A 734,154-nucleotide genomic window follows, 5' to 3' on the forward strand; every position below is an offset into this window, starting at 1 on the left:
CTGCAACTGCTCGGCGACCTCGCGGGCGATCTTGTCGGCGATGCCGCCGGCCGGATAGGGAACGACCACGCGGATCGTCTTCGTCGGGTAGTCGTCCAGCGCCGCTGCGCGGGCCTGGGAGACACCCGCCAGCGCGGACGCCGACAGCGCCCACCACAGCACGGCACGACGAGGGAAAGAGGCGTTCATGGGAGCAGCAAAAGGAACCGGCGCAGCAATGCCGCCAAGCGTAGGCCGCCGCGGGCCGGCGCGGGAACGAAATTTCGCGACCTTGCTTATGCGAAAAGCGCGCATGCAGACGGCTTCTTCATACCTAGGATCGCAGTCCTTTGAGTCGCCCGCCCATGACATCGACCGCCGACCCGTCCACCGCACCGACGCGCACCCCGTCCGGCACGCGCCGGGCGCATTGGTGGTGGCACTACGAAGTGCCGACGCTGCTGCTCGCCGCCGCGCTCTACGTTGCGTGGGCGGCGCTGCTGTGGTGGCACGCGGCGCTGCCGGGCTGGGCGCTGTTCCTCTTGGGCGGTTTTCTCGCGCAGCTGCATTTCTCGCTGCAGCACGAGAGCATCCACGCGATGCGGCACCTGCCCCGGTGGCTGCGCCATGCGGTGGTGTGGCCGCCGCTGAACCTGTGGCTGCCGTATCCGTTCTACAACCGCGGGCACAGCGCGCACCACGTCAATTTCCACCTGACGCATCCGGAGCGCGACAACGAGAGCGCCTACCACTCGGCGCCCGCGTGGGCGGGTTACGGGCCGGTCTGGCGCTGGATCTACATGGCGAACCAGACGATCGCGTTCCGCGTGGTGCTCGGGCCGTTCCTGAGGCTCTGGAAGCTGGTGCGCTTCGAATCCCAGCAGGTGCTCGCGGGCGACTTCTCGCGGCTGCCGACCTGGGGCTGGCATGCGCTGAGCGTGGCGCCGGTGCTGTACTTCGTCACCGCGGTCTGCGGCATGGGCGTCGGCGAGTACCTGCTGTACTTCGTCTACCCGGGAATGATGCTGGGCTCGCTGCGCACCTTCACCGAGCACCGCTGGGCCGACACGCCGCACGAGCGCGTGGCCATCGTCGAGTCGAACGTCGTGTTCGGGCTGCTGTACCTCTTCAACAACCTGCACCACGTGCACCACCGCGCGCCGACGATGCCGTGGTACGAGATCCCGGTGTACTTCCGGCGCCATCGCGCGGCGGTGCTGGCGGCGAACGGCAATTTCTACTACCGCGGCTACGGCGAGATCGTGCGGCGGCACCTGTTCAGGCCGGTGTTCACGCCGGTGCATCCGACGTGGTGAGGGCCTTTTTTCAGGGCTGCTGTTGCATGAGAAATCGCGTCACCTCGCCCAGCACGTCCGCCTCCTTGAGGATGCGGCGGTGGCCCCAGCCCTGCGTGGCGACGAGTTGCGCGCGAGGGATGGCATCGCGGTAGGCCTCGGCATCGGCAAAACGGTTCACCCGGTCGTCGCGGTCATGCACGATCAGCGTCGGCTGCGCGATGCGCGGGCCGGCCAGCGCAGGTTCGAACTGCGGCATCAGCACGCCTTCGCGCGCCTCGAACATCCGCTGCATCGCGGCGCGCGTCTGCTCGCTCAGGCCGAAGGCGTGCGCGAAGTAGCGCGTGTATTCGCGCGGCGACGCGGGCGGCGCGAGCAGCACGATGCGCTCGGCCGGCAGCCCGCGCCCCGCGGCGTAGGCCAGCGCATTGGCGCCCAGCGAATGCGCGACCACGGCGCGCAGCGCACGGCCATCGGCGGCGAGCCGGGCGGTGACGTAGTCGATGGCGCGCGCGAACTGCGCGCCATTGGTCGCCGTGCCATCGCTGCGGCCATGGGCGGGCAGCTCGAGCAGCACCGGCCGAAGGCCCGCCGCGGCCACCGCCTGCGCGAGCGGCAGCATCTGGCCCGCATGCCCGCCCCAACCGTGCACCAGCAGCACGACCGGCGCGGATTCCGCTGCCGAGTCCTGCGCCGCCAGGTGGTAGATGCCGACGCTCGCGTCCTCGAAGGACCAGGCCTCGTGGCGCCAGTCGGCACCGGGGTGCTGTCCGCGGTAGAGCCACTTGGGCGGCAGCGGCGTGCCGAACACGCGGTAGGCCGCGCGCACGCCCAGCGCGGGCCAGAGGCGCTGCGACGCGCCCAGGCCGAAGCGCATCGCGCGCATCAGGCGGCTGGCGCCGTAGTAGTTCGTGGGGGCGGGGGTACTCGTCATGTGCGGGGGTCCTCGGTGGTTCGGTCGACTCAGTACCAGACCCAGTCCTGGTTGCTGCGGGGCAGGCTGCGCAGCGTGTCGCGGGCGGCTTCGACGCCGAGGGCGACGGCGTAGATGGCAAGGCAAAGGGCGATGATCAGCATGGCTGCTTCTCCTGTTTATCGCACGACTGTGCGAAATTCTGACAAACAAAGACGGAAGAAATCCACCTGCCCGATGGCTCAGGCGAGGTAGCTGGAAAGGAGCCGCTGCCAGGTCTGCGCGGCCCGGTCGGCGGTATGGGGATCGCGCAGGAAACGCGCGTCGTGCAGCTGGTTCATCATGATTCCGTTGATCTCGCTGACCAGCTGCGCGGGTTCGGTGTCGGCCTTGAGTTCGCCGGCCTCGATGGCGAGCGTCACGGTGCGGCGCAAGGCGGCGCGCCAGCGCGTGATCTCTTCCAGGAGCACGTCGCGCAGCTCCCCTTCGCGGTCGTCGAACTCGAAGGCGCCGGCCACGTAGAGGCAACCGGTCTGGGCCTCGACGTCGCGGGTGCGGGCGATCCAGCGGGCCACGATGTCGTTCAGGCGGGCCAGCCCCTTGGGCTTCTGCATGGCCGGCACGAACACGTCGGCCAGGAAGCCGCGGCCGTACTCCTCGATGACCGCCTTCTGCAGCGCCTCGCGCGATCCCACGCGGGAAAACACGCCGCTCTTGGAGAGCCCCAGTCGGCTCGCGATGACCTGCAGCGAGATCGCTTCCAGGCCTTCGGCCAGCGCGAGGTCCATTGCCGCGCCGACGATGGCGGCGCGGGTAAGTTCGCTTTTCTGGGTCTTGGCGTCCATGCGGCAAACTTTAGCACAGTCGTGCGAAATTACAAGCACGGGGCAAACGTCACACCGTAAAGATGTTTTGCTCATGTGGAACCAACAAACGCATCGTTCCCTGCATAAGCACTTGTGCAGAGAATCGCCGGTCGGTCCCCACTCCGGGGTCCTGATGACACCTCGGCGCCAGATGAACTTTCAACAACTGCGCTCGGTACGCGAGGCCGTTCGTTGCGGCTTCAACCTGACCGAAGTCGCTCACACCCTTCACACCTCGCAGCCCGGCGTGAGCCGGCAGATCCGCGAACTCGAGGAGGAGCTTGGCATCGAGCTCTTCGTGCGCGCCGGCAAGCGCCTCACGGGCCTCACCGAGCCGGGCGGGCATGTGCTGCCGATCATCGAGCGCATGCTGCTGGAGAGCAGCAACCTGCGCCACGCGGGGCAGGAGTTCGTCGCGCAGCAAAGCGGGCTGCTGTCGATCGCGGCCACGCACTCGCAGGCGCGCTATGCGATGCCGGTGGCCGTGCAGGAATTCCGCGCGCAATTTCCGAACGTGAAACTGCACCTGCACCAGGGCTCGCCCAAGCAGATCGCGCAGATGCTGATCGACGGCGAGGCCGACGTGGGCATCGCCACCGAGGCGCTGGGCGACTACCCGCAGCTGGTCGCCTTGCCCTGCTACCGCTGGACGCATTCGGTGATCGTGCCGCCGGGGCATCCGCTGCTCGATGCGCCGCTGTCGCTGGAGGCGCTCACGCGCTATCCGCTGATCACCTACGACACGGGTTTCACCGGCCGCTCGCGCATCGACGAGGCTTTCGAGCAGCGCGGGCTCGCGCCCAACATCGTGCTGGCCGCGATGGACGCCGACGTGATCAAGACCTACGTGCACCTGGGACTGGGCGTGGGCATCGTGGCCGGCGTGGCCTATGAAGCGGAGCGCGACACGCAGCTGCGTGCGATCGATGCGGGGCGCCTGTTCGGCATCAACCTCACCAAGCTCGCGGTGCGCCGCGGCAACTACCTGCGCAAGTACGTCTACGCCTTCATCGAGTCGTTCGCGCCGACCCTCACGCGGGCCATCGTCGAGAAGGCGCTGGGCGACGAAGCCAAGGCGTCGCACTACGAAATCTAGCCCCGCCGCGAAGGTTCCGGGCGCTGTTGCGCAGCGGGTACTGCCAGAACGGCGGGGTTCAAAAGAAAGCGTGCGGCTTCACACAAGGGGCGTACATTCGGGTTAATTCCTTGGCTTCCGGAACGGATCAGCAATGGCATCGACCCCGCAGCAGCAGCAACAGCAAACCAGGGCCGCCCAAAAGGCGGCCGATGCAGCGGAGCGACGAGAGCGGTTGAAACGGGCACTGCCCGCCACGGTGGAGCTCCTGCAGAGCCGCCAGGCCGACCGCATCGACGACAACGACATCGAAGCGTATGTGAGCCTCAACTGGCTCGAATGGCACGGTGGGGGCTTGCGCCTGACCATCACCGGGCGCAACGTGTGCGCCCAATCGGCCTCCACCGCGCTGGCCTGACAAGCATCCCCCCAAAGAAAAAACCGCCACAGTGACCTGTGGCGGTTTCGCATGTGGCCGGGGGTGACGGGTTACTGGCCCGCGATGATCTGCGCGATCAGGCCGGTGGCAATGGCGGCGAGCACGTAGTCACCACCCACGCCGACCCACTGGTAACCGCGCGGCGGTGCCTGGAGGCGATAGGCGCGGTAGTCGTTCACCACGTAGTTGCGGCCACGGTACTCGGCCGGCACGCGGCCACCGCGGCGCCATTCGGCATGCGGCTGCGGGAAGCCGCGGCGATCGAACTGGCGGCCGTCGCGGAAGTCCTGGTTGCCGCGGTAGTCGCGGTTCGGACCGCGGCGATCGAAGTTGCGATCGTCGTGCCGTTGCTCCATGCCGGGACGCCCGTCGCCGGGCCGTCCGTCGAAGCGGCGGTCTTGCGCGAAGGCGCTTCCTGCGGCCATGCACATCGCGAGCGCCGTAGCGGCGACGGCCATGCGCTTTGAATTGATGATCATCTGGAACTCCTTCATGTTGATGACGAGTCCATTGTGGGCCGCGGTTGTGTCTGCCCGGCGCACGTGAGGTCGCGGTCAGGTGAAATCAGGTAAGCGCTGGTATCGGCGCGGCGCGTTGTCCTTCACCGCGGGGCGTAGCGGTTGACCACCACGCCGCATTCGTAGCCGACCGACCCGAGCAAGCGCAGCGCGTGCCCCTCGCGCTGGTCGTGAAACACCGAGCGGCCGCCGCCCACGGCCATGGGGTTCACGAAGAACTGGAACTCGTCGACCAGCCCCTCGGTCACGAGCGACGACGCAAAGCCGACACCGCCGATGACGAGGATGTCCTTGCCCTCCTCCTGCTTGAGCGCATTCACCTCCTCGGCCATGCCGCCGCGCGCGATGACGGTGCGCTCCCAGCGCGATGCCTTCAGCTTGTCGGTGAGCACCACCTTCTGCGCATCGACGATCTTCTGCGCGAAGGCGAACTGCGGGTTGGCCGGATATTTTTTCGCCGCGCGGCCCCAGTGGTCGAGGTAACCCTCTTCCACGATCTTGCGGCTCAGCAGGATGGTGTCCACGCCCTCGAAGACGCTGTTGAAGTCAGCCTTCAGCTTGTCGTCCCAGGCCCAGCGGTCGCCCCATCCCCAGACCTGCCAGTCGAGGTTGCCATTGGCTGGCGAGACGTAGCCATCGACGGACATCTGCATCTGCAGTATGAGCTTTCGCATGGGGACACTCCTTGGGATCGGTTCGAGAAACTGCTATTGAAATGCAATCGGTTTGAAGTATTCAAAAACCGGTGCGAAAATGCAAGCGGTTTTTCAAGCACGCCGGAAATCCCGATGGCCACTCCACAGAAATCGCTCTGCCCGATCAACCTCGCGCTCGAAGTCTTCGGCGACCGCTGGAGCCTGCTGATCGTTCGCGACATGATGTTTGCCGGCAAGCGGCACTTCAGGGAGTTCCTGCAGTCCGAGGAAGGCATCTCCTCGAACATCCTGACCGAGCGCCTGGGCAAGCTCGTCGACTACGGCGTGCTCAGCAAGACCGACGACCCGACCCACAAGCAGAAGGCCATCTACAGCCTCACGCCGATGGGCATCGACCTGCTGCCGGTGGTGACGCAGATCGGCGCCTGGGGGCGCAAACACGCGCCGGTCACCAAGGAGAGCGCGGCGCCCGCGGCGGCGCTCGAGAAAGGCGGGCCCGCCCTGCAGAAGAAGATGCGGGCGGCGTTGCGCAAGGCGCACCTGAACTAGCCGCGCGCTGCCTGCTCTCCGGGAGGACAAAGGGGCAAAAAGGGGAAATAGCCCGCGGGCGCGCGCCCCGCGTTTAAGCTGCGCGCTCCATGAAGCGACGACACCTCCTCCACCTGATGTGCGGCGTGCCGGCCACGGCCGCTCTGACCGCCTTGGCAGCCTGCGGCAAGCGCAAGCCCTCCGCTGCGGCGCTCAAGCCCGATGCGCATGTGCTGGCCATCGGCGACAGCCTCACCTTCGGCTACGGCGCGCCACCCGATGCGTCGTGGCCCGTGAAACTGGGCGAGCTGACCGGCTGGCAGATCGAGAACGCAGGCGTCAACGGCGACACCTCGGCCGGCGCATTGGAGCGCCTGCCCTCGCTGCTGGCCGCGGGCAGCTACGACGCGGTGCTGATCGGCATCGGCGGCAACGACATGCTGCGCGGCGTGTCGGCCTCGGCCACGCGCGACAACATCGCCGCCCTCGTGAGCCAGGCGCGCGAACATACGCCGCATGTCGCGCTGCTGGCCACGCCCGCGCCCGATGCGATGCGCGCGGCCGTCGGTTCGCTCAGCGATGCGCCGTTCTACGAAGAGGTCGCGAAGTCGGGGCAGGCGCTGCTCGTGGCCAACGTGTATTCGAGCGTGCTGTCGGATGCGTCGCTGCGCTCGGACCGCATCCACGCCAACGCACAGGGCTACGCGAAGGTCGCGCAGCTGCTCGCGGACCAGCTCAAGGCCGCGGGCTGGCGCTGAGGCTCAGGCAGCGGCCTGCAGCAGGTCGACGTAGGCGCCCTGCACGAGTTGGTCGGTGCCGATGCCAAGCTGCGCCATGAGCGCATGCGCCTCGGCCACGCCGGCCTCCGCGGATTCGCTCTCTTTCAGCACCACTTCGAGCTCGAGGAATTCGCCGAGCCCTTCGACGCGGTCCAGGTGCACGCGCGTGCGGCCCACGAGGAACAACCTTCGCTGCTTGCGCACGCGACCAGCCTGACCCCAGGCGAGCGTGAGCGATTCGCGCAGTGCATCGGGCGTGGTGGTCGGCGTGATCAGGTAGAACGATTCCTTCGGGCCGCTGCTGTTGGCGCGGCGATAGAAGATCAGCTCGGCGCGGTCGGGCGCGAAGGTGCGCAGCTTGAGGCGATCGGCGCCGTTCTCGCAGCGGAAGAAAGTGTCGTCCTGCGCGATGTCGACGGGGCCTGAGTCGGCGAGCGTTGCGGCGATGAGTGCCACGCGTTCCACGCTGTCGATGCGGGCCTTGATCTCTATGTTTCTTGCCATGGTTGTCGTGTTGCGTTCGTGTTCAGGGCGCGTGCGCAGGCCACCGGGTACTCCCTCCGCGAATGTCCCCCGGGCTTCGCCCTCCTCCTTGATTTCGCTGCGGGGAGCACCCGATGCCCTGCGCACACAGAGCGCTCTGCTTGTGCGGGCCAATCAACAAGTGCCCTGAAAGATCGCGCCGGCGGTGGGCCCTGTTTCGCGAAATCAAGGAGGAGGCGAAGCCGGGGGACATTCGCGAAACAGGGCCCACCGTCGGCGTGATCGCCGCCCTGAACAGAGCCTCAGTCGATCAGGGCGAGTTGCCCTGCGGCCCCACAGGCGGCGGCGCCGCACGCCCGCTGGAGCCCGGCGCGAGCTTGCGGCCGAAGGCCTCGCCCACGTTGCGCACCGGCCGGCTCGCGCGAGCCGACACGTTGTTGACGCCGCGCCGCGTGGCGCTGTCGGCGCGGTCGATGCCGCGGCCTGCTGCATTGGTGCCGCGCTGCACGCCGCTCACCACCGTGCTGTCGCGTGGCGGTGCCTTGAGCGTGTGAGCGCGCTGCGCCTTGGGTGGGTTGTCGGCGCTCTGCGCGTGGACGGCCGCAGTGGGCAGCAGGAGGAACGCTGCTGCAAGCGCAAAGGTATGCGTGGGCATTTTCATGACGGGCTTCCTTCATCGTCGGCGGCATCGGCGGCTGCCGCGCGGGCCATGCGCTCGCTCTTCCAGTACACGTCATCGCCACCGTCCATGCGGTTGAGCACGCGCGCGAGCACGAAGAGCAGATCGCTGAGCCGGTTGAGGTACTGGCGCAATGCGTCGTTGAGTTCCGCGGTGGCACCGAGCGCCACCACCGCGCGCTCGGCCCGCCGCGCCACCGTGCGGCACACGTGCGCGAGCGAGGCGGCGCGCGTGCCGGCCGGCAGGATGAATTCGGCCAGGCGCGGCAAGGCGGCGTTGTGGTCTGCCAGCGCGTTGTCCAGCTGCAGCAGCGCCTCGGGCTTGAGCAGCGTGAAACCGGGCATCGAGAGCTCGCCGCCGAGGTTGAAGAGCTGGTGCTGCACATCGACCAGCAAATCGCGCACGGCCTCGGGCATGGGCTCGCAGAGCAGCACGCCGATCTGCGAGTTGAGCTCGTCCACGTCCCCCATCGCGTGCACGCGCAGATGGTCCTTGGGCACGCGGGTGTTGTCGCCCAGGCCGGTGGTGCCGTCGTCGCCGGTGCGGGTGGCGATCTGGGAAAGTCGGTTGCCCATGGGCGCGCTCCTGTTTATGCGGGGACGGTCGATGCGTCGATCTTGCCGGCCAGCCATTGCAGGCCCGCCAGATGCTGCTGGTCGTGGCTGCAGAGGTAGTGGACGAGGCTGCGCATGGTGAGCGGGCCGTAGCCCTCGAAGACGGCCGTGCGCGCCAGTTGCGCGTCGGTCAGGCTCGACACGATCTCCATCGTCTGGACGCGTGAGAGGCGGAAATCGGCCAGCACCTGCTTCGCGTCTGCGGCGCCGTAGTTGCGCGCGATGGCGAGCGGCTCGCTGTCGATCGAGGCCAGCGTGGGGCGGTTCTCGGTGAGCGTGCGCCGAAAGCGCACGTGGTACCCCTCGACCTCGATGTCACGCACATGGCACAGCTGCTCGATGGCGGTGAAGGCCTCGCTGGGCACGCCCTCCCATGAGGGCGGCGCCCAATGCTTGAAAGCATCGGGAATGGCCGCGTAGTGGGCCTCCAGTTGCGAGGGGAAGGCCGCGAGGGCGCTGAGGGTCGTGGGGTTCATCATTTTTTCCGAAGCGCATTATGGTGCTCGCTCCGTAAAATGACCGCGACGCCCCGCTCCCTGCCCCATCGTCCCCTCTGGAGAAGTCCGATGAACGCCCCCACCCAAACCTCGCACCTGATGCCGGCGCTTCATCTGCGCGACGTGCCCGCCAGCCTGATCGACGGCCTGAAGGCGCGCTTCGGCGCCAACTGTTCCACGGCGATGGCGGTGCGCACCCAGCACGGGCGCGACGAATCGTCGTTCGACGCGCCGCCGCCCTCGGCCGTGGTGTTCGCCGAGAGCACGCAGGACGTGGCCGATGCCGTCAAGCTCGCCAGCGAGCACAGCGTGCCGGTCATTCCCTTCGGCGTCGGCTCCTCGCTCGAAGGCCACCTGCTGGCGGTGCAGGGCGGCATCAGCATCGATGTCTCGCGCATGAACAAGGTGCTGTCGATCAACGCCGACGACCTCACGGTGACGGTGCAGCCGGGCGTGACGAGGAAGCAGCTCAACGAGGAGATCAAGAGCACGGGCCTGTTCTTCCCCATCGACCCGGGCGCGGACGCCTCCATCGGCGGCATGACGGCCACGCGCGCGAGCGGCACTAACGCGGTGCGCTACGGCACGATGCGCGAGAACGTGCTGGCCCTCGAAGTGGTGACGGCTGCGGGTGAGGTCATCCGCACCGGCACGCGCGCGAAGAAGTCGTCGGCGGGCTACGACCTCACGCGCCTCATGGTCGGCAGCGAAGGCACGCTGGGCGTGGTCACCGAGGTCACGCTGCGCATCTACCCGCTGCCCGAAGCCGTGTCGGCCGCGATCTGCTCGTTCCCGAGCATCGAGGCCGCGGTGCGCACCACCATCGAGACGATCCAGCTGGGCGTGCCGATCGCGCGCGTGGAACTGATCGACGTGAACACGGTGCGCATGGTGAACGCCTACGCCAAGCTCAACCTGCGCGAAGAGCCGATGCTGCTGATGGAATTCCACGGCTCGCCCGCAGGCGTGAAGGAACAGGCCGAGACGGTGCAGGAACTCGCGAGCGGCCATGGCGGCAACGCCTTCGAATGGGCCAGCACGCCGGAAGAACGCACGCGCCTGTGGACCGCGCGGCACAACAGCTATTTCGCGGCCGTGCAGTCGCGCCCGGGCTGCCGCGTGATTTCGACCGACACCTGCGTGCCGATCTCGCGCCTGGCCGATTGCCTGCTCGACTCGGTGGCCGAAGCCGACGCGAGCGGCATCCCCTACTTCCTCGTCGGCCACGTGGGCGACGGCAATTTCCACTTCGGCTATCTGCTGGACCCGAACGTGCCCGAAGAGCGCGTGAAGGCCGAAGCGCTCAACCACGCCCTCGTGACCCGCGCGCTGGCGCTCGAAGGCACCTGCACAGGCGAGCACGGCGTGGGCTTGCACAAGATGGACTTCCTGGTGACCGAGGCGGGTGTCGGCGCGATCGACATGATGCGCACGATCAAGCGCGCGCTCGATCCGAAAAACATCATGAATCCGGGCAAGATCTTCAGCCTCTGAGTCATCTCCGCCACACATGAAAAAGCCCGGCGGCTCGTGAGAGCGCCGGGCTTTTTCGTGGCCCGGAGGCCAGCGTTATTTACTTGCGGCGGCGTGCCGGTGCCGGCTCCGGCGGCACGTAGGTTTGCGACGGCGCAGCGCCGCCGTCCACGCCGAGCCTGCCCCCACCGCCGAGGCCCTGGCCGCGCACGGTCTGTGCCTTGTAGTTGCGCAGCGAACGGACCATCTGGTTGAAGGCGTCCATGAACGCGGCGGCAATCACCTTGCCCTGTGCCGTGTTGGTGTAGCCGCCGAGGCCACCGGCGCCGCTGCGGCCGGCCAGGCCGCCGAAGGCGCCGAAGTCGGTCTTGGAGGCGCTGCCTTCGGAGGCCGCGACCTGCACGCCCGAGCGGTTGTCGATGAGGGTCAGCAGCGCGCTGGCTTCCTTGGTCTGCATGCTGCCGCCGATGGCTGCGAGCGCGCGGCCACGGCCACCACCCACGAGGCCGCCGAGCGCGCCGCCGATGCCGCCGGCATCGCTGTTGCTGAACACGATTTCGGGCGACAGGCCGTAGTCGGAGGCGACCATCTGGCCGCGGCCGAAGTTGCTGCCGCCGCGCATTTCACCCGACTGCTGCAGCGCGCGCTCGCGCGTCATCGCGTTCATGCCGGCCGCGCCGCGCTCGACCACGATGAAGCAGTTCGACTGCTGCACCAGCAAACGCAACAGATTTGCAGTAGGCGGCAGGCGGTATTCGCCGGTGAGGATGGTGTACCAGCCCGCGCTCTGGTTCTCGATCAGCGACACCGTGCCGAGCGGCGATTCGCAGCGCTCGAGCTGGCTGCTTTCGCCGGCGGTGGACGAACCGGCGGCGCTGCCGGTGGCCATGGTCTTGGCCGACTGGCTGCCCATCTGCATGTCGGTGGCCGCGCAGCCGGTGAGGAGAAGAGCGCCCACGGCAATGGCCGCGAGCGGGAACTTGGTGAACGTCATGACAGGGACTCCCTCTGTTATCAGATCTGGGGTTGGAAAAAACCAGCGGTCGAGGATACGCGCAAAGGATTACAGGAATCAATCAAACGAATGCCGCATCCCGATTTCAAAACTAGGCCGTTCGGCGGATGCGATCGATCAATCCATTGAGCGCTTCGATGGAGCCGAAATGGATCGCGAGCTCGCCGCTTTCGCCGCGTTTCGTGCGCTTCTTGATGCGCACCTCGACCTCGGCGGTGAGCAGGTCGGCCAGCTCTTCTTCCACACGCTGCAGGTCGCGCGATTTCTCGCCGGCGTTGCCGCGGCGGGACGGCGTCAGGGTGAACTCGGCCGCGAGTTTCTTGACCAGCGCCTCGGCCTCGCGCACCGACATCTTCCTGGCGGCGATCTGATTGGCCGCCGTGATCTGCGTGCCGCGGTCCAGCGAGAGCAGCGCGCGCGCGTGGCCCATGTCGATGTCGCCGGCCATCAGCATCAGTTGCGCGGGTTCGGCCAGGTTCAGCAGGCGCAGCAGGTTGCTGGCCGCGCTGCGCGAGCGGCCCACCGCCTGGGCCGCCATTTCGTGAGTGAGCCCAAACTCGGCGACCAGGCGTTGCAGGCCTTGGGCCTCTTCGAGCGGATTGAGGTCTTCGCGCTGGATATTCTCGATCAGCGACATGGCCGCCGCGGCCTCGTTGGGCACGTCGCGCACCAGCACCGGCACGCTGTCCAGGCCCGCGAGCTTCGCGGCGCGAAAGCGCCGTTCGCCCGCGATGATCTCGTATTCGGCGTTCTTGGCAGCCGCCGATTCGGCATCGAGCCGGCGCACCAGGATCGGCTGCATGATGCCCTGCACCTTGATGCTCTCGGCCAGCTCGTAGAGCGCGCCCTCGTCCATGCGCGTGCGCGGCTGGTAGACGCCGGCCACCATCTGGTCGAGCATCAGCGTCGTCGGGTTGGGCGGCGCACCGCCCTCTTCCGTACCGGCGCCATTGTGATCGGCGGCGGGCGCGGCCGTCGGGCCGAGCAGCGCTTCGAGTCCGCGGCCGAGGCCCTTGGGTTTCTTGGTCGCCATCAGTTCTTGTCTTTCGAAATGTCGTTCAGGAGTTGCCGGCCTTCGGGCCAGTCGCCCAGGCCGGATTCGGCGTTCAGGTGGCCGCCCTTGCCGGCGTCGACGAAGCGCGCGCCCCAGTCGCGGGCCAGTTGTCGGGAGCGCGAAGCCTCGCAATACGGATCGTCGTTTGCGGCGATCAGTACCGAGGGAAACGGCAGCGGCTGGCGCACGATCGGTGCCCAACCCGGAATCAGCTGCCGAAGATCGTCGCGCTCCAGATCGCCCGGCGCTACCAGCAATGCACCGCACACCTTGTGCGTGTTGCGCGAATGCGCGGCCCAGGCGGCGACGAGGATGCAGCCGAGGCTGTGCGCGGCAAAGGCCACCGGACCGGGGGCGGCCAGCACTTCTTCCTCGAGCCGCGCGGACCAATCGCCGCGCAACGGACGCATCCATTCATGCTGGTCGACGCGGCGGTCGCCGTGGAGCCACTCCCAGAGGGTCTGCCAATGGCCGGGGCCGCTGTTCTGCCAACCCGGCAGCAGCAGGATGCGGGAAACTGTCATTTGCTACGAACTTGATAGCGCCGTGCCGATTCGGAGCAGGCGTTTAGAGGCTTTTTTCGGGGGTGGAGTCAGAAGTGGGCGCGGGCGCCAGCACGTCCTCGGGAATGGCCAGGTCCGGTGCGATGCGCTCGACGGGTGCGATCGGCGGTGCGACGGCGCCGGAGGCGAAAGCGCTCGCAGGCGGCAGCTTCTCGACCAGTTCCTGCGCGAAGGCAATGAACGCCTGGCTGCCCCGGGCAGCCGGATCGAACACCACGCCTGGCAGTCCGTAGCTCGGCGCTTCGGCCAGCCGCACATTGCGCGGGATCACGGTGTCGAACACCTTGTCGCCGAAGTGGGACTTGAGTTGCTCGCTCACCTGCTGCTGCAGCGTGATGCGCGGATCGAACATCACGCGCAAGAGGCCGATGATCTGCAGGTTCTTGTTGAGGTTGGCGTGCACCTGCTTGATGGTGTTGACCAGGTCGGTCAGCCCCTCGAGTGCGAAGTACTCGCACTGCATCGGCACGATCACGCCATGAGCGGCGCACAGGCCGTTGAGCGTGAGCAGGCTCAGGCTCGGCGGGCAGTCGATCAACACGAAGTCGTATTCGGCGCCGACGGCGGCCAGCGCAGTGCGGAGGCGCTTTTCGCGGCGGTCGAGCGCCACCATTTCCACTTCGGCGCCGGCCAGTTCGCGATTGGCGCCGAGCACGTCGTAGCTGCAACCGCCCTCGATCAACTTGTCCGACTGGACGCGCGCTTCGGCAACGGAGGCCGATTCGAGCAGCACGTCGTACACGGTCAGCTCCAGCTCGCGCTTGTCGATGCCCGAACCCATGGTCGCATTGCCCTGGGGATCGAGGTCGATCATCAGCACCCGCTGCCCCACCTTGGCCAAGCCGGCGGCGAGATTGACGGTGGTGGTGGTCTTGCCGACGCCGCCCTTTTGGTTGGCAATGCAGAAAATCTTGGCCATGTCAGTTCTGGGGATCGATCAGCGCGAGATCGCGAGCTTGACGCCGAAGGCGATCAGGAAAACGCCAGCCAGCTTCTCGAGCGTGCCGGAAATGCGGCGATTGGCACGGATGCGCTCGGCAAGAAAATGCGTGAGCAGCGTCGAGGTCAGGCCGTAGAGGAAGGTCAGCGCCGCGATCGTCACGGCCATCGCGCCGAAAGTGACCAGTCCCTGGTGACGGGTCGGGTCCACGAACAGCGGGAAGAAGGCCATGTAGAACACGATGGCCTTCGGGTTCAGCAAGGTGATCGTGAAGGCTTGGCGCAGAAAGTGGCTGGGCTTGATGTTGAGGATCGGTGCCGAGCCGGGCTTGGCGAGCAGCATCTTTATGCCGAGCCACGCCAGGTAGGCAGCGCCCAGCCATTGAACCGCCTTGAATGCCGTCGGATACGCCGCCAGAACAGCCGAAACGCCCGCCACTGCGGCCCACATCAGGCATTGGTCGCCGAGGATCACGCCCGAAGTCGCTGCCAATCCACCGCGAATTCCGCCTTTGCTGGTCGAGGTGATCAGCGCCAGATTGCCCGGACCGGGAATCAGGAGGAACAGGATGATGGCGGCGACAAACGCGCCGTAGTCAGCGATGCCAAACATGTAATTTGCCTCGAAGAAGAGAGCCAAGGGGAGGCGTCGAGTCTAAGCGAGGCCGGCGCGCGGAGGGCCGTTCGGGCGCCGGCTTTTGCCGGCGGCGCCGCATCTTTTACGGAATCAGACCGCCTCTTTGCGCGCCCAGACGATGCAGCGCTCGGCATCGAGGCCCGGAACCGTCAGTTGTTCCACGTGAAACACAGCCACTTCCGGAGGCAGAACGGCGAGTTCGTCGCTGGGCGTCTTGCCCTTCATGGCGAGCCAGACACCATCCGCCGCCAACAGATGCTTCGATCCGTTGAAGAAATCCGGCAGCGAAGCGAAGGCCCGTGAGCTGATGACGTTGTAGCTGCCTTCCAGCAATTCGACCCGCGCGTGCAATCCGCGGAGATTGGGCAATTCCAGTTCGGCCGCCACCTGTTGGACAAAGGCAGCCTTCTTGGCCACGGCATCCAGGCAGCTCACCTCGATCTCCGGACGCATGATCGCGATGATCACCCCCGGCAGTCCGGCGCCCGAACCCACGTCGAGCAGCCTGCCCTTCTTCGGATATTGCCGCTGCAGCGGTGCGATGACGGCCAGGCTGTCGAGTAGGTGATGCGTCATCACACCGGCCGGATCGCGCACCGCCGTCAGGTTGTAGACCTTGTTCCACTTGAGCATCAGCGTGCCGTAGGCCAGCAGTTGCTCCGCTTGCCGATCAGACAGGTGAACGCCGAGCGCTACCGCGCCTTCGCGCAGCGTATCGATGGGCGCGCTCATTCTGCAGACTGCGGCTCGGTGGCTGCTTCCGTCGCGGCGTCGCGGGCGAAGGCTTTGTGCCCGCCCTTGCGCAAATGGATCATCAAGAGCGAGATGGCGGCAGGTGTCACACCGGAGATGCGCGATGCCAGTCCCAGCGTTTCGGGCCGGTGCTTGTCCAGCTTCTGGCGAACTTCGAAGCTCAGGGCCTTGACCTGTCCGTAGTCGAAGTCGGCGGGCAGACGCAGGTTTTCGAAGTGAGCGGCACGCTCCACTTCGTCATGTTGGCGCTCGATATAGCCGGAATACTTGGCTGAAATCTCGATCTGCTCGATCTCGGTTTCGCTCAATGCCGAGCTGGTGCTGTATTTTCCGCCGTCCAGCGACATCAGCGTTTGGTAGTTCACATCGGGCCTGCGCAGCAAGTCGGCCAGGTTGTATTCGTGCTCGATGGCCTTGCCCAACACCCGCTCCGACTCCGCGGCCGGCAGGTTGCGCGGGTTCACCCAGATCGACTTGAGGCGCTCTGTTTCACGTGAAACAGCATCGCGCTTTCGGCTGAAAGCATCCCAGCGCGCGTCGTCCACCAAGCCCAACTTGCGCCCTGCTTCGGTCAGGCGCATGTCGGCGTTGTCCTCGCGCAGCTGCAGGCGAAACTCCGCGCGGCTGGTGAACATGCGGTATGGCTCGGTCACGCCCTTGGTGATCAGGTCGTCGACCAATACGCCCAGGTAGGCTTCGTCGCGGCGCGGCAGCCAGGCGTCTTCGCCACGGCATTGCAATGCGGCGTTGATGCCGGCGAACAGCCCTTGTGCGGCCGCTTCTTCGTACCCGGTTGTGCCATTGATTTGCCCGGCAAAGAACAGCCCCTTGACCGAGCGGGTCTCGAAGCTGCTCTTGAGTTCGCGCGGGTCGAAGTAGTCGTACTCGATCGCGTAGCCCGGCCGCAGGATGTGCGCGTTCTCCAGCCCCGGCATCGAGCGCACCAGCTGGTATTGGATGTCGAATGGCAGGCTCGTCGAGATCCCGTTCGGGTAGTACTCATTGGTCGTCAGGCCTTCGGGCTCGAGAAAGATCTGGTGGCTTTCCTTGTCGGCAAAGCGATTGATCTTGTCCTCGACGCTCGGGCAATAGCGCGGGCCGACGCCGTCGATCTTCCCGGTGAACATCGGGCTGCGGTCGAAGCCGGAGCGGATGATGTCGTGCGTGCGCGCGTTGGTGTGCGTGATCCAGCAGGCCATCTGCCGCGGATGCATTTCGGCGCGGCCCATGAAGCTGAACACCGGCATCGGTCCTGCCCCACCGGGCATGCCGTCGCCGGGCTGTTCGGTGCACTTCGAAAAGTCGATGCTGCGGCCATCCAGGCGCGGCGGCGTGCCCGTCTTCAGGCGCCCTTGCGGCAGCTTCAGTTCCTTCAGGCGCGCCGACAGGCTGATCGCCGGCGGATCGCCCGCGCGTCCGGCCTGGTAGTTGTCCAGGCCGACATGGATGCGGCCATCGAGGAATGTGCCCGCGGTCAGCACCACGGTGCGCGCGCGGAAAGCGATGCCCACCTGCGTGACGGCGCCGACCACGCGATCGCCCTCCACCATCAGGTCGTCGACCGCTTGCTGGAACAGGCTCAGGTTCGGCTGGTTTTCCAGGCGATGGCGGATCGCGGCCTTGTACAGCACGCGGTCGGCCTGGGCACGGGTGGCGCGCACGGCCGGCCCCTTGCTCGAATTGAGAATGCGAAATTGGATGCCCGCTTCGTCGGTGGCAATCGCCATCGCGCCGCCGAGCGCATCCACCTCTTTCACGAGATGCCCCTTGCCGATGCCGCCGATCGACGGGTTGCAGCTCATCTGCCCCAGCGTCTCGATGTTGTGGGAGAGCAGCAGCGTCTTGGCGCCCATGCGCGCGGCGGCGAGCGCGGCTTCGGTGCCGGCATGGCCACCGCCGACGACGATCACATCGAATTCTTCGGGGTACAGCATTTGAAAGAGGGGCGCACTACTTAAGACGCGTGCGCTGCGCAAAGGGGGCACCGATTTTAATCGGCGATGCCGTCTTGCGCCTGTTGTGTGGGCAAGCTAGAGGGCAATGCCAAACCGCCCGCATCGGCCCGTGGTTGCTGGATAGTCTGCTATATAATTAATAGCAAACTATCGTTGTCAGCCGGCGGTTTCCACCAGTTGCGTCACCGGAACCGGCTTTTCGATGCCGACCAGCGCGCCGCTGGGCGCGGGGGCGGCCGGCGGTGCGACGCTCTCATCCTGCACCTCGCGCACCACGAGCTTCTTGTCCGTCATGCGCACCGAGCCGAAGATGGTGCAGAAGGCCACGTCCTTCGCGTCGCGCCCGGTGCCCACGCGCACCAGCCGGTCGACGGGCGCCATGCGCGTTGCGTCGAACAGCACCCACTGCCCGCCGAGCCAGGCTTCGAACACGGCGTGGAAATCCTGCGGCGGTTCGTCGAACCACACATAGCCCACTACCAGCCGCGCCGGAATGTTCAGCGCGCGGCAGAAGGTGATGCCCAGGTGCGCGAAGTCGCGGCACACGCCCGCGCGCTCCACGAACACTTCGCGCGCGGTGGTGGTCGAGTCGCTGCTGCCCGGCTCGTAGGCGATGCTTTCATGGATCCAGTCGACGATCGCCTGCACGCGGCCGATGCCCGGCGGCAGTTCGCCGAAGAGCTGCTGCGCGCAGCGCGACATCAGGTCCGACTCGCAGTAGCGCGTGGGCATCATGTAGTGCAGCACCTCGTCGGGCACTTCGCTGACCGGCACTTCGCAGAGGTCCGGCGGCACGTGGACGTGCGAGCGCTGCACCGTCGCCCTGTAGCCGATCTTCAGCGGCCCCGGCTTCGCGTCGAAGCGGATGAAGCGATTGCCGCTGCCCTCGTCGCAGAACACCTGCATCTCGGTGGGCGGCTCGATGGTCAGCGTCTCCTCCACCACCGCCTGTGCGCCGGCGCGTGCGGCCTCGATGTTGAGCAGCATGTGCGCGGGCGCCGTCACCTCGTAGTCGAGTTGCGCGTCGATGTGGGAAATGTGCATGGGGAGTTTCTTCAGGCCCGTCGTCGCCGCGAGCGGTGTTCAGGTAATTGCCAATGCGTCTGCGTCACGAGCAGCACCCGCAGCACACGGTGCGCGGGGCTCTGCAACAGCATGTCGAGCGACCGCGCCTGCGGCCACTTCGTTTTCAAACGCTGCATCAGTCCAGCGCCTTCTTCACCGCGCCTACACCGAGGGCGGCGAGCACCACGAACAGCACGGCCAAGACGAGGAACAGGCCGAACAACAGCTTGGCGATACCGGCCGCGCCCGCCGCCACGCCGCCGAAGCCGAGCAGGCCGGCCACGAGGGAAATGACCGCAAAAATGATCGCGTACTTCAACATCCGAAACTCCTTGCAGCGGGCCTCGCCCACCGTGCCAGGAGCTTAGAAAGCGCACCGCATCGAACCGATAGTCACCAGCCCCAAGCAGCCGTAGGACAAAAACGCGACGCCACCAAACCCGCTAGCATCCGCGTCGGTTTCCCATAAAGATCAACCTCGTCATCCCATCCATTTCCCCTGGAGCCATTTCGCATGAAGCTGTATTACTCGCCCGGTGCCTGTTCCCTTTCGCCCCACATCGCGCTGCACGAGGCCGGCCTCGCCTTCGAACCCGTGATGGCCAGCACCAAGAGCCACAAGCTGCAGGACGGCACCGACTACTACGGCATCAACCCGCTGGGCTACGTGCCGATGCTCGAACTGGACGACGGCACGCGCCTGCGCGAAGGCCCGGCCATCCTGCAATACATCGCCGACCTCGCACCCACCAAGAACCTCGCGCCGGCCGCCGGCACGCTGCAGCGCTACCGCCTGCAGGAGTGGCTCACTTTCATCGGCACCGAGATCCACAAGGGCTACAGCCCGCTGTTCAACCCGAACATGCCGGAGGAAGCCAAGACCATCTTCAAGGACAAGCTCAAGTCGCGCTACGAATGGCTGGACAGCCAGCTCGCCGACAAGCAGTACCTGATGGGCGAGCAGTTCAGCGTGGCCGACGGATACCTCTTCACCGTGACCAACTGGACCAAGCCTACTGGCGTGGACATCTCGGCCTTCCCCAACGTGCAGGCCTGGCATGCGCGCGTGGCGGCCCGTCCGGCCGTGCAGGAAGCGATGAAGGCCGAAGGCCTGCTGAAGTAAACCGAAGCTCACAGAAGCAGCGAAGCGGCCGGATCCTTTCAGGGAAAACCCGGTCCGCTTCAGCCACAAGCCGCACGATGCGGCTTTTTTTTCGCGTCACGCTACGGGCAGCACGCCAGACACCGAAGGAACCCAGCGCCATGGCCGAAACCCCTCCCCCCGCCGAACTGCGCGAAGCGATGCGCGGGCCCGTGATGTGGCTCACCATCGACCGCGAGGAGCGGCGCAACGCGATCGACGCCGCCGTGCTCGCGCGCCTGTCCGAGGCCCTCGCGCGCGCCAACGCCGACCCCGCGGTGCGCGCCGTCGTCATCACCGGTGCCGGCACGCGCGCCTTCTGCGCGGGCGCCGACCTGCAGAGCGGCACCGCCTTCAAGTTCGATTACGCGCAGCCCTACCAGGGCTTTGCCAACCTCTTTCGCCAGGCGCGCCAGTCGACCGTGCCGCTCATCGCGCGCGTCAACGGCGCGTGCATGGCGGGCGGCATGGGGATCATGGCGATGTGCGACATGGCGGTGGCCAGCAGCGGCGCCGTGTTCGGCCTGCCCGAGGTGAAGGTCGGCCTCTTTCCCGCGCAAGTGCTCAGCGTGCTCGATGGCCTGCTGCCGCGCCGCGTGCTCGCCGAGATGTGCATCACCGGCGAACCCATCACCGCCGCGGAGGCGCTCGCGCATGGATTGATCAACCGCGTGAGCGACGACGTGGACGAGGGCGTCGAGTGGCTGCTCGGCCGGATGCTCGACAAGTCGCCCGCCGCCATCCGCCGCGGCCTCTACACGATGAAGAAGATCCAGGCGATGGCCTTCGAGGAATCGATGGCCTTCACCGAAAGCCAGATCGGCCTCTTCGCGCTCACCGAGGACGCGGCCGAAGGCCAGCTCGCCTTTCGCGAGAAGCGCAAGCCGCAATGGAGCGGCCGATGAGCAACAGCAAAGCCAGCAGCAGAGGCAGCAGCGAACGCATCGTCCGCATCGGCGGCGCCTCGGGCTTCTGGGGCGACAGCAGCGTGGGTGCGCCGCAACTGGTGGCCAGCGGGCAGATCGACTACCTCGTGTTCGACTACCTCGCCGAACTCACCATGTCGATCCTCGCGGGTGCGCGGCTCAAGAAGCCGGAGCTCGGCTACGCGACCGACTTTGTTTCGATCGCGATGAAGTCGGTGCTCAAGGATGTCGTGAAACAAGGCATCCGCGTCGTGAGCAATGCGGGCGGCGTGAATCCGCAAGGCTGCGCCGACGCATTGGCCGCGCTCGCCAAGGAGCAAGGCATCGAGCTGAAGATCGCTGTGGTGGGCGGCGACGACGTGTCCGCGCTGCTGCCGCAACTGCGCCAGGCCCAGCCGCCCGTGCGCGAATTGCAGAGCGGTGCGGCGCTGCCCGAACGCGTGCTCACCGCCAACGCCTACCTCGGCGCGCGGCCCATCCAGGCCGCGCTCGATGCGGGCGCGCAGGTGGTCATCACCGGCCGCTGCGTCGACTCGGCCGTCACGCTCGGCGTGCTGATGCATGAGTTCAAGTGGCAGCCCGGCGACCACGACCTGCTCGCCGCGGGCAGCCTCGCGGGCCACATCATCGAGTGCGGCTGCCAGGCCACCGGCGGCCTGCACACCGACTGGGAGACCGTGCCCGACTGGCCGCACATCGGCTACCCCATCGTCGAGTGCAGCGCGGATGGCAGCTTCGTCGTCACCAAGCCCGCGGGCACCGGCGGCAAGCTCGTGCCCGCGGTGGTGGGCGAGCAGATGCTCTACGAGATCGGCGACCCTGCCGCTTACCTGCTGCCCGATGTGACGGCCGACTTCACGCAGGTGCGCATCGAACAGGCCGGCGAGCACCGCGTGCGCGTGCAGGGCGCGCGCGGCCGTGCGCCGACCGCGAGCTACAAGGTCAGCGCCACCTATGTCGATGGCTTCAAGACCGCGGCGCAGCTCACCATCGTGGGCTTCGATGCGGCCGCGAAGGCGCGGCGCACGGGCGAGGCGATCCTCGTGCGCACCGGCGAACTCTTCGCGCAATCCGGCTTCGGCGCCTACAGCGCCACGCACATCGAAACACTGGGCGCGGAGTCCTGCTACGGCCCGCATGCGAACGCACAGGCGCTCCGGACGCGCGAGGTGGTGCTGCGGCTCGCGGTGACGCATCCGCGCAAGGAGGCGCTCGAGCTCTTCGCGCGCGAGGTGGCGCCGGCCGGCACCTCGTGGTCTCCAGGCACCACGGGCGCAGGCGGCGGGCGCGCTTCCGTGTCGCCGTCGATCCGGCAGTACGCCTTCCTGCTCGACAAGTCGCGGGTGGAGGCCAGTGTGAGCGTCGATGGGCAGCGCATCGATGTGCCGCGCACGTTCGCACCCGCTGTCGTCGATGCGCCCCCGCGACGCCCCGCCAGCGCCACGCCACACGAAGCGGCACCCGAGGCCCCCGACACCATCGAAGTGCCCCTCCTTCGCCTCGCCTGGGCCCGCAGCGGCGACAAGGGCGACACCTCGAACATCGGCGTCATCGCGCGCCACCCCGCCCTGCTGCCGCTCCTGCGCGCGCAGCTCACCGAAGCGCGCGTGGCCGAATGGCTCGCGCACCTCGTAAAGGGCCGCGTCACGCGCTACGAGGTGCCGGGCATCGACGCCTTCAACTTCGTCTGCGAGGAGGCGCTGGGCGGCGGCGGCATGGCGTCTCTGCGCAACGACCCGCTCGGCAAGGGCATGGGGCAGATCCTGCTCACGCTGCCGGTGCGCGTGAGCGCCGCGCTGCTGGCCTTGCTGCCCTGACGATCCATTAACACCAATCGGGACAACCGTGCGACAGCAGGGTTGAGGCCGGGCGCTTAGCCTTGCGCCTGTTTCAACTCTGCCCCTTCTTTCACGATGTCCACCCTCTTCGACCCCGTACAGGCCGGCGACCTGAAGCTCGCCAACCGCATCGTGATGGCGCCGTTGACGCGCAACCGATCGCCCAACGCCGTGCCGCCCGAGCTCGCCGCCACGTACTACGCGCAGCGCGCCAGCGCGGGCCTGCTGATCACCGAGGCCACCGCGATCAGCCACCAGGGCCAGGGCTATTCCGACGTGCCGGGCCTCTACGGCACCGAGCAGCTGGACGCCTGGAAGCGCGTGACCGACGCGGTGCACGCCAAGGACGGCAAGATCGTCGTGCAGCTGTGGCACGTAGGCCGCGTCTCGCACACCGAACTGCAACCCGATGGCGGTAAGCCCGTCGCGCCCTCGGCCATCACCGCCAAGACCAAGACCGTGCTCATCAAGGACGGCGTGCCCACCTTCGTGGAAACCTCCGAGCCGCGCGCGCTCGACGTCACCGAGCTGCCGGGCATCGTCCACGCCTACGCGGTCGCGGCCCGCAGCGCGGTCGAGACCGCCGGCTTCGACGGCGTCGAAGTGCACGGCGCCAACGGCTACCTGCTCGACCAGTTCCTGAAAGACGGCAGCAACAAGCGCACCGACGACTACGGTGGCCGCATCGAGAACCGCGCGCGCCTGCTGCTCGAAGCCACGCGCGCCGTGGTCGATGCGGTCGGCGGCGGCAAGACCGGCATCCGCCTGTCGCCCGTCACGCCCGCCAACGACGTGCACGACAGCAACCCGCAGCCGCTCTTCACCTACGTGGTCAAGCAGCTCGCGCAGCTGAACCTGGCCTACATCCACATCATCGAAGGCGCCACCGGCGGCCCGCGCGAAATCGAGGACCGGCCCTTCGACTACGAAGCCTTGAAGGCCGCCTACCGCGAAGCCGGCGGCAAGGGCGCATGGATGGTCAACAACGGCTACGACAAGCCGCTGGCCGATGAAGCTGTGAAGGAAGGCGATGACCTCATCGCCTTCGGCAAGCCCTTCATTTCCAACCCCGACCTGGTGCGGCGCCTGCGCGAGAACGCACCGCTCAACGAGCTCGACAAGGCCACGATGTACGGCGGCGGCGCCAAGGGCTACACGGACTATCCGGCCCTCGGCTGACCCGCAGGGCCATGGCAAGATGCGGCGGACATTTCCAAGTCCGCCACAGGAGAGAAACGCCATGGCCCGCATCGAGCAACGACTGGCCGCGCTCGGCCTCGTTCTTCCCCCGCCCGTGACGCCGCCGCCCGGCGTCGTGCTGCCCTTCCAGTTCGTGCGGCGCATCGGCCGCCGCGCCATCGTCTCGGGCCACGGCCCGCTCAATTCAGACGGCACCATCGCCGCGCCGCTAGGCAAGCTGGGGCGCGAAGTGAGCGTCGAGCAAGGCTATGCGGCGGCACGTCTGACCGCATTGGCGATGCTCGGCAGCCTGCAGCGCGCGCTCGGCGATCTGAACCGCATCACCGCCTGGACGCGCGTGTTCGGCATGGTCGCTTCGGCGCCCGGCTTCGACAAGCAGCCGGCGGTGATCAACGGCTTCTCGGACCTCATCCTCGAACTCTTCGGGCCCGACATCGGCGCGCACGCGCGCAGTGCCGTGGGCATGGCGGAGCTGCCGTTCAACATCCCGGTCGAGATCGAGGGCGAGGTGGAGTTCGACGCGTGAGCGCCGCTGCGCCGTGGCTGCTGCGGCGTGCCGACGCAAGCGACGCGGCATCCATCACCGCCTGCGCCGCCGAAGCCTTCCGCCACTACATTCCGCGCCTGGGCCTCACGCCGATTCCGATGACCAAGGACTACGGCGCGGCCATCGCGCACGCGCAGGTCTGGATCGCCACGCAGCACGGCGAAACCATCGCCGCGCTGGTACTAGACGTCACCGACGAAGGCTTCCTGATCGACGTGATCGCGGTGCGGCCGCAGCACCAGGGCACCGGCGCGGGACGCGCCTTGCTCGAACTCGCCGAGCGCGAAGCACTGCGGCAAGGCCACGAGTCGATCTACCTCTTCACCAACGAGAAGATGACCGAGAACCGCGCGCTCTACGAACGCATCGGCTATGTCGAATACAAGCGCCTCGCCTTCGCGGAGCGCACCCGCGTCTTCCTGCGCAAGCCCTTGAAGAAGTGACCGCCATGCAGCTGGCCCGCATTCACCACGTCGCGATCATCTGCGCCGACTACGCGCGCTCCAAGCGCTTCTACACCGAGGTGCTCGGCCTGCGCGTCGTCGCCGAAAACTACCGCGCAGCGCGCGATTCGCACAAGCTCGATCTTGCGTTGCCCGACGGTTCGCAGGTCGAGCTGTTCTCGTTTCCCGAGGCGCCCGCGCGCCCCACGCGGCCCGAGGCGCAGGGGCTGCGGCACCTGTCCTTCGAAGTGCATGACGTGCAGGCCGCGGCCGATGAACTCGCGGCGCAAGACATCACTGTGGAGCCGCTGCGCATCGACGAATACACGGGCCGGCGCTTCACTTTCTTCGCCGATCCCGACGGCCTTCCGCTCGAACTCTACGAAGCCGAACCGGCCGAAGACCTCGATGCGCTGCTGTTGAAGCTCGAAGGCGCGCTGCATCTGCGCGAGGTGCGGTCCAGCGCCGCGCAGCTGGAAGAATTGCTCGACGACGACTTCCGCGAGCTCGGCGTGTCGGGCACCGAATGGACACGGCCCGCAATCATCGAAGCGCTGCGCGACGAAGCCTTTTCGAAGCGAACGATTTCGGATTTCCGCGTGCAGCGCATGGCGCCCGATGTGGCGCTGGTCACCTATCGCGCGCACCGCGCCGCGATACCCGAGCGGCCCGCCGCCGACTCGCTGCGCAGTTCGCTGTGGCGCCTTCGTCGCGGCAGATGGCGCATGGCGTTCCACCAGGGCACGCCGCTTTCGACACAGACCTAGGCGACTTCCCCGAACGCCACGCTCACGCGCAGGCCCGTGGGCTCGGCCGCTTCGAGCCGCAGCTCCGCGCCCAGCAGCTCGGCATAGCGCGACACGATCGACAGCCCCAGCCCCGAGCCCTGCCCCAGCTTCTGTCCCGCGGGGCCTTGCGCCCAGCGCTGCATCAGGTCGCGCTGCGCTTCGATCGGAATGCCGGGCCCGTCGTCGATCACGCTCAGCGTGCGCCCCGCAAGCTCGACCGTGATCGTGCGGCCGCCGTAGCGCAGCGCGTTGTCGATGAGGTTGTCCAGGATGCCTTCGACCAGCGCTTCGTTGGCCATCACGACCACGCCGTCGTCCAGGCCGCGCGCACCGAGGTCCACGCCCCGCGCATCCGCGCGCGCCAGGTGGCGCAGCACCGTCTGCTCGGCCAGCGCATCGAGGTGCACCGGCGCGCGCGCCAGGCTCGTGCGCGCTTCCTCGGCCAGCGCGAGTGCGAGCAGCTGGTCGATCAGGTGGCTCGCACGCGCCTGGCGCTCCGACACGCGCTCGAGCTGCTCGCGCCAGACAGTCGTGTCGTGCTGCGCGAGGCCGTACTCGGCCAGCGCGCGGATGCCCGCGAGCGGCGTGCGCAGTTCGTGCGCCACGTTGCCCACGAATTCGCGCTGCGCCTGCACGCTGTGGCCCAGCCGCTCGAACAGCGAATTGACCGCATTGCCCAAACGCTGCAGCTCGCGCGAGGTCTGCGCCACCGCCACCGGAGAAAGATCGCGCACGTCGCGCCGGTCGAGCGCGCGCTGCAGATCGCCCAGGGGCCGCAGGTCGCTGCGGATGCCGTACCAGAGCCACACGGCCAGCAGCACCAGGAGCAGGATCTGCGGCGCCAATGCAAAGCCGAGCAGCTGCCGCACCAGCGCCGTGCGGCTGAGCGTGGTCTGCGCGATCACCACGCGGTAGGGCATGGCGATGCCGGGCTCCGCGTCGTGCTCGAGCGTCACCGCGCGCATGGGCTTGCCCTGGTAGGTCACGTCGGAGAAACGGTAGCGCGCGCCACCCGCGGGCAACGGCGCCTGCAGTTCCGGCTCGCCCGAGATCAGCGTGCCGTCGAGCCGCTGCACCGAGAAGTGGACCTTGTCGATCTGGTCGAAGAGCACCGTGGCCACTTCGCGCGGCGTGAGCAGGAGCTCGATGCCTCGCTCGCCCGCCTGCACGTTGGCCGACAGCGCATACGCATCGTCGAGCATGCCGCGGTCGAAGGCCTGTTCGGAAAAGTAGTTGGCGATGACCAGCGCGATCACCGCGCCGAGCATCCACGTGAGTGCCAGCGGCACCAGCACGTTGCGCAGGACGCGCCGCGTGAGCGACGGCGCGATCGGCCGCGCGATCAGCGAAGCGGTGCTGTCCGTCACACCTCGGCTTCGAGCAGGTAGCCGATGCCGCGCAGCGTGCGGATGCTCGCGCCGGTGCCCAAGAGCTTTTTGCGAAGGCGCGAGATGAACGCCTCGAGCGCGTTGTCGCCCAGCGACTCGTCGAAGCTGGAGAGCTTGTCGGACAGCGCACGCTTGCTCACGGTGCGGCCCGGCGGGCTCATCAGCTCCCACAGCACCTCGAACTCACGCGCGGGCAGGTCGAGCGGGCCGCCCGCGGTGGAGAAGCGGCGCGCCTTGCGGTCGAGCTTCAACTGGCCGAGCAGCACGATGTCTTCGGTGCCCTTCGCGCGGCGCACGAGGGCACGCAGGCGCGCCTCGACTTCGGCGAGATCGAAGGGCTTGCCCAGGTAGTCGTCGGCGCCCGCATCCAGGCCCGCGATGCGCTCCTCGGTGCGGCCGCGCGCGGTGAGCACGAGCACCGGCGTGCGGTCGCCGCGTGCGCGTGCCTGCCTGAGCGCCGTGAGGCCGCTCGCCAGGCCGCTCGTGGGGCTCGCGGTGGCCGGCAGGTTGAGGTCGAGCAGCACCGCGTCGAAGGGCTGCACGCGCCAGAGGTGGTCGGCGTCTTCGACGTTGGTCGACACGTCGACCCGATGGCCCGCGTCCGCCAGGCTGCGCAGCATCACATCGCGCAGGACGGCGTCATCTTCGACAAGCAGGATTCGCATGGTGGTGGGGGTGGTGGAAGTGTGAAGAGTTGCTGAATGGATGGGTCAGGGGCCGGTCAGTAGCTCCACACGATAGTCGTTGCATGAGCATACGACAGCAGCATGAAACAGGGGCCATTTTCGTGGCCGGCGCCACACGATGAGCGCACGCGATTCCTCCGATCAGCTGAGCATGGTGCCGCGCGAGGTGCAACGCACCGCGGTGGTCCTGCTGCATGGTTTATGCAGCACGCCTGACGAGTTGCTGACCGTGCAATCGGCATTGCGCGCCCGGGGGTATGCGGTGCAACCGCTGTCGATCGACGGCTACTCGTTCGATGCCGATGCGCCGCTGCAGCATGCCGCGCCGTACGAGCGCTGGCTCGATGCCGTCCAGGCGCAGGTCAAGGCGCTGCGCGCGCAGCACGACCGCGTGATGCTGGTCGGCATCTCCGCCGGCTCCTCGCTTGCGCTGGGCGCGGCCATCCGCTGCGGGCGCGACGTCGATGCGCTGGTGCTCATGTCCACCACGCTGCGCTTTGACGGCTGGGCGATTCCGCGCACGCAGTTCCTCTTGCCGCTGGCCTTCTACACGCCGCTCGGGCGCCTCTGGCAATACCGCGAACGCCCGCCTTACGGCGTGAAGAACGAACGCGTGCGCGCCTGGATCGAGCGCGAGCTGCGGCATCGCAAGATCTCGCGCGCCGGCAGCTCGGTGATCGGCGTGGGGCACCTGCGCGAACACGACCGGCTGATCCGCCATGTGCGGCGCAACCTGAACGCCGTGCAATGCGACAACGTGCTCGCGCTGCATGCCCAGCAGGACGAGGTGGCCAGCGTGGCCAACCTCGACATCCTCGCGCGCGGCCTTCGCTGCCGCGCCTTCCGCACCGTGGTCGTGGCCAACAGCTACCACATGATCACGATCGACAACGACCGCCAGCAGGTCGTGCGCGAAACCGTGTCGTTCGCCGACGCGGTCGCGCATGGGACGATGCCCGCGCATCCCCTGTACGCATGAGTTCGCAAGAACGCACACACCCGAAAGGAACACCGCCCATGTCCTCGCCCACCTTCAACAGCATCGCGACGATCCTGGAGACCGACTTCAAGCTCGATCGCAGCGCCATCTCGCCGGCCACCGTGCTGACCGACCTCGGCCTCGATTCGCTCGCGCTGATGGAGTTCGTCTTCGCGGTGGAAGACGCCTTTCACCTGCGCATTCCAGAGGACCGGCTCGACCCGCGCGAGGCCGGCATCACGCTGCAGCGCCTGTGCGAGGTGATCGACACCGAGAGCAGAGGCGTGACCGCGCCGTCGACAGAAGCAGCCCACGCATGAGCAGCGGTGCCGCGCACGCCGTTCTCGCTGCCTCCGCGGCACGTGCCGCATCGGCCCCCGTGCGCGTGAGCGGCATGGGCTTCGTCACGCCGATCGGCCGCACCGTGGAGGCCTTCGACGACGCGCTCTTCGCCGGCCGCTCGGCCGTGCGCGCGCAGACGCTGGAGATCAAGGGCATGGACCCGATGTCGCTCGCCGTGGCTGCCTGCGATTTCGATTCGAACGGCGTGCGCAGCACCTCGCGCCTGCCGCTGGACCGCGGCACGGCGATGGCGCTGGCCGCCGCGCAGGACGCGGCTACGCAGGCCGGGCTCGGCGCCGACAGCGTCGACCCCGAGCGCCTGGGCATCTTCTGGGGCAGCGGCCTTGCGGGCGCGGGCGCCTTCGACACCACGACCAGCGCGCTCTACGGCGAGCACAAGCGCATGCGCCCGACGACCGTGCTCACCGTGATGCCCAACGCCGCGGTCGCGGAGCTCGCACTGCACTTCGGCGCGCGCGGCTCGGCCATTGCCTACGCGTGCGCCTGCGCCTCCTCGGCCGTGGCCATCGGCGAGGCGATGCGCGCCATCCGCGGCGGCTGGATCGACGTCGCCATCGTCGGCGGCCACGACGCCATGCTCACGCCCGGCGTGATGGCCAGCTGGCACGCGATGCGCGTGATGGCGCCGCCGCCGGCCGATGCGCCCTCCGCCGCCTGCCGGCCTTTCTCCGGCGACCGCGCGGGCTTTGCCATCGGCGAAGGCGCGGCCGCGCTGGTGATCGAATCCGAAGCGCATGCACAGGCACGCGGTGCAGAAGCGTCTCCCTTCGTGCTCGCGGGCTACGCCACCAACTGCGACGGCACGCACATCACCAACCCCGACAGCGCCGGCCAGGTGCGTGCCATGCGCGCCGCCTTGCGCGATGCCGGCATCGAGGCCTCGGACATCGGCCACATCAACGCGCACGGCACCGCCACCTCGGCCGGCGATGCGGCCGAAGCCGCATCGATCCGCGAGGTGTTCGGCAATGCCACGCCCGTGAGCGCCACCAAGGCGATCCACGGCCACGTGCTCGGCGGCGGCGGCGCCATCGAGCTCATCGCGGCGCTGCGCGCACTGGCGCGCGAGTCGCTTCCGCCCATCGCCAACCTGCAGACGCCCGATGCCGCTTTCGATCTCGACTTCGTGCGCGGTGAAGCGCGCGAAGCCAAGGGCATCCGCTACGCGCTCTCCAACTCCTTCGCTTTCGGCGGCACCAACGCGGTGATCGTGGCCGGCCTCTCTTCGGATGCGACGGGCGGGTCGGGTCGCTGAAGATTCGCTGAAGGCTTGCTGAAAAAAAGAGCGCGGTGCATCGGCTGGTCGTTCTCGTCGTGCCCGTGTTCGCGCTGCTCATGGCGTGCGAATTCGCATGGGGCTGGTCGAAGCGCCGCAACACCTACCGCTTCAGCGACACGCTCGGCAGCCTGAGCCAGGGCCTCTTGAGCCAGGCGCTCGCGGTGTGCACGCAGCTCTTCCAGATCGGCCTCTACGCGATGGTCTATCCGCTGGTCGCGATCTGGACGCGGCCCACCTTCTGGGAGAGCGCCATCGGCTGGATCGCCGCGGTGCTGCTGTTCGACTTCTGCGACTACTGGCTGCATCGCGCGGGCCATGAGTCGGCGGTGTTCTGGGCCGCGCACTCGGTGCATCACCAGAGCCAGCAGTTCAACTTCTCGACCGCGCTGCGGCAAGAGAGCATGGTGGCTTTTCTCGGCTGGGGCTTCTACCTGCCGATGGCCATCATCGGCGTGCCGCCCGAGCAGTTCGGCATCGCGGGGCTCATCGTGCTGGTCTACCAGTTCTGGATCCACACCGAGCACATCGGCAAGCTCGGCTGGTTCGACCGCGTGTTTTCCTCGCCCTCGAACCACCGCGTGCACCACGCGGTGAACGACGGCTATGTGGACCGCAACTACGGCGGCATGCTCGTGGTGTGGGACCGCCTGTTCGGCACCTTCGCCGAAGAGAACGAGCGCTGCGTCTACGGGACGCGCAAGGCGCTCGCGAGCTTCGATCCGCTGCGGGCGATCCTCGAGCCGTATGCACCGCTGCTGCGCGACAGCTGGCACACCCGCAGGTGGCGCGACAAGCTCGCGGTGTGGTTCAAGCCGCCGGGCTGGCGGCCGGCGGATGTGACAGCGCAATTTCCGGAAGCGCCGTTCTCGCTCGACGAGGCGATGCACATCCACGATCCAGCGCTGACCCGCGCGCAGGTGGTCTCGGCATCGATCCACTTCATCGGATGGATCGGCGTGACGCTCGCCTTTCTGTGGGGCGCGGACGATATCGCGTTCCGGACCGGGCTCGAAATTCTCGCGCTGGCCGTCGCAGGTTTCTGGGCCATCGGCGCGGTGCTGGATTCGCGCATTCGCCTGCGATGGGCATGGTGCATTCAATGCGCGTTGCTGGCGTTCTCGATGGTGCTGATGGCCTGAAGCGCAGTCGCTAAGCTCGGCGCTTCCATCGCTCCGGGACTTTCATCATGCGCAGGCTCGCCACGCCCGAAGACCTCCACGCCGTCTTCACGCTCTACATGCACGCGAAGGTCGTGCCCTATCTCGGCTACGACCCGATGCCGCTCGAGGACTTCCGGCCCATCTACCAGGAGATGGTCGAGAGCGGCCGCTTCTTCGTCTACGTACTGGACGGGCGGATCGCCGGCTTCTATCGCGCGACGCGCTATCCGGGCCGGGTGCAGCATGTGGCCAGCCTGGGCACGCTGGCTGTCGATCCCGCGCTGCATGGCCAGGGCGTGGCGCTCGCGATGGTGAGCCAGGCGATCGACGAACTGAAGGCGGCAGGCGTCAAGCGCATCGAGCTCTGCGTGGAAAGCGACAACGCGCCGGGCCTGCGCTTCTACGAGAAGCTGGGTTTTCAGCGCGAAGGCACGCTGCGCAAGTTCTACAAAAGATCCGATGACGCAGAGGCCATCGACGATCACATGATGGCGCTGCTGTTCGACTGAAACGGTTTAGGGCTTCCAGCGGCGCAGCAGCAGCGCGTTCGCCATCACGCTCACGCTCGACAGCGCCATCGCCGCGCCGGCCACCACCGGGCTCAGCAGGCCGAAGGCCGCGAGCGGGATGCCGGCCACGTTGTAGGCAAAGGCCCAGAACAGGTTCTGCCGGATCTTCGCCACGGTGCGCGCGGAAAGTTCGAACGCCTGGGCCACCAGCGCGAGGTCGCCGCGCATCAGCGTGATGCCGGCCGCTTCCATCGCCACGTCGGTGCCACCGCCCGAGGGCGCCATCGCGATGCCCACGTCGGCCGCGGCGAGCGCGGGCGCGTCGTTGGCACCGTCGCCGACCATCGCCACCACGTGGCCGTCGCGACGCAAGGCGCTGACCTGCGCGGCCTTGTCGGCCGGCAGCACGTCGGCGCGCACGTCCTCGATCGCGATGCCGAGCTGCGCCGCCATGGCTTGCGCCGCGCGCAGGTTGTCGCCCGAGATCATCACCACGCGCAGGCCCCTCGCACGCAGCGTGCGAATGGCTTCGGCGGCCTGTGGCTTGGGCTCGTCGGCGAAGGCCAGCAGGGCCTGCACATGTGCGGCACCTGCTTCATCGAAACGCAACAGCGCCGACACCGTGGCGCCTTGCGCCTGCAGGCTTTCGATCTCGGCTTCCGCGGGCATCGCATCGAGCTCCCTGCACCAGCGCAGGCTCGCGATGGCCCAGGTGGCGCCGTTCACTTCGCCGCGAACGCCACGGCCCGGCATGGCCTGCATCGCGCCCAGGGGCAGCGCCTGCACGCCGCGCTGCGCAGCGGCCGCGAGCACCGCGCGTGCGAGCGGATGCTCGCTGCCGCCTTGCAGGCTGGCGGCCGTTGCCAGCAGTTGGTCTTCCGTGGCCTCGATGCCTGCAACCGGCAGCAATGCAGTGAGCACCGGCCGCCCCAATGTCAGCGTGCCGGTCTTGTCGAAGGCGACGGTATCGACGCGGTGCGCGATCTCCAGCGAGCGTGCGTCCTTGATCAGGATGCCGTGCCGCGCAGCCACGCCGGTGCCGGCCATCACAGCCACTGGCGTTGCGAGGCCCAACGCGCAAGGGCAGGCAATCACCAGCACGGCGACCGCATGGATCAACGCGGTTTCGATGCCCGCGCCTGCGAGCAACCAGCCCATCAGCGTGACCAGCGCAATCACCAGCACCACGGGCACGAACACGGCCGCGACCTTGTCCACCAACCGCTGGATCGGCGCCTTGGCGGCTTGCGCATCCTCGACCAGGCGGATGATGCGTGCCAGCACGCTCTCGGCGCCGATCGCACGCACCTCGATCACCATCCGGCCATCGCCGTTGACCGCACCGCCGGTGAGCGCATCGCCCGGTCCCTTGGCCACCGGCAGGGGTTCGCCGGTGAGCATCGATTCATCGACTTCGGACTGCCCTTTGATCACGCGCGAATCGGCCGGCACGCGCTCGCCGGGCCGCACGGCGAGGCGGTCGCCCACCATCACCTCGGCGAGCGGCACATCGCTCTCGCCGCGCGCGCCCACCAGGTGCGCCACTTCGGGCCGCAGTTGCTGCAGCGCACGGATCGCGGAAGTCGCCTGGCGCTTGGCACGCGCCTCTAGCCACTTGCCCAGCAGCACCAGCGTGATCACTACGGCGGCTGCTTCGAAATAGAGATGCGGCATCCCGCCGTGGCCCGCGTGTTCGCCCGTTGTCGCGCGCCACCACAGCCACAGCGACAGCCCGAAGGCCGCGCTGGTGCCGAGCGCCACCAGCAGGTCCATGTTGCCGGTGCGGGCCTGGGCCGCATGCCAGCCCGCGCGATAGAAACGCGCGCCCAGCCAGAACTGCACCGGCGCGGCGAGCAACAGTTGCAGCCAGGGCGGCAGCATCCAGTCCTGTCCGAACGGATCGCCGAGCATCGGCGCCAAAAGCGGAATCGACAGTGCCAGGCCGACGGCCACCGGGCCGAAGCCGTGCCACGGCGACAGGGCCGCCGCTTCGTCGGCCGCGCTGCTCGCCGCGCGCGGCTCGTAGCCGGCGGCCCGCACGGCGCGGCGCAGGCGCGCGTCCATGTCTTCGGCATCGGTGGTCACCACGCGGGCCGATTCGGTCGCGAGGTTCACGCTCACGTCCTGCACGCCGGACACGTTCTTCAAGGCGCGCTCCACGCGCATCACGCACGAAGCGCAGGTCATGCCGCCCACCGAGAGGTCCAGCGTGGCGGTGGTTGACGAGGGGGGTTGCTGCAAAGTTTCCATGTCCCGAAGACTAAAGCCTCACACCATGGCAAGGTCAAGGCCGGATCTGAAGTGCCCCTTCGCTGGACGTTGACATCGTGAGAGGGTTCAAACTGGCGGCTCATTGCATTCATTCATTCATCCATCCATCCAAGAAGGAGTCAGAACGATGAGCCAGAAATTCCAGGTCTCGGGCATGAGCTGCGGCCACTGCGTGAGCGCGGTGCAGAACGCGGTGCAGACGGTCGATCCCGAAGCGCAGGTCACGGTGGACCTCGAGACGGGCCATGTCGACGTGCTGAGCGAACAGCCGCGCAAGGACATCGTGGCCGCGATCGAGAACGCGGGCTACGGCGTTCAATGACGGGCCAGGTCGCCATCGGCGAAGCGGCGCGCCTGTCGGGCGTGTCGGCGCGCATGGTCCGGCACTACGAGGGGCTGGGCCTGTTGCCGGTGGTGGCGCGCACCGACAGCGGCTACCGGCAGTACGGCGAGGCCGACGTGCACACGCTGCGCTTCATCAAGCGCTCGCGCGACCTGGGTTTCTCGATGGAAGAAATCGCCGAGCTGGTCGGCCTCTGGCACAACCGCCGGCGCGCGAGTTCGAGTGTCAAGCGGATCGCGCAGAAGCATCTGGGCGAACTGGAGCAGCGCATCGCGGACATGCAGTCGATGCGCAGCACGCTCGCGCACCTTGTGCATTGCTGTCACGGCGATGCGCGCCCCGATTGCCCGATCCTCGACGATCTAGGCAAAGCCTAGGTCAGGCGCCCCGTACCAGGGACAGCACCTTGCCCGCATCCAGCGTGCGGGCCTTCTCCTGGATGGCCGGCAGGTATTGCGTCTGCAGGCTCTGCCCTTCCTTCACCACGCCGGAGAACGCGTCCTTGAGCATCTGCGTCGAGAGCGTGCGGCCGCCGGCGTAGTAGCGCTTGGCCACATGGCCCAGCGCGTAGGTCGAGGCGAAGCTCATGCCAGAGCTCACCGCCTGGTTGCCCAGGCCCCGCAGCAGGCCGCCGCCCACCTTGCCGAGCAAGCCACCCAGCAGCTTGCGCCCGGCCTGCTCCAGATACTGCGAAGTCAGGCCCACGCCGACCGTGGCCAGGAAATCCTTGATGTGGCCGCTGTCGAGCTGGTAGCCGTGCGCCTGGCCGATGCGATAGACCAGCTTCATCTGCAGCGGAATGATCGCCATGGTCGAGAGCGTCTCGGGCAGCAGTTCGAGCGCGCCGTTGAGGATCGCGGCATTGAGGATCGACTTGTCGAGCTCGGCGCTGTCGGGCGTGTTGGGGGCGGCCACCGCCGTGACGGCGGTGCCTGCCGCAGCACCCACGGGCACCGCGGCAATTTCTTCGGCCTGCTGCGAGAACCGCGCCGCCGAGGCATCGAGGCCGAGCGATGTGCGAACGTCCGCAAGGAACATGCGCTCCGCTTCCGATTGCGCGCCGTCGGCATCGCAGACGCACACCGCCATCTCATAGGCGAGCTGCTTCGATTCGTTGCTGGTCAGCTCTCCGGCCACCGAAGCGAGGGAAACGCGCTTCATGAGCACGTCCTGGTAGAGCGTCGGCAGGTTCAACCCGTCGGCCTGCGACAGGCCCTCCGCAATGCGCTTGATCTCGGCGCGTTCGCGCTCGTGTTTCTCGCCGTCGACAAAGGCAGCCAGCAGGCTCAGGGTCACGATGGCCTTGGTTTCTGAGGGTGTCATGTTCGAAATTTTTCGCAATGTGAAGGACGGCATTGGGTCGCCACGAGCCTCGAAGGTTCCTTTCTGCGTTGTCCCCGCAAAACTTGGGCAACTCTGTGGATAACGTCGGCACTTCTGTGTAGGGGTGTGGCAAGTGGTTGATTTCAAAAGGAAATCTACATATTGCCCAAATAAGAGGCAATGAATTTCTTGCGCCCAAAACCGTCTTTCGCAGATTTGTCGGGGACTGTCAAAGGACAACTCTGGGGAGAGTTTTGGCACAAGCCATCGGTTATCCACAGGGCCGGCGGGTTGCCCGATGTTGTCCCTTTTGCGGGTACATCCCGGAAGCACGGCTGCGCACAGTGACGCAGCTGTGACAAGTCGTTGTCACATAACGAAAAAAGTGCCCTGTCCACAGAAGAGGGCTTCCCTTATCTACTACTACTAATTTGAATAAGAAGAATAAGAAATAGAAGACAGAAAGAGCGCCGCGCCAAAAAAAAGGCCGCGAACGGCCGCGCCGGTCCCCAGCGCCTCGGACGAAAACCGGCATCGCCGCCTTCCTTCCCCTCGCTAACATTCGCGGATGAGCTTCAAACCCCGGATCCTGATCGCCGAAGACGAATCGGGCATCGCCGACACGCTGCAGTACGTCCTCAAGAGCGATGGCTTCACGCCGGTCTGGTGCGCGACCGCCGAAGAAGCGATCGCGCAGTTCGCGCAGGAACCGCCCGCCCTCGCCATCCTGGACATCGGCCTGCCCGATCTCAACGGCTTCGAGCTCTTCAAGCGCCTGAGGGCGCTGAACCAGTCGCAGGGCGGGCCCGAGGTGCCGATGCTGTTTCTCACGGCGCGCAGCGACGAAATCGACCGCGTGGTGGGGCTGGAACTGGGCGCCGACGACTACATCGCCAAGCCGTTTTCGCCGCGCGAACTGGTCGCGCGGGTCCGCACGATCCTGCGGCGCAGCACGCGCAACAGCCCTGGAGGCCCCGGAACGGCCGCAGCGCAGGGAACCGGGGTACTCCCTCAAAATTCGCCCGCAGCGCCTCCAGCGACGCCACAGGCCCCGCCAATGCCCTTCGCGGTCGACAACGAGCGGATGCAGATCCGGTACTACGGCCGGCTCCTGGAGCTCTCGCGCTACGAATACGGGCTCCTGCGGCTGCTCGTGCAGCGGCCGGGCCGCGTCTTCACGCGCGACGAATTGCTGGAACACGTCTGGGACGACGCGAGCGACAGCTTCGACCGCACGGTCGATGCGCACGTCAAGACGCTGCGCGCCAAGCTCAAGGCAGTGGCGCCCGACGTCGAGCCGATCCGCACGCTGCGCGGCACCGGCTATGCGCTGAACGAAGAATTGCCGGCCAGGGTTTCGTGACCCGGCGCACGCGGATCTTCATCGGCATCCTGCTGATCTACACGGCGGGCATCGCCTTTTTGCTTTACCGCGTGGTGTCGGACATCGATCCGCGCTACCGTGAGTCGGCCGAAGAGTCATTGGTCGAGACTTCGCAATTGATGGCCAGCCTGGTCGAGCAGGACGTGATCGCGGGCGCGATCAACACCGGTCGGCTGGAGCCGCTGTTCCGCACGGTCTATGCGCGCGAGTTCTCGGCGCAGATCTACAACCTGCACAAAAGCCAGGTGGAACTGCGCGTGTACGTCACCGACCGCAGCGGCCGCGTGATGTTCGATTCGCTCGGCAGGCACCTGGGCGCCGACTACTCGCAATGGAGCGACGTGAGCCGCACGCTCGCGGGTCTTTACGGCGCGCGCACCTCGCGCGATGTCGATGGCGATCCGCGCACCTCGGTGATGTACGTGGGCGCGCCGATCCGCTGGAACAACGAGATCGTCGGCATGGTCAGCGTCGGCAAGCCGGTGCAGAGCTTCGGCCAGTTCGTGGAAGACGCACGGGCCCGCACGCTGTGGGTCGGCGTGGGTTCGGGCCTGGCGCTGTTGCTGCTGGCGCTGATCGTCTCGGTCTGGCTGGTGCGGCCGTTCGGGTTGATCTCGGATTACTGGACCTGGGTGCGCGCGCAGCGAAGCCTGAGCTTCTCGCGCATGGCGCGGCGCGCGGTCGACGCAGTGCGCACCGGCTTCAGCGAAATGCGCGATGCATTGACGGGCCGCAACTACGTGGCCGACTACGTGCAGACCTTCACGCACGAAGTGAAGAGCCCGCTCTCGGCGATTCGCGGCGCGGCCGAGTTGCTGCAGGAGCCGTCGATGCCGCACGCGGAGCGCGAGCGGTTCTTGAAGAACATCGAGCGCGAGACGCAGCGCATCCAGGAAATCGTCGACCGCATGATGGAGCTCACCGCGCTCGAAACGCGGCGCGCATTGGAGCGGACCGAGCCCGTGCCGCTGGCTTCGCTGATCGACGACATTGCCATCAGCGCGCAGCCCGCGGCGGCCAAGCGGAACATCCGCCTCCTGGTGAACATCCGCGCCGAAGCCAGCACGGAAGGCGATCCGTTTTTGCTGCGCCGCGCGATCAGCAACCTGCTGGACAACGCGATCGATTTCTCACCGCCCGACAGCGAAGTGCTGCTCACGCTGGAGACCACCGCCAAGCTCGCGCGCGTGAGCGTGCGCGACCACGGACCGGGCATTCCCGAGTACGCGCAGGAGAAGGTCTTCCAGAAGTTCTATTCGCTCGCGCGGCCGCACAACCAGAAGAAAAGCACGGGGCTGGGGCTGGCGTTCGTCAAGGAAATCGCGGCGCTGCACCGCGGGCGCATCGAGCTGGGCAATGCGGCGCGCGGCGGCGCGGTCGCGACGCTCACGCTGCCGCTGGCGTCACACCACTGAAGGAATCACTGACCCGTGAGCGCGCCGTAGGCGCTGCGCGTCTCGGGGCTCACCGCGTCGAGCAACTGCTCGTACGAGGTCTGGTGCCGCGCCAGCATGCGTGCCGATGCCACCGTCTTCGACTTGCAGAACCAATGGCAGGTGTGCTGCATCAGGAACAGCTCGGCCGACATGGTGAAGGCCTTGGACTTGGCCGGACGGCTCGATGCGTTCTTCATCACGCCGGCGATGCCGCGCGCGTGGATCTTCAACGCTTCGCGCAGGTCGAAGGTCGCGGACGGAAAGAGCTTGTGCGCGTAGGGAACGGCCAGGGGCAGCTTGCTCACGCGCGTTTCCGCTTCGGGTACGCGTGCGAACTCGGCCGCGAAATTGTCGAACTGCGCCGAGAGCTTTTCCTCGGTGGTATCGAGCAGGCTCCAGATCTGCTGGCGACGTTCGGGGTCGTCTTCGCCCAGGCACCGCAGGTAGCCTTGGGTCAGGCTCTCCATCAGCTTCTCGATCTGGTACTGGCCCAGGTGGCTTCCCAGCAGCGCGATGCGCTGGCGCTGGTCTCTGGACTTGAGGATGTAGGCGCCGACAAGAAGCAGCGCCACCAGCGTGAGGATTTCCATGAATGCGTTCGGCCAAAGCAAAAAAAGGGGACGGCACCGAGTGTAGAGACCCGGTGGCGTCCCCCTTCCGGCGCGGTTACCTGAAGAAATCGAGGATGCGGCTGCGTTCTTCGGGCGGCGGCGGCGCGCCGATCGGCGCACCCGTGAGTTCTTCCACCGGCGGTGGTGCCTGCTCGGCGTTCTCCAGGCCCAGGCTCGCCACGTTGTGGCCCGGCGTGAAGTCGTCGAAGTACCACTCGCCGTCGATGTTCACCACGCCGGGCGGTTCGGCCGGCTGCGTCACGGGCACGCCCTGCAGTGCCGATTGCATGTAGCCGATCCAGATCGGCAGGCTCAGGCTGCCGCCGGTTTCGCCGCGCACGCCGAGCTGGCGCGGCGTGTCGTAGCCGATCCATGCGATGCCCACGCGCGTGGGCTGGAAGCCCGCGAACCAGGTGTCGAAGGAATCGTTGGTGGTGCCGGTCTTGCCGTAGAGGTCGTTGCGCTTCAGGGCCTGGTGCGCCTTGAACGCGGTGCCGCCCTTCACCACGCTTTGCAGCAGCGAATCCATGATGAAGGCATTGCGCTGGGGAATGGCGCGACGCGCTTCGTCGAGCACCGGCGGCTCGGTTTCCATGATGACCTTGTCCTTCATGTCGGTGACGCGCGTGACCAGGTACGGATTGACGCGGTAGCCGCCGTTGGCGAACACCGAGTAGCCCACCGCCATCTGCATCGGCGTGACCGAGCCTGCGCCAAGGCCCATCGGCAGGTTGGCGGGCTGCTTGTCCTTGTCGAAGCCGAACTTGGTGACCCAGTCCTGCGCATAGGGCGCGCCGATCGACTGCAGCACGCGCAGCGTCACCAGGTTCTTGGATTTCATCAACGCGGTGCGCAGCGGCATCGGGCCTTCGTAGGTGCCTTCGAAATTCTTCGGCTCCCATGGCTGGCCGCCGTTGGCGTTGGCGTCGAAATACAGCGGCGCATCGTTCACCACCGTGGCGGGGGTGAAGCCCTTTTCGAGCGCGGCCGAATAGATGAACGGCTTGAAGCTCGAACCCGGCTGGCGCCACGCCTGCGTCACGTGGTTGAACTTGTTCTTGCCGAAATCGAAACCACCGACCAGTGCCCGGATCGCGCCGCTGCGCGGGTCCATGGCGATGAAGGCGCCCTCGACTTCGGGCAGTTGTGTGATCTCCCACGTGCCCTTCGGTGTCTTCGCCACGCGAATCACCGCGCCGCGGCGGATCTTGATGTTGGGCGGGGCCTTGGCCGCGAGGCCCGACTGCGCGGGCTTGAGGCCTTCGCCGGTGATCTGGATCGCTTCGCCGTTGGCGCGCACGGCGTTGATTTCCTTGGCGTTGGCATCGAGCACGACGGCGGCGATCACATCGCCGTTGTCGGGATGTTCGGCGAGCGCGTCGTCCACGGCCTCGTCGACTTCCTTCTGCTCGGTCGGCAGGTCCACGAACTTCTCGGGCCCGCGATAGACCTGGCGCCGCTCGTAATCCATGATGCCCTTGCGCAGCGACTTGTAGGCGGCGGCCTGGTCGGCCGCGACCAGCGAGGTGTAGACCTTCATGCCGCTGGTGTAGATGCTGTCGCCGTACTGCGTGTACATCATCTGCCGCACGGTCTCGGCCACGTACTCGGCGTGCAGCCGGTTCGGATCGGCCGCATCGCGCAGGTGCAGCTCTTCCTTCTTCGCTTCGGCCGCCTGGTCGGCGGTGATGAAGCCGGTCTCCTGCATGCGGTCGATCACGTAGAGCTGGCGCGCCCGTGCACGGCGCGGGTTGGCCACCGGGTTGTTCGCGCCAGGGGCCTTCGGCAAACCGGCGAGCATGGCGGCTTCGGCGACGGTCACGTTCTGCAAAGGCTTGCCGAAATACGCCTCGGAGGCGGCGGCGAAACCGTAGGCGCGATTGCCCAGGTAGATCTGGTTCAGGTAGATCTCCAGGATCTGGTCCTTCGTGAGCTGCTGCTCGAGCCGGAAGGCCAGCATGATCTCGTAGGTCTTGCGGCTGAGCGTGCGCTCCGAGCTCAGGTAGACGTTGCGCGCCACCTGCATCGTGATGGTCGAGGCGCCTTGCTTCCGGCCGCCCTTGAGGCTGGCCACCGCGGCGCGCATGAAGCCCTTGTAGTCGACGCCGCCGTGGTCGTAGAAGCGCGCATCTTCCACGGCCAGCACGGCGTCTTTCATGATCTTCGGAATGCTCGCGAAGGGCGTGAGGTTGCGGCGCTCTTCGCCGAATTCGCCGATCAGCGTGCCTTCGGTCGAGTACACGCGCAGCGGCAGCTTGGGCCGGTAGTCGGCGAGCTCGGAAATATCGGGCAGCTTCGGATAGATGGCGACCACCGTGACGATGGATGCGACCAGCACCACCAGTGCGCCGGAGCCCACCACGATGGCGCTCCATTTGCCGATGCGTTGCCAGCGCGCGTTGCGGTCGTCCGGCGTGGCGCCGTCTTCGGGTGGGGAGGAGCTTGAACGTTTGAACATAAAAAGGGGCTGCTAGCGAAAGGGTTGGAGCCGGCGGGGGCCGCTGCGTTCCAGCATCGGCAGGTCGAGTGCGCCGCGCTGCGCGGCCTGCTGCGCGCAATGCATGGCGTCGAAATACTTGTCGTGGTCGAAGGCGATCAACAACAGGTCCACACCGGCATCGAGGGCGCGGACCGTGGCGTCGCACAGCCCGCGGTTGTAGGCCGCGCCCATCGTCAGATCGTCGGTGACGAGGAGGCCTTCAAAGCCCCACTCGCCGCGAATCAGCTGCTGCACGATTTTGCGCGAGAAAGAGACCGGATAGACCGCATCGAGTTCCGGAACGACCACATGGCCGAGCATGATCGCGGCGTTCGAGTTTTTCGACACGTCTTGAAACGGCTTCCAGTCATGTGTTGCAAGTCGGGCGACGGGCGTGCGCAGGGTCGCGGCGAAGTGGTGCGTGTCTTCGGTCACGCCCGCAAGTCCGGGAAAGTGCTTGAGGGTGCCGCGCACGCCAGCCGATTCGAGGCCTTGTTCGTAAGCGAGCGCCACCTGCGCGGTGAGTGCGGGATCGGCCGCGATGGCGCGTTCGTCGATGCGGGTGTGCAAGTCCCACTTGCCGGGCGCGCGGCCGGTGCGCAGATCGACCACGGGGCTGAAGTTGAGCGTGATGCCGAGCGCGGCGAGCGAGCGGCCTTGTTGCGCGCCGTAGGCATGGGCGCGTTGCGCGAGTTCGGCTTCGGGCACGTCGGCATCGAGCAGCGTGGAGAGACCGGGCTGGCGTTCGATCAAGGGCGAGAGGCGGGATACCGCGCCGCCCTCCTGGTCCGTCGCAACGATCAGCGCGGGCAGGCCGGCTTCGCGGCGCAGCGCCTGCAAGTCGTCGATCTCCTTGCGCAGATCGGCGGCAGTGCGCCCCTTCACGTTGCGGCCCGTGATGAACACGCCGCCGATCAAGCCCTTGCGTGCGAGCTCGTGCAGGGCCTTCGCGTCGTCGTAGCCGACCATGAAGTGCGCGCCGAGCGCTTGTGCCACCGGCCCGGATGAAGTCGTCACTTCGGCCCGGTGACGCACGCTAGCTGCTTCGTTGCCGAGGGCCGTGAGCAGCGCCGCGAACACCAGGCCCAGCGACACCGGGCGCGACACGCGACGCCCGAAACGCCATGCGGTCACCGCGCTCAGGCACAGCGCACTCAGCAACATCGGAAACTCCCAAGTGCCCATGAAGCGCAGATGCGGGTCCTTCAGGTGCCAGGCCCAGAACCACAGCGCTGCCAGGGCCAGCCAGCCCAGGGCGCCGAGCGCGAACCGCAGGAGTTTCATGCGCCTTGTGCGATGGGCGCGGCGGGCACGGTGGACACGGTCGGCTCCACGCGCCGCGACAGCGCGTACCAGTCGACCTTGCGCGTCACCAGCATCAGCGTGGCCAGCATGCCGAAGATCAGCAGTGCGCCGAGCAGCAGCGCATTGCTTTCGGAGGCGAGCAACCCGTAGAGCGCGCCGTACAACAGCGCAATGAAAGCTCCGAACGACAGGCCGCGTCGCCAGCCGCCGAGCACCGCGCTGAAGTACACGGCGAGCAGTGCAACGCTCGCACTGGCCGCGCTCGCATAAGCGATCCAGAACGCGAACTTCTCCGACAGCGCGAGCAGCAGCAGGAAGAACAGCGCGATCGAAAGGCCCACCAGGCCGTACTGGATCGGGTGCAGCCGCAGCTTGCGAAAGAGTTCGAACATGAAGGCCGCCATCAGCACCAGGCCGATGAACAGCATGCCGTACTTGCCGGCGCGCGTGCTCATCGAATAGACGTTGATCGGCTGCGCGAGCGACACGTCGAAGGTCTGCAGCGTGCCGAGGTTGCGTTGCGGGCGTGCGCTGCTTGCCGTTGCGACTGCAGCGGCGGCGTCGCTCGCATCGCCGCGGCCGGAGAGCCCGGCGCGCACCTGCTCGCGCGCCGAGGTCACGAGCGACGAGATGCGCCATTGCGCATCGAAGCCCTGCGGCGTCACGTTGCGTTGCGCAGCGAGAAATCGGCCACCGAAACTCGGGTGCGCCCAGGGGGAGGTGAGGCGCGCGGTGGTTTCTTCGGCGATGGGGGCGATCGCCAGGGTGTCCTGGCCGACCAGGCCGAGTTTCATCTCGAAGGTCAAGGGCGCGTTGGCTTGCCACGCCGTGAGCGCGGCGCCGGTGACCGGCGCGTGGATGCCGTCGGCGAACCAGGCGTCGTCGGCGATTCCCGGCACGCGCTGCTTGAAACGCAGCGCCTCGCCGCCCATCACCAGCGCCGGCGAACCGTCGAGACCGCGCAGGTCGCTCACGTTGAAGGCGACGAAGGGCGCCTTGAATTCGATCTTCGAATCGGTTTCGCTGTGCGGCAGGACCCTGGGGTCGAAGGCCGCGAAACCGCCGGTCAGCGTCGCGTTGAGCGTGTAGAACGGGATCTTGAAGATGCCGCGATAGCGCTCTTGCGGCGTCATCGAGCCGTCGATGTGCAACTTGTCGGGAAACACCACGTGGACCATTTCCTTGCTGCGCTGCTCCTGGCCGATCACCTTGCCTTGGGCATCGCGCAGCGGCTCCATCCAGCGCTCGACATACGGAACCAGCAACAGCGGCCCGACCATGGTCTGGCGGCTGGCATAGGTGGCGGCGAGCTCCTGGGCCGCTTCGCGCTGGCTCTCGCCGCGCTCGCGGTTGATCGAATCGATTTCTGCCAGCGGAATGCACAGCAGCAGCACCAGGAAGAACAGGCCGGCCACCTTGGCCAGCACGGACGCCTGAAGGGCTTTCAGGAACTGAAGCATGATTTTTTCTCCTCGTCTGTAGCGAAGCGGCGATGCTCTTCGCACGAGCCGAAGGCTGTGTGAAGCACCCGGGCGGTGTCACTTCACACAGGCTTCACAGAGCGCGACGTTCGCGGTCGGCGACTTCAAGAAGCCTTCCAACTGCCTTCTCGCGGGGTGCCGAAAGTTGCGGCCGTGCAAGTTCGCACGGACAAGGACCCCCGCCATGGATGCCACCATCACCCCACGCCCCGGCCGCTGGCTCTGGCTCGCCACCGTGAGCCTGGCGGCCGCAGGCTTCATCGCCATGGGCCTGCGCCCGGTGCATGCGCAGGAAGCACCCGCCGGCCCGCGCCTGAAGACGGAGAGCCCCTACTTCTTCGTCAAGAGCGACGACCCCTCGGTCGATCGCCTGCCGCTCAAGGGCACCGAAGTCGCCGTGAAGATTTCGGGCGTGATCGCCGATGTCACGGTCACGCAGACCTACCGCAACGAAGGCCAGCGCGCCATCGAAGCCAAGTACGTGTTCCCCGGTTCGACCAAGGCAGCGGTGAGCGGCCTCAACATTCGATTGGCCGACCGCCTGATCACCGCGCAGATCCGCGAGAAGCAGCAAGCGCAGATCGAATACGACACCGCCAAGAAAGAAGGCAAGACCGCCGCGCTGCTCGAGCAGCACCTGCCCAACGTGTTCCAGATGAACGTCGCCAACATCCTGCCCGGCGACGACGTGAAGGTGGAGCTGCGCTACACCGAACTCCTGGTGCCGCAATCGGGCAACTACGAGTTCGTGTTCCCGACCGTGGTCGGCCCGCGCTACAACAGCCCGCAATCGACGAACGCACAAGCCAAGTGGGTCGCCCAACCCACGCTGCAGGCAGGCGCCGCGCCGAGCGCGAGCTTCAAGCTCAAGGCCACCATCGACACGCCGATGGGCCTGAAGGAAGTGCGCTCGACCACCCACGCGATCGACGTGAAGAAGAGCGATGAAGACCAGCACGCCGACATCACGCTCACAGCCGATGGCCGCCCCGCCGACAACCGCGACTTCGTGCTCGACTACCGCCTCGCGGGCGAAAAGATCGAATCGGGCCTGATGCTCTACAAGGGCCAAGGGGAGAACGCCGAGAACTTCTTCCTCGCGATGGTCGAGCCGCCCAAGGCCGTGGCCGCGAGCGCCATCTCGCCGCGCGACTACATCTTCGTGGTCGACATCTCGGGTTCGATGCACGGCTTTCCGCTGGACACCGCCAAGACGGTGCTCGAACGCCTGATCGGGGGTCTCCGCCCGAGCGACACCTTCAACGTGCTGCTGTTCTCGGGCAGCAACAAGATGCTCTCACCCAAATCCGTGCCGGCCACGCGCGCCAACATCGAGCAGGCGCTTGCGACGATCAAGAACTACGACGGCAGCGGCAGCACCGAACTGATTCCCGCGTTGAAGCGTGTCTATGCCGAGCCGAAGGAAGAAAACGTGTCGCGCACCGTGGTGGTGGTGACCGACGGCTACGTGACGGTCGAGCGCGAAGCCTTCGACCTGGTGCGCAACAACCTCTCGAAGGCCAATGTGTTCGCCTTCGGCATCGGCTCTTCGGTGAACCGCAGCCTGATGGAAGGCATTGCACGCGCCGGCATGGGCGAGCCGTTCATCATCACCGACCCGGTGCAGGCGCCCGAGCAGGCCGCGCGCTTTCGCCGCATGGTGGAGTCGCCAGTGCTCACCAGCGTGAAGGCCACCTTCGGCGGTCTCGATGTGTACGACGTGGAACCGCAGGCCCTGCCCGACGTGCTCGGCGAGCGCCCGGTGATCGTGTTCGGCAAATGGCGTGGCGAACCGCGGGGCCGCGTGATCATCGAAGGCCAGAGCGCCAGCGGCCCCTACCGCCAGGAAGTGCGCATCGACGACCGCACCCGCCTGGACACCGCGGCGCTGCGCACGCTGTGGGCGCGCCATCGCATCCAGAGCCTGAGTGACCAGGAAGCGCTCGAAGGCAGCGCGGCCTTCAAGGAACGCATCACCGAGCTGGGCCTGAAATACAGCCTGCTCACGCAGTACACGAGCTTCATCGCGGTCGACAAGGTGGTGCGCAACGCGGCACCGCAGAACAGCGTGGATGTGAACCAGCCGCTGCCGATGCCGCAAGGCGTGAGCAACCAGGCGCTGGGCGCCGAAGTGCCCAGCACGCCCGAACCTGAATCGCTGGGCGCCATCGCCGTCGTGCTGTCGATGCTGGCCATGCTGCGCCGCCGAGCGCGCCGCAACGACGCACGCCGCTTCACCTCCTGAACGATCGAGAAGAACATGTCCTTGGCAACGCTCGCCCACCATCATCCGCGCATCGTGGATTGGGGCATTCACATCGACCGCACGCCGGCCGCCGGCTGGCTCGCACTGCAGTTCGCTGCGTTGACGCCCACGTGGGCATGGATGGTCCAGCGCATGCGCGACGGCTCGGACGATCCGCTGGGCCTGGTGGCGCTGGTCGCGCTCGCAGCATTGGCGTGGCAGTGCCGGCGCGAGTTGCGCGCTTCGCCGCGGCTGGGCTGGCTGGCGCTCGCAGGCGCCGGCACCGTGCTCGCCACGCTGCTGCGTTCGGGGCTTGGCATCGTGCCCGCGCTGCCGCCGTTGGCGGCGGGATTGGTGGCCGTGCTGGCACTGGCCTGCGGCCTGTTGGCATTCCTGCCGAGGCGCGTGGCTGCATTGCCGGTGGCTGGATTGGCGGTGCTTGCGCTGCCGCTGCTGTCGTCGCTGCAGTTCTACGCGGGCTATCCGCTGCGCGTGGTGACCGCCGAGGCCAGCCGCTGGCTGCTCGCGCCGGGCTTCGATGTGGCGCGCGAAGGCACGAGCCTGATGGTGGACGGCCGCCTGGTGATCGTCGATGCGCCCTGCTCCGGCGTGCAGATGGTGTGGCTGGGCTACTTCACGGCCTGCGCCGTCGCGCTGTGGGCGCGTCGCAGCGACAAGGCCTTCGTGCGGCGCCTGCCGATGGTCGGCCTGCTGGTGCTGGCCGGCAACATCGTGCGCAACAGCGTGCTCATCGCTTTCGAGGGCGCGGGCCATGCATTGGCGCCGTGGGCGCACAACGCGCTGGGCCTGGTCGTGCTGGCGGCCGTGTGCGGCGCCATCGCACGCCTGATGGTGCCCGCGCGCGCTGTGCCGGAACCTGGCGACCACCCGATCCCGGGCCTGATCACCACGCAAGGAGGCCGCCATGTCGACACCGTTCTTTGAACGCTGGTTCGCCAACCATTTCATCAACCGCATCGGCCACAAGAGCGCCTTCGCGCTGGCGATGCTGCTGTGCATGCTCTGGTCGACCGCGGCGGCGCTGCGCGCGCCGGATGCAATCGGCGAGACGGCGATGTCCCATGAATGGCCCAGCCAGTGGGACGGCGTTCCGTTGCGGCCGCTCGCGTTGAGCGAAGTCGAGCAGCGCTTCGCCGACCGCTTCCCCGGCGCCATCGGACGCATGACGGACGGCACCCAGACCCTCGTCATGCGCGAGGTGAAACAGCCCACGCGCATGCTCCACCCGGCCGCGGACTGCTACCGCGCGCTCGGCTACCGCATCGAACAGGCGCGGCTGGAGCGCGATGCGCAGGCGCGTTTGTGGCGCTGTTTTGTTGCGCAACGGCACGGCGCGCAAAAGTTCCGCGTTTGCGAGCGCATCGTCGATGCCCAAGGCACTGCTTTCACCGACACTTCAGCCTGGTACTGGTCGGCGGCCAGCGGGCGGTCGACCGGCCCGTGGCAAGCCGTCACCGTGGCGAGACCGATGTGAGAGCGTGTTTGTGAAGAAGACCTTGCGATTTGTGCTTTTCGGGCTGCTGGCCCTCGTGTTGACAGCGCTTGTAGCTATCTTTCTGATAGTGAAATTCGCGCTGGCACCGGCGGCGGGCGAATGGAGCACCTCGGTGAAAGCCGGCCCGCTCGATTTCGAGATCGGCGTGCCGACGGCCGTGCGCCTGGCCACATCGCCCTGGTTCGCGCCGCGCCTGGACGGCCACTCGCTCGACACCCGTTTCGGCACCGTGCGTTTCAGCTGGAAAGATGCGACGGGCCTGCAGGAGCTGCGTTGCGAGCCCTGCAGCGTCGAGGTGCCGGCGCTCGGCACGCAGCCGATCAAGGTCGAACGCCTGGTCGCCACCGTGCGCCGCGACGGCAACACGCTGACCGGCACCTTCGAAGCCACGCCCAGGACCACCGAGACGGACATGCTCCAGGGCCAATGGGAAGGCCGCCTGGCGCCCAAGAACCTGCATCTGAGCGCCAAGGTCCAGGACGCGCCCATCGCCCGCTGGTATGCGGTGCTGCTGCCCACGCTGCCCGAGCTGCAGCGCGCGCGCATCGGCGGCACGCTCGCGCTGAGCGGCCAGCTGGTGCTTCCCGAAGCCACCTTCGCCGTGCAGCCCGTCATCAGCCAGTTCACGGTCGAGGGGCTCGGCACCGAGGCCATGCTCGGCGCACGCACCAGCTGCGGCCCGTCCGCCAAGCTGGCCAACGACAGCTGGCTGGCGCGCGCCGTCATCGCGGCCGAAGACCAGCGCTTCTTCACGCACGCCGGCTACGACATCACCGAGATCCTCGCCTCCATCGACAACAACCAGAAGGAAGGCCAGACCAAGCGCGGCGGCAGCACGCTCACCCAGCAACTGGCCAAGCTGCTGGTGACCGGCAGCGACCGCACGGCCGAGCGCAAGCTGCGCGAAATGCTCTACGCGGTCGAGATGGAGCAGACGCTGGGCAAGGCCCGCATCCTGCAGCTCTATCTGGACAACGCGCCCTGGGGCGGCAACATCTGCGGCGCCGAGGCGGCGGCGCGGCGCTACTTCAAGCGCAGCGCCCGCACGCTGGAGCCCGCGCAGGCCGTGTGGCTCGCCGCGATGCTGCACAAGCCGCAGGCCGTGCTTGAGCAATGGCGCCGCGACGGGCGCATCGACGCGGACCGCACCAAGTGGGTTGCGGAAAGCGTGCGCGGCATCAGCCGCAACCAGCGCGAAACACTGCTCAAGAGCGTGGCCGCAGCCAAGTACACCGCACCGGAAGCCAGTACCCCATGACCACAGCGCCAAGCATCGCCGACATCGAAGCCATCGAGCGCGCCACCATCGCGGCGGTGTCGCCCGAGGCGTCCGAGGAGCTCGACGGCTGGCTGCTGCCTTTCGATGGCGGCACCGTCAAGCGCGCCAAGTCGGCGGTGCCCCTGCACCGCGGCGCGGTGGACGCGGCCACGCTGGACCGCATCGAGGACCGCTACGACAGCCGCCAGGTCGTGCCCGCGCTGCGGCTGGCCGATGCCGACTGCTTCGATGGCCTGCGCGCCGAGCTGGAGCGCCGTCACTATGTGCAGGACAACCCCACCTGCGTGCAGATCGGAACGGCGCGGCAGATGCGACAGGTGGCGCCCGGCGCCGGTTCGATGGCCGATGTGGACCGCGCACCCGACGATGCCTGGGCCGCGCTGTTTCTCGGCGAGGGGTTCGATCCGGTGGACGGCGCCCACCGCGTGCGCTCGCTGGCCCGCGCCAAGGGCTCGCTCTATGCGAGCGTGCGCGAGAACGGGCGCACCGTGGCCGCGGGCGCCATGGCCTTCGGGCACGGCTGGGCCAGCGTGCACGGCATGCGAACCGACAAGGCGCACCGCGGCCGTGGACTCGCAGGGCGCGTGCTGGCGGGGCTCGCGCAAGCGGCGTTGACGGCAGGCTTCGAGCGCGTGTTCCTGCAGGTCGATGCGCAGAATCATCCAGCGCTGTCGCTCTATCGCCGCGCCGGGTTCTCAACCCACTGGCAATACCGCTACTGGCAACGCCAGCAGTGGCCTGGATAAAGCCTCAGGCCTTTTTTTCCGGCGCCTCGCCGGCTTCGAAGCCGAAGCGCGCGTCCCGCAGCGTCGCATCGACCAAATCGATCGGGCTGGCGAATCCGGGTGTCACCTGGAGGATGCCGCCCAGGCGCTGGTCGATCAGCAAAATCGCCAGGCCGTGCACATAGCCCCAGGCGGCGGTCATCCGCACGGCTTCGGTGTCGCCCAGTGACACCGGCGTTTCCCCCGAGGTTTCCGGCCTGCCGCCGATGATGGCGGCCATCACGCGCATCGCCTCGCGGGCGGATTCGTGCAGCGCGGGGCGGCGCATGTCGATCATCTCGTTGCGGAACATCAAACCGAACATCGCCGCGTTGTCGTGGGCGAAGTGCACATAGGCGCGGGCGATCGCATTGCGGCGCTCGCGCACGTCTACTGTCTCGGGCGCGGCGGTGCGCATGGCCTCGGTCAGGCGCCGGAAGCCGACCGCGGCCAGCTCGCTCACCAGCCCCGTCGTGTCGCCGAAATGGTGCTTGGGCGCCGTGTGCGACACCCCCGCCTCCCGAGCGATGGCCCGCAGGCCCAGGCCGGGAATGCCGTCGCGCAGCAGCACCGTCTCGGCCGCGGCGAGCAGGGCCTCGGGCAGGGAGCCGTGGTGGTAGCGCTTGGGCGGGGTGTCGGTGGTCATGGGGAAGAAGAGGGAAGAACAGCAAGGACGTCAAAAATCTTACCACTGGAAAAATCCCTTGACTTCGCGGGCTGTCTCGTTGATATTTCCACTGGAAAGATATCCAAACGACGACCATCGAATTCCCAGGAGCCCAGATGAACGATGCCACCCTCCCCCGCACCCCGCCGCCCAACATGGGGCCGATCGACTTCGAGACGGAGCTCGGAACGTTGCCCCTGCAGGGCGCCCTGCCCGAAGGTCTGCGCGGCACGCTCGTGCGCAACGGCCCGAACCCGGTGGTGCCCGATCCCAAGGCGCACTGGTTCGCGGGCGACGGCATGCTGCATTCGTTCACCCTGGCGGACGGCCAGGTGGGCTACCGCAACCGCTGGGTGCGCACCGAGCTTTGGCGGGCCGCCACCGAAGGGCGCGACCTCGCGAGCGGTTTCCAGAAGGCCCCCGCCAGCCAGGCGCCCCAGCCGACCGACGGCACGGCCAACACCAACGTGATCGGCCATGCCGGCCACATGCTCGCGCTGGAGGAGGCGCACCTGCCGATCGAAGTCGACCTGCGCACGCTCGACACCCTGGGCGCCACCGATTTCGACGGCGCCCTGCAGGGCAGCTTCACCGCCCATCCGAAGACCGATCCGCGCACGGGCGAGCTGCTGTTCTTCGGCTACGGCACGCCGGCGCGCCTGTCGAACGGCATGAGCTTCGGCGTGATCTCGCCCGAGGGCCGCGTCACGCGCTTCGAGCATTTCGAGGCGCCCTACGCCAGCATGGTCCACGACTTCATGGTGACCGACCGCCACGTGATGTTCCCCATCATGCCGCTCACCGCCAGCATGGAGCGCGCCCAGAGCGGCCGCCCGCCGTACGCCTGGGAGCCGGAATACGGCACCCGCGTGGGCGTGATGCCGCGGGGCGGCAGCACCGCCGACATCGTCTGGTGGCGCGGCGCGAGCTGCTACATGTTCCACGTCATGAACGCCTGGGAGGCCGGCGGCAGCCTGTTCGCCGACGTGATCCAGTTCGCCACGCCGCCGCTCTTTCCGAAGCCCGACGGCTCGCCCGCGAGCGAGACGACGCCGCCGAGCTGGCTGGCGCGCTGGCAGTTCGACCTGTCGATGCCGTCGCGCGAATTCACGCAGACGCGGCTGGAGGACATGTCGGGCGAATTCCCCCGCATCGACGATCGCTTCGCGGGCCTGCCGTACCGCCACGGCTGGTACGTGTGCCGGGCCGAGGCGCAGCCCGGCGAACCGCAGCGCCTCTATGCGGGCCTGCGCCACGTCGACCACGCCACGGGCGTGCACGACATGTATGTGTTCCCCGCGCCCGACCTGGTGTCCGAGGGCGTCTTCGTCCCGCGCGCGCCCGATGCGGAGGAAGGCGACGGCTGGCTGCTGGCCACCGTGTGGCGCGGCGCGACGAACACCAGCGATCTCGTCATCTTCGATGCCCGCGCGCTGGCCAAGGGGCCGGTTTGCACGGCGTCGCTGCCGCACCGCGTGCCGGTGGGCTTTCATGGCAACTGGTTTGGAGAACGCGCATGAGCATGCTGCTGGCCTTCGTGCCTTTCATCGTCTTCGCGGTGTTCGACCGCGTCCTGGGCGTCGTGCCCGCGCTGTGCGCCGCGGCGCTGCTCTCGGCCGCCTTCCTCGCGCGCGACTGGTTGAGCCCCAAGCGCACGGTCAAGGTGCTGGAGATCGGCACCGTGCTGCTGTTCGGTGGCCTCGCCGTCTATGCCCTCGCGGCGCACACGGAGTGGTCGCTGCTGGGCGTGCGCCTGCGCGTGGACGCCGGCCTCTTCATCGTGGTGCTGGGCTCGATGCTCATCGGCCAGCCCTTCACGCTGCAGTACGCCAAGGAGCAGACGCCGCCCGAGGTGTGGACGCAGCCGGGCTTCAGGTGGGTCAACAACGTCATCACCGCCGCATGGGCCGTCGCCTTCGCGCTCATGGTGCTGGCGGACGTGGCCATGATCTACATGCCCGCGCTGCCCCTGTGGGTGGGCATTGCGGTGACGGTCGCGGCCATCGTCGGCGCGATCCGCTTCACGCAGTGGTATCCGGAGCACATGCGGGCGAAATTCCGGGCTGCCGGCTGACAGGGATGCGCTCATCCCCACCGGTGGCGCGGTCGGGGGGTTAGTGACACCATGGGCCGATGAAGAAGAATGCCAACCACCCCACCGAACCCGTCACCACGCCGCGCAGCCTCGACCACATCGTGGCGGGCGTTTCCACCAGCGACGGCGACGGCGTCAAACTCACCCGCGTGCTGCAGCAGCCGCTGCAAAAACGGCTCGACCCGTACTTGATGCTCGACGCTTTCGGCAGCGACAACCCGGGCGACTACATCGGCGGCTTTCCGAACCATCCGCACCGGGGCTTCGAAACCGTCACGTACATGATCGCGGGCCGCATGCGCCACCGCGACAGCGCGGGCCACGAAGGGCTGCTGGAGAACGGCGGCGTGCAGTGGATGACCGCCGGCCGCGGCCTCGTGCACAGCGAGCTGCCCGAGCAGGAAGAGGGCCTCATGGAAGGCTTTCAGCTCTGGCTCAACCTGCCCGCCAAGGACAAGATGCGCGAGCCCTGGTACCGCGACATCCAGAGCGAAGAGATCCCCGAATACACCACCGCCGACGGCGTGCACGTGCGCGTGATCGCCGGCACCAGCCACGGCATCGAAGGCGCGGTGCTGCGGGCGCACACCGAGCCGCTCTACCTGGACATCACGCTGCCGCCGGGCGCCGAGTTCGCGCAGCCGCTGCCCGCGGACCACAACGTGCTGGTCTATGTGTTCCGCGAATCGCTCTGGATCGCCGGGAGCGAAGTGCCGACGCGCCGCATGGCGATTCTTGCCAACGACGCGGGCAGCGACGGCGTGGTGCTGCGTGCCGGCGCCACCAACCACAGCCCGGCGCGCGCGCTGCTGATTGCGGGCCGGCCGCTGCACGAGCCCATCGCGCAGTACGGTCCGTTCGTGATGAACACGCAGGAAGAGGTGAAGCAGGCGGTGCACGACTTCCAGAATGGCCAGCTCGGCTGAGAGACTCAGAGCGGAGGCCAGCTTGTAGTCGCGGGCCTACCGAAAGTCGGCATCGCGATGCAGGCCGCGTCGTGGCATCCGGCGCATAGATTGCGCCCATGCCCCCCACGATCCGCAAAGGACAGGCGCCCGACACGCTGCAGCGCGCCCAGTTCCACGACCGCTTCATGCAGCCCTTCCAGGACCCGGCTTTCAAGGCCGAATCCGATTCGCTGCAGCGCATCGAGCTGATCGCGTGGGAGGCCTACCAGGAAGGCCGCAAGTCGCCCGTCACGCGCAAGGCGGGGCCCGGCTATGCGGACCCCGACTACGACCTCTCGGTCGACTGGCTCGAAGCCAAGGCGCGCATCGATGCCGCGCAGGCGGCGTGGGGCCAGCCGCAGACGCGCTCACGCGTGCTGCTGGTCAATGGCTCCCCGCGCAACGACGGCACCTGCCCCGGCGAGATCTCCAAGACCTGGCGCCTTACCGAACTGGCGCGCGAAGTGCTCGAAGGCAGCGGCATTGAAGCCGACCTGCTCGACCTGAGCCTCGTCACCGCGGAGTACGGCCGGCAGATCCATCCCTGCAAGGGCTGCGTTTCCACCGCCATGCCGCTGTGCCACTGGCCCTGCAGCTGCTACCCCAACCATTCGCTGCGCCAGACCGGCGACTGGATGAACGAGATCTACGAACGCTGGGTCGCCGCGCACGGCGTGATCCTGCTCACGCCCACGCACTGGTACCAGGCCACCAGCCCGTTGAAGCTGATGATCGACCGGCTCGTGTGCGCCGACGGCGGCAACCCCGACCCCACCAGCACGCACGGCAAGAAGCCCGAGGAGGCCAAGGCGCTCGAGCTCGAGGGCTGGGGCTATCCCAAGCACCTCGATGGACGCGCCTACGGCGTGGTGGTGCACGGCGACGTGGCCGGTGTGGAGAGCGTGCGCCGCAATCTCACCGATTGGCTCGACTGGATGGGTTTGATCGATGCCGGCATGCAGGCGCGCCTGGACCGCTACATCGGCTACTACGAGCCCTACGCCACCAGCCACGATGCGCTGGACGAAGACGCCTACGTGCAGGAAGAAGTGCGCAACGTGGCGCGCGCCGTCGCTAGCGCCGTGGGCGAATTGCGCGCCGGCAAATTGCAGGCGCCCGATCGGGGCCTGAAGCACCCGCGACCCAAATAAGTCACACGCAAAAGGCGTGGCCCATCGCGCGATTCACCATTCTTTACGCAAGCTCACTCCAGGCTAACGGAGGCGATACAGAGGTCTTCCACACTTGCTCTCACCTGCTGCCCCTCGGTGGCGGGCTTCTTCGAAAGGAAGCACTTCTCATGATTTCTCTTCGCCAACGCATCGTCTGGGCGAGCCTCCTGGGCTCCGCCGCCCTCGCCTCTTCGGGTGCCTTCGCTCAAGCGCCGGCCGCCACCACCGCGCCGGCACCTGCCGCTACCGTGGCGCAGGCCGACACCACCGCCGCGCCCAAGGCGCAGCACAAGCGCATGGACCCGGCCCAGCGCATGGAGCGCATGAAGGAGCACCGTGCCAAGCGCCTCGCGGCGCTGAAGGACAAGCTCAAGCTGACCGCCGCCCAGGAAGGCGCATGGAGCACCTACACCACGGCCAACCAGCCGCCGGCCGGTGCCCGCCCGCAGCGCATGGACCGCGCTGAGTTCGCCAAGCTGACCACGCCCGAGCGCCTGGAACGCATGAAGGCCCGCCAGGCCGAGCGCAGCGCAATGTTCGCCAAGCGCGCCGACGCCACCAAGACCTTCTACGCCGCGCTGACGCCCGAGCAGCAGAAGACCTTCGATGCCGAAACGGTGCATGCCGGCGGCCACGGCCATCGCTTCCATCGCGGCCATGACGGCCATGACGGCCAGCGCAACGCAGCGCCCGTCAAGAGCTGAGCAACGGACCACCGGTGACGGTGGCCCCTGAAACAAAATAGCCCGCAGCGCACAAGGCGCTGCGGGCTCTTTTTTCGTTCAGGTGCGGTGCCCGCTTACTTCGGCGTACCGGTCTTGTCGGTCGGATTGGTCGGCACTTCCGGGCGCTCGCCCTTCTCGCCGAAGCGCGGCTTCACCTTGCGCGCCTGCTGGCTGACCTCCGCGCGCGACATCTCGCCAGTCGGCTGCGGCATGGCGTTGGGCTGGTGGTTGATGGTGGTCGTGGCCTCGCCCTTGGGCACCATGCTGTTGGCGTTGTTGCGGTTCTGCACGCGCGCCTCGGCCTTCACGGCTTCGCGCGAGGCGGGCATCGAGTTGTCGGGGCGCTGCGGCGGATTGGCCACGCCGGCCGGCGTCATCGTGCTGGCCTCGCCGCCCACGGACGGGTCGGGCTGCGCGGGGATCGACGTGGCCTGGGCCATCGCGCCGCCGGCCGCGGCCATCAGCACGGCGAGCACCGTACTTCGAACAATGGTTTGCTGCTTCATGGTGTGTTCCTTTGCTTGTCTCGAATGAGTGATAGATGGAGTGAGTGGAGAAACTTGGGCTGCCTTGTTCGCCAGCCCTGAAATCACCGTAGGAGGCCCTCGAAACGGCCCGTGTCGGGGCGCGGCAGGCGTGCCTGTAGGAGCCCGCCTCTCGCGCGCGAAGGTGTAGCGAAAGCCGCGCGAAACGGTGCGCGGAACGGCACGCAAGAAGGTGGCGCGTTCCTACAGGCGCAGACGGTGCGCCCACGTACAACCGGGTTGATGTCTTCCTCCCCGATCCCCGAGGCCGTGCCGGCGCCCGCGCCGACCTCGCTCAAGGTCATGACGGTGAACACCCACAAGGGCTTCACCGCGCTCAACCGCAAGTTCATCCTTCCCGAGCTACGCGACGCCGTGCGCACGGTGGGCGCCGACGTGGTGTTCCTGCAGGAGGTGCTGGGCACGCACTCGCGGCATTCGCGCAAGGTGAGCAACTGGCCGGAGGCGCCGCACTACGAATTCCTGGCCGACACCATGTGGCCGCAGTTCGCCTACGGCCGCAACGCCGTGTACCCGAAGGGCCACCACGGCAACGCGGTGCTGTCGAAATTTCCGATCGTGCATTTCCGCAACCACGACGTGTCGGTGAGCGGCCCCGAGAAGCGCGGCCTCCTGCACTGTGTGCTGCGCCTGCCGGGCCGCACGGTCGATGTGCATGTGATCTGCGCGCACCTGGGCCTGGCCGAGGCGCACCGCCAGCAGCAGCTGGAGCTGCTCTGCCACATCGTGCGCGACGAGGTGCCGGCCGACGCGCCGCTGATCGTGGCGGGCGACTTCAACGACTGGCGCGGCCGCGCGCACGAGGTGCTGGAAAAAGGCGCCGCGCTGCGCGAGGTGTTCGTGCATGCCAACGGGCGCGCCGCGAAGACTTTTCCCTCGCGATTCCCGGTGCTTTCGCTGGACCGCATCTACGTGCGCAACGCTGGCGTGCACGCGCCGGTGGTGCTGCCGCGCAGGCCCTGGTCGCACCTGTCGGACCACGCGCCGCTGGTGGCGGACATCGATCTTTGAGCGGGGCGCAGCCATGAGCCAGAACCATTGGATTGGCGGGAACCGCATCGAGCTGCTCGAGAACGGCGAGGAATTCTTTCCGCGCGTGTTCGACGCGATCCGCGCGGCAGAGCGCGAAGTGATCGTGGAGACCTTCATCCTCTTCGAGGACAAGGTGGGCCTCGCGCTGCACGCGGCGCTGCGCGAAGCCGCGCAACGCGGCGCCAAGGTCGACCTGATGGTGGACGGCTTCGGCTCGCCCGATCTCTCGCGCGAATTCATCGAAGGGCTCACCTCGGTCGGCGTGAAGGTGCGGGTGTTCGACCCGGGCCACCGCTTCCTCGGGCAGCGGCTGAACGTGTTCCGCCGCATGCACCGCAAGATCGTGGTGGTCGATGGCAAACGCGCGTTCGTCGGCGGCATCAACTATTCGGCCGACCATCTGATGGACTTCGGCCCCAAGGCCAAGCAGGACTACGCGGTGGAGCTCGCCGGCCCGATCGTGGCGGAGATCCACCAGTTCGTGCTGCGTGCCATCGCCGTCGGCGGCAAGGGCGCGGGGTGGTTTCGCCGCCGGCTCAAGCAGGCGCCGCCGGTGCGCCACACCGTGGCCGGCGAGGCCGACGCGATCCTCGTCACGCGCGACAACCGCCGCCACACCAATGACATCGAGCGCCACTACCGCGCCGCGATCCGCTCGGCGCGCGAGCGCATCGTGATCGCCAATGCGTATTTCTTTCCGGGCTACCGGCTCATCAAGGAACTGCGGCGCGCGGCGCGCCGGGGCGTCGATGTGCGGCTCATCCTGCAGGGCGAGCCCGACATGCCGATCGTGAAGACCGCGGCCAGCATGCTCTACCACCACCTGCTGCACGCGGGCGTGCGCATCTACGAGTACTGCGACCGGCCGCTGCACGGCAAGGTCGCGCTGATGGACGATCGATGGAGCACGGTGGGCTCGAGCAATCTCGATCCGCTGAGCCTGTCGCTCAATCTCGAAGCCAACGTGGTCGTGCGCGACAAGGCCTTCAACGAGGTGCTTTGGAACCGCATGGACCAGCTCATGCAAAACAGCTGCAAGCGCATCGAAACGACAGACCTCGCGAGCGAATGGAGCGGCTGGCGGCTGGTGCGCAGCTTCTTCATCTTTCACTTCTTGCGCTGGTATCCCGCGTGGCTGGACCGCCTGCCGCGCCATGCGCCGCGGCTGACGCTCGCCGAGGCGACCGATCTGGCCGAACGGCAGAAGAACGAGAAGAACAACAACGCCCACAACAACAACACCGGCGGCGCCACGCCGACGGAAGCGGCATGAAGCCCATGTGGGCCGTGAGCCCCATCGATCCATGACCGCGATGGCCCTCGCTCGCCAGTCCTGGTGGCCCTGGGCCCGCCGCGTGGTCGTGTGGGGCTTCTTCGGGCTCGTCGCCTGGCTGCTGGTGACCCAGGCGCGCGCCATCGACTGGAGCGAGGTGCTCGATGCGATCCGCGCGCTGCCCGCGACCACGCTGCTCGCGGCCGGCGCATTGGCCGCCTGCAGCTTCGCGCTCTACAGCACCTACGACCTGCTGGGCCGGCACTTGACCAGGCACAAGCTGGGCGCCGGCTCCGTGATGGGCGTGACCTTCATCAGCTACGCCTTCAACCTGAACTTCGGCTCGCTGGTCGGCGGCGTGGCCTTTCGCTACCGGCTCTATTCGCGCCTGGGCCTGGGCAACGCGACCATCACGCGCGTGCTGGGCTTCAGCATGCTCACGAACTGGCTCGGCTACCTGGTGGTGGCAGGCGCGGCCTTCTTTTTCTGGCCGATGACGCTGCCGCCCGAATGGAAGCTCGGCAGCGGCGGCCTGCGCGTGCTCGGCGCGGCGCTGCTGGCGCTGTCGGCGGGCTATCTCGCGCTGTGCGCCTTTTCGGCCGGGCGCGTGTGGCGCGTGCGCGGCCACACGTTCAAGACGCCGGGGCTCGCGATGGCGCTGCTGCAGCTGGCGATGTCGTGCCTGAACTGGTCGCTGATGGGCGGCGTGATCTGGCTGCTGCTGCAGGGCCAGGTCGGCTATCCGCACGTGCTCGCGGTGCTGCTGGTGGCCGCGGTGGCCGGCGTCGTCACGCACGTGCCAGCGGGGCTCGGCGTGCTCGAGGCGGTGTTCGTCGCGCTGCTCTCGTACCAAGTGCCCGAAGCCACGCTGCTGGGGGCGCTGCTGGCCTATCGCGGCCTCTATTACTTGCTGCCGCTGGCGGTGGCGCTGGGCGCCTACCTGGTCATGGAGATGCGCGCGCGCCGCCGTCGCCGGCTGGCCTAGCGCCCTGCCTCAGAAGCTGCCTCAAAAATGGTACGTGTAGCGCAAGCGCAGGAACGTCTCGCCCGGGTTGGGCTTCTTGATGCCGCCATTCGACACGTGCTGCACCCGCAGCGAGACTTCGTGCGCGCCGTTGTCGCCGAAGCTGCGCCCGATGCCCAGCACCTCGGTGAACTGGAAGGCCGTGCTGAAGCTGCGGTCGGGCGTGCGGTAGACATGGTCCATCAAGGTCGCGCCGACGCCGCCTTCGGCGAACCAGGGCGAGGCGCCGTCGCCGAAGCGGTAGCGCAAGGTGTAGATCGCGCCGATCTGGACGAAATTGCGCGGGCCGTCGTCCAGCGGGCGCGCATGCCAGTTGCTCACGAAAAAGTCGAGGTACGAGCTGAGCGCGCCTCCCGGCGGCCTGTCGGTGATCGACCACGGCACCGTCATGCCGAGGGTGGTCGAGTTGGTGTCGCCCTTCTCTCCATGCCGTGCATGGCCGCCGTCGATGTAGAAGCCGCGGGTGTCGTCTCCAAAAGCGTGAGCCGCCGTGCCCAGCAAGCCGAAAAGACCTGCGAACACGGCGGCCCGGAGGGGCGCGCAAGGATTTGATTTCATGTTGTGAGCGTCCGATGCGGATGGTGAGAGAAAGTCTGCATATTTACTTTCCATGACGTCCCGCGCGGCGACAGCACGTAATTTCCACATCCGAAGGTAGGACTTGTTCACCAAGAATGCGGATTGATATTGCTGCGCTGCAGCAATCGAAACGGTCGAGGCCTATAGTGGGTTCTCCTCCTCCCACGCATCGGCCCCCCACATGTCATCTCTCAGTTCCACCGCCCGTCTGGCCAATCCGCTCATGCAGTGGCTCGACCTGGCCCAGAAGACCAACGAGATGCTGCTGTCCTCCGGCTCGGTGATCCGCATGCGGACCGAGCGCATCGCCAAGGCCGGGCTCACGCCCACCGCGGCCGACCTGGCGGAGTTCCAGCTCATGGGACACGAGAAGCTCGCCGCCGCGAGCGAATCGGGCATCGCGATGGTCAAGCAGTGGCACAGCAGCCATTTCGCGCTGGCCAACAAGGCGCTGCAGCAGTGGCTCCAGGGCACGACGGCCTTCTTCTCGATGGCCGGCAGCGTCACCCCCGCGCAGGCGGCCGCGCGCAGCGATGCCTTCGTGCAGACCGCGACCCGCTCGGCGAACGCAGCCAGCCAGCTCTCCGGCGTTGCCGTCCGCATCGCGCGCGAAGGCCTCAAGCCGATTCATGCCGCTGCCACATCGAACGCGCGGCGACTGGCCGAACTGCAATCCTGAAGAGAAAAGAAGCGCGGCGCCGTCAGGGCCGCGCGGGCACCAGCGTCAGCAGCGTGATTTCCGAAGGCGCACCGAAGCGCTTCGGCGGTCCCCAGTAGCCGGTGCCCCGGCTCACGTAGATCCACATGTCGTGCAGCCGGTGCAGCCCCGCCGTGAAGGGCTGCTGCATCGGCACGAACAGGTTCCACGGAAAGAACTGGCCGCCATGCGTGTGGCCCGACAGCTGCAGCTGGTAGCCCGCTGCGGCCGCCACCGTCGCGCTGCGCGGCTGGTGCGCCAGCAGCACGCGCGTGTGCACCAGCGGCGGCGCATCGAACAGCGCCAGGTGCGGATCGCTCGCATGCGCCGCGTCGAAGTGCCCGGCGGTGAAGTCGGTCACGCCGGCCAGCACCAGCGCGCTTTCGAAGAGTTCCTCATCGGTCTGCGCGCCGCGCACGTTGCGCGTCTGCAGCACCACGTGCTCGTTGAGCAGCACCTTCAGCCCGAGCCGGCGCAGCTCGTCGATCCAGGCATGCGCGCCCGCGTAGTACTCGTGGTTGCCCGTGACCACGAAGGTGCCGTGGCGCGCGCGCAGGCCGGCGAGCGGCGCGATGTGTTCGCGCAGTTCGGGCACCGTGCCGTCCACGAGGTCGCCGGTGATCGCGATGGCGTCGGCGCCCAGGCGGTTCACCGCGTCGACGATGCGCTGGATGTAGGCGCTGCGGATCGTCGGCCCGACGTGGATGTCGCTCAGCTGCGCGATCGTGAAGCCCTCCAGCGCCGTCGGCAGCCCGCGGATCGGCACCTCCACGCGCTTGACGCCGGCCGTGCGGCGCGCGTTGATGAAGCCCACCAGCGACGTGCCCGTGGCCATCACCAGCACCGCCAGCGCGCTCCACGGCAAGAGCGCATTCCAGTGCACCCGCGCCACGCCCAGCGCGCTCGCCAGCCAGGTGAGCAGCAGGCCGGCATCGCGCAGCAGTGTCAGCACGAACATCGAGGAGAACCAGCCCATGCTGATGAGCCCGACCCACTTGAGCACTTCGCCCACCGACGCGTTGGGCGCGATGCGGCGCGAGACGAAAGGCAGCGGGATCGTGAGCGCCGACACCACCAGCAGCGCCAGCAGCACCAGCGCGAGCGGCCACGCCGGCGTGAGCATGGCCAGCGCGGGCACGAGGCGCAGCGCGATGTAGACGTGCAGCAGCGCGGTCAGGGCGCTCAGGGGGCGGATCGGCATCGGGGCAATGGGTTCGGGCATTGCCCGGGATACACCACCTGCAAGGCGCATGCCGCGCATTCAAGACGCCCGAAGGCGTCGCTGTCGCTATTTTTTCTATAGCGCACAGCGCCCGGATAGCGGGCGCTGCGGCTTGACGAGCGTCAAAATTTCGCGGCTGCAAGGTGCCGCAAGCGCCGCGCCGTCCGTCGGCGCCGCCGCGTCACTGCACCGTGCGCGTGCCGGCCGAGGCCATGTCGGTGCCCGCCGGCCATTCGAAGACGGCCTTCGCGGCCGCGCCCTGCAGCACATGCAGCGGCTGCTTGAGCACCTGGCTGCCGATGCGCGCCTCGACTTCGTAGTTGCCCGGCTCCAGCCGCGCCACCATGAACGGGCCGCCCGAGACCACGTTCTCCAGCAGCGCGGTGCCGCTGCTGTCGCGCACCGTGACGTGCACGCCGGCGGCGAAGTCGGCGCTGCCCTTGTGGTCCTTGACCGCGAATTCGAACGTGGCGGGCCAGCGCGGCGACACCGTCTCCATCAGCTGCGCTTCATCGTTGCCGATGCCGCCGCTCATGTATTCGACGCCGTGCGTCATGTAGATCGGCGGATTCACCGTCGCCTGGGCTGTCGAAAACGCCCCCAGCAGGACGGCGCCGCACAACAGGGCGGCCGCCAGCGGCCGCGTGCCCGGTGAAGAAGAAAAACGGGAGGTCATGGTCTTGAATCCTTTCCTGGTCGTGGTGGCGAGAAGCCACATCGCGAATGTGCGGCGCACGACTTAGAAAAGGCTGACCACCGGCCACGCATGCGGCCGTGGTGCGCTTGCCGATGAATGCTCAGCGGGCGGCGGAGGTCTGCGCCAGCGCCTGCGTCTGCGGCATCGGCGGCGTGACCGAGGCCATGTCGAAGTTCGACGGCCAGAGGAACGACGCGCGGGCCGGCGCGCCGGCAATCACGATCAGCGACTGGGTGAGCGTGAGCCCGCCCAGCGTCACGTTCACGTCGTAGGCGCCGGGGTTCAGGCGCGCCAGCATGTAGGGCGCGCGCGTTTCCACGTCCATCACCGCCTGGCCGGTGTACTTCTGGCGGATCTGCACCGAGGCCTTGGCCGGAAAGCCGGCCAGCTGCGCACCCTTGCCATCGCTCACGCCCAGCTCGATCGTCGCGGCCCAGCGCGGCGCCACCATTTCCATGAACTCGGCCTCGCCCTTGACTGCGCCGCCGCACATGTACTCGATGCCCTGCGCCACCTGGATGGGCGGGTTCGAGAAAGCGTGGGCCGGCAAAACGGCGCCGAGGAATGCTGCTGTACCGCCCAGTACCAAAGCGGCCAGTGGCCGCCGGAGACGCGTAGGGTTCATTGCTTGTTGTCCTCGATCTTGCATGACGTGAAATCCGTCGAGGATTTTGCTTAGCAAGAGTCGGGCTAGATATAGCGTTTACGAGGAACGATCCTCGAATTCGAGTTGAACGCTATTGTTTTAATAGCTGGTGACGGCTGTGTGACGGGCATCGCGGCCTGTTTCGGCTACCTACCTCACGGAAACCCTGATGTGCGACGGTCTGGAGGGCGGTCCGCGGGGGTGCATGGGCCGGGCCTACGGCGGTGCATGGCCGCGCGCCGGCTCGCGTCCGCGTGCCTTTATTCATGCCTCGATGAACACGAAAAGCCATGTCTCACGAGTTGTCATCGTCGAGCAGCAACACCAACAGCGCAATAGCCGGATGCAGCCAGCTAGATGAATACGTCAGAAGGCTCGATGTCGCCGCGCGGCGGCCGCAGGATTTGAATTCGCAGGATCGCTTGCGGAGCGAAAGAAAGGCAGCGCGGGACCGGCGGTTTTGGCTAGGCCGCCAATAGCGCGGTGCAAGAGCGAAGCAATTGAATAGGCAATTTAATTAGAACTCCCCCGGATTTTTTTGCTTTAGAAGTCAGGGGGAAGAAGAATATACGGCTGATAAATAAGCCAGCCAGTGATCGCCCGGAAGCCCCTGTTTATGCGGCTTCAGCCCAGGAAGGCCGGAGAAATTTCTGGCTCTCCCGCCGGTTGAAAGCCGAGAGATCATCCCGTCAAGACGCCACGGCGCAGGCATTTGAACGCCTCGGGCTATGGAATTTTCCAACGCACGTCATTCAATTCCTGCGCCAGGAATTGATAATTCGGTGAAGGTATTTGCGGTAAATTCCGGCCTATTGCGTCGGCGCAATAAAAATTGCCGCAATCCCCTCAGGAATTGCGGCAATCATTTCGGAAATTACCCGCTCAAACGTCGATATTCGCCGCCCGCAATGCGTTCTGCTCGATGAACTCGCGCCGCGGTTCCACCTCGTCGCCCATCAGCATCGTGAACACGCGGTCCGCTTCGATCGCGTCGTCGATCTGCACGCGCAGGAGGCGCCGCACGGCCGGGTCCATGGTGGTTTCCCACAGCTGCTCGGGGTTCATTTCGCCCAGGCCCTTGTAGCGCTGGCGCGAGGTGGCGCGTTCGGCTTCGCTGATGAGCCACTTCATGGCCTGGCGGAAGTCGTCGACCTTTTCTTCCTTGGCGCGTTCGCCCTCGCCGCGCTTGACCACGGCACCTTCGGTGCTCAGCAAGCCGCGGAAGGTGTTGGCCGCTTCGGCCAGCGCGGCGTAGTCGGCGCCGTGCACGAAGTCCTGCGTGAGCACGCTGCTCTTGATGTTGCCGTGGTGGCGGCGGCTGATGCGCAAGAGCGGCTTGTCGGTGCGGGCGTCGAATTCGCTGCTCACCTCGGCCGGGATGCCGGTGGTATTGAGCTCGCGCAGCTTGGCCTGCAGCGCCACGGCCGAGGCTTCGGCGGCGGGCGTGGTGTCCAGGTCGAGCGCCACGCCGTCGGCGATGGCGCGCAGGGCCTCGGCGTCCATGAAGTTGCGCAGGCGCGCGATCACCGCCTCGGCCACCTGGTGCTTGCGCGCCAGCTCGCCCAGCGTGTCGCCCGAGAGCGTTGTGGAGCCGGCGCCGCCGGTCTCGATGCGCGCATCCTTCAGCGCCACCTTCAAGAGGAACGCGTCCAGCGCGGGGCCGTCCTTCAGGTACTGCTCTTCCTTGCCGACCTTCACCTTGTACAGCGGCGGCTGTGCGATGTAGATGTGGCCGCGCTCGACCAGCTCGGGCATCTGCCGGTAGAAGAACGTGAGCAGCAGCGTGCGGATGTGGGCGCCGTCCACGTCGGCGTCGGTCATGATGATGATGCGGTGGTAGCGCAGCTTGGCGACGTTGAAGTCGTCCGCGCCGCCGCCCGAGGTCGTGGCACCGGCGCGGCCGATGCCGGTGCCCAGCGCGGTGATCATCGTCAGGATTTCGTTGCTGGTGAGCAGCTTCTCGTAGCGCGCTTTCTCCACGTTCAGGATCTTGCCGCGCAGCGGCAGGATGGCCTGGAACTTCCGGTCGCGGCCCTGCTTGGCGGACCCGCCAGCGGAGTCGCCCTCCACCAGATAGACCTCGCAGAGGGCAGGATCTTTCTCCTGGCAGTCGGCCAGCTTGCCGGGCAGGCCCATGCCGTCGAGCACGCCCTTGCGGCGCGTCATTTCGCGGGCCTTGCGGGCCGCTTCGCGGGCGCGGGCGGCTTCGACGATCTTGCCGCAGATGATCTTGGCGTCGTTCGGGCGCTCCTGCAGGTAGTCGGTGAGCAGGCGGCCGACGATGTCTTCCACCGGCGCGCGCACCTCGCTGGACACCAGCTTGTCCTTGGTCTGGCTGGAGAACTTGGGCTCGGGCACCTTCACGCTCAGCACGCAGCACAGGCCTTCGCGCATGTCGTCGCCTGTGACTTCGACCTTCGCCTTCTTGGCGAATTCGTTCTCTTCGATGTACTTGTTGATGACGCGGGTCATCGCGGCGCGCAGGCCCGTCAGGTGGGTGCCACCGTCACGCTGGGGGATGTTGTTGGTGAAGCAGAGGACCTGCTCGTTGTAGCCGCTGTTCCACTGCATCGCCACTTCCACGCCGATGTGCGTGCCGGGGATGCCGCCGTAGGTGTCGGCCGGCTTCTCGCCCGCTGCATAGAACGAGTTCGGATGCAGGACGGTCTTGCCCTTGTTGATGAACTCCACGAAGCCGCGCACGCCGCCGGTGCCCGAGAAGTCGTCTTCCTTGCCGGTGCGCTCGTCCAAGAGGCGGATGCGCACGCCGTTGTTCAGGAAGCTCAGCTCGCGCAGGCGCTTGCTGAGAATTTCATAGTGGAAGTCGGCGTTCTCTTTGAAGATCTCGGTGTCGGGCAGGAAGTGCACCTCGGTGCCGCGCTTGTCGGTGTCGCCGATGATCTTCATGGGCGAGACCTCGAAGCCGTTCACGGTTTCCAAGAGGCGGTTCTGCACGAAGCCGCGGCTGAATTCGAGCTCGTGGATCTTGCCTTCGCGGCGCACGATCAGGCGCAGCTTCACGCTCAGCGCGTTCACGCAGGAAACGCCCACGCCGTGCAGGCCGCCCGAGACCTTGTAGCTGTTCTGGTTGAACTTGCCGCCGGCGTGCAGTTCGGTGAGGGCGATTTCGGCGGCCGAGCGCTTGGGCTCGTGCTTGTCGTCCATCTTCACGCCGGTCGGGATGCCGCGGCCGTTGTCGGTGACGGAGATGGAGTTGTCGCTGTGGATCGTGACGACGATGTCGTCGCAATGGCCCGCGAGCGCCTCGTCGATGGAGTTGTCCACCACTTCGAACACCAGGTGGTGCAGGCCCGTGCCGTCGGAGGTGTCACCGATGTACATGCCGGGGCGCTTGCGCACGGCTTCAAGCCCTTCCAGGATCGTGATCGAGCCTTCGCCGTAGCTGGTGTCGGCCAGGATGACCTCGGGCGCGACGATCTGGACTTCAGGCGTGTAGACCGGCTCGGTGTGCGGGACTTCGGGCTTGTTTTCTTCTGCACTCATTCGATATTCCTCTATCTCTCTCACGGCATTGACGTGATTTTTCGGGCTCTCAAGAACTCAATTCGGCGCTTCTTGAAAGCGCAAACCCGCGGAGGGCCGCGGGTTGTGTGCGCAAGGCGCTTTGTGGTCTGTCTGCTAGATACGCATCGGCATCACGACGTACTTGAAAGATGCGTTCTCGGGGATGGTTAACAAGGCCGAGCTGTTGGAGTCGGCCAGGTCCAGCTTGACCATGTCCTGGTCCATGTTGGACAGCGCGTCGATCAGGTAGGTGACGTTGAAGCCGATTTCGATGGCGTCGCCGCCGTAGTCGATATCGAGCTCGTCCTGGGCTTCTTCCTGCTCGGCGTTGTTCGATGCGATGCGCAGCGTGCCGGGCTCGATGTTCAGGCGCACGCCCTTGAACTTCTCGCTGGTCAGGATGGCGGTGCGCTGCAGGCTGGCCAGGAGCGGCGCGCGGCCGAGCGTGACGGTGTTCTTGTGGTTCTTGGGGATCACGCGGTTGTAGTCGGGGAACTTGCCCTCGACCAGCTTGGTGACGAACTCCATGCCGCCGAAGCTGAACTTGGCCTGGTTGTTCGCGAACTGCATCTCGATGGCGCCTTCGGCGTCGGACAGGAGGCGCTGCATCTCCAGCACCGTCTTGCGCGGAAGGATCACCTCTTGCCGCGGCACTTCGACGTCCAGCATGGCCGAGGAGAACGCCAGGCGGTGGCCGTCGGTGGCCACCAGGCTCAGCTGCTTGCCTTCGGCCACGAAGAGGATGCCGTTCAGGTAATAGCGGATGTCATGCACCGCCATCGCGAACGAGACCTGCGAGAGCAGGTCCTTCAGCGTCTTTTGCGGCACGCTGAACACGGGGCCGAAATTGGCGGCTTCCTGCACCAGCGGAAAGTCTTCGGCGGGCAGGGACTGCAGCGTGAACCGGCTCTTGCCGCCCTTGAGCACCAGCTTGCTCGCGCTCGACTCCAGGCTCACGGTCTGGTCGGCGGGCATGGTGCGCAGGATGTCGATGAGCTTGCGCGCGCCGATGGTGGTGGTGAAGTTGCCTTCGTCACCGCCAAGCTCGGCCGTGGTGCGGATCTGGATCTCGAGGTCGCTGGTGGTCAGCTGCAGCTGGCCGCCGGTCTTGCGGATCAGCACGTTCGCCAGGATCGGCAGCGTGTGGCGCCGCTCGACGATGCCCGACACCGACTGCAGCGCTGCAAGAACCTTGTCTTGGGTTGCCTTCAAAACGATCATGTCTTCTTCCTCTTCTCTTATCTCTTTGAATCAGCTTGTAAGACGCCATTCTCCGCTGTCGCGAGGGGCATTCCGGATGGCATTCGGCTTCAGCCCTTGAGCGTCTGTTCGAGGACGTGCAGCTGCTGGTTGAGCTCGGTGAGCTGCTGGCGCTCGCCCGAGATCTTGCGCACTGCGTGCAGCACCGTCGTGTGGTCGCGCCCGCCGAACAGTTCGCCGATTTCCGGCAGGCTCTTCTGGGTGAGCTCCTTGGCCAGGTACATCGCGATCTGCCGCGGCCGCGCAATGCTGGCCGGGCGTTTCTTGCTGTACATGTCGGCGACCTTGATCTTGTAGTAGTCGGCCACCGTCTTCTGGATATTCTCGACCGAGATCTGGCGATTCTGGATCGACAGCAGGTCGCGCAGCGCCTCGCGCGCCAGGGCGATCGAGATCTCCTTCTGGTTGAAGCGCGAGTAAGCCAGGATCTTGCGCAGCGCCCCTTCGAGCTCGCGCACGTTGGAACGCACGTTCTTGGCGACGAAGAAGGCCACTTCCTCGGGCATTTCGGCCGATTCGGCGCGCGCCTTGTTGATCAGGATGGCCACGCGCATCTCGAGCTCGGGCGGCTCGATCGCCACCGTGAGGCCCGAATCGAAGCGCGAAACCAGGCGCTCGTGGATGTCGGCCAGGCCCTTGGGATAGGTGTCGCTGGTCATCACGATGTGCGACTTCTTGGCCAGCAGGGCCTCGAACGCGTTGAAGAATTCTTCCTGCGTGCGGTCCTTGTTGGCGAAGAACTGCACATCGTCGATCAGCAGCAGGTCGAGCGAGTGGTACCGCTCCTTGAACTCATCGAAAGTCTTGCGCTGATAGGCTTTGACCACATCCGAGACGAATTGCTCGGCGTGGATGTAGAGAACTTTGGAATCGGGGCGATCGGCCAGGAGCCGGTTACCCACAGCGTGCATCAGGTGGGTCTTGCCCAGGCCGACGCCGCCGTAGATGAAAAGCGGGTTGTACAGATGGCCCGGCATGCCGGCCACGTGCATGGCCGCGGCGCGCGCCATGCGGTTGGCCGTGCCTTCGACCAGGGTGTCGAAAGTGAGGCCTGAATTGAGGCGGTTCTTGAAGCCGGCGGCAGCCGGTTCCTCGCCCGGACCGGCCACGTCGCGCGGCACATCGGTCTCGGTCATCACGGCCACGGGGGCAGAGCGCACGGGCGCTTCGCGAGGAGCAAGCGCTAACTCGACGGCCACCGGCTGGCCGTACATCTTCTCGGCCATGGCGGCGATCTTGCCGGCGTACTGGGCGCGGATCCAGTCGAGCTTGAAGCGGTTCGCCACGAACACCGTCATGCGCGACAGATCGTCCGCAACCTGTGCGGTCAGGGGCTTGATCCAGGTGTTGAACTGCTGCTCGGACAGCTCCTGCGCGAGCTGGTCGACGCAGGCCTGCCAGAGGCTTTCGCCGATGCCGTCAGTCGACATGGGCGCTTTGAAAAGTGGTGAATCCCTCGGGCATTTCTTGGTATAGGTATTGTGGATATTCTCTGCTGGAAGGCGCCGGGCATTCTAACTTGTCAAAACCTTATCCACACGCTGTGGACGGCCGCGAAAGGCCCGCAAAACCAGTCGAAGATTGTTCCCCGGCCGAATGTTTGCGATAATTGCGGGTTTCCCTGAAAACCTCATTGCGTCTTTCGGGGGCCATCCGAAACACGCTCCCCAGCGCCCGCGCGCTTTTCGCATGCGGAAATCAGGGAATCTGGAACCATCATGAAACGCACATACCAAGCATCCAAAGTCCGCCGCGCCCGTACCCACGGCTTTCTGGTCCGCATGAAGACCCGCGGCGGCCGTGCCGTCATCAACGCACGCCGCGCCAAGGGCCGCAAGCGCCTGGCCGTCTGACGGCGGCTCACCTGCCGTTGCCAGCAGCCGAACCGCCCGCGCCAGCACCTTCAGCTGGCGCACGCGGCCCGATCGGTAACGACGGACGCGGCTCGGGTTCCATGCAGCGGCTCAAGACCCGCGCGCAATTCCAGGCCGTCCTCGCAGGTGCCACTGTGGCGCGCACTGCCCATTTCGCATTGCATCGCTGTGCGCTCGATCTCGCATCGAGCGCAGCGCCGCTGTTCGCGTCTGACGATGTCTGGCTGGGCGCCATGGTGCCCAAGCGCTGGGCGCGTCGTGCCGTCACGCGCAACGCCATCAAGCGCCAGATCTATACCGTGAGCGCCGCGCCCGACGTCGGCTTGCCCCGTGCTGCGCACGTGGTGCGGCTGCGGGCGGGGTTTGATCGCAAGGAATTCGTGAGCGCGTCCTCGGACAAGCTCAAGGGCGCCGTGCGCGCCGAACTCCAGCAGTTGCTGGCGCGCGCCGCGCGTTCGCCCGCACCGGCGCCGGCACCTTCTTCCCCCTCCTCCCCATGAAACGCCTGCTGATCGGCCTCGTGAAGGGCTACCGCCTGCTGCTGAGCCCCTGGCTCGGCCAGTCGTGCCGCTTCACGCCGACCTGCTCGGTGTATTCGATCGAGGCGCTGGAGGTGCACGGCGCGCTCAAGGGCAGCTACCTCACTCTGCACCGCATCGCGCGCTGCCAGCCCTGGTGCCAGGGCGGCCACGATCCGGTTCCACCGAAATCACCGTGTCGCACTGACAAGTCAGGCTCGCTGTTTTCGTCTCTTCTCTCCTCCGACAAGAAGTCTTCGTCATGAACGATATCCGCCGCACGATCCTGTGGGTGATTTTTGGGTTCTCGCTGGTATTGCTGTGGGACCAATGGCAGGTCTTCAACGGCAACAAGCCGACCTTCCTGCCGTCGAGCAAGCCGGCGGCCGTGGCCGCCGCCCCGGCCGGCACCGCGCCCGCAACCAGCAGCAACGGCGTGCCGACGGCATCCGGCACCACCAGCGGCAACGCCGGCGCCGTGCCCACGCAGGCCGCGGCGGCCGCGCCCCGCGAGCAGGTCGTCGTGACCACCGACCTGTTCAAGGCCACGATCGACAGCGATGGCGGCACGGTCAATAACCTGGAGCTGCAGAAGTACGACGAGGCCGACCGCACCAAGCGCGTCGTGCTGTTCGAGAACGGCTCGCCGGCCACGCGCTACGTGGCGCAGACGGGCCTCCTGAACCCCGTCGACTCGGGTGAGCGCTTTCCCAACCACCTGACGCCGATGACGGCCAAGGCTGGCCCGCGCGAGATGGCCGACGGCCAGAACACGCTGGAAGTGAGCTTCGAGAGCGCCCCCGTCGGCGGCCTGAAGTACACCAAGACCTACGTGTTCCACCGCGGCGACTACGCCATCGGCGTGCGCCACGAAGTGGCCAACGTGAGCGACCAGCCGCGCGACGCGCAGCTCTACATGCAGCTCCTGCGCCACGGCACGGTGGCCAGCAGCACGATGTTCGGCACCAACACCTTCACCGGTCCGGCCGCCTACACCAACGAGAAGAAGTTCCACAAGCTCGACTTCAAGGACATCGCCAAGGGCAAGATCGAGCCGCCGCCGCCGGCCAACGACGGCTGGATCGCGATGGTGCAGCACTACTTCGCGTCGGCTTGGCTCCTCAAGGGCGACCCGGCCAGCGAGCAACTGCGCCGCGAATTCCGCGTGAAGGACCTGGGCGACAACCTCTTCACCGTCGCCATGGTGGCCACGCTGCCCAAGATTGCCCCGGGCGCCACGCAACTCGTGAACAGCGTGCTGTTCGCCGGCCCCGAAGAAGAAAAGAAGCTCGAAACCATCGCCCCCGGCCTGGACCTGGTGAAGGACTACGGCATCTTCGCGATCATCTCCAAGCCGCTGTACTGGCTGCTCACCCAGCTGCACGGCATCCTGGGCAACTGGGGCTGGTCGATCGTGGCGCTGGTGGTGCTGCTGAAGGCGGCCTTCTACTGGCTCAACGCCAAGGCCTACGCCAGCATGGCCAAGATGAAGGCCATCAACCCCAAGATCATGGAAATGCGCGAGCGGCTCAAAGACAAGCCGCAAGAGATGCAGCAGGAGATGATGCGGATCTACAAGACCGAGAAGGTCAATCCGATGGGCGGCTGTTTCCCCATCGTGATCCAGATCCCGGTGTTCATCGCGCTCTACTGGGTGCTGCTGTCGTCGGTCGAAATGCGCCACGCACCGTGGATCGGCTGGATCACCGACCTCTCGGCACCGGACCCCTGGTACATCCTGCCGGTCGTGATGACGGCCACGTCGCTGTTCCAGACCTGGCTTAACCCGACGCCGCCCGATCCGATGCAGGCCAAGCTGATGTGGATCATGCCGCTCGCGTTCAGCGTGATGTTCATCTTCTTCCCGGCGGGTCTCGTGCTGTACTGGATCACGAACAACGTGCTGTCGATCGCGCAGCAGTGGTTCATCAACAAGCGGTTGGGCGTGCTGGGCAAGTAAGCTGACCACCCAACGGCGCTTCGTCGCCACCGCAAAGGGCCGCATCCGCGGCCCTTTTCCTTTTTGCTGAAAGAATCGCGCTGCCATGACCTTCGCCTGCACCACCGATCCCATCGTCGCCGTCGCCACCGCCTCGGGGCGCGGGGCGGTGGGCATCGTGCGGGTGTCCGGCGCGCGGCTGGCGCCGTTGATCGAGGCGGTCTGCGGGCGCGCGCTCAAGCCGCGCGAGGCGACGTACCTGCCGTTCCGGGACGCCGGCGGCGAGCCGGTCGATCACGGACTGGCGATCCACTTTCCTTCGCCGAACTCCTTCACCGGCGAAGACGTGCTCGAGCTGCAGGCGCACGGCGGAACGGTCGTGCTGCAGCTGCTGCTGGCGCGCTGCCTCGAAGCCGCGGCCGAAGCCGACCCGGTCACCGGACGCCCGCGCCTTGCCGGCCTGCGCGTGGCGGAGCCGGGCGAATTCAGCCAGCGCGCGTTCCTCAACGGCAAGATCGATCTGGCGCAGGCCGAGGCCATCGCCGACCTGATCGACGCCAGCACCGAGGCCGCCGCGCGCAGCGCCGGGCGCTCGCTCTCGGGCGCGTTCTCGCGCGAGATCCACACGCTGCGCGATGCGCTGATCCACCTGCGCATGCTGGTCGAGGCGACGCTCGACTTTCCGGAAGAGGAAATCGATTTCCTGCAGAAGGCCGACGCGGCTGGGCAGCTCACGAGACTGCAGTCGCAACTCGCCGCCGTGCAGCAGCGCGCCAAGCAAGGCGCCCTGCTGCGCGAAGGCATCAAGGTCGTCATCGCGGGCCAGCCGAACGCGGGCAAGAGCTCGCTGCTCAACGCCCTGGCCGGCGCCGAGCTGGCGATCGTGAGCGCGGTGGCGGGCACCACGCGCGACGTGGTTTCGCAAACCATCCAGATCCACGGCGTGCCGCTGCACGTGGCCGACACGGCGGGCCTGCGCGACAGCAGCGACGAGGTCGAGCAGATCGGCGTGGCGCGCGCCTGGGGGCAGATCGAAAGCGCCGACGCCGTGCTGTTCCTGCACGACCTGACGCGCGCCGACCAGCCGGACTACGCCGCCGCCGATGCGCAGATCCTGCGCGGCCTGCAGGGCAAGCTGCCCGCGAGCGTGCCGGTGCTCGATGTCTGGAACAAGCAGGACGCCGCGCCGGGCGCCGCTCCGGCCCAAGGCATCGCGCTCTCGGCGAAGACCGGCCTCGGCATCGAGGCCCTGCGCGATCAGTTGCTGGCCATGGCCGGCTGGCAGTCCGTGCCCGAAGGCGTCTACCTCGCGCGTGCGCGCCACGTGCAGGCGCTCGGCCGGGTCGAGACGCACCTGGCGCTGGCCGCGAGCCACCTCGCGGCCCAGGCGCAGCTGCTTGATCTCTTGGCCGAGGAGCTGCGCCTCGCGCAGAACGCGCTCAACGAGATCACCGGAGAGTTCGGCGCCGACGATCTGCTGGGGGTCATCTTTTCGCGCTTCTGTATCGGGAAATAGCGACACATGGCGACGCGCCGCCCGGCGAAACGTAAACACTTGTAGCCGAAACGCTTGGCCTTCGCGGATACTTCGACTCACATGCGGGGGCCGAAAAAAACATGTCCATCCTGAACCTGAGCCGCGCCATCGCGGAAAACACGAGCACCGACGCTTTTGCGTTGACCTTCACCGTCCAGCAATGGGAAACGGTGGCCGGTTACCTGCAGCCCATCGACACCGGCGTGGGCGACGTGCTGATCGAGCAGAACACACCCGACCGGTCGGTGTTCTTCGTCGAGAGCGGCGCCATCAGCGTGCACCGCGTCAGCAGCAAGGAACAGATGCGCCTGGCGGTCCTCACGCCCGGCGCGGTGGTGGGCGAAGGCGCTTTCTTCTCGCGCCAGCCGCACTCGGCCAACGTGGTCGTCACCGGGGCGGGACGCGTCTGGCGGCTCACCGCGATCCGCTTTGCGGAAATGTCGAACCGCCAGCCCAACATGGCGCTGGAGATCGCGATGGCGCTGGGCGCCGTGATCGCCAAGCGCATGGCGCACCGCTCCAAGCGCGTGGCCGTGACCTGAGGCGCCTTCGGCGCACAGCCAGACAGATTCGCAGGCCGCACGCGCAGCAGAGTGTTTGTTCTTTTGGATTCCGAGAGTAGTCAGTAAGTAAGCCATGGCCTCGATCTGCCCGGTCTGCAGCACGGAAAACCGTGACGGCGCGAATTTCTGCAAGAGCTGCGGCACGACGCTGTCCGCGACGGCGAGCCGGATTCCTCCTGCCCCCAGCCCCCTCAATTTGGGCAGCCAGGCCGATCGCGAATGGGCCACCACCGCGCCCGCCCAGTTGCGCGCGCCGACGATCCCGGCGCCGCTCTTCGATCTGCCCGAGCCCGCGCCGTCCGCGCGCAGCTTTTTCGGCCGGGCGCCGGCCGCTGTGCCGGGCGACGAGCGCACCGTGATCCTCGCGCCCGGCCAACCGCGCGTGCCGACGCCGTCTTCCATCAGCGAGCGGTCCGAGCGCAAGCGCGCGCGGGTCAAGGTGCCCCGCACACCCGAGCCGCCCGAACCGGCGTTGCGCCGGCGTGGCCTCGTTCTCTGGCTGAGCCTGCTGGCGGTCGCGGTGGTGATGGTTATCGCCGGCTGGTATGGCTATGGCACGCGCAAGGCGGCGGAGCAGGCCGAGGCGCCGCCGCCGCCCGTCGCAGTGCCTGATCCGGCACCTGCTGCCGCACCGCCGGTTGCCATGCCACCGCCCGCCGAATCCGTTGCACCCGCGGAGACGCCAGCCGTCGAGGCGCCCGCGGCAGAGGCCGCTTCCACCGCGCCGGTCGCAACACCCAAGCCTGCCGCCAAGCCACCGCGCAAGCAGGCGACGGCCGCGCCGCCGGCCGCCGCGCCCGAAGCCCCGGCACCTGCCGCCGCGCCGGTGCCGCCGCCCGCGGCCCCGGCCGCTCCCGCTGAACCGCAGGCCCTGTGCGGCGACCGCAACTTCATCGCCAAGGCCCAGTGCATGGCGGCGCAGTGCGTGAAGCCCGAGTTCAAGGCGCATGCGCAGTGCGAAGCGGTGCGGCGCCAGCAGCGGCTCGAAGAAGAAAAGCGCAACCCCACCCTGATCAATTAGCTCGCCCCCAGGCTGCGCGGCACTTCGTGTCCGCTTCGCCCACCCCCTCTACCGGGGGCAATACCTGAGGCCCGGCGAAGCCGGTTCCTCGGTATTCCCGAATGGGAAGGGGAGGAGCACAGGGACGGGACGTCAGCCTTTTTGAAGGCGTTCGATGGCGATGGCCAGGGCGGTGGGTTTGCCCGAGAGCACCAGCGTGTCGCCATCCGTCAGCACGGTCTCGCCGGTGGGCACGCGGGCCTGGCCGTCCTGGCGGCGCAGGGTGGCGACGCGCACGCCCAGGGTGTCCAGCGCCAGCTGCTCCAGGGTGTGGCCGATGGCGCGGGCGCCGGGGTTCAGGGTGAAGCTGTTGAGCCGCTCGTGGTCGATCTCGTCGGCGTTGTCGTCGTCGGCGCCGTGGAAGTAGCCGCGCAGCAGGTTGTAGCGCGCGTCACGCTGGTCCTGCACCACGCGGATCACGCGGCGCATCGGCACGCCGACCAGCGCCAGCGCATGGCTCGCGAGCATCAGCGAACCCTCGATGGCCTCGGGCACCACCTCGGTCGCGCCGGCGGCCTGCAGCTTCTCCAGGTCGTGGTCGTCCTGCGTGCGCACGATCACCGGCACATGGGCAGCGTGGGCGCGCGTGTTGGCCAGCACCTTCATCGCGCCGGGCACGTCCAGGTACGTGACGACGACGGCGCTGGCGCGCGCGAGGCCCGCGGCCATCAGCGCCTGCAGCCGGGCCGCGTCGCCGAACACCACCGAGTCGCCGGCGGCGGCGGCCTGGCGCACGCGGTCGGGGTCCAGGTCGAGCGCCATGTACGGAATGCCTTCGCGCTCCAGGATGCGCGCCAGGTTCTGCCCGCAGCGCCCGTAGCCGCAGATGATCACGTGCCTGGCGGTGTTGATGGTCTTGCGCGCGATGCTCGTCATTTGCAGCGACTGCTGCAGCCAGTCGCTGGCCACCAGCTTTCGCACGATGGCGTTGCTGTACATGATGATGAACGGCGTCGCGAGCATCGACAGCACCATCGAGGCCAGCACCGGGTTCGCGAGCCAGGGCGGCAGCAGGCTCCTGTCCTGCGCGAGCGTCAGCAGCACGAAGCCGAACTCGCCGGCCTGCGCAAGATAGAGGCCGGTGCGCAGCGACACGCCCGAGGTCGCGCCCAGCACCCGCGCGAGCACCGTCACCAGCGCCAGCTTGAAGAGCAGCGGCACCAGCAGCAGCACGGCCACCAGGAGCCACCGGTCGACCACGATGTGCCAGTCGAGCGACATGCCGACCGTGATGAAGAACAGGCCCAGCAGCACGTCGTGGAACGGGCGGATGTCGGTTTCGACCTGGTGCTTGTATTCGGTCTCCGACACCAGCATGCCGGCGATGAAGGCGCCCAGCGCGAGGCTCAGGCCCGCCAGCTCGGTGAGCCACGCGAGCCCCAGCGTGATCAGCAACACGTTCAGGATGAAGAGCTCCTCACTGCGCCGCCGCGCAACGATGGTGAGCCACCAGCGCATCACGCGCGGGCCGCCGTAGAGCAGCAGGCCGATGAGAACGGTCGCCTTCACCAGCGCGAGGCCCAGCGCCTTGGCCAGCGCCTCGGGCGGCGCGCCGAGCGCGGGAATCAGCACCAGCAGCGGCACCACCGCCAAGTCCTGGAACAGCAGCACGCCCATCACGCGCTTGCCGTGCTCGCTCTCCAACTCGAGCCGCTCGGACATCAGCTTGACCACGATGGCGGTGCTGCTCATGGTGAGCGCGCCCGAGAGCGCGAGCGCCGTCTGCCAGCCCAGGCGCCAGGCCGGCGGCAGCTGCGTGGCGATGACCAGGGCGCCGGCCGTGGCGATGGCCATCGTGAGCAGCACCTGCAGGAGGCCGAGGCCGAACACGTGCTTGCGCATCGCCCGCAGCTTGGGCAGGCTGAACTCGAGCCCGATCACGAACATGAGGAACACCACGCCGAATTCGCCCAGGTGCCGGATGCCCTCGGAGTTCTGCGCAAGCGCGAACGCATGCGGCCCGATCAGGACCCCCGCCGAGAGATACCCCAGCATCGGCGGCAGCTTGAGCGACCGGCAGACCACCACGCCGATCACTGCGGCCAGCAAATACAACAGCGTGAGATCGAACGAAGACATGGTGCGGATGCTAGAGCAATGTCCGTGCCCCGGGCTTCCCCGGGGCAAGCCGCCAATCGACTCTGAGCGGCCCGTAAAATCGGCCGATGAGTTCCCGCCCCGCCCCGGCCCCCGTGGTCGACCCCGACGCCATCCTCGCTCGGGCACGCCTCACGTTCGACATCGAAGCCGAGGCCGTTCTCGGCCTGAAGGACCGTGTCGGTCCCAGCTTCGTGGACGCCGTGCGCAAGATCCTGGAGGTGCGCGGCCGCGTGGTCGTGATGGGCATGGGCAAGAGCGGCCACGTCGGCCGCAAGATCGCCGCCACCCTCGCCTCCACCGGCACGCCCGCGATGTTCGTGCACCCGGCCGAGGCCAGCCACGGCGACCTGGGGATGATCAAGGCGGTCGACCTGGTGCTGGCCATCTCCAACAGCGGCGAGGTCCAGGAACTCACGGTGATCCTGCCCGTGGTCAAGCGCCAGGGCGTGCCGCTGATTGCCATGACCGGCCGCGCCGACTCGACGCTTGGGCGCCATGCCGACATCGTGCTCGATGCCGGTGTGTCCAAGGAAGCCTGCCCCCTCAACCTCGCCCCCACCGCGAGCACCACCGCCCAGATGGCGATGGGCGATGCGCTGGCCGTGGCGCTGCTGGATGCGCGCGGCTTCGGCTCCGAGGATTTCGCGCGCTCGCACCCCGGCGGCGCGCTGGGTCGCAAGCTGCTGACCCATGTGAGCGACGTGATGCGCTCGGACGCCGAGGTGCCGCGCGTCGCGCCCACCGCATCGCTGAGCGAGCTGATGCGCGAGATGAGCTCCAAGGGGCTCGGCGCCACCGCCGTGGTCGACGCCGAGGGTCGCGCGATCGGAATCTTCACCGACGGCGACCTGCGCCGGAAGGTCGAGACCGGCGCCGACCTGCGCGCCTTGACGGCCGCCGACGTCATGCATCCGGGCCCCCGCACGCTGCGCGCCGACGCGCTGGCCGTCGAGGCGGCCGAGCTGATGGAAAACCACCGCATCACCAGCGTGCTGGTGGTCGACGCGGCGGGCCTCCTGATCGGCGCGCTGAGCATCAACGACCTGATGCGCGCGAAAGTCATCTGATGCCGCTCGCGTTCCAGGCCGAAACATTGCTCGCCGCGCAGGATGTCCGCATCGTCTTCTTCGACATCGACGGCGTGCTGACCGACGGCGGCGTCTACTTCACCGAACACGGCGAAACGCTCAAGCGCTTCAGCATCCTCGATGGCTATGGCCTGAAGCTGCTGCGGCTGGCGGGCATCGTGCCGGCCGTGATCACGGGGCGCGATTCCAAGCCGCTGCGCGTGCGGCTCGAGGCGCTGGGCATCGAGCACGTGCGCTATGGCACCGAAGACAAATTGCCCGCGGCCGAGACCATGCTCGAGCAACTGGGCTTCACCTGGGCGCAGGCCGCGGCCATCGGCGACGACTGGCCCGACCTGCCGGTGCTCACGCGCGTGGGCTTTGCGGCGGCGCCGGCCAATGCGCATGTCGAAGTGCGCGGCGTTGCGCGCTACGTCACCCAGGCGCGCGGCGGCGAAGGCGCGGCGCGCGAATTCTGCGACCTGCTGCTCACGGCTTGCGGCCAGTACCGGCACCTGCTCGACGCCGCGCGAGGCCCGAACCCATGACCAACCTGAAAAGCGCATGGGGCCTGGTGCGCGACGTGCTCGACCGCGCGACGATCTACCTGCCGATCATCCTGACGGCGGCCGTGGCGCTGGGCACCTACTGGCTCGTGCGCAACGCGCCCAAGCTGCTGGAGCCCACCGCCAAGGTGGCGCCCACGCACGAGCCCGACTACTTCATGCGCGACTTCGTGATCAAGAACTTCCTGCCCAACGGCGACCTGCGCAGCGAACTGCACGGCAAGGAAGGCCGGCACTATCCGGACACCGACACGGTCGAGGTCGACGACGTGCGCATGCGCTCGGTCTCGCCGCAGGGCTACACCACGCACGCGACGGCCAACCGGGGACTCTCGAATTCGGACGGCAGCGAGATCCAGCTGTTCGGCAATGCGATCGTCATCCGCGACCCGTCGGTGGGCGCCAACGGCAAGCCCACGCCGCGGCTCGAATTCCGCGGCGATTTCCTGCACGCCTTTCTCGACACCGAGCGGGTGACGTCGAACAAGCCGGTCACGCTGATCCGCGGCGTCGACCAGTTCACCGCCGACAACCTCGACTACGACAACCTGAGCGGCGTGGCCAACCTGACCGGCCGGGTGCGCGGGCTGCTGGTGCCCTCGGCCGCCACGGCCGCGGGCGCTGGCAAGAAGCCGCGCTGAAGAAGACACCCATCCACGCATGACCACCACCTCCCCGCTCGTCTTCATCACCGGCGCATCGAGCGGCATCGGCCAGGCGCTGGCCTCGCGTTTTTATGACGCGGGCTATCGGCTGGCGCTGGTGGCACGGCGCACGGGCGAGATCGAATCGTGGGCGAGCGCCCGCCAACTGGACGCAAGCCGCTACCAGATCTACAGCGCGGACGTGTCGCAGACCGACAGCATCGTGGCGGCCGGCGCCGCCTGCATCGACCACCAGGGGCTGCCCGACGTGGTGATCGCCAACGCCGGCATCAGCGTCGGCGTCGATACCGTGGAGCGCGGGGATATCGACGTGATGACACGCACCTTCGCGACCAACAACGTGGGGCTGATGGCCACCTTTCATCCGTTCGTGGCGGCGATGCGGCAGCGCGGCAGCGGGCGGCTGGTCGGCATCGCGAGCGTCGCGGCCATTCGCGGGCTGCCGGGGCACGGCGCCTATTGCGCGAGCAAGGCGGGCGTGGTCGCGTACTGCGAAAGCCTGCGCGGCGAGCTGCACAAGAGCGGCGTCAAGGTCGTCACGCTGTGCCCGGGCTACATCGACACGCCGCTCACGCATGGCAACCGCTACGGCATGCCCTTTCTCATGAAGGCCGAGGACTTCGCCGACCAGGCGCTGCGCGCCATCGAGGCCGGCACCAGCTACCGCGTGATTCCATGGCAGATGGGCGTGATCGCCAAGATCATGCGCATGCTGCCGAATGCCGCGCTCGACCGCGTCGTACAGGGCCGAGGACGCAAGAAGCGCAGCGGCGAAAGCTGAGCAAGTCCGGCGATTCACCCAATGAAAAAGGCTCCCGAGGGAGCCTTTTGTCTTTGTGTGTGCAGGGATCAGTAGCCGCTGTTGCCACCGCCGCCGTAGCCGCCGCCACCACCGCCGGAGCGGCCACCGCCGCCACCGCCACGGGGGCCTGCGCCGTAGGGGCTGCGGAAACCGCCATCGCCACCACCGCCGCCGCCGCCACTGCGGCCACCGCCGCCGCCGTAGCCGCCACCACCGCCGGAGCGGCCACCGCCACCACCGCTGCGATCGCCGCCGCCACCACCGTAGCCGCCACCACCACCGCCGCCGTAGCCACCGCCACCACCGCCGCCATAACCACCACCACCGCCGCCGTAGCCGCCACCACCGCTGCGCGGGGGACGAGCTTCCATGGGACGTGCTTCGTTGACGACGACGCTGCGGCCGCCCAGGGGCTGGCCGTTCATGCCGCTGATGGCAGCTTGCGCTTCGGCGTCACTGCCCATCTCGACGAAGCCGAAGCCCTTCGAGCGACCGGTGTCGCGTTCCATCATGACCTTGGCGCTGGTCACTGCGCCGAATTGTCCGAATGCCTGTTCGAGATCACCGTCGCGCACCGAGTAAGGCAGGTTGCCGACGTACAGTTTGTTGCCCATCAAGGGACTCCTATAAACACATCAAGAAAAGCGATGGAGTCCCGAAAGCATCACTCAAACGAGAGCCGTCGAGTCGCGCGAAACTGACCGATCACCGAACTACCCCCCGACCAAAAATGAAGAGGGAGGCTCGTGCATTATGGGTGAAATATGCAAAAAGCAAGCGGGAAATTGCTTCTTGGAGTAGCACTTGTCAAAACCCAGGAAAGCTAGCGCACGCTTACCGGGACGGAATGAGGCGGTTGGCGTTACAGGTAGAATCCGCCCCGTCATTGGGGAGTAGCCGCCTTCCGTTTTTCGAGAAGGGCCCGCGTCAACAGACTTGTCCTGCCCCACACAGGACATGGCGCGTGCAGTGAACACACCTGGCGAGACCTTTGACCGTGCAACTTCGGGAATATGGCCGAAGGTGTTGCACGGTCAATTGCGTCCTTCGGCCCAAGGAACCCACGTTCATCATGGAAGCTTTTCTCGTAGCAACGGGCGTCGTCGCGCTCGCGGAAATGGGCGACAAGACCCAGCTCCTGGCCCTTCTCCTGGCCGCGCGTTTCAGGAAACCCTGGCCCATCGTCCTGGGCATCTTCGCCGCCACCATCGTCAACCACGCGCTGGCGGGCGCCGTCGGCAACTACATCACGCGCTGGCTCGGCCCCGAGGTGCTGCGCTGGATCCTTGGCGGCTCCTTCATCGCGATGGCCGTCTGGATGCTGATACCGGACAAGCTCGACGACGACGACGCCCCCGGCGCCTCGCACTTCGGCGTCTTCGGCACCACGCTTGTCGCATTCTTCCTGGCCGAGATGGGCGACAAGACCCAGATCGCCACCGTCATGCTCGCCGCCCGCTTCACGCAGGACTACTTCTGGGTCGTCGCCGGCACCACGCTCGGGATGATGCTGGCCAATGCGCCGGTGGTGTGGCTGGGCGAGAAGATCGTGCGGCGCGTGCCGATCAAGCTCGTGCACGGCATCTCGGCGGCGATCTTCCTGGTGCTGGGCATCGTGATGATCGTCGGTTGGTAATTCGACGGGGCGATATACTGCCCGTTGCGCCGATTTGCTACAGCTTGCGGGCGCTTTATAAATTCAGCTAAAGACGGCACCGGAACCCGGCTCGTTTTTGGCGAGGCCGGGTTTTTTCATTCATGTCGTCACCTCCTTTGGTCGTCAGTCCGCAGTCGATGCAGTTCGCAGGCCCGCTGGCCCTGCGCAGCGGCGCATCGATCAGCGACTACACGCTCGCCTACGAAACCTACGGCACCCTCAACGCCGACCGCAGCAACGCGGTGCTGGTCTGCCATGCGCTGAACGCCTCGCACCACGTGGCGGGCGTCTACGAAGGCCAGGCGCGCTCCGAGGGCTGGTGGGACAACATGGTCGGCCCGGGCAAGCCGGTCGACACCGACCGCTTCTTCGTGATCGGCGTCAACAACCTCGGCTCCTGCTTCGGCTCGACCGGTCCGATGCACGTCAATGCCGCCACCGGCCGCGTCTACGGCGCCGACTTCCCGGTGGTCACCGTCGAAGACTGGGTCGATGCGCAGGCCGTGCTGCTCGATGCCCTGGGCATCCGGACGCTCGCCGCCGTGATGGGCGGCAGCCTCGGCGGCATGCAGGCGCTCTCGTGGACGCTGCAGTACCCCGACCGCGTGCGCCACGCCGTGGTCGTGGCCAGCGCGCCCAACCTCACGGCCGAGAACATCGCCTTCAACGAAGTGGCGCGCCGCGCCATCGTGACCGACCCCGATTTCCATGGCGGCCATTTCTACGAACACGGCGTGATCCCCAAGCGGGGCCTGCGCATCGCGCGGATGATCGGCCACATCACGTACCTGAGCGACGACGTGATGAACGAGAAGTTCGGGCGCATCCTGCGCAGCGCCGTCGAGGGCGAGGCCGCAGGCCTGGACTACCGCTACTCCACGCAGGACGTCGAGTTCCAGATCGAAAGCTACCTGCGCTACCAAGGCGACAAGTTCAGCGAGTACTTCGACGCCAACACCTACCTCCTGATCACCCGCGCGCTCGACTACTTCGACCCCGCGCGCAGCCACGGCGGCCAGCTCAGCACCGCGCTCGCGAAAGCGACCGCCAAGTTCCTGCTCGTGAGCTTCAAGACCGACTGGCGCTTCTCGCCCGCGCGCAGTCGCGAGCTGGTGAAGGCGCTCCTGGACAACCGCCGCAACGTGAGCTACGCCGAGATCGACGCGCCGCACGGCCACGACGCTTTCCTGCTGGACGACGTGCGCTACATCGGCGTGGTGCGCTCCTACTTCGAACGCGTCGCCAAGGAAATCCAATGAGCGACCTCGACAACCAGAAACTGATCGCCGCGCTGGTGCCCGAAGGCGCGCGCGTGCTCGACCTGGGCTGCGGCGACGGCGCCCTGCTCGACCTCTTGCAGCGCGAGCGCGGCTGCACCGGCTACGGCGTGGAAATCGCCGACGGCAACGTGCTGCAGTGCATCCGCCGCGGCGTCGACGTGATCCAGCTGAACCTGGACGAAGGCCTCGCGATGTTCGACGACGCCTCGTTCGACGTGGTGCTGCAGATCGACACGCTGCAGCACCTGCGCAATGCCGAGGTGATGCTGCGCGAGACCGCGCGCGTGGGCCGCATCGGCATCGTCGCGTTCCCCAATTTCGCACACTGGCCCAACCGCCTGAGCATCGCGCGCGGCCGCATGCCGGTGACGCGCCGGCTGCCCTACCAGTGGTACGACACGCCCAACATCCGCGTGGGCACCTTCAAGGACTTCGAGGTGCTGGCCGGCAAGAACAACCTGCGCGTGCTCGATGCCTTCGGCCTGCAAAACGGGCGCGACGTGCGCTGGCTGCCCAACGCGCGCGCCAGCACCGCGGTCTTCAAATTCGAGCGCGGCGGCTGAACACCGCGCCGCAGCGCACCGGATGAGCTTCACGCTGGCCCAGCCGGTTCACAGCGAACTGGTCATCAAGAAGAGCCGGTTCATCGGCCGGGTGCAGCCGGTGGCAGACCGTGCCGCGGCGCTGGCCGTTGTCGCATCGCTGCGCGCGGAGCATCCCGCGGCCGCGCACGTGTGCTGGGCGCTGATGGCCGGCGGGCAGTCGGCCGCCAACGACGACGGCGAGCCCGGCGGCACGGCCGGGCGGCCCATGCTGGAAGTGCTGCGCCATCAACAGATCGAAGGCTCGCTCGCCACCGTGGTGCGCTATTTCGGCGGCGTGAAGCTCGGTGCCGGCGGCCTCGTGCGCGCCTACACCGACGCCATCGCGCAGGCCCTGCTCGGCGCCGCGCTCGTGCCGCTGGTGCGCCAGCGGAGCCTGCGCTGCGCCGTGCCCTATGCGCTCGAAGGATTGGTGCGGCGAGAGCTGGCCGCCGTCGGCGCGGTGCTCGACAGCGTGCAGCACGCCGACGACGTGCTCTTCGCCTTCACGCTTGCCGAGCCCGAGGCGAATGCCTTCATCGCGCGCCTCGACGATGCTGCGCAAGGGCGCGTCGTCTGGCAGCCGGCGTGAGTCGCCGCGGCGGTGCGGCAGGCGGCGTCATCGCGAGGATGCCGCGCCCGGCCAGCGGCATGGCTTCGTCGTCGGGTCCGCGCCGCGCCATCTCGGCGGTCACGATGCCGGTGGGCACCGCCAGCACGCCCCAGCCGAGCAGCATCATCACCGAGGCGATCGCGCGGCCCAGGTCGGTCTTGGGCACGAGGTCGCCGAAGCCCACCGTGGCCATCGTCGAGATGGCCCAGTAGATCGCCACCGGAATGCTCGTGAAGCCGTGCACCGGCCCCTCGACCACGTACATCAGCGTGCCCATCACCAGCACCACCAGCATCACGAAGCCCACGAACACGGTGATCTTGCGCCGGCTCGCTGCTACGGCCGAGACCAGCGCGCGGTACTCCACCGAGTAGCGCGAAAGCTTGAAGATGCGGAACACGCGCAGGAGCCGCAGGATGCGCACGTCGATCAGGTAGGCCAGCTCGGGCGCGAAGGCCACGAGAAAAGTCGGCAGCAGCGCGAGCAGGTCGATCACGCCATAGAAGCTCAGCGCGTAGCGCAGCGGCTTGTTCACGCAGCTCAGCCGCGCGATGTATTCCAGCGTGAAGAGAATGGTGAACACCCATTCGAGCGCGCTGAACAGCGGCCGCCAGTGCTCCCGAATCGACTGCACGCTGTCCAGGATCACCACCAGCACGCTGGTCACGATCACTGCGATCAGCGCCAGGTCGAACATCAGGCCCGCGCGCGTGTCGGCCTCGAAGATCACCGTGAACAGTGTGCGCCGCCAGCCGTGCGCCGGCTTGTCGAATCGCGCGTCGGTGGCGGAGGACATGGCGCGCGAGGCGTGTGCAGGATGTGCGGAGGACAGGGGCTCGGCGTTCGGACGGGTCATGGTGCACATTGTCATGTCCGCGGTCGATTTATTCAGTTACGCTTCTTGCGCAATGAAGTGCCGCGGTCCGTGAGTGCGTTCTTACGATAGTCCCTTTCTTGAGGAGCTCCCCATTGGCTACACAGTCCCCCTTCTTCGGCAAGCGCGATCGTGACACCGACTCGTTGACATCCCGCCCCGCACCGCTGGTCGGTTCGGGCACCAATCTGTCGGGCACGCCCGTCAATCCCTCTTCGTTGACCGCGCAGCAAGGCGGCCTCAATGCCGCCGCAGCGGCAGCACCCGTCGCCAAGGAAGGCGGCAGCAAACTCACCGTCGGCCCCAACATCAAGCTGAAGGGCGTCGAGATCACCGATTGCGACACGCTCGTGGTCGAAGGCCTGGTCGAAGCGACCATGGACTCGCGCCTGATGCAGATCGCCGAACAGGGCGAGTTCAAGGGCTCGGCCGAAATAGACATCGCCGAAATCCGCGGCATCTTCGACGGCAACCTCACGGTGCGCGAGAAGCTCGTGATCCATTCGACCGGCAAGGTCACCGGCAAGATCCGCTACGGCAAGATCGTGATCGAAGAAGGCGGCCAGCTGTCCGGCGAAATCAGCTTCGGCGCCAAGCCGTCGCTCCAGGCTGCGGCCTAAGCCCCCTCGGGGGGCTCCCACCCCAGGCGCTCCAACAAGGCACCGGCCGCGGCCGGTGCTCTTTCTTTGGCGCCATTGATGAAGTAGACGAACACGTCACGCTTCTTTGGTGACTCGGTCCAACCCTGCGCGCGCTCGGCCCAGGTATCGAGCGCCTTCGGTCCATACCCCGTCTTGAGCTTCGCGTCGGCCATCATGAGCCGCGCATAGGCCACGTCGCCCTCGGGCTCCTCGAACGACGGAAACTTGTCCGCGTCGGTGAACACGGTCGAGACCTTGTGCTTCTTCGCGAGTGCCTTGTATGCGGGCGTGATGAAGCTCTCGTGCCGCACGTCCATCACGTGCCGCAGCACGCGGCTGCCCTCCTTCTTCGGCAGCAATTCCAGGAACGCCTCGAAGTCCTCCGCATCGAACTGCTTGGTCGGCATGAACTGCCACACGATCGGCCCGAGCTTGTCGCCCAGCTCGCTCACGCCGCTGTCGATGAAGCGCTGGATCGATTCGCCCGCGGTCGCCAGCACCTTGCGGTTGGTGGTGAAGCGCGAGGCCTTCATCGAGAACATGAAGTCTTCCGGCGTGTCGTCGTGCCACTTGCGGAAGGTCTCGGGCTTGAAGGTGCTGTAGTAGGTGCCGTTGATCTCAATGGCGCTCACGTGGCGGCTCGCGTAGTTCAGCTCCTTGGCCTGCACGAGCCCCTTGGGGTAGAAGTTGTCGCGCCAGGGCTCGTAGGTCCAGCCTCCAATACCAACCTTGATGCCTGCCTTGATCCGAGTCGATGTTGCCTTGCTCACATTGCGCTCCGGGTTGAGATCGCCCGCACTCTACGCGCGCTCGCCGCGAGGCGCAAAATGCGATTTTTTCGTCCCACGCGGAGAACCCACCGATGAACGCCCCCCTGCACCGCGAAATGCCTGCCGGCACGCTCGACGCGACGCGCGCCCTCTCCGATGTCACCGCCCAGTGGGACGGCGACATCGTCAGGCAACTGACCGACTACATCGCCATCCCGGCCAAGTCGCCCGGCTTCGACAAGGACTGGTCGGCCCACGGCTACCTGGAGACCGTGCTGCGCAACGCCGCCGCCTGGGTCGAGGCCCAGAAGGTCGAAGGCCTGAAGCTGGAGATCGTGCGCCTCGATGGCCGCACGCCGGTGCTGTTCTTCGAAGTGCCGGCCACCGGCACCGACATGGGCGAGACCGTGCTGATGTACGGCCACCTGGACAAGCAACCCGAATTCACCGGCTGGCGCAACGACCTCGGCCCCTGGACGCCCAAGTACGAGAACGGCCTGCTCTACGGCCGCGGCGGCGCCGACGACGGCTACGCGGTGTACGCGAGCGTCGCCGCGCTGCAGGCGCTCAAGGCGCAGGGCGTGGCGCATCCGCGCATCGTCGGCCTGATCGAGACCTGCGAGGAAAGCGGCTCCTACGACCTCTTGCCCTACGTCGACGCGCTGCGCCCGCGCCTGGGCAATGTCGAACTCGTGATCTGCCTGGATTCCGGCGCCGGCAATTACGACCAGCTGTGGCTCACCACGTCGCTGCGCGGCATGGCCAGCGGCACGCTCAAGGTCGAGGTGCTGACCGAAGGCATTCACTCCGGTGACGCCTCCGGCCTCGTGCCCTCGAGCTTTCGCATCATGCGGCAGGTGCTCGACCGCCTGGAAGACAGCGCCACCGGGCGCCTGCTGCCTGCGAGCTTCCACTGCGAAGTGCCGGCCGACCGCCTCGCGCAAGCCAAGGCGACCGCCGCGATCCTCGGCGAAGAGGTCTACAAGCGCTTTCCGTGGGCGCACTATGACTGCGGCGGCTCGACGATGTTCGCGCTGCCCACCACCACCGACCCGGTGGAGGCGCTGCTCAACCGCACCTGGAAGCCCACGCTGTCGGTCACCGGCGCCGAAGGCTTTCCGGCGCTGAAGGACGCGGGCAACGTGCTGCGCCCCTACACCGCCTTCAAGCTCTCGCTGCGCCTGCCGCCGCTGGTCGATGCGGCCGAGTCGGTGCAGCACCTCAAGAAGCTGCTGGAAGACAACGCGCCCTACCAGGCGCGCGTCACCTTCGAGAGCAACGGCGGCGCGACCGGCTGGAACGCACCGACGATCACGCCGTGGTTCGAGGACGCGCTCAACAAGGCCTCGCAGGCGCACTTCGGCGCGTCCTGCGGCTACATCGGCCAGGGCGGCACGATCCCGCTGATGAACATGTTGAGCGCCGGCTTCCCCAAGGCGCAGATGATGGTCTGCGGCGTGCTCGGCCCGAAGAGCAATGCGCACGGACCCAACGAGTTCCTGCACGTGCCGTATGCCAAGAAGCTGACGGCTGCCGTGGCCGAGGTGATCGCTGCCCTGCCGGTCGCGCACCGCGCTGCCGCCGCGGAGCCGGCGGCTGCTTGAGCGAGGCGCCGGGCCGCCCCAGGCAAGCTCGCTCCCGCTTGGCGGGAAGGCGCGCAGCGCCAAGGGTGCACCAATGAGCGACGCGCTGCCGCTGCCGCAGCGCGTGCCGCTGTCCACCCCGGATGGCCAGACGCTCGCCCTGCGCCGGCTGCCCGTTGCCGCGACGCCCCGTGCCGTGGTGGTCGTGGTGCACGGGTTGGGTGAGCATTCGGGGCGCTATCACGGCCTGGCGAAGCGGCTGCACGAATGGGACTTCGCTGTCTGGGCGCACGACCACTACGGGCACGGCGAATCGACCGGTGCGCGGGGCGGCCTGCCGAGCGAACTGCGATTGGTCGACGACCTCGCGCTGGTGATCGACGACGCGCGCCGCGAAAACCCCGGCGTGCCGCTCGTGCTGCTGGGGCACAGCCTCGGCGGGCTGGTCGCGGCCAGCCTGGTGGCGCGCGGCGTGCGGCCGGTCGATGGCCTGGTGCTCTCGTCGCCGGGGCTCGACCCGGGCCTGAGCGGGTTCCAGAAGGCGCTGCTCGCGGTGCTCCCGCGCATCGCGCCGAACCTGCGCGTGGGCAACGGGCTGGACGACAACTTTCTCTCGCACGACCGCGCCGTCGTGCAAGCCTACCGCGACGATCCCCTCACGCACGACCGCATCGGCAGCCGGCTCGCGCGCTTCCTCGCCTACGAAGGCGCCACGGTGCAGCAGGCGGCAGCGCGTTGGCCGGTGCCCACGCTGCTGATCTACGCGGGCGACGACCGGCTCGTGAAGCCCGCCGCGAGCCGCGCATTCGCAGCGGCGGCCGCGCCCAGCGGCATGGTCCAGGCGCAGTGCTTCGAGACCCTGTACCACGAGATCTTCAACGAGCTGGACGCCGAGCCCGTGTTCGCCGCGCTGCAGCGCTGGCTCGACCAGCGGTTCCCGTCGAACTGATCGCGCCGCGTCAGACCGCGGCCGAGCGCCGCCGCGTCCGCGCGAGCCACAGCAGTGCCGCGCCGGTCAGCACCACCGGCACCAGCGAACCGTAGTTCAGCAGCTGCCAGCCTTGCGTCATGACCAGCACGCCCGAGGCGAACGAGGTCAGCGCCAGCGTTGCGAACACGCAGAAATTGAGCGCGCCCTGGGCCCTGTCGCGCTCCTCGGCCGTGTAGGCCGTGAGCGAGAGCGTCGTGCTGCCGGTGAAGAGGAAATTCCAGCCCACGCCCAGCAGGCACAACGCTACGAGGAAGTGCTGCAGTTCCACCCCCGACAGCGCGACGGCGATGCAGCCCAGGTTGAGCGCGAGCCCCACACCCATCACGGGGAGCGCGCCGAAGCGGCGGATCAGGTGGCCGGTGAAGAAGCCCGGCGCGAACATGCCGATCACATGCCATTCGAGCACCAGCGCGGCGTCGGAAAACGGCAGGCTGCAGATCTGCATGGCGATCGGCGTCGCGGCCATCAGCAGGTTCATCACGCCGAAGCCCAGCGCACCCGCGGCGGCGGCGACGATGAACACGGGCTGCCGCACGATTTCGGAGAGCGGCCGTCCGCCCAGGGCCTGCTGCCGGGTCAGGGGCGCGGGGAAGTCGATGAAGCGCATCACCGCCATCGAGAGCAGCGCCACCGCGGCCAGCGCGATGTAGGCGCCCGCGAACGGCACGGCGAAGAGTTCGCGCGTCGCGGACGCGAGGTTGGGACCGGCCACCGCGCCGATCAGGCCGCCGGCCATCACCAGCGACACCGCCTTCTCGCGCCATTCCGGCGCAGCGAGCTCGGCAGCGGCAAAGCGGTAGAGATTGGCGTTGGCGTTGTAGTAGCCGGCCACGACCGTCGCGAAGCACAGCAGCCAGAAGTTCCTGGAGATCGCCGCATAGGCGCACAGCAGTGCCGAGCCCAGCGCCACCGCCAGTCCGATCTGGAACGACCCGCGGCGCCCGAACCGTTGCTGCGTGCGCGCCACCAGCCCGGTGGTCAGCGCGCCGCCCACCACATAGCCCATCACCGGCAGCGTCGCCATCCAGCCGCGCGGCGCGATGGCCAGGCCCACCAGCCCGTTGATGGCGATGAAGGTGACGTTGTTGGTCAGGAAGAGGCCCTGACAGATGGCCAGGAGCCAGAGGTTGCGGTTCATGGCAAGGGTTCTACGGGATTCGTTGTCCAGGCGCCAGCCGAGAATCGGCCATGAGCCGGCCAAAAAAAGCGCCCTCGCGGGCGCCGGAATTCTGGTGAGGCAGGCCTCGTTCAGGACTGCTTGCCTTGCAGCAAGCCGCTGAGCGAACCCAGCAGGTCGTCATGGTTGCCAAGGCCCTGGTCGGGCACCTTGCCATGCGGCGTGAGCTGGTCGATGAGGGCCGGCAGCATGGTGGCGAGCATGGGCAGCAGCGTTTGCGCATTGATGCCGAGCTTGGCTGCAATGTTCGCGATGGTGTCGCCACCGAGCGCGTTTTGCAGCTGGTCGCCCGACACCGGCTGGTTGTCCCCCTTGCCGATCCACGAGCCGATGACATCGCCCATGCCGGCCTGTTCGAACTTGGAGACCAGGCCACCCAGGCCGCCTTGACCGCCGTTGTTGGCGAGCAGGCCACCCAGCGCGCCGGCCAGGCCGCCGAGATCTCCCAATCCCCCGATGCCTCCGCCTTGCGGTTGCTGCTGCTGGCCAGCGCCTCCGAGCACTTGACCGAGCACCGAATCGAGCAATCCCATGGTCATTTCCTTGGTGTGTGACAGAACCGTCGCATTTTCCGTGTGACGGACCGCAAGCTGTAAGTGGAGCGCCCACTTTCGAACTTGCAACGTGACAAATTACTTGGTACGTGCCGGGCGTTTGGGCAGCAATGCGGGGGTGACCCCCTGCACGCCGACGAGCCCGAGCACGGTCACGAGCGAATTCTGCGCGCCTTTCCATGCATCTGTCACGTCGATCGACTCACTCAACGCATGGGAACCGGAGGACTTGCCGCCGCCCCCGATGATGATGGCCGGGATGCCCAGCGAGATCGGCACGTTGGCATCGGTGCTGCCGCCGCGCAGCAGCGTCTTGTGCCCGAAGGCGGTGTTCGAACGCGTGGCCGCTTCGACGATCACCGAGTCCGTCGGGGTGCGTCCGCCCGGACGGTCGCCGATGAGCTTGTGGCTCGCGCTCAGCGTGGTCACGTTCCAGCGCTTGTTCTCTTCCACCACCGCTTCGTCGATGGCCGCGAGGATCTTCTTCTCGGTCTCCAGCAGCGAGGCCATGTCGTCCGAGCGGATGTCGATGGCCATGCGCGCATCCGGCGCGATGGTGTTGACCGACGTGCCGCCGCCCACGGTGCCGACGGTGAAGGTGGTCTTGGGAAAGCTCGGCGTGCGCACCTCGGCGATCTTGGCGATCGCGCGGCCCATGCCGTGGATCGCGCTGGGCACCTGGCCGAACGCGCCGAAGCTGTGGCCGCCCGGGCCCTTGAAGTTGACCTCGTAGCGATGGCTCGCGGTGCCCAGCACCAGCACGTGGCCGTCGGGCGATGGCTCCAGCCCGACCATGCCGTCGATGTCCAGGTGGTCGCGAAAGATCGCCTTGATGCCGCGCAGGTTGCCCAGCTCTTCTTCCCCGACGTTGGCGACGATCAAGAGGTCGCCCGCCGTCTGTACCTTGTTGTCGTTGAGCACCTTGAGCCACGACAGCAGCACCGTGAGGCCGCGCGTGTCGTCCGCGATGCCGGGCGCATGGAGCCGGCCGTCGCGCTCTTTCACCTTCACGTCGGTGCCGGCGGGGAACACCGTATCGAGGTGCGCGGAGATCAGCAGCTTCGGGCCGTTGCCCACGCCTTTGCGCAGGCCCACGACGTTGCCTTCGGCGTCGATCTTCGCGTCGGTGAGGCCCAGCGCCTTCATGCGCGCGAGGAAGGCCTCGGCGCGCTTCTGTTCCTTGAAGGGCGGCGCCTCGATTTCCGTCAGCGTCTTCAGTTCCTCGACCGCGCGCTCGTGGTCGGCCTTGACCGCCTCCAGCAGCTTCTGGATCGCGGGCGAGGCCATCAGCTGGGTGTAGGTCCTGTCGACTTCAGGGCTGACCTGCGCCGGCGTGGGCGCGACGGCGTTGCTCTGGGCGTGGACGCTGTTCGCGGCACACAGCGCGGCGAGAAAGAGAGGGGCAAAAGGCGCGAGACGGAGCGAACGGGACATGGGCGGAGGGTCCTTCTTGGTCGTGATGAACGGTGAGGTACCCATTCTTCCGCAGCCCGTCCGCGCGCGCGTCGCGGAAAACACCCCCTAGGCGCCGCCGAGCAACACCAGGGCCGCGAGCGCGGCGGTTTCGGCGCGCAGCACGCGCGCGCCGAGCGTGACCGGCGCAAAGCCGCGTGCGATCGCTTCCTGCTCCTCGGCGGCGCTGAGGCCGCCTTCGGGGCCGCTCAGCACGCGCACGTCGCGGTGGTCGGGGGCGTGCGCCGCAACGGCCGCGGCGATGTCCTGCGTGCCCTCGGCCAGGCTCAGCACGAAATGCGCTGCGGCGCCTGCTTCGCCCTGCGCATCGATCCATCCCGAATTTCCCGAGAACGACCGCACCGGGTGAATCACAGGCACGCGATTGCGGCCGCACTGCTCGCACGCCGCGATGGCGATGGCCTCCCAGTGCGCCCGCTTCTTCTCGGCGCGCTCGCCCGAAAGACGCAGCACGCCGTGCGCCGTGGCCAGCGGCTGGATGCTCGCGACGCCCAGCTCCGTGGCCTTCTCGACCAGCCAGTCCATGCGCTCGTTGGCCGGCATGCCGACGGCCAGGTGCACCGCGCGCGCCGCCTCGCGCTCGATGGGGTGGTGGGCGCCGACCGTCACCGAAACGTCGCTGCGGCCCATGCGCTCGATCGTGGCCTCGTACTCGCCGCCCGCGCCATCGAACAGGGTCAGCGCATCGCCGGGCTGCATCCGCAGCACCTGCACGTGGCGCGCGGCACCGGGCGGCAGCGCGAAAGCGGCGCCGGCGCTCAGCGGCACGGAGCAATGGAAACGGGGCATGCTATGAAATGTGGAGCAAGGAATGCAGCCGTGGCGTGGGCATCCCGGGCGGTTTTCTATAAATTCGCTTCAGACCCGGCCGTAGGCAAAGCCGGTGAGCGCCGAGGTGCCCTCGACCTCGTCGATCACCCGCACGAGCGGCGTGAGCTCCATGTAGCGGCCGGCGGTGGCGCGGATGTAGGCGATGAAGCGCGGCGTGTCGGCCAGGTACCGGGGCTTGCCGTCGCGCAGCGTGAGGCGCGCGAAGATGCCGGCGACCTTCAGGTGGCGCTGCAGGCCCATCCATTCGACGGCGCGATAGAAAGCGCCGAAATCCTCGTCCACCGGCAGCCCCGCCTTGCGCGCCGCCTGCCAATAGCGCACGGTGACGTCGAGCACGAACTCCTCGTCCCAGCTGAGGAAGGCGTCGCGCATCAGGCTGGCGATGTCGTAGGTGATGGGGCCGTAGACGGCGTCCTGGAAGTCGAGCACGCCGAGGGCGGTGCCGTTGCCGATCATCAAATTGCGCGGCATGAAGTCGCGGTGCACGTAGACGCTGGGCGACGCCAGGTTGCTCTCCACGATCAGCTTGAAGCTGCGCTCCAGGCGCTCCTTCAGCTTTCCTTCGATGGCCACGCCGCGGTGGCGGCCGATGTACCACTCGGGAAAGAGCGCCAGTTCACGCTCCAGCAGCGCCCGGTCGTAGGGCGGCAGCACACCGGGCTTGGAGGCCAGCTGCCAGCGGATGAGCGCATCGATGGCCTGGTCGTAGAGCGGGCGGCTGGCGTCCGGCTGGGCCGGGTCGATCACCTCGAGCATGGTCTGGCGGCCCAGGTCGTCCAGCAGCAGGAAGCCGTTCGGGCGGTCCCATTCGAGCACCTGCGGCGCCGTGACGCCGGCCTCGGCCATGAGCCCGGCCACCTGCACGAAGGGATCGCTGTTCTCCTTGTCGGGCGGGGCGTCCATCACGATGCGCGTCGGCGTGCCGGGGATGCGCGTGTCGACGCGGAAATAGCGGCGAAAGCTCGCATCGGCCGAGGCCAGGCGCACGGTGTCGGGCAGAAGATGCTGTGCGACGGCAATGCCCGACAGCCAGCCCCGGAACACTTCGGCGCGCTGCGGATCTGTCCAGAGAAGGGCCTCGGCGGGGCGTGGGGCCAATGAGGCCGGGGGCGGGGGTGCTGTCATGGATAATCGATTCTACAAATCCGCCTGGCGCGGCAACCCCCTCCGGTCGGCCACCGATCGAACAGAGGTTGCTGCCGGCCCCTGCAACCCGCCGGCCTGCCGCGCCGTCTCCCCGACGATCTTTCGTTCCGAACCGATGCCTACGACCCAAAGCCCCCACGCTTGGCACCTTGTGCGCTCGCTGCTCTCCTCGGGGGGGCCGCGGGCCTTCCTCGGAACGGCCTGGCGGGAGGCTTGATGAGCCGACGTGTTGCCCTGCGACGCGCCAGCCCGCCGCTGAAGCTGGCCATGCTGTCGCTGGCGCTCCTGCAGGCGCATGGCGCCTTCGCGCAGCCCGCCGGCGGCCTGGACGGCCCGCTGACGCTCAAGCGCACCCCGCTGCTCACCGAAGTCATTCCGCCCACCGAGCGCGGCCAGCTGCCCAGCCTGGTCACCGGCGACCGGATGTCCGGCCGCCCCGACCTGGAGACCGTGGTCGAAGGCAATGCGACGCTGCGTCGCGGCCCGGTCGCCATCACCGCCGACCGGCTGGAGTACTACCAGCCCGACGACCGCGCCAAGGCCAAGGGCAACGTGCGCGTCAACCAGGGCGGCAACGTGTACGAAGGCCCCGAGCTCGAACTCAAGCTGGAGACCTTCGAGGGCTTCTTCAACAACGTGCGCTACCGGTTCCTGGCGAACGGCGGCCACGGCGATGCGGAGCGCATCGATTTCGTCGACGCCAACGTGTCGATCGCCCGGCGCGCCACCTACACCACCTGCCGCCGCGAAGACTTTCCGGGCTGGATGCCGGCGTGGCTCCTGACCGCGGCCACCATCACCACCGACACCGAAGAGAACGAGGGCGTGGCCACCAACGCGCGCCTGAGCTTCATGGGCATCAGCACGCCGCCGATCCCGAGCGTGAGCTTTCCGCTGTCGAACGCGCGCAAGAGCGGCCTCTTGCCGCCCACCATCGGCGTGGACAACACCAACGGCATCGAGATCTCGCAGCCGTACTACTGGAACATCGCGCCCAACCGCGACGCCACGATCACGCCGACGATCATGAGCAAGCGCGGCCTGAACCTGGGCACCGAGTTCCGGTACCTGGAGAAGGACTACAGCGGCAGCATCCGGCTGGACCTGATGGGGGCCGATCGCCTGGTGGGCCAGCGCTACAACGAGCTGCGCGCCTCGCAGCTGCAGCAGCTGGCCAATGGAGAAATCCAGGCCAAGGACCTGACCGCGCCGCCCGGCAGCACCAAGCGCTGGGGCATCTGGGCGAACCACCACCAGGACTTCGACGCCAAGGCGCTCGGCCTGGATTCGCTGTCGGCCAACATCAACATCAACCGGGTCAGCGACAACGACTACTGGCGCGACTTCACGCGCACGCCGACGCTGGCGCAGCGCCAGCTGCCCAACGAGGCCTCGCTCAACTGGAGCAAGGACGACTGGAGCGGCGCGGTCCGCGCGCTGCGCTACCAGACGCTGCAGTACAACCTGTCGCCCATCGTGCCGTCGTACGACCGCATGCCGCAGATCACGGCCAACTACAACAAGTACGACTGGCACGGCTTCGACGTCTCGCTGAACCTGGACTACACGCGTTTCCGGGTCAACACGATCCTGAGCGGCCAGCCCGGTTTCGATCTCACGCAGCAGTCGCAGCCCGACGGGGACCGCGCGTTCGCGCTGGCCACGATCAGCCGGCCGTTCATCACGCCCAGCTCCTTCGTCATTCCGAAGCTGCAGCTCAATGCGACGTCGTACAGCTTCTACCGGCCGCAATCGGACATTCCGAAGCTCACGATCAACGGGGTGCAGTACGTCAACGGCGTGCCGTACAACCCGAATTCGCTGTACTTCTTCCCGACCTCGGCCAACCGCACGGTGCCGACCTTCAGCCTGGACAGCGGCCTGATCTTCGAGCGCGACGCCAGCTATTTCGGCCGTGCCTTCCGCCAGACGCTGGAGCCGCGCGCGTACTACGTCTACACGCCGTACCGCAACCAGAGCATGCTGCCGAACTACGACTCGGCGGCCAACGACTTCAGCTTTGCGACCATCTACACCGAGAACGCGTTCTCGGGCAACGACCGCATCTCGGACACCAACGCGCTCACGCTGGGCGTGAGTTCGCGCCTGATCGACCCGGACACCGGCGTCGAGGCGGCGCGCATCGGCATCGCGCAGCGGTTGCGCTTTGCCGACCAGAAGGTCGTGCTCCCCGGCGGCCTGCCGGTGACCGACCGCGCGAGCGATTTCCTCGTGGGCGGCCAGATCAACTGGACGCCCAAGTGGAGCACCGACGCGCTCGTGCAGTACAACCCCGACACGCGCCGCTCGACCCGTGCGGCGCTCAGCGCGCGCTACAACCCCGAGCCGTACCACAACCTGAGCGTGGCGTTCCGCTACCAGGCGCCGAGCGCGGCGTACCAGGCGGCGCTGCTGGCCAACCCGAACACCACCGCGGTGAACGATGGCAACAAGTCGATCGACGTGGGCTGGCAGTGGCCGCTGAACGACCTGTGGGGCGACAAGGGCAAGAACCTGGGCCCGGGCAAGGGCCAGGGCGGCGGCCGCTGGTATGCGGTGGGTCGTCTCAACTACGACCTGCAGGACAAGAAACTCACGGACGGCGTGCTCGGCTTCGAGTACGACGGCTGCTGCTGGATCGGGCGCGTGGTGCTGCAGCGCATCACCACCGGCCAGGTGACGGCCAACACCCGCATCATGTTCCAGCTCGAATTTGTCGGCTTCTCCAGCATCGGCTCCAGCCCGATGCAGGCGCTGCGGCAGAACATCCAGCGCTACGAACCCCTGCGCCAACCTGGCGAGGCGCCGAGCCGCTTCACCAACTACGACTGAGACGACTGACTGAGCAACGCCATGAAACACATCCGTTCCATCATCACCCTGGGCTGCCTTGCGGCAATGGCCGCAACGTCGGGTGCGCAGGGCTTTCGCTCTGGCAGCGGCATCACGGACATCATGCGCGCCGGTCCGCGCCTGGGGCCCCCGCCGGCGCAGCGCGCCCCGGCCGCGCCGACGGCGGCGCCCGTGCAGCGGGCGGCTGAATTCATCGTGGCGCTGGTCAACTCCGAGCCGATCACCAACACCGACGTGCAGTCGCGGGTGACGCGCCTGCTCAAGGAGAACCCCGATGCGGAACGCGTGCCGCGCGGCGAGCTCACGCGCCTGGTGCTGGAGCGCCTGATCTCCGAGCGCGCGCAGCTGCAGCTGGCCAAGGAAGGCGGCATCAAGGTCGACGACGTGGCGATCGACCAGGCCGAGCAGACCGTGGCACGCCAGAACGAGATCAGCCTGGTCGAGCTGCGCCGCCGCGTGGCGGCCGAGGGCATCGCGCTCGCGGACTTCCGCAACGACCTGCGCGACCAGCTGCTGCTCACGCGCCTTCGCGACCGCGAAGTCGAGTCGAAGGTCAAGATCAGCGACACCGAGGCCGACGAGTACCTGCGCGACCAGCGCAACTCGACCACCAAGAATGCGGCGTTGCAGAACCTCAACCTCGCGCAGGTGCTCGTCGCCCTCCCCGAGAACGCCACGGACGCCCAGGTGGCCGCCGCGCAGAAGAAGGCGCAGGGCATCGCCGATCGCGCCCGTTCGGGCGAGGACTTCGCCAAGCTGGTGCGGGAGAACTCCGATTCGCCCGACCGCGCCAACGGCGGCGCCATCGGCATGCGCACCGCCGATCGCTACCCGCCGCTGTTCGTCGACGCCGTGCAATCGACGGGGCTGAACGGCATTGCCGGCCCGGTTCGTTCCAGCGCCGGTTTCCATGTGCTCAAGGTGCTGGCCAAGGCGCAGATCGGCTCGCTGGACGCAACCGTCACGCAGACCCAGGTGCGCCACATCCTGCTGCTCAACGACCCCAAGCGCACCACGGCGCAGGCGGTGGCGCAGCTGGCGGAATTCAAGCGCCGTGTGCAGGCCGGCACGGCCGACTTCGCGGGCCTGGCGCGCGACAACTCGCAGGACGCGAGCGCCAAGGAAGGCGGCGATCTCGGCTGGTCGCGCCCCGGCCAGTTCGTGCCCGAGTTCGAGGAAGCCATGGACCGGCTGTCGCCGGGCCAGATCAGCGACCCCGTCGTCTCGCGCTTCGGCGTGCACCTGATCCAGGTGGTCGGCCGCCGCGATTCCAAGCTGACGCAGACCGAGCAGCGCGAAGCCGCGCGCAATGTGCTGCGCGAACAGCGCGTCGAGGAAGCCTTCACCACCTGGGTGCAGGAAGTGCGCGCGCGCGCCTACGTGGAATACCGCGACCCGCCGCAGTCCTGATCCGATGGCACACATCGCCAGGAAGCGGTTCGGGCAGCATTTCCTGTCCGACGGCGGAATCATCGATGCGATCGTTCACGAGATCGCGCCGCAGCCCGGCGATGCGATGGTCGAGATCGGGCCGGGGCTCGCGGCGCTCACGCAGCCGCTGGTCGAGCGGCTCGGGCGCCTGACGGTCATCGAGCTCGACCGCGACTTGGCCAAGCGGCTGCGGGAGCACCCGCAGCTGGAGGTCATCGAGTCCGATGTGCTGAAGGTGGACTTCGCCGAACTCGCGGCCAAGGCCGAGCCGAAGCCGCTGCGCGTGGTGGGCAACCTGCCCTACAACATCTCCACGCCGATCCTGTTCCACCTGCTGGGCTATGCCCACCTGATCGCGGACCAGCACTTCATGCTGCAAAAGGAAGTGATCGACCGCATGGTGGCCAGGCCCGCCACGTCGGACTACAGCCGCCTGAGCGTGATGCTGCAGTGGCGCTACGACATGCAGAACGTGCTGTTCGTGCCGCCCGAGAGCTTCGATCCGCCGCCGCGCGTGGACAGCGCCGTGGTGCGGATGGTGCCGCTGGCGCAGCCGCCGGTGGTCGATGCGGCGCGGCTGGGCGAGATCGTGCAGGTGGCCTTCAGCCAGCGCCGCAAGATCCTGCGGCACACGCTGGGCAAATGGCTGGAGACGCATGGCTTCGAGGGGGCGTTCGACCCTCAGCGGCGCGCCGAGGAAGTGCCGGTGGCCGAATACGTCGCACTGGCCCAGGCCGTTCCCCCATGAAAAAAGCCCGTCGTCGACGGGCTTTTTTCATTCAGGCGGTTGCTGCAATCAAGCGGCGGCCAGCCAGTACCCCGCGTTGAAGGGGCTGCTCATGCGCAGCGCCAGCGGCGACACGTCGACCAGTTTGTCGGTCGGCATTTTTTCGCCGGCCGGCTCGGTGCTGGCGGCGGCCGTTGCGGCGGCGTTGGGATTCACTTCGATGCCATCGAGGGTTTCAGCGTTCGGCTGAGCCTCGTTCGCCCGTTCTGCTTGGCTGGTAGATGCAGAACGGGCTACAGAAAAGAATAGAAGCACCGGAAGGGGACCTTGCGGTCGCCCCAGTAATCCGAAGCGTCCCGGAAGATGTCGAGCAGCTGCTCGCGCGCTTCCTTGTCGAACTTGGCGTTGGCCGGGATCTGTTCGAGCACGATGACAAAACCTGGCTGCGGGCCCGATTTATGCAACGGGTCGGTCATGCAGTCGTACAGCGCGTCGAAGTTCTTGCCGAAGTGCGCCGGGAAGGTGAACTGCTGGGCGATCAGGTCAAGCACGTCCTGCTTGGTCTGGGCGTTGCCCAGGTTGGCGTACAGGAAGTGCTGGCCGGCCGCGTTGGCGGCGTCCTGCAGGTCGTTCACGCGGAACGCGCGGATCGATTGCACGATGTTCGGGCGTACGGCACGAAGGGATAAGGTCATCTCCGCTGGTCTTTCCATAGTCATCATCATTTCTTCGGGGCGCTTGGGGGCGCCGCTCAGGTCGTTTTCATCGCTCATGGCGCAATCCGTCTGAAACTTGCATAGTGGTCTGCCGTGTACCAGCAGGCCTCGGGTGTCGTGCGCTGCTCGCCGCCGCAGATGATTCGCTGGGCACCCCGGTTGCGAGCGCCCGGTGTCGTCACCGTGTACTCCCGGTAGTGGCCGCGCCGTGCCGGCGGCAGGAGACGCTCACGATTGCCAAATACGGTGCCGTCCTTTTCGTACCGGAAGGGGCCACCGTTCAAGATGGCCTGATAGGTTCGCTGGCCCTGTACCGGAAGGTCGGTCAGTGCAATCGATTCCTCAGCGGACGTTTTTCCTGCGCCGAACCATCCGCGAGCCTCGGCCCCGGTCGTCAACGCCAACAGCATCAGACTGGTGAGCGCAAACTTTGAGACAGAGGACGTGATCGAGGCGTAAGCCGCCATGGGACACCACAAGAGAAAAGAGCGGGGGGTTCGAATTGCGCTCAACCTCGGGGTTAACCCGCAAATTCAAGCCCGCGAGTGTGCACCACGCTGGCCAAAATAGCAAGCGACTGCCCAAAGTTTGAGCAGTCGCAAGAAGCGAAAGTGGGCCGCTAAGTCAGCGTCCACTTTCGCCGAGTGGCCTATCTCTCGGCGTTTGCGTCAGCCACTGTCAAGGCTGTCATGTTCACGATGCGGCGAACAGTCGCGCTGGCCGTGAGAATGTGCACAGGTTTGGCCGCGCCGAGCAGAACCGGGCCGATCGCGATGTTGCCGCCTGCTGCAGTTTTGAGCAGGTTGTACGAAATATTGGCCGCGTCGATGTTCGGAAAAACCAACAGATTGGCGTCGCCCGCCAGCGCGCTGTGCGGCATGACGACCGCGCGCTGCTTGCTGTCCAGGGCCACGTCGCCGTGCATTTCGCCGTCCACTTCGAGCCAGGGGGCCTGCACGCGCAAGAGGTCCAGGGTCTTGCGCATCTTGATGGCGCTGGGCTCGTTGCTCGTGCCGAAGTTCGAATGCGACAGCAGCGCCGCCTTGGGCTTCAAGCCAAAGCGCATCATTTCCTCGGCCGCCATCGTCGTGATCTCGGCCAGCTCCTCGGGCGAGGGGTCGTAGTTGACGTGCGTGTCGACCAGGAACACCTGGCGGTCGGGCAAGAGCAGGCCGTTCATGCAGGCGTAAACCGGCACGTCCTGCGGGGTGCTCTCGCAGCCGCCGGGGCGCTTGCCGATCACCTGGTCGATGTAGTGCAGGTGGATCAGCGTGGTGCCCCAGGTGCCGCAGATCATGCCGTCGACCTCGTCCTTGTGCAGCAGCATCGCGCCGATCAGCGTGAGGCGGCGGCGCATCTCGATCTTGGCGGTCTGCACCGTCTGGCCCTTGCGCTCGGTCATGCGGTGGTAGGTCTGCCAGAAGTCGCGGTAGCGGTGGTCCTGCTCGACGTTGACGATGTCGTAGTCCAGCTCTTCCTTCAGGCGCAGGCCAAATTTCTCGATGCGCTGCGCGATGACGGCCGGGCGGCCAATCAGTGTCGGGCGCGCGATGCCTTCGTCGACCACGATCTGCGCGGCGCGCAGCACGCGTTCTTCCTCGCCCTCGCAGTACGCCACGCGCTTTTTCTGCGCCCGGCGGGCCGCTTCGAAGATCGGCTTCATCGTCGTGCCCGAGGCATAGACGAAGTTCTGCAGCTTGTCGCGGTAGGCGTCCATGTCCTTGATCGGACGCGTTGCCACACCGCTTTCCTCGGCCGCCTTGGCAACCGCCGGCGCGATCTTCATCATGAGACGCGGATCGAAGGGCTTCGGAATCAGGTATTCGGGGCCGAAGGACAGCTTTTCACCGACGTACGCGGCAGCGACACGTTCGCTTTGCTCGGCCTGCGCCAGATCGGCAATCGCGTGCACCGCGGCGATTTCCATCTCGTCGGTGATCGTGGTTGCACCGGAATCGAGCGCGCCGCGGAAGATGTACGGGAAGCACAGGACGTTGTTGACCTGGTTCGGATAGTCGGTGCGGCCCGTGGCCATGATCACGTCGGGGCGCACTGCGTGCGCGTCTTCGGGGGCGATCTCGGGGTTCGGGTTGGCCAGCGCGAAGATGACCGGCTTGGCCGCCATGCTGGCGACCATCTCGGGCTTGAGCACGCCACCGGCCGAGAGGCCCAGGAACACGTCGGCACCGACGATCACCTGCGCGAGCTTACGCAGCTCGGTTTTCTGCATGTACTGGCGCTTGTCGTCGTCCATCAGCTCTTCGCGGCCTTCGTAGACCACGCCGGCCAGGTCGGTGACGAACACGTTCTCGCGCTTCAGACCCACCTTGAGCAGCAGGTTCAGGCAGGCCAGCGCCGCGGCGCCCGCGCCCGAGGTGACCAGCTTGACGTCGGCGATGTTCTTTCCGGCCACCTTCAGGCCATTGACCATGGCTGCCGCCACGGTGATGGCCGTGCCGTGCTGGTCGTCGTGGAACACCGGGATCTTCATGCGCTTGCGCAGCTCGCGCTCCACGTAGAAGCAGTCCGGGGCCTTGATGTCTTCCAGGTTGATGGCGCCGAAGGTGGGCTCCAGCGAAGCGATGATCTCCACCAGCTTGACCGGGTCCTTCTCGTCGATCTCGATGTCGAACACGTCGACGCCGGCAAACTTCTTGAAGAGAACGCCCTTGCCTTCCATCACAGGCTTGGACGCCAGCGCGCCGATGTCGCCCAGGCCGAGCACCGCGGTGCCGTTGCTGATGACGCCCACGAGGTTGCCGCGCGAGGTGTACTTGAAGGCGTTCAGCGGGTCCTTGACGATTTCCTCGCAGGGCGCGGCCACGCCGGGCGAGTAGGCCAGCGACAGGTCGCGCTGGTTGACCATCTGCTTGGTCGCCGCGATGGCGATCTTGCCGGGGACGGGAAACTCGTGGTACTCGAGGGCGGCACGGCGCAGCTCGGCGCGCTTGTCTTCGGGCGTGGGAGTCGATGAGGTCGAGGGGGTCGAATCGGACATGTGCCTGTAGCTCCTGGTGGCGCTTCTTCTGGGGGCGCCGATTGTAGACCTCGGTTCGTAAAGCCATACGCCGCATGGCCGGTGCGAGGCATGACCAAAAGCACGGGGCGTTGTCAAGACGATGTGGCAATATCCACCGCTCGGACAAAACCTGAAAAAACTCGTAGAGGAGCAACCATGGCCCTGATGGATTTCATCAAGAAACAGTTCATCGACATCATCCAGTGGACCGAGACCGGCGATGGCACGCTGGCCTGGCGGTTCCCGATGGCCGAGATGGAAATCCAGAACGGCGCCTCGCTCACCGTTCGCGAATCGCAGGTGGCCGTGTTCGTCAACGAAGGCAAGGTGGCCGACGTGTTCGGCCCCGGCATGTACAAGCTCACGACGCAGACGCTGCCCGTGCTCACGTACCTGAAGAACTGGGACAAGCTCTTCGAGTCTCCCTTCAAGAGCGACGTCTACTTCTTCAGCACCCGCCAGCAGGTCGACCAGAAGTGGGGCACGCCCCAGCCGATCACCATCCGCGACAAGGACTTCGGCGCCGTGCGCCTGCGGGCCTTCGGCAACTACAGCTTCCGCATCGGGGATGCCAAGCTGTTCCACACCGAGATCTCCGGCACGCGCGACATCTACAGCGTGGCCGACCTGGACGGCCAGCTGCGCGGCCTCGTGCTGCAGAACATCAGCAACGCCATCGCGTCCAGCGGCGTGCCCTTCCTGGATCTCGCGGCCAACCAGATCCAGTTTGCGCAGGCGCTCGCCGCGCAGCTCGTGCCCGAGTTCGAGAAGATCGGCATCAAGCTCGAGAACATCACGGTGCAGAACGTCTCGCTGCCCGAAGAGCTGCAGAAGATCCTCGACCAGAAGATCGGCATGGGCATGGTCGGCAACGACATGGGCAAGTTCATGCAGTACCAGACGGCGCAGGCGATTCCCAAGTTCGCCGAAGGCGCGGCCAATGGCGGCGGCATCGCGGGCGACGCGATGGGCCTGGGCGCCGGCGTGGCGCTCGGCCAGGTGCTGGCGCAGAACCTCGCGCAGGGCCTGAGCCCGAACGCGGCCGCCCAGGCCGCGGCAACGCAGCAGCAACCCGCCGTGGCCGTGGTGAGCCCCGTCGACGTGATGACCACGCTCGAGAAGCTCGGCGAGCTCAAGACCAAGGGCATCCTCACGCAGGAAGAGTTCGACGCCAAGAAGGCCGAACTGCTCAAGAAGCTGGTCTAAACCCAGGCTTCGCGCACTTCGTGTCGCTTCTCCCTCCCCCTTGCAGGGGGCAATGCCTGTGGCCCGGCGCAGCCGGTTCCACGGCATTCCCCTTAACTGCATCTGCTGCCGGCGGCCGTGATGGCTGAGGAAACCGGCAACCAACGCTACTACCGCGCGCCCTGCCCCGGCTGCGGCGCGCCGGTCGAATTCCGCTCGGCGCAATCGACGCACGCGGTCTGTCCCTACTGCCAGAGCACCGTCGTGCGCCAGGGCGAGACGCTCGCGCGCACCGGCAAGATGGCGGAGCTGTTCGACGACTTCAGCCCGCTGCAGCTCTTTGCCACCGGCCGCATCCAGGACAAGCCCTTCACGCTGATCGGCCGGCTGCAATACACCTACCCCGGCGGCCGCTGGACCGAATGGATCGCCGCGCTCGACGACGAGCGCACCGCCATCCTGAGCGAGGACAACGGCGCCTACGTCTTCGCGCTGCCCTTCGACCTGCAGCGCACCGCGCCGCCGCCGGTCGACCTGCGCGTGGGCGCGACCAGCGCGTTCGCCGGCCAGAGCTACACCGTCACCTCGAACGAGCAGGTCGCGCTCACCTCCGCGCAGGGCGAGCTGCCGCACCTGCCCGATCTGGGCCGGCCGTTCGCGATGGTCGAGCTGCGCAACGACAAGGGGCTGGTGCTCAGCATCGACTACGGCACCGCCAAGCCCAGCGCCTACCTCGGCCGCTCGGTGCAACTCGAAGACCTGCAACTTGCAGGCCTGCGCGAGGAGTCCGCGAAAGACGAAAAGGGCCGCAGCTTCAACTGCCCCAACTGCGGCTCGCCGGTCACCGTCAACCTGGCCGACAGCAAGAGCATCACCTGCCGCTCGTGCAACAGCATCATCGACCTGTCGCAGGGCATCGGCGGCGAGCTCAAGCACGCGACGCAGGACGAGCCCGTGCGCCCGCTCATCGCCCTGGGCACCATGGGCCAGCTGCAGGGCGCGCAGTGGCAGGTGGTGGGCTTCCAGCACCGCATGGGCGTGGAGCCCGGCGACGACGAGCACTTCGGCTGGGACGAGTACCTGCTCTTCAACAAGAAGCGCGGCTTCAGCTTCCTGGTCGATGCCGAGGACGGCTGGAGCATGGTCAAGCCGACCACCGGCGCGCCGGTGATGGCCGAGAACGGCAGCACCGCCACGTACCTCAGCAAGCGCTACCAGCAGCAGTACGCCTACAACGCCGAGACCACCTACGTGGCCGGCGAGTTCTACTGGCAGGTCGAGCGCGGGCAGAAGACCTTCAACCGCGATTTCGCCAGCGGCCCGGCGCTGCTGTCGATGGAGCGCTCGGCCAACGAGCTGACCTGGTCGTCGGGCATCAAGCTGGACAGCGGCGTGGTCGCGACCGCCTTCAAGCTCGATGCCAAGAAGGACATGTTCAAGCGCGGCGACGCGCTGCCGGTGAGCGCCGCCTCGGGCATGGGCTGCGGCACGATCATCCTGATCATCGTCGTCATCATCATCCTCTTGATCATCCTGAGCACCTGCAGCGGCCGCGGAGGCTCCTCGAGCGGCTACCGCAGCTCGGGCGGCTCGTACGGGGGCTATTCGAGCGGTGGCGGCCACAAATGACGAAGATGCGCTCGCCCATTGCAATTTCACTTATGACTGCTACGACTGGAGGTCCCCATGGGATTTGAATGGCTGAAACCGGGCGTGGTCCTCGGATCGCTCGTGTACGCGCTGATCGGCGTGATCATCTTCTGGCTGTGCTTTCTCATCATCGACAAGATCACGCCCTATGACCTGTGGGGCGAGATCGTCGAGAAGCAGAACGTGGCGCTCGGCCTCGTGGTCGCCGCGATGAGCCTGGGCATCTGCATCATCGTCGCCGCAGCAATCCATTGAACGAGGAGGCGGCACTGTCCGCGCGCCCAGCCGATGCGCGCGGGCCGCAGCCCATCGAGATCGCCCTGCTCGCCAGCGTGTTCGTGGTCGCGGCCTGCGGGCTGGTCTACGAACTGAGCGCGGCGGCGCTGAGTTCCTACCTGCTCGGCGATTCGGTGCTGCAGTTCAGCACCATCATCGGCACCTACCTGTTCGCGATGGGCGTGGGCTCCTGGCTCTCGCGCTATTTCGACCGCCAGCTGCCGGCGCACTTCCTTCGCATCGAACTGCTGGTGGCGCTGATCGGCGGCGCGCTGCCGGCGATCCTGTTCCTGGCGAATGCCTACGTGCCGAGCGCGTTCCGGCTGCTGCTCTATGGCCTCGTGATGGTCGTCGGCACGCTGGTGGGGCTGGAGATTCCGCTGGTCATGCGCATCCTGAAGCGCAACATCGTGCTCAAGAACCTGGTCTCGCAGGTGCTGACCTTCGACTACCTGGGCGCGCTCGCGGTGTCGGTGGCGTTTCCGCTCATCCTCGTGCCGCAGCTCGGAATGATCCGCACCGGATTGCTCTTCGGCGTCATGAACGCGGCGGTGGCGGTGTGGGCGCTGTGGCTCTTTCGCCATGAACTGCGCCGCGTCGGCGCGCACGCGCTGGCTTGTTTTCTCGCGCTGGCCGCGCTGATCGGCGCTTTCGCCGGGGCCGACCACATCACCACGCTGGCCGAAGACAAGTTCTATCAGGACCGCATCGTCTTCAGCGCCACCTCGCCCTACCAGCGCATCGTGGTCACGCGCGGGCAACTGGGTCATCGCCTCTTCCTGAACGGCAACCTGCAGTTCGCCGAGCGCGACGAGTACCGCTATCACGAGGCGCTCGTGCATCCGGTGATGGCCGCGCAGGGCGCGCCCAAGAAGGTCGCCGTGCTCGGCGGCGGCGACGGCATGGCGGTGCGCGAGATCCTCAAGTACCCCTCGGTCGAATCGGTCACGCTCGTGGAGCTCGACCCGAATATGACCAAGCTCTTCACCGAGCACGAGACGCTGGCCGCGCTCAACGCGCATTCGCTGTCGTCGCCCAAGGTGAAGATCGTCAATACCGACGCCTTCCAGTGGCTGCAGCAGCCGGGCGACATGTTCGATGTGATCGTGGTCGACTTTCCCGATCCGACCAACTTCGCGATCGGCAAGCTCTACACCAACAGCTTCTATTCGCTGCTCGAAAAGCGCCTGTCGGCCAGCGGCTACGCGGTGATCCAGACCACCTCGCCGCTGGTGGCGCGCAAGAGCTACTGGACCGTGGCGACGACCATCGAGTCGGTGGGCCTGCGCGCGACGCCCTATCACGCGCATGTGCCCAGCTTCGGCGAATGGGGCTACATCATCGCGAGCCGCCGGCCCTACCGGATGCCCGATGCGCTGCCCTCGGGGCTGCGCTTCCTCTCGCCTTCGACGCTGCCGCTGATGTTCGACTTTCCGCTCGACATGGCGCGCGTTCCAGCTGAAGTAAACCGGCTGTCGAACCAGACCCTCGTCACCACTTACGAACAGGAGTGGGGCAAGGTCATGGCGCATTAGCCTCGTCATGCAACGGCGCGACTTCCTCGGCGTGGCGGGTGCGGCGGGCGCCCTGGCGCTGGCCGGCTGCGAGGTGCCGCCGCCCATCGAAGGCGGCTTCACCGGCATCGACGTCGCACGAGGCCATGCGATGCGCGACGGCGCGCTCAGGAGCCAGGCGCCGGCGATCGTGAAGCGCACGCGCGTGGTGATCGCCGGGGGCGGCGTCGCCGGTCTTGCGGCCGCGCGCGCCTTGCGGCTTGCCGGCATTGAAGACTTCACCCTGCTCGAACTCGAAGACACCGCCGGCGGCAATGCGCGCGGCGGCATGGTCAACGGCATCGCCTGCCCGCTCGGCGCGCACTACCTGCCCGTGCCCGGCGACGACGCGCGCGAGGTGCAGGACCTGCTGGAGGAGCTGGGTCTGCGCCAGCGCGTGGCGGGCCGCTGGGAATACGACGAGCGCAACCTCTGCCACAGCCCGCAGGAGCGCCTCTTCTTCCACGGCGAGTGGCAGGACGGCCTGCTGCCCATGCACGGCGTGGGCGTCGACACGATCGCGCAATACCGCAAGTTCGCGCAGCGCATCGACGCGCTGCAACACGCGGCGCATTTCGCCATTCCGACGCTCAAGGTCGCGGTCACGCCCGAGCTGCTGGCGCTCGACGCCATTGCCTTCTCGCGCTGGCTGGACAGCGAAGGCTTCAGCGACGCGCAGCTGCGCTGGTACCTGGACTACTGCTGCCGCGACGACTACGGCGCGGGCATCGAACAGGTGTCGGCCTGGGCCGGCATCCATTACTTCGCGAGCCGGCACGGCTTCCATGCGCCCGGCGACCCGAGCGGCAGCGCCAACGACGCCAACCCCGAACGCGATGGCGTGCTCACCTGGCCGGAAGGCAACGGCTGGCTCACGAAGCAACTGGCCGCGCCGCTCGGCGAGCGCCTCTGCACAGGCCAGGTCGTCACGCGCATCGCCGAGTTGCGCGGCGGCGTCGAGGTCGATGCGTGGGATGCCGCATCGAAATCGCTGGTGCGCTGGCAGGCCGAGCGCTGCATCGTCGCGCTGCCGGTGTTCATCGCGGCGCGCGTGGTCGAGAACGCGCCCGAGGTGCTGAAGCACGCCGCCGCGCACGTGCGCTACGCGCCCTGGCTGGTGGCCAACGTGCATTTGCGCGGTCCGCTGGCCGACCGCGTGGGCGCCGCGCCGAGCTGGGACAACGTCATCTACGGCACGCGCGGCTTGGGCTACGTCGATGCGCGCCACCAGACGCTCGACCCCACGCCGCGGGGCACCGTGCTGAGCTGGTACCGGCCACTGGGCCCGAGCAGCTACGACAGCGCCGATGGCCGCAAGCTGCTGCTGGAGCGCCCCTGGACCGGCTGGCGCGACGACCTGCTCGCCGAGCTGTCGGCGCCGCACCCGGACCTGCCCTCGCTTGCCACGCGCATCGAGATCACGCGCTACGGCCATGCCATGTCGATCCCCCGGCCCGGGCTGCTGGCGGAGATCGGCTCGCAACGCACCGCGCCGGACGATGCGCACCGCGGCAGCGTCATCGCGGGGCGCCTGTCGTTCGCGCACGCGGACTGGTCGGGCTACTCGATCTTCGAGGAAGCGTTCACGCGTGGCCACGTCGCGGGCGCGAGCCTGGCATGAAGACGCTGGTGCTCGGCGGCTACGGAAATTTCGGCGCGCGCATCTGTCGTGCGCTGGCGGCGGATGCAAGCATCGAACTGCTGATCGGCGGGCGCGACCTGGAGCGCGCGACGGCGTTTGCGCAATCGCTGGGTGGCCATGCGCGCGGCGTTCGCGTCGATGCGCAGTCGCCCGATCTCGCGCAAGGGCTGGGGTACCTGGGCGTCGATCTCGTCATCCACACCGCGGGCCCGTTTCAGAACCAGGACTACCGCGTGCCGCAGGCCGTCGCGGCCGCCGGCGCGCACTACATTGACCTGGCCGATGGCCGCCGCTTCGTCTGCGACTTTCCCGCCGCGATGGATGCCACCTTTCGCGATGCGGGGCGAACGGCCGTTGCAGGCGCCAGCACCGTGCCGGCGCTCTCGTCGGCGGTGATCGACCATCTCACGGCGGGCTGGCAAGGCGTGCGCAGCATCGATATCTGCATCGCGCCCGCGCAAGGCGCGCCGCGCGGCGAGGCCACGTTGGCGGGCGTGCTCGCGTACTGCGGCGCGCCGATCCGCGTCTGGCAGGACGGCCGATGGACCGAGCAGCCCGGCTGGGCGAATCCGGTGAAGGTGCAGTTCGCGCGCATGCGGCCGCGCCGGGGTGCGTTGTGCGACATCCCCGATCTCGAACTCTTTCCGTCGCGCTATGCGGGCGTGCAGTCGGTCATGTTCCGCGCGGCGCTCGAAGTCGGCATCGCGCAGCAGGCCTTCGCCTTCATGGCGTTCATGCACCGCATCGGCCTACTGCGCGCGCCGCAGAAGCTGGCGCCGCTGCTGCATTCGGCGGGCGGTGTGTTCGATGCGCTCGGCACCGCGCTGGGCGGCATGGTGGTGCGCGTCGAGGGCACCGATGCGCAAGGTGCCGAAGCGCGCCGCGCCTGGCACATCGCCGCCGACGACAACCATGGCCCCGAGATTCCCTGCATGGCCGCGATCCTGCTGGCACGACGGCTCGCGCGCGGCGATGCACTCGCTGTCGGGGCGCATGCCTGCACCGGGCTGCTCACGCTGCCGGAATTCGAGCCCGAGTTCGCGCGCTGGGGCATGGTGACCGACGTGATCGACGAGACGTTGTCCGCCTCATGACGCGGCCGGCCGACGACGATCGCCCGCTGCGCCTGAGCCTCGTCGCGGTCTGGCTGTTCACGGCCTTCGCCAGCATCGTCGAATTGAATGGGCAGAGTCGTCAGGTGCTGGCCGAGGCCGGCATCGCATCGCCGCCGTGGCTGGTGCAGGGGCTGATCTTCGGCGGTGCGGCGGCCGATCTCGCCATCGGCCTCGCGCTCTGGTTGCGGCCCGGTCGCGCCAGCTATCTCGCGGCGCTCGGCCTGATGCTGCTCATGACGGCAGTCGCCACCTTCCTTCAGCCCGCCCTGTGGCTGCATCCGCTGGGCCCGTTGCTCAAGAACCTGCCCATCGCCGCGCTGCTCTGGCACCTGTACCGGCGCGCCATGCCATGAACACCTACCTCGTCCTCAAGTGGCTGCACATCGTCTCCAGCGTGCTGATGGTCGGCACGGGGCTGGGCTCGGCCTTCTACATGTTCTTTGCCAACCGCAGCGGCAGCGTGCCGGCGCAGGCGGTGGTGAGCCGGCTGGTGGTGCGTGCGGACTGGTGGTTCACCACGCCCACGGTCATCCTGCAGCCGGCCACCGGCTTCGCGCTGGCGCACATGGCGGGCTGGCCGCTGTCGACGCCTTGGCTCGCTGTGTCGCTGGGCCTCTTCGTGTTCGCGGGAATCTGCTGGCTGCCGGTGGTGTGGCTGCAGATCCGCATGGCCGCGATGGCCGGGCGGGCGCATCACGACGCCATGCCGCTGCCGCCGCTGTACGCGCGCTACCAACGCTATTGGGAACTGCTCGGCTACCCGGCTTTCGTGGCCATGGCTGCCGTCTTCTGGCTCATGGTGAACAAACCCGCGCTTTCGTTCTGATTCGAGACGGGCCGGTGCGCGGGCCTGTGCGGTTTTCACGCAGACTTCACACACAGCGCCATTGCTTCACAGGCAGTCGGGAGACTGCCAGGCGCCAACAAAAACACCGGGGGAGCTTTCATGCTTCAAATCGCCAATCGAAAACTCGCGTCGCTCAGCGACGTGCTCTTCACCGGACTGGGCCGTGCGCTCGGTTTTCTGCGGCCGCTGGCACGCGGACTCGTCGGTTCCTGGCGACCTCCGGGGTGGCTGCGCATCGTGGGCGCCTTTCTTCTCCTCGGGCTGCAGTGGTTGCAGCAACGGCTGGCCTGGCTGGTGGTGCTGGCGCTGCTGGTGCTCGCTGGCTGGTTCGCCAGCCCGCATGTCTTGAAGTGGTGGCACGGCCTCACGCCAGATCGCGTCGAGCCGGTCGTTTCCACCGCGCAGATCGTGCCGCCGCCGCGCACGCAGATCGAAAACGACAAGGGGCCCAACCCGGTCGTCATCAACTTCACCGCCTCGGTCGCGCCGATCGCGCGCATCGGCCAAGAGGCGACCGGTGTCAGCATCGAGCCCGCCATCGCCGGGCGCTGGACGTGGAGCAGCCAGAAGAAGCTCGAATTCCTGCCCGCGCAGGATTGGCCGGTCGGCCAGCCCTACAAGGTGCAGCTCGCGAAGGACGCGCTCGCGCCGCACATCGAGATCGAGCAGCGCAGGTACGAATTCACCTCGCCCGAATTCAACGCGCGCATCGCGGGCGCGGAGTTCTATCAAGACCCGGTGCAGGCCAACGTGCGGCGCGCGCTCTTCCAGGTGCGCTTCTCGCACCCCGTCAACACGGCAGAGTTCGAAAAGCGCCTGGTGCTCACTTATGACCAGGCCTGCGGCACCTCGATCTTCACCGTGGGCAAGTGCGCGAGCGAGAAGTTCACCGTCAGCTACGACAAGCTGCGCCTCACCGCCACGCTGCAGTCCGAGCCGCTGCCCATCCCAGAGAAGACGCGCCCTGTCGTGCTGAGCCTCACGTCCGGCGCCGTCGCGCAGAAGGGCGGCCCCGCCCAGCGCAGCGACATCTCGCGCGCGGTCGACATCCCCGGCCTCTTCAGCCTCGACATCGCCAGCATCGACCCGACCATCGTCACGGGCGAGAACGGCGAACCCGAGCATGTGATGCACGTCACCGCCTCGATGCCGGTGCACGAGCGCGAAATGGCGCGCGTGGTGCAGGCCTGGCTCCTGCCCGCCACCGAAGAAGCCAAGGGCGACCCGGAAGAAAAATTCGACTGGTCCGCCGATCCGTCGAAGGTGACCGACGCCGTGCTGCGCCGCGCGAAGAAGATCACCCTGCAGCCCATCGCCAGCGAGCGCGAAGTGACCGAGATGGTCAGCTTCCGCCTCCCGCAAGCCGAGGGCGGCCGCTACCTGCTGGTGCGGGTGGCCAAGGGCCTGAAGACGCCGGGCGGCTACCAGCTTGGCGCCGCGCGGCAGGACGTGCGCCTGCTCAAGACCTTCGCGCCCGAACTCACCATCATGAGCCAGGGCTCGCTGCTCGCGCTCTCGGGCGAACGCAAGCTGCCGATCCTGGTGCGCGACCTGCCCGGCATCCGCCTGGAAATCGGCCGCCTGCTGCCGCAGCAGCTGCAGCATCTGGTCACGCAGACCAACGGCGACTTCGCGCACCCGCAGTTCTACGGCGGCCTGCAGTCGGACAACCTCGTGGACCGCTTCCAGAAGGAGATCCCGCTCAGCATCCCCGCCGGCAAGGCGCACTACGAAACCGTCGACTTCGCCGAGTACCTGCGCAGCGACGTGGCCGACCGCCGCGGCGTGTTCTTGCTGAAGGTGCAGGGCTTCGATCCCAAGGCCAAGAAGAAGCCCGAAGGCGATGCGACGCAAGCGCAGCCCGATGAAGAACAGCAGGAAGAGCAGCAACAGTACGAGGGCGACGGTAATCCCGAAAGCGGCAACCCCGAAGACCAGAAGGACCAGCGCCTGGTGCTGGTCACAGACCTGGGCATCGTCGCCAAGAAATCGCTCGACGGCACGCGCGACGTGTTCGTGCAGAGCATCGCCAACGGCCAGCCGGTCGCCGGCGCATTGGTCGAGGTGTGGGGCCGCAACGGCATGATCGTCGCGTCGCAATCCACCGATGCGACGGGCGCCGCCAAGCTGCCCAACCTCGCCGGCTACCAGCGCGAGAAGGCGCCCGTGGTGCTGGTCGTGCGCAAGGACGGCGACCTGAGCTTCCTGCCCTTCAACCGCAGCGACCGCACGCTGGACATCTCGCGCTTCGACGTCGGCGGCCTGCGCGCGGCCGGCGTGCCGAACCAGATGACCGCCTATGTGTTCAGCGACCGCGGCATCTACCGCCCGGGCGACACCATGCACATCGCGATGATGGTCAAGGCCGGCAACTGGGCCACGTCGCTGCGCGACCTGCCGCTGGAGGCCGAGATCATCGATGCGCGAGGCCTCAGCGTGCGCCGCGAGAAGCTCAAGCTCGGCCCCGGCGGTGCCGCGGAAATCGCCCACACCACGCAGGACACCTCGCCCACCGGCAACTACACCGTCAACCTCTACCTCCCGCGCGAGTCGTCGCCCGGCAACCCCGAGGTGGAGGGCCTGCTGATCGGCAGCACCACGGTGAAGGTGCAGGAGTTCCTGCCCGATCGCACCAAGGTCGTGGCCAAGCTCAGCAGCGAAGTCGCCGAGGGATGGGTCAAACCCAAGGACCTGAAGGCGCTCATCGACGTGCAGAACCTCTTCGGCACGCCCGCGCCCGACCGCAAGGTCGAAGGCACGCTCACGCTGAGCCCGGCCTTCCCGGTGTTCCGCGCGTTCGCCGACTACGCCTTCTTCGATCCGCAGCGCGCCACCGAGAAGCAGGTCGACGACCTTGGCAGCGTGCAGACCAGCGCCGAGGGCAAGGCCGAGTTCGACCTGCGCCTCTCGCGCTTCGATGCAGCGACGTACCAGGTGCATGTGCTCGCCAAGGCCTTCGAGCCCGAGGGCGGGCGCAGCGTGTCGGCCGAAGCGCAGACGCTGGTGAGCGACATGCCCTACCTCGTCGGCGTGAAGGTCGACGGCGACACCAGCTACGTGAGCAAGGGCGCCGCGCGCAACGCCACCGTGATCGCGATCGACTCGCAGGCCAGGAAGACGGCCGTGGACGACTTGAAGATCGAGCGCGTGGAGCGCAAGGTGCTGTCGGTGCTCGTGAAGCAGGACAGCGGCCTGTACCGCTACGAGTCGCGCAAGAAGGAAATCGTGATCGACGAGAAGCCGCTGGCCATCGCCGCCGCGGGCAACACCATCGCGCTGAACACCGCCACGCCCGGCAACTTCGCCTACGTGGTGCGCAATGCGGGCGGGCTGGAGCTGAACCGCGTCGAATACAGCGTCGCGGGCAACGCGAACGTCTCGCGCTCGCTGGACCGCAACGCCGAGCTGCAGCTCACGCTCGACCGCAAGGACTACGAGCCGGGCCAGGAGATCGAGGTGAGCATCCGCGCGCCATACGTGGGCGCGGGCCTCATCACCATCGAGCGCGACAAGGTCTACGCCCACGCGTGGTTCAAGACCGACAAGACCGCCTCGGTGCAGAAGATCACGCTGCCCAAGGACTTCGAGGGCACCGGCTACATCAACGTGCACTTCGTGCGCGACCCGGCGTCCGACGAGGTCTATATGAGCCCGCTGTCGTACGGCGTCATTCCCTTCGCCACGAGCCTGGCCAAGCGCACCGCGAACCTTCAGCTCACGAGCAGCGAACTGGTCAAGCCCGGCCAGACGGTGAAGATGAAGCTCACCAGCGACAAGCCCACGCGCGCCGTGCTGTTCGCGGTGGACGAGGGCATCCTGCAGGTGGCGCGCTACAAGACGCCCGACCCGCTCAAGCACTTCTTCCAGAAGCGCGCGCTCGAAGTGGGCACGCTGCAGACGCTCGACCTGATCCTGCCGGAGTTCAAGAAGCTCATGCAGGGCGCAGCCCCCGGCGGCGACGGCGAAGGCGAAGGCGAGCTGGGCAAGCACCTGAACCCGTTCAAGCGCAAGCGCGACAAGCCGGTGGCCTACTGGTCGGGCCTGGTCGATGTGAACGGCAGCCGCGAATTCAGCTACACCGTGCCCGAGAGCTTCAACGGCAGCCTGCGCGTGATGGCCGTCGCGGTGAACGACGAAACCACCGCCGCCAAGAGCACCCGCACCGTGGTGCGCGGCGACATGGTGATCCTGCCGAACGCGCCGCTCGCGATGGCGCCCGGCGACACCGTCGAAGTGGGCGTGGGCCTCGCGAACAACATCGTGGGCTCGGGCAAGGAGGTGCCCATCGCGCTCACGCTCACCGCCTCGGGCGGCCTCGAAGTGGTGGGCGACGCGACGCAAACGCTCAAGGTCAACGAGCGCGGCGAAGCGAGCACCAAGTTCAATGTGCGCGCCAAGCCGGGCGAGCAGGCGGTGCTGGGTTCGTCGGCGCTGGTGTTCACCTCCACGCACAAGACCTTCAGCGCGCGCCTGTCGACCGAAGTGAGCGTGCGGCCCGCGTCGCCGTTCGTCACGATGGTGCAGGCGGGGAGCTTCCAGCGCGCGGGCGAGCTCGCGAGCAAGGCCGACCTGTACCCGAACTTCCGCAAGAGCGACGTGGCGGTATCGGCGGCGCCTTGGGCCTTCGCGACCGGCCTCATGCAGTACCTGGAGGTCTACCCGCACGGCTGCACCGAACAGATCACGAGCCAGACTTTCCCGGCTGTGCTGCTATCGAGCCGCCCCGAGCTGGTCAAGGAAATGGCGCGCGGCCGCACCCCCGAGCAGGGCCCGATGCCCGAGGCGCGCAAGACCTTCGAGCGCTACCTCGTGCAGCTGCGCGCACGGCAGACGGCCGACGGCGGCTTCTCGCTGTGGCCCGGCGCGGGCACCGATGCCTTCGCCACGCTCTACGCGGTGCACCTGCTCATCGAAGCCAAGGACCACAAGCTGCCCGTGCCACAGGACCTGCTGCAAAAGGCCAACACGTATCTGCAGGGCTGGCTCGGCAGCGCCGACACGTCGCTCGATGGCTGGCGCCAGCGCACGCAGGCGGCGTACCTCCTCACGCGCCAGGGCATCATCGCGCCGGCCGCACTGGCCAACCTGCGTGAGGCCTGGCGCAACAAACAAACGCAAGGGTGGAGCGACGACCTCGGCGCCGTGTACCTCGCCGCGAGCTACCAGCTCGTGAAGCAGGAGCAGGTGGCCAACGAGCTCCTGAACCCCGTGTGGTCCGACCTGCTCGCGCGCACCGAGAAGAAGCAGCGCCGCAACGTCTGGGGCGCCTACTACGACCCGCTGGTGCACGACAGCATGACGCTGCACCTGGTGGGCCGCCACTTCCCCTCGCGCCTGAAGACGCTCAAGCCGGAAGTGTGGGAAGGCATGGGCGCGATGGTGCGCGACGGCTGGTACAACAGCCTGTCGTCGGCCTCGATGCTGCTCGCGGTCGATGCGTATTTCGAGGCGGTGGGCCAGAACGTCGAGGGCAAGCTGACGGCGCAGAGCGTCAACGCGCAAGGCCAGGCGGCGGCGATCGCGCTGGGCTCGGTGAACCCGATCACGCGCGCCGCGGTGCCGGCCGGCACGGCGAAGCTCAAGCTCTCGAACGACAGCGACTTCAACCTCTACTACAGCTGGGCCGAACAGGGCTTCGAGCGCAACGTGCCCGCCACGCCGGTGAACCAGGGCCTGGAGATCTTCCATGAAGTGCTCGATGCCAAGGGCAATCCGATCACCAAGGCCCGGCTCGGCGAAGAGGTCACTGTGCGGGTGCGCGTGCGCAGCCTGGAGCGCGCGCAGCTCAACGACGTGGCACTGGTCGACCTGCTGCCCGGCGGGCTGGAGCCGGTGCTGCAGGCCGTGGGCGACGACGAGGACGCCAATGCCGACGCGCCGATCTGGAAGAAACGCCTGGGCGGCGGCGGTTCGTGGAAGGTGCAGTACGCCGACATCCGCGAAGACCGCGTGGTGTTCTACGGCGCCGTCGACAAGAACCTGCTCGAAGTGACCTACAAGGCGCGCGCCACCAACGTCGGCGACTTCGTGGTGCCGGCCGCGTATGGCGAAGCGATGTACGACCGGCGCGTGTATTCGCGCTCGGCGGGTGCGCGCTTCCAGGTGGTGGCCAATTGACTTCGGCATTCCCCGCCTTGTCCCCTCTCCCGCTTGCGGGAGAGGGCCAGGGTGAGGGTGCAGCGCCGCCATGACCACGTTGCCTGATCAGCCGCCGTTGCCCTCACCCCAACCCTCTCCCGCAAGCGGGAGAGGGAGCAAGAGGGGAAGAGGCAGGAAGGCTGTGGTCGGCTTCGCAGCTGTGGCGTTGCTGCTCATGCTGCTGCGCTTCTGGCCGCACGCGCCCCTGAGCGAAACCGTCGGCAGCTCGCGCGCCGTGTACGCGCAAGGCGGCGAGCTCTTGCGCCTCACGCTCGCGGGCGATGAGCAATACCGCCTCTGGGTGCCGCTCGATCGCATCTCCCCGACGCTGGTCGATGCGGTGCTGCTCTATGAAGACCGCCGCTTCTACGCGCACCCCGGCGTCAACCCGGCCGCGCTCGCGCGCAGCGCCTGGCGGATCGCGAGCGGCGAGCGCAGGCAGGGCGGATCGACGCTCACGATGCAGCTCGCGCGGCGCGTCTACGGCATCGACAGCCGCACGGCGCTGGGCAAGATCGCGCAGATCGGCGCGGCGCTCTGGCTGGAGGCGCGCTTCGGCAAGCGCGAGATCCTCGAGGCCTACCTCAACACCGCGCCCTACGGCGGCAACATCGAAGGCGTGCAGGCCGCGAGCCTCATCTACTTCCGCAAGGACGCCGCCAAACTCAGCCTGCCCGAAGCGCTGACGCTCGCGGTGATTCCGCAGAACCCGGTCAAGCGCATCGCCGAGCGCGGCCGCAATGCCGAGCTGCAATCGGCGCGCGAGCGCCTCTGGGCGCTGTGGGCCGAGCGCGACCCGACTGCGAAGCAACATGCGCCTGACGCGCAACTCGCGCTCTCGGCCCAATCGCGCGGCAGCCTTCCCTTTCTCGCGCCGCACGCCACCGACATGCTGCTCGCGCAGGAGCGCGGCGAGTCCGCCGCCGGGCCGCCCCAAGGCGGACGGCGCCCCCTCGGGGGGCAGCGAGGACACGAAGTGCCGAGCGTGGGGGCTCCACAGAACGAGGTGCGCACCACCATCGACCTGCGCATGCAGGCCACGCTCGAACGCGTGATGGGACAGTACCTGCGCACGCACGCCGACGTGGGCATGACCAATGCGAGCGCGCTGCTGCTCGATGCCTCGACCATGCAGGTGCGCGCGCTGATCGGCTCGGCCGACTGGCACAACGACGCCATCGCGGGGCAGGTCAACGGCACGCAGGCCAAGCGCTCGCCGGGCTCCACGCTCAAGCCCTTCATCTATGCGCTCGCGCTCGACCAGGGGCTGCTGCATCCGAAGACCATGCTCAAGGACGCGCCGACATCGTTCGGCCCCTACACGCCCGAGAACTTCGACCATCGCTTCGCCGGCCCGCTGCCCGCGCAGGAGGCGTTGATCCGCAGCCGCAACATTCCCGCGGTGGCCGTCGCCGCAAAGCTCTCGAAACCCGGGCTCTACGACTTCATGCGGCTCGCGGGCGTGCAGAAGCTGCAGAGCGAATCGCACTACGGCCTCGCGCTCGTGCTGGGCGGCGGCGAGGTCACGCCCGAGGAGCTTGCGGGCCTGTACGCGACGCTGGCCAATGGCGGCATCTCGCAGCCGATTCGCTACACGCAGCCCGCGCCCGACGAGCGGCCCGCGCAACCGCTGCGCCTCCTGAGCGAAGAGGCGTCGTTCATCACGCTCGACATGCTGCGCCACACGCCGCGCCCCGACACCACGCTGCCCGCGCGCCCCGCCATCGCATGGAAGACGGGCACCTCGTGGGGCTTTCGCGATGCGTGGACCGCGGGCGTGTTCGGCCGCCATGTGCTGGTGGTGTGGGTCGGCAACTTCGACGGCGCGAGCAACCCCGCGCTGGTGGGCGTCGATGCGGCCGCGCCGCTCTTCCTGCGCATGGTCGATGCGCTGCGCGCCGAGCGGCTGGACCCGGGCGAAATCGCGGCGCGGCAGCCGCCCGATCTGCGACAGGTCGAGGTGTGCGCCGCGACGGGCGGCCTGCCCGATGCGCTGTGCCCGGTGCGCACCACGACGTGGTTCATCGCGGGCAAGTCGCCGATCCAGGTCAGCAACCTGCACCGCGCGGTGTGGGTGGACGAGACGACCGGCAAGGTGGTGTGCGGGCCGCAGCCCAATGCGCGCCAGCAGGTGGTCGAGCAATGGGGCAGCGACATGCGCCGGCTGTTCCGCCAGGCCGGCCTGCCGCGCGCGAGCCTGCCGGCCGATGGCTGCGAGAAGGGCAATGCCTCGGAGACGGCGCCGCTCATCACCTCGCCCCTGCGCGGCGTGCGGCACACGCTGCGCGTGAAGAAGCCCGAGCCGCTCGTGCTGCGCGCCGAGGCGGCCGCCGGCACGCAGGCGATCTACTGGTTCGCCGACGATGCATTGATCGGCAAGGCAGCGCCCGGCGAAGGCATCACGTGGATGCCCGACATGGCCGACTCGGGCCGGCGCTACGTGCTGCGCGCAGTCGACGACCAGGGCCGCGCCGAGTCACGTGAAGTAATCGTCGACATCGCGCCTTAGCGCATCGATGTCACGCCGCCGTCACGTGGGCTCGGCATGGTCTCGCGTTTCGACTGAACCTTTCTCCTGCCCATGACGCGTCTTGCCCCTCTTTCCTTCGTCGCCCTTGCCACCGCACTCGCCTGCGGCGGCGCGGCCGCGCAGACCGCCTTCCCCGCCACGCTCGCCGGCCACGCCGTGCTGCCCGCGCAGAGCTTCGTCGCCGCGCCCAAGGACGCGCCGGCCGACCTGCAGGCGAGCGGCAAGTTCACCTCGGGCAAGCGCGTCGAGGCGCTGGGCACCATCGAAGGGCTCTCGGGCGGCCGTGGCACGGGCGTGGCGGTGCCCTTCAAGGGCCAGCCGCTGCAGGGCCACTCGGGCATCAAGAAGATGGACGACGGCTCGTTCTGGATCCTCACCGACAACGGCGCCGGCGCAAAGGCCAACTCGCCCGACTTCATGCTCTACCTGAACCACTACAAGGTGGACTTCAAGAGCGGCAAGTTCAATCGCCTGAGCACGATCTTCCTGCACGACCCGGACAAGAAGGTGCCGTTTCGTATCGTCCACGAAGGCACGAAGCAGCGCTATCTGACGGGGTCGGACTTCGATCCCGAGAGCTTCCAGTTCGCGGGTGGCGCGCTGTGGATCGGCGAGGAGTTCGGCCCCTTCCTGATCAAGGCCGACCTCAAGGGCAAGGTGCTCGCGGTGTTCGACACGCAGGTCGATGGCAAGGTCGTGCGCTCGCCCGATCATCCGGCAGTGACGACGCCTGGCGTGCCCGGTGGCGCGGTCGATTTCCAGATCAAGCGCTCCAAGGGCTTCGAAGGCATGGCCTCGTCCAAGGACGGCAGCAAGCTCTACGCGCTGCTCGAAGGCCCAGTGTGGAACGCCGAGACCAAGGACTACGAGAAGCTCGACGGCAAGGAGGCGCTGCGCGTGCTGGAGTTCGACGTGGCGTCCGAGAAATGGACGGGCCGTCATTGGAAGTACGCGCTTGAAGCCAACGGCAACGCCATCGGCGACTTCAACATGATCGACGCCACCACGGGCCTCATCATCGAGCGCGACAACGGCGAAGGCACGAGCGACAAGGCCTGCCCCGAAGGCCAGAAGCGCGCCGACTGCTTCCACGACATCGCGAAGTTCAAGCGCGTCTACAAGGTCGAGCTGAGCGATGCGAACGTGGGCGGCGCGGTGCGCAAGATCGGCTATATCGACCTCCTGAACATCGCCGACCCGGACAAGCTCGCGCGCAAGCCGCTGAACGACGGCGTGCTGAAGTTCCCGTTCTTCACGATCGAGAACGTCGAGGTGATCGACGCCACGCACATCGTGGTCGGCAACGACAACAACCTGCCGTTCTCGAGCAGCCGCGAGCCGAACAAGGCGGACGACAACGAGCTGGTGTTGCTTGAAGTGGGCGCGTTGCTGCAGGCGAAGTAAACGCCGGGGGCGTCGGCACGGGGTCGGAAGAGATCGCGATGCGCCGGTGACGCGCCGCAGCTCAGCCGATGGCGCCGCCGGCGCCGATCATCAGCCGCTTCACGCCGGCCGCCGCACCGAAGCGCCGCCCGACAGCACGCCCTGCGTCATCGGCAGCGCCATGAAGTCGTGCGGAAAACCCAGCTTGATGGCGCTGACCGCGTCGAGGCGGTGCAGCGCCGAACTGTCGAGCGTCACGTCGAGCGCGCCCAGGTTGTCCTCGAACTGCGCGAAGGTGCGCGCGCCGATGATCGGCATCACCGTCGGCGCACTGCGGTGCAGCAGCCAGGCCAGCGCGATCTGCGCCGGCGAGCGGTCCTGCTCCTTCGCGATCTGCGCGACCACGTCCGCGATGTCGAGCGAGCGCGCATGCAGCGCGCCGTTGCCGGCCGCCACGTCCTTGCGCGAACCGGTCACGCCGGCCGTGGGGCTTTGCGTGTGGTCGAGGTCGGCGCGCGTGTACTTGCCGGTCAGCACGCCGCTGCCCAGCGGCGACCACGCCATCACGCCCAGGCCGAGCTCGTGCGCCATCGGCAGCAGCTCGCGCTCCACGGTGCGTTCGATGAGGCTGTGCTCGATCTGCAGCGCCACCAGCGGCGCCCAACCGCGCAGCTCGGCCAGCGTCTGCATGCGCGCGATCTGCCAGGCCGGCGTGTCCGAGATGCCCGCATAGAGCACCTTGCCCGAGCGCACGAGGTCGTCGAAGGCGCGCATCACTTCTTCGAAGGGCGTGAGGTCGTCCCAGATGTGCAGGTACAGCAGGTCGATGTAGTCGGTGCCCAGGCGCTGCAGGCTCGCCTCCACCGAGCGGACCATGTTGCGGCGGTGGTTGCCGCCCGCGTTGGGGTTGCCCGGCTGCATGTTGAGCGAGTACTTGGTGGCGACCACCACCGACTCGCGCCTGTCCGCGATGAACTGGCCGACCAGGCGCTCCGAGCTGCCGTTGGTATAGAAGTTGGCGGTGTCGATGAAGTTGCCGCCGCGCGCCACGTAGGCGTCGAACATGCGGCGCGATTCGCCGGCATCGGCGCCCCAGCCCCACTCCTGGCCGAAGGTCATGGTGCCCAGCGACATGGGGCTGACGCGCAGGCCCGAGCGGCCGAGGGTGAGGTAGTTGTCCAGCTTCATGGTGAATGTCCTTTCGAGGTGGGCGGCGACGCGGCTGCATCGCCATGGCCTCGAAGGTAGTGCCGGCATTGATTCGGAAAAAGCCCGCCTGGGCGGATGCTTTGTGAAGCCGGTCTTCATAATTGCAGGCATGTCGCCCGAACTGCTCCCCGCCATCGCCGCCTTCGCACGGGTGGCCCACCACGCCAGCTTCACGCGCGCCGCGCAGGAACTGGGCGTGTCGCCCTCCGCCCTGTCGCAGACCGTGCGCACGCTCGAGCAGCGCCTGGGCGTGCGCCTTCTGGACCGCACCACGCGGCGCGTCGGCGTCACCGAGCTGGGCCAGCAATTCCTCGCGGGCGCGCGGCCGGGGCTGGACGCGCTGGCGCAGGCGGTGGAGGGCATCGACGAGGCGCGCGACAAGCCGGCCGGCCTGCTGCGCCTGAATGCCGCGCGCGTGTCGGCCGAGCTGCTGCTCTATCCGCACTTCGGCGACTTCGCGCAGGCCTATCCCGACATCACGATCGAGCTGGTCTGCGACAACCGCATGGTCGACCTGGTGGAAGGCGGCTTCGACGCAGGCATCCGGCTCGGCGAGAGCCTGGCGCAGCACGTGGTGGCCGTGCCCGTGGGCGGGCCGCAGCGCATGGTGACCTTCGCCTCGCCGCGCTACCTCGCGGGCCGCACGCTGCCCAGGTCACCCGAGGACCTGCGCGCGCACCAGTGCCTGAACTACCGCCTGACCACGGGCGGGCTCTACCGGTGGGAATACGCGCAGGACGGCCGCGCGCTCGACGTCGAGGTGGCCGGGCCGCTGGTCAGCAACGACAGCGACGTGCTGCTGGCGGCCGCGCGTTCGGGCGCGGGCATCATGGTGGCGTTCGAGGACGCGGTGCGCGCCGACTTCGAGAGCGGCCGCCTCGTGCCGCTGCTGGAGCCCTGGTGGCCGACCTTTCCGGGCTTCTATCTCTACCACCCGAGCCGCGCGCAGATGCCGCGCAAGCTGCGGGTGTTCATCGACTTCCTGCAGGCACGGCATGCGCCGCCGCCGGTGTCGCAGCGCGCCGTCAAGCCCGCATCAGCGCCTCGATCTCGTCCGCCTTCACCGGCACGCCGCGCGAAATGAGTTCGCAGCCGGTGGCCGTGACGATCGCGTCGTCCTCGATGCGGATGCCGATGTTGTGGAACTGCTCGGGCACGCCCTCGGCGGGCCGCACGTAGATGCCCGGCTCCAGCGTGAGCACCATGCCCGGCTGCAGGATGCGGCTCGGGCGGTTCTTGATGACTTCGTTGGAGAGAGGATCTTTCCGCTCGCTCACCTCGCCCACCTGCGTGGGCTCCACGTAGCTGCCGCAGTCGTGCACGTCCATGCCCAGCCAGTGGCCGGTGCGGTGCATGTAGAACTGGAAGTAGGCGCGCGAGTCGATCACATCCTGAACGCTGCCGACCTTGTTCGCATCGAGCAGGCCGAAGTCGAGCATGCCCTGCGCCAGCACCCGCACCGCGGCGTCGTGCGGGTCGGTGAAGCGGTTGCCGGCCTTGGTGGCGGCGGCCGCGGCATCCTGGCTCGCGAGCACGAGGTCGTACAGCGCGCGCTGCGGACCAGTGAACTTGCCGTCGGCCGGGAAGGTGCGGGTGATGTCGCTCGCGTAGCCGTCCAGCTCGCAGCCCGCATCGATCAGCACCAGCTCGCCCGGGCGCAGCGGCGCGGCGTCGGCGCGGTAGTGCAGCACGCAGGCGTTGGCGCCGGCCGCGACGATGGAGTAATACGCCGGGTACTGCGAGCCGCCGAAGCGGAATTCATGCAGCAGCTCGGCGTCCAGGTGGTACTCGCGCACGTCCTTGCCCTCGCGCAACATGCGCGACGACAGCTGCATCGCGCGCACGTGGGCGCGGGCGCTGATCTGCGCGGCGCGCCGCATGATGTCCTGCTCGTGCACGTCTTTCACGAGGCGCATCTCGTCGAGCGGGCCGCACAGGTCGCGCTGCTCCTCGGGGCACAGCGCGCCGTAGCGCACGCGCGCGCGCACCGACTGCAGCCAGCCGTCGATGCGCGTTTCCAGCCCCTTGTGGATGGCGAACGGAAACCAGACGGTCGAGCGGTTCTCCAGCAGCTTGGGCAACTTCGCGTCGAGGTCGGTGGCCGAAAAGGCCTCGTCCACGCCGAGCGCCGCTGGCGCCGCCTCGGGGCCCAGGCGGTAGCCGTCCCAGATCTCGCGCTCCAGGTCCTTCGGCGCGCAGAACAGCGTGGCGCGGCCGTCGCCGGCCAGCACCAGCCAGGCGTTCGGCTCGGTGAAGCCGGTCAGGTAATAGAAGTAGCTGTCGTGGCGGTACAGGAAATCGGTATCGCGGTTGCGCGGACGCTCGGGCGCGGTCGGGATGATGGCGATGCCGTCCTTGCCCAGGTGCGAGGCGAGGCGCGCGCGGCGCTCAGCGTAGATCGTGGTGGTGTCTGCGGAGGTCATCTTGGCGTGGTGTTCAGTTGGGCAAGCCGTTCGGGGGTTCCCACATCGGTCCAGGGGCCGGTGTAGAGCTCGGCGCTCACGCGTTCATTGTCCATCGCGGCCCGCAGGATCGGCGCGAGCGGGGCTTTGACGCCGGCCGGGTTGCCGGCGGGAATGTCGCAGTACGGCGGGGCGAACAGCGTGGCGCGGTAGAGGCCGATGGTCGAGAAGGTGTGCTTCTCGGCGGCCTGGTTCAGCGCGAGCCCTTCGGCGGACAGGCCGAAATCGCCCTTGAGGTTGTGCGCCGGGTTCGGCACCAGCCACAGGTGCGCCAGCTTGCCGCTGGCCAGGAAGCGGTCGACCGCAGCCTGCGTGAAGCGGAATTCGGGCGCGAAGACGTCGCCGGCTGCGACCCAGAACACCTCGCCCAAAAGCGGCAGCGCGCGCACGATGCCGCCTGCCGTCTCGAGCGCGCCGCCGAAGTCGCGGCCCTCGTCGGAATATGAAATCGATAGCGCGCCATGCCCGTCCAGCAAGGGGTTCGCGCCAAACCTGGCCGAAATCTGCGCGCCGAGCCAGTCCGTATTGACGACCAGCTGCGTGAATCCGCCGTTGGCCAGCGCCTCCATCGGCCACTGCATCAGCGGCTTGCCGCGCACTTGGAGCAGGGGCTTTGGGGTGGCGTCGGTCAGCGGCCGCATGCGTTCGCCGCGGCCTGCGGCCAGGATCATCGCCCGCACGGAACCGAGTGTCGATGTGCTCATGCGCCGCTCTTCGCGGGGAACACCGAGGAACCGGCTTTGCCGGGCCTCAGGTGTTGCCCCCGGTAGGGGGTGGGCGAAGCGACACGCAGTGCGCGAAGCCTGGGGGCGAGCTTCATATTGCTGCGATGCGGCCGCGCTGCAGCTCGTTGCGCTCGCTGTGAGTCGGCTGGAACAGCGAGACCAGGCACTCCATCAGCGCATGCGCTTTTGCCGAATGATCGCCGCCGAAGTTGCACACGTACACGTCCAGCGTCACGCCGCGCTGCTCGGGCCAGGTGTGGATGCACAGGTGCGATTCGGCCAGCAGCACCGTGGCCGTCACCCCGCCCGGCCCTTGCGGCGTCGCGGGAAAGGCGTGGACGATCTTGCCCACCGCTTGCAGCCCCGCGGCCGACACCGCCTTGATGCAGACCGCCCCGAGGGCGGCCCCGTCGGTGAGCCATTGGAGACCGCATCGGCAGTCGTGGAGATCGGCGGTGAGGTGCAACCCATGCATGGGTGGCAACTCTAGCAGCCGGCCCGGTGCACAAGAGAACATCGGAAGGGTGTTCTGGGCGTATCGAGGCCGGCCGGGGCTCGCCCGGTAAAATCGCGGGTTCTCCCGCCCCCAACCTTTCCTTTTCCCTCCGAAAGTCCACCGCACATGGCAAACCACGCCCTGATGGCCAACGCAATCCGCGCTCTGGCTATGGATGCCGTCCAACAAGCAAATTCCGGACATCCCGGTGCACCGATGGGCATGGCCGACATGGCCGTCGCACTCTGGGGCGAGCACCTGCGCTACAACCCGGCCAACCCGCACTGGTTCGACCGCGACCGCTTCGTGCTGTCCAACGGCCACGCCTCGATGCTGCTGTATTCGGTGCTGCATCTCACGGGCTACAACCTGCCGATGGAAGAGCTCAAGCACTTCCGCCAGCTGCACAGCAAGACCGCCGGCCACCCCGAGATCGACGTGACCCCCGGCGTGGAAACCACCACCGGCCCGCTGGGCCAGGGCATCACCAACGCGGTCGGCTTCGCGCTCGCCGAAAAGCTGCTCGCGGCCGAATTCAACCGCAAGAGCCACGACATCGTCGACCACCACACCTACGCGTTCCTGGGCGACGGTTGCATGATGGAAGGCATCAGCCACGAAGCCTGCGCCCTGGCCGGCGCCTGGCACCTGAACAAGCTGATCGCGCTGTACGACGACAACGGCATCAGCATCGACGGGCAGGTCAAGCCCTGGTACATCGACAACGTCGCCGAGCGCTTCCACGCCTATGGCTGGCACGTGATCGGCCCGATCGACGGCAACGACGCCAAGGCCGTGTCCAAGGCCATCGCCAAGGCCAAGCAGTCGACGGACAAGCCCACGCTCATCAACTGCAAGACCGTCATCGGCAAGGGCAGCCCGAACCGCGCCGGCACCTCCAAGGCGCACGGCGAGGCGCTGGGCGCCGAAGAAATCAAGCTCACCCGCGACGCGATCGACTGGCACTACGCGCCCTTCGAGATCCCGGCCGAGGTGTACGCCGACTGGGACCACAAGGACGAAGGCGCCAGGACCGAAGCCGCCTGGAACGAGAAGTTCGCCGCCTACGCCGTGGCCTTCCCCGACCTGGCCGGCGAGTTCACCCGCCGCATGAAGGGCGAGCTGCCCAAGGAATTCCACCAGGTCGCGTTCGACACCGTGGTCGCCGCCCACACCAAGGGCGAGACCGTGGCCAGCCGCAAGGCCAGCCAGCTCGCGCTGGAAGCCTTCACGGCGGCGCTGCCCGAAATGCTCGGCGGCAGCGCCGACCTGACCGGCTCGAACCTCACCAACACCAAGAGCACCGCGGCTCTCCGCTTCGATGCGAAGACCGGCGCCGTGGTCATGAACGTGCCGGCCGTCGAAGCCAAGCAAGGCGCCGAAGACGAAGCCAAGCCCGAAGCGCCCGCCGAAGCACCGCACGGCACCATCGGCCGCCACATCAACTACGGCGTGCGCGAGTTCGGCATGGCCGCCATCATGAACGGCGTGGCGCTGCATGGCGGCTACATCCCCTACGGCGGCACCTTCCTCACCTTCAGCGACTACAGCCGCAACGCCATCCGCATGGCCGCGCTGATGAAGCGCCGCGTGATCCACGTGTTCACGCACGACTCCATCGGTCTGGGCGAAGACGGCCCGACGCACCAGTCGATCGAGCACGCCGCATCGCTGCGCCTGATTCCGAACCTGGACGTCTGGCGTCCGGGCGACACGGCCGAAACCGCCGTGGCCTGGGCCGTGGCGCTGCAGAACCAGTCGCGCCCGACCGCGCTGCTCTTGAGCCGCCAGAACATCGCCTACGCGCCGAAGAAGGAACTGGGCGACATCAGCCGCGGCGCCTATGTGCTGTCCGAGCCCGAGACCGTGGGCCTCAAGAGCAAGAAGACGGCCGCCGTCATCATCGCCACCGGCTCCGAAGTGCCGCTCGCGCTGGCCGCCCAGAAGCTGCTGGCCGACAAGAAGATCGCCGTGCGCGTGGTGTCGATGCCCTCGACCACCACCTTCGACCGCCAGGACGTTGCTTACAAGAAGGCCGTGCTGCCCAAGAAGATCCCGCGCATCGCCGTCGAGATGGGCTGCACCGGCGGCTGGTGGAAGTACGGCTGCGCGGCCGTCGTGGGCATCGACACGTACGGCGAATCGGCACCGGCGCCGGAGCTGTTCAAGTATTTCGGGTTCACCGCGGAAAACGTCGCCGCCACCGTGGAAGCGGCGCTGCGGGACTGATCGTCCCCGGCGTTCTTCTTCCCGTCCGATCACGAATTTTTCAACCTTAGGAGCAAGTCAGATGGCTATCAAACTCGGTATCAACGGCTTCGGCCGCATCGGTCGCAACGTGCTGCGCGCAGCGGTGCAGAACTTCAAGAACGACATCGAGATCGTTGCCATCAACGACTTGCTCGAGCCCGATTACCTCGCCTACATGCTCCAGTACGACTCGGTGCATGGCCGCTTCAAGGGCGAAGTGACGGTCGAAGGCAACACGCTGATCGTCAACGGCAAGAAGATCCGCCTCACGCAAGAGCGCGACCCGTCGCAGCTCAAGTGGAACGAAGTCGGCGCCGACGTCGTGCTCGAGTCGACCGGCCTCTTCCTCACGAAGGAAACGGCGCAAAAGCACATCGACGCGGGCGCCAGGAAGGTGATTCTCTCGGCACCGTCCAAGGACGACACCCCCATGTTCGTCTACGGCGTGAACGACAAGAAGTACGCCGGCGAAGCCATCATCAGCAACGCCAGCTGCACCACCAACTGCCTGGCACCGCTGGCCAAGGTGCTGCACGACAAGTGGGGCATCAAGCGCGGCCTGATGACCACCGTGCACGCCGCCACCGCCACGCAAAAGACCGTCGACGGCCCGAGCAACAAGGACTGGCGCGGTGGCCGCGGCATCCTGGAAAACATCATTCCCTCGAGCACCGGCGCTGCCAAGGCCGTGGGCGTGGTGATCCCCGAGCTCAACAAGAAGCTCACGGGCATGAGCTTTCGCGTGCCGACCTCCGACGTGTCGGTGGTCGACCTCGTGGTCGAGCTCGAGAAGGAAGCCACGTACAAGGAAATCTGCGCCGAAATGAAGGCACAGAGCGAAGGCGCGCTCAAGGGCGTGCTGGGCTACACCGAAGACAAGGTGGTGGCCACCGACTTCCGCGGCGACCCGCGCACCTCGATCTTCGACGCCGAAGCCGGCATCGCGCTGGACAGCACCTTCGTGAAGCTCGTGAGCTGGTACGACAACGAATGGGGCTACTCGAACAAGTGCCTGGAGATGGTGAAGGTCGTGTCGAAGTAAGGCTTCGCGGCTTCAATGAAAAACGCGCCCTCGGGCGCGTTTTTTCATGGGTCGGATGACAGGGCCGCTCAGCGCAGCTTCTCGTTCCTGGCGATCTCGCTGCTGAGCTCGGTGGCCACCTTGGTCGCAGCGCGCTTTGCGGAGAGACCGAACTCGCCCTTGAACTCGCTGAACTCCGCTTCGCCCCGGCCCGATGCCTTGACGCGGGTGATCTCGGCGCCCGACGGGTCGGTCACGACGCACGACACCTCGGTCGTGAAGTACGTGGGCGGCCAGGTAAAGGGCGACGGCGAGCCCGAATCGGTCTTGATCTCGGGCGTGAACACAAGCGAGGCGCCCGATGCCTGGACGGCACTGGCGTCCGCGGTGGACTTGAGGACAACCACGTCCTGGTAGACCGCGCGCAGCGCATCGCGGATCGACTTCTCCAGGTCACGGTACGGGTAGTAGCTGATCCGGTCGCCGCCGCCGCCTGGCGTCACGGCCTGCAGGGCACGCTGGGCGTCGGTCATGGTGTAGGCCACCTTCTTTTGGATCAGGTTGGCTTCCACGCGCGGCGGCGAGGTGTCGGTGCCGACATTGATGGGATGCGCGCAGCCTGCGAGCACGGCCACCACAGCGAACGCCGTGGCGACGCGAAGGATTCTGGAAACGATGGACATGAAATTTCTTCTCCGGGTTCTGTTTTTTTAGGAAGCGAGGGCGGTGGCGAACTGGGGGTCGGCATACACCTGCCGCAGCAGCGTGCGCACGAGATCCGAGTAGGCGGCCTGCCCTGCAGGGATGGCCACGATGCCCGCGAAGCTCGACTCGAAGCTGGTGTTCGCCTTGTAGGTTTTCTTCAGGCGCTGCACACCTTCGCGCGTGACCTCGATCTGGACCTCCATCACACCTGTGCCGGTGACGATGTTCCCCACGCTGATCTCGTTGTTGAGGATGCGTGCGTCGATTCGCGTGCGCGATTTCGCGTCGTACGCCGACACTTCCTTGAGGTCATTCACCAGCGCGTCCTCGAGATACTTGGCGAATGTGCCGCTGGGCGAAATCAGGCGCGCGCCGCGCAGCGAGAGGTTGTTGACCGGATCGTTCGGATCGGTCGGCTGCACCTTGACCACTGCCACGGGGGCCGGCTTGCTTGCCTTGAGCCGGTCAAGGGCTTCGTAGTCCGCCGCGTAGGGCGGTGCCTTCAACTGTGCGCACCCTGTGGCCAGGACGGCCAAGGCGCAGAAGGCAAATCCATGCATGCGAGTTACTGTCACGCTCTCCTCCTCTATGGGTTGTTTTGGAGACGGAACGGTAACACGGTGCTACGACCGAAGCGCGGTATTTCGTCACACAGACTGCCGCTGGGCCCGACGCGGCAACGCACTCAGCGCAGCTTCTCGTTCCTCCGAATCTCGCTGCTCAGCTGCGAAGTCATCTGCCTGGCCGCGCGTCGCGCGGCCAGCCCGTAGTCGCCATTGAACTCGCCGAATTCCGCCGTGCCGTTGCCGGTCGCGCGCACGCGCGTGACCTCGGCGCCCGCGGTGTCCGTCACCACGCACGACACCTCGGCCGTGAACGCAGTGGGCGGCCAGGTGACCCATGAGGACGAGCTCGAATCCGTCTTGATCTGCGGCGTGAATACCAGCGACACGCCCGCTGCTTCATTGGCCTTCGCATCGCTCGCGGTGCGCACGACGATCACGTTGCGGTAGACCCCGCGCAGGGCATCGCGAATGGATTTTTCCAGGTCGCGGTATGGGTAGTAGCTCACGCGGTCGCCGCTGCCGCCGGCGGTCGTGACCTGCAGGTCGCGCTGCGCATCGGTCATCACATACGCGACCTTCTTCGGGATGAGGTGGGCGACGGAGCGCGGCGGCGCCGTCTCCGTGATCATCGTGATCGGGTGGGAGCAGCCGGCCAGGAGGGCAGCGGTTGCCAGCGCGGCAGCCAGGCGGGGCATCGGAGAAGAAAGAAGAAACGACATGGTGCTTCTCCGGCTTTATGGCGCTGACGTCGCGATGGCCGCCACGAATTGCGGATCGGCATACATCTGCCGCAGCAGCGCACGCACCAGCCTCGGATACGCGGCCTGCCCGGCGGGCACGGCCACGATGTTCGCGTAGCTCGAATCGAAGGCGATCTCGCCGCGGTAGGTCTTGCGCAGCTTCTGCGCCGCATCGCGCGTGACCGTGACCTCCACGTCCATGCGGCCGGTGCCGTTGATCACGCCCAGGTCGAGTTCGTTGACGACGATGCGCGCCGCGATGCGCGTCGGCGCCTTCGGGTCGTAGACCGCGATCTCGCTCAGGTCGCGCATCAGCGCGTCTTCGAGGTACTGCGCGAAGGTGCCGCTGGGCGACACGAGTTTTGCGCGGCGCAGGCTCAGCGTGTTGATCTTGTCGTTGGGGTCGGTCGGCTGCACCTTGGCGACCGCCACCTTGCCGGGGTTGTTGGCCTCGAGGCGATCGAGCGCCTCGTAGTCGGCGGCGTAAGGCGGTGCGCCGAGCTGCGCGCAACCGGCCGCGAGCAGCACCGCGGCGCATGCGCCGAGCCTCGCGGCGAAAGCGTGCAGGCGGAAACCATGCGGTCTGAAAACGATCGCCATGTCTCGAGTCCCCCTCGTCCGAGATGTCTTCTGCTCCCGGCGCGAAGGTAGCACGCCTCGCGCCGCGCGCGAAGGCCGCTAAGGGAAGAACCTCAGACCGGTTCGAGGACGTGGATCAGCTTGCTCTCGACCAGCTCCTTGGTCTTCTCGCCATGGGCTTTCATGTGCGGCGCGACGGCGTGCGCCTGCAGGTGGGCGAGCGTTTCCCACTTCTCGACGACGACGAAAGTGTCGGCCCCGAAGCTGGCCTTCGAGGGCGGAACGCCCTGCGCATCGATCGTCGCGCCGTACTCGATGCAACCCTCTTCGGCCAGCACGGCCGCGCGGTTTGCGGCGAAGGCTTCGAGCAGTTGGGCGCGCTGGCCGGGCTTGGCGTTGATGACAGCGACTACGTGAATCATTGGAATGGCTCCGGATGGTTGTGATGGTTGTTGGACGGCGAGCGTCGAATCTAAAAGATCCGACGCTTTGGTGTCGGTCCCGCGCGTGACCCGATGCGCCCCCTATCATCGCGCGCATGTTCTTCCCGCTCCCCCGCACGGCCACTGCACCCTTCTGCCCCTCCGAAGTCAAGGGCAGCGTGGCGGTTCCGCAGGACCTGCCTTTCGGCAAGAAGCTCTTGCGCTACGCGGGTCCGGGCCTCCTGGTTTCTGTGGGCTACATGGACCCGGGCAACTGGGCGACCGACATCGAGGCGGGCTCGCGTTTCGGCTACGGCCTGCTCTTCGTGGTGCTGCTCGCGAGCCTGGCGGCGATGCTCTTGCAGACGCTGTGCGTGCGGCTCGGGCTGGTCGCGCAGAAGGACCTGGCGCGCGCCTGCCGCGAGCACTATTCGCCGCGCGTGAACCGCTTCCTCTGGCTCGGCGCAGAGCTGGCCATCGTGGCCTGCGACCTCGCCGAGGTGCTGGGCAGTGCGCTCGCATTGCACCTGCTGTTCGGCGTGTCGATTCCGGTGGGCATCGCCATCACGGCCTTCGACACGCTGCTCGTGCTGGGCCTGCAGGGTGCAGGCTTCCGGCGCGTGGAGGCCATCGTGCTCGGGCTGGTGGGCACCATCGCGGGCTGCTTCATCGTGGAGCTCGCGATGTCGCAGCCCAACTGGTTCGGCGTTGCGATGGGCTTTGTGCCGAGCTTCGAGCGGCTGCAGCAGCCCGGCGCGCTGTACCTTGCGATCGGCGTGGTCGGCGCGACGGTGATGCCGCATAACCTGTACCTGCATTCGTCCATCGTGCAGACGCGGCTCATCGCCGACACCGATGCGGCGCGCCGCGAGGCGGTGCGCTTCTGCACGCTCGATGCGGTGGTGTCGCTGTCCCTCGCGCTCCTGGTCAACGCGGCCATCATGGTGCTCGCGGCCAGCGCCTTCCACGCGACCGGCCACCAGGACGTGACCGAGATCGACGATGCCTACCGGCTCATCGAACCTATCGTGGGCAGCGCATTCGCGGCCACGCTGTTCGGCATCGCGCTGCTGGCCTCGGGCCAGAGCTCGACCTTCACCGGCACCATCGCGGGCCAGATCATCATGGAAGGTTTTCTCGACCTGAAGATCCCGTGCTGGCAGCGGCGCCTGCTCACGCGCGCGCTCGCGCTCGGGCCGGCGTTCTTCGGCGTCTGGTGGTTCGGCGACGGCGGCGTGGGCAAGATGCTGGTGCTCAGCCAGGTGGTGCTGAGCTTCCAGCTGCCCTTTGCGATGTGGCCGCTGATCCGCTTCACGAGCAGCCGCAGCATGATGGGCGGCTTTGCCAACGGCCCGGTGGTGAAGCTGCTGGCCTGGGGCCTTTTCGGTGTGATCAGCGCGGCCAACGTGTGGCTGATCGGCTCCGTCGTCCTCGGCAAGGGCTGAGGAAAAAGCGCAAGGTCAGCGGCGCTTGCCGGCGTCCTTCCACAGGTGCACCAGCGCTGCGGGCGCTTCGGTCTCGGGCACGTCGAAGCTGACCGAACTGGCGGTGGCCGTGTTTTCCATCACCACCTCCACGCGGTAGACGCGCTGGTCGCCGCCCGGCGACGTGGCGCCGCTTTCCTCGGCATGCGGCATCGCGCTTTGCAGCGCGTCGTCGATCTGCTGGCGCAACTCCTCGGTGCAATCGCCCAGCTGGAAGCTGCGCGGCCGTGCGAGGCCGGGCATGTAGGCAATGCCGCCCTCGCGCGTCACGCGCACGACGGTGGCTTCGGTCAGGGGCGGCAAGTGGATCATGATGCGGTGACTCCCACGGTGTTCCATGCGGCGATGACCGCCTTGTGCGCCGCGCTGCCGGCGCCGAAGCGCTTGGCGGCGGCACTCACGGTCAGTTCGGCGAAGGCGGCGAAATCGGCGTCCTGCTTCAACCGGCGGTCGCACACGGTGTCGTACCAGATGCGCCCGGCCGTCTCCCACGCCGGGCCTTCGATGGCGGTCGCGGCGAGATGGAAGGCGCGGTTCGGAATGCCGGAATTGATGTGCACGCCGCCATTGTCCTGCCGCGTGACGACGATGTCTTTCATGTGCGCGGGCTGCGGGTCCTTGCCGAGCACCGGGTCGTCGTAAGCGGTGCCGGGCTCGGCCATCGAGCGCAGCGCGCGCGCCTTCACCGTTTCCTTGAAAAGCCCCGCGCCCACCAGCCAGTCGGCCTGCTGCGCGGTCTGCTGGAGCACGTGCTGCTTGACCAGCGCGCCGAACACGTCGCAGATCGATTCGTTGAGCGCGCCCGACTGGCCCTGGTAGACCAGCCCGGACTCGTGATCGATCACGCCGTGCGTGAGCTCGTGGCCGATGATGTCCACGGCAATGGTGAAGCGGTTGAACACCTCGCCGTCGCCATCGCCGAACACCATCTGCGTGCCGTTCCAGAAGGCGTTGTCGTAGTCGTTGCCGTAGTGCACGCTGCCCGTGAGCGGCATGCCACCAGCGTCGATGGAGTCGCGCGCGTAGATGTCGTGGTACAGCCGCCAGGTGGCGCCCAGGGCGTCGTAGGCCTCGTCGACCGCGAGGTCCTTGCTGGCCGCCTGGCCCTCGCTGCGGATCAGCTTGCCGGGCAGTTGCGTGGTGTTGCCCGCGTCATGGATCTTGCGCTCGGGCGAGCCGCGCTTGGCGTACTGCGGCGCGGGGCCCGACGCCACCTTGGGCGCGATGAATTCGCGCAGACCGCGGTGCTCGCGGTCGATCATCAGCGTGTTGGCCGCGCGGGCGCTGACCGGTGCATCGGCGTGCGCCGCGAGCCGGTCCAGCAGGTACGGCGGTACGAAGCTGGGCGGCAGGATCGATGGCGGGCGAAGCGGCATGGGCAGGTCTCCGGTGAGCGGTCAGCGATGAAAAATACGGTAGCAGAAAGCCACGGGCGCGGGCCGTGGCGGTTTCTCTTTCCAGTGGTCAGCGAACCGCCCGCCGCAGGACATGGCTCGCCAGATCCGCGAGGAAACCGCCAGATTCGCGAAGTTGGCGAAAGAAGGCGGCGTGGTGATCGAATAGCGTGCAGGCGTTCGGTTACGCACGCGCACACTCTCGCGCGGTAGGTACCCCGCCAAGGCATAGGATTGGGGCTTTCCGTATTCACGCCATCCTGCCCATGTTCATCGTCACCCTCACCTACACCCGCCCCCTGGCAGAAGTCGATGCGCTGATGGACCCGCACATGGTCTGGCTCAAGAAGCACTACGAGAGCGGCCTCTTCGTGGCGTCGGGCCGGCAGGTGCCGCGCACGGGCGGCGTCATCCTCGCGCGGTCGGGCGACCGCGAAGCGCTCGAAGCGGTGCTGGCGCGCGACCCGTTCGTACAGGGCGGCGTGGCGCGGATGGACGTGACGGAATTCGTCCCCAGCATGACCGCCCCGAGCATCGAGGTCATCAAGACGTTCTGATCGAACTCGCCCCAGAACATTGGGCTCGCCCCCAGGCTCCGCGCACTTCGTGTCGCTTCGCCAACCCCCTACCGGGGGCGACACCTGCGGCCCGGCGAAGCCGGTTCCGCGGTGTTTCGCGACAAGACCCCCGGGTCTTACGTCGCTGCCGGCACTTCCTCTCGGCCGCCCGGGTGCCGCGCAAAGCGCGCGGCCTTGGCGTCGTGCACCGGCGCCGAGTCGTCCCAGGGCCAGCCGCCGAACTGCGTGCGGCGGTAGTCGGCCATGGTCTGGCTGATCTCGGCCTGGGTGTTCATCACGAAGGGGCCGTACTGCGCCACCGGCTCGGCGATCGGGCGGCCCTGCAGCACGAGGAACTCGCTGTCGTCGTCGCCGTTGACCAGCTCGACGGCCGCATCCGCGCGCAGCTCGACCGCCACCGGTCCTTCGATGCGCTCGCCGCCGATCTGCGCGGCCGCGCCCTTGAAGAAATAGAGCATCCGCCGCGTGCCCTCGCCCGTGGCGGGCGGCAGCGTCCATTGCGCGCCGGGCGTCATCTTGATCGTCCAGATCGCCACGTCGGCATCGGCCTCAGCGGCCCATGAGGCGGGCGGCGGCGCGAGCGGCTGGATGGGCTCCGGCCCGTTGCCGGCTTCGCCAAGCCGGCCCGCGATGACCGCCACCTCGGTGCGCCCGCCCTTCGCGTCGTCCGAGGCGAAGCGCGGAATCGCGTCCGACCAGAACATCGTGAAGTGCGGCTCGGCCATCTTGTTCTTGGCAGGCAGGTTGAGCCAGATCTGGAAGAGCTCCAGCGGATTGGGCGCGCCTGCATCGAGCAGCGGGAACATCTCCGAATGCACGATGCCCTTGCCGGCCGTGAGCCACTGCACGTCGCCGCCGCCGAAGCGCGCGGTGGCGCCCAGCGAATCGGAGTGATCGACCAGGCCCTTGCGCACGATGGTCACCGTCTCGAAGCCGCGGTGCGGGTGCGAGGGAAAGCCCGGCACCGTGTCGCCGTGGTACATGCTCCAGCCGTCCTTGCGGCTGAAGTCCTGGCCGATCTGGCGGCCCGCGAGCGACGCCTCGGGGCCCATGCGGCCGTTGGCCTTGGGGTAGGCGTCGTCGTGATAGACGCAGAACAGGAACGGGTCGATCGTCTGCCAGGGAAAGCCGAGCGGCTTGACCTGGACGATGGGACCCTTGTTGTTGTTGTTGTCGGACATGTGGCTATTCCTTTCCATGGGGGGCTCGGCCGATGATGCCGTGCCAATGGATGGAATATCGGGGCGCCTGCGCCTTCCGGTAGGGGCCTTCCCTGCAACAGTGAAGAGCGCGTATGGAACGATGGGCATCGCTTTTGTTCCTCAGCGCCGGGGCGTCAGGAGTTCTGGTGCTGGACGACCGCGTTCGGGTCCATGTACATCAGCTCCCAGAGGTGGCCGTCGATGTCCTGGAAGCCGTGGCCGTACATGAAGCCGTAGTCCTGGGGTTCCCGCGGCGTGGTGCCGCCGGCGGCCACCGCCTTGGCGACCAGTGCGTCGACCTCGGCGCGGCTCTCGCACGACAGGCACACCAGCACCTCGGTGCTCGTGCTCGTGTCGGTGATGCGCTTGGTGGTGAAGGTCTTGAAGAAGTCCTCCACCAGCAGCATTGCGAAGATGCTGTCCTTCTCGATCACCATGCAGGCGGCATTCGCATCGGTGAACTGTGCGTTGAAGGTGTAGCCCAGCGCGGCGAAGAACGTCTTGGTCTTCTCGAGGTTCTTGACGGGGAGGTTCACGAAGATCTGCTTGTTGGCCATGGTGTTTCCTGTGTCGATGAAGGGCTGGATCTGGAGGTTTGCCGGTGTGTTGTGTACACCGTCCACAAACGATAGCAAAGAAAATGGACGGCGTCCACATGATTTTTCAGATCTTTGTTTTTTGCCCGGTCGGGCCCTCGGGAGATTGCGTGCGGGCCGAAGAAGGCGGGGCATCATGGCCGCCATGGAAATCGAGTTCAAGTTTCAGATTCCGGCCAACCGGCTGAAGGCCGTCGAGGCGGCGCTGCGGCGCGGCACCGTCGTGCGCACCCGCCTGCAGGCGCGCTATTTCGACACCGCCGATCAGGCGCTCGCCGCCGAGGGCATCGTGTTGCGCCTTCGCAAGGAGGGGCGGCGCTGGGTGCAGACCGTCAAGGCGACGGGCGACAACGCGCTGCACCGGCTGGAGCACAACGTCGAACTCGGCACCGCTGCCGCAGCACCGAGCATCGACCCGCAGCGCCACCAGGGCACGCCCGTGGGCGACCGGCTCGCCAAGGCGCTGGCCGCGAGCGGCGCGCCGCTGGTCGAGCGGCAGTCCACCGACATCGTGCGGCTCACGCGCGACGTGCGCGTTGCGGAGCCCGGAGGCGCGGTCGTCGAGATGGCGCTGGATGTCGGCAAGGTCGTGGCGCACGCCGGCACGGCCGAGCAGTCCGAATCGCCCGTGTGCGAGCTGGAGCTCGAACTCAAGCGCGGCGACGTGCAGGGGCTCGTGGCACTCGCGCGCCGCTGGTCGCAGCAGCACGCGCTGTGGTTCAGCACCGTGTCCAAGGCCGAGCGCGGCGCGCGGCTGCTGGCGAAGGTCGAGGTCGTGGCGGCCGTGAAGGCCGAGACACCGCGCTTTCCCGAAGGCAAGGACAGGCTCGACGGCCGCGCGATCCAGCAGGCCATCGTCGCGTCGTGCCTCGCGCAGATGCTGCCCAACGCCAGCGAGATCGCGGCGGGCAGCACCGATGAAGAGCAGATCCACCAATTGCGCATCGGCATCCGGCGCCTGCGCACCGCGCTGCGCGAACTGGCGGGGCTCGATGCGGGCAGCGGCCTTTTCGACGCGGCCCGATGGGAGCCGCCGCTGGTCGATGCCTTCCGCGCGCTCGGCGACCTGCGCGATCGCGAACAGGTGGTGAAGCTCGCGCAGCCGCAACTGCGCGAAGCGGGGGCGCCGGAGTTCGATCCGCTGGCGGGCGGCGACGCGGCGGCGGCCGATGCGCCGTCCCCTGGCGACATCGTCCGTGCGCCGGCGTTCCAGTCGGTGCTGGTTTCGCTGATCGGCTTCACCGCCGCTGCGCCGGAACCGGAAGCCGCGCCGGAGGCCTCCGACGCCGAAAAGACCGACGAAACCCCTCCGGCGCCGGCCCCGATGAGCCTGAACGACGCCCGCCGCCTCCTGCGCAAGCGCCTCCAGCACCTGCACAAGCAAGCGGTGCGCGACGGCAAGCGCTTCGAGTCGCTCGGCACCGAAAGCCAGCACCGCGTGCGCAAGCGGCTCAAGCGCCTGCGCTACCTCGCGGAGTTTGTCGCCCCGCTGTTCGATGCCGATGAAAAGTCGTCCTCAGCCGCCGAGCGCTACCTGAAGCACCTGCGCCCCGCGCAGGACGCGCTGGGCGAATTCAACGACGAAGCCGTCGCGCTCGCGCTCTACCGCGAAGCCACCGAGCGCGATGGGCGCGCGTGGTTTGCGGTCGGCTGGTTCAGCGCGAGGCATGCGGTCCATGCAAAGACGTGCCGCAAGGCGCTGGGCGGGATCGACGAGGCGCCGCGGTTCTGGAAGTAGCCGGCGCGCGCCCGCCGAGCTTCGATCTCAGTGATGGTGCCCGTGCGCACCATGCACATGCCGGTGCTCGATTTCCACCGGCAGCGCCGCGCGCACGTCCGTCACCTGCAGGCTGAACTTCAGCGCCTTGCCGGCCCACGGATGGTTGCCGTCGAGCAGCACGACCGGGCCCTTGATCTTGGTCACGGTGAAGACGTGCTCGGTGCCGTCGTCGAGGCGGCCCTGCAACTGCCCACCCACCTTCACGCCCGGCGGAAATTCGGTCTTGGGGATGGTGCGCACCAGCGCCTCGTCGCGCTGGCCGAAGGCGTCTTCGGGGGCGAGGTTCAGCACGGTCTGGAAGCCCTTTTCCTTGCCGTCGAGCGCTTCCTCGATCTTGGGCAGCGTGTTTTCGTAACCGCCATGCAGGTAGGCCATCGGCTCGGGGCTGGCTTCGATGAGCTTGCCCTGGGCGTCGGAGACTTTGTACTTGATGGTGACGACGGTGTCTTTTTCGATTTTCATGGAGAGCATTTTCCTTGGAACTGTTGTCCACTGTTCGGGCCGCGCTTAGCAACTGAATTTAAGGCCTCACCTGTGAACGGGCCACCGAAACGGTGCCTGAAGAAAGCATGCAAATAGCTGTACAAATACACAGCGCATGGTCAATGCTACCAACTACACTTCGCCGAAATGCCCACGCCGAACTTGCTCAACACCGGGATCTACTCGCTAGGCCAAGCCGCGCGTTTGATCGGCGCGGAAACTCGTGCGGTACGGCGTTGGATGCGAGGCCACCGTTGGAAATACGGTGAGGGCCATCGACATACGGCACCGCTCTGGAAAACTCAGTTGGCTGATGCAGATTTCGAAGAGCTTGCGATAGGCTTTCGAGATCTGATGGAGCTTCGGCTGGTGCGCGCTTTCACTGACGCAGGCGTGAGTCTCCACGTGATCAAGGCAACGATCGAGGCCGCGCGCGAAAGTTGGCACACCGACTATCCGTTGACCACCCGTCGATTCCTGACTGACGGCAAAAAAATCTTTGAGTCAGCTGTCGATGACGCGGGCGATGAAACGCTGGTCGATGTTCGCGCTCATCAGATCGTGTTTACCCACGTGATCAAACCATCGCTCTACGCAGGTATCGAGTACGACGGCAATGTGGCTCGCTTGTGGAGTCCACCGGGCAGCAAGGGGGTTGCATTGGATCCTTCGCGGCAGTTCGGGGCACCGATCGTCGTCGGCCCGAGCATTCCGACGGACACTCTCTTCGATGCCTTCATCGCAGAGGGCCGTGACCGCAAGGCCGTTGCGCGGCAGTTCGAGATTGATCCGAAGCACGTCGACGCCGCCGTGCGGTTCGAGGAGCGGCTACGGGCCTGAAGTTCTTCTTTGATGCGAATCTGTCGCCACATTTCGCTCGTGGCATCGCTGGCCTATGCGCCTCGGTAAAAGATGAAGTCGAAACGGTCGTGCATCTCACGGACCTGTTCAAACCAGACGCTCAGGATGTGGATTGGATCGGCGAATTGACCAAGACAGGTCCATGGTGCATTGTTTCTATCGACCGTTTCAAGAAGCATCACAACGCCGAGCGTGAAGCCTTGCGTAAAGGCGGGCACATGATCTTTGTGCTGGAAAAGCAATGGAGCGGCCAGCCTTTTTGGATGAAGGCAGAACGCTTGGTTGGATGGTGGCCGCAAATCCTAATTCAGGCGCAGATTCAAGCGGGAGGCATGTTGTCGGTGCCGTTTCCCCATCGCACGGGCGCGAAGTTCAAACCAATCAAGTTGTAGGACGAGAGGTCATCACATCCGTTTGGATCGAAAAACCTCCGGCAGCGTCTCCTGCGTATTCAACTTCTCCATCACCATCCCGATGAACGCCGACACCGCCAGCGGCAGGTGCTTGCGGCTCGGATACAGCACGCTCAGCCCATGCCCCGTGCGCTGGTACTGCGGCAGTACCGGCACCAGCCGCCCCGCTTCCACATCCAGCCGCCCCATCGATGGCGGCAGCAGCGCGATCCCCAAACCAGCCACCGCGGCCTTGCGCAACGCCTGCGCCGTATTCCCGCTGAAGCGCCCGGTGACCTGCACTTCTTCGTCCACCCCATCGGGCCCGGTCACCCGCCACGTCGCCCGCCCGCTCGGGTGCGCCGCCGTCACGCAGTCGTGATCCGCCAGGTCCTGCAGCGTCAGAGGCGCGCCGCGCGCGGCGATGTACGCGGGGCTCGCGACCATGCCGTCCGTGCGCGGCCCGAGCAGCTTGCGGCCGACGAAGCCTGAATCGGGCAGCGCTCCGCCGCGGAACGCCACGTCGATCTGGTCGGCGATCAGGTCGGCTTTCGCGTCGCTCAGCACGAAATCGACGCGCACCAGCGGATTCGCCGCCAGGAAATCCGCCACCCACTCCATCGGAAAGAAATCGAAGAAATCCGCCGTCGCCGCCACGCGCACGAGCCCGCTGGGCTCCTGGCTGCCGGTGATCAGCTCCTGCCCGGCGTCGATCAGCCCGTCGACGGCCCCCGCGCAGCGTTCGTGAAACGCCTCGCCCGCGCTCGTGAGCGTCAGCTTGCGGGTCGAGCGCTGCATCAGCCGGGTGCCCAACTGCGCCTCGAGCTGCTGGATGCGCCGGCTCACGGTGTTGGGCGGCAGGCCCAGGCGCCGGGCGGCTTCGGCAAAGCTACCGTGGCGCACCACCTGCACGAACATGGCGATGTCGTTGAGGTCGAGCATGGGTGGATTCCTTCCAAGAATGGACGAGTGCAATCCGACTCTACCGTCTAGTCGATCAATGGGTGTGACCCTAATCTTCAGGTCATGGCTTTTCCAGCCTCCAGCCCACCCCCATTCAGGAGCACTCCATGACCCAGCAAAAACCTCTCATCGGTATCGTCCTCGGCTCGACCCGCGAGGGCCGTTTCGGCGAGAAGCCTGCGCAGTGGATCCACGACATCGCAAAGCAGCGCACCGATCTCGCCTTCGAGCTGGTCGACCTGCGCGACCATCCATTGCCCTTCTTCAACGAGGCCGGCGCGCCCGCCTGGGGGCCGGTGAAGAACGAGGCCGCGCAGCGCTGGCAGGCCAAGCTGGCCACCTTCGACGGCCTCGTCATCGTCACGCCCGAATACAACCACGGCCCGAGCGCGGTGCTCAAGAACGCGATCGACTGGGCCTACAAGGAGTTCGTGCGCAAGCCGATCGGCTTCGTGGGCTACGGCGGCGTGGGCGCGGCGCGCGCGGTCGAGCAGCTGCGGCTGGTCGCGGTCGAGATGCAGATGGCGCCCGTGCGCAACGCGGTGCACATCGGCATGGTCGAGTTCATGGGCATCTGGCAGCAGGGCAAGAGCTTCGACGACTTTCCGCACCTCGCGCAGGCCGCCACCGGCATGCTGGACGACCTCGCGTGGTGGACCCGCGCGCTCAAGACAGCCAGGGAGGCCGCATGACCACCGCAACTGAAGTCGCCACGCAAACCCGCGCCATCGTCTACCGCACGCGCGGCGCGCAGCACGGGCCGATCACCCGGCTCATGAGCCCGGGCGACCTGGGCGAATTTTTGAAGCCCTTCGTGTTCCTGGACCTGTTCGGCTTCGATGTCGGCGGCGGCCACAAAGGCTTCGGCATGCACCCGCACTCGGGCATCGCGACGCTGACCTGGCTCATCGAAGGCGACACGCTCTACGAAGACACGACCGGCAAGGAGGGCGAGCGGGGCGTGCTGCGCGGCGGCGGCGTCGAGTGGATGCGCGCGGGCAACGGCGTGTGGCACACCGGCGCGCCCGCGCCGGACGTGAAGCGCGTGCGCGGCTTCCAGCTCTGGGTGGCGCTGCCGGCCTCGGAAGAAAACGCGCCGGCGCAAAGCATCTACCTCGCGCCCTCGCAGGTGCCGCAGGAGGGCCCGGCGCGCGTGCTGCTCGGGCGCTACGGCGCGGCGCAGAGCGCCATTCCGGCGCCCGCGCCGATGAACTACCTGGCCGTGCAACTGAAGGACGGCGAGCACTGGCGCTACACGCCGCCGGCCGGCCACACGGTCGGCTGGGTCGCGGTCAATGGCGGCGGGCTCGATGCGGGCGACAGCACCGGCGGGCCGATCGGCACCGGCGAGCTGGTGGTGTTCGAGGAGTCGGGCCGGGCCATCGATTTCACGGCGCGCGGCGACACGTCGTTCGTGCTGGGCTCGGCGGTGAAGCACCCGCACGACCTCGTGATGGGCCACTACTCGGTGCACACGAGCCGCGCAACGCTGGACCGGGGCGAGGCCGAGATCCGCCGCATCGGCGCGAAGCTGCGGCAGGAAGGCCGGCTGGGCTGATTCGGCCACAGCAGGCCAAGAGCAGACCCAGCGCAAACCAGCGTGCGCCCGGCGGGCGGCTGCGCCAGAATCGTTCGCTTCGAACGACTCCCGCAGCCCCCACCCGCCATGAACCTCGTTGACGCCTTTGCCAGCAACGCCGCCCGCTTCGTAGACATCCGACGCGACATCCACGCCCACCCCGAGCTCGGCTTCGAAGAACACCGCACCTCCGAGAAGATCGCCAACCTGCTGGCCGAATGGGGCATCGAGGTGCACCGCGGCATCGCGGGCACGGGCCTCGTGGGCGTGCTGCGCAAGGGCACGGGCAGCCGCACGATTGGCCTGCGCGCCGACATGGACGCGCTGCCGCTCAACGAAGCCAACGACTTCGCCCACAAGTCCACCCACCCCGGCCGCATGCACGCCTGCGGCCACGACGGCCACACGACGATGCTGCTGGCCGCCGCCTGGCACCTGTCGCAGCAAGGGCCGGACGACTTCGACGGCACCGTGCATTTCATCTTCCAGCCCGCCGAGGAGATGGGCAAGGCGGGCGCCAGGAAGATGATCGACGAGGGCCTCTTCGAGCGCTTTCCGTGCGACGCGGTCTTCGGGCTGCACAACTTTCCGGTCGGCGACGTGGGCCGCTTCGCGCTCAACGAAGGCGCGCTGATGGCCTCGAGCAACACCTACAGGATCACCGTGCACGGGCGCGGCACGCACGCCTCGATGCCGCACACGGGCATCGATCCGGTGGCCGCGGTGGTCACGCTCGCCCAGCAGCTGCAGACCATCGTCGCGCGCACCATTCCCAGCACGGAGCGCGCACTGCTCGCGGTCACGCAGCTGCAAGGCTCCGATGCGCCCAACGTGATTCCCGATGTGGCGACGGTCGGCGGCACGATCCGCACCTTTTCCATCGAAGCCATCGACAAGATCGAGGCACGCCTGCGCGAAGTGGCGGCCGGCGTGGCGGCGGCGCATGGCTGCACGGCCGAGGTGTACTTCAACCGCTCCTCCCCGCCGACGGTGAACCATCCGGCCGAGGCGCGCTTTGCCGCCGGCGTGATGCGCGAGGTCGTGGGCGACGACATGGTCACCGACGATTTCCCCGCCGTGATGGGCGCAGAAGACTTCGCGCACATGCTGCTCGCGCGGCCCGGCTGCTATGCGTTCCTGGGCAACGGCGACGGCGACCACCGCCTGGACGGCCACGGGCCCGGCCCTTGCATCATTCACAACACCTCGTTCGATTTCAACGACGAGATCATCCCGATCGGTGCCAGCTACTTCGTCAAGCTGGTGCAGCGCTGGCTGCCGTCGGGCACCTGAGTTCCTTTCCTGTTGACGATGATGAAAGTGGCCACAACGATGACTTCCACCCTGTTCACCCGGCGCTCGCTGGCTGCGGCTGCAGCCGCCGTGGTCCTCTGCAGCTTCGGCGCTGCCCACGCGCAGCAGCGCGTGATCCACGTCATCGTGCCCTTCGGCACCGGCGCCGTGCAGGACACGGTGGCGCGCGCCTTCAACAACGAGTTGGGCGCGGCGCTCAATGCGAGCGCCATCGTGGAGAACCGCGCGGGCGCGGGCGGCACCGTGGGCGCGGCCATCGTGGCGCGCGCGCCGGCCGACGGCAACACGCTGGTGCTGGCGGCCGCGAGCCACAACATCGCGGCGTTCCTCTACAGCAAGCTGCCCTACGACCCGCTGAAGGACTTCGTGGGCGTGGCCAACGTGGGCAACGCGGGCTATGTGCTGGCGGTGGCCAGCGGCATGAATGTCTCGAACACGGCCGACTTCATCAAGGAGGTCAAGGCCAACCCGGGCAAGTACAACTACGCCTCGGCCGGCAACGGCAGCGCCACGCACCTGGCGATGGCGTCGTTCCTCGCGAAGGCGGGCCTGCAGATGACGCACATCCCGACCAAGTCCACGGGCGAGGCCGTCAACGAAGTGCTCGCGGGGCGGGTGCAGGCGGTGATCTCCTCGAGCATCGGCGTGATGGGCTTCCAGGACGACGCGCGCATGAAGCTGCTCGCCTCCACCGGCCAGTCGCGCAGCCCCTTCCTGCCGAAGCTGCCGACCGTGGCCGAGAGCGGCTTGCCGGGCTACGCCTTCGATTCGTGGATCGGCCTGCTCGCGCCCGCCGGCACGCCCAAGGCCGAAGTCGAGCGCCTGAACGCCGCGGCCAACAAGGTGCTGGCCGATCCGGCGATCCAGGAGCGCTTCAAGCGCCTGGGCGTGGAGCCGCGCAGCCAGAGCGCGGAGGAGTTCCAGAAACTGCTGCGCGCGGACTGGGATGCGATGGGGGTGGTGGTGAAGGCGTCGGGCGCGAAGATCGACTGAGCGCGACCGGTGCGGCGTGTAGGACGCCGGTCAATTGACAACGCGCCCGCCGCGCTCATGCTCCTTGGTGAGTTCCGGTGCATCCGCCCCGGACCGCAAGGGGACTTTCATGGACTCGACTTCGCCACCCAACCTGCCTTCGGGCGCACCCGCGAGCAGGTCGCCGAAGGTCCTGTGGGCCGTGATCGGCGTGCTGGCAGTGGCCGTCGCCGCGCTCGGCGGCGTGTTGCTGCACCGGCAGGATGCGGGGGCGCCGCCATCTACCGTTGCGGCCTTGCCCGTCGCGCCATCTGGGTCGCCCATCGCGCCGGACGACTTCAAGCCTGAAGCGATGCCAGTGGCGCCAGCGCCGGCCACACCACCGATGGCTTCGGGCGCGGCGCCGCAGGCCATGACTGCCGCACCTGCGCCGTCCCCAGGCCCCGGCGCCGCCTCGGTCGCTGCTGCCGCACCCGTCGCTCCGGCCCCACCACCCTGCGCCGTCTGCGGCCATGTCGAATCGGTGCGCCCGGTGCAAAAGCGCGCGCAGAACACCACCGGCGTGGGCGCCGTGGCCGGCGGCGTGGTGGGCGGGCTGGTCGGCAACCAGTTCGGCCATGGCAACGGCCGCGTCGCGACCACCGTGCTGGGCGCGGTCGGCGGCGGCTTCGCGGGCAACGAGGTCGAGAAGCACGTGCGCACCGTCACGGTCTACGAGGTCGCGGTGCGCATGGACAACGGCTCGCTGCGCACGGTCGAGACGAAGACCGCGCCGCCCATCGGCAAGCCGGTCACGCTGCGCAAAGGCCTGCTGCGCCCGGCGGACGGCCGCAAATAGGCGCCACGCCGGGGGCGCGATCCGCCCGGCGATATCACAAAACCCACCCGCTACGGAAGAGCGCTTGCCCCACGCGCAACTTGACGATATATCCCTAATATATTTAAAGTGCGGACCTTTCCCACCGTCATTCCCCAGGAGCAACCCGTGAGCAATCCCCGCTGGCAAGGCATCTTTCCCGCCATCACCACCAAGTTCCACGCCGACGAAAGCATCGATGCCGAGGGCACCGCGCGCCACATCGATTTCCAGATCCGCAACGGCATCCATGGCCTGGTGACCTGCGGCTCGCTCGGCGAAGCCAGCACGCTGACGCTCGAGGAAAAGCTGCAGGTCGCCAGGATCGCGCTGGAGGCCGCCGACGGCCGCATCCCGGTGCTGGCCAACGTGTCGGAGACCAGCACGCGTGAAGCGCTGCGCTACGTGGACGGCGCCAACAAGCTGGGCGTGGCCGGCTTCATGGTGATGCCCTCGGTGATCTACGTGGCCGATGCGCGCGAGGCGATGCTCAATGTGCGCACCATCGCCAACGCCGCGCAGCAACCCATCATGGTCTACAACAACCCGGTGGCCTACCGCGTGGACCTGAAGCCCGAGCACATGGTGGAGCTGGCCGACTGCGAATGGATCGCCGCCATCAAGGAGAGCACCGACAACATCCGCCGCATCACGGACCTGCGCAACACGGTGGGCGACCGCTACCAGCTGTTCCTGGGCGTGGACGACCTGGCCTACGAGGGCCTGGCGCTCGGCTGCGATGGCCTCCTGGCCGGCGTGGGCTGCGCGTTCCCGCGCGAGACCGTGGCGCTCTACGACCTCATGAAGGCCGGCAAGTTCGCCGAGGCGCTCAAGCTCTACCAGTGGATGACGCCGATGCTGCACCTGGACGTATCGACCAAGCTGGTGCAGAACCTCAAGCTCATCGACCTCCTGGTCGGCGTGGGTACGGAGCACATGCGCCGCCCTCGCCTGCCGCTCATCGGCGAGGAGCGCGCCTTCATCGAGAACATCGTGAAGAAGGCGCTCGCGACGCGGCCGGCGCAGTACCAATCGGTTGTGTAATAACCGCCCTTTCATTGTCCCAACCTAGGAAGAAACATGAAGACAAAAGCAGGCATGGTTCCCTTTTTCGGTCTCGTCGGCCTCGCGGCATTCGCCCTCGCGGGTCACGCCAGTGCGCAGGAGCAGGTCGTCAAGATCGGCCACAGCGGTCCCCTCTCGGGCCCCAACGCGTTCGCGGGCAAGGACAATGAAAACGGCGTGCGCCTGGCCATCGAGGAGCTCAATGCCAAGAAGCTCAGCGTCGGCGGCAAGACGCTGAAGTTCGAGCTGGTCTCCGAAGACGACCAGTGCGACGCCAAGACCGGCGTGAGCGTGGCGCAGAAGTTCGTGGACGACGGCGTGAAGTTCGTCATGGGCCCGTACTGCTCGGGCGTGGCGATCCCGGCCTCGCGCATCTACAGCGACGGCGGCACCCTGGTCTCCACCGTGGGCACCAACCCGAAGGTCACGCAGGGCGGCTACAAGAACCTCTACCGCATCATCGCGAGCGACAACCAGATCGGCTCCAGCATGGCCGTGTACGCGGCCAAGGAACTGAAGGTCAAGAAGGTCGGCGTGATCGACGACCGCACCGCCTTCGGCCAGGGCCTGGCGGAAGAATTCACCAAGGAAGCGCAGAAGCAGGGCCTCACGATCGTGGGCAAGGAATTCACGACCGACAAGGCCGTGGACTTCACCGCCATCCTCACCAACATGAAGGCCAAGGCGCCCGAGGCGATCTTCTTCGGCGGCTACGCGCCGCAGGCCGCGCCGATGGCACGGCAGATGAAGCAGCTGGCAGTGCCCGGCAAGCTCCTGGGCGGCGACACCGTCTGCAGCCCCGCCACCGGCAAGCTCGGCGGCGATGCGGTCAACGACCTGGTGTATTGCGCGCAGGGCGGCTCCATCCTGGAGAAGGCGCAGAGCGGCCCGGCCTTCAAGGAGAAGTTCAAGAAGCGCTTCAGCGCCGATGCGGATGCGTACGCCGCCTCGTACTACGACCAGGTCCTGTTCATCGGCGAATCGATGAAGAAGGCCAACTCGATCGACCCCGACAAGGTGGGCGCGCAGCTCTACAAGGACACCTACAAGGGCGTGGCCGCGACGTATGCGTACGACGACAAGGGCAACATGAAGCAGGCGCCGATCACGGTGTTCACCTTCAAGAACGCCGCTCCCGTTCCCATCGCCAGCTACTGATCGGACGACGCCCATGCAACGCATCCAGATCGTCGACTCGCACACGGGCGGCGAGCCCACGCGCCTTGTGATCGGCGGGTTTCCCGACCTGGGTGGCGGCAGCATGGCCGAGCGCCGCGCGCTGCTCGCGGACCAGCACGACAAATGGCGCGCGGCCACCGTGCTCGAGCCGCGCGGCAGCGACGTGGTGGTCGGCGCGCTGCTGTGCGCGCCGGTGTCGCCCGACGCGGCCGCGGGCGTGATCTTCTTCAACAACGCCGGTTACCTGGGCATGTGCGGCCACGGCACGATCGGGCTGGTCGCGAGCCTGGCGCACATGGGGCGCATCGGCGTGGGCGAGCACCGCATCGAGACGCCGGTCGGCACGGTCACGACCACGCTGCACGCCGACGGCTCGGTGAGCGTGCGCAACGTGCCGGCGTACCGGCACCTGCACCAGGTGGCGGTCGAGCTGCCGGGCCATGGCGTCGTGCGCGGCGACGTGGCGTATGGCGGCAACTGGTTCTTCCTCGTGAGCGAGCACGGCCAGCGCGTGGCGAGCGACAACCTCGCGGCGCTGACCGACTACACCGCCGCATTGCGCCGCGCGCTCGCGGCGCAGGGCATCACGGGTGCCGAAGGTGCGGAGATCGATCACATCGAGCTCTTCGCGAGCGACGACGAAGGCGCGGACAGCCGCAACTTCGTGCTCTGCCCCGGCAACGCCTACGACCGCTCGCCCTGCGGCACCGGCACCAGCGCCAAGATCGCGTGCCTGGCCGCCGACGGCAAGCTCGCGCCGGGCGAGACGTGGACGCAGGCCAGCGTGATCGGCAGCCGCTTCGAGGCCAGCTACGCGATGGACGACGACAAGGTCATCCCGACGCTGCGCGGCCGCGCGCACATCAGTGCAGAAGCCACGCTGCTGGTCGACGACAACGATCCCTTCGGATGGGGCATCCGGCTCTGAGAAGGTGTGAACGAACCCGCCATGCCCGCTCATCCCGCCCAAGCACACCCGCTCGGCGTTGCAAATGCTCGCCATAGCCCGAGCTATGGCTGTGCTTTGCGCCTTGATCGGGCGCGCCTGGGCGGGCTGCTCGGGCACGCCGGATTCATTCACACCTTCTGACGCCGCTGGCATGAACGCGGATGTGATTGTCATCGGCGCCGGCATCGTCGGCGCCGCCTGCGCGCATGCGCTGGCGCAGGCCGGCCGCCGGGTGCTGGTGATCGATGCGCGCATCGGCGGCGCCACGGGCGCGGGCATGGGCCACCTCGTGGTGATGGACGACAACCCGGCCGAGCTCGCACTGAGCCGCGACTCGACCGCGCGATGGCGCGCCCTCGCGCCGCACATGCCCGAGGACTGCGCGTACAGCGCCTGCGGCACGCTCTGGATCGCCGCGAACGCAGAAGAAATGGCCGAGGCCGAACGCAAGCAACAGCGCCTGCGTGAACACGGCATCGATGCCCGCATGCTCGACGCAGCCGCACTGGCGCGCGCCGAACCCGCATTGCGCAAAGGCCTCGCGGGCGCGCTCGAAGTGCCGGGCGACGGCATCCTCTACGCGCCGAACGCGGCGCGCTGGCTGCTCGGCCAGGGCGGCGATGCGGTCCGCGTCGAGCACGCGAAGGTCGAGGCGATCGAAGACGACGGCACGCTGCGCCTCGCGGACGGCACCCGCCGCACTGCGTCACAGATCGTGCTGGCCAATGGCATCGAGGCGACGACGCTCTGTCCCGAACTCCCCATCCGCCCGAAGAAGGGCCACCTGCTGATCACCGACCGCTACCCGGGCACGGTGCATCACCAGCTCGTGGAGCTCGGCTACGTGACCAGCGCGCACCACAGCGACGGCGACTCGGTCGCGTTCAACGTGCAGCCGCGGCCGACGGGGCAGTTGCTGGTCGGCTCCTCGCGGCAGTTCGACACGACCGATCCGGCCGTGGAAGCGCCGATGCTCGCGCGCATGCTGCAGCGCACGCTCGACTACCTGCCGGGGCTCGGCAATCTCAATGCGGTGCGCGCGTGGACCGGCATGCGCGCCGCGTCGCCCGATGGGCTGCCGCTATTGGGCAAGCACCCGTGGCGCGAGAAGCTCTGGCTCGCCGTCGGCCACGAAGGGCTGGGCGTGACCACCGCGCCGGGCAGCGCGCATGTGCTCGCGGCGCTGATGACCGGCGCTGCACCTGAATTCGATGCGGCGCCCTATGCGCCGCGCGGCCTGCTGGAAATGGCATGAGCAGCCACACCTTGCTGCACATCGACGGCAACCTCGTGCGCGTGAAGGCGGGCAGCTCGGTCGCCGCCGCGTTGCGCATCGCGGGCGGCATGGGCGTGGCGCGCACTTCCGTCACGGGCCAGCCGCGCGCGCCGTTCTGCGGCATGGGCGTGTGCCAGGAGTGCCGCGTGCTCATCGATGGCCGGCGCCGGCTCGCGTGCCAGACGGTCTGCGCCGAAGGCATGCGCGTGGAGACTTCGGAATGACCGCGCTCGAACACTGCGATGTGCTGATCGTCGGCGCGGGCCCGGCCGGCATGGCGGCGGCGGTCGCTGCCGCACCGAGCGGCGCATCGATCGTCGTGATCGACGACAACCCCGCGCCCGGCGGGCAGATCTGGCGCGACGGTCCCGGCGCGGCATTGCCCGCGGTTGCGCGCAAGTGGCGCGATGCGCTCGCGCGCCACGCCAACATCCGCGTGTGCAGCGGCACGCGCGTGATCGCTGCGCCCGCGCGCAACGAACTGCTGCTGGAAGACGCCGAGCGCGGCTGGCGCATGCAGTGGAAGAAACTGATCCTCTGCACGGGCGCGCGCGAATTGCTGTTGCCGTTTCCGGGCTGGACGCTGCCTGGCGTGACGGGCGCGGGCGGCCTGCAGGCGCTCATCAAGGCCGGCATGCCGGTCGAAGGCGAGCGCATCGTGATCGCGGGCAGCGGGCCACTGTTGCTCGCTGCCGCATCCACTGCGCGCGCCGCGGGCGCGAAGGTCGTGCGCATCGCCGAGCAGGCCGCGTTCGCGTCGGTCGCGGGCTTCGCCGCGAACCTGTGGCGCTGGCCCGGCAAGGCCGCGCAGTCGGTGACGCTGGCCGATCCGCAGTACCGCACTGCGTCGCGCATCGTCTCGGCGCAAGGTGGCGCGCAGGTCGAATCGGCCCGGCTTCATCAAGGCGGCCGCGAAGTGGAAATCGCCTGCGACCGCGTGGCCTGCGGCTTCGGACTCACGCCCAACACGCAGCTGGGCCGTCTGCTCGGCTGCGCCCTCACGGCCGAAGGCGCGCAGGCGCTGGCCGTCGATGCGCGGCAGCTCACCAGCCTGCCCGACGTCTACGCCGCCGGCGAATGCACCGGCTTCGGCGGCAGCGAACGCGCGCTCGCGCAAGGCGCCATCGCCGGCTACGCGGCGGTCGGCAACGAGCGCGCCGCAAAGCAGCACGAAGCCGAACGCGCCCGCTGGGACGCCTTCGCCGCGCAGCTGCACCGCAGCTTCGCGCTCGCCCCCGAAATCAAACAGATGCCGCAGCCCGACACCCTTGTGTGCCGCTGCGAAGACGTGCCCTACTCCGCGCTCGCCGACTGCACCGGCTGGACCGATGCCAAGCTCCATCGCCGCTGCGGCATGGGCGCCTGCCAGGGCCGCGTGTGCGGCGATGCGGCGCAGTTCCTCTTCGGCTGGACGCCGCCCGCGCCGCGCCCGCCGCTGTCGCCGGTGCGCATCGCGACGCTGGCCGGCCTGGCGAACCTCGCGAAAGGGAGCGACGCCCGACAATGAGGCCGCATCCGAAGACAACCATGGCCGCCCCGAAGACTCCCCTCCGCCCCCCGCCCAAGCGCCGCGCCGCCGACGTGGCCTACGACGCCATCGAGACGCTGCTGTCCACCATGCAGCTGGAGCCCGGCAGCCAGATCGTGGAGGCCGACTTGGCCGAGCGCACGGGCCTGGGCCGCACGCCGGTGCGCGAGGCGCTGATGCGCATGGTGTCGATCGGACTCATCGTGCAGCAGCCGCGCCGCGGCCTCCTGGTGTCGGCCATCGACCTGGCCGACCACCTGGATGTGATCCAGACCCGGCGCGTGCTCGAGCGGCTGATCGCGGCGTGCTCGGCGCGCCGCGCGACCGCGCTGCAGCGCAAGGACATCGTGCGCTGCGCCGAGGCGATGGTCGAGGCCGCGGGCCGCGGCGACCTGGCCGACTACATGCGCGCCGACCACGCGCTCGACCTGGTCAACCACCAGGCGAGCCACAACGATTCGGCGGTGAAGGCGGTGATCCCGCCCATCGTGCAGTGCCGCCGTTTCTGGTACGCCTACCAGCACGAAGGCGAGATCGTCGAAGGCGCGAACGCGCACCTCGAACTCGCGCAAGGCATCGCGACCGGCGACGAGGCGGCGGCCATTGCAGGTGCCGAACGTCTCATGGATTACCTGGAGCTTTTCGCCCGCAAGATCATCGACAAATAGGTCGAAGGACTACCGGGGAATTCCGAGTGGTTTGCCGCGGCCCGCGGCGCATACTGGCCCGATGGCCGTCGCACCCCGCGCCCAACCCGAGGACTTCTTCACGCCCGAGGAGTGGCAATCGCTCACCCGCCGTTCGTCATGGAAGGGCCTGTGGCTGGTGGCGCATTGCTGGGGCGTCGTCGGCGCCGCGATGCTCGCGGGCAGCGTGTGGCCGTGGACCGTGCCGCTCATGGTGCCCATCGTCGGCGCGCGGCAGCTGGGGCTCTTCATCCTGATGCACGACGCGGCGCACGCGGGCCTGCACCGCAGCCGCAAGGTCAACGACTGGGTGGGGCACTGGCTGTGCTCGTCCACGCTGCGCGATTACCGGCCTTATCACCTGCAGCACCACCGCTTCGTGCAGCAGACCGAAGACCCGGACCTCGTGCTCTCGGCGCCCTTCCCGATCACGCGCGAATCCATGTGGCGCAAGGTCGTGCGCGACCTGAGCGGACAGACCTTCTACAAGCAGCGCTTCGGGCACATCGCCGAGGGCATCCGCCAACGCGCGCCGGGCGAATCGGCGCTGAAGGTGTTCGGCCGCGAGGTCGCGAAGGACAGGCGATTCCTCATCGGCAACGGCCTCGGCTTGCTGGCCTTTGCGTTGGCCGGCTACGGGTGGGCCTGGGTGCTGATGTGGCTGTTGCCGATGGCGACGTGGCTGCCGCTCGTGAGCCGCGTGCGCAACATCGCCGAGCACGCGCTGGTGGCGCAGAACGAGGCCGATCCGCTGCGCCAGGCGCGCACCACGCATGCCAACCTCATCGAGCGCATCTTCATCGCGCCCTACGGGGTCAACTACCACTGCGAGCACCACATGTTCACCAGCCTGCCCTGCTGGGCGCTGCCGGAGGCGCACCGCCTGCTGCTGCGCCGGGGCATCACCGAGCGGATGGAAGTTCAGCCGGGTTATCTGAGCCTGCTGAAGCAGGCGACGGCCGCGGCGTCGGCGTGACTCGCCGACCGTTCAGCAGCGTGCCGACGGGCGTGTGGCGCACCAGCAGCTGATAACTCGCAAGCGCCACGAGCGAAGTGGCCGCGATGTTGAGGCCCATCTTCGCGACCGCACCCAGCGGCGCGTTGAACAGCAGGATGCCGAAGCCGATGGTGCCGAGCATGTGCACCAGATACACCCAGTACGAGCTTTGCGAGAGGTACGCCAGCACCGCGTTCTGGCGCGGCAGCCAGCGCACGAAGGCGCCGATCAGCGCCAGGCTCCAGAGCCACGAGGCTGCGTTGTAGGCGAAGGCGATCCAGAACTCGGGGTGCGGCAGGCGGTGCGCGCCGGGGCTGTGCAGCGCGCCCAGCAGCGCGATCGTCGCGATGAAGAAAGCCAGCCCGGCCAGCGCATGGCCCTTGCAGCGCGCAGCGAAGCGCGCGAGCAGGCGCTCCTGGTCGCGGTGCAGGTACCAGCCGAACAGGAAGAACAGGCCGCTCTGCAACCACTCGGAGAATGTCGGCAGGAACGCGCTGCTTTCCATCACCATGCCGGACGGATGGAAGGCGCCTGTTACCGCCAGCGGCAGCGCGAGCACCACGAAGCCCCAGCGGCGTTCCGCGAGCACCGCGAAGCCGCGGGCGACCGCATCGCGTAGTTGCGTCGGCACGAAGCGCTGCAGCCGCATGCCGGCCCAGGCCACGACGCTGAACCAGAACAGCTGGTAGAGGAACCACAGGTGCATCGTGTTGAACGGTGAGCCGCCGGGCTGCCGCGCAGGCGTGAGCGCGGTGTCGATGCCTTGCACCCCGCGCACGGTCAGGTGGATGTAGACCATCGCCAGCAACGTGGTCAGCACGAACAGCGGCGGCCAGAAGATCGCAAACGGCAGCGCGAGCCGCAGGCTGCGGTTCTTCAGCATGCCGTCCGCCCCGCGCCGTGCGACCAGCAGCGCGACGAAGAAGCCGGCCAGCACGAAGAACACCGGCATGCGGAAGCTGTGGATGAAGAGCAGCAGCAGGTCGGCCATGGGCGATGTCTTCGGGTCGCGCCAGGGCAGCGGCGAATCGACGGTGAGGTGGTTGATGGCCACATGCAGCACGATGCCGAGCCACATCATCAGGGCGCGGAGGTTGTCGAGCGCGTGGAGCCGTGGTTGGGGGTGTGGGGTGTGTGCGTTGTTCATGAGGCCGACTGTTGGGCCTCACGCAACGTCAGGGTCAAGGGGGTTTCGGACCGGGCGCCGGACTTTTTGGCGGAAGCGCGGCGATGGCCTGCAGCAGGTAACCGCGCACCGCGGGGCCGACCACGGCGGCCGCCTGCAGCACCGGCTCCGCGGCGATCGCCGCCGACAGGCGGGCCGCGAGCGCGGGGTCGTGGTCCGTGAACGCCTCGAAGAGCCGCAGCCACGATTGCGCGATGGCCTGCGCGGCCGGGTCGTCGGGACGCACGCCACCGGCTTGCAGCGCGGCCAGTTCCGCGCCGAGGCGGCGCCATTCGTCTTCGGGCGGCTTGCCCAGGCGCGCGAGGTCCTCGGTGTCCAGGTGACGCAGCAGCGCCGCCATCCGCAGGCCGATGGCCTCGCCGATGTAGTCGATCAGTTCGGCCGGCGGCCCGTCGTCGCGCCGCGCCACGGGCTCGCGCCGGTACATCTCGCCCCAGCGCGTGATGAGGTCGTAGTTGCCGTCCATCCACTGGCCCATCAAGGTCATCCAGCGGGCGGCGATCGGCTGCACCTCGAGCGCATCGGCAGGCACGCCGCGCGTCATCAGCGCGGCCGCGTCGGCGATGAGCGGGGGCCACTGGCCGGCCACGGCGCGCCAGTTGGCCATGAGCGACTGGATCTCGGCGGGGCTGAAGTAGCGGCCGTAGGTGGTCATCTGCTCCAGCGTGACGAGCCAGTCCTTCATGTCGGGCTGGGCGCCTTCGGCAAGCCGCTGCGCAAGGAGGCCGAGCCGTTCGCGCAGGGCCGTGGCCTGCGCGATCTGCTGGTCGAGCGAGGCGATCTGGCGCTGGATGATCGTGGGCAGCGCGCCGCTTTCGGCGCCCAGCAGCCCGCCGATTTCCGCCAGCGGCAGCCCCAGCAGCCGCAGCGCCTGGATGGCGTGCAGCCGGCCGATGTCGGCGGCGTTGTAGAGGCGGTAGCCGGCGTCAGAGCGCGCCGAGGGGGCGAGCAGCCCGATGGCGTCGTAGTGGTGCAGCGTGCGCACCGTGAGGCCGGTGTGTTTCGCGAGTTCGCCGACCTTGAGCAGCATCGCGCGCCTCTTTGTTTTTTATTCGCCGGCCGGTGCCGGGGCCGGTGTGGGCTCGGGGCCGGGCCAGCCCAGCAGCTCGGCCAGCCGCTGCACGATCCATTCGGCCTCGGCGGGCGCCACGCCGGATTCCGGCGTCGCGAGTCCGGCGTGGATGCGCCGCAGGATTTCGCTTTCGACGGGCACCTCGGTGTGGTGCTGGATCTGCGCGTGGCCCACGAGGTGGCTGGCCAGGTCCTCGCAGATCTCGTAGCGCTCGCGCACCACGCCGATCGGTTCGCTCAGGCGCCGGCGCGCGTCGCTGTAGACCGCGAAGAACGAGGGCGGAATGAAGATCTGGTTGTCGTCGGACATTGCGGCCTTGTTTATAGCTGGCCCAATGACAAAACGCGCCCGGGGGCGCGTTCGTCGTGGCTCCAGAGGAGCCGCAGGGGCTGGATCAGCCGCCCTTCTTGGCGCGCTTGCCAGGGTTCTTCTTGCTGCGCGTTGCGGTGCCGCGTTCCAGGCTGACCTTCTGGCCACCGCCGGTCTTGGGCAGGGCGTAGCCGGGCAGCGGCGTCGGCTTCGGGGTGGCAACGCGTTCGGCTTCGGTACGGAATGTCTTGGGCATGAAAAGCTCGGGTAAAAGTAATGTTCGAACCTGCAATTAGGCCACATCGAGGATTTCATATGCCAATAACCGAAACGGCGGGTGCCGTCGAGCGTCCGCGCTTCGTTTCGGGCTCGCTCCTGCGCCATGTTTGCGTGATGGCGGGCACCGGTGCCATCGGGCTGATCGCGGTGTTCGCGGTCGACCTGATCAACCTCTTCTACATCTCGCTGCTGGGGGAGAAAGAGACGGCGGCGGCGGTCGGTTTCGCGGGCGTGGTGGGGTTCTTTCATGCATCGCTGTGCATCGGGTTGACCATCGGCATCGCGGCCGTGGTGTCGCGCACCGTGGGCGCCGGCCGCGCGATGGATGCGCGGCGCATCGCCACCTCCAGCCTCGTGCTGATGACGGCCGCGTCGGTGGTGGTGGGCAGCGGCACGGCTTTCTTCCTGCACCCTGCCCTGCACGCGCTGGGCGCCGAGGGCGAGACGGCGCGGCTCGCGCAGCGCTATCTCTCGGTGACGGTGCACACGCTGCCGCTGCTGGGCCTGGGCATGGCGTGCTCGGCGCTGCTGCGCTCCATCGGCGACGCGCGCCGCTCGATGACGGTCACGCTCGCGGCGGCGTTCGTGACGGCGGTGCTCGATCCGATATTGATCTTCGGTTTCGGGCTGGGGCTCGACGGCGCGGCGATCAGCGCGGTGGTCTCGCGCATGGTGCTCGCGGCCATCGGGTTGCACGGCGTGATGGTGAAGCACCGCATGCTCGGGCGCTTCGAGCCGCTGCAACTGGCCGGTGACGCGCGCGCCCTTGCGAGCGTGGCGGGGCCGGCGGTGCTGACGAACCTCGCGACGCCCGTGGGTGCTGCGTTCGTCACGCATGCGATCGCGCAGTTCGGGCCGTCGGCGGTGGCGGGTGCGGCGACCATCGACCGCCTGAGTCCCGTGGCGTTTGGCCTCGTCTACGCGCTGAGCGGCGCGGTCGGGCCGATCCTGGCGCAGAACCTCGGCGCGGGCCAGTACCGCCGCGTGCAGGAGGGGCTGCGCGACAGCCTGCTGTTCATGGTGGCCTCGGTGGCCGTCGCCTGGCTCGTGCTGGCGCTGGGACAGGGCGTGCTGATCCGCGCGTTCTCGGCCGAGGGGCAAGCGGCCGAGCTGATCGCGCTCTTCTGCACGTGGCTCGCGGCGAGCTTCTTCTTTGCGGGCGGGTTGTTCGTGGCGAACGCGTCGTTCAACAACCTCGGGCATCCGCTGCTGTCGACGTTCTTCAACTGGGGGCGCGCCACGCTGGGCACGATTCCGTTCGCCTGGTGGGGCTCGCACTACGGCGCGGCCGGCGTGCTCGTCGGACAGGCCGTGGGCTCGTCGATCTTCGGATTGCTGGCGGTGGTGGTGGCGTTCCGGCTGGCGTCGAAACTGGCGCGGCAGGAGCCGTCGATGAAGAAGGCTCCTGCACCGGTGCTCGATGCGCCGGTGGCGCCGACTTCGGCGCATGGCGATGCTGCGGCGCTCGCCACGCCGCAGCCTGTGGCCGCTACTGGTCCTGCAGCGTCAGCAGCCGCACCTTGACCGACTTGCCCTTGACGCGGCCGCTGCCCAGCTTGTGCGCGGCCTCGGCGGCGATGGCGCGGTCCACCGCCACATACGTCGAGAACTCGTTGACGTTGATCTTGCCGACCTGGTCTTTCGTGTAGCCGCAGTCGCCCGTGAGGGCGCCCAGCACGTCGCCGGCGCGGATCTTTTCCTTGCGCCCGCCCACGATCTGCAGCGTGGCCATCGGCGGCTGCAGCGGCGCGCCCTTGGCGGGCGTGAGCTCGGCCAGTTCGTGCCATTCGGATTCGCGGCCCTGCAACTGCTCGATCTTTCCGACGCTGCCCATCTCGTTCATGCTCGCCAGGTTCAGCGCGAGGCCTTCGGCATCGCCCGATTGGCCCACGCGGCCGGTGCGGCCGACGCGGTGGATGTGGATCTCCGAATCGGGCGTCACGTCGACATTGATCACCGCTTCGAGGTGCGAGATATCGAGGCCCCGCGCCGCCACGTCGGTGGCCACCAGCACCGAGCAGCTGCGGTTGGCGAACTGCACCAGCACCTGGTCGCGCTCGCGCTGTTCGAGCTCGCCGAAGAGCGCCAGCGCGCTGAAGCCCTGCGCCTGAAGCACCTCGACCAGGTCGCGGCACTGCTGCTTGGTGTTGCAGAAGGCCAGCGTGCTGACAGGGCGGAAATGGTCCAGCAGCAGGCTCACGGTGTGCAGCCGCTCGCTGTCCTTCACCTGGTACCAGCGTTGGCGGATCTTGCTGCCTTCGTGCTGCGCCTGCACCGTGATCTGCTGCGGGCTCTTCATGAACTGCTGCGCGAGCTTGGCGATGCCCTCGGGGTAGGTGGCCGAGAAGAGCAGCGTCTGGCGCTCCTTCGGGCACTGGCGCGCGACCTTCACGATGTCGTCGAAGAAGCCCATGTCCAGCATGCGGTCGGCTTCGTCGAGCACCAGCGTGTTGAGCGCCGAGAGGTCCAGATTGCCGCGCTCCAGGTGGTCCATGATGCGGCCCGGCGTGCCCACGACGATGTGCGCGCCGTGCTCCAGGCTCGCGATCTGCCCGCGCAGCGCGACGCCGCCGCAGAGCGTGACCACCTTGATGTTTTCTTCGGCGCGCGCGAGACGCCGGATCTCGGTCGTGACCTGGTCGGCCAGCTCGCGCGTCGGGCACAGCACCATCGCCTGGATGGCGAAGCGGCGTGCGTTGAGGTTGGCGAGCAGCGCCAGGGCGAAGGCGGCGGTCTTGCCGCTGCCGGTCTTGGCCTGGGCGATCAGGTCCTTGCCCAACAGCGCCGGCGGCAGCGCGGCGGCCTGGATGGCCGTCATCTGCGTGTAGCCCAGCTGGGTGAGGTTGGCCAGCATCTGGGGCGAGAGCGCCAGCGTGGCAAAGCCGTTGTCGGTCGAAACCTGGGCTTGGGAGCCGTCGGCTGTGGGATTGGTCGTGGTCATCGTTTCAGCAGCCGGGACCCGGGAAAAACAAAGGCCTTGCCGGCACCCTTCGCGGGGTGCCGCAAGGCCTCTTGTCCGTCGCGGATCAGCGGCGGGGGGAGTTGTTGCCGCCGGTCGGCGGCGGGCCGCGACGTTCCAGGTGGCGGAAGGTGATGCGACCCTTGGTCAGGTCGTAGGGCGAGAGTTCGAGCGACACCTTGTCACCCGCCAGGATGCGGATGTGGTGCTTGCGCATCTTGCCGCCGCTGTAGGCGATCAGCTGATGGCCGTTGTCCAGCGTGACGCGGTAGCGCGAGTCGGGCAGGACTTCGGTCACTGCGCCGTTCATTTCGATCAGTTCTTCCTTGGGCATGTGTGATTACCTCTGAATCTCGTTCGATGTGTGTTGGATATGAAGATGGGCGTGATTGTTTCAGCCTGCGCACGTCAAGGCGAGCGGGGCGTTGCGCGTGTTGCGCTCGCGCACCCAGCAAAGGCCCTGGTCGATGGCATAGCGCAGGGCGGCGGCGTGGCTCGCAAAACGCGGCGTGAAGCGCATCACGCGGTCGTGCATGCCGCTGCCGTGGCCGGAGCGGATCGAGACGGAGGCGGCGAAATGGCCGTCGTCCTGGTGTCGAATGAGCGGGGAAACAAGGTACTTGCCCACCGCGATACTGTGTTGAATGATGTCCATGGAGCCTTGGCACAGCGCGCGAATGTTGGACGCGAAGTGCCTGAAAAATAATTGAAAACGGGCGTGGGCCGGCCGCAATGGCGCGGCGAACGCGCTATTCGCTTCAACAAGAACGAAGGCAGTGGTGGCAATCATGGGCGCCCGGTCTGGCGCTCCAACACACTGTGAAGCCGGCTGAAAGTGTGGGGGCCTGAAGAATCCAAGGGACAGTGCAGGTCAGCCGGCAATATGACGAAGTGCTTCGTCGTGGTATCGAAACGAACCCGCCATTATAGCTTGACGGGCATGACAGTTGCTCATCTTCAAAGCAAGCCGGGGCCCGATGGCCCGCGAAGGACGGTCGCTCCTGCGAAGTTTGCTATTGAAAATATAGCAAAACACGCCGCAATCAGGCAGCCAGCGGCGATGTCGGCAAAGAAAGCGCAGTCCGCGACCTGTGGGCGGCGTGCAACATCAGGCCCAGTCCCACGAGCTGGCTGGCAGCGCCCGCCCAGCCCACCGCGCTCACGCCGAACAGGTCGATCACCACGCCGCCCAGCGCCGAGCCCGCCGCGATGCCCAGGTAGATCGCCGAGGCGTTGAGCGACAGCGTCATCGGCGCGCGATCGGGTGCCAGGCGGATCAGCCGCACCGCCTGCGCCGGGCCGAACCCCCAGCCAGCGAAGCCCCAGAGCGCCGAAAGGCCCACGATCAGCGGCAGCGCCAGCTCGCGCGGCAGCATCTGCGCCGAGAACGACAGCCCGCCGAAGATCGCCACCAGCACGAGTGCGAAGGCCTGCGCCACGCGGTCGGCGCCGAAGCGGTCGGTCGCCCAGCCGCCGGTGGCGGTGCCGAGGGCGGCCGCGACGCCGATCGCGCAGAACACGGCGCTCACGCCGTGGGCGCCGAAGCCCACCGTGCCCGACAGGAACGACGCGATGTAGGTATAGAAACTGAAGCCGCCCATGGTCCACAGCACGGTGGTCAGCAGCGCGGGCAGCACACCGGGCGCGCGGGCCACCGAGAACGACGGCGCGCGCGCGGCAGTCGCCGGCGCCGAAGACGCCAGGCTGCGCGGCAAACCGACGGCCACGCCCCAAGCGGCCAGCGCCGCCACCGCGGCCACCAGCAAATAAGCCGTGCGCCAGCCGCCCCAGCCCGCGATCCACGCGCCCAGCGGCACGCCGACGGCGACCGCCACCGTGCCGCCGCCCGTCACGATGGCCAGCGCCCGCCCGCGCAGCGCGGGCGACACCATCGACGCCGCCACCGCGCTCGCGGTCGGCAGGAACACGCCGGCCACCAGGCCGAGCGCGATGCGCGCCAGCGCCAGCTGCGCGAAGCCCTGCGCCATCGAGGCGGCCAGCGTGATGCCCGCGAATGCCGCAAGACTCGCGACCAGCAGCGGCCGCCGGCCGAAGCGCGCGAACAGTGCGGCCATCAGCGGCGAGCCGATCGCATAGCTCAGCGCGAACAGCAGCACCAGCTGCCCGGCGCGCGTGGCGCTCACCTGCAGGTCGGCCGCCAGCATCGGCAGCAGGCCGACGACCATGAAACTCTCGGTGCCCAGGGCGAAGGCGCCCAGTGCCAGCCACGCCAGGCCGAGGGGCAGGCGTTCGGCGGGTTGCGCGGGCGCGGCGGCGAGAGGTTCGGTGTGCATGGCGAGACTCCGGTGAGCGTTCTGAGGCCTTCAGAATAGGCTTGCGATTGGCTCTTAAAAAGAACCACAATCGGCGAACTTCATGGAGCCACTCTTCGAACTCGCCATCCGCCTGCCGGGTACCGGCTCGCGCGACCTGCTGCGCGAGGTGCACCGGCAGCTGCGCGACGCCATCCTCGACGGCCGGCTGCAGCCCGGCGCGCGGCTGCCCGCCACGCGCGCGCTCGCCGGGCGGCTGGGCGTCTCGCGCAACACGATGCTCGCGGCCTACGACCTGCTGCTGAGCGAGGGCTACCTGCTCGCGCGGCCCGGTGCCGGCACCTACGTGGCCGACACGCTGCCGCAGTCGCGCCGCGGCCGCACGTCCAAAAAAGGCGCACCGGCCCGGCGCGACCCGCGGCTGGTGCCGCTGAACGTGCCCGGCGCCGACCTCGCGCCCACGCTGCAGCCGCCACGCGCACGCGACGATTTCCGCGTCGGCCTGCCCGACACCGGCGCCTTTCCGTTCGATATCTGGCGGCGCCTGTCCGACCGCGCGCTGCGCCGCATCGCACGCGAGCCCGCCGACTACGCCCAGCCGCAGGGCCAGGCCGCGATGCGCGAGGCGATCGCCCGGCACGTGTCGTTCACCCGCGCGGTCGGCTGCACGGCCGACGACATCGTGGTCACCGCCGGCGCGCAGCAGGCCTTCGGGCTGCTCGCGCGCATCCTCGTCGTGCCCGGGCGCACGGTGGTCGCGGTGGAGCAGCTTTTCTATCCGTCGCTGCGCGAGGCCATGACCGCCGCGGGCGCGAAGGTGGTCACCGTGCCGACCGATGTCGAGGGCCTGTGCGTCGAGCGCCTGCCGCCCGAGGCGCGCGTGATCTGCGTGACGCCCTCGCACCAGTTCCCCACAGGCGTCGCGATGTCGCCGCAGCGCCGCGCGGCGCTGCTGGCCTTCGCGCGGGCGCGCAACGCGGTGGTCATCGAGGACGACTACGACAGCGAATTCCGCTTCGCCGGCCGCCCGCTCGATGCGCTGCAAACGCTCGACCGCGCCGAATCGGTCTGCTACGTCGGCACCTTCTCCAAGAGCCTGTTCCCCGCGCTGCGTCTCGGTTTCGTGGTCGCGCCGCCCTGGGCGCGCGCGGCGCTCGTGCGGGCGCGCGAGCTGGCCGACTGGCACGGCCCGGTGCTCGGGCAGGAGGCGCTCGCCGCCTTCATCGCCGAGGGCCACCTCGCGCGCCACATCCGCAAGATGCGCAAGGTCTACGGCGCGCGCCGCGCCGCGTTGCTCGAGGCGCTGGGCAGGCACTGCGCGGGGCGGCTCGAGGTGATTCCGTCCGATGCGGGGCTGCACCTGTCGGCGTGGCTGCGCACGCATTCGCGCGACCACGCCGTGGTCGAACGCGCTGCCGCGGCGGGCATCACGCTGCCGCCGCTCTCGCGCTTTGCGCTCGATCCGCTGGCCCACGATGCGCCCAACGGCCTCGCCTTCGGCTACGGCCTGATCGACGAATCGCAGATCGACGGCGCCATCCGCCGCCTCGCCGCGCTGCTCTGAGCGCCGCCCTTCGCGCACGCATTGGCGCTGCGCTCCTACACGGCGCCTCGCGGGCGGGCCGGATCGTGGACTCAAGCCCTACGCAGAAGAAAGATCGCCGATGAACACCGCCACGCTTTCCACCGCCCCCGTGCGCTTCGACCCGTCCGTGGAGACGGTGGCCGACGACGAGCTCCAGACCCAGGCCGAACTCGTCGCCACGCTGCTGGGCATGTCCCGCACCATGGCCGACCACACCGGCCATGCGGCGCGCAGCGTGCATGCCAAGAGCCACGGCCTGCTGCGCGGCGAACTGCGTGTGCTCGACGGCCTGCCCGAGCCGCTGGCGCAGGGCCTCTTCGCCACGGCGGGCCGCCACGCGGTCGTGATGCGCATCTCCACGCCGCCCGCCGAGATGCTGGACGACCGCGTCTCGCTGCCGCGCGGCATGGCGCTCAAGGTGATGGACGTCGAAGGCGAGCGCGTGGAAGGCTCGGAGGCCCACACCACGCAGGACTTCCTGTTCGTCGACGGACCCGTGTTCCTCGCGCCCGACGCGAAGGGATTTCTCAAGAGCCTGAAGCTGCTGGCCGGCACCACCGACAAGGCGCCCAACGCCAAGCGCGTGCTCTCCAGCGTGCTGCAGGGCGTGGAAAAGGCCGTCGAGGCGGTCGGCGGACAGAGCGGCAAGCTGATCGCGATGGGCGGCCACCCCGAGGTCCATCCGCTGGGCGCCACCTTCTTCACGCAGGTGCCGCTGCGCTACGGCGACCACATCGCGAAGCTGCAGCTGGCGCCGGTTTCGCCCAACCTCGTGGCGCTCGAGGGGCAGCCGATCGACCTGGACGACAAGCCCGACGGCACGCGCGAAGCGGTCATGGACGTCGTGCGTCAGCAGCCCGCCGAATGGGAACTGCGCGTGCAGCTGTGCGTGGACCTGGAGCGCATGCCCATCGAAGACGCCTCGGTCGAATGGCCGCAGGACCTGAGCCCCTTCGTGCCCGTGGCGCGCATCACCGTCGGCCCGCAGGCCGGCTGGAGCGTCGAGCTCGCGCGCGAGATCGACGATGGCATGGCCTTCAACCCCTGGCACGCGCTGGCCGCGCACCGGCCGCTGGGCCAGGTGATGCGCGCGCGCAAGGCCGCGTATGCCGCCTCGTCGAACTACCGCAGCGAGCGCAACGGGTGCCCGTTGCACCGCTGAGAAGGTTCAGCCGAGGCCGAGCATCTTCCGGTTCGACGCCACGTCCACGCCGCCCGCCGCGAAGTCGTCGAAGGCCCGGTCGGCCACGCGGATGATGTGATCGGCGATGAAGGCCGCGCCCTCGCGCGCGCCGTCCTCGGGGTGCTTGATGCAGCACTCCCATTCGAGCACCGCCCAGCCGGGGAAATCGTACTGCGCCATCTTCGAGAAGATCGCCTTGAAGTCCACCTGCCCGTCGCCCAGCGACCGGAAGCGCCCGGCCCGGTTGATCCAGCTCTGGAAGCCGCCGTACACGCCTTGCTTGCCGGTCGGGTTGAACTCGGCGTCCTTCACGTGAAAGATCTTGATGCGCTCGTGGTAGTGGTCGATGTACGCGAGGTAGTCCAGCTGCTGCAGCATGAAGTGGCTCGGGTCGTACAGCAGGCAGGCGCGCGGATGGTTGTTCACGCGCTCCAAAAACATCTCGTAGCTCACGCCGTCGTGCAGGTCTTCGCCGGGGTGGATCTCGTAGCCCACGTCCACGCCCGCGGCGTCGAACGCATCGAGGATCGGGCGCCAGCGGCGCGCGAGCTCGTCGAAGGCCTCTTCGATGAGTCCCGGCGGGCGCGGCGGCCACGAGTAGAGATACGGCCACGCCAGCGCACCCGAGAAGGTTGCGTGCGCCGTGAGCCCGAGATGGGCCGAGGCTTTCGCCGCGAAGTGCAGTTGCTGCACGGCCCACTGCTGGCGCCGCACCGGATCGCCGCGCACCTCGGGCGCCGCGAAGCCGTCGAAGCCCGCGTCGTAGGCCGGGTGCACCGCGACCAGCTGGCCCTGCAGGTGCGTGGAAAGCTCGGTGATTTCCAGCCCGTGCTGGGCGAGCGTGCCCTTCACTTCCTCGCAGTAGGTCTTGCTCTCGGCGGCCTTCTGGAGATCGAACAGGCGCGCGTCCCAGCTGGGGATCTGCACGCCCTTGTAGCCCAGGCCCGCGGCCCAGCCGGCGATGGCGTCGAGCGTATTGAAGGGGGCGGTGTCTCCGGCGAACTGGGCCAGGAATATGGCGGGGCCCTTGATGGTCTTCATGGCTTGTCTTCCTTATGCGTCGTGGCGGCGTTGAAAGCATACTTGGCGTGTCGTCCGACCCCGTGCGAGAGGCCAACGAGCCACAATGGACTTTCCTTTCCGCACCCTCCGATCAGTTCGCGCTGACAGTCCCGCGATGACGCAACCCGTTTCCGCCCGGCTCAAGATCGGCCTGTCGGCCTGCTTCTCGCACGCCGACCCGGCCCGCTCGCTCTTCACCAACAAGACGCTGCAGTACGTCGAGCAATCGATCGCGCACTGGCTCATGTCGGCCGGCGCGATGGTGGTGATGGTGCCCTGCCCCACCGGCGAAACCGCGCGCGGCGACACCAAGCTCTCGCATTACGCAGAGTGGCTCGACGGCGTGGTGATGCACGGCGGCGCCGACGTCTGGCCCGGCAGCTACGGCGAGGTGCCGCTGAAGGACGCGTGGATCGGCGACCAGATCCGCGACCTCTACGACCTCGCACTGGTCGAGGCCTTCGAGCAAGCCGGCAAGCCCGTCTTCGGCGTGTGCCGCGGCCTTCAGCTCATCAACGTGGCCTTCGGCGGCACGCTCTACCAGGACATCGAGGAACAGCACGAAGGGGGCCTGCGCCACCGCGACCCGGTGACCTACGACCAGAACTTTCACGAGATCGAGATCGTGCAGGGCACGCGCCTCTCAAAGCTCTATCCGCAGGTGGAGACGGCGCGCGTCAACAGCATCCACCACCAGGGCATCAAGGGGCTCGCCCCGGGTTTCGAGATCGAGGCCTGGAGCCTGCCCGACCGGGTGCCCGAGGCGATCCGCCGTCGGCCCGAGCGCGGCCGCAGCTACATCGCCGCGACCCAGTGGCACCCCGAATTCCACAAGTACGGCAGCACCGAGACGGTCGACGACACGCCGATCCTGCATGACTTCCTGTGGGCCTGCGCGACCGCCAAGGTCGCGCCGAAGACGCCGCCGCGTTCGGGCTCCGGCAAGATCCGCGACCGTGCGGCGCGGGTGCTGCGCCAGGCGCTGCTGCGGCGCTGAAGGATCAGCGGCGGTCCGAGCGGCTCGTGCCGCCGCTGACGCTCGCGTCGATCGTGCCGAACACGGTAACGCCGCTGCCGGACGAGGCACCGGACGCACCGCTGGCCGAGCCCGTCGAACCGGTGCCGGCGCAGCCCGCCACGAGGGCGCCCATCGCGAGGGCGAACACAGCTGCAATGAATGACTTCACGGAAAACTCCAGGAATGGGTGGGACTGCGGACCACTATAGGCGCGCGCCCCGCCCGCTTCTGTAACAACCCACGCGCCGCCGGGGCCCTTGCGGCCCGGCCTGCTACTGGGCCTGCTATTCGGGCTTCGCGCCCGAGGCCTTGACGGCCGCGCCCCAGACCCCGATCTCGCTGGCCACGAAGCGGTCGAACTCGGCACCGCTCGTGGGCGCGGGTTCGGCGCCGCGCTCGCGGATGAAGCGCGCCATCTGCTCGGTCTTCAGGATGTCGGTCACCTCGTGGTTCAGCCGTTCCACGACGTCGGGTGGCGTGCCGCGCGGCGCCATCAGGCCGAGCCAGCCGACGGCCTCGAAATTCTTCGTGCCCGCCACGCCGCTCTCGCGCACGGTGGGCACCTCGGGCAGTTGCGACGAGCGCGTGGCGGAAGTCACCGCCAGCGCAACGGCCTTGCCCGACTTGATGTGCGGCAGCCCGGCCGTCACCGAATCGACCATCAGCGGCACCTGGTTGCCCAGGAAATCCGACTGCGCCGGCCCGCTGCCGCGGTACGGGATGTGCGTGATGAACACATGCGCCGCCGACTTGTACATCTCGCCCGACAGGTGCTGCGTGCCGCCGATGCCGGCGCTTGCGTAACTCAGTTTTCCGGGCTCGGCCTTGGCGCGCGCCGTGAGGTCGGCCAGCGTGCGGATGCCGCTCTCGGGCGTGGCGAGAAACACCAGCGGCACCTTCGCAATCAGCGAGATGCCCACCAGGTCGCGGCGCGGATCGAAGCCGGGCTTGGCATAGAGCGTCTGGTTCACCGCCATCGCGCTGCCGGCCACCACCAGCGTGTAGCCGTCGGGCGGCGCGCGCACCACGAACTCGGTGCCGATGTTGCTGCCGGCGCCGGCCTTGTTGTCGATGATGACGGGCTGGCCCAGCCGCTTGCCCAGTTGCTCGGCGAGCGCGCGGGCGAAGATGTCGGTGGCCTGCCCCGGCGGGAAAGGCACGACCAGCTTGACGGGCCGGTCGGGCCACGCGGCGGCGTTGGCGAGGCCCGCGCCGGCCAGCAGCATCGCTGCAGCCAGTGCAACGGCCAGTGGTCGGCGCTGCATCTTCATCAGGCCGCGTCGGGCGCCGAGAGGTGCTTGCCCACGATGCCCGCGAGTTCGAACATCGTCACCTGGTCCTTGCCGAACACGGGCTTCAACTTCGCGTCGGCATTGATCGCGCGCTTGTTTGTCGCGTCCTGCAGGCCGTTGGCCTTGATGTAGTCCCACAGCTTCTTGATGACCTCGGTGCGCGCCACCGGTTCGGCGCCGATCACCGCGGCCAGCGAGTCGCTGGGCTTCAGGCCCGCGCCGGGCTTGCGCGGCGCGGCGGCCTTCTTCGCGGCCGGTGCTTTCTTGGCGGCAGGCGTCTTCTTCGCCGCGACCTTCTTCGCGGCCGCGGTCTTGGCCGCGGGCTTGCCGAAGGTCTTGCGCGGCGGGAACTTGCTGCCGCCTTCGCGCGGCGCGAATTCGAAGGTCACCTTGCCTTCTTCGGCGTTCCACGTGAGGAAGGCCTTGAAGGCGCGGCGCGTGCGCATGCTCACGAACTTGTCCAGCAGGTCGGTCTTGCCGGTGGCCAGCAGCTTCTCCATCTGCGCGCGCTCCACGGGCTGCTGCAGGATGATCTTGCCGGTCTTGAAGGTGCAGCTGGGTGTGGGCTGCGCGTTGGTCGGCACCGACTTCTCGCAGACGTAGTTGCTGCCGTGCTCGAACACCGGCGCGCCGCACACCGGGCACGGGCCCACGGTGTCCTGCTCGCTGAAGTCGACGATCTCGCCGGTGTCGCCGTTCTTGTCGTCGCCGAAGTCGAACTCCAGCTTCCAGTTCTTGGATTCTTCCTCGTCGTACTTGAGGATGATCTCGGCGGTGAACGGCCAGCCCGCCTTGGAGCGAAAGCCCTCCAGCGGGCCGATGTGCTTGTCGCGCAGGAGCGCCTCGGCCTCGGCCACCTCGAAGGTGCGCCCGGCCGGCGACTTGCCGAACGAGAAGCCGCAGGCGTCCTCGCCCGTGCCGCTCTTGCCCACGCAGCCGTAGCGGCGGTAGTTTTCCTTTACGACGCCGCCGCAGTTGGGGCACGGCGTCGCGAGCGTGGCGTAGTCGCCCGGCACGGTGTCGCGGTCGTACTCCTTGGCCTTCTTGACGATGTGCTCGGTCATCTGGGCGATCTCGCGCATGAAGGCATCGCGGCTCAAGGCGCCCTTCTCCATCTGCGCGAGCTTGTATTCCCACTCGCCGGTGAGCTCGGCCTTGGAGAGTTCTTCCACGCCCAGCCCGCGCAGGAGCGTCATGAGCTGGAAGGCCTTGGCCGTGGGGATCAACTCGCGGCCTTCGCGCAGCATGTACTTCTCGGTGATCAGCCCTTCGATGGTGGCCGCGCGCGTGGCTGGCGTGCCCAGGCCCTTCTCCTGCATGGCTTCGCGCAGCTCGTCGTCGTCGATGGTCTTGCCGGCGCCTTCCATGGCGCCGAGCAGCGTCGCTTCCGAATAGCGCGCGGGCGGGCGCGTCTTCAGGCCCTTGGTATCGGCCGACTCGGTGTTGACGATCTCGCCCGGCTTCACCGGCACGAGGCGCTTGCCGTCCTTGTCGTCTTCCTTCTCGTCGTCCTGGGCTTCCTTGCCGTAGATGGCGAGCCAGCCCGGCTTGACCAGCACCTTGCCGTCGGTGCGGAACGGGTACTTCTTGCCGCCCTCTTCCACCGTGCTGATGCGCGTGGTCACCTGGTGCTCGGCGCTCGGGAAGAACACCGAGAGAAAGCGCCGCACCACGAAGTCATAGAGCTTCTGCTCGGCGTCGCTCAGGCCGCTGGGGGCCTGCAGCGTCGGGATGATGGCGAAGTGATCCGACACCTTGGCGTTGTCGAAGATGCGCTTGTTGGGCTTGACGTAGTTGCCGTCGACCGCCTGCTTGGCGAACGGCGCCAGGTGCTTCATGCCGCTGTTGGCCAGCATGACCATCGTGTCCTTGACCACCGGCAGATAGTCTTCGGGCAGCGCACGCGAATCGGTACGCGGATAGGTCAGCGCCTTGTGGCGTTCGTACAGGCTCTGGGCCAGCGCGAGCGTGGTCTTGGCGCTGAAGCCGAAGCGGCCGTTGGCCTCGCGCTGCAGCGAGGTCAGGTCGAACAGCATCGGCGAGGCCTGCGTGGTGGGCTTGCTCTCCTCGGTCACCGTGGCGGGCTTGCCGCGCGCGGCGTTGGCGATGGCAATGGCCTCTTGCTCGTTCCAGACGCGGTCGGCGCGCTGCTCGGCATCGGGCTCGCCGTTGGCCAGCAGGGGCGCGTTGGCCTTCTTCCAGTCGGGGTTGAACCACTTGCCCGGGTACTGGCCGGCCTCGGCCGCGAAGCTGCCGTGGATTTCCCAGTAGTCGCGCGAGACGAACTTGCGGATCTGCTCCTCGCGCTCCACGACGACGGAGAGCGTCGGCGTCTGCACGCGGCCCACGGTCGTCAGGAAGAAGCCGCCGTCGCGCGAATTGAATGCCGTCATGGCGCGCGTGCCATTGATGCCCACCAGCCAGTCGGCTTCGGAGCGCGAACGCGCCGCGTCGGCCAGGCCCTGCATCTGCTTTTCGGTGCGCAGCGCATCGAAGCCGTCGCGGATCGCCTGCGGCGTCATCGACTGCAGCCACAGGCGCTTGACCGGCTTGCCCAGCGGGCTCTTGCCGCCGGCGTACTGCTCGATCAGGCGGAAGATCAGTTCGCCCTCGCGGCCCGCGTCGCAGGCGTTGATCAGTTGCGTCACGTCCTTGCGCTTGGCCTGCTTGACCACGGCGTTCAGGCGCGTCTTGGTCTTGTCGACGGGCTTCAGGTCGAAGTGCGGCGGGATCACGGGGAGGTTGGCAAAGCTCCACTTGCCCCGCTTGACGTCGAACTCCTCGGGCGCCTGGATTTCGACCAGGTGACCGACAGCGCTGGTCACGACATAGCTGTCGTTCTCGAAATGCTCGTCGTGTTTGTCGAATTTGCCGGCCACGGGCGTGAGTGCGCGGACGATGTCCTGCGCCACCGACGGCTTTTCTGCGATTACCAACGTCTTTGTCATCTAAGGGCTCTCTATACTCTGCGGCTTCCCGCGTGCACACGCGCACACGCGCATGTGTGCATATTCAAACTAACAGACTTCGGCGATGCCTTCCAAATCCCCACTTTCCGCCGGCCGCCGCATCCAGATGCGACGCTCGGATGTCCACGGCAACGGCGTCTTTGCCCTGCAGGACCTGGCCGAAGGCGAAACGCTGATCGAATACAAGGGCGAGGTCATCAACTGGAAAGAGGCGCTGCGCCGCCATCCGCACGACCCGGCCCAGCCGAACCACACCTTCTATTTCCACATCGACGACGGCCGCGTGATCGACGGCAACGTCAAGGGCAACGACGCCCGGTGGATCAATCACTCGTGCGAGCCGAATTGCGAGGCCGACGAAGTCGATGGGCGCGTTTATATCAAGGCACTGCGCAACATCGCTGCAGGAGAAGAGCTCAATTACGACTACGGCCTGATCATCGACGAGCCCTACACGGAAAAGCTCCTGTCCGAATTTCCTTGCTGGTGCGGCTCCGAGCAGTGCCGCGGCACGCTGCTGACTCCCAAGGATGAGGACGAAGAAAAGAAAAAAAAGAAGAAGGCCAAAAAGAAGGCCGAAAAGAAAAAGGCCGAGAAAAAAGAGGCCAAGAAAGCCGATAAGAAATCGGACGCCAAATCCGAAAAGAAGGCCGATAAAAAAACCGACAAGAAGAAGTCCAAGAAGGACTGAGCATGGGCAACACCACGGTCGCCTGGCACGAAGACCGGATCGCCGCGTCCGTGGCGCCGCTGCTGCCCGGGTTCGCGGTCGAGGCGGTGGCCGAAATCGATTCCACCAACACCGAGTTGATGCGCCGCGCGCGTGCCGGCCGCACCGAGCCCGTGCTGCTGGTGGCCGAGCGGCAGACCGCGGGCCGCGGGCGCCTGGGCCGCGCATGGCAGAGCGCGCAGCCGGGCGACGCGCAGGCATCGCTCCTGTTCTCGCTGGGCCTGCCGCTCGCGCCGGCCGACTGGTCGGGCCTGTCGCTCGCCGTAGGTGTCAGCGTGGCCGAGGGGCTCGACCCGTCGGGCGCGCACAAGGTCGGCCTCAAGTGGCCCAACGACATCTGGGTGAACGACCGCAAGCTGGTCGGCATCCTCATCGAAACCGCATTGCCGCACGCCGGCGGGCCCGCTGCGCAGCGCTACGTGGTGATCGGCATCGGCATCAACATCGGCGCGCGCGAGTCCGACGGCATGCGCACGCCGCCCGCCTGGCTGCACCAGTGGCGCCCCGACGCGACCGCGCCCGAGGTGCTGCGCGAACTGGCCGAGCCGCTGGTGCGCGATGTGTTGGCCTTCCAGGCGCAGGGCTTCGCGCAGTTCGCCGAGCGCTTTGCGGCGCGCGACGTGCTGCGCGGCCGCGAGGTGGTGCTCAGCGACGGCACGGCCGGTGTCTGCGAAGGCGTGGCCTGGAGCGGCGAGTTGCAGGTGCGCACGGACGCGGGATTGCAGACCATCACGAGCGACGAAGTGAGCGTGCGCCCTCGCGGCATGGCTTTCTGAACAACACCCATGAAACTGCGCCTGGCATTGATCGTCCTGCTGCTGGCCAACGCCGGCTACTTCCTGTGGGCACGCGGCGACCTGGTGGGCTTCGGCCTCGCGCCGGCGAGCCTCAACGAGCGCGAGCCGCAGCGCATGGCGCGGCAGATCAAGCCCGAGTGGGTGCAGGTGCGCAAGGACGCGAAGGCGGGCGCGCCCGCGCCCTGACCGGACCGTCCCCTCTTACGGAAGCGCCCCGCTCTCGAAGCGCACCGTGAAGCGCGCACCCGGTGGATGCTTGCCGGGGTGCGCATCCTCCAGCTTCACCTGCGCGTGGTGCTGGTTCGCGATCTCCCGCACGATCGGCAGGCCCAGCCCCGAGCCGTCGGCTTCGTTGCCCAGCACGCGGTAGAAGGGCTCGAACACCAGCTCGCGGTCGGACTCGGCGATGCCCGGGCCGTTGTCCTCCACCTGCAGCAGCAGCACATGGCCGAAGGGGTCGGCCAGCACGCGCGCGGTGATAACGCCGGGGTGATCGGGCGTGGAGGGCGTGTAGTTGATCGCGTTGTCCACGAGGTTGCGCACCAGCTCCTTCAGCAGCGTCGGGTTGCCTTCGAACATCACGCCGGGCGCGCCGGCCTCGGCGCCGTCGTAGCCCAGGTCGATGCGCTTTTCGATCGCGCGCGGCACCGCTTCGCGCACCACCTCGATCGTGAGCCGCGCGAGGTCGCAGGGCTGGCGGTGCGTGTTGGCGCTGTTGCCCTCGGCGCGCGCGAGCGAGAGCAGCTGGTTCACCGTGTGCGTGGCGCGCACGCTGGCGCGGCCGATCTGCTTGAGCGATTGCTTGAGCTCATCGGCGTTGGCCCCTTCGCGCTGCGCCAGGTCGGCCTGCATGCGCAGGCCCGCGAGCGGCGTCTTGAGCTGGTGGGCCGCGTCGGCGAGAAAGCGCTTCTGCGTGTCGATGGAATCGTTGAGCTTGTTCAAGAGCTCGTTGACCGACGACACCAGCGGCACCACTTCGAGCGGCACCGACGATTCATCGAGCGGGCTCAGGTCGCCGGGCCGCCGCTCGCGGATGCGCGCTTCCACCACCGACAGCGGCTTGATGCCGCGCACCAGCGCGAGCCAGATCAACAGCACCGCGAGCGGCAGGATCGCGAACTGCGGCAGCAGCACCCCCTTGATGATCTCGATGGCGAGCACCGACTGCTTCTCGCGCGTCTCGGCCAGTTGCAGCAGCGTGGGCGGCACGTCTTCGACGCCGCTGGCGATCCACAGCGAGGCCACGCGCACTTCCTTGCCATGCAGGGCGCTGTTGTGCAGGAAGACCTGGCCGGGGGGCAGCGGCTCGTCCAGGCCGGGCATCGGGAGCTCGCGATCGCCGCTGAGCAGCGTGTCGTGGCCGTCGAGCAGCTGGTAGTACACGTGGCCGGCGTTGTCGGCGCGCAGGATCTCGCGCGCGGGCTGCGAGAGCACGAACTGCGTCTGCCCGTCCTTCACCGTCACCAGTTCGGCCAGCGCCTTCACGTTGTGTTCGAGCGCGCGGTCAAACGGCGCGTTGGCGATGCCCTGCGCCACCAGCCAGGTGACGCCGATGCTCACGGGCACCAGCAGCAGGAGCGGCGTGAGCATCCAGTCGAGGATCTCGCCGAACAACGAGCGCTGCGCGCGCTGGAACAACTTCATCGGACCGAGCCCTTCGGCATGCCGCGCACGTGGCGCAAATCGCGCACGTGGTGCATTCGGCGCATGCGGGGCGGCTGCGCCACCGTCACTGGATCTTTTCGAGGCAGTAGCCCAGGCCCCGAACCGTCGCGATGCGCACGGGGCCCTTCTCGATCTTCTTGCGCAGGCGGTGGATGTAGACCTCGATCGCGTTCAGGCTCACCTCTTCGCCCCATTCGCAGAGGCGATCGACCAATTGGTCCTTGCTCACGAGGCGGCCGGCGCGCTGCAGCAGCACTTCGAGCAGGCCGAGCTCGCGCGCCGAGAGTTCGATCATCTTGCCGTCGATGGTGGCCACGCGGCCGGCCTGGTCGTAGACCAATGGCCCGTGGCGGATCGCGTTGCTGGTGGCGCCCATGCCGCGACGAGTGAGGGCGCGCACACGCGCCTCGAGTTCCTGCAGGCTGAAGGGCTTGGCCATGTAGTCGTCGGCGCCGTGGTCCAGGCCCTTGACGCGTTCTTCCACGCTGTCGGCCGCGGTGAGCACCAGCACGGGCAGTTGCGAGCCGCGGGCGCGCAGGCGCTTGAGGATCTCGATGCCGTGCAGGCTGGGCAGGCCCAGGTCCAGGATCAGCAGGTCGAACTCGCTGTGCGTCATGAGCGCGGTGTCGGCCTGCGAGCCGTTGGCCACATGATCGACCGCCGCGCCCGAGGTGCGCAGGCTCCGCAGCAGGGCATCGGCGAGCACCTGGTCGTCTTCGGCAATCAGTATTCGCATGAGCCACCTCCGGCCGGTTCGGGCGCCGTGCGGGCGCCATTCACATTTGTCTCTCCGGGCGAGTCTAGCCCGCTGTGTAGGCTTCCAGACCGATGGTTACCACGGTGGCGATCTCGTCGCCGACGCTGCTGCGGAACTCGCGCTCGGCCTGCGTCACGGCGCTGCGAAAGGCGTCGAGCCAGGCCAGGCCGTCGGCGGTGAAGAGCACGCGCCGCGCGCGCGCATCGAGCGGGTCGGGCCCGCGCGTGACCAGCCCCCAGGCCTCGCACTGGTCCACCAGCGCGCCCATCGCCTGCTTGGTCATGCCGGCGCGCTCGGCCATTTCGGTGAGGCGCGAACCCTCGCGCGCCAGATGCCGGGTGATGTGGATGTGCGCGGCGCTCACCTGGGCGCGCGCGGCGAGGTTCGAGAGGGCGAGCGGCACATCGACGTCGTGCGCCATCAGCTCCAGCACGCGCTCGTCGAAACGGCGCATCGCATGGCCCAGCAGGCGGCCCAGGTGGGTCTGGCGCCAGGCGTCGGGATCGGTCGGGAAAGCGGCTTCGGCCATGGCACCAGATGGTAAATCAAACTGACTAAAAAATGGGTTTACGGAAACCCATCAACCCCTACACTACTGTTCAAGCATCCAGCCTGTGATTAAAAGCAGATGGATTGAAACCAGACACAAACCGTTGATTTTCAAGGAGATTTCCACATGGACGCAGTCGTCAAGGGCGCAAGCATCTCGGTCGCCAACAGTGAAAAGGCCAAGGCTCTTCAAGCCGCGCTGGCCCAGATCGAAAAGCAATTCGGCAAGGGCACGATCATGCGGCTGGGCGAAGGCGAGGCGCTGGAAGACATCCAGGTCGTCTCCACCGGCTCGCTCGGCCTGGACATCGCCCTGGGCGTCGGCGGCCTGCCGCGCGGCCGGGTGATCGAGATCTACGGCCCGGAATCCTCGGGCAAGACCACGCTCACGCTGCAGGTCATCGCCGCCATGCAAAAGCAGGCCGGCACCTGCGCTTTCGTCGACGCCGAGCACGCGCTCGACGTGCAGTACGCCCAGAAGCTCGGCGTGAACCTGTCGGACCTGCTGATCAGCCAGCCCGACACCGGCGAGCAGGCGCTCGAGATCGTCGATTCGCTGGTGCGCTCGGGCGCCGTGGACCTGATCGTCATCGACTCGGTTGCCGCGCTCACGCCCAAGGCCGAAATCGAAGGCGAAATGGGCGACTCGCTGCCCGGCCTGCAGGCTCGCCTGATGAGCCAGGCGCTGCGCAAGCTCACGGCCACGATCAAGAAGACCAACTGCATGGTCATCTTCATCAACCAGATCCGCATGAAGATCGGCGTGATGTTCGGTTCGCCCGAAACCACCACCGGCGGCAACGCGCTGAAGTTCTACGCCTCGGTGCGCCTGGACATCCGCCGCATCGGCACCATCAAGAAGGGCGACGAGGCCATCGGCAACGAAACCAAGGTGAAGGTGGTGAAGAACAAGGTGAGCCCCCCGTTCAAGACGGCGGAGTTCGACATCCTGTTCGGCGAGGGCATCAGCCGCGAAGGCGAAATCATCGACATGGGCGTCACGGCCAAGATCGTCGACAAGTCGGGCGCCTGGTACGCCTACAACGGCGAGAAGATCGGCCAGGGCCGCGACAACGCCCGCGAGTTCCTGCGCGAGAACCCCGAGCTGTCGCGCGAGATCGAGAACAAGGTGCGCGAGTCGCTGGGCATTCCGCTGCTGGCCGCCGATGCAGGCTCGGAGCCCGAGAAGGCCGAGAAGCCCGCCAAGGCGCCCAAGGCCGACAAGGCGGCTGAGTAAGTTCGATCGGGCGGCCTTTCAGGGGCCGCGCGAGCGGTCCTGGTCCTTCGAATGGCTTTCGGTGCTCCTTCCCTCAAAGGCCGCGCGCTGCGGCTCCTGAGTCAGCGGGAGCACTCGCGCGCGGAGCTGGAGCGCAAGCTCGCGAAGCACGAAGAAGAACCCGGCACGCTGGCCAAGGCGCTCGACGAACTGGTCGCCAAGGACTTCATCAGCGAGCCGCGCGTGGTGGCCTCGGTGCTGAACCAGCGCGCGGCCCGGTCGGGCGCGCTGCGGGTGCGGCAGGAACTGCAGGCCAAGGGCATTGCGCCCGAGGCCATCGCCGAGGCGGTGGCCAGCCTGCGGGACACCGAGGTCGAACGCGCCACGGCCCTCTGGCGCCGCCGCTTCGACGCGCCGCCGGCCGATGCGAAGGAGCGGGGCAAGCAGATGCGATTCCTGATGGCGCGCGGTTTCTCGGGCGCCGTCGTGTCCAAGGTGCTCAGGAGCGATTTCGATGAACCAACAGCAGACGAATGAAGACCGCGGCGCGCAGTCGCGCGTCATCGTGCAGCGCGTGGCCTGCGAGTGGCGCCGTGCCTACCGGGTCGCCGCCGATCCGGCGCGCCTGCCCGACTGGGCCAGTGGCCTCGCCAAGAGCGCGCTGCTGCCGCAGGGCGACCACTGGATCGTGCGCACGCCCGAGAGCGGCGATGCCCGCATGCGCTTCGCGCCCGCCAATGACCTGGGCGTGCTCGACCACTGGGTCGCACCCGAGGGCGTGCCCGAGGTCTATTTGCCGTTCCGCGTGATCGGCGTGGCGCCCGATGCCTGCGAGCTGCAGTTCACGCTGCTGCGCCAGCCGCACATGGACGATGCGGCCTTCGAGCGCGATGCCGCGTGGATCGCGCGCGACCTGCAGTCGCTCAAGCGGCTGCTCGAAGCGGGCTGAGCCGATCACGCCTGCGGTGCGGCGCGGCAGGGCGGCGATGGCATGATCTGCGGCGACCGGCGTCGCATGCGCCGGTTTTCCAAAAAAATCCCGGAGGAGCCCTCATGCCATCTGAACCTGTCAGCCAACCGTCTCTCGTCCGCACCGGCGCCAAGGCCGGCCTCAGCTTCGCCGGCTCGGTCATCAAGGGCGTGCTGCTGGGCATCGTGCTCGGTGGCGGTGTCTTCTTTTTCTACCTGAGCCAGCTGAACGGGCCCGGCAATCCGGCGGCGCGGGCCGGTGGTGCGGGCGCCATCGTGGCGCTCGTCACCTCGCCGCCGGTGCTGGTCGCGGTGCTGCTGCTGCTGTTCGTGGTCGTCTACGCGATGCTGGGCGTGCAGCAGGGGCGCGCCAAGGCGATGCAGCACCTGGTCGCGGCGCGTGGCGAGGCGGTGTCGCAGCGTTTGGCGGGCGCTGTCGCGGGCCGCATCGAGGCGATGCCGCGCACGCACGGCGCGCTGCAGCGCACGGCCGACTGGCTGTCGGTCGATGCGTTGACCAAGCAGCTCGCACCGGTGCTGGGCGAGGGCAGGGCGGTGCGGTCGGTGGTGGCGTTCGTGGTGAACCGCCTGCCATTGAGCGACATGCTGGCCGAGTGGCAGCAAGGCCGCGTCGAACATGGCGAGCCGGTGGCGGGGGAGGGCGCGGCGCAAGACCCGGCCCTGCGCGCACTGCTCACGCGCCGCATCAACGAGACGCTGCAGGAGATGTCGACGCCGTCGCGCAAGCCGCTCTACATCGCGCTGGGCGCGCACGCCGTGTTGCTGGGCGTGGGCCTCTGGCTCGTCAGGTAAGACGGAAAAGGTGCGTGGCGCTCAGAGCGCCAGCATCAGCTTCAGGTTCTGCACCGCGGCGCCGCTGGCGCCCTTGCCGAGGTTGTCCAGGCGCGCGATCACCACGGCATGGCGGTGGTCTTCGTTCGGGAACACGCGGATCTCGAGCTCGTTGGTGTCGTTTAGCGCCAGCGCATCGAGCTTGCCGTTCTCGGTGGGCGGCAGCACCTTCACGAACTGCTCGGGCGTGTTGCTGCGCGCGTAGTGCGCGGCGAGCGCGTCCTGCAGGTCGCCGGACTTCGGCTTGCCGGGCAGAAGGTCCAGATGCAGCGGCAACTGCACCAGCATGCCCTGCTTGAAATTGCCCACCGAGGGAATGAAGACGGGGCGGCGCGTGAGGCCGGTGTACTTCATGATTTCGGGAATGTGCTTGTGCTTCAGGCCCAGCGCGTAGGTCTCGAACAGCGGCGCCTTGCCGCCCTCGTACTCCTCGATCATGGCTCGCCCGCCGCCCGAATAGCCGCTCACCGAAGGGAGCGACACCGGGAAGTCGACGGGCAGGATGCCCGCGTCGACCAGCGGACGCACGATGGCGATGGCGCCGGTCGCATAGCAGCCGGGGTTGCCCACGCGGTCGGCCTTTGCCACGGCCTGCCAGTGACCTTGGACCAGTTCGGGAAAGCCGAACACCCAGCCGGGCGCCACGCGGTGCGCGGTGGAGGCGTCGATGATCTTGGGTTTCTTGCCAGAGAGCTGGTCGATCAGGGCGACCGACTCGCGGGCCGCGTCGTCGTGGAGGCACAGCACCACGAGGTCGACGCCGGCCATCAGCTCGCGCTTGGCGTTCACGTCTTTTCGAAGCTCGGGCGCGATGCTCACGAGCTCGATGTTCGGCATCGTCTGCAACCGCTCGCGAATCTGAAGGCCGGTGGTGCCGGCTTCGCCGTCGATGAAAACCTTGGCCATATCGGAGTGTGCGTAGAGTGACTAGAAGAAAGTACGTATTGACCGCAACCGCACGTCGAGTATTGGTGCGGCGCACCATGATACAGTCCGCGGTTGTTCGCCGCCCCCAGCCGTCAGGCTGCCGTCGCCCGCGAGCAACAGAGCCAAAGAAGCCTCAGACCCCAGATCTCCCGTTCTCAACCTCCTCCTTCCGAGAGACATCCCTCATGAAGATTCACGAGTACCAAGGCAAGGAAATCCTTGCCAAGTTCGGCGTGCCGGTGCCGCGCGGCATCCCGGCCTATACGGTTCAGGAGGCTGTCGAAGCCGCCCAGAAGCTTGGAGGCCCGGTCTGGGTCGTCAAGGCCCAGATCCACGCGGGTGGCCGCGGCAAGGGCGGCGGCGTCAAGGTCGCCAAGTCGATCGAAGACGTCAAGAAGCTCGCCGGTGAAATCCTCGGCATGCAGCTCAAGACCCACCAGACCGGCCCCGAAGGCCAGAAGGTGCGCCGCCTCTACATCGAAGATGGCGCCGACATCAACAAGGAATACTACGTCTCGGCCGTGACCGACCGCGCCACCCAGAAGGTGGCCTTCATCGCTTCGAGCGAAGGCGGCATGGACATCGAGGAAGTGGCCCACTCCTCGCCCGAGAAGATCATCACGGTGTTCGCGGACCCCGAAAAGGGCCTGACCGACGAACAGGCCAAGCAGATCGCCGACGGCATCGGCATGCCGGCTGACTCGACCGCCCAGACGGTCGACATCCTGAAGAAGCTCTACACCTGCTACATGGAGACGGACGCCTCGCTGGTCGAGATCAACCCGCTCAACCGTGACAGCAAGGGCAACGTCATGGCGCTGGACGCCAAGTTCAACTTCGACAGCAACGCGCTGTTCCGCCACCCCGACATCGTCGCGCTGCGCGACCTGGACGAGGAAGACGCAGCCGAAGTGGAAGCCTCCAAGTTCGACCTGGCCTACATCTCGCTGGACGGCAACATCGGTTGCCTGGTGAACGGCGCGGGCCTGGCCATGGCCACCATGGACACCATCAAGCTGTTCGGCGGCGAGCCGGCCAACTTCCTGGACGTGGGCGGCGGCGCCACCCCCGAGAAGGTCACCGAAGCCTTCAAGATCATGCTGAAGAACAAGAACGTGGAAGCCATCCTCGTGAACATCTTCGGCGGCATCATGAAGTGCGACACCATCGCCACCGGCGTGATCGCGGCCTGCAAGGCCGTGAACCTGCAAGTGCCGCTGGTCGTGCGCATGAAGGGCACCAACGAAGTCGAAGGCAAGAAGCTGCTGGCCGATTCGGGCCTGCCGATCATCAGCGCCGACACCATGGCGGACGCGGCCCAGAAGGTCGTCGCAGCAGTCAAGAAGGCCTAAGGAACAAGTCATGTCGATCTATATCAACAAAGACACCAAAGTCATCACGCAAGGCATCACCGGCAAGACCGGCCAGTTCCACACCGAGAAGTGCCAGGAATACGCGAACGGCAAGAACGCCTTCGTGGCGGGCGTGAACCCGAAGAAGGCCGGCGAGTCGATCTTCAACATCCCGATCTTCGGCTCGGTGAAAGAAGCCGCTTCGCAGACCGGCGCCACCGTCTCGGTAATCTACGTGCCGCCGGCAGGCGCCGCGGCCGCCATCTGGGAAGCCGTCGAGGCCGACCTGGACCTGGCAATCTGCATCACCGAAGGCATCCCGGTTCGCGACATGCTCGAAGTGCGCAACAAGATGAAGGCCAAGGAAGCGGCCGGCGGCAAGAAGACGCTGCTGCTGGGCCCGAACTGCCCCGGCCTCATCACGCCCGACGAAATCAAGATCGGCATCATGCCCGGCCACATCCACCGCAAGGGCCGCATCGGTGTGGTCTCGCGCTCGGGCACGCTGACGTACGAAGCCGTGGCTCAGCTGACCGAAATCGGCCTCGGCCAATCGTCGGCAGTGGGCATCGGCGGCGACCCGATCAACGGTCTGAAGCACATCGACGTGATGAAGGCCTTCAACGACGATCCGGACACCGACGCCGTCATCATGATCGGCGAAATCGGCGGCCCCGACGAAGCCGACGCAGCCCGCTGGTGCAAGGAACACATGAAGAAGCCGGTCGTCGGCTTCATCGCCGGTGTCACCGCCCCTCCCGGCAAGCGCATGGGCCACGCCGGCGCGCTGATCTCGGGCGGCGCCGACACGGCCGATGCCAAGCTCGCCATCATGGAAGAGTGCGGCTTCACCGTGACGCGCAACTTCTCCGAACTGGCCAAGCTGCTCAAGGCCAAGCTGTAAGAGACGGCTGCAGGACACCGGCCACAGAGCCGGGTCATGCGAGGACCACAGAAATAAAAAAGCGCCCGCACTCGATTGCGGGCGCTTTTTTCAAATAAAACACAGTGGGATCAGAGACATGGAACTCCTTCAAAGCACAGATTTCTGGATCGGTCTGGTCAAGATCATCTGGATCAACATCATTCTTTCGGGCGACAACGCCGTGGTGATCGCCATGGCGGCGCGCTCGCTGCCGCCCGCGCAGCAGAAAAAGGCCGTGCTGTTCGGCTCGGGCGCGGCCGTGGTGCTGCGGATCGTGCTGACGGTGGTGGCCGCCAAGCTGCTGGCGCTGCCGTACCTTCAGGTCATCGGCGGCATCCTGCTGCTGTGGATCGGCCTGCAGCTCCTGGGCGAAGAAGACGACGGCGAGGGCGAATCCAAGGAATACGGCAGCATGATGGCCGCGGTGCGCACCATCCTCCTGGCCGACCTGGTGATGAGCCTGGACAACGTGATCGCCGTGGCTGCCGCCGCACAGGGCAGCATGGTTCTGCTGATCCTGGGCCTGGCGATCAGCATTCCCTTGGTCATCTTCGGCAGCACCCTCATGATCAAGCTCATGGAACGCTTTCCGATCATCGTCATGCTGGGTGCCGCACTGATCGGCTGGGTCGGCGGCGAAACCATCGTGAGCGACGTCGCGTTGCGCGACGTGCTGGTGGCCAACCCCTGGTTGCACTATGCAGCGGCTGCGGCCGGTGCGGTGTTCGTCGTGGCCGTGGGCCGCCTGCTGCAACGGCGTTCCCACGCCGCTGCCCACTGAGCGTTCGCTCGGCCGACGCCTTCAGACCATGGCGAGCGTCGGCGCTTCCCTTTTTTCGAGCCGCCCGGCGCTGTGCTGGGAGTTCGCGGCGCTGACCGACACCGGGCGCGTGCGTGCCCACAACGAAGACGCCGTGCACGTCGACCCCGAACTCGGGCTGGCCGTGCTGGCCGACGGCATGGGCGGGTACAAGGGCGGCGAGGTGGCCAGCGCCATGGCCGTCTCGCTGCTGCACGCCAGCTTCGCCCGCTGGTTCGCCCAGGCCGGGCTCCAGGCGCCGGCGCGCGTGGTTCGCCGTGCGCTGCAGGCCGCCACGGACGAGGCCAACGCATCGATCCTGCATGCCGGCACGACCAACGCGGAACTGCAGGGCATGGGAACGACGCTGGTGCTGGCGGCTTTCCGGCCGCAGCGCGTCTTGGTCGGTCACATCGGCGACTCGCGCTGCTATCGCCTGCGCAACAACAAGCTGGAATTGCTCACGCGCGACCATTCGCTGCGCCAGCAGCAGCTCGATGCCGGCGCGATCACCCCCGAGGAAGCGCTGAATTCGCCCACCCGAAACCTCGTGACCCGGGCGGTCGGCGTGGAGGCCCAAGTCTTGCTGGAGATGCATGAACACACTGCAAGACCCGGCGATCTCTATATGCTTTGCTCCGATGGGCTGAGCGAGATGATCACGGATGCGCAGCTTTTCACGCTTTTAGGACACGATGTCGGCCTTCAGAAAAAAGCACAACTTTTGGTTGCAATTGCAAACGACAATGGCGGCCGGGACAACATTTCGGTTGTTCTGGCAAGGGCGGACGTTGGCGACACGTCCCGGATGGCCAGGTAGCAGGCCTCGGCGGCAACCAGCCGTCCCGCTTGCGCTCGATACAGTTTTGCACTTGGGGAGCCGGCAATGCCGAAGATGATCATTTCGGTCGATGGCGTGGTCATCGGACAAGTGGCGCTCGCCAAGGACCGCACGACGCTGGGCCGGCGCGCCTACAACGACATCGTGATCGACAATCTGGCGGTCAGCGGCGAGCATGCCGTGCTGCACATGAGCGGTGGCGAAGTCCAAATTGAAGATCTCAACAGCACCAACGGCACCTACGTCAACGCGCTGGCCGTCCAGAAGCAGACGCTCAAGGACAACGACGTCGTCGAGGTCGGTGGTTGCCGCATCCACTTTCGCGCCCGCAGCAACCTGGCCATCGGCCCCGGCTCCGCGCGCAGTGCCCCGGGCGAGTTCTCCACCGCCATTCCGCTCTCGTCGGCGCCCACGGAATCGGGCGCGCTCATCGAGCTGGGCATCCCAATGCTTCGCGTACTCTCCGGTAGCGGGAACAACCCGGATGGCCAGGACGCGCAGGACGTGCCCCTGCAGAAGGTGGTCACCACCATCGGCAAGCCCGGCGTGGCCGTCGCGGTCGTCACGCGCCGCCGGCAGGGCTACGTGGCCGCCAGCGTCATGGGCAACGTCACGCTCAACGGCGCGGTGCTCGGCACCGACGCCGTCGCCTTGCAGGAGCGCGACGTGCTCGAACTCGGCGGCGCCACGCGCATGCAGTTCGTCCGGGTCTGAGCCTTTTCCCTTTTCCCGGCGCAGCGCAGGCCGCCTGAGCGAGACCGCATGAACGCGCTGCGGCGGCACTGGCCGCGCATTGCCATCACGCTGCTGCCGGTTCTGCTGGCGCTGGCGCACGCCACCGGCATCTGGCCGCTGACGGCGCTGGAGCGCCTGGATCACCTGATCTACGACATCCGCCTGCGCGCCACCATGCCTCGGACGCTGGACACGCGCGTGGTGATCGTCGACGTCGACGATGCGAGCCTCGCGCGCCAGGGGCAATGGCCCTGGGCGCGCGACACCATGGCGCGCCTCACGACCGAGCTCCTGGTCCGCCAGCAGGTGGCCGTGCTCGGATTCGACGTCATGTTCCTGGAGCCCGACCGCAGTTCCAGCACCGACAGGCTGCGCCAGATCGCGAGCGGGCCGCTGCGCAACATGCCGGGGCTGGCCGCCGAAATCGAACGGCTCGCGCCCACGCTGGACCACGACATCACCTTCGCCGGGGCGCTGCGCAACCGGCGCGTCGCGCTCGGCTACTACTTCACCCGGACGCCGGTGCCGAGCGCGAAAGGGCAGTTGCCGGCGACGCCGCTGCTGCCGCCTGACACCTTCCCGGCAGGCGCCGTCTATGCCACGGGCTGGAACGGTTTCGGCGCCAGCCTGCCGATGCTGGCGCAGGCCGCGCCCGCCGCGGGATTCCTCAACACGCTGGTCGGCGAGACCGGCGACGGCGCCATTCGCAGCGCGCCGCTCATCGCGCGCTACGAGGGCGAGCACGCGCAGCCGGGCTACTACGAATCGCTGGGCCTGGCCGTCTACAGGCTCGCGAACGGGTCGCCGCCGGTGCGCCCGCTCCTGGCGCCGGGCGCCGCGCCGCAGCTCGAATCGCTCGCGATCGGGCGCCTGCGCATCCCCGTCGACCAGACCGCCAGCATGCAGGTGCCGTTTCGCGGACCCGGCGGCGCGAACGGCGGCTCGTTCCGCTACGTGGCCGCCGCCGATGTGGTCGAAGGCCGGCTCGCGCCCGGCGAGCTGAAGGACAAGATCGTGCTCATGGGCGCGACCGCGCCGGGCCTGCAGGACCTGCGCGCGACGCCCGTCGGCGCGGCGTTTCCGGGTGTCGAGGTGCACGCCAACATCGTCTCGGGCCTGCTCGATCACCGCCTGCTCGCCGTGCCGGACTACGCGCCCGGCTACGAGGTGCTGACGGTGCTCGTCGCGGGGCTTGTGCTGGTGCTCGGGCTGTCGCTGCTGTCGGCACCGCGGGCCGTGCTGCTGGGCGCGGGAACGGCCGCGGTGCTGGTTGCGCTCAACACCTGGCTCTATGCGAGCCACAGCCTCGTGCTGCCGCTCGCGTCGGCGCTCGTCATGGTGGCGCTGGCCTTCGCGCTCAACATGAGCTGGGGCTACTTCATCGAGTCGCGCACGCGGCGCGGGCTGGTGCGGCTCTTCGGCACCTACGTGCCGCCGCAACTGGTCAACGAAATGCTCCAGCGCCCCGGCCGCTACAGCATGCGCGCCGAGAGCAAGGAAATGACCGTGCTGTTCTGCGACATGCGCGACTTCACGCGCCTCTCGGAGCAGATGACGCCGGCTGAACTGCAGGCTTTCCTGAACACCGTTTTCAGCCGCCTCACCAACGTGATCAGCGCGCACCGCGGCACCGTCGACAAGTACATGGGCGATTGCGTCATGGCCTTCTGGGGCGCGCCGATAGACACCCCCGACCACGCCGCGCTGGCCGTGCGCGCGGCGCTCGACATGGCCGATGCCGTGCGCGACATGAACCACCTTCACCGCGCGGGTGGACGCCCCGAAATCAGCGTGGGCATCGGCATCAACAGCGGCGTGATGAGCGTCGGCGACATGGGCTCGGCCGCGCGCCGCAGCTACACGGTGGTGGGCGACGCGGTCAATCTCGCGTCGCGCCTGGAGGGCCTCAGCGGGCACTACGGGGTGGAGATCGTGGCCAGCGGAACGACGCGCGACCTGACCCCCGACTACACCTGGCAGGAGCTGGACAGCGTGCTCGTCAAAGGCAAGGCACAAGCCGTTGCCGTTTTTACGCCGCTCACCACGGAAGCAGCCATTGCGGCGCAGCGCACGGGGCAGCTCCAGCGGTGGGCGCAGGTGCTCGCGGCTTACCGCCGGCAGGATTGGGCCATGGGCCGGAACTTGCTCGCCCCCCTGCTCGCCGCGGATGCGAAAAAAGTCCTTTACCAGCTCTACGCGCAGCGATTAGCCTCGATGGCGTTGCGTCCGCAAGACCCGAGCTGGGACGGCGCAACCCGGTTCGAAACCAAATGACGACAGACGCAGACGAGGGGTCTCTCACAATGCAGGTTCGTGTGCTGGGTTGCTCAGGCGCCATCGCCAAAGACTGCCGCACGACCTCGTTCCTGGTCGACACGGACCTGCTCGTCGATGCGGGCACCGGCGTCGGCGATCTCACCCTCGACGAGATGGCGCGCATCGACGACGTCGTCCTCACGCACAGCCACCTGGACCACATCGCCGCCCTGCCCCTGATGCTCGACGCCGTGGGCAGCCGCCGCACCCAGCCGCTGCGCGTGCATGCGCTGCGCGCGACCATCGAGGCGCTGCGCGCGCACGTGTTCAACAACGTCATCTGGCCCGATTTCGAGAGCATCCCGAGCCCCGAGGCGCCGTTCGTGAGCTTCCACGACATCTCGGTCGGGCAGATGCTGCAACTGGGCACCGTCGCCCCCAAGCTGATCGAGGTCCTGCCGGCCGTGCACACCGTGCCGGCCTGCGGCTTCGCCGTGCGCCGCGCCACCGGCGGCGCCCATTGGGTCTTCAGCGGAGACACCGAGCGCAACGCGCCCTTCTGGGATCGCGTCAACGCGCTCGACGTGGCGATGCTGGTCATAGAGACGGCCTTCAGCAGCCGCGAGCAGGCGCTGGCCGAGCGCAGCCTGCACCTGTCGCCCGCAGTACTGGCCGATGAGCTGGCGCACATCGATCCGGGCAAGGAATACCCGATCTACATCACCCACACCAAGCCGGCGGAAACCGAAGAAATCATGAGCCAGATCGAGACGCTGGCCGGGCGGCAGGTGGCAGGGTTGGCGCAGCGGGATATTCGCTGGCTGAAGGCGGATGGGATCCTGACTTTCTGATGCCTAGCCGGGTGCGCGGCATGACAAATTTGTCACTGCTTGTAGCATCTTGAAGCAAGTTGTGTCACTTCCTGTAACGCGAATGTGATCAAAGGTGACGTATTCGGTCACTGCAAGGGTAGGAAACCGGGTGGCACAGATGCTGCGGAAGGTACTGCGCTCCGGGCTGGTTCCCGGGCTTTAACAAACCAACCTGGAGTTTTTCTCATGAACGTTCGCAAGATTGCCCGCCGCGCACAGGCCGGCTTCACCCTTATCGAATTGATGATCGTTGTGGCGATCATCGGCATCTTGGCCGCTATCGCGATTCCCCAGTACCAAACGTATGTGGCCAAGTCGCAAGTTCAGCGCGTAGTGTCTGAAACTGCGTCGATCAAGACGTCCGTCGAAGCTTGCCTGTTGGATGGAAAGACTGACATTGGCGACCCCAAGACCGACAGCAAGAACTGCGACCCGCAAGCAACTGGTTCCAACATCCAAGGCGGCACTGGCGGCAATGCAGCTCCCACTATCACCGCTCTGCCCGCTGGCACCGCTGTGCCCAAGGTGACGCTGGCAGCGGCTGGTGACTCGACGATCGTTGCCACGTTTGGCAACAGCGCAGCGACGACGCTCAAGGCAACCCCCGGCACGATTACGCAAACGCGTGACAAGGACGGCTCGTGGAAGTGCACGGCTGCTGGTGTGGAAGCTAAGTTCACGACTTCGGCTTGCCCGCTCGCTGTGGCACCGTAATTTCCTGCGATTCCTGCAAGGCCGCCTTCGGGCGGCTTTTTTATTCCTCTCGGGGGTTCCATGTCTCATTCCAGGTTGAACGCCGGCGGTTTCACGCTGATCGAGCTCATGGTGGTCGTCGCGATCATCGGAATACTTGCAGCGATCGCGATTCCGCAATATCAGAATTATGTTTTTCGTTCGCAAGTTCAGCGCGTGGTCAGTGAATCGGGGTCTATCAAGACCGCCGTTGAAAATTGCCTTCTGAATGGAAAGACCAACGTTGGAGATCCCGCGGTCGCAGACAACTGCGATCCTCAAGCGACCGGTTCAAATCTTCAAGCGACCGCAGGTAACGCTGCGCCCACGATTGCAGAAACATGGACAACGGCGGGCACAGGGGTTCCGCAGGTTTCTTTGTCCACCATTGTTCCCTCGAAAATCGTAGCGACATTTGGAAATCTCGCAGGAGCACCATTACAGGGTGCAATTGCCGGAACGATCACATGGGCCCGAGACTTGAACGGCTCATGGAGTTGCAAGGCTGCCAACATCGATGCTAGGTACGTTTCGGTAGCCTGCCCGCTGTGATGAGTGACCTGCCTTGGCCCGAAGCGGGCTGGCAGAATCATCTGGATGAGTTTCTTCGCAACGCACGCCAGCGCTGACGACACCGCCAAGCCAAACTTTTCTCCTCCGATCTGTTGCGCGTTGATCGCGTTGCCGTTTCTCTTTCCGATTACAGCCGGCCCTTCGGTCAACGTGTGCCAGCAGTTGGCGTCTTGGCTGTGCATCGCGGCTTTGTTTCTCGTCGCAGAGGCGAAGCATTGCAGGCCCCATTCGTCTGTCGTTGTGTGGCTCGCGGCAAGCGCGGTGCTTATCGCGGCTTTGCAAAGCCATCATCTCGGAGCCGCACCTTGGCTATCCGCTGTTGTAGTGATCTTGGTTACTGGTATGGCGGCCTTTGTCGGCGCCGGTCTTGTACAGCAGGAGCGCGTCCGGATTCAGACTGCTCTGGCGCATGGCCTGCTGTGGGCAGGCGCCATCAGTGCGGTATTGGGACTGCTCCAGTACTACGACCTCGCCGGCCTTCTCCACCCGTGGACCACTGAACCCGGCCCCGGCCAGGCGTTCGGTAACCTGCGGCAACGCAACCAATTCGCAAGCCTGGTCAGCATGGCGCTGATCGCGGCGTTGTGGCTCTACGCGCAATATCGCACCGGGCCGCTGCAGCGACGCCTGCTCTGGGTAAGCATCGTCGCGCTTCTGCTGGTCGCCGCCGCAGCCTCGACATCGCGCACCGGCTTGCTCGAGGTTCTCGCCATCGTCGGAGTTGCGGCGTTCATCGCGCGACGCGAACGGCTGGCACGCCGCGTCGATCCAGAGTCTGCACTCCGCTTGCCGGCGCCCCAGGTTCTCCTGTCGTGGATCCCGCTGTACTTCGCCATCGCCTGGCTCCTGCCTCAACTCGCCGGCAGCGGCGTCGACAGCATGATGCAGCGCTTGAGCGATGGCGCGCCTGCGGGGCACAGCCGGATGATTCTTTGGGGCAACGTTCTCACCCTGATCGCCGAACATCCATGGGCCGGCTGGGGATGGGGCGAATTGAGTTTCGCGCACTACATGCACAGCACGCTCTACCCCGGCCAACGCTTCGTCGAAATCCTCGACAACGCGCACAACCTGCCCCTGCACCTCGCGGTAGAACTCGGTATCCCTGCAGCCACATTGATTTGCGGTGGCTTTCTCTTGTTGGTGGTCACCGCCAAACCTTGGCGCGAGCGTGAGCCGTTTCGACTCATGACTTGGGGGCTGCTCGGCGTGATCGTGTTGCACAGCCTGCTCGAATATCCGCTGTGGTACGGCCCCTTCCAGATGGTCTTCGGTTTGTGCCTCGGCATCTTGTGGCCCGCCGCGAATGGACATGAGAGCGACGCAAGACATTGGGCTCGGAAACTCTCCACAGCATCGGCCGTCGCGCTGATCGCAATCGTCGGCTATGCGGGCTGGGACTACATCCGGATCAGCCAGCTCTACATGCCGCACGACGAACGCCTGCAAGCCTATGAAGAGAACACCTTGGACAAAGCCCGGGGTTCATGGCTGTTCGCCAACCAAGTGGGTTTCGCCGAACTCACGTTGACGTCCGTCACCAGGAGCAACGCAGCCGAAGTACATGCGCTTGCTCAGCGCATCCTTCATTTTTCCCCTGAGCCACGGGTCATCGTCAAACGGATCGAAAGCGCCGAATTGCTGGGCCTGAATGAAGAGGCCCTGACAGAAGCGGAGCGCTTCAGCAGGGCCTTTCCGAAGGAGTACGCACTTTGGCTCGACGGTAAATCGGTCGATCCTTCAGCCCCTTAGCAGGGCCGGTGCCGATCGATCACTGCGAGATAAGCTCCCGCCACGACACGCGGCGCGTGCCCAGGCCGCCGGCACCAGGCGGCAGCGGCACATCGATGCGCTGGCCAGAGGTCAACTTCACGCTGGCGATCAGCTTGCCGCCCTTCGAGGCGAACACCGCGGGTGCACTGCCGAGACCGGCACCGCCGGCAAGCAATATGCCGGCATCCGTCGCCGTTCGCACTGTCAATCCGGTCTTGTAATCGAGGTAGTTGAGATACGCCGATCCGCCCGTGCCGCACGCGTTCTTGTTGTTGGGAATATTGGAGACGAAGACCAGCAAGCCGAGCTGCAGCGTGGAGTCGGTATTGATGCGCTCGCCTTCTTCGGGCAGATCGATGAACCAGCCGTTCATGGCGCTCAGGTTCGTCGCATATGTCATCGAACTGGCCACTGTCCGCACGCCACTCGTATCGGTGAAGGACTGTTTCATGAAGCAGTTGGTCTTCAGCGTCGCGCTGCAGGCCGTCGCGCGAGGGCTGCCGTAGAGGCTGACGGTCGGGCTGCTGCCTGTGAGCGGGTCCTTGATGGCATAGATCGTTTGCACGTCCTTGTTGTTGATGTCCGGCACGCCCAGGTAGCGTCCCGTTCCTACGTACACGACGTGGCTGCTGTTGGCGTAGCCCAGCTCGATCCAGCTGCTGATGGGTTGCGGCTTGTTGGTCGGGCCTTGCAGCGTGGCCAGCAATTGCACCGTGGCATCGCCGCTGGTCGCCTTGAGCTTGCTCAGATCAAAGCGCCAGACATTGCCGAACAGGTCGCCGCCATAGACCTGGGTCACCGTGTTGTTGATGTTCACGTTGTCCATCCAGGCACTGATGCGCGACAGCCCGCTCGGGCAAGGTGCTTCCGTGCAGCCAGAGCCAGCAACCACTGCGGAATCACTGCCTGCGCCGGTGCTGATCTTCTTGATGATGGCGCCCGTCTTGGCGTTCAGGACCCAGAGGTGGCCGCCGCCATTGCCTGGCGAGACGTTGTTATAGCCAGAGGAGACCAGCACTGCCCACGTGCCGTCCGACAGCTTGGTGATGATCGGAATGCCGTAGGAATAGCCCAGGTCCGCATCGCGGATATAGGGCGCGCCCTTGCTGGTGTCGGAGGTGAACTCCCACAGCACCTTCGGCGAGGCGGGGTCGGTCACGTCCAGCGCATAGTAGCCACGGCCGCCGGCGGCGAGGCCGCCCACGAGCAGGGTGTGCCACTTGTCGTCGAAATACGCTTCGCCCTGCTGCGGCGATCCGTTCACGAAGTAGGTGTGGTTGCTGCCGTAGTTCTTGTCGGCCAGCTTGTACATCTTGGGCAGCAGCATGGAGGGAATGTAGGCCCAGCTCTCCGCGCCGTTGTCGGCGTTGAAGGCGTGCAGCATGCCGTCGTTCGCGCCAACGTACACCATGCCCTGACGCGTTTCGTTGTCCGCCTTGAACTTGGCGTAGTTGAGGTCGGGGTACTTGAAGGTCGACTTCTTCACGTAGGCCGCCTGCGAGCCCACGATGTCGCCCATCACGTGCGTGCGCTTGAAGTAGAACTTGCCGCCGGTTCCATCTTCGTTGCGGCGATCGCCGCGAAGGAAGTTGACCAGGTTCACGCCGCCGAAGCCCGTGTCGGTGCCTTCCGTGGTGCTGTCCTTCTTCTGGGCTTCGGGAATGCAGTTGTCGGCGTCGGTGCACATCTGCGAGAGCGACGTGCCGATGGTCGCGACCTTGAAGTAGCTCTTCTGGTCCGTGGTGAGCGCATCCCACGTGAAATCGATCAGCCCGCCGCTGCCGTTGTGCGTGTAGATCTTGCGGCTCGCGTACGCGGCCTTGTCCAACAGCGGTGTCGGGGGTGTCGTCGAGGAGGTCGTCGCCGTTCCCGACTGCGCCCAGTCAGGAACGGTCGAGGCCACGCCCGTATCGGGATTGATGGTGTAGCGGGCCAGTTCGCCGAACCATTGCACCGACCAGAAGCTCGAGTCGAACAGGAAGTTGTCGGTCGGCGTGACATTGGCCGTGCTGGGCGTCACTGCCGCGCTGGCGCTGTTCTGGGCGTCGACATTGATGAGGAACTTGTTGATGCCGCTCTTCAACGCGTTCGGGTCACCTGCGCTGTAGTAGGCGCCGCCGCCATTGACTGCCGCGTGCCACAGGTCGTCCACCGCCGTCTGGGTATTGTTCTTCGGCACAGGCCAGTTGCATGCGCCATCCTTTTGCCAGCGGCAGTGCGTGCTGTCGGCCGTGTTCCCCTTCAACACGTCGAAGTAATCGCCGCTCGTTGCTTCCTTGTAGTCCGGCTGGTACTGCATGTACCCGGAAACGCCGAGGCCGATGGTGAAGGTCGTCATGCGCTGCGGACCGGTCGCGGTCTTGTCGTTAGCGACGTCTGTGCCCAGGATGCCGTTCGTGTTGTTGAACGCTGTGGACCGAATGTCCGTCGTGTAGAAGTACTGGGCAATGTCAGCCAATGTGCTGGCGGTTGCATTGCCGTCGAAATTGGGGCGGTCGACGCCTGTCTTGCCATCCACGTCACTGATCGTGTTGCCGTTGATGTCCGTCGGCACGGTGTCTTCGTTCCAGTAACCGTCCGTCGACAACAGGGTGTAGTTCCGCTGACAGGCGTACTGCATCGGATCCGTGGACTTCACGTTGTTGACCTTGGTGACCTTGTTGGCGTAGTAGCGGCCGGCCGTGGACAAGGCTTTTTTCAGCGGAGTCGTGCCGCCCGGATTGGCCGCCACGAGCTTGTCGTACCACTTGTTCTTCTGGCCTTTGGCTTCGAGCGTGTTGTCGGCCATGTCCAGGAAGTCGGAGCCCGTGCCGTTGTTGATGCTCATGTAGCTCAAGCGGTAGCTCGTGCTCAGGTCTTTGAACGCGAGGCTCACGGCCGTCTTGGTCATCTGCATGCGCGTGCGGTAGTACGCCCACCAGTTGGCGTAGTTGGTCATTTCCTCCGCGCCCGTGCACGTCGTGCCGGCGCAGTCGGTGCGCGCCGTATATTTGGTGTAACCGGCCGCGCTGGAGGGGTCGACGATCGTGCGGGTATTCTTGCCGGGCGCGCCGACGTACTTGCCGTCGAACGCCGCGGCTGAACCGCTCGCGCTCCCGGTGATGTCCACCACGGGCGTATAGGTGATCGCCGATCCGATATTCGGAGCCGAGATGACTACGCTGCTGTTGGAGCTCACGGCACTGTAGCCAGCCACGGTGCAGCTGCCCTGGATGGCCGCCGTGCACGCATTGATGTTCGCGGCGATCGCGCTGGCGAGCGTGGCCAAGCTGCCGGTGCGCGTGATCGACGCGGCGCCCGACATGATCTGTTGGTTGTTGACCTTGATGCCGTTGGCCGATGCTGCGCCTCTTCCATTGAGCGTCACTGTCGACTTAGACGGCGTGGTCAGCAGGCCCGGATAGCGCGGGTTGGTGTAGATCTTGCCGCCCGTGGGCGCCGTCTCGATACGCACGGCCTGGCAGTCGGTCAGCGCCGTGTCGCTGCACCAGCGCACGTAGGCGGGAAACTTGTACGTATCGGAAGGCGTCGACTGCACGGCGCAGTTGCGCTGGTCGATACCCGTGCAGTATTCGCCGGGGGTGAACGTGTAGTACTCAGCGGTGGCCGACAGATCGCTGGTACCGGTGGTCTGGATGCGGTACTTGTCGTCGGGGACCTTGGTCCAGGCGGACGTTTCGCCCGAAGTCATCTGCGGGAACGGCGTTCCGTCGAAGTTGGACGCGGGCTTGTAGAGCGTCTCCGGGGTGTAGTAAATGCTGTTGTACCGACTGTTGCGGCGCAGCGCGTTGTTGCTGCTGTTGGCCCAGTCCGGAAGGTAGTCGGAATCCATACTGCCGGAGTCGTCGAGCACAAAAAGAATGTTGGGCTTGACCACATCCGGACTCGAAGTCTCCAGGGGCGATTGCGCGAGGTCGGTCGTAGCCGCCTGCGCGCTGTAGATGGCAACCAGCAGCGCCGCGGCACAGGCGACGCTTTGCGAGATGGCCTTGATAGTGCGTTTCATAGTGTGTGTCCCATGTGAGTCCGCGTGCTCGCGGCGCCCGAGAAAGACTGGATCGTTGTGACCGGAGGGGGTATGTGCTCAGAGCGCGACCATGGCCTGCACCAGGCTCTGCGTATTGCGCGGACCGCTCACCATCACAGTGATGCGGTAGTAGGTTTGCTTGGAGGCATTGACGTTGCTGCCGGTACCGCCGCGACCACCGCCGCCGGTGCAAGTGGTTCCGCCGGGACAACTGCCCGCAGCAGCCGTCGGCGATGTCGCGCACGAGTTGAGGTCGGTGTTGGCCTCGCCTTCCTTTTCGCACATGCGCTGGACCAGGTAGGTCACGGTGTTGCCGGTGGTCGGGTCGACTTCAAGCTTCTTGACCTTGCTGTCCTTGACGTTCTGCAGAAAGAAGGCTCCCCAGTCCTGGGAACTCGTCGGGTCGACTCTGACGGCCTGGTAGCCGTCGGCCGTCGACGTGCAGCCGAGCGGTGTCGTCGCCGCGCAAGCACCGGTTCCCGTTGCAATGCTGTTCTTCTCGATCCATGCAACGGCAGTCTCGACACCACGGTCGGCCGAATGCGTGGCGGCTTGCTGGAAGGCGAGATTGCCGGCGATGACATTGGAGGTCCCGACCGAGCGGGTCAGTGCCACCGCGGCCAGCGTGAGTGCAACCAGCACGATGAGCGCAAGAATCAACACCACACCGCGTTCGGAGGAACGACGCCGCTGCGCCGAGAGCGGCTTGGGTGCCTGGGAAAAAAAGTTGCTCAACATCCGCCAGCCCCCCCTTGAATCGTGCCCTGAGATCCTTGCCAGACCATGTTGCGGATAGGCACCGTGGTTTCCAGCTTCTTGTATCGGTAGTTCTTCCAGTCGCCGTTTGCGCTCAGGTCGATCGCGACGGCCGTTGGATTGCTCGGAACGCCTGTGGCATCGGCCACCGAGCCGGCCCAGGTCGGCGCCTTGTTGGTAGAAGGCGCTTCTCCGTTGGCGGCGTCGTACTTGGTGTACTGCCCACTGCGGGCCACGATGGCCAGTCGAACGGCCAGCGTGCGCGCCCAGCTGCACTGGACAGCAAAGCCCAGGCCGTCATCCTTGCCAGGCGTGGTCTGGTCGTACCGGCCCACGTTGCCGGAGAGATTGGTGGCCGTCGTGTCGCGGCCATACTGAGCCCGCAGGCTCATGATGTTGCTGGCGATCGGCACCCAGACCGTGGGGTCCGATTTGCTCGCGTCATCTCCGCAGTTGACTTCGACGTAGTTGCACACCGTGAGGTTGCCGGACAGCACGCGATAAGCCCTGACGGTAAACGGCTGTGTAGGGACGGTCGTTTGCCCAAGGTTGAAGACGACGCTGCCCAGCGCGAGGCCGCTGGTCGTGCCCGGATCCACAGTCAGAACGGTGTCAGAGACGGCTTTCACCTTGTCGACCGTCAATGCGCAATCTGCGGGCCGCACGGCGGGCTGTGCAATCACGGTGTCGTTGACCGCAAAGGATTTTGGCGTCGTGACCGGATAGCTCCCCGAGGAAGGAGCCGTGCTGATCAGGTCGCCCTCGGCCGGGCTGCTGCTGCTGCCGAAGAAGACCAGCAGCGTGTCGGTGTTGGCGTCGCCCGCCGGAACATTGGGCGAGTTGATGACCACCGGAGCCAGCGCGCCGAGCTTGACTGTCGACTTCGCAGCGCCCGTGGTCGTGTAGCTCAGGCTGCAGCCCAGCAGATTGAAGGTGTTGATGCCGTAACCGGCCTCGCGCACATCGCGCTCGAGTCCGTAGAGGGCGATGGTGCCGTTGATCTGGGCGTCGTCGCCACCGGTGGTGGAGCGCTTGGTGCCTTCGAAGGCGCCGAAGACTTGCATGATCACGACGACGGACAGCATGCCGATCAGCAGTCCGACCAGGATCTCGATCAAGCTGAAGCCCGAGGCGGCGCGGCGTCCGCTGGAGAGGGAAGTGGAATTTTTCACTGCGCGCTTACTTCTGGGGCTGGTCCAACTGCGCAACGACGGTGTAGTTTCTTTGCTCGTCGTCGCTGGGCGTCTTCCACCGGATGACGATGGTGGCAAGGATGGTGCCGCGCGTACCGGCGATGCCGCCCGGTACTGTCACAAAGCTGACCTGCGGCTCGTTGCCCGAAATATCCGAGCCGGGCAGCGCATTGGCCCACGCGCTTTTCCAGGCGGTGTAGCCGGCGCCCGAGGACGCGCTATCGAACTGGTTGCTCCAGTCGGTGGCGAAGCGATCGCTGATCCACATGCGGCTGATCAAATCGTTGGCTTGCAGCACCGCGGTGGAGCGGTATTCGGCGGCAGCCGCCTGCTTGACTGATGTGGCTTGCAATCCGACGAGACCGAGGACACCGACTGCGAAGATCAGCAGCGCAACAAGCGCTTCCAGCAACACGATGCCGCGCTGCTTGGCTCGGGCTCTGAGAGGGCGAGTGAGGCGACGAGAAGTTGAGTGCATGATGGATGAGTCAGGATTACGGGCAGGCCATGGCATCCCCGCTGGGACGGTTGGGATCGCACATCCGGATCTGGCCGCCGGCTGCGACCAGAAGCCGCAAGCAGTGCAGCGTTCCGCCGGTCTCCCCCAAGCAGGTGCCGCGACTTGACTTGATGTCGATGGTCGAAGCACCAACCGTCGTCGCGGGAGTGGTCGTGGCGGCGAGCCGTCCGAAACCGTTGAAACCGAAGGCTGGTTGCGATGCATTGATCGTGGCGCTTGCCTGGGCTGCGACCGGGGTGCCCTTTTGAAGCAACATCGAGGACGAGGTGTCGCTGATGTCGTCGCCGCAATGGCTCGCGGGGGGCGTGGTTGCAGACGAGATGCTGACGATCCAGTTCGTGCCGGTCTTGTCGACGGTGCAGGCGTTGTCGAGTGTCGTTGTCAGTTGAAACTGGACAGAAGTGTTTCGCCGCACGGCCTCGGCACGCGCGAGCTGCAGGCCGTTCTGAATCGACTCAGCGGTGCTGCGAATCTGCGAGTTGCTGATCCATTCCGTGAATGCGGGCGCGCCGATCGCTATGGCGATTCCCAGGATGGCGATGCCTACCATCAGCTCGATCAGCGATACGCCACGGATGGCGGATGCCCTCGGCGGGCGAGGGAGTCGACGCGTGCGCATTCAGCACCCGCCCTTGTTGGTGGTCCAACAGTTGGTACCGGCAGTCCATCCCGTTTTTGCCGACACGGTTTTCTTGAGGCCCGCCTGATCGAGGCTGTATTCGAAGGCTGCCATCGTGCTCTTGCCCTTGGCACTGAGCGTGAAGGTCGTCGGTGTATCCGTCGTGCAAGTGAAGTCGAAGCTATTGCTCTTGATCGCAGCGGCCTGCGCATCCACCGCGCATTTGGTTGCCGAGCCCGTGAGGCGGTAGGTGCGGTTGTCCTGGAATGCCTGCTCCATGCGCACCGCCAGCGCAGACAGATTCGACGTCGCATCCGGAATGCGCCCGCGAAGCACATAGTCCCCGTACAACGGCAATGCAATGGCCGATAGCACGCCAATGATCACCACCACGATCATGATTTCGATCAGGGTGAAGCCCCGCACGCGATGGCGGGAAGACGGGTTGCGACTGCAAGAAGGCGAGTGATTCACGGCGGGCTTTCCTGAGGTGCTTCCAGCTCGATCCGAGCGGGAGCAATCTGTTGACATTAGTCACAGATTGTCACCAACTGTTTGCGCGCCGCAAAAACCGCTTGTCAGGGGCGATGTGCCGCTCATCCCCTCTATTTCTGGCTGCTCAGAGGCCTTTGGGTCTCCTTTTTGTCACCCCGCCACCCAACTCCCCGACTTCCCCCCATGCTTCTCCAACACATGCACATCCGTGATCCGCATCCCCCGATCCACCGCCTTGCACATGTCGTAGATCGTCAATAGCGCCACCTGCACAGCCGTCAACGCCTCCATCTCCACCCCGGTAGGCCCGACCGTCTCGACCGTCGCCGTACAAGCCACCTGCGGCGCCCCCCCACCTTCCGCCAGCGCAAACCCGATCGCCACCCGCGTCAACGCCAGCGGATGGCACAGCGGAATCAGGTCGCTCGTCTTCTTCGCCGCCTGAATACCGGCGATCCGCGCCACCCCCAGCACATCCCCCTTCTTCGCCGTCCCCGATTCGATCAGCGCCAGCGTCGCCGCCTGCATCTCGATGCGTCCGGTGGCGACGGCCACGCGGTGGGTCGCCGGCTTGGCGGCCACGTCGACCATGTGGGCCTGGCCCTGGGCGTCGAAATGGGTGAGTGTGCTCATGGAGATACCTTCGTGCTTCGCACCGCGATGCCCGGCTTGCTAGGGGCAGCGGCCCGGCGCGGCGCTCATGGGTGAACGTTCGTTTTGAAGATGCATCATACGAGCCCGAGCCATGGACGAGGAATGCTGCGCTTGACTCCCTCCGCAAAGCCAAAGACCACCGCAACGCCCGCCCTGCGCGCGATCTGCGCTTCCGTTTTGATAGCGGCACAGGCCCTGATGCCGATACCCGCCAGCGCGCAGATGCAGCAGATCCTGCCCGGCCTGGGCGACGGCGGCGAAATGACCGCCAGCGCCGAGCGCAGCCTGGGCGACCAGATCGCCCGCGAGCTCTACCGCGATACCGACTACATCGACGATCCGGTGATCGCCGCCTATGTGCAGGAAATCTGGCAACGCCTCCTGACCGCCGCCCGCGCGCGCGGCGAGCTCACGCCCGAGCTGGACGAGCGCTTCGCCTGGACCGTCCTCCTGGGCCGCGACCGCAACATCAATGCCTTCGCGCTGCCGGGAGGCTACCTGGGGCTGAACCTGGGGCTGGTGGCCGCGGTCGGCAGCCGCGACGAGCTGGCGACGGTGCTCGGGCACGAGCTCTCGCACGTCACGCAGCGCCACATCTCGCGGATCATGAGCAAGCAGGGCAAGCAGATGCCGCTCATGATCGCGGGCCTCATTCTCGGGATGATCGCGGCCAGCAAGAGCCGCAACGGCGACGCCGGGCAGGCGGTGATCATGGGCAGCCAGGCGCTCTTCATGCAGAACCAGCTGAGCTTCTCGCGCGACATGGAGCGCGAGGCCGACCGCATCGGCTTCGGCGTGATGACGCAGGCGGGTTTCTCGCCGCAGGGGGCGGCGGCCATGTTCGAGAAGCTGCAGTACGCCTCTCGCCTGAACGACAACGGCTCCTACCCGTATCTGCGGAGCCATCCACTCACGACCGAGCGCATCTCCGACATGCAGGGCCGCTTCCAGTTCCGCATGGACACCGCCCCCGCGCTGCCGCTCGCGATGGACCACGCGATGATCGCCTCGCGCGCCCGCGTGCTGACGCGGCCGGGCGTCGATGTGCTGCGCCTGTGGATCGACTCGGCCGGCAGCGGCGAATTCGCCCGGAGCACGCCGGCCCAGCAGGCCGGAACGCTCTACGCGGCGGCGCTCGCGGCCAAGGAGCTGCGCGACTACAAGGCCGCCCGCACGCTGGCCGAGCGGCTCGTGGCACGCACCGCGGAAGACCCGGCCGCGGCGAAGCAGGCGCGCTGGCTCAGCGCCGAGATCGAACTGGCCGCCGGCGCGCCGGCCAAGGCCGCCGCGCTGCTCGACGCCAAGTCGAAAGAGCGCCCCGAGATGATCCTCGCGGCCGAGGCCGCAACCGCCACGCGCCAGCCCGCGCCGATGATTCCCGTGCTGCGCGATTGGGTGGCCGCCAATCCGCGCGATGCCACGGTGTGGCGCGCGCTGGGGAACCTCTATGGCGCGCAGAACGACACGCTGCGCGCGGTGCGCGCCGATGCCGAAGCCAACGTGGCGATCCTCGATTACCCCGCGGCGCGCGACCGCTTCAAGGCGGCGCAGGAGCTGGTGCGCAAGTCGGGTGGCCCCATCGATCACTACGAGGCGTCGATCATCGACACCCGCGCACGGGCGGTCGATGTGCTGGTCAAGCAGCAGGCCGAAGAGCCGCCGCTGAAGTAGCGGCAGCGGCGCGGGTGATGCTCAGCGCTTGGAGAGCAGCCCGCCCAGCGCGGTCTCGATGAGAAGGCCCAGCAGCGAGTAGATCAGCGAGCCGATCAGCGCGGCCACGAAGCCGTTGACGTGAAAGCCGCTCAAGAGCCCCGACGCGGCCCAGAACAGCAGCGCGTTGATCACGAAGAGGAACAGCCCCAGCGTGACGATGGTGACCGGCAGCGTCAGCACCACCAGCACCGGCCGCACGATCATGTTGAGCAGCCCGATCACCGCGGCCGCGATGAGCGCGGAGCCGAAGCTCGCAACCTGGACACCGGGGTAGAGATAAGCCACCGCGAGCAGCGCGACAGCGCTGAGCAGCCATTTGATGATGATGCGCATGCGGCGCAGGATACCCCAGAGCCCTCAAAACAACGAGCCCCGGAGCGTTGCCGCGCCGGGGCTCGATGGGGAGTGTCTGCCTTGATTATTCAGCCAGTTCGTTCGCCAGCACCAGCAATGCGCCCATGCCCATCACCGCGCCGGGAAAGGCCCAGCCCGATTGGTGGGCCGGCGTCTGCTCGGGCGTGACCGGTTCCAGGTCGACGCCGATCTTCGGGCGGCGGGCATCGACCACGTGGGTGGCCGCGTGCTCGCGCTTCAGTTGCTGCGTCAGCTCGGCCAGCGGGCCCTTGGCCAGCACCGCCGTCACCTGCCCGCCGTTGCGCTCGAGCAGGGGCAGCATCTGTGCCTGCACCTTGCTGAACCACTTGGCGCGCCAGTTCTCGCGCGCGCTGTGGCTCACCCACTTGCTGATGCGATGCGTCATGCGCGGCGCGCAGGCCACGAGCACCCAATGGCGCGCCACGACGCTGTTGGCGTCCGGTGCGAGTTCGGCGAACTGCTCGCTGGCATACACGGCGTCGTCGACATAAAGAATGATCTTTTCCATGAGTGCTCCTTCGGATAGTTAGAGTGGCAGAGACTGGCTTGGACAGGAAAGTTTCTCAGCGAAGCTTCGGGCGATCAATGGGGTAAGCCAGTGCTCATCAGCCGGTCGTCACGGCCGCAGCCGGCTTGTTGCGGGCCTGGCGCATGGCCACCCACTTGCCGACCGCGAGCACCAGCAGTGCGCCGCCGATGCCGGCTGCGTACTTGATCGTGTCGGTCTGCGGCACCTTGGGCACCCAGGTCCAGTTGGCGGGGTTCGCGAGCGCCGGGTCCGAGACGGCCATCGTGCCGGCGATCCAGCCCAGCAGCATGCCGCCCAGCGTGATGATCAGCGGGAAGCGGTCCATCAGCTTGATGACCAGCTGGCTGCCCCAGACGATGATCGGAATGCTCACCAGGAGACCGAAGATCACGAGCGGCATCTGGTGGCCTTCGCCCGCACCCTGTGCGGCGCCGGCAATGGCGATCACGTTGTCCACGCTCATCACCAGGTCGGCAATGATCACGGTCTTCACGGCACCCCACAGTTTGTCGCTGCCGGTGATGTTGCCGTGCGCGTCGTCATGCTCGGGCGCCAGGAGCTTGATGCCGATCCACACCAGCAGGATCGCGCCCACGAGCTTGAGGAACGGAATGGCCAGGAGCGTGAGCGCGAAGAAGATCAGGATCACGCGCAGGATGATCGCGCCGGCGGTGCCCCACAGGATGCCCTTGGTGCGTTGGGCCGGCGGGAGCTTGCGGCAAGCCAGCGCGATGACGACGGCGTTGTCGCCACCCAGCAGGATGTCGATCATGATGATCTGACCGACAGCGACCCAGAACTCCGGGGTCATGAACAGTTCCATAGTTTCCTCTTTGTCTTCGCGCCGTTCCTGCCGCTCCTTGTGTGGATCACGACGGACAGGCGCATACCGATGCGTTTCGATTCATCCCGCGCGGGGCTGGTCGAAAGCGAAGAAACGAAGACGCCGGAGACTCCGGGGACTTGGTGAACGCTTCGACCAAACCTGCACAGGTTCAAATCGAAGGTCTTGCTCGACAGCGCCTGCGCCAGTGCGCATGCGTTGTCCGAAAGGCCGGAAGTGTTGTGCTTCGTATTGACGACCTGTCGATGTCCGCCGTTGTCCACAGCGGTCGGGAGCTACTCCCCTTCGTGGGCGGAATTAGAGCATCGAAGGCCGCGGCGTGGCAACCGAAAGTTTTCAGCGATTTAAAAGGAACCGCCCGGCATGGCCCGTAAACAGGGGCTCTCTCGCTATGTTGTTTGTAGCACTCATGTCCCTTCGCGGCCGCGGGACATTGGCGGACTATGATCGCCGCTCGCTGCTTTTTCACTCTCCCATGGCCGCCATCCACATCACCGACATCGAGGCCGCCATCAACCACTGGCGCGCCAAGAGTCCTTCGCCCGACGGCGTCACGCTGGCACCCGAATTGCGGGCGCTCGCCGAGGTCTACGCGCTCATGGTGTACCACCACGAGGACGAGGTCGACGAGGTCGGCTTTCCGCCCAAGGCCTGGGCCGCCTGGCTCGACTGGTACCACAGCACCCCCGACACGCCCTGCATCGCGATCTGCTCCACCAGCCAGGGCGACGACGAATGCAAGGGCTGCGGGCGCAGCTTCGATGAAGTGCAGCACTGGCCTGCCATGACCCCTGTCGAGAAGCGCGTGACGTGGCGCCGCATCACGATGGAAGACTCGGCCTGGCGCTTCAACAAGTACGCCGAGCGGGCGCGCGAAGCTGAGCCGCCGCAGTGGCCCGATGACCCCGCCGAGCCTCTCGGCCCCGACGACGCGCCCTGAGAGGCAGCCCATGCGTCGCCTCGCCCAAGCGCCCAATCTCGCGATCGCGACGCTGTGGGTTCACGCCTTGCGGGAGGACGGTGTCGAAGCCTCGGTGCAGCGCGAATTCCTCGGTGCCGTGATGGGCCAGCTGCCGCCCGACCAGTGCCTGCCCGAAATCTGGATCGAAGACGACGCCCAGTTCGAGCGCGCCAAGGAGCTGCTGCACGCGGCGCAGCACCGGCCGCAGCGCAACTGGCAGTGCGTGTGCGGCGAGCGGATCGAGGGTGGTTTCGAGCAGTGCTGGCAGTGCGGCGAGATGATGCCGGCCGCCTAGCGCTGCGGGGGCGAAGCGCTACTTCCAGCGCAGCAGCTCGACGTCGATGCTGTTCGTGCCGTCGCCCAGCGTGAGCGTGTTTTCCTGGATGGTCGCCTGCAGCTGCATGCTGCGCTGCGCGAGCGCGGCCAGCGCTTGCGAGGCCTCGGTCGGCACGCGGTAGACCTTCAGGTTCTGCGGGCGCGTGAGCTTGTTCTCGATGCCGCGCCACCAGATCTCGGCCGCGTGGTTGAAGCAGTAGACGATCACCTCGTCCGCCTTGCCGCAGGCCTTGATGATGGGCTTGTCCTCGGGCTGGCCGACCTCGATCCAGATCTTGGTCTCGCCCGTGAAGTCGCGCAGCCACACGTCGGGCTCGTCCACGTTCGAGAGGCCTGCGCCGAACGCCAGCGTGCCGTCGCCCTGGCAGATGTCCTGCAGCTGGTGGGCGTTCAGCGCGAGCGCGACCAGGCGGATCATCATCCGCTCGTCGGTCTCGCTCGGGTGGCGCGCCAGGGTCAGCGCATGGTCGGCGTAGTAGCCGTGGTCGATGTCGGCCACCGCGAGGGCGACCTTGAAGATGGTGGATTTGAGGGCCATGGGTGCGCGAGTATGCCTGCCGCGCACGTCCACGACCGCCCGCGCACGACGGCCGTCAGAACGCCACCGACGCCTGCAGGTACACCGTGCGCGGCTGGCCCACGTACTTGCCGCCGTTGTTGTCCACCGAGCGGTTGTAGTAGCGGCGGTCGAACAGGTTCTTCACGCCGACGGCCAGCTTCAGGTGGCTCATCGACGGGCCGAAGTCGTACGCGGCGCGCAGGTTCATCGTGGTGTAGCCCGGGATGTTGCCGAGCCGGCCGGTCGAATCTTCCAGCGTCACGTACTGCGCGCCGTCGTCCGGCGAGCCGGGCGAGCGCTGCTTGGACTGCGCGTACACGTCGGCATTGAGCGTCCACGGGCCGCGCTCGTAACGCGCGCCGAGCGTCAAGATCTGGCGCGAATAGAACGGCAGGTCGCGCCCGGCGAAATTGCCGGCCTTGGAGGTGGCCTGCGTGTACGTGTACGTGCCCGACACCGACAGCCCCTTGAGCGATGCGCTCAGGTCGCCCAGCTCATAGCGCAGCGCTGATTCCACGCCGCGGTGGCGCGTGGCGCCCAGGTCGGTCCACTGGCCGACGTCGCCGGTGATCGAGCGCGCGAGCAGCAGCTCCTTGTCGAAGTTGATGTTGAACAGCGTGAGCTCGCCGCTCCAGGCCTCGCCCTTGTAGTGCGTGCCGATTTCGTAGGTCTTGGCCTTCTCGGGGTGCAGGCTGGTGGTGGACTGCGCAAGCTGCGCGTACTGCTGCGGTCCGAACGACACGCCGGCGTTCGCGAACAGCGACCAGCGCTCGTTCATGCGGTAGAGCACCGACAGCGTCGGCAGCACTTCGTTGGAATCGATCGTCGGATAGATCGCGTTCGTGATGCGGTTGTTCGCCACGGTGAACACGTCGTTGTGCGAGCGGAACGATTCATAGCGCACGCCGGGTGTGATCGTCCAGTTGCCGATGTCGATGCGGTCGTCGATGTAGAACGCGTGCGCCACCGTGCCGCCCTTGCTGGTCTGGTAGGCCGGGTTGGCCAGGCCGTAGGCGTCGAAGCCCGGGCGCGGCGTGTAGTAGGCGCTGCGCGTCGCCACCTCGGAGGCCTCTTCGCGCAGGTAGCGGAAACCGACGCTCACTTCCTGCACCACGTCGCCCGAATCGATCAGGCGCGAGTAGCGCGGCTCGATGGCGAAGGTCTTGTAGTTGCGCGGCGCGCTCGTGAGGCGCCGCTTGCCGGCATTGGCGCCGGTGCCTTCCTGCTCCAGGTGGCTGCCGCGGAACGAGTCGGTGTAGTAGCCCAGCATCTCGAACTTGTTCACGCCGTCGTTGTGCGTGTACTTGATCGAGCCGTCGGTGCGCCGGCCGGTGAATTCGTCGAAGGGGCGGTCCGACTGGAACGGATTCGCCGCGAACTGCGCCGTCGTCAAGCCGCCCGGCATGCGGCCGCTGCCCTCGAAGTGATGCAGCGACACCGCGATGTCGTCGGTGCTGGAGATGCGGTAGGCGCCCTTGAGCATCAGGTCGTCGATGCTGGTGTGGTCGTTGCTCTGGCGAAAGCCGTCGCCGTGCGTGCCCGAATACAGCAGCGCGAGACCCAGGCCCTTGTCGTTGGTGCCGCCAACGAACAGCGTGGGCGTCGTCTTGGTGCCGCCGCCGTGGCCGGCGCTCTCGATGCCCACGCCCACCTCGCCCGAAAACTGCTTGGGGATCGCGCGCGTCACGAAGTTGATGATGCCGCCCACGTTCTGGGGGCCGTAGCGCACCGAGCCCGCGCCGCGCACCACGTCGACCGTCTCGATGCTGCCGAGCGACAGTGGCGCCAGCGACAGCTGCGGCTGGCCGTAGGGCGCGTAGGCGAGCGGCACGCCGTCCAGCAGGATGGTCGAGCGCGGCGACAGCCGCGAGGTGAGGCCCCGCACGCCCACGTTCAGCGAGATGTCGCTGCCGCCGGTGCCGTTGCTCTCCTGCACCTGCACGCCCGGGATCTGGCGCAGCACGTCGCGCACGCTGGAGGCGCCGCTTTCCTCGATCTGCTTGCGCTCCACGATGCTGCGCGCACCGGCGTGCTCCAGCACCTTCTTCTCGTTGGGGTTGGCGAGCCAGTCGCCGGTGACGGTGATGGCGTCCAGCGACGGTTTGGACGGATCGGTCGCGGGGTCTGCGTCGGCGGCGAAGCTCTGCAGGCTCAGGGGTAACAGCGCCATCGCAATGGCTGTGCGTTTGTGCGGGAACAAGGGGACTCCTCCGGGAATGAAAAAAAGCAGGAAAACCGTGTGCGCGGGACGTGGGGCGTCTTCTTCAGGACGTCGTCCGGCTGGAAAGCGCGTTGTTGTTGCGCGCCGCGGCGGCCATCGCGCGGCGGCGCCACCAGAGCCAGATGCCGCTGAAGCCCAGGCCGCCGAGCGCCAGGCCCAGCAGCGCGGTCGCGACCTGGTGGGCCACGCCGCCCAGCTCGCCCGTGTGCAGCGGAAAGATCACCGCCACCGCGCCGTTGCCGGCGTCCAGCTCCTGCCACTTGCGTGCGGCGAGCACTTCGCCGCTCACCGGGTTCAGCCACACGGAGCTGATGCCGTTCGGGTGCGGGTCGTCGGGCAGCCGGAAGCGCACGCGCACCGGCCGGTCCGCCTTGCCGGGCACCAGCAGGTAGCCGATCGGCTGGCCCGGGTACACCTGCTGCGCGCGCGCCACGAGTTCGTCCAGCGGCATGCGCGGGCCGCTCGCGCTGCCCTTGGGGATCGTCGGCGCCTTGACCGGCTTCTGGCCCACGGCGGCGGAGATGAAGCCGCCCAGCGGCCGCCACGCCATGTAGGCGCCCGTGGCCACCGACACCGCGATCAGGAGGCCCAGCACCGCGCCGCCCGTGCGGTGCAGGTCGAAGAGGCCGCGCAGCCATCCGCGGTCCAGCACGATGCGCAGCGACGGCGGCCAGCGCGTGGGCCACCACAGCACCAGGCCCGTCACCAGGAGGAACAGGTACGAGAGCGCCACGAACGCCAGGATGCCCTTGCCGGTGCTGCCCAGCAGCAGGCTGTTGTGGACCTTGTAGGCCAGGTTGTAGAAGCCCTCTTCGGTGCCGCGCCGGCCCTGCTCGGCGCCGGTGGCGGGGTCCAGGTAGAGCGTGCCGTCCCACTTGCCGCGCACCAGCACCCAGAGCGTTTCGTCGGGGTGGTGGGGCGGGCGCAGCGTGAAGCTGGTGTCGGGGCCGAACTCGGCCACGATGCGCTGGCGCAGGGGCTCCAGCGGCAACGCGGCCGTGGCCGCGATGGCATCACCCGCGGTGCGCGCGACGAAGAAGTCGGAATGGACCTGGCGATCGATCGGCCGGGACACCACCAGCACCGCGCCGAGCAGCGCCGTGAGGGCCAGGATCGGGCCGAGCGTGAGCCCGGTCCAGCGGTGGATCTTCAGCCAGAGACGTCGCAGCGGAGCGCGCAGCATGAATCACGGGGACCTCGAGGAGTCCCGTCATGGTTGTTGGCTGGCGCGCCCGCGGCGGGGTGCGTTGGCTGGGAAGTCGGGGTCTGTGTGCGGACCGCGCCAACCGCTCGCCGCGGTTGGTAGATCGATGCACAAGCGCGTCAGATTCTACGGGCGAGCTCCGCGGCCTTGCCGACGTAGCTGGCGGGAGTCATGGCCAGGAGGCGGGCCTTTTCCTCTTCCGGAATGGCCAGCGAGCGGATCAGCCCGTGCAGCGCCTCGGCCGTGACGGTCTTGCCGCGCGTCACTTCCTTCAGCTGCTCGTAGGCGCCCTGCACGCCGTAGCGGCGCATCACGGTCTGGATCGGCTCGGCCAGCACTTCCCACGAGGCGTCGAGGTCGTCGGCCAACGCCTCTTCGTTGAGCTCCAGCTTGCCCAGGCCCGTGGCCAGGCTCGCATAGGCGAGCGTCGCGTAGCCGAAGGCCACGCCGATGTTGCGCAGCACCGTGCTGTCGGTCAGGTCGCGCTGCCAGCGGCTGATGGGGAGCTTCTCGCTCAGGTGGCGCAGCACCGCGTTGGCCAGGCCCAGGTTGCCTTCGGCGTTCTCGAAGTCGATCGGGTTGACCTTGTGCGGCATCGTCGAGGAGCCGATCTCGCCCTTCTTCAGCCGCTGCTTGAAGTAGCCCAGGCTCACGTAGCCCCAGACGTCGCGCGAGAAGTCCACCAGGATCGTGTTGGCGCGCGCCACCGCGTCGAAGAGCTCGGCCATGTAGTCGTGCGGCTCGATCTGGATGCTGTACGGCTGGAAGCTCAGGCCCAGGCCGAGCGGCGCGGGCGTCTCGATGACCTTGCGGCTGAAGGCTTCCCAGTCGAAGTCGGGCCAGGCGGCCAGGTGGGCGTTGTAGTTGCCGACGGCGCCGTTCATCTTGCCGAGCAATTGCACCGAGGCGATCTGCGCGCGGGCCTTCGACAGGCGCACCGCCACGTTGGCGATTTCCTTGCCCACGGTGGTCGGGCTGGCGGTCTGGCCGTGGGTGCGCGAGAGCATCGAGACGCCCGCGAACTGGTGCGCCATTTCGCGCAGCTTGGCGATCAGGCCGTCGATGGCCGGCAGCACCACCTTTTCGCGCGCGGCCTGGATCTGCAGGGCGTGGCTGGTGTTGTTGATGTCTTCGCTGGTGCAGGCGAAGTGCACGAACTCGGCGGCGGCCAGGAGCTCGGGCCGGGCTTCGAACTTGGACTTGATCCAGTATTCGACCGCCTTCACGTCGTGGTTGGTGGTTTTCTCGATCTCCTTGATGGCCAGTGCATCGGCCTCGGAGAAGTGGGCGACCAGGCCCAGCAGGTATTTGCGGGCGCCGCCGGTCAGGGGCTTGAATTCGGCGAAGCCGCAGTCGGACAGCGCAATGAACCACGCCACCTCGACTTGCACGCGCCGGTGCATATAGCCCTGTTCGCTCATCAGCGGACGCAGCGCCGCGAGTTTGGCCGCATAGCGGCCGTCAAGGGGGGAGAGGGCGGAGACGGTGGAAAAGCTCATGCCCGAATTTTAGGCGGCCGGCGGTTCGTGGGGCCGTACCGACACATTGGGGTGGATCCGGACCTGCGGTTTTCCCGTTCACCTAAAATGATTATGAACAAGTGTCATACAGCCAAGAGCAAAGGGAGAGAGCCTTCATGAAACTGATCGGATCCGCCGCCAGCCCCTATGTGCGCAAGGTGCGCGTGGTGCTGGCCGAGAAGCGGCTCGACTACCAGTTCGTGATCGAGGACGTCTGGTCCGCCGACACCACCATCTCCAACTCCAATCCGCTGGGCAAGGTGCCCTGCCTGATCATGGAAGGCGGGGACGCGATGTTCGATTCGCGCGTGATCGTCGAGTACCTGGACACCCTGTCCCCCGTCGGCAAGCTCATTCCGCAGCAGGGCCGCGAGCGCGCCGAGGTCAAGACCTGGGAAGCGCTGGCCGATGGCGTCATGGACGCCGGCGTGCTCTGGCGTCTGGAGGCCACCTGGACCGGCCGCAACGACCACGAGCGCAGTGCGAGCTGGATCGAGCGCCAGCGCACCAAGGTCCTGGACGGCGTGGCCGCCATGTCCAAGGGCCTGGGCGACAAGCCCTTTTGCAGCGGCATTCACCTGAGCCTGTCGGACATCGCGGTGGGCTGCACGCTCGGCTGGCTGAGCCTGCGCTTTCCCGACATCGACTGGCGCGACGAGCACGGCAACCTGGCCAAGCTCTACGACAAGCTCATGCTGCGCCCCAGCTTCATCGACACGAAGCCCTGAGACGGCACAGCCCCGAACAAAGGCGCCACGCGGCGCCTTTTTCTTTTTCAGAGTCCGGTGAACCTGGCGACCGCCGGAAAGTAGAGCCGGTACGGCAGCAGCCGCATCAGCTTCATCCAGAACGTGAAGCGCCGCGGAAAGTGGATCTCGAACGCGCCGCGGCGCCAGCCCTCGAGCATGGCCTCCGCCGCCTGTGCGGGCGTGATCAGCGCCGGCATCGCGAAGTCGTTCTTCGCGGTGAGCGCCGTGGTCACGAAGCCCGGCTGGATCACGCTCACGCCGATGCCGCGCGCATGCAGGTCGATGTAGAGCACCTCGGCCAGGTGGGTCAGCGCGGCCTTGGTAGGGCCGTAGGCCAGGCTTTTCGGCAGGCCGCGAAAGCCCGCGACGCTGGCCGTGAGCGACACGTGGCCCGCGCCGCGCGCCACGAAGCCGGGCAGCACGGCGGCCAGCACGTTCAACGCGCCGACGTAGTTGACCTCTTGGTGCGCGAGCATTTCGTCGAGCGCGAACGCGTCGGCGCGCAGCACGCCGTAGGTGGCGGCGTTGAAGAGCACGAGATCGACGCTGCCGGCCATCGCCTGCAGCTGCGCATACGCCGCGGCGACCGCGGCGGCATCGCGCACGTCCAGCGGCAGAACGATCACGCGCGGCGGCCGCGCGGCGTCGTTGTGCAGCGCCGCGAGTTCCTCGAGCGCCTCGCCGTTGCGCGCCGACACCGCGACCCGCGCGCCGCCTTCGAGCAGCGCCAGCGCAGTCGCGCGGCCGATGCCCGAGGAGGCGCCGACGATCCACGCCGTCTTGCCGCGCCAGTCGGCGAGCGGCGGATTGAAGGGCTTCACGGTGCAGCCTTCGCCGGAAGCGACACGGGCGGCGCGGAAGCGGGCGATCGAATCACCAGCGCCCACAGCGCCACGCCCGCGATCACCTTGAGCACGCAGGGCAGCAGGCAGTAGGCGAGCGACAGCGCCTGCAGTGCCGACGCATCGCGCGCGCCGGGCACGTAGCCCGCCAGCCCGAGCAGCGGCAGTGCGAGGCCGGCGGCCAGCGCGAGGTTGAGCTTGGTCGCGAAATTCCACCAGCCGAAGTACGCGCCGGCGTGCGGCTGGTCGCCGGCCTCGGCAATGATTCCGGCGAGCAGCGCGCTCGGCAGCACGAGGTCCGAGCCGATCGCGAAACCCGACAGCGCGCAGACGACGAGAAAGGGCACCGCATCGCCCGCGCCCATCGCGCCGGCCCATGCGAACACCGCCACCGACATGCACATGCCGCCCAGCCAGCTGCGCGCGAGCCCCCAGCGGCGCACGATGCGCAGCCACGCCGGGATCGACGCGGCGGCCACCACGAAGTAGAGGCCGAGGAACGCGGGCTCCATCGCGGCCGGCGCGCGCAGCCGGTCCTGCACGAAGAACAGCACCAGCGTGGCCGGCACCGCGCTCGCGATGCCGTTGAGCACGAACACCGCGAGCAGCCGGCGAAACGGCGCACGGCGCAGCGGCAGGCGCAGGTCCATCGACGCATGCGGCGCGGCGGCGCGCACCGGCCGTGGCGCCTGCGTCCAGAAGATCCATCCCACCACCAGCAGCACGCCGAACAGCGCGACCATCGCGGGCAGTCCCGCCAGCGTCGGCACGACCGATGCGAACACCACGCCGACGAGGCCCATGCCTTCGCGCCAGCCCACGATGCGGCTGCGCTGCGAGGCGTCGCCGCCCAGCATCGCGCCCCACGACTGGTGCGCGATGCTCAGCATGCTGTAGCCCGCGTAGGTCAGCGCGAGCAGCACGGCGGCAGCCACAAGCAGCGCGCCATGGCGCGCGGGGTCGACCAGCAGTTGCGGAAAGAAAAGCAGCCCGAAGCCCAGCAGCAGGACGCCCGCGGCGACGGCGCCGAAGCCGAGCACCGCCTGCGCCGAACGCGCATGCAGCCGGTCGCTCAGCCGCCCGAGCAGCGGATCGATCACCGCATCGAGCAGCCGCGCGCCCAGCAGCACCGCGCCCAGCGTGGCGAGCGGCACGCCGAAGGCGCGCGCGTAGTGGTTCGGCAGCAGCACGTAAAGAGGCAGCGCGACGAACGCGAGCGGCAGCCCGAGCAGCCCGTAGCGCACGCCAGCCAGAGGGCCGAAGGTGGACACGAAGGGCTAGCGCTTTTGCAGCGTGTACTGCACCACGTCGATGTTGGCCTGCGAGAACGCCGCCTCGCAGTACGCGAGATAGAACTCCCAGATGCGCATGAAGCGCTCGTCGAAACCGTGCTGCAGGATCTGACCTCGCTCGGCCAGGAAGCGCTCGCGCCAGCGGCGCAGCGTCTCGGCGTAGTCGGCGCCGAAGGCGAATTCGTCCACCACCGCGAGGCCCGCCGCCTCGGCCTCGCGCCGGAACTCGCGCGGGCAGGGCAGGCAGCCGCCCGGGAAGATGTACTGCTGGATGAAGTCGGTGGAGTCGATGTAGCGGTCGAAGAGCTGGTCGTCGATCACGATGCTCTGCACGCAGGCGCGGCCGCCGGGTTTGAGGAGGCGGCTCACGCTCTGGAAGTACGTCGGCCAGTATTCGCGGCCCACGGCCTCGACCATCTCGATGGAGCAGACGGCGTCGAACGGCGCGTCGTCGATGTCGCGGTAGTCCTGCAGGCGCAGGTCGGCCGAAAGGCCCGCGGTGCGCTGCCGCGCAAAGGCGAGCTGTTCGGTGGAGAGCGTCACGCCCGTCACCGAGGCGCCGAAATCGAAGGCGGCCATCTCGGCCAGCGCGCCCCAGCCGCAGCCGATCTCCAGCACGCGGTCGCCGGGCTTCACGCCCGCCATGTCGAGCGCGCGGCGCACCTTGGCGCGTTGCGCGTCGGGCATGGGCTTGTCGAAGTTGCCCTCGAACCAGGCCGACGAATAGTTCATCGTCTCGTCGAGCCAGAGCTTGTAGAACGCGTTGCCCAGGTCGTAGTGCGCGTGGATGTTGCGCGAACTCCCGGCCTTGCTGTTGCGGTGCATCAGGTGCCGCACGCGGTACACGAGCCGGCCGAACCAGCTGCCGTAGACCACGTCCTCGATCGCGCGGCGGTTGGCGATGAACACCTTGATGAGCTCCACCAGGTTCGGCGTGGTCCAGTCGCCTGCGATGTAGCTCTCGGCAAAGCCGATGTCGCCCGACTTGAGCGCGGCCTTGCAGACCTCCCAGTTGCGCAGCGTGAGCGAGGCCGTGAGGTTGCTGCTGCCGGGCGCGGCGCCGAAGTGCCGCACCGAGTCGTCGGGCAGGCGCACGGTGAGCGAGCCGTGGGCGAGGCGCTGCAACAGGCCCAGCACCGTGCGCGCGGCGCCGGGGGCGTCCTGCGGCAACGAAAAGCGCGAAACCTGGGGGGCGGTGGTGGTCGGGGTCATGGGTTCGCCTGCTGCTGGTGCGGATGGTCGCTGGACACGAAATGGCGGGGCGGCGCGGGCTTGGCGACGAACGGAACGCGCTTGAGCCAGAGCCTGGCGGCCTGCCAGTGGATGCGCGCGATGAGCCCGAAGGTCATGGCGGGATAGCGCCAGAGCGCGCGCCGTGCGCTGGCCGCCGTGAGCGGGCCAAGTTCGCCGCTCACGCTGGTCTGCAGCAGGGGGCCGTCGGCATCGTCGTGGTCGATGCGCACCACGGTGTGGGCGAATTCGGCATCGACGAAGAAGCGGAAGCGGTAGCCGCCGCTGACCTGGCAGAACGGGGAGACGTGGAAGGCCTTGGTGGCCTTGAGCTCCTGGCCGTAGACCGGGTGGTCCAGCAGGTAGCAGTGGCGCTCGCCGAAGGTGTTGTTCACCTCGACCACGATGGCACGCAGCGCGCCTTCGGCCGTGTGGCAATACCAGAAGCTCACCGGCTTGAAGGTGTAGCCGAACACGCGCGGATAGCAATGCAGCCAGGCCTCGCCGATCGCATCGTGGATCTGGTGGGCCGCCAGCAGGTCGTCGAGCCAGGCCAGCGCGCCGCCTTGCGCGGGCGTGCGCCCGTCGCCGTGGTCGACGTCGTGGAACGAGAGGGCCGCCCGCCGATTGAGCGCGAGCGCGTTGCTGCCGTTCGCGCGCAGGGTGCGCATCGGCAGCATCAGGAAATAGGTCGGGTAGACGAAGGCGTTGCGCGCGGGGCGCAGGCGCGTGTGGCGCACGTCGCCGAAGCCCATCAGCGGAAGCGGATGCGCTTGGCTCATGCCGCGGGCCTCGCAGCGCGCAGGCCCGCGGCGGCGGCCAGGCCGGCCTTGAGGCCGTCTTCGTGGAAGCCATAGCCCATCCACGCGCCGGCGAACCAGGTATTGCGCTGGCCCTGCAGGGCGGGAACCTCGGCTTGCGCGCGGATCGCGGCAAGGTCGAGCACCGGGTGGTCGTAGTCGTATTCGGCCATGACCTGACTACGCTGGATCTCGCGCACCGGATTCAACGAAACGACGACCGGCTGCGCCCAGGGCAGCGGCTGCAGCTTGTTCAGCAGGTAGTGCAGGCAGACGCGGCCCGATTCGCGCTCGCCGGCGGCCGCGCGCTCGTAGTTCCAGGCAGCCCAGGCCGATCGGCGCTGAGGCAGCACCGAGGCGTCGGTGTGGAGCACGGCGTGGTTCGGCTGGTAGCGGATCGCGCCGAGCACGGTGGCTTCGGCGGGGCTCGCGTCGCCGAGCATGGCGAGCGACTGGTCGGAATGGGTGGCCAGGATCGCGTGGTCGAAGCGCTCGGTGCCGGCGTCGGTGGCGACGAGCACGCCTTCGCTTGTGCGGGTGATGCGGCGTACCGGCGTGCGCAAGCGCTTGTCCTCGATGCCCGCGACGATCTTCTCGACGTAGTGGCGGGAGCCCCCGCGCACCGTGCGCCACTGCGGCCGGTTGGCGATCTGGATCAGCCCGTGGTTGTGGCAGAAGCGGATCATGGTCGCGACCGGGAACGCCAGCATCTGCGTGGTCGAGCAGCTCCAGATGCAGCCCATCATCGGCAGGAAGTACCAGTCGCGGAAGGCGGCGCCGAAGCGGTGGGTGGCCAGGAACTCGCCGAGCGGCTGGGCCAGTTCGCCCTCGGTGCCGGCCTGGGCGATGCGCGTGGTCAGGCGGTTGAAGCGCAGGAGGTCGGCCAACATGCCGAGGAAGCGCGGGTCGGCGAGGTTGCGCCGCTGGGCGAACACGGTGGAGAGGTTGTTGCCGCTCCATTCGAGCCGGCCGCCGCTGTCGCGGGTGGCCTGGACGGAGAACGACATTTCCGACAGCGCGGTCTCGACGCCGAGGTCGGCGAACAGGCGGATCAGGTTCGGGTAGGTGCGGTCGTTGTAGACCAGGAAGCCGGTGTCGACGCCGTGGGCGACGCGGGTCGGATCGCTCGGGGAGCGCGGCAGCTCGATCGTGGCCGTGTGCGCGTGGCCGCCGAAGTAGTCACTGGCTTCGAAGAGGGTGATGCGGGCCGCGTCGCGCAGGGCGTGCGCTGCGGCCAGTCCCGAGATGCCGGCGCCGACGATGGCGACGCGAGGGGGCTGCGTCATCGCGAGCCCCCGTTCCGGCGGGAATACAAAAATGCTGCGAGGCGCCCCGACGCGAAGGAGGGAGGGAGGGAGGAGGAGAAGAATCGCCTCGGGATTTCGACCAGACGACAAGCGCCTGGAAGACCTCGCAACATGAAAACCGGTGGGCTTTTACCGCCCACGCAAATTATGAGCACGCCCTCGCCGGACCGGTTCCCTGTGCAGTGGTAAGCGTTTGTGACGTTCAGTTCACGATGATATGGACGCATCGGTAAATAATATTACCGATTCGTTTTTTTGTGAACTGATCAGTCTTAATTTGTCCCGAGCTGCTTCTCGATGACGTTCACGAAGCCGTTCTCGTCCGGCGCGGTCATGCTCGACCAGGCCTGCACGACCTTGCCGTCGCGCCCGATCAGGTACTTGTAGAAATTCCATTTCGGCGTGGTGCCGGAGGCCTGCGCCAGCTGCTTGAACAGCGGGTTGGCGTCCGTTCCGCGCACCGACGACTTGGCGAACATCGGAAACTTCACGCCGAACGTGCTTTCGCAGAAATCGGCGATTTCCTTGTTGGAGCCCGATTCCTGGGAGAAATCGTTCGACGGAAAGCCCAGCACCACGAGCCCGCGGTTGCGGTATTTCAGGTCCAGCGCCTCCAGGCCCTTGTACTGCGGCGTGAACCCGCAAAAACTCGCCGTATTGACCACCAGGACCACCTTGCCCGAGTACTGGCACAAAGTCTGGGGCTTTTCATCCTGCAGGCGCGGGAAGGTGTGTTGAAGAATGACTGGGCACCCGGCAGCCTCGGCCGGAGCGGGCACGGCGGGCGTCGTCTGGGCGCTCGCCGGAAGCGCTGTAACCAGCCCCGCCACGAGGGAAACAGCCGGTGCGCAGCGCCAGAGCGTCGACAATAAGAAAAGGGTTCGCATGGCGGGCTCCTGGTTCAAAAAGGGGGGTGTGCATCCGTGCCGCCACGGCGCACGTATCCGCATCATCGCGCGTCTGTCATGGGCGCGCCAAACGGGCCGACTAAAATCGGCGGCCATAGAAAGACTTTGATGCTCTATCCGGAACTCTTCAGACAACTCGAATCCGTCCGCTGGGACATGGACAAGGACATTCCCTGGCAGTCGTTCGATGCTTCCTTGCTGACGGAAGAGCAGGCCCAGACCATCAAGATGAATGCCATCACCGAGTGGGCGGCGCTGCCGGCCACCGAGATGTTCCTGCGCGACAACCGCCACGATAGCGATTTTTCCGCTTTCATGTCGATCTGGTTCTTCGAGGAGCAGAAGCACTCCCTGGTGCTGATGGAGTACCTCAAGCGCTTCAGCCCCAAGCACGCTCCCACCGAAGCCGAATTGCACGAAGTGCGCTTCGATTTCGACCCGGCGCCCCCGCTGGAGACCCTCATGCTGCATTTCTGCGGCGAGATTCGCCTGAACCACTGGTACCGCCGCGCCGCCCAATGGCACACCGAGCCGGTCATCAAGCATATCTACACCACGCTGAGCCAGGACGAAGCCCGCCACGGCGGCGCGTACTTGCGCTACATGAAGCGCGCGCTCGAGAAGTTCGGCGACGAGGCCCGTGCCGCGTTCACCAAGGTCGGCGTCCTGATGGCGAGCGCCCGCCGCACCGCCCAGGCCCTGCACCCGACCAACCTGCACGTGAACAAGGCGCTGTTCCCGAACGACACCATCCAGAGCCGCATGCCCGATCCGGACTGGCTGGAACACTGGCTCGACAAGCAGATCAAGTTCGACGCCGTCTGGGAAACCAAGGTCGGCGAGCGCATCCTGCACAACCTGAGCCTCCTCATGAACCGCAGCTTCAAGACCGTGCAGGAACTGAACCGCTACCGCAAGGAAGTCGCCGCGACGCTCGGCCCCAGGCCTGAGTACCAAGGCGCTTGAACTGAAACTTCGCCCCGCCATCCGGGGCGATTTTTTTTGGGCGTCCGGTGTCACAACCTGCGGGCGCCGAACGTCTAATCGGGCATGGACGACCCGACCCTCACCTTCGACAGCCACCGTCGCCGCCTGCAGGGCATCGCCTACCGCATGCTCGGCTCCGTCGCGGAGGCCGAAGAGGTGGTGCAGGACGCCTGGCTGCGCTGGCATGAGGCCGACAAGGCCGGCTTCGACAGCGCCGAAGCCTGGCTCGTGACCGTCGTCACGCGCCTGTCGATCGACCGGCTGCGCACCGCCAAGGTCCAGCGCGAGCACTACATCGGCGCCTGGATGCCCGAGCCGACGCTGACCGAGTCGCCCGACACGCCCGAGGAATCGCTGGAGCGCGCCGACAACATCTCCGTCGCGTTCCTCGCCGTGCTCGAGCGCCTGGCGCCCGAGGCGCGCGCGGCCTTCCTGATGCGCGAGGTGTTCGACGCCGACTACGACGAAGTGGCGCTCACGCTCGGCAAGAGCGAAGCCGCCTGCCGCCAGCTGGTGCACCGCGCCAAGGCGCAGGTGCAGGACGCCCGCCCGCGCTACCAGGTCTCGCGCGAAACCCACCAGCGCCTGTTGCGCGCCTTTGCCGACGCCGCCGCGCGCGGCAGCATGCAGGACCTGAAGGCGCTGATGACCGAAGAGGTCGAGCTCATCGGCGACGGCGGCGGCAAGGTGCAGACCTTCAGCAAGGTCCTCACCGGCAACCAGCGCCTCGCGCAGCTCTACTTCTCGCTCTGGCGCCGCATGGGCCCGGTGGTGCGCATGGAGCTGGTGGAGATCAACGGCGAGCCGGGCCTCTTGCGCTTCATCGACGGCGAACTCGAATCGGCGCAGACCTTCGAGATCGAGGACGAACGTATCGCGCGCATCCGCGTGCAGCGCAACCCGGACAAGCTCGCACGCATCGCGCAGATCGTTGCCTCCAAATAGTTCGCGCGCCGTGTCACAGGGCCGATGGCTGGCCCGTCTTCAGTGGGTAGGAAGCAGATTTTTCAACCCACTCACTGGAGTCCTCTCATGAACACGACCCCCCGCCTGAACTGGTTCAAGACCATCCCCAAGACCTTCGAAGCCATCCTGGCCGTCAGCGCCAGCATCGACGCGAGCACCGTCGGAAAGACGACGCTCGACTTCGTCTTCGCCCGCGTCTCGCAGATCAACGGCTGCGCCTATTGCCTCGATATGCACGTGCGCGACCTGCGCAAACAGGGCGAAGGCTGGCAGCGCATCAACAGCCTGGCCACATGGCGCGAAGTGAGCTTCTTCAACGAGCGCGAACGCGCGGCGCTGGCCTGGGCCGAATCGCTCACGCGGCTGGCCGACGACCACGACGAGCGCGAAGTCGAATTCGCGGCCCTGAAGGCGCAGTTCAGCGACGTCGAGATCGCCGAGCTCACCGTGGCGGTCGCGCAGATCAACACCTGGAACCGCATCAACGTCGGCATGCGCGTGCCCGTCGCCGTCAAGGCGCTGGACTGAGCGTCCTCAGCGGCGCTCGACCACCATCGGCGCGATCCGCAGGCTCTCGCGCAACTGCGTGACGGCTTCGCCGGCGGCATTGCGCGAGGCGAATGGCCCGGCCTGCAGCCGGTGCGTGCCGGCCTCGCTGAACACGCGCAGCTGCGGCGCCAGCGAAGGCAATCCGCGCGCGGCCTGGCCCCGCATGGTCTCGGCGCCGTCGCGTTCGCGGAAGGCGCCCAGCTGCACCCAGAAGCCCGCCACCGCGGCGGAAGACGGCGCAGCGCCCGGCTCGACGGCCGGCGGCGCTGCCTGTGCAGCAGGCAACTCCGCAGGCCCGATCGGCGCCACGGGTGTCGTCGGTGACTGGGGCGCCACTGGCATCGTCGACGCCACCGGCGCACTCATCGCCACGGGCGCCACCCATGCCGAAGGCACAGGCACCGACACCGCCACGGCGCCCTGCGGCTCCGACGGGGCAGCGGCGGCATACGCCGTCCCCGAATCCCGCCGCCATGCGCCGGTGCGGATGTCCTCGTTCGTGATCCGCTCGATCTCCACCGGCGCCACGCCGCGCAGCAGGTCCAGCTTGAGCGCGGCCGTGTAGCTGAGGTCGATGATGCGGCCGTCGACGAACGGCCCGCGGTCGTTCACCCGCACGATCACCTCGCGCCCGTTGGCCGGGTTGCGCACCCGCACGTAGCTGGGCAGCGGCAGCGTCTTGTGCGCGGCCGTCATCGCGTACATGTCGTAGGGCTCGCCGCTCGCGGTCGATGCCGCATGGAACTTGCGGCCGTACCACGAGGCGATGCCGGACTCCTGGAACGGCCGATCGTCGGTGATCGGCTGGTAGGCGCGGCCCAGCACCGTGTAGGGCTTGCTGGTGCCGCCGCTGCCGCGGATGGGCTCGATGCGTGGCTCGGCGTCGGGCACGCGGTCCAGGTCCGAGGGGATGTTCGTGCCGGGGCCGTCGCGGCCGCTGGCCACGCCGCCGCCGCTGCGCGGGCCGCTTGCACAGCCGGCCAGAAGGACGGCGACTGCCACTGCGCACACCCCCGCTGCTTCTAGATACGGCCCACGCCAGAAACACCGAGGAACCGGCTTTGCCGGGCCTCCGGTGTTACCCCCGGTGAGGGGGTTGGCGAAGCGACACGAAGTGCGCGAAGCCTGGGGGAGAGCCAGTTCAACCAAATACGGCCTTCCATAGCGCCAGCATGGCGTCGCGCTCGGCGGCCAGGGCCGGCGGAGTGACTTGCGTCGGCTCCTCATTCAGCCGCGCGCGATGCTGCACGCGGCGCAGCTCGCGATACGCCCGCGCCGCGCTGCGGCCGATGCCTTCGGGGAGCAGTCCGGCCAGTTCGGCGCGCAACAGCAGCGCGATGTTGCCCACGTTGGGGATCAGCTCCGGGTGCTCGCCCGCGGACGACAGCACCAGGAACTGCACCGCGAACTCGGCATCGACCATGCCGCCGGGGCTGTGCTTCACGTCGAAGCGGTCGGCCTTCACCGGCCGCGCGCCGCGCAGCTTGTCGCGCATCGCGATGATCTCGGCCTTGAGCGCCTCGCGGTCGCGCGGCGACACCAGCACCGCCTCGCGCACCTGGTCGAAAAGCGCGCCCAGTTCGGCGCCGTGGTCCGCGCTCCCGAGCACGAAGCGCGCGCGCGTCATGGCCTGGTGCTCCCAGGTCCATGCGGTGTTGCTGCCGCGTCCGAGCTGGTACTTCTCGTAGGCCTGGAAGCTCGTGGTGAGCAGGCCCGAATTGCCGTTGGGCCTGAGCGCCGTATCGATCTCGAACAGGTCGCCCTCGCGCGTCTTCACCGTGAGCCAGTTGATCAGCTTGCGCACATAGGCCGCATAGACCTCGCCGGCGCGCTCGTCGTCATCGTCGTAGACGAACACGATGTCCAGGTCGCTGCCGTAGCCCAGCTCTTTGCCGCCCAGCTTGCCGTAGCCGATGATCGCGAACTGCGCCACCTCGCGGTGCCGGTTGCGCACATGCGGCCAGCACCAGCGCGCGGTCACGCGCAGCGTGGTGTCGGCCAGCGCGCTCAGGTCGTCGGCCACCTGCTCGACGGTGATGCGGCCATCGACGTCGCGCGCCAAGGTGCGGAACACCTCGGCGTGATGGGCATGGCGCAGCAGGTTCAGGAGGCGCTCTTCGTCGGCCTCGCCGGTGCGGGTGAGCGATGCGTGGCGCGCCTCGAGCTCGCGCTCGAATTCCTCGGCCACGAAGCGGCCGGAGAGCATCTCGTCGCTCGCCAGTTCGTCGATCACGCCCGGGTGCTGCATCAGGTAGCGCGCGGGCCATTTCGCCGCGCCCAGGAGGCGCAGCAGGCGCTCCTGCACGGCGGGCCGCTCGACCAACAGCGCCAGGTAGCTCTCGCGGCGCATCAGCGGCTCGATCCAATCGGCCCAGCGCATCGCGGCATCGACGTGGCGCGGCGTCTGCCCTGCGCCATCGCCGTCGGGTTCCTTCAGCCATTGGCCGGTGCGCTGCACCAGCTGGCGCAGCCGTCCGCGTGTCTCCTCGCGCAGGGCGAGCACGCGCGGCGTCTCGCACCAGTCGCGGATGCGATCGGCGAAAACCGGCGGCAGGTCGTCGAGCAGGTCCGCCAGGTCGGTGGGCGCCGCGGCCTTCTTGCCGTTGCACTTGCCGTTGCAGGGCTTCTCGCCGCCCAGCAGCTTGTCGAACTCCTGCGCGACGAACTCGCGGTGGGTGTCCAGCTGCGCGAGGAAGGGGCAGCAGTCGGCATAGCCCATCGACTGCGCGATCCAGCGCAGGTCGTCGTCGGCCACCGGCAGCACGTGCGTCTGCTGGTCGTCCAGGTACTGGATGCGGTGCTCCACGCGGCGCAGGAACTCGTAGGCCAGCGCCAGCGCGTCGGCGGTTTCCTGCGGCATGAGGTTGGCGCGCGCCAGGCGCTGCAGCGCATCGAGCGTGGGCCGCGTGCGCAGTTCGGGGAACTGCCCGCCGCGCACCACCTGCAGGAGTTGCACGGTGAATTCGATTTCGCGGATGCCGCCGCGCGAGAGCTTCACGTCGTTCGCTCGTTCGGGCCGACCGGCGCTGCGGCGCGCCGACTGCTCGCGGATCTGCCGGTGCAGCGTGCGCAGCGAGTCGAACACGCTGTAGTCCAGGTAGCGGCGGAACACGAAGGGCAGCACCGCGCCGCGCAGGCCCTGGGCGTGGCCGCCGAGCACGATGTCGCGCGGCGCCACCACCCGGCTCTTCATCCACGCGAAGCGCTCCCACTCGCGGCCCTGCACCTGGAAATACTCTTCGAGCGCATCGAGCGAGACCACGCTCGGCCCCGAGTTCCCGTTGGGCCGCAGGGCCAGGTCGACGCGGAACACGAAGCCGTGCTCGGTGGTGTCGCCCACCAGCGCATAGATGCGTTTGACGGCGCGCGAGAAGTACTCCTGGTTGGCGAGGCGCCCGCGCCCGTCGGCGTCGCCCTGGGTCTCGCCGTCCAGGTCGTACAGGTAGATGAGGTCGATGTCGCTGGACACGTTGAGCTCGCGCGCACCGAGCTTGCCCATGCCGATCACCCAGAGCTGCGCGCGCTGGCCCTCGGGGCCGAGCGGCGCGCCGTGCACGGCATCGAGTTCGTGGCAGGCGTCGGCGCAGGCGATGTCGAGCGCGAATTCGGCCAGCTCGGTGACCGCGGTGGTCACCACGGCGAGGGGGGCCTGCTGGTCGCAATCGAGCGTGACCAGCCGCTCCATCACCAGCTGCCTGACAATGCGCAAGGCATCGCCCACCGCGTCACCGCGCTGGCGCAATGCCTCGAAGGCCACGGCCATCGATTCGCGCCGCGGCTCGCCCGGGGCAAGCAATGCAAGCTCGGCCGCATACCTGCGGCGAAGGCGCTGGACGAAACGGGAGTAGGAAGAGAACGCGATCTGCGCGGTCTGCGTCGAAGTGGCTGGCAACTGGTTCACACTGCTATCGGTTTCCGTGGAACCCCTCTGAATGCTGGCGGTCATAATTCCCGACACAGCGCGATCCTCAATGAACGACACGGCGTCTACCCCTTCACGTCTGCTCAAAATCACCGCTGTGACGGCGCGCTGGCTGTTGGGTTTGCTGATCGCTGCATGGCTTCTGCTGGCGCTGTCAGTCGTTGTCCTACACGCGTGGATTGTGCCGCGAATCGGTGATTTTCGCGGCGCACTGGAGGCACAGGCTAGCAAGGCCATCGGCGTGCCGGTGCGCATCGGCTCTATCACCGCCCGCCCCGAGGGGCTTTTCCCCGCCTTCGAACTGCGCGACGTGGTGCTGCAGGATGCCGACCAGCGCGAGGCTCTTCGCCTCGTGCGCGTGGTGGCCAGCGTGTCGCCGCGATCCCTCTGGCGCCTGAACTTCGAGCAGCTCTACATCGAGGGCCCGCAGCTGGATGTGCGCCGCGATGCTCAGGGAAAACTCCATGTGGCTGGATTGCACATGGACACCGACACGACCGGAGAGACCCGCGCCGCCGACTGGTTTTTCGCGCAGCGCGAACTGGTCATCGAAGGCGGCACCGTGCGCTGGACCGACGGGCAGCGCCAGGCCGAGCCGCTCCTTCTGACCGACGTGCGCTTCGTGGCGCGCAACGGCGGCCGCCGCCACGGCCTCCGGCTCGACGCCACGCCGCCGGCCGGCTGGGGCCAGCGCTTCACGCTGCGCGGGCAGTTCCGCCAGCCGCTCCTGTCGGTGCGCACCGGCCGCTGGCAGACCTGGGACGGCCAGATCTACGCCGACCTGCCCTACATCGATGTCACGCGACTGGGCCAATACGTCTCGCTCGACGCGCGCATCCGCGAAGGCAACGGCGCGGTGCGCCTCTGGGCCGACGTGGAAGACGGCCAGCTCGTGGGCGGCGCGGCCGACCTGGGGCTCGACCGCGTCGATGCCTCGCTGGGCAAGGGGCTGCAGCCGCTGGTGCTGCGCTCGGTCACCGGCCGTCTCGCAGGCCAGCTGAACGACGACACCTTCGAGTTCTCGACCACCGCGCTGCAGTTCGACACCTCCGACGGTCTGCGCTGGCCTGGCGGCAATCTCTGGCTGCAGCACACGCCGGCCAAGGGCCGCACGCCCGAGAAGGGCGCCCTGCGCGCCGACCGGCTCGACCTGGCCGCGCTCGCGCTCATCGCCGACCGGCTGCCGCTGGGCGAAGCCACGCACCGCGTGCTCGACAGCTACGCGCCGCGCGGGCTGGTCGAGCACATCGACCTGAACTGGCAGGGCTCGCTGGGCGCACCCGACAAGTACCAGGCGCGCGGCCGCGTGAGCGGCCTGCGCGTCGCCTCGCAGCCGGCGCCGCCCACGCCGGCACCGGCACCGGCACCGGCACCCGCAACGCCCGCCTCCGCGACGGCCGCCGCAACGCCGCCGCACGCCCACCCCGGCACGCCCGGCCTGAGCGGCGCCACCGTCGACTTCGACGCCACCCACACCGGCGGCACGGCCACGCTGGCCATCGCGCAGGGCACGCTCGAATTCCCCGGGGTGTTCGAGGAGCCCGTCATCCCGATCGACCGGCTCTCCACCCAGGTCCAGTGGAAGCTCGACAACGGCAACGCCCAGGTGCAGGTCTCCAAGCTGCGCTTCGCCAACACCGATGCCGAGGGCGATGCCGAAGCGACATGGCGCACCAGCGATCCGGCCGTCTCCAGAGGCAAGGGGCGCTTTCCGGGCGTGCTCGACCTGCAGGGCAAGCTCACCCGCGCCGACGGCACGCGCGTGTTCCGCTACCTGCCGCTGGACATTCCCCAGCACACGCGCGACTACGTGCGCGATGCCGTCACCAAGGGCACCGCCAGCACCGTCGATTTCCGCGTGCGCGGCGACCTGCACGACATGCCGTTCATGGACCCGAAGCAGGGCGATTTCCGCATCGCGGCCAAGGTGGCCGACGTCAACTACGCCTACGTGCCGCAGACCGCCACCGCCATCCCCGCGCGCACCGGCACGCCGGCGCCGGCGTGGCCTGCGCTCACGGGCCTGTCGGGCGAACTGGTGTTCGAGCGCGCCGGCATGCTGGTGCGCAATGCGCGCGGAAAGCTGGCCGGCGCCAACGGCGTGGAGGTGACCAAGGCCGAGGCGCAGATCGCCGACATGTCGCACCACGCCTCGCTGCTGCGCGTCGATGCACAGGCCAGGGGGCCGCTGGGCGAAGTGCTGCGCGTCGGCGCGCCGCTGGCCGGCGAAACCGGCGAACTCATGCTGAAGGCGCGCGCCACCGGTTCGGCCGACTACAAGCTGCACCTGGAGCTGCCGCTCGCGGCGATGGACAACGCCAAGGTGCAGGCCAGCGTCGCGCTGGCCGACAACGAACTTCAACTCGTGCCCGAGGCGCCCTCGCTCACGCACAGCAAGGGCACGCTGAACTTCACCGAGACCGGTTTTTCGCTGGCCGGCGTGCAGGCCAGGCTCCTCGGCGGCGACATCCGCATCGAAGGCAAGGGCCGCTTCACCGGCCCCAACCGCGAGGTCGCGCTCAAGGCGCAGGGCACGGCCACGGCCGAGGGCCTGCGCGGCGCGCGCGAGGCCGACTGGCTCGCGCGCCTCGCAGGCAAGGCCACCGGCAGCACGCCGTATGCGGCCACGTTCTCGGTGCGCGACGGCGCCTCCGAACTCCTGCTGACGAGCAGCCTGCAAGGCCTCGCCCTGCAGTTGCCGACGCCGCTCGTGAAGACGGCCGAGGAGCAGATGCCGCTGCGCATCGAGAAGAAAGTGCTGGCGCGCGAGACCCGTCAGGGCGGCGTCGCGGTGGCAACGCAAGACCAGCTCTCGCTGGAGCTGGGCCGTGTCGGTTCCGTGCAATTCGTGCGCGACATCTCGGGCGCCGAGGCGCGGGTGCTGCGCGGCAGCATCGGCGTCGGCCTCTCGGCCGGCGAGACCGCGAGCCTGCCCGACAAGGGCGTGTTCGCGAACGTCAACGTGGCCAAGCTCGACATCGCCGCGTGGGACGCCCTCCTGGGCGCCGCCGCGAGCAGCACCCCGAGCGAAACCCCCGGCGCCGGCGAAGACGCCGCGCAGGCCTACGTGCCCACGCGCATCGCGGTGCGCGCGCAGGAGTTGGGCATTGCCGGGCGCACGCTGCACAACGTGGTGCTGGGCGGCACGCGCGAGGGCGCGCTCTGGCGCGCCAACATCGACGCCACCGAACTGAGCGGCTACGCCGAGTACCGCCACACGCAGGCCGGCCGGCTCTATGCGCGGCTCGCGCGCCTGAAGATCGCGCCGTCCGAGGCGACGCAGGTGGAGGCCCTGCTCGACGAGCAGCCGGGCACGCTGCCCGCGCTGGACATCGTGATCGACGACTTCGAGCTGCTCGGCAAGCGCCTGGGCCGCGCCGAGATCGATGCCGTCAACCGCGGCGGCGCGGGCCGCGAGTGGCTTCTCAACAAGCTGACCTTCACCATGCCCGAGGCGAGCTTTGCGGCCAAGGGCACCTGGGCCGCCGTGCCCGGCGCCGCGGCCGGCCAGCGCCGCACGGCCATGACCTTCAAGCTGGACATCGCCGATGCCGGCGACCTGCTCGCGCGATTCGGCATGCCCGGCGTGCTGCGGCGCGGCAAGGGGCGGCTGGAAGGCGACGTCAACTGGCGCGGCTCGCCGTTCTCGCTCGACTACCCGAGCCTGGGCGGCAATCTGCAGGTCGATGTGGAATCGGGCCAGTTCCTCAAGGCCGACCCGGGGCTGGCCAAGCTCCTGGGCGTGCTGAGCCTGCAGGCGCTGCCGCGCCGGCTCACGCTGGATTTCCGCGACGTGTTCAGCCAGGGCTTCGCCTTCGACTTCATCCGCGGCGATGCGAAGATCAACAAAGGCATTGCGAGCACCAACAACCTGCAGATGAAGGGCGTCAACGCCGCGGCGCTGATGGACGGCTCGGCCGACATCGTGCGCGAGACGCAGAACCTGCGCGTGGTGGTGGTGCCCGAGATCAACGCCGGCACCGCCGCGCTGGTGGCCACCGCCATCAACCCGGCCATCGGCCTGGGCACTTTCCTCGCGCAGTGGGTGCTGAGCAAGCCGCTCGCCGCCGCCGCGACGCAGGAGTTCCACATCGAAGGCACCTGGGCCGACCCCAAGATCGCCAAGGTGCCGCGCACGCTGCAGCTGCCGGGTCTCCCCGGCCAAGGCGGCCAGACGGGTTCCTCGACCGCGGACGAAGGCAGAAAAACGGAGACCACGCAATGAAAGTCGCAGCCATCCAGATGGTGTCGGCCATCGCCCGCGAAGCCAACCTCGCGCGCGCCCACGACCTGCTCGCCGAGGCGGCCGCGGCGGGCGCCGAACTCGCGGTGCTGCCCGAGTATTTCTGCATGATGGGCGCGCGCGACACCGACAAGCTGGGCCTGCGCGAGACGGCCGGCGCGGGCACGGTGCAGGGCTTCCTGGCCGATGCGGCGCGCGAGTTCGGCCTGTGGATCGTGGGCGGCACGCTGCCCATCGAGAGCACCGATGCCGAGCACGTCTTCAACAGCTCGCTGGCCTTCTCGCCCGAGGGCCAGTGCGTGGCGCGCTACGACAAGATCCATCTCTTCTTCTTCGACAACGGCACCGAGCGCTACGACGAGCGCCGCGTCATCGCACCGGGCGCGCAGCCGGTCGTGTTCGATCTGCCTTCGCGCGACGGCCACAGCTGGCGCATCGGCATGAGCGTCTGCTACGACCTGCGTTTTCCGGAGCTCTACCGCGCGCTCGCCAGGCAAGGCGCCGACCTGCTGCTGGTGCCCAGCGCCTTCACCCGCACGACGGGCGCCGCCCATTGGGAGGTGCTGCTGCGCGCCCGCGCCATCGAGAACCTCGCGTGGGTGGTGGCGCCCGCGCAGGGCGGCACGCATGAAAACGGCCGCCAGACCTGGGGCCAGTCGCTCGTCATCGACCCGTGGGGCACGGTGGTGGCGCAGCAGGCGACGGACGAAGGTGTGGTGCTGTTCGACATCGACGCCAGGCAGATCGAGCGCACGCGCACGCAGTTGCCGGTGCTGTCGCACTGCGTTCTCTAGCGATGCCTGATGCGTTGACCGTCGCACCGCCGCGGTGGGCGCGCTCCGCGTTCGTGCGGCTGCGCTCGCTGTGGCAGCGCTGGTTCCTGTGGCTGCTGCTGGCGGTGCTGGTGTCGGTGCTGCTGGTCACGGTGGTGTGGCTCGCGGGACGGCACGAGGTCGAGCAGATGCAGGTCCAGATGGACCGCGACACCGCCGATGCCGTCTCCGACCTGCGCAGCGGCTTCCAGCGCAATGCGCAGAGCCTGCGCGCCACGCAGCTGCCGGGCACCGACCGCGCGCAATGGAACGATGCCGCGGCCGCCCTGCTGCGCGAGCACCGCGAGTGGCTGCGCCTGGAATGGCGCGACGCTGCGTTGCGGCCGCTCGAGGCGGTCAACACGCCCTACCGCATGCGCATCCTGGACGAGACCAGCCGCGGCCCCGAGCAGTCGGACGTGATGCTGGCCTGCGCGGCCGCGCGCAAGCTCGGCGCGGGCGCGTACTCGCCGAGCCACTACGTGCCGATCGCCGGCGGCGGCGGTGTGGAGGTGCTGGAGTTCTGCGTGCCGATCGACGCAGGGGGCTTTCTCGTGGCGAGCTATTCGCTGCGGGACGCCCTCATCGAGCTGGTCGGCCCTACGCTCACGCGCGGCCAGGAGGTCTCGTTCACCGAGGCCGACGGCACGCGGCTGGTGGCGCTGGGCAGCTCGCGCCGCGTGGGCACGCGCGTCTTCACCTCGCAGCAGCTGATCGACCTGCCGGGCACCGCGCTGATGCTGCGCGTGGATGGCTGGCGCGCCGCGCCCGACCTGTTCCCGAACATGCTCACGGCGCTGGTCACCGCCATTTCGATCGCGCTGGTGTCGGTGCTGGTGCTGCTCGCGCGCGACACGCGGCGGCGCCTGCGCGCCGAGCGCGACCTGGCCGATGCGCTCGCCTTCCGCAAGGCGATGGAAGACTCGGTCATCACGGGCCTGCGCGCACGCGATCTGCAGGGGCGCATCACCTATGTGAACCCGGCCTTCTGCGAGATGGTCGGCTTCACCCCCGAGGAGCTCATGGCCGACATCGCCGATGCGCCCGAAGCCCCCTATTGGCCTACCGAACTCGCGCACGAATACCAGCAGCGCCAGGCGCGGCGCCTGGCCGGCGGCATGCCGCCGCGGGAAGGGTTCGAATCGGTCTTCATGCGCAAGGACGGCACGCGCTTTCCGGTGCTGATCTTCGAGGCGCCGCTGATCAACGCGCACCGCGTGCAGACCGGCTGGATGAGCGCGTTCATCGACGTGAGCGAGCAGCGCCGCATCGAGGAGCTCTCGCGCGCGAGCCAGGAGCGCCTGCAGGCCAGCGCCCGGCTGGCCACGGTCGGCGAGATGGCATCGCTCCTGAGCCACGAACTCACGCAGCCGCTGGCCGCGATCGCCAGCTACGCGAGCGGCTCGCTCAACCTGCTCGGGCCGAACGCCAAGGGCGACCAGGGCGAAGTCGCGATGGCGGTCAGGCGCATCGCCGAGCAGGCCGACCGCGCGGGCCAGGTGATCCGCAGCGTGCACGACTTCGTGCGCCGGCGCGACCGCACGCGCGAGGCCGTCGCGCCGCAAGCGCTGATCGATGCGGTACTGCCGCTGGTGCGGCTGCAGGCGCGCAAGCTCGGCGTGATCATCGAGGTGGTGCTGGAAGACCGGCTGCCCGCGGCCATGTGCGACCGCACGCTGGTCGAGCAGGTGCTGCTGAACCTCGCGCGCAACGCGATGCAGGCGATGGACAGCCCCGACAACGTCGGCAGCCGCGTGCTGCGGCTGCGCGTGGCGCGCGCCGTGGCGGTGGGCGGCCCGGGCACCGAGGACGCGCGGCGCTGGCTCGAGTTCTCCGTGGCCGACCTGGGCTGCGGCATCGGCCAGGACGTGGCCGAGCGGCTCTTCACGCCCTTCTTCACCACCCGCGCCGACGGCATGGGCCTGGGCCTGAGCCTGTGCCGCACGGTGGTGGAGCAGCATGGCGGCGCCTTGATGCACGAACCCAACCGGCCGCGCGGCACGATCTTCCGCTTCACCCTGCCGAGCACATGACTCACCCCCAGGCTTCGCGCACTTCGTGTCGCTTCTCCTCCCCCCTCGCCGGGGGCGACACCTGCGGCCCGGCGAAGCCGGTTCCGCGGTGTCCCTGGAAGGGAACACGCTTGTTTTGGAAATTGATATGCAACCGCTGATCGATGGACTCATCTATATCGTCGACGACGACGCCAGCGTGCGCGAGGCGCTGGCCTGGCTGCTGCGCTCGCGCCGCCTGGCCAGCGAGCATTTCGGCAGCGCCGAGGCGTTCGAGCAGCTGCTGGCGCAAGGCCCGCTGCCCGATCAGCCGCGCTGCCTGCTGCTGGACGTGCGCATGCCCGGCACCAGCGGGCTGGTGCTGTTCGACCGCCTGGCCGAGCGCGGCTTGCTGGACGCGATGCCGGTGATCTTCCTCACCGGCCATGCGGACGTGCCGACGGCGGTCGATGCCGTCAAGCGCGGCGCCTTCGATTTCTGCGAGAAGCCGTTCTCGGACAACGCGCTGGTCGACCGCATCGAGCAGGCGCTCGGTGCGTCGCTGCGGGCGCTGGAGGTGCAGAGCGTGCGCCGCGGTCTTGCCGGGCGCATCGCCGAACTCACGGACCGCGAGCGCGACGTGATGCGGCTCGTGGTCGAGGGACTGCCGAACAAGCTGATCGCCGACCAGCTGGCCATCAGCGTGCGCACGGTGGAGGTCCACCGGGCGCGCGTGTTCGAGAAGATGGAAGTGAAGTCGGCCGTCGAATTGGCGAACCGACTCCGGGATCTCTAGGAGATCAGGCCTTTTCCGCGACGAAGATCTCGACGCGGCGGTTTTGAGCACGGCCAGCGGGCGTGCCGTTGTCGGCCAGCGGTTCGCGCGAGCCGCGGCCGTCGGTCGTGATGGCGGTGGTCGACACGCCGCGGCCCACCAGGTGGTTGCGCACGCTGTCGGCACGGCTCACCGAGAGGCGCTCGTTGCCTTCTTCGCTGCCGGTGTTGTCGGTGTGGCCGACCACGCGCACGCTGGCGGCGGTGGCGGTCTTCAGGCCTTCGGCGACCTTGTCGAGCACCTGCGCGAGGTTGCGCTTGACGTTGGCACGGCCGGTGTCGAACGAGAGCTCATTCGGAATGACCACGTGCAGCTGGTTGTCGGCGGTCTGCTCGATCACCACGCCCGTGCCCTTGGTGGAGGCTTCCAGGTCGGTCTTCAGGGCTGCCAGGCGCGCGGTCCAGCTGTTGGCGGGCGGTGCCGGCTGTGCGGCCGGCGCGGGTGCCGGCGGCGGTGCGGACTGCGAAGCGCAACCTGCAATGAACATCAACGCAGCCGCTGCTGCTGCACCCGAGACAAGAAGCTTCCTCATGAGATTTCCCTCTAATGGACCATTGAAAAAACGGTGAGGGGAACCGGCCGTTCGACGCGGCCGGTTTCCCCGGTGGATGGGCCTCAGCCGCGCGGGCCGCGCTCACCCACGTAGATTTCGACGCGGCGGTTCTGCGCGCGGCCGGCGTCGGAGTTGTTGTCGGCCACCGGCTCGTGCGAGCCGCGGCCCTCGATGCGGAAGGCCGCCGCGTTCACGCCGCGCGCAACCAGGTAGTCGCGCGTGCTGGTGGCACGGTCGACCGACAGCGGGTTGTTGATGGCGTCCGAGCCGGTGCTGTCGGTGTGGCCGATGATGCGCACCTCGGCGTTCGGGTTGTTGCGCAGGCCGCTCGCGAACTGGTCGAGCACCGGCGCGAAGTTCGGCTTGATGTTGGCGCGGCCCACGTCGAACGACACGTCGCTCGGAATGGCCAGCTTCAGCTCGTTGTTCTGCGTTTGCGTGACGGCCACGCCGGTGCCCTGCGTGGCGGCTTCCATCTGGCGCTTCTGGTTTTCCATGCGCTGCGACCACAGGTAGCCGCCGAGCGCGCCGGCTGCCGCGCCGACCACCGCGCCCGTGCCGATGGCACCGCGGTTGCCGCCGGTGGCCGAGCCGATGGCGGCGCCGCCCAATGCGCCGATGCCGGCACCGATGCCGGTGTTGCGCTGCGTGTCGGTCATGCCGCCGGCACAGCCGGACAGGACGATGGCGGTGGCGCAGGTGGCGAGTACGAACTTTTTCATGGCGATCCCTTTCGATGTTGAATCAAGCGGGCCAGAGCTTAGCCCCGGGAGAGTACGCGATGGTACGGGCTCAAGGCCCTACGGAAAATAAGAAAACCTTCGCCGTTCCGCATGTTTGCTGCGATGATTGCTACTAAAGTAATAGCGACAAGGTGCTTCTCCGACATGCGCGCGCGGCCTGCGGCTACACAAGCAATTCACGCTTTCGGCGGCGGGTCCCGATCATCGGCGGCGCGGTCGGCTTCGGGCTCGGCGTCGTCGTGCAATTCGCCCTTGCTGCGGCCGGAAAACATGGTCCACCAGATGATCAAGATGAACACGAGTCCCGCGGCGAGGGCTTCAAGCAGAATCAAACCCATGAGAAATGGACTCCAGTGGCTGGTCGGGCTTGCGATCGTAGCAACGCTTGCCGGCTGTTCCGTCGGCCCCCGCGTGCCCGACGCCCCCACCCGCCCCGCCGCCACCCCGCCGCGCGACCTCGGACCGCTCACCGGATCGCTCGCGCACCCCAAGAGCCGCTGGGTGCCCGTCGGCTGGGCGGAGCTTCCGGGCTTCGGCGAAGACCCGCTGCACGAAGCCTGGATCGCGCTCCTGGCCAACTGCGCGCGCCCCAACGCTGCCTTCGCGCCGCTGTGCCGCGAGGTGCGCCAGCTGGCCATCGCCACGCCCGAAGAGCAGCGCCAGTGGATGACCGACCGGCTGCAGCCCTACCGCGTCGAATCGCTCGCAGGCCAGAGCGAAGGCAAGCTCACCAGCTACTACGAGCCGGTGTACGAAGCCTCGCGCGTTCCGAATGCCACCTTCAGCGTGCCGCTCTACCAGGCGCCCGATGGCCTCGTGCCCAAGCGCCCCTGGTACACGCGCCAGGAAATCGAGACGCTGCCCGAAGCCCAGGCGGCCCTGCGCGGCCGCGAGATCGCGTGGATGGCCGACCCCATCGACGCGCTGATGCTGCACATCCAGGGCTCCGGGCGCCTGCGCATCACCGAGGCCAACGGCTACCAGCACACCGTGCGCGTGGCCTTCTCGGCCACCAACGAGCAGCCTTACCGCAGCGTGCAGCAGTGGCTCATGAGCCAGGGCGTGAGCAAGGTGGGCAAGTGGCCCGACGACACCAAGGCCTGGGCCGTGCAGAACCCGCAGCGCGTGTCGCAGCTTTTGTGGAGCAATCCGCGCTACGTGTTCTTCCGCGAGGAAACGATGAGCGAGGTGGACGCCGCCTTCGGCCCGCGCGGCGCGCAGGGCGTGCCGCTCACGGCGGGGCGCTCCATCGCGGTCGATCGCGACAGCATTCCGTACGGCACGCCGGTGTGGCTCGCCTCGAGCGGGCCGGCGGCGCAGCTGCAGAAGCTGGTGGTGGCGCAGGACACCGGCAGCGCGATCCTGGGCGCGGTGCGCGCCGATTACTTCGCAGGCACCGGCCCCGATGCGGGCCGGCTGGCCGCGAGCATGAACCAGCCGCTGCGCCTGTGGGCGCTCTGGCCGAAGTAAGCCGCGCCGTTTTCCTTTTTCCGCCGGCGAGCGCTTTCAGGGCGCGCGGCGTCATCGTTCTGTCATGGGCGATGCACAGATTCGTCACGGGCGCCTCTTAAGGTCCACGGTCTGACGGGAGGCTGACTTTTGGCCTCACCGCAACCACCCCACGATCTGCGGAAAACAAAATGACTGATTCCACCAAGGCCCCCACGGCCTCCCGCCGCCACGCCCTCAAACTGCTGGGCGCGGCCCCGATGTTGCCGCTGGGCGGCGTCGCCTTCCTCACCGCCTGCGGCGGCGGTGGCGGCGGCGGCCAGGCCTTCCCGCCCATCGTGCTGCCGCCCGCGCCCCCGCCGGCACCGCCCGCGCCGGCGCCCGCCGTCAACTTCGTCTCGGCCGAATTCAGCAGCATGGCCGCACCGTCGCTCACCGACGCCGCCGCCATGGCCACCACCACCGTGGGCTCCACGCTCAAGGTGTCGTTCGACAACGGCAGCTCCACCGAATACAAGCTGGCCTACCAGCCCTTCTTCCTGACGGGCGACATGGTGTCCGACGGCAACGGCGGCAAGGTGCTCGCCGGCGGCTACGTCGACATCAACAACAAGCCGATCGTCGACGCCTCCGTGGTCGGCAAGGAGCGCCAGTTCTTCTCTGACGCACCCGACGGCAGCTCGCTCCTGAGCCTGCCCAACGCCAGCGTGCCCGGCGTCAAGGGCAAGCCGGTGTTCGCCGTGGTCCAGTTCGAATACACCACCAAGAACCAGAAGGGCGACAGCACCTACGGCCAGCTGCCCTCGCCGATCGCCGTGCTCACGCTCGACCAGGACCAGGCCACCGGCAAGCTGAGCCTGGTGAAGTACCACAACGTGGACATGTCCAGCGCCCACGGCCTGTGGATCACCTGCGGCGCGAGCCTCTCGCCCTGGGGCACGCACCTCTCCAGCGAAGAGTACGAGCCCGATGCCTTCACCGCCTCGACCAACGCGCAGTTCAAGGCCTACAGCAAGAACGTGTTCGGCAGCGAGACCGCGGCCCGCGCCTACCACTACGGCCACCTGCCTGAAGTCACCGTGAACCCGGACGGCACCGGCAGCGTCAAGAAGCACTATTGCCTCGGCCGCATCTCGCACGAGCTGATACAGGTGATGCCCGACAACCGCACGGCGCTCATGGGCGACGACTACACCAACGGCGGCCTCTTCATGTTCGTGGCCGACAAGGAGAAGGACCTCTCGGCCGGCACGCTGTACGTCGCCAAGGTGGGCACCGGCTTCTCGATCGACCCGGCCGCCGCCGGCGCGGAGCTCACCTGGATCAAGCTGGGCCACGCCACCAGCGCCGAGATCGAGACGCTGGCCAACACCATCGCCCCGACCGACATCATGGACGTGAAGTTCGCCGACCCGCTCGATGCGAGCTACACGAAGATCTTCGCCGACGGCACCGCGCAGTGGGTCAAGCTCGTGCCCGGCATGGAGAAGGCGGCCGCCTTCCTGGAGACGCACCGCTACGCCAACCTCGTGGGCGCCAGCATGGCCTTCACCAAGATGGAAGGCACCACCGTCAACGCCAAGGACAAGGTCGCCTACTCGGCGCTGGCCAACATCCAGGACTCGATGGTCAAGAACGGCAAGGCCTGGCGCGCGGAGATGAACGTCTCGCTCGACAAGCTCCTGAAGGCCGGCGGCGTGCTGGCCCATTCGATGGCCGGCGGCAAGAAGGACATCGGCGGCACCGCGATCAACAGCGACTGGGTGCCCTTCTCGACCAAGGCGCTGATCGTCGGTGAAGACATCGCCGCTGACGCCCTGGGCAACACCGCCAACCCCGACAAGATCGCCAGCCCCGACAACATCAAGTTCTCGGAAAAGATGCGCACCCTCTTCATCGGCGAGGACAGCGGCAACCACGTGAACAACTTCCTGTGGGCCTACAACGTCGACACGAAGAAGCTCAGCCGCATTCTCTCGACCCCGGCCGGCGCCGAGTGCACGGGCCTGCATGCCGTGGACGAGATCAACGGCTGGACGTACATCATGAGCAACTTCCAGCACGCGGGCGAATTCATCGGCACCACGGCGCAGGGCGTGAAGGACGCGGTCGGCCCGCTCATCAAGACCAACTACAAGGACGGCTTCAGCGCCGTCGTCGGCTACCTCACGGCCGACCCGATCCAGCCGAAGCTCAAGAAGTAAGCCGGCCTTCGGGCTGACCCCGATTTCAGGACGGCGCTGCTGGCAACGGCAGCGCCGTTTTGTATCTGACCTGCTTGAGCGCAAAGCTCGAGCGGATCTTCTCGATGCCCGGAATCGGCGTGAGCTGTTCCATGATGAACCGCTCCAGTGCCGCCATGTCGGCCACGGCGATGCGGATGAGGTAGTCGCTGTCGCCCGTCATAAGGTAGCACTCCATCACCTCGTCGTGCTCGGCGATGCGCTGCTCGAAGTCGGCCAGCGACTGCTTGCTCTGCGTCGTGAGGCTGATCGAGATGAACACGTTGAGCCCGAGGCCCAGCGCCTTCGCGCTCGCGAGCGCCACGTAGCGGTCGATCACGCCGTTGGCTTCGAGCACCTTCACGCGCGCCAGGCACGGCGAGGGCGACAGGTGCACGCGGCGCGCGAGCTCCACGTTCGACAGCGCGCCGTCGCGTTGCAGCTCGTCGAGAATGCGCAGGTCGATGGCATCGAGTTGCATGAAATGCTTCGAAATCAAAAGATGGCGGAATTTTATGCTGCGATGCCCGCGTGGGCTTGCGTGCGCCGGTAGCTAATTTTCCGCATGTCGGCTTAAAGTGCCGTCATGAACGCCCCGATTTCCGCCGACCAGATGCGCGCCCTGTTGCTCGACAGCTCCATGTCGCACGACCCCGATCCCGCAGAGACCGCCGAATGGCGCGACGCGTTCCTCGCGCTCGCGCAAACGCACGGCCCGCAGCGCGCGCGACAGATGCTGGTCGAGTTGGCCCGCGTGGCGCGGCAGCAGCGCATCGGCTGGCAGCCCGAGCTGGCCACGCCGTACGTCAACACCATCGCCGCCGAAGACCAGCCGCCGTTCCCCGGCGACCTCGCGGTGGAAGAGCGCCTGGCGTCGCTGATGCGCTGGAACGCGCTCGCGATGGTGGCCAAGGCCAACCAGGCCTATGGCGAACTCGGCGGCCACATCGCCAGCTACGCGAGCGCGGCCGACCTGTTCGAGACCGGCTTCAACCACTTCTTCCACGCGCGCAGCGAGCAGCACCGCGGCGACCTCGTGTTCTTCCAGCCGCACAGCGCGCCGGGCGTCTATGCGCGTGCGTTCCTCGAAGGGCGCCTGAGCGAAGAAGACCTCGCGCACTACCGTCAGGAACTCACCGCGCCGGCATTCACGCAAGGCAGCGGCGCGCGGGGCCTGAGCAGCTACCCGCATCCGTACCTGATGCCGGACTTCTGGCAGTTCCCCACGGGCTCGATGGGCATCGGCCCCATCAGCTCGATCTACCACGCGCGCTTCATGCGCTACCTCACGCACCGCAACCTCCTGAACTGCGAGGGACGCAAGGTGTGGGGCGTGTTCGGCGACGGCGAGATGGACGAGCCCGAATCGATGAGCGCCTTGACGCTCGCCGCGCGCGAAAAACTCGACAACCTCGTGTGGGTCGTCAACTGCAACCTGCAGCGCCTGGACGGCCCGGTGCGCGGCAACGGCCGCATCATCGACGAACTCGAAAAGCTCTTCGCGGGGGCAGGCTGGAACGTCGTCAAGCTCGTATGGGGCAGCGACTGGGATGGCCTCTTCGCGCAGGACGTGAGCGGTGCGCTCGCCCGCGTGTTCGCCAACACCGTCGACGGCCAGATGCAGACCTTCGCCGCGAAGGACGGCCGCTTCAACCGCGACAATTTCTTCGGCCAGAACCCCGAACTCGCGCGCCTGGCCGAAGGCATGACCGACGAGCAGATCGATCGCTTGAAGCGCGGCGGCCACGACCTCGTGAAGATCCACGCCGCCTATGCGGCGGCCGCCAAGCACAAGGGCCAGCCCACCGTGATCCTCGCCCACACCAAGAAGGGCTACGGCATGGGCAGCGCCGCGCAGGGCAAGATGACCACGCACTCGCACAAGAAGATGGGCGACGTGGACCTCATCGAATTCCGCGACCGCTTCAACCTGCCGCTCACCGACGCGCAGGCCACCGCGATGGACTTCTACCGTCCGGCCGAAGACAGCGCCGAGATGCGGTACCTGCGCCAGCACCGCGAAGCGCTCGGCGGCGCCATGCCGCGCCGCGAGACCGCGTGCGACGTGGTGCCCAAGCCCGACATCGCGAGCTACGCGCAGTTTGCCACGGCGGCCGCCGGCAAGGAGATGAGCACCACCATGGCGTTCGTGCGCATGCTGGGCAACCTCATGAAGGACAAGGCCCTGGGCCCGCGCATCGTGCCCATCGTGGCCGACGAGGCGCGCACCTTCGGCATGGCGAATCTCTTCAAGCAGGTGGGCATCTATTCGAGCGTGGGCCAGCGCTATGCGCCGGAAGACATCGGCTCGGTGCTGAGCTACCGCGAAGCCACCGACGGGCAGATCCTCGAAGAGGGCATCAGCGAAGCCGGCGCCATTGCGAGCTGGACGGCCGCGGCCACCAGCTACAGCGTGCACGGCCTGGCGATGCTGCCCTTCTACATCTACTACTCGATGTTCGGTTTCCAGCGCGTGGGCGATGCGATCTGGGCCGCGGCCGACCAGCGCGCGCGCGGCTTTCTGCTGGGCGCCACGTCGGGCCGCACCACGCTCGGCGGCGAAGGCCTGCAGCACCAGGACGGCAGCAGCCACCTCGTGGCCGCGACCATTCCAAACTGCAAGGCCTACGACCCCGCCTACGCGGGCGAGATGGCGGTGATCGTCGACGCGGGCATCCGCGAAATGATGGTCGAGCAGAAGGACGTTTTCTATTACGTCACGCTCATGAACGAGAACTACGCGCAGCCCGATGTGCCCGCGGGCGCGGAGGCCGACATCCTGCGCGGCTGCTATCGCTTCGGCACTTATGCGTCCGCCAAGGGCAAGGCCAAGCAGAAGGTCACGCTGATGGGCTCGGGCGCGATCCTCACCGAGGTCGTGAAGGCCGCGCAGCTGCTGGCTGAAGAGGGCATCGAGGCCGAGGTGTTCAGCGTCACGAGCTGGAGCGAACTCGCGCGCGATGGCCTCGCATGCGAGCAGCGAGCGATCGCAGGCGAGGTCGCCGGCGAAGCGTTCATCGCTCAGCAACTGGGCAAGGGCAAGGCGCCGATCGTCGCGGCCACCGACTACGTTCGCGCCGTGCCCGAGAGCGTGCGCGCCTTCCTCCCCGAAGGCCGCCGCTACCTCACGCTCGGCACCGACGGGTTCGGGCGCAGCGACACGCGCGCCGCGCTGCGCGCGTTCTTCAACGTGGACGCGGCGAGCATCGCGCGGGCCGCACGGTACGCACTCGGCACCGCCTCCTGAGCGCCGACGCGCCTCCGGCGCGTCGGTTGCGGCCTTCTTTTCCGGGCGAAATGCGAGTTGTGAAAAGACGAGCGCCGCTTTCCGCCTGAGGAAGAACGGGCCGCGGGTGCGTTCCGAACGCGAGTATCTAAAGCGAGTCTCCGCTCATATTATTTTCCTGACGACACAACGAACAGGAGTCATCATGAGCGTCGAGAAAATCGCATCCACACACCGCATGCACGCGACCGCCGGCGCTGCGCACCCTTACGCGCAGCTGGTCGCCATGAAGCGCTGGGCCGATCGTGGCCTCTATGAAGCCGCGGACCGCAATCTCGGGAAGCTGAGTCCGCAGGACGCTGTCCTCATGCGGCGCGTCCTCGACCACATGCATGCGGTCGACCGGATCTTCCAGCATCACCTGCAAGGGCTGTCCCACACGTTCCGGGCGGCACGCTCCGAAGAACTGCCCGAGATCGGCGCGCTCGCGAGCGGCACCCGCGAAGTCGACGACTGGTATGTCGCTTACGCGGGCGGCCTCGCGGCCGGCGATGCCGACGAGCCGGTCGACTTCGTCTTCACCAGCGGAAAGCCCGCGCGCATGACACGCGGCGAAATCATCCTGCATGTGTGCCTGCACGGCAGCTACCACCGGGGCAATGCCGGGGCCCTTCTGCAACTGAGGGACATCACGCCGAGCCGCGATGGCATCACGGACTTTCTCGAAGCCGAGCCCTCCCGGGCGAACGCCTATTGAAGGTAGCCGACCACGAAGCGCGTGGTCTCGTCGGTGAGCTTCTTCAATGCCTTGTCCGACAGCATCTCCGCGCGGTGCAGCACCGCGGTGTGCGCCAGTGCTTCGATGGCCGTCACGCACATGAAGGCGGCCAGCTCGAGGTCGGTCACGCGAAGCTCATCGCGATGGGCTTCGAGATAGCCGACGAAGAAGGAGTGGCTCTCGCGAACGAGGCCCACCGCGTTCTCGAAGCGGCCCGTGTGCGGAATCTGCTCGGCGAGGGCGCGGTGCAGCTTGGGATCGATGCGGTGCGCCTCGATGGCCACCGCAACGAGCCTGCGCACCGCCTTGGCCACCGGCTGCGTGGCGACCTCCACCATGGCCCCGCGCACGAGCTGCGCGATCTCCTCGTTGTGGCGTTCGATGACGGCCGCCACGAGCGCCTCCTTGCTGGGAAAGTACTGGTAGAGCGAGCCGACGCTGACGCCCGCCGCCTCGGCGATCCGGTTGGTGCTGGCCCTGTCGAAACCTTCCTTCACCAGGATGCGGGCCGTTGCTTCGACCAGCGCATCGACGGTCACTCTGGAGCGCTCCTGCGTGGCGTGCTTTCGGGGTCGGGTGATGGCCTTGCGTGGCATGTCGGCGTTCCTGAAGACGAATGAAAAAATGCGAGCCGTCGCTCATGCTAGCGGCTGCGGCCCGCACGGGTCCATCGATCCGTGCGGGCCTCGCGCGTGGGCGCCGGGATCAACCGCCGAACAGGAGCGGCAAGCTCGGCTTCATCGTCATCAAGGCCGCGACGACGCCGAAGAGGGCGATCACGCTCACGCGCGCAGCGAGGGCAAACTTTTCGCTCGCGAACGCCCCGATCTGCGCAACCGAAGCCTCGCCGCCGAGCGCCGATTCGACCCGCAACTCCCAGGGGGCGACGAATCCGTGCCGCACCGCCATGGCAACGGCAATGACGGCGAATGCCGCAAGCAGCCACGGTGTCCACAGCGGCCAGCCACCGAGAAACACCAGGACGATGCCGGCGAGCACCCCCAGGTTGAGCAGCAGGTGCGCGGAGCGGCCGGCGCGCAGCGCCATCCTCGCGGGCCGCCATCGGCCGTTCCGGGCCATGGCAAAAAGCAGTTCGCCGGCCATGAACGAAAGAATTGCCGCGAGCGTCGCGCCGGTGTGGATCATCAGGGCAGTCGTGTACAGCATCGGCGTGTTCAGGCAGTGCCCGCCTCGCGGGAATGAGGGCGGTCTTTGAATCGGGTTTCCATGCGTTCGATCTCCAGTCACATCGTTGAATGATTCGGGTGTCGAAAGAATACGAGCGCAGGCTCGCATTGGTCTACTCGCATTCCTGAAACGTGCTGCACGCCACGTGGACCGGCCTTCACGCGGCGTGAGATGCGGCGCGGGCTCGCATTCACGGCGCGCAATTCGGTGCTGCGCGAAGGCCGGCCGGTGAGCCAGCAGGGGGAGCGAAGTGTTCCCTGCGGGTTTGCCCCGGCTGAACGGATGGGGTCTCAACTTGTATGATGACCTGACAAATCGAGAGAACCGAACGGGATGCTGGCACGCGACCTCGCTTCCCTGTATCTGCCTCCTTTCTGCGCCCTGCGCACCGGAGTCGCTCCGCGAATTTCCTCCCCGGAGCAGCGCCTGCAAAGCCGGTCCTCGCGGAAATTCCTGAACTTCAAATTGCGTGTTGTCCAACCTTTCAAAAACCCGATGGAGCCCGAGCCAATGAACCAAGACAACACCCCCGTCGTCGGCCTCGTGGGCCTGGGCGCCATGGGCAGCGGCATGGCGCAATCGCTGCGCCGCGCGGGCCATGCGCCGCGTGTGTTCGACGTGCGCCCGGGCGTGGCCGAGGCCTTCGCGCGCGACGGCGGCACGGCATGCAACACGCTGGCCGCGCTCGGCGCGCAGTGCGACATCGTGGTCAGCGTCGTCGTCAACGCGGCGCAGACCGAGTCGGTGCTGTTCGGCGACGGCACTACGCCCGGTTGCGCGGCGTCGATGAAGCCCGGCAGCCTCTTCGTGATGTGCTCCACCGTCGATCCGAACTGGTCGGTCGCGCTCGAGGCGCGGCTGGCGGCAGAGGGCATCCTGTACCTGGACGCGCCGATCTCCGGCGGTGCCGCGAAGGCCGCAAGCGGCCAGATGACGATGATGACCGCCGGCACGCCCGCCGCTTATGCGAAGGCCGGCGGCCTGCTCGATGCGATGGCCGCCAAGGTCTATCGCCTCGGTGATTCGGCCGGCGCGGGCAGCAAGGTGAAGGTCATCAACCAGCTGCTGGCCGGCGTGCACATCGCCGCGGCCGCCGAGGCGATGGCGCTGGGCCTGCGCGAAGGGGTGGACCCGGACGCGCTCTACGAAGTCATCACGCACAGCGCGGGCAACAGCTGGATGTTCGAGAACCGCATGGCGCATGTGCTCGCGGGCGACTACACGCCGCTGTCGGCTGTCGACATCTTCGTGAAGGACCTGGGGCTCGTGCTCGACGTGGCGCGTGCGAGCAAGTTTCCGCTGCCGCTCTCGTCCACCGCGCACCAGATGTTCATGCAGGCATCGACCGCGGGCTTCGCGCGCGAGGACGACAGCGCGGTCATCAAGATCTTCCCGGGCATCGAACTGCCCACCCCGAACAAGAAAGCCTGAAGAAGGAATCACCCGACCATGCACATCCTCATCACCGGCGGCTGCGGCTTCCTCGGCGCACGGCTCGCGCGCACGCTGCTCGCGGGCGGCCCGCTCGCGCTGGCCGGCGGCGCTGCCAAAGACATCGCACGCATCACGCTGGCCGACCGCGTGCCGCCGCCCGCCGACCTCGCAGCCGACGCCCGCATCCAGTTCGTGCAGGGCGACCTGTACGAGCAGGCCGGCAACGGCGCGCTGCCATTGGCCGACACCGATGCCGTGTTCCACCTCGCAGCCGCCGTGAGCGGCGAATGCGAGACCGACTTCGACCTGGGCATGCGCAGCAACCTCGACACCACCCGCGCGCTGCTCGATGCCTGCCGCCGCGCGGGCCATGCGCCGGTGTTCGTGTTCTCCAGCTCGGTCGCGGTGTTCGGCGATTCGCCCGGGCAGCGCCTGCCCGCAGTGATCGAGGACACGACGCTGCCGACGCCGCAGAACAGCTACGGCATCCAGAAATTCATCGGCGAGCAGCTGGTGGCCGACTTCACGCGAAAGGGCTTCGTGCAGGGCCGCAACGTGCGGCTCATGACGGTGTCCGTGCGCCCCGGCCGCCCCAACGGCGCGGCCTCCAGCTTCCTGAGCGGCATGCTGCGGGAACCACTGGCCGGCGAGCGCGCACGCTGCCCCGTCGCGCCCGAAACGCCGGTCGCGCTGGCCTCGCCCGGCAACACCGTCGCGGGCCTCGTGCGCGCCGCCACCGCGAGCGCGGCCGAATGGGGCGCCCGCACCGCCATCAACCTGCCCGCGCTGACCACCACCGTGCGCGAGATGGCCGATGCGCTGGAACGCCTCGCGGGCAAGGACGCCACGGGTTTGATCGACTGGACGCCCGACGCGCAGGTCGCCAGGATCGTCACCAGCTGGCCGAGCCGCATCCACGCCGCGCGCGCCGGGGCGCTGGGCCTCGCGGCCGATGCGAGCTTCGACGCCATCCTGCGCGATTACGTGCGCGAGAACCCGCAGGCTGTGAAACTGCCTGTCCTCTCTGTTGCCACCAAGGACTGACCCATGGGCAAGCTAGTGCTCGGCTGCATCGCCGACGATTTCACCGGCGCGACCGACCTCGCCAACAACCTCGTGCGCGCCGGCATGCGCGTGGTGCAGGCCATCGGCGTGCCGGCCACGCCGCTCGATGCGGATGTCGATGCCGTGGTGGTCGCGCTCAAGTCGCGCACCATCGCGCCGGCCGAGGCCATCGCGCAATCGCTCGACGCGCTGCGCTGGCTGCAGGCGCAGGGCGCGCGGCAGATCTACTTCAAGTACTGCTCCACCTTCGACAGCACGCCGCAAGGCAACATCGGTCCGGTGACGGAGGCGTTGATGGATGCGCTCAAGTGCGACTTCACCATCGCCACGCCCGCCTTCCCCGACAACAAGCGCACCGTCTTCAAGGGCTATCTGTTCGCCGGCGACGTGCTGCTCAACGAGAGCGGCATGCAGAACCATCCACTCACGCCGATGACCGATGCGAACCTCGTGCGCGTGCTGCAGGCGCAGTGCACGCGCAAGGTGGGGCTCATCGATCACACGGTGGTGGCGCGCGGCGACGCGGCCATCACCGAGCGCATCGCTCAACTGAAAGGCGAGGGCGTGTCGATCGCCATCGTCGATGCGGTGTCGAACGACGATCTGCTGCGCCTCGGCCCGGCGCTCGCGACGATGCCGCTGGTCACCGCCGGCTCGGGCGTGGCCATCGGCCTGCCTGCCAATTTCGGGCTCGCGCCTTCTTCGCAGGCCAGCGCGTTGCCGGCGGCGGGCGGGCTGCGCGCCATCGTGTCGGGCAGCTGCTCGCTCGCCACCAACCGGCAGGTGCTCGACTTCATCCAGCGCGGCGGCGCGGCATTGGCAATCGATCCGCTGCGCATCGCGGCGGGCGTCGATGTCGCGGCCGAAGCGCTGGCGTGGGCTGCGCCGCTGGTCGAGAAGCAACCGGTGCTGGTCTATTCCACCGCCGAGGCCGGCGCCGTGAAGTCGGTGCAGGGCCAACTCGGTGTGGAAGAGGCCGGCGCGATGGTCGAGCGCACCATCGCCGCCATCGCGCGCGGCTTGGTCGACCAGGGCGTGCGCCAGCTGGTCGTCGCGGGCGGCGAAACCTCGGGCGCCTGCGTGCAGGCGCTGGGCATCGCGCAGATGCAGATCGGCCCGCAGATCGACCCCGGCGTGCCGTGGTGCCACGCGCGCGCAGAAGCTGCCAAAGCCGCTGGTGGCGCGGGCCTGCACATCGCGCTCAAGTCCGGCAACTTCGGCGGCGACGATTTCTTCACCAAGGCCTTTACAGTGCTGGCATGACCGAGAACCAAGCACGCGAAGAAATCTGCCGCGTCGGCCGCAGCCTGTTCGACCGCGGCTACGTGCATGCGACGGCGGGCAACATCAGCGTGCGGCTGGACAACGGCTTTCTCATCACGCCGACCGATGCGTGCCTCGGGTTTCTCGATCCGGCGCGGCTCGCGCGGCTCGATGCGGATGGCAAGCAGACGGGCGGCGACCGCGCCAGCAAGACCATCGCGCTGCACACGCGCATCTACGCGGCCGCGCGCAGGTTCGATGCACAGACGGCCTGCGTGATCCACACGCACAGCACGCATTGCGTCGCGCTCACGCTGAACGCACCGGGCGACGAACTGCTGCCCGCGCTCACGCCGTACTTCGTGATGAAGGTCGGCCACGTGCCGCTCATTCCGTACCACCGCCCTGGTGCGCCGGAAGCGGCAGAGAAGGTGGCACAGGCCATCGAACACTTCGGTGCGGCGGGCACGCCGCTGCGCGCCGTGATGCTGGAGCGCCTCGGTCCCAACGTGTGGCACGAGAGCCCGGCCGCCGCCATGGCCGTGCTCGAGGAACTCGAGGAAACCGCCAGGCTCCAGATGCTCACCGGCGCCGCAAGGCCCGCGCCGCTGGATGCCCAACAGATCGATGAACTGCGCACCACCTTCGGTGCGCGCTGGTGACAGAAGCAAGAGAAACAAGCCATGCCCCAATTCGCCGCCAACCTCTCGATGCTCTATCCCGAGCTCGATTTCCTCGACCGTTTCGATGCCGCCGCCAAAGACGGCTTCAAGGCCGTCGAGTACCTCTTCCCCTACGCCTTCGCGAAGGAAGACATCGTCGCGCGCCTGAAGCACAACGGCCTGCAGCAGGTGCTCTTCAACGGCCCGCCCGGCAACTGGGAGGGCGGCGAGCGCGGCCTCGCGTGCCTGCCCGGGCGCGACGCCGAGTTCCGCGACGGCATCGCGAAAGCCATCGATTACGCCGTGGCGCTGGACTGCCCGCGCATCCACGTCATGGCCGGCCTCGTTCCCGCGGACCTGCAGCGCGATGCGGTGCAGCCCGTGTACCTGGACAACCTGCGCTGGGCCGCCGAAGAGGCCGCGAAGGCGGGCCGCGACGTGCTGATCGAGCCGATCAACACGCGCGACATCCCCGGCTTCTTTCTCAACCGGCAGGACCACGCGCACGAGATCGTCGAGACCGTCGGCGCGCCCAATCTCAAGGTGCAGATGGACCTGTACCACTGCCAGATCGTCGAGGGCGACGTGGCGATGAAGATCCGCAAGTACCTGCCGACCGGCCGCGTCGGCCACCTGCAGATCGCCGGCGTGCCCGAGCGCCACGAGCCGGACATCGGCGAGCAGAACTACGGCTATCTCTTCGACGTGATCGACGAGGTGTCGAAGCAAAGTGGCTGGCAAGGATGGGTGGGTTGCGAGTACCGGCCCAAGCGCGGCTCGGAGCCCGGCGGCACTTCCGCGGGCCTCGGCTGGCTGCGCGCACTGCAACAGCGCGCATGAAGCTCCAGGCGCTGCGCATTCCGGCGCCGCTGCGCGGCTTCGCGGCGGGCGATGCGCAGGTCTTCGACATCACGCTCGAGGGCGACAAGGTCGCGGCCATCGTGCCCAGCGCGTCGCAGACGCAGGCGCGCGGCACGCTGCTGAGCGCGCTGGTCGAGGCCCACGCGCACATCGACAAGAACTACACCGTGCAGGAGGTGGGCGCGGCGCAGGGCAACCTGTTCGCGGCCATCGAACGCATGGAGAAACACCGCGCCGGCTGGACCGCCGAAACGCTGCGCCTGCGCATGGAGCGCGCGCTGCACGACGCCTGGCAATCGGGCACGCGCGCGCTGCGCACGCACATCGACTGGGTGCAGCCCGAGCCGCCGGCCGCGCTGGCCGTGTTCGAGGCGCTGCGCGAGGAATGGCGCGGCCGCATCGAGCTGCAATTCGTCTCGCTCACGCCGCTCGACGTGTTCGCGGACCTCGCGGCCGGCGAGCGCATCGCCAGCGAAGTCAAACGCGCGGGCGGTGTGCTCGGCGCGTTCGTCTACCGCAACGAAGGCATCGTCCACAAGCTGGGCCGCGTGTTCGACCTCGCGCAGCAGCACGGCCTCGGCCTCGACTTCCATGTGGACGAAGGACTCGATGCCGACGCCACGGGCCTGCGCAGCATCGCCCAGCTGGTGCGTGCGCGCGACTTCAAGCGGGGCGTCGTCTGCGGCCACTGCTGCTCGCTCTCGGTGCAGGACGACGCCGTCGCCCACGAGACGCTCGCGCTCTGCGCCGGTGCCGGAATCCACATCGTCGCGCTGCCGACCACCAACCTCTACCTGCAGGGCGCCTGGGACCGCACGCCCGTGCCGCGCGGCATCACGCGCATCCACGAGGCGGCGGCACGGGGCTTGCGTGCGAGCCTGGCCACGGACAACGTGCAGGACGCCTTCTATCCCTACGGCAGCTACGATCTTCTGGAGACCTTCGGCCTGGGCGTGCAGATGGCGCACCTCGCGCCCGCGGGCGACTGGCTCGATGCGATCACCGTCAGCCCCGCGAAGGCGCTCGGCCTCGCGTGGGACGGCCGCATCGCGCCGGGCTGCCCCGCGGACCTGGTGCTGCTGGCGGCGACCGATGAGCATGAGCTGGTCGGTGCGCGCGGGCGCGAATGCACGGTCATCCGTGCTGGTCGAATTCTGGAGAAAACTAAATGAGCATGGGCAAGCCAATGGCCAACTACGCCGCCGCGAAACGCGTCGGCGATTTCGTCTTCATGAGCGGCGTGGTCGCGGTCGATCCGGCCAAGCGCCGCGCGGTCGCGGGCTACGACGACATCCCCGAAGAAGCGCGCACCGCCTTGCAGGGCGTGGGCTACGCCACCGGCCAGATGTCGGTCGATGTGTTCGAAGCCGCCATCGTCGCGCAGAGCTGGTTCGTGCTGGAGCGCATCCGCCAGATCGCTGGAGAGCATGGCGGCACGATGGACGATGTGGTCAAGCTGGTGCAGTACTTCCGCCACCTGCCGCACTACGCGTTCTACAACCGCGTGCGCGGGCTCTTCTATCCGGGCGAGCCGCCGGTGAGCACGGTGGTGGAGGTGTCGCGCTTCCTGCCGGGGGACGAGGTGCTGGTGGAAGTCGAAGCGACGATGTATCTGCCGCAGAAGCGGTGAGCGGGCCATCTGCGAAGAACCGTTCGGGCTGAGCCTGTCGAAGCCTTGCGCGGCGCTTCGACAGGCTCAGCGTGAACGGATGATGGACACGATTCCCTCCCGTTCGGGCTGAGCTTGTCGAAGCCTTGCGCAGCGCTTCGACAAGCTCAGCGTGAACGGATGGGGCTCGGTGTGAATGGATGGGGAGAGGACAGGCCCCGGCCGGCTACTTGACCCCCGCCCCCTTCAGCAGGAACTCCGTCACCTGCGCGATCAGGTAGCCCCTGTCCTTGTCATCACCGTCCTGCGCGACGTTGCGGAAGTACGCGGCCTGCGTGGCGTGGTCCGCGTAGAACTGCGTCACGGCCCAGATGTGGAACAGCACCAGCATCGGATCGGCCTCGTCCATCAGGCCCTGGTTCATCCAGTTCTGGATCACCGCGGCGGCCTGGTCGGTGCGCGCCTTGCTCGTGTCCATCATGGTGTTGAGTACCGGCGCGCCGCGCATCATCTCGGCGGTGAAGATGCGCGAGCGCAGCGGGTGCTGGAACGAGAAGACCATCTTGCGGTGGATCAGGTCGCTCAGCACCTTGCGCGGACCGAAGGCCTCGTCGCTGAAGCCGAACACCACGATCCAGTCGTTGAGGATGTCCTGCAGCACCAGCCGGTAGAGCGCCTCCTTGCTGTCGATGTAGTAGTGCAGCTGCGCCTTGGAGAGCCCGGCCTTGTCGGCGATGGCCTGTGTCGTGGCGCCGGCCAGGCCCTCGCTCGCGAACACCTCGATCGCGGCCTGGTAGATGACGCCCAGCACCTGCGTGTACTTGCGCGAACGGCCGCGCGTGGCCGGTGCTTCGCTGTCGGCTTCCTCGACGCTCACAGCTGCAGCACCAGTTCCAGGCCCTTGGCGCGCGAGCAGCACAGTGCCACCTTGCTGCGCCGCTCGGTGCCCGTGAGGCAGAAGTCGCGGTGCTCCGCGGCTTCGCCGTCGCCCTCGACCACGCAGGTGCCGCACAGGCCCTGCTGGCACGAGACGGGAATGTCGATGCCCACTTCGTGCAGCGCATCGACGGCGGTCTGGTCGGCCGCGACCGGCACCGAGATGCCGCGCCGCGCGAGCTTCAGCGTGAAAGGCAGGCCGGTGGTGGTGTTGGCATCGGTGGGCGCGGCGAAGTACTCGGTGTGCAGCGCGTCTTCGGGCCAGTCGGTCTTTGCGGCCGCGTCGCGCACCGCCTGCATGAAGCCGCCGGGACCGCAGACGTAGAGGTGCGTATCCGGCGCGCGCTCGGCCAGCAGCGCCTGCAGGTCGATGCGTTGCGATGCATCGCCCTGGTCCAGATGAAGGCGCAGGTGCGGTGCGAGCGCGGGATCGCGCAGCGCGTCGGCGAACGCCAGGTGCTCCTCGCTGCGCGCGAACACGCACAGCGTGAACGACGCGCCGCGCGCCGCGAGCGCCTGCGCCATCGCGAGCAGCGGCGTCATGCCGATGCCGCCCGCCATCAGCAGGTGGTGCGCGGCCTCTTCGCGCAGTGGAAAGGTGTTGCGCGGCGTGCTGATCGCGATGAGGTCGCCCTCGCGCACGCGCTCGTGCATCGAGGCCGACCCACCGCGGCTCGCGAGTTCGCGCTTCACGCCGATCACATACGACGGCGCATTCGACGGTCCCCGCGCCAACGAGTACTGCCGCGAAAACCCCCCCGGCATGTGCACATCGATGTGCGCGCCCGCCTCGTACCCCGGCAGCGCGCGCCCCCACGGATGCGCCAGCTCGAAGGCCAGGATCTCCGGCGTCTCGCGCGAGATGCGTTCGACGCGGACGGTCAGCGTGCGTTCGAGGCTCATGGTGTTTTCCTTTCTGTGCTCATCGGGCAACTCCCGTTGCCCAACCGTTTCGGCCGTTCACCCTGAGCCTGTCGAAGGGTTGTGCCCAATGGACGCAGGCTTCGACAAGCTCAGCCCGAACGGTGGTTGGCATCTGTTGTTCTCGCGTGGATCGAATTTGTCTAGAGCGCCTGCAGCTTGCGCGAAACGCGCTCGATGAAATGCGTGCGGTCGCGCGCGGTGACGGCATTCATGTCGTGCAGTTGCAGCCACGTCACCTTGCAGCGCCAGGCGAACAGCGCGCGCAGCCCGCGCGTGAACAGCCGCCGCCCCGGGTCGCCGATCACCTGCACGAACCAGCGCGGCGACCCGCCGGTGGTCACCACCGTCAGCCGCCGGATGTGCCGCATGCCCGACTTCGCGAGCTGGCCCTTGCGCTCCGCGGGCAGGAAGGCCACGCCCGGCAGCCACACCCGCTCCAGCCAGCCCTTGAGCATCGAGGGCGGTCCGTGGAACCAGGTGGGGTAGACGAACACCAGGTGCTCGGCCCACAGCAGCGCTTCGACATGCGGTTTCACGCGTTCGCGGATGAGCTCGGGGTTCTCGAGGTAGGCGATGCGCTCTTCGCAGGTGAGCGTCGGATCGAACCCCTCGGCGTAGAGGTCGATGGCCTTGACGGGATGCCGCGGCTCGAGTGCTTCGAGCGCGGTGCGATACAGGGCGTGGTTGAAGCTGTCAGGGTTCGGATGGCAATGGACGACGAGCGTTTTCATGGGAGGGCCGGTTCGCCTGTCGGCGAGACGGGGTCAGAGCCCAAGGAACAAAAGGCCGCGCGGTGCCTTATGGCAACCCAGGCGCCGGCATCTGACCCCGGCGCAAGCCCCGCGCGACCCACGGGAAAAAACAGCGATGCGAATTACTTGCCGGTGAGCTTCTTGCGGACGTCGACGCCGACGCCCTTGTTCACGAACTGCGTGGTCACGACCTTCGCGAGATCGACCTCGCCCGTCTTGTAGAGACCGGCCTTGACCATCTTGTCGTAGAAGTCCTTCACGCGGGCTTCGTCCATCGCGCCGATGCCCTTGGTGAGCGACTCGCCGCTGTCCACGATGCCCATCTTCTTCATGAGTTCGATGGAGCCCTGCGAGGCGGCCACGGGCGAGTCGGGGTTGATCTTGGCGATCATCTCGTTGGCGGCCTTGTTGTCGCCGTAGAGGTAGTTGTTCCACCCGATGATCGAGGCCTCGACGAACTTGCGCACCGTCTCGGGCTTGGTCTTGATGAGGTCCGCGCGCGTCTCCACGGTGGTCGAGTAGGTCGAGAAGCCGTTGTCCGCCAGCAGCTGCACCACCGGATCGAAGCCGGCCTGCGCCTTGATCGACAGCGGCTCCGAGATCGCATAGCCCTGCTGGATCGATTTCTTGTCCGCCAGGAACGGGCCGACGTTGAAGGTGTAGGGCTTGAGCTGCGAGTCCTTGAAGCCGTGCTCGGACTTCATCCACTGCCAGAAGCTGAACTGGCCGTCCTTGCCGATGAAGGCCACGGGCGCCTTGGTCATGTCCTTGAAGGTATCGAAGCCCTGGCCCGGGTGCGCGAACATGGCCTGCGGGTCCTTCTGGAAGAAGGCCGCGACCACCACGGTGGGCACGCCGTTCTTCACGTTGTCGAAGGACTGCAGCAGGTTGCCGGTCATGAGGAAATCGACCTTGCCCGCCGGCAGCATCGGCCGGTTGTTGACCATCGGGCCGCCCTGCTGGATGTCCACGTCCAGGCCGTACTTCTTGTACGTGCCGTCCACCAGCGCCTGGTAGAAGCCGCCGTGGCCGGCCTGCGCCTTCCAGTTGGTGGCGAACACCACTTTTTCCTGCGCCTGCGCGGCGAAGGCGGCGCCGACGAGCGCCAGGCCGAAGGCAAGCGGCCGGAGATTGAAAGCGGGGATGCGCATGGGGACGTGCTCCTGTGGAGGTTTTGAAAGTACGGGATGCGGAGACTAAATCTTTTTCTCAGCGCTCGACGGCCATGTCCGGGTGCCATCCGCGCGTTTTTCCGGGGTTCATCAAACCCATCGGGTCGCTGCGCTTCTTGAATTCGATCTGCTGCGTGTCGATGGTCTTCATGCCGCCGTCCTCGATGGTCACCACATGCGGGTTGAAGATCTGGCAGCCGCCCTGCGACTCGATTTCGCGGATCAACTCGTACTGGTGCGCCTCGCCCTTCCAGCGCACGAGCAGGATGCCGAAGGTGCCGCACTCGCCGCCCGCGCGCGCGAAGTCCTGGTGCTGCAGCACGTCGTCGCCGAAGATTTGCAGGTGGCGCTCGACCACCGACGGATCGAACGGTTGCGCATACGCGACCTGCAGATAGGTCCACCCGCGGTCGGCCTTCAGCGCCTGCAGCGTCGTGTGGTTGAACGCGCACTCGTAGGCGGGCGGGAGGCCCTCGGCGAGCAGCTCGGCCTCGGTGCCTGCGACGGAGATCGTGCCGCCGTGCGCATCGGCGAGCGCGCGGAACTCGGCCATCGATTCGGGCGAGACCATGGTGAACACCGCATGCCGGTCGATCGGAAAGCGGTCGCGCATCGCCGTGTAGTACGGCGAGAAGCGCGCCTCCACCGTCGAGAGCAAAAAGATGTCGAGCGTCGGCGCCTGCGCCGCGATGCCGAAGTCCAGCGCGCCGCGGTAGGTCTCGAAGAGCACCGTGCAGTGCACCCATTCGACGGCCGGGCTCAGCGCCACTTCGACGTCGAGGATCACGCCGTTGGTGCCGTACGCATGGTGCACCTGCTGGATCTCGTCGCCCTGCAATTCGATGATGCGCGGCGCGCGCTCCACCGTCATCACGCGCGCGCGCAGCAGGTTGCCGGGGTCGCGCAGGATGCCGTGGCGAAACGACCCGATGCCGCCGAAGCCGCCCGCGATGAAGCCGCCGATGCTGGCCACATGCCAGGTCGAGGGCCACATGCGCAGCGCCTGCCCGGTCTCGCGCGCGGCCAGGTCGATGTCGTGCATGCGCGCGCCGGCCTCCACGCGCAGGCGGCCGTCCTGGATGTCGAGCACGCGGCACATCTGCGTCACGTCCAGCACGATGCCGCCCTCGAGCGGCACGCACTGGCCGTAGTTGCCGGTGCCGCCCGCGCGCACGGTGAGCGGCAGCTTCCACTTCGCAGCCACGGCCGCGGCCTGGCGCACGTCGTCTTCGGTGCTGACTTTCACCACGAGGTCGGCCACGCAGCCCGCGAGCTGCGCGGTGAGGATGGGGCTGTACCAGTAGAAGTCTTTCGACAGTTGCTTTCGCTGGCTCGGCGCGGTGACGAGGTTCAGGCCGCGCAGGTCTTCGCGCACCGCATCCCAGTCCGTGGCCGTGTGCATCGCCCTAGCGTTCACGGCGCATCTCGCTCTCGTGCCAGTGGCCGAGCACCATGCGCGATAACGCGGCGAACACGATGAAGATCACGATGCCGAGCAACGACACCAGGAGCAGCGCCGCGAACATCATCGGGATCTCGGTGCGAAAGCTCGACTCGAGAATGCGCGAGGCCAGGCCCGTCTCCTTGCCCGCCGTGCCGGCGGTGAACTCCGCCACCACGGCGCCGATCAGGCTGAGGCCGCCCGCGATCTTCAGCCCCGCCATGAAGTACGGCAGCGCGCTCGGCGCGAGCAGGTAGCGGAAGGTCTGCCACGGCGAGGCCTTGTAGAGCTGGAACAGGTCGCGCAGGTTGCTGTCCGCGCTTTTCAGGCCAATGACGGTGTTCGACAAAATCGGAAAGAACGCCACGATCCACGCGCACAGCAACAGCGCCGCAGTGGTGCTCGACACGTAGATCAGGATCAGCGGCGCGATCGCGATGATCGGCGTCACCTGCAGGATCACCGCGATCGGAAAGAGGCCGATCTCCACCCACTTGAAGAGCGCGAACGCGATCGCCAGCAGCACGCCGCCGACGATGGCGGCCAGCAATGCGAGGAGCGTGAGCTTCACCGTGAACCACAGCGCGCTGGAGAGCGTGTCCCAGTTGTCGAACAGCGTCTTCAGGATGAGCGAGGGCGCGGGCAGGATGTAGTGCGGGATGTTGTTGGCGCGCACCGTCCATTCCCACACGAGCAGCAGCAGCGCGACGATGGCCGCGGGCACGACGATGCGCAGCAGCGATTCGCGCCGGCGCAGCTTGTCTTCGTGCGCGCGCAGCGACGCCTCGGAGGGCGCCGTGTCCACGTCGGCGAGGGCGACGGGTTCAGTGATCGATGTCGACGCCATGCAGGGCTCCGTGCAAGGATTGAGACACCGCCGTGCAGTGCGCGTTGTAGCGGCTCGAGGTGCGGAATTCCTCGCCGCGCGGATAGGGCTCGTCGATGCGGATCTCGTCGATCACGCGGCCCGGTCGCGCCGCCATCACCACGATGCGGTTCGACAGGTACACCGACTCGTACACGCTGTGCGTGACGAACACCACCGAGAAGCGGTGCTCGCGCCAGATGGCCAGGAGGTCGTTGTTGAGCTTGATGCGCGTCATTTCGTCGAGCGCGGCGAAGGGCTCGTCCATCAGCAAGAGGCGCGGGTGCGTGACCAGTGCGCGCGCAATGGACACGCGCATCTTCATGCCGCCCGAGAGCTCCCGCGGGTACACGTCGGCGAAGCGCGAGAGGCCGACCATCTCCAGCACCTGCTGCACCACGGGCGCGGCCGCATCGCGGCTCTGGCCGGCGAGCTTGAGCGGCAGCCACACGTTGTCGAACACCTTGGCCCAGGGCATGAGCGTGGGCTCCTGGAACACGAAGCCCAGGTCGCGGTCGCTCTGCGTCTTTCCGGTGTTGGCGCCGGACCAGTGCATGTCGCCCGAGCTCAGGCGCGTGAGCCCCGCGATGAGCCTGAGCGCCGTGCTCTTGCCGCAGCCCGAGGGGCCCAGGAAGCTGATGAAGTCGTGCTCGCCGATGTCGAGCGTCATGCCCTGCAGCGCGAGCGTGCCGTTGCCAAAACGCTTGCTGACGTGGCGCAGGCTGACCAGCGGCGGGGTGGATGGCGTGGTGCTTTCCATGGTGGAGCGAGCCTAGCGCCAGGCGGGTTCGTTGGCGAGGCGCGACAGCGGAAAGCGGTCCACCTCGTGCAGCAATTCGACGAAGCGCCGACCCACGTGGTCGAGCACCGCGGCGCCCTTCTCCGCGGTGGCGCGCGTGGCATCGCCGGCCGCGCCGGAGGGGTTGATGTCGTGCATCTGCCAGCCGAGCTTGCCGCTGGGGGTGATCGAGAGGAACTTGTTTTCTTCGGCCAGCTGCTCGGTCATCGAGCTGAAGTTCTGGAACTGGTCGCGGCGCACGTAGTCGGGTGTCAGGTGCAGCATCACCGAGCTTTCCAGGTCGCCCGCATGGATGCCGTGCTTGCCCTCGTGCGCGGTGAAGAGGCCTTCGGGCAGCCCGAGCGTGTACCAGTTGGCGGCCACGACCATCATGTCGTGTTCTTCGCGCAGGTCGCGCGCCACGATGTCCATCACGCTCATCTGGCCGCCGTGGCTGTTGTAGAGCACGAGCTTGCGCACGCCGGCTTTGGCGACGCAGGCGCCGATGTCCTTCCACAGCGAGATCAGCGTGCTCGCCGACACGGTGAGCGTGCCCGGGTAGCGCGAATGCTCGTTGCTCTTGCCGTAGGGCACGGTGGGGAGAAACAGCACCGGCAAATCGTCGGGCAGGTGCGGGAGCGTGGCGCGCACCATGCCGTCGATGGTGGCCGTGTCGGTGGACATCGGCAGGTGCGGTCCGTGCTGCTCGGTGGCGCCCACCGGCAGCACGGCGATGAGCCGTTCGCGGTCCAGGCGGGAGAACTCTTCGCTGGTCAGGTCGGACCAGAAGCGGCTGCGCAGGGTGGGCGGATTCATCGGGGTGGTCCTCGTGATGCGACGGCCGGATGATGACTTAAATCATCCAATCGGTCAAAAAAAGTGGCTCAGCAATTACCCGTACGCCTGCGCACCCACCCGAAAACGCCATCCAAACCAGATCAACTGGTCAATGGCGCGCGGCTACCAGCGCACGCGCATCCCCACCTGCCCCTGCATGCCCGACTGCTCGCCGTCGTTGCCGATGGCGCGTGTGTACGCGAGCCCGCCGTACACCGCCACCGTCCTGCTCACCTGCCCCACCACGCCCGCGCCCACTTCGAGCGCGCTCGCGGTGCGGCGGTTGCCGACCTGGTCGGTCGGGCCGAAGAAGAGCGCGTTGGTGCCGCTGAAGGTGTGCCAGAGATTGGCCTTGAGGTAGGGCTTCCAGGTGCCGCCCGCGGCGCTGAAGCTGCCCTCCAGCCGCGCGCCGACGCGCCCGGTGACGGCGTTGTCGCGCTGGAAGCGAACGGTGGAAAGACCGTCGTCGAAATCGTCGACCGAGCTGCGCTGCCAGATCAGCTGCACCTGCGGCTGCAGCGAGACGCTGTCACTCAGCGCGAAGGGATAGCCGGCCTCGAGCGAAGCGGTGATCGTCTTGCCGTGCGGCCGGCCGCCGCGCCCGAGCGTGGACTGCGCCTCGGTCTTGAAGCGCGTGGCCATGAGCACGGCGTCGCTGTACCAGCCGCTGGTTGCCACGCGCGTCCAGTACGCGCCGAGGCTGTAGCCCTCGACGCTCAGGCGCCCCGTGGCGGCGTTGGTGGCGCCGCCGGCGATGCCGCTCGTGTCGCCGCTCGCGCGGGTGTAGCCGCCGAGCACGCCGACGCGGTGGCGTCCGCCCGAGGCATCGGTGCCGACGAGAAAGTCATGGCCCAGCTGCAGCCCGTGGATGTTGCCGTCGAACTGCGGGTTCGCATCGCCGCGCAGGCGCTGGCGCGTGCTCTCGCCGAAGACGCGGCCCCACGAGGCCTGCCGGCCTTCGCCTTGTTCACCTTCCGCGAGCAGTTGCTGGTCGCCCTGCCGGTCGTGAAAGCTGCCCAGCTGCGCGAGCCCGAGCTGGCGCACCACCAGCGGCACGCTGCTGTAGAGCGCGACCTCGGGCCGGTACAGCTTGACCTGCTCGACGGCAGGTGCCGGCGCGCCCGGCACGCCCGGCGTTTCCGCGATGACTTCGTAGGCTTCGGCGAGCGACCCCACCACCACGCCGCCGACCAGGAAACCGTTGTTGCGCAGGTACCAGTTGTCCGGGTTGTTGCCCGCCGCGCCGCCGCGGAACAGGCGGTAGGTGTACGCGCCGGCCTCGACCGGCTGCGTGAGCGAGAACGCGTGGGTTGCCGTGGTGCCGCCGTTGACCGTCTGCACCACCAGGATGCCGTCCGCCAGCGTCGGCGCGCCCATGCCGCCGCGGTTGACCGCGCGGATCGCAGTGCCGCCCGAGGCCGTGCCGCCGTCGATCACCAGCCGGTCGGAGGGCGCGTTGTCGCCGGCCAGCACGGTGTTGATCTGCATCAGCGCGCCGTTGCCCAGGTAATTGCCCCGCACCGTGAAGGCGCCGAAGTTCACGCCGTCGTTCGGGCCGGGCAGAAGCGTGCCCTGGTTCGTCACGTTGCCCGCGAAGGTGCCGGTGCCGGCGACCGTGGTGCCGGGGAGCACGGCGATGACCGGGCTTGTCAGCGTCGCGGGCAGGTTGAAGCGGCCCGATTCGATGCGGATGCCATCCGAGAAAGTCGCATCGGTGAGCCATGACCATTCGGCGCCGCGCATCGTCAGATTCTGGAAATTGCGGAAGGCGTTGTCCACCGTGCCGCTGCCTTCGAGAAAGGCGTTCGCGATCGCATTGCCGCCGTCGGCGCCGCCGCGGATGACCGAGCCGGTCTGCAATATCAACGTGCCGTTGCCCAGCGCGCCCATGTAGAGCGCGTCGGTGTTGGCGGTGCCGCCATGGCCTTCGATGGTGCCCGCGTTCACCAGCGTGTCGTTGCCGTTCTGCCCGCGGTAGCCGTAGCCGTTGGCGCTCGAGAGCAGCGCGCCGGCCCGGTTCTCCACACGCGAGAAGAAGCTCAGGCCCAGCGTGTTGGCATGCACCGCGTCAGCGCCGCCCGAGGGCGAATTGGCGCCCGTGGTCGCGATGGTGCCGGTGTTGACCAGGAGGTTGGCCGCGAGGTTGCCGCCCTGCAGGTACACGCCCTTGGCCGAGTTGCCGCTGGTGGTGATCGTGCCGTTGTTGACGACCGTGTTGCCCGGCCCCAGCGTGGAAATGCCGTGCGAGCTGCCGCCCGTGGTCGCGATGGAACCGTTGTTGGTGATGAGGGTGCGCGTGCTGCTGTTCGACGTCACCAGCATGCCCGAGGTGCCGCCGCTGGTCGTGCGGATGGCGCCGTTGTTGGTCATCGTGTTGTCGTTGCCCGTGGCCACCATTGCCGCGCGCGCCGAGCCCGAACCGCCCGAGACGGCGAGGGTGCCGTTGTTGGTGATGCTGCTCGCATCGCGTACCAGCAGGGCCTGGGTGGCGTTGGTGGTGAGCGTGGCGCCGTTGTCCACGGTGATGGCGACGCCGGTGCTGCCGGGCGCTGCGATCACGCTGGCCGAGCCGGTGGTCGCGTCGCTGCAGACCACGCTCTGGCCCGTACCCGGCGTTGCGGTCGGGCCGCAGGCCGACTGGGCGGTGCTGGCCGCGAGCCCTGCGAGGGCCGCCACGAACCATGAAAGAGGAGATGCCGGAATCCGGCAGGAAGATCGGGCGCGCTGCTCCAGACGCATGTCCTTGTTCCTTCTTGTTTTTTGCACGGCGCGGGGCCTTGCATCGGCCCATTATTCAGTGCAATTCACAATTCGGAAACCCGAAAACTTCCGTACTCACCGGGGCGAAGCCCGGTGTTCGCGCCTTCAGCGCCGCACGATGTAGCGCGTGACCACGGGCGAGCTCTCGCCGATGTGAAAGGCCAGCCGGCGCTCGCGCAGCGCCATGTCGCTGGCCGTCGCGCGGTTGAAGCGGCGCAGGTGATCGGTCCACGATTCGTCCACGATCTGCTCTACGTAGCGGCTGGGCTGTGCGATGTCGTGCAGCAGCTCCCAGCCGATCGCGCCCTGGCTCAGGCGCGCGCGGCGCGTCTGCTGCATGACGATGTGGAAGGCCGCGGCGCGCGCCGGCTCGATGAGGTATTCGACCGTGATCACCACGCGCCCTTCTTCCTGCGGCGCCTCGGCCGGGGGCCCCGCGGCCCAGCCGGCTTCGGCGGGGCTGGTGTCGTCCTCGCCGGTCACGTCGGTCACCCAGCGCAGGGCGATGAGCATCAGCAGCGTGCCGCTCACCGCGGCCACCGCCAGGCTCAGGTTCAGCGCCGTCATGGTCGCCACCTGGCCCCAGATGGCCGCGCCGATCGCGCTCGCGCCCATGATGGCCATCTGGTACATCGACATGCCGCGCGCGCGCACCCAGTCGGGCAATGCGAGCTGCGCCGACACCGAGAGCGAATTGGCCACCGTGATCCACGCCATGCCGCCGAAGAACATCGCCGGCACCGCGACCCACGCGTTGGGCGCGAAGGCCATCACCGCCGTGGCACCCGACTGCAGCAGCGTGCCGCGCAGCACCAGCTGGTCGCGCCCCATCGCCTGGCGCAGCCGCGGCAGGAACAGCACCGCGACGATCGCGCCCGAGCCCATCGCGGCCAGGAGCAGCGTGAAGGTGCCCGCATCGCCGCCCTTCAAGTTGCGCGCCAGCAGCGGCAAGAGCGCGAGCAGCGCCGTCGAGTGAAAGAAGAAGATCGAGATGCGCGTGAGCACCGCGCGCATGCGCTGCGACTGCCGCACGAACTGCACGCCCACGCGCATCGCGCTCACGAGCTTTTCGCGGCCCAGCGGATTGGGCGTGTGCTCGCGCCGCCAGCGCAGCACCACGAAGCCCGAGGCCACCGACAGCACCGCGTTGAGCGCGAACACCCAGATGGTCCCCGCGCTCGCGATCAGCATGCCGGCCGTGAGCGGGCCGATGATGCGCGAGGCGTTCATCGCGATGCCGTTCAGGCCCAGCGCCGCCGGCAGCTGCGGACGCGGCACGAGCTCGGGCACGATGGCCGAGAACACCGGCCAGCGCAGCGCGAGGCCGATGCCGTTGGCGAAGGTGAGCGCGAGCAAAAGCGGCGCGGTCATGAGGTCGAGCGCCAATGCCGCGCACAGCACGATGGCCGTGCCCGCGAGCCAGAACTGCGTGGCCACGAGCCAGCGCCGGCGGTCCAGGATGTCGGCCAGCGCGCCGCTCGGAAGGCCCAGCAAGAAGACGGGCAGCGTGGAGGCCGACTGCACCAGCGCGACCCAGATCGGCGAGGTGGTCAGCGAGGTCATCATCCACGCCGCCGCCACATCGTTCATCCACATGCAGATGTTGGCGATGAGCCAGGTGCTCCACAGCATGCGGAACACGGGGAGCTTCAGGGGCTCCAGGGCCGCGAACTTCGAGGGTTGCGGCCGCGTGGGCGGAAGGGGCGTCTCTTCGGTCGTTATGGGTGGCATGTGGCGCTATTGTCGCGCGCGGGTTTTTCTCAACCGCGGTCGCTGCGTGCGAGGCGGTGTTCGAGCCTGCGCAGCATGGTCGTGAGGACCAGCGTCATCACCCAGTAGATCAACGAGATCGCGAGGTACGGCTCCCAGTAGCGCGCATACGCGCCAGCGACGGTGCGCGCCGCGTAGGCCAGCTCCGCGAGGCCGATGGCGGAGACGAGCGACGTGTCTTTCAGCAGCGCGATCGCGTTGTTGCCAAGCGGCGGCAGCATGCGGCGAAAGGCCTGCGGCAGCACCACGTAGCGCATCACCTGCGCGGGCGAAAAGCCGATCGAGCGGCCCGCATCGAACTGCCCGCGCGAGATCGACTGGATGCCCGCGCGGAACACCTCCGAGATGTACGCCGCCGAGTTGAGCGTGAGCGCCACCACGCCCGAGATGAGCGCGCCGTGCTCCTGCTTCAGCGTACGCGCGAGCTCGCCGTCGATGAGGATGCCGCTCGCCGGATGGATGAACACCGGCATCACCGCGAAGTGGATGAGCAGGATCTGCACGAAGAGCGGCGTGCCCCGGAAGAAGCTCACGTACACCGTGGCCGGCCAGCGCAGGAAGAAGCGCGCGATCCAGGTCCACGGCGCATGGCGCGGCTGCGCCAGGCGCGCGAGCGCGAGGCACAGGCCCCAGCTCGAGCCCAGCAGCACGCACACCACCGTCATGCGCAGCGTCATCCACGCGCCTTGCCAGAACAGGTCCTTGTATTCCACCAGGATGTCCCAGCGAAACCATCCAAACAAGAGGATCGGTTGTTCCATATTCATCGCCTTCGCGTCATCACTCTCGAAAAAACAAACGGCCGCTTCGAGGGCGGCCGTGATCGGGTCACAGGTGCCGTGCGGCTCAGCGCACGTTCGGGTCCTTGTTGAACCACTTCTTGTAGATCGTGACGTAGCTGCCGTCGGCGCGCACCGCGGCCAGGCCCGCGGTGAGCTTGTCCAGCAGCGCCTTGTCGCCCTTCTTCACGACGATGCCGAAGCCTTCTTCGGCAAAGGACTTGTCGTCCAGGGTCTTCAGGTCCGCATGCTGCGCCACGCGGTAGGCGATGACGCCGTTGTCGCCCATGGCCGCATCCACGCCGCCGCCGGCCAGCTCCGAAATGATGAGCGGCGTGCTCTCGAAGCGGCGGATGTTGGGGCTGGTCTTGCCGAATTCGCGGGAAGCGATGTCGTCGGCGGTGGAGGCGCTCACCACGGCGATCTTCTTGCCCGCGAGGTCTTTCAGCGAGGCGACCGTGCTGTTCTTCGGAAGCGCGATCAGCTGGCGCGCCGCGAAGTAGGGCGGCGTGAAGTCGTAGCTTTGCTTGCGCTTGTCGTTGATGGTGACGCCCGAGATCACCAGGTCCACGTCGCCGTTGTTCAGCGCGCCGAAGATGCCGGTGAACGGCGTGTTGACGATCTTGATCTTCAGGCCCTGCTGCTTGGCGATGGCGTTGATGATGTCGATGTCGAAGCCGACGATCTGCTTGTCCTTGTTCTCGAACGCGAAGGGGGCGTAGGTGGCGCTGGAGGCGACGGTGAGTTCGCGGTTCTGTGCCTGGGCACCGAAGGCGAGGGTGGCGGCAGCAAGGCCTGCAAGGCCAAGAGCCAGGGCGCGGCGGATGGGGTTCATTCGGGGGTCCTCTTCGATCCGCGGAAGGCGGCAGGTGGTGGGCGAGGATTTTAGGCTGGCGCTATCGGGCACCCTTTTGTGCGCTTCGTGAGACGGGATGTGAGTGCTTCGACTCAGTCCTTGTCGCGCTTCCGATCGCGGGCTAACTAAGGTTCTCCGGGCGGGGCCGGGGGCATCGATCGGCGGCAATGGTGGGCTGTCTAGTATCCGGAGCTTCCCTTCTCAGGAGCTCTGCATGACCCGGCGACTCGGACCTGCCTTTTTTCTTTGTGGCATCGGCCTCGCATGGAGCGCCACCGGTGCGCTGGCCGCCGACCCGGCGCCGCGCTTCGACCCGCAGCGCCTGTCGCAGATCGTGAAGACCATCTCCGGCGACGACTTCGAGGGCCGCGCACCGGCCACGCCGGCGGAGTCGAAGACCGTGGACTACCTCGTCGCCCAGTTCAAGGCCGCGGGCCTCGCGCCCGGCGGCGACATGCAGGGCGGCAAGCGCGCATGGACGCAATCGGTGCCGCTCGTGAAGACCGAGTTCCGCGGCGCGCCGCAGCTCACGCTGCAGGTGGGCGCGCAGCGCGATGCGCTGGTGCAAGGCGAGCAGATCGCGGTGCGCGCCGCGATGGACGGCTCCACCTCGGTGTCGATCCAGCAGGCGCCGCTGGTCTTCGTGGGCTACGGCGTGAGCGCGCCCGAGCGGCGCTGGGACGACTACAAGGGCGTCGACCTCAAGGGCAAGATCGCGGTCGTGCTGGTCAACGACCCCGATTTCGAGACCGGTGCAAACGGCAGCGGAGATTTCGGCGGCAAGGCCATGACCTATTACGGCCGCTGGACCTACAAGTTCGAGGAGGCAGCGCGCCGCGGCGCCCTGGGCGTGCTGATCGTGCACGAGACCGCGCCGGCCGCCTATGGCTGGGCCACGGTCAAGAACTCCAACACCGCGACCATGCTCGACATCGAGCGCGACCAGCCGGCGGCCGTGCACCCCAAGCTGGAGGCCTGGATCCAGCGCGACGTGGCCGTCGAACTGCTGCGCCGCGCGGGCCTGGACTTCGAGGCGCAGAAGAAGCTCGCGCAGACGCGCGAATTCCAGCCGCAATTGCTCAAGGACGCGAGCCTCACGGCCGAGTACGCGATCGCGCGCGAGGTGATCGTCTCGAAGAACGTGGTCGGCCGCGTCGAGGGCCGCCGGCGCCCCGGCGAAACCGTGATCTACAGCGCCCACTGGGACCACCTGGGCGTGGGCGCGCCCGATGCGAAGGGCGACAAGATCTACAACGGCGCCGTCGACAACGGCACCGGCCTCGCGGCATTGATCGAGATGGGTCGTGCCTTCGCGAGCGCGCCGAAAAAGCCCGAGCGCTCCGTCGTCTTTTTGGCCGTGACCGCCGAGGAGCGCGGCCTGCTGGGCTCCGAGTTCTACGGCGCCAAGCCGCTGTATCCGCTCGCCAAGACCGTGGCGGTGATCAACATGGACGCGCTCGGCCCCGAAGGCCCGTCGCGCAACTTCAGCACCTCGGGCAGCGCTGCCTCGCAGCTGCAGGACCTGCTGGTCGACGAGGCCAAGGGCTTTGGCCTCGCCTACGCGCCGGACCCGCACCCCGAGGCCGGCTACTTCTTCCGCTCCGACCATTTCTCGTTCGCCAAGCGCGGCGTGCCGGCGCTCTCGTTCGACTCGGGCGACGACTGGGTGCAAGGCGGCCTCGCGGCCGGCGAAGCGGCCAGCAAGGCCTACACCGCCGACCGCTACCACCAGCCGGCCGACGAATGGCGCGCCGACTGGTCCTTCACCGGCATGGCGCACGACCTGCCGCTGCTCTACCGCGTGGGCGAGACGCTGGCCAACAGCAAGCGCTGGCCCGAATGGGGGCAGGGCTCGGAATTCCGCGCTACGCGCGAGGCGAGCCGCGGCCAGCGGCGCTGACCAGGCGCGCCTGCCTTCGGGTACCTTCTCTTCAGCGGCCGAAGAGGAGGTAGAGCGCGACCAGCGCGATCACCACGACGACGATCGTCTTCTTCCAGCGGCTCGCCGGGGCTGCCTCTGAGGTCGAGGACGACGTCCAGGTGAACGTCCGCGTCTGCGAGGCGGGGGACGACGAAGACGATGAAGACGGGGGCAGGACGAACGACCCGGACGGCAAGGACGTCGAGGATGAGGACGAGGAGGACGACGAGGTGCTGAAGTCCAGCGAATCGAGAGAGAACGTCGTCGTGGTCGAGGTCTTGCGCGTCACCGTCGTCGCGCCGTCGATGCGCGCGATGGCGTCCGCGACGATGTCGGGGTGCGACGTCCGCCCGGCCAGCGCCCTGAGTTCGCCCTCGCTCAGCGCGCCCGACCGGAGCACCGTCCAGGCGAGCGTGGCGGGCAGCGAATCGGGCGCGGCCCAGGCCTCCTGGTGGGTGGGCAGCATCGAGAGGCTGTGCGCGTGCTGCGTTTCGTCGATCAATTGCAGGTTCAGCAACTGGTCCAGCGCGTTGGCGCTGACGCCGTCCTGCATGCGGCGGTCCAGCAGGCGGATGTGCAACTGCGCCCAGGGCGGCAGCGGGAATTCGCCGCTGAGGAGGTCGGTGGCTTCGGAGACGATGGTCTGGGCTTCGTTCTCCTGGCCCGCGGCGGCGCGGGCGGGGAGGCCGGCGAGTTGCGCTTGCGGAACGATCTCGCGCGCCACGGTCCAGGCGAGGGCTTCGGCGGGGGTGCGAAATGTGGCGTTGCCCAACTCCGGATCGTTGGTGGCTGTTGTGTGTTCGGCGTCGGTCAGCAGGCGGATTTGCTGCAGATGGTCCATTGCGCGGCGGCTGGGGTCGAGATGCATGCGGCTCCCTCTTCTTGTCTCGGTGATGGTGCGGATGCTCGCATATCGCAGAAGCGCATCAGCCGAACATGTCCTTGCAGCTAATGCCTTTTCGGATCAGACCGCCGATTTCCTTTGCGGAAATCTCCTTTTTTGTTTGGACGTTCCAGATGCCGGCGTAGAACTTTTCAATGTCGCATGAGGTTCCGAGCGGCGCGATGTACTTTCCGTCTCTGGAGATGAGGCGAAGCTTTTCCGGAATGTCTTCTGTATCAATTAGCTGTGGCCCGCCGATAAGATCTATTTTCTTCATGATCAGTCGTTCGGAATCGTGCTTTTTGATGCTGAACGGGAAAATTACTTCTTTTGACGTGCTCAGGTGTTTGACCGCGACCGATGTCCGTGAATGCAGTGCACTGCCGCCGATGCTGTACATATCCTCTTGATAGGTCAGATAAATCTGCCCTGCATCGCTGATGTCCAGAATAGTGTCACCCGCAGGCTCGCGCCTGATCTTCATCTTCGTGTTTTTGCTGCACTCCTCGTACGCATCCGAGAGCCTGACGAAACCCAAAAAGAGAGGAAGCTGCAGTTTTTTGTCGAAGTACTTAAAAAGCAAAAAGCGACGGTCACCTGAATATCGAAAACTTTCGAAAGAAAGTTCGCTCGTGCAGTTCAGGGATTTATCGCCTTGTCTGAGAATTACGGTCCGGCCACTGGCTTTTGATGCGGCGATTTCTTGCGAAAAGCAAGTGGAAAAAGCCAGGCAAAGCAGAATGGCAAGAATGATTTTTTTAGTCATTGTGTTTTCAGTCGTCGAGAAGAATTTTCTTGGCGGCTCTTGTAATTTTTAAACGCTGATCCCAGCCAATGTCACCGCCATTGATGGCACGAGTGACCGCCTTGGATATGTCGGTTTCTTGCATTTGATCGCTCCTGCCGACGGCCACGTAATCCAGATCGCTGTCCATCGCATGCAGCACGGCGGCGCGCTGAAAGGTCATATACCAGCCTCCTGCGTCCATGCAGTTGTAAGGCAGCGTGCCGACGATTTCAGGGTTATCGACGGTGCCAGGGGTTTTATGCATTCCTCGAACATTTTTCGCTATGTATTGTGGGTCGCTCCACCAGTATTGGTCGAAACTCGCGGCGGCCAACCATCCTCGATAGACCCAGAATTGCACATAATTGTCTCTGCCAGTGAGTTGTTTGAATCCTCGCCCGCGGAATTTTTGCGCATCGGGATCTCCAAGGTTTCCCATTCGCCAGTTGTAGGAGCTGGAAATCAAGCCGCCCGCGCTGTTGTATTTCTTCGACCCGTACCAATCGACTCGTTCGCTTGGATTAAGTCCCCACCAATGTCCAATTTGGTTTTCATTGATTTTGGATTGAGGGTGAATTCCGGAATTTCCATGTACTTCCCCGTTGACGGCGGCGCCGCTCATGGCGGTTTCCTGCATGGTTCTCAGGAAATTCGACTCGATTGCGCCTTGGCCGAGAATGTGGGGCAATCTCTTTCTCGTGTTTAAAAAATATTTCTGCGTCATTCGATTGAAAGTTGGTTGGTATTTGTCAATTTCGGAAAATATCGAAGGATTTTCGGAGTCATCGTGGTTTTTATATATTTGCTCCATTTCGTTGCGGCTCAACCACCCGCACTTGCGCATATGCCCCACGAATTCCCTGGGGTGAAATCGCCAGTCGGCTTTCAAAAACGCCGCCGGTAGATCGGAAAAAGTGACCGCGTTCGCATGCTTCACGAACCGCTCCCACTTCTCCGCACCCGTCGCGTCGTCGTCCGTCGGCTTGAAGTCCTCCGTCTCCAGCCAGCCATAGCGCTTTTCCACATCCTTCCGGTCCCACTCGCTCGGAAATTTGCAAATCGTCCGGCGCAGCTTGTTGCGCACCTCGGGTTCTCCCAGGCGCCGCGCGAGTTGCGCGCGCTCCATGCGCTGGTCGTTGGTGCGGTCCGGGTCGCGGATCAGGGTTTTCAGATGCAGCGAATCGCAGCGCTGATCGTTGGTGGTCGGGTCGTCGTCGAAGCAGTTCCAACCTATGACGGGCAGGAAATCGGCATCGCTGAACTGGAAGGTGCCCGGCGCGTGCAGGTCGACCCAGAGTCCGCCGTCCGGCGTGACGACCTTTCGCCAATGGGCGGCGTTGGCCGGCAGGGCGTCGGGCCCCAGGTTGCGGCCGAAGCGCAGAAGCTCGTACCAGCCGCTCGGGCTGCTTGTGGCTTGCGCGGCCGCATCGAGGGAGCCGTGCCGGTCGTTGGCGACGGCGGACAGGTCGTACTCGAAGCTCTGCGAGGCGCCGGGGCGGGCGGCGGTGGAGATGTAGTCGTAGCGGCTGTCGCTGCGGGGCTGGCCAATCGGCGCGCCCAGCCTGTCGCAGCTGGTCAGGGTCGCGCTGCCGAACTCGTAGGTGATCTGCACCCACTGTGCGGCGCGCAAGGTGTCGGGCGGGAAATGGTCGGTGGCGGCACTCGCCGCGCCGCCCGTGTGGATGGCCGAGCGCAGGTGGCTCGTCGGCTGCCGCGCGCTGGTCGGGGTGCCCGCGGGGAGATAGATGTAGAGGCTTCCGAAGACGCTGTCGGTGCGGCCGTTCGCGGTCGGTGGCGGGGGCGCCAGCGGATCGACCCAGTTCCGTTGTCGGGTGGTGAGCGTCTCGAGGTTCGCCGCGTCGCAGCAGATCTCGAAATGGATCTGTCCCTCATGACCGTAGATCTGCCCCGGCGTGCCCAGCGTCTCCTTGCGACAGACCCGATCGCCGGCCTTGAGCGGCGCATGCGTCCCGGCGTGCCGGGCGATGCTGCCCAGGTGCATGCACGCGCTGTAGTAGGTGAACTCGGTGGCCACCGTTCCCGCCGCGCCGATCTCGCCCTTGTGTTCGATGACGACGCAACCATCGCTGGTCCACGCAGCGCTGGGCGTGTCGCTGTGGAAGGGGTTGTAGTTGAGCGGGTGGGTGACGTCGCTGTTCGGCGCGGTCGGCGGATGCACGAAGACGACGGTCCCGTCGGCGATGGCGCGCACCGGCAGGTACGCACCGGCCGCCTGCGGCGCCTGGATGTGGAGGCCGTTGTGCCACGCGAGCTGGAGGCTCAGGGGAAAGGAGCCCTCGGGGGCGTTGGTGCTCGAGAGGCGGGACGTCGGCTGCGCCATCGCGGCGTCGAGCCAGGCGGCTTCGGATTGCGAGGTCCGTGCAGGCAGGAAGGGTGGGCTGAGGATCATGCGAACCGTGAAGAAAGTGGAAGGCCGGGCGCGTCCCAGCCGGGTCTCCACAGTCTTGTCGGCTCACCGATTTCGCACTGCAAACAATGGTCACCCCCGCAGGCGAGGGGCGCACAAAACCCGCGGGAAGCGGGCAAAAGTCATGGGTCGGGCCGAGCGCGCGGCTACTTCGCCAGGTGCCCCAGCGGCAACGCGCTGCTCGCCTTCACCTCGCCGAGCGAGAAGCTCGTGTGCAGGTCCTTCACGTTCGGCAGGTTCATCAGGTGCTGCCGCGCGAAGGCCGAGAAGCCGTTCAGGTCCTGCGCCACCACCTGCAGCTCGAAGGTGCCGGTGCCGCTGATGTAGTGGCAGGCCACCACCTCGGGCATCTTGCGGATCGCGTCCTCCAGCTTGCGGGTGGCCTCGTTGGTGACGCGCTCGGTGTCCACGCGCACGAAAGCGAGCACGCCCAGCCCGATCTTGTGGCGGTCGATCTCGGCGCGGTAGCCCTTGATGAAGCCCGATTCCTCCAGCGCCCGCACGCGGCGCCAGCAGGGCGCGGCCGAGAGGCCCACGCGCTGCGCAAGCTCGGCGTTGGTGAGGCGCCCGTCGGCCTGCAGTTCTTGCAGGATTGCGAGGTCGAACTTGTCAATGCTTTCCATGGGGATGGATATTAAGCAAGATTCTTTCTGGAACCGCGTTTTTCAGGGCAAAGAACGCAAACACCTGTCGCGGACCCCGGCATACACTTTGCGTGATCATGGGCTCGCGCCCTACCGGGCACAGACCCACAGCCAATCCAGCCAGGCCCACAAGGCCCTGCCAATACGGAGACAGACAACATGAACGCCCCGCTGCCCGAGCACATTCGCCGCGCGCTAGAGACCGTCACGCTCGACGACAAATACTCCCTCGATTACGGCCGCGCCTTCATGAGCGGCGTCCAGGCCCTCGTCAAGCTGCCCATGCTGCAGCAACTGCGCGACAAGCAGGCCGGCAAGAACACCGCCGGCTTCATCAGCGGCTACCGTGGCTCCCCGCTCGGCGGCTACGACCAGGCGCTGTGGAAGGCCAGCAAGTTCCTGAAGGAACAGAACATCGTCTTCCAGCCGGGCGTGAACGAAGAGCTCGCGGCCACCGCGCTCTGGGGCACCCAGCAGCTGGGCTTCTCGCCGCAGGGCACCAACAAGTTCGACGGCGTCTTCGGCATCTGGTACGGCAAGGGCCCGGGCGTGGACCGGTGCTCGGACGTCTTCAAGCACGCCAACATGGCGGGCACCACCGAATTCGGCGGCGTGATCGCGGTGGCCGGCGACGACCACATCTCCAAGAGCTCCACCGCCGCGCACCAGAGCGACCACATCTTCAAGGCCTGCGGCACGCCGGTGTTCTTTCCGACCAGCGTGCAGGAAATCCTGGACCTGGGCATCCACGCCTTTGCGCTGAGCCGCTTCTCGGGCGTGTGGTCGGGCATGAAGACGATCCAGGAGATCGTCGAGTCGAGCGCCACGGCCATGATCGATCCCGAGCGCGTGGAGATCGTCATTCCCACCGACTTCGAAATGCCGCCCGGCGGCCTGCACATCCGTTGGCCCGACCATGCGCTGGAGCAGGAAGCGCGGCTCATGCACTACAAGTGGTACGCCGCGCTCGCGTACATCCGCGCCAACCGGCTGAACCACAACGTGATCCAAGGGCCGAACGATCGCTTCGGCATCATGGCCAGCGGCAAGGCCTTCAACGACACGCGCCAGGCGCTGCTGGACCTGGGGCTGGATGACGCGGCCTGCCGCCAGCTGGGCATCCGCCTGCACAAGGTGGGCGTGGTGTGGCCGCTCGAAGCGCAGCTCACGCGCGAATTCGCCACCGGCCTGCAGGAAATCCTGGTGGTCGAGGAGAAGCGCCAGGTCATCGAATACCAGTTGAAGGAAGAGCTCTACAACTGGCGCCCCGACGTGCGCCCCAACGTGGTCGGCAAGTTCGACGAAGGCGAAGTGCACGCGGCCGAGGGTTACTCGGGCGGCGAATGGTCGATGCCCAACCCGACCGCGCACACGCTGCTGCGCGCCAACGCCGACCTGAACCCCGCGCTGATCGCCAAGGCCATTGCCGCGCGCCTGAAGAAGACGGGTCTCCTGGCCGCGGCCGGCGCCGAAATGACCGCGCGCATCGACGCGCAACTGGCCATCCTGGAAGCCAAGGAGCGCTCGATGGTGGTGCAGCAGGCCTCCACCAGCGTGGCCGACGCCACGCGCCAGCCGTGGTTCTGCTCGGGCTGCCCGCACAACACCAGCACCGTGGTGCCCGAAGGCTCGCGCGCGATGGGCGGCATCGGCTGCCACTTCATGGCCACCTGGATGGACCGCTCCACCATCGGCTTCACGCAGATGGGCGGCGAGGGCGTGCCGTGGGTGGGCCAGCAGCCCTTCACGACCGACCAGCACATCTTCGCGAACCTGGGCGACGGCACGTACTTCCACAGCGGCCTGCTGGCCATTCGCCAGAGCATCGCGGCCGGCGTGAACATCACCTACAAGATCCTCTACAACGACGCGGTTGCCATGACCGGCGGCCAGCAGGTCGGCGAGCGCCCTGAAGGCCACTCGGTGCTGCAGATTGCCGAGAGCCTGCATGCCGAGGGTGCCAAGAAGGTCGTGATCGTGACCGACGAGCCCGAGAAGTACGAGGGCGTCTCGATTCCCGGCGACCACGTGCAGGTGAAGCACCGCGACCTGCTGGACGACATCCAGCGCGAGTTCCGCGCGATGGCCGGCACCACGGCCATCATCTACGACCAGACCTGCGCGACCGAGAAGCGCCGCCGCAGGAAGCGCGGCACGGCCGTCGATCCGGCCAAGCGCGTGGTCATCAACGAGCTGGTGTGCGAAGGCTGCGGCGACTGCAGCGTGCAGAGCAACTGCCTCTCGGTGGAGCCGCTGGAGACCGAGTTCGGCCGCAAGCGCACCATCAACCAGAGCAGCTGCAACAAGGACATGAGCTGCCTGAAGGGCTTCTGCCCGAGCTTCGTGACCGTCGAGGGCGGCCAGCTCAAGAAGAAGAGCAAGAGCAAGGGCGCGACGCCCGCCGAATTCGGCCTCTTGCCCGAGCCCACGATCCCGTCGCTCGCGGGCGGCAAGGTCTGGGGCGTGGTGGTGGCGGGTGTCGGCGGCACCGGCGTCATCACCATCGGGCAACTGCTGGGCATGGCCGCGCACATCGAGGCCAAGGGCATCGTCACGCAGGATGCGGCGGGTCTCGCGCAAAAGGGCGGCGCCACCTGGAGCCACGTGCTCATCGGCGACACGCAGGACGACATTCGCACCACGCGCGTGGGCACGGCGGCGGCAGACCTGATCCTGGCCTGCGATCCGCTGGTCACGGTCAACGGCGAGACCATGGCGCGCATGCGCGAAGGGCGCACGCACGTGGCGCTCAACAGCCACAGCGCGCCGACAGCGGCCTTCGTGCGCAACGCCAACTGGCAGAACCCCGAAGACGCCTGCGCCGCCGAAATTGCGCGCGCCGTGGGCATCGACGGCATCGGCACTTTCGACGCCGATGCGGCCGCCACCACGTTGATGGGCGACAGCATCTACGTCAACCCGATGATCCTGGGCTACGCCTGGCAGAAGGGCTGGGTGCCGCTGGCGCACGAGTCGCTGATGCGCGCCATCGAGCTCAATGCCGTGGCCATCGAGAACAACAAGACCGCGTTCGAATGGGGCCGCCAGGCCGCCGTTCGCCCCGAGGAACTGCAAAAGCGCGTGCGCCCTGGGCAGGTCATCGAGTTCAAGAAGCGCGAGACCGTCGAGAGCCTGGTGGCACGCCGCGCCGAGTTCCTCGCCGGCTACCAGAACGCCGCCTACGCCGAGCAATACAAGCAGTTCGTCGCCAAGGTGCAGCAGGCCGAATCGTCACTGCCGGGCAAGACGGCGCTGACCGAAACGGTGGCGCGCTACCTCTTCAAGCTGATGGCATACAAGGACGAATACGAAGTGGCGCGCCTGCACACCGACCGTTCGTTCCTGGACCGCGTCGAAGGCATGTTCGAAGGCGACTACAAGCTCAACTACCACCTGGCCCCGCCGATCATTGCCAAGAAGAACGCCAAGGGCCAGCTGCAAAAGCAGAAGTTCGGCCCCTGGATGCTCACGGGCTTCCGCTTCCTCGCGAAGCTCAAGGGCCTGCGCGGCACGGCGCTGGACATCTTCGGCCGCACCGAAGAGCGCAAGACCGAGCGCGCGCTGATCGCTGAATACCGCGCGAGCATCGACGAGGTGATCGGCGCCCTGCGCGCCGACAACCACGCGCTGGCGCTGGAAATCGCGAGCCTGCCCGAGCAGATCCGCGGCTACGGGCACGTGAAGGAGCGCAACCTGGTGGCGGCCCGCACGCGCTGGAGCGAGCTGATGGCCAAGTGGCGCAATCCGCAGGGGCAGCGCGCGGCGGCCTGATTTTTCAGCCGCTTCAGCCTTCGAAGAGCGCCCATTGGGCGCTCTTTGCTATTCAAAACGTAGCAAATAACGGCCGCGCCGGATACCCGGAAAGCCCTCCCCACCGCGCCGGATAAGCCGGTGGGCGGGCGCCGTGCCCCGAATACAATGCCCGGTGCTGTGCGCGGCGCCAAGCCCCGCCGAGCTTTGACTTGCGGCCCGCGTCCCGTGGCCGCACAGAGATGGAACGGCAGGCCCGGCCCGCGCTCCTCTCGCTTTCTATTCCCTATCTCTCTCTCCTGGAGACGCTCTTGTTCATTTCCTCTGCTTTCGCCCAGACCGCGCCCGCAGCCGCCGGCGGCGGCGACATGTTGTCGTCGCTCGGCAGCATGCTGCCCCTGGTGCTGATGTTCGTGGTGCTGTATTTCGTCATGATCCGCCCGCAAATGAAGCGCCAGAAAGAGGCCCGCGCCATGATCGAGGCCCTGGCCAAGGGCGACGAAGTCGCCACGGCCGGCGGCGTGCTCGGCAAGATCACCTCCATCGGCGACCAGTACCTGGGCCTGGAGATCGCCAACGGCATCGAGATCAAGATCCAGCGCAGCGCCGTGGTGCAGGTCCTGCCCAAGGGCGCCGTCAAATAAAAGCGTGAGCTGATCCTTGCGCTTTGCGGCGCAGGGCCCCAATTCACGCCGTGTCCCGTTTCTTGAAAAGCGCTTTCTCATGAACCGTTACCCGGTCTGGAAGTACACGATCATCGTGATCGTGCTGCTCGTGGGGCTCGTCTACGCCCTGCCCAATTTCTTCGGCGAGTCGCCTGCGGTGCAGGTGTCGGCGGCCAAGTCCACCATCAAGATCGATGCGTCGACGCAGGCCCGGGTCGAGGGCGTGCTCAAGGCGGCGGGCCTCGCGCCCGACCTGCTCACGCTCGAGCCGACCGCCGTGCGGGCGCGCTTCGTCTCCACCGACGACCAGATCAAGGCGCGCGACGCGCTGCAGCAGGCCCTGGTGCCCAACGCAGACGAAGCCTCCTATGTGGTGGCGCTGAACCTCGTGTCGCGCTCGCCGCACTGGCTGACGGCGCTGCATGCGTTCCCGATGTACCTGGGCCTCGATCTGCGCGGCGGGGTCGACTTCCTGCTGCAGGTGGACATGCGCGGCGTGCTGGACAAGAAGGCCGAGTCCTTCGCCGGCGACATCCGCACGGGCCTGCGCGACAAGAAGGTGCGCGGCAGCGCGGTGAACCGCAACGGCCAGACCGTGGAGGTGACGCTGCGCGACGCCGACAGCCTGGAGATCGCCCGGCGCCTGATCCAGGACCAGATGCCCGACCTGAGCATCGTGGAGAGCCAGCAGGGCAGCGAGTCGCGCATCGTGGCGAGCATCAAGCCCGAGGCGGCGCGGCGCTTCCAGGACGCGGCGCTCAAGCAGAACGTGACCACGCTGCACAACCGGATCAACGAACTGGGCGTGGCCGAGCCGGTGATCCAGCAGCAGGGCATCGACCGCATCGTCGTGCAGCTGCCCGGCATGCAGGACCCGGCCCAGGCCAAGACCATCATCGGCCGCACCGCCACGCTGGAGATGCGCCTGGTGGACGAAAGCACCGAAGGCCGCGCCGCCGAACAGGGCACGGGGCCGGTGCCATTCGGCTCCGAGAAATTCCTGGACCGCTCGGGCCGCGCGGTGATCGTGAAGAAGCAGGTGCTGGTCACCGGCGAAAACCTGACCGACGCGCAGCCCGGCTTCGAGCAGCAGACCAACCAGCCCAAGGTCGACCTGACCATGGACTCCAAGGGCGGCAACATCATGCGTGACGTGAGCCGCGAGAACTACAAGAAGCGCATGGCCATGCTGATCTTCGAGAAGGGCAAGGGCGAAGTGCTCACCGCTCCCTCGATCAACGGCGAGCTGGGCAACCGCTTCCAGGTGTCCGGCGCGATGACCGTCTCCGAAGCCAACGACCTCGCGCTGCTGCTGCGCGCCGGCTCGCTGGCCGCGCCGATGGAGATCATCCAGGAACGCACCATCGGCCCGACGCAGGGCGCCGAGAACATCAAGAAGGGCTTTGACAGCGTGATGTACGGCTTCGCCGCGATCATGGTGTTCATGTGCATCTACTACGCGCTGTTCGGCGTGTTCTCGTCGATCGCGCTGGCGGTCAACCTGATGCTGCTGGTGGCCATTCTCTCGATCCTGCAGGCCACGCTCACGCTGCCCGGCATCGCGGCCATGGCGCTGGCGATCGGCGTGGCCATCGACTCCAACGTGCTGATCAACGAGCGCGTGCGGGAAGAGCTTCGCAACGGCGCCTCGCCGCAGGCGGCGATCCACGCGGGCTACGAGCGCGCCTGGGGCACGATTCTGGACTCCAACGTGACCACGCTGATCGCGGGCATCGCGCTCCTGGCCTTCGGCTCGGGCCCGGTGCGCGGTTTTGCGGTGGTGCACTGCATCGGCATCGTCACCTCGATGTTCTCGGCCGTGTTCTTCTCGCGCGGTCTCGTGAACTTCTGGTACGGCCAGAAGAAGAAGCTCAAGAGCGTGTCGATCGGCACGGTCTGGCGCCCCAAGACCGACGGCGCCGACGCCGTGGCCGTGGCCGAAACCAAGTAAGAGGCAGCACAGAGCCATGGAATTCTTCCGGATCCACAAGACCATCCCGTTCATGCGCCACGCGCTGGTGCTGAACATCGTCTCCTTCGTCACCTTCGCGCTGGCCGTGTTCTTCCTGTTCCACCGCGGGCTGCACCTGTCGGTGGAGTTCACCGGCGGCACGGTGATGGAAGTGGCCTACAAGCAGTCGGCCGACGTCGGCAAGGTGCGCGACGTCGTCGCCAAGCTGGGCTACCAGGAGGTGCAGGTGCAGAGCTTCGGCACCTCGGTGCAGATCCGCCTGCCGGTGCAAAAGGGCATGACCTCGACCCAGCAGAGCGACCAGGTGATGGGCGCGCTGAAGGCGGTCGAGCCGACGGTGGAGCTGCGCAGCAACGAGTTTGTCGGCCCGCAGGTGGGCGACGAGCTCACCAGCAACGGCTTGAAGGCGCTGGCCATGGTGGTGGTGGGCATCATGATCTACCTGGCGTTTCGCTTCGAATGGAAGTTTGCGCTGGCTACCGTTCTGGCCAACCTGCACGACGTGGTGATCATCCTGGGCTTCTTCGCCTTCTTCCAGTGGGAGTTCTCGCTGGCGGTGCTGGCGGCGGTGCTGGCGGTGCTGGGCTACTCGGTGAACGAATCGGTCGTGATCTTCGACCGGGTGCGGGAGAACTTCCGCCGCTACCGCAAGCTCACGACGGCCGAAGTGATCGATAGCGCGATCACCTCGACCATCAGCCGCACGATCATCACCCACGGCTCCACGCAGCTGGTGGTGCTGTCGATGTTCTTCTTCGGCGGCCCGACGCTGCACTACTTCGCACTGGCGCTGACGATCGGCATCTGCTTCGGTATCTACTCCTCGTGCTTCGTGGCCGCGGCCATCGCGATGTGGCTGGGCGTGAAGCGCGAAGACCTGATCAAGGGCGGCCCGACCAAGCGCGACGGCGAATCGGAAGACGACCCGAACGCCGGCGCCGTGGTCTGACGGATACTTCAGGGTTCAACAAAGCGGGCGGCACGGCTGCACCGCTGTTCGTATGCAACGCCGGGCATTCTCCGCACTTGTGCGGTGGCGTTTCCCGATGCAAGCTCGCGGTTGTTGCTGACGAACAGTTCCCCTTGAGTTCCCCTTGGCCTTCCCGATCTTTCAATGAGCATTGCGCGGTCCGCCTCTTCCCTGCAGCTCGCACGCGAGACGCGTGAGCGTTTCGTATTGGCCACGGAAGGGGCCATCGTCCCGTTGGCCCGCGCGATCCGCGACCGGCTGACGCAGCTGGCTTCCGAGGTGAGCAACGCCCGCGCGATGCAGGAGCACCGCGACGATTTCGTGGCGTTCCAGGGGCAGGCCACGCAATGGGTCACGCTCGCGCAAGCGGGCTGGCGCAAGGCCCTGGGCGCCGGCACCCAGACCGGCGGCCTCACCACCTTTCCCACGGCGCTGCGGCTGGAGCTCATCGGCGACGAGGTCGTCGAATCCAACATCCTCGCCTCGCGCCTGGCGCAGGTGATCCACGACAAGGCCAGCTTCGAGCTGAGCGACCTGCGCCTGCGCATCCAGCACCTGGAAGGCACGAGCGAACTCGATTCGAAGGACGTGCTCAAGCCCGAGACGCTGGCCAAGCTGCTGGTGGAGCAGTGGCTCGCGGCGGGCCTGAGCCGCGAGCTCTGGAGCCGCGTGCAGGACACGGTGCAGCAGCAGTTGCTCGACGTGGTCGTGAAGGCCTACGAGGGCGCCAATGCCTTCCTGATCGCCAACGGCGTGATGCAGGAGATCGACCTCAAGAGCTTCGTGCGGCGCACCGGCAATGCCGGCGGCGGCGGCAGCAGTGGCGGCTTCAACAGTTCGTTCGCGAGCGGAGGCGCTTCGGCGACCGCGCCTATGGCGGACAACGGTGGGCAGCAGCAACGCCCCGGCTTCGGTGCCCAGGCGCCGCAACAGCAGCAGGCCTCCGTGCCGATGCCCGCGTCATCGACGATCGGCGGCTCGCCGCTCACGATCGCACGGCAGCGCGCGCAGACCGCGCTCCTGAGCCTCAAGCGCTTCGTCACCGCGCGCATCGGCGGCGACACCACCATCGTCACCGCCCAGAACTCGATCGCGGCCACGGCCCAGGCGGGACGCGCGACCGGCCCCGGCTCGGGCGGCGGCAATGCGGCTGGTGGGGTTGTTGGTGGGGTCGGCGGCACCACCGCGCCCCGTGCGTTCTCCAGGACCTTCGCCGGCGCCATCGCCGATGCCGAGGCGGCCTACCGCATGGCGGCCACGCAGTACATGGAAGCGTCGGGCGAACAGGCCACGATGATCCAGCAGACCGCGGTCGACCTGCGCCGGCGCAGCGCCGAGCTCAAGAAGCGCGCGCCCACCACGGCCGACAAGGCCACGGTCGAGATCGTCGCGCTCATGTTCCAGGCCATCCTCGCCGAGGAGCGGATTCCGTTCTCGGCGCGCGTGTGGTTCGCGCGGCTGCAGATGCCGGTGCTGCGCGTGGCCATTGCCGAGCCTGAATTCTTCGGCACGCTGCAGCACCCCGCGCGCATGCTGATCGACCGCATGGGCTCCTGCGTGATGGGGTTCGACGCGGCCGCCATCACCGGCAGCGCGCTGGAAGGCGAGATCCGCCGCGTGGTGCAGGTGATCGAGCAGTACCCCGAGACCGGCCAGCGCGTGTTCAAGCTGGTGTTCGACGAGTTCGTCGCTTTCCTCAGCCGCTACCTCACGCAGAGCGACAGCACGCAGCGCGTGATGAGCGTGGCGCAGCAGGTCGAGCAGAAGGAAACGATGGCGATCCAGTACACCATCGAGTTGCGCAAGATGCTCAACGACATGCCGGTGCGCGACGAGATCCGCGAGTTCCTCTTCAAGGTCTGGGCCGAGGTGCTGGCGATCGCCGCGCTGCGCTACGGCGCGCAGGGCGAGCAGACGGTGATGCTGAAGCGCGTGGCCTCCGAACTGGTCTGGGCCGCGAGCGCCAAGCCCAACCGCACCGACCGCGCGCGCGTGATTCAAGATCTGCCGCAGCTCTTGCAGCGCCTGCGCCAGGGCATGGCGCTCTTGGGCATCGTCGACGAGCCGCAGGAAGCGCACATCAAGACCATCGGCGCCACGCTGTCCGATGCGTTCCTCTCCAAGACCGAGGCCATTCCGCAGGCCAAGATCGAAGCCATGGCCGAGCGCCTGGCGCACCTGGAGGATTTCGTGAGCGACATCGGCGGCACCGCCGACCTGCCGCTCGATGCCCACAGCATCGAAATGCTGCTGGGCGTGGATGCCGCCTCGATCGAGGTGGTGCCCGACGCCGCCGGCGTGCAGGTGCCCGAGGACATGCTGGCCTGGGCGCACGAGCTGCAGGTGGGCAACTGGTTCATGCTGGACCACAACGACCGCGTGAGCCAGGTGCAGTTCGTCTGGCGCAGCGATCGGAAACAATTGCATTTGTTCGCCACGGCGGACGGCCGCAGCTTCCTGATCCAGGCAGGCCGACTCGCGACGTACCTGCAGGCGGGCCTCCTGGTGCCGGCCGAGGAAGAGACGCTCACGGTGCGCGCCACGCGCGAAGCGCTGGCGAAGCTCGATGCGAACCCCGAGCGTTTGCTGAACTAGCAGCCGGCCGCTGCGGCCGGCTCAGTGTGCGGTGCGCCCTTCGCGGCTTTCGCACAGCTCGTCGAGCACCAACGCATCGGGCTCGATGCCTGTGCTCCAGTGCACCATCAGCACGATGATCTTGAGCTCGTCGAGCGCGACCGGATCGCCCGGCGCGGCCATCGCGCGTTCGATCACGATCTCGCGCAATCCGCACGACAGCACGTCCGACGATTCGAGAAAGCGGATGAAGCCCAGGCACTCGGCGCCCAGGTGTTCCTGCTCGGCCTGGGAATAGACGCGCATCGCGTCGTCCGACTGGGGCAACGAGGCTTCGGGCGCGCCGCGGAAGCTCACCGTGGCGGTGGCATCGTCGTCGGGATCGAGCTCCAGCTGTATGCCTTGCGTTGCGAGGCTCAGGCCGTCGAGCCAGTGAAGGGCATCGCGGATCTCGTCTGCCTCGAAGCCGTGGGCGCTGAGCTTGCGGCCCAGTTGTTCGGGTTCGGGGCAGGCATCGCCGCGCCAATAGTTTTCGTAGACAAAAACAAGCACTTCGAACATGAGCCCAATATAGCCCACGAACATGCAAGCGGGGCTAGGTGGATGCCATTCGTTGAAAGAGCCCGCCCGGCAGGCGTGAGATGTGCCCGTCCAGTTCGAGCTCGAGCATCTTCGCCTGCAGTGCCGCGGCGCTCCATCCGGTGCGTGCGCTGAGCGCGTCGAGGCTCACGGGCTCGAAGCCGAGCGCGTCGAGCAGCGGGTCTTCAGGCGCGGAGGTGTCGTTGGCTGCGTGGCCGTTCGAGGGTGTCACGTTTGCCGCAACGCTCGTGCGCAACGGCGGCAGCTCCTCGAGGATGTCGGCCACCGACTCGACCAGCTTGGCGCCCTGGCGGATCAGCGCATGGCAGCCGCGCGATTGCGGCGAATGGATCGAGCCCGGAATGGCGAACACTTCCTTGCCCTGCTCCGAGGTGAGCCGCGCGGTGATGAGCGAGCCCGACGCCAGCGCCGCCTCGACCACCAGCGTGCCGCGCGCCAGCCCCGCGATGAGCCGGTTGCGCTTGGGAAAATTCTGCGTGAGGGGCGGCGTGCCGAGCGGCAGCTCGCTCACGATCAGCCCCTGCAAGGTGATGCGGTGCGCGAGGTCCCGGTGCCGCGCGGGGTACACGCGGTCAAGGCCTGTGCCGACCACGGCGACCGTGGCGAGCCGCGGCGCATCGCCGGCGGCGTCGAGCGCGCCCTGGTGCGCTGCGCCGTCCACGCCCAGCGCCAGTCCCGAGATCACGGGCAAGCCCGCATCGCCCAGCGCGCGCGCAAAGCTGCGCGCGTTGGTGGCGCCCTGCGGTGTCGGATTACGGCTGCCGACGACGGCGATGCTGTTCTGCAGTTGCGTGAGGTCGAAGTCCGCGGCGCCGAGCACGTAGAGCATCAGCGGCGGGTCGGCCATTTCGAGCAGCGATGCGGGGTAGCCGGCATCGCCGAGCGTGACGAGGCGGCGGGTGACCCCGCCGGCATCGGTCGTCTGCAGCCACTGCCAGGCCAGGTCGATCGATGCCTGCAGGCCGTGAGGCGGCTGCTGCAGCGCCTCGGCCTGCGCGGTGCTCACGACCTGCCGCAGCGCGGCATTGCCCTGCGCAAAAATCCCTTCGGGCAGGCCGAAGGCCGCGAGCAGCTTGCGCGCGGCGCCGTCGCCGATGCCCGGCGTCAGTGAAAGCCGCAGCCAGCCTGCGAGTTCTGCGCGTTCCAAACGGGTACGGGCGAGGACGTGTGCGCCGAAAAGCCGGTCAGGGGTTGACGAGGAAGTCGCCCGCCTTCGGGGTGTCGTTGATCTCGAGCACCAGGGCGTACGACACCTTCTCGAAGGTGCGGAACACCATCAAAAGACCGATGCGTTCGTTCGGCAGCTTGATGGTTTCCTTGCGCGCGCCGGTGCGGTCCAGGATGGTTTCGCCGTTCTTCAGAATCGCCAGCACGTGGCCGCTGTCGATGCCGTCGCGCGTGCCCTTGTTGATGGCCACCACCTGGTTCTGCGCCGCGAACTGCACCGCATTGCCGTAGACCGAGATGATCCGGCCGTCGACCTGCGTTGAAGGCGCGCGCGGCGCATAGCTCAAGAGCTGGCGCGGCGGCTCGGGCAGCAGGCGGTCGCCGGCGCGCATTTCTTCCCGCGAGGCCACGATGTCGATGCTGGCCGGCACGACCGTGATGATGTCCTTGTCGTCGACCGTCTCGATGGTGGTCGATTCGCCGCGCTGCAGCTGGGCCTTGCCCAGGTACTGCGCCTCGTAGCCGAGGATTTCGCCCGTGCCCGGGTCCTTCAGCGGCGTGGCGTTGCGGAAGATGCGGAAATGCTGGACCGGGCCCGGCACCTCGACCAGCGGCGATTCGGGGTTGCCGCGGGCGTAGGCCCGGTCGCCGCGCGACAGCAGCACGCGGCTGTCGTTGCCGGCAACGATGCGCGGCGCGCTCTCGAGCGTGTTGGCGTCCACGACGATCGGCTCGCTCAGGAAGGGCTCGATCAGGCTCGGGTTGAGCGTGGGCAATGCCATGCCGGCCAGCGAGTCGAAACGGGTGCGGGGTGACAGCTTGATGGTGCCGCCGTCGCCGCTCACACCGCCGCGGCGGGTGGTCAGGCGCGCCCGGCCGCCGCTCTTGTCCAGGTACAGGACCTGGCCAGGATAGATGCGGTGGGGGTTGGCGATCTCGTTGATGTTCATGCCCCACAGCTCCGGCCAGCGCCAGGGGCGCAGCAGGTAGAGGCGGGAGATGGCCCAGAGGGTGTCGCCGGGCTTGATCGTGTATTCGTCCGGCGCCTTGGGCGACAGCTCGCTCAGCGGCACGCCCGCCTGGGCGGTCTGCTGGGCCGTGGCGCGCTGCTGGGGCGTGACGGGGTAGTTTTGTGCCCAGGCCGTGGTGGCGCCGCAACTGCCGATTACCGCCAGGGCGGTCAGCGTGGCGAAGAGATTGGGGCGCTGGCGTTCGGTGGATCTGAGCTTTTTCATGTCTGGATGGGTGAGCGCACGACGTATCGTTGCGCATACGAATCTCACAATTTGCTACGAATTCTGCGCCCGAAGCCCTTGAGAGGGCAACGTTTTCGGGCCCGCGGGGCGCCCGGCGTCGCGGAATTGGCGAAAATAGCCACAACTTCCCCCCGATTTCATGGCCAAACGAATCATTCTGAGTTACCCGGACAAGCGCCTGCACACGGTGGCCAAGCCGGTGCAGGGCGTCGATGCGCGCATCAAGGCCCTGGTTGCCGACATGCTGGAGACCATGTACGACGCCGAAGGCATCGGCCTGGCAGCAACCCAGGTCGACGTGCACGAGCGGCTCGTCGTCATCGATGTGTCCGAGGAGCGCAACAAGCCGATCGTGCTGATCAACCCCGAAATCACCTGGGCCAGCGACGAAAAGGTGCTCAATGAAGAGGGCTGCCTCTCGGTGCCGGGCATCTACGACGGCGTGATGCGTTCCACCTCGGTCAAGGTCCAGGCGCTCGACGAGAACGGCGACATGCGCACCATCGAGGCCGAGGGCCTCCTGGCCGTGTGCGTCCAGCACGAACTCGATCACCTGCTGGGCAAGGTGTTCGTGGAATACCTCTCGCCGCTGAAGCGCAACCGCATCAAGAGCAAGCTGCTCAAGCAACAGCGCGAAGAAACGCGCGAACGGGCCTGAATCTCATGACCTCGCGCAGCCTCGGCTCCCTCGCGGCATTGGCGGCTCTCGCGGTTCTGGCGGCCATTGCCGGCTGCGCCAACGAGCCCACCCGCGTCCAGCCCGGCGCCTCCGCCGCCGACACCCTGCAGCGCCTGGGCGCCCCCACGGGCCGCTATCCGCTCAACAACGGCGGCGAGCGCCTGCAGTATTCGCGCATGCCGGCCGGCTTCGAGGTCACCGACATCGACGTGGACGCATCCGGCAAGGTCGTCTCGGTGACCCAGGTGCTCAGCGAGGCGCGCTTCGGCTACGACATCAAGGTCAACGAGTGGCGCCAGAACGACGTCATGGCGTTCTACGGCCGGCCGTACCAGATCGACCGCGTGAGCTCCTTCGACGGCCAGGTCTGGACCTGGCGCTACAAGGCGGTGAACGAGCGCCGCATGCTCTATATCTACATCGACCCCACCGGCGTGGTCCGCCGCTATCACACGGGGGATGACCTCGAATTCGAACGGGTCCGGGATTGAGCCGGCTGAAGGTCGCTTTTGCGGGCACGCCCGAGTTCGCGCGCGTCGCGCTGGAGGCCATCGCCGCCGCCGGCCATGACGTCGTGCTGGTACTAAGCCAGCCCGACCGGCCCGCGGGCCGCGGCATGAAGCTGCAGGCCTCCCCCGTCAAGCAGTGCGCGGTCGCCAACGGCTGGCCGGTGGCGCAGCCGCGCAGCCTTCGCCTCGACGGCAAGTACCCGGACGAAGCCGCCATCGGCCGCGATGCCCTGCAGAAGGCCCAGCCCGACGTGATGGTGGTCGCCGCCTACGGGCTGATCCTGCCGCAGTGGGTGCTCGACCTGCCGGCGCACGGGTGCCTGAACATCCACGCGAGCCTCTTGCCGCGCTGGCGCGGCGCCGCGCCGATCCACCGCGCCATCGAGGCCGGCGACGCCGAAACCGGCATCACCATCATGCAGATGGACGCGGGCCTGGACACTGGCGACATGCTGCTGCGCGAAGCCCTCGATATCGGCGACGACAGCACCGCCCGCCTGCACGACCGCCTGGCCGCGCTCGGCGGCCGGATGATCGTCGAAGCCCTGGCGAACCTCGGCAACCTCGCCCGCACGCCGCAGCCGACCGAAGGCGTCACCTATGCCAACAAGGTCGAGAAGCACGAAGCGCAGATCGACTGGGCCCAGCCCGCCGACGCCATCGTGCGGCGCATCCGGGCGTTCGATCCGTTCCCGGGCGCCAACAGCCCACTCGACGGCGAGACCATCAAGCTCTGGACCGCGCACACGGTGCCCGCCGATGAAGCGGCGGCGCCAGGCACGATCCTGGCCGTCGACGACACCGGCGTCGCGGTGGCCACCGGCAATGCCGGCGTGGTGCTCACCGAGCTCCAGCGCCCGGGCGGCAAGCGCCTGCCCGTGGCCGATTTCCTGCGCGGCTTCGACCTGAAGCCCGGGCAGGTGTTCGGCTGATGTTTCTTTCATCGGCAATCCGCCAGCGCCCCGAATTCCACAAGGGCATCCGCGACATGTCCTCGGCCGCACTGGGCATCGGCGCCTGGGGCCTGATGACCGGCGTGGCCATGGTCAAGTCGAACATGAGCGTGGTCGAGGCGGTGGCCATGACGCTGTTCGTGTACGCCGGCAGCTCCCAGCTGGCGGCCATTCCGCTCTTGTTCGCGGGTGCGCCGGCCTGGGTGATCCTGGCGACGGGCTTCTGCGTCAACCTGCGCTTCGTGGTCTTCAGCCTGCACCTGCGGCCCTACCTCATGCACATGCCGCGCTGGCGGCGTATGACCCACGGCTACCTGACGGCGGACCTGAGCTACGCGCTCTTCACCCGGCAGTACCCGGCGCCGCCCCTGACCATTGCCGAGCAGCAGTCGCAGGAGGCCTATCTCACCGGCAACTACTTCGTGACCTGGTGCTCCTGGATGGGCATGAGCCTCCTGGGCATCGCCCTGGCCAACTTCATTCCGCAGACCTGGGGCCTGGGCTTCGCCGGCGTGCTGAGCCTGGTGGCGATCGTCTGCTCGATGGCGACGACGCCGCTGCGCATCCTGGCCGCGCTGATCGCCGGCGCCACCGCGGTCGCGGCCTATGCGCTGCCGCTCAAGCTGAACATCGTCGTGGCCATCGGCGCCGCGGTGCTGCTGTGCTTCTGGCTGGAAAAACAGTTCGGGCTCGACCCCGACGCGGAGGACGACAAGTGACCGGCACCACCGACCTCTGGACGCTGGGCGTCATCGCCGGCCTGGCCCTGGTCACGGTGCTCACGCGCTGCTTCTTCTTCATCCTCGACCGCCCGTGGGGCCTGCCGGACTGGGCGCACCGCGCGCTGCACTACGCGCCAGCGGCCGCGCTGGCCGGCGTGATCGCGCCCGAGATCGTCATGACGCAGGGCCACCTGATCACCACGCTGCACGACGCGCGCCTGTACGCGGCCGTCGTCGGCGGCGCTTACTACTACTGGCGGCGCGGCGTGCTCGGCACGATGCTGGCGGGCATGGCGGTGTATTTGCCGCTGCACCTCTGGGCGGGCTGGTAAGGCCCGCCGGCTCCGCTGTTATTTGGGCGAAGGCGAGCGGATCTCCGTGTGCGTGAGGTCTTCCACCCACCGCACCAGCTCGCTGACGCTCACGCCTTCGCCGCGCGCCAGGTGGGCCGCCTGCCAGAGCTGCTGGCTCACGCCGCTGACGGGCGCGGGCATGCCCATCTCGCGCGCCAGGTCCAGGGCGATGCCCATGTCCTTGAGCATCAGCTCGAGCTTGAACGGATCGTCGAAGCTGCGGCTGAGCACGCGCTGGTGGATGTGGGTGCGAGTGATCCACGAACCGCCGGTGGCCTCGTTGAGCACGTCGGTCATCACCGCGGGATCGAGCCCGGCGCGGGTGCCGATCGCCAGGCCCTCGGCCGTGGCCGTGAGCGTCACCGCGGTGATGAGGTTGTTCAGGCACTTCATCGTGTGGCCGGCGCCCAGACCGCCCAGGTGAAACACCGCGCGCCCCATCACGTCGAGCAGCGGCCGCACGCGCGCCACCTCGTCCTGGCTGCCGCCGACCATGAAGACCAGCTCGGCCGCCTGCGCGCCCCAGGCCGCGCCGGACACCGGCGCATCGACCATGCCGATGCCGCGCTCGCGCAGGCGCTCGGCCGTCTCGCGCGTGATCCAGGGTTCCGCCGAGGAGGTGTCCAGCAGCAGCGCGCCTTCGGTCCAGCCGGCGGCCAGCCCGTCGTCCCCGAACACCACGTCCCGCACCACGCGGCCGTTGGGCAGCATGGTGATGACGATGTCGCTGTGCTGCGCGACTTCGCGCGGCGAGCCGCACGCGCGCGCCTGCGCCAGCGGCTGCGCGCATTGGGCGGCCAGGCCCGGCGTGGCGTCGCACAGCGACACGGCGTAGCCCGCTTTGGAGAGATGGGCGGCCATCGGCCCGCCCATGACGCCCAGGCCGATGAAGCCGATGCGGGGTTTGAAGGAACTGGAGGAGTCGGTCATGCGTGTCTCGTCGGAAATCAATAAGCGATGCACACCGACTTGAGCTCGGTGTAGGCCTCGATGGCGCTGCGTCCGTGTTCTCTGCCCACGCCGGACGACTTGAAGCCGCCGAACGGCATGTTGGGGTCGACCATGTTATGCGTGTTCACCCACACGGTGCCCGCGTCCAGGGCGTCGATGGCCCGCTGCGCGCTGTCCAGCCGGTTCGTCCAGACGCTGGCGCCCAGCCCGTAGATCGAGTCGTTGGCCTCGCGCAGCACGCTGTCCAGGTCGGTGAAGGGCATCGCCACCAGCACCGGCCCGAACACTTCCTCGCGCACCAGCGTCAGCGGCTTGCCCGCGGTGTTGGCCACGACCGTCGGGCGCACGAAGTAGCCCGCGCCCTCGCCGGCCTTGCCGCCCGCCACGATCTCGCCGCCTTCGGCCGTGGCCGTGGCGATGAGCCCCATCACGCGGTCTCGATGCCGGGCGGAGACCATGGGACCCATCTGCGCCAGCGGGTCGAGCCCGGCCCCCAGCACCGTGGCATCGGCCACCGCGGCGATGCCCTCGACCACCTTCTCGTAGAGCGGCTTGGCGATGTAGAGGCGCGAGCCCGCGGTGCAGACCTGGCCGTGGTTGAAGAAGATCGCGCCGGCCGCGCCCTGCACCGCCGCGCCGACGTCCATGTCGTCGAGCACCAGCACCGGGCTCTTGCCGCCGAGCTCCAGCGCCACGCGGCGGATGTCGCGTCCGCACTGCGCGCCGATGATCCGGCCGACCTCGGTCGAGCCGGTGAAGGTGATCTTGTCGACACCCGGATGGCGCACCAGCGCCGCGCCGGCGTTTTCGCCGTCGCCGGTCACCACGTTCAGCACGCCCGGCGGAAAGCCCGCCTGCAGCGCCAACTCGGCCAGCCGCAGCGCCGTGAGCGGCGTCTCTTCCGCCGGCTTGAGCACCACCGTGCAGCCGCAGGCCAGGGCCGGCGCGATCTTCCACATTGCCATGGCGAGCGGAAAGTTCCACGGCACGATGGCGCCCACCACGCCCACCGGCTGGCGATGGGTGGAGGTGCGGTAGCGCGTGCCGGGCGGGAACGGAATCGACACGTCGAAGGTGGCGCCTTCGATCTTGGTGGCCCAGCCGGCCATGTAGCGCAACCACTGCGCGCTGCCGCCCACCTCGATGGCATGCGACCAGGGCAGCAGCTTGCCCTGGTTGAGCGTCTCCAGCCGCGCGAGCTCGTCCGCGTTGGCTTCGATCAGGTCGGCCAGCCAGTTCATCAGCCGTTCGCGGTCGTACGGCGTGAGGCCGCGCCAGCCAGGGGCTTCAAGCGCGCGCCGCGCCGCCATCACGGCGTCGTGCACGTCCTCGGCGGCGCCGGCGGGAACCTGCGCGATCCGTTCCCCGGTCGCCGGGTTGAAGACCGGCAGCGTGCGGCCCGATGCGGCATCGCGCCATTGCCCGTCGATGAGCATCCGCGAGCGCAGGGCCTGCGCGCCGGCGGGTGGGGTATCGGTGTCGTGTGTCATGGTGAGTCCTTCCAGATTCGAAGATTCAGATGCCCAGGTAGGCGTTGCGAACGGCGGGATCGGCCAGCAGCGAGCGGCCGGTGCCGGTGTGGACCACGCGGCCGCTCTCCAGCACGTAGCCGCGGTCGGCGATCGACAGCGCCGCGGCGGCGTTCTGCTCCACCACGAGCATGGTCACGCCCTCGCCGCGCAGCCGGGCCAGCACCTCGAAGATCTGGTCGATCAGCAGCGGCGCCAGGCCCAGCGACGGTTCGTCCAGCAGCAGCAGCCGGGGCTTGCCCATCAGCGCGCGGCCGATGGCGAGCATCTGCTGCTGGCCGCCCGAAAGGTCGGATGCGATGCGCCGGCGCATCTGGCCGAGCACCGGAAACATCGCGTAGATGCGGTCCATGTCGCGCCCGACGTCCGCGTCCCGCCGGCGGTAGGCGCCCAGCCGCAGGTTGTCTTCTACCGACAGCGGCTTGAACACCTGCCGTCCCTCCGGCGAATGCGCGATGCCCCGCGTCACGCGCAGGTGCGCCTTGACCTTGTCCAGCGGCTCGCCCATGAAGCGGATGCGCCCGTGCGTGGCCGGATGCAGGCCCGAGAGCGTGTGCAGCAGCGTGGTCTTGCCCGCGCCGTTGGCGCCCAGCAGCGCGACGATCTCGCCCTTGCGCACCTCCAGGTCCACGTCCTTGAGCACCGAGACCCGGCCGTAGGAAGTGCACAGTCCTTCAACCTGCAGCATGTGCGGCCTCCTGCGTGGCGTGGCTTCCGAGGTAGGCGGCGATGACCTCGGGGTCGCCGCGCACCTCGTCGGGCGTTCCCTCCGCCAGGATGCGGCCCTGGTTGAGCACCAGCACCCGGTGCGACAGGCGCATCACCATCTTCATGTCGTGCTCGATCAGCACGATGGCCACGTCGCTGCCGGCGATGCCGCGCACGATGGCCTCGATCTCGCCGGTCTCCACCGCGTTGCAGCCCGCGGCCGGCTCGTCCAGCAGCAGCACCTGCGGCTCGCTGGCCAGGGCGCGCGCGATCTCCAGCCGCTTGAGCGATCCGTAGGAGAGGTTGGCCGCCGGCGTGTCGGCATGCTGCGCGAGGCCGATGCGCGCCAGCGCCGCGTGGGCGCGCTCGCGCGTCTCCTTGTTCTGCCGCAAGACCGACGGCCAGCCCAGCATGTCGGCCAGCAGGCTCGTGCGCTCCCAGCGGCAGCGGCCGATCATCACGTTCTCCAGCGCGGTCTGCTGCATGAAGATCTGCAGGTTCTGGAAGGTGCGCGACAAGCCCAGGCGCGCCAGCCTGAACGGCGGCTGCCCGCTCACGTCCGCGCCCTGCAGGCGCAGGCTGCCGCTGCGCGGCCGGTAGAGGCCCGAGACCATGTTGAACAAGGTGGTCTTGCCCGCGCCGTTCGGTCCGATGATCGAGAGGATCTCGCCGCGCCGCGCCTCGAACGACACGCCGTCCACGGCCACCACGCCGCCGAAGGCGATCGACAGGTCTTTGACTTCGAGTGCCGCGCTCATCGCGTCCTCCTGGCGATCAAAGCGCCCAGCGCGGGCACGATGCCCCGGCGCAGGAACATCATCGACAGCATGATGATCAGCCCGACCGCCATCTCCTGGTAGTCGTGGAACGCCGCCAGCAGTTGCGGCAGGAGCGTGAGCAGGGCCGCGCCGACCAGGGCGCCGTACGGCGTCGCGACGCCGCCGATCACCACCATCGCGACGAACTCCACCGAGGTCATGAAGTTGGCGACATCGGGCGTGACGAATCCGTTCATCAGCGCCAGCGCCGCGCCGGCCACCGCCGCGTAGACGGCGGCGATCACGAAGGCCTGCAGCTTGCGCCGCGCCACGTCCACGCCCATGCTCGCCGCGGCCACCTCGCTGTCCAGGATCGCGCGCAGCGCGCGGCCGGTCGGGCTGTCGCGCAGCACCACCGAGAGCGCCGTGCCGGCCAGCAGCAGCGCCCCGCTGATCCAGTACCAGGCCGCGGGCGACGCGACCGGCGCACCGCCGACCACCAGGCGCCGCACGTCGATGCCGTCCGGCCCGCCGGTCAGCGCGACCTCGCTGGTGATCACCAGCCCGATCAGCAGCGAGAAGCCCAGCGTGGCGATCGCCAGGTAGTGGCCCTTCAGGCGCAGGATCGGCTTGCCCACCAGGTAGGCGATCAGCGCGCTGGCGAGCACGCCGGCCAGCGCGGCCAGCGGCGTGGGGACCTCGTAGCGCAGCGGCAGCACCGCCGCCGCGTAGGCGCCGATGCCGAAGAAGCCCGCATGGCCCAGGCTGATCTGCCCGGCCAGGCCCATCAGGATGTGCAGGCCGATCGCACCCAGCCCCATGATCCACACGAGCGCGACGATGCGCAGCACGTAGTTCGAATCCACCACCACGGGCAGCAGCGCGATCACCAGCGCCAGCAGTCCGAGGGCGCCGCGGCCCGAGCGCAGCCAGGCGAAGGGGCCGGCGCGGCGAGGCACCGGCGCGGCGCTTGCTTGCGGAATCGGGTTCATACCCGGTCCACCAGCTTGCTGCCCATGAGGCCGTTGGGCATGGCCAGCAGCACCAGGATCAGCGCCACGAACGCGACGCCGTCCTTGTAGACGGAGGTCACGTAGCCCGCCGCCAGTGCTTCCAGCAGGCCCAGCGCCAGTCCGCCGAGCACCGCGCCCACCGGGTGGCCCAGGCCGCCGAAGATCGCGGCCGAGAAGCCCTTGAGCGCCAGCAGCGCGCCGATGTCGTAACGCGTGAGCGTGATCGGCGCCACCAGGATGCCGGCAATGGCGCCCAGCGCCGCCGACATCCCGAAGGCCAGCAGCAGGATGAAGGAGATGTCGATGCCCACGATCTGCGCGGAGAGGCGGTTGGCCGCGGTCGCGCGCAGCGCCTTGCCGGTCAGCGTCTTGTCCAGGAACACCCACAGCGCGGTGAACATGGCCACCGCGCTGCCCAGCACCCAGAGGCTCTGCGGCAGCACGGTGGCGCCCAGCAGCGCGATCGGCGCGCCGTCCGAAAAGCTCGGCAGGCCGTGGAACTGCTTGTCGAACACCAGGCCGGCCAGCCCGCGGATGAAGATGGAGGCGCCCAGCGTGATGATGATCAGCGTCACCGCCGAGGCGCCGTGCGCGCGTTCGATCGCCAGCTTCTGCAGCAGCACGCCGACCACCACCGACAACACGATCGCCATCCCGGCGGCGGCGGCCAGCGGAACGCCCAGCGCGGCCAGGAACGCGGTCGTCATGCCGCCCAGCATCACGAATTCGCCTTGCGCGAAATTGACCACGTCCGAGGCGGCGTAGATCAGCGTGAAGCCGATCGCCACCACCGCGTACACCGCGCCGACCGTGAGGCCCGAGAAAAGGAATTGGAGAAGTTCGGACATCGGGTTCAGTCGACCAGGCTCCAGTCGCCGTTCTTCACCTCCACCAGCCGGAACGCGTCCGCGCTCAGGCCCAGGTGGTCCTGCGCCGACATGTTGACCAGGCCCGCCGTGCCGATGAAGCCCCGGGTCTGCTCCAGTGCGTCGCGGATCTTCTGCGGCTCGGCGCTGTTGGCCTTGCGGATCGCATCGACCACCATGGTCAACCCGTCGTAGGCGCCGCCGCCGAAGGTGGACACCGGCTGCCCCGAGGCCTTCTCGTAGGCGGCGGTGTAGGCCATGACCACGGGCTTCTGCGGATCGCCGGCCGGCAGCTTCGAGGCCACCAGCAGCGCGGCGGCCGGCAGGCGCACCCCCTCGGCCGCGGGACCGGACAGCTCGATGTAGCTCTTGGAGGCCACGCCGGGGTTCTGGTACAGCGGGATGCCCTTCATGCCCAGCTGGCCGTAGTTGCGCGTCAGCACCGCGGGCCCCTGGCCCGATGCGCCGGTGTTGAAGATCGCCTGCACGCCGGGCGTGCCCTTGATGCGCGTGAGCTGCGGCGTCATGTCGGTGTCCTGCGCGCCGTAGGTCTGGTCGATCAGGATCTGGATGCCGTAGCCGGCCACCACCTTCAGGCACTGCTCGCGCATCGAGGTGCCGAAGCCATCGGTGCCGGCGATCAGCGCGATCCTGGTGAACTGCCGCTTCTTCATGTCCGCGAACACCTTCTCGCAGCCCATGCGGTCGGTGTGGGGGCTCTTGAACACGTACTTGCGCACGGGCTCCACGATGTTCACGCTGCCGGCCAGCGACATGAACGGCAGCTGCGCGGCCTCGAGCACCGGGATCATCGCCATCGTCGTGCCGGTGGTCGATCCGCCCACTACCACGGCCACGTTGTCGCGCTCGGCCAGCCGCGTGGTGAAGGTGCGCGCCTTGTTCGCGTCGCTGGCGTCGTCGTAGGTCACCAGTTCCAGCGGCCGCCCGAGCACGCCGCCGGCGGCGTTGATCCGGTCGACGTACAGCTTGAGCGTGCGGGCCTCGGGGTCGCCGATGTAGGAGGCCGCACCGGTGATCGAGAGCACCGATCCGATGCGGATCGGATCGGCGGCCTCCGCGGCAAGCGATGCCAGCAGGGACATCGAGAGCGCGGCGGCGGTGCGGCGCGCGAGGGTTCGCAACGGGTTCATTGTTCTTGTCTCCTGCGTGATGAAGGGTCGGGGATGCTCAGTGCGCGGTCTGCTGCTTCCAGGCCAGGAACGCTTCGGTGTTGTCGCGGCCCGCGCCCAGGGCGTCGCGCGCATAGGCCCAGCGGTCGCGCACCAGGTCCAGCAGCGGCGCGGGCTGCGCCACCGCGACGCCCAGCTCGGCGGCGATGTTCACGTCCTTGGCCAGAAGGCCCACGGCGAAGCCCGAGGCGAACCGGCCTTGCACCACGTGCGGCTTCATCACCAGGTCGGTGTGGAAGTTGCGCCCGGTCGAGACGTTGAGGATGTCGACCATCGTCGAGGGGTCCAGGCCGAAGCGTTCGCCGATCAGCAGGGCCTCGGAAGTGGCGGCGAAGGCCGTGGCGGCCACGTAGTTGTTCAGCGCCTTCATCGCGTGGCCGCAGCCCAGCGCGCCGGTGGCGAACAGGCGATCGCCCATGGCGTGCAGCATCGGCAGCGCCTGCTCCAGCGCGATCGCGTCGTCGCAGCCGTACATGATGGCCAGCGTGCCGTCGTCGGCGCGCGCCACGCCGCCCGACACCGGCGCATCGATCAGCGCGATGCCGCGCTGCGCGAGCGCACGGCCCAGCTCGCGCGTTGCGACCGGCTCCGACGAACTCATGTCGATCACGATCGCGCCGGGCGAGAGCCGCGCGGCCAGGCCGCCCTTGCCGTCGGGTGCGTCGCCGGTGAGCACCGAGCGCACGATCGCGCCCGTGGGCAGCATGGTGACGACCAGCGTGCAGCCGGCCAGGTCCTCCAGCCGGGTCGTGCCGCTGCCGCCGTGTTCGCGCGCGAAGCGCTCGGTGCGCTGCGCATCGGTGTCGAAGGCCGTCACGGCGAAGCCGGCCTTCACGAGATTGGCGGCCATGCCCCAGCCCATGTTGCCGATGCCGATGAAGCCGATCCTGGGTTCTTCCTTGTTGCTCATGACGGTTTTCCTTATTCGAGGCCCAGGTCCTTGAGCACCTCGGCGGCCGCGCCGAAGCTGTCGACCGCGGCGGGAACGCCGGCGTAGACCATCGTGTGCAGCAGCACCTCGCGGATCTCGTCCTTGCCCACGCCGTTGGCGATCGCGCCGCGCACGTGGCCCTTGAACTGGTTCGGCCGCCCGAGGGTCGCGACGATCGCCAGGGTCAGCATGCTGCGGGTCTTGCGGTCCAGCGGCGCACGCGTCCATACCTCCCCGAAGCACCAGCGCGTGACCATGTCCTGCATCGCCGAGGTGAAGTCGGTGGCCGATTCGATCTGCGCGTCGGACCCGGCGGGGCCGAACATCTCGCGGCGCACGGCCAGTCCGGCCTGGAAGAAATCCTGTTCCTTGGACACGGGGTCTCCTTGGGTTGGGTGAATGGGGGCCATCACTGGCCGAGCGCGAAGTGCAGGACCGTCACGCCGCCGGTGGCGTAGTTCGCGGCATCGGCGCCGACCTGCTGTCCGATCGGCGAGGCCATGGCCCGGCCCAGCGCCTCCGCGCTGTCGAACTCGCCCTCCCAGATGCAGAAGTAGGGCGACGGCACGCCCACGCCCTCGATGTCGAAGGCGTGGCGGCTCGCTCGCAGGCCCGGCAGTTGCGCGGCGAGCGGCAGATGCTTCTGGACGTAATACTGGCGAAATTGCGCCGGGGAATGCGGCGTGGGATAGAGCACCAGAAGCTTGTGCATGGGTTGCTTTCCTCGTGTTCGGTGGCGTTCGGAATCGATGCCACGATCGTAGGAAGCGATGCGTCCGCAGGCTTGCAGTTGCGTGCACAGACTTGTCTGTGCGTGCGGTTGCGATGCAGCATCCGCGGCGGCCGATGTGCGCCCGCGTCTGCGCGACGCGGCGCGGGGCGAATCAGCCGGTCGTCAATCGCACATGAGCTGGCGCGCGCGCCACTGGCTCGGGCTCACGCCATGGCGTTCGCTGAACACGCGCGAGAAATGCGCGGCGTCGGCAAAGCCCAGCTCGTAGGCGACCTGCGTGATGGTGCGGCGGCTCTGCGGTGCGGCGAGCAGGTCGCAGGCGAGCGCCAGGCGGCGCCGCACGATGTAGGCATGCGGCGTGAGCGCCAGCGTGTCGAAGGCCGTGTAGAGGCTGCGGCGCGACATGCCGCAGGCCAGCGCGACGGCCTCCACGCTCAGCATCGGCGCGGTCAGGTTGCGCTCGATGTAGCTCTGCGCCATGCGCAGCTTGCGGTGCGTCGAGCGCTGTTCGCCCTCGCCCGATGCGCCCACCTGCCGCACCGCCGTGCCCATCAGCGCCGTGATCGAGTCCTGCAGCACGCGCTGGCCGTCGTGCTCGAGCGCCACGCCCTCGTCCAGCAGGCTGCGCAGCGCTGCGCAGGCGACGCTGGCCGTGCCTTGCGCGGGCAACGCCTTGCCGGTGATGCGCTCGATGCCCGAACCCCACGGGCTCATCTCGTCCAGCGGCAGCAGCAGCATCAGGAAGTGCGAGTCCTCCGAGGTCTCGATGGTGTAGGGGCGCGAGGTGTCGTAGATCGCCCATTGGCCGGCGCGGATGTGGGTGCTGCTGCCCTTCTGGTCGAGCTGGTTGCTGCCGCCGAGCTGCCACAGCACCTTGAAGTAGCGCCCGCGGTCGCGCGCCACCAGGCCGCGCGTGCGCATCACGCGGTGCGCGCTGGCCCGCACGTCGGCCACCACGCTGTCGTGAAAGCGCGCGACCAGCGCCTGGCCCTGGAAGGGGCTGGACGACTGCGCGTTCTGGGCTTCCAGCGAGAGGATCTGCTCGGACACCTGCTGGCCCCAATGGCGCAGGACATTGGTGCTGAAAGGCACCGGGCTAAAGGAGGCTGGCCCGGCGGGAGCCAGCGGCGCTTGTTCCATGACGTGTCTCCAGTCTTTCTTGTCCTGGCAAGGCCGCCGTATGACGGCCTGCTGCCGGCGCGCGGCGCCCGAATCAGTCCAGCTGCACGCGCGAGGCCTTGATGACCTGCCCCCAGCGCGCACTCTCGGCGCGGGCCAGCTCGCGGAATTCCTGCGGCGTGCCCGGCTGCGCCTCGAACCCGAATTCGGCGAAGAGCTGGACGATGCGCGGCGCCTGCATGGCCTTGTGCAGGTCGGCGTTCAGGCGCTTGACCACATCGTCGGGCATGCCCGCGGGACCGATGAGCCCATGGAAGGCGAAGGCATTGACCTCGGGATAGCCGAGCTCGGCGAAGGTCGGGATGTCGGGCATCGACTTGGCGCGCTGCGGCAGCGCGATCGCCAGCGCGCGCACCTTGCCGGACTTCAGATACGGCAGGCCGGCCGCGAGGTCCAGCATCATCATCGGCACCTGACCGCCCATGATGTCCTGCAGCGCCGGCGCGCCGCCCTTGTAGGCCACGTGCGTCATCGTGAGGCCGGCCTTCTGCTTGAACAGCTCCATCGCCATGTGGTGCGGCGTGCCGACGCCGGGCGAGGCGTAGTTCAGCTTGTCGGGGTTCGCCTTGGCATAGGCCACGAACTCCGCCAGCGTCCTGGCGGGAAAGTCGGGCCGCACGACCAGCGCCACCGGAAAGCGGCCGATGGCGCCGATGTACGTGAAATCGGTGGCGGGCTTGTAGGGCAGCTTGGCGAACATGTGCTCGTTGAACAGGAGCGCGGCGTTCTCGGCCTGCATGATCGTGTAGCCGTCGGGGCGGGACTGCATCAGCGCCGCCACCGCGATGTTGGTGGACGCGCCGGGCCGGTTCTCGATGATCACGGGCTGGCCCAGCGAGGGGTGCATCGCATCGGCCAGCTGGCGCGCCAGGTTGTCCGTGCCGCCGCCCGCGGCATAGGGAACGATCCAGCGGATCGGCTGGGACGGATAGGCGCCCTGCGCCGAAGCCGGGCCCGCCGCGGTCATCGACATCGCCAGCGAGAACGCGGCCGCGAGCAGGCAAAGGATTCTTTTCATCGTCTTGTCTCCAGGTCTTTTTTTGAAAGGAAATCGAGGGTCAGCCGCGCAGCGTCTGCCACAGCTCGCGGTCGCGCTCCGCGGTCCACACCACGGGATGCTCGATGCCGCGCAGCTCGTCGTAGGCGCGCGAAACGTCAAAGGGCAGCACGTGCTGGAACACCGGCCAGCTGCCAAAGCGCGGCGTCATCGCCGCGTCGGCGCGCGCGAAACATCCGCGCAGCGTGTCGCCGGCCGCGATGCCCTCGCGCACGCTGGCCAGCAGCGTCGAGAGAAAGGCTTTCGTGAGGCCGATGGCTTCGGCGCAGGCGCCTTCGTCCCGCAGCACCGCGCCGCGGCCCGGCACCAGCACGCGGGGTTTGAGCGCCAGCACCGCATCGAGCGTACCGGCCCAGTCGCCGATGTAGGCGTCGCCCGCGTACACGCCGCAGTGGTTCTCCACCACGTCGCCCGAGAACAGCACGCCGCAGTCGGGCAGCCAGGCGACGGTGTCGCCGCTCGAATGGCCGCGGCCCAATGCCATCAGGCGCAGCTCGCGGCCCAGGCCCGGGCGCGGACCGAGCCACAGGCTCATTTCGCGCTCGAAGCTCAGGGTCGGAAACGTGAGGCCCGGGATTTCTTCCACGCCCTCGAAGAGGCGCGGAAAGCGGCCGACCTCCGAGTCGAAGTCGGCCTGCCCGCGGGTGAGGATCCAGTCGAGCGTGCCCTTGCTCGCGATGACGGCTTCGACCTCGTCGAAGGCGCTCGTGCCCATCACGCGCACCGCGTGGTAGTGCGTGAGCACGATGGTCTTGATCGGCTTGTCGGTCACCGTGCGGATGGCCGCGAGAAAGTCGCGCGCCATGCGGGGCGTCGGGCGCGTGTCGATCAGCACGACCTGCTCGTCGCCGACGACGAAGCCGCAGTTCGGATCGAAGTCGCTGATGTAGCCGTAGACGTCGGGCGCGAGTTCGCGCAGTTGCGGCTTCTGTTCCCGGGTGTCGGAGGCGGAGGCGAAGGAGGCAGTGGCGTTCATGGTGTGGGGTTTGTCGTGAGGTCTTCGGCGGCGGCGCCGATGCAGGCGAGCAGCACGGCCTGGTCGCCGCACTGGTTGGCCAGCAGCAGCACGAGGCGGGCGTTGAGGTCGGCGCTCTGCACGGCGCCAAGGCCTTCGTGCGCGGCCAGCAGGGCGGCGTAGAAGCCGTCGGGGTCGGGGATGCGGGGCGCTGTGTTCATGGGGCGTCGTCCAGGGCGAGGGCGGTGCGCAACGCGGCGGCGATGCGTTCGGGCGTGGCGTGCGCGAGCACGGCGGCGCGGTAGGCGTCCGGGCGCACGAGCGCAAAGCTGCCGGCCTCGCCGAGGGCCAGATGGCTTGCGAGCTTTTCGTCGGGCTGCAGCGTGGGGAGGTCGCTGTCGCCGCGGTCGCCGCTGATGGCCAGGAGGCGCAAGGGCAGCGAGGCCGTCGCCGCCATCGCCGCCGCGGCTTCGTCGCGCGTCGGCGCAACCCACAGGCCGATGCAGTGCGTGCCGTCGGCCAGCAGCTGCATCAGCGTCGTCTCGCTGCCATCGGCCCAGCGCAGCGGCAGGTTCTGCACCGTGCGCGCGCCTTCGGGCAATTGCGGGGCCGGCGGATAGTCGTTCGCGACCGACATGCGGCCGGTGTTCACCAGCGCACGGGCGAACGAATAGCGCGCGGCCAGTGCCACCACCGCGCGGCGCAGCGTGTGCTCGGCCGGCGAACGCGGCGCGAGGAAGCGCGCCGATCGGCTTGTCACCTCGAGGTTCTGCGCCGCGGCGGGTTGCCGCTCCGCGTCGTAGCTGTCGAGCAGCGCATCGCCCGCCTTCCCTTGCGCGACCAGCGCCAGCTTCCAGCCGAGGTTCGCCGCATCCTGGATGCCGCTGTTGCCGCCGCGCGCGCCGAAGGGGCTCACCACGTGCGCGGCATCGCCGATGAAGAACACATGGCCATGGCGAAAGCGGTCCAGCAGGTGGTCGCGGTACCCGTAGGGGCCGATCCAGACGAACTCGAACTCCACGTCCGGCCCGAGCTGTTCGCGCAGCCGCGCACCCGCCACTTCGGGCTGGCTGATGTAGGCCGTGTCGCAGTCCTCGGGCATCTGGTAGTCGATGCGCCACACGCCATCGGCCATCAGGTGCTGCCAGACGCCGCGGCCTTCGTTGAAGGGCGCATCGACCCAGGTCCAGCGCTCGGTGGGCAGCGGCTTCTTGAAACGCACGTCGCTGATGCACCAGCGGTCGGTGCTGCGCGAGGCGTGCGCCTCGATGCCCAGCTGCGTGCGGATCGGGCTGTTGGCGCCGGTCGCGTCGATCAGCCGGTCGGCCTCGATCGTGTAGCTGCCGGCCGGGGTCTCGATGTCGAGGCGCACGCCGTCGCCCAGCGGCTCGACGTGCGTCACGCGGCTCTTCCAGCGCACGTCGGTCAGCCCGAGTTCGAGGATGCGCTCGACCAGGAACCACTCGACATAGAACTGCTGCAGGTTGATGAACGGCGGTTGCCTGGAGACGCTCGCCGCCTGCAGGTTGAAGTTGTAGACCTCCTGGTCGCCCGAGAAGGTGCGCCCGAACGACCAGGTGATGCCCTTGGCCGCGATGCGCTCGCAGATGCCCAGGCGCTCGAAGATCTCCAGGCTCTTTTGCGCATAACAGATGCCGCGCGACGAGGCGCCGCGCACGCCGACGGTGTCGTCCTCGTCCAGCAGCACCGCGCGCACGCCGCGCTGCGCAAGATCGCAGGCCAGCGTGAGGCCCGAGGGGCCGGCGCCGACGATGACGATGGGGTGGCGAACGATCTTCGCGCTGCCCAGTTCGGGCGGCGGCGTGAAGGGCCAGGCCGGCAGCTCGTAGGCCGGTGCGAAAGCGAAGGTTTCCATGTCTCTTCTATAGCGCGTGGGCGAACTCGGCGATGGCGTCCGCCGCTTTCGGGATCAGTTCTGGCTGCCCGGCCAGGTAGTGGTTGCCGCCGACGATGTCGACGTTGCGGATGCGTGCGCCGCCCGCGGCCATCCACGCATCGCGCGTGCTCGGGAAGGTCGATTGGTCGCCCGTGTAGGTCAGCAGCAGCTTGGGCACCGTGGTGCGCGCGAGGTTGGTGGGCCCGTCGGCCTGCGAGCGCGACGACCATTGCGAGAGGAATGCGGTGAGCGAGGTGGTGCGACCCATTGCATTGGCCGAGTAGTTCACCTGCCGCGCATCGCCCCACACGCTGCCGGGCAGGCGGTCGTTGGCGTCGAGCGAGAGGTCCACGCAGCGCGGATCGGCATGCGTGCGGTAGACGATGAAGGTCTGGTCGCGCGGCGCGCCCGGCGTGCCGCGCAGCAGCGCGAGGCGGTCGATGCACCACTGCTCGATGCGGTCGAGCCGCGCTTTCTGCGCCGCGCTGAAGCGCGCGAGAAAGTCGCGGTCGTAGGGCATGCGATGGCGCGGGTCGTACATGTCGAGCGCGGGGTCCACCGAGAGCGGATCGTGCTCGTCGGTGACCGACGGGTCGATCCAGTCGCGCATCAGCCGCGTGCGGCCCAGGTGCGCCGCGCACAGCGCGATGCCGTCCACCGGTGGCAAATCGCTGGCGTGCAGGTGCGTGGGATCGCCATCGGGCAGGTGCGTGGCGGTGAGGTGCTCGGCCTGCGCCTGGTAGAAGGCCGCGAGCGCCGCGCCGCCCGAATTGCCGACGAGAAACACCTTCTCGTAGCCGGCTTCGCGCAGGTACTGCACGCCGGCGCCCAGGTCCTGGATGGCGCGCTCCATCAGGAGCACCGTGTCGTTGCCCACGAAGCGCGAGTTCAGACCCATGCAGCAGATGCCGCGCTCGGCCAGCGGACCGATGAGGTAATGGCCCATGAAGTTGCTGGTCGGATGCATCACGATGGCCGCGATCTTCTTCGGACCCTGCGGCGCGCGGAAGGCGCCATAGATGCGCGGGCGCAATAGCTGCAGGCCCGACTGGCTTTCCATCGCCGCGCCGGGCTTCACGTCGATGACGGCGAGTTGCAGTTCAGACATTCGGCGTGCCCTTCGCTGCGCGCAGTTGGGCCTTGCGCGCGGTCCATGCGTCGAGGTCCGCATGTGCATGCCGTGCATGCGCATCCATTTCTGCTTGCGTCACCGTCGGCGTCGTCAGTTCCAGGCGAATGCCGTTGGGGTCGAAGAAGTAGATCGATTCGATGATGTGGTGGTCGGTCACGCCCAGCACTTCGACGCCCGCGCCTTCGAGCCGCGCCTTGGCGGCCAGCAGGTCGTCCACCGAATCGACGCGCAGCGCGATGTGGTTCACCCACGCGGGCGTGTTGGGCGAAGGCAGCGCGGCGGTGTCGTCGCCCAGGTCGAAAAAGGCGATGTACGAGCCGTCGCGCATCTGGAAAAAGATGTGCACGTAGGGGCAGTACTCGCCGGTACTCGGCACATGGTCGCTCTGGATGAGGTGCGCGAGCGGCAGGCCCAGGAGGTCTTCGTAGAAGTGGCGGGTCTCTTCGCTGTCGCGGCAGCGCCAGGCGAAGTGGTGCAGCCCCCGGACAGGTGGCGCGGTGTGGGCGGTCGTCGGCATGCGTGTCTCCAGTGAACCGCGATTGGGCGACGCCGCGTCTTATGATGCAATCGAAATTAATTCATCGATTGATGAAATAACCATATGAATCTGACCTTGCGCCAATTGCGCGCCTTCGCCGCTGTCGCCGAGGCCGGCAGCTTCACCGCGGCGGCGCAGCAGCTGCACCTCACGCAGTCCGCGCTCAGCGTGCTGGTGCGCGAACTCGAGCGCGAGATGGGCGTGCAGCTGCTCGACCGCCACACCCGGCGCGTGCAGCTTTCGGAGGCGGGGCGCGAGTTTTTGCCCTCGGTGCATCGGCTGCTCGGCGACCTCTCGAGCGCCGTGGCCGGCGTGACCGATCTGCGTGACAAGAAGAAAGGCTTGCTACGGCTTGCGGCGCCGCAGCTCATGGCCTGCACGCTGATGCCGCGCGTGATCGCACTCTATCGCGCGGCGTATCCCGACGTCGATGTGCGCCTGGCCGACACGCTGCCCGAGCACCTGCTGACCGGCGTGATCGCTGGTGACGTGGAGCTGGCGGTGGGGCAGGACGTGGCGGTGGACGCCACCATCGAGCGCCGCACGCTGCTGCGCGACCGGCACTGGCTGATCTGCTCGCCCGACCATGCCTTTGCGAAACGTCGCAAGGTGCGCTGGCACGAGCTCGCCCCGTACACCTTCATCGCGCCAACGCGCGACTTCCGCCAGCGCGTGCTGCCCGAGCTGGCCCCGGCGGACCGCGAGCTCATGCTGCGCGCCGGCACGCAGGAGGTGTCGTACATGACCACCGCGCTCGGCATGGTGGCCGCGGGCCTGGGGCTCACGGTGTGTCCGACTTATTCCGCGCCGCTCGTGCGCGCCCACGGGCTGCAGATGGTGCGGCTCGAGTCGCCCGATTTCCACCGCGAGGTGTGCGTCTACAGCGCGGCGCGGCGCGCGCTCTCGCCGGCCGCGGCGAGCTTCGTCCAGATCCTGGAGCGCTTCGCCAAGGCGCAGCCGAAGGGTTGAAAAGCATCGGAACGCTGCAAGAGGCGCATAGAGCGGCCGCGGGGCGATACCTACAATGCAAGACGACCTGTTTTCCACTATCTCCAGAGACCCATGAACGTCATTCGATTCACCGACCTCTGCGCTGAGGGCAAGGCCGCCGGCCAGCGCGTGTTCATCCGCGCCGATCTCAACGTGCCGCAGGACGACCAAGGCAACATCACCGAAGACACGCGCATCCGCGCCTCGGTGCCGTGCATCCAGCTGGCCCTGGACGCAGGCGCGGCCGTGATGGTCACTTCGCACCTGGGCCGCCCGACCGAGGGCGAATTCAAGCCCGAAGACTCGCTCGCCCCCGTGGCCAGGCGCCTGGGCGAGCTGCTCGGCCGCGATGTGCCGCTGGTGGCCAACTGGGTCGATGGCGTCGACGTGAAGCCCGGCCAGGTCGTGCTGCTGGAGAACTGCCGCGTCAACAAGGGCGAGAAGAAGAACGACGAGGCGCTGGCCCGCAAGCTCGCCGCGCTCACCGACATCTACGTGAACGACGCCTTCGGCACCGCGCACCGCGCCGAGGCCACCACCTACGGCATCGCGCAGTTCGCCAAGATCGCCGCGGCCGGCCCGCTGCTCGCGGCCGAGATCGACGCCATCACCAAGGCGCTGGCCCAGCCCAAGCGGCCGCTGGTGGCCATCGTGGCGGGTTCGAAGGTCAGCACCAAGCTCACCATCCTGAAGAGCCTGTCGGCCAACGTGGACCAGCTGATCGTGGGCGGCGGCATCGCCAACACCTTCATGCTGGCCGCGGGCCTTTCGATCGGCAAGTCGCTGGCCGAGCCCGACCTCATCGACCAGGCCAAGGCGGTGATCGAGGCCATGCGCGCGCGCGGCGCCGACGTGCCGATTCCCGTGGACGTGGTCACGGCCAAGACCTTCGCGGCCGATGCGCCCGCCACCGTCAAGGACGCGAGCGACGTGGCCGACGACGACCTGATCCTGGACATCGGCCCGAAGACCGCCGCCATTCTTTCGGCGCAGCTGCACGAAGCCGGCACCATCGTCTGGAACGGCCCGGTCGGCGTGTTCGAGTTCGATGCCTTCGAAGGCGGCACCAAGGCCATCGCGCAGGCGATCGCCCAGAGCAGCGCGTTCTCGATCGCCGGCGGCGGCGACACGCTCGCGGCCATCGCCAAGTACGGCATCGAAAAACAGGTTGGCTATATCTCGACCGGCGGCGGCGCGTTCCTGGAAGTGCTGGAGGGCAAGACCCTGCCGGCCTTCGAGATCCTGGCCAGGCGCGCGGCCGGTTGAACCCGGCGGCGGGGAATCTCGTGAGGGTGACTTCCGTCAGACACACAAAGTGTATACAGTAGCGAATACAAAACGGAGACCCATTTCATGAGCACGGATCGCATCCCCCGCCACGCCACCAAGATCGTCGCCACGCTCGGCCCGGCGTCCAGCACCCCCGAACTGCTGGAGAAGATGATTCAGGCCAAGGTCAGCGTGGTGCGCCTGAACTTCAGCCACGGCACGGCGCAGGACCACATCGACCGCGCCACCATGGTGCGCGAAGCCGCACGCAAGGCGGGCCGCGAAGTGGCCATCATGGCCGACCTGCAGGGCCCAAAAATCCGCGTCGGCCGCTTCGCGCAGGGCAAGGTGCTGCTCGAGGCGGGCGCGAAGTTCGTGCTCGATGCTTCCCGCACCGAGCTGGGCGACATCGATGCCGTGGGCCTCGACTACAAGGACCTGCCGCGCGACGTGAAGCCCGGCGACAGGCTGCTGCTGAACGACGGCCTCATCGTGCTGACGGTCGATGGCGTCAAGGGCGAGGCGGTCTACACCACCGTCAAGCTGGGCGGCGAGCTCTCGAACAACAAGGGCATCAACAAGCAGGGCGGCGGCCTCACCGCCCCCGCGTTGACCGCCAAAGACATGGAAGACATCAAGACCGCGATGAGCTTCCAGGCCGACTACGTGGCCGTGAGCTTCCCGAAGAACGCCACCGACATGGAAATGGCCCGGCAGCTGTGCAACGTGGCCGCGGCCGAATTCGGCCACAAGCCCGGCATGATCGCCAAGATCGAGCGCGCCGAAGCGATTCCGAAGCTCGAAGAGATCCTGCGCGCGAGCGACGGCATCATGGTCGCCCGCGGCGACCTGGCGGTGGAAGTCGGCAATGCCGCCGTGCCCGCGCTGCAGAAAAAGATGATCCGCATGGCGCGCGACATGGACAAGGTGGTCATCACCGCGACCCAGATGATGGAGTCGATGATCACCAACCCCGTGCCCACCCGCGCCGAGGTGAGCGACGTGGCCAACGCCGTGCTCGACGGCACCGATGCCGTGATGCTCTCGGCCGAAACCGCCTCGGGCCGCTACCCGCTGGAGACCGTGCAGGAGATGAGCCGCATCTGCGAGGCTGCCGAAGCCGCGGAAGACAAGATGCTCGATGCCGATTTCAGCGGCAAGACCTACAGCCGCATCGACCAGTCGATCGCGATGGGCGCGCTCTTCACCGCGCACCACCTGGGCGCCAAGGCCATCGTGGCGCTGACCGAGTCGGGCTCCACGATGCTGTGGATGAGCCGCCACCGCGCGCACATCCCGATGTACGCCCTGACCTCGCGCCTGGCCACGCAGCGCAAGCTCGCGCTGTACCGCAACGTGCGCCCGCTCCTGATGGACTCGCAAACCGACCGCGACACCGCGCTCGAACAGGCCGAAGCCCATCTGAAGAAGCGCGGCATCGTGCAGAGCGGCGATGTCTACGCGATCACCTGCGGCGAGCCGATGGGCGCGCCGGGCGGCACCAACATGCTGAAGATCTGCCGCGCAAGCTGAGCACGCTCTCGGCAAGGCAAAGGCCGGCGCATGCCGGCCTTTTTCGTTGCGCGGTTCCGTCCGTTCAGCCGTTGCGGAAGAGGAAGCTGTAGGCGTTCAGCGCCGGCACGCCGCCCAGGTGGGCGTAGAGCACCTTCGAGCCGGCCGGGAATTCACCGAGCCGCACCTTCTCGATCATCCCGTGCATCGACTTGCCCTCGTACACGGGGTCGGTCAGCATGCCTTCGAAGCGCGCGCAGAGGCGGATCGCCTCCAGCGTGCCTTCGTTCGGCAGCCCGTATTCGGGACCGCCGAAGCGGCGGTCGAGCACCACGTCTTTTTCGGTGATGTCGCGGCCCAGTTCGACGAGTTCGGCCGTGTTCTTTGCGATGCGCACGATCTGCTCGAAGGTCTGCTGCGGCTTGGCCGAGGCGTCGATGCCGATCACGCGGTCGGCGCGGCCATCGGCTGCGAAGCCCACCACCATGCCGGCCTGCGTGCTGCCGGTCACGGCGCAGACCACGACGTAGTCGAACTTGAAGCCGAGTTCGGCCTCTTGCTGGCGCACTTCTTCGGCGAAGGCCACGAAGCCCAGGCCGCCCTTCGGATGCTCGGAGCAACCCGCCGGAATCGGAAAAGGCTTGCCGCCCGCCTGGCGCACGCTTTCCATCGCGTCTTCCCAGCTCTTGCGGATGCCGATGTCGAAGCCCGCCGCATCCAGCCGCACGTCGGCGCCCAGGATGCGCGACATCTCGATGTTGCCGACCCGGTCGTACACCGCGTCGGAGTAGTTGACCCAGTTCTCCTGCACCAGCACGCACTTCATGCCCAGGTGCGCGGCCACCGCGGCCACCTGCCGCGTCTGGTTCGACTGGATGCCGCCGATGGACACCAGCGTGTCGTAGCCGCCCTCGAGCGCCTCGGGGATCAGGTATTCGAGCTTGCGCGTCTTGTTGCCGCCGAAGGCCAGGCCGCTGTTGCAGTCCTCGCGCTTGGCGTAGAGATCGACCTTGCCGCCCAGGTGCGCGCTCAGGCGCTTGAGCGGGTGGATCGGCGTGGGGCCGAAGGTCAGGGCGTGGCGGGGAAATTTCTTCAGGTTCATCGACGCGGCTCCGAGGGGGATTGAAGCTGTCGATCGTAGAAAGAAGGGCTCGCAACGTGCTTGCGAAGTTCGTGGCAGTTTCGGGAAAAAAGAAGGCAAGATGCGCCGATAAAAGACTTTCAGTTCAAGGATGCCTTCATGAGCACAACAAAGTTGCGTCCGTCGGTGGAGCTCGATCGCACCGACCGCGCGATCCTGCGCGCGCTGCAGCGCGACGCCTCGGTGTCGAACGTCGCGCTGGCTGCCAAGGTGAACCTCAGCGCCCCGGCGTGCCTGCGCCGCGTCGAGCGCCTGAAGGAAGCCGGGTTCATCAAGGGCATCGTCGCGCTGCTCGATCCGGACGCGCTGGAGGTCGGCATGCTGGTGATGATCGGCGTGGTGCTCGACCGCTCCACGCCCGACTCGTTTTCCGACTTCGAGAAAGCTGCGCAGAAGGTCTCGGGCTGCCTCGAATGCCATGTGGTCTCGGGCGAGTTCGACTACTTCATGCTCGTGCGAACCCGCGACAACGACAGCTTCAACCGCCTGCATGCCGAGCAGCTGCTGTACCTGCCGGGCGTGCGGCAGATCCGCACCTTCGTGGTCTTGAAGCAGGTGCTGTCGACCACGCAGCTTCCGATCTGACGAAACCGCGGCGCGCCCGCGTGCGTACTGGTGCGATGAGCTTTCCCACCTTCGCGTCCCTTCGCCGGCGCCGCAGCGCCATCGCTACCGCTTTCACCGTTACCGCAGCCGCCGTGCTGTCGGCCTGCTCCCCGATCAAGGTGCTCAACGGGCTGGTGCCGGAAGACACCTACCAGTTCCAGGGCGGCATCGCCTATGGCGCCGCGCCCCGGCAGCAGCTCGATGTCTACCAGCCGCTCCCCGCCACGCCGCCGGCACGGGGGGGCCGGCCGCTGGTGGTGTTCTTCTTCGGCGGCACCTGGAGCAGCGGCGACCGCGCGAGCTACAAGTTCGTCGGCGAGGCGCTGGCGGCCCGGGGCGCGGTGGTCGTCATCCCCGACTACGGCCTCTCGCCCGCCTTCACCTACCCGGTCTTCGTGCGCGACAGCGCCCTGGCCGTCAAATGGGCGCTCGACAACGCGGCCCAGCTCGGCGCCGACCCCAGGCAGGTCTACGTGATGGGCCACAGCTCGGGCGGCTACAACGCCGCGATGGTGGCGCTGGACGATCGCTGGCTTGGCGAAATCGGCGCGAGCCCCACGCAACTCGCCGGCTGGATCGGCCTGGCCGGCCCCTACGACTTCCTGCCCATCGGCGACCCGCAGGCGCAGGCCGCCTTCAACTGGCCGAACACGCCGCGCGACTCGCAGCCGCTCGCGCATGCGAGCGCCGCCTCGCCCCGCGCGCTGCTGATGGCGGCGTCGAAAGACAACCTCGTCTACCCCGACCGCAACACCGGCCAGATGGCCACGGCGTTGCGCGCCGCCGGGGTGCCGGTGCAGGTGCGGCTGTTCGACAACCTGAGCCACGTCACGCTGATCGGCGCGTTCGGCAAGCCGATCCAGTGGCTCGGAGGGCCGGTGCTGCCGCCGGTCATGGACTTCCTCGGGTTGGCGTCAGTCCTGTCCCACAAGGGGGCTCGGTAGAATTGCGGTAGTTTTCTCTCGTCTTTCCGCCTTCTTCTTTCCTTATTTCCCGCGAGGTATTTCCATGGCACTCGTCTCGATGCGCGAACTGCTGGACCACGCCGCAGCCAACGGCTACGGCATTCCGGCCTTCAACGTCAACAATCTCGAACAGGTCCAGGCCGTGATGGAGGCCGCCAAGGAAACCGGCGCCCCCGTCATCCTGCAAGCCAGCGCAGGGGCCCGCAAATACGCCGGCGAAGCCTTCATCAAGCACCTGATCCAGGCCGCGATCGAGCAGTACCCCAACATCCCGCTGGTCATGCACCAGGACCACGGCCAGAACCCCGACGTCTGCAAGGGCGCCATCGACCTGGGCTTCAGCTCGGTCATGATGGACGGCTCGCTCGAAGCCGACGGCAAGACCATCGCCAGCTACGACTACAACGTGGACGTCACCAAGAAGGTGTCGGACATGGCCCACCGCCTGGGCGTGACCGTCGAAGGCGAGCTCGGCTGCCTCGGCTCGCTGGAGACCATGAAGGGCGACAAGGAAGACGGCCACGGCACCGACGACACCATGACGCGCGAGCAACTGCTCACCGACCCCGAGCAAGCGGCCGACTTCGTCAAGCGCACCCAGATCGACGCGCTGGCCATCGCCATCGGCACCAGCCACGGCGCCTACAAGTTCACCCGCGAGCCCACCGGCGACATCCTGGCGATCGACCGCATCAAGGAAATCCACCGTCGCATTCCCAACACCCACCTGGTGATGCATGGCTCCTCGAGCGTGCCGCAGGAACTGCTGGCGATCATTCGCCAGTACGGCGGCAACATGAAGGAAACCTACGGCGTGCCCGTCAAGGAAATCCAGGAAGCCATCAAGCACGGCGTGCGCAAGATCAACATCGACACCGACATTCGCCTGGCAATGACTGGCGCGGTGCGCAAGTTCCTGGCCGAGAACCCCGAGAAGTTCGACGCCCGCGAATGGCTCAAGCCCGCGCGCGAAGCCGCCAGGCTGATCTGCAAGCAGCGCTACATCGAGTTCGGCTGCGAAGGCCAGGGCGCCAAGATCAAGGGCGACACGCTGCAAGTGGTCGCTGCCAAGTACGCCAAGGGCGAATTGGCCCAGGAAGTCGTCTAACCAGGCTCGCCCCCAGGCTGCGCGCACTTCGTGTCGCTTCGCCAACCCCCTACCGGGGGCAGGCCGGCCGCTTCGGGCGGCCGTGCGCGGCGGCCTCCCGAATGAGGCGGGTCTCCCGAAAATCCGCTGGCCACCGCGTACGGTGGCTTTTTTCTGCGCGCACAATCCGCTTTCCCGTCACCCGTTTTCCCCACAGCATCTCTGCCCTTGTTCCCATGACCACCGTCCACACCTCCTCCATCCAGAGCCTGCCCCTGCTTGCGCGCGGCAAGGTGCGCGACAACTACGCCGTCGGCGAGGACCGCATCCTGATGGTCGCGAGCGACCGGCTCAGCGCCTTCGACGTGATCATGGGCGAGCCGATTCCCGGCAAGGGCGAGATCCTCACGCAGATGGCGCTGTGGTGGTTCGAGCGGCTCGGCCAGCTCTGCCCCAACCACCTGACCGGCGACGCCCCCGAGAGCGTGGTCACCGCCGAAGAGGTGCCCCAGGTCACCCGGCGCTCGATGCTGGTCAAGCGACTGAAGCCGATTCCGGTGGAGGCCGTGGTGCGCGGCTACCTGGCCGGCAGCGGCTGGAAGGAGTACCAGGAAAGCCGATCGGTCTGCGGCGTGCCGCTGCCCGAGGGACTGACCAACGCGAGCAAGCTGCCGCGCCCGATCTTCACGCCCGCCGCCAAGGCCGCGGCCGGCGAGCACGACGAGAACATCAGCTACGACCGCGTGGTCGAGATCGTCGGCCCCAAGCTCGCGCAACAGATCCGCGAGACCAGCATCGCGATCTACGAAACCGCCGCGCAGATCGCCCTCACCAAGGGAATGATCATTGCCGACACCAAGTTCGAATTCGGCCTGGACGAAGCCGGCACGCTGGTGCTGATGGACGAGGTGCTCACGCCCGACAGCTCGCGCTACTGGCCCGTGGAAGGCTACGAGGCGGCGCTCGCCGCCGGCACCAACCCGCCGAGCTACGACAAGCAGTTCGTGCGCGACTGGCTCGAGGCCACCAAGATCAACGGCAAGCCCTGGGACAAGACGCCGCCGGCGCCGCGCCTGCCGGCGGAAGTCATCGAAAAGACCGCCGCCAAATACCGGGAAGCACTCGAGCGCCTCACCGGCTGAGCGATAGAGCCCCCCGGCTTTTCACTTCGCTTCGCTGCGTGTAATTCGCCACCCCCCGAGGGGGAGGCGCGGCTCGCCTTGGGGCGGGCCCGGCGGCGGCCGCCTTCAGCGGTTCCCCGAACTCAACGTCGCCACGGTCCGCCCGCCGGCGTCCAGCAGCGCGAGCCGCCCCGGCGCAAGGCTGTAGCTCGAGGTGCTCTGCAGGGCCGAGAGGAACTGCGCTTCGTTGGCGCCGCGCACCGGGTCCGCGCAGGCCATGCGCGTGGCCGCCAGCTGCCCGATCTTCAAGGTGATGCCGCTGCGGGTGTAGGTGCCCGAGACGCGGTTGCAGCCGCCCGAGCCGCTCACGCGGCCGCTGCTGCGGTCGAACTGGATCTGCGCATCGCCACCCGGCGTGATGGACTCGTCGCCCAGCTGCGTGAGACGCCAGAGCGGGCCTTCGATGGGTTCGTCCAGGCTGATGCCGCTCCCGCAGCCGGTCAAGGTGATCAACAGCGCAGCCGTGGCAAGCACGGGGAGCGCAATGTGGCGGGCGAAGGAACGCATGGCCAGTCTTTCCTTTTGAATCTGCAACAAGATGAAATCGGGCGCCATCGTATGCGACGACGCCTAGCTCGCCAATGACGCCAGCGCCACGCCGCCCGCCAACCGGGCCTGGACGCAACGCCGCACGCTGGCCGGCGTGCCGTCCCGGGCGAGCAGCGCGGGCCATTCGGCCTGCGCCTGGCGCACCGTGTCGCGGGCAATCGCCATGAGCCGCGCCGGGCGCAGCAGGCCCGCCGAGCGCAGCAGGGCGTCGAGCGCCGGCCAATCAAAGGCGCGCAGCTTGGCGTCGATCGCGCGGTTCACGCCATAGTCGCCGGCCGGCACGTCCTCGAAGAAGGCGGCCACGCACACCGGGTCGTAGAGCGGCGCGAGCACCGGCGCCACGCCGTCCGGGTAGCGCAGCGCCCAGTTCTTCAGGTGCGCGTCGCTGTTGCCCAGGAGGATGAAGGCGACGATGCGCCGCACGCACTCGCGCACGTCGGCCACCGGATTGGGCGAGAGCCGGTCGAGCACGCGCAGCATCGCGGGCCAGTCGACCGCCAGGCCCCGGCCGTACTTCTGCCGGGGCTCGTACTGCAGCACCTGCGCGAACTCCTCCATGTGGATGCGCCCGCCCTCGGGGGTGCGGTCGAAGCGGCGCACCGCAAGGATCTGCTCGAAGCGCACCTGCTCGGGCAGGTCGGCGTCGGCGCGGCCGATCACGGTGGCTTCGGCGCAATCCAGGCCCAGCGCGCCGCAGAGGCGATAGCCGGTGAATTCGTTGTCGACCAGGTCCGGATGCCGCGTGCTCGGCAGCTTGAGGATGAAGGAGCCGGCGGCCCCATGGCGCCGCACCACGTAGCGCCGCCCGTCCTGCACCGCGGAAAACTTGGTCACCACGCCGGGAATGGCGGCGGCGTCTTCGACCGGCATCTCGACGAAGCCGGGCTCCAGCACATCGAGCCCGAGCGCCGTGTGCCAGTGGCGCACGGTGTCGGGAATGCCTTCGGCCGTGGGCACCGGCTCGACTTCGAGCGCGCCCATCAGGTCGTGGCCGGCGGCGGCGAGCAGCTCGAACTCGTCGTCGGCCGCGCAGCCGCGCTGCTGCGCGAGGCGCTCGCGGTTGTGGCCCTCGGGCAGCAGGTTCTGGAAATAGCTCGGCCAGTGGCCGTCGCTGCGCGAGACGCGGGTGTCGCGCGCCGAGGCCAGGATGGCGCGCGTCGCAGCCTCGTCGGCGCCGCGGTAGGCGAGCGACAGCGTCGGGCGCCCCGCATCGGCGATGTACGCCTCGTCGAACGACACGCGCAGGATGTCGCCGTACTGCGAGAGATAGCCGATGGCGCGCCGCCCGCCGCTGGGCCGCCCCGAGGCGGGCGAGCCCCCTTGGGGGGCAGCGCCGACACGAAGTGCGGAAGCGTGGGGGTCTTGTGCATCGCCATCCGGCGCATGCAGGTACATCCGCAGGTAGCGGATGCCGGTGTTGAAGGCGGCGCTCGTGCTCACCGGCTTTCGTCAGCCAGGCTCTGCGCGATGGAGGGCGGCGCGCCCACGCCCGCCGGCTGGCCCAGCAAGCGGCCGCCCGAGCGCACGAAATCTTCGAGCTGCGGGCGCAGCGTGGCGGGCACGGGCATCAGTTCGAGCCCCAGCACGCGCGCCATCTCCAGCAGCGTCGACAGGCGCGGATCGATCTGGCCGCTCTCGATGCGCTGCACCGTCATGCGCGAGAGCCCCGCCTGCGTGGCCAGCGCCTCCTGGCTCAGGCCGCCGGCCTTGCGGGCTTTTTCGAGTTCTTCGGTGAGTTGGAGCATTGGCGTACGCTTTTTCTGCAAATTGAGTAGCAATGCTATCTATCTAAGACCGAACAGGCAATAAAAAAGCGACCCTTGAGTCGCTTTTTCAATTCAATGCGCATCAAACTGCGCATTTTGCGGTGTCAGCTCAGCACGACGCTGCTCAGGCGCCGGCGGTACGTGGCCACGACCGGGTCGTCCGGCGGAATCTGCCCGTCGGCCACCTTCACCTTCGGCGGCTCGATCACATCGAGGATCGCGATGTAGGTCTTGCGGGCGAGCTCTTCGCTCCAGCTCTTGTCGCGCATCAGGATGTCCAGCAACTCGTCCATCGCGTCGGTCCAGCGCTGCCCGGCCATCAGGAGGCGGGCGCGGCCGAAGCGGGCGTCGAAGTCGCGCTTGTTGGCGGCGATCTTCGCGTCGAACTCGGCGATTGCGGGCGCGGGGCCCGCGACGGGCGCCGCGAAATCGATGGCGTCCATCCAGCGCTGCAGCGCATCGAAGCGGCGCACCAGGGAGGTCTTGGCGATCACGGGGGCGAAGGCCACCTTGGCGTCGTCGACGCGGCCTTCCTGCAGCAGGAGCTTGATGTAGTCGAAGCGGGCGTCGTCGTTGGCCGGGTCGGTGGCCACCGCGTGCTGCAGCTTCTCGAGCGCGCCCTCCGTGTCGCCCTCGGCCAGCGCTTCCTGCGCGGCAGCTTCTTCCGAGGCGGCCTCGGCCTCGTCGGCGCCGGGCACGTGCTTGTCGAGGAATTCGCGGATCTTCTCGGCCGGAATGGCGCCCACGAAGCCGTCCACCGGCTGGCCGTCCTTGAACATCACGCAGAACGGGATGCTGCGCACGCCGAACATCTCGGACAGTTGCGACGAAATCTGCGGCACCTTGTCGGCATCGAGCTTGGCCAGCGTGAAGCGGCCGGCGTATTCGACCTCGAGCTTTTCGAGCACCGGGCCGAGCTGCTTGCAGGGGCCGCACCATTCGGCCCAGATGTCCAGCAGCACCGGTGTGGCGACGGAGCCTTCGATCAGTTCGGCCTGGAAATTTTCGAGAGTGATGTCGATCATCGGAACCAGCTGGGGGTGAAACGTAAAATTGAAACCATGAACGAAACCATTCAGGTCGGTGTAGTGATGGGCTCGAACTCCGATTGGGAGACGATGCGCAACGCGGTCGAGATTCTCCAGCAATTCGGAATCGGGCACGAAGCCAGGGTGGTCTCGGCCCACCGGATGCCCGATGCGCTGTTCGCGTACGCCGAAAGCGCCGCCGGGCGCGGGCTCACCGCGATCATCGCCGGAGCGGGCGGCGCGGCCCACCTGCCGGGCATGCTGGCCTCCAAAACCACGGTGCCGGTGCTCGGCGTGCCGGTGGCCAGCCGCCACCTGCAGGGCGTCGATTCCCTCTACAGCATCGTGCAGATGCCCAAGGGCGTGCCGGTGGCCACCTTCGCGATCGGCAATGCCGGCGCGGCCAACGCCGCGCTGTTCGCGGTGGCGATGCTGGCGGTGAACAACCCCGCGCTGCGCGCCAGGCTCGACGCCTTCCGCACAGCCCAGACCGCCGCCGCCGAAGCCATGACGCTGCCGCCGGCCCCCGCCGGCGAGGCCCCCGCGGCCCCGCCCGCCGTTTCTCCTTTCTCGCCGCAAGGCGGAGGTGCCCTGTGACCAAGAACGGCGACCTGCCCATCCTCCCGGGCGCCACGCTCGGCGTGCTCGGGGGCGGCCAGCTGGGCCGCATGTTCGCGCACGCGGCCCAGCGCATGGGCTACTTCACCGCGGTGCTCGACCCCGACGCCGACAGCCCCGCCGGCCGGGTGAGCCATCACCACATCCACACCGACTACGCCGATGTCGACGGCCTCGCCCGCCTGGCCGGCCTGGCCGACGCGGTGACCACCGAGTTCGAGAACGTGCCCGCGCCCTCGCTGGAGCACCTGGCCGTGGCGCGCCCCGTGGCGCCCGGCGCCTCGGCCATCGCCATCGCGCAGGACCGCATCGCCGAGAAGGCCCATTTCACCCGCTGCGGCGTGCCCTGCGCGCCCTACGCGGCCATCGAGACGGCCGCCCAGCTGGCCGCCGTTGAAGACCACCTCCTGCCCGGCATCCTGAAGACCGCGCGCCTGGGCTACGACGGCAAGGGCCAGCAGCGCGTGAAGACGCGCGCCGAGCTGGTCCAGGCCTGGCAGGCCACAGGCTGCGTGCCCTGCGTGCTCGAGAAGATGCTGCCGCTCGAATTCGAGTGCTCGGTGATTCTTGCGCGCGGCCGCGACGGGCAGATCGTGCACTTTCCGCCCCAGCGCAACCTGCACCGCGACGGCATCCTGGCCGTCACCGAGGTGCACGCGCTGAACATGCCCAAGACGGTGGCGCAGGGCGCGGTCAATTCCGCGAAAAGCATCGCCAACGGCCTGGGCTACGTGGGCGTGCTGTGCGTCGAATTCTTCGCGCTGGCCGACGGCTCGCTGGTGGTCAACGAAATGGCGCCGCGCCCGCACAACAGCGGCCACTACACGATGGAAGCCTGCGACGTGTCGCAGTTCGAGCTGCAGGTGCGCACCCTCGCGGGCCTGCCGCTCGCGCCGCCGCGCCAGCACAGCCCCGCGATCATGCTGAACCTGCTGGGCGACCTGTGGTTCACGTCCGGTGAAGAAAAACCGGTCTCGCCGCGCTGGAGCGACGTGCTCGCGCTGCCTGGCGTGCACCTGCACCTCTACGGAAAGATCGAGCCGCGGCCCGGCCGCAAGATGGGCCACCTGACGCTCACCGGCGCCACGCTGGAGAGCGTGCGCGCCAATGCCTCGCAGGCCGCCCTGCTGCTGGGCCTGCCGGCGGTGGATGTGACCGGTCTCGCATGATCCTCGACGGCCAATCCCCCGAGGCCATCGCCGAGGCCGTGCGCGTGCTGCGCGCGGGCGGCCTCGTCGCCTTTCCGACCGAGACCGTCTACGGCCTGGGCGCCGACGCGAGCAGCGACATGGCCGTGGCCGGGATCTTCAAGGCCAAGGGGCGGCCCGCCGACCATCCGCTGATCGTGCACGTTGCCGCCGGCATGAAAGGCACCGAGGCGCTCTCGCGCTTCGCCCAGCCGCTGCCGCTCTTCGCGCAGAAGCTGGTGCAGGCCTTCTGGCCCGGCCCGCTCACGCTGATCGTCACGCGCCAGCCCGGCGTGGGCGCCGCGGCGGCGGGCGGGCAGGACACCATCGGCCTGCGCTGCCCCTCGCACCCCGTGGCCCAGGCGCTGCTCGAGGCCTGCGCCGAGCAGGGCGTGCCGGGCGTCGCGGGGCCGAGTGCCAACCGCTTCGGCCGCGTGAGCCCGACGACGGCCCAGCACGTCTACGACGAGTTCGGCGAGGCCGTGCCGGTCATCGACGGTGGCGCCTGCGAAGTCGGCATCGAATCCACCATCGTCGACTGCAGCCGCGGTGCGCCCGTGCTGCTGCGCCCCGGCCTCATCACGCGCGCGCAGATCGAAGCGGCCTGCGGCGAGAAGCTCAGCGATCGCGACGTGCTCGAAACCCCCGATCCGCGCGCCTCGGGCACGCTCGAGGCGCACTACGCGCCGAACGCCAAGCTGCGGCTGATGGATGCCAAGGCGCTGCAGACGGGCCTGGACGTGCTCGGCGCCAATGCCGCGCACATCGCCGTCTGGGCGCGCAGCAGCCTGCGCTGCCGCTCGCAACGCGTGCTGCAGCGGCGCATGCCCGACGACGCGGCGACCAGCGCGCACCAGCTGTTCGCGGTGCTGCGCGAGTTCGACGCGCAAGGCGTCAAGCTGATCTGGGTCGAGACGCCGCCCGACACGCCCGAGTGGGAAGGCGTGCGCGACCGGCTCCAGCGCGCCTCGGCCGCCTGATCCAGAAACACCGAGGAACCGGCTTTGCCGGGCCTCAGGTGTTGCCCCCGGTCGGGGGTTGGCGAAGCGACACGAAGTGCGCGCAGCCTGGGGGCGAGCCCTATCCCCCGGCGACAAGCACGCCCTGGAAGAACCCGCGCGCTGCCGCCAGGCAGAACGGCGGCGCCAGCGTGCCGTGGTACGCGGCGGTGACCGCGCGCGCCTTGTCGGCGTCGCTACCCGCCGTGCTTTGCGCGAGCGAGCTCTTGGCCTGCGCGAAGCCCGCGCGGGCGGCCGAGTAGGCGTCGATCGCGGCGGAATCCTCCAGGTCCACCACCGACAGCGCCGCGGCAGGCATGCCCTTCGCGCGGAAGTAGCCCGCGGTGGCGCGGGTGCTCACGAAGTTCACCGTCGGGTCGTTGGCGCCGCCGCACATCAGCACCGGCCGGGTCGGCACCCAGTTGCGCAGGTCGTTGGCGAGCGCCGCCTTGCGAAAGCCCGTCGAGGGGCTGCAATTGAGCGGCGCCGTCGCGCCGAGCGAAGCCGCCGTCGCGGGCAGCGCGTTGCCGGGGCAGGGGTTGGACTGGATGTCGCCCGCCGCCTGCGTGAGGTAGCTCTGGCGCACCAGGTTGTTGGCGCCGTAGAAGATCGAGAGGTCCGGGCTCACCGGTCCCGGCGTGGCGCCTGCCGGGAACAGCGCCAGCTGCGGCAGCTTGCCGCTGGTGAACAGCGTGTCCGGCGTCGCGCTCGGCAGCAGGGTGTCGATGCCGGTGGCGTACTGCGCTTCGTACACGTCGCTGGTGGCGTTGTAGACGTTGCCGAACTGCTGCTGCCAGCTGGTCGACAGCAGCGGCACGAAGAGCGTCGCGCCCAGCGCCGGCCAGCCCTGGAAGGTGTAGTCGGTCAGAAGGCTGATGGCCGAAGGGGCCGAGAGCGGCGCCGAGGCCGTCACGGCCTTGCCCGTGGCCTGCATCTCGCGGTGCGCGGCCATCGCGACGTAGCCGCCCTGCGAGTAGCCGGTGATGAAGAGCGAGCCCGCGTCGTTCGCGTCGATGCCCGAGAAGGTCTTGCGCGCCGCGGTGAGCGCATCGACCATGTCCTTGCCCTGCTGGTCGCCGTTCAGGTACGGGTGGTAGGCGAGCGTCGACTTGTCGTAGCCCGCGTAGTTGGGCGCCACCACGATGAAACCCTGCGCCGCGAGCATGGCCGCGACCACCACGCCTTCGCCGGCGGCCGCCTGTTTCGTGTCGGTCCACTTGGCCAGGTTGTAGTCGCGCGCGGCGTTCGTGCCGTGCGCATAGAGCACCACCGGCCGCGCCCCGTTGCAGGCGATGTCGGTGCCCGAGGGCACCATGATCGCGGCGGTCGCGGTGGTGGCTTCGCCCTTGCCGCCGACGGTGCGGTATTCGAGGTAGCGCGTGTCGATGCCGCACTTGGGCGTGCCCGCCACCTGCAGCAGCGCGCGGCCCTTGTCGTCGGCGCCCAGCAGTGTCTTGAACTGGTCCACCGACAGCCGCGTGACCTGCGCGGGCGGGTTGGTCACGACCGAGCCGCGTCCGGTGTCGGTGACGGGCGGCGGAAAGCCCACGCCGATGCCGCCGCCACCTCCTCCGCCCCCGCAGGCTGCAAGGAGCAGCGTGGCGCCCGCGAGTGCCGCCATCTTGTGCAGCGGCATGGATGGTTGTCGTTGTGGCTTGTTCAAGGCGTGTCTCCTGCTGTCGCTGTGTGGAATCGAACGGTCGTCAGATTCTGGGCAGCGCCATGGCCGCGCGCAAGCGGCGTTCGCCTACAGAAGATTTCAGTACACCGTGGGCCGGCGCAGCCGTTGGTGGTCGTCAGTTGTCCTGTGCGGCCCAATCGACCAGCGCGTCGAACGCGGCGCGCGTGGCGCCCGCGTTCTCGCCGTTGGCGATGGCCACCAGCACATAGCGCCGGCCGCTCGCGCCGTGCACGTAGCCGGCCACGCCCGAGGCGTCGCGCAGCGTGCCGGTCTTCAGGTGCGCGGCGCCGCCCGAGCGCAGCGCGCGCTTCTTCAGCGTGCCATCCACGCCCGAGGCGGGCAGCGACGACATCAACTCCGGCATCACCGGCGAGCGCCACGCCACCTGCAGCATCTTGCCCAGCGCCGCGGCGCTGATGCGCTCGTCGCGCGAGAGGCCCGAGCCGTTCTCGAACACCGGCTGCGCCTCGCCCGTGCCGATGCGGTCGCGCCACCACTGGCCCAGCGCGCTGCGCGAGGCCTCGAAGGTGCCGCGGTTCTTCTGCGTGAGGCCGATGGTGAGGAACACCTGCTGGGCCATCACGTTGTTGCTGTACTTGTTGATGTCGCGGATCACCTCGGCCAGCGGCGGCGAGCTGAACTCGAAGGCGGGCTTCAGGCCCGCGGGCACGCGGCCCTCGCGCATCTGGCCGCCGACACGCCCGCCCATCTCGGCCCACATGCCGCCGAGCGCGCGCAGGCTGTAGGTGCGCGGATCGCCGTAGGCCACGGCCCAGCTCTTCTCGCCGCAGGCAGCCGGAAAAGCGCCGTTGAAGCGGATGCGGTTCACGTCGCTGAAATCGGTCTTGAGCGCGGTGCGCCAGTCGCCGCATTCGCCGGGCGAGAGCGGCACGGTGGCCGGCATCGCCACGCTCGCGAGCGGCGGCTCGTAGCTCACGCGCGCGATCTGCGCGGCGCGGTCGGGCGCGAAGGTCATGTTGACCGACTTGAAGTTGACCAGGAGCGCATCGGGCGATGCGTTGTAGGGCCGCAGCGGCTCGCCGTCGAACGCGCTCGGGTCGTTCTCCACCGTGTTCTCGAAGGCGCTGCGGTCGATCACGATGTCGCCGCTCACCGTGGTGATGCCCAGGCCCTGCACGTGGCGCAGCATCAGCCACACGCGCTCGAGCACCAGCTTCGGATCGCCCTGGCCCTTGATGTAGAGGTTGCCGTTGAGCACGCCGTTGCTCACCGACCCCTCGACGTACACCGGCGTGGTCCAGCTGTAGGCGGGGCCGAGCAGGTCGAGCGCCGCGTAGGTGGTGACCAGCTTCATGATCGAGGCCGGATTCACCGGCACCTGCGAGCGCCAGGCCAGGCGCGGCGGGCGCACGCCGTCGGCATCGGCCACCAGCAGCGTCACCGTGTCGCGCGACACCTTGGCGCGCGCCAGGGCGGTTTCGACTTCGGTGGGGAGCGCTTGCTGGGCGAAGGCGCTGGCCGAGGCCAGCGCGGAGAGACAGATGAAGAGTGACGGGATCAGGCGGGTGGCGAAAGGCATCCGGCGATTATCCCGGCGCAAGCGGGCCGCGCCCGAAACCGCCCCGCGGTCATCGTGCGCCCGGATGCAGCCCCAGCACGTTCGCGCCGATGGACGGATCGACGAAGCGCTCCAGCCGCTGCGGATGCAGGATCACCGTGATCTCGCACGAGCCCGTGCCCACCGTGAGGCCCAGCAGGTGCCCGCCCGCGCCGATGAAGGTGCCGTCCGTCACGATGCCGTGCGCGTGGATCGAGGGCTTGCCCTCCTTCCAGGCGATGGAGCCGGTGAGGTTGGCGAGCTCCACGTCCTTGAAGGTCTTCGGGTTGAAGACCTTCTTCGCGAAGTCGTAGAAGCCGAACGTCGCCTCGCGCATGAAGCCGATGCCCACGATGCTCGCGCTCGGAATCTGCTCGACCACCGCGAGCCTCTCGATGTGCGCGATGACGTCGTCGCCGTTGCGCAGCACCATGAGGTAGCCGGTGGGCGTGCGCGTGACCTTGCCGGTCAGGTCCTGCGCCATGGCCGAGTTGCTTGCAAAGAGCGCTGCGCAAGCCGCGGCCAGGACGAACAGGGTGGATGCGAGGGTCTTCTTGATGAACATGGTTTGTCTCGTTTCGTTGTGATGGGATTCAGCAGATGCACGGTTGCGGCTCGCGCCGCGGAAGGCGAACGCCCGCGCGCCGGAATGCGATCCCGGCGCGCCGGTGTTCGACACGGGGTGGCCCGCGGCAGTCGCGGGCGGTTGGAGACGGAAACGGCGGCGGATGCCTAGTGCGCGGGCGCCGTCGGCACGCGGCTCGCTTGCACCTTCGCATGCACCTTGGCGCGCAGCCGCGCCACGTTCACGACGAAGCGGCTGTGCGTGCCGCTGGCGACTTCCTCGTCGCCTTCGTGCACGCTGAAGTCGAAGTCCACGCTGCGCCCGTCGACCGCGCGCACGCGCGCCTCGATGCGCACCGTCTGCCCGAGCAGGGTCGCGCCGACGTGCTTGAGCGCGATGGCCGTGCCGACGGAAGACTCGCCCTCGTCCGCGTGATCGAGCAGGAAGTCCAGGCACGCCTCTTCCACATCGCGCACCAGTTCGGGCGTCGCGTAGATGCGCAAATCCTCGCCCAGGAAGTCGACCGTGCGCGCGCGGTCCACCGCGAGTCCGCGTTGCAGCGTGGCGCCGGGGTGCAGTTCTTTTTTCATGCGATGTTCCGATGGAGCGGGTGCGTCAATTGACGTTGTCCCGACTGGTTGCGTGTCGTTCCGCGAGGCAGTCTAGGAACGTCGGCGCACCGCGGCAAACGAGTTTTTCTCGAACGATTGCCGAGAAAATATTGAAGCGCCGCCGCCCCTTCCAATTCGCGCTTTATCCGCGCCTCATCCGCTCCCGAAAGAACCGCCCCACCATGTCGCGCCCCATCCCTCCGCTCAATCCGCTGCGGGCCTTCGAGGTCGCGGCGCGGCACCTGAGCTTCACGCGCGCGGCCGATGAACTCTTCGTGACGCCCTCGGCCGTGAGCCACCAGATCAAGACGCTGGAAGAAAACCTGGGGATCGCGCTGTTCGTGCGCGACACCAAGTCGCTCACGCTCACCGCCGCGGGCAAGGCGTACCTGCCCGGCATCCAGGAGGCCTTCAAGCAGGTCATCTACGCCACGCAGCTCTTGCGCCAGTCGCAGGGCTCGCCCTCGCTCAAGATCAACCTGCCGCCGACCTTCGCGGTGAAGTGGCTGATCCCGCGCATGCGCCGCTTCATGCAGGCGCACCCGGACATCGACCTGGAGATCTCGACCTCCAAGCACATGGTCGACTTCACCCGCGAAGACTTCGACATGACCGTGCGCTACGGCCGCGGCATCTACCCGGGCCTGCATTCGGAGCTGTGCCTGCCGGTGGAGGTGTTCCCGGTGTGCAGCCCCGCGCTGATGGAAGGCGCGCATCCGCTGAAGACGCCGGCCGACCTGAAGCACCACGTGCTGCTGCACGACCACAGCACCTACAGCGACGTGAGCAATCCCGACTGGGGCGTGTGGCTCGAGCATGCGGGCGTGACCGACGTGGACGCGACGCGCGGCCCTTCGTTCTGGCCCAGCCACCTCGTGATCAACGCCGCCGTCGACGGGCTGGGCGTCGCGCTGGTGAAGAAGAACTGGGTGATCAAGGACCTGGCCGACGGCCTGCTCGTGCGGCCCTTCGAGCTCGCGCTGCCGGTGGAGTTTTCCTACTTCATGGTCTACCCGCAGGACCGCCGCACCGACCCGCGCATCATGGCCTTCGTGGCCTGGGTGCACGAGGAAATCGCGCGCGACGCGGGCGTGGCGCCGGCCTGATGCGCCGCGCGCTTCAGGCCAGGCGGTAGAGGCGCACGGCGTTGTCGTGCAGCAGCTGCCGGCGCTGCGCCGCGGGGCGCTCGGCGATGGCGGCGAGAAAGCCGCGCAGGATCGTCGCGTAGTCCGCCACCAGGCTGTCGACCGGGAAGTTGCTCGCGAACATGCAGCGATCGGCGCCGAAGATCGCGATCGCATCGCGAATCAGCGGCACGTTCGCTTCCTCGGTCCACGGCAGGCCGGGCCGGCCCAGCCCCGAGATCTTGATCGCGGTGTTCGGCTGCGCGGCCAGGCCTTCGAGCGCGCCGCGCCAGCCGGCGAGCCCTTCGTCGCTGCGGTCCGACGGAAGGCCGGTGTGGTTGAGCACGAGCAGCGTGTGCGGAAAGTCGCGGGCGAGCTGCGCGGCCTGGTCGAGGTTCCACCACGGCGCCTGCAGGTCGAACGACAGCCCGTGCGCATGCAGCAGCGCGTAGCCGCGGCGCCAGCGCGCGTCGTCCATCGAGCCCGCGAGGCCTCGACGGGCCGCCGATGCGGACGTTGCCGTCACCGGCTTGTGGCGGATGCCGCGCACCAGCGCGAAGCCGGCCTGCGCGGCGAGGATTTCGGGCGCGTCGTCGCGGTCCAGCGCCGCGTGCGCGACGATCGCCGAGGGCCGGCCTTCGGCCGCGGCGAGTGCCGTGAGCCAGCGCGTTTCGGCCACCGGGTCGCTGCGCGCCCACTCGGCCTCGATGTGCACCGTGAGCGCGGGCGCGTGGCCGCGCGTGTCGCGCGCGAGGTCGGCGGGCAGGTAGTTGCGCCGCAGCGCCGAATAGTCGCCGTAGCGGAAGTTCGGCACCGTCTCGCCCTGCAGCCAGGGGTAGGGGTGCAGGTCGAGGTTCCAGAAGTGCTGGTGCGCATCGACGAAGGGCTCGTCGAACGTGAACACGTTGCCCATCGAATTCATCGCCGGATTCTCGGCGCTCAACTGGACAGGTTGATCTTGCCCGCGAGCGCCTTGAAGAAATCGCTCTCGCGCGCCATCACCGCTTCGAGCGCCACGTCGTCGGCGTAGGTGTCGGTGCTGAAGTGCAGCTTGGCGAGGGCGTCGAGCCACACCGGCTCCTTCACCGCCTTGGCCGTCGCCGCCTTCAGCACCGCGACCACGTCGTCGGGCGTGCCGCGTGGGGCCGAGAGCCCGCGCCAGATGCCGATCGACAGGTCGATGCCGCGCTCCTTGAGCGTGGGAATTTTCTCGAAGCCATCGGCCACGCGCCGGTCGGCCATCACGGCCAGCGCCTTGAGCTTGCCGGCGGCCACGTAGCTGGACACCTCGGCCGTGCTCACCGTCACCGCATCGATGTGGCCGCCCAGCAGCGCGAGCACCGCGGGCGCGCCGCCCGCATAGGGAATGTGGTTGAACTTCGCGCCCGTCTTCTCGGCGAGCGCCGCGGCCGCCATATGCCATGTCGAGCCGTGGCCGGCGTTGCCCACGCGGATGTTCGCGTCGGCCTTGCGCGCGGCCTCGACGAATTGCTCCAGCGTCGCGTAGGGCGCGTCGGCACGCACCACGACCGCGGCCGGGTCGGCGTTCAGCCGCGCGATGGGGCGCAGGTCCTTGTACGAGAACTTGGCCAGGCCCAGGTGGTTCAGGAAGGTGAGCTCGGTGGACGACAGCACGATGCGGTAGCCGTCGGGCTTCGCATTCACCACGTCGCCCAGCCCCAGCACGCCGCTCGCGCCGGGCTTGTTGATGACCACGATGGGCTGCGGCAGGTACTTCGCGACGGCCGCGCCGAACGCGCGGCCCACCACGTCGGCGCCCCCGCCGGCCTGCCAGGGCACGACCAGCTCGATCGGCTTGTTCGGATAGGTGCCGCCCTGGGCGCGCGCGGCGCCGGTGATCGCCGCGAGCGGCAGCCCGAGCGCGAAGGGCAGGGCCGAGGGAATGGCGCGCAGCAGCCGGCGGCGCGCGAGGTCTGTCGATGCGATATTCATTTGTCTTTGTCTCCGTCGCGTGTTTTCTTGTGCGCTGTCCGGCTTGCGTGTCTTCAGTCTGCTGCCGCGTCGGCTTCGGCAGTGACTGCGGTCACGGCTCCGAAGGCGCCACTCTGGCGCAAGGCTTCGATCGCCGCTGGCGTCATGCCGATTTCCCCCAGCACCTGGTCGGTGTGCTGGCCCAGCAGCGGCGCGGGATGCCGCACCTGCTGCGGCGTGCCCCCGAGCTTGACCGGAAATCCGAGCGCGCGGGTCTCGCCCTCCACCGGGTGCTGGATCTTGAGCACCATCTCGCGCGCCACCGCCTGGTCGCTCGCCAGCGCTTCGGCGTAGTTGAGGATCGGCGCGGCCGGCACGCCAGCGGCCAGCAGCGCATCGACCCATTCGTTCGCCGTGCGGCGCGCGAACTCGCGCTCCAGCTCCTCGATCAGCACCGCCCGGTTGCGGATGCGCAGCACGTTGTCGGTGAAGCGCGCGTCTTGGGTGAGGTCGTCGCGGCCGATCACCGTGCACAGTGCGGTCCACAGCTTCGGGTTGGCCGCGCCGATCACGAAGTGGCGGTCCGACGCGCGCACCGCCTGGTAGGGCGCGCTCATGCGGTTGGCGCTGCCGATGGGCACCGGCACCTCGCCCGTGCCCCAGTACTCGGCCGACTCCCACACCGACAGGCTCATCGCCGTCTCGAAGAGCGAGGCGTCGACGAACTGGCCTTCTCCTGTAAGGCCGCGGCCGATCACCGCGCTCAGGATGCCGTAGGCCGCAAACAGGCCCGCGCCCAGGTCGGCCAGCGGAATCGCCGACTTCACCGGCGCCTCGCCCGCATGGCCCATCACGCTCATGACGCCGGTCATCGCCTGCGCGATCAGGTCCAGGCCCGGGCGCTTGGCCCAGGGGCCGGTCTGGCCGAAGCCCGAGATGCTCGCGTACACCAGACGCGGGTTGAGCGCGCGCAGCGTGGGGTAGTCGATCTTCAGCCGCGCGGCCACGCCGGGGCGGTTGTTCTCCACCAGCACGTCGGCGTCTTTCACGAGCGCGTAGAAGGCTTCGAGGCCGGCCGGGTTCTTCAGGTCGATTTCCACGCTGCGCTTGTTGCGGTTGAGTGCGAGGAAGCCGCCGCTGTCGGCGCCCTTCAGGCGAAAGCCCATCGAGCGGCGCGTCTGGTCGCCGATGCCGGGCGTCTCGATCTTGATCACGTCCGCGCCCATGTCGCCGAGCAGCATGCAGCAGAAGGGGCCGGCCATGATCTGGCTGACGTCGAGGACCTTGATCCGGGAGAGAGGAAGAGGAAGGGACACGCGGGTGCTCCGTGGGTTGTGTGGGGGCGCGATCGAACGGCTCAGCGGCCGGTGAACACGGGCCTGGCCTTGGCCAGGAAGGCCTGGAAGCCGATCTGGAAGTCCTCGGTGTCGAAGCAGGCGTAAGCCTCGGCGTTCTCGGCGTCGGTCAGCGGCGCGGGCTCGGCCAGGCGGCGCACGAATTCCTTGTGCCAGCGCGCCACCAGCGGCGCGCCCGCGGCGATCCGCTTGGCGGCGGCATAGCCCTGTTCGAGCACCTCGGTGTCGTCCACCACGCGGTTGACCAGCCGTTTCTCGAACGCCTCCCTGGCATCGAAGACGCGGCCTTCGAGCACGATCTCCAGCGCGATCGCGCTGCCGACCAGGTTCACCAGGCCGCCCAGTTCGCCGAAGGACATCACCAGCCCCAGCTTGTTGACCGGCACGCCGAAGCGGCTGGAGTTGCCGCAGATGCGCATGTCGCACACCGAGGCGATCTCCAGCCCGCCGCCCACGCAGGCGCCCTCGATCACTGCGATCGTCGGGTGCTTGCTGTGCGCAATCGCGTGCATCGCGCGGTGGGTGATCTCGCCGTAGGCCGCGGCCTGCGCCGCGTTGGCGCGGCTGGTGCGGAACTCCTCGATGTCGGCGCCCGCCGAGAAGGCCTTGCCGCCGGCGCCGCGCAGCACCACGCAGCGCAGGTCGTCGTCGGCCGAGAGCTCGGCGAACGCGTCCGCCAGGCCCTGCCACATGGACTTGTCCATGGCGTTCATCTTGTCGGGCTTGTTGAGGACGACGGTGGCGATGCGGTCGTCGCGCTCGACCTGGATCAGGGAAGTCATGCGGCTGTGTCTCTTTCGTTGGAGGCCTGCGGCAAGGAGGCCGGGTTGCGAATGCGGCGAAGTCTAGGGAGCGCGCGGAGCGCAGCCAAACGAAAAAAACTGGGGCAGCGTTCAAGAAAAACTCGCGCCATGACGGGCCTCTGGCCTTGTGAATTTTTCTCGGCCGCACTTCAAGTAATTCCACGTTGCCGCGCCACCGGGCCGTTCCTAGACTCGCGCCCCACAACGAACCCTCGAGCACATCGAGCACATCGAACACCTGGAACACAGCGAACCGGAGACCGCATGGCCCTCATCAACTACATCACCCAGATCCAGATCGACTTCGGCGCGGTGCAGCTGCTCGCGCAGGAGTGCGACCGCATCGGCATCCGCCGCCCGCTGGTCGTGACCGACGCCGGCGTGCGCGCGGCGGGCGTGCTCGACCGCGTCACCGCGCAGCTCGGCGCGGGCCGCGCGTTCGTGGTGTTCGACGGCACGCCGTCCAACCCCACCGAGGCCGCGATGCGCGCCGCCGTGGCGATGTACGCGGCGCACGATTGCGACGGCATCGTCGCGGTCGGCGGCGGCTCGGCCATCGACCTGGCCAAGGGCGTGGCGGTGTGCGCCACGCACGAGGGGCCGCTCAAGTCCTTCGCCGCGATCGAGGGCGGCGCCGCGCGCATCACCGCCGCCACCGCGCCGGTCATCGCGGTGCCCACCACCGCCGGCACGGGCAGCGAGGTCGGCCGCGGCGCGGTGCTGATCCTGGACGACGGCCGCAAGGTCGGCGTGCTGTCGCCCTACCTCGTGCCGCGCGTGGCGCTGTGCGACCCGGAGCTCACGCTCGGCCTGCCGCCGATGCTCACCGCGGCCACCGGCATGGACGCGATCGCGCACTGCATGGAAACCTTCATGGCGCCCGCCTTCAACCCGCCGGCCGACGGCATCGCGCTGGATGGCCTGCGCCGCGCATGGCGCCACATCGAGCGCGCGACCGCCACGCCCGGCGACCGCGAGGCGCGGCTGAACATGATGAGCGCCTCGATGCAGGGCGCGCTCGCGTTCCAGAAGGGCCTGGGCTGCGTGCACAGCCTGAGCCATGCAATGGGCGGGCTGGTGCCGCGCCTGCACCACGGCACGCTCAACGCGATCCTGCTGCCCGCGGTGATCCGCTTCAACGCGAAGGCGCCTTCGATGCAGAAGGACGAGCGGCTCGCGCGCATGGCGCAGGCCATGGACCTGGCCGGCGCCGACGAGGTGGCGCCCGCGGTCCATGCCATGAGCCAGCGGCTCGGCCTGCCGACCGGGCTCGCGGCGCTGGACGTTTCGCCCGGGATCTTTCCGCGCGTGATCGAAGGCGCGCTCAAGGACCACTGTCACAAGACCAACCCGCGCGAGGCGAGCCCCGCCGACTACGAGGCGATGCTGGCCGCGTCGATGTAGGCGCGGGCCGGCACGCGGCCAACGGATTCATTCCCCAAAAAAGACGGAGACAAACGCACCATGCAAAGACGCCACTTCATCGCTTCGGGCCTCGCGGCAACCGCCGCGGCGGCCGTTCCCTCTTTCGCGGCAGCATCGCCGCTGCCCACCGCGCCGGTGCGCATCGTCGTGGGCTTTCCGCCCGGCGGCGGCACCGACGTGATGGCGCGCGTGATGGCGCAGAAGCTCGCCACCGCCTGGGGCGTGCCGGTCACGGTCGAGAACAAGGCCGGCGCGGGCGGGGTGATCGCGGCGGAGTACGTCGCCAAGCAACCGGCCAACGGCACCGTGCTGCTGATGACCAACATCAGCAACCACGCGATCGCGCCCGCGCTCTACCCCACGCTGGGCTACGTGGTGGAGCGCGACTTCACGCCGCTGGTGCTGGTGGGCGTCACGCCCAACCTGCTGATCTGCAACCCGAGCCAGCCCGCGCGCACGGTGAAGGACCTGGTGGCGCTGTGCCGCGCCAAGCCCGGCACGGTGACCTTCGGCTCCTCGGGCACGGGCGCCTCGCAGCACATGGCCATCGAGCTCTTCAAGCTGCGCGCGGGGGTCGATGCGCTGCATGTGCCGTACCGCGGCTCGGGGCCGATGCTCACCGATCTCATCGGCGGGCAGATCGATTACAGCTTCGAGACCATGACCTCGGCCACGCCGCATGTGGCCAGCGGCAAGCTCGTGGCGCTCGCGCAGACGCGCCTGCAGCGCTCGCCCGCGCACCCGCAGGTGCCCACGGTGGCCGAGCTGGGCTACCCCGGCTTCGATGCGAGCACCTGGTACGGCCTCGTCGGCCCGGCGCAGATGCCGCCCGAGATGGTGCAGCGGATGAACGAGGACTTCAACCGCGTGCTCGCGATGCCCGACGTGGCCGCCAAGCTCGCGAGCTACGGCGCCGAAGACGGCGGCGGCACGGCCGCGAAATTCACGGCCTTCATCGCGACCGAGAAAGACAAGTGGGCGCAGGTGGTGAAGGAAGCCAAGGTCACGGTCTGACGTGCTCCGACGCGCGCCGAAGCGCACCCGCAGATTTCAACGACAGGAGACAAGAGACATGAACAGGAAATTCAAGGCGCTTTCATCGGTGCTGATGGCGGCGACGATGGCCTTTGCGGCAAGCACTGCAACCGCGCAATCGCCCGTGAAGCTGCGCTTCAGCCACACGGTCCCCGAGACCGATTCGCAGCACAAGGCCGCGCTCGAATTCGCGAAGCGCGTGAAGGAGCGCACGCAGGGCGGCGTGGAGATCCAGGTCTTCGCCAACAGCCAGCTGGGCAACGACGTGACGCTGGTGACCGGCGTGCGCAGCGGCACCATCGACATCGGCGCGACCGGCAATCCGTTCGTCACGGGCCTGGCGCCGCGGCTCAACGCGCTCGACCTGCCCTATCAGTTCGCCGATGCGCAGCAGGCCTACCGCACGCTCGACGGCCCGGTGGGCCGGTCGCTGCTCGACGAACTCGCGGCGCACCAGATCAAGGGGCTGGCGTTCTGGGAGATCGGCTTTCGCAGCCTCGGCAACAACAAGCGGCCGATCAACAACGCGGCCGACATCAAGGGCCTGAAGATCCGCACCACGCCCAACCCGTCGCACCTCAAGGCCTTCCAGCTGCTGGGCGCCAACCCGCAGCCGATGCCGTTCGCCGAAGTGTTCGGCGCGCTCGAGTCGGGCGCGGTCGACGGGCAGGAGAACCCGCCCACGCTGATGCTCTCCTCCAAGATGTACGAGGTGCAGAAGTACCTCTCGCTCACGCGCCATGCCTACACGCCGCTGGTGGTGATCATGAACAAGGCGCGCTTCGACGGGCTCAAGCCCGAGTTCCAGAAGATCGTGCTGGAGGAGGCCGCGAGCGCCGCGAACTTCCAGCGCAAGCTCAACAACGACGGCGAGAAGGAAGCCATCGCTCAGTTGCGCGCCAAAGGCATGCAGATCAACGAGACCCCCGACGTCGCGAGCATCCGCCAGGTGGTGCGCGACGAGACGCGCAAGCTCTACATCGAGAAGAACGGCGATGCGGTGCTCAAGGCGATGGATGCGCAACCCTGACGCGAGGCGCAACACGTCATGAGCACGCTGCTGCCCCGCGCCGTCGTCGACGCGCACCACCATCTCTGGCACCTGTCCGAAGGCCACTTCCCGTGGCTGCAGGAGGGCTACGACGCCGATGCGTTCTTCCTCGGCGACTACGCCGTGCTGCGGCGCGACTTCGGCGTGGACGACTACCGCGCGGCCGTCGAAGACCTGCCGGTCGTGGCGACCGTGCACGTCGAGGCCGAGCGCTCGCGCGCCGAGTCGCTGGCCGAGACGCGATGGCTGCACGCCGTGCATGCGTCGCACGGCTTTCCGAACGCGGTGATCGCGAACGTCGAGTTCCTCGCGCCCGATGCCGATGCGCAGATGCGCCAGCACAAGGACTGGCCGCTGGTGCGCGGCGTGCGCTGCAAGCCGCGCATCTCGCGCGGGCCCGATCACAGCGTGCGCGGAGAGCCGGGCACGCTGCAGGACGAACGCTGGCTCGGTGGCTTGGGCCTCCTGCGCGATCACGACCTGCTGTGGGATGTGCGCGTGCCGTACTGGCACCTCGAAGAGGCGGCCGAGGCCATCGCGCGCTTTCCCGGCTTGCGGGTGGCGGTCGAGCACGCCGGCCTGCCGTGGGACCGCAGCGATGCGGGCCTGGCGATCTGGCGGCGCGGCATGACCGCGCTGGCGGCGCTGCCCGAGGTCTACGTGAAGCTCTCGGAGTTCGGCCTGCCCGATGCGCCGTGGGACGCCGCCAGCACGGTGCGCGTGGTGCGCGAGACGGTCGAAATCTTCGGCGCGCAGCGTTGCATGTTCGCGAGCAACCTGCCGGTGTCGGGGCTGCGCGCGCCGATGGCCGAGGTGGTGCGCACCGTGGCCGAAGGCCTCGAAGCCCTCGATGAGGACGCGTGCGATGCGGTCTGGCGCGGCAATGCGATGCGCTTCTACCGCATCGATCCGGCCGAGGCCATCGGCCTTCGCGGCCGCTGACAGAACAACGACAACAACCGGAGACATCCCACCATGCTTTCCCGCCTCTTCGAGCGCGGCGCCAACTTCCTGATGATCGCGATGATGGCCGTCATGGTCGCCCTCGTGTTCGGCAACGTCGTGCTGCGCTACGCCTTCAACTCGGGCATCGTCTTTTCCGAGGAAGCCTCGCGCTTCGTCTTCATGTGGCTCACGCTCATCGGCGCGCTGCTGGTGATGAAGGACAACGCGCACCTGGGCATGTCCACCATCGTCGCGCGGCTGGGCGAGCGCGGCCAGCGCGTGTGCCGCGGCGTGGCCGACCTGGGCGCGCTCGGCTGCTGCCTGCTGCTGGTGCACGGCAGCTGGAAGCTGGTGGTCATCGGCATGGACGACCGCGCGCCGGTCACCGGCGTGCCGATCGGCCTCGTATATGCGTGCCTCCTGGTGAGCAGCGCAGGCATGGCGCTGATCCTGGCGGGATCGCTCTGGCGGCTCTTCACCGGGCGCATGACGCGCGCAGAGCTGGTGAACGACACCGCCAGCGCGGGCGAATGAACGAGGCCGCGAGACACCCGCCATGACCATCTTCGTCTTCATCACCTCGCTGCTCGGGGCCATGGCCTTCGGCATGCCCATCGCGTTCGCGCTGCTCGTGTGCGGCGTGGCGCTCATGGTGCACCTGGGCAGCTTCGACACGCAGATCCTCGCGCAGAACATGCTCGAGGGCGTCAACAACTACCCGCTGATGGCGGTGCCTTTCTTCATGCTCGCGGGCGAACTCATGAATGCGGGCGGCCTGTCGTCGCGCATCGTGAAGGTGGCCGACGCGATGGTGGGCCACGTGCGCGGGGGCCTGGGGTACGTGGCCATCATCGCGGCCACGGTGGTCGCGAGCATCTCGGGCTCGGCGGTGGCCGATACCGCGGCGGTCGCGGCGCTCCTGATCCCGATGATGCGCAACGCGGGCTACAACGTGCCGCGCGCGGCCGGGCTCATCGCCGCGGGCGGCATCATCGCGCCGGTGATTCCGCCGTCGATCGCCATCGTGGTGTTCGGCGTGGTCGCGCAGGTGTCGATCACCAAGCTGTTCCTGGCCGGGCTGTTCCCCGGCGTCATGATGGCGCTGACGCTCACGGCCACCTGGTGGCTGTGCGCGAAGAAGGAAAAGAACGTGGCGGTGCGCCGCTTCGATGCGCGCGAACTCGGGCGCCGCCTGCTCGACGGCATCTGGGCGCTGGTGCTGCCCATCGTGATCATCGGCGGCATGAAGTTCGGCGTGTTCACGCCGACCGAGGCCGCGGTGGTGGCCGTGGTCTACGCCTTCATCGTGGGCCGCTTTGTCTACGGCGAGCTGGAATTCAGGCGCATGCCCGAGCTGGTGTTGAGCGCCGCCAAGACATCGAGCACGGTGCTGTTCCTGGTGGCCTGCGCGTTGGTGTCGGCCTGGCTCATCACCATCGCCAACATTCCGGCGCAGGTGACCGAGCTGCTGGAGCCCTTCGTGGACAACAAGATCCTCCTGATGTTCGTGATCATGGTCTTGGTGATCATCGTGGGCACCGCGCTGGACCTGATGCCCACGGTGCTGATCATGACGCCCATCCTGATGCCGGTGATCACCAAGGCGGGCATCGATCCGGTGTACTTCGGCGTGATGTTCATCATGAACAACGCGATCGGCCTTTTGACGCCGCCGGTGGGCACGGTGCTCAATGTCGTGGCGGGCACGGCGCGCGTGAGCCTCGACAGCGTGATCCAGGGCGTGTGGCCGTTCCTGCTGTCGCTCACGGCGCTGATGTTTCTCTTCGTGCTTTTTCCGCAGCTGATCCTGGTGCCCGCGGGCTGGCTGCGCTGAGGCGTTACGCCGCGGGAAAGACGTGCAGCTTCGCGTGGTACAGCAGCATCACCGTCTTGGCATCGGCGATGCGGCCGTCGGCCACCATCGCGAGCGCCTCGTCGATGCCCACTTCGAGCACCTCGATGTCCTCGCCCTCCTCGGCCAGTCCGCCGCCGCTGCCGATGCGCATCGAGGGCTGGTAGGGCGCGACGAAGAAGTGCAGTTTCTCGGTCACCGAGCCGGGGCTCATGAACGTCTCGAAGATCTTCTGCACCGTGCCGAGCCGGTAGCCGAGTTCTTCTTCGACCTCGGCGCGGATGCGCTCTTCGGGCGCTGCGTTATCCAGCAGGCCCGCCGCCGCTTCGATCAGCAGATCGTCGTGGCCGTTGACGAAGGCCGGGTAGCGGAACTGGCGCGTGAGCAGCACCGTGCGCTGCGCGAGGTTGTAGGGCAGGAGCGTCGCGCCGTTGCCGCGGTCGTAGGTTTCGCGGTCCATGCGCTGCCACTGGCCGTCGTTGCGCAGCCACTCGAAGCGGGTGGTCCTGAGCACGTACCAGTTGTCGGAAAGGAGGGTGGTTTCGTGCACCCGGACGCGGTCTTGGAGGGTCATGGGCGGCGAGCATAGGCACGAATTCGTGTAATAACAAGAAAATTCGTGCAGAAACCGTGCAGCCCCGCTACCATCGGCCGATGCTCACCCGCCAGCGCAAGCAACACATCCTCTCGGTCCTGCAGCGCGACGGCAACGTCGTGGCCAAGGCGCTCAGCGAGGAGCTCGCGCTCTCCGAAGACACCATCCGCCGCGACCTGCGCGAGTTGGCGGCCGAAGGCCTGTTGCAGCGCGTGCACGGCGGCGCGCTGCCCATGGCGCCGGCCGACACCGATTTCGCGAGCCGCCAGCAACTCGCGCCCGAAGAAAAGGTGGCCATCGGCCGCGCCGCCGCGCGCCTCGTGAAGCCGGGGCAGGTGGTGTTCATCGACGGCGGCACCACGGCCGTGCAGCTCGCGCGCCACCTGCCGAAGAACCTGAAGGCGACGGTGGTGACGCACAGCCCCTCGGTGGCGATCGAGCTGGTGGCGCACGCGCACCTGGAGGTGGTGCTGATCGGCGGGCGTCTCTTCAAGCATTCGCTGGTGGCGGTGGGCGCCGCGGCCATGGGCGCCATCGCGCGGGTCCACGCCGACACCTTTTTCATGGGTGTCGCGGGCGTGCACGCCGAGGCGGGGCTGACCACCGGCGACATCGAGGAGGCCGAGATCAAGCGCGCGCTGATGACCGCGTCGGCCGAGACGGTGGTGCTGGCCTCGTCCGAGAAGCTGGGCGTGGCGTCGGCCTGGGTGATCAACCCGGTCGGCGCCGCGACGAGCGTGCTGGTATCGCCCAACGCGCCCGCGAAGGTGCTGGCGCCGCTGCGCCAGGCGGGGCTCGCCATCCTGCGCAGCGACGACCCCGGCGCCGGCTGATTTACCCCAACCTGGGCGCGCCTCCGGGGTGCCCTCGATAATCGGGGGATGCCCATCGCGCCCCGCTTCCTTGCCTTCGACACCAGCACCGAGCACCTGTCGGTGGCGGTGCAGAACGGCGAGCAGCTGCTCGCGCACAGCGGCGCGGGCGGCGCGCAGGCCTCGACCACGCTGCTGCCGCTGATCCAGCAGCTGCTGGCCGACGCCGGATTGAAGCTGGCCGAGCTCGACGCGATCGTCTTCGGCCGCGGGCCTGGATCTTTCACGGGCCTGCGCACGGCGTGCTCGGTGGCCCAGGGCCTGGCCTTCGGCGCCAATGTGCCGCTGCTGCCGGTCGACACCCTGCTGGCCGTGGCCGAGGAGGCGCGCCATGCCTTCGGCGCCCGGCAGGTTGTTGCCGTGCTCGACGCGCGCATGGACCAGCTCTACGCCGCCCGCTACGACTTCGATGCCGCCGGCCCGCTCGGCGGCGACGATGAACCGCTGCTGCTCTCGCCCGAGGCGCTCGAGGTGCCCGCCGGCTGGTCGTTCGCCGGCAATGCCTTCGCCGCCTACGGCGCCCGTCTCGCGCCCGCCGCCGCCCGCCACGAGGTGCTGCCCACCGCCACGGCGATGCTGCGGCTGGCGCCCTCGCTGCTCGCGGCAGGGCGGAGCGTTCCAGCAGACCATGCCTGGCCGCTCTATGTTCGCGATAAAGTGGCGCAAACCACCGAGGAGCGCGCCGCCATCAAGGCGGCCGCTGCCGCAGCAGTCACGCCACCCACCACCGCATGAGCGCCGTCCTCCAGCCCGTCGAAGCCCGCCTCGAGCCGCTCACCGTCGAGCGGATCGACGCCGTCTGCGCGGTCGAGCTGACGGCCTACACGCACCCCTGGACGCGCGCGAACTTCACCGATTCGATGGCTGTCGGCTACCACTGCCAGTGCCTGCTGGCGCCCGGGCTGGCGAAGGGCGTGACCTCGCCGGTCACCGGCCTGGGCGAAACGCTCATCGGCTACTTCGTCGCCATGAAGGGCGTGGACGAGGTGCACCTCCTCAACATCACCGTGGCGCCGGCTTTCCAGCGCCAGGGCTGGGCGCCGCTGATGCTGGAGGCGCTCTCCGGCTGGTCGCGCGCCGAGGGCGCGCAGTGGCTCTGGCTGGAGGTGCGCGAGAGCAACCGGCGCGCACTGGAGATCTATGCGCGCCAGGGCTTTCGCAGCGTCGGCGTGCGCAAGGGGTACTACCCCGCGTTCGAAGGCAAGCGCGAAGACGCGGTCGTGATGAGTTTGCGTTTGAACGAAACAGGCTCCGCCTGGGGAGCCTTGAAGTAATGAGTGCGGTGCAGACACTGAAGCTCGATGCGCGCCAGCGCGCGATGCTCGACGAGATGGGCGTGAAGGTCTGGTGGCCGGTGCCCGAGGCGGCCGAAGTGGTCGAGGCCGCGCCCGGGGTGGATGACGCGGTCGAGGTGGCGCCGGAACCGGTCGCCGAGCGTCATGTGCCGCAAGCGCCGGTCGCCGCGCCGGCGCCTGTGGCGAGGCCCGCGGCGGCACCGGCACCGGTCGCGCGCCCGGCCGCGACGCCGACGCCCGCCACGCACGGCGCCGAAGTGCTCGTCGAAGCGCCCTGCCGCCTTTATGCCGACGCCGCCGATGCCGCCGATGCCGCCGACGCCCCCGCTTCCCCGCAAGGCGGCTGGCTCGTCGTCGCCGACATGCCCCCCGAGGCCGACGGCCGCCATGGCGAGCCTTTCTCGGGCGATGCCGGCCGCCTGCTCGACAACATGCTGCGCGCCCTCAAGCTGCACGACGGCAAGACGCCGGTTCACCTCATGCGCACGCACCGCGGCGTGGCCGCCGGCCAGCCCGGCAGCCCGCGCCAGATCGCCGAAGCCTTCGGGGAACACGCCGCCGCGCTCGCCCCCGGCGTCGTGCTGGCGATGGGCCCGCTGGCCGCGCAAAGCCTGATGCAGAGCGGCGATCCGCTGGGCAAGCTGCGCGGCCGCGCGGTGCCGCTGGCGTCGGCCGACGGCGTGCCGGTGGTGGCGACCTACCACCCGGCGTACCTGCTGCGGAATCCCGCCGACAAGGCGCGCGCCTGGGCCGATCTGTGCCTCGCGGCGGAACAACAAACGCCGTCGGCGTAGGACTGCCGAATGGGGTCCTTAAAATCGGCCCCCATGACTTTTCTCGACAAGCTGGCTGCCGCACAGCAAAAAAACGGTTCGTTGCTCTGCGTGGGGCTCGATCCCGAGCCGGCCAGGTTTCCCGGGGGATACAAGGGCGACGCCGCCAGCATCTACGACTTCTGCGCGCGCATCGTCGATGCGACGGCCGACCTGGTCATCGCCTTCAAGCCGCAGATCGCCTACTTCGCCGCGCACCGCGCCGAAGCCCAGCTCGAGAAGCTGATGGAGCACATGCGCCGCACCGCCCCCCACGTGCCCGTGATCCTGGACGCCAAGCGCGGCGACATCGGCTCCACGGCCGAGCAGTACGCCATCGAAGCCTTCGAGCGCTACGGCGCCGACGCGGTGACGCTCTCGCCCTTCATGGGCTTCGACTCGGTGGCCCCGTATCTCAAGCACGAAGGCAAGGGCGCCTTCCTGCTGTGCCGCACCAGCAACCCTGGCGGCGCCGACCTGCAGGGCCAGCGGCTGGCCGATATCGAAGGCCAGCCTTTCCTCTACGAGCACGTCGCCAAGCTGGCGCAGGGCCCGTGGAACCTCAACGGCCAGCTCGGCCTCGTGGTGGGCGCGACCTATCCGGCGGAAATCGAGCGGGTGCGCGCACTCGCGCCGACGGTGCCGCTGCTGATTCCGGGCGTCGGCGCCCAGGGCGGCGATGCGGTCGCCACCGTGCGCGCCGGCTGGCGGGCCGATGCGCCGATCATCGTGAACTCGTCGCGGGCGATCATCTACGCCTCGTCGGGCGAAGACTTCGCCGATGCGGCCAAGAACGCCGCGCGCGCCACGCGCGACGCCCTCGAAGCGGCCAAGCCCTGAGCCGTCAGGCTCTGCGGAGCCGGGTGAAGAGCTCGAACTCCCAGTTGCGCATCCCCAGCAGCAGCGTGTAGCCCTCGCGGTCCTTGGCCGACAGCTTCTGGTCGGTCTGGTGCTGCTGCGCGAAGTCTTGCGCCACGCGCTGCAGGCGTTCCAGGAAGGCGGGCGCCAGCGAGCGGCTGATCGAGCCGTGCACCAGCAGCAGGCCCTCGGCCGGGCCGTCGAAGCCGCCGCGGTAGTAGTCCAGCACCACGTTCTCGCGGAAGAACTCCATCACCGGGCCGTGCGGCCGCCAGCGGAAGGTCTTGGCGAGCTTCAGGCGATACCGGTTGAGCGGGCGCAGCTCGATGATGCCGATGCGGTCCAGCTGCGCGAGGCAGCCGATGCACTCGGCTTCGCTGATGCGGTAGGCGGTCACGATCTGCTCCAGCGTCCACTGGCTCAGCACGCTGATGGCCACCAGGAGCAGCTTCTTGTCCTTGACCACCGCCTTTTCCTGCTCGTGCGTGAGCTCCTTGAGCAGCGGCTGGGCGTCGGCCACGCGGCGGGCGAGCTCGGCGAAATCGATCTTCAGGGCCCGGCAGATGGCGTCCACGCGCGACAGCGGCATGTCGCTCTTGGCCAGCATCCGCTTGACGCTGGATTCGGCCATGTCGAGCGACCGGGCCAGGTCGGCGTAGGTCATGCGGGCGCTTTTGAGTTCGTTCTTGAGGGCGAGTACGAGGTCGACGGTGGTGCTCATGAAGGGTGTGTGGCGCTGGGCGGGTATTAGAAAAAGATACCGTTGGGTGTGAAATAGTGCCTCGTATCGATTCTCGATGCCTGCAGAGCGACTGGCAACTAAATTCCGCGGCTCGTTACCCACCCAACCGAGGTCCGCCATGCTCCTGCCCACTTTCAGCCGCCGTGAACGCGCACTGTTCTTCACCTTCGCGCTGCTCACGCTCGTCGCCTTCTTCGGCCCGGCGCTGCCGGCCGCCGACGTGGCGTTCGCCGCGGTCTTTGCCGACGACCGGGGCTGGCATGGCCTGCCGAACGCGATGGACGTGCTGAGCAACCTGCCGTTCGTGGTGATCGGCTTCCTCGGGCTGTACCGCCTGAACCGCATCGACCGCTCGCACCAGGAAGCGCTGTCCGAATTTCCGCTCGCCCCGCCCGCCAGCGACCCGCCGGACAACACGCTGGACTGCGCCTGGCTCTTCTTCGCCGGCCTCATCGCCACCGCCGCCGGCTCGGCGTTCTATCACCTGATGCCCGACGCCCCCCGGCTCGCCGCGGACCGCGCCGGCATGGCGGTGGCCTTCGCGGGGCTGATCGGCATCGCGGTGTGCGAGCGGGTGAGCCAGCGCGCCGGCTGGCCGGCGGCGTGGTTCATCCTGACGGCGGGGCTGCTGGCGGCCGAGGTGGCGCAGGAAAGCGGCAACGTCATGCCCTGGGCGCTGGTGCAGTTCGGCGGCATGGCGCTGGTGCTCACCCTGGCGCTGGCCGTGCCGATGCGCGGCGCGGTCGGGCTCAAGCTGGGCTGGGTGATCTTTTTCTACGCGCTGGCCAAGGCCTTCGAGCTGGGCGACCGCCAGATCTACGAGGCGACGCATCACCTGGTCTCCGGCCACACCCTCAAGCACCTGACGGCGGCGCTGGCGGGCCTGCCGGTGCTGCTGGCGCTGCGCACGCTGGAGAAGGGCTGGGAAGCCAGGCTGCTGCGGCACAATCCCGACGCAGCCGCACTGACGGCCTGAGGAGAATTCTTCGAATGACAACCCCCGCCGCTGCCGCCACCCCCGTGGCGTCTCACGAAGCGAACGCCCACGCCAACCAGTTCGCCTTGCTCAAGCAGCGGCGCTTCGCGCCTTTCTTCTGGACGCAGTTCGCGGGCGCGGCGAACGACAACCTCTTCAAGTTCGCCTTCACCGTCATGGTGACCTACCAACTGCAACTGAGCTGGATGCCCCCGGCCATGGCGGGCCTGGCGATCGGCGCCCTCTTCATCCTGCCCTTTTTGCTGTTCTCGGCCACAGCCGGGCAGCTCACCGACAAGTTCGACAAGACGAAGATGATCCGCTTCGTCAAGAACCTGGAAATCGCGATCATGCTGATCGCGGCCTGGGGCTTCATCACCGCCAATGCGGTGGTGTTGCTGGGCTGCGTGTTCCTCATGGGGCTGCACTCCACGCTCTTCGGGCCGGTCAAGTTCGCCTACCTGCCGCAGGTGCTGGATTCGCGCGAACTCACCGGCGGCAACGGCATGGTCGAGATGGGCACCTTCGTCGCGATTCTTCTCGGACAAGTGGCGGGCGGTCTCCTGGTGGCGGTGCCGCAGATCGGCCACACGAGCGTGGCCATAGCCTGCGTGCTGCTCGCGCTGGTCGGGCGCGGCGTGGCGCAGGCCATTCCGCAGGCGCCGGCCACCGACCCGGGGCTGGTCATCAACTGGAACCCCTTCAGCGAAACCTGGCGCAACCTGAAGCTCGCGCACGGCAACGTGGTGGTGTTCCGGTCGCTGCTGGGCATTTCGTGGATGTGGTTCTTCGGCGCGGTGTTCCTCAGCCAGTTCCCCAGCTTCGCCAAGGAAGTGCTGCACGGCGACGAGCAGGTGGCGTCGCTGCTGCTGGTGGTGTTCTCCATCGGCATCGGCGTCGGCTCGCTCCTGTGCGAGACGCTCAGCCGCCGGCAGGTGGAAATCGGCCTCGTGCCGCTGGGCGCGATCGGCATGAGCGTGTTCGCGATCGACCTGTACTTCGCCTCGCGCGCGCTGCCGCCGGTGGCCGAGATGGGCCTGGGCGCCTTCGTGCACCAGGCGGCGCATTGGCGCGTGATGGCCGACCTGGGGCTGCTCTCGCTCTTTGCGGGGCTCTACAGCGTGCCGATGTACGCGCTCATCCAGCTGCGCAGCCAGCCCACGCACCGGGCGCGGATCATCGCGGCGAACAACATCCTCAATGCGCTCTTCATGATCGGCAGCTCGGTTATCGCGGGCGCGCTGCTGGGCGCAGGCTTCACGATCCCGCAGATCTTTCTCTTCACCGGCATCGCCAACGCGGTGGTGGCGTTCTACATCTTCATGCTCGTGCCCGAGTACCTGCTGCGCTTCGTGGCCTGGGTGCTGTCGCGCTTCGTCTACCGCTTCGAGATCAAGGGCGACGAGCACATCCCCACCGAGGGCGCGGCCGTGCTGGTGTGCAACCACGTGAGCTTCATCGACGCGGTGCTGCTGATGGCGGCGAGCCCGCGGCCTATCCGTTTCATCATGGACCACCGCATCTTCAAGGTGCCGGTGCTCGGCTGGCTGTTCAAGCTGGCCAAGGCGATTCCGATCGCGCCGCAGAAGGAAGACCCTGCTGCCTACGAAGCGGCCTTCGCCAAGGCGCTGGCCGTGCTGCGCGAGGGCGACCTGCTCGCGATCTTCCCCGAGGGCGCGATCACCCGCGACGGCACGCTGCAGCCCTTCAAGGGCGGCGTGATGAAGATCGTCGAAAGCGCGCGCGCCGAGGGCATCGAGCCCCCGGTGATCCCGATGGCGCTGACCAACCTCTGGGGCTCGTACTTCAGCCGCATCGAGCTGCGCGGCGGCCAGCAGGTCGCGATGGCCAAGCCCTTCCGCCGCGGCTTCTACAGCCGCGTGGGCCTGAACGTCGGCCAGGTCGTGCCGCCGTCCGAAGTGCAGCCCGAGGCGCTGCAGCGGCGCGTGAACGGGTTGCTGGCGGCCTGAAAAGTATCCCTCGGAGATACCAGTAGCGGCTCAAACCGGAACTGGTCGAAGCATTCGAGTCCCGCGGTGCGGTGGCGAACCATCATTCGCCCACCTTCACAACGCCGCGAGGCACTCATGCAACCCTTCTCATCCACCACCGTTTCGCTCCAGCGCGACACGCGGGCCTGGCAGTTCCAGGTCTGGGCTTCTTTCGCTGTCGCCGTCTTCCTCTGCGCGACCGGCTTGAGCTGGCTGCCGGGCGAGGCGCTGGACCGGGCGTTCATGGTGATGGGCTACGTGTTCTGCCTGAGCACCGCCTTCATGCTGGCCAAGTTCATCCGCGACAGCCAGCAGGCCGAAGCCAGCAGCAGCGCCGGCCGCGACGTGCCGATGTGGCGCCTCGTGGTCTGGGGCAGCTTCTTCACCGCCATGGGCCTCACGGGCTGGGGCCTCGTGCGCATGGAGATCAACGACGCCTACAAGGCCTTCTTGGGCGTGAGCTGGCTCTTTCTCATCAGCTCGGCCTTCACGCTGGCCAAGACGCTGCGCGACCGCCACGAAGCCGACCTCGTCGACGCCCGCCTGCAAGGCCGCCGCGCCGCTCGCCAGGAAGCTGCGGCTTCCGCCTCGGCCGAATGAGCGCCGCTGTTTTTCAACCCATCGTCAACCAACGAAAGAACGTCATGAAAAAGTCGATTGCCACGCTTGCTCTCGCTGTCTGCACCGCGTTCGCGGGTGTCGCGGCGCCGCTTCATGCACAGGCCCAGAGCGAGGCGTCGGCAGCGCTCTCGCTGATGCCCGTCGCCTCGGTGATCGGCGCGGCGTCCGTCGTCGGCGCATCGGCCACGGCGGTGGTCGCGGTGCCCGCGGCCCTGTCGGTGGGCGGCTCGACGCTCGCGGTGGTCGCCGTCGAGGCGTCGGCCGATGGCACGGTCTACGTGCTGGAGCGCGCGTCGGATGGCGCACGCGCCAGCGTCAAGGTGATGGGGCGCGCAGCCAACGGCGCGGCGGCCTCGGTGGGCACGGCTGTCGTGGTCAGCGTGATCGGCAGCGGCATCGTGCTCTCTGCCGCGGGCGAGGTGCTGGCCTTCGTGCCCAACGCCATCGGGCGCGCGCTGTTGCACAACGAGAGGCTGTCGTGAAGCGCGCGCTCGCGGTGTGCCTGCTCGCGCTCGTGGCGCAGCAGGCGCAGGCCGGGCGCTCTTGCGAGCAGGTCAAGCCGAGCCCGGCGCTCATCGTCCGCGGCATGCAGCTGGCCGAGCGCACCTCGCAGCAGCTCGATGCGAGCGGCGCGCGCGTCGTGCTGCTGGCGCGCGCCGGGCAGGACCTGAGCAAGTACGGCCTGCGTTACTCGCACCTGGGCATCGCCTATAAGACCGACGAAGGCCCGTGGCGCGTGGTGCACAAGCTCAACCAGTGCGGCACCGCGGTGGCCGCGGTATACCGGCAGGGGCTGGGCGAATTTTTCCTCGACGACCTGTGGCGCTACGAGGCCGCCTGGGTCGTGCCCACGCCGCAGGTGCAGGCGCAACTGCTGGCGGCGCTCGCCGAGTCGCCCTCGCGCATCGTGCGGCTGAACGTGGCGCCCTACAGCATCGTGAGCTACGCGTGGGGGCAGAAGTACCAGCAGTCGAACCAGTGGGCCATCGAGACGCTGGCCGCCGCCATGGAGCCCGCCACCATCCACAGCCGCGCGCAGGCGCAGGCGTGGATGCAGTTCAAGGGCTACGAGCCGACCACGCTGAAGCTCGGCCCGCTCACGCGGCTGGGCGGCCGCGTGGGCTCGGCCAACATCGCCTTCGACGACCATCCGAACGAGAAGCGGTTTTCGGACCGCATCGAGACGGTGACGGTCGATTCGGTCTTCGCGTGGATGCCGCGCGCGGGGCTGGGCGGGGCGCCGGTGGCGTTCAAGCTGCAATAAGAAAAGAAACTCCTGGAGAAGAAACGAAATGAGCAAGTCATTGCGCCTGTCCGAAAAATGGTTCCGCCGCGGCCTCTGGCTCGTGGCGCTGGTGTTCGCGAGCTTCCTGATCGGCCTGGGCAGCACGGTCGTCGGCGATCTGCCGCAGGTCGAACGCGTGCGCGGCATCGACGACTTCATCGACCTGCGCGCGGCCGAGCCGCTGCGGGGCACCATCAAGGCCTCCGAAGCCACGGAGCTGCAGGCCGCGCGCGACCTCGACCAGATCCGCCTGCAGCTGGCCGCCGCGCAGCAGGCCAGCGCCAACGCGCGCGAAACCTTCGGCAACTGGATCGCCACCCGCCGCGCCACCGCGCAGCCCGACCAGGACACCGAACTCATCGCGCGCACCAAGGCGCTCGATGCGTTCAAGCAGAAGGAAGACGCCGTCCAGCGCCAGGTCAACGCGCAGCAGAAGATCACGCTCGATGCGCGCCAGGCCGAGCAGCGCGCCCGCACGGCGCTCGCCGAGCTGGAGCGCGATGCGCAGGTGAAGCTCGATGCCGAATACCGCCGCATCGAGCTGCGCGTGTTCGCGTACCGCCTGGCGCTCACGCTGCCGCTCCTGGTCGTGGCCGGCTGGCTGTTCGCCAGGAAGCGCAAGAGCACCTACTGGCCGTTCGTCTGGGGCTTCATCTTCTTCGCGCTGTTCGCGTTCTTCGTGGAGCTGGTGCCGTACCTGCCGAGCTACGGCGGCTATGTGCGCTACGTGGTGGGCATCGTGCTCACGGTGCTGGTGGGGCGCTACGCGATCGTCGCGCTCAACGCGTACCTTGCGCGCCAGAAGCTCGCCGAGCAGCAGCCCGACCAGGTGCGCCGCGAAGAGCTGAGCTACGACGTCGCGCTCGCACGGCTAGGCAAGGGCGTGTGCCCCGGCTGCGAACGGCAGGTGGACCTGAAGAACGGCGAGATCGATTTCTGCCCGCACTGCGGCATCGGCCTGTTCGACCACTGCGGTGTGTGCGAGGCGCGCAAGAGCGCGTTCTCCAAGTTCTGCCATGCCTGCGGCACCTCGGCCCATGCGGGGCCCGGTGGCGGCACAGCGCCGGCCTGAGGGCCGCGCGGAGGCGCTGCATCTTTCCATTGCAAGCGGGTATTCCGCACGCTGCGTGGCCGATTTTGGCGAAGCTGTCGCCGCAAGGTGTTAGAACCTTGGCCTGCGCTGCATTTCGCACGCAGCCGGCGTTCACTTTCATGCGTCGCCCGGCCTCTACCACGCACGACGAGGACCTCCTACCATGAGCTTTTTCGGCAAGATTTTTTCCAAGATTTTTCCGTCGGCCAACGCCGCTGAAGTCGTCGCCGCACCGCCGGCGGCTGCATCGGGCGCACCGGCCGCTGCGGCACCACCGCCCTCGATCCCGCTGGGCGACGTGCCCGCCATCCTGGACGCGATGCCTGGTGCCGCCGGCCTGAACTGGCGCACTTCGATCGTCGACCTGCTCAAGTTGCTGGGCCTGGACAGCAGCCTTGCCGCGCGCAAGGAACTGGCCAGCGAAATTCTCTACAGCGACGGCGAGCCGGGTTCGGCCGAATGGAACATCGGCCTGCACAAGCAGGTGATGAGCCGCATCGCAGCCAATGGCGGCACACTGCCGGCCGAACTGCGCGACTGATCTTCGCGATCGGTCAACAAAAGCCCGGCAATGCCGGGCTTTTTCTATGGGGGGAGCGCTGGATTGGCATGGCTGGCGCGAACGTCGTCGCTCGGAGGCGACTCAAGAGCCAGGTGCGCGCCGTGTGACCCACCAAGCCGACAGCACGATCAACCCTCCACCCACCCAGCCTTGAACCGTCACCGTCTCCTGCATCCAGAGGACCGCGGCCAAGGCGCCCCACAGGGGTTCGCTTCCCATCAACAATGCCACGCGGCTGGGGCTGGTTCGCGATGCCGCATAGTTCTGGACGAAGAACGCGAGCACAGTGCACATCAGAACCAGGAATGCCATCGCGCTCCAGAAGGAAGCGCTGACCGGCAACGAATGGAAGGCGTGGCCTCGCACCAGCAACAACGCGAGAAGAATTCCCAAGGTCATCACCCCCATCTGGATGGCCGTCAGGGTCAGTGCAGGCAGTCGATGCGATTGCCCATATTTCCGGGTCATGCACACCATCACGCCGCGAAGAAAGGCGGCAAACACCATGAGGCCATCGCCCCAAGCCAGCATGGGGCCGCCACCATGCTGAAAGGCCAGCAGTCCAGCACCGATCATGGACAGGGCGGCGGCGCCAAACACGGCCGCTGTGGGTTTCTGCTTGAGCAGCCACCACTCGCAAAAAGGCGTCATGGCGACGCACAGGCTGATCAGGAAAGCCGCATTGGACGCCGTGGTGAGGGAGACCCCGAAGGTTTCGCAGACAAAGATGGCCAGGAGGTTCACGCCCAGCATCAAGGCGCCACCCAAGGCGCCGCGCCAGGGCATGCGTACCAGTGGCCACAAGGCGGGCGACAGGATCACGAACGTCAGCCCGAAGCGCAGAAGCAGGAACTCGAGCACGGGCAGTTGCTGCGTCGCCAGCTTGGCCGCGGCGTAGCTTCCGCCCCAGACGGCCGCCACCAGCAACAGCAGCAGTTCGATGTGTCCGAACTTGAGGACACGCCAAAGCCGCTTGCCGACAGATGCTGGGGCACCGAGCCCGACGGCAGAGTTGCTCATGTCGGCATCTGGGTGAACGCGACGACAAGCACATCGCGGTATGCCACGTTGCTCCCGGGAACGGCCGTGAGTGCAGACACCGCATGCATGGTTTCGTGATCGTTTCCGACGATGACATCGAATGGGTACATCAGGGTCTTCTGCCAGAGCACCTGTCCAAGATGATTGGTCACGGTGGTTTCGGCTCCCCGCACGTTTCGGCGGGACATCAACAAGCTCGCGACGTAGTCCACGCCGTCGCGATGCAGGCCCTCCGGCGTCGGCTGTCCATGCTGGCTTTCGCTGGCGAAGATGCGGTAGGGATGCAGCCGGATGTTCCAGCGGCATGCCCTCCCTTCGCAGTGATTGAACATTGCCGTCAGCGCATCGAGCAAAGCGGCGAGCACCACATGGCCGACGAAGCAGGGTTCAAGCGGATCGAACAACCGCGCGATGCCGCCATTGAGTGCGTTGATGTACTTCGGCTGTTCGTACGGCCCGTGGGGCAACTGAGTTCGAAGGCCCTCTGCGGACGATTCGAATTCGCCATATCGGCGATACCGGTAGTTGCCGCCATCGCCCATGTGTCGGTCCAGCGTCAAGCTGTCCCAATGCGCGCCGAAGCTTTCCGTCTGACCGGCCGAGAGGTCCAACAGGTACGACACCGCGTTTCCCGGAATGAAGACGAAGTTGTCGCTTTCAAGCTTTCGAGCGAAGGGCTCGACATGGATGCTCCCTTGCGCAGGGATCTGCGCCTTGGACGGGCCCGTCATGTGCATGCCCCTTCCCGGGTGGTCCGCTCGCCCGACGTGATCGGGCTGAACGTGCGCTGCGCGGAATTCCTCTCCCACGCGTCACGATCGGTGAGGTACAGGGGGTTCTCCGCACGTATCGCGCGCACATCCATCGCGCCTTGGCGCAGCGCGTAGCCCACGGAGCCCGAGACCTTGCTCGCCGATGTGCGAATGAAGGCATCCGCGCTCTCGCGCAGCATCCCGTACCAGCGCCCTTCCACGGCTTCGCGTGTCCAGATCTGCTCGACGGACCGCTTCTCGCGCAGCAGTTCCGCATCGAGAACGGCCGTTTCCAGATGGCGGTAGGCATCCATCAAGATGGTGGCGGCCGGCGCTTCGCGCAGTTCCAGCACCTTCTGGCCACCCTCCAGATGCTCCAGCCCGCTGTATCTGCCGATGGCGAAAGCGCCCACACGCCGATTGAGCTGTGCGATCAGGTCCACCAACGATAACGATTGCCCGTCGACTGCGACCGGCACGCCGCTCTCGAAGCGAAGGAAAATGTCCTCGGGAACAGGGGCTCGTTCAGGTTCGCGCGTCCATTCAAACAGGCTGGGCGGGACCCAGAAGCTTTCGGGATTGTCGATCGAGCCGGACTCGAATTCCCTGCACCACAAATTGGCATCGCCACTGATGCCTCTGGCCTGAAAGCGAGTGAGCCCCACTTGCTGCAATGCGGCGATCTTTTCCTCGCGGCTCAGAATCGAGCGCTCGTAAGGTGTGCCATAACAGCCGGTGTAGCCCAACTGGTCGATCGCGCCATTCAACCGTCTCAGGCTGTTCTGCGAGGTGTTGGCGGTGTGCACGATGGCGCCGCAGCCAAGGCGTGCGGCTGCCTGAACGGCCGAGCGCGCCAGGATGGGGCGAGACAACGATGAGCTGACGGGATACATGCCCAGGTACAACGCCTGCGCGCGAATGGCCGGAGCCACGGCCTCGTTGGCAAATTCCTCCCTGGCATCCACGATCACCAGGTCGACGCCAAAGAACTGTGTGATTTCTTTCAGGTCGTGAAGGTCGCACCCCTCGCCAACGTCGATCGAGAGAGCCGTTGTTCGCAACCCTCGATCTGCCAGTTCCTTGAGTATGTAGCTGCTGTCCAGCCCCCCGCTGAAAAGCGTGAGCACATGATCGACCTGTCCCACCATCGCATCGAGGTCATCGAAGCTCCCAATCCTTCTCTTTTTCACGCCGCTTCCTCCTGAATTTTTTTGACGTGGCGCATTGTTCAGGGGGCACTTGCGCAAAACTAGACCCACCACAGAACAGGACATGTACCCAGTGAGAATGAATGACTTCATCGGTTTCATGCACGAGATGGTGGCCTTCGTGCTGGTTGCGGAATCCGGCAGTTTTTCGAAGGCGGCACAACAGCTCGCGATGACGCCATCGGCCGTGAGCCGGCAGATATCCCGTCTGGAAAAGGCCATGGGCGTGAAGCTCATGCACCGAACTACGCGACAACTGCGTCTGACGGAGGCGGGACTGGATGTGCTGGAGCGTGGGCGCGAAATGGTAGACGCTGCCAAAGCCACCATGCAGGCGGCGGAGGAGCACATGCGTGCACCCAAGGGGCTGGTGCGGGTGAGCGCACCCAAGGCGTTCGCGCGCCATGTGCTTCAGCCCTGTCTGCTGTCTTTTCTCGCGCGCTATCCGGACGTCGATGTCCACGCGATGGTGGTCGATCGCCGCGTCGACGGCCTGCGGGAGAACGTGGATCTCGTGATCCGGCTGACAGACGATCCGCCGCAGGGCATGGTGGCGCGCAGCCTGATGCCGGTGCAGCAATGGGTGGTTGCCAGTCCGGGCTACCTGTCGGCGCACGATGCCATCGGGCGGCCGGAGGACCTCGTCAATCACAGTTGCCTGTCGTTGGGCGAGCAGGACCGGGACAACCGATGGTGTTTCTCTCGCAATGACGAAACCCGCGAGGTGCTGGTTCGAGGGCGCTTCACCATCAACTACAGCGAGATGCGGCTGGATGCAGTCTCGGCAGGTTTCGGCGTTGGCTGCGTGCCCGACTTCGTGGCCCGGGAGGCAGTGGAGCAGGGCCGTGTTGTCCGTGTGCTGCCGGATTGGACCTTCCAGGCCAGCTACCAGGGCACCGCGTATCTACTCTATGCAGCGGCGCGCTACACCACCCCGAAGGTGCGCGTTCTCATCGAACATCTGATGGACGCGCTGTCGACGTCTCGTTGAGCCGGATCCCGGAGGGTTCCTTCGGGGAATCAATAGCGCACGCAGATCGAGAACGAAGGCTTCAGGTCCAACCCGCATCCACCACATAGTCCTGCGCGGTGCACATCTTCGAATCATCCGCAGCCAGGAACAGCGCCATCGCCGCAATGTCCTCGGCCATCACACGCCCCGGCAGGCACTGTGCGGCATCGATCTCGGCAGCGGACTCGGGCTTGACCCACAGCTTGATCTGCCGCTCGGTCATCACCCACCCCGGAACGATCGAGTTGACGCGGATGTTCTGCTTGCCCAGGTCGCGCGCCAGCGAGCGCGTGAGGCCGCGCGCCGCCGCCTTGCAGGCCTGGTAGACCGGGTAGCCCTTGCCCTTGATCATCCAGCTGATCGAGCCGAAGTTGATGATCGAGCCGCCGCCCAGCGCGCGCATGTCGTCGGCCACCGCCTGCGCGGCGAAGAACTGGTGCTTGAAGTTGACGGCCACGAGGCGATCGAAGTCGTCGCTGGTGACATCGGCCATCTCGTGGCGCCGGTCGTTGGCGGCGTTGTTCAGCAGCACGCCGATCGGGCCGAAGCGCTCTCGCACGGCAGCGATGATGGCAGTGAGCGCGGCGGTATCGGTCACGTCGCAGGCGCTGAACAGCGCGGGCGACTCGCCCTGCAGTTGGGCGGCGAGCGCCGTGCCGGCGGCCGTGTCGAGGTCGCAGAAGCCGACCTTCGCGCCCTGCGCATGGAAGGCCCGCACCAGCGCCTCGCCGATGCCGCTGGCACCGCCCGAGATGAAGACGGTGCGCCCGGCGAGCGACGGATAGCGGGCGGTGTAGGGGGAAGTTGAGGAGGCTGTGGTCATGGGGGAATGAAGACGACGGCGGTGGAAACAGGCCACGAGCGTACCGGATGCGGCCGCCATGGTGGAAACGCGGGCTTCCGCCCGGCGTATGGCTTCCGGCCTGTGGGCAGGATGGTCTCGCGTGGATAGGCTTGCGGACATGAACTCGTTCCATCGCCGCGCCCTCGTGAGCTTCGCGCTTCTCCCGGCCCTCATCGTGGCGCGGCAGGTGCGCGCCCAGGGGGCGGCGCCCATCCTGCTCTTCAAGGTGGTCTCGCCGCGCGACGACGTCGTCGTGGGCATCGAGGCCGCGCAACTCGGCGCCGGCGCGACGCCGCCCGTGCAGCGTCTGGCCGCGATGCTGGCCGACAAGGGGCAGCTCACGCTCTGGCAATACGCCTCGCAGCATGGCGAGGGCGGCGCGCTGGTGCAGGCGCCGCTGCGGCAGATCGTCGTCTTCAAGAACGACCTGCTGCGCATCGAGCCGTACAGCACACCGCTCGCGATCAAGGCGCCGGGCGCCTCGAAGTAAATAAAGCGCGAAGTTGGACGTGCAGGGCCGCCGGCTAGACGCCGCGCGCCCGTTCGGCCTTGAACCGTGCGCGGAATTCCGTGAACGTGCCCGCGTCGAGCGCCGCGCGAATCTCGGTCATCAGGTTCAGGTAGTAGTGCAGGTTGTGGATGGTGCACAGCATCGGCCCGAGCATTTCGCCGCAGCGGTCCAGGTGGTGCAGGTAGGCGCGGCTGAAGCCTTCGCGTCCGCCGTCGTTCCACGACACGCCCGAGGTGCCCGCGCAGGCGTGGCAGGTGCAGCTGGGGTCCACCGGCTGCGGGTCGCTCTTGTGGCGGGCGTTGCGCATCTTCAGGTCGCCGAAGCGCGTGAACATGGTGCCGTTGCGCGCATTGCGCGTCGGCATCACGCAGTCGAACATGTCCACGCCGTCGGCCACGCCCTGCACCAGATCCTCGGGCGTGCCCACGCCCATCAGGTAGCGCGGCTTGTCGGCCGGCAGCCGGTGCGGCGTGTGGCCCATGATGTGCAGCATCTCCTCCTTGGGCTCGCCCACGCTCACGCCGCCGATGGCGTAGCCGGGAAAGTCCATGTCCACCAGCGCCGCGAGCGATTCCTCCCGCAGGTTCTCGAACATGCCGCCCTGCACGATGCCGAAGAGCGCATTGGGGTTCTCCAGCCGCGTGAATTCGCCCTGGCAACGCTTGGCCCAGCGCAGGCTCAGTTCCATCGAGATGCGCGCCTCGGCCTCGGTCGTGATGTGGCCCTTGGTGTCGTAGGGCGTGCACTCGTCGAACTGCATCACGATGTCGCTGTTCAGGATGGTCTGGATCTGCATCGAGACCTCGGGCGTGAGGAACAGCTTGTCGCCGTTGACGGGCGAGGCGAACTTCACGCCCTCCTCGCTGATCTTGCGCATCGCGCCCAGCGACCACACCTGAAAGCCCCCCGAGTCGGTGAGGATGGGCTTGTTCCACTTCTCGAACTGGTGCAACCCGCCGAAGCTGGCCATCACGTCCAGGCCCGGACGCATCCACAAGTGGAAGGTGTTGCCCAGGATGATCTGCGCGCCCATCTCTTCCAGGCTGCGCGGCATCACGCCCTTGACGGTGCCGTAGGTGCCCACGGGCATGAAGATCGGCGTCTGCACCTTGCCGTGGTTGAGCGTGAGCGTGGCGCGGCGCGCGTGGCTCGCGGGGTCGGTCTTGAGGAGTTCGAAGTTCAGCATGGTCGTCTTCAATCTTTTTGTCGTGCCAGCAGCATGGCGTCGCCATAGCTGAAGAAGCGGTAGCGGTTCGCAATGGCGTGGGCGTACAGCGCCATCACCCGCTCGTACCCCGCAAAGGCCGAGACCAGCATCATCAGCGTGCTCTTGGGCAGATGGAAGTTGGTGACGAGCACGTCGACGTGCGCGAACGCGAAGCCCGGCGTGATGAAGATGCGCGTGTCGCCCGTCGCCTCGCCGCTCTGGGCCCACGACTCGAGCGTGCGCACGGTGGTCGTGCCCACGGCGACGACGCGGCCGCCGCGCGCCTTGCATTCGGCGATCGCGCGCTGCGTGGCCACGGGCACTTCGTAGCGCTCGGCATGCATCGTGTGCTCGGCGATGTTCTCGGTCTTCACCGGCTGGAAGGTGCCGGCGCCCACGTGCAGCGTGACGTTGGCGCGCTGCACGCCGCGGGCTTCGAGCGCGGCCAGCAGGCCTTCGTCGAAGTGCAGCGCGGCCGTGGGCGCGGCCACCGCGCCGGGCACGCGCGCGAACACGGTCTGGTAGCGGCTCTCGTCGTCGGCCGAATCGGTGTGCGTGATGTAGGGCGGCAGCGGCACGTGGCCGCAGCGGGCCATCAGCGCATACGGGTCCTCGCCCGCATCGCTCTCCAAGCCGAAGCGGAACAGCGCGCCGTCTTCCTCGGGCCAACGACCCAGGAGCGTCGCGCGAAAGCCGCCGACCATCTCCAGCGTGGTGCCCACGGGCGGCTTCTTGCTGACCTTCATGTGCGCGACCACCTCGTGGCCCTGCAGCACGCGCTCGACCAGCAACTCGAGCTTGCCGCCGGTCGGCTTCTCGCCGAAGAGGCGCGCCTTGACCACGCGCGTGTCGTTGAAGACCAAGAGGTCGCCCGCGCGCAGCAGCGAGGGCAGGTCCTTGAAGATGCGGTCGGCCGGCGCGTCCCCCGTGCCGTCGAGGAGACGGGAGGAGGTGCGTTCGGAAGCCGGGTGTTGCGCCACCAGTTCGGGCGGCAGGTCGAAATCGAAATCGGAGAGCGTGAAGGCGCGCATGGTGCTTGAGGGCCGGACGGGCCCGTGCCAAGGAGGCATGGAAGAAAGAAAACCGGGGGAAGGGGCGATTGTCCCATGCCCGCAATCCGGGGCCCGGTGCGGGGTTGCCGAGGCAGAATCGACGGATGGTCGATTCATCCGTCGCGCGCGTCCCGCTGGCGCCTCCTCCCTCCGAAGGCGAGCTCTTCAAGAAGATCCTCGCAAGCGCCTGGCAGGGCCTGCACCCGGACATCCGCCGGCGCTTCGACAAGAACCCCTCGCCGGGCAAGGCGCTGCATTACCTGGGCGCGTTGAGCGAGCTGCGCTGCTCGCGCTTCGGCAAGCTGCTGGGGCACCTGACGCAGCCGCTGATCCAGGGCGCGCTGATCCCTTATAGCGACACGAATTTCCCGGTCGAGATCCAGGTCTACGCCAAGCCCGACGACCCGGCCATCTACAAGCAGCGCATCTACCGCCTGCACGGCCGCAAGCCGATCCAGTTCACCAGCTTCATGCGCGAGAGCGCGCGCGGCGAGGTGCTGGAGTACGTGGGCATGGGCCTCGGAATGAAGCTGGTGCTGAGCGTGGAGAACGGCAGCCTGCATTTCCAGAGCGACGGCTATTTCTGGGACGTGTTCGGCTGGCGCATTCCGCTGCCCGGCGTCTTCACGCCCGGCAAGACCTTTCTCTGGCACCACAACGAAACGCCCGAGCGCTTCAACATCCGCATCGAGATCCGGCACTGGCTCATGGGCACGACCTTCACGCAGGTCGGCGTGTTCGAGGAAGTGGCCGACCCGGGGGCAGCCGCCGCATGATAGACACGCACCTGCTGGCGCTGCAGCTCATGGCCGCGCAGGGGCTGATGGGCGCGTTCGACACGCTCTATCACCACGAAGGCACCGAGGCGCTCGCCCAGCGCAACACGGCGCGGCGCGAGCTGGCGATCCATGCGGTGCGCTCGTCGATCTACTGCGCGATGTTCATCGGGCTGTCCGCGTGGGCCTGGCATGGCGCGTGGGCGTGGGTGCTGCTGGCGGTGTTCGGCGTGGAGATCGTGCTCACGCTGTGGGACTTCGTGGTCGAAGACGGCAGCCGCCTCTTGCCGCCGACCGAGCGCGTCACGCACACGGTGCTGGCCATCAACGCGGGCGCATTCATCGCACTGCTGGCGATGAATGCGGTGGACTGGGCCGCGCGGCCGACGGCGTTGGCGTGGCAACCGCAAGGCTGGCTGGGCGCCTTCCTGGCGCTGTGCGGCGTGGGCGTCGGCCTCTCGGGGCTGCGCGACGGGCTCGCGGCGCGTGCGCTGTTTCGCCGCACGGCGCAGGAAGCGGCGCGGGCCGTTCAGGCGCCGGTGCACTTCGGCACGAAGCCCCAGCGCGTGCTGGTGACCGGCGGCACCGGCTTCATCGGCCAGACCCTCGTGCGCCACCTGTTGGCCGACGGCCATGCCGTGACCGTGTGGACGCGCGACGCGCGCTCGGCCGCATGGAACTTCGGCGGCGCGGTGCGCTGCGTGCAGCGGCTCGACCAGATTCCCGAGACCGATTCGTGCGACGTGGTGATCAACCTGGCGGGCGCGCGCATCCTCGGCCAACGCTGGAGCGAGCGGCGCCAGCGGCAGTTGCTGCAAAGCCGCGAGGGGCTCACCACCGCGCTGGTGGCATGGATTGCCACGCGCCCGCGCAAGCCCTGGCTGCTGCTGTCGGGCTCGGCCATCGGCTACTACGGCGTGCAGCCGCAAGGCGATGCCACCGAACTGGCAGAAGACGCGTCGCCGCAGGACATCTTCATGTCGACGCTGTGCCAGCGGTGGGAGAAAGCGGCAGAGGCCGCGGCGGCGCATGGCGTGCATGTGGCCTGCATGCGTTTCGGTTTCGTGCTCGGCCACCAGGGCTCGCTGCCGCAACTGCTGCTGCCCGTCGCGCTGGGCATGGGTGGCCGGTTGGGGAGCGGGCGGCAGTGGCTGTCGTGGGTGCATGTGCACGACGTCGTCCGTGCCATGGCCCATGTGTGGAGCGCCGCCGAGCAGGCGGGAAGCGAGAGCGCTGCGACCGCGCAGGCCTTCAACTTCACTGCACCCGGCGCGCTCAGCCAGGAAGAATTCACCCGCGTGGCCGCAAGCGTGATGCATCGGCCGTTCTGGATGCCGACGCCCGGCGCGCCCGTCAAGCTCTTGCTGGGCGAACAGGCCGACCTCCTGCTCGAAGGCCAGCGCGTGGTGCCCGCCCGGTTGCTGCAGACGGGATTCCGTTTCGCGTTTCCAGAGGCCCGCAATGCCTTGACGGACCTTTGCCGGCCGCGATAGAAGCCTTGCCCGTGCCCGCCAAGAAAGCCCCCTCCACGCCCACAGACGCCGCCACCGCGCCGTCGCCGCCGCAGCCGCAGCCGCCCGGCACGGGCCTGAGCCTCGTGCAGCGCGCCCTGCGCAAGCTCGGCCTCGTGCGCGACATCGACTTCGCGCTCTACCTGCCGATGCGCTACGAGGACGAAACGCGCATCGTCAAGCTTGCCGACACGCGCGACGGCGACATGGCGCAGGTCGAGGGCGTGGTCACCGAATGCGAGGTGGTGTTCCGCCCGCGCCGCCAGCTGATCGCCACCATCGACGACGGCAGCGACACCTGCCAGCTGCGCTTCTTCAACTTCTATCCCTCGCAGCAAAAGCAGCTCGCGGTCGGTGCGCGGGTGCGCGTGCGGGGCGAGATGCGCGGCGGCTTCGTGGGGCGGCAGATCATGCATCCCACGGTCAAGGCCGCGGGCACCTCGCTGCCGGAGGCGCTCACGCCGGTCTACTCGACCGTCGCGGGTCTCGCGCAACCGGTGCTGCGGCGCGAAGTGCGCTCGGGCCTGGCGCGCGCCGTGCTCGACGAGACGATTCCCGTGCAGATCGGCCTGCGCGGCGCGTGGGACCTGCGCAGCGCGCTCACCTTCCTGCACTACCCCACGCCCGACGTGGCGATGGCGACGCTCGAAGACCACAGCCACCCGGCGTGGCAGCGCATCAAGGCCGAGGAACTGCTCGCGCAGCAGCTCTCGCAACTGCAGGCGCGGCTGGAGCGCGCGGCGCAGCGCGCGCCGGTGCTGCCTTCGTCGCTGGAACCCGTGGCGGCTTCGCTGCATGCGCAACTGCTCGCGGTGCTGCCCTTCGGCCTGACGGGCGCGCAGCAGCGCGTGGGCGAGGAGATCACGCGCGACCTCGGCCGCGAGATTCCGATGCACCGGCTGCTGCAGGGCGACGTGGGTTCGGGCAAGACGGTGGTGGCGGCGCTCGCGGCGGCGCGCGCCATCGACGCGGGCTTCCAGTGCGCGCTGATGGCGCCGACCGAAATCCTCGCGGCCCAGCACTTCGGCAAGCTCGTGGGCTGGCTCGATCCGCTCCTGGCCGCGCGGGGCCTGCGCGTGGCCTGGCTCACCGGCAGCCAGAAGAAAAAGGAGCGCGACGCGATGTCGGCCGCGGTCGAGAGCGGCGAGGCCGCGCTGGTCATCGGCACGCACGCGGTCATCTCGGAGAAGGTGCGCTTCAAGAACCTCGCGCTCGCGATCATCGACGAGCAGCACCGCTTCGGCGTGGCACAGCGGCTCGCGCTGCGCGGCAAGGCCGTGGGCCATCTCGAGCCGCACCTCTTGATGATGAGCGCCACGCCGATCCCGCGCACGCTCGCGATGAGCTACTACGCCGACCTGGACGTCTCCACGCTCGACGAGTTGCCGCCAGGCCGCACGCCCATCGTCACCAAGCTGGTGGCCGACCACCGGCGCGACGAGGTGATCGACCGCATCCAGTCGCAGATCGCGCAGGGCCGGCAGGTCTACTGGGTGTGTCCGCTGATCGAGGAGAGCGAGGCGGTCGACCTGCGCAACGCCACCGAGACGCGCGACGAACTGGCCGAGACGCTCGGCGAGGCCATCCACGTCGGCCTGCTGCATTCGCGCATGCCCACCGCAGAGAAGCAGGCGGTGATGGCGGCCTTCACCGCCAACGAGATCCAGGTGCTGGTGAGCACGACGGTGATCGAAGTGGGCGTCGATGTGCCGAACGCCTCGCTGATGGTGATCGAGCATGCGGAGCGCTTCGGCCTGTCGCAGCTGCACCAGCTGCGTGGCCGCGTGGGCCGCGGCGCCGCGGCCTCGGCCTGCGTGCTGCTCTACGCGCCGGGCGACAGCGGGCGCGTGGGCGAGGCGGCGCGCGCGCGCCTGAAGGCGATGGCCGAGACGGGCGACGGCTTCGAGATCGCGCGGCGCGACCTGGAGATCCGCGGCCCCGGCGAATTCCTGGGCGCGCGGCAGTCGGGCGCGCCGCTGCTGCGCTTCGCCGACCTCACCACCGACACGCTGCTGCTCGACTGGGCCCGCGAACTTGCGCCCGTGATGCTCGAGAAGCACGCCGAGCTGGCCCAGCGCCACATCGACCGCTGGCTCGGCACCAAGGCCGAATACCTGAAAGCCTGAGCGGCCTCGCGCTGTTTACGCCGAGGGCCGGCGCGTGAAGGCGAGGATGAGACCGAAGCCGACCATCATGCTGCCGCTCACCTTGTTGAACCAGCGCATCGCGCGGCTGCCGTTCGCGAGCCGGCGCATGCGCGCGCCCAGCAGCGCGTAGAGCGCGATCGCGACCAGCTCGAACACCAGGAAGGTCGCCCCCAGCAGCAGGTAGCTGGAGGCGTACGCGCCGGGCACCACGAACTGCGGAAAGAACGCGGTGAACACCAGGATGGCCTTCGGATTGCCGGCTGCCACGGTGAACTCCTGCCGCGCCAGCGCGCGCAGCGAAGGCGGTGCGACGGTGCCCTGCGATTGCACATCGGCAGTGGGCGCCGCTGCGCGCAGGAGGCGGATGCCGATCCACACGAGATACGCCGCGCCGATGTACTTGATGACATCGAAGGCCAGCTCCGAGGCCACCAGCACCGCGCCCATGCCCAGGCCCGCGACGGCAATCATGAGCGCGAAGGCCACGAGGCGGCCGCTCGCCGCGATCACCGCGGGCGACACGCCGTGCCGCGCACCGTTGGTGACCGACAGCAGGTTGTTGGGGCCGAAGGCCATGTTGATGGCAAAGCAGGCCGGAAGAAACAACAGATAGGTAGAGAGGCTCATGGTTGCATCCTGCTACGCAGATAACTGCGATGACGAAGGTTCGCCATTATCCGCAGCCTCCGCGATGTGTACGACGAAAGCCTGCAGATGCAACAACGCTGCATTAGCGCCACGGTGTTTACGCGGGGTTCTTGCGGCGTGACTTGTTTTCTAGACTGCGCCGCGATGCGTTTTTGCACGGTGTTCGAGGGCTGTGCGATGCCGCGTTTTTCTTCGGACTTTTTCGCTACTGGTCCGCGTCTTGCACGCGTTTCGAAAGGCGGATCGCGCGCCGAATATTCGAACAACACACTGCACGGAGGAAAGTCGCAATGACTTCGAAGAGGATGAACAGACTTGCGATCGCCATGGCCCTCGCCGGCCTCGCATCGCACCAGGCATGGGCCCTCCAGACCTATGCCGGAGACCCGGGAATGATCGGTGCGCCGGCCAGCTGGCGCACGGCCGAGTTCATGCGCGACTGGGGCCTGATCGCGATGGGCACCGAATACGCCTACGCGGCGGGCGTGAGCGGCGCGGGCATCAAGATCGGCGAGGTCGATTCGGGCTACGACGCCTCGCACCCCGAGTTCCCGGTCTCGCGCTATCACGGCGTGCCGGTGGGCGCGATTCCCGGCGCCTACAACGGCGCGTACAACGACCGCCATGGCACGCACGTGGGCGGCACCATCGCCGCGAACCGCGACGGCGGCGCGGCCACGGCGAACATGCACGGCGTGGCCTTCAACGCGGACCTCTTCGTGGCCAACACGGCCAAGACCGACGGCGCCAATTTCGGGCGGCCGCTACCCGGCGATTCGCCGGTCATCACGGTGGACAACCAGCACATTGCCGATGCCTACCGCGCGGCCAACGCGCAGGGCGTGCGCATCATCAGCACGAGCTGGGGCAGTCCGCCGACCGGCGAGCAGTACAACACCCTCGCGCAGCTGCACACGGCCAACGGCTACTACGTGGCCAACAACACCTGGATCCAGGGCGCGTTCGACGCGGCGAAGACGGGCACGCTGATGGTGTTCAGCGCGGGCAACGGCGGCTGGCTCAACCCCAGCCCGCGCGCGGCCGCGCCGTACTTCAACCCCGCGCTCGAAACGAACTGGCTCGCCGTCTCCGCGCTGAGCACGATCGGGCAGACCTTCAATGCCGACGGCTCCGTCAACGTGCCGGGCACGCAGCGCTACAACAAGTGCGGCGTGGCGAAGTGGACCTGCGTCACGGCGCCGGGCTTCCAGATCAATGGCACCGTGCTGGCCGGCGGCTACGCGTCGCTGTCGGGCACGTCGATGGCCGCGCCGCACGCCTCGGGCGCGCTCGCGTTGATCATGGAGCGCTTCGGCTACATGACCAACGAGCAGGTGCTCACCGTGCTGAAGACCACCGCGACGCAGAACGCGACGATCGTCGATGCGGCCGGCACCGGCACCATGGCCAACCCCGAGGCGGGCCAGCAGGTGAAGGTGCCCGATGTGGTGAACGGATGGGGCACGCCGAGCCTGCGGCGCGCGATGAACGGGCCGGGGCAGTTCATCGGGCCGTTCGCGGTCGATACGCAAGGACAGAACGACACCTGGTCGAACGACATCTCCGACGTCGCGATCCGCGCACGCCGCGCGGAAGATGCCGCCGAAGCCACCGCCTGGGAAACGACCCGGCAGACGCGCGGCTGGACCGCGGGCCTGCCCGGCGGCGCGAGCGATGCGGACCGCAGCGAATACGCCACCGGCGTGGCCCGCGAGGCCGCGCGCGGCACACGGGTCTACGCAGGCAGCCTCGAGAAGCTCGGCGCCGGCACGCTGACCCTGAGCGGCCAGAACAGCTACACGGGCAGCACCGCGGTGAACGGCGGCACGCTCAAGGCGGGCGCGGTCAACGCCTTCAGCGGCGCATCGGCGCACAGCGTGGGCGCGGGCGGCACGCTCGATCTCGCGGGCTTCAGCCAGAGGCTGCCGTCGTTGGCGAACGGCGGCGTGGTCTCGCTGGTCGGCGCCGCGCCGGGCACGACCCTCACCATCACCGGCGCCTACGTGGGCAACAACGGCGCGCTGCGGCTGGGCACCGCGCTGGGCGACAGCAGCAGCGCGAGCGACCGGCTGGTGCTCGACGGTGCCGGTGCCAGCGCCAGCGGCCGCACCACGGTGCAGGTCACGAACCTCGGCGGCCTCGGCGCGCTGACCAGCGGCAACGGCATCGAACTGGTCAGCGCGCTCAACGGCGCGAAGACCACCGCGCAAAGCACCAAGGACGCGTTCTCGCTCGCGAACGGCCACGTCGACGCGGGCGCCTACGAATACCGGCTGCATGCGGCCGATGCCGGCGGCGCCGGCGAGAACTGGTACCTGCGGTCCACGGTCCCCGCGACGCAGATCCCGACCTACCGCACGGAGGTCCCGATGCTCGCCGCGCTGCCCGAGCAACTGCGCCAGGGCAACCTCGCCATGCTGGGCAGTTCGCGCGTGCGCATGGGCGACGACGACGCCCGAAGCGGCCGCAACGATGCGGGCGAGGAGACCGGCACGCCGCTGCGCAGCGCCTGGGGCCGCGTCATCAGCACGAACCTGAACATCAGCCAGCAGGGCACCGTGAGCCCGCGGAGCGAGGGGCGACTGACGGGCCTGCAGGCCGGCACCGACCTGTGGGCCGACCGCAACTGGCGCGCCGGCGTGTACGTCGGCCGGCTCGAAGGCGATGCCCGCACCCGCGGCTTCGCGCGCGGCGTGTTCGATCTTGCCGTCGGCAGCAACGACCTGCGCAGCGACTACCTCGGCCTCTATGGCAACTTCACGAGCGAGGCGGGCTTCTACGCCGATGCGGTGCTGCAGGGCGGCCGCCACCGCTACACGACGGGCCCCTTCGACAGTTCGCCTTCGGCTTCCGGCAAGGGCAGGAGCACGCTGCTGTCGCTGGAGGTGGGCCAGAGCTTCGCGCTCGGCAGCAACTGGAACATCGAGCCGCAATTGCAGCTCGTGCACCAGCGCGTGGACATCGACGACGTGAGCCTCTTCGGCGCCCGCGTCTCGCAAGACACCGACAGCGGCTGGACGGTTCGCGCGGGCGTGCGGCTCAAGGGCCAGATCGCCACCCGTGCCGGCGTGCTGCAGCCGTATGCGCGGCTGAACGTCTACCGCACCTCCAGCGGCACGGACGTGGCGCGCTTCATCGGCCCCGCGGGCTGGACCGACATCGGCACCCGCACCGGCGGCACGAGCACAGAGTTGGCGGCCGGCGCCACCCTGGCCATTGGCGAGCGCACCAGCCTGTATGCGGAAGCGAGCAAGCTGTTCGCCTCGGGTGGCGCCGCGCGGGTGAAGAGCGGCATCAATGCGAGCCTGGGGATGCGCGTGAAGTGGTGACAGGGCGGTCCGGGGCGGTCCAGGGCGGTCAGTCGCGGACAGGATGGCGGCCGCATCGACCCCTGACAACGCCGGGTCACGGAGGCTTGCGCATAATTGACGCAAGCTATGACTCTCACCGAACTCAAATACATCGTCGCAGTAGCCCGCGAACGGCACTTCGGCAAGGCGGCCGAGGCCTGCTACGTCTCCCAACCGACCCTCTCGGTGGCCATCAAGAAGCTCGAGGACGAGCTCGAGGTCAAGCTCTTCGAGCGCAGCGCCGGCGAAGTGACCGTCACGCCGCTGGGCGAGCAGATCGTGCAGCAGGCCCAGAGCGTGCTCGACCAGGCTGCCAGCATCAAGGAAATCGCCAAGCGCGGCAAAGACCCGCTGGCCGGCCCGCTGAACCTGGGCGTGATCTACACCATCGGACCCTACCTCCTGCCCGACCTGGTGCGCCAGGTGATCGCGCGCACGCCGCAGATGCCGCTGGTGCTGCAGGAGAACTTCACCGCCAAGCTGCTGGAGATGCTGCGCGCCGGCGAGATCGACTGCGCCGTGATGGCCGAGCCTTTCCCGGACACGGGCCTGGCGATGGCGCCGCTGTACGACGAGCCCTTCATGGCCGCGCTGCCGGTCAATCACAAGTTCGCCAGCCGCGAATCGATCACCTCGGAAGAACTGCAGAACGAAACCATGCTGCTGCTGGGCACCGGCCATTGCTTTCGCGACCACGTGCTCGAGGTGTGCCCCGAGTTCGCCCGTTTCTCCAGCAATGCCGAAGGCATCCGCAAGAGCTTCGAGGGCTCGTCGCTGGAGACCATCAAGCACATGGTGGCCTCGGGCATGGGCGTGACGCTGGTGCCGCGCCTGTCGGTGCCGGCCGAGGCGCTCAAGCCCAAGGCCAAGGGCAGGAAGGACTCCGAGCAGATGGTGCGCTACCTCCCAGTGCGCGACGCGCACGACCGCGACCCGCCCACGCGCCGCGTGGTGCTCGCATGGCGCCGCACCTTCACGCGCTACGAGGCGATCGCGGCGCTGCGCAATGCGATCTATGCGTGCGAGCTGCCGGGCGTCAAGCGCCTCTCCTGAAAGGGCGCGCGATTGGCGGCCTTGGCCTACGCGGGGGTTGTTTTGAATCCTTCATCGCTGGGATAGAGTGACGCTGTTGCGAAGCCGCGCGCCGGCTTCGAGAATCGACATGTTCCTCTCAACTTGAAGAAAGACCACTCGCCATGGCCAAAGCTCCAAAGAAAACCAAGCCAGCGTCCACCCCCTCCTCGGGCAAGGTGCCCAAGAAGGGCGGCGCCATCGTCGCGCAGGAGTCCGGCAGCCGCAACGCGCCGATCATCAACATCGGCATCGAGCGCCAGGACCGCGCGGCCATCGCCGAGGGTCTCAGCCGCGTGCTGGCCGACACCTACACGCTGTACCTCACGACGCACAACTTCCACTGGAATGTGACCGGTCCGCACTTCAACTCGCTGCACGCGATGTTCATGGGCCAGTACACCGAGCTGTGGGGCGCGACCGACGTGCTCGCCGAACGCATCCGGGCCCTGGGCCACTACGCGCCGGGCTCGTATGCCGAGTTCAGCAAGATCGCCACCGTGCCCGACGTGCCCCAGAACCCGCCCAAGGCGATGGAAATGGTGCGCATCCTGGTCAAGGGCCACGAAACCGTTTCGCGCATCGCGCGCGAGTTCATCCCCGTGGCGGAAGAGGCCGGCGACGACCCGACCGCCGACATGCTGACCGCGCGCTGCACGGTGCACGACCAGACCGCCTGGATGCTGCGCTCGCTGCTGGAAGACTGAGTTCGCGGGCAGCCCGGAATCCGGGCAGCGAAACCGAGAGCGGCACAATGGCCGCTCTTTTTCGTCCGCCTTTCTCTCCGATCTTTTCTGCATGCTCGCACGCCGTCTCGCGCTCTACCTCGACCTGATCCGCTGGAACCGCCCTGCCGGCTGGCTGTTGCTGCTCTGGCCCACGCTGGGCGCGCTCTGGTTTGCGGCCGACGGCTGGCCGGGCTGGCAGCTGGTCATCGTGTTCACGCTCGGCACCTTCCTCATGCGCAGCGCGGGCTGCTGCGTCAACGACGTGGCCGACCGCGACTTCGACCGCCACGTCAAGCGCACCGCCCAGCGGCCCGTGACCAGCGGCGCCATCTCGGTCAAGGAAGCGCTCGCGCTCGGCGCCGTGCTGGCGCTCGCGGCCTTCGGGCTGGTGCTCACCACCAACCGGGTGACGGTGCTGTGGTCGTTCGCCGCGCTGGCCATCACGCTGGTCTATCCGTTCGCCAAGCGCTTCGTGTCGATCCCGCAGGCGGTGCTGGGCATCGCCTTCAGCTTCGGCATTCCGATGGCCTTTGCGGCGGTGCAGTCCACCGTGCCCGTGTTCGCCGCGTGCCTGCTGGTCGGCAACCTGTTCTGGGTGCTCGCCTACGACACCGAGTACGCGATGGTCGACCGCGACGACGACCTGAAGATCGGCATGAAGACATCGGCGATCACCTTCGGCCGCTTCGACGTGGCGGCCGTGATGCTGAGCTATGCGATCTTCCTGGCGGTCTGGGCTTGGGCCGGCGCCAGCCGGTCGCTGGGCGTGCTGTTCTTCGCGGGGATCGCCATCGCCGCGGGGCAGGCGTTCTGGCACTGGCGGTTGATCCGCGAGCGCACGCGCGACGGCTGCTTCAAGGCCTTCCGGTTGAACCACTGGCTGGGCTTCACGGTGTTCGCCGGGGTCGTGGCCGGCTATTTCGTTCGCTGAAGGAGCGCGCATGCTCGACCGCCTGACGCAGAAGATCGGCCACGAAGGGCTGTCCGAATGGCACGTCATCACCCAGGAGATGGTCGACCGGTACGCGGTGCTGTCGGGCGATGGCGAAGGCGAGTGGATTCACCTCGACCCCGAGCGCGCGGCCCGCGAGGCGGCCTACGGCGGCACGATCGTGCCGGGCTTCTTCCAGGTCTCGCACCTGATCAGGCTGACCGGCGAGGCCATGCGCACGCTGCTGCCGTTCGACGCGAACCACGCACTGAACTACGGCTTCGACCGATTGCGCTTCGTGAGGCCGATGCCGGTGGGGGCACGCTTTCGGGCGCGGGTGCGCATCCTCGGCGCGACGCCCAAGGGCGACGACGGTTTCCTGCTGAAGGAAGAGGTGCTGCTCGAACTGGAGGACGGCACCGTCACGCTGGCGGCCGAGTGGCTGTTCTTCCTCGGGCCGCGCGCGCTGGCGGCCTGATCGAACTCAGCCGCGCCCGAATTCCTCGCCCAGTTCGGCGGCGCGCTTCTGCGCGGCGCGGATGGCGGTCTTGAACTGCGCCTTGACGTCCGCGCCTTCCAGCGACGTGATCGCCGCGTAGGTCGTGCCGCCCTTGGAGGTCACGCGCTCGCGCAGCACCGAGGGCGGCTCGGTCGCGCTGTGCGCCAGCGCCGAGGCGCCGGTGAAGGTGCCGATGGCCAGGCGCTGGGCCTGGTCGGGCGTGAGGCCCATCTCGACGCCGGCCTCGGTCATCGCCTCGATGAAATAGAACACGTAGGCCGGGCCCGAGCCGGACATGGCGGTGACCGCATCGAGCGCCGGTTCGGCATCGACCCAGAGCAGTTCGCCCGTGGGCGTCAGCAGCTGGCTGACCAATGCGCGATCGGCGCCGGTGACGTCCGGCCGCGCGAACAGGCCGGTCATGCCCTGGCCGACCAGCGCGGGCGTGTTGGGCATGGCGCGCACCACGCGCTCGGTGCCGACCCAGCGGGCGATGCTGTCGGACGGAATGCCCGCGGCCACGCTCAGGTGCAGTGCCTCCCCGGCGAATGCGCGTACCGGCTTGGCGGCCTCGGCGAAGGCCTGCGGTTTGACCGCCCACACCACGACGCCGCAGCGCGAAAGCGCTTCGCTCGCCTCGGCCTGCGCCGTGATGCCGAAGGACTGCGCGAGCTTCGTGCGCGCCGCCTCGAAGGGCTCGACCACCTCGAACGCGGCGGCCGGGGTGCCTTGCTGGATCAGTCCGCCGATGATGGCGCTGGCCATGTTGCCGCCACCGATGAAGGCGATGGGCGGCAGCGGCGCGGGGGCGGTGCGGGGCAGAAAGGTCACGGCGATGGTCATGGTCGGTCGATGTATTCGAAGGCGGCGAACTGGGTCACTTGCAGCGGATTGAAATTGTCGTCGCTCACGACCACCAGCAGGCGGTTGCCGTTGGGCAGCGGCGGTCCCCAGCACATGCCCTCGGTGTTGTCCAGGCGCGAGAGGCCGAGCGCGGCGAAGTCGGCCACAAGGGTCTTGGCGACGGGCTGGTGATTGCCCGGCGCCAGCGCGTCGATGGCGAGCACGTCGCCGCCGGCCCGGGTGTCGATCTCGTAGAGGCGCAGCGAATTGCCCCTGCCCGCGGCATACGCGCGCTCCAGCACCAGCATGCGGTGCGCATCGAGCATCAGCACCTCGCTCACGCCGTTGTCGGCGTAGCTGCCGGGGATGAGGGGCCGCAGGGGGATGGCGTCGGGGATGTAGGCGATCTGGCGGGTGGCCTGGCCGGTCTCCAGGTCGACCTGGGTGAAGCGGCAGGGGCCGCCGGGCGCGCGCGTGGTGGGGATGGCGCCGTCCTGGATCAGGGCGTTTTCCATCGAAAGCCAGGCGAAACGGCCGTCGGGCGTGAGGGCGATGCCCTCGAACGTCAGGTTGTCGCGCGGGCCGCGGCGCTGGGCCGGATCGGGCGTGAACATCGCGGGCAGGGCGAATTCGCGCAGAAAGCGGCCGTCGCGCGCCGATTCATACAGCGCGGGGCCGAAACCGCGGGCGATGTCGCCTTCGCTGGTCCAGAGCAGGGTGCCGGTGGACGGGCGCAGGCGGAGGGCTTCGGGGTCGGGAACCGGGAGCCCGTCGACCGCGTGGCGACGGTGGGGCCAAGGGCCTCCGCCGGGGCGTTGCAGCTGAACAACGCCCGTCGGCTCTGGCTGGACAGCCTGCGGTTGGGGCCAGCGCGCCGTGTAAAAGCGAACAGGCGCCAGATCTGATCGGTCGTCGCTGATAAGCAGGTACTCACCTCGTGCGGCGTCGTAGTCGATGCCGGAGAGGCCGCCGGCCGTGGTGTCTTCTATATGCAGCCTGTGCGCCCAGCGCGCCTCGGCGATGCGACGCAGCCGCCCGGTGCCCGGAATCGGCGTTGCGCTCCCGCAGCCGGCGAGACCCAGCGCCAGCGCGGCAGCCGCGCCTCCCAGCAGGCTGCGGCGGGTGGGGAGCGGGGGCGAAAAACGGGTTCTGGCAGTGGCGCGCACGCCTCGGAGTCTAGTGCCAGCACATGATGGTGTAATGAGTCGGTTGACATCGGCACAAGTGCCTGCAATAATCGCGGGCTTCGCTTCCAAAAGGCGAAGCTTTCAGCCCAAAGCGGAAGTGCCTCGAGTGGTTCGAGGCATGGACGACGGGCCCAAGACTGACCGCGGTGTCTCCCTCCTGGAGGCTCATCGGTACAAGTTGGGAATATCAAGAAATGATCCAAACTGAATCCCGGCTCGAAGTGGCCGACAACACGGGCGCGAAATCCGTCCTGTGTATCAAGGTGCTCGGTGGCTCCAAGCGGCGTTATGCCAGCGTGGGCGACGTCATCAAGGTCAGCATCAAGGAAGCCGCTCCGCGTGGTCGCGTCAAGAAGGGCGAGATCTACAGCGCAGTGGTGGTCCGCACCGCCAAGGGCATCCGTCGCGCCGACGGTTCGCTCGTCAAGTTCGACGGCAACGCAGCAGTGTTGCTCAACGCCAAGCTGGAGCCTATCGGCACCCGCATCTTCGGACCGGTGACGCGCGAGCTGCGCACCGAGAAGTTCATGAAGATCGTGTCGCTGGCACCCGAAGTTCTGTAAGGACAACAACGCCATGAACAAGATTCGCAAAGGCGACCAGGTCATCGTGTTGGCCGGTCGTGACAAGGGCAAGCGCGGTACCGTGTCGCTCCGCAAGGACGACTCGCACATCGTCATCGAAGGCCTGAACCTCGTGAAGAAGCACACCAAGCCGAACCCGCTCAAGGGTACGACCGGTGGCATCGTCGAGAAGTCCATGCCCATTCACCAATCCAACGTGGCGATCTTCAATGCCGCGACCGGCAAGGCCGATCGCGTGGGCATCAAGATCTCCCAGGGTGCTGACGGCAAGCGCGTGGCTGTTCGCGTCTTCAAGTCCAGCGGCGACGAAATCAAGTTCGCCTAAGAGGTACTCACATGGCACGTCTCCAACAACACTATCGCGAAAAGATCGCGAAAGACCTGACGGAAAAGTTCGGCTACAAGTCGCCGATGCAGGTCCCCCGCCTCACCAAGATCACCCTGAACATGGGTGTGGGTGAAGCAGTCGCCGACAAGAAGGTTCTCGACAACGCTGTCGCCGACCTCACCAAGATCGCCGGCCAGAAGCCCGTGGTCACCAAGTCGAAGAAGGCTATCGCCGGTTTCAAGATCCGCGAAAACCAGCCCATCGGCTGCATGGTCACGCTGCGCGGCGTGCAGATGTATGAGTTCCTGGACCGTTTCGTGACCATCGCGCTGCCGCGTGTTCGCGACTTCCGCGGCATCTCCGGCCGTGCGTTCGACGGCCGTGGCAACTACAACATCGGCGTCAAGGAACAGATCATTTTCCCTGAGATCGAGTACGACAAGGTTGATGCCCTGCGCGGTCTCAATATCAGCATCACGACGACGGCCAAGACCGACGAAGAAGCCAAGGCGCTTCTGGCTGGTTTCCGTTTCCCGTTCAAGAACTGAGGCGAACCATGGCTAAACAATCTTTGATCCAGCGCGAACTCAAGCGCGACAAGCTGGTTGCCAAGTTCGCTGCGAAGCACGCAGAACTGAAGGCGGCTTCCAACGACCTGAAGAAGAGCGACGAAGAACGCGCAGCTGCCCGCCTGGGCCTGCAAAAGCTTCCGCGCAACGCGAACCCGACCCGTCAGCGCAACCGTTGCGCCATCACCGGTCGTCCGCGTGGCACCTTCCGTCAATTCGGTCTGGCCCGCGCCAAGATCCGTGAACTGGCTTTCGCTGGCGACATCCCCGGTGTCACCAAGGCCAGCTGGTAAGCCAGGCAGGAGCAAACAACATGAGCATGAGTGATCCCATTGCCGACCTGCTGACGCGTATCCGTAACGCGCAGATGGTGGCGAAGCCCACTGTGTCGATCCCGTCTTCCAAGGTGAAGGCCGCGATTGCACAGGTCCTGAAGGACGAAGGCTACATCGACGGCTTCGAAGTGAAGACCGAAGCCGGCAAGTCCGAACTCGTCATCACGCTGAAGTACTACGCTGGCCGCCCGGTCATCGAACGTATCGAGCGCGTGAGCCGCCCCGGCCTGCGCGTCTACAAGGCCAGCGCAGCCATCCCGCAAGTCCAGAACGGCCTCGGCGTTGCGATCGTCACGACCCCCCAGGGCGTGATGACCGACCGCAAGGCGCGCGCTACCGGTGTCGGTGGCGAAGTTCTGTGCTACGTCGCCTAACCGAGACATCGAGGAGTTACTGAAATGTCCCGAGTAGGAAAAATGCCGATCACCATCCCCGCAGGCGTGGATGTGTCGATCAAGGAAGACCAGATCAGCGTCAAGGGCACGGGCGGCACGCTCAACCTTGCACGCAACCCCCTGGTCAAGGTCGTCAGCAATGACGGCAAGCTGAACTTCGAACCGGCCAACGAATCGCGTGAAGCGAATGCGATGAGCGGCACGATCCGTCAGCTGGTGAACAACATGGTGGTTGGCGTGACCAAGGGCTTCGAGAAGAAGCTCAACCTGGTCGGCGTCGGCTACAAGGCCGCAGCGTCCAACAACAAGTTGAACCTGCAAGTCGGTTACTCGCACCCGGTCAACATCGAAATGCCCCAGGGCATCACGGTGGCCACAGCGACCCCGACCGAAATCGTGATCAAGGGTGCTGACCGTCAGCGCGTTGGTCAAATCGCCGCTGAGATCCGCGCTGTTCGTCCGCCTGAGCCTTACAAGGGCAAGGGCATCCGTTATTCGGACGAGAAGATCGTGATCAAAGAGACCAAGAAGAAGTAAGGGGCAGCAAAATGATGTTGACCAAAAAAGCACAGCGTCTTCGCCGCTCGCGCCAGACCCGCATTCGCATCGCGACGCAGGGCGTGGCCCGTCTGACGGTGAACCGTACCAACCTGCACATCTATGCCACCGTCATCTCCGACGACGGCACCAAGGTGATCGCAACCGCATCGACGGCCGAAGCCGAAGTGCGTACCTCGCTCGGCGGTTCGGGCAAGGGCGGCAATGCCGCTGCAGCCACCGCCGTCGGCAAGCGCATCGCTGAAAAGGCGAAGGCTGCCGGCGTCGAGAAGGTCGCCTTCGACCGCGCAGGTTTTGCGTACCACGGCCGCGTCAAGGCGCTGGCCGAGGCGGCTCGCGAAGCCGGTCTGCAGTTCTAACCGGACACGAGATTCAAAATGGCAAAGATTCAAGCAAGAACGCAGAACGAAGGCCCTGAAGACGGTTTGCGCGAGAAAATGATCGCGATCAACCGCGTCACCAAGGTGGTGAAGGGTGGTCGTATCCTCGGTTTCGCAGCACTGACCGTCGTGGGCGACGGCGACGGTCGCGTCGGCATGGGCAAGGGCAAGTCCAAGGAAGTGCCTGCTGCCGTGCAGAAGGCGATGGAAGAAGCCCGCCGCAACCTGGCCAAGATCTCGATCAAGAACGGCACGCTGCATCACCGCGTGACGGGTCACCATGGCGCCGCTTCGGTCGTCATGATCCCCGCCCCGAAGGGTACCGGCATCATCGCCGGCGGCCCGATGCGCGCCGTGTTCGAAGTCATGGGCATCACCGACATCGTGGCCAAGAGCCATGGTTCGTCGAACCCCTACAACATGGTTCGCGCCACGCTCGACGGGTTGAAGAACTCGACGACCGCGTCCGCAGTGGCTGCCAAGCGTGGCCTGACCGTCGAAGAAATCTTCGCTTAAGCGCAAGCCGAAAGAAGCATTCAAATGACGACGCAACAACAAACCCTCAAGGTGCAATTGGTCAAGAGCCCGATTGGCACCAAGGAATCGCATCGCGCGACCGTGCGTGGCCTCGGCCTGCGCAAGCTCAACAGCGTGAGCGAGCTGCAAGACACCCCGGCGGTGCGCGGCATGATCAACAAGATCAGTTATCTGGTCAAAGTTCTGTAAGAGAGACTGATATGGAACTCAATGGCATCAAGCCGGCAGCCGGCGCCAAGCACGCCAAGCGCCGCGTTGGCCGCGGTATCGGCTCGGGTATCGGCAAGACCGCAGGTCGCGGTCACAAGGGCCAGAAGTCGCGCGCTGGCGGCTTCCACAAGGTTGGTTTCGAAGGCGGCCAGATGCCGCTGCAACGTCGCCTGCCCAAGCGTGGTTTCAAGTCGCACCTGCTGAAGTTCAACGCCGAAGTCACGCTGACTGCCCTCGAGCAGCTCGGCCTGGCCGAAGTGGATGTCCTGGCGCTCAAGCAAGCCGGCCTCGTGGGCCAGCTCGCCAAGGTCGTCAAGATCGTCAAGACCGGTGAACTCACCAAGGCCGTCAAGCTGACGGGCGTGGGTGCAACGGCTGGCGCCAAGGCTGCGATCGAAGCAGCCGGCGGCAGCGTCGCCTGATCACCATCGGACTGAAAGAAGTTCTTCGTGGCAACTAACGCGGCAACGATCGCAAAAACAGGCAAGTTCGGCGACCTCCGTCGTCGGCTCGTCTTTTTGCTGCTCGCGCTCGTGGTCTACCGGATTGGAGCGCACATTCCTGTGCCGGGTATCAACCCGGACCAGCTGGCGGCGCTCTTCCAGGGCCAGCAGGGCGGCATTCTGAGCCTGTTCAACATGTTCTCGGGCGGGGCGCTGTCGCGCTTCACCGTGTTCGCGTTGGGGATCATGCCGTACATCTCGGCGTCGATCATCATGCAGCTGATGACCTACGTGCTTCCGACCTTCGAGCAATTGAAGAAGGAAGGCGAGGCCGGCCGCCGCAAGATCACGCAGTACACGCGCTACGGCGCGCTCGGTCTGGCCCTGTTCCAGTCGTTCAGCATCGCAGTGGCCCTCGAATCGTCGGCCGGTCTGGTGATCGCCCCCGGTTTCGGCTTCCGCCTGACCGCCATGGTGAGCCTGACGGCAGGTTCGATGTTCCTGATGTGGCTCGGCGAGCAGATCACCGAACGTGGCTTGGGCAACGGCATCTCGATCCTGATCTTTGCAGGCATTGCGGCAGGTTTGCCGAGCGCCGTTGCGGGTCTGGGCTCGCTGGTGACCACCGGTGCGATGAACCCGATCGTTGCGCTCTTCATCATCGCGGTGGTGGTCCTGGTGACCTACTTCGTGGTGTTCGTCGAACGCGGCCAGCGCAAGATCCTCGTGAACTATGCGCGGCGCCAGGTCGGCAACAAGGTCTATGGCGGCCAATCGTCGCACCTGCCCTTGAAGCTGAACATGGCCGGTGTGATTCCGCCGATCTTCGCCTCGTCGATCATCCTGCTGCCCGCAACGGTGGTCGGCTGGTTCAGTACCGGTGAAGGTGGTTTCCGCTGGATCAAGGACATTGCCGGCGCGCTGCGTCCGGGCGAGCCGATCTATGTGCTGCTGTACGCTGCCGCGATCGTTTTCTTCTGCTTCTTCTACACGGCACTCGTGTTCAACAGCAAGGAAACGGCCGACAACCTGAAGAAGAGTGGTGCATTCATTCCTGGCATTCGCCCGGGTGACCAGACCGCTCGCTATATCGACAAGATTCTGGTTCGCCTGACGTTGGCCGGCGCGGTGTACATCACCTTCGTCTGCCTGCTGCCCGAGTTCCTGATCCTGAAGTACAACGTGCCGTTCTACTTCGGTGGTACCTCCCTGCTGATCATCGTGGTCGTCACGATGGACTTCATGGCCCAGGTGCAAAACTACATGATGTCCCAGCAGTACGAATCGCTGCTGAAGAAGGCGAACTTCAAGACATCGTAGGGCTGTGAGTTTCAGTATTGAGTCCGGGCGGTAGACCGCCACGTTAAACAGTTTTAGGAGAATGAAATGAGAGTTTCGGCTTCGGTCAAAACCATCTGCCGTAATTGCAAGGTCATCCGCCGTAAAGGTGTGGTGCGTGTGATTTGCACTGACCCGCGCCACAAGCAGCGCCAGGGTTGATTGAAGAGTATTAGAGGACGCACATGGCACGTATTGCTGGCATCAACATCCCGCCGCACAAGCACGCTGAAATCGGCCTGACCGCCATTTTCGGTATCGGTCGCACCCGCGCCCGTCAAATCTGCGAAGCGAGCGGCATCGAATATTCCAAGAAGATCAAGGATCTGACCGACGCCGATCTCGAGAAGATCCGCGATCAGATCGCTCTGTTCACGATCGAAGGCGATCTGCGTCGCGAGACGACGATGAACATCAAGCGTTTGATGGACATCGGCTGCTATCGCGGCTTCCGTCACCGTCGCGGCCTGCCGATGCGCGGCCAGCGCACGCGCACCAATGCCCGCACCCGCAAGGGTCCGCGCAAGGCTGCGCAGTCCCTGAAGAAATAAGGATAGACCAGCATGGCTAAAGCACCTGCAAACAACGCCGCACAGCGCGTTCGCAAGAAGGTTCGCAAGAACGTTGCGGACGGTATCGCCCACGTGCATGCCTCGTTCAACAACACCATCATCACGATCACCGATCGCCAGGGCAACGCCCTGTCGTGGGCTTCGTCGGGTGGCCAGGGCTTCAAGGGCTCGCGCAAGTCGACCCCGTTCGCTGCGCAGGTCGCTTCCGAAGTGGCCGGCCGTGCTGCTGTCGAACAAGGTATCAAGAACCTCGACGTCGAGATCAAGGGCCCGGGCCCCGGTCGCGAATCGTCGGTGCGCGCACTGGCTGCGCTCGGCATCCGGATCAATTCCATTGCCGACGTGACGCCCGTTCCGCACAACGGCTGCCGTCCCCAGAAGCGTCGCCGCATCTGATCGTCAGTCTGCAAGGCGCAGCCAGCTTTCGAGCGGCTGCGCATTTGTTTTTTAACTAAGCCCACCGCCATCCGCGTCCCGCTGATGGCTCCCGCAGGCAACTGCGGCAGATGACACAAAGGAATACTCGTGGCACGCTACCTCGGCCCCAAGGCCAAACTTTCCCGCCGTGAAGGCACCGACCTGTTCCTGAAGAGCGCCCGTCGTTCGATTCAAGACAAGGCCAAGTTCGATTCCAAGCCCGGCCAGCACGGCCGCACTTCGGGTCAGCGCACGTCGGACTACGGTCTGCAACTGCGTGAAAAGCAGAAGGTCAAGCGCATGTACGGCGTGCTGGAAAAGCAATTCCGCCGCTACTTCGAAGAAGCTGATCGCCGCCGTGGCAACACCGGCGCCAACCTGCTGTTCATCCTCGAATCGCGCCTGGACAACGTCGTCTACCGCATGGGCTTCGGCTCGACCCGCGCTGAAGCACGTCAGCTCGTGTCGCACAAGGCGATCACGGTGAACGGTCAGTCGGTCAACATCCCGTCGTACCTGGTCAAGACCGGCGACGTGATCGCCGTGCGGGACAAGTCCAAGAAGCAGAACCGCATTGTCGAAGCGCTTCAGCTCGCCCAGCAAGTCGGTATTCCGGCATGGGTCGATGTGAACGCCGACAAGGCCGAAGGCACGTTCAAGAAGGTGCCCGATCGCGACGAATTCGCAGCCGACATCAACGAATCGCTGATCGTCGAACTCTATTCGCGTTGATTTTTTTGTTCCCGTACACCTGGCGTGTGCGGGCAACAAGTTTTTGTTGTTCACGTTCCTGCCCCGTGCTTTGTTGCGGGTCAGGTGCTTCACCAGCCTTACCGGTGTAACGAGCCGGGGGTATTGAGAGGAAGTCTGCATGCAAACCACCCTGCTGAAACCCAAGACCATTCAGGTCGAGCAACTTGCCGCCAACAAGGCCAAGGTGACGCTCGAGCCTTTCGAGCGCGGCTACGGCCACACGCTCGGCAACGCGCTGCGTCGCGTTCTGCTGTCGTCCATGGTCGGCTACTCGGCCACCGAAGTCACGATCGCTGGCGTTCTGCATGAGTACTCGTCGATCGACGGCGTGCAGGAAGATGTCGTCAACATCCTTCTGAACCTCAAGGGCGTGGTGTTCAAGCTCCACAACCGCGACGAAGTCACGCTGAGCCTGCGCAAGGACGGCGAAGGCCCGGTCCTCGCATCGGACATCCAGACGCCGCACGACGTCGAGATCATCAATCCTGACCACGTGATCGCGCACCTGTCGCAAGGCGGCAAGCTCGACATGCAGATCAAGGTCGAAAAGGGCCGCGGCTACGTGCCCGGCACGATGCGCCGCTACGCCGACGAGCCGACCAAGTCGATTGGCCGCATCGTTCTGGACGCGTCGTTCTCGCCCGTCAAGCGCGTGAGCTACACCGTTGAAAGCGCCCGCGTCGAACAGCGTACCGACCTGGACAAGCTCCTGGTCGAGATCGAAACCAACGGTGCCATCACCGCTGAAGATGCGGTTCGCGCCTCGGCTAAAATCCTGGTCGAGCAGCTCGCAGTGTTCGCGCAACTCGAAGGCGGCGAACTGGCTGCATTCGATGCACCGGCACCGCGCAGCGCACAGCAATTCGATCCGATCCTGCTGCGCCCTGTCGACGAGCTCGAGCTCACCGTGCGTTCGGCCAACTGCCTGAAGGCCGAAAACATCTACTACATCGGTGACCTGATCCAGCGCACCGAGAACGAGCTGCTCAAGACCCCGAACCTGGGTCGCAAGTCGCTCAACGAAATCAAGGAAGTCCTCGCTTCGCGCGGCCTGACCTTGGGTATGAAGCTTGAAAGCTGGCCGCCGGCCGGTCTCGACAAGCGTTGATTTTTGTTTTTTGAATTGAGCCCCTGAGGGCTCGTGCCCGGGCAGTACCTGATACGGCTGCCTGTTTAATAAAGTAAAGGAAAAGCACCATGCGTCACGGACACGGACTTCGCAAACTCAACCGCACCAGCTCGCACCGCCTTGCGATGCTGCAGAACATGATGAATTCGCTCATCGAGCACGAAGTCATCAAGACCACGGTCCCCAAGGCCAAGGAACTGCGCCGCGTCATCGAACCGATGATCACGCTCGCCAAGAAGCCCACGCTCGCCAACAAGCGCCTGGCCTTCGACCGCCTGCGCGACCGCGACAGCGTCGTCAAGCTCTTCGCCGATCTGGGCCCGCGTTTCGCGGCACGTCCGGGCGGCTATACGCGCATCCTGAAGATGGGTTTCCGCGTTGGCGACAATGCACCCATGGCCCTCGTCGAACTGGTCGACCGTCCTGAAATTAAAGAAGCAGATGCCGACCAAGGCGCTGCAGAATAAGTTATAATTCCATCTTGCCGCGCGATGGAGCAGCCTGGTAGCTCGTTGGGCTCATAACCCAAAGGTCGCAAGTTCAAATCTTGCTCGCGCAACCAATTTAAAAGGCCCTTTGAATTTCAAAGGGCCTTTTTTCTTGGGTCGGAAAATTGAATGAATGAAGCCCTCGCAATGAGGGCTTTTTTATTTCCCCGATTTCCCCGATTTCTCAGCCGTGCCAAGCCGAGCAGCGAATCACGCTGCAGAAATTGCCGCGGTGGAAGTGCGGCTCCTTGTCCGCAATCACATCGGCCTTCACGTTGCCGGAGGTGGTCTCCGGCTTGTGCTTGATGCCGTCGTAGAAGGCCTGGATGATGTCCTCCTTGAAGTGTTCGGTGCGCGGGTGTGCATGCACGACCTGCGTACGCTCGGCCTCGCTGTACTCCGGGTAAGTCAGGCCCAGCACGTCCATCTCGACCCCAGCCGTCACCAGCGCCACGACCGGGTCCATGTGCTGCGGAATCCCCGGTGTCGTGTGCAGCGCGATCGCCGTCCAGACCAGGTCGACATCCTGCTGCGAGATCCCGTGGCCGCGCAGGAAATCGCGCGCCACATTGGCCCCGTCGACCTCGAAGCGCTCGTTCGTGCTGCTGTGCGCCTTCACCAGCCCCATGTCGTGGAACATCGCGCCGGCGTAGAGCAGCTCCGGATCGAACGTGAGGCCGCGGCGCTTGCCGGCCAGCGCGCCGAAGTAATAGACCCGGCTGGAGTGGTGAAACAGCAGCGAGGGCACCGTGTCGCGAACTACTTCGGTGATCTCGCGCGCGAGCTTGCTGTCGGGGATGCGGACCCCGTCGATCGTCGTCGTCAAAGCCATGTGGATTTCTCCTGTGAGTGTGGGAACAACTTTAGGAGTCGGCTACAGTGTCTTCAATGGACGTGAGGCGGCAAATTCTGCCATTGCGTCCCCGAAAGAGACACGGAGAACAGCCATGCCCACCACCAAGACCATCGCGATCCTCGCCATGCCCGGCGTCCAGCTGCTGGACGTCTCCGGCCCGCTCGACGTGTTCGCCGAGGCGAACGTGCAGGCACGCACCGAGGCCTACCGGCTGCGCGTCATCGCGAGCCAGCCCGGCGCGATCCGCAGTTCATCGGGCGTGCGGCTCATGCCCGACGCCGTCATCGGCGAGGACATCGACGAGCCGATCCACACGCTCCTGGTGGCCGGCACGCCGCATGCCGCGAGCGCGGCAACCAACCTCGATGTCACCGCGTGGCTGCGCAAGCTCACGCCCAAGGCGCGCCGCTTTGGCTCGGTCTGCAGCGGCGCCTTCGTGCTGGCGCAGGCGGGGTTGCTCAACGGCAGGCGGGTCACAACACACTGGGCGGTGGCCGATCAGTTGGCACAAGCTTTCCCCGCAGTGCAGGTCGATGCCGATGCCATCCATGTGCGCGACGGGCGACTGCGCACCGCCGCCGGCGTGACCGCGGGCCTGGACCTGTCGCTCGCGCTCGTCGAGGAAGATCTCGGCCGAGAGGTCGCCATGAAAGTCGCCGCCCAGCTCGTGATGTTCTTCAAGCGCCCGGGCGGCCAGATGCAGTTCAGCCGCAAGGGCGAAGCCGCGCCCACGGGCCGATCGGCTTTGCAGGAAGTTCAGCGCTGGATCGCGGCGAACCCCGCGGAAGACCACAGCGTCGCCCACCTGGCCGGGCGCATGAGCCTGAGCCCTCGCCACTTCGCGCGGCTCTTCACGCAAGAGGTCGGCGCGACACCCGCAGCCTGGGTCGAGGGCATTCGAGTTTCCGCCGCACGGCGCCTGCTCGAGGCCGGGGATGCCGCGCCGAAACAGGTGGCGGCCCAATGCGGATTCGCCGATGCCGACACCTTGCGGCGCGCGTTCCAGCGCCAGGTCGGCATCACGCCGGCGGAGTACCGCAAGCGCTACGCGCACGCCGTCGGCTGACGGCATGGCGAAAAGAAACGATCAGTCCGGAATGACCGCCGTGACCTCGATCTCGACCTTCGCGCGGTGCTCGACCAGCGCCGCCACCTGCACGCAGGTCATCGCCGGAAAGTTGCGCCCCATCGCATCGCGATAGACCGGGCCCAGCTCGGCCAAGCGGCGGCTGTACTCGTCGCGGTCCGTCACGTACCAGGTCATGCGCACCATGTGCTCCGGGCCCGCGCCGCCCGCGCGCAGCACCTCGGCGATGTTGCGCAGCGCCAGGCCGCACTGGTCGATGAAGTCGTCCGACTCGAACTGCTGTTGCGCATTCCATCCGATCTGGCCGCCGATGAACAGCATCGTGCCGCGCGCGGCGACACCGTTCGCATAGCCCTTGGGGGGCAGCCAGCCTTCGGGCTGCAGGAGTTTGTTCATCATGATGTGGTGCCGTTGAGTTGTCTCAGTTTGAATCGCTGGAGCTTGCCGGTTTCCGTGCGCGGCAACACCGCCACGAACTCGATCTCCCGCGGGTATTTGAAGGGCGCGATGCTGGCCTTCACATGGTCCTGCAGCGCCTTCACGAGCGCCGCATCGCCTTCGTTGCCGGGCTTGAGCACGCAGAAGGCCTTCACGATCATCCCGCGGTCCGCATCGGGCTTGCCGATCACGCCGCACTCGGCCACCGCGGGGTGCTTGAGCAGCGCATCCTCGACTTCCGGGCCACCGACGTTGTAGCCGGCGGTGATGATCATGTCGTCGGCGCGCGCCTGGTAGAAGAAGTAGCCGTCGTCGTCCTGCACGAACGAGTCGCCGGGGTAGTTCCAGCCGTTCTTCACGTAGTCGGCCTGGCGTGGATCGTCCAGATAGCGGCAGCCGACCGGCCCCTGCAGCGCGAGCTTGCCGACGGTGCCATGCGGCACTTCGTTGCCCTTGTCGTCCACCACCTTCGCGGTGAAGCCGGGCACCGCCTTGCCGACCGCGCCCTTGCGCACGTCGGCGCCCGCGGCGGAAATGTAGATGTGGAACACCTCGGTGCCGCCGATGCCGTCGAGCATCTCGATGCCGGTGGCGTCCTTCCAGAGCTGGCGCGTCGCATCGGGCAGGGCCTCGCCCGCGCTCACGCTGATGCGCAGGCTCGGCATGCCGTGCTGCTTCACGAACGGCGCCATCTGGCGGTAGAACGTGGGTGCCGTGTAGCAGAGGGTCGCGCCGACTTCGTTGATGAGCTTGACCAGCCCCTCGGGCGTGAACGGCGCATCGGCGAAATACACCGAAGCGCCAGCCCACATCGGGAACACCAGCAGCCCGCCGAGCCCGAAGGTGAAGGCCAGCGGCGGCGAGCCCACCACGATGTCGTCGCTGCGCGCCTTGAGCACGTGGCGCGGCCAGGTCTCGCACATCGCGAGCACGTCGCGGTGCGTGGTGACGGGTGCCTTGGGCTTGCCCGTGGTGCCCGACGTGAACGCAAGCAGCGCGATGTCGTCGGCCGCCGTGGGGCATGCGGTGAACACGCCGCTCTTGCCGGCCGCGCGCGCGGAGAGCGAGTCCGCCGCATCGGGCTTGTTGAATGCGATCACCGTCGCAAGCACCGGATGCTCTTTCTGCGCGGTCACCAATTCATCGAGCAGGCGGCCGTCGCACAGCGCGGCCACGGGCTGCGCTTTCTCGATGATGTCGCCGAGTTCCTTCGCGCGCAGCAGCGGCATCGTCGCCACCGCGATCAATCCGGCCTTCACCACCGCGAGCCACGCGAGCGCCATCGCCACCGAGTTGCCGCCGCGCAGCAGCACGCGGTTGCCGGGCACGAGCCCGAGGTCTTCGGTCAGCACCTGCGCGATGCGGTTGACCTCGACGGCAGCCTGGCTGTACGTGAGCGTGCCGGCCGGCGAGCGCAGCATCGGCTTGTCGCCGAAGCCCTTGGCATCGGCCTTGTCCAGCAGCTCCTCCACGAGGTTCAGCTGGTCGGGCAACTGCAGCTCGGGCAGGTCATAGCGAAACACCGGCAACTGCGCGGCGGGCGGCAGGCGGTCGTGAACGAAGCGGTCGACTTGGGCAGACACGGTATTTATCCCCGCAGAACGGATTTGCCAATGATCAGTTGTTGGACTTCCGTCGCGCCTTCGTAGATGCGCAGCGAACGGATGTCGCGGTAGAGGCTTTCAATCTTCGTGCCAACCTTCACGCCGAGGCCGCCGTGCATCTGCAGCGCCATGTCGATCACGCGGCTCGCGTTTTCGGTGGCGCACATCTTGGCCATCGCCGCGGCTGCGGACACATCGCCCACGGCAGCCGCCCCGCGTTGCTCGGCGTCGTCGCGCATCCACGCGGCGCGGTAGGTCAGCAGTGCGGCACTGTCGATCAACGCGGCCATCTCGCCGAGCTTGGCCTGCGTGAGCTGGAAGTCCGCGAGCGTCTGGCCGAACATGCGGCGGCTCTTCGCATGCGCGATGGCTTCGGCGAGCGCGCGACGGCCCATGCCGAGTGCCGCGGCCGCAACCGATGCACGGAAGATGTCGAGCGTGCGCATCGCGAGCTTGAAGCCGCCGTTCAGGTCGCCCAGCTGCGCGGTGCGCGGCACGACGCAGTTCTCGAAGCGCAGCGTGGCTAGCGGATGCGGCGCCATCACGTCGATGTGCTCGGAGGTATCCAGGCCCGGCGTCGTCGCATCGACGATGAACACCGTGATGCCGCGCGTGCCGCCTGTCGGATCGGTCTTGGCGAACACGCAATAGAAGTCGGCGATGCCGCCGTTGCTGATCCAGGTCTTCGTACCGTTCAGCAGCCAGCCATCGGCCGTGGGTTCGGCGCGCATGGCCATCGCGGCCACGTCGGAGCCCGCATCGGGTTCGCTCAATGCGAAGGCCGCGATCTTCTCGCCCTTGCCGACCGCGGTCAGATATGTCGATTGCTGCTCCGGCGTACCCGCGAGCGTGATCGCGCCGCTGCCCAGCCCCTGCATCGCAAAGGCGAAGTCGGCCAGCGGCGAGTGGTAGCCGAGCGTCTCGCGCAGCAGCACCAGCGCGCGCGAATCGAGGCGCTCCAGCGCACCGCCCGCGCTGCCGGGCACCGCGTAGCGCAGCCAGCCGCCATCGCCCAGGCGGCGCACCCATTCGCGGCAGGCCGCGCGGTCGTCGCGTTCGTCGATCTCCTGTTCTGCGCACCACGGCAGCAGGTCGCGTGCGAGCGCGCGATGCGCTTCGTCGAAGAAGGGCAGCGCGAGGTGCGCGGTCGAAGGCGGCGCGGGAATCTTCGTCATCATGGCTTCAGTCCCCACCGAACACGGGCTTGCGCTTGGCCGCGAAGGCTTCGTAGGCGCGCTTGAAGTCCTCGGTCTGCATGCAGATCGCCTGCGCCTGCGCCTCGGCCTCGATCGCCTGGTCGATGGTCATCGACCATTCCTGCGCGAGCATCGTCTTGGTCATGCCGTGCGCGAAGCTCGGGCCTTCGGCCAGTTCGCGCGCCATCTTGGTGGCGGCCTCGAGCAGCGCGTCGCTTTCGTGCAGCGCGTTGAAGAAGCCCCAGGCGTGACCTTCCTGCGCCGTCATCGCGCGGCCGGTGAAGAGCAGTTCCGACGCACGGCCCTGGCCGATCACGCGCGGCAGCAGTGCGCATGCGCCCATGTCCGCGCCGGCCAGGCCCACGCGGGTGAAGAGGAACGCGGTGCGCGTGGCCGGCGAGCCGTAGCGCAGGTCGCAGGCCAGCGCGATCATCGCGCCGGCACCGGCGCACACGCCGTCGATGGCGCCCACGATCGGCTGCGGGCAGGCGCGGATCGCCTTCACCAGGTCGCCGGTCATGCGCGTGAACTCGAGCAGCTCAGGCATGCGCATGCCCGTGAGCGGTCCGATGATCTCGTGCACGTCGCCGCCCGAGCAGAAATTGCCGCCCGCGCCGGTGACGACGATCGCCTTCACGTCGGTTGCGTAGTTCAACGCGCGGAACAGGTCGCGCAGCTCGGCGTACGAATCGAAGGTCAGCGGGTTCTTGCGCTCGGGGCGGTTCAGCGTGACGGTGCCGACGCCGGCCTCGTAGCTCCATGCAAAGTGCTCGGCCTTGTAGGCTGCCTTCGCCTCGAACTGGGCGCGCATGGGATTGCCTGCGCCGATGTAGTGCTTCATGGGGTCTCCGCCATCGATTGGTTGTGTGAGTGTTGCTTCACCTTGCCGAGCAGCTTGTGCAGCTGCGCGATCTCCTTGCTGCTGAGGCCCGCGAAGGCCTCGACGATCCAGTCTTCGTGCTGCTGCGCCATCTCGTGAAAGAGCTTGCGGCCGCGCGCGGTGAGGCGCACGCGCCAGGCACGCCGGTCGCCCTCGACGTTGATGCGCTCGACCACGCCTTCGGTCACCAGCTGGTCGGTGATGCCGGTGACGTTGCCGCCCGTCACCATCATCCGGCGCGAGAGCTCGTTCATCTTCAGGCCCTCGGGCGAGCGCTCCAGTTGCGACATGAGATCGAAGCGCGGCAGCGTGGTGGCGAACTGCGAGCGCAACTCGTTGCGCACCTGCTTCTCGATCAGCTGGGTGCAGGTGAGCAACCGCAGCCAGAGCCGCAGGGCTTCGGGGTGTTCGCTGTGCGCGCGCGCTTCGAGGTCCATGTCAGTGTGTCTCCTCGGGGTTCGGCGCGGCGGCCATCGCGGCATTTGCCGCGGCGATCTGCTGCTGCTTGGCGATCTCGCGGTACATCTGGTCGCGGCCGCTCAGGTATTGCTTGGGCCAGTCGACATCGCGGCTCTGCAGCTTGGCCGCTTCGTGCAGCGTCCATGCGGGGTCCGCGAGGTGCGGGCGCGCGATGGCGCAGAGGTCGGCGCGGCCGGCCGCGATGATGCTGTTGGCCTGGTCCGCCTCGGTGATCGCGCCCACCGCGATGGTGGCGATGCCGACCTCGTTGCGGATGCGGTCGGAGAACGGCGTCTGGTACATGCGGCCATACACCGGCTTGGCGGCGCGCGTTGTCTGGCCCGACGACACGTCGATGAAATCGGCGCCGGCCTCCTTGAAGAGCCGCGCGACGATGACTGCGTCCGCATCGGTGTTGCCGCCGGGCGCCCAGTCGTGCGCGGAGATGCGCACGCTCATCGGCTTGTCCGCGGGCCACACGGCGCGCATCGCGCGGAACACTTCGAGCGGATAGCGGCAGCGCGCTTCGATGTCGCCGCCGTACTCGTCGGTGCGCTGGTTGGTGAGCGGGCTGATGAAGGCCGACAGCAGGTAGCCGTGTGCGCAGTGCAACTCGAGCCAATCGAAGCCGCACTCGACGGTGCGGCGGGTCGAATCGACGAACTGGTCGCGCAGCGTGTCCATCTCGGCGCGCGTGATGGCGGCGGGCAACTGGTTCTGTTCGCCATAGGGCAGCGCGCTGGCGCCGAGCACCGGCCAGTTGCCGTCTTCGAGCGGCTCGTCCGTGCCTTCCCAGCCGACGCGCGTGGAGCCCTTCGGGCCGCTGTGGCCGAGCTGCATCGCGATCTTCGCGCTCGACTGGCCGTGCACGAAATCGACGATGCGCTTGAAGGCCGCCTGCTGCGCGTCGTTGTAGAGGCCGGTGCAGGCCGGCGTGATGCGACCCTCGGGCGTCGGGCTCGTCATCTCGACGAACACCATCGCGGCGCCGCCGAGCGCGCGCGCGCCCAGGTGCACCAGCAAAAAGTCTTGCGGCACGCCGTCGACCGCGCTGTAGGTGGCCATCGGCGAGACCAGGATGCGGTTCTTCAACGTGAGCCCGCGCACCTTGTAGGGCATGAGCATCGGCGCCATCGCCTTGCCGCCCGCGAGCCACTGCTCGTAGCCGCCGAGCCATTGCGTATCGCGCACGCGCAGGTTCTCGTGGCTGATGCGCTGCGAGCGCGTGAGCAGCGAATAGGCGAACTGCTCGATCTGCATGCCGGTGTAGCGCGGCACGTTCTCGAACCATTCGGTGGAGTTGCGCGCGGCGTTCTGGATCTTCAGCACCTCGACGCTGCGACGCGCCTCATAGCCTTCGAGCACGTGGTCGAGCGTGCCGCCCTGCTCGAACTCGTTCGCGAGGTCGATCGCGTCTTCCAGCGCGAGCTTGGTGCCCGAGCCGATCGAGAAGTGCGCCGTGTGCGCGGCATCGCCCATCAGCACCACGGGCACCGAGCGGCCTTCGACGTCGATGCGGTGCGTCCAGCGTTCGCACACCACGCGCGGAAAGCGGATCCAGTTGGCCGAGCCGCGCAGGTGCGTGGCGTTGCTGATGAGCGCGTGGCCGCCCAGGTACTTGGCGAACAGCTTCTCGCAGAAGGCGACGGCCTCGGGCTGCTCCATCTGGTCCAGGCCGTGGGCCTTCCATACGGCTTCGGGCGTCTCGACGATGAAGGTGGAGGTCTTGTCGTCGAACTGGTAGGCGTGCGCCTGGAACCAGCCGTGCTCGGTCTCTTCGAAGGCGAAGGTGAAGGCGTCGAAGGTCTGGTGCGTGCCCAGCCACACGAAGCGACAGTTGCGCAGGTCCACGTCGGGCTTGAACACATCGGCGTAGCGCTGGCGGATGCGGCTGTTGAGACCGTCGCTCGCGATCACGAGGTCGGCCTTGTATTGCGCGGCGATCGCCTGGTCGTCGGTGGCGTCGGTCTCGAACACGAGGTCCACGCCCAGCGCGAGGCAGCGCTCCTGCAGGATGTTCAGCAGGCGCTTGCGCCCGATGCCGCAGAAGCCGTGGCCGCCCGAGCGCACCTGGCGGCCCTTGAAGAAGACCTGGATGTCGTCCCAGTGATGGAACTCGTTGCCGATCAGCGCCGCGGTGTCGGCATCGGCGGCCCGGAGGTTGCCCAGCGTCTGGTCGCTCAGCACCACGCCCCAGCCGAAGGTGTCGAAGGGCCGGTTGCGCTCCACCACCGTGATCTGCAACGCGGGGTTGCGCGCCTTCATCAACAGGGCGAAATACAGGCCTGCCGGCCCACCGCCGATGCACAGGATGCGTTGGAGGTCCGCGGCGGGAGCGGGTTTGACCGGGCTGAGGCTGTTCATGGTTGAATAGTTTAGACATAAACAATCTGCTGTCAATGCTGGTTTCGTAACGGGCCCCGGGAGGCCGGCGCGGGGAGGGATGCAAACACTTGCAAAAATCAATACCATGGGCCCCATGCAAAACTTGATACCCAAGATCGAGTCGCAGCTGGCTTCGCTGCCTGTCCCCATCGCGCTGGAACTGCCGGATGGCCGGCGCGTTGCCCAGGCGGGAGCCCGCGTCACGCTGGCTTTCAAGGAATGGACGGTGCTGGCCAAGCTGGCCGCCCGGCAGGTCGGGGCCATCGGGGAGGCCTATGTCGAGGGCAAGGTGCAGATCGAAGGCGCCATGCGCGACCTGATCGACGCCACCGTCGGCATGCTGCCCGGCAACCCGGCCGAAACCGACACCGGCTGGTGGAGCCGCCTGCAGCACCGGGCCAAGTCGCACGGCTCGCATTCGCTGCGCAAGGACGCGGCGCAGATCGAGTTCCACTACGACGTCTCGGACGACTTCTACGCGCTCTGGCTCGATGCGCGCCGGGTCTATTCATGCGCCTACTTCCGCACGCCCGAGCTCACGCTGGCCCAGGCGCAGGAAGCCAAGCTCGACCACATCTGCAAGAAGCTCATGCTCCAGCCGGGCGAGCGCTACCTGGACGTCGGCTCGGGCTGGGGCGCGCTCCTCCTGTGGGCCGCGGAGCACTACGGCGTCGATGCGACCGGCATCACGCTGTCGAAGAACCAGCATGCCTACGTGCAGCGCCTGATCCAAGAGAAGGGCCTGCAGGGCCGCGTGCGCGTCGAGTTGCGCGACTACCGGGAGCTCTCGGCCGAGCAGCCCTTCGACAAGATCTCCTCGGTCGGCATGTTCGAGCACGTGGGCGCGGCCAACATGCCGACGTACTTCCGTAAGATCCATTCGCTCCTGAAGCCCGGCGGCCTGGTGCTCAACCATGGCATCACCTCGGGCGAGCTCAACTACCGCCAGCTCGGCGCGGGCATGGGCGATTTCATCGAGAAGTACATCTTCCCCGGCGGCGAGCTGCTGCACGTGACGCACGTGCTGCGCGAGACGGCCGCCGCGGGCCTGGAGATGGTCGACACCGAGAGCCTGCGCCCGCACTATGCGCGCACGCTCTGGGCCTGGTCCGACGCGCTCGAGGCGCAGCTGGACACCGCGCGCGAGGTGCTGCAGCGCAGCGGCGGCCGCCAGGGCGAGAACGCCGAGCGCGTGCTGCGCGCCTACCGCCTGTATCTGGCGGGCTCGGCCATGAGCTTCGAGCAGGGATGGATCTCCTTGCATCAGATGTTGTCGACAAAGCCTGACGGCAATGTAGGGCGCGCGGGCGTCTTGCGCGGTGCGCAATCGGTGTACCCTTTTGCCCGTGACTACATCTACAAGTGAGTGAAAAAAACATGCTCTATCGTTTCAAGTCCCGGGCCTCTCCTGATTTCGTGATGCTCGAAGTGCATGCGCGCCAACTGCTCGACATCGTCGGCAAGTCGCCGGCGCCGCAGGGCATCATCACGGTCGAGCAGATTCCCGGCGCCATCGCCGCGCTCGAGGCCGCGTTGACGCGCGAGGGCAGCAACAGCCACAACAACGACGACTACGCCGTCGAAGGCCACACCAGCGATGCCGAGAAGCAGCATGTAGGACTGCACCAGCGTGCAGCGCCCCTGCTTCACATGCTCAAGGACTCGCAGGCCGACAACAAGGACGTGACCTGGAGCACCTGAAGCGTCAGTCCACTTTAGCGCCGGAGTCCTTGACGACCTTCGCCCACTTCACATGCTCGCTCGCAATGAGCTTGGTGAAGTCGGCCGGCGAATTGCCGCTCGGGATCGCACCCTGCGCGAGCATCTTCTCCTTGATGGCGGGCGTGCCGAGCGACTTGGCCACTTCCTGCTGAATCCGGTTCACGATTTCGGGCGAGGTGCCGGCCGGCGCCAGGAGGCCGAACCACGAGCTCGCCTCGAAGCCCTTGAGCGTCGGGCCGCCCGCTTCTTCCACCGTCGGAAGGTCGGGCAGCGCCGGCGAGCGCTGCGCGCTGGTCACGGCCAGCGCGGTGAGCTTGCCGCCCTTGATCTGCGCCATCGACGAGGGCAGGTTGTCGAACATCACGTCGGCATTGCCGCCCACCATGTCCAGCAGCGCCGGGCCCGAGCCCTTGTACGGAATGTGGGCCATGAAGGTGCCCGTCATGCTCTTGAAGAGCTCGCCCGCCAGGTGGATCGAGGTGCCGCTGCCGCTCGAAGCCATGTTCAGCTTGCCGGGGTTCGCCTTGGCGTACTTGATGAAGTCCTGCACGTTGTGGATGTTCAGCGTCTTGGCTTTCTCGGCATTCATTTCCATCACGTTCGGCACGGCGGCCACCAGCGTGATCGGCACGAAGTCCTTGATCGGATCGAAGGGCAGCTTGGGGTACAGCGCGCGGTTGATGCCGTGCGTACCCACCGTGCCCATCAGGAGCGTGTAGCCGTCGTTGGGCGCGCGCGCCACGAGCTCGGCGCCCACGTTGCCGCCCGCGCCCGCGCGGTTGTCCACGATGAACTGCTGGCCGAACGCCTTGGAGAGCTCGGGCGCGACAGCGCGCGCCAGGATGTCGGTGGTGCCGCCGGCCGCGAAGGGCACGACGATGCGCACGGGCTTGGTCGGCCAGGTGCCCTGGGCCCAGGCAGCGGGCGCCGCGAGGGCGATGGCTGCTGCAGCGGCCGACGCCGTCAGCGCGGCCCGGCGATTCGTTTTGAAAGATAAGTTCATGCGCGTGTTTGTACAGGTGAACCCCGCCCGCCGCCGCGAGTGAAAACCCCGGGAATCGACGCCTTCAGGACACTTGCATTCGCTGCGAAAACCGTTCGCTGTGGAATCGTTCCAGCACGAAGTCCACAAACACCCGCGTTTTCGGCGGCAGCAGCTTCTTGCTCGGGTAGTAGAGCCACACCACGCCCGCATCGAAATGCCATTCGGGCAGCAGCCGCACCAGCTCGCCGGTGCGAAGGCCCCGCTCGACGAAAGGCATCGGCAGCATCGCCGCGCCCAGCCCCAGCATCGCCGCCTGCGCGATCGCCTCGGGGTCGTTGAAGATCGCGCGCGGCCGCGGCAGCTCCACCGTGGCCTGCTGGCCGTTCGCGTGCTGCAGCGTCCAGCTGCGCAGCCGCCCGGTGGGCGAGGAGCGCCGCAGCAGCGCGTCGAGCGTCGCCAGGTCCGCGGGCTGCGCGGGCATCTCGCGCCCCGCCAGGTAGGCCGGCGACGCCACCGCCACCACGTGGATGCGCGAGAGCTCCCGCGCCACCACGCCGGGAGACAGCTCGATGCCGCCGCCGATGGCCGCGTCGAAGCCTTCGCCGATCAGGTCCACCTGCTGGTTGTCGAAGTACCAGTCGGGCAGGATGGCCGGGTAGCGCGCGAGAAAGTCGCCCATCATCGGCAGCACGTGCTCGCGCCCGAAGGCCTGGCCCATGCTCACCTTCAGCGTGCCGGCCGGCTGACCGTCGTCTTTCGAGAGACCCGCCACCGCCTCCTGTAGCGTGGCGAGCGGTGCGCCGATCTGCGCCAGGAAGCGCTCCCCGCCCTCGGTCAGCGTGAGCCGCCGCGTGCTGCGCTGGAACAGCCGCACGCCCAGCCGTGCTTCGAGCCGCGCCACGTTCTTGCTGACCGCCGCCGGCGTGAGCCCCAGGCGCCGCGCGGCCGCCGAGAAGCTGCCGCTTTCGGCGCTCTGCACGAAGGATTCGAGGTGATTGAGCGGTTCCATGCGCCCATTTTCGATCTCATCTTCAACTTTGGGTTGAATTTGATTGCACCGATTGATGGCTACCGGAGAAGGAGTGGAATCCCGACACTGAAGTCATTCCTCCACTGAACAACGGAAAAATCATGGCTTCCACCACCACTTCCTCTTCCTCCCCCGTTTTGGCCGGCAAGGTCGCCTTCGTCACCGGCGGCTCGCGCGGCATCGGCGCGGCCATCGTGCGGCGCCTGGTGCGCGACGGTGCCGCCGTGGCCTTCAGCTACAGCAGCGCCGCCGCCCCGGCCGACGAGCTGGTCCGCAGCATCCAGTCCGAAGGCGGCCGCGCGCTCGCGCTGAAGATCGACAGCGCCGACGCCGCGGCCCTCACCGCCGGCATCGACGAAGCGGCCCGCACGCTCGGCAAGATCGACATCCTGGTGAACAACGCCGGCGTGTTCCTGGGCGGCGCACTGGACGACTTCTCGCTCGAAGACTTCGACAAGACGCTCGCCGTCAACGTGCGCGCCGTGTTCGTCGCGGCCAAGGCGGCCTCGCGCCACATGGGCGAAGGCGGCCGCGTCATCAACATCGGCAGCACCAACGCCGAGCGCATGCCCTGGCCCGGCGGCGCGGCCTACGCGATGAGCAAGTCGGCGCTCAAGGGCCTGGTGCAAGGCCTGGCGCGCGACCTCGGCCCGCGCGGCATCACCGTCAACAACGTGCAGCCCGGCCCGGTCAACACCGACATGAACCCGGTCGACGGCCCGAACGCCGCCGCGATGCACGGCCTGATGGCGCTGCCGCGCCACGGCCACCCCGACGAAATCGCGAGCATGGTGGCGTACCTGGCCAGCCCCGAAGCGGCCTTCGTGACCGGTGCGAGCCTGAACATCGACGGCGGCTTCGCCGCCTGAGGTCAGACCCGCAAGCTCAGGCCAGCAGCTTCTTCGCGGTGGCCACGATGGCCTCCGCGCCGATGCGCGACTGCGCCTCCAGCACCGGCGCATAGCCGACCGGAATGCGCGGCGCGCCGAGCCGCGCGATGCGGCAGCCCGTGGCCTCCGCGGCGCTCGCCGCGATCTCCGCGCCGAAGCCCGCGGCCTGCACCGCCTCGTGCACCACCAGCAACCGCCCGGTGCGCGCGCACGATGAAAGCACCGTCTCGCGGTCCCACGGCCACAGCGTGCGCAGGTCGATCAGATCGACTGCGATGCCTTCGGCCGCGAGCGCATCGCACGCCGCGGCGCAGGCCTGCATCTGCCGGCTCCAGCTCACGAGCGTGAGCGCGTTGCCTTCGCGCACGCGCGCCGCCTTGCCGAGCGGCACGGCGATGTCTTCGTCCACCTCGCCGCGCAGGCCCCACAGCGTCTTGTGCTCGATGTAGACCACCGGGTCGCCGCACTGCAGCGCCGAGCGCAGCAGCCCGTAGTTGTCCTGCGGCGTCGAGGGGCTCACCACCACCACGCCCGGCAGGTGCGCAAACCACGCTTCGAGCGATTGCGAATGCTGCGCGGCCGACGCGTCCCAGATGCCGCCCGGCATGCGCGCCACCAGTGGCACGCGGCCCTGGCCGCCGAACATGAAGCGGTTCTTGGCGGCTTGGTTCACCAGCTCGTCCATGCCGCAGAGCGCGAAGTCGACCACGCGCATTTCCACCACCGGCCGCAGCCCCGCGAGCGCCATGCCCACGCCGGCGCCCATGATCGCGGCCTCGCTGATCGGCGTGTCGATCACGCGCTCGGCGCCGAAGCGTTCCTGCAGCCCCTTGTACTGGCCGAAGATGCCGCCGCGGCCGACGTCTTCGCCGAGCACGACCACGCGTGCATCGGCTTCCATCTCGCGCTGCACCGCGAGCACGGCGGCCTCGGAATAACTCAGTTCCTTGCTCAATGCCATTGGCCTGCTCCGGTGGTCTGCACGTCGGTGAAGGCGGCGCTCGCCTCCGGCCAGGGCGCGGCATCGGCGACGGCCAGCGCGGTGTCGACTTCGTCGCGCGCCGCGTTCTCGATGGCATCGAGCGTGGCCGCGCTCACGCCGGCCGAGAGCAGGTGGCCGCGCGTGCGCGCGATCGGATCGGTCTCCAGCGCCGCGGCCAGTTCGGCCGGGTCGCGGTACGCCGCGAGATCGACCGACACATGCCCCTTCACGCGGTACGTCAGCGCATGCAGCAGGCGCGGCCCGGCGCCGCCGCGCACTTCGTCCACGAGCCGCGCGGCGGCCGCGTGCACCGCGAACACGTCGTTGCCATCGACCTGCGTGGCTGCGATGTCCATCGACATGGCGCGCGCCGAGGCGCCGTCGCCCGCCGTCATCGGGCCGCTCGCGGTGGTCGCGCTCCAGCGGTTGTCCTCGCAGACGAAGAGCACCGGCAGCGCGTACACGCGCGCCCAGTTCAGTGCTTCGAGAAAGGGCCCGCGGTTGATCGCGCCGTCGCCGAAGAAGCAGACCGTGATGTCGTCGCCCACACTGTGGCCCCCTGGCTCCGGCAAGCCGGGACCTCCCCCCGAGGGGGGCAAGGCGGCTTGGGAGCGGCCCTGCGCCGCCTTCATGAGCTTCTGCGCATGCGCCGCGCCGACCGCGATCGGCAGCCCCGCCGCCACCACGCCGTTGGCGCCCAGCATGCCGACGGAAAAATCCGCGATGTGCATCGAGCCGCCCTTGCCGCCGTTGAAGCCCGTGGCCTTGCCGAAGAGCTCGCACATCATGCGGGTGAGGTCCGCGCCCTTGGCCAGCGTGTGGCCGTGGCCGCGGTGGGTGGAGGTGAGGTAGTCGCTCGTGCGCAGGTGCGCGCACACGCCTGCGGGCACGGCCTCCTGCCCGGTCGAGAGGTGCAGCGGGCCGCGCACCTTGGCGGCGCCGCCGGCCTGCTGGCCATAAGCGCTCACCCCTCCCTGGCTGGCCGTCTCGGCGGCGTTCTCGAAGGCGCGGATGCGCACCATCGTGCGGTAGAGCGCCTCACCGGCGCCGGATGTGCTCGAGTCCATCTTGTCTCCAGCGCCTCTGGAATGGGCGCGTGACAAAAATCGTATCAGTATCGAACGGCAGGACGGATCTAGCTCGACCGGCATGCGGCGCGCACGATGCGCGCCGTCGGGTTCTGCTTCATGTCGCGAAAGAGCATGGGCTTGGGCGCATTGCCGTAGTCTGCAACATGGTGCGGCTCGCCCTGCCACAACGGCTCGATGTAGAAGCGCGCGGCCACGTAGGAGGCGCGCCGCGCCTGGCAGTCGAACACCACGCGCGATTCGTAGGAGCGGTAGGGCACGCCGTCCCAGTTGGTGCGCGGCGTGGCGCGGCTCACGCGCAGGTTCATGCCCTGCCGCGCAGGTTCGGCCGACGCGGCGCCGGACGGATCGACCTGCACGGTGTCGGTCGCCTTGTCCAGCGGATCGCCCACCACCGTGAACCACGCGGACTGCGCATGGGCCATGCCGCCAAGCAGGCCGATTGCCACCAACCAGTACTTCACGCCATCGCTCCGAAAAGAAGGGCACGGGTGCGTGCCGGGCTCAAAAAAAGCCGACCTTGCCGGCCGGCCGCTGAAACATCAATTTACCGTTTTTCGCGGCGCGTGCCTGTCGGACGGCACCGCTCGGGGAATTCCCCGATGCAATCCCCCGGCCTCGATGGGATAGTTAGTTCGCCCTTCAAACTAACTATTTTCTTACACGGCAGGAGAGACACCGATGCAACTCAAACAAACTTTGGCCGCCATGGCCTTCGGCCTCACCGCCGTGAGCGCACTGGCCCAGACCGTGGTCGGCGTGAGCTGGTCCAACTTCCAGGAAGAGCGCTGGAAGACCGACGAGGCGGCCATCAAGGCGCAGCTGGAAAAGCTGGGCGCCAAGTACATCAGCGCCGATGCGGGCGGCTCGCCCGAGAAGCAACTGGGCGACATCGAGGGCCTGATGTCCAAGGGCGCCAAGGCGCTCATCGTGCTCGCGATGGACAAGGACGCCATCCTGCCGGCCATCACCAAGGCCACGCGCCAGAAGGTGCCCGTGGTCGCGTACGACCGCCTGATCGAGGCGCCCGGCGTCTTCTACATCACCTTCGACAACGTCGAGGTCGGCCGCATGGAGGCGCGCGAGGTGCTCAAGGTCAAGCCCAAGGGCAACTACGTGATCATCAAGGGCTCGCCGAGCGACCCCAATGCCGACTTCCTGCGCGCGGGCCAGCAGGAGGTGCTGGAGCCCTCCGTGAAGAAGGGCGACATCAAGATCGTCGGCGACGAATACACCGAAGGCTGGAAGCCCGAGGTCGCGCAGAAGAACATGGAGCAGATCCTCACCAAGAACGCCAACAAGGTCGACGCGGTGGTGGCTGCCAACGACGGCACCGCCGGCGGCGCGGTCGCCGCGCTCACGGCCAAGGGCCTGCGCGGCGTGCCGGTGTCGGGCCAGGACGCGGACTTCGCGGCGCTCAACCGCATCGCGCTGGGCACGCAGACGGCCACCATCTTCAAGGACTCGCGCGAGCTCGGCCGCGAAGCCGCCAGCGCGGCCATCGCGCTCTCGCAGGGCAAGCCGGTCGAGAAGGCCGCGCAGTGGAACTCGGGCCCGAAGAAGGTCGCGCTCTCCTCGCGCCTGCTCACGCCCGTGCCGGTCACGCGCGACAACCTGGACGTCGTGGTCAAGGCCGGCTGGATCAAGAAGGACGAGCTCTGCAAGGGCGTCCCGGCGGCCAGCGCGCCCGCGGCCTGCAAGTAAGCGCGCCGAGCCAGTCGTCCATCCGCGCGATGCATGCGTCAGGCCGGGCTCCCAAAGCCCGGCCGGGACGCCCACGCGCATCTGCTGAATTCGCTGGATCCGCTGGATCGGCTTTGAGGGGGTATCCAAGAAATGAGCAATGAAACTCCGGGATGGTGGCGCCGCACGGGCGTCGACCTGCGCCTGATATTGATGTGCGTGCTGCTGGTGGTCATGGCGGTGGCCTTCAGCGTCATGTCGGGCGGCGTGTTTCTCTCGCCCGAGAATCTCTACAACGTCGCGCAGCAGACCGCCGTGGTGGGCATCGTCTCCACCGTGATGGTGCTGATCATCGTGGCGCGCCACATCGACCTGTCGGTCGGCTCGGTGATGGGCTTCGTGGGCGTGCTCATCGCGTACCTGCAATACACCTCGGGCTGGTCGTGGCCCACGGCCTGCCTCGCGGGGCTTGCGGTCGCGCTGCTCGTGTCGATCTATCAGGGATGGCTCACCGCGGTGCTCGGCGTGCCCTCGTTCGTGGTCACGCTCGGCGGCCTCATGTCGTTCCGCGGCGCGGCCTTCCTCGTGGCCGACGGCAAGACGCAGCCGGTGAACGACGAATTCTTCCAGCGCCTGGGCGGCGGCTACGACGGCGGCGTCGGCACCACCGCGAGCTGGGTGATCGCCGCGCTGGTGGCGCTCGTGCTCTTCGGGCGCATGGTGCAGAAGCGCTGCGCGCGCCAGCGCTACGAGATGCCCACCGAGCCGCTGTGGCTGGACGTGCTCATCACGGCCGTGCCGGTGGCGGTGGTCGTCGGCTTCGCGGCGGTCATGAACAACTACCAGATATCGTCCAAGTCGGAGCCGCAGGGCATTCCGATTCCGGTGCTGATCTGGGCGGTGGTGGCCATCGTGCTGTCGTTCATCGTGCACCGCACGCGCTTCGGGCGCTATGTGTTCGCGATGGGCGGCAACCCCGATGCGGCCGCGCTCGTGGGCATTCCGGTCAAGCGCGTGACGCTGATGCTCTTCGCGCTGCTGGCGGTGCTGGTCACCGTCGCGGCCATCGTGTCGATCGCGCGGCTCAACGCCGGCACCAACTCGCTGGGCACGGGCATGGAGCTCTACGTGATCGCGGCGGCCGTCATCGGCGGCACGGCGCTCGCGGGCGGCAGCGGCTCGATCTTCGGCTCGGTGCTGGGCGCGCTCATCATGCAGTCGCTGGACAGCGGCATGCTGCTGCTCGACGTGCCCATCGGCAAGCGCATGGTCATCATCGGCCAGGTGCTGATCGTGGCGGTGGTGTTCGACGTGCTCTATCGCCGCAAGTTCGGAGAGAACTGACATGGACACCATCGACACCTCCAAGCCCCTCGTCGAACTGCGCGAGATCCGCAAGGCCTTCGGCGGCGTCAAGGCCGTGGACGGCGTGAGCGTGAACCTCTACCCCGGCGAAGTGGTGGCGCTCCTGGGCCACAACGGCGCGGGCAAGTCCACGCTCATGAAGATGCTCGCGGGCGCCTACCCCATCGACTCGGGCGACACGCTCATCGCGGGCGAGAAGGTCAACATCCGCACGCCCGCCGAAGCGCAGGCGCAGGGCATCGAGACCATCTACCAGACGCTCGCGCTCGCCGACAACCTCGACTCGGTGTCCAACCTCTTTCTCGGCCGCGAGAAGATGACGCGCTGGAACACGCTGGACGACCACTTCATGGAAGTGCAGGCGCGCAAGGTGTTCCATCGCCTGAACAAGAACTTCACCAACATCCGCGTGCCGGTGCGCCGGCTCTCGGGTGGGCAGCGGCAGGTGGTGGCGATCTCGCGGGCGCTCTATTTCAACGCGCGCATCCTCATCATGGACGAGCCCTGCGCGGCGCTCGGCCCTGAAGAAACCGCGATGGTCGGCGGCCTCGTGAAGCAGCTCAAGGCCGACGGCGTGGGCATCTTCCTCATCACGCACGACATGCCCGACGTGTTCTCGCTGAGCGACCGCCTCGCGGTCATGAAGAACGGCAAGCTCGTGGGCACCTACCGCACCGAGGACGCGACCGAGGACGAAGTGCTCGGGATGATCATCGCGGGCAAGCGCCCCGAAGGCAAAGCGCAGGCGCACCACGCGGCATCGGCCGCAGCCGTGACCGCGGTCTGATTCCGACCCGCCTCGCGACATGAAGACCATCGGCGACCAGCAGCTCCTGAAGCGCATGAACCGCAGCGTGCTGCTGCGGCTGCTGCGCGCGCAGCCGGGGCTCTCGCGCGCGCGGCTGGCCACCGAGAGCGGCCTCACGAAATCCACCGTGAGCCTCTTGGTGCGGGAGCTGCTCGACGAAGGCTGGCTCAAGGAGTCCGATGCGGCCGTGAACGATGGCCTGGGCCGCCCCTCGACGCCGCTGCAGATCGACGTTGGCGTGCGCGCACTGATGGGCGTGGAGATCGCGGTGGAGACCGTGCGGCTCGTGTGCGTCTCGCTGCAGGGCGAGGTGCTGTACTCCAACACCCACGCGCTCACCGACGGCTCGCCCGCCGGCGTGTGCGCGCAGGTCGCGCACATGGCTTCGGCGGCGCACAGGCAGCTCGACGCGCTGGGCCTGCGGCTCTCCAGCATCGGCGTGTGCGTGCCGGGCGCGGTGGACGATTGCACCGGCGTCGTGCGCTTCGCGCCCAACCTCGGCTGGCGCAACGTGAGCCTCTTGCCCGCGCTCGAGAAATCGTTCGCCACCGCGGGCCTGCCCGGCGTCACCGTGCAACTGCAGAACGATGCCGATGCGGCCGTGCTCGGCGAATACGAATTCGCCGCGGGCGAGGGCGAGGACCCGCTCATCTTCGTGAGCTGCGACGTCGGCGTGGGCGCGGGCGTGATCCTGAACGACCGCCTCTTCACTGGCGCGCAGGGCATGGCCGGCGAGATCGGCCACACCATCCTCGAGCTCGATGGCCCGCTGTGCTCGTGCGGCCGCCGGGGCTGCGCCGAAGCCTTCTTCGGCTCGCGCACGCTGGAGCGCGAAGGCGTGGACATGCCACGCGCCGCGGCCTTCTTCGGCGTGCTGCTGCAGAACCTGTGGGTGACCTTCAATCCGCGCGCGATCGTGCTCGGCGGCAAGTCGTGCGCGGCACATCGCGGCTTCGTGCAGGCCGCGTTCGAGGCCGTGAAGCGCCATGCCGATGGCGCGGGCATGCCGGCGCCCGAGTTGCGCACTGCGCGCTACGAAGAACTCGCGCCCGCGGTCGGCGCCGCGGCGCTCGCGCTGCACGAATACTTAAGGCCGCTGCAACCCGATGCGCGAACGCGGCGCGCGCGCGCCGAGCGCGCCGAGCGCGTTTTTGCTGCCGCCTGAGCCTTCGGCCTACGCGCGCCGCGCGATCGATGCCCTAACGTCTTGACTCTGCCCCGGGAGTCCAAGACATGACGCGTTCCTCCGCCCAGTTCACCCAGCCCGCCGAGTCCTCGTCGCCCTCCACATTGCTTGTCGTGATCGCGGTGCTCCTGGGCCTTGCGGGCCTCGCGCTCGCGGTCGCCGGCGCATGGCTCATCGTGCTCGGGGGCTCGTGGTACTACCTTGTCGCGGGGCTCGGGCTCATCGCCTCGGCGCTGCTCCTCAAGCGCGGCGGCGGCATCGGGCTGCTGTACTACGCGGCGGTGGTCCTGCTCACGCTGGTGTGGGCGTTGTGGGAAGTGGGCTTCGACTGGTGGCCGCTGGCCGCGCGCGGCGATGTGTTCTTCGTGGTCGGCCTGTTCCTGCTTTCGCCGTGGGTGGCGCGCGCGCTCGCGCGGCGCGATGCGACGGGCATCGGCCGCACGCGCGCCGTGCTCGGCGTGGTGCTCGCGGCCTTCCTGCTGGCGGCGGTGTTCTCGTGGACGCGCGAGCCCGGGCGCATCGAGGGCATCGCGCCATTGCCCGATGCGTCCAACAGCGCAACAGCCGCCGCGCTCGCCAGCCCGCCCGCGCCGAAGGACGACTGGACCGCCTACGGCGGCACCGGCTTCGGCCAGCGCTACTCGGCGCTCGACCAGATCACGCCGGCCAACGTCGGGCAGCTCGAAGAGGCCTGGCACTTCCGCACCGGCGACGTGCGAGGCCAGCCCGGCGACCCGGAGGAGACGACCTTCGAGGTCACGCCGCTGAAGATCGGCGAGCGGCTCTTTCTCTGCACGCCGCACCAGGCGGTGATCGCGCTCAACGCGACGACCGGCGAGCAGATCTGGCGCTACACGCCCGAGGTCCAGAAGTCGCTCGCGCTGCAGCACCTGACCTGTCGCGGGCTCTCCTACTACGCGGGGAGCGCGGCGCAACCTGCTGCTGCAGCGACGTCATCGCCATCGCCTGCACCTTCGGCACCGGCACCGGCACCGGCAGGCGCGTGCGACGCCAAGCTGTTCATGCCCACCGCCGATGGCCGCGTCATCGCGCTCGACCCCGACAGCGGCAAGCCCTGCATGGCATTCGGCGGCGGCAGCGGCCAGATCGACCTCTGGAAGAACATGCCCAACGTCAAGGCAGGCTCCTACTACTCGACCTCGCCGGTGGTGGTGACGCGCTCGCTCATCGTGGTCGGCGGCACGGTGCTGGACAACGTCTCGACCCAGGAAACCTCGGGCGTGATCCGCGCCTTCGACGTGAACACCGGCGCACTCGTGTGGAACTGGGATTCGGGCAACCCCGAGGAAACCGCGCCCATCGCGGCCGACCGCACCTACACCGTCAACTCGCCCAACAGCTGGTCGATCTCCAGCGTGGACGAGGCGCTGGGGCTGGTCTACGTGCCCACGGGCAACCAGCCGCCGGACCAGTGGGGCGGCAAGCGCACCGAGGGCGCGGAGCGCTATTCGTCGTCGGTGGTGGCGCTCGATCTGGCGAGCGGCCGCGTGCGCTGGAGCTTCCAGACGGTGCACCACGACCTCTGGGACTACGACGTGCCCGCGCAGCCCAGCCTCATCGATCTGCGCGTGGGCAGCGAAACCATTCCGGCGCTGGTGCAGCCGACCAAGCAGGGCGAGCTCTTCGTGCTCGACCGGCGCAACGGCAAGCCCATCGTGCCGGTGAACGAGCGGCCCGCGCCGCAGGGCGCGGCCACGGGCGACCGCACCGCGCCGACGCAGCCGGTGTCGGGGCTCTCGTTCGATCCGCCCGCGCTGAAGCCATCGGACATGTGGGGCGGCACGATCTTCGACCAGCTGGCCTGCCGCATCGCGTTCCACCGGCTGCGCTACGAAGGCCGCTTCACGCCGCCGTCCACGCAGGGCTCGCTCATCTATCCGGGCAACTTCGGCGTCTTCAACTGGGGCAGCATCGCGGTCGATCCGCAACGGCAGATCGCCTTCACCACGCCCGCGTCGCTGGCCTTCGTCTCCAGGCTCGTGCCGCGCGCGGACGACACCACGCTGTACGTGCAAGGCAAGGACCGTCCGAACGACAGCCTGCCCGCGCTCAACGAGAACTTCGGCGCGCCGTTCGCGATCAAGCTCAGCGCGTTCACCTCGGTGCTCGGCCTGCCGTGCCAGGCGCCGCCGTGGGGCCACGTGGCGGGCGCGGACCTGCGCAGCGGCAAGGTCATCTGGATGCACAAGAACGGCACGGTGCGCGACAGCTCGCCGCTGCCATTGCCGTTCGCGATGGGCGTGCCGAATCTGGGCGGACCGGTGATGACCGCGGGCGGCGTCGCGTTCCTCTCGGGCACGCTCGACCAGTACGTGCGCGGCTACGACGTGGGCAACGGCAAGGAGCTCTGGCGCAGCCGGCTGCCCGCGGGCGGTCAGGCCACGCCGATGACCTACCGCGGCAGCGACGGCCGGCAGTACGTGCTGGTGGCGGCCGGCGGACACGGCTCGCTCGGCACGCGCACGGGCGACCATGTGATCGCGTACGCGCTGCCCAAGCGATAGACGCGACCTGCGCGACCTGCGCGACCCGCGCCCGGACCGGCGCTCAGTCGAGCTGCAATCCCGCCTCCTGCGCCGCCTTGGGCAGGATGGCCAGCTCGCGCTTGAGCACCTCGGCGAAAGCCTCGGGCGTGTTGCCGGTCGCCGGTGCCACGCCGCCCAGTTCATTCAGGCGTTTGCGGAAAGCCGGCTCGGCGGTGATCTTTGCGATCTTCTCGCCCAGCAGCTTGACGACCGGCGCGGGCGTCTTCGCGGGCGCCACCACGCCGAACCACACATCGAAGTCCACGCCGCCCGGCACGCCCTGCTCGGTGAGCGTCGGAACGTCGGGCCACAGCTCGGAGCGGCCGTTGCGCAACTGCCCGATGGCCTTGAGCTTGCCCGACTGGATGAAGCTGCGCACGTCGCCGGTGCCCAGCAGGCCCCAGGTCACTTCGCTGGCCATCAGGGCCTGCACCAGCGGCGCGCCGCCCTTGTAGGGCACGTGCGTGAAGTTGCCGTCGGCGTTGGCGTTGAAGGCTTCCGATGCCAGGTGCGACAGCCCGCCCGCGCCGGCCGATCCGTAGGGCAAGCCGCCCTTGCCGGCCTTCTTGCCCGCAGCCAGCAGCTCCTGCACGTTCTTGTAGGGCGACTTCTCGGGCACCACCAGCAGCAGCGGCGCGAGCGACACACGCGACACCGGCACGAAGTCCGAGGCCTGGAAGCCCGCCTTCTTGTAGATGACCGGGTTGATCGACAGCATGCCCGTGAGCGTCACCGCCAGGGTGTGGCCATCGGGCGCGCTCTGCGCCACGTTGATCATGGCGATGTTGCCGCCCGCGCCGGGGCGGTTCTCCACCACCACGGTCTGCCCGAGCTCTTCCTGCAGGCGCGGGCTCAGCATGCGCGCGGCCACGTCGGTCGCGCCGCCCGGCGGATAAGGAACCACCAGGCGGATCGGCTTGGTCGGATAGGTGCCGGCGTCGCCTTGCGCCATGGCGAAAGTGCCCAGGCCCAGGGCCAGTGTTCCTGCCGCGACGGCACGGCCGATGAGGGTGAGAGTACGCACGTTGTTGCTCCTGGTTTTTCTGGGGTAACGAAGGGGCCGAGGCTCAGTGGCCGCCGCCGGTTTCGTAGCGGGCCTGCCGCTCTTCGAGCGCGTGCCAGCCGATGAGGTCCTTGAAGTCCGTCATCGATGTCTGCGCAAACGGCAGGTCGGCGAAATCGCCCGAGCGGCGGCGCGCCAGCTCGCGCAGATTGGCCTGCACCGTGTGCACGGTGGTCAGCAGGCCGGCGATCGGATAGCTGGCAAACGCCGCCACGCTCTCGATCTGCTCGCGGGTGAGCGCGGTCATCCAGGTGCCGGCCATCAGCATCAGCGACAGCCGACGGCCGCAGGTTTCGCGCAGCTGCACGAGTTGCTGAAAGCTGTTGAAGGTGCGCGAGATGGGCTGGATCAAATCGGCGCCGGCCTCCGCGTAGCGTGCGGCGCGCTCCAGCGCCTCGCCGGGGTCCTGCGCGTCGGTGCGCGCGACGATCAGGAGGTCCGGGTCGGTGCGCGCATCGAGCGCGGCCTTGATGCGCGCGAGCGCGTCGTCGATCGACACCAGCGTGGAGGGCGCCGCAGCGGCGGGGCAGCGCTTGGGGCTGACCTGGTCTTCCAGCTGCAGCGCCGCGGCGCCGGCCTTCTCGAACTCGCGCACCGCCCGGCCCACGTTGAGCACGCTGCCGTAGCCCGTGTCCGCGTCCACGAAGATGGGTTTGCGCACGACGTTGGCCATGCGGTTCACTGTGGCCACGTTCTCGCTGAGCGTGTACAGCTCCATGTCGGGCTGGCCCAGCAGCGCGGCCGAGATGCCGAAGCCCGTGCTGAAGATGCCGTCGAAGTCCGACTGGTCCACCAGCAGTGCCGACAACGCGTCCTGCGCGCCGCCGCACCAGAGGGTGGGGCCGTGGGTGATGCGCTGGCGCAGTGCCTGGCGAGATGAGGTCATCGTTTGTCTCCTGAAAAAAAGTGCGCCGCGGCCCGGCATGGGCGCTGCGCCATGGGCTTGCAGAAAAAAGGTCAGGCCGTGCGGCGCTTCAGATAGGGAATGAGGCCGCCCGCATCCAGCATGCCGCGCTCGGAATCGGAGAAGGGCTGCAGCATCAAGGTCTGGCCCGAGCGCAGGTTCTTCACTTCGCTCGCGGCCCAGTCGACCGTGAGCTCGTCGCCGCGCGCCGTCGCTGCGCGGATGCCCGGGCAGCTCACGAGCGGAAAGCCCATGCTCGTCTCGCCGCGGAAAAAACCGGGCGAGAACGATTCGGCGATCACCGCGGCGATGCCCAGGTGCCGCATCGCGCGCATGGCCGGGTAGTGCGGGTGGCCGTAGCCGAAGTTGTGGCCGCCGATCAGCAAGTCACCTTTGTGCACGGTGGCCGCGAAGCCCGGCGTGTAGTCGGCCATGGCCAGCGCGGCCAGCTCCTTCACGTCGGTGATCTTGATGTTGCGCACGCCCACGATGAGGTCGATGTCGTAGTCGTCTTCCTCGAAGACCCAGGCCGCGCGGCCGCGCAGGTTCGCGAGGCTCATGCGAGCGCTCCTGCCGCTTGCGTCAGATAAGGACGCGGATCGGCGATGCGGCCTTCCAGCGCGGAGGCGGCCACCACGGCCGCATTGCAGATGTAGATCTCCGAATCCACGCTGCCCATGCGCCCCGGCGTGTTCAGCGTGCCGGTGGACACGGCGCGCTGGCCGTCGGTCATGGTGGCGATGCGGCCGAAGCAATAGTCGCAGCTGGGCGAGCTGATGAAGGCGCCCGCCTCGACCAGCACCTCGATCAATCCTTCGCGCGCGGCGGCCGCCATGATGGCCTTGGAGGTGGGCACGACATGCAGCTGGAAGCCCGGCTGGATGTGCCGGCCGCGCAGCACCTCGGCCGCGATGCGCAGGTCCTCGAGCCGGCCGCTCGCGCACGAGCCGAGGTAGCCGGTGTGCACCTCCACGCCGGTGAAATCCTTCAGGTCCCGCGTGTTGGCGGGGCTGGGGGGAATCACGACGATGGGCTCCAGCGCCGAGACGTCGATCGTCACCACCTGGTCGTAGTGCGCATCGGCATCGGGGTACACCGGGTCCAGCGCGATCTTCGAGCGCCCCTGCACGTAGGCCAGCGTCTTCGCATCGGGCGCGATGAGCATGGTGGTCGCGCCGAGGAACATGGCCTGGCCGCAGATGGTCTGGCGCCCTTCGATGCTCATCGCGTCGATCACCGGTCCGCACAGCTCCACCACCTTGAATCGGCAAGAGGCCGGGCCCATCACGCGGACCATGTGGTGAAAGACGTCGCGCGCCATCACGCCGGGCTGGAGCGCGCCCACCAGCTCGACCTTCACGGTCGCCGGCACGGTCATGGTGAGCGTCTCGGTCACGAAAGATTCGAGCACGCCTTTTCGCGCGCCGAAGGCGAAGGTGCCGAAGGCGCCCAGCTGGCTCACATGGCCGTCGAAGTGAACGGCAAAGGCGCCCGGCGTGGCGTAGCCCAGCTCGGCGGCCACCTGGTGGCCGATGCCCTCGCGTTCGTGCACCGGCACGCCCTGTTCCTTGCCCCAGGCGCGGGTGATCTTGTGCAGTTCTTCTTCCTTGGGCGCGGTGGCCGGGACCATGTGGTCGATGAAGAGCACGAAGCGCTCGGGGCTGGACACCTTCTCGATCCCGAAGTCCTCGCGCGTCTCCTTGAAGAACACGTCGGTGTAGCCGGGAAAGTCGTAGGCGATCACGAAGTCCGGCCGCGCCGTGATCTCTTCGCCGGGCACCACGCCCGGCCGGCCGGCGGCGCGGGCGAGGATCTTCTCTGTCATCGTCTGGGGCATCTTCTTCACTTCCACGATATGGGAGTTCGGTGGGTTCGAGATACCTATTACATTCGAGCGACTTTCCCCGCTCTTGAGGAACAACCCCAATTACTGCCGCATTGTGGAAACTAAACGCCGAACCACCACCGTGAAGAACGCCGCACCTCAGCCCCTGCCCGCCAGCGGCGCGCGCTCGGGCACGCAGAGCATCGAGCGCGTGGTGGGCATGCTGCGCGTGGTGGCGTCGCGCGGCCGGCGCGGCATGCGCATCGCCGATGTCGTGAGCCTGAGCGGCCTGCCCATGTCCACGTGCTTTCGCATGCTGCAGAGGCTGGAAGTGGAAGGGCTCCTGGTGCGCGACCTGCTCACCCGCAAGTACCACCTGGGGCCGCTCCTGTACGAGCTGGGCATGCTGGCCCAGCCGCACTACCAGCTGAGCGAGCTGTGCGACGAGGCGCTGCGCGTCATCGCCGAGCAGACGCACGACACGGTCTACCTGAGTGAGCGGCGAGGGCCCGAATCCATCTGCACCAGCCGCGCGCTGGGCGCCTACCCGATCAAGGCGCTGACGCTCGATGTGGGAATTCGCCGGCCCATGGGCGTGGGCGCCGGCGGCCTTGCGATCCTGAGCGCGCTGCCCGAGGCCGAAGCGGAGCTGATCGTCGCGGCCAACGAGGCGCGCTATGCCAAGTTCGGTGCGTTCGAGCCGGGTTTTCTGCGCGAGGCCATCGCGCAGACGCGCGCGCAGGGCTATTCCTTTCTGGACAGCGCGGCCACGCCCGGCGCGGCGGCCATCGGCGTGGCCTTTCCGCCCGACAACCCGATCGCGGCGGTGAGCGTGGCGGCCATCTCCAGCCGCATGGGGCCGGCGCGGCGCGCGGAGGTGGCCAAGATCATCCACCAGCAGGTGCGTGCGATCTGCGTGCTGCTCGAAGCCAAGTCGGCGGCGCCGTCGTCGGGCCGCGATGGCGATTGACCCGCCGGCCTGCGCGGGCCGCTAGGACGTCCAGCCGCGCATGCGGCGGTACAGCGTGCCGCGCGACACATTGAGTTGACGCGCGGCCTGCGACACGTTGCCGCCGTGCACGGCCAGCGTTTCCTCGATCAGCTTGCGGCTGTGTTCCTGCAGCGTCTCGGTGTGCGGCACATCGGTAGCCGCCGCGAGCGCTGGCGCAGTCGCCGCATCCTCCGAATGCGCGATGGGCTTCGGCGCCTGCACGCCCGGCATCGCCACCGCGTGCTGGAAGTCCACCCCGTCCGCGCGCTTCAGATGCGCCTGCACCCATACGCCGAGGCCGCTCGCGAGCCGCAACGGCTGCGCGGATTCGCGGCGCCCCAGCCGCAGCAGGCTCGCAAGGTCGTGCCCCAGCAGGCATTCGACATCGCGCTCGTCCGCCGCCTCGGGCAAGCGCCCGAGCAGGCGCGCGCCCGCGTTGTTGAGCCACGCGATCGTGCCGTCCGGCGCGATGCCCGCGAGCGCTTCGAGCGGCGTGCCCAGCAGCGTGGGGCTCGCCTGGAAACGCAGGATGAGGTGGTCGCGCGACTGCGCCTGCAGCAAGCGGTTCTCGATCGTGGTCGCGTACAGCGCCACCATCGACGCCGCATCGAAGCCGAAGCGCCGCGCCTCGATCGTGAGGTCGAGCACGCCGGCCAATCGCCCCGTCACGTCGCGGATCGGCGCGGCCGCGCACTGCATCTCGCGCAGCACGTCGAAGTAGTGCTCCGCGCCATCCACGGTGCAGGCCTGCCCGGTGCTCGCGACGATGCCGGGCGCGGTCGTGCCCACGATGCGCTCGGAGATGTTCACGCCCACGCGCGCGGTCTTGCGCAGCACCGGCTGGTGCCCGGCGCACGGCTGCTGGGTGACGTGCACCACCACGCCTTCGCGGTCGGTGAGGAGCACGCGGCAGTCGGTGCCCGCGAGCGCGTGCTCCATCTGCCCAAGTTCCTGGCGCGCGACGTCGAGCAGCTCGCGGTTGCGCGCGAGCGTGGCGTGCAGGCGGCTGGGCGTCACGGCATCGAAGGGCACGATGCGCTGGCGGTCGGCATGGGTGCGGGTGCAGCGCATCCACGACTGCAGCACCGCTTCGCCGATGAGGCCCGAGGGCCGCACGCCTTCCTCGAAGAACTGCCGCCGCGCAAGCGCCACGCGCTGCGCGGGCGTGCTGGCGAAGAGTTGGCGCGGCGCATCCGCCGTGCCGAACGTCTCGATGGTCATGGTGTTCGATGCCTCCCTGGAACCGGGAACCCCGCCCAATGTGTTCCGCAATGGAACAAGGCTCGATTGGGGAAATCCCGAAGGTGAACGACGGCGTTGCGCGAACGATCCTTGCAGCACAAGGAGACCCACGATGAAAAAAACCACCACCGGGCTGCGCCTGCTGGCCGGCGCATTGCTGTGCCTGGGCGCGTCGATGGCCACAGCCCAGACCCAAACCCGGAGTCCGCAGGACCGCGCTGCTGCCGCTGCGAAGAAAGTCGACGGCAATTTCATCCGCGCCAACGCGGCGCAGAAAACCCCCGACTGGCCCAGCGTGGGTCTCGACTACGCCGAGTCGCGCTTCAGCAAGCTCGACCTGGTGAATGCGGGCAACGTGAAAGAGCTCGGGCTGGTCTGGTCGTACAACCTCGAATCGACGCGCGGGGTCGAATCCACGCCGCTGGTGGTGGACGGCATCATGTACGTCACCGCTTCATGGAGCGTGGCGCATGCCGTGGACACCCGCACGGGGCAGAAGCTCTGGACCTTCGATCCGCAGGTCGATAAGTCCAAAGGCTTCAGGGGCTGCTGCGACGTGGTGAACCGCGGCGTGGCGATCCACGAAGGCAAGGTCTACGTGGCCGCCTACGACGGCCGGCTCATCGCGCTCGATGCGGCCACGGGCCAGAAGGTGTGGGAGAAGAACACCATCGAAGGGCAGAAGGGCAGCTACACCATCACCGGCGCGCCGCGCGTCTTCAAGGGCAAGGTCATCATCGGCAACGGCGGCGCCGAGTACGGCGTGCGCGGCTACGTCACCGCCTACGACGCGAAGACCGGCGACCAGAAATGGCGCTGGTTCGTGGTGCCCGGCGATCCGGCCAAGCCCTTCGAGGACGAATCGATGGCGCGCGCCGCCAAGACCTGGGACCCGAGCGGCAAATACTGGGAGGCCGGCGGCGGCGGCACCGCGTGGGACAGCTTCGCCTTCGACCCCGAGCTCAACCTGATGTACGTGGGCACCGGCAACGGCTCGCCCTGGGCGCACAAGGCGCGCAGCCCCAAGGGCGGCGACAACCTGTACCTGGGCTCGGTGGTCGCGCTCGACCCGGACACCGGCAAGTACGTGTGGCACTACCAGGAGACGCCCGGCGACAACTGGGACTACACCTCCACGCAGTCGATGATCCTGGCCAACGTCAAGCTCGGCGGCAAGGCGCGCAAGGTGCTGCTGCACGCGCCCAAGAACGGCTTCTTCTTCGTCATCGACCGCACCAACGGCAAGTTCATCTCGGCGAAAAATTTCGTCGACGTGAACTGGGCCACCGGCTACGACAAGAACGGCCGGCCCATCGAGATCGCCGCCGCGCGGCAGAACGAGAAGCCCGGCGACAGCGTCCCCGGCCCGTTCGGCGCGCACAACTGGCACCCGATGTCGTTCAACCCGCAGACCGGCCTGGCCTACCTGCCCGCGCAGCACGTGCCGCTGAACCTCATGGACGACAAGGACTGGAAGTTCGACCAGAACGCACCGGGCCGCCCGCATGCGGCGCTCGGCTGGAACACCGGCAAGTTCGCCAACGTGGAGCCGCCCACGAGCAAGCCGTTCGGCCGCCTCGTCGCGTGGGACCCGGTGGCGCAGAAGGAGGCCTGGGGCGTGGACTACGCCTCGCCCTGGAACGGCGGCACCCTCACCACCGCGGGCAACCTCGTGTTCCAGGGCACCGCCGACGGGCGGCTCCTGGCCTACAACGCGAAGACCGGCGAGAAGCTCTGGGAAACGCCCACCGGCACCGGCGTGGTCGCGGCGCCCTCGACGTACATGGTCGATGGCAAGCAGTACGTGTCGGTGGCCGTGGGCTGGGGCGGCGTGTACGGCCTCGCGCAGCGCGCCACCGAGAAGCAGGGGCCGGGCACGGTCTACACCTTCGCGGTCGGCGGCACCGCGAAGATGCCGGACTTCGTGCAGTACCGCATGAGCAAGCTGGTGCAGGGCGTGAAGTACGACCCCGCCAAGGTGCAGGCCGGCACGATGCTCTACGTGAGCAACTGCGTCTTCTGCCACGGCGTGCCGGGCGTGGACCGCGGCGGCAACATTCCCAACCTGGGCTACATGGACGCGTCCTACATCGAGAACCTGGACAAGTTCATCCTCAAGGGCCCGGCCATGGCGCGCGGCATGCCCGACTTCACGGGCAAGCTTTCGGGCGAGGACATCGAGAGCATCAAGGCGTTCATCCAGGGGACGGCGGATGCGGTCCGGCCGAAGTAAGGCGCACTGTATGCAGCTGGTGTGATCCCGTTGCGGGACACCGCAGAACCGGCTTTGCCGGGCTGCAGGTGTCGCCCCCGGTAGGGGGTGGAGAAGCGACACGAAGTGCGCGGAGCCTGGGGGCGAGCCTCATCCAGCGAGCCGCAGCTCGTGGATCAGCCCCGCCACGTTGCTCACCTGCAGCTTGTCGTAGATCGACTGGATGTGGTTGCGCACCGTGGCCGGCGAGCGGCTGAGGATGGCTGCGATGTCCTTGTGCGTGTCGCCGCGCGCCAGCAGCTCGGCGATGGTGTGCTCGCGCGGCGTGAGGCTGTCGGCGCGGCAGCGCATGCGGCTCTTGAGGAACAGCAGGCGCTGCTCCACGCGGTGCGTGACCACGATCGCCTCTCCGCTGTAGCGCGCCTGGCCGTGCAGGAAGTGCTTGAGCAGCACATCGGGCAGCGTGCGGCCGTGCCATGACGGCCACTCCGTCTTGAGCGTCGTCTCGAAGAAATTGTCGGCGTGATAGAGCACCCCGCGCAGGTCGCCGATGGCCGAGCCGCTGGGCGCCTGGCCGCCGGCCTCCAGCCTGTCGAGGTGCACGATGCGGTTGAGCGCCAGCGCCTGCATCAGGTGCGGCGAGAGGCTCGCCAGCAGGTTCACTTCCTCGGGCTTGCAGTGCGCGTCGGGGTCGGCGCGGAACAGCGAGAACCAGTGCATGAAATTGGACCGCGGGTCGCTGTCCATCGTGATGAAGATGTTGTTCTGGTCGTAGCGCTGCACGTAGTCCAGGAAGGGCGCGTACTCGGGGCCGCTCCACCAGCTTTTCGAATGAAAGCCCTGCGTGCCGTGTCCCTTGCCGAAGAAGCTCGCGGCCGCGGAATCGAGGTGCTTGAAGTTGTCGTACTCCATCATCATCTCGGGCGTCTTGCGGTGCAGGTGCAGCGTGTGCACGTCGATGCCCTCGGCGGCGGTGGTGGCCGTGCCCCACATCGACGCGTCGAAGGGCAGCACCGGCTTGACCAGTTCGAGCGCGGCATCCTGGAAAGCGTCGATCGGCAACTCGTGCGAGAGCCGGTACAGCTGCAGCAGCAGCATGCTGAAGTCGTGCAGTTCCGGACGGTGCATGGGCCGAGTCTTCCCGCAGCGGTGGGGTACCGCATCCCATGTTCCGGTGATTCGTTTGGGCCTGCGCAACGGCCCGTGTGTTTCAAGAATGGTGCATTTGCATCATTTTTTCTTCGAAAAGTGAAAGCTATTGTTTGCGGAACCCCGGGAGGTCCGGAGTTTCAACTTTTTCGAAGAGCCCACAAATGCCACATCTCACCCGCAAGATCCCCCATGCCCTGTCCATCGTCACCCTGGCGCTTCTCGCCGCATGCGGCGGGGGTGGCGGGGGCGGCGGCGGTGGCGGCTTCGGCTTCATCCCGCCGGCCTCGGGCGGCAACGGCGGCGGCGACCCGCCCGCGGCCACCAGCACCACGTTGAGCGGCACGGTTGCCACCGGCGCGGCCTTCGCGGGCGCGGCGCTCACGGTGTTCGACCAGACCGGCGCCAAGGTCTGCGAAGTGACCACCACGCCCGAGGGCACCTACACCTGCACGCTGCCCGCGGGCACCAAGGCGCCGCTGGTGATCCAGGCCGTGCGCGACGACCTGACGCTCTACAGCACCACCGCGAGCACCGCGACCGGCACCACCAACGTGACGCCGCTGACCACCATCATCGTGGCGCAGCTCGCGCCCAACGGCGATCCGTCCAAGCTCGCGGCCGCGATCCAGGCCGATGCCGGCGCGGTCACGGCCGGCTCGATCGGCGACCAGGTCGCCAAGCTCGTGGCCGCGCTGCAGCCGCTGCTCACGGCGCTGAACCTGAGCATCGATCCGATGAGCGGCGAGTTCCAGGCCAACGGCTCGGGGCAGGACCGCGTGCTCGATTCGATCAACGTGTCGGTGCGCCCCGACGGCGCGGCCTCCAACATCGAGATCACCGTGAAGGCACTGCCGGCCGGCGAGGAGACGGCGCCCGTGTCCATCGTGTTCCGCAGCGGCGACGCCACCATCACGCCGTTGCCCGCCGTCGACGCGGCGGCGCTGGTGCAGCCGCCTACGCCGGCCATGGTGCAGGCGCTGCTCGAGCGCATCAACGCCTGCTATGCGCTGCCGCTCAACCAGCGCGTGAACAGCCCCATCAACCAGGACGGCAACGCGTTCGGCACCGCGGCCAACGTGGTCGCGCCCGAATGCCGCACGCTCTTCGTGGGCGACAGCCCGGAGAACTTCGTGGCGGCCGGCGTTCCCATCGGCCGCGTGGCCGGCGGTGCGCGCCGCTCGTTCGACAGCCTGTTCCGCTTCGGCCCGACCAACCTCAAGCACGACCGCGGCAACTTCGAGTACTTCTACAAGAACGGCGACATCGCGCTGACCTATCGCTGGACCGACATCCTGGGCAACACCGACAACGACGTCTTCAACGCGAGGGTCGTGGACGGCGCGCTCAAGCTCACCGGCAACGCGGACACCTACCGCGCCTTCGTTCGGCCGCAGCTGGAGAAGAAGGACTACCTGAAGCACCAGAACCTGGTGTTCCATTCGGTCGGCTACGCCCTCTCGGTGGACAACGTGCGCGACGGCATGGGCAACCCGATCCTGGCGAAGGTGGTGGCCACGACCGAATCGCTGCCCGGCCGGCAGCTGGTGCTGGTGCCCAAGAGCGGCCTGAATTCGCTGGTGCTCACGCCGGACGGCACCATCGCCTCGGGCCTGAACTCGTCGATCTGGCGCATGTCGGCGCGCTATCTCGATCCGGCGCAGCCGGGCAGCCCCAACGACTTCGAGAACGCCAACCTCTTCGCCAGCCCGTTCATCGGCGACGAGGACCTGCGCAAGATTCCCGACCAGACGGTGTGGAAGCTGGAGTTCTTCCGCGCGGACGGCGTGACGCCGAACGTGGTGCAGTACGTGCGCACCTTCTCCCGCGTGCCGACCATCGCCGAGGCCGTGCAGACGCCCCTGGTGGAGCTGGTGCCCGCGGTGCGCGCCGACCTGCTGGCGGAAAGCCAGGGCAGCGCGCGCGGCATCGTCTTCGGCCCGACGAGCCTGGTGGACCCCAACAACGCCGACTTCAGCGCCGACGGCAACCTGGACGCCTGGGTGGTGCCCAACGGCGCGCTCGCGCCGACCTCGTTCAGCGTGTTCGGCCGCGCACCGGGCCCGAGCGGCGCGCGCTTCAGCGAGACCGTGACCGTGCGCAACACCAACCGCAAGGCGATCGTCTATTGCGTGCCGGTGGCGCCGCTGCCCGATGCGCATTGCGCACCGGCCAACAACAACAGCTACCAGTACGCCGAAGGCTCTTCGCTCAGCACGTTCACCTTCGTGGCACGCACCGCGCGCCAGGTCGACGTGCGCAAGAACTTCGAAGTCTGGACCGTCACGCCCTGAGTTTTCTCCCGCTGTCACCGCCATGAAAAAAGCCGCCGGTCCCAAGGGCCGGCGGCTTTTTCATCTGGCGATCGGGAAGATCAGTCGGCGTACACGCCCGCTGCCTTGATGATCGGGCCCCACTTGGCGATCTCGGCCGAGACGAACTTCTTGTGCTCGGCCGGCTCGGTGCGCTTGTCGGTGGTGATCACCGCGCCCAGCGCCTCTTCACGCTTGATGAAGCCCGGGTCCTTCATGGCGGCCGTGATGGCTTCGTTCAGCTTCTTGAGCACCGGCGCCGGCGTGCCCTTGGGGGCGTACATGCCGTGCCAGATCGACACTTCGAAGCCCTTGACGCCCGCTTCCTGCAGCGTGGGCAGGTCCTTCAGGGCCGGCGTGGTCAGGCGCTTGCTCGTGGTCACGGCGTAGGCCTTGACCTTCTTGGCCTCGATCTGGGAGGTGGTGTTGGTGGTCTGGTCGCACAGGAGGTCGATCTGGCCGCCCAGGAGGTCGGCGATGGCCGGCGCCGTGCCCTTGTAGGGAACCGGCGTCATCTCGACCTTCAGCGCGCTCTGGAACAGGAGGCCGCACAGGTGCGAGGCGGCGCCCAGGCCGGCGTTGCCCAGGTTGATCTTGCCCTTGTTGGCTTCGATCCAGGTCGTCAGTTCCTTGTAGTTGTTGGCCGGGAGCGAGGGCTTGCCGATCAGCGTCATCGGCACTTCGTTGACCATGCCCAGGTATTCGAAGTCGGTTTCCACGTTGAACGGGAGCTTGCGATAGAGCGCCGGCATCGTGGACATGCCGATGTGGTTCAAGAGGAGCGTGTAGCCGTCCGGGTTGGCGCGCGCCACCTTGGCGGTGCCGATGGAGCTGCCGGCACCGGCGGTGTTGTCCACCACGATCGTGGTGCCCAGCGTCTTCTGCATGGCTTCGGCCAGGTCGCGCGCGACGCGGTCGGTCGGGCCGCCGGCGGCGAAAGGCACCACCAGGGTGACGGTCTTGCCTGCGGGGAAATCCTGGGCGTGAGCGCCGACGGCGGCAGCGGCGATCGCGGTAAGGGCAAGCAATTTCTTCATGAAGTCTCCGGGACGGTTGAGTTTGAAAATCGGCGCGATCTTATAGGCTGACCACGGCCTGACCTATACCGAATAGCCCTTAGGTTCGTGACGAAATCCACCCCTTCCTCGGGCATGATCGGCGCTCGCAGATCGCGCCGGGGGGCGCGAAAAACAACCACAACAACGCAGGTCCCCAGGGGCCGCATCGAGGAGGAAATTCCAATGGACCCACTGGTCTACCCGCGCGAGCGCTGGCTTGGCAACATCACGCTCGGCCTGGGCGTGCTGATCTGGGGGCTGCTGGTGCTGGGCACCCTGGGCATCGCGCTCGTCTACGTGCTGCTGGGCTTCATCGCCTATGTGTTCGCACAGTCGGCCGTCATCGCCTGGATCAAGGGCACGGCCGTGAAGCTCTCGCCCACCCAGCTGCCCGAGCTGCATGCGCGCTTCAAGGCCTGCTGCGGGTACCTGGGCATCGAGAACCCGCCCGAGGCCTACCTGCTGCACGGCGACGGCATCTTCAACGCCTTCGCCACCCGCTTCTTCGGGCGCGACTTCGTGGTGCTGCTGTCCGACGTGGTCGATGCGATGGAAACGCAGCCCGACGGCATCAACTTCTACATCGGCCACGAGCTGGGCCACATCAAGCAGCGCCACCTCACGGGCCACGTCTGGCGCATGCCGGTGCTCTGGCTGCCGCTCCTGGGCGCGGCCTATTCGCGGGCGCAGGAATACACCTGCGACCTGCACGGCGCCGCCTGCTGCGAGGAGCCCGACTCGGCGCCCCGCGCGCTCGTGGCGCTGGCCGCCGGCGCGCAGCAGTGGCGCAACGTCGACCTGCAGCGCTACGCCGACCAGTCGGCGGGAAACAGCGGCTTCTGGGCCTCGTTCCACGAACTGATCGGCGGCTACCCGTGGCTCACCAAGCGCGTGGCGCGCGCCATCGATCCGGCCGCCAGGCTGCCGGGCCGCAACCCGCTGGCCTACGTGCTCGCGATCTTCGTGCCCAACACCGGCCGAGCGGGCGGCGGTGCGCTCGCCCTGGTGATGGTCGTGGCGATCATCGGCATCCTGGCGGCGGTGGCCATTCCGGCCTACCAGGACTATCAGGCGCGCACCGTCGTCTCGCAGGCGTGGTACCAGGCCGCGCCGGTGCGCGAGACGCTCGGCACCTACTACAAGGACAAGCAGGAGATCCCCGATTCCCTCGAGGCCGCCGGTGCGCCGGACACCCTGCCCGACGGATCGGTCCTGAAGCTCGATTCCGACACGATGGTGCTGGAGGTGAAGACCTCCAAGGGCACGCTGCAGATGGAGCCGTCGGCCACCGACGACGGCATCGACTGGCACTGCACGGCCGGCGACGGCCTGCCCGCCAAGGCGCTTCCGGTCGCCTGCCGCAAGTAGTTGGCGCTGCGCGAAGAGGCTCGACGATAGCTCGGCGATAAAGCGTCGTAAGAGAAGGTTGCCGCCCGTCGAACTGTCCGACAGGCGGACCCGGCGCACGCCGATGCGTGCCGCGGGCGGGGGGCCTAGGGTGAAGTTTCGTCGCGCCGAAATTCACCCACTCACACCCCTTAAAGGAGCACCTCCCATGCCTATCACCACCTCATCACTGGACGGAATGAAAGTCGCCATCCTCGTTGCGGACGGCTTCGAGCAGGTCGAGATGACCGAGCCGCGCAAGGCGCTGGACAGCGCCGGCGCGCAGACGCAGATCGTCTCTCCCATGGACGGCAACGTGCGCGGCTGGAACCATCACGACAAGGCCGACAGCTTCCAGGTCGACGTGCCGCTGAACGCCGCGAAGCCCGAGGACTTCGATGCGCTGCTGCTGCCCGGCGGCGTCGTGAACCCCGACACCTTGCGCATCGACCCGAAGGCCGTGGCCTTCGTGCGCGCCTTCGTCGAGGCGGACAAACCGATCGCCGCGATCTGCCACGGCCCCTGGACCTTGATCGATGCGGGCGGCGTCAAGGGCCGCAAGATGACCTCGTGGCCTTCGCTGCACGCCGACCTGCAGAACGCGGGCGCGCAGTGGAGCGACAAGGAAGTCGTGGTCGACAGCCACCTGGTGACCAGCCGCAAGCCCGACGACCTGCCGGCCTTCAACCGCGAGATGACCAAGCTGTTCGAGCTCGCCTACGAAGCGGCCATCCACTAGGCCGCGTCAGCGCGCGAGTTCGGGCCCGGTGTAGCGGGCGCGCGGCCTGATCAGTTGGCCCGTGGCCTGCTGCTCGAGCACGTGCGCCGTCCAGCCGACGGTGCGCGCGAGCGCGAACAGCATCAGCGGCGCATCGGCCGGCAGCTTGTGCACGGCGGCCATCGCGGCCAGCGCGAAATCGATGTTCGCCGCTTCGCCCAGCAGCTTCTCGCCGGTGGCGCGCAGCGAGGCGAAGGCGGGCGGCAGTTCGATGACCTCGAGCAACGCGGCGCAGCGCGCATCGCCTGCGGGATAGAGCGGATGCCCGAAGGCCGCGAGTGGCCGGTCGTGCGCGAGCCACTCGCGCACGACCGCCTCGCTGCCCAGCGTCGCGACGCTGCGCATCAACGCCTGCACTGCCGCTGCGGCGCCGCCGTGCAGAGGGCCGGTCAGCGTGGAGAGGCCCGTGAGCAAACAGGCCGCGAGCGAAGCGCCCGTGGAGGCGGTCACGCGCGCGGCGAAGGTCGATGCATTGAGTTCGTGGTCGGCCATCAGCACGAGCGCGCGGCGCAGCACGTCGGCCGCGCGCGGACGGCGCCACGCCGCGGCCAGCCGCGTGTGCAGATGCGCAGTGTGCGATGGCGACGGGCCCAGCAGCGCATCGGCGAGCGTGCCGATCACGTCGGCCGCTTCGGCCTGCAGCACGCTGCGCGAGCGGCCGCGCGAAGGCGGATCGGCCGCCGCACGCGCCGCGAGTGCGAGCAAACCGCCCTGCAACGGCGTCGCGGCTTTGACATGCGCCGGCCCGGACGCCGTGGCCACGAAGCGCGGCGCTGCGCTCTCCCACAACAGGCCCGCTACTTCTTCGAGCGTCGCGTGCCCGGCCAGCTCGCAGGCGTCCTGCCCGCGATACCAGAGCCGCCCCTCGGCCACCGTCGATACCGCGGAGGGGAGCACCGGCTCGCCCCACTGGATCGCTTCGCTCGCCACCGTCTCGCTGCTGCGCCGCCCGCGCGTGCGTGCGGCGATGCGCTGCACGTCGTCGCGGTGATAGAGGCTGCGGCGCGGGTCCGCCGCGTCGGCCTTGGCGCGGATGCGGCCGCGGCTCACGCTCGCGTAGAGCGTCTGCGGGCGCACCTGCATCAGGTCGAGCGCTGCGGCGGCGGGGAGCCAGAGGGGTGCCTTGGTCATGTTGATGGAATGGATCAAGATTGACGTCAATGTTAGCGCCGACAGAATCGATGTCATCGTGACAACCCAGGAGTACGAAACGATGAACAACAACGATGGCCTCGAAGGCGTGGTGGCCGCGCATACCGTGCTGTCCGAAGTGGACGGCGCGGCCGGCCGGCTGGTGATCCGCGGCCACCAGCTCGACGAGATCGCGCAGCGTTGGCGCTACGAAGACGTGGTGGCATTGCTGTTCCAGGGCTTCTTCGACACCGTGCCGAATGCCGCGGCCCTGCGCGGCGCCCTCGACCGCGCACGCCGCGAAGCCTTCGAGCGCCTTCAGCCCAACGACGACGCGGTGCTGCGCAAGATGCCGCCCATCGAAGCGGTGCGCGCGCTGCTCGCGCGGCTGCCCGATGGCGATGACCTCGCCACCGCGCTGCGGCTGGTCGCCGCGCCCGCGGTCTACACGGCCGCCGTGATGCGCTGGCGTCTCGGCGTGCAGGCCCTCGCACCCGACGAATCGCTGCCTTATGCCGCCGACATGCTGCGCATGCTCCACGGCCGCACGCCCACGGCCGCGCAGGCCGCCGCGCTGGACACCTACCTGGTCACCGTGTGCGACCACGGCCTCAACGCCTCGACCTTCGCCGCGCGCGTGGTGGCATCGACGGGCGCGGGCCTGGCATCTGCGGTGCTCGCCGGCATCAGCGCGCTCAAGGGCCCGCTGCACGGCGGCGCGCCCGGCCCGGTGCTCGATGCGCTCGATGCCATCGGCACCGCCGCCAATGCGCGCCACTGGCTCGAAGGCGCGGTGGCCGGCGGCCAGCGCCTGATGGGCTTCGGCCATCGCATCTACCGCGTGCGCGATCCGCGCGCCGATGCGCTCAAGGGCGCGCTGCGCCGGCTGAGCGCCGAGGGCAGCGTCAACGCCGCGCGCTTCGAACTGGCCGAAGCGGCGGAGCAGGCCGCGCTCGCGATCCTGCGCGAGAAGAAGCCCGACCGCGCGCTGGAGACCAACGTCGAGTTCTACACCGCGCTGCTGCTCGAAGCGCTGGGCTTCGGCCGCGAGAGCTTCACCTGCGTGTTCGCCGCGGGCCGCGTGAGCGGATGGGTGGCGCATGCGCGCGAGCAGGTGAAGAACGGCAGGCTCATTCGTCCGCAATCGGTGTACGTCGGGCCCGCGCCCGAAGCGGCCGAAGCCGCGCTCGTGCACTGAGCCCGAAGAGGCAAGCGCAAGGCCCACGCGCCTTCGCACCGTCATCCGGTACGCTCGTTGTCTTCGCATGCCGACCGCGGCATGCATGACGCAATCCGAAAGTATTCCTATGACGGTGAACCCTTCCGACGAGCGCGCGCTGCGCTTGCCCCGCGACTTCGCGCTGATCGCAGTGGGGCTCGATGTGGCCATGTTCGTCATCAGCACCGTCGTGCTGCTGACGCGGTTCACGCCCGACGTCGAGCAGATCCGCAGTGCCTACGCGCAACCGGAGGTCTGGATCAGCATGCTGGCCGGCCTCGCGGTGCCCTGGACGCTGTCGGCCGTGCTCGGCTGGAGCCATGCACGCAATGCGCTCGAAAGGCTCGGCGCGGCGAACGTGGCGCTGGCGCACGATGCGAGGCTGCGCTTCGCAACGGTGTGGGCACTCGTGGTCGCGTTCAGCTACTACGGCCTGACACCGCTGTTCTTCAAGATCAGGACGCTGTTCATGCTCGGCGGCCGCTTCGAAGAGTTCTCCGGCTACTCGCCTTATCTCGGCATGGGCGCCGCCATGCTGTTGCAGTCCGTTGTCCAGCTGACGGTGCTGGTGCTCGGCCTGTGGCTTGCAGCACGCCTCGCGCTGAGCCGCGGCCGCGGCCAGGAGGTGCCGGTTTGTGCACCGGAGGATGCGGCCTTCGAGGTTTCCGGCGCACTGCCGCGCCGCGCCGTCATGTGGCTGATCGCCGCGCTGTTCGCGTCGATGCAGCTGTGGAGCAGCCTTGCGGTCTCCAACTGGCTTTTCCGGTCGGATGACAACACGCTCAGGTTGCTGCTCACCCTGGTGCTTCCGTGGCTCGCGGCCTTTGCGCTCGCTTTCTGGGGCGCCTGGCTCGGTACGCGCGCCGGCATGTCGCCGGCGCGGCCTTTCAGGGCCGTGGCCGCGTCCGTGTCGGCCTTCCTGCTGGTGCAGGTGATGAGCCTCGTGATCGCGATCGCATGGTTCTTCATTGCCTACGCGAGCTCCTTGCGCGTCTCGAACACACTCGGGGCCATCGGCCTCACCGTGGCGCTCGCGCTGGTCTATGCGGCGCTGGTGGTGGTGATCACGCGCGCCATGACGCGCCGGTTCTATCGCCGCTACTTGTAGCTGCGCGCGTCCTCGATCACCTTGCCGTCGTTGGGCAGCGTGCCCGGCGCCACCAGCTCGATGGTGCCGCGCAGCTTGGTCACCTCGCGCACCGCATCGGCAATGCGCGCATCGAGCCCGGCCGGCGTGCCGGCGCATTCGAGCCTGAAGGTCATCTGGTCGTCGCCCATCTCGCCCGAGACCACCAGGCGCGCGCGCTGGACCTCCGGAAAGCGCCGCGCGATCTCGGCCACCTGCGAGGGGTGCACGAACATGCCGCGCACCTTGGTGGTCTGGTCGGCGCGGCCCAGCCACCCCTTGATGCGCTTGTTGGTGCGGCCGCTCGGGCAGGTGCCCGCGAGCACGGCCGAGAGGTCGCCGGTGCCGAAGCGCACCAGCGGGTAGTCGGGGTTGAAGCTGGTGACGACGATCTCGCCCACCTCGCCGTCGGGCACGGGGTCGCCGGTGCCGGGGCGCACGATCTCGACCAGCACGCCTTCGTCGATCACCAGGCCTTCGCGCGCGCTCGTCTCGTACGCGATGAGGCCCAGGTCGGCGGTGGCGTAGCACTGCGTGCCCTTCACGCCATGCGCGGCGATCCAGTCGTGCAGGCTCGGCGGAAAGGCTTCGCCGGAGACCAGCGCCTTGGTGAGCGAGGGCAGCTTCTGCCCTTTCTCCTCGGCCTTCTCCAGCAATATCTTCAGGAAGCTCGGCGTGCCCGCATAGCCTTCGGGCTTGAGGTCGACGATGGCATCGAGCTGCTGCTCGGTCTGCCCGGTGCCGCCCGCGAACACGGTGCAGCCCATGGCGCGCGCGCCGCTCTCCATGATCGAGCCGGCGGGGGTCATGTGGTAGCTGAAGCTGTTGTGGATCAGCTCGCCGCTGCGAAAGCCCGCCGCGTGCAACGCCCGCGCGGTGCGCCAGTAGTCGCGCGCTTCGCCTTCGGGTTCGTAGATGGTGCCGGGGCTCGCGAACATGCGCGGCATGCGCGGGCCGCGCACGATCGAGGCGAACCCGCCGAAGGGGTCGTCGGCGCGGCGTTGCTTCTGCAACTCGAGCAATTCCGATTTGCGCGTGACCGGTAGTCTGGCGAGCGCTTCGCGCGTCGTCACGTCCGCGGGCTTCACGCCGTCGAGGATCTTCTTGAACGCGGAGGTGGCTGTCTGTGCCTGCGCGATCTGTTTCGGCAGCGCGGCGAGCAAATCGTGCTCGCGTTCGGCGGGGTCGCGGATCTCGAGCTTGTCGTAGTGGTCGGTCATGTCCGTACCCTTTATCTTTTCAGTTCAGCGTCTTGCCGACGGGTGTTGTTCAGGGCGCGTGCACAGGCCACCGGGTACTCCCCTCCGCGAATGTCCCCCGGCCTGCGGCCTCCTCCTTGATTTCGCTGCGGGGAGCACCCGATGCCCTGTGCACATGGAAGCGCGGCTGGTGTGCGACCGATCAACGACCGCTCTTGGAAACGGTCACGCCGGCGGGGCGCCTTGCGCAGCGAAATCAAGGAGGAGCCGAAGGCGGGGGACATTCGCGGAGCAAGGTGCCCCGTCGGCGTGATCGCGCCCTGGACAACCGATCGCCGCGTCAAGCCAGCCACCTTTTCCGCCGCTTGTAGCTCTTCACATCGCGAAAGCTCTTGCGGTCCGCGCCGCCGACGCCGAGGTAGAACTCCTTGACGTCCTCGTTCTCGCGCAGGCTCTTGGCCTCGCCGTCCATCACGATGCGGCCGTTCTCCAGGATGTAGCCGTAGTCGGCGTAGCGCAGCGCCATGTTGGTGTTCTGCTCGGCCAAAAGAAACGTCACGCGCTCCTTGGTGTTGAGGTCTTTCACGATCTCGAACACCTCCTCCACGATCTGCGGCGCGAGGCCCATCGAGGGCTCGTCCAGCAGCACCATCGTCGGGTTGGCCATCAGCGCGCGGCCGATGGCGCACATCTGCTGTTCGCCGCCCGAGGTGTAGGCCGCCTGCGAGGTGCGGCGCGTCTTCAGGCGCGGGAAATACGCGTAGACCTTGTCCAGCGTCTGTTGCACCGCGGCCTTGCCGTCGGTGCGCGTGTAGGCGCCGGTCATCAGGTTCTCTTCGATGGTGAGGTGGGCGAAGCAATGGCGGCCCTCCATCACCTGGATGAGGCCGCGCTTGACCAGCTCGGCCGGCGACAGCGCCTCGATGCGGTTGCCGCGCAATTCAATGGTGCCCTTGGTCACCGCGCCGCGCTCGCCCGCGAGCAGGTTGCTCACCGCGCGCAGCGTGGTCGTCTTGCCCGCGCCGTTGCCGCCGAGCAGCGCCACGATGCCGCCCTCGGGCACGGTGAGCGACACGCCCTTGAGCACGAGGATCACGTGGTTGTAGATGACCTCGATGCCGTTGACATTGAGAAGGATGTTGGGTTCGCTCATGGTGTGGTCCGAAGCATTCGCAAGGACAGCACAGGGGTGCCGTCCTTGCGAATGGCGGCTCTTGCGAGCCGCCACCGCACTTTCATTGGGTGTCAGTGCATCAAGACTGGCAGTCGGCGGCTTCGCGGCGCGTCAGCTTCTTTTCGCCGGCGTACTTGTCGGCGGCGCCCTTCACCATCGGCTTGATGATCTGGTCGTCGGCCTGGTACCACTCGGGCGCGATGTTCCACTTGGCGCCGTCCCAGGTTTCCATGCGGGCCCAGGTCGAGCCGATGTGGTCCTGGCACGAGGTGCTCACCGGGCGCATCACGCCGGCGAAGCCGAGCGCGTCGAGCTTCTTCTGGTCGAGCGCCAGGTTCTCCAGGCCCCAGCGCACCTGCTCGCCGGTCATGACCTTGCCCTTGCCGAAGCGCTCCTGCGCGCGCTTGACGGCTTCCACGCTCAGCATCGAGATGATGGCGCCGCGCGTGTAGAGCACCGAGCCCACTTCGTCGCGCGGACCCGAGCCCTGGCCCTTGTCGTGCACTTGCTTGAGGATGTCCTGGATCACCTTGTTGTCGGGACCCGAGCCATTCAGCGCGAGCGCGTTGTAGCCCTTGGCGTTGGCGCCCACGTCCTTCACGTCCGGCTCGGCGCCGGCCCACCACACGCCGTACATCTTCTCGCGCGGGAAGCCCGTGGCCACGGCCTCTTTCAGCGCGGTGGAGTTCATCACGCCCCAGCCCCACAGCAGCACGAAGTCGGGCCGCTGCTGGCGCACCTGCAGCCAGGCCGACTTCTGTTCCACGCCGGGCGCGGTCACCGGAATCAGCGACAGGTCGAAGCCGTGCATCTTGGCGCGCTCCTGCAGCAGCGGAATCGGTTCCTTGCCGAACGGCGAGTCGTGATAGACGAGCGCGATCTTCTTGCCCTTGAGCTTGTCCAGGCCGCCCTCTTTCTTGCCCAGGTGCTGGATCAGGATGTCGGCCGCGGTCCAGTAGCTGCCCATGAGCGGGAAGTTCCACTTGAAGACGCCGCCGTCCTGCGAGGCCGCCAGGCCGTAGCCGAGCGTGACGAGCGGGATCTTGTCGGTGGGCACCTTGTCGGTCAGCGCGAAGGTGATGCCGGTGGCCTGCGGATCGAAGAGCGCCACGCCCGGGCGGCCCTTCAGGCGTTCATAGCATTCCACGCCCTTGTCGGTCGCGTAGCCGGTTTCGCATTCCTCGAAAGTGATCTTCACGCCGTTGATGCCGCCTTGCGCGTTGACCAGCTTCAGGTAGTCCTGCTTGCCGTTGGCCCACGGCGTGCCGTTGGGCGCGTAGGGGCCGGTGCGGTACACCAGGAGCGGGAAGAACTGCTCCTTGGCCTGCGCCTGTGCGAGCGATGGCGCGAGCAGGGCGCCGAGGGTGCTGGCCACCAGGGCGGCGGTCAGAGCGAGCGATTTCAGTTTCATGCCTGTCTCCTTTTGTGGGCACCTCGGTGCCGGGGTTTTTTACGAACGGGAACTCTTCGAAAAACTGTCTCAATGCGGGAAGGGCCAGAGCCGCAACTTCTCCTTGGCCGTGGACCACAGCCGCGCGAGGCCGTGCGGCTCGACGATCAGAAAGAACACGATCAGCGCGCCGAAAATCATGGTCTCCAGGTGCGAGGCCAGCGCGGTGGAAATCGAGAAGCCCAGCCACGCGGGCAGCTGGTTCAGAAAGAGCGGCAGCAGCACGATGAACGCGGCGCCGAAGAAGCTGCCCATGATCGAGCCGAGCCCGCCGATGATCACCATGAAGAGAAGCTGGAACGAGCGGTCGATGCTGAACGCCGCCGGCTCCCACGCGCCCAGGTGCACGAAGCCCCACAGTGCCCCGGCCACGCCGACGATGAAGCTGCTCACCGCGAACGCCGTGAGCTTGGCGTACACCGGGCGGATGCCGATCACCGCGGCGGCCACGTCCATGTCGCGCATCGCCATCCACTCGCGGCCGATGGCGCTGCGCACGAGGTTCTTCGCGAGCAGCGCGAACACCACCACGAAGAGAAGACAGAACAGGTATTTCTGCACCGGCGACTCGATCGGCACGCCGAACACGTTGAGCCCCGCCACGCTCACCGAACCCGACGACGAGTTGTTGGTGAACCACTGGATGCGCAGGAACGCCCAGTCGGTGAAGAACTGCGCGGCCAGCGTGGCGACGGCCAGGTACAGGCCCTTGATGCGCAGGCTCGGAATGCCGAAGAGCACGCCGATCACCGTCGCGCAAAGACCGCCCAGGAGCAGCGAGGCGATGAGCGGCATGCCGTCGATGCGCACCTGGAAGTTATAGGCCGCGTACGCGCCCACCGCCATGAAGGCGCCGGTGCCCAGCGAGATCTGGCCGCAGTAGCCCACCAGGATGTTCAGGCCCAGGGCCGCGAGCGACAGGATCAGGAAAGGCGTGAGGATGGCGCGCATCCAGTAGTCGGAGACGCCGAGCGGCACCACGACGAACGCCACGAGCAGCAGCACCAGCATCGCGATGCGGTCCTGCGCGATCGGGAGGATCTGTTGGTCGGCGCGGTAGCTCGACTTGAACTGGCCGTTTTCTCTGTAGAACATATCAATGCCCGTCCGGCCGCCCGAAGGGCATTGAGCGCCCCCTCGGGGGGCAGCGATACACGAAGTGATGAGCGTGGGGGCTTTTCATTTCAGACCCGATCGATGATTTTTTCGCCGAACAGGCCTTGGGGCCGAACCAGCAGGAAGACCAGTGCGAGCACATACGCGAACCAGATCTCGATGCCGCCACCGAGCATGGGGCCGAGATAGATTTCAGACAGCTTCTCGCCCACGCCGATCAAAAGGCCGCCGATGATCGCGCCCGGAATCGAGGTGAGCCCGCCCAGGATCACCACCGGCAGCGCCTTCAGCGCCACGAGCGACAGCGAGAACTGCACGCCGAGCTTGGAGCCCCAGATGATCCCGGCCACCAGCGCCGAGAAGCCGGCCACCGACCACACGATCACCCAGATGCGCTTGAGTGGAATGCCGATGGACTGCGCGGCCTGGTGGTCGTCGGCCACCGCGCGCAGTGCGCGGCCGGTGGCGGTCTTCTGGAAGAAGATGGCCAGCACCACCACGAGGCCCGCGGCCACCAGTGCGGCGATCAGGTCTTCCTGGCTCAGCAGCAGGCCGCCTTCGAAGGTGCCTTGCAGCACCATCAGCGGTTCCTTGGGCATGCCGACATCGATCTTGTAGATGTCGTTGCCGAAGATGGTCTGGCCCAGGCCGTCCAGGAAGTAGGCGATGCCCAGCGTGGCCATCAGGAGCGTGATGCCCTCCTGGTTCACCAGCTTGCTCAATGCGAGCCGCTCGATCAGCCAGGCCACCACCACCATCACCGCCATCGCGGCGATGAAGGCCAGGATGTTCGCGAGGATCTGGTTCTGGAAGCCGAACCACAGCGGAAACCACTCGGAGAAACGCGCCATCGCCAGCGCCGCGAACAGCACCATCGCGCCCTGCGCGAAGTTGAAGACGCCCGAGGCCTTGTAGATCAGCACGAAGCCGATAGCGATCAGCGAATAGAGCATGCCGACCATGAGGCCGCCAAAGAGGGTTTCAAGGAAAAAGCCCATCGTGTTCTTTCGTGATCAGTGCTCGACGCCGAGGTAGGCGCGGATCACGTCTTCGTTGTTGCGCACTTCATCGGGCGTGCCGTCGCCGATCTTCTTGCCGTAGTCCAGCACCACCACGCGGTCGGAGATGTCCATCACCACGCCCATGTCGTGCTCGATGAGAACGATGGTCGCGCCGAACTCGTCGTTCACGTCGAGGATGAAGCGGCTCATGTCCTGCTTCTCTTCCACGTTCATGCCGGCCATAGGCTCGTCCAGCAGGAGCACCTGCGGCTCCATCGCGAGCGCACGGCCCAGGTCCACGCGCTTTTGCAGGCCGTAGGGCAGGCGGCCCACCGGCGTCTTGCGGTGCGCCTGGATTTCCAGGAAGTCGATGATGTGCTCGACGAACTCGCGGTGCCGCAGCTCTTCGCGCTCGGCGGGGCCCCAGCGGAAAGCCTGGGCGAGCAGGCCGCTCTTCATCTTGAGGTTGCGCCCCGTCATGATGTTGTCCAGCACGCTCATGCCCTTGAAGAGCGCGAGATTCTGGAAGGTGCGCGCCACGCCCATCTCGGCCACCTGGCGCGAGTTCATGTGCTTGAAGGTCTGGCCGCGAAAAGTGATGGAGCCCTGCTGCGGCCAGTACACGCCGTTGATGCAGTTGAGCATCGAGCTCTTGCCCGCGCCGTTCGGGCCGATGATGGCGCGCACTTCGTGCTCGCGCACGTTGAAGCTGATGTCCGTGAGCGCCTTCACGCCGCCGAAGCTCAGCGAAATGTTCTGCACGTCGAGGATGACCTCGCCTGTCTTGCGATTGCTCATGCGGCCGCCTTCACGATGGGGAAGGTCCTGGCTTCGACGATCTTCAGCGTGGCATTCACCACGCCCGTGCGTCCGTCCTCGAACTTGACCTGGGTTTCGATGTACTGCTCGGTCTTGCCGCCGTAGAGCGCATCGAGCAGCACCGCGTATTTCTCGGCGATGAAGCCGCGGCGCACCTTGCGCGTGCGGGTCAGCTCGTCGTCGTCGGGGTCGAGTTCCTTGTGCAGCACGAGAAAGCGCGCGATCTGCGTCTCGCCCATGCCGTCTTCGCTCGCGAGGTCGGCGTTGACCTTGCCGATGCATTCGGCGATCAGCGTCAGCACCTCGGGCTTGCCGGCCAGGTCGACGTAGCCGCCATAGGCGAGGCCCCGGCGCTCGGCCCAGTTGCCCACGGCCTCGAAATCGATGTTGATGGCCGCGCAGACCTCGTCGCGCGCGTTGCCGAAGCACACCGCTTCCTTGATCTGCGGAAAGAACTTGAGCTTGTTCTCGATGTAGTTGGGCGCGAAGATCGCGCCGCCCACGAGCCGGCCCACGTCCTTGGCGCGGTCGATGATGCGCAGGTGCCCTTCGCTGTCGAGCACGCCCGCATCGCCGGTGTGGAAGTAGCCGTTGGCATCGAGCACTTCGGCCGTGGCGTCGGGGCGTTTGTAGTATTCCTTCAGCACCGAGACGCCGCGCACCAGCACCTCGCCGTCGTCGGCGATCTTCAGCTCGATGCCGGGCGCCGCGGTGCCCACGGTCTGCAGCTTCACCTTGCCGTCCTGCTGCAGGCACACATAGGCGCAGGTCTCGGTCTGGCCGTAGAACTGCTTGAGGTTCACGCCGATGGAGCGGTAGAAGCGGAACAGGTCGGGCCCGATGGCCGCGCCCGCCGTGTACGCCACGCGGATGCGGCTCATGCCGAGCACGTTGCGAAGCGGCCCGTAGATCAACAGGTTGCCGAGGCCATACATCAGCCGGTCGCCCGTGCTCACCGGCGCGCCGTTGAGGATGTCGGCGCCCACGCGCTGCGCGAGCGCCATGAACTTCGCATAGAGCCAGCGCTTCGGAGCGGCCGCGTCTTCCATGCGGATCGACACCGCGGTGAGGAGCCCCTCGAAGGTGCGCGGCGGGCCGAAGTAGTAGCTCGGGCCGATCTCGCGCATGTCGTTCATCACCGTCTCGGCCGACTCGGGGCAGTTGAGCGTGAAGCCGCCCACCAGCCACTGCGCCACCGAGAAGAGGTGATCGCCCACCCACGCCATCGGCAGGTAGCTCATGATGTTGTCGCCGGGGCCGAGCCGGTCGGTCTCCACGCCGCCGCGGCCCGCCGCGATGAAGCTCGCATGCGTCTGGCACACGCCCTTGGGGCGGCCGGTGGTGCCCGAGGTGTAGAGGATCACGCCGACGTCGGTGGCCTCGCCGCTCGCCACCGCGCGGTCGTAGCAGCCGACGTTGGCCTTGTCGAATTCGCGGCCCAGCGCGCGCAGCGCTTCGTAGCTCATGAGTCCGGGCTGGTCGTAGTGGCGCAGGCCCTTGGGGTCGTCGTAGATGATGTGGCGAATGCCGTGCGCTTGGTCTTTCTGCAGCTCGCGGCACTCCAGCAGCTTGTCGACCTGCTCCTGGTCTTCGACGATCACGAAATCGATCGCCGCGTCCTGCAGCATGAAGACCATCTCGCTGGCCACCGCGTCCTGGTACAGAGGCACGGGCACGCCGCGCAGGCTCTGCGCCGCGACCACCGCCATGTACAGGTGCGGCCGGTTGGCGCCCACGATGGCCAGGTTGTCGAAGGCCTTGAAGCCGAGGCTCGCGAGGCCGCAGGCCATCTCGCGCACCTCTTCGGCCACGGCGCTCCAGGTCCAGGTTTGCCAGATGCCGAGGTCTTTCTCGCGCACCGCGGGCGACTCGGGCTGGGCCTGGGCGTGCGCGAGCAGCAGACGGGGGAAGGTGGGGGCGGTTGTTTGCACAGTGGGCGGATCGTAGGTCTCACTTTGACGCCCGGTTGTCGTTCCAACGACAATCCTAGGGACACTACTCCCCGGAGTTTCCCGATGCCTCACGGCAACCTCAACCAGAGCCAGCTCGGCAATTCGATCAAGGACCGCGTGCGTGCCGCCAACGCCGCGGAGCTCGGCGGCATTCCCTGGCTGCCCACGCTCACGCCCGCCGAGCGCCGCCGCGCCGAGGCCGCGCTCGTGGTGGGCGAGGCCGAGCCCGGCGACCTCGTTTGCCGCGTCGGCCGCTCGCCGACCTACTGGTTCGGCGTGGTCGAAGGCCTCCTGAAGATGAGCAACGACAACGCCGACGGCGGCTCGGTCACCTACACCGGCGTGCCGCCCGGCGGCTGGTTCGGCGAAGGCACGGTGATGAAGCGCGAGCCCTACCGCTACAACATCCAGGCGCTGCGCCGCAGCGTGGTGGCGGGGCTGCCGATCGAGAGCTTCCACTGGCTGCTGGACCATTCGATCGGCTTCAACCGCTTCGTGATGAACCAGCTCAACGAACGCCTGGGCCAGTTCATTGCGGCGCTGGAGATCGACCGGCTCAACAACCCCGACGCGCGCGTGGCGCGCAACCTGGTGTCGCTGTTCAACCCGGTGCTGTACCCGGGCGTGGGCGAGGTCTTGCGCATCACGCAGCAGGAGCTCGCGTACCTGGTGGGCCTGTCGCGCCAGCGCGTGAACGAGGCGCTCAACGGGCTCTCGGCGCAGGGCCTGATCCGCGTGGAGTACGGTGGCCTGCGCGTGCTGGACCTGCCCGGCCTGCGCGTGAGCGCGATGTCGAACAAGAAGAACGCCTCGGCGGAAACGGAAACCTCATGACCCTCAAAGACCAGCTCCAGGTCGTGCCCGCGAACGCGGAAGCGGCCTTCATTCCTCCGCCCGAGGCGCCGAAGACGAAGGCCCAGGACGCCGGTCCGACGCTCGCGGAAGCCATCGAACGCAACGAGGCGCTCGCCGAGAAGATCGATGCGCTCGACGCGATCCTCGCCAAGCCGCTCAGCGAAATCCTGGGCGATCGCGAGAAAGCCGAAGAGGCCGCGCTCGCCTGGGACCGCTTCGGCGCGATGTGGATGCTCTCGCAGCGCGCCATGCGCCGCGTGGCGCTCGACCTGGCGGCGCAGCTCGGCGTGAGCGAGGAAGAGGTCATCGCGCGCGCGATGACGAACGCCAACGCGGTGCTCAACGGCGCCGACGAAGTCGACCTCGGCGGCACCATCGCGCCCGCGCAGCTGCAGCACATCGCGCGGCACCGCGCGTTCCTGCGCAAGCAATTCCGTACCGGTTGAGCCGCAAGGCCTCTCGATCCCCCTTAACCTCCCGCCTTCGTTCAAGAAAGACTATTCCGATGACCGCTGCCTCCCACCTCACCCTCATCACCGGCGCCTCGCGCGGCCTGGGCCGTGCCATGGCCGAACAATTGCTGCAAGCGAGCCACGTGGTGCTCGGCATTTCGCGCAAGCAGGATGCGCAGCTGGCCGAGGCCGCCAAGGCCGCCGGCGCCGAGCTCACGCAGTGGGAGCAGGACCTGTCCGACCCCGTCGCCGCATCGGCCCGCGTATCGGCGTGGCTCAAGACGCTCGATGCGCAACGCTTCGACAGCGTGACCCTCATCAACAACGCCGGCACCGTCGGCAACCCCGCGCCGCTGGCCGGCGCCGTGAGCGGCGAGCTGTCGCTGGCTTTGCGCATCGGCCTCGAAGCGCCGATGCTGCTGACCGCCGCGTTCCTCAACGCCACGCGCGAATGGCGCGGCGCGCGCAAGGTGCTGAACATCTCCTCGGGCCTAGGCCGCAACGCGATGGGCAGCCAGGCGCCCTACTGCGCGGCCAAGGCCGGCATGGACCGTTTCTCGCAGGCCGTGGCGCTCGAGGAAGCAGCCGCGCCGAACGGCGCGCGCATCGTCTCGCTCGCGCCCGGCATCATCGATACCGACATGCAGGTGCAGCTGCGCGGCGCATCGGCCGAGAACTTTCCGGACCGCACGCGCTTCGTGAGCATGAAGGAAGAAGGGCGCCTGGACAGCCCCGCTGGCGCAGCCGCCAAGGTGCTCAAGTACCTGGCGCGCGAGGACTTCGGCGCGAACCCCGTGGCCGACGTGCGCGACCCGGCCTGAGCACCCCAGAAACGAGCACGACCATGGCCACCGCAAAGTCGATCGACACCAACGACTACAAGCTCTTCCCGTCGCCGAGGAACGTGCACCGCGTCATCTTCGAACATCAGGTCTTCGTGCCGTACCCGTACGCGCTGATCGTGATGGACGAGTTCTACTTCAAGGGCCGCTACAGCCTGTTCTCGGCGTGCAGGATGAGCGACGGGAAGATGGGGCAGGTGGCGACGTTCGAGCTGGATACGGACGTGGATATCTTCAACACGAAGTTCGTGCCTGATTGAAGTGCGGCGTATGTCGCAGCGAGGCCGACTTCCTGTCGGTTGACCGGCCGTTGCTGGCGTAGCTTCTCCCTGCGGGGCGCGGATGTGGGTTCGCGCTCCGACAACAACATCCAATATCAGGGAGTGACATGACCACAGCACGAACGGCCGGGCATCCGGCAAACCATGCTTCGAAGACCAGGTCGAGCGAGCCAGCTCGCAAATCCGGCTATGAGAAATGGCAGGACGGAATCGATGACGCGGACGCCAACTGGGATGTTCACGATTGCGAGATTCGTTCGACGGTCGACGAGTACAACCGCCACCTGAGCAACTCCGCGGGCTACGTCCCGCTGAACTGGAAGGTCGTCAAGATCATGTTGTGGGTCGAGACGGGCGCTAGGGACCCGCTGTGGGAACGCAGACCCATGCAGATCGGCAACACCAACGACCCGGGGCTGACCTCGCTGCTTATTGGCAACGAGGGCGGCTCCCTCATCGTTCCGCCATCGATATCACGCGGCTTGTCGCTGGAGGGCGCGAGGTCCGATCCGAAGCAGAACATTCGGGCTGGCGTCGGCTATCTGCTGATGCGCATGGCGAGCTATGCATACAGGAGCGTCCTCGACACCGATGCAACGGTTCACGAAGTCACGGCAATGGCGGGCGACAGCATCGAGAAGATGGCCAAGGCCCAAGGCAGTACGCCGGAGGTGATGAAGAAACTGAACCCCTCCGTCGGTCTCGTTCACGCGGGCGACGTATTGAAGTACCAGAGAGCCGCGGTCAAACGGGTCATCACAGGTTGGAACCCGCTTTCATCGGGCAGCATCGCACAGCGCTACAACCATGGCGATCCTTTCTACGCGAGGAAATTTCAATACGCGGCTTTGGCCGTCGACAAGCGCGGGGAGGCTGCATGCGCACGCTGACCCTGGCAACAATGCTTGTTACAGGCGCTCTCTCCGGACCGGCCGCCGGTGGTGAAAGACCGTTTACAGGTGCCTTCGAGGGGACCGGACGCGCGTGCTCCGGCAACCTCTACATCCGCGAGAAGACGGCCGAATGGAATACGCCCTTCAGCGTCTGCAAACCCGCGCGCTATGAGTTGCTCGAGAAGGATTTCACAGGCGAGCACAAGCGGCTCGCCCTGCGAATAAAGTCCCGCAGCAAGAGATGCGCTTACGAGGTATTCGAGGTCGAGCAGGTAAGCCGGTATGGCTGGAACGCCAACGCCTACCAGACGCTCGAAGCCTTCCAGAAAAGAGCCCAACCCGACTGGCTGGGCTCCCCGCTGCCCGAGCGGCTGACGCTGTCCTGTCCCACGGTCCTCCTGGACTGACGGGCCTTGGCTACTGCAGCGCGAACCGATCGCGCTGCGCCTGCGCGCACTCACCCATCACGTTCAGCGCGCGCGACACCGCGGGCGTGCCGATCACGAAGGGATTCGCCGCGCTCGCCGGCTGCTGCCGCAGCGCGGCCAGCTTGCCCTGCGAGCCGTCGTAGCCCGAGTGGTTCGACACCAGCACGTCGATCTTCTGCGCCTCGGCCACCGAGCCCATGCGCCGCGTCGCGTCGATGTAGCTCCCCAGCCGCGGCACGTTCTTGCCGAAGTTGAAGGCCGTGCCGCCCCAGAGCATCGCGCGGTGCTTCTGGCCGTTGGCGGTCACGTCGAACACCGGCGAGATGGTGCCCATGGTGTGGCCCGGCGTGATGTACAGCGTGACGGTGGTGTCGCCGAGCACGAGGCGGTCGCCGTCCTTGACCGACACGTCGCCCGCGCCGCGCTTGGGCGGTGCGCCCCAGACGGGCGTGGCGAACTCGAGCTTCGTCTCGGTCATCGTCCAGTCGGCTTCGCTCATGACCACGCGGGCGCCGTATTTCTGCGCGAGGTAGGGCGCGCCGCCGTAGTGGTCGCCGTGGCCGTGCGTGACGACCACGTATTTGATCTGCGCCGGGTTCAGGCCGAGCCTGCGCATGCCGCCTTCGATGAGCGCGGCGGCTTCCATCTGGTTGTTGAGCGCATCGATGAGGATGATGCCGTCCGAGGTCTTGATCGCCCACGCGCTCACCCAGTCGGCGCCCACGAAGTAGAGGTTGTCGAAGGCCTTGCCCGGCGGCGGCGCGGGCTTGTCGATGAGGGCCTTCAGGCCCCTGTCCAGCTCGGCCTGCGGCGGCTGCGCGGCGGGCGCGGGCTTGCAGAGCGCCAGCAGCGGCGCGAGGTCGGTGCCCGCGTCGCGCGTGGCCGCGGCGACGTGCGCGGCGATGGTGGCTTCGGAAGGCGGCTGCTGCGCCGGTGTCTGCGCGCAGCCCTGGATGAGAGCGGCAACCGCTGCCAGGGCGGTTGTCTTCAGCAGCAGGGTGCGCGGGTTCTTGCGGAATGCCATCGGTGTCTCCATGCCGTCGTCGCGGCCCGTTGTGGAGACACCATTCTGCGACGCGAAGTCTTATTCGATGGTCGCGCCCGAGGCTTGCACGATGCCCTTCCACTTCTCGTAGTCGGTCTTCAGGAGCGTGCCGAACTGGTCGGGCGTCATGCTCTCGGGCTCCGCGCCCTGGCCGATGATGGCGGCCTTCATCTCGGGCGTGGCCAGGAGCTTGTTGACCTCGGTGTTCAGCGTGGCGACGATGTCCTTGGGCGTGTTGGCCGGCACGAAGATGCCGTACCAGGTGCTCACGTCGAAGCCCTTGTAGCCGAGCTCGGCAACGGTGGGCGTCTCGGGCAGCGAGGTGCTGCGCTTGGCGGAGGTGACGGCCAGCGGACGCAGCTTGCCGGCCTTGATCTGCGCCATGGCCGAGGGCACCGACGACACCATCAGGTCGACGTTGCCCGCGAGCACGTCCATCATGGCCGCGTTGGAGCCCTTGTAGGGCACGTGGCGCATCTTGATCTTGGCGGCGCTGTTGAAGATCTCGCCGGCCAGGTGGATGGTGGTGCCGTTGCCCGGCGAGCCGTAGGTGATGGTGTCGGGCGCGGCGCGCGCGGCCTTGACCACATCGTCCAGCGTCTTGAATTTCGAGTTGGCCTGCGTGACGATCACCACCGGCGTGTAGGCCACGTGGGCCACGGCCGTCAGGTCCTTCACCGGGTTGTAGCTCAGGTTCTTGTAGAGCCAGGGCGCCACGACCATGTTGTCCTTCTGGCCCATCACGATGTCGTAGCCCGTGGGCGCGGCGCGTGCGGCCTCGGCGATGCCGATGGTACCGCCGGCGCCGCCGCGGTTGTCGGGCACCACGGTCCAGTGGTTCGCCTCGGTGAGCTTCTGCGCGACCAGGCGCGCCAGGATGTCGGTGCCGCCGCCGGGTGGGAAGGGCACGATCATGCGGATGGGCTTGGTGGGATAGCTCTGCGCATGCGCGGCGGTGGCGAACGCGAGGGGGAGTGCCAGCGCAAGGGCCAGCGTGCGGGTGAGTTTGCGGATCATGGGTTTGTCTCTGTGTCTGGACGAATCGGGATTGCAGCAGTGGCGATGGAGGTCTTTTGGCCTCACTGCACCGAGGGTGCAGTGTGCCGGAAGTGGCGCGGCGCTGTTTTCGTGGTTCGCGATGGGTCCCGTATCAGACGGCGGCGACTTGACAGGGCACCTCGGGCGCCGAACATGAAATGTCGATCCACACACAGCAAGCAACACAGGAGACAACCATGCTCGGAAACATCGATGCGACGGCCAACCTCGCGGTGAAAGACCTCGCGGTGGCCCGCCGCTTCTACGAAGACACGCTGGGCCTCGCCCAGGTCGACGCGGAGGGCGACGAAGTCGTCGTCTACCGCAGCGGCAACACGCGCATCAACGTGTACCGCTCCGACTTCGCCGGCACCAACCAGGCGACGGCCGTGACCTGGCAGGTCGGCGCGGACATCGGGGGCCTCGCCGCGGCGCTCAAGGCCAAGGGCGTGCGCTTCGAGCACTACGACATGCCCGATACGAAGCTCGAAGGCGACCTCCATGTCATGGGCGACATGAAGGTCGCGTGGTTCAAGGACCCCGATGGGAACATCCTGAACCTGATCAACGGCTGATCACTTCGGGCCAGGTACGCAGGGCCGTCGGGCACGGGGACCGTCAGCGCAAGCTGCGCTGCACCCATTGGCACAGCGCGCTGGAAGGGGTCTCGAACCCGTGGATGGCCGTGAAGTGATGGGCGTCGGCCTGCGGCGACAACTCTGACGCATTCCCGTGCGCCGTCCAGGCATCGTGCAGCAAACGCGACTGCCGCGCGAATTCCGAAGACTCCAGCGAGCCCCATGTGATCAGCACGGGCGTGGGGCATGGGCGCACGAGGAAGGCCGGCGAATTTCGTCGGACGACCCCCTCGCCGAGCTGGAGCCGGGGCTGCAGGTAGCTGAAGCGCAGGGCGGCCAGGTCATAGATGCCGCTGACCAGGATCGCCGCGCTGAAGGGGGCGGCCGGCAGGGCATAGGCACGCGCCCAGTCGGTTTGCAGGCACATGGCCGCCAGATGCGCTCCGGCAGAGTGGCCGCCGATCGCGACGCGACGCGGGTCGCCACCGTGCTGCGCGATGTTGCGCAACACCCAACTCGCCGCCGCGCGCGCCTGTCGCGAAATCTCGTCGATGCCGACGTGGGGCGCCAACGCGTAGTTCACGACGATGGTGGTGATGCCCGCGCCGTGCAGGCCCAGGGCGACGCAGCTGAAGTCCTTCGAGGAGAAGCGGCTCCAGTAGCCCCCGTGAATGAAGATGAATACCGGTGCGCCCGGGGCATCGGCCGGAAAGATGTCCAGCGTCTCCTCTCGCGTCGGACCGTACGGCACGTCCAGCACGCAACGCAGCCGCGAACGCGCCAGCGCGCTGCGCTCGACGTAGTGCCGCTGCTCGCCCGCCGGGTCGCCCACCGACAGCGACGGGTCGTACTGCGCATCGAGTTCCGCTTGCTTTGCGAAATTGCGGTACAGCGGTGGCTCCGCCACCGGGGAGCGATCGGCTGTGTGCGGCGCGTTCTCCTCGGGACGCATCTCTGTCGCATCGATGAACCGCGCCGTCATTTGTGCGCCTCCGCACCGACGACGGCGTAGGCCACGATCTCCAACTTCATGCCGGGCACGACCAGGGCCGCGACGGCCGCGCTCGATCGGTTGGGATACGGCGGGCTGAAGAACTCGCGGTAGACGTTGTCGATCACCGGCATGTCGGCCACATCGGTCATGTAGATGAGCACTTGCGTCACGTCCTGCAGGGTGCCGCCGGCGGCGATCACCGCGCGCTCCAGGTTGGCAAAGGTCAGGCGCGCCTGGCGCTGCACCGGCCCGGTGTCCACCGTGCCGTCCTGCAGCACGGGCCCGTGCGATGTGAACAGGATGCCCGCCGAAACGGTCGCCCAGGAGATTGGCTGCGCCATCGAAGGCAGCCCTGTGTCGATGATTGTCTTCATGAGGAAACCCCGGTTGCGCTGGCCTGCTGCGCCATGTCGAAGATCTTGCCCGGATTGAGCAGGTTGGACGGGTCGAGTGCGCGCTTGATCGCGCGCATGACCTCGAGTTCGGCGGCACTGCGGCTGACATGCAGGTGCGCCTTCTTGTGCGTGCCCACCCCATGCTCGGCGGACATGCTGCCGCCCATTTGCGCAAGCAGCCCATAGACCATGGCCTCGACGTCGTGCGCGGCCTCGGCGAACGGCATGTCGCCCAGCGAACCGGCGTCGATGGTGAGATGCAGGTTGCCATCGCCCAGATGGCCGAATCGCACGCAGCGCTGCCGCGGCCAGCGTGCCGACAGGGCCTGCGCACAGCGCTCGGCGAAATCACCGATGTCCGCCAGGGGCAGGCTGATGTCGAAGTTGATCGGGCGCATCACCGTCCCCAGCTCGGCCGGCGATTCGCGCAGGTTCCACAGGGCTGCCGCCTGTTGCCGCGACTGGGGCAGCACGGCATCGCTCACGACGCCCTCTTCCATGGCGCGGACCAGCACCGCCTGCAGGTTCTCGGCCAGCTGCGATTCGTCGGAGCCAGTGACATCGGCCAATACGGCAAAGGGATGGCTTTGCGAAAAAGGAGACGGCGCGCTTCGCAGCGTCAGGGCCAGATCGAAGAAGTCCTGCCACATCAGCTCGAACGCAGCGAGCGCGCCGGGAAACGCCCGCTTCATGCGCTGCAGCAACACCATGGCGCTCGCGTAGTCGGGCAAGGCGGCGAGCACGGTAGCGCGCGCCGTGGCCGCGGGATGCAGGCGCAACACCGCCTGCGTGATGACCCCCAGGGTGCCCTCGGCGCCAATGAACCACTGCTTGAGGTCGTAGCCGGTGTTGTTCTTGACCATGGGCCGCAGCATGTCCAGCACCGTGCCGTCCGCCAGGACCACTTCGATGCCGAGGGTCTGCTCGCGCATCATCCCGAACTGGATCACGCCGTTGCCGCCCGCATTGGTGGAGAGGTTGCCTCCGATCTGGCAGGAGCCCCGCGCGCCCAGGTCCATGCCGAACACCAGGCCCGCAGCTTGTGCCGCCTCTTGCACGGCTTGCAGCGTGGCGCCGGCTTGCACGATGACGGTTCCAGCCGGCGCGTCGACCGGTGCGATCGCGTTCAATCGTTCGAGCGACAGGGCCACCGCGTGGGCGCTCGCCACTGCGCCTCCGGCCAGCCCCGTCATGCCGCCTTGAGGCACCACAGGAACACGGTGGGCGTGGCACAGGCGAAGCACCGCTGCGACCTGCGCCGTGGTGGCGGGCTTGACCACCGCGAGCGGCCGCGCCGGCGCGGTGCCGCTCCAGTCGGCTTGGTGCCGCGCCTCGATGGCATCCCCTGCGCGCACGCCATCGGGTCCCAACGTTGCCGTGAGCACGGCGACGAAATCTTGTGGCGAGGTATTCATTGCGGCTTGAATCCGACCGTCTTCACCAGGGCGGTCCAACTGGACCGGGTGTCTCGAACATGGGCTGTCAGTTCTTCGGGCGAAGCAGCCGCCGCCATCGCTCCGATGGTCGACAGCTGGCCGGCGAACTCTGCCGATCCAGCGATCCTGGTGATGGCAGCGTTGTAAGACCGAAGCATGTCCGGCGGCGTGCCCGCCGGCGCATACACCGCCGTGAAGTTCACTTGTTCCAGTCCTACTACGCCGAACTCGGCGAACGTCGGGACATCGGGCAGCGCGCGCAATCGGGCGCTGCCGTCCACCGCCACGATTCGCAGCTTGCCGGACTGGGCGAACGGCAGCACGTTGCCGATGGTGCCGATGCCCGCGGCGATCTGGCCGGACACCAGGTCCTGGACCATCGGTGCAGCGCCTCGGTAGGGGATGACGTTCAAGCTCACTCCCATCGCCCTGCCGACCAGGTCGACCGCGAATTCGGGCTGGCTCGCCGGCGCCGGAACGCCCACGTTGGCCATGGCGGGATGGGCCTTGGCCCACTGCGCGAACTCGCGCAATCCCTTGGTGGAATCGCCGACCGCGGAGGTGCTCAGCGCCATGACGGCGGGGTCGATGGCCACCTGCGCCACCGGCACGAAGTCGCGTACCGGATCGAAGCCTGGAGAGAGCACCGTCAACGGGATCATCGATATGGTGTGGCTGTTCGACAGGAAGAGCGTCGTGCCGTCGGCCTTGGCGGCTTTCAATGCCACCGCTGCCAGTTGCCCGCCTGCGCCGGGCTTGTTCTCCACGATGACCGCGCGCCCCAGTTCTTTTTGCAGGCCCAGTGCCAGGTGCCGGGCGATCACATCGGTGCTGCCGCCTGCAGGAAATCCCACGAAGATCCTGAGCGGCTGCGAGTTGTCCGCCAGAGCGCAGGTGGCAGCGCTGGTCAGGCCGAAGGCCAGCACGCTGCGCCGGGTCGTGGGGCGCAAGAACGTAAACATTTTCATGGTTGGAGGGGAGTGGGAAATGGCAAGAGCGCCTGCTGGTGGCGTCCGGAAAAAGAGCGCTGTGAGCAGTTTTGAAGGTATCGGCCACGCGGGTTCTCAGCAATATCAACCAGGCATGAAATATTCGGACTCTGATATTCCATGCGGGCATTGCACATGACAGCCATCAACGACACCGGACACCTCCTGGGACGACTGCGCATGCGTCATCTGCAGCTGCTCGCATTGCTGGGCCCGGAGCCCAACGTGGCACGCTGCGCCAAGCGCATGCACCTGACCCAGCCCGCAGCCAGCAAGCTGCTGCGCGAGATCGAAGACATCGTGGGAACGGTGCTCTTCGCACGCAACCGGCGGGGGCTGTCACCCACGCCGGCAGGCTGCGTCATGACCCGCCATGCCGCCTTGATCGTCGAAGGGGTGGACACCGCACACGCTGAAGTGGCCTTCACTTTGCGAGGCGCGACGGGGCATGTGCGCCTGGGCGTTTTTCCTGTCGCGGTTTCCGAATTGCTGGCCCGTACGCGCGAGCATTTGCTGATTGCCCGGCCACACCTGGTGGTATCGGTGCGCGAAGGTGTCGAGACTTCGTTGCTGAACGCATTGGCCAGAGGCAAGCTCGATTGCGTGTTGGGTCGCGTGGTGGCGGAGGCGATGACGCCGGACCTCTCCCACGAGGTCCTGTTCCACGAACCCGTAAGCATCGTCTGTGGCGCCGGTCACCCGGCGATGCGCGCGCGCAAGAGCGAGCGGCTTGCCTGGCTGGCGCGATGCGAATGGGCGCTGCCGGCGCTGGGTGGCGCCTCCTACAACATGGTGGCATTGCGCCTGGCGCAGGAGGGCGTCCCCGCGCCGCGGGTGACGGTGGAGACGACCTCGGTGCCCGTCGTGGAGGCGCTGCTGAACCGCAGCCAGATGCTGTCGGTGTTGCCGCAGACGCTGGCGCGCAGCCTCGCACTGGCCGGACGCGTCGGCATCATTCCCGTGCCGCTTTCCGCGTTGCTTTATCCGGTGGGCATCATGTATCGCCAACAGGCGATGCACGGCCCGATGGTCAAGGCCGTGATCGCGGCCGCGCGCCTGGCCGCTGCGAATTGAGGAACGGCAAGCCGCCGGCCCGTTCCGCTTCGGCGATCAGCCGAAGTTCTTCGCGGCGAAGTCCCAGTTCGCGAGCTTGGCCAGGAAGGTCTCGACGAACTTCGGGCGCAGGTTGCGGTAGTCGATGTAGTAGGCGTGTTCCCAGACGTCGACGGTCAGTAGCGCCGTGTCCGCGGTCGTCAGCGGCGTGCCGGCGGCGCCGGTGTTCACGATGTCCACAGAACCATCGGCCTTCTTCACGAGCCACGTCCAGCCCGAGCCGAAGTTGCCCACGGCCGACTTCACGAAGGCTTCCTTGAAGGCGTCGTAGCTGCCCCACTTGGCATCGATGGCCTTGGCCAGTGCGCCGGTGGGAGCACCGCCGCCCTGCGGCTTCATGCAGTTCCAGAAGAAGGTGTGGTTCCAGATCTGAGCGGCGTTGTTGTAGATGCCGCCACTGGCCTTCTTGATGATCTCTTCGAGGGTCATCGATTCGAACTCGGTGCCCTTTTGCAGGTTGTTGAGGTTCACCACGTAGGCGTTGTGATGCTTGCCGTAGTGGTACTCGAGGGTCTCCTGCGAGTACTCGGGTGCCAGCGCGTCCAGGGCGTAGGGCAGGGGTGGGAGCTTGTGTTCCATGGTGGTTCCTTTTCGGTTGTGGGTAAGAGTTTTCAGGCGCGCGGCTTGGGGCTGACCTGGTAGGCGCAGCGCCGCGCGCCCGCGAGCACATGCTCGACGCGGCTGACGGTCACTTCGGGCCCCAGCACTTCGTCGAAGAGTTGCAGTTCACTGCGGCAAAAGCCTGTGCAGGCCTGCGCCGCGGTGCAGATGGGGCAGTGGTTCTCGATGAAGAGAAAGCCGTCGCCCTCGGGCCGGAACTCGGCCATGTAGCCTTCGCGGCTGCGGATTTCCGCCAGTCGCTCCAGCCGCGTCTTGAGGCTGCGCGCGCCGCGCATGGCCTCGGTGTAGGTGGCGCGCATCGCGTTCTCGCGCGCGCCGATCAGCTGGTCCATGCCCTTCTCGCCGAACACGCTGATGACGGCGCTGATCATCTGCACCGTCATCTCCGCGTGCGTGTCGGGAAAGCGCTTGTGGCCCTCGCCCGTGAGCCGCCAGATCTGCGTCGGCCGGCCGCGGCCGCTCGGGCGGCTCTCGGCATCGACCAGGCCTTCGGCCTCCAGCTTGGCCATCTGCTGGCGCACCGCTTCCACCGTGACGTTCAGCACCTTGGCGATGTCGGGAATGCCGAGCGCGCCGCGGGTCTTGAGCGTGGAGAGGATGCGGTCTGCCGGCTGGTGCGGCATCCAGGTGGGCACGGTCGGTTTCGTGGGGCGGATGTCCATGGGCGATTGCCGTTTATCTGCCGTTTATCAAGCAAACGCTTTGATTATTAGATGCGCGTGTCCGTGCTGTCGAGCGCGGCGCGGCAATGACCCCCGGTTCACCGAGGCCATCCGCGGCCCGCGTTTTTACGCTTTCTTTATGCGCCCCCGCCGACTCTGTTCCCCGTTTTTACGGACGTCTGCCGAGACTGAAGGCCTTGTGTTTCGCTCCAGGAGCAATTGAATGGACATCGTCTGGATGGGCGCCTTGCTGGCGCTATGGGTCGTGGTAGCGGCCATGGTCGTCGGGCTGAACAGGCTCGAGGGACCGAATCCGCCGAACGCCGGTCATGCCGGCAGCACCGGCAACAGCGCCAACAACGCCAACAACCGCAACGGAGACGCATCGTGATCAGCCTGGAAGTCCTCTACGGATTCGGCGCGCTCATCGCCGTGATCCTGTTCGCCTATCTCGTCTTCGCGCTGATCTGCGCCGAGGAATTCTGAAATGACCGCGTCCGCCTGGGGCCTCCTGGCCCTCTTCCTCGCCGCACTCGCCGTGCTGGCCTGGCCCGTCGGCAAGTTCCTCGCCGCGCTGTGCAACGAGCGCGTGCCGCGCTGGATGCAGCGCGTCGAGGCGCCGCTCTACAAGCTCGCGGGCACCGCCCCCGAGCGCTCGATGAACTGGCGCACCTATGCGCTGGCGCTGCTGGCCTTCAACCTCGTGGGCGCTGTCGCCGTCTACGCGCTGCAGCGCCTTCAGGGCGTGCTGCCGCTGAACCCCGCGGGCATGGGCGCGGTGTCGTCCGACTCGGCCTTCAACACCGCGGTGAGCTTCGTCAGCAACACCAACTGGCAGGGCTACGCCGGTGAATCGACCATGAGCTATCTCACGCAGATGCTCGGGCTCACGGTGCAGAACTTCTTCTCCGCCGCCACCGGCATCGCGGTGGCCTTCGCGCTGGTGCGCGGCTTCGCGCGTCGCGGGAACGGGGGCGACGGCAAGGGCCTGGTGGGCAACTTCTGGGCCGACATCACCCGCGTCACGCTGTGGGTGCTGGTGCCGCTGTCGTTCGTGCTCGCGGTCTTCTTCGTGGGGCAGGGCGTGATCCAGAACTTCGATGCCTACAAGGCCGTGGACACCGTCGAGACCACCGCCTTCCAGCAGCCCAAGACGGGCGCGGACGGCCAGGCGCTCAAGGACGAGAAGGGCGCCCCGGTGATGGAAGACGCCACCACCAAAACGCAGACCCTCGCCATGGGCCCGGTGGCCTCGCAAGAGGCCATCAAGATGCTCGGCACCAACGGCGGCGGCTTCTTCAACGCCAACTCGGCGCACCCGTACGAGAACCCGACCGCGCTCAGCAATTTGCTGCAGATGATCGCGATCTTCCTGATCCCCGCGGCGCTGTGCTTCACCTTCGGCCGCGTGGTGGGCGACATGCGCCAGGGCTGGGCCGTGCTCGCGGCGATGACGATCATGTTCGTCGTCGCGGTGATGGTGATCACGCCCGCCGAGCAGGGGGGCAACCCGCTGTTCGCATCGCTCGGCGTCGACCAGGTGTCCAGCGCATTGCAGAGCGGCGGCAACATGGAAGGCAAGGAAGTGCGCTTCGGCATCGACGCCTCGGCGCTGTTCGCCGCCATCACCACGGCTGCCTCGTGCGGCGCGGTGAACGTCATGCACGACTCGCTCACCCCGCTCGGCGGCATGGTGCCCATGGTGCTCATGCAGCTGGGCGAGGTGGTGTTCGGCGGCGTCGGCAGCGGCCTTTACGGCATGCTGATCTTCGCGATGCTCGCGGTGTTCATCGCGGGCCTCATGATCGGCCGCACGCCCGAGTACCTGGGCAAGAAGATCGAAGTGCGCGAGATGAAGCTCATCTCCATCGCCATCCTGGTCACGCCCATCCTGGTGCTGGCCGGCACCGCGGTGGCGGTGATCGCGGGCGCCGGCAAGGCCGGCATCGCGAACCCCGGCGCGCATGGCTTCTCGGAAATCCTCTACGCGTTGACATCGGCTGCCAACAACAACGGCAGCGCTTTCGCGGGCCTCTCGGCCAACACGCCCTTCTACAACGGCCTGCTCGCGCTGGCCATGTGGCTCGGCCGCTTCGCGATGATCGTGCCGGTGCTGGCCATCGCCGGTTCGCTGGCGGCCAAGAAGCGCCTGCCCGTCACCAGCGGCACGCTGCCCACGCACGGCCCGCTGTTCGTCTCTTTGCTGATCGGCACCGTGCTGCTGGTCGGCTTGCTCAACTACGTGCCGGCATTGGCCCTCGGGCCGATCGTCGAACACCTGGTGCTCTGGAAATAAGGAGCCCACCATGACTGCCAACACCAAAACCTCTCTCTCGCTGTTCGATGCAGCGCTGGTCAAGCCCGCCCTCTGGGGCGCCTTCGCCAAGCTGAACCCGCGCACCCAGTGGCGCAACCCGGTGATGTTCATCGTCTACATCGGGAGCATCCTCACCAGCCTGCTCTGGGTGCATGCGCTGAGCTTCCCGGGCGACACCGGCATGAAGCCCGCCTTCGTGTTCGCCGTGACCATCTGGCTGTGGTTCACCGTGCTGTTCGCGAACTTCGCGGAAGCTTTGGCTGAAGGCCGCAGCAAGGCGCAAGCCGCGTCGCTGCGCGGCCTTCGCAAGGACACCTGGGCCAAGAAGCTGCAGGAGCCCCACCACGGCGGTCAGTGGCTGCCCGAGCAAGCGCCCAACCTGCGCAAGGGCGACGTCGTGCTGGTCGAGACCGGCGACGTGGTCCCGCTGGACGGCGAAGTGATCGAAGGCGTGGCCTCGGTCGACGAGAGCGCCATCACCGGCGAATCGGCGCCCGTGGTGCGCGAATCGGGCGGCGACTTCTCGGCCGTGACCGGCGGCACCCGCGTGCTGTCCGACTGGCTGGTGGTGCGCATCTCGGTGAACCCGGGCGAGTCGTTCCTGGACCGCATGATCGGCATGGTCGAGGCGGCCAAGCGCCAGAAGACGCCCAACGAGATCGCGCTCACCATCCTTTTGGTCGCGCTCACGCTCGTGTTCCTGATGGTCACCGTCACGCTGCTGCCGTTCTCGGTGTTCAGCGTGGAGGCCGCGGGCGCGGGCACCGTGGTGTCGCTCACCGCGCTGGTGGCGCTGCTGGTGTGCCTGATCCCGACCACCATCGGCGGCCTGCTCTCGGCCGTCGGCGTGGCCGGCATGAGCCGCATGATGCAGGCCAACGTGATCGCCACCTCGGGCCGCGCGGTGGAAGCGGCCGGCGACGTCGATGTGCTGCTGCTGGACAAGACCGGCACCATCACGCACGGCAACCGCCAGGCCAGCGCCTTCCTGCCCGCGCCGGGCGTGCCGAAGGGCCGGCTCGCGCGCGCCGCGATGCTCGCCTCGATGGCCGATGAAACGCCCGAGGGCCGCAGCATCGTCGAGCTCGCACGCCGCGACGGCCTGGAGGTCGCCGCCGTGGAGATCGCGCGCTACGTGCCCTTCACCGCGCAGACCCGCATGAGCGGCGTCGATCTGCCCGCCGCCCCCAACAGCCTGGACACCGACGTCGTGCTGCTGCGCAAGGGCGCGGTCGATGCGATCCGCCGGCATGTCGAATCGCTGGGCGGCAGCATGCCGGCCGAGATGCTGCGCGCCGCCGAGGAAACCGCGCGCCGCGGCAGCACGCCGCTGGCCGTGGCCGAGGGCGACCGCGTGCTCGGCGTGGTCGAACTCAAGGACATCGTCAAGACCGGCATCAAGGAGCGCTTTGCCGAGCTGCGCCGCATGGGCATCAAGACGGTGATGATCACCGGCGACAACAAGCTCACCGCAGCGGCCATCGCCGCCGAGGCCGGCGTGGACGACTTCCTGGCCGAAGCCACGCCCGAGGACAAGCTCGCGCTGATCCGCAAGTACCAGTCCGAAGGGCGCCTGGTCGCGATGACCGGCGACGGCACCAACGACGCCCCCGCGCTCGCGCAGGCCGACGTGGCCGTGGCCATGGGCAGCGGCACGCAGGCCGCGAAGGAGGCCGGCAACATGGTCGACCTGGACTCCAACCCGACCAAGCTGCTCGAGGTGGTGGAGACCGGCAAGGCGCTGCTCATGACGCGCGGCTCGCTCACCACCTTCTCGATCGCGAACGACGTGGCGAAGTACTTCGCGATCATTCCGGCGATCTTCGTCTCGACGTATCCGCAGCTGGGCGCGCTCAACGTGATGCGGCTGGCGAGCCCGTCGTCGGCGATTCTCTCGGCGGTGATCTTCAACGCGCTCGTCATCGTGTTCTTGATTCCGCTCGCGCTCAAGGGCGTGCGCTACCGGCCGGTGGGCGCTGCCGCGCTGTTGCGCCGCAACCTGGCCATCTACGGCCTGGGCGGCCTGGTCGTCCCTTTCATCGGCATCAAGTTGATCGACTGGCTGCTCGTCGCAGTGGGCTTGGTATGACCCCCAGGCTCCGCGCACTTCGTGTCGCTTCTCCTTCCCCCTTGGCAGGGGGCAACACCTGTGGCCCGGCAAAGCCGGTTCCACGGTGTTCCCCGAAACCCCGGCCCATTGAAAGGTCCAGATCATGAACAGCATCATCCGTCCCGCAATCGTGCTCTTCGCACTGCTGAGCGCGCTCACCGGGCTCATCTATCCGATGGCCGTCACCGGCGCCGCGAAAGCGGTGTTTCCGAAGGAGGCGGCGGGCAGCCTGATCGTGCTGGATGGCACGACCGTCGGCTCCAAGCTCATCGGCCAGAACTTCAGCGACCCCAAGCACTTCTGGGGCCGCCCGTCGGCCACCGCGCCGCAGCCCTACAACGCGAGCGCCTCGGGCGGCGCGAACCAGGGCCCGCTCAACCCGGCGCTCACCGACGCGATCAAGGCGCGCATCGAAGCGCTTCGCGCCGCGGACCCGGGCAACACCGCGCCGGTGCCGGTCGACCTCGTCACGGCTTCGGCCAGCGGCCTGGACCCGGACATCAGCCCCGCCGCCGCGCACTACCAGGCGGCCCGCGTCGCGCGCGTGCGCGGGGTGCCGGTGGAACAGATCAGCGCGCTGATCGAGAAGAACACCCAGGGCGCGCTCTGGGGCCTGCTCGGTGAATCGCGCGTCAACGTTCTCGCACTGAATCTCGCGCTCGATGCTTCGGCTGCGCGTTGAGGAGAAAAAACCATGGCCTATGCCGCTTACCGTGAACACCCCGGCACAGAACGATCTGCCCCCCGGCTTGCCACTTCGTGTGCTTCGCCACCCCCCAAGGGGGAGGCTCGGCCGCCTTGGGGCGGCCCGGCGGTGGCCGGCCGAACGCACGCGTCCATGACCGCCACCAGCCCGTTCTACGTGCTCGATGTCACCGTCTGCTGCGCCGACGCGCTGCGCGTGCGCCGCAGCATCGCGGGCTGCCCCGATGCGGGCGTGGTGCGCTGCGAGCCGCTGCTGCACGCGCTTTGCTCGCAGGAGAGCGACGCGCCCTGCGTGCGCCTCATGATCCGCCTGCCCATCGCCAGCTACGCGGAGGTGCTGCACCGCCTGATCGAGTGCGTGCCCTCGGGCGAGATCGGCCGGCTCGTGAGCTGGCGCGAGCACCTGGCACGCTGCGGGCTGCGCGATGGTCACTGACCTCTTTCACGCGCTGCTGGCGCTCGCAGCGCTCTTCGTGCCGCTGGGTTTCGCCTGGTGGGTGCTCTCGCGCACCGCGCGGCGGCACGAGGCCAGGCGCCGCAAGGGCGGCCCGATGCGATAACCTGCGCAGCCACCGCCATGCATGACGCCCGCCCCGACCCCGATGCCCTGATCGCGCAGCTGCGCAACGACGAGGCGCGTGCGCTGCGCGGCAAGCTGCGCATCTACTTCGGCGCCAGCGCCGGCGTCGGCAAGACCTGGGCGATGCTGAGCGCCGCCCAGCGCGAGCGCACGGCGGGGCGCGACGTGCTCATCGGCGTGGTCGAAACGCACGGCCGCAGCGAAACGGCCGCGCTGCTCGCAGGGCTCGACACCCTGCCGCTGCGCGAGCTGGCCTACCGCGGCCGCACGCTCGCCGAGTTCGACCTCGATGCGGCCCTCGCACGCAAGCCCGCCGTGCTGCTGGTCGATGAACTGGCCCACACCAACGCCCCCGGTTCCCGCCATGCCAAGCGCTGGCAGGACGTGCAGGAGCTGCTGGCCGCGGGCATCGAGGTGTGGTCGGCGCTCAACGTGCAGCACCTGGAGAGCCTGAACGGCACGGTCGGCGCGATCACCGGCGTGCGCGTGCACGAGACGGTGCCCGACACCGTGCTCGACGAAGCCGACGAGGTGGTGCTGGTCGATGTCACGCCCGACGAGCTCACCGCGCGGCTCGCGGCCGGCAAGGTGTACCTGCCGCAGCAGGCCGAGCGCGCCGCGCAGAATTTCTTTCGCAAGGGCAACCTGATCGCGCTGCGCGAGATTGCGCTGCGCCGCACCGCCGAGCACGTGGAAGACGATGTGCGCGGCTGGCGCGTCGAGCAATCGGGCGCGGCCGGCAATGGAAATGGCGGCGCGCTGCAGGCCTGGAACACCTCGGGCGCGATCCTCGCGTGCGTCGGCCCGCACGAAGGCGCGGCGCAGACGGTGCGCACCGCGGCGCGGCTCGCGGGCCAGCTCAATGTGCGCTGGCATGCGGCGTATGTCGAAACGCCGCGGCTGCAGCGCCTGGCCGCCGCGGAGCGCGACCGCATCCTCGCGGTGCTCAAGCTGGCCGAGGAACTGGGCGCGGCCACCGCGGTGCTCACGGGCTCCGACGTGGCCGAGCAACTGTCCGAACAGGCCCGCCGGCTCAACTGCGCGACGCTGGTGATGGGACGTTCGGAGCCGGCGAGCGGATGGCGCCGCTGGTGGCCCGCCGCGCCGGTGCCGTTGCCGCGGGCGCTCGCGCAACGCGCGCCCGCGCTCGACATCCTGGAAGTCGGCCGCGCCGACAGCGCGCGGCGCCTGGCGCGCACGCCGTTCAACACGCCGCGTGCCGACGACGACGATCACGAGAAGGCGCCGATCCACTGGCCCGGCTACGCCTGGGCGACGGCCACCAGCGTGGCGCTCACGCTGGTCTGCACGCCGCTCGCGGGCGTGCTCGAACTCTCGAACATCGTGATGCTGTTCCTGCTCGGCGTGGTCGGCGTCGCGATGCGATTCGGGCGCGGGCCGTCGGCGCTCGCAGCCTTGCTCAACGTCGCGGCCTTCGACTATTTCTTCGTGCCGCCGCGCCTGTCGTTCGCGGTGAGCGATGTGCAGTACGTGCTGACCTTCGCGATCATGCTGGGCGTCGGACTGCTGGTGGGGCAGCTCACCGCGGGGCTGCGTTTCGCGGCCGGCGTATCGACCAGCCGCGAGCGGCGCGCGCGCTCGCTGTTCGAGCTCACGCGCGAACTCTCGGCGGCGCTGGAGAGCACGCAGGTCGTCACGCTCGGCGCCGCCGCGGTGCAGGGCCACTTCGGCGGCCATGCGCTGGTGCTGGTGACCGATGCGGCCGACCAGCTCGTGCTGCCGAAGGAGCCACCCGAGGGCTTCGATGCGCAGGTGGCCGACTGGGCCTTCCGCCATGGCCAGCCCGCGGGCCTTGCGACCGCCACGCTCGCGGCGCAGCCGTGGCACTACGTGCCGCTGCAGGCGCCGATGCGCGTGCGCGGCGTGCTGGCGCTCGCGCCCGCGCAGCCGCGCTGGCTGCTGATCCCCGAGCAGGCGCAGCAACTCGACACGCTCGCGCGGCAGATCGCGATCGCGCTGGAGCGCGTGCACTACGTCGAGGTGGCGCAGCAGGCCGTGGTCGAAATGGAATCGGAGCGCCTTCGCAACGCGTTGCTCGGCGCGATCTCGCACGACGTGCGCACGCCGCTCACCGCGCTGATCGCATTGGCCGAATCGCTGCAGACGCTGCCGCCCGAAGCGCACGGCAACGCGGCGCGCGCCATCGTCGCGCAGGCGCACGAGCTGCATGCGTTGGTCAACAACCTGCTGGACATGGCGCGGCTGGAAAGCGGCATCGCGGGCGGCGCGGTGAACCTGCGGCGCGACTGGCAATCGGTCGAAGAGGTCGTGGGCTCGTCGATCCGCGCGGCGCGCACGTCGCTGGGCGATGCCGTCGTGCAGACCGCGCTCGATGCAGACTTGCCGCTGGTCGAGTTCGATGCGGTGCTGATCGAGCGCGTGCTCGTCAACCTGCTGGAGAACGCCACCAAGTACGGCGCGCCACCCATCGTGGTGGGCGCGCGCGCCGAGCCCGGCACGCTGGTGCTCACGGTGCGCGACCACGGCCCTGGGCTGCCCGCCGCGCTGCTGGGGCGCGAACAGAAGCTGTTCGACAAGTTCACGCGCGGAGAAGCCGAGTCGGCGACGCCGGGCGTCGGGCTGGGCCTGGCGATCTGCCGCGCGGTGGTGAGCGCGCACGGCGGCGAGATCACGGCCGCCAACGCGCGCGACGGCGGTGCAGAATTCACCGTCACCCTGCCACGCCGCGCGCCGCCCGAGCCGGCTGAAGCCCAACTCTGAAGCCATGCCATCCCCCACCGCCATCGTGATCGAGGACGAGCCGCAGATCCGCCGCTTCGTGCGCGGCGCGCTCGAGGCCGAGGGCTGGCTGGTGCACGAGGCCGGCACGCTGCGCGACGGCCTCGCCGCAGCCGGCACGCGCCAGCCCGACCTGCTGGTGCTCGACCTCGGCCTGCCCGATGGCGACGGCGTCTCGTTGATCCGCGACGTGCGCGGCTGGTCGGCCGTGCCGATCATCGTGTTGTCGGCGCGCACCGACGAAGCCGACAAGATCGCCGCGCTCGACGCCGGCGCCGACGACTACCTCACCAAGCCCTTCGGCACCGGCGAACTGCTGGCACGCGTGCGCGCCAACCTGCGCCGCCCGCGCGCGGCCGGCGGCGGCAACGACGAACCGGCCGAAGCCGTCTTCCGATTCGGAGAGATCGAACTGGACCGCGCCGCGCGCATCGTGCGCCGCGCCGGCGCCGAGGTGCACCTGACGCCGACCGAGTACCGGCTGCTCTCGGTGCTGGTCGCGAACGCAGGCCGCGTGCTCACGCAGCGCCAACTGCTGCGCGAGGTGTGGGGGCCGTCGCACACGGACCAGAACCACTACCTGCGGATCTACATGGGGCATTTGCGGCAGAAGCTGGAGGCCGATCCGGCGCAGCCCAGGCATCTGCTGACCGAGACGGCGGTGGGGTATCGGCTGGTGGTCTAGGCGGACGTCCCACCCCCCAAGCGGGAGATCAGGCCGCGACGCCCTTGTTCGGATTCAGCAGGAACTTCTCCCCCGTCGCCTGCTTGCCATACACCCCGATCGCATCGAGCTGCAGCGCTTCGAGCAGCGAGATCTCCCGCGTGTAGTGGCTTGCGAACGTCGTCTTCAATTCGGACACGACGCGCGCCTTCAGACGCTGCGTCCCTTCCGCCCCCAGCTTCTGCAGGAACGGAAACAGCAGCCATCCGCCCATGCCCCACGACATGCCGAAGTTGCGCACGAACTCGGTGGGGTTGCGGTCCAGGCCGCCGTAGATGTAGACCTGCTTGTGCGTGGTCGAGCCGTAGCGGCTGTATTCCTTGGCGGTGCGGTTCAGCGCCGCTTCCATGCAGCCGAGGATCTGGCCCGCGAGCTTGCCGCCGCCCGTCGCGTCGAATGCCAGGGTCGCGCCGGTGTCGACCAGCGCCTGCGTCAGGTCTTCGAGAAAGGTCGGGGAGGTCGCGTTGCACACGTACTTCGCACCGAGGCCGCGCAGGAGCGCTTCCTGCTCGGGCTTGCGCACGATGTTGACCAGCTCGATGCCGTCCTTCTGGCAGATCTTGTTGAGCATCTGCCCCAGGTTCGATGCCGCGGCCGTGTGCACCAGCGCCTTGTGGCCTTCGCGCCGCATCGTCTCGACCATGCCCAGCGAGGTAAGCGGGTTGACGAAGCACGAGGCGCCTTCGGCCGGGGTCGTGCCCGCAGGCAGTTCGAGGCATTGCGCAGCGGAGATGGCGCGGTATTGCGAATACATCGCGCCGCCGATGGCCGCCACGGTCTTGCCGAGCAGCGCTTGCGCGGCCGGCGACGAGCCCGCCTTGACCACCACGCCCGCGCCTTCGTTGCCCACCGGCATCGACTGGTCGAGACGCCCCGCCATCGAAGGCCGCGCGCGTTCGGGAACGATGGCGGTGACGACCGGGCGGTCTGCGGTGCCCGATGCCTTCGCGGTGCTCATGTCGGCCGCGCCGAACAGGAGGCCCAGGTCCGACGGGTTCATCGGCGACGCCTCGACGCGCACGATCACTTCATCGGCCTTGGGTTCGGGGATCGGTTCGTCGTGCAGCGAGAGTTCGAGTTCGCCATTCGAGCGGACGAGGGAGCGCAGTTGGAGTGCCATGGAAGAAGCCTCTTTGAAGGTCGTTCGGAGATGGCCATCGGCCACGGGGCGGCCAGTATAGGAGCGGGTCGCGAAAGCTGCAGGCGCCTTCAGGACACCACCGGAATCACCGGGGCGTGGGCCAGCGCATGGCGCATCCGGAGCGGATCGAGCCGCTCGATGTAGCGCGGAATGTTGCGCCACAACGTGTGATAGCCGTAGCCGCCGCGCAGCATCTCGTGGCGTGCGCTGTCCTTGTCCCAGTCCTGCACGGCCATGCGGTAGACGGCGGCCACCACGCCGGTGCGGTCGGCACCGTGCATGCAGTGGATCAGCACCGGCCCGTGCTTCTCGGCCTCGCGGATCGCGACCAGCGCGCGCAGCACCTTGGCATCGTCGATGGACCAGGTGTTGATCGGCACGCGCACGAGGCGGATGCCGCTGCCCGCGAATACCTTCTTGTCGTCGTTGAACGAGCGCAGGCTCACGATGGTGCGGATGCCCAGCGACTGCAGCGCCGCCACGTTCGCGCGCCGCGGCTGCGCGCTGCGGTACAGCGTGGGCGTGATGCGGTGCAGGTTCTCGACCTGCAGTTCGTCCAGCGGATCGGCCCAGTGGCCGGGGCGCAGGTCGTCGGCCTGGGGTGTTTTCGCTGCCGTCATCGCGCGCGCCGGCGCCAGTGGCGCACCGCGAGGATCAGCGCCGCCACTGCGAGACCGCCCCAGTAGTCCACGGGTGCGCCCCACAGCCAGTGCTTGTGCCAGAACGCATCGACCGGGTTGAAGCGCGCCCAGCCGAAGGCCGGGTTGATGATGAACCACAAAAAGTCTTCGCAGACCCAGAACACGATCAGCCCCGCGACCGCGAGCCCCACGTCGCGCCAGGTCCAGCGGCCATTGAAGGCCAGCGGCGCGAAGAACACCAGCGCCATGAAGGTGAACACCCAGGCGTGATACCCGGTCATCGCGCGGCCGCCCCAGAACAGGTCCAGCCAGATGCTGTTCTCGATGCGCCATGTCGGCAGCGACGTGGCCCAGCCCGCGCCGCCTTCGATCTGGATCTCGGCGTTGGCGAAGAAGAAGGCCATCACGACCACCCACGCGAGGTAGCCCAGCGTGCGACCCACGCCGGTCTTTTCAGTCGCGCCGCTCACGCTGTCGCACCCAGCACGTGTTGGAGCACGGCCCGCGCCGCCTGCGGCTTGCCGAGCGCGCGGCTGCGCGCGGCCATGTTCGCGAGCTTGGCCGGGTCGGCCATCAGGCGCGCCACCTTGTAGTCCAGGCCGATGGCGTCGTAGGCGAGCCAGGCGGCGCCTTCTTCCATGAGGAAACCGGCGTTGTGTTCTTCCTGCCCGGGAATCGGCGAGATCAACAGCATCGGCTTGCCGAGCGCGAGGCACTCGGACACGGTGAGCCCGCCGGGCTTGGTGACGACCAGATCGGCCGCGGCCATCATCTTGTGCATCTCGTTGGTGAAGCCCACGGCCACCACGCGGCCCGGGTGGCGCGCCGCCAGCGCCTGCAGCTTGCCGTGCGCCTCGACATTGCGGCCCGCGACGGCGATGACCTGGAAGTTGCCCTGTTCCCCGTCATGCCCGCCGAGGCCGAGCACGCGCTCGACCATGCTCGCAAGGTCGCCCACGCCCGCACCGCCCGAGGCCATCAGCAGCACGGGCCGCGACGGATCGAGGCCCAGTTCGGCAGCGCAAGTGTTGCGCGCGAGCGCCGGCGCGTCGGGCTCGGAAAACGCTGGCATCACCGGAATGCCGGTCACGTGGATGCGGTCCGCCGGAATGCCGCGTGCGCGGAGGCGAAAGGCCACTTCTTCGGTCGCGGCCAGATAGCCCGCCATGCCGGGAATCAGCCACATGTTGTGCAGGTCGTAGTCGGTGATCTGCAGCCACACCGGGTAATCGATGCGCCCGCGGTTGCGCTCGCGCATCAGCAACTCTGCCGGCAGGAAGTGCGTGCAGATCACCGCATCGGGCTTCTCGCGCCGGATCTCGCGCACCAGCGCGCCGGTGCTCAGCCGTTCGATGCCGCGGCGCAGGCGCTGCGAGGGCGCGTGGTGCGGCGTGGTGTCGGTGCGCTGGTGCAGGTACGACCACAGCTCGGGCGCGCGGTTCACCAGCTGGATGTACCAGTCGGTGTAGACCTTGCGAAAGCCGCCGGCCACATGGGCCATGGCGTCGGTGTGGACCGCCGTGCAGGGCGGGGCGAGGGACTGGGCGGTGGCGGCGAGCGCCTGTGCTGCACGCACGTGGCCGTTGCCGGCGCTCACGCTGAGGATCAGGAGTTTGGTCATGGATTCGGCTGTCTGCGCGGATTATGGACAAGGCCTGTGGCACTCCAGGAGACCTGTCGATTCGGGGCGGCACTCCCGCCGACGGTGGGCTCTGTTTCGCGAATGTCCTCCGGCCTGCGGCCTCCCCCTTGATTTCGCGAAACAGAGCCCACCATCGGCGGGAGCGCTTTCAGAGCGGTCGTTGATCGGTCGTTCACTCAGAGCGTGCCCATGTGCACAGGGCATCGGGTGCTCCCCGCAGCGAAATCAAGGAGGAGGGGCGAAGCCCCGGGGGACATTCGCGGAGGGGAGCACCCGGTGGCCTGTGCACCCGCCCTGAAAGATCATCGAATCAAAGCGGCGCCCGCGAAGTGACGAACTGATTCACCCCAATGGCCGCCCGTTCGCGAATGGCATCGAACGTGGTGTTCGAAACGATGCGCCCGTTCTCGAACACCGTCTGCAGCAGATCGGCTTGTCCATCCGCAAGCGCTTCTTCGCGCAACGTCTGCACCTCTCCGCGCGCATTCCGAACCAGCGCAAGACGCCCCTTCTTCGAAGCCTTGCTCACATCCCCCACCGGCGACTTGTAGACATCGCGCCACTCGCCGTTCACCTGCATCGCCGAGCACTTCATCGCCCACTGCATGGTGTCGCGGTTGACCTGTTGCAGCAACCCGCCGCCCATGCCGAAGGAGATGTTCTCCGTCGAGAAACCGTTGTGGAAGAAGTTCGACAGGCACAGCCGCAGCGAGTCGAGGTTCACCCCGTCGCCCTGGATGATCCGCACGTTGTTCAGCACACGGAAGCCCTTGGCATTGGTCGTGGTGCCGAAACGATCGGCCAGGATCTGCGCCACCTTGAGCGTGGTCTCGGCCGGGTCGCCCGAGTCGGGCCGCACCACCAGCGTCGCGCCCGAGGCCACCACCTTGGCCTTGAGCTCGCCGCCCCAGATCCGCGCGCAGGCATTGAAGATGTCGTAGCTGTCGCTCACCACCGCGAAGGTCGCGCCGGGCTTGCCGAACTGGTCGACCATGTTGCTGTACGCGTCGGATTCATGGTCGCGGCCCCAGCCCGTGATGGTGCTGTGCTCGGCCGCGGGAATCGAGAAACCCGCCACGTCGCAGTCGTAGTAACGGCGTGCGGCGACCAGCGCGGCCAGCGTGTCGGTGCCCATGAAGTTGACCAGGTGCGCCATGCCGCCGAGCGCCGCCGATTCGAGGCTCGAGACGCCGCGAGCGCCGAAGTCGTGCAGCCTGAAGGCGATCTGGCCTTGCGGGTCGTCGCAGGTCGCTTCGAGGTACCGAAGCAGCGTCGTGCGCGCGGCCGCGGAGAGCGTGGCCACGGTGGTCGGGTACCAGATCGCGCGCAGCAATTCGGTTTCGAGAAAGCTCGTGACCCAGAAGAATTCGGGGTCGGTGTTCTCGATGGTGGCCAGCACGTTGTGCACCGGCAGCACGCTACCCTCGGGCACCGCGCGGATGCGCACCGGCATCAGCCCGCCATGCTTCTCGATCAGCCGCAGCCACCCTTCGCGATTGAAGGGCTCGCCGTGCACGGCCATCATGGCCGCGGCTTCGTCGACATCGGCGAGCGTCACCGGCGTCTGCAGGTATTCGCGCAGGTACGCCTGCAGGCCGAAGAAGAGCGAGTGGCTGAAGAGCCCGCCGCGCGATTCGATGTAGCTGTGCACGGTCTGCGTGCCGGGCGGATATTGCATCCAGTGCGACACCTTGTAGGAGTCGGTGCGCAGCAGCAGGTTGTTGCCCAGGGGCGAGGAGGTGAGGTTGCGGTTCATTGTGAAAGCTCCTTTCACGTGGGCCCCGTCAACCGGCGCCCGTTCTTGCTGACAAAGCCTGGTCGTTCAGTTCTTGCCCAGGCCACCCAAAAAATGATTCGCGATGAAGTAATGATCCTCGTAGATGCGGTCGGGCATACCGAGGAACTCGGCGATCGGCACCCAGCGCACTTCGGCGGCATCGTCGTCGGCGCGCACGTCCGACAGACCCGTCCACTGGTTGTGCGCCAGCTCGAAGAAGAAGCCGTGCGTGATCGTGCGGCCGCGCTGCGAGCGGTCGGGCGCATCGAACACGTGGCTGGCCTTCATGCTGCCGTTGAGCACGGGCACGGGGACCTTCAGGCGCGTTTCCTCCTTCAGCTCGCGGATGGCCGCGTCCTGCAGCCGCTCGTGCTGGCCGACGAAGCCGCCGGGCAGCGCCCAGGTGCCCTTGCCGGGGTGGAACTTGCGCTGCACCAGGAGGATGTGGCCGGCCTCCACCACGATCGCATCGACCGTGGTGTAGATCGGCGGAAAGTCGCTGCCCGCATAGCGGTACTTGTCGCGGTAGTCCACGAGGAAGGCGCGCTCCTCGCAGAGCTCGGCGTAGTCGGCGGTGCCGGTGAACTTGTCCAGAAAGGCCGCGGTGCCGTCGGGCAGGTCGGCCGGTGCGAGCTGGCCGCGGTTCTCGGGGTCGAAGTAGAGGCTGCGCACGTCGGTGGCGTTCAGGCTCTCCACGCTGTGCTGGCCGACGAACTCCCAGTGCGGAAAGAGCTTGAGGTAGTAGCTGGAGGCGTCCTTCAGGTGCCCCACCAGCGCGACCTTGGCCTGCGCGGGCATGTGGCCGTCCTGCTGGATCAGCCGCTCGACGGCCGACTGGATCGACGCAATCCAGATCTGGTCGTTGTAGGGCGAATCGCCCACGCCGACGACGCTCACGCGCATCTGCTCGGTGCCGCGCAGGCAGGCGCGCACCATGCGTTCGCGTTCGTCGAAGGTGAAGGGGTTCTTGACGCTCCGAGGCTTGCGGTCGGAGCCGACCACCACGATGACCCGATCGGCGGCGCGAAGGCCCTCTTCGATGAGTCGCTGGTGACCGAAATGGACGGGCTGGAAACGCCCGATGACGATGGCGTACTGGTACTTGCGTGTGCTCACTTGGGAATCCCCCAAAATTGGCGCAATCAACTTGCGCTTGGGTTCAGGATAGCATCGGTGCCGCACACTGATCAACCCCCGATGACCGAGCCCTCCACCTCCCCCAACGCGCCCGTGCGCCTGAACAAGCGCATGGCCGAACTCAAGATGTGCTCGCGCCGCGAGGCCGACGAGTGGATCGCCAACGGCTGGGTGAAGGTGAACGGCAAGCCGGCCGAGATGGGCGTGAAGGTCACGCCATCGGACCGCATCGAGATCGACAAGGCCGCCAAGGGCCAGCAGGCGAACCAGGTCACCATCCTCATCAACAAGCCCATCGGCTATGTGAGCGGGCAGGCCGAAGACGGCCACGAACCCGCGGTCACTCTCTTCACGCCGCAGAACCGCTGGGCGGACGACAACGCGCGCTTCTTCTTCAGCCCCCAGCAGCTGCGCGGGCTCGCCCCATGCGGGCGTCTGGACATCGATTCGATCGGCCTCCTGGTGATGACGCAGGACGGCCGCATCGCGCGCCAGTTGATCGGCGAAGACTCGGTGATGGAAAAGGAATACCTGGTGCGCGTGGCGTACCACGGCCTGGGCCAGCCCGCGCCCACGGGGCAGCTCATCCGCATGGACGACGACGATCCCGTCACGCAGAACGTGCAGGCGGTCTTTCCGCCGGCGATGCTCGCGAAGCTGCGCCACGGCCTGAGCCTGGATGGCCAGGCGCTCAAGCCGGCGCGGGTCGAATGGCAGAACCCCGAGCAGTTGCGCTTCGTGCTCACCGAGGGCAAGAAGCGCCAGATCCGCCGCATGTGCGAGTTGGTCGGCCTGAAGGTGGTCGGCCTCAAGCGCGTGCGCATCGGCAAGGTGATGCTCGGCAACCTGCCGGTGGGGCAGTGGCGCTACCTCGGGCCGCACGAGAAGTTCTGAGTCTTTGCCGATGGCCGCCCTGCTGAGCCGGCGCGCGCTGAACCGGGCGACGCTCGCGCGGCAGATGCTGCTGGCGCGGCGCAAGGCGACGGTCGCGCAGGCCATCGAAAAACTGGTGGGGCTGCAGGCGCAGGCACCGAACCCGCCCTACATCGGCCTGTGGAGCCGGCTCGAAGGCTTTCGCCGCGAGCAACTGACCGAGGCGCTGAAGAAGGGCCGCGTCGTGCGCATGTCCACGTTGCGCGCGACCCTGCACCTGATGACGGCACGCGACGCACTGGCATGGCGCCCGCTGCTGGAGGCCGTGCATCAGCGCGGCCTGTCGGGCGATCATTCGCGCGCCCTCGAAGGCGTCGACCGCGCGGCCGTGGTGAAGGCCGGCAAGGCCTTGCTCGACGAAGGCCCGCTCACCGGCACCGAGCTCGGGCAGGCGCTCGCGGCGCGCTGGAAAGACCGCGCGCCCGCGTCGCTCGCCGCACTCATCCGCAACAACATGCCGCTGGTGCACCTGCCGCCCGCGGGCAGCTGGAACTCGCATCAGAACGCACGGCTGCAGCCCATCGGGCAGTGGCTCGGCGAATCCGCCCCTGATGCCGCTTCCGCAACGCAGGACGACCTGCTGCTGCGCTACCTCGCCGCCTTCGGCCCCGCGACGCTCGCCGATGCCGGCGCATGGTCGGGCCTCACCGGCTGGAAGGCCGTGGCCGAGCGCCTGCGGCCGCAGCTGCGCGTGTTCACGGGCGAAGAGGGCCAGGAGCTGTTCGACCTGCCGCGCGCGCCGCGCCCCGACCCCGACACGCCCGCGCCGCCGCGCCTCGTCGCCGAATGGGACAACCTGCTGCTCTCCCACGCCGACCGCGGCCGCGTGCTGAGCGAGGCACATCGCGCCCGCGTGTTCACCATCAACGGCATCGTGCGCGGCACGGTGCTGCTCGACGGTTTCGTGGCGGGCACCTGGAAGATCGAGCGCGCGAAGCACGCGGCCACGGTGGTGCTGGCGCCCTTCGCGCGATGGTCGAAGGCGGACCGGCTCGGCGCGCAGGAAGAGGCGATGCGCCTGCTGGCGTTCGCGGCGGACGGCGAGGGCGAGCGGCACGACGTCCGCGTGCTGTGACCCTGGTGCCTGCTCGGCGGCTAAGGCACGCTTAAGACTTCGCCCCTACGCTGCGCCGCGGCGCAAGGCACTACCGATCATCCCGATCACGTGCTACCTTGCGGCCCAAGGAGTCGTTGCAATGCGCGTGCTTTTGGTGGAAGACGACGAAATGATCGGGCGCAGCCTGAAACAGGCGCTCGAGGGCGCGGGCTGGTCCGCGGACTGGGTGCGCGACGGCGAGCTCGCGCAGAGCGCCTTGGGCGACGGCGGCTACACCTGCGTGCTGCTCGACCTGGGACTGCCCAAGCAGGACGGCACCGACGTGCTGCGGCGCGCCCGCGAACGCGGCGATGCGACGCCGGTGCTGGTGCTCACCGCCCGCGACGGCCTGGACGACCGCATCAACAGCCTGGACCTGGGCGCCGACGACTACCTGCTCAAGCCCTTCGAGTTCCGCGAGCTGCTCGCGCGCATGCGGGCCATCGTGCGGCGCCGCGATGGCGCCGCGCATTCGCTGGTGGGCAGCGGCGTGCTGCAGCTGGACCTCACGACGCGCGAGGTGCTGGTGAACGGCGCGCGCGAGGCGCTCACCGCGCGCGAGTTCGCGCTGCTGCATGCGCTGCTCGAACGGCCGGGTGCCATTCTTTCTCGCGAGCAGCTGGAAAACCGCATCTACGGCTGGGGCGAGGAAGTGACGAGCAACGCGATCGACGTGCTGATCCACGGCATGCGCCGCAAGCTCGGCGCCGAGTCGATTCGCAACGTGCGTGGCCTGGGCTGGCGCGTCGCCGCGTGATGGACGGCGCCGCGCAGCCCGGCCGCTGGTGGCGACCGCGCTCGCTGCGCCGGCAGCTCCTGCTGTGGCTGATCACGCTGCACCTTGTCGGGGCGGTCGCGACGGCGTGGTTCTCTTTTCTGGCGTACGGCAACCTGGTCCACAACGCGCTGGACGACCAGATGCGGCTGGTGGCCGAGTCGTACACGGGCAACGATCCGCCCAAGGCGCCCCGCGCGGTCGATGGCGAGGCCGCGTTCTCGCGAGGGGCCTTCGTCGTGCAGATCTGGAGTGCCGACGGCACGACGCTGCGCGCGAGTTCATGGCCCGCGCTGTCGGTGCCGCTGCAGTCCGGCGAGGGCTTTCGCAACGTGAACGCGGGCGCCCATGCGCATTCGAGCTGGCGCGTCTTCACCGCCGAGCCCGGCACGCGCGCCGACCAGCCGCGTGTGCAGGTGCTGCAGAACGAGGACTACCGGCGCCGCCGCGCATTGCGCCGCGCCCTGCTCGAAGGCCTGCCGATCGCGCTGCTGCTGCCGGCGGCGCTGCTGATCCTGTGGATCATCGTCTCGGCCGCCTCGCGCTCGCTGCGCGGGGTGGCGCGCGACGTGGCATCGCAGGACGAGCGCAGCCCCACGGAGCTTTCGCTCGCGCGCGTGCCCGACGAGATCGCGCCGCTGGTGGGCGCCTTCAACAACCTGCTCTCGCGCGTGCGCAGTGCCTTCGCCACTCAGCGCCGTTTCGTGCAGGACGCGGCGCACGAGCTGCGCACGCCGATGGCCGCCATCGGCCTGCAGATCGAGAACCTGCGCGCGCACGTGCCGGCCGGCGAAGCCACCGACCGCTTCAACCAGCTCGAGGCGGGCGTGACGCGCGCGCAGCACCTCATCGAGCAGTTGCTCAGCCTCTCGCGGCAGGACGCACCGCAGCGCGCCATGGTGCGCGAGGCCATCGACATCGAGGTGCTGCTGCGCGAGAGCGTGAGCCAGCTGATGGTGCTGGCCGATGCGCGGCGCGTGGACGTGGGCTTCGAGGGCAGCATCACGCCGGTGGTGTCCGCGCCCGCGGCCGAGTTGCGCAGCGTGTTCGACAACCTGATCGACAACGCGCTGCGCTATGCGCCCGAAGGCGGCGTGGTCGATGTGCGGCTGCACGAGGTCGACGGCCATGCGGTGGTCGATGTGCTGGACAACGGAGCGGGCATTCCGGAGAGCGCCATGGGGCGCGTGTTCGACCGCTTCTTTCGCGTGCCGGGCGCGGCGGCCGGCGGCAGCGGGCTCGGGTTGGCGATTGCGCGGACTGCGGCCGAGCGCAACGGGATGCGCATCGAACTGCACAACCGCGTCGACGGCCCCGGGCTCATGGCGCGCGTCCATCTGCCGTCATCGTCCCCCTAAGCCGCAGCTAACTCTTCGCTCATCCTCACCTCAGTCGGGCTGCCTAGAGTGCGTTCAGGTCCTGCCACGCGCAGTTCGCGCGATGGCTCGAGACCGGAGACAACCTGCCCTCAGGAGCACACACCATGCGCACTTCCTTCAAGCTTCTCGCCATTGGTTCCTTCGCTGCGCTCGCAGCGCTGGGCACCGTCAATGCATCGGCCGAAACCACCGATGGCTCCGACTTCCATCCGCTGCAGATGAACTCGGCCGAAAAGCCCGAGGTGCAGGCCGGCGCGATCGCCGCCGCGCATCCGAGCGGCACCGAGTCCATCGGCCAGTCGACCAGCGCGCCCGCGATGCTGTCGAAGATCTCGGACACCGAAGTGCAGGCCGGCGCCTATGCCGCCTCGCACCCCACCGGCACCGAGTCGATCGGCCAGTCGACCTCGCTGCCGCTGGTGAAGTCGGCCAACGGCAGCTGACGCGAGGCAACGGTAGCGACGACGCTCAGTCGTCGTTGCCGTTGCTGAGCAAGGCGCGGTAGATCACCGCGCCGATGATTGCGCCCGCGATGGGCGCGACCCAGAAGAGCCACAGTTCCGACACCGCATGGGACGGCCCGAAGAGGGCCGGGCCCGTGCTGCGCGCCGGGTTCACCGACGTGTTGGTCACCGGGATCGAGATCAGGTGAATCAGCGTGAGGCACAGGCCGATGGCCATGCCCGCGAAGCCGCCCGCTGCGCGCTTGGCCGTCGAGCCCAGGATCACGATGAGGAACACGGCCGTCATCACCACTTCGCACAGCGCGGCGGCGTACAGGCTGTACTTGCCGGGCGAGTGCTCGCCGTAGCCGTTGGTGGCGAAGCCGCCGATGTCCGCGCCCGGCTTGCCCGTGGCGATCAAATAGAGAATGCCGGCCGCCGCAATGGCGCCGAGCACCTGCGCCACGATGTAGCCCGCGAGCTGCGAGGCCTTGAAGCGGCCCGCGGCCGCGAGACCGATCGACACCGCCGGATTGAAGTGCCCTCCCGAAATCGGCCCCAGCGCATAGGCCCCCGTCACCACCGTGAGACCGAAGGCCAGCGAGACCCCGAGCAGGCCGATGCCCACACCCGGAAAGGCCGCGGCCAGCACTGCGCTTCCGCAGCCTCCGAGCGTGAGCCAGAAAGTACCAATGAACTCGGCCGACCATTTTTTGTAGGTACTGTGTTCCATAACGCCCCATTTGAAGTTTGAAAAAGCGCGCACGACCCAGGCCGAGCGCGGGCGCATTCTGAGACGAGAAATGGAGCGCGTCGAGCATCTCGTTGCGGCGAACGGAACCTCTTCACGGATCGCGCAATTTTTGAACGCTGCTGCAACTGCGTTGCATGTGAACGGAAGGCCTCAATACTTCAGAGCGTGATGACGATCTTTCCGAATGCGCCGCGTTCCAGGTGATCGAGCGCGGCGGGCAGCGCATCGAAACCGTACTGCGCCGCGATCACCGGCTTGATCGCATTGACATCGATGGCGCGCACGAGGTCTTCGAGCGCGCGCCGATGGCCGACGCCGATGCCTTGCACCGTCACGCGGCCGAGCACCATGGCATAGAACGATGCGTTCAGCGTCTCGCCGCCGAGCATGCCGATGATCGACACGCGCCCGCCCTGCCTGGTGGCCTGCAGCGAGCGATCCAGGTTCGGGCCGCTCGACAGTTCGAGCACGTGGTCTGCGCCGCGTCCGTGGGTGAGGCGGCGCACTTCGGCGGGCCAGTCGCCGTCGCGCAGCAGCACGTGCGAGGCGCCGAGCGCGAGCGTCTGCTCGCGCTTGTCTTCACTGCCCGTCACCACGATGACCTGCGCGCCATGCAGGCGCCCCAATTGCAGGCCGAACAGCGCGACGCCGCCGGTGCCGTGGATGAGCACCGTCTCGCCCGCGCGCAGCGCGCCGGTCTCGGCAAGCGCGAACCATGCGGTGAGTCCCGCGCAGGGCAGCGTGCTGGCTTCGGCCAGGCTCAGCGTGGCGGGCGCGGCCACGGCCCAGGCCGCATCGATCAGCACATGCGATGCGAGCATGCCCGGCCCTGGGCCGCCGGCCAGCACGGCGTCGCCGGGCCAGTGGCTGTCGATCCATCCGCCCCAGAAGGTGTTGACCACGCGGTCGCCCACGGCGAAGCGCTTCACCCCGGGGCCCGCCGCGATCACCGTGCCCGCCATGTCGGAGCCGGGCGTGAAGGGCATCTCGAGCGCCATGCCCATGCCGTCGCGAATCATCAGCAGGTCGCGGTAATTGAGCGACACCGCGCCGACCCGCACGAGGATCTGGCCCGCGCCCGGCACGGGCAGCGGCGCCGCGGCCTGTTCGAGATGGGCGCGGCCGAATTGGGTGAGCTGCCAGCGGCGCAGCGTCTGGGGTTCTTGCATCGAAAAGCTCCACGAAAAAGCGAAGCCCAGATCCTATTGACGATGAAAACTATCCGGTGGCGGATAATTTTCGCCTTCATGGCGCTTGAAAGTATCCAATGAGCCAACGCCTGCAAGGCATCGAGGAATTCGTCGCGGCGGTGGAAGCGGGCAGCTTCGCGCTCGCGGCGCAGCGGCTGCACGTCACCCGATCGGCGGTGGCCAAGAGCATCGCGCGGCTGGAGGCGCGCCTGAACACGCGGCTGTTTTTGCGCACCACGCGCAGCCAGAGCCTCACCGGGGAAGGCCACGGCTACTACGAACGCTGCCGCCGCGCGCTGGCCGAGCTCGACGCGGCCGAGGCCCACACCGACGTGGCGCGCAGCACCGCGACGGGCCTGGTGCGCCTGAGCATGCCGGCGATGCTCGGCCGGCTCAAGATCGGCCCGCTGCTGCTGGCGCTGGCACGTCGGCATCCGGGGCTCTCGCTCGAACTCGGGTTCAGCGACCGGCGCGTGGACCTGGTCGAAGAGGGCCTCGATCTGGCGATCCGCAGCGGCGAACTGCCCGACTCCTCGGACCTGGTCGCGCGGCCGGTCGGCGTGCAGTGGATGGTGCTGTGCGCCGCGCCCGCGTACCTTGCCGAGCGCGGGCATCCGCGCGGCATCGATGCGCTCCGGGCGCCGCAGACACCGCACGAGGCCGTGCTCTATGCGCGCGACGGCCAGGTCTCGACCTGGCGCTTTCACGATGGCGATGGCCGGCTCGTCGATGTGACGCTGCCTTCGCGCCTGCGCTGCGACAGCGCCGAGGTGCTGCTCGAAGCCGCCGCCGGCGGCATGGGCCTCGTGCGCCTGCCCGCGTGGCTCGCGGCCGATGCGCTGGCCGCCGGCACGCTCGCGCGCGTGTTCGAGGAGCCCAGGCCCTTCGGCTTCGAGCTGAACGTGATCCGCTCGCGCAGCCGCTACCTGCCGTTCAAGACGCGCGTGGTGATCGACTGGCTGGCCGAGCACCTGCCGCCGCTGCTGGCCGCGCCGTGAACCGTCGTGCGGGCGCTATCCTGAGCCCCTGAACCATACAGACCACACACAGCCCGAGGAGAAGCGCATGCGCACCTTTGCCATCCGGAATATCGCGGCCAGCGCCGCCTGCCTGGCCACCGTCGCGGTCCTGGCGCTGTCGCCGCAGAACGCGGCCGCGCAGGGCACGGTCAACGCGCTGTGCAGCACCGACGCGGGCTGGTGCGAGGCGGCAGCAGCGGCCTTCACGCGCGAGACCGGCATCAAGGTGCAGCAGGCGCACAAGGGCACCGGCGAGATCGGTGCGCAACTGCGCGCCGAGGCCGCGAACCCCAAGACCGACATCTGGTGGGGCGGCACCGGCGATCCGTTCCTGCAGGCCGCCGAGCAGGGCCTGCTGGAGCCCTATCGCCCCGCCTACATCAACGACCTGCACGACTGGGCCGTGCGGCAGTACGCGCTGTCGCAGAACATGGTGGGCGGCTTCTACACGAGCGCGATCGGCTTCGGCTTCAACACCGACGTGCTGCGCAAGAAGAAGCTGCATGAGCCCAAGTGCTGGGCCGACCTGGTCAAGCCCGAGTACAAGGGCGAGATCGAGATCTCGCACCCCGCGTCCAGCGGCACGGCCTACACCATCATCGCGGGGCTCGTGCAGCAGATGGGCGAGGACGCGGCCTTCGAGTACCTGAAGAAGCTGCACAAAAACGTCACCAGCTACACCCGCAGCGGCCAGGCGCAGGCGCCCAACGTGGCCAAGGGCGAGGTGGCCATCGGCGTGAGCTTCATCTTCGGCTTCGAGCGCTGGCGGTACGACAAATTTCCGGTGAAGACCGCCGCGCCCTGCGAAGGCACGGGCTACGAGATCGGCGGCATCGCGCTCGTGAAGGGCGCGCGCAACAAGGAGAACGCCAAGCGCTACTACGACTGGCTCATGAGCCCGAAGGGCCAGGCCATCGGCGGCGAGGCGGGCAGCCTGCAGTCGCCGGCCAACAAGACCTTCAAGCCCGATGCGCGCATTCCGTCGATGGCCGACGTGAAGCTCATCAAGTACGACTTCCAGAAATACGGGCAAGCGGCCGAGCGCAAGCGGTTGATCGACCGGTGGACGCGCGAGGTGGAGTCGCAGCCGAGGTGAGCCCCCGCTCTCTCACACACTCTCCCCCTCTCTGACGATGGCTTGTTGTTTTTCAGAACATGAACCCCAGCTCACAAAATTGGTAATAGCCCGGCCGCCGCCGGCGGCTCGGCTTAGAATTTTTTCGATCGATCTCTCTTTTCCCTATGGCTGATTCCTCCAACACCAAACTCCCGTTCCAGGCCGAAGTCGCGCAACTGCTGCACCTCGTCACGCATGCGCTCTACTCCAACAAGGAAATCTTCCTGCGCGAGCTGATCTCGAACGCGTCCGACGCGTGCGACAAGCTGCGTTTCGAGGCGCTCGACCACCCCGAGCTCTATGAAGACCAGCCCGACCTGGACGTGCGCCTCACGTTCGACAAGGCCGCGCGCACCCTCACCATCACCGACAAGGGCATCGGCCTGTCGCGCCAGGAAGCCATCGACAACCTGGGCACGATCGCCAAGAGCGGCACCAAGGACTTCATGAGCAAGCTGAGCGGCGACCAGAAGGCCGACGCGCAGCTCATCGGCCAGTTCGGCGTGGGCTTCTATTCGGGCTTCATCGTGGCCGACAAGATCAGCGTCGAATCGCGCCGCGCCGGCCTTCCGGCCGACCAGGGCGTGCGCTGGGTCAGCGGCGGCGCCGGCGACTTCGAGGTGGCCGACATCACGCGCACAGAGCGCGGCACAAGCATCACGCTGCACTTGCGCGACGATGCCGACGAATACCTCAACGCCTGGAAGTTGAAGCAGATCGTCGGCAAGTACTCCGACCACATCTCGCTCCCGATCCTCATGGAAAAAGAGGAGTGGAAGGAAGGCGAGAACGACCAGCCCGGCGACATGGTGAAGACCGGCGAGTGGGAAACCGTCAACAAGGCCAACGCCCTCTGGAGCCGCCCCAAGAAGGACATCACGCCCGAGCAGTACGAGGAGTTCTACAAGAGCATCAGCCACGACTACGAGGCGCCGCTCGCCTGGAGCCACAACCGCGTGGAGGGCAGCACCGAGTACACGCAGCTGCTCTACATCCCGGCCAAGGCGCCGTTCGATCTGTGGAACCGCGACAAGAGCGCGGGCGTGAAGCTCTACGTCAAGCGCGTCTTCATCATGGACGACGCCGAGGCGCTGTTGCCCAGCTACCTGCGCTTCGTCAAGGGCGTGATCGACTCGGCCGACCTGCCGCTGAACGTGAGCCGCGAGCTGCTGCAGGAAAGCCGCGACGTGAAGGCCATCCGCGAAGGCAGCACCAAGCGCGTGCTCTCCATGCTCGAAGACCTGGCCAAGAAGCAGAAGACCGCGCCCGAGAGCGGCGAGGGCAAGATCGACGTGGGCTCGGGCGAATCGGTGCCGGCCCCCGAGCCGACCGAAGCGGTGACGGATGTGGTCGACAAGAACGCACCGACCGCTGCCGAAGCCGCCGCCGCTGCGGCCGATGAATCGGGCAAGTACGCCAAGTTCTATGCCGAATTCGGCGCGGTGCTCAAGGAGGGCCTGGGCGAAGACATGGGCAACCGCGACCGCATCGCCAAGCTGCTGCGCTTCGCCTCGAGCACCACCGACGCCGTGACCGTGAGCCTGGCCGACTACAAGGCGCGCATGAAGGACGGCCAGGACGCGATCTACTACATCACGGCCGACACCCTGGCCGGCGCGAAGAACAGCCCGCAGCTCGAGGTCTTCAAGAAGAAGGGCATCGAAGTGCTGCTCATGACCGACCGCGTGGACGAGTGGGCGCTCAACTACCTCACCGAGTTCGACGGCACGCCGCTGCAGAGCGTGGCCAAGGGCGCGGTCGACCTGGGCAAGCTGCAGGACGAGGCCGAGAAGAAGGCCGCCGAGGAAGCCGCCGAATCCTTCAAGCCGCTGCTCGAGCGCCTGAAGGAAGCGCTCAAGGACAAGGCCGACGACGTGCGCGTGACCACCCGCCTGGTCGACTCGCCCGCCTGCCTCGTGGTGCAGGACGGCGGCATGAGCACGCAGCTCGCGCGCATGCTCAAGCAAGCCGGCCAGCCCGCACCAGACTTGAAGCCGGTGCTCGAAGTCAACGCCGAGCACCCGCTCGTGAAGAAGCTGGAGAGCTCCGCGCACTTCGACGACCTCGCCAACATCCTGTTCGACCAGGCGCTGCTCGCCGAAGGGGGCCTTCCGGCCGACCCTGCCGCCTACGTGAGGCGCGTCAACGCGCTCCTGGTGTGAACGCCCGGCCGCGCACCCTTCGCGCAGCAGCCGCCGTCACGGCGGCGCTGCTGATGCTCCTGGTGAGCGGCTGTTCGCACTATCACATCGGCATTCCGCTGGTGCCCGGGCTTTCGCTCGGGCTCGGCGCCACCAAGGACGGGGCCTTCTCCGTCGGCCTGAACACCGGCTGGGGCCCGCTCGGCGCGGGCGTCTCGGTCAACAACACCGGCGTGGTGGCCGGCACCGCGGGCGTGGGGGTCGGCGTCGGCATCGGGCCGATCGGCACCGGCGTCGGCGTGGGCAAGAGCGTGGTGCTGCACGACCCGAATGCGGGCAAGCCGGGGTACGCGCCCGCGGGCGGCGCCGCACCGGTCACGACGGCGGCGATCGGCGCCACGGTGCCGGTTTCGGGCACGTCCGGCGTCACCGCCGTGGCGCCGGTGGCGACCTTGCCAGCGATCGCGCCGGCTGCGCCGATGACCGTCACCAAGGGTGGCGTGACCAAGCCGGTCACTGCCGCCGCGTCGCAGCCTTCCCCAGTGCGCGTTTCCTATCGCCCGGCCGCCGATGCCGCCGCTCCGGCCGGCAGCCTCGGCACGCCGGCCAATCCCGTCGCGCCCTGATGGCCGCGTCCTTCCATTCATCCGCGCCGCGGAGCGGCGCGAGGGTGCCCCGATGACTCTCAGCACAGAAGCCGTCCTGGCGCTCGCGCCCGACGATGCGTCGGCCAAGGCCGCCAAGGGCCTGCTCGCACCGGCCAAGTGGCCCACGCTCGGGTTTTCCGACGAGGCCGTCTGGGGCGAATGCCAGGGCAGCGGCAGCAAGCCGTACCAGACGCAGGTCGACCTTGCGGGCCCGGTGTTCCGCTGCTCGTGCCCGAGCCGCAAGTTCCCCTGCAAGCACGGCTTGGCGCTGATGCTGCTGCGCGCGCAGAGCGGCGCGAGCTTCACCGCCGCCGCGCCGCCGCCATGGGTGGCCGAGTGGATCGCCTCGCGCCGCGACAAGGCCGAGAAGAAAGAAGCGCGCGCCGCCGAGCCTGTGGCCGCGCCCGACCCGGCCGCGGCCGCCAAGCGCGACGCGCAGCGCTGGAAGCGCATCGAGGCCGGCGTGCAGGAGCTCGCGCGCTGGCTCGACGACCAGACGCAACGCGGCCTCGCCGCGCTCGGTGCCGAGCAGCAGCAGGCCTGGGGCGCGATGGCCGCGCGCATGGTCGATGCGCAGGCGCCGGGGCTCGGGCAACGCATCACGCAGGCGGCCGAGCTCATCGGCGCGGGCGAGGGCTGGCCGGGGCGATTGCTCGACCGGCTGGGGCGTCTTCAACTGATCGCCGATGCGGTGCCGCGCCGCGAATCCCTCTCGCCCGCCACGCTGGCCGACCTGCGCATCGCGCTCGGCTGGCCGCAGGACCGCGACGGCCTGCTCGCGGACGGCGAACGCATCAGCGACCACTGGCTCGTGCTGGGACAGTGCACCGACGAACGCGACGCGAAGCTGGTCGAGCGCCATGTGTGGCTGCAGGGCCGCGCGAGCGGCCGGCGTGCGCTGCTGCTCGATTACTCGCATGGCGGGCGCGGTTTCGAAACCGGCTGGGTCAGCGGCAGCGAGCGTGCCGCGGTGCTGTGCTTCTATCCCGGCCATGCCTCGCAGCGCGCGCTGGTGGCCGAGCTGTTGGCCGAACCGCAGGCGGAGTCGCCCGCGTCGCCGGCGCCCGCAGCCGATGCCCTCGACGAATGGAATCGCATGGCGCAACAGATCGCCGCCAACCCCTGGCAACCGCTGCTGCCGATGGTGTGGGCCGAAGCCGTGCCCGCGCGCCATGGCGGCCAATGGTGGCTGCGCCTCGACGCCGCGCCGCAGGCCTTGCCGATGCAACTGGCAACGCAGGAGGCCTGGCAGTTGCTCGCGCACTCGGGCGGCGCGCCGCTGCGCGTCTTCGGCGAATGGGATGGCGAGCAGTTCGCGCCGCTCACCGCCTGGGCCTCGGGTGCCGCCGCCGGCAGCGCGCCGGTCTGGACTTTGGCGGGAGTGCGCACATGAGCCACTGGAACACCTTGCTGCAAAGCGCGCTGGTCGGCACTGCCCGCCAGCCCGTGCCGGCCGCCGAAGGCATGTCCGGTGAATTCGGCGGATTGCTGCAGGCGATCCAGGCCGGCGAAGCGCAAGGCCAGTTGCTGCGCGTCGCAGGCGCCGTCGCCATCGGCCGCCGCGCCGGCTTCGTGGCGCCGGTCCTCTCGCCTTCCGACGCATCGGTTGCCACTGCCGACGAGCGCCCCGTGCTGGACGATCCCGCGCTGCAGGCGGCCATCGCCGAAGCACTCGCGAACGGCCCGCTGCGGCTGCAGCACGAAGGCCTCGCCGTGGTGACCGCCGCGGGCCTGCGCCTGCCCCACAACCTCCTGCCCACCGCGCTCGACGCCGGCCGCCGCGCGATCGACCTGCGAAGCGCCGTGGTCCCCGCGCTCGGCGAGCGCGGCCTCTGGCTCGCCGCGCGCAACGACGACTGGCGCTACGCCGTCGGCGCCAGCGAGCAGGCCGATGCGCAGACGCGCTGGGACGAAGGCAGTCTCGAACAGCGCCGCGCGGTGCTCGCCGAGCAACGCCGCAGCGACCCCGCCGCCGCGCGCGAGCGCCTCGCCGCCGAGCTGCCGCAACTCCCCGCCAAGGAACGCGCCGTGCTGCTCGGCGCGCTGGCCGAGAACATCGGCCCCGACGACGAAGCGCTCCTCGACGCGCAGCTCAAGGACCGCGCCCGCGATGTGCGCCAGGCCGCGGTCGAACTGCTGCAGCGCCTGGCCACGAGCGCCCATGTGCAGCGCATCGAAGCCTTCCTCGCGCCACTGCTGTCGCAGGTGGGCGGCGCATGGCAGCTGAACACCCCCGAGGCCGCCGATCCGCGCTGGAAAGACGACGCCATCGATGCCGTGCGCCCCACCCACGACAGCCTCGGCGAGCGCGCCTGGTGGCTCTATCAGCTCGTGCGGCAGGCGCCGCTCTCGTGGTGGACCGCGCGCACCGGCATGACACCCGCCGCGCTGCTCGGCTGGGCCGCCAAGTGCGACTGGAGAGACGCCCTTTTTCGTGGCTGGAACGAAGCCATCCTCGCCGTGTCCGACGTCGACTGGGCCGACGCGATGCTGGACCAACACCACACCCAGTACAGCCAGCGCGCCTGGGTCGGTCAGTTGCTGGCGCTGCTGCCCCGCGAACGGCGCGAGCGCCACTGGTTGATCGAACTGGGCCTGGCGGGCGTCGGCGTGCAGAACGTGATCGCCTTCGCCGACCAGGCCTGTGCGCCCGGCGAAACGCCATCGGCCGATCTCTCGCTCCAGCTCGCGGCCGCGCTGCGAACCCGCGTGGAGCGCGGCGATCTCGTCAACGACTACGTGCTGCGCCAGGTGCTCGGCAACGCGGCTGCGCTGCTGCACGCCGATGCGCTGCACCTGCTGGCCGAGCTGCCGCGCGCGGCCGAGGAAAGCCCCGGCCTTGCGAGCGCATTGAGCGACACCGCGCGCATCGTGCGCGCGCGCCAGCTCTTTTCGACCCTTCGTCCTTCTTCGTCCAATTCTTTCTCTTCTTCTTCATCATCATCCCAAGGCCGTCCATGAGCAATGTCCTGCGCCAGCATGCCGAACAGCAATTCGCCGAAGAACTCGATGCGCTCCAGAAGGTCGACGACCGCCAGCGCCCGGGCAACTGGAAACTCTCGCCCTGGGCCGTGCTCACCTACCTGATGGGCGGCAAGCTCGCCAACGGCTTCGAGGTCAGCCCCAAGTACATCGGCAACAGCCGGTTGATGGAGATCGCCGTCTCCACGCTCGCGACCGACCGCGCGCTGCTGCTCTACGGCGTGCCGGGCACCGCCAAGTCGTGGGTGTCCGAGCACCTGGCCGCGGCCGTGAGCGGCGACTCGACCATGCTGATCCAGGGCACCGCCGGCACCAGCGAAGAGCAGCTGCGCTACGGCTGGAACTACGCCGAGCTGCTGGCCCACGGCCCGTCGGAAAAGGCGCTGGTGCCCAGCCCGCTCGTGCACGCGATGCGCCTCGGAAAGATCGCGCGCGTCGAGGAACTCACGCGCATCCCGGCCGACGTGCAGGACACGCTCATCACCGTGCTGTCGGAAAAGACGCTGCCCATTCCCGAACTCGGCAGCGAGGTGCAGGCCGTGCGCGGCTTCTCGGTGATCGCCACTGCCAACAACCGCGACAAGGGCGTGAACGAACTCTCCAGCGCGCTCAAGCGCCGCTTCAACACCGTGGTGCTGCCCGTGCCCGCGAGCGAAGCCGAGGAAGTGCAGATCGTGGTCAAGCGCGTGTCCGAGCTGGGCCGCGCGCTGGCGCTGCCGGCCGAGCCGCCCGCGCTGCAGGAAGTGCGCCGCGTGGTGCAGATCTTCCGCGAGCTGCGCAACGGCCAGACCGAGGACGGCAAGACGCGCATCAAGTCGCCGACCTCCACGCTGTCCACCGCCGAGGCCATCTCCGTCATCAACAGCGGCATGGCGCTGGCCGGCCACTTCGGCGACGGCGTGCTGCGCTCGGCCGACGTGGCTTCGGGCCTCATCGGCGCGGTCATCAAGGACCCGGTGCAGGACCACGTGGTGTGGAGGGAATACCTGGAGACCGTGGTGAAGGAGCGCACCGACTGGAAGGACCTCTATCGCGCCTGCCGCGAACAGCTCTGAGCCCAGCGCCACGCGACTGCACATGGCATCACCGCTGCACTACTTCGGCATCCGCCACCACGGCCCCGGCTGCGCGCGCAGCCTGCTGCGCGCCTTCGAGTCGCTGCAGCCCGACTGCATCCTGGTCGAAGGGCCGCCCGAGGCCGAGGGCCTGCTCTCGTTCATGGCGCATGCGGACCTGCGCCCGCCGGTCGCGATGCTGGTGCATGCGAACGACGACACGCGCCTGGCGGCCTTCTACCCGTTCGCCGAGTTCTCGCCCGAGTGGCAGGCGCTGCAGTGGGGCGTGAAGCACCAGCTGCCCACGCGCTTCATCGACTTGCCACAGGCGCATCGCATGGCCATCGAGCAGGCGGCACGCGCGGCCGACGAGGCCAAGGCTGAAGTGCCCATCGAGACGCCGCTCGACGATGACGAGACCGACAATGTGCCCGTCTCCGAAACCGCCGAAGACCCCGAACAGGCGCAAGCCGCCAACGCACTGCCCGACGACCCCTTCGACTGGCTCGCCCACGCCGCCGGCTACGCCGATGGCGAGAGCTGGTGGAACCACATGGTCGAGGAGCGCGGCGATGGCGAAGACCTTTTCGGCGCCATCGCCGAAGCGATGACCGCCGTGCGCGCCGAAACGCCCGAAGACCGCCGCGGCCAGCGCGCGATGGAGCGCGAGCAGCTGCGCGAAGCCTTCATGCGCCAGTCGATCCGCGAGGCCGTGAAGGCCGGCCACCAGCGCATCGCCGTCGTCTGCGGCGCGTGGCACGTGCCGGCGCTGCAGGGTGCGGTCACCGCGAAGGCCGATGCGGCGCTGCTCAAGGGGCTGCCCAAGCTCAAGGTGCTCGCGACCTGGGTGCCGTGGACGTATCGGCACCTCACGAGCGCGAGCGGCTACGGCGCCGGCATCGATTCGCCCGGCTGGTACGAGCACCTGTGGCAGCAAGGCCAGCAGGTGGCGGGCCGAACGACCGGCTGGCTCGCGCGCGTGGCACGGCTGCTGCGCGAGCACGACCTCGATTGCTCCTCCGCCCACCTGATCGAAGCGACGCGCCTGGCCGAGACGCTCGCCGCGCTGCGCGAGCGCCCTGCGCCGGGCCTGCCCGAACTCGACGAGGCCGTGCGCAGCGTGATCTGCATGGGCGAGCAGGCGCCGCTCACGCTGATCCACGAGCGCCTCACCGTCGGCGACCGCATGGGCCAGGTGCCCGCCGAAGTGCCGACCGTGCCGCTGCAGCGCGACATCGAGCAGGCGCAAAAGAGCCTGCGCCTCAAGCCCGAGGCGACCGCCAAGACGCTCGACCTCGACCTGCGCCAGCCCAACGACCTCGCGCGCAGCCACCTGCTGCATCGCCTGCGGCTGCTCGATTTGCCGTGGGGCGAAATCACCGCCGGCCAGCGCGCGAGCCGCGGCACCTTCCACGAAGTGTGGCAACTGCAATGGCAGCCCGAGTTCGCGCTGCGCATCATCGAGGCCAGCCGTTTCGGCGCGACCGTGGCGCATGCCGCGAGCGCGCGCGTGATGGAAGCGTTGGCGGCGGAGACCTCGCTCACGGCCCTCGCCGAGCAGGTCGACATCGTGCTGCTGGCCGACCTGCCGGTCGCCGTGCAGGCCGTGACGCGCGCGCTCGAAGACCGCGCCGCGCTCACCGGCGACGCGGTGCAGCTCATCGGCGCGGTGCCGCCGCTGGCCAACGTGTTCCGCTACGGCAGCGTGCGCCAGACCGACAGCGCGCTGCTCTCGCATGTGCTCGACAGCCTGATCGTGCGCGGCGCCATCGGCCTGCCGATCGCCTGCGGCGCGCTCGATGCCGAGGCCGCCGAAGCGCTGCGCACCCGGCTCATCGCCACGCACGACGCGGTGCGCCTGCGCGACGGCGAGGAAACCACCGCTGCCTGGCGCGCCGCGCTGCGGTCCATCGCCTTCGGCGAAACCGGCGCGCCGCTGCTGCGCGGCGTGAGCTGCCGGCTGCTGCTGGACGATGCGCAGATCGACAGCGACGGCGCCTCGCAGCAGCTCGGGCGCAACCTCTCGGCCGGCGCACCGCCGACCGAGGCGGCCGCGTGGCTCGAAGGTTTTCTCAACCGCAATGCGATGGTGCTGCTGCACGACGAAGCCGTCTGGTCGCTGGTCGATCGCTGGCTCTCGGGGCTCGGTGAAGAGCACTTCGTGCAGGTGCTGCCGCTGGTGCGCCGCAGCTTCGCGGACTTCTCCGGCGCCGACCGGCGCGCGCTCGGCGAGCGTGCGAAGCGCGGTGCGGTCGGCGGCACGCTGCCGTCCGCCGTGGCCGCCGCCGACTGGGACGACACACGCGCGGTGCTCGCGCTGCCGCTGTTGCGGGAACTGCTGGGAGTGAAAGCATGAGCGCAAACCTTCAAGACCCTGCGGGTACCGAAGAAGCCACGTTGCCGCCCACCGACCGCCTGCAGCGCTGGCGCCTCGTGCTCGGCAGCGAAGCCAATGCGAGCTGCGGTGCCGTCGAAGGCCGCGTGCGCGAGATCGACCAAGCGCTCGCCGCGCTCTACGAAGCCGATGGCCGGCGCGGCCTCGGCCAGGGCGGCCAGCGCGGCGGCCGCGGCGATTCGGCGCCCAGCGTGGCGCGCTGGCTCGGCGACATCCGCAAGTACTTTCCGAGCCAGGTGGTGCAGGTGATGCAGCGCGACGCGATGGAGCGCCTGAACCTGCGCCAGATGCTGCTGCAGCCCGAGATGCTGGAGAACGCGCAGCCCGACGTGCACCTGGTCGCGAATCTTGTGGCGCTCTCCAGCGTGATTCCGGCCGGCACCAAGGACACCGCGCGCGCCGTGGTGCGCAAGGTGGTCGACGAGCTCATGAAGAAGCTGGAGGAGCCGATGCGCAGCGCCGTGAGCGGCGCGCTCAACCGCAGCCAGCGCAACCGCCGCCCGCGCCATTCGGAGATCGACTGGAACCGCACCATCCGCGCCAACCTGCGCCACTGGCAGCCGGCATACCGCACCGTGGTGCCGCAGACGCTGGTCGGCTACGGCCGCAAGGCCCGCCAGCCGCAGCGCGAGGTGATCCTGTGCATCGACCAGAGCGGCTCCATGGCGGCCTCGGTCGTCTACTCGAGCATCTTCGGCGCGGTCATGGCGAGCCTGCCCGCGGTGGCGACCAAGCTGGTGGTGTTCGACACCGCCGTGGTCGACATGACCGAGCAGCTGCAGGACCCGGTGGACCTGCTGTTCGGCGTGCAACTGGGCGGCGGCACCGACATCAACGGCGCGGTCGGCTACTGCCAGAGCCTGGTGCGCGAGCCGCGCAACACCATCCTCATCCTGATCTCCGACCTCTACGAAGGCGGCGTGGAAGACAACCTGCTGCGCCGCGCCAACGAGCTGGTCGAGGCCGGCGTGCAGTTCATCGCGCTGCTCGCGCTCAGCGACGAGGGCGCGCCCGCCTACGACCGCGATCTCGCCGCCAAGCTGGCCGCCCTTGGCGTGCCGTCGTTCGCATGCACGCCCGATGCGTTCCCGGGGCTCATGGCTGCCGCCATCAAGCGCGAAGACGTCGCGACGTGGGCCGCGGGCCAGGGCCTGAAAACCAGCCGCGCGGCGTGAGGTGATGCCAGGCCTTTCCCGACGCAAGCTCGCGGCACTGGCCCTCGCGGCCGTGTCGGGCATGTTGGCGAGGGCGGCGCACGCGCAGCGCGACTTCCCGGCCCGGCCGATCCGCTGGATCGTGCCGTACCCCGCGGGCGCGATCGCCGACATCGTCGCGCGCACCATCGGCACGCAGCTGGCCATCGACACCGGCCAGCCGGTGCAGATCGAGAACCGCGCCGGCGGCAACACCGCGCTGGGTGCCATCGAGGCCGCGCGTGCGCCGGCCGACGGCTACACCGTGCTCTCGGCCGACAACGGCACGCTGGTGTTCAACCCGGCGCTCTACCGCAACCTCAGCTACAACCCGGCGCGCGATTTCGCGCCGGTCACGCTGCTGGGGCGCCTGCCGATGGTGCTCTTGGTCGGCCCGGCCAGCGGCGTGAAGGACGCACGCGCCTTCATCGCGGATGCGCGGGCTTTTCCCGGCAAGGTCAGCTTCGCCTCCGCGGGCACCGGCACGCCGCAGCACCTGGCAATGGAGCTGCTCCAGCGGCAGGCCGGGCTGCGCATGGTGCACGTGCCCTACCGCGGCGCGGCGCCCGCGCTGGCCGATCTGGCAGGCGGCCAGCTGCCCGCGATGATGAGCGACCTGGCCGCGGCCAACCGCTTCATCCAGAGCGGCAAGGCGCGCGCGCTGGCGGTCGCCAATGCCACGCGCCTGCCGCAGCTGCCCGCGGTGCCCACCTTCGCGGAACTGGGCATGCCGCGGGTCGAGGCGGCCGCGCTCCTGGGCCTGGCGGTGCCGGACGGCACGCCGCCCGAACTGGTGGCGCGGCTGCAGCAGTCGGTGGCCAGCGCGATCCACAACCCGGCGGTGCTGCGCAAGTTCGCCGAGGCCGGCGTCGAGCCGGTGGGCAGCACGCCGGCGCAGTTCGAGGCGCTCATCGGCGACGAAACGGCGCGCTGGCATCCGCTGATCAAGAGCCTGAACCTGTCGCTCGACTGATTAAAAAATAGGCAATGTTTCAGTCCCCTTTACGGGGCCTTTGCATGAACTTTGCGCGCGCGGGCCGCCGTTCTCACGCTGGACTAAGAGTGGCTGCCTAGATTGGCGCATCGCACATGGAAGGTCGCGCGGACGGGCTGCACAGGCAGGCCGGCTCGCACCCAGTCAATGACAACCCGCCGGTTCAATCACGTCATCTTCGCGGACGATTTCTTTCGCTCCGCCGCCAACGGTCTTCCGTACCACGCCGCGAACCGGCGATTCCTGCGAGGCTTCTTCGATTCCACGCTCGGCCGCCTGGGCCTGCCGGTGCGCGAGGTCGCGCCGCTGGAAGGCGGCGGCCGCATCGACGTGGCCCGCCTTATGGCCCGGCTCGACCTGCCCGCGACGCCCGCCGGCTGGGCCCGCGCCTGCATCGCCGACCTGCTGCCGGTGCACGGCCGCGACGGCATGCCGGCCTTCGACCCCGGGTGCCTTGTGATCGGCTGGGGCCTCACGCCGGCGCTGCAGCACTGCATCGCGCGCAGCGGCGCGAGCTACCTGGACATCGAGATCGATCCGCGCCGCTTCACCGAGCACCTGCACTTCTGCGCGCGCACGAACGATGCGGTCATCGCCGCGGCGCTGCAGGCGCGCCGTGTCGATGAAGAGGTGTTCTGGAACCACGCGGCCGCGCTCAAGGGCCACTTCGCGCGGCATGGCGCACCGGCGCTGTTCGATCCGCGGCTTCGCATCGGGCTCTTCTTCGGCCAGAGCCTGGTCGACCTGTCGCTCGTGAGCGGCGGGCGCACGATGCACCCGGCGAGCGTGGTCGCGCCGCTGCGCGAACTGGCGCGCAGCGTCGACCTGCTGGTGATCAAGCCGCATCCCTACGAGCCCGCGCTGCACGACCTCGCGCCGGTCGCGCGGGCCATTCCCAATGTGGCGTGGACCGAGGAGAACACCTACGCGTTGCTGTCGGCCGCCAACGTTCACTTCGCGGCCAGCCTGTCGTCCAGCGTGCTCACCGAGGCGCGCTATTTCCGCAAGCCCGCGCACGCGCTGATCCGCGCCGACCGCAACGCCGCCGGGCAACTGCCGGTGGCGTGCTCGGCATGGATTCCCGTCGGGCCCGAACTCGGCGCGATGGATTTCATGGCCGCCATCAGCGGCGTCGCCGCCACGGCCGATGCGGCGCCGCGCCACTTCGCCGCCTGGCCCGCCGCCACCATCGACCGGGCCTTCATGACCCGCTGGGGCTTCGACGACCAGAGCCACGGCCTGCGCGACGTGGCCGAGCTGCAGCTGAGCCGCCCCTACCTGTTCCACCCCGGCAGCCCCGCGGCCGGCTGGCTGAGCCAGGGATGGGCGCCGCCCGAGGCCGAGGGCGTGAAGAGTGCCGGTGAGCTCGCGTGCCTGGTGATCCCCCTGCCGTCGCTGTCGGACTCGCCGTCGCATCAGCAGCACCAGCCGCCGCACCAGCAGCCGCACCGCCTCGAAGTGCGCATCGATTTCCGCAGCAACCTGAAGACCACGAGCGTGCACGCGATGTTCGACGGCGTGGTGCTGCCCGCATCCTGCACCACAGGCGCGAAGCGGCGCAGCCTGGTGTTCGAGGTGCAGCCCACGGCCGGCAGGAAGTGCCTGGTGCTGCAGTTCGTCGTGGCCGATGCGGGCCGCGGCAACGGGCGCCGCGCGCTCGTGAAGCCGGGCTTCACGCTCAGGAAACTGCAGGTGTCGCTGCGCACGGCGCGGGGCGTGGTCGCGATGCCGCCGCCGCAGGTGTCGTCGGCATCGTCGATCCAGTGGTCCGAAATGCGGCCGGTGCGCGCGCTCGCCCGCGTGTTCCGCGCGCTGCGCGATTCGGCGCGCGGCGCTGCCGGTTAGTTATCGCAGGGGCGGCGCTGCGGACGCGAGGCTGTAGAGCAGCACCGTCCAGTGCTGCAGGCGCGCGATGGCGGCTTCGCGCCCCTTCTGCGCCGCCTGCGGGCCGCTGCCGTTGTCGGCCAGCGCAAGCAGTTCGCTCGCGGCCGTCGTCACGGCGCGCGCGAAATCCCCCGTGCGGCCCTGCCATACCACGGTGCGGTGGTGCAGGCCCAGCTGCGCCGCGCGCTGCGCGTTGATCGCCTGCTCGGGCTGGTCGGTCAGGAGCAAGAGGATGGGCTTGCGGTACACCGCCGCGATCGACAGCGCCGCCATGCCGGGCGCCGAGACGATGAAGGCGCTGCGCGCGGCCATCTCGATCCAGTGCTCGTCCTGCGCGTGCCAACCCGCGCGCTGCGCATAGCCCTCGCCCACGAGGTGCGCCGGCACGCGCGCATCGGCCAGCCCGCGCTCCAGGCCGTCGGCCAGCGCGGCTTCTTCGAAGTGCGGATTGAGATAGACCGCGGCCTGCGGCGCGAGGTCGTCGTGCGCTTCGGTGTCGGCGCCCATCACGGCCACGGGCGTGGCGAGCCGGTGCCCGCCGCGGCCGTCGTTCTGCGGCTCGCCGTAGGCGAAGTCGTGCGCGATGCGCGCGCGGCTGCGGTCGATCTGCCAGGCGACGATGCGGCCGAAGATGCCCGCCATCCACGCCGGCATGCGCCCGCTGAAGTTGGTCTGGAGCGCATGCCGCAGGCTCGCGCCGTACACATGCACCACCTTGCGCCGCCAGCCCGGCATCCAGCCCATGAACAGCAGCGCGGGGTGGAAGGAATCGTTCACCACCAGGTCCGCATCGCGGAGCCACGCGCGCAGCCGCAGGATGTCGCGCAGCATGCGCCCCGGGCGGAACATGTAGTGCGCCACGTTGCGGTCGGTCTCGCGGCGCAGCATGTTCTGCTCGCGGTCGAACTGCACCGCGTAGTGGCGCGAGAGCACCGGCGCCTCGATGCCGAAGCCCGCGAGAAAGCGCGCGCCTTCGTCGGAGGTGGTGAGCACCTGCACGCTGGCACCCGCCGCGCGCAGCGAATGCGCAATGAGCTGCGCGCGCATCAGGTGGCCGCGCGCGTCCGCGGTCGCCAGGTAGACGATGCGCGGCGGCATCGATCGGCTCAGGCGGCCACCGGCCCTGCGCCGCCGGGGCGCAGGCGCAGGGCCAGGCCGGCCGCGTACATGCCCAGCGCACCGGTGATGCCGAAGCCGCGCTCGGTGTCGCGCACCTCGTGCATCAGCTGCGCGAGCTGCGCTTCTTCGTGCGGCGCCACGCAGCGCTGCAGCGTGCGGCTGCACAGGCGTATATGGCGGTCTTCGTCGGCCAGCACGCGCGTGAGCAGCGGATGCAGCGCATGCCGCGGGCCGATCAGCGCGCAGTGGCGCTGCAGGATGCGCGAGGCCATCTGCTCGGCGGCCAGGCCGATCGCATAGGCCGGCACGAGGCCGCCGTGCGCGAAGTGCGGCGCATGGCGCTGGATGAGGCGCTGCCAGCGCGCGAGCTTGCGCCGGCTCAGCCAGTCGGGCCGCGGCGCTTCTTCGGGCGATGCGGCCGCTTGCGCGGTGCCGCCGCGCTCGACGATGGCCTCCGCGAAGAGCCGCGCATGCAGCTGCTCGTCGGCCAGGTGCTGGTCGAGCTGGCGCGTGAGCCACTCGGGGGCGCTTGCGCGCAGCTCGCGCTGCAGCGCCTGCTCGGACGATTCCTCGCCGACCAGGTACAGGCGCAGCAGCATCACTTCACCGGCGCGGCTCGCGTGCATCTGGCGCAGGGCCGCCCGCTTGATGTGGTGCACCAGCCGCGCCTGCAGCGCCGGCCAGCCGCGCAGTTGCGGCGGCGCGAGGCAGCCGAACGCGGTGGTCGGCGATGCGGCGTCAGCGTCCATCGGCCTTGGCCACCGGGGGCTGTGGTCGTGGCTGCTGTTGCTGCCAGCCGAGCACGAGGCCGATGAAGCTGTCCTGCAGGAACGCGCGCGCCGATGCGTCGGCGCCGGCGAACTCGCGCTGCTGGCCGTCGTAGCGCACATAGCCCTTGCCGCCCGCGGCGCCGAGCACCAGCTTCTCGTTCTTCTTGAAGCCGCGCTGCATCAACGGCTGCAGCAGCGATTGCGATTCGAGCCCGTAGAGGAACAGGTCGCGCTGCACCACCTGGCGCGGGATCTGCCCGCTCAGCGCCTGCAGCTCGAGCGACCAGTTGCCTTGCCGCATCGCTTCGGAAAGCTCGCCGCCCTTGGCCGCAGGCGCGCGAAAACGCGCGCGCGCCACCGACTTGGAAGCGCGGCTCAGGCCCAGGCCGACGGTGATGTCCGCATCGGTGGCGCCGCCCGTCCGGTTGTCCTGCACCTGCACGATCTCGTTGGCGAGCCGCGCGGCGATCGATGGCTTGGAGAGCGTCTCGCCGATCTGCGCCGGCGTGAACACCACGCGCTCGGCGCTGCCCTCGATCACCACGACCTGGTACGGATCGATCCGGATGTCGCTGAACTCGCCGCCGACGGGCGAGTGCGCATGGCTGCTCACCGACCACTCGTTGCCCGAGCGGCTCAGCAGCGCATGGAAGGTCAGCGGCACGCGCTGGCCATTTCCTTGTGAACTGCGCGACTGGCCCGAGCCCTGCAGCAGCACATCGCCCACGATGGTCTTCTCGCCGTAGATGCGCGGGTTGGCGAAGCGGATGGTGTGCGCGGCGCTGTCGAGCGCGGCGCGCGTGTCGGCATCGTCCAGCGCGAGGCGGTTGCACTCGTTGGCGGGGCCCGCGAGCGCGGAGAAGGGGCAGCCGCTGTCGGACTTGAAGTTGAAGACGCCGCGGCCGGTGAAGTCGGCGGCGCCTGCCGTGGCGCATGCGCCAGCGAGCACGAGAAGGCCAAGGATGTTTTTCTTGTTCATGTCGGGCGATGGTAGGAAAGCGCCTGGGCATCCGCGTTGGTGCGGCCCGTCGTGTGCAGGCCGATGCCGCGCGCGAAGGCGCCCAGCATGTCGATGGCCGAGAAGCCCACGATCAGCGCCACGCCCGCGAGCCAGCGCAGGCCTCGCAGCGGCGGGAGGTTCTGGTGGTTGAGCGCGCGCACGCTGAAGCCCAGCCGCGTGAACAGCACGCACAGCGGCCCGATCGGCCCGCTCCTGGCAAGCCACTGCCAGCGCGACGACACGTAGCTGCGCAAGAGGTGCGGCGTGAGCGAGTACGTGTCCTGCCCGCGCATCCAGCGCAGCTTGAGCGCCTCGGCGCGCGTGTCGGGCAGGCGGTGCTCGGTGTGGGCCGCGGCCGCGTAGTGGATGGGCACGTCGGCCGCCTTCAGGCGCATGCCCAGCACCTGGCAGTGCGCGCGGTACACGCCGTCGAGCGCCTGGTAGCTGTGCTGCTCGAACACGTCGCGCCGGAAGGCCACGTTGTTCGCGTAGAAGTTGCTCGTGGCGCCCGCGTGGTCGGCGTTGGGGAAGTACATGAAGTCGATGGTCGTGAGCGCGGTGCCCACGATGCTGTCCGCGTAGCTCGTGCGGCCGGCGACCACGGCAGGCGCATCGGCGCGCGTGAACGGCGTGAGCATCTGCAGCAGCCAGTCGTCGTCGGGCAGGCAGTCGGCGTCGGCGAACACCACGTGGTCGCAGCGCGCCGCATCGGTGGCCGCGAAGCCGACGTTCTTGGCGTCGTAATAGCCGGTGGCGGCGTCGATGCGCACGAAGTCGATGGGGCGGCCCGCCAATGCCGTGACGGCCTCGCACGATGCGGCGCTCAACCCGTCGTGCGTGATGACCACCTGCGCCAGCGCCGTGAGCGGCACCTGCTGCTTGGCCAGCAGGGCGACGAGGCGCAGCAGGCTGGTGCTCGCGGCGGCCTCGGCATCCGCTCCGCCGCGCAGGTTGTTGGTCTCCAGGACCAGCGCGCAACGCGCGGCAACTTGATCGGGCATCATCGAATTTTCCTGTCCGGACATTGTTTTGAAGGCTTGCATCCTGCTTTTATCTCACAACCGCCGCCGCTGCCAGTGCCTTAAGGGAGGGGCGCGCGCATGAAACTGAGCATCTTCGGCGCCGGTTATGTGGGCCTCACCTTCGCCGCCTGCCTGGCCGAAGCGGGGCACGACGTGCTGTGCGCCGACGCCGATGCGGGCCGCATCGAAGGCTTGCAACAAGGGCGGATGCCATTGCACGAGCCCGGGCTGGAGGCGCTGGTGGCAGAGGGCCTCGCCGCGGGGACGCTGCGGTTCACGGCCGACGAGCGCGCGGCCAGCCTGCATGGCGACGTGCTCTTCATCGTGGTCAACACACCGGCCGATGCCGAGGGCGACGTCGATCTGCGGCATGTGATGGCCGTGGCGCGCAGCATCGGGCAGCACCGCGATCGCGATGGCGTGGTCGTCTGCAAATCCACCGCGCCGGTGGGCACCGCGGAGCAGGTCGAGGCCGTGCTGCAGGCGGCGCTTTCGCAACGCGGTGCGGCACATCGCATCGCGGTGACCGTGAACCCCGAGTTCCTGCGCGAAGGCTCGGCCGTGCGCGATTGCCGGCAGCCCGACCGCGTGGTGATCGGTGCCACCGACGCCGCGGCCATCGACCTGCTCACGCGGCTCTACGAACCCTTCGTGCGCGACCCCGCAAAGCAACTGCTGGTGATGGACCGGCGCTCGGCCGAGCTCACCAAGTACGCCGCCAACGCGATGCTCGCGACCCGCATCAGCTTCATGAACGAGATGGCGCGCGTGGCCGGGCATGCGGGCGCCGACATCGAGATGGTGCGCCGCGGCATCGGCTCGGACCGGCGCATCGGCCCCGACTTCCTGCAGGCGGGCGCGGGCTACGGCGGCTCGTGTTTGGCCAAGGACGTGCGGGCGTTGCGGCATGCGGCCGATCGCGAGGGGTATCCCCTGCGCATCCTCTCGGCCGTCGAGGCGGCGAACCATGAGCAGAAGGGGCGCCTCTTCGACCTGATGACGCACCACTTCGAAGGCCGCATCGCGAACAGGACCATCGCGCTCTGGGGCCTGGCCTTCAAGCCCGACACCGACGACATGCGCGACGCGCCGAGCCTCGTGCTGCTGGAGCGCTTGTGGGCGGCCGGTGCGCGCGTGCAGGTGCACGACCCGGCGGCGATGCCGAATGCGCGCGCCATCGTCGGCGAACGCGGCGATGTGCTGTGGTGCGACACGCCCGAGGATGCGCTGCAGGGCGCCGACGTGCTGGCGCTCGTGACCGAATGGCCGGCGTTTCGCCGCCCCGATTTCGCGCGCGTCGCGGGCGCGCTGAAGACGCCCGCGATCTTCGACGGCCGCAACGTCTACGACGCCGCCGAGGTCGAAGCGGCCGGCATCGCGTACTACGGCATCGGGCGCGGCCGCTCAGTGCTGCGCTGAATCGTCCGTGGGCAGGAACGCGCTGCCCGGCGTCAGCGGCGCATGGCGGTAGCTCGCGGGCGTGCGGGCCAGCTTCACCGGCGCGCCGATGCCGCGGTAGCCGCCGGGCATCTCCACCACCATCTCGCGGTGCAGCGTGTGCGGATGCTGCAGCGCATCGGCCACGGGCAGCACCGGTGCCGCGGGCACGCCGGCGGCCATCAATCGATCGACCAGCGCGCGCCCGTCGAAAGCCGCCATCGCCGCCTCGAGCCGCTGCTTGAGTCCGTCGCGGTGCACCGAGCGTGCACCGGCCGTGCGGTAAAGCGGATCGTCCGCGAGTTCGGGCAGGCCGATGCAGCGGCACAGGCTTGCGAACTGGCGGTCGTTGCCCACCGCGACGAACACCGGGTCGGTGCCCGTGGCCAGCGCGTCGTAGGGGTAGATGTTGGGATGCGCGTTGCCCGTGCGGCGCGGCGCCGTGCCGTCCATGAACCAGTTGGCCGCATGCGGATGCAGCAGCGAGAGGCCGCTGTCGTAGAGCGCCGCTTCCACGAACTGCCCGCGCCCGCTGCGATGGCGCTCCTGCAGCGCGAGCAGCACGCCGATCACCGCGTTGAGACCCGTCACCATGTCGACCACAGGCAGGCCCACGCGCAGCGGGCCGCCATCGGCCTCGCCGTTGATGCTCATGATGCCGGTCATGGCCTGCACCGCGGCGTCGTAGCCGGGCAGCGCGCCCAGCGGCCCGTCGGCGCCGAAGCCCGAGACGCGGCACCACACGAGCCGCGGAAAGCGCTGCGACAGCGTTTCGTAGCCGATGCCCCAGCGCTCCATCGTGCCGGTCTTGAAGTTCTCGATCAGCACGTCGGCCTCGGCCACCAGCGCGAGCAGCGCCTCGCGGCCTTCATCGGTCGAGAAGTCCAGGTGCTGCACTCGCTTGTTGCGGTTCAGGCCGTGGTAGTACGAGGCCACGGCCTCCTTGAAGGGCGGGCCCCAGGTGCGCGTGTCGTCGCCCTGCGGCGGCTCGACCTTGAGCACGTCGGCGCCGTGGTCGCCCAGGATCTGGCCGCAGTACGGGCCGCCCAGGATGCGCGAGATGTCCAGGACGCGGATGCCCGCGAGGGCGCCTTGGGGGGAAGTCATTTCAGTTCGGTGCCTTCGCAATCCATCATTCGATCAATCGAGCTGCGCGCCGGACTTCTTCACGACGTCCTTCCACTTGGCCGATTCGCTCACGATGAACTGGCCCAGCTTTTGCGGCGACGTATCTGCCGAGGCTTCGAGCCCTTGCGCCGCGAACATCTGCTTGACCTTGGGCGAGTTCAGCACTTCGGCGAACGCATGGTTGAGCTTGGCCACGCGGTCCGCGGGCGTGCCGGCCGGCGCGACGATGCCGAAGAACACGCTCACGTCGTAGCCCTTGTAGCCCTGCTCCGAAATCGTCGGCACCTCGGGCAGCGCCTGCGAGCGCGCGAGTGTCGCTACGCCCAGCGCACGCAGCTTGCCGGCCTTCACGTACGGCAGCGCGGTGAGGATGTCGGTGAAGGTCATGCTCACCTGGTTGCCCAGCAAGTCGTTGAGCGCCGGGCCCGTGCCCTTGTAGGGGATGTGCTGCAGGTCGGTGCCGGCCACCGAGTTGAAGAGCACGCCCGCCAGGTGCGACGAGGCGCCGTTGCCCGACGAGGCATAGCTCAGCTTGCCGGGATTGGCCTTGGCGTAGGCGACGAGTTCCGGCACGGTCTTCACCGGCAGCGCGGGGTTCACCACGAGGATGTTCGGCAGGTAGCCGACCTGGATCACCGGCGCGTAGCTCTTGACCGGGTCGTAGTTGATCTTGCGGTAGAGGCTCGCGTTGATGGCCAGAGGCCCCGAGGTGCCGAACAGCAGCGTGTGGCCGTCGGCCTCGGCGCGCGCCACGTACTCGGCGCCGATGTTGCCGCCCGCGCCCGCGCGGTTCTCCACGATCATGGGCTGGCCGAGGCGGTCTTTCATCTCGGCGGCGAGCGTGCGGGCCATCGCGTCGGTCGGGCCGCCCGGTGGGAAGGGCACGACCAGCGTCAGGGGCTTGGAAGGGAAGGGGCCTTGGGCTTGCGCGGCGGGAGCTGCGCTCAGCAGCGCGGCGCAAGCGGTGGCTGCGGCGAAGAAATAGGTGAGGTGTCGCAAGAGATGTCTCCGTTTTTTAAGAATCAGGCAGTGATTTCCGCAGCGCGCGCCGCAGTGGTGTTCCAGTCCGCGGGCATCGCATCGGGCGCGAGCGGATCGCGCGGCAGCACGCGGTGCAGCAGCACCAGCTGCGCCCAGCGCAGGCGCGCTGCGGAGCCGCTGTTCACAGCCTCCCACGCCATCGCGATGCTGCTCGTGCAGTGGTAGAGCGCCGATGCCGCCTGGCGCGCGAGCACGTCGCCGCCTTCGCGTGCCGCGGTCTCGGCCAGCGCCGCGGCGCGTGCCAGCGCATCGCGCAAGGCCTGGGCGAAAGCGGGCGCGAGGGCCGCATCGGCGAGCAGCTTCTCGCAGTGCGCGCGCAGCACCGGGAGCGACCCTTCGCGCTTGACCGCGCGGATCACGTCCAGCGCCACGATGTTGCTCGTGCCTTCCCAGATCGAGCCCAGGTGCGCGTCGCGCACGAGGCGCGGATCGCTCCACTCCTCGATGTAGCCGCAGCCACCGCGCACTTCCATCGCATCGCCCGTCACCTTGCGGGCATCGCGGCAGGCGCGGAACTTGATGAGCGGCGTGAGGATGCGCAGCAGCGCATACGCATCGGGCTCGCCGGCGTCGGAGCGCGCGAGCGCGAGCGCGGTCTGGCACACCATCGTGCGCGCCTGCTCGGCGGGCAGGCGCAGCTTGTCGAGCTGGCGCTGCATCAGCGGCATCTGGTCTAGCGTGCGGCCGAAGGCGCGGCGCTCGGCCGCGATGTACTCGGCCTCGGCCACCGCGCGGCGCATGAGGCCCGCGGCGCGCACGCCGTTCGACAGGCGCGAGTTGTTCACCATGTCGGCCATCTGCACGAAGCCGCGGCCTTCTTCGCCCACGAGATAGGCGACCGCGCCTTCGAGCCGGATCTCGCCGCTGGCCATCGAGCGCGTGCCCAGCTTGTCCTTCAGGCGAATGATCCGGTAGTGGTTGAGGCTGCCGTCCTCCAGCCGCCGCGGCAAGAGGAACAGCGACACGCCCTTCATGCCCGCCGCGCCATCCTCGGCGCGCGCGAGCACCATCGCGAAATCGGCATCGGGGTTGGAGCAGAACCACTTGTCGCCGGTGATGCGCCAGCTGCCGTCGTCTTTGCGCCGTGCCATCGTCGCGGTGGCCGCGATGTCGGAGCCGGCGGCCTGCTCGGTCATGAACATCGCGCCCTGCGCGAGCTCATCGAAGTCGAGCGAAGTGAGGCGCGGCAGGAAGCGCGCGACCAGTTCGGGTTCGCCGAATTTCTTCAGCGTGCGCGTGAGCGAATCGGTCATCGAGACCGGGCAGCACAGCCCGAACTCGGCCTGCACGAAGAGGTAGGTCAGCACGTACTTGACCAGCGGCGGCATCCTGCCCTTCCAGCCCAACGTCTCGTCGCGGTGCGAGATCGCGGCCAGGCCGAATTCGCTGAGCGCGAGGCGTTCCATCTCCACATAGGCCGGGTGCTTGACGACCGTCTGCTCGTCCAGGCCGGTGCGGGTGCGCTGCTTGAGCGTGGGCGGATTGCGATCGGCGGTGCCGGCCAGCTCGTCGAGCAGGCCGCCGGCGAGGCCGCCGAGGCGCTCGAAGTGCGGCTGCATGTGGGTGCGCAGGTCGTCGGGCAGGTAGAGCGCGAGCAGGCCGTGCAGCTCGGTGTCGGCGGTGAACAGGTTCTGGCCGTGGCGGTCGGGAATCGGATGGGCGTGCGCGGTTTGCGGCGCGGCGTGTGCGGCGTTTTCAGGCATGCATTTGTCTCCTGGGTTAGCCACATTGTTGAAGCTGCGACGATCCGTGTCTAATATCGAATTGGTCTTGTTCGATTCGATTTGCCTATTCATGGAGCTGCATGGAACTGCGACACCTGCGCTATTTCTCCGTGCTGGCCGAAGAACTGCACTTCGGGCGCGCGGCGCGGCGCCTGTCGATCTCGCAGCCGCCGCTGTCGGTCGCGATCCGCCAGCTCGAAGAGTCGGTGGGCGCGCGGCTCTTCGAGCGCAACAGCAAGGAGGTGCGGCTCACGCACGCGGGCGAGGCGTTGCGCATCTCGGCGCGGCGCTTGCTGCAGCAGGCGCAAGAGGCGGCGACGGAAGCACGCGATGTGGCGAGCGGCTCGGCAGGGCGGCTGCGCATCGGCTTCGTCGGCGCGATGCTCTATCGCGGATTGCCGCCGGCACTGCGCGCATTCCAGGCGAAGCACCCTGCGGTGCGCATCACGCTGAACGAACTCAACTCGGGCGTGCAGATCGCCGAGTTGCTGCACGACCGGCTGGACCTGGGCTTCGTTCACACGAGCCGAATGCCGCCCGAACTGCATCACCGCCTGCTGTTGACCGAGCCCTTCGTGTGCTGCCTGCCCGCGGGGCATTCGCTGGCGCGCAAACGCGTGCTGGCCCCGGCCGATCTGCGCAACCAGCCTTTCGTGCTGTTCTCGCGCGAGGCCTCACCCGACTATCACGAGCGCATCCTGTCGATCTGCGCGGATGCGGGTTTCCTGCCGGAGGTGCGGCATGAGGTGCGTCACTGGCTGGCCGTCGTGTCGCTCGTGTCGCAGGGCATGGGCGTCGCGCTGGTGCCGCAGGCGATGCGCAACTCGGCCCTGCGCGGCGCGGTCTTCAAGCCGCTCGACCGGCCGGTGGTGCAGTCGGAGTCCTATGGCGTGTGGCGCGCCGGGCCGCCCAACGTGCTCATCGAGCGGCTGCTGCAGGGCGTCGCGGACACGGCGGCTCAAGCGTAGAGGGGCTCCTCTGCCATCTGCTCGCACTGGTCTTCCAATACGAGGATCTGCCCCTTCCAGTAGTCGCTGGAGCCGAACCACGGAAAGTTGATCGGGAAGATCGGGTCTTCCCAGCGGCGCGCGAGCCAGGCGCTGTAGTGGATGAGCCGCAGCGTGCGCAGCGGCTCGATCAGCGCGAGCTCGCGGCGGTCGAATTCGCGGAACTGCTCGTAGCCGTCCAGGAGGCCCGACAGCTGCGAGGTGCGCTGCGCGCGGTCGCCCGAGAGCAGCATCCACAGGTCCTGCACTGCAAAGCCGGTGCGCGCGTCGTCCAGGTCCACGAAGTGCGGGCCGCCGCCGGGGCGGTCGGTGGGCGTCCACAGGATGTTGCCGGGGTGCACGTCGCCGTGCAGGCGGAGTTTGCGCGGCTTGAAGTCGGAGGCCGGCGGCTGCAGCGCGAGGGCGGTCGCGCGCACCATGTCCAGCGCCTCGTTGCACATCTTTTCCCAGTCGCGCTGCATGTCGAGCGGGATCTTGTCGTTCTCCAGCAGCCAGTCGCGCGAATCGAGGCCGAAGGTCTGCAGGTCGAGCGCGGGGCGGGCCTCGAAAGGCCTGGCGCTGCCCACGGTGTGGATGCGCGCGAGGAACCGGCCGACCCATTCGAGCACCTCGAAGTTGTCGAGCTCGGGCGCGCGGCCGCCGCGGTAAGGGCTCACGCTGAAGGCGAAGCCGGCGTGGTGGTGCAGCGTCTTGCCGTCGAAGACGAGCGGCGGCACGGCGGGCACTTCGCCCGCGGCCAGTTCGAGCGAGAAGCCGTGCTCCTCGAGGATCTCGGCCTCGCTCCAGCGGCCGGGGCGGTAGAACTTCACCACCACCGCACTGCGGTCTTCCAGAAAGACTTGGTAGACCCGGTTTTCATAGGAGTTCAGGCCGGTGAGCCGGCCATCGCCGTGCAGGCCGAGCGTCGCGAGCGCGTCGAGCACCACGTCGGGCGTGAGGCTCTCGTAGGGATGGGTGTTGGCGGGCGCTGCGGGGGAAGGGGTCATGCAGCGATTGTCGCTACCCCCGCAGCGGCGGCGTCACAGCCCGCCGGGTTGTTTGTAAAGCGAAAGGATATGGCCCGTGCGCGGGTCGCCCTTGCCGCCCAGCACCTGCGCGTAGGCGGCCTGCACCGCCTCGCCGCCGCGGTGCTGCTCGGCGTGCAGCCAGGGGTTGCTCGCATCGGTCACCGTCGCGAGGAAGTTGCGCCAGGCGGCCACCATGCGCCGGCCGAATTCGTCCGCGCCCCATTCGGTGGTGCGCTTCTTGATCTGCGCCGGCGCGAAGAACAGCGTGGCGCGCGGACCCGCGAGCTCCTTGCCCGCGCCCTTGGAGGCGAGCTGCTCCACGTGCGTGCCGCCGATCGAGCAGCTGTACCGGAGGTTCGCGAAACGATCGTGGATCGCGTTGCGCAGCGCGCCGTTGCCCGCGAAGTCGATGTACACACTGGGCGTGTCGGCCGCGATGCTGTCGAGCGCGTCGTAGGCCACCACGCGGTGGTAGCAGCCCAGGCTCTCGCAGAAGGCGACATTCCCGGGCGAGGTGAGGCCGACGACCTCGATGCCCTTTCGCTGGTGCAGCTGGAACGCCGTGCCGTAGGCCGTCTTGCTCGATGCGCTCGACAGCAGCATGGTGGTCGCGCCGAAGAACTCGTTGTCGGCCATGAAGTCGTCGATCAGCCACGAGGTGATGAACAGCGGGCGCAGCAGCGCCTGCAGGTCTTCGGTGTCGGTGGTGTAGAGCGGATCGGCGTTGCAGCGGAAGTACTGGTTGTAGACCGCGGGCAGCGCGGCGCGGTGCGCTGCCGCATCGGTGAAGCGCCCGGGCGAGAGCCGGTCGGGGCTCAGCACCGCGCTCGATGCCATCGGCCAGTAGCCGTAGAGCCGCTCGCCCACCGCCACGCCCGGGTGCAGCGACTGCACGACGCTGGCGAAGCCCCACACCGGGATGCTGCCCCAGCCCTCTTCCTCGGAGGGGAAGAACTGCCAGTAGCTCATCGCGTCGCCGAAGGCGGCGTAGGTGATGTTGTTGGAGGTGAGCGCAAAGCTGTCGATGCGCACGCGCACCTGGCCGTCGGCCAATGGGTGGTCGGTGGCGGTGTGCAGGCGCGTGGTGGGCAGGCTGTCCTTGCGGACGAGGAGGCTGGTGGTGCTCATGGTGTCGATCTCCACGGTGCGTTGAAGGGCGTGCGGCCACATTAGCCAAGCTTGATGAAAGGCGCTATCGCGTTGTCCCTTTCCGGGTCACGCGTGAGACAACGCCGGCCATGAAAAAAGCGCCCCGGCTTGTGGCCGGAGCGCTTGTTACTTCGCTGACGCCGGGATCAGACGATCACGAGTTCGACGTCGATGTTGCCGCGCGTTGCGTTCGAGTACGGGCAGACCTGGTGCGCCGTGTCGACCAGCTTTTGCTTCTGCTCAGCATCGAGGCCAGGCAGCGTGATCGACAGTTGCACCGAGATGCCATACGCAGCACCGCCGTTCGTCGGGCCGAGGGACACCTTCGAGTCGATGGCCACGTCGTCGGGCACCTTCACGCTGATCTTCGGGCCGACGGCCTTCATCGCACCGATGAAGCAGGCGGCGTAGCCGACCGCGAACAGCTGCTCGGGGTTGGTGCCTGGCTTGCCCGAACCGGGCGAGCTGAGCTTGACGTCGATCGCGCCGTCGCTGGACTTGCCTGCGCCGTCACGGCCGCCGACGGTGTGGGCTTCTGCGGTGTAGAGCACTTTGTCGAGCTTGGTGGTCATGGTGATTCCTTTGATGATGGAGGGAGGGGGGTGAAAAAAGCTTCTCTCGTGGTTCGATCGAAGCGGGGAGAAATGCGTTGTGCGTCAGGCCGCTTTCTTGACGCGGTCGCGCAGGGTCTGGATCTGCTGGGTGAGCGCGATGAGTTCGGGCACCGAGCATTCGGTGGCGGCCATGAGGCAGCCCGGCACACTGGCCGCGCGGGCCTTGAGCTTGCGGCCCGCGGCGGTGAGCGTGATGTGCACGCGGCGCTCGTCGGCCACGTCGCGCACCCGGGCCACGTAGCCGTTGGCTTCGAGCCGCTTGAGCAGCGGGGTGAGCGTGCCGGAGTCGAGCGAGAGGCGTTCGCCGAGTTCGGAGACCATCGGGCCGTCCTGCTCCCAGAGGGCCAGCATGACGAGGTATTGGGGGTAGGTGAGCTGCAGCTTTTCCAGCACCGGCTTGTAGAGCCGGGTCATCGCCAGCGAGGCGGAATACACGGCGAAGCACAGCTGGTTGTCCAGCTTGAGCATTTCGTCGGCGGAGATGGGGGCGGAGCGCATGGGCCGAATTCTAGCGAGCAATTAAATTGTGCGCAATCTAATTTGAAAGCATCCGTTTCGGGATGCCTTCAGCCGGAGCGCCTAAGCCTTGAAGCGCTTGCGCGTGAGCGCCAGCGCGATCCAGAACGCCACCACCGCATACACCGCCAGCACGCCCGCATGCAGCCACCAGTCGGCCGGCCACTGGTCCATGAAGAGCGGCCGCACCAGCGCCACCGCGTTGGTCAGCGGCAGCCACGCTGCCACCGCCTTCACGGCCGAGGGCAACTGCTCCAGCGGAAAGAACACGCCGCTCAGGAACATCATCGGCGTCATGAACAGCGTGAAGTAATAGGTGAAGAAGTCGTAGCCCTTGGCCAGCGCATTGAAGATCAGCGCGATCGACGAGAAGGTGATGCCCGCGCCGATCAGCACCAGCCACGCGACGATCAACTTCGGGCTGTGGCTGATGCCCAGGCCCAGCATCACGAACAGGATCGCGGTGACGGTGAAGATCGACTTGAACGCGGCCCACAGCATCTCGGCCATCACGATGTCGTCGAGCCCGACGGGCGCATTCATGATGCCGTCCCAGGTCTTCTGCACATGCATGCGCGAGAACGCCGAATACAGCGCCTCGAAGCTCGCCGCGTTCATCGCGCTCATGCAGATCGAGCCGCTTGCCAGGAACAGGATGTAGGGCACCCTCACGCCGTCCACCGCCACCTGCCCCACCAGCGCGCCCATGCCGTAGCCGAAGGCCACGAGCCAGATCAGCGGCTCGGCGATGTTGCCGATGAGGCTCGGAATCGCGAGCTTGCGCCACACCAGCAGGTTGCGCAGGAACACGGGCCACCAGCGCAGCGAGATCTCGGGCGCGCGCCACACGGAGGGCGGGGGTGGCGTCGGGTTCGCCGTTGTCGTTGCAGTCGTCGTGTTCATGGTCTAGCCGTCCTCGCGGATCTGGCGCCCGGTGAGCTTGAGAAAAAGGTCTTCCAGGTTCGCCGGGCGATGGAAGGTGCGCAGGCCGCTGTGCTGCGTGAGCGCATCGAGGAGGCGCCGTGCATCCTGCGTGTAGAAGAACACCGTCTCCCCGCTCACCTCGACGCGCGCCGCCATCGCCTTGATTTCGGGCGATTCGGCCAGCGACAGCGCACCGTTGCCGTACACCTCCACCACGTCGGGCTCCAGGTGCTCGGCGATCAGGTCGCGCGGCTTGCCTTCGGCGATCTTGCGGCCATGGTCGAGCACGAGGAGGCGCGAGCACAGGCGCTCGGCCTCGTCCATGAAGTGCGTGGTCAGGAGGATCGACTTGCCCTGCTGAAGCAGCACCTGCAGCCGCTCCCACATCAGGTGGCGCGCCTGCGGATCGAGCCCGGTGGTCGGCTCGTCGAGCAGCAGCAGCTTGGGGTCGTTGACCAGTGCGCGCGCGAGCGACAGCCGCCGGCGCATGCCGCCCGAGAGTTCGCCCGGCTTCGCATCGGCCTTGTGCGAGAGCGCCGCGAACTCCAGCAACTGCGGCACGCGGGCGCGCACCTGCGCCTTGCCGAAGCCGAAGTAGCGGCCGTACACCACGAGGTTCTCGGCGCAGCTGAAGTCGGGGTCCAGCGTGTCGAACTGCGTGACCACGCCCAGCTGCGCCTTGATGGCCAGCGCATCGCGCGGCATCTGCAGGCCCAGCGCCGAGATCCCGCCGCCGTCGGGCGCGGTGAGGCCCAGGCACATGCGGATGGTGGTGGTCTTGCCGGCGCCGTTGGGGCCGATCACGCCGAGGCACTCGCCGGGCGCGATCTCGAACGACAGGTCGTCCACGACCGTGGTGTCGCCGTAGCGCTTGCGCAGGTGGCTGGCGTGGAAGAGGGGGGAGGTGGGGGAAGAAGAGGGCACGCGGTCATTCTGACGCAGGCTCCAGGCGGATGCCGCCATCGCTTGAACCGATGGACAACTCGCGCTTCTTCGTCGCAACTCCCGGCACAATCGACGCCCAGTCGAATACCGCGAGAGAAGAACCAAAGATGTTGCGTTTTCTGTTGGCGCTGTCAGTCGTTTTACTGCTTGGCGCATGTGCCCAGTTTCACCGGCCGCTCGCGGCGGCCGACCGAACGAAGGTCCAGGAGGTGGACCTTCGCGTGGTCGTCGCGCAGGAGAGCTTCATGTTCTCCGCACAGGCACCCGGCGTGAGCGCGGCCACGGGCGGCGGCCTGATCGGCGCGCTGATCGACTCGTCGGTGCAGCAGTCGCGTCAAAAGGAAATGAGTGCGGAAATCGGCGCCATCGTCGGCCCGCTGCTCGACTACGACTACCGCGTCGAGGCGGGTCTTGCCATCGGCGAACTGCTGAACACGCCCAACGCCTTCCCGCTGAAGATCGCCTCCTCGCAAGTGCTCGCGGGCATGCCGCCCAAGGCCGAGCAGAACGCCCGCATCGCCGCCACCAAGAGCGGCCCCGCCTATCTGGTGCTGTTGCTGCAGTACGTGCTGGAGCCGGGGCTGGGCGCCTTCACCACGCGCACCACGGCGCTGCTCTGGCAAGACGGCAACAAGGAGCCCTCGTACCGCTCGGCCACGGTCTTCCAGACGCCCATCGGCGGCGGAACGCGCGCGACCGTCGTGCGCCGGCTGGGCGCCAACGACGGGCAGCAGCTCAAAGCCGTGATGCGCGATTCGATCCAGCAGACGCTGCGCGTGGTGGGCCTGGACCTGGCCGGCGCGCGCTCCGGCGCGATCCGCACCGCGCGGTTCAACGTCAACGGCACGTGGGTGACGCTGGGCGGCCAGGGCTTCGACGAGCAGCCCGGCCGCGTCGTGTTCCGCGACCAGGACAACGCGATGTATTCGGTCCGGACGGCCGCACCATGAAGCAACTTTCACAACCTCGCACGGGTCTGGCCGCTGCTGCCCTGTTCGCGCTCTGCGCCATGCCCGGCCTCGCGCATGCGCTCACCGAGACCGAACCGCTCGACATGGTCTACCAGCAGGCGCCCGAACAGGAGCAGCGCCCCAACGGTCCGCCGGTCGAGACCCTTCGCGCGCCGCAGGGCTGCAAGCTCTACCTGCCGGCGATCGAAGACGCGCGCAACAACCAGGTCTATGCCGGCAACCTCACGCTGATGCTGCCGACGGTCCATGCCACGCCGAGGACCGTGGAGTCGCTGCGCAGCGGCGATGCGGGCATGTGGACGCGCGACGCGTTGCTGTCGACCCGACGCTACGGCTTTCAGCCAGTCGTCGGCGCGGCTGCTTCTTCTGCTTCTGCTGCTGCTGCTTCCGACCCGGTGCGGCAGGTCTCCGCCGTGGTCGCGCTGCGGCTGGCCCATGCGTGGTCCGCGGGGTTGAACCTCGTCTCGCACGTGGTGCTGAAGGTGAACTACCGGCTGCCCGGCGGCGCGATGGCCACGCGCCTCTATCACGGCATGGGCACGCGCACCAACTGGGCCAGTGGCAATGGCGAGTTCATGTCGGTGCTGAACCTGGGCATGGAAGAGGCCGTGCGCAGCATGGCGACCGATGCCGCGGCGCTGTGCGAGGGCAAGCCGCTGCCCGCGCCCGCGTCCGGCTCCGGGCCTGCTGCGACGCCATAGCGGCTACATCCGCAAGCCGCTGAACTCCGTCTTCATCCAGTCGATGAATGCCCGGGTGCGGGCCGGCAGCAGCCGCGCATTCGGATAGATCACGCTCACCGGCCGCGGCGGCGGCTCGAAGTCTTCGAGCACGATCTGGAGGCGCCCCTGCGCCACATACGGCAGCACCTGGTACGAGAAGAAGGTGCCGAAGCCCATGCCCGCGGCGCAGGCCTCCACGGCGGGTGCGAGGTGGTTGAACTCCAGGCGGTTGCTCGGCGTCGCGCTGATCGTCTTGCCGCCTTCGTGGAACTGCCATTGCGGCGGCGCGTCGATGCGGCCGCGCACGCAGGGCGCGCCGTTCAGGTCGCGCGGATGACGCGGCGTGCCGTGGCGCGCGAGGAAATCGGGGCTCGCCGCCACCACGCGCCGGATGGTGCCCAGCGTCTGGGCGACGAGCGACGAGTCTTCCAGCGGGCTGATGCGGATGCCCACGTCGACGTTTTCCTCCAGCAGGTTCACCGCGCGGTCGTACAGCAGCACGCTGCAGCGCACCTTGTCGTAGCGCGTCATGAAGCGGGTGATGGCCGGTGCCACGTACATGTGGCCGAACAGCACCGGGGCGGTGATCGTGAGTTGCCCCGCCGGCTCGCGCGCCTCGGCATTGAGCGCGCGGTCGGCCGCATCGGCCGCGAGCAGCACCTCGCGCGCGCTCGGCAGGTAGTGGCGGCCTTCCTCGGTGAGCGACAGGCGGCGCGTGGTGCGATGGAACAGCCGCACGCCCAGATGCGCCTCGAGCGCGGCCAGCGAACGCACGACCGCGGGCAGCGAGGTGCCCAGCGATTCGGCGGCGCGGGTCATGCTGCCTTGCTCGGCAATCTGCACGAAGGTCTGCATGGCTTTGAAGCGGTCCATGGCGCGATTAAACCGGAAAACGCAGCAGTCAAATACAGAAATGGCTATTCATTCATTGATCGCAAGAGAGAAGAATCGGGAATACGCCACCTCCGGCCCTCGTCTCGACATTCCAAAGGACCTCTCATGAACGCCATCGCCGCCCGCCCTGCGCAACCCATCAAGCTCTACGGCAGCGCCATCTCGGGCCACGTGCACCGCGTGCGGTTGTTCCTCACGATGCTCGGCCTGCCTTTCGAGATCATCGAGCTCGACCTGAAGAAGCGCGACAACCGCACGCCCGAATTCCTGGCGCGCAATCCGTTCGGCCAGGTGCCGGTGATCGAGGACGGCGATGTCACGCTGGCCGATTCCAACGCGATCCTGGTCTACCTCAACGCGCGCTATTCGGCCGACCCGTCGCGCTGGATGCCGCAGGACGCGGTGGGCGCGGCGCGCGTGCAGCGCTGGTTCTCGGTGGCCGCGGGGCCACTCGCCTACGGCCCGGCCGCGGCGCGCGTGATGGCGCTCTTCGGCCTCGCGATCGATCCGACCGAGACGGTGACACGCTCGCACGCGCTGCTCACGGTGATGGAGATCCACCTGGAGCGGCAACCTTTTCTCGCCGGCCCCGAAGCCACGCTCGCCGACATCTCGAACTACGCGTACGTGGCGCATGCGCCCGAAGGCCGCGTGGCGCTCGACGGTTACCCGCGCGTGCGCGAATGGCTGGCCCGGGTGGAAGCCTTGCCCGGTTTCGTGCCGATGGTGCGCACGCCGGTCGGGCTTGCGGCGGCGGCATGATCGCCGCGCCTTTCCACGCGGGCGAGCGCGCGCTGCAGTTGCAGGCCGGCTCGCGCGAGCAGATGGCGGTCGCGGGGCCGCGCGTGATCCGCGACTACATGCCCGACCAGCATCGCGCGTTCTTCGCCCAGTTGCCGTTCGTCGTGGTCGGCAGCCTCGATGCGAACCTGCAGCCGTGGGCCAGCGTGCTCGCGGCGCCCGCGGGTTTCGCGCATTCGCCCGACGCGGCGCACCTGCGCATCGATGCGCTGCCCGCGGCTGGCGATCCGCTCGCAGGCCAGCTCGCGCAGGGCGCCCCGCTCGGCTTGCTGGGCATCGAGCCGCACACGCGGCGGCGCAACCGCATGAACGGCACGGTCGAATCGCTCGACGCCACGGGCTTCATGCTCGAGGTGCAACAGAGTTTCGGCAATTGCCCGCGGTACATCCAGGCGCGCGAGCCGGTGTTCGCGGCGGCAGGCGCCGGCAGCGCGCCCGCGCAATGGCTCGATGCGCTCGACCTGGATGCGCAGCGGCTCATCGGCAGCGCGGACACGCTGTTCATCGCCACGGCCTACCCGGATGCGGTGGCGGCGGGTGACGAAGCCGATGCCAGGTCGCATGGCGTGGACGTGTCGCACCGCGGCGGCCGGCCCGGCTTCGTGCGCGTCGACGAAGGCGGCGTGCTGACCGTTCCCGATTTCAACGGCAACCGCTTCTTCAACACGCTCGGCAATCTGCTCGCGCATCCGCGCGCGGGGCTGCTGTTCATCGACTACGACAACGGCGACTTGCTCCACGTCGCGGCCACGGCGGAGATCGTGCTGGACGGGCCGGAACTCGCTGAATTCGAAGGCGCAGAGCGTTTGCTGCGCTTGCACGTCGAGCACGTGTTGCGTCGGCCGGCGGCGCTGCCGCTGCGCTGGGGCGATACGCAACTGTCGCCGCACCTGGCGGGCACGGGGCACTGGGCGACTGCGCGCGGCTGAGCATCGGCGCTTCCTTCAGTGGAAGACGGGGATGCGCGCGTTGGCAGAGGGCCGGTAGTGCCAGCCGCGCGCCCGAACCGCATCGAGATCGGGTTTGCGCTGCAACAGCGCATCGAGCCCCGCGGCCGCGAGTGTGCAGGCCAGCGCCTGGCCCGGGCAGGCGTGCATGCCGTGGCCGAAACCGAGCATGCGGCGCCGTTCGCGAATCGGCTTGAAGCTGTCCGGATCAGGGTTGAACGCCGGATCGCGGTTGGCAGCCGCCAGCACCAGCAGCACCGCATCGCCCGCCGCCAGCGGCGTGCCCGCGATGGTGATGGGCTCGACCGCGAAGCGGCGCGTGTTGTGCACCGGCGGGTCGTGCCGTGCCGTCTCTTCCACGATCGCCTGCAGCCCATCGCGCGTGCGCGCCGCTTGCCGCAACGAAGGATCGCGAACCAGTGCGACGAGGCTGTTGCCCAGCAGGCCCGCCGTCGCATCGCAGGTCTGGGAGAGCAGGCCGACGATGTTGGCGAGCCATGCGCGCGAGCGCGGTGCGCTCGCATCGCTTTCGGCCAGCACGGCCGCGAGCAGCGTGCCGTTGCGAGGCGGCGCGCTGGCGGTCAGCACCTCGAATCGCGTCATCAGTTCAGCGGCCGCAACGCTCGCGCTCTGCAGTTGATCCGGCGTCGAGAGCGGCGACAGACAGGCCACGAAGTCGCGCATCCAGCGGTCCACCTGCGGCAGCGTTTCATCGGCAAACCCGAGCAGGTGCGCGACCGCCTGCACGGGCATGGAAAACAGCGCCTCCGACAAAGGCTCCGCCGGCACGTTGCGCGCGACCTGCAAGGCGGACGCGTGCACGGCATTCAGGTCCAGCCCGGCCAGCGCACGCTGCAGCGCGGGCCGATGGGCCTGGTGCGCCGCGCCGTCGTTCATGCGCACCAGATGGCCGAACACCTCGCCGGCCGGGCTGCCCACGATGGCGCGCGGCACCGGTTCGGCGGACGGCCGCACGTGCAGTGCGCCGTGCGCGAGCAGCACCGATTCGATGACGTCCGCGCGACTCGCGACCCACACGCGCAGCTTGTCGTTCCACACGAGCGGCGGGCCTTCGCGCAGCGCGGCATAGAAGGGGTAGGGATCGGCATGCGTGACGGCCGCGACCGGATCGACAGGCATGTCGGTGAGGGAAGTGGGGCTGGTGTTCATGGCGCGCAGTGTGCAATCGGCGCTGCCGGCACACTTCGCCCGTGAACGAAGTGTCGATTGCGCCGGCGTTCTACGATCGGCGCATGGACACGAACTCATCCGCCACCGCGGACCTGCAGCTGGCCCGCCTCGCCGGCGCCATCGCCGAGCCGGCGCGCGCCCGCATGCTCAATTGCCTGATGGACGGCCATGCGCGCACCGCGACCGAGCTGGCCACCGTCGCCGAGGTGGCCGCCTCCACCGCGAGCGCGCACCTCGCGCGCCTGAAGGAAGAGCGGCTGGTCGAAGTGCTCGTGCAGGGCAAGCACCGTTACTTCCGGCTCGCCGACGACAACGTCGCGGCCGCGCTCGAAAGCCTGATGGTCGTGGCCGGCGCGCCGCGCGCGGTCGAGTTCAAGCCCAACACGCCGAGCCGCCTGCGCGCCGCGCGCACCTGCTACGACCACATGGCCGGCACAGCGGGCGTTGCGCTGCACGACCGGCTGCATGCGCAGGGCTGGCTCAGCGGCCTGCAGAGCGGCTCGTACGAACTCACGTCCGAGGGCGTGATCGCGCTCGAAAGCCTGGGGGTCGAAGTCGATGCGGTGCGCCGCTCGCGCCGGCGTTTTGCCTGCGCGTGTCTCGACTGGAGCGAGCGCCGTCCGCACCTGGGCGGCGCGCTGGGGGCCGCGTGGCTGCAGCTGTCGCTGCGCCGCGGCTGGGTGCGGCAGGAACTCGACGGGCGCGAACTCGCGCTCACGCCCAAGGCGCAGCGCGAGATGCCTGAGTTGTTCGCCTGAAGGCTGTCTTCAGGCCTTGAGTTTCAACAGGTAGATCATCGGCCCGGCCATCGCCAGGTCGAGTTCGAGGAAGCTCTCGAAGTCCTTGCCGGCCATCCAGTACGCATCCCAGTTGTTGCGCTTGATGGTCTTCTGCCAGACGTCGGCGCCGGTCGCGCGGCGCACGGCTTCCAGCAGCACGGCGCGGCGCTCTGCGGGCACCTTCTTGCCGGTGAGCACGCCGCGCCAGTTGGCCAGGTCGGCGTCCACGCCCTGCTCGCGCACCGACGGAATGCCCAGGAACGGCCGCTTGGACGACACGCCGATCGCGCGCAGCTTGCCGCTGGCAAGCGCCTCGCTGAATTCGCTGTAACCCGAGATGCCGGCGACGGCCTTGCCGGTTTCCAGCGCCTCCACCACCTGCGCGCCGCCGGGGTACGGCTGGTAGACCAGGCCCGCGGTGTTGCCGGCCACGCGCGCCAGCATGCCGGCGTACATGTGATCGACGCCGCCGGCCGAGCCGCCGGCGATGACGGTCTTGGCCACGTCGGCGCGCAATGCGGCGATCAGGTCCTTGGGCGTCTTGATGGGCGAATCGGCCTTCACCGCCACCACTTCGTAGTCGCTGGTGAGGCGCGCCACCGGCGAGACCTGCGCCATGGTGACCGCGGGCTTCTGCAGCGCCACCGCGCCGACCATCACCATGCCGCTCATCAGCACGGTGTCGGGGTCGGCATCGTATTTTTCGACGTATTTTGCGAGGCCGATGGTGCCGCCCTTGCCGCCGACGTTCTCGTAGACCACGTCGCCTGCCGCGCCGGAGGCCAGCAGCGCTGCGCCGAGCGCGCGGCCGGTCTGGTCCCAGCCGCCGCCTTCGTTGGCGGGAATGACGATGCGCAACTTGGCAACCAGCTGCGGCTCGGCCGCGCCGGCCGGGCGGGACCACAGCGCGGCATGCCCCGCGCCCGCGGCGGCCGCAGCGCCGGCCATCCATGCATGGAAGCGGCGGCGGGAAAGGCTGATGGACTGCGGCTTAGACATTTTGTTTCCAGTTGTTCACAGAGGTAACCGGATGATGTCTAAGAAAAGTGAAAAATACGCGCGTCAACCCCTAGGTGAAAACCCTAGGAATTGCGAATATCTGTCAACTTTTACTGAAAAGCGACTTCCGCGAAGCTGCGCAGCTTTCGGCTGTGCAGCCGGGTCGAGCCCTCTTCCCGAAGGATGTCGATGGCCCGCATGCCGATGCGCAGGTGCTGCTCCACGCGCTCGCGGTAGAAGTGGTTGGCCATGCCGGGCAGCTTGATCTCGCCGTGCAACGGTTTGTCGCTCACGCACAACAAAGTGCCGTAGGGCACGCGAAAACGGAAGCCGTTGGCCGCGATGGTCGCGCTCTCCATGTCCAGCGCCACCGCGCGGCTCTGGCTGAAGCGGCGCTGCGGCTGGTTGCCGGGCAAAAGCTCCCAGTTGCGGTTGTCGGTGCTCGCGACGGTGCCCGTGCGCATGATCTTCTTGAGGTCCGGCCCTTCGTAGCGCGTGATGTCGGCCACGGCTTTTTCCAGCGCGAGCTGGATTTCCGACAGCGCCGGAATCGGCACCCACAGCGGCAGCTCCTCGTCCAGCACGTGGTCTTCGCGCACATAGGCGTGCGCCAGCACGTAGTCGCCCAGCTGCTGCGTGTTGCGCAGGCCCGCGCAGTGGCCCAGCATCATCCAGGCGTGCGGGCGCAGCACGGCGATGTGGTCGGTGATGGTCTTGGCATTGGCCGGGCCGACGCCGATGTTGGTCATCGTGATGCCGCTGTAGTCCTCGCGCACCAGGTGGTAGGCCGGCATCTGCGGCAGGCGCGGCGGCGCGGTGCCCTGGCTGCCGTCCAGCAGGTGGCCGAAGGTCTCGCTCGCGCCCGCATCGAGCCCGCGGCGGCGCGTGACCACGTTGCCCGGCTCGATGAAGGCGATGTACTCGCTGTTCTCGTCCGCCATTGCCTCGTGGCCCAGGCGCACGAACTCGTCGATGTAGAACTGGTAGTTGGTGAACAGCACGAAGTTCTGGAACCACTCGGGCGCGGTGCCCGTGTAGTGGCGAAGGCGATGCAGCGAGTAGTCCACGCGCGCCGCCGTGAACAGCGACAGCGGCTGCGCCTCGCCGTCGCGCGCCTCGTAGGTGCCGTTGGCGATGCCGTCGTCCATCACGCCCAGGTCGGGCAGGTCGAACACGTCGCGCATCAGCGCGCGGCGGTCTTCGCTCATCGTGCCTTCGATGTGGTCGTTCTCGGCGAACGAGAAATGGATCGGAATGGGCTGCGTGCTGGTGCCCACCTCGAGCTCGACCTGGTGGTTCTCCAGCAGCAGGCGGAACTGGTCCAGGTAGTAGCGGGAGAAGAGATCGGGCCGCGTGAGCGTGGTCTCGTAGCGGCCCGGTCCGGCCACGAAGCCGTAGCTCAGGCCCGCATTGGCCGGCGGCGTGTGGCGCGAGACCGTGTGCGTGTGCACCCGCACGAACGGGTAGCAGGCCCGCACCCGGCCCGGCAGCGCCTCCCCGGCCACGAAGCGCAGCATCGATTCGCGCAGGTGAGACAGGCCACCCTGGTAGATGGCCTTGACCTGGTCGAGTGCGGCGGCGGCGTCGGTGAAGCGGGCGGGGGCGACGAATGTGGGCATGTAGGGCATGGCGGCATTGTGCAATGCGCCGTTAACCTATGGCTCGATAGACAAACCAAGGAAACGAATCGATGAAAGTCGCAGTCATGGGCGCCGGCGCAGTCGGCTGTTACTACGGCGCCATGCTGGCGCGCGCGGGCCACGAGGTGGTGCTGATCGGGCGGCCTTCGCATGTGGAAGCGGTTCGCGCGAACGGCCTCCGGCTCGAGACCAAGACCTTCGATGACTGCGTGCGCCTCGATGCGAGCACCGAGGCGAGCGCCGTGCAGGGCGCCGGCCTCGTGCTGTTCTGCGTGAAGTCCACCGACAGCGAATCGGCCGCCGCGCAGATCAAGCCGCACCTTGCGCCCGACGCGCTGGTGCTCACGCTGCAGAACGGTGTGGACAACGACGAGCGCGTGCGCTCGGTGCTGTCGAACGAAGTGGCGGCCGCCGTCGTCTATGTCGCCACCGAGATGGCCGGCCCGGGCCATGTGAAGCACCACGGCCGCGGCGAGCTGGTGATCGCGCCGTCGCGCGCCAGCGTAGAGGTCGCGCAACACCTCGTCGCCGCTGGCGTTCCCACGCAGATCTCCGACAACGTGCGCGGCGCGCTCTGGGCCAAGCTGGTTTTGAACTGTGCCTACAACGCGCTGTCGGCGGTGTCGCAGCTGCCCTACGGCGAGCTCGTGAAGGGCGTGGGCGTCGCCGACGTGATCCGCGACGTGGTCGCCGAATGTCTTGCGGTGGCGAAGGCCGAAGGCGTCGTCATTCCGGGCGACACCGATGCGGCCCTGCGCGGCATCGCGCAGTCGATGCCGTCGCAATACTCATCGACCGCGCAGGACCTCGCGCGCGGCAAGCTCAGCGAGATCGACCACCTCAACGGCCTGGTCGTGCGCCGCGGCGAAGCGCTCGGCGTGCCCGTGCCGGCCAACCGCGTGCTCTTCGTGATGGTCAAGCTGCTCGAAGGCAAGCAGCGGCCTCACTGAGTTCGTCTTTTCGTGAAACACCGCGGAACCGGCTCTGCCGGGCCGCAGGTGTTGCCCCCGGTAGGGGGTAGGAGAAGCGACACGAAGTGCGCGGAGCCTGGGGGCGAGCCCTATCCAGGCATCGGTTCGCGCATGGTGACGAACTCTTCGGCGCCCGTCGGGTGAATGCCGATGGTGCTGTCGAAGATCGCCTTCGTCGCGCCCGCGCGCATCGCCACCGCAAAGCCTTGCACGACTTCGCCCGCGTCCGCGCCCACCATGTGCAGGCCCACCACGCGGTCGCTCTTCTTGTCCACGACCAGCTTCATGAAGGTGCGTTCGCTCCGGCCCGAGAGCGTGTGGCGCAGCGACTTGAATTCGCTGGAGAACACCGCGACCTCGCCGAACTTCGCGCGCGCGTCCAGCTCGGTGTAGCCGCAGGTGCCGATGTTCGGGTGGGTGAACACGGCCGTGGGAATGAACTCGTAGTCCATGCGGCGCTTGCCCTTGCCGAACAGTTCGTCGACCACCACCATCGCCTCGGCCAGCGCCACCGGCGTGAGCTGCACGCGCGTGGAGACATCGCCCACCGCGTAGATCGACGGCACCGAGGTGCGGTAGTGCGCATCGACCGCGATCGCGCCGTTCTCGTCGAGCTTCACGCCCGCCGCCTCGAGGCCCAGGCCTTGCGTGTTGGGCACGCGGCCGGTGGCGAAGAGCACCGTGTCGGCTTCGATCTGTTGGCCGCGCGCGAGCGTGACGACCAGGCCGTTCGGACCGCGCGCGATCAGCGAGGCCTCGCAGTTCAGGCGCACGTCCACGCCCGCCTTGCCCATCTCGTTCGCGAGGAACTGCCGCACGTCGTCGTCGAAGCCGGTGAGCAGGTGCGCGCGGCGGTGCAGTTGCGTCACCTTGGAACCCAGCCCGTTGAAGATCGAGGCGAACTCGCACGCGATGTAGCCGCCGCCCACCACCAGCAGGCGCTTGGGAAACGGGTCGAGGTCGAACATCGCATCCGACGTCACGATGTGCTCGCGGCCCGGAATGTCCGGCACGTAGGGCGTGCCGCCCGTGGCCACGAGAAGGTGGCGCGCGGTGTGGCGCTTGCCGTCGATTTCCACCGTGTGGCCGTCGATCAATTGCGCCCATCCGGTGACGAGCGTCACGCCCGAGTTCTTCAGCAGCGAGGCATAGATGCCGTTGAGCCGGCCGATCTCTTTCGCGCGCTGCGACTTGAGGTGGGCCCAGTCGAACTGCGGCTCGGCCGGCAGCGTCCAGCCGTAGCCCGCGGCCTCCTCGAACGATTCGGCATAGCCCGCGGCATAGCTGTAGAGCTTCTTGGGGATGCAGCCCACGTTGACGCAGGTGCCGCCGAGATCGGCGGCTTCGGCCAGGCCCACGCGGGCGCCGGTTTGTGCCGCCATGCGCGCGGCGCGCACGCCGCCGCTGCCGCCGCCGATGACGAAGAGGTCGAAGTCGAATGTGGGCATGAGAAGAGGCTCCTTTCGGGCGACTGTAGCGGCCGGCCGATGGCAGTGCTGCCGGCGGGACTTGGCGCGGTTCGGCCCCGCCGGAACGCGAGCGAGAATTCGCCTTGCAACGAGAGGGACACTCCATGAAGAACAACAGCAGCACCCGGGCTCGGGCGGGCAAGACATCGCGCTGGCTATCGGTACTGGCGTTGTGCGCGGTGGCCGTCGCGCCCATGCCGGCCGATGCGCAGCTCGCGCGCAAGCCCTCCTTCTACCAACAGCAGAACCAGCCGCAGCCCGAAGGCCCGGCCGCCCAGCTCGTGCCGCGCCCCGCGGTGCCCGCGTCGCTCCCGGCGCTGCGCAGCCAGGGCGACTTCGACACGCTCGCGCGCGTCTACGACCCGGGCACGCCGATGCAGCTGGCCCATGTGCTCTTCGTCATCGACCGTCAAGCGAAGCCCGTGCGCACCCACTACATCGACACGCCGCGCTACCAGCTGCACGTGCGCTTCGTGCGCGACACCGGCCTCTCGCCGCGCGCGGGCAAGCGCGAAATCGACCGCAACTACCTCGTGCCCGATCGCCGCTTCCTCTTCGGCACGCTGAGCTGGCAGCAGAACATCAGCACCTTCACCTACGAATTATGGGAAGGCGATCAGCTCACCGCGCCGCTGCTCAGGCAAGCCGATGCGCAGGTGAAGGCCAGCTTCTTCGCGCCCGTGAAGTTCAAGACCAATTCCACGTTGCACGAGCGCGTGGCCAAGGAAGCGGGCATCGACTTCGTGAGCCAGGAGGCGCTGATCCGCGAGCAGCCATTCATGCCGATGAACCTCGGCACCGCGACCGGCCGCGTGCGCATCGTGGACGACGCGTCGGGCCTGAACGCGCTCCTGCCCGACGACATCGCCGTGCTGCGCCAGGTGCCGATCAACCTGCCGCCCGTGGCCGGCGTGCTGACCGAGCGGCCATCGACGGCGCTCTCGCATGTCAACCTGCTGGCCAAGGGCTGGGGCATTCCGAATGCCTATGTGCGCGACGCGGCCACGGTGCTGCGCGAGCACGCGGGCCAGTGGGTGGCGCTCAAGGTCGCGGCCTCGGGCTACCAGTTGCGCCGCCTCACCGCGGAAGAAATCGCGGCGCTCCCGCCGCGCACCGTGCGCACCGCGGCCACGGGCGCCGTGCCCGGAAGCGACAGGGCCGTGAAGCCCGATCTGCGCGAGACCCGCCTGCTGCCGCTCGCGTCTCTGCGCGCGCGCCACAGCGCGCAGTGCGGCTCCAAGGCCGCGAACCTCGGCGCGGTGCTGGCCGCGCGCATTCCATCCACGACAGTGCCCGACGGCTTCTGCATTCCGTTCGCGCACTACGACCGCTTCATGGGGGCGAACGGCCTGGCCGAGCGCATCGCGCAGATGCAGCAGCAGCCCGGCTTCGCGAGCGATCCGCAGGTGCGGCAGAAGGCACTCGCGCAATTGCGGGAGGAGATCGCGAAATGGCCTGTCGATGCCGCCACCGCAGCGTCGTGGCGCGCCGCATGGCAGTCGCAACTCGGTGGCAATGGTGTTTTCGTGCGCAGTTCCTCCAACTCCGAAGACCTGCCCGGCTTCAGCGGCGCGGGGCTCTACACCACGGTGCCCAACGTGAAGACCGGCGACGCGCTCGAACTCGCGGTCAAGAAGGTCTGGGCCTCGGTGTTCAACCCCGAGGCCTGGGAGGCTCGCAGCGCCGCGGGCTTTGGCGCCGAGTCGGTGCTGATGGGCGTGTTCGTGCAGAGCGCCATCGACGCGACCAACGCGGGCGTGATGATCACGCGCGACCCCTTCGACGCGGGCCACCCGCACGTCACCTACATCTCGGCCAAGCGCGGCATCGGCATCCGCGTGGTCGAGGGCCAGCGCGTGGCGGAGCAGGTGATGTATTCGAGTTGGTCGAAGGCGATCCAGGTGCTGAGCCGTTCGGCCGAGGAGACGGCGCTGCAGCTGGACAAAGACGGTGGCGTGAAGGAGGTGCCGGTGGAGCAGGGGCGCAACGTGCTGACCGATGAACTGGTGGTGCGGCTTGCCAATGTGGGCGCGGCGGTGAAGCGCACGTTCAATGCCGTTGACCAGGACATCGAATGGGCGACGGTGGGCGACAGGATCGTGCTGTTGCAGGCGCGGCCGTACGTGGAGCGGCGGCGCTAGTCAGGGTTTGGCGCACGACGCGCCCGCAACCGTCACCGGCATGGTCCACGTGCGTTGCCGGAACCGGGTCGGCATGCTGAGCGGCGTTCCTTTCTGCTCGGCGGTCTGGCCGTAGAAGTCCGAACTGCAGGTGCCGCCGGCGCGCAGCAGGAACACGTAGTGCCTGCCGGGCTCCGGCGTGAAATCGACGATCGGCGTGCAGCGGCGGGTGGTCTTGGCGGCGACCAGCCCGCCGACGATGCCTTGCCCGGCCAGCGGGTTCTTGTATTGCAGCGCCATCGAGACGGCCACCCGCTTGCCCGTGGCGACCTTGATCGTGCGCCGCGCCTTCGGCTCGAGGGTGTCGACGGGGCGCAGGCCGGTGCACTCCACCGGGTCGTCGAAGGCCTGGACCACCCCGGGCACCTCCGCTTCGTTGCGGAATTCGATGGTGCTGGTCGGGCCTTCCCCGGGTTCCTGGTAGCTCGTGGCGCAGCCTGCCAGCGCCAGGCCCGCGAGCAGCGCCGCGCAGGCGCCGGTGTGCGAAGCGGCCTTCATTTGTAGAGCAGCTGCGGCAGCCACAGCCCGATCTGCGGCCAGACGTAGAGCATCACGATCGCCAGCACCTGGATGCCCATGAACGGCAGCATGCCCAGGAAGATCTGGTTGAGCGTGACGTGCGGCGGGCTCACGCCCTTCAGGTAGAACGCCGCCATCGCCACCGGCGGCGAAAGAAAGGCGGTCTGCAGGTTCAGCGCCACCAGCAGCCCGAAGAACAGCGGATCGACGCCGAAGTTGTCCAGCAGCGGAATGAAGATGGGCATGAAGATCACGATGATCTCGGTCCACTCCAGCGGCCAGCCCAGGAGGAAGATGATTACCTGGCTCAGCACGAGGAACTGCACCTTCGTGAGGTTCATGCTCAGTACCCATTCCTCTACCAGCGCCTGCCCGCCCAAGAGGGCGAACGCGGCCGAGAAGATGGCCGAGCCCACGAAGAGCCAGCACACCATGGCCGAGGTCTTGGCCGTGAGGAAGACCGACTCCTTGAGCACCGTGAGATTGAGCCGCCGGTAGGCCGCGGCCAGCAGCATGCCGCCCAGCGCCCCCATGGCCGCCGCCTCGGTCGGCGTGGCCAGGCCCAGCACGATGGAGCCGAGCACCGAGAGAATCAAGAGCATCAGCGGGAAGAACGACGCCAGCAGCATCTTGAAGATCTCGAGCCGCGCGAAGCTCAGGAACAGGTAGAAGAGCGCCGTGATCGCGCCGAACACCGCGAAGGTCGCGATCCACCAGGTGGGAGCGGCGCGGTACGTCGGGCCTTCGGCGGCTGCGGCAGATGCAGCAGATGCGGCAGATGCAGCGGCCGCTGGCTGCGCGCCGGGTGGCGCGGCGAGCGTGGACGAATCGGATGCCGCGGGCGGCGGGGATGCGGCCTCGCCGCTCGGCGGCTCCGCGAGGCCGCCTTCGCTTGGCGGTTCCTGCAATCCACCTTCCGCCGGCGGCTCCTGGAGCCCGCCCTCGGCCGGCGGTTCCGCAAGGCCGCCCGAGCTCGCGGCACGATTGCTCCCGCGTGCCGCGCCGATCTCCTCGATCTCGTAGCGCGCCTCGGCCTCCACGGTGGTCACCGCGCGGTAGCTGAAGCCGGCCAGCAGCGCGAACACGATGGCCGGCAGCGCCACGATGCTCAGCTGCCGCAGCACGTGCGAGAACGGCACCTCGGCGTTGCGCCGGCCCTTGAGCAGCCCGACCAGCGCGTGCGCCGTGGGGCTTGCGGCCAGCCGCTGCGACAGCGGCGGCAGCGGCACCACGCGATCGGCCGCCGAGAGCGGCGGTGCCCATTGGGGCTTGAGCTTGGCGATCAGGATCACGTACAGGATGTACAGGCCGGCGAGCATGAGCCCGGGGAAGAACGCGCCCGCGTAGAGCTGCACCACCGAGACGCCCGCCGTTGCACCGTACACGATCAGCAGCACCGAGGGCGGAATCAGGATGCCCAGGCACCCGCCCGCCGTGATCGCGCCCGCGGCCAGCGGCACGCTGTAGCCGCCGCGCAGCATCGCGGGCAGCGCGAGCAGCCCCATCAGCGTGACCACCGCGCCCACGATGCCGGTGGCCGTGGCGAAGATCGTGCAGGTGACCAGCGTGGCCACGGCCAGCGCGCCGGGCAGCCGCGCGAGTGCCAGGTGCAGGCTCTTGAAGAGCGACTCGATCAGGTTCGCCCGCTCCACCAGGTAGCCCATGAAGACGAACAGCGGCACGGCGATCAGCACGTCGTTGGCCATCGTCTTGTAGGCCGACTGCACCATCAGGTCGAGCGTGCGGTGCCAGTCGCGGTCGTAGGCCATGAAAGTGAAGAGCATGCCCATGCCCATCAGCGTGAAGGCGGTGGGAAAGCCCAGCATGATCGCCACCACCACCAGCGACAGCATCAGGAGGCCCAGGTGGCCGTTGGTGATGGTCTCCGCGCGCAGCAGCACGGTGGCCGCGCCGATCACGATCAGCGCCATGAAGGTGAGGCCGAACCAGAGTTCGCGGCGGATCTTCATCGCGCGGCCCCCCCGGCTTCGTTGGCGACGACCACGCGGTCGAGCGCGGCGATGTCGGCGTCCTTCACGTGCACCATTTCCTTGAGCTTCTGGACGTCCACTTCCTCGACGTCCTGCTCGCGAGAGGGCCAGGCGCCGTTGCGGATGCACTGCACGCAGCGGATGATCTCCACGATGCCCTGCAAGAGCAGCGTGAAGCCCGCGAGAGGAATGATGAACTTGAACGGATACAGCGGCAGCGGCTCGGCCGAGAAGGTCTGCTCGCGGATCGCGAGCGCCTCGCTCGCGTAGACCCACCCGGCCCAGGTCAGCGCGACGATGCCCGGCAGGAAGAAGACGATGTAGAGCGTGAGGTCGACCAGCGCCTGCGTGCGCGGACGAAAGAAGCCGTAGAGCACGTCGCCGCGCACGTGGCCGTTCTTGGAGAGCGTGTACGCCCCGGCGGTCATGAACATGGCGCCGTACAGCATGATCTGCGCATCGAGCACCCAGGCATGCGGGTGGTTCAGCACGTAGCGCGAGAACACCTCCCAGCTGATCAGCAGCGTGAGCAGCAGGACGCACCAGGCGAAAGTCTTGCCGATCCATGTAGAGAACCGGTCGACCGCCAACAGGAAAGATTGCATCGGAACGAACTCCTCGCCGCGCGGCGTGCGCAGCTTGCGTGCAGGCATGAAAGAGGGCACCCCGCGGGTGCCCTTCGCGTCACAGGAAGCGCATCAGGACTTCTTGGCCTGCCGTCCGAAGTAGTGGTTGTAGGCCATCTTGAAATCGACCGAGTAGTCGTTCTGCCACTGGCCCGCGCGCTCGGCGAAGGCGCGCTGCGAGTCGAGCACCTTCTTGAACAGCGGGTTCTCGGTCGACTTCTTGGCGATGGTCTTGTCCCATGAGGCCAGCTGTGCGCGCAGCACCGAGTCGGGCGTCTTGTAGAACTTGATGCCGCTCTTCTTCAACTCCTCGTAGTCCTTGGAGTTGCGGTCGATCGCCTTCCAGCTCATGTCGGCGCTCGCGGCCTGCGTGGCGTACTCGATCACCGCCTTGAGTTCGGGCGGCAGCGCGCGCAGCTTGGGGCCGTTCCACAGCACCTCGAACTGCTCGCCGCTCTGGTGGAAGCTCTGCAGCATGCAGTTCTTGGCCACGTCGGGAAAGCCCAGCACCCTGTCGCTGGAGGCGTTGTTGAACTCCGCCGCATCGATCAGGCCGCGGTCCAGCGCGGGCACGATCTCGCCGCCGGGCAGCGGGTTCACGGCCGCGCCCATGTCGGTGAACACATCCACCGCCAGGCCCACGGTGCGGAACTTCAGGCCCTTCATGTCCTCGGCCCTGGCCACCGGCTTCTTGAACCAGCCCAGGGGCTGCGTGGGCATCGGGCCGTAGAGGTAGGAGGCCACGTCCAGGTTCAGGCTCTTGTAGATCTCCTCCATCAGCGCCTTGCCGCCGCCGTAGGTGTGCCAGGCCAGCACCATGTTGGCGTCCATGCCGTAGCCCGGGCCCGAGCCCCAGAGCGCGAGCGCCGAGTTCTTGCCGTACCAGTAGGCGACCACGCCGTGGCCGCCGTCCAGCGTGCCCTTGGCCACCGCGTCCAGCAACTGGAAGGCGGGCACCACCGAGCCGGCCGGCAGCACTTCGATCTTCAGGCGGCTGCCGGCCATGTCGTTGATCTTCTTGGCGTAGTCCTGCGCGTATTCGTGGAAGATGTCCTTCGCCGGCCAGGTGCTCTGAAAGCGCAGCGACGTGGTCTGCGCCATGCTGACCATCGGCGCCGACATGGCGCCTGCAGCAACGGCGGCACCTTTCAGAAGGTTGCGGCGGCGGGGTGATTTGCTCTCTGTCATGTTGTCTCTCTCCATACAAGTTCTGACTGAAAAACCCTGCCCGCCTCTTGGAGTTATGTTTGACAGGCCCAAGCCCGATCTTTGGCGCGCGCGAAAACGCGACAAACAGGGTTTTCACGAACTGGTGAAAAATTCCACCATCCGGCGAGGGCGCCGGGCCAGGTAAAGACGACCGCCGCCCCTGAAGTAACCCTAATGATTGGAAGGATGCAAAGAGATGACTGAACCCGTTGGTGAAAAGGGCTACGCCGGCGACGTATCGCCCGAGCAGGCCGCGCAATGGCTCACGAGCGGCGAGGCCGTGCTCGTCGATGTGCGCACCGACGCCGAGCGCGAGTGGGTCGGCTATGTGCCGGGCGCCGTACCGCTGGCGTGGAAGCAATGGCCGGGCATGGCGCTGAACCCTGCGTTCGACGATGGGGTGCGCGCTGCGGCTGATGGCGGCAAGAAACTGGTGCTGTTGTGCCGAAGCGGTGTGCGCTCGATTGCCGCTGCGAAGCGCGCCACGGAATTGGGGCTCGAGGCTTACAACATCCTCGAAGGCTTCGAAGGGAATCCGGACGAGAGCGGTCATCGCGGACAGATCGGCGGCTGGCGCAAGCGCGGGCTGCCCTGGAAGCAGAGCTAGCTAGCGTTTTTCGGGGCGGCACTCCCGCCGACGGTGGGCTCTGTTTCGCGAATGTCCCCCGGCTTCGCCTCCTCCTTGATTTCGCGAAACAGAGCCCACCATCGGCGGGAGCGCTTTCAGAGCAGTCGTTAATCGCCGATCACCCACAGCGTGCCCGAGTGCGCAGGGCATCGGGTGCTCCCCGCAGCGAAATCAAGGAGGAGGGCGAAGCCCGGGGGACATTCGCGGAGGGGAGTACCCGTTGGCCTGTGCACGCCGCCCCGAACAAACCCGCCCAAAAACAAAAAGGCCCACCGTTCCCAGTGGGCCTTTTCAATGCAGAGCCTGAAGAAAATCAGAGCGCCGGAATGCGCAGCTTCTGCCCCGGATAGATCTTGTCCGGGTGCGACAGCATCGGCTTGTTGGCTTCGAAGATCGCGTTGTACTTGTTGGCATCGCCGTAGTACTTCTTGGAGATGGCCGAGAGCGTGTCGCCCTTGACCACGTCGTGGTACTGCGCGGGCGGCGCGGCGGGCGCGACCAGGTTGTTGTCCACGCTCGTGACGTTGGCCACGTTGCCCGCGGCGAGCGCGGCTTTCTCGCTGGCTTCCTGCGAGGGCGCCTGGCCCGCCAGGGTCACCACGCCGCTGCTGGCGGTGTAGGTCACTTCGAGTGCGGTGAGACCGAGGTTCTGCGTCTCGATGTAGGTCTTGATGGCGGCTGCGGCCGCCGTGTTCGCATCGGGCGAGGCCGCCTGGGCCGACGAGCCGCCGAACAGTTTTTCACCGGCTTCCTTGATGAAACTGAGCAATCCCATGGTGTTCTCCTTGTGCCGTGGTGGTGGATGAATTTGCGAATGTAGCGGCGGAACGCCGTGCACGGTCGTAGGCCCATGCCGCGTGTGTCGGCGACGTGCCAGCAGGAATAACAACAAAGTCGCAATAATCCCGCGCATGGCATCCCCCTTCCTCGCAATCGACATCGGCAACACCCGCCTGAAATGGGCGCTCTACGACGGGGCGCATCCGGGCGCCGCGTTGCAGGCCTCGGGCGCGGAGTTCCTGGACCACATCGAACGCCTCGCCGACGGCCCCTGGGCCGACCTGCCCGCACCCGGCGCCATGCTCGGCTGCGTGGTGGCCGGCGACACCCTGCGGCGCCGCGCCGAAGAGCAGATCGTCGAGCGCTTCGACTGCGCGCCGCGCTGGGTGGTGTCCAGCGCCGGCGAGGCCGGCATCGTCAACGGCTACGACCACCCCACGCGCCTGGGCGCCGACCGCTTCGTGGCGATGATCGGCGCGCGCCATCGCATGCTCGCGCAAGGACCGGCGCGGCCGATGGTGGTGGTGCTGATCGGCACGGCCGTCACCGTAGAGGCGATCGATGCCGACGGCAGGTTCCTCGGCGGGTTGATCCTGCCGGGCCACGGCATCATGCTGCGCGCGCTGGAGTCGGGCACCGCGGGCCTGCATGTCCCGACGGGCGAGGTGCGCGAATTTCCCACCAACACGAGCGATGCGCTCACCAGCGGCGGCACCTATGCCATCGCGGGCGCGGTCGAGCGCATGGTGCAGCACGTGCGCTCGCACTGCGGCGAGGAGCCGGCCTGCTTCATGACGGGCGGCGCGGGCTGGAAGATGGCGCCCGTGATGAACGGGCACTTCGAGCTCGTCGAGAGCCTCATCATGGACGGCCTCCTGGTCATCGCCCGCGAACGGGCTTCTGCCTGAACTGAAGACGGATCAGGGGCGCGCGATCAGCGCCTCGGCCACCGCCTGGAACGCCGGCAACGTGAGCGGATCGTTCCCTCCGTTCGCCGCCACCGGGTGCGCGGCATAGCGCACGATCACCATCTCCGCCTTCGGATCGACATAGATGCTCTGGCCGTGGATGCCGCGCGCCATGTACGCGCCATGCGGGTTGTTCGAGACCCACCACATGTCGCGGTACGACCAGCCCGGCAGCAGCGCATAGCCGGCCTTGGCGAACTTGGCAGGGTCGCCGCCGCGCTGGATGTCTTCGACCACGGCCTTCGCGATGGCCTGTTGCCCGTTGGGCGCGCGCCCGCCGTTGCGCATGGTCTCGCCGAAACGCGCGAGGTCGCGCAGCACGGTGTTCAATCCGCCGCCGCCCGACTCGGTGCCGATGCGGTCGACCATGAAGTACGCGTCCTGCTCGGCGCCGATGCGGCGCCAGATCTTCTCGCTCAGGAGGTCGGCCAGCGACTGGTTGCTCGCGCGGCGAAGGATCCACGCGAGCACCTCGGCGTTCACCGTCTTGTAGGCGAAGGCGGTGTCGTGCGCACCTTCTTTCTTGAGCGTCACGAGGAATTCGTAGAACGACTTGGGGCCCGTGTAGTTCGGCCCCTGCGTCAGCATGCCGCCGGCGCGCGCGTAGTCCCAGATTTCGGCCTTCGGGTCGGCGTAGTTTTCCGAGTAGTGCACGCCGATGGTCATGTCCATCACCTGGCGCACGGTGGCGTCGCCGTACGCCGTGTCCTTGAGTTCCGGCAGGTACTTGGTGACCGGCGCCGACGGGTCGAGCTTGCCCTCGTCCGCAAGGATCGCCGCGAGCGTGCCGACGAAGGACTTGGTCACCGACATCGCGATGTGCGGCCGCTCGGGCGTGAGCGCGCCGAAGTACTTCTCGTAGACCACGCGGCCGCGGTGCATCACGAGGATGCCGTCGGTGTAGGTGCGCGGGATCATCTGCGCGAAGGTCACGGTCTCTTCGCTGCCGAGCGGCTTGAACGTGACGGCTTCGATGTCGTTGCGCGGCGCCGAAGGCAGCGGGCTCGCAGCGCCGCTGCCGCGCCACACGTTGGCCGTGGGCACCGTCTCGCGCACGTGCGAGAAGCTCCAGCGCGTGCGCGGAAACACGCCGCCCACCGGGTTGTCGAAGGTGATCTGCTTGTCGGGCGGGGGCGGAAAGCCCTTCATCCAGCCGAGCGCGTCGACCGAGGTGGCCGCGGGGTCGGGCAGCGCGGCGGGCGCGGGCGTCTGTGCAATGGAGGTGTTCACGGCGAGCAGGGTGAAGGCGGCGGCGACCGCCGTGCGTTGAAAGACAACAAAACGAAAGAATGGCATGCAATGGGCTCCGGTGAAAAAACGGGATTCATGCAACTGGCGAGATTCAGTCGGGAGGCACCGCAGAACCGGCTTTGCCGGGCTGCAGGTGTCGCCCCCGGTAGGGGGAAGGAGAAGCGACACGAAGTGCGCGAAGCCTGGGGGCGAGCTTTGCCTATCGACCGCTGAAACGCGCGGGACGCCGCTCGACGAAGGAGCGCACGCCTTCGGCCGCGTCCTCGCTGTTGGAGAGGCGCTTTTGCGTCTCGATGAATTCCGCGACGGCCGCGAGCGGCCCGTGCTCGATGGCCTTGATCACGTTGAGGCGCGTGGCCACCACCGCGAGCGGCGCCTGCGCCGCGATGCGCTGCGCAATGGCCAGCGCCGCATCGAGCTCCTGCCCGGCCGGCACCACCTTCTGCACGAAGTGGAGGCGATAGGCCTCGGCACTGTCGAACTCGTCGGCCGTGAGCAGGTGCAGCATCGCATTGCCCACGCCCGCGCGCTCGGCCATGCGCAGCGTGGCGCCGCCCGTGGCCATGATGCCGCGCTGCACTTCCATCTGCGAGAAGCGGCAGTTGTCGGCCGCCACCACGATGTCCGCGCCCAGCATCAGCTCGATGCCGACCGTGAAGCAGATGCCCTTGACGGCCACCACCATCGGCTTGGTGCGGCGGCGGTAGTCGGGCAGGCCGAAGTCGTGCGGCTCCACGAGGCCGGCGGGAATCGCCTTCTCGCCGCGCTTCATGTACTCGGTGACCGCGGGCAGATCCAGGCCCGCCGTGAAGTGGTCGCCGAAGGCATGCAGCACGCCCACGCGCAGGTCCGGGTCGTCGTCAAGGCGCGTGTAGGCCTCTGCGAGCTGCTTGAACATCGGCGGCGTCCAGCCGTTGCGCTTGGCCGGGCGGTTGATGCCGATCAAGAGCACGTGGCCGAGCACCTGGGTGTCGATGCAGCCTTCTGCGGGCGGGGTGGTGGGCGTGGCGGTCATGGCGTTTGTCTCCTTGTTTTTATGGAACGCCGGCTCAGTACACGTACACGCCGCGGCCGGTCTTGCGGCCCAGCTGGCCGGCCGCGACCATTTCCTTCAACAGCGGGCAGGGGCGGTACTTGGAGTCGCCGAACTGATCGAGGTAGACCTCCATCACGGCCAGGCACACGTCCAGGCCGATCATGTCCGCGAGTGCCAGCGGGCCGATGGGCTGGTTGCAGCCCAGCTTCATGCCGGCATCGATGTCCTCGGCCGTCGCGATGCCCTCGGACAGCACGAAGAAAGCCTCGTTGATCATCGGCACCAGGATGCGGTTGACCACGAAGCCCGGCGCGTTCTTCACCGTGATCGGCGACTTGCCCAGCTTCTCGGCCAGCGCCTTCACGGCGTCGTGCGTGGCATCGCTCGTGAGGTAGCCGCGGATCAGTTCCACCAGCGCCATCATCGGCACCGGGTTGAAGAAGTGCATGCCGATGAAGCGGTCGGGGCGCGAGGTAGCGGCCGCCAGTTGCGTGATCGAGATCGACGAGGTGTTCGACGCGACGATCACCTCGGGGGCGAGCAGCTCGTCGACTTGCTTGAGGATCTTGAGCTTGAGCGCGTGGTTCTCGGTGGCGGCCTCGATGACGAGTTGCGCGCCCTTCAGGTCGTCGTAGTTGGTCGAGCCCTTGATCAGCGCGAGCGCGGCGCTCTTCTGCTCTGCAGTGAGCTTTTCCTTCTTGATGAGCCGGTCGAGGCTGCCCGAGATGGTGGCGATGCCCTTGTCGACGGCGGCCTGCGCCACATCGATCATCACCACGTTGACGCCGGACACCGCGCAGGCCTGCGCAATGCCATTGCCCATCGTTCCGGCGCCGATGATGCCGACGGTCTGGATCGTCATGAGAAAACTCCTTGGAAGTACAAAAAACGGGAAGGGGGAGCGGGTGGGGCGCAGGGCGGCCACCGCAGGAAAACATCGATTGTGAAGCAGCCCCGCGGGCGCGCCGTTACCGCACGCGACACCGGCGCCCCACCGGTGGCTTACAGTGCGGCGGTTGCTGTTTCTTCTCTCTTTTTCTCTCTCTTTTCGACTTCGACCATGACCACCCTCGGCACCCCCCTTTCTCCCTCCGCCACCCGCGTGATGCTGCTCGGCTCCGGCGAACTCGGCAAGGAGGTGCTGATCGCCCTGCAGCGCCTGGGCGTCGAGACCATCGCGGTGGACCGCTACGAGAACGCGCCCGGCCAGCAGGTGGCCCACCACGCGCGCACCATCACCATGAGCGACCCGGCGCAATTGAAGGCGCTGATCGAGGCCGAGAAGCCCATGCTCGTGGTGCCCGAGATCGAGGCCATCGCCACGCAAACGCTGCAGGAACTGGAAGACGCGGGCGTCGTGCGCGTGATTCCCACGGCCCGCGCCGCCCGCCTCACGATGGACCGCGAAGGCATCCGCCGCCTGGCCGCCGAGACGCTGGGCGTGCCCACCAGCCCCTACAAGTTCTGCGACTCGCTGGCCGAGTTGCAGGCGGCCATCGACGGCGTGGATGGAAAAGGAATTGGCTACCCCTGCATCGTCAAGCCCGTGATGAGCAGCTCCGGCAAGGGCCAGAGCAAGATCGACGGCCCCGCCGACGTGCAGAAGGCCTGGGACTACGCCATGGCCGGCGGCCGCGTGAGCCATGGCCGCGTGATCGTCGAGGGCTTCATCGACTTCGACTACGAGATCACGCTCCTGACCGTGCGCGCGAAGGACGCGGCCGGCGGGGTGGAGACGAAGTTCTGCGACCCCATCGGCCACGTGCAGGTGAGCGGCGACTATGTGGAAAGCTGGCAGCCGCACCCCATGGCACCGGCCGCGCTGCAGAAGGCGCAACAGATCGCAGAGGCCGTGACGGCCGACCTGGGCGGCCAGGGCCTCTTCGGCGTGGAGCTGTTCGTCAAGGGCGACGAGGTCTGGTTCAGCGAGGTGAGCCCGCGCCCGCACGACACCGGCATGGTCACCATGGCCACGCAATGGCAGAACGAGTTCGAGCTGCACGCGCGCGCCATCCTCGGCCTGCCGGTCGATACCTCGCTCAAGAGCCCGGGCGCGAGCGCGGTGATCTATGGCGGCGTGGACGCCACCGGCATCGCCTTCGACGGCGTGGCCGAGGCGCTGCAGGTGCCCGGCAGCGACATCCGCCTGTTCGGCAAGCCCGAGAGCTTTCTCAAGCGCCGCATGGGCGTGGCGCTGGTGCATGCGGCCGACACCGACACGGCGCGCAAGCTCGCCAAAGAGGCCGCCTCGCGCGTCAAACCGCGCAAGGGCTGATCCTCCTCTCTCCTTGTTGAAGCGCACGCGACAGCCGTAGCCAGTTTTCGCAAGCCGCGCCGCAAGGGCGCGGGCATGGTTGCGGGTCTTGCCGGGAGGCCGAGGTGAAGGGGCGGGTGCATGCGGATACCGCGCATGCGCGATGCGCTCCACACTGGGCGCCCGCTCGATCCACCGGAGACACCATGCTGCATCCCCAGGCGCGCGCCTTGCTCGACTTCATCGAGGCGCGCGGCATTCCGCCGACCCACACCCTCTCGCCCGCCGATGCGCGCGCCTTCTACCGCGAGCGCCGCGCCGCGACGCAGCCACTGCCCGCGGAAGTGGCCGAGGTGCGCGACCTCGCGGCGGATGGCCCCAACGGCACCATCCCGGTGCGGCTCTACAGGCCGCTGGGTTCGGGCGCCGGCCCGCTGCCGGTGCTGGTGTACTACCACGGGGGTGGCTGGGTTATCGGCGACCTCGACACGCACGACGTGCTGTGCCGGGAGCTGGCCAACGGCGCGGGCTGCGCGGTGGTCGCGGTCGACTACCGCATGGGCCCCGAGCACCGCTTTCCCGTCGCCGTGGACGACGTGCTGGCCGCCACGCGCTGGGTGCGCCGCGAAGCCGCGACGCTGGGGCTCGACGCGAGCCGCCTGGCGGTGGGCGGCGACAGCGCGGGCGGCAATCTCGCGGCCGTGGTGGCGATGGCCGCACGCGATGCCGGCGACCTGCCCATCGCCTTCCAGCTGCTGATTTACCCGGCCACCGACATGCGTCGCGGCCACCCGTCGCACCAGGCGAACGGGCAGGGGTACCTGCTGACGCGCGACACGATGACGTACTTCCACGACCACTACATCACCGACGCGAAGCACGACCTGGACTGGCGCGCCTCGCCGCTCCTGCACACCGACCTGTCGAGGCTGCCGCCCGCGCTCGTGATCACCGCCGGCTACGACCCGCTGCGCGATGAGGGCCTCGCGTATGCGGAGGCGCTCACCGCCGCCGGCAACCGCGCGAACTACGTGTGCTTCGAGCGGCAGATCCATGGCTTCATCACCATGGGCAAGGTGCTCGATGAGGCCAACACGGCCGTCGCGCTTTGCGCCACCGAGTTGCATCGCGCGTTCGCGCAAGCCTAGGGAAAGTCCCCGCGCAAATGCATGCCGCGCAGCAGGGTTGCGCCGCTACGATCCAGCCAACACGAGGCCGCTCAGCGCTGGGCAGGCCGGACCCGATGCAGGAGACAAACACCATGCAGCGAGCAAGGAATGCGCCCCCGGAAAACGGTGGCGCACGGCAGGGCGAACGCCTCATGTGGCTCACGCCGCAGCGCGTGTTCTACGCCGGCCTGCTCGGTGCGGCGGCCGAGCGCACGATGGGCGGGCACGGCGTGTACGTGTCGCCCGCGGGCGTACCGCCGATCCGCATCCGCATCGGTGGCGGCGCCTGGCAGGCGGGCGAACTCATCGTGGTGCCGCCGCAGGTGCCGCACCATGTCGAGAGCCCGCACCCGCTCATCTTCAACCTGCTGGTCGAATCGGAATCGGTCGATCCCGCGCGCATGCCTGCCTTCATGCAGCACTGCGGCCCGGTCGATGCGCCGGCGTTCGTCCAGCGCGTGCGCGCTGCCCATGCGCACCTGCTCGCCGCCTCGGGGCGCGGCATCGATTTCGACGGCTTCGATTTCGATGCGCTTCTCTTCGGCGGGGCGCTCGCGCCGCGCGTGCTCGATGCGCGCATCCGCCGCGTCATCGACGCGCTCGTGGCCGACCCGGCCGCGCCTACTTCGGCCGAAGACTGCGCGGCCTCGGTGCACCTGTCGTTCTCGCGCTTCCTGCATCTCTTCAAGCAGGAAACCGGCATGGCGTTTCGCGCCTTCCGCGCCTGGAAGCGCGCGCGCAGCCTGCTGCGCTACGTGCGCCAGACCACCACGCTCACCGACATCGCGCTCGACACCGGCTACCCCGACTCGACGCACTTCAGCCATTCGATCCGCCAGGTCTACGGGCTCAAACCCAGCGACATCCTGGCCGGCTCGCGCCGCCTCGCGCTGCACGACGCGGCCGGCGGCTTCAGGCAGTAGGCGAGAGACGGGCGCCCCATGCAGATCCTCCAACTCCTGCTGTCGGGCATTGCGCAAGGGTGCATCTACGGGCTGATCGCGCTCGGGTTCGTGCTGATCTACAAGGCCACCGAAACCGTGAGCTTCGCGCAGGGCGACCTGATGATGCTCGGCGCCTTCGGCGCGTTCGCGGGCATGTCGCTCTTCGGCATGCCGTTCTGGCTTGCGGCGATCCTGGCGGTGGTGGCGATGGCCGCCTTCGGCGTGCTGCTGGAGCTGGCGGTGATCCGCCCGATCCTGGGGCAGCCGCAGTTCTCCATCGTGATGCTGACCATCGGCATCGCGTATGTGGCGCGCGGCCTCATCACCATGGTGCCGGGCATCGGCACCGAGACCCACACGCTGCCCGTGCCCTACAAGGACCAGATCTGGAAGCTGGGCGAGCTCGTGGTCAACCTGGAGCAGCTGGCGATCATCGTCGCCACGGCCATCCTGTGCGCGCTGCTGTTCGCGATGTTCCGCTACAGCAAGCTGGGCATCGCGATGCAGGCCTCCTCGCAGAACCAGCTGGCGGCCTACTACATGGGCATTCCGGTGAAGCGGCTCAACGGGCTGGTGTGGGGGCTCGCGGCCGCGGTCGCGGCCATCGCGGGCATGCTGCTCGCGCCCATCACCTTCGTGCACGCGAACATGGGCTTCATCGGGCTGAAGGCCTTTCCGGCGGCGGTGGTGGGCGGCTTCGGCAGCCTGCCGGGCGCGATCGTCGGCGGGCTGGTGATCGGCATCGTCGAATCGTTCGCGGGGTTCTATCTGCCCGATGGCTTCAAGGACACGGCGCCCTACATCGTGGTGCTGCTGATGCTCATGATCAAGCCCAACGGTCTCTTCGGCGAAAAGCTGCGCAAGAAAGTCTGAACGTTCATGCGCTTCATCTTCAAGACCAGCTACGACCAGGACATCCGCCTCGCGCGGCACGGCGGCCATGTGTTCTGGTACGGCCTACTCGTCGCGTTCCTCATCGCCGCGCCGTGGGTGATCGAGGAGTACTGGCTCGCGCAGCTGACCTTCGTGCTGATCTACGGCATCGTTGGCCTGGGCTTGATGCTGCTGGCGGGCTTCACGGGGCAGTTCTCCATCGGGCACGCGGCATTCCTCGGCACGGGCGCCTACACGCAGGGCGTGCTGACCAACATGGGCGTGCCGTTCCCGCTCGCGCTGCTCGCGGCCGCGGCGTTGTCGGCGGCGGTGGGTGTGGTGGTCGCCTTGCCGGCGCTGCGCGTGAAGGGCATCTACCTGGGCATCGCGACGCTGTCGTTCGGCTTCATCGTCGAGGAAGTGTTCGCGCGGTGGGAGAGCGTCACGGGCGGCAACGCGGGGCTGCATGTGAAGTCGCCGCAGCTCTTCGGCTGGTCGCTGGGCTCGGGCGACGGCTTCTATTTTTTGTGCCTGGTGGTGGCGGTGCTCAGCACGCTGGGCATCCTCAACCTGCTGCGCTCGCCCACGGGCCGCGCCTTCGTCGCGATTCGCGATTCGGAGATCTCGGCGCAGAGCATGGGCATCCACCTCGCGCGCTACAAGACGATGTCGTTCGCGATCTCGGCCGCGCTCGCGGGGCTGGGCGGCGCGCTGTACGCGCACAAGCTGAGCTTCATATCGCCGGACCAGTTCAACATCCTGCAGTCGATCGACCTCTTGCTGATGGTGGTGATCGGCGGCCTGGGCTCGGTGCACGGCGCGTTCCTCGGCGCGATCTTCCTGATCGCGATGCCGCAGCTCATCTCGATGGGCAAGGACTGGCTGCCGGCCGTGATCGGCCAGGCGCCCGGCCTGCAGGGGCTGGTGTACGGCGTGGTGCTGATCACGTTCGTGCTGTTCGAGCCGCTGGGGCTCTACGGCCGGTGGCTCAAGGTCAGGACGTACCTGCAACTCTTTCCGTTCTACCGCAAGGGCCTCTTCAAGCGGCAGAAGTCGTTCACCAAATCGGACCGGCTGAGATGACGACGGGCAACGGCGACATCCTCCTTTCGGCGAAGGACCTGAGCGTGCGCTTCGGCGGCGTGCTCGCGGTCAACAAGGTGAGCTTCGACGTGCGGCGCGGCGAGGTGTTCACGCTGATCGGACCGAACGGCGCGGGCAAGACGACGGTGTTCAACCTCATCAGCCGCATCTACACGCCGACGACCGGCGAGATCACATGGCATGGCGCCGCAGCCGGCCCGCTCGCGCTGACGCAGCAGGCGCCGCATGCGATCGCGGCGCTGGGCATTGCGCGCACCTTCCAGAACATCGAGCTCTTCGAGCATGCGACCGTGCTGCACAACCTCCTGATCGGCCGTCACACGCACCGGCAGACGGGCTTCTGGCGCGAGGTGTTCTTCACGCCCGCCACGCGGCGCGCCGAGATCGCGGCGCGCGAGAAGGCCGAGCAGGTGATCGAGCTGCTCGACCTGCAGCATCACCGTGACTCGATGGTGGCGGGCCTGCCCTACGGCGTGCGCAAGGTGGTGGAGCTCGCGCGCGCGCTGTGCACCGAGCCCAAGCTGCTGCTGCTCGACGAGCCGTCGTCAGGCCTCAATGTCGAGGAGACGGCGGACATGGCGTTCTGGATCCAGGACATCCAGCACGAGCTGGGCGTCTCGGTGCTGATGGTCGAGCACGACATGTCGCTGGTCTCGAAGGTGTCCGACCGCGTGCTCGCGATGAACCAGGGCGAGGTGCTCGCGACCGGTACGCCGCGCGAGGTGCAGGCGGACGCGCGCGTCATCGAGGCATACCTCGGCACGGTGGACGACGTGAGCAGCTTGCGGAGGGTGGCGGCATGAGCGACGTCGTACTCCAGCTGCTGAACGTGGAAAGCGCCTACGGCCCGATCAAGGCCATCCGCGGCGTGAGCCTGAAGGTCAGGCAGGGCGAGATCGCCACGGTGCTCGGCTCGAACGGCGCGGGCAAGACGACGATCCTGAAGACCATCTCCGGCATCATCGATCCGCGCAAGGGCAGCATCGAGTTCCAGGGCAAGGACATCACCGCCAAGGACCCCGCCTTCATCGTGCAGCAGGGCCTGAGCCACGTGCCCGAAGGCCGCGAGGTGTTCCCGCTGCTCTCGGTGAAGGACAACCTGCTGATGGGCGCCTACACCCGCAAGGACCGCGACGGCGTCGCGCGGGACATGGAGACGGTCTACACGTACTTTCCCATCTTGCGCGAGCGCGCCACGCAGGACGCGGGGCTGCTCTCGGGCGGGCAGCAGCAGATGCTCGCGATCTCGCGCGCCATCATGGCCGCGCCGCATCTCATTCTTCTCGACGAGCCGAGCCTGGGCCTGAGCCCCAAGCTCACGAAGGAGATCTTCGAGATCGTGGTGCGCATCAACCGCGAGCGCGGCACCACCATTCTCCTGGTCGAGCAGAACGCCAACATGGCGCTCAACGCCGCCGACCACGGCTACGTGCTGGAGAACGGCCGCATCGTCATGGAGGACGCTTGCGACCGGTTGCGCGAGAAGGAGGACATCAAGGAGTTCTACCTCGGCGTGAAGGACGACGGCGTGCGCGGCGAGCGGCGCTGGAAAAAGAAGAAGAACTGGAGATGAGGCCATGAGCGCAGCGCCGGGCCGCCCCAAGCAAGCTCGCACCGCAGTGCGAAGCACGAAGGTTTTCGAATGAGCACTGTCGCACTGCGCGCTCCTGCCGGTCTCTGGGACCTGGCGCATCTTCAACCCCGGCTCGATGTCGTGGTGCCCGGCGACACGATTCCCGCGGTGTTCTGGAAGGCCGTGGAGATGCGCGGCGACAAGGTGTGGATGCGGCAGAAGGAGTTCGGCATCTGGCGCACCTGGACCTGGCGGCAGACCGCCCAGGCCGTGCGCGAGATCGCGGGCGGGCTGCTGGCGCTGGGCTTCGGGCATGGCGAGTGCGCATCGATCCTTTCCAACACCGTCATCGAATGGGTGCTGTGCGACGTGGCCGTGCTCAGCTGCGGGGGCGTCTCGAACGGCATCTACCCGACCGATGCGGCCTCGCAGGTCACCTACCTCTGCGAAGACTCGCGCACCACCGTGCTCTTCGTGGAGGACGACGAGCAACTGGACAAGGCGCTCGAAGTGCGCGCGCAATTGCCGCTCTTGCGCAAGGTGATCGTGTTCGACATGGAAGGCCTGCGCGACCTGGACGACCCCGGCGTCATCAGCCTCGATGCGCTGTGCACCATGGGCCGCGACCATCTCGCCGCCAACCCGCAGGCACTGGATCGGCGCATCGCCGCCTGCCGCGCCGAAGACCTCGCGATCCTCGTCTACACCTCCGGCACCACCGGCAAGCCCAAGGGCGCGATGCACAGCCACCACGGGCTGGTCTACACCATGCGCGGCTACAACACGCTGCTCGCGCAGGGCGAGACGGACGAGCGCATGTGCTTCCTGCCGCTGTGCCACATCGCCGAGCGCATGGGCGGCGAATACTTCGCGATGTACACCGGCTCGATCCTCAACTTCGTGGAGAACCCGGAGACGGTGCCCGAGAACGTGCGCGAGATCTCGCCCACGGTGTTCACGGCCGTGCCGCGCGTGTGGGAGAAGTTCTATTCGGGCGTGATGATCTCGCTGAAGGAGGCGAGCCGACTGCAGCAGGCTGCCTATGGCTGGAGCATCGGCGTGGGCCAGCAGATCGCCGAGCGCGTGCTGCAGGGCAAGCCCATCGGCGCGGGGCTGCGCCTGAAGTTCCGCATCGCGCGCTGGCTCGCGCTCAACAACGTGCGCAAGCTCATCGGTATTCACCGCGCGCGCTTTCTCGTGACGGGCGCGGCGCCCATTTCGCCCGAGCTCGTGCGCTGGTACCTCGCGCTGGGCGTGCCGATGCTGGAGGTGTGGGGCATGACCGAGTCGTGCGGCGCCTCCACGGGCGTGCCGCCGTCGCGCATCGCGCCGGGCTCCATCGGCCCGGCCACCAGCTACAACGAGGTGCGGCTGGACCCCGCGACCGGGGAGATCCTGGTGCGCGGCCCGAATGTCTTCATGGGGTACCTCAACCTGCCGGAGAAGACGGCCGAGACCATCGACGCCGACGGCTGGCTGCACACCGGCGACGTCGGGCTGGTGGACGCGGAAGGGTATTTCCGCATCACCGACCGCATGAAGGACATCATCATCACGGCAGGTGGAAAGAACATCACGCCGAGCGAGCTGGAGAACGAACTCAAGTTCAGCCCCTACGTCACCGATGCGGTGGTGATCGGCGACAAGAAACCCTACCTGACGGTGATCGTGATGATCGATCAGGAGAACGTCGAGAAGTTTGCGCAGGACAACGATGTGCCGTTCAGCAACTACGAGAGCCTCACGCGCGCGCAGGAGGTGCTGGACCTCATTCAGGGCGAGGTCGACCGCGTCAACGCGAAGTTCGCGCGCGTGGAGCAGATCAAGAAGTTCTTCCTGCTCGAGACGCAGCTGAGCGCCGAGGACGAGGAGCTCACGCCGACGATGAAGCTCAAGCGCAAGCTGGTGCAGACGAAATACGCCGAGCGCATCGAGGCCATGTACCGCTGACCGGTGGTCGAAACGTTTTTAGTGTCAACCCGAGGAGACAACCGCATGAAGCTCAAGACAGTGACGACTCTGGCCGTGCTGGGCCTGATCGCGACGCTCGCGTCCGCGCAGCAGCAGGGCGTGAGCAAGGACGAGATCCGGATCGGCACGATCCAGGACCTGTCGGGTCCGCTCGCGGGCTTCGGCAAGCAGGCGCGCAACGGCATGCAGCTGCGCGTGGACGAGCTCAACGAGCAGGGCACCCTCAACGGACGCAAGCTCAAGCTCTTCGTGGAGGACTCGGGCTACGACCCGAAGAAGGCGGTGCTGGCCGCGCAAAAGCTGGTGAACCAGGAAAAGATCTTCATCATGGCCGGCCACATCGGCACGGCGCAGAACATGGCGGCGATGCCGGTGCAGTTCGACAAGAACATCGTGAACTACATGCCGATCACCGCGGCGCGCGAGATGTACGAACCACTGAACCGGCTGAAGTACTCGTTCGCGGCCACCTACTACGACCAGATCCGCCTGGCGCTGCCCAAGATGATCAAGGACAAGGGCGCCAAGAAGGTCTGCACGATCTACCAGGACGACGAGTTCGGGCTCGAGGTGCAGCGCGGTGCCGAGGCGGGGCTGAAGGCCGCGAACATGGAGTTGACCGAGAAGACCTCGTTCAAACGCGGCGCGACGGACTTCAGCTCGCAGGTCGCGAAGATGAAGGCGGCCAACTGCGACCTCGTGGTGCTGGGCACGATCATCCGCGAGACCATCGGCACGGTGGGCGAATCGCGCAAGACCGGCTTCAACCCGACCTTCATCGGCTCCAGCGCGGCGTACACCGACCTCATCCACAAGCTGGGCGGCAAGGCGATGGACGGCGTGTACGCCACGATGACGGTGCAGAACCCCTACACCGACGAGCAGTCGCAGCCGCTGCGCTTCTGGGCCAACAAGTACAAGACCAAGTTCAACGAAGACCCGACGGTGTTCTCGGTGTACGGCTACGTGATCATCGATTCGTTCATCAAGGCGGCGACCAAGGCCGGCCCGAACCTGACGACCGACAGCTTCATCAAGGCGATGGACAGCATGACCTTCGAGCCTGACATGTTCGGCAGCCCCAAGAGCAACTACACCGCCACCAAGCGGCTGGGCAACGAGCAGTCGCGGCTGTCGCAGATCAAGGATGGCAAGTGGGTCGTCGTCTCTGACTACGTGACGCCGTAGGCCATCGCGCAGCATCGGGGCGAGCGGCTATATTCCGCGAAAACACATCTTCGCGAGAACGCCATGCCCCAGTACTGGTTGATGAAATCCGAGCCCGACGAAGTCTCCATCGACGACGCGCTCGCCGCGCCCGATGCCACCGTGGCGTGGACCGGTGTGCGCAACTACCAGGCGCGCAACTTCATGCGCGATGGCATGAAGGTGGGCGACGGCGTGCTGTTCTATCACTCGAGCTGCCCGGAGCCGGGCATTGCAGGCATCGCGCGCGTGGCCTCGGCCATCAAGCCCGATCCGACGCAGTTCGATGCGAAGTCGCCGTACTACGACGCAGGCGCGAAGAAGGACGATCCGCGCTGGCTGCTGGTGGACGTGCAGGCGGTGCGCAAGACCCGGTTGCTGGCGCTGCCCGAGCTGCGCGCCAGGCCCGAGCTGGCCGAGCTCGTCGTGCTGCGCAAGGGCAACCGGCTGTCGATCACGCCGGTGGAGCCTGCGCACTGGAAGGTCATCGAGAAGATGCTGGCCTGAGCTTTCGCGTTCAAGCGACTTTCGACAGGATCGGGAACAGCTTGCCGAGCCCGTCGGCCATCACCTCGACGGCGAGCGCCGCGAGGATCAGGCCCATCAGCCGCGTCATGATGTTGATGCCCGTCTTGCCCAGCACGCGCGCGATCGGCTGCGCGAGCGAGAAGGCCAGCGCCGTGGCCAGCGCCACCACCACGCCGTAGCCCACCAGCACCGCGAGCTCCCACAGGTGCTGCGCCTTGTCGGCGTAGATCACCACGGTGGAAATCGTGGCGGGCCCCGTCAGCAACGGAATCGTGAGCGGCACCACCGCGATGGAGGCGCCCATCGAGGCCTTCACCTCGGTGGCGCGCAGCTCCTCGACGTTGGTCTTGCTCTCGGCCGGCTTGGCGTTGAGCATCGAGAGCGAACTCATGAGGAGCAGCAGGCCGCCGCCCACCTGGAAGCTCGCGATCGAGATGCCGAAGAACGACAGCAGCTGCAACCCGAGCAGCGCGCTGACCGCGATGACCACGAACGCGCTGAAGGCCGACATGCGCACCGTGTGGCGGCGCTGCGCGTCGCTGTAGCCTTGCGTGTAGTGGATGAAGAAAGGCACGATGGCCAGCGGGTTGACGATGGCCACCAGCGTGACCAGCGGCTTGATGAGGTCCATCGAGGTGCTCATGGCTACCTTCCTCCGGTCACGTCGAGGAGCGCCATGGTGGTGTAGCTCGCCTCGGCCGACAGCAGCCAGAGGATGGCGCCGGCGATTTCCTCGGGGCTGCCGGTGCGCTTCATCGGCACGGTGGGGGCGAGTTCGAAGGCGCGGTCGGGCATGCCGCCCGAGGCGTGGATCTCGGTGTCGATGAGGCCCGGGCGCACCGCGTTGACGCGGATGCCTTCGTCGGCCACTTCCTTGGCCAGGCCGATGGTGAGCGTGTCGATGGCCGCCTTGCTGGCCGCGTAGTCCACGTACTGGCCCGGCGAGCCCAGGCGCGCGGCGCCGCTGGAGATGTTGACGATGGCGCCGCCCTCGCCGCCGTGCTTCGTGCTCATGCGGCGCACGGCCTCGCGCGCGCAGACGAAGCTGCCGATCACGTTGATGCGGAACATGCGCTCCAGCCGCGCGACGCTCATTTCGTCGACGCGCGCCTGCACGTCGACCACGCCGGCGTTGTTGACCAGGGCGGTGAGGCGGCCGAGCTTGGTGTCGACCTTCTGGAACATCGCGAGCACCTGGGCTTCGTCGCCCACATCGGCCTGCACGGCGATGGCGGTGCCGCCGCCGGCGCGGATGGCGCGCACCACCTCGTCGGCCGCCAGCGAGTTGCTCGCGTAGTTGACGGCCACCGCGTAGCCGCGTTGCGCGGCGAGCAGGGCGGTGGCGGCGCCGATGCCGCGTCCGCCGCCGGTGATGAGTAGCACTGGATTCAAAACCTACCTCCTGCAGAGAAACCGGGTGTCAGTTAAAACCGTCGGCTTGGATTACATCATTCGAGGACCGGCGCATGAGCATGAGCGCCGTGCCGGGCCGCCCCAAGCAAGCTCGTACCGCAGTGCGAAGCACGGAGGTTATTGAATGCACAAGACGATTGACTACTACTTTGCGCCCCAGAGCCCGTGGACCTATCTGGGTCATACCCGATTCGCGGAGATCGCGGCCGCCGCAGGCGCCACGGTGCGCGTGAGGCCGATCGACATGGGGAGCGTGTTCCCCGTGTCCGGCGGGCTGCCGCTGGGCAAGCGGGCGCCGCAGCGGCAGGCGTACCGGCTGGTGGAAATGGCGCGGTTCTCGCGGCACCTGGGCCTGCCGATGAACACCAAGCCCAAGTTCTTTCCGGTGGCCAGCGACGACGCGGCGCGGATCATCATCGCGGCCGATATCCACGACGGCACCGAGGCCGCGATGCGCGTCTGCGCGGCGGTGTTCGCGGCGGTGTGGGTGCAGGAGCGCAACATCGGCGATCCGAACGTGCTCGAAGCGCTGGTCGTCGAATGCGGCCTGCCGGCCAAGCGCTCGGAGCAATCGCAAAGCCAGGCGGTGCAGGAGCGCTACGAGGCCTACACGCAGGAGGCCATCGACATCCAGGTGTTCGGTGCGCCGAGCTACGTGATCGATGGCGAGATTTTCTGGGGGCAGGACCGGCTCGATTTCGTCGAGCGGGCGTTGCGCCAGTGACGACAACCTTCTTTATTCAACCGCTATCAGGAGCATGACGACCATGGGCCAATTCATCGATCTCAAAGCCAAGGACGGCTTCACCTTTCCCGCCTACGTGGCCGAGCCCGCAGGCAAGCCGCGCGGCGCGGTGGTCGTGGTGCAGGAAATCTTCGGCGTGAACTCGCACATCCGCTCGGTGGCCGACGGCTATGCGGCCGAGGGGTATCTCGCGGTCGCGCCGGCGACCTTCCAGCGCGTGAAGCCGGGCGTGGAGCTCGGCTACAGCGACGAGGACATGAAGGAGGGCTCCGCCCTGAAGGCCGCGGCCGAGGCGCTGCCCGCGCCCGGCGTGCTGCAGGACATCGAGGCAGCCATCGCCTATGCATCGAAGGCCGGCAAGGTCGGCATCGTGGGTTACTGCTGGGGCGGGTTGCTGGTCTGGCGCGCGGCCAGCCTGCTGCCGGGCCTGGCAGCCGCGGCGCCGTACTACGGCGGCGGCATGACCTCGCCCCAGGAAACCGCGCGCCAGCCCAAGGTGCCGGTGCTCGCGCACTTCGGCAACCAGGACCACTGGATTCCGCTGGACACCATCGAGAGCTTCAAGAAGGCGCATCCCGAGGTGGAGGTGCATGTCTACCCGGTGGGCCACGGCTTCAACTGCGACCAGCGCGGCTCGTATGACGCGGACGCGGCCAAGCTGGCACGCGAACGCACGCTCGCGTTCTTCGCGAAGCACGTCGGCTGACCTGCCGGTCGGCGCAACAAAAAGCCCGGGTCACGCCGGGCTTTTTTATGTCACGGCTTGCGCTTGAGGCCCGGTCCGTCGCCCACGCGGGTCTGCAGGAAATCGAGCAGCGCGCGCAGCGCGGCGCTGTTGTGGCGCCGCTGCAGGTAGGCGGCCGAGAGCCACATGTCCTTGCGCGTGTAGTCCTGCAGTACCGGCACCAGTTCGCCGTGCTCGATGTGCGACTGCACCAGGATCGAGGGCAGGTAGATCACGCCGAAGCCGCGCATCGCCACCCGGATCAGCGGCGCGCCTTCGGTGCAGTCCATGCGGCTCTTGACGTGCACGTCCAGCGGCTCGCCGCCATCGTCGAAGCGCCACACCGGCTGCGCGCCGAGGAGCGAATGGGTGAGCGCCTCGTGGCCGGCCAGGTCGCGCGGGTGCTCGGGAATGCCGTGCTTCTTCCAGTAGATCGGCGAGGCGCAAACCACCATCTCCATGAGCCGCAGTTTGCGCACGATGAGGTTGGCGTCTTCGACCGGGCCGCTCCGGATGTCGACGTCGATGCCCTCTTCGGCGAGATCGACCGTGCGGTTGGTCAGCTGCAGGCTGATGCTCACGTCGGGGTAATAGCGCATGAAGTCGGCCAGCAGGTTGGGAAACTCGCCGTTGCCCATGCCGTGGGGCGCCGAAATGCGCAGGCGCCCGGCCGGCTGGCTGGCGCGATCCTGCAGTTCGGCCTGGGTGAGCTCCACCATTTCGAGCACCGGGGTGCTGCGATCGAGCAGCAACTGCCCGGCGTCGGTGAGGCTCACGGAGCGCGTGGAACGGTTCAGGAGCCGCACGCCGAAGCGGGTTTCGAGCTCGGCCACGTATTTGCTGACAGTGGCCTTCGACATGTCCAGCTTCTTGGCCGCCTGCGAAAAGCTGCCGTGCGAGGCGACCTCGCGGAAGGTTCTGATCAGATCGAGACTGTCCATGTCAAAGAGCCCATTGTTTCCGTTCGGGGAACGCGGTGGTTCGATTCTCCGGCGTTTTTCCGAAGCGACCTGCGTCACACTCGGTCCACGCGCCGAAGGAGCCGAACCATGAACACCTCGAACATCATCGCCGTTGCCGCCCTGTCGATCCTGACCGCCGCCGGCGCGCACGCACAGGGTTTCGAGCCGGTGCAGCCGCTGAAGATCGCCGGAAGCCGTGCGCAGGTGGATGCCGAAGCGGCCGCCGCCGCGCGCCGCGGCAATGTGTACGGCGACGTGGTGGCAGCGCCGCTGACCACGCGGCCGAGCCTGCTGGATCGCGCCTCGGTGCGCGCGCAGGCCGTGGCCGCCGCCCATTCGCCGAACCAGAACGTGGACCGCCGGGCCTTCGCGAACAGCGAGCTGCCGCCGCAGTTCGAAAAGAGCCCGCAGCGACCGGACCGCTGAGCCCTCGGCAGCCCTCGGGTCTTCAAAAGGCTGGGTCCGCGCGAGCGGCTCCGGCCTTTTTGCCTTGTGCATGCCAATGTGTCGGCATTGTTTCAATAGAGGAAACACCGTGTCTCTGATCCGAGCGTTTTCGATAGGGAATTTCGTCTGAAACTCGCCGCACAGGCAAGCGACCGAGCAAGCCTGGTGGACCAACCATCCGACGAACACAAGGAATTGACATGAAGACCTCGCACATCCTCGCCGCCGCTGCTCTGACCCTCCTGGCCGCTACCGGCGCCCAAGCTGAAACCTACCAAGGCGTGAACACCGCCGTCTCGACCAAGAGCCGCGACGACGTCAACGCCGAAGCCGTGCGCACCGCAGCGGCTCCGAACCAGAACGTGACCCGCGGTTCGCGCGGCCCGGAAACGGTCGCCGTGTCCAAGGACCGCGCCATCGTCGAAGCCGAAGCCGTTCGCACCGCCTACGCTCCCGACCAGAACGTGACCTCGGGTTCGCGCGTCAACAGCAAGGTCGTCTCGACCATGACCCACCCGATGGACGCACGCGTTCAAGCCCAGCAAGGCACGGGCGCTACCGCCAAGTAAAGAACCCGCCCCTCGGGGCAGTTCAGCAAAAAGGCCACGCGAAAGCGTGGCCTTTTTCGTTGGGCAGGCGGTTATCGCGTCATCTCGTTCGCGCGAGGTAGCGCTTGCGCCAGAAGACCAGCACCAGCAGCACCGCGATGACCAGCATGGCGGACATCGCAATCCAGAAGCCGTCGGCCTTGTGCACCAGCGGAATGAATTCGAAGTTCATGCCGAAGATCCCCGCGATCAGGTTCAGCGGCAGGAAGATCGCGGTCAGCACCGTGAGCACCCGCATGATGTCGTTCGCGCGGTGGCCCTGGACGCTGAAGTGCATCTGCACGGCCGTCTCGGCGTTCTGCTCGAGCCGGTGCACGTGGTGAACCACCCGCTCGATGTGCTCCAGCACGTCGCGGCTGCGGATCATGATCAGCTCCCGCTCGCGCTGTTCGGCCTCGCCCTTGGGCGGCGGCAGGGTTTCCAGCGAGTCGATCCAGTCCTGCATGGCGGCGCGCTGGTCCTCGCAGATCTCGTCCAGGTGGTGCAGCGACTGCCGCGCCTCCATCAGCGCCCCCCAATTGGTGAACCGGCTGCGCGGATCGATCAGTTCGGTCTGCCAGTGATCGAGCTGCTTGGTGAGCTCGCGCCTGAGGTCCAGGTAGCCGTCCACGATCTGGTTGATGACGCGCAGCATCAGGTCCGAGGGCCCTGTGGGCACGCGCGTGGAGGTCGCGCGCACGTCCAGCGCCGGGGCGCCGCGGTCATCGGACGACCCGGCGGCCAACAGCCGTGCGGCGAAGGCGTCGCGCACGGCGCCGTCTTCGGGATGCACCGACAGCAGCACCCGGTCGAACACCGCGAAACCCACCGGCCGGGTGTCGACGCGGCGCAGCACGGGCGGCCCGCCGCGGGGCTTGGAACTGGTAGCGGGTGTGGCGGGCGTGGCGGGAATTGGCGGCGCCTCGTTGCCATTGCCCTTCCCGTTGCCCAGCGCCGCCTGTCCCTGGCTGGTCGCCAGGCGCCGGAACACCAGCACGTCGTACTGCGAGGTGTAGTCGTAGTGCGAGGGCAACTGGTCGTTGAGCAGGTCGGCCACGTGCAGGTCCACCAACTGGGTCTGGCAGAGCGTCTGGAGGATCTGCTGGACCTCGGCCAGCGAGGCGCGAAATTCCTCGCGCGTGAGCGAAATCCAGAGATAGCCGCTGGCGGCGCACGCGCCCGGCACGGCCAGCGGCGTGAGCGCCGGATGCTCGCTGACCTGCGAGCGGTTGATTTCGAAGATGCGCATCGCCCCGCCTTGGTTTTCTTGTCTTTCTGCCCGGGTCGCCCATGTGCAGTGGGCCTGGGTAGCTATTATTTTTGTAGCAGCCGCGCGGCGTCGAGCGCGAAGTAGGTGAGCACGCCATCGGCGCCGGCCCGCTTGAAGGCCAGCAGGCTTTCCAGCACCACGGCGTCGTGGTCGAGCCAGCCGTTCTGGGCGGCGGCCTTGAGCATCGCGTATTCGCCGCTCACCTGGTAGGCGAAGGTCGGCACGTGGAATTCGTCCTTTACGCGGCGCACGATGTCCAGGTACGGCATGCCGGGCTTGACCATCACCATGTCGGCGCCTTCGGCGATGTCCAGGGCCACCTCGCGCAGCGCCTCATCGCTATTGCCCGGGTCCATCTGGTAGACCTTTTTGTTGCTCTTGCCGAGCGTGGCGGCCGAGCCGACGGCGTCGCGGAACGGGCCGTAGAAGGCGCTGGCGTACTTGGCGCTGTAGGCCATGATGCGCGTGTGAATGTCGCCTCGGGCTTCGAGCGCCGCGCGGATGGCGCCGATGCGGCCGTCCATCATGTCGCTGGGCGCCACAATGTCCACGCCCGCTTGCGATTGTGTGAGTGCCTGCTTCACGAGCACTTCGACGGTGGTGTCGTTGACGATGTAGCCGCTGTCGTCGAGCAGGCCGTCCTGCCCGTGGCTGGTGTAGGGGTCGAGCGCCACGTCGGTCATCACGCCCAGTTCGGGGAAGCGCGACTTGAGGGCGGCGACCACGCGTGGGATCAGCCCGTCGGGGTTGAAAGCCTCGTCGCCGGCCGGCGTCTTGAGGCTCGCGTCGATCACCGGAAACAGCGCCATCACCGGGATGCCAGCCGCCACGCATTGCTCGGCTACCGGCAGCAGCAGGTCCAGGCTCAGGCGCTCCACGCCGGGCATCGAGGCGACGGCATCGCGCCGTTTTTCGCCTTCCTGCACGAACACCGGGTAGATCAGGTCATTGACCGTCAACGTGTTTTCCCGCACCAGGTTGCGGGTGAAGGTGTCCCGGCGAAGGCGTCGCGGACGGCCGGCGGGGTACATGGCGAGAGGGGAGGAGGGGCGCGTCATAATCCCGAAAATTGTGCCTGAAGCATTCCATCGCCGTGTTGTCGCCTGCGGGACAGGTTGTCTGACAACTACGGGAATTCGTAGCTATAAAGTTCTAAATAAATAGTTATGAATCACAAAGAAAGTGCCTTGGTCGCTTGAAACCTTGTTTCGTCTTTGTTAAATTCTGAAGCGGGCGGCTTGCCGCTCCCCGCTTTTCCTCCCTGAGCGGGTGCCTTGATGTGTGACAGCAAAAGGGCTTCCCAGCCCGACGTGAAGACGTCGGGCTTTTTTTTGTCCGGGGCTTACCGGGCGTCAGGAGACGACCCTGCGTGACAGTGCGGTGGACCACTAAACTGCCGCCATGCTCTGGGTCAAATCTCTCCACATCGTCTTCATCGCAAGCTGGTTCGCCGGGCTCTTCTACCTGCCGCGGATCTTCGTCAATCTCGCGATGGTGCCGCCGGAGTCGGTCGCCGAGCGCGAACGCCTGCTGCTCATGGCGCGCAAGCTGATGCGGTTCACCACTTTCCTGGCCGTCCCGGCGCTGGGCTTCGGCCTCTGGCTCTGGCTGGGCTACGGCATCGGCCGCGGGCCGGGCAACGGCTGGATGCATGCCAAGCTGGCGCTGGTGCTGGTGGCCATCGGCTATCACCATGGCTGCGGCGTGCTGCTGCGGCGTTTTGCGGCGGGTGGCAACCAGCGCAGCGATCGCTGGTACCGCTGGTTCAACGAACTGCCGGTGCTGCTGCTGCTGGGCATCGTGATCCTGGTCGTCGTGAAGCCCTTCTGAGCCCGATGGACACGGTGGAGAAGCCGCACAAGTCCGCCGCGCTTCCCCTCGCGCTCGCCTATGCGGCGCTGATCGTCTACGCCAGCCTCTATCCCTTTGCCGACTGGCGCGACCAGGGCATCGCGCCCTGGGCCTACCTGTCAGCGCCCTGGCCCAAGTACTGGACGGGTTTCGACTTCGCGGTCAACGTCGCGGGCTACGTACCTTTCGGCTTCCTTTGCGCGCTGGCGGTGTTGCGCACGCGCCGGACCGCCGGCGTCTGGGGCGCGGTGCTGCGCGCCACCGCGGCCGGCGCGGCGATCGCCTTCGCGATGGAGACACTGCAGAGCTACCTCCCCGCGCGCATTCCTTCCAACGTCGACCTGGGGCTGAACACCACCGGCACGGTCCTGGGCGCTGTCGTGGCAGTGGGGCTCGAGCGCTTGGGGGCAGTCGCCCATTGGGGCCGCGCGCGCTCGCAATGGTTTGTCGAGGACTCGCGCGGCGCCCTCGTGCTGCTCGCGCTCTGGCCGTTCGCCCTGCTGTTTCCCGCGGCCGTCACCTTCGGGCTGGGCCAGGTGTTCGAGCGGCTCGAGGTCGCGATCTCCGAGTGGCTGCTCGATACGCCCTTCATCGACTGGTTGCCCGTGCGCCAGTTCGAGCTCGAGCCGCTGGTGCCTGTGGTGGAACTGCTGTGCGTGATGCTCGGCGCGCTGGTGCCGTGCCTGCTGGGCTACCTGGTGGCGCGCACGCTGGTGCAGCGCGCGGTGCTCCTCCCGTTGATCTTTCTGGCGGGCATTGCCGCCTCGGCGCTCTCGGCGGCCCTGAGCTACGGGCCCGCGCACGCCTGGGCGTGGCTGGACCTTCCCGTGCAGATCGGCATGGTGGCCGCGCTGGTTGCGGGCGCGCTGCTCGTGGCCGCGCCTCGGCGCCTCTGCGCGGCCTTGCTGCTGGTGGGACTCGTGCTCCAACTGAGCCTGCTGAACCAGGCACCCGAGAGCGCGTACTTCGCGCAGACCCTGGCCACCTGGGAGCAGGGGCGCTTCATCCGCTTCCACGGGCTGGCCCAGTGGCTCGGATGGGTCTGGCCCTTCGCGGTGCTGGCTTACGTGGTGGCGGCCCTGTCGCGCAGGGGGCGGCTCGCGCCGGAGCTCAGGCCTCGGGACAGCGGTCACTAAAATCGACCGATGCCCAGTCCCACCCCCGCCACGCCGTCCGGCTACTACGGCCGCCATATCTTCTTCTGCCTGAACGAACGCAAGAACGGCGAAGACTCCTGCGCCATGCACAACGCACAGGAAGGCTTCGATCGCTGCAAGGCGAAGGTGAAGGAGGCGGGGCTCTCCGGGCCCGGCAAGGTGCGGGTCAACAAGGCGGGGTGCCTGGACCGCTGCGCCGGCGGGCCGGTGGCGGTGGTGTATCCGGAAGCCGTCTGGTACACCTTCGTGGATGCCGACGACATCGACGAGATCGTCGAGTCGCACCTGAAGAATGGCGAAGTGGTCGAGCGGCTTTTACTACCCGCCGACGTCGGACGCTGAACTTTCCCGCGAGCCCGCCGCTCGTACCGTGCTCCCGACCGGCGCTGCCGGCCCGCCCACCCACCCCGCCATGAATTCCCAGACCGAAAAGATCAGCCTCCAGGGCGCCGCTGGCGCGATCGAGGTGCAGCGCGACCAGCCGGCCGATGCCCCGCGCGGCATCGCGGTGATCGCCCATCCGCATCCGCTCTTCGGCGGCACGATGGACAACAAGGTCGTGCAGACCCTGGCGCGCGCTTTCGTCTCGTGCGGCTGGACGACGGTGCGCTTCAACTTCCGCGGCGTCGGCGCCAGCGAGGGCGTGCACGACGAAGGGCGCGGCGAGCTGGAAGACATGCTGAATGTCGTCGGCCAGCTGGCGCCCGAAGGTGCGCTGGCCATTGCCGGCTTCTCGTTCGGCGCTTTCGTTGCCTGCGGCGCCGCTGAAAAGCTATGGGCCGCGCGCAACGTTCAGCAGGTCGTGCTGGTCGGCACGGCCGCCGCGCGCAACATGGTGGCCACGCTGCCCGTCGAGGCCCACGAGCGCATGCTGGTGGTCCACGGCGAAGCCGACGACACCGTGCCGCTCGTTGCCGTGATGGACTGGGCGCGGCCACAGTCACTTCCTGTCACGGTTATTCCCGGGGGCGGCCATTTCTTTCACGGACAATTGCCGCTGCTCAAAAGTCTGGTTGCCCGCCACCTCCGCGCGGGCATTGAATGAAAGCCTCACGGGCTTGTTTTCGTCTCTTCCCATCCTCCCCATGAATCGTTTTTTTAATGCGCTTCGCGCACTGGTGCTGACCGCCGCTGCCTCGGTCGGTGTGATCGCTGCCGCCCAGGTGCCGGCACCGCCCGAAATCGCCGCGCGCAGCTACCTGCTGCTGGACGTGACCGCGAACCAGATCCTCGCGCAGAAGGACATCGACAGCCCGGTGGAGCCGGCTTCGCTCACCAAGCTGATGTCGGCCTACGTCGTGTTCGACGCGCTGCGCGCCAAGAAGATCACCCTGGCCCAGACGATGCCCGTCAGCCAGCGCGCCTGGAAGATGCCAGGTTCCCGCATGTTCATCGACCCGAAGATGCAGGTGCCGGTCGAGGACCTGATCAAGGGCCTGATCGTGCAGTCGGGCAACGACGCCACGGTGGCGCTGGCCGAGGGCGTGGGCGGCACGGTGGAGCATTTCGTCGAGATGATGAACGCCCAGGCCAAGGCCCTGGGCATGAAGAACACCAGTTACAAGAACCCCGAAGGCCTCACGGCGCCCGGCCACACCACCACGGCCCGCGACCTGAGCATCCTGGCGACCCGGCTGGTGCGCGACTTCCCCGAGGAAGCCAAGTACTACGCGATCAAGAAGTACCGCTATCCGGGCACGCCGTCGACCAACGACACCAACCGCAACCTGCTGCTGTTCCGCGACCCGACCGTCGACGGCCTGAAGACCGGCCATACCGAGGCAGCCGGCTACTGCATGATCGCCACCGCCAAGCGCGATTTCCCCAACCTGACCGGCGGGCGCCGCCTGCTGTCGATCGTGCTGGGCGCCTCCGGCGAGACCGTGCGCGCCAACGAATCGCAGAAGCTGCTGAACTGGGGCTACACGGCCTACGACGCCGTCCGCCTGTTCGATGCCGGCCAGCCGGCCGCCACGCCGGCGGTCTGGAAGGGCAAGGAAAATGTGCTGAAACTGGGTCGCCCGGAAGCCATCGTCGTTGCGGTTCCGGCCGGCACCGCCAGCAAGATCAAGACGCAGGTGGCGCGCCCAGACCCGCTGGTGGCGCCGTTCACCAAGTACCAGGCCGTGGGCTCGCTCAAGGTGACGCTGGACGACCAGCCGGTGGCCGATGTGCCGCTGGTGGCGCTGGAAGCGGTCGAGCAGGCGGGGGTCTTCGGCCGCGCCTGGGACGCCGTCCGCCTCTGGATCAAGTAAGGAAAGCCGGGCGCGCGAGGCCGCCGGCCAGCGCCGGCCGCGCCTGACTTTGCCGTTTCAGGCTCGCCTGCTATACTCGTGGGCTTTTCGGAATTTTCCGAAGGGTTTCACGTTTTCGTTATTCCCGGCTTCCTTTCCTTGCGTCACGTCAAGGACCAGGACGGTTTCACAGCCAAGGCCGGGTTGTTTTGGGACTAATTCATTCATGCCAACCATCAATCAACTGGTGCGTCAGGGTCGAACGGTCGAAAAGATCAATTCGAAGAGCCCTGCCATGCAGAACTCGCCGCAACGTCGCGGTGTCTGCACCCGCGTCTACACCACGACGCCAAAGAAGCCCAACTCGGCGCTTCGTAAAGTCGCCAAGGTCCGTCTGACCAATGGCTTCGAAGTCATCTCCTACATCGGCGGCGAAGGCCACAACCTGCAGGAACACAGCGTCGTGCTGGTTCGCGGCGGTCGTGTCAAGGACTTGCCCGGTGTTCGCTACCACATCGTGCGCGGTTCGCTCGACTTGCAAGGCGTGAAAGACCGCAAGCAGTCGCGCTCCAAGTACGGCGCGAAGCGCCCCAAGAAGGCTTAAGCCTTTCTGTCGGAAAACAAACGGTGTTCGGTTGCCTTGGCGGGTACATCGAACGAAGTGACCCAATCCCGGGTCGAGTAAGTGAGAGTCCTGACTGGCTCTCGCGGTACCGGAAACGGTGCCAACTGAAGCAAAGAGGTTAGAAAAATGCCACGTCGTCGCGAAGTCCCCAAACGTGAAATCCTGCCGGATCCCAAGTACGGCAATGTCGAGCTGTCGAAATTCATGAACGTGATCATGGAAGGCGGCAAGAAGGCGATCGCCGAGCGCATCATTTATGGCGCGCTTGACTTCATCGAAAAGAAGAACCCTGACAAGGACCCGCTTGAAGCTTTCACCGTTGCCATCAACAACGTGAAGCCGATGGTCGAAGTGAAGTCGCGCCGCGTTGGTGGTGCGAACTACCAGGTGCCGGTCGAAGTCCGCCCTGTCCGTCGCCTCGCCCTGTCGATGCGCTGGATCAAGGAAGCCGCTCGCAAGCGCGGCGAGAAGTCGATGGCCCTGCGTCTGGCCAACGAACTCATGGAAGCCACGGAAGGCCGTGGCGGTGCCATGAAGAAGCGTGACGAAGTGCACCGCATGGCAGAAGCCAACCGCGCCTTCAGCCACTTCCGCTTCTAAAAATCAAACTTCGCTTGGGCGTTGGGTGTTGAGTGTCGGGCGATGTCGCCCGTGCTCGAGGCCCAGCGCTCAACGCATTTAACCCGAAAGTAAATCATGTCCCGCAAGACCCCCATCGAGCGCTACCGCAACATCGGCATCTCCGCGCACATCGACGCCGGCAAGACCACGACGACCGAGCGCATCCTGTTCTACACCGGTGTGAACCACAAGATCGGTGAAGTGCACGATGGCGCCGCCACGATGGACTGGATGGAGCAAGAGCAAGAGCGCGGCATCACGATCACCTCGGCTGCCACCACCTGCTTCTGGAAGGGCATGGCGGGCACGTTCGACGAACACCGCATCAACATCATCGACACCCCCGGCCACGTGGACTTCACCATTGAAGTCGAGCGCTCGATGCGCGTGCTGGACGGCGCCGTCATGGTGTACGACGCGGTCGGCGGCGTGCAGCCCCAGTCCGAAACCGTCTGGCGCCAGGCCAACAAGTACAAGGTTCCGCGTCTCGCGTTCGTCAACAAGATGGACCGCACCGGCGCCGACTTCCTGCGCGTGCGCCAGATGATGGTGGACCGCCTGAAGGCCAACCCCGTCGTGATCCAGATCCCGATCGGTGCCGAAGAGCACTTCCAGGGCATCGTCGACCTCGTGAAGATGAAGGCGATCATCTGGGACGAAGACAAGGGCGTGACCTTCACCTACGGTGAAATCCCCGCGAACCTGACTGCCGTCTGCGCCGAATACCGCGAAAAGCTGGTCGAAGCTGCCGCTGAAGCCAGCGAAGAGCTGATGAACAAGTACCTCGAAGGCGGCGAGCTGAGTGAACTGGAAATCAAGGCAGCCATCCGTCAGCGCACCATCGCCGGCGAAATCCAGCCGATGCTGTGCGGCTCGGCCTTCAAGAACAAGGGCGTGCAGGCCATGCTCGACGCGGTCATCGAATACATGCCCGCACCGACCGACATTCCCCCGGTCAACGGCACCGACGAAGACGAAGCGCCCGTCACCCGCAAGGCTGACGACGGCGAGAAGTTCTCGGCCCTCGCATTCAAGCTGATGACCGACCCGTTCGTGGGCCAGCTGACCTTCGTGCGCGTCTATTCGGGCGTGCTGACCAAGGGCGACAGCGTCTACAACCCGGTGCGCGGCAAGAAGGAACGCATCGGCCGTATCGTGCAGATGCACGCGAACAACCGCGAAGAAGTCAACGAAATCCGCGCCGGCGACATCGCCGCCTGCGTGGGCCTGAAGGAAGTCACCACGGGCGAAACCCTGTGCGACCCGTCGGCTGTCGTGACGCTGGAGCGCATGGTGTTCCCGGAATCGGTGATCTCGCAGGCTGTCGAGCCCAAGACCAAGGCCGACCAGGAAAAGATGGGCATCGCCCTGCAGCGTCTCGCTCAGGAAGATCCGTCGTTCCGCGTCAAGACCGACGAAGAATCGGGCCAGACCATCATCGCCGGCATGGGCGAGCTCCACCTTGAAATCATCGTGGACCGGATGAAGCGCGAATTCGGCGTGGAAGCCAACGTGGGCAAGCCCCAAGTGGCTTACCGCGAAACGATCCGCAAGACCGTCGAAGATGCCGAAGGCAAGTTCGTTCGCCAGTCGGGCGGCAAGGGCCAGTACGGCCACGTGATCCTGAAGCTCGAGCCGCAGGAAGCGGGCAAGGGCTTCGAGTTCGTCGACGCCATCAAGGGCGGTGTGGTTCCTCGCGAATACATCCCCGCGGTGGAAAAGGGCGTTGTCGAAGCGCTGACGCAAGGCGTGCTGGCGGGCTACCCCGTCGTGGACGTCAAGGTCACGCTGCACTTCGGCTCCTACCACGACGTGGACTCGAACGAAATGGCGTTCAAGATGGCCGCGATCTTCGGTTTCAAGGAAGGCGCCCGCAAGGCCAGCCCCGTGATCCTGGAGCCGATGATGGCTGTGGAAGTCGAAACGCCTGAAGACTACGCCGGTAACGTGATGGGCGACCTGTCCTCACGCCGCGGCATGGTGCAGGGCATGGACGACATGATCGGTGGCGGCAAGTCCATCAAGGCCGAAGTGCCGCTGTCGGAAATGTTCGGCTACTCGACCACGCTGCGTTCGATGTCGCAAGGCCGCGCCACGTACACGATGGAGTTCAAGCACTACGCTGAAGCTCCGCGTAACGTTGCCGAAGCCATCGTGGCCGCTCGCGCCAAGTAAGTTTTTGAAGAATGCAGGGCTGCGCAGTGCGCGGCCCTCGTTGTCTGCGATCCGGTGCCGCCGCGTTCCCGTGCGAGGCGAACCAGCAATCGGGTGCAGACATAAAACCAATACACGGGAATGCTCTTTCAAGGATTGAAAAATGGCAAAAGGTAAATTCACCCGCACCAAGCCGCACGTGAACGTGGGCACGATCGGTCACGTTGACCACGGCAAGACGACGCTGACGGCGGCGATCGCCACGGTTCTGTCGGCCAAGTTCGGCGGCGAAGCCAAGGCTTACGACCAGATCGACGCAGCGCCCGAAGAAAAGGCTCGCGGCATCACGATCAACACCGCGCACGTCGAGTACGAAACGGCCAACCGCCACTACGCACACGTGGACTGCCCCGGCCACGCCGACTATGTGAAGAACATGATCACCGGCGCCGCTCAGATGGACGGCGCGATCCTGGTGTGCTCGGCCGCCGACGGCCCGATGCCCCAGACCCGTGAGCACATCCTGCTGGCTCGCCAGGTGGGCGTGGGCTACATCATTGTTTTCCTGAACAAGTGCGACATGGTCGACGACGCCGAGCTGCTCGAGCTGGTCGAAATGGAAGTGCGCGAGCTCCTGGACAAGTACGAATTCCCTGGCGACGACACTCCGATCATCCACGGCTCGGCCAAGCTCGCCCTGGAAGGCGACAAGGGCAAGCTGGGCGAAGAAGCCATCATGAAGCTGGCCGAAGCGCTGGACACCTACATCCCGACGCCTGAGCGCGCCGTGGACGGCACGTTCCTGATGCCCGTGGAAGACGTGTTCTCGATCTCGGGTCGCGGCACCGTAGTGACCGGCGCCGTCGAGCGTGGCGTGATCAAGGTCGGCGAGGAAATCGAGATCGTCGGCATTCGCCCGACCGTCAAGACCACCTGCACCGGCGTGGAAATGTTCCGCAAGCTGCTGGACCAGGGCCAGGCTGGCGACAACGTCGGCGTGCTGCTGCGCGGCACCAAGCGCGAAGAAGTCGAGCGCGGCCAAGTGCTGTGCAAGCCCGGCTCGATCAAGCCGCACACGCACTTCACCGCCGAGGTGTATGTGCTGTCCAAGGACGAAGGTGGCCGTCACACGCCGTTCTTCAACAACTACCGTCCGCAGTTCTACTTCCGCACGACGGACGTGACCGGCGCGATCGAGCTGCCCAAGGACAAGGAAATGGTCATGCCTGGCGACAACGTCAGCATCACCGTCAAGCTGATCAACCCGATCGCGATGGAAGAAGGCCTGCGCTTCGCCATCCGTGAAGGCGGCCGCACCGTGGGTTCGGGCGTCGTGGCAAAGATCCTCGACATCTAAGCCGGACAAAAGGAATCACCATGGCAACCAAGCAAAAAATCCGCATCCGCCTGAAGGCGTTCGACTACAAGCTGATCGACCAATCGGCTGCCGAAATCGTTGACACCGCCAAGCGCACCGGCGCGATCGTCAAGGGTCCCGTGCCCCTGCCGACCCGCATGAAGCGTTTCGACATCCTGCGTTCGCCGCACGTCAACAAGACGTCGCGCGACCAGCTGGAGATCCGCACGCACCAGCGCCTGATGGACATCGTCGACCCGACCGACAAGACCGTGGACGCGCTGATGAAGCTCGACCTGCCGGCCGGCGTGGACGTCGAGATCAAGCTGCAGTAAGCAGTAAGAATTCCTCGCGTCGCGTTTTGACAAAGCCCGCCTGCAGAAATGCAGGCGGGCTTTGTTTTTTGTGCTGCGGCTATGGCATCCTCACGCACCGCTAATTCTTTCAAGCATCGGCCGCGGCTGAAACGAGGGCAGCACAAGCTATGAGTCACAAGTTCTCTTTTGCGTTGGGCGCGGCGTGCATTGCCGCGGTACTGCTGGCGGGCTGCGGCGGTGGTGGGGGTGGAGGCGGCGGAGGGGGAGGGGGATTCCCGATCCTGCCGCCGCCGGGAAGTTCGGTCACCCTGACTGGCACGGCCACCTATGACTCCGTTCCGAACACGAACGGCCCCCTCGTCTATGCCGCAACAACGGCCAAGCCGGTGCGCGGCGCGATGCTCGAAGTGCTCGACGCGACCTCCTCCGCGCAACTCGCGGTGAGCACCACCGACGACAGCGGTGCGTACTCGGTGTCCGTGCCTGCAAACACGTCGATCGTCGTGCGCGTCAGAGCGCAACTCACGCGTACTGGCGCCGGACCGACCTGGGACGTGAGCGTGCGCGACAACACCCAGAGCAGCGCCTTGTATTCCATGCAGTCATCTGCTTTCTCGTCTGGCGCTGCCGCGTTGACGCGCGATCTGCGCGCCGGGTCCGGATGGGGCGGCTCCAGCTACACCAGCCAGCGCGTGGCCGCGCCCTTCGCGGTGCTCGATACCGTCTATACGGCGATGCAGAAAGTGCTGTCGGTTGCTCCGGCGACGGCGTTCCCCGTCCTGCGGGTGTTCTGGAGTCCCAACAACGTTCCGGCCGGAGGCACCGTCGCCGCGGGCCAAATCGGCAGTACGTTCTTCATCAACCGGAGCACCGGCCGCGAAATCTACGTGCTGGGCAAGGAGAACGTCGACACGGACGAATACGATTCGCCCGTGATCGCGCATGAATGGGGCCACTACTACCAGTCGGCCTTCAGCCGCGACGACTCGCCGGGTGGCTCCCATTCGCTGGACGAGCGGATCGACCGGCGGCTCGCATTCTCGGAGGGCTGGGGCAATGGCTGGTCGGGCATTGCGCTCGGTCGGAACAACTATGTGGATTCCGTGGGGCCCCAGCAGTCGAGAGGCGGCAACGTGAATCTCTCGGTGGGCCCGACGACCAATCCGGGCTGGTACCGGGAGGGCTCGATCCAGTCCATCTTCTGGAATCTCAACCAGCAGGTCGGCTTCAAGCCCATCCATGATGCGATGACGGGCATCCTGTTCCGCAGCGGTGCGCCCGTCTCGTCGATCCACCCCTTCACCGCGGCCTTCAATACGACCGCGCCGGGGAGTGCTTCCGCGCTGGCCGGCCTGCTCTCGGGCCAGAACATCAGCACGACCGCCAACGATCCCTACGGCGACACCGAGACGAACAGCGGCGGGCTGCCGACGGTTCCGAATGTGGTGCAACCGATGTACCGGCCCACCGCCGTGGGTACGACGACCCAGGCATGCGTCTCCAATGTCGAGGGTGACGACAACAAGCTCGGCAGCTTCGCCTACCTTCGCTTCAACGCACCTGCCAATCGCGACTACCAGTTCACGGTCAATGGCGGCCCCGCGGGCGCCAATCCCGACTTCGACATCTTCCGGGGCGGCCTCGTCCCCCGGTCGAGCAACAAGGTCAGCCTGGGTGCCGGCGACTACGTTTTGGCCGTGAGCGATCTCAACAATTCCGGATCACCGACGTGCTTCAACGTCACCATTCAATAGGGAAGGCCGTCATGAACATCCGATCAGGCTCGATGATCTCCATGGCATGCCTCGCCCTGGCTGCGTTGCCGGTACCGGCCATGGCCGACGGCGTACCAAGTGCACGCCATGGCAAATCCACTGCGCACCGTGAGGCGCCCATGACGACTGCCACGCGCAAGCCGAATGACTCCGGCGTGACGCTGAAATTCCGGCTCGATGCCGTGCCGCAGGTGGGCCGCGGCACGCCCGTCGTGCTGCAGTTCGGCGGCGTGACCGATCCGGACGGTGCCACGGTGCGCTTCAGCGCCGACGCCGGCCTGACGATTTCGGGTAGCGACACCCTGTCGCTGCCGACGGCAAGGCGCACTTCCGCGACCGTCACCGTGGTGAGCGAGCGCGAAGGCCTCGCCTACCTGAATGTCTTCATCACGCAGAAGGGCGCCATGAGCGCCATTTCCATTCCCATCCAGACCGGGGCGGCGGCCCCGGCCCTGAAGTCCTCCGGCGAGCTGAAATCCACGCCGGACGGGGAAAACATCATCACGATGCCTGCCAAATAGCCAGAAAAACAGGCGAAAAGGGCCGGAACGCCTCCGAAAATCCGGCCCGCAACACCGCTTGCACGGCGCCCGCATCGCGGGCTATAATCGCTGGCTCTGCCCTTGGTGCGTCCATTCGGGTGTAGTTCGAGCAGAGATTTATCAACCTCCTTCCGCAGGCTGGGAAACCAGCCAAACGCTGTCGCCAATTGAAGTGGCAGCGGCGAAGGGAGCTTCCATTTTTGGAGAAAACAAATGAGTCTGAGCAACTCCCTCGGGTTGCTGGGCCGCAAGGTGGGGATGATGCGTCTCTTCACCGATGACGGGGACGCAGTTCCTGTCACGGTGGTGGATGTGTCCAACAACCGTGTGACCCAGATCAAGTCCCAAGAGACCGATGGCTACGTCGCCCTGCAGGTGACGTTCGGTTCGCGCAAAGCATCGCGCGTGACCAAGCCCGAAGCCGGCCACCTCGCCAAGGCGGGTGTCGAAGCAGGCGAAATCATCCAGGAATTCCGCGTTACCGCAGAAACCGCAGGTCAGCACAAGGCTGGCGGCGTGATCGCAGCGGGCAGCGTGTTTTCCGTGGGCCAGAAGGTGGACGTGCAAGGCACCTCCATCGGCAAGGGTTTCGCAGGCACGATCAAGCGCCACAACATGAGCTCGCAACGCGCGTCGCACGGTAACAGCCGTTCGCACAACGTTCCCGGCTCGATCGGCATGGCACAAGACCCCGGTCGCGTGTTCCCCGGCAAGCGCATGACGGGTCACCTCGGCGATGTGACCAAGACCACGCAAAACCTCGACGTGTTCCGCATCGACGAAGCGCGTCAACTGCTGCTCATCAAGGGCGCGATCCCGGGTTCGAAGGGTGGCTTCGTCACCGTGCGTCCCGCCATCAAGGCCAAGCCGCAAGCGGCTGAAGGAGCGAAGTAATGCAACTCGAACTCCTGAACGAACAAGGCCAGGCTGCGTCGAAGTACGACGCCCCCGAGACCGTGTTCGGCCGTGACTACAACGAAGACCTGGTCCACCAGATCGTCGTTGCATTCCAGGCCAACGCCCGCCAAGGCACGCGCGCCCAGAAGGACCGCGAACAGGTCAAGCACTCGACCAAGAAGCCTTTCAAGCAAAAGGGAACGGGCCGCGCCCGTGCTGGTATGACGTCCTCGCCGCTGTGGCGCGGGGGTGGCCGGATCTTCCCGAACATGCCTGACGAAAACTTCTCGCAGAAGATCAACAAGAAGATGTACCGCGCCGGCATGGCCGCCATCTTCTCGCAGCTCGCTCGCGAAGGCCGTCTGGCCGTGGTGGATTCGCTGACCGTGGATTCGCCCAAGACGAAGCCGCTGGCAGCCCGTTTCAAGGCAATGAATCTCGAGTCCGTGCTCGTGATCGCCGAAGAAGTCGACGAAAACCTGTACCTTGCCTCGCGCAATCTGGTCAACATCCTCGTGGTCGAACCCCGTTACGCCGATCCGGTGTCGCTGGTTCACTACAAGAAGGTGCTGGTCACCAAGGGTGCCGTCGACAAGCTCAAGGAGATGTTCGCATGAGCCGCGTGAACCCTACCGCCGCTGAACGTACGTTCGAAGAAGGCCGCCTGATGGCGGTGCTGGTCGCCCCGATCGTGTCCGAAAAGGCAACGATGGTCGGCGAGAAGTCGAACGCTGTCACTTTCAAGGTGCTGCAAGACGCCACCAAGCCCGAGATCAAGGCCGCTGTCGAACTGATGTTCAAGGTCGAAGTCCAGGGCGTGTCGGTGCTCAACACCAAGGGCAAGACCAAGCGCTTTGGCAAGTCCATCGGCCGCCGCGACAACGTTCGCAAGGCCTATGTGACCCTGAAGCCCGGTCAAGAGCTCAACCTCGTCGGGGAAGGCGCTTAATCATGGCCGTCATCAAGATGAAACCCACTTCGCCGGGCCAACGCGGCGCGGTGAAGATTTCGCGTGACCACCTGCACAAGGGTGCTCCTCACGCAGCCCTGCTGGAACCCCAGTTCCAGAAGGCCGGCCGTAACAACAACGGTCACATCACGATCCGTCATCGTGGCGGCGGTGCCAAGCACCACTACCGCGTTGTCGACTTCGTGCGCAACAAGGACGGCATCCCGGCCAAGGTCGAACGCATCGAATACGACCCGAACCGCACCGCCCACATCGCTCTGGTCTGCTACGCCGACGGCGAGCGCCGCTACATCATCGCCCCGCGCGGTCTGGAAGCCGGTGCAACGCTGCTGTCGGGCGCCGAAGCCCCGATCCGCGCCGGCAACACCCTGCCGATCCGCAACATCCCGGTCGGCTCGACGATCCACTGCATCGAACTGCAACCCGGCAAGGGCGCGCAGATCGCGCGTTCGGCCGGCACGTCGGCCACGCTGCTGGCTCGCGAAGGCGTCTACGCCCAGGTCCGCATGCGTTCGGGTGAGGTGCGTCGCATCCACATCGAATGCCGCGCGACCATCGGCGAAGTGGCCAACGAAGAGCACAGCCTGCGCCAACTCGGCAAGGCCGGTGCGAAGCGTCACATGGGTATCCGCCCGACCGTTCGCGGCGTGGTGATGAACCCGGTCGACCACCCGCACGGTGGTGGCGAAGGCAAGACTGGCGAAGGCCGCCACCCTGTCGACCCATGGGGCAACCTGACCAAGGGCTATCGCACCCGTAACAACAAGCGCACGCAGGTCTTCATCGTGTCGCGTCGCAAGAAGTAAGGGATAGCCCATGACTCGCTCTCTCAAAAAGGGTCCTTTCGTCGACCACCATCTGGTGGCCAAGGCCGACAAGGCCGTGACGACCAAGGACAAGAAGCCGATCAAGACCTGGTCGCGTCGTTCGATGGTTCTGCCCGAGTTCATCGGTCTGACCATCGCCGTGCACAACGGCAAGCAACACGTGCCTGTGTACATCACCGACCAGATGGTCGGCCACAAGCTCGGCGAATTTGCGCTCACGCGCACGTTCAAGGGGCACCCCGCGGACAAAAAAGTCCAGAAGAAGTAAGGAACGACCATGTCTGAAACACGTGCAGTCCTCCGCGGTGTCCGCCTCTCGGTCGACAAGGGCCGTCTGGTCGCGGACCTCATCCGCGGCAAGAAGGTCGATCAAGCGCTCAACGTTCTGCAGTTCACGCAGAAAAAGGCCGCTGTGATCATCAAGAAGGTGCTCGAGTCGGCGATTGCCAACGCCGAGCACAACGACGGTGCCGACATCGACGAGCTGAAGGTCAAGACCATCTACGTCGAGCAAGGTGCAACGCTCAAGCGCTTCACGGCGCGGGCCAAGGGTCGCGGCAATCGCATCAGCAAGCCCACGTGCCATGTGTACGTGACGGTTGGCAACTAAGAAGGCCTGGAAGAAATATGGGACAGAAAATCCACCCAACCGGGTTCCGCCTTGCGGTCACCCGTAACTGGTCCAGCCGCTGGTACGCAAGCGACCGCGATTTCGCGGGCATGCTGGCCGAAGACATCAAGGTTCGCGAATACCTCAAGAAGAAGCTGAAGAACGCTTCGGTCTCGCGCGTCATGATCGAACGTCCCGCCAAGAACGCTCGCATCACGATCTACTCGGCTCGTCCGGGCGTCGTGATCGGCAAGAAGGGCGAAGACATCGAGAACCTCAAGCGCGAGCTGGGCAAGCAGCTCGGCGTGCCGGTTGCGGTCAACATCGAAGAAGTGCGCAAGCCCGAAATCGATGCGCAGCTGATCGCCGACAGCATCACGCAGCAGCTCGAGAAGCGGATCATGTTCCGCCGTGCCATGAAGCGCGCCATGCAAAACGCCATGCGTCTGGGTGCCCTGGGCATCAAGATCATGTCGTCGGGCCGCCTGAACGGCATCGAAATCGCTCGTTGCGAGTGGTACCGCGAAGGTCGCGTGCCGCTTCACACCCTGCGCGCCGACATCGACTACGGCACCTCGGAAGCCAAGACCACGTACGGCGTCATCGGCGTCAAGGTCTGGGTCTACAAGGGCGACACGCTGGGTCGCAACGACCTGCCGGCCGTCGAAACGCCGCGTCCGGACGAAGAGCGCCGCCCGCGTGGTCCCCGCCGTGATGGTCGTCCTGGCGACCGTCCGGGTGGCGACCGCCGTGGTCCCGGCCCCCGCGCCGGTGGCCGTGGCCCGATCGGTGGCAACACCGCGCCGGCCGATGGCAGCGACAAGCCCGCAGAAGCCACCGGTGCAGCTCCCGCTGCCCCGGGTGCAGACTCGAAACCCGCCGTTAAGCGCGTCCGCAAAGCCGCGCCAGCTGCAGCAGCTGACGGTGCCAAGACCGAGTGATCGGTCTTAGAACTACGGAGTATTAAAAATGCTGCAACCTGCACGCAGAAAGTTCCGCAAGGAACAAAAGGGCCGCAACACCGGCATCGCAACCCGGGGTAACTCGGTTGCCTTCGGTGACTTCGGTCTCAAATGCACCGACCGCGGCCGCCTCACGGCGCGCCAGATCGAAGCCGCTCGTCGCGCAATTTCACGTCACGTGAAGCGCGGTGGCCGTATCTGGATCCGCGTGTTCCCGGACAAGCCAATCTCTACCAAGCCCGCCGAAGTGCGGATGGGTAACGGTAAGGGCAACCCCGAGTACTACGTCGCTGAAATCCAGCCTGGCAAGATCGTGTTCGAGATCGTCGGCGTGCCCGAAGAACTCGCCCGCGAAGCGTTCCGCCTGGCCGCCGCCAAGCTTCCGCTGCGCACGACGTTCGTCGCTCGCCAGCTCGGCGCCTGAGAGGAGAACATCCATGGCAACACGTAAGAAAAAAGAAACCGCGGCTCCGGCCAAGGTGACCAAGGCTGCAACCCTTCGCACGAAGGACACCGCAGGCCTCGAAGCTGAAATCAAGGACCTGCAGAAGGCCCATTTCGGTCTGCGCATGCAGAAAGCCACGCAACAGCTGTCGAACACCTCGACGCTGCGCGTGACGCGCCGCGACATCGCGCGCGCCAAGACCATTCTTGCGCAGAAGCAGCAAGAAACCCAAGCCGCCAAGTAAGGAGTGAACATGACGGAAGCTAAAAAATCCCTCAAGCGCACCTTGATCGGCAAGGTGGTCAGCGACAAGCGTGCCAAGACCGTGACCGTGCTGGTCGAGCGCCGTGTGAAGCACGAGCTCTACGGCAAGATCGTGGCCAAGACGAGCAAGTACCACGCCCATGACGAAAAGGGCGAGTACAAGCTGGGCGACACCATCGAGATCACGGAAAGCCGTCCGATCTCCAAGACCAAGAACTGGGTCGTGACCCGCTTGGTCGAGAAGGCCGTGCTGGTCTGATCTTCGAGTCCGACGACTCAACCGGAAACGGCCCACAATGTGGGCCGTTTTTCTTTTTCAGGAGCATTCAATGATCAAAGTCGGTGACACCCTTCCTTCGGCCACCCTGCAGGAATATTCCGAAGTGGAAGGCGAAGGCTGCAGCATCGGCCCGAACGCCGTGGATGTGGCCAAGGCCTCGGCCGGCAAGACCATCGCGCTGTTCGCGCTGCCGGGCGCTTTCACGCCCACCTGCTCGGCCAAGCACGTGCCGGGCTATGTGCAGCACTTCGACGACTTCAAGGCGGCCGGCGTGGACGAGATCTGGTGCGTGAGCGTGAACGACGCCTTCGTGATGGGCGCCTGGGCGCGCGACCAGAAGACCGGCGCCAAGGTGCGCATGCTGGCTGACGGCAGCGCCGATTTCGCCAAGGCCACCGGCCTCACGCTCGACCTCGCGGGCCGCGGCATGGGCCTGCGCAGCAACCGCTATTCGATGCTCGTGAAGGACGGCAAGGTCGCCACGCTCAACGTCGAGGCGCCGGGCAAGTTCGAAGTCAGCGACGCGGACACGCTGCTCGCGCAAGCCCGGGGCTGACCGGTCAAAGATCGGCCTTGAGGTAGTGAGCCCCGGCGATGGGGTTGTGATAGTAGGGCGGCACTTCCACGAAGCCCAGGTCTTCGTAGAGTGCCCGCGCCGATTCCATGTCGTCGAGCGTATCGAGCAGCACGCAGCCGTAGCCCGCGGCGCGCGCGGCGTCCAGGATCGCTTCGGCAAGCTGCCGGCCCAGCCCGAGGCCCCGGAAGCCGGGCCGCACGAACAGCCGCTTCATTTCCGCCGCATTCGCATAGTCCGCGTTGTCGAGCGGGCGCAGGGCGCAGCAGCCCGCCACGTGCGCCACCGTGCCGTCGGCGCGCTGCAGCGTCGGAGCCTGCCGGCCCGCTTCTTCCTTGATGTTCGCCGGGTCCACGAGCGCCAGCACCAGCGTGCCGCGCGGTTCGGCGTATTCACCCGGCAGGTCGGCCAGTTCGCCGTCGAAATCCTGGAAGTCCAGGTCGATGGCCAGCGAGGCGGCATAGTCGCGAAAGATCGCGCGCGTCGCATCGATCTCGTGGGCTTCATCGGGCGTGAGCAGCACGACGACCGGCGTGTCCGCCAGCGGCAGGGGGCGTGAAACCGAGGAGCTCATACCCGCAACGACGCCACCCAGTACGCCACGCCCGCACACAGCGCGAACAGCACCAGCGCCAGCCCGCGCGAAGCCGCGTCGTCGCGACTCTCGGCGACCTGGCCGTTGGCGCTGGAGACCAGCTTGTCGCCCGAGACCATCGGCCGCACCAGGCGGTGGCGCTTGACCAGCACATAGAACAGAACCGCCAGCACGTGCAGGCTCACGAGGGTGATCACGATCCACTTGCCCTGCGCCTTGTGCCAGCCGGTGGCGAAACTCACGACCGCCCCCGAGACGAAGCGGGTGAGCGGGCCGGAGGCGGAGATCTCGTCGTCGGCCATCAGCCCGGTGGCGACCTGAAACGCCAGGATCGCCAGCACCGCGAACACCGAGAGTGCGCCGAGCGGCGTGTGCCCGATCAGGTGGTCCGGATGCGCCCGTCCGCGCAGGTAGTTGACGACCGAGCCCGGCGCGTAGATGAACGCCGCAAAGCGCGACCAGCGCCCGCCCACGAAGCCCCAGAGCAGCCGGAACAGCAGCAGCGCAAGCACCGTGTACCCGAGGCGGAAATGCCATTCCATGATGCCGCCCAGGCCCGTTCCGATCAGGCCCAGCACGGCGACGGCCAGCGCCCAGTGAAAAAGACGGGTCGGCAGGTCCCAGACGCGCGTGCGGGCCGCGGTGCTGGCGGTCGCCTGGAGGGCGGCCACGGAGGTGTCGGTCATCGATGGGGGCGCGGATGCGCGGGGCTGCGGAAGGCGCAGATTAGCAAAGTCCGGGCGCAAGGCAGCTTCGGGTTGTTGCTATGCGCCCGACATGGGCTGCCCCTACACTCGGCCGCAGCGCTGCGTTCGACGGCGTTGCCCACCCACAAGGACCCACGATGATCCGACTTGCCTCGTTCGCCCTTGCAGCCGCCTGCGCTGCGATGTCCCTGCCCGCCGCCGCCCAGTTCGCCAAGCCCGAGGACGCCATCAAGTACCGCCAAAGCGCACTGTTCGTGATGAGCCAGCATTTCGGCCGCCTGGGCGCCATGGCCAACGGCCGGGTGCCCTACGACGCAGCGGCTGCCGCGGCCAACGCCGAAGTCGTCGCCGAGATGGCCAAGCTGCCCTGGGCCGCCTTCGGCCCCGGTACCGAGGGCGGCAAGGCCAAGCCCGAAGTCTGGAAGGAAGACGCCAAGTTCAAGGAACGCCAGCAGAAGCTGATCGAGGAAACCGGCAAGCTGGTGGTCGCCGCCAAGGCCGGCAACATCGACGCGCTCAAGGCCCAGTTCGGCCCGACCGGCGCGAGCTGCAAGGCCTGCCACGACAGCTTCCGCAACCAGTAAGGGCGGCTGCAGAAAGCAAAAAGGCGCTACCTGGTAGCGCCTTTTTTTATAAGGGTTGAAGAAGCTTCAGGCTTCGGCGAGCAGCTTCTCGATGAGCTTGTGCAGCTCGGCAAAGTCGGGCTCGCCCACGTAGCGCTTCACGATCTCGCCCTGCTTGTTGACCAGGTAGGTGGTCGGCGTGAGCTTCACGTCGCCCCACGCCTGCGCGACGCTGCCGGTGTTGTCGATCGCCACCTTGAACGGCAGCTTGCGGGTTTCGGCGAAGTTGACGACGTAGCTCGGTGGGTCGTAGCTCATGGCCACCGCCAGCGTGTCGTAGCCCTTGGACTTGTACTTGTCGTAGGTCGCGATGACCTTGGGCATCTCGCCGACGCAGGTCACGCAGCTCGTGGCCCAGAAGTTGACCAGGGTGACCTTGCCCTTCAGGTCGGCGGTGGTCTTCTGGCTGCCGTCCAGCAGCACGAAGGTGGAGGCCGGGGCCGCCGTGTTGCCGGAGCCGAGGTACACGCCCACGCCGACGGCCAATGCAAGAGCGACGGCGGCGGCAGCGATGGATTTTTTCATGGCAGCGACTGGGAGATGGAAGCGGTGAGAGGGGGCGGCGCGATTCTAGTTCCGCCTGCGCGACCGCGCTGGCGAGGGCCCATCGGGTATTTTGTGGCTCGATAATCGCCCTCCCATGCCATCGTTCGCTCCCCGCCCCTGGCTTGCACTGACAGCCACGGCCGCCCTTCTCGCCGCCTGCAGCCCCACCTTCAACTGGCGCGAGGTGCCGATCGCCGATGCCGGCCTGGTCGCGCTCCTGCCCTGCAAGCCCGACCGCGCGAACCGCGCGCTGCCGCTGGGCGCCGAATCCGTGCAGGTCGACATGGCCGGCTGCGAGACCGGCGGCGCGACCTTCGCCATTGCCCACGCCTCCGCTGACGGTCCGGCGCAGGCGGAGGCCTGGCTCAACGCCTGGCGCACGGCCACGCGCAATCAATTGGGTGAGGCGAAAGTGACGGAAGCGCCCGCGGCCCTGCAGCGCGCGACCGCGACGCCTGCACCGGTGCGGCTCGATGCACAACCGGCGCAGCAAGGCGCCGCGCCCGTCCAGGTCCTCTGGTTCGCCCAATCGCAGAAAAACGGCACCGTGGCGCTCTACCAGGCCACCGTGCTCGGCAAGCCGACATCCCCCGAGGCGCCGAAGACTTTTTTTGAGGGCTTGCGCCTTCCATGACCCCGCTCCCGCCAGCCGCAACGGCGGCGGTTGCTACTGTTCTGATAGCTGTAGCGCCGGAGGAACCCCGTGCCGCACTGTCCGTCTTTTCAGGCTGCCGCGTTGTTGTCGTATCGCTACTTCCCCTGGGCGCCCCCGCATAATCGAAGCGTCGTCCTCCGAGCCGCATGAACAGCATCCTCATCATCGCCCACTCACCGTTCGCGCAGGCGCTGCGGCAGTGCGCGCTGCATGTGTTTCCCGATTGCGAGCAGGCCGTCGTCGCGCTCGACGTGCTGCCCAACGTGTCGCCCGAGGAAACACTGGCCGCCGCACGCATCACGCTCCAGCAGCAGCTGCATGCCCCGCGCTCGCAGGTGCTGGTGCTGGCCGACGTGTTCGGCGCCACGCCCTGCAACGTGGCGCAGAAGCTGGTGGACGGCGTCCATTCCAAGCTGGTGGCGGGCGTCAACCTGCCGATGCTGCTGCGCGCCGTCACCTACCGCCACGAACCGCTCGACACGCTCGTGCAACGCGCCATCGCGGGTGGCACCGCGGGCGTCATGCAGGTGGCGGTGGCGGCTCCCCAGAACCAGGCAAAAAGAAAGCACAGTGATCAAGAAATCCGTGACCATCAGCAATAAGCTGGGCCTGCACGCACGCGCATCGGCCAAGCTGACCAAGCTCGCAGGCAGCTATCCCTGCGAGGTGTGGCTCTCGCGCGGCGACCGCCGCATCAATGCCAAGAGCATCATGGGCGTCATGATGCTGGCCGCGGGCCTGGGCTCCACCGTCGAGCTCGAGACCAACGGCCAGCAGGAAGAAGAAGCGATGAACGCCATCGTCCAATTGATGGACGACAAGTTCGGCGAAGGCGAATGAATGTGACCCCCACGCTCCGCACTGCGTGTCGTCGCTGCCCCCCGAGGGGGCTCGGCCGCCTTGGGGCGGCCCGGCGGGGACCGATGACCTTCGGTCCACGTCCATGACCTTCGCAGTCCACGGCCTTCCTGTCGCCCGTGGCATTGCCATCGGCCGTGCGGTGCTGGTGGTGTCCAGCCGCATCGACGTCGCCCACTACTTCATCAAGCCCGAGGAAATCGAGACCGAGATCGACCGCGTGCGCACCGCGCGCAACGCCGTCGCCGACGAGCTCGCCAAGCTGCAGACCAGCGTCGCGCAGATGGGCCCGAACGACGCGCCGCACGAGCTCGCCGCGCTGCTCGAAGTGCACCAGATGCTGCTGCAGGACGAGGCCCTCACCGGCGGCGTCAAGCACTGGATCACCGACCGGCTCTACAACGCCGAATGGGCGCTGACCACGCAGCTGGAGATCATCGCGCGCCAGTTCGACGAGATGGAGGACGAGTACCTGCGCGAGCGCAAGGCCGACCTGGAGCAGGTGGTCGAGCGCCTCCTGCACCGCATGAAGGGCACGGCCGCCGTGCTCGCGCCCAGCCCGCCGCGCCGCAAGCGCGCCACCAGCCATGACGAGGACGACGACCCCACCGCGGGCGACGGCATCGACGTGCCGCTGGTGCTGATCGCGCACGACCTCTCGCCGGCCGACATGCTCCAGTTCAAGAAGAGCGTGTTCGCGGGTTTCGTGACCGACGTGGGCGGGCGCACCTCGCACACCGCGATCGTCGCGCGCAGCATGGACATCCCGGCCATCGTCGGCGCGCGCACCGCGAGCCAGCTGGTGCGCCAGGACGACTGGGTCATCATCGACGGCGACGCCGGCGTGATGATCATCGACCCCTCGCCGATCATCCTGGCCGAGTACGGCTTCAAGCAGCGCCAGGGCGACCTCGAGCGCGGCCGGCTCGCGCGGCTGCGCCACAAGCCCGCGGTCACGCTCGACGGCCAGCGCGTCGAGCTGCTCGCCAACATCGAGATGCCCGAGGACACCGTGGGCGCCGTCAAGGCCGGCGCAGTGGGCGTGGGCCTTTTCCGCAGCGAGTTCCTCTTCATGGGCCGCGAATCGTCGGCGCGCCAGACGCGCCTGCCCGACGAGGAAGAGCAATACCAGGCCTACAAGCGCGCGGTCGAGGGCATGCAGGGCATGCCGGTCACGATCCGCACCATCGACGTGGGCGCCGACAAGCAGCTGGAGAACAAGTCCGGCAGCAAGCAGGAGCACCTGAACCCCGCGCTCGGCCTGCGCGCCATTCGCTGGAGCCTGGCCGATCCGGCGATGTTCCTCACGCAGCTGCGCGCCATCCTGCGAGCCGCCGCGCACGGCGAGATCCACCTGCTGATTCCCATGCTCGCGCACGCGAGCGAGATCCGCCAGACGCTCTCGCTCATCGATTTCGCGCGCACCGAGCTGGACAACCGCGGCGTCGTGTATGGCGCCGTGAAACTGGGCGCCATGATCGAGATTCCGGCCGCAGCGCTCACGCTCAGGACGTTCCTCAAGCACTTCGACTTCCTGTCGATCGGCACCAACGACCTGATCCAGTACACGCTGGCCATCGACCGCGCCGACGAGTCGGTCGCGCACCTCTACGACCCCGCGCACCCCGCGGTGCTCAAGCTCGTCGCCGACACCATCGCCGAGTGCCGCCGCCAGGGCAAGGGCGTGGCCGTGTGCGGCGAAATGGCGGGCGACGTGGCGTTCACCCGCCTGCTGCTCGGCCTGGGCCTGCGCAGCTTCTCGATGCACCCGTCGCGCATCCTGGCCGTGAAGCAGGAAGTGCTGCGCGCGGACACCAGCAAGCTGGAACCCTGGGCACGCGGCGTGCTCGAGTCGGACGATCCCTCGGCCGCGCTCACGGGCTGACGGCCGCGGCGGCGCAGCGCAGCGAGCCCGCCCCTTCGCGAAACACCGAGGAACCGGCTTTGCCGGGCCTCAGGTGTTGCCCCCGGTAGGGGGTTGGCGAAGCGACACGAAGTGCGCGCAGCCTGGGGGCGAGCGAGAAGCCCCGCCGCAATAAAACGAAACACGCCGAAACCGCGGCGAAAGGACTTGCCGCGCCTGCACAAGCACGATCAGGGCTCCTCAACAACCCCTGAAAGGCCTGCATCATGAAGTCCCTCTCCCTGACCCAAGTCATCACCGTCGGCTCGTTCGTCATGCTCGCCGCGGCCGGCGCCAAGGCCGAGAGCTACAACGGCGTGCAGTCGGCCGTGTCGGCCAAGAGCCGCGCCGAGGTCAGCGCGGAAGCCGTGAACACCGCATCGGCCCCGAACCAGAACGTCGTGCGCGGCTCGCGCGGCGCCGAAACCATGGCCGCGTCGACCGACCGCGCCCGCGTCGTGGCCGAAGCCGTGCGCACCGCCGCAGCGCCCGACCAGAACGTGTCCTCCGGCTCGCGCGTGAACAGCAAGGTCATCTCGACCATGCAGAACCCCGTCGACGCACGCGCCGAAGCCGCGCGCAGCAACAGCAGCAAGCTCTGAGCGACAAGGCGACCCCGTCTCGCGTTGTTGCCTCGCCCGTCGCAATCAAACGAAACACACCGAAACCGCGGTGAGAAGACTTCGGAGCGCGCGAATCGCACCATCGAGTTTCCTCTTCCTCAGACAACACAAGGATCTCCAATGAAACACTGGATCAAGCGCACTCTCTTCGGTTTCGCCGGCGCGGCGATGGTGGCCGGCAGCATCGCCGGCTGTGCAGGTCAACGCCACGGCTGGGGCGGCGACAGCGCCGAATTTCGCAGCAAGATGGTCGAGCGCGTGGGCAGCAAGCTCGAGCTCGACGCTTCGCAAAAGCAGAAGCTCACCGCGCTCGCCGAGAAGCTGCAGGCGCAGCGTGAAGCCATGCGCGGCGCGGGCGGCTCGGGCGATCCGCGCTCGCAGTTCAAAGCGCTGTTCGCGGGCAACAAGCTCGACCAGGCCGGCGCCACGCGCCTCATCGACGAGAAGACCACGGCGGTGCGCAACGGCAGTCCCGAAATCATCGCGGCCGCTGCCGATTTCTTCGACAGCCTGAACGCCGCCCAGCAGCAAAAGGTCCGCGACTTCATGGACCGCGGCGGCCGCCGCTGGAGCCACCGTGGCTGAGTCGGTCTCCGCGCACGGGCTCGTAGCGCAGCGTGCGCCGGCCGCCGTGCCATGGGCGACGCGCATCGCGCCCGCGGCTGACGCGCCGAGCGCGGCCGCAGGCGGCGTTCGCACGCTGCTGCGGCTCGAAGGCGCGTTCGTGCTGGCCGCGGCGCTGGCCGCCTACACGCAGTTCGGCCTCGGCTGGGGCGTGTTCGCGCTCTGGCTGCTCGTGCCCGACCTGTCGCTGCTCGGCTACCTCGCGGGCCCGCGCGTGGGCGCGGCGCTCTACAACGCGGCGCATTCGTACATCGGCCCCGTCGCGCTGCTCGTGCTCGGCGTGCTCGCGGCGATGCCGTGGGCCGTGGCCGGCGCGCTGATCTGGTTCACCCACATCGGGCTGGACCGCGCCCTGGGCTACGGCCTGAAGTACGCCACGGGTTTCGGCCTCACGCACCTGGGCCGCATCGGCCGCGCCGATCCATGGTGACGATGCGCAACCACACCCTCGCGGCGGCTGCGTGCGCCCGGGCAGCGATGCCGAAGCCGGCAGTGGCGGTGCGATGCCGACCGGTCTGATGGCCAGCGAAGTCATTCGCCACATGTTTGCCAGGAGGCACAATCCCGCCATGCCGCGCATCCTGCTGATCGACGACGACGAACACCTCGCCGCGCCGCTGACCACCTACTTCGCACGCTTCGGCTGCACGCTGGAGAGCGCCGTGCGCCCGAGCGAGGGCCTGGCCAAGCTGCGCGCCGGCCAGTACGACGCGGCCATCCTCGATGTGATGCTGCCCGAGATGGACGGCTTCGCGCTGTGCCGCGAGATCCGCAAGGAAAGCGACATCCCCATCGTCATGCTCACCGCCCGCGGCGAGGTGATGGACCGCGTGGTGGGCCTCGAACTGGGCGCCGACGACTACGTGCCCAAGCCCTTCGAGCCGCGCGAACTGGTGGCGCGGGTGCAGACCATCCTGCGGCGCCAGCGCGCCACGCCGGCCGCAGCGAACAGCAATGGTCATGGCAATGTCACCCAGCTGCGCGTGTTCGACGGCCTCTCGATCGACCTGGACCGGCGCCAGGTGCTGCGCCAGGGCGAGCGCATCGAGCTCACCGGCACCGAGTTCGAACTGCTCGCGCTGCTGGCGGCCGAGCCGGGCAAGGTCTTCAGCCGCGACGACATCCTGAACCGCCTGCGCGGCCACGAGGCCGAGCTCTACACGCGCGCGGTCGACATCGTGGTGAGCCGCCTGCGCAAGAAGCTGGAGCCGCTGGACTGCATCAAGACGCTGCGCAACGCGGGCTACGCGCTGGCCGTTGCACGCAGCGAGCCTGCATGAGGTTCGGCAGCAGGGACCACCGCGAGGCGTGGCGCGAGATGGCCTGCCGCCGCGCCGAAATGCGCAAGCAGTGGCACGCCCAGTGGCACGAAAAAGTGCAGGGCAAGCGCCGCTGGCGCCGGTCGCTGCGCATCCGCCTGGTGATGATGTTCGTGCTGCTCGCGCTGGTGATGGCCGGCGTTTTCATGGGCGGCATGAAGAAGGCCTTTTCCACCGGCTGGGCCGAGGCCGCCAAGCCGATGCTGGTGGACTACGCCGACCGGCTCGTCGCCGAAATCGGCACGCCGCCCGACGTGGCGCGCGCGCAGGCGCTGGTGGCGCGGCTGCCGATCACCATCCGCATCGTCGGCCCCACGGTCAACTGGGACTCCAACCCGGGTGGCTCGAACAGCCCCGGCGGGTGGATGCACGACCGCGAAGACGTGTTCGGCGGCGAGAAGTGGTTCATCCGTCCGACGGCTGACGGCCACCGCGTGATCTTCGGCTGGGCGCCCAAGCTCTGGCAGCTCGCGCCGCGCGCGACCGGCTGGGCCACGCTCGGCCTGCTGCTGTCGTGCGTGCTGCTGGGCTATGCCTACGTGAGCCGCCTGCTGCGGCCGCTGATCGACATCCGCGAAGGCGCGCAGCGCTTTGGCCGGGGCGAGTTCACCGAGCCGATCCCGGTGCGCCGCAACGACGACCTGGGCGACCTCGCGCAGCGCATCAACACCATGGCCGACGACATCCAGGCGATGCTCGACGCCAAGCGCGGCCTGCTGCTGGCGCTCAGCCACGAGCTGCGCTCGCCGCTCACGCGCGCGCGCCTCAACGCCGAGTTGCTGCCTGCAACGCCCGAGGGCCAGGCCGAGCGCGAGGCGCTGCTGCGCGACCTGAACGAGATGCGCGACCTCATCAGCGACCTGCTCGAGAGCGAGCGCCTCGCGAGCCCGCACGCCGCGCTGCAGCGCGAGCCGGTCGACCTCGCGGCGCTCGTGCGCCAGACCGTGGCCGAGATGCCCGGCGCCGAGAAGGTGCACCTGGACCTGGCCGAAGGCCTGCCGCCGCATTCGATCGACCGCATGCGCATCCGCCTCTTGGTGCGCAACCTGCTGGACAACGCCATGCGCTACAGCACCGAGGCGCCCCGGCCGCCCTGCGTGTCGCTGCGCGCGGTGCTGGACGGGCAGGTGCAGGGCATCGAGCTCGAGGTGCGCGACCACGGCCCCGGTGTCGACGAGGCGCAGCTCGGGCGGCTGACCGAGCCCTTCTACCGCACCGACGGCGCCCGGGCGCGCGCCACCGGCGGCGTGGGCCTGGGCATGTACCTGTGCCGGCTGGTCGCCGAGGCACATGGGGGCTCGCTGACCGTGCGCAACGCCAATCCAGGTCTGCAGATCGTCGTGCGTCTCTAGGACGAGGCTGACCCCCAGGCTGCGCGCACTTCGTGTCGCTTCGCCAACCCCCTTTCAGGGGGCGACACCTGCGGCCCGGCGAAGCCGGTTCCGCGGTGTCCCCCGGAATGGACCGAGGCAAGTTCATGTCGCGAGTCCCGCGATAGCGCGGTGCAAAACCGGATTTCTTCTTGGCGTGCGCCCTGTCGCCTGCGCTACCAGGCGGCGCGGGGTGCGCGGCTACGATGCGCCTCCCAGGCCAGCGTCGGTCAATCAAGGAGACACCATGAGCAGCTCGATCACCAACCACCAGGTCCGCCTCGCCAAGCGCCCCGAGGGCACGGCCACGCGCGAGAACTGGAAGTTCACCACCGAGCCCGTGGGCGAGCCGGCCGAAGGCGGGGTGCTGGTCAAGACGCTGTCGCTGTCGCTGGACCCCGCGATGCGCGGCTGGCTCAACGACGCCAAGAGCTACATCGCGCCCGTGGCCATCGACGAGGTGATGCGCGCGGGCGGCGTCGGCCGGGTCATCGCCTCCAAGAACCCGCAGTTCGCGGTGGGCGACACGGTCTACGGCACGCTGGGCGTGCAGGAATACATCCTCATCCCCGAAGACCAGGTCAAGCGCAACGGCCTGGTCAAGATCGACCTGCGCGTGGGCACGATCACGCAGTGGCTCAACGTGCTGGGCATGCCGGGCATGACCGGCTATTTCGGCCTGATGGACGTGGGCCAGCCCAAGGCGGGCGAGACGGTCGTCGTCTCCGGCGCGGCCGGTGCCGTGGGGCAGACGGTGGGCCAGTTGGCCAAGATCAAGGGCTGCCGCGTGATCGGCATTGCCGGCGGCGCGGCCAAGTGCGACTGGGTGGTCAAGGAGCTGGGCTTCGACGCCTGCATCGACTACAAGGCCGGCGCCGGCGCGGTGCGCGAAGGCCTGAAGACGCATTGCCCGAAGGGCGTGGACATCTACTTCGACAACGTCGGCGGCGAGATCCTCGATGCGGTGCTGGCGCGGCTCGCGCGCAAGGCCCGGGTGATCATCTGCGGCGCGATCAGCCAGTACAACAACGCCAACAGCATGCCGGGCGCCGGCCCGAAGAACTACCTGAGCCTGCTGGTGAACCGGGCGCGCATGGAAGGCATCGTGGTGTTCGACTACGCCGACCGCTACCCCATCGCCATCGCGGAACTCGCCGGATACCTCAAGGAGGGCCGCATGAAGAGCAAGGAAGACGTCGTGCAGGGCCTGGACACCTTCCCGGAATCGCTCAACAAGCTGTTCGCCGGGGAGAATTTCGGCAAGCTGGTCCTGCAGGTCGCCCAGGACTGAGGGCGGCTCAGGATTCGCTGGGGCGCATCGGGATGTCGCCCAGCGCGTCGTCATCGCGCAGGCCCCGCGCGGCCTTCAGCAGTTCGATCGAGAGGCCGTCGCCGTGGCCCGCGAAGCCCTTGGCGATGCCCTCCAGCACCGTCGAGAGGCCCGCCTCGCCATCGGCGCGGGCGTCCATGCTGATGTTGAGCACCCGGGCCGCCATCTGACGGTAGGTGATGGCGCCGGCGCCCTCGAGCGCGGCCACCAGGTCCAGGTACAGCGCCAGGTTCAGGTCGAACACCAGCTTGGGCGTGATTTCGAAGTCGTCGTTCTTGTTCTTGTCGTCCATGGGTTCGGCTCCTTTTTCTGAGCCTCCACTCTAGCCAGAAAATGCGCGCCGATCCGTCGGACATGGGCGTGATTCGCGCCCTCGGCGCCCTTATCGCCGTTAGCGTGCACGAGTGCCCATGATGGCCGCCGCGATGATCAGCCCGGCCGCGAGCGCGATGCTCCAGGTGAGTGGGCGGCCCGTCACGGTCAGCAGCAGTGCCGTCGAGGCGAGCGGCGTGATGTAGCTCAGGATGCCGATCTGCCGCGCATCGCCGCGCTTGAGCGCCATGTCCCAGAGGAAGAAGGCCGCGCCCAGCGGGCCGAGGCCGCAGAGCGCGAGCAGCAGCCAGTCGCGGGCCGACAGCGCGACCGCGGGTTCGAGCAGGGCGTGACAGACCAGCGCCAAGGCGCCCGAAACCAGCCCGAAGAGGCCGATCGCCGAGGTCGGAAACGCCGGCACCCGCTTCGTCCACAGCGAATAGCTCGCCCAGATGAAGGCCGAGCCCGCCGCGGGCACGAAGCCCCAATAGGTGGCAGTCGTCCCCGCGGCCGGCGCCGCAACGCCGCGCGCCCCGAGGATCGCCATCGCCGCGCCCGCGAACCCCAGCAGCGCCGCGATCACGTGCAACGGCCGCAGCGACATGCGCGGCAGCAACACCGGCGCCAGCACCACCATGAGCAGCGGCCAAAGGTAATTGACGAGATTGGCCTCGACCGGCGGCGCATACCGCAGCGCGATGAACAGCAGGAAGTGATAACCGAAGAGGCCGTAGATGCCCAGGGCCAGCGTGCGCGGCGGCACCTTCCACGCGCGGCGGTCGCGCAGCACCAGCGGCCAGCTGGGCACGCTGCCGATGATCAGCGCAAGCCCCGTGAGCAGGAAGGGCGGCAGGTGCGACAGCGCCGTGCCGAGCGAGGCAAGGCTGGTCCACAGCGCGATGGCGAGCAGGGCGTAGACGGTGGAAGACATGGGCGGCGAGCCTACGCGATGGCGTCGTCGCGCAACGCCGGCCCGTCGTCGCGCGGCGACGGTCTTGTCAGGCGTTCCGGCGGCGCAGCGCAGCGGTGAGCGCCGAGGGCGAGCGGTAGCCCGTGCGGCGCGCCGTTTCCGCGACGCTCACGCCGTCCAGCCGCAGTTCGCGCGCATGCGCCAGCCGCAGCCCGCGCAGCCACTGCATCGCGCTCGTGCCTTGCTCCTCGCGGCAGCGCTGCGCGAACTGGCTGGGGCTCAGGCAGGCGACCTCGGCGAGATCGGCAACGCCCAGCGGCTCGTGCCACCGCGCACCGGCCCACGCCGCGAGCGCCTGCCAGTCGATGCGGCGGCGGCGCGTGTCCGTCAACGGCGAGTGCACGGGACTCCACGCTTCCAGCAGCAGCGCGGGACCGTGCTGCAGGGCAAGCGCCGCATGCTGCGGCTGCTTCATGCAATGCGCCAGGTAGCGCGCCAGCGCGTGCAGCTGCGGCGCGTCGGCCGGTGCGCGCTCGGCGCAGCGGGCCCATGGCGCGTGCGTGGTGTCGAGCACCAGGCACACGCTGCCCTGGCCGCGCGCCGCGAAGTCGTGGCGGTCGCCCGGCGCGACCACCTGCGCCTGGCCGACACCGATGCCCGCGCCCCGGCCTTCGACTTCGATGTCGAGCACGCCATCCAGGCCGATCAGCACCTGGAAGTGATCGTGCGCATGGCTGCCGCGCGACGTGCCGTAGTCGCGCAAGGAGAGGGTGTGGGTGGCGGATGCGTGCATGGCGGGAAAGCGCGATGGTCCGCCCGTCACGCGAGACGCAGCAGCAGCGCCGAGGCCGCGCACACCAGCAGGAATGGAATGCTGACGCGATGGAACTCGCGCAGCCCGTTCGGCAGCTTCGCGAGCCGCAGCGCGATCAGGTTGGCCAGCGAGCCCAGCACGCAGCCGAAGCCGCCCACGCTCACCCCCGCCGCCAGCGCGGGCAGGTCGCGCACGTGGCCGTCCAGAAGGATGGCAGCCGGCACGTTGCTGATGAACTGCGAAGTGACGATGGCCGCGAGATAGGCGCGCCATCCCTCGGTGATCGGCCAATGACCGAGCAGCGCGGTGATGGTGGGCAGCTCGGCCAGCTGGCGCAGGTCCACGAACATGAGCGCGATGATCGCGAGCAGCGCCCAGTCGATGCCGCGCAGCACGCGCGGGTACGTCACCAGCAACACGCCGAACACCACGCCCAGCCCGGCCAGCAGCCAGTGCCGGTCGAGCGCGACCACGAAGCCGACGAAGAGCACCCCCGCCAGCGCCAGGAGGCGCGGCTGCACCGGCGCCGCCTCGGCCGCGGGCTTGAGCGCGATGGGCGTGCGCGGCACCAGCAGCCACACCGCGACGAAGAGCCAGAACAGCATCACCGCCACCGTCGGCCCCATCATCCCCATGAACGCGAAGAAGCTCTCGCCCGAGCGGTGCCACAGATAAAGGTTCTGCGGATTGCCGATCGGCGTGAGGGCCGAGCCTGCATTCACCGCCAGCGCCTCCAGCACCACGAGCCGCGCGAGCGGCAGGTGCGCCTGATTGGCGAGCACGCGCGTGAGCGGCACCAGGAGAAACAGGCTCACGTCGTTGGTCACCAGCGCGGAGAGCAGCGCCGCGCTCGCCGTCAGCAGCATCGCCAGGCTGCGCTGGTTGTGCGTGCGCGCGAGCAGCCGCTGCGCTGCGGCCTGCAACATGCCGCTCTTCTCCACGCCTTGCGTGATGGCCAGCAGGCCGGCGAGCGCGCCGACCGTCTGCCAGTCGACCAGCTGAAGCCACGCCATCGGCGCGCGCGGGCGCAGGAACGCGAACAGCACCGCGACGGCGACCAGCACCCACAAGAGGCCGTTGCCGCCGCCCTGTTCCTCGGACGGCGACGCCGCTTTGGCTTCAGCGGCCGACAAGGTCACGCAACTCGCGCTTGAGCACCTTGCCGATCGCGCTGCGCGGCAGCTCGTCGATGAAGTGCAGGCGCGCCAGGCGCTGCGTCTTGCCCAACTGCTCGTTGGTCCATTGCAGCAGCGCGTCTTCGGTGGTGGCATCGCCGTCGCGGCGCACCACGAAGGCCACCGGCGTCTCGCCCCATTGCTCGGAGGGCACGCCCACCACCGCTACATCGGCCACCGCCGCATGGCCGCGCACCACGGCCTCCAGGTCGCTCGGGTAGATGTTGAAACCGCCGCTGATGATCATGTCCTTCTTGCGATCGAACAGCGTGAGAAAGCCCTCGGCATCGAAGCGCCCCACGTCGCCCGTGCGGATGAAGCGCTTGCCCGTGGCGTCGAACCACTCGGCCTCGCGCGTCTTCGCGGGCTGGCGGTGGTAGCCGGTCATCATGCCGGCCGAGTGGCCCACCACTTCGCCGGCCACCTCGGTGTCGCCGCGCGGCAGCTCGTTGCCTTCCTCGTCGATCAGGCGGATGTCGCTGCCCGGCGCGGGCTGGCCCACCGTGTGCAGCTTGGTCGGGTGCAGGTGCGCTTCCAGGATGCAGGTGCCGCCGCCTTCGGTCATGCCGTAGAACTCGATCAGCCCGCCGGGCCAGCGCTTCAATACATCGGCCTTGAGCGCGGCGCTGAACGGCGCGCTGGTGCTGAACTTGAACTGGAACGAGGCGAGGTCGTGCGCATCGAAGCGCGGGTGCGCCATCAGCCGCTGGTACTGCACCGGCACCAGCATCGTGTGCGTCACGCGGCGCTGCTCGGCCAGCTGCAGGTAGCCAGCGGCGTCGAACTTGGGCATCAGCACCACGCAGCCGCCGAAGGCGATGGTGGGGAAGAACACCACCAGCGTGGTGTTGGAATAGAGCGGCGTCGACAGCAGCGTGACCGTGTCGGCGTTGTATTCGTACTTGGCGCCGCGCTGCACGTGCGACCAGCGCATGCCATGCCCCTGCACGATGCCCTTGGGCTCGCCGGTGGTGCCCGAGGAATAGATGATGTTGAAGGCCCACGAGGGCTGCACCTCGACGGCCTCGGGCCGGGCGCCGACCGGTGCGAGCCAGGCGGCGAAGTCGCGCCCCGCCGAACAGCCGTCGAGCGCGACGCGCGCAATGCCGCCTTCCTTCGCGGGACCGACCACGTCGGCCGCCGAGGCATCGGTGAAGAGGATGCGCGCATCGGCGTCCTGGATCATGCGGGCCAGGCTCGCGGGCGTGGAGCCGGGCGCGAGCGGCGCGACGGCGATGCCCGCGCGCAATGCGCCGAGGAACACCGCCGCGTAGTTCACCGACGACGTGGCGCAGACCGCGATGGCGTCGCCGGCCTTGAGGCCGTCGCGCTGCAGGCTGGCGGCGATGCGGTCCATCAGCGCGTCGAGCGCGCCGTAGTTCAGTGCGGATTGCGCGGATCGCGCTTCCGCGAGCGCGGGGCGATCGGGCGCGTGCTGGGCGTGGAGGCGAACCAGGTCGGCAATGGCGCCGAAATCGCGTTCCATCGCGGCTTGAATGGCGGGGTGCGTTTGCAAAATCGAATCCTTCGTCTTGGCCAGACGGCAGGATAGCGAAGAAGCCTCGCAGCCGGTGAGCCGTGCGCGACGGCCGGGGCGCAGCCATTCATTCAGTCAGTCAGTCCGTCGGTCAGCCACCGCTCAGGGGTGCAGGCCGAGGATCGGCGTTTCTTCTATACCCAGGAAGGAGCTCCGACATGGGACTGCTCGACATTCTTCAAGAAGCCATCGGCGGCGATGCAAGTGCGCATGTGGACCAGGTCGCGCAACACGCCTCGCCCGACGCGATCGGCGCGGGGCTCGCAGCGGCGATGCGCTCGGACCAGACGCCGCCGTTCGGCGACACGGTAGGGCGCCTGTTCGGCCAGTCTTCGCCGATGCAGCAGGCCGGCGTGCTCAACCAGATCCTGGCAACGCTGGGCCCGGCCGCGGCATCGATGCTGGCGGGCGGGGTGCTCGGGCGGATGCTGCAGCCCGGCCAGACGCAACTCACGCCGGAGCAGGCCTCGCAGCTGTCACCCGCGCAGGTGACGGAGATCGCCGCGCATGCGGAAGAGCAGCATGCGGGGGTGATCGACGAGGTGAGCCGGTTCTATGCGCAGCACTCGGGGTTGGTGAAGACGCTGGGTGGGGCGGTGTTGGCGATTGCGTTGGCGAAGATGAAGGAGAACGCGACGCGGGGGTGAGCAGATCGCGGCGCCGTTTTCGACACGCCGCGCAATCAGGGCGCGCGCCACGCGCCCGGCCTGCGCTTGATGCTTTGCGCGATGCTCTTGGCGAGCTCTCGAAACTCGCTCTCGGTCATCGGCGTTTTTGCAAAGCGGCCGAAACGCTCGACCTTGAAGATGAGATTGGACGAAGTCCCGGGCGGTGCGTTCTTGTCGCCAGGTATGTAAGCCAGATAGCCCCAATCCTGGTTCTTGTTGGTCTCGTTGTGAATTGGCGGCCCACTGAGAACGCTGCGAGTGATGAGGGCCACGCCGCCAAGCCCTTTTCGCCCGTCGACCGTGATGGAATGAAACGGGCGCACACGGCCGTCCAATGGCTCTGTGAGCTTGGCACCGTAAAAGTAGCCTTGCTGCACGGCTTCGTTGACGAACTTCTCGGGATCGATGCTGTCCTCGCTTGAAGCGTCGCGGTCGCTCAGGTACACCACGATGTCGGGCCTGTCGGCAAGTCGGAAAGATGCGGCGACATAGGCGGGCTTCTTCTCGCCGGTCATGAAACCATAGGGTAGGCAAACACCGGGTTCGGCCGGAACCGCGAATGGTATGCGTGCGCGATAGAACCTCAGGAAGTTGGCGATGGTTTGCTCTGGCGTGCCTTCGAGTTTTCTGCTGGCGGACACCACGTGATCACCCACCAACGTGGAAAAGTTGAATTTGCCGGAACCATTGATGAATCCGAATGAATTTCCGCCGTTGTACGGCTGATAAAAGCGGAAGGCAGCCGCCTCATCCAAGTCCGCCTGCCTGAGTTTTCCTCCGGGATCCATATCGCCGTGTCGTGCGAGCATCTCAGCATGAGCAAGCACGATGTCTTTTTGCTGCTGTCGTTTTCTATTGAGTTCCAGCAGTTGCGATTGGAGGCCTGCGGCGCTATTTAGGCTGGAGGTATGAATCGATCTGGAGCTTTCATCCGCGTCGAATACACCCTCACTGTCTACCAGTTGGTACGTTTTCCAGACACCAACGCCGGTGTCGAATCCATAGCCTCCTCCATTTGCAGGCGACATGTTGGGCGGCAGAGTGGCGTATTCGATGTTGCCGGGGACATCGATGGATTGATAGCCGAGGCACTCGGTGCGAATGGTCTTGAGCGGTTGCGCAATGACTTGACTCGAGAGCAGCATGCCGAACAACGCAAGTACCACAGTACGTGGATTGAAGTGTTCTTGCTTCATCGCGTTCATGCGAGGCCGCAACTCTTTATTTGGCGACCGAATCGGGGTGCGCCCGCCTGGCCAGCGGGTCGAAGTCGAAGGCCTTGAAGAAATCCTCTTCACGCTTCCAGCGCACCGTGCCGTCAAGCAATCCAAAAGCCAGTTGCGCGAGGTCCAATGGCTCTTCGCGCATGGCCGAGGCGAACCTGGTGTCCCAGCCGATGGCTGCCAAGCTGGCCTTGCCTGCCGCGTCGTAGTCCCACACCCGGTACACGAGCTTGTTGTCCTTGAGTCTGAGGCCGACTTTGCCGCGCAGATCTTCATCGTAGAAGCCGCCGTCTTTCTTGTTCAGCCCGATGAAGCCTAGATTGATGGCGCGCTTGAGCTTGCCCGCGTCGTCGTACTGCGTAGGAGGCGCTCAGCTTTTGTCAAACACACGTCGATAGCGGCCATGACCGTGCGGCTCGCGGCGCGTACCCGTACCCATGATCTTCAGTGCAATCGTGGCCGCCGTGCCCGCGTTGTCACGCAGGTCGGCTGCATCGGCATCTGTCATCAATGGCAGCGACTCCGGCTCTTTTGCATCCGCCTCGAGCGCGCGGCGCTCAAAGTTATTGAGTTCATACGCGCTGGCCTGATTGCGAAAGTTCCTTGCGCGGCCCGGATTGCCTTGCTCCTCGGCTTCTTTCAGCAAGCGATCGCGCGTGGCCTTTTTTTGCTTGATGCTGGCAATGAAGTCTTGACGATTTTCTTTTGTGATGGGGCCGAGCATCCAGAATCCGCCGTGCGAGTCGTGGACATACTTGTCGAAGAAATCGCTGGCGTTCTGCGGGACATCCTTGGCTGCAGCAATGGCCTGCACGATGCGCTTTTGCACTTCGTCGGCGGCCGGCGGTTGATCGACGAAGATGCCAGCTCTTGCGTTGAAGACCTGTGTGGGCTTGCTTGCATCTTGGGCAGCCTTGACATCTGCGCGCCAGTCCAACTCCGATTCCCAAAGATCCTGCTTGTCCTGCTTCGTCGAATTTGTGTAGCTCGACATCGCCTTGAAGGTTGCCTCATCGGCCTTGGAGGCGCGCCAGCGCCAGTACAGCTCCATGTGATAGCGCATGCGGTTTTGCACCGGCTCGCCGCCATTGACCACGTTCTGCTTTTCTTGTGCCTTGGTCCAGGCGGCGTAGTCGCTGAAAGCCTTGTCCAGAGCGGGATCGACATTGAAGTCAGCTTTCGCCGCAGGCAGCAACTCATCCTTGATATCCAATCGCACGCCCGCTGCCAGCGCCTCGAAATACATATCCATCAAAGGGATCTGCGACAGCAATGAGTTTCTTCCACCTATGCCCTTGCCTTGAGATTTCGCGGGGTAGCCTCCTCCAAGATCGGAGTGTGCCCCTGGATAGACAAACTCCTTGGTATTTGGCGGATAGCTCTTGGCTCTGATACGTGCCGTAGACAACGGGAATGACTGGCGGATTTCATGCGCCGCCACATAGTGAACAGTCTGGTTAACACCCTGAATGTCCATCGTGCCATCGGCCCAGTCCTGAAAGCCTTGGCCCGCCGGCGATGAATCGGCCAGCCCGACAGAGGCCACGGTGTCGAAGATGCCAAGAAAATGAAGCTCCAGTTTGGCCTCGCCAACGGTCATGTTTTCAGCCGCCTTTTGAATCCATTGGCAAAAGGTGCGTGCTTCGGCCGAACCGCGCGAAAAGCCAAAGACTGACAAATGCAGTTTTGTGACTCGTGGCCGTTGGTCCTTGATCGCCTTCAAAAGGCGGGCCTGAATGCCCTTGAAAACACTGACCAGCTTGTCGTCGCCCAGACGCCAGAAGGTCGACAACCTGTCCAGACAGAGCGTCTTTGCCTCGGCTGGCTGAATCAACAGCACGTCGTGATACGCCATATGGAGCGCGTTGTAGACCTGAATCAACGCCCAATGGATTCGGGCTTCTCCTCCACTGGCAAAGCGCTTTCCGTCATCGGATTCCTTGTCTTCACCAATCTCCGGAAAGCGTGTACCGACACCGGGCATGTAGTAGCGAAAGTGCTCAACGTTATCTTCTTTGTGAGCGTTGTAGAGACTGACTACATTCGAGTGGCTCTGGTCGCGCAAATCGCGCTCCATGTTGTTATTGGTGCCGTCGAAGAACAATCCGACATGAATCTCTTTGGAGCAACTCAAGCCATTGGCCTTGGAGGGATCTGCGGTGGCCGCTCGCTGGCATAGTTCGCGCGGGCTGAGCTCGCGGTCCGCGCGCGATTGGTCACCGGGCAGGCCGGGCTGATAGTTGGCACCACCTGGATCTTTGTCCCACCAGTCCCCCGGCGCCGCGGGCTCCATCGGGCGGTAGTCCGGCGACCATGTGCTGGGTCTTCCCGTTTCGTCCGCCCATAACAAAACCTGTAGCCCGGATTCCTTGACCGTGCATTCGGCCGTACAAAGCGACGTGGTCTTGTAGTAGCGGCAGCGTCGATCTCGAGTCTTGGCATCAAAGCTGACCTCGTACCAGCCTTCGCGAAATCCGGCCATATGTTTTCTCCCAGATCCTTCAGAAATCTGTTGTTTGCCTTAACGAACTTTTCCGGCTCAAGGCTTCAGAGGGTAAGCGGGGCCAGGGTAGTCCTTGGCTCCCGCTCTCTTATTGGAAATGATCAATCGCACTTCGCCATTCGGTAAGAAGTGCACATTCAACAGCCCGCCGGGCTCGTCATATCTTTCGATCGACACGACCTTCTCGTGCCAATGTTCCACGGCTGCTTCGGGACTCGTATCCCTGGGGTTCCCGCTGGATGTCGTCCACTTCACTTTTGCACTGAGGCCGGGGCGCCATGTGGCCGGATATGAAATACAGCAAACAAAGCTGCCACCGCCGCCATAAGGTCTCGAGTTGCCGCCGCCCGCTCCATCTACATAGAACTGATGGATGTATTCACCCGTATGGTTGTAAGCGCTGATATTGGCGCTCTGACTTTCGCGCGCCCGCTCCTTGCCGCTGCCACTGCAAGCCGCCAATGGCAAGACCAGCACCGCAAGTGCGCAGAGAGTGAGGGTGGTGAGGCGTTTCATTGAGTGCGGTTTTCCAGTGCGTTCCACAGATCGTCGCTCCAGTCTTTCATCATGGCTGCAAGACTGGTTCCTTGCGCAACCGCTTGCCAAGTGTCGGCAAGGTCGGGGTGCTTGTAGAAGTCTTCGCCACAGGTCAGCGAGAGCACGACGAACTGCAATCGATCGGGGTTGCCTGCAACATGCAGGCCAGTGGCGATTTCGAGGGTGCGTCGAAGCTGTCGATGAAACAGCGCTCGCCCGGTTCGAGGCACCAGCTGCGATACCGTTTCAAGCAATTGCGCAAAGATGCCGTCCGCCTCCGCTGCATCGAGAAGCGATGCAAATTGAAGCGCGTCCAGTTCGAGATGGTCGTCCGTATCGGCGACACCGTCGTCCAATGCAGGCGCAAGCCAGTTGCCGATGGTGCCATCCCGGTCGAACCATTGCCATTGACCAATGGTCTGTGCCGCGCGTCGCGTCTGCGCCTCGGACAGCGTTGCAAGAAGTGATGGCAGAACGCGCGTATCGCTCATGCGGCAATGAAGCTTCAAGCCATCCTGCCGAGCCTGTGCGAGGTATCCAAAGCAGGTCTGCAATTGCGCGGTCGGCTGATTCGACGCCAGCCAGCTGAATGCAGGCGCTCCCGGTCCAATGGACGCGAGCCGTCGAATGCCTTCAGCCAGCATGTCGTCGTCTCTCGGCATTTCCAGCAACTGCGGGCCGTGTGCGCCATAGGCCGCCAACGGCGTGGTTGCCAAGGCGTTGACGCAAGGCCATCCGCTGCGGTTGAGCACCGATTCGAGCCGGTCCGGGTCCAGCAGCGCCGCATCGATCAGCAGCCAAGCCCTGAGCGATGGTTGAACATTGACGAACTCTTGCACAGCTTGAGAAAAGCGAGAGGGATCGATCGGATCGGTGGCGAATTCCAACGCGGCCCTCATTGCAAGGCGGAGAAGGGTGCGCCGCTTTGTGCCGCCTTCAGCATGCACTCAATGCAGATGCTCTGTGGGAACAGAGGCAGTCCGTACGGAGAGCTTGTCGGCCCCGCCAGCTTCCGCTGCACCGCGTGATAAGTAATCTTCCCCGGACATTCAAACGTGATGTCCCCGTTCTGCAGCGTGATCGATGCCCCTTGCGCAGTCGCAATGCGAATCTTCTTCTTCGCCGCAAACTCCACCGTCTTGTCCGTACTCGCAATCTTCAGCGCATCCTTGGCCTGCACCCGCAACTCATCGTGCTGCGCCTGAAAGTCCAGATCGTCGCTGCCCGCAATGATCGACAGGCCCGCTTCAGCATCCGCTTTCTGCGCGCCAGCCAGCAGCCCGATCGCCTGACCGCTGTGCACCCTCAGCACATCCGCCAACGCAAGGTTGATATCTCCGCCGCTGGCCAGCGTCGCAGTCTCCCCCGCCACGATCTGCAATTGCTGCCCCGCGACCATCGCGAGCCCGCCGCGCGCGGCCAGCGCAACGACGGCATCGGTCGTGTGCGGCACCTTGCCATCGCCGGTCGCAATCGATTTGTCCGACGCATCCGAATAAGCCGTCTCCAGCACATCGCCCGTCACCATGCCGCTCGCCGCGTGCTCCATCGCCGCGTACGGCGCGCGCTCCTTGTCGAGCTGTGAGGCGTTGGCCTTGTCGGCGCCGATGTGCCCGGCGAGCTGCACGGTCTCGTGCTTCATCGCAGCCTCGCTCAGCGCCTGTCCCAGCTGCTGCACTTGCTTGAGCAACGCCATGCCCGCGGCAAAGTCGCCAACAGGTTCGAGCTGCTTTCCGCCCGTCCCGTGGTACGTGCTCAACAGCACGCCCTTGCCGCCACGCAACGCCGCATAGCCATCGGTACGCAACTCGAGCCCCTGCCCGCGAAAGCTGCCGCGGAAGTTGTCGGCCTGATGAATCAGATGCCCCAGGTTCAACTGGCTGTGCGCGGTGCTCGCATGCAACTGCACGCGCAGCTGCTGGTTCGAATCGTCGAACACCAGTTGGCTGAACCCCTCGCCGCCGAACTCCTTCGTCTTGAAGCCGCTCAGCGCAGCTGCGTTGCGGTGCCCCTTGTCGTCCGCGCTCGAACCGTGCCAGGCTGGCGCGTGGCCGGCGGCAAGGTTGGCCTGCGCGCTCGGCGATGCGTTGTGCGCCTGGGCGAAGACATCGGCCTCCTGCCCTTGGCCCGAACGTTCCTGGCTGCGCGATGCACCGCCGGGCGTGGGCTCGATGCCGCCGTCGCCGCGCCCGTTGTAGAGCGCGCCGACGATCACCGGCTGGTCGACATCGAGGTCGACGAACTTCACCAGCACTTCCTGCCCGATGCGCGGCAGCCACTGCCAGCCCATGCCGGGGCCGGCCTGGCGCTGGGCCACGCGAATCCATCGCGTGCTGCGGTTGTCCTTCGCATCGCTGCCGCCGCTGTTGTTGTTGTTCTGCGCGTCGCCGCCGGCCGACTCGGTCTGCCAGTGGAATCGCACGCGCACGTCGCCGCGATCGTTGCAATACAGCTCGTCCGCGCCGTTCGGCGAAGTCTCGCCCGAGGGCCCGACGACGATCGCGCTGTGCACGCCGCTGGCCGTGGGCTTGGCATGCAGCCGCGCGCCGTCGGCGGCCGCGAGCACGGGTCGCCACGGGCGTGCCACATGCACGGCCGAGAAGCTGTTGGCGTAGCCCAGCGTCTTCGCGGCTGCAAGGCTCTGCGCCTGCGGGCGAACATCGTTCACGCCGTCGTGCGAACCCGTGCCCGTCGGTACCAGACCGAACACGTCGTCTTCGGCAGTGACGGACGCACAGGGCCTGTCGAACACGAGGTGCTCCGACAGGTCGCCCAGCTGCGCTGCAATCGATGCCGCCGTGTCCTTCGGCAAATTGTTGATGCCCACATGCTCGACGGTGTCCAGCAGCAGCGCGGGCTTGGCCTGCAAGCCGAGCGCGGGCGCGTCGTCGACATCGATGCGCGTGCCCGCGCGCAGCGTGCGCACGGTGCTGTGGCCGAGCATCACGTCGGCGCGGCACTCGGCCGCTTCCATCATGAGGCCCGCATAGCGCTCGAGCGTGCGGTTGCTGTCCCAGCCGCGGCTGCGGTCGTTCAGGCCGAGCACATCGTCGTACTCGATGCGCGGCGCGTTCTTGCCGCCGACCGCAAAGCGCGCGGCGGCGCTGCCCGTCAACTGGCGCTTGCCGTCGACGTTCCATGCGCTCAGGTGCACCTGCGCCACCGACTGCCGCATGCGGCGCACCAGCGCCTGCACGGCGTCGCTGCGCTCCTGCGAACTCTTGCGGTGAAAGCGGACGGGCGAGCCCGGGTCCGCGGGCTGCGCATCGTTCGCCGAGAAGATCACGAGCTTGTGCCCCATGGGCGCGGCCTCGTCTTCCTCGATGCGCCAGGCCAGGCCTTCTTCGGCGAGCAGGCGCGAGAAGAAATCGAAGTCGCTCTCGCGGTACTGCGTGCAGTAGGTGCGAACCGGCGCATCGGCCAGGAAGCCGCTCGCCTCGGAAGAAAAAGCCCAGTTGCCCGCATCGGCATACGGCGCGAGCACGCGCTCGATGATGTCGGCCACCGAGCGTTGCTGGAACACCTGGCTGCGCCCCTGCTGCGTGGCGAGCCAGAGCCACGGCACGAGCGTGAGGCGATAGCGCGCGAGGCCGCCGTCGGAGCCGAGCGACTCGACCGCGCGGATGAGGCCCGTGCGCTTGCCGGTCGCGCCGTTGGCCAGCACGGTGACGAGCGTGAGGGGCTGGTCGATCATCGACGAGAGCGCAAGGTCGGCGCGCAGGCTCAGGCAGACGATGCGCATCTCGAAGAGCTGCGACACGGCCTCGCGCTGCACCCAGCCTTCGACGCGCAGGGCGTCGATGCTGGCGTTGGCCGATGTGCCTGGCGCCTCGAGACGGTAGAGCCGGTTGGTCTGGCTGAGCTCGGCCCAGAGCGTGCTGCGGTCAGCGGATGGCATCGTGTTTCACGTCGGCACGGGGGCTCATGGTTTGCATCGCTGGCCGGACTTGCAGTCCGCCGAGACCTCGGCCAGCGCCGCAGGTTGCGGTGCGGGGTCGGGCGCCTTGCTGCGCCGAAGGAGCGCGGTCAGCAGGTCGGTGTCGGGGTCGGGCTTGCCCGAGCGCGCCGCGGTCTGCGTGTTGTCGTTGGCGCGCCGCGGCGTCTTCGATGCGTTGGCAGCGGTCTTCACGGGCTTGCTGTTCGCGGCGCGTGCGGGTTGCCTGAACGATGCGACATGCTCCGGCTTCTTTGCCGCGGCAGTCGTTGTCGTTTTCGTTGACATCTTCTCGGCGCGTGGTGGATTCGCAGCCGCGACACGCGCCGGCTTGGCCGCGGGCGGCACCGCCATGGGCTGCGCGCCGATCGCTGCGAACGGCGTGGATTGCTGTTGAGGTGGTGAAGCGGTGTCGCCTTCGACGATGCGCGCGGTCGCTGGCTCGGGCGCTGCAGGTGCCGTCGCAACGATCGCGGGCGCCGGCGTCTCGGGCACCGGTGGTGCGACAGGCGCGGCGACAACTGCAGGTGCGGGTTTCGCGGGCGCGGCGGCGGCGATGTTCATCGACGCATCGGTGCGCCTGGCTTGCAACTGGTAGGTCGTGGCACCCGCAACGCCGATCAGCAATGCCAGTGCTGCCCACACGCCGGGCCTTTTGATGAAAGAGCGTTTGCCGTTATCGCGGCCGCCGAACTGTGCAAGCACGCGCGTGGATTCCCCACCGGCTGCAGCGGACGACGCGGCTGCGTCGGGTGCGCTCGAACCGAGCAGGCTCGGCCGTCCCTTGTTGGCATCTGGCGCGCCCATCATGGATGGGTGGTCCCGAAAGCAGGCATGTTTTTTCTCCCCGCGGCTTTATGGTGTGACCGACGCAACGTTGCAACTTGGATGCAGTTGTTGCGTACGAGTGGTTCGAATTGTTGTGCCACTCATACAATGAATTGCACTCTTCGAACACCGTTGATCTTCTTTGCTCTCTTTTGTTATTTTGCCTTGATGGTGGTCGCGCTTGCCATCTTCTTGTTCCCTTCTTTTCGCGAGCGTGTGTTGCGAACCACGATCGCTTTGACGACTGCAACTGCAGTCTTTTTCATCAAGATCGGTCATCGATTCGGCCTGGTGTCCGAAGCAAGTTTTCAGTTGGTGCGCGATGGCGGATCGGGCGTGCGTACTTTCGCCGTACGTCATCGCTATCTGTTGTTGTCGGGCATGGGCCTGCTGGTCATTCCGGTGATGTTGAGCGTGGCCTTTGGAACCGGCCGCGTTCTTTTTTTCGACGACTGGGCACCGACGAGCGACCCGAAGATCGAGGCGCTGTTGAAAGGCGAGCAGCTCGTGCCGCCGCCTGCGCTGCCGCCTGAAATCTTCGCGACGGCAGAGGTCGAGCAGGTGCGACCGCTCACCAAGGAAGGCAGCCGCGACTGGGCCGTGCTCGATGCGGACTTCCGCAATCGGCTGCTGCTGGTCTACAAGATCATGAAAGAAAAACACGGCTACGACCTCGCGTTGCTCGAGGGTTATCGCAGCCCCGAACGGCAGGCCAAACTCGCCGCGCTGGGCAACACGGTGACGCTCGCCAAGGCGAATCAAAGCTATCATCAATATGGACTTGCGGCAGACAATGCGTTCTTTCGCAATGGCAAGCTGGTGATCTCGGAAAGAGACCCGTGGGCCATGGAGGGCTACCGTCTTTATGGCGAAGTGGCCGAGTCCGTGGGGCTGGTGTGGGGTGGTCGATGGTCCTTCAAGGATTACGGTCACGTGGAGTACCGCAAGCCCGGTTTCAAATTGCCACGCGACTGAATGAATGCCCGCACGGCATCGGTCGCATCGACAAACCAACGAGGCAAGCAAGGGGGAGTTCGAATGGAAGAGGATCAACCCGCCGCGGACGACGATCGTCCGTGGATCGTCCTGCACGACAAGACCGACCACGGCGGCCGCGTGATCACCGCGTCCGAGAACACGAGCATCGACGAGCGCCGCGTGGCACGCGTCGGTGACCTGGTGTCGTGCCCGCGGATCGGCCACGGCATCAACCCGATCGTGACCGGCAGCCGCTACGTCACGCTCGATGGCCGCTACGTTGCGCGGCACGGCGACAAGGCCCGTTGCGGCTGCACGTTGCTGTCCAGCCAGATCGCTTCCGCATCCGAATGACAAAGGCCAACCGATCGGCTGCACGCACGGCATGCGGCACGGCGGCCGCGTGCGCCGTCGCATGACGAAGGCATCGACGAACTCCTGATGCTCGCGCGACTGGTCAAGCCCACCCTCATGTTCTCTGCCGTGTTCATCACGGTGTGGGTGATCGTGGTCGTCTACTGGAACTACACGGCGCGCATGCCGAGCACCAGCGACATCGCGCTCTACCTCGTCGTGCTGCCGCTGGCGCTGGTGGTGTTCTATCTGCTGCTGCGGCGGATCTTCACGGGCGCGCCGCCTTCCGCTGCACTGCCTTCGTCCGCGCGCGGTGCGTCCGCTGCAACGGGTAGTGCCGCATCGACAGGCGCAACGGCCGATGCGCCGCAAGAGCGCCTGCAGATGTCGGTGCTCGCATTCGCGCTTCGCACGCCGCGCGGCAGCGATGCCGATGCGGTGGCCGCTGCCGTCGGCCAGGCGCAGGCGCCCGAGCTGGTGCCCGAGCTTCGCGACGGCGAAGGCTTCCCCATGCTGGCGGGCTGTGTCGCCGGCATCGATCCGAACGAGCTTCGCGAGCACCTGCGCGAGTCGCTGCGGCCCGCGCCGGACGCCTTCAATGCCGACGCGCTGACCGACGACCGGCTGCGCGCCATCCACCTCATGTCCGACGTGCTGCAGGAGCTGCTCGCTTCGGCGACCGATGCGTTGCTCAACGCCGGCGACGCGCTCTCGGTGCGCGCGCCCGGGCGCTTCGTGTCGAGCGGCGCGATCGTGCCCGGCTCCGCGTCCGCGCCGCAGCTGTGCATCTCGTTGCTGTTGCCCGGCGCGTGGAGCGAGAGCGAGCGCGCGGTCGCCACGCAATGGGTGCAGCAGCTGGCGCGCGAAGCCGACCCCTCGCAGCACTGGAGCGTCGACTGTTTCAAGAGCGAGCCCGGCGTCTGCGCGATGGCGCTGCTCGACCGCATCAATGTCTCGCTCCATCGCGAGCAACGTCCCGCGCTGTGGATGGCAGTGGCCGCCGACTCCGCGATTTCCGGCGAGTGCATCGCGCGCTGGGACGCCGAAGGCCTCCTGTATTCGGCCGCGCGCCGCAACGGCCGCGTGCCGGGCGAAGCGGCCGCGGGCCTGCTCCTGGCGCGCGCCAGCGATGCGCTGTTCGCGCAGCCCCACGGCGTGCTGCTCTCGCGCAGCGCGAGCGGCCGGCGCGACGAGTCCGCCGACACCGCGCGTGTGCCCGACGCGAGCCTGCTCGACCTCTTCGCCCAGCGCCTGATGTCGGCGTCGGCGCTGCAGCCCGAGGCGGTCGACTGGGTCGTGAGCGATGCCGACCACCGCACGAGCCGCGTCACCGAAGTGGCCCAGCTCGTGCAGCAGCGGCTGCCGCACCTGCCCTTCGAAAACAACCTTTCCGTCTGCGCGAGCCTGGGCCACCTGGGCGCCGCCGCCGACATGACCGCCGTGGCACTCGCGTGTCACCTGGCCGTGCGAGATTCACGGCACGTGCTCGCGCTGTCCGTGCAGGACGCGCGCGCCCGCACGGCCATGCTGGCCGGCGCCGCAAGCCCCGTGCCACAAGCCACTTAACCGGACCGACTCCAGAAACATCTATGCGGCGATTCTTCAGTTTCCTGGCCGATCCGCGCACCCTCTCGGTGATCGGCGCCATCGCGCTCGGCGCGTTCCTCCTGATCGGCGCGCAGACGCTCGAGATCGGCGCGATCTGGGCGGTCGGCATCTTCGCCGTGCTGCTGCTCCTGTGGCTCGTCGTGTGGTTCGTACGGCGCATGCGCACCCGCTCGGCCAACCGCAAGCTCGGCGACATGCTCGAAGACCAGGCCGATGCCGCCGTGCGCGACAGCGACCCCGAGCGCAAGGCCGAGATCGACGAGCTGCGCGGGCGCATGGTCGAGGCCGTCAAGACCATCAAGACCTCCAAGATCGGGCAGATGTCCGGCAGCGAGGCGCTGTACGAGCTGCCCTGGTACATGGTCATCGGCAACCCCGCGGCGGGCAAGAGCAGCGCCATCCTGAACTCGGGCCTGCAGTTTCCGTTCGCCGACAAGGGCAACGCGGTGATCCAGGGCATCGGCGGCACGCGCAACTGCGACTGGTTCTTCACCACCGAAGGCATCGTGCTCGACACCGCGGGCCGCTATTCCATTCACCAGGAAGACCGCAAGGAGTGGTTCGGCTTCCTGGACCTGCTCAAGAAGTACCGCCCGAAGGCGCCCATCAACGGGATCATCATCACCGCGAGCATTCCCGAGCTGATCGGCAGCCGGCCCGACTTCGCGATCCAGCTGGCAAAGAACCTGCGCCAGCGCATGCAGGAGCTGACCGAGCGGCTGGAGGTGTTCGCGCCGGTCTACGTGATGTTCACCAAGGCCGACCTGATCACCGGCTTTGCGGAGTTCTTTGGCGACAGCGACAAGATGGAGCGCGACCGCGTGTGGGGCGCGTCGCTGCCCTACGACGGCGACGAGAAGCAGGACGCCGTCGCCCAGTTCGACAAGCGCTTCGACGAGCTCTACATGGGCCTGAAGGAAATCAGCGTCTCGCACTTCGCGAACCACCGCAGCAGCGATCCGTCGCCCGAGCTCCTGATCTTTCCGCTCGAGTTCGCGGCCATCAAGCCCGCGCTGCGCGCGTTCCTCGCCACGCTCTTCGAGAGCAATCCGTTCCAGCACAAGCCCGTGTTCCGCGGCTTCTACTTCACCAGCGCGCTGCAAGAGGGCACGATGCGCAGCCTCTCGACCGAGCGCATCGCCAAGCGCTTCGGGCTCACGCTGAACAACGCGGCCACCAAGTCCAAGGAAATCTATTCGCAGAACGGGTTCTTCCTGCGCGACCTGTTCTCCAAGGTGATCTTCGCCGACAAGAAAACGGTGCGGCAGTTCTCCAGTCCCGTGAAGGCGCGCGTGCGCTACGTGAGCTTCTTCGCCTTCGTCGCCGTGCTGGGGCTGCTGCTCGGCGGATGGACCTGGTCTTATCTTGGTAATCGGCAGCTGGTGGAAAACGTGCAGGCAGACCTGGACAAGGTGGTCAAGCTGCAGGCCAGCGACAACGGCCTGCGCACGCGCTTCGAGGCGCTGGGCATCCTGCAGGACCGCATCGAGCAACTCGAAAAATTCCGCAATGACCGGCCGCTGTCGCTCTCGCTCGGCCTCTACCAGGGCAACCAGCTCGAAGACAAGCTCGTGGCCGAGTATTACGGCGGTGTGAAGCAGCTGATGCTGGCGCCGGTGTCCGACAACCTGCAGGCGTTCCTGCGCGAGGTCAACGCGCATCCGGAGCGCCTGAAGCGCGCCGACGCGGCGGGCAACCCGGCCGCGCCGGTCGCGGTGTCGGCCGCCACGCCGGCAGCGCCGCCGGCGGCGGAGAGCGGCGGCCTCTATGCGGGCTCGTCGCCGGCCGATGTGCAGGACACCTACAACGCGCTCAAGACCTACCTCATGCTGTCCGACAAGCGGCAGGTGGAAACGGCGCACCTCACCGACCAGATCTCGCGCTTCTGGCGCGGCTGGCTCGAGAGCAACCGCGGCGACATGCCGCGCGCGGCGGTCATCCGCGATGCCGAACGCATGATCACCTTCTACCTGCGCCGCGTGGGCGACGACAACTGGCCCGCGCTCGCCGACACCAACCTCGCGCTGGTCGAGCAGACGCGCGACAACCTGCGCCGCGTGGTGCGCGGCATGCCGGCGCGCGAGCGCGTCTACGCCGAGATCAAGGCGCGCGCTTCCACGCGCTTCGCGCCGATGACGGTGGCGCGCATCCTGGGCGCCACGGCCGGCGCCGAGAGCGAGGGCACCATCGCCGGCAGCGTCGCCATCTCGGGCGCCTTCACGCGCGAGGCCTGGCAGCAGTACGTGGACGACGCGATCCGCGACGCCGCCAACAAGGAAACGTCGAGCAAGGACTGGGTGCTCAACGTCGCGGGCAACGACGACCTCACGCTCGAAGGCAGCCCCGAGCAGATCCGCAAGACGCTGGCCACCATGTACAAGCTGGAGTACGCCAAGGAGTGGCAGCGCTTCCTGCAGGGCATCGCGGTCAAGGACATGGGCAGCTTCGAGCAGGCCGTGGTGGCGATGAACCTTCTGGGCGATCCGCAGAATTCGCCGATCCGCAAGGTCTTCGACACCGTCTACGACCAGACCTCGTGGGACAACCCCTCGCTGGTCAACGCCGGCCTGCAGCAGGCGCGCACCGGCGCATTGAACTGGTTCAAGAACCTCTTCAGCCGCGCCACGCCCTCGCAGGTCAACGTGAACATCGACGCGAGCGGCAACCGCACCGAGATTCCGATGGGCCCGATCGGCCGCGAGTTCGCGGGCGTCGCGCGCCTGGTGGTCGAGCGCGACAACACCTCGCTGCTGCGCGGCTACCTCGCGACGCTCTCGAAGCTGCGCGGGCGCTTCAACCAGATCAAGAACCAGGGCGACCCCGGGCCGGGCGCGCGCCAGCTCATGCAGCAGACGCTGGAGGGCAACGGCTCGGAGCTCGCCGACGCGCTCAAGTACGTCGACGAGCAGATGCTCACGGGCATGGACGCCTCGCAGCGCCAGGCCCTGCGGCCGCTTCTGGTGCGGCCGCTGCTGCAGGCCTATGCAGTGACGATCCAGCCGACGGCGGTGGAGGTCAACAAGATCTGGAGCGCGCAGGTGCACCAGCCGTTCCAGCAGTCGCTCGCGACCAAGTACCCGTTCGCCGCGGGCGCGAAGATCGAGGCCTCGCCCGCGGAGATCGCGCAGTACTTCGGACCGGAAGGCGCCATCGGCAAGTTCGTGACGACCACGCTCGGCTCGCTGGTCATCCGCCGCGGCGACCTGCTCTCGCCGCGCGCCTGGGGCGACCAGGGCCTTACGCTGAGTCCCGATTTCGTGAACGGCTTCTCGCAATGGGTGGCGCCGCTCTCGGGCGCCGCGGCCAGTGGCGGCGGCGGCGCCGCGCAGCCGCAGACGCTGTTCCAGATCCTGCCGCAGCCCGTCTCGGGCCTGACCGAATACATGGTCGAAATCGACGGCCAGCAACTGCGCTACCGCAACACGCCGCCGCAGTGGTCCAACTTCGTCTGGCCCAACGCGCAGGGCACGCCGGGCGCGCGCATCACGGCCGTCACCTTCGACGGGCGCACCGTGGAGCTCATCAACGAGCCGGGCAATTTCGGGCTGGAGCGCCTGCTCAGCACGGCGCAGCGCACGCGGCTGCCCGACGGCAGCTTCGAGCTCACCTGGGCGCGCGACAACGCGAGCGTGACCGTCAAGCTGCGCGTGATCCAGAACACCCAGTCCGGCGGCTCGGGCGGCGATTCGCCGCAGGGCAAGGGGCTGCGCGGCACGGTGCTGCCTTCGACGGTGGCGGAGATCGGCGTGCCCGCGGCATCGCGCGCAACGCCAGCGGCAACAGCTCCGGGGGCTCCGGCGGCAACGGCACAGGGAGTCGGCAAATGAGCGCGCTGCAGACACAACAGCTGTGCTACTTCGGCAAGTTGCCCGGTCGCGGCGACTTCGTGAAGGGGCTCTACAACCCGCAGCTCATCAAGGTGTTCGACAACTGGCTGTCGCAGACCATGGAGATGCTGTCGGAAGACCCGCGCTGGAAGATCATCTACGACAACGCGGCGCCGATCCATTTCGTGTGCCTGGGCTCGCGCAGCCGCGTGGCGATCGCGGGGCACCTGAAGGCCAGCCGCGACGAGTCGTCGCGCCGCTACCCGTTTCTCGCGGCCACCTCGGTGGAGGTCGACGAGGCGCTGGACTTCATGCGCGGCGCGCCGATGCTCGTCGGCCCCTACTGGGACCGCATGGCGGTGCAGGTCAACGCGCTGGCCGAGGGCACCGACCTGGACAGCGAACTCAAGCGCTTCGAGGCGCTCGACCCGGGCATCGAGACGGGCTTCAAGAAGTCCGCCTCGCGCGCGACCTACGCAGCCTTCACGCGCGACACGAGCCTCTTGCGCATCGAGCAGATGCTCAACTTCGACGGCCACAAGGTGTCGCTGCGCCGCGCGATCCTGGCGCTGGGCCTCCTGCTGCAGCCGGTGATGGCCAGCGCGGTGTCGCACCTGGAGAAGGGGCTCACGCTGCCGCTGCCGCGCGACCCGATCGACCGCTCGCTCATCGCCACCTTCTGGCTCGAGCTGGTGTCGCAGTTCCTCGCGAAGGCCGACTTCGAACTGGTGCTGATGGCCACCGAGATCGACGGCCGCTCGCGGCTGGTGATCGGCTTCAACGGCCTGTCGCCGCGGAGCCTGCAGAGCGTGCTGCACCCGCAGGTCTACACCGAGCACAACATCGACATCGACAACCCGGAGTGGGTCGAGGACACCATCCACAGCAACTACGCGATGTTCAAGCTGGTGAGTTATCTCGACCAGCCGCAGCTGCCGCTGGACATCGTGCTCACCGCCTTTCGCGAAGTCTTCATCGGGGAATGACACGGTCATGAAAAGTTCTTTGCGCGTCAAGTCGCTGGCCCTGGCCGTTGCATTCACGTTCGCCGGTGCCGCACAGGCCCAGACGGCGGGCGCCCCCGGTGCCCTGGTCGAGACCACGCCCGCGGCCGGTGCCAGGGGCGAGCAGGTGGTGGCCGGCGGGCAGGTGCCCGACGAGGCCACGCGCGTGGCCGTCATCGAGGCGCTGCGCCGCATCTACGGCCCCGCCAGCGTGGTCGACAAGATCGAGGTGGTGAACAGCGTGAGCATGCCGGCCAACTGGGCCGCCAACGTGCAGCGGCTGATCACGCCGTCGCTCAAGGACATCCACCGCGGCCAGTTCCAGATCGAAGGCACGCAGATGGCGCTGAGCGGCGAGGTCGGCAACGAGGCGCTGCGCCAGAAGATCGTGAGCGACATGGCGAGCGCGCTGAACCCGACCTACACCATCAAGAACAGCCTGCGCGTGCCGGTGTCCGAGCAGATCACGGTGGACCAGGCGCTGGCCAACCGCACCATCGAGTTCGAGCTGGGCAGCGCCACGCTCACGCGCAAGGGCCGCGACATCCTGGACGAGATGGCGCCGATCCTGCAGCGACTTACGAACAAGTCGGTGGCGGTGGTCGGCCACACCGACAACGCGGGCAGCCGCGCGTCGAACCTGGCGCTGAGCCAGTCGCGCGCCGAGGCGGTGAAGGGTTATCTGGTGGGCAAGGGGATCGATCCGATGACGCTCACGACATCGGGCGTCGGGCCGGACCAGCCGGTGGCGAGCAACGCGACCGACGATGGGCGCTCCCGCAACCGGCGCATCGAGTTCCGGGTCGGGCGCACCTGATCGACTGAGCGAGCGCCTGGCCTGCACGCGCAGGCCGTTTTGCGTTCAGCGCGATTCGTCGTCGCTCTTGGGCAGGTCGAGCAGGTCCACCAGCTGGGCCAGTTCCTGCTCGTTCTTGATCACGTTGCGCAGCCACGCGTGCAGCGGCATGTCGGCCCAGCGCGCGGCCTTGTTCGCCATGTAGGCGGCGGGGCTCGAAGGCTCGGTCTTCTCGAAATACGCCGCCACTTCCTTCAACTGCGCGATGGCCTGCGCGCGGCTGTGGATGCCGGGCGGTAGCGCGGCGGGCGCGGCCGCTGCCGGCGCGTGATGGTGCGGCACTCCCGAGTCGAACACCGGCTCGATGCGCGAGGGTGCGGGCGTGCCTGCCACCGGCGCGGCGGCGGGCGCTGCCGGTGCGCCGCTGTCCATCGGCACGCCGGCTTCGCGCGCGAAGCGCTCGACCGTCTGGCGGATGGCCGCGGCCGCATCTTTCGCGGCACGAAAGCTCGGGCCGTTCGATGCGGTGCGCTCGTCGAAAACGGCTTCGAATTCGGCCAGCGCCTGTTCGCAGGCCTGCACGTCGCGGTGCGTCTTCTGCAGAAACTTCGCCGGCGTCGCGCGGCGGATGCGGTCGAACTGCTCGACCGTCACCTTGTTGCGCTGCAGCTCGTCGGCCTGCGCGGGCGTGCGGCGGATGCTCTGGTCGAGCGCGAGCGCCGTCTCCCAGATGAGCGCGCTGTAGCCGGTGTTGGCATCGCTCACGATCGGCGCGCGCTGCAGGAGCTCGACCGAACGCGCGATCAGCCACGCGACGTTGCCCACGCGCATCTCGATGTCGCCGCCCTCGGGCAGCGGATGCAGGTGGTCCCAATACTGCTGGCACAGGCCCGTGAGCAGGCGGTAGCCGTCGGCCAGCCCCTCGAAGCCGCGCTGGCTGGCGGCGGCATCGGTGAGCCACACGCCCAGCCGCAGGTCCTTGGTGGATTCGCGCAGCAGCTTCTCGCACTCGGAAATCACGAAGGGCCAGTTGGCCTCCTTCAGCTCGATGACCCACTCGCCCTGTTCGAGCGACGGATCGTCGTGCTTGCGCGCCTCCTGGATGGCGTCGAACTGGCGCGAGAACAGCATGTCCTCGCCGCAGGGCGAGGCCTCCGAAATCGGGGCCAGGAGGGCCGGCAGGTCGAGCCGCGTCGTCATGGCAGCGAGATCGTCAGGTTGGCCTGGCGCGGCCCGAGCTTCACGATGTCCTGGTAGCTCGCGAGCGTGCCCTGCGTCGTGCTGCCCAGGTGCGCCGACAGGCCGATGAAGCCGAGCAATCCGATGAGCGCGAACAGCGCCGCCACCACCCACTGCGGCGCCTCGCGCTTGAGCGAGTGCGAGATCAGGTCGGGCAGCGGCCAGTGCGGCGCGAACGGCGTGCGCTTGCCGCGGGCGTTGGCGATCTCGTCGCCCACGCGCGCGGTGAGATAGGCCAGCTTCTCGGTGCCGTCGATCGCGTACTTGCCCTGGAAGCCCAGCAAGAGGCACATGTAGAACACCTCCAGCGTCTGGATGCGCGTGGCGCCGTGCGCCCGCTCCACTTCCAGCATCTTGAAGAAGTTCTCGCCCGCCAGCTGGTCGCCGAAAAGCGTGAGTTGCAGCGGCCGGCGCTCCCACTCCGAGCGGATCGCGAACTCGGGCGCCGAGAGCACGAACTCGTCGATGGTCGCGCAGAAGGCGTATTTGGCGGCGTGGATCTGCTCGGCCGATGCGTCCAGCTTGCGCGCGTTGCGCTCGAATTCGCCCAGGTAGTTGCGGATGCCGGTCAGGAACTGCTCGGTGGTGGCGGGCTGCTGCTTTTTCTTCAGCAGGAACAGCATCACGAAGCCGTCGTACAGCAGATCGAGCAGGCTCGCATCGGCGTCGGGCGCCACGCCCGTGGGCGTGAACGACGCGGCGGGCGCATCGGCGCCCAGCAGGGAAGGGGCCTTGTTGATGGTGGTGGTGTTCATTGCGATCAGGTGATCAGCCGGTCACGGCAATCAGTTCGAGCTGCATGTCGGGAATGCCGGCCGGCGCATAGATGGTCACGCTCTGCGCCTGCAGCATGCGGTCGTACAGCTGGCTCTTGCTGTCGATGGAGAAGTAGCACGCGCCCGCGCGGATCGGAATGGCCGGCGGCACCTGCGGCGCGTAGACGATGCGCACGCCCGGCATGGCCGAGAGCACCAGCTTGTCGACGTCTTCGGGCGCGCCGATCTTGAAGCGCTGCGGCACCGCCTCGGCCAGCTCGGCCGCGGGCATGCTCGCGGTGACCGACATGTAGAACACGGTCTTCTCGTCGATCTTTCCGGAGTCCAGGCGCCCCAGGTAGAAGGCGTTGCGCGTTTCGGTGAGCGCGATCGCGAAGTAGCGCGTGGAGATCACCGTGTCCAGCAGGTCGCGCACGATGCGGTCGAGCTCGGCGAACGCGGGGCCGGGCTTCTCGTGGTCGTACACCGGCAGGTCGTTGAGCGAATAGGTCTTGGCGAACGTCATCAGCGCGCCGGCCAGGCTCAGCAGTTCCTGGAACAACCGCTCCGGATGCAGCGACGGGTGATGGAACAGGTGCGAGAGCGAGGCGAACGCCGAGTTGGCCGTGTGCAGCAGCCAGAACGAGGCGATGTCGCCCGAGCGGAATTCGATGATGTTCTTGCTCGGCTCGCGATGGATGCCGTAGAGCGAATTGACCTTGGCCTGCAGCACGTCCAAGAGGCGCCGCAGCTGCTGGAAGATCGTGGCCGAGGCGTCGATGGAAGTGCACGGCGGCACGAAGCTGCGATCGATCTCGAAGCCGCCCGCGGCGGTGCGGCGGATGCGGATCACCGGGATCGAGACGAACTGTTCGCGCGGCTCGGTGTCGGCCAGGAGCTTGACGCTCTTGCGCAGGAACACCACCTCGGCGCTCACCGCGTTCGTGTACAGGTCCAGCGACTGCGTCGCATCGCTGGTGTAGCGCGCGGCAAAGCCTTCTTCGTTGGGGTCGGTGTAGTTCTTGCCCAGTTCCTTCACCGGGTGCAGCACCAGGTAGAAGGTGATCTCGTTCTGGCCCGGGTTGAGCGTGTCCAGCGAGATGGGCGGGGGCAGCGCGTCGGCTTGCGGCGCCGAATAAGGCTCGCCGTCGGGGAACACCAGCGACAGCTGCGAGGCGCGGAGCATGCCGCTCGCGAGCGCGTCCAGGTCGAAGCTGATGGAGCGCACGCCCCAGAAGTACGGATGCAGCGTCTGCGCCGTGGCACGCAGGCGCGCCTCGTGGTACGCGTCCTGGCGCTGGAAATGCTGGGGGCGTAGAAACAAGCCCTCTCCCCAGAGGACCTTGGCGGCATAGCTCACGTCGGATCAGCTCCCCTAAATTTTTCGGCAGTATCGCATCGTCGTCCGCGCGCGGACAAGGGCGAATGCACCCCGTGCATCGGGCGCATCACGCGGGCGAGGGCCGGCAGGTCACCGGGCCCAGCAGGTTGAGCGCGCCGCCGCTCGCGGCGCCGCCTTGCGCGTTCTGCTGGCCGACCACCGCGCCCTGCGTCACCGTCAAGGCGCAGGCGTGCGCGCCCATCACGATGCCGGTCTTCTCCGCGTCCACGGCGTTGAAGGCGAAGCGCCAGCGCTGCGCGTCGGGCGAGTGGAACAGCACCACTACGCCCACCGCGTTGGCCGTGCGCGGCACGGTCTCGGTCCAGGTGTATTGCTGGTCGGGAATGAGCGTGATCTCGCGGCTCTCGACGAGGTCGTCGCCCAGCTGCGTCTTGTCGCGGCCGGGGGTGACGAAGGCATCGAACGACGACTGATAGAAGCCGGTCGTTTCCTTCAGCTTGTAGATGCGCACCACCACGGCGAGCGGGCGGTTGCGGCTGTCGGCGTTGAGGTTCTTGCCCGCCGCGATCGACATGAACACCTTGCGCGGCGGCTTCTGCGATTCGGGCAACTCGGGCTTCTTCAGGCCGCTCGCCTCCAGGGCGATGTTGGCGATCGTGAGGGCTGGAGAACTGCATCCGCCAAGCAACAGCGTCATCAGCAAGGCGCTAATTGTGATTAATATTTTCATTGGAACAGCGGATGTAACCGAATTCAAATAGTTGTCATTAGGCTTAAATAATTGGCCGTGGGATTTGCCAATTAAGCAGTTCGCATTACATGACTTCTGTTATTGAACGTAAGCGAATATGTAGTATCGTGTATTGTCATTGGTCGCAACTTAATGAATGATTGCGACCTGCCAAAAAAAGTCAGATCCAAGCGGAGGGATTGTGTTGATTCGAAAGTACATGACTTGCACGATGATTGCTGGTGCCATTGCGGCCACCACCTTTCTGTCGGGCTGCACCACCACACCGGACGCCGCCGTCGCGCAGTCCACCGAAGCCTTCAACAAGAGCCTGGCGGAAGCCGATGCCGCCGCCGCCGCTGCCACCGGCGACAAGTCCGCCGCCATCCGCCAGTACCAGAAGATCGCCACCGACAACCCGACCCGCGGTGAGCCGTGGTCGCGCATCGCGCAGATCTATTTCAACGAAGGCCGCTACAGCCTGGCCATCTCGGCCGCCGAGGAGACGCTGCGCCGCGACCCCGCCAGCCGCCAGGCCAAGAGCATCACCGCCGTGGGCGGCCTGCGCCTGGCAGCCCGCTCCATCGAGGACCTGGGCAAGGACAGCACCCTGAGCGGCGATGCCAACGCCGACGCCTACCGCCTGGCCGCGCTGCTGCGCGAAACCCTGGGCCTGTCGGTCCTGGTGCCCGGCGGCGCCGAAGCCAAGACGACGCCGGCGCGCCGTCCCGTGGCGTCCAACCCGTCGCCCGCACCGTCGCCTTCGACCGCGAGCGCCTCGCAGCCGACCCCGGTCGCCGCCGTGCGTCCCGCTCCGGCACCGGCAGCCCGTCCTGCCCCGGCGCCGCGCGCAGGCGGAAGCGCCAATCCATTCGACGCGCTCAAGTAATTCTTTTTGACGCTTTGAATTGGTTGATTAAACCAAAGTAGTAATTCAAATGCGTGCGCCCTTCCCAATAGGACGCACAAAGTAGTAATTCGTCTCGCAGTCTTATTCGGAAGGTATCGAAGCCATGGCGACCAAAAGACAGAGCGTGCAAAAGCGCCTCCAGAAAGTGCGCCCCCCGCGCGTGCAGCTCACTTATGACGTCGAACTCGGCGACGCCATCGAGAAAAAGGAATTGCCGTTCGTCGTCGGCGTGGTCGCCGACCTGGCCGGCCAGTCCGAGGTGGAGCAGCCCAAGCTGAAGGACCGCAAGTTCGTCAATGTCGACCGCGACAACCTGGACGACGTGATGAAGGGCCTGGCCCCGCGCGCGGCCTACCAGGTGGAGAACAAGCTGGATGCGCGCGGCGGCACCTTCGCCGTGGACCTGACCTTCAATTCGATGGACGCGTTCTCGCCCGAGGCCGTGGTCGACCAGATCGAGCCGCTCAAGCGCCTGCTCGATGCGCGCACCAAGCTGGCGGACCTGCGCAACAAGATGGCCGGCAACAGCAAGCTGGAAGACCTGCTGGCCGACGTGCTGAACAACACCGAGCAACTCCAGCGCCTGGGCCACGGCGCCGGCAAGAAGGACGAAAGCTGAACATGACTGCGCAAGCACTATCGGCATCGAGTGGTGCCTCGCCCGAGGCTTCGGTCGACCTGCTCGACCAGATCGTCGAGAAGAGCAAGGTCGCCAAGTCCGACGCCGAGCACACGCGCGCCAAGGACCTGATCGGCGAGCTGGTCAGCCAGGTGCTCGAAGGCTCGGTGATCGTCTCGGACAACGTCTCGGCCATGATCGACGCCCGCGTAGCCGACCTGGACGCCCTCATCTCCGCGCAGCTGAGCGCCGTGATGCACGCGCCCGAGTTCCAGAAGCTGGAGAGCACCTGGCGAGGCCTGGAATACCTCGTGAAGGAAACGCCCACCGGCACGATGCTCAAGATCAAGGTCATCAACGCCACCAAGCGCGACCTGATCCGCGACTTCAAGGCCGCCGTCGAGTTCGACCAGAGCGCGATGTTCAAGAAGGTCTACGAGGAAGAATTCGGCACCTTCGGCGGTGCGCCGTTCGGCGCGCTGGTCGGCGACTTCGCCGTCACGCGCCAGCCCGAGGACATGTACTTCCTCGACCAGATGGCGCACGTGGCGGCTGCCGCGCACGCGCCCTTCATCGGCGCCGCCTCGCCGGAGCTCCTGGGCCTGGAGAGCTTCGACGACCTGGGCAAGCCGCGCGACATGGCCAAGGTGTTCGACACCGTCGAATACGCCAAGTGGAAGTCGTTCCGCGATTCCGAAGACTCGCGCTACGTGGGCCTCACGCTGCCGCGCTTTCTCGGCCGCCTGCCCTACCACCCGCGCGAAGGCACGGTGGTGGACAGCTTCAACTTCGTGGAAGACGTCGACGGCACCGACCACTCCAAGTACCTCTGGTGCAACGCCGCCTGGGCGTTCGCCACGCGCCTGACGGCCGCGTTCGACGACTTCGGCTGGTGCGCCGCGATCCGCGGCGTGGAAGGCGGCGGCCTGGTCGAAGACCTGCCCACGCACACCTTCAAGACCGACGAGGGCGAGATCGCCCTGAAGTGCCCGACCGAGATCGCCATCACCGACCGGCGCGAGAAGGAACTGAGCGACCTGGGCTTCATTCCGCTGGTGCACTGCAAGAACTCCGACTACGCGGCCTTCTTCGGCGCGCAGTCGCTGCAAAAGCCCAAGAAGTACAACACCGACAGCGCCAACGCCAACGCGGTGCTCTCGGCGCAGCTGCAGTACATCTTCTCGGTCTCCCGCATCGCGCATTACCTCAAGGCCATGATGCGTGACAAGATCGGCAGCTTTGCCTCGGCACACAACGTCGAACAGTTCCTCAACCGCTGGATCGCGCAGTACGTGCTGCTGGACGACAACGCGACGCAGGAACAGAAGGCGCAATTCCCGCTGCGGGAAGCGTCCATCCAGGTGGGCGAAGTGCCCGGCCGGCCTGGTGTCTACCGTGCGGTCGCGTTCCTGCGCCCGCACTTCCAACTGGATGAGCTGTCGATTTCACTGCGCTTGGTCGCCGATCTGCCGAAGTCAGTGAATAAGTAAGAAGAGTCAGAAGAGTCAGTCGAGGCGGATCGCGAAGCGCGGCCGAGGGGCCGCGCATCAACACGTTAACTGTCGTTTCAATCAATCAAGAAGGGGAAGAAACATGAAAGATATCTACGTCAAATTCGGTAGTCCAGCCATCAACGGCGAGTCGCAGGACAAGGACCACAAGGACTGGGTCGAAGTGAGCTCCTGGCAGCACAGCATCGTGCAGCCGCGCTCGGCCACCGCATCGACCGCCGGCGGCCACACCGCCGAGCGCTGCGAGCACGGCGAAATGATCTTCACCAAGGACATGGACGTGGTGAGCCCGCTGCTCTATCAGCACGCATCGGGCGGCACCACCTTCGACGAGGTGACCGTGCAGTTCTACCGCGCCGACGGCGAAGGCAAGCGCGTGCAGTACATGGAGATCAAGCTCAAGTACGTGCTGATCGCCAGCGTGAACCCCAAGGTCATGAGCACCGACGTGGCCAGCGTGCCGAGCGAGACCTTCTCGCTGAAGTACGCCGCCGTGCAGTGGAAGTACACGCAGCAAAAGATCGGCGGCAACCAGGGCGGCAATTCGCAAGGCGCCTGGAGCCTCACCAAGAACGACAAGACCTACTCGGTCTGACGCCCTTCGGGCAATGTCGACCGCGGCGCGAGGCCGCGGTTTCTTTTTGGCGCCGCGCCCCCGCGCGCGGCGCCCTTGCCCGATATCCAATGCACGAGGCGGCAGACCCATGAATGGATTCGAACCGGGCTTGCTCGACAAACTGTTCGATGACGACTGGCGCGGGCCGGCTTCGCCGGTGCTTCGCCACCTGTCGCTCGAAGAGGTCAAGAACATGGTCGCGCGCGACCTCGAATCCCTGCTCAACACGCGCATGGTCTTCGACGACGCGAAGCTCGCGGCGTTTCCCGAGTGCCGGCGCTCCGTCATGACCTACGGCCTGAGCGATTTCTCGGGCCTGAGTCTGGCGAGCCACTACGACCGCTCGTTCATCTGCCGCTCGCTGGAGCAGGCCATCGCCCGCCACGAGTCGCGCCTGCGCGACGTCGTGGTGTCGCTCGAAGTGGACGGCCAGACCAGCACCAACATGCTCTATTTCGGAATCACCGCGCTCCTCGTGCTGCCCGAGCTCGCCGAGCCGGTGAACTTCGACGCCATGCTGCAGCCCACGACGCTGCAGTACTCGATCACGCGCGGCACCGGCAAGAGCCGCGCCGCCTAGGACACCATGGACGAACTGCTGCCCTTCTACGAACGCGAGCTCGCCTTCCTGCGCAGCTACTCGCAGGAGTTCGCCAAGGGCTACCCGAAGATCGCCGCGCGCCTGGCCATCTCCGCCGACAGCAGCGAAGACCCGCACGTCGAACGGATGATCCAGTCGTTCGCGCTGCTCACCGCGCGCATCAGCAAGAAACTGGACGACGACTATCCCGAGCTCACCGAAGCGCTGCTCGAGGTGCTGTACCCGCACTACCTCCGGCCCTTTCCCTCGTGCTCGATCGCGCAGTTCGATGCCGGCGGCGCGGCGCTCGCCAAGCTGAGCAAGCCCGTCACCATCGCGCGCGGCACCGAGCTCACCTCGCAGCCGGTGCGCGGCGGCGCGTGCCGTTTTCGCAGCGTCTACGACGTGACGCTGGCCGCCGTGCAGGTGTCCAACGTGGTGTTCCATTCGGTGGTCAACGCGCCCGCGCATGCCTCGCTGCCGCGCAACGCCACCGGGTGCCTCTCGGTCACGCTCGAAGCAACGGGCGAGCAGAAATCGCTCGGCACGCTCGCGCTCACCATGGCGCGCCTTCGCACCTTCATCGATGCCGAGCCTTCGCTCGCCACCGCGCTGGCCGATGCGATCTTTTTGAAGACGGCCGCCGTCTTCGTGGAGCCCGAGCGCAGCGGCAAATGGACGCTGGTGCAGGGCGAGGCGCTGCACCCCGTCGGCTTCGAGGAGGCCGATGCGCTCATCGAACTGCCGCCGCGCTCGCACCCCGCGTACCGCCTCCTGAGCGAGTACTTCGCGTTCCCCGAGAAGTTCAACTTCGTGGACATCGACCTGGCGAACGCGCTGCGCCACATCGGCTCGTGCCGCTCGATCACGCTGCACCTCGTGATGACCGGCGTGCGCGCCGATTCGCCCGCGGCGCGGCTGCTCGAAGGCGTCTCCAGCCGGAACCTGCGGCTGGGCTGCACGCCCGTCATCAACCTCTTCAAGCAGCGCAGCGATCCGATCCGCGTCACGCATGCCGCGGCCGCCTACCCGGTGGTGGCCGATGCGCGCCGGGCCTTCGGCTTCGAGGTCTACAGCATCGACGCGGTCAAGCTCGTGAAGCAGACCGCAGAGGGCGACGCCTACATCGAATTCCGCCCCTTCTACTCGCTGCACCACGGCGAGCATCCGAAGGAGGCTGAGCACTACTGGTTCGCGCGGCGCAACGAGCTCGTCGCGCAGAGGAGCCCCGGCTACGAGACCGAGCTCTCGATCGTGGACATCGACTTCCAGCCCTCGCTGCCGCAGACCGAAACGCTGAGCATCGACCTCACCTGCACCAACCGCGACCTGCCGCATTCGCTGACCTTCGGGCTGCCGGGCGGTGACCTCTTCATCGAAGGCAACTCGGTGGCGCGCTCGATCCGCATGCTGCGCCGCCCGACGCAGACGCTGCGCATGCCGCGCGGCAAGGGCGTGCAGTGGCGGCTGGTGTCGCACCTGTCGCTCAACCATCTGTCGCTGGCCACCAGCGGGTTGCCGGCGCTCAAGGAAATGCTGCGCCTGTACGACCTCGGCCGCTCGGCCGTCTCGGCGCGGCAGATCGAGGCCATCACCGGCATCGACCAGCAGGCCACCACGCAGTGGCTGCCGGGCAAGCCCTTCGCCACCTTCGTGCGCGGCATCGAGCTCAAGCTCACGGTCGACGAGGCCGGCTTCGTGGGCAGCAGCCTGCAGGCCTTCGCGCGCGTGATGGATCATTTCTTCGGTCTCTATGTGCACCTGAACAGCTTCACCCAGCTGGTGATCGTTTCGGCGCGCGACAAGGAGGAGCTGGTGCGATGCAAACCCCGCAGCGGCGAATCGATCCTGCTGTAGCCGACCGGCTGCTGCGCGAACCGTACCGCTTCGAGTTCTTCCAGGCGGTGCGGCTGCTCGAGCTCGTGCTGCTGCGAAGGCAGGAGCGCGACGTGCACCAGCGCCTGGTGCCCGGCGAGCGCATGGTGCCGCGCTGGCTGCGCTTTCGCAGCTCGACGAGCCTCACCTTCCCGCCCAGCGAGATCGAGGCGCTGGCCGTGCGCGACGCGGTGGGCCAGCTGGTGTCGAGCGCCGAGCTGTGCGAGCCCTCGGCGCAGGGCGAAGACGCGCATGGCCTCGGCCGCATCGAACTCACGCCCGCCTCCTTCGGCATGCTCGGTGTGTCGGGCGCCCTGCCGATCGTCTACACCGAGATGCTGATGCGCCGGGAGCAGCACCTGCGCGACAGCTCGGCGCGCGCGTTTCTCGACGTCTTCACCAACCGCGCCACCGCGCTCTTCTATGCGGCCTGGCGCAAGTACCGCCTGCCGCTGCACTACGAGCACGAACGCAGCCGCGCCTACCTGCCGGTGCTGCTGTCGATGGCGGGGCTGGAGCACACCGCGCAGCGCGATCCGCTCACCGACGGCACCGGCACGGTGTTCGACGAAACCGTGGCCGGCTATGCGGCCGCGGTGCGGCATCGGCCGATGTCGGCCGCCTATCTGCAGCGCGTGCTGTCCGATTACTTTCGCAGCAACATCCGCATCGAACAGTTCCTGGGCAAGTGGTACGACATGCCCGTGCAGCAGCGCTCGCGCCTGGGCGAAGGCAACGTGAGCCTCGGGCAGAACGCGATGGCGGGCGAGCGCATCTGGCAGCGCGACCTGCGCATCCGCCTGTGGATCGGCCCGCTCAAGCGCAGCGCGCTGCGCGAATTCTTTCCGGGCCGCGCGCATGCGAAGGCGCTCGAAAAAATGCTGGCGCTGCTGGCCGGCGTGACCTGCGAATACGAAGTGCGCCTGATCCTCGCGCGCGAGGAAGTGGCCGCTGTGCAGCTGAGCGACAGCGGCGGCAGCCACCTCGGCTGGGACAGCTTCATCGCCACCGGCGAGGCCGAGAGCGACCGCAGCGACACCCAGTACGAACTGCAGCCCCTGCAGTAGCCGCAGTGCCCTTTCAACGAAGACAAGACCGACAGAAGACAACCACCGTTCATGAGCACATCGCTGAAAACACTGATCACCAAGCTCAACGGCAGCGCACGTATGGCCACGCAGCGCGCGGCCAACCTGTGCCTGGCCAACGGCCACTACGAGGTGGACCTGGAGCACCTGTTCCTGGCCCTGCTGGAGCAAACCGACAACGACCTCGCGCGCGTGCTGCGCGCCAACCGCATCAGCGCGACCGCGATCCAGTCGGACCTGGAACGCGAGATCCAGACCTTCAAGAACGGCAACACCCGCACGCCCGTGTTCTCGCAGCACCTGCAGCAGTTGTTCCAGCAGGCGTGGCTCCTGGCCTCGCTCGATGCGCACGTGGCGCAGATCCGCTCGGGCCACCTGCTGCTCGCGCTCCTGACCGAGCCCGACCTCGCGCAGCTCGCACAGCGCGGCTCGCCGCTGTTCGCGAAGATCCGCCTCGAAGATTTGAAGCACGACTTCGACAAGCTCACCGACGGCTCGAGCGAAGCGGCCGAAGCCGGCGCCTCGGGCGCGGCCGCCGACGGCGACGCACAGCAACCGCCGGCGGATGCCCTGGCCGCGGGCGTACCGGGCAAGACGCCCGCGCTCGACCAGTTCACCACCAACCTCACGCAGCGCGCGCGCGACGGCGCACTGGACCCGGTGATCGGCCGCGACACCGAGATCCGCCAGGTCATCGACATCCTGATGCGCCGGCGCCAGAACAACCCCATCCTCACCGGCGAGGCGGGTGTGGGCAAGACGGCGGTGGTCGAGGGGCTCGCGCTGCGCATCGCGGCGCAGGATGTGCCCGAGTCGCTGCGCGCCGTCGCGCTGCACACGCTGGACATGGGGCTCCTTCAGGCCGGCGCGAGCGTGAAGGGCGAGTTCGAGAACCGCCTGAAGAACGTGATCGCCGAAGTCAAGAAAAGCCCGCACCCGATCGTGCTCTTCATCGACGAGGCCCACACCATGATCGGCGCGGGCGGCCAGGCGGGGCAGAGCGATGCGGCCAACCTGCTGAAGCCCGCACTCGCGCGCGGCGAACTGCGCACCATCGCCGCCACCACCTGGGGCGAGTACAAGAAATACTTCGAGAAGGACGCGGCGCTCGCGCGGCGCTTCCAGGTCGTGAAGGTCGAGGAGCCCAGCGAAACGCTGGCCGCCGCGATGCTGCGCGGCATGGTGCCGCTGATGGAGAAGCACTTCAACATCCGCGTGCTCGACGAAGCCATCACCGAGGCGGTGCGCCTGTCGCACCGCTACATCAGCGGCCGCCAGCTGCCCGACAAGGCGGTGAGCGTGCTCGACACGGCGTGCGCGAAAGTGGCGCTCGGCCAGAGCGCGACGCCGGCACTCATCGAGGAAGCGCACCGCGGGCTCGAACGCATCGAAGCCGAGAGCGCCGCGCTGGTGCGCGACACCGCGGCCGGCGGGCGCCATGAAGCGCGCCAGGCCGAACTCGCGGAGCAGAAGGCCGCGCTGCAGGCCGAGCTGGCCGCGAGCCAGCAGCGCCTCGCCGAAGAGAATGTGCTGGTCGAACGCATCCGCGCACTGCGTGCGCAACGCGATGAGTCGGCGGTGCAACCCGAGGCCGCGCCCACGGAGAAAGCCGCACCGGCCCGCGCCGCCGGCCGCAAGAAAGCCGCTGCCGCCGCGGACCCCGAACGCGACCAGCTCGACGCCTTGCTCGCCGAACTGCGCGCACTGCAAGGCACCACACCGATGGTGCCGCTGCAGGTCGACGGCCACGTCGTCGCCGAGATCGTCTCGGCCTGGACCGGCGTGCCGCTGGGCCGCATGGTCAAGGACGAGATCAAGACCGTGCGCGCCCTCGATACGCTGCTGGCCGAACGCGTGATCGGCCAGGACCACGCGCTCGCCGCCGTGGCGCAGCGCGTGCGCACTGCGAGCGCGCGCCTGGAAGACCCCAACAAGCCGCGCGGCGTGTTCATGTTCGTCGGCCCCTCGGGCGTGGGCAAGACCGAGACCGCGCTGGCGCTCGCCGACATTCTTTACGGCGGCGAGAAGAAGCTCATCACCATCAACATGAGCGAGTACCAGGAGGCGCACAGCGTCTCGGGCCTGAAGGGCTCGCCGCCCGGCTACGTGGGTTACGGCGAAGGCGGCGTGCTGACCGAAGCCGTGCGCCGCCAGCCCTACAGCGTGGTGCTGCTGGACGAGGTCGAGAAGGCGCACCCCGACGTGCTGGAGATGTTCTTCCAGGTGTTCGACAAGGGCATGATGGACGACGCCGAAGGGCGCGAGATCGACTTTCGCAACACGCTGATCATCCTCACCTCGAACATCGGTTCGTCGCAGATCATGCAGGCGTGCCTGAACAAGGCCGACGACGAGCGCCCCGCGCCCGACGCGCTGGCCGAGGCGTTGCGCCCCGTGCTCATGAAGGCCTTCAAGCCGGCCTTCCTCGGCCGCATGAAAGTGGCGCCGTTCTATCCGATCACCGATGCGGTGCTCGAGCAGATCATTGCGCTCAAGCTCGGCCGCATCCGCGACCGCATCGCGACCAACCACAAGGCCGTGTTCGAGTGGGACGACGCGCTGGTGGAGGCCGTGCTCGCGCGCTGCACCGAGGTCGACTCGGGCGCGCGCAACGTCGATCACATCCTGAACGGCACGCTCCTGCCCGAGATCGCGGAAGCGGTGCTCACGCGCATGGCCGACGAGACGCCGCTCGCGAAGATCAAGGCCAGCTGCGCCAAGAGCGGCGAGTTCCGCTACAGGATCACCTAGGCGCTGCGGCGGTTCGGGTCAAAGGGAGAACCAGAGACATGACGGACTTCAATTCGGCTTCGCTCGGCGCGCAATTGCGTGCGGGGACGACACAGCAGGACCGGCTGCTGGTGTTGCATACGCCCTTGGGTGACAACAAGCTGCTGGCCGAGCGCCTCGACGGCATCGAGTCGTTGGACGATGGCGGCTTTCGCTTCGAGCTCACAGCGCTGAGCGACGACGCGCACATCGAGCTCAAGACCTTGATGGGCCAGGGCGTTCGCCTCGATCTGCAGACCGCACAGAGCCGCACCGAACTGCGTCCGTTCCATGGCCACGTGACCGAAGCCGAGTGCGTCTCGAGCAATGGCGGCATGGCGCGCTATCGGCTTGTCATCGAGCCGTGGCTCGCGTTCCTGCGGCATCGCCAGGACAGTTGCCTCTTTCAACACCAGAGCGTGTTCGACATCGTGGATGCCGTGTTCGCGCGGTATCAGAGCCAGGGCAAGCTCGCCGTGCAATGGCGCTGGGAGATCGCGCAGCGCGACATCTATCCCGTGCGCGGCATCACCACGCAGTACCACGAGAGCGACTTCGATTTCGTGGCGCGTCTGCTCGCCGAAGAAGGCCTCTTCTACTGGGTCGAGCACGCGACCGGCAAGGACGGCAACCTCGGCAGCCACACCCTCGTCATCGCCGACCACAACGGCGCCTTCCGCGCCAATGCGCAAGCCACCATCCGCTTCCACCGCGCCGATGCGAGCGAAGCAGAAGACACCATCCAGCAATGGCGCGGCAGCCGCCAGCTGCAGACCAACAGCCTCGCGCAGCAGAGCTGGGACTACAAGAGCGTGAGCGCGCGGCCCGTGCAGCAGCAAAGCCGGGGCTCGGATTCGGGCGTGAGCTCAGGCACGTCGTCCAACAAGCACCGCGTACTCCAGTGGAGTGATGATCCCGGCGCCTACGGCTGGGAGACCTCCGCCCAGGGCGAGCGGCTGCTGTCCAACGCCCTGCAGGCCCTGGAACTGCGCAACAAGCGCTTCGAAGGCCAAAGCGCCGTGCGGACTCTCGCGCCCGCCACCACCTTCACCCTGACCGGCCATGAGCAGCACGACAAGGACAGCGAAGAAGACCGCCGCTTCGCCGTGCTGGCTGTTCGCCACATCGCGCGCAACAACTTCGACGAAGCCTTGAAGGCCGGCGTCGGCGAACGCCTCGGGCTGCCCGACATCGCCACCGTGTTCGATGCACCGGAGGACAGCGGCAACGCGGCCTCGACACCCGACACCGTCACCCACTACCGCAACGACTTCACCACCGTTCGCGCGGCCATCCCCTACCGCCCGCTGAGCATCGACGGCCACGGCCAGCGCATCCATCCCAAGCCCAGCGTGCATGGCAGCCAGAGCGCCATCGTGATCGGCGTGGGCGAGAACGCCCCCGTGCACACCGACCGCGACCACCGCGTCAAGGTCCAATTCCACTGGCAGCGCGGCAGCGCCGCCAGCGCAAGACAGCCCCGCGCCGACGGCCAGGACAACGCGCCCGCGGCCGATCGCCTGGGCGCCTGGGTGCGCGTGGCCGCCAGCGCTGCGGGAGACAACTGGGGCCAGGTCACCCTGCCGCGCGTAGGGCAGGAGGTGCTGGTGGAGTTCCACCATGGCGACATCGACCGCCCCGTGGTCGTCGCAGCCCTCTACAACGGCGCCGGCCAGACCGACGCCCAGCACAACGAGAAGGCTGCGGGTGCAGCCCAATCCACCGGCAATGCGCCAGCGTGGTTCGCGGGCGAAGGCAAGGACGCCAAGGAGCACGCGCACAACGCTGTCTTCTCCGGCATCAAGACCCAGGAACTGAGCGCCAGCCAGAGCGGCGACGGCGGCTACAACCAGCTGGTCTTCGACGACACCCCCGGGCAGGGCAGCACGAGCTTGGTGACCACGCAGGCACACAGTCGGCTGCACCTGGGGCACCACAAGCAGCAGGACGACAACGCGCGCGGCAAGGCAAGAGGCCATGGGGCCGAACTGGCCACGACCGCGCAAGGTGCCATTCGCGCAGGCGCAGGCCTGCTCGTGAGCGCCCACGCCCAGCAGAACGCCAAGGGCGCGTTCATGGCCAGCCGCGAGGCGCAGCAGCAGACCAAGCAGGCCGAGGAACTCGCGACTTCGCTCGCCAAGAGTGCCCAGACGCAGAAGGCGCAGATCAAGGGTGAAGAAGCACCCGACAAGCTGCCCGCCATCGAGGCGTTGAAGCACGTGGCCGAAGTGCTCGGGGCGCAGCAAGAAGGCAGCGCAACCCAATCGAACGGCGGCGGCGACATCAAGGCCACCGAAGGCGGCCAAGGCAGCGTCACCGCGTACAGCGAGCCGCACCTGCAGTTCAGCGCGCCCATGGGCATCGGCTTCGTCACGCCGAAGGAGGCGATCGCCGTGAGCGGCAAGCACACCGCCATCGTCGCGAATCAGGACATTGACCTGCCCGCACAAGGGCAGATCGCGGTGGGCGTGGCCAAGGGCGTGAGCTTGTACACGCTGGGCGCCAAGGCGAGCGGGAGCAGCGAACCCAACCAGGAGCGCGGCATCACGCTGCATGCGGCCAGCGGCAGCGTGACGCTGCAGAGCCAGAAGGGCGCCACCAAGATCGCGGCCGACAAGAAGGTCACGATCGCCAGCACGACGAAGAACGTCGAGGTGGAAGCACCGACACACGTGCTGCTGACCAGCGCCGGGGCGTACATCAAGCTCGAAGGCGCAAGCATCAAGATCCACGCGCCGGGGAAGGTGACGTTCCGAGGGATGCACAACTTCGTCGGGCCCGGGAGTGCAAGCGCGTCGTCCTCGCTCGCAACCAGCACCTATGCAGGCTGCGCCAAGAAGACGGAGCAGGCCGGCAATTGGGGCGGCGCCCTCGTTTGAGCCGGCGTTTTCCATGCGCGACATCCACTCCTTCCACGGCCTCGGACAGGTGCAAGCCCTGATCGATCCGTTCTTCGGCGACCCGTTCGATGCCGGTGGGATCGCGTTGCCTTCGCTACCGGGCGACCGCATCAGAAAACTGAAGATCAAACATGCAGAAGCCGAGGACAGCAAGCAGCCCTATCTCCTCGGTCTGGAAGCCGGATCGGCCGAGGGTGCGGTTCTTCACGACCTCCAGTCGCTGAGCATTTCGGAGGCTGCGCACATTCCGAAGGAAGGCGAGGTCTGGTCGCAGAGCAGGAGCGCCGCTGGATTCCTGGTCTGCAAGAAACGCGATGCCGATCTCGGTTCACTCGTGATGCTGCTCGAGCGAATGGGATCGCTGAAAGACAGCAGCGGCCAGAAGCGGCTGTTCCGCTTCTGGGACCCGCGCGTGCTCCAGCATGTCGATGCCGCGAGCCACACCATGGCGTCGTGGCGCCGCCTGTTCTCGACGCCCATGGGCCGCAGGGTCGGTGCGGTCGACTGGCACTTCTTCGACGCCGCGGCTGTCCCTCGCATCCTGCACATCGAGCCCCTGGCTACGGAGAACGAGCCATGGTCGCCGCTTCTTGCGGACCCCTGGCGCAAGGAGCTGGAACGCTGGTCCTGCATCAACAAGATGAGCCTGCAACTCCTGATCGTTGGAGACACGTCGGAGGCAACGCCTGCCCTGACCATGCAGCTGCAGGAGATCAGTGCCAGGAACGTGGCGCCGTTTCTCGGCCTGGACAGGTTCGATCCGACCGCCAAGGTCGAGTTGGCATTGCTGCGGCTGTTCGAGAACAAGGCGATCGAAGAAGACGCCGCATTGATGGATGCCCTGGCTGAAAAGAGCGAAGCCGGGTTTTCGATTTTTCCGCGCCTCGACGATATAGCGAAGGCCGATGTCGAACGCGCTCTCTTCGAATTTCGGGACCAGTGAAACCTTATGCCAAATGAAAAGTGCAAGGTCTGCGGGATGGGCAATTCGTTTGCCATCTATCCCACGCGCCTGGGGGTCTACCCATTCCTGGACAAGATGGCGGACGACGTCCATTGCGAAAAAGTCGCGCCTCCTCATTTTCTGCCGTCCACGCCTCTGAAGAATGCACGCTGGGGCCTGAAGGTCATCGCGAACGCCTTCGTGTACGTGTACTTTCAAGATGCGAGCCCGCCGTTCTGGGAATACTTCCACGCCGACGACAACGGCGTTTTCTCTCGCATTCAAAGCGTCTCGGAAAACATCGAAGTCACCGAATCGGCCTGCAAGCGCGAGGCCGAGCACGCAGCCAATAACCGGTTCATCCGTATCTCGCACCACTACAAAGGCAAGGTGGCGATCGGTTACTCGATCAACTGGTTGACGAAAGAGCAGCGCTCGAATCTGCTGGACAACATGGACGCGCTGATGACCGTGCTCGACCTGGGCACGCTCAAGAGCGGCGGCATGCCACCGCAGGCCGACGCACTGGTGTATCGCGTAGAGAGCGCCAAGTCGTTCGACAATATTTTCGAGCATCAGAACTCACTGGACGGGTCCTACGCGAGCGTGGCCGACATGCCTGGCGAGGCGCCGGTGAAACTGGGCAACGTTGGGTTCGACGTTTTTGCGACCTATTTTTCGGGCAAGGAATACCGCTTCCGGGCGCGGTTCAACGAGAACCTCGCCGCGCAGATGACGCAATGCTCCGAATACCCCGATGGCACGTCCAGCACGCCGCTCATCCTGGGCCTGCTCGATCCCCTGGGCGTGGCCGAAGAACTCAACCACGCGAGCAGCCTGTGCCATGCGAACAGGGCAATGTGGTTCTCGCGTAACGAGCATGCGTTCGGGAGCCTTGCCCACTACGAAGAGATCACCAAGCTCGGCGCGAAGAAAGCCGTTGCGGATTCGAGGCAATACGAAAAAGAGCACTTGGAGCGGCTGACCCAGATGGATGCAATGCCCGGTTCCTCGACGGGCGTGCCTGTCGTCAACTGGGGAGAACTGCTCTTCGAGCCGTTCAAGCCGGTCGAACTGGAAATGCTGGACGACAACCTCGTCGATGGCTGGCAGGAGGAATTCGAAGCGATCGTGAGCGAGCACGAAAAGATCGAAGCACTGCTGGTTCCACATCTGGCGAACCATTGCAATGTGATCGACCTGCTGGCGAAGAACTCGGCCGAGCGCCTCTACCTGCTGGCCTGCGAAATTTTCGGGCGAGGCGATGAAGACATCGTCGACAACCTGACGACCGTGTTCGTCAACGGCACCTGCGGGCTCGTGCACGAAGAGTTCTGGGCCAAGCTGGTCGACGACTATGCGGCGGACAAGAAAAAATCGACCTACAAGAAGCGCCTGGCCCGCTTCCGCCGGGCCGTGATCACCGGCAAGGAGTTCACCCGCGACGTGTCCGAAGGGTTCTTCCGCCAGTTCCTGGAGGCCGCGGCAGCGCGGCGAGTGAAAGGAGCGTCGCCGGAATTGCAGGCGCAGCTCAAGGAGCGGCTCACCGAAGAAAAGAACGCGATGGTCAAGACGTTCTCCCGCACGGCGAACCCGGTCGCATACACGCTGGTGCTGATGAACATGTTCCTCAATGTCTGGACGATGTACGAGACGCCGAATGCGAAGAGTCCTGAAAATCTCTCCAACAATCTCGGGCGCCTGTTCCTGACCCTGCTCGATGCGCGCTCGGTCTACGAGATGACGTTCACGAAGGGAAAGCTCTTCGCGGAAGAGTCGTCCGTGTGGAAGCACATCGAGGCGATCAACCCGAAGGACGTGAAGCTCAGCTTCAAGTCGATGTTTTCATCGAATGGCGGCGCCGCGATCGACGTGTCCACGTCTCGGGAAGCGGTGGAAGAAATGCTCAAGGCAGACAAGGGCCTGCCGTTGACGCTCAAGGCTTATGTGCGCCACACGTCCAAGCTCAAGTGGCTGGGAACCGGGCTGCTGTCCATCGGCAACGTCTTCTTCATCATCGGTGCGGGCAAGACGGCCGAACAGGCTTGGGCGCACAACGATACCCAACTGGGCTGGTCGAGCCGAGCCATGCAGGGCGTGCTCTTTGTCGAAATAGTCCGCTCGGTGGCGGCACGGGTAGCCGTTGCGGGCGTGCTCGAAGGCTCGGCCGCCGCATTCGTGCTGGGGCCATGGGGCGCCTTCATCCTGATCGTGGTGTTCACCGGCATCTTCATCTGGCAGCAATGCACGGCGAGAAGCGAAATCGACCTGATCGAGTTGTTCCTGCGGCGCTCCTTCTACGGAAAGCACATGCTCGATTCGCGGCAGGACCATTTTTCGCGGGCGGACATCGCATTCCCGATGTACCCCTCCCTCCAGGCCCAGAACATGGGGCTCGTGAAATTGCAGTTCGCGATCCGCGCCACCTACACCGTCGACGACGAGAAGGCGAACTTCAACTTCGCCTTCTCGAATCTCAACAACGCATCGAAGATCAACATCTACTACAAGTCCAGGCGTACCGGTGGCAAGAACAAGCTCATGGCTTCGTTCGTGTATGGATGGAACATTCTCTATGGCAGCAACGGCGAGTCCAAACGTGTGCCGGGGCTTGTCTGCTCGTTTGCCGAGAGCATCTACACGCCGCACAGCATCCTGCTGCACGTCAGGCTGATCACGCGCGGCATGGCCGCAAACCTCGGCGCATCGATCAAGTGCGCGGAGCGCGAAAACGTGATCATCGTCGGCACCGATACAACCAACGACCCTTGCATCTTTTCGGTCGACTACCTGCCGATGCCGGAAACCTGCCCCGACCTCGTCAACACCGTCTTCGTGAATCATCGATCGGAGGACGACATCAAGATGTGGTCCGACGAAGACCAGACCTACGGAACCGTCTAGAAAAACAAATGGGAGAACGCCGTGACAGATATTCTTGAACTGCCCGCCGCGACGGCCGGATCGCTCGATGTCGCCGCACTGTCGCAAACCGCGCGCCTCGTCCGATTGGTGGCGCCCGGCGCCGACAAGAACGTGGGTGCTGCCGTCGTCGTCGAGCGCTTCACCGCGACCGAAGGCATCAACGAACTCTTCGCCTTCACCATCGACACCCTCGCCACCTCCAGCGAGTTCGATCCCTTCGCGTTGATCGGCGAGGAGCTGAGCCTGCGCCTCCTGCTGGCCAACGGCAGCTTTCGCACTTGGCACGGCTACCTCACCGCCGTCGACGCGCTGGGCGGCGACGGCGGCCTCGCGCGCTACCGGCTGCACCTGCAGCCCTGGCTCGCCGCCCTGGGCCTTCGCCGCGACAGCTTCGTGTACGCCGCCAAGAGCGTGCAGGACATCGTGAGCGAAGTGTTCGCCGACCACACGAGCGCGAGCTTCAGCTTCGAGGTCACGCAGGAGCTGCCTGTGCGGCCGACCTGCGTGCAGTACCGCGAGTCCGACCTCGCCTTCGTGATGCGCCTGCTCGCCGAAGAAGGCCTGAGCTTTCGCTTCGAGCATGAGCAGACGAAAGCGGAGGGCGGTGGTGGTGGCAGCGCGGACAACAACGCAACGCCGTCGCACCACCGCCTGGTGATCTTCGATCGCGAAGCGAAGGCGCCCGATTGCGCATTGCCCGAGATCCGCTTTCATCGCGTCGATGCCACCGAGCAAGAAGACGCGATCACCGCATGGAGCAGCCGGCGCCAGCTCGTGAGCAACGCCGTCACGCTGAACGCGTGGGACGCCAGCGTGCTGCAGGCGCCCACGGGCTCGACGCAGAGTGCGCTCGCCATGGGCGACGTGCCCGTGCTGGAGCACTACGACGGCGCGGGCTCGCAGCGCTATGCCAACAACGCCGCGGCTGCGCGGCGTGCCGAGAACCAGCTCGTGGCGTTCGAGTCGCGCATCAAGCGCTACAGCGCTGGCGGCAGCGTACGGCAGCTCGGCGCGGGCGAACGCTTCACGCTCACGCAGCACGACCGCTACCAAGGGCAAAAATTCGTCACGCTGCGCGTGCACCACGAAGCCGCCAACAACCTCGGCGCGCAGGCCGCGCAGGTGCTCGAGGCCGGCGAGCTCGAGAAGGGCAGCTACCGCAACAGCTTCGAGGCGCAGCCGGCAGAAGCGCAGATCGCGCCGATCTGGCGGCCCAAGCCCACGGCGCCCGAGGCGATGGTCGCGCTCGTGGTCGGCGCGGATGACGACGAGGCGCCGACCGCCGTTCACACGCAACGCGATCACCGTGTGCAGGTGCGTTTCCATTGGCAGTCGCAGCGCGCGGCAACGCAACAGCAGTCAGCGCAGAGCGGGCAGGGCAGCCTTGTCGCGGCCGGCCGGCATGCGAGCAACCGCCAGTCGGTGTGGCTGCGCGTGGCCGCACCGGTGGCCGGGCCGAATTGGGGCGCGCACCATCTGCCGCGCGTCGGCTCGGAGGTGCTGGTGTCGTTCATCGAGGGCGACATCGACCGGCCGGTGGTGAGCCAGCAGCTCTACAACGGGCAGGACCTGCCGCCGTGGTCCGCGGGCGCCGATTCGTCGGCCAACCATGCGGGCGTGCTCTCGGGCTGGCACAGCCGCGCGCTCGACGGCAGCGGCTACAACCAGTGGATCGCGGACGATGCGCCCGGCCAGGTGCGCACGCGGCTTGCGAGTTCGCATGCGGCGAGCCAGCTGAACCTGGGGCACCTCAATGCGCAGTCGCCCGATGAGAGCAACCGCGGTGCGTGGCGCGGCACCGGTGCCGAGCTGCGCTCCGATGCGTGGGTGGTCACGCGCGCGGGCGAAGGCCTGTTGATTTCGACGCTGGCGCAGGAGCGGGCGGCGGGCAGCGTGCAGGACACCGCGAGCGTGCGCGGCCAACTGGCCGGTGCGCTGCGCGAATCGCAGAACCTGTCCGATGCGGCCGGTGGCGCCAAGGCGCTGGCGCTGAAGGCGACGGCGCTGCTGCAGCCGCTCATCGACGACATCGATCCGGAGAAGAACGGGCACTACCCCGGCAGCGTCAACGGGCAGGATGCGCGGGAGCCGAAGGGCGGTGAAGGTGCGGATTCACGCCAGGGCCAGGACCCGGTGCCCGCCTTCGCGCGGCCGCTCATGGTGCTGGACGCGAACATGAGTTTGAACATGGCGACACCCGCGAGCGCGACGGTGTTCGCGGGCGAGGCGATCCATTGGACGGCGCAGGAACAGGCGCACATGGCGGCGGGCAAGACGGTGAGTTTTGCGGCCGGCAAGTCGGTGGGGCTCTACAGCCACGAAGGCGGGATCCAGGTGATCGCGCAGGAGGGGCCGGTGAGCGTGGAGGCGCATACCGATGAACTCGAATGGCTGGCCAACGAAGGCTTCACGGTCACGAGCAGCAACGACGAGATCCACGTGCTGGCCAAGCAGAAGATCACGCTCAAAGGTGGGCAGACGAGCATCGAGCTGGATGGGGCGAACATCACGTTGAAGATGCCGGGGCTCCTGGATGTGAAGGGGACGAGCAAGAGTTTCGTGGGGCCGAAGGGGAGCCCGGCGGAGTTGCCGCACCTGCCCACAGGGGCGATCAACGAGGCGCAGCACTTCATCGAGCTGAATCACCACTACGACGATCTGGAGCCCGTCAAAGGGGCTGCGTACAAGCTCATCTTCGACAACGGCGCCGTCATCCGCGGAAAGCTCGACGACAACGGCTTCGCGCGCCATGACGGCGTGCCATCGGGTTCGGCGAAGGTTGTCTGGGGCGAAGACGAGCGCAAGTGGGACAGTGAATCGAAGCGGCCGAATGATCGCTTCGGGACCGCCACCGATGCCGATGCGGCCATTGCGCTGGTGAAGGGATTGATGTCGTGATTCCACGCACCATTCCCATCCAGCAGGTCAAACCGAACCTGTCGGATGCCGTTCGCATGGCGGTGGGGGAGATCGAGCGTTTCCTCGGGCTTTTCTATCCCGCGGAGGCCATTCGGCAAACGGATGCGGCCAAGGCTGTCGCGGGGCAGTGGCTGTCGCGGGTCAAGGGCTTTCACAACGACGATGACTTTCTGCATCTGACGCGGGACTTCCTGAGCTACGTGCTGAGCGGCGGCGAGCGCTCGCAGGTCGCCGATCAACTGGGTTATTACTTTTCCGGCTTCATGCCGAGTTACGGAGCCGCGCGTACGTTGCTGGGCATGGCAGCGGACAGCCGGCCATGGAGCGAGGTGCAGGCTTTCATGCACAGTCAGAGCTATGGCGATGCACGAAAGCACGTCGAAACCTTCGATTGGCGCGGAGGCGAAAAAAAGGCGAAGGCCGAGATCGATGCATGGAAGGGGATCTTGCAGAAGCAGGTCAAGGGCATCGAGATTGCTGCATATGGAGAGCCGGTCCTGCTTGCGCAGGCCAACCCGCAGCCGTTGCCGAATGCACCGGTGACGGACATACCTCCGGCAAACGAGCCTTACATGCCCAGGGCGAGACCGCCTTTGCGTCTCGTGCCGCCAGTGGAGCCGCCTCCGGTGGCCGGGCCCGGCGCTGGTGCTGCAGCGCGAGGCGCGTTGGCATTGTTGGCCGAGCCGGCGGCGATCGTGCTGTTCGTGCTGGTGATCGTGTTGACCCCGAGCAATGCGTTTCAGAAGAACACGGAGGACGAAGACCTGCGGCGCTGGCGAGCCGAATACGAGAAGAAGCAGCAATTGCCCATTCCGGACGCGCCTCCTCAAGCGGATGCGGTGACGGACACGGCCAACAATGATTGCAAGCCGCAGAGCGAAGAAAACAAGAAGAACGGAGCGGAATGTGAAGACGATGGCTATGTGCTGATGGAGCAAGTGCTGCAGTACAGACGCTTGGTCAATCCTCCAAAGGGCAAGGGCTTGGACGGCTTGTTCGAAAAGTCGATTCCGTTCGACCAACCCAACCCGATGCCCTTGACCGTCACGGTGCCGAAGCCCGGCAAACTGGTCTTCATTCCTCCGAGCGACAAGCCGCCTCAAACGCGATATGACTATCTGGCGACGGAGCTAAAGAAGCCTGCAACTTCGATGTATCCGAAGTTCGTGGTTTTCGAAGCCAAGCACATTGCCAAGACTTTCGATCCAGCGGACACCGAGGGCATTCAGAAAGAGGCCAAGAATCGACTTGGCAACACTTGCGATGGAACGCAGTTGGGAACGCGATGGACAACCCGCCGTATTCCTCAGGCGCTGAACAGACAGGATCCTGGTGCAAAAAACAGGGCCTATCGTGAGACAAAAGGCCGGGAGATTTTGGATGCGCGCTATGCCCGTTGGATTTTTATCTGTCTACCTGGAGCACTTGGCGCCGCATCTCTCAAGTTATATGTCTTTATTGATGTCGTTGCGTCCGGGATGGACTTGGAGAGTCGTGCGCCCAAGCCGCGCAAGACCGATACGGCGGATGACAACAAACTGTAGGAGTTGAAGATGGGATTTAAAGAAGGGCGACGACAAAGATTTCTGAGTGAAGTTCATGCTCGCGAATTCGATGACGATCTGAAGCATCGAATCGATGGCGATCGCATCCACATTGCCGAGACCGAGTTGGTGAAAGAAGCCGTTTCCGACTATCGATGGTTGATCGCCACGGGCGGATTGGAACTGTTGATACTTCGCTATACGGCAGGGCATTCCATAGAGGAATTGCGGACTCAGCTCCCGAGTGTGATCGAAGACTTTGATGACTTCATCGGCAGTGAAGTTTCCCCTCGCCTGCAAGACCCGCCACGCAATGAGGCTGACACTCTCGAGATCACGCAGCTAGAAGCCTATGTCTATGTCATGTGGTTGCTGTCTTTGTGCAAATTGCTTGGGCACGACGCACTGATTCCCAAGGTAACTGGCTGGATCGACAAGACATATAACTTCAATCGCGGCCGCGATATCTTGTTTGAGAATCTGATGCAAGCATTGACGGGAGCGCACGTGACAACCGAGAAAGTCCTGTTGCACCCCAAGCCCTATCGACCTTTGGCACGCGCCACGGTATTTGAGCCGGACCAACGGGCAGCTCTGGTAAAGGAGTTCCTGGAGACCTGGTACAAAGACATGGCCCCCTGTTATTGGCATGGCACGCATACCGAGAAGGAAGGATCATCCTATTTTGGGTACTGGGCTTTCGAGGCCGCGTTGGTCACTGTGCTGTGGGACATTGACGACAGCAGCTATCGAGACCACTTGGTATACCCGAAGGACCTAGTCGATTGGGCTCGCGACCATCGAACGGAAGCGTTGCCGTCAGGCCCGAGTCGCACGCCGGGAGGGGAGGCGTGCCCGCAGGCCGGCTGGTGGTTCACGCCTGCACTGAAGGGAAGTCGGCGCTATTTCAAACAGGGCGAAGCGATGCCGATCATTGAGGGTAGTGACTATGGTTCGACGTTCTGGCAATGGGACGTTGATCAGTCCACTCCGAAGCTCTGATGAGCACTGCATGACGGACCAGTATTCGAAGGACGAAGAGATTGCCGAGCTCATGTGTGAAGCCATGAGATCGGCGCCGGTGAGTTTTTGGAAATCGGCATGACTGGTAAAGAATTTCATCGACAGAAATTCCTAGACAAAAAACGATATTCAATAACTCACAACTGGCTCGAAGACAGTGTGAGGCGCGCTCGGAAAGTGCTGTCCGAGGAAGAATTGACGCCCGGTGCACAGGGGCGACTCAGGTGGCGAATTGCGTCGGAGGGGTTGGAGCTGCTGATCTTGCACTACACCGCAGGACGGCCCATTGAGGAGCTTCGAGCCCAACTTCCCGAAGTCGTCGAAGACTTCGAAGCATATGTCGGGAGCGAGATTTCGCCTCGCCTCATGACGCCACCTCGGAATATCGCCGACACCTTGGAAATCACTCAGCTTGAAGCATATGTCTATGTGTTCTGGCTGTTGTCCTTGAGCAAACTCCTTGCTCAAGAATCTTTGATTTCTCAGGTGATGGGGTGGGTCGACAAAACTTACGACTTCAACCGCGGTCGTGACATCTTGTTTGAAAACGTCGTGCAGGCATTGACTGGAGCGCATGTCGAGGCGGAAAAGGTCCTGCTTCATCCGCACCCCTATCGACCTTTGGGGCGCGCCACGGTATTCGCGCCAGAAGACCGAGCCGCCCTCGTGAAGGATTTTTTAGATAGTTGGTACAAGGACATGAGCTCGTGCTACTGGCATGGCACACATACCCCAAAAGACGGGACTTCCTATTTTGGCTATTGGGCTTTCGAGGCCGCCTTGGTCACGGTGCTATGGGACATTGACGACAGCAGCTACCGAGACCATCTGGTCTACCCGAAGGACCTTGTCGATTGGGCTCGCGGGCATCGAATGGAGCCTTTGCCATCAGGTCCAAGTCGCACGCCGGGAGGGGAGGCGTGCCCGCAGGCAGGTTGGTGGTTCACGCCCGCACTTAAGGGAAGTCGGCGCTATTTCACACAAGGCGAGGTAATGCCGAACATCGAAGGCAGCGACTATGGCTCGACGTTCTGGCAATGGGATATTGATCAGTCCACTCCGAAGCTCTGATATCTCGGGTGAGCGCACGGTGCCCGAGGCGGTCGCCGCGCTCGTTCTGGGCGCGGATGACGACGCTGTGAAGAAGGAAACCTACCAAGAACGTCTCGGTCGGCTCGAGCCTTACACAAGTCTCTGTCGCGTGGACAAAAAGTGTATCAAGCATGACGCCGAAGCCGCGCAAGGGATCGGCTAGGCCTGAGGGCAATGCATGCTGGAACACGATATGGCGCTGAAATTTAAAGACTCGCGACGACAGAGATTTCTCGGCGAGACTCATGCCGAGGAGCGTGACCTGGATCTGGCCGAGGATATTGCGCACTACACAAAGAGATCGGGCGACCCCGAACTTCGCGAGCAAGCTCGCGGAAGTGCCGCATGGCGAGTTGCGTCGTACTCCCTTGAACTCCTCATCCTTCGCTACACCGCAGGCCGCTCTATCGAGAGCCTGTCGCGCGAGCTTCCCTCCGTCATCGAAGCATTTGACCGATACATCCCTTTCAACAATCCGCCTCCAAGCGAAGCTCGCACCCTCACCATCACGCAGATCGAGGCCTACGTATACGTCATGTGGCTTCTGTCCCTGTGCAAGCTGCTGGGCCATGCCGATTTGGTACCCAAGGTTGTGGGTTGGCTGAACATTGGCCGTGAATTCAGCCGAGGCCGCGACACCCTTTTCGAACAGATCGTGGGCAAACTCACGGGCGCGATGGAAGATCCGGGGCGCTACATCCTGCACCTTGCGCCTTACGCTCCGTTGGGCAAGGCCGTGATCGCAGAGCATGCCGAGGACCGCCCTGCATTGGTCAAGGAATTTCTGGACGGTTGGTACAAGGGCCTGAAGGAGTGCTACTGGCACGGCACCCACACAGACCAAATTGGCTATTTCGGCTACTGGGCTTTCGAGGCTGCGCTGGTTACGGTGCTCTGGGACACCGACGACAGCAGCTACCGAGACCACTTGGTTTACCCGAAAGACCTTGTCGATTGGGCCCGCGAGCATCGAACGGAAGCTTTGCCGTCAGGTCCAAGTCGCACACCGGGAGGGGAGGCGTGCCCGCAGGCAGGCTGGTGGTTCACGCCTGCCCTGAAGGGAAGCCGGCGCTATTTCAAACAGGGCGAAGTGATGCCGATCATTGATGGCAGTGGCTACGGCTCGACGTTCTGGCAATGGGATTTGGATCAGTCCGCTCCGAAGCTTTGAGACCGGGGGTGAGCCCGCGATGCCTGAGGGATGGCCGCGCTCGTATTGGGCGCGGATGACGACACTATGAAGAAGAAAACCTACCAAGAACGTCTCAGTCGGCTCGAGCGTTACACAAGTCTCTGTCGTGCGGACAAAAATTTTATCGAGCACAAAGCAGGTCTCTATGCGACCTTCTACTTCAAGCACACGAATCCAGAGCGTGAGTCCACGAAGGCGACACGCGAGGCTCTGATCGAGTGCTGGCGCGATTACTGGAGCGTCGTTGGTATAGAAAATTTGCGATGGATTTACGGCTTCAAGAACGGAACCGTTTCGAGCCATCGCATGCCCACAAGCAAAGTGCCAACCATCGAGCAATATTTAAGGGATCCGGAAAACGAGGACACCTATCAGTACTACGCTAGCGGCGGGGATCATGCCTATGACGCCAGCGATTATTTGTTCCACACTGCCGCAAGCTATGTCGATCCGGCATTCGCTTTCAGCTTTGCCAGATTGAGACTTCAAGCGCCCCTCGCCTTCCTCACCAATGGCGACTTGCCCAAGTTTGTTGCGTTGATCAAACGATGCGCTCAAAGACTGCAAGTCGACCAAGCTTATGGCGGACTCGGCTTTCTCCGCACCTACAACGAAGAAAGTACGACCTGCAGGGCCGAGGCTCAGCTTGCGAAGTTGTTCAGTGGAGTTGACGTTGATATACCGCATCGAATCGCATCCCAGCTTGGTAACTCGCGGGAGGGGCTTCTCGGTATCTCTGGTGCCCATTGGCTCAATTTTCTCAATGATGACTGGGTAGTCCGATTGGGAGGCGTAGAGCACTTGCGTTCCGAACTGGCGCCGGAAACCTTTACGGTAGAGCCGTATTCGGGGGGGCTGTTCATCCAGGCAGGTCCGCATCCAGAGCCTGGGCACAAAGATGACGGATTGCCTCCGCGCTATGTGTGGCTGAACCGGGTTCTCAAGCCCGTACGCGTGGCCAAAATGCAGTATCACATCGGCAGCACGCCTGGCCAGCTTGCCCTGCCCGAGGATGCCGGAACTTACTTCACGCGTTTCGATGATGCATCGGACGCGCTGGGCGACCGATTGGACATAGCGAAGCGCGAAGACTCGGCAGCGCACGCAACGATTCGCGGAGTGGATGCACAAGGGCGCATCGAAGGAGGCATGCCGTGTCCGCGAACCGGCTGGTGGGTTACCCCTGCAAAGACAAAGTCGCGCCGCTACTTCAAGATTGGCGAATTGATGCCCGTGATCGAGGACAGTGACTACGGCTCAACGTTCTGGCAATGGGATTTGGATCGGTCTGCCCCAAGGCGCTGAAACCTCCATGGCATTCAAAAACGTTCGCAGGCAAACATTCCTCAATGAAGCTCATGCAGAAGAATTCGCAGAGAACCTGAGATGCCGAATCAAGAGATTCAAGCCGGAGATCAACGACGTGGTGTCGGTGCCCAGGGCCCGTCAGTCATTCGCGTGAAGCGTCGCCACGAATTCTTTGGAGCTGCTGATCCTTCGGTACACCGCAGGACGTGCGACATTTGAACTGGCTGAAGAATTTCCTTCCGTCATCGCGGCTTTCGATGTGTATGTGCCGCTCAATAATCCTCCAGCCCACGAAGCCCGCACACTCGAAATCACGCAGCATGAGGCATATGTCTACGTCATGTGGCTGCTGGCTTTATGCCGCCTGCTCGGCCATGAGAAATTGATCCCGACCGTCATGGGCTGGATCGACAGCAACGCCGAATACAACCGGGGACGCGACGGCTTGTTTGAAGCCGTTGTCGAGAAGCTGACAGGAAAAAATGAACCGGTGGAACGTGTGCTGCTGCACCCCGCCGCCTATCGACCGCTCGCCAAGGCGACGGCTCCCGATGCGCAGGATCGGCCGGCGCTGGTCAAGGAGTTCCTCGACGGCTGGTACCAGAACATGACGGACTGCTACTGGCACGACACGCACACCGACCAAGAAGGGTCGTCGTACTTCGGCTACTGGGCTTTCGAGGCCGCTTTGGTCACGGTGCTGTGGGACATCGACGACCGCAGTTACCGGGACCACTTGGTCTACCCGAAGGACCTTGCAGATTGGGCCCGTGCGCATCGAACGAGTGCGTGACCGGATGCGGGCCCCGCGAGCGATGTGTATCGCTATCGCCGAACGCGCGCTCGCCATGCAATGCGGAGCGATGCGCTCGCCCCGCGCCGCCTCACACCCCAGCCGCGTGCGCCTGCTGATCCGCGTGATAGCTCGACCGCACCATCGCCCCCACAGCCGCATGGCTGAAGCCCATCTTGTAGGCCTCTTCCTCGAACATCTTGAACGTGTCCGGGTGCACGTAGCGGCGCACCGGCAGGTGCGAGCCCGACGGTGACAGGTACTGGCCGATGGTCAGCATGTCGATGTCGTGGGCGCGCATGTCGCGCATCACCTGCAGGATCTCTTCGTCGGTTTCGCCCAGGCCGACCATGATGCCGCTCTTGGTCGGCACGTTCGGGTGCAGCGCCTTGAACTTCTTCAGGAGGTTCAGGCTGAACTGGTAGTCGCTGCCGGGGCGCGCTTCTTTGTAAAGGCGCGGCGCGGTTTCCAGGTTGTGGTTCATCACGTCGGGCGGCGCGGCCTTCAGGATCTCCAGGGCGCGGTCGTCGCGGCCGCGGAAATCGGGCACGAGGATCTCGATCTGCGTCATCGGCGAGAGCTCGCGGATGTTCTGGATGCAATCGACGAAATGCTGGCTGCCGCCGTCGCGCAGGTCGTCGCGGTCGACGCTCGTGATCACCACGTACTTCAGGCGCAGCTTGGCGATGGTCCTGGCGAGGTTGAGGGGCTCGTCCTTGTCCAGCGGATCGGGGCGGCCGTGGCCCACGTCGCAGAACGGGCAGCGGCGGGTGCACTTGTCGCCCATGATCATGAAGGTGGCCGTGCCGTTGCCGAAGCATTCGCCGATGTTCGGGCACGAGGCTTCTTCGCAGACGGTGTGCAGGTTGCTCTCGCGCAGGATCTGCTTGATCTCGTAGAAGCGCGTGGTGGGGCTGCCGGCCTTCACGCGGATCCACTCGGGCTTCTTGAGCACTTCGCCGGTCTGCACGACCTTGACGGGGATGCGCGAGAGCTTGGCCGCGGCCTTTTGCTTGGCCAGGGGGTTGTAGGTTTCGGCGCTTTGCGCGTCGCGGACGACTTCGGTGGTGCTCATTGGATTGCTAAGGTGCCAGGAAGGTGGTGAGCTTTTGGCCCAGCACGCCGGCAGCTTCTTCCCATGTGGTTTGGATGCCGATTGTAGAAAGGTCGACCGTCTGCAGCCCCGCGTAGCCGCAAGGGTTGATGCGGGAGAAGGGTTCGAGGTCCATGTCGACGTTGAGCGCGACGCCGTGGTACGTGGCATGGCGGCTCACCTTGATGCCCAGCGCGGCGATCTTGCCGAGGCCCCGGAACGGGTCGCCGGCGGGCAGCGGGCCGGTCAGTGCGGCATGCGAGAACGGGTCGTCCAGCCGCACGTAGATGCCCGGCGCGCCCGGCACGCGGTGGCCGGTCACACCGAAATGCGCGAGCGTGCGCAGCACCGATTCCTCGATGCGGTAGACGTATTCCTTGACGAAGTAGCCGGCGCGGCGCAGGTCGATCAGCGGATACGCGACCACCTGCCCCGGGCCGTGGAAGGTGACCTGCCCGCCGCGGTCGGTCTGCACCACGGGGATGTCGCCGGGGTTCAGGATGTGGCCCTGCTTGCCGGCGATGCCCTGCGTGAACACGGGGGCGTGCTCGCAGACCCACAGCGCATCGGGCGTTTCGGGCGCGCGCTCCAGCGTGAACTGCTTCATCGCCGCGAAGGTGCCGGCGTAATCGACGCGGCCCAGCCACTGCGGGGCGATGGCGGTGTCCGCCGGGAGGTCTGCGACCGTCGTCATGCAAGGCTCAGTTCAAAGAACGACCTTGACCGACGGATGGCCCGAGAGCGCGCGATAGAGGTCGTCGAGCTGCTCGCGGCTGGTGGCGGTGACGGTGATCGTCACGCCCAGGTAGTTGCCGGCCTTGCTGTCGCGCAGCTCGACCGTGGTGGCGTCGAAGGTCGGATCGAACTGCTCGGCGATCTGCGTGATCGCGTGCACCAGGCCATCGGTCTTGGCGCCCATGACCTTGATGGGGAATTGCGAGGGGTACTCGATCAGCGATTCCTTGCGCGGATCGGGAATGGGCGCGGTGACTGCGTCGTCGGTGGTGTTCTCGGTCATGCAGTGGCTCCTTGCTTCTCAGCGTTGCGTTGCTTGGCCTGTTGGTAGGCGGCATACAAGCTCTTGTAGATGGGGCCGGGATGGCCGTTGCCAATGGTCTTGCCATCGAGGGTGACGACGGGCAGCACTTCCTTGCTGGCCGAGGAAAGGATCAGTTCGTCGGCACCGAACACCTCGTCGCGCGACACGCGGCGCAGCGCGAAGGGAATGCCGCCTTCCTGGCACAGGCGCTCGAGGAGGCCATAGCGGATGCCGGTGAGCACGAGGTTGTCCTTGGGCGGGCCGATGAGGACGCCCTCCTTCACGATCCACACGTTGCTCGACGATGCTTCGCTCAGCCAGTCGCCGCGGAACATGACGGTCTCGGCCGCGCCGGCCTGCACGCTGATCTGCCGGGAGAGCACGGCGCCCAGCAGGCTGGTGCTCTTGATGTGGGCCTTCTGCCAGCGGAAGTCGTCCGCAGTGACGCAGGCCACGCCCTTGGCGCGCACCGCATCGGCCACGGGCGGCAGCGGATTCACCATGACGAAGACGGTGGGCGTGAGGCCCTTGACCATCGCGTGGTCGCGCGGCGCGACGCCGCGGGTGACCTGGAAGTAGACGGCTTGCGGGGCGTCGCCGCCCGCGGCGACCAGGCGCATCACGATCTTGCGCCATTGGTCGAGGGAGAGCGGGTTGACAATCTGCAACTCGGCGAGCGATCGGTCCAGGCGCGCCATGTGCTCCTCGAAGCAGAAGGGCTGGCCGCCGTAGACGGGAACGACCTCGTAGATGCCGTCGCCGAAAATGAAGCCGCGGTCCAGGACGCTGATCTTCGCGTCGCGCAGGGCGGTGTACTCGCCATCGAGGTAACAAAGCGTGGCGGGCAGGGCGTCGGTGATAGGGTGCATGAAGGAATTATGGTTGCCTGCGCCGAGTCGGGTTCACGTCAGGTCTTGTGGCCATCGATTTGCAATCGTGACGCTGATGTGTCGGGAGTGGCTGGGTTTTTACTTATAATCAATGGCTTTGTAGAAATTCTGGGTCGTCATCCGGGCTTCATTCGAAATGAAAACAATCGCCCGACAGGACTCGGAGGTCGCTGAAGACCTCGACGCAGAATTCAAGCCGTTGACCGCCGATGAGGCGCGTGAACTGCGAGCAAAGAACCCTTCGGTCTCCCCTTGGCGGGTGGTCGCGGGTCAGTTGGTTGTCGGTCTGGTGGTGGCTCTGGCCATCTGGGGACTGACGGGGAGGCAAAATCTGGGTTGGTCCGCCGCTTACGGCGCGATCGCGGTGGTCATTCCAGCGGCGGTGTTCGCACGTGGGCTGACCGGCAGGTTCTCTTCCCTGAATCCGGGCACTGCGGTGTTTGGGTTCTTCCTCTGGGAAATGGTCAAGATGGCCTTGTCCGTGGCGATGCTGATCGCCGCGCCAAGGCTGATAACGGCGCTGAGCTGGCCCGCAATGCTGGTCGGCTTGGTGGTGACAATGAAGGCGGCCTGGTTGGCGGTGATGTTCTCGCCCCGGCGCCGGCAACAACGAGACGAGTAACGGAATGGCTGCTGAAAACGCTGCGGAACATGGTCAGACCGCTGGTGAATACATCGTTCACCACTTGACGCATCTGCAAAGCTCCAAGCCTGCAGGTGTGGCCGATCTTTCGGTCTTCAACTTCGATTCGCTGTTTTTCTCCATCGCTCTGGGCATCCTGGGTTGCTGGTTGCTCTGGCTGGCTGCACGCAAGGCCACCTCGGGTGTTCCGGGCCGCTTCCAGGCTGCCGTCGAGCTGCTGGTCGAAATGGTCGACCAGCAAGCCAAGGGCATCGTGCACAACGCCACGAGCCGCAAGTTCGTCGCTCCGCTGGCGCTGACCATCTTCGTCTGGATCTTCCTGCTGAACGCAATGGACCTGTTCCCGGTCGATTTGTTCCCGGCGATCTGGGCCAAGATCTTCGGCATCGCCGGCGCCGACCCGCACCACGCCTACCTGCGCGTCGTGCCCACGGCCGACCTCTCGGTGACGATGGGCATGTCGGTGGCGGTGCTGCTGATCTGCATCTACTACAACATCAAGATCAAGGGCGCCGGCGGCTGGATCCACGAGCTGTTCACCGCACCCTTCGGCAACCACTGGGCGCTGTACCCCTTCAACTTCGCCATGCAGATGATCGAGTTCGTCGCCAAGACGGTCTCGCACGGCATGCGGCTGTTCGGCAACATGTACGCCGGCGAACTGATCTTCCTGCTGATCGCCCTGATGGGCGGCGCCTTCACGCTGTCGGCCACCGGCATCGGCCTGGCCATCGGCCACATCATCGCGGGCACGGCCTGGGCCATCTTCCACATCCTGATCATCACGCTGCAAGCCTTCGTGTTCATGATGCTGACGCTGGTCTACATCGGCCAGGCCCACGATCACCACTGATCGCACCGATCACCCCTGTTTCGTTTTTGTTTTTCGTTTTCTCTTCAACCAAAGTCCTCTAGGAGTCATCATGGAAGTTATTAGCTTTGTTGCACTGGCCGCCGGCCTGATCATCGGTCTGGGCGCTGTGGGCGCATGTATCGGCATCGGCATCATGGGCAGCAAGTACCTCGAGTCGGCCGCACGTCAGCCCGAACTCATGGGCGAACTTCAAACCAAGATGTTCCTGCTGGCCGGCCTGATCGACGCTGCTTTCATTATCGGCACCGGTATCGCCCTGTGGTTCGCAACGGCCAACCCGTTCCTGGCTCAGATCGCCAACCTGCCGAAGTAAGTCTTTCTCGTCGGACCCGTGTCGTCGTTCCCCTCTGTGGAATGGCTTCGCATTCAATCCCAAAGAGAGGGTGAAAAGTGAGCATTACCGGTACCCTGATCGTTCAGATGATCGTGTTCCTGATCCTGGTCGGGTTCACGATGAAGTTCGTGTGGCCGCCGATCGCGAAGGCGCTGGACGACCGCGCTGCGAAGATCGCCGAAGGCCTCGCTGCCGCCGACAAGGCCAAGTCCGAGCTGTCCGCCGCCAACAAGCGCGTGGAAGCCGAGCTGGGCCAGGCACGCAACGAGTCCGCACAACGTCTTGCCGACGCCGAACGTCGCGCCCAGGCCATCGTTGAAGAGGCCAAGGCCCGCGCGACCGAAGAAGGCAACAAGATCGTTGCAGCTGCCCGCGTCGAAGCCGACCAGCAGGCACTGAAGGCCCGCGAGGCCCTGCGCGAGCAGGTTGCCGCACTGGCCGTCAAGGGCGCAGAGCAGATTCTGCGCAAGGAAGTGAATGCGGGCGTTCACGCCGATTTGCTCGCCCGTCTGCAGACCGAACTCTGATAGAAGCCATGGCAGAACTCGCCACCATTGCACGTCCCTACGCGGAGGCGCTTTTCAAGGCCTCGTCGTCCGACGTCGCCGCCACCAGCGCCTGGCTCGACAAGGTTGCCGCCATCGCGGCCAACCCCGAGCTCCGGCAATTCGCCGACAACCCCAAGGCCACGGCCGAGCAGGTTCTCGGTGTGGTCGCCGGCGCCTTCGGTGCGCCGTTGGCCGCCCACGCCCAGAACTTCCTGGGTGCGCTCCTGGAGAACGGGCGTTTTTCGGTGCTGCCGGAAATTGCGAAGCAGTTCCGGGCACTGGCCAACGTGAAGAGCGGTTCGTCCGACGCCGTGGTCTACAGCGCCTTCCCGATCGATGCCGCGGCCCTGGCCAACGTGTCGGCTGCGCTCGAAAAGCGTTTCGGCCGCAAGCTGCAGGTGACGGTCCAGCAGGACCCGGAACTGATCGGCGGCATTCGTGTGGTGGTCGGCGACGAGGTGCTCGACACCTCCGTCAAAGCGCGCCTTGAACAAATGAAAGTTGCGCTGGCGGCCTGACGGTCTTCAGCCCTCTACTTGTAGCCTCAAAGAAAGAAGGAAAGAGTCATGCAACTCAATCCCGCAGAAATTTCCGAACTGATCAAGAGCCGCATCGAGGGCCTCGGGGTCAGCGCCAACATCCGCAACGAGGGCACCGTGGTTTCGGTGACCGACGGCATCGTGCGCGTGCACGGCCTGTCCGACGCGATGCAGGGCGAAATGCTCGAGTTCCCGCCCACGGCCGACGGCACCCCCTCGTTCGGCCTTGCGCTGAACCTGGAGCGCGACTCGGTCGGCGCCGTGATTCTGGGCGAGTACGAGCACATCTCCGAAGGCGACACCGTCAAGTGCACGGGCCGCATCCTGGAAGTGCCCGTGGGCCCCGAGCTCATCGGCCGCGTGGTGAACGCCCTGGGCCAGCCGATCGACGGCAAGGGTCCGATCAACGCCAAGATGACCGACGTGATCGAGAAGGTCGCACCGGGCGTGATCGCCCGCAAGTCCGTGGACCAGCCGATGCAGACCGGCCTGAAGTCCATCGACTCGATGGTGCCCGTCGGCCGCGGCCAGCGCGAGCTGATCATCGGCGACCGCCAGACCGGCAAGACCGCCGTGGCGATCGACGCGATCATCAACCAGAAGGGTCAGAACATGACCTGCGTCTACGTTGCGATCGGCCAGAAGGCTTCGTCGATCAAGAACGTGGTGCGCTCCCTCGAACAAGCCGGCGCGATGGACTACACCATCGTGGTGGCCGCATCGGCCTCCGAATCGGCGGCCATGCAGTACGTGTCGGCCTACTCGGGCTGCACGATGGGCGAATACTTCCGCGACCGCGGCCAGGACGCGCTGATCGTCTATGACGACCTGTCCAAGCAAGCCGTGGCCTACCGCCAGGTCTCGCTGCTGCTGCGCCGCCCGCCAGGCCGCGAAGCCTACCCCGGCGACGTGTTCTATCTCCACAGCCGCCTGCTGGAGCGCGCAGCCCGCGTGAACGCCGACTACGTCGAAGCCTTCACCAAGGGTGAAGTCAAGGGCAAGACCGGTTCGCTCACGGCGCTGCCGATCATCGAGACGCAAGCCGGCGACGTGTCCGCCTTCGTTCCGACCAACGTGATCTCGATCACCGACGGCCAGATCTTCCTGGAAACCAGCCTGTTCAACGCCGGCATCCGCCCCGCCATCAACGCCGGTATCTCGGTGTCGCGCGTGGGTTCGTCGGCGCAGACCAACCTGATCAAGAACCAGTCGGGCGGTATCCGTACCGACCTGGCCCAGTACCGCGAGCTGGCTGCGTTCGCGCAGTTCGCCTCCGACCTGGACGAAGCCACCCGTAAGCAACTGGACCGCGGTGCGCGCGTGACGGAACTGCTCAAGCAGACCCAGTACAGCCCGCTGCCGATTTCGCTGATGAACGCCACGCTGTTCGCAGTGAACAAGGGCTTCATGGACGACATCGACGTCAAGAAGGTGCTCTCGTTCGAACACGGCTTCCATCAGCTGCTCAAGTCGAGCCACGCGGCCCTGCTCGAGACCATGGAAAAGAATGGCGCCAAGTGGGACGTGAAGCCCGCCAAGCCGGACGACAGCGCCGAGAAGCAAGCCTTCAAGAAGGTTTGCCAGGACGCCGAAGCCGAACTGCTGGCAGCCGCCACCTCGTTCAAGAAGTCGTTCGCCTGATCGACCCCTTGACCGACGCAAGAAGGAGTTCATATGGCAGCTGGTAAGGAAATCCGCGGCAAGATCAAATCGGTGGAAAACACCAAGAAGATCACCAAGGCCATGGAAATGGTCTCGGTTTCCAAGATGCGCAAGGCGCAAGAGCGCATGCGTGCCGCCCGCCCCTACAGCGAGAAGATCCGCAACATTGCGGCCAACCTCGGCAAGGCGAACCCCGAGTACACGCACGCATTCATGAAGAAGAGCGACGCGAAAGCGATCGGCTTCATCATCGTGACGAGCGACAAGGGGCTGTGCGGTGGCTTGAACACCAACCTGCTGCGCGCCGTGACGACCAAGCTGCGCGAGGCGCAGGCCGCTGGCGTTGCCATCGAGTCGGTCGCCATCGGCAGCAAGGGCCTGGGCTTCCTGAACCGCATCGGCGCCCGCGTGGTCGCGCATGTCACCCACCTGGGCGACACGCCGCACCTGGACAAGCTGATCGGCCCGGTCAAGACCCTGCTGGACGCCTACGCGGAAGGCAAGCTCTCGGCCGTGTACCTGTGCTACACGAAGTTCATCAACACGATCAAGCAGGAGCCGCTCGTCGAGCAGCTGCTGCCGCTGGCGGCAGACTCGCTGAAAGTCGAGGAAGGCCAGCATTCGTGGGACTACATCTACGAGCCCGATGCGCAAAGCGTGATCGACGAGCTGCTGGTGCGCTATGTGGAGTCGCTGGTCTACCAGGCCGTGGCCGAGAACATGGCGTCCGAGCATTCGGCGCGGATGGTGGCCATGAAGGCCGCCACCGACAACGCGGGCAACGTGATCAGCGAGCTGAAGCTGGTCTACAACAAGACCCGCCAGGCCGGCATCACCAAAGAGCTGTCGGAAATCGTGTCGGGCGCGGCAGCGGCCGCCGGCGTTTGATCCAGGCGATGCAACGGGCCACATTGCCGGTCGGCGGCGCTCTGTGCGTTCTCCGATAACTCCAAGGCCTACTTTTAGGGGACTCTGCGCAACATGAAGAAATTTCTCGTTCTGGTGGCCGTTGCTGCCGCTCTGACTGCTTGCTCCAAGAAGGAAGAAGCACCCGCTGCTGCTCCGGCTCCCGCCGCCGCACCTGCGCCCGCTCCTGCCGCTCCGGAACCGGCGCCGGCCGCAGCACCCGCTGCTGCAGCCCCGACGGCATCGGCCGCGGACCTGCCGCAAGAGTGCAACGACTACCTGACGAAGGTGCAGACCTGCGTGGGCGCACAAAGCGGCGCTGCCGCCGATGCGATGAAGGCCAGCCTCGACCAGACCAAGGCCACCTGGGCTTCGATGGGTGCCGACAAGGCCGCCCTGGGCCAGGCATGCAAGGCCGCTTCGGACGCTTTCGCTGCACAAGCGACGGCCATGAAGTGCTGATCTGAAGAAGTAGCAGTTCTCAAGGGTGCCGGCCCGTCCGGCATTCTTGCAAAAGCGGCCCGTTTTGGCACCAGGACGCTTCTGCAAGAACCTGTCGCAAATTTATTGAGATCCATCCAGAAGGAAACGCCATGGCTGAAGGAAAAATTGTCCAATGTATCGGCGCCGTGGTCGACGTGGAGTTCCCGCGTGACCAGATGCCCAAGGTGTATGACGCCTTGAAATTCGAAGGCGGCGGACTGACCCTCGAAGTTCAGCAGCTGCTGGGCGACGGCGTGGTGCGTACCATCGCGCTGGGCTCGTCCGACGGCCTGCGTCGCGGCCTGATCGTGACCAACACCGGTGCCGCCATCACGGTGCCCGTCGGCAAGGCCACGCTCGGCCGCATCATGGACGTGCTCGGCCGTCCGATCGACGAGCGCGGCGAAGTGAGCCAGGAGCTCACCGCCTCCATCCACCGCAAGGCCCCCGCGTACGACGAACTGTCGCCTTCGCAAGACCTGCTGGAAACCGGCATCAAGGTGATCGACCTGGTGTGCCCGTTCGCCAAGGGCGGCAAGGTGGGCCTGTTCGGCGGCGCCGGCGTGGGCAAGACCGTGAACATGATGGAACTGATCAACAACATCGCCAAGGCTCACTCGGGTCTGTCGGTGTTCGCCGGTGTGGGTGAACGTACCCGCGAAGGCAACGACTTCTATCACGAGATGGCCGACTCCGGCGTGGTGAACCTGGACAACCTGCCCGAGTCGAAGGTGGCCATGGTCTACGGCCAGATGAACGAACCCCCGGGCAACCGTCTGCGCGTGGCGCTGACCGGCCTGACCATCGCCGAGTCGTTCCGCGACGAAGGCCGCGACGTGCTGTTCTTCGTGGACAACATCTACCGCTACACGCTGGCCGGTACCGAAGTGTCGGCGCTGCTGGGCCGCATGCCTTCCGCCGTGGGCTACCAGCCCACGCTGGCCGAGGAAATGGGCCGCCTGCAAGAGCGGATCACCTCGACCAAGGTCGGCTCGATCACCTCGATCCAGGCCGTGTACGTGCCGGCGGATGACTTGACCGACCCGTCGCCCGCCACGACCTTCGCCCACTTGGACTCCACCGTGGTGCTGTCGCGCGACATCGCCTCGCTCGGCATCTATCCCGCCGTGGACCCGCTGGACTCGACCTCGCGCCAGCTCGACCCGAACGTGGTCGGCGAAGAGCACTACAACGTGGCCCGCGCCGTGCAAGGCACGCTGCAGCGCTACAAGGAACTGCGCGACATCATCGCGATTCTGGGCATGGACGAACTGGCACCCGACGACAAGCTCGCCGTGGCCCGCGCCCGCAAGATCCAGCGTTTCCTGTCGCAGCCGTTCCACGTGGCCGAAGTGTTCACCGGCTCGCCCGGCAAGTACGTGCCGCTGTCCGAAACCATCCGTGGTTTCAAGATGATCGTGAACGGCGAAGCCGACCACCTGCCGGAACAAGCGTTCTACATGGTGGGCACGATCGACGAAGCGTTCGAAAAAGCCAAGAAGGTCGCTTGAGGCGGCATAGATAGGAACTCAGATGGCAAACACCATTCACGTCGACGTGGTCAGCGCGGAAGAGTCGATCTTCTCGGGCGAAGCCAAGTTCGTCGCGCTGCCCGGTGAAGCCGGTGAGCTCGGCATCTATCCGCGCCACACCCCGCTGATCACGCGCATCCGCCCCGGCGCCGTGCGCATCGAAACGGCCGACGGCGGCGAAGAGTTCGTCTTCGTGGCCGGCGGCATTCTCGAAGTGCAGCCGAACGCCGTCACCGTGCTGTCCGACACCGCGATCCGCGGCAAGGACCTCGATGACGAAAAGGCCAACGTGGCCAAGGCCGCCGCCGAGGAAGCGCTGAAGAACGCGAAGAGCGACATCGACATCGCGATGGCGCAGTCCGAACTGGCCGTGATGGCCGCGCAGATCGCTGCGCTGCGCAAGTACCGCCAGAAGAAGTAAGCGCGCGAGCGCTTCTTCCCAGGAAAAGCCGCCTTCGGGCGGCTTTTTTGCGTTCTGACTTTCGCTTTCAACCAGCTTCGATCTGAACTTGGTCGAAGTTTGGCCTTGTCCGGCTGAAGCCCTGCCCCTAGTATTCGCGTTCGCCCGACAGCCCCAGGCTGCGGAGCAGGCAAAAAGAACACGGAGACAAGCGCGTGGCACCCTGGAGTGGCATCACTGCTCATGAGATGCAGTTGCTGGAAACGACCTTCTGGTCGGCCGGCGGCTCGCGCCATGCCATGGCCGAACAACTCGGCTTCTCCAAGAGCAAGGCCAACGCGTTGATCGCCGGCCTCGTCGACCAGGGGCTCCTGGCCGAAGCGGGCCTGCAGCGCTCTTCGGGCGGACGCCGCGCCGAAAACCTCCAACTGCATGCCGGCCTCGGCGTGCTCGTCGGCATCGACATCGGCGCCACCAGCCTGGACGTGGCGGTGCTCCGCCCCGACCTCACCGTGCTCGCCCAGCATGACGAACCGGCCGACGTGCGCGACGGCCCCGCGGTCGTGCTTGCCCGCGTCCGCACGCTGATGCGCGAACTGCTCGCGCGCTGCGGCCACAGCGCCAGGAGCGTGCTGGGCATCGGCATCGGCGTGCCCGGCCCCGTCAACTTCGAGATCGGCCAGCTCGTGAACCCGCCGCTCATGCCGGCATGGGACAGCTTCTCGATCCGCGACTACCTGCGCGAGGACTACGCGGCGCCCGTCTTCGTCGACAACGACGTGAACCTCATGGCGCTGGGCGAACTGTGGCGCCTCAAGCGTTCGCTCACCAATTTCCTCGTCATCAAGATCGGCACCGGCATCGGCTGCGGCATCGTCTGCCACGGCGAGGTGTACCGCGGCGCCGCGGGCTCGGCCGGCGACGTGGGCCACATCTGCGTGGACCAGGAAGGCCCGCGCTGCCATTGCGGCAACCTCGGCTGCGTCGAGGCGATGGCGGCCGGCCCCGCGATCACGCGCATGGCGATGCAGGCGGCCGAAGCGGGCGAGAGCGAAGCGCTGGCCGAGTGCCTGCGCCTGCATGGCCGCATCGACGCGATCGACGTAGGCCAGGCCAGCCGCGGCGGCGACACCGCGGCCAACGGCATCATCCAGCGCGCGGGCAGCCTGATCGGGCAGATGCTCGCCTCGGTCGTCAACTTCTTCAATCCGTCGCACGTGTTCATCGGCGGCGGCATCACGCGCATCGGGCCGCTGTTTCTCGCGGCGGTGCGGCAGAGCGTGTACCAGCGCTCGCTCGCGCTTTCCACGCGGCACCTGGAGATCCAGTACACGCCGCTCGGCACGCAGGGCGGCCTCGTGGGCGCTGGCGTGCTCGCGATGCACGAGACCCTCAAAGTTCGCGGAGTGGCGCCATGAGTGCAGCAGAGAACATCAAGGGCAGCGTCGCCGTCGAGTTCGACGGCGTGGTGAAGGCCTTCGGCCCGGTGCAGGTGCTGCACGGCGTGAGCTTCTCGCTCGCGCCCGGCCACGTGTACGGCCTCCTCGGCGAGAACGGCGCGGGCAAGTCCACGCTGATGAAGATCCTCGCGGGCTACGAACAGCTCAGCGGCGGCACGCTGCGCATCAACGGCCTGCCGCAGCAGTTCGCGAGCTCGCGCGATGCCGAGGCGCTGGGCATCGTGCTGATCCACCAGGAGTTCAATCTCGCCGAAGACCTGAGCGTCGCGCAGAACATCTTCCTCGGCCACGAGAAGAAGAAAGGCTGGCTGCTCGACGACGCCTCGATGGAGCGCGACGCCGCCGCAGCCCTCGCCGCCGTCGGCCTGCAGGTCGATCCGCGCACCAAGGTGCGCAAGCTCATCGTCGCGGAGAAGCAGCTCGTGGAGATCGCCAAGGCCATCGCCCGCCGCGCGCGCCTGCTCATCATGGACGAGCCCACCGCCACGCTCACGCCGGGCGAGACCGAGCGCCTGTTCAAGCTCATCGCGCAGCTGCGCGCCGATGGCGTGACCATCGTCTACATCTCGCACAAGCTCGATGAAGTGGAGCAGGTGACCGACGAGGTGATCGTCATGCGCGACGGCCGCTTCGTCGCACGCGCGCTCACGCCCGATGTCACGCGCCACCAGATGGCCAACTTGATGGTGGGCCGCGAACTGGCCGACCTTTATCCGCCGCGCGACCTCGTCGTCGCGGCCGACGCGCCCGCGATGCGCGTGCGCAACTTCACCGTGCCCGGCTGGGCGCAGGACGCGAGCTTCGAGGTGCGCCCCGGCGAGATCCTCGGCTTCGCGGGCCTCGTCGGCGCGGGCCGCACCGAGCTCTTCGAAGGGCTCCTGGGCCTTCGGCCCGCGAGCGGCAGCGTCGAGATGCTCGGCAAGCCCGTGCCGCACAACAAGGGCTGGCGCAATCCGCGCGATGCCGCCAAGAACGGCCTCACGTACCTGAGCGAAGACCGCAAGGGCAAGGGCCTGCACGTCAACTTTGGCCTGCGCCAGAACCTGACGCTGATGGCGCTCGAGCGCTACGCCAAGCCGTGGCTGCAGCCCGAAGGCGAGCGCGGCGCGCTGGCCGAGGCGGTGAAGGACTACGGCATCCGCACCGGCTCGCTCGACGTCAAGGCCTCGTCGCTCTCGGGCGGCAACCAGCAGAAGCTCGCGCTCGCCAAGGTGCTGCAGCCGCAGCCCAAGGTGGTGGTGCTGGACGAGCCCACGCGCGGCGTGGACGTGGGCGCCAAGCGCGACATCTATTTCCTGATCCAGCGACTCGCCCGCGAAGGGCTCGCGGTGATCGTCGTCTCGTCGGAGCTGATGGAACTGATCGGCCTGTGCCACCGCGTCGCGGTGATGCGCGCAGGAAAACTCGTTGCCACGCTCGACGCGAACCACCTGACCGAAGAGGAGCTGATCGCTCATGCCACCGGAACTGCAAACACCCCCGTCGCAGCCTGAAGACGCCGCAGCCGCGGCGCACCGCAGCGAAGCCAAGCCAGGCTGGATCGCGCGCCTGCACGGCCTCGGCCCGGTCATCGGCCTCGTGCTGCTGTGCATCGCGGGCACGCTGCTCAACAGCGACTTCGCCACCGTCGACAACGCGATGAACGTGCTCACGCGCACGGCCTTCATCGGCATCATCGCGGTGGGCATGTGCTTCGTGATCATCTCGGGCGGCATCGACCTGTCGGTGGGCTCGATGGCCGCGCTGATTGCGGGCAGCGTGATCATGTTCATCAACTGGGCCGGCCCGGCTTCGGGCTCACCGATGCTGGCGGTGGTGATGGGTGCGGTGCTGGCCATCGTGCTGGGCGCGGTGTTCGGCCTCGCGCACGGCCTCCTGATCACCAAGGGCCGCATCGAGCCCTTCATCGTGACGCTGGGCACGCTGGGCATCTTTCGCGCGTACCTCACGTACTTCGCCGACGGCGGCGCGCTCACGCTGGACAACGACCTGTCGGACCTCTACGCGCCCGTGTACTACGCGAGCCTTGCGGGCATCCCGGTGCCGGTGTGGGTGTTCGTGATCGTCGCGATCATCGGCGGCGTCATCCTGAACCGCACGGCCTACGGACGCTACGTGCAGGCCATCGGCTCGAACGAGCAGGTGGCGCGCTACGCGGCGGTCGATGTGGACCGCGTGAAGATCATGACCTACGTGCTGCTGGGCGTGTGCGTGGGCATCGCGACGCTCTTGTACGTGCCGCGCCTGGGCTCCGCTTCGCCGACCACGGGCCTCCTGTGGGAGCTCGAGGCGATCGCCGCGGTGATCGTCGGCGGCACGGCGCTCAAGGGCGGCGCGGGCAGCATCACCGGCACCGTGGTGGGCGCGATCCTGCTCTCGGTCATCAGCAACATCCTGAACCTCACCAGCATCATCAGCGTGTACCTGAACGCGGCGGTGCAGGGCTTCGTGATCATCATCGTCGCGTTTCTTCAACGCGGACGCAGATGATGGCCCCCCGGCTTTTCACTCGCTGCGCTCGTGTAACTCCACCCCCCGAGGGGGAGGCGCGGCCGGCTTGGGGCGGCCCGGCGCTCGGCCGCAAATGTTTTTCCCGTTTCATTCCACCCACCAAGAGGAGACATCCAGCATGACAACTTTCACCCGTCGCATCGCACTCACGGCCGTCGCCGCTGCAGCGCTCGCGAGCCTGCCCGCGCTCGCCGCCGAAAAGGTCAACCTCGGCGTTTCGATTCCTGCGGCCACGCACAGCTTCATGGGCGGCATCAACTACTGGGCCAACCAGGCGAAGAAGGACCTGGAGAAGGAACACAAGGACCTGAAGATCACGATCAAGACCGCCGCCAACGCGCCCGAGCAGGCCAACCAGCTGCAGGACTTGTCGACGGTCACCAAGATCAACGCGCTGGTCGTGTTCCCGTTCGAATCGGCCGCGCTCACCAAGCCGGTCGCGCAGGTCAAGGCCAAGGGCGCCTACGTCACCGTGGTCGACCGAGGCCTGACCGACACCAGCGCGCAGGATGCGTATGTCGCCGGCGACAACACCGCCTTCGGCAAGATCCCCGCCGAATACATCGTCAAGACGCTGGGCGGCAAGGGCAACGTGGTTGCGCTGCGCGGCATCGCCACCACGCTGGACAACGAGCGCATGGACGCCTTCAACGCGGTGTTGAAGGGCAGCCCCGACATCAAGCTGCTGGATGCCAAGTACGCCAACTGGAACCGCGACGACGCCTTCAAGGTCACGCAGGACTACCTCACGCGCTTCAAGCAGATCGACGCCATCTGGGCGGCCGACGACGACATGGCCGTGGGCGTGCTCAAGGCCATCTCGCAGGCCAAGCGCGACGACATCAAGATCGTGTTCGGCGGCGCGGGCGCCAAGGACATGGTCAAGACCATCATGGACGGCAAGGACAAGCGCATCGGCGCCGACGTGAGCTACTCGCCCAAGTTCATCTACGACGCGATCAAGCTCACGGCCGAAGCGCGCCTGAAGGGCGAGAAGCTGCCGGCGACGACGATCATTCCTTCGGTGCTGATCACCAAGGAAAACGCCAAGGACTTCTACCACCCGAACTCGCCTTTCTGAGTCTGTGGTCTTGCTCCCTCTCCCCTTGGGGAGAGGGCGGGAGTGAGGGCGGCAGCGTTTGCAAAAGCAGTGCGTTTGCAACCGCCCAAGCCCTCACCCTAACCCTCTCCCCAATGGAGGGGGGACAACACGGAAGCCAACTACCCATGAGCTCCATACCTCTTCGCAAGCTCCGCTACGCCATGGTCGGCGGCGGCCGCGACGCCTTCATCGGCGCCGTGCACCGCAAGGCCATGGCGCTGGACGGCCAGATCGAATTCGTCGCGGGCGCGCTCTCGTCCAGCCCCGACAAGGCACGCGCCTCGGGCCGCGACCTGGGCCTGGCCGACGACCGCAACCACGGCGACTGGCAGACGCTGCTCGCCGACGAATTGAAACGCCCCGCGGACCAGCGCATCGACTTCGTCTCGATCGTCACGCCCAACCACGTGCACTTTCCCGTGGCACAGGCCTTCGCCGACGCGGGCTTCCACGTCGTGTGCGACAAGCCGCTCGTGCACACGCGCGACCAGGCCGATGCACTGGTCGCCACCGTCGCGAAACAGGGCACGGTGTTCGGCGTCACCTACAACTACACCGGCTACCCGATGGTGCGGCAGGCGCGCGAGATGGTGCGCTCGGGCCAGCTGGGCGACATCCGCAAGATCGTCGTCGAATACAACCAGGGCTGGCTCGCGAGCCATGTCGAAGGCAGCGGCAGCAACAAGCAGGCCGACTGGCGCACCGACCCCGCGCGCAGCGGCGCGGCCGGCGCCATCGGCGACATCGGCTCACACGCCGAGAACCTCGTCGCAAGCATCACGGGCCTCGAGATCGAAAGCCTCTGCGCCGACCTCACCGCGCATGTGCCGGGCCGCATGCTCGACGACGACGGCAGCCTCCTGCTGCGCTTCAAGGGCGGCGCGCGCGGCGTCCTGATCGCCTCGCAGATCAGCACGGGTCTTGAGAACGACCTGCGCCTGCGCATCTCTGGCGCGCTCGGCACGCTCGAATGGCACCAGGAGCAGCCCAGCCAGCTGGTGCACCTGCCGCACGACGGACCCAAGCGCATCTTCACGCGCGGCGGGCCGTGGCTGTGCGAAGCGGCGCGGCGCGCGAGCCGCTTGCCCACGGGCCATCCCGAAGGTTTCATCGAGGCTTTCGCCAACATCTACGCGGGCGTGGCGGCGGACATCCGCGCGCGGCTCGCGGGGCAGGCGGCCGATCCGCTGGCGGCCGACTACCCGCGCGTGGAAGACGGCGCGCGCGGCGTGCGGTTCATCGAGCGCACGGTGGCTTCGGCCCAAAGCCAATTAAAGTGGACGCCCTGGTGATGCGCCGGCCTCGCACCCGCGAGGCCATGCCGCGTTGCCATCGGCAGCCATGACGCATTTCTCTTCCGACGATTCCCGTTCATCTTCCTCGACGCGATGGCTGCGCGCCCTGTGGCTGCGCTGCAAGACGCTGTGGCCGCTCAAGCTCGTGGGCAACACCGTCGCCACCATCGGCTTCTTCCCGCTGTACTTCTGGATCATGAAGAACGCGGGCCAGGCGTGGGTGCTGCCGCTCACCGCGTTCGACCGGCTGATCGCGTTCTGGCCGGCCGTGCTTCCCATCTATCTTTCGCTCTGGGGCTACATCGCGCTGCCGGTGCTGCTGGCCAAGGACAAGCGCGAGCTCTGGAGCTTCTCCTTCGGCTGCGCGGCGATGACGGCGCTCGCGCTGGTCGTCTTCTGGTTCATGCCCACGGCGATACCGAATTTCACCATCGACGCCACGCCGGGCACGTCGCTGCATTTCCTGAAGACGGTGGATTCGGCCGGCAATGCCTTCCCGTCGCTGCACGTGTCGTTCTCGGTGTTCGCCTGCATCGTGCTCGCGCGCCAGTTGCGCGACGCCGGCGCGCCCGCATGGCTGCGCCTCTTCAACGTGGCATGGGCCGTGGCCATCGTGTATTCGACGATGGCGGTGCGCCAGCATGTCCTGATCGACGTGCTCGGCGGACTGGCGTTGGGCCTCGCGCTCGGCTTCGCATCGCGCGAGCGCAGCGCGGCCGCGCCGCCCGTGGGCGCACGCGCGGTGTAGGCCGGCCGTTGTATTTGTCGGGCGCGGCGCCTGCGGTACAAACTGGCATCGTCTTTCATCCGATGCAGGAGCCCTCATGAAGATCCGTTCGTCCGTTGCCGCCGCCTGCATGGCGGCCGCCGGCTTGTACGCTGCCCTGTGCGCCGGCCCCGCCTTCGCCCTCGACTACCCCGCGCGCAAGCCAGGCCTCTGGGAGATGCAGACCGGCGACGGCCCGGGCAGCAAGGCCAGCCCTCAAGTCATCCAGCAATGCATCGACGCCGCCACCGACAAGATGCTGCGCGACATGGGCCAGGGCATGGGCAAGGACATGTGCGCCAAGCAGGACATGCGCATGGAAGGCGGCAAGATGGTGATCGATTCGGTCTGCAAGATCGGCCAGACCACGGCCACCTCGCAGGCCGTGATGACCGGCGACTTCAGCACCGGCTACCGCCTGGAGAGCAAGTCGACCTACAGCCCGCCGCTCATGGGCCGCGCCAGTGCCACCACCGTCGTGGAGGCCCGCTGGGTCGGCCCCTGCAAGCCCGACCAGAAGCCCGGCGACATGGTGATGAACGGCATGAAGATGAACGTGCACGACATGATCGGCGGGCGCGGCAAGAAGTAGCCGGCAAGTAGGCGCCGGCCCACATCGCTTCGGGGCGCCCGTTCGGCGGCGCTGGCGACCGGCCGGGCCTACGATGGCGGCCATGCCCGACAAGGTGGATCTCGTCGTCGCCCGGCCCGAGGGCCTGTATTGCCCGCCCGGCGATTTCTACATCGACCCGTGGCGGCCGGTGGCGCGCGCGGTCATCACGCATGCGCATTCGGACCATGCCCGCATCGGGCATGCGCATTACCTCGCGCACACCGACAGCGCCGGTACGCTGCGCACCCGGCTCGGTGCCGATATCAACCTGCAGACGCTGCCTTACGGCGAAGCCATCGCGCACCACGGCGTGCGCCTCTCGCTGCATCCGGCCGGCCACGTACTGGGCTCGGCGCAGGTGCGGCTCGAACACGGCGGCCGCGTGTGGGTCGCCTCGGGCGACTACAAGACCGAGCCCGACGGCACCTGCACGCCGTTCGAGCCCGTGCCCTGCGACACCTTCATCACCGAGTCGACCTTCGGCCTGCCGATCTACCGCTGGCCGACACAGGCCGTGCTGTTCGCGGAGATCGATGCGTGGTGGCGCGCGAATGCCGAAGCCGGCCGCGCGTCGGTGCTGTTCTGCTATGCCTTCGGCAAGGCGCAGCGCATCCTGCATGGCGTGGATGCGTCGATCGGGCCCATCGTCGTGCACGGCGCGGTCGAGCCGCTCAACGCGGTGTACCGCGCGGCGGGCGTGGCGTTGCCGCAGACGCTGCGCGTCACCGATCCGGGCGTCGATGCGGCGCTGCTCAAGCGCTCCCTCGTGCTGGCGCCGCCCTCGGCGCAGGGCACGCCGTGGATGAAGCGCTTCGGCAACTACGCCGACGCCTTCGCAAGCGGCTGGATGCAACTGCGCGGCACGCGCCGCCGGCGCGGCGTGGACCGCGGCTTTGTCATGTCCGACCACGCCGACTGGCCTGGCCTGCAGCAGGCCATCGCGGGCACCGGTGCGGAGCGCGTGTTCGTCACGCACGGCAGCGTGCAGGTGATGGTGCGCTGGCTCACCGAGAACGGGCTGGATGCGCAGGGCTTCAAGACCGAGTACGGCGACGAGGACGACCAGGAAGCACCGGCCGCAGCGCCCACCGCCGGCGAGGAGCCAGCGAAGTGAAGGACTTCGCCGCGCTCTACCGCGAACTCGACGCCAGCACGTCGAACCTCGTGAAGCAGGCCGCGCTGCAGCGCTACTTGCGCGATGCCGACGCAGCCGATGCGGCATGGGCCGTCTACTTCCTGGCCGGCGGCAAGCCGCGCCAGCTCGTGCCCACCAAGTTGCTGCGCCTGCTCGCGCAGGAAGCCGCGGGCTTGCCCGAGTGGCTGTTCGACGAGAGCTACGACGCCGTCGGCGATCTCGCCGAGACCATCGCGCTCCTGCTGCCGCCGCCAAGCGAGGCGCACGACCTCGGGCTCGCGGCCTGGGTCGAGGACCATCTGCTGCCGCTGCGCGAAGCCGCCAGGACCGCGCCGGAAGAACTGGCCGACCGCCTGCGCGCCCAGTGGCGGCAGCTCGCGGCCGAGGAACGGCTCGTGTACTTCAAGCTCATCACCGGCGCGTTTCGCGTCGGTGTGTCGAAGCTGCAGGTCACGCAGGCGCTCGCTGCCGTGGGCGGCATCGATGCCAAGCGCGTCGCGCAGCGGCTCATGGGCTACACGCACATCGGCGCACGGCCGCGGGCGGGCGACTACGCCACGCTGATTGCGCCGGAGTCCGATTCGGAGCAGGTGCAGAAGACCAGCGGCCAGCCGTACCCGTTCTTCCTCGCGCACCCGTTCAACATTCCGCTCGCGCAGTTCGATGCGGTGCTGGGCCCGCCGGCCGGCTGGATCGTCGAATGGAAGTGGGACGGCATTCGCGCGCAGCTCGTCAAGCGCGCGGGCGTGGTGTGGCTATGGTCGCGCGGCGAAGAGCTGGTGACCGATCGCTTCCCCGAGCTCGCGGTGCTCGGCGAGGCGCTGCCCGATGGCACGGTGCTCGATGGCGAGATCGCCGTGTGGCGTGAAGACAGGGTGCAGCCCTTCGCTGAACTGCAGAAGCGCATCGGCCGCAAGACGCTCGGCGCGAAGCTGCTGCGCGACATCCCCGTGGTGCTGCTGGCCTACGACCTGCTCGAATGGGAGGGGCGCGACCTGCGCGCGGAGCCGCAGTCGGCGCGCCGCGTGCTGCTCGACGAACTCGTCATACGCATGCAGCATCCGTCGCTGTTGCCGAGCCCGATGCTCACCGGCCTCGACTGGAGCGACCTCGCCCGCCAGCGCGAAGCTGCACGCACCATGGGCGTCGAAGGAATGATGCTCAAGCGCCGCGACGCACAGTACGGCGTGGGGCGCACGAAGGACGTGGGCGTGTGGTGGAAGTGGAAGATCGACCCGCTCAGCATCGACGCCGTGCTCATCTATGCGCAGCGCGGGCACGGGCGCCGCGCGAGCCTCTTCAGCGACTACACCTTCGCGGTGTGGGACGGTCCGCCCGAGCAAGAAGACCGCAAGCTCGTGCCGTTCGCCAAGGCCTACTCGGGGCTCACCGATGCGGAGATGGCGCGCGTGGACGCGATCATCCGAAAGACCACGGTCGAGAGCTTCGGCCCGGTCAAGAGCGTCAAGCCCACGCTGGTGTTCGAGCTCGGCTTCGAGGGCATCGCGCGCAGCACGCGGCACAAGAGCGGCATCGCGGTGCGCTTTCCGCGCATGCTGCGCTGGCGCGAGGACAAGCCGGTGGCGGAAGCCGACACGCTGCAGACGCTGGCCGCGTTGCTGCCGTCATGAACAAGACCGTCAAGGCCGCGCTCGATGCGTGGTTCGCCTCGCGTGGATGGAAGCCATTCAAGTTCCAGCGCGACGTGTGGAAGGCCATTGCCGAAGGCAAGTCCGGCATGCTGCACGCGACCACCGGCGCGGGCAAGACCTACGCGGTGTGGCTCGGCGCGCTGCAGGTGTTCTCGCAGGCGCGCAAGGAAACCGCGCGCCCTTCGGCCCCGCCGCTCACCGTGCTCTGGCTCACGCCGATGCGCGCACTCGCGGCCGACACGTTGCGCGCGTTGAAGCAACCGCTCGAAGCGCTCGGCGCCGAGGTGCATCCGTGGAGTGCCGGCGCGCGCAGCGGCGACACCTCGTCGGCAGAGCGCAGCGCGCAGAACGAGCGGCTGCCGACCGTGCTCGTCACCACGCCCGAAAGCCTCTCGCTGTTGCTCGCGCGCGCCGATGCGAGCCAGGTGCTGGGCCGCGTGAAGATGGTGGTGGTCGACGAGTGGCATGAGCTCCTGGGCAACAAGCGCGGCGTGCAGGTGCAGCTCGCGCTCGCGCGGCTCAGGCGATGGAACGCGGGCCTCGCGATCTGGGGCATGTCGGCCACGCTCGGCAATCTGCAGGAGGCGATGCATTCGCTGCTCGGCCATCAAGACGGCGTGCTCGTGCAGGGCCAGGTGCCCAAGAAACTCGTCATCGATTCGCTGCTGCCCGGCCGCGCCGAGCGCTTTCCGTGGGGCGGGCACCTGGGCCTCACGATGCTGCCGCAGGTGATCGAGGAGATCGCCGCGAGCAGCACGACGCTGGTCTTCACCAACACGCGCTCGCAGGCGGAGATCTGGTATCAGGCGATGCTCGAGGCCAAGCCCGAGTGGGCCGGCACCATCGCGCTGCACCACGGCTCGCTCGACCGCGCGGTGCGCGAATGGGTCGAGCTGGGCCTCAAAAGCGGCGAGCTCAAGGCGGTGGTGTGCACCTCCAGCCTGGACCTGGGCGTCGATTTCCTGCCGGTGGAGCGCGTGCTGCAGATCGGTTCGCCCAAGGGCGTCGCGCGGCTCTTGCAGCGCGCGGGCCGCTCGGGCCATGCGCCGGGGCGGCCGTCGCGCATCACGCTCGTGCCCACGCACAGCATCGAGATGGTGGAGGGCGCCGCGGCGCGCACGGCGATTGCAGAGGGGCACATCGAGGCGCGCCATTCGCCCGACCAGCCGCTGGACGTGCTGGTGCAGCACCTGGTGACGGTGGCGCTCGGCGGCGGCTTCGTGCCCGACGATCTCTATGAGGAAGTGCGCGGCACGGCCGCCTACGAAACGCTCTCGCGCGAAAGCTGGCAGTGGTGCCTGGACTTCGTCTCGCAGGGCGGCCCGTCGCTCGCCGCGTACCCCGACTACAAGCGCGTGGTGCCCGATGCAGAAGGCGTATGGCGCGTGCCCGATGCGCGGCTCGCGCGGCGCCACCGCATGAACATCGGCACCATCGTGAGCGACGCGAGCATGGCGGTGCAGTACCTGGGCGGCGCGAAGATCGGCAGCGTCGAAGAGGGTTTCGTCGCGCGCATGAAGCCGGGCGATTGCTTCCTGTTCGGCGGCCGGCTGCTGGAGCTTGTGCGCATCCACGACATGACGGCCTGGGTGCGGCGCGCGAGCGGCAAGCGCGCCGCGGTGCCGCGCTGGAACGGCGGGCGCATGCCGCTGTCGAACACGCTGGCCGATGCGGTGGTGCAGCAGCTCGCGCGGGCGGGCGAGGCGCACTACGACTCGCCCGAGCTGCAGTGCGTGCGGCCGCTGCTCGAAATCCAGCAGCGGTGGTCCGCGCTCCCGACGCCGCAGACGCTGCTGGCCGAGACGCTGAAGACGCGCGAGGGCTCGCACCTCTTCCTCTATCCGTTCGCCGGCCGGCATGTGCACCTGGGCCTTGCGAGCCTGTTGGCCTGGCGCGTGGCGCAGCATGAGGCGCGGACCTTCTCGATCGCGGTCAACGACTACGGCTTCGAGTTGCTGAGTGCGACTGAGGTCGACTGGCCCATGCTGTTGCCGCCGGTGCTGCGCCTGCCGGAAGGCGAGGGCAAGGGCGAGGGTGACAAGGATGCGCACACGGCGCTGCTGCACGAGGTGCTGGCCTCGCTCAATGCGGGCGAACTCGCGCAGCGGCGCTTTCGCGAGATCGCGCGCGTCTCGGGGCTGATCTTCCAGGGCTATCCGGGCGAGAAGCGCAGCAGCCGGCAGCTGCAGGCGTCGTCTTCGTTGTTCTGGGAGGTGTTTCGCAAGTACGACCCGGCCAACAAGCTGCTGCTGCAGGCAGAGAAGGAACTGCTCTCGCAGGAGCTGGAGATCGGGCGCCTGCGCGCGAGCCTCGAACGCATGGCCACGCAGCAACTCGTGCTCAAGCAGCTCGAGCGGCCGACGCCGTTTTCGTTTCCGCTGATGGTCGAGCTGTTCCGAGAGAAGCTCTCGAACGAGAACGTGGCCGACCGCATCGCGCGCATGGTCGAGCAGCTGGAGAAGGCCGCGGGCGGCGTGGTCACGGCCGGCGGCGTGGAGCGTGTGAAGAACACGCTGGCGTTCGGGCAGGAGGGGCCGGGCAAGGCGCCCAAGCCGCGGCGCGAGCGGCGGCCGTCAAGACCGCTGCCGCCGTTGTAGCGGTCCCAAAGGGCTCAGCCGCCGTGCGCCTTCACCCATCGCACGATGTCCGCCGCGCCCATCGCGCCGGCCTGCCGTGCCACCTCGCGGCCGCCGCGAAAGAGGGCGAGCGTCGGGATGCTGCGGATGTTGAAGCGCGCCCCGAGCGCGGGCACGGCTTCGGTATCGACCTTGGCCAGGCGCACATGGGGTTCGAGCTGGGCCGCGGCCTGTTCGTAGCCGGGCGCCATCTGGCGGCAGGGGCCGCACCACGGCGCCCAGAAGTCGACCAGCACGGGAATCTCGTTGCGCGCGATGTGGCGGTCGAAGGTCTTTTCGTCGGGCAGCGCGGTCGAATGGCCGGCGAACAGGGCCTTGTGGCAGCTACCGCAATCGGGCGCGCTGCCCAACTGCTCCGCGCGCACGCGGTTGGTCGTGTGGCAGTGCGGGCAGACGATGAGCTTCGGGGGCGATTCGGTCATACGGAAGAACTGGGGCTCGCGCGGTTGAATTGCAAGGTGGCGGCCGGGCCGCACGTCTTTTGCGACACTCGTTGGCCGTGACTTCCCCGCACCTTACCGCGTCCGCGCTCGCTGTCCAATGGGCCGGCGAACTGCTGCACCTGGTCCCCGAGCGCGCGCTCTGGTGGCCCGGCGGGCGCGTGCTGTTCATCGCCGACCTGCACATCGGCAAGGCCGCGACCTACCGCGCGCTGGGCCAGCCGGTGCCGGGCGGCACCACGCAGGAGAACCTCGCGCGGCTCGACGCGCTGATCGCCGCGCACGCGCCGCGGCACATCGTCTTTCTCGGCGATTTCCTGCACGCGGCACAGGCCCGCACGCCGCAGGTGCTGGCCGCGCTCGAAGCCTGGCGCGCGACGCGCTCGGGCATCGCCATGACGCTGGTGCGCGGCAACCACGACAGCCGCGCGGGCGATCCGCCGGCGGCGCTGGGCATCGAGGTGGTCGATGAGCCCTTCCTGCTCGGCCCGTTCGCCTGCTGCCACCATCCGCAATCGCATGCCACGCACTTCGTGCTCGCAGGGCATCTGCATCCCGCGTGCAGGCTCTACGGACCGGGGCGCGACAGCGTGCGGCTGCCCTGTTTCGTGAGCGATGCGCGGCAGGCCGTGCTGCCGGCCTTCGGCGAGTTCACGGGCGGGTGGTTGATGGAGACGGCGCCCGAGAGGCGCTTCTATGCGGTAGGCGGCCAGACGGTGTGGGCGCTGCCGCCATCGGACTGAGCGAGACGGCGCTCAGAGCACCACAGGTTCGTCCGGCAATTCGTTCGTATCGGCCTCGTCCTCAGCCAACGGAAAGTGCGCCACCAGCAGCGCCGACATTTCTTCCAGCGCCTGCGTGAGCCCATCCTCGAAGCGGCCTTCGCGAAACGCCGCGCCCATGCGCTGCGCCATCGCGGTCCACTCGGCATCGTCCACGCGCGAATCGATGCCGCGGTCGGCCACGATCTCGATCGCGCGCTCGGCCAGCAGCAGGTAGACCAGCACGCCGTTGTTGTGCTCGGTGTCCCACACGCGCAGCTTGCCGAACAGCGTGACGGCGCGTTCCCTGGCCGGCGCATGACGCCACAGGTACGACATCGGCAGGCCCGCCTCGACGCAGATGCGGATCTCGCCGCTGTGGCGCCGCTCGCTCGCGGCCACGCGGGCTGCCAGGCGCTGCATCGCGTCGGCCGGCAGCACGCGGCGCACCGCGGCCTCGTCGGTCCAACGGTGGCGCCAGATGCGGCCCAGCTTCGAGAAGAGCGTTGGTTCTGCAGTTGCCGTTGCCATGTTCACCAGTCTCCCGAAGCGCCGCCGCCGCCGAAATTGCCACCGCCGCCGGAACTGAAGCCGCCGCCGCCACCTCCCCCGCCGCCGCCGCTCCATCCACCGCCCCCGCCGCTGCTCCAGCCACCACCGCCTCCGCCGCCGCGGCCCCCGCCGAATCCGGCAAGGCCCGAGAACAGCGAGACCATGAGCGCGATCAGCCCGGCGATCACCGCGATGACCGTGCTCGTCGTGAGAAAGAACGCCACCGCGCCGATGCCCCCGCCCATGACGACCGAGCCCAGCGTCTTGCCCAGGATGGCGCGCACGATCGGCGCGCCGACGAAGACGCCCACGAACAGGAAGATCGCGAGGTTCTCCCAGTCGAAATCGCCGCTCGAATTGCTTCCGCCGCTGTTGCGCGAGGGCTCCGGCAGCGGCTCGCCATCGACCAGGCCGATGAGCCGGTCCACCGCCGCATTCAGCCCGCCCGCGAAGTCGTTGTTGCGAAAGCGCGGCTTCATCTCCTCGTCGATGATGCGCACCGCCGCGAGGTCGGGCACCGCGCCTTCGAGCGCCTTGGCCGTGGCGATGCGCATCTTGCGATCGTCCTTGGCGACGATCACCAGGAGGCCGTCGCCCACGTCCTTGCGGCCGATCTTCCAGGCGTCGCCCACGCGCTGCGCGTAGCTGGCGATGTCCTCGGGCTGGGTGGTCGGCACCATCAGCACCACGATCTGCGAGCCCTTGCGCTGCTCGAAGGCCGCGAGCTTGGTCTCCAGGCCCGAGCGCTGCGCGGCGTCGAGCGTGCCGGTCTGGTCAATGACGCGCGCGGTGAGCGTGGGCACGGGCAGCAGGCCCTGCGCGAAGGCGCCGGATATGCCCAGGACCATCAGCATGACGGCGACCCACAGCGGCCTCGCCAGGAGCGTGACCCATTCCAGGAACACCGCGGAACGGGCTTTGCCCGGCCGCAGGTGTTGCCCCCGGCGAGGGGGGAGTCGAAGTGACACGAAGTGCACGAAGACTGGGGGAGTGCTACTTCTTGGGGGCGCTGAAATCGACCGTCGGCGGCGTGGAGATCTGCGCTTCGTTCTGCACCGAGAAGTTGGGCTTGGGCGCGTAGCTGAAGATCTTGGCCGTGATGTTGGTGGGGAAGCTGCGCGCGAGCACGTTGTACTCCTGCACGCTCTCGATGTAGCGGTTGCGCGCCACGGTGATGCGGTTCTCGGTGCCTTCCAGCGTCACGCGCAGGTCGCGGAACGCCTGGTTGGCCTTGAGCTCGGGGTAGCGCTCGGACACCACCATCAGCCGCGACAGCGCCGAGGAAAGCTCGCCCTGCGCCTGCTGGAACTTGTTGAAGGCCTCCGGGTTGTTCAGCGTCTCGGGCGTCACCTGGATCGAGGTGGCCTTGGCGCGCGCCTCGATCACCTTGGTGAGCGTGTCCTGCTCGAAGCTGGCCTCGCCCTTGACGGTGGCCACGATGTTGGGCACGAGGTCGGCGCGCCGCTGGTACTGGTTGAGCACCTCGCTCCAGGCCGATTTGCTGGCCTCGTCCAGGGACTGGAACTGGTTGTAGCCGCATCCGCTCAGGGACAGGACCGCCGCGAGAATCAGGAACCAGCGCTTCATCATCATTTGCATTACCTCCGCGAGAAGAAGCGGAAGTTAGCATAGGTGCCTCCATGCCCCGCGATTCCATAGACCCTCTCCAGGCGCTGCAGGCCGCGAACCGTGCGGTAGTGCCTGCGTCGGCGTCGACCACCGGCACGTTGCTGATCGCGGGCGCAACGGGCGCACTGGGGCAGGAGCTGCTGCGGCGGCTGGCGGGCAGCCACCGGTACGCCCATGCGCGCGTGCTGTCGCGCGAACCGATCCGCGACGGATTGCGCGGCGTCGAAACTTATCTGAGCCCCGATCTGCCGATCTCGCAATGGCCGCTGACGTCGGCCGACACCGCGGTCATAGCCTTCGATCCGCCGCGGCTGTACCACGACCGCGAGCGCGCGCTGTGGGTGCCGCAGCCCGAAGACCTGCCCGCGCTCTCGCGCTGGCTGCGCGCCTCTGGCGTGCGGACCCTGGCCATCGTGCAGCCGCACGACCAGGGAAAGCTGCCCGAGGCGCTCAAGCGGGGCCTGGCGAGCCTCAACGAGCAGGCAGTGGTGGCCAACGGCTTCGACCGCGTGATCCTCGTGCGCTCGGCGCGCAAGCCCCTGAACGCGAAGTTCGCCAATCCCGCCGAGCGGCTCGCGGCGTGGATGCTGTCGATCGTGCGCTTCATGGTGCCCAGCAGCGAGCAGCCAGTGCGCGCTTCGAAGGTGGCCGAGCTGGTCGATGTGGCGCTGCGCATCGCGCCGCCGGGCGTGCATGTGGCCGCGCCGGAGCTGGTGTGGGAGGCCTCGCAGGGCCAGCAGATGCGGGCCGTGGCCGAGCGCTGGCTGGGTTAGCCGCCCTTCATCCGCGCCACTGGCGCAGCAGTTCCGAAGAGTCGACCACCAGGCCCAGGTGCAGCGACACCATCGCAAGCGCCGCGCTCTCCAGGTGCGGGTCGGTCCCGCGCACCAGGTCGCGCAGCACGATCACGCGGTAGTTGTGGTTGTTGGCATCGAAGGCGGTGTTCAGCACGCAGCAATCGGTGAAGCCGCCGTTGAGCACGACCGTCTCGATGCGCTGGTTGCGCAGCAGGAAGTCCAGGTCGGTCGGATAGAAGGCCGAGAGCCGCCGCTTGGTGTCCACCCGCATGTCGCCGGCCTCGACGCGCGTGACCCATTCGGTCCAGCGCGAGCCCTCGATGGCGTGGGCGTCGGCATTCGGAATGTCGCCCACATGCAGCGGAAACGTGCGCCGCCATGCGGCCGGAATGCCGTGGATGTCGTCTTCGCCGCCCGGCCGCAGCACCGACTTGATGTGCACGATGCGCACGCCCAGCACGCGCACGTCGTCGTGAAAACTGTCGATGGGCGCCACCACGTCGCGCGCCCGCGGCGCGGGGCAGGGGCACTCGGGGCTGTCGTCCAGGTGGCCGCGGTGCATGTCGATGGAGACGACCGCGGTGGTCGCGGGATTGAGGTAGTCGGCGAACCGCGCCGCGTCGAGTTCGCGCTCTTCGTCGTAGACCCAGGCCTTCATCGGCGTTCTTCCCTCACGTAGGGTTGGCCCAGCGCACCGGGCTCGTCGTCGCCGCTGCGCTTTCCGAGCGCGACCCAGATCATCACGCCCAGCGTGACGGCATACGGCGTCATCATCACGAAGTACTGCGGCAGCTGCACGCCGGCCGCCGCCAGTTGCGGGATCAGCGCCTCGATGCAGCCGAACAGCAGCGCGCCGATGAGCGCCTTCCACGGCGACCAGCGCGCGAAGATCACCAGGCCCACCGCGATCCAGCCGCGTCCGCCGGTCATGCCCGCGATCCACAGCTTGGTGCTGACCACCGAGATGTACGCACCCGCCAGCCCCACCAGCGCCGAGCCCGCGAGCACCGCGGCGAAGCGCCATGCGGCCACGCGGATGCCGGCGGCGTCGGCCGCCTGCGGGTTCTCGCCCACCGCGCGCAGGCGCAGGCCCGTGGCAGTGCGCGCGAAGAACCAGGCCACCGCGCCGAAGATCGGCAGCGTGAGCCACACCATCGGGTTCTGCTCGAACAGCCGCCCGACCCCGGGCAGGAGCGACAGCGGCCAGAGCGCCATCGCGCCGATGCCCTCGGTCGCATGGTTGGTCCATTCGGCCAGCGAGCCGACCAGCGCCGTGAGGCCCTGGCAGAAGAACACCAGCGCGAGGCCGGCGATGACCTGGTTCACGCGCAGCCAGATCACCATCACCGCGAACAGCACCGAGACCAGGCTCGCGGCGAGCATCGCGAGCACCAGCGACACGGCCGGCTGGCCCAGGGTCAGTTGCGCGCCGATGCCGGCCAGCGCGCCGACCAGCATCAACCCCTCGGCGCCCAGCGAGAGCACGCCGGCGCGCTCGCTGATGATGAGGCCGAGCGCGGCCAGCGCGTAGGGCACCGCGAAGTCCGGTGTGCTCGCGAGCCAGTTCAGGACGATGCCGCCGCTCATGCCGCAGCCCCCGCACCGTCGGCGCCGATGCGGCGAATCCGGTGGCGAATGAAGAAGTCGCTCGATGCCACGCACACCACGATCACCGCCTGGATCAGCTGCACCATCGAGAACGGCACCTGGTAGAACACCTGCAGGCTGCGGCCGGTGACGAACAGCGCCGCCACCAGCAGCGCCACCACCGTGGCGGCCAGCGGGTTGTTGCGCGCAAGGAAGGCGATCAGGATGCCCGAGAAGCCATAGCCCTGGTAGAAGGCCTGCGTGAGCCGCCCTTCCTGCCCCGAGGCCACCGCGAAACCCGCGAGCCCGGCCATCGCGCCCGAGAGCAGCACGGCGCCGTAGATGGTGCGGCGCACCGGCACACCGGCCGCATGCGCCACGCGCGGGCTCGCATCGACGAAGCGCAGGTAAAGACCCGCGCGGCTCACGCCCACCAGCCACCATGCGGCGAGCGCGACGATGCCCGCGAGCAGGATCGCGCTGCCCACGCCCGCGCCCAGCTCGGGCAGCCGCTCGAAGACGCGGAACTGCGGCGAGTAGGGGAAGTTGTCCTTCGGGTCCTTCCAGCTGCCGTACACCAGGTGCAGCAGGAAGTTGGCGGCCATGTAGTTGAGCATCAGCGTCGAGATGATCTCGTTCACGCCCAGCTTCAGCTTGAGCCACGCGGGGCCCAGCACCCACAGCAGCCCGCAGCCGACGGCGGCAGCGAACATCAGCGGCAGGCGCAGGTTCTCGGGGCCGATCTGCCACATCGAGACGGCGGTGGCACCGATGGCGCCCCAGATCATCTGGCCCTCGAGCCCGAGGTTCCAGAAGCGCGCGCGAAAGGCCATCGAGCCCGCCAGGCCGACAAGGATCATCGGTGCGGCCTGGAACAGCACGGCGCGAAAGTTCTGCCCGTCCAGGAAGGTCTGCACCACGAACTCGTTGGCCAGTTCGCCGGCCGGCACGCCCGCGGCCACCAGGATCGCGGCGGAAATCGCCAGGCCGACGAGCAACGCGATCGCCAGGATGAGCGCCTGCCAGCGCCAGGCCATGTGCTGGCGGATCTCCAGCGCGTAGCGGCGGCTGGCAAAGGGTTGGTGCGGGCGCGGGGGCGCGGTCGTTTTCATGTCGGTCTTCGGCGGATGCGCCATCGCAGCAGCGAGCGATGCGTCAGCCATGGTCCACCATCGCCTGTCCGATGGCCTGCCGGTCGGCCGGCTGGGCGAACTCGCCGGCAATGCGGCCGCGCGTCATCACGCCCACGCGGTCGGCCAGCTGCAGCACCTCGTCCAGGTCTTCGCTGATCAGCAGCACCGCGGCACCGCCGTCGCGCGCGGCACGAAGGCGCGCATGCACCTCGGCGCTGGCGCGCACGTCCAGTCCGCGGCTCGGGCTGTGCGCGAGCACCAGCGTGGGCGACTTGCCGAATTCGCGCGCCAGCACCAGCTTCTGCGCATTGCCGCCGGAGAGCAGCGCGGCCTTCTGGGCCACCGAGCGCACGCCCTGCACGTCGAAGGCGCGCACGGCCTCCTGCGTGTCGCTCTGGATGCGCTGGCGCCGCAGGTGCCAGACCGGACCGTAGCGCCCGCTGTGCACGCGGCCGATGGCGTAGTTCTCTGCGACCGACAAACTGCCCGCGAGCGCGAGGCCGTAGCGGTCGGCGGGGATGGCGGCGATGCCGACGTTGCGGCGCGCGGGCGCGCTCATCGCCTTCAGGTCGCCGTGGCCTTCGAGATGGATCTCGCCTTCGAGGCTGCCGCCGGCATCGGGCAAGCCCATGATGGCGCCCGCCAGTTCGCCCTGGCCGTTGCCGCCCACACCGGCCAGGCCGTAGATCTCGCCCGCATGCAATTGAAGATCGACGCCGTCGAGCACGCGGCGGCCCTGCGGGGAGGCCGGCGAGCGCAGGCCTCGCACCGACAGCCGCACCGCGCCACGCGGCGACGCCGCGGCCCGGAAGCCTTGCGTTGCGATGGATTCGCCCACCGTGAGCTTCACGAGCTCGGCCACCGACGTCGTGCCCGGCGCCAGCGTCGCGACCGTGCGGCCGCCGCGCATCACCGTCACGCGGTCGGCGTAGGTCTTCACGTCGGCCATCTTGTGCGTGACCAGCACCACGGCACAGCCGCCGCGCGCGAGCCCCTGCACCGTCTGCAGGAGGCGCGCGGCCTCCTGGTCGGTGAGCACGGCCGTGGGCTCGTCCAGGATGAGGATGCGCGCGCCCGCGAGCAGCACCTTGAGAATTTCCACGCGCTGCTGCTCGGCAATCGAGAGGGCATCGATGCGCCTGGAAGGATCGATGTCGAAGCCCAGCTCGGACGCCTTGTTGCGGATGTCGCGCGAGATCTCGCGCAGCCGCTCCCCATGGCTTTGAAACCCGTCAGGCGGCGGCGCGGTGAGCAGGATGTTCTGCGCCACCGTGAACGGCCGCACCAGCTTGAAGTGCTGGTGGACCATGCCGATGCGGTGCCTGGCCGCATCGCGCGGGCCGGCAAAGCGCACCGCGTTGTCATCGACCAGCAACTGCCCCGCCTCGGGCGCATAGAGCCCGGCCGCGATGTTCATCAGCGACGACTTGCCCGCGCCGTTCTCGCCGAGCAGCGCATGCACCTCGCCCCAGCGCGCGGCGAAGTGGGCGTCGGTGAGGGCCGCAAAACCGTCGAAGGTCTTGCGGATGCCGATGAGTTCCAGCGCGTTGGGCATGCCTGTGTCTCTGTGCTCGCCTGGCCTACTTCTGCGTCACCACGCCCTTGACGAACCAGTCCATCTTCCAGAGGTCTGCATCCGACAGCACCGCGCCCTTGGCCACGCGCTCCTTGCCGTCGCGGTCGGCGAGCGGGCCCGCATAGATCTGCTTGCCCTTGAGGATCGCTTCACGTTCCGCGGTGATCGCCGCGGCCTTGTCCTTGGGCACGGCGGGGCCGAAGCCCGCGATGTCGGTGCCGCCGTCCTTCATCTCGATGAAGGCGCCGTAGGGCGCCGGCTTCCAGCCGCCGGCCATCACCTTCTTGAGCTCCGGCACGAGGAAGCGGTCCCACACCCACACCGACGAGCACAGCGTGGCCTTCGGCGCGAACTGGCGCAGGTCGCGGTGGTGGCCGGTGCCGTACACGCCGCGCTCCTGCGCGACGATCTGCGGCGTGGGGCTGTCCACGTGCTGGCCGATCACGTCGGCGCCCTGGTCGATGAGTGCCGCTGCGGCGGCGCGCTCCTTGATGGGGTCGTTCCACGCGCCGGTGTAGATCACGTTGACCGTGGCGTTCGGGTTCATCTTCTGCGCGCCGAGCGCGAAGGCGTTGATGGTCCAGTTCACCACGCCGAAGGGGTTGGCCGCGACGAAGCCGAGCTTGCCGGTCTTAGATGCCGCGCCCGCAGCCATGCCGCACAGGTACTGGCTCTCGTAGGTGCGTCCGTAGAACGATTCGAGGTTGCTGGCGTTGGTGGTGCCCGAGCCGTTGAGGAAGGCCACGTCGGGGTACTTGGCGGCCAGGTCCTTGAAGCTGTCGGAGTAGCCGAAGGCGGTGCCGATCACGATGTTGGCGCCGCGCTGGATGAACTTCTCGGCCGCGGGCTTGATGGCCGAGGCGTCCTCGGGCACGTTCTCCACGAACTGGATCTTCTGTCCGATCTCTTTCTCGATCTTCACGCGCGCCTCGTCGAAGGCCTGCGTCCAGCCGCCGTCGTTCTTCGGGCCGAAGTAGAGCATCGCGATCTTCGGCTTGTCCTTGAGCGTGAAACCATCGGCGGCCACGGCCGGCAGGCAGAACGCGCCGCCGGCTGCGAGCGTCAATGCGAGGCCCAAGAGGCCGGGAGTGGGTGTGCGCAGCATGGAGCGACCTTTCGTGGGAAGCAGGGAACGTGACGGGAGAAAAAATGAAAGCGAGATGCCGCGCGTCACATCATGAAGTTGATGCGGAACACATTGCCCTCGGGATCGAGCAGCACCGACTGGTACCAGTTGTAGTAAGTGACGTAGGGCGGCTTGATGAGCGTGGCGCCGGCCTCGAGCGCGACGGGCACCATGCGGTCGACGTCGGCCTGGCTGTCGACGTCGATGTTCAGCAGGAACTTCACGCCGCGCGTGTCGGAGAACTCGGACAGGTGCAGCAGTTCGTAGGCATCGAGCGCGTTGAAGCCCAGGCTCGACTTGCCGGTGTCCAAGCCGCGAAAGATCGGCGAGCGGATCGCCTCGATTTCCGCAAAGCCGAACACGCGCTGGTAGAAGCCGCTGAGCGCGACCACGTCTTTCGCGAAGACATTGACGTAAGAGAGATGGGCCATGTCGGGGGTCTGTTGCTCGTTGCTGCTGTTACGGAGGCGCCGCCATCCAGGGCGTGTGCGCAGGGCGCCGGGTGCTCCCCGCAGCGAATGTCCTCCGGCCTGCGGCCTCCCCCTTGATTTCGCTGCGGGGAGCACCCGACGCCCTGCGCACCTGGACGCGCTGGCGGTGAATTGCGGCGCACAACTGCTGCTTGCGACGATCGCGCCGATGGGGTGCCTTGCGCAGCGAAATCAAGGGGGAGCCCGAAGGGCGGAGGACATTCGCGGAGCAAGGTGCCCCGCCGGCGTGATCGCACCCCGAACGAGGCCCAGTGCGGCAAACAACAAAGCAAGACATCGTTCAGGCCGTCGCCTTGGTCCCGCCGAAGGTCGTCTGCTTGACGAACTTGGAGGTGAGGTGGTCGCCCGAGGAAATGGGCGCGTACTTCGGCGTCTCGCCCGGCGCCAGGCAACTGGGCAGGCACTCGACCATCGCGTCGTAGTTCGGCTGGTGAAAGAACACCAGCGACTGGCGGCGGTTGGTGCCCGCCACCTCGAAGGGCGGGTTGACCACGCGGTGCAGCGTGGACACCCACAGGTCGTTGGTCCACTGCATCATCAGGTCGGCGATGTTGACGACCATGCCGCCCTCGACCTGCGGCACGTCGACCCACTGGCCCGCCTTGTTGAAGACCTGCAGGCCCTTGTCGTCGGGCAGCACGATGGTGAGGCTGCCGTAGTCGCTGTGCGCGCCCGCGCGCAGCTGGCCCGGCAGCGGCGCCTCGCGCTGCGGCGGATAACTGAGCACGCGGAACATGCTGATGTGCGCGTCGATCTTGTCGTCGAAGAACGTCTCGGGCAGTTCCAGGCCGAGCGCGAAGATGCGCATCAGCGAGCGCGAGAGGTCGCTCATCGCCTCGAAGTAGCCTTCGTAGGCCTCGCGGAATCCGTCGATGGGCGGCCAGCTGTTGGGCTCGAAGTGCGGGCCCGCGGCGGGGCCGTGGTGGTAGTCGTCGTCGGGCACGTTCGAGGGGCCGATGGAGAACGATTCCTTCAGGTCGCCGGGCGCCGCTTCTTCCAGGCTGTACGACAGGCCCTCCTCGCCGACCGCGCTGTAGCCGCGCACCGCGTCTTCGCGCGGCCGGTCGACCTTGCGCTTTTCCGCCAGAGGCATGTTGAAGAACTCGCGCGAGAGCGAGGAGACGCGCGACACCAGCTCGGGCGCAATGCCGTGGTTGGTGATGACCAGGAAGCCGATGCTGCGGCAGGCCTCGTCGACTTGCCTGGCGACCTGCGCCTTGCCTTCGGCCGTGCCGGCGAAGTAGGGCGCCAGATCGATGATGGGTACGGACAGCAGGGTCATGGGCGGTTCCTCGTGCTTGGCATGCCTTTCGCCATGCAACGTCTGTGCCAGTTGGACCAAATGGACAAACCATGTTTGTCGCGTCAGCATGGTGCGTGCTGCGGGGGCCGGGCGGCCGCCGTGGCGCAACGCGATGCACCGCGGCCTTACAGTGGTGCGCCGTTCAGAGAACCTGCAATCCGTCAAATGAAGAGCGAGGGAAGATGCCCAAGACAAAGGCGCCGAAGGTGCTGACCACCGTCAGCACGACCGACAAGACCCCGCCGCGCAAGCGCGCGAAACCCGCGGTGCGCAGCGCCTCCGCCGTGAACCGGCGCCTGCGCCAGATCGAGGACAAGCGCAGCGCGATCCTCGGCGCGGCGCTCGGGCTGTTCTCGCGCTTCGGGCTGCACGGCACCTCGATCGACCAGGTGGCCGCGCGCGCCGATGTGTCCAAGAGCAACCTGCTCTATTACTTCGCGAACAAGGAGGAGCTGTACGTCAACGTGCTGCGCGACCTGCTCGCGGTGTGGCTCGAACCGCTGCGCGGCTTCAGCGCCGAGCAGGACCCGAGCCAGGCCATCGGCGACTACATCCGCCGCAAGCTCGTGATCTCGCGCGACCGGCCCGATGCGTCGCGCTTGTTCTGTCTGGAGATGATCCAGGGCGCGCCGCTGCTGCGCGATGAACTCGACCGCGAATTGCGCACGCTGGTGGAGCGCAAATCGGAGGTGATCCGCGCCTGGGTCGATGCCGGCAAGCTCGCGCCGGTCGATCCGCACCACCTGATCTTCGCGCTGTGGGCCATCACGCAGCACTACGCGGATTTCGGCGTGCAGGTGCAGGCGCTGTCGGGGCACACGCTGGACGATGCGGCGTTCTTCGAGCAGACGGTGCAGAGCGTGCAGCGCATCGTGCTGCAGGGCATCACGGTGCGATGACTCAATGCGGCGGCGCCGCGATCTCGTGGTAGCGGCGATCGAAGTAGATGAGGCTTTGCGCGGCGCCGCCGATGGCGATGGCCACCGCTTCGCAGAACAGCACGTCGTGCGTGCCGGCACGGGTCGCGCTGACCACACGGCAGTCGAAGGAAGCGGCTGCGTCCTGGAGCACCGGCGAGCCCGTCGTCTTGCGGCTCCAGCGGCCGGCCGCGAAGCGCTCGTCCATCGGCGTCTTGCCGCCGAAGAGGCCCGAGAGCGCCTGGTGGCCCGCCGCCAGCACGTTCACGCAGAGCACGCCGTTGGCGGTGAACGCGGGGTACACCGAGGCCGAGCGGTTCAGGCACACCAGCAGCATCGGCGGCTCGTCGGTCACGCTGCACACGGCCGACGCGGTGAAGCCGGCGCGGCCTGCGGGACCGTCGGTCGTGATGATGTTCACCGCCGCGCCCAGGCGCGCCATCGCGTTGCGGTAGTCGGCCTTGGGGAGCGCGGGCAGCGCGGTCGGAAGGCCGCCCGGCGGAACATGGGACCCGATGGTGTTCAGCATGGAGTGCTCCGCTGGCTTCAGGCCAGGAGGCAGGCTTCGTCGAAGGGCAGGCGCGGCAGGCGGCCGAACACCTTCGACACGTCGCCGTGGCCGAGGTTGATGAGAAAGTTGGTGGTCCAGTCGGTGCCGTCGAAAAAAGCCGCATCGACCTTCGCCTTGTCGAAGCCGGACATCGGTCCCGCATCGAGCCCCACCGCGCGCGCGGCGAGCAGCAGGTAGCCGGCCTGCAGGCTGGCGTTGCGGAACGCCGTTTCGTGCGCCGCCTCGGGGCTGCCGGTGAACCAGCTGCGCGCATCGCCGTGCGGGAACAGCGTGGGGAGCTTGTCGTAGAACTTGCGGTCCCACGCGGCGATCACGGTGACCGGCGCCGACAGGGTCTTGTCGAGGTTGCCCTTGGAGAGCGCGGGCGCGAGGCGCTGCTTGCCCTCGGGCGTGCGCACGAAGACAAAGCGCGCGGGCGAGCAGTTGGCCGAGGTCGGGCCGAGGCTGGCGAGCGCGTAGATCTGCTGCAGCTGCGCATCGGACACGGGTGCATCGGTCCATCCGTTGTGGCTGCGCGCGCCGGTGAAGAGAAGCGACAGCGCGGCGTCGTCGAGGGTCTGTGGGGTGGTCATGCGGGTACTGCGGAAATTGCGGGTGCGGCGACCCGGGCGAGGAAGTCGAGCAGGCTGCGGTTGAAGGCGGCCGCCTCGGTCACGCTGTGCGCGTGGCCGCCGTGCGGCATGAAGTCCAGCGTCACGTCGCCCAGGCCGTCGGCCAGGCGCTGCGAGCAGGTCCAGGGCACGAGCACGTCGTCCCTGGCGGCGGCGATGAGCGTGGGCGCCGCGACCTCGGCAAGGCGCGCATCGACGTCGAAGGCGCGCAGCGCGGCGATGCGCGCGCGCATGTTGGCTTCGCCCGGAAAGTGCGCGAAGGCGTGATCGACTTCATCGGCCACGCGCTGCGCATGCTCGGCACACCAGGCGGCGGGGTACAGGAAGATCGGTTGCGCTTCCACATAGGCGCGCGCACCGAGCGCGCCCAGGAGCGCAAGCCGCGCATCGAAGCAGCGCGCCGAATGCGGGTTCGGCTTCGACCATGCGTTGACGAGCACGAGGCTTGCCACGCGCTCGGGTGCATCGAGCACGAGCTGCAGGCCGACGAGGCCGCCGAGCGCATGGCCCGCGAAGTGGCATTGCGCGGTGCCGGTGGCATCGAGGATCTCCAGCACGTCCTGCGCCATGTCGGCGATGGCGTAGTCGCCGGGCAGCGCGCCCGGGCTGCGGCCCGTGCCGCGCTGGTCGTACACGATGACGCGGTGGCCCGCCGCGACCAGCGCGCCGAGCTGCGGCTGCCAGAAGCTGGCCGAGCCGCCGAGGCCGGAAGACAGCAGCACCGTCGCCGCCGCGTCCGACGGCCCGTGCACTTCGTGGTGCAGCGCGCTCATGGCGTTCAGGCTTTCGTGCCGATGTGCGCGATCGAGGCGATCTCGATGAGCGCATCGGGCTTCACGAGGCCGCACTGGATGCAGTAGCGCGCGGGCTTGGTGCCCGGAAAGAACTCGGCGTACACCGCATTGATCTTCGCGTAGTCGGCCCAGTCCTTGAGCATGATCTGGTTGAAGGTCACGTCGTCCATCGTGCCGCCCGCGGCCTCGACGACGCCCTGGATGGTGGTGAGCACATGGCGCGCCTGCGCGCTCGCGTCGCCCACGTGCACCACGTTGTTGTCCTTGTCGAAGGGCAGCGTGCCCGAGACGTAGAGCACGCCGTCGGCGAGCGCGCCGGGAACATAGGGGGCCAGGGGCACGCCGGTGCCGGGCGGGATGATGGCTTGCTTGGGCATGTCGAAAACTCCTTGGAAGTGAATCAGGCAACGGCCGATTCGGCCGATTCGGCCGATTCGGCCGTTGCGGGTTGGGCGGCGCCGTGCGGCGCGAAGGTGCTGCAGAACTGCTCGACGGTGGAGACCCATCCGAAGAAGGTCTCCACGTTGTAGACGGAGGCCTTCTGGATGGCCGCGCCGCCGAGCTCGTGCGTCGCGTCTTCCAGCATCACCGCGAAGTACTCCAGGTGGAACGCGTCGCGCAACGTCGACTCGACGCACACGTTGGTGGCGATGCCGGTGAACACGAGGTGGCGAATGCCGCGCGCGCGCAGGGTGCTGTCCAGCGTGCTGTTGAAGAAGCCGCTGTAGCGCGTCTTGGGCACGACGATGTCGCCGTCCTGCGGCTTCATCTCGGTGATGAGCTCGTAGTCCCAGCCGCCCTTGGCGAGGAACTTGCCCTGCAGCTCGGGCCTGGCGCGCATGGTCTTGAGCGCGTTCGACTTGTGCCAGTTGGGCGAGCCGGGGCCGCCGGCTTCGACGTACGCCGCGTCCCAGCCGTTCTGCAGGAACACGACCAGCATGCCGGCCGCGCGCGCGGCGGCGATGGTGCGTGCGATGTTGGCGATGGTGCTCTGCGCGCCGGAGATGTCGAAGCCGGCCGAGTCGACATAGCCGCCGAGCGAGGCGTAGGCGTTCTGCATGTCGACGACGACGAGCGCCGAGTCGCTGGCGTGCAGCGCGAGGGGCTCGGGGCGCGCGGGCAGCACGCGCGGCGCGGGCGAACCGGGCAGGCGCGGCGCGCCGACGGGCGTGGTCGAGGTGAGGGTGGCGTTGCGTGCGGGCGTGGTCATGCGCGTCTCCGTTTTTCAGGCCGCGAGGCGCTCGGGCTCGACCTGCGAAGGCACGGGGCTCTGCACGTGCGCGCGGCTCTTCATCAGCGGCTGGATGCGTTCGCCGAAGGCCTCGACACCTTCGACGAAGTCGTCGAAGGTCAGCAGCACGCCTTCGGTGCCGGGCACTTCGGCCACTTCGTCGAGCAGGCGCGCGACGGTCTCGTAGGAGCCGACCAGCGTGCCCATGTTGATGTTCACCGCCGAGGTCGGGTCGGCCATCTGGCGCACGTTGGTGTCGGCGCCCGACTTGGTGTCGGCCGCGCCCTGCTGCCCGAGCCAGGCGATGGCCTCGTGGTCGGCGCCGGCCTTGTAGTGCTCCCACCTGGCGCGCGCGGCTTCGTCGGTTTCGCCGGCGATCACCATCATCAGCACGTAGGTGGTGACGTGGCGGCCGGTCTTGCGGGCGGCCTCGATGAGCTTTTCGGCCGCGGGCGCGAAGGCCGTGGGCGTGTTCACGCCCTTGCCGAAGCAGAAGTTGTAGTCGGCGTACTTGGCGGAGAAGTCCATGCCCGCGTCGCTCTGCCCGGCGCAGATCACCTTCATGTCGGCCTGCGGCCGCGGGCTCAGGCGGCAGTCGTCCATCTGGAAGTGCTCGCCCTTGAAGTCGCTCTTGCCGGTGCCCCAGAGATCGCGCAGCACCTGGATGTATTCGGAGAGGTATTGGTAGCGCGTGCCGAAGAACTGGTCGCCGGGCCACATGCCCATCTGCGAATACTCGGGCCGCTGCCAGCCGGTGACCAGGTTCAGGCCGAAGCGGCCGCCGGAGATGGAGTCGATGGTCGAGGCCATGCGCGCGACGATGGCCGGCGGCATCACCAGCGAGGCGGCGGTGGCGAAGAGCTTGATCTTCGTCGTGACGGCGGCGAGCCCGGCCATGAGCGTGAAGGACTCCAGGTTGTGGTCCCAGAACTCGGTCTTGCCGCCGAAGCCGCGCAGCTTGATCATCGACAGCGCGAAGTCGACGCCGTAGTGCTCGGCCTTCAGCGTGATCTCCTTGTTGAGCGCGAAACTGGGCTTGTACTGCGGTGCGTTTTCGGAAAGCAGCCAGCCGTTGTTGCCGATGGGAATGAAGATGCCGACGTTCATGGAGGGCTCCTGTTGCGGGGTTGAGGAGCCCTATGCATGGCGCGTGCCAGTCGAAGAAGTCTTTTAAAATCAACGGCTTACGGTTTTTTGGTGTTTGTGTTCCGACCATTTGGTCCAAAGTGGAGCAGGCGAACCGAAAGAATTGCGGCGGCGCGGTGCGGGCCGGACCAAAGCGGTGCAGCGTCCGCGTCACGAACGGCACGGCAAAATCACGCCATGCCCAAGACCCCACACCGCGCCGCCGCGGCCATCGGCGGCACCGCCGACGATGTCGAGGCGGCTTTCTACGAAGCGCTGCAGCGCGGCGACATCGACGCGCTGATGGCCTGCTGGGCCGACGAGGACGAGGTGTTCTGCGTGCACCCCGGCGGCCCGCGGCTGGTGGGCAACGTGGCGATCCGCGCGGCCTTCGAGCAGATGTTCGGCAACGGCGCGATCCACGCCATGCCCGCGCGGGTGCGCAAGATCGAGTCGCTCGCGAGCGCCGTGCACAACGTGCTCGAGCGCATCGAGGTGCTCACCGCCGAAGGCCCGCGCCACGCCTTCGTGCTGGCCACCAACGTCTATCACAAGACCGCGCAGGGCTGGCGCATGGTGGCGCACCATGCGAGCCCGGGCAGCGCGCGAGAGCCCGACGACGCGAACGATCCGCCCCAGACCCTGCATTGATGTCTTCCGCCGATTCTTCTTCCTCTCTTCGATCGTCGATGGGCTACGTGGCGCCGCGCTGGCTGCCCGGCGGCAACCTGCAGACCATCTGGGCCGCGCTCCATGCGCGCCGCTTCGACGGCGCCGCGCCCGTGTACCGCCGCGAGCGCTGGAATGCACCCGACGGAGACTTCATCGACGTCGACTTCATCGATGCGCCGCTGCCGGGTCCGCGGCCGCTGCTGGTGCTGTTCCATGGGCTCGAAGGCTCGTCGCGCAGTCACTACGCGGAAGCCTTCGCGGCATTCGCAGCCGAGCAGGGGATGGCCTTCGCGGTGCCGCACTTCCGGGGCTGCAGCGGCGAACTGAACCTCGCGCCGCGCGCGTACCACTCGGGTGATTACGAAGAGATCGGCTGGATCCTGCGGCGCATGCACGAGCAGCATCGCCTGGCCGGTGGCGGCCCGGTGCTGGCCGCGGGCGTCTCGCTCGGCGGCAACGCGCTCTTGCGCTGGGCCTGCGAGGCGGGCGACACGGCGCGCGAATCGGTCGCCGCCGTGGCCTCGGTCTGCGCGCCGCTCGACCTGGCCGCGGGCGGCGAGGCGATCGGCCGCGGCTTCAACAGGCTGGTCTACACGCGCATGTTCCTCGCGACCATGAAGCCCAAGGCGATGGCCAAGCTGGGGCAGTTCCCGGGCCTCTTCGACCGCGACCGGCTGCTGGCCGCGCGCGACCTCTACACCTTCGACGACGTGTTCACCGCGCCGCTGCACGGCTTTCGCAACGCCGACGACTACTGGGCGCGCGGTTCGTCCAAGCCGCACCTGGGCCAGATCCGCGTGCCCACGCTGGTGGTGAACGCGCTCAACGATCCGTTCATTCCGGCCCGGAGCCTTCCGGGGCCGGGCGAGGTCGGGCGGCACGTCACGCTGTGGCAGCCGGCGCACGGCGGGCATGTGGGCTTTCCACTGGGGCTGCCGCCGGGTCATGTGCGCGGGATGCCGGAGCGCGTGGGCCACTGGCTGCAGTTGCACGGCGGCGTTTTGGCTGACGCTTTCGCGCCGCAACCGGCAGGAGAATGAATCGATGGACGACATCGTCAAACAGGCGCTCGCCAAATGGCCCAACGTGCCGCACTGCTACGGCTGGCTGGGGCTCGACGCGCGCGGCAACTGGTACATGCGCGACGACCGCACGCAGGCCGAGGGCCCGTTCCTGCAGGCCAAGGGCTCGATGCTGCGGCACGACAAGCTGATCGACTTCATCCACCGCAACTACGAGCACGACGACGAAGGGCAGTGGTTTTTCCAGAACGGGCCGCAACGCGTGTATGTGGAGCTGGAGGCCGCGCCGATGGTCTGGCGCGTGGCGGAGGAGGGCGGCGGCAAATTCACCGTCACGGCCCATACCGGCCAGGCGGTCGACGTCTCGGCCTGCCTGCTCGATGAGGCCGGGCGGCTCTATCTGGTCGCGCCGATCGGGCTCGGACTGGTGCACACGCAAGACGTGGGCATCGCGGCCGAGGCGATCGAACAGGGACTGTGGACGCCCGAGGCGGTGCAGGCCGGCGATTTGCCGCAGCGCTTCGGCCACGTCATGAGCCCGGCGGAACGCCATGCGGGCGCAGCCGAGGCGCTATCGAAACAGTAGTCCAGGGCGCCGATCGCCCACAAAAAAGCCGGCATCGAGCCGGCTTTTTCTTTGGGGCGAAGCGAGATTACTTGGCCGGGGCGGCAGCCGTCGAAGCTGCGGCAGCAGGGGCCGATGCAGCAGCAGGGGCCGATGCGGCAGCGGCAGGTGCAGCACCCGAAGCGCCTTCTGCGGGCGCTGCGGCCGCCGGGCGGTCGGGCACCGGGAACTTGGCGCCGCCGGCGTTGGCCATGTAGACCACCGCGCGGCCGATTTCGAGGTCTTCGAAGTCGCCGCCGCCCTGGGGAGGCATCGCGCCCTTGCCCTTGAGCGCATGTTCCAGCAGCGTGGCGTAGCCTTGGCCGATGCGGGGCCCCCAGGCTGCGGCGTCGCTGTAGTGCGGAGCGCCGGGAATGCCCGGTGCGCCGTGGCAGGCGATGCACTGGGCCTTGAACACGGCCTCGCCGGCGGTGAGCGGGCGGTTGGCGTCGCGGATCTCGATGGCGCCGACCTTCTTGAGGCGGTCGGCCACTTCCTTGTCGCGCGAGTCCTTCGAGACCCCGTAGAGCGCCATGTTGTCGCCCTCCGCGGTGCCGGCGGGCTTGGTGCCCGAGACCACGTAGGCAACGAGTCCCACGATGATCAGGATCGGTGCAATGAAGGAGAAAAATACCGCGAGCAGCAGTTGCTTCGGGTTCTTGATGGGGCCGGTATGGGCTTCTTCTGTGGCCTGGTAGTGCGGGTCTGCGCTCATGGCGTCCTCAATAACGGGGGCTCGTCGGGGGGCTTTTTCTAGATCAACCGACGATTATAGAGAGGCCCCCCGCCCCGGCGGGCGATTGGCCTCCCGATATCGGGCGCGCAAGCGCCTCAACCCTTGTCGCGCGTTGCCCAGCCGCCACCCAGCGTCTTGTACAGCGTGACTTGGTTCTGCAGCTGCAGGAGCCGCGCGTTGACCGCCAGTTGCTGCGCCGTGAACAGCGACCGCTGCGCATCGAGCAGGTCGAGCGCGCTGGCAATGCCGTTGCGGTAACGCAGGTCCGAGAGCTTGAAGCGCACCGCTTCCGCGGTGGCCTGCGCGCGTTGCGCACGCACCTCTTCGCCCAGCGTGGCGCGACCGGCCAGCGCATCGGCCACTTCGCGGAACGCGGTCTGGATCGACTTCTCGTACTGCGCGACCGCGATCTCGCGCCCGGCCTTGGACGATTGCAGCGTGGCCCAATTGCGGCCCGCATCGAAGATCGGCAGCGTGACCGTGGGCGCGAACGACCAGGCCTTGGAGCCGCGGTCGAACAGGCCCGAGAACTCGCTGCTCGCCGTGCCGATCGAGCTGGTGAGCGACACCCGCGGGAAGAAGTTCGCGCGCGCCGCGCCGATGTTGGCGTTGGCGGCGATCAGCTGCTGCTCGGCCGCGCGGATGTCGGGCCGCTCGATCAGCATGTCCGAGGGCAGGCCCGCGGGCACGTCGGGCATCGGCTGGATGCCGTCCAGGCCCTTGCTGCCGCCCGAGAGGGCCGTCGCCGGCACCGGCGCGCCCAGCAGCAGGGCGAGCGCGTTCTCGTCCTGCATGCGCGCGCGCTGCTGCTGCGCATAGGTGGCGCGGGCGCTTTCCGCGGCCGTGTTCGCGGCCTGGAAGTCGATTTCGGACGACACGCCGTTGTCGAAGCGCAGCTTTGCGAGGCGCACCGATTCCTCGCGCGTGACCATCGTCTGGCGCGTGATCTCCAGCAGTTCGTCATCGGCCAGGAGCGTGATCCAGCCAGTGGCGACCGAGGCGATCAGGCTGATCTGCGCGGCCTTGCGCGTTTCCTCGGTGGCCAGGTACTGCGCGAGCGCCTGGTCCTTCAGCGCGCGGATGCGGCCGAAGAAGTCCAACTCCCAGGCCGTGAAGCCGAAGTTGACGCTGTACTGCGAGGCCACGCTGCCCTGGCTCGCGTCGATCGCCTGGTAGGCATTGGGGCTCGAGCGCGAGCCCGAACCCGTGAGGCCCAGCGCCGGGAAGAGCGCCGAGCGCTCGATCTGGAACTGCGCGCGCGCCTGCTCGATGTTGAGCACCGATACGCGCAGGTCCCGGTTGTTCGCCAGGGCGGTCTGGATCAGGCCCGCCAGGCGCGGGTCGGTGAAGAAGTCCTGCCACGGCAGGGCCGCGGCGGCCGGGCCGGCCGGCTGCGACGGGTCACCCGGGAAGGTGGTCGGCACCGGCGCGGCGGGGCGCTCGTAGGTCGGGATCAGCGAGCAGCCGGCCAGCAGCATCGCTGCGGCCAAAGCTGTGGGAATCAGTTTTTTAGTCATGCTTGGGTTCCTCCACGATGCCGGCGGCTTCGGCATGCCGCTTGTCGGCCTCACGCTGCCGCGCGCTGCCCTTGAACAGGGTGCGCACGACGACGAAGAACACCGGCACGAAAATCACGGCAAGGGCCGTACCAGTCACCATGCCGCCGAGCACGCCGGTGCCGATGGCGCGCTGGCTGGCCGAGCCGGCGCCCGAGGCGATCACCAGCGGCACGACGCCCAGACCAAAGGCCAGCGAGGTCATCACGATCGGCCGGAACCGCAGGTGGGCCGCGGCCAGCGCCGACTCGACGATGCCCTTGCCCTGCGCCTGCAGGTCCTTGGCGAACTCGATGATCAGAATCGCGTTCTTCGCCGAGAGGCCGATGATGGTGATCAGCCCCACCTGGAAGTACACGTCGTTCGAATAGGCGCGCAGCATCGTTGCCAGCAGCACGCCCAGCACGCCGAGCGGCACCACCAGGATCACCGCCAGCGGGATTGACCAGCTCTCGTACAGCGCGGCCAGGCACAGGAACACAGCCAGGATCGCGAAGCCGTACAGGATGATGGCCTGCGAACCCGCAAGCTTTTCCTCGCGCGACTGGCCGGTCCATTCGAAGCCGAAGCCTTGCGGCAGCTGCGCGGCGAGCTTTTCCATCTCGGCCATCGCGGCACCCGTGCTGAAGCCCGCGGCGGCGTCGCCGCTGATGCGGATCGCGGGGTAGCCGTTGTAGCGCACTGTCTGCGTGGCGCCCGTGACCCACTTGGTGGTCGCGAAGGCCGACAGCGGCACCGGCTGGCCCTGCGTGTTGCTGGCGTTCAGGCGCAGCAGGTCGTCCGGCTGCATGCGGGCCGGCGCATCGGCCTGCACCACCACGCGCTGGAGGCGCCCGCGGTTCGGGAAGTCGTTGATGTAGCTCGAACCCAGGCCCGTGGAGAGCGTCGCATTGATCGCATCGAAGCTCACGCCCAGGGCGTTGGCCTTGTCGCGGTCGATGTCGATCTGCAGCTGCGGCGCGTCTTCCAGGCCGTCGGGGCGAACCTGCGAGAGGATCTTGCTCTGCCCGGCCATGCCCAGGAGCTGGTTGCGTGCGTTGATGAGCGCCTCGTGGCCCGCGCCCGCGCGGTCCTGCAGCCGGAAGCTGAAGCCGCTGGCGTTGCCCAGTTCGGGAATGGGCGGCGGGCTCAGCGGGTAGATGAAGGCGTCGCGGATGCCCGAGAGCGCACCGAAGGCACGGCCGGCCAGCGCGCTGGCCGAGTGGGCCGGGTCCTTGCGTTCTTCCCAGTCCTTCAGCGTCACGAAGGCAAGGCCCGCGTTCTGGCCCTGGCCCGAGAAGCTGAAGCCCATCACGCCGACCATGCTCTGCACTTCGGGCTGCTTCAGGATGAAGCCTTCGACCTGCTGCATGACCGCCAGCGCACGTTCCTGCGTTGCGCCCGGGGGCAACTGCACGTTCACGATGATGTTGCCCTGGTCTTCGGCCGGCAGGAACGAGCTGGGCAGGTGCGTGTAGGTGTAGGCCACCGCGCCGATGATCGCCACGTAGATGATCAGGTAGCGCGCGGCGCGGCGCAGGATGCGCGCGACGATGCTTTCATAGCCCTTGGCCGTGCGCGAGAAGCCGCGGTTGAACCAGCCGAAGAAGCCGCGCTTCTCGTGGTGGTGGCCCGCTTCCACGGGCTTGAGCAGCGTGGCGCACAGCGCCGGCGTGAGCGACAGCGCCATGAAGGCCGAGAAGGCGATCGAGGTCACCATCACCGCCGAGAACTGGCGGTAGATGTTGCCGGTGGAGCCCGCGAAGAACGCGAGCGGCACGAACACCGAGATCAGCACCACCGTCACGCCGATGATGGCGCCGGAGATCTGCTTCATCGCCTTGCGCGTGGCTTCAAGGGGCGAGAGCCCTTCCTCGCTCATGATGCGCTCGACGTTCTCGACCACCACGATCGCATCGTCCACCACGATGCCGATCACCAGCACCATGCCGAACATGGTCAGCACGTTGATCGAGAAACCGAGCGCGAGCAGCGACGCGAACGTGCCCAGGAGCGCGATCGGCACCACGATGGTCGGGATGATCGTGTAGCGCCAGTTCTGCAGGAACAGGAACATCACCACGAACACCAGCGCCACGGCTTCCAGCAGCGTCTTGACCACTTCGGTGATCGAGATCTGCACGAAGCGCGAGCTGTCGTACGGAATGTTCCACTTCACGCCCGGCGGGAAGAAGCGCTCCAGCTCGGTCATCTTGGCGCGGATCGCCTTGGCCGACTGCAGCGCGTTGCCGTTGGGCGTGGGCTGCACGCCGATGCCAACCGCGGGCACGCCGTTCAGGCGCGCCGAGGTGGAGTACGACTGGCCGCCCAGCTCCACGCGCGCGACGTCTTTCAGCCGCACGGCCGAGCCGTCGGTGTTGGCGCGCAGCACGATGTTCTTGAACTGCTCCACGTTGGCCAGCTGGCCGTTCACCACCACGGTGGCCGCGATGGCCTGGCCGGGAATGTTGGGCAGGTCGCCGATGGAGCCGGAGGACACCTGGGCGTTCTGTGCGCGGATCGCGTTGTTCACGTCGGTGGCCGACAGGTTGAAGCCCTGCAGCTTGGCCGGATCGACCCAGATGCGCATGGCGTTCTCGGTGCCGAAGAGCTGCGCCTGGCCCACGCCGACGACGCGCTGCAGCTCGGGCACGATGTTGCGCGAGGCGTAGTCGCCCAGCGCGACCGGGTCGAAGTCCGGGTTGTCCGAGGACAGCATCGCGAACAGCAGGAAGTTGTTGCGCGACTTGTCCACGCGCACGCCCTGCTGCGTCACCGCGGCCGGCAGGCGCGGCGTGGCGCGGGAGAGCCGGTTCTGCACGTCCACCTGCGCGAGGTCGTCGTTGGTGCCGGCCTCGAAGCTGATCGTGATGGAGCCGGTGCCGTCGGCCTGGGCCACCGATTCCATGTAGATCAGGCCCGGCGAGCCGTTCATTTCGCGCTCGATGACGGACAGCACGCTGTCCTCCAGCGTCTGGGCCGAGGCGCCGGGGTAGGCGACGTTGATCACGATGGCCGGAGGGGCCACCGGCGGGTACTGCGAGATCGGCAACTGGGTGATTGCCACGCCGCCCATCACCAGGATGAACAGCGCGATCACCCAGGCAAAGATCGGTCGGTCGATAAAGAATTTGGCCATGCGGCGCGCTCCTGATTACTTCTTCTCGGCCGGCGCGGAAGCCTGGCCGTTGGCGGCGGGGGCTGCCGCGGGTGCGGCGGCCGGTGCCGCTGCAGCCGGTGCGGCTGCGGGGGCGGCGCCCGGTGCAGGTGCTGCGGGCGCAGGGGCCGCGTTCGGGTCCGGCTTCTTCCACGGCACGGCCTTCACGGGCGTTCCGGGCGGCATCATCTGCAGCTTCTGGAAGCCGTCGACCATCACCTGTTCGCCGGCCTTCAGGCCGTCCAGCACCACCCACTGGTTGTCCTTGGCGGCGCTGATCTTCACGGTGCGCTTGCTGATCTTGCCGTCCTTGTCGACCACCGAGACGGTGTCGCCCTGCTGGGTGCGGGTGACCGCCTGCTGCGGCAGCGTGATCGCGTTGGTGGCCTGTGCCTGCTCGAGCTTCACGCGCACGTACAGGCCGGGCAGCAGCTCGCCCTTGGGGTTGGGCACTTCGGCGCGCAGCGTGACCTGGCCGGTGGTCGAATCCACCGTGAGGTCGGAGAACAGCAGCTTGCCGGGCAGCGGGTAGTCGCTGCCGTCTTCCAGCACGACGCTCACGCTGGCGGCTTCTTCGCCGCCGGCGCGCTTGTACTGGCCGGCGGCCAGCGCGCGGCGCAGCTTCAGCACGTCGGAGGCCGACTGCGTGAAGTTCACGTACACCGGGTTGATCTGCTGCACCACGGCCAGTTCGGTGGCGTCGCCCTGGCCCACCAGCGCGCCTTCGGTCACGAGGGCGCGGCCGATGCGGCCCGCGATGGGGGAGGTCACGTCGGCATAGCCGAGGTTGATCTTGGCGGTCGTCACTGCGGCGCGGCCCGAGGCCACGTCGGCTTCAGCGGTCTTTTGCGAGGCGACGGCGGTGGCGTATTCCTGCTTGCTTACCGCGTTGGCTTCGACCAGCGGCTTGTAGCGGTCGGCCAGGGCCTTGGCCTGCACGGCGTTGGCTTCGGCGCGGGCCAGCGTGGCCTGGGCGTTCTGCGAAGCGGCCACCAGCGGTGCCGGATCGATGCGGAACAGGAGCTGGCCGGCCTTCACGTCGCTGCCTTCGCGGAACTCGCGCTTGAGCAGGATGCCCGAGGCCCGGGCGCGGACCTGCGCGATGCGCGAGGCCTCCAGGCGGCCCGGCAGTTCGGTCACGAGGCCGACATCGGTCGGCGTGGCGACCACGACGCCCACCTCAGGGGCCGGCGGGTGACCGCCGCCGCCTGCGCCGCCCGGGCCGGCGGGTGCATCGCCCTTGCCGCAGCCCGCGAGGACCAACAGGACAACGGCGGCCACGGTCGCGAGACGCGGCGAAAAGGACGATGGGCGCGAGACATGCAGGAGAGGCATGCGATTCCTTTGAAGCGAAGACGGGAGATGGCGGTGTGTTCGCACTGCGAACAGGATGACAGCATAAACAGCCGGGCCATCGGGGAAGCCCGGTAGTTTACATACATTCATGGATGTATAGTGACTCTGTTAATGGCCCCACGATAAGCAAGGGGCGTTCGCTTTACAAATCAGGAGACTTGGTGGCACGTCGTACGAAGGAAGAGGCATTGGCCACGCGGAATCGGTTGCTCGATGCCGCGGAGCTGCTGTTTCAGGCGCAAGGCGTCTCGCAGACCTCGCTGCAGCAGATCGCGCAGCAGGCCGGCGCGACGCGCGGCGCCATCTACTGGCACTTCAAGGACAAGGCCGACCTCTTCAACGCGATGATGGAGCGCGTCATCCTGCCGCTGGAGGCCGCGCCCAAGAGCGATGCTGCCGCCGCGAGCGACGATCCGCTGGTCGAGATCGAGGAGGGCATGGTCCACGCGCTGACCCTCATGACCACCGACCCGCAGGTGCGCCGCGTGTTCGACGTGGCCACCCACAAGGTCGAATACACCCACGACATGGCCTCGGTGCAGCAGCGCCACCTGGATGCGCGCAACGCCTGCGTGGTCGATTTCGAAAAAGCATTGCGCCTGGCCGCGCGCCGCGCCCACGTCAAGCTGCCGGTGCCCGGCCACGTGGCGGCGCAGGGCATGCATGCGCTGATCAGCGGCCTCATTCAGAACTGGCTGCTCGACCCCGAGGCCTTCGACCTGGTGCCCACGGGCCGTCGCACCTTCCGCGTCTATCTGGCGGGGCTGGGCTTCGAGCGGCCGGCGGCCGACGCGGTGGCCGCGAACGAAGCAGAAAGCGCCGTCGCCTGATAGGCGATAATCTCTGGCTCCGGAGGTTTTCCGGAGCCCCTCTCTCGCTGTATTTCAACGGATAGAATTCGGCCCTCCGAAGGCTGAGATCCAGGTTCGATTCCTGGCGGCGGGACCAGATCCAAAGCCGGAAGCTTGCAAAAGCTTCCGGCTTTTTTTCATGACGGTCTGACGAATCCGGGCATCGGCGAGACAATCGCCGCGCTTGTCGTCCGCTCTTTGTCCGCGTTGCGTTCGCGCTGCGGGCCGGGGCCGCAACCCGGACCTTTTCGCGCATGTCATCGCCGCTCCCCGCTCCAACCCCCACCCCTGCTTTTTCCCTGTGGCGCATCGCCGTGCGGGCGTTTGCGCCTTCGTTGCTCTTCGGGCTGGGCGAAGGCGCCATCCTGCCGATCGTGCCGCTGACGGCGCGCGACCTGGGCGCTTCCGTGCCCATGGCCGCGCTGGTGATCGCGATGATCGGCATCGGCTCGCTGTTCAACAACATCCCCGCTTCGATGATCACGATGCGCTGGGGCGAGCGCTGGGCCATCGTCGCGGCGGGCGTGTGGAGCGGCCTGGGCATGCTGCTGTGCGTGCTGACCTCGCACCTGGGCCTGTTCGCCGCGGGCTGCTTCATGGTGGGCATGTCGCAGGCCGTCTACAACCTCGCGCGCCAGAGCTACATGACCGAGGCGGTGCCCATCGAATACCGCGCGCGGGCGCTCTCGACGCTGGGCGGCGTCATGCGCATCGGCATGTTCGCCGGGCCGTTTATCGCGGCCGGAGCGGTGCATCTGTTCGGCCTCTCCGCGGCTTACGTGGTCGGCATCGTGGCGGTGATGGGGGCCGCGGCCATCGGCGCGCGCATTCCCGACCTGGAGGCGCCGCCGGTCCCGGCCGGGCAGGCGACTCCGGCCTCGACCTCCGTCCTCTCGACCCTGCGGGACCACCGGCGCGTGTTCCTCACGCTGGGCCTGGGCGTGGTGCTGGTCAGCGCGGTGCGGGCCTCGCGCCAGGCCGTGATCCCGCTGTGGGCCGACCACCTGATGCTGGCGCCCTCGGTGGCCTCGCTGATCTACGGCCTGGCGGGCGGCATCGACATGCTGGTGTTCTATCCGGCCGGCAAGGTGATGGACAGGAAGGGCCGGCGCTGGGTCGCGGTGCCTTCGATGCTGATCATGGGGCTGGCGATGCTGCTGATGCCGCTCACGACCGGCGTCGTCACGCTGCTGCTCGCGTCGCTGGCGATCGGCTTCGGCAACGGCATCGGCTCGGGAATGATCATGACCATCGGCGCCGACCACTCGCCGCGCCACGGCCGCGCGCACTTCCTGGGCATATGGCGCCTGATGTCCGACATCGGCTCCTCCTGCGGCCCGGCGCTGCTGTCGCTCCTGGCGGGCGGGCTGTCGCTGGCCGCGGGCATCGCCGTGACCGGGCTGATCGCCTTCGCCGCTGCGGGAACGCTGGCGTACTGGCTTCCGCGCAAGGTGATTGCAGCGGTCCGGAAGTGATCGCCGACACTGCCCGGCAGCGGCATCGCCGGGGCCCGATGCGGTACCATGGCTTTCCCCCCGTTGGGTGAGACTCCTGGCGGTGAGACCCCTGCAAGACCGGAAGCCTCCCAAGGCGTCCGGTCTTTTTCTTTCCCCCTCGACGTTCTCCCCCACGACCATTCACCGCGCGCCGGCGTCGCTTCGCCACCGCGCACATGCAAGATTTCCATCGATGACGGAGTTGACTGATCTGGACGAGGCCAGCCTGGCGGAACATGCCGCGGAGTGGCGCCGGCGCGCGCTGCGCGGTGAGAAACAGGCGCGCGGCATCGCGCATGCCCTCGAGACCGAGATGCGCCGCCGCTCCGGCGACACGCTCACCCAGAACATCGACCTCGACACCCGCCCGCAGGCGCTGCGCCTGGCGCCGCGGCCGTGGTGGAAATTCTGGTGAGCCTGTCGGACCGCGCCGCCTGAGCGTCCCGGCCGGTTGCGGGGTCCGGCGGACCCTGACACCATGGCCGCATGCCCTACCAACTCCATTACTGGCCCACGATCCAGGGCCGCGGTGAATTCGTGCGGCTCGCGCTCGAAGCAGCGGGTGCCGACTATGTCGATGTGGCGCGGCTGCCCGAATCCAAAGGCGGCGGCGAGTCCGCACTCGGCGAGCGGCTGGGCGACCCCAACAACGCCCGCGCCGCGTTCGCGCCGCCTTTCCTGGTCGATGGCGACATCGTGGTGGGCCAGACCGCCGCGATCCTGCTGTACCTCGGGCCGCGCCTGGGGCTCTCGGGCGTCGGCGAGTCCGATGGCCTGTGGACGCACCAGCTGCAGCTCACCATCGCCGACGCGGTGGCCGAGGCGCACGACACGCACCATCCGATCTCGACCGGCGCCTATTACGAAGACCAGCGCGATGCAGCCGTGCAGCGCGCGCAGTCCTTCCGTGAAGAGCGGATTCCCAAGTTCCTGAACTGGTTCGAGCAAGTGCTCCAGCGCAACCCCGCGGGCGACCTGCACCTGGTCGGCGACATGCTGACCTATGCCGATCTCTCGCTGTTCCAGCTGGTCGACGGCCTGCACTATGCATTCCCGAAGGCCACCGCCCGAGCACTGGCCCGCACGCCGGCCGTCGAGAAATTGCACGCCAACGTCAAGCGCCGCCAGCGTGTGCACGACTACCTGCAGAGCCCGCGCCGCATCGCGTTCAACGAGGACGGGATCTTCAGGCGGTATGCGGAGCTGGACGGCTAGTTAGTCAGTCGCTCGGCTCGTCGCCGCCGTCATTGCGGATGCGCAGCGCCGTTTCGTACAGCGCATTGCGCGGCGCACCGCTGATCTCGGCGGCCAGCCGCACCGCGGTCTTCACCGGCAGTTCGGCCAGCAGCAGTCGCAGTACGCGCTCGCCTTCCGCGCCGCCGTCGCCGCTCACCGCGACCGGGTGCAGCACCAGCGCGAATTCGCCCCGGATGCGGTCACGGTCCGCTGCGAACCAGTCGGGCAGGGCGCTCGCCGCCGCCGTCGCGATGTCCTCGAACTGCTTGGTGAGCTCACGGCCCACGGTGATGCGGCGCTCGCCCAGCACGGCGAGCGCACGCGCGAGGCTTTCGATGCGGTGCGGCGCCTCCAGCAGCACCACGGCGCGCGGCTCCTGCGAGAGGGCCTGCACGGCGGTGTCGCGCTCGCCGGCCTTACTCGGCAGGAAGCCCGCGAAGACGAAGGCGCTGCTCGCGTTGCCATCCGCGCCGTCCGCCACGAGCCCGGCCGCACCGATCAGCGTCGTGACGCTGCTCGCGCCCGGCAGCGGCAGCACGCGCTGGCCTGCGGCGCGCACCGCGGCGACCAGCCGCGCGCCAGGGTCGCTCACGCCGGGGGTGCCGGCGTCGCTCACGTACGCGATGCGCTCGCCCTGCGCGAGGCGCGCGACCACCGCTTGCGCGGCCTCGGCCTCGTTGTGCTGGTGCACTGCAAGCAGCCGGGCGCCGGGGCGGTCGATGCCGTAGGCGCGCAGGAGGCTCTGGGTGTGGCGCGTGTCCTCGCAGGCGATCACGTCCACCAGCTGCAGCACGTGCAGCGCGCGCAGCGTGATGTCGGCCAGGTTGCCGATCGGCGTGGCAACGACGTAGAGCGTGGCCTGCGGATAATGCTGCGCACCCGCGGCGTCGTGCGCGGCCGCAAGGGCGGCGCCGAAAGAAGCAGGGGCGAGTGAAGCCAAGAGGTTTCTCCGTGAGAGCGAACGACAAAAAAGAGAAGACGGCAGGGAGCCATGAAGACCACCACCACCAGCACCACGAAGCGTCGCGGCGATGCGGCGGAAGACGCCGCGCTCGAACACCTGCAGGACGCCGGCCTTGCGCTGATCGCGCGCAATTATCGAACGCCCGGGCGCGGCGGCGGCGAGATCGACCTGATCATGCGCGATCCGCGTGATCCGCGCGGCGCAACCCTGGTGTTCGTCGAGGTGCGCCAGCGCAGCGCCGGCACGCATGGCGGCGCGGGCGGCAGCATCACCGGGCCCAAGCAGCGGCGCATCGTGTTCGCCGCGCAGCATTACCTGAGCCGGCTGCGCGCGGTGCCGCCATGCCGTTTCGACGTGGTGCTGGTGGAGGAGAAAATCACCTGGTTGCGGGCCGCGTTCGACGCGGGCTGACGCGCCTTCCAAGGGAACTGAAGCCTTCGGGCTGGCTCCACAACTCACACGTCTTGTTTCACCACCCCCAGTTATCATCCCGCCTCATGCTCGAGCAACGGATTCAGCAGCACTTCATCGACAGTGCCGACCTCAAATACCAGACCGGACCGGTCCTGAGCAAACCCATCTCTCAAGCGATGCAGGCCATCCTGGCCTGCGTGACCAGCGGCGGCAAGGTGCTGGCCTGCGGCGCGGGTGTCTCGGGCCTCCTGGCCGCGCAGTTCGCCGCGCAGTTCGTCGGCCGCTTCGAGCGCGAGCGCCCGGAGCTGGGCGCCATCGCATTGCCCGGCGACACCACCGACCCCAACGCCGACAGCGCCAATGCCATGGATGCCGACCGGTTCGCGCGCCAGGTGCGTGCGCTCGGCCAGGCCGGCGACGTGCTGCTCGCCTTGAGCGCGAGCGGGCAGTCGGCCGCCGTGCTGGCTGCCGTGCTGGCCGCGCACGAGCGCGACATGACCGTGGTCGCCCTGCTCGGCAACGCCGTCTCGGGCCCGCCCGCGGGGCCCGGCGCGGGCAGCAGCGGCACCGGCGGCGTCATCGGCCGCGCGCTGCGCGAAACCGACGTCCAGATCAGCGTGCCGCACGAGCGTGCGGCGCGCATCCATGAAGTCCACCTGCTCGCGCTGCACTGCCTGTGCGACGGCGTGGATGCCCAGTTACTCGGAGAACAGGAAGCTTCCTCATGACCATGACGACCATGACAAAGACGTCGACCCGGCGTTTCGCCCTCGCACTCACCCTGGGTGCCGCACTGGTCGCCGGTCTCTCCGCCTGCGTGCCGCTCGTGGTGGGCGGCGCCGCGGTGGTGGGCGTGGGCATGGTGGCGACCGATCGCCGCAGCTCCGGCGCGCAACTGGACGACCAGGGCATCGAGCTGCGCGCCGCCGCCCGCGTGCGTGACATCGCCAACGACCAGATGTACGTGAGCGTCACCAGCTACAACCGCCAGGTGCTCTTGACCGGCGCGGTGGGCAACGAGGCCGACCGCCGCCGCGTGGAGGACGAGGTGAGCCGCATCGTCAACGTGCGCTCCGTGGTGAACGAGCTCACGCTGGGCGCGCCCAGCACCTTCCAGGACCGCTCCAACGACCTCTACATCACCGGCAAGGTGAAGGCCTCGCTGCTCGATGCGAAGGACATCTTCGCCAACTCGTTCAAGGTGACGACCGAGCGCGGCGTGGTGTACCTCATGGGCATCGCCACGCGGCGCGAGACCGATCGCGCGACCGAGATCACGCGCGGCGTGGGCGGCGTGATGAAGGTGGTGCGCGTGGTCGAGGTGGTGAGCGAAGCCGACCTTGCCGCCAGCCAGGCGGCGAACCAGTCCGCGGCGCAGCGCGGCGGCACGGGCCCGGCGCCGGTGAGCAACGCGACGCCTTCGTCGTCTTCTTCGTCCTCGCGCGTGCCGCTGCCGCCGATGGAGCCGCTGCCCGCGCCGGGCTCGGCGCCCGGGCAGCCGGCGGTGACGACTTCGCCGGTCCGCTGAAACCAAAAAGCCCGCTTCCGCGGGCTTTTTTCATTTGAGCCGGATGATCAGGCTCGAGGTATCCCAGCGCCTGCCGCCGGCCTGCTGCACGTCGGCGTAGAACTGGTCCACCAGCGCGGTCACCGGCACGCGCGCGCCGTTGCGCTTGGCTTCGTCGAGCACCAGGCCCAGGTCCTTGCGCATCCAGTCGACGGCAAAGCCGTAGTCGAACTTGCCCTCGATCATGGTCTTGCCGCGGTTGTCCATCTGCCAGCTCTGGGCCGCGCCCTTGCCGATGACGCCGAGCACGGCTTCCATGTCCAGGCCCGCGCGCTGGCCGAAGGCGATGGCTTCGGACAGGCCCTGCACCAGGCCCGCGATGGCGATCTGGTTCACCATCTTTGCGAGCTGGCCGGCACCGCTTTCGCCCAGCAGCGTGACCGCGCGCGAAAACGCCGCGGCCACCGGCTTGATGCGCTCGAAGGAGGCAGCGTCGCCGCCGCACATCACGGTGAGCGCGCCGTTCTGCGCGCCGGCCTGGCCGCCGGACACCGGCGCGTCGATGAAGTGCAGGCCCAGCGCCTGGGCGGCCTTCGACAGCTCGCGGGCCACGTCGGCCGAGGCGGTCGTGTGGTCGACGAGCACCGCGCCCTTCTTCATGCCGGCGAAAGCGCCGTCGTCGCCCAGCACCACGGAGCGCAGGTCCTCGTCGTTGCCGACGCAGCAGAACACGATGTCGGCGCCCGCCGCCGCTTCGCGCGGGGTGGCGGCATGGCGGCCCGGCGGGCCGAATTCGGCGGCCCACGCCTCGGCCTTGGCGGCCGTGCGGTTGTAGACCGTGACGCTGTGGCCGGCCTTGGCCAGGTGGCCGGCCATCGGCCCGCCCATGACGCCCAGGCCGAGAAAAGCGACCGTCTGCGCGGGGATGGATTCGTAGGTTCGGGTGTTGATGCTGCTCATGGGCCAAGAGCTTAAAGCCATTCGCCCCGGGCGCCGCAGCGTGCCGCGGCGCCACCCCACGCGCCGGTCAGATGATCGCGAAGTGCTCCGTGCCGGCCGCCAGGTCCGTGCTGCGCGCGCGCTGGCTGTTGAGCTTGATCTGCAGCCGCAGGTCGTTGGCCGAGTCGGCGTTGCGGATGGCGTCGTCGAAGGTGATCGAGTGGCTCTCGAACAGGTCGAAGAGCGCCTGGTCGAAGGTCTGCATGCCCAGGTTGCGGCTCTTCTTCATGATCTCCTTGATCTCGCCCACTTCGCCCTTGAAGATCAGGTCGGAGATGAGCGGCGTGTTCAGCAGCACCTCGACGGCCGCCACGCGGCCCTGGCCGTCTTCGGTGGGCACCAGGCGCTGCGAGACCAGCGAGCGCAGGTTCAGCGACAGGTCCATCAGCAGCTGCGCGCGGCGCTCTTCGGGGAAGAAGTTGATGATCCGGTCCAGCGCCTGGTTGGCGCTGTTGGCGTGCAGCGTGGCCATGCACAGGTGACCGGTTTCGGCGAAGGCCACCGCGTGCTCCATGGTTTCGCGGTCGCGGATTTCGCCCATCAGGATCACGTCGGGCGCCTGGCGCAGCGTGTTCTTCAGAGCCGCTTCCCAGCTGTCGGTGTCGATGCCCACTTCGCGCTGCGTCACCACGCAGTTCTTGTGCGGGTGCACGAATTCGACCGGGTCTTCGACCGTGACGATGTGGCCGTAGGAGTTTTCGTTGCGCCAGTCGATCATCGCGGCCAGCGTGGTCGACTTGCCCGAGCCCGTGGCGCCCACCAGGATGGTGAGGCCGCGCTTGGTCATCGACACGTCCTTGAGCACCTGCGGCATGCCCAGCCCGTCGATGGTCGGCAGCTTGGCCGGAATGGTCCGCAGCACCATGCCGACCTTGCCCTGCTGCACGAAGGCGTTGACGCGAAAACGGCCGATGCCGGTCGGCGAAATCGCGAAGTTGCACTCCTTGGTGCGCTCGAAATCGGCCACCTGCCGGTCGTTCATGACCGAGCGCGTGAGCGCCAGCGTGTGCTGCGCGCCGAGCGCCTGCTGCGACACCTTGGTGACCTTGCCGTCCACCTTGATCGCGGGCGGGAAATCGGCGGTGATGAACAGGTCGCTGCCGTTGCGGCTCACCATGAGTTTGAGCAGGTCGTTGATGAACTGGCTGGCTTGATCGCGTTCCATGAGAGCGCTCCTTGATCTCTGTTTAGTTTGAACCTGCCGGCGGCCGACCGCCGGGCCGCCCCAAGGCGGCCGCGCCTCCCCCGTGGGGGGTGGAGTTACACGAAGCGCAGCGAAGTGAAAAGCCGGGGGGCGTCATGACTAGCCGGGGAAATTCTCGGGAATCTTTGCCTTGCCGCGGGCTTCGGCGGCGGAAATCGTGTTGCGGCGAACCAGCTCCGTCAGGTTCTGGTCCAGCGTCTGCATGCCGGCGCCCTGGCCGGTCTGGATCGACGAATACATCTGCGCCACCTTGGCCTCGCGGATCAGGTTCCGGATGGCGGGCGTGCCCAGCATGATCTCGTGCGCCGCCACGCGGCCCTGGCCGTCCTTGGTCTTGCACAGTGTCTGCGAAATCACCGCCTGCAGCGACTCCGAGAGCATCGCGCGGATCATTTCCTTTTCCTCGCCCGGGAACACGTCGATGATCCGGTCGATGGTCTTGGCGGCCGACGAGGTGTGCAGCGTGCCGAACACCAGGTGGCCCGTTTCGGCCGCGGTCATCGCGAGGCGAATGGTTTCCAGGTCGCGCAGCTCGCCCACGAGAATGGCGTCCGGGTCTTCGCGCAACGCCGAGCGCAGCGCGTTGGCGAACGACAGCGTCATCGGTCCCACTTCGCGCTGGTTGATCAGGCACTTCTTGGATTCGTGCACGAATTCGATCGGGTCTTCCACCGTGAGGATGTGGCCGTACTCGTTTTCGTTGAGGTAGTTCACCATCGCCGCCAGCGTGGTCGACTTGCCCGAGCCCGTGGGGCCCGTCACCAGCACCAGCCCGCGGGGCTTGAGGGCCAGTTCGCCGAAAATCTTCGGCGCGTTCAGCTGCTCGAGCGTGAGGATCTTGGAGGGAATGGTCCGGAACACCGCGGCCGCGCCGCGTGCCTGGTTGAAGGCGTTCACGCGGAAGCGCGCGAGGCCGTCGATCTCGAACGAGAAGTCGACCTCCAGGAATTCTTCGTAGTGCTTGCGGTGCGTGTCGCTCATGATGTCGTACACCATCGCGTGCACGCCCTTGTGGTCGAGCGCATCGACGTTGATGCGGCGCACGTCGCCGTTCACGCGGATCATGGGCGGAAGCCCGGCCGACAGGTGCAGGTCGGAGGCTTTGTTCTTGACGCTGAATGCCAGCAATTGGGTGATGTCCACGGGGCTCCTCGGCTCGAGTTCGGTGACGTTTTGATACGATTTTGGACGATTATGACGATGATTGGCGACGACCTCCAGCAAGTAAAGACGCGGATCATGGAGGCATGTGTAACGGCCGGCCGCGACCCGGCCGGGGTCCGGCTGCTGGCGGTGTCCAAGACCTTCGGGGCCGAGGCGGTGCGCGAAGCACATGCGGCGGGCCAATCGGCCTTCGGCGAGAACTACGTGCAGGAGGGCCTGGACAAGATCGAGGCGCTCGCCGATCTGCGCGCCTCCCTCGAATGGCACTGCATCGGCCCTCTGCAGAGCAACAAGACGCGGCCCGTGGCCGAGCAGTTCGACTGGGTCCACAGCATCGACCGGCTCAAGATCGCCGAGCGCCTGTCGGCCCAGCGGCCGGCCCATCTGCCGCCGCTCAATGTATGCCTTCAGGTTAACGTGGACGGCGGCGCGAACAAGTCCGGCGTGCCGCCGCAAGAGGCGCTCGAACTCGCCCGCGCTGTGGCGGCGTTGCCACATCTGAGGCTGCGCGGGCTCATGGCGATCCCCGAACCGGCGCCCGATTTCGCGGCGCAGCGCAACCTGTGCCTGCGCGCGCATGCGGTTTTCGAGTCGATCCGGGGGGCGGGCATCGCGCTGGACACGCTGTCGCTCGGCATGAGCGCAGACCTCGAGGCGGCGATCAGCGCCGGCAGCACGATGGTGCGCATCGGCACGGCCATCTTCGGCGGCCGGGCGAAGAAGCCGGCCTGAGCTTTCAGCGCCTCAGAGGCCGAGCGGCAACCGCGCGCTGCTCTTGACTTCTTCCATCACCGCATAGGTCCGCGTCTCGCGCACGCCGGGCAGTTGCCACAGCACCGTGCCCGCGAACTCGCGGTAGGCGGCCATGTCGGCCATGCGGGTCTTGAGCAGGTAGTCGAAGCCGCCGGCGACCATGTGGCATTCCATGATCTCGTCGCGCACCTGCACCGCGGCCTTGAACTGGTCGAACACGTTGGGCGTGGTGCGGTCCAGCAGCACCTCCACGAACACGGTGAAGCCGCGGCCCAGCTTCTCGGGGTCGAGCCGCGCCTCGTAGCCCAGGATGAAGCCGTCGCGCGTCAGGCGCTGCACGCGCGCCAGCACCGCGGTGGGCGAGAGCGCCACCGCCTCGGCCAGCTTGAGGTTGGTGATGCGCCCGTCCTCCTGAAGAATCTTCAAGAGGCGAAGGTCGATGCGGTCCAGGTCGAGCATTGGAGAATTATCCGGTTCCTGCATCGATTCTTTGCGAAAGATGCGGCCTATGGCTGTTGGCCATAGGAGATAGAACCAAGGAAATGCCCTGTGCCTACCCTGCGCCTACCCTCCGCGCGGTACCCCGTTCCATTTCGGCTCAGCGAACGGTGGTGCGCGACTGCGCGGCCGCCTGCCGGCTGGTGAACTGCTCGACCAGCGCGCCGTAGGCGGGGCTCGCGCGCAGCTTGGTGTATTCGGCCATGGCCTGGCGATAGGCGGGGCGCGTCGTGTCGGCGCCGGCTTCGCCGTTCTGCTGCGCGGCGAGGCCGGACTGGATCCACAGCCGCGTGTCCGCCGCCACGTCGGCGCGGCTGTTCGCGGAGACGACCGCCGCCTGCTGCGCGAGCCCGTCTGTGTAGCCCTGCGTGGGCGCGCTCCTGAGCCACTGCTGCGCGTCGGCCGTCACCGCGGCGCGCGTCGTGGACGAGGCGAGCGGCACCGGCCGCGGATCGCCCTCGGCGTAGTTGCCGGCAAGGCTCGGCGCGGAGGCGAGGGCCAGCAATGTCGCGACGGCCGTGGTGCCCAGGATGCGGGTGGTGCGGGTGGTGGACGAGAACTTCATTCGCTGACTCCTTGAGGTGACTGGGTTGGTGAAGCCAACTCTATGAAGCGCATCTGCGTGATCGATAACCCGTCGATGACAGTTTGGTTATCTGCCGGTCGCTCGCCCGATTTGCAACGGAAACAACGCCGCCTAACGTCTCTTGCATAACCGCCAGCGCGGCGCGCATAAGCCATGGCGCGACGGGCGCGAGAGGTCTATCGTTGCGGCCACCTCAGTTCCAATCCAAGGGATCTCCCATGAGTGAAAAACTCTCCTTCGTCTCCCCCACCGCCAACAGCCCGTGGGGAACGTATCTCTCCCAGGTCGACCGTGTCGTGCCGTACCTCGGCCCGCTGGCCCGCTGGGTCGAAACCTTGAAGCGCCCCAAGCGCGCGCTGATCGTGGACGTGCCGATCGAGATGGACGACGGCACCATCGCCCACTTCGAGGGCTACCGCGTGCAGCACAACATGAGCCGCGGCCCGGGCAAGGGCGGCGTGCGCTTCCACCCCGACGTCACGCTGGAAGAAGTGATGGCGCTGTCGGCCTGGATGACCATCAAGACCGCCGCGGTGAACCTGCCCTACGGCGGCGCCAAGGGCGGCATCCGCGTCGACCCGAAGAAGCTCTCGCTGCAGGAGCTGGAAAAGATCACCCGCCGCTACACCAGCGAGATCGGCATCATCATCGGCCCGCACACCGACATTCCCGCGCCCGACGTCAACACCAACGGCCAGATCATGGCCTGGATGATGGACACGTATTCGATGAACGTCGGCGGCACCGCCACCGGCGTTGTCACCGGCAAGCCGCTGCACCTGGGCGGGTCGCTGGGCCGCGTGAAGGCCACCGGCCGCGGCGTGTTCGTCACCGGCCGCGAAGCGGCCCGTCGTCTGGGCATGGACCTGCGCGGCGCGCGCATCGCGGTGCAGGGCTTCGGCAACGTGGGCTCGGTCGCGGCCGAACTCTTCGCCGAAGCGGGCGCCAAGATCGTGGCGGTGCAGGACCACACCGGCACCATCGTCAACACCAACGGCCTGGACCTCGCGACGCTCATTCCCATCGCCAACAAGGAAGGCGTGATCGCCTTCAAGGGCGGTGACGTGGTGCCCAACGAAGCCTTCTGGGACACGGCCTGCGACATCCTGATCCCGGCCGCCCTCGAAGGCCAGATCACCGCCGAGCGTGCGCAGAAGACCACCGCCAAGCTGGTGCTCGAAGGCGCCAACGGCCCCACGGTGCCCACGGCCGACGACATCCTGGCCGAGCGCGGCGTGCTGGTGGTGCCCGACGTGATCTGCAACGCCGGCGGCGTGACGGTCTCGTACTTCGAATGGGTGCAGGACTTCTCGTCGTTCTTCTGGGACGAGGACGAGATCAACGTGCGCCTGGACCGCATCATGATGAACGCGCTCAACCAGATCTGGGATACGGCCGACAAGCACAAGATCTCGCTGCGCACGGCGACTTATGCGGTGGCTTGCGAACGAATCCTCATGGCACGCCAGGAGCGCGGCCTGTACCCCTGATTTTTTGACGGAAAGGGGCGCTACGCTCGGGGCATGACCACCATGCCCGTGCAGAAACTCCCTTCCATTCCCGCGGACGGCCTGGCCCGTCTGCAGGCCCTCATGGCCAGCGGGCAGCGCCAGCTGCTGGGGCTGGTCGGCGCGCCCGGCGCGGGCAAGTCCACGCTCGCGATGGCGCTGCGCGAAGCTGTCGGCGCCGACCGCGCGCAGGTCGTGCCGATGGACGGCTTCCACCTCGCCAACGTCGAACTCCAGCGCCTCGGCCGCGCCGCCCGCAAGGGCGCGCCCGACACCTTCGACAGCGCCGGCTACGTCGCAATGCTGCAGCGGCTGCGCGACCAGCGCCCCGGCGGCGACATCGTCTACGCCCCCGAATTCCGCCGCGAGATCGAGGAGCCGATCGCCGGCGCCATCGCGGTGCTGCCCTCGACGCAACTCGTCATCACCGAAGGCAACTACCTGCTGCACGACGCCGGCCCGTGGGCGGGCGCGGCGGCGATGCTCGATGAGTGCTGGTACGTGGACATCGACGACGCGGTGCGCGAAGCGCGGCTGGTCGCACGCCACCGGCAGTTCGGCCGCAGCGCCGAGGCCGCGCGCGACTGGGTGGCCAGCACCGATGCGCCCAATGCGCGGCTGATCGCCGCCACGAAGGCGCGGGCGCATCACGTGCTGATGTGGTCCTGAAAATAATCCGCTGCGAGGGAACGCCGGCGCGCCGCCGCGCTCGAAGCCTTGCCGGCGGAGGCGCCGGTTAGCATTCGCCGCGCCATGCCGTCCCACTTCAATTCCTTTTCTTCTTCATCCCTTCGCACGCCGGTCCTCGTCCTGGGCCTTCTGTCCGCCCTCGTGCTCGCCGGCTGCGGCAGCACTTCGCGGCGCGTGTCGTACGAGCCGGAGGAGTTCGACTCCACCACCACCCACACGCGCAATTACGCCGCCACCGAGGGCCAGACCTGCGAAGCCGCACGCCGCGCGCTGCTGAGCCAGGGCTACATGGTCACCGCGGCCAACGCCGACCTGGTGACCGGGCGCAAGAGCTTCCAGCCGGCGGCCGAGGTGCACGTCGAGGTCGAGTTCCGCGTGGTCTGCGCGCGGGAGGGCGGCAAGGCCGGCAAGCAGAGCACCGTGGCTTTCGCAACCGCGCTGCAGGACCGCTACGGCATCAAGAAGGTGAACAACTCGGCCAGCGTGGGCGTGGGTGCCTTCGGCTCGCTGTCGCTGCCCTTCGCCGGCAGCGACGACGCGATGGTCAAGGTGGCGAGCGAGACGCTGACCGACGAGCGCTTCTACGACCGCTTCTTCACGCTGATGGACCGGTTCCTGGAAGGCGGCGGCGCCGATGCACCGCCGGACATGCCGGCCGAAGCGCCCACGCCGGCCATCAGCTTCCCGGTCGCTCCCTCGCCCAACCGCGGCTGATCGCCTGGGTCAACGCACCAGCGTCGACTTGCCGAACAGGCTCTCGATCAGCTCCACCGCCACTTCCGCGGTCTGGTTGCGCACGTCGAGCGCGGGGTTGAGTTCCACCACGTCGAGCGAAGACAGCCGCCCCGTGTCGGCGATCATTTCCATGCACAGCTGCATCTCGCGGTAGGTCGGCCCGCCGCGCACGCCGGTGCCCACGCCGGGCGCGATGTTCGGGTCCAGGCAGTCCAGGTCGAAGCTCACGTGCAGGTGGGTGTCTTCGTCCACGTCCTGCAGCGCCTCGGTCATGGTGGTGCGCATGCCGTGCTCGTCGATGTGGCGCATGTCGAACACGTTCAGGCCGAGCGTGCGGATGGCCTCCTTCTCGTCCGCATCGACGCTGCGGATGCCGATGAAGCGGATCGCCTCGTGCGCCAGCGCCGCGCGCTCGCCGCTCCAGCCCGTCAGTTCCGCGGGCCCGTGGCCCAGCAGGCACGAGACCGGCATGCCGTGCAGGTTGCCGCTGGGGCTCGTGGTCTCGGTGTTGACGTCGGAGTGCGCATCGAGCCACAGCACGCGCAGCTTCTTGCCGCGCTTGCGCGCATGCCAGGCCACGGCGCTGATCGAGCCGATCGCCAGGCAGTGGTCGCCGCCCAGCATCAGCGGCACATGGTTGGCGCCGAGCGCCGCGTCCACGGCGTTGTAGACCGAGCGGTTCCACGCGATCACCTCCGCGAGATGGCGCAAGCCGTTGGCCGGCGGCGCCCAAGGCGTGGCGGGGCCCGCGAGGTTGCCGCGGTCGATGACCGTGAAGCCTTGCTTGGCAAGCGCCTCGGCCACGCCGGCCACGCGCAGCGCATCGGGGCCCATGCCCGCGCCGCGCACGCTGGCGCCGATGTCGGTCGGTGCGCCGATCAGTTCGAGGGTGGTGTTCATTCAGGTGACCTCCGTGCGGGGAGCGGCCCGGCGGCTCACGCCGGCTTGCCTATGTGTTGCCAGAGATACGCGTAGCCCAGCGCATCCATGAAGGCGGACTCCTTGTTGTCCGTGGCCGCGCTGTGGCCGCCTTCCATGTTCTCGTAGAAGCTGCTGTCGTGGCCCAGTGCGACCATCTTCGCGTGCATCTTGCGCGCATGCACCGGGCCCACGCGGTCGTCGCGGGTCGAGGTGGTGAAGAGCGCGGGCGGATAGCGTACCTCGGCCTTCGCGTTCTCGTAGGGCGAGAAGGTGCGGATGAAGGCCCATTCCTCGGGCTGGTCGGGGTCGCCGTACTCCGCGATCCACGAGGCGCCGGCCGACAGGTGCGTGTAGCGCTGCATGTCCAGGAGCGCCACTTCGCTCACGATCGCGCCGTAGAGCTGCGGGTACAGCGTGAGCATGTTGCCCATCAGGAGGCCCCCGTTGCTGCCGCCCATCGCGCCCAGGTGCGCGGGCGAGGTGATCTTGCGCGCGATGAGGTCCTCGGACACGGCCGCGAAATCTTCGCAGGTGCGAAGCCGGTTCTCCTGCAGCGCGGCCTGGTGCCAGCGCGGGCCGTACTCGCCGCCGCCGCGGATGTTGGCGATCACGTAGACGCCGCCCTGCTCGAGCCACGCGCGCCCGATGCTGCCGCTGTAGCTGGGCTGCAGCGAGATCTCGAAGCCGCCGTAGGCGTACTGCAGCGTGGGGTTCGTGCCGTCGGCCTTCAGGTCCTTCGGGGCGATCTCGAAATAGGGCACGCGCGTGCCGTCCTTGGACACCGCGAAATGCTGGCTCACGGCGTAGCGCGATGCGTCGAAGAAGCCCGGGCTGTCCTTCAGCACCTCGGGCTCGCCCCGGCCGATGGTGCCGATGTAGAGCGTGGTCGGCTGCAGGAAGCCGCTCACGGTGAGGAAGTAGTCGTCGTTCTCGTCCTCGTCGATGCCGCCGGCTGCGATGGTGGAGAGCGCGGGCGCGCCGCCCAGGCCCTCGCGCTTCCACGGGCCGCTGGCCTGCGGCGTGAGCACTTCGAGCTGGTTCACCACGTCGTGCATCACGTTGAGGATGAGGTGGTGCCGCGTCCACGAATGGCTGTCCAGCGCCGTGGTGTCGTCGGGCTCGAACAGCACGGTGAGCGCGCGCTGGCCCGCCATGTAGTCGTCGAACTTGGCGGCCAGCAGCGAGCCCGACCTGTAGGTCGCGCCGCCCACGGTCCAGTCCTCGCGCGGCTCGATCAGCATCCACTCGCGGCAGATGTCGGTGTTGGAGTCGTCGGGCACGTCGATCTTGGTGAGCGTGCCGTCGGCGCCGCGCAGCCAGGTCTCGCTCTCGTAGAAATCGATCTGGCGCGAGACGAAATCGCGCTCGAAACCGGGCGTGTTGTCGCGGTAGGCGCTCACGGACATGTCCTCGTGCGCGCCTTCGTACACCGCGGTGGCGGCCGCGAGCGGCGTGCCGCGCTTCCACTCCTTCACGATGCGCGGGTAGCTCGAGCTGGTCATCGAGCCGGGGCCGAAATCGGTGGCCACGTAGAGGTGGTCGATGTCTTTCCAGCCCACGTGGTTCTTCGCTTCGGGGAGCGTGAAGCCGCCTTCGACGAAGGTCTTGCTCTGCAGGTCGAACTCGCGCACCACGTCGGCATCGGCGCCGCCGCGCGAGAGCGAAACGAGGCAGCGCTTGTAGTCGGGCTCCAGGCAGTCGGCGCCGTGCCACACCCAGTTCTCCTTGTCGGTGGCGGCCAGCGCGTCGATGTCGATCACGGTTTCCCACGCGGGCTGGGGCTTGCGGTACTCGGCCAGCGTGGTGCGGCGCCAGAGGCCCTTGGGGTGGTCCTTGTCGCGCCAGAAGTTGTAGAAGAAGGGGCCGATCTTGCGGACCATCGGAATCCGGTCGTCCGAGTCGAGCACCTCGAGGATGCCCGCCTCGAGCGCCTTGAAGGCGGGCGATTGCGCGTAGGCCTGCACGGTCTTCGCGTTCTCCTGGCGCGCCCAGTCGAGCTGGGCGTCACCGTCGATCTCTTCGAGCCAGAGGTGATCGTCTTTCGGAGTCGGGGAGGGGTTGGATGTCATGAATGGCAGTGTACGGAGCCCTCGTGAAAAAGGCGCTGTGAGCAGTTGTTGCGGGCGCGGTCACTTTTTCATTACTCGGGAAAACCTCGGTGGAAACACTGAAGCGGGCGGGGCCCACGAGCGCCACCTGCGGGGTATCCTGCCGAACGGCGCATGCCCCACCAAGGAGACACAACACATGAAACACCTGAGCGGACTTGATGCCACCTTCCTGCACCTGGAGACGCCCGAGATGCCGATGCACGTGGGCTCGCTCAACGTGCTGGACTTGCCCAAGGGCTACAAGGGCGATTTCTACGAAGACGCCAAGCAGTTCATGGCCAGCCGCATCCACCTGGCCGATGTGTTCACGCGCAAGCTCGCGCTCATGCCCTTCGACATGTCCAACCCGGTGTGGGTGGACGACGAGGACATCGACCTGGACTACCACGTGCGCCACATCACGCTGCCCAAGCCCGGCACCAACCGCCAGCTGCAGCAATACGTGGCGCGGCTGCATTCCACGCTCATCGACCGCAGCCGCCCGATGTGGGAGTTCTTCATCATCGACGGCCTGCAGAGCGGCCAGGTGGCGCTCTACACCAAGGTGCACCACGCGGGCATCGACGGGCAGGCCGGCGTGGAAGTGGGCAAGGCCATCTTCGACCTGGAGGCCACGGGCCGCGTGGTGAAGCCGCCGCGCTCGCGTCCGCGCGGCAACGGCTACCAGCTTGGCATGGCCGAGCTCGCAACGGCGGCGCTGCGCAACACGGCGCAGCAGTACGTCAAGCTCTTCAAGATGGCGCCCGCCATCGCGCGTGCAATCGGCGGCCTGGCCAAGCCCGACGAGAAGGCGGCCGAGAAGGCCGCGGCCACCGCGCCGAAGAAGTTCAACCTCTTCGCGCCGCGCACCTCGCTGAACGTATCGATCACCAACCAGCGCACCTTCGCCGGCCGCACCATCTCGCTGGCCGAGACCAAGTACATCGCCAAGCACTTCGGCGTGTCGCTCAACGACGTGGTCATGGCCACCGTGGCCGGCGCGCTGCGCCACTACCTGGCCGACAACAACGAGCTGCCCGCCAAGCCGCTGGTGGCCGGCGTGCCGGTGAGCCTGCGCGAAGCGGGCGACGACACGGCCAACAACCAGGCCAGCATGATCCTGGTGAGCCTGGCCACGGACATCACCGACCCGATCCAGCGGCTGAAGGCGATCAACGCGTCGTCCAACAGCTCCAAGTCGACGATGAACCGCTTCAAGGCCGTGATCCTGGATGACTTTCCCACCTTCGCCGCGCCCTGGCTGGTGTCGGGCATCGCCTCGATGGTGGGCCGCTCGGGGCTCGTCAACCTGTTGCCGCCCGCGGCCAACGTGGCCATCTCCAACGTGGCGGGCGCGCCGTTCCCGATGTACTTCGCGGGTGCGCTCGTCACCTGCTACTACCCGGTGTCGATCGCCAGCCACGGCACGGCGCTCAACGTCACGGTGCAGAGCTACAACGGCCGCATGGACTACGGCCTCATCGCCTGCCGCCGCGCGGTGCCCGACATCACCGAGATCGGCGACTACATGCTGGCCGAGCACAAGCTGCTGATGGAACTGACGCAGAAGCACCCGTCCGCCGCCGGCGTCACGGCGCCCAGGCCCGCGCCTGTGGCGTCACATGCGCCGGAGGTCGAGGAGGCCGCACCCGCTGCGAAGAAGCCGGCCGCGCGCAAGAAGGCACCGGTCAAGGCTGTGAAGGCGGCCACGGCGGTGGCCAAGGCACCGGCGAAGAAGGCGCCGGCAAAGAAGGTCACCGCGAAGGCCATCAAGACGACGGCCGCCAAGCCCGCAGCCCGAAAAGCCGCACCGGCCAAGCGGGCCGGCGCCTCCAGGGCCGCCGCAGCGTGATCAAGAGGCCCTGGGCCTCGAAAATTGGGGCAGTTGGACTAGTTTTCCGACGGTTCTAGTTTTGCAGGCCTAGGCCCTTCGGAAGAAGATGGGGCCATCGCATCCAGCGACCCATTCAACTTCAAGGAAATCTTCATCATGTCCACGCAAACCACCCTCGCTTCCGCCGCCATCCACGTCGTCGGCCAATACAACGACGCAGGCAAGACCCTGGTCGGCGCCTACCGCACCGGCGTGCATCGCCTCCTGGGCGGCGCCGCTTCGCGCTACAGCAACTTCCTGGGCAACCGCCAGATTCCGCTGGTGAGCGAACAGATCAAGGCCAACCTGATCGGCGCGCAAGAGAAGGTCAACGGCTTCCTGGCCAACCGCCTGGACATCGACACCAGCCGCATCGTCTCGGTGATGGACCGCGTTGCCGCCGGCACCGCGAGCGGCATCGAAACCGTGGCAGGCCGCGTCGCCCGCGTCGAATCGCCGGTCGCCACCTCGGTGCTCAACACGCTGAACGCCATCAACCAGCCGATCGCTACCGTCTCGGTGCAGATCGCCGACCGCATCGCCGCCGGCGCCAAGCAACTCGAGACCCGCGTGGCTGGCACGGACGGCGAAATTGCCAAGCCCGTGCGCACCGTGAAGGCCAAGGCCGCCGCGGCCAAGAAGCCGGTTCGCCGCGCTGCTGCCCGCAAGGCAGCCTGAGAAGGTGTGAACGAATCCGCCATGCCCGCTCATCCCGCCCAGACACACCCGCTCGGCGTTGCAAATGCTCGCCATAGCCCGAGCTATGGCTGCGCTTTGCGCCTTGATCGGGTGCGCCTGGGCGGGCTGCTCGGGCACGCCGAATTCATTCGCACCTTCTGACCCCCGAGGCGCTCTGCGCCTCTTTTTCTTTCTGCTATCTGGAGCACCACTGAATGGCGACCCGCACCGACGAAACTGCAAAGTTGAAGAAGAAGGCGACGCCTGCGAAGAAAGCTCCGGCCAAAGCCCCGGCTGCCAAGAAAGCCGCGGCGCCCCGCAAGGCGGCCCCTGCTGCGAAGAAAGCGGCGGCCACCGCACCCGGCAAGGCCGAAGGCCTGCTGCGTGCCGGCCTCAAGGCGCTGGACAACGTGCGCAGCGACGTCGCCAAGCGCCAGGCCAACGTGATCGAAGGCCTGCTCGGCATCGGGCAGGGCAAGGCCGATACGGCCAGTGCGAAGGCCGCGCTCACCCGCGGCTTTCCGAGCCTGGACAGCTTCGGCATCCGCAAGTTCGAGGACGTGTTCGACCAGCGCGTGGCCACCGCCCTGCAGCGCCTGGGCATGCCCAGCACGGAAGAGGTGCAGGCGCTGCGCGACGAGGTGGCGCACCTGCGCGAACGCCTCGCACAGATCGAGAAGAGCCAGAAGAGCAACGCCGGCGGCAAGCGCTGAGCGACGGCACAAGCCCAACCGGTTGTGGCCAGCACCAACACCACGCGCGATCGCATCCTGCAGACCAGCCTCGCGCTGTTCAACGCGGAAGGCCTTGCGGCCGTGTCGACGCACAAGATCGCCGCCGAGCTCGGCATGAGCCCGGGCAATCTGCACTACCACTTCAAGGCCAAGCAGTTGATCGTGGAGTGGCTGTTCCGGCGCTTCGAGCAACGGCTCGAAACGCTCAACAGTTCCTCGCCATCGATCTCGGCCATCGACGACCTCTGGCTCGCGCTGCACCTGCGCTTCGAGGCCATCGACGAATACCGCTTCATCTACCGCGACATGGCCTTCCTGGCCAGCGAGTACCCGGCCCTCGGACAGCGCGCGCAGGCGCTCACCGCGCAGAACCTCCTGGCCGCGCAAATGCTGTGCGAAGGGCTCGTCGCCTCGGGCGTGATCGAGACGAGCGCCGAGCAGGCGCGCATCCTGGCGCTGCAGATGGTGTTCACCACCACCTGCTGGCTGTCGTTCGAACGGCTGGTGCCGGGGCGCGACGCGCTGGCGCAGGCCGATCCCGGTTTGGCGGCTTTCTACACGCTCACGCTGGTTTCTCCGTATGTTTCCAGCGAATCGAGGGCTTACCTTGATTACCTGAGGGGCAAATACCTCGGATAACTGACGATGTCGTCCGACGGGAGAGTGCAACCATGGCCCCTCAAGCTCGTCCTCTCAAAGATAAAACGCCAAAGATCCGAAAGGAAGCCGCCTCCATGACCACCGCAACCCACGATCACATCGCGCCGCCCTCGCGCCTGCTGCTGCTGGCAGAAGCGCGCGCCCTCTGGGAGACCGGCGCCGGCATCGCCATGTGGCCGCTCCTGCAACTCACGCCGCGCGGCGACGGGCACCCGGTGCTCGTGTTGCCGGGCCTGGTGGCGAGCGACGTTTCCACCCTGCTGCTGCGCCGCTACCTCGCGAGCCGCGGCTACGACGCGCACGGTTGGGGCCTCGGCCGCAACCTCGGTCCGCGCGAAGGCGTGGAAGACGGCATGGTCGAGCTGCTCAAGACCCTGAACGACAAGAGCGGCCAGAAGGTCAGCGTGATCGGCTGGAGCCTGGGCGGCGTCTATGCGCGGCTGCTGGCCTCGGCCCATTCGGGCCTCATCCGCAACGTCATCACGCTGGGCAGCCCGTTCTCCGGCAGCCCGCGCGCGACCAACGCATGGCGCGTGTACGAAGGCGTGAGCGGCCAGAGCTCGCACGACCCGCGCCGCATGAAGTTCGTCGAGCCCACGCCGCCCGTGCCGACCACCTCGATCTTCAGTCGAACCGACGGCGTCGTCGCCTGGCGCTGCAGCCTGGAGAAGACCGGCCCGCAATCGGAAAACATCGAGGTGATGGCGAGCCACCTGGGGCTCGGCGCGCACCCCGCGGTGCTCTATGCGGTCGCCGACCGGCTCGCGCAACCCGAGGGCGAATGGAAGCCCTTCAACCGCGGCCTGCTGGGGCCGCTGGTGTATCCCGATCCAGACCGCGACATGTGATCGATAGATCGCGCGCTCCATGAAAAAAGCCGGCAGATGCCGGCTTTTTTCATGGGCGTCAGGCCGTTGCCCGCGCCCTGGTTTTCTTCGCTGCGGGCTTCTTTGCGGGCACGGGGATCACCACACTTGCAGCCGGCGTCTCCTGCATCCGCGCCATCAAGAGCTTGTGCTCGGCCAGCATGTAGTCGCCGATCTCGATGACGTCCGGCACCGCGCGGCGGCAGGCGATGAGGCCGTAGTCCATGCGCCCGTTGTAGCTCTGCACCGTCACGTTGAGCGCGGTGCCGTGCGCCGCGATCGACACCGGGTAGTTGCACGTCACCAGCGCGCCCGCGAAGTACATCGGGAAGGGCGCGCCCTGCACGTTGGAGATGGCCACGTTGATCATCGGCGGCAGCACGTTCACCAGCCCCGAGCGGCCGATCAGCGAGGCCATTCCCGACATGAACCACGGCGCGGCGAAGATCGGGAAGTCGTCCAGGATCAGCGGCTTGAAGCGGTTCACCACCGACTTGGATGCGTTCGACGACAGCGCGATCTGCTGGAGGCGCTCCACCGGGTCGGCGACGTCGCTGGCCAGGCTCACGGTCATGCCCGTCACCTGGTTGTTGGCCGTGCTGTCGCCCGCTTCGCGCAGGCTCACCGGCACGCCGGCCACCAGCGATTTGGCGGGCAACTCGTTGCTGTCGGCGAGGTAGCGGCGCAGCGCGCCCGAGATGGTGCCCATCACCACGTCGTTGAGCGACACGCCGAAGTGCCGCGCGATCTGCTTGGTCTCGGCCAGCGAGATGGTGCGGCCCGCGAAGCTGCGCTGGTTGGTGATCGGCACGTTGAACGGCGTGCGCGGCGCGAGCAGGTTGAAGCGCCTGGCGAACGAGCGCGGGTCCTTGGCAGCCGTGGCATCGCTGCGCTGCGCGAGCCCGCGCGCCGCACGTCCGAGCGCGGGCATCAGCTTCACCACCTTGATGTATTGCGCCGCCGTGTTGCGCAGCGCAGCGCCGGCCAGCTCGGCCACGCCCAGCTGGTAGCTGCTGCGGCGCGCACGCGGGCGCGGCGGCTTCACCACGCGGCCCGTGGGCGCCATGTCGAAGATGGCCTTGCCCACCTCGATGCCCGCCTGCCCGTCGATGCCCGCGTGGTGCATCTTGGTGTAGAGCGCGACCTGCCCGCTCTTGAGGCCATCGATGATGAAGAACTCCCACAGCGGTCGGCTGCGATCTAGCAGCGTCGAGTGCAGCCGCGCCACGTACTGCTGCAACTGGCGGTTGGTGCCCGGCTGCGGCAGCGTGATGTGGCGCACGTGGTAGTCGATGTCGATGTCTTCGTCCTCCACCCACACCGGGTTCGACATGTCGAAGGGCATCAGCGCGAGCTTGCGCGTGAACACGGTCGCCAGGTGCAGGCGCGCCGCGAGGCAGGCCTTCGCGTCTTCGTAGAAATCGCCCTGGTAGCCCTCGGGCAGGTCGAGCACGTTGAGCGAGCCCACGTGCATCGGCATCTCGGTGGTCTCGAAGTGCAGGAAGGTGGCGTCGACGCCGCTCAGGTGTTTCATGATGGCAAGCCTCGGGGTGGACCTGCGATTGTTCCCATCGGCGCGCGCTTTGACGCGGCACGACCGCCGGTGTTTACCCGGCAGCTTTGTATGCCCGTGCATGTGCCGCGTCGGCGCCGCGCGGGCCCATACATTCCCAAGGGGAAACCCCGCATCCGAATGCGCGCGAAGGGCCTCGCCGAACCGCCGGCAAGGGCGTAACGTGTTCCTGCTGTTGCCACACATCAGGGAGCCCGCACCCATGACGACCAGACCGCTACTGGCTGACGCCCACCCCTGGGTCTCCTCCTACCCCGCCGGCGTGCGGTGGGATGCGCCGCTCGCGCGCACGCCCGTTCCGCAGCTGCTCGAAGAAGCCGCCGCGCAGTGGCCCGACCGGCCCTTCCTCGACTTCATGGGCCGCCGCATCAGCTACCGCGAATTCGGCGCGCTGGTCGACCGCGCGGCCTGCGGCTTCCAGAAGCTGGGCGTCGGCCCCGGCGTGCATGTGGGCCTGTACCTGCCCAACTCGCCGCACTATCCGGTCGCGTTCTTCGGCGTGCTGCGCGCGGGCGGCACGGTGGTCAACTATTCGCCGCTCGATGCGGAGCGCGTGCTCGAGCACAAGGTCGAAGACAGCGAGAGCGACTTCCTCGTCACGCTCGACCTGGCCGCGCTCTATCCGCAGATGGCGCGGCTCATGGGGCACTCGCGCCTGAAGAAGCTGATCGTCGGCGCGCTCGACGAATACGCCGGCGCGCCCGGACCCACGCGCGCCCAGATGCAGGGCGCGGGCCTGCTCGCGCCGATGGCCGACGACGCGCACCACATGACGTTCGCGCAGCTGCTGGACAACGACGGCCGCCACGACTACCGCCCCGTCGCCGATCCGGCCGATGCCATCGCCGCGCTGCAGTACACCGGCGGCACCACGGGCCTGCCCAAGGGCGCGATGCTCACGCACGGCAATCTCACGGCCGCCTGCGCGCAGTACGTCGAAAGTCTCTCGGGCAATGAAGCCATCGTGGCCTTCGGCGAGGAGCGCATCCTCGCGGTGCTGCCGCTCTTTCACATCTATTCGCTGGTGACGAACCTGCTGATGGGCATTCGCCTGGGCGCCGAGATCATCCTGCACACGCGCTTCGATCTCGACACGGTGATGAAGACCTTCGACGCGCGAAAGATCACCGTCTTCTCGGGCGTGCCGACCATGTACATGGCGATGATCGGCCATCCGAAGGCGGGCGAGCTCGACCTGCGATCGCTGCGCTCCTGTGGCTCGGGCGGCGCGCCGCTGCCGGTCGAGGTGGCGCAGAAGTTCTTCGCGCTCACGGGCTGCCAGATCAACGAGGGCTGGGGCATGACCGAGACCTCGCCCACCGGCAGCTTCACGCCCGCGCGCGGCCGCCGCAAGGCCGGCTCCTGCGGCATGCCGTTGCCGGGCATCACGCTGTCGATGCGCGACCTCGTGGACCCCGACCAGGAGATGCCGCTCGGCCAGCGCGGCGAGCTCTGCATCTCGGGCCCGAACGTGATGAAGGGCTACTGGAAGAACGAGGCGGCCACGCAGGCCAGCATGACCGGCGACGGGTTCTTTCGCAGCGGCGACGTGGCCTACATGGACGAGGACGGCTTCGTCTTCATCGTCGACCGCACCAAGGACATGCTGCTGTGCGGCGGCTTCAACGTGTACCCGCGCACCATCGAGGATGCGATCTACGAGCACCCTTCGGTCGAAGAGGTGTCGGTGATCGGCATCCACGACGAGTACCGCGGCCAGTCGCCCAAGGCCTTCATCAAGTTGAGGGACGGGGCCGAGGCCTTCTCGCTCGATGAACTGAAGCGCTTCCTGAAGGACCGGCTCGGCAAGCACGAGATGCTGCAGGCCATGGAGATCCGCGCCGAGCTGCCTAAGACGGCCGTCGGCAAGCTCTCCAAGAAAGAGCTCTACGACGAAGAGAACGCCAGGCGCGGGGTGGGTAGCTCGGGCACATCAGGCACCTCGGGCGCCACGGTGAGCAGCTCGTAGCCGCGCTTGTAGGCGGCGCGCAGCAGCACGCCGTTTTCCTCGCGCAGGTCCAGCTTCTTGCGGATGCCGGCCGCGGCGATGTCGAGCGCACGCGCCCCCTTGCGCGGCAACTGCTTCCACAGCGCGATCCACAGGAAGTCGCGCGTGAGCAGATGGTCGGGGTTGCGAAACAGCATGAACGCGAGCTCGAATTCGCGCGGGTCGAGCTTGAGTTCGCGGCCCCGGTGCAGCACGGCCCGGCGCTGTGCCAGCAGCCGGTAGTCGCCGCAGACCAGGTCGTCCGTGCGCGTGGTGTGCGGCACCGGGCCGCGTGCGCGCGAGAGCAGGGTGCGCATGCGCCATTCCAGTTCGTGGTCGGCGATGGGCTGCAGCGCGAAGTCGGCGATGGCGTGGTTCCAGTCGAGGGTGTCGAAGTCGGGCGGCGCATGCCAGAGCGCGTCGTCCGTCAAGAGCAGCGTGGGCAGGCCCAGTTGGCGGCAGGCGGTGGCCAGCTCGTGCCAGGCCACGGTGCCCGACGGGTTCAGCAGCAGCAGGCCGAAGCGCCAGCCGTTGCGCAGCGCCGCCAGAAGGTCCGTGGCATTGCGGAACAGGGTGGGGGCATGGCCCTTGGCAGCGAGCCTGCGTTGCAGCGCAGACCGTTGATTCACATCCCCGTCCACGACAGCCACGCGCAGCGGTTCATCGGCCCTGACCATGCTCCAAGTCTCCCCGGTTCCAGAAGTTGAACGAATCGCGAAATCTCGGAATCTCGGGATATCGAGATCGCGATGCCGTCGATCTTCTGCGGGGAGGCCTAGGCGTGAAAAACTAGAACCGTGGGAAAGCTAGTCCAGATGTTCCAATTTTCTTCGGACGCGGGTCAGGTGCCCGCCCACACGTCCAGCACATAGCGCTGGTCGGCAATCATCTGGTCCATCCAGGCGTTGCTGTCGTGCCCATGCTCCCGCGCGATGTCGGTGAGCGTGCGGCGCACGTCGGGCTCCATGCGCGAGCCGTCGCCGCACACGTAGATCACGCCCCCGGCTTCCAGCAGCTTCCACACGGCCGCGGCCTGCTCGCGGATCAGGTCCTGCACATACACCTTGCGATCGCCCGAGCGCGAGAAGGCGGTGTGCAGCTTCATGAGGCCGCGGTGCGACCAGGCCTGCAGCTCCTGGGCGTAGATGAAATCCTGCGCCGGATGGCGGCAGCCGAAGAACAGCATCGCCTCGCCCAGCGCCTCGCCGCGCTCGGTGCGCGCCGCGCGCTCCTGCAGGAAGCCGCGGAACGGCGCAAGGCCGGTGCCGGGGCCGATCATGATCAGCGGACGGTTGGCATCCTCCGGCAGGCGGAAGCCCTCGGCCGTGGTCTCGCGGATCACGCCGTGCACCGTGTCGCCCGCCTCGGCGCGCGCCAGGTAGTTGGAGCACACGCCCTCGAAGGTGCCGTTGCCCGAGAGCGCGGGCTCGCTCACCACGCCCACGGTGACGCTGCAGCGGCCCGGCGTCATCGCCGGCGACGAGGAGATCGAGTAATAGCGCGGCGACAGCGGCGACAGCATTTCCAGGAACACCGCGAACGGCACCTGGCAGGCGCGGTGCTCTTCGAGCAGCTCAAGGAGCGACTTGCGCTTGTGCAGCACCTCGGCCTTGTACGCGGCCTGCGCGGCCTCGTCGCTGCCCGAGAGCGTCATGAGCTTCGGCTTGGTGAAGGGACACTCGGTGTGCGCCGCGAGCGTGGCGATCTGCTTGCGCGTGGCCACGTCCTGCAGCTCGACGTAGTCGCCCAGCAGGCGATCGACCGCGATGACCTGGTCCACCGGCAGCGCGGTCTTGCGGCCCGGTGCGGCCGAAAGGCGCACGTGCGCCGAACGGTCGAAGCCGAAGCGCGCCATCGCGCGCTCGACCTGCGCGGGGCTGTTGCGCGGCACCACGCTCAGGTGGTCGCCGGGCACGTAGTTCACGCCCTCGGGCAGCATGAGCTCGACGTGGCGCGTGGAGCGGCTGCTGCCGGCCTCGCTGCCGGGGCTTTGCAGTTCGCGGTTCTCGACCACGCGCAGTGCCACGGCGCCCAGCGCATCGACCAGCGCGTTCTTTTGCGGCGGCGGCAATTCCTCGAGCTTGTAGAGCGGCTCGGCCTCGGCCGGCGTGTCGGCGCCGGCCTTGATGCCGAAGGCCTTCACCAGCGTCGGCCAGAGCGCATCGCTCCAGTCCTGGAAGGCGCCGTCCATGTCTTCGCGCGCATCGCCTTCGCCGCGCGGGTGCACGCGGGTGGCGCCCAGCGTTTCGAGCCGTTCGTCGATGCGGCGCGGCACGGCCTGGTAGGTGGCGGCCCAGTCGGTGTTGCCGCAGCCGAACACGCTGAAGCGCACGCCGTTGAGCGCATCGTCGGCCTTGTCGAGCCAGCGGTGGAACTCGGCCGCGTTGTCGGGCGCCACGCCGTTGTACGAGGCGCAGACGATCGCCACGGCGCCGTTGGCCGGCAGGCGCTCGGCGTAGTCGTCCAGCGACGCCACCTGCGTGGAGAAGCCGCGCAGCTCGCCGGCCTCGGCCAGTTGCCGCGCGAGGTCTTCGGCCGTTCCGAGATTGGAGCCCTGCAGCACCAGCAGCGAGGTGCCGTGGCGCGCCGCCTGCGGCTTGCGCGCGATGGGCTTGGCTGGCGCATCGGGCGCGGCAGCCGCCTCGCCGTTGCCGCGCGGGCGCGAGGCCGGGTCGCGCAGGAGCGCCTTGATCTTGAAGTTCTCCGGCTTGATCGTGAGCGCTTCCTTGATCTTGAGCTTGTAGCCCGTGTGATCGACCAGGTTGAAGCGCTGCAGGATCATGCCCAGCGTGAGCACCGCTTCCTGCAGGGCGAACTGCCGCCCGATGCAGGCGCGTTGCCCGTTGCCGAAGGGCTTGAAGGCATTCACCGGCCGCTCGCGCTCGGCTTCGCGGCTGAAGTGGTCGGGGTTGAACTCGTCGGCGTCCTCGCCCCACACGCCCTTGTCACGGTGCAGCGCCAGCGCATGCATGATGACCATGTTCTTCTTCTTGATCGTGTACTGGCCGCCGATGGTCGTGTCTTCCTTGGCGCGCATTGCGATGGCCGGCGCCGTCGGGTACAGCCGCAACGCTTCCTTGAGCACCTGCATCACGTACTGCAGGCGATTGACCTGCGCATAGGTCGGCTTCTGCGTGGTGTCGGGCCCGAACACGCTGTCGACTTCGGCCTGCGCCTTGGCCAGCGCCTGGGGGTTCTTCAGCAGGAAGTAGGTCGCGAACGACAGCAGGCCGCTGGTGGTTTCGTGTCCCGCGATGAGAAATTCGATGCACTCGTCGCGGATCATCTTGTCGTCGAGCTTCTCGCCGCTCTTCTTGTCCACGCCCGCGATCATGTAGCTCAGGAGGTCCGGCTTGGTGGCGATGTCGGCACCGCTCGCGCGCCGCTCTTCGATGATGTCTTCCACCATCTTGTGCATGAAGCGGATGTCCTTGCGCTGCTGCGCCAGTTCCTTCTTCAGCATCAGCTCCTCCAGCGGCAGGCCGCGGCGGTTCTGCACCGTCTCCAGCGTGCGCACCATCGCATCGACGAAGGGATGGAAGCCCTCGCGGTAGAACGAGTTGAAGCGGTAGCCGAAGCCGCACAGGCCGATGGTGTCCAGCGTGAGCGCGGTCATGTCGCGCACCACGTCCACCTCCTCGTCGAAGTTCAGCCGCTCCCACTTGGTGACCAGCTGGCTCGCGATGTCCAGCATCATCGGGTGGTAGGCCTGCATCGCGCGCTGGCTGAAGTTGGCCAGGAGGATGTTGTGCGGCTTGGACCACGTCTCCTCGTGCGTGTCGGAGGTGAAGAGGCCGTGCGATGCGGCGCGCAGCCGGCGCAATGCGCCGCGCGTGCTCTTGTCGAAGCGCGCTTCCTCGCAGAGCTCGTCCACCAGCGCGGGCGAGGACACCACGATCACCGGCATGCCCGGCATGTCGAGCCAGTAGATGCCGCCCAGGTCCTGCGCGATCTTCCACATGTCGAGCACGGGGGAGTCGGAGCCGATCGACAGCAGGTTGCCGACGAAGGGTTTCTTCGCCGGATGGGGGATCGGATAGAGCGAGTTCTTGCCTGCCATTTGGTGTTGTGCCTTTGGAATGGACCCGCTTCGGAAATCCGGGAGGTATCACCCGGAGTATCCCGACGGCACAGGGGGCAGGCAGGACGGGGTTTCCCCTAGAAATTGTCTGCGCCCGTCATGCGTTGCTCAGGGCCGCACCATCTTGCACTCCGTGCCCTGCGCGAGCTCGTTGCCCGTATAGACCGCATCGGTGCGGAAACCATAGTTCGTACCTTCCCAGCCCGTCTTCACCGCCTTGCCGTCCACCGGCGCGATGGTGTTGACCACCTGCGGCAGCAGCAGCTGGTGGTCTTCGGCGCGCATGCGCACCGGGCCGACCACCGAATCGAAGCTCAAGTCTTCGAGCGCGCGGGCCACCTTCACGGTGTCGGCGCTGCCGGCCTTGTTGATGGCGGCGGCCAGCAGGCGCGGCGTCATGTCGATGCGCGGCGCGAGAAAGTCCTTGCCCGTCTTGGCCTTGTAGGCCTTGGCGAGCGCATCGGCCTTGGGCGTATCGGCCTGGCCCGGATGCCATTCGGCCACCCAGGTGAGTTGCCCGGTCTTGGCCTGCGACACCGCGGTGACCGTGCCCGGCACGGAGCCCGCGCTGTGGTTGAAGTAGCGCAGGTTGTAGCCCGCGTCGCCCGCGGCTTTGAGCAGCAGCGTCATGTCCTGGCCCCAGTTGCCGGTGATGACCGAATCGGCGCCGCTCTGGCGGATGTTGGCGATGTAGGGCGCGAAGTCCTTCACGCGGCCGATGGGGTGCAGCGCCTCGCCCACGAACTGCACGTCGGGCCGCGCGAGGCCCACCATCTGCCGGCCGTAGCTGGCCCACTGCTTGCCGTGCGCGTAGTCCTGGTTCAGCAGGTAGACCTTCTTCACATCGGGCGTCTTCTTGATGTAGTTGGCCAGCGCCTTCATCTTCATCGCCGTGTTGGCCTCGGTCTGGAAGTGCCAGAAGCTGCAGCCCTTGCCGGTCATCTCGGGATCGATGGAGGAGTGGTTCAGCACGATGAGCTCCTTGCCCGGGTTGCGCTGGTTCCAGCGCGTCACCGATTGCACCAGCGCCGTGACCACCGAGGAGCCCGAGCCGCCCGTGACGATGGCCTTGGCGCCCTGGTCGATGGCCGCCTGCAGCGCGCTCTGGCTCTCCTGCGCCGAGAGCTTGCTGTCGAACTGCAGCAGCTGCAGCTTCGTGCCGCCGAGCACGCCGCCCCTGGCGTTGATGTCCTCGATGGCGTACTGCGTGTGCATCAGCATCAGCTCGCCGACATTGGCGAAGGGGCCCGAGAGCGGGTCGATGTAGGCGATCTTGTAGGTGGGCTGCTGCGCGTGCGCCGCACCGGCGATGCAAAGCAGGCAGGCAAGGGCGATCCGCGCCGGGGGCGCCTTCTTGAACTTCATGGTGTGTCTCCGGAGGTTTGGAAATCAGTCTTTGGCGCAGAGGCCGATCACGCGGCTCGCGAGCATCGTGAGTTCGGCCACCACCTCGTCGGGCGAGAGGCGGCCGCCGGGGCGGTACCAGCTGTACAAAAAGCCCGGCAGGCTGCAGGCCGCGAGCGCGGTGATCTTGGTTTCGCCGAAGTCGAGGTCGCCGTCGCGCCGCGCCTCTTCGAGCAGCGGGCACAGGAGGTCGTAGAAGTGGTGTGCGAGCTTCTTCTGCGCGGCGATGTATTCGGGGCGGTACACCTGCGGCTCGCGGTACGCGAAGAACGCAACCGGGTGGTGCGCGATGGTCGCGCGAATGAGCCGCTCGATGCCTTCGAGCACCTTCTCGCTCGCGCGGCGCGGGTCGCCCGCCGCGAAATCCAGCGCGGTGAAGCAGTCGACCGCGGGGCGCCACGACAGCGTCTCGAAGATCTCCTGCTTGTCGCGGAAGTAGTAGTACACGAAGGGCTTGGTCACGCCGAGCGCACGGACGATCTGCGCCATCGTCGTGTTGGCGTAGCCCTGCGCGGCGAAGAGCTGCGCGGCCGCCTGCAGGATGCGCTCGCGCTGCGCGTCGGTGCCCTGCGTCGCGGCGCGCTGGCGGCCGGTGCCCTGCGGCAGGTGCGGCTGTGCCGTGGTGGCCGTCGGTTGCTCGTTGGCCCCAGAGGGTTTGTGCCGTGTCGCGAAAGTTATACCCATGGGTAGGATTGTTCGTGCACCATGCACCCATTGGCAAGCGCCTGCCCCCTGCAGGCGGCTATCGATAACCCTGAGAAAGAGACGCCATGGAGACACTGCCCGACCGCCCGCAACAGCCGCTGCACGAGTACCTCCGCGCCCACGCACGCGAACGCGGCGAGCGCGCCGCCTGCATCTGGTACGGCCATGCGATGAGCTGGGCCGAGCTGGACCGCGCGAGCGATGCGTTCGCCGCGCGCCTGCAGGCCCTGGGCGTTGCGAAGGGCGAGCCGGTGGTGCTCTTTCTCAACAACTGCCCGCAGTACCTGGTCGCGCACTTCGGCATCCAGAAGATCGGCGCCATCGTCTGCCCGAGCGGCCCGCTCAACAAGGAGCACGAGCTTGCCTACCAGGTCAACGACCTGAAGGCGCGCGTGATCGTCGCGGCCGCGCCGCTGCTCCCCGTCGTGCGCAAGGTGCAGCCGGAGAGCGCGCTCGCGCATGTGTTCGTGGTGCACTACGCCGACCTGCTGCCCGCGCCGTCTGCGCTCGACCTGCCGGCGGAACTCGCTGCCGAGAAGAAGACGCAGCGCAGCGTGCCCGCCGATTGCGAAGACTTCCTTGCGGTGATGAAGTCCGGTACAAAGCCGGAGCCCGTTGCCATCGGCATGGACGACGTCGCGCTCATGACCTACACCTCGGGCACCACGGGCCTGCCCAAGGGCGCGATGCTGAGCTACGGCAACGCGCTCTTCAAGACGCGCGCGGTGGTCGACTGCAACGGCGTGCGGCCGGACGACGTGCTGCTCTCCATCGCGCCGCTGTATCACATCGCCGGCATGCTGATGGGCGTGAACGTGCCGGTGCTGAGCGGCGCGACGTCGGTGCTGCTGCACCGCTTCGATCCGCGCGCGGTGCTGCAGGCCATCGCCACCTACAAGGTCAGCTGGTGGTACAGCATCGCGCCGATGAACGTGGCGTGCATGCAGGTGCCCGACATCGCGGGCTTCGATTTGTCGAGCCTGAAGATGAACCCGGTGACCAGCTTCGGCATCACCTTCACCGAGCCGCTCGCCGCGCAGTGGCGCTCGCATGCGGCGAACTGCAGCTCGTTCGAGGCGGCCTACGGCCTGAGCGAAACCCACACCTGCGACACCTACACGCCGCACCATGCGCCGCGCTGGGGCACGCAGGGCATCGCGGTGCCGGGCGTGACGATCCGCATCGTGGACGCCGACACCGGCGCCGACATGCCCACCGGCGAGGTCGGCGAGATCGTGCTCACCAGCGCCGGCTCCTTCAAGGGCTACTGGAACAAGCCCGAGGCCACCGCGGCGACGTTGCGCAATGGCTGGGTGCACACCGGCGACATGGGCAAGCTCGACGCCGACGGCTACCTCACCTTCATCGGCCGCTTCAAGGAAATGATCAAGGTCTCGGGCTACAGCGTGTTCCCCGAGGAGGTCGAGACCATCCTCATCAAGCATCCCGCCGTGGCGCAGGCCGCGGTGATCGCGCAGCCCGATGCCGAGAAGGGCGAGGTGGTGAAGGCGTTCATCGTGCGCAAGCCGAATGCCGAGCTGGATGCCGATGCGCTCATCGCCTGGTCGCGCGACAACATGGCCAGCTACAAGGCGCCGCGCACCGTGAGCTTCATCGACGCCTTGCCCACGACGGGCGCCGGCAAGGTGCTGCGCCGCTTGCTCAAAGACCAGAACTGAAAGACATCGCGTGTTCTCCAAAGTCTTGATTGCCAACCGCGGCGAGATCGCCGTGCGGCTCGCGCGCGCGCTGCGCGACCTGGGCATCGCCAGCGTGGCGGTGCATGCGCGCGACGATGCGTCGGCGCTTCATGTGCAGCTGGCCGATGCGGCGGTGGCGCTCGATGCGACGGGGCCGTCTGCGTATCTCGACGTGGCCGCGCTCGTCGCGGTCGCGAAGGCGCATGGCTGCGATGCGGTGCATCCCGGCTATGGCTTCCTGAGCGAGCGTGCGGGTTTCGCGCAGGCTTGCGCGGATGCGGGGCTGGTCTTCATCGGACCGACGCCCGAACAGCTCGGCCTCTTCGGCGACAAGGCGCGCGCACGCGAACTGGCCGCGCAATGCGATGTGCCCGTGATGCCCGGCAGCGCGGGCGCCGTGACGCTCGCGCAGGCGCAGGCCTTCTTCGCCGAACAGCATGCGCAGGGCGCGGGCGTGATGGTCAAGGCCATCGGCGGCGGCGGCGGGCGCGGCATGCGCGCGGTACTGAATGCCGAGGATCTGCCCGAGGCGCATGCGCGCTGCATGTCCGAGGCCAAGGCGGCGTTCGGCATCGAGGGCGTGTACGTCGAGCGGCTGATGCGCAATGCACGGCACATCGAAGTGCAGGTGCTCGGCGACGGGCAGGCCGTGGCGAGCCTCGGCGAGCGTGAGTGCACCTTGCAGCGGCGCTTCCAGAAACTGGTGGAGATCGCGCCCAGCCCGTCGCTGCCGGAGGTGCTGCGCGCGCAGGTCACGCAGGCGGCGCTGCGCATGGCGAAGGCGGTGGGCTATCGCGGGCTCGGTACTTTCGAGTTTCTTGTCGACGCGGCATCGGAGACGCTGCCCTTCGTCTTTATCGAAGCGAATCCGCGCCTGCAGGTCGAGCACACGGTGACCGAAGCGGTCACCGGGCTGGATCTGGTGCAGCTGCAGATTGCGGTGGCAGCCGGCGAATCGTTGAGCGTGCTGGGCATCGCGGCCGACCGCACCGCGCCGCAGCGCGGCTTCGCGGTGCAGTGGCGCATCAACGCCGAGACGCTCGATGCGCAAGGCAACGCGCGGCCGTCAGGCGGCACGCTTGCGCGCTTCGACCTGCCGAGCGGGCCGGGCGTGCGCATCGATACGCACGGCTATGCGGGCCTCGCGCCATCGCCGCACTACGACACGCTGCTCGCCAAGCTGATCGTGCATTCGCCTTCGCCGAAATTCGCCGATGCGCTGCGCCGCTCGCTGCGCGCGCTGGACGAGTGCCGCATCGACGGCATCGCGACCAATCTTTCGCTGCTGCGCGCCATCGCCGCGCGGCCCGAGTTTGCGACACAGGCAGTGCATACGCGCTTCGTCGAGGCGCATCTTGGTGACTTGCTCGCCACCGCTGCATCGCTCGAAAAGCATGCGAAGAACAGCGCGCCCGCTGCTACACAGACGGCAACGTTGGCGGTCGATGAGTCGGACGATGGCTTGACCATCAAGGCGCCGATGCCCGCGAAGCTGGTGCAGTTCGAAGTGGCCGTGGGCGACGTGCTCCCCGCCGGCGCGCAGCTCGGCGTGCTCGAAGCGATGAAGATGGAGCACCTGCTGCACGCGCCCTTCGCGGGCCGCGTGGTCGCGCTGCTCGCGGAGCCCGGCGACTATCTCGTGGAAGGCCAGTCGCTGGTGCGCCTGGAAGCCGTCGATGCGCAGGCCGTCGAAACCGAGGCGCGCACCGAGCACGACCTCGATGCGATCCGCCCCGATCTGCAGAAGGTGATCGACCGCCATGCGCCGACGCTCGACATCAACCGAAAGCCCGCCGTCGACAAGCGCCACGCGCAGGGCGGCCGCACCGCGCGCGAGAACATCGCCGACCTCTGCAACACCGCCTCGGACCCCGGCAACTTCATCGAATACGGCGCGCTCGCCATCGCCGCGCAGACGCGCCGCCGCACGCTCGAAGACCTGATCGCCAACACGCCGGCCGACGGCATGGTGACGGGCCTGGGCAGCATCAACGCGAAACAGTTCGGCCCCGAGAAGTCGCGCTGCGCCGTGCTCGCCTACGACTACACGGTGCTCGCCGGCACGCAGGGCATGCGCAACCACCACAAGACCGATCGCCTGCTCTCGGTGGCGCACCAACTGCAGCTGCCGGTGGTGCTGTTCGCCGAAGGCGGCGGCGGCCGGCCCGGCGACACGGACATGCCGATCGTCGCGGGCCTGAACAACCACACCTTCAGCCAGTTCGCCGCGCTCTCGGGCAAGGTGCCCGTGGTCGGCATCGTGCATGGCCGCTGCTTCGCGGGCAATGCGGCGCTGCTGGGTTGCGCGGACGTGATCATCGCCACGCGCGGCAGCAACATCGGCATGAGCGGGCCCGCGATGATCGAAGGCGGCGGCCTGGGCACCTTCGCGCCCGAGCAGATCGGGCCGAGCAGCGTGCAGTCGCGCAACGGCGTGATCGACATCCTCGTGGAGGACGAAGCCGCCGCTGTCGCAGCGGCCAAGCAATACCTCTCTTACTTCCAGGGCCCGACCACCGACTGGCAATGCGCCGACCCGCGCACGCTGCGCCACGTGGTGCCCGAGAACCGCCTGCGCGTGTACGACGTGCGCGCGGCGATGCGCGGCGTGGCCGACACGGGCTCGCTGCTCGAGCTGCGCGCGGGCTTCGGCGCGGGCATCGTCACCGCGCTCGCGCGCATCGAGGGCAAGCCGGTCGGCCTCATGGCCAACAATCCGCACCACCTGGGCGGCGCGATCGACGTGGAGGCTGCCGACAAGTCCGCGCGCTTCATGCAGCTGTGCAATGCGCACGGGCTGCCCATCGTCTCGCTGTGCGACACGCCCGGCTTCATGGTCGGCCCCGAGATCGAGGCGCAGGCGCAGGTGCGCCACGTGTGCCGCATGTTCATGGTGGCCTCGCACCTGCGCGTGCCGTTCTTCGCGGTCGTGCTGCGCAAGGGCTACGGCCTCGGGGCGCAGGCGATGACGGCCGGCGGCTTCGACGCGCCGGTGTTCACCGTGGCCTGGCCCACGGGCGAGTTCGGCGCGATGGGGCTCGAAGGCGCGGTGCGCCTGGGCTTTCGCAAGGAGCTCGCGGCAGTGCCCGAAGGCGCCGAGCGCGATGCGCTCTTCAAGAAGCTCGTCGCGCAGCAATACGCGAACGGCGAAGCGATCCACATGGCGCAGACATTGGAGATCGATGCGGTCATCGATCCGGCCGAAACCCGCACCTGGCTGGTGCGCGGATTGGCTTCCGCCACGCGTGCAGCAGCACCTGTTTCTCCCTATGTAGACACTTGGTAACCACGCGCTAGACCCCGTCGCGCCAGAGGGCAAGGCGGCTCCGTAAACTGGGCCGCTTTGCACGCATGAACCTCGTCTCCCGCTGGCTCGGCAACCTTCGCGAAGTGGCACTGGCGCACTGGGTCGCGGCCTTCTGCCTCGCCGTGCTGGCCGTCGGCGTGCAGGCCGTGCAGCCCGATCACAAGCCGCGGCAACCCGTCGAAGCGCATTGGGTCGGCAGCTGGGCCGTGGCGCCGCTGGACTTTCGCGAACTCGCCGCGAACCCGAACGTGGTGCACAAGCCGGCACCCGGCGGCGATCAATTCCGTGGGCAAACGCTGCGCCAGCAACTGGCGCCCACGCTCGGCGGCGAGCGCATCCGCATTCGTTTTTCCAACCGCTTCGGCAAGGCGCCGTTGCGCATCGCGGCGGCGAGCGTGGCGCGCAGCACGGGGGGCGATGCGATCTCTCCGGCGACGCTGCGGGTGCTGCGTTTCGGCGGCCGCGCGAGCCTCACCATCGCGCCCGGCGCCGATGCGTGGAGCGATGGCGTGGATCTCAAGATCGAAGCAGGGCAGACCGTGGCGGTCAGCGCTTTCTTCGACCGCGCGACGCCCTACGGCACGGTGCACCTGCTCTCCGTCGACACGAGCTGGGTCGCACCGGGCAATGCCGTCGCGGCATCGAAACTGCAGGGCGCGACGACGCTGCCGCTGAACCACATCGTGACGGGACTGGACGTGCTGACCACGAAGTCGGTGCGCACCGTGGTCGCGTTCGGGGACTCGATCACCGCGGGCGGCGGCGAAGGCGGCGACGGCGCGTACCCCGACATGCTGGCCACGCGGCTGCGCGACAGCCCGCAGCCGGCGCACGAGGTGTCGGTGCTCAATGCCGGCATCGGCGGCAACCGCCTGCTGGTCGATGGCATCGGCCCGCACGGGCTCTCGCGCTTCGCGCGCGATGCGCTGGGGCAGAGCGGCGTGACGCACACGATCGTGCTGCTGGGCACCAACGACATCGGCCGCAGCGTGTTCCTCGGGGCGCCCGGCAATCCCGACACCGTGCGCGATCTTCCGACCGCCGAGCGCATCACCGAGGGGCTGCAGCAGTTGGTGAAACAGGCGCGCGCCAAGGGCATCAAGGTGCTGATCGGCACAGTGCCGCCGTTCAGGAACACGCCCTATTGGACGGAGGCCAACGAGGCCATGCGCAACGCGGTCAACCGCTGGATACGCAGCCGCCAGGATGTCGATGGCGTGATCGATTTCGACGCGGCCCTGCGCAACCCCGCGGACCCGCAGACCTTGAATCCGCAGTTCGACAACGGCGATCACCTGCACCCCAACAAGGCCGGCCACGCCGCAATGGCCGCGGCCATCGACCTGAAGGAATTGCAGGAGTGAGCGCTCGCAAGAGCGCCTGAGCGCGACTGGCGGCCGTTGATGGCACGTCTTGGGGCCGGAGAAGGGGAAACAGGTCTACACAAGATTTCGCGTGCCGCTTACAGGCGGTTCACAAGACCCCGGCAGCATGAAGGCTCACCAACAACTCATGAGGGGTTCCCCATGAAAAAACTCGCAATCTCCTTCGCTGTCGGCGCTGCCTCGTTGCTCTCGATGGGCGCTGCAATGACCATCCCCACGACCGCGCAAGCGCAGCCCGTGGTCATCCAGGTCGCACCCCCGCCGCCGCGCGCCGAACGCGTGCCGCCGCCGCGCCGCGGTTATGTGTGGGCACCGGGTCACTACGAGTGGCGTGGCGGTCGCCACGTGTGGGTGCGCGGCGTCTATGTGCGGGCCCGCCCGGGCTACGCGTACCGCGCGCCGGAATGGCGCGAGAACAATGGCCGTTGGGAATACAACCGCGGCCGCTGGGACCGTGACGGCGACGGCGTGCCCGATCGCCGCGACAGCCGTCCGAACAACCCCAACCGCAACTGACGATGCGGCGCCCCGGCGGTGACGCCGGGGCCGCGGGACCTCTCTAGCGGATGCTGGCCAGCTCGAGGGTCTCGCGGACCTGGAACGCGATGCCGCCGGCTCCCCCCCGTGTCTGGGCTTCGAAGCGGACGACGCGTCCGAGTTCGGGCGAGTACCAGACCTCGGCCCAGTACTTGCCGTACTGGTTGCCACCCACCGCACCCGCATTCGCGAAGCGCTGCGTGTAGCCGCGGTACTCGATGCGCACCGCCTTGATGTCCTGGCCGCCGACCTTCACGGTGGTGTCTTCCATCACCGTGGCGTCGAGCTCCATGTTGATGCGCGATCCACCGAAGACGGTGCTGTAGCGCGTGCGCCAAGCGGCTTCCTCCTTGAGATTCGGCTTGCCCCAGCCGCCCGGCGGCATGGCCGCGTCGAAGTCGCCCGCGATGGCCGTGGTGACGCTGACCACCTCGCCACCGGGCTTCTCGATCCAGCCGCCGTTGTTGAAGCTGATGCGATCGTCGGTCGCCGGGTCCGCGCGGTAGAACACCTTGCGGTAGGTGTTGGTCAGCCGGTCGTGCAACTGGTACTCGATGACGCTCGGCCGGCCCGCCGCAATGGTCGCGCTCGCCGGGGTCGTGCCGCCGGCCGTCGCTGCAGGAGGCAGCGAGGCCAGGCGTTCGATGGCCACGCGGCCGCGCGCCGACAGCTCGGCAATCCACGCCGAGGGCATCGCGAGATTCGCCGCGGGCGTCGTGCCGAGCAGTCCCACCAGCCGTCCCTGGGCGTCGAACAGACCGGCACCGCCGAGCCCCGCCTCCGGAGCCGACGCGAGTTGCAGCGCTTCGAGTTCGCCCGCACCGCTGCGCCGCATGCCGGCCAGCATGCCGATGCCGAGCGTGAGTTCCTTGCCTCTGGGCGCGCCGACGATGTAGAGCGGCATGCCGACCTGCAACGCCGCCGCCGGCGCGATGGCCGGGGTGGGCGGCGCGAAGTTGGCGATCCGCAACTGGCACAGGTCGCGCTCGACGTCCGGAAATTCCAGCGTCGCGCCGTAGCTCACGTTGTCGCGTTTCAGCGCTACGGAACTGGCCTTCGCGAGCAGCTGGCAACTCGTGACGGCGGTGCCTGGGCCGGTGGCCACGGCGCTGCCGGTGGCGAGGGTCTTGCCTTGCGCGTCGCTGGCCTGCACCACCCAGACGGCCGGGGACACGCGTGCGAAGAGCGCATCGGGCGCGAGCGGGGCTTGGGCCGACGCGGGAAGCGAGACTGCCAGGGTCAGCGCGAAGGAGGCGAGCAGATGGTGTCTCATCGGGTGGGCTGCAGCAGAAGTCGGAGATCGTTGACGGGCGTCCTGGCGAAAGGCGTGACCTCGGATGCCGCAGGGACGGGTTTCGGTGTGGGCGCGGTCGGCGGCTGAATGGCTACGGCCGCAGGCGCTGGTGCATTCGGCGCGACCGCAGCCTGCCGAACGGGCGCCGCAGTCGCAGTCTCGGCCGCTGGAGCTGCAGGCAGCGGCGGCGCTGTCGGCGTCGCGCTCGCCGCCTTGGCCGAGACCGGCACCGTGCCGCCATAGGCCAGCGGCGGCAAGGCGCTGCGGCCTTCCGCTTCGCCGACGCGCTCGAACGCCGGCTGGCCGACGAGGAAGCCCATGCTGATGCTCATCTGCACATACGCGGTCTGCCTGGGCCGCAGCACGATGTTGATGCTGCCTTCGGCTTCGGTGCGGGCGGTGGCGCGGTAGGTGCCGGCCGGCCTGTCGATGAAGAAGAAGCTGTTGGGTTGCGACTTGCCCACGACCTGGCCGTTGACCGAGACCTCCGGCTGTACCGCCGCACCCAGGATCGAGTTCCGGTAGAAGTAGATGCGCCCCTCGTTCTCGCCAAGCGAGGGGAGGTTTTGCGAAACCTCCGAGAAACGCGGCCCGGTGGCCGAACATCCGAACAGGCAGGCTGCAAGAACAGCCAGTACGCACCCACCAAGCCAACGTCGCATTGCGCCTTCTCCTCTTTTGGCGCCGGATGCTACACCCGCCTGCAGCGGATGCCCCGGGGGGTCAGCGGAACACGACCGTCCGGTGCCCGTTCAGCAGCACGCGGTGCTCGCTGTGCCACTTCACCGCGCGGGCCAGCACCTGGCTCTCGGTGTCGCGGCCGCGGGCCGTGAGGTCTTCGACGGTGTCGGTGTGGTCGGCGCGGGCCACGTCCTGCTCGATGATCGGGCCTTCGTCCAGGTCGGCCGTCACGTAGTGGGCGGTCGCGCCGATCAGCTTCACGCCGCGGTCGTGCGCCTGGTAGTAGGGCTTGGCGCCCTTGAAGCTGGGCAGGAACGAGTGGTGAATGTTGATCGCGCGGCCCGCGAGGTTGCGGCACAGGTCGTTGCTCAGGATCTGCATGTAGCGCGCGAGCACCACGAGTTCGGCGCCTTCGGCCTCGATGATTTCCAGCTGCTTCGCCTCGGCCTGCGCCTTGGTCGCACCGGTCACCGGGATGTGGTGGAACGGCACGTTGTAACTGGCGGCCAACTGGTAGAAGTCGCGATGGTTCGAGATGATCGCGCGCACGTCGATGGACAAGAGGCCGCTCTTCCAGCGGAACAGGAGGTCATTGAGGCAATGGCCTTCCTTGCTCACCAGGATCACCGTCTTCATCGGCTCGGCCGCGGCGTGCAGCTGCAGGTTCATGCCGAAGCCGGCCGCGAAGGTCTTGAGCGCATCGCGCAGCGCGGCTTCACCGTGGTCGCCGCAGGCGAAGCGCACGCGCATGAAGAACAGGCCCGTGCCGTGGTCGTTGTACTGGGCCGCCTCTTCGATGTTGGCACCCCGCTCGAGCAGGAAGCCCGAGACGGCATGCACGATGCCCGTGCGGTCGGGGCACGAGAGGTTGAGGATGTAGGCCGGCGTGTTAGTCGTCATATCAGTTCAGTTGCTCGATCGCTTGGCAGGCGGTGTTGCCGCATGCCTTTTTCCAGGGATACCGCGGAACCGGCTTTGCCGGGCCGCTGGTATCGCCCCCGGCGAGGGGGGTGGCGGCCACACGCAGTGGGCAAGCCTGGGGGCGATCCATGTCCGGGGGCATGATTGTCGCAGGGGTGCCAGAATCGCGATTTTCCCTCGACAGATAACCGCAGGAGCGAGACATGGCCTACCAGGACTTCAACATGGGCAACCAGTGGCTGCCCTTCACACCCAACCGCCATTTCCAGAAAGACCCGCGCGTCTTCGTGGCGGCCGACGGCATGGAATTCACCACGCACGACGGCAAGAAGGTGATCGACGGCGTCTCCTCGCTCTGGTGCGTGGGCGCGGGCCACAACCGAAAGCCCATCAACGAGGCCATCAAGACGCAGCTCGATACGCTCGACTACGCGACCGCCTTCCAGGTGAGCAACGACAAGGCCTTCCGCGCGGCCGAGATGATCGCCGCGCTCGCCCCGGGCGATCTCAACAAGGTGCTGTTCTGCAACTCGGGCAGCGAGGCCGCCGACACCTCGATGAAGGTGGCGCTGGCCTACCACCGCGCGCGCGGCGAGGGCCACCGCAACGTGTTCATCGGCCGCGAGAAGGGTTACCACGGCGTGGGCTTCGGCGGCATGTCGGTGGGCGGCATCCCGGGCAACCGCAAGGTGTTCGGCTCGGCGTTCCTGCCGCGCGTGGATCACATGCGCTTCATCCACGATCCGGTGAACCACGCCTACATCCACAACGAGGAGCCGGTGTGGGCCGAAGACCCGCTGGTCGAGCTCGAAACCCGCATCCTGCCGCTGCACGATCCGAGCAACGTGGCCGCGATCATCGTGGAGCCGGTGGCGGGGTCGGCCGGCTGGTACCTGCCGCCCAAGGGGTACCTGAAGCGCCTGCGCGAGATCTGCGACAAGCACGGCATCCTGCTCATCTTCGACGAGGTCATCACCGGGTTCGGGCGCATGGGCACCAACTTCGCGTCGGACTATTTCGGCGTGGTGCCCGACATGCTGAACTTCGCCAAGTGCGTGACCAACGGCGTGATTCCGCTGGGCGGCGTGATCTGCCGCGACAAGCTCTACGACGCGATGATGAAGACCGACGCGCCCGAGCACGTGGTCGAGTTCTTCCACGGCTACACCTACTCGGGCCATCCGGTGGCCTGCGCCGCGGCCATCGCGACGCTCGATCTCTTCAAGGAAGAAAACCTCTTCGCCCGCGCCGGCGAGATGGGCAAGGTGCTGGGCGATGCGTTCCACAGCGCGTTCAAAGGCCTGCCCAACGTGATCAGCATCCGCAGCCTGGGCCTGGCCGCCGCGGTGGAACTCGCCCCCATCGCGGGCTCGCCGGGCAAGCGCGCGTTCGACATCTTCCTGGACTGCTTCCACAAGGGCGCGCTGGTGCGGCCCGCGGGCGACGTGCTGGTGATGGCACCGCCGTACATCGTGGAGAAGTCGCACATCGACACGCTGGTCAACACGCTGGCCGATTCGATCAAGAAGCACGCGTAGAACGAACCGGCGCGCGCTTCGGCCGCGGCCGCGCATCGATTCGGAATCGCCATCGGGCATGTCATTGCCCTGAAGCGAAAGCTCACCGACCCGCCGCTCGAGCTGCCTGACGAACGAGGCGGCGGCGCGGTCGCGCCTCTGCGGTGCGCCCGCGCGTGCGTTACATAGGAAAGCGCACATCGCCTGCCGGCACTCTGGTTCTCACCGTTCATTTCTACCGGTATCCGGTATACCGCCCGCGGCTTCCCGTCCCTAGCATCCCCTCCGGAAAACATAGCACTTTCGAATTCAGAAGTGCGCATTCCGAGAAGGGAACAAGAGCCATGCGACGCGTATCTCCACCCGCCGGCACCGTGCGTGCCGGCCGCAACCGAAGCGGGCGCCTGACTGCGCTCGCGCTGTGCCTGGCCGCCGCTTGCATCGGGCTGCCGGCCCTGGCCAACAACGTCGGCGAGAACGCCGCGTGGCAGTTCCAGACGAGCACCGACAAGGTCAACCAGGCCGCCATCCAGGACATGATCCGCAAGCAGAAGAGCGGCTACTACGCAGCACCGGTCTACAACACGACAAACAACGTCGGGCGCCAGTACAACTGCAACGTTGCGGCCAACTCGACCGGCAACGACGGCAACAACAGCACGGTCGCCAATTCGCCGAGCACCGCGGGCGCCACCTCGGGCGCTTCGGGCAACGACAGCCGCACGGCCGTCGGCACGACCGGCGGCGCGACGGTGGGCACCTCGCAGGCGAACAGCGGCCCGGTCGCTTCTGGCATCGTGGGCGGCACCAGCGCGCAAGTGCAGGGCGCGGCCAACCAGGCGCTCAACTCGAACCAGGGCAACACCGGCGCGCAGACCGCGAGCGTCGCCGGCAGCTCGGCGTGCGCGTTCGGCGTGCTCAATTGAACGGGGCGCGCGACATGCACATCACATCCACCCTGACGCACAGGCTTGCGCTCGTGGCCGCCGCTTTGGCGCTGGCCGGCTGCGTCTCCGCGCCGCAGCAGCGCTTTGCACCGCAGGAGGCCCCCGTGGTGCTCGGCCCGGCCGTGCGCGACAACGTGACCCCGATGGAGCCGGTGCTCGCCTGCTTTGCCGACCACATCGCCTCCACGCGCCGCCCGCCGGTGGTCATCGGCGTGGGCGACGTCAAGGACTACACGGGCAAGTACAGCATCAACGAAGGCAATGCGATCACGCAGGGCGGCGCGCTGATGGTCTATTCGGCGCTCGGCAAGCTCGGAGGCGCGGTGAGCATCGCCGAGCGCTTCGACCCGGTGATCGCCGAGCGCGAGCTCGCGTATGCCGACCGCCGCCAGCTGGGCGACGGCCGCACGCACCAGCTCGCGGGCCCCAACGGCGGACAGGCCGTGCCGTGGCTGCCGTACTTCGGCGGCACGATCAACAAGTCCGACTACTTCATCGTGGGCGGCATCACCGAGCTGAACTACAACATCAACTCGGGCGGCGTGGAGTTCGGCGTGAACCAGGTGGGCGTGAAGGCGCGCACCTTCAGCCAGTCGGTGGGCGTGGACCTGCGCATCGTGGACACCAAGACGCTGATGGTGGTGCGCACGGTGAGCCTGACCAAGCAGTTCAACGGCTACGAAGTGGGCCTGAACGTGTTCCGCTTCTTCGGCAGCAAGCTGTACGACGTGGACATCGGCGCCAAGGGCCAGGAGCCGGTGCAGATGGGCGTGCGCGCCGCGCTCGAAGAGGGCGTGGTGCGGCTCATGGCGGCCGTCACGCAGGTCGACCACCGGCCCTGCATGACGCTGCGCCCGGGCGGCGGCGAGCAGATTCCGCTGGTGCCCGCCGCCGAACTGCGCAAGGTCCAGAACCCCGTCGATGCCGCCACGGGCGGCGCGGCGATCGCCTCGCCCGTGGCGCAGGGCGGCGTGGCCGTCAACGCCGTGGGCCAGGGCGGCTCGCGCCTCACCGGCACGGCGACGCAGGTGCCGTTCGACTTCGGCGCCACGACGCTCGGCGGCAGCTCGCTCGCACTCATCGACCAGATCGCCGGCGCCGCGAAGAAGGGCGCCGCCGACATCGTGCTTGTCGCGCGCGACACCGAGAACTGGGACGCCCGCAAGCGCGACGAGCTCACCGATCGGCGCATTGCCGAGGTCACCTCGGCGCTGGCCAACCGCGGCGTCGCGCCGGGCGCGATCACCGTCACATGGCGCCCCGACGCGGCCGACACCTCGATCCACCGCGACGGCCCCGGCCTGCAGGAGATCGCGAAGCTGCGCGTGGGCAGCCCCGTGGTGAGCGGCGCGGTCGATGCGCCCACCGAAGGCGCCGTCAAGGGCGACTGAGCCCTGCACACCACCGCCGCTTTTCCCGTCACACCTTTCCGTTCCCGAGCGTTCTCCATCCTTTGAGGAATCACGTCATGAAAACAACCAAGACCCAGAGCCGCGCCGCGCGCGCGCCCATGTTCAGCCGCAGCAGCATCGGCTCGGCCGTTGCGATGGCGCTGATCGCCAGCAGCGCGGCGCACGCCGCCGAGACCGTCGTCGGTCCGGCGCCGGCCTTCGGCGGCTCGGCCACCGGGGGCCTGACCGCCGCGGTGCCGCAGAACAATTCGGGTGCGGTGAATGCGCAGGTGACGAATGCCACGGTGGGCACGACCTCCACCGGCTCTTCCGGCAACCCCGCGCCGGTGACCCAGGTCACCAACGGCAACCTGATCGGCGCGAGCGCGACCGGCAATATCGCCTCGAACAAGCTCGGCGCGACCGGTCCGGTGATCCCGCTGAACAACGATGCGGCGCTCGGCGTCTCGGTCAACACGGGCACCATCACCAGCAAGGTCCAGAACAGCGCGACGCGGGTGCAGTCGAACACCTTCCAGACCGGCAGCGTGATGAACGCGGACAACACCATCTCGGCGGACACCACCGTCAACAGCGGCACCACGCTGGTCACGGGCAAGGCCGCGCCGGGCCCCGTGTTCTCGGGCACCGCCGCGCTGATCTTCCCGGTCGGCGGACCGGTCTTCGATGCCACGGGCAACGTGGTCGTGACCTCCATGCAGGTGGCCGCGGGCGCGAGCTCCTCGGCGACCGTGCAGGACAACACCTTCGCGCTGCAGCTGACTTCGAACAGCAACAGCGCGGTCACCAAGGCCGCGTCGGCCTCGCTCGAGCGCAACGACGTCTCGGCCACGTTCAAGGCCAACACCGCCAACAACACGGCCGAGTTCCAGTCGGGTGGCGCGCCCAGCTTCGCGGGCTCCGCGGTGGTGTCGAACCTGCAGGCGAACGGCAACGGCATCCTCCAGGCCGCGCACACGGCGCTCAACCAGAACTCGGTCGTCGCGGCCGCCGTCCAGGGCGTCGGCGTGGGCGTGACCAACGCGCTGCAAGGCACGCTGACCGTCAAGGACAACAGCATCTCCAGCGCGGCCACGGGCAATGAAGCGACCGGCGCCGCGGCCGGCACGGCGGGCAACCGCATCCTCGTGGGCGATGTGTCGGTCGCCGGCACCGGCGCGGTGCCGGCCAACAACAGCACGCACGCAGGCGCGGGGGTGGTCACCAACGTGCGCAGCGACCTGGCCATCGTCAACAGCCAGGGCAACCTGGGCGCCGGCGGCGCCAGCGCGGTGAGCGCGCTGACCACGGGCGCGCAGGTGACCGCGGTCGTGCAGTCGCTCGCGGGCGGCACCGTCGACCTGCAGGACAACAGCGTCACCGCCGCGGTGACCGGCAACACCGCCTCCAGCGGCATCGCCACCGGCACCACGGCCGCATCGTTCGCCGGCACCGCCGCCGAATCGAACCAGCAGGCCAACAACCAGATCCTGCTGCAGTCGAAGGTGAACCCCTCGGTGATCGGCGTGCTGGCCGGCGACGGCGCGGGCGGCGGGGCCGCCGGTGTCGTCACCGTGTCGGGCAACCTGAGCGCCGCGACCGCGCAGGGCAACCAGATCACCCAGACCCTGGCGATCCAGGCGGGCGCGGTGACCACTGGCAGCGCGCCCGTCGTGCTGACCGGCGGCGCGAGCGCCGACGGCCGCGTGTCGGCCGCCGGCGCCGTCACGATCACCAACCTGCAGGGCAACTACGACAGCACCGTGGCGGCCTACAACGGCGCGCCGCTGCTGGCGCCCGGCTCGCAGATCCTGCTCATCGCCAACACCGGCGCGGTGCCGGTCGCCAAGAGCGCGCTCGCGCTCACCGAGAACCGGCAGGAGTCGGTGGCGGTGGGCAGCAGCGCGGGCAACTCGCTGTCCCTCACCGGCAACTCGGTGGGCACCGGCGCGGGCATCGCGAGCGTGCAGATGGGCGACGCCAACTCCTTCGTGAGCGCGGCCCTGTCGAACGCGCAGGCGCAGATCCTGGTGAACGGCAATGTCGTCACCGACAGCACCGTGGCGATCGCCGACAACATCCAGCGCTCGGTCGCCTACGGCAACGCGGTGTCCAACGCGGTGAACGTGAAGGCCAACGAGGTGACCGCCACGCCCGGCGCGGCCGTCGCCTCCAAGGTGACGATCGACCTGGCCAACCCGCGGCCTTTCAACAACGCGCTGGCGACGCAGCCGGTCGTCACGGCCGCCTACGGCGTGCTCAACGACCAGTCGCTGCTGGCCAACGTGAGCGCCACCACCACGGGCGCCGACAGCTTCGGCGTGGCCGTGAGCGGCAACGTCTCGGCCGGCACCGTCGGCAACGACCGCAACGCCTACGTGGGCGCGGCCTACGGCAACGACGCCGCCAACAGCGTGAAGCTGGATGTGAACAACCTGAACAGCGGCGGCTTCGCCTCGGTGGCCAACGTGACCAACACGCAGGCCGTGGGCGGCACGAACACGCGCGTCGAGGCCATCGCGGCCGGCGGCACGGCGGTGCGCACCATCGTCGGCGGCACGCTGAACAACGCGGCCGTCACGTCCAACGACAACTCGGCCGAAACCCTGGCCTACGGCAGCCGCGCGACGGGCAACACCTTGAGCGTCAAGGGCACCAACATCAACACGGCCGGCGCCACCGTGGCCGGCGCCGATCTGTCGGCAGCGGGCGTGCTGAGCACCAATGCCTCGTTCAGCGTGCAGAACGCGCAGAGCGGCCAGGGCACCGTGCTGGCCGAACGCGGCGGGCCTGAAGTGCGCACGCAGATCGGCGGCCTCACGCTGCTGAACTCCTCGGTGCAAGCCAACGGCAACACAGGCAGCGCCGCGGCCACGAGCAACAGCGCGGTCAACGGCGTGGCCATCGACGGGGTGAACGTCGCGACCACGAGCGCGGTGCAGAACGCACAGATCACCAGCGCCGACGTGACCTCGCGCGTCGGCGTGGGCGGCCTCGGCGGCGCGCAGGTGGCCGTGGGCGCATTGATCGTCGCGGGCTCGAAGATCTCGGTCGACGGCAACGCGATCCAGAGCACCGCGACCGGCAACGAAGCCGCCAGCAGCATCGCCGTGAAGGGCACGGGCATCGCCTCGGGCAGCAACCTGCCGTTCGCGCTCGCGACCACGGGCCCCACGGCGGCCAACGTGACGGCGGACCATGCGCTGTCGAGCGCCCAACTGGTGGCCGGCCCGAACGTCATTTCGGCGCGCGCGGAAAGCAGCTTCGGCATCGACACGCAGCCGATCGCGCTCATTGCCAACTCGCAGATGAGCGTGTCGGACAACAAGCAGGCCGCGACGGCCGCCGGCAACACGGCCGCCAACAGCCTGGCGCTGGCCGGCACCAGCACGACGGCCCGCGCGGCGCTGCAGTCCACGCAAGCGAGCTTCGCGCAGGTGCGTGCGCAATCGAACATGCAGGCGTTCGCGCCGGCCGCCGTCACCGGCGGATCGACCGCCATCTCCGGCAACAGCAACACCGCGCAGGCACGGATCAACGACGTGTCGAACACGGTGAGCGTCGCGGGCGACAACGCCGCAGGCTTCGCCGGACCGGCGGTGCTGGTGCAGGGCGCATTGCCCGGCAACACGGCGGCACTGGGCGACCAGCTGCTGGTGAACCGCCAGACGGCGGCGAACCTGGTCTCCAGCAGCGCCACCACGACGATCCTGAACGACGACCGCACGCTGCCCACCCTTGGGTTGATCGGCAGCAGCTTCGATGCGTCGGGCAACACGACTTCATCGGAAGCGACCGCGAACCGCGCATCGAACGCCAGCACGCTCGCGAGCGGCGCGCAGCAGGCGAGCCGCACCGGCGTGCTGAACACGCAGGACAGCAGCGCCGCGGTGACGGCCACGGCCACCAGTACGGCCATCCTGGCGCTGAGCGGCCCGCTCGCGTTCACCGCCAGCCAGGCCACGCTCGAGGGCAACGTCACGAGCGGCGCGGCCACCGGCAACTCCGCGGTCAACAGCCTCGACGTGAAGGGCAACACGGTCAGCGCGAACACGGCTGTTCCCCTCGCGGCGGCCGGAGCGGCGCTGCCCGCGTCCGCGGCCGTGTCGGCCGATCACGCGCTGCTGAACGTGCAGGTGGGCACCGGCGCGGTGTCCTCGACCGTCAACGGCACCGTCGGCATCGACACCACGCCGAACGCGGTCATCGGCGCGGCGACGCTGAGCGTGTCCGGCAACCAGCAAAGCGCCAGAGCCGTGGTCAACACCGCGCTCAACAGCGTGAGCCTGGCGGGCACCAACGTGGCGGCGCGCGGGGCGCTGCAGTCGGTGCAGACCGGCGGCGCGGCGGTGACGGCATCGTCGACCTCGACGCTGTTCGCGCCCGCCGGCTCGACCGGTTCGTCGGTGGAACTCTCCCGCAACAGCAACACGGCGCTGGGCGTGATCAACGACGTGACCAACACGCTGGGCGTGACCGCGACCAACACCGGCGCCGCGGGCGCGAGCGGCAGCGCGACGCTGGCCGAGACCGGCGCGCCGGGCAACACGGCGGCGCTGGGCGACTACGTGCTCTCGAGCCGCCAGGACGCCTCGACGTCGGTGAGCGGCACGGCGACCACGACGCTGCGCAACGATGACAACACGCCCGGCGCCCGGGCGCTGCTGAACGGCTCGCTCGGCATCGCCGGCAACACGACCATCGCCGAGGCGTCGGCCAACCGCGCGGTCAACACCGCATCGGTGGCGGGCAATGCGGTGCAGGGGGCCAGCACCGGCATCCTCAATTCGCAGAGCAGCAGCGCCGCCGCGACGGCGACGGCCAGCACGCTGGCGACCGTGACGCTGGGCGGCACCGCGACGCCGCTGAACGCCGGCAGCATCTCGCTGGACGGCAACACCACCGCTGCGCTGGCGCGCGGCAATGCGGCGACCAATACGCTGGACTCCGCCGCGGGCAGCGGCTACGGACCGGCCGCGGCGGCGGGCGCCGTGAGCCAGGTGGCGACGCCGTTCGCGCTCAACGTGGGCGCGAGCGCGGCCATCCTGAACAGCCAGACCAATACGGGCGCCGTGACGGCATCGAGCGTGGGCACCAGCTACCAGGTCGCGCTCAACTCGACGACGGCGGTGGGCGTCTCGGGCGGCTCGGTCGGCGTGACCGGCAACACGCTGGCGGCGCAGGCCGTCGGCAACAGCGCGACCAACCGCATCACGCAGACCGCGCTGAACGGCGCGCCGCCGAGCGCGGCCATCGGCAGCTACCAGGTCAACACCGGCGCGGTGACGGCCACGGTGACGAGCGTGAACTTCGGCGTCGGCGTGACGGGCTCGGCACCCAACAGCGCGTTGCGCGCGACGGGCAACCAGATCACGGCGTCGGCCACGGGCAACTCGTCGGTGTCGTCGATCGCGGCGCGCTGAACCTGCGCTTCGCCTGAAAGCAAAAAAAGCCGCGTGCCTTCGGGCCCGCGGCTTTTTTCATGGCGCGTTCGTTCAGGAGGCGGCCGGTGCCTTGGCCGGGCGCCGGAGTTCGGCGCAGTAGTCCTTCTCGGGCAGGGGCGGGGTCTGCCAGGTCTTGTCGAATTCGCCGGCCTCGACGTCGTTCGTCGCCGAGGCCAGGAGGCGCACCGAGGTGACCTTCACGTCGTCCGGCAGGTGCTGCGGCACGCCCAGCGTGCGCACCGCATGGCCGGCGCCGGCGATCAAGAGCACCGTCTTGCCCGGCTGCCGGGCCTTGACGATGGCCTGCGCCATGGCGCGGTCGCGGCCCACCTGGATGCGCGTCATCGGGATGATCTGCGACTCGGGCAGCAGCTTGCAGTGGCCCTCGCGCACGGCGTCCTGCTGGGCGGTGTAGGCCTCGCCGTTGAGCTGCACGTCGAGCGAGACGTCGGCCATCGCGTCCTTCATGCGTGCGCGCGGCAGGTTGGCGCCCACCACCGGCACGCCGGCGCGCACGGCGGCCATCACGGCCGGGCCGTAGCTGGCCCAGGGCCAGGCCTTGTCGTTCCAGCCGAGCGCGGTCTGCACCTGCGCCTCGGTCGCGGTGGCGGCGACATGGGCGGTACTGCGGCCTTCCTCGGCCATCTCGAGCGCCAGCGCGGCCAGCGCACCCCGCGCGGCCAATGCCTCGACGGTCTCGCGCTCGATCGCGTGGTGCTCGGGGGCATCGTGCTGTTCGCCGAGCAACAGCGCGTCCACCGGCAACAGCGCGGAGACGCGGTTGGCGACGGGCGCATCGGGGCCGGGCGGGAAGATGGACGAAAAGAGTGAAGAGGAGGAACAGGCGGTCAATGCGGCGGCGACCGACAGGCAGAGCAGGAAGCGGGGCGCCCGCGCGGGCCAGCGTTGGAAGGACATCGGCCCATCCTATGCCGGCGGTGTTTGCGCGCCGTGCCAGCCATTGGCGCTTTTCGCTGTCCCTTTTTGCAATCCGTTTCCTGCGGGTCCGCCGCCGGAAAACCGCCCGCCCATGAAAAAAGCGCCCGGCGGGGCGCTTCTTGCGGCGGCAGGCTGGGTTCTCAGTGCACCAGCACGGGGGTGTGGGCCAGTTCGGCGTAGCCCTCCAGTGTGTCCTCGACCTCTTCCTGCGTGGGGGTGTTGAGCTGCCAAGCGGCGATCTGTTGCTGGAACAGTTCGGCCCAGGAACCGTCGAGATACACCTCCTTGCCCGAGCGCTTGTCCACGATTTCGAATCCGTGGCGCTCCAGCACGGGCACATTGGGCTTCGCGGGCTCGTCGCCGTCATTCGGCTGCACGTGCACGACGACGAAAGACTCCGAGTCGTAAAGCATGTTCATGGCGGGCCCAGTGAGGATATCGATGGCGTTCATATCGGGTTAGATAGCAATCAACGCACCAGTTTCAAGAACAGTTGTCGCCGGACGGTTAACTTGTGAGCCTTTTTGCCTCAATTGGCGGGCCCTTCGGGTAGGGGTTTGCGCAATTGGGCGTCAGCAAAGTCGCCGTTTGCCTCGGTTTGCTTGATGCGCACGGGCAGGTAGCCGTACTTGGGCGCCAGCCAGAGCTCCAGTTTCCGGTCGAAATCCTTGCGGGGCGTGCGGGTGAGCTTGCGGGCGGTGTATTCGCCGGCCGGAAGCTGCAGTTTCTCTTCGTCGCCGACCACGAAGACCCAGACGTCGCCGTCGCGCACGCCCACGGTCTGGACCGAGATCCGGGTGCCCGCCGGGTAGCGGTCGGGGCTCGCCGCCAGCAGGCCGCCCAGCTGCATCATCACGCTCATGCGGTCCTGCGCGCCGGGCTGCAAGGGCACGCTGGGGGCGTTGTTGCTGAAGATGACCTGCCCCTGGTCGCGCACGAAATGCGAGGCCACCTCGGCCTTGCGGCTTTCCGAATAGCGCTCGGGCTCCAGGCCCGAGGGGCCGATCTTGCCGGTGCTGTGCCAGTTCAGCAGCGTGAAGAACACCGCCTTGAGCGTGAGCCGCCCGTCGTAGCGGCTGCCGTCCTGCAGCCAGACCAGTTCGCCGAACACGCCGCGCTGCGGGGAGGCGCCCGTCTGGCCGGTGGCTTCGAAATCGAGCGTGACGGAGCCCGGAATCCTCAGCGCCTGGGTGCCGGCGATGGTGCCGGAGGCTTCGCTGCCGGCCGCCGCCGTGCCGCCGGGGGTGCCGTTTTCCGCGCCGCCGGTTGCCGGTGCGGCGGACACCGACGCACTGGCGGGCGCTTCGGGCGGTGTTGCTCCTGAATCCGTAGGAGCCTGCGCCGTCAGGTCGGGCGTTTCCGGAGCGGGTTGTGCGGACGCGTCCGGTTCGGGATAGGGCTTCGGCTTGGGCGGCGTGGGTGCGCGCGGGCGCCGGGGCTTGGCGGGCGCCGCCGGCTTGGCCTCGACGGGCGCGGCGGCGGGGGCCGGCGCCGCGGGCTTGTCCGCCGCGGGCGGCGCGATCACGATCGTGCGGGTGATGAACTTGTTCGCCAGCGGCGAGGGCTCCGGCCCGACCGCCATCGGCGCCACCCCGAGCACCAGGAAGTGCACCAGCGCGACCGCCAGCGTCAGCCCGACCAGCGCCCGCCAGGACGGACGCCCGGGCAACGAAGACCGCGAAGATGGCGAAGAGGGAGCGACGAGCGTCGACATCAGGTGTGGAGTGGGCGTTTGCACGGAGGTTCGGAAGGGCCACCTCGGTACACTGCCGCCCGTTCAACCAGTTTAGTGGGAGCGGCGTCCGGCCTTCGTGTCCGCGCCGTGTCCTTCATCACGCACCGCATCATGAAACTCGCAACCCTGAAGGACGGCTCGCGCGACGGCCAGCTCGTCGTCGTCTCGCGCGACCTCACGCTCGCCCACTACGCCACCGGCATCGCGAGCCGGCTGCAGCAGGTGCTGGACGACTGGGGCTTCATGAGCCCGCAGCTGCAGGACCTGTACGACGCCGTCAACACCGGCCGCGCGCGCCATTCGTTCCCCTTCGACCCCGCGATGTGCATGGCGCCGCTGCCGCGCGCCTACCAGTGGGCCGACGGCTCGGCGTACCTCAACCACGTGGAGCTGGTGCGCAAGGCCCGCAACGCCGAGGTGCCCGAGAGCTTCTACACCGACCCGCTGATGTACCAGGGCGGCAGCGACGACTTCCTCGGCCCGGTCGACGACGTGATCGTGCCCAGCGAAGCCATGGGCATCGACTTCGAGGCCGAGATCGCCGTCATCACCGGCGACGTGAAGATGGGCGCCACGCCCGACCAGGCGCTGGACGGCATCCGCCTCGTGATGCTGGCCAACGACGTGAGCCTGCGCAACCTCATTCCTGCCGAGCTCGCAAAGGGCTTCGGCTTCTTCCAGAGCAAGCCCGCCACCGCCTTCAGCCCCGTGGCCGTGACGCTCGACGAGATCGGCGAAGCCTGGCAGGACGGCCGGGTGCACCTCACGCTGCAAAGCAGCTGGAACGGCCGCAAGGTCGGCATGTGCGACGCCGGCCCGGAGATGACCTTCCACTTCGGCCAGCTCATCGCCCACATCGCCAAGACGCGCAACGTGCGCGCCGGCAGCATCGTCGGGAGCGGTACTGTGAGCAACAAGGGCGTCGAGAAGAAGGACGGCCAGCTCGACTGGCCCAAGGGCTATTCATGCATCGCCGAGAAGCGCTGCATCGAGACGATCCAGACCGGCGCGCCGGTCACCGAATTCATGAAGTTCGGCGACACGATCCGCATCGAGATGAAGGGGCTGGACGGGCGCTCGCTGTTCGGGGCGATCGACCAGGAGATCGTGTCGACGAACGGAAGGCCCAAGGAGGCGCCGGTGTCGTTGGTGAAGCCGCAGGCGGAAGAAGCGGCCGAAGACTGAGGGCGTAGCGGCAAATACGTCACGCGCCCGCTTGCCGCTGCGTGCGCGTGCCGGCTTGCGCTGTCCACCATGGCTATGATCCGGCGGCTGCCCTGACGCGTCATCACCGCGCGCAAGGCAGCGCGTCCGGCGGCTGCGCTCCGCGGCCGCCATTCATACCAAGAAAAAAGTGGGAGTTTCCTTGCGTTATTTGCCTATTGCCGCCGCCGTTGCGGCCTTCGCCCTTGCCGGTTGCGAAACCATGAAGAACGCCGACACCGGCGCGCTCACCCAGGCGGGCGGTTCGGCCTTCAAGGCCATGTCGCTGAGCGACGCCGAAGTGAGCACGATGTCCGACCAGTCGTGCGCCGCCATGGACCAGAAGAACCAGATCGCGCCCGCCAGCAGCCGCTACGCCACGCGCCTGAACCAGGTCATCAAGCAGATGCCCACCACCGTCAACGGCAAGACGGCCAACTACAAGGTCTACATGACCAAGGACGTGAATGCCTGGGCCATGGCCAACGGCTGCATCCGCGTCTACAGCGGCCTGATGGACCTGATGAACGACGACGAACTGCGCGGCGTGATCGGCCACGAGATCGGCCACGTGGCGCTGGGCCACTCCAAGTCGCGCATGCAGACCGCCTACGCCGCCTCGGCCGTGCGCGGACTGGCCGGCGCTGCCGGCGGGGTTGCCGCGCAGCTGTCGCAGTCGCAGGCCGGCGACCTGGGCGAGAAGTTCGTCAATGCGCAGTTCTCGCAAGCGAACGAAAGCGCGGCCGACAACTATTCGTTCGACCTGCTGACCGAGCGCAAGCTCGAGCGCAAGGGCCTGGTCACTGCCTTCGACAAGCTGGCCAAGCTCAGCGGCGGCGCCACCGGCAGCTCGATCATGAGCTCGCATCCGCCGTCGGCCGACCGCTCGGCGCGCATGCAGAAGCGACTGGACGCGGCCAAGTAAGCAGAGAGAGGCCGCTGCGCAAGTGCGCTACGCGTCTGCCGTGGCGCGCAGCAGCAGCTCTTTCTGCGACCGGATGCCCAGCCGCCTGAAGGCCCGGTACTGGTGCGTGCGCACGGTGGTCAGCTCCACGCCGATCTCGCGCGCCGCTTCCTTCGCGGTCTTGCCCGCCATCAGGTGACCGATGACCTCGCGTTCGCGCAGGCTCAATGTGAGCAGCCGCGAAGCGAGGGCGGGCGCGACGGCCTCGCGCACGACCATCGCACTGCGGCCATGCGCCGCGGTGGCGTCGGCCAGCAGCGTCGCATGCACCTCGATCCGCGCGAAGTCGCTCGCATCGAATTCCGGCTGCGCAAGGCTGCGGTAGAAGCTCACCGCCACGCGCTGGCCGGTCGGCAGCAGCAACAGCACCGAGGCGCGCTCGCGGATGCCGACGTCGCCATAGCAGGCGGCGCGGTAGGCCGGGTCGGCCACCTCCTCGGCGCGCTGGTGGCCCAGCCAAAGCTGCGCGCGCTGGGGCAGCTTGCGCGCGGCGAGCCACGCCATGTTGGGGTCGAGCAGGTCGAAGCGTTGCTCCACGTAGCGCTCGGTCGTGCGCTCGGCCGTGCTGCCGTAGCTGCTGGCGGCCGACACCGCCTCGATGCGGCCCGTGCTGCTCACCGCGAACACGGTGCAGAAGGTGACCGGCATCACGCGCTGCATCGCCTTGAGATAGCTCGTGGCCAGGTGCGGCGTGCCCACGCCGGAGAGCACGTCGCCGACGACGGCCGCCGCCAGCGCAGCGTCGGTGGGGTGGATGCGCCAGCGTCTCATGCGTTCAAGGGATAGGGTAAGTACTTCATACGAAGTTATGACATTGGCGGCCGCCCCGCATCGGGACAATCCCGTTGCATGACGAACCCCACCGTTGCTGTCGCCGCCGATGCCGCGAGCGGCCCCGTGCCGCCGACCCTGAGCGCGACCGAGCTGCCGCCTTCGGTCGGCGCCTTCGACTACACGCGCTACAAGGTCTGGACGCCGCCGCTGGAGGCCGATGGCATCGAGCCCGGCCGTCATCCGGTGGTGATCGCGGGCGGCGGGCCGGTGGGCATGGCGCTCGCGCTGGGCTTGGCCAACCACGGCGTGCGCTGCGTGATCCTGGAAGCCGACGACACGGTGTGCGTCGGCAGCCGCGCGGCCTGCATCTCGCGGCGCAGCCTGGAGATCATGGAGCGGCTCGGCGTGCGCGAATCGTTCATGGCCAAGGGCCTGCCGTGGACCGGTGGGCGCAGCTTCTACAAGACGGCCGAGGTGTTCCGCTTCGAGATGCCGCACGACGCGCAGCAGAAGCTGCCGCCGATGATCAACCTGGAGCAGTACTACGCCGAGCACTACCTGCTCGAAGAGATCTTCCGCCGCAACGAAGCGACGCCGGGGCTCATCGACATCCGCTGGGGCACCGAGCTCACGGGCATCGCGCAAACCGATGACGGTGTGACGCTCGACGCGCGCAACGCCGAGGGCAGCTATCGCCTGCAGGGCCAGTGGCTGGCCGCCTGCGACGGCGGGCAGAGCTTCGTGCGCAAGGCGGTCGGGCTTTCGCTCGAAGGCACGGGCTACGAAGGCCGCTACGTGATCATCGACATCGAGCTGCACAGCGACCACCCGACCGAGCGCCGCGCGTGGTTCGACCCGCCGTGGAACCCGGGCTCGACCGTGCTGATGCACCGCCAGCCCGACGACATCTGGCGCATCGACTACCAGCTGTGCGCGGGCCAGAGCACCGAAGAGGCGCTGCAGCCCGCGGCGGTGGCCGAGTTCGTGCAGCGCCATCTCGATGCGATCGGCGAAGGGCACCTGCCGTGGAAGACGGTGTGGACGTCCGTGTACCGCGCGGGCGCGATGACGCTGGAGCGCTATCGCCACGGCCGCGTCGTGTTCGCGGGCAACGCGGCGCATGCGATGCCGATCTTCGGCGTGCGCGGGCTCAACTCGGGCTTCGACGATGCGGACAACCTCGCGTGGAAGCTGGCGCTGGTTGCGCGCGGCGCATCGGATGCGGCGCTGCTGGATTCGTACTCCGAGGAGCGCATCGCGGCCTTCCACGTCAATGCGGAGAACGCGATGCGCAGCACGGAATTCATGTCGCCGCCCTCGCGCGGCTTCGACCTGCTGCGGGAGGCGGCGCTGTCGCTGTCGGAAGAACACCGGGGCATCGCGCAACTGATCAATCCGCGGCAGACGCAGGCGGTGCGCTATGCGGCGTCGCCGTTGTCGAGCGAGGGCGATGCGCTTGCCGCAGGTCCGCTGCCGGGCGAAGTGATGCCGGAGCAGCAGCTCGAACAAGGGCATCTGACCGACCTGATCGCGCCGGTCTTCACGCTGCTGGTGCTGCGGCCGAATGCCGATGCAGCGCCGCTGCCCGAAGACGATGTGGCGCAGGCGCAGCAAGGCGCGTTGCCCTTCGCCGTCCGCACCGTCGCCGCCCCGGGCATCGGCGGCGCCGACGCGCATGCGAACCCCGCCGTCTTCGAAGCGCTCGGCGCGCGCGATGGCGCCGTCTACCTGCTGCGCCCCGACGGCCACGTGGCCGCGCGCTGGCGCCGCATGCCCTCCGGCGCGCTGCAGGGCGCGCTGGCCCGCGCCGCCGTTTCACTGGAGCCCGTCGCCGCATGAGCACCGCACCTTCACTTGACCCCGACGCCCGCGACCGGCTCTACGCCGAGTGCGCGCGCGCCATCACCGAAGCGGGCGCCGAGCGCGAATCGCTGTTCCTCGCGCGCCTGGCGCTGCTGCTGTTCGAGCAGGTCGGCGATGAGGCGCGCTGCCGCGCGGCGCTCGCCGATGCGCTGCGCGCGCTGCCCGTACCATCGCTTTCCGCAACCCAATTACAACCAGGAGACTGATCCATGGATCGCCGCACCCTTCTCGCCACGCTCGCATCCGGCGCCGCCGTGGCCGCCTCGCCCTTCGCCCATGCGCAGGAGTACCCCGCGCAACTCGTCAAGTGGGTCGTGCCGTATCCGGCGGGCGGCGGCACCGACGTGATCGCGCGCGTGCTGGCCGAGGCGATGCGCCAGACGCTGGGCCAGCAGATCGTGGTGGACAACCGCCCCGGCGCCTCGACCAACATCGGCGCGGACATCGTGGCGAAAGCCAAGCCCGACGGCTACACGATCCTTTCGGCCGACAACGCCGTGCTGGCGTTCAACGAACACCTGTTCAGCAAGCTGCCGTTCAGCCCCGAGAAAGACTTCACCTACATCGGCGCCATCGGCAAGTTCCCGCTCGCGCTGGTGGTGCATCCGGACTTTCCGGCGAAGAACTTCAAGGAGTTCCTGGCCTATGTGAAGGCCAACCCCGGCAAGGTCAACTACGCCTCGCCCGGCAACGGCTCGCCGCACCACCTAGCAATGGAGATGTTCAAGGTGCGCACCGGCACCTTCATCACCCACATCCCCTACCGCGGCGCCGCGCCCGCGATGGCCGACGTGATGGGCGGGCAGGTGCCCTGCATGTTCCTGGACCTGGCCTCGGGCCTGCCGATCATGCAGAGCAACAAGGTGCGGGTGCTGGCCATCGGCTCGGGCGCGCGCAGCAAGCCGCTGCCCAACGTGCCGACGCTGGCCGAAGTGGGCGTGCCCAACACCGAGGTGTTCGCGTTCCAGGGCATCCTCGGCCCGGCGGGCCTCTCGCCCGCGGTGGTGAGCAAGCTCAACGGCGACCTCAACAAGGCCTTCGGCACACCGGCCGTGCAGAAGCGCTTCGACGATTTCGGGATGGAAGCGATGCCCGGCACGCCGGCGCAGTTCGCGGCGCTCTCGCGTGCCGAGTCCAAGCGCTGGGGGCCGATCATCAAGCAGGCCGGCATCAAGCTGGACTGACCCCGACGGCAAACCCGGGGCGGCCGTGCCCTCCTGTTTGTGAAACACCGAGGAACCGGCTTTGCCGGGCCTCAGGTGTTGCCCCCGGTAGGGGGTAGGAGAAGCGACACGAAGTGCGCGAAGCCTGGGGGCGAGCCCAGTAACACCGAGGAACCGGCTTCGCCGGGCCTCAGGTGTTGCCCCCGGTAGGGGGTAGGAGAAGCGACACGAAGTGCGCGAAGCCTGGGGGCGAGCCTATTGCGTGAAGGCCTTGCGCGAGCCGTCTTCGAAGACTTCGTCGTCGCTCTGCAGGTCGCCGTTCTCGTCCCACGCCCGCTCGCGCGTCACGCGGCCCTTGGCGTCGAAGTTCGATTCGGCGAGCAGCGTGCCCTTTTCGCTGAAGCGCTGGTGCGTGCCGATGGGCACTTGGCGGTTGCGGCCCGGCGCGAGATAGCGGCCCTGCGCGGCGCGCTGGCCGCTGTCGTAGAACTCGGTCACCTCGACCGTGCGCGCGGTGCCGGTGCCGCTGTACACGGCCTTGCTGCGCGGCTGGCCGTTGAGATAGAAGCTGTCGTCGCGCAACGGCTCGCCCACCGGCGTCCAGCGCTGGTCGCGCACCACGGTGCCTTTTTCGGAGAACTCCTGCTCGCGCTGCCGGATGGCGGTGCGCTCGACCAGCAGCCACACGGTCTCGCGGCGCTTGACGCCTTCGGACGAAAAGCTGCGCTCGACGCGCTGGTTGCCCGTGGTCTCGTCCAGCGTCGATGGCTTGCCGTTGTCGTAGAACTCCTGGCTGCGCACGCGCTTGCCCGCCAGGTACGACACCCGCGAGCGCAGCGTGCCGCGCGCATCGAACAGGTCCACCTGCGACGCGCCGCCCGTGAAGCCGCACAGCCTGGCGTCGTCGGCCACGGGCGCCAGCACCGGCGCCTCGCCGCAGCGCAGCATCGCCATCTGGCCGCGCTCGGTGAATTCGACGAAGGCGCGCTCGGGGCCGGCGCCGGTGTCGGGGTAGAAGGTGGCGCGCCGCAACTGGCCGCCGGGGTAGAAGCTGCGCACCAGGCCGCGCTCCTGGCCGTCGTCGTACACCGCTTCGCGCAGCACCTGGCCGGCGGGCGAGAACTCGCGCGCGCGCCCCTGCATGTTGCCCTTGGCGTTGATGGTGTGTTCGCGCGCGAGCTTGCCCTTTTCGTAGAAGCGCACCAGGCCCATGAAGACGCCGCTCTGCACCTGTTGCTCCCGCTGCAGCTCGCCGCTCGTGCCGTCCTTGCAGCGCATGAGGCCGGTCTTGCCGGCCGTGGTGCTGCCGTTGGAGGGGCTCACGCTCTGGCCGTTGAGCTCGCAGACCTGCACCGCCTGGGCGGTGCCCGCGCCGAAGAGAAACGGCAGCGGGACGAGGGTGGTCAGCGTGAGCCGGAAGATCCGGGCCGCCAGGTGGGGCTCTGCGAAGAAAGGCATGTGGACGGCTACCTCCCCATTTCCGAAGCCAGCAGCTTGACGCCGCGGATCATCATCTCGACCGCCACGGCCACCAGGATCAGGCCCATCAGCCGCTCGAAGGCGAGCACCAGGCGCTCGCCGACCAGCCGCTGGATGCGCTCGGCCAGCACCAGCACGATGGCGCACACGGCCATGGTGACGCTGAGCGCGGCCACCCATTCGAGGCGCCGCTCGGGCGCCTGCGACACCAGCAGCATCACCGTGGCCAGCGCGGAGGGACCGGCCAGCGCGGGCACGGCCAGGGGCACGATCAGCGGCTCTTCCGTCGGTGCCGCGACAGGTGCAGTACCGTGCTCGGGCGGAAAGATCATGCGCAGCGCGATCAGGAACATCACCACCCCGCCCGCGATCTGCAGCGAAAGCCCCGAGAGGCCCATCACCCGCAGGAACCCGTCGCCCACGAACATGAAGCCCAGCAGCAGCGCGAAGGCGATGAGCACCTCGCGCACGATCACCCGGGTGCGCCGCTCGGGCGCCACGCCCTTCAGGGCATTGGCAAAGATCGGGATGTTGCCCAGCGGATCGGTGATCAGCAGCAGCAACACGGTGGCCGACGCGAAGGTGTATCCCACGTGGCCTTACTTGTCGTAGAGGGTGGCCAGGGAACGGAAGCCCTTGACCTCGATCGGATTGCCGAAGGGGTCGCAGAAGAACATCGTCCACTGCTCGCCCGGCTGGCCTTCGAAGCGCACCTGGGGTTCGAGCACGAAATCGGTGTTCGCGGCTTCCAGCCGCTCGGCCAGCGCCTGCCAGTCGGGCAGGGCCAGCGCGAGGCCGAAGTGGGGCATCGGGACCATCACGTCGCCCACGCGCCCGGTGCGCGCGGTGGCGAAGGGCTCGCCCAGGTGCAGCGAGATCTGGTGGCCGAAGAAATCGAAATCGACCCAGGTGTCGGTGCTGCGGCCCTCGGCGCAACCGAGGACGTCGCCGTAGAAGCGGCGCGCGCCGTCGAGGTCGCGCACGTGAAAGGCAAGGTGGAAGATGCTCTGCATGGTTTCGGATTATGGGCAGCGGTGCTGTGAGAATGCCGGACTTTCTTTCATGATGGAGCAGGCCTTGCGGATACGCCGGATCCTCGCCGCGCTGAAGCGCACCACTGATTTCTCGACCCCGGGGCGCCTTGCGCGCCTTGCCTGTCAATCCCTGGCCGGGGCCCTCTGCGTGTTCGCGGTCGCGGCGCACGCGGCCGACTGCCCGCCCTCGGCCATCGCCAGCCTCGCCAAGCTGGGCTCGGGCGTGCGCAACGGCGTCGACCGCGGCATGCTCTGGCGCATCGAGCGCGACGGGCGCACCTCCTGGCTCTACGGAACCATCCACATCGGCCGCGCCGAATGGGTGCGGCCCGGCCCCACCGTGCAGAAGGCGCTGGCGCAGAGCGACGCGCTCGCGCTGGAGATCGATGCGCGCGACGAGGCCACCGCCCGCGTGATGGGCCAGCCGGCCGATCCGGCGCTGCTGCAACGCATGCTCAGCGGCGAACGCGCGCGCCGGCTCGACCGCCAGAACGCCGAGGCCTGCGTGCCGCCGGGCGCGACGGCGAAGCTGCAGCCCATCCTGCAGGTGTCGGCGCTGGCCGGCCTGGTGGCGCGCGCCGACGGGCTGTACCCCGAATTCGGCGTCGACGAGACGATGGCGGTGTCCGCCCGCAACGGCAACAAGCCGATCTTCGCGCTGGAGAACGCGGCCGAGCAGGTGAAGGCGCTGACCGGCGATTCCGAAGCGGAAGAAACCGAGCAGGTCGATGCGGCGCTCGACGAACTGGAGTCGGGCAAGCTGCGCGGGCAGATGAAGGAACTGGCCGAAGTCTGGGCGCGCAGCGACGCCGACAAGCTGGCCCGCTACGCCGACTGGTGCGACTGCCTTCGCACCCCCGCCGAGCAGCGGCTCATGAAGCGCCTGCTGGACGACCGCAATCCCGGGCTGGCCGACGGCATCGAGCGCATGCACGCGGGCGGCAAGGGTGTGTTCGCCGCGGTCGGCGCGCTGCACATGATCGGCCCGCAGGGGCTCCCGGCGCTGATGGCCCAGCGCGGCTTCACCGTGACGCCGGTGCTCACCAGCGCGCAGGCGCAGACGGCGGTGCCGATGCCGGCGCTCTCGGCGCCCGAGCCGGCGCCCCGGGCCGTGCGCGGGGGCAAGGCGGTCAAGGGACAGAAGGGGCAGAAAGTCCAAAACGTCCGGAAGGGCGCGCCGGGCGCCAAGGGAGCGAGCGGGGCGAAATCTTCGAAAGCCGCACCAGCCTCCAAGGGCGCCAAGGCGCCGGCCAAGGCGGCCGCCCGCGCCCCCGCAGCGGCTCCCAAGGGCAAAGTGCGCAGATAATCGCGACCGCCATGCACCTGCAGCGCCCCCACACCCCCTTCCTCGGCCGTATCGGCCAGGTCGGCCGTTGGGTGCTGCTGTGGTTCATGCTGTCGCTGGGCGTGGCGGTGGCCTCGCCCATCGTGCATCCGCAAGCCATGGAGCTGGTGTGCTCCAGCGCCGGCTCCATCAAGGTGGTGGTGCACACCGAAGACGGCGCCCGGGAAATGGGCGCCTCGCACATGGACTGCCCGCTGTGCGTGCTGACCGGCGCGCCGCCGCCGGCCATGGCCGTGGCCGCTTTCGATCTTCCCCTCCCGCTGGGCCGCGTGGTCCAGCCGATTCCCGCCGCGCGCCTTGCCGCGGCCACCGCGGCGCCGCTGCCGGCGCGCGGGCCCCCGAACCTCTCCTGACGCTTTCCAAACCCCAGCCGCGTGCGCCCGATCGAGGGCGCCTTGCGGCCCGTCCGGCTTGAAGTTCGTGGAGCAGGTTCCCAGTGAAAAAGCATTCCCGCGCCTTGGCGATCGCCATGGCCTTTCCCCTCAGCGCGCCCGTGTGGGCGCAACAGCAACCGGCCGCCGACGCGCCTGAAGCCGGCACCGGCCGGGCGCTCGGCGCCATCACCGTGACCAGCGGCCGGCCGACCTCGCTGCCGGCGCAGATCCCCACCACCATCGAGGGCGTGACGCACGAGCAGATCGCAGCGACGGTCAACGCGACCGATGCCGAGGACGCCCTGAAGTACCTGCCTAGCCTGGTCGTGCGCAAGCGCTACATCGGCGACTTCAACCACGCGGTGCTCGCCACCCGCGCCTCGGGCACGGGCAACAGCGCGCGCTCGATGGTCTATGCGGACGGCATCATGCTGTCCAACCCGCTGGGCAACGGCGCCACCTACGCGCCGCGCTGGGGCATGGTGTCGCCCGAGGAAATCGAGCGGGTCGACGTGCTCTACGGGCCGTTCTCGGCCGCCTACCCGGGCAACTCGGTGGGCGCGGTGGTCGACTACGTGACGCGCATGCCCACGCAGCTGGAGGCGCACGTCAAGCTGAGCGGCTTTGCCTCGAATTTCGACCTGTACAACAGCCATTCGTCGCCCGCGGGCCAGCAGCTGGACCTGTCGCTGGGCAGCCGCAGCGGCGACTGGTCGTGGTGGTTGAGCGCCTCGCGCACGCACAGCAAGGGGCAGGCGCTGGTGTTCGGCAACCGGCTCGTGAGCGCCGGCACCGTCGGCAATGCGGGCACGCCGGTCACCGGCGCGGTGCTCGGGCTGAACCCGTCGAACCAGCCCTGGTGGCTGGTGGGCGGCTCCACCATCTACGACACCACGCAGGAGCAGGCCAAGCTCAAGGTGGCCTACGACTTCTCGCCCACCATCCGCGCCACCTACACGCTGGGCGCCTGGAACAACACCACGCACGGCGGCGTCGACACGTACCTGCGCAACGCGTTCGGACAGCCCGTGTATTCGGGGCGGGTGAACATCGGCGGGCGCACCTACAACCTCGATGCGCCCAGCGCCGCGCTCGCGCCCACCGAGACCGCGCTCACCCACTACATGCACGGCCTCTCGGTGAAGAGCCACACCGGTGGCGTGTTCGACTGGGAGGTGGCGGCGAGCCTGTTCGACTATTCGAAGGACACCTCGCGCACGCCGACCACGCCGCTGCCCGGCGCCTTCGATGGCGGTGCGGGGCGCACCACCGACATGGGCGGCTCGGGCTGGAACACCTTCAAGGCCGCGGGCACCTGGCGCCCCACCGGCTCGGCCGAAGGCGTGGGCGCGCACGTGGTCGACTTCGGCTTCCAGCAGGACACCGCGCGCCTTCGCACCAGCGTCGGCAACACGCTCGACTGGATCGCCGGCCCGGCCGTGACGCCGTTCTCGGCCTTCAACGGCAACACCCGGCTGCAGTCGCTCTACGTGCAGGACACCTGGCGCTTCGCGAAAGACTGGAAGACCACGCTGGGCCTGCGCCACGAGCGCTGGGAGGCCTATGGCGGGCAACTGGGCAACGCGACGCGGCTGCTGGACTTCGCGCCGCGCAAGAACAGCTACGACTCGCCCAAGGCGGCCCTCGCCTGGCAGGCCACGCCCGAGTGGCTCTTCAAGGCCTCGACCGGCCGCGCGGTGCGCATGCCCACGGTGAGCGAGCTCTACCAGGGCTCGATCGACGGCAACCGCATCGTCAACACGAATCCGAACCTGCGCCCCGAGCGCTCGTGGACCACCGAGCTCACCGCCGAGCGCGACCTCACGGGCTGGGGCGTGGACGGCATGCTGCGCACCACGCTGTTCTTCGAGAACACGAAGGACGCGCTCTACAGCCAGGCGCTCAACAACCTCGTGAGCACGGTGCAGAACGTCGATGCCATCCGCACCCGGGGCCTGGAGGTGGCGCTGAACGCGACCGACGTGGGCGTGAAAGGGTTCGACCTGAGCGGCAGCGTGACGCTCACGAACTCCAAGATCACCGCCAACAGCGGCTTCCCCGCGAGCGTCGGCCGGGAGCAACCGCGCGTGCCCAAGGTGCGCGCCGCGCTGCTGGCCACCTACCGGCCCGATGCGAAATGGAGTTACACCGTGGGCATGCGCTACAGCGGCAAGCAGTATGGTTCGCTGGACAACAGCGACCCGAACGGCTTCGCGTACATGGGCTTCTCGAAGTTCTTCGTGGTCGACGCGCGCATCCGCTACCGCATCGACCGGCAGTGGAGCGCGGCCTTGGGCATCGACAACCTGAACAACAACAGGTACTGGGCCTTCCACCCGTACCCGCAACGCACCTACGTGGCCGAACTCAAGTTCGACCTCTGACGCTTTCATCCCTGTCATTCATCTGCAAGGACATGCCGACATGAACACCTTCACCTCCCCTTTCACGCCCGCCTTCACCGTCAAGACCCTGGCCGCCTGCGCCATGCTGGCCGGCGGCGCCGCCGCGCTGGCCCACGTCACCCTGCCGCCCGGCGGCGCCACCGTCGGCAGCGACTACAACGCCGCTTTCCGCGTCGGCCATGCCTGCGAAGGCGCCAATGCCACCACCGGTCTTGCGGTGCGCCTGCCCAAGGGCTTCGTGCTGACCGATGCCCAGGCGCGCAAGGGCTGGAAGCTCGATGTGCAGAAGAACGCCGGCGACGGCGAAGTGCGCTGGACCGCCGAAACCCCGCAGGACGCGCTGCCCGGCAAGGAGCGCAGCGAGTTCGTGCTGCGCGGCAAGGTGCCGAGCACGCCGGGCACGCTGTGGTTCAAGGTGCTGCAGACCTGCGACGTGGGCGCGGCCGACTGGGCCGAGGTGCCGGCATCGGGCAATTCGACCGCGGGGCTCAAGGCGCCGGCGGCGAAGCTCAACGTGGTCGCGCAGGGCGTGGCCACGGTCGACGTGCAGGGCGGCTGGGTGCGGCAATCGGTGCCGGGCCAGAGCGGCACGGGCGCCTTCATGAAGCTCACCGCCCCCACCGGCGCGAAGCTGGTCGGCATCTCCACGCCCGCGGCCGGCGTGGCCGAGGTGCACGAGATGAAGATGGAAGGCGACACCATGAAGATGCGCGAGCTCCCGGGCGGCCTGGACCTGCCCGCGGGCCAGACGGTCGAGCTCAAGCCCGGCGGCTACCACGTGATGATGATGGACCTGAAGGGCGCGCTGGCCAAGGGCGCGACCGTGCCGTTCACCCTGAAGTTCGAGGACGCCAAGGGCGTGAAGACCGCGCTGGACCTGACGCTGCCCGTGGGCGCGCCAGAAGGCGCCGATGCCGGCGGCGCCGCCCACAAGCACTGACCGCGCCGGCTACAGCAGCTGGTCCGGCGCCAGGGGACCGAAGAGCCTGAGCATCAGGCGCAGCGTGGCGCTGGCGTCGGGCTCGGTGGTCGAGTCCGCGAGGCCGCTGCCTTCGGGCGCGTGCCACACCAGCGCGCCGTTGACCTGCTCCACGTGCCAGGAGCGCTCGCGCATGCCGCGCTCGATCTGCTCGCCGGCCACGCGCGAGAGTTCGTCGCTGCGGATCAGCAGGGCGATCTCGGTGTTCTGCAGCTGGGAGCGCAGGTCCAGGTTCATCGAGCCGACGACCAGCAGCCGCCCGTCCATCACCAGCACCTTGGAGTGCAGCATCGCGCGCGATTCGCCGGTGGCACTGCTTCCGCCGGCGCCGCCGCCGGAGGAGCCCGATCCGAAGACCGTGCCGAAGGTGCTCTGCTCGCTGCGCAGCTCGTAGAGCTCGATGCCCATCTTGAGCAATTCTTCGCGGTGCCGCGCGTAGCCGACGTGCGCCACCGGCGCGTCGTTCGAGGCCAGCGAATTGGTGAGCACGCGGATCTTCACGCCGCGGGCGCGCGCCGCGGCAAAGGCCTCTTTCATGTCCTGGCCGGGCACGAAGTAGGGCGAGATGATGAGGAGCTCGGAGCGCGCCTGGCCGATGAGTTGCAGCAGGCCTTCGACCACGGTGTCGCCGCTGGCGGCCGCGTCCGATGCGGCGGCCAGCGATGCCGGTGAACTCGGCGGTGTCCGGGAGGACGTCGGCACGTTCGCGGCGCGCGGGGCGCGGCCCGCATCGGCGGATCGGCTCACCACGAGGCCCGGCTCGCGCGTCGCGCCGGGGCCGGTGTCGGCCGGGATCTTGCCGGGCTGGTCGGCCAGCATCACGGCCGGCGCCCAGACGAAGGTGGCGGTGCGCAGGTCCAGCGGTTTTTCGTCCCAGGCGCGGGCGCGTTGGGCGGCGGTGGGCGGGGCGTCGGGCTTGGGTTTGCTTTCGGGCGCGGCGGGATCATCCTTCTTCGCCGCTGCGGCTTCGTCGGTCAGTTCCTTGTCGGCCTTGCGCGCGCGTTCGCGGATTTCCTGGAACTCCTCGCGCGAGACCAGCGACTGCACGGGATAGGCGCGCTCGTTGTTCCAGTAGCTGTCGAAGCTGCGCGAGAGGTCCTGCACGATCGGACCGGCCGCCAGCACATCCAGGTCGACGAAGTTGCCGGTGGCCGCATTGCCGAAATAGGCGTCGCCCAGGTTGCGCCCGCCGGTGACGCCGAGCACGTTGTCGGCCAGGAACAGCTTGTTGTGCATCCGCTGCTGGATGCGCGAGGCGTCGCCGATCGAATTGAAGAGCCGGCTGAAGGTGGAATCGCGCGCACCCGCGAGCGGGTTGAACAGGCGCATCTCGATGTTGGGCACGAAGGCCAGGCCCAGCACCAGCGCATCGCGGCCGGTGCTGTGGAAATCGTCCAGCAGGATGCGCACGCGCACGCCGCGCTCGGCCGCTGACCTGAGGCCCCGCACGAGGCGGCCCGTGCTCGCATCGGCGTGGATGGCGTAGTACTGCAGGTCGAGCGTCTTCTGCGCGCCCTCGATCAGCGCGAGCCGGCTGCCGTACGCGGCGGGCGGGCCGCCCAGCAGCAGGAAGCCGGATTCGAACCGCGCCTTGTCGGCCTGGCGCCGCTGGCGGACCAGCGCGCCGAGCGCGGTGTCATTCGGCGAGGCGAGCGCGGTGGTGACGGGGCGGTCGACGTCTTTCGGCAGTTGGGCGCAGGCGCCCAGCAGCAATGCCGCGATGAGCACGGCATATCGGCCGAAGCGCGTGAAGGGTGAAGGCATGCGGTGATTCCCGGGGATTGGGGTAGCCGCATATATAGCCTAGTCGGCGCCCGCCCCGCGTCGGACGGGCGGACGCGCGGCGGGGCGTTGGCGCTCGACCTGGTCAGCGCGTGACGCCCAGTTCTTCCTGGCGTTCGAGCGCGGCGAGCAACTCGTCGTCGATCCGGGCGTGGCGTTCGCTCAATTCGACCGCGCGCGAGGCGTCGGAGGCGTAGATGGCGCCGCCGTCGAGTTCGAGCATCTCGGTGATGCGCTTCTGCTCGGCTTCAAGGGCTTCGATCTGCGCGGGCAGGGCTTCGAGTTCGCGCTGCTCCTTATAAGAGAGCTTCTTGCGGGGAGCGGCCGCCTTGGGCGCCGCCTCGGCGGCCGGGGCGGGCGCGGGTGCGGCGGATGGCGACGGTGCCGCGGCCAGGCGCTGCTCGGCGATTTCGCGCGCGCGCTTGGACTGGATCAGCCAGTCCTGCACGCTGCCTTCGTACTCGCGCCAGCGGCCGTCGCCCTCGAAGGCGATGGTGCTGGTGACCACGTTGTCCAGGAACGTGCGGTCGTGGCTCACGAGGAACACGGTGCCGTCGTAGTCCTGCAGCAGGTTCTCGAGCAGCTCCAGGGTGTCGATGTCCAGGTCGTTGGTCGGCTCGTCGAGCACCAGCACGTTGGCGGGGCGGGCGAACAGGCGGGCCAGCAGAAGGCGGTTGCGCTCGCCGCCGCTGAGCGATCGCACGGGGGAGTTGGCGCGCGCGGGGGAGAAGAGGAAGTCCGAGAGGTAGCTCTTGACGTGCTTCTTCTGCGAGCCGATTTCGATCCACTCGCTGCCGGGGCTGATGAAGTCTTCCAGCGTGGCGTCGAGGTCGAGCTTGTCGCGCATCTGGTCGAAATACGCGACCTGCAGATTGGTGCCGCGGCGGATCTTGCCGCTGTCGGGCTCGAGCTCGCCCAGGATGAGCTTGAGCAGCGTGGTCTTGCCCGCGCCGTTCGGGCCGAGCAGCCCGACCTTGTCGCCGCGCAGGATGGTGCCGCTGAAGTTGCGGATGACGGTCTTCTCGCCGAAGGACTTGGTCGCTTCGGTGAGCTCGGCCACGATCTTGCCGCTGGACTGGCCCGAGGCGACGTCCATGTTGACGCTGCCCTGCACATCGCGGCGGGCGACGCGGC

The 734,154-nt window shown here is 67.6% G+C and carries 702 protein-coding genes, 2 tRNA genes, 1 pseudogene and 1 riboswitch (2 of these 706 running past the window's edge); of the genes and pseudogenes, 394 read left to right on the top strand and 311 right to left on the bottom strand.

Annotated elements, in window-relative coordinates; translation table 11 throughout:
* Positions 1–189, bottom strand: the start of a protein-coding gene (locus ACZYRS_RS00870; protein ID WP_463417773.1) for a Bug family tripartite tricarboxylate transporter substrate binding protein. The gene continues 804 nt to the left of window position 1, outside the view; only the first 189 of its 993 coding nucleotides appear in the window; its start codon is at positions 187–189; its stop codon lies beyond the left edge, outside the window.
* Positions 190–344: 155 nt separating this feature from the next.
* Between ACZYRS_RS00870 and ACZYRS_RS00875 the strand changes: the two genes are divergently transcribed.
* Positions 345–1,295, top strand: coding sequence for a fatty acid desaturase (locus ACZYRS_RS00875; protein ID WP_463417774.1), 951 nt, complete (start codon positions 345–347; stop codon positions 1,293–1,295).
* A 10-nt stretch (positions 1,296–1,305) separates the two neighbouring features.
* Here ACZYRS_RS00875 and ACZYRS_RS00880 read toward each other — a convergent pair whose 3' ends face one another.
* Positions 1,306–2,208, bottom strand: a complete 903-nt coding sequence (locus ACZYRS_RS00880; RefSeq protein ID WP_463417775.1) for an alpha/beta fold hydrolase — start codon at positions 2,206–2,208, stop codon at positions 1,306–1,308.
* Positions 2,209–2,429: 221 nt separating this feature from the next.
* Positions 2,430–3,032, bottom strand: a complete 603-nt coding sequence (locus ACZYRS_RS00885) for a TetR/AcrR family transcriptional regulator (protein WP_093435566.1) — start codon at positions 3,030–3,032, stop codon at positions 2,430–2,432.
* 172 nt (positions 3,033–3,204) lie between these two features.
* Here ACZYRS_RS00885 and ACZYRS_RS00890 point away from each other — a divergent pair, with 172 nt between their 5' ends.
* Together ACZYRS_RS00890 and ACZYRS_RS00895 are read left to right on the top strand one after the other, a co-directional pair.
* Entirely contained in the window at positions 3,205–4,149 is a 945-nt protein-coding gene (locus tag ACZYRS_RS00890) for a CysB family HTH-type transcriptional regulator (protein ID WP_042580666.1), read from the top strand.
* Positions 4,150–4,363: 214 nt separating this feature from the next.
* Positions 4,364–4,546 (top strand): hypothetical protein, encoded by a 183-nt coding sequence (locus tag ACZYRS_RS00895; RefSeq protein WP_233101672.1) that lies wholly within the window; start codon positions 4,364–4,366, stop codon positions 4,544–4,546.
* Positions 4,547–4,617: 71 nt separating this feature from the next.
* Here ACZYRS_RS00895 and ACZYRS_RS00900 read toward each other — a convergent pair whose 3' ends face one another.
* A complete protein-coding gene (locus ACZYRS_RS00900) occupies positions 4,618–5,046 on the bottom strand; it encodes an RcnB family protein (protein ID WP_198785516.1) in 429 nt (142 codons plus the stop codon).
* Positions 5,047–5,168: 122 nt separating this feature from the next.
* Positions 5,169–5,759, bottom strand: coding sequence for a dihydrofolate reductase family protein (locus ACZYRS_RS00905; protein WP_463417776.1), 591 nt, complete (start codon positions 5,757–5,759; stop codon positions 5,169–5,171).
* A gap of 114 nt (positions 5,760–5,873) precedes the next feature.
* Here ACZYRS_RS00905 and ACZYRS_RS00910 point away from each other — a divergent pair, with 114 nt between their 5' ends.
* Together ACZYRS_RS00910 and ACZYRS_RS00915 are read left to right on the top strand one after the other, a co-directional pair.
* Positions 5,874–6,290, top strand: a complete 417-nt coding sequence (locus tag ACZYRS_RS00910; protein ID WP_463417777.1) for a winged helix-turn-helix transcriptional regulator — start codon at positions 5,874–5,876, stop codon at positions 6,288–6,290.
* Between the two features lie 89 nt (positions 6,291–6,379).
* A complete protein-coding gene (locus ACZYRS_RS00915; RefSeq protein WP_463417778.1) occupies positions 6,380–7,027 on the top strand; it encodes a GDSL-type esterase/lipase family protein in 648 nt (215 codons plus the stop codon).
* Positions 7,028–7,030: 3 nt separating this feature from the next.
* Here ACZYRS_RS00915 and ACZYRS_RS00920 read toward each other — a convergent pair whose 3' ends face one another.
* The 4 genes from ACZYRS_RS00920 to ACZYRS_RS00935 form a co-directional block, all read right to left on the bottom strand.
* Complete coding sequence (locus ACZYRS_RS00920) at positions 7,031–7,552, bottom strand: class IV adenylate cyclase (RefSeq protein ID WP_463417779.1); 522 nt, start codon at positions 7,550–7,552, stop codon at positions 7,031–7,033.
* Positions 7,553–7,841: 289 nt separating this feature from the next.
* Positions 7,842–8,192 (bottom strand): hypothetical protein, encoded by a 351-nt coding sequence (locus tag ACZYRS_RS00925; protein ID WP_463417780.1) that lies wholly within the window; start codon positions 8,190–8,192, stop codon positions 7,842–7,844.
* The gene (locus ACZYRS_RS00930) at positions 8,189–8,785 is read right to left on the bottom strand and encodes a cob(I)yrinic acid a,c-diamide adenosyltransferase (RefSeq protein ID WP_463417781.1); all 597 of its coding nucleotides are present in this window, start codon (positions 8,783–8,785) and stop codon (positions 8,189–8,191) included. Before ACZYRS_RS00930 ends, ACZYRS_RS00925 begins: the two co-directional genes overlap by 4 nt.
* Before the next feature lie 14 nt (positions 8,786–8,799).
* On the bottom strand, positions 8,800–9,300 hold the full coding sequence (locus ACZYRS_RS00935) for a DinB family protein (RefSeq protein ID WP_463417782.1): 501 nt from the start codon (positions 9,298–9,300) through the stop codon (positions 8,800–8,802).
* 90 nt (positions 9,301–9,390) lie between these two features.
* Here ACZYRS_RS00935 and ACZYRS_RS00940 point away from each other — a divergent pair, with 90 nt between their 5' ends.
* A complete protein-coding gene (locus ACZYRS_RS00940; protein ID WP_013538527.1) occupies positions 9,391–10,815 on the top strand; it encodes an FAD-binding oxidoreductase in 1,425 nt (474 codons plus the stop codon).
* A gap of 79 nt (positions 10,816–10,894) precedes the next feature.
* Here ACZYRS_RS00940 and ACZYRS_RS00945 read toward each other — a convergent pair whose 3' ends face one another.
* From ACZYRS_RS00945 to ACZYRS_RS00990, 10 genes are all read right to left on the bottom strand, one after another.
* Positions 10,895–11,788, bottom strand: a complete 894-nt coding sequence (locus ACZYRS_RS00945) for a CsgG/HfaB family protein (protein ID WP_463417783.1) — start codon at positions 11,786–11,788, stop codon at positions 10,895–10,897.
* A gap of 112 nt (positions 11,789–11,900) precedes the next feature.
* Positions 11,901–12,842, bottom strand: a complete 942-nt coding sequence (locus ACZYRS_RS00950; protein ID WP_463417784.1) for a ParB/RepB/Spo0J family partition protein — start codon at positions 12,840–12,842, stop codon at positions 11,901–11,903.
* Positions 12,842–13,387 (bottom strand): RBBP9/YdeN family alpha/beta hydrolase, encoded by a 546-nt coding sequence (locus ACZYRS_RS00955; RefSeq protein WP_463417785.1) that lies wholly within the window; start codon positions 13,385–13,387, stop codon positions 12,842–12,844. The genes ACZYRS_RS00950 and ACZYRS_RS00955 overlap by 1 nt, the downstream gene beginning before the upstream one ends.
* 43 nt (positions 13,388–13,430) lie before the next feature.
* Positions 13,431–14,345 carry a ParA family protein gene (locus ACZYRS_RS00960; protein ID WP_463417786.1) on the bottom strand — a complete coding sequence of 305 codons (915 nt, stop codon included), beginning with the start codon at positions 14,343–14,345 and terminating at the stop codon, positions 13,431–13,433.
* Between the two features lie 18 nt (positions 14,346–14,363).
* The gene (locus ACZYRS_RS00965) at positions 14,364–14,978 is read right to left on the bottom strand and encodes a LysE family transporter (protein ID WP_198785505.1); all 615 of its coding nucleotides are present in this window, start codon (positions 14,976–14,978) and stop codon (positions 14,364–14,366) included.
* 114 nt (positions 14,979–15,092) lie between these two features.
* Positions 15,093–15,734 carry a 16S rRNA (guanine(527)-N(7))-methyltransferase RsmG gene (gene rsmG, locus ACZYRS_RS00970; RefSeq protein WP_463417787.1) on the bottom strand — a complete coding sequence of 214 codons (642 nt, stop codon included), beginning with the start codon at positions 15,732–15,734 and terminating at the stop codon, positions 15,093–15,095.
* Positions 15,731–17,689: a tRNA uridine-5-carboxymethylaminomethyl(34) synthesis enzyme MnmG gene (gene mnmG, locus ACZYRS_RS00975; RefSeq protein ID WP_463422435.1), complete on the bottom strand. Its 1,959-nt coding sequence runs from the start codon at positions 17,687–17,689 to the stop codon at positions 15,731–15,733. The genes rsmG and mnmG overlap by 4 nt, the downstream gene beginning before the upstream one ends.
* A 177-nt stretch (positions 17,690–17,866) precedes the next feature.
* On the bottom strand, positions 17,867–18,754 hold the full coding sequence (locus ACZYRS_RS00980; RefSeq protein ID WP_463417788.1) for a transglutaminase-like domain-containing protein: 888 nt from the start codon (positions 18,752–18,754) through the stop codon (positions 17,867–17,869).
* Positions 18,755–18,765: 11 nt separating this feature from the next.
* Positions 18,766–18,912, bottom strand: a complete 147-nt coding sequence (locus tag ACZYRS_RS00985; protein WP_463417789.1) for a hypothetical protein — start codon at positions 18,910–18,912, stop codon at positions 18,766–18,768.
* Positions 18,912–19,097, bottom strand: a complete 186-nt coding sequence (locus ACZYRS_RS00990; protein ID WP_013538518.1) for a DUF1328 family protein — start codon at positions 19,095–19,097, stop codon at positions 18,912–18,914. The genes ACZYRS_RS00985 and ACZYRS_RS00990 overlap by 1 nt, the downstream gene beginning before the upstream one ends.
* Positions 19,098–19,289: 192 nt before the next feature.
* Here ACZYRS_RS00990 and gstA point away from each other — a divergent pair, with 192 nt between their 5' ends.
* The 7 genes from gstA (at position 19,290) to gloA2 (ending at position 25,637) form a co-directional block, all read left to right on the top strand.
* Positions 19,290–19,898: a glutathione transferase GstA gene (gene gstA, locus ACZYRS_RS00995; protein WP_198785501.1), complete on the top strand. Its 609-nt coding sequence runs from the start codon at positions 19,290–19,292 to the stop codon at positions 19,896–19,898.
* 140 nt (positions 19,899–20,038) lie between these two features.
* Entirely contained in the window at positions 20,039–20,821 is a 783-nt protein-coding gene (locus ACZYRS_RS01000) for an enoyl-CoA hydratase/isomerase family protein (protein WP_463417790.1), read from the top strand.
* Positions 20,818–22,659: an acyclic terpene utilization AtuA family protein gene (locus ACZYRS_RS01005; protein ID WP_463417791.1), complete on the top strand. Its 1,842-nt coding sequence runs from the start codon at positions 20,818–20,820 to the stop codon at positions 22,657–22,659. Before ACZYRS_RS01000 ends, ACZYRS_RS01005 begins: the two co-directional genes overlap by 4 nt.
* A 96-nt stretch (positions 22,660–22,755) precedes the next feature.
* The gene (locus ACZYRS_RS01010; RefSeq protein ID WP_463417792.1) at positions 22,756–23,859 is read left to right on the top strand and encodes an alkene reductase; all 1,104 of its coding nucleotides are present in this window, start codon (positions 22,756–22,758) and stop codon (positions 23,857–23,859) included.
* Between the two features lie 61 nt (positions 23,860–23,920).
* Positions 23,921–24,406 (top strand): RidA family protein, encoded by a 486-nt coding sequence (locus ACZYRS_RS01015; RefSeq protein ID WP_463417793.1) that lies wholly within the window; start codon positions 23,921–23,923, stop codon positions 24,404–24,406.
* Complete coding sequence (locus ACZYRS_RS01020; RefSeq protein WP_463417794.1) at positions 24,403–24,870, top strand: GNAT family N-acetyltransferase; 468 nt, start codon at positions 24,403–24,405, stop codon at positions 24,868–24,870. Before ACZYRS_RS01015 ends, ACZYRS_RS01020 begins: the two co-directional genes overlap by 4 nt.
* Positions 24,871–24,875: 5 nt before the next feature.
* Positions 24,876–25,637, top strand: a complete 762-nt coding sequence (gene gloA2 / locus ACZYRS_RS01025; RefSeq protein ID WP_463417795.1) for an SMU1112c/YaeR family gloxylase I-like metalloprotein — start codon at positions 24,876–24,878, stop codon at positions 25,635–25,637.
* On the opposite strand, the gene ACZYRS_RS01030 is transcribed toward gloA2, so the two are convergent.
* Complete coding sequence (locus ACZYRS_RS01030) at positions 25,634–27,025, bottom strand: sensor histidine kinase (RefSeq protein ID WP_463417796.1); 1,392 nt, start codon at positions 27,023–27,025, stop codon at positions 25,634–25,636. The genes gloA2 and ACZYRS_RS01030 overlap by 4 nt on opposite strands.
* Positions 27,022–27,711 carry a response regulator transcription factor gene (locus ACZYRS_RS01035; protein ID WP_013538509.1) on the bottom strand — a complete coding sequence of 230 codons (690 nt, stop codon included), beginning with the start codon at positions 27,709–27,711 and terminating at the stop codon, positions 27,022–27,024. The genes ACZYRS_RS01030 and ACZYRS_RS01035 overlap by 4 nt, the downstream gene beginning before the upstream one ends.
* Positions 27,712–27,850: 139 nt before the next feature.
* Here ACZYRS_RS01035 and ACZYRS_RS01040 point away from each other — a divergent pair, with 139 nt between their 5' ends.
* From ACZYRS_RS01040 to ACZYRS_RS01060, 5 genes and pseudogenes are all read left to right on the top strand, one after another.
* Entirely contained in the window at positions 27,851–28,711 is an 861-nt protein-coding gene (locus ACZYRS_RS01040) for an alpha/beta hydrolase (RefSeq protein WP_463417797.1), read from the top strand.
* Positions 28,712–28,749: 38 nt separating this feature from the next.
* Entirely contained in the window at positions 28,750–29,031 is a 282-nt protein-coding gene (locus tag ACZYRS_RS01045) for a phosphopantetheine-binding protein (RefSeq protein WP_463417798.1), read from the top strand.
* A complete protein-coding gene (locus tag ACZYRS_RS01050) occupies positions 29,028–30,329 on the top strand; it encodes a beta-ketoacyl-[acyl-carrier-protein] synthase family protein (protein ID WP_463417799.1) in 1,302 nt (433 codons plus the stop codon). Before ACZYRS_RS01045 ends, ACZYRS_RS01050 begins: the two co-directional genes overlap by 4 nt.
* Before the next feature lie 35 nt (positions 30,330–30,364).
* Positions 30,365–31,492 (top strand): sterol desaturase family protein, encoded by a 1,128-nt coding sequence (locus ACZYRS_RS01055; protein ID WP_463417800.1) that lies wholly within the window; start codon positions 30,365–30,367, stop codon positions 31,490–31,492.
* A 29-nt stretch (positions 31,493–31,521) separates the two neighbouring features.
* Positions 31,522–32,022, top strand: a pseudogene (locus ACZYRS_RS01060) (N-acetyltransferase family protein); the annotation flags it as partial.
* A 6-nt stretch (positions 32,023–32,028) separates the two neighbouring features.
* Here ACZYRS_RS01060 and ACZYRS_RS01065 read toward each other — a convergent pair.
* Positions 32,029–34,272, bottom strand: coding sequence for a heavy metal translocating P-type ATPase (locus tag ACZYRS_RS01065; RefSeq protein WP_463417801.1), 2,244 nt, complete (start codon positions 34,270–34,272; stop codon positions 32,029–32,031).
* Positions 34,273–34,420: 148 nt separating this feature from the next.
* Between ACZYRS_RS01065 and ACZYRS_RS01070 the strand changes: the two genes are divergently transcribed.
* Positions 34,421–34,615: a heavy-metal-associated domain-containing protein gene (locus ACZYRS_RS01070; protein WP_198785488.1), complete on the top strand. Its 195-nt coding sequence runs from the start codon at positions 34,421–34,423 to the stop codon at positions 34,613–34,615.
* The gene (cueR, locus tag ACZYRS_RS01075; RefSeq protein ID WP_463417802.1) at positions 34,612–35,013 is read left to right on the top strand and encodes a Cu(I)-responsive transcriptional regulator; all 402 of its coding nucleotides are present in this window, start codon (positions 34,612–34,614) and stop codon (positions 35,011–35,013) included. Before ACZYRS_RS01070 ends, cueR begins: the two co-directional genes overlap by 4 nt.
* A gap of 1 nt (position 35,014) precedes the next feature.
* On the opposite strand, the gene ACZYRS_RS01080 is transcribed toward cueR, so the two are convergent.
* Positions 35,015–35,959 carry a YcjF family protein gene (locus ACZYRS_RS01080; protein WP_198785486.1) on the bottom strand — a complete coding sequence of 315 codons (945 nt, stop codon included), beginning with the start codon at positions 35,957–35,959 and terminating at the stop codon, positions 35,015–35,017.
* A 568-nt stretch (positions 35,960–36,527) separates the two neighbouring features.
* Here ACZYRS_RS01080 and creB point away from each other — a divergent pair.
* Together creB and creC are read left to right on the top strand one after the other, a co-directional pair.
* On the top strand, positions 36,528–37,322 hold the full coding sequence (creB, locus tag ACZYRS_RS01085; protein WP_463417803.1) for a two-component system response regulator CreB: 795 nt from the start codon (positions 36,528–36,530) through the stop codon (positions 37,320–37,322).
* A complete protein-coding gene (gene creC / locus ACZYRS_RS01090; protein ID WP_463417804.1) occupies positions 37,319–38,758 on the top strand; it encodes a two-component system sensor histidine kinase CreC in 1,440 nt (479 codons plus the stop codon). The genes creB and creC overlap by 4 nt, the downstream gene beginning before the upstream one ends.
* Positions 38,759–38,763: 5 nt before the next feature.
* On the opposite strand, the gene ACZYRS_RS01095 is transcribed toward creC, so the two are convergent.
* From ACZYRS_RS01095 to creD, 4 genes are all read right to left on the bottom strand, one after another.
* Positions 38,764–39,369, bottom strand: a complete 606-nt coding sequence (locus ACZYRS_RS01095) for a hypothetical protein (protein ID WP_463417805.1) — start codon at positions 39,367–39,369, stop codon at positions 38,764–38,766.
* Positions 39,370–39,445: 76 nt separating this feature from the next.
* On the bottom strand, positions 39,446–41,848 hold the full coding sequence (locus tag ACZYRS_RS01100) for a penicillin-binding protein 1A (RefSeq protein WP_463417806.1): 2,403 nt from the start codon (positions 41,846–41,848) through the stop codon (positions 39,446–39,448).
* A 12-nt stretch (positions 41,849–41,860) separates the two neighbouring features.
* Positions 41,861–43,153 (bottom strand): glycoside hydrolase family 3 N-terminal domain-containing protein, encoded by a 1,293-nt coding sequence (locus tag ACZYRS_RS01105; RefSeq protein WP_463417807.1) that lies wholly within the window; start codon positions 43,151–43,153, stop codon positions 41,861–41,863.
* Positions 43,150–44,634 (bottom strand): cell envelope integrity protein CreD, encoded by a 1,485-nt coding sequence (gene creD, locus ACZYRS_RS01110; protein ID WP_463417808.1) that lies wholly within the window; start codon positions 44,632–44,634, stop codon positions 43,150–43,152. The genes ACZYRS_RS01105 and creD overlap by 4 nt, the downstream gene beginning before the upstream one ends.
* Positions 44,635–44,839: 205 nt before the next feature.
* Between creD and ACZYRS_RS01115 the strand changes: the two genes are divergently transcribed.
* The 5 genes from ACZYRS_RS01115 (at position 44,840) to ACZYRS_RS01135 (ending at position 50,441) form a co-directional block, all read left to right on the top strand.
* Positions 44,840–46,900 carry a VIT and vWA domain-containing protein gene (locus ACZYRS_RS01115; RefSeq protein ID WP_463417809.1) on the top strand — a complete coding sequence of 687 codons (2,061 nt, stop codon included), beginning with the start codon at positions 44,840–44,842 and terminating at the stop codon, positions 46,898–46,900.
* A gap of 15 nt (positions 46,901–46,915) precedes the next feature.
* A complete protein-coding gene (gene xrtQ, locus ACZYRS_RS01120) occupies positions 46,916–47,845 on the top strand; it encodes an exosortase Q (RefSeq protein ID WP_463417810.1) in 930 nt (309 codons plus the stop codon).
* Positions 47,826–48,395 (top strand): hypothetical protein, encoded by a 570-nt coding sequence (locus tag ACZYRS_RS01125; protein WP_463417811.1) that lies wholly within the window; start codon positions 47,826–47,828, stop codon positions 48,393–48,395. The genes xrtQ and ACZYRS_RS01125 overlap by 20 nt, the downstream gene beginning before the upstream one ends.
* A gap of 88 nt (positions 48,396–48,483) precedes the next feature.
* On the top strand, positions 48,484–49,674 hold the full coding sequence (locus tag ACZYRS_RS01130) for a biosynthetic peptidoglycan transglycosylase (RefSeq protein ID WP_463417812.1): 1,191 nt from the start codon (positions 48,484–48,486) through the stop codon (positions 49,672–49,674).
* Positions 49,671–50,441: a GNAT family N-acetyltransferase gene (locus tag ACZYRS_RS01135; protein WP_463417813.1), complete on the top strand. Its 771-nt coding sequence runs from the start codon at positions 49,671–49,673 to the stop codon at positions 50,439–50,441. The genes ACZYRS_RS01130 and ACZYRS_RS01135 overlap by 4 nt, the downstream gene beginning before the upstream one ends.
* A 4-nt stretch (positions 50,442–50,445) precedes the next feature.
* Here the strand turns inward: ACZYRS_RS01135 and ACZYRS_RS01140 are convergent, their stop codons facing one another.
* Complete coding sequence (locus tag ACZYRS_RS01140) at positions 50,446–51,105, bottom strand: TetR/AcrR family transcriptional regulator (RefSeq protein WP_463417814.1); 660 nt, start codon at positions 51,103–51,105, stop codon at positions 50,446–50,448.
* A 137-nt stretch (positions 51,106–51,242) separates the two neighbouring features.
* Here ACZYRS_RS01140 and ACZYRS_RS01145 point away from each other — a divergent pair, with 137 nt between their 5' ends.
* The 5 genes from ACZYRS_RS01145 (at position 51,243) to ACZYRS_RS01165 (ending at position 56,044) form a co-directional block, all read left to right on the top strand.
* A complete protein-coding gene (locus tag ACZYRS_RS01145) occupies positions 51,243–52,646 on the top strand; it encodes a carotenoid oxygenase family protein (RefSeq protein ID WP_463417815.1) in 1,404 nt (467 codons plus the stop codon).
* Positions 52,643–53,200: a DUF3159 domain-containing protein gene (locus ACZYRS_RS01150; RefSeq protein ID WP_463417816.1), complete on the top strand. Its 558-nt coding sequence runs from the start codon at positions 52,643–52,645 to the stop codon at positions 53,198–53,200. The genes ACZYRS_RS01145 and ACZYRS_RS01150 overlap by 4 nt, the downstream gene beginning before the upstream one ends.
* Positions 53,201–53,259: 59 nt before the next feature.
* Positions 53,260–54,147, top strand: coding sequence for a pirin family protein (locus ACZYRS_RS01155; RefSeq protein WP_463417817.1), 888 nt, complete (start codon positions 53,260–53,262; stop codon positions 54,145–54,147).
* A gap of 98 nt (positions 54,148–54,245) precedes the next feature.
* Entirely contained in the window at positions 54,246–55,319 is a 1,074-nt protein-coding gene (locus ACZYRS_RS01160; RefSeq protein WP_463417818.1) for a flavodoxin family protein, read from the top strand.
* A 149-nt stretch (positions 55,320–55,468) separates the two neighbouring features.
* Positions 55,469–56,044 carry a Spy/CpxP family protein refolding chaperone gene (locus tag ACZYRS_RS01165; protein WP_463417819.1) on the top strand — a complete coding sequence of 192 codons (576 nt, stop codon included), beginning with the start codon at positions 55,469–55,471 and terminating at the stop codon, positions 56,042–56,044.
* A gap of 95 nt (positions 56,045–56,139) precedes the next feature.
* Here the strand turns inward: ACZYRS_RS01165 and ACZYRS_RS01170 are convergent, their stop codons facing one another.
* Positions 56,140–56,571, bottom strand: coding sequence for a serine/threonine protein kinase (locus tag ACZYRS_RS01170; RefSeq protein ID WP_198785469.1), 432 nt, complete (start codon positions 56,569–56,571; stop codon positions 56,140–56,142).
* A 261-nt stretch (positions 56,572–56,832) separates the two neighbouring features.
* On the opposite strand from ACZYRS_RS01170, the gene ACZYRS_RS01175 reads away from it, so the two are divergent.
* From ACZYRS_RS01175 to ACZYRS_RS01185, 3 genes are read left to right on the top strand one after another with little or no spacing between them, the layout of a single operon-like run.
* On the top strand, positions 56,833–57,621 hold the full coding sequence (locus ACZYRS_RS01175; protein WP_198785468.1) for an endonuclease/exonuclease/phosphatase family protein: 789 nt from the start codon (positions 56,833–56,835) through the stop codon (positions 57,619–57,621).
* A 13-nt stretch (positions 57,622–57,634) separates the two neighbouring features.
* Entirely contained in the window at positions 57,635–58,915 is a 1,281-nt protein-coding gene (gene clsB / locus ACZYRS_RS01180; RefSeq protein ID WP_463417820.1) for a cardiolipin synthase ClsB, read from the top strand.
* A gap of 31 nt (positions 58,916–58,946) precedes the next feature.
* Positions 58,947–59,900 carry a lysylphosphatidylglycerol synthase domain-containing protein gene (locus tag ACZYRS_RS01185; protein WP_198785466.1) on the top strand — a complete coding sequence of 318 codons (954 nt, stop codon included), beginning with the start codon at positions 58,947–58,949 and terminating at the stop codon, positions 59,898–59,900.
* Positions 59,901–59,921: 21 nt separating this feature from the next.
* On the opposite strand, the gene ACZYRS_RS01190 is transcribed toward ACZYRS_RS01185, so the two are convergent.
* Positions 59,922–60,497, bottom strand: coding sequence for an acyloxyacyl hydrolase (locus ACZYRS_RS01190; protein ID WP_463417821.1), 576 nt, complete (start codon positions 60,495–60,497; stop codon positions 59,922–59,924).
* A gap of 202 nt (positions 60,498–60,699) precedes the next feature.
* Here ACZYRS_RS01190 and ACZYRS_RS01195 point away from each other — a divergent pair, with 202 nt between their 5' ends.
* The gene (locus tag ACZYRS_RS01195) at positions 60,700–61,197 is read left to right on the top strand and encodes a polyhydroxyalkanoate granule-associated phasin (protein WP_463417822.1); all 498 of its coding nucleotides are present in this window, start codon (positions 60,700–60,702) and stop codon (positions 61,195–61,197) included.
* A gap of 22 nt (positions 61,198–61,219) precedes the next feature.
* Here ACZYRS_RS01195 and ACZYRS_RS01200 read toward each other — a convergent pair whose 3' ends face one another.
* From ACZYRS_RS01200 to dnaA, 6 genes are all read right to left on the bottom strand, one after another.
* Complete coding sequence (locus tag ACZYRS_RS01200) at positions 61,220–62,476, bottom strand: metallophosphoesterase (RefSeq protein ID WP_463417823.1); 1,257 nt, start codon at positions 62,474–62,476, stop codon at positions 61,220–61,222.
* A gap of 142 nt (positions 62,477–62,618) precedes the next feature.
* A complete protein-coding gene (locus ACZYRS_RS01205; RefSeq protein ID WP_463417824.1) occupies positions 62,619–63,113 on the bottom strand; it encodes a hypothetical protein in 495 nt (164 codons plus the stop codon).
* A 121-nt stretch (positions 63,114–63,234) separates the two neighbouring features.
* Positions 63,235–63,759 carry a hypothetical protein gene (locus ACZYRS_RS01210; protein ID WP_198785461.1) on the bottom strand — a complete coding sequence of 175 codons (525 nt, stop codon included), beginning with the start codon at positions 63,757–63,759 and terminating at the stop codon, positions 63,235–63,237.
* 903 nt (positions 63,760–64,662) lie between these two features.
* A complete protein-coding gene (gene gyrB, locus ACZYRS_RS01215) occupies positions 64,663–67,284 on the bottom strand; it encodes a DNA topoisomerase (ATP-hydrolyzing) subunit B (protein WP_198785460.1) in 2,622 nt (873 codons plus the stop codon).
* Between the two features lie 135 nt (positions 67,285–67,419).
* Positions 67,420–68,526, bottom strand: a complete 1,107-nt coding sequence (dnaN, locus tag ACZYRS_RS01220) for a DNA polymerase III subunit beta (RefSeq protein ID WP_013538472.1) — start codon at positions 68,524–68,526, stop codon at positions 67,420–67,422.
* An 89-nt stretch (positions 68,527–68,615) separates the two neighbouring features.
* Complete coding sequence (gene dnaA / locus ACZYRS_RS01225; protein ID WP_042577248.1) at positions 68,616–69,995, bottom strand: chromosomal replication initiator protein DnaA; 1,380 nt, start codon at positions 69,993–69,995, stop codon at positions 68,616–68,618.
* A 288-nt stretch (positions 69,996–70,283) separates the two neighbouring features.
* On the opposite strand from dnaA, the gene rpmH reads away from it, so the two are divergent.
* From rpmH to ACZYRS_RS01260, 7 genes are all read left to right on the top strand, one after another.
* Positions 70,284–70,418: a 50S ribosomal protein L34 gene (rpmH, locus tag ACZYRS_RS01230; protein ID WP_007834827.1), complete on the top strand. Its 135-nt coding sequence runs from the start codon at positions 70,284–70,286 to the stop codon at positions 70,416–70,418.
* A 101-nt stretch (positions 70,419–70,519) separates the two neighbouring features.
* The gene (locus ACZYRS_RS01235; protein WP_463417825.1) at positions 70,520–70,939 is read left to right on the top strand and encodes a ribonuclease P protein component; all 420 of its coding nucleotides are present in this window, start codon (positions 70,520–70,522) and stop codon (positions 70,937–70,939) included.
* Entirely contained in the window at positions 70,936–71,223 is a 288-nt protein-coding gene (yidD, locus tag ACZYRS_RS01240; protein ID WP_013544365.1) for a membrane protein insertion efficiency factor YidD, read from the top strand. The genes ACZYRS_RS01235 and yidD overlap by 4 nt, the downstream gene beginning before the upstream one ends.
* Positions 71,220–72,917 (top strand): membrane protein insertase YidC, encoded by a 1,698-nt coding sequence (gene yidC, locus ACZYRS_RS01245; protein WP_463417826.1) that lies wholly within the window; start codon positions 71,220–71,222, stop codon positions 72,915–72,917. The genes yidD and yidC overlap by 4 nt, the downstream gene beginning before the upstream one ends.
* Before the next feature lie 85 nt (positions 72,918–73,002).
* The gene (gene mnmE, locus ACZYRS_RS01250) at positions 73,003–74,412 is read left to right on the top strand and encodes a tRNA uridine-5-carboxymethylaminomethyl(34) synthesis GTPase MnmE (protein ID WP_463417827.1); all 1,410 of its coding nucleotides are present in this window, start codon (positions 73,003–73,005) and stop codon (positions 74,410–74,412) included.
* Positions 74,413–74,513: 101 nt separating this feature from the next.
* Positions 74,514–74,975, top strand: coding sequence for a Crp/Fnr family transcriptional regulator (locus ACZYRS_RS01255; RefSeq protein ID WP_198785456.1), 462 nt, complete (start codon positions 74,514–74,516; stop codon positions 74,973–74,975).
* Between the two features lie 94 nt (positions 74,976–75,069).
* Positions 75,070–76,017 (top strand): zinc ribbon domain-containing protein, encoded by a 948-nt coding sequence (locus ACZYRS_RS01260; RefSeq protein ID WP_463417828.1) that lies wholly within the window; start codon positions 75,070–75,072, stop codon positions 76,015–76,017.
* Positions 76,018–76,149: 132 nt separating this feature from the next.
* Here ACZYRS_RS01260 and ACZYRS_RS01265 read toward each other — a convergent pair whose 3' ends face one another.
* Positions 76,150–78,135: a monovalent cation:proton antiporter-2 (CPA2) family protein gene (locus ACZYRS_RS01265; protein ID WP_463417829.1), complete on the bottom strand. Its 1,986-nt coding sequence runs from the start codon at positions 78,133–78,135 to the stop codon at positions 76,150–76,152.
* Between the two features lie 86 nt (positions 78,136–78,221).
* Between ACZYRS_RS01265 and ACZYRS_RS01270 the strand changes: the two genes are divergently transcribed.
* From ACZYRS_RS01270 to ACZYRS_RS01285, 4 genes are read left to right on the top strand one after another with little or no spacing between them, the layout of a single operon-like run.
* Entirely contained in the window at positions 78,222–79,223 is a 1,002-nt protein-coding gene (locus ACZYRS_RS01270; protein ID WP_463417830.1) for a KpsF/GutQ family sugar-phosphate isomerase, read from the top strand.
* Positions 79,223–79,771, top strand: a complete 549-nt coding sequence (locus ACZYRS_RS01275; RefSeq protein WP_198785452.1) for a KdsC family phosphatase — start codon at positions 79,223–79,225, stop codon at positions 79,769–79,771. Before ACZYRS_RS01270 ends, ACZYRS_RS01275 begins: the two co-directional genes overlap by 1 nt.
* On the top strand, positions 79,768–80,430 hold the full coding sequence (gene lptC, locus ACZYRS_RS01280) for an LPS export ABC transporter periplasmic protein LptC (RefSeq protein ID WP_198785451.1): 663 nt from the start codon (positions 79,768–79,770) through the stop codon (positions 80,428–80,430). The genes ACZYRS_RS01275 and lptC overlap by 4 nt, the downstream gene beginning before the upstream one ends.
* A gap of 19 nt (positions 80,431–80,449) precedes the next feature.
* The gene (locus ACZYRS_RS01285) at positions 80,450–81,235 is read left to right on the top strand and encodes an SDR family oxidoreductase (protein ID WP_463417831.1); all 786 of its coding nucleotides are present in this window, start codon (positions 80,450–80,452) and stop codon (positions 81,233–81,235) included.
* A gap of 68 nt (positions 81,236–81,303) precedes the next feature.
* On the opposite strand, the gene ACZYRS_RS01290 is transcribed toward ACZYRS_RS01285, so the two are convergent.
* Complete coding sequence (locus ACZYRS_RS01290; protein WP_463417832.1) at positions 81,304–81,870, bottom strand: RNA recognition motif domain-containing protein; 567 nt, start codon at positions 81,868–81,870, stop codon at positions 81,304–81,306.
* A gap of 262 nt (positions 81,871–82,132) precedes the next feature.
* Positions 82,133–82,313, top strand: a riboswitch (yybP-ykoY riboswitch).
* Positions 82,314–82,328: 15 nt separating this feature from the next.
* Here ACZYRS_RS01290 and ACZYRS_RS01295 point away from each other — a divergent pair.
* The 4 genes from ACZYRS_RS01295 to ACZYRS_RS01310 all read left to right on the top strand — a co-directional run bounded on the left by ACZYRS_RS01295 (position 82,329) and on the right by ACZYRS_RS01310 (position 85,366).
* The gene (locus ACZYRS_RS01295; RefSeq protein ID WP_198785448.1) at positions 82,329–82,892 is read left to right on the top strand and encodes a TMEM165/GDT1 family protein; all 564 of its coding nucleotides are present in this window, start codon (positions 82,329–82,331) and stop codon (positions 82,890–82,892) included.
* A 122-nt stretch (positions 82,893–83,014) separates the two neighbouring features.
* Positions 83,015–84,172 carry a homoserine O-succinyltransferase MetX gene (metX, locus tag ACZYRS_RS01300; protein ID WP_463417833.1) on the top strand — a complete coding sequence of 386 codons (1,158 nt, stop codon included), beginning with the start codon at positions 83,015–83,017 and terminating at the stop codon, positions 84,170–84,172.
* Positions 84,169–84,756, top strand: a complete 588-nt coding sequence (metW, locus tag ACZYRS_RS01305; protein ID WP_198785446.1) for a methionine biosynthesis protein MetW — start codon at positions 84,169–84,171, stop codon at positions 84,754–84,756. Before metX ends, metW begins: the two co-directional genes overlap by 4 nt.
* 22 nt (positions 84,757–84,778) lie before the next feature.
* Positions 84,779–85,366 carry an IMPACT family protein gene (locus ACZYRS_RS01310; RefSeq protein WP_463417834.1) on the top strand — a complete coding sequence of 196 codons (588 nt, stop codon included), beginning with the start codon at positions 84,779–84,781 and terminating at the stop codon, positions 85,364–85,366.
* Here ACZYRS_RS01310 and ACZYRS_RS01315 read toward each other — a convergent pair.
* Positions 85,311–86,183 carry an ion transporter gene (locus ACZYRS_RS01315; protein WP_463417835.1) on the bottom strand — a complete coding sequence of 291 codons (873 nt, stop codon included), beginning with the start codon at positions 86,181–86,183 and terminating at the stop codon, positions 85,311–85,313. The genes ACZYRS_RS01310 and ACZYRS_RS01315 overlap by 56 nt on opposite strands.
* Positions 86,184–86,356: 173 nt before the next feature.
* On the opposite strand from ACZYRS_RS01315, the gene ACZYRS_RS01320 reads away from it, so the two are divergent.
* Positions 86,357–86,881: a bactofilin family protein gene (locus ACZYRS_RS01320; protein ID WP_198785443.1), complete on the top strand. Its 525-nt coding sequence runs from the start codon at positions 86,357–86,359 to the stop codon at positions 86,879–86,881.
* Here ACZYRS_RS01320 and ACZYRS_RS01325 read toward each other — a convergent pair.
* On the bottom strand, positions 86,878–87,672 hold the full coding sequence (locus ACZYRS_RS01325; protein ID WP_463417836.1) for a DUF72 domain-containing protein: 795 nt from the start codon (positions 87,670–87,672) through the stop codon (positions 86,878–86,880). The genes ACZYRS_RS01320 and ACZYRS_RS01325 overlap by 4 nt on opposite strands.
* Before the next feature lie 92 nt (positions 87,673–87,764).
* Here ACZYRS_RS01325 and ACZYRS_RS01330 point away from each other — a divergent pair, with 92 nt between their 5' ends.
* Complete coding sequence (locus ACZYRS_RS01330; RefSeq protein ID WP_463417837.1) at positions 87,765–89,276, top strand: M20 family metallopeptidase; 1,512 nt, start codon at positions 87,765–87,767, stop codon at positions 89,274–89,276.
* A 73-nt stretch (positions 89,277–89,349) separates the two neighbouring features.
* A complete protein-coding gene (locus tag ACZYRS_RS01335) occupies positions 89,350–90,204 on the top strand; it encodes an alpha/beta hydrolase (protein WP_463417838.1) in 855 nt (284 codons plus the stop codon).
* 10 nt (positions 90,205–90,214) lie between these two features.
* Here the strand turns inward: ACZYRS_RS01335 and ACZYRS_RS01340 are convergent, their stop codons facing one another.
* The 5 genes from ACZYRS_RS01340 to ACZYRS_RS01360 all read right to left on the bottom strand — a co-directional run bounded on the left by ACZYRS_RS01340 (position 90,215) and on the right by ACZYRS_RS01360 (position 95,406).
* Positions 90,215–91,384 (bottom strand): MFS transporter, encoded by a 1,170-nt coding sequence (locus ACZYRS_RS01340; protein WP_198785439.1) that lies wholly within the window; start codon positions 91,382–91,384, stop codon positions 90,215–90,217.
* Between the two features lie 110 nt (positions 91,385–91,494).
* On the bottom strand, positions 91,495–91,956 hold the full coding sequence (locus ACZYRS_RS01345) for a YidB family protein (RefSeq protein ID WP_198785438.1): 462 nt from the start codon (positions 91,954–91,956) through the stop codon (positions 91,495–91,497).
* A gap of 99 nt (positions 91,957–92,055) precedes the next feature.
* On the bottom strand, positions 92,056–93,411 hold the full coding sequence (locus ACZYRS_RS01350) for a M20/M25/M40 family metallo-hydrolase (protein WP_463417839.1): 1,356 nt from the start codon (positions 93,409–93,411) through the stop codon (positions 92,056–92,058).
* A gap of 87 nt (positions 93,412–93,498) precedes the next feature.
* Positions 93,499–94,239 carry a 16S rRNA (uracil(1498)-N(3))-methyltransferase gene (locus tag ACZYRS_RS01355; protein WP_463417840.1) on the bottom strand — a complete coding sequence of 247 codons (741 nt, stop codon included), beginning with the start codon at positions 94,237–94,239 and terminating at the stop codon, positions 93,499–93,501.
* A gap of 69 nt (positions 94,240–94,308) precedes the next feature.
* Complete coding sequence (locus ACZYRS_RS01360; protein WP_463417841.1) at positions 94,309–95,406, bottom strand: aminoglycoside phosphotransferase family protein; 1,098 nt, start codon at positions 95,404–95,406, stop codon at positions 94,309–94,311.
* Between the two features lie 237 nt (positions 95,407–95,643).
* On the opposite strand from ACZYRS_RS01360, the gene ACZYRS_RS01365 reads away from it, so the two are divergent.
* From ACZYRS_RS01365 to rsmA, 3 genes are read left to right on the top strand one after another with little or no spacing between them, the layout of a single operon-like run.
* Positions 95,644–98,259, top strand: a complete 2,616-nt coding sequence (locus ACZYRS_RS01365) for an LPS-assembly protein LptD (RefSeq protein ID WP_463417842.1) — start codon at positions 95,644–95,646, stop codon at positions 98,257–98,259.
* Between the two features lie 21 nt (positions 98,260–98,280).
* Positions 98,281–99,690 carry a peptidylprolyl isomerase gene (locus tag ACZYRS_RS01370; protein WP_463417843.1) on the top strand — a complete coding sequence of 470 codons (1,410 nt, stop codon included), beginning with the start codon at positions 98,281–98,283 and terminating at the stop codon, positions 99,688–99,690.
* Positions 99,691–99,694: 4 nt separating this feature from the next.
* Positions 99,695–100,459 carry a 16S rRNA (adenine(1518)-N(6)/adenine(1519)-N(6))-dimethyltransferase RsmA gene (rsmA, locus tag ACZYRS_RS01375; protein WP_463417844.1) on the top strand — a complete coding sequence of 255 codons (765 nt, stop codon included), beginning with the start codon at positions 99,695–99,697 and terminating at the stop codon, positions 100,457–100,459.
* Between the two features lie 48 nt (positions 100,460–100,507).
* Here rsmA and ACZYRS_RS01380 read toward each other — a convergent pair whose 3' ends face one another.
* The 4 genes from ACZYRS_RS01380 to ACZYRS_RS01395 form a co-directional block, all read right to left on the bottom strand.
* Positions 100,508–100,654 (bottom strand): hypothetical protein, encoded by a 147-nt coding sequence (locus tag ACZYRS_RS01380; protein ID WP_155403714.1) that lies wholly within the window; start codon positions 100,652–100,654, stop codon positions 100,508–100,510.
* Between the two features lie 77 nt (positions 100,655–100,731).
* A complete protein-coding gene (locus ACZYRS_RS01385) occupies positions 100,732–101,157 on the bottom strand; it encodes a barstar family protein (protein WP_086011111.1) in 426 nt (141 codons plus the stop codon).
* Between the two features lie 50 nt (positions 101,158–101,207).
* On the bottom strand, positions 101,208–101,621 hold the full coding sequence (locus ACZYRS_RS01390) for a guanyl-specific ribonuclease (RefSeq protein ID WP_198785430.1): 414 nt from the start codon (positions 101,619–101,621) through the stop codon (positions 101,208–101,210).
* A 182-nt stretch (positions 101,622–101,803) separates the two neighbouring features.
* On the bottom strand, positions 101,804–104,152 hold the full coding sequence (locus tag ACZYRS_RS01395) for an NADP-dependent malic enzyme (protein WP_198785429.1): 2,349 nt from the start codon (positions 104,150–104,152) through the stop codon (positions 101,804–101,806).
* Between the two features lie 177 nt (positions 104,153–104,329).
* Between ACZYRS_RS01395 and ACZYRS_RS01400 the strand changes: the two genes are divergently transcribed.
* The 11 genes from ACZYRS_RS01400 (at position 104,330) to ACZYRS_RS01450 (ending at position 122,513) form a co-directional block, all read left to right on the top strand.
* A complete protein-coding gene (locus ACZYRS_RS01400; protein ID WP_198785428.1) occupies positions 104,330–105,379 on the top strand; it encodes an SPFH domain-containing protein in 1,050 nt (349 codons plus the stop codon).
* Between the two features lie 120 nt (positions 105,380–105,499).
* A complete protein-coding gene (locus tag ACZYRS_RS01405; RefSeq protein WP_463417845.1) occupies positions 105,500–106,987 on the top strand; it encodes a DUF4178 domain-containing protein in 1,488 nt (495 codons plus the stop codon).
* A 57-nt stretch (positions 106,988–107,044) separates the two neighbouring features.
* Positions 107,045–107,263, top strand: a complete 219-nt coding sequence (locus ACZYRS_RS01410) for a DUF350 domain-containing protein (protein ID WP_013544332.1) — start codon at positions 107,045–107,047, stop codon at positions 107,261–107,263.
* 14 nt (positions 107,264–107,277) lie between these two features.
* The gene (locus ACZYRS_RS01415; protein WP_463422436.1) at positions 107,278–108,819 is read left to right on the top strand and encodes a polyamine aminopropyltransferase; all 1,542 of its coding nucleotides are present in this window, start codon (positions 107,278–107,280) and stop codon (positions 108,817–108,819) included.
* A 7-nt stretch (positions 108,820–108,826) separates the two neighbouring features.
* The gene (locus tag ACZYRS_RS01420) at positions 108,827–110,458 is read left to right on the top strand and encodes an FAD-dependent oxidoreductase (protein ID WP_463417846.1); all 1,632 of its coding nucleotides are present in this window, start codon (positions 108,827–108,829) and stop codon (positions 110,456–110,458) included.
* The gene (locus ACZYRS_RS01425) at positions 110,455–111,573 is read left to right on the top strand and encodes a saccharopine dehydrogenase family protein (RefSeq protein WP_463417847.1); all 1,119 of its coding nucleotides are present in this window, start codon (positions 110,455–110,457) and stop codon (positions 111,571–111,573) included. Before ACZYRS_RS01420 ends, ACZYRS_RS01425 begins: the two co-directional genes overlap by 4 nt.
* Entirely contained in the window at positions 111,570–111,947 is a 378-nt protein-coding gene (locus ACZYRS_RS01430) for a DoxX-like family protein (protein ID WP_463417848.1), read from the top strand. Before ACZYRS_RS01425 ends, ACZYRS_RS01430 begins: the two co-directional genes overlap by 4 nt.
* Positions 111,944–112,420: a DUF2269 family protein gene (locus tag ACZYRS_RS01435; protein WP_463417849.1), complete on the top strand. Its 477-nt coding sequence runs from the start codon at positions 111,944–111,946 to the stop codon at positions 112,418–112,420. Before ACZYRS_RS01430 ends, ACZYRS_RS01435 begins: the two co-directional genes overlap by 4 nt.
* Positions 112,421–112,540: 120 nt before the next feature.
* Complete coding sequence (locus ACZYRS_RS01440) at positions 112,541–118,558, top strand: alpha-2-macroglobulin family protein (protein ID WP_463417850.1); 6,018 nt, start codon at positions 112,541–112,543, stop codon at positions 118,556–118,558.
* A 196-nt stretch (positions 118,559–118,754) separates the two neighbouring features.
* A complete protein-coding gene (gene pbpC, locus ACZYRS_RS01445; protein WP_463422437.1) occupies positions 118,755–121,088 on the top strand; it encodes a penicillin-binding protein 1C in 2,334 nt (777 codons plus the stop codon).
* Between the two features lie 72 nt (positions 121,089–121,160).
* Positions 121,161–122,513, top strand: coding sequence for an esterase-like activity of phytase family protein (locus ACZYRS_RS01450; protein WP_463417851.1), 1,353 nt, complete (start codon positions 121,161–121,163; stop codon positions 122,511–122,513).
* A 99-nt stretch (positions 122,514–122,612) separates the two neighbouring features.
* Here ACZYRS_RS01450 and ACZYRS_RS01455 read toward each other — a convergent pair whose 3' ends face one another.
* Entirely contained in the window at positions 122,613–123,680 is a 1,068-nt protein-coding gene (locus ACZYRS_RS01455; protein ID WP_463417852.1) for an aldo/keto reductase, read from the bottom strand.
* Between the two features lie 130 nt (positions 123,681–123,810).
* Here ACZYRS_RS01455 and ACZYRS_RS01460 point away from each other — a divergent pair, with 130 nt between their 5' ends.
* Positions 123,811–124,785, top strand: coding sequence for a LysR family transcriptional regulator (locus tag ACZYRS_RS01460; protein WP_463417853.1), 975 nt, complete (start codon positions 123,811–123,813; stop codon positions 124,783–124,785).
* Here ACZYRS_RS01460 and ACZYRS_RS01465 read toward each other — a convergent pair.
* The 3 genes from ACZYRS_RS01465 to speD all read right to left on the bottom strand — a co-directional run bounded on the left by ACZYRS_RS01465 (position 124,727) and on the right by speD (position 127,363).
* Positions 124,727–126,124: an aminopeptidase P N-terminal domain-containing protein gene (locus ACZYRS_RS01465; RefSeq protein ID WP_463417854.1), complete on the bottom strand. Its 1,398-nt coding sequence runs from the start codon at positions 126,122–126,124 to the stop codon at positions 124,727–124,729. The genes ACZYRS_RS01460 and ACZYRS_RS01465 overlap by 59 nt on opposite strands.
* Positions 126,121–126,834 (bottom strand): nucleotidyltransferase family protein, encoded by a 714-nt coding sequence (locus ACZYRS_RS01470; RefSeq protein WP_463422438.1) that lies wholly within the window; start codon positions 126,832–126,834, stop codon positions 126,121–126,123. Before ACZYRS_RS01470 ends, ACZYRS_RS01465 begins: the two co-directional genes overlap by 4 nt.
* Before the next feature lie 145 nt (positions 126,835–126,979).
* Positions 126,980–127,363: an adenosylmethionine decarboxylase gene (gene speD, locus ACZYRS_RS01475; protein ID WP_463417855.1), complete on the bottom strand. Its 384-nt coding sequence runs from the start codon at positions 127,361–127,363 to the stop codon at positions 126,980–126,982.
* Positions 127,364–127,510: 147 nt separating this feature from the next.
* Between speD and ACZYRS_RS01480 the strand changes: the two genes are divergently transcribed.
* A complete protein-coding gene (locus ACZYRS_RS01480) occupies positions 127,511–129,613 on the top strand; it encodes a transketolase family protein (protein WP_463417856.1) in 2,103 nt (700 codons plus the stop codon).
* Between the two features lie 61 nt (positions 129,614–129,674).
* On the top strand, positions 129,675–130,676 hold the full coding sequence (gene gap / locus ACZYRS_RS01485) for a type I glyceraldehyde-3-phosphate dehydrogenase (protein WP_463417857.1): 1,002 nt from the start codon (positions 129,675–129,677) through the stop codon (positions 130,674–130,676).
* A gap of 68 nt (positions 130,677–130,744) precedes the next feature.
* Here gap and ACZYRS_RS01490 read toward each other — a convergent pair whose 3' ends face one another.
* From ACZYRS_RS01490 to ACZYRS_RS01510, 5 genes are all read right to left on the bottom strand, one after another.
* Positions 130,745–131,338: a hypothetical protein gene (locus tag ACZYRS_RS01490; protein ID WP_463417858.1), complete on the bottom strand. Its 594-nt coding sequence runs from the start codon at positions 131,336–131,338 to the stop codon at positions 130,745–130,747.
* Positions 131,339–131,365: 27 nt separating this feature from the next.
* A complete protein-coding gene (locus ACZYRS_RS01495; RefSeq protein ID WP_463417859.1) occupies positions 131,366–131,866 on the bottom strand; it encodes a hypothetical protein in 501 nt (166 codons plus the stop codon).
* 179 nt (positions 131,867–132,045) lie between these two features.
* Complete coding sequence (locus ACZYRS_RS01500) at positions 132,046–132,645, bottom strand: hypothetical protein (protein ID WP_463417860.1); 600 nt, start codon at positions 132,643–132,645, stop codon at positions 132,046–132,048.
* A gap of 15 nt (positions 132,646–132,660) precedes the next feature.
* Positions 132,661–133,266, bottom strand: coding sequence for a YajG family lipoprotein (locus tag ACZYRS_RS01505; RefSeq protein WP_463417861.1), 606 nt, complete (start codon positions 133,264–133,266; stop codon positions 132,661–132,663).
* Positions 133,267–133,358: 92 nt separating this feature from the next.
* Positions 133,359–133,667, bottom strand: coding sequence for a putative quinol monooxygenase (locus tag ACZYRS_RS01510; RefSeq protein WP_198785411.1), 309 nt, complete (start codon positions 133,665–133,667; stop codon positions 133,359–133,361).
* A gap of 116 nt (positions 133,668–133,783) precedes the next feature.
* Between ACZYRS_RS01510 and ACZYRS_RS01515 the strand changes: the two genes are divergently transcribed.
* A complete protein-coding gene (locus ACZYRS_RS01515; RefSeq protein WP_463417862.1) occupies positions 133,784–135,112 on the top strand; it encodes an Nramp family divalent metal transporter in 1,329 nt (442 codons plus the stop codon).
* Positions 135,113–135,127: 15 nt separating this feature from the next.
* On the opposite strand, the gene ACZYRS_RS01520 is transcribed toward ACZYRS_RS01515, so the two are convergent.
* Together ACZYRS_RS01520 and ACZYRS_RS01525 are read right to left on the bottom strand one after the other, a co-directional pair.
* Positions 135,128–135,463, bottom strand: a complete 336-nt coding sequence (locus ACZYRS_RS01520) for a protealysin inhibitor emfourin (RefSeq protein WP_463417863.1) — start codon at positions 135,461–135,463, stop codon at positions 135,128–135,130.
* Positions 135,460–136,527, bottom strand: coding sequence for a M4 family metallopeptidase (locus tag ACZYRS_RS01525; protein ID WP_463417864.1), 1,068 nt, complete (start codon positions 136,525–136,527; stop codon positions 135,460–135,462). Before ACZYRS_RS01525 ends, ACZYRS_RS01520 begins: the two co-directional genes overlap by 4 nt.
* A 284-nt stretch (positions 136,528–136,811) precedes the next feature.
* Here ACZYRS_RS01525 and ACZYRS_RS01530 point away from each other — a divergent pair, with 284 nt between their 5' ends.
* Complete coding sequence (locus ACZYRS_RS01530) at positions 136,812–137,102, top strand: YciI family protein (RefSeq protein WP_198785408.1); 291 nt, start codon at positions 136,812–136,814, stop codon at positions 137,100–137,102.
* A gap of 137 nt (positions 137,103–137,239) precedes the next feature.
* On the opposite strand, the gene ACZYRS_RS01535 is transcribed toward ACZYRS_RS01530, so the two are convergent.
* Positions 137,240–138,304 (bottom strand): pirin family protein, encoded by a 1,065-nt coding sequence (locus ACZYRS_RS01535; protein WP_463417865.1) that lies wholly within the window; start codon positions 138,302–138,304, stop codon positions 137,240–137,242.
* A 155-nt stretch (positions 138,305–138,459) separates the two neighbouring features.
* Entirely contained in the window at positions 138,460–138,882 is a 423-nt protein-coding gene (locus tag ACZYRS_RS01540; RefSeq protein WP_463417866.1) for a VOC family protein, read from the bottom strand.
* A 175-nt stretch (positions 138,883–139,057) separates the two neighbouring features.
* Here ACZYRS_RS01540 and ACZYRS_RS01545 point away from each other — a divergent pair, with 175 nt between their 5' ends.
* On the top strand, positions 139,058–140,659 hold the full coding sequence (locus ACZYRS_RS01545; protein ID WP_463417867.1) for a CYTH and CHAD domain-containing protein: 1,602 nt from the start codon (positions 139,058–139,060) through the stop codon (positions 140,657–140,659).
* Positions 140,660–140,686: 27 nt separating this feature from the next.
* Here the strand turns inward: ACZYRS_RS01545 and ACZYRS_RS01550 are convergent, their stop codons facing one another.
* Positions 140,687–141,163, bottom strand: coding sequence for an FKBP-type peptidyl-prolyl cis-trans isomerase (locus ACZYRS_RS01550; protein ID WP_198785404.1), 477 nt, complete (start codon positions 141,161–141,163; stop codon positions 140,687–140,689).
* A 168-nt stretch (positions 141,164–141,331) separates the two neighbouring features.
* Between ACZYRS_RS01550 and ACZYRS_RS01555 the strand changes: the two genes are divergently transcribed.
* Together ACZYRS_RS01555 and ACZYRS_RS01560 are read left to right on the top strand one after the other, a co-directional pair.
* The gene (locus ACZYRS_RS01555) at positions 141,332–142,024 is read left to right on the top strand and encodes a DUF433 domain-containing protein (protein WP_463417868.1); all 693 of its coding nucleotides are present in this window, start codon (positions 141,332–141,334) and stop codon (positions 142,022–142,024) included.
* Positions 142,021–142,437: a PIN-like domain-containing protein gene (locus ACZYRS_RS01560; protein ID WP_463422439.1), complete on the top strand. Its 417-nt coding sequence runs from the start codon at positions 142,021–142,023 to the stop codon at positions 142,435–142,437. Before ACZYRS_RS01555 ends, ACZYRS_RS01560 begins: the two co-directional genes overlap by 4 nt.
* A gap of 12 nt (positions 142,438–142,449) precedes the next feature.
* Here the strand turns inward: ACZYRS_RS01560 and ACZYRS_RS01565 are convergent, their stop codons facing one another.
* Positions 142,450–143,379, bottom strand: coding sequence for a LysR family transcriptional regulator (locus ACZYRS_RS01565; protein ID WP_463417869.1), 930 nt, complete (start codon positions 143,377–143,379; stop codon positions 142,450–142,452).
* A 128-nt stretch (positions 143,380–143,507) separates the two neighbouring features.
* Here ACZYRS_RS01565 and ACZYRS_RS01570 point away from each other — a divergent pair, with 128 nt between their 5' ends.
* The 13 genes from ACZYRS_RS01570 (at position 143,508) to ACZYRS_RS01630 (ending at position 155,780) form a co-directional block, all read left to right on the top strand.
* Positions 143,508–144,092, top strand: coding sequence for an NADPH-dependent FMN reductase (locus ACZYRS_RS01570; protein WP_463417870.1), 585 nt, complete (start codon positions 143,508–143,510; stop codon positions 144,090–144,092).
* A complete protein-coding gene (locus ACZYRS_RS01575; protein WP_463417871.1) occupies positions 144,089–144,958 on the top strand; it encodes a pirin family protein in 870 nt (289 codons plus the stop codon). The genes ACZYRS_RS01570 and ACZYRS_RS01575 overlap by 4 nt, the downstream gene beginning before the upstream one ends.
* Before the next feature lie 108 nt (positions 144,959–145,066).
* Complete coding sequence (locus tag ACZYRS_RS01580) at positions 145,067–146,272, top strand: M20 aminoacylase family protein (protein WP_463417872.1); 1,206 nt, start codon at positions 145,067–145,069, stop codon at positions 146,270–146,272.
* 39 nt (positions 146,273–146,311) lie between these two features.
* Positions 146,312–147,286, top strand: coding sequence for a tripartite tricarboxylate transporter substrate-binding protein (locus ACZYRS_RS01585; protein WP_463417873.1), 975 nt, complete (start codon positions 146,312–146,314; stop codon positions 147,284–147,286).
* Positions 147,287–147,395: 109 nt separating this feature from the next.
* The gene (locus ACZYRS_RS01590; protein ID WP_463417874.1) at positions 147,396–148,103 is read left to right on the top strand and encodes a glycine zipper 2TM domain-containing protein; all 708 of its coding nucleotides are present in this window, start codon (positions 147,396–147,398) and stop codon (positions 148,101–148,103) included.
* A 147-nt stretch (positions 148,104–148,250) separates the two neighbouring features.
* Positions 148,251–149,165, top strand: coding sequence for a dihydrodipicolinate synthase family protein (locus tag ACZYRS_RS01595; protein WP_463417875.1), 915 nt, complete (start codon positions 148,251–148,253; stop codon positions 149,163–149,165).
* 36 nt (positions 149,166–149,201) lie between these two features.
* Positions 149,202–150,344 (top strand): branched-chain amino acid ABC transporter substrate-binding protein, encoded by a 1,143-nt coding sequence (locus tag ACZYRS_RS01600; RefSeq protein ID WP_463417876.1) that lies wholly within the window; start codon positions 149,202–149,204, stop codon positions 150,342–150,344.
* Between the two features lie 13 nt (positions 150,345–150,357).
* Positions 150,358–151,293 (top strand): 4-hydroxyproline epimerase, encoded by a 936-nt coding sequence (locus tag ACZYRS_RS01605; RefSeq protein WP_463417877.1) that lies wholly within the window; start codon positions 150,358–150,360, stop codon positions 151,291–151,293.
* Positions 151,294–151,465: 172 nt separating this feature from the next.
* A complete protein-coding gene (locus ACZYRS_RS01610) occupies positions 151,466–152,569 on the top strand; it encodes an NAD(P)/FAD-dependent oxidoreductase (RefSeq protein ID WP_463417878.1) in 1,104 nt (367 codons plus the stop codon).
* Positions 152,566–152,814 (top strand): (2Fe-2S)-binding protein, encoded by a 249-nt coding sequence (locus ACZYRS_RS01615; protein WP_463417879.1) that lies wholly within the window; start codon positions 152,566–152,568, stop codon positions 152,812–152,814. The genes ACZYRS_RS01610 and ACZYRS_RS01615 overlap by 4 nt, the downstream gene beginning before the upstream one ends.
* Positions 152,811–154,097 carry an FAD-dependent oxidoreductase gene (locus ACZYRS_RS01620; protein WP_463417880.1) on the top strand — a complete coding sequence of 429 codons (1,287 nt, stop codon included), beginning with the start codon at positions 152,811–152,813 and terminating at the stop codon, positions 154,095–154,097. Before ACZYRS_RS01615 ends, ACZYRS_RS01620 begins: the two co-directional genes overlap by 4 nt.
* Before the next feature lie 20 nt (positions 154,098–154,117).
* Positions 154,118–154,786 (top strand): GntR family transcriptional regulator, encoded by a 669-nt coding sequence (locus tag ACZYRS_RS01625; protein WP_463417881.1) that lies wholly within the window; start codon positions 154,118–154,120, stop codon positions 154,784–154,786.
* A gap of 61 nt (positions 154,787–154,847) precedes the next feature.
* The gene (locus tag ACZYRS_RS01630; protein ID WP_463417882.1) at positions 154,848–155,780 is read left to right on the top strand and encodes a fatty acid desaturase family protein; all 933 of its coding nucleotides are present in this window, start codon (positions 154,848–154,850) and stop codon (positions 155,778–155,780) included.
* Here ACZYRS_RS01630 and ACZYRS_RS01635 read toward each other — a convergent pair.
* From ACZYRS_RS01635 to ACZYRS_RS01650, 4 genes are all read right to left on the bottom strand, one after another.
* Positions 155,707–156,948: an acyltransferase family protein gene (locus ACZYRS_RS01635; protein WP_463417883.1), complete on the bottom strand. Its 1,242-nt coding sequence runs from the start codon at positions 156,946–156,948 to the stop codon at positions 155,707–155,709. The two genes, ACZYRS_RS01630 and ACZYRS_RS01635, sit on opposite strands and share 74 nt — an antisense overlap.
* A 34-nt stretch (positions 156,949–156,982) precedes the next feature.
* Positions 156,983–158,017 carry a MerR family transcriptional regulator gene (locus ACZYRS_RS01640; protein ID WP_463417884.1) on the bottom strand — a complete coding sequence of 345 codons (1,035 nt, stop codon included), beginning with the start codon at positions 158,015–158,017 and terminating at the stop codon, positions 156,983–156,985.
* Between the two features lie 18 nt (positions 158,018–158,035).
* Entirely contained in the window at positions 158,036–158,368 is a 333-nt protein-coding gene (locus tag ACZYRS_RS01645; RefSeq protein WP_463417885.1) for a hypothetical protein, read from the bottom strand.
* An 85-nt stretch (positions 158,369–158,453) separates the two neighbouring features.
* Positions 158,454–158,624 carry a hypothetical protein gene (locus ACZYRS_RS01650; protein ID WP_177224862.1) on the bottom strand — a complete coding sequence of 57 codons (171 nt, stop codon included), beginning with the start codon at positions 158,622–158,624 and terminating at the stop codon, positions 158,454–158,456.
* A gap of 59 nt (positions 158,625–158,683) precedes the next feature.
* On the opposite strand from ACZYRS_RS01650, the gene ACZYRS_RS01655 reads away from it, so the two are divergent.
* Positions 158,684–160,171, top strand: coding sequence for an MATE family efflux transporter (locus tag ACZYRS_RS01655; protein ID WP_463417886.1), 1,488 nt, complete (start codon positions 158,684–158,686; stop codon positions 160,169–160,171).
* Here the strand turns inward: ACZYRS_RS01655 and dbpA are convergent.
* The 4 genes from dbpA to ACZYRS_RS01675 all read right to left on the bottom strand — a co-directional run bounded on the left by dbpA (position 160,137) and on the right by ACZYRS_RS01675 (position 163,900).
* Positions 160,137–161,588, bottom strand: coding sequence for an ATP-dependent RNA helicase DbpA (gene dbpA / locus ACZYRS_RS01660; RefSeq protein ID WP_429613317.1), 1,452 nt, complete (start codon positions 161,586–161,588; stop codon positions 160,137–160,139). The two genes, ACZYRS_RS01655 and dbpA, sit on opposite strands and share 35 nt — an antisense overlap.
* A gap of 85 nt (positions 161,589–161,673) precedes the next feature.
* Positions 161,674–161,940, bottom strand: coding sequence for a translation initiation factor IF-1 (gene infA / locus ACZYRS_RS01665; protein ID WP_093128941.1), 267 nt, complete (start codon positions 161,938–161,940; stop codon positions 161,674–161,676).
* Positions 161,941–162,000: 60 nt separating this feature from the next.
* Positions 162,001–162,261, bottom strand: coding sequence for a hypothetical protein (locus ACZYRS_RS01670; protein WP_463422440.1), 261 nt, complete (start codon positions 162,259–162,261; stop codon positions 162,001–162,003).
* Positions 162,262–162,649: 388 nt separating this feature from the next.
* A complete protein-coding gene (locus tag ACZYRS_RS01675) occupies positions 162,650–163,900 on the bottom strand; it encodes an MFS transporter (protein ID WP_463417887.1) in 1,251 nt (416 codons plus the stop codon).
* 82 nt (positions 163,901–163,982) lie between these two features.
* Here ACZYRS_RS01675 and pdxR point away from each other — a divergent pair, with 82 nt between their 5' ends.
* Both pdxR and ACZYRS_RS01685 read left to right on the top strand, forming a co-directional pair.
* Entirely contained in the window at positions 163,983–165,443 is a 1,461-nt protein-coding gene (gene pdxR / locus ACZYRS_RS01680) for a MocR-like pyridoxine biosynthesis transcription factor PdxR (RefSeq protein ID WP_463417888.1), read from the top strand.
* A gap of 100 nt (positions 165,444–165,543) precedes the next feature.
* Positions 165,544–166,626, top strand: coding sequence for a catalase family protein (locus ACZYRS_RS01685; protein WP_463417889.1), 1,083 nt, complete (start codon positions 165,544–165,546; stop codon positions 166,624–166,626).
* Positions 166,627–166,632: 6 nt separating this feature from the next.
* On the opposite strand, the gene ACZYRS_RS01690 is transcribed toward ACZYRS_RS01685, so the two are convergent.
* Positions 166,633–167,688 carry a sugar phosphate isomerase/epimerase family protein gene (locus ACZYRS_RS01690; protein WP_463417890.1) on the bottom strand — a complete coding sequence of 352 codons (1,056 nt, stop codon included), beginning with the start codon at positions 167,686–167,688 and terminating at the stop codon, positions 166,633–166,635.
* Positions 167,689–167,824: 136 nt separating this feature from the next.
* On the opposite strand from ACZYRS_RS01690, the gene ACZYRS_RS01695 reads away from it, so the two are divergent.
* Positions 167,825–168,706: a gamma-glutamyl-gamma-aminobutyrate hydrolase family protein gene (locus tag ACZYRS_RS01695; RefSeq protein WP_198785380.1), complete on the top strand. Its 882-nt coding sequence runs from the start codon at positions 167,825–167,827 to the stop codon at positions 168,704–168,706.
* Between the two features lie 4 nt (positions 168,707–168,710).
* Here ACZYRS_RS01695 and ACZYRS_RS01700 read toward each other — a convergent pair whose 3' ends face one another.
* The 3 genes from ACZYRS_RS01700 to ACZYRS_RS01710 all read right to left on the bottom strand — a co-directional run bounded on the left by ACZYRS_RS01700 (position 168,711) and on the right by ACZYRS_RS01710 (position 172,967).
* Positions 168,711–168,896, bottom strand: a complete 186-nt coding sequence (locus ACZYRS_RS01700; RefSeq protein WP_463417891.1) for a hypothetical protein — start codon at positions 168,894–168,896, stop codon at positions 168,711–168,713.
* Positions 168,897–169,011: 115 nt separating this feature from the next.
* Positions 169,012–169,992: a tripartite tricarboxylate transporter substrate binding protein gene (locus tag ACZYRS_RS01705; RefSeq protein ID WP_463417892.1), complete on the bottom strand. Its 981-nt coding sequence runs from the start codon at positions 169,990–169,992 to the stop codon at positions 169,012–169,014.
* Positions 169,993–169,997: 5 nt separating this feature from the next.
* Entirely contained in the window at positions 169,998–172,967 is a 2,970-nt protein-coding gene (locus ACZYRS_RS01710) for a DNA topoisomerase III (protein WP_463417893.1), read from the bottom strand.
* A gap of 85 nt (positions 172,968–173,052) precedes the next feature.
* Here ACZYRS_RS01710 and ACZYRS_RS01715 point away from each other — a divergent pair, with 85 nt between their 5' ends.
* The 3 genes from ACZYRS_RS01715 to ACZYRS_RS01725 are packed head-to-tail and all read left to right on the top strand — an operon-like array spanning position 173,053 to position 174,701.
* On the top strand, positions 173,053–173,679 hold the full coding sequence (locus ACZYRS_RS01715; protein WP_463417894.1) for an SET domain-containing protein: 627 nt from the start codon (positions 173,053–173,055) through the stop codon (positions 173,677–173,679).
* A gap of 2 nt (positions 173,680–173,681) precedes the next feature.
* On the top strand, positions 173,682–174,494 hold the full coding sequence (locus ACZYRS_RS01720; protein ID WP_463417895.1) for a biotin--[acetyl-CoA-carboxylase] ligase: 813 nt from the start codon (positions 173,682–173,684) through the stop codon (positions 174,492–174,494).
* Positions 174,495–174,503: 9 nt separating this feature from the next.
* The gene (locus ACZYRS_RS01725) at positions 174,504–174,701 is read left to right on the top strand and encodes a sporulation protein (RefSeq protein WP_463417896.1); all 198 of its coding nucleotides are present in this window, start codon (positions 174,504–174,506) and stop codon (positions 174,699–174,701) included.
* 15 nt (positions 174,702–174,716) lie between these two features.
* Here ACZYRS_RS01725 and ACZYRS_RS01730 read toward each other — a convergent pair whose 3' ends face one another.
* The 3 genes from ACZYRS_RS01730 to ACZYRS_RS01740 form a co-directional block, all read right to left on the bottom strand.
* Entirely contained in the window at positions 174,717–176,159 is a 1,443-nt protein-coding gene (locus ACZYRS_RS01730) for a sensor histidine kinase (RefSeq protein ID WP_198785373.1), read from the bottom strand.
* Positions 176,160–176,244: 85 nt separating this feature from the next.
* Positions 176,245–176,916: a response regulator transcription factor gene (locus ACZYRS_RS01735; protein WP_176661219.1), complete on the bottom strand. Its 672-nt coding sequence runs from the start codon at positions 176,914–176,916 to the stop codon at positions 176,245–176,247.
* A gap of 64 nt (positions 176,917–176,980) precedes the next feature.
* Positions 176,981–177,466 carry a MarR family winged helix-turn-helix transcriptional regulator gene (locus ACZYRS_RS01740; protein WP_198785372.1) on the bottom strand — a complete coding sequence of 162 codons (486 nt, stop codon included), beginning with the start codon at positions 177,464–177,466 and terminating at the stop codon, positions 176,981–176,983.
* A gap of 147 nt (positions 177,467–177,613) precedes the next feature.
* On the opposite strand from ACZYRS_RS01740, the gene recA reads away from it, so the two are divergent.
* The 4 genes from recA to ACZYRS_RS01760 all read left to right on the top strand — a co-directional run bounded on the left by recA (position 177,614) and on the right by ACZYRS_RS01760 (position 180,484).
* Complete coding sequence (recA, locus tag ACZYRS_RS01745) at positions 177,614–178,723, top strand: recombinase RecA (protein WP_176661221.1); 1,110 nt, start codon at positions 177,614–177,616, stop codon at positions 178,721–178,723.
* A 51-nt stretch (positions 178,724–178,774) separates the two neighbouring features.
* The gene (gene recX, locus ACZYRS_RS01750) at positions 178,775–179,239 is read left to right on the top strand and encodes a recombination regulator RecX (RefSeq protein WP_463417897.1); all 465 of its coding nucleotides are present in this window, start codon (positions 178,775–178,777) and stop codon (positions 179,237–179,239) included.
* Positions 179,217–179,651, top strand: coding sequence for an SRPBCC family protein (locus ACZYRS_RS01755; RefSeq protein ID WP_463417898.1), 435 nt, complete (start codon positions 179,217–179,219; stop codon positions 179,649–179,651). The genes recX and ACZYRS_RS01755 overlap by 23 nt, the downstream gene beginning before the upstream one ends.
* A 104-nt stretch (positions 179,652–179,755) precedes the next feature.
* Positions 179,756–180,484, top strand: a complete 729-nt coding sequence (locus ACZYRS_RS01760) for a hypothetical protein (RefSeq protein ID WP_198785368.1) — start codon at positions 179,756–179,758, stop codon at positions 180,482–180,484.
* A 21-nt stretch (positions 180,485–180,505) separates the two neighbouring features.
* Here the strand turns inward: ACZYRS_RS01760 and argC are convergent, their stop codons facing one another.
* A complete protein-coding gene (gene argC / locus ACZYRS_RS01765) occupies positions 180,506–181,429 on the bottom strand; it encodes an N-acetyl-gamma-glutamyl-phosphate reductase (protein WP_463417899.1) in 924 nt (307 codons plus the stop codon).
* Positions 181,430–181,635: 206 nt separating this feature from the next.
* Here argC and sucC point away from each other — a divergent pair, with 206 nt between their 5' ends.
* The 10 genes from sucC to ACZYRS_RS01815 all read left to right on the top strand — a co-directional run bounded on the left by sucC (position 181,636) and on the right by ACZYRS_RS01815 (position 192,287).
* On the top strand, positions 181,636–182,802 hold the full coding sequence (gene sucC / locus ACZYRS_RS01770) for an ADP-forming succinate--CoA ligase subunit beta (protein WP_198785366.1): 1,167 nt from the start codon (positions 181,636–181,638) through the stop codon (positions 182,800–182,802).
* A gap of 10 nt (positions 182,803–182,812) precedes the next feature.
* Positions 182,813–183,706 carry a succinate--CoA ligase subunit alpha gene (gene sucD, locus ACZYRS_RS01775; RefSeq protein WP_013544258.1) on the top strand — a complete coding sequence of 298 codons (894 nt, stop codon included), beginning with the start codon at positions 182,813–182,815 and terminating at the stop codon, positions 183,704–183,706.
* A gap of 118 nt (positions 183,707–183,824) precedes the next feature.
* The gene (locus ACZYRS_RS01780) at positions 183,825–184,508 is read left to right on the top strand and encodes a TerC family protein (protein WP_463417900.1); all 684 of its coding nucleotides are present in this window, start codon (positions 183,825–183,827) and stop codon (positions 184,506–184,508) included.
* 28 nt (positions 184,509–184,536) lie between these two features.
* Positions 184,537–185,346 (top strand): Stp1/IreP family PP2C-type Ser/Thr phosphatase, encoded by an 810-nt coding sequence (locus tag ACZYRS_RS01785; RefSeq protein ID WP_463417901.1) that lies wholly within the window; start codon positions 184,537–184,539, stop codon positions 185,344–185,346.
* Positions 185,347–185,412: 66 nt separating this feature from the next.
* Positions 185,413–186,081: an FHA domain-containing protein gene (locus tag ACZYRS_RS01790; RefSeq protein WP_198785363.1), complete on the top strand. Its 669-nt coding sequence runs from the start codon at positions 185,413–185,415 to the stop codon at positions 186,079–186,081.
* A gap of 48 nt (positions 186,082–186,129) precedes the next feature.
* Positions 186,130–188,376: a CHASE2 domain-containing protein gene (locus tag ACZYRS_RS01795; RefSeq protein WP_463417902.1), complete on the top strand. Its 2,247-nt coding sequence runs from the start codon at positions 186,130–186,132 to the stop codon at positions 188,374–188,376.
* Positions 188,377–188,405: 29 nt separating this feature from the next.
* Positions 188,406–189,209, top strand: coding sequence for a 3',5'-cyclic-nucleotide phosphodiesterase (locus tag ACZYRS_RS01800; protein WP_463417903.1), 804 nt, complete (start codon positions 188,406–188,408; stop codon positions 189,207–189,209).
* A 207-nt stretch (positions 189,210–189,416) separates the two neighbouring features.
* Positions 189,417–189,944 (top strand): pilin, encoded by a 528-nt coding sequence (locus ACZYRS_RS01805; protein ID WP_463417904.1) that lies wholly within the window; start codon positions 189,417–189,419, stop codon positions 189,942–189,944.
* 60 nt (positions 189,945–190,004) lie between these two features.
* Positions 190,005–190,514 carry a pilin gene (locus ACZYRS_RS01810; RefSeq protein ID WP_463417905.1) on the top strand — a complete coding sequence of 170 codons (510 nt, stop codon included), beginning with the start codon at positions 190,005–190,007 and terminating at the stop codon, positions 190,512–190,514.
* Between the two features lie 45 nt (positions 190,515–190,559).
* Positions 190,560–192,287, top strand: coding sequence for a PglL family O-oligosaccharyltransferase (locus ACZYRS_RS01815; RefSeq protein WP_463417906.1), 1,728 nt, complete (start codon positions 190,560–190,562; stop codon positions 192,285–192,287).
* A gap of 19 nt (positions 192,288–192,306) precedes the next feature.
* On the opposite strand, the gene ACZYRS_RS01820 is transcribed toward ACZYRS_RS01815, so the two are convergent.
* From ACZYRS_RS01820 to moaC, 7 genes are all read right to left on the bottom strand, one after another.
* Positions 192,307–196,314 (bottom strand): pilus assembly protein, encoded by a 4,008-nt coding sequence (locus tag ACZYRS_RS01820; protein WP_463417907.1) that lies wholly within the window; start codon positions 196,312–196,314, stop codon positions 192,307–192,309.
* A 78-nt stretch (positions 196,315–196,392) separates the two neighbouring features.
* Positions 196,393–197,073 (bottom strand): pilus assembly PilX family protein, encoded by a 681-nt coding sequence (locus ACZYRS_RS01825; RefSeq protein ID WP_463417908.1) that lies wholly within the window; start codon positions 197,071–197,073, stop codon positions 196,393–196,395.
* Positions 197,067–198,263: a PilW family protein gene (locus ACZYRS_RS01830; protein ID WP_463417909.1), complete on the bottom strand. Its 1,197-nt coding sequence runs from the start codon at positions 198,261–198,263 to the stop codon at positions 197,067–197,069. Before ACZYRS_RS01830 ends, ACZYRS_RS01825 begins: the two co-directional genes overlap by 7 nt.
* Positions 198,264–198,270: 7 nt before the next feature.
* The gene (pilV, locus tag ACZYRS_RS01835) at positions 198,271–198,699 is read right to left on the bottom strand and encodes a type IV pilus modification protein PilV (protein ID WP_463417910.1); all 429 of its coding nucleotides are present in this window, start codon (positions 198,697–198,699) and stop codon (positions 198,271–198,273) included.
* A 79-nt stretch (positions 198,700–198,778) separates the two neighbouring features.
* Positions 198,779–199,423 carry a GspH/FimT family pseudopilin gene (locus ACZYRS_RS01840; protein WP_463417911.1) on the bottom strand — a complete coding sequence of 215 codons (645 nt, stop codon included), beginning with the start codon at positions 199,421–199,423 and terminating at the stop codon, positions 198,779–198,781.
* Complete coding sequence (locus tag ACZYRS_RS01845) at positions 199,424–199,897, bottom strand: type IV pilin protein (protein WP_463417912.1); 474 nt, start codon at positions 199,895–199,897, stop codon at positions 199,424–199,426.
* A 171-nt stretch (positions 199,898–200,068) separates the two neighbouring features.
* Positions 200,069–200,551: a cyclic pyranopterin monophosphate synthase MoaC gene (gene moaC, locus ACZYRS_RS01850; protein WP_198785353.1), complete on the bottom strand. Its 483-nt coding sequence runs from the start codon at positions 200,549–200,551 to the stop codon at positions 200,069–200,071.
* Between the two features lie 123 nt (positions 200,552–200,674).
* Here moaC and ACZYRS_RS01855 point away from each other — a divergent pair, with 123 nt between their 5' ends.
* Positions 200,675–202,243, top strand: coding sequence for a M48 family metalloprotease (locus ACZYRS_RS01855; RefSeq protein ID WP_463417913.1), 1,569 nt, complete (start codon positions 200,675–200,677; stop codon positions 202,241–202,243).
* Between the two features lie 21 nt (positions 202,244–202,264).
* Here the strand turns inward: ACZYRS_RS01855 and ACZYRS_RS01860 are convergent, their stop codons facing one another.
* The 3 genes from ACZYRS_RS01860 to ACZYRS_RS01870 all read right to left on the bottom strand — a co-directional run bounded on the left by ACZYRS_RS01860 (position 202,265) and on the right by ACZYRS_RS01870 (position 204,012).
* Entirely contained in the window at positions 202,265–202,618 is a 354-nt protein-coding gene (locus ACZYRS_RS01860; RefSeq protein WP_463417914.1) for a phage holin family protein, read from the bottom strand.
* 85 nt (positions 202,619–202,703) lie between these two features.
* Positions 202,704–203,168 carry a hypothetical protein gene (locus tag ACZYRS_RS01865; protein WP_198785350.1) on the bottom strand — a complete coding sequence of 155 codons (465 nt, stop codon included), beginning with the start codon at positions 203,166–203,168 and terminating at the stop codon, positions 202,704–202,706.
* Positions 203,169–203,265: 97 nt separating this feature from the next.
* On the bottom strand, positions 203,266–204,012 hold the full coding sequence (locus ACZYRS_RS01870; RefSeq protein ID WP_198785349.1) for a TerC family protein: 747 nt from the start codon (positions 204,010–204,012) through the stop codon (positions 203,266–203,268).
* A 496-nt stretch (positions 204,013–204,508) separates the two neighbouring features.
* Between ACZYRS_RS01870 and ACZYRS_RS01875 the strand changes: the two genes are divergently transcribed.
* Together ACZYRS_RS01875 and ACZYRS_RS01880 are read left to right on the top strand one after the other, a co-directional pair.
* Positions 204,509–204,973 carry a DUF3717 domain-containing protein gene (locus ACZYRS_RS01875; protein WP_198785348.1) on the top strand — a complete coding sequence of 155 codons (465 nt, stop codon included), beginning with the start codon at positions 204,509–204,511 and terminating at the stop codon, positions 204,971–204,973.
* A gap of 10 nt (positions 204,974–204,983) precedes the next feature.
* Positions 204,984–205,289, top strand: coding sequence for a putative signal transducing protein (locus ACZYRS_RS01880; RefSeq protein ID WP_198785347.1), 306 nt, complete (start codon positions 204,984–204,986; stop codon positions 205,287–205,289).
* An 18-nt stretch (positions 205,290–205,307) separates the two neighbouring features.
* Here the strand turns inward: ACZYRS_RS01880 and ACZYRS_RS01885 are convergent, their stop codons facing one another.
* The 4 genes from ACZYRS_RS01885 to purB all read right to left on the bottom strand — a co-directional run bounded on the left by ACZYRS_RS01885 (position 205,308) and on the right by purB (position 210,813).
* A complete protein-coding gene (locus tag ACZYRS_RS01885; RefSeq protein ID WP_198785346.1) occupies positions 205,308–205,868 on the bottom strand; it encodes a YaeQ family protein in 561 nt (186 codons plus the stop codon).
* A gap of 55 nt (positions 205,869–205,923) precedes the next feature.
* A complete protein-coding gene (locus ACZYRS_RS01890; RefSeq protein WP_463422441.1) occupies positions 205,924–208,059 on the bottom strand; it encodes a TonB-dependent receptor family protein in 2,136 nt (711 codons plus the stop codon).
* A gap of 94 nt (positions 208,060–208,153) precedes the next feature.
* Positions 208,154–209,293, bottom strand: a complete 1,140-nt coding sequence (locus ACZYRS_RS01895) for a PepSY-associated TM helix domain-containing protein (RefSeq protein ID WP_463417915.1) — start codon at positions 209,291–209,293, stop codon at positions 208,154–208,156.
* A 140-nt stretch (positions 209,294–209,433) separates the two neighbouring features.
* Entirely contained in the window at positions 209,434–210,813 is a 1,380-nt protein-coding gene (gene purB, locus ACZYRS_RS01900; RefSeq protein ID WP_463417916.1) for an adenylosuccinate lyase, read from the bottom strand.
* A gap of 137 nt (positions 210,814–210,950) precedes the next feature.
* Between purB and ACZYRS_RS01905 the strand changes: the two genes are divergently transcribed.
* Entirely contained in the window at positions 210,951–211,562 is a 612-nt protein-coding gene (locus ACZYRS_RS01905; RefSeq protein ID WP_198785343.1) for a glutathione S-transferase N-terminal domain-containing protein, read from the top strand.
* Between the two features lie 47 nt (positions 211,563–211,609).
* On the opposite strand, the gene ACZYRS_RS01910 is transcribed toward ACZYRS_RS01905, so the two are convergent.
* The 6 genes from ACZYRS_RS01910 to ACZYRS_RS01935 all read right to left on the bottom strand — a co-directional run bounded on the left by ACZYRS_RS01910 (position 211,610) and on the right by ACZYRS_RS01935 (position 217,941).
* On the bottom strand, positions 211,610–212,404 hold the full coding sequence (locus tag ACZYRS_RS01910; protein ID WP_463417917.1) for an SDR family NAD(P)-dependent oxidoreductase: 795 nt from the start codon (positions 212,402–212,404) through the stop codon (positions 211,610–211,612).
* The gene (locus tag ACZYRS_RS01915) at positions 212,401–213,696 is read right to left on the bottom strand and encodes an MFS transporter (RefSeq protein WP_463417918.1); all 1,296 of its coding nucleotides are present in this window, start codon (positions 213,694–213,696) and stop codon (positions 212,401–212,403) included. Before ACZYRS_RS01915 ends, ACZYRS_RS01910 begins: the two co-directional genes overlap by 4 nt.
* A gap of 6 nt (positions 213,697–213,702) precedes the next feature.
* Complete coding sequence (locus ACZYRS_RS01920) at positions 213,703–214,929, bottom strand: SAM-dependent methyltransferase (RefSeq protein WP_198785340.1); 1,227 nt, start codon at positions 214,927–214,929, stop codon at positions 213,703–213,705.
* Positions 214,926–215,729 carry a DUF1365 domain-containing protein gene (locus ACZYRS_RS01925; protein ID WP_463417919.1) on the bottom strand — a complete coding sequence of 268 codons (804 nt, stop codon included), beginning with the start codon at positions 215,727–215,729 and terminating at the stop codon, positions 214,926–214,928. The genes ACZYRS_RS01920 and ACZYRS_RS01925 overlap by 4 nt, the downstream gene beginning before the upstream one ends.
* Entirely contained in the window at positions 215,726–217,033 is a 1,308-nt protein-coding gene (locus tag ACZYRS_RS01930; RefSeq protein ID WP_463417920.1) for an NAD(P)/FAD-dependent oxidoreductase, read from the bottom strand. Before ACZYRS_RS01930 ends, ACZYRS_RS01925 begins: the two co-directional genes overlap by 4 nt.
* Positions 217,034–217,326: 293 nt before the next feature.
* Positions 217,327–217,941, bottom strand: coding sequence for a glutathione peroxidase (locus tag ACZYRS_RS01935; RefSeq protein ID WP_463417921.1), 615 nt, complete (start codon positions 217,939–217,941; stop codon positions 217,327–217,329).
* A 129-nt stretch (positions 217,942–218,070) separates the two neighbouring features.
* Between ACZYRS_RS01935 and ACZYRS_RS01940 the strand changes: the two genes are divergently transcribed.
* The 3 genes from ACZYRS_RS01940 (at position 218,071) to ACZYRS_RS01950 (ending at position 220,443) form a co-directional block, all read left to right on the top strand.
* The gene (locus ACZYRS_RS01940; protein WP_042577375.1) at positions 218,071–218,928 is read left to right on the top strand and encodes a ferritin family protein; all 858 of its coding nucleotides are present in this window, start codon (positions 218,071–218,073) and stop codon (positions 218,926–218,928) included.
* Between the two features lie 84 nt (positions 218,929–219,012).
* Positions 219,013–219,894, top strand: a complete 882-nt coding sequence (locus ACZYRS_RS01945; protein ID WP_463417922.1) for an RNA polymerase sigma-70 factor — start codon at positions 219,013–219,015, stop codon at positions 219,892–219,894.
* An 87-nt stretch (positions 219,895–219,981) separates the two neighbouring features.
* Positions 219,982–220,443 carry a carboxymuconolactone decarboxylase family protein gene (locus tag ACZYRS_RS01950; protein ID WP_198785335.1) on the top strand — a complete coding sequence of 154 codons (462 nt, stop codon included), beginning with the start codon at positions 219,982–219,984 and terminating at the stop codon, positions 220,441–220,443.
* A 6-nt stretch (positions 220,444–220,449) separates the two neighbouring features.
* Here the strand turns inward: ACZYRS_RS01950 and ACZYRS_RS01955 are convergent, their stop codons facing one another.
* Together ACZYRS_RS01955 and glnE are read right to left on the bottom strand one after the other, a co-directional pair.
* The gene (locus ACZYRS_RS01955) at positions 220,450–221,466 is read right to left on the bottom strand and encodes a septal ring lytic transglycosylase RlpA family protein (protein ID WP_443083335.1); all 1,017 of its coding nucleotides are present in this window, start codon (positions 221,464–221,466) and stop codon (positions 220,450–220,452) included.
* 139 nt (positions 221,467–221,605) lie between these two features.
* The gene (gene glnE / locus ACZYRS_RS01960) at positions 221,606–224,410 is read right to left on the bottom strand and encodes a bifunctional [glutamate--ammonia ligase]-adenylyl-L-tyrosine phosphorylase/[glutamate--ammonia-ligase] adenylyltransferase (RefSeq protein WP_463417923.1); all 2,805 of its coding nucleotides are present in this window, start codon (positions 224,408–224,410) and stop codon (positions 221,606–221,608) included.
* A 25-nt stretch (positions 224,411–224,435) separates the two neighbouring features.
* Here glnE and ACZYRS_RS01965 point away from each other — a divergent pair, with 25 nt between their 5' ends.
* The 4 genes from ACZYRS_RS01965 (at position 224,436) to ACZYRS_RS01980 (ending at position 232,228) form a co-directional block, all read left to right on the top strand.
* Positions 224,436–228,611, top strand: coding sequence for a YhdP family protein (locus ACZYRS_RS01965; RefSeq protein WP_463417924.1), 4,176 nt, complete (start codon positions 224,436–224,438; stop codon positions 228,609–228,611).
* A complete protein-coding gene (locus ACZYRS_RS01970) occupies positions 228,608–229,423 on the top strand; it encodes a carbon-nitrogen hydrolase family protein (protein WP_463417925.1) in 816 nt (271 codons plus the stop codon). Before ACZYRS_RS01965 ends, ACZYRS_RS01970 begins: the two co-directional genes overlap by 4 nt.
* Before the next feature lie 2 nt (positions 229,424–229,425).
* Positions 229,426–231,474, top strand: coding sequence for a two-component system sensor histidine kinase NtrB (locus ACZYRS_RS01975; RefSeq protein WP_198785330.1), 2,049 nt, complete (start codon positions 229,426–229,428; stop codon positions 231,472–231,474).
* Between the two features lie 127 nt (positions 231,475–231,601).
* Positions 231,602–232,228 (top strand): response regulator transcription factor, encoded by a 627-nt coding sequence (locus tag ACZYRS_RS01980; RefSeq protein WP_198785329.1) that lies wholly within the window; start codon positions 231,602–231,604, stop codon positions 232,226–232,228.
* 4 nt (positions 232,229–232,232) lie between these two features.
* Here the strand turns inward: ACZYRS_RS01980 and ACZYRS_RS01985 are convergent, their stop codons facing one another.
* From ACZYRS_RS01985 to ACZYRS_RS01995, 3 genes are all read right to left on the bottom strand, one after another.
* Positions 232,233–232,799, bottom strand: a complete 567-nt coding sequence (locus ACZYRS_RS01985; protein ID WP_198785328.1) for an OmpA family protein — start codon at positions 232,797–232,799, stop codon at positions 232,233–232,235.
* Between the two features lie 83 nt (positions 232,800–232,882).
* Complete coding sequence (locus ACZYRS_RS01990) at positions 232,883–233,542, bottom strand: YiaD family glycine zipper/OmpA-like lipoprotein (RefSeq protein WP_042577385.1); 660 nt, start codon at positions 233,540–233,542, stop codon at positions 232,883–232,885.
* Between the two features lie 197 nt (positions 233,543–233,739).
* Entirely contained in the window at positions 233,740–233,901 is a 162-nt protein-coding gene (locus ACZYRS_RS01995; RefSeq protein WP_198785327.1) for a hypothetical protein, read from the bottom strand.
* Here ACZYRS_RS01995 and mltA point away from each other — a divergent pair.
* Entirely contained in the window at positions 233,900–235,033 is a 1,134-nt protein-coding gene (mltA, locus tag ACZYRS_RS02000; protein ID WP_463417926.1) for a murein transglycosylase A, read from the top strand. The genes ACZYRS_RS01995 and mltA overlap by 2 nt on opposite strands.
* Positions 235,034–235,203: 170 nt before the next feature.
* The gene (locus tag ACZYRS_RS02005) at positions 235,204–237,216 is read left to right on the top strand and encodes a PhoX family protein (protein WP_463417927.1); all 2,013 of its coding nucleotides are present in this window, start codon (positions 235,204–235,206) and stop codon (positions 237,214–237,216) included.
* A gap of 25 nt (positions 237,217–237,241) precedes the next feature.
* On the opposite strand, the gene ACZYRS_RS02010 is transcribed toward ACZYRS_RS02005, so the two are convergent.
* Positions 237,242–237,715, bottom strand: coding sequence for an Lrp/AsnC family transcriptional regulator (locus ACZYRS_RS02010; RefSeq protein WP_176661269.1), 474 nt, complete (start codon positions 237,713–237,715; stop codon positions 237,242–237,244).
* Positions 237,716–237,820: 105 nt separating this feature from the next.
* On the opposite strand from ACZYRS_RS02010, the gene mdeB reads away from it, so the two are divergent.
* Both mdeB and ACZYRS_RS02020 read left to right on the top strand, forming a co-directional pair.
* A complete protein-coding gene (mdeB, locus tag ACZYRS_RS02015) occupies positions 237,821–240,481 on the top strand; it encodes an alpha-ketoglutarate dehydrogenase (protein WP_463417928.1) in 2,661 nt (886 codons plus the stop codon).
* Positions 240,482–240,665: 184 nt separating this feature from the next.
* On the top strand, positions 240,666–241,217 hold the full coding sequence (locus ACZYRS_RS02020) for a DinB family protein (RefSeq protein ID WP_463417929.1): 552 nt from the start codon (positions 240,666–240,668) through the stop codon (positions 241,215–241,217).
* On the opposite strand, the gene ACZYRS_RS02025 is transcribed toward ACZYRS_RS02020, so the two are convergent.
* Positions 241,211–241,834 carry a TetR/AcrR family transcriptional regulator gene (locus ACZYRS_RS02025; protein ID WP_463417930.1) on the bottom strand — a complete coding sequence of 208 codons (624 nt, stop codon included), beginning with the start codon at positions 241,832–241,834 and terminating at the stop codon, positions 241,211–241,213. The genes ACZYRS_RS02020 and ACZYRS_RS02025 overlap by 7 nt on opposite strands.
* A 109-nt stretch (positions 241,835–241,943) precedes the next feature.
* On the bottom strand, positions 241,944–242,405 hold the full coding sequence (locus ACZYRS_RS02030; RefSeq protein WP_463417931.1) for a hypothetical protein: 462 nt from the start codon (positions 242,403–242,405) through the stop codon (positions 241,944–241,946).
* Between the two features lie 531 nt (positions 242,406–242,936).
* Between ACZYRS_RS02030 and ltnD the strand changes: the two genes are divergently transcribed.
* The 7 genes from ltnD to ACZYRS_RS02065 are packed head-to-tail and all read left to right on the top strand — an operon-like array spanning position 242,937 to position 249,341.
* Positions 242,937–243,857 (top strand): L-threonate dehydrogenase, encoded by a 921-nt coding sequence (gene ltnD / locus ACZYRS_RS02035; RefSeq protein ID WP_463417932.1) that lies wholly within the window; start codon positions 242,937–242,939, stop codon positions 243,855–243,857.
* A gap of 18 nt (positions 243,858–243,875) precedes the next feature.
* Positions 243,876–244,904 carry a D-erythronate dehydrogenase gene (gene denD, locus ACZYRS_RS02040; protein WP_463417933.1) on the top strand — a complete coding sequence of 343 codons (1,029 nt, stop codon included), beginning with the start codon at positions 243,876–243,878 and terminating at the stop codon, positions 244,902–244,904.
* Positions 244,905–244,907: 3 nt separating this feature from the next.
* Positions 244,908–246,188, top strand: a complete 1,281-nt coding sequence (gene otnK / locus ACZYRS_RS02045; RefSeq protein ID WP_463417934.1) for a 3-oxo-tetronate kinase — start codon at positions 244,908–244,910, stop codon at positions 246,186–246,188.
* On the top strand, positions 246,185–246,850 hold the full coding sequence (locus tag ACZYRS_RS02050) for a class II aldolase/adducin family protein (RefSeq protein WP_463417935.1): 666 nt from the start codon (positions 246,185–246,187) through the stop codon (positions 246,848–246,850). Before otnK ends, ACZYRS_RS02050 begins: the two co-directional genes overlap by 4 nt.
* Before the next feature lie 21 nt (positions 246,851–246,871).
* Positions 246,872–247,690 carry a 2-oxo-tetronate isomerase gene (gene otnI / locus ACZYRS_RS02055; RefSeq protein ID WP_463417936.1) on the top strand — a complete coding sequence of 273 codons (819 nt, stop codon included), beginning with the start codon at positions 246,872–246,874 and terminating at the stop codon, positions 247,688–247,690.
* Complete coding sequence (locus ACZYRS_RS02060; protein ID WP_463417937.1) at positions 247,687–248,883, top strand: amidohydrolase family protein; 1,197 nt, start codon at positions 247,687–247,689, stop codon at positions 248,881–248,883. The genes otnI and ACZYRS_RS02060 overlap by 4 nt, the downstream gene beginning before the upstream one ends.
* On the top strand, positions 248,880–249,341 hold the full coding sequence (locus ACZYRS_RS02065; RefSeq protein ID WP_198785315.1) for a RidA family protein: 462 nt from the start codon (positions 248,880–248,882) through the stop codon (positions 249,339–249,341). Before ACZYRS_RS02060 ends, ACZYRS_RS02065 begins: the two co-directional genes overlap by 4 nt.
* Positions 249,342–249,546: 205 nt before the next feature.
* Here ACZYRS_RS02065 and ACZYRS_RS02070 read toward each other — a convergent pair whose 3' ends face one another.
* From ACZYRS_RS02070 to ACZYRS_RS02125, 12 genes are all read right to left on the bottom strand, one after another.
* Positions 249,547–250,197, bottom strand: a complete 651-nt coding sequence (locus ACZYRS_RS02070; RefSeq protein WP_463417938.1) for a TetR family transcriptional regulator C-terminal domain-containing protein — start codon at positions 250,195–250,197, stop codon at positions 249,547–249,549.
* The gene (locus ACZYRS_RS02075; protein ID WP_463417939.1) at positions 250,194–251,159 is read right to left on the bottom strand and encodes a PDR/VanB family oxidoreductase; all 966 of its coding nucleotides are present in this window, start codon (positions 251,157–251,159) and stop codon (positions 250,194–250,196) included. Before ACZYRS_RS02075 ends, ACZYRS_RS02070 begins: the two co-directional genes overlap by 4 nt.
* A gap of 161 nt (positions 251,160–251,320) precedes the next feature.
* Entirely contained in the window at positions 251,321–251,911 is a 591-nt protein-coding gene (locus ACZYRS_RS02080) for an NAD(P)H-dependent oxidoreductase (RefSeq protein WP_463417940.1), read from the bottom strand.
* A gap of 143 nt (positions 251,912–252,054) precedes the next feature.
* Positions 252,055–253,083 (bottom strand): ABC transporter substrate-binding protein, encoded by a 1,029-nt coding sequence (locus ACZYRS_RS02085; protein ID WP_198788868.1) that lies wholly within the window; start codon positions 253,081–253,083, stop codon positions 252,055–252,057.
* 58 nt (positions 253,084–253,141) lie between these two features.
* The gene (locus tag ACZYRS_RS02090; RefSeq protein ID WP_463417941.1) at positions 253,142–254,506 is read right to left on the bottom strand and encodes an FAD-binding oxidoreductase; all 1,365 of its coding nucleotides are present in this window, start codon (positions 254,504–254,506) and stop codon (positions 253,142–253,144) included.
* Between the two features lie 4 nt (positions 254,507–254,510).
* Positions 254,511–255,392, bottom strand: a complete 882-nt coding sequence (locus tag ACZYRS_RS02095) for an ABC transporter permease (protein WP_463417942.1) — start codon at positions 255,390–255,392, stop codon at positions 254,511–254,513.
* A complete protein-coding gene (locus tag ACZYRS_RS02100) occupies positions 255,370–256,170 on the bottom strand; it encodes an ABC transporter ATP-binding protein (RefSeq protein WP_198788871.1) in 801 nt (266 codons plus the stop codon). The genes ACZYRS_RS02095 and ACZYRS_RS02100 overlap by 23 nt, the downstream gene beginning before the upstream one ends.
* A gap of 12 nt (positions 256,171–256,182) precedes the next feature.
* Positions 256,183–257,004: a creatininase family protein gene (locus ACZYRS_RS02105; RefSeq protein ID WP_463417943.1), complete on the bottom strand. Its 822-nt coding sequence runs from the start codon at positions 257,002–257,004 to the stop codon at positions 256,183–256,185.
* Between the two features lie 144 nt (positions 257,005–257,148).
* Positions 257,149–259,764: an autotransporter family protein gene (locus tag ACZYRS_RS02110; protein WP_463417944.1), complete on the bottom strand. Its 2,616-nt coding sequence runs from the start codon at positions 259,762–259,764 to the stop codon at positions 257,149–257,151.
* Positions 259,765–259,890: 126 nt separating this feature from the next.
* Complete coding sequence (locus tag ACZYRS_RS02115; RefSeq protein WP_463417945.1) at positions 259,891–261,516, bottom strand: MFS transporter; 1,626 nt, start codon at positions 261,514–261,516, stop codon at positions 259,891–259,893.
* Positions 261,517–261,545: 29 nt separating this feature from the next.
* Positions 261,546–262,316, bottom strand: a complete 771-nt coding sequence (locus ACZYRS_RS02120) for an amino acid ABC transporter permease (RefSeq protein WP_463417946.1) — start codon at positions 262,314–262,316, stop codon at positions 261,546–261,548.
* A gap of 85 nt (positions 262,317–262,401) precedes the next feature.
* Positions 262,402–263,169: a basic amino acid ABC transporter substrate-binding protein gene (locus ACZYRS_RS02125; protein ID WP_463417947.1), complete on the bottom strand. Its 768-nt coding sequence runs from the start codon at positions 263,167–263,169 to the stop codon at positions 262,402–262,404.
* A gap of 235 nt (positions 263,170–263,404) precedes the next feature.
* On the opposite strand from ACZYRS_RS02125, the gene ACZYRS_RS02130 reads away from it, so the two are divergent.
* Positions 263,405–265,090: a M28 family metallopeptidase gene (locus ACZYRS_RS02130; RefSeq protein WP_463417948.1), complete on the top strand. Its 1,686-nt coding sequence runs from the start codon at positions 263,405–263,407 to the stop codon at positions 265,088–265,090.
* A gap of 31 nt (positions 265,091–265,121) precedes the next feature.
* Here ACZYRS_RS02130 and ACZYRS_RS02135 read toward each other — a convergent pair whose 3' ends face one another.
* From ACZYRS_RS02135 to ACZYRS_RS02150, 4 genes are all read right to left on the bottom strand, one after another.
* Positions 265,122–265,979 (bottom strand): hypothetical protein, encoded by an 858-nt coding sequence (locus tag ACZYRS_RS02135; RefSeq protein ID WP_463417949.1) that lies wholly within the window; start codon positions 265,977–265,979, stop codon positions 265,122–265,124.
* Positions 265,980–266,037: 58 nt separating this feature from the next.
* Positions 266,038–266,760 carry a hypothetical protein gene (locus ACZYRS_RS02140; protein ID WP_463417950.1) on the bottom strand — a complete coding sequence of 241 codons (723 nt, stop codon included), beginning with the start codon at positions 266,758–266,760 and terminating at the stop codon, positions 266,038–266,040.
* Between the two features lie 7 nt (positions 266,761–266,767).
* Positions 266,768–269,191, bottom strand: a complete 2,424-nt coding sequence (locus tag ACZYRS_RS02145) for a hypothetical protein (protein WP_463417951.1) — start codon at positions 269,189–269,191, stop codon at positions 266,768–266,770.
* A 164-nt stretch (positions 269,192–269,355) separates the two neighbouring features.
* The gene (locus ACZYRS_RS02150; protein WP_280809067.1) at positions 269,356–269,832 is read right to left on the bottom strand and encodes an Lrp/AsnC family transcriptional regulator; all 477 of its coding nucleotides are present in this window, start codon (positions 269,830–269,832) and stop codon (positions 269,356–269,358) included.
* A 180-nt stretch (positions 269,833–270,012) separates the two neighbouring features.
* Between ACZYRS_RS02150 and ACZYRS_RS02155 the strand changes: the two genes are divergently transcribed.
* From ACZYRS_RS02155 to ACZYRS_RS02175, 5 genes are all read left to right on the top strand, one after another.
* Positions 270,013–273,624, top strand: coding sequence for an indolepyruvate ferredoxin oxidoreductase family protein (locus tag ACZYRS_RS02155; protein WP_463417952.1), 3,612 nt, complete (start codon positions 270,013–270,015; stop codon positions 273,622–273,624).
* A gap of 290 nt (positions 273,625–273,914) precedes the next feature.
* Positions 273,915–274,247: a preprotein translocase subunit YajC gene (gene yajC, locus ACZYRS_RS02160; RefSeq protein WP_198788950.1), complete on the top strand. Its 333-nt coding sequence runs from the start codon at positions 273,915–273,917 to the stop codon at positions 274,245–274,247.
* 79 nt (positions 274,248–274,326) lie between these two features.
* Positions 274,327–276,219, top strand: coding sequence for a protein translocase subunit SecD (gene secD / locus ACZYRS_RS02165; RefSeq protein ID WP_463417953.1), 1,893 nt, complete (start codon positions 274,327–274,329; stop codon positions 276,217–276,219).
* Positions 276,220–276,235: 16 nt separating this feature from the next.
* On the top strand, positions 276,236–277,189 hold the full coding sequence (gene secF / locus ACZYRS_RS02170; RefSeq protein ID WP_198788883.1) for a protein translocase subunit SecF: 954 nt from the start codon (positions 276,236–276,238) through the stop codon (positions 277,187–277,189).
* A 165-nt stretch (positions 277,190–277,354) separates the two neighbouring features.
* The gene (locus tag ACZYRS_RS02175; RefSeq protein WP_463417954.1) at positions 277,355–279,805 is read left to right on the top strand and encodes a DUF1631 family protein; all 2,451 of its coding nucleotides are present in this window, start codon (positions 277,355–277,357) and stop codon (positions 279,803–279,805) included.
* A 21-nt stretch (positions 279,806–279,826) separates the two neighbouring features.
* On the opposite strand, the gene ACZYRS_RS02180 is transcribed toward ACZYRS_RS02175, so the two are convergent.
* Genes ACZYRS_RS02180 through ACZYRS_RS02190 form a run of 3 tightly spaced genes read right to left on the bottom strand, consistent with a single transcriptional unit; the run spans position 279,827 to position 282,786 of the window.
* A complete protein-coding gene (locus ACZYRS_RS02180) occupies positions 279,827–280,345 on the bottom strand; it encodes a Smg family protein (RefSeq protein ID WP_198788885.1) in 519 nt (172 codons plus the stop codon).
* Positions 280,346–280,379: 34 nt separating this feature from the next.
* On the bottom strand, positions 280,380–281,531 hold the full coding sequence (gene dprA / locus ACZYRS_RS02185) for a DNA-processing protein DprA (RefSeq protein ID WP_463417955.1): 1,152 nt from the start codon (positions 281,529–281,531) through the stop codon (positions 280,380–280,382).
* Positions 281,532–281,568: 37 nt separating this feature from the next.
* On the bottom strand, positions 281,569–282,786 hold the full coding sequence (locus tag ACZYRS_RS02190; RefSeq protein WP_198788887.1) for a LysM peptidoglycan-binding domain-containing protein: 1,218 nt from the start codon (positions 282,784–282,786) through the stop codon (positions 281,569–281,571).
* 160 nt (positions 282,787–282,946) lie between these two features.
* Between ACZYRS_RS02190 and def the strand changes: the two genes are divergently transcribed.
* Genes def through ACZYRS_RS02215 form a run of 5 tightly spaced genes read left to right on the top strand, consistent with a single transcriptional unit; the run spans position 282,947 to position 286,002 of the window.
* On the top strand, positions 282,947–283,465 hold the full coding sequence (gene def, locus ACZYRS_RS02195) for a peptide deformylase (protein ID WP_198788888.1): 519 nt from the start codon (positions 282,947–282,949) through the stop codon (positions 283,463–283,465).
* 5 nt (positions 283,466–283,470) lie between these two features.
* Complete coding sequence (locus ACZYRS_RS02200; RefSeq protein ID WP_198788889.1) at positions 283,471–283,977, top strand: hypothetical protein; 507 nt, start codon at positions 283,471–283,473, stop codon at positions 283,975–283,977.
* A complete protein-coding gene (gene fmt / locus ACZYRS_RS02205; RefSeq protein ID WP_198788890.1) occupies positions 283,974–284,927 on the top strand; it encodes a methionyl-tRNA formyltransferase in 954 nt (317 codons plus the stop codon). Before ACZYRS_RS02200 ends, fmt begins: the two co-directional genes overlap by 4 nt.
* Positions 284,927–285,667, top strand: coding sequence for an AzlC family ABC transporter permease (locus ACZYRS_RS02210; protein ID WP_463417956.1), 741 nt, complete (start codon positions 284,927–284,929; stop codon positions 285,665–285,667). The genes fmt and ACZYRS_RS02210 overlap by 1 nt, the downstream gene beginning before the upstream one ends.
* Entirely contained in the window at positions 285,664–286,002 is a 339-nt protein-coding gene (locus tag ACZYRS_RS02215; protein ID WP_463417957.1) for an AzlD domain-containing protein, read from the top strand. The genes ACZYRS_RS02210 and ACZYRS_RS02215 overlap by 4 nt, the downstream gene beginning before the upstream one ends.
* Positions 286,003–286,020: 18 nt before the next feature.
* Here ACZYRS_RS02215 and ACZYRS_RS02220 read toward each other — a convergent pair whose 3' ends face one another.
* The 17 genes from ACZYRS_RS02220 to ACZYRS_RS02300 form a co-directional block, all read right to left on the bottom strand.
* Entirely contained in the window at positions 286,021–286,953 is a 933-nt protein-coding gene (locus ACZYRS_RS02220; protein ID WP_463417958.1) for an NAD(P)-dependent oxidoreductase, read from the bottom strand.
* 17 nt (positions 286,954–286,970) lie between these two features.
* Positions 286,971–288,464 carry a phenylacetaldehyde dehydrogenase StyD gene (styD, locus tag ACZYRS_RS02225; RefSeq protein WP_463417959.1) on the bottom strand — a complete coding sequence of 498 codons (1,494 nt, stop codon included), beginning with the start codon at positions 288,462–288,464 and terminating at the stop codon, positions 286,971–286,973.
* A 25-nt stretch (positions 288,465–288,489) separates the two neighbouring features.
* On the bottom strand, positions 288,490–289,191 hold the full coding sequence (locus ACZYRS_RS02230) for an ABC transporter ATP-binding protein (RefSeq protein ID WP_463417960.1): 702 nt from the start codon (positions 289,189–289,191) through the stop codon (positions 288,490–288,492).
* The gene (locus tag ACZYRS_RS02235; RefSeq protein ID WP_463417961.1) at positions 289,178–289,969 is read right to left on the bottom strand and encodes an ABC transporter ATP-binding protein; all 792 of its coding nucleotides are present in this window, start codon (positions 289,967–289,969) and stop codon (positions 289,178–289,180) included. Before ACZYRS_RS02235 ends, ACZYRS_RS02230 begins: the two co-directional genes overlap by 14 nt.
* A complete protein-coding gene (locus ACZYRS_RS02240) occupies positions 289,966–290,961 on the bottom strand; it encodes a branched-chain amino acid ABC transporter permease (RefSeq protein WP_463417962.1) in 996 nt (331 codons plus the stop codon). The genes ACZYRS_RS02235 and ACZYRS_RS02240 overlap by 4 nt, the downstream gene beginning before the upstream one ends.
* Positions 290,958–291,830 carry a branched-chain amino acid ABC transporter permease gene (locus tag ACZYRS_RS02245; protein WP_463417963.1) on the bottom strand — a complete coding sequence of 291 codons (873 nt, stop codon included), beginning with the start codon at positions 291,828–291,830 and terminating at the stop codon, positions 290,958–290,960. The genes ACZYRS_RS02240 and ACZYRS_RS02245 overlap by 4 nt, the downstream gene beginning before the upstream one ends.
* 5 nt (positions 291,831–291,835) lie before the next feature.
* Positions 291,836–292,999: an ABC transporter substrate-binding protein gene (locus ACZYRS_RS02250; protein WP_463417964.1), complete on the bottom strand. Its 1,164-nt coding sequence runs from the start codon at positions 292,997–292,999 to the stop codon at positions 291,836–291,838.
* A gap of 37 nt (positions 293,000–293,036) precedes the next feature.
* Positions 293,037–293,948 carry an NAD(P)-dependent oxidoreductase gene (locus tag ACZYRS_RS02255; RefSeq protein ID WP_463417965.1) on the bottom strand — a complete coding sequence of 304 codons (912 nt, stop codon included), beginning with the start codon at positions 293,946–293,948 and terminating at the stop codon, positions 293,037–293,039.
* An 11-nt stretch (positions 293,949–293,959) separates the two neighbouring features.
* The gene (locus ACZYRS_RS02260; protein WP_463417966.1) at positions 293,960–294,346 is read right to left on the bottom strand and encodes a carboxymuconolactone decarboxylase family protein; all 387 of its coding nucleotides are present in this window, start codon (positions 294,344–294,346) and stop codon (positions 293,960–293,962) included.
* A 32-nt stretch (positions 294,347–294,378) separates the two neighbouring features.
* Positions 294,379–294,681: an EthD family reductase gene (locus ACZYRS_RS02265; protein ID WP_463417967.1), complete on the bottom strand. Its 303-nt coding sequence runs from the start codon at positions 294,679–294,681 to the stop codon at positions 294,379–294,381.
* A gap of 183 nt (positions 294,682–294,864) precedes the next feature.
* Positions 294,865–295,794: a helix-turn-helix domain-containing protein gene (locus ACZYRS_RS02270; RefSeq protein WP_463417968.1), complete on the bottom strand. Its 930-nt coding sequence runs from the start codon at positions 295,792–295,794 to the stop codon at positions 294,865–294,867.
* A gap of 121 nt (positions 295,795–295,915) precedes the next feature.
* Complete coding sequence (locus tag ACZYRS_RS02275; RefSeq protein ID WP_463417969.1) at positions 295,916–296,899, bottom strand: Bug family tripartite tricarboxylate transporter substrate binding protein; 984 nt, start codon at positions 296,897–296,899, stop codon at positions 295,916–295,918.
* 40 nt (positions 296,900–296,939) lie between these two features.
* The gene (locus tag ACZYRS_RS02280) at positions 296,940–297,914 is read right to left on the bottom strand and encodes an MBL fold metallo-hydrolase (protein WP_463417970.1); all 975 of its coding nucleotides are present in this window, start codon (positions 297,912–297,914) and stop codon (positions 296,940–296,942) included.
* Complete coding sequence (locus tag ACZYRS_RS02285; RefSeq protein ID WP_463417971.1) at positions 297,911–298,114, bottom strand: DUF2783 domain-containing protein; 204 nt, start codon at positions 298,112–298,114, stop codon at positions 297,911–297,913. Before ACZYRS_RS02285 ends, ACZYRS_RS02280 begins: the two co-directional genes overlap by 4 nt.
* Positions 298,111–299,769, bottom strand: a complete 1,659-nt coding sequence (locus ACZYRS_RS02290) for an FAD-dependent oxidoreductase (RefSeq protein WP_463417972.1) — start codon at positions 299,767–299,769, stop codon at positions 298,111–298,113. The genes ACZYRS_RS02285 and ACZYRS_RS02290 overlap by 4 nt, the downstream gene beginning before the upstream one ends.
* A gap of 7 nt (positions 299,770–299,776) precedes the next feature.
* Complete coding sequence (locus tag ACZYRS_RS02295) at positions 299,777–300,898, bottom strand: alpha/beta hydrolase family protein (protein WP_463417973.1); 1,122 nt, start codon at positions 300,896–300,898, stop codon at positions 299,777–299,779.
* Positions 300,891–301,439 carry a VOC family protein gene (locus tag ACZYRS_RS02300; RefSeq protein WP_463417974.1) on the bottom strand — a complete coding sequence of 183 codons (549 nt, stop codon included), beginning with the start codon at positions 301,437–301,439 and terminating at the stop codon, positions 300,891–300,893. The genes ACZYRS_RS02295 and ACZYRS_RS02300 overlap by 8 nt, the downstream gene beginning before the upstream one ends.
* 84 nt (positions 301,440–301,523) lie before the next feature.
* Here ACZYRS_RS02300 and ACZYRS_RS02305 point away from each other — a divergent pair, with 84 nt between their 5' ends.
* The 3 genes from ACZYRS_RS02305 (at position 301,524) to pyk (ending at position 305,252) form a co-directional block, all read left to right on the top strand.
* A complete protein-coding gene (locus tag ACZYRS_RS02305) occupies positions 301,524–302,429 on the top strand; it encodes a LysR family transcriptional regulator (RefSeq protein WP_463417975.1) in 906 nt (301 codons plus the stop codon).
* A 93-nt stretch (positions 302,430–302,522) separates the two neighbouring features.
* The gene (locus ACZYRS_RS02310; RefSeq protein WP_463417976.1) at positions 302,523–303,716 is read left to right on the top strand and encodes a phosphoglycerate kinase; all 1,194 of its coding nucleotides are present in this window, start codon (positions 302,523–302,525) and stop codon (positions 303,714–303,716) included.
* An 87-nt stretch (positions 303,717–303,803) separates the two neighbouring features.
* Complete coding sequence (gene pyk, locus ACZYRS_RS02315; protein WP_463417977.1) at positions 303,804–305,252, top strand: pyruvate kinase; 1,449 nt, start codon at positions 303,804–303,806, stop codon at positions 305,250–305,252.
* 64 nt (positions 305,253–305,316) lie between these two features.
* On the opposite strand, the gene ACZYRS_RS02320 is transcribed toward pyk, so the two are convergent.
* Positions 305,317–306,333 (bottom strand): 1-aminocyclopropane-1-carboxylate deaminase, encoded by a 1,017-nt coding sequence (locus tag ACZYRS_RS02320; RefSeq protein ID WP_463417978.1) that lies wholly within the window; start codon positions 306,331–306,333, stop codon positions 305,317–305,319.
* A 138-nt stretch (positions 306,334–306,471) separates the two neighbouring features.
* Between ACZYRS_RS02320 and ACZYRS_RS02325 the strand changes: the two genes are divergently transcribed.
* From ACZYRS_RS02325 to ACZYRS_RS02340, 4 genes are all read left to right on the top strand, one after another.
* Complete coding sequence (locus ACZYRS_RS02325; protein ID WP_463417979.1) at positions 306,472–306,957, top strand: Lrp/AsnC family transcriptional regulator; 486 nt, start codon at positions 306,472–306,474, stop codon at positions 306,955–306,957.
* 35 nt (positions 306,958–306,992) lie between these two features.
* Positions 306,993–307,922: an alpha/beta hydrolase gene (locus tag ACZYRS_RS02330; protein ID WP_463417980.1), complete on the top strand. Its 930-nt coding sequence runs from the start codon at positions 306,993–306,995 to the stop codon at positions 307,920–307,922.
* Positions 307,923–307,986: 64 nt separating this feature from the next.
* Positions 307,987–309,051 carry a class II fructose-bisphosphate aldolase gene (gene fba / locus ACZYRS_RS02335; protein ID WP_018905207.1) on the top strand — a complete coding sequence of 355 codons (1,065 nt, stop codon included), beginning with the start codon at positions 307,987–307,989 and terminating at the stop codon, positions 309,049–309,051.
* Between the two features lie 215 nt (positions 309,052–309,266).
* Complete coding sequence (locus ACZYRS_RS02340) at positions 309,267–310,172, top strand: phosphoribosylaminoimidazolesuccinocarboxamide synthase (RefSeq protein WP_198788902.1); 906 nt, start codon at positions 309,267–309,269, stop codon at positions 310,170–310,172.
* Positions 310,173–310,277: 105 nt separating this feature from the next.
* Here ACZYRS_RS02340 and ACZYRS_RS02345 read toward each other — a convergent pair whose 3' ends face one another.
* From ACZYRS_RS02345 to ACZYRS_RS02360, 4 genes are all read right to left on the bottom strand, one after another.
* Positions 310,278–310,718 (bottom strand): META domain-containing protein, encoded by a 441-nt coding sequence (locus ACZYRS_RS02345; RefSeq protein WP_198788903.1) that lies wholly within the window; start codon positions 310,716–310,718, stop codon positions 310,278–310,280.
* A 63-nt stretch (positions 310,719–310,781) separates the two neighbouring features.
* On the bottom strand, positions 310,782–312,155 hold the full coding sequence (locus tag ACZYRS_RS02350; protein WP_463422442.1) for a type II toxin-antitoxin system HipA family toxin: 1,374 nt from the start codon (positions 312,153–312,155) through the stop codon (positions 310,782–310,784).
* A gap of 41 nt (positions 312,156–312,196) precedes the next feature.
* A complete protein-coding gene (locus ACZYRS_RS02355) occupies positions 312,197–312,505 on the bottom strand; it encodes a helix-turn-helix domain-containing protein (protein ID WP_013544157.1) in 309 nt (102 codons plus the stop codon).
* 125 nt (positions 312,506–312,630) lie between these two features.
* A complete protein-coding gene (locus tag ACZYRS_RS02360; RefSeq protein WP_198788904.1) occupies positions 312,631–313,551 on the bottom strand; it encodes a tetratricopeptide repeat protein in 921 nt (306 codons plus the stop codon).
* A gap of 36 nt (positions 313,552–313,587) precedes the next feature.
* On the opposite strand from ACZYRS_RS02360, the gene purE reads away from it, so the two are divergent.
* From purE to ACZYRS_RS02375, 3 genes are read left to right on the top strand one after another with little or no spacing between them, the layout of a single operon-like run.
* Entirely contained in the window at positions 313,588–314,151 is a 564-nt protein-coding gene (gene purE, locus ACZYRS_RS02365) for a 5-(carboxyamino)imidazole ribonucleotide mutase (RefSeq protein ID WP_463417981.1), read from the top strand.
* A complete protein-coding gene (locus tag ACZYRS_RS02370; RefSeq protein ID WP_463417982.1) occupies positions 314,148–315,341 on the top strand; it encodes a 5-(carboxyamino)imidazole ribonucleotide synthase in 1,194 nt (397 codons plus the stop codon). The genes purE and ACZYRS_RS02370 overlap by 4 nt, the downstream gene beginning before the upstream one ends.
* Positions 315,338–316,339 (top strand): L-threonylcarbamoyladenylate synthase, encoded by a 1,002-nt coding sequence (locus ACZYRS_RS02375; protein WP_463417983.1) that lies wholly within the window; start codon positions 315,338–315,340, stop codon positions 316,337–316,339. The genes ACZYRS_RS02370 and ACZYRS_RS02375 overlap by 4 nt, the downstream gene beginning before the upstream one ends.
* Before the next feature lie 100 nt (positions 316,340–316,439).
* On the opposite strand, the gene ACZYRS_RS02380 is transcribed toward ACZYRS_RS02375, so the two are convergent.
* The 4 genes from ACZYRS_RS02380 to ACZYRS_RS02395 form a co-directional block, all read right to left on the bottom strand.
* Positions 316,440–318,020 (bottom strand): alpha/beta hydrolase family protein, encoded by a 1,581-nt coding sequence (locus tag ACZYRS_RS02380; protein ID WP_463417984.1) that lies wholly within the window; start codon positions 318,018–318,020, stop codon positions 316,440–316,442.
* A 133-nt stretch (positions 318,021–318,153) separates the two neighbouring features.
* Positions 318,154–319,578: a D-alanyl-D-alanine carboxypeptidase/D-alanyl-D-alanine endopeptidase gene (gene dacB, locus ACZYRS_RS02385; RefSeq protein ID WP_463417985.1), complete on the bottom strand. Its 1,425-nt coding sequence runs from the start codon at positions 319,576–319,578 to the stop codon at positions 318,154–318,156.
* 49 nt (positions 319,579–319,627) lie between these two features.
* Complete coding sequence (locus tag ACZYRS_RS02390) at positions 319,628–320,161, bottom strand: PPC domain-containing DNA-binding protein (RefSeq protein WP_463417986.1); 534 nt, start codon at positions 320,159–320,161, stop codon at positions 319,628–319,630.
* Between the two features lie 167 nt (positions 320,162–320,328).
* A complete protein-coding gene (locus tag ACZYRS_RS02395) occupies positions 320,329–320,751 on the bottom strand; it encodes a thioesterase family protein (RefSeq protein ID WP_463417987.1) in 423 nt (140 codons plus the stop codon).
* A 203-nt stretch (positions 320,752–320,954) separates the two neighbouring features.
* Between ACZYRS_RS02395 and ACZYRS_RS02400 the strand changes: the two genes are divergently transcribed.
* Positions 320,955–321,878 carry a transcriptional regulator GcvA gene (locus ACZYRS_RS02400; protein ID WP_198788912.1) on the top strand — a complete coding sequence of 308 codons (924 nt, stop codon included), beginning with the start codon at positions 320,955–320,957 and terminating at the stop codon, positions 321,876–321,878.
* A gap of 13 nt (positions 321,879–321,891) precedes the next feature.
* On the opposite strand, the gene ACZYRS_RS02405 is transcribed toward ACZYRS_RS02400, so the two are convergent.
* From ACZYRS_RS02405 to ACZYRS_RS02420, 4 genes are read right to left on the bottom strand one after another with little or no spacing between them, the layout of a single operon-like run.
* Positions 321,892–322,839 (bottom strand): amidohydrolase family protein, encoded by a 948-nt coding sequence (locus ACZYRS_RS02405; RefSeq protein WP_463417988.1) that lies wholly within the window; start codon positions 322,837–322,839, stop codon positions 321,892–321,894.
* The gene (locus ACZYRS_RS02410) at positions 322,836–323,849 is read right to left on the bottom strand and encodes a Bug family tripartite tricarboxylate transporter substrate binding protein (protein WP_463417989.1); all 1,014 of its coding nucleotides are present in this window, start codon (positions 323,847–323,849) and stop codon (positions 322,836–322,838) included. The genes ACZYRS_RS02405 and ACZYRS_RS02410 overlap by 4 nt, the downstream gene beginning before the upstream one ends.
* Before the next feature lie 53 nt (positions 323,850–323,902).
* On the bottom strand, positions 323,903–325,144 hold the full coding sequence (locus tag ACZYRS_RS02415) for a CaiB/BaiF CoA transferase family protein (RefSeq protein WP_463417990.1): 1,242 nt from the start codon (positions 325,142–325,144) through the stop codon (positions 323,903–323,905).
* Positions 325,145–325,185: 41 nt separating this feature from the next.
* Positions 325,186–325,965, bottom strand: coding sequence for an enoyl-CoA hydratase-related protein (locus ACZYRS_RS02420; RefSeq protein ID WP_463417991.1), 780 nt, complete (start codon positions 325,963–325,965; stop codon positions 325,186–325,188).
* Positions 325,966–326,250: 285 nt separating this feature from the next.
* Here ACZYRS_RS02420 and ACZYRS_RS02425 point away from each other — a divergent pair, with 285 nt between their 5' ends.
* The 6 genes from ACZYRS_RS02425 to ACZYRS_RS02450 are packed head-to-tail and all read left to right on the top strand — an operon-like array spanning position 326,251 to position 332,276.
* Positions 326,251–327,390 (top strand): iron-containing alcohol dehydrogenase, encoded by a 1,140-nt coding sequence (locus tag ACZYRS_RS02425; protein ID WP_463417992.1) that lies wholly within the window; start codon positions 326,251–326,253, stop codon positions 327,388–327,390.
* A 60-nt stretch (positions 327,391–327,450) separates the two neighbouring features.
* On the top strand, positions 327,451–328,425 hold the full coding sequence (locus tag ACZYRS_RS02430; RefSeq protein ID WP_198788916.1) for a Bug family tripartite tricarboxylate transporter substrate binding protein: 975 nt from the start codon (positions 327,451–327,453) through the stop codon (positions 328,423–328,425).
* A 58-nt stretch (positions 328,426–328,483) separates the two neighbouring features.
* Positions 328,484–329,476, top strand: a complete 993-nt coding sequence (locus tag ACZYRS_RS02435; protein ID WP_463417993.1) for a TRAP transporter substrate-binding protein — start codon at positions 328,484–328,486, stop codon at positions 329,474–329,476.
* An 18-nt stretch (positions 329,477–329,494) separates the two neighbouring features.
* Positions 329,495–330,439, top strand: coding sequence for an amidohydrolase family protein (locus ACZYRS_RS02440; protein WP_463417994.1), 945 nt, complete (start codon positions 329,495–329,497; stop codon positions 330,437–330,439).
* A 33-nt stretch (positions 330,440–330,472) separates the two neighbouring features.
* Positions 330,473–330,976, top strand: a complete 504-nt coding sequence (locus tag ACZYRS_RS02445; protein WP_198788918.1) for a TRAP transporter small permease — start codon at positions 330,473–330,475, stop codon at positions 330,974–330,976.
* A gap of 22 nt (positions 330,977–330,998) precedes the next feature.
* Complete coding sequence (locus tag ACZYRS_RS02450; protein ID WP_463417995.1) at positions 330,999–332,276, top strand: TRAP transporter large permease subunit; 1,278 nt, start codon at positions 330,999–331,001, stop codon at positions 332,274–332,276.
* A 4-nt stretch (positions 332,277–332,280) separates the two neighbouring features.
* On the opposite strand, the gene ACZYRS_RS02455 is transcribed toward ACZYRS_RS02450, so the two are convergent.
* Positions 332,281–332,868 carry a GDP-mannose pyrophosphatase gene (locus ACZYRS_RS02455; protein ID WP_463417996.1) on the bottom strand — a complete coding sequence of 196 codons (588 nt, stop codon included), beginning with the start codon at positions 332,866–332,868 and terminating at the stop codon, positions 332,281–332,283.
* An 80-nt stretch (positions 332,869–332,948) separates the two neighbouring features.
* Here ACZYRS_RS02455 and ACZYRS_RS02460 point away from each other — a divergent pair, with 80 nt between their 5' ends.
* From ACZYRS_RS02460 to pyrF, 5 genes are read left to right on the top strand one after another with little or no spacing between them, the layout of a single operon-like run.
* Positions 332,949–333,722 (top strand): DeoR/GlpR family DNA-binding transcription regulator, encoded by a 774-nt coding sequence (locus ACZYRS_RS02460; protein WP_463417997.1) that lies wholly within the window; start codon positions 332,949–332,951, stop codon positions 333,720–333,722.
* Positions 333,723–333,770: 48 nt separating this feature from the next.
* Positions 333,771–334,496, top strand: a complete 726-nt coding sequence (gene tsaB / locus ACZYRS_RS02465; RefSeq protein ID WP_463417998.1) for a tRNA (adenosine(37)-N6)-threonylcarbamoyltransferase complex dimerization subunit type 1 TsaB — start codon at positions 333,771–333,773, stop codon at positions 334,494–334,496.
* Positions 334,493–335,035 (top strand): ribosomal protein S18-alanine N-acetyltransferase, encoded by a 543-nt coding sequence (gene rimI, locus ACZYRS_RS02470; RefSeq protein ID WP_463417999.1) that lies wholly within the window; start codon positions 334,493–334,495, stop codon positions 335,033–335,035. The genes tsaB and rimI overlap by 4 nt, the downstream gene beginning before the upstream one ends.
* Positions 335,035–335,850 carry a uracil-DNA glycosylase gene (locus ACZYRS_RS02475; RefSeq protein WP_463418000.1) on the top strand — a complete coding sequence of 272 codons (816 nt, stop codon included), beginning with the start codon at positions 335,035–335,037 and terminating at the stop codon, positions 335,848–335,850. Before rimI ends, ACZYRS_RS02475 begins: the two co-directional genes overlap by 1 nt.
* A 33-nt stretch (positions 335,851–335,883) precedes the next feature.
* Positions 335,884–336,708: an orotidine-5'-phosphate decarboxylase gene (gene pyrF, locus ACZYRS_RS02480; protein WP_463418001.1), complete on the top strand. Its 825-nt coding sequence runs from the start codon at positions 335,884–335,886 to the stop codon at positions 336,706–336,708.
* A 4-nt stretch (positions 336,709–336,712) separates the two neighbouring features.
* Here pyrF and ACZYRS_RS02485 read toward each other — a convergent pair whose 3' ends face one another.
* Positions 336,713–337,447, bottom strand: a complete 735-nt coding sequence (locus ACZYRS_RS02485; protein ID WP_042577449.1) for a helix-turn-helix domain-containing protein — start codon at positions 337,445–337,447, stop codon at positions 336,713–336,715.
* Positions 337,448–337,586: 139 nt separating this feature from the next.
* Here ACZYRS_RS02485 and ACZYRS_RS02490 point away from each other — a divergent pair, with 139 nt between their 5' ends.
* The 7 genes from ACZYRS_RS02490 (at position 337,587) to ACZYRS_RS02520 (ending at position 343,975) form a co-directional block, all read left to right on the top strand.
* Complete coding sequence (locus tag ACZYRS_RS02490; RefSeq protein WP_198788926.1) at positions 337,587–338,444, top strand: hypothetical protein; 858 nt, start codon at positions 337,587–337,589, stop codon at positions 338,442–338,444.
* A 14-nt stretch (positions 338,445–338,458) separates the two neighbouring features.
* A complete protein-coding gene (locus tag ACZYRS_RS02495; protein WP_463418002.1) occupies positions 338,459–340,414 on the top strand; it encodes an MFS transporter in 1,956 nt (651 codons plus the stop codon).
* Between the two features lie 117 nt (positions 340,415–340,531).
* The gene (locus ACZYRS_RS02500; RefSeq protein WP_463418003.1) at positions 340,532–341,035 is read left to right on the top strand and encodes a YiaA/YiaB family inner membrane protein; all 504 of its coding nucleotides are present in this window, start codon (positions 340,532–340,534) and stop codon (positions 341,033–341,035) included.
* 44 nt (positions 341,036–341,079) lie between these two features.
* On the top strand, positions 341,080–341,538 hold the full coding sequence (locus ACZYRS_RS02505; RefSeq protein ID WP_463418004.1) for a hypothetical protein: 459 nt from the start codon (positions 341,080–341,082) through the stop codon (positions 341,536–341,538).
* A complete protein-coding gene (locus tag ACZYRS_RS02510; RefSeq protein ID WP_463418005.1) occupies positions 341,535–342,320 on the top strand; it encodes a DUF2145 domain-containing protein in 786 nt (261 codons plus the stop codon). Before ACZYRS_RS02505 ends, ACZYRS_RS02510 begins: the two co-directional genes overlap by 4 nt.
* 28 nt (positions 342,321–342,348) lie before the next feature.
* The gene (locus ACZYRS_RS02515) at positions 342,349–343,413 is read left to right on the top strand and encodes a serine endopeptidase (protein WP_463418006.1); all 1,065 of its coding nucleotides are present in this window, start codon (positions 342,349–342,351) and stop codon (positions 343,411–343,413) included.
* Positions 343,414–343,597: 184 nt separating this feature from the next.
* The gene (locus tag ACZYRS_RS02520; protein ID WP_198788932.1) at positions 343,598–343,975 is read left to right on the top strand and encodes a DUF3597 domain-containing protein; all 378 of its coding nucleotides are present in this window, start codon (positions 343,598–343,600) and stop codon (positions 343,973–343,975) included.
* A gap of 102 nt (positions 343,976–344,077) precedes the next feature.
* Here ACZYRS_RS02520 and ACZYRS_RS02525 read toward each other — a convergent pair whose 3' ends face one another.
* The 3 genes from ACZYRS_RS02525 to ACZYRS_RS02535 are packed head-to-tail and all read right to left on the bottom strand — an operon-like array spanning position 344,078 to position 346,979.
* The gene (locus ACZYRS_RS02525) at positions 344,078–345,016 is read right to left on the bottom strand and encodes a DMT family transporter (RefSeq protein WP_463418007.1); all 939 of its coding nucleotides are present in this window, start codon (positions 345,014–345,016) and stop codon (positions 344,078–344,080) included.
* Positions 345,013–345,768, bottom strand: a complete 756-nt coding sequence (locus ACZYRS_RS02530; protein ID WP_198788934.1) for a 2OG-Fe dioxygenase family protein — start codon at positions 345,766–345,768, stop codon at positions 345,013–345,015. The genes ACZYRS_RS02525 and ACZYRS_RS02530 overlap by 4 nt, the downstream gene beginning before the upstream one ends.
* A complete protein-coding gene (locus tag ACZYRS_RS02535) occupies positions 345,765–346,979 on the bottom strand; it encodes an argininosuccinate synthase-related protein (protein WP_463418008.1) in 1,215 nt (404 codons plus the stop codon). The genes ACZYRS_RS02530 and ACZYRS_RS02535 overlap by 4 nt, the downstream gene beginning before the upstream one ends.
* 97 nt (positions 346,980–347,076) lie before the next feature.
* Between ACZYRS_RS02535 and ACZYRS_RS02540 the strand changes: the two genes are divergently transcribed.
* The gene (locus tag ACZYRS_RS02540) at positions 347,077–347,988 is read left to right on the top strand and encodes a LysR family transcriptional regulator (protein WP_463418009.1); all 912 of its coding nucleotides are present in this window, start codon (positions 347,077–347,079) and stop codon (positions 347,986–347,988) included.
* A gap of 61 nt (positions 347,989–348,049) precedes the next feature.
* On the opposite strand, the gene ACZYRS_RS02545 is transcribed toward ACZYRS_RS02540, so the two are convergent.
* The gene (locus ACZYRS_RS02545; RefSeq protein ID WP_463418010.1) at positions 348,050–348,832 is read right to left on the bottom strand and encodes an SDR family NAD(P)-dependent oxidoreductase; all 783 of its coding nucleotides are present in this window, start codon (positions 348,830–348,832) and stop codon (positions 348,050–348,052) included.
* 139 nt (positions 348,833–348,971) lie between these two features.
* Between ACZYRS_RS02545 and ACZYRS_RS02550 the strand changes: the two genes are divergently transcribed.
* Entirely contained in the window at positions 348,972–349,343 is a 372-nt protein-coding gene (locus ACZYRS_RS02550) for a hypothetical protein (RefSeq protein ID WP_463418011.1), read from the top strand.
* A 34-nt stretch (positions 349,344–349,377) separates the two neighbouring features.
* Here ACZYRS_RS02550 and tgt read toward each other — a convergent pair whose 3' ends face one another.
* Both tgt and queA read right to left on the bottom strand, forming a co-directional pair.
* The gene (gene tgt / locus ACZYRS_RS02555) at positions 349,378–350,550 is read right to left on the bottom strand and encodes a tRNA guanosine(34) transglycosylase Tgt (protein ID WP_198788939.1); all 1,173 of its coding nucleotides are present in this window, start codon (positions 350,548–350,550) and stop codon (positions 349,378–349,380) included.
* 8 nt (positions 350,551–350,558) lie between these two features.
* Entirely contained in the window at positions 350,559–351,602 is a 1,044-nt protein-coding gene (gene queA / locus ACZYRS_RS02560; RefSeq protein WP_463418012.1) for a tRNA preQ1(34) S-adenosylmethionine ribosyltransferase-isomerase QueA, read from the bottom strand.
* 125 nt (positions 351,603–351,727) lie between these two features.
* Here queA and ACZYRS_RS02565 point away from each other — a divergent pair, with 125 nt between their 5' ends.
* From ACZYRS_RS02565 to recG, 3 genes are read left to right on the top strand one after another with little or no spacing between them, the layout of a single operon-like run.
* On the top strand, positions 351,728–352,399 hold the full coding sequence (locus ACZYRS_RS02565) for a DUF4166 domain-containing protein (RefSeq protein ID WP_463418013.1): 672 nt from the start codon (positions 351,728–351,730) through the stop codon (positions 352,397–352,399).
* Entirely contained in the window at positions 352,396–353,892 is a 1,497-nt protein-coding gene (locus ACZYRS_RS02570) for a TIGR01777 family oxidoreductase (RefSeq protein ID WP_463418014.1), read from the top strand. Before ACZYRS_RS02565 ends, ACZYRS_RS02570 begins: the two co-directional genes overlap by 4 nt.
* Positions 353,893–353,903: 11 nt before the next feature.
* On the top strand, positions 353,904–356,036 hold the full coding sequence (recG, locus tag ACZYRS_RS02575; protein WP_463418015.1) for an ATP-dependent DNA helicase RecG: 2,133 nt from the start codon (positions 353,904–353,906) through the stop codon (positions 356,034–356,036).
* Positions 356,037–356,051: 15 nt separating this feature from the next.
* Here the strand turns inward: recG and ACZYRS_RS02580 are convergent, their stop codons facing one another.
* Positions 356,052–356,684 carry a LysE family translocator gene (locus ACZYRS_RS02580; RefSeq protein ID WP_463418016.1) on the bottom strand — a complete coding sequence of 211 codons (633 nt, stop codon included), beginning with the start codon at positions 356,682–356,684 and terminating at the stop codon, positions 356,052–356,054.
* 326 nt (positions 356,685–357,010) lie between these two features.
* On the opposite strand from ACZYRS_RS02580, the gene ACZYRS_RS02585 reads away from it, so the two are divergent.
* From ACZYRS_RS02585 to ACZYRS_RS02605, 5 genes are all read left to right on the top strand, one after another.
* Complete coding sequence (locus ACZYRS_RS02585; protein ID WP_463418017.1) at positions 357,011–360,034, top strand: autotransporter outer membrane beta-barrel domain-containing protein; 3,024 nt, start codon at positions 357,011–357,013, stop codon at positions 360,032–360,034.
* 108 nt (positions 360,035–360,142) lie between these two features.
* The gene (locus ACZYRS_RS02590) at positions 360,143–361,108 is read left to right on the top strand and encodes a LysR substrate-binding domain-containing protein (RefSeq protein ID WP_198788945.1); all 966 of its coding nucleotides are present in this window, start codon (positions 360,143–360,145) and stop codon (positions 361,106–361,108) included.
* Positions 361,109–361,251: 143 nt separating this feature from the next.
* Positions 361,252–361,833, top strand: coding sequence for a Dps family protein (locus ACZYRS_RS02595; protein ID WP_042577470.1), 582 nt, complete (start codon positions 361,252–361,254; stop codon positions 361,831–361,833).
* Between the two features lie 91 nt (positions 361,834–361,924).
* On the top strand, positions 361,925–362,785 hold the full coding sequence (gene ubiA, locus ACZYRS_RS02600; RefSeq protein ID WP_463418018.1) for a 4-hydroxybenzoate octaprenyltransferase: 861 nt from the start codon (positions 361,925–361,927) through the stop codon (positions 362,783–362,785).
* Between the two features lie 10 nt (positions 362,786–362,795).
* Complete coding sequence (locus tag ACZYRS_RS02605; RefSeq protein WP_463418019.1) at positions 362,796–363,263, top strand: MaoC/PaaZ C-terminal domain-containing protein; 468 nt, start codon at positions 362,796–362,798, stop codon at positions 363,261–363,263.
* A 6-nt stretch (positions 363,264–363,269) separates the two neighbouring features.
* On the opposite strand, the gene proC is transcribed toward ACZYRS_RS02605, so the two are convergent.
* Together proC and ACZYRS_RS02615 are read right to left on the bottom strand one after the other, a co-directional pair.
* A complete protein-coding gene (proC, locus tag ACZYRS_RS02610; protein ID WP_463418020.1) occupies positions 363,270–364,127 on the bottom strand; it encodes a pyrroline-5-carboxylate reductase in 858 nt (285 codons plus the stop codon).
* A complete protein-coding gene (locus tag ACZYRS_RS02615) occupies positions 364,124–365,293 on the bottom strand; it encodes an esterase-like activity of phytase family protein (RefSeq protein WP_463418021.1) in 1,170 nt (389 codons plus the stop codon). Before ACZYRS_RS02615 ends, proC begins: the two co-directional genes overlap by 4 nt.
* 215 nt (positions 365,294–365,508) lie before the next feature.
* On the opposite strand from ACZYRS_RS02615, the gene rplN reads away from it, so the two are divergent.
* The 18 genes from rplN to ACZYRS_RS02705 all read left to right on the top strand — a co-directional run bounded on the left by rplN (position 365,509) and on the right by ACZYRS_RS02705 (position 374,424).
* Positions 365,509–365,877: a 50S ribosomal protein L14 gene (rplN, locus tag ACZYRS_RS02620; protein WP_009124801.1), complete on the top strand. Its 369-nt coding sequence runs from the start codon at positions 365,509–365,511 to the stop codon at positions 365,875–365,877.
* 13 nt (positions 365,878–365,890) lie between these two features.
* Positions 365,891–366,223, top strand: a complete 333-nt coding sequence (gene rplX / locus ACZYRS_RS02625) for a 50S ribosomal protein L24 (protein ID WP_198788948.1) — start codon at positions 365,891–365,893, stop codon at positions 366,221–366,223.
* Between the two features lie 11 nt (positions 366,224–366,234).
* Positions 366,235–366,774, top strand: coding sequence for a 50S ribosomal protein L5 (gene rplE / locus ACZYRS_RS02630; protein ID WP_013544114.1), 540 nt, complete (start codon positions 366,235–366,237; stop codon positions 366,772–366,774).
* Positions 366,775–366,782: 8 nt separating this feature from the next.
* Positions 366,783–367,088: a 30S ribosomal protein S14 gene (gene rpsN / locus ACZYRS_RS02635; protein ID WP_093436359.1), complete on the top strand. Its 306-nt coding sequence runs from the start codon at positions 366,783–366,785 to the stop codon at positions 367,086–367,088.
* A gap of 20 nt (positions 367,089–367,108) precedes the next feature.
* Complete coding sequence (gene rpsH / locus ACZYRS_RS02640; RefSeq protein WP_192194037.1) at positions 367,109–367,504, top strand: 30S ribosomal protein S8; 396 nt, start codon at positions 367,109–367,111, stop codon at positions 367,502–367,504.
* A 24-nt stretch (positions 367,505–367,528) separates the two neighbouring features.
* Positions 367,529–368,062 carry a 50S ribosomal protein L6 gene (rplF, locus tag ACZYRS_RS02645; protein WP_198789694.1) on the top strand — a complete coding sequence of 178 codons (534 nt, stop codon included), beginning with the start codon at positions 367,529–367,531 and terminating at the stop codon, positions 368,060–368,062.
* A 14-nt stretch (positions 368,063–368,076) separates the two neighbouring features.
* Positions 368,077–368,442 carry a 50S ribosomal protein L18 gene (gene rplR, locus ACZYRS_RS02650; protein ID WP_042672913.1) on the top strand — a complete coding sequence of 122 codons (366 nt, stop codon included), beginning with the start codon at positions 368,077–368,079 and terminating at the stop codon, positions 368,440–368,442.
* 18 nt (positions 368,443–368,460) lie between these two features.
* The gene (gene rpsE, locus ACZYRS_RS02655; protein ID WP_198789695.1) at positions 368,461–368,979 is read left to right on the top strand and encodes a 30S ribosomal protein S5; all 519 of its coding nucleotides are present in this window, start codon (positions 368,461–368,463) and stop codon (positions 368,977–368,979) included.
* Between the two features lie 24 nt (positions 368,980–369,003).
* Positions 369,004–369,189, top strand: coding sequence for a 50S ribosomal protein L30 (gene rpmD / locus ACZYRS_RS02660; protein ID WP_009124818.1), 186 nt, complete (start codon positions 369,004–369,006; stop codon positions 369,187–369,189).
* A gap of 11 nt (positions 369,190–369,200) precedes the next feature.
* Positions 369,201–369,632, top strand: a complete 432-nt coding sequence (gene rplO, locus ACZYRS_RS02665) for a 50S ribosomal protein L15 (protein ID WP_042577479.1) — start codon at positions 369,201–369,203, stop codon at positions 369,630–369,632.
* A 27-nt stretch (positions 369,633–369,659) separates the two neighbouring features.
* Positions 369,660–370,973, top strand: coding sequence for a preprotein translocase subunit SecY (gene secY, locus ACZYRS_RS02670; protein ID WP_042577480.1), 1,314 nt, complete (start codon positions 369,660–369,662; stop codon positions 370,971–370,973).
* A 66-nt stretch (positions 370,974–371,039) separates the two neighbouring features.
* Positions 371,040–371,153, top strand: a complete 114-nt coding sequence (gene rpmJ, locus ACZYRS_RS02675; RefSeq protein ID WP_013544106.1) for a 50S ribosomal protein L36 — start codon at positions 371,040–371,042, stop codon at positions 371,151–371,153.
* Positions 371,154–371,176: 23 nt separating this feature from the next.
* A complete protein-coding gene (gene rpsM, locus ACZYRS_RS02680) occupies positions 371,177–371,542 on the top strand; it encodes a 30S ribosomal protein S13 (RefSeq protein ID WP_013544105.1) in 366 nt (121 codons plus the stop codon).
* A gap of 12 nt (positions 371,543–371,554) precedes the next feature.
* On the top strand, positions 371,555–371,959 hold the full coding sequence (rpsK, locus tag ACZYRS_RS02685; RefSeq protein ID WP_009124825.1) for a 30S ribosomal protein S11: 405 nt from the start codon (positions 371,555–371,557) through the stop codon (positions 371,957–371,959).
* Positions 371,960–372,088: 129 nt separating this feature from the next.
* Entirely contained in the window at positions 372,089–372,712 is a 624-nt protein-coding gene (gene rpsD, locus ACZYRS_RS02690) for a 30S ribosomal protein S4 (protein WP_009124826.1), read from the top strand.
* Between the two features lie 139 nt (positions 372,713–372,851).
* On the top strand, positions 372,852–373,841 hold the full coding sequence (locus tag ACZYRS_RS02695; protein WP_009124827.1) for a DNA-directed RNA polymerase subunit alpha: 990 nt from the start codon (positions 372,852–372,854) through the stop codon (positions 373,839–373,841).
* Positions 373,842–373,930: 89 nt separating this feature from the next.
* Entirely contained in the window at positions 373,931–374,329 is a 399-nt protein-coding gene (rplQ, locus tag ACZYRS_RS02700) for a 50S ribosomal protein L17 (RefSeq protein ID WP_093436362.1), read from the top strand.
* Between the two features lie 18 nt (positions 374,330–374,347).
* A tRNA-Met gene (locus tag ACZYRS_RS02705) sits at positions 374,348–374,424 on the top strand.
* A 110-nt stretch (positions 374,425–374,534) separates the two neighbouring features.
* Here the strand turns inward: ACZYRS_RS02705 and ACZYRS_RS02710 are convergent.
* On the bottom strand, positions 374,535–375,182 hold the full coding sequence (locus ACZYRS_RS02710) for an HD domain-containing protein (protein WP_463418022.1): 648 nt from the start codon (positions 375,180–375,182) through the stop codon (positions 374,535–374,537).
* Between the two features lie 115 nt (positions 375,183–375,297).
* Here ACZYRS_RS02710 and ACZYRS_RS02715 point away from each other — a divergent pair, with 115 nt between their 5' ends.
* Positions 375,298–376,272 (top strand): GlxA family transcriptional regulator, encoded by a 975-nt coding sequence (locus tag ACZYRS_RS02715; RefSeq protein WP_463418023.1) that lies wholly within the window; start codon positions 375,298–375,300, stop codon positions 376,270–376,272.
* 21 nt (positions 376,273–376,293) lie between these two features.
* Here ACZYRS_RS02715 and ACZYRS_RS02720 read toward each other — a convergent pair whose 3' ends face one another.
* The 6 genes from ACZYRS_RS02720 to ACZYRS_RS02745 are packed head-to-tail and all read right to left on the bottom strand — an operon-like array spanning position 376,294 to position 383,234.
* Positions 376,294–376,692, bottom strand: coding sequence for a RidA family protein (locus tag ACZYRS_RS02720; RefSeq protein ID WP_198789697.1), 399 nt, complete (start codon positions 376,690–376,692; stop codon positions 376,294–376,296).
* Positions 376,689–378,314 (bottom strand): AMP-binding protein, encoded by a 1,626-nt coding sequence (locus tag ACZYRS_RS02725; RefSeq protein ID WP_463418024.1) that lies wholly within the window; start codon positions 378,312–378,314, stop codon positions 376,689–376,691. The genes ACZYRS_RS02720 and ACZYRS_RS02725 overlap by 4 nt, the downstream gene beginning before the upstream one ends.
* 5 nt (positions 378,315–378,319) lie before the next feature.
* A complete protein-coding gene (locus tag ACZYRS_RS02730) occupies positions 378,320–379,513 on the bottom strand; it encodes an acyl-CoA dehydrogenase family protein (protein WP_463418025.1) in 1,194 nt (397 codons plus the stop codon).
* Between the two features lie 4 nt (positions 379,514–379,517).
* Positions 379,518–380,372 (bottom strand): enoyl-CoA hydratase family protein, encoded by an 855-nt coding sequence (locus ACZYRS_RS02735; protein ID WP_176661738.1) that lies wholly within the window; start codon positions 380,370–380,372, stop codon positions 379,518–379,520.
* Positions 380,369–380,848, bottom strand: a complete 480-nt coding sequence (locus ACZYRS_RS02740) for a MarR family winged helix-turn-helix transcriptional regulator (RefSeq protein WP_198789701.1) — start codon at positions 380,846–380,848, stop codon at positions 380,369–380,371. Before ACZYRS_RS02740 ends, ACZYRS_RS02735 begins: the two co-directional genes overlap by 4 nt.
* Position 380,849: 1 nt before the next feature.
* Entirely contained in the window at positions 380,850–383,234 is a 2,385-nt protein-coding gene (locus ACZYRS_RS02745) for a bifunctional salicylyl-CoA 5-hydroxylase/oxidoreductase (RefSeq protein ID WP_463418026.1), read from the bottom strand.
* Between the two features lie 115 nt (positions 383,235–383,349).
* Here ACZYRS_RS02745 and ACZYRS_RS02750 point away from each other — a divergent pair, with 115 nt between their 5' ends.
* Both ACZYRS_RS02750 and ACZYRS_RS02755 read left to right on the top strand, forming a co-directional pair.
* On the top strand, positions 383,350–384,621 hold the full coding sequence (locus ACZYRS_RS02750) for a class I SAM-dependent methyltransferase (RefSeq protein ID WP_463418027.1): 1,272 nt from the start codon (positions 383,350–383,352) through the stop codon (positions 384,619–384,621).
* Between the two features lie 11 nt (positions 384,622–384,632).
* On the top strand, positions 384,633–384,956 hold the full coding sequence (locus ACZYRS_RS02755) for a DUF1840 domain-containing protein (protein ID WP_198789704.1): 324 nt from the start codon (positions 384,633–384,635) through the stop codon (positions 384,954–384,956).
* Between the two features lie 4 nt (positions 384,957–384,960).
* On the opposite strand, the gene ACZYRS_RS02760 is transcribed toward ACZYRS_RS02755, so the two are convergent.
* Both ACZYRS_RS02760 and ACZYRS_RS02765 read right to left on the bottom strand, forming a co-directional pair.
* Positions 384,961–385,980: a Bug family tripartite tricarboxylate transporter substrate binding protein gene (locus ACZYRS_RS02760; protein ID WP_463418028.1), complete on the bottom strand. Its 1,020-nt coding sequence runs from the start codon at positions 385,978–385,980 to the stop codon at positions 384,961–384,963.
* Positions 385,981–386,044: 64 nt separating this feature from the next.
* Positions 386,045–386,971, bottom strand: coding sequence for a LysR family transcriptional regulator (locus ACZYRS_RS02765; RefSeq protein ID WP_463418029.1), 927 nt, complete (start codon positions 386,969–386,971; stop codon positions 386,045–386,047).
* A gap of 122 nt (positions 386,972–387,093) precedes the next feature.
* Here ACZYRS_RS02765 and ACZYRS_RS02770 point away from each other — a divergent pair, with 122 nt between their 5' ends.
* Positions 387,094–387,861: an SDR family oxidoreductase gene (locus ACZYRS_RS02770; protein ID WP_463418030.1), complete on the top strand. Its 768-nt coding sequence runs from the start codon at positions 387,094–387,096 to the stop codon at positions 387,859–387,861.
* Between the two features lie 16 nt (positions 387,862–387,877).
* Here the strand turns inward: ACZYRS_RS02770 and ACZYRS_RS02775 are convergent, their stop codons facing one another.
* The 3 genes from ACZYRS_RS02775 to ACZYRS_RS02785 all read right to left on the bottom strand — a co-directional run bounded on the left by ACZYRS_RS02775 (position 387,878) and on the right by ACZYRS_RS02785 (position 390,416).
* On the bottom strand, positions 387,878–388,843 hold the full coding sequence (locus ACZYRS_RS02775) for an alpha-ketoacid dehydrogenase subunit beta (protein ID WP_463418031.1): 966 nt from the start codon (positions 388,841–388,843) through the stop codon (positions 387,878–387,880).
* The gene (locus ACZYRS_RS02780; protein ID WP_463418032.1) at positions 388,834–389,931 is read right to left on the bottom strand and encodes a thiamine pyrophosphate-dependent dehydrogenase E1 component subunit alpha; all 1,098 of its coding nucleotides are present in this window, start codon (positions 389,929–389,931) and stop codon (positions 388,834–388,836) included. The genes ACZYRS_RS02775 and ACZYRS_RS02780 overlap by 10 nt, the downstream gene beginning before the upstream one ends.
* Positions 389,932–389,999: 68 nt before the next feature.
* Positions 390,000–390,416 (bottom strand): surface-adhesin E family protein, encoded by a 417-nt coding sequence (locus ACZYRS_RS02785; protein WP_463418033.1) that lies wholly within the window; start codon positions 390,414–390,416, stop codon positions 390,000–390,002.
* Positions 390,417–390,633: 217 nt separating this feature from the next.
* Between ACZYRS_RS02785 and xylF the strand changes: the two genes are divergently transcribed.
* From xylF to ACZYRS_RS02810, 5 genes are all read left to right on the top strand, one after another.
* Positions 390,634–391,656 (top strand): D-xylose ABC transporter substrate-binding protein, encoded by a 1,023-nt coding sequence (gene xylF / locus ACZYRS_RS02790; protein ID WP_013544086.1) that lies wholly within the window; start codon positions 390,634–390,636, stop codon positions 391,654–391,656.
* Between the two features lie 132 nt (positions 391,657–391,788).
* The gene (locus ACZYRS_RS02795; RefSeq protein ID WP_463418034.1) at positions 391,789–392,979 is read left to right on the top strand and encodes a sugar ABC transporter permease; all 1,191 of its coding nucleotides are present in this window, start codon (positions 391,789–391,791) and stop codon (positions 392,977–392,979) included.
* A gap of 1 nt (position 392,980) precedes the next feature.
* Positions 392,981–393,787 (top strand): ATP-binding cassette domain-containing protein, encoded by an 807-nt coding sequence (locus ACZYRS_RS02800; RefSeq protein ID WP_463418035.1) that lies wholly within the window; start codon positions 392,981–392,983, stop codon positions 393,785–393,787.
* 19 nt (positions 393,788–393,806) lie between these two features.
* On the top strand, positions 393,807–394,973 hold the full coding sequence (locus tag ACZYRS_RS02805; RefSeq protein ID WP_463418036.1) for an ROK family transcriptional regulator: 1,167 nt from the start codon (positions 393,807–393,809) through the stop codon (positions 394,971–394,973).
* Positions 394,974–395,041: 68 nt separating this feature from the next.
* Positions 395,042–397,519 (top strand): glucose/quinate/shikimate family membrane-bound PQQ-dependent dehydrogenase, encoded by a 2,478-nt coding sequence (locus ACZYRS_RS02810; protein ID WP_463418037.1) that lies wholly within the window; start codon positions 395,042–395,044, stop codon positions 397,517–397,519.
* Positions 397,520–397,562: 43 nt separating this feature from the next.
* Here ACZYRS_RS02810 and ACZYRS_RS02815 read toward each other — a convergent pair whose 3' ends face one another.
* The 4 genes from ACZYRS_RS02815 to ACZYRS_RS02830 all read right to left on the bottom strand — a co-directional run bounded on the left by ACZYRS_RS02815 (position 397,563) and on the right by ACZYRS_RS02830 (position 401,332).
* Positions 397,563–398,564, bottom strand: a complete 1,002-nt coding sequence (locus ACZYRS_RS02815; RefSeq protein ID WP_463418038.1) for a Bug family tripartite tricarboxylate transporter substrate binding protein — start codon at positions 398,562–398,564, stop codon at positions 397,563–397,565.
* A gap of 43 nt (positions 398,565–398,607) precedes the next feature.
* Complete coding sequence (locus ACZYRS_RS02820) at positions 398,608–399,489, bottom strand: isocitrate lyase/PEP mutase family protein (RefSeq protein WP_463418039.1); 882 nt, start codon at positions 399,487–399,489, stop codon at positions 398,608–398,610.
* 71 nt (positions 399,490–399,560) lie between these two features.
* Positions 399,561–400,067 (bottom strand): LeuD/DmdB family oxidoreductase small subunit, encoded by a 507-nt coding sequence (locus tag ACZYRS_RS02825; protein WP_463418040.1) that lies wholly within the window; start codon positions 400,065–400,067, stop codon positions 399,561–399,563.
* On the bottom strand, positions 400,064–401,332 hold the full coding sequence (locus ACZYRS_RS02830; protein WP_463418041.1) for a 3-isopropylmalate dehydratase large subunit: 1,269 nt from the start codon (positions 401,330–401,332) through the stop codon (positions 400,064–400,066). The genes ACZYRS_RS02825 and ACZYRS_RS02830 overlap by 4 nt, the downstream gene beginning before the upstream one ends.
* Before the next feature lie 142 nt (positions 401,333–401,474).
* Between ACZYRS_RS02830 and ACZYRS_RS02835 the strand changes: the two genes are divergently transcribed.
* A complete protein-coding gene (locus tag ACZYRS_RS02835; RefSeq protein WP_463418042.1) occupies positions 401,475–402,302 on the top strand; it encodes an IclR family transcriptional regulator in 828 nt (275 codons plus the stop codon).
* Positions 402,303–402,323: 21 nt separating this feature from the next.
* On the opposite strand, the gene ACZYRS_RS02840 is transcribed toward ACZYRS_RS02835, so the two are convergent.
* Positions 402,324–403,544, bottom strand: a complete 1,221-nt coding sequence (locus ACZYRS_RS02840; protein WP_463418043.1) for a helix-turn-helix domain-containing protein — start codon at positions 403,542–403,544, stop codon at positions 402,324–402,326.
* A 133-nt stretch (positions 403,545–403,677) separates the two neighbouring features.
* Between ACZYRS_RS02840 and ACZYRS_RS02845 the strand changes: the two genes are divergently transcribed.
* Positions 403,678–405,798 carry a PQQ-dependent dehydrogenase, methanol/ethanol family gene (locus ACZYRS_RS02845; RefSeq protein ID WP_463418044.1) on the top strand — a complete coding sequence of 707 codons (2,121 nt, stop codon included), beginning with the start codon at positions 403,678–403,680 and terminating at the stop codon, positions 405,796–405,798.
* Positions 405,799–405,927: 129 nt separating this feature from the next.
* On the opposite strand, the gene ACZYRS_RS02850 is transcribed toward ACZYRS_RS02845, so the two are convergent.
* Complete coding sequence (locus ACZYRS_RS02850; RefSeq protein WP_463418045.1) at positions 405,928–406,905, bottom strand: helix-turn-helix transcriptional regulator; 978 nt, start codon at positions 406,903–406,905, stop codon at positions 405,928–405,930.
* A gap of 185 nt (positions 406,906–407,090) precedes the next feature.
* Here ACZYRS_RS02850 and ACZYRS_RS02855 point away from each other — a divergent pair, with 185 nt between their 5' ends.
* Positions 407,091–409,220, top strand: coding sequence for a carboxypeptidase regulatory-like domain-containing protein (locus ACZYRS_RS02855; RefSeq protein WP_463418046.1), 2,130 nt, complete (start codon positions 407,091–407,093; stop codon positions 409,218–409,220).
* A gap of 80 nt (positions 409,221–409,300) precedes the next feature.
* On the opposite strand, the gene ACZYRS_RS02860 is transcribed toward ACZYRS_RS02855, so the two are convergent.
* Positions 409,301–410,275, bottom strand: a complete 975-nt coding sequence (locus ACZYRS_RS02860; RefSeq protein ID WP_463418047.1) for a tripartite tricarboxylate transporter substrate-binding protein — start codon at positions 410,273–410,275, stop codon at positions 409,301–409,303.
* Between the two features lie 204 nt (positions 410,276–410,479).
* Here ACZYRS_RS02860 and ACZYRS_RS02865 point away from each other — a divergent pair, with 204 nt between their 5' ends.
* Positions 410,480–411,664, top strand: coding sequence for a M48 family metalloprotease (locus ACZYRS_RS02865; RefSeq protein ID WP_463418048.1), 1,185 nt, complete (start codon positions 410,480–410,482; stop codon positions 411,662–411,664).
* Positions 411,665–411,851: 187 nt separating this feature from the next.
* Positions 411,852–412,421 carry a type 1 glutamine amidotransferase domain-containing protein gene (locus ACZYRS_RS02870; protein WP_463418049.1) on the top strand — a complete coding sequence of 190 codons (570 nt, stop codon included), beginning with the start codon at positions 411,852–411,854 and terminating at the stop codon, positions 412,419–412,421.
* Between the two features lie 6 nt (positions 412,422–412,427).
* On the opposite strand, the gene ACZYRS_RS02875 is transcribed toward ACZYRS_RS02870, so the two are convergent.
* Positions 412,428–413,591, bottom strand: coding sequence for a citrate synthase (locus ACZYRS_RS02875; protein ID WP_463418050.1), 1,164 nt, complete (start codon positions 413,589–413,591; stop codon positions 412,428–412,430).
* Between the two features lie 82 nt (positions 413,592–413,673).
* On the opposite strand from ACZYRS_RS02875, the gene ACZYRS_RS02880 reads away from it, so the two are divergent.
* Both ACZYRS_RS02880 and ACZYRS_RS02885 read left to right on the top strand, forming a co-directional pair.
* Complete coding sequence (locus ACZYRS_RS02880; protein ID WP_463418051.1) at positions 413,674–414,789, top strand: citrate synthase/methylcitrate synthase; 1,116 nt, start codon at positions 413,674–413,676, stop codon at positions 414,787–414,789.
* Between the two features lie 109 nt (positions 414,790–414,898).
* The gene (locus tag ACZYRS_RS02885) at positions 414,899–415,918 is read left to right on the top strand and encodes a hypothetical protein (protein ID WP_463418052.1); all 1,020 of its coding nucleotides are present in this window, start codon (positions 414,899–414,901) and stop codon (positions 415,916–415,918) included.
* Here ACZYRS_RS02885 and ACZYRS_RS02890 read toward each other — a convergent pair.
* The 7 genes from ACZYRS_RS02890 to ACZYRS_RS02920 form a co-directional block, all read right to left on the bottom strand.
* Positions 415,909–417,156, bottom strand: coding sequence for a phenylacetate--CoA ligase family protein (locus tag ACZYRS_RS02890; protein ID WP_463418053.1), 1,248 nt, complete (start codon positions 417,154–417,156; stop codon positions 415,909–415,911). The genes ACZYRS_RS02885 and ACZYRS_RS02890 overlap by 10 nt on opposite strands.
* Positions 417,157–417,475: 319 nt before the next feature.
* Positions 417,476–418,288 (bottom strand): ABC transporter ATP-binding protein, encoded by an 813-nt coding sequence (locus ACZYRS_RS02895; protein WP_198788771.1) that lies wholly within the window; start codon positions 418,286–418,288, stop codon positions 417,476–417,478.
* 100 nt (positions 418,289–418,388) lie between these two features.
* Positions 418,389–419,720 (bottom strand): ABC transporter substrate-binding protein, encoded by a 1,332-nt coding sequence (locus tag ACZYRS_RS02900; protein WP_198788770.1) that lies wholly within the window; start codon positions 419,718–419,720, stop codon positions 418,389–418,391.
* Positions 419,721–419,789: 69 nt separating this feature from the next.
* Entirely contained in the window at positions 419,790–420,854 is a 1,065-nt protein-coding gene (locus ACZYRS_RS02905) for a branched-chain amino acid ABC transporter permease (protein ID WP_463418054.1), read from the bottom strand.
* 89 nt (positions 420,855–420,943) lie between these two features.
* Positions 420,944–421,873, bottom strand: coding sequence for a branched-chain amino acid ABC transporter permease (locus ACZYRS_RS02910; protein ID WP_463418055.1), 930 nt, complete (start codon positions 421,871–421,873; stop codon positions 420,944–420,946).
* 15 nt (positions 421,874–421,888) lie between these two features.
* Positions 421,889–422,674: an ABC transporter ATP-binding protein gene (locus ACZYRS_RS02915; RefSeq protein WP_198788767.1), complete on the bottom strand. Its 786-nt coding sequence runs from the start codon at positions 422,672–422,674 to the stop codon at positions 421,889–421,891.
* On the bottom strand, positions 422,671–424,626 hold the full coding sequence (locus tag ACZYRS_RS02920) for an AMP-binding protein (RefSeq protein WP_463418056.1): 1,956 nt from the start codon (positions 424,624–424,626) through the stop codon (positions 422,671–422,673). Before ACZYRS_RS02920 ends, ACZYRS_RS02915 begins: the two co-directional genes overlap by 4 nt.
* A gap of 84 nt (positions 424,627–424,710) precedes the next feature.
* Between ACZYRS_RS02920 and ACZYRS_RS02925 the strand changes: the two genes are divergently transcribed.
* The 6 genes from ACZYRS_RS02925 (at position 424,711) to ACZYRS_RS02950 (ending at position 428,377) form a co-directional block, all read left to right on the top strand.
* Complete coding sequence (locus tag ACZYRS_RS02925) at positions 424,711–425,481, top strand: Crp/Fnr family transcriptional regulator (RefSeq protein ID WP_093436480.1); 771 nt, start codon at positions 424,711–424,713, stop codon at positions 425,479–425,481.
* Positions 425,478–425,948 carry a hypothetical protein gene (locus tag ACZYRS_RS02930; RefSeq protein WP_463418057.1) on the top strand — a complete coding sequence of 157 codons (471 nt, stop codon included), beginning with the start codon at positions 425,478–425,480 and terminating at the stop codon, positions 425,946–425,948. Before ACZYRS_RS02925 ends, ACZYRS_RS02930 begins: the two co-directional genes overlap by 4 nt.
* 59 nt (positions 425,949–426,007) lie before the next feature.
* On the top strand, positions 426,008–426,775 hold the full coding sequence (locus ACZYRS_RS02935; RefSeq protein WP_463418058.1) for an SDR family NAD(P)-dependent oxidoreductase: 768 nt from the start codon (positions 426,008–426,010) through the stop codon (positions 426,773–426,775).
* A gap of 23 nt (positions 426,776–426,798) precedes the next feature.
* On the top strand, positions 426,799–427,056 hold the full coding sequence (locus ACZYRS_RS02940; protein WP_463418059.1) for a hypothetical protein: 258 nt from the start codon (positions 426,799–426,801) through the stop codon (positions 427,054–427,056).
* 128 nt (positions 427,057–427,184) lie between these two features.
* Entirely contained in the window at positions 427,185–427,967 is a 783-nt protein-coding gene (locus ACZYRS_RS02945; RefSeq protein ID WP_463418060.1) for a LysM peptidoglycan-binding domain-containing protein, read from the top strand.
* Positions 427,955–428,377 (top strand): hypothetical protein, encoded by a 423-nt coding sequence (locus ACZYRS_RS02950; RefSeq protein ID WP_463418061.1) that lies wholly within the window; start codon positions 427,955–427,957, stop codon positions 428,375–428,377. The genes ACZYRS_RS02945 and ACZYRS_RS02950 overlap by 13 nt, the downstream gene beginning before the upstream one ends.
* 10 nt (positions 428,378–428,387) lie before the next feature.
* Here the strand turns inward: ACZYRS_RS02950 and ACZYRS_RS02955 are convergent, their stop codons facing one another.
* Positions 428,388–429,422 (bottom strand): MBL fold metallo-hydrolase, encoded by a 1,035-nt coding sequence (locus tag ACZYRS_RS02955; protein ID WP_463418062.1) that lies wholly within the window; start codon positions 429,420–429,422, stop codon positions 428,388–428,390.
* Between the two features lie 60 nt (positions 429,423–429,482).
* Positions 429,483–430,460, bottom strand: coding sequence for a Bug family tripartite tricarboxylate transporter substrate binding protein (locus tag ACZYRS_RS02960; protein WP_463418063.1), 978 nt, complete (start codon positions 430,458–430,460; stop codon positions 429,483–429,485).
* A gap of 218 nt (positions 430,461–430,678) precedes the next feature.
* On the opposite strand from ACZYRS_RS02960, the gene ACZYRS_RS02965 reads away from it, so the two are divergent.
* Complete coding sequence (locus tag ACZYRS_RS02965; protein WP_463418064.1) at positions 430,679–431,056, top strand: VOC family protein; 378 nt, start codon at positions 430,679–430,681, stop codon at positions 431,054–431,056.
* Between the two features lie 43 nt (positions 431,057–431,099).
* On the opposite strand, the gene ACZYRS_RS02970 is transcribed toward ACZYRS_RS02965, so the two are convergent.
* Genes ACZYRS_RS02970 through ACZYRS_RS02985 form a run of 4 tightly spaced genes read right to left on the bottom strand, consistent with a single transcriptional unit; the run spans position 431,100 to position 434,846 of the window.
* On the bottom strand, positions 431,100–432,041 hold the full coding sequence (locus tag ACZYRS_RS02970) for an alpha/beta hydrolase (RefSeq protein ID WP_463418065.1): 942 nt from the start codon (positions 432,039–432,041) through the stop codon (positions 431,100–431,102).
* On the bottom strand, positions 432,038–432,427 hold the full coding sequence (locus ACZYRS_RS02975; protein ID WP_463418066.1) for a RidA family protein: 390 nt from the start codon (positions 432,425–432,427) through the stop codon (positions 432,038–432,040). The genes ACZYRS_RS02970 and ACZYRS_RS02975 overlap by 4 nt, the downstream gene beginning before the upstream one ends.
* The gene (locus ACZYRS_RS02980) at positions 432,424–433,863 is read right to left on the bottom strand and encodes an FAD-binding oxidoreductase (RefSeq protein ID WP_463418067.1); all 1,440 of its coding nucleotides are present in this window, start codon (positions 433,861–433,863) and stop codon (positions 432,424–432,426) included. Before ACZYRS_RS02980 ends, ACZYRS_RS02975 begins: the two co-directional genes overlap by 4 nt.
* Positions 433,860–434,846, bottom strand: a complete 987-nt coding sequence (locus tag ACZYRS_RS02985) for a tripartite tricarboxylate transporter substrate-binding protein (protein ID WP_463418068.1) — start codon at positions 434,844–434,846, stop codon at positions 433,860–433,862. The genes ACZYRS_RS02980 and ACZYRS_RS02985 overlap by 4 nt, the downstream gene beginning before the upstream one ends.
* Before the next feature lie 162 nt (positions 434,847–435,008).
* On the opposite strand from ACZYRS_RS02985, the gene ACZYRS_RS02990 reads away from it, so the two are divergent.
* Positions 435,009–435,947, top strand: a complete 939-nt coding sequence (locus ACZYRS_RS02990; protein ID WP_463418069.1) for a LysR substrate-binding domain-containing protein — start codon at positions 435,009–435,011, stop codon at positions 435,945–435,947.
* A gap of 36 nt (positions 435,948–435,983) precedes the next feature.
* Here ACZYRS_RS02990 and ACZYRS_RS02995 read toward each other — a convergent pair whose 3' ends face one another.
* Together ACZYRS_RS02995 and ACZYRS_RS03000 are read right to left on the bottom strand one after the other, a co-directional pair.
* Complete coding sequence (locus tag ACZYRS_RS02995) at positions 435,984–436,565, bottom strand: superoxide dismutase (protein WP_198788758.1); 582 nt, start codon at positions 436,563–436,565, stop codon at positions 435,984–435,986.
* Between the two features lie 32 nt (positions 436,566–436,597).
* Positions 436,598–437,269, bottom strand: coding sequence for a helix-turn-helix transcriptional regulator (locus tag ACZYRS_RS03000; RefSeq protein WP_198788757.1), 672 nt, complete (start codon positions 437,267–437,269; stop codon positions 436,598–436,600).
* A gap of 223 nt (positions 437,270–437,492) precedes the next feature.
* Here ACZYRS_RS03000 and ACZYRS_RS03005 point away from each other — a divergent pair, with 223 nt between their 5' ends.
* The 9 genes from ACZYRS_RS03005 to kdpE all read left to right on the top strand — a co-directional run bounded on the left by ACZYRS_RS03005 (position 437,493) and on the right by kdpE (position 446,426).
* Entirely contained in the window at positions 437,493–437,660 is a 168-nt protein-coding gene (locus ACZYRS_RS03005; protein WP_463418070.1) for a hypothetical protein, read from the top strand.
* Positions 437,657–437,755, top strand: a complete 99-nt coding sequence (kdpF, locus tag ACZYRS_RS03010; protein WP_093243136.1) for a K(+)-transporting ATPase subunit F — start codon at positions 437,657–437,659, stop codon at positions 437,753–437,755. The genes ACZYRS_RS03005 and kdpF overlap by 4 nt, the downstream gene beginning before the upstream one ends.
* A gap of 1 nt (position 437,756) precedes the next feature.
* Entirely contained in the window at positions 437,757–439,565 is a 1,809-nt protein-coding gene (gene kdpA, locus ACZYRS_RS03015; RefSeq protein ID WP_463418071.1) for a potassium-transporting ATPase subunit KdpA, read from the top strand.
* A 10-nt stretch (positions 439,566–439,575) separates the two neighbouring features.
* Positions 439,576–441,675, top strand: a complete 2,100-nt coding sequence (gene kdpB, locus ACZYRS_RS03020; RefSeq protein ID WP_463418072.1) for a potassium-transporting ATPase subunit KdpB — start codon at positions 439,576–439,578, stop codon at positions 441,673–441,675.
* 124 nt (positions 441,676–441,799) lie between these two features.
* Positions 441,800–442,378: a potassium-transporting ATPase subunit KdpC gene (gene kdpC, locus ACZYRS_RS03025; protein ID WP_463418073.1), complete on the top strand. Its 579-nt coding sequence runs from the start codon at positions 441,800–441,802 to the stop codon at positions 442,376–442,378.
* A gap of 156 nt (positions 442,379–442,534) precedes the next feature.
* A complete protein-coding gene (locus ACZYRS_RS03030) occupies positions 442,535–442,837 on the top strand; it encodes a hypothetical protein (RefSeq protein ID WP_233102062.1) in 303 nt (100 codons plus the stop codon).
* Complete coding sequence (locus ACZYRS_RS03035) at positions 442,827–442,961, top strand: hypothetical protein (RefSeq protein WP_256219249.1); 135 nt, start codon at positions 442,827–442,829, stop codon at positions 442,959–442,961. Before ACZYRS_RS03030 ends, ACZYRS_RS03035 begins: the two co-directional genes overlap by 11 nt.
* Positions 442,962–442,978: 17 nt before the next feature.
* Positions 442,979–445,723, top strand: coding sequence for a DUF4118 domain-containing protein (locus ACZYRS_RS03040; RefSeq protein WP_463418074.1), 2,745 nt, complete (start codon positions 442,979–442,981; stop codon positions 445,721–445,723).
* Between the two features lie 4 nt (positions 445,724–445,727).
* Complete coding sequence (gene kdpE / locus ACZYRS_RS03045) at positions 445,728–446,426, top strand: two-component system response regulator KdpE (protein ID WP_198788750.1); 699 nt, start codon at positions 445,728–445,730, stop codon at positions 446,424–446,426.
* 28 nt (positions 446,427–446,454) lie between these two features.
* Here the strand turns inward: kdpE and ACZYRS_RS03050 are convergent, their stop codons facing one another.
* The 6 genes from ACZYRS_RS03050 to ACZYRS_RS03075 form a co-directional block, all read right to left on the bottom strand.
* Complete coding sequence (locus tag ACZYRS_RS03050; RefSeq protein WP_463418075.1) at positions 446,455–447,585, bottom strand: zinc-binding dehydrogenase; 1,131 nt, start codon at positions 447,583–447,585, stop codon at positions 446,455–446,457.
* 89 nt (positions 447,586–447,674) lie between these two features.
* The gene (locus tag ACZYRS_RS03055) at positions 447,675–448,226 is read right to left on the bottom strand and encodes a dual specificity protein phosphatase family protein (protein WP_198788748.1); all 552 of its coding nucleotides are present in this window, start codon (positions 448,224–448,226) and stop codon (positions 447,675–447,677) included.
* The gene (locus tag ACZYRS_RS03060; protein WP_463418076.1) at positions 448,223–448,717 is read right to left on the bottom strand and encodes a hypothetical protein; all 495 of its coding nucleotides are present in this window, start codon (positions 448,715–448,717) and stop codon (positions 448,223–448,225) included. The genes ACZYRS_RS03055 and ACZYRS_RS03060 overlap by 4 nt, the downstream gene beginning before the upstream one ends.
* Positions 448,714–449,868: an MGDG synthase family glycosyltransferase gene (locus ACZYRS_RS03065; protein ID WP_463418077.1), complete on the bottom strand. Its 1,155-nt coding sequence runs from the start codon at positions 449,866–449,868 to the stop codon at positions 448,714–448,716. The genes ACZYRS_RS03060 and ACZYRS_RS03065 overlap by 4 nt, the downstream gene beginning before the upstream one ends.
* 331 nt (positions 449,869–450,199) lie before the next feature.
* Positions 450,200–451,645 carry a nicotinate phosphoribosyltransferase gene (locus ACZYRS_RS03070; RefSeq protein WP_198788745.1) on the bottom strand — a complete coding sequence of 482 codons (1,446 nt, stop codon included), beginning with the start codon at positions 451,643–451,645 and terminating at the stop codon, positions 450,200–450,202.
* 66 nt (positions 451,646–451,711) lie between these two features.
* On the bottom strand, positions 451,712–452,782 hold the full coding sequence (locus ACZYRS_RS03075) for a bifunctional nicotinamide-nucleotide adenylyltransferase/Nudix hydroxylase (RefSeq protein ID WP_463418078.1): 1,071 nt from the start codon (positions 452,780–452,782) through the stop codon (positions 451,712–451,714).
* An 81-nt stretch (positions 452,783–452,863) separates the two neighbouring features.
* Between ACZYRS_RS03075 and ACZYRS_RS03080 the strand changes: the two genes are divergently transcribed.
* The 5 genes from ACZYRS_RS03080 (at position 452,864) to ACZYRS_RS03100 (ending at position 457,429) form a co-directional block, all read left to right on the top strand.
* Positions 452,864–453,697, top strand: a complete 834-nt coding sequence (locus ACZYRS_RS03080; protein ID WP_307651113.1) for a pseudouridine synthase — start codon at positions 452,864–452,866, stop codon at positions 453,695–453,697.
* A gap of 10 nt (positions 453,698–453,707) precedes the next feature.
* The gene (locus ACZYRS_RS03085; RefSeq protein WP_463418079.1) at positions 453,708–454,811 is read left to right on the top strand and encodes a winged helix DNA-binding domain-containing protein; all 1,104 of its coding nucleotides are present in this window, start codon (positions 453,708–453,710) and stop codon (positions 454,809–454,811) included.
* Between the two features lie 121 nt (positions 454,812–454,932).
* A complete protein-coding gene (locus tag ACZYRS_RS03090) occupies positions 454,933–455,589 on the top strand; it encodes a response regulator (protein ID WP_013544025.1) in 657 nt (218 codons plus the stop codon).
* The gene (locus ACZYRS_RS03095) at positions 455,589–456,965 is read left to right on the top strand and encodes a sensor histidine kinase (protein ID WP_463422443.1); all 1,377 of its coding nucleotides are present in this window, start codon (positions 455,589–455,591) and stop codon (positions 456,963–456,965) included. Before ACZYRS_RS03090 ends, ACZYRS_RS03095 begins: the two co-directional genes overlap by 1 nt.
* Before the next feature lie 125 nt (positions 456,966–457,090).
* A complete protein-coding gene (locus ACZYRS_RS03100; RefSeq protein ID WP_198788741.1) occupies positions 457,091–457,429 on the top strand; it encodes a hypothetical protein in 339 nt (112 codons plus the stop codon).
* Between the two features lie 25 nt (positions 457,430–457,454).
* Here the strand turns inward: ACZYRS_RS03100 and aqpZ are convergent, their stop codons facing one another.
* Both aqpZ and ACZYRS_RS03110 read right to left on the bottom strand, forming a co-directional pair.
* On the bottom strand, positions 457,455–458,162 hold the full coding sequence (aqpZ, locus tag ACZYRS_RS03105; RefSeq protein WP_198788740.1) for an aquaporin Z: 708 nt from the start codon (positions 458,160–458,162) through the stop codon (positions 457,455–457,457).
* A gap of 179 nt (positions 458,163–458,341) precedes the next feature.
* On the bottom strand, positions 458,342–459,352 hold the full coding sequence (locus ACZYRS_RS03110; RefSeq protein ID WP_463418080.1) for a zinc-dependent alcohol dehydrogenase family protein: 1,011 nt from the start codon (positions 459,350–459,352) through the stop codon (positions 458,342–458,344).
* 98 nt (positions 459,353–459,450) lie between these two features.
* Between ACZYRS_RS03110 and ACZYRS_RS03115 the strand changes: the two genes are divergently transcribed.
* The 11 genes from ACZYRS_RS03115 (at position 459,451) to ACZYRS_RS03165 (ending at position 474,761) form a co-directional block, all read left to right on the top strand.
* Positions 459,451–460,371, top strand: coding sequence for a LysR substrate-binding domain-containing protein (locus tag ACZYRS_RS03115; RefSeq protein WP_463418081.1), 921 nt, complete (start codon positions 459,451–459,453; stop codon positions 460,369–460,371).
* A 67-nt stretch (positions 460,372–460,438) separates the two neighbouring features.
* Positions 460,439–461,488: an ABC transporter substrate-binding protein gene (locus tag ACZYRS_RS03120; protein ID WP_463418082.1), complete on the top strand. Its 1,050-nt coding sequence runs from the start codon at positions 460,439–460,441 to the stop codon at positions 461,486–461,488.
* A 146-nt stretch (positions 461,489–461,634) separates the two neighbouring features.
* Entirely contained in the window at positions 461,635–463,671 is a 2,037-nt protein-coding gene (gene htpG / locus ACZYRS_RS03125) for a molecular chaperone HtpG (RefSeq protein WP_463418083.1), read from the top strand.
* Positions 463,668–464,276 carry a hypothetical protein gene (locus ACZYRS_RS03130; RefSeq protein WP_463418084.1) on the top strand — a complete coding sequence of 203 codons (609 nt, stop codon included), beginning with the start codon at positions 463,668–463,670 and terminating at the stop codon, positions 464,274–464,276. The genes htpG and ACZYRS_RS03130 overlap by 4 nt, the downstream gene beginning before the upstream one ends.
* A gap of 52 nt (positions 464,277–464,328) precedes the next feature.
* Positions 464,329–465,690, top strand: a complete 1,362-nt coding sequence (locus tag ACZYRS_RS03135) for an SWIM zinc finger family protein (RefSeq protein ID WP_463418085.1) — start codon at positions 464,329–464,331, stop codon at positions 465,688–465,690.
* Positions 465,687–467,258, top strand: a complete 1,572-nt coding sequence (locus ACZYRS_RS03140) for a DUF5691 domain-containing protein (RefSeq protein ID WP_463418086.1) — start codon at positions 465,687–465,689, stop codon at positions 467,256–467,258. Before ACZYRS_RS03135 ends, ACZYRS_RS03140 begins: the two co-directional genes overlap by 4 nt.
* Positions 467,255–468,334 carry an ATP-binding protein gene (locus tag ACZYRS_RS03145; RefSeq protein ID WP_463418087.1) on the top strand — a complete coding sequence of 360 codons (1,080 nt, stop codon included), beginning with the start codon at positions 467,255–467,257 and terminating at the stop codon, positions 468,332–468,334. Before ACZYRS_RS03140 ends, ACZYRS_RS03145 begins: the two co-directional genes overlap by 4 nt.
* A 22-nt stretch (positions 468,335–468,356) precedes the next feature.
* Positions 468,357–470,690, top strand: a complete 2,334-nt coding sequence (locus tag ACZYRS_RS03150; RefSeq protein ID WP_463418088.1) for a DUF5682 family protein — start codon at positions 468,357–468,359, stop codon at positions 470,688–470,690.
* Entirely contained in the window at positions 470,687–471,904 is a 1,218-nt protein-coding gene (locus tag ACZYRS_RS03155; RefSeq protein WP_463418089.1) for a VWA domain-containing protein, read from the top strand. Before ACZYRS_RS03150 ends, ACZYRS_RS03155 begins: the two co-directional genes overlap by 4 nt.
* A 4-nt stretch (positions 471,905–471,908) precedes the next feature.
* A complete protein-coding gene (locus ACZYRS_RS03160; RefSeq protein WP_463418090.1) occupies positions 471,909–472,895 on the top strand; it encodes a Bug family tripartite tricarboxylate transporter substrate binding protein in 987 nt (328 codons plus the stop codon).
* A 168-nt stretch (positions 472,896–473,063) separates the two neighbouring features.
* A complete protein-coding gene (locus ACZYRS_RS03165) occupies positions 473,064–474,761 on the top strand; it encodes a hypothetical protein (protein ID WP_463418091.1) in 1,698 nt (565 codons plus the stop codon).
* Here ACZYRS_RS03165 and ACZYRS_RS03170 read toward each other — a convergent pair whose 3' ends face one another.
* The 4 genes from ACZYRS_RS03170 to ACZYRS_RS03185 are packed head-to-tail and all read right to left on the bottom strand — an operon-like array spanning position 474,762 to position 478,693.
* The gene (locus ACZYRS_RS03170; protein ID WP_198788727.1) at positions 474,762–475,898 is read right to left on the bottom strand and encodes a glycosyltransferase family protein; all 1,137 of its coding nucleotides are present in this window, start codon (positions 475,896–475,898) and stop codon (positions 474,762–474,764) included. It lies immediately after the preceding gene.
* An 8-nt stretch (positions 475,899–475,906) separates the two neighbouring features.
* Positions 475,907–476,668, bottom strand: coding sequence for a hypothetical protein (locus tag ACZYRS_RS03175; RefSeq protein ID WP_463418092.1), 762 nt, complete (start codon positions 476,666–476,668; stop codon positions 475,907–475,909).
* Positions 476,658–477,668, bottom strand: a complete 1,011-nt coding sequence (locus tag ACZYRS_RS03180) for a hypothetical protein (RefSeq protein WP_463418093.1) — start codon at positions 477,666–477,668, stop codon at positions 476,658–476,660. The genes ACZYRS_RS03175 and ACZYRS_RS03180 overlap by 11 nt, the downstream gene beginning before the upstream one ends.
* Positions 477,665–478,693 carry a glycosyltransferase family 2 protein gene (locus ACZYRS_RS03185; RefSeq protein WP_463418094.1) on the bottom strand — a complete coding sequence of 343 codons (1,029 nt, stop codon included), beginning with the start codon at positions 478,691–478,693 and terminating at the stop codon, positions 477,665–477,667. Before ACZYRS_RS03185 ends, ACZYRS_RS03180 begins: the two co-directional genes overlap by 4 nt.
* 96 nt (positions 478,694–478,789) lie before the next feature.
* On the opposite strand from ACZYRS_RS03185, the gene ACZYRS_RS03190 reads away from it, so the two are divergent.
* Entirely contained in the window at positions 478,790–480,130 is a 1,341-nt protein-coding gene (locus ACZYRS_RS03190; RefSeq protein ID WP_463418095.1) for a UDP-glucose dehydrogenase family protein, read from the top strand.
* Here ACZYRS_RS03190 and ACZYRS_RS03195 read toward each other — a convergent pair.
* The 3 genes from ACZYRS_RS03195 to ACZYRS_RS03205 are packed head-to-tail and all read right to left on the bottom strand — an operon-like array spanning position 480,116 to position 484,020.
* Positions 480,116–481,255, bottom strand: a complete 1,140-nt coding sequence (locus tag ACZYRS_RS03195; RefSeq protein ID WP_463418096.1) for a CaiB/BaiF CoA transferase family protein — start codon at positions 481,253–481,255, stop codon at positions 480,116–480,118. The two genes, ACZYRS_RS03190 and ACZYRS_RS03195, sit on opposite strands and share 15 nt — an antisense overlap.
* 33 nt (positions 481,256–481,288) lie before the next feature.
* A complete protein-coding gene (locus tag ACZYRS_RS03200; RefSeq protein WP_463418097.1) occupies positions 481,289–482,275 on the bottom strand; it encodes a Bug family tripartite tricarboxylate transporter substrate binding protein in 987 nt (328 codons plus the stop codon).
* Positions 482,276–482,298: 23 nt separating this feature from the next.
* On the bottom strand, positions 482,299–484,020 hold the full coding sequence (locus ACZYRS_RS03205) for an acyl-CoA dehydrogenase family protein (RefSeq protein ID WP_463418098.1): 1,722 nt from the start codon (positions 484,018–484,020) through the stop codon (positions 482,299–482,301).
* Between the two features lie 101 nt (positions 484,021–484,121).
* Here ACZYRS_RS03205 and ACZYRS_RS03210 point away from each other — a divergent pair, with 101 nt between their 5' ends.
* Positions 484,122–485,009 carry a LysR family transcriptional regulator gene (locus tag ACZYRS_RS03210; RefSeq protein ID WP_463418099.1) on the top strand — a complete coding sequence of 296 codons (888 nt, stop codon included), beginning with the start codon at positions 484,122–484,124 and terminating at the stop codon, positions 485,007–485,009.
* On the opposite strand, the gene ACZYRS_RS03215 is transcribed toward ACZYRS_RS03210, so the two are convergent.
* The 6 genes from ACZYRS_RS03215 to ACZYRS_RS03240 form a co-directional block, all read right to left on the bottom strand.
* A complete protein-coding gene (locus tag ACZYRS_RS03215; RefSeq protein ID WP_463418100.1) occupies positions 485,000–486,034 on the bottom strand; it encodes a serine/threonine protein kinase in 1,035 nt (344 codons plus the stop codon). The two genes, ACZYRS_RS03210 and ACZYRS_RS03215, sit on opposite strands and share 10 nt — an antisense overlap.
* Positions 486,035–486,067: 33 nt before the next feature.
* Positions 486,068–487,183, bottom strand: a complete 1,116-nt coding sequence (locus ACZYRS_RS03220; RefSeq protein ID WP_463418101.1) for a DUF2855 family protein — start codon at positions 487,181–487,183, stop codon at positions 486,068–486,070.
* A gap of 167 nt (positions 487,184–487,350) precedes the next feature.
* Positions 487,351–487,776 carry an organic hydroperoxide resistance protein gene (locus ACZYRS_RS03225; RefSeq protein ID WP_093440537.1) on the bottom strand — a complete coding sequence of 142 codons (426 nt, stop codon included), beginning with the start codon at positions 487,774–487,776 and terminating at the stop codon, positions 487,351–487,353.
* Positions 487,777–487,860: 84 nt separating this feature from the next.
* On the bottom strand, positions 487,861–488,316 hold the full coding sequence (locus tag ACZYRS_RS03230; RefSeq protein WP_198788716.1) for a MarR family winged helix-turn-helix transcriptional regulator: 456 nt from the start codon (positions 488,314–488,316) through the stop codon (positions 487,861–487,863).
* An 81-nt stretch (positions 488,317–488,397) separates the two neighbouring features.
* Entirely contained in the window at positions 488,398–489,237 is an 840-nt protein-coding gene (locus ACZYRS_RS03235; protein WP_463418102.1) for an ABC transporter permease, read from the bottom strand.
* Between the two features lie 3 nt (positions 489,238–489,240).
* On the bottom strand, positions 489,241–490,221 hold the full coding sequence (locus ACZYRS_RS03240) for an ATP-binding cassette domain-containing protein (protein ID WP_463418103.1): 981 nt from the start codon (positions 490,219–490,221) through the stop codon (positions 489,241–489,243).
* Positions 490,222–490,448: 227 nt separating this feature from the next.
* On the opposite strand from ACZYRS_RS03240, the gene ACZYRS_RS03245 reads away from it, so the two are divergent.
* Together ACZYRS_RS03245 and ACZYRS_RS03250 are read left to right on the top strand one after the other, a co-directional pair.
* Complete coding sequence (locus tag ACZYRS_RS03245; protein WP_463418104.1) at positions 490,449–491,153, top strand: hypothetical protein; 705 nt, start codon at positions 490,449–490,451, stop codon at positions 491,151–491,153.
* Positions 491,150–491,875, top strand: coding sequence for a hypothetical protein (locus ACZYRS_RS03250; RefSeq protein ID WP_463418105.1), 726 nt, complete (start codon positions 491,150–491,152; stop codon positions 491,873–491,875). Before ACZYRS_RS03245 ends, ACZYRS_RS03250 begins: the two co-directional genes overlap by 4 nt.
* A 3-nt stretch (positions 491,876–491,878) precedes the next feature.
* On the opposite strand, the gene ACZYRS_RS03255 is transcribed toward ACZYRS_RS03250, so the two are convergent.
* Complete coding sequence (locus ACZYRS_RS03255; RefSeq protein WP_463418106.1) at positions 491,879–492,769, bottom strand: LysR family transcriptional regulator; 891 nt, start codon at positions 492,767–492,769, stop codon at positions 491,879–491,881.
* A 126-nt stretch (positions 492,770–492,895) separates the two neighbouring features.
* Between ACZYRS_RS03255 and ACZYRS_RS03260 the strand changes: the two genes are divergently transcribed.
* Both ACZYRS_RS03260 and ACZYRS_RS03265 read left to right on the top strand, forming a co-directional pair.
* Positions 492,896–493,552 carry a glutathione S-transferase family protein gene (locus tag ACZYRS_RS03260; RefSeq protein WP_463418107.1) on the top strand — a complete coding sequence of 219 codons (657 nt, stop codon included), beginning with the start codon at positions 492,896–492,898 and terminating at the stop codon, positions 493,550–493,552.
* Positions 493,549–494,520, top strand: coding sequence for a flavin-nucleotide-binding protein (locus ACZYRS_RS03265; RefSeq protein WP_463418108.1), 972 nt, complete (start codon positions 493,549–493,551; stop codon positions 494,518–494,520). The genes ACZYRS_RS03260 and ACZYRS_RS03265 overlap by 4 nt, the downstream gene beginning before the upstream one ends.
* Positions 494,521–494,535: 15 nt before the next feature.
* Here the strand turns inward: ACZYRS_RS03265 and ACZYRS_RS03270 are convergent, their stop codons facing one another.
* Complete coding sequence (locus ACZYRS_RS03270) at positions 494,536–495,708, bottom strand: cytochrome P450 (protein WP_463418109.1); 1,173 nt, start codon at positions 495,706–495,708, stop codon at positions 494,536–494,538.
* Positions 495,709–495,791: 83 nt separating this feature from the next.
* Between ACZYRS_RS03270 and ACZYRS_RS03275 the strand changes: the two genes are divergently transcribed.
* A complete protein-coding gene (locus ACZYRS_RS03275; RefSeq protein WP_463418110.1) occupies positions 495,792–496,487 on the top strand; it encodes an ArsR/SmtB family transcription factor in 696 nt (231 codons plus the stop codon).
* A 9-nt stretch (positions 496,488–496,496) separates the two neighbouring features.
* On the opposite strand, the gene ACZYRS_RS03280 is transcribed toward ACZYRS_RS03275, so the two are convergent.
* Both ACZYRS_RS03280 and ACZYRS_RS03285 read right to left on the bottom strand, forming a co-directional pair.
* Complete coding sequence (locus tag ACZYRS_RS03280) at positions 496,497–497,456, bottom strand: Bug family tripartite tricarboxylate transporter substrate binding protein (RefSeq protein ID WP_463422444.1); 960 nt, start codon at positions 497,454–497,456, stop codon at positions 496,497–496,499.
* A 161-nt stretch (positions 497,457–497,617) separates the two neighbouring features.
* On the bottom strand, positions 497,618–499,135 hold the full coding sequence (locus ACZYRS_RS03285; RefSeq protein WP_198788706.1) for an AMP nucleosidase: 1,518 nt from the start codon (positions 499,133–499,135) through the stop codon (positions 497,618–497,620).
* Positions 499,136–499,197: 62 nt separating this feature from the next.
* On the opposite strand from ACZYRS_RS03285, the gene ACZYRS_RS03290 reads away from it, so the two are divergent.
* Positions 499,198–500,097 (top strand): ketopantoate reductase family protein, encoded by a 900-nt coding sequence (locus ACZYRS_RS03290; protein WP_463418111.1) that lies wholly within the window; start codon positions 499,198–499,200, stop codon positions 500,095–500,097.
* A gap of 110 nt (positions 500,098–500,207) precedes the next feature.
* On the opposite strand, the gene gorA is transcribed toward ACZYRS_RS03290, so the two are convergent.
* Entirely contained in the window at positions 500,208–501,566 is a 1,359-nt protein-coding gene (gene gorA / locus ACZYRS_RS03295) for a glutathione-disulfide reductase (protein WP_463418112.1), read from the bottom strand.
* Positions 501,567–501,691: 125 nt separating this feature from the next.
* On the opposite strand from gorA, the gene ACZYRS_RS03300 reads away from it, so the two are divergent.
* The gene (locus tag ACZYRS_RS03300) at positions 501,692–503,728 is read left to right on the top strand and encodes a PEP/pyruvate-binding domain-containing protein (protein WP_463418113.1); all 2,037 of its coding nucleotides are present in this window, start codon (positions 501,692–501,694) and stop codon (positions 503,726–503,728) included.
* Here ACZYRS_RS03300 and ACZYRS_RS03305 read toward each other — a convergent pair whose 3' ends face one another.
* The 4 genes from ACZYRS_RS03305 to ACZYRS_RS03320 form a co-directional block, all read right to left on the bottom strand.
* Entirely contained in the window at positions 503,729–504,265 is a 537-nt protein-coding gene (locus ACZYRS_RS03305) for a hypothetical protein (RefSeq protein ID WP_463418114.1), read from the bottom strand.
* Entirely contained in the window at positions 504,262–506,256 is a 1,995-nt protein-coding gene (locus tag ACZYRS_RS03310) for a TRAP transporter large permease subunit (RefSeq protein WP_463418115.1), read from the bottom strand. The genes ACZYRS_RS03305 and ACZYRS_RS03310 overlap by 4 nt, the downstream gene beginning before the upstream one ends.
* Entirely contained in the window at positions 506,253–506,882 is a 630-nt protein-coding gene (locus ACZYRS_RS03315; protein ID WP_463422445.1) for a TRAP transporter small permease subunit, read from the bottom strand. The genes ACZYRS_RS03310 and ACZYRS_RS03315 overlap by 4 nt, the downstream gene beginning before the upstream one ends.
* A gap of 93 nt (positions 506,883–506,975) precedes the next feature.
* The gene (locus tag ACZYRS_RS03320; RefSeq protein WP_463418116.1) at positions 506,976–508,091 is read right to left on the bottom strand and encodes a TRAP transporter substrate-binding protein; all 1,116 of its coding nucleotides are present in this window, start codon (positions 508,089–508,091) and stop codon (positions 506,976–506,978) included.
* Between the two features lie 217 nt (positions 508,092–508,308).
* Here ACZYRS_RS03320 and ACZYRS_RS03325 point away from each other — a divergent pair, with 217 nt between their 5' ends.
* Positions 508,309–508,719, top strand: a complete 411-nt coding sequence (locus ACZYRS_RS03325; protein WP_463418117.1) for a rhodanese-like domain-containing protein — start codon at positions 508,309–508,311, stop codon at positions 508,717–508,719.
* A 334-nt stretch (positions 508,720–509,053) separates the two neighbouring features.
* Here ACZYRS_RS03325 and lysM read toward each other — a convergent pair whose 3' ends face one another.
* Positions 509,054–509,515 carry a peptidoglycan-binding protein LysM gene (gene lysM, locus ACZYRS_RS03330; RefSeq protein ID WP_198788692.1) on the bottom strand — a complete coding sequence of 154 codons (462 nt, stop codon included), beginning with the start codon at positions 509,513–509,515 and terminating at the stop codon, positions 509,054–509,056.
* Positions 509,516–509,651: 136 nt separating this feature from the next.
* Between lysM and ACZYRS_RS03335 the strand changes: the two genes are divergently transcribed.
* Entirely contained in the window at positions 509,652–510,428 is a 777-nt protein-coding gene (locus ACZYRS_RS03335; RefSeq protein WP_198788691.1) for a type III pantothenate kinase, read from the top strand.
* 12 nt (positions 510,429–510,440) lie between these two features.
* Here the strand turns inward: ACZYRS_RS03335 and ACZYRS_RS03340 are convergent, their stop codons facing one another.
* From ACZYRS_RS03340 to ACZYRS_RS03350, 3 genes are all read right to left on the bottom strand, one after another.
* Positions 510,441–511,784 (bottom strand): serine hydrolase domain-containing protein, encoded by a 1,344-nt coding sequence (locus tag ACZYRS_RS03340; protein WP_463418118.1) that lies wholly within the window; start codon positions 511,782–511,784, stop codon positions 510,441–510,443.
* Between the two features lie 154 nt (positions 511,785–511,938).
* Complete coding sequence (locus ACZYRS_RS03345) at positions 511,939–512,754, bottom strand: crotonase/enoyl-CoA hydratase family protein (RefSeq protein WP_198788689.1); 816 nt, start codon at positions 512,752–512,754, stop codon at positions 511,939–511,941.
* Between the two features lie 34 nt (positions 512,755–512,788).
* Entirely contained in the window at positions 512,789–513,637 is an 849-nt protein-coding gene (locus ACZYRS_RS03350; protein WP_463418119.1) for a 3-hydroxybutyryl-CoA dehydrogenase, read from the bottom strand.
* Positions 513,638–513,835: 198 nt separating this feature from the next.
* On the opposite strand from ACZYRS_RS03350, the gene purT reads away from it, so the two are divergent.
* The 10 genes from purT to ACZYRS_RS03400 all read left to right on the top strand — a co-directional run bounded on the left by purT (position 513,836) and on the right by ACZYRS_RS03400 (position 524,376).
* Positions 513,836–515,050, top strand: coding sequence for a formate-dependent phosphoribosylglycinamide formyltransferase (gene purT / locus ACZYRS_RS03355; protein ID WP_463418120.1), 1,215 nt, complete (start codon positions 513,836–513,838; stop codon positions 515,048–515,050).
* Between the two features lie 185 nt (positions 515,051–515,235).
* On the top strand, positions 515,236–516,177 hold the full coding sequence (locus ACZYRS_RS03360; RefSeq protein ID WP_463418121.1) for an alpha/beta hydrolase: 942 nt from the start codon (positions 515,236–515,238) through the stop codon (positions 516,175–516,177).
* Positions 516,178–516,290: 113 nt separating this feature from the next.
* The gene (locus ACZYRS_RS03365; RefSeq protein WP_463418122.1) at positions 516,291–517,121 is read left to right on the top strand and encodes a helix-turn-helix domain-containing protein; all 831 of its coding nucleotides are present in this window, start codon (positions 516,291–516,293) and stop codon (positions 517,119–517,121) included.
* A gap of 18 nt (positions 517,122–517,139) precedes the next feature.
* On the top strand, positions 517,140–518,015 hold the full coding sequence (locus tag ACZYRS_RS03370) for a branched-chain amino acid ABC transporter permease (protein WP_198788684.1): 876 nt from the start codon (positions 517,140–517,142) through the stop codon (positions 518,013–518,015).
* 6 nt (positions 518,016–518,021) lie between these two features.
* A complete protein-coding gene (locus ACZYRS_RS03375; RefSeq protein WP_198788683.1) occupies positions 518,022–519,098 on the top strand; it encodes a branched-chain amino acid ABC transporter permease in 1,077 nt (358 codons plus the stop codon).
* Positions 519,095–519,922, top strand: a complete 828-nt coding sequence (locus tag ACZYRS_RS03380) for an ABC transporter ATP-binding protein (RefSeq protein WP_463418123.1) — start codon at positions 519,095–519,097, stop codon at positions 519,920–519,922. Before ACZYRS_RS03375 ends, ACZYRS_RS03380 begins: the two co-directional genes overlap by 4 nt.
* Complete coding sequence (locus ACZYRS_RS03385; RefSeq protein WP_463418124.1) at positions 519,919–520,692, top strand: ABC transporter ATP-binding protein; 774 nt, start codon at positions 519,919–519,921, stop codon at positions 520,690–520,692. Before ACZYRS_RS03380 ends, ACZYRS_RS03385 begins: the two co-directional genes overlap by 4 nt.
* Before the next feature lie 69 nt (positions 520,693–520,761).
* Entirely contained in the window at positions 520,762–522,642 is a 1,881-nt protein-coding gene (locus ACZYRS_RS03390) for an AMP-dependent synthetase/ligase (RefSeq protein ID WP_463418125.1), read from the top strand.
* A 45-nt stretch (positions 522,643–522,687) separates the two neighbouring features.
* Complete coding sequence (locus ACZYRS_RS03395) at positions 522,688–523,851, top strand: ABC transporter substrate-binding protein (protein WP_463418126.1); 1,164 nt, start codon at positions 522,688–522,690, stop codon at positions 523,849–523,851.
* 63 nt (positions 523,852–523,914) lie between these two features.
* A complete protein-coding gene (locus ACZYRS_RS03400) occupies positions 523,915–524,376 on the top strand; it encodes an EVE domain-containing protein (RefSeq protein WP_463418127.1) in 462 nt (153 codons plus the stop codon).
* 10 nt (positions 524,377–524,386) lie between these two features.
* Here ACZYRS_RS03400 and ACZYRS_RS03405 read toward each other — a convergent pair whose 3' ends face one another.
* Both ACZYRS_RS03405 and ACZYRS_RS03410 read right to left on the bottom strand, forming a co-directional pair.
* The gene (locus ACZYRS_RS03405; protein WP_080898413.1) at positions 524,387–525,040 is read right to left on the bottom strand and encodes a MarC family protein; all 654 of its coding nucleotides are present in this window, start codon (positions 525,038–525,040) and stop codon (positions 524,387–524,389) included.
* Positions 525,041–525,042: 2 nt separating this feature from the next.
* Complete coding sequence (locus tag ACZYRS_RS03410) at positions 525,043–525,789, bottom strand: SDR family oxidoreductase (RefSeq protein WP_463418128.1); 747 nt, start codon at positions 525,787–525,789, stop codon at positions 525,043–525,045.
* Positions 525,790–525,934: 145 nt separating this feature from the next.
* Between ACZYRS_RS03410 and ACZYRS_RS03415 the strand changes: the two genes are divergently transcribed.
* Together ACZYRS_RS03415 and ACZYRS_RS03420 are read left to right on the top strand one after the other, a co-directional pair.
* Positions 525,935–526,534 (top strand): DsbA family protein, encoded by a 600-nt coding sequence (locus tag ACZYRS_RS03415; RefSeq protein WP_463418129.1) that lies wholly within the window; start codon positions 525,935–525,937, stop codon positions 526,532–526,534.
* Between the two features lie 43 nt (positions 526,535–526,577).
* Positions 526,578–527,261, top strand: coding sequence for a dienelactone hydrolase family protein (locus tag ACZYRS_RS03420; protein WP_463418130.1), 684 nt, complete (start codon positions 526,578–526,580; stop codon positions 527,259–527,261).
* A gap of 50 nt (positions 527,262–527,311) precedes the next feature.
* Here ACZYRS_RS03420 and ACZYRS_RS03425 read toward each other — a convergent pair whose 3' ends face one another.
* The gene (locus tag ACZYRS_RS03425) at positions 527,312–528,220 is read right to left on the bottom strand and encodes a LysR family transcriptional regulator (RefSeq protein ID WP_463418131.1); all 909 of its coding nucleotides are present in this window, start codon (positions 528,218–528,220) and stop codon (positions 527,312–527,314) included.
* 108 nt (positions 528,221–528,328) lie between these two features.
* On the opposite strand from ACZYRS_RS03425, the gene ACZYRS_RS03430 reads away from it, so the two are divergent.
* Together ACZYRS_RS03430 and ACZYRS_RS03435 are read left to right on the top strand one after the other, a co-directional pair.
* A complete protein-coding gene (locus ACZYRS_RS03430) occupies positions 528,329–528,667 on the top strand; it encodes an alpha/beta hydrolase (RefSeq protein ID WP_463418132.1) in 339 nt (112 codons plus the stop codon).
* Between the two features lie 221 nt (positions 528,668–528,888).
* The gene (locus tag ACZYRS_RS03435; RefSeq protein ID WP_198788672.1) at positions 528,889–529,257 is read left to right on the top strand and encodes a DUF4148 domain-containing protein; all 369 of its coding nucleotides are present in this window, start codon (positions 528,889–528,891) and stop codon (positions 529,255–529,257) included.
* A gap of 79 nt (positions 529,258–529,336) precedes the next feature.
* Here ACZYRS_RS03435 and ACZYRS_RS03440 read toward each other — a convergent pair whose 3' ends face one another.
* Together ACZYRS_RS03440 and hemB are read right to left on the bottom strand one after the other, a co-directional pair.
* Positions 529,337–530,524 (bottom strand): magnesium transporter CorA family protein, encoded by a 1,188-nt coding sequence (locus ACZYRS_RS03440; protein WP_463418133.1) that lies wholly within the window; start codon positions 530,522–530,524, stop codon positions 529,337–529,339.
* 65 nt (positions 530,525–530,589) lie between these two features.
* Positions 530,590–531,603 carry a porphobilinogen synthase gene (hemB, locus tag ACZYRS_RS03445; RefSeq protein WP_233102058.1) on the bottom strand — a complete coding sequence of 338 codons (1,014 nt, stop codon included), beginning with the start codon at positions 531,601–531,603 and terminating at the stop codon, positions 530,590–530,592.
* Positions 531,604–531,946: 343 nt separating this feature from the next.
* Here hemB and ACZYRS_RS03450 point away from each other — a divergent pair, with 343 nt between their 5' ends.
* The 23 genes from ACZYRS_RS03450 (at position 531,947) to ACZYRS_RS03560 (ending at position 548,989) form a co-directional block, all read left to right on the top strand.
* Positions 531,947–532,375: a CopD family protein gene (locus tag ACZYRS_RS03450; protein ID WP_463418134.1), complete on the top strand. Its 429-nt coding sequence runs from the start codon at positions 531,947–531,949 to the stop codon at positions 532,373–532,375.
* A gap of 5 nt (positions 532,376–532,380) precedes the next feature.
* Positions 532,381–533,532, top strand: a complete 1,152-nt coding sequence (locus ACZYRS_RS03455) for a VanZ family protein (protein ID WP_463418135.1) — start codon at positions 532,381–532,383, stop codon at positions 533,530–533,532.
* Positions 533,533–533,541: 9 nt separating this feature from the next.
* Positions 533,542–533,895: a (2Fe-2S) ferredoxin domain-containing protein gene (locus tag ACZYRS_RS03460; RefSeq protein ID WP_463418136.1), complete on the top strand. Its 354-nt coding sequence runs from the start codon at positions 533,542–533,544 to the stop codon at positions 533,893–533,895.
* A 70-nt stretch (positions 533,896–533,965) separates the two neighbouring features.
* Positions 533,966–534,598 (top strand): alpha/beta hydrolase, encoded by a 633-nt coding sequence (locus ACZYRS_RS03465; protein WP_463422446.1) that lies wholly within the window; start codon positions 533,966–533,968, stop codon positions 534,596–534,598.
* A 40-nt stretch (positions 534,599–534,638) separates the two neighbouring features.
* Complete coding sequence (locus tag ACZYRS_RS03470; RefSeq protein ID WP_198788665.1) at positions 534,639–535,808, top strand: D-alanyl-D-alanine carboxypeptidase family protein; 1,170 nt, start codon at positions 534,639–534,641, stop codon at positions 535,806–535,808.
* 205 nt (positions 535,809–536,013) lie between these two features.
* Positions 536,014–536,391 (top strand): 30S ribosomal protein S12, encoded by a 378-nt coding sequence (gene rpsL, locus ACZYRS_RS03475; RefSeq protein WP_013543948.1) that lies wholly within the window; start codon positions 536,014–536,016, stop codon positions 536,389–536,391.
* 147 nt (positions 536,392–536,538) lie between these two features.
* On the top strand, positions 536,539–537,012 hold the full coding sequence (gene rpsG / locus ACZYRS_RS03480; RefSeq protein ID WP_013543947.1) for a 30S ribosomal protein S7: 474 nt from the start codon (positions 536,539–536,541) through the stop codon (positions 537,010–537,012).
* A gap of 96 nt (positions 537,013–537,108) precedes the next feature.
* Positions 537,109–539,208 carry an elongation factor G gene (fusA, locus tag ACZYRS_RS03485; protein ID WP_463418137.1) on the top strand — a complete coding sequence of 700 codons (2,100 nt, stop codon included), beginning with the start codon at positions 537,109–537,111 and terminating at the stop codon, positions 539,206–539,208.
* A 142-nt stretch (positions 539,209–539,350) separates the two neighbouring features.
* Entirely contained in the window at positions 539,351–540,544 is a 1,194-nt protein-coding gene (gene tuf / locus ACZYRS_RS03490; RefSeq protein WP_012745744.1) for an elongation factor Tu, read from the top strand.
* Positions 540,545–540,564: 20 nt separating this feature from the next.
* A complete protein-coding gene (gene rpsJ / locus ACZYRS_RS03495; RefSeq protein ID WP_007838118.1) occupies positions 540,565–540,879 on the top strand; it encodes a 30S ribosomal protein S10 in 315 nt (104 codons plus the stop codon).
* Positions 540,880–541,028: 149 nt separating this feature from the next.
* Positions 541,029–542,615 carry a hypothetical protein gene (locus tag ACZYRS_RS03500; protein WP_463418138.1) on the top strand — a complete coding sequence of 529 codons (1,587 nt, stop codon included), beginning with the start codon at positions 541,029–541,031 and terminating at the stop codon, positions 542,613–542,615.
* Positions 542,616–542,626: 11 nt separating this feature from the next.
* Positions 542,627–543,157, top strand: a complete 531-nt coding sequence (locus ACZYRS_RS03505) for a hypothetical protein (protein WP_198789522.1) — start codon at positions 542,627–542,629, stop codon at positions 543,155–543,157.
* 234 nt (positions 543,158–543,391) lie between these two features.
* Positions 543,392–544,072 carry a 50S ribosomal protein L3 gene (gene rplC, locus ACZYRS_RS03510; RefSeq protein WP_013543943.1) on the top strand — a complete coding sequence of 227 codons (681 nt, stop codon included), beginning with the start codon at positions 543,392–543,394 and terminating at the stop codon, positions 544,070–544,072.
* The gene (rplD, locus tag ACZYRS_RS03515) at positions 544,072–544,692 is read left to right on the top strand and encodes a 50S ribosomal protein L4 (protein ID WP_013543942.1); all 621 of its coding nucleotides are present in this window, start codon (positions 544,072–544,074) and stop codon (positions 544,690–544,692) included. The genes rplC and rplD overlap by 1 nt, the downstream gene beginning before the upstream one ends.
* Positions 544,689–545,024, top strand: a complete 336-nt coding sequence (gene rplW / locus ACZYRS_RS03520; RefSeq protein WP_007838129.1) for a 50S ribosomal protein L23 — start codon at positions 544,689–544,691, stop codon at positions 545,022–545,024. The genes rplD and rplW overlap by 4 nt, the downstream gene beginning before the upstream one ends.
* Before the next feature lie 2 nt (positions 545,025–545,026).
* A complete protein-coding gene (gene rplB / locus ACZYRS_RS03525; protein ID WP_093443822.1) occupies positions 545,027–545,851 on the top strand; it encodes a 50S ribosomal protein L2 in 825 nt (274 codons plus the stop codon).
* Between the two features lie 10 nt (positions 545,852–545,861).
* The gene (gene rpsS / locus ACZYRS_RS03530) at positions 545,862–546,140 is read left to right on the top strand and encodes a 30S ribosomal protein S19 (protein ID WP_007838132.1); all 279 of its coding nucleotides are present in this window, start codon (positions 545,862–545,864) and stop codon (positions 546,138–546,140) included.
* Between the two features lie 9 nt (positions 546,141–546,149).
* A complete protein-coding gene (rplV, locus tag ACZYRS_RS03535; protein WP_007838134.1) occupies positions 546,150–546,482 on the top strand; it encodes a 50S ribosomal protein L22 in 333 nt (110 codons plus the stop codon).
* Positions 546,483–546,499: 17 nt separating this feature from the next.
* A complete protein-coding gene (gene rpsC / locus ACZYRS_RS03540; RefSeq protein ID WP_093247293.1) occupies positions 546,500–547,423 on the top strand; it encodes a 30S ribosomal protein S3 in 924 nt (307 codons plus the stop codon).
* Between the two features lie 28 nt (positions 547,424–547,451).
* Positions 547,452–547,868, top strand: coding sequence for a 50S ribosomal protein L16 (rplP, locus tag ACZYRS_RS03545; RefSeq protein WP_021012789.1), 417 nt, complete (start codon positions 547,452–547,454; stop codon positions 547,866–547,868).
* Positions 547,869–547,923: 55 nt separating this feature from the next.
* Positions 547,924–548,133, top strand: coding sequence for a 50S ribosomal protein L29 (gene rpmC / locus ACZYRS_RS03550; RefSeq protein WP_198789560.1), 210 nt, complete (start codon positions 547,924–547,926; stop codon positions 548,131–548,133).
* A gap of 9 nt (positions 548,134–548,142) precedes the next feature.
* Positions 548,143–548,412: a 30S ribosomal protein S17 gene (gene rpsQ, locus ACZYRS_RS03555; protein ID WP_015867662.1), complete on the top strand. Its 270-nt coding sequence runs from the start codon at positions 548,143–548,145 to the stop codon at positions 548,410–548,412.
* A 70-nt stretch (positions 548,413–548,482) separates the two neighbouring features.
* The gene (locus ACZYRS_RS03560) at positions 548,483–548,989 is read left to right on the top strand and encodes a peroxiredoxin (protein WP_198789523.1); all 507 of its coding nucleotides are present in this window, start codon (positions 548,483–548,485) and stop codon (positions 548,987–548,989) included.
* 4 nt (positions 548,990–548,993) lie between these two features.
* Here the strand turns inward: ACZYRS_RS03560 and ACZYRS_RS03565 are convergent, their stop codons facing one another.
* Together ACZYRS_RS03565 and ACZYRS_RS03570 are read right to left on the bottom strand one after the other, a co-directional pair.
* Positions 548,994–549,581 (bottom strand): GNAT family N-acetyltransferase, encoded by a 588-nt coding sequence (locus ACZYRS_RS03565; protein WP_463418139.1) that lies wholly within the window; start codon positions 549,579–549,581, stop codon positions 548,994–548,996.
* Positions 549,578–550,288, bottom strand: a complete 711-nt coding sequence (locus ACZYRS_RS03570) for a cytochrome b/b6 domain-containing protein (protein WP_463418140.1) — start codon at positions 550,286–550,288, stop codon at positions 549,578–549,580. The genes ACZYRS_RS03565 and ACZYRS_RS03570 overlap by 4 nt, the downstream gene beginning before the upstream one ends.
* 158 nt (positions 550,289–550,446) lie before the next feature.
* On the opposite strand from ACZYRS_RS03570, the gene ACZYRS_RS03575 reads away from it, so the two are divergent.
* A complete protein-coding gene (locus ACZYRS_RS03575; protein WP_198789526.1) occupies positions 550,447–550,893 on the top strand; it encodes a c-type cytochrome in 447 nt (148 codons plus the stop codon).
* Between the two features lie 66 nt (positions 550,894–550,959).
* On the opposite strand, the gene ACZYRS_RS03580 is transcribed toward ACZYRS_RS03575, so the two are convergent.
* Positions 550,960–551,457 carry a TlpA disulfide reductase family protein gene (locus ACZYRS_RS03580; RefSeq protein WP_463418141.1) on the bottom strand — a complete coding sequence of 166 codons (498 nt, stop codon included), beginning with the start codon at positions 551,455–551,457 and terminating at the stop codon, positions 550,960–550,962.
* A gap of 115 nt (positions 551,458–551,572) precedes the next feature.
* Here ACZYRS_RS03580 and ACZYRS_RS03585 point away from each other — a divergent pair, with 115 nt between their 5' ends.
* From ACZYRS_RS03585 to ACZYRS_RS03630, 10 genes are all read left to right on the top strand, one after another.
* Positions 551,573–552,112 carry a hypothetical protein gene (locus ACZYRS_RS03585; protein WP_463418142.1) on the top strand — a complete coding sequence of 180 codons (540 nt, stop codon included), beginning with the start codon at positions 551,573–551,575 and terminating at the stop codon, positions 552,110–552,112.
* 167 nt (positions 552,113–552,279) lie between these two features.
* Complete coding sequence (locus ACZYRS_RS03590; RefSeq protein ID WP_042578717.1) at positions 552,280–552,735, top strand: PTS sugar transporter subunit IIA; 456 nt, start codon at positions 552,280–552,282, stop codon at positions 552,733–552,735.
* Positions 552,704–552,973: an HPr family phosphocarrier protein gene (locus ACZYRS_RS03595; protein WP_013543930.1), complete on the top strand. Its 270-nt coding sequence runs from the start codon at positions 552,704–552,706 to the stop codon at positions 552,971–552,973. The genes ACZYRS_RS03590 and ACZYRS_RS03595 overlap by 32 nt, the downstream gene beginning before the upstream one ends.
* Positions 552,974–553,076: 103 nt before the next feature.
* On the top strand, positions 553,077–554,876 hold the full coding sequence (ptsP, locus tag ACZYRS_RS03600; protein ID WP_463418143.1) for a phosphoenolpyruvate--protein phosphotransferase: 1,800 nt from the start codon (positions 553,077–553,079) through the stop codon (positions 554,874–554,876).
* A 245-nt stretch (positions 554,877–555,121) separates the two neighbouring features.
* Positions 555,122–555,496, top strand: a complete 375-nt coding sequence (locus ACZYRS_RS03605) for a DUF4148 domain-containing protein (RefSeq protein ID WP_198789529.1) — start codon at positions 555,122–555,124, stop codon at positions 555,494–555,496.
* A gap of 141 nt (positions 555,497–555,637) precedes the next feature.
* The gene (locus tag ACZYRS_RS03610) at positions 555,638–556,102 is read left to right on the top strand and encodes a Spy/CpxP family protein refolding chaperone (protein WP_198789530.1); all 465 of its coding nucleotides are present in this window, start codon (positions 555,638–555,640) and stop codon (positions 556,100–556,102) included.
* Entirely contained in the window at positions 556,095–556,571 is a 477-nt protein-coding gene (locus tag ACZYRS_RS03615; protein WP_463418144.1) for a DUF4260 domain-containing protein, read from the top strand. The genes ACZYRS_RS03610 and ACZYRS_RS03615 overlap by 8 nt, the downstream gene beginning before the upstream one ends.
* A gap of 139 nt (positions 556,572–556,710) precedes the next feature.
* A complete protein-coding gene (locus tag ACZYRS_RS03620) occupies positions 556,711–557,421 on the top strand; it encodes a response regulator transcription factor (protein ID WP_463418145.1) in 711 nt (236 codons plus the stop codon).
* Positions 557,418–558,812: a HAMP domain-containing sensor histidine kinase gene (locus ACZYRS_RS03625; RefSeq protein ID WP_463418146.1), complete on the top strand. Its 1,395-nt coding sequence runs from the start codon at positions 557,418–557,420 to the stop codon at positions 558,810–558,812. The genes ACZYRS_RS03620 and ACZYRS_RS03625 overlap by 4 nt, the downstream gene beginning before the upstream one ends.
* Positions 558,813–559,077: 265 nt before the next feature.
* Positions 559,078–560,121, top strand: a complete 1,044-nt coding sequence (locus ACZYRS_RS03630) for an NADP-dependent oxidoreductase (RefSeq protein ID WP_463418147.1) — start codon at positions 559,078–559,080, stop codon at positions 560,119–560,121.
* A gap of 7 nt (positions 560,122–560,128) precedes the next feature.
* On the opposite strand, the gene ACZYRS_RS03635 is transcribed toward ACZYRS_RS03630, so the two are convergent.
* The 5 genes from ACZYRS_RS03635 to ACZYRS_RS03655 form a co-directional block, all read right to left on the bottom strand.
* The gene (locus ACZYRS_RS03635; RefSeq protein ID WP_198789533.1) at positions 560,129–560,452 is read right to left on the bottom strand and encodes a hypothetical protein; all 324 of its coding nucleotides are present in this window, start codon (positions 560,450–560,452) and stop codon (positions 560,129–560,131) included.
* 99 nt (positions 560,453–560,551) lie between these two features.
* Positions 560,552–561,403: a DMT family transporter gene (locus ACZYRS_RS03640; RefSeq protein WP_463418148.1), complete on the bottom strand. Its 852-nt coding sequence runs from the start codon at positions 561,401–561,403 to the stop codon at positions 560,552–560,554.
* Between the two features lie 67 nt (positions 561,404–561,470).
* Complete coding sequence (locus ACZYRS_RS03645; RefSeq protein WP_463418149.1) at positions 561,471–562,175, bottom strand: AraC family transcriptional regulator; 705 nt, start codon at positions 562,173–562,175, stop codon at positions 561,471–561,473.
* A gap of 26 nt (positions 562,176–562,201) precedes the next feature.
* A complete protein-coding gene (locus ACZYRS_RS03650; protein ID WP_463418150.1) occupies positions 562,202–563,335 on the bottom strand; it encodes an SLC13 family permease in 1,134 nt (377 codons plus the stop codon).
* Positions 563,316–564,857, bottom strand: a complete 1,542-nt coding sequence (locus ACZYRS_RS03655) for a class I adenylate-forming enzyme family protein (RefSeq protein ID WP_463418151.1) — start codon at positions 564,855–564,857, stop codon at positions 563,316–563,318. The genes ACZYRS_RS03650 and ACZYRS_RS03655 overlap by 20 nt, the downstream gene beginning before the upstream one ends.
* Before the next feature lie 209 nt (positions 564,858–565,066).
* Between ACZYRS_RS03655 and ACZYRS_RS03660 the strand changes: the two genes are divergently transcribed.
* Entirely contained in the window at positions 565,067–565,555 is a 489-nt protein-coding gene (locus ACZYRS_RS03660) for a hypothetical protein (protein ID WP_463418152.1), read from the top strand.
* 35 nt (positions 565,556–565,590) lie between these two features.
* Here ACZYRS_RS03660 and ACZYRS_RS03665 read toward each other — a convergent pair whose 3' ends face one another.
* The 7 genes from ACZYRS_RS03665 to ACZYRS_RS03695 form a co-directional block, all read right to left on the bottom strand.
* Positions 565,591–566,781, bottom strand: a complete 1,191-nt coding sequence (locus ACZYRS_RS03665; protein WP_463418153.1) for a hypothetical protein — start codon at positions 566,779–566,781, stop codon at positions 565,591–565,593.
* 16 nt (positions 566,782–566,797) lie between these two features.
* Positions 566,798–567,016, bottom strand: coding sequence for a hypothetical protein (locus ACZYRS_RS03670; RefSeq protein ID WP_463418154.1), 219 nt, complete (start codon positions 567,014–567,016; stop codon positions 566,798–566,800).
* A 153-nt stretch (positions 567,017–567,169) separates the two neighbouring features.
* Complete coding sequence (locus ACZYRS_RS03675) at positions 567,170–569,281, bottom strand: T6SS phospholipase effector Tle1-like catalytic domain-containing protein (protein ID WP_463418155.1); 2,112 nt, start codon at positions 569,279–569,281, stop codon at positions 567,170–567,172.
* A gap of 57 nt (positions 569,282–569,338) precedes the next feature.
* Entirely contained in the window at positions 569,339–569,818 is a 480-nt protein-coding gene (locus tag ACZYRS_RS03680) for a DUF3304 domain-containing protein (RefSeq protein ID WP_463418156.1), read from the bottom strand.
* Positions 569,815–570,726 (bottom strand): DUF4123 domain-containing protein, encoded by a 912-nt coding sequence (locus tag ACZYRS_RS03685; protein WP_463418157.1) that lies wholly within the window; start codon positions 570,724–570,726, stop codon positions 569,815–569,817. Before ACZYRS_RS03685 ends, ACZYRS_RS03680 begins: the two co-directional genes overlap by 4 nt.
* An 8-nt stretch (positions 570,727–570,734) precedes the next feature.
* Positions 570,735–573,737: a type VI secretion system Vgr family protein gene (locus tag ACZYRS_RS03690; RefSeq protein WP_463418158.1), complete on the bottom strand. Its 3,003-nt coding sequence runs from the start codon at positions 573,735–573,737 to the stop codon at positions 570,735–570,737.
* A 24-nt stretch (positions 573,738–573,761) separates the two neighbouring features.
* Entirely contained in the window at positions 573,762–574,418 is a 657-nt protein-coding gene (locus ACZYRS_RS03695) for a hypothetical protein (protein ID WP_463418159.1), read from the bottom strand.
* 315 nt (positions 574,419–574,733) lie between these two features.
* Between ACZYRS_RS03695 and ACZYRS_RS03700 the strand changes: the two genes are divergently transcribed.
* From ACZYRS_RS03700 to ACZYRS_RS03725, 6 genes are all read left to right on the top strand, one after another.
* Entirely contained in the window at positions 574,734–575,576 is an 843-nt protein-coding gene (locus ACZYRS_RS03700) for a M15 family metallopeptidase (RefSeq protein ID WP_463418160.1), read from the top strand.
* 63 nt (positions 575,577–575,639) lie between these two features.
* A complete protein-coding gene (locus ACZYRS_RS03705; RefSeq protein WP_198789547.1) occupies positions 575,640–575,933 on the top strand; it encodes a PAAR domain-containing protein in 294 nt (97 codons plus the stop codon).
* Between the two features lie 87 nt (positions 575,934–576,020).
* On the top strand, positions 576,021–577,499 hold the full coding sequence (locus tag ACZYRS_RS03710; RefSeq protein WP_463418161.1) for a hypothetical protein: 1,479 nt from the start codon (positions 576,021–576,023) through the stop codon (positions 577,497–577,499).
* 23 nt (positions 577,500–577,522) lie between these two features.
* A complete protein-coding gene (gene tssM / locus ACZYRS_RS03715) occupies positions 577,523–581,368 on the top strand; it encodes a type VI secretion system membrane subunit TssM (RefSeq protein ID WP_463418162.1) in 3,846 nt (1,281 codons plus the stop codon).
* On the top strand, positions 581,365–582,354 hold the full coding sequence (gene tagF / locus ACZYRS_RS03720; RefSeq protein WP_198789550.1) for a type VI secretion system-associated protein TagF: 990 nt from the start codon (positions 581,365–581,367) through the stop codon (positions 582,352–582,354). The genes tssM and tagF overlap by 4 nt, the downstream gene beginning before the upstream one ends.
* A 7-nt stretch (positions 582,355–582,361) precedes the next feature.
* The gene (locus ACZYRS_RS03725; protein ID WP_463418163.1) at positions 582,362–583,189 is read left to right on the top strand and encodes an OmpA family protein; all 828 of its coding nucleotides are present in this window, start codon (positions 582,362–582,364) and stop codon (positions 583,187–583,189) included.
* A 45-nt stretch (positions 583,190–583,234) separates the two neighbouring features.
* Here ACZYRS_RS03725 and tssA read toward each other — a convergent pair whose 3' ends face one another.
* The 4 genes from tssA to tssJ all read right to left on the bottom strand — a co-directional run bounded on the left by tssA (position 583,235) and on the right by tssJ (position 587,234).
* Positions 583,235–584,368 carry a type VI secretion system protein TssA gene (gene tssA / locus ACZYRS_RS03730; protein ID WP_463418164.1) on the bottom strand — a complete coding sequence of 378 codons (1,134 nt, stop codon included), beginning with the start codon at positions 584,366–584,368 and terminating at the stop codon, positions 583,235–583,237.
* Positions 584,365–585,147 carry a type IVB secretion system protein IcmH/DotU gene (gene icmH, locus ACZYRS_RS03735; RefSeq protein WP_463422447.1) on the bottom strand — a complete coding sequence of 261 codons (783 nt, stop codon included), beginning with the start codon at positions 585,145–585,147 and terminating at the stop codon, positions 584,365–584,367. The genes tssA and icmH overlap by 4 nt, the downstream gene beginning before the upstream one ends.
* Before the next feature lie 28 nt (positions 585,148–585,175).
* Positions 585,176–586,522 (bottom strand): type VI secretion system baseplate subunit TssK, encoded by a 1,347-nt coding sequence (tssK, locus tag ACZYRS_RS03740; protein WP_176661955.1) that lies wholly within the window; start codon positions 586,520–586,522, stop codon positions 585,176–585,178.
* A gap of 88 nt (positions 586,523–586,610) precedes the next feature.
* Positions 586,611–587,234, bottom strand: a complete 624-nt coding sequence (tssJ, locus tag ACZYRS_RS03745; protein ID WP_463418165.1) for a type VI secretion system lipoprotein TssJ — start codon at positions 587,232–587,234, stop codon at positions 586,611–586,613.
* Positions 587,235–587,466: 232 nt separating this feature from the next.
* Here tssJ and ACZYRS_RS03750 point away from each other — a divergent pair, with 232 nt between their 5' ends.
* The 18 genes from ACZYRS_RS03750 (at position 587,467) to ACZYRS_RS03835 (ending at position 613,841) form a co-directional block, all read left to right on the top strand.
* Positions 587,467–588,123 (top strand): outer membrane protein assembly factor BamD, encoded by a 657-nt coding sequence (locus tag ACZYRS_RS03750; protein ID WP_463418166.1) that lies wholly within the window; start codon positions 587,467–587,469, stop codon positions 588,121–588,123.
* A gap of 124 nt (positions 588,124–588,247) precedes the next feature.
* Complete coding sequence (gene tssB, locus ACZYRS_RS03755; RefSeq protein WP_198789554.1) at positions 588,248–588,763, top strand: type VI secretion system contractile sheath small subunit; 516 nt, start codon at positions 588,248–588,250, stop codon at positions 588,761–588,763.
* Between the two features lie 2 nt (positions 588,764–588,765).
* Complete coding sequence (gene tssC / locus ACZYRS_RS03760) at positions 588,766–590,253, top strand: type VI secretion system contractile sheath large subunit (protein WP_463418167.1); 1,488 nt, start codon at positions 588,766–588,768, stop codon at positions 590,251–590,253.
* 103 nt (positions 590,254–590,356) lie between these two features.
* Entirely contained in the window at positions 590,357–590,869 is a 513-nt protein-coding gene (locus tag ACZYRS_RS03765; RefSeq protein ID WP_042578745.1) for an Hcp family type VI secretion system effector, read from the top strand.
* A 109-nt stretch (positions 590,870–590,978) separates the two neighbouring features.
* Positions 590,979–591,470 carry a type VI secretion system baseplate subunit TssE gene (tssE, locus tag ACZYRS_RS03770; protein ID WP_463418168.1) on the top strand — a complete coding sequence of 164 codons (492 nt, stop codon included), beginning with the start codon at positions 590,979–590,981 and terminating at the stop codon, positions 591,468–591,470.
* A gap of 6 nt (positions 591,471–591,476) precedes the next feature.
* Positions 591,477–593,327 carry a type VI secretion system baseplate subunit TssF gene (gene tssF / locus ACZYRS_RS03775; protein ID WP_198789556.1) on the top strand — a complete coding sequence of 617 codons (1,851 nt, stop codon included), beginning with the start codon at positions 591,477–591,479 and terminating at the stop codon, positions 593,325–593,327.
* Complete coding sequence (gene tssG, locus ACZYRS_RS03780) at positions 593,291–594,412, top strand: type VI secretion system baseplate subunit TssG (RefSeq protein ID WP_198789557.1); 1,122 nt, start codon at positions 593,291–593,293, stop codon at positions 594,410–594,412. Before tssF ends, tssG begins: the two co-directional genes overlap by 37 nt.
* Positions 594,413–594,463: 51 nt before the next feature.
* A complete protein-coding gene (gene tssH / locus ACZYRS_RS03785; protein WP_463418169.1) occupies positions 594,464–597,184 on the top strand; it encodes a type VI secretion system ATPase TssH in 2,721 nt (906 codons plus the stop codon).
* A gap of 38 nt (positions 597,185–597,222) precedes the next feature.
* On the top strand, positions 597,223–600,081 hold the full coding sequence (locus ACZYRS_RS03790) for a type VI secretion system Vgr family protein (protein ID WP_463418170.1): 2,859 nt from the start codon (positions 597,223–597,225) through the stop codon (positions 600,079–600,081).
* Between the two features lie 13 nt (positions 600,082–600,094).
* Complete coding sequence (locus tag ACZYRS_RS03795) at positions 600,095–601,045, top strand: DUF4123 domain-containing protein (RefSeq protein WP_463418171.1); 951 nt, start codon at positions 600,095–600,097, stop codon at positions 601,043–601,045.
* 6 nt (positions 601,046–601,051) lie between these two features.
* Positions 601,052–603,949: a toxin VasX gene (locus tag ACZYRS_RS03800; protein WP_463418172.1), complete on the top strand. Its 2,898-nt coding sequence runs from the start codon at positions 601,052–601,054 to the stop codon at positions 603,947–603,949.
* A gap of 21 nt (positions 603,950–603,970) precedes the next feature.
* The gene (locus ACZYRS_RS03805; protein WP_463418173.1) at positions 603,971–606,868 is read left to right on the top strand and encodes a type VI secretion system Vgr family protein; all 2,898 of its coding nucleotides are present in this window, start codon (positions 603,971–603,973) and stop codon (positions 606,866–606,868) included.
* Positions 606,865–608,433 (top strand): hypothetical protein, encoded by a 1,569-nt coding sequence (locus tag ACZYRS_RS03810; protein ID WP_463418174.1) that lies wholly within the window; start codon positions 606,865–606,867, stop codon positions 608,431–608,433. The genes ACZYRS_RS03805 and ACZYRS_RS03810 overlap by 4 nt, the downstream gene beginning before the upstream one ends.
* Before the next feature lie 9 nt (positions 608,434–608,442).
* Positions 608,443–609,435, top strand: a complete 993-nt coding sequence (locus ACZYRS_RS03815; RefSeq protein ID WP_463418175.1) for a PoNe immunity protein domain-containing protein — start codon at positions 608,443–608,445, stop codon at positions 609,433–609,435.
* A 99-nt stretch (positions 609,436–609,534) separates the two neighbouring features.
* Complete coding sequence (locus ACZYRS_RS03820) at positions 609,535–610,527, top strand: PoNe immunity protein domain-containing protein (protein WP_463418176.1); 993 nt, start codon at positions 609,535–609,537, stop codon at positions 610,525–610,527.
* 199 nt (positions 610,528–610,726) lie between these two features.
* Complete coding sequence (locus ACZYRS_RS03825; RefSeq protein WP_463418177.1) at positions 610,727–611,719, top strand: PoNe immunity protein domain-containing protein; 993 nt, start codon at positions 610,727–610,729, stop codon at positions 611,717–611,719.
* Between the two features lie 66 nt (positions 611,720–611,785).
* Positions 611,786–613,045 (top strand): type VI immunity family protein, encoded by a 1,260-nt coding sequence (locus ACZYRS_RS03830; protein ID WP_463418178.1) that lies wholly within the window; start codon positions 611,786–611,788, stop codon positions 613,043–613,045.
* A gap of 175 nt (positions 613,046–613,220) precedes the next feature.
* A complete protein-coding gene (locus ACZYRS_RS03835; protein ID WP_463418179.1) occupies positions 613,221–613,841 on the top strand; it encodes a PoNe immunity protein domain-containing protein in 621 nt (206 codons plus the stop codon).
* Between the two features lie 91 nt (positions 613,842–613,932).
* Here ACZYRS_RS03835 and lipA read toward each other — a convergent pair whose 3' ends face one another.
* The 4 genes from lipA to ACZYRS_RS03855 are packed head-to-tail and all read right to left on the bottom strand — an operon-like array spanning position 613,933 to position 616,842.
* Complete coding sequence (lipA, locus tag ACZYRS_RS03840) at positions 613,933–614,916, bottom strand: lipoyl synthase (RefSeq protein ID WP_463418180.1); 984 nt, start codon at positions 614,914–614,916, stop codon at positions 613,933–613,935.
* A 7-nt stretch (positions 614,917–614,923) separates the two neighbouring features.
* Positions 614,924–615,628, bottom strand: a complete 705-nt coding sequence (gene lipB / locus ACZYRS_RS03845) for a lipoyl(octanoyl) transferase LipB (protein ID WP_463418181.1) — start codon at positions 615,626–615,628, stop codon at positions 614,924–614,926.
* A gap of 12 nt (positions 615,629–615,640) precedes the next feature.
* Entirely contained in the window at positions 615,641–615,952 is a 312-nt protein-coding gene (locus tag ACZYRS_RS03850; protein ID WP_093443436.1) for a YbeD family protein, read from the bottom strand.
* Positions 615,949–616,842, bottom strand: coding sequence for a D-amino acid aminotransferase (locus ACZYRS_RS03855; protein WP_463418182.1), 894 nt, complete (start codon positions 616,840–616,842; stop codon positions 615,949–615,951). The genes ACZYRS_RS03850 and ACZYRS_RS03855 overlap by 4 nt, the downstream gene beginning before the upstream one ends.
* Before the next feature lie 157 nt (positions 616,843–616,999).
* On the opposite strand from ACZYRS_RS03855, the gene ACZYRS_RS03860 reads away from it, so the two are divergent.
* The 20 genes from ACZYRS_RS03860 (at position 617,000) to ACZYRS_RS03955 (ending at position 637,915) form a co-directional block, all read left to right on the top strand.
* On the top strand, positions 617,000–617,485 hold the full coding sequence (locus ACZYRS_RS03860; RefSeq protein ID WP_198788343.1) for an ATP synthase subunit I: 486 nt from the start codon (positions 617,000–617,002) through the stop codon (positions 617,483–617,485).
* Positions 617,486–617,489: 4 nt separating this feature from the next.
* Positions 617,490–618,359 carry a F0F1 ATP synthase subunit A gene (atpB, locus tag ACZYRS_RS03865; protein WP_198788344.1) on the top strand — a complete coding sequence of 290 codons (870 nt, stop codon included), beginning with the start codon at positions 617,490–617,492 and terminating at the stop codon, positions 618,357–618,359.
* A gap of 70 nt (positions 618,360–618,429) precedes the next feature.
* Entirely contained in the window at positions 618,430–618,693 is a 264-nt protein-coding gene (gene atpE / locus ACZYRS_RS03870) for a F0F1 ATP synthase subunit C (RefSeq protein ID WP_007830191.1), read from the top strand.
* Positions 618,694–618,770: 77 nt separating this feature from the next.
* Positions 618,771–619,241: a F0F1 ATP synthase subunit B gene (locus tag ACZYRS_RS03875; RefSeq protein WP_007830193.1), complete on the top strand. Its 471-nt coding sequence runs from the start codon at positions 618,771–618,773 to the stop codon at positions 619,239–619,241.
* A gap of 8 nt (positions 619,242–619,249) precedes the next feature.
* Positions 619,250–619,780 carry a F0F1 ATP synthase subunit delta gene (locus ACZYRS_RS03880; RefSeq protein ID WP_198788345.1) on the top strand — a complete coding sequence of 177 codons (531 nt, stop codon included), beginning with the start codon at positions 619,250–619,252 and terminating at the stop codon, positions 619,778–619,780.
* Positions 619,781–619,828: 48 nt separating this feature from the next.
* A complete protein-coding gene (gene atpA / locus ACZYRS_RS03885) occupies positions 619,829–621,442 on the top strand; it encodes a F0F1 ATP synthase subunit alpha (RefSeq protein WP_093443448.1) in 1,614 nt (537 codons plus the stop codon).
* 33 nt (positions 621,443–621,475) lie between these two features.
* The gene (gene atpG / locus ACZYRS_RS03890; RefSeq protein WP_198788346.1) at positions 621,476–622,351 is read left to right on the top strand and encodes a F0F1 ATP synthase subunit gamma; all 876 of its coding nucleotides are present in this window, start codon (positions 621,476–621,478) and stop codon (positions 622,349–622,351) included.
* Between the two features lie 93 nt (positions 622,352–622,444).
* Entirely contained in the window at positions 622,445–622,831 is a 387-nt protein-coding gene (locus tag ACZYRS_RS03895) for a hypothetical protein (protein ID WP_463418183.1), read from the top strand.
* A 131-nt stretch (positions 622,832–622,962) separates the two neighbouring features.
* A complete protein-coding gene (atpD, locus tag ACZYRS_RS03900) occupies positions 622,963–624,363 on the top strand; it encodes a F0F1 ATP synthase subunit beta (protein ID WP_198788348.1) in 1,401 nt (466 codons plus the stop codon).
* 22 nt (positions 624,364–624,385) lie between these two features.
* On the top strand, positions 624,386–624,805 hold the full coding sequence (locus ACZYRS_RS03905; protein ID WP_013543863.1) for a F0F1 ATP synthase subunit epsilon: 420 nt from the start codon (positions 624,386–624,388) through the stop codon (positions 624,803–624,805).
* A 227-nt stretch (positions 624,806–625,032) separates the two neighbouring features.
* Positions 625,033–626,202 carry an ROK family protein gene (locus tag ACZYRS_RS03910; protein WP_198788437.1) on the top strand — a complete coding sequence of 390 codons (1,170 nt, stop codon included), beginning with the start codon at positions 625,033–625,035 and terminating at the stop codon, positions 626,200–626,202.
* Complete coding sequence (locus ACZYRS_RS03915) at positions 626,199–627,737, top strand: sugar ABC transporter ATP-binding protein (RefSeq protein ID WP_463418184.1); 1,539 nt, start codon at positions 626,199–626,201, stop codon at positions 627,735–627,737. Before ACZYRS_RS03910 ends, ACZYRS_RS03915 begins: the two co-directional genes overlap by 4 nt.
* On the top strand, positions 627,700–628,734 hold the full coding sequence (locus tag ACZYRS_RS03920) for an ABC transporter permease (RefSeq protein ID WP_463418185.1): 1,035 nt from the start codon (positions 627,700–627,702) through the stop codon (positions 628,732–628,734). Before ACZYRS_RS03915 ends, ACZYRS_RS03920 begins: the two co-directional genes overlap by 38 nt.
* Positions 628,735–628,873: 139 nt before the next feature.
* On the top strand, positions 628,874–629,836 hold the full coding sequence (locus ACZYRS_RS03925) for a substrate-binding domain-containing protein (protein ID WP_198788351.1): 963 nt from the start codon (positions 628,874–628,876) through the stop codon (positions 629,834–629,836).
* Between the two features lie 146 nt (positions 629,837–629,982).
* The gene (locus tag ACZYRS_RS03930; protein ID WP_463418186.1) at positions 629,983–631,149 is read left to right on the top strand and encodes a Gfo/Idh/MocA family protein; all 1,167 of its coding nucleotides are present in this window, start codon (positions 629,983–629,985) and stop codon (positions 631,147–631,149) included.
* Positions 631,150–631,198: 49 nt separating this feature from the next.
* Positions 631,199–631,900 carry a phosphatase PAP2 family protein gene (locus ACZYRS_RS03935; RefSeq protein ID WP_463418187.1) on the top strand — a complete coding sequence of 234 codons (702 nt, stop codon included), beginning with the start codon at positions 631,199–631,201 and terminating at the stop codon, positions 631,898–631,900.
* Between the two features lie 76 nt (positions 631,901–631,976).
* Positions 631,977–632,510: a DUF3617 domain-containing protein gene (locus ACZYRS_RS03940; protein ID WP_463418188.1), complete on the top strand. Its 534-nt coding sequence runs from the start codon at positions 631,977–631,979 to the stop codon at positions 632,508–632,510.
* 73 nt (positions 632,511–632,583) lie between these two features.
* On the top strand, positions 632,584–633,645 hold the full coding sequence (locus tag ACZYRS_RS03945) for a ligase-associated DNA damage response exonuclease (protein WP_463418189.1): 1,062 nt from the start codon (positions 632,584–632,586) through the stop codon (positions 633,643–633,645).
* Entirely contained in the window at positions 633,642–635,297 is a 1,656-nt protein-coding gene (locus ACZYRS_RS03950; RefSeq protein WP_463418190.1) for an ATP-dependent DNA ligase, read from the top strand. The genes ACZYRS_RS03945 and ACZYRS_RS03950 overlap by 4 nt, the downstream gene beginning before the upstream one ends.
* Positions 635,294–637,915, top strand: a complete 2,622-nt coding sequence (locus ACZYRS_RS03955; protein ID WP_463418191.1) for a ligase-associated DNA damage response DEXH box helicase — start codon at positions 635,294–635,296, stop codon at positions 637,913–637,915. Before ACZYRS_RS03950 ends, ACZYRS_RS03955 begins: the two co-directional genes overlap by 4 nt.
* A gap of 14 nt (positions 637,916–637,929) precedes the next feature.
* Here ACZYRS_RS03955 and trxC read toward each other — a convergent pair whose 3' ends face one another.
* Entirely contained in the window at positions 637,930–638,376 is a 447-nt protein-coding gene (trxC, locus tag ACZYRS_RS03960) for a thioredoxin TrxC (protein ID WP_198788358.1), read from the bottom strand.
* A 77-nt stretch (positions 638,377–638,453) separates the two neighbouring features.
* Here trxC and pdeM point away from each other — a divergent pair, with 77 nt between their 5' ends.
* On the top strand, positions 638,454–639,137 hold the full coding sequence (gene pdeM / locus ACZYRS_RS03965) for a ligase-associated DNA damage response endonuclease PdeM (RefSeq protein ID WP_463418192.1): 684 nt from the start codon (positions 638,454–638,456) through the stop codon (positions 639,135–639,137).
* Positions 639,138–639,149: 12 nt separating this feature from the next.
* On the opposite strand, the gene ACZYRS_RS03970 is transcribed toward pdeM, so the two are convergent.
* The 3 genes from ACZYRS_RS03970 to ACZYRS_RS03980 form a co-directional block, all read right to left on the bottom strand.
* Entirely contained in the window at positions 639,150–639,686 is a 537-nt protein-coding gene (locus ACZYRS_RS03970) for a TPM domain-containing protein (RefSeq protein ID WP_463418193.1), read from the bottom strand.
* A 2-nt stretch (positions 639,687–639,688) separates the two neighbouring features.
* A complete protein-coding gene (locus ACZYRS_RS03975) occupies positions 639,689–640,561 on the bottom strand; it encodes a TPM domain-containing protein (protein WP_463422448.1) in 873 nt (290 codons plus the stop codon).
* 139 nt (positions 640,562–640,700) lie between these two features.
* The gene (locus ACZYRS_RS03980; protein ID WP_198788361.1) at positions 640,701–641,300 is read right to left on the bottom strand and encodes a LemA family protein; all 600 of its coding nucleotides are present in this window, start codon (positions 641,298–641,300) and stop codon (positions 640,701–640,703) included.
* 47 nt (positions 641,301–641,347) lie between these two features.
* Here ACZYRS_RS03980 and ACZYRS_RS03985 point away from each other — a divergent pair, with 47 nt between their 5' ends.
* Positions 641,348–642,109 (top strand): hypothetical protein, encoded by a 762-nt coding sequence (locus tag ACZYRS_RS03985; protein WP_463418194.1) that lies wholly within the window; start codon positions 641,348–641,350, stop codon positions 642,107–642,109.
* A 7-nt stretch (positions 642,110–642,116) separates the two neighbouring features.
* On the opposite strand, the gene ACZYRS_RS03990 is transcribed toward ACZYRS_RS03985, so the two are convergent.
* The 7 genes from ACZYRS_RS03990 to ACZYRS_RS04020 all read right to left on the bottom strand — a co-directional run bounded on the left by ACZYRS_RS03990 (position 642,117) and on the right by ACZYRS_RS04020 (position 649,328).
* Positions 642,117–642,791 (bottom strand): cysteine hydrolase family protein, encoded by a 675-nt coding sequence (locus ACZYRS_RS03990; protein ID WP_463418195.1) that lies wholly within the window; start codon positions 642,789–642,791, stop codon positions 642,117–642,119.
* Positions 642,788–643,720, bottom strand: a complete 933-nt coding sequence (locus ACZYRS_RS03995) for an ABC transporter permease (protein WP_463418196.1) — start codon at positions 643,718–643,720, stop codon at positions 642,788–642,790. Before ACZYRS_RS03995 ends, ACZYRS_RS03990 begins: the two co-directional genes overlap by 4 nt.
* Positions 643,717–644,883 (bottom strand): ABC transporter permease, encoded by a 1,167-nt coding sequence (locus ACZYRS_RS04000; RefSeq protein ID WP_463418197.1) that lies wholly within the window; start codon positions 644,881–644,883, stop codon positions 643,717–643,719. Before ACZYRS_RS04000 ends, ACZYRS_RS03995 begins: the two co-directional genes overlap by 4 nt.
* Positions 644,876–646,408 carry an ABC transporter ATP-binding protein gene (locus ACZYRS_RS04005; RefSeq protein ID WP_463418198.1) on the bottom strand — a complete coding sequence of 511 codons (1,533 nt, stop codon included), beginning with the start codon at positions 646,406–646,408 and terminating at the stop codon, positions 644,876–644,878. Before ACZYRS_RS04005 ends, ACZYRS_RS04000 begins: the two co-directional genes overlap by 8 nt.
* Positions 646,409–646,433: 25 nt before the next feature.
* Entirely contained in the window at positions 646,434–647,534 is a 1,101-nt protein-coding gene (locus ACZYRS_RS04010) for a BMP family ABC transporter substrate-binding protein (RefSeq protein WP_198788367.1), read from the bottom strand.
* Between the two features lie 65 nt (positions 647,535–647,599).
* Positions 647,600–647,986 (bottom strand): VOC family protein, encoded by a 387-nt coding sequence (locus ACZYRS_RS04015; RefSeq protein ID WP_463418199.1) that lies wholly within the window; start codon positions 647,984–647,986, stop codon positions 647,600–647,602.
* A 340-nt stretch (positions 647,987–648,326) separates the two neighbouring features.
* Positions 648,327–649,328 carry an isopenicillin N synthase family dioxygenase gene (locus ACZYRS_RS04020; RefSeq protein ID WP_198788369.1) on the bottom strand — a complete coding sequence of 334 codons (1,002 nt, stop codon included), beginning with the start codon at positions 649,326–649,328 and terminating at the stop codon, positions 648,327–648,329.
* A 203-nt stretch (positions 649,329–649,531) separates the two neighbouring features.
* Here ACZYRS_RS04020 and rutR point away from each other — a divergent pair, with 203 nt between their 5' ends.
* Positions 649,532–650,248, top strand: coding sequence for an HTH-type transcriptional regulator RutR (gene rutR / locus ACZYRS_RS04025; RefSeq protein ID WP_463418200.1), 717 nt, complete (start codon positions 649,532–649,534; stop codon positions 650,246–650,248).
* Between the two features lies 1 nt (position 650,249).
* Here the strand turns inward: rutR and rutF are convergent, their stop codons facing one another.
* Genes rutF through rutA form a run of 6 tightly spaced genes read right to left on the bottom strand, consistent with a single transcriptional unit; the run spans position 650,250 to position 654,580 of the window.
* On the bottom strand, positions 650,250–650,795 hold the full coding sequence (rutF, locus tag ACZYRS_RS04030; RefSeq protein ID WP_463418201.1) for an NADH-dependent FMN reductase RutF: 546 nt from the start codon (positions 650,793–650,795) through the stop codon (positions 650,250–650,252).
* A gap of 17 nt (positions 650,796–650,812) precedes the next feature.
* On the bottom strand, positions 650,813–651,409 hold the full coding sequence (locus tag ACZYRS_RS04035; protein ID WP_463418202.1) for a malonic semialdehyde reductase: 597 nt from the start codon (positions 651,407–651,409) through the stop codon (positions 650,813–650,815).
* A complete protein-coding gene (gene rutD / locus ACZYRS_RS04040) occupies positions 651,406–652,221 on the bottom strand; it encodes a pyrimidine utilization protein D (RefSeq protein ID WP_463418203.1) in 816 nt (271 codons plus the stop codon). Before rutD ends, ACZYRS_RS04035 begins: the two co-directional genes overlap by 4 nt.
* 5 nt (positions 652,222–652,226) lie before the next feature.
* Complete coding sequence (gene rutC, locus ACZYRS_RS04045) at positions 652,227–652,619, bottom strand: pyrimidine utilization protein C (protein WP_463418204.1); 393 nt, start codon at positions 652,617–652,619, stop codon at positions 652,227–652,229.
* A 23-nt stretch (positions 652,620–652,642) separates the two neighbouring features.
* On the bottom strand, positions 652,643–653,452 hold the full coding sequence (gene rutB / locus ACZYRS_RS04050) for a pyrimidine utilization protein B (protein ID WP_463418205.1): 810 nt from the start codon (positions 653,450–653,452) through the stop codon (positions 652,643–652,645).
* A 15-nt stretch (positions 653,453–653,467) separates the two neighbouring features.
* Positions 653,468–654,580, bottom strand: a complete 1,113-nt coding sequence (gene rutA / locus ACZYRS_RS04055) for a pyrimidine utilization protein A (RefSeq protein WP_463418206.1) — start codon at positions 654,578–654,580, stop codon at positions 653,468–653,470.
* Between the two features lie 216 nt (positions 654,581–654,796).
* On the opposite strand from rutA, the gene ACZYRS_RS04060 reads away from it, so the two are divergent.
* The 3 genes from ACZYRS_RS04060 to ACZYRS_RS04070 are packed head-to-tail and all read left to right on the top strand — an operon-like array spanning position 654,797 to position 656,878.
* Positions 654,797–655,249: a YybH family protein gene (locus ACZYRS_RS04060; protein ID WP_198788376.1), complete on the top strand. Its 453-nt coding sequence runs from the start codon at positions 654,797–654,799 to the stop codon at positions 655,247–655,249.
* Positions 655,250–655,287: 38 nt separating this feature from the next.
* The gene (locus tag ACZYRS_RS04065; RefSeq protein WP_463422449.1) at positions 655,288–656,310 is read left to right on the top strand and encodes a YheT family hydrolase; all 1,023 of its coding nucleotides are present in this window, start codon (positions 655,288–655,290) and stop codon (positions 656,308–656,310) included.
* A gap of 4 nt (positions 656,311–656,314) precedes the next feature.
* Positions 656,315–656,878 carry a DUF2946 family protein gene (locus ACZYRS_RS04070; RefSeq protein ID WP_463418207.1) on the top strand — a complete coding sequence of 188 codons (564 nt, stop codon included), beginning with the start codon at positions 656,315–656,317 and terminating at the stop codon, positions 656,876–656,878.
* A 67-nt stretch (positions 656,879–656,945) separates the two neighbouring features.
* Here the strand turns inward: ACZYRS_RS04070 and ACZYRS_RS04075 are convergent, their stop codons facing one another.
* From ACZYRS_RS04075 to ACZYRS_RS04090, 4 genes are all read right to left on the bottom strand, one after another.
* A complete protein-coding gene (locus ACZYRS_RS04075) occupies positions 656,946–657,611 on the bottom strand; it encodes a c-type cytochrome (protein WP_463418208.1) in 666 nt (221 codons plus the stop codon).
* Positions 657,612–657,727: 116 nt separating this feature from the next.
* On the bottom strand, positions 657,728–659,149 hold the full coding sequence (locus tag ACZYRS_RS04080; RefSeq protein WP_198788379.1) for an efflux transporter outer membrane subunit: 1,422 nt from the start codon (positions 659,147–659,149) through the stop codon (positions 657,728–657,730).
* The gene (locus ACZYRS_RS04085; protein WP_198788380.1) at positions 659,142–662,306 is read right to left on the bottom strand and encodes an efflux RND transporter permease subunit; all 3,165 of its coding nucleotides are present in this window, start codon (positions 662,304–662,306) and stop codon (positions 659,142–659,144) included. The genes ACZYRS_RS04080 and ACZYRS_RS04085 overlap by 8 nt, the downstream gene beginning before the upstream one ends.
* Positions 662,307–662,321: 15 nt before the next feature.
* Positions 662,322–663,659, bottom strand: a complete 1,338-nt coding sequence (locus tag ACZYRS_RS04090) for an efflux RND transporter periplasmic adaptor subunit (RefSeq protein WP_463418209.1) — start codon at positions 663,657–663,659, stop codon at positions 662,322–662,324.
* A gap of 182 nt (positions 663,660–663,841) precedes the next feature.
* On the opposite strand from ACZYRS_RS04090, the gene ACZYRS_RS04095 reads away from it, so the two are divergent.
* From ACZYRS_RS04095 to ACZYRS_RS04115, 5 genes are all read left to right on the top strand, one after another.
* Positions 663,842–664,510, top strand: a complete 669-nt coding sequence (locus tag ACZYRS_RS04095; protein WP_443083374.1) for a TetR family transcriptional regulator — start codon at positions 663,842–663,844, stop codon at positions 664,508–664,510.
* 43 nt (positions 664,511–664,553) lie between these two features.
* Positions 664,554–664,628, top strand: a tRNA-Arg gene (locus tag ACZYRS_RS04100).
* Between the two features lie 157 nt (positions 664,629–664,785).
* Entirely contained in the window at positions 664,786–666,006 is a 1,221-nt protein-coding gene (locus ACZYRS_RS04105; protein ID WP_463418210.1) for an MFS transporter, read from the top strand.
* Between the two features lie 214 nt (positions 666,007–666,220).
* Positions 666,221–666,442, top strand: a complete 222-nt coding sequence (locus ACZYRS_RS04110; RefSeq protein WP_198788443.1) for a hypothetical protein — start codon at positions 666,221–666,223, stop codon at positions 666,440–666,442.
* A gap of 71 nt (positions 666,443–666,513) precedes the next feature.
* Positions 666,514–667,242: a glutathione S-transferase gene (locus ACZYRS_RS04115; protein ID WP_463418211.1), complete on the top strand. Its 729-nt coding sequence runs from the start codon at positions 666,514–666,516 to the stop codon at positions 667,240–667,242.
* Between the two features lie 4 nt (positions 667,243–667,246).
* On the opposite strand, the gene rsmI is transcribed toward ACZYRS_RS04115, so the two are convergent.
* Positions 667,247–668,203: a 16S rRNA (cytidine(1402)-2'-O)-methyltransferase gene (rsmI, locus tag ACZYRS_RS04120; RefSeq protein WP_463418212.1), complete on the bottom strand. Its 957-nt coding sequence runs from the start codon at positions 668,201–668,203 to the stop codon at positions 667,247–667,249.
* Between the two features lie 51 nt (positions 668,204–668,254).
* Between rsmI and ACZYRS_RS04125 the strand changes: the two genes are divergently transcribed.
* The 3 genes from ACZYRS_RS04125 to ACZYRS_RS04135 all read left to right on the top strand — a co-directional run bounded on the left by ACZYRS_RS04125 (position 668,255) and on the right by ACZYRS_RS04135 (position 670,169).
* A complete protein-coding gene (locus tag ACZYRS_RS04125; RefSeq protein ID WP_463418213.1) occupies positions 668,255–668,638 on the top strand; it encodes a YraN family protein in 384 nt (127 codons plus the stop codon).
* Between the two features lie 86 nt (positions 668,639–668,724).
* Positions 668,725–669,369, top strand: coding sequence for an SIS domain-containing protein (locus tag ACZYRS_RS04130; protein ID WP_463418214.1), 645 nt, complete (start codon positions 668,725–668,727; stop codon positions 669,367–669,369).
* Entirely contained in the window at positions 669,366–670,169 is an 804-nt protein-coding gene (locus tag ACZYRS_RS04135; RefSeq protein WP_463418215.1) for a BON domain-containing protein, read from the top strand. The genes ACZYRS_RS04130 and ACZYRS_RS04135 overlap by 4 nt, the downstream gene beginning before the upstream one ends.
* Before the next feature lie 30 nt (positions 670,170–670,199).
* Here the strand turns inward: ACZYRS_RS04135 and ACZYRS_RS04140 are convergent, their stop codons facing one another.
* From ACZYRS_RS04140 to ACZYRS_RS04150, 3 genes are all read right to left on the bottom strand, one after another.
* Positions 670,200–671,108 (bottom strand): NAD(P)-dependent oxidoreductase, encoded by a 909-nt coding sequence (locus ACZYRS_RS04140; RefSeq protein ID WP_463418216.1) that lies wholly within the window; start codon positions 671,106–671,108, stop codon positions 670,200–670,202.
* 67 nt (positions 671,109–671,175) lie between these two features.
* On the bottom strand, positions 671,176–672,312 hold the full coding sequence (locus ACZYRS_RS04145) for a PilT/PilU family type 4a pilus ATPase (protein ID WP_198788390.1): 1,137 nt from the start codon (positions 672,310–672,312) through the stop codon (positions 671,176–671,178).
* 138 nt (positions 672,313–672,450) lie between these two features.
* On the bottom strand, positions 672,451–673,494 hold the full coding sequence (locus ACZYRS_RS04150) for a type IV pilus twitching motility protein PilT (RefSeq protein WP_463418217.1): 1,044 nt from the start codon (positions 673,492–673,494) through the stop codon (positions 672,451–672,453).
* 51 nt (positions 673,495–673,545) lie between these two features.
* Here ACZYRS_RS04150 and ACZYRS_RS04155 point away from each other — a divergent pair, with 51 nt between their 5' ends.
* Positions 673,546–674,247, top strand: coding sequence for a YggS family pyridoxal phosphate-dependent enzyme (locus ACZYRS_RS04155; protein ID WP_463418218.1), 702 nt, complete (start codon positions 673,546–673,548; stop codon positions 674,245–674,247).
* 12 nt (positions 674,248–674,259) lie between these two features.
* Here the strand turns inward: ACZYRS_RS04155 and ACZYRS_RS04160 are convergent, their stop codons facing one another.
* Both ACZYRS_RS04160 and ACZYRS_RS04165 read right to left on the bottom strand, forming a co-directional pair.
* Positions 674,260–674,727, bottom strand: a complete 468-nt coding sequence (locus ACZYRS_RS04160) for an Lrp/AsnC ligand binding domain-containing protein (RefSeq protein ID WP_198788393.1) — start codon at positions 674,725–674,727, stop codon at positions 674,260–674,262.
* A 139-nt stretch (positions 674,728–674,866) separates the two neighbouring features.
* The gene (locus ACZYRS_RS04165; RefSeq protein ID WP_463418219.1) at positions 674,867–675,331 is read right to left on the bottom strand and encodes a hypothetical protein; all 465 of its coding nucleotides are present in this window, start codon (positions 675,329–675,331) and stop codon (positions 674,867–674,869) included.
* Positions 675,332–675,570: 239 nt separating this feature from the next.
* Here ACZYRS_RS04165 and ACZYRS_RS04170 point away from each other — a divergent pair, with 239 nt between their 5' ends.
* The 3 genes from ACZYRS_RS04170 to ACZYRS_RS04180 all read left to right on the top strand — a co-directional run bounded on the left by ACZYRS_RS04170 (position 675,571) and on the right by ACZYRS_RS04180 (position 678,264).
* Positions 675,571–676,842, top strand: a complete 1,272-nt coding sequence (locus ACZYRS_RS04170) for a Glu/Leu/Phe/Val family dehydrogenase (RefSeq protein WP_463418220.1) — start codon at positions 675,571–675,573, stop codon at positions 676,840–676,842.
* A gap of 33 nt (positions 676,843–676,875) precedes the next feature.
* Positions 676,876–677,529, top strand: a complete 654-nt coding sequence (locus ACZYRS_RS04175) for a nucleoside/nucleotide kinase family protein (protein WP_463418221.1) — start codon at positions 676,876–676,878, stop codon at positions 677,527–677,529.
* Positions 677,530–677,613: 84 nt separating this feature from the next.
* Complete coding sequence (locus ACZYRS_RS04180) at positions 677,614–678,264, top strand: DUF2242 domain-containing protein (protein ID WP_463418222.1); 651 nt, start codon at positions 677,614–677,616, stop codon at positions 678,262–678,264.
* A 9-nt stretch (positions 678,265–678,273) separates the two neighbouring features.
* Here ACZYRS_RS04180 and rocF read toward each other — a convergent pair whose 3' ends face one another.
* Together rocF and ACZYRS_RS04190 are read right to left on the bottom strand one after the other, a co-directional pair.
* Entirely contained in the window at positions 678,274–679,185 is a 912-nt protein-coding gene (gene rocF / locus ACZYRS_RS04185) for an arginase (RefSeq protein ID WP_463418223.1), read from the bottom strand.
* A 35-nt stretch (positions 679,186–679,220) separates the two neighbouring features.
* On the bottom strand, positions 679,221–681,275 hold the full coding sequence (locus ACZYRS_RS04190) for a prolyl oligopeptidase family serine peptidase (RefSeq protein WP_463418224.1): 2,055 nt from the start codon (positions 681,273–681,275) through the stop codon (positions 679,221–679,223).
* Positions 681,276–681,453: 178 nt separating this feature from the next.
* On the opposite strand from ACZYRS_RS04190, the gene ACZYRS_RS04195 reads away from it, so the two are divergent.
* The 5 genes from ACZYRS_RS04195 to ACZYRS_RS04215 all read left to right on the top strand — a co-directional run bounded on the left by ACZYRS_RS04195 (position 681,454) and on the right by ACZYRS_RS04215 (position 686,089).
* Positions 681,454–683,148 carry a WS/DGAT/MGAT family O-acyltransferase gene (locus ACZYRS_RS04195; protein ID WP_463418225.1) on the top strand — a complete coding sequence of 565 codons (1,695 nt, stop codon included), beginning with the start codon at positions 681,454–681,456 and terminating at the stop codon, positions 683,146–683,148.
* 138 nt (positions 683,149–683,286) lie between these two features.
* Complete coding sequence (locus ACZYRS_RS04200; RefSeq protein WP_463418226.1) at positions 683,287–683,847, top strand: hypothetical protein; 561 nt, start codon at positions 683,287–683,289, stop codon at positions 683,845–683,847.
* A gap of 215 nt (positions 683,848–684,062) precedes the next feature.
* Positions 684,063–684,560 carry a phasin family protein gene (locus ACZYRS_RS04205; RefSeq protein WP_463418227.1) on the top strand — a complete coding sequence of 166 codons (498 nt, stop codon included), beginning with the start codon at positions 684,063–684,065 and terminating at the stop codon, positions 684,558–684,560.
* A gap of 24 nt (positions 684,561–684,584) precedes the next feature.
* On the top strand, positions 684,585–685,220 hold the full coding sequence (locus tag ACZYRS_RS04210; protein WP_463418228.1) for a TetR/AcrR family transcriptional regulator: 636 nt from the start codon (positions 684,585–684,587) through the stop codon (positions 685,218–685,220).
* 95 nt (positions 685,221–685,315) lie between these two features.
* On the top strand, positions 685,316–686,089 hold the full coding sequence (locus tag ACZYRS_RS04215) for an esterase/lipase family protein (RefSeq protein ID WP_198788404.1): 774 nt from the start codon (positions 685,316–685,318) through the stop codon (positions 686,087–686,089).
* Between the two features lie 58 nt (positions 686,090–686,147).
* Here ACZYRS_RS04215 and ACZYRS_RS04220 read toward each other — a convergent pair whose 3' ends face one another.
* A complete protein-coding gene (locus ACZYRS_RS04220) occupies positions 686,148–687,641 on the bottom strand; it encodes a WS/DGAT/MGAT family O-acyltransferase (RefSeq protein WP_463418229.1) in 1,494 nt (497 codons plus the stop codon).
* Between the two features lie 241 nt (positions 687,642–687,882).
* On the opposite strand from ACZYRS_RS04220, the gene ACZYRS_RS04225 reads away from it, so the two are divergent.
* Entirely contained in the window at positions 687,883–689,649 is a 1,767-nt protein-coding gene (locus ACZYRS_RS04225; protein ID WP_463418230.1) for a long-chain-fatty-acid--CoA ligase, read from the top strand.
* On the opposite strand, the gene ACZYRS_RS04230 is transcribed toward ACZYRS_RS04225, so the two are convergent.
* The 4 genes from ACZYRS_RS04230 to ACZYRS_RS04245 all read right to left on the bottom strand — a co-directional run bounded on the left by ACZYRS_RS04230 (position 689,568) and on the right by ACZYRS_RS04245 (position 695,836).
* A complete protein-coding gene (locus ACZYRS_RS04230) occupies positions 689,568–690,296 on the bottom strand; it encodes a winged helix-turn-helix domain-containing protein (RefSeq protein WP_463418231.1) in 729 nt (242 codons plus the stop codon). The genes ACZYRS_RS04225 and ACZYRS_RS04230 overlap by 82 nt on opposite strands.
* 212 nt (positions 690,297–690,508) lie before the next feature.
* Complete coding sequence (locus ACZYRS_RS04235) at positions 690,509–693,727, bottom strand: bifunctional cytochrome P450/NADPH--P450 reductase (protein ID WP_463418232.1); 3,219 nt, start codon at positions 693,725–693,727, stop codon at positions 690,509–690,511.
* A 129-nt stretch (positions 693,728–693,856) separates the two neighbouring features.
* Complete coding sequence (locus ACZYRS_RS04240) at positions 693,857–695,113, bottom strand: branched-chain amino acid ABC transporter substrate-binding protein (protein WP_463418233.1); 1,257 nt, start codon at positions 695,111–695,113, stop codon at positions 693,857–693,859.
* A 24-nt stretch (positions 695,114–695,137) separates the two neighbouring features.
* Positions 695,138–695,836 carry a TetR family transcriptional regulator gene (locus ACZYRS_RS04245; RefSeq protein WP_463418234.1) on the bottom strand — a complete coding sequence of 233 codons (699 nt, stop codon included), beginning with the start codon at positions 695,834–695,836 and terminating at the stop codon, positions 695,138–695,140.
* An 86-nt stretch (positions 695,837–695,922) separates the two neighbouring features.
* Here ACZYRS_RS04245 and ACZYRS_RS04250 point away from each other — a divergent pair, with 86 nt between their 5' ends.
* The 4 genes from ACZYRS_RS04250 to ACZYRS_RS04265 all read left to right on the top strand — a co-directional run bounded on the left by ACZYRS_RS04250 (position 695,923) and on the right by ACZYRS_RS04265 (position 702,765).
* Positions 695,923–697,536 (top strand): AMP-binding protein, encoded by a 1,614-nt coding sequence (locus ACZYRS_RS04250; protein WP_463418235.1) that lies wholly within the window; start codon positions 695,923–695,925, stop codon positions 697,534–697,536.
* 10 nt (positions 697,537–697,546) lie between these two features.
* The gene (locus ACZYRS_RS04255) at positions 697,547–700,843 is read left to right on the top strand and encodes a carboxyl transferase domain-containing protein (RefSeq protein ID WP_463418236.1); all 3,297 of its coding nucleotides are present in this window, start codon (positions 697,547–697,549) and stop codon (positions 700,841–700,843) included.
* A gap of 65 nt (positions 700,844–700,908) precedes the next feature.
* Complete coding sequence (locus ACZYRS_RS04260) at positions 700,909–702,228, top strand: GDSL-type esterase/lipase family protein (protein WP_463418237.1); 1,320 nt, start codon at positions 700,909–700,911, stop codon at positions 702,226–702,228.
* Positions 702,229–702,390: 162 nt separating this feature from the next.
* The gene (locus tag ACZYRS_RS04265; RefSeq protein WP_093443582.1) at positions 702,391–702,765 is read left to right on the top strand and encodes a YXWGXW repeat-containing protein; all 375 of its coding nucleotides are present in this window, start codon (positions 702,391–702,393) and stop codon (positions 702,763–702,765) included.
* A 43-nt stretch (positions 702,766–702,808) separates the two neighbouring features.
* Here the strand turns inward: ACZYRS_RS04265 and ACZYRS_RS04270 are convergent, their stop codons facing one another.
* From ACZYRS_RS04270 to purU, 3 genes are all read right to left on the bottom strand, one after another.
* Positions 702,809–704,059 carry a S1 family peptidase gene (locus tag ACZYRS_RS04270; RefSeq protein WP_463418238.1) on the bottom strand — a complete coding sequence of 417 codons (1,251 nt, stop codon included), beginning with the start codon at positions 704,057–704,059 and terminating at the stop codon, positions 702,809–702,811.
* Positions 704,056–704,742, bottom strand: a complete 687-nt coding sequence (locus ACZYRS_RS04275; protein WP_198788415.1) for a DUF2846 domain-containing protein — start codon at positions 704,740–704,742, stop codon at positions 704,056–704,058. The genes ACZYRS_RS04270 and ACZYRS_RS04275 overlap by 4 nt, the downstream gene beginning before the upstream one ends.
* A gap of 61 nt (positions 704,743–704,803) precedes the next feature.
* A complete protein-coding gene (gene purU / locus ACZYRS_RS04280; RefSeq protein ID WP_463418239.1) occupies positions 704,804–705,661 on the bottom strand; it encodes a formyltetrahydrofolate deformylase in 858 nt (285 codons plus the stop codon).
* A 224-nt stretch (positions 705,662–705,885) separates the two neighbouring features.
* Here purU and aptA point away from each other — a divergent pair, with 224 nt between their 5' ends.
* The 4 genes from aptA to ACZYRS_RS04300 all read left to right on the top strand — a co-directional run bounded on the left by aptA (position 705,886) and on the right by ACZYRS_RS04300 (position 714,960).
* The gene (aptA, locus tag ACZYRS_RS04285; protein ID WP_463418240.1) at positions 705,886–707,220 is read left to right on the top strand and encodes an omega-aminotransferase AptA; all 1,335 of its coding nucleotides are present in this window, start codon (positions 705,886–705,888) and stop codon (positions 707,218–707,220) included.
* Between the two features lie 323 nt (positions 707,221–707,543).
* The gene (locus ACZYRS_RS04290; RefSeq protein WP_463418241.1) at positions 707,544–708,125 is read left to right on the top strand and encodes a hypothetical protein; all 582 of its coding nucleotides are present in this window, start codon (positions 707,544–707,546) and stop codon (positions 708,123–708,125) included.
* A gap of 14 nt (positions 708,126–708,139) precedes the next feature.
* Positions 708,140–709,537 carry a CsgG/HfaB family protein gene (locus tag ACZYRS_RS04295; protein ID WP_463418242.1) on the top strand — a complete coding sequence of 466 codons (1,398 nt, stop codon included), beginning with the start codon at positions 708,140–708,142 and terminating at the stop codon, positions 709,535–709,537.
* Between the two features lie 77 nt (positions 709,538–709,614).
* Complete coding sequence (locus ACZYRS_RS04300) at positions 709,615–714,960, top strand: beta strand repeat-containing protein (RefSeq protein ID WP_463418243.1); 5,346 nt, start codon at positions 709,615–709,617, stop codon at positions 714,958–714,960.
* A gap of 72 nt (positions 714,961–715,032) precedes the next feature.
* Here ACZYRS_RS04300 and ACZYRS_RS04305 read toward each other — a convergent pair whose 3' ends face one another.
* From ACZYRS_RS04305 to ACZYRS_RS04315, 3 genes are all read right to left on the bottom strand, one after another.
* Positions 715,033–715,899, bottom strand: a complete 867-nt coding sequence (locus tag ACZYRS_RS04305) for a ChaN family lipoprotein (protein ID WP_463418244.1) — start codon at positions 715,897–715,899, stop codon at positions 715,033–715,035.
* Positions 715,900–716,060: 161 nt separating this feature from the next.
* Positions 716,061–716,339, bottom strand: a complete 279-nt coding sequence (locus ACZYRS_RS04310) for a BTH_I0359 family protein (RefSeq protein WP_042577641.1) — start codon at positions 716,337–716,339, stop codon at positions 716,061–716,063.
* Between the two features lie 110 nt (positions 716,340–716,449).
* Positions 716,450–717,634, bottom strand: a complete 1,185-nt coding sequence (locus ACZYRS_RS04315) for a DUF3108 domain-containing protein (RefSeq protein WP_463418245.1) — start codon at positions 717,632–717,634, stop codon at positions 716,450–716,452.
* 132 nt (positions 717,635–717,766) lie between these two features.
* Here ACZYRS_RS04315 and ACZYRS_RS04320 point away from each other — a divergent pair, with 132 nt between their 5' ends.
* Together ACZYRS_RS04320 and loiP are read left to right on the top strand one after the other, a co-directional pair.
* Positions 717,767–718,840, top strand: coding sequence for a fumarylacetoacetate hydrolase family protein (locus ACZYRS_RS04320; RefSeq protein ID WP_198788423.1), 1,074 nt, complete (start codon positions 717,767–717,769; stop codon positions 718,838–718,840).
* A gap of 181 nt (positions 718,841–719,021) precedes the next feature.
* Complete coding sequence (gene loiP / locus ACZYRS_RS04325; protein ID WP_463418246.1) at positions 719,022–719,783, top strand: metalloprotease LoiP; 762 nt, start codon at positions 719,022–719,024, stop codon at positions 719,781–719,783.
* Between the two features lie 27 nt (positions 719,784–719,810).
* Here the strand turns inward: loiP and ACZYRS_RS04330 are convergent, their stop codons facing one another.
* Positions 719,811–720,593 carry a helix-turn-helix transcriptional regulator gene (locus ACZYRS_RS04330; RefSeq protein ID WP_463418247.1) on the bottom strand — a complete coding sequence of 261 codons (783 nt, stop codon included), beginning with the start codon at positions 720,591–720,593 and terminating at the stop codon, positions 719,811–719,813.
* A 78-nt stretch (positions 720,594–720,671) separates the two neighbouring features.
* Between ACZYRS_RS04330 and ACZYRS_RS04335 the strand changes: the two genes are divergently transcribed.
* Genes ACZYRS_RS04335 through ACZYRS_RS04345 form a run of 3 tightly spaced genes read left to right on the top strand, consistent with a single transcriptional unit; the run spans position 720,672 to position 723,643 of the window.
* Positions 720,672–722,435 carry an FAD-dependent monooxygenase gene (locus ACZYRS_RS04335; protein ID WP_463418248.1) on the top strand — a complete coding sequence of 588 codons (1,764 nt, stop codon included), beginning with the start codon at positions 720,672–720,674 and terminating at the stop codon, positions 722,433–722,435.
* Complete coding sequence (locus ACZYRS_RS04340) at positions 722,432–722,665, top strand: hypothetical protein (RefSeq protein ID WP_429612671.1); 234 nt, start codon at positions 722,432–722,434, stop codon at positions 722,663–722,665. The genes ACZYRS_RS04335 and ACZYRS_RS04340 overlap by 4 nt, the downstream gene beginning before the upstream one ends.
* 3 nt (positions 722,666–722,668) lie before the next feature.
* On the top strand, positions 722,669–723,643 hold the full coding sequence (locus ACZYRS_RS04345) for a Bug family tripartite tricarboxylate transporter substrate binding protein (protein WP_463418249.1): 975 nt from the start codon (positions 722,669–722,671) through the stop codon (positions 723,641–723,643).
* A 234-nt stretch (positions 723,644–723,877) separates the two neighbouring features.
* Here ACZYRS_RS04345 and ACZYRS_RS04350 read toward each other — a convergent pair whose 3' ends face one another.
* The 3 genes from ACZYRS_RS04350 to ACZYRS_RS04360 are packed head-to-tail and all read right to left on the bottom strand — an operon-like array spanning position 723,878 to position 726,114.
* A complete protein-coding gene (locus ACZYRS_RS04350; protein ID WP_463418250.1) occupies positions 723,878–725,080 on the bottom strand; it encodes a toxin-antitoxin system YwqK family antitoxin in 1,203 nt (400 codons plus the stop codon).
* A gap of 8 nt (positions 725,081–725,088) precedes the next feature.
* Complete coding sequence (locus tag ACZYRS_RS04355) at positions 725,089–725,694, bottom strand: MarC family protein (RefSeq protein WP_198788430.1); 606 nt, start codon at positions 725,692–725,694, stop codon at positions 725,089–725,091.
* Between the two features lie 6 nt (positions 725,695–725,700).
* Positions 725,701–726,114, bottom strand: a complete 414-nt coding sequence (locus tag ACZYRS_RS04360) for a VOC family protein (RefSeq protein WP_198788431.1) — start codon at positions 726,112–726,114, stop codon at positions 725,701–725,703.
* A 169-nt stretch (positions 726,115–726,283) separates the two neighbouring features.
* Here ACZYRS_RS04360 and ACZYRS_RS04365 point away from each other — a divergent pair, with 169 nt between their 5' ends.
* From ACZYRS_RS04365 to ACZYRS_RS04380, 4 genes are all read left to right on the top strand, one after another.
* On the top strand, positions 726,284–727,441 hold the full coding sequence (locus ACZYRS_RS04365) for a TraB/GumN family protein (RefSeq protein WP_463418251.1): 1,158 nt from the start codon (positions 726,284–726,286) through the stop codon (positions 727,439–727,441).
* An 11-nt stretch (positions 727,442–727,452) separates the two neighbouring features.
* A complete protein-coding gene (locus tag ACZYRS_RS04370; RefSeq protein WP_198788432.1) occupies positions 727,453–727,833 on the top strand; it encodes a DUF2946 family protein in 381 nt (126 codons plus the stop codon).
* Between the two features lie 116 nt (positions 727,834–727,949).
* Entirely contained in the window at positions 727,950–730,238 is a 2,289-nt protein-coding gene (locus tag ACZYRS_RS04375) for a TonB-dependent receptor (RefSeq protein WP_463418252.1), read from the top strand.
* 40 nt (positions 730,239–730,278) lie between these two features.
* Positions 730,279–731,199, top strand: coding sequence for a copper chaperone PCu(A)C domain-containing protein (locus ACZYRS_RS04380; protein ID WP_463418253.1), 921 nt, complete (start codon positions 730,279–730,281; stop codon positions 731,197–731,199).
* 9 nt (positions 731,200–731,208) lie between these two features.
* Here ACZYRS_RS04380 and ACZYRS_RS04385 read toward each other — a convergent pair whose 3' ends face one another.
* Positions 731,209–733,002: a phospholipase D family protein gene (locus ACZYRS_RS04385; protein ID WP_463418254.1), complete on the bottom strand. Its 1,794-nt coding sequence runs from the start codon at positions 733,000–733,002 to the stop codon at positions 731,209–731,211.
* 103 nt (positions 733,003–733,105) lie between these two features.
* Positions 733,106–734,154: the 3' portion of an ATP-binding cassette domain-containing protein gene (locus ACZYRS_RS04390; RefSeq protein WP_463418255.1), read on the bottom strand. The gene runs 850 nt beyond the window's last position; the window shows 1,049 of its 1,899 coding nt (coding positions 851–1,899); the start codon falls outside the window, past its right edge — the gene reads right to left on this strand; it ends in the stop codon at positions 733,106–733,108.

This window comes from Variovorax sp. AC194, assembly GCF_979257995.1.

Bases quoted from the DNA above. Each gene is read 5' to 3' on its own strand.
- ACZYRS_RS00875 (WP_463417774.1), top strand. From the start codon at position 345: ATGACATCGACCGCCGACCCGTCCACCGCACCGACGCGCACCCCGTCC.
- ACZYRS_RS00880 (WP_463417775.1), bottom strand. From the start codon at position 2,208: ATGACGAGTACCCCCGCCCCCACGAACTACTACGGCGCCAGCCGCCTG.
- ACZYRS_RS00885 (WP_093435566.1), bottom strand. From the start codon at position 3,032: ATGGACGCCAAGACCCAGAAAAGCGAACTTACCCGCGCCGCCATCGTC.
- ACZYRS_RS00890 (WP_042580666.1), top strand. From the start codon at position 3,205: ATGAACTTTCAACAACTGCGCTCGGTACGCGAGGCCGTTCGTTGCGGC.
- ACZYRS_RS00900 (WP_198785516.1), bottom strand. From the start codon at position 5,046: ATGATCATCAATTCAAAGCGCATGGCCGTCGCCGCTACGGCGCTCGCG.
- ACZYRS_RS00905 (WP_463417776.1), bottom strand. From the start codon at position 5,759: ATGCGAAAGCTCATACTGCAGATGCAGATGTCCGTCGATGGCTACGTC.
- ACZYRS_RS00910 (WP_463417777.1), top strand. From the start codon at position 5,874: ATGGCCACTCCACAGAAATCGCTCTGCCCGATCAACCTCGCGCTCGAA.
- ACZYRS_RS00915 (WP_463417778.1), top strand. From the start codon at position 6,380: ATGAAGCGACGACACCTCCTCCACCTGATGTGCGGCGTGCCGGCCACG.
- ACZYRS_RS00920 (WP_463417779.1), bottom strand. From the start codon at position 7,552: ATGGCAAGAAACATAGAGATCAAGGCCCGCATCGACAGCGTGGAACGC.
- ACZYRS_RS00925 (WP_463417780.1), bottom strand. From the start codon at position 8,192: ATGAAAATGCCCACGCATACCTTTGCGCTTGCAGCAGCGTTCCTCCTG.
- ACZYRS_RS00930 (WP_463417781.1), bottom strand. From the start codon at position 8,785: ATGGGCAACCGACTTTCCCAGATCGCCACCCGCACCGGCGACGACGGC.
- ACZYRS_RS00935 (WP_463417782.1), bottom strand. From the start codon at position 9,300: ATGAACCCCACGACCCTCAGCGCCCTCGCGGCCTTCCCCTCGCAACTG.
- ACZYRS_RS00940 (WP_013538527.1), top strand. From the start codon at position 9,391: ATGAACGCCCCCACCCAAACCTCGCACCTGATGCCGGCGCTTCATCTG.
- ACZYRS_RS00945 (WP_463417783.1), bottom strand. From the start codon at position 11,788: ATGACGTTCACCAAGTTCCCGCTCGCGGCCATTGCCGTGGGCGCTCTT.
- ACZYRS_RS00950 (WP_463417784.1), bottom strand. From the start codon at position 12,842: ATGGCGACCAAGAAACCCAAGGGCCTCGGCCGCGGACTCGAAGCGCTG.
- ACZYRS_RS00955 (WP_463417785.1), bottom strand. From the start codon at position 13,387: ATGACAGTTTCCCGCATCCTGCTGCTGCCGGGTTGGCAGAACAGCGGC.
- ACZYRS_RS00960 (WP_463417786.1), bottom strand. From the start codon at position 14,345: ATGGCCAAGATTTTCTGCATTGCCAACCAAAAGGGCGGCGTCGGCAAG.
- ACZYRS_RS00965 (WP_198785505.1), bottom strand. From the start codon at position 14,978: ATGTTTGGCATCGCTGACTACGGCGCGTTTGTCGCCGCCATCATCCTG.
- rsmG (WP_463417787.1), bottom strand. From the start codon at position 15,734: ATGAGCGCGCCCATCGATACGCTGCGCGAAGGCGCGGTAGCGCTCGGC.
- mnmG (WP_463422435.1), bottom strand. From the start codon at position 17,689: ATGCTGTACCCCGAAGAATTCGATGTGATCGTCGTCGGCGGTGGCCAT.
- ACZYRS_RS00980 (WP_463417788.1), bottom strand. From the start codon at position 18,754: ATGCACATTTCCCACATCGACGCGCAACTCGACTACGAGGTGACGGCG.
- ACZYRS_RS00985 (WP_463417789.1), bottom strand. From the start codon at position 18,912: ATGCAGCGTTTGAAAACGAAGTGGCCGCAGGCGCGGTCGCTCGACATG.
- ACZYRS_RS00990 (WP_013538518.1), bottom strand. From the start codon at position 19,097: ATGTTGAAGTACGCGATCATTTTTGCGGTCATTTCCCTCGTGGCCGGC.
- gstA (WP_198785501.1), top strand. From the start codon at position 19,290: ATGAAGCTGTATTACTCGCCCGGTGCCTGTTCCCTTTCGCCCCACATC.
- ACZYRS_RS01000 (WP_463417790.1), top strand. From the start codon at position 20,039: ATGGCCGAAACCCCTCCCCCCGCCGAACTGCGCGAAGCGATGCGCGGG.
- ACZYRS_RS01005 (WP_463417791.1), top strand. From the start codon at position 20,818: ATGAGCAACAGCAAAGCCAGCAGCAGAGGCAGCAGCGAACGCATCGTC.
- ACZYRS_RS01010 (WP_463417792.1), top strand. From the start codon at position 22,756: ATGTCCACCCTCTTCGACCCCGTACAGGCCGGCGACCTGAAGCTCGCC.
- ACZYRS_RS01015 (WP_463417793.1), top strand. From the start codon at position 23,921: ATGGCCCGCATCGAGCAACGACTGGCCGCGCTCGGCCTCGTTCTTCCC.
- gloA2 (WP_463417795.1), top strand. From the start codon at position 24,876: ATGCAGCTGGCCCGCATTCACCACGTCGCGATCATCTGCGCCGACTAC.
- ACZYRS_RS01035 (WP_013538509.1), bottom strand. From the start codon at position 27,711: ATGCGAATCCTGCTTGTCGAAGATGACGCCGTCCTGCGCGATGTGATG.
- ACZYRS_RS01040 (WP_463417797.1), top strand. From the start codon at position 27,851: ATGAGCGCACGCGATTCCTCCGATCAGCTGAGCATGGTGCCGCGCGAG.
- ACZYRS_RS01045 (WP_463417798.1), top strand. From the start codon at position 28,750: ATGTCCTCGCCCACCTTCAACAGCATCGCGACGATCCTGGAGACCGAC.
- ACZYRS_RS01050 (WP_463417799.1), top strand. From the start codon at position 29,028: ATGAGCAGCGGTGCCGCGCACGCCGTTCTCGCTGCCTCCGCGGCACGT.
- ACZYRS_RS01065 (WP_463417801.1), bottom strand. From the start codon at position 34,272: ATGGAAACTTTGCAGCAACCCCCCTCGTCAACCACCGCCACGCTGGAC.
- ACZYRS_RS01070 (WP_198785488.1), top strand. From the start codon at position 34,421: ATGAGCCAGAAATTCCAGGTCTCGGGCATGAGCTGCGGCCACTGCGTG.
- cueR (WP_463417802.1), top strand. From the start codon at position 34,612: ATGACGGGCCAGGTCGCCATCGGCGAAGCGGCGCGCCTGTCGGGCGTG.
- ACZYRS_RS01080 (WP_198785486.1), bottom strand. From the start codon at position 35,959: ATGACACCCTCAGAAACCAAGGCCATCGTGACCCTGAGCCTGCTGGCT.
- creB (WP_463417803.1), top strand. From the start codon at position 36,528: ATGAGCTTCAAACCCCGGATCCTGATCGCCGAAGACGAATCGGGCATC.
- ACZYRS_RS01095 (WP_463417805.1), bottom strand. From the start codon at position 39,369: ATGGAAATCCTCACGCTGGTGGCGCTGCTTCTTGTCGGCGCCTACATC.
- ACZYRS_RS01100 (WP_463417806.1), bottom strand. From the start codon at position 41,848: ATGTTCAAACGTTCAAGCTCCTCCCCACCCGAAGACGGCGCCACGCCG.
- ACZYRS_RS01105 (WP_463417807.1), bottom strand. From the start codon at position 43,153: ATGAAACTCCTGCGGTTCGCGCTCGGCGCCCTGGGCTGGCTGGCCCTG.
- creD (WP_463417808.1), bottom strand. From the start codon at position 44,634: ATGCTTCAGTTCCTGAAAGCCCTTCAGGCGTCCGTGCTGGCCAAGGTG.
- ACZYRS_RS01115 (WP_463417809.1), top strand. From the start codon at position 44,840: ATGGATGCCACCATCACCCCACGCCCCGGCCGCTGGCTCTGGCTCGCC.
- xrtQ (WP_463417810.1), top strand. From the start codon at position 46,916: ATGTCCTTGGCAACGCTCGCCCACCATCATCCGCGCATCGTGGATTGG.
- ACZYRS_RS01125 (WP_463417811.1), top strand. From the start codon at position 47,826: ATGTCGACACCGTTCTTTGAACGCTGGTTCGCCAACCATTTCATCAAC.
- ACZYRS_RS01135 (WP_463417813.1), top strand. From the start codon at position 49,671: ATGACCACAGCGCCAAGCATCGCCGACATCGAAGCCATCGAGCGCGCC.
- ACZYRS_RS01140 (WP_463417814.1), bottom strand. From the start codon at position 51,105: ATGACCACCGACACCCCGCCCAAGCGCTACCACCACGGCTCCCTGCCC.
- ACZYRS_RS01145 (WP_463417815.1), top strand. From the start codon at position 51,243: ATGAACGATGCCACCCTCCCCCGCACCCCGCCGCCCAACATGGGGCCG.
- ACZYRS_RS01150 (WP_463417816.1), top strand. From the start codon at position 52,643: ATGAGCATGCTGCTGGCCTTCGTGCCTTTCATCGTCTTCGCGGTGTTC.
- ACZYRS_RS01155 (WP_463417817.1), top strand. From the start codon at position 53,260: ATGAAGAAGAATGCCAACCACCCCACCGAACCCGTCACCACGCCGCGC.
- ACZYRS_RS01160 (WP_463417818.1), top strand. From the start codon at position 54,246: ATGCCCCCCACGATCCGCAAAGGACAGGCGCCCGACACGCTGCAGCGC.
- ACZYRS_RS01165 (WP_463417819.1), top strand. From the start codon at position 55,469: ATGATTTCTCTTCGCCAACGCATCGTCTGGGCGAGCCTCCTGGGCTCC.
- ACZYRS_RS01170 (WP_198785469.1), bottom strand. From the start codon at position 56,571: ATGAAGCAGCAAACCATTGTTCGAAGTACGGTGCTCGCCGTGCTGATG.
- ACZYRS_RS01175 (WP_198785468.1), top strand. From the start codon at position 56,833: ATGTCTTCCTCCCCGATCCCCGAGGCCGTGCCGGCGCCCGCGCCGACC.
- clsB (WP_463417820.1), top strand. From the start codon at position 57,635: ATGAGCCAGAACCATTGGATTGGCGGGAACCGCATCGAGCTGCTCGAG.
- ACZYRS_RS01185 (WP_198785466.1), top strand. From the start codon at position 58,947: ATGACCGCGATGGCCCTCGCTCGCCAGTCCTGGTGGCCCTGGGCCCGC.
- ACZYRS_RS01190 (WP_463417821.1), bottom strand. From the start codon at position 60,497: ATGAAATCAAATCCTTGCGCGCCCCTCCGGGCCGCCGTGTTCGCAGGT.
- ACZYRS_RS01195 (WP_463417822.1), top strand. From the start codon at position 60,700: ATGTCATCTCTCAGTTCCACCGCCCGTCTGGCCAATCCGCTCATGCAG.
- ACZYRS_RS01200 (WP_463417823.1), bottom strand. From the start codon at position 62,476: ATGCGCGGCATGCGCCTTGCAGGTGGTGTATCCCGGGCAATGCCCGAA.
- ACZYRS_RS01205 (WP_463417824.1), bottom strand. From the start codon at position 63,113: ATGACCTCCCGTTTTTCTTCTTCACCGGGCACGCGGCCGCTGGCGGCC.
- ACZYRS_RS01210 (WP_198785461.1), bottom strand. From the start codon at position 63,759: ATGAACCCTACGCGTCTCCGGCGGCCACTGGCCGCTTTGGTACTGGGC.
- gyrB (WP_198785460.1), bottom strand. From the start codon at position 67,284: ATGAGTGCAGAAGAAAACAAGCCCGAAGTCCCGCACACCGAGCCGGTC.
- dnaN (WP_013538472.1), bottom strand. From the start codon at position 68,526: ATGATCGTTTTGAAGGCAACCCAAGACAAGGTTCTTGCAGCGCTGCAG.
- dnaA (WP_042577248.1), bottom strand. From the start codon at position 69,995: ATGTCGACTGACGGCATCGGCGAAAGCCTCTGGCAGGCCTGCGTCGAC.
- rpmH (WP_007834827.1), top strand. From the start codon at position 70,284: ATGAAACGCACATACCAAGCATCCAAAGTCCGCCGCGCCCGTACCCAC.
- ACZYRS_RS01235 (WP_463417825.1), top strand. From the start codon at position 70,520: ATGCAGCGGCTCAAGACCCGCGCGCAATTCCAGGCCGTCCTCGCAGGT.
- yidD (WP_013544365.1), top strand. From the start codon at position 70,936: ATGAAACGCCTGCTGATCGGCCTCGTGAAGGGCTACCGCCTGCTGCTG.
- yidC (WP_463417826.1), top strand. From the start codon at position 71,220: ATGAACGATATCCGCCGCACGATCCTGTGGGTGATTTTTGGGTTCTCG.
- mnmE (WP_463417827.1), top strand. From the start codon at position 73,003: ATGACCTTCGCCTGCACCACCGATCCCATCGTCGCCGTCGCCACCGCC.
- ACZYRS_RS01255 (WP_198785456.1), top strand. From the start codon at position 74,514: ATGTCCATCCTGAACCTGAGCCGCGCCATCGCGGAAAACACGAGCACC.
- ACZYRS_RS01260 (WP_463417828.1), top strand. From the start codon at position 75,070: ATGGCCTCGATCTGCCCGGTCTGCAGCACGGAAAACCGTGACGGCGCG.
- ACZYRS_RS01265 (WP_463417829.1), bottom strand. From the start codon at position 78,135: ATGTCTTCGTTCGATCTCACGCTGTTGTATTTGCTGGCCGCAGTGATC.
- ACZYRS_RS01270 (WP_463417830.1), top strand. From the start codon at position 78,222: ATGAGTTCCCGCCCCGCCCCGGCCCCCGTGGTCGACCCCGACGCCATC.
- ACZYRS_RS01275 (WP_198785452.1), top strand. From the start codon at position 79,223: ATGCCGCTCGCGTTCCAGGCCGAAACATTGCTCGCCGCGCAGGATGTC.
- lptC (WP_198785451.1), top strand. From the start codon at position 79,768: ATGACCAACCTGAAAAGCGCATGGGGCCTGGTGCGCGACGTGCTCGAC.
- ACZYRS_RS01285 (WP_463417831.1), top strand. From the start codon at position 80,450: ATGACCACCACCTCCCCGCTCGTCTTCATCACCGGCGCATCGAGCGGC.
- ACZYRS_RS01290 (WP_463417832.1), bottom strand. From the start codon at position 81,870: ATGGGCAACAAACTGTACGTCGGCAACCTGCCTTACTCGGTGCGCGAC.
- ACZYRS_RS01295 (WP_198785448.1), top strand. From the start codon at position 82,329: ATGGAAGCTTTTCTCGTAGCAACGGGCGTCGTCGCGCTCGCGGAAATG.
- metX (WP_463417833.1), top strand. From the start codon at position 83,015: ATGTCGTCACCTCCTTTGGTCGTCAGTCCGCAGTCGATGCAGTTCGCA.
- metW (WP_198785446.1), top strand. From the start codon at position 84,169: ATGAGCGACCTCGACAACCAGAAACTGATCGCCGCGCTGGTGCCCGAA.
- ACZYRS_RS01310 (WP_463417834.1), top strand. From the start codon at position 84,779: ATGAGCTTCACGCTGGCCCAGCCGGTTCACAGCGAACTGGTCATCAAG.
- ACZYRS_RS01315 (WP_463417835.1), bottom strand. From the start codon at position 86,183: ATGTCCTCCGCCACCGACGCGCGATTCGACAAGCCGGCGCACGGCTGG.
- ACZYRS_RS01330 (WP_463417837.1), top strand. From the start codon at position 87,765: ATGAACGCCCCCCTGCACCGCGAAATGCCTGCCGGCACGCTCGACGCG.
- ACZYRS_RS01335 (WP_463417838.1), top strand. From the start codon at position 89,350: ATGAGCGACGCGCTGCCGCTGCCGCAGCGCGTGCCGCTGTCCACCCCG.
- ACZYRS_RS01340 (WP_198785439.1), bottom strand. From the start codon at position 91,384: ATGAACCGCAACCTCTGGCTCCTGGCCATCTGTCAGGGCCTCTTCCTG.
- ACZYRS_RS01345 (WP_198785438.1), bottom strand. From the start codon at position 91,956: ATGGGATTGCTCGATTCGGTGCTCGGTCAAGTGCTCGGAGGCGCTGGC.
- ACZYRS_RS01350 (WP_463417839.1), bottom strand. From the start codon at position 93,411: ATGTCCCGTTCGCTCCGTCTCGCGCCTTTTGCCCCTCTCTTTCTCGCC.
- ACZYRS_RS01355 (WP_463417840.1), bottom strand. From the start codon at position 94,239: ATGCCCCGTTTCCATTGCTCCGTGCCGCTGAGCGCCGGCGCCGCTTTC.
- ACZYRS_RS01360 (WP_463417841.1), bottom strand. From the start codon at position 95,406: ATGACAGCACCCCCGCCCCCGGCCTCATTGGCCCCACGCCCCGCCGAG.
- ACZYRS_RS01365 (WP_463417842.1), top strand. From the start codon at position 95,644: ATGAGCCGACGTGTTGCCCTGCGACGCGCCAGCCCGCCGCTGAAGCTG.
- ACZYRS_RS01370 (WP_463417843.1), top strand. From the start codon at position 98,281: ATGAAACACATCCGTTCCATCATCACCCTGGGCTGCCTTGCGGCAATG.
- rsmA (WP_463417844.1), top strand. From the start codon at position 99,695: ATGGCACACATCGCCAGGAAGCGGTTCGGGCAGCATTTCCTGTCCGAC.
- ACZYRS_RS01385 (WP_086011111.1), bottom strand. From the start codon at position 101,157: ATGACTATGGAAAGACCAGCGGAGATGACCTTATCCCTTCGTGCCGTA.
- ACZYRS_RS01390 (WP_198785430.1), bottom strand. From the start codon at position 101,621: ATGGCGGCTTACGCCTCGATCACGTCCTCTGTCTCAAAGTTTGCGCTC.
- ACZYRS_RS01395 (WP_198785429.1), bottom strand. From the start codon at position 104,152: ATGTCCGATTCGACCCCCTCGACCTCATCGACTCCCACGCCCGAAGAC.
- ACZYRS_RS01400 (WP_198785428.1), top strand. From the start codon at position 104,330: ATGGCCCTGATGGATTTCATCAAGAAACAGTTCATCGACATCATCCAG.
- ACZYRS_RS01405 (WP_463417845.1), top strand. From the start codon at position 105,500: ATGGCTGAGGAAACCGGCAACCAACGCTACTACCGCGCGCCCTGCCCC.
- ACZYRS_RS01410 (WP_013544332.1), top strand. From the start codon at position 107,045: ATGGGATTTGAATGGCTGAAACCGGGCGTGGTCCTCGGATCGCTCGTG.
- ACZYRS_RS01420 (WP_463417846.1), top strand. From the start codon at position 108,827: ATGCAACGGCGCGACTTCCTCGGCGTGGCGGGTGCGGCGGGCGCCCTG.
- ACZYRS_RS01425 (WP_463417847.1), top strand. From the start codon at position 110,455: ATGAAGACGCTGGTGCTCGGCGGCTACGGAAATTTCGGCGCGCGCATC.
- ACZYRS_RS01430 (WP_463417848.1), top strand. From the start codon at position 111,570: ATGACGCGGCCGGCCGACGACGATCGCCCGCTGCGCCTGAGCCTCGTC.
- ACZYRS_RS01435 (WP_463417849.1), top strand. From the start codon at position 111,944: ATGAACACCTACCTCGTCCTCAAGTGGCTGCACATCGTCTCCAGCGTG.
- ACZYRS_RS01440 (WP_463417850.1), top strand. From the start codon at position 112,541: ATGCTTCAAATCGCCAATCGAAAACTCGCGTCGCTCAGCGACGTGCTC.
- pbpC (WP_463422437.1), top strand. From the start codon at position 118,755: ATGCTGCTGCGCTTCTGGCCGCACGCGCCCCTGAGCGAAACCGTCGGC.
- ACZYRS_RS01450 (WP_463417851.1), top strand. From the start codon at position 121,161: ATGACGCGTCTTGCCCCTCTTTCCTTCGTCGCCCTTGCCACCGCACTC.
- ACZYRS_RS01455 (WP_463417852.1), bottom strand. From the start codon at position 123,680: ATGAAGCTGGACAACTACCTCACCCTCGGCCGCTCGGGCCTGCGCGTC.
- ACZYRS_RS01460 (WP_463417853.1), top strand. From the start codon at position 123,811: ATGTCGCCCGAACTGCTCCCCGCCATCGCCGCCTTCGCACGGGTGGCC.
- ACZYRS_RS01465 (WP_463417854.1), bottom strand. From the start codon at position 126,124: ATGACCTCCGCAGACACCACCACGATCTACGCTGAGCGCCGCGCGCGC.
- ACZYRS_RS01470 (WP_463422438.1), bottom strand. From the start codon at position 126,834: ATGATCCTGGCCGCAGGCCGCGGCGAACGCATGCGGCCGCTGACCGAC.
- speD (WP_463417855.1), bottom strand. From the start codon at position 127,363: ATGCATGGGTTGCACCTCACCGCCGATCTCCACGACTGCCGATGCGGT.
- ACZYRS_RS01480 (WP_463417856.1), top strand. From the start codon at position 127,511: ATGGCAAACCACGCCCTGATGGCCAACGCAATCCGCGCTCTGGCTATG.
- gap (WP_463417857.1), top strand. From the start codon at position 129,675: ATGGCTATCAAACTCGGTATCAACGGCTTCGGCCGCATCGGTCGCAAC.
- ACZYRS_RS01490 (WP_463417858.1), bottom strand. From the start codon at position 131,338: ATGTCCATCGTTTCCAGAATCCTTCGCGTCGCCACGGCGTTCGCTGTG.
- ACZYRS_RS01500 (WP_463417860.1), bottom strand. From the start codon at position 132,645: ATGTCGTTTCTTCTTTCTTCTCCGATGCCCCGCCTGGCTGCCGCGCTG.
- ACZYRS_RS01505 (WP_463417861.1), bottom strand. From the start codon at position 133,266: ATGGCGATCGTTTTCAGACCGCATGGTTTCCGCCTGCACGCTTTCGCC.
- ACZYRS_RS01510 (WP_198785411.1), bottom strand. From the start codon at position 133,667: ATGATTCACGTAGTCGCTGTCATCAACGCCAAGCCCGGCCAGCGCGCC.
- ACZYRS_RS01515 (WP_463417862.1), top strand. From the start codon at position 133,784: ATGTTCTTCCCGCTCCCCCGCACGGCCACTGCACCCTTCTGCCCCTCC.
- ACZYRS_RS01520 (WP_463417863.1), bottom strand. From the start codon at position 135,463: ATGATCCACTTGCCGCCCCTGACCGAAGCCACCGTCGTGCGCGTGACG.
- ACZYRS_RS01525 (WP_463417864.1), bottom strand. From the start codon at position 136,527: ATGCCGCTTCGCCCGCCATCGATCCTGCCGCCCAGCTTCGTACCGCCG.
- ACZYRS_RS01530 (WP_198785408.1), top strand. From the start codon at position 136,812: ATGTTCATCGTCACCCTCACCTACACCCGCCCCCTGGCAGAAGTCGAT.
- ACZYRS_RS01535 (WP_463417865.1), bottom strand. From the start codon at position 138,304: ATGTCCGACAACAACAACAACAAGGGTCCCATCGTCCAGGTCAAGCCG.
- ACZYRS_RS01540 (WP_463417866.1), bottom strand. From the start codon at position 138,882: ATGGCCAACAAGCAGATCTTCGTGAACCTCCCCGTCAAGAACCTCGAG.
- ACZYRS_RS01545 (WP_463417867.1), top strand. From the start codon at position 139,058: ATGGCCGCCATGGAAATCGAGTTCAAGTTTCAGATTCCGGCCAACCGG.
- ACZYRS_RS01550 (WP_198785404.1), bottom strand. From the start codon at position 141,163: ATGAAAATCGAAAAAGACACCGTCGTCACCATCAAGTACAAAGTCTCC.
- ACZYRS_RS01555 (WP_463417868.1), top strand. From the start codon at position 141,332: ATGCCCACGCCGAACTTGCTCAACACCGGGATCTACTCGCTAGGCCAA.
- ACZYRS_RS01565 (WP_463417869.1), bottom strand. From the start codon at position 143,379: ATGCTCGACCTCAACGACATCGCCATGTTCGTGCAGGTGGTGCGCCAC.
- ACZYRS_RS01570 (WP_463417870.1), top strand. From the start codon at position 143,508: ATGACCCAGCAAAAACCTCTCATCGGTATCGTCCTCGGCTCGACCCGC.
- ACZYRS_RS01575 (WP_463417871.1), top strand. From the start codon at position 144,089: ATGACCACCGCAACTGAAGTCGCCACGCAAACCCGCGCCATCGTCTAC.
- ACZYRS_RS01580 (WP_463417872.1), top strand. From the start codon at position 145,067: ATGAACCTCGTTGACGCCTTTGCCAGCAACGCCGCCCGCTTCGTAGAC.
- ACZYRS_RS01585 (WP_463417873.1), top strand. From the start codon at position 146,312: ATGACTTCCACCCTGTTCACCCGGCGCTCGCTGGCTGCGGCTGCAGCC.
- ACZYRS_RS01590 (WP_463417874.1), top strand. From the start codon at position 147,396: ATGGACTCGACTTCGCCACCCAACCTGCCTTCGGGCGCACCCGCGAGC.
- ACZYRS_RS01600 (WP_463417876.1), top strand. From the start codon at position 149,202: ATGAAGACAAAAGCAGGCATGGTTCCCTTTTTCGGTCTCGTCGGCCTC.
- ACZYRS_RS01605 (WP_463417877.1), top strand. From the start codon at position 150,358: ATGCAACGCATCCAGATCGTCGACTCGCACACGGGCGGCGAGCCCACG.
- ACZYRS_RS01610 (WP_463417878.1), top strand. From the start codon at position 151,466: ATGAACGCGGATGTGATTGTCATCGGCGCCGGCATCGTCGGCGCCGCC.
- ACZYRS_RS01615 (WP_463417879.1), top strand. From the start codon at position 152,566: ATGAGCAGCCACACCTTGCTGCACATCGACGGCAACCTCGTGCGCGTG.
- ACZYRS_RS01620 (WP_463417880.1), top strand. From the start codon at position 152,811: ATGACCGCGCTCGAACACTGCGATGTGCTGATCGTCGGCGCGGGCCCG.
- ACZYRS_RS01625 (WP_463417881.1), top strand. From the start codon at position 154,118: ATGGCCGCCCCGAAGACTCCCCTCCGCCCCCCGCCCAAGCGCCGCGCC.
- ACZYRS_RS01630 (WP_463417882.1), top strand. From the start codon at position 154,848: ATGGCCGTCGCACCCCGCGCCCAACCCGAGGACTTCTTCACGCCCGAG.
- ACZYRS_RS01635 (WP_463417883.1), bottom strand. From the start codon at position 156,948: ATGAACAACGCACACACCCCACACCCCCAACCACGGCTCCACGCGCTC.
- ACZYRS_RS01640 (WP_463417884.1), bottom strand. From the start codon at position 158,017: ATGCTGCTCAAGGTCGGCGAACTCGCGAAACACACCGGCCTCACGGTG.
- ACZYRS_RS01645 (WP_463417885.1), bottom strand. From the start codon at position 158,368: ATGTCCGACGACAACCAGATCTTCATTCCGCCCTCGTTCTTCGCGGTC.
- ACZYRS_RS01650 (WP_177224862.1), bottom strand. From the start codon at position 158,624: ATGCCCAAGACATTCCGTACCGAAGCCGAACGCGTTGCCACCCCGAAG.
- ACZYRS_RS01655 (WP_463417886.1), top strand. From the start codon at position 158,684: ATGCCAATAACCGAAACGGCGGGTGCCGTCGAGCGTCCGCGCTTCGTT.
- dbpA (WP_429613317.1), bottom strand. From the start codon at position 161,588: ATGACCACGACCAATCCCACAGCCGACGGCTCCCAAGCCCAGGTTTCG.
- infA (WP_093128941.1), bottom strand. From the start codon at position 161,940: ATGCCCAAGGAAGAACTGATCGAAATGAACGGCGCAGTGACCGAAGTC.
- ACZYRS_RS01670 (WP_463422440.1), bottom strand. From the start codon at position 162,261: ATGGACATCATTCAACACAGTATCGCGGTGGGCAAGTACCTTGTTTCC.
- ACZYRS_RS01675 (WP_463417887.1), bottom strand. From the start codon at position 163,900: ATGCACACCGAACCTCTCGCCGCCGCGCCCGCGCAACCCGCCGAACGC.
- pdxR (WP_463417888.1), top strand. From the start codon at position 163,983: ATGGAGCCACTCTTCGAACTCGCCATCCGCCTGCCGGGTACCGGCTCG.
- ACZYRS_RS01685 (WP_463417889.1), top strand. From the start codon at position 165,544: ATGAACACCGCCACGCTTTCCACCGCCCCCGTGCGCTTCGACCCGTCC.
- ACZYRS_RS01690 (WP_463417890.1), bottom strand. From the start codon at position 167,688: ATGAAGACCATCAAGGGCCCCGCCATATTCCTGGCCCAGTTCGCCGGA.
- ACZYRS_RS01695 (WP_198785380.1), top strand. From the start codon at position 167,825: ATGACGCAACCCGTTTCCGCCCGGCTCAAGATCGGCCTGTCGGCCTGC.
- ACZYRS_RS01705 (WP_463417892.1), bottom strand. From the start codon at position 169,992: ATGCAGCGCCGACCACTGGCCGTTGCACTGGCTGCAGCGATGCTGCTG.
- ACZYRS_RS01710 (WP_463417893.1), bottom strand. From the start codon at position 172,967: ATGACAAAGACGTTGGTAATCGCAGAAAAGCCGTCGGTGGCGCAGGAC.
- ACZYRS_RS01715 (WP_463417894.1), top strand. From the start codon at position 173,053: ATGCCTTCCAAATCCCCACTTTCCGCCGGCCGCCGCATCCAGATGCGA.
- ACZYRS_RS01720 (WP_463417895.1), top strand. From the start codon at position 173,682: ATGGGCAACACCACGGTCGCCTGGCACGAAGACCGGATCGCCGCGTCC.
- ACZYRS_RS01725 (WP_463417896.1), top strand. From the start codon at position 174,504: ATGAAACTGCGCCTGGCATTGATCGTCCTGCTGCTGGCCAACGCCGGC.
- ACZYRS_RS01730 (WP_198785373.1), bottom strand. From the start codon at position 176,159: ATGAAGTTGTTCCAGCGCGCGCAGCGCTCGTTGTTCGGCGAGATCCTC.
- ACZYRS_RS01735 (WP_176661219.1), bottom strand. From the start codon at position 176,916: ATGCGAATACTGATTGCCGAAGACGACCAGGTGCTCGCCGATGCCCTG.
- ACZYRS_RS01740 (WP_198785372.1), bottom strand. From the start codon at position 177,466: ATGGCCGAAGCCGCTTTCCCGACCGATCCCGACGCCTGGCGCCAGACC.
- recA (WP_176661221.1), top strand. From the start codon at position 177,614: ATGGACGCAGTCGTCAAGGGCGCAAGCATCTCGGTCGCCAACAGTGAA.
- recX (WP_463417897.1), top strand. From the start codon at position 178,775: ATGGCTTTCGGTGCTCCTTCCCTCAAAGGCCGCGCGCTGCGGCTCCTG.
- ACZYRS_RS01755 (WP_463417898.1), top strand. From the start codon at position 179,217: ATGAACCAACAGCAGACGAATGAAGACCGCGGCGCGCAGTCGCGCGTC.
- ACZYRS_RS01760 (WP_198785368.1), top strand. From the start codon at position 179,756: ATGCCATCTGAACCTGTCAGCCAACCGTCTCTCGTCCGCACCGGCGCC.
- argC (WP_463417899.1), bottom strand. From the start codon at position 181,429: ATGGCCAAGGTTTTCATCGACGGCGAAGCCGGCACCACCGGCCTTCAG.
- sucC (WP_198785366.1), top strand. From the start codon at position 181,636: ATGAAGATTCACGAGTACCAAGGCAAGGAAATCCTTGCCAAGTTCGGC.
- sucD (WP_013544258.1), top strand. From the start codon at position 182,813: ATGTCGATCTATATCAACAAAGACACCAAAGTCATCACGCAAGGCATC.
- ACZYRS_RS01780 (WP_463417900.1), top strand. From the start codon at position 183,825: ATGGAACTCCTTCAAAGCACAGATTTCTGGATCGGTCTGGTCAAGATC.
- ACZYRS_RS01785 (WP_463417901.1), top strand. From the start codon at position 184,537: ATGGCGAGCGTCGGCGCTTCCCTTTTTTCGAGCCGCCCGGCGCTGTGC.
- ACZYRS_RS01790 (WP_198785363.1), top strand. From the start codon at position 185,413: ATGCCGAAGATGATCATTTCGGTCGATGGCGTGGTCATCGGACAAGTG.
- ACZYRS_RS01795 (WP_463417902.1), top strand. From the start codon at position 186,130: ATGAACGCGCTGCGGCGGCACTGGCCGCGCATTGCCATCACGCTGCTG.
- ACZYRS_RS01800 (WP_463417903.1), top strand. From the start codon at position 188,406: ATGCAGGTTCGTGTGCTGGGTTGCTCAGGCGCCATCGCCAAAGACTGC.
- ACZYRS_RS01805 (WP_463417904.1), top strand. From the start codon at position 189,417: ATGAACGTTCGCAAGATTGCCCGCCGCGCACAGGCCGGCTTCACCCTT.
- ACZYRS_RS01810 (WP_463417905.1), top strand. From the start codon at position 190,005: ATGTCTCATTCCAGGTTGAACGCCGGCGGTTTCACGCTGATCGAGCTC.
- ACZYRS_RS01815 (WP_463417906.1), top strand. From the start codon at position 190,560: ATGAGTTTCTTCGCAACGCACGCCAGCGCTGACGACACCGCCAAGCCA.
- ACZYRS_RS01820 (WP_463417907.1), bottom strand. From the start codon at position 196,314: ATGAAACGCACTATCAAGGCCATCTCGCAAAGCGTCGCCTGTGCCGCG.
- ACZYRS_RS01825 (WP_463417908.1), bottom strand. From the start codon at position 197,073: ATGTTGAGCAACTTTTTTTCCCAGGCACCCAAGCCGCTCTCGGCGCAG.
- ACZYRS_RS01840 (WP_463417911.1), bottom strand. From the start codon at position 199,423: ATGCGCACGCGTCGACTCCCTCGCCCGCCGAGGGCATCCGCCATCCGT.
- moaC (WP_198785353.1), bottom strand. From the start codon at position 200,551: ATGAGCACACTCACCCATTTCGACGCCCAGGGCCAGGCCCACATGGTC.
- ACZYRS_RS01855 (WP_463417913.1), top strand. From the start codon at position 200,675: ATGCTGCGCTTGACTCCCTCCGCAAAGCCAAAGACCACCGCAACGCCC.
- ACZYRS_RS01860 (WP_463417914.1), bottom strand. From the start codon at position 202,618: ATGCGCATCATCATCAAATGGCTGCTCAGCGCTGTCGCGCTGCTCGCG.
- ACZYRS_RS01865 (WP_198785350.1), bottom strand. From the start codon at position 203,168: ATGGAAAAGATCATTCTTTATGTCGACGACGCCGTGTATGCCAGCGAG.
- ACZYRS_RS01870 (WP_198785349.1), bottom strand. From the start codon at position 204,012: ATGGAACTGTTCATGACCCCGGAGTTCTGGGTCGCTGTCGGTCAGATC.
- ACZYRS_RS01875 (WP_198785348.1), top strand. From the start codon at position 204,509: ATGGCCGCCATCCACATCACCGACATCGAGGCCGCCATCAACCACTGG.
- ACZYRS_RS01880 (WP_198785347.1), top strand. From the start codon at position 204,984: ATGCGTCGCCTCGCCCAAGCGCCCAATCTCGCGATCGCGACGCTGTGG.
- ACZYRS_RS01885 (WP_198785346.1), bottom strand. From the start codon at position 205,868: ATGGCCCTCAAATCCACCATCTTCAAGGTCGCCCTCGCGGTGGCCGAC.
- ACZYRS_RS01890 (WP_463422441.1), bottom strand. From the start codon at position 208,059: ATGGCGCTGTTACCCCTGAGCCTGCAGAGCTTCGCCGCCGACGCAGAC.
- ACZYRS_RS01895 (WP_463417915.1), bottom strand. From the start codon at position 209,293: ATGCTGCGCGCTCCGCTGCGACGTCTCTGGCTGAAGATCCACCGCTGG.
- purB (WP_463417916.1), bottom strand. From the start codon at position 210,813: ATGAGCTTTTCCACCGTCTCCGCCCTCTCCCCCCTTGACGGCCGCTAT.
- ACZYRS_RS01905 (WP_198785343.1), top strand. From the start codon at position 210,951: ATGAAACTGATCGGATCCGCCGCCAGCCCCTATGTGCGCAAGGTGCGC.
- ACZYRS_RS01920 (WP_198785340.1), bottom strand. From the start codon at position 214,929: ATGACCCCGACCACCACCGCCCCCCAGGTTTCGCGCTTTTCGTTGCCG.
- ACZYRS_RS01925 (WP_463417919.1), bottom strand. From the start codon at position 215,729: ATGAGCCAAGCGCATCCGCTTCCGCTGATGGGCTTCGGCGACGTGCGC.
- ACZYRS_RS01930 (WP_463417920.1), bottom strand. From the start codon at position 217,033: ATGACGCAGCCCCCTCGCGTCGCCATCGTCGGCGCCGGCATCTCGGGA.
- ACZYRS_RS01935 (WP_463417921.1), bottom strand. From the start codon at position 217,941: ATGCGAACCCTTTTCTTATTGTCGACGCTCTGGCGCTGCGCACCGGCT.
- ACZYRS_RS01940 (WP_042577375.1), top strand. From the start codon at position 218,071: ATGCTCTATCCGGAACTCTTCAGACAACTCGAATCCGTCCGCTGGGAC.
- ACZYRS_RS01945 (WP_463417922.1), top strand. From the start codon at position 219,013: ATGGACGACCCGACCCTCACCTTCGACAGCCACCGTCGCCGCCTGCAG.
- ACZYRS_RS01950 (WP_198785335.1), top strand. From the start codon at position 219,982: ATGAACACGACCCCCCGCCTGAACTGGTTCAAGACCATCCCCAAGACC.
- glnE (WP_463417923.1), bottom strand. From the start codon at position 224,410: ATGACCGCCAGCATTCAGAGGGGTTCCACGGAAACCGATAGCAGTGTG.
- ACZYRS_RS01965 (WP_463417924.1), top strand. From the start codon at position 224,436: ATGAACGACACGGCGTCTACCCCTTCACGTCTGCTCAAAATCACCGCT.
- ACZYRS_RS01970 (WP_463417925.1), top strand. From the start codon at position 228,608: ATGAAAGTCGCAGCCATCCAGATGGTGTCGGCCATCGCCCGCGAAGCC.
- ACZYRS_RS01975 (WP_198785330.1), top strand. From the start codon at position 229,426: ATGCCTGATGCGTTGACCGTCGCACCGCCGCGGTGGGCGCGCTCCGCG.
- ACZYRS_RS01980 (WP_198785329.1), top strand. From the start codon at position 231,602: ATGCAACCGCTGATCGATGGACTCATCTATATCGTCGACGACGACGCC.
- ACZYRS_RS01985 (WP_198785328.1), bottom strand. From the start codon at position 232,799: ATGAGGAAGCTTCTTGTCTCGGGTGCAGCAGCAGCGGCTGCGTTGATG.
- ACZYRS_RS01990 (WP_042577385.1), bottom strand. From the start codon at position 233,542: ATGAAAAAGTTCGTACTCGCCACCTGCGCCACCGCCATCGTCCTGTCC.
- mltA (WP_463417926.1), top strand. From the start codon at position 233,900: ATGAGAAATGGACTCCAGTGGCTGGTCGGGCTTGCGATCGTAGCAACG.
- ACZYRS_RS01995 (WP_198785327.1), bottom strand. From the start codon at position 233,901: ATGGGTTTGATTCTGCTTGAAGCCCTCGCCGCGGGACTCGTGTTCATC.
- ACZYRS_RS02005 (WP_463417927.1), top strand. From the start codon at position 235,204: ATGACTGATTCCACCAAGGCCCCCACGGCCTCCCGCCGCCACGCCCTC.
- ACZYRS_RS02010 (WP_176661269.1), bottom strand. From the start codon at position 237,715: ATGCAACTCGATGCCATCGACCTGCGCATTCTCGACGAGCTGCAACGC.
- mdeB (WP_463417928.1), top strand. From the start codon at position 237,821: ATGAACGCCCCGATTTCCGCCGACCAGATGCGCGCCCTGTTGCTCGAC.
- ACZYRS_RS02020 (WP_463417929.1), top strand. From the start codon at position 240,666: ATGAGCGTCGAGAAAATCGCATCCACACACCGCATGCACGCGACCGCC.
- ACZYRS_RS02025 (WP_463417930.1), bottom strand. From the start codon at position 241,834: ATGCCACGCAAGGCCATCACCCGACCCCGAAAGCACGCCACGCAGGAG.
- ACZYRS_RS02030 (WP_463417931.1), bottom strand. From the start codon at position 242,405: ATGCTGTACACGACTGCCCTGATGATCCACACCGGCGCGACGCTCGCG.
- ltnD (WP_463417932.1), top strand. From the start codon at position 242,937: ATGAACCAAGACAACACCCCCGTCGTCGGCCTCGTGGGCCTGGGCGCC.
- denD (WP_463417933.1), top strand. From the start codon at position 243,876: ATGCACATCCTCATCACCGGCGGCTGCGGCTTCCTCGGCGCACGGCTC.
- otnK (WP_463417934.1), top strand. From the start codon at position 244,908: ATGGGCAAGCTAGTGCTCGGCTGCATCGCCGACGATTTCACCGGCGCG.
- ACZYRS_RS02050 (WP_463417935.1), top strand. From the start codon at position 246,185: ATGACCGAGAACCAAGCACGCGAAGAAATCTGCCGCGTCGGCCGCAGC.
- otnI (WP_463417936.1), top strand. From the start codon at position 246,872: ATGCCCCAATTCGCCGCCAACCTCTCGATGCTCTATCCCGAGCTCGAT.
- ACZYRS_RS02060 (WP_463417937.1), top strand. From the start codon at position 247,687: ATGAAGCTCCAGGCGCTGCGCATTCCGGCGCCGCTGCGCGGCTTCGCG.
- ACZYRS_RS02065 (WP_198785315.1), top strand. From the start codon at position 248,880: ATGAGCATGGGCAAGCCAATGGCCAACTACGCCGCCGCGAAACGCGTC.
- ACZYRS_RS02075 (WP_463417939.1), bottom strand. From the start codon at position 251,159: ATGAGCCTCGAACGCACGCTGACCGTCCGCGTCGAACGCATCTCGCGC.
- ACZYRS_RS02080 (WP_463417940.1), bottom strand. From the start codon at position 251,911: ATGAAAACGCTCGTCGTCCATTGCCATCCGAACCCTGACAGCTTCAAC.
- ACZYRS_RS02085 (WP_198788868.1), bottom strand. From the start codon at position 253,083: ATGCGCATCCCCGCTTTCAATCTCCGGCCGCTTGCCTTCGGCCTGGCG.
- ACZYRS_RS02090 (WP_463417941.1), bottom strand. From the start codon at position 254,506: ATGCACACGGCCACGGACTGGGATGCGGTGCGCGAAGACCTGCGCGGC.
- ACZYRS_RS02095 (WP_463417942.1), bottom strand. From the start codon at position 255,392: ATGGCGTCGACATCGATCACTGAACCCGTCGCCCTCGCCGACGTGGAC.
- ACZYRS_RS02100 (WP_198788871.1), bottom strand. From the start codon at position 256,170: ATGGAAAGCACCACGCCATCCACCCCGCCGCTGGTCAGCCTGCGCCAC.
- ACZYRS_RS02105 (WP_463417943.1), bottom strand. From the start codon at position 257,004: ATGAATCCGCCCACCCTGCGCAGCCGCTTCTGGTCCGACCTGACCAGC.
- ACZYRS_RS02110 (WP_463417944.1), bottom strand. From the start codon at position 259,764: ATGCGTCTGGAGCAGCGCGCCCGATCTTCCTGCCGGATTCCGGCATCT.
- ACZYRS_RS02115 (WP_463417945.1), bottom strand. From the start codon at position 261,516: ATGCCACCCATAACGACCGAAGAGACGCCCCTTCCGCCCACGCGGCCG.
- ACZYRS_RS02120 (WP_463417946.1), bottom strand. From the start codon at position 262,316: ATGGAACAACCGATCCTCTTGTTTGGATGGTTTCGCTGGGACATCCTG.
- ACZYRS_RS02125 (WP_463417947.1), bottom strand. From the start codon at position 263,169: ATGAACCCCATCCGCCGCGCCCTGGCTCTTGGCCTTGCAGGCCTTGCT.
- ACZYRS_RS02130 (WP_463417948.1), top strand. From the start codon at position 263,405: ATGACCCGGCGACTCGGACCTGCCTTTTTTCTTTGTGGCATCGGCCTC.
- ACZYRS_RS02135 (WP_463417949.1), bottom strand. From the start codon at position 265,979: ATGCATCTCGACCCCAGCCGCCGCGCAATGGACCATCTGCAGCAAATC.
- ACZYRS_RS02140 (WP_463417950.1), bottom strand. From the start codon at position 266,760: ATGACTAAAAAAATCATTCTTGCCATTCTGCTTTGCCTGGCTTTTTCC.
- ACZYRS_RS02145 (WP_463417951.1), bottom strand. From the start codon at position 269,191: ATGATCCTCAGCCCACCCTTCCTGCCTGCACGGACCTCGCAATCCGAA.
- ACZYRS_RS02150 (WP_280809067.1), bottom strand. From the start codon at position 269,832: ATGGAAAGCATTGACAAGTTCGACCTCGCAATCCTGCAAGAACTGCAG.
- ACZYRS_RS02155 (WP_463417952.1), top strand. From the start codon at position 270,013: ATGAACGCCCCGCTGCCCGAGCACATTCGCCGCGCGCTAGAGACCGTC.
- secD (WP_463417953.1), top strand. From the start codon at position 274,327: ATGAACCGTTACCCGGTCTGGAAGTACACGATCATCGTGATCGTGCTG.
- secF (WP_198788883.1), top strand. From the start codon at position 276,236: ATGGAATTCTTCCGGATCCACAAGACCATCCCGTTCATGCGCCACGCG.
- ACZYRS_RS02175 (WP_463417954.1), top strand. From the start codon at position 277,355: ATGAGCATTGCGCGGTCCGCCTCTTCCCTGCAGCTCGCACGCGAGACG.
- ACZYRS_RS02180 (WP_198788885.1), bottom strand. From the start codon at position 280,345: ATGTTCGAAGTGCTTGTTTTTGTCTACGAAAACTATTGGCGCGGCGAT.
- ACZYRS_RS02190 (WP_198788887.1), bottom strand. From the start codon at position 282,786: ATGAAAAAGCTCAGATCCACCGAACGCCAGCGCCCCAATCTCTTCGCC.
- def (WP_198788888.1), top strand. From the start codon at position 282,947: ATGGCCAAACGAATCATTCTGAGTTACCCGGACAAGCGCCTGCACACG.
- ACZYRS_RS02200 (WP_198788889.1), top strand. From the start codon at position 283,471: ATGACCTCGCGCAGCCTCGGCTCCCTCGCGGCATTGGCGGCTCTCGCG.
- ACZYRS_RS02210 (WP_463417956.1), top strand. From the start codon at position 284,927: ATGTTTCTTTCATCGGCAATCCGCCAGCGCCCCGAATTCCACAAGGGC.
- ACZYRS_RS02220 (WP_463417958.1), bottom strand. From the start codon at position 286,953: ATGACCGACTCCTCCAGTTCCTTCAAACCCCGCATCGGCTTCATCGGC.
- styD (WP_463417959.1), bottom strand. From the start codon at position 288,464: ATGACACACGACACCGATACCCCACCCGCCGGCGCGCAGGCCCTGCGC.
- ACZYRS_RS02230 (WP_463417960.1), bottom strand. From the start codon at position 289,191: ATGCTGCAGGTTGAAGGACTGTGCACTTCCTACGGCCGGGTCTCGGTG.
- ACZYRS_RS02235 (WP_463417961.1), bottom strand. From the start codon at position 289,969: ATGAGCGCGGCACTCGAAGTCAAAGACCTGTCGATCGCCTTCGGCGGC.
- ACZYRS_RS02240 (WP_463417962.1), bottom strand. From the start codon at position 290,961: ATGAACCCGATTCCGCAAGCAAGCGCCGCGCCGGTGCCTCGCCGCGCC.
- ACZYRS_RS02245 (WP_463417963.1), bottom strand. From the start codon at position 291,830: ATGTCCGAACTTCTCCAATTCCTTTTCTCGGGCCTCACGGTCGGCGCG.
- ACZYRS_RS02250 (WP_463417964.1), bottom strand. From the start codon at position 292,999: ATGAACCCGTTGCGAACCCTCGCGCGCCGCACCGCCGCCGCGCTCTCG.
- ACZYRS_RS02255 (WP_463417965.1), bottom strand. From the start codon at position 293,948: ATGAGCAACAAGGAAGAACCCAGGATCGGCTTCATCGGCATCGGCAAC.
- ACZYRS_RS02265 (WP_463417967.1), bottom strand. From the start codon at position 294,681: ATGCACAAGCTTCTGGTGCTCTATCCCACGCCGCATTCCCCGGCGCAA.
- ACZYRS_RS02275 (WP_463417969.1), bottom strand. From the start codon at position 296,899: ATGAAAAGAATCCTTTGCCTGCTCGCGGCCGCGTTCTCGCTGGCGATG.
- ACZYRS_RS02280 (WP_463417970.1), bottom strand. From the start codon at position 297,914: ATGAACGCCACTGCCTCCTTCGCCTCCGCCTCCGACACCCGGGAACAG.
- ACZYRS_RS02285 (WP_463417971.1), bottom strand. From the start codon at position 298,114: ATGAACACAGCGCCCCGCATCCCCGACCCCGACGGCTTCTACGCCGCC.
- ACZYRS_RS02290 (WP_463417972.1), bottom strand. From the start codon at position 299,769: ATGGAAACCTTCGCTTTCGCACCGGCCTACGAGCTGCCGGCCTGGCCC.
- ACZYRS_RS02295 (WP_463417973.1), bottom strand. From the start codon at position 300,898: ATGTCTGAACTGCAACTCGCCGTCATCGACGTGAAGCCCGGCGCGGCG.
- ACZYRS_RS02300 (WP_463417974.1), bottom strand. From the start codon at position 301,439: ATGCCGACGACCGCCCACACCGCGCCACCTGTCCGGGGGCTGCACCAC.
- ACZYRS_RS02305 (WP_463417975.1), top strand. From the start codon at position 301,524: ATGAATCTGACCTTGCGCCAATTGCGCGCCTTCGCCGCTGTCGCCGAG.
- ACZYRS_RS02310 (WP_463417976.1), top strand. From the start codon at position 302,523: ATGAACGTCATTCGATTCACCGACCTCTGCGCTGAGGGCAAGGCCGCC.
- pyk (WP_463417977.1), top strand. From the start codon at position 303,804: ATGAGCACGGATCGCATCCCCCGCCACGCCACCAAGATCGTCGCCACG.
- ACZYRS_RS02320 (WP_463417978.1), bottom strand. From the start codon at position 306,333: ATGAACCTGAAGAAATTTCCCCGCCACGCCCTGACCTTCGGCCCCACG.
- ACZYRS_RS02325 (WP_463417979.1), top strand. From the start codon at position 306,472: ATGAGCACAACAAAGTTGCGTCCGTCGGTGGAGCTCGATCGCACCGAC.
- ACZYRS_RS02330 (WP_463417980.1), top strand. From the start codon at position 306,993: ATGAGCTTTCCCACCTTCGCGTCCCTTCGCCGGCGCCGCAGCGCCATC.
- fba (WP_018905207.1), top strand. From the start codon at position 307,987: ATGGCACTCGTCTCGATGCGCGAACTGCTGGACCACGCCGCAGCCAAC.
- ACZYRS_RS02340 (WP_198788902.1), top strand. From the start codon at position 309,267: ATGACCACCGTCCACACCTCCTCCATCCAGAGCCTGCCCCTGCTTGCG.
- ACZYRS_RS02345 (WP_198788903.1), bottom strand. From the start codon at position 310,718: ATGCGTTCCTTCGCCCGCCACATTGCGCTCCCCGTGCTTGCCACGGCT.
- ACZYRS_RS02350 (WP_463422442.1), bottom strand. From the start codon at position 312,155: ATGTACCTGCATGCGCCGGATGGCGATGCACAAGACCCCCACGCTTCC.
- ACZYRS_RS02355 (WP_013544157.1), bottom strand. From the start codon at position 312,505: ATGCTCCAACTCACCGAAGAACTCGAAAAAGCCCGCAAGGCCGGCGGC.
- ACZYRS_RS02360 (WP_198788904.1), bottom strand. From the start codon at position 313,551: ATGATCGACATCACTCTCGAAAATTTCCAGGCCGAACTGATCGAAGGC.
- purE (WP_463417981.1), top strand. From the start codon at position 313,588: ATGAACGAAACCATTCAGGTCGGTGTAGTGATGGGCTCGAACTCCGAT.
- ACZYRS_RS02375 (WP_463417983.1), top strand. From the start codon at position 315,338: ATGATCCTCGACGGCCAATCCCCCGAGGCCATCGCCGAGGCCGTGCGC.
- dacB (WP_463417985.1), bottom strand. From the start codon at position 319,578: ATGCCTTTCGCCACCCGCCTGATCCCGTCACTCTTCATCTGTCTCTCC.
- ACZYRS_RS02390 (WP_463417986.1), bottom strand. From the start codon at position 320,161: ATGTTCATCAAGAAGACCCTCGCATCCACCCTGTTCGTCCTGGCCGCG.
- ACZYRS_RS02395 (WP_463417987.1), bottom strand. From the start codon at position 320,751: ATGAAAAAAGAACTGCACCCCGGCGCCACGCTGCAACGCGGACTCGCG.
- ACZYRS_RS02400 (WP_198788912.1), top strand. From the start codon at position 320,955: ATGTCGCGCCCCATCCCTCCGCTCAATCCGCTGCGGGCCTTCGAGGTC.
- ACZYRS_RS02410 (WP_463417989.1), bottom strand. From the start codon at position 323,849: ATGAATATCGCATCGACAGACCTCGCGCGCCGCCGGCTGCTGCGCGCC.
- ACZYRS_RS02420 (WP_463417991.1), bottom strand. From the start codon at position 325,965: ATGACTTCCCTGATCCAGGTCGAGCGCGACGACCGCATCGCCACCGTC.
- ACZYRS_RS02425 (WP_463417992.1), top strand. From the start codon at position 326,251: ATGGCCCTCATCAACTACATCACCCAGATCCAGATCGACTTCGGCGCG.
- ACZYRS_RS02430 (WP_198788916.1), top strand. From the start codon at position 327,451: ATGCAAAGACGCCACTTCATCGCTTCGGGCCTCGCGGCAACCGCCGCG.
- ACZYRS_RS02435 (WP_463417993.1), top strand. From the start codon at position 328,484: ATGAACAGGAAATTCAAGGCGCTTTCATCGGTGCTGATGGCGGCGACG.
- ACZYRS_RS02440 (WP_463417994.1), top strand. From the start codon at position 329,495: ATGAGCACGCTGCTGCCCCGCGCCGTCGTCGACGCGCACCACCATCTC.
- ACZYRS_RS02445 (WP_198788918.1), top strand. From the start codon at position 330,473: ATGCTTTCCCGCCTCTTCGAGCGCGGCGCCAACTTCCTGATGATCGCG.
- ACZYRS_RS02450 (WP_463417995.1), top strand. From the start codon at position 330,999: ATGACCATCTTCGTCTTCATCACCTCGCTGCTCGGGGCCATGGCCTTC.
- ACZYRS_RS02455 (WP_463417996.1), bottom strand. From the start codon at position 332,868: ATGACCCTCCAAGACCGCGTCCGGGTGCACGAAACCACCCTCCTTTCC.
- ACZYRS_RS02460 (WP_463417997.1), top strand. From the start codon at position 332,949: ATGCTCACCCGCCAGCGCAAGCAACACATCCTCTCGGTCCTGCAGCGC.
- tsaB (WP_463417998.1), top strand. From the start codon at position 333,771: ATGCCCATCGCGCCCCGCTTCCTTGCCTTCGACACCAGCACCGAGCAC.
- rimI (WP_463417999.1), top strand. From the start codon at position 334,493: ATGAGCGCCGTCCTCCAGCCCGTCGAAGCCCGCCTCGAGCCGCTCACC.
- ACZYRS_RS02475 (WP_463418000.1), top strand. From the start codon at position 335,035: ATGAGTGCGGTGCAGACACTGAAGCTCGATGCGCGCCAGCGCGCGATG.
- pyrF (WP_463418001.1), top strand. From the start codon at position 335,884: ATGACTTTTCTCGACAAGCTGGCTGCCGCACAGCAAAAAAACGGTTCG.
- ACZYRS_RS02485 (WP_042577449.1), bottom strand. From the start codon at position 337,447: ATGAGCACCACCGTCGACCTCGTACTCGCCCTCAAGAACGAACTCAAA.
- ACZYRS_RS02490 (WP_198788926.1), top strand. From the start codon at position 337,587: ATGCTCCTGCCCACTTTCAGCCGCCGTGAACGCGCACTGTTCTTCACC.
- ACZYRS_RS02495 (WP_463418002.1), top strand. From the start codon at position 338,459: ATGACAACCCCCGCCGCTGCCGCCACCCCCGTGGCGTCTCACGAAGCG.
- ACZYRS_RS02500 (WP_463418003.1), top strand. From the start codon at position 340,532: ATGCAACCCTTCTCATCCACCACCGTTTCGCTCCAGCGCGACACGCGG.
- ACZYRS_RS02505 (WP_463418004.1), top strand. From the start codon at position 341,080: ATGAAAAAGTCGATTGCCACGCTTGCTCTCGCTGTCTGCACCGCGTTC.
- ACZYRS_RS02515 (WP_463418006.1), top strand. From the start codon at position 342,349: ATGAGCAAGTCATTGCGCCTGTCCGAAAAATGGTTCCGCCGCGGCCTC.
- ACZYRS_RS02520 (WP_198788932.1), top strand. From the start codon at position 343,598: ATGAGCTTTTTCGGCAAGATTTTTTCCAAGATTTTTCCGTCGGCCAAC.
- ACZYRS_RS02525 (WP_463418007.1), bottom strand. From the start codon at position 345,016: ATGAGCAACTCTGCCGTCGGGCTCGGTGCCCCAGCATCTGTCGGCAAG.
- ACZYRS_RS02530 (WP_198788934.1), bottom strand. From the start codon at position 345,768: ATGACGGGCCCGTCCAAGGCGCAGATCCCTGCGCAAGGGAGCATCCAT.
- ACZYRS_RS02540 (WP_463418009.1), top strand. From the start codon at position 347,077: ATGAATGACTTCATCGGTTTCATGCACGAGATGGTGGCCTTCGTGCTG.
- ACZYRS_RS02545 (WP_463418010.1), bottom strand. From the start codon at position 348,832: ATGACCACAGCCTCCTCAACTTCCCCCTACACCGCCCGCTATCCGTCG.
- ACZYRS_RS02550 (WP_463418011.1), top strand. From the start codon at position 348,972: ATGAACTCGTTCCATCGCCGCGCCCTCGTGAGCTTCGCGCTTCTCCCG.
- tgt (WP_198788939.1), bottom strand. From the start codon at position 350,550: ATGCTGAACTTCGAACTCCTCAAGACCGACCCCGCGAGCCACGCGCGC.
- queA (WP_463418012.1), bottom strand. From the start codon at position 351,602: ATGCGCGCCTTCACGCTCTCCGATTTCGATTTCGACCTGCCGCCCGAA.
- ACZYRS_RS02565 (WP_463418013.1), top strand. From the start codon at position 351,728: ATGGTCGATTCATCCGTCGCGCGCGTCCCGCTGGCGCCTCCTCCCTCC.
- ACZYRS_RS02570 (WP_463418014.1), top strand. From the start codon at position 352,396: ATGATAGACACGCACCTGCTGGCGCTGCAGCTCATGGCCGCGCAGGGG.
- ACZYRS_RS02580 (WP_463418016.1), bottom strand. From the start codon at position 356,684: ATGAGCCTCTCTACCTATCTGTTGTTTCTTCCGGCCTGCTTTGCCATC.
- ACZYRS_RS02585 (WP_463418017.1), top strand. From the start codon at position 357,011: ATGAACAGACTTGCGATCGCCATGGCCCTCGCCGGCCTCGCATCGCAC.
- ACZYRS_RS02590 (WP_198788945.1), top strand. From the start codon at position 360,143: ATGACTCTCACCGAACTCAAATACATCGTCGCAGTAGCCCGCGAACGG.
- ACZYRS_RS02595 (WP_042577470.1), top strand. From the start codon at position 361,252: ATGGCCAAAGCTCCAAAGAAAACCAAGCCAGCGTCCACCCCCTCCTCG.
- ubiA (WP_463418018.1), top strand. From the start codon at position 361,925: ATGCTCGCACGCCGTCTCGCGCTCTACCTCGACCTGATCCGCTGGAAC.
- ACZYRS_RS02605 (WP_463418019.1), top strand. From the start codon at position 362,796: ATGCTCGACCGCCTGACGCAGAAGATCGGCCACGAAGGGCTGTCCGAA.
- proC (WP_463418020.1), bottom strand. From the start codon at position 364,127: ATGACCATCGCCGTGACCTTTCTGCCCCGCACCGCCCCCGCGCCGCTG.
- rplN (WP_009124801.1), top strand. From the start codon at position 365,509: ATGATCCAAACTGAATCCCGGCTCGAAGTGGCCGACAACACGGGCGCG.
- rplX (WP_198788948.1), top strand. From the start codon at position 365,891: ATGAACAAGATTCGCAAAGGCGACCAGGTCATCGTGTTGGCCGGTCGT.
- rplE (WP_013544114.1), top strand. From the start codon at position 366,235: ATGGCACGTCTCCAACAACACTATCGCGAAAAGATCGCGAAAGACCTG.
- rpsN (WP_093436359.1), top strand. From the start codon at position 366,783: ATGGCTAAACAATCTTTGATCCAGCGCGAACTCAAGCGCGACAAGCTG.
- rpsH (WP_192194037.1), top strand. From the start codon at position 367,109: ATGAGCATGAGTGATCCCATTGCCGACCTGCTGACGCGTATCCGTAAC.
- rplF (WP_198789694.1), top strand. From the start codon at position 367,529: ATGTCCCGAGTAGGAAAAATGCCGATCACCATCCCCGCAGGCGTGGAT.
- rplR (WP_042672913.1), top strand. From the start codon at position 368,077: ATGTTGACCAAAAAAGCACAGCGTCTTCGCCGCTCGCGCCAGACCCGC.
- rpsE (WP_198789695.1), top strand. From the start codon at position 368,461: ATGGCAAAGATTCAAGCAAGAACGCAGAACGAAGGCCCTGAAGACGGT.
- rpmD (WP_009124818.1), top strand. From the start codon at position 369,004: ATGACGACGCAACAACAAACCCTCAAGGTGCAATTGGTCAAGAGCCCG.
- rplO (WP_042577479.1), top strand. From the start codon at position 369,201: ATGGAACTCAATGGCATCAAGCCGGCAGCCGGCGCCAAGCACGCCAAG.
- rpmJ (WP_013544106.1), top strand. From the start codon at position 371,040: ATGAGAGTTTCGGCTTCGGTCAAAACCATCTGCCGTAATTGCAAGGTC.
- rpsM (WP_013544105.1), top strand. From the start codon at position 371,177: ATGGCACGTATTGCTGGCATCAACATCCCGCCGCACAAGCACGCTGAA.
- rpsK (WP_009124825.1), top strand. From the start codon at position 371,555: ATGGCTAAAGCACCTGCAAACAACGCCGCACAGCGCGTTCGCAAGAAG.
- ACZYRS_RS02695 (WP_009124827.1), top strand. From the start codon at position 372,852: ATGCAAACCACCCTGCTGAAACCCAAGACCATTCAGGTCGAGCAACTT.
- rplQ (WP_093436362.1), top strand. From the start codon at position 373,931: ATGCGTCACGGACACGGACTTCGCAAACTCAACCGCACCAGCTCGCAC.
- ACZYRS_RS02710 (WP_463418022.1), bottom strand. From the start codon at position 375,182: ATGGCTTTGACGACGACGATCGACGGGGTCCGCATCCCCGACAGCAAG.
- ACZYRS_RS02715 (WP_463418023.1), top strand. From the start codon at position 375,298: ATGCCCACCACCAAGACCATCGCGATCCTCGCCATGCCCGGCGTCCAG.
- ACZYRS_RS02720 (WP_198789697.1), bottom strand. From the start codon at position 376,692: ATGATGAACAAACTCCTGCAGCCCGAAGGCTGGCTGCCCCCCAAGGGC.
- ACZYRS_RS02730 (WP_463418025.1), bottom strand. From the start codon at position 379,513: ATGATGACGAAGATTCCCGCGCCGCCTTCGACCGCGCACCTCGCGCTG.
- ACZYRS_RS02735 (WP_176661738.1), bottom strand. From the start codon at position 380,372: ATGAAGCACTACATCGGCGCAGGCAATCCCATGCGCGCCCAGTTCGAG.
- ACZYRS_RS02740 (WP_198789701.1), bottom strand. From the start codon at position 380,848: ATGGACCTCGAAGCGCGCGCGCACAGCGAACACCCCGAAGCCCTGCGG.
- ACZYRS_RS02745 (WP_463418026.1), bottom strand. From the start codon at position 383,234: ATGAACAGCCTCAGCCCGGTCAAACCCGCTCCCGCCGCGGACCTCCAA.
- ACZYRS_RS02750 (WP_463418027.1), top strand. From the start codon at position 383,350: ATGCAAAACTTGATACCCAAGATCGAGTCGCAGCTGGCTTCGCTGCCT.
- ACZYRS_RS02755 (WP_198789704.1), top strand. From the start codon at position 384,633: ATGCTCTATCGTTTCAAGTCCCGGGCCTCTCCTGATTTCGTGATGCTC.
- ACZYRS_RS02760 (WP_463418028.1), bottom strand. From the start codon at position 385,980: ATGAACTTATCTTTCAAAACGAATCGCCGGGCCGCGCTGACGGCGTCG.
- ACZYRS_RS02765 (WP_463418029.1), bottom strand. From the start codon at position 386,971: ATGGAACCGCTCAATCACCTCGAATCCTTCGTGCAGAGCGCCGAAAGC.
- ACZYRS_RS02770 (WP_463418030.1), top strand. From the start codon at position 387,094: ATGGCTTCCACCACCACTTCCTCTTCCTCCCCCGTTTTGGCCGGCAAG.
- ACZYRS_RS02775 (WP_463418031.1), bottom strand. From the start codon at position 388,843: ATGGCATTGAGCAAGGAACTGAGTTATTCCGAGGCCGCCGTGCTCGCG.
- ACZYRS_RS02780 (WP_463418032.1), bottom strand. From the start codon at position 389,931: ATGGACTCGAGCACATCCGGCGCCGGTGAGGCGCTCTACCGCACGATG.
- xylF (WP_013544086.1), top strand. From the start codon at position 390,634: ATGCAACTCAAACAAACTTTGGCCGCCATGGCCTTCGGCCTCACCGCC.
- ACZYRS_RS02795 (WP_463418034.1), top strand. From the start codon at position 391,789: ATGAGCAATGAAACTCCGGGATGGTGGCGCCGCACGGGCGTCGACCTG.
- ACZYRS_RS02800 (WP_463418035.1), top strand. From the start codon at position 392,981: ATGGACACCATCGACACCTCCAAGCCCCTCGTCGAACTGCGCGAGATC.
- ACZYRS_RS02805 (WP_463418036.1), top strand. From the start codon at position 393,807: ATGAAGACCATCGGCGACCAGCAGCTCCTGAAGCGCATGAACCGCAGC.
- ACZYRS_RS02810 (WP_463418037.1), top strand. From the start codon at position 395,042: ATGACGCGTTCCTCCGCCCAGTTCACCCAGCCCGCCGAGTCCTCGTCG.
- ACZYRS_RS02820 (WP_463418039.1), bottom strand. From the start codon at position 399,489: ATGACCTCATCTCGCCAGGCACTGCGCCAGCGCATCACCCACGGCCCC.
- ACZYRS_RS02825 (WP_463418040.1), bottom strand. From the start codon at position 400,067: ATGAGCCTCGCGAACCTGCGCGGCCGCGCGGCCTGGGTCTTCGAGGAA.
- ACZYRS_RS02830 (WP_463418041.1), bottom strand. From the start codon at position 401,332: ATGACAGAGAAGATCCTCGCCCGCGCCGCCGGCCGGCCGGGCGTGGTG.
- ACZYRS_RS02840 (WP_463418043.1), bottom strand. From the start codon at position 403,544: ATGACCATCGAGACGTTCGGCACGGCGGATGCGCCGCGCCAACTCTTC.
- ACZYRS_RS02845 (WP_463418044.1), top strand. From the start codon at position 403,678: ATGAAAAAAACCACCACCGGGCTGCGCCTGCTGGCCGGCGCATTGCTG.
- ACZYRS_RS02850 (WP_463418045.1), bottom strand. From the start codon at position 406,905: ATGCACCGTCCGGAACTGCACGACTTCAGCATGCTGCTGCTGCAGCTG.
- ACZYRS_RS02855 (WP_463418046.1), top strand. From the start codon at position 407,091: ATGCCACATCTCACCCGCAAGATCCCCCATGCCCTGTCCATCGTCACC.
- ACZYRS_RS02860 (WP_463418047.1), bottom strand. From the start codon at position 410,275: ATGAAGAAATTGCTTGCCCTTACCGCGATCGCCGCTGCCGCCGTCGGC.
- ACZYRS_RS02865 (WP_463418048.1), top strand. From the start codon at position 410,480: ATGGACCCACTGGTCTACCCGCGCGAGCGCTGGCTTGGCAACATCACG.
- ACZYRS_RS02870 (WP_463418049.1), top strand. From the start codon at position 411,852: ATGCCTATCACCACCTCATCACTGGACGGAATGAAAGTCGCCATCCTC.
- ACZYRS_RS02875 (WP_463418050.1), bottom strand. From the start codon at position 413,591: ATGACCAAGGCACCCCTCTGGCTCCCCGCCGCCGCAGCGCTCGACCTG.
- ACZYRS_RS02880 (WP_463418051.1), top strand. From the start codon at position 413,674: ATGAACAACAACGATGGCCTCGAAGGCGTGGTGGCCGCGCATACCGTG.
- ACZYRS_RS02885 (WP_463418052.1), top strand. From the start codon at position 414,899: ATGACGGTGAACCCTTCCGACGAGCGCGCGCTGCGCTTGCCCCGCGAC.
- ACZYRS_RS02890 (WP_463418053.1), bottom strand. From the start codon at position 417,156: ATGACCGACCACTACGACAAGCTCGAGATCCGCGACCCCGCCGAACGC.
- ACZYRS_RS02895 (WP_198788771.1), bottom strand. From the start codon at position 418,288: ATGAGCGAACCCAACATCCTTCTCAATGTCAACGGCATCGAGGTCATC.
- ACZYRS_RS02900 (WP_198788770.1), bottom strand. From the start codon at position 419,720: ATGAAACTGAAATCGCTCGCTCTGACCGCCGCCCTGGTGGCCAGCACC.
- ACZYRS_RS02905 (WP_463418054.1), bottom strand. From the start codon at position 420,854: ATGTTCTACAGAGAAAACGGCCAGTTCAAGTCGAGCTACCGCGCCGAC.
- ACZYRS_RS02910 (WP_463418055.1), bottom strand. From the start codon at position 421,873: ATGGGCTTTTTCCTTGAAACCCTCTTTGGCGGCCTCATGGTCGGCATG.
- ACZYRS_RS02915 (WP_198788767.1), bottom strand. From the start codon at position 422,674: ATGAGCAATCGCAAGACAGGCGAGGTCATCCTCGACGTGCAGAACATT.
- ACZYRS_RS02925 (WP_093436480.1), top strand. From the start codon at position 424,711: ATGCCTCACGGCAACCTCAACCAGAGCCAGCTCGGCAATTCGATCAAG.
- ACZYRS_RS02930 (WP_463418057.1), top strand. From the start codon at position 425,478: ATGACCCTCAAAGACCAGCTCCAGGTCGTGCCCGCGAACGCGGAAGCG.
- ACZYRS_RS02935 (WP_463418058.1), top strand. From the start codon at position 426,008: ATGACCGCTGCCTCCCACCTCACCCTCATCACCGGCGCCTCGCGCGGC.
- ACZYRS_RS02940 (WP_463418059.1), top strand. From the start codon at position 426,799: ATGGCCACCGCAAAGTCGATCGACACCAACGACTACAAGCTCTTCCCG.
- ACZYRS_RS02945 (WP_463418060.1), top strand. From the start codon at position 427,185: ATGACCACAGCACGAACGGCCGGGCATCCGGCAAACCATGCTTCGAAG.
- ACZYRS_RS02950 (WP_463418061.1), top strand. From the start codon at position 427,955: ATGCGCACGCTGACCCTGGCAACAATGCTTGTTACAGGCGCTCTCTCC.
- ACZYRS_RS02955 (WP_463418062.1), bottom strand. From the start codon at position 429,422: ATGGCATTCCGCAAGAACCCGCGCACCCTGCTGCTGAAGACAACCGCC.
- ACZYRS_RS02960 (WP_463418063.1), bottom strand. From the start codon at position 430,460: ATGATCCGCAAACTCACCCGCACGCTGGCCCTTGCGCTGGCACTCCCC.
- ACZYRS_RS02965 (WP_463418064.1), top strand. From the start codon at position 430,679: ATGCTCGGAAACATCGATGCGACGGCCAACCTCGCGGTGAAAGACCTC.
- ACZYRS_RS02970 (WP_463418065.1), bottom strand. From the start codon at position 432,041: ATGACGGCGCGGTTCATCGATGCGACAGAGATGCGTCCCGAGGAGAAC.
- ACZYRS_RS02975 (WP_463418066.1), bottom strand. From the start codon at position 432,427: ATGAAGACAATCATCGACACAGGGCTGCCTTCGATGGCGCAGCCAATC.
- ACZYRS_RS02980 (WP_463418067.1), bottom strand. From the start codon at position 433,863: ATGAATACCTCGCCACAAGATTTCGTCGCCGTGCTCACGGCAACGTTG.
- ACZYRS_RS02985 (WP_463418068.1), bottom strand. From the start codon at position 434,846: ATGTTTACGTTCTTGCGCCCCACGACCCGGCGCAGCGTGCTGGCCTTC.
- ACZYRS_RS02990 (WP_463418069.1), top strand. From the start codon at position 435,009: ATGACAGCCATCAACGACACCGGACACCTCCTGGGACGACTGCGCATG.
- ACZYRS_RS02995 (WP_198788758.1), bottom strand. From the start codon at position 436,565: ATGGAACACAAGCTCCCACCCCTGCCCTACGCCCTGGACGCGCTGGCA.
- ACZYRS_RS03000 (WP_198788757.1), bottom strand. From the start codon at position 437,269: ATGGACATCCGCCCCACGAAACCGACCGTGCCCACCTGGATGCCGCAC.
- ACZYRS_RS03005 (WP_463418070.1), top strand. From the start codon at position 437,493: ATGGACATCGTCTGGATGGGCGCCTTGCTGGCGCTATGGGTCGTGGTA.
- kdpA (WP_463418071.1), top strand. From the start codon at position 437,757: ATGACCGCGTCCGCCTGGGGCCTCCTGGCCCTCTTCCTCGCCGCACTC.
- kdpB (WP_463418072.1), top strand. From the start codon at position 439,576: ATGACTGCCAACACCAAAACCTCTCTCTCGCTGTTCGATGCAGCGCTG.
- kdpC (WP_463418073.1), top strand. From the start codon at position 441,800: ATGAACAGCATCATCCGTCCCGCAATCGTGCTCTTCGCACTGCTGAGC.
- ACZYRS_RS03030 (WP_233102062.1), top strand. From the start codon at position 442,535: ATGACCGCCACCAGCCCGTTCTACGTGCTCGATGTCACCGTCTGCTGC.
- ACZYRS_RS03035 (WP_256219249.1), top strand. From the start codon at position 442,827: ATGGTCACTGACCTCTTTCACGCGCTGCTGGCGCTCGCAGCGCTCTTC.
- ACZYRS_RS03040 (WP_463418074.1), top strand. From the start codon at position 442,979: ATGCATGACGCCCGCCCCGACCCCGATGCCCTGATCGCGCAGCTGCGC.
- kdpE (WP_198788750.1), top strand. From the start codon at position 445,728: ATGCCATCCCCCACCGCCATCGTGATCGAGGACGAGCCGCAGATCCGC.
- ACZYRS_RS03050 (WP_463418075.1), bottom strand. From the start codon at position 447,585: ATGGCACTCCAACTGCGCTCCCTCGTCCGCTCGAATGGCGAACTCGAA.
- ACZYRS_RS03055 (WP_198788748.1), bottom strand. From the start codon at position 448,226: ATGACGGCAGCGAAAACACCCCAGGCCGACGACCTGCGCCCCGGCCAC.
- ACZYRS_RS03065 (WP_463418077.1), bottom strand. From the start codon at position 449,868: ATGACCAAACTCCTGATCCTCAGCGTGAGCGCCGGCAACGGCCACGTG.
- ACZYRS_RS03070 (WP_198788745.1), bottom strand. From the start codon at position 451,645: ATGAACCGCAACCTCACCTCCTCGCCCCTGGGCAACAACCTGCTGCTG.
- ACZYRS_RS03080 (WP_307651113.1), top strand. From the start codon at position 452,864: ATGACCGAGCCCTCCACCTCCCCCAACGCGCCCGTGCGCCTGAACAAG.
- ACZYRS_RS03085 (WP_463418079.1), top strand. From the start codon at position 453,708: ATGGCCGCCCTGCTGAGCCGGCGCGCGCTGAACCGGGCGACGCTCGCG.
- ACZYRS_RS03090 (WP_013544025.1), top strand. From the start codon at position 454,933: ATGCGCGTGCTTTTGGTGGAAGACGACGAAATGATCGGGCGCAGCCTG.
- ACZYRS_RS03095 (WP_463422443.1), top strand. From the start codon at position 455,589: ATGGACGGCGCCGCGCAGCCCGGCCGCTGGTGGCGACCGCGCTCGCTG.
- ACZYRS_RS03100 (WP_198788741.1), top strand. From the start codon at position 457,091: ATGCGCACTTCCTTCAAGCTTCTCGCCATTGGTTCCTTCGCTGCGCTC.
- aqpZ (WP_198788740.1), bottom strand. From the start codon at position 458,162: ATGGAACACAGTACCTACAAAAAATGGTCGGCCGAGTTCATTGGTACT.
- ACZYRS_RS03110 (WP_463418080.1), bottom strand. From the start codon at position 459,352: ATGCAAGAACCCCAGACGCTGCGCCGCTGGCAGCTCACCCAATTCGGC.
- ACZYRS_RS03115 (WP_463418081.1), top strand. From the start codon at position 459,451: ATGAGCCAACGCCTGCAAGGCATCGAGGAATTCGTCGCGGCGGTGGAA.
- ACZYRS_RS03120 (WP_463418082.1), top strand. From the start codon at position 460,439: ATGCGCACCTTTGCCATCCGGAATATCGCGGCCAGCGCCGCCTGCCTG.
- htpG (WP_463418083.1), top strand. From the start codon at position 461,635: ATGGCTGATTCCTCCAACACCAAACTCCCGTTCCAGGCCGAAGTCGCG.
- ACZYRS_RS03135 (WP_463418085.1), top strand. From the start codon at position 464,329: ATGACTCTCAGCACAGAAGCCGTCCTGGCGCTCGCGCCCGACGATGCG.
- ACZYRS_RS03140 (WP_463418086.1), top strand. From the start codon at position 465,687: ATGAGCCACTGGAACACCTTGCTGCAAAGCGCGCTGGTCGGCACTGCC.
- ACZYRS_RS03145 (WP_463418087.1), top strand. From the start codon at position 467,255: ATGAGCAATGTCCTGCGCCAGCATGCCGAACAGCAATTCGCCGAAGAA.
- ACZYRS_RS03150 (WP_463418088.1), top strand. From the start codon at position 468,357: ATGGCATCACCGCTGCACTACTTCGGCATCCGCCACCACGGCCCCGGC.
- ACZYRS_RS03155 (WP_463418089.1), top strand. From the start codon at position 470,687: ATGAGCGCAAACCTTCAAGACCCTGCGGGTACCGAAGAAGCCACGTTG.
- ACZYRS_RS03160 (WP_463418090.1), top strand. From the start codon at position 471,909: ATGCCAGGCCTTTCCCGACGCAAGCTCGCGGCACTGGCCCTCGCGGCC.
- ACZYRS_RS03165 (WP_463418091.1), top strand. From the start codon at position 473,064: ATGACAACCCGCCGGTTCAATCACGTCATCTTCGCGGACGATTTCTTT.
- ACZYRS_RS03170 (WP_198788727.1), bottom strand. From the start codon at position 475,898: ATGCCGCCGCGCATCGTCTACCTGGCGACCGCGGACGCGCGCGGCCAC.
- ACZYRS_RS03175 (WP_463418092.1), bottom strand. From the start codon at position 476,668: ATGGACGCTGACGCCGCATCGCCGACCACCGCGTTCGGCTGCCTCGCG.
- ACZYRS_RS03180 (WP_463418093.1), bottom strand. From the start codon at position 477,668: ATGAACAAGAAAAACATCCTTGGCCTTCTCGTGCTCGCTGGCGCATGC.
- ACZYRS_RS03185 (WP_463418094.1), bottom strand. From the start codon at position 478,693: ATGATGCCCGATCAAGTTGCCGCGCGTTGCGCGCTGGTCCTGGAGACC.
- ACZYRS_RS03190 (WP_463418095.1), top strand. From the start codon at position 478,790: ATGAAACTGAGCATCTTCGGCGCCGGTTATGTGGGCCTCACCTTCGCC.
- ACZYRS_RS03195 (WP_463418096.1), bottom strand. From the start codon at position 481,255: ATGACTTCCCCCCAAGGCGCCCTCGCGGGCATCCGCGTCCTGGACATC.
- ACZYRS_RS03205 (WP_463418098.1), bottom strand. From the start codon at position 484,020: ATGCCTGAAAACGCCGCACACGCCGCGCCGCAAACCGCGCACGCCCAT.
- ACZYRS_RS03210 (WP_463418099.1), top strand. From the start codon at position 484,122: ATGGAACTGCGACACCTGCGCTATTTCTCCGTGCTGGCCGAAGAACTG.
- ACZYRS_RS03215 (WP_463418100.1), bottom strand. From the start codon at position 486,034: ATGACCCCTTCCCCCGCAGCGCCCGCCAACACCCATCCCTACGAGAGC.
- ACZYRS_RS03220 (WP_463418101.1), bottom strand. From the start codon at position 487,183: ATGAGCACCACCAGCCTCCTCGTCCGCAAGGACAGCCTGCCCACCACG.
- ACZYRS_RS03225 (WP_093440537.1), bottom strand. From the start codon at position 487,776: ATGACCACCAAGCTCGACAAAGTGCTCTACACCGCAGAAGCCCACACC.
- ACZYRS_RS03230 (WP_198788716.1), bottom strand. From the start codon at position 488,316: ATGCGCTCCGCCCCCATCTCCGCCGACGAAATGCTCAAGCTGGACAAC.
- ACZYRS_RS03235 (WP_463418102.1), bottom strand. From the start codon at position 489,237: ATGAACACGACGACTGCAACGACAACGGCGAACCCGACGCCACCCCCG.
- ACZYRS_RS03240 (WP_463418103.1), bottom strand. From the start codon at position 490,221: ATGGCGGCATCCGCCTGGAGCCTGCGTCAGAATGACCGCGTGCCCTCT.
- ACZYRS_RS03245 (WP_463418104.1), top strand. From the start codon at position 490,449: ATGTTCTCCGCACAGGCACCCGGCGTGAGCGCGGCCACGGGCGGCGGC.
- ACZYRS_RS03250 (WP_463418105.1), top strand. From the start codon at position 491,150: ATGAAGCAACTTTCACAACCTCGCACGGGTCTGGCCGCTGCTGCCCTG.
- ACZYRS_RS03255 (WP_463418106.1), bottom strand. From the start codon at position 492,769: ATGGACCGCTTCAAAGCCATGCAGACCTTCGTGCAGATTGCCGAGCAA.
- ACZYRS_RS03260 (WP_463418107.1), top strand. From the start codon at position 492,896: ATGAACGCCATCGCCGCCCGCCCTGCGCAACCCATCAAGCTCTACGGC.
- ACZYRS_RS03265 (WP_463418108.1), top strand. From the start codon at position 493,549: ATGATCGCCGCGCCTTTCCACGCGGGCGAGCGCGCGCTGCAGTTGCAG.
- ACZYRS_RS03270 (WP_463418109.1), bottom strand. From the start codon at position 495,708: ATGAACACCAGCCCCACTTCCCTCACCGACATGCCTGTCGATCCGGTC.
- ACZYRS_RS03275 (WP_463418110.1), top strand. From the start codon at position 495,792: ATGGACACGAACTCATCCGCCACCGCGGACCTGCAGCTGGCCCGCCTC.
- ACZYRS_RS03280 (WP_463422444.1), bottom strand. From the start codon at position 497,456: ATGGCCGGCGCTGCGGCCGCCGCGGGCGCGGGGCATGCCGCGCTGTGG.
- ACZYRS_RS03285 (WP_198788706.1), bottom strand. From the start codon at position 499,135: ATGCCCTACATGCCCACATTCGTCGCCCCCGCCCGCTTCACCGACGCC.
- ACZYRS_RS03290 (WP_463418111.1), top strand. From the start codon at position 499,198: ATGAAAGTCGCAGTCATGGGCGCCGGCGCAGTCGGCTGTTACTACGGC.
- gorA (WP_463418112.1), bottom strand. From the start codon at position 501,566: ATGCCCACATTCGACTTCGACCTCTTCGTCATCGGCGGCGGCAGCGGC.
- ACZYRS_RS03300 (WP_463418113.1), top strand. From the start codon at position 501,692: ATGAAGAACAACAGCAGCACCCGGGCTCGGGCGGGCAAGACATCGCGC.
- ACZYRS_RS03305 (WP_463418114.1), bottom strand. From the start codon at position 504,265: ATGAAGGCCGCTTCGCACACCGGCGCCTGCGCGGCGCTGCTCGCGGGC.
- ACZYRS_RS03310 (WP_463418115.1), bottom strand. From the start codon at position 506,256: ATGAAGATCCGCCGCGAACTCTGGTTCGGCCTCACCTTCATGGCGCTG.
- ACZYRS_RS03315 (WP_463422445.1), bottom strand. From the start codon at position 506,882: ATGCAATCTTTCCTGTTGGCGGTCGACCGGTTCTCTACATGGATCGGC.
- ACZYRS_RS03320 (WP_463418116.1), bottom strand. From the start codon at position 508,091: ATGACAGAGAGCAAATCACCCCGCCGCCGCAACCTTCTGAAAGGTGCC.
- ACZYRS_RS03325 (WP_463418117.1), top strand. From the start codon at position 508,309: ATGACTGAACCCGTTGGTGAAAAGGGCTACGCCGGCGACGTATCGCCC.
- lysM (WP_198788692.1), bottom strand. From the start codon at position 509,515: ATGGGATTGCTCAGTTTCATCAAGGAAGCCGGTGAAAAACTGTTCGGC.
- ACZYRS_RS03335 (WP_198788691.1), top strand. From the start codon at position 509,652: ATGGCATCCCCCTTCCTCGCAATCGACATCGGCAACACCCGCCTGAAA.
- ACZYRS_RS03340 (WP_463418118.1), bottom strand. From the start codon at position 511,784: ATGCCATTCTTTCGTTTTGTTGTCTTTCAACGCACGGCGGTCGCCGCC.
- ACZYRS_RS03345 (WP_198788689.1), bottom strand. From the start codon at position 512,754: ATGACCGCCACGCCCACCACCCCGCCCGCAGAAGGCTGCATCGACACC.
- ACZYRS_RS03350 (WP_463418119.1), bottom strand. From the start codon at position 513,637: ATGACGATCCAGACCGTCGGCATCATCGGCGCCGGAACGATGGGCAAT.
- purT (WP_463418120.1), top strand. From the start codon at position 513,836: ATGACCACCCTCGGCACCCCCCTTTCTCCCTCCGCCACCCGCGTGATG.
- ACZYRS_RS03360 (WP_463418121.1), top strand. From the start codon at position 515,236: ATGCTGCATCCCCAGGCGCGCGCCTTGCTCGACTTCATCGAGGCGCGC.
- ACZYRS_RS03365 (WP_463418122.1), top strand. From the start codon at position 516,291: ATGCAGCGAGCAAGGAATGCGCCCCCGGAAAACGGTGGCGCACGGCAG.
- ACZYRS_RS03370 (WP_198788684.1), top strand. From the start codon at position 517,140: ATGCAGATCCTCCAACTCCTGCTGTCGGGCATTGCGCAAGGGTGCATC.
- ACZYRS_RS03375 (WP_198788683.1), top strand. From the start codon at position 518,022: ATGCGCTTCATCTTCAAGACCAGCTACGACCAGGACATCCGCCTCGCG.
- ACZYRS_RS03380 (WP_463418123.1), top strand. From the start codon at position 519,095: ATGACGACGGGCAACGGCGACATCCTCCTTTCGGCGAAGGACCTGAGC.
- ACZYRS_RS03385 (WP_463418124.1), top strand. From the start codon at position 519,919: ATGAGCGACGTCGTACTCCAGCTGCTGAACGTGGAAAGCGCCTACGGC.
- ACZYRS_RS03390 (WP_463418125.1), top strand. From the start codon at position 520,762: ATGAGCACTGTCGCACTGCGCGCTCCTGCCGGTCTCTGGGACCTGGCG.
- ACZYRS_RS03395 (WP_463418126.1), top strand. From the start codon at position 522,688: ATGAAGCTCAAGACAGTGACGACTCTGGCCGTGCTGGGCCTGATCGCG.
- ACZYRS_RS03400 (WP_463418127.1), top strand. From the start codon at position 523,915: ATGCCCCAGTACTGGTTGATGAAATCCGAGCCCGACGAAGTCTCCATC.
- ACZYRS_RS03405 (WP_080898413.1), bottom strand. From the start codon at position 525,040: ATGAGCACCTCGATGGACCTCATCAAGCCGCTGGTCACGCTGGTGGCC.
- ACZYRS_RS03415 (WP_463418129.1), top strand. From the start codon at position 525,935: ATGCACAAGACGATTGACTACTACTTTGCGCCCCAGAGCCCGTGGACC.
- ACZYRS_RS03420 (WP_463418130.1), top strand. From the start codon at position 526,578: ATGGGCCAATTCATCGATCTCAAAGCCAAGGACGGCTTCACCTTTCCC.
- ACZYRS_RS03425 (WP_463418131.1), bottom strand. From the start codon at position 528,220: ATGGACAGTCTCGATCTGATCAGAACCTTCCGCGAGGTCGCCTCGCAC.
- ACZYRS_RS03430 (WP_463418132.1), top strand. From the start codon at position 528,329: ATGAACACCTCGAACATCATCGCCGTTGCCGCCCTGTCGATCCTGACC.
- ACZYRS_RS03435 (WP_198788672.1), top strand. From the start codon at position 528,889: ATGAAGACCTCGCACATCCTCGCCGCCGCTGCTCTGACCCTCCTGGCC.
- ACZYRS_RS03440 (WP_463418133.1), bottom strand. From the start codon at position 530,524: ATGCGCATCTTCGAAATCAACCGCTCGCAGGTCAGCGAGCATCCGGCG.
- hemB (WP_233102058.1), bottom strand. From the start codon at position 531,603: ATGACGCGCCCCTCCTCCCCTCTCGCCATGTACCCCGCCGGCCGTCCG.
- ACZYRS_RS03450 (WP_463418134.1), top strand. From the start codon at position 531,947: ATGCTCTGGGTCAAATCTCTCCACATCGTCTTCATCGCAAGCTGGTTC.
- ACZYRS_RS03455 (WP_463418135.1), top strand. From the start codon at position 532,381: ATGGACACGGTGGAGAAGCCGCACAAGTCCGCCGCGCTTCCCCTCGCG.
- ACZYRS_RS03460 (WP_463418136.1), top strand. From the start codon at position 533,542: ATGCCCAGTCCCACCCCCGCCACGCCGTCCGGCTACTACGGCCGCCAT.
- ACZYRS_RS03465 (WP_463422446.1), top strand. From the start codon at position 533,966: ATGAATTCCCAGACCGAAAAGATCAGCCTCCAGGGCGCCGCTGGCGCG.
- ACZYRS_RS03470 (WP_198788665.1), top strand. From the start codon at position 534,639: ATGAATCGTTTTTTTAATGCGCTTCGCGCACTGGTGCTGACCGCCGCT.
- rpsL (WP_013543948.1), top strand. From the start codon at position 536,014: ATGCCAACCATCAATCAACTGGTGCGTCAGGGTCGAACGGTCGAAAAG.
- rpsG (WP_013543947.1), top strand. From the start codon at position 536,539: ATGCCACGTCGTCGCGAAGTCCCCAAACGTGAAATCCTGCCGGATCCC.
- fusA (WP_463418137.1), top strand. From the start codon at position 537,109: ATGTCCCGCAAGACCCCCATCGAGCGCTACCGCAACATCGGCATCTCC.
- tuf (WP_012745744.1), top strand. From the start codon at position 539,351: ATGGCAAAAGGTAAATTCACCCGCACCAAGCCGCACGTGAACGTGGGC.
- rpsJ (WP_007838118.1), top strand. From the start codon at position 540,565: ATGGCAACCAAGCAAAAAATCCGCATCCGCCTGAAGGCGTTCGACTAC.
- ACZYRS_RS03500 (WP_463418138.1), top strand. From the start codon at position 541,029: ATGAGTCACAAGTTCTCTTTTGCGTTGGGCGCGGCGTGCATTGCCGCG.
- ACZYRS_RS03505 (WP_198789522.1), top strand. From the start codon at position 542,627: ATGAACATCCGATCAGGCTCGATGATCTCCATGGCATGCCTCGCCCTG.
- rplC (WP_013543943.1), top strand. From the start codon at position 543,392: ATGAGTCTGAGCAACTCCCTCGGGTTGCTGGGCCGCAAGGTGGGGATG.
- rplD (WP_013543942.1), top strand. From the start codon at position 544,072: ATGCAACTCGAACTCCTGAACGAACAAGGCCAGGCTGCGTCGAAGTAC.
- rplW (WP_007838129.1), top strand. From the start codon at position 544,689: ATGAGCCGCGTGAACCCTACCGCCGCTGAACGTACGTTCGAAGAAGGC.
- rplB (WP_093443822.1), top strand. From the start codon at position 545,027: ATGGCCGTCATCAAGATGAAACCCACTTCGCCGGGCCAACGCGGCGCG.
- rpsS (WP_007838132.1), top strand. From the start codon at position 545,862: ATGACTCGCTCTCTCAAAAAGGGTCCTTTCGTCGACCACCATCTGGTG.
- rplV (WP_007838134.1), top strand. From the start codon at position 546,150: ATGTCTGAAACACGTGCAGTCCTCCGCGGTGTCCGCCTCTCGGTCGAC.
- rpsC (WP_093247293.1), top strand. From the start codon at position 546,500: ATGGGACAGAAAATCCACCCAACCGGGTTCCGCCTTGCGGTCACCCGT.
- rplP (WP_021012789.1), top strand. From the start codon at position 547,452: ATGCTGCAACCTGCACGCAGAAAGTTCCGCAAGGAACAAAAGGGCCGC.
- rpsQ (WP_015867662.1), top strand. From the start codon at position 548,143: ATGACGGAAGCTAAAAAATCCCTCAAGCGCACCTTGATCGGCAAGGTG.
- ACZYRS_RS03560 (WP_198789523.1), top strand. From the start codon at position 548,483: ATGATCAAAGTCGGTGACACCCTTCCTTCGGCCACCCTGCAGGAATAT.
- ACZYRS_RS03565 (WP_463418139.1), bottom strand. From the start codon at position 549,581: ATGAGCTCCTCGGTTTCACGCCCCCTGCCGCTGGCGGACACGCCGGTC.
- ACZYRS_RS03570 (WP_463418140.1), bottom strand. From the start codon at position 550,288: ATGACCGACACCTCCGTGGCCGCCCTCCAGGCGACCGCCAGCACCGCG.
- ACZYRS_RS03575 (WP_198789526.1), top strand. From the start codon at position 550,447: ATGATCCGACTTGCCTCGTTCGCCCTTGCAGCCGCCTGCGCTGCGATG.
- ACZYRS_RS03580 (WP_463418141.1), bottom strand. From the start codon at position 551,457: ATGAAAAAATCCATCGCTGCCGCCGCCGTCGCTCTTGCATTGGCCGTC.
- ACZYRS_RS03585 (WP_463418142.1), top strand. From the start codon at position 551,573: ATGCCATCGTTCGCTCCCCGCCCCTGGCTTGCACTGACAGCCACGGCC.
- ACZYRS_RS03590 (WP_042578717.1), top strand. From the start codon at position 552,280: ATGAACAGCATCCTCATCATCGCCCACTCACCGTTCGCGCAGGCGCTG.
- ptsP (WP_463418143.1), top strand. From the start codon at position 553,077: ATGACCTTCGCAGTCCACGGCCTTCCTGTCGCCCGTGGCATTGCCATC.
- ACZYRS_RS03605 (WP_198789529.1), top strand. From the start codon at position 555,122: ATGAAGTCCCTCTCCCTGACCCAAGTCATCACCGTCGGCTCGTTCGTC.
- ACZYRS_RS03610 (WP_198789530.1), top strand. From the start codon at position 555,638: ATGAAACACTGGATCAAGCGCACTCTCTTCGGTTTCGCCGGCGCGGCG.
- ACZYRS_RS03620 (WP_463418145.1), top strand. From the start codon at position 556,711: ATGCCGCGCATCCTGCTGATCGACGACGACGAACACCTCGCCGCGCCG.
- ACZYRS_RS03625 (WP_463418146.1), top strand. From the start codon at position 557,418: ATGAGGTTCGGCAGCAGGGACCACCGCGAGGCGTGGCGCGAGATGGCC.
- ACZYRS_RS03630 (WP_463418147.1), top strand. From the start codon at position 559,078: ATGAGCAGCTCGATCACCAACCACCAGGTCCGCCTCGCCAAGCGCCCC.
- ACZYRS_RS03635 (WP_198789533.1), bottom strand. From the start codon at position 560,452: ATGGACGACAAGAACAAGAACGACGACTTCGAAATCACGCCCAAGCTG.
- ACZYRS_RS03640 (WP_463418148.1), bottom strand. From the start codon at position 561,403: ATGTCTTCCACCGTCTACGCCCTGCTCGCCATCGCGCTGTGGACCAGC.
- ACZYRS_RS03645 (WP_463418149.1), bottom strand. From the start codon at position 562,175: ATGCACGCATCCGCCACCCACACCCTCTCCTTGCGCGACTACGGCACG.
- ACZYRS_RS03655 (WP_463418151.1), bottom strand. From the start codon at position 564,857: ATGGAACGCGATTTCGGCGCCATTGCCGACCTGGTTCGCCTCCACGCC.
- ACZYRS_RS03660 (WP_463418152.1), top strand. From the start codon at position 565,067: ATGGGACTGCTCGACATTCTTCAAGAAGCCATCGGCGGCGATGCAAGT.
- ACZYRS_RS03665 (WP_463418153.1), bottom strand. From the start codon at position 566,781: ATGAACGCGATGAAGCAAGAACACTTCAATCCACGTACTGTGGTACTT.
- ACZYRS_RS03675 (WP_463418155.1), bottom strand. From the start codon at position 569,281: ATGGCCGGATTTCGCGAAGGCTGGTACGAGGTCAGCTTTGATGCCAAG.
- ACZYRS_RS03680 (WP_463418156.1), bottom strand. From the start codon at position 569,818: ATGAAACGCCTCACCACCCTCACTCTCTGCGCACTTGCGGTGCTGGTC.
- ACZYRS_RS03690 (WP_463418158.1), bottom strand. From the start codon at position 573,737: ATGCCATCCGCTGACCGCAGCACGCTCTGGGCCGAGCTCAGCCAGACC.
- ACZYRS_RS03705 (WP_198789547.1), top strand. From the start codon at position 575,640: ATGGAAGAGGATCAACCCGCCGCGGACGACGATCGTCCGTGGATCGTC.
- ACZYRS_RS03710 (WP_463418161.1), top strand. From the start codon at position 576,021: ATGCTCGCGCGACTGGTCAAGCCCACCCTCATGTTCTCTGCCGTGTTC.
- tssM (WP_463418162.1), top strand. From the start codon at position 577,523: ATGCGGCGATTCTTCAGTTTCCTGGCCGATCCGCGCACCCTCTCGGTG.
- tagF (WP_198789550.1), top strand. From the start codon at position 581,365: ATGAGCGCGCTGCAGACACAACAGCTGTGCTACTTCGGCAAGTTGCCC.
- ACZYRS_RS03725 (WP_463418163.1), top strand. From the start codon at position 582,362: ATGAAAAGTTCTTTGCGCGTCAAGTCGCTGGCCCTGGCCGTTGCATTC.
- tssA (WP_463418164.1), bottom strand. From the start codon at position 584,368: ATGACGACGCGGCTCGACCTGCCGGCCCTCCTGGCCCCGATTTCGGAG.
- tssJ (WP_463418165.1), bottom strand. From the start codon at position 587,234: ATGAAAATATTAATCACAATTAGCGCCTTGCTGATGACGCTGTTGCTT.
- ACZYRS_RS03750 (WP_463418166.1), top strand. From the start codon at position 587,467: ATGATTGCTGGTGCCATTGCGGCCACCACCTTTCTGTCGGGCTGCACC.
- tssB (WP_198789554.1), top strand. From the start codon at position 588,248: ATGGCGACCAAAAGACAGAGCGTGCAAAAGCGCCTCCAGAAAGTGCGC.
- tssC (WP_463418167.1), top strand. From the start codon at position 588,766: ATGACTGCGCAAGCACTATCGGCATCGAGTGGTGCCTCGCCCGAGGCT.
- ACZYRS_RS03765 (WP_042578745.1), top strand. From the start codon at position 590,357: ATGAAAGATATCTACGTCAAATTCGGTAGTCCAGCCATCAACGGCGAG.
- tssE (WP_463418168.1), top strand. From the start codon at position 590,979: ATGAATGGATTCGAACCGGGCTTGCTCGACAAACTGTTCGATGACGAC.
- tssF (WP_198789556.1), top strand. From the start codon at position 591,477: ATGGACGAACTGCTGCCCTTCTACGAACGCGAGCTCGCCTTCCTGCGC.
- tssG (WP_198789557.1), top strand. From the start codon at position 593,291: ATGCAAACCCCGCAGCGGCGAATCGATCCTGCTGTAGCCGACCGGCTG.
- tssH (WP_463418169.1), top strand. From the start codon at position 594,464: ATGAGCACATCGCTGAAAACACTGATCACCAAGCTCAACGGCAGCGCA.
- ACZYRS_RS03790 (WP_463418170.1), top strand. From the start codon at position 597,223: ATGACGGACTTCAATTCGGCTTCGCTCGGCGCGCAATTGCGTGCGGGG.
- ACZYRS_RS03795 (WP_463418171.1), top strand. From the start codon at position 600,095: ATGCGCGACATCCACTCCTTCCACGGCCTCGGACAGGTGCAAGCCCTG.
- ACZYRS_RS03800 (WP_463418172.1), top strand. From the start codon at position 601,052: ATGCCAAATGAAAAGTGCAAGGTCTGCGGGATGGGCAATTCGTTTGCC.
- ACZYRS_RS03815 (WP_463418175.1), top strand. From the start codon at position 608,443: ATGGGATTTAAAGAAGGGCGACGACAAAGATTTCTGAGTGAAGTTCAT.
- ACZYRS_RS03820 (WP_463418176.1), top strand. From the start codon at position 609,535: ATGACTGGTAAAGAATTTCATCGACAGAAATTCCTAGACAAAAAACGA.
- ACZYRS_RS03825 (WP_463418177.1), top strand. From the start codon at position 610,727: ATGCTGGAACACGATATGGCGCTGAAATTTAAAGACTCGCGACGACAG.
- ACZYRS_RS03830 (WP_463418178.1), top strand. From the start codon at position 611,786: ATGAAGAAGAAAACCTACCAAGAACGTCTCAGTCGGCTCGAGCGTTAC.
- lipA (WP_463418180.1), bottom strand. From the start codon at position 614,916: ATGAGCACCACCGAAGTCGTCCGCGACGCGCAAAGCGCCGAAACCTAC.
- lipB (WP_463418181.1), bottom strand. From the start codon at position 615,628: ATGACGACGGTCGCAGACCTCCCGGCGGACACCGCCATCGCCCCGCAG.
- ACZYRS_RS03850 (WP_093443436.1), bottom strand. From the start codon at position 615,952: ATGACCGAGAACACCACCGACGACGCAGTCACCGCGCCCATTCCCGAT.
- ACZYRS_RS03855 (WP_463418182.1), bottom strand. From the start codon at position 616,842: ATGCACCCTATCACCGACGCCCTGCCCGCCACGCTTTGTTACCTCGAT.
- ACZYRS_RS03860 (WP_198788343.1), top strand. From the start codon at position 617,000: ATGAAAACAATCGCCCGACAGGACTCGGAGGTCGCTGAAGACCTCGAC.
- atpB (WP_198788344.1), top strand. From the start codon at position 617,490: ATGGCTGCTGAAAACGCTGCGGAACATGGTCAGACCGCTGGTGAATAC.
- atpE (WP_007830191.1), top strand. From the start codon at position 618,430: ATGGAAGTTATTAGCTTTGTTGCACTGGCCGCCGGCCTGATCATCGGT.
- ACZYRS_RS03880 (WP_198788345.1), top strand. From the start codon at position 619,250: ATGGCAGAACTCGCCACCATTGCACGTCCCTACGCGGAGGCGCTTTTC.
- atpA (WP_093443448.1), top strand. From the start codon at position 619,829: ATGCAACTCAATCCCGCAGAAATTTCCGAACTGATCAAGAGCCGCATC.
- atpG (WP_198788346.1), top strand. From the start codon at position 621,476: ATGGCAGCTGGTAAGGAAATCCGCGGCAAGATCAAATCGGTGGAAAAC.
- ACZYRS_RS03895 (WP_463418183.1), top strand. From the start codon at position 622,445: ATGAAGAAATTTCTCGTTCTGGTGGCCGTTGCTGCCGCTCTGACTGCT.
- atpD (WP_198788348.1), top strand. From the start codon at position 622,963: ATGGCTGAAGGAAAAATTGTCCAATGTATCGGCGCCGTGGTCGACGTG.
- ACZYRS_RS03905 (WP_013543863.1), top strand. From the start codon at position 624,386: ATGGCAAACACCATTCACGTCGACGTGGTCAGCGCGGAAGAGTCGATC.
- ACZYRS_RS03910 (WP_198788437.1), top strand. From the start codon at position 625,033: ATGCAGTTGCTGGAAACGACCTTCTGGTCGGCCGGCGGCTCGCGCCAT.
- ACZYRS_RS03915 (WP_463418184.1), top strand. From the start codon at position 626,199: ATGAGTGCAGCAGAGAACATCAAGGGCAGCGTCGCCGTCGAGTTCGAC.
- ACZYRS_RS03920 (WP_463418185.1), top strand. From the start codon at position 627,700: ATGCCACCGGAACTGCAAACACCCCCGTCGCAGCCTGAAGACGCCGCA.
- ACZYRS_RS03925 (WP_198788351.1), top strand. From the start codon at position 628,874: ATGACAACTTTCACCCGTCGCATCGCACTCACGGCCGTCGCCGCTGCA.
- ACZYRS_RS03930 (WP_463418186.1), top strand. From the start codon at position 629,983: ATGAGCTCCATACCTCTTCGCAAGCTCCGCTACGCCATGGTCGGCGGC.
- ACZYRS_RS03935 (WP_463418187.1), top strand. From the start codon at position 631,199: ATGACGCATTTCTCTTCCGACGATTCCCGTTCATCTTCCTCGACGCGA.
- ACZYRS_RS03940 (WP_463418188.1), top strand. From the start codon at position 631,977: ATGAAGATCCGTTCGTCCGTTGCCGCCGCCTGCATGGCGGCCGCCGGC.
- ACZYRS_RS03945 (WP_463418189.1), top strand. From the start codon at position 632,584: ATGGCGGCCATGCCCGACAAGGTGGATCTCGTCGTCGCCCGGCCCGAG.
- ACZYRS_RS03955 (WP_463418191.1), top strand. From the start codon at position 635,294: ATGAACAAGACCGTCAAGGCCGCGCTCGATGCGTGGTTCGCCTCGCGT.
- trxC (WP_198788358.1), bottom strand. From the start codon at position 638,376: ATGACCGAATCGCCCCCGAAGCTCATCGTCTGCCCGCACTGCCACACG.
- ACZYRS_RS03970 (WP_463418193.1), bottom strand. From the start codon at position 639,686: ATGGCAACGGCAACTGCAGAACCAACGCTCTTCTCGAAGCTGGGCCGC.
- ACZYRS_RS03975 (WP_463422448.1), bottom strand. From the start codon at position 640,561: ATGCTGATGGTCCTGGGCATATCCGGCGCCTTCGCGCAGGGCCTGCTG.
- ACZYRS_RS03980 (WP_198788361.1), bottom strand. From the start codon at position 641,300: ATGATGATGAAGCGCTGGTTCCTGATTCTCGCGGCGGTCCTGTCCCTG.
- ACZYRS_RS03985 (WP_463418194.1), top strand. From the start codon at position 641,348: ATGCCCCGCGATTCCATAGACCCTCTCCAGGCGCTGCAGGCCGCGAAC.
- ACZYRS_RS03990 (WP_463418195.1), bottom strand. From the start codon at position 642,791: ATGAAGGCCTGGGTCTACGACGAAGAGCGCGAACTCGACGCGGCGCGG.
- ACZYRS_RS03995 (WP_463418196.1), bottom strand. From the start codon at position 643,720: ATGAGCGGCGGCATCGTCCTGAACTGGCTCGCGAGCACACCGGACTTC.
- ACZYRS_RS04000 (WP_463418197.1), bottom strand. From the start codon at position 644,883: ATGGCTGACGCATCGCTCGCTGCTGCGATGGCGCATCCGCCGAAGACC.
- ACZYRS_RS04005 (WP_463418198.1), bottom strand. From the start codon at position 646,408: ATGCCCAACGCGCTGGAACTCATCGGCATCCGCAAGACCTTCGACGGT.
- ACZYRS_RS04010 (WP_198788367.1), bottom strand. From the start codon at position 647,534: ATGCTGCGCACACCCACTCCCGGCCTCTTGGGCCTCGCATTGACGCTC.
- ACZYRS_RS04015 (WP_463418199.1), bottom strand. From the start codon at position 647,986: ATGGCCCATCTCTCTTACGTCAATGTCTTCGCGAAAGACGTGGTCGCG.
- ACZYRS_RS04020 (WP_198788369.1), bottom strand. From the start codon at position 649,328: ATGACCCTGCTGTCCGTACCCATCATCGATCTGGCGCCCTACTTCGCC.
- rutR (WP_463418200.1), top strand. From the start codon at position 649,532: ATGCCCAAGACAAAGGCGCCGAAGGTGCTGACCACCGTCAGCACGACC.
- rutF (WP_463418201.1), bottom strand. From the start codon at position 650,795: ATGCTGAACACCATCGGGTCCCATGTTCCGCCGGGCGGCCTTCCGACC.
- ACZYRS_RS04035 (WP_463418202.1), bottom strand. From the start codon at position 651,409: ATGACCACCCCACAGACCCTCGACGACGCCGCGCTGTCGCTTCTCTTC.
- rutD (WP_463418203.1), bottom strand. From the start codon at position 652,221: ATGAGCGCGCTGCACCACGAAGTGCACGGGCCGTCGGACGCGGCGGCG.
- rutC (WP_463418204.1), bottom strand. From the start codon at position 652,619: ATGCCCAAGCAAGCCATCATCCCGCCCGGCACCGGCGTGCCCCTGGCC.
- rutB (WP_463418205.1), bottom strand. From the start codon at position 653,452: ATGACCACGCCCGCACGCAACGCCACCCTCACCTCGACCACGCCCGTC.
- rutA (WP_463418206.1), bottom strand. From the start codon at position 654,580: ATGAACGTCGGCATCTTCATTCCCATCGGCAACAACGGCTGGCTGCTT.
- ACZYRS_RS04060 (WP_198788376.1), top strand. From the start codon at position 654,797: ATGCCCAAGACCCCACACCGCGCCGCCGCGGCCATCGGCGGCACCGCC.
- ACZYRS_RS04065 (WP_463422449.1), top strand. From the start codon at position 655,288: ATGGGCTACGTGGCGCCGCGCTGGCTGCCCGGCGGCAACCTGCAGACC.
- ACZYRS_RS04070 (WP_463418207.1), top strand. From the start codon at position 656,315: ATGGACGACATCGTCAAACAGGCGCTCGCCAAATGGCCCAACGTGCCG.
- ACZYRS_RS04075 (WP_463418208.1), bottom strand. From the start codon at position 657,611: ATGAGCGCAGACCCGCACTACCAGGCCACAGAAGAAGCCCATACCGGC.
- ACZYRS_RS04080 (WP_198788379.1), bottom strand. From the start codon at position 659,149: ATGACTAAAAAACTGATTCCCACAGCTTTGGCCGCAGCGATGCTGCTG.
- ACZYRS_RS04085 (WP_198788380.1), bottom strand. From the start codon at position 662,306: ATGGCCAAATTCTTTATCGACCGACCGATCTTTGCCTGGGTGATCGCG.
- ACZYRS_RS04090 (WP_463418209.1), bottom strand. From the start codon at position 663,659: ATGCCTCTCCTGCATGTCTCGCGCCCATCGTCCTTTTCGCCGCGTCTC.
- ACZYRS_RS04105 (WP_463418210.1), top strand. From the start codon at position 664,786: ATGTCATCGCCGCTCCCCGCTCCAACCCCCACCCCTGCTTTTTCCCTG.
- ACZYRS_RS04110 (WP_198788443.1), top strand. From the start codon at position 666,221: ATGACGGAGTTGACTGATCTGGACGAGGCCAGCCTGGCGGAACATGCC.
- ACZYRS_RS04115 (WP_463418211.1), top strand. From the start codon at position 666,514: ATGCCCTACCAACTCCATTACTGGCCCACGATCCAGGGCCGCGGTGAA.
- ACZYRS_RS04125 (WP_463418213.1), top strand. From the start codon at position 668,255: ATGAAGACCACCACCACCAGCACCACGAAGCGTCGCGGCGATGCGGCG.
- ACZYRS_RS04130 (WP_463418214.1), top strand. From the start codon at position 668,725: ATGCTCGAGCAACGGATTCAGCAGCACTTCATCGACAGTGCCGACCTC.
- ACZYRS_RS04135 (WP_463418215.1), top strand. From the start codon at position 669,366: ATGACCATGACGACCATGACAAAGACGTCGACCCGGCGTTTCGCCCTC.
- ACZYRS_RS04140 (WP_463418216.1), bottom strand. From the start codon at position 671,108: ATGAGCAGCATCAACACCCGAACCTACGAATCCATCCCCGCGCAGACG.
- ACZYRS_RS04145 (WP_198788390.1), bottom strand. From the start codon at position 672,312: ATGGAACGCGATCAAGCCAGCCAGTTCATCAACGACCTGCTCAAACTC.
- ACZYRS_RS04155 (WP_463418218.1), top strand. From the start codon at position 673,546: ATGACGATGATTGGCGACGACCTCCAGCAAGTAAAGACGCGGATCATG.
- ACZYRS_RS04160 (WP_198788393.1), bottom strand. From the start codon at position 674,727: ATGCTCGACCTGGACCGCATCGACCTTCGCCTCTTGAAGATTCTTCAG.
- ACZYRS_RS04165 (WP_463418219.1), bottom strand. From the start codon at position 675,331: ATGAAGTTCTCGTCCACCACCCGCACCACCCGCATCCTGGGCACCACG.
- ACZYRS_RS04170 (WP_463418220.1), top strand. From the start codon at position 675,571: ATGAGTGAAAAACTCTCCTTCGTCTCCCCCACCGCCAACAGCCCGTGG.
- ACZYRS_RS04175 (WP_463418221.1), top strand. From the start codon at position 676,876: ATGACCACCATGCCCGTGCAGAAACTCCCTTCCATTCCCGCGGACGGC.
- ACZYRS_RS04180 (WP_463418222.1), top strand. From the start codon at position 677,614: ATGCCGTCCCACTTCAATTCCTTTTCTTCTTCATCCCTTCGCACGCCG.
- rocF (WP_463418223.1), bottom strand. From the start codon at position 679,185: ATGAACACCACCCTCGAACTGATCGGCGCACCGACCGACATCGGCGCC.
- ACZYRS_RS04190 (WP_463418224.1), bottom strand. From the start codon at position 681,275: ATGACATCCAACCCCTCCCCGACTCCGAAAGACGATCACCTCTGGCTC.
- ACZYRS_RS04195 (WP_463418225.1), top strand. From the start codon at position 681,454: ATGAAACACCTGAGCGGACTTGATGCCACCTTCCTGCACCTGGAGACG.
- ACZYRS_RS04200 (WP_463418226.1), top strand. From the start codon at position 683,287: ATGTCCACGCAAACCACCCTCGCTTCCGCCGCCATCCACGTCGTCGGC.
- ACZYRS_RS04205 (WP_463418227.1), top strand. From the start codon at position 684,063: ATGGCGACCCGCACCGACGAAACTGCAAAGTTGAAGAAGAAGGCGACG.
- ACZYRS_RS04215 (WP_198788404.1), top strand. From the start codon at position 685,316: ATGACCACCGCAACCCACGATCACATCGCGCCGCCCTCGCGCCTGCTG.
- ACZYRS_RS04220 (WP_463418229.1), bottom strand. From the start codon at position 687,641: ATGAAACACCTGAGCGGCGTCGACGCCACCTTCCTGCACTTCGAGACC.
- ACZYRS_RS04225 (WP_463418230.1), top strand. From the start codon at position 687,883: ATGACGACCAGACCGCTACTGGCTGACGCCCACCCCTGGGTCTCCTCC.
- ACZYRS_RS04235 (WP_463418232.1), bottom strand. From the start codon at position 693,727: ATGGCAGGCAAGAACTCGCTCTATCCGATCCCCCATCCGGCGAAGAAA.
- ACZYRS_RS04240 (WP_463418233.1), bottom strand. From the start codon at position 695,113: ATGAAGTTCAAGAAGGCGCCCCCGGCGCGGATCGCCCTTGCCTGCCTG.
- ACZYRS_RS04245 (WP_463418234.1), bottom strand. From the start codon at position 695,836: ATGGGTATAACTTTCGCGACACGGCACAAACCCTCTGGGGCCAACGAG.
- ACZYRS_RS04250 (WP_463418235.1), top strand. From the start codon at position 695,923: ATGGAGACACTGCCCGACCGCCCGCAACAGCCGCTGCACGAGTACCTC.
- ACZYRS_RS04260 (WP_463418237.1), top strand. From the start codon at position 700,909: ATGAACCTCGTCTCCCGCTGGCTCGGCAACCTTCGCGAAGTGGCACTG.
- ACZYRS_RS04265 (WP_093443582.1), top strand. From the start codon at position 702,391: ATGAAAAAACTCGCAATCTCCTTCGCTGTCGGCGCTGCCTCGTTGCTC.
- ACZYRS_RS04270 (WP_463418238.1), bottom strand. From the start codon at position 704,059: ATGAGACACCATCTGCTCGCCTCCTTCGCGCTGACCCTGGCAGTCTCG.
- ACZYRS_RS04275 (WP_198788415.1), bottom strand. From the start codon at position 704,742: ATGCGACGTTGGCTTGGTGGGTGCGTACTGGCTGTTCTTGCAGCCTGC.
- purU (WP_463418239.1), bottom strand. From the start codon at position 705,661: ATGACGACTAACACGCCGGCCTACATCCTCAACCTCTCGTGCCCCGAC.
- aptA (WP_463418240.1), top strand. From the start codon at position 705,886: ATGGCCTACCAGGACTTCAACATGGGCAACCAGTGGCTGCCCTTCACA.
- ACZYRS_RS04290 (WP_463418241.1), top strand. From the start codon at position 707,544: ATGCGACGCGTATCTCCACCCGCCGGCACCGTGCGTGCCGGCCGCAAC.
- ACZYRS_RS04295 (WP_463418242.1), top strand. From the start codon at position 708,140: ATGCACATCACATCCACCCTGACGCACAGGCTTGCGCTCGTGGCCGCC.
- ACZYRS_RS04300 (WP_463418243.1), top strand. From the start codon at position 709,615: ATGAAAACAACCAAGACCCAGAGCCGCGCCGCGCGCGCGCCCATGTTC.
- ACZYRS_RS04305 (WP_463418244.1), bottom strand. From the start codon at position 715,899: ATGTCCTTCCAACGCTGGCCCGCGCGGGCGCCCCGCTTCCTGCTCTGC.
- ACZYRS_RS04310 (WP_042577641.1), bottom strand. From the start codon at position 716,339: ATGAACATGCTTTACGACTCGGAGTCTTTCGTCGTCGTGCACGTGCAG.
- ACZYRS_RS04315 (WP_463418245.1), bottom strand. From the start codon at position 717,634: ATGTCGACGCTCGTCGCTCCCTCTTCGCCATCTTCGCGGTCTTCGTTG.
- ACZYRS_RS04320 (WP_198788423.1), top strand. From the start codon at position 717,767: ATGAAACTCGCAACCCTGAAGGACGGCTCGCGCGACGGCCAGCTCGTC.
- ACZYRS_RS04330 (WP_463418247.1), bottom strand. From the start codon at position 720,593: ATGAGACGCTGGCGCATCCACCCCACCGACGCTGCGCTGGCGGCGGCC.
- ACZYRS_RS04335 (WP_463418248.1), top strand. From the start codon at position 720,672: ATGACGAACCCCACCGTTGCTGTCGCCGCCGATGCCGCGAGCGGCCCC.
- ACZYRS_RS04340 (WP_429612671.1), top strand. From the start codon at position 722,432: ATGAGCACCGCACCTTCACTTGACCCCGACGCCCGCGACCGGCTCTAC.
- ACZYRS_RS04345 (WP_463418249.1), top strand. From the start codon at position 722,669: ATGGATCGCCGCACCCTTCTCGCCACGCTCGCATCCGGCGCCGCCGTG.
- ACZYRS_RS04350 (WP_463418250.1), bottom strand. From the start codon at position 725,080: ATGCCTTTCTTCGCAGAGCCCCACCTGGCGGCCCGGATCTTCCGGCTC.
- ACZYRS_RS04360 (WP_198788431.1), bottom strand. From the start codon at position 726,114: ATGCAGAGCATCTTCCACCTTGCCTTTCACGTGCGCGACCTCGACGGC.
- ACZYRS_RS04370 (WP_198788432.1), top strand. From the start codon at position 727,453: ATGCACCTGCAGCGCCCCCACACCCCCTTCCTCGGCCGTATCGGCCAG.
- ACZYRS_RS04375 (WP_463418252.1), top strand. From the start codon at position 727,950: ATGGCCTTTCCCCTCAGCGCGCCCGTGTGGGCGCAACAGCAACCGGCC.
- ACZYRS_RS04380 (WP_463418253.1), top strand. From the start codon at position 730,279: ATGAACACCTTCACCTCCCCTTTCACGCCCGCCTTCACCGTCAAGACC.
- ACZYRS_RS04385 (WP_463418254.1), bottom strand. From the start codon at position 733,002: ATGCCTTCACCCTTCACGCGCTTCGGCCGATATGCCGTGCTCATCGCG.